Source organism: Pseudomonas sp. P129, assembly GCF_020312195.1.
Classification (GTDB): domain Bacteria; phylum Pseudomonadota; class Gammaproteobacteria; order Pseudomonadales; family Pseudomonadaceae; genus Aquipseudomonas; species Aquipseudomonas fragariae.
In genome coordinates this window covers 1-922,746 of record NZ_JAGPYS010000001.1, presented here as the reverse complement: position 1 = coordinate 922,746, position 922,746 = coordinate 1, and the positions used below count along the sequence as shown (strand labels likewise).

At 58.7% G+C, this 922,746-nt stretch carries 781 protein-coding genes, 7 tRNA genes, 1 rRNA gene, 2 other RNA genes, 14 pseudogenes and 1 riboswitch (1 of these 806 only partly in view); of the genes and pseudogenes, 381 read left to right on the top strand and 424 right to left on the bottom strand.

What is annotated here, in order from left to right:
- The 3 genes from KBY02_RS04015 to KBY02_RS04005 all read left to right on the top strand — a co-directional run.
- Nucleotides 1-63 carry the final stretch of a hypothetical protein gene (locus KBY02_RS04015; RefSeq protein ID WP_003412760.1) on the top strand. 450 nt of this gene lie to the left of the window's left edge, so the window shows 63 of its 513 coding nt (coding positions 451-513); the start codon falls outside the window, past its left edge; it ends in the stop codon at nt 61-63.
- A gap of 144 nt (nt 64-207) precedes the next feature.
- Nucleotides 208-936, top strand: coding sequence for a TorF family putative porin (locus KBY02_RS04010; protein ID WP_011268648.1), 729 nt, complete (start codon nt 208-210; stop codon nt 934-936).
- 69 nt (nt 937-1,005) lie between these two features.
- Nucleotides 1,006-1,869 (top strand): DUF6279 family lipoprotein, encoded by an 864-nt coding sequence (locus KBY02_RS04005; RefSeq protein ID WP_003425465.1) that lies wholly within the window; start codon nt 1,006-1,008, stop codon nt 1,867-1,869.
- A gap of 291 nt (nt 1,870-2,160) precedes the next feature.
- Here KBY02_RS04005 and KBY02_RS04000 read toward each other — a convergent pair whose 3' ends face one another.
- From KBY02_RS04000 to KBY02_RS03985, 4 genes are all read right to left on the bottom strand, one after another.
- Nucleotides 2,161-2,463: a hypothetical protein gene (locus tag KBY02_RS04000; protein WP_003402479.1), complete on the bottom strand. Its 303-nt coding sequence runs from the start codon at nt 2,461-2,463 to the stop codon at nt 2,161-2,163.
- Between the two features lie 184 nt (nt 2,464-2,647).
- A complete protein-coding gene (locus tag KBY02_RS03995; protein WP_003402477.1) occupies nt 2,648-3,985 on the bottom strand; it encodes a DEAD/DEAH box helicase in 1,338 nt (445 codons plus the stop codon).
- Between the two features lie 150 nt (nt 3,986-4,135).
- Nucleotides 4,136-5,371 (bottom strand): ATP-binding protein, encoded by a 1,236-nt coding sequence (locus tag KBY02_RS03990; protein WP_024660173.1) that lies wholly within the window; start codon nt 5,369-5,371, stop codon nt 4,136-4,138.
- Between the two features lie 11 nt (nt 5,372-5,382).
- Nucleotides 5,383-6,072, bottom strand: coding sequence for a response regulator transcription factor (locus KBY02_RS03985; RefSeq protein WP_024638938.1), 690 nt, complete (start codon nt 6,070-6,072; stop codon nt 5,383-5,385).
- Nucleotides 6,073-6,288: 216 nt separating this feature from the next.
- Here KBY02_RS03985 and bamA point away from each other — a divergent pair, with 216 nt between their 5' ends.
- Nucleotides 6,289-8,661 carry an outer membrane protein assembly factor BamA gene (gene bamA, locus KBY02_RS03980; protein WP_225649875.1) on the top strand — a complete coding sequence of 791 codons (2,373 nt, stop codon included), beginning with the start codon at nt 6,289-6,291 and terminating at the stop codon, nt 8,659-8,661.
- A 119-nt stretch (nt 8,662-8,780) separates the two neighbouring features.
- Entirely contained in the window at nt 8,781-9,194 is a 414-nt protein-coding gene (locus KBY02_RS03975) for a hypothetical protein (RefSeq protein WP_003402465.1), read from the top strand.
- 19 nt (nt 9,195-9,213) lie between these two features.
- Here the strand turns inward: KBY02_RS03975 and KBY02_RS03970 are convergent, their stop codons facing one another.
- A complete protein-coding gene (locus KBY02_RS03970; RefSeq protein WP_024641744.1) occupies nt 9,214-10,113 on the bottom strand; it encodes a LysR family transcriptional regulator in 900 nt (299 codons plus the stop codon).
- An 88-nt stretch (nt 10,114-10,201) separates the two neighbouring features.
- Here KBY02_RS03970 and KBY02_RS03965 point away from each other — a divergent pair, with 88 nt between their 5' ends.
- Nucleotides 10,202-10,984, top strand: a complete 783-nt coding sequence (locus KBY02_RS03965) for an NAD(P)H-dependent oxidoreductase (protein ID WP_024659749.1) — start codon at nt 10,202-10,204, stop codon at nt 10,982-10,984.
- Between the two features lie 60 nt (nt 10,985-11,044).
- Here the strand turns inward: KBY02_RS03965 and KBY02_RS03960 are convergent, their stop codons facing one another.
- Together KBY02_RS03960 and KBY02_RS03955 are read right to left on the bottom strand one after the other, a co-directional pair.
- On the bottom strand, nt 11,045-12,073 hold the full coding sequence (locus KBY02_RS03960) for an alpha/beta hydrolase (RefSeq protein WP_058822630.1): 1,029 nt from the start codon (nt 12,071-12,073) through the stop codon (nt 11,045-11,047).
- Nucleotides 12,070-13,332, bottom strand: coding sequence for an MFS transporter (locus tag KBY02_RS03955; RefSeq protein WP_060409278.1), 1,263 nt, complete (start codon nt 13,330-13,332; stop codon nt 12,070-12,072). Before KBY02_RS03955 ends, KBY02_RS03960 begins: the two co-directional genes overlap by 4 nt.
- Before the next feature lie 106 nt (nt 13,333-13,438).
- On the opposite strand from KBY02_RS03955, the gene KBY02_RS03950 reads away from it, so the two are divergent.
- Nucleotides 13,439-14,332 (top strand): LysR family transcriptional regulator, encoded by an 894-nt coding sequence (locus KBY02_RS03950; protein ID WP_225649873.1) that lies wholly within the window; start codon nt 13,439-13,441, stop codon nt 14,330-14,332.
- A gap of 15 nt (nt 14,333-14,347) precedes the next feature.
- Here KBY02_RS03950 and KBY02_RS03945 read toward each other — a convergent pair whose 3' ends face one another.
- Nucleotides 14,348-15,460: an XAC2610-related protein gene (locus KBY02_RS03945; protein WP_152092203.1), complete on the bottom strand. Its 1,113-nt coding sequence runs from the start codon at nt 15,458-15,460 to the stop codon at nt 14,348-14,350.
- Nucleotides 15,461-15,619: 159 nt separating this feature from the next.
- On the opposite strand from KBY02_RS03945, the gene KBY02_RS03940 reads away from it, so the two are divergent.
- Nucleotides 15,620-16,894, top strand: coding sequence for a mechanosensitive ion channel family protein (locus tag KBY02_RS03940; protein WP_104684473.1), 1,275 nt, complete (start codon nt 15,620-15,622; stop codon nt 16,892-16,894).
- Nucleotides 16,895-17,027: 133 nt separating this feature from the next.
- Here KBY02_RS03940 and KBY02_RS03935 read toward each other — a convergent pair whose 3' ends face one another.
- From KBY02_RS03935 to KBY02_RS03910, 7 genes and pseudogenes are all read right to left on the bottom strand, one after another.
- Nucleotides 17,028-17,489, bottom strand: coding sequence for an NUDIX hydrolase (locus KBY02_RS03935; RefSeq protein ID WP_225649871.1), 462 nt, complete (start codon nt 17,487-17,489; stop codon nt 17,028-17,030).
- Nucleotides 17,490-17,517: 28 nt separating this feature from the next.
- Nucleotides 17,518-17,700 carry a DUF7002 family protein gene (locus KBY02_RS26355; protein ID WP_412548783.1) on the bottom strand — a complete coding sequence of 61 codons (183 nt, stop codon included), beginning with the start codon at nt 17,698-17,700 and terminating at the stop codon, nt 17,518-17,520.
- 450 nt (nt 17,701-18,150) lie between these two features.
- Nucleotides 18,151-19,128: pseudogene (locus tag KBY02_RS03930) on the bottom strand (IS5 family transposase).
- A gap of 106 nt (nt 19,129-19,234) precedes the next feature.
- The gene (locus KBY02_RS03925) at nt 19,235-20,758 is read right to left on the bottom strand and encodes a hypothetical protein (protein WP_225649869.1); all 1,524 of its coding nucleotides are present in this window, start codon (nt 20,756-20,758) and stop codon (nt 19,235-19,237) included.
- On the bottom strand, nt 20,751-25,742 hold the full coding sequence (locus KBY02_RS03920; protein ID WP_225649867.1) for an AAA domain-containing protein: 4,992 nt from the start codon (nt 25,740-25,742) through the stop codon (nt 20,751-20,753). The genes KBY02_RS03925 and KBY02_RS03920 overlap by 8 nt, the downstream gene beginning before the upstream one ends.
- Before the next feature lie 461 nt (nt 25,743-26,203).
- Nucleotides 26,204-26,788: a hypothetical protein gene (locus KBY02_RS03915; RefSeq protein WP_225649859.1), complete on the bottom strand. Its 585-nt coding sequence runs from the start codon at nt 26,786-26,788 to the stop codon at nt 26,204-26,206.
- A gap of 155 nt (nt 26,789-26,943) precedes the next feature.
- On the bottom strand, nt 26,944-28,398 hold the full coding sequence (locus KBY02_RS03910; RefSeq protein WP_225649857.1) for a toxin-antitoxin system YwqK family antitoxin: 1,455 nt from the start codon (nt 28,396-28,398) through the stop codon (nt 26,944-26,946).
- A gap of 450 nt (nt 28,399-28,848) precedes the next feature.
- On the opposite strand from KBY02_RS03910, the gene KBY02_RS03905 reads away from it, so the two are divergent.
- On the top strand, nt 28,849-30,969 hold the full coding sequence (locus KBY02_RS03905) for an alpha/beta hydrolase domain-containing protein (protein WP_225649856.1): 2,121 nt from the start codon (nt 28,849-28,851) through the stop codon (nt 30,967-30,969).
- Nucleotides 30,970-31,183: 214 nt separating this feature from the next.
- On the opposite strand, the gene KBY02_RS03900 is transcribed toward KBY02_RS03905, so the two are convergent.
- Complete coding sequence (locus KBY02_RS03900; RefSeq protein WP_024693219.1) at nt 31,184-31,624, bottom strand: hypothetical protein; 441 nt, start codon at nt 31,622-31,624, stop codon at nt 31,184-31,186.
- A 1,033-nt stretch (nt 31,625-32,657) separates the two neighbouring features.
- Here KBY02_RS03900 and KBY02_RS03895 point away from each other — a divergent pair.
- Entirely contained in the window at nt 32,658-33,095 is a 438-nt protein-coding gene (locus tag KBY02_RS03895; protein ID WP_058822638.1) for a DUF3757 domain-containing protein, read from the top strand.
- Between the two features lie 176 nt (nt 33,096-33,271).
- Here the strand turns inward: KBY02_RS03895 and KBY02_RS03890 are convergent, their stop codons facing one another.
- On the bottom strand, nt 33,272-33,769 hold the full coding sequence (locus KBY02_RS03890) for a hypothetical protein (protein WP_025168147.1): 498 nt from the start codon (nt 33,767-33,769) through the stop codon (nt 33,272-33,274).
- Nucleotides 33,770-33,938: 169 nt separating this feature from the next.
- Entirely contained in the window at nt 33,939-34,514 is a 576-nt protein-coding gene (locus KBY02_RS03885) for a DUF1349 domain-containing protein (RefSeq protein WP_060405785.1), read from the bottom strand.
- 209 nt (nt 34,515-34,723) lie between these two features.
- Here KBY02_RS03885 and KBY02_RS03880 point away from each other — a divergent pair.
- Nucleotides 34,724-35,011 (top strand): annotated as a pseudogene (locus tag KBY02_RS03880) (transposase); the annotation flags it as partial.
- A gap of 204 nt (nt 35,012-35,215) precedes the next feature.
- On the opposite strand, the gene KBY02_RS03875 reads toward KBY02_RS03880, so the two are convergent.
- The 8 genes and pseudogenes from KBY02_RS03875 to KBY02_RS03840 form a co-directional block, all read right to left on the bottom strand.
- Nucleotides 35,216-35,698, bottom strand: coding sequence for an Imm26 family immunity protein (locus tag KBY02_RS03875; RefSeq protein WP_058822640.1), 483 nt, complete (start codon nt 35,696-35,698; stop codon nt 35,216-35,218).
- Entirely contained in the window at nt 35,698-36,645 is a 948-nt protein-coding gene (locus KBY02_RS03870; protein ID WP_225649854.1) for an RHS repeat domain-containing protein, read from the bottom strand. The genes KBY02_RS03875 and KBY02_RS03870 overlap by 1 nt, the downstream gene beginning before the upstream one ends.
- A 407-nt stretch (nt 36,646-37,052) precedes the next feature.
- Nucleotides 37,053-37,292: a hypothetical protein gene (locus tag KBY02_RS03865; RefSeq protein ID WP_164990636.1), complete on the bottom strand. Its 240-nt coding sequence runs from the start codon at nt 37,290-37,292 to the stop codon at nt 37,053-37,055.
- A gap of 17 nt (nt 37,293-37,309) precedes the next feature.
- Entirely contained in the window at nt 37,310-37,855 is a 546-nt protein-coding gene (locus KBY02_RS03860; RefSeq protein WP_201279923.1) for a hypothetical protein, read from the bottom strand.
- 415 nt (nt 37,856-38,270) lie between these two features.
- A pseudogene (locus tag KBY02_RS03855) lies at nt 38,271-39,186 on the bottom strand (RHS repeat domain-containing protein); the annotation flags it as partial.
- A 467-nt stretch (nt 39,187-39,653) separates the two neighbouring features.
- Complete coding sequence (locus tag KBY02_RS03850; protein WP_058822149.1) at nt 39,654-39,974, bottom strand: hypothetical protein; 321 nt, start codon at nt 39,972-39,974, stop codon at nt 39,654-39,656.
- Nucleotides 39,975-40,234: 260 nt separating this feature from the next.
- Complete coding sequence (locus KBY02_RS03845) at nt 40,235-40,747, bottom strand: hypothetical protein (RefSeq protein WP_225649852.1); 513 nt, start codon at nt 40,745-40,747, stop codon at nt 40,235-40,237.
- Between the two features lie 17 nt (nt 40,748-40,764).
- Nucleotides 40,765-44,958 carry an RHS repeat-associated core domain-containing protein gene (locus KBY02_RS03840; RefSeq protein ID WP_225649850.1) on the bottom strand — a complete coding sequence of 1,398 codons (4,194 nt, stop codon included), beginning with the start codon at nt 44,956-44,958 and terminating at the stop codon, nt 40,765-40,767.
- Between the two features lie 538 nt (nt 44,959-45,496).
- Between KBY02_RS03840 and KBY02_RS03835 the strand changes: the two genes are divergently transcribed.
- Both KBY02_RS03835 and KBY02_RS03830 read left to right on the top strand, forming a co-directional pair.
- Entirely contained in the window at nt 45,497-46,042 is a 546-nt protein-coding gene (locus KBY02_RS03835) for a Bro-N domain-containing protein (RefSeq protein ID WP_003418416.1), read from the top strand.
- A 78-nt stretch (nt 46,043-46,120) separates the two neighbouring features.
- The gene (locus tag KBY02_RS03830) at nt 46,121-46,855 is read left to right on the top strand and encodes an SDR family NAD(P)-dependent oxidoreductase (RefSeq protein WP_044310166.1); all 735 of its coding nucleotides are present in this window, start codon (nt 46,121-46,123) and stop codon (nt 46,853-46,855) included.
- A gap of 1 nt (nt 46,856) precedes the next feature.
- On the opposite strand, the gene KBY02_RS03825 is transcribed toward KBY02_RS03830, so the two are convergent.
- The gene (locus KBY02_RS03825) at nt 46,857-47,735 is read right to left on the bottom strand and encodes a carboxylate/amino acid/amine transporter (protein ID WP_003402392.1); all 879 of its coding nucleotides are present in this window, start codon (nt 47,733-47,735) and stop codon (nt 46,857-46,859) included.
- A gap of 267 nt (nt 47,736-48,002) precedes the next feature.
- Here KBY02_RS03825 and KBY02_RS26350 point away from each other — a divergent pair, with 267 nt between their 5' ends.
- On the top strand, nt 48,003-52,835 hold the full coding sequence (locus KBY02_RS26350) for a M10 family metallopeptidase C-terminal domain-containing protein (protein WP_225649848.1): 4,833 nt from the start codon (nt 48,003-48,005) through the stop codon (nt 52,833-52,835).
- Nucleotides 52,836-53,022: 187 nt separating this feature from the next.
- Here KBY02_RS26350 and KBY02_RS03815 read toward each other — a convergent pair whose 3' ends face one another.
- Nucleotides 53,023-53,337 carry a hypothetical protein gene (locus KBY02_RS03815; protein ID WP_003314461.1) on the bottom strand — a complete coding sequence of 105 codons (315 nt, stop codon included), beginning with the start codon at nt 53,335-53,337 and terminating at the stop codon, nt 53,023-53,025.
- A gap of 67 nt (nt 53,338-53,404) precedes the next feature.
- Between KBY02_RS03815 and KBY02_RS03810 the strand changes: the two genes are divergently transcribed.
- The 3 genes from KBY02_RS03810 to KBY02_RS03800 all read left to right on the top strand — a co-directional run bounded on the left by KBY02_RS03810 (nt 53,405) and on the right by KBY02_RS03800 (nt 57,059).
- Nucleotides 53,405-54,328 (top strand): LysR family transcriptional regulator, encoded by a 924-nt coding sequence (locus tag KBY02_RS03810; RefSeq protein ID WP_003402385.1) that lies wholly within the window; start codon nt 53,405-53,407, stop codon nt 54,326-54,328.
- Nucleotides 54,329-54,561: 233 nt separating this feature from the next.
- On the top strand, nt 54,562-55,125 hold the full coding sequence (locus KBY02_RS03805) for a peptidylprolyl isomerase A (protein ID WP_011268675.1): 564 nt from the start codon (nt 54,562-54,564) through the stop codon (nt 55,123-55,125).
- Between the two features lie 101 nt (nt 55,126-55,226).
- A complete protein-coding gene (locus KBY02_RS03800) occupies nt 55,227-57,059 on the top strand; it encodes an ABC transporter ATP-binding protein (protein ID WP_011268676.1) in 1,833 nt (610 codons plus the stop codon).
- Nucleotides 57,060-57,602: 543 nt separating this feature from the next.
- Here the strand turns inward: KBY02_RS03800 and KBY02_RS03795 are convergent.
- The 4 genes from KBY02_RS03795 to hrpA form a co-directional block, all read right to left on the bottom strand.
- Entirely contained in the window at nt 57,603-58,730 is a 1,128-nt protein-coding gene (locus tag KBY02_RS03795; RefSeq protein WP_011268677.1) for a GNAT family N-acetyltransferase, read from the bottom strand.
- 39 nt (nt 58,731-58,769) lie between these two features.
- A complete protein-coding gene (locus tag KBY02_RS03790; protein ID WP_225649843.1) occupies nt 58,770-63,665 on the bottom strand; it encodes an NEL-type E3 ubiquitin ligase domain-containing protein in 4,896 nt (1,631 codons plus the stop codon).
- Between the two features lie 120 nt (nt 63,666-63,785).
- Nucleotides 63,786-64,907, bottom strand: a complete 1,122-nt coding sequence (locus tag KBY02_RS03785) for a beta-ketoacyl-ACP synthase III (protein WP_011268679.1) — start codon at nt 64,905-64,907, stop codon at nt 63,786-63,788.
- Nucleotides 64,908-65,146: 239 nt separating this feature from the next.
- Complete coding sequence (hrpA, locus tag KBY02_RS03780) at nt 65,147-69,058, bottom strand: ATP-dependent RNA helicase HrpA (protein ID WP_225649841.1); 3,912 nt, start codon at nt 69,056-69,058, stop codon at nt 65,147-65,149.
- Between the two features lie 173 nt (nt 69,059-69,231).
- On the opposite strand from hrpA, the gene KBY02_RS03775 reads away from it, so the two are divergent.
- Together KBY02_RS03775 and KBY02_RS03770 are read left to right on the top strand one after the other, a co-directional pair.
- Nucleotides 69,232-69,477, top strand: coding sequence for a type II toxin-antitoxin system Phd/YefM family antitoxin (locus tag KBY02_RS03775; protein WP_003402372.1), 246 nt, complete (start codon nt 69,232-69,234; stop codon nt 69,475-69,477).
- The gene (locus KBY02_RS03770) at nt 69,467-69,757 is read left to right on the top strand and encodes a type II toxin-antitoxin system RelE family toxin (protein WP_011268681.1); all 291 of its coding nucleotides are present in this window, start codon (nt 69,467-69,469) and stop codon (nt 69,755-69,757) included. The genes KBY02_RS03775 and KBY02_RS03770 overlap by 11 nt, the downstream gene beginning before the upstream one ends.
- 317 nt (nt 69,758-70,074) lie before the next feature.
- Here KBY02_RS03770 and fadD1 read toward each other — a convergent pair whose 3' ends face one another.
- Together fadD1 and fadD2 are read right to left on the bottom strand one after the other, a co-directional pair.
- A complete protein-coding gene (gene fadD1 / locus KBY02_RS03765; RefSeq protein ID WP_103714868.1) occupies nt 70,075-71,766 on the bottom strand; it encodes a long-chain-fatty-acid--CoA ligase FadD1 in 1,692 nt (563 codons plus the stop codon).
- Between the two features lie 354 nt (nt 71,767-72,120).
- The gene (gene fadD2, locus KBY02_RS03760) at nt 72,121-73,809 is read right to left on the bottom strand and encodes a long-chain-fatty-acid--CoA ligase FadD2 (protein ID WP_024641425.1); all 1,689 of its coding nucleotides are present in this window, start codon (nt 73,807-73,809) and stop codon (nt 72,121-72,123) included.
- A 368-nt stretch (nt 73,810-74,177) separates the two neighbouring features.
- On the opposite strand from fadD2, the gene KBY02_RS03755 reads away from it, so the two are divergent.
- On the top strand, nt 74,178-74,648 hold the full coding sequence (locus tag KBY02_RS03755) for a MaoC family dehydratase (RefSeq protein ID WP_003402365.1): 471 nt from the start codon (nt 74,178-74,180) through the stop codon (nt 74,646-74,648).
- A 171-nt stretch (nt 74,649-74,819) separates the two neighbouring features.
- Nucleotides 74,820-76,451 (top strand): type III helper protein HopAK1, encoded by a 1,632-nt coding sequence (locus KBY02_RS03750; RefSeq protein ID WP_024659816.1) that lies wholly within the window; start codon nt 74,820-74,822, stop codon nt 76,449-76,451.
- Between the two features lie 218 nt (nt 76,452-76,669).
- Here KBY02_RS03750 and KBY02_RS03745 read toward each other — a convergent pair whose 3' ends face one another.
- Complete coding sequence (locus KBY02_RS03745; RefSeq protein ID WP_011268687.1) at nt 76,670-76,828, bottom strand: hypothetical protein; 159 nt, start codon at nt 76,826-76,828, stop codon at nt 76,670-76,672.
- 100 nt (nt 76,829-76,928) lie between these two features.
- On the bottom strand, nt 76,929-77,270 hold the full coding sequence (locus tag KBY02_RS03740) for a hypothetical protein (protein WP_011268688.1): 342 nt from the start codon (nt 77,268-77,270) through the stop codon (nt 76,929-76,931).
- A gap of 233 nt (nt 77,271-77,503) precedes the next feature.
- On the opposite strand from KBY02_RS03740, the gene rapA reads away from it, so the two are divergent.
- Nucleotides 77,504-80,350: an RNA polymerase-associated protein RapA gene (gene rapA / locus KBY02_RS03735; protein ID WP_024640262.1), complete on the top strand. Its 2,847-nt coding sequence runs from the start codon at nt 77,504-77,506 to the stop codon at nt 80,348-80,350.
- Between the two features lie 536 nt (nt 80,351-80,886).
- Nucleotides 80,887-83,178: a putative bifunctional diguanylate cyclase/phosphodiesterase gene (locus tag KBY02_RS03730; protein WP_096127399.1), complete on the top strand. Its 2,292-nt coding sequence runs from the start codon at nt 80,887-80,889 to the stop codon at nt 83,176-83,178.
- A gap of 150 nt (nt 83,179-83,328) precedes the next feature.
- Here the strand turns inward: KBY02_RS03730 and KBY02_RS03725 are convergent, their stop codons facing one another.
- Nucleotides 83,329-83,634: a DUF2288 domain-containing protein gene (locus KBY02_RS03725; protein WP_003402356.1), complete on the bottom strand. Its 306-nt coding sequence runs from the start codon at nt 83,632-83,634 to the stop codon at nt 83,329-83,331.
- Here KBY02_RS03725 and KBY02_RS03720 point away from each other — a divergent pair.
- The 8 genes and pseudogenes from KBY02_RS03720 to KBY02_RS03685 form a co-directional block, all read left to right on the top strand.
- Nucleotides 83,633-83,884: pseudogene (locus KBY02_RS03720) on the top strand (hypothetical protein); the annotation flags it as partial. The gene KBY02_RS03725 and the pseudogene KBY02_RS03720 overlap by 2 nt on opposite strands.
- Before the next feature lie 75 nt (nt 83,885-83,959).
- A complete protein-coding gene (locus KBY02_RS03715) occupies nt 83,960-85,084 on the top strand; it encodes a branched-chain amino acid ABC transporter substrate-binding protein (RefSeq protein ID WP_024641387.1) in 1,125 nt (374 codons plus the stop codon).
- Between the two features lie 227 nt (nt 85,085-85,311).
- The gene (gene livH, locus KBY02_RS03710; RefSeq protein ID WP_010432468.1) at nt 85,312-86,235 is read left to right on the top strand and encodes a high-affinity branched-chain amino acid ABC transporter permease LivH; all 924 of its coding nucleotides are present in this window, start codon (nt 85,312-85,314) and stop codon (nt 86,233-86,235) included.
- On the top strand, nt 86,232-87,497 hold the full coding sequence (locus KBY02_RS03705; RefSeq protein ID WP_011268694.1) for a high-affinity branched-chain amino acid ABC transporter permease LivM: 1,266 nt from the start codon (nt 86,232-86,234) through the stop codon (nt 87,495-87,497). The genes livH and KBY02_RS03705 overlap by 4 nt, the downstream gene beginning before the upstream one ends.
- On the top strand, nt 87,494-88,261 hold the full coding sequence (livG, locus tag KBY02_RS03700; protein ID WP_011268695.1) for a high-affinity branched-chain amino acid ABC transporter ATP-binding protein LivG: 768 nt from the start codon (nt 87,494-87,496) through the stop codon (nt 88,259-88,261). Before KBY02_RS03705 ends, livG begins: the two co-directional genes overlap by 4 nt.
- A complete protein-coding gene (locus KBY02_RS03695; protein ID WP_024641388.1) occupies nt 88,262-88,963 on the top strand; it encodes an ABC transporter ATP-binding protein in 702 nt (233 codons plus the stop codon). It abuts the gene before it with no gap.
- A gap of 256 nt (nt 88,964-89,219) precedes the next feature.
- Nucleotides 89,220-89,900, top strand: coding sequence for a COG3650 family protein (locus tag KBY02_RS03690; protein ID WP_003314432.1), 681 nt, complete (start codon nt 89,220-89,222; stop codon nt 89,898-89,900).
- A gap of 97 nt (nt 89,901-89,997) precedes the next feature.
- Nucleotides 89,998-91,611, top strand: coding sequence for an NAD(P)/FAD-dependent oxidoreductase (locus tag KBY02_RS03685; protein ID WP_024641389.1), 1,614 nt, complete (start codon nt 89,998-90,000; stop codon nt 91,609-91,611).
- 219 nt (nt 91,612-91,830) lie between these two features.
- Here KBY02_RS03685 and KBY02_RS03680 read toward each other — a convergent pair whose 3' ends face one another.
- The 5 genes from KBY02_RS03680 to dinG form a co-directional block, all read right to left on the bottom strand.
- The gene (locus tag KBY02_RS03680; RefSeq protein ID WP_003314430.1) at nt 91,831-92,295 is read right to left on the bottom strand and encodes a glycine zipper 2TM domain-containing protein; all 465 of its coding nucleotides are present in this window, start codon (nt 92,293-92,295) and stop codon (nt 91,831-91,833) included.
- Between the two features lie 147 nt (nt 92,296-92,442).
- Nucleotides 92,443-93,090 (bottom strand): pyridoxamine 5'-phosphate oxidase, encoded by a 648-nt coding sequence (pdxH, locus tag KBY02_RS03675; RefSeq protein ID WP_003402338.1) that lies wholly within the window; start codon nt 93,088-93,090, stop codon nt 92,443-92,445.
- Between the two features lie 74 nt (nt 93,091-93,164).
- On the bottom strand, nt 93,165-94,325 hold the full coding sequence (locus KBY02_RS03670) for an OmpA family protein (RefSeq protein WP_011268698.1): 1,161 nt from the start codon (nt 94,323-94,325) through the stop codon (nt 93,165-93,167).
- A gap of 154 nt (nt 94,326-94,479) precedes the next feature.
- Nucleotides 94,480-95,628, bottom strand: coding sequence for an EstA family serine hydrolase (locus tag KBY02_RS03665; RefSeq protein WP_024661126.1), 1,149 nt, complete (start codon nt 95,626-95,628; stop codon nt 94,480-94,482).
- A gap of 108 nt (nt 95,629-95,736) precedes the next feature.
- On the bottom strand, nt 95,737-97,881 hold the full coding sequence (gene dinG, locus KBY02_RS03660) for an ATP-dependent DNA helicase DinG (protein WP_003402334.1): 2,145 nt from the start codon (nt 97,879-97,881) through the stop codon (nt 95,737-95,739).
- A gap of 107 nt (nt 97,882-97,988) precedes the next feature.
- Between dinG and KBY02_RS03655 the strand changes: the two genes are divergently transcribed.
- The 3 genes from KBY02_RS03655 (at nt 97,989) to KBY02_RS03645 (ending at nt 100,651) form a co-directional block, all read left to right on the top strand.
- Complete coding sequence (locus tag KBY02_RS03655; RefSeq protein WP_024651919.1) at nt 97,989-98,453, top strand: CopD family protein; 465 nt, start codon at nt 97,989-97,991, stop codon at nt 98,451-98,453.
- 180 nt (nt 98,454-98,633) lie between these two features.
- On the top strand, nt 98,634-99,593 hold the full coding sequence (locus KBY02_RS03650; protein WP_024651920.1) for a nucleoside-specific channel-forming protein Tsx: 960 nt from the start codon (nt 98,634-98,636) through the stop codon (nt 99,591-99,593).
- Nucleotides 99,594-99,619: 26 nt separating this feature from the next.
- Nucleotides 99,620-100,651, top strand: coding sequence for a purine-nucleoside phosphorylase (locus tag KBY02_RS03645; RefSeq protein ID WP_225649832.1), 1,032 nt, complete (start codon nt 99,620-99,622; stop codon nt 100,649-100,651).
- 66 nt (nt 100,652-100,717) lie between these two features.
- Here KBY02_RS03645 and KBY02_RS03640 read toward each other — a convergent pair whose 3' ends face one another.
- Together KBY02_RS03640 and KBY02_RS03635 are read right to left on the bottom strand one after the other, a co-directional pair.
- Nucleotides 100,718-101,476 (bottom strand): hypothetical protein, encoded by a 759-nt coding sequence (locus KBY02_RS03640; protein ID WP_024641631.1) that lies wholly within the window; start codon nt 101,474-101,476, stop codon nt 100,718-100,720.
- The gene (locus KBY02_RS03635; protein ID WP_011268704.1) at nt 101,469-101,744 is read right to left on the bottom strand and encodes a DUF1145 domain-containing protein; all 276 of its coding nucleotides are present in this window, start codon (nt 101,742-101,744) and stop codon (nt 101,469-101,471) included. The genes KBY02_RS03640 and KBY02_RS03635 overlap by 8 nt, the downstream gene beginning before the upstream one ends.
- A gap of 220 nt (nt 101,745-101,964) precedes the next feature.
- Between KBY02_RS03635 and KBY02_RS03630 the strand changes: the two genes are divergently transcribed.
- The gene (locus KBY02_RS03630) at nt 101,965-102,462 is read left to right on the top strand and encodes a DUF6231 family protein (protein WP_011268705.1); all 498 of its coding nucleotides are present in this window, start codon (nt 101,965-101,967) and stop codon (nt 102,460-102,462) included.
- 3 nt (nt 102,463-102,465) lie between these two features.
- Entirely contained in the window at nt 102,466-102,939 is a 474-nt protein-coding gene (locus KBY02_RS03625; protein ID WP_011268706.1) for a YchJ family protein, read from the top strand.
- 242 nt (nt 102,940-103,181) lie between these two features.
- Here KBY02_RS03625 and KBY02_RS03620 read toward each other — a convergent pair whose 3' ends face one another.
- Nucleotides 103,182-105,617 carry a TonB-dependent receptor gene (locus KBY02_RS03620; RefSeq protein ID WP_003402314.1) on the bottom strand — a complete coding sequence of 812 codons (2,436 nt, stop codon included), beginning with the start codon at nt 105,615-105,617 and terminating at the stop codon, nt 103,182-103,184.
- Nucleotides 105,618-105,728: 111 nt separating this feature from the next.
- Nucleotides 105,729-106,280, bottom strand: a complete 552-nt coding sequence (locus tag KBY02_RS03615) for a hypothetical protein (protein ID WP_024650785.1) — start codon at nt 106,278-106,280, stop codon at nt 105,729-105,731.
- A 117-nt stretch (nt 106,281-106,397) separates the two neighbouring features.
- Here KBY02_RS03615 and KBY02_RS03610 point away from each other — a divergent pair, with 117 nt between their 5' ends.
- Nucleotides 106,398-106,889 carry an LEA type 2 family protein gene (locus KBY02_RS03610; protein WP_003402312.1) on the top strand — a complete coding sequence of 164 codons (492 nt, stop codon included), beginning with the start codon at nt 106,398-106,400 and terminating at the stop codon, nt 106,887-106,889.
- 9 nt (nt 106,890-106,898) lie between these two features.
- Here the strand turns inward: KBY02_RS03610 and KBY02_RS03605 are convergent, their stop codons facing one another.
- The 3 genes from KBY02_RS03605 to KBY02_RS03595 all read right to left on the bottom strand — a co-directional run bounded on the left by KBY02_RS03605 (nt 106,899) and on the right by KBY02_RS03595 (nt 108,452).
- Nucleotides 106,899-107,228: a hypothetical protein gene (locus KBY02_RS03605; RefSeq protein ID WP_003402310.1), complete on the bottom strand. Its 330-nt coding sequence runs from the start codon at nt 107,226-107,228 to the stop codon at nt 106,899-106,901.
- 190 nt (nt 107,229-107,418) lie between these two features.
- A complete protein-coding gene (locus tag KBY02_RS03600; protein ID WP_003402309.1) occupies nt 107,419-107,667 on the bottom strand; it encodes a DUF1654 domain-containing protein in 249 nt (82 codons plus the stop codon).
- Nucleotides 107,668-107,795: 128 nt separating this feature from the next.
- Nucleotides 107,796-108,452 (bottom strand): LexA family protein, encoded by a 657-nt coding sequence (locus KBY02_RS03595; protein WP_003402307.1) that lies wholly within the window; start codon nt 108,450-108,452, stop codon nt 107,796-107,798.
- A gap of 158 nt (nt 108,453-108,610) precedes the next feature.
- On the opposite strand from KBY02_RS03595, the gene KBY02_RS03590 reads away from it, so the two are divergent.
- The 11 genes from KBY02_RS03590 (at nt 108,611) to pdeM (ending at nt 124,023) form a co-directional block, all read left to right on the top strand.
- Nucleotides 108,611-108,811: an SEC-C metal-binding domain-containing protein gene (locus KBY02_RS03590; protein WP_003402305.1), complete on the top strand. Its 201-nt coding sequence runs from the start codon at nt 108,611-108,613 to the stop codon at nt 108,809-108,811.
- 232 nt (nt 108,812-109,043) lie between these two features.
- Nucleotides 109,044-111,518, top strand: a complete 2,475-nt coding sequence (locus KBY02_RS03585) for a penicillin acylase family protein (protein WP_225649827.1) — start codon at nt 109,044-109,046, stop codon at nt 111,516-111,518.
- Nucleotides 111,519-112,188: 670 nt separating this feature from the next.
- A complete protein-coding gene (locus tag KBY02_RS03580; protein ID WP_003402302.1) occupies nt 112,189-113,235 on the top strand; it encodes a ligase-associated DNA damage response exonuclease in 1,047 nt (348 codons plus the stop codon).
- Nucleotides 113,232-114,935 carry an ATP-dependent DNA ligase gene (locus KBY02_RS03575; RefSeq protein ID WP_103754529.1) on the top strand — a complete coding sequence of 568 codons (1,704 nt, stop codon included), beginning with the start codon at nt 113,232-113,234 and terminating at the stop codon, nt 114,933-114,935. The genes KBY02_RS03580 and KBY02_RS03575 overlap by 4 nt, the downstream gene beginning before the upstream one ends.
- Nucleotides 114,936-115,278: 343 nt before the next feature.
- A complete protein-coding gene (locus KBY02_RS03570) occupies nt 115,279-116,061 on the top strand; it encodes a transporter substrate-binding domain-containing protein (RefSeq protein ID WP_032656759.1) in 783 nt (260 codons plus the stop codon).
- Nucleotides 116,062-116,138: 77 nt separating this feature from the next.
- Entirely contained in the window at nt 116,139-116,867 is a 729-nt protein-coding gene (locus tag KBY02_RS03565; RefSeq protein WP_032656763.1) for an ABC transporter permease, read from the top strand.
- On the top strand, nt 116,864-117,574 hold the full coding sequence (locus tag KBY02_RS03560) for an ABC transporter permease (protein ID WP_032656765.1): 711 nt from the start codon (nt 116,864-116,866) through the stop codon (nt 117,572-117,574). The genes KBY02_RS03565 and KBY02_RS03560 overlap by 4 nt, the downstream gene beginning before the upstream one ends.
- A gap of 12 nt (nt 117,575-117,586) precedes the next feature.
- On the top strand, nt 117,587-118,705 hold the full coding sequence (locus KBY02_RS03555; protein ID WP_032656767.1) for a succinylglutamate desuccinylase/aspartoacylase family protein: 1,119 nt from the start codon (nt 117,587-117,589) through the stop codon (nt 118,703-118,705).
- Between the two features lie 9 nt (nt 118,706-118,714).
- Entirely contained in the window at nt 118,715-119,479 is a 765-nt protein-coding gene (locus KBY02_RS03550; RefSeq protein ID WP_003412889.1) for an ABC transporter ATP-binding protein, read from the top strand.
- A 1,398-nt stretch (nt 119,480-120,877) separates the two neighbouring features.
- Entirely contained in the window at nt 120,878-123,370 is a 2,493-nt protein-coding gene (locus tag KBY02_RS03545) for a ligase-associated DNA damage response DEXH box helicase (protein ID WP_032656770.1), read from the top strand.
- Nucleotides 123,367-124,023, top strand: a complete 657-nt coding sequence (pdeM, locus tag KBY02_RS03540) for a ligase-associated DNA damage response endonuclease PdeM (RefSeq protein ID WP_011268716.1) — start codon at nt 123,367-123,369, stop codon at nt 124,021-124,023. The genes KBY02_RS03545 and pdeM overlap by 4 nt, the downstream gene beginning before the upstream one ends.
- Before the next feature lie 65 nt (nt 124,024-124,088).
- Here pdeM and KBY02_RS03535 read toward each other — a convergent pair whose 3' ends face one another.
- Together KBY02_RS03535 and dcd are read right to left on the bottom strand one after the other, a co-directional pair.
- Nucleotides 124,089-124,310 (bottom strand): hypothetical protein, encoded by a 222-nt coding sequence (locus KBY02_RS03535; protein ID WP_003405455.1) that lies wholly within the window; start codon nt 124,308-124,310, stop codon nt 124,089-124,091.
- Nucleotides 124,311-124,423: 113 nt separating this feature from the next.
- Nucleotides 124,424-124,990 carry a dCTP deaminase gene (gene dcd, locus KBY02_RS03530; protein WP_002554836.1) on the bottom strand — a complete coding sequence of 189 codons (567 nt, stop codon included), beginning with the start codon at nt 124,988-124,990 and terminating at the stop codon, nt 124,424-124,426.
- A 319-nt stretch (nt 124,991-125,309) separates the two neighbouring features.
- On the opposite strand from dcd, the gene KBY02_RS03525 reads away from it, so the two are divergent.
- Complete coding sequence (locus KBY02_RS03525) at nt 125,310-125,519, top strand: cold-shock protein (RefSeq protein WP_002554837.1); 210 nt, start codon at nt 125,310-125,312, stop codon at nt 125,517-125,519.
- A 143-nt stretch (nt 125,520-125,662) separates the two neighbouring features.
- Here the strand turns inward: KBY02_RS03525 and apbC are convergent, their stop codons facing one another.
- Nucleotides 125,663-126,757 (bottom strand): iron-sulfur cluster carrier protein ApbC, encoded by a 1,095-nt coding sequence (gene apbC, locus KBY02_RS03520; RefSeq protein ID WP_054091432.1) that lies wholly within the window; start codon nt 126,755-126,757, stop codon nt 125,663-125,665.
- 185 nt (nt 126,758-126,942) lie between these two features.
- On the opposite strand from apbC, the gene metG reads away from it, so the two are divergent.
- The 4 genes from metG (at nt 126,943) to KBY02_RS03500 (ending at nt 130,919) form a co-directional block, all read left to right on the top strand.
- Nucleotides 126,943-128,991: a methionine--tRNA ligase gene (gene metG, locus KBY02_RS03515; RefSeq protein ID WP_225649826.1), complete on the top strand. Its 2,049-nt coding sequence runs from the start codon at nt 126,943-126,945 to the stop codon at nt 128,989-128,991.
- Nucleotides 128,992-129,119: 128 nt separating this feature from the next.
- Nucleotides 129,120-129,995, top strand: a complete 876-nt coding sequence (gene rsxB, locus KBY02_RS03510; RefSeq protein ID WP_054091431.1) for an electron transport complex subunit RsxB — start codon at nt 129,120-129,122, stop codon at nt 129,993-129,995.
- On the top strand, nt 129,992-130,630 hold the full coding sequence (gene nth, locus KBY02_RS03505) for an endonuclease III (RefSeq protein WP_003405450.1): 639 nt from the start codon (nt 129,992-129,994) through the stop codon (nt 130,628-130,630). The genes rsxB and nth overlap by 4 nt, the downstream gene beginning before the upstream one ends.
- Before the next feature lie 106 nt (nt 130,631-130,736).
- Complete coding sequence (locus KBY02_RS03500) at nt 130,737-130,919, top strand: PA3496 family putative envelope integrity protein (RefSeq protein WP_011268720.1); 183 nt, start codon at nt 130,737-130,739, stop codon at nt 130,917-130,919.
- A gap of 156 nt (nt 130,920-131,075) precedes the next feature.
- Here the strand turns inward: KBY02_RS03500 and KBY02_RS03495 are convergent, their stop codons facing one another.
- Nucleotides 131,076-131,702 (bottom strand): response regulator transcription factor, encoded by a 627-nt coding sequence (locus tag KBY02_RS03495; protein WP_002554843.1) that lies wholly within the window; start codon nt 131,700-131,702, stop codon nt 131,076-131,078.
- A gap of 1,271 nt (nt 131,703-132,973) precedes the next feature.
- Between KBY02_RS03495 and KBY02_RS03490 the strand changes: the two genes are divergently transcribed.
- Nucleotides 132,974-133,501, top strand: coding sequence for a hypothetical protein (locus KBY02_RS03490; protein WP_011268721.1), 528 nt, complete (start codon nt 132,974-132,976; stop codon nt 133,499-133,501).
- Nucleotides 133,502-133,884: 383 nt separating this feature from the next.
- Here KBY02_RS03490 and KBY02_RS03485 read toward each other — a convergent pair whose 3' ends face one another.
- Both KBY02_RS03485 and KBY02_RS03480 read right to left on the bottom strand, forming a co-directional pair.
- Nucleotides 133,885-135,102, bottom strand: a complete 1,218-nt coding sequence (locus tag KBY02_RS03485) for an argininosuccinate synthase (RefSeq protein WP_003363593.1) — start codon at nt 135,100-135,102, stop codon at nt 133,885-133,887.
- A gap of 120 nt (nt 135,103-135,222) precedes the next feature.
- Nucleotides 135,223-136,125 carry a flagellar protein MotY gene (locus KBY02_RS03480; protein WP_011268722.1) on the bottom strand — a complete coding sequence of 301 codons (903 nt, stop codon included), beginning with the start codon at nt 136,123-136,125 and terminating at the stop codon, nt 135,223-135,225.
- A gap of 149 nt (nt 136,126-136,274) precedes the next feature.
- On the opposite strand from KBY02_RS03480, the gene pyrC reads away from it, so the two are divergent.
- From pyrC to bfr (KBY02_RS03460), 4 genes are all read left to right on the top strand, one after another.
- Nucleotides 136,275-137,318: a dihydroorotase gene (gene pyrC / locus KBY02_RS03475; protein WP_011268723.1), complete on the top strand. Its 1,044-nt coding sequence runs from the start codon at nt 136,275-136,277 to the stop codon at nt 137,316-137,318.
- Nucleotides 137,315-137,992, top strand: a complete 678-nt coding sequence (rnt, locus tag KBY02_RS03470) for a ribonuclease T (RefSeq protein ID WP_003412908.1) — start codon at nt 137,315-137,317, stop codon at nt 137,990-137,992. The genes pyrC and rnt overlap by 4 nt, the downstream gene beginning before the upstream one ends.
- Nucleotides 137,993-138,201: 209 nt before the next feature.
- Nucleotides 138,202-138,420, top strand: coding sequence for a bacterioferritin-associated ferredoxin (locus tag KBY02_RS03465; protein ID WP_003350768.1), 219 nt, complete (start codon nt 138,202-138,204; stop codon nt 138,418-138,420).
- Between the two features lie 200 nt (nt 138,421-138,620).
- Complete coding sequence (bfr, locus tag KBY02_RS03460; protein WP_002554851.1) at nt 138,621-139,091, top strand: bacterioferritin; 471 nt, start codon at nt 138,621-138,623, stop codon at nt 139,089-139,091.
- A 126-nt stretch (nt 139,092-139,217) separates the two neighbouring features.
- Here bfr (KBY02_RS03460) and grxD read toward each other — a convergent pair whose 3' ends face one another.
- From grxD to KBY02_RS03445, 3 genes are all read right to left on the bottom strand, one after another.
- Nucleotides 139,218-139,544, bottom strand: coding sequence for a Grx4 family monothiol glutaredoxin (grxD, locus tag KBY02_RS03455; protein WP_011268724.1), 327 nt, complete (start codon nt 139,542-139,544; stop codon nt 139,218-139,220).
- 88 nt (nt 139,545-139,632) lie between these two features.
- Nucleotides 139,633-141,741 (bottom strand): molybdopterin oxidoreductase family protein, encoded by a 2,109-nt coding sequence (locus KBY02_RS03450; RefSeq protein WP_011268725.1) that lies wholly within the window; start codon nt 141,739-141,741, stop codon nt 139,633-139,635.
- Nucleotides 141,742-141,873: 132 nt separating this feature from the next.
- Nucleotides 141,874-142,167, bottom strand: coding sequence for a hypothetical protein (locus tag KBY02_RS03445; protein ID WP_003405437.1), 294 nt, complete (start codon nt 142,165-142,167; stop codon nt 141,874-141,876).
- Between the two features lie 453 nt (nt 142,168-142,620).
- Between KBY02_RS03445 and argF the strand changes: the two genes are divergently transcribed.
- On the top strand, nt 142,621-143,541 hold the full coding sequence (gene argF, locus KBY02_RS03440; RefSeq protein ID WP_003405436.1) for an ornithine carbamoyltransferase: 921 nt from the start codon (nt 142,621-142,623) through the stop codon (nt 143,539-143,541).
- The gene (locus KBY02_RS03435; protein WP_003405435.1) at nt 143,538-144,611 is read left to right on the top strand and encodes an ABC transporter ATP-binding protein; all 1,074 of its coding nucleotides are present in this window, start codon (nt 143,538-143,540) and stop codon (nt 144,609-144,611) included. Before argF ends, KBY02_RS03435 begins: the two co-directional genes overlap by 4 nt.
- Nucleotides 144,612-144,619: 8 nt before the next feature.
- Here KBY02_RS03435 and ybaK read toward each other — a convergent pair whose 3' ends face one another.
- The gene (gene ybaK, locus KBY02_RS03430; RefSeq protein WP_003405434.1) at nt 144,620-145,090 is read right to left on the bottom strand and encodes a Cys-tRNA(Pro) deacylase; all 471 of its coding nucleotides are present in this window, start codon (nt 145,088-145,090) and stop codon (nt 144,620-144,622) included.
- Between the two features lie 342 nt (nt 145,091-145,432).
- Here ybaK and KBY02_RS03425 point away from each other — a divergent pair, with 342 nt between their 5' ends.
- From KBY02_RS03425 to KBY02_RS03380, 10 genes are all read left to right on the top strand, one after another.
- The gene (locus tag KBY02_RS03425) at nt 145,433-146,290 is read left to right on the top strand and encodes an MIP/aquaporin family protein (protein ID WP_003405433.1); all 858 of its coding nucleotides are present in this window, start codon (nt 145,433-145,435) and stop codon (nt 146,288-146,290) included.
- 59 nt (nt 146,291-146,349) lie between these two features.
- Nucleotides 146,350-147,855: a glycerol kinase GlpK gene (gene glpK, locus KBY02_RS03420; RefSeq protein WP_003405430.1), complete on the top strand. Its 1,506-nt coding sequence runs from the start codon at nt 146,350-146,352 to the stop codon at nt 147,853-147,855.
- 99 nt (nt 147,856-147,954) lie between these two features.
- On the top strand, nt 147,955-148,710 hold the full coding sequence (locus KBY02_RS03415; protein WP_011169330.1) for a DeoR/GlpR family transcriptional regulator: 756 nt from the start codon (nt 147,955-147,957) through the stop codon (nt 148,708-148,710).
- Nucleotides 148,711-149,230: 520 nt separating this feature from the next.
- On the top strand, nt 149,231-150,769 hold the full coding sequence (gene glpD / locus KBY02_RS03410) for a glycerol-3-phosphate dehydrogenase (RefSeq protein WP_003405428.1): 1,539 nt from the start codon (nt 149,231-149,233) through the stop codon (nt 150,767-150,769).
- Between the two features lie 347 nt (nt 150,770-151,116).
- Nucleotides 151,117-152,031, top strand: coding sequence for a glutamate/aspartate ABC transporter substrate-binding protein (locus KBY02_RS03405; protein ID WP_225649824.1), 915 nt, complete (start codon nt 151,117-151,119; stop codon nt 152,029-152,031).
- 128 nt (nt 152,032-152,159) lie between these two features.
- Nucleotides 152,160-152,906 (top strand): amino acid ABC transporter permease, encoded by a 747-nt coding sequence (locus KBY02_RS03400; RefSeq protein ID WP_011268727.1) that lies wholly within the window; start codon nt 152,160-152,162, stop codon nt 152,904-152,906.
- Nucleotides 152,907-153,572 carry an amino acid ABC transporter permease gene (locus KBY02_RS03395; protein ID WP_002554865.1) on the top strand — a complete coding sequence of 222 codons (666 nt, stop codon included), beginning with the start codon at nt 152,907-152,909 and terminating at the stop codon, nt 153,570-153,572. It abuts the gene before it with no gap.
- A complete protein-coding gene (locus tag KBY02_RS03390) occupies nt 153,569-154,303 on the top strand; it encodes an amino acid ABC transporter ATP-binding protein (protein WP_011268728.1) in 735 nt (244 codons plus the stop codon). The genes KBY02_RS03395 and KBY02_RS03390 overlap by 4 nt, the downstream gene beginning before the upstream one ends.
- A 60-nt stretch (nt 154,304-154,363) precedes the next feature.
- The gene (locus KBY02_RS03385) at nt 154,364-156,271 is read left to right on the top strand and encodes a sensor histidine kinase (protein ID WP_024641755.1); all 1,908 of its coding nucleotides are present in this window, start codon (nt 154,364-154,366) and stop codon (nt 156,269-156,271) included.
- A gap of 10 nt (nt 156,272-156,281) precedes the next feature.
- Nucleotides 156,282-157,610, top strand: a complete 1,329-nt coding sequence (locus KBY02_RS03380; protein WP_011268730.1) for a sigma-54-dependent transcriptional regulator — start codon at nt 156,282-156,284, stop codon at nt 157,608-157,610.
- 219 nt (nt 157,611-157,829) lie between these two features.
- On the opposite strand, the gene KBY02_RS03375 is transcribed toward KBY02_RS03380, so the two are convergent.
- From KBY02_RS03375 to KBY02_RS03365, 3 genes are all read right to left on the bottom strand, one after another.
- Nucleotides 157,830-158,477, bottom strand: coding sequence for a DsbA family oxidoreductase (locus KBY02_RS03375; RefSeq protein WP_104684497.1), 648 nt, complete (start codon nt 158,475-158,477; stop codon nt 157,830-157,832).
- A gap of 67 nt (nt 158,478-158,544) precedes the next feature.
- Nucleotides 158,545-159,537 (bottom strand): alpha/beta fold hydrolase, encoded by a 993-nt coding sequence (locus KBY02_RS03370; protein WP_225649822.1) that lies wholly within the window; start codon nt 159,535-159,537, stop codon nt 158,545-158,547.
- Between the two features lie 123 nt (nt 159,538-159,660).
- The gene (locus tag KBY02_RS03365) at nt 159,661-160,395 is read right to left on the bottom strand and encodes a 5-methyltetrahydropteroyltriglutamate--homocysteine methyltransferase (RefSeq protein ID WP_003405407.1); all 735 of its coding nucleotides are present in this window, start codon (nt 160,393-160,395) and stop codon (nt 159,661-159,663) included.
- Between the two features lie 106 nt (nt 160,396-160,501).
- Here KBY02_RS03365 and metR point away from each other — a divergent pair, with 106 nt between their 5' ends.
- Nucleotides 160,502-161,419, top strand: a complete 918-nt coding sequence (metR, locus tag KBY02_RS03360; RefSeq protein WP_003405405.1) for a transcriptional regulator MetR — start codon at nt 160,502-160,504, stop codon at nt 161,417-161,419.
- A gap of 40 nt (nt 161,420-161,459) precedes the next feature.
- Here the strand turns inward: metR and KBY02_RS03355 are convergent, their stop codons facing one another.
- From KBY02_RS03355 to KBY02_RS03345, 3 genes are all read right to left on the bottom strand, one after another.
- A complete protein-coding gene (locus KBY02_RS03355; protein WP_011268734.1) occupies nt 161,460-161,870 on the bottom strand; it encodes an NUDIX hydrolase in 411 nt (136 codons plus the stop codon).
- Nucleotides 161,867-162,958: a D-alanine--D-alanine ligase gene (gene ddlA / locus KBY02_RS03350; RefSeq protein WP_225649820.1), complete on the bottom strand. Its 1,092-nt coding sequence runs from the start codon at nt 162,956-162,958 to the stop codon at nt 161,867-161,869. Before ddlA ends, KBY02_RS03355 begins: the two co-directional genes overlap by 4 nt.
- A 151-nt stretch (nt 162,959-163,109) precedes the next feature.
- The gene (locus KBY02_RS03345) at nt 163,110-163,391 is read right to left on the bottom strand and encodes a type B 50S ribosomal protein L31 (RefSeq protein WP_011268736.1); all 282 of its coding nucleotides are present in this window, start codon (nt 163,389-163,391) and stop codon (nt 163,110-163,112) included.
- A gap of 294 nt (nt 163,392-163,685) precedes the next feature.
- On the opposite strand from KBY02_RS03345, the gene KBY02_RS03340 reads away from it, so the two are divergent.
- On the top strand, nt 163,686-164,816 hold the full coding sequence (locus tag KBY02_RS03340; RefSeq protein ID WP_057457067.1) for an OpgC domain-containing protein: 1,131 nt from the start codon (nt 163,686-163,688) through the stop codon (nt 164,814-164,816).
- A gap of 110 nt (nt 164,817-164,926) precedes the next feature.
- Nucleotides 164,927-165,592, top strand: coding sequence for a hypothetical protein (locus tag KBY02_RS03335; protein ID WP_011268738.1), 666 nt, complete (start codon nt 164,927-164,929; stop codon nt 165,590-165,592).
- Nucleotides 165,593-165,638: 46 nt separating this feature from the next.
- Here KBY02_RS03335 and KBY02_RS03330 read toward each other — a convergent pair.
- A pseudogene (locus tag KBY02_RS03330) lies at nt 165,639-165,887 on the bottom strand (hypothetical protein); the annotation flags it as partial.
- Between the two features lie 228 nt (nt 165,888-166,115).
- Here KBY02_RS03330 and KBY02_RS03325 point away from each other — a divergent pair.
- The gene (locus KBY02_RS03325) at nt 166,116-166,814 is read left to right on the top strand and encodes a hypothetical protein (RefSeq protein ID WP_003405391.1); all 699 of its coding nucleotides are present in this window, start codon (nt 166,116-166,118) and stop codon (nt 166,812-166,814) included.
- A gap of 140 nt (nt 166,815-166,954) precedes the next feature.
- Here the strand turns inward: KBY02_RS03325 and KBY02_RS03320 are convergent, their stop codons facing one another.
- Nucleotides 166,955-167,857, bottom strand: a complete 903-nt coding sequence (locus tag KBY02_RS03320; RefSeq protein ID WP_032620500.1) for a hypothetical protein — start codon at nt 167,855-167,857, stop codon at nt 166,955-166,957.
- 359 nt (nt 167,858-168,216) lie between these two features.
- On the opposite strand from KBY02_RS03320, the gene KBY02_RS03315 reads away from it, so the two are divergent.
- From KBY02_RS03315 to KBY02_RS03305, 3 genes are all read left to right on the top strand, one after another.
- Nucleotides 168,217-171,336, top strand: coding sequence for a transglycosylase domain-containing protein (locus tag KBY02_RS03315; protein WP_225649967.1), 3,120 nt, complete (start codon nt 168,217-168,219; stop codon nt 171,334-171,336).
- A gap of 87 nt (nt 171,337-171,423) precedes the next feature.
- The gene (locus tag KBY02_RS03310) at nt 171,424-172,014 is read left to right on the top strand and encodes a PadR family transcriptional regulator (RefSeq protein ID WP_003412958.1); all 591 of its coding nucleotides are present in this window, start codon (nt 171,424-171,426) and stop codon (nt 172,012-172,014) included.
- Nucleotides 172,011-172,778, top strand: a complete 768-nt coding sequence (locus KBY02_RS03305; protein WP_024660520.1) for a siderophore-interacting protein — start codon at nt 172,011-172,013, stop codon at nt 172,776-172,778. The genes KBY02_RS03310 and KBY02_RS03305 overlap by 4 nt, the downstream gene beginning before the upstream one ends.
- A 15-nt stretch (nt 172,779-172,793) precedes the next feature.
- On the opposite strand, the gene KBY02_RS03300 is transcribed toward KBY02_RS03305, so the two are convergent.
- Both KBY02_RS03300 and KBY02_RS03295 read right to left on the bottom strand, forming a co-directional pair.
- Nucleotides 172,794-173,453 carry a Pr6Pr family membrane protein gene (locus KBY02_RS03300; RefSeq protein ID WP_011268743.1) on the bottom strand — a complete coding sequence of 220 codons (660 nt, stop codon included), beginning with the start codon at nt 173,451-173,453 and terminating at the stop codon, nt 172,794-172,796.
- Nucleotides 173,454-173,506: 53 nt separating this feature from the next.
- On the bottom strand, nt 173,507-173,734 hold the full coding sequence (locus KBY02_RS03295) for a VF530 family DNA-binding protein (RefSeq protein WP_003405366.1): 228 nt from the start codon (nt 173,732-173,734) through the stop codon (nt 173,507-173,509).
- Between the two features lie 440 nt (nt 173,735-174,174).
- Between KBY02_RS03295 and KBY02_RS03290 the strand changes: the two genes are divergently transcribed.
- On the top strand, nt 174,175-176,598 hold the full coding sequence (locus tag KBY02_RS03290; RefSeq protein WP_225649817.1) for a glucose/quinate/shikimate family membrane-bound PQQ-dependent dehydrogenase: 2,424 nt from the start codon (nt 174,175-174,177) through the stop codon (nt 176,596-176,598).
- 900 nt (nt 176,599-177,498) lie between these two features.
- On the opposite strand, the gene KBY02_RS03285 is transcribed toward KBY02_RS03290, so the two are convergent.
- From KBY02_RS03285 to KBY02_RS03250, 8 genes are all read right to left on the bottom strand, one after another.
- Complete coding sequence (locus KBY02_RS03285) at nt 177,499-178,695, bottom strand: ABC transporter substrate-binding protein (protein ID WP_011268746.1); 1,197 nt, start codon at nt 178,693-178,695, stop codon at nt 177,499-177,501.
- Nucleotides 178,692-179,699 carry a CobW family GTP-binding protein gene (locus KBY02_RS03280; RefSeq protein ID WP_011268747.1) on the bottom strand — a complete coding sequence of 336 codons (1,008 nt, stop codon included), beginning with the start codon at nt 179,697-179,699 and terminating at the stop codon, nt 178,692-178,694. Before KBY02_RS03280 ends, KBY02_RS03285 begins: the two co-directional genes overlap by 4 nt.
- Complete coding sequence (locus KBY02_RS03275; protein WP_003405362.1) at nt 179,696-179,995, bottom strand: hypothetical protein; 300 nt, start codon at nt 179,993-179,995, stop codon at nt 179,696-179,698. The genes KBY02_RS03280 and KBY02_RS03275 overlap by 4 nt, the downstream gene beginning before the upstream one ends.
- Nucleotides 179,996-180,017: 22 nt before the next feature.
- A complete protein-coding gene (locus KBY02_RS03270) occupies nt 180,018-180,767 on the bottom strand; it encodes an SDR family NAD(P)-dependent oxidoreductase (RefSeq protein ID WP_003412971.1) in 750 nt (249 codons plus the stop codon).
- A gap of 124 nt (nt 180,768-180,891) precedes the next feature.
- On the bottom strand, nt 180,892-181,653 hold the full coding sequence (locus tag KBY02_RS03265; RefSeq protein WP_032656816.1) for an SDR family NAD(P)-dependent oxidoreductase: 762 nt from the start codon (nt 181,651-181,653) through the stop codon (nt 180,892-180,894).
- A gap of 10 nt (nt 181,654-181,663) precedes the next feature.
- Entirely contained in the window at nt 181,664-183,004 is a 1,341-nt protein-coding gene (locus KBY02_RS03260) for an MFS transporter (protein WP_011268749.1), read from the bottom strand.
- Nucleotides 183,005-183,031: 27 nt separating this feature from the next.
- The gene (locus KBY02_RS03255) at nt 183,032-183,913 is read right to left on the bottom strand and encodes a polysaccharide deacetylase family protein (RefSeq protein WP_002554892.1); all 882 of its coding nucleotides are present in this window, start codon (nt 183,911-183,913) and stop codon (nt 183,032-183,034) included.
- A 76-nt stretch (nt 183,914-183,989) separates the two neighbouring features.
- Nucleotides 183,990-185,363 carry an amidase gene (locus KBY02_RS03250; protein ID WP_096104346.1) on the bottom strand — a complete coding sequence of 458 codons (1,374 nt, stop codon included), beginning with the start codon at nt 185,361-185,363 and terminating at the stop codon, nt 183,990-183,992.
- A 347-nt stretch (nt 185,364-185,710) separates the two neighbouring features.
- Between KBY02_RS03250 and KBY02_RS03245 the strand changes: the two genes are divergently transcribed.
- Entirely contained in the window at nt 185,711-186,703 is a 993-nt protein-coding gene (locus tag KBY02_RS03245; RefSeq protein WP_371834307.1) for a GntR family transcriptional regulator, read from the top strand.
- 716 nt (nt 186,704-187,419) lie between these two features.
- Here the strand turns inward: KBY02_RS03245 and KBY02_RS03240 are convergent.
- The 4 genes from KBY02_RS03240 to KBY02_RS03225 are packed head-to-tail and all read right to left on the bottom strand — an operon-like array spanning nt 187,420 to nt 191,752.
- Nucleotides 187,420-187,848 (bottom strand): group I truncated hemoglobin, encoded by a 429-nt coding sequence (locus tag KBY02_RS03240; protein WP_003405356.1) that lies wholly within the window; start codon nt 187,846-187,848, stop codon nt 187,420-187,422.
- Nucleotides 187,848-188,723 carry a DUF3034 family protein gene (locus KBY02_RS03235; RefSeq protein WP_104684506.1) on the bottom strand — a complete coding sequence of 292 codons (876 nt, stop codon included), beginning with the start codon at nt 188,721-188,723 and terminating at the stop codon, nt 187,848-187,850. The genes KBY02_RS03240 and KBY02_RS03235 overlap by 1 nt, the downstream gene beginning before the upstream one ends.
- Nucleotides 188,724-188,726: 3 nt before the next feature.
- Nucleotides 188,727-191,081 carry a putative bifunctional diguanylate cyclase/phosphodiesterase gene (locus tag KBY02_RS03230; RefSeq protein WP_024642773.1) on the bottom strand — a complete coding sequence of 785 codons (2,355 nt, stop codon included), beginning with the start codon at nt 191,079-191,081 and terminating at the stop codon, nt 188,727-188,729.
- Nucleotides 191,078-191,752: a methylamine utilization protein gene (locus tag KBY02_RS03225; RefSeq protein ID WP_024639458.1), complete on the bottom strand. Its 675-nt coding sequence runs from the start codon at nt 191,750-191,752 to the stop codon at nt 191,078-191,080. The genes KBY02_RS03230 and KBY02_RS03225 overlap by 4 nt, the downstream gene beginning before the upstream one ends.
- A gap of 178 nt (nt 191,753-191,930) precedes the next feature.
- Here KBY02_RS03225 and lon point away from each other — a divergent pair, with 178 nt between their 5' ends.
- From lon to cmoB, 4 genes are all read left to right on the top strand, one after another.
- On the top strand, nt 191,931-194,348 hold the full coding sequence (gene lon, locus KBY02_RS03220; RefSeq protein ID WP_225649815.1) for an endopeptidase La: 2,418 nt from the start codon (nt 191,931-191,933) through the stop codon (nt 194,346-194,348).
- Between the two features lie 201 nt (nt 194,349-194,549).
- Nucleotides 194,550-194,942 (top strand): protease inhibitor I42 family protein, encoded by a 393-nt coding sequence (locus KBY02_RS03215; RefSeq protein WP_003405351.1) that lies wholly within the window; start codon nt 194,550-194,552, stop codon nt 194,940-194,942.
- Nucleotides 194,943-195,042: 100 nt separating this feature from the next.
- Nucleotides 195,043-195,786: a carboxy-S-adenosyl-L-methionine synthase CmoA gene (cmoA, locus tag KBY02_RS03210; protein ID WP_003405350.1), complete on the top strand. Its 744-nt coding sequence runs from the start codon at nt 195,043-195,045 to the stop codon at nt 195,784-195,786.
- A complete protein-coding gene (cmoB, locus tag KBY02_RS03205) occupies nt 195,783-196,742 on the top strand; it encodes a tRNA 5-methoxyuridine(34)/uridine 5-oxyacetic acid(34) synthase CmoB (protein ID WP_003405349.1) in 960 nt (319 codons plus the stop codon). The genes cmoA and cmoB overlap by 4 nt, the downstream gene beginning before the upstream one ends.
- An 8-nt stretch (nt 196,743-196,750) precedes the next feature.
- Here cmoB and pdxJ read toward each other — a convergent pair whose 3' ends face one another.
- From pdxJ to rpoE, 11 genes are all read right to left on the bottom strand, one after another.
- Nucleotides 196,751-197,491: a pyridoxine 5'-phosphate synthase gene (gene pdxJ, locus KBY02_RS03200; protein WP_011268754.1), complete on the bottom strand. Its 741-nt coding sequence runs from the start codon at nt 197,489-197,491 to the stop codon at nt 196,751-196,753.
- Nucleotides 197,492-197,550: 59 nt separating this feature from the next.
- Nucleotides 197,551-198,234, bottom strand: coding sequence for a DNA repair protein RecO (gene recO / locus KBY02_RS03195; protein WP_024651043.1), 684 nt, complete (start codon nt 198,232-198,234; stop codon nt 197,551-197,553).
- Between the two features lie 60 nt (nt 198,235-198,294).
- Complete coding sequence (gene era, locus KBY02_RS03190; protein WP_003363707.1) at nt 198,295-199,197, bottom strand: GTPase Era; 903 nt, start codon at nt 199,195-199,197, stop codon at nt 198,295-198,297.
- Entirely contained in the window at nt 199,190-199,879 is a 690-nt protein-coding gene (rnc, locus tag KBY02_RS03185; protein WP_002554906.1) for a ribonuclease III, read from the bottom strand. Before rnc ends, era begins: the two co-directional genes overlap by 8 nt.
- Nucleotides 199,876-200,253 (bottom strand): DUF4845 domain-containing protein, encoded by a 378-nt coding sequence (locus KBY02_RS03180; RefSeq protein WP_003405344.1) that lies wholly within the window; start codon nt 200,251-200,253, stop codon nt 199,876-199,878. Before KBY02_RS03180 ends, rnc begins: the two co-directional genes overlap by 4 nt.
- A 114-nt stretch (nt 200,254-200,367) precedes the next feature.
- A complete protein-coding gene (gene lepB, locus KBY02_RS03175; protein WP_003363711.1) occupies nt 200,368-201,222 on the bottom strand; it encodes a signal peptidase I in 855 nt (284 codons plus the stop codon).
- Between the two features lie 9 nt (nt 201,223-201,231).
- A complete protein-coding gene (lepA, locus tag KBY02_RS03170) occupies nt 201,232-203,028 on the bottom strand; it encodes a translation elongation factor 4 (protein WP_225649813.1) in 1,797 nt (598 codons plus the stop codon).
- Nucleotides 203,029-203,199: 171 nt separating this feature from the next.
- Nucleotides 203,200-204,630, bottom strand: a complete 1,431-nt coding sequence (locus KBY02_RS03165) for a DegQ family serine endoprotease (protein WP_225649965.1) — start codon at nt 204,628-204,630, stop codon at nt 203,200-203,202.
- A gap of 299 nt (nt 204,631-204,929) precedes the next feature.
- Entirely contained in the window at nt 204,930-205,889 is a 960-nt protein-coding gene (locus KBY02_RS03160; RefSeq protein ID WP_024642771.1) for a MucB/RseB C-terminal domain-containing protein, read from the bottom strand.
- A gap of 8 nt (nt 205,890-205,897) precedes the next feature.
- Nucleotides 205,898-206,488 (bottom strand): anti sigma-E factor RseA C-terminal domain-containing protein, encoded by a 591-nt coding sequence (locus KBY02_RS03155; protein ID WP_003405339.1) that lies wholly within the window; start codon nt 206,486-206,488, stop codon nt 205,898-205,900.
- 33 nt (nt 206,489-206,521) lie between these two features.
- Complete coding sequence (gene rpoE / locus KBY02_RS03150; protein ID WP_002554912.1) at nt 206,522-207,103, bottom strand: RNA polymerase sigma factor RpoE; 582 nt, start codon at nt 207,101-207,103, stop codon at nt 206,522-206,524.
- A 497-nt stretch (nt 207,104-207,600) separates the two neighbouring features.
- On the opposite strand from rpoE, the gene nadB reads away from it, so the two are divergent.
- Nucleotides 207,601-209,217 carry an L-aspartate oxidase gene (gene nadB, locus KBY02_RS03145; RefSeq protein ID WP_032654493.1) on the top strand — a complete coding sequence of 539 codons (1,617 nt, stop codon included), beginning with the start codon at nt 207,601-207,603 and terminating at the stop codon, nt 209,215-209,217.
- Here the strand turns inward: nadB and KBY02_RS03140 are convergent.
- Together KBY02_RS03140 and KBY02_RS03135 are read right to left on the bottom strand one after the other, a co-directional pair.
- Nucleotides 209,186-209,650: a protein YgfX gene (locus KBY02_RS03140; protein ID WP_024639469.1), complete on the bottom strand. Its 465-nt coding sequence runs from the start codon at nt 209,648-209,650 to the stop codon at nt 209,186-209,188. The two genes, nadB and KBY02_RS03140, sit on opposite strands and share 32 nt — an antisense overlap.
- Nucleotides 209,634-209,888 carry a succinate dehydrogenase assembly factor 2 gene (locus tag KBY02_RS03135; protein WP_003363729.1) on the bottom strand — a complete coding sequence of 85 codons (255 nt, stop codon included), beginning with the start codon at nt 209,886-209,888 and terminating at the stop codon, nt 209,634-209,636. The genes KBY02_RS03140 and KBY02_RS03135 overlap by 17 nt, the downstream gene beginning before the upstream one ends.
- Before the next feature lie 152 nt (nt 209,889-210,040).
- Between KBY02_RS03135 and KBY02_RS03130 the strand changes: the two genes are divergently transcribed.
- Both KBY02_RS03130 and KBY02_RS03125 read left to right on the top strand, forming a co-directional pair.
- Nucleotides 210,041-210,982 (top strand): YgfZ/GcvT domain-containing protein, encoded by a 942-nt coding sequence (locus KBY02_RS03130; protein ID WP_032607913.1) that lies wholly within the window; start codon nt 210,041-210,043, stop codon nt 210,980-210,982.
- A gap of 111 nt (nt 210,983-211,093) precedes the next feature.
- Nucleotides 211,094-211,915 carry an HDOD domain-containing protein gene (locus tag KBY02_RS03125; RefSeq protein ID WP_003405327.1) on the top strand — a complete coding sequence of 274 codons (822 nt, stop codon included), beginning with the start codon at nt 211,094-211,096 and terminating at the stop codon, nt 211,913-211,915.
- Nucleotides 211,916-211,925: 10 nt separating this feature from the next.
- Here KBY02_RS03125 and KBY02_RS03120 read toward each other — a convergent pair whose 3' ends face one another.
- A complete protein-coding gene (locus KBY02_RS03120) occupies nt 211,926-213,308 on the bottom strand; it encodes a sensor histidine kinase (protein ID WP_225649805.1) in 1,383 nt (460 codons plus the stop codon).
- Complete coding sequence (locus tag KBY02_RS03115) at nt 213,301-213,972, bottom strand: response regulator (protein ID WP_003405325.1); 672 nt, start codon at nt 213,970-213,972, stop codon at nt 213,301-213,303. Before KBY02_RS03115 ends, KBY02_RS03120 begins: the two co-directional genes overlap by 8 nt.
- Before the next feature lie 463 nt (nt 213,973-214,435).
- On the opposite strand from KBY02_RS03115, the gene KBY02_RS03110 reads away from it, so the two are divergent.
- The 4 genes from KBY02_RS03110 to KBY02_RS03095 all read left to right on the top strand — a co-directional run bounded on the left by KBY02_RS03110 (nt 214,436) and on the right by KBY02_RS03095 (nt 218,487).
- The gene (locus tag KBY02_RS03110; protein ID WP_183147014.1) at nt 214,436-215,419 is read left to right on the top strand and encodes a Bug family tripartite tricarboxylate transporter substrate binding protein; all 984 of its coding nucleotides are present in this window, start codon (nt 214,436-214,438) and stop codon (nt 215,417-215,419) included.
- Between the two features lie 66 nt (nt 215,420-215,485).
- Entirely contained in the window at nt 215,486-215,944 is a 459-nt protein-coding gene (locus tag KBY02_RS03105) for a tripartite tricarboxylate transporter TctB family protein (protein ID WP_003405321.1), read from the top strand.
- A gap of 1 nt (nt 215,945) precedes the next feature.
- The gene (locus KBY02_RS03100; protein ID WP_003405319.1) at nt 215,946-217,460 is read left to right on the top strand and encodes a tripartite tricarboxylate transporter permease; all 1,515 of its coding nucleotides are present in this window, start codon (nt 215,946-215,948) and stop codon (nt 217,458-217,460) included.
- A complete protein-coding gene (locus tag KBY02_RS03095) occupies nt 217,453-218,487 on the top strand; it encodes an AbrB family transcriptional regulator (RefSeq protein WP_003405317.1) in 1,035 nt (344 codons plus the stop codon). Before KBY02_RS03100 ends, KBY02_RS03095 begins: the two co-directional genes overlap by 8 nt.
- A 30-nt stretch (nt 218,488-218,517) precedes the next feature.
- On the opposite strand, the gene ung is transcribed toward KBY02_RS03095, so the two are convergent.
- Nucleotides 218,518-219,210 carry a uracil-DNA glycosylase gene (gene ung, locus KBY02_RS03090; protein WP_003405314.1) on the bottom strand — a complete coding sequence of 231 codons (693 nt, stop codon included), beginning with the start codon at nt 219,208-219,210 and terminating at the stop codon, nt 218,518-218,520.
- Nucleotides 219,211-219,418: 208 nt separating this feature from the next.
- Nucleotides 219,419-219,805, bottom strand: a complete 387-nt coding sequence (locus KBY02_RS03085) for a hypothetical protein (protein ID WP_161938934.1) — start codon at nt 219,803-219,805, stop codon at nt 219,419-219,421.
- 479 nt (nt 219,806-220,284) lie between these two features.
- Nucleotides 220,285-220,387: riboswitch (guanidine-I (ykkC/yxkD leader) on the top strand.
- A 63-nt stretch (nt 220,388-220,450) separates the two neighbouring features.
- Here KBY02_RS03085 and KBY02_RS03080 point away from each other — a divergent pair.
- From KBY02_RS03080 to KBY02_RS03025, 12 genes and pseudogenes are all read left to right on the top strand, one after another.
- A complete protein-coding gene (locus KBY02_RS03080) occupies nt 220,451-221,518 on the top strand; it encodes a putative urea ABC transporter substrate-binding protein (protein ID WP_032654485.1) in 1,068 nt (355 codons plus the stop codon).
- A 27-nt stretch (nt 221,519-221,545) separates the two neighbouring features.
- On the top strand, nt 221,546-222,361 hold the full coding sequence (locus KBY02_RS03075) for an ABC transporter permease (RefSeq protein ID WP_024641902.1): 816 nt from the start codon (nt 221,546-221,548) through the stop codon (nt 222,359-222,361).
- Complete coding sequence (locus tag KBY02_RS03070; protein ID WP_011268763.1) at nt 222,358-223,140, top strand: ABC transporter ATP-binding protein; 783 nt, start codon at nt 222,358-222,360, stop codon at nt 223,138-223,140. Before KBY02_RS03075 ends, KBY02_RS03070 begins: the two co-directional genes overlap by 4 nt.
- The gene (locus tag KBY02_RS03065) at nt 223,137-223,862 is read left to right on the top strand and encodes an urea amidolyase associated protein UAAP1 (protein WP_116800580.1); all 726 of its coding nucleotides are present in this window, start codon (nt 223,137-223,139) and stop codon (nt 223,860-223,862) included. The genes KBY02_RS03070 and KBY02_RS03065 overlap by 4 nt, the downstream gene beginning before the upstream one ends.
- An 11-nt stretch (nt 223,863-223,873) precedes the next feature.
- Nucleotides 223,874-224,491: an urea amidolyase associated protein UAAP2 gene (locus KBY02_RS03060; protein WP_003405298.1), complete on the top strand. Its 618-nt coding sequence runs from the start codon at nt 223,874-223,876 to the stop codon at nt 224,489-224,491.
- Between the two features lie 109 nt (nt 224,492-224,600).
- Nucleotides 224,601-229,283, top strand: coding sequence for a 5-oxoprolinase/urea amidolyase family protein (locus KBY02_RS03055; protein ID WP_225649803.1), 4,683 nt, complete (start codon nt 224,601-224,603; stop codon nt 229,281-229,283).
- Nucleotides 229,284-229,318: 35 nt separating this feature from the next.
- Nucleotides 229,319-231,133: an allophanate hydrolase gene (atzF, locus tag KBY02_RS03050; protein WP_024660630.1), complete on the top strand. Its 1,815-nt coding sequence runs from the start codon at nt 229,319-229,321 to the stop codon at nt 231,131-231,133.
- Nucleotides 231,134-231,262: 129 nt separating this feature from the next.
- Nucleotides 231,263-234,598, top strand: coding sequence for a dermonecrotic toxin domain-containing protein (locus KBY02_RS03045; RefSeq protein ID WP_225649801.1), 3,336 nt, complete (start codon nt 231,263-231,265; stop codon nt 234,596-234,598).
- A gap of 41 nt (nt 234,599-234,639) precedes the next feature.
- Nucleotides 234,640-234,825 (top strand): annotated as a pseudogene (locus tag KBY02_RS03040) (cysteine-rich CWC family protein); the annotation flags it as partial.
- A gap of 242 nt (nt 234,826-235,067) precedes the next feature.
- Nucleotides 235,068-235,760, top strand: a complete 693-nt coding sequence (locus KBY02_RS03035; RefSeq protein WP_024639177.1) for a pseudouridine synthase — start codon at nt 235,068-235,070, stop codon at nt 235,758-235,760.
- Between the two features lie 126 nt (nt 235,761-235,886).
- Nucleotides 235,887-236,768, top strand: coding sequence for an alpha/beta fold hydrolase (locus KBY02_RS03030; protein ID WP_024660632.1), 882 nt, complete (start codon nt 235,887-235,889; stop codon nt 236,766-236,768).
- A 158-nt stretch (nt 236,769-236,926) separates the two neighbouring features.
- Nucleotides 236,927-237,000: transfer RNA gene (locus KBY02_RS03025), tRNA-Gly, on the top strand.
- A gap of 275 nt (nt 237,001-237,275) precedes the next feature.
- Here KBY02_RS03025 and KBY02_RS03020 read toward each other — a convergent pair.
- The 5 genes from KBY02_RS03020 to KBY02_RS03000 all read right to left on the bottom strand — a co-directional run bounded on the left by KBY02_RS03020 (nt 237,276) and on the right by KBY02_RS03000 (nt 245,026).
- On the bottom strand, nt 237,276-240,539 hold the full coding sequence (locus tag KBY02_RS03020; RefSeq protein ID WP_104684513.1) for a DEAD/DEAH box helicase: 3,264 nt from the start codon (nt 240,537-240,539) through the stop codon (nt 237,276-237,278).
- 111 nt (nt 240,540-240,650) lie between these two features.
- Entirely contained in the window at nt 240,651-241,916 is a 1,266-nt protein-coding gene (locus tag KBY02_RS03015; RefSeq protein ID WP_103360006.1) for a right-handed parallel beta-helix repeat-containing protein, read from the bottom strand.
- 118 nt (nt 241,917-242,034) lie between these two features.
- Nucleotides 242,035-242,481: a GNAT family N-acetyltransferase gene (locus KBY02_RS03010; RefSeq protein ID WP_104684514.1), complete on the bottom strand. Its 447-nt coding sequence runs from the start codon at nt 242,479-242,481 to the stop codon at nt 242,035-242,037.
- A gap of 24 nt (nt 242,482-242,505) precedes the next feature.
- Nucleotides 242,506-243,654, bottom strand: a complete 1,149-nt coding sequence (yiaY, locus tag KBY02_RS03005; protein ID WP_024639174.1) for an L-threonine dehydrogenase — start codon at nt 243,652-243,654, stop codon at nt 242,506-242,508.
- 151 nt (nt 243,655-243,805) lie between these two features.
- Nucleotides 243,806-245,026, bottom strand: coding sequence for a class I SAM-dependent methyltransferase (locus KBY02_RS03000; protein WP_060406368.1), 1,221 nt, complete (start codon nt 245,024-245,026; stop codon nt 243,806-243,808).
- 296 nt (nt 245,027-245,322) lie between these two features.
- Here KBY02_RS03000 and KBY02_RS02995 point away from each other — a divergent pair, with 296 nt between their 5' ends.
- Together KBY02_RS02995 and KBY02_RS02990 are read left to right on the top strand one after the other, a co-directional pair.
- Nucleotides 245,323-246,543, top strand: coding sequence for an alpha-xenorhabdolysin family binary toxin subunit A (locus KBY02_RS02995; protein ID WP_225649793.1), 1,221 nt, complete (start codon nt 245,323-245,325; stop codon nt 246,541-246,543).
- Complete coding sequence (locus KBY02_RS02990) at nt 246,540-247,556, top strand: alpha-xenorhabdolysin family binary toxin subunit B (RefSeq protein ID WP_032654465.1); 1,017 nt, start codon at nt 246,540-246,542, stop codon at nt 247,554-247,556. Before KBY02_RS02995 ends, KBY02_RS02990 begins: the two co-directional genes overlap by 4 nt.
- 59 nt (nt 247,557-247,615) lie before the next feature.
- Here the strand turns inward: KBY02_RS02990 and KBY02_RS02985 are convergent, their stop codons facing one another.
- Together KBY02_RS02985 and KBY02_RS02980 are read right to left on the bottom strand one after the other, a co-directional pair.
- Nucleotides 247,616-248,233 (bottom strand): TPM domain-containing protein, encoded by a 618-nt coding sequence (locus KBY02_RS02985; RefSeq protein ID WP_003406246.1) that lies wholly within the window; start codon nt 248,231-248,233, stop codon nt 247,616-247,618.
- Between the two features lie 25 nt (nt 248,234-248,258).
- Entirely contained in the window at nt 248,259-248,942 is a 684-nt protein-coding gene (locus KBY02_RS02980; protein WP_032625929.1) for a TPM domain-containing protein, read from the bottom strand.
- A gap of 330 nt (nt 248,943-249,272) precedes the next feature.
- On the opposite strand from KBY02_RS02980, the gene bglX reads away from it, so the two are divergent.
- The 9 genes from bglX to KBY02_RS02935 all read left to right on the top strand — a co-directional run bounded on the left by bglX (nt 249,273) and on the right by KBY02_RS02935 (nt 263,977).
- Nucleotides 249,273-251,570: a beta-glucosidase BglX gene (bglX, locus tag KBY02_RS02975; RefSeq protein ID WP_003406263.1), complete on the top strand. Its 2,298-nt coding sequence runs from the start codon at nt 249,273-249,275 to the stop codon at nt 251,568-251,570.
- Nucleotides 251,571-251,639: 69 nt separating this feature from the next.
- Entirely contained in the window at nt 251,640-253,397 is a 1,758-nt protein-coding gene (locus KBY02_RS02970) for an ATP-binding protein (protein ID WP_225649785.1), read from the top strand.
- A gap of 6 nt (nt 253,398-253,403) precedes the next feature.
- Nucleotides 253,404-254,738 (top strand): sigma-54-dependent transcriptional regulator, encoded by a 1,335-nt coding sequence (locus KBY02_RS02965; RefSeq protein WP_104684516.1) that lies wholly within the window; start codon nt 253,404-253,406, stop codon nt 254,736-254,738.
- 223 nt (nt 254,739-254,961) lie between these two features.
- Entirely contained in the window at nt 254,962-257,352 is a 2,391-nt protein-coding gene (locus tag KBY02_RS02960) for a PAS domain-containing protein (protein WP_225649784.1), read from the top strand.
- A gap of 166 nt (nt 257,353-257,518) precedes the next feature.
- Nucleotides 257,519-259,213, top strand: coding sequence for a molecular chaperone HscC (locus tag KBY02_RS02955; RefSeq protein WP_024641538.1), 1,695 nt, complete (start codon nt 257,519-257,521; stop codon nt 259,211-259,213).
- Nucleotides 259,210-260,757: a J domain-containing protein gene (locus KBY02_RS02950; protein ID WP_058399064.1), complete on the top strand. Its 1,548-nt coding sequence runs from the start codon at nt 259,210-259,212 to the stop codon at nt 260,755-260,757. The genes KBY02_RS02955 and KBY02_RS02950 overlap by 4 nt, the downstream gene beginning before the upstream one ends.
- A 215-nt stretch (nt 260,758-260,972) precedes the next feature.
- Complete coding sequence (locus KBY02_RS02945; protein ID WP_003363806.1) at nt 260,973-262,298, top strand: MFS transporter; 1,326 nt, start codon at nt 260,973-260,975, stop codon at nt 262,296-262,298.
- Nucleotides 262,299-262,890: 592 nt separating this feature from the next.
- Complete coding sequence (locus tag KBY02_RS02940; RefSeq protein ID WP_011268785.1) at nt 262,891-263,208, top strand: hypothetical protein; 318 nt, start codon at nt 262,891-262,893, stop codon at nt 263,206-263,208.
- A gap of 145 nt (nt 263,209-263,353) precedes the next feature.
- A complete protein-coding gene (locus KBY02_RS02935) occupies nt 263,354-263,977 on the top strand; it encodes a flavin reductase family protein (protein ID WP_003406312.1) in 624 nt (207 codons plus the stop codon).
- Here KBY02_RS02935 and KBY02_RS02930 read toward each other — a convergent pair whose 3' ends face one another.
- Nucleotides 263,978-264,217 carry a hypothetical protein gene (locus tag KBY02_RS02930; protein WP_003406313.1) on the bottom strand — a complete coding sequence of 80 codons (240 nt, stop codon included), beginning with the start codon at nt 264,215-264,217 and terminating at the stop codon, nt 263,978-263,980.
- Nucleotides 264,218-264,381: 164 nt separating this feature from the next.
- On the opposite strand from KBY02_RS02930, the gene KBY02_RS02925 reads away from it, so the two are divergent.
- Together KBY02_RS02925 and KBY02_RS02920 are read left to right on the top strand one after the other, a co-directional pair.
- A complete protein-coding gene (locus KBY02_RS02925) occupies nt 264,382-264,552 on the top strand; it encodes a hypothetical protein (RefSeq protein WP_162885101.1) in 171 nt (56 codons plus the stop codon).
- A gap of 127 nt (nt 264,553-264,679) precedes the next feature.
- Nucleotides 264,680-266,176 (top strand): MDR family MFS transporter, encoded by a 1,497-nt coding sequence (locus KBY02_RS02920; RefSeq protein WP_003406314.1) that lies wholly within the window; start codon nt 264,680-264,682, stop codon nt 266,174-266,176.
- 14 nt (nt 266,177-266,190) lie between these two features.
- On the opposite strand, the gene KBY02_RS02915 is transcribed toward KBY02_RS02920, so the two are convergent.
- Together KBY02_RS02915 and KBY02_RS02910 are read right to left on the bottom strand one after the other, a co-directional pair.
- Nucleotides 266,191-267,324 carry a DUF3396 domain-containing protein gene (locus tag KBY02_RS02915; protein WP_058399063.1) on the bottom strand — a complete coding sequence of 378 codons (1,134 nt, stop codon included), beginning with the start codon at nt 267,322-267,324 and terminating at the stop codon, nt 266,191-266,193.
- A gap of 479 nt (nt 267,325-267,803) precedes the next feature.
- Complete coding sequence (locus KBY02_RS02910) at nt 267,804-268,463, bottom strand: TetR family transcriptional regulator (RefSeq protein WP_003406317.1); 660 nt, start codon at nt 268,461-268,463, stop codon at nt 267,804-267,806.
- 255 nt (nt 268,464-268,718) lie between these two features.
- On the opposite strand from KBY02_RS02910, the gene KBY02_RS02905 reads away from it, so the two are divergent.
- Genes KBY02_RS02905 through KBY02_RS02895 form a run of 3 tightly spaced genes read left to right on the top strand, consistent with a single transcriptional unit; the run spans nt 268,719 to nt 274,474 of the window.
- A complete protein-coding gene (locus tag KBY02_RS02905; protein ID WP_225649782.1) occupies nt 268,719-269,879 on the top strand; it encodes an efflux RND transporter periplasmic adaptor subunit in 1,161 nt (386 codons plus the stop codon).
- Nucleotides 269,880-269,882: 3 nt separating this feature from the next.
- A complete protein-coding gene (locus tag KBY02_RS02900) occupies nt 269,883-273,017 on the top strand; it encodes an efflux RND transporter permease subunit (protein ID WP_011268787.1) in 3,135 nt (1,044 codons plus the stop codon).
- Nucleotides 273,014-274,474: an AdeC/AdeK/OprM family multidrug efflux complex outer membrane factor gene (locus tag KBY02_RS02895; protein ID WP_011268788.1), complete on the top strand. Its 1,461-nt coding sequence runs from the start codon at nt 273,014-273,016 to the stop codon at nt 274,472-274,474. Before KBY02_RS02900 ends, KBY02_RS02895 begins: the two co-directional genes overlap by 4 nt.
- Before the next feature lie 63 nt (nt 274,475-274,537).
- Here KBY02_RS02895 and KBY02_RS02890 read toward each other — a convergent pair whose 3' ends face one another.
- From KBY02_RS02890 to pcaR, 5 genes are all read right to left on the bottom strand, one after another.
- Complete coding sequence (locus tag KBY02_RS02890) at nt 274,538-275,839, bottom strand: MFS family transporter (protein ID WP_225649780.1); 1,302 nt, start codon at nt 275,837-275,839, stop codon at nt 274,538-274,540.
- A gap of 211 nt (nt 275,840-276,050) precedes the next feature.
- Nucleotides 276,051-277,253, bottom strand: a complete 1,203-nt coding sequence (gene pcaF, locus KBY02_RS02885; RefSeq protein ID WP_277620662.1) for a 3-oxoadipyl-CoA thiolase — start codon at nt 277,251-277,253, stop codon at nt 276,051-276,053.
- Nucleotides 277,250-278,032 carry a CoA-transferase subunit beta gene (locus tag KBY02_RS02880; protein ID WP_172980109.1) on the bottom strand — a complete coding sequence of 261 codons (783 nt, stop codon included), beginning with the start codon at nt 278,030-278,032 and terminating at the stop codon, nt 277,250-277,252. The genes pcaF and KBY02_RS02880 overlap by 4 nt, the downstream gene beginning before the upstream one ends.
- Nucleotides 278,029-278,886 carry a CoA transferase subunit A gene (locus tag KBY02_RS02875; protein WP_003406329.1) on the bottom strand — a complete coding sequence of 286 codons (858 nt, stop codon included), beginning with the start codon at nt 278,884-278,886 and terminating at the stop codon, nt 278,029-278,031. Before KBY02_RS02875 ends, KBY02_RS02880 begins: the two co-directional genes overlap by 4 nt.
- 156 nt (nt 278,887-279,042) lie before the next feature.
- Entirely contained in the window at nt 279,043-279,885 is an 843-nt protein-coding gene (gene pcaR / locus KBY02_RS02870; RefSeq protein WP_003363842.1) for a pca regulon transcriptional regulator PcaR, read from the bottom strand.
- A gap of 855 nt (nt 279,886-280,740) precedes the next feature.
- Here pcaR and KBY02_RS02865 point away from each other — a divergent pair.
- Together KBY02_RS02865 and KBY02_RS02860 are read left to right on the top strand one after the other, a co-directional pair.
- Entirely contained in the window at nt 280,741-280,938 is a 198-nt protein-coding gene (locus tag KBY02_RS02865; RefSeq protein ID WP_002554967.1) for a hypothetical protein, read from the top strand.
- Nucleotides 280,939-281,145: 207 nt separating this feature from the next.
- A complete protein-coding gene (locus tag KBY02_RS02860; RefSeq protein ID WP_003363847.1) occupies nt 281,146-282,618 on the top strand; it encodes an inorganic phosphate transporter in 1,473 nt (490 codons plus the stop codon).
- Between the two features lie 222 nt (nt 282,619-282,840).
- On the opposite strand, the gene KBY02_RS02855 is transcribed toward KBY02_RS02860, so the two are convergent.
- Together KBY02_RS02855 and purU are read right to left on the bottom strand one after the other, a co-directional pair.
- Nucleotides 282,841-283,041 (bottom strand): hypothetical protein, encoded by a 201-nt coding sequence (locus KBY02_RS02855; protein ID WP_103754454.1) that lies wholly within the window; start codon nt 283,039-283,041, stop codon nt 282,841-282,843.
- Between the two features lie 77 nt (nt 283,042-283,118).
- Nucleotides 283,119-283,970 (bottom strand): formyltetrahydrofolate deformylase, encoded by an 852-nt coding sequence (gene purU, locus KBY02_RS02850; RefSeq protein ID WP_003406331.1) that lies wholly within the window; start codon nt 283,968-283,970, stop codon nt 283,119-283,121.
- 358 nt (nt 283,971-284,328) lie between these two features.
- Between purU and mvaT the strand changes: the two genes are divergently transcribed.
- Nucleotides 284,329-284,709, top strand: a complete 381-nt coding sequence (mvaT, locus tag KBY02_RS02845) for a histone-like nucleoid-structuring protein MvaT (RefSeq protein ID WP_002554971.1) — start codon at nt 284,329-284,331, stop codon at nt 284,707-284,709.
- A 73-nt stretch (nt 284,710-284,782) separates the two neighbouring features.
- Here mvaT and sbcB read toward each other — a convergent pair whose 3' ends face one another.
- Nucleotides 284,783-286,213, bottom strand: coding sequence for an exodeoxyribonuclease I (gene sbcB, locus KBY02_RS02840; RefSeq protein WP_054091832.1), 1,431 nt, complete (start codon nt 286,211-286,213; stop codon nt 284,783-284,785).
- Between the two features lie 180 nt (nt 286,214-286,393).
- On the opposite strand from sbcB, the gene KBY02_RS02835 reads away from it, so the two are divergent.
- From KBY02_RS02835 to KBY02_RS02810, 6 genes are read left to right on the top strand one after another with little or no spacing between them, the layout of a single operon-like run.
- A complete protein-coding gene (locus tag KBY02_RS02835; protein ID WP_225649778.1) occupies nt 286,394-287,119 on the top strand; it encodes an RDD family protein in 726 nt (241 codons plus the stop codon).
- Complete coding sequence (locus tag KBY02_RS02830; RefSeq protein WP_011268793.1) at nt 287,116-288,096, top strand: stage II sporulation protein M; 981 nt, start codon at nt 287,116-287,118, stop codon at nt 288,094-288,096. Before KBY02_RS02835 ends, KBY02_RS02830 begins: the two co-directional genes overlap by 4 nt.
- On the top strand, nt 288,083-289,672 hold the full coding sequence (locus KBY02_RS02825; RefSeq protein WP_060409147.1) for a DUF4129 domain-containing protein: 1,590 nt from the start codon (nt 288,083-288,085) through the stop codon (nt 289,670-289,672). Before KBY02_RS02830 ends, KBY02_RS02825 begins: the two co-directional genes overlap by 14 nt.
- On the top strand, nt 289,669-290,886 hold the full coding sequence (locus KBY02_RS02820; protein WP_225649776.1) for a DUF4350 domain-containing protein: 1,218 nt from the start codon (nt 289,669-289,671) through the stop codon (nt 290,884-290,886). The genes KBY02_RS02825 and KBY02_RS02820 overlap by 4 nt, the downstream gene beginning before the upstream one ends.
- Nucleotides 290,883-291,923, top strand: coding sequence for an AAA family ATPase (locus tag KBY02_RS02815; RefSeq protein WP_103712814.1), 1,041 nt, complete (start codon nt 290,883-290,885; stop codon nt 291,921-291,923). Before KBY02_RS02820 ends, KBY02_RS02815 begins: the two co-directional genes overlap by 4 nt.
- Nucleotides 291,920-293,263, top strand: coding sequence for a DUF58 domain-containing protein (locus KBY02_RS02810; RefSeq protein WP_225649768.1), 1,344 nt, complete (start codon nt 291,920-291,922; stop codon nt 293,261-293,263). The genes KBY02_RS02815 and KBY02_RS02810 overlap by 4 nt, the downstream gene beginning before the upstream one ends.
- A 28-nt stretch (nt 293,264-293,291) precedes the next feature.
- Here the strand turns inward: KBY02_RS02810 and KBY02_RS02805 are convergent, their stop codons facing one another.
- Together KBY02_RS02805 and KBY02_RS02800 are read right to left on the bottom strand one after the other, a co-directional pair.
- Nucleotides 293,292-293,651 (bottom strand): PilZ domain-containing protein, encoded by a 360-nt coding sequence (locus KBY02_RS02805; RefSeq protein ID WP_003406342.1) that lies wholly within the window; start codon nt 293,649-293,651, stop codon nt 293,292-293,294.
- A gap of 203 nt (nt 293,652-293,854) precedes the next feature.
- Complete coding sequence (locus KBY02_RS02800; protein WP_003345370.1) at nt 293,855-294,250, bottom strand: tetratricopeptide repeat protein; 396 nt, start codon at nt 294,248-294,250, stop codon at nt 293,855-293,857.
- 176 nt (nt 294,251-294,426) lie between these two features.
- On the opposite strand from KBY02_RS02800, the gene pyk reads away from it, so the two are divergent.
- A complete protein-coding gene (gene pyk / locus KBY02_RS02795) occupies nt 294,427-295,878 on the top strand; it encodes a pyruvate kinase (RefSeq protein ID WP_003345368.1) in 1,452 nt (483 codons plus the stop codon).
- Nucleotides 295,879-295,998: 120 nt separating this feature from the next.
- On the opposite strand, the gene KBY02_RS02790 is transcribed toward pyk, so the two are convergent.
- Nucleotides 295,999-296,937 carry an iron-sulfur-binding ferredoxin reductase gene (locus KBY02_RS02790; protein WP_032654397.1) on the bottom strand — a complete coding sequence of 313 codons (939 nt, stop codon included), beginning with the start codon at nt 296,935-296,937 and terminating at the stop codon, nt 295,999-296,001.
- Between the two features lie 179 nt (nt 296,938-297,116).
- Between KBY02_RS02790 and KBY02_RS02785 the strand changes: the two genes are divergently transcribed.
- Entirely contained in the window at nt 297,117-298,640 is a 1,524-nt protein-coding gene (locus tag KBY02_RS02785; protein WP_003406346.1) for a fumarate hydratase, read from the top strand.
- Between the two features lie 341 nt (nt 298,641-298,981).
- On the opposite strand, the gene KBY02_RS02780 is transcribed toward KBY02_RS02785, so the two are convergent.
- Both KBY02_RS02780 and KBY02_RS02775 read right to left on the bottom strand, forming a co-directional pair.
- The gene (locus KBY02_RS02780; RefSeq protein WP_225649766.1) at nt 298,982-301,735 is read right to left on the bottom strand and encodes an RHS repeat domain-containing protein; all 2,754 of its coding nucleotides are present in this window, start codon (nt 301,733-301,735) and stop codon (nt 298,982-298,984) included.
- Nucleotides 301,736-301,853: 118 nt separating this feature from the next.
- Nucleotides 301,854-304,670 carry an RHS repeat-associated core domain-containing protein gene (locus KBY02_RS02775; RefSeq protein ID WP_225649764.1) on the bottom strand — a complete coding sequence of 939 codons (2,817 nt, stop codon included), beginning with the start codon at nt 304,668-304,670 and terminating at the stop codon, nt 301,854-301,856.
- Between the two features lie 237 nt (nt 304,671-304,907).
- Here KBY02_RS02775 and KBY02_RS02770 point away from each other — a divergent pair, with 237 nt between their 5' ends.
- The 9 genes from KBY02_RS02770 to KBY02_RS02730 all read left to right on the top strand — a co-directional run bounded on the left by KBY02_RS02770 (nt 304,908) and on the right by KBY02_RS02730 (nt 323,006).
- Nucleotides 304,908-307,874 carry a Tc toxin subunit A gene (locus KBY02_RS02770; protein ID WP_225649756.1) on the top strand — a complete coding sequence of 989 codons (2,967 nt, stop codon included), beginning with the start codon at nt 304,908-304,910 and terminating at the stop codon, nt 307,872-307,874.
- Nucleotides 307,875-307,915: 41 nt separating this feature from the next.
- Nucleotides 307,916-312,769, top strand: a complete 4,854-nt coding sequence (locus tag KBY02_RS02765; RefSeq protein ID WP_225649755.1) for a neuraminidase-like domain-containing protein — start codon at nt 307,916-307,918, stop codon at nt 312,767-312,769.
- Nucleotides 312,770-312,788: 19 nt separating this feature from the next.
- Entirely contained in the window at nt 312,789-317,132 is a 4,344-nt protein-coding gene (locus tag KBY02_RS02760) for a SpvB/TcaC N-terminal domain-containing protein (RefSeq protein ID WP_225649753.1), read from the top strand.
- Entirely contained in the window at nt 317,122-319,770 is a 2,649-nt protein-coding gene (locus tag KBY02_RS02755) for an RHS repeat domain-containing protein (protein ID WP_225649751.1), read from the top strand. The genes KBY02_RS02760 and KBY02_RS02755 overlap by 11 nt, the downstream gene beginning before the upstream one ends.
- 491 nt (nt 319,771-320,261) lie before the next feature.
- The gene (locus tag KBY02_RS02750; RefSeq protein WP_003345343.1) at nt 320,262-320,750 is read left to right on the top strand and encodes an Hcp family type VI secretion system effector; all 489 of its coding nucleotides are present in this window, start codon (nt 320,262-320,264) and stop codon (nt 320,748-320,750) included.
- Nucleotides 320,751-320,800: 50 nt separating this feature from the next.
- Nucleotides 320,801-321,301: a type VI secretion system amidase effector protein Tae4 gene (locus KBY02_RS02745; protein ID WP_024651805.1), complete on the top strand. Its 501-nt coding sequence runs from the start codon at nt 320,801-320,803 to the stop codon at nt 321,299-321,301.
- Nucleotides 321,301-321,741, top strand: coding sequence for a type VI secretion system amidase immunity protein Tai4 (locus KBY02_RS02740; protein ID WP_024651804.1), 441 nt, complete (start codon nt 321,301-321,303; stop codon nt 321,739-321,741). Before KBY02_RS02745 ends, KBY02_RS02740 begins: the two co-directional genes overlap by 1 nt.
- A 22-nt stretch (nt 321,742-321,763) precedes the next feature.
- Complete coding sequence (locus KBY02_RS02735; protein ID WP_024651803.1) at nt 321,764-322,204, top strand: type VI secretion system amidase immunity protein Tai4; 441 nt, start codon at nt 321,764-321,766, stop codon at nt 322,202-322,204.
- A 568-nt stretch (nt 322,205-322,772) separates the two neighbouring features.
- Nucleotides 322,773-323,006, top strand: a complete 234-nt coding sequence (locus KBY02_RS02730; RefSeq protein WP_003313478.1) for a DUF6124 family protein — start codon at nt 322,773-322,775, stop codon at nt 323,004-323,006.
- A 40-nt stretch (nt 323,007-323,046) separates the two neighbouring features.
- Here KBY02_RS02730 and KBY02_RS02725 read toward each other — a convergent pair whose 3' ends face one another.
- The 4 genes from KBY02_RS02725 to KBY02_RS02710 form a co-directional block, all read right to left on the bottom strand.
- Nucleotides 323,047-324,204, bottom strand: a complete 1,158-nt coding sequence (locus KBY02_RS02725) for a phospholipase D-like domain-containing protein (protein WP_003313479.1) — start codon at nt 324,202-324,204, stop codon at nt 323,047-323,049.
- Between the two features lies 1 nt (nt 324,205).
- Nucleotides 324,206-324,787 carry a YceI family protein gene (locus tag KBY02_RS02720; protein ID WP_011268811.1) on the bottom strand — a complete coding sequence of 194 codons (582 nt, stop codon included), beginning with the start codon at nt 324,785-324,787 and terminating at the stop codon, nt 324,206-324,208.
- Between the two features lie 89 nt (nt 324,788-324,876).
- Nucleotides 324,877-325,206, bottom strand: coding sequence for a hypothetical protein (locus tag KBY02_RS02715; protein ID WP_003405911.1), 330 nt, complete (start codon nt 325,204-325,206; stop codon nt 324,877-324,879).
- A complete protein-coding gene (locus KBY02_RS02710) occupies nt 325,203-326,309 on the bottom strand; it encodes a serine hydrolase domain-containing protein (protein ID WP_225649749.1) in 1,107 nt (368 codons plus the stop codon). The genes KBY02_RS02715 and KBY02_RS02710 overlap by 4 nt, the downstream gene beginning before the upstream one ends.
- Before the next feature lie 234 nt (nt 326,310-326,543).
- On the opposite strand from KBY02_RS02710, the gene olsB reads away from it, so the two are divergent.
- Nucleotides 326,544-327,299 (top strand): L-ornithine N(alpha)-acyltransferase, encoded by a 756-nt coding sequence (gene olsB, locus KBY02_RS02705; protein WP_003405915.1) that lies wholly within the window; start codon nt 326,544-326,546, stop codon nt 327,297-327,299.
- Complete coding sequence (locus tag KBY02_RS02700) at nt 327,299-328,093, top strand: lysophospholipid acyltransferase family protein (RefSeq protein WP_011268813.1); 795 nt, start codon at nt 327,299-327,301, stop codon at nt 328,091-328,093. Before olsB ends, KBY02_RS02700 begins: the two co-directional genes overlap by 1 nt.
- Here the strand turns inward: KBY02_RS02700 and KBY02_RS02695 are convergent.
- A complete protein-coding gene (locus KBY02_RS02695) occupies nt 328,051-328,650 on the bottom strand; it encodes an ACP phosphodiesterase (protein WP_003405918.1) in 600 nt (199 codons plus the stop codon). The genes KBY02_RS02700 and KBY02_RS02695 overlap by 43 nt on opposite strands.
- Nucleotides 328,651-328,814: 164 nt before the next feature.
- Here KBY02_RS02695 and KBY02_RS02690 point away from each other — a divergent pair, with 164 nt between their 5' ends.
- From KBY02_RS02690 to KBY02_RS02680, 3 genes are read left to right on the top strand one after another with little or no spacing between them, the layout of a single operon-like run.
- Complete coding sequence (locus KBY02_RS02690) at nt 328,815-329,129, top strand: ArsR/SmtB family transcription factor (protein WP_003405921.1); 315 nt, start codon at nt 328,815-328,817, stop codon at nt 329,127-329,129.
- Between the two features lie 28 nt (nt 329,130-329,157).
- Nucleotides 329,158-330,324 carry an MFS transporter gene (locus tag KBY02_RS02685; RefSeq protein WP_024640932.1) on the top strand — a complete coding sequence of 389 codons (1,167 nt, stop codon included), beginning with the start codon at nt 329,158-329,160 and terminating at the stop codon, nt 330,322-330,324.
- A 21-nt stretch (nt 330,325-330,345) separates the two neighbouring features.
- Complete coding sequence (locus KBY02_RS02680; RefSeq protein WP_003405927.1) at nt 330,346-331,395, top strand: alkene reductase; 1,050 nt, start codon at nt 330,346-330,348, stop codon at nt 331,393-331,395.
- A gap of 73 nt (nt 331,396-331,468) precedes the next feature.
- On the opposite strand, the gene KBY02_RS02675 is transcribed toward KBY02_RS02680, so the two are convergent.
- From KBY02_RS02675 to KBY02_RS02660, 4 genes are all read right to left on the bottom strand, one after another.
- The gene (locus KBY02_RS02675; RefSeq protein ID WP_225649747.1) at nt 331,469-332,272 is read right to left on the bottom strand and encodes a hypothetical protein; all 804 of its coding nucleotides are present in this window, start codon (nt 332,270-332,272) and stop codon (nt 331,469-331,471) included.
- A 136-nt stretch (nt 332,273-332,408) separates the two neighbouring features.
- Nucleotides 332,409-333,260 (bottom strand): hypothetical protein, encoded by an 852-nt coding sequence (locus KBY02_RS02670; protein WP_057458325.1) that lies wholly within the window; start codon nt 333,258-333,260, stop codon nt 332,409-332,411.
- A gap of 98 nt (nt 333,261-333,358) precedes the next feature.
- Entirely contained in the window at nt 333,359-334,351 is a 993-nt protein-coding gene (locus KBY02_RS02665; RefSeq protein WP_024640930.1) for an NAD-dependent epimerase/dehydratase family protein, read from the bottom strand.
- 74 nt (nt 334,352-334,425) lie between these two features.
- Complete coding sequence (locus KBY02_RS02660; protein WP_024640929.1) at nt 334,426-335,325, bottom strand: LysR family transcriptional regulator ArgP; 900 nt, start codon at nt 335,323-335,325, stop codon at nt 334,426-334,428.
- A gap of 95 nt (nt 335,326-335,420) precedes the next feature.
- Here KBY02_RS02660 and KBY02_RS02655 point away from each other — a divergent pair, with 95 nt between their 5' ends.
- The 4 genes from KBY02_RS02655 (at nt 335,421) to KBY02_RS02640 (ending at nt 340,790) form a co-directional block, all read left to right on the top strand.
- Complete coding sequence (locus KBY02_RS02655) at nt 335,421-336,023, top strand: LysE/ArgO family amino acid transporter (RefSeq protein ID WP_060409694.1); 603 nt, start codon at nt 335,421-335,423, stop codon at nt 336,021-336,023.
- 191 nt (nt 336,024-336,214) lie between these two features.
- Nucleotides 336,215-336,796: a superoxide dismutase [Fe] gene (sodB, locus tag KBY02_RS02650; protein WP_003405945.1), complete on the top strand. Its 582-nt coding sequence runs from the start codon at nt 336,215-336,217 to the stop codon at nt 336,794-336,796.
- A gap of 403 nt (nt 336,797-337,199) precedes the next feature.
- A complete protein-coding gene (locus KBY02_RS02645) occupies nt 337,200-339,251 on the top strand; it encodes a putative bifunctional diguanylate cyclase/phosphodiesterase (RefSeq protein ID WP_003405946.1) in 2,052 nt (683 codons plus the stop codon).
- 180 nt (nt 339,252-339,431) lie between these two features.
- Nucleotides 339,432-340,790 (top strand): imelysin family protein, encoded by a 1,359-nt coding sequence (locus tag KBY02_RS02640; protein WP_057458320.1) that lies wholly within the window; start codon nt 339,432-339,434, stop codon nt 340,788-340,790.
- A 130-nt stretch (nt 340,791-340,920) separates the two neighbouring features.
- Here KBY02_RS02640 and KBY02_RS02635 read toward each other — a convergent pair whose 3' ends face one another.
- Nucleotides 340,921-341,550, bottom strand: coding sequence for a pyridoxamine 5'-phosphate oxidase family protein (locus KBY02_RS02635; RefSeq protein WP_003405948.1), 630 nt, complete (start codon nt 341,548-341,550; stop codon nt 340,921-340,923).
- Between the two features lie 226 nt (nt 341,551-341,776).
- Between KBY02_RS02635 and KBY02_RS02630 the strand changes: the two genes are divergently transcribed.
- The 3 genes from KBY02_RS02630 to KBY02_RS02620 all read left to right on the top strand — a co-directional run bounded on the left by KBY02_RS02630 (nt 341,777) and on the right by KBY02_RS02620 (nt 345,453).
- A complete protein-coding gene (locus tag KBY02_RS02630) occupies nt 341,777-343,204 on the top strand; it encodes a di-heme oxidoredictase family protein (protein ID WP_225649745.1) in 1,428 nt (475 codons plus the stop codon).
- A gap of 61 nt (nt 343,205-343,265) precedes the next feature.
- A complete protein-coding gene (locus KBY02_RS02625; RefSeq protein WP_011268824.1) occupies nt 343,266-344,330 on the top strand; it encodes an imelysin family protein in 1,065 nt (354 codons plus the stop codon).
- 16 nt (nt 344,331-344,346) lie between these two features.
- Nucleotides 344,347-345,453, top strand: coding sequence for a DUF1513 domain-containing protein (locus KBY02_RS02620; RefSeq protein WP_032654374.1), 1,107 nt, complete (start codon nt 344,347-344,349; stop codon nt 345,451-345,453).
- 20 nt (nt 345,454-345,473) lie between these two features.
- On the opposite strand, the gene KBY02_RS02615 is transcribed toward KBY02_RS02620, so the two are convergent.
- The 5 genes from KBY02_RS02615 to colR form a co-directional block, all read right to left on the bottom strand.
- Nucleotides 345,474-345,701: a hypothetical protein gene (locus KBY02_RS02615; RefSeq protein WP_011268826.1), complete on the bottom strand. Its 228-nt coding sequence runs from the start codon at nt 345,699-345,701 to the stop codon at nt 345,474-345,476.
- A complete protein-coding gene (locus KBY02_RS02610) occupies nt 345,698-346,420 on the bottom strand; it encodes a lipopolysaccharide kinase InaA family protein (protein ID WP_003405954.1) in 723 nt (240 codons plus the stop codon). The genes KBY02_RS02615 and KBY02_RS02610 overlap by 4 nt, the downstream gene beginning before the upstream one ends.
- A gap of 4 nt (nt 346,421-346,424) precedes the next feature.
- Complete coding sequence (locus tag KBY02_RS02605; protein ID WP_003405955.1) at nt 346,425-347,105, bottom strand: class I SAM-dependent methyltransferase; 681 nt, start codon at nt 347,103-347,105, stop codon at nt 346,425-346,427.
- 200 nt (nt 347,106-347,305) lie between these two features.
- Complete coding sequence (locus tag KBY02_RS02600) at nt 347,306-348,595, bottom strand: sensor histidine kinase (protein ID WP_003413322.1); 1,290 nt, start codon at nt 348,593-348,595, stop codon at nt 347,306-347,308.
- Nucleotides 348,585-349,268 (bottom strand): two-component system response regulator ColR, encoded by a 684-nt coding sequence (gene colR / locus KBY02_RS02595; protein WP_002555020.1) that lies wholly within the window; start codon nt 349,266-349,268, stop codon nt 348,585-348,587. Before colR ends, KBY02_RS02600 begins: the two co-directional genes overlap by 11 nt.
- A gap of 177 nt (nt 349,269-349,445) precedes the next feature.
- Between colR and KBY02_RS02590 the strand changes: the two genes are divergently transcribed.
- Entirely contained in the window at nt 349,446-350,186 is a 741-nt protein-coding gene (locus KBY02_RS02590) for a phosphatase PAP2 family protein (RefSeq protein WP_003405958.1), read from the top strand.
- Between the two features lie 81 nt (nt 350,187-350,267).
- Here the strand turns inward: KBY02_RS02590 and groL are convergent, their stop codons facing one another.
- The 3 genes from groL to KBY02_RS02575 all read right to left on the bottom strand — a co-directional run bounded on the left by groL (nt 350,268) and on the right by KBY02_RS02575 (nt 353,007).
- Entirely contained in the window at nt 350,268-351,911 is a 1,644-nt protein-coding gene (groL, locus tag KBY02_RS02585) for a chaperonin GroEL (protein WP_010439729.1), read from the bottom strand.
- A 49-nt stretch (nt 351,912-351,960) separates the two neighbouring features.
- A complete protein-coding gene (locus KBY02_RS02580) occupies nt 351,961-352,254 on the bottom strand; it encodes a co-chaperone GroES (RefSeq protein ID WP_003304675.1) in 294 nt (97 codons plus the stop codon).
- A gap of 258 nt (nt 352,255-352,512) precedes the next feature.
- Nucleotides 352,513-353,007 (bottom strand): FxsA family protein, encoded by a 495-nt coding sequence (locus tag KBY02_RS02575; protein ID WP_003405962.1) that lies wholly within the window; start codon nt 353,005-353,007, stop codon nt 352,513-352,515.
- 277 nt (nt 353,008-353,284) lie between these two features.
- Here KBY02_RS02575 and KBY02_RS02570 point away from each other — a divergent pair, with 277 nt between their 5' ends.
- Nucleotides 353,285-354,043 carry an SDR family oxidoreductase gene (locus tag KBY02_RS02570; RefSeq protein ID WP_024652478.1) on the top strand — a complete coding sequence of 253 codons (759 nt, stop codon included), beginning with the start codon at nt 353,285-353,287 and terminating at the stop codon, nt 354,041-354,043.
- A gap of 54 nt (nt 354,044-354,097) precedes the next feature.
- Here the strand turns inward: KBY02_RS02570 and KBY02_RS02565 are convergent, their stop codons facing one another.
- Complete coding sequence (locus KBY02_RS02565) at nt 354,098-355,105, bottom strand: DUF481 domain-containing protein (protein ID WP_003405967.1); 1,008 nt, start codon at nt 355,103-355,105, stop codon at nt 354,098-354,100.
- Nucleotides 355,106-355,262: 157 nt separating this feature from the next.
- On the opposite strand from KBY02_RS02565, the gene KBY02_RS02560 reads away from it, so the two are divergent.
- From KBY02_RS02560 to KBY02_RS02520, 9 genes are all read left to right on the top strand, one after another.
- The gene (locus KBY02_RS02560) at nt 355,263-355,619 is read left to right on the top strand and encodes an MGMT family protein (protein ID WP_011268830.1); all 357 of its coding nucleotides are present in this window, start codon (nt 355,263-355,265) and stop codon (nt 355,617-355,619) included.
- A gap of 54 nt (nt 355,620-355,673) precedes the next feature.
- Nucleotides 355,674-357,224 (top strand): AmpG family muropeptide MFS transporter, encoded by a 1,551-nt coding sequence (locus tag KBY02_RS02555; protein WP_011268831.1) that lies wholly within the window; start codon nt 355,674-355,676, stop codon nt 357,222-357,224.
- Nucleotides 357,225-357,252: 28 nt separating this feature from the next.
- Entirely contained in the window at nt 357,253-357,585 is a 333-nt protein-coding gene (locus tag KBY02_RS02550; protein WP_024665049.1) for a hypothetical protein, read from the top strand.
- Between the two features lie 312 nt (nt 357,586-357,897).
- Nucleotides 357,898-360,459 (top strand): type VI secretion system Vgr family protein, encoded by a 2,562-nt coding sequence (locus KBY02_RS02545; RefSeq protein WP_225649744.1) that lies wholly within the window; start codon nt 357,898-357,900, stop codon nt 360,457-360,459.
- Nucleotides 360,456-362,498, top strand: coding sequence for a DUF3274 domain-containing protein (locus KBY02_RS02540; protein WP_011268834.1), 2,043 nt, complete (start codon nt 360,456-360,458; stop codon nt 362,496-362,498). Before KBY02_RS02545 ends, KBY02_RS02540 begins: the two co-directional genes overlap by 4 nt.
- Nucleotides 362,495-364,183, top strand: a complete 1,689-nt coding sequence (locus KBY02_RS02535) for a DUF2875 family protein (RefSeq protein WP_181015038.1) — start codon at nt 362,495-362,497, stop codon at nt 364,181-364,183. The genes KBY02_RS02540 and KBY02_RS02535 overlap by 4 nt, the downstream gene beginning before the upstream one ends.
- Entirely contained in the window at nt 364,180-364,449 is a 270-nt protein-coding gene (locus tag KBY02_RS02530; protein ID WP_003424462.1) for a PAAR domain-containing protein, read from the top strand. The genes KBY02_RS02535 and KBY02_RS02530 overlap by 4 nt, the downstream gene beginning before the upstream one ends.
- Nucleotides 364,450-364,497: 48 nt before the next feature.
- Nucleotides 364,498-366,012, top strand: coding sequence for a DUF2875 family protein (locus tag KBY02_RS02525; RefSeq protein ID WP_080277943.1), 1,515 nt, complete (start codon nt 364,498-364,500; stop codon nt 366,010-366,012).
- A gap of 40 nt (nt 366,013-366,052) precedes the next feature.
- Nucleotides 366,053-366,568, top strand: a complete 516-nt coding sequence (locus KBY02_RS02520) for a hypothetical protein (RefSeq protein WP_024659927.1) — start codon at nt 366,053-366,055, stop codon at nt 366,566-366,568.
- Nucleotides 366,569-366,742: 174 nt separating this feature from the next.
- Here the strand turns inward: KBY02_RS02520 and KBY02_RS02515 are convergent, their stop codons facing one another.
- A complete protein-coding gene (locus tag KBY02_RS02515) occupies nt 366,743-367,573 on the bottom strand; it encodes a mechanosensitive ion channel family protein (RefSeq protein ID WP_024638343.1) in 831 nt (276 codons plus the stop codon).
- A 121-nt stretch (nt 367,574-367,694) separates the two neighbouring features.
- A complete protein-coding gene (locus KBY02_RS02510; protein WP_003304827.1) occupies nt 367,695-368,174 on the bottom strand; it encodes a YajQ family cyclic di-GMP-binding protein in 480 nt (159 codons plus the stop codon).
- Nucleotides 368,175-368,343: 169 nt separating this feature from the next.
- On the opposite strand from KBY02_RS02510, the gene KBY02_RS02505 reads away from it, so the two are divergent.
- The 3 genes from KBY02_RS02505 to KBY02_RS02495 are packed head-to-tail and all read left to right on the top strand — an operon-like array spanning nt 368,344 to nt 371,939.
- A complete protein-coding gene (locus tag KBY02_RS02505) occupies nt 368,344-369,264 on the top strand; it encodes a putative 2-dehydropantoate 2-reductase (RefSeq protein ID WP_225649743.1) in 921 nt (306 codons plus the stop codon).
- Between the two features lie 44 nt (nt 369,265-369,308).
- The gene (locus KBY02_RS02500) at nt 369,309-371,345 is read left to right on the top strand and encodes a sensor histidine kinase (RefSeq protein ID WP_024651842.1); all 2,037 of its coding nucleotides are present in this window, start codon (nt 369,309-369,311) and stop codon (nt 371,343-371,345) included.
- A 15-nt stretch (nt 371,346-371,360) separates the two neighbouring features.
- On the top strand, nt 371,361-371,939 hold the full coding sequence (locus KBY02_RS02495; RefSeq protein ID WP_003418771.1) for a cob(I)yrinic acid a,c-diamide adenosyltransferase: 579 nt from the start codon (nt 371,361-371,363) through the stop codon (nt 371,937-371,939).
- Between the two features lie 262 nt (nt 371,940-372,201).
- Here KBY02_RS02495 and KBY02_RS02490 read toward each other — a convergent pair whose 3' ends face one another.
- The 4 genes from KBY02_RS02490 to secA all read right to left on the bottom strand — a co-directional run bounded on the left by KBY02_RS02490 (nt 372,202) and on the right by secA (nt 377,907).
- Nucleotides 372,202-373,152 carry a Nudix family hydrolase gene (locus tag KBY02_RS02490; protein WP_032654356.1) on the bottom strand — a complete coding sequence of 317 codons (951 nt, stop codon included), beginning with the start codon at nt 373,150-373,152 and terminating at the stop codon, nt 372,202-372,204.
- A 2-nt stretch (nt 373,153-373,154) separates the two neighbouring features.
- Nucleotides 373,155-373,781 (bottom strand): glutathione S-transferase family protein, encoded by a 627-nt coding sequence (locus tag KBY02_RS02485; RefSeq protein WP_024660849.1) that lies wholly within the window; start codon nt 373,779-373,781, stop codon nt 373,155-373,157.
- A gap of 57 nt (nt 373,782-373,838) precedes the next feature.
- Nucleotides 373,839-375,056, bottom strand: coding sequence for a bifunctional glutamate N-acetyltransferase/amino-acid acetyltransferase ArgJ (gene argJ, locus KBY02_RS02480; RefSeq protein WP_024643112.1), 1,218 nt, complete (start codon nt 375,054-375,056; stop codon nt 373,839-373,841).
- A gap of 109 nt (nt 375,057-375,165) precedes the next feature.
- Complete coding sequence (secA, locus tag KBY02_RS02475) at nt 375,166-377,907, bottom strand: preprotein translocase subunit SecA (RefSeq protein ID WP_053275758.1); 2,742 nt, start codon at nt 377,905-377,907, stop codon at nt 375,166-375,168.
- Between the two features lie 305 nt (nt 377,908-378,212).
- Here secA and KBY02_RS02470 point away from each other — a divergent pair, with 305 nt between their 5' ends.
- Nucleotides 378,213-378,668, top strand: coding sequence for a DUF721 domain-containing protein (locus KBY02_RS02470; protein ID WP_003313540.1), 456 nt, complete (start codon nt 378,213-378,215; stop codon nt 378,666-378,668).
- Nucleotides 378,669-378,784: 116 nt separating this feature from the next.
- Here the strand turns inward: KBY02_RS02470 and lpxC are convergent, their stop codons facing one another.
- The 18 genes from lpxC to rsmI all read right to left on the bottom strand — a co-directional run bounded on the left by lpxC (nt 378,785) and on the right by rsmI (nt 398,218).
- Nucleotides 378,785-379,696: a UDP-3-O-acyl-N-acetylglucosamine deacetylase gene (lpxC, locus tag KBY02_RS02465; protein WP_225649742.1), complete on the bottom strand. Its 912-nt coding sequence runs from the start codon at nt 379,694-379,696 to the stop codon at nt 378,785-378,787.
- A 112-nt stretch (nt 379,697-379,808) separates the two neighbouring features.
- Complete coding sequence (gene ftsZ / locus KBY02_RS02460; protein ID WP_002555041.1) at nt 379,809-380,996, bottom strand: cell division protein FtsZ; 1,188 nt, start codon at nt 380,994-380,996, stop codon at nt 379,809-379,811.
- Nucleotides 380,997-381,097: 101 nt separating this feature from the next.
- On the bottom strand, nt 381,098-382,354 hold the full coding sequence (ftsA, locus tag KBY02_RS02455) for a cell division protein FtsA (RefSeq protein WP_003364017.1): 1,257 nt from the start codon (nt 382,352-382,354) through the stop codon (nt 381,098-381,100).
- A gap of 14 nt (nt 382,355-382,368) precedes the next feature.
- Nucleotides 382,369-383,238 (bottom strand): cell division protein FtsQ/DivIB, encoded by an 870-nt coding sequence (locus KBY02_RS02450; protein WP_225649741.1) that lies wholly within the window; start codon nt 383,236-383,238, stop codon nt 382,369-382,371.
- A gap of 3 nt (nt 383,239-383,241) precedes the next feature.
- A complete protein-coding gene (locus tag KBY02_RS02445; RefSeq protein ID WP_011268844.1) occupies nt 383,242-384,201 on the bottom strand; it encodes a D-alanine--D-alanine ligase in 960 nt (319 codons plus the stop codon).
- Nucleotides 384,198-385,658, bottom strand: coding sequence for a UDP-N-acetylmuramate--L-alanine ligase (murC, locus tag KBY02_RS02440; protein WP_003406013.1), 1,461 nt, complete (start codon nt 385,656-385,658; stop codon nt 384,198-384,200). Before murC ends, KBY02_RS02445 begins: the two co-directional genes overlap by 4 nt.
- Nucleotides 385,651-386,721 (bottom strand): undecaprenyldiphospho-muramoylpentapeptide beta-N-acetylglucosaminyltransferase, encoded by a 1,071-nt coding sequence (murG, locus tag KBY02_RS02435; protein WP_003406015.1) that lies wholly within the window; start codon nt 386,719-386,721, stop codon nt 385,651-385,653. Before murG ends, murC begins: the two co-directional genes overlap by 8 nt.
- Nucleotides 386,711-387,925: a putative lipid II flippase FtsW gene (gene ftsW, locus KBY02_RS02430; protein ID WP_003418789.1), complete on the bottom strand. Its 1,215-nt coding sequence runs from the start codon at nt 387,923-387,925 to the stop codon at nt 386,711-386,713. The genes murG and ftsW overlap by 11 nt, the downstream gene beginning before the upstream one ends.
- Entirely contained in the window at nt 387,922-389,268 is a 1,347-nt protein-coding gene (gene murD, locus KBY02_RS02425) for a UDP-N-acetylmuramoyl-L-alanine--D-glutamate ligase (RefSeq protein ID WP_225649740.1), read from the bottom strand. Before murD ends, ftsW begins: the two co-directional genes overlap by 4 nt.
- A gap of 5 nt (nt 389,269-389,273) precedes the next feature.
- On the bottom strand, nt 389,274-390,356 hold the full coding sequence (gene mraY / locus KBY02_RS02420; protein ID WP_003313553.1) for a phospho-N-acetylmuramoyl-pentapeptide-transferase: 1,083 nt from the start codon (nt 390,354-390,356) through the stop codon (nt 389,274-389,276).
- Nucleotides 390,356-391,726: a UDP-N-acetylmuramoyl-tripeptide--D-alanyl-D-alanine ligase gene (locus KBY02_RS02415; protein ID WP_225649739.1), complete on the bottom strand. Its 1,371-nt coding sequence runs from the start codon at nt 391,724-391,726 to the stop codon at nt 390,356-390,358. Before KBY02_RS02415 ends, mraY begins: the two co-directional genes overlap by 1 nt.
- Nucleotides 391,719-393,182, bottom strand: coding sequence for a UDP-N-acetylmuramoyl-L-alanyl-D-glutamate--2,6-diaminopimelate ligase (locus KBY02_RS02410; RefSeq protein WP_024638353.1), 1,464 nt, complete (start codon nt 393,180-393,182; stop codon nt 391,719-391,721). The genes KBY02_RS02415 and KBY02_RS02410 overlap by 8 nt, the downstream gene beginning before the upstream one ends.
- Nucleotides 393,182-394,909: a peptidoglycan D,D-transpeptidase FtsI family protein gene (locus KBY02_RS02405; RefSeq protein WP_010427469.1), complete on the bottom strand. Its 1,728-nt coding sequence runs from the start codon at nt 394,907-394,909 to the stop codon at nt 393,182-393,184. Before KBY02_RS02405 ends, KBY02_RS02410 begins: the two co-directional genes overlap by 1 nt.
- Nucleotides 394,909-395,202 (bottom strand): cell division protein FtsL, encoded by a 294-nt coding sequence (gene ftsL, locus KBY02_RS02400; protein ID WP_003340690.1) that lies wholly within the window; start codon nt 395,200-395,202, stop codon nt 394,909-394,911. The genes KBY02_RS02405 and ftsL overlap by 1 nt, the downstream gene beginning before the upstream one ends.
- Nucleotides 395,199-396,140, bottom strand: a complete 942-nt coding sequence (rsmH, locus tag KBY02_RS02395) for a 16S rRNA (cytosine(1402)-N(4))-methyltransferase RsmH (protein ID WP_225649963.1) — start codon at nt 396,138-396,140, stop codon at nt 395,199-395,201. Before rsmH ends, ftsL begins: the two co-directional genes overlap by 4 nt.
- A 2-nt stretch (nt 396,141-396,142) precedes the next feature.
- Nucleotides 396,143-396,598 carry a division/cell wall cluster transcriptional repressor MraZ gene (mraZ, locus tag KBY02_RS02390; RefSeq protein ID WP_003406034.1) on the bottom strand — a complete coding sequence of 152 codons (456 nt, stop codon included), beginning with the start codon at nt 396,596-396,598 and terminating at the stop codon, nt 396,143-396,145.
- A 307-nt stretch (nt 396,599-396,905) separates the two neighbouring features.
- Nucleotides 396,906-397,263: RNase P RNA component class A (gene rnpB / locus KBY02_RS02385), an RNA gene on the bottom strand.
- An 85-nt stretch (nt 397,264-397,348) separates the two neighbouring features.
- A complete protein-coding gene (gene rsmI, locus KBY02_RS02380; RefSeq protein WP_024641908.1) occupies nt 397,349-398,218 on the bottom strand; it encodes a 16S rRNA (cytidine(1402)-2'-O)-methyltransferase in 870 nt (289 codons plus the stop codon).
- A 280-nt stretch (nt 398,219-398,498) separates the two neighbouring features.
- Here rsmI and KBY02_RS02375 point away from each other — a divergent pair, with 280 nt between their 5' ends.
- The 4 genes from KBY02_RS02375 (at nt 398,499) to KBY02_RS02360 (ending at nt 402,014) form a co-directional block, all read left to right on the top strand.
- Nucleotides 398,499-400,313 (top strand): penicillin-binding protein activator, encoded by a 1,815-nt coding sequence (locus KBY02_RS02375; protein ID WP_032654337.1) that lies wholly within the window; start codon nt 398,499-398,501, stop codon nt 400,311-400,313.
- Nucleotides 400,310-400,684, top strand: a complete 375-nt coding sequence (locus KBY02_RS02370) for a YraN family protein (protein WP_024638357.1) — start codon at nt 400,310-400,312, stop codon at nt 400,682-400,684. The genes KBY02_RS02375 and KBY02_RS02370 overlap by 4 nt, the downstream gene beginning before the upstream one ends.
- 161 nt (nt 400,685-400,845) lie before the next feature.
- Nucleotides 400,846-401,439, top strand: a complete 594-nt coding sequence (locus tag KBY02_RS02365; RefSeq protein ID WP_003418801.1) for a phosphoheptose isomerase — start codon at nt 400,846-400,848, stop codon at nt 401,437-401,439.
- Nucleotides 401,436-402,014 carry a BON domain-containing protein gene (locus KBY02_RS02360; RefSeq protein ID WP_003406039.1) on the top strand — a complete coding sequence of 193 codons (579 nt, stop codon included), beginning with the start codon at nt 401,436-401,438 and terminating at the stop codon, nt 402,012-402,014. Before KBY02_RS02365 ends, KBY02_RS02360 begins: the two co-directional genes overlap by 4 nt.
- Nucleotides 402,015-402,074: 60 nt before the next feature.
- Here the strand turns inward: KBY02_RS02360 and KBY02_RS02355 are convergent, their stop codons facing one another.
- The 4 genes from KBY02_RS02355 to rplM form a co-directional block, all read right to left on the bottom strand.
- Nucleotides 402,075-402,494, bottom strand: coding sequence for a ClpXP protease specificity-enhancing factor (locus KBY02_RS02355; RefSeq protein ID WP_003313571.1), 420 nt, complete (start codon nt 402,492-402,494; stop codon nt 402,075-402,077).
- 17 nt (nt 402,495-402,511) lie between these two features.
- Complete coding sequence (locus KBY02_RS02350; protein ID WP_003406040.1) at nt 402,512-403,129, bottom strand: glutathione S-transferase N-terminal domain-containing protein; 618 nt, start codon at nt 403,127-403,129, stop codon at nt 402,512-402,514.
- Between the two features lie 281 nt (nt 403,130-403,410).
- The gene (rpsI, locus tag KBY02_RS02345) at nt 403,411-403,803 is read right to left on the bottom strand and encodes a 30S ribosomal protein S9 (protein ID WP_002555064.1); all 393 of its coding nucleotides are present in this window, start codon (nt 403,801-403,803) and stop codon (nt 403,411-403,413) included.
- A 14-nt stretch (nt 403,804-403,817) separates the two neighbouring features.
- Nucleotides 403,818-404,246, bottom strand: a complete 429-nt coding sequence (rplM, locus tag KBY02_RS02340) for a 50S ribosomal protein L13 (RefSeq protein WP_002555065.1) — start codon at nt 404,244-404,246, stop codon at nt 403,818-403,820.
- A gap of 495 nt (nt 404,247-404,741) precedes the next feature.
- Here rplM and KBY02_RS02335 point away from each other — a divergent pair, with 495 nt between their 5' ends.
- Complete coding sequence (locus KBY02_RS02335) at nt 404,742-405,647, top strand: GlxA family transcriptional regulator (protein ID WP_162488814.1); 906 nt, start codon at nt 404,742-404,744, stop codon at nt 405,645-405,647.
- Nucleotides 405,648-405,788: 141 nt separating this feature from the next.
- On the opposite strand, the gene zapE is transcribed toward KBY02_RS02335, so the two are convergent.
- From zapE to KBY02_RS02320, 3 genes are all read right to left on the bottom strand, one after another.
- Nucleotides 405,789-406,883 (bottom strand): cell division protein ZapE, encoded by a 1,095-nt coding sequence (gene zapE, locus KBY02_RS02330; protein WP_003406046.1) that lies wholly within the window; start codon nt 406,881-406,883, stop codon nt 405,789-405,791.
- A 62-nt stretch (nt 406,884-406,945) separates the two neighbouring features.
- Nucleotides 406,946-408,295, bottom strand: a complete 1,350-nt coding sequence (locus KBY02_RS02325; protein ID WP_011268853.1) for a tryptophan--tRNA ligase — start codon at nt 408,293-408,295, stop codon at nt 406,946-406,948.
- Nucleotides 408,296-408,334: 39 nt separating this feature from the next.
- The gene (locus tag KBY02_RS02320) at nt 408,335-408,964 is read right to left on the bottom strand and encodes an alpha/beta hydrolase (protein ID WP_003406050.1); all 630 of its coding nucleotides are present in this window, start codon (nt 408,962-408,964) and stop codon (nt 408,335-408,337) included.
- A gap of 145 nt (nt 408,965-409,109) precedes the next feature.
- Here KBY02_RS02320 and KBY02_RS02315 point away from each other — a divergent pair, with 145 nt between their 5' ends.
- A complete protein-coding gene (locus tag KBY02_RS02315; protein ID WP_003406053.1) occupies nt 409,110-409,553 on the top strand; it encodes a YhcB family protein in 444 nt (147 codons plus the stop codon).
- A gap of 99 nt (nt 409,554-409,652) precedes the next feature.
- Here the strand turns inward: KBY02_RS02315 and cysN are convergent, their stop codons facing one another.
- From cysN to KBY02_RS02300, 3 genes are all read right to left on the bottom strand, one after another.
- On the bottom strand, nt 409,653-411,551 hold the full coding sequence (gene cysN, locus KBY02_RS02310) for a sulfate adenylyltransferase subunit CysN (RefSeq protein ID WP_011268855.1): 1,899 nt from the start codon (nt 411,549-411,551) through the stop codon (nt 409,653-409,655).
- Between the two features lie 10 nt (nt 411,552-411,561).
- Nucleotides 411,562-412,479 carry a sulfate adenylyltransferase subunit CysD gene (cysD, locus tag KBY02_RS02305; RefSeq protein ID WP_003313577.1) on the bottom strand — a complete coding sequence of 306 codons (918 nt, stop codon included), beginning with the start codon at nt 412,477-412,479 and terminating at the stop codon, nt 411,562-411,564.
- Between the two features lie 153 nt (nt 412,480-412,632).
- Nucleotides 412,633-413,391: a Nif3-like dinuclear metal center hexameric protein gene (locus KBY02_RS02300; RefSeq protein WP_003406058.1), complete on the bottom strand. Its 759-nt coding sequence runs from the start codon at nt 413,389-413,391 to the stop codon at nt 412,633-412,635.
- Between the two features lie 111 nt (nt 413,392-413,502).
- Here KBY02_RS02300 and algW point away from each other — a divergent pair, with 111 nt between their 5' ends.
- Nucleotides 413,503-414,663: a Do family serine endopeptidase AlgW gene (gene algW, locus KBY02_RS02295; protein ID WP_003340656.1), complete on the top strand. Its 1,161-nt coding sequence runs from the start codon at nt 413,503-413,505 to the stop codon at nt 414,661-414,663.
- Between the two features lie 630 nt (nt 414,664-415,293).
- Here algW and hisC read toward each other — a convergent pair.
- From hisC to KBY02_RS02245, 10 genes are all read right to left on the bottom strand, one after another.
- Nucleotides 415,294-416,346 carry a histidinol-phosphate transaminase gene (gene hisC / locus KBY02_RS02290; RefSeq protein ID WP_032654328.1) on the bottom strand — a complete coding sequence of 351 codons (1,053 nt, stop codon included), beginning with the start codon at nt 416,344-416,346 and terminating at the stop codon, nt 415,294-415,296.
- Nucleotides 416,346-417,692, bottom strand: coding sequence for a histidinol dehydrogenase (hisD, locus tag KBY02_RS02285; RefSeq protein ID WP_032654326.1), 1,347 nt, complete (start codon nt 417,690-417,692; stop codon nt 416,346-416,348). The genes hisC and hisD overlap by 1 nt, the downstream gene beginning before the upstream one ends.
- 123 nt (nt 417,693-417,815) lie before the next feature.
- Nucleotides 417,816-418,451 (bottom strand): ATP phosphoribosyltransferase, encoded by a 636-nt coding sequence (gene hisG / locus KBY02_RS02280; protein ID WP_005739058.1) that lies wholly within the window; start codon nt 418,449-418,451, stop codon nt 417,816-417,818.
- A gap of 153 nt (nt 418,452-418,604) precedes the next feature.
- Nucleotides 418,605-419,870 carry a UDP-N-acetylglucosamine 1-carboxyvinyltransferase gene (murA, locus tag KBY02_RS02275; RefSeq protein ID WP_024652828.1) on the bottom strand — a complete coding sequence of 422 codons (1,266 nt, stop codon included), beginning with the start codon at nt 419,868-419,870 and terminating at the stop codon, nt 418,605-418,607.
- Between the two features lie 22 nt (nt 419,871-419,892).
- Nucleotides 419,893-420,132 carry a BolA family protein gene (locus KBY02_RS02270; RefSeq protein WP_002555079.1) on the bottom strand — a complete coding sequence of 80 codons (240 nt, stop codon included), beginning with the start codon at nt 420,130-420,132 and terminating at the stop codon, nt 419,893-419,895.
- Nucleotides 420,133-420,247: 115 nt separating this feature from the next.
- Nucleotides 420,248-420,553 (bottom strand): lipid asymmetry maintenance protein MlaB, encoded by a 306-nt coding sequence (locus KBY02_RS02265; protein ID WP_003313585.1) that lies wholly within the window; start codon nt 420,551-420,553, stop codon nt 420,248-420,250.
- Nucleotides 420,550-421,200, bottom strand: coding sequence for a phospholipid-binding protein MlaC (locus tag KBY02_RS02260; RefSeq protein WP_003400251.1), 651 nt, complete (start codon nt 421,198-421,200; stop codon nt 420,550-420,552). The genes KBY02_RS02265 and KBY02_RS02260 overlap by 4 nt, the downstream gene beginning before the upstream one ends.
- Before the next feature lie 10 nt (nt 421,201-421,210).
- Nucleotides 421,211-421,678: an outer membrane lipid asymmetry maintenance protein MlaD gene (gene mlaD, locus KBY02_RS02255; protein ID WP_003313587.1), complete on the bottom strand. Its 468-nt coding sequence runs from the start codon at nt 421,676-421,678 to the stop codon at nt 421,211-421,213.
- A complete protein-coding gene (gene mlaE / locus KBY02_RS02250) occupies nt 421,678-422,475 on the bottom strand; it encodes a lipid asymmetry maintenance ABC transporter permease subunit MlaE (protein ID WP_003313588.1) in 798 nt (265 codons plus the stop codon). Before mlaE ends, mlaD begins: the two co-directional genes overlap by 1 nt.
- Nucleotides 422,475-423,284, bottom strand: coding sequence for an ATP-binding cassette domain-containing protein (locus tag KBY02_RS02245; RefSeq protein WP_003313589.1), 810 nt, complete (start codon nt 423,282-423,284; stop codon nt 422,475-422,477). The genes mlaE and KBY02_RS02245 overlap by 1 nt, the downstream gene beginning before the upstream one ends.
- A gap of 304 nt (nt 423,285-423,588) precedes the next feature.
- On the opposite strand from KBY02_RS02245, the gene KBY02_RS02240 reads away from it, so the two are divergent.
- From KBY02_RS02240 to KBY02_RS02195, 10 genes are all read left to right on the top strand, one after another.
- Nucleotides 423,589-424,563 (top strand): KpsF/GutQ family sugar-phosphate isomerase, encoded by a 975-nt coding sequence (locus KBY02_RS02240; RefSeq protein ID WP_003400250.1) that lies wholly within the window; start codon nt 423,589-423,591, stop codon nt 424,561-424,563.
- Nucleotides 424,563-425,102, top strand: coding sequence for a KdsC family phosphatase (locus KBY02_RS02235; protein WP_024661039.1), 540 nt, complete (start codon nt 424,563-424,565; stop codon nt 425,100-425,102). Before KBY02_RS02240 ends, KBY02_RS02235 begins: the two co-directional genes overlap by 1 nt.
- 8 nt (nt 425,103-425,110) lie before the next feature.
- Entirely contained in the window at nt 425,111-425,683 is a 573-nt protein-coding gene (lptC, locus tag KBY02_RS02230; RefSeq protein ID WP_024661038.1) for an LPS export ABC transporter periplasmic protein LptC, read from the top strand.
- Nucleotides 425,670-426,218, top strand: coding sequence for a lipopolysaccharide transport periplasmic protein LptA (lptA, locus tag KBY02_RS02225; protein WP_002555088.1), 549 nt, complete (start codon nt 425,670-425,672; stop codon nt 426,216-426,218). The genes lptC and lptA overlap by 14 nt, the downstream gene beginning before the upstream one ends.
- Nucleotides 426,219-426,944 (top strand): LPS export ABC transporter ATP-binding protein, encoded by a 726-nt coding sequence (gene lptB, locus KBY02_RS02220; RefSeq protein WP_002555089.1) that lies wholly within the window; start codon nt 426,219-426,221, stop codon nt 426,942-426,944. It begins immediately after the preceding gene.
- Nucleotides 426,945-427,126: 182 nt separating this feature from the next.
- Nucleotides 427,127-428,620: an RNA polymerase factor sigma-54 gene (locus KBY02_RS02215; protein WP_003340639.1), complete on the top strand. Its 1,494-nt coding sequence runs from the start codon at nt 427,127-427,129 to the stop codon at nt 428,618-428,620.
- Between the two features lie 75 nt (nt 428,621-428,695).
- A complete protein-coding gene (hpf, locus tag KBY02_RS02210) occupies nt 428,696-429,004 on the top strand; it encodes a ribosome hibernation-promoting factor, HPF/YfiA family (protein ID WP_002555091.1) in 309 nt (102 codons plus the stop codon).
- Nucleotides 429,005-429,014: 10 nt separating this feature from the next.
- Nucleotides 429,015-429,479 carry a PTS IIA-like nitrogen regulatory protein PtsN gene (gene ptsN / locus KBY02_RS02205; protein ID WP_003400244.1) on the top strand — a complete coding sequence of 155 codons (465 nt, stop codon included), beginning with the start codon at nt 429,015-429,017 and terminating at the stop codon, nt 429,477-429,479.
- Between the two features lie 2 nt (nt 429,480-429,481).
- Nucleotides 429,482-430,339: an RNase adapter RapZ gene (gene rapZ / locus KBY02_RS02200; protein ID WP_003400242.1), complete on the top strand. Its 858-nt coding sequence runs from the start codon at nt 429,482-429,484 to the stop codon at nt 430,337-430,339.
- A gap of 15 nt (nt 430,340-430,354) precedes the next feature.
- Nucleotides 430,355-430,627 carry an HPr family phosphocarrier protein gene (locus KBY02_RS02195; protein ID WP_032654321.1) on the top strand — a complete coding sequence of 91 codons (273 nt, stop codon included), beginning with the start codon at nt 430,355-430,357 and terminating at the stop codon, nt 430,625-430,627.
- 24 nt (nt 430,628-430,651) lie between these two features.
- Here KBY02_RS02195 and KBY02_RS26100 read toward each other — a convergent pair whose 3' ends face one another.
- The 4 genes from KBY02_RS26100 to pmbA all read right to left on the bottom strand — a co-directional run bounded on the left by KBY02_RS26100 (nt 430,652) and on the right by pmbA (nt 434,121).
- The gene (locus KBY02_RS26100; protein ID WP_003400238.1) at nt 430,652-430,786 is read right to left on the bottom strand and encodes a hypothetical protein; all 135 of its coding nucleotides are present in this window, start codon (nt 430,784-430,786) and stop codon (nt 430,652-430,654) included.
- Between the two features lie 27 nt (nt 430,787-430,813).
- On the bottom strand, nt 430,814-431,425 hold the full coding sequence (locus tag KBY02_RS02190; RefSeq protein WP_011268863.1) for a superoxide dismutase: 612 nt from the start codon (nt 431,423-431,425) through the stop codon (nt 430,814-430,816).
- 1 nt (nt 431,426) lies between these two features.
- Nucleotides 431,427-431,888 (bottom strand): tetratricopeptide repeat protein, encoded by a 462-nt coding sequence (locus KBY02_RS02185; protein ID WP_003400234.1) that lies wholly within the window; start codon nt 431,886-431,888, stop codon nt 431,427-431,429.
- 886 nt (nt 431,889-432,774) lie between these two features.
- Complete coding sequence (gene pmbA / locus KBY02_RS02175) at nt 432,775-434,121, bottom strand: metalloprotease PmbA (protein WP_024651013.1); 1,347 nt, start codon at nt 434,119-434,121, stop codon at nt 432,775-432,777.
- 107 nt (nt 434,122-434,228) lie between these two features.
- Here pmbA and yjgA point away from each other — a divergent pair, with 107 nt between their 5' ends.
- Nucleotides 434,229-434,750, top strand: coding sequence for a ribosome biogenesis factor YjgA (gene yjgA / locus KBY02_RS02170; protein WP_003364101.1), 522 nt, complete (start codon nt 434,229-434,231; stop codon nt 434,748-434,750).
- Between the two features lie 48 nt (nt 434,751-434,798).
- Here yjgA and tldD read toward each other — a convergent pair whose 3' ends face one another.
- From tldD to mreB, 8 genes are all read right to left on the bottom strand, one after another.
- Nucleotides 434,799-436,238, bottom strand: a complete 1,440-nt coding sequence (gene tldD / locus KBY02_RS02165; RefSeq protein WP_003400228.1) for a metalloprotease TldD — start codon at nt 436,236-436,238, stop codon at nt 434,799-434,801.
- Nucleotides 436,239-436,240: 2 nt separating this feature from the next.
- Nucleotides 436,241-437,086 (bottom strand): carbon-nitrogen hydrolase family protein, encoded by an 846-nt coding sequence (locus tag KBY02_RS02160; protein ID WP_024651012.1) that lies wholly within the window; start codon nt 437,084-437,086, stop codon nt 436,241-436,243.
- A 48-nt stretch (nt 437,087-437,134) separates the two neighbouring features.
- Nucleotides 437,135-440,950, bottom strand: coding sequence for a YhdP family protein (locus KBY02_RS02155; RefSeq protein WP_225649738.1), 3,816 nt, complete (start codon nt 440,948-440,950; stop codon nt 437,135-437,137).
- A 180-nt stretch (nt 440,951-441,130) separates the two neighbouring features.
- On the bottom strand, nt 441,131-442,588 hold the full coding sequence (gene rng / locus KBY02_RS02150; protein ID WP_003364105.1) for a ribonuclease G: 1,458 nt from the start codon (nt 442,586-442,588) through the stop codon (nt 441,131-441,133).
- Entirely contained in the window at nt 442,585-443,187 is a 603-nt protein-coding gene (locus KBY02_RS02145) for a Maf family protein (RefSeq protein WP_024659424.1), read from the bottom strand. The genes rng and KBY02_RS02145 overlap by 4 nt, the downstream gene beginning before the upstream one ends.
- A gap of 67 nt (nt 443,188-443,254) precedes the next feature.
- On the bottom strand, nt 443,255-443,746 hold the full coding sequence (gene mreD, locus KBY02_RS02140; RefSeq protein WP_003364106.1) for a rod shape-determining protein MreD: 492 nt from the start codon (nt 443,744-443,746) through the stop codon (nt 443,255-443,257).
- A complete protein-coding gene (gene mreC / locus KBY02_RS02135) occupies nt 443,739-444,818 on the bottom strand; it encodes a rod shape-determining protein MreC (RefSeq protein ID WP_024651008.1) in 1,080 nt (359 codons plus the stop codon). Before mreC ends, mreD begins: the two co-directional genes overlap by 8 nt.
- 231 nt (nt 444,819-445,049) lie before the next feature.
- On the bottom strand, nt 445,050-446,087 hold the full coding sequence (mreB, locus tag KBY02_RS02130; protein WP_002555108.1) for a rod shape-determining protein MreB: 1,038 nt from the start codon (nt 446,085-446,087) through the stop codon (nt 445,050-445,052).
- A gap of 205 nt (nt 446,088-446,292) precedes the next feature.
- On the opposite strand from mreB, the gene gatC reads away from it, so the two are divergent.
- The 6 genes from gatC to KBY02_RS02100 all read left to right on the top strand — a co-directional run bounded on the left by gatC (nt 446,293) and on the right by KBY02_RS02100 (nt 451,776).
- Nucleotides 446,293-446,580 carry an Asp-tRNA(Asn)/Glu-tRNA(Gln) amidotransferase subunit GatC gene (gene gatC / locus KBY02_RS02125; protein ID WP_003400217.1) on the top strand — a complete coding sequence of 96 codons (288 nt, stop codon included), beginning with the start codon at nt 446,293-446,295 and terminating at the stop codon, nt 446,578-446,580.
- Nucleotides 446,581-446,594: 14 nt separating this feature from the next.
- A complete protein-coding gene (gene gatA / locus KBY02_RS02120) occupies nt 446,595-448,046 on the top strand; it encodes an Asp-tRNA(Asn)/Glu-tRNA(Gln) amidotransferase subunit GatA (protein WP_024642665.1) in 1,452 nt (483 codons plus the stop codon).
- A 10-nt stretch (nt 448,047-448,056) separates the two neighbouring features.
- The gene (gatB, locus tag KBY02_RS02115; RefSeq protein WP_003313612.1) at nt 448,057-449,502 is read left to right on the top strand and encodes an Asp-tRNA(Asn)/Glu-tRNA(Gln) amidotransferase subunit GatB; all 1,446 of its coding nucleotides are present in this window, start codon (nt 448,057-448,059) and stop codon (nt 449,500-449,502) included.
- 378 nt (nt 449,503-449,880) lie between these two features.
- Nucleotides 449,881-450,249, top strand: coding sequence for a septal ring lytic transglycosylase RlpA family protein (locus KBY02_RS02110; protein WP_024641676.1), 369 nt, complete (start codon nt 449,881-449,883; stop codon nt 450,247-450,249).
- A 78-nt stretch (nt 450,250-450,327) separates the two neighbouring features.
- Complete coding sequence (locus KBY02_RS02105) at nt 450,328-451,359, top strand: calcium/sodium antiporter (RefSeq protein ID WP_024659422.1); 1,032 nt, start codon at nt 450,328-450,330, stop codon at nt 451,357-451,359.
- A gap of 33 nt (nt 451,360-451,392) precedes the next feature.
- A complete protein-coding gene (locus KBY02_RS02100; RefSeq protein WP_003400208.1) occupies nt 451,393-451,776 on the top strand; it encodes a carboxymuconolactone decarboxylase family protein in 384 nt (127 codons plus the stop codon).
- Here KBY02_RS02100 and KBY02_RS02095 read toward each other — a convergent pair.
- Complete coding sequence (locus KBY02_RS02095) at nt 451,773-452,714, bottom strand: AEC family transporter (protein WP_225649737.1); 942 nt, start codon at nt 452,712-452,714, stop codon at nt 451,773-451,775. The two genes, KBY02_RS02100 and KBY02_RS02095, sit on opposite strands and share 4 nt — an antisense overlap.
- Before the next feature lie 107 nt (nt 452,715-452,821).
- The gene (locus KBY02_RS02090) at nt 452,822-454,405 is read right to left on the bottom strand and encodes an alkaline phosphatase D family protein (RefSeq protein WP_116831150.1); all 1,584 of its coding nucleotides are present in this window, start codon (nt 454,403-454,405) and stop codon (nt 452,822-452,824) included.
- Nucleotides 454,406-454,562: 157 nt separating this feature from the next.
- On the opposite strand from KBY02_RS02090, the gene KBY02_RS02085 reads away from it, so the two are divergent.
- The 3 genes from KBY02_RS02085 to KBY02_RS02075 all read left to right on the top strand — a co-directional run bounded on the left by KBY02_RS02085 (nt 454,563) and on the right by KBY02_RS02075 (nt 459,025).
- On the top strand, nt 454,563-455,579 hold the full coding sequence (locus KBY02_RS02085; RefSeq protein WP_011268875.1) for a class I SAM-dependent rRNA methyltransferase: 1,017 nt from the start codon (nt 454,563-454,565) through the stop codon (nt 455,577-455,579).
- Nucleotides 455,580-455,702: 123 nt separating this feature from the next.
- A complete protein-coding gene (locus KBY02_RS02080) occupies nt 455,703-458,687 on the top strand; it encodes a DUF748 domain-containing protein (protein ID WP_162496849.1) in 2,985 nt (994 codons plus the stop codon).
- Nucleotides 458,684-459,025, top strand: coding sequence for a DUF2845 domain-containing protein (locus KBY02_RS02075; RefSeq protein WP_032654304.1), 342 nt, complete (start codon nt 458,684-458,686; stop codon nt 459,023-459,025). The genes KBY02_RS02080 and KBY02_RS02075 overlap by 4 nt, the downstream gene beginning before the upstream one ends.
- A gap of 148 nt (nt 459,026-459,173) precedes the next feature.
- On the opposite strand, the gene KBY02_RS02070 is transcribed toward KBY02_RS02075, so the two are convergent.
- From KBY02_RS02070 to rlmE, 16 genes are all read right to left on the bottom strand, one after another.
- Entirely contained in the window at nt 459,174-459,527 is a 354-nt protein-coding gene (locus tag KBY02_RS02070) for a BON domain-containing protein (RefSeq protein WP_024641931.1), read from the bottom strand.
- Nucleotides 459,528-459,815: 288 nt separating this feature from the next.
- The gene (pnp, locus tag KBY02_RS02065) at nt 459,816-461,921 is read right to left on the bottom strand and encodes a polyribonucleotide nucleotidyltransferase (protein ID WP_225649736.1); all 2,106 of its coding nucleotides are present in this window, start codon (nt 461,919-461,921) and stop codon (nt 459,816-459,818) included.
- Nucleotides 461,922-462,096: 175 nt separating this feature from the next.
- Nucleotides 462,097-462,366 carry a 30S ribosomal protein S15 gene (gene rpsO / locus KBY02_RS02060; protein WP_002555121.1) on the bottom strand — a complete coding sequence of 90 codons (270 nt, stop codon included), beginning with the start codon at nt 462,364-462,366 and terminating at the stop codon, nt 462,097-462,099.
- 160 nt (nt 462,367-462,526) lie between these two features.
- The gene (gene truB / locus KBY02_RS02055; protein ID WP_003400189.1) at nt 462,527-463,444 is read right to left on the bottom strand and encodes a tRNA pseudouridine(55) synthase TruB; all 918 of its coding nucleotides are present in this window, start codon (nt 463,442-463,444) and stop codon (nt 462,527-462,529) included.
- Nucleotides 463,445-463,447: 3 nt separating this feature from the next.
- Entirely contained in the window at nt 463,448-463,864 is a 417-nt protein-coding gene (gene rbfA / locus KBY02_RS02050; RefSeq protein WP_011268880.1) for a 30S ribosome-binding factor RbfA, read from the bottom strand.
- 159 nt (nt 463,865-464,023) lie between these two features.
- Nucleotides 464,024-466,549 (bottom strand): translation initiation factor IF-2, encoded by a 2,526-nt coding sequence (infB, locus tag KBY02_RS02045; RefSeq protein WP_024639744.1) that lies wholly within the window; start codon nt 466,547-466,549, stop codon nt 464,024-464,026.
- Between the two features lie 27 nt (nt 466,550-466,576).
- Nucleotides 466,577-468,058, bottom strand: a complete 1,482-nt coding sequence (gene nusA, locus KBY02_RS02040) for a transcription termination factor NusA (RefSeq protein WP_003340582.1) — start codon at nt 468,056-468,058, stop codon at nt 466,577-466,579.
- A 59-nt stretch (nt 468,059-468,117) separates the two neighbouring features.
- Nucleotides 468,118-468,576 carry a ribosome maturation factor RimP gene (rimP, locus tag KBY02_RS02035; protein WP_002555126.1) on the bottom strand — a complete coding sequence of 153 codons (459 nt, stop codon included), beginning with the start codon at nt 468,574-468,576 and terminating at the stop codon, nt 468,118-468,120.
- A gap of 130 nt (nt 468,577-468,706) precedes the next feature.
- Nucleotides 468,707-468,783 (bottom strand) — tRNA-Met (locus KBY02_RS02030).
- 95 nt (nt 468,784-468,878) lie between these two features.
- Nucleotides 468,879-468,964: transfer RNA gene (locus tag KBY02_RS02025), tRNA-Leu, on the bottom strand.
- Between the two features lie 46 nt (nt 468,965-469,010).
- Nucleotides 469,011-469,391: a preprotein translocase subunit SecG gene (secG, locus tag KBY02_RS02020; protein ID WP_003313628.1), complete on the bottom strand. Its 381-nt coding sequence runs from the start codon at nt 469,389-469,391 to the stop codon at nt 469,011-469,013.
- 4 nt (nt 469,392-469,395) lie between these two features.
- Nucleotides 469,396-470,151 carry a triose-phosphate isomerase gene (tpiA, locus tag KBY02_RS02015; protein ID WP_011268882.1) on the bottom strand — a complete coding sequence of 252 codons (756 nt, stop codon included), beginning with the start codon at nt 470,149-470,151 and terminating at the stop codon, nt 469,396-469,398.
- Nucleotides 470,152-470,217: 66 nt separating this feature from the next.
- Complete coding sequence (glmM, locus tag KBY02_RS02010; protein WP_024659418.1) at nt 470,218-471,561, bottom strand: phosphoglucosamine mutase; 1,344 nt, start codon at nt 471,559-471,561, stop codon at nt 470,218-470,220.
- A 16-nt stretch (nt 471,562-471,577) separates the two neighbouring features.
- The gene (gene folP, locus KBY02_RS02005; protein ID WP_225649735.1) at nt 471,578-472,429 is read right to left on the bottom strand and encodes a dihydropteroate synthase; all 852 of its coding nucleotides are present in this window, start codon (nt 472,427-472,429) and stop codon (nt 471,578-471,580) included.
- 8 nt (nt 472,430-472,437) lie between these two features.
- Nucleotides 472,438-474,342 (bottom strand): ATP-dependent zinc metalloprotease FtsH, encoded by a 1,905-nt coding sequence (gene ftsH / locus KBY02_RS02000; RefSeq protein WP_003313633.1) that lies wholly within the window; start codon nt 474,340-474,342, stop codon nt 472,438-472,440.
- 193 nt (nt 474,343-474,535) lie between these two features.
- Nucleotides 474,536-475,186, bottom strand: a complete 651-nt coding sequence (gene rlmE / locus KBY02_RS01995) for a 23S rRNA (uridine(2552)-2'-O)-methyltransferase RlmE (RefSeq protein ID WP_003313635.1) — start codon at nt 475,184-475,186, stop codon at nt 474,536-474,538.
- Nucleotides 475,187-475,289: 103 nt separating this feature from the next.
- Between rlmE and KBY02_RS01990 the strand changes: the two genes are divergently transcribed.
- Nucleotides 475,290-475,601 carry a YhbY family RNA-binding protein gene (locus tag KBY02_RS01990; RefSeq protein WP_003340569.1) on the top strand — a complete coding sequence of 104 codons (312 nt, stop codon included), beginning with the start codon at nt 475,290-475,292 and terminating at the stop codon, nt 475,599-475,601.
- A gap of 79 nt (nt 475,602-475,680) precedes the next feature.
- Here KBY02_RS01990 and greA read toward each other — a convergent pair whose 3' ends face one another.
- From greA to grpE, 7 genes are all read right to left on the bottom strand, one after another.
- The gene (gene greA / locus KBY02_RS01985; RefSeq protein WP_003400161.1) at nt 475,681-476,157 is read right to left on the bottom strand and encodes a transcription elongation factor GreA; all 477 of its coding nucleotides are present in this window, start codon (nt 476,155-476,157) and stop codon (nt 475,681-475,683) included.
- Complete coding sequence (carB, locus tag KBY02_RS01980) at nt 476,154-479,375, bottom strand: carbamoyl-phosphate synthase large subunit (protein WP_003340565.1); 3,222 nt, start codon at nt 479,373-479,375, stop codon at nt 476,154-476,156. The genes greA and carB overlap by 4 nt, the downstream gene beginning before the upstream one ends.
- Nucleotides 479,376-479,511: 136 nt before the next feature.
- Nucleotides 479,512-480,648: a glutamine-hydrolyzing carbamoyl-phosphate synthase small subunit gene (carA, locus tag KBY02_RS01975; RefSeq protein WP_003400160.1), complete on the bottom strand. Its 1,137-nt coding sequence runs from the start codon at nt 480,646-480,648 to the stop codon at nt 479,512-479,514.
- Nucleotides 480,649-480,864: 216 nt separating this feature from the next.
- The gene (gene dapB, locus KBY02_RS01970) at nt 480,865-481,668 is read right to left on the bottom strand and encodes a 4-hydroxy-tetrahydrodipicolinate reductase (protein WP_003400159.1); all 804 of its coding nucleotides are present in this window, start codon (nt 481,666-481,668) and stop codon (nt 480,865-480,867) included.
- Nucleotides 481,669-481,689: 21 nt separating this feature from the next.
- Nucleotides 481,690-482,832: a molecular chaperone DnaJ gene (dnaJ, locus tag KBY02_RS01965; protein WP_003395180.1), complete on the bottom strand. Its 1,143-nt coding sequence runs from the start codon at nt 482,830-482,832 to the stop codon at nt 481,690-481,692.
- A 327-nt stretch (nt 482,833-483,159) separates the two neighbouring features.
- A complete protein-coding gene (gene dnaK, locus KBY02_RS01960; RefSeq protein ID WP_003400158.1) occupies nt 483,160-485,076 on the bottom strand; it encodes a molecular chaperone DnaK in 1,917 nt (638 codons plus the stop codon).
- A 111-nt stretch (nt 485,077-485,187) separates the two neighbouring features.
- Nucleotides 485,188-485,751: a nucleotide exchange factor GrpE gene (gene grpE, locus KBY02_RS01955; protein WP_003313642.1), complete on the bottom strand. Its 564-nt coding sequence runs from the start codon at nt 485,749-485,751 to the stop codon at nt 485,188-485,190.
- Nucleotides 485,752-486,021: 270 nt separating this feature from the next.
- On the opposite strand from grpE, the gene recN reads away from it, so the two are divergent.
- A complete protein-coding gene (recN, locus tag KBY02_RS01950) occupies nt 486,022-487,695 on the top strand; it encodes a DNA repair protein RecN (RefSeq protein WP_003418848.1) in 1,674 nt (557 codons plus the stop codon).
- A 44-nt stretch (nt 487,696-487,739) separates the two neighbouring features.
- On the opposite strand, the gene fur is transcribed toward recN, so the two are convergent.
- Nucleotides 487,740-488,147, bottom strand: coding sequence for a ferric iron uptake transcriptional regulator (gene fur, locus KBY02_RS01945; RefSeq protein WP_003400156.1), 408 nt, complete (start codon nt 488,145-488,147; stop codon nt 487,740-487,742).
- A 98-nt stretch (nt 488,148-488,245) separates the two neighbouring features.
- Here fur and KBY02_RS01940 point away from each other — a divergent pair, with 98 nt between their 5' ends.
- Nucleotides 488,246-488,767 (top strand): outer membrane protein assembly factor BamE, encoded by a 522-nt coding sequence (locus KBY02_RS01940; protein WP_003400155.1) that lies wholly within the window; start codon nt 488,246-488,248, stop codon nt 488,765-488,767.
- 64 nt (nt 488,768-488,831) lie between these two features.
- On the opposite strand, the gene KBY02_RS01935 is transcribed toward KBY02_RS01940, so the two are convergent.
- The 3 genes from KBY02_RS01935 to KBY02_RS01925 are packed head-to-tail and all read right to left on the bottom strand — an operon-like array spanning nt 488,832 to nt 490,984.
- Complete coding sequence (locus KBY02_RS01935; protein WP_024650993.1) at nt 488,832-489,146, bottom strand: RnfH family protein; 315 nt, start codon at nt 489,144-489,146, stop codon at nt 488,832-488,834.
- Nucleotides 489,139-489,573: a type II toxin-antitoxin system RatA family toxin gene (locus KBY02_RS01930; protein WP_003400153.1), complete on the bottom strand. Its 435-nt coding sequence runs from the start codon at nt 489,571-489,573 to the stop codon at nt 489,139-489,141. Before KBY02_RS01930 ends, KBY02_RS01935 begins: the two co-directional genes overlap by 8 nt.
- Before the next feature lie 7 nt (nt 489,574-489,580).
- On the bottom strand, nt 489,581-490,984 hold the full coding sequence (locus tag KBY02_RS01925; protein WP_024650992.1) for a sodium-dependent transporter: 1,404 nt from the start codon (nt 490,982-490,984) through the stop codon (nt 489,581-489,583).
- Nucleotides 490,985-491,097: 113 nt separating this feature from the next.
- Here KBY02_RS01925 and smpB point away from each other — a divergent pair, with 113 nt between their 5' ends.
- From smpB to KBY02_RS01860, 12 genes are all read left to right on the top strand, one after another.
- A complete protein-coding gene (gene smpB / locus KBY02_RS01920) occupies nt 491,098-491,580 on the top strand; it encodes an SsrA-binding protein SmpB (RefSeq protein WP_003400147.1) in 483 nt (160 codons plus the stop codon).
- 307 nt (nt 491,581-491,887) lie between these two features.
- Nucleotides 491,888-492,172, top strand: a complete 285-nt coding sequence (locus tag KBY02_RS01915) for a hypothetical protein (RefSeq protein WP_003400145.1) — start codon at nt 491,888-491,890, stop codon at nt 492,170-492,172.
- Nucleotides 492,173-492,278: 106 nt separating this feature from the next.
- Nucleotides 492,279-492,670: a transfer-messenger RNA gene (gene ssrA, locus KBY02_RS01910) on the top strand.
- 169 nt (nt 492,671-492,839) lie between these two features.
- Nucleotides 492,840-494,075: a tyrosine-type recombinase/integrase gene (locus KBY02_RS01905; RefSeq protein WP_225649734.1), complete on the top strand. Its 1,236-nt coding sequence runs from the start codon at nt 492,840-492,842 to the stop codon at nt 494,073-494,075.
- A 243-nt stretch (nt 494,076-494,318) separates the two neighbouring features.
- Nucleotides 494,319-495,248, top strand: a complete 930-nt coding sequence (locus KBY02_RS01900; protein WP_225649733.1) for a hypothetical protein — start codon at nt 494,319-494,321, stop codon at nt 495,246-495,248.
- A gap of 78 nt (nt 495,249-495,326) precedes the next feature.
- Nucleotides 495,327-495,593, top strand: a complete 267-nt coding sequence (locus KBY02_RS01895; RefSeq protein ID WP_024420646.1) for a helix-turn-helix transcriptional regulator — start codon at nt 495,327-495,329, stop codon at nt 495,591-495,593.
- The gene (locus KBY02_RS01890) at nt 495,590-496,198 is read left to right on the top strand and encodes a hypothetical protein (RefSeq protein ID WP_225649732.1); all 609 of its coding nucleotides are present in this window, start codon (nt 495,590-495,592) and stop codon (nt 496,196-496,198) included. Before KBY02_RS01895 ends, KBY02_RS01890 begins: the two co-directional genes overlap by 4 nt.
- A gap of 608 nt (nt 496,199-496,806) precedes the next feature.
- On the top strand, nt 496,807-497,088 hold the full coding sequence (locus KBY02_RS01885; protein ID WP_225649731.1) for a hypothetical protein: 282 nt from the start codon (nt 496,807-496,809) through the stop codon (nt 497,086-497,088).
- A complete protein-coding gene (locus KBY02_RS01880; protein ID WP_225649730.1) occupies nt 497,085-497,366 on the top strand; it encodes a DUF3077 domain-containing protein in 282 nt (93 codons plus the stop codon). The genes KBY02_RS01885 and KBY02_RS01880 overlap by 4 nt, the downstream gene beginning before the upstream one ends.
- Complete coding sequence (locus KBY02_RS01875) at nt 497,363-500,263, top strand: DUF927 domain-containing protein (protein WP_225649729.1); 2,901 nt, start codon at nt 497,363-497,365, stop codon at nt 500,261-500,263. The genes KBY02_RS01880 and KBY02_RS01875 overlap by 4 nt, the downstream gene beginning before the upstream one ends.
- Before the next feature lie 93 nt (nt 500,264-500,356).
- A complete protein-coding gene (locus tag KBY02_RS01870; RefSeq protein ID WP_225649728.1) occupies nt 500,357-501,298 on the top strand; it encodes a chromosome segregation protein SMC in 942 nt (313 codons plus the stop codon).
- Nucleotides 501,299-501,512: 214 nt separating this feature from the next.
- Nucleotides 501,513-501,878, top strand: a complete 366-nt coding sequence (locus KBY02_RS01860; RefSeq protein ID WP_225649727.1) for a histone-like nucleoid-structuring protein, MvaT/MvaU family — start codon at nt 501,513-501,515, stop codon at nt 501,876-501,878.
- A 276-nt stretch (nt 501,879-502,154) separates the two neighbouring features.
- Here the strand turns inward: KBY02_RS01860 and KBY02_RS01855 are convergent, their stop codons facing one another.
- The 6 genes from KBY02_RS01855 to KBY02_RS01830 form a co-directional block, all read right to left on the bottom strand.
- Nucleotides 502,155-502,952, bottom strand: coding sequence for a hypothetical protein (locus KBY02_RS01855; protein ID WP_225649726.1), 798 nt, complete (start codon nt 502,950-502,952; stop codon nt 502,155-502,157).
- A complete protein-coding gene (locus KBY02_RS01850) occupies nt 502,952-504,037 on the bottom strand; it encodes an AAA family ATPase (RefSeq protein WP_225649725.1) in 1,086 nt (361 codons plus the stop codon). The genes KBY02_RS01855 and KBY02_RS01850 overlap by 1 nt, the downstream gene beginning before the upstream one ends.
- Before the next feature lie 10 nt (nt 504,038-504,047).
- Nucleotides 504,048-505,076, bottom strand: coding sequence for a hypothetical protein (locus KBY02_RS01845; RefSeq protein WP_225649724.1), 1,029 nt, complete (start codon nt 505,074-505,076; stop codon nt 504,048-504,050).
- A 745-nt stretch (nt 505,077-505,821) separates the two neighbouring features.
- The gene (locus tag KBY02_RS01840) at nt 505,822-506,655 is read right to left on the bottom strand and encodes a TIR domain-containing protein (RefSeq protein WP_225649723.1); all 834 of its coding nucleotides are present in this window, start codon (nt 506,653-506,655) and stop codon (nt 505,822-505,824) included.
- Nucleotides 506,656-507,254: 599 nt separating this feature from the next.
- A complete protein-coding gene (locus KBY02_RS01835; protein ID WP_225649722.1) occupies nt 507,255-508,499 on the bottom strand; it encodes a PIN domain-containing protein in 1,245 nt (414 codons plus the stop codon).
- A 698-nt stretch (nt 508,500-509,197) separates the two neighbouring features.
- Complete coding sequence (locus KBY02_RS01830) at nt 509,198-509,977, bottom strand: hypothetical protein (protein ID WP_083553794.1); 780 nt, start codon at nt 509,975-509,977, stop codon at nt 509,198-509,200.
- A gap of 448 nt (nt 509,978-510,425) precedes the next feature.
- On the opposite strand from KBY02_RS01830, the gene KBY02_RS01825 reads away from it, so the two are divergent.
- From KBY02_RS01825 to KBY02_RS01810, 4 genes are all read left to right on the top strand, one after another.
- On the top strand, nt 510,426-510,926 hold the full coding sequence (locus tag KBY02_RS01825; protein ID WP_003313651.1) for an Hcp family type VI secretion system effector: 501 nt from the start codon (nt 510,426-510,428) through the stop codon (nt 510,924-510,926).
- Between the two features lie 29 nt (nt 510,927-510,955).
- Nucleotides 510,956-511,345 (top strand): polymorphic toxin type 44 domain-containing protein, encoded by a 390-nt coding sequence (locus tag KBY02_RS01820; protein WP_003400121.1) that lies wholly within the window; start codon nt 510,956-510,958, stop codon nt 511,343-511,345.
- Nucleotides 511,323-511,784, top strand: coding sequence for a hypothetical protein (locus tag KBY02_RS01815; protein WP_003400119.1), 462 nt, complete (start codon nt 511,323-511,325; stop codon nt 511,782-511,784). Before KBY02_RS01820 ends, KBY02_RS01815 begins: the two co-directional genes overlap by 23 nt.
- Before the next feature lie 231 nt (nt 511,785-512,015).
- Nucleotides 512,016-512,465, top strand: a complete 450-nt coding sequence (locus KBY02_RS01810) for a DUF1493 family protein (protein WP_003400117.1) — start codon at nt 512,016-512,018, stop codon at nt 512,463-512,465.
- A gap of 295 nt (nt 512,466-512,760) precedes the next feature.
- On the opposite strand, the gene KBY02_RS01805 is transcribed toward KBY02_RS01810, so the two are convergent.
- On the bottom strand, nt 512,761-520,269 hold the full coding sequence (locus KBY02_RS01805) for a neuraminidase-like domain-containing protein (protein WP_225649721.1): 7,509 nt from the start codon (nt 520,267-520,269) through the stop codon (nt 512,761-512,763).
- A gap of 824 nt (nt 520,270-521,093) precedes the next feature.
- On the opposite strand from KBY02_RS01805, the gene KBY02_RS01800 reads away from it, so the two are divergent.
- A complete protein-coding gene (locus KBY02_RS01800; protein WP_024641936.1) occupies nt 521,094-522,179 on the top strand; it encodes a GGDEF domain-containing protein in 1,086 nt (361 codons plus the stop codon).
- 15 nt (nt 522,180-522,194) lie between these two features.
- On the opposite strand, the gene KBY02_RS01795 is transcribed toward KBY02_RS01800, so the two are convergent.
- Nucleotides 522,195-522,626, bottom strand: coding sequence for a GNAT family N-acetyltransferase (locus KBY02_RS01795; protein ID WP_011268889.1), 432 nt, complete (start codon nt 522,624-522,626; stop codon nt 522,195-522,197).
- A 391-nt stretch (nt 522,627-523,017) separates the two neighbouring features.
- On the opposite strand from KBY02_RS01795, the gene katG reads away from it, so the two are divergent.
- Entirely contained in the window at nt 523,018-525,288 is a 2,271-nt protein-coding gene (gene katG / locus KBY02_RS01790; protein WP_024640299.1) for a catalase/peroxidase HPI, read from the top strand.
- 90 nt (nt 525,289-525,378) lie between these two features.
- Here the strand turns inward: katG and KBY02_RS26345 are convergent.
- The 8 genes and pseudogenes from KBY02_RS26345 to KBY02_RS01750 form a co-directional block, all read right to left on the bottom strand.
- Nucleotides 525,379-525,645, bottom strand: a pseudogene (locus KBY02_RS26345) (methyl-accepting chemotaxis protein); the annotation flags it as partial.
- Between the two features lie 21 nt (nt 525,646-525,666).
- Nucleotides 525,667-526,386, bottom strand: a pseudogene (locus KBY02_RS26340) (PAS domain-containing protein); the annotation flags it as partial.
- A 553-nt stretch (nt 526,387-526,939) separates the two neighbouring features.
- A complete protein-coding gene (gene nhaA, locus KBY02_RS01775; protein ID WP_096127369.1) occupies nt 526,940-528,118 on the bottom strand; it encodes a Na+/H+ antiporter NhaA in 1,179 nt (392 codons plus the stop codon).
- A gap of 166 nt (nt 528,119-528,284) precedes the next feature.
- On the bottom strand, nt 528,285-529,799 hold the full coding sequence (locus tag KBY02_RS01770) for an ABC transporter substrate-binding protein (protein WP_225649720.1): 1,515 nt from the start codon (nt 529,797-529,799) through the stop codon (nt 528,285-528,287).
- Nucleotides 529,800-529,849: 50 nt separating this feature from the next.
- On the bottom strand, nt 529,850-530,830 hold the full coding sequence (locus tag KBY02_RS01765) for an ABC transporter ATP-binding protein (protein ID WP_116799830.1): 981 nt from the start codon (nt 530,828-530,830) through the stop codon (nt 529,850-529,852).
- The gene (locus KBY02_RS01760; RefSeq protein WP_103359941.1) at nt 530,827-531,819 is read right to left on the bottom strand and encodes an ABC transporter ATP-binding protein; all 993 of its coding nucleotides are present in this window, start codon (nt 531,817-531,819) and stop codon (nt 530,827-530,829) included. The genes KBY02_RS01765 and KBY02_RS01760 overlap by 4 nt, the downstream gene beginning before the upstream one ends.
- Nucleotides 531,816-532,679 (bottom strand): ABC transporter permease, encoded by an 864-nt coding sequence (locus tag KBY02_RS01755; RefSeq protein ID WP_024640294.1) that lies wholly within the window; start codon nt 532,677-532,679, stop codon nt 531,816-531,818. Before KBY02_RS01755 ends, KBY02_RS01760 begins: the two co-directional genes overlap by 4 nt.
- Nucleotides 532,676-533,623 (bottom strand): ABC transporter permease, encoded by a 948-nt coding sequence (locus KBY02_RS01750; RefSeq protein WP_003400085.1) that lies wholly within the window; start codon nt 533,621-533,623, stop codon nt 532,676-532,678. The genes KBY02_RS01755 and KBY02_RS01750 overlap by 4 nt, the downstream gene beginning before the upstream one ends.
- Before the next feature lie 338 nt (nt 533,624-533,961).
- On the opposite strand from KBY02_RS01750, the gene KBY02_RS01745 reads away from it, so the two are divergent.
- The 5 genes and pseudogenes from KBY02_RS01745 to KBY02_RS01730 all read left to right on the top strand — a co-directional run bounded on the left by KBY02_RS01745 (nt 533,962) and on the right by KBY02_RS01730 (nt 538,544).
- Nucleotides 533,962-534,726 (top strand): LuxR family transcriptional regulator, encoded by a 765-nt coding sequence (locus KBY02_RS01745; protein ID WP_003400082.1) that lies wholly within the window; start codon nt 533,962-533,964, stop codon nt 534,724-534,726.
- 95 nt (nt 534,727-534,821) lie between these two features.
- Nucleotides 534,822-535,745, top strand: a complete 924-nt coding sequence (locus KBY02_RS01740) for a proline iminopeptidase-family hydrolase (protein ID WP_024652652.1) — start codon at nt 534,822-534,824, stop codon at nt 535,743-535,745.
- Nucleotides 535,746-536,008: 263 nt separating this feature from the next.
- Nucleotides 536,009-536,776: pseudogene (locus KBY02_RS26335) on the top strand (MCP four helix bundle domain-containing protein); the annotation flags it as partial.
- A complete protein-coding gene (locus KBY02_RS26330; RefSeq protein WP_370661150.1) occupies nt 536,753-537,634 on the top strand; it encodes a methyl-accepting chemotaxis protein in 882 nt (293 codons plus the stop codon). The pseudogene KBY02_RS26335 and the gene KBY02_RS26330, both read left to right, overlap by 24 nt.
- 409 nt (nt 537,635-538,043) lie before the next feature.
- Entirely contained in the window at nt 538,044-538,544 is a 501-nt protein-coding gene (locus KBY02_RS01730) for a GAF domain-containing protein (RefSeq protein WP_004411778.1), read from the top strand.
- A gap of 13 nt (nt 538,545-538,557) precedes the next feature.
- Here the strand turns inward: KBY02_RS01730 and KBY02_RS01725 are convergent, their stop codons facing one another.
- On the bottom strand, nt 538,558-539,013 hold the full coding sequence (locus KBY02_RS01725) for a GNAT family N-acetyltransferase (protein WP_024643147.1): 456 nt from the start codon (nt 539,011-539,013) through the stop codon (nt 538,558-538,560).
- Between the two features lie 363 nt (nt 539,014-539,376).
- Between KBY02_RS01725 and KBY02_RS01720 the strand changes: the two genes are divergently transcribed.
- The 3 genes from KBY02_RS01720 to KBY02_RS01710 all read left to right on the top strand — a co-directional run bounded on the left by KBY02_RS01720 (nt 539,377) and on the right by KBY02_RS01710 (nt 542,498).
- Nucleotides 539,377-541,200, top strand: coding sequence for an EAL domain-containing protein (locus tag KBY02_RS01720; RefSeq protein ID WP_011268903.1), 1,824 nt, complete (start codon nt 539,377-539,379; stop codon nt 541,198-541,200).
- A gap of 91 nt (nt 541,201-541,291) precedes the next feature.
- Nucleotides 541,292-542,077, top strand: coding sequence for a sulfite exporter TauE/SafE family protein (locus KBY02_RS01715; protein WP_024652649.1), 786 nt, complete (start codon nt 541,292-541,294; stop codon nt 542,075-542,077).
- Nucleotides 542,078-542,297: 220 nt separating this feature from the next.
- On the top strand, nt 542,298-542,498 hold the full coding sequence (locus tag KBY02_RS01710; RefSeq protein WP_003400066.1) for a hypothetical protein: 201 nt from the start codon (nt 542,298-542,300) through the stop codon (nt 542,496-542,498).
- A 251-nt stretch (nt 542,499-542,749) separates the two neighbouring features.
- On the opposite strand, the gene KBY02_RS01705 is transcribed toward KBY02_RS01710, so the two are convergent.
- From KBY02_RS01705 to KBY02_RS01665, 9 genes are all read right to left on the bottom strand, one after another.
- A complete protein-coding gene (locus KBY02_RS01705) occupies nt 542,750-542,944 on the bottom strand; it encodes a hypothetical protein (protein ID WP_003400064.1) in 195 nt (64 codons plus the stop codon).
- Nucleotides 542,945-543,134: 190 nt separating this feature from the next.
- On the bottom strand, nt 543,135-543,374 hold the full coding sequence (locus KBY02_RS01700) for a PLDc N-terminal domain-containing protein (protein WP_003400063.1): 240 nt from the start codon (nt 543,372-543,374) through the stop codon (nt 543,135-543,137).
- A gap of 243 nt (nt 543,375-543,617) precedes the next feature.
- Nucleotides 543,618-545,171, bottom strand: a complete 1,554-nt coding sequence (garD, locus tag KBY02_RS01695) for a galactarate dehydratase (protein ID WP_003368648.1) — start codon at nt 545,169-545,171, stop codon at nt 543,618-543,620.
- Nucleotides 545,172-545,181: 10 nt separating this feature from the next.
- Nucleotides 545,182-546,567, bottom strand: coding sequence for an MFS transporter (locus KBY02_RS01690; RefSeq protein WP_003431603.1), 1,386 nt, complete (start codon nt 546,565-546,567; stop codon nt 545,182-545,184).
- Between the two features lie 165 nt (nt 546,568-546,732).
- Nucleotides 546,733-547,644, bottom strand: a complete 912-nt coding sequence (gene kdgD, locus KBY02_RS01685; RefSeq protein WP_004411794.1) for a 5-dehydro-4-deoxyglucarate dehydratase — start codon at nt 547,642-547,644, stop codon at nt 546,733-546,735.
- A 588-nt stretch (nt 547,645-548,232) separates the two neighbouring features.
- Nucleotides 548,233-548,982 (bottom strand): FadR/GntR family transcriptional regulator, encoded by a 750-nt coding sequence (locus KBY02_RS01680; protein WP_003400058.1) that lies wholly within the window; start codon nt 548,980-548,982, stop codon nt 548,233-548,235.
- A 113-nt stretch (nt 548,983-549,095) separates the two neighbouring features.
- On the bottom strand, nt 549,096-550,814 hold the full coding sequence (locus tag KBY02_RS01675) for an ABC transporter ATP-binding protein/permease (RefSeq protein ID WP_032653258.1): 1,719 nt from the start codon (nt 550,812-550,814) through the stop codon (nt 549,096-549,098).
- Between the two features lie 89 nt (nt 550,815-550,903).
- The gene (locus KBY02_RS01670) at nt 550,904-551,467 is read right to left on the bottom strand and encodes a response regulator transcription factor (RefSeq protein ID WP_003400057.1); all 564 of its coding nucleotides are present in this window, start codon (nt 551,465-551,467) and stop codon (nt 550,904-550,906) included.
- Nucleotides 551,464-552,723, bottom strand: coding sequence for an ATP-binding protein (locus tag KBY02_RS01665; RefSeq protein ID WP_024640040.1), 1,260 nt, complete (start codon nt 552,721-552,723; stop codon nt 551,464-551,466). Before KBY02_RS01665 ends, KBY02_RS01670 begins: the two co-directional genes overlap by 4 nt.
- A gap of 192 nt (nt 552,724-552,915) precedes the next feature.
- Here KBY02_RS01665 and KBY02_RS01660 point away from each other — a divergent pair, with 192 nt between their 5' ends.
- The 11 genes from KBY02_RS01660 to KBY02_RS01610 all read left to right on the top strand — a co-directional run bounded on the left by KBY02_RS01660 (nt 552,916) and on the right by KBY02_RS01610 (nt 568,106).
- On the top strand, nt 552,916-553,629 hold the full coding sequence (locus KBY02_RS01660) for an SIMPL domain-containing protein (protein WP_060400526.1): 714 nt from the start codon (nt 552,916-552,918) through the stop codon (nt 553,627-553,629).
- A 209-nt stretch (nt 553,630-553,838) separates the two neighbouring features.
- Entirely contained in the window at nt 553,839-555,395 is a 1,557-nt protein-coding gene (locus KBY02_RS01655) for an HET-C-related protein (protein ID WP_225649719.1), read from the top strand.
- Between the two features lie 96 nt (nt 555,396-555,491).
- Nucleotides 555,492-557,099, top strand: a complete 1,608-nt coding sequence (locus tag KBY02_RS01650) for an ABC transporter substrate-binding protein (RefSeq protein WP_024652359.1) — start codon at nt 555,492-555,494, stop codon at nt 557,097-557,099.
- Between the two features lie 257 nt (nt 557,100-557,356).
- Nucleotides 557,357-558,985: an ABC transporter substrate-binding protein gene (locus tag KBY02_RS01645; protein WP_024659405.1), complete on the top strand. Its 1,629-nt coding sequence runs from the start codon at nt 557,357-557,359 to the stop codon at nt 558,983-558,985.
- Between the two features lie 318 nt (nt 558,986-559,303).
- A complete protein-coding gene (locus KBY02_RS01640; RefSeq protein ID WP_011268912.1) occupies nt 559,304-560,896 on the top strand; it encodes an ABC transporter substrate-binding protein in 1,593 nt (530 codons plus the stop codon).
- Nucleotides 560,897-561,052: 156 nt separating this feature from the next.
- Entirely contained in the window at nt 561,053-562,468 is a 1,416-nt protein-coding gene (locus KBY02_RS01635; protein WP_024642523.1) for an OprD family porin, read from the top strand.
- A gap of 82 nt (nt 562,469-562,550) precedes the next feature.
- A complete protein-coding gene (locus tag KBY02_RS01630) occupies nt 562,551-564,146 on the top strand; it encodes an ABC transporter substrate-binding protein (RefSeq protein WP_024640035.1) in 1,596 nt (531 codons plus the stop codon).
- Nucleotides 564,147-564,220: 74 nt separating this feature from the next.
- Nucleotides 564,221-565,231, top strand: a complete 1,011-nt coding sequence (locus KBY02_RS01625) for an ABC transporter permease subunit (protein ID WP_003400038.1) — start codon at nt 564,221-564,223, stop codon at nt 565,229-565,231.
- Nucleotides 565,232-565,241: 10 nt separating this feature from the next.
- Nucleotides 565,242-566,153: an ABC transporter permease subunit gene (locus KBY02_RS01620; protein WP_002555194.1), complete on the top strand. Its 912-nt coding sequence runs from the start codon at nt 565,242-565,244 to the stop codon at nt 566,151-566,153.
- Nucleotides 566,154-566,163: 10 nt separating this feature from the next.
- On the top strand, nt 566,164-567,132 hold the full coding sequence (locus KBY02_RS01615) for an ABC transporter ATP-binding protein (protein WP_010436785.1): 969 nt from the start codon (nt 566,164-566,166) through the stop codon (nt 567,130-567,132).
- Nucleotides 567,132-568,106, top strand: a complete 975-nt coding sequence (locus KBY02_RS01610) for a peptide ABC transporter ATP-binding protein (RefSeq protein ID WP_003400031.1) — start codon at nt 567,132-567,134, stop codon at nt 568,104-568,106. The genes KBY02_RS01615 and KBY02_RS01610 overlap by 1 nt, the downstream gene beginning before the upstream one ends.
- Nucleotides 568,107-568,206: 100 nt before the next feature.
- Here KBY02_RS01610 and KBY02_RS01605 read toward each other — a convergent pair whose 3' ends face one another.
- Complete coding sequence (locus tag KBY02_RS01605; RefSeq protein ID WP_096135004.1) at nt 568,207-570,729, bottom strand: PepSY domain-containing protein; 2,523 nt, start codon at nt 570,727-570,729, stop codon at nt 568,207-568,209.
- 341 nt (nt 570,730-571,070) lie between these two features.
- Here KBY02_RS01605 and KBY02_RS01600 point away from each other — a divergent pair, with 341 nt between their 5' ends.
- From KBY02_RS01600 to KBY02_RS01590, 3 genes are all read left to right on the top strand, one after another.
- Nucleotides 571,071-572,315, top strand: coding sequence for an alpha-xenorhabdolysin family binary toxin subunit A (locus KBY02_RS01600; RefSeq protein WP_003400026.1), 1,245 nt, complete (start codon nt 571,071-571,073; stop codon nt 572,313-572,315).
- A 7-nt stretch (nt 572,316-572,322) separates the two neighbouring features.
- Nucleotides 572,323-573,315 carry an alpha-xenorhabdolysin family binary toxin subunit B gene (locus KBY02_RS01595; protein WP_060409562.1) on the top strand — a complete coding sequence of 331 codons (993 nt, stop codon included), beginning with the start codon at nt 572,323-572,325 and terminating at the stop codon, nt 573,313-573,315.
- Nucleotides 573,316-573,428: 113 nt separating this feature from the next.
- Complete coding sequence (locus KBY02_RS01590; protein ID WP_003400020.1) at nt 573,429-574,238, top strand: hypothetical protein; 810 nt, start codon at nt 573,429-573,431, stop codon at nt 574,236-574,238.
- A 61-nt stretch (nt 574,239-574,299) separates the two neighbouring features.
- On the opposite strand, the gene KBY02_RS01585 is transcribed toward KBY02_RS01590, so the two are convergent.
- From KBY02_RS01585 to KBY02_RS01565, 5 genes are all read right to left on the bottom strand, one after another.
- Entirely contained in the window at nt 574,300-575,463 is a 1,164-nt protein-coding gene (locus tag KBY02_RS01585; protein ID WP_003368674.1) for a type III PLP-dependent enzyme, read from the bottom strand.
- Between the two features lie 557 nt (nt 575,464-576,020).
- Nucleotides 576,021-577,187 (bottom strand): betaine/proline/choline family ABC transporter ATP-binding protein, encoded by a 1,167-nt coding sequence (locus tag KBY02_RS01580; RefSeq protein ID WP_024642528.1) that lies wholly within the window; start codon nt 577,185-577,187, stop codon nt 576,021-576,023.
- Nucleotides 577,184-577,837: an ABC transporter permease gene (locus KBY02_RS01575; RefSeq protein ID WP_003400010.1), complete on the bottom strand. Its 654-nt coding sequence runs from the start codon at nt 577,835-577,837 to the stop codon at nt 577,184-577,186. Before KBY02_RS01575 ends, KBY02_RS01580 begins: the two co-directional genes overlap by 4 nt.
- A gap of 13 nt (nt 577,838-577,850) precedes the next feature.
- Complete coding sequence (locus tag KBY02_RS01570) at nt 577,851-578,744, bottom strand: glycine betaine ABC transporter substrate-binding protein (RefSeq protein WP_011268920.1); 894 nt, start codon at nt 578,742-578,744, stop codon at nt 577,851-577,853.
- Nucleotides 578,745-578,758: 14 nt separating this feature from the next.
- A complete protein-coding gene (locus KBY02_RS01565; RefSeq protein ID WP_024640031.1) occupies nt 578,759-579,472 on the bottom strand; it encodes an ABC transporter permease in 714 nt (237 codons plus the stop codon).
- Between the two features lie 344 nt (nt 579,473-579,816).
- Between KBY02_RS01565 and KBY02_RS01560 the strand changes: the two genes are divergently transcribed.
- Nucleotides 579,817-581,400 carry a peptide chain release factor 3 gene (locus tag KBY02_RS01560; RefSeq protein ID WP_003396266.1) on the top strand — a complete coding sequence of 528 codons (1,584 nt, stop codon included), beginning with the start codon at nt 579,817-579,819 and terminating at the stop codon, nt 581,398-581,400.
- Between the two features lie 405 nt (nt 581,401-581,805).
- Nucleotides 581,806-582,048, top strand: a complete 243-nt coding sequence (locus KBY02_RS01555) for a hypothetical protein (protein WP_002555214.1) — start codon at nt 581,806-581,808, stop codon at nt 582,046-582,048.
- 79 nt (nt 582,049-582,127) lie between these two features.
- Here the strand turns inward: KBY02_RS01555 and KBY02_RS01550 are convergent, their stop codons facing one another.
- The 5 genes from KBY02_RS01550 to KBY02_RS01530 all read right to left on the bottom strand — a co-directional run bounded on the left by KBY02_RS01550 (nt 582,128) and on the right by KBY02_RS01530 (nt 586,866).
- Entirely contained in the window at nt 582,128-582,745 is a 618-nt protein-coding gene (locus KBY02_RS01550) for an FKBP-type peptidyl-prolyl cis-trans isomerase (protein WP_003419060.1), read from the bottom strand.
- Between the two features lie 154 nt (nt 582,746-582,899).
- Nucleotides 582,900-583,208, bottom strand: a complete 309-nt coding sequence (locus tag KBY02_RS01545) for a DUF6482 family protein (RefSeq protein ID WP_003400001.1) — start codon at nt 583,206-583,208, stop codon at nt 582,900-582,902.
- A 108-nt stretch (nt 583,209-583,316) separates the two neighbouring features.
- Nucleotides 583,317-583,805, bottom strand: coding sequence for a TIGR00645 family protein (locus KBY02_RS01540; RefSeq protein WP_003313787.1), 489 nt, complete (start codon nt 583,803-583,805; stop codon nt 583,317-583,319).
- Between the two features lie 127 nt (nt 583,806-583,932).
- Nucleotides 583,933-584,262: a hypothetical protein gene (locus KBY02_RS01535; RefSeq protein WP_032607618.1), complete on the bottom strand. Its 330-nt coding sequence runs from the start codon at nt 584,260-584,262 to the stop codon at nt 583,933-583,935.
- Between the two features lie 168 nt (nt 584,263-584,430).
- Nucleotides 584,431-586,866 carry a Lon protease family protein gene (locus KBY02_RS01530; protein WP_011268923.1) on the bottom strand — a complete coding sequence of 812 codons (2,436 nt, stop codon included), beginning with the start codon at nt 586,864-586,866 and terminating at the stop codon, nt 584,431-584,433.
- A gap of 276 nt (nt 586,867-587,142) precedes the next feature.
- Here KBY02_RS01530 and KBY02_RS01525 point away from each other — a divergent pair, with 276 nt between their 5' ends.
- The 4 genes from KBY02_RS01525 (at nt 587,143) to KBY02_RS01510 (ending at nt 590,606) form a co-directional block, all read left to right on the top strand.
- Entirely contained in the window at nt 587,143-587,631 is a 489-nt protein-coding gene (locus KBY02_RS01525; protein ID WP_002555221.1) for a DUF3015 domain-containing protein, read from the top strand.
- A 62-nt stretch (nt 587,632-587,693) separates the two neighbouring features.
- Nucleotides 587,694-589,547, top strand: coding sequence for a DUF4105 domain-containing protein (locus tag KBY02_RS01520; RefSeq protein WP_011268924.1), 1,854 nt, complete (start codon nt 587,694-587,696; stop codon nt 589,545-589,547).
- 133 nt (nt 589,548-589,680) lie between these two features.
- Nucleotides 589,681-590,034 carry a lipoprotein gene (locus KBY02_RS01515; protein WP_024652392.1) on the top strand — a complete coding sequence of 118 codons (354 nt, stop codon included), beginning with the start codon at nt 589,681-589,683 and terminating at the stop codon, nt 590,032-590,034.
- A 74-nt stretch (nt 590,035-590,108) separates the two neighbouring features.
- Complete coding sequence (locus tag KBY02_RS01510; RefSeq protein ID WP_024641823.1) at nt 590,109-590,606, top strand: GreA/GreB family elongation factor; 498 nt, start codon at nt 590,109-590,111, stop codon at nt 590,604-590,606.
- 60 nt (nt 590,607-590,666) lie between these two features.
- Here the strand turns inward: KBY02_RS01510 and ettA are convergent, their stop codons facing one another.
- Nucleotides 590,667-592,331, bottom strand: a complete 1,665-nt coding sequence (ettA, locus tag KBY02_RS01505) for an energy-dependent translational throttle protein EttA (RefSeq protein WP_003399986.1) — start codon at nt 592,329-592,331, stop codon at nt 590,667-590,669.
- A gap of 382 nt (nt 592,332-592,713) precedes the next feature.
- Between ettA and KBY02_RS01500 the strand changes: the two genes are divergently transcribed.
- The 4 genes from KBY02_RS01500 to KBY02_RS01485 all read left to right on the top strand — a co-directional run bounded on the left by KBY02_RS01500 (nt 592,714) and on the right by KBY02_RS01485 (nt 600,214).
- Entirely contained in the window at nt 592,714-596,550 is a 3,837-nt protein-coding gene (locus KBY02_RS01500; protein ID WP_060406340.1) for an EAL domain-containing protein, read from the top strand.
- Nucleotides 596,551-596,689: 139 nt separating this feature from the next.
- Complete coding sequence (locus tag KBY02_RS01495; RefSeq protein ID WP_024652394.1) at nt 596,690-597,682, top strand: helix-turn-helix transcriptional regulator; 993 nt, start codon at nt 596,690-596,692, stop codon at nt 597,680-597,682.
- A 97-nt stretch (nt 597,683-597,779) separates the two neighbouring features.
- A complete protein-coding gene (locus KBY02_RS01490) occupies nt 597,780-598,715 on the top strand; it encodes a transporter (protein ID WP_032653275.1) in 936 nt (311 codons plus the stop codon).
- Nucleotides 598,716-598,762: 47 nt separating this feature from the next.
- A complete protein-coding gene (locus KBY02_RS01485) occupies nt 598,763-600,214 on the top strand; it encodes an amidase (RefSeq protein WP_104684556.1) in 1,452 nt (483 codons plus the stop codon).
- Nucleotides 600,215-600,283: 69 nt separating this feature from the next.
- On the opposite strand, the gene KBY02_RS01480 is transcribed toward KBY02_RS01485, so the two are convergent.
- Nucleotides 600,284-603,022 carry a HopW family type III effector protein gene (locus KBY02_RS01480; RefSeq protein WP_103377876.1) on the bottom strand — a complete coding sequence of 913 codons (2,739 nt, stop codon included), beginning with the start codon at nt 603,020-603,022 and terminating at the stop codon, nt 600,284-600,286.
- 343 nt (nt 603,023-603,365) lie between these two features.
- On the opposite strand from KBY02_RS01480, the gene glyA reads away from it, so the two are divergent.
- Nucleotides 603,366-604,619, top strand: coding sequence for a serine hydroxymethyltransferase (gene glyA, locus KBY02_RS01475; RefSeq protein WP_003419083.1), 1,254 nt, complete (start codon nt 603,366-603,368; stop codon nt 604,617-604,619).
- A 105-nt stretch (nt 604,620-604,724) separates the two neighbouring features.
- Here glyA and yjiA read toward each other — a convergent pair whose 3' ends face one another.
- The 3 genes from yjiA to KBY02_RS01460 all read right to left on the bottom strand — a co-directional run bounded on the left by yjiA (nt 604,725) and on the right by KBY02_RS01460 (nt 608,098).
- On the bottom strand, nt 604,725-605,702 hold the full coding sequence (yjiA, locus tag KBY02_RS01470; RefSeq protein WP_024641945.1) for a GTPase: 978 nt from the start codon (nt 605,700-605,702) through the stop codon (nt 604,725-604,727).
- A gap of 95 nt (nt 605,703-605,797) precedes the next feature.
- Nucleotides 605,798-605,995 carry a YbdD/YjiX family protein gene (locus tag KBY02_RS01465; protein WP_003399964.1) on the bottom strand — a complete coding sequence of 66 codons (198 nt, stop codon included), beginning with the start codon at nt 605,993-605,995 and terminating at the stop codon, nt 605,798-605,800.
- A 27-nt stretch (nt 605,996-606,022) separates the two neighbouring features.
- Nucleotides 606,023-608,098 carry a carbon starvation CstA family protein gene (locus tag KBY02_RS01460; RefSeq protein WP_011268932.1) on the bottom strand — a complete coding sequence of 692 codons (2,076 nt, stop codon included), beginning with the start codon at nt 608,096-608,098 and terminating at the stop codon, nt 606,023-606,025.
- Nucleotides 608,099-608,383: 285 nt separating this feature from the next.
- Between KBY02_RS01460 and KBY02_RS01455 the strand changes: the two genes are divergently transcribed.
- The gene (locus KBY02_RS01455; protein ID WP_003399961.1) at nt 608,384-608,752 is read left to right on the top strand and encodes a PilZ domain-containing protein; all 369 of its coding nucleotides are present in this window, start codon (nt 608,384-608,386) and stop codon (nt 608,750-608,752) included.
- A gap of 5 nt (nt 608,753-608,757) precedes the next feature.
- On the opposite strand, the gene radA is transcribed toward KBY02_RS01455, so the two are convergent.
- The gene (radA, locus tag KBY02_RS01450; RefSeq protein WP_002555235.1) at nt 608,758-610,125 is read right to left on the bottom strand and encodes a DNA repair protein RadA; all 1,368 of its coding nucleotides are present in this window, start codon (nt 610,123-610,125) and stop codon (nt 608,758-608,760) included.
- A 196-nt stretch (nt 610,126-610,321) separates the two neighbouring features.
- Here radA and mscL point away from each other — a divergent pair, with 196 nt between their 5' ends.
- Nucleotides 610,322-610,768 (top strand): large-conductance mechanosensitive channel protein MscL, encoded by a 447-nt coding sequence (gene mscL, locus KBY02_RS01445; protein WP_003399960.1) that lies wholly within the window; start codon nt 610,322-610,324, stop codon nt 610,766-610,768.
- A gap of 972 nt (nt 610,769-611,740) precedes the next feature.
- On the opposite strand, the gene KBY02_RS01440 is transcribed toward mscL, so the two are convergent.
- Complete coding sequence (locus KBY02_RS01440) at nt 611,741-612,517, bottom strand: ferredoxin--NADP reductase (protein ID WP_024642068.1); 777 nt, start codon at nt 612,515-612,517, stop codon at nt 611,741-611,743.
- Nucleotides 612,518-612,853: 336 nt separating this feature from the next.
- Here KBY02_RS01440 and KBY02_RS01435 point away from each other — a divergent pair, with 336 nt between their 5' ends.
- Nucleotides 612,854-613,087, top strand: coding sequence for a helix-turn-helix domain-containing protein (locus KBY02_RS01435; RefSeq protein WP_003340758.1), 234 nt, complete (start codon nt 612,854-612,856; stop codon nt 613,085-613,087).
- Between the two features lie 129 nt (nt 613,088-613,216).
- Nucleotides 613,217-614,341, top strand: coding sequence for a methyltransferase (locus KBY02_RS01430; protein WP_024642069.1), 1,125 nt, complete (start codon nt 613,217-613,219; stop codon nt 614,339-614,341).
- 91 nt (nt 614,342-614,432) lie between these two features.
- Here the strand turns inward: KBY02_RS01430 and KBY02_RS01425 are convergent, their stop codons facing one another.
- From KBY02_RS01425 to KBY02_RS01400, 6 genes are all read right to left on the bottom strand, one after another.
- On the bottom strand, nt 614,433-614,600 hold the full coding sequence (locus KBY02_RS01425; RefSeq protein WP_002555239.1) for a DUF2474 domain-containing protein: 168 nt from the start codon (nt 614,598-614,600) through the stop codon (nt 614,433-614,435).
- Nucleotides 614,601-614,621: 21 nt separating this feature from the next.
- Complete coding sequence (cydB, locus tag KBY02_RS01420; protein ID WP_003396217.1) at nt 614,622-615,629, bottom strand: cytochrome d ubiquinol oxidase subunit II; 1,008 nt, start codon at nt 615,627-615,629, stop codon at nt 614,622-614,624.
- A 3-nt stretch (nt 615,630-615,632) separates the two neighbouring features.
- Nucleotides 615,633-617,072, bottom strand: coding sequence for a cytochrome ubiquinol oxidase subunit I (locus KBY02_RS01415; RefSeq protein WP_225649718.1), 1,440 nt, complete (start codon nt 617,070-617,072; stop codon nt 615,633-615,635).
- A gap of 512 nt (nt 617,073-617,584) precedes the next feature.
- Nucleotides 617,585-619,786, bottom strand: a complete 2,202-nt coding sequence (locus tag KBY02_RS01410) for a xanthine dehydrogenase family protein molybdopterin-binding subunit (RefSeq protein WP_024641961.1) — start codon at nt 619,784-619,786, stop codon at nt 617,585-617,587.
- On the bottom strand, nt 619,783-620,772 hold the full coding sequence (locus KBY02_RS01405) for an FAD binding domain-containing protein (RefSeq protein WP_011268938.1): 990 nt from the start codon (nt 620,770-620,772) through the stop codon (nt 619,783-619,785). Before KBY02_RS01405 ends, KBY02_RS01410 begins: the two co-directional genes overlap by 4 nt.
- Nucleotides 620,769-621,299 carry a (2Fe-2S)-binding protein gene (locus tag KBY02_RS01400; RefSeq protein WP_003368718.1) on the bottom strand — a complete coding sequence of 177 codons (531 nt, stop codon included), beginning with the start codon at nt 621,297-621,299 and terminating at the stop codon, nt 620,769-620,771. Before KBY02_RS01400 ends, KBY02_RS01405 begins: the two co-directional genes overlap by 4 nt.
- A 265-nt stretch (nt 621,300-621,564) precedes the next feature.
- Here KBY02_RS01400 and KBY02_RS01395 point away from each other — a divergent pair, with 265 nt between their 5' ends.
- From KBY02_RS01395 to KBY02_RS01375, 5 genes are all read left to right on the top strand, one after another.
- Complete coding sequence (locus KBY02_RS01395; RefSeq protein WP_003396212.1) at nt 621,565-622,860, top strand: NCS2 family permease; 1,296 nt, start codon at nt 621,565-621,567, stop codon at nt 622,858-622,860.
- Nucleotides 622,857-623,942, top strand: coding sequence for a tRNA (uridine(54)-C5)-methyltransferase TrmA (trmA, locus tag KBY02_RS01390; RefSeq protein ID WP_024641962.1), 1,086 nt, complete (start codon nt 622,857-622,859; stop codon nt 623,940-623,942). The genes KBY02_RS01395 and trmA overlap by 4 nt, the downstream gene beginning before the upstream one ends.
- Before the next feature lie 642 nt (nt 623,943-624,584).
- On the top strand, nt 624,585-625,871 hold the full coding sequence (locus KBY02_RS01385; RefSeq protein WP_024640227.1) for an MFS transporter: 1,287 nt from the start codon (nt 624,585-624,587) through the stop codon (nt 625,869-625,871).
- Nucleotides 625,872-626,043: 172 nt separating this feature from the next.
- The gene (locus tag KBY02_RS01380) at nt 626,044-626,940 is read left to right on the top strand and encodes a neutral zinc metallopeptidase (protein WP_225649717.1); all 897 of its coding nucleotides are present in this window, start codon (nt 626,044-626,046) and stop codon (nt 626,938-626,940) included.
- 4 nt (nt 626,941-626,944) lie between these two features.
- Nucleotides 626,945-627,934, top strand: coding sequence for a hypothetical protein (locus KBY02_RS01375; RefSeq protein WP_003399936.1), 990 nt, complete (start codon nt 626,945-626,947; stop codon nt 627,932-627,934).
- 762 nt (nt 627,935-628,696) lie between these two features.
- On the opposite strand, the gene KBY02_RS01370 is transcribed toward KBY02_RS01375, so the two are convergent.
- From KBY02_RS01370 to KBY02_RS01360, 3 genes are all read right to left on the bottom strand, one after another.
- Nucleotides 628,697-629,287: an HAD family hydrolase gene (locus KBY02_RS01370; RefSeq protein ID WP_024642209.1), complete on the bottom strand. Its 591-nt coding sequence runs from the start codon at nt 629,285-629,287 to the stop codon at nt 628,697-628,699.
- Nucleotides 629,284-630,153, bottom strand: coding sequence for an acyl-CoA thioesterase II (gene tesB, locus KBY02_RS01365; RefSeq protein WP_024642208.1), 870 nt, complete (start codon nt 630,151-630,153; stop codon nt 629,284-629,286). The genes KBY02_RS01370 and tesB overlap by 4 nt, the downstream gene beginning before the upstream one ends.
- A gap of 140 nt (nt 630,154-630,293) precedes the next feature.
- On the bottom strand, nt 630,294-630,863 hold the full coding sequence (locus tag KBY02_RS01360; protein ID WP_003399930.1) for a GNAT family N-acetyltransferase: 570 nt from the start codon (nt 630,861-630,863) through the stop codon (nt 630,294-630,296).
- A 120-nt stretch (nt 630,864-630,983) separates the two neighbouring features.
- Between KBY02_RS01360 and KBY02_RS01355 the strand changes: the two genes are divergently transcribed.
- Together KBY02_RS01355 and KBY02_RS01350 are read left to right on the top strand one after the other, a co-directional pair.
- Nucleotides 630,984-631,901 (top strand): histone deacetylase, encoded by a 918-nt coding sequence (locus KBY02_RS01355; RefSeq protein ID WP_003399927.1) that lies wholly within the window; start codon nt 630,984-630,986, stop codon nt 631,899-631,901.
- A gap of 106 nt (nt 631,902-632,007) precedes the next feature.
- Complete coding sequence (locus KBY02_RS01350) at nt 632,008-633,246, top strand: TIGR03862 family flavoprotein (RefSeq protein WP_177410931.1); 1,239 nt, start codon at nt 632,008-632,010, stop codon at nt 633,244-633,246.
- 248 nt (nt 633,247-633,494) lie between these two features.
- Here KBY02_RS01350 and KBY02_RS01345 read toward each other — a convergent pair whose 3' ends face one another.
- Both KBY02_RS01345 and yedA read right to left on the bottom strand, forming a co-directional pair.
- A complete protein-coding gene (locus KBY02_RS01345) occupies nt 633,495-634,823 on the bottom strand; it encodes a DEAD/DEAH box helicase (protein WP_003399924.1) in 1,329 nt (442 codons plus the stop codon).
- A gap of 61 nt (nt 634,824-634,884) precedes the next feature.
- Nucleotides 634,885-635,799: a drug/metabolite exporter YedA gene (gene yedA, locus KBY02_RS01340; protein ID WP_024640222.1), complete on the bottom strand. Its 915-nt coding sequence runs from the start codon at nt 635,797-635,799 to the stop codon at nt 634,885-634,887.
- Nucleotides 635,800-635,966: 167 nt separating this feature from the next.
- On the opposite strand from yedA, the gene KBY02_RS01335 reads away from it, so the two are divergent.
- Complete coding sequence (locus tag KBY02_RS01335) at nt 635,967-636,434, top strand: Lrp/AsnC family transcriptional regulator (protein WP_024640221.1); 468 nt, start codon at nt 635,967-635,969, stop codon at nt 636,432-636,434.
- Between the two features lie 4 nt (nt 636,435-636,438).
- Here KBY02_RS01335 and KBY02_RS01330 read toward each other — a convergent pair whose 3' ends face one another.
- The 3 genes from KBY02_RS01330 to KBY02_RS01320 all read right to left on the bottom strand — a co-directional run bounded on the left by KBY02_RS01330 (nt 636,439) and on the right by KBY02_RS01320 (nt 638,533).
- On the bottom strand, nt 636,439-637,050 hold the full coding sequence (locus tag KBY02_RS01330; protein ID WP_003399918.1) for a PolC-type DNA polymerase III: 612 nt from the start codon (nt 637,048-637,050) through the stop codon (nt 636,439-636,441).
- Nucleotides 637,051-637,071: 21 nt separating this feature from the next.
- Complete coding sequence (locus KBY02_RS01325) at nt 637,072-637,548, bottom strand: NYN domain-containing protein (RefSeq protein WP_010426725.1); 477 nt, start codon at nt 637,546-637,548, stop codon at nt 637,072-637,074.
- 280 nt (nt 637,549-637,828) lie between these two features.
- On the bottom strand, nt 637,829-638,533 hold the full coding sequence (locus KBY02_RS01320; protein WP_011268948.1) for a DUF2076 domain-containing protein: 705 nt from the start codon (nt 638,531-638,533) through the stop codon (nt 637,829-637,831).
- Nucleotides 638,534-638,730: 197 nt separating this feature from the next.
- Between KBY02_RS01320 and KBY02_RS01315 the strand changes: the two genes are divergently transcribed.
- The 3 genes from KBY02_RS01315 to KBY02_RS01305 all read left to right on the top strand — a co-directional run bounded on the left by KBY02_RS01315 (nt 638,731) and on the right by KBY02_RS01305 (nt 641,002).
- Nucleotides 638,731-639,393, top strand: a complete 663-nt coding sequence (locus tag KBY02_RS01315; RefSeq protein ID WP_024641317.1) for a YciC family protein — start codon at nt 638,731-638,733, stop codon at nt 639,391-639,393.
- 33 nt (nt 639,394-639,426) lie between these two features.
- Nucleotides 639,427-640,569, top strand: a complete 1,143-nt coding sequence (locus KBY02_RS01310; protein ID WP_024641318.1) for an endonuclease/exonuclease/phosphatase family protein — start codon at nt 639,427-639,429, stop codon at nt 640,567-640,569.
- 175 nt (nt 640,570-640,744) lie between these two features.
- A complete protein-coding gene (locus KBY02_RS01305) occupies nt 640,745-641,002 on the top strand; it encodes a hypothetical protein (RefSeq protein ID WP_024639707.1) in 258 nt (85 codons plus the stop codon).
- A gap of 104 nt (nt 641,003-641,106) precedes the next feature.
- Here the strand turns inward: KBY02_RS01305 and KBY02_RS01300 are convergent, their stop codons facing one another.
- The 14 genes and pseudogenes from KBY02_RS01300 to KBY02_RS01235 form a co-directional block, all read right to left on the bottom strand.
- The gene (locus KBY02_RS01300) at nt 641,107-641,304 is read right to left on the bottom strand and encodes a hypothetical protein (RefSeq protein ID WP_003313844.1); all 198 of its coding nucleotides are present in this window, start codon (nt 641,302-641,304) and stop codon (nt 641,107-641,109) included.
- Nucleotides 641,305-641,871: 567 nt separating this feature from the next.
- A complete protein-coding gene (locus tag KBY02_RS01295; RefSeq protein WP_225649716.1) occupies nt 641,872-642,750 on the bottom strand; it encodes a class I SAM-dependent methyltransferase in 879 nt (292 codons plus the stop codon).
- 145 nt (nt 642,751-642,895) lie between these two features.
- Nucleotides 642,896-643,117: pseudogene (locus KBY02_RS01290) on the bottom strand (TauD/TfdA dioxygenase family protein); the annotation flags it as partial.
- A 273-nt stretch (nt 643,118-643,390) separates the two neighbouring features.
- On the bottom strand, nt 643,391-644,947 hold the full coding sequence (locus KBY02_RS01285; RefSeq protein WP_024641320.1) for an AAA family ATPase: 1,557 nt from the start codon (nt 644,945-644,947) through the stop codon (nt 643,391-643,393).
- A gap of 100 nt (nt 644,948-645,047) precedes the next feature.
- On the bottom strand, nt 645,048-645,659 hold the full coding sequence (locus KBY02_RS01280; RefSeq protein WP_032607420.1) for a hypothetical protein: 612 nt from the start codon (nt 645,657-645,659) through the stop codon (nt 645,048-645,050).
- Between the two features lie 138 nt (nt 645,660-645,797).
- Nucleotides 645,798-646,715 (bottom strand): hypothetical protein, encoded by a 918-nt coding sequence (locus KBY02_RS01275; RefSeq protein WP_032653293.1) that lies wholly within the window; start codon nt 646,713-646,715, stop codon nt 645,798-645,800.
- A 68-nt stretch (nt 646,716-646,783) separates the two neighbouring features.
- On the bottom strand, nt 646,784-649,951 hold the full coding sequence (gene fabD / locus KBY02_RS01270; protein ID WP_058822780.1) for an ACP S-malonyltransferase: 3,168 nt from the start codon (nt 649,949-649,951) through the stop codon (nt 646,784-646,786).
- Between the two features lie 4 nt (nt 649,952-649,955).
- Nucleotides 649,956-656,738 (bottom strand): SDR family NAD(P)-dependent oxidoreductase, encoded by a 6,783-nt coding sequence (locus tag KBY02_RS01265; RefSeq protein WP_032653299.1) that lies wholly within the window; start codon nt 656,736-656,738, stop codon nt 649,956-649,958.
- 55 nt (nt 656,739-656,793) lie between these two features.
- Nucleotides 656,794-663,975, bottom strand: coding sequence for a type I polyketide synthase (locus tag KBY02_RS01260; protein WP_225649715.1), 7,182 nt, complete (start codon nt 663,973-663,975; stop codon nt 656,794-656,796).
- A 10-nt stretch (nt 663,976-663,985) separates the two neighbouring features.
- On the bottom strand, nt 663,986-673,681 hold the full coding sequence (locus tag KBY02_RS01255) for an SDR family NAD(P)-dependent oxidoreductase (RefSeq protein ID WP_080277902.1): 9,696 nt from the start codon (nt 673,679-673,681) through the stop codon (nt 663,986-663,988).
- A gap of 20 nt (nt 673,682-673,701) precedes the next feature.
- On the bottom strand, nt 673,702-675,717 hold the full coding sequence (gene asnB, locus KBY02_RS01250) for an asparagine synthase (glutamine-hydrolyzing) (protein WP_225649714.1): 2,016 nt from the start codon (nt 675,715-675,717) through the stop codon (nt 673,702-673,704).
- Nucleotides 675,718-675,914: 197 nt separating this feature from the next.
- Nucleotides 675,915-676,160, bottom strand: coding sequence for an acyl carrier protein (locus tag KBY02_RS01245; RefSeq protein ID WP_003399878.1), 246 nt, complete (start codon nt 676,158-676,160; stop codon nt 675,915-675,917).
- Nucleotides 676,161-676,234: 74 nt separating this feature from the next.
- A complete protein-coding gene (locus tag KBY02_RS01240) occupies nt 676,235-677,248 on the bottom strand; it encodes a TauD/TfdA dioxygenase family protein (RefSeq protein ID WP_024640792.1) in 1,014 nt (337 codons plus the stop codon).
- A 235-nt stretch (nt 677,249-677,483) separates the two neighbouring features.
- Nucleotides 677,484-677,711, bottom strand: a complete 228-nt coding sequence (locus KBY02_RS01235) for a hypothetical protein (RefSeq protein ID WP_138947792.1) — start codon at nt 677,709-677,711, stop codon at nt 677,484-677,486.
- Here KBY02_RS01235 and KBY02_RS01230 point away from each other — a divergent pair.
- From KBY02_RS01230 to tnpA, 4 genes and pseudogenes are all read left to right on the top strand, one after another.
- Nucleotides 677,689-677,997, top strand: coding sequence for a restriction endonuclease (locus KBY02_RS01230; RefSeq protein WP_225649713.1), 309 nt, complete (start codon nt 677,689-677,691; stop codon nt 677,995-677,997). The two genes, KBY02_RS01235 and KBY02_RS01230, sit on opposite strands and share 23 nt — an antisense overlap.
- A gap of 298 nt (nt 677,998-678,295) precedes the next feature.
- A pseudogene (locus KBY02_RS01225) lies at nt 678,296-678,592 on the top strand (integrase core domain-containing protein); the annotation flags it as partial.
- A gap of 54 nt (nt 678,593-678,646) precedes the next feature.
- A complete protein-coding gene (locus tag KBY02_RS01220; protein WP_024640791.1) occupies nt 678,647-679,633 on the top strand; it encodes a LysR family transcriptional regulator in 987 nt (328 codons plus the stop codon).
- Between the two features lie 312 nt (nt 679,634-679,945).
- Entirely contained in the window at nt 679,946-680,221 is a 276-nt protein-coding gene (gene tnpA / locus KBY02_RS01215; RefSeq protein ID WP_096103843.1) for an IS66-like element accessory protein TnpA, read from the top strand.
- Here the strand turns inward: tnpA and KBY02_RS01210 are convergent.
- The 6 genes and pseudogenes from KBY02_RS01210 to KBY02_RS01185 all read right to left on the bottom strand — a co-directional run.
- Nucleotides 680,142-680,516: pseudogene (locus KBY02_RS01210) on the bottom strand (SIR2 family NAD-dependent protein deacylase); the annotation flags it as partial. The gene tnpA and the pseudogene KBY02_RS01210 sit on opposite strands and share 80 nt — an antisense overlap.
- 40 nt (nt 680,517-680,556) lie before the next feature.
- Nucleotides 680,557-683,091, bottom strand: a complete 2,535-nt coding sequence (hrpB, locus tag KBY02_RS01205) for an ATP-dependent helicase HrpB (RefSeq protein ID WP_096135358.1) — start codon at nt 683,089-683,091, stop codon at nt 680,557-680,559.
- Nucleotides 683,092-683,251: 160 nt separating this feature from the next.
- Complete coding sequence (locus KBY02_RS01200) at nt 683,252-684,154, bottom strand: pyridoxal-phosphate dependent enzyme (RefSeq protein WP_003399869.1); 903 nt, start codon at nt 684,152-684,154, stop codon at nt 683,252-683,254.
- A complete protein-coding gene (locus KBY02_RS01195) occupies nt 684,151-685,350 on the bottom strand; it encodes an MFS transporter (protein WP_116893458.1) in 1,200 nt (399 codons plus the stop codon). The genes KBY02_RS01200 and KBY02_RS01195 overlap by 4 nt, the downstream gene beginning before the upstream one ends.
- Nucleotides 685,347-686,138, bottom strand: coding sequence for an alanyl-tRNA editing protein (locus tag KBY02_RS01190; protein ID WP_003399853.1), 792 nt, complete (start codon nt 686,136-686,138; stop codon nt 685,347-685,349). Before KBY02_RS01190 ends, KBY02_RS01195 begins: the two co-directional genes overlap by 4 nt.
- Nucleotides 686,135-686,848 carry a serine O-acetyltransferase gene (locus KBY02_RS01185; protein ID WP_057457729.1) on the bottom strand — a complete coding sequence of 238 codons (714 nt, stop codon included), beginning with the start codon at nt 686,846-686,848 and terminating at the stop codon, nt 686,135-686,137. Before KBY02_RS01185 ends, KBY02_RS01190 begins: the two co-directional genes overlap by 4 nt.
- A gap of 169 nt (nt 686,849-687,017) precedes the next feature.
- Between KBY02_RS01185 and KBY02_RS01180 the strand changes: the two genes are divergently transcribed.
- Nucleotides 687,018-688,358: a PLP-dependent aminotransferase family protein gene (locus tag KBY02_RS01180; RefSeq protein ID WP_003399849.1), complete on the top strand. Its 1,341-nt coding sequence runs from the start codon at nt 687,018-687,020 to the stop codon at nt 688,356-688,358.
- Between the two features lie 92 nt (nt 688,359-688,450).
- On the opposite strand, the gene KBY02_RS01175 is transcribed toward KBY02_RS01180, so the two are convergent.
- Nucleotides 688,451-689,461, bottom strand: coding sequence for a J domain-containing protein (locus KBY02_RS01175; RefSeq protein ID WP_103713584.1), 1,011 nt, complete (start codon nt 689,459-689,461; stop codon nt 688,451-688,453).
- Nucleotides 689,462-689,583: 122 nt separating this feature from the next.
- Nucleotides 689,584-689,966 (bottom strand): annotated as a pseudogene (locus tag KBY02_RS01170) (RidA family protein).
- A 167-nt stretch (nt 689,967-690,133) separates the two neighbouring features.
- Between KBY02_RS01170 and KBY02_RS01165 the strand changes: the two are divergent.
- On the top strand, nt 690,134-690,829 hold the full coding sequence (locus KBY02_RS01165) for a tRNA (adenine(22)-N(1))-methyltransferase (protein WP_024639692.1): 696 nt from the start codon (nt 690,134-690,136) through the stop codon (nt 690,827-690,829).
- 236 nt (nt 690,830-691,065) lie between these two features.
- Nucleotides 691,066-691,605, top strand: coding sequence for a DsbA family protein (locus KBY02_RS01160; RefSeq protein ID WP_003399841.1), 540 nt, complete (start codon nt 691,066-691,068; stop codon nt 691,603-691,605).
- A 9-nt stretch (nt 691,606-691,614) separates the two neighbouring features.
- Here KBY02_RS01160 and KBY02_RS01155 read toward each other — a convergent pair whose 3' ends face one another.
- Nucleotides 691,615-692,586, bottom strand: coding sequence for an alpha/beta hydrolase (locus KBY02_RS01155; protein ID WP_024659410.1), 972 nt, complete (start codon nt 692,584-692,586; stop codon nt 691,615-691,617).
- A 75-nt stretch (nt 692,587-692,661) separates the two neighbouring features.
- Nucleotides 692,662-693,588, bottom strand: coding sequence for a Gfo/Idh/MocA family protein (locus tag KBY02_RS01150; RefSeq protein WP_116893459.1), 927 nt, complete (start codon nt 693,586-693,588; stop codon nt 692,662-692,664).
- Between the two features lie 275 nt (nt 693,589-693,863).
- On the opposite strand from KBY02_RS01150, the gene KBY02_RS01145 reads away from it, so the two are divergent.
- A complete protein-coding gene (locus tag KBY02_RS01145; protein WP_003340868.1) occupies nt 693,864-694,283 on the top strand; it encodes a hypothetical protein in 420 nt (139 codons plus the stop codon).
- A 25-nt stretch (nt 694,284-694,308) separates the two neighbouring features.
- The gene (locus KBY02_RS01140) at nt 694,309-695,202 is read left to right on the top strand and encodes a cation diffusion facilitator family transporter (RefSeq protein ID WP_003399832.1); all 894 of its coding nucleotides are present in this window, start codon (nt 694,309-694,311) and stop codon (nt 695,200-695,202) included.
- A gap of 6 nt (nt 695,203-695,208) precedes the next feature.
- On the opposite strand, the gene KBY02_RS01135 is transcribed toward KBY02_RS01140, so the two are convergent.
- Nucleotides 695,209-695,928 carry a DUF6515 family protein gene (locus tag KBY02_RS01135; protein WP_003399830.1) on the bottom strand — a complete coding sequence of 240 codons (720 nt, stop codon included), beginning with the start codon at nt 695,926-695,928 and terminating at the stop codon, nt 695,209-695,211.
- Between KBY02_RS01135 and KBY02_RS01130 the strand changes: the two genes are divergently transcribed.
- Entirely contained in the window at nt 695,920-696,420 is a 501-nt protein-coding gene (locus tag KBY02_RS01130) for a hypothetical protein (RefSeq protein ID WP_404944241.1), read from the top strand. The genes KBY02_RS01135 and KBY02_RS01130 overlap by 9 nt on opposite strands.
- Before the next feature lie 336 nt (nt 696,421-696,756).
- A complete protein-coding gene (locus KBY02_RS01125; RefSeq protein ID WP_003419292.1) occupies nt 696,757-697,248 on the top strand; it encodes an Lrp/AsnC family transcriptional regulator in 492 nt (163 codons plus the stop codon).
- A gap of 13 nt (nt 697,249-697,261) precedes the next feature.
- Here KBY02_RS01125 and KBY02_RS01120 read toward each other — a convergent pair whose 3' ends face one another.
- The 4 genes from KBY02_RS01120 to KBY02_RS01105 form a co-directional block, all read right to left on the bottom strand.
- Nucleotides 697,262-697,894, bottom strand: a complete 633-nt coding sequence (locus tag KBY02_RS01120; RefSeq protein ID WP_003399826.1) for a pseudouridine synthase — start codon at nt 697,892-697,894, stop codon at nt 697,262-697,264.
- Nucleotides 697,895-697,973: 79 nt separating this feature from the next.
- Nucleotides 697,974-699,437 (bottom strand): AMP nucleosidase, encoded by a 1,464-nt coding sequence (amn, locus tag KBY02_RS01115; RefSeq protein ID WP_003399822.1) that lies wholly within the window; start codon nt 699,435-699,437, stop codon nt 697,974-697,976.
- A 52-nt stretch (nt 699,438-699,489) separates the two neighbouring features.
- Nucleotides 699,490-701,139 (bottom strand): acyl-CoA dehydrogenase family protein, encoded by a 1,650-nt coding sequence (locus tag KBY02_RS01110; protein ID WP_032654219.1) that lies wholly within the window; start codon nt 701,137-701,139, stop codon nt 699,490-699,492.
- A gap of 122 nt (nt 701,140-701,261) precedes the next feature.
- Nucleotides 701,262-703,256 (bottom strand): 7TM diverse intracellular signaling domain-containing protein, encoded by a 1,995-nt coding sequence (locus KBY02_RS01105; RefSeq protein WP_032654222.1) that lies wholly within the window; start codon nt 703,254-703,256, stop codon nt 701,262-701,264.
- Between the two features lie 365 nt (nt 703,257-703,621).
- Between KBY02_RS01105 and KBY02_RS01100 the strand changes: the two genes are divergently transcribed.
- The 4 genes from KBY02_RS01100 (at nt 703,622) to KBY02_RS01085 (ending at nt 707,469) form a co-directional block, all read left to right on the top strand.
- Nucleotides 703,622-704,419 carry a hydroxymethylpyrimidine/phosphomethylpyrimidine kinase gene (locus KBY02_RS01100; RefSeq protein WP_024639405.1) on the top strand — a complete coding sequence of 266 codons (798 nt, stop codon included), beginning with the start codon at nt 703,622-703,624 and terminating at the stop codon, nt 704,417-704,419.
- A gap of 23 nt (nt 704,420-704,442) precedes the next feature.
- Nucleotides 704,443-705,060, top strand: a complete 618-nt coding sequence (gene thiE / locus KBY02_RS01095; RefSeq protein WP_225649712.1) for a thiamine phosphate synthase — start codon at nt 704,443-704,445, stop codon at nt 705,058-705,060.
- 280 nt (nt 705,061-705,340) lie between these two features.
- The gene (gene hemL, locus KBY02_RS01090) at nt 705,341-706,624 is read left to right on the top strand and encodes a glutamate-1-semialdehyde 2,1-aminomutase (RefSeq protein ID WP_003399812.1); all 1,284 of its coding nucleotides are present in this window, start codon (nt 705,341-705,343) and stop codon (nt 706,622-706,624) included.
- 296 nt (nt 706,625-706,920) lie between these two features.
- Entirely contained in the window at nt 706,921-707,469 is a 549-nt protein-coding gene (locus KBY02_RS01085) for a tetratricopeptide repeat protein (RefSeq protein ID WP_024639406.1), read from the top strand.
- 42 nt (nt 707,470-707,511) lie between these two features.
- On the opposite strand, the gene KBY02_RS01080 is transcribed toward KBY02_RS01085, so the two are convergent.
- Complete coding sequence (locus tag KBY02_RS01080) at nt 707,512-707,838, bottom strand: DUF1820 family protein (protein WP_003313868.1); 327 nt, start codon at nt 707,836-707,838, stop codon at nt 707,512-707,514.
- A 139-nt stretch (nt 707,839-707,977) separates the two neighbouring features.
- On the opposite strand from KBY02_RS01080, the gene miaB reads away from it, so the two are divergent.
- The 5 genes from miaB (at nt 707,978) to lnt (ending at nt 713,395) form a co-directional block, all read left to right on the top strand.
- Nucleotides 707,978-709,306 carry a tRNA (N6-isopentenyl adenosine(37)-C2)-methylthiotransferase MiaB gene (gene miaB, locus KBY02_RS01075; protein ID WP_003368786.1) on the top strand — a complete coding sequence of 443 codons (1,329 nt, stop codon included), beginning with the start codon at nt 707,978-707,980 and terminating at the stop codon, nt 709,304-709,306.
- A 176-nt stretch (nt 709,307-709,482) separates the two neighbouring features.
- Nucleotides 709,483-710,505, top strand: a complete 1,023-nt coding sequence (locus KBY02_RS01070; RefSeq protein ID WP_003399802.1) for a PhoH family protein — start codon at nt 709,483-709,485, stop codon at nt 710,503-710,505.
- A complete protein-coding gene (ybeY, locus tag KBY02_RS01065) occupies nt 710,498-710,998 on the top strand; it encodes an rRNA maturation RNase YbeY (RefSeq protein WP_003399800.1) in 501 nt (166 codons plus the stop codon). The genes KBY02_RS01070 and ybeY overlap by 8 nt, the downstream gene beginning before the upstream one ends.
- Before the next feature lie 5 nt (nt 710,999-711,003).
- The gene (locus KBY02_RS01060; RefSeq protein ID WP_003368790.1) at nt 711,004-711,846 is read left to right on the top strand and encodes an HlyC/CorC family transporter; all 843 of its coding nucleotides are present in this window, start codon (nt 711,004-711,006) and stop codon (nt 711,844-711,846) included.
- Nucleotides 711,847-711,874: 28 nt separating this feature from the next.
- Nucleotides 711,875-713,395: an apolipoprotein N-acyltransferase gene (lnt, locus tag KBY02_RS01055; protein WP_003421059.1), complete on the top strand. Its 1,521-nt coding sequence runs from the start codon at nt 711,875-711,877 to the stop codon at nt 713,393-713,395.
- A gap of 69 nt (nt 713,396-713,464) precedes the next feature.
- On the opposite strand, the gene KBY02_RS01050 is transcribed toward lnt, so the two are convergent.
- Complete coding sequence (locus KBY02_RS01050) at nt 713,465-714,232, bottom strand: YdcF family protein (protein WP_024643051.1); 768 nt, start codon at nt 714,230-714,232, stop codon at nt 713,465-713,467.
- Between the two features lie 120 nt (nt 714,233-714,352).
- The gene (locus KBY02_RS01045) at nt 714,353-714,694 is read right to left on the bottom strand and encodes a hypothetical protein (protein WP_011268979.1); all 342 of its coding nucleotides are present in this window, start codon (nt 714,692-714,694) and stop codon (nt 714,353-714,355) included.
- Nucleotides 714,695-715,008: 314 nt separating this feature from the next.
- Here KBY02_RS01045 and leuS point away from each other — a divergent pair, with 314 nt between their 5' ends.
- The 5 genes from leuS to KBY02_RS01020 all read left to right on the top strand — a co-directional run bounded on the left by leuS (nt 715,009) and on the right by KBY02_RS01020 (nt 721,255).
- Nucleotides 715,009-717,615: a leucine--tRNA ligase gene (gene leuS, locus KBY02_RS01040; RefSeq protein ID WP_225649711.1), complete on the top strand. Its 2,607-nt coding sequence runs from the start codon at nt 715,009-715,011 to the stop codon at nt 717,613-717,615.
- Nucleotides 717,616-717,704: 89 nt separating this feature from the next.
- Nucleotides 717,705-718,310 carry an LPS assembly lipoprotein LptE gene (gene lptE / locus KBY02_RS01035; RefSeq protein WP_225649710.1) on the top strand — a complete coding sequence of 202 codons (606 nt, stop codon included), beginning with the start codon at nt 717,705-717,707 and terminating at the stop codon, nt 718,308-718,310.
- 40 nt (nt 718,311-718,350) lie between these two features.
- Complete coding sequence (holA, locus tag KBY02_RS01030) at nt 718,351-719,388, top strand: DNA polymerase III subunit delta (protein WP_011268982.1); 1,038 nt, start codon at nt 718,351-718,353, stop codon at nt 719,386-719,388.
- 290 nt (nt 719,389-719,678) lie between these two features.
- Complete coding sequence (gene arfA, locus KBY02_RS01025) at nt 719,679-719,834, top strand: alternative ribosome rescue factor ArfA (protein ID WP_002555325.1); 156 nt, start codon at nt 719,679-719,681, stop codon at nt 719,832-719,834.
- 83 nt (nt 719,835-719,917) lie between these two features.
- Nucleotides 719,918-721,255 (top strand): lytic murein transglycosylase, encoded by a 1,338-nt coding sequence (locus KBY02_RS01020; RefSeq protein ID WP_003399783.1) that lies wholly within the window; start codon nt 719,918-719,920, stop codon nt 721,253-721,255.
- A 142-nt stretch (nt 721,256-721,397) separates the two neighbouring features.
- Here KBY02_RS01020 and lipA read toward each other — a convergent pair whose 3' ends face one another.
- The 12 genes from lipA to KBY02_RS00960 form a co-directional block, all read right to left on the bottom strand.
- The gene (lipA, locus tag KBY02_RS01015) at nt 721,398-722,405 is read right to left on the bottom strand and encodes a lipoyl synthase (RefSeq protein ID WP_002555327.1); all 1,008 of its coding nucleotides are present in this window, start codon (nt 722,403-722,405) and stop codon (nt 721,398-721,400) included.
- The gene (lipB, locus tag KBY02_RS01010; protein WP_024639415.1) at nt 722,398-723,054 is read right to left on the bottom strand and encodes a lipoyl(octanoyl) transferase LipB; all 657 of its coding nucleotides are present in this window, start codon (nt 723,052-723,054) and stop codon (nt 722,398-722,400) included. The genes lipA and lipB overlap by 8 nt, the downstream gene beginning before the upstream one ends.
- Nucleotides 723,054-723,329 carry a DUF493 domain-containing protein gene (locus tag KBY02_RS01005; protein ID WP_003340907.1) on the bottom strand — a complete coding sequence of 92 codons (276 nt, stop codon included), beginning with the start codon at nt 723,327-723,329 and terminating at the stop codon, nt 723,054-723,056. Before KBY02_RS01005 ends, lipB begins: the two co-directional genes overlap by 1 nt.
- A gap of 90 nt (nt 723,330-723,419) precedes the next feature.
- Nucleotides 723,420-724,580 carry a D-alanyl-D-alanine carboxypeptidase family protein gene (locus KBY02_RS01000; RefSeq protein WP_003399777.1) on the bottom strand — a complete coding sequence of 387 codons (1,161 nt, stop codon included), beginning with the start codon at nt 724,578-724,580 and terminating at the stop codon, nt 723,420-723,422.
- A 241-nt stretch (nt 724,581-724,821) separates the two neighbouring features.
- Nucleotides 724,822-725,850, bottom strand: coding sequence for a septal ring lytic transglycosylase RlpA family protein (locus KBY02_RS00995; RefSeq protein ID WP_011268986.1), 1,029 nt, complete (start codon nt 725,848-725,850; stop codon nt 724,822-724,824).
- Nucleotides 725,850-726,857: a lytic murein transglycosylase B gene (mltB, locus tag KBY02_RS00990; protein WP_003399773.1), complete on the bottom strand. Its 1,008-nt coding sequence runs from the start codon at nt 726,855-726,857 to the stop codon at nt 725,850-725,852. Before mltB ends, KBY02_RS00995 begins: the two co-directional genes overlap by 1 nt.
- 17 nt (nt 726,858-726,874) lie before the next feature.
- Nucleotides 726,875-727,978, bottom strand: a complete 1,104-nt coding sequence (gene rodA, locus KBY02_RS00985; protein WP_003399772.1) for a rod shape-determining protein RodA — start codon at nt 727,976-727,978, stop codon at nt 726,875-726,877.
- 31 nt (nt 727,979-728,009) lie between these two features.
- The gene (gene mrdA, locus KBY02_RS00980; protein WP_003399770.1) at nt 728,010-729,905 is read right to left on the bottom strand and encodes a penicillin-binding protein 2; all 1,896 of its coding nucleotides are present in this window, start codon (nt 729,903-729,905) and stop codon (nt 728,010-728,012) included.
- A 28-nt stretch (nt 729,906-729,933) separates the two neighbouring features.
- Nucleotides 729,934-730,401 carry a 23S rRNA (pseudouridine(1915)-N(3))-methyltransferase RlmH gene (gene rlmH / locus KBY02_RS00975; RefSeq protein WP_002555336.1) on the bottom strand — a complete coding sequence of 156 codons (468 nt, stop codon included), beginning with the start codon at nt 730,399-730,401 and terminating at the stop codon, nt 729,934-729,936.
- Nucleotides 730,402-730,410: 9 nt separating this feature from the next.
- Entirely contained in the window at nt 730,411-730,797 is a 387-nt protein-coding gene (rsfS, locus tag KBY02_RS00970; RefSeq protein ID WP_002555337.1) for a ribosome silencing factor, read from the bottom strand.
- A 60-nt stretch (nt 730,798-730,857) separates the two neighbouring features.
- The gene (gene nadD / locus KBY02_RS00965) at nt 730,858-731,517 is read right to left on the bottom strand and encodes a nicotinate-nucleotide adenylyltransferase (protein ID WP_161420682.1); all 660 of its coding nucleotides are present in this window, start codon (nt 731,515-731,517) and stop codon (nt 730,858-730,860) included.
- A gap of 22 nt (nt 731,518-731,539) precedes the next feature.
- A complete protein-coding gene (locus tag KBY02_RS00960; protein WP_225649709.1) occupies nt 731,540-732,805 on the bottom strand; it encodes a glutamate-5-semialdehyde dehydrogenase in 1,266 nt (421 codons plus the stop codon).
- A gap of 285 nt (nt 732,806-733,090) precedes the next feature.
- Here KBY02_RS00960 and KBY02_RS00955 point away from each other — a divergent pair, with 285 nt between their 5' ends.
- The 3 genes from KBY02_RS00955 to KBY02_RS00945 all read left to right on the top strand — a co-directional run bounded on the left by KBY02_RS00955 (nt 733,091) and on the right by KBY02_RS00945 (nt 737,253).
- On the top strand, nt 733,091-733,762 hold the full coding sequence (locus KBY02_RS00955; RefSeq protein ID WP_058822763.1) for a DNA-3-methyladenine glycosylase: 672 nt from the start codon (nt 733,091-733,093) through the stop codon (nt 733,760-733,762).
- 3 nt (nt 733,763-733,765) lie between these two features.
- On the top strand, nt 733,766-735,082 hold the full coding sequence (locus KBY02_RS00950; protein WP_024639421.1) for a bifunctional DedA family/phosphatase PAP2 family protein: 1,317 nt from the start codon (nt 733,766-733,768) through the stop codon (nt 735,080-735,082).
- Between the two features lie 137 nt (nt 735,083-735,219).
- Nucleotides 735,220-737,253, top strand: a complete 2,034-nt coding sequence (locus KBY02_RS00945) for a TadG family pilus assembly protein (protein WP_129450172.1) — start codon at nt 735,220-735,222, stop codon at nt 737,251-737,253.
- Here KBY02_RS00945 and KBY02_RS00940 read toward each other — a convergent pair.
- A complete protein-coding gene (locus tag KBY02_RS00940; protein ID WP_024651251.1) occupies nt 737,250-740,030 on the bottom strand; it encodes a PAS domain-containing sensor histidine kinase in 2,781 nt (926 codons plus the stop codon). The genes KBY02_RS00945 and KBY02_RS00940 overlap by 4 nt on opposite strands.
- Nucleotides 740,020-740,475, bottom strand: coding sequence for a TadE/TadG family type IV pilus assembly protein (locus KBY02_RS00935; protein ID WP_003399758.1), 456 nt, complete (start codon nt 740,473-740,475; stop codon nt 740,020-740,022). The genes KBY02_RS00940 and KBY02_RS00935 overlap by 11 nt, the downstream gene beginning before the upstream one ends.
- A 74-nt stretch (nt 740,476-740,549) precedes the next feature.
- Here KBY02_RS00935 and KBY02_RS00930 point away from each other — a divergent pair, with 74 nt between their 5' ends.
- Together KBY02_RS00930 and KBY02_RS00925 are read left to right on the top strand one after the other, a co-directional pair.
- On the top strand, nt 740,550-741,020 hold the full coding sequence (locus tag KBY02_RS00930; RefSeq protein WP_011268994.1) for an A24 family peptidase: 471 nt from the start codon (nt 740,550-740,552) through the stop codon (nt 741,018-741,020).
- A gap of 166 nt (nt 741,021-741,186) precedes the next feature.
- Nucleotides 741,187-741,996 carry a response regulator transcription factor gene (locus tag KBY02_RS00925; RefSeq protein WP_161632406.1) on the top strand — a complete coding sequence of 270 codons (810 nt, stop codon included), beginning with the start codon at nt 741,187-741,189 and terminating at the stop codon, nt 741,994-741,996.
- A 7-nt stretch (nt 741,997-742,003) separates the two neighbouring features.
- Here the strand turns inward: KBY02_RS00925 and KBY02_RS00920 are convergent, their stop codons facing one another.
- Nucleotides 742,004-743,659 carry a response regulator gene (locus tag KBY02_RS00920; RefSeq protein WP_225649708.1) on the bottom strand — a complete coding sequence of 552 codons (1,656 nt, stop codon included), beginning with the start codon at nt 743,657-743,659 and terminating at the stop codon, nt 742,004-742,006.
- Nucleotides 743,660-743,923: 264 nt separating this feature from the next.
- Here KBY02_RS00920 and KBY02_RS00915 point away from each other — a divergent pair, with 264 nt between their 5' ends.
- From KBY02_RS00915 to KBY02_RS00890, 6 genes are all read left to right on the top strand, one after another.
- Entirely contained in the window at nt 743,924-745,003 is a 1,080-nt protein-coding gene (locus KBY02_RS00915) for a DUF2333 family protein (RefSeq protein WP_011268997.1), read from the top strand.
- The gene (locus tag KBY02_RS00910; protein ID WP_003399749.1) at nt 745,003-745,548 is read left to right on the top strand and encodes an NUDIX hydrolase; all 546 of its coding nucleotides are present in this window, start codon (nt 745,003-745,005) and stop codon (nt 745,546-745,548) included. Before KBY02_RS00915 ends, KBY02_RS00910 begins: the two co-directional genes overlap by 1 nt.
- 188 nt (nt 745,549-745,736) lie before the next feature.
- Entirely contained in the window at nt 745,737-746,108 is a 372-nt protein-coding gene (locus tag KBY02_RS00905) for a translation initiation factor Sui1 (protein WP_003313912.1), read from the top strand.
- 88 nt (nt 746,109-746,196) lie between these two features.
- Nucleotides 746,197-748,110, top strand: a complete 1,914-nt coding sequence (gene speA, locus KBY02_RS00900; RefSeq protein WP_003399746.1) for an arginine decarboxylase — start codon at nt 746,197-746,199, stop codon at nt 748,108-748,110.
- A gap of 255 nt (nt 748,111-748,365) precedes the next feature.
- Nucleotides 748,366-749,475 (top strand): contractile injection system protein, VgrG/Pvc8 family, encoded by a 1,110-nt coding sequence (locus KBY02_RS00895; protein ID WP_096103829.1) that lies wholly within the window; start codon nt 748,366-748,368, stop codon nt 749,473-749,475.
- Between the two features lie 80 nt (nt 749,476-749,555).
- Complete coding sequence (locus tag KBY02_RS00890; protein WP_032654243.1) at nt 749,556-750,458, top strand: alpha/beta hydrolase; 903 nt, start codon at nt 749,556-749,558, stop codon at nt 750,456-750,458.
- Here KBY02_RS00890 and KBY02_RS00885 read toward each other — a convergent pair.
- A complete protein-coding gene (locus tag KBY02_RS00885; RefSeq protein ID WP_024639768.1) occupies nt 750,452-751,792 on the bottom strand; it encodes an MATE family efflux transporter in 1,341 nt (446 codons plus the stop codon). The two genes, KBY02_RS00890 and KBY02_RS00885, sit on opposite strands and share 7 nt — an antisense overlap.
- 296 nt (nt 751,793-752,088) lie before the next feature.
- Here KBY02_RS00885 and KBY02_RS00880 point away from each other — a divergent pair, with 296 nt between their 5' ends.
- The gene (locus tag KBY02_RS00880) at nt 752,089-757,035 is read left to right on the top strand and encodes an alpha-2-macroglobulin family protein (protein WP_225649707.1); all 4,947 of its coding nucleotides are present in this window, start codon (nt 752,089-752,091) and stop codon (nt 757,033-757,035) included.
- A 330-nt stretch (nt 757,036-757,365) separates the two neighbouring features.
- On the opposite strand, the gene KBY02_RS00875 is transcribed toward KBY02_RS00880, so the two are convergent.
- A complete protein-coding gene (locus KBY02_RS00875) occupies nt 757,366-757,659 on the bottom strand; it encodes a hypothetical protein (protein WP_003307908.1) in 294 nt (97 codons plus the stop codon).
- A gap of 95 nt (nt 757,660-757,754) precedes the next feature.
- On the opposite strand from KBY02_RS00875, the gene pbpC reads away from it, so the two are divergent.
- Complete coding sequence (pbpC, locus tag KBY02_RS00870; protein WP_225649706.1) at nt 757,755-760,103, top strand: peptidoglycan glycosyltransferase PbpC; 2,349 nt, start codon at nt 757,755-757,757, stop codon at nt 760,101-760,103.
- A gap of 120 nt (nt 760,104-760,223) precedes the next feature.
- Here pbpC and KBY02_RS00865 read toward each other — a convergent pair whose 3' ends face one another.
- Entirely contained in the window at nt 760,224-760,631 is a 408-nt protein-coding gene (locus KBY02_RS00865; protein WP_003340978.1) for a response regulator, read from the bottom strand.
- A 42-nt stretch (nt 760,632-760,673) separates the two neighbouring features.
- Entirely contained in the window at nt 760,674-760,880 is a 207-nt protein-coding gene (locus tag KBY02_RS00860) for a Flp family type IVb pilin (RefSeq protein WP_116866069.1), read from the bottom strand.
- Nucleotides 760,881-761,211: 331 nt separating this feature from the next.
- Here KBY02_RS00860 and cpaB point away from each other — a divergent pair, with 331 nt between their 5' ends.
- The 20 genes from cpaB to KBY02_RS00760 all read left to right on the top strand — a co-directional run bounded on the left by cpaB (nt 761,212) and on the right by KBY02_RS00760 (nt 783,795).
- Nucleotides 761,212-762,171, top strand: coding sequence for a Flp pilus assembly protein CpaB (cpaB, locus tag KBY02_RS00855; protein ID WP_003399732.1), 960 nt, complete (start codon nt 761,212-761,214; stop codon nt 762,169-762,171).
- 20 nt (nt 762,172-762,191) lie between these two features.
- Nucleotides 762,192-763,442 carry a type II and III secretion system protein family protein gene (locus KBY02_RS00850; protein WP_011269002.1) on the top strand — a complete coding sequence of 417 codons (1,251 nt, stop codon included), beginning with the start codon at nt 762,192-762,194 and terminating at the stop codon, nt 763,440-763,442.
- Complete coding sequence (locus KBY02_RS00845) at nt 763,439-764,629, top strand: AAA family ATPase (RefSeq protein ID WP_096103831.1); 1,191 nt, start codon at nt 763,439-763,441, stop codon at nt 764,627-764,629. The genes KBY02_RS00850 and KBY02_RS00845 overlap by 4 nt, the downstream gene beginning before the upstream one ends.
- A complete protein-coding gene (locus KBY02_RS00840; protein ID WP_003399726.1) occupies nt 764,629-765,885 on the top strand; it encodes a CpaF family protein in 1,257 nt (418 codons plus the stop codon). The genes KBY02_RS00845 and KBY02_RS00840 overlap by 1 nt, the downstream gene beginning before the upstream one ends.
- An 18-nt stretch (nt 765,886-765,903) precedes the next feature.
- On the top strand, nt 765,904-766,788 hold the full coding sequence (locus KBY02_RS00835) for a type II secretion system F family protein (RefSeq protein WP_032654259.1): 885 nt from the start codon (nt 765,904-765,906) through the stop codon (nt 766,786-766,788).
- A 1-nt stretch (nt 766,789) separates the two neighbouring features.
- Complete coding sequence (locus tag KBY02_RS00830) at nt 766,790-767,674, top strand: type II secretion system F family protein (protein WP_024660776.1); 885 nt, start codon at nt 766,790-766,792, stop codon at nt 767,672-767,674.
- 35 nt (nt 767,675-767,709) lie between these two features.
- Complete coding sequence (locus tag KBY02_RS00825; protein ID WP_011269004.1) at nt 767,710-768,444, top strand: hypothetical protein; 735 nt, start codon at nt 767,710-767,712, stop codon at nt 768,442-768,444.
- Complete coding sequence (locus tag KBY02_RS00820) at nt 768,441-768,713, top strand: DUF3613 domain-containing protein (protein ID WP_003399719.1); 273 nt, start codon at nt 768,441-768,443, stop codon at nt 768,711-768,713. Before KBY02_RS00825 ends, KBY02_RS00820 begins: the two co-directional genes overlap by 4 nt.
- Nucleotides 768,714-768,819: 106 nt before the next feature.
- Nucleotides 768,820-770,610, top strand: coding sequence for a protein-disulfide reductase DsbD (locus KBY02_RS00815; protein WP_257207069.1), 1,791 nt, complete (start codon nt 768,820-768,822; stop codon nt 770,608-770,610).
- A gap of 129 nt (nt 770,611-770,739) precedes the next feature.
- Complete coding sequence (gene aroQ, locus KBY02_RS00810; RefSeq protein ID WP_002555369.1) at nt 770,740-771,192, top strand: type II 3-dehydroquinate dehydratase; 453 nt, start codon at nt 770,740-770,742, stop codon at nt 771,190-771,192.
- Nucleotides 771,193-771,268: 76 nt separating this feature from the next.
- Nucleotides 771,269-771,730 carry an acetyl-CoA carboxylase biotin carboxyl carrier protein gene (gene accB, locus KBY02_RS00805; protein ID WP_011269006.1) on the top strand — a complete coding sequence of 154 codons (462 nt, stop codon included), beginning with the start codon at nt 771,269-771,271 and terminating at the stop codon, nt 771,728-771,730.
- A gap of 17 nt (nt 771,731-771,747) precedes the next feature.
- Nucleotides 771,748-773,091, top strand: a complete 1,344-nt coding sequence (gene accC, locus KBY02_RS00800) for an acetyl-CoA carboxylase biotin carboxylase subunit (protein WP_003399697.1) — start codon at nt 771,748-771,750, stop codon at nt 773,089-773,091.
- A 137-nt stretch (nt 773,092-773,228) separates the two neighbouring features.
- Nucleotides 773,229-774,107, top strand: a complete 879-nt coding sequence (gene prmA, locus KBY02_RS00795; protein WP_060409441.1) for a 50S ribosomal protein L11 methyltransferase — start codon at nt 773,229-773,231, stop codon at nt 774,105-774,107.
- 24 nt (nt 774,108-774,131) lie between these two features.
- On the top strand, nt 774,132-775,466 hold the full coding sequence (locus tag KBY02_RS00790) for a DUF3426 domain-containing protein (RefSeq protein WP_060409442.1): 1,335 nt from the start codon (nt 774,132-774,134) through the stop codon (nt 775,464-775,466).
- Between the two features lie 316 nt (nt 775,467-775,782).
- Nucleotides 775,783-776,796, top strand: a complete 1,014-nt coding sequence (gene dusB / locus KBY02_RS00785) for a tRNA dihydrouridine synthase DusB (RefSeq protein WP_024639759.1) — start codon at nt 775,783-775,785, stop codon at nt 776,794-776,796.
- Nucleotides 776,793-777,113, top strand: a complete 321-nt coding sequence (gene fis, locus KBY02_RS00780; protein ID WP_002555375.1) for a DNA-binding transcriptional regulator Fis — start codon at nt 776,793-776,795, stop codon at nt 777,111-777,113. Before dusB ends, fis begins: the two co-directional genes overlap by 4 nt.
- Nucleotides 777,114-777,193: 80 nt before the next feature.
- Nucleotides 777,194-778,798, top strand: coding sequence for a bifunctional phosphoribosylaminoimidazolecarboxamide formyltransferase/IMP cyclohydrolase (gene purH, locus KBY02_RS00775; protein ID WP_003399693.1), 1,605 nt, complete (start codon nt 777,194-777,196; stop codon nt 778,796-778,798).
- 154 nt (nt 778,799-778,952) lie between these two features.
- On the top strand, nt 778,953-780,248 hold the full coding sequence (purD, locus tag KBY02_RS00770; RefSeq protein ID WP_003399692.1) for a phosphoribosylamine--glycine ligase: 1,296 nt from the start codon (nt 778,953-778,955) through the stop codon (nt 780,246-780,248).
- Between the two features lie 91 nt (nt 780,249-780,339).
- Nucleotides 780,340-783,129 carry a hybrid sensor histidine kinase/response regulator RetS gene (gene retS / locus KBY02_RS00765; RefSeq protein ID WP_225649705.1) on the top strand — a complete coding sequence of 930 codons (2,790 nt, stop codon included), beginning with the start codon at nt 780,340-780,342 and terminating at the stop codon, nt 783,127-783,129.
- A gap of 69 nt (nt 783,130-783,198) precedes the next feature.
- Entirely contained in the window at nt 783,199-783,795 is a 597-nt protein-coding gene (locus KBY02_RS00760) for a MarC family protein (protein ID WP_003313945.1), read from the top strand.
- Nucleotides 783,796-783,801: 6 nt separating this feature from the next.
- Here the strand turns inward: KBY02_RS00760 and KBY02_RS00755 are convergent, their stop codons facing one another.
- From KBY02_RS00755 to cobG, 8 genes are all read right to left on the bottom strand, one after another.
- Nucleotides 783,802-784,437: a hypothetical protein gene (locus KBY02_RS00755; protein ID WP_103754483.1), complete on the bottom strand. Its 636-nt coding sequence runs from the start codon at nt 784,435-784,437 to the stop codon at nt 783,802-783,804.
- Nucleotides 784,438-784,472: 35 nt separating this feature from the next.
- The gene (locus KBY02_RS00750; protein WP_104723099.1) at nt 784,473-785,108 is read right to left on the bottom strand and encodes a hypothetical protein; all 636 of its coding nucleotides are present in this window, start codon (nt 785,106-785,108) and stop codon (nt 784,473-784,475) included.
- A complete protein-coding gene (locus KBY02_RS00745; RefSeq protein WP_003399687.1) occupies nt 785,101-785,799 on the bottom strand; it encodes a hypothetical protein in 699 nt (232 codons plus the stop codon). Before KBY02_RS00745 ends, KBY02_RS00750 begins: the two co-directional genes overlap by 8 nt.
- 58 nt (nt 785,800-785,857) lie before the next feature.
- Nucleotides 785,858-786,673, bottom strand: a complete 816-nt coding sequence (locus tag KBY02_RS00740) for a hypothetical protein (RefSeq protein ID WP_024639757.1) — start codon at nt 786,671-786,673, stop codon at nt 785,858-785,860.
- 348 nt (nt 786,674-787,021) lie between these two features.
- Entirely contained in the window at nt 787,022-788,725 is a 1,704-nt protein-coding gene (cobJ, locus tag KBY02_RS00735; protein WP_225649704.1) for a precorrin-3B C(17)-methyltransferase, read from the bottom strand.
- Nucleotides 788,725-789,456 (bottom strand): precorrin-2 C(20)-methyltransferase, encoded by a 732-nt coding sequence (locus KBY02_RS00730; RefSeq protein ID WP_003399679.1) that lies wholly within the window; start codon nt 789,454-789,456, stop codon nt 788,725-788,727. Before KBY02_RS00730 ends, cobJ begins: the two co-directional genes overlap by 1 nt.
- Nucleotides 789,456-790,082 (bottom strand): precorrin-8X methylmutase, encoded by a 627-nt coding sequence (locus KBY02_RS00725; protein WP_003368856.1) that lies wholly within the window; start codon nt 790,080-790,082, stop codon nt 789,456-789,458. Before KBY02_RS00725 ends, KBY02_RS00730 begins: the two co-directional genes overlap by 1 nt.
- A complete protein-coding gene (gene cobG / locus KBY02_RS00720) occupies nt 790,075-791,418 on the bottom strand; it encodes a precorrin-3B synthase (RefSeq protein ID WP_011269016.1) in 1,344 nt (447 codons plus the stop codon). Before cobG ends, KBY02_RS00725 begins: the two co-directional genes overlap by 8 nt.
- A 135-nt stretch (nt 791,419-791,553) precedes the next feature.
- On the opposite strand from cobG, the gene KBY02_RS00715 reads away from it, so the two are divergent.
- Genes KBY02_RS00715 through KBY02_RS00705 form a run of 3 tightly spaced genes read left to right on the top strand, consistent with a single transcriptional unit; the run spans nt 791,554 to nt 794,605 of the window.
- Nucleotides 791,554-792,756 carry a bifunctional cobalt-precorrin-7 (C(5))-methyltransferase/cobalt-precorrin-6B (C(15))-methyltransferase gene (locus KBY02_RS00715; RefSeq protein WP_003399675.1) on the top strand — a complete coding sequence of 401 codons (1,203 nt, stop codon included), beginning with the start codon at nt 791,554-791,556 and terminating at the stop codon, nt 792,754-792,756.
- On the top strand, nt 792,756-793,868 hold the full coding sequence (locus KBY02_RS00710; RefSeq protein ID WP_057456752.1) for a cobalt-precorrin-5B (C(1))-methyltransferase: 1,113 nt from the start codon (nt 792,756-792,758) through the stop codon (nt 793,866-793,868). The genes KBY02_RS00715 and KBY02_RS00710 overlap by 1 nt, the downstream gene beginning before the upstream one ends.
- Nucleotides 793,865-794,605 (top strand): cobalt-precorrin-6A reductase, encoded by a 741-nt coding sequence (locus KBY02_RS00705; RefSeq protein WP_225649703.1) that lies wholly within the window; start codon nt 793,865-793,867, stop codon nt 794,603-794,605. The genes KBY02_RS00710 and KBY02_RS00705 overlap by 4 nt, the downstream gene beginning before the upstream one ends.
- Before the next feature lie 1,323 nt (nt 794,606-795,928).
- On the opposite strand, the gene KBY02_RS00700 is transcribed toward KBY02_RS00705, so the two are convergent.
- Nucleotides 795,929-796,387 (bottom strand): REP-associated tyrosine transposase, encoded by a 459-nt coding sequence (locus KBY02_RS00700; protein WP_003400255.1) that lies wholly within the window; start codon nt 796,385-796,387, stop codon nt 795,929-795,931.
- Between the two features lie 142 nt (nt 796,388-796,529).
- Here KBY02_RS00700 and KBY02_RS00695 point away from each other — a divergent pair, with 142 nt between their 5' ends.
- From KBY02_RS00695 to ureC, 15 genes are all read left to right on the top strand, one after another.
- Nucleotides 796,530-796,991: a copper chaperone PCu(A)C gene (locus KBY02_RS00695; protein WP_024641800.1), complete on the top strand. Its 462-nt coding sequence runs from the start codon at nt 796,530-796,532 to the stop codon at nt 796,989-796,991.
- 70 nt (nt 796,992-797,061) lie between these two features.
- Nucleotides 797,062-797,436, top strand: a complete 375-nt coding sequence (locus tag KBY02_RS00690) for a DUF2946 domain-containing protein (RefSeq protein ID WP_263870130.1) — start codon at nt 797,062-797,064, stop codon at nt 797,434-797,436.
- Between the two features lie 84 nt (nt 797,437-797,520).
- Nucleotides 797,521-798,894 (top strand): PepSY-associated TM helix domain-containing protein, encoded by a 1,374-nt coding sequence (locus tag KBY02_RS00685; RefSeq protein WP_024659669.1) that lies wholly within the window; start codon nt 797,521-797,523, stop codon nt 798,892-798,894.
- A gap of 249 nt (nt 798,895-799,143) precedes the next feature.
- Nucleotides 799,144-802,590, top strand: a complete 3,447-nt coding sequence (locus KBY02_RS00680) for a dermonecrotic toxin domain-containing protein (protein WP_225649702.1) — start codon at nt 799,144-799,146, stop codon at nt 802,588-802,590.
- Between the two features lie 235 nt (nt 802,591-802,825).
- Entirely contained in the window at nt 802,826-804,091 is a 1,266-nt protein-coding gene (gene urtA, locus KBY02_RS00675) for an urea ABC transporter substrate-binding protein (RefSeq protein WP_011269025.1), read from the top strand.
- Nucleotides 804,092-804,424: 333 nt separating this feature from the next.
- Nucleotides 804,425-806,014, top strand: a complete 1,590-nt coding sequence (urtB, locus tag KBY02_RS00670) for an urea ABC transporter permease subunit UrtB (protein WP_003400261.1) — start codon at nt 804,425-804,427, stop codon at nt 806,012-806,014.
- A complete protein-coding gene (urtC, locus tag KBY02_RS00665) occupies nt 806,014-807,093 on the top strand; it encodes an urea ABC transporter permease subunit UrtC (RefSeq protein ID WP_103378468.1) in 1,080 nt (359 codons plus the stop codon). The genes urtB and urtC overlap by 1 nt, the downstream gene beginning before the upstream one ends.
- On the top strand, nt 807,090-807,950 hold the full coding sequence (gene urtD, locus KBY02_RS00660) for an urea ABC transporter ATP-binding protein UrtD (RefSeq protein ID WP_024638231.1): 861 nt from the start codon (nt 807,090-807,092) through the stop codon (nt 807,948-807,950). The genes urtC and urtD overlap by 4 nt, the downstream gene beginning before the upstream one ends.
- 123 nt (nt 807,951-808,073) lie before the next feature.
- Nucleotides 808,074-808,772 carry an urea ABC transporter ATP-binding subunit UrtE gene (gene urtE / locus KBY02_RS00655; RefSeq protein WP_024638230.1) on the top strand — a complete coding sequence of 233 codons (699 nt, stop codon included), beginning with the start codon at nt 808,074-808,076 and terminating at the stop codon, nt 808,770-808,772.
- 48 nt (nt 808,773-808,820) lie between these two features.
- Nucleotides 808,821-809,666: an urease accessory protein UreD gene (locus KBY02_RS00650; protein WP_003400270.1), complete on the top strand. Its 846-nt coding sequence runs from the start codon at nt 808,821-808,823 to the stop codon at nt 809,664-809,666.
- 302 nt (nt 809,667-809,968) lie between these two features.
- Complete coding sequence (gene ureA / locus KBY02_RS00645; RefSeq protein WP_003317023.1) at nt 809,969-810,271, top strand: urease subunit gamma; 303 nt, start codon at nt 809,969-809,971, stop codon at nt 810,269-810,271.
- A 10-nt stretch (nt 810,272-810,281) separates the two neighbouring features.
- Nucleotides 810,282-810,839 (top strand): GNAT family N-acetyltransferase, encoded by a 558-nt coding sequence (locus KBY02_RS00640; RefSeq protein WP_024651865.1) that lies wholly within the window; start codon nt 810,282-810,284, stop codon nt 810,837-810,839.
- 10 nt (nt 810,840-810,849) lie between these two features.
- A complete protein-coding gene (locus tag KBY02_RS00635) occupies nt 810,850-811,383 on the top strand; it encodes a GNAT family N-acetyltransferase (RefSeq protein ID WP_225649701.1) in 534 nt (177 codons plus the stop codon).
- Nucleotides 811,380-811,685 (top strand): urease subunit beta, encoded by a 306-nt coding sequence (locus KBY02_RS00630; RefSeq protein ID WP_003391866.1) that lies wholly within the window; start codon nt 811,380-811,382, stop codon nt 811,683-811,685. Before KBY02_RS00635 ends, KBY02_RS00630 begins: the two co-directional genes overlap by 4 nt.
- Nucleotides 811,686-811,832: 147 nt before the next feature.
- A complete protein-coding gene (gene ureC / locus KBY02_RS00625) occupies nt 811,833-813,533 on the top strand; it encodes an urease subunit alpha (RefSeq protein ID WP_011269033.1) in 1,701 nt (566 codons plus the stop codon).
- Between the two features lie 51 nt (nt 813,534-813,584).
- Here ureC and KBY02_RS26220 read toward each other — a convergent pair whose 3' ends face one another.
- The 3 genes and pseudogenes from KBY02_RS26220 to KBY02_RS00615 form a co-directional block, all read right to left on the bottom strand.
- Nucleotides 813,585-813,758 carry a thioredoxin family protein gene (locus KBY02_RS26220; RefSeq protein ID WP_308455320.1) on the bottom strand — a complete coding sequence of 58 codons (174 nt, stop codon included), beginning with the start codon at nt 813,756-813,758 and terminating at the stop codon, nt 813,585-813,587.
- A gap of 198 nt (nt 813,759-813,956) precedes the next feature.
- Nucleotides 813,957-814,193, bottom strand: a pseudogene (locus KBY02_RS26215) (thioredoxin); the annotation flags it as partial.
- A 13-nt stretch (nt 814,194-814,206) separates the two neighbouring features.
- Complete coding sequence (locus tag KBY02_RS00615) at nt 814,207-814,590, bottom strand: thioredoxin family protein (RefSeq protein WP_225649700.1); 384 nt, start codon at nt 814,588-814,590, stop codon at nt 814,207-814,209.
- Nucleotides 814,591-814,748: 158 nt separating this feature from the next.
- Between KBY02_RS00615 and KBY02_RS00610 the strand changes: the two genes are divergently transcribed.
- On the top strand, nt 814,749-815,879 hold the full coding sequence (locus tag KBY02_RS00610) for a sensor histidine kinase (protein WP_024651867.1): 1,131 nt from the start codon (nt 814,749-814,751) through the stop codon (nt 815,877-815,879).
- 75 nt (nt 815,880-815,954) lie between these two features.
- On the opposite strand, the gene cbpA is transcribed toward KBY02_RS00610, so the two are convergent.
- Nucleotides 815,955-816,899, bottom strand: coding sequence for a curved DNA-binding protein (gene cbpA / locus KBY02_RS00605; protein ID WP_024641205.1), 945 nt, complete (start codon nt 816,897-816,899; stop codon nt 815,955-815,957).
- Between the two features lie 327 nt (nt 816,900-817,226).
- Between cbpA and KBY02_RS00600 the strand changes: the two genes are divergently transcribed.
- The gene (locus KBY02_RS00600; RefSeq protein WP_003400303.1) at nt 817,227-818,492 is read left to right on the top strand and encodes an Hsp70 family protein; all 1,266 of its coding nucleotides are present in this window, start codon (nt 817,227-817,229) and stop codon (nt 818,490-818,492) included.
- Between the two features lie 277 nt (nt 818,493-818,769).
- Here the strand turns inward: KBY02_RS00600 and KBY02_RS00595 are convergent, their stop codons facing one another.
- On the bottom strand, nt 818,770-819,780 hold the full coding sequence (locus tag KBY02_RS00595) for an AI-2E family transporter (protein ID WP_003419507.1): 1,011 nt from the start codon (nt 819,778-819,780) through the stop codon (nt 818,770-818,772).
- Nucleotides 819,781-819,968: 188 nt separating this feature from the next.
- A complete protein-coding gene (locus tag KBY02_RS00590; RefSeq protein ID WP_003368898.1) occupies nt 819,969-820,259 on the bottom strand; it encodes a PsiF family protein in 291 nt (96 codons plus the stop codon).
- A 152-nt stretch (nt 820,260-820,411) separates the two neighbouring features.
- On the opposite strand from KBY02_RS00590, the gene KBY02_RS00585 reads away from it, so the two are divergent.
- Entirely contained in the window at nt 820,412-821,293 is an 882-nt protein-coding gene (locus tag KBY02_RS00585; protein WP_003400306.1) for a DMT family transporter, read from the top strand.
- On the opposite strand, the gene KBY02_RS00580 is transcribed toward KBY02_RS00585, so the two are convergent.
- Nucleotides 821,290-821,523, bottom strand: a complete 234-nt coding sequence (locus KBY02_RS00580) for a hypothetical protein (protein ID WP_003317034.1) — start codon at nt 821,521-821,523, stop codon at nt 821,290-821,292. The genes KBY02_RS00585 and KBY02_RS00580 overlap by 4 nt on opposite strands.
- A gap of 308 nt (nt 821,524-821,831) precedes the next feature.
- Between KBY02_RS00580 and osmE the strand changes: the two genes are divergently transcribed.
- Both osmE and KBY02_RS00570 read left to right on the top strand, forming a co-directional pair.
- Nucleotides 821,832-822,170, top strand: coding sequence for an osmotically-inducible lipoprotein OsmE (gene osmE, locus KBY02_RS00575; protein ID WP_003431761.1), 339 nt, complete (start codon nt 821,832-821,834; stop codon nt 822,168-822,170).
- 506 nt (nt 822,171-822,676) lie between these two features.
- A complete protein-coding gene (locus KBY02_RS00570) occupies nt 822,677-823,216 on the top strand; it encodes a ferritin-like domain-containing protein (protein WP_003400308.1) in 540 nt (179 codons plus the stop codon).
- 120 nt (nt 823,217-823,336) lie between these two features.
- Here the strand turns inward: KBY02_RS00570 and KBY02_RS00565 are convergent, their stop codons facing one another.
- Nucleotides 823,337-825,403 (bottom strand): AsmA family protein, encoded by a 2,067-nt coding sequence (locus KBY02_RS00565; RefSeq protein WP_225649699.1) that lies wholly within the window; start codon nt 825,401-825,403, stop codon nt 823,337-823,339.
- A gap of 223 nt (nt 825,404-825,626) precedes the next feature.
- Here KBY02_RS00565 and KBY02_RS00560 point away from each other — a divergent pair, with 223 nt between their 5' ends.
- From KBY02_RS00560 to KBY02_RS00540, 5 genes are all read left to right on the top strand, one after another.
- Complete coding sequence (locus tag KBY02_RS00560; protein ID WP_002555418.1) at nt 825,627-826,259, top strand: TetR family transcriptional regulator; 633 nt, start codon at nt 825,627-825,629, stop codon at nt 826,257-826,259.
- A gap of 236 nt (nt 826,260-826,495) precedes the next feature.
- Entirely contained in the window at nt 826,496-826,996 is a 501-nt protein-coding gene (ureE, locus tag KBY02_RS00555; RefSeq protein WP_003347894.1) for an urease accessory protein UreE, read from the top strand.
- Complete coding sequence (locus KBY02_RS00550; RefSeq protein ID WP_011269042.1) at nt 826,993-827,667, top strand: urease accessory protein UreF; 675 nt, start codon at nt 826,993-826,995, stop codon at nt 827,665-827,667. The genes ureE and KBY02_RS00550 overlap by 4 nt, the downstream gene beginning before the upstream one ends.
- A gap of 21 nt (nt 827,668-827,688) precedes the next feature.
- Nucleotides 827,689-828,306: an urease accessory protein UreG gene (gene ureG, locus KBY02_RS00545; protein ID WP_003368915.1), complete on the top strand. Its 618-nt coding sequence runs from the start codon at nt 827,689-827,691 to the stop codon at nt 828,304-828,306.
- A 25-nt stretch (nt 828,307-828,331) separates the two neighbouring features.
- The gene (locus KBY02_RS00540; protein WP_003368916.1) at nt 828,332-828,904 is read left to right on the top strand and encodes a HupE/UreJ family protein; all 573 of its coding nucleotides are present in this window, start codon (nt 828,332-828,334) and stop codon (nt 828,902-828,904) included.
- A 41-nt stretch (nt 828,905-828,945) separates the two neighbouring features.
- Here KBY02_RS00540 and KBY02_RS00535 read toward each other — a convergent pair whose 3' ends face one another.
- The 9 genes from KBY02_RS00535 to nrdR form a co-directional block, all read right to left on the bottom strand.
- Nucleotides 828,946-829,365 carry a hypothetical protein gene (locus KBY02_RS00535; RefSeq protein WP_024640907.1) on the bottom strand — a complete coding sequence of 140 codons (420 nt, stop codon included), beginning with the start codon at nt 829,363-829,365 and terminating at the stop codon, nt 828,946-828,948.
- Nucleotides 829,362-829,979: a GTP cyclohydrolase II gene (gene ribA / locus KBY02_RS00530; protein WP_003419520.1), complete on the bottom strand. Its 618-nt coding sequence runs from the start codon at nt 829,977-829,979 to the stop codon at nt 829,362-829,364. The genes KBY02_RS00535 and ribA overlap by 4 nt, the downstream gene beginning before the upstream one ends.
- Before the next feature lie 133 nt (nt 829,980-830,112).
- Nucleotides 830,113-831,078 (bottom strand): thiamine-phosphate kinase, encoded by a 966-nt coding sequence (thiL, locus tag KBY02_RS00525; protein WP_011269044.1) that lies wholly within the window; start codon nt 831,076-831,078, stop codon nt 830,113-830,115.
- 16 nt (nt 831,079-831,094) lie between these two features.
- Complete coding sequence (nusB, locus tag KBY02_RS00520; protein WP_011269045.1) at nt 831,095-831,592, bottom strand: transcription antitermination factor NusB; 498 nt, start codon at nt 831,590-831,592, stop codon at nt 831,095-831,097.
- Nucleotides 831,589-832,065 carry a 6,7-dimethyl-8-ribityllumazine synthase gene (gene ribE / locus KBY02_RS00515; RefSeq protein ID WP_002555427.1) on the bottom strand — a complete coding sequence of 159 codons (477 nt, stop codon included), beginning with the start codon at nt 832,063-832,065 and terminating at the stop codon, nt 831,589-831,591. Before ribE ends, nusB begins: the two co-directional genes overlap by 4 nt.
- A 129-nt stretch (nt 832,066-832,194) precedes the next feature.
- Nucleotides 832,195-833,286, bottom strand: a complete 1,092-nt coding sequence (gene ribBA / locus KBY02_RS00510; RefSeq protein ID WP_003400327.1) for a bifunctional 3,4-dihydroxy-2-butanone-4-phosphate synthase/GTP cyclohydrolase II — start codon at nt 833,284-833,286, stop codon at nt 832,195-832,197.
- 21 nt (nt 833,287-833,307) lie between these two features.
- Nucleotides 833,308-833,970 (bottom strand): riboflavin synthase, encoded by a 663-nt coding sequence (locus KBY02_RS00505; protein WP_003317049.1) that lies wholly within the window; start codon nt 833,968-833,970, stop codon nt 833,308-833,310.
- A gap of 47 nt (nt 833,971-834,017) precedes the next feature.
- Nucleotides 834,018-835,118, bottom strand: a complete 1,101-nt coding sequence (gene ribD, locus KBY02_RS00500) for a bifunctional diaminohydroxyphosphoribosylaminopyrimidine deaminase/5-amino-6-(5-phosphoribosylamino)uracil reductase RibD (protein ID WP_161806347.1) — start codon at nt 835,116-835,118, stop codon at nt 834,018-834,020.
- A 41-nt stretch (nt 835,119-835,159) separates the two neighbouring features.
- Nucleotides 835,160-835,624 carry a transcriptional regulator NrdR gene (gene nrdR, locus KBY02_RS00495; RefSeq protein WP_003317051.1) on the bottom strand — a complete coding sequence of 155 codons (465 nt, stop codon included), beginning with the start codon at nt 835,622-835,624 and terminating at the stop codon, nt 835,160-835,162.
- A gap of 176 nt (nt 835,625-835,800) precedes the next feature.
- Here nrdR and KBY02_RS00490 point away from each other — a divergent pair, with 176 nt between their 5' ends.
- From KBY02_RS00490 to trxA, 3 genes are all read left to right on the top strand, one after another.
- The gene (locus KBY02_RS00490; RefSeq protein ID WP_003419544.1) at nt 835,801-836,250 is read left to right on the top strand and encodes a lipoprotein; all 450 of its coding nucleotides are present in this window, start codon (nt 835,801-835,803) and stop codon (nt 836,248-836,250) included.
- Nucleotides 836,247-836,900: a class I SAM-dependent methyltransferase gene (locus tag KBY02_RS00485; protein WP_058399418.1), complete on the top strand. Its 654-nt coding sequence runs from the start codon at nt 836,247-836,249 to the stop codon at nt 836,898-836,900. The genes KBY02_RS00490 and KBY02_RS00485 overlap by 4 nt, the downstream gene beginning before the upstream one ends.
- Nucleotides 836,901-837,169: 269 nt before the next feature.
- Nucleotides 837,170-838,042: a thioredoxin gene (gene trxA, locus KBY02_RS00480; RefSeq protein WP_024638220.1), complete on the top strand. Its 873-nt coding sequence runs from the start codon at nt 837,170-837,172 to the stop codon at nt 838,040-838,042.
- Nucleotides 838,043-838,096: 54 nt separating this feature from the next.
- Here trxA and KBY02_RS00475 read toward each other — a convergent pair whose 3' ends face one another.
- Together KBY02_RS00475 and KBY02_RS00470 are read right to left on the bottom strand one after the other, a co-directional pair.
- Entirely contained in the window at nt 838,097-838,450 is a 354-nt protein-coding gene (locus tag KBY02_RS00475; RefSeq protein ID WP_011269049.1) for a hypothetical protein, read from the bottom strand.
- Nucleotides 838,451-838,511: 61 nt separating this feature from the next.
- On the bottom strand, nt 838,512-838,934 hold the full coding sequence (locus KBY02_RS00470) for a nuclear transport factor 2 family protein (protein WP_011269050.1): 423 nt from the start codon (nt 838,932-838,934) through the stop codon (nt 838,512-838,514).
- Between the two features lie 302 nt (nt 838,935-839,236).
- Between KBY02_RS00470 and KBY02_RS00465 the strand changes: the two genes are divergently transcribed.
- From KBY02_RS00465 to KBY02_RS00445, 5 genes are all read left to right on the top strand, one after another.
- Complete coding sequence (locus KBY02_RS00465) at nt 839,237-839,830, top strand: DUF2796 domain-containing protein (RefSeq protein ID WP_104684589.1); 594 nt, start codon at nt 839,237-839,239, stop codon at nt 839,828-839,830.
- A 69-nt stretch (nt 839,831-839,899) separates the two neighbouring features.
- The gene (locus KBY02_RS00460; RefSeq protein WP_032654143.1) at nt 839,900-840,610 is read left to right on the top strand and encodes an ABC transporter ATP-binding protein; all 711 of its coding nucleotides are present in this window, start codon (nt 839,900-839,902) and stop codon (nt 840,608-840,610) included.
- A 1-nt stretch (nt 840,611) separates the two neighbouring features.
- Nucleotides 840,612-841,877: an ABC transporter permease gene (locus KBY02_RS00455; RefSeq protein ID WP_225649698.1), complete on the top strand. Its 1,266-nt coding sequence runs from the start codon at nt 840,612-840,614 to the stop codon at nt 841,875-841,877.
- A gap of 8 nt (nt 841,878-841,885) precedes the next feature.
- Nucleotides 841,886-842,410 carry a DUF3299 domain-containing protein gene (locus KBY02_RS00450; RefSeq protein WP_004412093.1) on the top strand — a complete coding sequence of 175 codons (525 nt, stop codon included), beginning with the start codon at nt 841,886-841,888 and terminating at the stop codon, nt 842,408-842,410.
- A 103-nt stretch (nt 842,411-842,513) separates the two neighbouring features.
- Nucleotides 842,514-843,200 carry an OmpW/AlkL family protein gene (locus KBY02_RS00445; RefSeq protein WP_024638216.1) on the top strand — a complete coding sequence of 229 codons (687 nt, stop codon included), beginning with the start codon at nt 842,514-842,516 and terminating at the stop codon, nt 843,198-843,200.
- Nucleotides 843,201-844,328: 1,128 nt separating this feature from the next.
- Here KBY02_RS00445 and KBY02_RS00440 read toward each other — a convergent pair.
- The 3 genes from KBY02_RS00440 to KBY02_RS00430 form a co-directional block, all read right to left on the bottom strand.
- Nucleotides 844,329-845,258 (bottom strand): NAD-dependent epimerase/dehydratase family protein, encoded by a 930-nt coding sequence (locus KBY02_RS00440; RefSeq protein WP_225649697.1) that lies wholly within the window; start codon nt 845,256-845,258, stop codon nt 844,329-844,331.
- Nucleotides 845,251-846,135 (bottom strand): sugar nucleotide-binding protein, encoded by an 885-nt coding sequence (locus KBY02_RS00435; protein ID WP_011269054.1) that lies wholly within the window; start codon nt 846,133-846,135, stop codon nt 845,251-845,253. The genes KBY02_RS00440 and KBY02_RS00435 overlap by 8 nt, the downstream gene beginning before the upstream one ends.
- A gap of 153 nt (nt 846,136-846,288) precedes the next feature.
- Complete coding sequence (locus KBY02_RS00430; RefSeq protein ID WP_225649696.1) at nt 846,289-848,607, bottom strand: mechanosensitive ion channel family protein; 2,319 nt, start codon at nt 848,605-848,607, stop codon at nt 846,289-846,291.
- A gap of 292 nt (nt 848,608-848,899) precedes the next feature.
- Between KBY02_RS00430 and KBY02_RS00425 the strand changes: the two genes are divergently transcribed.
- Nucleotides 848,900-849,718, top strand: coding sequence for an alpha/beta fold hydrolase (locus tag KBY02_RS00425; RefSeq protein WP_011269056.1), 819 nt, complete (start codon nt 848,900-848,902; stop codon nt 849,716-849,718).
- A 48-nt stretch (nt 849,719-849,766) separates the two neighbouring features.
- On the opposite strand, the gene KBY02_RS00420 is transcribed toward KBY02_RS00425, so the two are convergent.
- Nucleotides 849,767-850,615 carry an ureidoglycolate lyase gene (locus KBY02_RS00420; RefSeq protein ID WP_011269057.1) on the bottom strand — a complete coding sequence of 283 codons (849 nt, stop codon included), beginning with the start codon at nt 850,613-850,615 and terminating at the stop codon, nt 849,767-849,769.
- A 318-nt stretch (nt 850,616-850,933) separates the two neighbouring features.
- On the opposite strand from KBY02_RS00420, the gene KBY02_RS00415 reads away from it, so the two are divergent.
- The 6 genes from KBY02_RS00415 (at nt 850,934) to KBY02_RS00390 (ending at nt 856,333) form a co-directional block, all read left to right on the top strand.
- A complete protein-coding gene (locus KBY02_RS00415) occupies nt 850,934-851,743 on the top strand; it encodes an energy transducer TonB (RefSeq protein ID WP_054091755.1) in 810 nt (269 codons plus the stop codon).
- 10 nt (nt 851,744-851,753) lie between these two features.
- Nucleotides 851,754-852,446, top strand: coding sequence for a MotA/TolQ/ExbB proton channel family protein (locus KBY02_RS00410; RefSeq protein ID WP_003317067.1), 693 nt, complete (start codon nt 851,754-851,756; stop codon nt 852,444-852,446).
- Between the two features lies 1 nt (nt 852,447).
- Entirely contained in the window at nt 852,448-852,852 is a 405-nt protein-coding gene (locus KBY02_RS00405) for an ExbD/TolR family protein (protein WP_010438282.1), read from the top strand.
- Nucleotides 852,853-852,924: 72 nt separating this feature from the next.
- Nucleotides 852,925-855,231 carry a TonB-dependent receptor gene (locus tag KBY02_RS00400; protein ID WP_225649695.1) on the top strand — a complete coding sequence of 769 codons (2,307 nt, stop codon included), beginning with the start codon at nt 852,925-852,927 and terminating at the stop codon, nt 855,229-855,231.
- A gap of 229 nt (nt 855,232-855,460) precedes the next feature.
- The gene (locus tag KBY02_RS00395) at nt 855,461-855,700 is read left to right on the top strand and encodes a hypothetical protein (RefSeq protein ID WP_003317071.1); all 240 of its coding nucleotides are present in this window, start codon (nt 855,461-855,463) and stop codon (nt 855,698-855,700) included.
- Between the two features lie 81 nt (nt 855,701-855,781).
- Complete coding sequence (locus KBY02_RS00390) at nt 855,782-856,333, top strand: hypothetical protein (RefSeq protein WP_011269061.1); 552 nt, start codon at nt 855,782-855,784, stop codon at nt 856,331-856,333.
- Nucleotides 856,334-856,375: 42 nt separating this feature from the next.
- Here the strand turns inward: KBY02_RS00390 and KBY02_RS00385 are convergent, their stop codons facing one another.
- Nucleotides 856,376-857,011 carry a hypothetical protein gene (locus KBY02_RS00385; RefSeq protein ID WP_225649694.1) on the bottom strand — a complete coding sequence of 212 codons (636 nt, stop codon included), beginning with the start codon at nt 857,009-857,011 and terminating at the stop codon, nt 856,376-856,378.
- Nucleotides 857,012-857,328: 317 nt separating this feature from the next.
- On the opposite strand from KBY02_RS00385, the gene KBY02_RS00380 reads away from it, so the two are divergent.
- The 4 genes from KBY02_RS00380 to KBY02_RS00365 all read left to right on the top strand — a co-directional run bounded on the left by KBY02_RS00380 (nt 857,329) and on the right by KBY02_RS00365 (nt 860,941).
- Entirely contained in the window at nt 857,329-857,475 is a 147-nt protein-coding gene (locus KBY02_RS00380) for a hypothetical protein (protein ID WP_154583717.1), read from the top strand.
- A 114-nt stretch (nt 857,476-857,589) separates the two neighbouring features.
- Nucleotides 857,590-858,516 carry a ribokinase gene (rbsK, locus tag KBY02_RS00375; protein ID WP_003436637.1) on the top strand — a complete coding sequence of 309 codons (927 nt, stop codon included), beginning with the start codon at nt 857,590-857,592 and terminating at the stop codon, nt 858,514-858,516.
- Nucleotides 858,517-858,545: 29 nt separating this feature from the next.
- Nucleotides 858,546-859,877, top strand: coding sequence for an L-fucose:H+ symporter permease (fucP, locus tag KBY02_RS00370; RefSeq protein WP_024650908.1), 1,332 nt, complete (start codon nt 858,546-858,548; stop codon nt 859,875-859,877).
- Entirely contained in the window at nt 859,874-860,941 is a 1,068-nt protein-coding gene (locus KBY02_RS00365; RefSeq protein WP_225649693.1) for an aldose 1-epimerase family protein, read from the top strand. The genes fucP and KBY02_RS00365 overlap by 4 nt, the downstream gene beginning before the upstream one ends.
- Before the next feature lie 5 nt (nt 860,942-860,946).
- On the opposite strand, the gene deoR is transcribed toward KBY02_RS00365, so the two are convergent.
- Entirely contained in the window at nt 860,947-861,717 is a 771-nt protein-coding gene (deoR, locus tag KBY02_RS00360; RefSeq protein WP_024650906.1) for a DNA-binding transcriptional repressor DeoR, read from the bottom strand.
- A gap of 102 nt (nt 861,718-861,819) precedes the next feature.
- Here deoR and deoC point away from each other — a divergent pair, with 102 nt between their 5' ends.
- The gene (gene deoC / locus KBY02_RS00355) at nt 861,820-862,500 is read left to right on the top strand and encodes a deoxyribose-phosphate aldolase (protein WP_003436656.1); all 681 of its coding nucleotides are present in this window, start codon (nt 861,820-861,822) and stop codon (nt 862,498-862,500) included.
- Nucleotides 862,501-862,533: 33 nt separating this feature from the next.
- Here the strand turns inward: deoC and KBY02_RS00350 are convergent, their stop codons facing one another.
- The 3 genes from KBY02_RS00350 to KBY02_RS00340 all read right to left on the bottom strand — a co-directional run bounded on the left by KBY02_RS00350 (nt 862,534) and on the right by KBY02_RS00340 (nt 866,684).
- Nucleotides 862,534-862,782 carry a hypothetical protein gene (locus KBY02_RS00350; protein WP_003400385.1) on the bottom strand — a complete coding sequence of 83 codons (249 nt, stop codon included), beginning with the start codon at nt 862,780-862,782 and terminating at the stop codon, nt 862,534-862,536.
- A 130-nt stretch (nt 862,783-862,912) separates the two neighbouring features.
- Nucleotides 862,913-865,831, bottom strand: a complete 2,919-nt coding sequence (locus KBY02_RS00345) for a putative bifunctional diguanylate cyclase/phosphodiesterase (protein WP_032654162.1) — start codon at nt 865,829-865,831, stop codon at nt 862,913-862,915.
- A 31-nt stretch (nt 865,832-865,862) separates the two neighbouring features.
- The gene (locus tag KBY02_RS00340; RefSeq protein ID WP_003400389.1) at nt 865,863-866,684 is read right to left on the bottom strand and encodes a phosphate/phosphite/phosphonate ABC transporter substrate-binding protein; all 822 of its coding nucleotides are present in this window, start codon (nt 866,682-866,684) and stop codon (nt 865,863-865,865) included.
- A gap of 312 nt (nt 866,685-866,996) precedes the next feature.
- Here KBY02_RS00340 and KBY02_RS00335 point away from each other — a divergent pair, with 312 nt between their 5' ends.
- The 6 genes from KBY02_RS00335 (at nt 866,997) to KBY02_RS00310 (ending at nt 873,591) form a co-directional block, all read left to right on the top strand.
- Nucleotides 866,997-867,824 (top strand): serine hydrolase domain-containing protein, encoded by an 828-nt coding sequence (locus tag KBY02_RS00335; protein WP_225649692.1) that lies wholly within the window; start codon nt 866,997-866,999, stop codon nt 867,822-867,824.
- A gap of 309 nt (nt 867,825-868,133) precedes the next feature.
- Nucleotides 868,134-868,847: an energy transducer TonB gene (locus KBY02_RS00330; protein ID WP_104684595.1), complete on the top strand. Its 714-nt coding sequence runs from the start codon at nt 868,134-868,136 to the stop codon at nt 868,845-868,847.
- An 83-nt stretch (nt 868,848-868,930) separates the two neighbouring features.
- Nucleotides 868,931-869,659 (top strand): MotA/TolQ/ExbB proton channel family protein, encoded by a 729-nt coding sequence (locus KBY02_RS00325; RefSeq protein WP_011269071.1) that lies wholly within the window; start codon nt 868,931-868,933, stop codon nt 869,657-869,659.
- Nucleotides 869,659-870,084 (top strand): ExbD/TolR family protein, encoded by a 426-nt coding sequence (locus KBY02_RS00320; protein WP_011269072.1) that lies wholly within the window; start codon nt 869,659-869,661, stop codon nt 870,082-870,084. The genes KBY02_RS00325 and KBY02_RS00320 overlap by 1 nt, the downstream gene beginning before the upstream one ends.
- Nucleotides 870,085-870,197: 113 nt before the next feature.
- Complete coding sequence (locus tag KBY02_RS00315) at nt 870,198-872,318, top strand: TonB-dependent receptor (RefSeq protein WP_104684596.1); 2,121 nt, start codon at nt 870,198-870,200, stop codon at nt 872,316-872,318.
- A 7-nt stretch (nt 872,319-872,325) separates the two neighbouring features.
- Nucleotides 872,326-873,591 (top strand): histidine-type phosphatase, encoded by a 1,266-nt coding sequence (locus tag KBY02_RS00310; RefSeq protein ID WP_060400112.1) that lies wholly within the window; start codon nt 872,326-872,328, stop codon nt 873,589-873,591.
- A gap of 78 nt (nt 873,592-873,669) precedes the next feature.
- Here the strand turns inward: KBY02_RS00310 and KBY02_RS00305 are convergent, their stop codons facing one another.
- Nucleotides 873,670-874,800, bottom strand: coding sequence for an ROK family transcriptional regulator (locus tag KBY02_RS00305; protein WP_103360317.1), 1,131 nt, complete (start codon nt 874,798-874,800; stop codon nt 873,670-873,672).
- 164 nt (nt 874,801-874,964) lie between these two features.
- On the opposite strand from KBY02_RS00305, the gene KBY02_RS00300 reads away from it, so the two are divergent.
- The 7 genes from KBY02_RS00300 to KBY02_RS00270 are packed head-to-tail and all read left to right on the top strand — an operon-like array spanning nt 874,965 to nt 881,787.
- The gene (locus tag KBY02_RS00300; protein WP_104684597.1) at nt 874,965-876,284 is read left to right on the top strand and encodes an extracellular solute-binding protein; all 1,320 of its coding nucleotides are present in this window, start codon (nt 874,965-874,967) and stop codon (nt 876,282-876,284) included.
- Nucleotides 876,281-877,174 (top strand): carbohydrate ABC transporter permease, encoded by an 894-nt coding sequence (locus tag KBY02_RS00295; RefSeq protein WP_032654175.1) that lies wholly within the window; start codon nt 876,281-876,283, stop codon nt 877,172-877,174. The genes KBY02_RS00300 and KBY02_RS00295 overlap by 4 nt, the downstream gene beginning before the upstream one ends.
- A complete protein-coding gene (locus KBY02_RS00290; RefSeq protein WP_032654178.1) occupies nt 877,171-878,064 on the top strand; it encodes an ABC transporter permease subunit in 894 nt (297 codons plus the stop codon). Before KBY02_RS00295 ends, KBY02_RS00290 begins: the two co-directional genes overlap by 4 nt.
- Nucleotides 878,061-879,167, top strand: coding sequence for an ABC transporter ATP-binding protein (locus KBY02_RS00285; protein WP_225649691.1), 1,107 nt, complete (start codon nt 878,061-878,063; stop codon nt 879,165-879,167). The genes KBY02_RS00290 and KBY02_RS00285 overlap by 4 nt, the downstream gene beginning before the upstream one ends.
- A 6-nt stretch (nt 879,168-879,173) precedes the next feature.
- Nucleotides 879,174-879,935, top strand: coding sequence for a glycerophosphoryl diester phosphodiesterase (locus KBY02_RS00280; protein ID WP_003400412.1), 762 nt, complete (start codon nt 879,174-879,176; stop codon nt 879,933-879,935).
- Nucleotides 879,932-880,675: an inositol monophosphatase family protein gene (locus tag KBY02_RS00275; protein ID WP_003400414.1), complete on the top strand. Its 744-nt coding sequence runs from the start codon at nt 879,932-879,934 to the stop codon at nt 880,673-880,675. The genes KBY02_RS00280 and KBY02_RS00275 overlap by 4 nt, the downstream gene beginning before the upstream one ends.
- A complete protein-coding gene (locus tag KBY02_RS00270) occupies nt 880,675-881,787 on the top strand; it encodes an endo-1,4-beta-xylanase (RefSeq protein ID WP_032654181.1) in 1,113 nt (370 codons plus the stop codon). Before KBY02_RS00275 ends, KBY02_RS00270 begins: the two co-directional genes overlap by 1 nt.
- Before the next feature lie 131 nt (nt 881,788-881,918).
- Here the strand turns inward: KBY02_RS00270 and KBY02_RS00265 are convergent, their stop codons facing one another.
- Both KBY02_RS00265 and KBY02_RS00260 read right to left on the bottom strand, forming a co-directional pair.
- Nucleotides 881,919-882,470, bottom strand: a complete 552-nt coding sequence (locus KBY02_RS00265) for a single-stranded DNA-binding protein (protein ID WP_024659933.1) — start codon at nt 882,468-882,470, stop codon at nt 881,919-881,921.
- 9 nt (nt 882,471-882,479) lie between these two features.
- The gene (locus tag KBY02_RS00260; protein WP_003400420.1) at nt 882,480-883,874 is read right to left on the bottom strand and encodes an MFS transporter; all 1,395 of its coding nucleotides are present in this window, start codon (nt 883,872-883,874) and stop codon (nt 882,480-882,482) included.
- A 129-nt stretch (nt 883,875-884,003) separates the two neighbouring features.
- Between KBY02_RS00260 and uvrA the strand changes: the two genes are divergently transcribed.
- A complete protein-coding gene (gene uvrA, locus KBY02_RS00255) occupies nt 884,004-886,838 on the top strand; it encodes an excinuclease ABC subunit UvrA (RefSeq protein WP_024638199.1) in 2,835 nt (944 codons plus the stop codon).
- 94 nt (nt 886,839-886,932) lie between these two features.
- On the opposite strand, the gene bfr (KBY02_RS00250) is transcribed toward uvrA, so the two are convergent.
- The 50 genes from bfr (KBY02_RS00250) to rrf all read right to left on the bottom strand — a co-directional run bounded on the left by bfr (KBY02_RS00250) (nt 886,933) and on the right by rrf (nt 922,520).
- The gene (gene bfr / locus KBY02_RS00250) at nt 886,933-887,397 is read right to left on the bottom strand and encodes a bacterioferritin (protein WP_003317095.1); all 465 of its coding nucleotides are present in this window, start codon (nt 887,395-887,397) and stop codon (nt 886,933-886,935) included.
- Between the two features lie 154 nt (nt 887,398-887,551).
- Entirely contained in the window at nt 887,552-888,997 is a 1,446-nt protein-coding gene (locus KBY02_RS00245) for a catalase (protein ID WP_003400423.1), read from the bottom strand.
- Nucleotides 888,998-889,164: 167 nt separating this feature from the next.
- Nucleotides 889,165-889,551, bottom strand: coding sequence for a 50S ribosomal protein L17 (gene rplQ, locus KBY02_RS00240; RefSeq protein ID WP_003317096.1), 387 nt, complete (start codon nt 889,549-889,551; stop codon nt 889,165-889,167).
- Nucleotides 889,552-889,592: 41 nt separating this feature from the next.
- Entirely contained in the window at nt 889,593-890,594 is a 1,002-nt protein-coding gene (locus KBY02_RS00235; RefSeq protein ID WP_002555464.1) for a DNA-directed RNA polymerase subunit alpha, read from the bottom strand.
- 22 nt (nt 890,595-890,616) lie between these two features.
- Nucleotides 890,617-891,237, bottom strand: coding sequence for a 30S ribosomal protein S4 (gene rpsD / locus KBY02_RS00230; RefSeq protein ID WP_002555465.1), 621 nt, complete (start codon nt 891,235-891,237; stop codon nt 890,617-890,619).
- Nucleotides 891,238-891,255: 18 nt separating this feature from the next.
- On the bottom strand, nt 891,256-891,645 hold the full coding sequence (gene rpsK, locus KBY02_RS00225) for a 30S ribosomal protein S11 (protein WP_002555466.1): 390 nt from the start codon (nt 891,643-891,645) through the stop codon (nt 891,256-891,258).
- Between the two features lie 30 nt (nt 891,646-891,675).
- Nucleotides 891,676-892,032, bottom strand: coding sequence for a 30S ribosomal protein S13 (gene rpsM / locus KBY02_RS00220; protein WP_002555467.1), 357 nt, complete (start codon nt 892,030-892,032; stop codon nt 891,676-891,678).
- Nucleotides 892,033-892,162: 130 nt separating this feature from the next.
- Nucleotides 892,163-892,279, bottom strand: coding sequence for a 50S ribosomal protein L36 (gene rpmJ / locus KBY02_RS00215; protein WP_002555468.1), 117 nt, complete (start codon nt 892,277-892,279; stop codon nt 892,163-892,165).
- A 28-nt stretch (nt 892,280-892,307) separates the two neighbouring features.
- Nucleotides 892,308-893,642, bottom strand: coding sequence for a preprotein translocase subunit SecY (gene secY, locus KBY02_RS00210; RefSeq protein WP_002555469.1), 1,335 nt, complete (start codon nt 893,640-893,642; stop codon nt 892,308-892,310).
- A complete protein-coding gene (gene rplO / locus KBY02_RS00205; protein ID WP_002555470.1) occupies nt 893,643-894,077 on the bottom strand; it encodes a 50S ribosomal protein L15 in 435 nt (144 codons plus the stop codon).
- 3 nt (nt 894,078-894,080) lie between these two features.
- The gene (rpmD, locus tag KBY02_RS00200) at nt 894,081-894,257 is read right to left on the bottom strand and encodes a 50S ribosomal protein L30 (RefSeq protein ID WP_002555471.1); all 177 of its coding nucleotides are present in this window, start codon (nt 894,255-894,257) and stop codon (nt 894,081-894,083) included.
- Nucleotides 894,258-894,259: 2 nt separating this feature from the next.
- Nucleotides 894,260-894,760, bottom strand: a complete 501-nt coding sequence (gene rpsE, locus KBY02_RS00195; RefSeq protein ID WP_003317099.1) for a 30S ribosomal protein S5 — start codon at nt 894,758-894,760, stop codon at nt 894,260-894,262.
- Between the two features lie 3 nt (nt 894,761-894,763).
- Entirely contained in the window at nt 894,764-895,114 is a 351-nt protein-coding gene (gene rplR, locus KBY02_RS00190; protein WP_002555473.1) for a 50S ribosomal protein L18, read from the bottom strand.
- A 10-nt stretch (nt 895,115-895,124) separates the two neighbouring features.
- On the bottom strand, nt 895,125-895,658 hold the full coding sequence (rplF, locus tag KBY02_RS00185; RefSeq protein ID WP_002555474.1) for a 50S ribosomal protein L6: 534 nt from the start codon (nt 895,656-895,658) through the stop codon (nt 895,125-895,127).
- 12 nt (nt 895,659-895,670) lie between these two features.
- The gene (gene rpsH, locus KBY02_RS00180) at nt 895,671-896,063 is read right to left on the bottom strand and encodes a 30S ribosomal protein S8 (protein WP_002555475.1); all 393 of its coding nucleotides are present in this window, start codon (nt 896,061-896,063) and stop codon (nt 895,671-895,673) included.
- Nucleotides 896,064-896,277: 214 nt separating this feature from the next.
- Entirely contained in the window at nt 896,278-896,583 is a 306-nt protein-coding gene (gene rpsN / locus KBY02_RS00175) for a 30S ribosomal protein S14 (RefSeq protein ID WP_003400428.1), read from the bottom strand.
- A 13-nt stretch (nt 896,584-896,596) separates the two neighbouring features.
- Nucleotides 896,597-897,136, bottom strand: a complete 540-nt coding sequence (gene rplE, locus KBY02_RS00170) for a 50S ribosomal protein L5 (protein WP_002555477.1) — start codon at nt 897,134-897,136, stop codon at nt 896,597-896,599.
- Nucleotides 897,137-897,156: 20 nt separating this feature from the next.
- Complete coding sequence (gene rplX, locus KBY02_RS00165) at nt 897,157-897,471, bottom strand: 50S ribosomal protein L24 (RefSeq protein WP_003317102.1); 315 nt, start codon at nt 897,469-897,471, stop codon at nt 897,157-897,159.
- Nucleotides 897,472-897,482: 11 nt separating this feature from the next.
- Nucleotides 897,483-897,851: a 50S ribosomal protein L14 gene (gene rplN, locus KBY02_RS00160; RefSeq protein ID WP_002555479.1), complete on the bottom strand. Its 369-nt coding sequence runs from the start codon at nt 897,849-897,851 to the stop codon at nt 897,483-897,485.
- Between the two features lie 23 nt (nt 897,852-897,874).
- On the bottom strand, nt 897,875-898,141 hold the full coding sequence (rpsQ, locus tag KBY02_RS00155; protein ID WP_002555480.1) for a 30S ribosomal protein S17: 267 nt from the start codon (nt 898,139-898,141) through the stop codon (nt 897,875-897,877).
- Between the two features lie 2 nt (nt 898,142-898,143).
- The gene (gene rpmC / locus KBY02_RS00150) at nt 898,144-898,335 is read right to left on the bottom strand and encodes a 50S ribosomal protein L29 (protein ID WP_002555481.1); all 192 of its coding nucleotides are present in this window, start codon (nt 898,333-898,335) and stop codon (nt 898,144-898,146) included.
- On the bottom strand, nt 898,335-898,748 hold the full coding sequence (gene rplP / locus KBY02_RS00145; RefSeq protein ID WP_002555482.1) for a 50S ribosomal protein L16: 414 nt from the start codon (nt 898,746-898,748) through the stop codon (nt 898,335-898,337). Before rplP ends, rpmC begins: the two co-directional genes overlap by 1 nt.
- 12 nt (nt 898,749-898,760) lie before the next feature.
- Complete coding sequence (rpsC, locus tag KBY02_RS00140) at nt 898,761-899,447, bottom strand: 30S ribosomal protein S3 (protein WP_003176422.1); 687 nt, start codon at nt 899,445-899,447, stop codon at nt 898,761-898,763.
- A gap of 13 nt (nt 899,448-899,460) precedes the next feature.
- Nucleotides 899,461-899,793, bottom strand: coding sequence for a 50S ribosomal protein L22 (rplV, locus tag KBY02_RS00135; RefSeq protein ID WP_002555485.1), 333 nt, complete (start codon nt 899,791-899,793; stop codon nt 899,461-899,463).
- 13 nt (nt 899,794-899,806) lie between these two features.
- On the bottom strand, nt 899,807-900,082 hold the full coding sequence (gene rpsS / locus KBY02_RS00130; RefSeq protein WP_002555486.1) for a 30S ribosomal protein S19: 276 nt from the start codon (nt 900,080-900,082) through the stop codon (nt 899,807-899,809).
- Between the two features lie 16 nt (nt 900,083-900,098).
- On the bottom strand, nt 900,099-900,923 hold the full coding sequence (gene rplB, locus KBY02_RS00125) for a 50S ribosomal protein L2 (RefSeq protein WP_003317104.1): 825 nt from the start codon (nt 900,921-900,923) through the stop codon (nt 900,099-900,101).
- A 14-nt stretch (nt 900,924-900,937) separates the two neighbouring features.
- The gene (gene rplW, locus KBY02_RS00120) at nt 900,938-901,237 is read right to left on the bottom strand and encodes a 50S ribosomal protein L23 (RefSeq protein WP_002555488.1); all 300 of its coding nucleotides are present in this window, start codon (nt 901,235-901,237) and stop codon (nt 900,938-900,940) included.
- Nucleotides 901,234-901,836 carry a 50S ribosomal protein L4 gene (rplD, locus tag KBY02_RS00115; RefSeq protein WP_002555489.1) on the bottom strand — a complete coding sequence of 201 codons (603 nt, stop codon included), beginning with the start codon at nt 901,834-901,836 and terminating at the stop codon, nt 901,234-901,236. The genes rplW and rplD overlap by 4 nt, the downstream gene beginning before the upstream one ends.
- A gap of 12 nt (nt 901,837-901,848) precedes the next feature.
- Complete coding sequence (gene rplC, locus KBY02_RS00110) at nt 901,849-902,484, bottom strand: 50S ribosomal protein L3 (protein WP_002555490.1); 636 nt, start codon at nt 902,482-902,484, stop codon at nt 901,849-901,851.
- Nucleotides 902,485-902,565: 81 nt separating this feature from the next.
- Nucleotides 902,566-902,877, bottom strand: a complete 312-nt coding sequence (gene rpsJ, locus KBY02_RS00105; protein WP_002555491.1) for a 30S ribosomal protein S10 — start codon at nt 902,875-902,877, stop codon at nt 902,566-902,568.
- A gap of 141 nt (nt 902,878-903,018) precedes the next feature.
- On the bottom strand, nt 903,019-904,212 hold the full coding sequence (gene tuf, locus KBY02_RS00100) for an elongation factor Tu (RefSeq protein WP_003344210.1): 1,194 nt from the start codon (nt 904,210-904,212) through the stop codon (nt 903,019-903,021).
- A 31-nt stretch (nt 904,213-904,243) separates the two neighbouring features.
- Nucleotides 904,244-906,349, bottom strand: a complete 2,106-nt coding sequence (gene fusA, locus KBY02_RS00095) for an elongation factor G (protein ID WP_003400432.1) — start codon at nt 906,347-906,349, stop codon at nt 904,244-904,246.
- A 30-nt stretch (nt 906,350-906,379) separates the two neighbouring features.
- Nucleotides 906,380-906,850, bottom strand: coding sequence for a 30S ribosomal protein S7 (rpsG, locus tag KBY02_RS00090; RefSeq protein WP_003400433.1), 471 nt, complete (start codon nt 906,848-906,850; stop codon nt 906,380-906,382).
- Between the two features lie 122 nt (nt 906,851-906,972).
- Nucleotides 906,973-907,344: a 30S ribosomal protein S12 gene (gene rpsL / locus KBY02_RS00085; RefSeq protein WP_002555494.1), complete on the bottom strand. Its 372-nt coding sequence runs from the start codon at nt 907,342-907,344 to the stop codon at nt 906,973-906,975.
- A gap of 199 nt (nt 907,345-907,543) precedes the next feature.
- On the bottom strand, nt 907,544-911,743 hold the full coding sequence (gene rpoC, locus KBY02_RS00080) for a DNA-directed RNA polymerase subunit beta' (protein WP_003431814.1): 4,200 nt from the start codon (nt 911,741-911,743) through the stop codon (nt 907,544-907,546).
- A 64-nt stretch (nt 911,744-911,807) separates the two neighbouring features.
- A complete protein-coding gene (gene rpoB / locus KBY02_RS00075) occupies nt 911,808-915,881 on the bottom strand; it encodes a DNA-directed RNA polymerase subunit beta (protein WP_003317110.1) in 4,074 nt (1,357 codons plus the stop codon).
- A 221-nt stretch (nt 915,882-916,102) separates the two neighbouring features.
- The gene (gene rplL, locus KBY02_RS00070; protein ID WP_003400441.1) at nt 916,103-916,468 is read right to left on the bottom strand and encodes a 50S ribosomal protein L7/L12; all 366 of its coding nucleotides are present in this window, start codon (nt 916,466-916,468) and stop codon (nt 916,103-916,105) included.
- 79 nt (nt 916,469-916,547) lie between these two features.
- Nucleotides 916,548-917,048 carry a 50S ribosomal protein L10 gene (gene rplJ, locus KBY02_RS00065; RefSeq protein WP_002555498.1) on the bottom strand — a complete coding sequence of 167 codons (501 nt, stop codon included), beginning with the start codon at nt 917,046-917,048 and terminating at the stop codon, nt 916,548-916,550.
- A gap of 202 nt (nt 917,049-917,250) precedes the next feature.
- On the bottom strand, nt 917,251-917,946 hold the full coding sequence (rplA, locus tag KBY02_RS00060) for a 50S ribosomal protein L1 (protein WP_003400443.1): 696 nt from the start codon (nt 917,944-917,946) through the stop codon (nt 917,251-917,253).
- Complete coding sequence (gene rplK / locus KBY02_RS00055; protein ID WP_002555500.1) at nt 917,946-918,377, bottom strand: 50S ribosomal protein L11; 432 nt, start codon at nt 918,375-918,377, stop codon at nt 917,946-917,948. Before rplK ends, rplA begins: the two co-directional genes overlap by 1 nt.
- A 118-nt stretch (nt 918,378-918,495) precedes the next feature.
- Nucleotides 918,496-919,029, bottom strand: a complete 534-nt coding sequence (nusG, locus tag KBY02_RS00050) for a transcription termination/antitermination protein NusG (protein ID WP_003317113.1) — start codon at nt 919,027-919,029, stop codon at nt 918,496-918,498.
- Nucleotides 919,030-919,038: 9 nt separating this feature from the next.
- On the bottom strand, nt 919,039-919,407 hold the full coding sequence (secE, locus tag KBY02_RS00045) for a preprotein translocase subunit SecE (protein ID WP_002555502.1): 369 nt from the start codon (nt 919,405-919,407) through the stop codon (nt 919,039-919,041).
- A 46-nt stretch (nt 919,408-919,453) separates the two neighbouring features.
- A tRNA-Trp gene (locus tag KBY02_RS00040) sits at nt 919,454-919,529 on the bottom strand.
- Nucleotides 919,530-919,694: 165 nt separating this feature from the next.
- Nucleotides 919,695-919,770: transfer RNA gene (locus KBY02_RS00035), tRNA-Thr, on the bottom strand.
- Nucleotides 919,771-919,796: 26 nt separating this feature from the next.
- A tRNA-Gly gene (locus KBY02_RS00030) sits at nt 919,797-919,870 on the bottom strand.
- Nucleotides 919,871-919,894: 24 nt separating this feature from the next.
- Nucleotides 919,895-919,979: transfer RNA gene (locus tag KBY02_RS00025), tRNA-Tyr, on the bottom strand.
- 142 nt (nt 919,980-920,121) lie between these two features.
- The gene (locus tag KBY02_RS00020) at nt 920,122-920,550 is read right to left on the bottom strand and encodes a hypothetical protein (RefSeq protein WP_032654189.1); all 429 of its coding nucleotides are present in this window, start codon (nt 920,548-920,550) and stop codon (nt 920,122-920,124) included.
- Between the two features lie 7 nt (nt 920,551-920,557).
- Nucleotides 920,558-921,307 (bottom strand): pantothenate kinase, encoded by a 750-nt coding sequence (locus KBY02_RS00015; protein WP_032654191.1) that lies wholly within the window; start codon nt 921,305-921,307, stop codon nt 920,558-920,560.
- Complete coding sequence (birA, locus tag KBY02_RS00010) at nt 921,297-922,256, bottom strand: bifunctional biotin--[acetyl-CoA-carboxylase] ligase/biotin operon repressor BirA (protein ID WP_032654194.1); 960 nt, start codon at nt 922,254-922,256, stop codon at nt 921,297-921,299. The genes KBY02_RS00015 and birA overlap by 11 nt, the downstream gene beginning before the upstream one ends.
- Nucleotides 922,257-922,404: 148 nt before the next feature.
- A 5S ribosomal RNA gene (gene rrf, locus KBY02_RS00005) occupies nt 922,405-922,520 on the bottom strand.
- Nucleotides 922,521-922,746: the final 226 nt, after the last annotated feature.

The window sequence follows — 922,746 nt, the reverse complement described above, 5'->3', positions numbered from 1 at the left end:
CAGGCGCTGGTGGTGATTCGAGGGCTGATCATCCCGTCTGCGCGCACCACTGCGGCCAACTGACACACGACGGATCGACGAACGGTCCGCCCCGAGCTCATTTCAACGGTATGCTTGCGAGGCTCTAGCTCGCGGCTTGTGTCGGCTCCTGAGCCATTTTCGATACGCCATCCCTGACCACACTCCTCGCAGATCAAGGAGTGAGCCATGCTCAGCCATCGCTTACACGTGCTGTCTTTCAGCGCCATGCTTGTTTGTCAGTCCGTCTCTGCCCAGGTTCTGGAGCGGGATCTGGGCGACTTCGACCTGAAACTCGCCACCACGCCTACGCGCAGCATGGCCCAGGGTCTGGTGACGCCCACCGGCGGTTCCGGGTCCTTTCATGGCGGCATGGACCTGACCCACGAAAGCGGTTTCTACTTCGGGCAGTGGGCGCCCAACATGGGCCTGGCCTCCGATACCGGGATGGAGCTCGACTCCTACATGGGCTTCAAGAAGCCCTTCGATAACACCCTTGGCTACGAGCTGGGGATGATTCGTTACAGTTACCCCGACACCAGCCAGATCGACAGCCACGAGTTCTATGCCGGCCTGCGCATGCGCGACAGCCGGATCGGCGCGGCCTTCAGCAACGATGTCGGCACCCGCGACAGCACGGTATTCGTCGATCTGGGCGCCATCGAGCAACTCGGCGTCGGCGTGCGCATGCAGTACGCCAATCACCAGTTCGATACCCCGCAGTCCGCCGCCGACGGCGGGTTGATCAACGGCTTCAACGACTGGTCGCTGAACCTGTCACGCCCCTGGCTGGGCATCGACATGAACCTCATCTATAGCGGCTCAAGCCTGAGCGGCGGCGATTGCAGCGTCTACAGCGGCCACAACGCACGCTGTGACGGGACGTTCACCCTTAAAGCGGTGCGTTCATTCTTTTAAAGGCCCAAACCGGTTGAACTGCCAGACGCTACACTCCTCTACTGCACGTCAGTACGCCAAGGAGATGTCATGCAGTCTTTATTCAAAGCATTCGTCACACTGTTGATGACCGTTGCACTGCTCGCAGGATGCAATCAGGTAGGACTGGCGTACCGCAACCTCGACGTGATCATTCCGTGGACGCTCAGCGACTACCTGGACATGAATTCGGAACAGAAAGGCTGGCTGGACGTGCGCCTCAAGCAACACTTGAGCTGGCACTGCAGCACCCAGCTGCCGGAGTACCTGACCTGGCTGGACAAGCTCGAGGACATGGTCAAGACCGATCAGGTGACCTACGAAGGGCTGCAGGCTCGTACCAGCGAAGCCAAAGAAGCAATCGCCAAGATCTCGAAGGAAATCACGCCCTCTGCGGTAGAGTTGCTGTCGCGCTTTGACGACAAGCAGGTGCAGGAGATGCAGGAGTCGTTCGCCAAGGATCAGCGCAAGCGCGAGAACAAATACCTCGACCAGCCACTGGAACGTCAGATCGCAGAGCGCGCCGACCGTATGCAGAAACGTGTGACGCCGTGGGTCGGCAAGCTCAATCAGGCGCAGAAAGACCGCATTCAGGCCTGGTCTGCATCGCTCGGCGAACAGAACAAGGCGTGGATCGAGAACCGTACGCGGTGGCAGAACCTGTTTCTGGCCACGGTCCAGCAGCGTCAGGCCAGCGACTTCCCGCAACGCATCGCCGCGTTGCTGCAGGACCGCGAGACGTTCTGGACCCCTGAATACCGCAAGGCCTACGACCAGACCGAGAAGGCCGCGATATCGCTGATCGTCGACATCACCGCCCTGAGCACCCCGGAACAACGCGCCAAACTGCTGAGCCGCATCGCCGACATGCGCAAGGACTTCACCGACCTGGACTGCCTGAAGTCGCAGAAGTAGTTCGATAGCCCTCTCACCACAACTATCGTACCCATGCTGCGCATGGGTATGCCGTTCTGGACGCTCTGCTTCCTGCCTTGAGTACGCGGGCGCGGCGCAGAGTCGTGACGCGGAGCGTCACCCAAGGCATTCCCACGCTGGAGCGTGAGGAACGATGGTCATCTCAGCACAACTATGACTATCGTGCCCGCGCTCCGCATGGGTATGCCGTTCTGGACGCTCTGCCTCCTGCCTTGAGTGCGCGGACAGCTCTCTGACTATCGTACCCATGCTCCGCGTGGGTATGCCGTTCTATGCGATCTGGGGCTTTTTGGCGATGATGTCGAAGAGCGCGGGGTCAAGCGGGTCGCCGGCCTGCTCATTGAGGACCTGACGTGGGTGATCATCCCCCGGAATGCTGCTATCGATCAAAGCCAGCAGGCTCGCGCCGCGCTTTGTCAGCATGTAGGTCGAGCCATCTCCGCCTTCCTCGCGAGGACGCGGTTCGATGTAGCTGCGATTGAGCAGCGTCTCGAATTCCGTGGATGTCGATGGGCTGCGGTTGTTCTGCACATCGTGCAGCAAACGCTCGATAAGGTCCCATTTGTAAGTCATGTCTATACACCTCCGTCCAGCATGGAATGATCACCCATGACCTCCAGCCACGGGCATGCGACTCAAAGGGTGTGACCTGCGAGGTGAATGACGGTTCAGAGAAGCTGGCGGACGGTGTAACGAGGCGTTATCAGTACTGTAAAGAGATTGATCGCTCCCGAATGCTCGGGAGCGATCACGGCAATCACTCGGCAGCCGGGGCCGGGGTGCTGCGTTTTTTCAGCGGGGCCATGCCGTCCTGGCTGACCAGGTCAGACTTGGGACGGTTGACCGTCTTGCGTTTGGTCGGCCCTTTGGCCGCGACCTTCTTCTTGTCGCCCTTGGCGTCGGTCTTTTTCTTCTTGACGCCGACTGCCTTGCCGGAGGCCTTGACCTTCTTCGGCCCGCCGTAGGTGCCTTTGACTTCCTTGATGACGCGACGCTCGAAGCTCTGCTTGAGATAGCGCTCCACGCTCGACATCAGGTTCCAGTCGCCATGACAGATCAGCGAGATCGCCAGGCCGTCGCTGCCTGCCCGGCCGGTACGCCCGACGCGGTGGACGTAGTCATCGCCGCTGCGTGGCATGTCGAAGTTGATCACCATGTCCAGACCTTCGACATCAAGGCCACGAGCCGCCACATCGGTGGCAACCATGATTTTCGCGCCGCCCTGCTTGAGACGGTCGATGGCCGCCTTGCGGTCCTTCTGGTCCTTGTCGCCGTGCAGCACGAACGCCTTGTATTCCAGCGCTACCAGGCGGCCATACAAACGGTCAGCCATGGCCTTGGTGTTGGTGAAGATAATGGCTTTCTGGTAGGTCTCGTTAGCCAGCAGCCAATTGAGAACCTGCTCTTTGTGCACATTGTGATCAGCAGTGATGATCTGGTGGCGTGTGCCGGAAGCCAGCTCGCTGACGCTGTTGACTTGCAGGTGCTGTGGATCCTTGAGCACCTTGCCGATCATTTCCCGCAGGCCAGCGCCGCCGGTGGTCGCCGAGAACAGCATGGTCTGCTCACGACCGGCACATTCGCCGGCCAGACGCTCGACGTCTTCGGAGAAGCCCATGTCCAGCATGCGGTCGGCTTCGTCCAGTACCAGCACTTCAACGTGCTTGAGGTCCAGGTTGCCTGCGTTCAACTGCTCCAGCAGGCGACCCGGCGTGCCGATCAGAATGTCCGGCACCTTGCGCAGCATCGCGGCCTGAACCTTGAAGTCCTCGCCACCGGTGATCAAACCGGCCTTGACGAAAGTGAACTGCGAGAAGCGCTCGACTTCCTTGAGCGTCTGCTGAGCCAGCTCACGGGTTGGCAGCAGGATCACCGCACGGATGTCGACACGGACCTTGGCCGGGCCGATCAGACGATTGAGGATCGGCAGCACAAATGCGGCGGTCTTGCCGCTACCGGTTTGCGCAGTCACCCGCAGGTCGCGCCCTTGCAGTGCGAGCGGAATGGCGGCCGCCTGCACAGGCGTAGGCTCGACAAATTTAAGCTCGGCCACAGCTTTGAGCAGGCGTTCGTGCAGGGCGAATTCGGAAAACACGGGTGCTACCTCGACGAAAAACAAAAATACAGCTGCATAGCGTAACGGTTTCGAGCGCCGGGGCCGAGTTTCTTTACCACCAAAGGCCGATTTTGTTTACCAACGGGCGGATAACGGCCATTCGAAACGCTGCAAAACCATTGAGCGCCGTCACGACACCGGCAGCAGCACATCGACCACCAGACCGCCGCCCGGCCGATTGCGTGCGGCGATCTGCCCGCCGTGCATTTCGATAGCCCGCAGGGCGATGGCCAGGCCCAGGCCAAAGCCCTGCGCGGCATTCTCCGGGCCGCGCTCGAAGGGCTGGAAAATCCGTTGCAGGCACGCCTCGTCCACACCTGGCCCCTGATCGATGACATTGACCATCAGGCACAGCGGCTGGGCCTGAACGTTGGCGACCACCACCACATCCGTGCCGACCGCCGTGTGGCGAACGGCATTGCGGATCACGTTTTCGAAGGCCCGGTAGAGCAGTTCGCTGTCGACCTGTGCGACGAAAGACCCGGGAGCCTGCAGCCTGACCCGACACTGCTTCAGTCCGGCCTCGAATTCGGCATCTTCGACGATGGCCGCCAGCAGGCTGATGACATCGACCTTTTCCCGCGTCAGGCTTTCGACATCGCTCTGCATGCGCGCCAGGGTCAGCAATTCTTCGATCAGTGAGTCCATGCGCTCCGATTCGCGCTCGATGCGTTCGAGCATGTCCAGTTGGCTCGGCTCCTGGCGCAACAGGCCGATGGCGGCGCTCATGCGCGTCAGCGGCGAACGCAGTTCATGGGAAATGTCATGCAACAGTTGTTGCTGAGAGTCGGCCATGACCTTGAGCTGATTGGCCATGCGGTCGCAATCCTCGGCAAGGTCGACGATTTCATCGCGCCGCCGGCCCATGTCGGGTTTTACCCGTGTGTCGAAACGGCCTCTGGCGACCTTGCCCATCGCCTCCCGCAATTTCATCAGCGGCGCCACCAGATAGCTGCTGAGAAACCAGCTGAACAGCGCACTCATGACCGTGCCGGTGATCAGCGGATTGAGGTGAGAGGGTTGATCGTCATGGTTGGGGCGCTGGGTAGAGCGGATGTGCACGAGTGCACCTTCGCGTGTGTGCACAGCCAGTTCGAAGCGAGGATTCTCCAGCGCCTCGCCCGCCAGCAGCAGACCCTGGTTGTCGTATAGCCCGACCCTGCCTTGCCCCTCCGGCTGCCAGGTATCGAGCAACGCCCGCCCTGCGGCAATGCCCGAGCGCTGCAAAATGCGCACTTCGTTATCGAGCACCGTGCTGAACGAAGGATCGCCCCGCCCTGACTGGGTGAACATGAACAGGCCGGCACCGACCATGAAGGTCAGGCTGGTCGCCAGCCAGAATGCCAGGAACAGCTTCCAGAACAACCGGTTCGGCCTCATGGCGTGATCAACATGTAGCCCAGATTGCGCACGCTCTGTATCCAGCTCTGGTTATCGTTGCGCGGACCGAGCTTGTGGCGAATGCTGCTGATGTGCACATCGATACTGCGATCGTAGCGAGCCAGCGGCCGTCCCAGCGCGTTCATCGACAGGTTCTGCTTGCTGACCAGTTGCCCGGCATGCCGCGCCAGCTCTTCGAGCAGGCAGAACTCGTTGCCGGTCAGTTCAAGCGTCGCGCCCTGCCAGCGCGCTTCACGCTTGCCTGGCCAGAGCATCAGCTCTCCGGCCTGAATCACATCCCGGACCGCATCGACTACCGACACCGCACGCACCCGGCGCATGATCGCCCGCAGACGCGCTACCAGTTCACCCGGCGAGCTGGGCTTGGGCACGTAATCGTCGGCGCCCAGTTCCAGCCCGGAAATACGGTCGATATTGTCGCCGCGGGCGGTCAGCAGAATAACCGGCACCTGGCTTTGCGCACGGATCCGCCGCAGCACTTCGATCCCGGAGATGCGCGGCATCATGATGTCCAGCACGACGATGTCGTGACGCCCGGACAAGGCTTCAATCTCGCCCTCTTCAGCGCTGTTGGTGCAGGTCACGTCGAAGCTTTCACGGGTCAGGTACTGGCTGAGCATTTCCGTCAGTTCCCGGTCATCGTCGACAAGCAATACGGAAGTCATGGCAGGCCCTTGATTGGTGGTTGCCGATTATCCCGACGCTGCTGCGGCGTGTCAGCCGGGCTCGATGATCTTTACCTAACCTTACACGGCGTTAACCGTCCCCAACATGCCCTCGCCCTATGCTGCGCAGCCAACAGCGCCCGCCGGACCGGCCCTTTCTGGCGTGTCATCGGCAGCGCTCAAATGCCTTTGTCGCAGCTTTCTGGAAAGGGTTTGATGATTTCTTCGCGTCTGCTTCTATCGTTCTGCCTGTTAATCAGCGTCCCGCTGGCACACGCCGACACTTTTTCCATCTCGGACATCCGCGTCAACGGCCTGCAACGCGTATCAGCCGGCAGCGTATTCGCTGCGCTGCCGCTCAATGTCGGCGATCAGGCCGATGAGCAGCGCCTGGCCGACGCGTCGCGCTCACTGTTCAAGACCGGTTTCTTTCAGGACATCAACGTTGCACGCGATGGCAATGTGCTGGTGATCAATGTAGTCGAACGCCCCTCTATCGCCAGTATCGAGATTGTCGGCAACAAGGTCATAAGCACCGACGACCTGATGAAGGGGCTCAAGCAGTCGGGGCTCAGTGAAGGCGAGATATTCCAGCGCGCCACGCTGGAGGGCGTGCGCAATGAACTGCAACGCCAATATGTCTCCCAGGGCCGCTACAGTGCCTCGGTCGATACCCAGGCGCTGCCTGCACCACGTAATCGCATCGCCCTGAAAATCACCATCGACGAAGGCACGGTGGCGTCGATCCAGCACATCAATGTGGTCGGCAACACAGTGTTCTCCGATGAACAACTGGCCGACCAGTTTCAGCTCAAGACCAGTAACTGGCTGTCGTTTTTCAAGAACGATGACAAGTACGCCCGCGAAAAACTCTCCGGCGACCTGGAGCGACTGCGCTCCTGGTACCTGGACCGTGGCTACATCAACATGGATATAAATTCGACGCAGGTGTCGCTGACGCCTGACAAGAAAGGCGTGTTCATTACCGTCAATATCACCGAAGGCGACCGCTATACCGTGGGCAGCGTCAAGCTGGGCGGCGACCTGAAAGTGCCGAAGGACCAGCTCGAACAACTGATTCTGGTCAAACCGGGTCAGGTGTTTTCGCGCAAGGTCATGACTGACAGCACCAACCTGATCACCCGCCGTCTGGGCAACGATGGCTACACATTCGCCAACGTCAACGGCGTGCCGAAAGCCAACGATGCCGATCACACCGTTGATATCAGTTTCGTGGTCGACCCCGGCAAGCGCGCCTACGCCAACCGCATCAACTTTCGCGGCAACACCAAGACTGCCGATGAGGTGCTGCGCCGTGAAATGCGCCAGATGGAAGGCGGCTGGGCCTCGACCTACCTGATCGACCAGTCGAAGGTGCGCCTCGAGCGTCTCGGTTTCTTCAAGGAAGTGAACGTCGAAACGCCAGCGGTCCCCGGCACTGACGATCAGGTGGACATCAACTACGCCGTCGAAGAACAGGCCTCGGGCAACATCACCGCCAGCGTGGGCTTTTCGCAAAGCGCCGGGCTGATACTCGGCGGCTCCATCTCACAGAACAACATCCTCGGCACCGGCAACTTCGCCAGCCTCGGCATGACCCGCTCCGAGTACCAGACCAAGTACAACTTCGCGTTCACCAACCCGTACTTCACGCCTGACGGGGTGAGCCTGGGCTACAACGTTTTCTACAACGCGACCGACTACAGCAAGTATTACGACGATGACGACGAGGTCTCGTACTACTCGCTCAACAGCGTGGGCGCCGGGGTCAACCTCGGCTATCCGATCAGCGAAACATCGCGCCTGACCTACGGGCTGTCGATCCAGCGTGACACCCTCGACCCCGGCAGCTACAGCGCTGACGAGATCTATGACTTCATCGAGCGCGAGGGTGATGCGTTCACCAACCTCAAGGCCAGCGTCGGCTGGTCGGAATCGACCCTCAACAAGGGCGTACTGGCCACCCGCGGGCACTCGCAAAGCCTGACCCTGACCAGCACAGTGCCGGGCAGTGACCTGCAGTTCTACAAACTCGACTACAACGGCCAGACCTTCCTGCCGCTCAGCGACACCACCTCGCTGCGCCTGCATACCAAACTCGGCTACGGCAACGGTTACGGCGATACCGACGGCCTGCCCTTCTACGAAAACTATACGGCGGGCGGCCAGGCCACGGTGCGCGGCTTCAAGGACGGCACGCTGGGGCCACGCAATACCCCGGCCACCGGCACCTACGCCAGTCAGGGGCAGATCTACTATTCCGACCGCGACACCGAAGCCCTGGGCGGCAACATCCTGATCTCCGGCGGCATGGAATACCTGTTCCCGATGCCCTTCGTCAAAGACCAGAAATCCCTGCGCACCTCGCTGTTCTGGGACTTCGGCACGGTTTACGCCGACAAGTGCTACCTGACCACCACGCAGAACTGCGGCAACATCAATATCGACCAGATGGCCAGCTCGGTCGGCGTCGGCGTGACCTGGTACTCGCCGCTCGGCCCCCTGAGCGTCGACCTCGCCGTGCCGATCAAAAAGCCCGAAGACGCCGAGACCCAAGTGTTCCAGTTCTCGCTGGGCCAGACCTTTTGAGGCGGACCTTTTACAGCATGAACAAGGCGGTCTTTACCCAGCATTACCTGGCCCGGACCGCGCTTTACATCCCGTCGTTGAATACTGCCTGCACTACTCATCAGGTCAGGAGTTGTTACATGAGCCGCGAAGTCAGACAGATCACCCCCGATGTGCAGGAAATCATCCAGCACGCCTTGCGCTCACTGCTGGGCAAAGGCTTCGTCATCGCGCTGTTCGGCAGCGAAGATGCAACCGGGGCCATGCACTACCACCTGCGCATCGACCACGACGCCACGGGGCTGGGCATCGAGCATCACGACCACGTCGAAGACGGCTTCATCGACGATATCTTCATGCTCGCTACCCGCATGAAAGCCATGCTCAAGCAACGCGAAACCCTGTCTCGCATGCACGGCGGCAGCCAGGCGACGGGCCAGGTGCGCCTGCTGACCTGGATCACCGAGGACAACAGCCAGACAGTCGTGCAAACCGCCGAGGCTGCGGGGCGCGAGTGTCTGAGTGCGTTGCGCGAGCGCAGGCTGCGGGCTTGAGTCACGGGCGCCGCACGGCTTAATCGATGGCCGCGACCATCAGTTCTCGCAGCCACCTGTGAGCAGGATCGCGGTGCAAACGCTCTGGCCACAGCATGAGCATTTCAAACCCGGGAATCGAAAGCGGCGGTTCCTGAACCACGAGCGTCGGCTGATTGCGCACCAGCCGTTCGGGCACCACAGCAACCAGGTCGCTGCAAGTCAGTGCAGACACCAGCGAGCCGAAATGCGGTGCCGACAACACCACCCGCCGGCTTAACCCCAGCGCCGCCAGGGCCTGATCGGTGCTTCCGGCGAAGCCGCCGCCGTTGGGAGACATGACCGCATGCTCCAGCTCACAGAAACGTGTCAGCGACACCGGTTGCACAAGGTCCGGATGATCATGCCGGGCAGCAAGCACATAACGCTCATGGATCAACGACCGCTGGCGCAGCTTGGGCGGCGCCTCGTCGCGGGTGTGCAACGCCAGATCCAGTCGACCGCTTTCAAGATCCGCGGCCAGGCTGACCGGGTGCTTGTTCAGCATGGCCAGGCGCGTGCCCGGAGCACTGTTGCGCAACCTGCCGAGCGACGGCCATATCAACGCGATGGTCGCGTAGTCGCTGGCAGCCACACGCCAGGTGTGATCGGCCGTTGCCGGATCGAAATCCCGGCCGGGCAGCAAAGCTGACTCCAGCGCTGCAAGTGCCTGACGGAGTGGTTCTCGCAGTTCTTCAGCCCGCGCAGTCGGGGTCATGCCCCGCGGTCCCGGTAGCAACAATGGATCCTCCAGCACCTGCCTCAGCCTGCCCAATTGCAGGCTGACCGTGGGCTGGGTCAGGTTCAGCCGATGCGCCGCGCGGGTCACGTTCTGCTCCGAGAGCAATGCATCCAGCGTGACCAGCAGATTGAGGTCGATACGTCGCAAGGTATTGTTCATGCAAATACCCAGTGTTTGGGAGATTGATTTCCAGCATACCCGAGCGAGTCTGTAGCGTTGCGTCATTACAGACAAACCGGAGCCCCTCATGAACGTACTTATTGTCTACGCCCACCCCGAACCGCGCTCGCTGAACGGGTCGTTGAAAGACTTCGCAGTCAATCATCTGCAGAACAACGGCCATCAGGTGCAGGTGTCCGACCTTTACCAGATGGGCTGGAAGGCGATCATCGACGCCAACGATGCACCCGGTCTTGAGACCAGCAGCCGCTTTGACCCTGCCCTTGAGTCGCAACGCGTATTTGCCGCCGGTATTCAGCCGCCGGACATCGAGGCCGAACAGGCCAAACTACTCTGGGCAGACGCTGTCATATTTCAGTTTCCGCTCTGGTGGTTTTCGATGCCGGCGATCATGAAAGGCTGGATAGAGCGGGTGTACGCCTGTGGTTTCGCCTACGGCGTGGGCGAGCACAGCGACCAGCACTGGGGTGATCGCTACGGTGAGGGAACGCTGGCAGGCAAGCGCGCCATGCTGACGGTGACCATGGGCGGCTGGGAGTCCCATTACAGCGAGCGTGGCGTAAACGGGGCGCTGAACGACGTGCTCTTTCCTATCCAGCACGGCATCCTGTTCTATCCAGGCTTCGATGTGCTCGCGCCGTTTCCCGTGTACCGGGCTGGCAAGGTGGACAGCACAACCTTTACGCGGATTTGCGCCGACTACGGCAACCGCCTGGATGCCCTGTTCACCCTTGAGCCCTTGCCATTTCGCAGGCAGAACGACGGCGACTACGAGATCCCGGCACTGACCTTGCGTCCTGAGCTTGCAGCGGGTCGGCAGGGACTGGACATTCACCTGCGCGATCAGTGACTGATAACGAAAAGGCCCTGCTTGTGCAGGGCCTTTTCATGCGTAGTGCTTTTTGGCGGACTACTTCAGGTTGTTCTTGAAGAACTCGCCCAGCTTGTCGAACGGGATCAGATCGACCCGATCGTACAGATCCACATGCCCGGCCTCCGGCACGATGATCAGTTGCTTGGGCTGGCCGGCCAGTTTGTAGGCTTCCTCGCTGAACTCCAGAGAGTGCGCCTTTGAACCGGCGATGAACAGCATCGGCCGTGGCGAGATGGTCGCGATGTCGTTGAACGGATAGAAGTTCATGAACTTGATGTTGCTGGTCAGCGTCGGGTGAGTGGTCAAGTCGGGGGACTGGCCTTCGGGCGTGAACTCGCCGCGTGGCGTGCGGTAGAAGTCGTAGAACTCACGTTCGATCGGGGCGGATGTGTCAGTTAGCTTGTGTAAGGTGCCGCTGGTGTAGGCCGTATCACCGCCGCTGTATTCCACGTCGCGCTGCAGTGCCGCCTGCTCGATGATCTTCTTGCGCTGCGCCAGCGTCTGCGAATGTTTCAGGCCGTTGCGGTTGGCGGCGCCCATGTCATACATGCTCACCGTGGCAATGGCTTTCATGCGCGGGTCGATCTTCGCGGCACTGATGACAAAGCTGCCACTGCCGCAGATCCCCAGAACGCCGATTCGTTTTTTGTCCACGAAGGTCTGAGTGCCCAGGAAGTCCACTGCAGCACTGAAGTCTTCGGCATAGAGATCGGGTGAAACGGCGTTACGCGGCTGGCCTTCACTGCCGCCCCAGAACGACAGGTCCAGCGACAAGGTGACAAAGCCTTGTTCGGCCAGTTTCTGCGCGTACAGATTGGCACTTTGCTCCTTCACTGCGCCCATCGGATGGCCGACGACGATCGCCGGAGCTTTAACGTTCGGGTTCGAGCCTTTGGGTATAAACAGATCGCCCGCGACTTTCATCTTGTACTGGTTGTTGAACAGCACTTTTTGCGCAACGACCTTGTCGCTTGTGTAGAAATTATCGGCACCGTGAGACATGTCTGCTCCTGTCGCAGCGTATGAGCTTATTAAAAGCCCAAGCATCAAAAGAATCTTTTTCATGGCGTGTTACCTCGTTGAGAAATTGACCCGCGTTTATCTGCCCGGCCCTGACCGGTGTTGCTTTCCAGCAGGGAAGCGTTGTCGCGCGCCGTCCAGGCCAGCGCGGCCGAACACGCCAGTAACACGCCACCGAATGCGAACGGGCTCCACCAACCGAGTCTGTCGAACAGCGCGCCGCCGATGCCGGCCCCGGCGGTGATCGCCAATTGAATGGTCGCCACCATCAGGCCGCCGCCTGCCTCGGCATCGTCGGGCAGCGTGCGGCTCAACCAGAGGCCCCAGGCGACTGGTGCCGGCGTGGCAATCAGGCCCCAGACGGCAAGCACAATGGCGACAGCCTGAGGCGAATGGCCCAGACCGGTCAGCGCCACGGCCAGCACCGCCATCAGCAGCGGAATGGCGATCAGGCAGGCATACAGGCCTTTGTGCAGCAGCCTGCCGATCAGGTAGGTGCCGACCAGCCCGCTGGCTCCCAGCGCCAAAAGCATCAGGGACAACGTGTTGACGCTGACGCCGGTGATCTCTTCCAGAAACGGGCGCAGGTAGGTGAAGACGGCGAACTGGCCCATAAACAGCAACAGGATCGCGCTCATGCCGACGGCCACTTGCGGGTTACGCAGCAGGCGGAACGGATTGCGTGCCCGGTTGTTCGGCTGACTGCGCATGGCCGGCAGGCTCAGCCACTGCCAGGCAAACGCCAGCGCCGCGAGCGGGATAACCAAGAAAAACGCCCCGCGCCAACCGATGTATTGGCCCATGAAGCTGCCCAATGGCGCGGCGACCGTCGCCGCCAGCGCATTGCCGCCGTTGATCAGCGCCAGGCCCTTGGCGACCGATTGCTTCGGCACCAGCTTCATCACGGTGGCGGTCGACATCGACCAGAAGCCGCCAATGGCAATCCCGAGCAATGCACGGCCCGTCATGAACAACCAGCCGTTGGAGGCCAGCGTGACGATCACGCCAGACACCAGCAACAACAGGCTGAAGCCCAGCAGGACAGGCTTGCGATCCAGATGCCCGGTCAGCGGCGTGTTCAGCAGGCTGGTGAGCACGGCAAAAAAGCCGGAGATCGAAATCGCCTGCCCGGCCTGCCCCTGACTGATGCCCAGATCCTGCGCGATGGGTGTCAGCAGGCTGACCGGCATGAACTCCGACGCAATCAGCACCACCACGCACAGCGCCATCGAAAACACGGCGCCCCAGGCTGGCGGATGAGTAGTTATTTCGGACTGCTTCAGAGTTGAATCAAATGCTTGCATGCGTCCTGACCTGACGACGTTAAAAATTAGTCGGCACAGGTTAGGGCAAAGGTATTAGGATGATTAGACACCACAATTTAAACGCGCTTGTGAGAAGGATTCAGCAATGAGCACACCCAAACTCAATGATCTGCAAGCCTTTCTGCAGGTGGCGCGCGATCAGAGCTTTACCAAGGCCGCCACCAAACTCGGCGTTACGCCTTCAGCCCTGAGCCACACCCTGCGCGGCCTTGAAGAGCGTATGGGCCTGCGCCTTTTGGCGAGAACCACCCGCAACGTAGCCCCGACCGAAGCCGGCGAACTGCTGATGCGCTCGATCGGGCCGCTGCTGGACCAGATTGCCGCAGAAGTCGAAGTGCTGGGCGAGCTGCGTGACAAGCCCGCCGGCACCATTCGCATTACCTGCTCCGATGACGCCGCAGAGGGCATCATCCGCCCGATGCTTCCAAGGTTTCTGGCGCAGTACCCGGATATCCAGGTCGAGATCTGCATCGACTACGGCTTCACCAATATTGTCAGCGAACGTTTCGATGCCGGCATTCGCCTGGGTGAGTCCATCAGCAAGGACATGATTGCCGTGCGCCTCGGGCCTGACTGGCGCTTGTCAGTGGTTGGCTCGCCGGCCTACTTCGAGCGCCATCCTGTCCCGCTGCAGCCGCAGGACCTGACTCAACACACGTGCATCAACATCCGCCACTCGCCAAACGGCAGCTGCTACGCCTGGGAATTCGAGAAGGGCAGCCGCAAGCTCAACATACGGGTCAACGGGCAGTTCACGTCGAACAGCATGATCCACGTGCTCAACGCCGCACTGGACGGCGTGGGCCTGGCCTACGTGCCGGACTCCATGGCCGAGCCGCACATCGCCAGCGGACGCCTGAAAGAAGTGCTGGTCGACTGGAGCCCGTATTTCGAAGGCTTTCACTTGTACTACCCGAACCGGCGACAGGCGTCGCCGGCGTTCAGTGCGTTTGTCGAGGCGGTGAGGTATCGGGGCTAGTCCCCCGCCGCCTGATTACTGCGCGGCTTTCAACGCATCCGCGACCTTGTTCAGCGAACCTTGAGCAGGCTCGGCAAGCAGTTTCAGCTCGGTGGTTTTGCCACGCACCACCACCTGCATGGCGGTGGGCGCACCCTTTGCGTCACCCACGATCCGGTAAACGGTGTCGCCGCGCACGAAGCTCAATACGTGACTGGCAGCGTCGTACTTCAGTTGCTCACCTTCAGCCTGGGGAAACAGCAGCCCGACCTGATTCTTGCTGTCCACGGCCGCGTAGAACAACGGGCTTGCGTCCCCTGAGCGGAACAACACAATGCGCTTGCCAGACGGCGCGAGCCTGAACGACAGGAGAATTTCACGCTGCTGGTCTTCCTCCCAGACAATGCGGGTGGTGTGCGTCATCTTGCCATTCTGATTGCGACTGACTGTTTCAGTCGGCAACCCCGACCCGCCGGTATGGTCAAGGACCGTCTGCGTTTCAAGAACCGGCTCGCCATTACGGATGCTATACGTAGACGTCTGGTGCCAGCAGCAACCGTCCTTGGTCATAGTCTCGATCTTGCGGGCTTTCTCATCCACGCTGAACAGGCCGCAGTTGTTTTGCGCCAGTTGGGTAAACGAATCGCTGTGCCGAAAACCATCTGCCGTGCCGAGAAAGACCTGATACGAGGGGCCGTGGTAACAGCTGTTCTGCCCGTCCATCAAGGCCAGATCCTTGATGCCATCGAAGTTGAAATCCTGATAGATCAGTACGCTTTGTTCGCCATAGGGCAACTCGTGCACATTGGTTTTGACCTTGCCGGTTTTGGGGTCAGTGCCAAGCACCAGTTCATCGGACTGCACGCGGATCAAGGCCGCACCGCTGGCCTTGTCGTACACGTTGATGACGCCGGGACGAAACACATCGTCTTTGGCGGAAATATCCAGCGTCGCACGGTATTTATCGGAAAAATCCTGCAGGGTGTAGCTCTCTCGGGGAGCGCCCGCGAACCCTGCTGCATCCATTTCCCCGTAGGTCGGTAACGCACCGGCGGCACTGACCAGTGTCGACGAGGCCAGGCCGACCAGTACCCACAAGGCCTGCAACCCGAGACGTGACGCACAGCGTTGAACGATGGATAGGTGCAAGACGCAACTCCTCTGATAATGAGCGATGAGTCTACTTCAGCAATTGATACAATTTGAAATCATTGCCCAACGTGCACTTCGTGCTCACAGGCCGCCCCGTCCGACCCGGTAAATGTTCTAATCACGCCCCCCTCTTCGCTCAACGGGCCCGATGCTTTTATGGATATTCACTCGCTTTGGCTCAAGACCCAGGAACTCTGGGACATGCTCGATCAGCACCCGTGGGTACGCACCGGGCTGGCCCTGATCCTCTTGCTGACCGCGGCACTGGTGCTTGGCCGCGTGGCGCGCTTTCTGGTGCTGTACGCCGTCAGGATGCTCGGCCGTCAGCCGTCCCTGCATTGGGTCAATGACTTCCGCCACAACAAGGTCTTTCACCGACTGGCGCAGATGGTGCCGTCGCTGGTCATTCAGTTCGGCCTCACCCTGGTCCCGGGCCTGAGTACTGCGGGCCGGAACGTGATCGGCAACATCGCCATGGCGTTCACCATCCTGTTCATGACATTAGCCATCGGCACCCTGCTCAATGCCCTGCTGGACATCTATGCGCGCACCGAACACGCCCGCACGCGCTCCATCAAGGGTTACGTGCAACTGTCGAAGATGATCCTGTACGTCTTCGCCGGGATCATCATCGTCGCCACCCTGATCGACCGTTCGCCCCTGCTACTGCTGTCCGGCCTCGGCGCCATGTCGGCGGTCATCCTGTTGGTCTACAAAGACACCCTGCTCTCCTTCGTCGCCAGTGTGCAACTGACCAGCAACGACATGCTGCGCGTCGGCGACTGGATCGAAATGCCGCAAGTCGGCGCAGATGGCGACGTGGTGGACATCACCCTGCACACAGTCAAGGTGCAGAACTTCGACAAAACCATCGTCTCCATCCCGACTTGGCGCCTGATGTCCGAGTCGTTCCGCAACTGGCGCGGCATGCAGCAATCAGGCGGACGGCGCATCAAGCGCAGCCTGTTCATCGACGCCAGCGGCGTGCGCTTCGTGCGCGACGACGAAGAACAGCAGCTCATGCAAATCCACCTGCTCACCGACTACATCGGCCGCAAACAGGCCGAACTGCTGGCCTGGAACCAGGCACAAGGCAACGTCGCACAAATGTCCGCCAACCGACGACGCATGACCAACATCGGCACCTTCCGCGCCTACGCCCTGGCGTACCTGAAAAGCCACGTCGACATCAACCCGAACATGACCTGCATGGTTCGCCAGCTCGAACCCACGTCACAGGGCATCCCGCTGGAAATCTACTGCTTCACCCGCACCACGGTGTGGGTGGATTACGAGCGGATACAGGGGGATATTTTCGATTATCTGATTACGGTGATGCCGGAGTTCGGGTTGAGTTTGTATCAGCAGCCTAGTGGGGCGGATATGCGGGTGGGGTTGAGGGGGGAGTCGGTCGGCCCTTTGTCCGTATAGAACTCAGGTGGAAAACATGTGCGGTTCTAAGTTTTGCTGACTAAGAAACTGTATTATCAAATCGGCTGACTTCTAGAGTATTACGCAGTCTGAAGGCTGCGTAATAGCTAGCATCTTCGTAAGACCTGCCGAGCTATCCGTCCCTCATTCTCAGCGTCTCGGCAAGCAGACTCGAAAGATCAGCCGGGAAAATCTTTTCGTAGCATTGATCCAAATCCCTCGCTGACCACCACTTCACTTCACAAATAACATCACGTTCAGCTTCGCTCCATTTGACGGGCGAGAGTTCATGGGTAGCCGTCCTCACCGTGTAGTAGTTTTCAACCGCAAGCACAGTCTCGCCATTAGGCATTTTCCATAGGAACTCCCTGCGGTCTATGCAAGCGCCCACTGACTGAACAGTAATCCCGGTTTCCTCCTCAAGCTCGCGCGCAGCCGCCTGCTCAAAAGACTCGTTGCCCCTGAGCTTTCCGCCAGGCGTGGCCCAGTAGGTCAGACCCGCTAAAGCGCCGCTTTGGTAGCGGATCTTAAAAAGAAGGATCTGATGAGATGGATTGATCAACAGAATGCGAGAAGCGAAACGGCGTATAGGCACCCCCTCAACCCCTCTGCATGAATGACCGCTACAAGATGACGTCCAAGACTTCGCTGCCCCTCATCCGTCGAACCTCGACTACATAGTCCACGATATCGGGCACTGCGTAGTCCACGACAAGTTCCACCACAGGCTTGGCCGGTTTACCTGAACGCTTTACAGGATAATCTGGAATTCGGCGGAAGATCTCTTTGCCGCGACGATGGGGCATAGGCATGGTGCTTAGAATGACTGTATTCCATAGTCACCTTGGCTTAATTTAGGAAGTTTGAGTTGCCTTCATCAGATTTTCCTAGCAAGCTGTTTTGGTTGGCTATGGTCGCCACCTTTGTATGCTCAGTTCTGGCCCCTGCCAGTCGATTTCGATTAGAGCCCACAATCAACGATCTATTCAGGACGCTTAGTTTTGATAATCAGAGCCTTATCGAGCATTTTCTAGGATCAATAGCCGCGTCCGCGATCGCACTCTTTGCAATAATTGTTATCTCAGCACACACAACTCAGGAAGGTCTGAAGTAGGCGGACTTTTTAACCCACCCGTTGCTTCAAGGTTTCAAAAAACGTCGTTTCAATCGAAAATCAGACCTTTCCCTCGCCCAACTCCTCTTTTTTCTTCTTTCTTCTTTCTTCGGATAAGCGCTTTTTAGCTCAACTGTCCACATTACAGGCGCACCTCTCCCGTATTCAGCAGTCGTTTTCGCATCATCCACAGATTGGACAGAGCAAACAGCGTGGTCTGCTGCGCAGTGTTTTTCAGCAGGCCTCGGAAGCGTACTTTCGTATAACCAAACTGGCGCTTGATCACTCGAAACGGATGCTCAACCTTGGCTCGCAGTTGAGCTTTCGCGTATTCGATTTTGCGACGCATGCGCCCGATCAGACTTTTCTTTGCATGCTTTTTATAACTGCTGGGCCGCGCTGCAATCGACCATATCATTTGGCGATTTTGATGCTCGGGACGCTTTTCGACACCGGTATAGCCCGCGTCGCCAGAGACGTAAGTTTCTTCTCCGTGCAGTAACTGGTCGACCTGAGTTACGTCAGCTACATTCGCCGCCGTGCCCACAACGCTATGCACCAAACCGGATTCGGCATCGACACCGATGTGCGCTTTCATCCCGAAGAAATATTGATTTCCTTTCTTCGTCTGGTGCATTTCAGGGTCACGTTTTCCGTCCTTGTTCTTGGTCGAACTCGGCGCATGAATAATCGTTGCATCGACCACGATGCCTTGGCGCAGCAACAAACCACGGTCGCCCAAATAGCCATTGATGACCTGCAAAATCCCACCGGCCAGCTCATGTTTCTCCAGCAGTCGGCGGAAATTAAGGATCGTGGTTTCGTCCGGAATCCGATCCAGGTGCAGTCCTGCAAACTGTCGCAGAATTGTGGTTTCGTAGAGCGATTCTTCCATCGCCGGATCGCTGTAACCGAACCAGTTTTGCATCAGATGAACCCGCAACATCGCCATCAACGGATAGGCAGGGCGACCACCTTCGCCCTTTGGATAGTGTGGCTCGATCAGTTTGACCAAGCCATTTCAGGGCACGACCTGATCCACCTCGATCAGAAAGCGTTCACGCCGGGTTTGTTTGCGTTTGCCAGCGTATTCGGCGTCAGCGAAGGACATCTGCTTCATCGGGACTCAACCGTTCAGTGCTTGGGACTGGCGTATTTCACCAGATTTGGAAGTCTTTTTCAGAGTTCCCCTTAAGACGAAGGCATCCTTGCCCGATCTCAGTTACTCAGTACTCGCGCCGTTTCGGCTTGAAGAGAATCGTAGGTGTCCGAGAGTCTCTTGCTTGCTCCATATTCATAAAGCGCTCTATATCAAAAAGCTGATCCAAGGTGCGATCTTTGGAAGGCCACCTCAGTTTCGGCGTCTGACGACCTGACAAACGTGTTTTAAGTAGTGACTCGATGTGGGCGAGGCGTTCGCCCTCAATGGTGATGTAGCCAATTGGCACAGTAATGGCGCTATCGGTACTAGGTTGACAGTGGTATTGGACCACTGCCAACTGCCCTGGGATCAAGAATATCTCCATACGATCTTCTAGTGGAGGCCCCGAGAACTCGACTCCATTAGGGATGCGCGACCAGAATTTCGAATGGTTATCACGAAGTTCATTGTGCAGCAGTGCGCAGACATGTCCCGTACCTTCTCGAGAGGCGCTAAGTAGCGGCTCAATGCGATAGACAAAATCACTTAGTAGCTGTCCGTTCGCAGCCCATAACGGAACAGAGCTGGCCAGCCAAAGCGCGGTATGGGTTGCATCTTCCGACCAAAGCCTGGCCTGATCACGGATAAAGCTCTCGATCATGCGTCGATTTTTTTCTAAATAAATCGGCCCGACCAATGCTTTGGTCAAGGGGGTGCCATAGCCAGTTTTTTTGTCATTCCTAGCTTTGAGCCACGCGTTGAAATCTAGAGCGCCACGCTGGATATGGCGCGCCAGCACCTCATCATTTACTAACTCGCAGTAGGTTGTAAAAGACACGCCGTGCTCGGGAATCGATTGTTCATTGAGGAAGTCAGAAATTTTGGCTTCCATTTCAATGGTCAATGGTCGGCGGCTATTTGCTTTGTCCTCTGCGGTTTTGATGACGCGCAAGGGACCGCTTGGCGTCCACTCAAGAGAAATGGACACATCGATGGCGACTTGGTCGACATCGCCCGCTTCACAGCTGCTAATTTTATACAGACGGCTTTTTCGAATTTCGCGCTCGCTTCGTTGTTGCAGCTCTAGATAAGCATGGTACTGCTGACCAAAAGCCTCAATGACCTCCCGCTGGCCTAGGTTCTTATACTCATTAGCCACTTCCAGAAACGGTAAGCCAAGGCGATACCGCCTTGGCTTACGTGGAGCAATTATGTTCAGTGTCAGCAGATCAAGAAGTGGCGTCTCGACGCGCTCTTCGTAGCGGGTGAGACTGGGAAGTACCTCAGGGCTGCCCTGAGATTTGTTGCGCAGTATCGAAGAGGGTATTAAATGACCTGAATCGGTATACATAGCCAAGCGATTCTGCACCAATCCCTCGATTAGCATTTCGCATTCGCGCTGGCTCAGTCCGAAATACTCCCTAATATCGCCCGGTAAGACCTCATCAAGTAAGACTAGGAGACGACAAGTAAACTCTTCAATTGCTGGTAGCGGCACCTCCTGCGTCCAAGCACAATGCATGGTATAGGGGCGCACAGGGATTAGCAGCGAAATCACGTTACCAAGCCGCAGCTCATAGGGTGTTTCTAATTCATCTAGTTCATGCATGCTGAGTGCTCTCTATGACGCTGGTGCCATCGACAACAAGATATTTTTCAGATTGTTCCTGGGCTTGGGTTTCGACAAAGCTAAGCACCTTGGCCAGCGCAGAGTCAGAGTTGCTACTTCGCCACATGGCGCGTGCCCCCACCACGACTAAACGCTCTTGCGCACGGGACAAGGCAACGTTAATGCGTGGCGTATCGCCCAGGAAGCCTTGATTTTCCTTGTCGTTATCACGCACCAAACTGAGGAAAATCAGCCGATTTTCCTGCCCTTGATAAGAGTCTACAGTATCGATTTTTATCAGTTCTCGAATATCTGCAGCCCATTCCGCTTTGCTCAACTCTGCTTGGAGAAGCGCCTTCTGCTGCTGGTACATAGTGATTACCCCAATGGGGTAGGGCTTTTCATCAGTTACGAATTGTTTGAGATTGCTCAGTGTATTTGGACTGCACAATAGTTTGATCAGATGCAAGATCACTTCGCACTCGTGCTGATTCAAAAAGCCACGACGGCCTTTGCTGTCTTCACCAGTGCGCTTAGTGCCAACACCACTGTCGATCCACGTTACGGGGTAGTTCAATGGATAAGACAGCGCATGGAACCACTGCGGCGAGTCAGCCCGGCCAGTTTTAAGGCCACCCACTCCGGACTCGTCGGCATAGAAGCAAGTCGAAATGATATCGCTAATTGGCTTAACCATTCGATACTGAGTGTCGAGGGCAATACCGTTATTTACATAAAAAGCGCGCTCAAAGTCAGTTTTTGCCACTTCACCAATCTGAACATTAAGCTCATGAGATACAGCTTTAAGGTGACGTTTATCGTAATGCGGTGGAAGTTGGCGATGGTCACCTACTAGCAATACACGTTTGGCAGACTGTAATGCAATCATCAGCTCGGAAGCTTGCGCACGACCCGCCTCATCAACAATAACCCAGTCGAATTCAGATTCATTTATGGCAAGATTTTTTGAACCCATACCCACCAGTGTGCCGCATACGAGCTGCGAAGTTTTGACTAGGAAGCGGTCGTAATTGGCATCGCCACTGGCCAGCACGTCGATCCACTCCTGGCTAAGGATGATCAGCTGACTCAGGCGTTTTAAACTGACTAAATCAGTAATGTCATTTTCGCGAGCAACTTCCTTGCTAAGAAGCTCCCAGAACCCTGGGTCATGGGCATCAGGGGTTTCGAAGCTGAATTGATAGCTGTCTACGATCTGTACAATGCGCAGAACAGTCACATCAGCCTGATCGCAAAAAGACTCGAATTTTTCAGCCAGGCTGCTTTGCGTTCCCAAGTGTTCAATCTTTTGGAGTTGAGCTTTTAGTGTACGCAGATTGGCCATCAGCGGATGCAGAGTACGGTGTAGGCTAGATAAGGTGGATACAAAGCCTTGGCTGAGCATTAAGCGCGAGGCTAGAGCATTGATGCGTAGATCATACTCACGGTGAAACTTGTTCTGGATCTTTCGCTGGATGGAGCTGGGATGAGCGTGCAACAGTTTACTGTCGATCGAGCTCTCATTGCCCAAGCGCACGACTGTTAAAGGCGTGCTCATCGCCATACAAAGCTCGCGGGCTTTGAGAGCAACGTTATCGACTGTAGCATTGGATTGCCCAACCAGCAGGATGTTCTTGGCCAGATCGTTTTCGTAAAGATAGTGAATCAGCTTGCTGACAAATGCAGTCTTTCCCGTGCCCGGTGGACCTTGCAGCACGCTAATCGGTCCTTCGGTAATGACACGTTGGAACGCGTCAAGCTGCCGCTCGTTAAAGTATTCGGAGCTGCCATGGAGGTTGTCATAACGGGAGCGGATCTTTGCCTCATCCGGTACGTCGCCCATAGGACCTGAGGCTATGTTGGCGCTCTTGTCGAAATAATCCGGTAGTCGAGCAATTTTCGAGCTTCCATCCAACACTCGTTCCAACGCTTTAGTCCGGCGATCTCGACTGGATTTTGTACGTAGAGACTCTAGGGTTATTTCATTGCCGGGCGCAAGCCGTCGAATCATTCCTCCACGACTGGGTTTGACCACCAGAGTGTCGGAGAGTATCTCACCAAGCACCAGCGAACCAAAGCTATGTTCATCACTCCCAAGCGTCACATGAACCGTGTCGCCCCTATCAAAGTTATCCAGCCAGCTTTGTGAGTTAGCTGTATAGGGGATCAGGAGGTAACCCTCGCTATTTTCTTGGATCGCACCTTCAGCCACTTCGAGGCGGAGTAGATAATCGCCCTCAGTGTTGAGTAATGTGTTCCAGATTTGCCTAGGTGTAACTGTGCAGCAGTCTTCAGGGTCGATATCGTATTCGATTTCATCATATCCCTTGTTTGGCGACTGCTTGATCATCAGGTCAATTACAGCGTCGATACCCAATAGATAGTCCACAAATGGATCGGGAAATACTTTTTTCGGCTCACCGCGCACTACAAAAATATTCTCCGTAATTCGATGTTGCGCTTCTTTGCGGGCACTGATGTAATCGCTCAGGCTAATGTTGCGTGTGACGTTTGCGTATTTGATCTGCTTGGCCATCAGATCAACTGTCAAGGTTATGCGTGTATCGATACCGGTAATGAAGAACCTGAGCCAATTTGGTTCGCGGGCTTCCCGCGCCCTGACGAAATAACCACATTCATCCTTGCTGAGCAGCTCTTTCTCTAGAGGCAAATCGCTAAGTAAAAAAGCCAGATTAAAAGTTCTTCCTAAGTCACTAGCAACCGCTTCTTCGACGGGCTGGTTAGCCACAACAATGGCTTCGAGCAGTGGCTTCAATGATAGAGGTACTTGGTCTGATTGCTGTTTGGCGCGCTCCAACTCTTCAGCGATAGGTGCAGGGAGATCATCACCAAAAAGCTCCTCGACCATACGATAAACCGCAAAGCGATCTCGCCCATAACCATCGGTGCTAGCCGGATTGCTTGGGCCATAGCTGACATTGTAGGGCTCGGACTCCCCCCCGTAATCCAACACATCTATAAGGACCAGCGTGCGATCTAATTTACTAACGCCTTGATCCTCTCCTTTGAAAATAACATTCTCAGGGTGCAGGTCACCGTGGTAGACATCCTGTTGATGAAGGGCCAGCATTGCATCGCACAAACGGTGGGCAACTCGTAACTTCTCGCCAGCTGATCTCATATTCTCGACAAATAGCGACCATGTTTCACCTGGCTCATAGCGAGTGGCAATGTAAAAACCACCACCTTCCAACAACCCATAGTCACGCACCTGTGCAATAGGCAGGTCGGCATTCAGAGTTTGTTCAATACGTTTTCGCAACCGCAAAATGCGACGATTTGTGCCGGGATCCTTGGGTGAGGCGAAAACGTTTTGCCAGAACTTGATAAGGCCGATTGCATCGCCATCTTGATAGCGATAACGAATAGTTGAACCAAAGCTGATCGATTCACCAGGGACCTGTGGGAACATCTGCGTCAGATGCAGCGCGCTCACCTGCCGTTTGATGAAGTTACCACTAGTGAGCGCTTCAATTACTTCCTGAGAGTCATCGTAAGTATGCTCGTGATCGTCCGTCAGGCTGTTGAAGTTCGCCAGCATCTCTCCGGCATCTTTATAGCGATTGGCTGCATCCCAATCCAGAGCCTTGGCGAAAAACTCATCCAACTGGCCATTAAACGGATCACCGCTGACGTGCGGACGCCAGACTGAAATCTGTTCCTCGCGCTCCAATCGTTTATCCACAAAGCAAATGCGGTGAGCGATCTGGCCTAGTAGAAATACGTCCACGCGAAAGGGATCGAGAATGTCGCCCGCTCCGCTGAACACATCTTCGGGTAATTGCAACTGAGTGCTTTTAAGCAGCGCCCGGATGTCTTTGACTGTGGTTTGTTCGGGAATAAATGAGGCGTAGTAACCCGAGGTCACAATAGTTGCATTATCCGTTGCATACCACAAATTGTGGCAATCCACGTCGCGGTGAGCGATGCCCATACCGTGCAGCTCTGCAAATGGTATCAACAAGGCTCGTACGTGGTCAGCACGTTGATCCATTGTCCAAGTGGGCCCGTTTTGATTTAAGTAACGATCAAAGCGCTTCATGTTGTGCCTAAGCTCAAAAGCTTCGGCATAATCGGTCTGAATGTCCTCCGGGTCTAGACCAACTGCAGGCCGCAGCATGAACTGTTCAAGTCGGCTATTTTCGGTACGTGCGCGGCAATGTATGACGTGCTCGCGGGTGAGAATACGGCTCCAAGTTTCAGTAAATGCCAGCCCCGTACCCAGCTTTAAAAAATCCCATTGACGTAGCAAGCCAATGTCTTTTTCCATGCTGGGGTTTTTACCAATAAACTCTTTGAACAAGCCATTATTGTGCTCGTATTCAAGTTCATCATCGGAAACATAATGGGCAACTTTAAGGCGCTTGGACTGCACATATCCTTTGCTGTTGCAAAAAAAGTGGTCGATTTCTTTAAGTGCTATGGATGAATTGGGACGCGGGTGGTTGTAACGCTCGAAAAAAGCCTCATGAGATTTTTCAGGCTGAGTGCAAATCTGACTGTAAACGACAGGTTTGCAGATCTTCAGGAAAGTGTCGAGGCTATGCACATAGCGTGCTTCGTTTGCCGGTAGCTGTTCGGGAGTGGCTGAACCGGACAGTACCACATGCGCCTCGACCATCGGGCCATAACCGATTTTACTGCGAAGCTGATTGCCCAGCAGCTTGCTAATACGCAGGGCATGCTCCTTCTTGATGGTGAAGGGGCTTTTGCCTCGAGATTTCTCGTTGACCCGCCACTCACCACGATAGCTGGTGAGTTTGCCGTTCCAGTCCTTAATCTCTACCAGCAAAATACGGTCACTGGTGATGATCAGCAAATCAATCTCCATGGAGCCCTGCTCATCGGTCATCACCAGCGATGAATAGGCTTGCCAGCTAGATTGAAAGCTTTTCTCCATCTGACTTACAGCATAGGCCTCTCTCGGATGCAATCCATTTTTGCCTATTACTATCAATTTCATCTGCTGGCTCCTTCCTATGAGCTACTGAGCTTATCACCGTTGCTATCGAACAAGTTGAAAAAGCGAAACGTATGGTGAAATAACGTACATGGTGCTCTCGAAACTATGGGCGAGAACTCGGGCCACGTTAAGCATGGTCTGACGCGGCTCAAAAAACTCCTAGGAGGCAACCGGTGTCTGATTTTGATCTCAAACGCGTTTCCAGACAGCTCTGCATCACGGGAAAGGCCGCCATCAATTCTCCGCATCCGAGATGCACTACAAGTAGTTGGCATTCCTAATTGTAGTTTGATCGGACGTCAAGAGTAGCGAAGGTGACCCTCGCAGGTACTCACCATCTTGACACCATCAGCTAGGGAACTTTAGTACTGATTTTATTAAACAGACAAAGTCCCGCTCGAATAAAGTTTTTCTTTCGCCGCTCCACCTGTATAGACGACATGGGGCTCAAACAAAATATTTCAAACATCCCCCCTATCCAAGACAGCCTCGAAATAAATACAATTCGGACTCATTTGACTCAACACTACAGGAGACTCTTTAAAAAGCTTCTGACCTCCAAGCATGCTCTTAGATAAGACGTCCAAGGTAAGACCTGAACAGATATTTAATGCCCCCTTTTGATTGAAAAAACTTATGATTCTTTTTGATATTTTTTGACTGAACAGCCGAAAAATGAAACTTTTGTTTTGTAGGCATTTTCTATCCCAAGCAGCCAAAACCAACATCAAACAAGCTTGCACTACCATAAGGTGTGCCGGCCAATTCTTTCGCCTGCGCATAGATAATCGGACGCTTACTTTAATCTTGGCACGAACTATAAAAACCCCATCAGGCACGACGCCAAACGAAAAATTCTCATTTTTTATATAGGCACCGTCCTCACCAGTATGGAGCGTTTCATACACTAATGAACTCGAATTCGTCAAAATGAGCGACACGTGAAAAAAATCTCCTTTCGTAGAGTCAGCAATATCCCCCTTAAATTCCACCTCGTTTGGCGTATATAAAACCATATCTACAGGCAAAAGAGCACTGGTATTCACACATAAATGAAATAACCTAAAGCCTATCGGCGCTTTTTTTCACGAAATAATTCAGCACTCTGCAACCACCTTCTAATCTATTGACATGCGCCTGAAAATCCATAGCAAGGCAATAGCGACACCTCTGGCAAGTGTCGTAAAGCAGAGACACAAGATTACTTACATTCCTGTTCAAATTCTTCGAGCATATCCGCACGGATCAACGCGTCGGGATCTTCTGCGTGAACCGCATCAACCCTCTGCTGAACGCAGCCGTCGGAATCTCCACCGATACCTGGTATTGAAACAGTTGGCTCTGAGGAGACAAGTGTTGCCCCGACGGCTGATGTCTGGCTAGGAGCAGGGATGTCAACCAATTGCAGGTTTTCTCCTCGCAATCCATCTCCTGAAAAGCGACTAGCTTCTTCAAAGTCAGGGATGCTGGTTACGCCGCTTCCGTAGCGGTCATTATCAACAAGAGCCATTTTCCCCGGATACTGAGCGATTAAGCTCGGAGCCAAGGCGGCGAGGATTTGAGTAGGTCTTCCGTCGTTCCAGAAGATAACGGCCTGCAGCTCACCTTTATCGCCGAGCACCCTCTCCTGCCCATGCTTGACTACGCTCTGGGTTGGTAGCGTTGTGCGAACGCCTACACCTTGGAACTGGCTGTCCTGCTTGTTGCCAGCCCAGACCGTCGCCACCGCGCTCTGTAGAGTGCCCTTGCTCCATTGCAGTTCACGGATCAGGTGACCTTGATCGTCCCAATACTGCTCAACGCCATCTTTGCTGAGGTCACTTGCCATGTAGCGATTTGCATCTGGAATGATCGCGAGACCGGTGTAGTGATGTACGTGCGCTCCGGTGTAGCTGTACTTATCTTGGGTACGAGAGAGAATCTGGTCGTGTTCGAAAACACTAAGCTCTGTGACATTACCCCGAGCATCCATTTCCTTCTGGACGCCATCCATTAAATCATTGTCGTAGTTGTTCTCGCTGGCCAGGTACCACCGATTACTATCGATGCTGTAATCCTGCTGCAGGCCTTGCTTCTTACCATTGGCGTAATTGCGATGCTGGGTGCCTCTGTTGTCGAAGCCGCTTTGCAAACCGTTCTTCCATTCGAGGTCTGCAATTTTTTCCTTACCTGCACTATCCCAAGCACGTTCACGACCGTCCTTACGGCCTTCGGTGTAGCTGGCCTCTAGAGTTTTCTCACCGGTCTGAGCGTCGTACTGCTCCTGAACGCCATATTGCCGACCATTTTTCCAGTGCTCAACGACTACCTTTTTGTTGGTCTTGGGATCGAAGCGCTCGGCCTTCCCGTCCTTCTTACCTGCTTTGAATTCACCGGTACCGACTACGGTGCCTGCGTTGTCGGCACACGTCATTTCACCATCGGGAAGCCCTTTTTTGAAGTCAACAATGCATGTGCCGACATTGAAGAGCCCAAGAACTGAAATGGGATAATTCGTGACACGACCAGTGAACGGATCTTCGGCGTGTATCTTATACAAGAGGCCTTGTATTTCTTTGGTTTGACGGGCGTCAATTTCTTCGTTGCAGCCAGTGAGGCTGAGGGTGGCCAATCCAATGGCACCAATCGCGAAAGCTCGACCTGCGATAAAACTCACCTGAAACTCCTGTTTGGTATGCGACGGCCCTCTGGCCGTGCTGGGGCTTATAAGTCCCGAGTTTGCGCAGCTTGGCTCCCTCTGGAACGCTCTGCGTACCGTTCCTTAACGTCAGCATCATCGAAACCTTGAGTAAAAATGATCGTGCGCGCCTGTCCCGTAGAGTCGGCACAGCAAAGAACGGCCACTCTCTCGGACTCAACCGCGGTCTTAATCGGCAGAAGAAAAAACCTTGTGCCTCGTTAACGGCTTCAGCGCGCAATCCTGGAATAGGCTATAGGTACATGCCCGACCTAGCCACTGAACGCCTGAATGCTGGAATTGGCAAGGTGTGATTCATGATAACCGAGCTACCTGCAGGCTATGCTTGAAGCCCTTTGATCTGTACAAATCACCGTCATCAGCGCATCAAAAGCCATCCATAAAAAAAATGACAAATTGGGGGTAAGGATGAATCGCCTACTTCATGCTGCAGCGTTTGCAAGCGCCATGATGATCGTTGCAGCACCCGCCCAAGCCCGTATTACACAGTTAGAGATCCTGCGGACCGAACCTGCTTTCGGAGGCGAACGCTTCGGGAATACAGGGACTTACGAACGCGTCTTTGCGCGCGTTCATGGTGAGTTAGACCCAGGAGCGTCTGGAAACAAGATTATTCAAGACATCGAACTTGCACCCCGTAACGGTCGCGGGATGGTTGAATACACGACTGATGTTGCAATCCTGCGTCCCGCTGACGTGGCCAAATCGAATGACATTCTTCTCTTTGACGTGCCAAATCGAGGCTCTAAGCGCGCGATGTTATTGTTCAACGCTGATATGCAGGGTAGTCCAGCAGCGTTCAACAACTTCGAAGTAGCCGGGGACGGTTTTCTACAGCGCCAGGGTACGACGCTGATCGCGTTTGCCTGGCAGGGGGACGTTGCCCCGGGCGACAACCGCATGATGGTGCAATTGCCGACGGCCATAAATACTGATGGGTCGCCGGTAACAGGTGTGGTGCGCAGTGAGTTGACCACGCTTTCACCGACCGTCAGCCTTAACCTGTCCGCAGGTTGGTTCACCTCCACGCCGCCTCATACCAGCTACAAATCGGTTGAAACCGACAATACCAAAGTGCTCGCGGATGGCTTTCGTCCGACGTTGACGGTGCGTTCGCGGGCAAATGCGCCCCGACAGGAAATTCCAGTGAATGACTGGAAGTTTGGCGATTGCAATACGCCGAGCGAAACCCAGATATGCCTACCCGCTGGTTTTCAGCCCGGCAAGCTTTACGAGCTGATTTACCGGGCCAAGGAGCCGGCGGTAATGGGTATTGGTTTTGCGATCGCACGGGATGTTGGTGCGTTTTTCCAGCAGGCTGAGCATGACGATACCGGTGTGCCCAACCCTGTAGTGCATGGGCCTAAGGTCAAGTCGATTATCACTGGCTCATCACAAGCCGGGCGATTCATCCGCAGCATGATCGCGCTGGGTTTCAACCGCAGCGAGGAAGGTCGTCGGGTCTATGGCGGTGCGATGCCGCATATCGGTGGTGGCCTGATGCCGCTCAATATCCGATTTGCTCAACCTGGCCGGGCGTGGGGCCAGCAGGTCGATCATGACTACCCTGCTTACGATTTTCCGTTTACCTATGGCCGGGAAACCGATCCTGTTACCGGACGCTCGCAGGGTTTGCTGGATCGCTGCAACGATAACAATACTTGCCCTCTGATATTCCACATGGCAACGGCCCTTGAGCTTTGGGAGGGACGCCAGTCGCTTGGCCTTACCGATCCACTCGGCTTGCGCGATGCACATGAACCGGAAAACGTCCGCACTTTTATTATGGCAAGTACGCAGCATGCCCCGCCGTCTTTGCCACTCCCGATTAACCCACCCTTTGGCCTCTGCCAGGTCCAATCAAATCCAAACCCACACACCTGGACAATGCGCGCAGCGTTCATCAATCTCGTTGGCTGGGTTCGTGACGAGACAACACCGCCCGCTTCGATAAAGCCTTCTGTGGCGGACGGCACCCTCGTGCCGGCGGACAGGGTCAGTTTCCCGCTCATCCCCGCGACCAATTATGGTGGCGTTACGCGCCCCGCGCTCCGCTACACCAGTGCTGTCAACAGCCTGCAAGTGCTCGATTTTGGACCGGCTTTTCGTCCCGAAGACAGCTCCGGCATTCTCACAAACGAGCCGCCGAAATCGGGGGTTGGCAGTTACGGCCTCTTGGTGCCTCAAGTGGATGCAGACGGAATTGATGTGGGTGGCGTTCGGGATGTGTATCTGGGTGCTCCCATCGGGACTTACACGGGTTGGAACACCTTCAGGCCCGAGTTTTTTGATGGCGGCTTTTGCAACTTCCAAGGCAGCTTCCTCCCGTTTGCCGCGACGAAGAAAGAGCGAATCGTGGCCGGAGACCCTCGCCTTTCCCTGGAGGAACGCTACCCCACGAAGGAGGCTTACGTGTCTGCAGTGAGTAAAGCTGCAGACTCGCTGGTTGAAGCGCGGATGCTGCTTCCTGAAGACCGTGAGCGGCTTGTAAAGGAGGCGCAGGAGAAAGGTGTGCGTGTAGGGCCTTGAGCAGGGGTGATCATTCCTTCGAAAAAGAGTTGTCTTAAACCTTGCCGCCTTTGATTGATATCCATGGCAGGTATAGCAAGGAATGCCTTGGAGCTCGCGTAACTGCGGGCTCTGGGCTTTGGGCTTTGGGCTTTTTGGGGCGATACCTGCTTAAGACATTGCTTTTCCATACTGAGCCTAAAACAGGGGCTACTAAGCCGATGATTAGACTGCCCTAGGAAAAACCCTTAACGAAAACTAGTAAGGCTCCCAGCAGGAACAATGCAGAGGCTCCGTATCCAACTGAACGGATCCGTCGATAGGTGCGCGAAACACCATTGGGAGCTAAAGTGGGAAAACGCTGGATGTCTTTGAATACAGTGGCGAAGCCAAGAGCAGGAGAGCGGAATCGCTGGTCGTCGCTCTCAATAGCAGCTGCTACGTTCAACGCAATAGCGGCGTAGCTATCAAAACGTTTATACGTTTGAATAGTAAAGTGAATGATGACCACGCCCAGTAAAAAAACAAGCTCAGCTCCCAAGATCTTTGATATCGCTCCATACAAGACCGGAGTACCCGCCATAGTGGCGACCATGAGAGACAGGGCCATGTTTGCCATAGTGTCGTAATGCCGATGTGAGTTGAGGGCTTCGCGGTAGGAGTCTGCGGGGAGCATAATTGTCGCCTGGCAAGAAAAAACCTAATTTACAGAAAAGAAATGCTAGGAGCCATCATTAACGCGAACGAGGCTCTTTGCGGCTGTGACCCAACCAATAGCGTAACAGCCTGAGGTCCCCAGTAATTTTTGAATCTAGGTTAGCTGTCTAAAATGAGTCGACGTCCCGCACATGCAATAGCCTGCTTTCAGCTGTTAGCCGATTTCGGCAATCGGCCGCTTTGGATCGACAGCCGCCGCTTGCTTGACCAGCGGCAGTCGATCGAACCAAAGCAGTAATTAACAGCAGGCCCGAACAAAAGAGAGTTCGAGGGACATACTTCCCTAGCCTAGTCGCTGCTACCCATCAGAACCGATTTTTTCCCATGGCCCTGAATATCGAAAGAGAAGTCCTAGAATACTGGGTACGCCGGATGGCCTCTGGTTAGCCAAAATGAAGTTATGGCGCTGGCTTGGTCGAAGCGCACATACATGAATGGTGCCTCAAGAATGATCAGAATTTCTGAGCGCTTCGACGTTAGATCTAATGGACCATAACCGCCATCCCGCCAGCCGAAGATTTCGGTTCCCATCTGCGGATACCGCAAAAGCATTATTGGTTCGTACGCCTGTGGGGAGTGGCTTTCACGAACCAAGCCTTGGTGAAGCCCCCGGCTTGGCCTTTCGAGTCGTCATCCCGCGCGAAGCCCTTGCCATGCCTGTGTGGACAGGGCTTCAGGAGTAATCAGCCAACCCACCTTCCCCACACGAACCAACGCCATTTCCTACAAACAATTAAGGCTTGAAGGCGCAGACAATAGACAGACTAACACCTACGATAAACCCATCCACACTGGATACGATCAAGTTACTACTGAAGCACGCACCTCGCTTAATAATGAGATAACAAGCAACACATTTCTTGCTACACACTAGATAGCCATATGCAACCAACTAGCGGACTTGGGAAACAAGCTCGCTCGGCCTAACCGCGTAAAAACCCTACACATACGCTTATATACACATCAAGAATTAAATCATTTTAAGGAATATCATGAAAAACTTATTGATCGGCGTCGCAGTTGCTACTTCCCTGCTGGGACTGTCCATGACCTCTCAAGCGGCGGAAAACTGCCCTGCTGTCTCGAAGATCGAGCAGGTCTCGCCCGGTGTTTACCGGGCGAACGGCAATGACGGCGAGTGGACCGGCGTGCTGCAAGGCGTTGTGACAAAGAAAATGCCTGTGCAGTCCTTTGACCTGGCTATCGCTATCCAAGAGGGCACAGACGCGCCTCAGATGTTGCAACACTGCACCTACAACATAGGTGGACGCGAGGCGCTGGACATGCGTTTCATCGCTAAAAACAATAAGGATTTCACCGTAAAAACTGCAGGCGGTGCCTGGAAGAAAGAAGATGGGCCTTTTGGTCTTGTCTATAACGTGTGTGAAAAAACATCACCTGAAAACTGCAAGTTCACTGTCGTTCAGTAACACGAAATAACCCTGTCGCTCTTCAGCGAGCCCCACGACGGCTCGCTGAAGAGCCACTCACGTCAAATCATGCAAATCCTTGCAGCGCAGCCCGTCGCTGGAGTGCTGAATACGCAGCACATGCTAGGCGTTGAGTATTCATCATCAACCCAGCGGGGCGTTTTGGTATAGGCCCGTTAAAGCCCGCACTCCTTCCTTACAGGCTCGATCATGAGCGAAGCTGGCGGCTTCCCTGTCTGCCGATCTATTACCGATAACGAACATTGGCCTTCGAAAGCTGAAGGAGTCACCTTGTAAGTCGCGCCCTCCTTAGGAATGAAGCTGCTGACGTTCAAACAGCTTACCTGCACCCAAGTGCGGTAGCGATCCTCCAGTCGTTTGACTCCTACAATGAGTGAATTCAGATAAATGCGCTTCTCGGGCTTAATCAGAAAGCGATTCTTCTCCGGTTCGGTTTGAGAGACAGCGCCCAGAGCGCCGGTCTCATCTGTGTCTTGGCAATGAGCATCGTAGTAAGCCCAGTACCCTTGAAACCCTTCGTGGATAAAGTCAGTTTTACCCCACGTGGCCTCTATCGTGGAGTGGGGCTCCTTCAACTTAGCTTGCTGATAGTGGCCCACACATCCGGTAAGAAAAGCCACGCAAAAAATCAGGACAGGTCTATTCAAGGTCACACCAAGGCAAAGAGGAAAAGCACCTGAAGGTATCGACTGCTTGTAGCTAAACTACAGCTACTTTCTATAGAAAGTTAAGACTGAGGAATCAGAACTATGCACAACTGAGGTCCGAAGGTAGGCCCATCTACAGCCAGCAGTGGCCGGTAAGAGCCTACCGGTAAGCCACTCACGTCAGATCATGCAAATCCTTGCCCAGTGCAGGCATGACTTCGAAATGAGAGAACACCACCTCCAGCCCTCCCCGTTCCGGACTGCAGCACATCGGGCCTACGGTATAAGACTCACTCACGGGGAATGGTGCCAGGCGCAGCAATGGCCAGCGCAGCCCGTCGCTGGAGTGCTGAATGCGCAGCACGCCCTTGGCGACGGTGACCCGCAGCCAGAGGCCGGATGACGAATCATCAAATACACCCGTTGCCCAATCGGATTGTCCGCAGGTTAGAACGCTGCCCAGCATCAAGGCTCCGTCGCTGACTTCAACTCCGGTTTTGACCCAGTTACGCTCGTCAATGCGGACCATCAAGCCCGCCTGATCGTAAAGCTTCTTGAAATCACCCTGCACATGCACTTGCGCAGTGAAATCACCGGTCACCGAAACACCCAGAAAATGCCCCGTGTCGCGGCAGAAGCCGTAGTGCGTCTGCTGCCAGAAATCGGTTTGCGGGTCTGTGGTGACCGTCAGACGCTCGTCCGTCACGCTGCAATGCCGGGGTGGGTTCAGCCAAAAGCCTTTGTCGAACATGTCGCCTCCTGTGTGGGGTTTTCGAGGGTGATGGACGGGGTAATGGGTAGCCTGCCCCATCCACTCTATGTGGACTCCAAGGCTCAACATCTGTCAAAGACTATGCTCGTTTACCAAGCCAACTAATATATTGACACCCCCAAGGAAACTCTGAAAAGCTCCCGGTTTCTGGTGAAATGCTTGCCTGATATGAACACAATGGTCATTTTATGACACCGCTGTACTTCGCCGATGCCGAGTACGCCGGGAAACGTACGCAGATCCGTCGAGAGTGCTTCCTGATTGAAATGGATCAGGTTTTATCTTGGAAGGCCTGACCACCCTGATTAAGGCGCATTACCCAAAGGGCCAAGGTAGGCCTGATGACGATGTTGCGGGTTCACCTGATGCAAAACTGGTTCAGCTACAGCGATCCGGCCATGGCAGAATCAATCTCCAAAGCCACGATCCTGCGGCAACTTGCAGGGCTGCGCCTAGATCGAATTCCTGACGAAACCTTACGCATGCAAGCTTCTAAAGAGTAAGACATGTAGGGCGGCCTAAGACACTCTTGGTATTTAATAGTCGCCTATCACTGTTATGTATTCCTTCTTACGGGTTTATATTCCAACACTCATTATTGCGTGGCACGACTAGATGCATGCTAATACTCACTTATAGTATCTAGTATTGGCCAAGCCAACGCGAAGCCGTGACTAAAACTATTCACTACCCTTGTTTATTAGAGGCATGAATATTTCCTTAATCTGCGAATCCCCTTTTGGCGAATAACGCGGCAATTCTTTTAGCGATTTTGTTGAAGGGTACTCGTTGTCAAAAATATCTACTTCTGTTCGATTGTCAGCGACGCCATAGATGAAGCGAGTAGTTTCTCCTGAAGGTGCAACATAATCGGAGTCGTGTGCAATTATTCTCCACTCCCCCTCGGTTTTTCTATCAAATAACGAGTACGAGTCGATAATGACGGGGTCGCCAACCCTGATTAGATCTGAGCAGGTAATTTGAGGTTCCTCTAATACCACTTTAAAAATCTCTGCGACATGACCAAGACTATTACGGGTCATAATTCTACCTACACCGTAACCTTCCCCCTCGATATCAAAGCAAAATATATCTCCGGGCTTAATATATCTCAGTTGTTTTCGCTGGTTTTCTTCCCACTTGAAAGTCTTCAACTTACTCATCAGCAAGCTCCTTTTAGGGCACTAGATTTAGTTTGGTAACTGGACTCAAAATTTGCTTGGCGGCTTGGCGGCTTGGCGGCTTGGCGGCTTGGGGCACGCAATGTGCTTTCATGATCGAAAGAGTTGATTTTATTCCCTCTACTGGCAGGAGAGATTCCCTTACCAATAACACCCGTCTTCGTTTCGTAATGCTCAATATAGGCTTGCTCATAACCTCTGGCCTGTCCATAATTAACATTTTTATCGAGAGGTACCATTTCTGTTCCAGGGCCTAAGCGGTTAGTGCCAACGTGCTCATTTCTACGACGAGCCAAATCATCTGTAACACCAACATAATATGGTTTTTCTGCGCCCTCTTGGAATAAGCCATAGACATTATAACCGGGAGTTAATTCATGAACTAATCCAAGTGCGTCTGTCCAGCGCACAGGGTTAGGCGTATATCGATAAAGATTAAACCCACCCAACAACCCAATCGGATCCTGCGTAGTAAACCGCCCAATCTCCGGGTCATAATACCGAAACGTGTTGTAATGCAGTCCCGTCTCGACATCAAAATACTGTCCTTGAAACCTTAGGTTCTGCTCAACCTCGTTCACCACCAGCTTCTCAACCGCCCCCCAGGCTCGGTACTTCGCCTGCCAGACAATCTGCCCTTCGGCGTCGGTCATTTCCAGCGGTGTACCGATCTGGTCGGTGTGGAAGTAGTAAACCTTGTTCTCTACCTCGCCTTCTTTCTCGTCAACACGCGCCAACGGTGCATAGCTGCCGGGCTCGTAGAGGTACAGGCTGCTCTGTCCCGGACTTTCCTCACGCAGCATGCGCAGGCCTTGCCAGAGGAAGCGTTTGTGGTCGGTTTGGCCTTTGATCTCGGACTGTTTAAAGACTCGCTTGCCCAGACTGTCGTGCTGGTAGCTGCTGGTGCTTTCCACCTGTGTGTCGGCCATGGTGCAGCTTCGTAGCAGAACTCTTCGCCGTCGACCACTCGACCGGTGTTGCTGTCGTAGCCGAATGCTTGAGTGCGATAGACGTAAGCGGCAAGTCGTCGCGTCCAATGGCGCTGATCGGTCGGCGATCCAGGTTGACTTGATACGGATAGCCACTGGTGTAATACAGATGGTTAGGTGCAGGCCTGTGCGAAGAGACTGTGTGCTCAACTCGCTGAGTAGATCGTACTCGCAGGGCAACGGTCCATAAGACACAGTATTTTTGACACAGTGGACCAACAGTTCTTAGACAAAGTCGATTTTCCAGCTTTGACGCCAAGTTTCTACCCCCTTTGGTTTTAACCTTAAACTATTAAAGAGCCGTAAATTCTAATATATTAAAAAGCAAAAAGTCTTATGCATTATTTTTAGTTATTGTCGAAGCTTTTCAGATAATCACCAAACCAAAACTCTACAGCCTCTTCATTAACGCCATACATACCTTCCCAAAAATCTACAGGATAGCTCCAGTCTGTTGAACGAGATTTTTTTGGCGCAAGTCCAATATACGTATACCCCTTAGTGAACCCTTTATGATCTGGGCTTTCCAAAACACCAATCTGCCCTAACAAATCCAATAGACCTCGGGATAACTCTTTGTTTAACATGGAGCCCTGTATAGCCCTTACTTTTTTTCCAATGTCACAGGCGTTTCTTCAGGGCCTGATTCCCTAGCAGTTTTTAGCACCTTCTTTAAAATATCAATGGATTCAACTTTTTCTGATGGCGCTTTATTATGTTCCCTTAAGAAAAAATACAGTTGTTCAGGGTTTCCGCTGTTGCTGACGCCTATGCTATACCTAGCGAGGTTGCAAAAAGTGAAATCTCTTGTTTTTTTCTTAAACAAACCACAGATATTGCATTGGATATTTTCCGCAGACTGAAAACTATGCTTCGGAAAGTTCAACATAATAGCGTAAGCTGAGAGAGCTGCTCTTTTTTCTGGCTTGCCTGTTTCAAGACCTACCAAGAAAGATTCGACAATGCTTTCTTTTGCAGCTGATTTTTTCTCATGGAAAAGTTTTTCTATGAGTTCGTCGTGCTCAATTTCTTCACTTGGAAAAATCATATTATTTTCAAGCAGAACTTCTAGTGAGCGAGGACTACTCAGCGTTTCCAGAGCGCCGCTGCGATAAAAGTCTTTTATAGCCTTTTCCAAATCTTTATTCATAGTAACCCCTAGCAAGTTGCTGTGCCGACTGCGGTGCGCGTTTCAATGGGTGACAATGAGCTGACTTTGCTCACACCTTTTCCTTCCAAGTAATTATTGGCGCCAGCTACCCTTGCTCTACCCTTTTCTGTAGGAAGTTTATCGTCAGCCATACCATGGATAATATTTCCCCGCACATTAGCACTACCACGACCTAATATCGGTTTTTCTCTAACCCCGGCATTCTCAATGCCTCGTACAACATCATAATCCGTGCCTCTTGGAGTTATTTGAGAAATGCTATCGCCAGTCCCGAAACGTACGCCATCTGCTCCCTCATTTTTACCGTGACGACGCATAACATCGCTCAACGACGTTTTATCTGAAGCACGACCATGATAATAAGCACCATCTTCGTTAGAAAGGAAATAGTTCCAATCCAGCCCTAACGGATCAATCCAAGCTGTTGAATTATGTGCATACTGATATAAATTAAACCCACCTTCCAATCCAATCGGATCCTGCGTAGTAAACCGCCCAATCTCCGGATCATAATACCTAAACGTGTTGTAATGCAGCCCCGTCTCTACATCAAAATACTACCCCTGAAACCGCAGGTTCTGCTCAACTTCGTTCACCACCAGCTTCTCAACCGCACCCCACGCCCGGTACTTGGCCTGCCAGACGATCTGCCCTTCGGCGTCGGTCATTTCCAGCGGCGTGCCGATCTGGTCGGTGTGGAAGTAGTAGACCTTGTTCTCGACTTCGCCTTCTTTCTCATCAACACGGGCCAGTGGCGCATAGCTGCCGGGCTCGTAGAGGTACAGGCTGCTCTGTCCCGGGCTTTCCTCACGCAGCATCCGCAGGCCTTGCCAGAGGAAGCGTTTGTGGTCGGTCTGGCCTTTGATCTCGGACTGTTTGGCGACTCTTCGGCCCAGGCTGTCGTATTGGTAGCTGCTGGTGCTTTCAACCTGCGTGTCAGCCATGGTCTCGGTTTTGACCAGGCGGTTTTCGCAGTCGTAGGTGAAGGTTTGCCAGCGCACGATGCCGACAACTTTTTCGATCAGGTTGCCCCAGGCGTCGTATTTGTATTCGTGGTTCGCCCACTGTTTGAGGCGGTTGTCTTTGACGTGGTCGAAGCGGCTGGTGTTGAAGTTCAGGCGGTTGGCGGCGGCGTCGTAGCGGAATTCTTCGCCGTCGACCACGCGGCCGGTGTTGCGTGCCAGCAACTGGCCGTTGGCTTCGTATTCGTACTGGGTTTCGCCGCGCAGTTTGTCGAGGGTGCGGCTCAGTTCACCGGCCGGGTCGTATTCGTAGCGGCGGTGAATCGGGTTGTAGGCGTGTTCGACGTAACTGCCTGAGCAGTCCTGAAAGCGCACAACCTGAGCGAGGCTGTTCTGCCACAGGTATTTGGACTTGAGCGTCGGGTCGACTATGGTTCCCCAGTAGCATGTTGCTGTGGCGGGTCACCACGTCTTCGGTGTAGGTGAGACGAAGCGCACTGAATCGCCGTTACCATTGAACACCTCGCCGAGCTTGCTGTCGCTGTCGGTAGTACAGCTTGATTTGGTGTAAGCGATAGCACAGCGCTAATTCAAGAGAAAGTGGCAGCTGACTGAGACAAAGTTGGCAGTCATGCCGCGGCATACCTTATTAAAGAGCAATAGAGCTTTTGGTATATGTGGAGTAGGTAGCAAATGCATCGTTACGACTAATAAATCATTTTTTACGCTTGCGGTATCTGTGCCTTTCGAGCTAATAACTAGCTATACATAAAATGCTGGCTAGATTATTTTATTTAAAGTTGCTTGTGGTTTTTCTAGGCTTTAAAGATCTTAAATGTATCATTTTCATAATAAAACTTAAACGCATCGAAGTAGTTCTCGACGCTTGGGTGAGGTAATTGTTCATTAACATTTGATATTATATCTTCGATAATAGGTGTTTCTAGGGTCTCCTTCCAACCCTCACCTAATACTTGCGGAGGCAAGTAGTCTGTGGAGTCGGGCGGAAAATCGCGACTATCTAGTGAAAATGCCCCTTTGGTATCCAATGCCCATGGGGTGTCAGGAAGATAAAACCATGAGTCTGGCATCTCTGATATGTTTAAAATAACTTCTCTAATGCTATAAGTCTTCATTTTCACCTCAACATGCTGAGTTTTGCAACTTTTTAAATCCACCCTGCTGGTTAGGGTGGAGGCTGTTCTGTACGGGGCCTGGAGCCTTATGTTGCGCTCTAGGCATCAACTCAATATCTTTAGGGCTTTGAGCATTATGATGCCAAGAATGGTTTGGAGGGCTTCTATCACTGAAACCTCCTCTAGGACCAGGTTGAATGTGCTTTGCCGCATCTGGAGGAAGAGCTGGCTTTAGTTGGGGGTATAATGCTATAGCATATTCAAAGCATATGGCTGGTTACTAATTTTTCTAGATCGCTAATACTTATGCCGAAAGAGGTTTTTGTATTTGAGATTTTTGTGGCTAGATCTAATACAACGGCAATTTCATTTGAGGTTACTTTATTTTCATCATAGAGTTCGTCAATCTCATAGCTCAATAAGTCTATATTCTGCAGAGCCATGTCTACGCATTTATGAAGTTTGAAAGTGTCGGAGTCGATAAGAAATAATAAAAAATAATCTAATGCAATCATCAGATTTTGTGCATAGCTACCTTCTTGCTCAGAAAACTCCTCAGTGTCTGGTATGTTTTTCTTTACAGTATGCTCAATTTTTATAATAGAATCTTTCTTTTCGGACAGCGAGGTTTTTAGCGCTTCTACAACTAAACCTTCAAGATTTTCTGAATAGCAACTATCAAAAGCTTTTATAAGACGTATTTGCCTATACAAATAGCTTGCTATCAGCAAACATTTTTGTTGATGATTAAGTTTCTCGATATAGGACGACACGGTGGCGTCCTCAAAAATCAAATTCCACTGCATGTGCTTCCTCCTAACCGTTTCCGACTTTTTTTACCAGTTGTATGTGTGTCCGTCTTAACACCGTGCTCCTTCATTAAGTGTTCACAGTCCAAACACACCCCTCTCGATGCATCTATATTGGTCGCGCCTTTACCTGCTTTTATTATAGTTTCCTCTGCATGGCCCTGCCCATTTACGACGTTAATCCCTTTACCTTGAGCCCACTCTCGTTGAATTTTAGGCACGGTCTTATCGCTTGATGCAATGAATAATCCCCCTTTGCTATCCATTCCCAAAGCAGTAGTCTTAAACTTTTGCGCGGTAGGATCAAGCAAAGCATGAGCTTCATTCACAAGGCCTAGTAATTCAGATAAGCCCCATGGATCAATCCAAGCTGTTGAATTATGTGCATACTGATATAAATTAAACCCACCTTCCAACCCAATCGGATCCTGCGTTATAAACCGCCCAATCTCCGGGTCATAATACCTAAACGTGTTGTAATGCAGCCCCGTCTCGGCATCAAAATACTGCCCCTGAAACCGCAGGTTCTGCTCAACCTCGTTCACCACCAGCTTTTCAACCGCACCCCACGCCCGGTACTTGGCCTGCCAGACGATCTGCCCTTCAGCATCGGTCATTTCCAGCGGTGTGCCGATCTGGTCGGTGTGGAAGTAATAAACCTTGTTCTCTACCTCGCCTTCTTTTTCATCCACGCGGGCCAGCGGCGCGTAGCTGCCGGGCTCGTAGATATACAGGCTGCTCTGTCCCGGGCTTTCTTCGCGCAGCATGCGCAGGCCTTGCCAGAGGAAGCGTTTGTGTTCGGTGTGGCCTTTGATCTCGGACTGTTTGGCGACGCGCCTGCCAAGGCTGTCGTACTGGTAACTGCTGGTACTTTCCACCTGCGTGTCGGCCATGGTCTCGGTTTTGACCAGGCGGTTTTCGCAGTCGTAGGTGAAAGTCTGCCAGCGTACGATGCCGACAACTTTTTCGATCAGGTTGCCCCAGGCGTCGTATTTGTATTCGTGGTTCGCCCATTGTCTGAGGCGGTTGTCTTTGACGTGATCGAAGCGGCTGGTGTTGAAGTTGAGGCGGTTGGCAGCGGCGTCGTAGCGGAATTCCTCGCCGTCGACCACTCGGCCGGTGTTGCGCGCCAGCAACTGGCCGTTGGCTTCGTATTCATACTGGGTTTCGCCGCGCAGTTTGTCGAGGGTGCGGCTCAGTTCGCCGGCAGGGTCGTATTCGTAGCGGCGGTGAATCGGGTTGTAAGCGTGTTCGACGTAGCGCTCTGGCTTTATGAGCGGGTTCTGGATCTGCGATAGCTTTTCAGCGGGCAGGGTTGTGGCGTACTGCCAGGCCTTGCGTCCCATGCTGTCATAGCCGAAGCAACTGGTCAGCTTGCCTTGGGTGCGGTAGATCTCGCGATGGAGATCGTCGCGTTCCATGTCGCTGATCAACTGGCCATCGAGGTTCAACTGGTGCAGGTGACCGCTGCCGTAGTACAGGTGGTTCAGGTGTTGACCGGTAGGCAGGGTTAGAGTGGTCAGGTTGCTGAGCGGATCGTACTCGTAGGCAAGTGAGCCTTGGGGTGTGGTCTCTTTGACGAGGCGGCCGAGCAGGTCGTAGGCAAATTCCAGTTTCTCGGCGGCAACACCTAGTTTTCTGCCGATGTCCGTCGGCTTGCGCTCGATTGACAGCAGTCGGTCGCCGTCATCGTAGGCGTAGTCCTGACGCGCATCGTCGTTGAGTCTGGCCAGCAGGCGACCAATCGGGTCGCGCTCCAGATGAGTGCTGCGCCGTGGCTGTTCGCCTTTCTCGCCGTAGCCGATTTCCTCGACCTGTGTCAGGTGTCCGCCGAGGTTGTAGCTGAAACGGCGGGTGAGGTTGTCGATGCGCTTTTCTTCGATCAGGCGGTCTGCGTCGTCGTAGGCAAAGCGGTAGGTCGCATCGTTTTCGTTGGTCAGGGCGACGAGGCGAATGGCCTTGTCGTATTCGTAGGTGATGGTCTGCCCTTTGGCATCCTGTCGCCATTTAGGCAGGCCACGGCCGTTGCGCAGCAGCTGGGTGGTCTGGCCTTTGCCGTCTGTGTGGGTCAGGACCTGGCCCAGTTCGTTGTAGGTAAAGGTCTCGCTGGTGCCATCCGGGTGGTTGATGCGCAGCACTTCGCCGTCGGGTTTGCGTTCCAGCGTGGTGGTGTTGTTCAGGGCATCGGTGACGGCCACCAGGTGGTGGCGCTCGTCGTAGCGGTAATAAGTGCTTTTGCCCGAACAGTCCTGAAAGCGCTGCACTTGCGCCAGGTTGTTCCACCACAGGTATTTGGACTTGAGCGTCGGATCGACGATGGTGTGCGGCAGGCCGTCCTCACCGTTGAGGTACTCGGTCTTGTGGCCCAGCGCATCGATCTCGGCGACGAGGTTGCCTTTGGCATCGTAGTTAGCCTTCCAGGTACTGCCATCCGGGTAATCGACCTGAGTGATCAGCGTCGTCAGGTGGTGGTACTGGTAGCGAATACTGCGGCCCAGCGGATCGGTCTCCTTGAGCAATCGGGCGAACTCGTCGTACTCGAACGCCAGTTGGTTGCCATCGGGCAGGGTCAGCCCGGTCATGTTGCCGGTGTCGTCGATCTCGATGACGTAGTGATCGCCACTGTAGTCGCGGCTCGAGGTGACGCGATGGTCCTTGTTGTAATGAATTTCCAGCTCGCGGCCCAGTACGTCGGTGACCCAGGTGGTGCGGGCCTCGCGGTCGTAGCGGAAGTGGAAATGCTCACCATCGCTGGTCTGGTGTTCGACGACACGCGGCTGGCCGTCGATGATTTCCCAGCGGTACTCGCAGGTCAGGCCCAGTGCGTTGCTGTGGCGGGTCATGACGCCATCGGTGTAACTGAAACGGCGCACTGAATCACCGTTGCGGTTGAACACCTCAGCGAGCTGGCCATTACTGTCGTAGTGGTATTGAACCAGCGTTTCGACCGCCTCGTTGTCGACGATGCGCTTGACCGAGGTCAGGCGCGTGGTCACTTCGTCGTAATGCAGGTGCACGCGGATCCCGCCCGTCGCGCTGATGTCGGTCAGCGTGCCTTGTTCAGTGCGGGTGAAATGCAGGAAGTGACCGAGTGCGTTTTCGATACGATCCAGCGGGACCGGCTTGTTGTCGTCAGGCACTTCGCCGAAGTAGAAGAAGATGTTGTCCAGCGTCTGCAGCAGGTAGTGCCCACCCTGCGTGCAGACCAGATAGACCTGTTCGTGAGGGTTGTAGATGCGCTGGCCGGGCGCTATGTCCACGAACGGTACGGTGCGGCCCTGGTTGTCCGTAAGGTAGAGGAAGCTGCCGCGCTTGCGCAGGCTTTGCTCCCACGGCAGCACCCAGCCTTTGCCGAGTACGCTGTCGACATTCAGATTGCTGGCGTAAAAACGCGACCATTCGATGGGCATCAGGCCTGGCAGGCTGAAGTCGATCTCATCCGGGATCAGCTTGCGGCCAGTCGTGGTGTCGACCGGATTGCCGCTCAGGCCGCCGATCGCACTGCGCATTACAGGCTCAACCACGTAGCGACTGCCCACTTCGCCGGCCACGAAACCTGCGGTGAACTTCAGGGCGCAGGGCAGCACTGCTTTCATGCCTGCCTGCGTTCCGGCCTTGATCAACTGGGCGATACCACCTGCCGCACCCGCCACGGCCATCAGCACATCGACGGTAGTGCGCAGCCAGCCTGGAATTTCGTCGTCCACTGGCAGATAGCGATACCTGCCGCCGCCGATAAATACGTTGTCGGAGCCGCCGGAGATGGTCGCGCCACAGGTCAGCTTGTCGCCTTTGCGCGCCGCCGCCACACTGTTGATGAAGACGTTGGTCGAACCCTCGGCAATCTTGACCGGCCCTGGATGTTTGTCGCAGGCACCAATGCTTTTTTCAACATGCGCTGCCTTGCGGTTGTTGATGTATACATTGGGTGAGGCCGTGATGATCGTGCCGGAAGGGGAGGAAAACATACTCCCTATGGCCTCTCCTGCGGCGGTGAGCAGGCTACCTCCGACGCCTGCTGCAAGTCCTGCCAGAAGAGCCACGCCGAACCCGCACGTGAAGGTTGCGATCGCCACCGTCGCAATGAGCGCAATACCGAGCACAGCCCCGATCAGGAAGCCCCCCAGGGCGCCGGTATGCGATATTTCGTCACCAAAGCGTGCTGCTTCGAACATCTCCCCTACTCCCGCCTGGCCATAGCAGAAAACCCTATGAGACAACCCGAAGAGCGGGTGATGTATTGCGGCGCTTGATAGTCCATTTAGGTTGTCTGTCCTTGAACTCTATTGGTCTAAGTTCGGTCAGCGTCAGGCTAACTTCATCTACTGCGACATACCTTACGCGACTGACCCACTGGATTTCTGCGACACAGTTCGAAAAAGATACAACAATAGCTGCAGGCCTACTCGGAAAAATGCCATTTCCTACGCCCCAAACCCACGTCCACACCCTTGCCACCCCATCCCTGCCACGCTAACCTCCCCGCCGTTCGCTGCCAAATCAGCGGCCGGATTTAGCGATCCGTTCTATCCAGGCGTGTCAGCGCCCCACACACTGCATCAAGCTAAACTTGAAGTACGTGCTATGGCGGCTGTGCGTCGGAGACCTTCGGGTCTGCCGGTTTCCTGGATACCGGTTCGCTAACCTTCGCACAGCTGCCACCCATTCGTTTAGCGACGTCTTGTGGCAGTCTCATATCCAGGAGCTGCACCCATGTTCACTGCAACCCCCTGCGTGACCCCTACCCCCCATTTCGAAGCCACCCTCTTCCTCCGCCACAGCCGCACCCTGCGCGCCATTTTCACTGAATCTCAAGCCTGGTTCTGCCTGGCTGACCTTGCGCGTCTGATGGGCAGGCCGCTGGATGAGCGCGCCACGCTCAAGCTCGATGCGGATCAGCGTCGCGAGGTCTGGCTAGAAGCTCATGGCGAGTGCCAGCGGCAGTTGATGATCAGCGAGTCCGGGGTGCTGGCGCTGCTGGTTCATCATTACGTGCCCGAGAACCGCGCGCTGCGTCAGTGGCTGACGCATGAGGTGCTGACGACCTTGCATGATCAACAGAACGTCACGCTGGATAACCCCAGAATGAGCCAGCTGCAATGGCCTGGCACATCGCTGAGCGTGCTGCACTGGCGCAGCGAAACCTGGGTTCGCTTGCGCGACATGCCGAATGTGGTGGCCGAGGCAGCTCCTCGTCCGAAGCGGCCGTTATGGCGCAGGGTGTTGAAGCGCATCAACACAATGCGCACTGCCGCCTGACCGGTACTGCCTGAACCCCGTTGACACCCTTCCCAGCAAAAAACATGATGCATCCACCCTAAAAACCGGAACGCACTCATGAGCGACAAGAAAAAGCTTTTGCTGACTGGCGCAAGCCGGGGTATCGGTCATGCCACGGTCAAGCATTTCAATGCCGCTGGCTGGGAGGTGTTTACCGCGTCGCGGCAGAACTGGGTCGATGATTGCCCGTGGGCTGAAGGTCTGCTCAACCACATTCACCTGGACCTGGAAAACATCGACAGCGTCAGCGAGAGCATGGCGGCGATCAAGGACAAGCTCGGCGGGCGGCTCGATGCGCTGGTCAACAATGCCGGCGTTTCACCGAAGACCGAGGACGGCGGGCGCATGGGTGTGCTGGAGTCGGATTACAGCACCTGGATCAAGGTGTTCAACGTCAATCTGTTCTCCACCGCGCTGCTGGGTCGGGGTTTGTTTGACGAGTTGAAGGCGGCCAAGGGCAGCATCATCAATGTCACCTCGATCGCCGGCTCCAAGGTCCACCCGTTTGCGGGGGTCGCCTACGCCACGTCCAAGGCGGCACTGTCGGCGCTGACCCGGGAAATGGCCTTCGATTTCGGTCCGCACGGGATACGGGTCAATGCCATTGCGCCGGGTGAAATCGATACGTCGATTCTGTCACCCGGCACCGCCGAGATTGTCGAGCGGCTGGTGCCGATGCACCGGCTGGGCAAGCCTGAGGAAGTCGCCTCGCTGATCTACTTCCTGTGTACGGCTGGCGCGTCCTACGTGAACGGTGCGGAGATTCACGTCAACGGCGGCCAGCACGTCTGACTCAACGTGTGCCGGAAACGCTCTCCGGCACGCGTCGCACGCCCAGGCGACTGATCCACACCGACGCCACGATCACCCCGCCGCCGATCAGCAGGCGGGTGAAGTCCTCATGCTGGTTCCAGATCAGCAGATTGATCAACAGCCCCAGCGGCACATGCAGGTTATTCATCACCGCCAGTGTGCCGCCGTTGACCATGCACGCACCTTTATTCCACCAGTACATGCCCAGCGCCGTCGAACACAGGCCGAGAAATAGCAGCACGATCCATTGGGTCGGCGCTTCGGGCAGGTGTTGCGGGTTGCCGAACATCAGGAACGCCGGCAGGACCACCGCCAGTGCGCCGAGGTAGAAGTAGCCGAAGCGTCGGTAATGCGGCAGGTCGCTCGGGTGGCGCGCCACCAGATGCTTGTACAGCACCTGCCCGGCGGCGTAGGTGAAGTTGGCCAGTTGCAGCAGCAGGAAGCCGCCTAGGAAGTCGCCGTCCAGGCCATCGTAACGAATCACGCCGGCGCCCAGCACCGCGACCACTGCCGCCAGCAATGCCCAGGGGTTGAAGCGTCGGTTCAGCGCATCTTCGATCAACGTTACGTGCAGTGGCGTGAGGATGGTGAACAGTAGCACTTCCGGCACCGTCAGCACCCTGAAACTCAGGTACAGGCAGACATAGGTCACGCCGAATTGCAGCGCGCCGATCAGCAGCATGCTGCGCATGAAGCGGGGTTCGACCTGACGCCAGCGGGTCAGCGGAATGAATACCAGACCGGCCAGCACCACGCGGACCAGCACCGCGAAATAACTGTCGACGTGCCCGGCCAGATAGACACCGATCAGGCTGAATGAAAACGCCTGAATCAGTGTGACGAAAAGTAGATAACCCATGCCCGCCCCCCATTTTTGAAGGGCGCGACCATAGCGGTTGCGTCACTCACTGTCCACTCGACGGCCGCCGCTTTTTGACGCCAAGCCGTCGCCGCGCCCCGCGTTACCCGTCACAAATATGACAGTCGCATTATTGACGTACATGTCGTCGGTTTCGACGAAAATATAGCCCATATCGGCAACTTTTCCACAGAAAAAGGTCTTATCATCCCGGCGCTGCAATATTGACTTAATTCATCCACATTCGTCGTCGCCTGGAGTAACACCATGATATTCAACACAAAAGACTTCGGAGCACTTGGCGACGGCGTCACTGACGATACGGCAGCCATTCAGGCCGCGATCGACGCAGCCGCTGCTGCAGGCGGCGGTGAAGTGGTGATGGGGGCCGGAACGTACGTCGTGTCCGGTGGCGAGGAGCCTTCGGATGGCTGCCTGATGCTCAAGAGCAACGTCACCCTGTCGGGTGCAGGCATGGGCGAGACGATCATCAAGCTCGCGGATGGCTCGGACACTAAAGTGACCGGCATCGTGCGCTCGGCCTATGGCGAAGAAACCCACGACTTCGGCATGAAGAACCTGACGCTGGACGGTAACCGCGACGCCACCACCGGCAAGGTGGACGGCTGGTTCAACGGTTACATTCCAGGCTCTGACGGCAAGGACTCGAACGTCACCCTCGACAGCGTCGAGATCAAGGATTGCTCGGGCTACGGCTTCGACCCGCACGAGCAGACCGTCAACATGGTGATCAAGAACAGCGTGTCGCATGGCAACGGCCTGGACGGCTTCGTGGCCGATTACCTGAGCGACAGCGTGTTTGAAAACAACGTCGCCTATGACAACGATCGCCACGGCTTCAACGTGGTCACCAGCACCCACGACTTCACCCTGAGCAACAACGTTGCCTATGGCAATGGCAGCACCGGCATCGTGGTGCAGCGCGGCAGCGAGAACATCCCCTCGCCCGCCAACATCACCATCACCGGCGGCGCGGTATATGGCAACGCCGCAGAAGGCGTACTGATCAAGCTGTCCAGCCAGGTTTCGGTCAGCGGCGTGGACATCCACGACAACGGCAACGCCGGCGTGCGCATTTACGGCAGTTCCGGGGTGGATATCTTCGATAACACCCTGAGCAACAACGCGCTGGGTTCAGCGGTTCCGGAAATCATCATTCAGTCCTACGACGACACCACAGGCGTGTCCGGCAAGTTCTTCAGCGGCAGCGACAACCTGATCCGTGGCAACACGATCACCGGCAGTGACAACTCCACCTACGGCGTCGCCGAGCGCAACGAAGACGGCACCGACCGCAACAGCATCGTCGGCAACACCATCAGCCACACCAGCAAGGGGCTGACCCTGGTGTATGGCGATGGCAGCTTTGCCGGTGATGCGTTCCCGCTGGTGACCGTCAATGGCACCGAGGGCAACGACGTCATCACCGGTGGCGCGGCCCACGAGCAGATCTTCGGCCTGGCGGGCAAGGACACCTTGAACGGCGGTTCGGGTGACGACATCCTGGTCGGCGGTGCCGGGGCCGACAAGCTCACCGGCGGCGCGGGAGCCGACACCTTTCGCTTCGATCAGTTGACCGACAGCTACCGGACGGCGACCACCAGTTCCACCGATCTGGTCACCGACTTCGACATCAGCCAGGACCGCATCGACCTGACCAATCTGGGCTTCACCGGGCTGGGCAGCGGCAAGGGCGGTACGCTGAACATCAGCTACAACGCCACACTGGACCGCACCTACGTCAAATCACTCGACGCCGATGCCAGCGGCAACCGCTTCGAGCTAGGCCTGAGCGGCAACCTGAAAGACACGCTCAATGCCAGCCACTTCATCTTCCAGCATGTCGTGGAAGGCACGGCGGGCGGCGATACCCTCACCGGCACCGACGGCAATGACGTGCTCAACGGCAATGCCGGTACGGACCGCATCGACGGCGGCGCGGGCGCCGACACGATCACTGGGGGAGCCGATGCCGACACCCTGACCGGCGGCGCAGGCGCGGACCTGTTCATCTACAACTCGCGCCTGGACAGCTATCGCAATTACACCGCCAGCGGCACCAAGCAAAGCGACACGATCACCGACTTCAACCCGGCCGAAGACCGCATCGACCTGTCCAGCATCGGCCTGCGCGGCATAGGCGATGGCAGCGCCAACACCATTTACCTGTCGGTCAATGCCGACGGCAGCAAGACCTACATCAAGACCGATGCAGTCGACAGCACAGGCAATCGCTTCGAGATTGCCTTGCAAGGCAACCTGGCCGACAAACTCAGTGCGTCCAACTTCATCTTCTCTACCGCCTCAGCCGCCAATCAGGCACCAGTGCTCAATACGCCGCTGATGGACCAGAACGTTACCGAGCTGAAGGCGTTCTCCTACGCCGTGCAGCCCGGCAGCTTCAGCGACCCGGACAGCGACACGCTGACCTACAGCGCGACCCTGGCCGATAACAGCGCCCTGCCCGAGTGGCTGAAGTTCGACAGCAAGACCCTGACCTTCAGCGGCACACCGGGCGGCACGGCATCCGGGCTTTACTCGGTATTGCTGACTGCGAGCGACGCCACCGGCGCTTCGGTGGCCGACAGTTTTGCCATCAATGTGGGCAACGTGACGCCGGGGATCCTCACCGGCACCGAGAACGCCGAGGCGCTGTACGGCACCGAAGGCAACGATACGATTCTGGGCCTGGGCGGTGACGACACGCTGCGTGGCGATACCGGCGCCGACATCATCAACGGTGGCGCAGGACGCGACGCCCTGTACGGTGGCGCCGATGCCGACACGTTCGTCTACAGCGCACTGACCGACAGCTACCGCGATTACGACGCTGGCGGCCTGACTGCCACCGACACGATCTATGACTTCACCCCCGGTCAGGACAAGATAGACGTCTCCGCACTGGGCTTTCTGGGGCTGGGCAACGGCGAAGACCACACGCTGTACATGACCCTCAACGAAACCGGCGACAAGACCTACATCAAGTCCGCCACGGCGGATGCCGACGGCAATCGCTTCGAGATCGCCCTGAGCGGCAACCTGATCGACACCCTCACCGACGCGGACTTCGTATTCGGCCAGCGTGAGGCGCAGGAGATTCTCTACCTGCCGACCCTGGGCCAGTCCAACGCGCGCCTGCTGCGCATGACTGAAGACGATAACCAGTCCGGCACCTCGGAAATGGTCAAGGACCTGACCCGCTACACCGATTACGACGTGCGCAGCCAGTTCACCGACGCCAACGGTGATGGCATCGACCTCGCCGTGGGGGGCAGCACCGTGGTCGGCTACTCGACCGGCACTCAGGATGAACAGCGTGTTTCCTGGTGGCTGGTCGACACCGATGAGCCGGGCCCTGCGCTGTTGCGCGCCACCGAGTTGCTCAAGTCGCAACTGGCGTCGCTGACCGCCATCGACAAAGTGACCACCGGGATCATCTGGGGTCAGGGCGAAGAAGCCGCTCAGGAAATCGCCCGCGCCACCGACAAGCAGGCGGCGGCCGAGCTGTACAAGGCCTCGACCCTGAAAGTGTTCGACTACCTGCACGCGCAGATCGGTGATTTCACCGTGTACATCGCCGAAACCGGGCACTACCAGACCGACGCGGCCAAGGCGCGTGGTTACACCGACGAAAAGATCAACGCCATTGTCGAAGGCGCCGGGTACGTCAGAAGCGTCCAGGAAGCCATTGCCACTGAGCGCGCCGACGTCAAGCTGGCGGTTGACTACACCGACCTGCCCCTGCGTTACGAGGTCAACCCGCTGGTTTACCCCGATGACGTCTGGCACTTGCATGAAGAGTCCGCCGAGATCGTCGGCCAGCGTCTGGCCGATTTCATCGCCGATGACCTGGGTTTTCAGGGCAACGCCGCTGACAACAACGACCCGGCGGCCATTTTCGAGAGTGGCCAGAACGAAGGTGGCCATATCTTCGGCACCAGTGACGACGACACGCTGGTCGGCAGTTCCGGCAATGACGTGCTGGACGGCGATCAGGGCGCGGACGACATGAGCGGCGGCGATGGCAACGATATCTACGTGGTCGACAACGCTTTCGATACCGTCACCGAAAGCAACGACTCGCCCTCGCAGGTGGACACCGTGGTGTCGTCTGTCAGCTGGACGCTGGGCGCCAACGTGGAAAACCTGGTGCTTACCGGCGTGTCTGCGATCAACGGCACCGGCAACGCCGTGAAAAACGTCATCATCGGCAATGCCAGCAACAACATTCTCGACGGCGCTGCAGGTGCCGACATGCTGACCGGCGGCGATGGATCGGACAGTTATTACGTCGACGATGCCGCCGACCGGGTGGTCGAGACCAATACCGATGCGCAGGTGGGCGGCGTCGATACAGTGTACAGCTCGCTGGCCAGCTACACGCTGGGGGCCAATCTGGAAAACATCGTCATCAACAGCAGCGGGGCCGCCAATGCCACCGGCAATGCCCTGGATAACCTGATTTACGCAGGCGCTGGCGACAACGTCATGGACGGCCGCGACGGCAATGACACCGTGTCGTATCTGTTCGCCACCGCCGGCGTCACCGTTGCGCTGAACACCAGCGCTCAGCAAGCCACTGGCGGCTCGGGTCTGGACACGCTGAAAGGCACTGAAAACCTGATCGGCAGCCAGTTTGCCGACACGCTGACCGGCAACAAGAACGCCAACACCCTGAGTGGCGGCGATGGCAATGACACCTTGTCCGGTGGCGCGGGCGACGACGTGCTGATCGGCGGATCAGGCGCGGATACGCTGATCGGTGGCACCGGCGCAGACCACTACGTGTTCAATGGCATCAGCGATACGGGCCTGGGCGGACTGCGCGACATCATCAATGGCTTCAAGACAGTCGAAGGCGACAAGCTGGACTTCTCCGGCTTCGATGCCCGGCCGCTGACCGATGGCCACGATGCCTTCGTGTTCATCGGCAACGCGGCGTTCAGCGCCAACAACAGCGGTGAGCTGCGTTTTGCCGACGGCGTGCTATACGGCAACATCGATGACAACGTCGGCGCGGACTTCGAAATCCAGCTCACAGGCGTGCAGACGCTGCAGGCCGCCGACATCATTGTCTGATCGTCGCAAAGCACATCACTCATAAACAGCCCTGGAAACAGGGCTGCACTCTCAGAATATCTGCGAAAGCGACCGGGGTAAGTGATACCCACCACAACCCCGGTCAATCACCAACGCGTTGCGCAAAAACGCGAAGCCTTTGTGCCCCCACCCACAAATTTGTCTTATCCATAAGAGCGCTCTACTCTCAGGCGGGCTGACAGCTGAGCCTGATTCGCAACTTTATGATGCTGCGATTGAATCGGGATGAGACGTCGAGACTCTTGCCTGCGCCAACCTGCACACGCCGGGTGCGCGGTGCCTCCGGCCCGTTGATGAACACCACCGAACATTTGGCGTCTACTTCACCGTAGTTGTTGACGGTGATTGACCCGGTATCGTGATAGACGTCGTGGGCAACATAATCGATCTTCACGTCCTGGTACTGTTTTTCCACCTCGATGGGGTACGCCAGGGCCGTCACCGGCAACATGACCAGCAGCGCACAACACAGTCGATTCATTCGGCAATCTCCGAGTCGGGATTGTCAGAGTAGAACAACAAGCCCGTATTTAAAGAGGAATTACAGCATGAAAGCGCCCCGCGTGACTCTCGACCAGTGGCGCACATTGCAGGCCGTGGTCGATCACGGTGGTTTTGCTCAGGCCGCCGAAGCGTTGCATCGCTCGCAATCATCGGTGAGTTACACCGTGGCGCGCATGCAGGAACAGCTCGGCGTGCCGTTATTGCGTATCGACGGGCGCAAGGCGGTGCTGACCGAAGCCGGTGGCGTACTGCTGCGCCGTTCGCGGCAGCTGGTCAAGCAGGCCAGCCAACTGGAAGACCTCGCGCACCATATGGAACAGGGCTGGGAAGCGGAAGTGCGCCTGGTGATCGACGCGGCGTACCCTTCGGCACGTCTGGTCAAGGCGCTGACCGCGTTCATGCCGCAGAGCCGCGGCTGCCGGGTGCGACTGCGTGAAGAAGTGCTCTCCGGCGTTGAGGAGGTCTTGCTCGAAGGCGTGGCGGACCTGGCCATCAGCGGCTACAGCATTGCCGGGCATCTGGGCACCGAGATGAGCTCGGTCGAGTTCGTCGCCGTCGCGCACCCGGACCACGCCCTGCATCAGGCCAATCGCGAACTGACCTTTCAGGACCTGGAAAGCCAGTTGCAGGTGGTCATCCGTGACTCCGGCAGGCAGCAACCCAGGGACTTCGGCTGGCTGGGCGCGGAACAGCGCTGGACCGTCGGCAGCCTCGGCACCGCCGCGACCTTCGTCAGCAACGGCCTGGGCTTCGCCTGGCTGCCACGGCACATGATCGAGCGCGAACTGCGCGAAGGCTTGCTCAAGCCCCTGCGCCTGGACAAGGGCGGTAGCCGTAACCCGACCTTCTATCTTTACTCCAGCAAGGACCGGCCGCTGGGCCCGGCCACGCAGATCCTGATCGACCTGATCCGCAGCTTTGACACGACACCGCTCACCGCTGCACTCGGCACGCCGCAAAACGCCTGACCGGAGCAGGCACGTGGCGCTCTTCGCTCAGTCAGGGCTGCCTGCTGCACTTCAATCACACGCGGCTGGAATTCATCGCCAGCAACGCAGTCTGAAAATCCTGTGCGGTCCATGGACGTGCAGCCTGATCGCCTGAAGTGCTGCAAACCCGCCAATACGCTGGGCAAAAAAAGCCAAACGTGGTTACCTTGCCGGTCACAGTCGATATCTCTTAATGAAGGACGTGTTGCCACATGCTGAAAAAAATCGCTCTCGCCGCCTGCTCCGTGCTGTTCGCCGCCAACCTGATGGCTGCCCCGGATAAAGCCACGCACGTGGTACTCGACACCAGTTTCGGCCAGATTGAAATCGAACTCGCAGACACCAAGGCGCCGGTCAGCACCCAGAACTTTCTGGGTTATGTCGACAGCGGCTTCTACACCAACACCATCTTTCACCGGGTGATTCCGGGCTTCATGGTGCAAGGCGGTGGCTTCACCCCGCAGATGGTTCAGAAGCAGACCAAGGATCCGATCAAGAACGAAGCCCAGAACGGTTTGCATAACGTCCGCGGCACCATTGCCATGGCGCGTACCTCGGACGTGAACTCGGCCACCAGTCAATTCTTCATCAACACCAACGACAATGCCATGCTCGACAACGGCGCACGCGACTTCGGTTACGCAGTGTTCGGCAAAGTCGTCAAGGGCATGGACGTCGTCGACAACATCGTCAACGCCCGCACCACTACTCAGAAAGGCATGCAAAACGTGCCAGTCGACCCGATCCTGATCAAGTCCGCCAAACGCGTCAACTGATCGGGAAACCTGCACCGCATGAAGCCTTGGGCTTCGTGCGGTCCGGACGGGAGAGCCTCCACTTATCAAGGAGAACCCACGTCGCGTGGGTGTGATAGCCAATGCTTTATCGTCGTTTCGAAAAACTGATCGATATCTTCAAAGACGCTCCTACCGCTGCCCCGCCCAATACCGTCTTCGCGTTCTACCTCTACTACCTGCGTCAGGTATGGCCGACGTTCACCGCGCTGCTGGTGGTCGGGCTGATCGGTGCGCTGATCGAAGTGTCGCTGTTCAGCTACCTGAGCCGCATCATCGACCTGGCGCAAACCACGCCGCCGGAGAATTTCTTCAGTATTCACGGTTCCGAGCTGATCTGGATGGTGGTGGTGGCCCTGCTGCTGCGGCCGATTTTCGTCGGCCTGCATGACCTGCTGGTACACCAGACGATCAGCCCCGGCATGACCAACCTGATTCGCTGGCAGAACCACAGCCACGTGCTCAAACAGAGCGTCAATTTCTTCCAGAACGACTTCGCCGGGCGTATCGCCCAGCGCATCATGCAGACCGGCAACTCGTTGCGTGACTCGGCCGTGCAGACGGTGGATGCGCTGTGGCATGTGCTGATCTACGCGATCAGCGCGATGGTGCTGTTCGCCGAGGCCGACTGGCGCCTGATGATTCCGCTGGGCACCTGGATCGCGGCGTTCATCCTCTCGCTGATGTATTTCGTGCCGAGGGTCAAGCAGCGCTCGGTGGATTCGTCCGATGCGCGCTCCAGACTGATGGGCCGCATCGTCGACGGCTACACCAACATCACCACGCTCAAGCTGTTCGCCCACACCAACCACGAGCAGCAGTACGCGCGCGAAGCGATGCGCGACCACACCGAAAAGAGTCAGCTGGCTGGCCGCGTGGTCACCTCGATGGACACCACCATCACCACCATGAACGGCATACTGATCGTCACCACCACCGGTCTGGCCCTCTGGCTGTGGACCCAGTCCATTATCTCGGTGGGTGCGATCGCGCTGGCCACCGGTCTGGTCATCCGCATCGTCAACATGTCCGGCTGGATCATGTGGGTGGTCAACGGCATCTTCGAGAACATCGGCACCGTGCAGGACGGCCTGGAAAGTATTTCGCAGCCCGTCACGGTCAATGACAAACCCGGCGCCCTGCCGCTGAAGATCGAAAACGGCGGTGTCAGGTTCGACGGCGTGGATTTCCATTACGGCAATGGCAACGGGATCATTCACAACCTCAACCTGGACATCAAACCGGGTGAGAAGATCGGCCTGATCGGGCCTTCCGGCGCGGGCAAGTCGACGCTGGTGAACCTGCTGCTGCGCATGTACGACGTGCAAGGCGGGAGAATCCTCATCGACGGCCAGGACATTTCCGAAATCACCCAGGAAAGCCTGCGCGCGCAGATCGGCATGATTACCCAGGACACCTCGCTGCTGCACCGCTCGATTCGCGAGAACCTGCTGTATGGCAATCCGCACGCAACTGATGAACAGCTCTGGGAATCGATCCACAAGGCCCGCGCCGACGAGTTCATCCCGCTGCTGTCGGACTCCGAAGGTCGCACCGGCTTCGACGCCCATGTCGGTGAGCGCGGCGTCAAGCTGTCCGGCGGTCAACGCCAGCGCATCGCGATCACCCGCGTGCTGCTCAAGGACGCGCCGATCCTGATCATGGACGAAGCCACCTCGGCACTCGACTCGGAAGTCGAAGCAGCGATTCAGGAGAGCCTGGAGACGTTGATGCAGGGCAAGACCGTGATCGCCATCGCGCACCGCCTGTCAACGATCGCGCGCATGGATCGCCTGGTGGTTCTGGAGAAAGGCCAGATCGCCGAAACCGGCACGCACAGCGAACTGCTGGCGCATGGCGGGCTGTATGCGCGGTTATGGCAGCATCAGACGGGTGGGTTTGTAGGCGTGGATTGATATGGCGAGGCTGCCGGCCTCTTCGCGAGCAAGCTCGCTCCCACAAGATCTGCACACGCCATAAGATCTTCAGGGGCAGTGATCTCCCCGCTGCCCCGCCTGTCGGTCAGGTGTACACCGCACTTGTGGGAGCTTGCTCGCGAAGAGGCCCGTGCAGTCGCTGGATGTCTGCTGGATAGCTACTCACCTGTCGGTCAGGTGTACACAGAAGTTGTGTGAGCTTGCTCACGAAGGTGCCAGTGCAGTCGCTGGATGTCTTCTGGGTAGCTGCTCACCTGTCGGTCAGGTGTACACCGAACTTGTGGGAGCGAGCTTGCTCGCGAAGAGGCCAGTGCTGTCGCTGGATGTCTTCTGGGTAGCTACTCACCTGTCGGTCAGGTGTACACCGAACTTGTGGGAGCGAGCTTGCTCACGAAGGTGCCAGTGCAGTCGCTGGATGTCTTCTGGGTAGCTACTCACCTGTCGGTCAGGTGTACACCGCACTTGTGGGAGCGAGCTTGCTCGCGAAGAGGCCCGTGCAGTCGCTGGATGTCTTCTGGCCGGTTACTCCGCCTGCCGATACGGCAGCGCGCTGCGCGCTTCCTCGGCATAGGCCAGTACGCCGACTCGCTCCTGCTCCAGAAACTCGCTGACCGCGTCTTTCAGGCCTGGGTGCATCAGGTAATGCCACGAACGGGTGATCTGCGGTTCGAAGCCGCGGATCAGTTTGTGTTCGCCCTGCGCGCCGGCGTCGAAGCGTTGCAGGCCGTGGGCGATGGCATAGTCCATACCCTGATAGAAACAGGTTTCGAAATGCAGCCGGTCAAACTCGGCCAGGCAGCCCCAATAGCGCCCATAGAAACTGTCGTCACCAATCAGGCTGAAGGCCATCGCCACAGGCCGTGAGCCCTGCAGCGCGATGACCACACGGATAGACTCAGGCATACGTTCGGCCAACAGGCTGAAGAACTCACGCGTCAGGTAAGGCGCCTGCCCACGCACCTCGTAGGTATTGGAGTAGCACGCATAAACGAAGTCCCACAGGACTTCGCTCATCTGCGCGCCCTCGAGCCATTCAAACTCGATGCCCTGCCCCGCCACTTGTTCACGTTCCTTGCGCATCTGTTTGCGCTTGCGTGAACTCAATGCGTCAAGAAAGTCCTGAAAGTCCCGGTAACCCCGGTTATGCCAGTGAAACTGGCAACCGATGCGCTGCAACCAGCCCGGCTGGGTTTCAAGCAAGGCATCGGCCGCCGGATCGGTAAAGTTCACGTGTGCGCTCGACAGCCCCTCACGTTGCAGGTATGCCGGCAGCTCGCCGAGCAACTCGATGCCACCCTGAGGCGTCGCGGACAGAATCCGCGAACCGCCGACCGGGCTGAACGGCACGGCGATCAGCAGCTTGGGGTAATAGGCGATGCCGGCGCGACGGCAGGCGTCTGCCCAGGCGTGATCGAACACGTACTCGCCATACGAATGCCACTTTCGGTAGGCTGGCAATGCCGCCACCAACTGATCGTTTTCGTAGTGCAGCACATGTTCGGCACGCCAGCCCGATCGTGGCCCGAGACTGCCGCTGTCCTCCAGCGAGCTGAGAAACGCATGCCGCAGGAATGGCTGATTGCCAGGTACCAGCGCATCCCACTGGGCAGGCGCAACGGTGGCGAGGCTGTCGATTACGTGAACAGGCATGCAGGTTCCCCGATAGGCTGACAGGGTGAAGAATATCCCTTATTGAGGCGTCATGTTCACCGCCTCGGCAATCTGCCTGGAAAGAGTGATCGCGAAATCATTGAGCGCCTGCTCACGCTCACTGGAGATCAAGCCAATCTGCTCGAGGTACTGTTGATCGGATTGCCGGTTTGGCGGCAACTCATCCAGGAGGGTCAGACGCTCGCTGAAGGGCTTCTTTACCCGTTCGAAATCAGAGGCGTAACGAGTTTCCAGATAACTCATCCAGAATTCCCTGGCGACCAGCGACTCGAAAAATGCCCGCGTACTTTCACGCGTGATTATTTCGCTGTGCGCATCCTGCAAATCAGCGTCGGTCACCTTCGCGATATTGCTGAACAGCATGGTTTGGGGCTGACCGGGCAGCTCAAGCCGAGCTTGCAGGCCGATACGGTAGGCCAGGCGTACTTCAGCCTCATCTACCCTGTAGCCGTGCTGCTGGCGAAGAGCAATCTCGCGCAGTGCAATTTTTTCCACCTGATCCAGACGGTCCAGGCTCCGGCTCATCTTGAACAGCTCCAGTGGCTGCGCGGCGTGTGGGGTGGACGACATGATCGAGAACACCCGCACGCGTACTTCCATGTCGCCAAAGATCAATGCAAGTCCATCGCCACAGGTCTGAGGGTGGGCGGCAATATCGAATAACTGGAGACGCAACTCCGTACTTGCCGAGGCCGCGTCTATCATTGCCCAGACTCTTGCGGCCAGTGCTTCATGGTTACTTGAAAAATCAGCCGAGTACGTCAGGTCGCCCAGCATCTGAAAAAAGTCCGTAGAACCCGCGCAGGCTCGCAGATCCTGCCAAAGCCTGGTACGCACCGCCGCCTGCTCACTGCTCAGACCTGCAAGCCAGGCGGCACTGCCAGGTCCGGCTTCAAGTGGAGAACGGTTCTGGCTGACACCCAGCCGCGGCCGCGTCCTGCCCTCGAGAAACAGTCTGATGCTAGCCAGCGTTGGCGGAGTCAACGGGTTGCCACTCAAATGCAGGTGAAGGCGGGTGGAACTGAGCGAGCGCTCGATATTATCAAGCTCCTCGATCGATATTTCCGAGATGCGATTATCGCGCACATCCAGACGAATCAAGTCAGACCTGCGCCAATTCCACACTGGCAATGTTTCAATGCCTGTAGAACGCAAAAACAGCATACGTAACGAGTTGAGCGCTGTGAGACGTGCCTGCGATCCAAGCGAACAATAGTTGAGATCAAGAACCTCCAGTCGGCGCAGATTCAGCAAAATGGCGTTGCAGGCGGCTGTCCAGTTCAAGGGGTTATGGTTGAGCGACAGCTCTGTAAGCAGTGTCATTCTTCCTATCGACTCTGGCAGGGATTGCAGTTCATTGAAGCCCAGGCCCAACGACCGCAGGTTAGGGAAGTTGTTCAGCAATGCATCGACATGTGCAGGGGTAAGCTGCATGTTCCGCGCTTTCAACTCAGCCACATGGCCAAAGCTGGCGGTTATATCCGGTATTTGCTCTACTCGCAGGTTATCCAGATCAAGCGTGTAGCCTAAAAACTCCCCCTGAAGACTGATGCTGTGAACGCTGAGTCTTCTCCAGCAGCCATGAAGGCGCCTCGCCGCGACCTCCCTTGACCTGCGCTGCAACGAGGACGTCGCTTGCGCTATCCAGGCATCCAGAGTGTTTTGCAGGGTGCGTAATTCATCAGCAAGACCGCGCAGCCTTCGCTTGACGAACCGGGGCAGTTGCCTGGCCGACCCGGTGTGTTCGGCGCGCAACTCGTCAAGGAAGCTCGCCACCTGAGCATCGGAAAAGTCCGGGTATAAACTTTTCACGGCAAGCTCCGGCGAGTGGCTGGACGCGCCAATACCCAGGCGACGAAACAAGCCGCGCAACCGTCCACTCAAGGGATAGCCAATGCGGCCATGGGGCAGGCGTTGCGGCCATTTGATACCCGGCTTGATCGGCTGCAATTGCAGAACGGCAGCCATCCGCTCACGTCGCTGAACCGCCGTATTGCGCAACAGACTGCGCAGTTGCGGCTCATCCGCGCCAGCTGGTAACTGAATGTCGAGCCGTACCTGTTCGGGAAGCGCCTGCAACAACGCCCTGAAAAACTGCTGATCGACCTCGCCGAGCGGCTCACCTGACGGTTCGAAACACTGGATCCCCGCTTCGGTGCTGACCAGCAGCCGATGCATTGAGGCCTGATCGCTGTCGAGACTGGCGATTTCGTCGCCCTCCAGCGAGTCCTTCAACAGATCGATCGAAACCTCACCCCGCCAGCCTGGCAGGTACTGCAGCATGCCCAGCGCCGCAGCCTGCGTGTCCAGATTGTCGGTTACCGCCCGATAGAAGCCTTCGGTGGCGCGGTTTATCCGCAGTTGCTGCTGATACTCGCGGGCATGCTCGGCCAGCGCCAGAGGAATGCGTTTTTCCGTGGTCATTCGCGCTTTGTCTGCATCGCTGGCCATGCCGATAAGTTCGAGCGCCACGCTGCTCGGCAAGCTGCCGAAGTCGCGCTGTATCAGTTGCACATGCGGGTCGTCGCTGCGACCTTCGAGCAGTTGAACGTCATCCAGCAGGCGTCCCACATGCGTCTGAGCGTAACCGGCCAGATAGCGTTTGAAGCCGCGCAGTTGAACGACCTTGTCGGCACTGTTGCTCCCGCTCAAGCGAGTGACTTCATCGGCGGGCAGACTTTCCAGCAACTGGCCGAGCACTTGACTGAGGTGCCCGGTCGGCCCGGCGACATGGGACGACAGTGTCATCTGCGATCCCGCGTTCCAGGCTTCCAGCAGCGCCCCTTGCGCGTCGAGCAGTAACAGGCCGCGGGTCTCATGCCAGCGTGGTGACGACACCAGCAGTTTCAGCCACGGCTCAAGATGAGCAACATGAACCTGCGGCACATCATCGGCCTTCAGGGCTTCGATACAGACGTGCAACTGCCGTTCTGTTGCAACGCGCTGAATGGCGTCTTTCAGCAAGGCCGGAGGCCGGAGGTTTTCGACATGTATCTGACGCAGCAAGGCCTCGTTGGCGCCGGTAATGTGCAGGACTTTGTGAATGTCTTCTTCCGGCAGCGCATGACACGTCGGGTTCAGGCGCCTGAACGCCGTTACTTCGTCCCACCCCATGGGGTTTTCCCATTCATGGCGCCATGCGCCAGCACCGTTGTGCTTGAGCCTTGGCGCGTACGAACGCTCATTCACCGGATGCCTGACGCGCCATTGGCTGCCGTCTGCATCGGACTCGACGCAATACAGTTTGCCGTCCAGTGGCAGCCAGGTCTTGCCGTCGTGCTCATAAAGCCCAAGGGCGTTGCTGCTCAGGTTGTCGGGCAGGGAGACCGTATGGGCATAGGCATCGATGCTCGGCTTGCCGAGGCGCACCGCCCCATCGACACGCCTTTGCACCAGACTTTCGATGAACATCGAGGGTTGCAGCCCGTTCACCGCAGCCACGACGCCGCCTGCCACCAGCATCTGTGCAACGTTTTCGCCGATGTCGTAGACATGTTGCATGGCGTCTTCGACTTCATCGTGCGTCCAGTCTTCGTAAGCAACGAACGCTTCGCTGGCAAGCTGATAAAGGGCGACCACGGACATGATTTCACCCAGCACCGGCACAAAGAACCCGGCCACGTTGAGCAGGTTCATGCCGTTGTTTTCAAGGCTTTCGATCAGTGCATCGTGAGCCTGCTGGTCGACCTGTGCGGATGGCACCGCGATTACTTTTGAGTCGTCATAGGTTTTGGCCAGCAACTGCTCGTACAGCCGCTCGAACGGTGGCTTCGAGAATGGCTGTGCCTGCACGACCAGGTCGGCGTCGGGGTCCAGCGTGCGGTCCCCGGCGGGATACAGCCGCGCATCCAGTTTGGCAAAAAATGCCGGAGCCTGGCCGAGACTGACGAAACGACTGAAGTAGCGTCGGTAGTGCCTGCTGTCCAACGCCGTCACCAGCCAGGCGTTGAAGGCCCGCAGCGACGCAAACTGCTTGACCGGATGCGCAGGCTCGGCAGGCAGGTAGACCAGACAAGGACCGTCATCGGGCTTGGCGCCGTCCTGCTGTATCAATAAGGCACCCTGTAACAGCGAGCCTGAAAACGTGTAGGTATCGAGCATGTGCAACTGGCAATAGCGCACGCCCTTGCCATCCCAGCGTGGCTGGTCAACGGACTTCACCATGTCCAGCAGGGTCTGGTACGCCGCGTCAGTGATATCGCCTTTCATCATGGCGATATGCGCAAGCACCTCGACGGCGGCCCGCTCGCTGTCCATGAACGCGCTGGCAACCGCTTGCGCAGCCGGGCCTGGCGGCTTGAACACGCTGTCCAGGTGGGTCTGATACTGACGGCCCAGATCCAGTTCATGGCAAAAATCAGCGAACTGCTCAAGATCGATCGCCTGACGGTCCCGGTATTCGACCTTGTAGCGGCGTTCGGCGCTGTCGATCAGCCAGTAACGCAGGCCCCCTGTACGCAGGATTGCCGAGTAGGGATCGAAGCGGCTTCTGTTGCTCGGAGCGAAGTTCTGCAAGGCTGCCTGAAGCAAAGTCTGCTCGAGCGGAGCCGGGTTCCAGGTGCTGTCGTAGCGCCAGGTCATCAGTTGAAAGGCTTCAACGTCGAGGTCGAGCTGGAAACGTTCGACAAACGCTTTCGACAGCAAGGGGGCTGCAAATTGCTGCGCCGATAACAGGCGGGCGCGCACTGGCTCCAGCGCCTGCGCGTAACGCCGTGCGCTTTGCTGGCTGGCATGCAGTGTCTGGCGCAATACCGTGGGCGCACCCACATACCAGTCTGGCAAGTTGAGCCTGATGAATTCGCTGTTGACGTGCTCCGCTTCGAACGGGGCGCAATCCTGTGGTCGGGGCGTTACAGAGGCGTGTGCAACGGACGATTCTATGGTTTCAAAAGGGTTGTATCTGAAGGTGAACATGGTCGATACCGCTAATGGCTTTGTGAATAGCCAATACGATAAAGACCCAACGGCCTGCACATGACATAACGGGATATGACAGGTAGCGCCCGTCTCGAGAGCGCTACCCGTCGAACGCGATCAGCGCTTGCGCAGGATCACGCTGCCGATCGAGTAACCGGCGCCGAACGAACTGAGTACCGCCAGCGCGCCTTGCGGCAAGTCATCCTGGTAGGTGTGAAACGCAATCACCGAACCCGCGGAGCTGGTATTGCCGTAGGTGTCGAGAATCACCGGCGCTTCTTCGACCGTGGCGTCGCGGCCCAGCAGCTTCTTGACGATCAGATGGTTCATGCTCAGGTTGGCCTGATGCAGCCAGAAGCGTTTGACGTCGGTGATGTTGATGCTGTTGTCCTGCAAATGCGCAGCGACCAGTTCGGCGACCATCGGGCACACTTCGCGGAAGACCTTGCGGCCTTCCTGCACGAACAGCTTGTCCGGCGCGTTCTGGCCCTCGTCCGAGGTACGGTTGAGGAAGCCGAAATTGTTGCGGATGTTGTTGGAAAACTGGGTCAGCAAACGGGTGCTGACGATATCGAACTGATAAGGCGACGTGGCAAGGTCGGCGCGCTCGACCACCACCGCCGTGGCGCCGTCACCAAAGATGAAGTGGCTGTCACGATCCCGGAAATTAAGGTGCGCGGTGCAGATTTCCGGGCTGATCACCAGCAAGGCGCGGGCCTGCCCCAGTTGCACGCTGTTACAGGCTGCCTGAATGCCGAAGGTGGCCGAGGAACAGGCCACGTTCATGTCAAACCCGTATCCGGCGACACCCAGCGCCTGCTGAATCTCGATGGAGACCGCCGGGTAGGCCCGCTGCAGGTTGGAGCAGGCAACGATTACACCGTCGATGTCGGCTGCGGTTTTGCCGGCGCGTTGCAGCGCCTGTCTGGCGGCAGCTACACCCATCTCACAGAGGATCGACCACTCGTCATTGCTGCGCTCCGGCAGGTTGGGCTTCATGCGCTGCGGATCGAGAATGCCCTGCTTGTCCATGACGAAACGGCTTTTGATACCCGAAGCCTTCTCGATGAAAGCGGCGCTGGATTCACTCAGTGCCTGCACTTCGCCACGTTCGATAGCGGCGGCGTTATCGCTGTTGAACTGTGCAACATAGGCATTGAAAGACTGCACCAGCTCTTCGTTGGAGATGCTGTTGGCCGGGGTAAACAGGCCTGTGCCGCTGATGACGACGTTGTGCACGGTCGTTCCTCTCTTATTGGTTGCAGGTAATGACCTGCTCAGGCACGGCAACTGAAGGCCCACTGTTTTCCGGACCGACGTACCCGTGCGACTGTAAAAGCTGCCCGCAACAGGCAGCAGCATTTCATGACACGGTGAAGACAGGCGCGGAGTGTGCCACAGAGCCCGGTTTTGGCGCTATCGGGCCAATGAATATAGGCACGACAGGCGCCCTTTACTTCGCGGCGTGAAGCCGCGGATCAGCTCTCCACCTGACTCCACTGCTTGCTCAACCGTTTGTCCGACACCGGCATTTTTGTGCCCAGTTGCTGGGCGAACAGCGAGACGCGGTATTCCTCCATCCACCAGCGGTACAGGGCCAGTTCCGGGTCGCGCTTGCCCTCTTGAGCGTGCTTGTCGGCGCGCGCCTGGTATTGCGCCCACAGACCTGCAAGCTCGATGCTCCACACCCGATCCTTCTGCACCTGAGCCGGGAGTTTTTCCAGACGCATCTCGATGGCCTTGAGGTAACGCGGCAGTTCCTTGAGCCATACCGCCGGGGTCTCGCGAACGAATCCGGGGTACACCAGCTTGCTCAGTTGCGCCTTGATGTCGTTGAGTGCAACGGCCTGGGACAGGTCGATCTTGCCTTTGAAGCGCTTTTGCAGACCGTGCCACAGCTTGAGGATTTCCAGCGTCAGCTTCGCGAGCCGCTCGGCATGCTCGGTCCAGTCGGCGCGCTTGCGTTCAGCCAGTGACAGCAGACCGGCACCGTCGCGCGGCAATTCGGCCTCACCTTCCAGCACGCAACTGTCGAGGCTGGCCAGCAGGATGTCTTCGATCAACGCATCGATGCGCCCCAGTTCGCGATGCAGCAAGGCCAGCTCGGTCTGCCCCGGCAATTTGTTGCGCAGAAACTTGGCGGGTTCGGCCAGCTGCTGCAACAGCAAACGCTGCAAGGCACGACGATGCTGATACTCGGCCTCGGCCTGGGTCGAGAACCGGCCTTCCTTGACCGCGCCGCCCTCTTCGACCAGCGCCGGATAAACCGTCATCGACAGCCCGGCGATGTTCTGCTGGGTTTTCTGCGCCACTGCTGCAAAGGCCTTGGCCTGCACCGGTTGCTGGCTCTTCGCGGTTTGCGGCACGGCCAGCGCGGCCTGGCTCGCCTCGGCGAAGCGCGCGGTCAGCTCGGCCAGATCACGTCCCTCACCGAGAAACTTGCCGCCGCCATCGACGATTTCCAGGTTCATCTTCAGATGGCCTTCAAGCTGCTGTGCCGCCTCGGCCCAGGCTTCGTCGCTGACCCGTACACCGGTCATGCGCAGCAGTTCACGGCCCAGCGCCTGAGGCAACGAGCCCTCGCCGAAGGTGATGCGCTGCAACGCCGCCTTGATGAAATCCGGGACCGGCACAAAGTTCTTGCGTACCGCCTTGGGCAGGTTGCGGACCAGCGCGATGCATTTGCTCTCGAGCAACCCCGGCACCAGCCACTCAAGACGTTCGGCAGGCAGCGACAGCAACAACGGCGCGGGAACACGCAAGGTCACGCCGTCACGCGGGTGATTGGGTTCGAAGTGGTAGCTCAGTGACAGGCTCAGGTCGCCCAGACGCAAGGTGTCCGGATATTGCGCGGCGGTGACTTCGCTGGCCTCGCGGGCCAGCACGTCCTCTTCACGCATGATCAGCAACTGCGGATTCTTCTGGCTTTCGGTCTTGTACCAGCTGTCGAACGTGGCCGTCTGATGAATCTCGGCCGGAATGCGTGCTTCATAGAAGCTGTACAAGGTGTCTTCGTCAGCCAGAATATCGCGACGCCGAGCCTTGGCTTCCAGTTCGTCGAGCTGTTCCAGCAAACGGGTATTGGCGCTCAGACACTTGGCCCGCGACAGGATATCGCCACGCACCAGGCCTTCACGAATGAACAGCTCGCGCGAAACCACCGGGTCGATCGGCCCGAAATGCACCGGGCGACGGCCCACCACGATCAGGCCGAACAGCGTGATCTGTTCGAACGCCACGACCTGTCCGCGCTTCTTCTCCCAGTGCGGCTCGAAGTGATTTTTCTTGATCAGGTGGCCGGCCAGCGGCTCGATCCAGTCCGAATCGATCTTGGCAACCATGCGCGCGTACAGTTTGGTGGTCTCTACCAACTCGGCGGTCATCAACCACTGCGGACGCTTCTTGCCCAACCCGGAGGACGGGTGAATCCAGAAGCGCCGTTGCCGTGCGCCCAGGTAATCGCCCTCGTCAGCCTTTTGCCCGATCTGACTCAACAGGCCGGAAAGAATGGCCTTGTGGAATTTCGGGTAATCGGCCGGCTCCTTGTTGACCGTCAGTTGCAGGTCGCGACAGATCAGGCTCAATTGCCGATGGGAATCGCGCCATTCACGCAGGCGCAGGTAATTCAGAAAATTGCGCCGGCACCAGTTACGCAGCGGGCTGGCGGTCAGGGTCTGGCGCTGCTCTTCGAAGCCGCGCCATAGATTGACCATCCCGGCGAAGTCCGAGTCGGCGTCCTTCCATTGCGCGTGGGCCTGATCCGCAGCCTGCTGACGCTCGGGCGGGCGCTCGCGCACGTCCTGTACCGACATGGCGCTGGCGACGATCAGCACTTCCTGCAGACTGCCCTGCTTCGCCGCTTCCAGCAGCATGCGACCCATACGCGGGTCAACCGGCAGACGCGCCAGTTGGCGGCCCAGCGGGGTCAGCTGATTTTCGCGATTGACCGCCGAAAGCTCCTGCAACAGGTTGAAGCCGTCGCTGATTGCCTTGCCGTCCGGCGGCTCGATGAACGGGAAGTCGGTGATCTCGCCCAGGCGCAGGTGCAGCATCTGCAGGATGACTGCGGCCAGGTTGGTGCGCAGGATCTCGGGGTCGGTAAACTCCGGCCGACCGTTGAAATCCTCTTCGCTGTACAGACGCACACACAGGCCGGGCTCGACCCGCCCGCAACGGCCCTTGCGCTGGTTGGCACTGGCCTGCGACACCGCCTCGATCGGCAGGCGCTGGACCTTGGCGCGATAGCTGTAGCGACTGATGCGCGCCGTACCGGTGTCGATCACATAGCGGATGCCCGGCACGGTCAGCGAAGTTTCAGCGACGTTGGTAGCCAGCACCACACGCCGACCGGGATGCGATTGAAAGATACGCTGCTGCTCGGCCGGCGAGAGGCGCGCGTAGAGCGGCAGAATCTCGGTGTGCTTGAGTTGCGCCTTGCGCAGCACCTCGGCGGCATCGCGGATCTCGCGCTCGCCGGGCAGGAACACCAGCACATCACCCGGGCTCTTGCGCTCGCTGCGCTCAAAGGCCGCCAGTTCGTCCAGCGTGGCCAGAATCGCCTGATCGACGGTCAGGTCCTCTTCGACGCTGTTGCCGTCTTCATCCTGCTCGCTGGTCAGCGGTCGATACCAGACGTCCACGGGGAAGGTACGCCCGGACACTTCGATCACTGGCGCATCGTTGAAGTGCTCGGAAAAGCGCTGCAGGTCGATGGTCGCGGAGGTGATGATGACCTTCAGGTCCGGACGGCGCGGCAGCAGGGTTTTCAGGTAACCCAGCAGGAAATCGATGTTCAGGCTGCGTTCGTGGGCTTCGTCGACGATGATCGTGTCGTAGCGCTCAAGAAAGCGGTCGTGCTGGGTTTCGGCCAGCAGAATCCCGTCGGTCATCAGCTTGATCAGGGTGTTGCTGTCGCTCTGGTCCTCGAAACGCACTTGATAGCCGACCAGCGCACCGAGGGGCGTGCCGATTTCCTCGGCAACCCGGCTGGCCACGCTGCGCGCAGCGATCCGGCGCGGCTGGGTATGACCGATCAGACCGTGCTGACCGCGACCGATTTCCAGGCAGATCTTCGGCAACTGGGTGGTTTTCCCGGAGCCGGTCTCGCCGGCAATGATCAGCACCTGGTGCTTGAGCAGCGCCTCCTTGATCTCGTCACGCTTGGCCGCGATGGGCAGGTTATCGTCATAACGGATCGCCGGCACACTCTCGCGCCGCGCCGTGACCTGCGCGCAGGATGCCTGCACCCGCGCAACCCACTGCGCCAGCTTCGCCTCGTCGGTTTTTTTGCGCAGATCGTGCAACTGACGGCGCAGACGATGACGTTCGCTGATCATCGCGTGGTCGAGGTTTTTCAGAAGTTGGTCGATAGAGGGCGATTCGTCGGTCATCAGGCGCGCAGGGTCTTTTTTCAAATGGCAGATGCGGATTGTCGCAGATTGCGGTGGGTCGTGACGATGGTCTGAGGCTTGGGCGGTCTATGACGGCAACGACGCAGCATCTTCTCTCTTGCACCAGCGCATAAAAAAAGACCAAAATAGAGCACTAACTGGAGTCCTAAATCATGCAAAGCATCCTTGCAGATGTCGCGGTCAGCGTCTCTGAACTCAAGAAAAATCCGTCAGCGGTCCTGAGTGGCGCTCATGGTTTACCTGTGGCCGTCCTTAATCACAATAAAGTCATGGGCTACATGGTCCCTGCCGAGGTGTTTGAAGCAATGATGGAGAGGCTTGATGACCTTGATCTGGCCGAGCTGATCAAATCTCGCCAACATGAAAAGCCGGTGTCGGTAGATATAGATGACCTTTAAGCTTGAATTTCTGCCCTCGGCCTTGAAGGAGTGGGAAAAACTGGGCCATACCATCCGTGTTCAGCTCAAGAAAAAGCTTCTCGAACGACTCGGACTACCAAGAATTCCAGGCGATGCGCTTCATGGCATGCCAGATCATTACAAAATCAAACTGCGCAGTGCAGGATACCGACTCGTCTATCGAGTCGAGGAAGATAGGGTAGTGGTAACCGTCGTTGCGGTAGGCAAGCGCGAGCGCGGGAATATTTATGATTCGGCCAAAGGCAGGCTTGGCCCTTGAGGTGCAGTGCATCTGCATTACACATCGGCATCCTGCAACACGCTCGGACAGGACGCAGAGCGTCACGAAAGGCATTCCCAGGCGGAGCGTGAGGAACGAGAGGTGTTCGGGAGAACACTTCTCGTGGCTATGCATGGGGCGAGCGCTATCGCGATCTGAAAGGGTCAGTCCAATCGCTGAAAATGCATCGCATGGACGCACCGTCTTCGCGAACAAGTTCGCTCCTACAAAAGCCCTGCTCTGCACTCATCGAGATTTTTATATAACGATGAGCGCCTGGCGTGAGAATGAACGTCAATCCGGTTTCGGGCCTGCTCTTACTTCTTCACACCCAGTTTCTTCAATTCCTCATCACGCAGCTCGCGACGCAGGATCTTGCCGACGTTGGTGGTTGGCAGCACGTCGCGGAATTCGACGCTGCGCGGCACTTTGTAGCCGGTCAGGTTGGCGCGCATGTGCGCCATGACCTGTTCCTTGGTCAGGGTAACGCCGGGTTTGGCCACCACGAAGACCTTGATGGTCTCGCCCGACTTCTCGTCCGGGACGCCGATCGCCGCGCACTGAAGCACGCCGGGAAGTGTCGCCAGTACGTCTTCCAGTTCGTTGGGGTACACATTGAAACCGGAGATCAGGATCATATCTTTCTTGCGATCGACAATCCGGATGTAGCCGTCAGGCTGGATGATCGCGATGTCGCCGGTCTTCAGCCAGCCTTCGCTGTCGATCATTTCATCGGTCGCTTCCTGGCGCTGCCAGTAGCCTTTCATGACCTGCGGCCCCTTGATGCACAGCTCGCCGGTTTCACCGAATGCCAGCTCGTTGCCCGCATCGTCGATGACCTTGCACAGGGTCGACGGCACGGGAATGCCGATGCTGCCCATCTGCACGTACTGAGAAGGATTGACCGTGGCCACCGGACTGGTCTCGGTCATGCCATAGCCTTCGCAGACCTGGCAGCCCGTCACCTGCTTCCAGCGCTCGGCGGCGGCCTGCTGCAAGGCCATGCCGCCGGACAAGGTGACTTTCAACGCCGAGAAATCGAGGTTGCGGAAGCCGTCGCTATTGCACAGGGCCACGAACAGCGTGTTAAGACCGACAAAGCCGCTGAACTTCCATTTCGAAAGTTCCTTGACCATGGCCGGCAGGTCACGCGGGTTGCTGATCAGGATGTTGTGATTGCCAAGCAGCATCATCGCCATGCAATGAAAGGTGAAGGCGTAGATGTGATACAGCGGCAGCGGCGTGATGATGATTTCACAGCCTTCGTCCAGGTTGGACGCCATCAGCGCCCGGCATTGCAGCATGTTGGCGATCAGGTTGCGGTGCGTCAGCATTGCCCCCTTGGCCACCCCGGTGGTGCCGCCGGTGTACTGCAGCACGGCAACGTCGACGTTGCCGGGCGACACGTCGGTCACTGGCTGACCACGGCCCTTGCCCAGCACATCGTTGAATTTGATGGCCTTGGGCAAGTGATAGGCCGGAACCATTTTCTTCACGTACTTGATGACGCTGTTGATCAGCAAGCGCTTGAACGGTGACAGCATGTCGGCCACTTCGGTGACAATCACCTGCCTGATCTGCGTCCTGGGTACGACCTTCTCGGCCAGATGGGCCATGTTTGCCAGACACACCAGCGCCTTGGCACCGGAGTCATTGAACTGGTGTTCCATTTCCCGCGCGGTGTACAGCGGGTTGGTGTTGACCACGATCAGCCCGGCGCGAATCGCACCGAAGACGGCAATCGGGTACTGCAATACGTTGGGGAGCTGCACGGCGATACGGTCGCCCGGCTGCAGGTCGGTATGTTGCTGAATCCAGGCGGCAAACGCGCCGGACAGCTCATACAGCTCACCGTAGGTGATGGTCTTGCCCAGATTGCTGAACGCCGGCTTGTCGGCGAAGCGCTGGCAGGACTGCTTCAGGACCGCCTGGACGTTAGGGTACTCGTCGGGGTTGATATCGGCAGGGATACCGGACGGGTACTTGTCCTTCCAGAAGTTATCAATCATTCAGTCGGCTCCGTAGCGATAGCGAATTCTTCACATCGCCTGAAGCGATGATTTTCTTGTGCTTGGAATTATGCAGTAGACGCTTTTCCCGCTTTATGACTGATCAAAAAGCGCGCCGAGAGTAGCAGCTTTGCCAAACGTCGACTAGAGGCAGAAGCAGGCCGCACAGTCACCAATAAGACCAGAAAATCACATCTGGTCACTTTTAGTGCATTTAATAAAACCTCATCACTGCCTCAAAAGCACCGGACCAGAGCGGCCAGTCAGCGTAATCGCCTGTTTCCGAAAAAAATCGACCCCGTTTGCAGCGATCTGCAAACGGGGCCAGGTACACAGATGGAGACGATTAAAGGGTCAGGCGATGTCACGAAGCTCGCGGCGCAGAATCTTGCCCACCGGGGTCATCGGCAATGAATCACGCAGAACGATCTGCCTGGGCACCTTGTAGCCGGTGAAATTCTCTTTGCAGAAGGCCTTGAGCTCTTCAATGCTCAGCCCCGGGTCTCGCGCCACCACGAACAGCTTCACAGCCTCCCCCGAGCGCTCGTCCGGCACGCCGATACAGGCGCAGTTGGCGACTTTCGGATGAGCCATGACCACGTCTTCGATTTCGTTGGGGTAGACGTTGAAACCGGACACGATGATCAGGTCTTTCTTGCGGTCGACGATACTGACAAACCCGTCAGCGCCAATCACGGCAATATCACCGGTCTTGAACCAGCCTTCGGCATCCAGGCACTCGGCCGTGGCATCAGGCTGGTTCCAGTAGCCTTTCATGACCTGCGGCCCCTTGATACACAGCTCGCCACGCTCGCCGAAAGGCAACTCGACGCCATTGTCATCGATGACTTTCATGGCGGTGCCGGGCACGGGAATGCCCACGGTTCCCAGACGCGCCATAGTGCCGTAGGGATTGGCACTGGCAACAGGCGACGTCTCGGTCAGGCCGTAACCTTCGACGATCGTGCAGCCGGTGATCTGCGCCCAGCGCTCGGCCGTGGCCTTGACCAGTGCAGTGCCGCCGGAGTTGGTGCTTTTCAGCGCCGAGAAATCCAGTTTTTTGAATTCCGGATGGTTCATGAGCGCCACGAACAGCGTGTTGAGGCCGATCATGGCGGTGAACTGCCACTTGCCCAGTTCCTTGATGAAGCCGCCGATATCGCGAGGATTGGTGATCAGGATGTTGTGATTGCCGCTGATCATCATGCACATGCAGTTCGCCGTGAACGCGTAGATGTGATAGAGCGGCAGCGGCGCGATCATCACCTCTTTGCCTTCTTCAAACAGCGATCCGCCTCGCGGCCCTTGCTGACGCATGCAGGCGTAGACCTGCTGCATGTTGGCGACCAGATTGCCATGGGTGAGCATCGCGCCCTTGGCCAGCCCCGTGGTGCCACCGGTGTACTGCAGAACGGCAACATCCTGCAGACCTCGCGGTACGACCTGCATGCGGCTGTCACGCCCCAGGCGCAGCGCCCGCTTGAAGCCGACGGCCTGAGGCAGATGGAATTCAGGGACCATCTTCTTGACCTTGTCGACGATGGTATTGACCAGCCAGCCCTTGGCCGCCGACTGCATGTCGCCCATTTTCACTTCGATCAGGTATTCGATGGCCGTGTCCGGCAGCACTTCCTGCACCAGCTTGCCGAACAGGTTGAGGTAAACCAGCGCCCGGGCACCGGAGTCCTTGAATTGATGGCGCATCTCGCGCGCGGTGTACAGCGGGTTGGTATTGACCACCGTCAGACCGGCACGCATCGCACCGAATACGGCGATCGGATACTGCAGGATATTGGGCATCTGTACGGCAATGCGGTCACCCGGCACCAGTTGCGTGTGCTGCTGCAAATACGCGGCGAAGGCGGCAGAATGACGCTCGAGCTCCGCGTAGGTCAGCGTCACGCCCATGTTGCTGAACGCAGGTCGGTCGGCGAATTTCCTGCAGCAGCGCTCGAACACATCGACGACCGATTGGTAGGTCTGCAGATCCACCTCGGCGTCGACACCCGCCGGACGCTTGTCATCCCAGAAGTCAGCTTGCATTATTTTTATCCTTTTTCCCTGCATAGGTCTGGGCGGACGTTAGCAGTTAAAGTGCCGCAGGCAAATAATCGTCCGGGCCTCATCAGCAGCATGAATCTTGTCTCTGTTCAGACTGAAATCCGTCGCCGGCGATACACTGCCCAAGGCAATCGGGCTGGCAAAGACACTTGCCCGATAGCGCAATAGCTGTATTCACACAACGTTTGCTTATTATTTGCCTTGAATGTGATCCGGGGAGCGCCAGCAAGCGTCTGAATGATCTTGTCCGCGCATTGGCGGCGACAGGTCATCAAGTGTTACAAATCGAGGCCAGGTCGGATTGCACGAACCGGCGCGCTTCAATTCATTTTTATTGTCAGGACAGCCACATGACTCAAGTCACCAACACGCCTTACGAAGCCCTTGAAGTCGGTCAGACCGCCAGCTACAGCAAGACAGTGGAAGAGCGTGATATTCAACTGTTCGCCGCCATGTCCGGTGACCACAACCCGGTCCACCTGGATGCCGAATACGCCGCCAAGACCATGTTCAAGGAGCGTATCGCCCACGGCATGTTCAGTGGCGCGCTGATCAGTGCGGCGGTTGCGTGCGAGTTGCCTGGCCCCGGCACCATCTATATCGGTCAGCAGATGACCTTCCTCAAGCCGGTAAAACTGGGCGATACCCTGACTGTGCGCCTGGAAATCCTGGAAAAACTGCCGAAGTTCCGCGTGCGCATCGCCACCCGCGTTTTCAATCAGAACGATGAGCTGGTTGTAGACGGCGAAGCGGAGATTCTCGCCCCGCGCAAGCAGCAGACCGTCGACCTGACCGTATTGCCCGAGATCACTTTCGGCTGATACCGCGCACGGGCGTGCGCCACGCAGCGCGCACGCCCGACTCGCCAGTGGCCTGAACAAAAAATTCATGATGCATCCGGAACTGCTTTTCTGCGCTTTCCACTCAGGGAACCAGTAGCGCTCCCTTATCCGGGTCACGAATTGTTCATCCCACAGGCGGGGAAATCAGCCATGAATACGATCAACAGAAACTACTACCCCGTCTCCGGGATTCCTGCGCAGGACGCCCCGGCACAGACCGATCAACTGCCGCCTCAAGGCCAGGGCATCAAGCCGGGCCACAATAGCAACCTGATCGACTTCGGCCTGACACAGCAGGCCAATGGCCCGCACTCCTCGCTGAATACCTTGGGCTCCAGAGTCCAGCCGACTGACACGAACACGTCTTCAAATATGCCGGGTGGCAACGGTGAGCAGGTACTGAACAAACTTGTGCAAGCGATCCGCAACATCCTCAACAACCTGCTCTCGCTGCTGGAAGGAAATCTACACAACGGCTCTGGGCCTGCACAGCCTCAACGCGATCAGACGCCGACGCTCGCTCAATCGCCCTCTTCCGCCTCCCCTTCCTCGTCGCCGCCTTCAACACCTCAGGGCAACGCAGAAAAACCCTTTGTGGTGCAGAACGATCACCCTTCAGAAAAACCTGTATCACTGCAAAAGAATACAGAGCCGACGTCCGCTGCGCCGTCACAAACAGCACCCCGGACGACCGAGCGAAGCAGTGCCACCCCAGACAAGACACCCGCCAGACCCGATGCGGTAAACCCGGCAGTGGTCCATGACCTTGCGCTGCCGAAAACTTCGACGGACACCACCGCCAAACCCGATAACACGGTTAACGCAGCCAAAACCGCGACCCCGGCCGCGCATGGCCAGGGCGCGGACATGTCCGGCATCATGGGTTTCGCCAAAGAGGCCAACACCACCGGCGGTAACGGCGGCGAAGTCGTCACGGTCAATACCGTGGCGGACCTCAAGAAGTACATGGAGGACGACAAAGCCCGCACCGTCAAACTGGGGGCCAACCTGTCTGCCGACAGCAAGGTGACCATCAACTTTGGCGCCAACAAGACCCTGCTGGGCACCGACAAGGGCAACAGCCTGCACAACATCTACCTGGCCAGCGGCAAGACCGCCAGCAATGACATCTTCCAGAACCTGAACTTCGACCACGACAGCCGTTATCGCGAAAACGGTGACATGCAGATGTTCATCAGCAGCGGTCAGAAATACTGGATCGACCACAACACCTATTCAGGCACCAAGGATCAGAACGCCAAAGGCCTGGACAAGCTGCTGTATGTCGGCGGGACGGCAGACAACGTCAGCCTGACCAACTCTAAATTCCAGAACAACGAATACGGCGTGATTCTTGGTCAGCCGGACGACTCCGCTCAAGCCAAGGCCGAGTACAAGGGTTACCCGCGCATGACCATCGCCAACAATGTGTTCAGCAACCTTGATGTTCGCGCACCCGGCCTGATGCGTCATGGGCAATTTGATGTGCTCAACAACTCGATCGACAACTTCCATCTTGGCTTCACCGCGACGGGGGATGCGACCATCCTTTCGCAGGACAACTATTTCGCGAAAGGCGTGGATGTTTCCGACAAGGCCAGCAACTCCGGCGTGCTGGATGACTATGGCGATGCGCACTTCAAGGACATCGGCAGCAATGTCAGCTTCACCCAGAAGTCAGCGGTGACCGCGTGGACGCCGAGCTATCAGCGCGACATCAAGACCGCCGAAGCCGCCAGAGCCTATGACCAGGCCAATGCCGGCGCCAAAACCGTGAGCTGATAGCGCGCGGCGCTCGATGCAGGGCGCGGCATGCAGACGAAAAAAAGGGCGACCGAAGTCGCCCCAAGTGCCTTGCGTGCTCATTGAATGCGTGCAGGCGCGTGTCCGCCCACAGCGCATTCGATGGAGCAAGATTAAGGCAGCGTGCATAAAGACGAGTTGATCCAGATCAGCTGTTGTAAAACCAAACTGATCAGATCAAGGGTGTGGCGGCGGGATCAGCGCTTTTTAGGCTTTTTGCCGGACTTTTTCTGCTTGCCCAACGGCATGGCCTGCTCGAAGGCATTGCGTACTTCATTGAGGCGCTTGTCATTCAGATCGTGGATACGCTTGGCGCGCTCGGCACCCAGGTCGATCAGTTGTGCATCGTCGCTCATGGCTTGCGGTTCTCGAACACGGGGAATCAGGACCAATAATGCTCAATCGCGGCAGCCCTGACCAGTCCCGTGACCCGCACAGACATGGGCAGTGCAGCGATCAGATCTGAATATCCACCCAAAGCCCCTGGCGCGGCTCATCGTCGATGAGCGGTACGACGGGTACGGTGTTGTCGGCGTTCAGCGAGTCACCCGGAACCACCAGCCCCTGGTATTCCTCGGCTTCTGCACCGCCATGAGCCTGTTGCTGTTGCTGCTGGCGCTGTTGCTCTTCACGCAACAGCAACGCGCTGCGCTCAGTATCTTCATTGCGCAGATCGATGGAGGTCTCGCTGGAGCTCTGCTGAACCGGCGCTACAGGCGGAATGTCCGGCATGCGTTTGGCCGGATCCAGCTGTGATGTCACAGGCACCACACTTAACGGAAGCATAGGTTGCAGCATGGTTTTATCTCCTCTTACCGGGGTGTCGGCCGTGCACGAGGCAACTTGAACCGGGCTGAAATAGCCAGTAGTGGTTTATAAGATCTTTTTTGACCCCTCTCAGTGAAATAAGTGTCATGGAACCAAAAATTCGATAGGTTCCGGCGCTGACCATGAGTTTTTTCACGCCGCCTTTGGCCTTCGGGGCGCGTTCCGTTAACATACTCAGCTTTTTCAAGCGGGAGACAGGCAGCATGGCGCAGCAGTATCAACCGGGGCAACGCTGGATTAGTGACAGCGAAGCCGAGCTGGGTTTGGGCACCGTTCTGGCACAGGACGGCCGCTTGTTGACCGTGCTCTATCCGGCCACTGGCGAAACACGTCAGTACGCACTGCGTAACGCGCCGCTGACCCGCGTGCGCTTCTCCCCTGGCGACGTGATCACGCACTTCGAAAACTGGAAAATGACCGTTCGCGAAGTCGACGATGTCGATGGCCTGCTGGTCTACCACGGCCTGAACGCGCAGAACGAACTGGTCACGCTGCCGGAAACCCAGTTGTCGAACTTCATCCAGTTCCGCCTGGCGACCGACCGTCTGTTCGCCGGCCAGATCGACCAGTTGTCGTGGTTCTCGTTGCGCTACAACACGCTCGAGCACACCAGCCGCCAATTGCAGTCCTCGCTCTGGGGCCTGGGTGGCGTGCGCGCACAGCCTATCGCCCACCAGTTGCACATCGCTCGTGAAGTTGCAGACCGCATCGCGCCACGCGTTCTGCTGGCCGACGAAGTGGGCCTGGGTAAAACCATCGAAGCCGGCCTGGTGATCCATCGCCAACTGCTGTCGGGCCGCGCCAGCCGCGTGCTGATCCTGGTCCCGGAAAACCTCCAGCACCAGTGGCTGGTGGAGATGCGTCGTCGCTTCAACCTGCAGGTCGCGCTGTTCGACGCCGAGCGCTTCATGGAAAGCGATGCCGGCAACCCGTTCGAAGACACCCAGCTCGCGCTGGTTGCCCTGGAATGGCTGGTCGAAGACGAAAAAGCCCAGGACGCCCTGTTTGCGGCAGGCTGGGACCTGATGGTGGTTGACGAAGCGCACCACCTGGTCTGGCACGAAGACAAGGCCAGCCGCGAATATTCGCTGGTCGAACAGCTGGCCGAAGTCATTGCTGGCGTACTGCTGCTGACCGCGACGCCGGAACAACTGGGCCAGGACAGCCACTTTGCCCGTCTGCGCCTGCTGGACCCGAACCGTTTCCACGACCTCAAGGCCTTCCGTGCCGAGAGCGAGAACTATCGCCCGGTGGCTCAGGCCGTTCAGGAACTGCTCGACAAGGGCAAGCTGTCCGCAGCAGCACAAGAGACCATTCACGGCTTCCTGGGTGCCGAAGGCGATTCGCTGCTGGCCGCGGTGAATACCGGCGACGAAGAAGCCAAATCGCGTCTGATTCGTGAACTGCTCGACCGTCACGGCACCGGCCGCGTGCTGTTCCGCAACACCCGTGCCGCGGTGCAGGGTTTCCCGGAGCGCAAGCTGCATCAATACCCGCTGCCCTGCCCCGTCGAATACCTCGAATTGCCGGTCGGCGAGCACGCCGACCTTTACCCGGAAGTCAGCTTCCAGTCGCATTCGGACGTCAGTGAAGAAGAGCGCTGGTGGCGCTTCGACCCACGCGTCGACTGGCTGATCGATACCCTGAAAATGCTCAAGCGCGTCAAGGTGCTTGTGATCTGTGCCCACGCCGAAACCGCCATGGACCTGGAAGACGCGCTGCGTGTGCGCTCCGGCATTCCTGCCACGGTGTTCCACGAAGGCATGAACATTCTCGAGCGCGACCGTGCCGCGGCCTATTTTGCGGACGAAGAGTTCGGCGCTCAGGTGCTGATCTGTTCGGAAATCGGCAGCGAAGGCCGCAACTTCCAGTTCTCCCACCATCTGGTCCTGTTCGATCTGCCGTCGCACCCGGACTTGCTGGAGCAGCGTATCGGGCGTCTGGACCGGATCGGCCAGAAGCACACCATCGAGCTGCACGTGCCTTTCCTGGAAACCAGTCCGCAGGCCCGCCTGTTCCAGTGGTATCACGAAGCGCTCAACGCGTTCCTCAATACCTGCCCGACCGGCAACGCCCTGCAGCATCAGTTCGGCCCGCGCCTGCTGCCGCTGCTGGAAAGCGGTGACGACGACGAGTGGCAAACCCTGATCAATGAAGCCCGCAGCGAACGCGAGCGTCTGGAAAGCGAACTGCACACCGGTCGCGACCGCCTGCTGGAGCTCAATTCCGGCGGCGCTGGCGAAGGTGAAGCGCTGGTCGAAGCAATCCTCGATCAGGACGATCAGTTCAGCCTGCCGATCTACATGGAAACCCTGTTCGACGCGTTTGGCATCGACAGCGAGGACCATTCGGAAAACGCCCTGATCCTCAAACCGAGTGAAAAGATGCTCGACGCCAGCTTCCCGCTGGGCGACGACGAAGGCGTGACCATTACCTACGACCGCAATCAGGCGCTGTCCCGCGAGGATATGCAGTTCATCACCTGGGAACACCCGATGGTGCAAGGCGGCATGGACCTGGTGCTGTCCGGTTCGATGGGCAACACCGCCGTGGCACTGATCAAGAACAAGGCGCTCAAGCCGGGCACCGTTCTGCTCGAACTGATCTACGTCAGCGAAGTGGTTGCGCCTCGTTCACTGCAGCTGGGACGTTATCTGCCGCCTGCCGCGCTGCGCTGCCTGCTCGACCCGAATGGCAACGATCTGGCCAGCCGTGTGTCGTTCAACACGCTCAATGATCAGCTCGAAAGCGTGCCCCGTGCCAGCGCCAACAAGTTCATCCAGGCCCAACGTGACCAACTGACCCCGAGGATCAACGCGGGCGAAGAGAAAATCATGCCGAAACACGCCGAGCGCGTCGCCGAAGCGCAGCGTCGCCTGGCAGCCGACACCGAAGAAGAACTGGCCCGCCTGACGGCATTGCAAGCGGTCAACCCGACCGTGCGCGACAGTGAACTGGTGGCTCTGCGCACTCAACGTGAACAGGGTCTGGCCATGCTTGAAAAAGCGGCCCTGCGTCTGGAAGCGATCCGGGTACTGGTCGCAGGCTGAAGGCCGGTTACACACCCGCCTGCCACGCCCATGCGCCGCATGGGCATGGCGCTCCTGCTCAGGATATGACGCAGAGCGTCATGAAAGGCATTCCCACGCTGGAGCGTGAGGAACGATGTGTACCGTAACCAAGCCCATGCTCCGCGATATCCGCCCCCCTATCATGCCCATGCGCCGCATGGGCATCGCGCTCTTGCTCCCGCTATGACGCAGAGCGTCATGAAAGGCATTCCCACGCTGGAGCGTGAGGAACGATGTGTACCGTAACCAAGCCCATGCTCCGCGATATCCGCAACACCCCCTATCGTGCGCCTGTTCCCGATATCCGCAACACCCCCTATCGTGCCCATGCTCCGCGTGGGTATGTCTTTCCGGACGCTCTGCGTCCTCCCAATCATAGCGTCCAAACGCGCCAGCCATCACTTTGATGCCAAATTGGCACCTCGTGTATTGGCAGGTTGTAAACAGCTTCTATACTCAGCTTACAACGCCAGGCTTTCAGCCCTGGCGCCCTTGCAGTGAGAATAGGGCAAGCTATGGATTGGCTGGGTTTGAACGTATTCGCTGACCCACCAGCGGACGTGAAATTATTGATCGACTGTAGTCACAACCTGTTTCTGGTCGCGCTGGCTTACGGCGTGGCCTGTGCTGCGTGCTTTGCCACGCTGGATATTGCGGACCGTGTCATCCAGGTCGACGCCCTCAAAAGCCGTCGCCTCTGGAAAGCGCTGGGCGCGTTGTGCCTGGCCGGTGGCGTGTGGGCGATGCACTTCATCAGCATGCTGGCCTTTCAGGCACCGCTCAAAATCGCTTACGACCTCTCCATCACGCTGATTTCCCTGCTGATCGTATTGATTACCGCATTGGTGGCCATGCGAGCACTGACAGTCCCGGAACTGACTCTGAGACGCTGCCTGATCAGCGCGGTGGTGATGGGGGTCGGCATCAGCGTCATGCACTACCTGGGCATGTCGGCCATGCGCTCCACTGCCACGCAGTACTACGAGCCGCGGATGTTCGCCCTGTCGATTCTGGTCGCAGTCCTCTCCAGCATTGCGCTCCTGACACTGCCGCGGCACTTGCGCCAGTACAACGGCATGTTTCATCAGATGTTCCGATATGCGGTCAGCCTTCTGCTGGGCGCGGGCCTGTTGACCATGCACCTGATGGGCATGAAGGCGCTGCGGCTGGTGATCCCGGAAGGCACTGAGCTGCACGGGCCCGCCACCGAAAACAGCCAACAGCTGGGGCTGACCATCGCGGCCATCGCCCTGCTGATCATCGCCGGCAGCATCAGTGCGGCAATGGCTGACAAGAAACTGCAAGGCAAGGAGCATGACCTGCAGCGGGTCAATGCACTGCTTACCCAGCTGGATCAGGCACGCGTCTCGCTTCAGCAGGTTGCGCATTACGACCCGCTGACCAATCTGATCAACCGCCGCGGTTTCAATCAGATCTTCGCCGAGAAGCTGCAGGAGCACACTTACAACAACGGCATGCTCGCAGTGATGTTCCTCGACATCGACCACTTCAAGCGCATCAATGACAGCCTGGGCCATGATGCGGGTGACGAGCTGCTCAAAGTGATAGCCGACCGCATCCGTGGTGCTACCCGGGTTCAGGACGTGGTAGCGCGCTTCGGCGGCGATGAATTCTGCATCCTGCTGAGCATTCCGGACTACGAAGAGGCACGACACCTGGCCCATCGGGTCATGCAAAAAATGAAAGAGACCATCGCGCTGGCAGGAAGACGCATGGTCATGACCACCAGTATCGGTATTGCCGTGTTCCCGCGTGACGGTTCGACCTGCGATGAGCTGCTCAAGCACGCGGACCTCGCGCTCTACCAGTCCAAGGACAAAGGGCGCAACGGCGTCAACTTCTTCAACCCGGCGCTCAAGACCAAGGCCAGTCTGGAGCTGCAACTGGAAGAAGAACTGCGCAATGCCCTGCGCGAAGGCACGGGGCTGCAGGTGTACTACCAGCCTATCGTCGACATGCGCACCGGCCACGTTGCCAAGCTCGAGGCGCTGGTGCGCTGGAATCATCCGCACCACGGCCTGCTGGTACCCGCCCGCTTCATCGGCATTGCCGAAGCCAACGGCCTGATTGCAGAGCTGGATAACTGGGTGCTGCGCCGCGCCTGTCACGACCTGCGCACTCTGCATCAGGAAGGGCTGGAACAGCTGATCATCTCGGTCAACTGCTCAGCGCTGACGCTGGGCCGCAACGAGTTGGTCGAAGAGGTTGAACGGGCGCTGGCCGATGCTGACGCAGCGCCTGGACGGCTGGAACTGGAGGTCACCGAAAATGCCTTGATGGGCAACATCAGCAACACCATCCTGATGCTCAAGCACATTCGCAGCCTGGGTGTTTCCCTGTCGATCGACGACTTCGGCACGGGTTACTCGTCGCTCGCCTATCTCAAGCGGCTGCCACTGGACACGCTGAAGATCGACCGTTCGTTCATTATCGACATTCCCCAGTCACCGCAGGATATGGAAATCGTTCAGGCAATCCTCGTCATGGCGCATACCCTGCGCTTGAAAGTCGTGACGGAGGGCGTCGAAACCCAGGCTCAGCTGGAGTTTCTCAGGCAGTTTGGCAGTGATTACGTACAAGGTTATATGTTCAGCAGGCCTCAGCCGCTGGAGCGAATCCTGCCCCTCGCCAGACAGATGAATGAGCGTGAGGCCAGCTTGCAGTGGTCTGCCCTGCCACCACCGTATGCCCACGGACCTGACATCGGGATACCAGAAGCATCGGATGTGTTCGCCGAACTGTCTGACAGTGACGATTTCGCCAGTCACAGACCTGTTCGCACCTGAAGCGGCGCTGCACGGAACCATCGCCGAAAAGCCAGCACAGCCCGCTGAAACCGCCACCTCGAAAGGTGTGGTTTTACGCTACGCGGGCTGCCAAAGAGTTACCTTCCAACTCACCCGGAAAAACCGCAAGGCACTTAACTGGTGCGCAAATCATTCCTGCGCCCTGTTTTGAATCAATACCCAGGGTGCCACTACTACAGCCCACAGCATTGGATCTGTCTCCACCAGCTCAAGCGCCTTGGTTTCAGACACCTTGCCAACCTGCCCTTCAGCCAGCCATGCAGACACCCTGGCTGCATCATTTTCGGCCACTGCCTCGGCGACTTCGATCAAATCCAGAGGCAGCTCGACCCACAACAGGGCACCCTTGGCAAAGAATGGTTGCAATTCAGTCCAGGTGATTGAGGCCGTTTCGCCAAGCAGTTTGGCATAGAGGGTGCTAGGTTCTTGCGTCATGGGTTTCACCAAAAAGAAAATCGGCGCAATGATAGCGCCGAGTTTCCCACCGGCAAGCCCAGAAGCAGGCGATTTATCGCAGGGAAGTGCAGATAACCTTATGGATCTGAAGTGATTTCAGACACTCAAGCGGTTCGATTCTGTAACTTTCTTTCGATTAGGCGACACGCACAGGTTTGTCCCCGGACGCCCGGCTTTCCAAGCCCGCGAACGGCGCTCTAAACTGTTCCGGTACAGTTGGCGGTGCGGGACAACCGGTGATCGAATCGGTCCTGGAGCCTTGGCCATCAGGATTATAAAAACTACAACGCAAGAGTGGAGCATCATGACTAAGGGTACCAATAAGCTTTCAAGGCTGTTTGCCGCACTGGTTATGGCGGGGGTTGCCAGCCATTCGTTCGCAGCTGACACCATCAAGATCGGCATTGCCGGCCCCAAGACCGGCCCTGTCGCCGAATACGGCACCATGCAGTTCAATGGCGCCAGGATGGCCATCGAGCAGATCAACGCCAAAGGCGGCGTAGATGGCAAAAAGCTTGAAGCCGTCGAATATGATGACGCCTGCGATCCGAAACAGGCCGTTGCGGTCGCCAACAAGGTGGTCAACGACGGCGTGAAATACGTGGTCGGCCACCTCTGCTCCAGCTCCGCCCAGCCAGCCTCCGACGTTTACGAAGACGAAGGCATCATCATGGTGACCCCGGCTGCCACCAGCCCGGAAATCACCGCGCGCGGCTACAAACTGGTGTTCCGCACCATCGGTCTCGACAGCGCCCAGGGTCCGGCCGCTGGCAACTACATTGCCGACGTCGCCAAGCCGAAAATCGTTGCAGTGATCCACGACAAGCAGCAGTACGGCGAAGGTATCGCGACAGCCGTCAAGCAAACGCTGGAGAAAAAAGGCGTCAAGGTTGCACTGTTCGAAGGCATCAACGCTGGCGACAAGGACTTCGCCTCGCTGATTCAAAAACTCAAGCAGGCCAACGTCGACTTCGTCTACTACGGCGGCTACCACCCTGAGCTGGGCCAGATCCTGCGCCAGTCCAAGGAAAAAGGCCTGAACGCCAAGTTCATGGGCCCTGAAGGCGTCGGCAACGAGTCGATCTCGCAAATTGCTGGCGAAGCTTCCGAAGGCCTGCTGGTCACCCTGCCAAAATCCTTCGACCAGGACCCGGCCAACCAGGCGCTGACCGAGGCCTTCAAGGCCAAGAGTCAGGACCCGAGCGGCCCGTTCGTGTACCCGTCCTACTCCGCCGTACAGGTCATTGCTGACGGCATCGCGGCCGCCAAGTCCGAAGACACCACCAAGGTGGCTGCTGCCATCCACGCCGGTACCTTCAAGACGCCAATGGGCGAGCTGAGCTACGACGAAAAAGGTGACCTGAAGAACTTCCAGTTCGTGGTCTACGAGTGGCACTTCGGCAAGCCCAAGACCGAAGCCGCCAAATAAGCTGCTTGCGTTAACCCTCAAAGCCCACTGCCAGCGCAGTGGGCTTTGTTTTACGAATCCAGGCCCGTACGCAGGTTTCGGCGACCCGAACTGTATTCACGAGGCCCCCTGAAAATCTTAAAACCGTCAATAGCGGTTCCTTGACAGCGCAACAGGCTACGCATCGACAGAATGCCACCCCGGCGCACGTCAGAGAAATGCAGATCAGGTTTTTAGGAGCGCGGTAAATGCCCGAGTTATTCCACTACATGCAGCAGCTGGTCAATGGCCTGACCATTGGCAGTACGTATGCATTGATCGCCATCGGTTACACGATGGTGTACGGCATCATCGGAATGATCAACTTCGCCCATGGCGAGGTGTACATGATCGGTTCCTATGTCGCTTTCATGGCACTCGCCGGTCTGGCGATGCTGGGTATTCACAGCCTGCCGCTGCTGATGATTGCCGGTTTTGCCGCTGCGATCATCGTGACCAGTGCCTACGGATACAGCATCGAGCGTGTGGCCTACCGTCCGTTGCGCAATAGCAACCGTCTGATCCCCCTGATTTCTGCGATCGGCATGTCGATCTTTCTGCAGAACTCGGTCCAGCTTTCCCAGGGCTCGGGCAACTTCGCCATCCCCAACCTGCTGCCCGGCAGCCTCTCGTTCGGGCCCGGTGGTGCGCAGGAAGTGCTGATTTCCTACATGCAGATCGTGGTGTTCGTCGTCACCCTGCTGGCCATGACCGGCCTGACCCTGTTCATCTCCCGCTCGCGAATGGGTCGCGCCTGCCGCGCCTGCGCCGAGGACATGAAGATGGCCAATCTGCTGGGGATCAACACCAACAACATCATCGCCCTGACCTTCGTGGTCGGTGCTGCACTGGCCGCCGTCGCCGCCATGCTACTGAGCATGCAATACGGCGTGATCAACCCCAACGCCGGTTTCCTCGTCGGCCTGAAAGCCTTCACGGCTGCGGTATTGGGCGGTATCGGTTCGATCCCGGGTGCCGTGCTCGGTGGTCTGGTGCTGGGCGTCGCCGAAGCCTTCGGTGCCGACATTTTTGGTGATCAGTACAAGGACGTCGTGGCTTTCGGCCTGCTGGTCCTGGTGCTGCTGTTCCGACCGACCGGCATTCTGGGTCGTCCGGAGGTTGAGAAAGTATGAGCAAGTCTTTCAAACAGGCGCTGTTCAGCGCCGCACTGGTCTGGGCTGTGGCCTACCCGGTGTTCGGCCTGAAGCTGGCCTTTTCCGGCGTCACCCTGCAAGTGCAGAACGCCAGCCCGCTGACCCTGACCATCATTGCCGTGTGTTCGGTCCTGCTGTTTCTGCGCGTATTGTTTGCCGAGCAGATCAGCGGCCTGCGTCGCGGCTCCGACAAACCGCTGATCCCGCAAAAAACCAGCGACTTCCTGACCCAGCCGAAAACCCAGCGCTGGGGCCTTGCGGCGCTCATCGTGCTGGCCTTCATCTGGCCATTCTTCGGGTCGCGCGGTGCGGTGGACATTGCCACGCTGATCCTGATCTACGTGATGCTCGGCCTCGGCCTGAATATCGTGGTCGGCCTGGCAGGTCTGCTTGACCTGGGCTATGTCGGTTTCTATGCGGTCGGCGCCTACAGCTATGCCCTGCTGTCGCACTATTACGGGCTCGGCTTCTGGATCTGCCTGCCGATCGCGGGGTTGATGGCGGCGCTGTTCGGGTTCCTGCTGGGCTTTCCGGTGTTGCGTCTGCGCGGCGACTATCTGGCCATCGTGACGCTGGGGTTCGGCGAGATCATCCGCATCTTCCTGCGCAACCTGACCGATATCACCGGCGGTCCGAACGGCATCAGCAACATCGAAAAGCCGACCTTCTTCGGCCTGACTTTCGAGCGCAAGGCTGCTGAAGGCATGCAGACCTTCCACGAGTTCTTCGGCCTGCCGTACAACTCGATCAACAAGGTCATCTTCCTCTACCTGATCGCCCTGCTGCTGGCACTGGCGGCGTTGTTCGTCATCAATCGCCTGCTGCGCATGCCGATCGGCCGGGCCTGGGAAGCCTTGCGCGAAGACGAAATCGCCTGTCGCGCACTGGGTCTGAACCCGACCGTGATCAAGCTCTCGGCCTTCACCCTTGGCGCTGCGTTCGCAGGTTTCGCAGGCAGCTTCTTTGCTGCACGTCAGGGTCTGATCACCCCGGAATCGTTCACCTTCATCGAGTCGGCAATCATCCTGGCCATCGTGGTACTGGGTGGCATGGGCTCGCAACTGGGCGTGATCCTGGCGGCCATCGTGATGATCCTGTTGCCTGAGCTGATGCGTGAGTTCAGCGACTACCGCATGCTGATGTTCGGCGCGCTGATGGTGCTGATGATGATCTGGCGTCCACAAGGCTTCCTGCCGATGCAGCGCCCCGAAATGAAATTGAAAGCGGAGCTGCCGAAATGAGCCGCCCATTACTGCAAGCCACCGGCTTGAGCATGCGTTTTGGCGGCCTGCTGGCGGTCAATGGCGTTGCCCTGACCGTCAATCAGGGGCAGGTCGTATCGATGATCGGCCCCAATGGCGCAGGCAAGACCACAGTCTTCAACTGCCTGACCGGGTTCTACCGGCCGAGCGCGGGCACGATTCTGCTGGACGGTGAGCCGATCCAGGGCCTGGCTGGTCACCAGATCGCGCGCAAGGGCGTGGTGCGTACCTTCCAGAACGTGCGCCTGTTCAAGGACATGACCGCCGTGGAAAACCTGCTGGTTGCCCAGCACCGGCATTTGAACACCAACTTCCTGTCCGGCCTGTTCAAGACGCCCGCGTTTCGCCGCAGCGAACGTGAAGCCATGGACTACGCCGAGCACTGGCTTGAGGCGGTCAACCTGCGTGAATTCGCCAATCGCCCTGCCGGGACGCTGGCCTATGGTCAGCAACGCCGCCTGGAAATCGCCCGCTGCATGATGACGCGTCCGCGCATTCTGATGCTCGACGAACCGGCAGCGGGTCTGAACCCCAGGGAAACCGATGATCTGAAAGCGCTGATCGGCGTGTTGCGCAGCGAGCACAACGCGACGGTCCTGCTGATCGAGCATGACATGAAACTGGTGATGAGCATTTCCGACCACATTGTGGTGATCAACCAGGGCACGCCTCTGGCCGATGGCACGCCGGAGCAGATTCGTGACAATCCCGATGTGATCAAAGCCTACCTGGGGGAAGCGTAAATGCTGCAGTTCGAAAACGTTTCCACCTTCTACGGCAAGATCCAGGCGCTGCACAGCGTCAACGTGGAAGTACGCCAGGGTGAAATTGTCACCCTGATCGGCGCCAACGGCGCGGGCAAGTCCACCCTGCTGATGACCCTGTGCGGCTCGCCGCGCGCCCACAGCGGCAGTATTCGCTACATGGGCGAGGAACTGGTCGGGCTGGAGTCGTCGATCATCATGCGCAAGAGCATTGCCGTGGTGCCGGAAGGCCGCCGGGTATTTGCGCGCCTGACCGTTGAAGAGAACCTGGCAATGGGCGGTTTCTTCACGCAAAAGGAGGATTATCAGGAACAGATGGACAAGGTCCTGCAGCTTTTTCCACGCCTCAAGGAACGCTTCAATCAGCGCGGCGGCACCATGTCCGGTGGCGAACAGCAGATGCTGGCCATCGGTCGCGCACTGATGAGCAAGCCCAAGCTGCTGTTGCTGGACGAGCCTTCACTGGGTCTGGCGCCGATCATCATCCAGCAGATTTTCGAGATCGTCGAACAGCTGCGCCGCGATGGGGTGACGGTATTTCTGGTCGAACAGAACGCCAACCAGGCCTTGAAAGTCGCCGACCGCGCCTACGTACTGGAAAACGGCCGCGTGGTCATGCAAGGCACAGGCGAAGAACTGCTGGTCGATCCGAAAGTGCGGGACGCGTATCTGGGCGGCTAAGCGCACGCCACGTCCCGAGAGGCCGAAACGGTTTTGCAGGAGCGAATCGGGCGATGCTTCGCCTGTTCGAGAAGGCGTTCGTTTAAACGATGTATTTTCGTCGAACAAAACGCCCCTTTCGCGAACACGTTCGCTCCTACTGTCAGAGTCAGGCCTGCACGATAGTCAAAGCCACTGCTCGCGCGATAAGCATCCAGACCCTTGTGATGCACCTCCAGTCTGAGTAACGTGGCGGCACTTGTCTGGAGACCACATCATGTTTGCTGCCCGTTCCGTCCTCGTATTTGCTCTTCTACCGCTGTTTGCCGGGTGTCAGTTGCTCGGTAAACAGACCGAGGAACCGAAGGTTTCCACGGCGGGCATGCTCCGCATGCAGGGCGATCTGACCGGGGAGAACGGCCAGTTGCTGTTCAAGCCGTGTAACGAGCAGCGTCGCTACGTGGTCAAGGATCGCGGCAACACCGGCATTCTGCAGGAAGCGGCCTCGCTGGCGGACAGCAAGGGCACGGTGTTTGCCGATCTGCGCGGCAGCTTTGCCGCGAGCAAGGCGGCCAACAGTGACGGTCAGCTGGACCTGCATCAGCTGTACCGCGTCGAACGTCCAGGCCAGGCCTGTGAAGACCTCAACTTCAAACGCCTGACATTGCACGTCAATGGCAACAAACCCGCCTGGAACGTCAATGTCAGCGGCAAGGGCATGGTTCTGGAGCGCGAGGGCGTCGCGCCACTGGCGTTGCCCTACGTGGAAGAGAAGCTGCCGGACGGCAGTTTCAGCGTCAGCAGCGAAGCCAACAACCAGCGTATCGAGATCTGGGTCGCACCACAGCGCTGCGTCGACAGTGTCGACGGCTCGGTGCAACACCTCACCGCAGAGCTGCGCATCAACGGCCAGGCCCAGCGTGGCTGCGGTTATTACGGCGGTTCACGCGACGACTGATCGCCCAGGCTCGCCGCCAAAGGGGTTCAGCGCTTATAATCGCCGGTTCTTGTAGTGCTGTCGGGCTGAACCTGCGGCCCGAAAACTGGACCCCTTAATGTTACGAATCACCGAACTCAAGCTGCCGATCGATCATCCGGAAGAAGACCTGCGCCTTGCGCTCTTGAAGCACCTGGGTATCGACAGCGGCGAACTGCTGGACTTTACCCTCTTCAAGCGCAGTTACGACGCGCGCAAAAAGTCTTCCGAGCTGTGCTTCATCTACACCATCGACTTCCAGGTCAAGGATGAAGAAGCACTGCTGCGCAAGCTGGCCAATGACCGCCACGTCGGCCCGGCACCTGATGTCAGCTACAAAGTCGTCGGTCACGCTCCCGAGGGGCTGACAGAGCGCCCGATCGTCGTGGGTTTCGGGCCCTGCGGTATCTTTGCCGGGCTGCTGCTGGCGCAGATGGGCTTCAAGCCGATCATCCTCGAGCGCGGCACCGAAGTTCGTCAGCGCACCAAGGACACCTGGGCGCTGTGGCGCAAAAACGTACTCAACCCCGAGTCCAACGTGCAGTTTGGCGAGGGCGGTGCCGGGACCTTTTCCGACGGCAAGCTTTACAGCCAGATCAAGGACCCGAAATTCATCGGCCGCAAGGTGCTGCACGAGTTCGTGAAGGCCGGCGCGCCGGAAGAAATCCTCTATGTCAGCAAACCGCATATCGGCACGTTCCGCCTGACCGGTGTGGTCGAGAACATGCGCCATCAGATCGAAGCGCTGGGCGGCGAAGTGCGCTTTCAGCAGCGCGTGACCGACGTGATGATCGAGGACGGCCAATTGCTGGGCGTGCAGCTGGACAGCGGCGAACAGCTCGAGTCCCGGCACGTGATTCTGGCGCTGGGCCACAGTGCCCGTGACACCTTCCGCATGCTGCACGGCCGTGGCGTGTTCATGGAAGCCAAGCCGTTCTCGGTGGGCTTCCGCATCGAACACCCGCAATCGTTGATCGACCGCGCGCGACTGGGCAAATATGCCGGTCACCCGAAGCTCGGCGCAGCCGATTACAAACTGGTGCACCACGCCAGCAACGGCCGCTCGGTCTACAGCTTCTGCATGTGCCCTGGCGGCACGGTCGTGGCAGCCACGTCAGAGCCCGGCCGAGTGGTCACCAACGGCATGAGCCAATACTCGCGCAACGAGCGCAATGCCAACTCGGGCATCGTGGTCGGTATCTCGCCGGAACAGGACTACCCGGGCAGCCCGCTGGCCGGTATCGAATTGCAGGAGCGTCTGGAGTCTCACGCCTATCTGCTCGGCGGCAGCAGTTACGAGGCCCCTGCGCAACTGGTCGGCGACTTCATTGCCGGCAGGGCCTCGACAGCCCTGGGCAGCGTTGAACCGTCCTACAAGCCGGGCGTGAAGCTGGTGGACCTTGCCGAGGCTCTGCCCGCCTTTGCCATCGAAGCCATTCGTGAAGCCCTGCCTGCGTTCGACAAGCAGATCAAAGGCTTCTCGCTGCACGACGCCGTCCTGACCGGCATCGAAACCCGTACCTCGGCACCGCTGCGCATTACCCGCGGGCCGACTATGCAGAGCCTGAACACCAAAGGCCTTTACCCGGCCGGTGAAGGCGCTGGCTATGCGGGCGGGATTCTCTCGGCTGGCGTGGACGGCATTCGGGTGGCCGAAGCGCTGGTGCGGGACATGCTGGGGATCGAGGGCTGAGCCCAGGGTGACTATCGTTCCCGCGATCCGTGCGGGAATGTATTTCGTGACGCGCCGCGTCACACATAAAAGCTGCGGTTCACCGTCAGGAACGGACGCGGAGCGTCCAGAACTGCATGCCAACGCAGAGCATTGGCACGATATTCACGCGCATGCGTGGCGCACCAATAAAAAACCCCGAGCATTGCGGCTCGGGGTTTTGCTGTGCGGTATTGCAGATCAGTGGGTAACGCGGCTGGTGCCGTTGACGCTCATGATGCGCACGCGCTCGCCGACCCGGAAAATCTCGTTTTCCTGAACCTGCTGCACGTAGGCACGCATGCTGCCGTCATCCTCACGCACGGTGATCTCGACACCTTGCGTACGGGTCAGGCCTTCCTCGGTCGCCGAACCCAGCAAACCACCGGCCACTGCGCCGATCACCGCTGCCACGATACTGCCGCGACCACCGCCGATGGCGCTACCGCCCACACCACCAACGACTGCACCCGCCGCGCCGCCGATCGGGGTCTTGGTGCCCTCGATCTTGACCGGACGCAAGGATTCGATCGTCCCCATGCGAACTGTCTGTACGGTCCTGGCCTCGTCACGGGAGTAGGAATCACCGGTCAGATTCGAGGTACAGCCGCCCAGCGTCAGAGCCATGGCAGTGAACGAAGCAACCAGAAGAGCAGACTTGCGCATAAAAGGAATCTCCAGAGGAATCAGTGGCCATTAGACTACCCGACAAAGGTGCTGTCACGGCCCCGAGCCTGCAAATTAAATTGATTCAGGCCTCATACAGCCATAGCCCGTATAACGCTCAGACGATTGGCCAAACGAATAATTCAATCAGGGTGCAAGGCGCTCACGTGTCCATCTGTCGTCTATCAAACGATAGTTCAAACGGTCGTGAAGTCGACTGGAGCGACCCTGCCAGAACTCGATTCGCTCGGGCAAAAGACGATAGCCACCCCAGTGCTCGGGGCAGTGTGGCTGGGTGTCTGCGAAGCGTTGTTCCGTCTGTCTGATCAGGCCTTCCAGTTCGTCGCGATCCGCGATTACACGACTCTGTGGCGAGGCCCATGCCCCCAGACGACTGCCCAGGGGGCGCACCTGGTAATAAGCGTCGGACTCTTGCGCAGAGACTTTCTCGACCCGCCCCTCGATACGCACCTGGCGCTCCAGTGTCGGCCAGAAGAAAGTCATCGCGGCAAATGGACGGGCAGCCAGTTGCTGGCCCTTGGCGCTTTCGTAGTTGGTGAAAAACGTGAAACCCTGAGTGTCGAGGCCCTTGAGCAGCAAGACGCGGCAATGTGGACGTCCTTCCTCATCAACCGTCGCCAATGTCATGGCGTTAGCCTCGACAGGCGGCTGCTCGGTGTTCACCGCATCGGCGAACCATGCATGGAAGAGTGCAAAGGGCTCGTCCGGCGATTGCGCTTCGGTCAACCCGTCGCGCGTGTAATCACGGCGCATATCGGCCAGGGTCTGGGTCATGGTCTGGTTCCTGCGAGGGCACGGATCGACTCCACGCGAAGCGTCAGTGACGATCCGCGTGGGTGCTGACAGGCTTAGTTACTGGCCTGGCTGTCATCCTTCTTGGCGGGCGTTGTGCTCTTGGCCGGAGCCTTGGCCGCCGCTTTGGTCGCTGCCGGCTTCTTGGCCGCTGCGGTGGTCTTGGCTGGCGCGGCCTTCTTGGCGGTGCTGGCCTTGGCCGGTGCAGCTTTCTTGGCGGTGTCTTTCTTCGCAGCGGCTTTCTTGGCCGGTGCGGCGGCAGGTGCCGGAGCAACCGGCTTGACGTCCTGGGTAGCAACCATGGTCGGCGCCACTGGCGGCAGTGCATAGCGGCTCATCAGCGCGCGCATGGTGTCCTGCGGCGTCATGAGAATCTCGACCCGGCGGTTGAGCGCACGACCCTGCAGGCTGTCGTTGGCGGCGCGCGGCATCACCGCACCCATGCCACGCTGGCTGAGGCGGTTACGCTCCAGGCCACTGAGACGGAAAATCGCGGCAACCGACTGCGCGCGTTCCTGGCTGATCTTCTGGTTGGCGTCGGTAGGACCCGACGTGTCGGCATGACCGAGAATCAACACGGCAGTTTTCTGATCGCCTTCGACCACCTTGGCCAGACGGGTGATCGGACCCAGCGTGTTGGGCAGCAGCATGGCTGGACGGTCAGGGTTGAACGAGCTGTCGACTGGCGCGGTGATTGCCAGCAGGTCTTCGCGGCGCTCCAGCTGGAACGGGCTGTCCTTGATTGCAGCGCGCAGGCGCGGCTCGTACTCGTCCAGCCACGCCTGGGTCACTTTCGGATCAGGCATCGGCAGCGCTTTAGGCTCGTCCTTGGCGGAGTCGTTGCCAAACGGCCACCACCACTTGGTGTCGGTTTCCGACTTGGCGACCATCGACGGCGCCGCTGGCTTGGCTGCCGGTTTGTCGGCAACGGCATCAGGTTTGGCCTGAGCACTGTCGCTGGAGCCGAACGGCCAGTACCACGGCGCGCTGTTTTCAGCACCCGTCGCAGGTGGCGGCGTTGCAGCAGCCTTGGCAACCGGAGCGGGCGCCGGGCTCGGTGCCGGAGCCTTGGCAGCGGTGCCTGCGTCAGCGGACTCGCTGCCGGAACCGAACTGCCACCAATGGCCTCCGGTTGCAGCAGAGTCGGATTGTGGGGTTTGGGCACAGCCGGTCACGGCGATGCACAGGGCGAGAACGAGGCTTTTATTAGACGACATGGGTAACCCGCAACGGTTTTTGATCAGACAGAAGGACGTAACTACGCCGGTATAACATGCATAAAGATGCAGTTGGAAAAAGAAACCGTCGTACGGTTCCTGTTACAGCCATTTAACTGACAGTCGGTATGAAACAAGCACTTATAGCCGATACTTACTGCAAACACTCACGCAGAACCCCGACCAGTTTCTGAGCGCGTGGGTCCATCAGAATGTAGGGCCCCAACGTATTGGTAACGAAGCCAAAGGCAACCTCGTGATCGGGATCGGCAAACCCTACCGAACCGCCCGCCCCCGGATGGCCAAAGGCCTTGGGCCCCAGGCCGTAAGTCGCATTGGCAACGCCCGGCTGATCGAGCATGCAGCCCAGTCCCAGACGGGTCGAGGTCAGTAATGTCTTGTCCTGACCGAGGCTGTGTTCACGGGTCAGCTCGCTGAGCATGTCTGCTTCAAGCAGGCTGCCATCGAGCAAACCGTTATAGAAACCGGCAAGACTGCGCGCATTGCCGTGGCCGTTGGCCGCCGGTTGCTGCATGCGCCGCCACTCCGGCTTGTTGGTGCTGGTCATGATCGACGGCGGGTTGGTAAACGCCTTGGCGGTGATCGAAGCCGGCTCGCGCATCGTCGCCTGCAGCACGCGCTGGGCAGCGTCGTCACCGGCATTGCCTTTGCCACGCGCGATGTGGGCAACGCGATGAAACTGGTCATCGGCCAGGCCCACATGAAAATCCAGCCCCAGCGGGCGGGCAATACGCGCCGCAATGGACTCCCCCGGGCCTCGGCCATCGGCGCGGCGCAGCATCTCGCCCACCAGCCAGCCATAGGTGATCGCCGCATAACCATGCCCCTGGCCCGGGGTCCACCAGGGCTCTTCGGCTGCCAGGGCGGCGGTCATGGTGTCCCACTGGTAAAGCGCTTCGGCAGGCAACGGTTCACGCAACGCGGGCAGGCCGGCCTGATGGCAGAGCAATTGGCGAAGAGTGATAGAGGCCTTGCCCGCCGCGGCGAATTCGGGCCAGAGCCTGGCCACGGGTTCGTCCAGCTTCAACTTGCCCTCTTCGACCAGTTGCAGAACGGCCACGCTGGTGAAGGTCTTGGTGCAAGAGAACAGGTTGAGAATAGTGTCGGTGTGCCACGCCTCGGCACCGTCCTTGTCGGCGGTGCCCGCCCACAGATCGATGACGGTCTGGCCGCCGACCTGAATGCACAAGGCAGCGCCGCGCTCCTGAGGGTCGTCAAAGAGCGCCGCAAAGGCTTCACGTACTGCTTCGAATTGAAGTTCGTAATGACCCTGGATCTGCAACGGCTGACTCCTGACTGCAACATGAGCCTGGCGACAGGCTAAACGGCCCGTATTGTTTCAGTGATCGAGCGCTTTGGGAACAGATGTGAAACGCTCTTCATCTTTGGCTCACGTTATTTCCCGGCGGAACGGTGGCAGCGCATTGAGAATCGCCTTGCCATAGCGCTGGGTGACCACCCGCCGGTCCAGCAGCGTGATGGTGCCGCGGTCCTCTTCGGTGCGCAGCAAGCGGCCACAGGCCTGCACCAGACGCAACGAGGCATCGGGCACGGCGATCTCCATGAACGGGTTGCCGCCACGCGCTTCGATCCACTCGGCCAGCGCGGCCTCGACCGGGTCATCCGGCACCGCGAACGGGATCTTGGCGATGACCACATGTTCGCAGTAGGCACCGGGCAAATCCACACCCTCGGCGAAGCTGGCCAGCCCGAACAGTACGCTGGACTCGCCGCTGTCGACGCGTGCCTTGTGCTTGTTGAGGGTTTCCTGTTTGGACAGGTTGCCCTGAATGAACACCTGCTTGCGCCAGTCACGGTCCAGGCCGTCGAACACATCCTGCATCTGCTTGCGCGACGAATACAGCACCAGCGTGCCTCGCGAACCTTCCACCAGACCGGGCAGGTCGCGAATGATCGCGGCGGTATGCGCCACCGAGTCACGCGGGTCGGCCTTGAGGTCGGGTACGCGCAGCACGCCGGCATCAGCGTGATGGAACGGGCTTGGCACCACCGCGGTCACCGCCCCCTTGGGCAGGCCGGCGCGCATGCGATAGCGGTCGAACTTGCCCAGCGCGGTCAGGGTCGCCGAGGTGACCAGCGCTCCGTAGGCGATGTTCCACAAATTGCGACGCAGCATTTCCGCCGCCAGGATCGGGCTGGCATTGACCTCGATATCGAACATTGCACCGCTGTCGGCCAGGGTCAGCCAGCGCGCCATTGGCGGGCTGTCTTCCGGGTCTTCGGCGGTGAAGGCTGTCCACAATTCCCAGTTGCCATGCGCGCGAGCCAGCAGGCTGCCGAACAGCGGATACCATTCTTCGGCCTGATGGCTGGCGATGCCGATGTTGACCTCACCGTCCATGCCTTCCTTGAGCAGCTCGGTCAGGCGCGTGAACAGGTCGTCGAGGCGCGCGAAGCCCTTCTTGAGCTCGATGCCCATCTCGCGGATGTGCTCGGGAATCACGCCGCCGACAAAGCGGTGACGTGGGCGCTCGCGGCCCTGCATGTCTTCACCGGCGCGGAAATCCGCCAGTTGCTCGCAGGCACCGAACATGAACTGCTGATGGCCCTTGATCTCGCGGGCCAGCTCCGGCACCTGCTCGATCAGCTTGCCCAGATCGCCGGGCAGCGGATGCTGGGCCAGCAGCTTGGCGAGGTTCTTGGCGGTCTGTTCCAGCCAGTCGGCGGTCGATTTCAATCGGGTGTAGTGGGCAAAGTGGCCGATGGCCTTGTCCGGCAGGTGATGACCTTCGTCGAAGACATACAGGGTGTCACGCGGGTCCGGCAGCACCGCACCGCCGCCCAGTGCCAGGTCGGCCAGCACCATGTCGTGGTTGGTGACAATCACATCGACCTTGCCCATGCCTTCACGCGCTTTATAGAAGGCGCACTGCTGAAAGTTGGGGCAGTGCCGGTTGGTGCACTGGCTGTGATCGGTGGTCAGACGCGCCCAGTCCTGATCGGCGAGTTCCTGCGGCCAGCTGTCGCGATCGCCGTCCCACTTGTTGCCCGCCAGCTTCTGCAACATGCTGGTGAAAAGCTTCTGGCTGGCCTCATCGACTTCGATCTTGAAGCCTTCTTCCTCGAACAGCTGCGCGGTCGCGTTGGTCGCGTCACTTTCCTGCAGCAATGCGTCGAGCTTGGACAGGCACATGTAACGCCCGCGCCCCTTGGCCAGGGCGAAGGTAAAATTCAGACCGCTGTTGCGCATCAGGTCCGGCAGGTCCTTGTAGACGATCTGCTCCTGCAGGGCGACGGTCGCGGTGGCGATCACCAGCCGCTTGCCTGCCGCCTTGGCGGTGGGGATCGAGGCGATGGCGTAAGCCACGGTCTTGCCGGTACCCGTTCCGGCTTCGACGGCCACTACCGCAGGATCGCCCGAACGACGGCCCTCTTCATCGGTGTCAATGTCCCCCAGCACCTTGGCGACTTCAGCGATCATCAATCGCTGGCCATAGCGTGGCTTGAGGCTCTTGGCTTCGAGGAAACGCGAGTAAGCGCCCTGGATCTGGGTTTTGAGTTCGGTACTGATCATTGGCTTCGGTTCGGGGGCACGGCTAAAAAGGCTGGATAAATTTTCAGTAGTTCTGAGTGGGCGCTATCATAGCGCGCTAAATCCATCCGCGCAGAACGGAGTGTCCGATGACCGCTTTTTCTACTGTCTATACGTTGCATCTGCTGGCTGCCCTGGTGTGGGTTGGCGGCATGTTTTTCGCCTGGATGGTGTTGCGCCCGGCAGTCATTGCAGCACTTGAAGGCCCTTCTCGCTTGAAAGTGTGGGTCCAGGTGTTTCCGCGCTTCTTTGCCTGGGTCTGGGCCGCGGTGGTGCTGCTGCCGATAACCGGCATCGGCATGATTCACCTCAACTTCACCGGCTTTGAAACCGCGCCGCGTTATGTGCAGATCATGATGGGCCTGTACGTCGTCATGGTTGCGCTGTTTTTGCGTATCCAGTCATTGCAACTGCCTGAGCTGCGTCGCGCCGTGGAAGCCGAACAGTGGGCCGAGGGCGCGGCAGCATTGGGCAATATCCGCCGCCTGGTCGGCATCAACCTGATGATCGGTCTGGCCGTGGTCATGCTCGCCGCTGCTCGTCCGGGCCTTTGAGGTAAAACGGAACATCACGGGGCACTGGCGGTGACACCGCGCACAGCTTGCGGGCGTTTTCCTGCCCGATCGGTCATCTTCTGCACTTGATATCCAAGGCATTCAACATCTTGAAACAGTTTGGCATGGGCTGTGCAAACGCTTGCGATCAGCAGTACGCGCCCACGAAAAGGAGCTTCAATGCCACAGCCGCCATTCACCCGACCCGCAATGCCCTCAAGATTTCTCATGCCTCTGCTGTTCGCCGCCGCCGCGGCGCTGCCCTGTACCAGCGTCCTGGCAGCGCCCGCCGCTGCCGAAGACTCGGCGCAGGGCGAAGCACTCAGCCCGCCCGCCTCGCCCAAGGAAGGTAAAGGCGCGTATTTTTCAGACTGGTTCAACCAGGACCTGACGCTGATCGGCAGCAAGGACATCAGCTTCGGCCCCAAGCCCAACGATGACATCTACCTAGAGTACGAATACTTCGGTCGCAAAGGGCCGTTCGAGCTGTATGGCTATGTCGATGTGCCGAAGATCCTCGGCATCGGCAATGATAATGACAAAGGCGTCTGGGACCACGGCTCGCCGCTGTTCATGGAGCACGAACCACGCATCTCGATCGACTACCTCGCCGGACGCAGCCTGGCCATCGGCCCATTCAAAGAATGGTACGTCGCCTTCGACTGGATCTATGACCATGGCAGCAATACGGCCAACCGGGCCAACACCCTGTACAGCGGCCTGGGCACTGACATCGATACCCACTCGCGGGTCAATCTGTCAGCCAACTTCTATGGCCGCTACCAGTGGGAGAACTACGGTGCCAGCAACGAGTACTCGTGGGACGGCTACCGCGCGCAGCTCAAATACATCGTACCGATCAGCACCTTCGATAACGGTGCGTCGCTGACCTACATCGGCTTCACCAACTTCGATTTCGGCTCGGACCTCAAGAACGATCCGGCACGCACCGGCAACTCCACGGTCGCCACCAATGTGCTGCTTTATGCCTTCACGCACCTGCGCTTCACCCTGGTTGGCCGCTACTTCCACAACGGCGGCAACTGGCAGGACGGCAGCGAGCTGAACTTCGGCGATGGCAACTTCCGCGCGCGCTCCGATGGCTGGGGCTATTACGCAGGCGTGGGTTACCAGTTCTGAACCTTATTATGACGACAGGAGTTTTCATGAAACACACCACTCGCAACACGCTCTGCGCCACGCTGGCACTGCTCAGCCCGGCTGTCTGGGCGGCTACCGCACCGGTGGCACCGGTCACACCCAAGGTCATGCTGATCGCGATGTTTGCGCCCGAAGCACAGAACTGGATCGACCGGCTGCACCTGACCAAGGAAATCCAGGTGCCCGGCCTTGCCGCCGAGTACCCGGCCATACGCTGCAATGATCAGGACGTGTGCCTGCTGGTCACCGGCATGGGCCAGACCAACGCTGCGGCATCGACCCTGGCGCTGGCCCTGTCGCCGCAATTCGACCTGCGCAAGACGTACTTCATTGTCGCGGGCATTGCCGGCATCAACCCGCACCGCGGCACACTCGGCACCACGGCCTGGGCGCATTATCTGGTGGAGTTCGGCACGCAGTGGGAAATCGACTCCCGCGATGTGCCCAAGGAATGGCCGACCGGTTATCTGGGCATCAACACCAAGGGCCCGAACGAGAAGCCGCCACTGGATTACAAGACCGAAGTCTTCGAGCTCAACCCCAAGCTGCAGGCCAAGGCGTTTGCCCTGTCGCACAAGGTGACGCTCAGCGAGAGCAAGGAATCCGCCGCGTGGCGCGTCAAATACCCTTATGCGCCGGCCAACCAGCCGCCGCAGGTCACGCAGTGCGACACGCTGGCGGGCAATACCTGGTTTTCCGGGACGCGTCTGAGCGAGCGTGCGGAAGTCTGGACCAAGCTGCTGACCGACGGTAAAGGCGAGTATTGCACCACCCAGCAGGAGGATAACTCCACCTACGAGGCTCTGTTGCGAGCCAGCAAGGCCGGCAAGGTCGATGTCAATCGCCTGGCTGTCCTACGTGCGGGCTCCGACTTCGATCGTCCGTATCCGGGTTACAGCGAGGTGGACAACCTGCTCAAGTACGCCGATCAGGGTGCCTTCGTCCCGGCGCTGGAAAACCTCTACCGCACCGGTAACCCGCTGGTGCAGGCGATTGTCGGCGACTGGAAGAATTGGGAAAAAGGCGTACCGCAATAATATGATGTGAAGCGATTCGCGACTGTCCGGATCATGGCCTTGCACCTGATCCGGACATCTCGCAGATTACAGACGTTGCAGGATCAACGCGCCTGCCGGTCCTGGAGCACCTGGCAGACCGGGCTCACCCTGTCTGCCAGCCTTGCCGCCTTCAGCGCGGTAGACGATACAGCCCTTGGACGCACCGCCCTTGCCTGCCTTGCCGCCTTCGCCAGCCTTGCCCGCTGCGCCACCCGCGACATTCACCTTGATGCGTTCGGCCGGATAGCTCTGTGGCAATTCGAGACGAACCTGCGCGCCCGCAGCACCATCGTGGCCATTGCCGCCGCTGTCGCCGTTATAACCACGCCCGGCCCGGCCCCAGGTGCAACCAGGGTCTTCGCCCGTGCCGCCGTCCAGCCCGGCATAGCCTGGGCTGCCTGCACCACCGCGGGCGTCAATCGACAGTTCTTCAGCATCCAGGCTCTGCAGGCGCAGGGTCAGGTTGCGTCCAGGCCGTGCCGGTTTCTCGAACGTACCCGGCGCGCCCCGTGCGGTGATCTGGCTGCCGGTGCCGAACTCACCGTGCAGCACCACCATATTGAACGCCTGCACGCCAGGGACGATGGCAATTCGCGCTTCGTGCCCCAGCACCAGCTCGCCAATCTTCACATCATCGATACCGGCCGGGATCAGCAGAGTGCCGTAGTCGGCCACTTCAAGGCGCTCGACCTGCAGAACGCTGCTGTTGCCAGGCAGACGCATCAGCGAGTGCGGAGCAACGATAATTGCCTGGGCCATGGCCAGAGGGCTGAACAATGCTGCCAGCAGAACGAGCTTACGCATGAGTGTGTCCCCTGACCGGACGGCCGATGGATTGAACGTGAAAGATGCCGAACAGGATGATTTTGCCCCGGTCGCGCCACGGATGCCGGCGACCGCGCAGGCTGCCGTTGAACAGAATCAGTTCCAGCAAATGAGTCAACAGCAGCACCGCGCCGGCCATGTCGATCATCACGCCAAACGGGCTGGGCGCCTCAATCGCCGCGTTGACCAGCACCACCAGCCAGAAGCTCAGCATCAATATCTTTCCCAGCCCCCAAAACACCTTCATTGCCTGCCCACCCCTTGTCATGATCCGTTACGAAATTGCAGTCTTCGCATGCTTTTCGTCGCCGCACAGTAGACGTGCTGTACGCCGAATATGCCAGCGGTGTGTTGAAAAAGATCAAGCATAGATCGTTGTCGTGCATCTGTGGACACCGGCCTTGGACTGACGGCTGTTCAGAGCCGGCCCGGCAGGCTAGTCTTGTTCGTCAATCAGAGGACTTTCGATGACCGTCGGCTACTCGAACCGTACGCCCCAACAAGCGCTGGCCGCCCTGCTCGATCGCTGTGCGCCGCAACGCCTGCTGTTGATCGGCGCTCAGGCGTTCCCGGCGTTGCAAGCCTTTCAGGAGGCCCACCCGCAGACCGAGGTGGCGCTGGCCGAACCCGGTGCGCTGCCTGCCCATCTGGCGGCGCAACGTTTCGATCTGGCGCTGGTGGTCGATTGTCTGGAACACATCCCCAAGCGCACTGGCCTGGAACTGCTGGGTGGCATCCGCAACCTCAACGCCAGCCGCATCGCGGTGCTTGCCGATTTGCAGGCCTGCGGTTGGCAGGAGACCGATTTTTTCTCGCTGGCGCTGCAATGCAGCGAACGCTTCGCCCGCGACGAGCAGGTGCTGAACCTGTTTACGTACGACTTGCGTGAGTACAAACAGGTGCCCGACTGGCTGAACGCGAAGTACTGGGCCAACCCGGAGAATTTTGGAAAGTATTGGTGGTGACCTATGAGTAGTGCCATTTGCCCCTGCGGCAGCGGCGATCTGTTGTTGGCCTGCTGCGGTCGCTATCACGCAGGTCAGCCTGCACCCGGCGCGGAAAAGCTGATGCGCTCGCGCTACAGCGCCTATGTGCTGGGGCTGACCGACTACCTGGTGCAGACTACTTTGCCGGTGCAGCAAGGCGGTCTGGACCGTGAGGCCATCGCTCAGTGGAGTGCGCAGAGCACCTGGCTGGGTCTGGAGGTAGAAAGCTCGGAGGTGTTCGGCGGCAAGCCGGAGCATGCGTTCGTGACCTTTACCGCTCGCTGGCACGATGGCAATGGTGAGCACAGTCATAGGGAGCGTTCGTCGTTCGTGCAGAATCAGGGGCGCTGGTATTTTATCGACTCAACCGTGCCGTTGAAGGCTGGGCGTAATGATGCGTGTCCGTGTGGCAGTGAGCAGAAGTTCAAGAAATGCTGTTCGGCTTATGTGGAGTGAGTTGCGGCTCTTTGCCTGAGCGTCCAGAACTCCGCGTTCGACTATCGTTCCCATGCTCCGCGTGGGAATGCAGTTCGTGACGCTCCGCGTCACACGGCGCTTCTGCGCTGTCAGGTGGATTGGGGCTCGACTCAGGTCACCTTTTCGCCTCTGACTATCGTTCCCATGCTCCGCGTGGGAATGCCGTTCGTGACGCTCTGCGTCACACGGCGGTCTGCGTTATCAGGTGGGTGTGGCTCGCCTTAAAACTCCAATTGCGCCGAAAACGCGACGGTGCGTGGGTCGCCCAGGTAGCTGCTGTTGAGCCAGTATTCTTTGTTGGTCAGGTTGCTGACGTTGACGCGCAGGGTCAGGTCGTTTTCTGCAAGGCGCAGGCGGTAGCGGGCTCCGGCGTCGAAGGTGGTGAAGGACGGCAGGTCGTTTTCGTTGCTTTGATCGGTGTATTGCTTGCCGGTGTAGAACGCCCCGCCGGTCATGGCCAGGCCTGGTACAGGGTTGATGTCGTATTCGGCATAGACCTTGGCCAGTTGCTTGGCGACGTTGGTTGGCACGTTGCCTTCATCCGCCGCGACACCGGTTTTCTTGATTTTCGGGTCGAGCAAGGTAAAGCCGCCCACCACGGTCAGTTCCGGGATGACCTTGCCGGTGACGCTGAATTCCAGGCCGTTGTTCTCCTGACGTCCGTCCACGACGTAGATGTTCGCGCCTGTGGTGTAGCCGTTGGGCTTCTCGATGTTGAACAGCGCCAGGGTCAGCAGGGTTTCGCCCAGTGTCGCCTTGGCACCGATTTCGTATTGTTCGCTGATTTCAGGCGCAAACGCCTGGCCGGCATTGGCGGTGCCGCCAGGCGCGACGCCGCCCGATTGCAGGCCTTCTATATACGTCGCGTAGGTGGTCAGCCACGGCAGCGGTTTATAGACCAGCGAGATGTTCGGCGAGGTCTTGCTCTCGTTGTAGGTGGTCTCGGTTTCGGCGGAACCGAACGCCTTGGCGTAGACGAACTCGTTGGCGTAGGTTTTGATCTGTGTGTTGGTCACACCCAGGATCGCCGACCACTGCTCATTGAAAGTAATGACGTCACCGATCAGGACGTTATTGCTTTCCGAACTGTTGGCCAGGCGCTGGTCGCCATGCCCGATGGAGTAAGACGGTTTACCGACCTGAGGCGTCTGGTCCAGCGGTATCGTGCCCACCGGCGAGGTGTATTGCGGGCCTGGCTGATCGGGCGTGTACGGAATGTGATCCTCGTACTGTTTCTGCCGTGAGGTATTGCCCTGATAGCCCACAGTGACCTTGTGACCGATAAAGCCGGTATCGAACGCCGCATCGAGGAACAGCGAACCGGTCTTTTCTTCGGTTTCAATCGGCGCGAAGGCATACAGCGGCTGCGAGTAAAGGCCCGCGCTGTAGACCGTCGGCCCGGTGTAGGTGTTCTCCGAGGTGTACTGCTGGGCAGCGAAGGCCGCGCGCAAGGTGAACGTGTCGTTCAAGCGCCACTTGGCACGCACGCCGGCCTTGTCGGACTCGTAATCGGAAAACGACCACTTCTGGCTGTAGAGCTTGTCGTTGTCCAGCGATGCCGCGCCGGGGCGCAGGGATTGGTCACCGAAATACCAGTAACTGGTCAGGCCGCGAATTTCGGTCTTCTTGTGCGAGGCGTCGAACTGCACCAGCAGGTCGTCGGACACGTTCCAGTCCAGCGCCAGGGAAATCATCTCGCGGCGACGCTTGTTCAGATCGACAGCGGTTTCGCCATCCTGAGTCAGCACATTGAGGCGATAGGCGAATTTGCCCTCGCTGTCGATCGGCCCGCCGAAGTCACCATGCAGGTAGTAATTCTCACCCCCGGCATTGCCCAGGGTGACGCTGTTGTAGCGTTGATAGGTCGGGCGCTTGAGCACGTAATTGACCAGCCCGCCCGGCGAGGCCGGACCATACAGGAAGCCGGTCAGACCGGTGATGACTTCCAGCTGCTCCATCTCTTCCATGTAGTTGCTGCCGTCGGCACCGTTGGTGAAACGGAGGCCATCATTGGCGATGTTCAGGCTGCCCGCGCTGCTGAAGCCTCGAATGTTGACGGCACTGGCATAACCGGCGCTGGTCGGCGAGTACATCTGGGTGAACGGGTTGTGCTTGATGACATCGTCCAGCGAGGTGGCCTGGATGTTTTTCAGCAGCGCCTGAGGCGTTACGCTGATGGAATAAGGCGCGTCCTGCAGCCGCATGCCACCCAGCGCGCCGACACTGCTGACGTTCTCGCTGCGATAACCTGCGGCTTCCGAGCCTTCGAGGGGCGTGCTGTTGGCGTTGATGTTCACGTCCGACAGGTTCAAGGCGTTCTGTTCCATGACCATCAGCGTGTACGTCCCGGCGCTGCTCTGCACCAGTTGCAGGCCGCTGCCACGCAGAGCCTCGCGCAAGGCCGTGGCCGCATCGAAATTGCCTTTCACCGCCGAGCTGGTCTTGCCGGCGACCAGCGCCGGGTCAAGACTCAATGCCAGGCCACCCTGGCTGGAGATCTGATTCAGCGTAGTGGCCATCGGGCCTGCGGGCAGATCATAGGCAACCACGCTGGCCTGCTGCGCCGCCATCGACAGCGGGCTGGTCAGAGGCGTGCACAGGGCGATCGCCACGGCCAACAGACTGGGACGCAGAAGGGTGTCTAACGAACGGGACATCGGGCAACTCCTGATGGAATACTTCTCAATGCCTGTTAGCCGGACGAACGCTCGAAAGTAACAGGGCTGATTGAAAATAATTCCGTTTCAGGAATCAGCTGACTGGCAGCATCATTCCGGGATGATCTTCAGGTGCGACGTATCGGGCGCCTCCTGCGCCTCGGCTTTTTCGACCTGGCCCATGTCGCTGCCCACCGGGGCCAGGCTCAAACGCGAGAGATCCAGCAGCGGCGCAACAGGCTGAGGCTTGCCGGGCAGCAACTCGACGCCCGCTTCTGCGACCGAGTAATCCGGCGCATCGACGTCCACAAAAGCCGCCATGTAAGCGTCGCGCGGTTTGATCTGCAAACGCCCCGGACTGACCGAGGCTTTGCGCAACCAGTTCGGTGCGTCGGGCGGTGGCGCCAGTTCGACCTCTTCCATGGGCGGTGGCGTGTTCATTTCCAGCACACGCACCAGCGCGCCTGCGCGCTCGAGGGTGGCGCGGTATTTCTCTGCGGTTGCCGCGTCGAGATTGTTTTTCAGAACCAGTCGGCGCCCCGAGAACAGCAGGTCCAGACGTTCGGCATCTGCATTGAACAGCTTGCCAAGGTTAGCCCTTACCCTCTCGGGTTGTGCTCCGGCGACCAGTTCGGCGCTGAAGACAATTTCGTAGAGATTCATGGAAGAAGACACCAATATGCACGTCAGTAAAAGTATGGCGTAGCGTCAGACAGCGCAACAAGCGCGTTGCCCTCGACCGTCGAGTTGGTAGACTCAGGTGTCAAAGGGAGCACATCCATGTCTTTTCAGGCGCACATTACAAGAATCATAAGCCTTGCGTTGATCCTGTTCGGGCTCAGCGGATGCTCGCTCCTGAGCTTTGACCGCGCTCAGGAACCGGAAGTGCATTTGCTGAAGGTCCAGGTGGTCAAGGCGAGGCTGACACAGCAGGATTTCAAGCTGTACTTCGAAGTTGATAACCCCAACGAAGACAGCTTGCTGGTGCGTGGCCTGAAGTACAAGATCACCCTCAATGACATGGTCCTTGTCGATGACACGTTCAGCGACTGGTTTGTCGTCGACGGTAATAGCCGCAAAACCTTCGTGGTGCCGATTCGCACCAACCTCTGGCGCTACGCACGGTACATCGCTCAACTGCTGAAAAAACCTGATGAGCTGATCCATTATCAGCTGGACGGCAAGCTCAAGACCGGAATCGTGTTCAGGCACAACGTCCGCGTCGGCACATCAGGCGATGTGCTGCCGCAAGACCTGATCCAGCGCCGATGATCATTCAGCCTATCCGCCCAGCTTGCCCTTGATCAGTTCCAGAAGAAACTTCCAGATGTCCGCGGCCCACAATGCCCGGTTGACGGCACTGATCAGCGCACCACCGAACGAGCCCAGCAGAAACCCCACGCCCGTGGTGTTGCGCGGATCTGCGATGCCAAGGTAATCACTGGCGATGCCGGTGAGGAACACCGCACAGGCCACACCGGTCACCAGAAAAACCAGCCAGGCACGCCAGTCAAGCAGACCTGCCTTATGCCACCAGCCAGAAATGATCGCACCCACCAGACCGGCTACCAGCCATTCGCCTCGGTCTGCCAAACCATTCAAGATATCCATCACTTCTGACTCCGTTCAAGAAATACAGCCGTTCACGAACACAGAAAAATTCAGACACTGGGGGACCTGCCGGGGGATTGCCGCGGCGCCGGCACCGTTCAAAAAACTAAAAATTAAGCATGCTTAAAATCACAGGCAAACGTGCACCATCAACCCACCGGGCTATCGGGAGAGCAACGGAGGCTTGAGGTCAGTTATCGATGTAGCGCTGCCAGCCGATCCTTACCGAACCGTCTGGCTGACGGTCAATCTCGATGCCTTCGGTCTCTTCGATTTCCTGCAGCACCACGTTCCAGCTGTCCACGGGCTCATCATCACGACGGGCGACGATGACCCACTGGGTCTTTTGAACATTGGGCGCGGATACCAGCCGTTGAATGCGCTTGCCGATCTGCTCGTAGGAAGACCTGCCTGCCGATCCATTATCATTGCCAGCCATGACAGCCTCCGAGGCATAACTGTATATAAATACAGTATTCCAGCTGTAGGAACCTCGCAAGCATTTCGTAGGACGCTTCCTGACGAGCATTTTCGGTGAAAACGCCCGCAAGCCTTGTCAAACAAGGCTTACAGCTTGCCGGTCATCCTCACCGCCACGCCGATAATGCGACAGTCGGCACCGCATTCGATCATTTTGTACGCCGGGTTCAAGGGCTTCAGGTAGCGTGTGCCGCCGTCCTCGACCAGCTTCTTGAACGTCGCCTCGTTGCTGGCGGGCAGCTTGGCGATCACCAGCTTGCCGGGCTGCACATCGGCCTCCGTGTCCACCAGAATCATCATTCCTTCCGGCACACTGACGCCGGTGGGCGCGGTCATCGAATCGCCCTTGACCTCCAGCCAGAACGCCGGCCCCTTGGAGTCATAGTCGGAGATTTCATAGCGGTCGGAAAAACCGTCGGGGTAAGGCTGAACCGCTTCCTCCCAAGAGCCTGCCGACACCCAGCTGATCACCGGATAACGGAAGGACATGTCCGGCTGATCGATCAGCGCAACGTTGGCGTCGAAGGCAGGCGCTTTTTCCGGTCCCTCGCCAATCGCCAGCCATTCGGCACGAAAGCCCGTGGCCCGCGCCAGTGCGTAAAGGTTTTCCGGCCGCAGGCTTTTGCTTTCCCCGCTGATCCATTGGGTAACGGCAGAGTTGGCCACGCCGCACTGGGCGGCAATTTCACCTTTCTTCAAGCCACTGGCGGCGATTGCCCTGGCGATACGTTCCTGTCGGGTCATGAGTCGGCTCTGCATAGGGGAATAAAGAACGCTGAAAAACGCTCGACTGAAACTAAGCATACTTAAAAAATGGCGCTGTGCGAATCGCAATATGCCGATACTGCTTGGCCATGATTTACGGGATAATGCGCGCCAGATTTAATTGCGGAGTAAAACCGATGAACCAGCAAGACCATGTGCATGGCCCCGATTGCAACCATGATCACGATCACCACGACCACCAGCACGGCCATGTACACGGCCCGAACTGCGGTCATGCCCATCAGGAGCCGGTGCGTAATACCCTTAAGGATGTCGGTCGTAACGATCCCTGCCCGTGCGGCAGCGACAAGAAATTCAAGAAATGCCACGGCGCGTAAGGCGCGGAGCATTCTGACGACGGCCTGCATTGCAGGCCGTTTTCATTTGAGTGTGCTGCATGCTTTCAAGGCATGTAGCCATGGCTGCAATGTGGCGCAGAGCGTGGCGAGCAAGAGGCGTCTGGCCAGCCTCTGCAAAATCCTGAAATAAACTAGTCCGTGCCGCTTGCGTGCGGCTTGCCTGCTCTCTAACGTAGCGACTTTTGTACGTTACCCCTCCAGGAGCTTGCCCATGGCCTCGCCAGCCCTTCGTCATTTTCTACCCCGATTCGGCGTTGCCGCTGCTGCGGCGAGCTTCCTGAGCCTTGCCGGCTGCCAGTTGGGCGGCAACGATCCCGAGACCGTGCTGCCTGTTTCCGGGACGTTCCCGCTCAAGGGGCTGGCGCAGAACGTTTCCGTGCGCCGCAACAACATGGGCATGCCGCTGATAGAAAGCAGCAGCTACCACGATGCGCTGTTCACGCTGGGCTACGTTCATGCCGGTGATCGAATCAGTCAGATGCTCGGCATGCGCCTGCTGGCGCAGGGCCGTTTGTCGGAAATGGCCGGCGCGGATGCGCTGGACGTCGACCGCCTGATGCGCTCGGTCAACCTCAAGCAGAACGCCAGCGACCTGTACAACGCCGCTTCGCCGCGTTTGAAACGCTTCTTCGATGTCTATGCGCGCGGTGTGAACGCCTACCTGTTCCGTTATCGCGACAAGCTGCCTGCCGATATCGCCAGCTCGGGCTACAAGCCGGAATACTGGAAGCCGGAAGACTCGGCGCTGATCTTCAGCCTGCTCAACTTCAGCCTGTCGGTCAACCTGCAGGAAGAGCTGTCGGCGCTGGTCCTGGCGCAGAAAGTCAGCGCGGACAAGCTCGCCTGGCTACTGCCGACCTACCCTGACGAAGAATTACCATTTGCCGAAGCCGACAAGCTCAAGGGCCTGAACCTGGACAATCAGGTCACCGGCCTGAGCGATCTGAACAGGATCGCCCTGCAGCTCTCGGACCTGAACATGCTCGGCGTCGCGGCCTCCAGTAACTGGGCCATCGCGCCACAACGCAGTCGCAACGGCAAAAGTCTGCTGGCCAGTGACATGCAACTGCCTGCCGGGCTCAATTCTGCCTGGAGCTTCGTGCAGATCCGTGCACCGAAATACCAGGTGTCCGGTGTCACCATCGCCGGTATGCCACTGGTACTCAGCGGTTTCAACGGCAAACTCGCGTGGAGCATGAGCAACGTCAAGGGCGACAATCAGGACCTGTTTCTGGAGAAGATCAAGCGCGAAGGCAACCGCGTTTCCTACATGGTTGACGGCAAATGGCTGCCAGCGACGGCCCATCAGGAAACCTTTCTGGTCAAGGGTGGCAGCCCGCTGCGTGAAACCGTGTACGAGACCCGCCACGGCGCGCTGCTCAACGCCTCTGCAACCCCGCCCGGCAACGGTTTGAGCCTGGCGCTGCAAGTCCCGAATTTCAAGGACGACAAGAGCCTGGATGCGTTCTTCGATCTGTCCCGTGCACCTAACGTCGAGAAAGCCTTCGACACCAGCCGCGAGATTCGGGCGATCACCCTGAACATGATCTTTGCCGACGCCTCGAACATTGGCTGGCAGGTCACTGGCCGCTTCCCGAACCGCCGCGAAGGCCAGGGCCTGCTGCCTTCGCCGGGCTGGGATGGCAAGTACGACTGGGACGGTTTTGCCGACTCGATGCTTCATCCCTATGATCAGGACCCGCGCCAAGGCTGGCTCGCCGCGGCCAATCAGCGCACGATTCCGAAAGGCTACGGCATGCAGCTCTCCAACTCGTGGGGCTACCCGGAGCGCGCCGAGCGAATTGCCGAACTGGCCAACGGGGGCAAGCAGGACCTGCGCAGCACCATCGCCATGCAATACGACCAGACCACGACGTTCGCCGCCAAGCTCAAGAGCATGTTTCAGGCGCCCGGCATGAGCAAGCCGCTCAAGCAGGCCATTGATGCCCTGCCCGAAGCCGATCGCAACAAGGCCCGTGAAGCGTTCACGCGCCTGATGGCGTTCGACGGCAAGCTCAGTGCTACCTCGGCTGATGCGGCGCTGTACGAGCTGTTTCTGCAGGAAAGCGCCAAGCAGATTTTCCTTGATGAGTTGGGTCCGGAGACCAGCCCTGCCTGGCAGGCACTGGTCGCCAACGCCAGTTCATCCTACTCGCCACAGGCCGACCACTTGCTGGGGCGCGATGACAGCCCCTATTGGGATGACGTCAAAACCCCGCAGAAGGAAGACAAACCGGCCATCCTCGCGCGCAGTCTGGCGGCCGCCATCACCAGCGGCGACAGCCTGTTGGGCAGCGATCACAAGGCCTGGCAATGGGGCAAGCTGCACCGTGACAACTGGGCCTCGACCAGCCCGCTGGCCAAGCAGTTGGGTGGCGGCGAGTTCAACCGGGGCGCCACGCCGGCGGGCGGTGATCACACGACGCTGAACGTATCCGGCTTCGAGTGGGGCAAGGGCTTCGACGCCCGCATGGCACCGGGTCTGCGCATGATCGTAGACTTCAGCCTGGTCGAACCGATGACCGGCCTGATCAGCACCGGCCAGTCCGGCAACCCGGCCAGCCCGTACTACGCCAACAGCATCGAGCCGTGGCAGAAAGGCCAGTACCAGTCGATTCCGGTGCAACAACAGAACTACGAAAAGGGCTACGGCAAACAGCGCCTGACGCTGACGCCGGGCAAGTAAGCGCCGAAAACCGGACGCAGAGGGAGCATGGGCACGATGGTGTTCTTCAGTACACCTATCGTTCCCACGCTCCAGCGTGGTCATGCAGTTCGTGACGCTCCGCGTCACACAGTTCTGCGATTCAGTGAGATTCAGGCTCGGCTTGAGTCATCAATGTCCGGGAGAAACACCATCGTGCATAAAAGCGCTTTTCTGTCGCGATGGCACTGACGACGCAGAGTGCGACGTAAGTGACGGCTGAGTCCTGGCGCTGATCCGGGGGTAGCCTGGCAGGACGCCAGGCTAGCCGCACCGGGCCATGGAGGGCCCGTTGCGGCGACCCCCGGATCAGTGACAGGGCGAAGGAACCCGACGAAGTCGGGCCGGAAACCGGAGCGAGGGGGTTTGCCTACTTTGGCCCCATCAAAGTAGGTCGCCGAGGGGCGAAAAGGTGACCTGAGCCGAACATCAACCCACCTGACATCGCAGAACCCCTGTGTGACGCGGAGCGTCACGAACGGCATTCCCACGCGGAGCATGGGAACGATAGTCAGAGGCGAAAAGGTGACCTTGAGTCGAGCCCTGATTCACCTGCTGTCGCGCCTCACACTCCGCAGCGCTCACGCAAACTCCCCGAACTTCCAGATCCTTCCCGGCTCATAGCTAACAAGCCCATCCATACGGTTGCCCCATGGATCTTGTCGTTGCGCGCCCCGAAGGTTTGTACTGCCCACCCGGTGATTTCTATATCGATCCATGGCGTCCTGTCGAACGCGCCGTCATCACCCATGCGCATGGCGATCATGCCCGCACGGGCAACGAGCATTACCTGTCAGCCGCCAGTGGCGAGGGTATTCTGCGTTCGCGCCTTGGGCAGGACATTAATCTGCAGACTCTGGAGTACGGCGAAACCATCACCCATCACGGGGTGAAACTGAGCCTGCATCCGGCCGGGCATGTACTGGGGTCGGCGCAAGTGCGACTGGAGTACCAAGGCGAGGTCTGGGTTGCTTCCGGCGATTACAAAGTCGAGCCGGACGGCACCTGTGCGGCCTTCGAACCGGTGCGCTGCCATACCTTTATCACCGAATCGACCTTCGGCCTGCCGATCTATCGCTGGGCGCCGCAGGCGCAGATCTTCGAAGGTATCAACCAGTGGTGGCGTGCCAATGCAGCCCAGGGCAAGGCCAGCGTGTTGTTCGCCTACTCGTTCGGCAAGGCCCAGCGCATCCTCCACGGCATTGACGCGCAGATCGGACCGATTCTGGTCCACGGCGCCGTCGAGCCGCTGAACCGCGTGTATCGCGAGGGCGGCATCTACATCCCGGAAACCCAATACGCCGGCGATTTCAAAAAGACCGATCCCGCGCTGCGCCAGGCGTTGATCCTCGCCCCGCCTTCAGCGGGCGGCAGCAGCTGGATGAAGCGCTTTGGCGAATACAGCGATGCGTTTGCCAGCGGCTGGATGATGCTGCGCGGCACACGACGCCGGCGCGGTGTGGACCGCGGTTTTGTGCTGTCCGATCACGCCGACTGGCCGGGCCTGCTGTGGGCTGTCGAACAGACCGGTGCCGAACGCGTCATGGTGACCCACGGCTCGGTCGGCATACTGGTGCGTTACCTGCGTGAACTGGGTCTCGACGCACAGGGCTTCAGCACCGAATACGGCGATGAAGAAGACAGCAACCCGGCAGCCGGCGAACCCGAGGCGGCAGGCACGGGTGAGGCTCAGTCATGAAAGCCTTTGCTGAACTCTACGCACAGCTGGACGCGACCACTTCCAGCAACGCCAAACTCGCCGCAATGCGCGACTACTTCGAAAAGGCGGCAGCAGAGGACGCCGCCTGGGCGGTGTACTTTCTGTCAGGCGGCCGCCCACGGCAACTGGTGCCGACCCGTGTACTGCGCGAACAGGCCATGACCCTGGCAAGTCTGCCGGAATGGCTGTTCGAAGAGAGCTATCAGGCGGTCGGCGACCTGGCGGAAACCCTGTCGCTGTTACTGCCCCAGGCCGACCACAGTAATGACGAAGGTCTGGCCACCTGGATGGAAGACAAGCTGTTGCCATTGCGCGGCCTGCCGCCTGAAGAACTTGCCGAGCGGCTGCCGATGTTCTGGTCGCAGTTGGACCGCAGCAGTCTGATGGTCTGCATCAAGCTGATCACCGGCAGTTTCCGGGTCGGCGTGTCGAAGCTGCTGGTCACCCGTGCGCTGGCGGCGCTGGCAGATATCGACAGCAAACGCGTCGCACAACGGCTGGTGGGCTACACCGATCTATCGCACAGGCCCAGCGCCGAACGCTATTTGAAGCTGATCGCGCCGGAATCCGAGGATGAGCACGCCCAACGTGGCGGCCAGCCCTACCCGTTTTTTCTCGCCCACTCCCTGCAACAGCCCGCCGATCAGTTTGAGGCGTTGCTCGGTCCGGCGCAGAACTGGCAGGTGGAATGGAAGTGGGACGGCATTCGCGCGCAACTGGTCAAACGCGACGGGCGCTTGTGGATCTGGTCACGCGGCGAAGAACTGGTGACCGACCGTTTTCCGGAGCTGCACAGCCTGGTGCAGTGCCTGCCGGACGGCACGGTGATCGACGGCGAAATCGTGGTCTGGAAAGCCCCCGATGCGAACCCCGATGCCGATGCGGAGTTTGCCTTGAACAGCGATGCTCCTGCGGCAGCGCCTTCGGTCCAACCGTTCGCCCTGCTGCAACAGCGCATAGGCCGGAAGACGCTGGGCAAAAAGATTCTTGCCGACGTTCCGGTCGTGGTGCTCGCCTATGACCTGCTGGAGTGGCAAGGCGATGACTGGCGCAGCCGCCCGCAACATGAACGCCGCTCGCAACTGGAAGCCTTGATCGAAACCTGCAAGAGCGAGGTGCTGATGCCCTCCCCGGTGCTCAGCGGCAAGGATTGGCTCGACCTGGCCACCCAGCGCGAAGCCTCCCGCAGCCTGGGCGTCGAGGGCATGATGCTCAAGGCTCGCGACTCGCTGTATGGCGTCGGTCGCACCAAGGACATGGGAGTGTGGTGGAAATGGAAAATCGACCCGTTCAGTGTCGATGCCGTGCTGATTTACGCGCAACGCGGTCACGGACGACGCGCCAGCCTGTACAGCGACTACACCTTTGCGGTGTGGGATGGCCCGCCCGAATCGAGTGAACGCACGCTGGTGCCGTTCGCCAAGGCCTACTCGGGGCTGACCGATGAAGAAATGCGCAAGGTCGACGCCATCGTTCGCAAGACGACGGTGGAGAAATTCGGGCCGGTCAGCAGCGTAACGCCGACGCTGGTGTTCGAGCTGGGCTTTGAAGGCATCGCCCTGTCGAAGCGCCACAAGAGCGGCATCGCGGTGCGTTTCCCGCGCATGCTGCGCTGGCGCCAGGACAAGCCCGTCGCCGAAGCCGACAGTCTGGCGACGCTGCAGGACCTGCTGAACTAGAGCACCAAAAAGGCGCACACCAAATAGCGTGCACCTTTTTGAAACATCGAAGAACGAATCATCCCGCCTCCATGTAGGAAACTTCCTGATTCGTTACCAATCTTCCGCTCTTTCTTACTTGGAAAAGCATCGTGCGTAGGAACGGGCGATGAACACCAACCCTGCAAGCGCGCATGGGCGGCCAATTGCCAGCCGTTTATACGAAATAGCGACAACGCCTTACATTTCAAACGCACGTTCGTTCCTCTGGTTCGGAAATTGCTAACCAATGCCTGTCTGGCACTTGCCGGTAGCACGCTTCGCGTATTCCCAACGCCCCATTTAAGGTTTTAAGGACTGAACAATGAAAAAAGCATGGCTGACTCTTTCTGCACTGGCTCTGTGCATCGCCGCCGGTAACACCATGGCCAAGGAATACAAGGAACTGCGCTTCGGCGTCGATCCATCTTACGCACCGTTCGAATCAAAAGCGGCCGACGGCAGCCTGGTCGGCTTCGATATCGATCTGGGCAACGCGATCTGCAAAGAGCTGAAAGTCAAATGCAAATGGGTCGAAAGCGACTTCGACGGCATGATCCCCGGCCTCAAGGCACGCAAATTCGACGGCGTCATTTCCTCGATGACCGTGACCCCTGCTCGCGAAAAAGTCATCGACTTCTCCAACGAACTGTTCTCCGGCCCGACCTCGCTGGTGTTCAAGAAGGGTGCAGGCTTTACCGCTGACCCGGCCAGCCTGAAAGGCAAGACCGTGGGTTATGAGCAAGGCACCATCCAGGAAGCCTACGCCAAGGCCGTACTGGACAAGGCAGGTATTTCCACCAAGGCCTATGCCAACCAGGATCAGGTTTACTCCGACCTGACTTCGGGTCGTCTCGACGCCTCGATCCAGGACATGCTGCAGGCCGAACTGGGCTTCCTGAAATCGCCGGCCGGTGCTGACTACGAAGTCAGCAAGCCTATCGACAGCGAACTGCTGCCAGCCAAAACCGCCATCGGCATTGCCCAGGGCAACAAGGAACTCAAAGCGCTGCTGGATAAAGGCATCAAGGCGATGCACGACGACGGCACCTACGCTGAAATCCAGAAAAAACACTTTGGCGACCTGAACCTCTACAGCGGTAAATAACACCCCGACGCCCATCGATTTCGGCGATCATTCGTCGCCCGGTCGGTGGGCGTTTTTGTTGGTAACAAGGCCTATCCATGCTCGATGCACTCATGCAAAACCTGGGACTCTCGGCATTCAGCCTGAAGGGCTTTGGCCCGCTGTTGCTGGAAGGCACCTGGATGACCGTCAAACTGGCTGTGCTGTCGCTTGCTCTGAGCATTCTGCTCGGACTGATCGGGGCTAGCGCCAAACTGTCGAGTTCCGCGCTGCTGCGCGTGCCGGCGCAAATTTACACGACACTGATCCGTGGTGTTCCGGACCTGGTGTTGATGCTGCTGATTTTCTACAGCCTGCAAACCTGGCTCACCATGCTGACCGACGCGATGGAATGGGAATACATCGAGATCAACCCGTTCGGCGCAGGCGTTATCACGCTGGGCTTCATCTATGGTGCGTACTTCACCGAGACCTTTCGCGGCGCGATTCTGTCCGTGCCTCGCGGTCAGGTGGAGGCAGCGACGGCCTATGGACTGAAACGCGGCCAGCGCTTTCGTTACGTCGTGTTCCCGCAAATGATGCGTTACGCGCTGCCGGGGATTGGTAACAACTGGCAGGTGCTGCTCAAGGCGACTGCGCTGGTATCGATCATCGGCCTGGCCGATCTGGTCAAGGCGTCACAGGATGCGGGCAAGAGCACCTATCAGTTGTTCTACTTTCTGGTGCTGGCAGCATTGATTTACCTGCTGATCACCAGTGCCTCGAACTTCGCCCTGCGTTGGGCTGAGCGGTATTACTCCGCAGGCAGCCGGGAGGCACAGCGATGATCGAATTGCTGCAGGAATACTGGAAACCCTTCCTTTATACAGATGGCGTCAACGTCACCGGTCTGGCGATGACCATGTGGCTGCTCAGCGCCTCCATCGTCATCGGCTTTTGCGTGTCGATCCCGCTGTCCATTGCGCGGGTGTCGAGAAACCGCTGGGTGCGCTGGCCGGTGCAGTTCTACACCTACCTGTTTCGCGGTACGCCCCTCTATATACAGCTGCTGATCTGCTACACCGGCATTTACAGCCTTGCCGCGGTGCGTGAACAGCCGATGCTCGATGCGTTCTTTCGCAATGCGATGAACTGCACGATCCTGGCTTTCACCCTGAACACCTGCGCCTACACCACGGAGATCTTTGCCGGGGCGATCCGCAGCATGGCCCACGGCGAAGTCGAAGCGGCCAAGGCCTACGGCCTGACCGGCTGGAAGCTTTATGCCTACGTGATCATGCCGTCGGTGCTGCGCCGCTCTCTGCCGTATTACAGCAACGAAGTGATCCTGATGCTGCACTCGACCACTGTGGCCTTTACCGCCACGGTGCCGGACATCCTGAAAGTGGCGCGGGATGCCAACTCTGCCACTTTCATGACGTTCCAGTCCTTCGGTATCGCCGCCGTCATGTACCTGACCGTGACGTTCATTCTGGTCGGGCTGTTCCGCCTTGCCGAACGCCGCTGGCTGGCCTTTCTCGGCCCAGCCCATTAATCAGGACTGAACATGCGCCATCACACCCATGACTTGCTGTCGCCAGTGCCCGGCACTGGCCGGCAAATCCACAGCTTCCATTACGGCCCGCAAAACGGCGCCGGCAAAGTCTATATTCAGGCGTCGCTGCATGCCGACGAGCTACCGGGCATGCTGGTGGCCTGGTACCTGAAGCAGCGTCTGGCCGAGCTGGAAAATGCCGGTCGCCTGCTGGGCGAAATCGTTGTGGTGCCCGTCGCCAACCCGATCGGTCTGGAACAGGTGCTGATGGACACCCCGCTGGGCCGCTACGAGCTGGAAAGCGGCCAGAACTTCAATCGCTGGTTCAGCGACCTCGGCACTCAGGTCGGTGATGACATCGAAGCCCGACTCACTGCCGACGCAGAGCACAACCGCGCGCTGGTCAGGGACAGCCTGCTGGCGGCGCTGAATGCCGTACCGGCGACCACCCAGCTGCATTCGTTGCGCCTGACCCTGCAGCGCCTGGCCTGCGATGCCGACATGGTGCTGGACCTGCACTGTGATTTCGAGTCGGTCGAGCACCTGTACACCACGCCCGAGGCCTGGCCGAAAGTCGAACCTTTATCCCGCTACCTGGGCGCGCAAGCCAGCCTGCTGGCGACCGACTCAGGCGGGCAGTCGTTCGATGAGTGCTTCACGCTGGTCTGGTGGCAATTGCAGCAACGCTTTGGCGAGCGCTTTCCGATGCCCATGGGCAGCTTTTCAGTGACCCTGGAGCTGCGCGGGCAAGGCGATGTCAACCATGCGCTGGCCAGCCGCGACTGTCAGGCGATCATTCATTACCTGATCGATGCCGGCATCATTGACGGCGATCTGCAGCCACTCCCCGAACTGCTCTACCCCGCTACGCCACTGGCAGCGGTCGAACCGGTGGCTACGCCGGTCGGCGGCCTGCTGGTGTTCTGCGCGATGCCCGGCGAACACGTCGAGGCCGGCCAGCTGATTGCCGAGGTCATCGACCCGATCAGCGACACCGTGACCTGCATCCATGCCCTCAACGCAGGCCTGCTGTATGCGCGTTCCCTGCGCCGCATGGCGACTGCCGGCATGGTCATTGCGCATATCGCCGGCACCCACGCCTATCGCAGCGGCTATCTACTTTCTCCTTGAGGACCTGTCATGTACAAACTGACCATCGATGGCCTGCACAAAAGCTATGGCGACAACCACGTGCTCAAAGGCGTATCGCTCAAGGCCAGCAGCGGTGACGTCATCTGTCTGATCGGCGCCAGTGGCTCCGGCAAGAGCACCTTTTTGCGCTGCATCAACTTTCTCGAACAGCCCAGTGACGGGGCGATGAGCCTGGATGGCAAGCAAGTGCGCATGGTCAGCGACAAGGACGGCATGCGCGTTGCCGACCCGGATGAGCTGCAGCGTATCCGCACGCGGCTGGCGATGGTGTTTCAGCACTTCAACCTGTGGGCGCACATGACCGTGCTGGAAAACATCACCATGGCGCCGCGCCGGGTATTGGGCGTGCCCAAGGCCGAAGCGGAGGCTCGCGCGCGCAAATACCTGGAAAAGGTCGGTCTGCCGGAGCGTGTCGCCGATCAGTATCCTGCGTTTCTTTCCGGTGGTCAGCAGCAGCGCGTGGCCATCGCCCGTGCGCTGGCGATGGAGCCGGAAATCATGCTCTTCGACGAGCCTACATCCGCGCTGGACCCGGAGCTGGTTGGTGAAGTGCTGAAGGTCATTCAAGGCCTGGCTGAAGAAGGCCGGACAATGATTCTGGTCACCCACGAAATGGGCTTTGCGCGCAAGGTGGCGAGCCAGGTGGTATTCCTGCACCAGGGCCAGATCGAAGAATCCGGCCATCCGGATGAAGTCCTCAACAACCCGAAAAGCGAGCGTTTGCAGCAGTTCTTGAGCGGCAATCTGAAGTAGCACGGATTGCTGCGTACACACGTCTGGATCCCCCCTCAAATCTCGTTCCCACGCTCAAGCGTGGAAGACGCTCTACGTCATCAAGAGGACGCAGAGCGTCCAGACCGGCATGCCCGACGCAGAGCATCGGCACGATGGTGTTACCCCTGACGACTATCGTTCCTCACGCTCCAGCATGGGAATGCACTTCGTGACGCTCCGCGTCATCAAGAGGACGCAGAGCGTCCAGAACGGCATGCCGACGCAGAGCATCGGCATGATGGTGTTATCCCTGACGACTATCGTTCCTCACGCTCCAGCGTGGGAATGCACTTCGTGACGCTCCGCGTCATCAAGAGGACGCGGAGCGTCCGGAACGGCATGCCGACGCGGAGCATCGGCACGATAGTCATGGTGTTACCCCTGACGACTATCGTTCCTCAAGCTCCAGCGTGGGAACGCATTTCATGACGCTCCGCGTCATCAAGAGGACGCAGAGCGTCCGGAACGGCATGCCGACGCGGAGCATCGGCACGATAGTCATGGTGTTACCCCTGACGACTATCGTTCCTCAAGCTCCAGCGTGGGAACGCATTTCATGACGCTCCGCGTCATCAAGAGGACGCAGAGCGTCCGGAACGGCATGCCGACGCGGAGCATCGGCACGATAGTCATGGTGTTACCCCTGACGACTATCGTTCCTCAAGCTCCAGCGTGGGAACGCATTTCATGACGCTCCGCGTCATCAAGAGGACGCAGAGCGTCCGGAACGGCATGCCGACGCGGAGCATCGGCACGATAGTCATGGTGTTACCCCTGACGACTATCGTTCCTCAAGCTCCAGCGTGGGAACGCATTTCATGACGCTCCGCGTCATCAAGAGGACGCAGAGCGTCCGGAACGGCATGCCGACGCGGAGCATCGGCACGATAGTCATGGTGTTACCCCTGACGACTATCGTTCCTCAAGCTCCAGCGTGGGAACGCATTTCATGACGCTCCGCGTCATCAAGAGGACGCAGAGCGTCCGGAACGGCATGCCGACGCGGAGCATCGGCACGATAGTCATGGTGTTACCCCTGACGACTATCGTTCCTCAAGCTCCAGCGTGGGAACGCATTTCATGACGCTCCGCGTCATCAAGAGGACGCAGAGCGTCCGGAACGGCATGCCGACGCGGAGCATCGGCACGATAGTCATGGTGTTACCCCTGACGACTATCGTTCCTCAAGCTCCAGCGTGGGAACGCATTTCATGACGCTCCGCGTCATCAAGAGGACGCAGAGCGTCCGGAACGGCATGCCGCCGCGGAGCATCGGCACGATAGTCAATCCAGGAACGATCAGCCACATAACCATTTAAACTATTACCCTTTCTCTGCTGTCTCTGACTTAACGCCACTCAGAGCACACTCAGACGGATGAGCAGACCCACCGATTTCGCTCGACGATGGTTTCTCGCCCGGGGCTGGAAGCCCTTTGCGTTTCAGAAAGAGGTCTGGGCAGCGGTGAAGAATGGCGAGTCCGGTTTGCTGCATGCCAGCACCGGCTCGGGCAAGACCTACGCCGTGTGGTTCGCCGCGCTCAACCGCTTCGCCAAAGCCAATACGCTCACCGCTGACAACAAACCCCGCAAACGCAAACCGCCTGCTGAACCGCTGAGTGTCCTGTGGATAACGCCCATGCGCGCCCTGGCCGCCGATACCGCCCGGGCCCTTGAGGCACCACTGGCCGAACTGGATATCCCCTGGTCGGTCGGCTTGCGCACCGGCGATACCAGCGGCAGTGAACGCGCCCGGCAGAGCCGGCGGCTGCCCTCGGCCTTGATCACCACCCCTGAAAGCCTGACGCTGCTGCTGACCCGTGCCGACGCTCAGGTCGCCTTGTCGACGCTGAAGATGGTGGTGGTGGACGAATGGCACGAGCTGATCGGCAACAAGCGTGGCGTGCAGTTGCAACTGGCCCTTGCCCGCCTGAGGCGCTGGAATCCACAGCTGATCGTGTGGGGCATTTCCGCGACGCTGGGTAATCAGCAACACGCGCAGCAGGTGCTGATCGGCGACGGCGGCGTGACCGTGCAAGGCAAGATCGTCAAGGACTTGCAGGTCGATACGCTGTTGCCGTCTTCCATCGAACGCTTCCCGTGGGCCGGGCACATGGGCTTGCGCATGTTGCCGCAGGTCGTCGCCGAGGTGGAAAGCAGCGCGAGCTGTCTGGTGTTCACCAACACCCGGGCGCAGTCGGAAATATGGTATCAGGCGCTACTAGAGGCCCGCCCCGACTGGGCCGGGCTGATTGCCCTGCACCATGGATCGCTGGCCCGAGAGGTACGCGACTGGGTCGAACGCGCGTTGAAAGAAGGCGCACTCAAGGCCGTGGTATGCACCTCCAGCCTGGACCTGGGCGTGGACTTTCTGCCGGTCGAGCGCGTGTTGCAAATCGGCTCGCCCAAAGGTGTCGCGCGCCTGATGCAGCGCGCCGGTCGTTCGGGCCACGCGCCGGGTCGCCCTTCGCGCGTGACGCTGGTGCCGACCCACAGCCTGGAACTGGTCGAAGCCGCTGCTGCACATGACGCCGTCGAAGCTCGGATGATCGAGCCCCGTGAGTCACCACACCAGCCGCTGGACGTGCTGGTCCAGCACCTGGTCAGCATCGCCCTGGGCGGTGGTTTTCTGCCCGAAGAGCTGCTGGCCGAAGTACGCAGCGCCTGGGCTTACCGCAACCTCAGCGACGAGCAATGGCAATGGGCGCTGGCGTTTGTCCGCAACGGCGGCCACTCACTGACCGCCTACCCCGATTACCGCCGCGCCGAACCCGACGAGGACGGCGTCTGGCGGGTCCCTGATGCGCGTCTTGCCAGACGCCACCGCATGAGCGTGGGGACCATCGTCAGTGAGGCCACCGTCAACCTGAAATACTGGAAAAAAGGCGGCGGTGGTGGCTCTCTGGGCAGCGTCGAGGAAGGCTTTATCGCCAGACTCAAACCCGGTGACGGCTTTCTGTTCGGCGGACGCTTACTGGAATTGGTTCGAGTAGAAAACATGACGGCCTACGTCAAGCGCGCGACCGGCAAGAAAGCCGCCGTGCCACGCTGGAATGGCGGTCGGATGCCGCTGTCCAGCGAACTGGCAGATGCAGTGGTGGAGAAGTTCGATGCCGCTGCGCGGGGCCAATTCAACAGCCCGGAAATGCGCGCCATCAAACCCCTGCTGGAAGTGCAGCAGCACTGGTCAGGGCTGCCGAGACGCGACACGTTGCTGGCCGAGACACTCAAATCCCGCGAAGGCTGGCATCTATTCCTCTACCCGTTCGCCGGCCGTCATGTGCACCTGGGGCTGGGCAGCCTGCTGGCCTGGCGCCTGAGCCGGCATCGGCCGCTGACCTTTTCCATCGCCGTCAACGACTACGGGCTGGAGCTGCTCAGCGCCAGCGAGATCGACTGGTCGCAGACGTTGCAGGCCGAGCTGTTCAGCGAAACGGATCTTTTACCCGATATCATCGCCAGCCTGAACGCTGGCGAGCTGGCCCTGCGGCGCTTTCGGGAAATCGCGCGTATCTCCGGGTTGGTGTTTTCCGGCTACCCTGGCGCGGCCAAGAGCAATCGTCAGCTTCAGGCATCCAGCGGACTGTTTTTCGAGGTGTTCAAGCAATACGACGCTGACAACATGCTGCTGACTCAGGCCGAACAGGAAGTCCTGCGTCAGGAACTGGACCTGCAGCGCCTGGAGCTGACGTTGCGCCAGATCAACAGCCGCACGCTGGACCTGCACGCTATAAAACGCGCGACCCCGCTGGCCTTTCCACTGCTGGTCGAACGCTTTCGCGAAAGCCTCAGTTCGGAGAAACTTGCCGACCGCATCGCGCGCATGGTTCGCGATCTGGAGAAAGCCGCTGGCCCGGAGCCTGAACGATGACGCCGTATCTTGCTGTCACGCTGGCAGGAGAAGAACTGTGGTTGCTGGCCGACAAGGCCATCTACTACCCTGCCGAACGATCCTTGCTGATTGCCGACGCGCACTTTGGCAAGGCGGCCGCCTATCGCAAGCTCGGCCAACCGGTGCCGCACGGCACTACACAGGCGAATCTGCGCCGCCTGGACAGCCTTCTGAATGCCTATCCCTGCGATCATCTGATCTTTCTGGGCGATTTCCTGCACGCGCCGGAGTCTCACGCAGTCGGCACCTTGGCAGCGCTGGAACAATGGCGGGCAGAGCGCTCGACACTGCGCATCACACTCATCCGCGGCAACCACGACAAGCGGGCCGGCGACCCGCCTGCCTACCTGGGCATCGATGTGGTTCCCGAGCCCTTGGCGCTTGGGCCCTTTGCCCTGCAGCACGAGCCCGATGCGCACCCTGACCTGCATGTACTGGCCGGGCATGTTCATCCGGTGTATCGGCTAAACGGTCGCGGTCGGCAAAGCTTGCGGCTGGCGTGCTTCTACCTGGGCCAGCGCGTCAGCCTGCTGCCGGCCTTCGGTGAATTTACCGGCGGTTTTCAGATTCGCCCGGCACCGGACAGCACGATCTATGTGACCGGCGGTGATGCAGTGTGGCGAGTGGCATAGCGGCAACGGTCGCCACATACAAAACTGCCTGCCGCTCGCGAGCGCAGCAGGCAGTTTTGTGATGATCAGGCCACAGGTGCGGGTGGCGGCTCGTCAGGAACAGTAGGACCGCCTGGCTCGGTAGGCTCCGGGAACGGCGTGTCGGGGCCTGGATCACCCGGGATCCCGCCGCCGACCATGTTCAGCTCCGGGCTGAGATCGGAATGAGCCATCAATGACCAGGCGAGTAACCCGATCTCGTTAAGCGGAGATTGAACCTGTTCAGAGATTTTGAAAGTAGTCTTCATAGGGCACTCCAGATCAAAGGCCGTCGCACGTAATGAATTATGCGAAAGCATGTGAGCAGATAGAGTGCGAAATAGAGTATTAATTCAATTCCACTAGTCACCTGGACCGCAAATCAGGTACGCGGCAGGGTGACGCCACGCTGGCCCTGGTACTTGCCACCCCGATCCTTGTAGGAGACTTCACACTCCTCATCGGACTCCAGGAACAGCATCTGCGCCACACCCTCGTTGGCGTAGATCTTGGCCGGCAGTGTCGTGGTGTTGGAAAACTCCAGCGTCACATGGCCTTCCCACTCAGGCTCGAGCGGCGTGACATTGACGATGATGCCGCAGCGCGCGTAGGTGCTCTTGCCCAGGCAGATGGTCAGAACGTTACGCGGAATGCGGAAATATTCGACGGTGCGCGCCAGTGCGAACGAGTTGGGAGGGATGATGCATACGTCGCTCTTGATATCGACGAAGCTTTTTTCATCGAAGTTTTTCGGATCGACCGTGGCCGAATTGATGTTGGTGAACACCTTGAATTCGTCGGCGCAACGCACGTCGTAGCCGTAACTGGACACCCCGAAAGAGATCACCCGATCAGCACCTTCGCCACGTACCTGGCGCTCTACGAAGGGCTCGATCATCCCGTGTTCCTGCGCCATGCGGCGAATCCACTTGTCCGATTTGATGCTCATGGCGGTGTCCTGAATAGCGAGGTGAAAAAGATATCCGGCATCTTACCGGGCTGAGGCCGACGGTTCAAAGGCAACAGATCGCGAGTTTGCGTGACCGGCCGGGCTGTTTCGCCGCGAATGGAAATAATCATCAACAGACCATTGGCACGTTCGGAAAAAAGGGTTAAGGTGGCGTCACTGTGTTGCTTGTGTCACTGAGAATCTCTACACGATGTTGAATTTCGATCCAACCATCTCCATGAATTTTCCAGCTCTTTGCACTCAGTCTCGGCCAGGGCTCTTCCTACGCCGCAGTTAACTTTGTCCAAGGAGATTTACTATGTCCAATCGCCAAACTGGTACCGTTAAGTGGTTCAACGATGAAAAAGGCTTCGGCTTCATCACTCCACAATCCGGTGACGACCTGTTCGTGCACTTCAAAGCTATCCAATCCGACGGCTTCAAAAGCCTGAAAGAAGGCCAACAGGTTTCTTTCATCGCTACCCGCGGTCAGAAAGGCATGCAAGCTGAAGAAGTTCAAGTTATCTAACTTGTACTGATTCGCTTAAAAACCCCGCCCTTAAAAGCGGGGTTTTTCATTGTCCGTCTTTTGACCTCTCGCGGCTTGAGCACCTGCTGCACAGCTGACCGGAACGAGAGAAGCACCTCCCCCGCCCGATCACCGCCATGCAATCAGTCGTCGCTTACCGAAATGGTCGGCATGGCCGGACTTGCAGCTTCCTGCAACACGATCCGTGCACCGACGTGACGTGCCAGTTCCTGATACACCATCGCAATCTGACTCTCCGGCTCGGCAATCGCCGTAGGCCTGCCGCCATCTGCCTGCTCGCGAATCAGCATCGACAGCGGCAGTGACGCCAGCAGTTCGACATCGTACTGCGTCGCCAGCTTCGCGCCGCCACCCTCACCGAACAGATGCTCGGCATGGCCGCAGTTGGAGCAAATGTGCACCGCCATGTTTTCCACTACGCCCAGCACCGGAATGTTGACCTTGCGGAACATCTCGACACCTTTTTTCGCATCCAGCAAAGCCAGATCCTGTGGTGTGGTGACAATTACGGCACCGGCGACCGGGACTTTCTGCGCGAGCGTCAACTGGATATCACCGGTGCCGGGCGGCATGTCGATGACCAGATAATCCAGATCATTCCAGGCAGTCTGCGTGACCAGTTGCAGCAACGCCCCTGAAACCATCGGCCCGCGCCAGACCATCGGCGTATTGTCGTCGGTCAGAAAAGCCATCGACATCACCTCGATGCCATGCGCCTCGACCGGCACGAACCACTTCTGATCCTTGATCTTCGGTCGCGTACCTTCGGGAATACCGAACATCACCCCTTGGCTCGGTCCGTAGATATCGGCATCGAGGATTCCGACGCGAGCGCCCTCGCGAGACAGCGCCAAGGCCAGATTGGCGGCGGTAGTGGACTTGCCGACACCGCCCTTGCCGGACGCGACGGCGACAATGTTTTTCACATTGGCAAGCCCCGGAATCTGGCTCTGCGCCTTGTGCGCGCTGATCACGCTGCTGATGGCGACCGTGGCCGAACTGACACCGTCCAGATTCTCGATGGCAGTTTTCAACACGTGCGCCCAGCCGTTCTTGAACAGGTCGGCGGCATAGCCCAATTCGAGTTGCACGCTGACCTGTGCCCCCTGAATATCGATGAACCGGACGCAACCGGCAGTGACCGGATCCTGATTCAGATAGGGGTCGGTGTACTGGCGAAGAATCGTCTCCACCGCTGCGCGATTGACTGCGCTCATGGGCTTACTCCGTAAAAAGACTGACTGGAACAGCCGACTATCGTACCTGTTCTGCCAGCAGCCCACATGATTTCACTAAACCGCGCCGAACCATTCAGGAGCATTCCCACAACCGCACGGGTGAAAAAAATCGTTCAGACCTTTATAGTGGCCGGTCTCCGTTTCACTTCAAGTAGCCGAGCCCCATGTCCGAGCCACGCAAGATTCTCGTTACCAGCGCCCTGCCCTATGCCAATGGTTCCATTCACCTTGGCCACATGCTCGAGTACATCCAGACCGACATGTGGGTGCGTTTTCAGAAGCACCGCGGCAATCAATGCATCTATGTCTGCGCGGACGACGCCCATGGCTCGGCAATCATGCTGCGCGCCGAAAAGGAAGGCATTACGCCAGAGCAACTGATCGCCAACGTCAAGGCCGAGCACAGCGCCGACTTTGCCGACTTCCTGGTGGAATTCGATAATTTCCACTCGACGCACTCGGACGAGAACCGCGAGCTGTCGAGCATGATCTACAAGCGTCTGCGCGATGCCGGTCATATCGCGACGCGCTCGGTCACCCAGTACTTCGACCCGGAAAAGAAAATGTTCCTGGCCGACCGCTTCATCAAGGGCACCTGCCCGAAATGCGCGGCCGAGGACCAGTACGGCGACAACTGTGAAAAGTGCGGCGCGACCTATGCCCCGACGGACCTCAAAGACCCCAAGTCGGCGATTTCCGGGGCCACGCCGGTGCTCAAGGACTCGAAGCACTTCTTCTTCGACCTTCCTGCATTCGACGCCATGCTCAAGAGCTGGACACGCAGTGGCACCCTGCAGGACGCCGTTGCCAACAAGATCGCCGAATGGCTGGACAGCGGCCTGCAGCAGTGGGACATCTCCCGCGATGCGCCCTATTTCGGCTTTGAAATTCCCGACGAGCCCGGCAAATACTTTTACGTGTGGCTCGATGCGCCAATCGGCTACATGGCCAGCTTCAAGAACCTGTGCGCGCGTCGTCCGGACCTGGACTTCGATGCGTACTGGGGAAAGGGCGCGACCACCGAGCTCTATCACTTCATCGGCAAGGACATCGTCAACTTCCATGCGTTGTTCTGGCCAGCCATGCTGGAAGGTGCTGAGTTGCGCACACCGACCGGCATCAACGTCCACGGCTACCTGACCGTCAATGGTCAGAAGATGTCGAAGTCGCGTGGCACCTTTATCAAGGCGCGCACCTACCTCGACCACCTGCCGCCCGAGTACCTGCGCTATTACTACGCGTCGAAGCTGGGCCGTGGCGTCGACGACCTGGACCTGAACCTCGAAGACTTCGTGCAAAAGGTCAACTCCGACCTGATCGGCAAGGTCGTCAACATCGCCAGCCGTTGCGCCGGGTTCATTCACAAGGGCAACGCCGGTGTGATGGTCGAAGCCAATGCGGCGCCCGAACTGACCGACGCGTTTCTGACGGCTGCACCCAGCATCGCCGACGCCTACGAAGCCCGCGACTTCGCCCGCGCCATGCGCGAAACCATGGCCCTGGCGGACCGTGCCAATGCCTACATCGCGGAGAAAGCGCCATGGGCGCTGGCCAAACAGGAAGGCAAGCAGGATGAGGTCCAGGCCGTATGCGCGCTGGGCATCAACCTGTTCCGCCAGCTGGTCATTTTCCTCAAGCCGGTCCTGCCGAATCTGGCCGCCGATGCAGAAAAATTCCTCAACGTCGAACCACTGACCTGGGAAGACCACAAGACCCTGCTGGCCAATCATCAGCTCAACCCGTTCTCGGCACTGATGACCCGTATCGACCCGGTCAAGGTCGAGGCCATGGCCACTGCCTCCAAGGAAGACCTGACCGCTACCGACTCGTCGGCGGATACCGCGCCTGCCGGTAATGGCGAACTCGCCAAGGACCCGCTGTCGGCGGAAATCGACTTTGACGCCTTTGCCGCCATCGACCTGCGCGTCGCGCTGATTCTCAAGGCCGAACATGTAGAGGGTGCCGACAAACTGCTGCGCCTGACCCTGGACATCGGCGACGAGCAGCGCAATGTCTTTTCCGGCATCAAGAGCGCCTACCCGAACCCGTCCGAACTCGAAGGCCGTCTGACCATGATGATCGCCAACCTCAAGCCGCGAAAAATGCGTTTCGGCATTTCGCAGGGCATGGTGATGGCGGCAGGCCCCGGCGGTGAGGAGATCTATCTGCTCAGCCCGGACAGCGGCGCCAGGCCAGGCCAGCGCATCAAGTAAACGACGCGAGGCCCGGTATCCTGCCATCAGGCGGATACCGGGCCTTTGCGCATTCGCAAGCTCCCTGATCTGTCCGATAATGCTGCTCTCTCGATAGACAGAACACCTGTCGGTCACCTGGCAAGACCATGACTGAATTGATTCGCCTGCTTCCCGACGTGGACCTCATCCGCAGTATCGACGCCCTCCTGCCGCAGACTCAGTGCGGCAAGTGCGGCCATCCCGGCTGCAAGCCTTACGCCGAAGGTATCGCTGGCGGTGAAGCCATCAACAAATGCCCACCGGGCGGCGACGAAACGATAGTCCAGCTGGCCGAACTGCTGTCTGTTCCGGTCCTGACACTGGACCTGCAACGCGGCACTGCACCTGCGCAGGTTGCCTTCATTCGCGAAGCAGAGTGCATCGGTTGTACCAAATGCATTCAGGCCTGCCCCGTGGACGCCATTCTCGGCGCAGCCAGGCTTATGCACACCGTGATTATCAATGAATGCACAGGCTGTGATCTGTGCATTGCTCCATGCCCGGTGGATTGCATTGAAATGCACCCGCTGCCACTGGCAACGGTCACGCCCGTCGTGGGTGGTCTGGCCCCTACTCCCGAGCTGCAGGAGGCGCGGCAGCGCAAGCGTAGCAACGCGCGGATGCGTTTCGAAGCCCGAAATGCACGCTTGCACCGCGAGCAGCAAACGCGGCTGGCAGAGCGCCTTGCGCGGTCGCAGCGCGTTGAATCCGCTCGTGACGTGCTGCCTCGATCCGCCGCCGCCCTCGCCCGGAACGACAAGCCTGCCGGTCCGGATGAAGCAGTGAAAAAAGCCCGGATTGCCCTGGCCATGAGCCGCGCGCAGCTCAACAAGTCACTCAAGGCATTTGGGCACCCTCCCATTGCGGAGCAGGCCGCCAGGCTTGTGGAATTGCAGCGCGAATACGAAGCTGCCGAGCAGGCACTTGCAGCGCTTCTACCGCTCCCCGCACAGGCTCATTCCGAGGAAAAGCTCCGCCCATGAATGCCGCAAAACGCCAGGAAATCTTTCGCAGGCTGCATGAGGACAATCCGGACCCAAAAACCGAATTGGCCTACACCACGCCTTTCGAACTGTTGATAGCCGTCATCCTTTCCGCCCAGGCCACCGACGTAAGCGTCAATAAGGCGACTGCCAGGCTCTACCCGATAGCCAACACCCCACAGGCCATCTATGAACTGGGTGTAGAGGGGCTTTCCGAGTACATCAAGACCATCGGCCTCTACAACAGCAAAGCCAAAAACGTGATCGAAACCTGCCGCATGCTGGTGGAACTGCACAACGGTGAAGTACCGCAAACCCGAGAAGCACTCGAGGCGTTGCCGGGCGTCGGGCGCAAAACCGCTAACGTTGTGCTCAACACCGCTTTCCGCCAGATCGCGATGGCGGTAGACACGCATATCTTCCGCGTCAGTAACCGCACAGGCATCGCGCCAGGGAAAAATGTGGTGGAGGTGGAAAGGCAACTGATGAAATTTGTGCCGAAAAACTACCTGCTCGACGCTCATCACTGGCTGATTCTGCACGGGCGCTATGTTTGCCAGGCCCGTAAACCGCGATGTGGCAGTTGCCGTATAGAAGACCTGTGCGATTACAAGGCAAAAACGTCCGACGATTGAGCCAGACAGCTCATTGCTGTCCTGGCGATTGAAAAAATCTTTTTTACCGACCTGTGGATTGTCGATATAAGAAGCGCCAGAGAGCCCAAGCCCTGGAGTCGACTTCATGAGCAATGACAACGAACAACTGGATGTAGACGACGACCTTGTCTCCATCGACACGGACGACACAGAACCCGCGACTGTCGAGCCAGCGAAGACCAACCTGAGCAAACGACGCACCATCGACAACCTGCTTGAAGAGCGGCGTTTGCAGAAGCAGTTGGCTGATTACGACTTCGATTTCTAGGCAGGCCTGAAATCCCGCATTGACTCCCTGCTCGATCAAGACATTTGAAGCCTCTCGCAGAAGAGGCTTCAATACGTGATCAATACAGGAAATGAATACTGAATGGCTGACCTGCATGGCCAGGCATCAGCCACAACCCTTTTCGACAATCCCTACTCAGACAAGCCCGTTACGCTGGGCGAGCTCGATCAGATCGACCAGCGAATGCGCGTTGAGCTTGAGCAACAAACGCGTTTTATAGGTGCTGACGGTCTTGTTGCTCAGAAACATGCCGTCTGCAATTTCCTTGTTGGTCTTGCCTCGAGCCAACTGCTGCAGAACCATCATCTCCCTGCCGGAAAGTCGGTCGACCATGTCCGACTCACTCGCGTTGCCCATACTGGAGCGAACGGTGTGCAATGCCTGGTTGGGAAAGTAGCTGTACCCTGACAGTACCGCCTTGATGGCACTGAGAAGTTCGGTCAGATCCTGCTGTTTGCAGACATAGCCGGCGGCCCCGGCCTGCATGCAGCGCATGGAGAAATGGCCTGGCGCCTGGGAGGTCAGGATCAGCACCTTGAATGGCAGCGTCATGGCTGACAGACGGGCAATCACCTCCAGCCCGTCGAGCTTGGGGATACCGATATCAAGAATGACGATATCCGGGAGGTGCTCACGCGCCAGTTGCAGCGCATCCACACCGTTGTCAGTCTCCGCGATGACCTCATAGCCATGACGCTCCATCAGCATGCGTACAGCAAGGCGAATGACGGGATGATCATCCACGATCAGCACTTTATTCATGGGCAGTCCATTTTTCGCTATTCGAATTTTCAGAGCCAGCACAATAACTTAGTCGTTTACTGCTTTGCATGGCGCTCACCCTTGTGGACTGACAGCCAAAGACCGTTCCTACAATTACAGCAGAAACTTCCTACAATACTTGGCAGGAACGTACATTTTTTATTAATTCTCACAAAGCCTTCCTTTTGGGAACCTGGTGAATGTGTTGCTGATAGCCGCGGCACAAGCATCGCAACATCAGTAGATAAATGCGTGCAACAGGCGCCCACCGAACGCTTACATTCAAAGGTGACCCTGCCACACCGGTTAAAAGTATTGCCGGAACATTCCTGCATCAGTGTCACAAACCGACCAATACATGGCTTATCGCCAGCAATGTAAAACCAATTCCCTTTAGCTGAATCATTAAGAAAACAGGTCGTTCCCTGTGCCCGATAGAGCACAGCTGCTGTCACAGCCCCTTGTAACCGGTCTGCGGAGTGGAAAGCGACACCTGCACATAACGCCCCTGTAGCAGGGCGACTGAAAAGCTTCTGCATGCGGATGCCCTAGCCTGCAGACATATGATCGAAGACTACTGGATGCATCCCACACGCTAAATACGTAAACAAGGTTTAAAAATTACACATTATTTACAGATTTTCGTACAAATATTTATTTAAGGAAAGACCTCACAGAACAGCAAGAAAAATCCTACAAACAAAACGCACGGCAGCAACGTGCCACACCGCTACGAACCGCTCATTGACATGTCTATGCTCAACAAGCCCACAGTCTCACTGTCGCAAAATCTTACATACACACTAGCATTAGCCTACATCATTCAAGACCATCAGTAGGTCTTTCGACAAGTAGCAAATACCATTTTTCATTTCAAAGCCAGACGCATTCTTTCGAATAGGAAACGGACTACACGATTAGCGGACGCAACATTACAACCCGTAAGACATTATAAAAACCGCCCAATCAATTCTTGTAACCCGCTATTTTTCCCTTGCAAATTTTATTACCAGTCGTTACTTTTTTAACAGCAACTTCATTACTTACTGCCCTTGAACACGCGCAGCTATATGAAACACCGTCGCTGCGCACTGTACTTGTGTACTTCATCAGCGATGCATTTAAGCAGGCTTCATGTAGTGCACGTCCGAATGAGTTCGGGCACTGGGTATATAGCCGATCCGGCATCGCTGCTCTCTGCAAACTCCCGGGGCGCCTGGCAACTTTTTGAATGGCCCCTGTGTATAACCATGTTCAAAAAGGGATGTACCATGAACACTAAATACACTCGTACGCGGTCATCAACGCCCACCGCGTCTGATCTCGCCACCGCAGTAGAAGCCTTTATTGCCAGCGGTGGTGTTGTTGCAGTCATTCCCGAAGGAGAGACCGCTGAATTGGCCGCCCCGTCATCACCTCGTACAAAACCTGCGCAGGAACAGGGGCTTGAACTCGCGGGTAAGGTGCAGCAACTGAGGTACCTGGCGGCCAAGGGCGCCGGTTTTACCGCGCTACAGTATTCACTGCGAATGAGTAAAAGGGATGTGCGCCGGCTGGCCACAGAAAATAGCGTGACCATCAACCTCAGCCAGCCCCTGCTTACCCCGCGCAGGAAGGCCCTCGATGACGTTACGGATATCGATGACGTCGTTGCAGGTCATGCCATGCATTACTCGGCATTGGGCTACACCGCGTCCGAGATAGCCCGGATACTCGATCTGAGCCTTCGCCAGGTACTCGGTATTGGCAAGGCGTATCGATTTGAGTTCAGCCAACGACGGGAGAGCGACAAGCTCTGAATAACGACGCAAAAAAAGAAGCAGACTGCGATACGTATCAGGGAGCCGATGGAAAACCCTGTTATTCCCTGCCCTGAACTTCCACAGCTGTTGTAGGAAAAGACTAAAACAAATACGCACTTTTCGACGCTAATCGTAAGAAGGACTTCAAAGATTCAATACTTGATGCGCCTGGCGATCGCTGCACGCTGAGAATGCAGGGTAAAACAGGCATAACCCTACAGGCATAAGGCTACCTTGCATCGCACATATACCCTGCCTATCAACCATTATGACGACACTGACTTAGCGTCTTTTTACATGACGCCCGGAAGGAATAACCCTGTCGATATTATTTGCAGTGCAGCCCTGAACGGGCTGCACTTGTCGAACAACTTGCTGTATCAGAACAGCTTGCGGCCCTTGTTGGCGGCAATCCGCATGCGCAATGCGTTGAGCTTGATGAAGCCCGCTGCATCGGCCTGATCGTAGGCACCTGCGTCGTCTTCGAACGTGGCAATGTTGGCGTCGAACAGCGAATCATCCGACTTGCGACCGGTGACGATCACATTGCCCTTGTACAACTTCAGACGCACAACGCCGTTCACGTGAACCTGGGACGCGTCGATCATCTGCTGCAACATCAGACGCTCAGGGCTCCACCAGTAACCTGTGTAGATCAGGCTGGCATACTTGGCCATGAGTTCGTCCTTGAGGTGGGCGACTTCGCGGTCCAGGGTGATCGACTCGATGGCGCGGTGAGCACGCAGCATGATGGTGCCACCAGGCGTCTCGTAGCAGCCACGGGACTTCATGCCCACATAACGGTTTTCAACGATATCCAGACGGCCGATACCGTTTTCGCCACCGATGCGGTTCAGGGTCGCGAGCACAGTGGCCGGGGTCATTTCGACACCATCCAGGGCAACGATGTCGCCATTGCGATAGGTCAGCTCAAGGTAGGTCGCAACGTTTGGCGCGTCCTCAGGGGACTTGGTCCAGCGCCACATGTCTTCTTCGTGCTCGGTCCAGGTGTCTTCCAGCACGCCGCCTTCATAAGAGATGTGCAGCAGGTTGGCGTCCATGGAGTACGGAGATTTCTTCTTGCCGTGACGCTCAATGGGAATGTTGTGCTTCTCGGCGTAGTCCATCAGTTTCTCACGCGACAGCAGATCCCATTCGCGCCACGGAGCGATGACCTTGACGCCTGGCTTGAGCGCGTAGGCACCCAGCTCGAAACGTACCTGGTCGTTACCCTTGCCGGTTGCGCCGTGGGAAATGGCGTCAGCGCCGGTTTCGTTGGCGATCTCGATCAGACGTTTGGCGATCAACGGACGGGCGATGGAGGTACCCAGCAGGTACTCGCCTTCATAGACAGTGTTGGCACGGAACATCGGGAAGACGAAATCGCGCACGAACTCTTCGCGCAGGTCATCGATGTAGATTTCTTTCACGCCCATGGCCTGAGCCTTGGCGCGTGCCGGCTCGACTTCTTCACCCTGACCCAGGTCAGCGGTAAAGGTCACCACTTCGCAGTTGTACGTATCTTGCAGCCACTTGAGGATTACCGAAGTATCCAGGCCACCGGAATACGCGAGAACTACCTTGTTTACGTCCGCCATGCCATCACTCCACCGGGTTGTACGGAAAACCGCTGATTCTACCGTTCAAACCAGCAAATTTACAGGGGCGCGACAGCTTGTGACGACAAGGCGACGTCTGACAGATGCTTTTTACAGGCTTTAAGAGGTGTGCGCTGCGCTGGCAGACGCAACCGGCACCGGGCGCTCATCGGGCGCAACACGCTCGAGGTGCACATTCACCCGACGGTTGCGCGCACGATTGGCTTCGTTGGTGTTGGGCGCCAATGGGTAACGTTCGCCGTGAAAGCGCAGGGTGATTTGCTGCTCGGGAACGCCCTGAGCCTTGAAATAATCCATGACCGCCAGCGCGCGACGGCGAGACAGGTCACGGTTGGTCAGGCGATTGCCGCTGTTATCCGAATGACCGTCCAGTTCGATACGGTTCACGGTCGGGTCAGCCTTCAAGTAGGCGACCATGTTATCCAGGCGCGCCTTGGCACGGGCATCCAGTTCGATACCGCCGCCAGGGAAACCCACTTCAGCCTGTTTGATCTGATCGAAGTTCATCGGCAGCAGCTTGGCAGTGCATGCCTGGTAATCGCTGAATGCCTTGCTGAACTTGACCGGCAGCAGACGTACCTCCATCTGGCCGCCATCCCGGGTGTAATGGCGAATCAGCGGACTGCGCCCGTCCATCAGACCACTGATCAGGCGGCCGGCCTGGGCCTGGGAGGTATTGAAGGGAATATCGCCATTGCTGACGCGCACTGATCCCAGGTTGATATCGCCGCGACCCGGTTGCCACGGTGCCGCAGCGGCCAGCAGCGTCGCAGAGCCGTTACCGAGCATGTTGTATGAAGCCTTGAGGCGAAACGTCGCCTGCTCGCCCGCTCGGCGCACGAACTCACCGGCCCCGAAGTCGGTGATCGGTTGAGTCAGGCGGCACTCGAACTGATCGCCTTCGACCTTCCACTCAATGCTCTCCAGACGCGTCTGGAAACTGATAGCCATCGCCGGGAGGCTGGCAAACATGCTGAGCAGGGCTAAATATCGCTGGCGCACGGGAGGCTCCACTGGAAATGAACGCGAAACAGAAAATTACCGACTGACAAGGGAGCTATCGGTAACTTCATGCAAAACTTGATAGCGGATGCCTGAGAGAGTCTTTTCCGGTAGCATTCCCAGCGAGTTTGACCCGCCTGGAATCCCCAATGTCTGACCGCCTGACCCTCCTGCGTCCCGACGACTGGCATATTCACCTCCGTGACGGAGCTGTCTTGCCTCATACCGTTGCTGACGTAGCGCGAACTTTTGGCCGCGCAATCATCATGCCCAACCTCGTGCCTCCGGTACGCAACGCGCAGCAAGCCGATGCCTATCGCCAGCGCATTCTGGCGGCACGTCCGGCCACCAGCCGCTTCGAGCCATTGATGGTGCTGTACCTCACCGACCAGACCACGCCCGACGACATCCGCACCGCCAAGGCCAGTGGCTTCGTGTATGCGGCCAAGCTGTATCCGGCCGGCGCGACCACCAACTCCGATTCCGGTGTCACCAGCATCGACAAGATCTTCCCTGCCCTCGAAGCCATGGCCGACGTCGGCATGCTGCTGCTGGTGCACGGGGAAGTAACACGTGGCGAAATCGACGTGTTCGATCGCGAGAAGGTCTTCATCGATGAGCACCTGCGCCGTGTAGTCGAGCGCTTCCCGAGCCTGAAAGTGGTGTTCGAACACATCACCACCGGTGAAGCGGTGCAGTTCGTCAATGAAGCTTCAGCCAATGTCGCGGCGACCATCACCGCGCACCACCTGCTGTACAACCGTAACCACATGCTGGTCGGCGGGATTCGTCCGCACTTCTATTGCCTGCCGATCCTCAAGCGCAATACTCATCAGACAGCCCTGCTCGACGCGGCCACCAGCGGCAGCGGCAAGTTCTTCCTGGGCACCGACTCGGCGCCGCATGCCCAGCATGCCAAGGAAAACGCTTGCGGTTGCGCCGGGTGCTACACCGCCTACGCAGCCATCGAACTGTATGCAGAAGCTTTCGAGCAACGTAACGCCCTGGACAAGCTGGAAGGCTTCGCCAGCCTTCACGGTCCGGCGTTCTACGGCTTGCCCGCCAATCAGGACACCATCACGCTGGTGCGTGACGAGTGGACCGCCCCTGCCAGCCTGCCGTTTGGCGAGTTGACCGTTATCCCGCTGCGCGCAGGTGAAACACTGCGCTGGCGTCTGGAGGAACACGCGTGAGTGAAGATCATTTTGACGACGAACACGAAGGCCACGGCGGTGGCGGCGGTTCCCGTCACCCGATGGCGGCGCGCTTTCGCGGCTACCTGCCAGTGGTCGTCGACGTAGAAACCGGCGGCTTCAATTCAGCCACCGATGCCTTGCTGGAAATCGCTGCGGTGACGATCGGCATGGATGAAAAAGGCTTCGTGTTCCCGGAACACACCTATTTCTTCCGCGTAGAACCGTTCGAGGGTGCCAACATCGAAGCGGCGGCGCTGGAGTTCACCGGCATCAAGCTCGATCATCCGCTGCGCATGGCGGTCAGCGAAGAAACCGCGATGAACGACATCTTCCGCGGTGTGCGCAAGGCCCTCAAGGCCAATGGCTGCAAACGCGCGGTGCTGGTCGGCCACAACGCCAGCTTCGACCTCGGCTTCGTCAATGCCGCCGTCGCACGGATGGACATGAAGCGCAATCCGTTTCACCCGTTCTCCAGCTTCGACACCGCCACCCTCGCCGGCCTGGCCTATGGTCAGACCGTGCTGGCAAAGGCCTGTCAGGCGGCAGGCATCGACTTCGACGGACGCGAGGCGCACTCGGCCCGTTACGACACCGAGAAGACCGCCGAGCTGTTCTGCGGCATCGTCAATCGCTGGAAAGAAATGGGCGGTTGGCAAGATTTCGACGACTGAGGTCGCTACGTCTGTGAATGGACCGGCCTTGCGCCGGTTTTTTCATGTCTCCAGCGGGACGATCCAGAGGGCGGACGAATGATGCGATTCTCGCGAAAGCAACCGCTCATCGCTCGACCTGAATACAACCCAAAACAGTTTTGACAAGCATTCTCATTAACATTAAGCTCCTCGGCACCAAGCAATAAACCAGCGACGGTCCATAGCTTATGTATGTTTGCCTCTGCCAAGGTGTCACCGACGGTCAAATCCGGGATGCAATTCTGGAAGGCTGCTGCAGTTATCGTGAAGTCCGTGAAACACTGGGTGTTGCGAGTAAATGTGGAAAATGCGCCTGCCTGGCAAAGGAAGTGGTGCGTGATACGCTGACCGAGCTGCAAACCAGCCATGCCTTGCTGGCCTATCCGGCAAAATTTTCAGCTGCCTGAATCCCCTCTTTTAAAGAACCGGACACCACGTCCGGTTTTTTTATGTCTGTAATTCAAGCGCTTAGCGTCAAGATGCGGAACTCAAACATTCTTATTCCTATTTAATTTCACTTATTATTCAACAACTTAGGTTTGACAGACGTTTAAGCGCAGCTCACACTCGGCACTTATATACACAAGCCACCGGCAGGACCTCGAACATGAAAGGCGACATTACCGTCATCCAGCATCTCAACAAGATCCTCGGGAACGAGCTGGTCGCTATCAATCAGTATTTCCTGCATGCGCGCATGTACGAAGACTGGGGTCTGAAAAAGCTGGGTGGCCACGAATATAAAGAGTCCATCCATGCGATGAAGTACGCTGACAAGCTGATCAAGCGCACCTTGTTTCTGGAAGGGCTGCCAAACCTGCAGGACCTGGGCAAGATCCTCATCGGTGAGCACACCAAGGAAATGCTGGAGTGCGACCTGAAGATCGAGCAAAAAGGTCTGGCCGATCTGAAAGCCGCGATCGCTCACTTCGAGACCGTCGGTGACTTCGGCAGCCGTGAGCTGCTGGAAGACATCCTTGAGCCCAAGGAAGAGCAAATCGACTGGCTGGAGACTCAGTTGGGTCTGATCGTCAAGGTAGGTATCGAGAACTACCTGCAGTCGCAGATGGGTGACTGATTCCCCCATCGCGCCGCAATGAAAAAGCCCGCCTCAATCGAGAGCGGGCTTTTTCTTGTGTGTAAAACCATGCTGGAGCGCAGGGAACGATAATCTCGACTATCGTGCGACGCTCTGCGCAAGGCTTTACTCGGCCTTGGCGGCGGATGCTTCCTTGACCAACGTCTGCAACGAACCGTCATCCATCATCTCGGTGATGATGTCGCTACCACCGACCAGCTCACCGGCAACCCACAGTTGCGGGAAAGTCGGCCAGTTGGCGTACTTTGGCAGGTTGGCGCGGATTTCAGGGTTTTGCAGAATGTCGACGTAGGCAAACTTTTCGCCACACGCCATCAATGCCTGGGAAGCCTTGGCCGAAAAGCCGCATTGCGGAGCGTTCGGAGCGCCTTTCATGTAAAGCAGAATGGTGTTGTTGGCAATCTGCTCTTTGATCGTTTCGATGATATCCATGGAGCACCTCGGCTGAAATATCCGACTCAGTTGTCGGCACGGTGACACATTGTAACGAAATCCCGAGCATGACGCTCTGTCTTGAGGCTTAACACGCCACGACCTGCACCGGTACGCCGTTCAACGCCGCGTTGCCGGACAGCACGTCGAGTTGCCGTTCGTCGGTCAGGTCATTGGCACTGACGCCGGGCAGGCTCTGCGCGATCGCCATTTTTACCCCTGAACGCGAATGCCCCCAACCGTGCGGCAGGCTGACCACCCCGCGCATCATGTCCAGACTGCCCAGCACCTGAACCTCGATCATCCCGACCCGGGAGCTGACCCGGACCTGCTGGCCGTCACTCAGACCACGGCACGCGAGATCGTCAGGATGCATCAACAGTTGATGCCTGGGTTTGCCCTTCACCAGCCGATGGTAGTTGTGCATCCATGAATTGTTACTGCGCACATGCCTGCGGCCAATCAGCAGCAACTCGCTTGCCTGAGGAGAAGGGTCGGCTGCAAAGCGCGCCAGGTCGGCCATGATCACCTCAGGCGCGGCCTGAATGCGGCCATTGGCGGTCTTCAGGCGCTGTGCAAGATTGGCCTTCAACGCCCCCAGATCGAGGCCGTGCGGATGACTGTCCAGGGTTTCCAGTGACAGCTTATGGGACGATGCATCGCCATAGAGGCCTGCACGCAGCCCGCGATCGATCATCTGCGCAGGCGGCAACGTGGGTTTCAGCGCTCGCTCGGCCTTGGCAGCAAAAGCGCTGGCCAGCCCGACGAAGATCTCCCAGTCGTGCAGGGCACCTTCGGGCTTGTCGAAAATGGCCCGATTGAAGCGCGTGACGTTGCGCACTGCGAGCGTGTTGAAGGTGGTGTCGTAGTGATCATTTTCCAGTGCCGAGGTGGACGGCAGGATCAAGTCGGCGTGGCGAGTGGTCTCGTTGATGTAAAGATCGATGCTGAGCATGAACTCAAGCCCTTCGAGCGCCTGCTCCAGCTGACGGCCGTTGGGCGTCGACAGAACCGGGTTACCCGCAACGGTCACCAACGCGCGAACCTGCCCTTCCCCGTCCACAAGCATTTCCTCGGCGAGCGCCGAAACCGGCAACTCGCCGCCATACTCTGGCAGGCCGGACACCCTGCTTTGCCACCGATTGAAATGGCCGCCGGATGTCGAGCTGACGAGGTCGACGGCGGGCTCCGTACAGAGTGCGCCACCCACACGGTCCAGGTTGCCCGTCACCAGATTGATCAGTTGTGCCAGCCAATGACACAGCGTGCCAAAGGTCTGAGTCGACACGCCCATTCGCCCATAACACACCGCCTTGTCAGCGGCCGCGAAATCCCGTGCCAGTTGCCGGATCTGCTCGGCGGCGATACCGCAGCGCGGGCTCATGGCCTCTGCAGTGAAGCCGGCAATGGCCTGGCGAACCTGCTCCAGGCCGTCGACAGGCAAATGGCTCTCGCGGGTCAGCCCCTCTTCGAACAGCGTATTGAGCAGCCCGAACAGCAACGCTGCGTCACCGCCCGGACGTACGAACAGATGCTGGTCAGCGATGGCAGCCGTCTCACTGCGGCGCGGGTCGATGACCACCAGTTTGCCGCCGCGCTGCTGGATCGCTTTCAGACGCTTTTCAACATCCGGAACCGTCATGATGCTGCCATTGGACGCCAACGGATTGCCGCCGAGAATCAGCATGAAGTCGGTGTGATCGATATCCGGAATCGGCAACAGCATGCCGTGGCCATACATCAGGAAACTGCTGAGGTGGTGCGGCAACTGATCGACCGACGTCGCCGAAAAACGATTGCGGGTCTTGAGCAGGCCGAGAAAGTAATTGCTGTGGGTCATCAACCCGTAGTTATGCACGCTGGGGTTGCCCTGATAGACCGCTACCGCGTTCTGCCCATGGCGCTGCTGAATGGCGTAAAGCCGCTCCGCCACAAGATCGAACGCCTGCTGCCAGGCAATTGGCTGCCACTGATCACCGCTGCGCAGCATCGGCTGGCGCAAACGATCAGGGTCATTCTGGATGTCCTGCAACGCAATCGCCTTGGGGCAGATATGACCGCGGCTGAACGTGTCCAGCGGGTCGCCCTTGATCGAGGCAATGCGCGGCGCAGAATCCGCCTCCACGACGGTCTCGATCACAAGACCGCAAATGGCCTCGCACAGGTGGCAGGCTCGGTAGTGTTCAGTCCGGGTCATCACAGCCTCAGATCGTGTCATGGCAATCCGGTTGATTGCCGAACACTCACTATGCTGTCTGCTCATGCCCCGCGCCACTGATGTTCGGCCCGTGAATCGAGGGGCATCAGGCGCGCGGATGAGTTGGCCGAATCAACCGCCGATAGGCGTGACGACCTTGCGCTGTTGCTGGATTTCAGCCACGGTTTCGATCTGCTCCTGCGCCAGGTGGACGCCGGTCAGGTCGCCGATCAGGCGCCAGTGCTCGTCGAGGCCGGAGCTGATGGTGGCCATGCGATCGATCATGCGCCGCCCCGCGGTACGCGTGACTTCGTCCTCGCTGCGCAGCAACTCGAAAGACATCGAGGTCATCGACGCTGTCAGATGGGTAAGTGTGCGGGCGGTGAGCCCGAGCAACTCCGTTAATTGATGCTCTTTTGAGTCCATTCCCCCACCCCTTGATCAGTAATGTATCGGCAACGATTTATAACTCACGTCCGGGATTAAAGAAACGGTCCTTGTTTCAAGCCCGTGAAGCGCGTCCCATCAGGCAACGCCCGCGCAGACGTGGACTGTTACAGGATTGGTACTAATTGCCAAGCGCTATTTGGGCAGTGTACAAATGCTGCCTTCGGAAAAAGTGCAGATGGCTGTCAACCTTCTCAGCGTAGCCAGTTTTTGCCCCGTCAACACAGAATAACGGCGTCCCCTCTATCCGGGACGCCACTAGTACCCATGTTTCAGAAAAACGCATGCTATTGGTAAGACGCGACATTTTTTTATACTATCGCGCCTTTCTTATTCGTCGCCCCGTGCGGCTTCCGCCGCAGGTCTAGCCCGTTTTATCGATAAAAACCGGCTTTGATAACCTGCGGTCTGTTGCAGAAAAGGTAGTTAATCATGAACGCCAGGCACTTTCTCTCGATGATGGATTACACCCCGGATGAACTCTTGGGCTTGATCCGTCGTGGCGTAGAGCTTAAAGACCTGCGAAATCGCGGTGTACTTTTTGAACCGCTGAAGAACCGGGTCTTGGGGATGATTTTCGAGAAATCCTCGACACGTACCCGTCTTTCTTTTGAAGCAGGGATGATTCAGCTCGGTGGCCAGGCCATCTTTTTGTCGCATCGGGACACCCAGCTGGGCCGTGGCGAGCCGATTGCCGACAGTGCAAAAGTGATGTCGCGCATGCTGGATGCGGTCATGATCCGTACTTATGCGCACAGCAATCTGACCGAATTCGCCGCCAATTCACGCGTGCCGGTTATCAACGGCCTGTCCGATGACCTGCACCCGTGCCAGTTGCTCGCCGACATGCAGACCTTCCTGGAGCATCGCGGCTCGATCAAGGGCAAGACCGTTGCCTGGGTCGGCGATGGCAATAACATGTGCAACAGCTATATAGAAGCGGCGATTCAATTCGACTTCCAGTTGCGTGTGGCCTGCCCTGCCGGCTACGAGCCAAACGCCGAGTTCCTGGCACTGGCTGGCGAGCGGGTCACCGTGGTCCGCGATCCGAAAGCCGCAGTTGCCGGCGCCCATCTGGTCAGCACCGATGTGTGGACCTCCATGGGTCAGGAAGAGGAAACCGCCCGGCGCAAGAAGTTGTTCGCGCCGTTTCAGGTCACGCGCGCCCTGCTCGACCTGGCCGACAAGGACGTGCTGTTCATGCACTGCCTGCCTGCCCATCGCGGCGAAGAAATCAGTGTCGACCTGCTGGATGATTCGCGCTCGGTCGCCTGGGATCAGGCAGAAAATCGCCTGCACGCGCAGAAAGCACTGCTGGAGTTTCTCGTCGCGCCGTCCTGCAAGCCCGCATGAACCCGTTGCTGCTGAATCTGCGCAACCTCGCTTGCGGCTATCAGAACCAGCGCGTGGTGCAGGATCTGAACCTGCACCTCAACGCGGGCGATATCGGCTGCCTGCTGGGCTCGTCGGGCTGCGGCAAGACCACCACACTGCGCGCCATTGCCGGTTTCGAACCGATCCATGCGGGTGAGATCACCCTGGCGGGCGAAGTGATCTCCCGGCCGGGCTGGACCCTGCCGCCGGAGAAACGCCACATCGGCATGGTGTTTCAGGATTACGCGCTATTTCCGCACCTGAGTGTCGCCGAAAACATCGCATTCGGCATTCGCAACCACCCGCGCCTGGATCAGGTGATCGCCGAGTTGCTTGAACTGGTCAACCTCGGCGCGCTGGGCAAGCGTTATCCTCACGAGCTGTCCGGTGGGCAGCAACAGCGAGTGGCGCTGGCCAGAGCGTTGGCGCCCGAGCCGCAGCTCCTGCTGCTCGATGAGCCCTTCTCCAACCTGGACGGCGAGTTGCGTCGGCGCCTGAGCCATGAGGTGCGCGATATTCTCAAGGCGCGTGGCACCAGCGCGATTCTGGTGACTCATGACCAGGAAGAGGCTTTTGCCGTCAGCGATCACGTCGGTGTATTCAAAGAAGGGCGCCTGGAACAGTGGGACACGCCCTACAATCTTTATCACGAACCCCGTACGCCGTTCGTTGCCAGCTTCATCGGCCAAGGCTATTTCATTCGCGGGCAGATGATGGACCCGCAATCGGTGCATACCGAACTCGGCGTATTGCGCGGCAACCGGGCATACCCGGGCGTCAGTGGCACCGCCGTGGATGTCTTGTTACGTCCTGACGATATCGTCTACGCGCCGCACAGCGACCTGAAAGCAAGGGTCATCGGTCGAACCTTTCAGGGCGCCTCGACCCTGTATCGCCTGCAACTGTCGACCGGCAGTCAACTGGAAGCCATTTTCCCCAGCCACGCCGACCACGGCCAGGGTGAGGAAGTCGGTATTCGTGTGGCAGCTGACCATCTGGTGCTGTTCCCGGCGCCCGGCAGTGTGGCCGTGCAGACGCTCAATAACTGAGGCGCAGGTCATTCCCTGCCGATCGGGGCAAACCTAGCCTGGGTATGTTCAGCCAGCACTGCTGGCGAAAGCTCGACCTCAAGCCCCCTCCTCCCGGCACTGACGTAAATGCTTGCAAAGCGCTGCGCGGTCTCGTCGATAAAGGTGCGCAGGCGCTTCTTCTGGCCCAAAGGGCTGATACCACCCAACAGGTAACCCGTCGAGCGTTGCGCCGCCGCAGGGTCGGCCATCTCGGTTTTTTTTGCTCCGGCAGCCTGCGCCAGCGCCTTTAGATCAAGTGTTCCGACGACCGGCACGACGGCGACCAGTAACTCGCCTTTTTCGGTACTGGCGAGCAGCGTCTTGAAAACCTGTGCAGGCTCCAGACCCAGCTTTTCCGCTGCCTCCAGCCCATATGACGGCGCTTTCGGATCATGTTCATAACTGTGAATGCGATGTTCGGCGCGGTTTTTTTTCAGCAAATCCAGTGCGGGTGTCATGCAGCGCTCCAAAAGGTTCCGAATGCCCATCACTTTAAGCGAAGTAAAGTGAACATGCCTTGATTCACGCCACCTGCGACACTGATAGCCTTTTGATAACAGCCTGAATTACCCGGTATAAAAGGGCCTTGCGGGGTGCTGGCGACTTTCTGACCGTTCGGTTCCGACCTTTGACAGCGGTGTTTCTTGCCTATATTTTTTCGTTTACGAATATTATCGAAAGCGATTTTTCGGTATAACTCGCAACGGCGATCAGAAATGGGGTTTTTTCTGAGACGCACGAATAACGAGCACCCACACCTGTCTCAGGGTGCCGAGACAAAAACAAAAAATGAGGTATCCATGTCCATCGCACTAAAACAACCGACGCTCACCGGGCAATGTGTGGCTGAATTTCTTGGCACCGCCCTGATGATTTTTTTCGGCACAGGATGCGTTGCAGCGCTCAAGGTAGCGGGAGCCACCTTCGGCCTTTGGGAAATCAGCATCATCTGGGGCATTGCCGTCAGCATGGGGATCTACCTCAGCGCCGGCATTTCGGGTGCCCACCTCAACCCGGCCGTCAGCATCGCGCTGAGTCTGTTCGCCGGTTTTGAAAAACGTAAATTGCCCTTCTATATCTCGGCGCAAATCGCAGGCGCGTTCTGCGGAGCGGGTCTGGTGTACCTGCTGTACATCAGCCTTTTTTTCGACTTCGAACATGCTCACCACATCATTCGCGGCAGCGAGCAGAGTCTTGAACTGGCCTCGGTGTTCTCGACGTATCCGAACCCGGCCATTTCGGTCGGTCAGGCCTTTCTGGTCGAAGTGGTCATCACCACCATTCTGATGGGTGTGATCATGGCCTTGGGCGATGACAGCAATGGTTTGCCACGCGGCCCGCTGGCACCCTTGCTGATCGGCCTGCTGGTAGCCGTGATCGGCAGCTCGATGGGCCCGCTGACCGGTTTCGCCATGAACCCGGCACGCGACTTCGGTCCGAAGCTGATGACCTTCTTCGCTGGCTGGGGTGAAATGGCCTTCACCGGTGGTCGCGACATTCCTTATTTCCTGGTTCCGATTTTTGCGCCCATTCTGGGTGCCTGCCTTGGTGCTGCCGGCTACCGCGCGCTGATTGCGCGTCATCTGCCAAGCGCCGCTCCTGTTGAAAATGAAAAAGAGGCTCCTGTGGTTCGCGGCAAAGTTCAGGCTTCATCTTGATTTCACTCAATTTGAATCTCACCCAACTGAATCCCACCCAATAATGCAAGGCAATCGACATGACTGACACACAGAACAAGAACTACATCATTGCTCTTGACCAGGGCACCACCAGCTCGCGCGCGATCATCTTCGACCGCGACGCCAACGTGGTGAGCACTGCCCAAAGCGAATTCGTTCAGCATTACCCGCAGGCAGGCTGGGTCGAACACGACCCGATGGAAATCTTCGCCACTCAGACCGCGTGCATGACCAAGGCGCTGGCGCAGGCCGATCTGCACCACAACCAGATCGCCGCGATCGGTATCACCAATCAGCGTGAAACCACCGTCATCTGGGAACGCGACACCGGCCGCCCGATCTACAACGCCATCGTCTGGCAGTGCCGCCGCAGCACCGAGATCTGCCAGCAACTCAAGCGCGATGGCCTTGAGGAGTACATCAAGGACACCACAGGCCTGGTGATTGACCCGTACTTCTCCGGCTCCAAGGTCAAGTGGATCCTGGACAACGTCGAAGGCAGCCGTGAGCGCGCCCGCAAAGGCGAGCTGATGTTCGGCACCATCGATACCTGGCTGATCTGGAAATTCACCGGCGGCAAGGTTCACGTCACCGACTACACCAATGCCTCGCGGACCATGCTGTTCAACATCCATACGCTGGAATGGGATCAGCGCATGCTCGACGTGCTGGATATCCCGCGCGAGATGCTGCCGGAGGTCAAAGCCTCCTCCGAAGTTTACGGCCACAGCAAGAGCGGCATCCCGATCGCCGGTATCGCAGGCGACCAGCAGGCGGCGTTGTTCGGCCAGATGTGTGTCGAACCCGGCCAGGCCAAGAACACCTATGGCACTGGCTGCTTCCTGCTGATGAACACCGGCAAGAAAGCCGTGAAATCGGCGCACGGCATGCTCACCACCATCGGCTGTGGCCCGCGTGGCGAAGTGGCCTATGCGCTGGAAGGCGCGGTCTTCAACGGTGGCTCGACGGTGCAGTGGCTGCGCGACGAACTCAAACTCATCAACGACGCGCTGGACACCGAATACTTCGCCGGCAAGGTCAAGGACAGCAACGGCGTATACCTGGTGCCGGCGTTCACGGGCTTGGGCGCACCTTACTGGGACCCGTACGCACGAGGCGCATTGTTCGGCCTGACCCGTGGCGTGAAAGTCGATCACATCATCCGTGCAGCGCTGGAATCCATCGCCTATCAAACCCGCGACGTGCTCGATGCCATGCAACAGGACTCCGGCGAACGCCTCAAGTCGCTGCGCGTGGACGGCGGTGCCGTGGCCAACAACTTCCTGATGCAGTTCCAGGCAGACATTCTCGGCACCCACGTCGAGCGTCCGCAAATGCGTGAAACCACGGCACTGGGTGCCGCCTTCCTGGCCGGTCTGGCGATTGGTTTCTGGAGCAGCCTGGACGAGTTGCGCAACAAGGCCGTGATCGAGCGTGTGTTCGAGCCATCGTGTGAAGAAGCGCATCGCGAAAAACTTTACGCAGGCTGGCAGAAAGCCGTCGCGCGTACTCGTGACTGGGAACCGCACGAAAACGAAGAGTGACAGCGCTGTTGTAAGGAGGGGAGCAGGATTCCGGCTGACAGGTTGCACTTTCCTGCGGCATGATGGGCGCCATTTGTAGAGGGCGCCCAAGGAAAAACAATGAACCTGCCTCCCCGCCAACAACAGATCCTCGAACTGGTCCGCGACCGTGGCTATGTCAGCATCGAGGAGATGGCGACGCTGTTCGTCGTGACCCCACAAACCATTCGCCGTGATATCAATCAATTGGCGGAAATGAACCTGTTGCGCCGCTACCACGGCGGCGCGGCCTATGACTCCAGCATCGAAAACACCGCCTACGCCATGCGTGCGGACCAGATGCGCGACGAAAAACAACGGATCGCCGAGGCCATCGCCGCGCAGATCCCGGACAACGCCTCGTTGTTCATCAATATCGGTACCACCACCGAATCCATCGCACGTGCGTTGCTCAACCACAACAACCTGAAGATCATCACCAATAACCTGCATGTGGCGTCGATCCTCAGCACCAAGGATGATTTCGAGGTGCTGATAGCAGGCGGTAATGTGCGGCGTGACGGCGGCGTTGTGGGCCAGGGCAGCATCGACTTCATCACCCAGTTCAAAGTGGACTTCGCCCTGGTGGGCATCAGTGGCATCGACGAAGACGGCAGCCTGCTGGATTTCGATTACCAGGAAGTGCGGGTGTCCCAGGCGATCATCGCCAACGCTCGCAAAGTGCTGCTGGCGGCTGACTCCAGCAAGTTCGGGCGCAACGCCATGGTCCGCCTGGGGCCGATCACCCTCATCGATTGCCTGGTCACCGACCAGCCACCGGTGCCCGCACTGCAGCAACTGCTGACCCAGCACAAGATTCGTCTGGAAGTGGTGTGATTGTCAGGCGCGAGCGGTGTTCGCGCGGCGGTCCGCAGTGCTCATGAAGACGGTGCATCGAGCGCCCCATTTTCTGGAGTCTGTACCGGCCTCTTCGCGAGCAAGCTCGCTCCCACAAGACTTGTGTATGTATGGCGCAGCGCGCATCTGTGACGCGAAGCGTTACCCAAGGCATTCCCACGCTGGAGCGTGAGGAACGATAGCCGCCCGTAAGAACACTATCGTGCCCATGCTCCGCGTGGGTATGCCGTTCCGGACGCTCTGCGTCCTCTCCTGTTTCGGCGGGGCAGCTCAGAGCTGTGACGCAGAGCAGTTCCGTGCCGACTGTGCACCGATCCTCCCTGTGCTAATTCCCGCCCTACAATGTTCACATTTGTTCTTTTCTTTATTTCATCATCAGTATTTTCAATCGATACGTGCTGGCAACGGTCATTTTATTGAGCTATGATTTTCGGAAATGAACATTAATGTTCAGATTCGCCTTTCGAGCACTGCTCACGAATTGTCCAGGAGGCCACCAATGCCCCACACCAACGTGCCAACCCCGCCCCTCTCAGAGGTTTACGACATTGCCGTTATTGGCGGTGGCATCAACGGTGTCGGCATTGCAGCGGATGCCGCCGGTCGCGGCCTTTCGGTTTTTCTGTGCGAAAAGGACGACCTGGCCAGCCACACGTCCTCGGCCAGCAGCAAGCTGATCCATGGCGGCCTGCGCTATCTGGAGCATTACGAGTTCCGCCTGGTGCGTGAAGCCCTGGCAGAACGCGAAGTGCTGCTTGCCAAAGCGCCGCACATCGTCAAGCCAATGCGTTTTGTGCTGCCTCATCGTCCGCACCTGCGTCCGGCCTGGATGATTCGTGCCGGGATGTTCCTGTATGACAACCTCGGCAAGCGCGAAAAACTTCCCGCATCGCGAACCATTCATTTCGGTGCGGACAGCCCGCTCAACCCGAGCATCACCCGCGGTTTCGAATATTCCGACTGCTGGGTCGACGACGCGCGTCTGGTCGTGCTCAACGCCATGTCCGCTCGTGAAAACGGTGCGCACATTCATACTCAGACCCGCTGTGTCAGCGCCCGCCGTATCAAGGGCATGTGGCATCTGCATCTGGAGCGCAGCGACGGCAGCCTGTTTTCGATCCATGCCAAGGCATTGGTCAATGCGGCAGGCCCGTGGGTGGCCAAGTTCATCCGTGAAGACCTCAAGCTCGACTCGGCTTACGGCATCCGCCTGATTCAGGGCAGCCACCTGATCGTGCCGAAACTGTACGAAGGTGAGCACGCGTTCATTCTGCAGAACGAAGACAAGCGCATCGTGTTCACGATTCCGTACCTGGAGCACTTCACTATCGTCGGCACCACCGACCGTGAGTATCAGGGCGATCCGAACAAGGTGGATATCACTGAAGGCGAGATGGATTACGTGCTGAAAGTGGCCAACGACCACTTCAAGAAACAGTTGAGTCGCGCAGACGTGCTCCACACGTTCTCTGGCGTGCGCCCGCTGTGCAACGACGAGTCCGATAATCCGTCTGCCATCACCCGTGATTACACGCTTTCGTTGTCAGGCGGCGCTGACGAAGCGCCGATTCTGTCGGTGTTCGGCGGCAAGCTGACCACGTACCGCAAACTGGCCGAGTCAGCGATGGCGCAGTTGGCACCGTTCTTCAAACAGATGAAACCGAGCTGGACGGCCAAGGCTGCCCTGCCGGGTGGCGAAGACATGACCACCGCCGAAGCGCTGGCAACAGAAATGACCCGCCGCTGCAGCTGGCTGCCAGCCCCTATCGCCAAACGCTGGTCGATCACCTACGGCAGCCGCAGCTGGCGCTTGCTGGAGGGCGCGCAAAGCCTGGAAGACCTTGGTCAGCATCTGGGGGCAGGCCTATATACCCGCGAGGTCGATTACCTGTGCGACCAGGAATGGGCCACCAGCATCGAAGACATCCTTTGGCGCCGCACCAAGCTTGGTCTGTTCACGACGCCTGAGGAACAGGCTGCCGTGAGCAGCTACCTGGAAACAGTCGTGCGCAACAAAGCCTCTTTCGAAGCGGCCTGATCATCCGCCTGCAACCTGTTCACCCCTAGCGGGGTGAACAGGCTTCTCTACTTGCTGCCCTCTTCCTGCACAACCCCTTCCATTCGGTTTTCCGAACAATCGACCCCGCCTTATTCGGCTTCCCGGACGCATTGATCCGTAACACCAGAGCCAATATAAAGAAATCCCTTTAAATTCAGCATGTTGACTTCTTAAAAAAGCTTGGCACGACTCATGCTCTACATTCTGAACCGAGCGTTTCGACAAGGGCGTGTGTCTGGATGTGGACGCCGTTGAAGCATTCGCCAAGAAGCGGGCCGACTCTGATGGCGGCCCCATCAATAAAAAATGAAATCAAGGACTCACCCATGCGCATCGTTCCCCACCTGTTGGGCGCAGCAATCACTGCCGCTCTGATCAGCACGCCGGTTTTCGCCGCCGAACTCACCGGCACTCTGAAGAAGATCAAGGAATCCGGCACCATCACGCTGGGCCATCGTGACGCCTCCATTCCGTTTTCCTACACAGCGGATGCTTCAGGCGTACCTGTGGGCTACTCCCATGACATCCAGCTGAAAATCGTCGAAGCCATCAAGAAAGACCTGGACATGCCTGACCTCAAGGTCAAGTACAACTTGGTGACTTCGCAGACCCGTATCCCGCTGGTTCAGAACGGCACCGTCGATGTGGAATGTGGCTCGACCACCAACAATGTCGAGCGTCAGCAACAGGTCGATTTCTCCATCGGCATCTTTGAAGTCGGCACACGCCTGCTGTCGAAAAAGGACTCCAGCTACAAGGATTTCGATGACCTGAAAGGCAAGAACGTCGTCACCACGGCCGGCACTACTTCCGAGCGCATCCTCAAGGCGATGAACGCTGACAAGCAGATGGGCATGAACGTGATCTCTGCCAAAGACCACGGTGAATCCTTCCAGATGCTCGAGTCCGGCCGTGCCGTCGCGTTCATGATGGACGACGCGCTGCTGGCAGGCGAAATGGCCAAGGCCAAGAAGCCGGACGACTGGGCAGTGACCGGCACTGCACAATCCTACGAAATATACGGCTGCATGGTTCGCAAGGGTGATGCCCCGTTCAAGAAAGCTGTCGATGACGCCATTGTCGCTACCTACAAGTCGGGTGACATCAACGCTATCTACAGCAAGTGGTTCATGTCCCCTGTCCCTCCGAAAGGTCTGAACCTGAATTTCCCGATGAGCGACAAGTTCAAGGAGCTGATTCAGAACCCGACCGACAAAGCGGCTGACGACAAAAAAGCCTGAAGGACCGGTTCGGCCAGTCCGAACTGACGGTATCCCGGGCGGGCACTGCCTGGCCGGGATCGCCTCGTCACTCCTGACTGACGACAGTGCGTGCATTTCGATAGCAATAAAAAGAGGGGGAGACCCTGATGAATTACAACTGGGACTGGGGCGTATTCTTCAAGTCCACCGGCGTCGGCAGCGAGACCTATCTGGACTGGTTCATCTCCGGGCTGGGCTGGACCATCGCCATTGCTGTAGTTGCCTGGATCATTGCCCTGATACTGGGCTCGGTGCTGGGCGTCATGCGCACCGTGCCAAACCGTCTGGTGTCAGGTATCGCCGCGGTATACGTGGAAATCTTCCGTAATGTGCCACTGCTGGTGCAGCTGTTCATCTGGTACTTCCTGGTGCCCGACCTGCTGCCGGAAAACCTGCAGGAGTGGTACAAGCAAGACCTGAACCCGACCACCTCCGCGTTCCTCAGCGTAGTGGTCTGCCTTGGCCTGTTCACCGCTGCACGGGTCTGCGAACAGGTGCGTACCGGCATTGAAGCACTGCCGAAGGGCCAGGAATCGGCCGCACGCGCCATGGGCTTCAAGCTGCCACAGATCTACTGGAACGTGCTGTTGCCGCAGGCTTACCGGATCATCATTCCGCCGCTCACCTCCGAATTCCTGAACGTGTTCAAGAACTCATCGGTAGCGTCGCTGATCGGCCTGATGGAGTTGCTCGCACAGACCAAACAGACCGCCGAGTTCTCTGCCAACCTGTTCGAGGCCTTCACCCTCGCGACGCTCATCTACTTCACGCTGAACATGAGCCTGATGCTGCTGATGCGTGCGATCGAGAAGAAAGTCGCCGTACCGGGACTCATCTCACTGGGGGGCAAATAAATGGACTTCACTGGAATCGTTCCGGCCATTCCCGGTCTGTGGAACGGCATGGTCATGACCCTCAAGCTGATGGCGATGGGTGTCGTCGGCGGCCTGGTGCTTGGCACGCTGCTGGCGTTGATGCGCCTGTCATCGAACAAGCTGCTGGCCAATGTGGCCGGCGCCTACGTGAACTACTTTCGTTCGATCCCGCTGCTGCTGGTGATCACCTGGTTCTATCTGGCCGTGCCGTTCGTGCTGCGCTGGATTACCGGTGAAGACACGCCCATCGGTGCGTTTGCCTCCTGCGTCGTGGCCTTCATGATGTTCGAAGCCGCGTACTTCTGCGAAATCGTCCGTGCCGGTGTGCAGTCGATCTCCAAGGGACAAATGGGCGCCGCTCAGGCGCTGGGCATGAACTACTCGCAGATGATGCGACTGATCATCCTGCCCCAGGCGTTTCGCAAGATGACCCCGCTGCTGCTGCAACAGAGCATCATTCTGTTTCAGGACACCTCTCTGGTGTACACCGTCGGCCTAGTCGATTTTCTCAACGCATCGCGCTCCAGTGGCGACATCATCGGGCGCGCCAACGAGTTCCTGATCATTGCCGGTCTGGTGTATTTCACGATCAGCTTTGCCGCCTCGCTGCTGGTGAAGCGTCTGCAAAAAAGGTTTGCCGTATGATTTCCATCAAAAACGTCAACAAGTGGTATGGGGACTTCCAGGTACTGACCGATTGCAGCACCGAGGTCAGCAAGGGCGAAGTGGTGGTGGTGTGCGGCCCGTCCGGCTCGGGCAAATCGACCCTGATCAAATGCGTGAACGCGCTGGAGCCGTTTCAGAAAGGCGAGATCGTCGTCGACGGCACATCGATCTCCGACTCGAAGACCAACCTGCCGAAACTCCGCTCGCGGGTGGGCATGGTGTTTCAGCACTTCGAACTGTTTCCGCACCTGAGCATTGTCGAAAACCTGACCATCGCGCAGATCAAGGTGCTGGGCCGCAGCAAGGCCGAAGCCACCGAGAAGGGTCTGAAGCTGCTTGAGCGCGTCGGTCTTTCCGAGCATGCGCACAAGCATCCCGGCCAGCTTTCCGGTGGGCAGCAACAGCGTGTCGCCATCGCGCGCGCGCTGGCGATGGACCCGGTGGTCATGCTGTTCGACGAGCCCACGTCCGCGCTCGACCCGGAAATGGTCAATGAAGTGCTCGATGTGATGGTGCAACTGGCCCAGGAAGGCATGACCATGATGTGCGTGACCCACGAAATGGGTTTCGCGCGCAAAGTCGCCAACCGGGTGATTTTCATGGACAAGGGGCAGATCGTCGAAGACTGCGCCAAGGAAGAGTTTTTCGGTGACGTGAGCGCACGATCGGAACGCGCCCAGCAATTCCTCGCCAAGATTCTTCAGCACTAGGCAATAGCTTGACGGCTGTCCGCCTATCAGCGGGCAGCTGTTCGGTCCAGGACGACTGTGATGAAATGCGACCCCACTCTTTATCGCGCCGCCCCGCCATCACTCGCCGTGAAACCCCGTCTGATCCGTCAACTGTTTCTGCCGCCGCTGATCCTCATGCTGATGATCGGGCTGGGCTATATCGCCTATCTGGTCAGTGAACACAGCGGCATCAAGAGCCTGCGCGAAACCGGCGAACGCCAGCTTGAGCTGCACGCGCGCACGGTCGAGAGCGAAATCAGCAAATACACCTACCTGCCCAGCGTGCTGGAGCTCGAATCCAGCGTGTCGCAGTTGCTGAACGAACCGGGACCCGAGCTTCAGCAGCAGGTCAACCGCTACCTCGAAGGGCTGAATCGACGCAGTCGCAGCCGTGCCATTTATGTAATGGATACCACCGGACGCGTGCTGGCCACCAGCAACTGGCGCGACGCCGACAGTTATCAGGGTGAAGACCTGTCTTTCCGTGCCTACTTTCAGGACGCGGTGCGCGGCCTGCCCGGGCGCTTTTACGGCATCGGCACCACCACCGGAGAGTCGGGCTATTACCTGGCGCACGGGCTGGAAGACAAAGGCCGCATTATCGGCGTTGCGGTGATCAAGGTGCGCCTCGAAGCACTCGAAGAACGCTGGCAGCGGGCACGGCTGGAGGCGTTTGTCAGCGACGAGAATGGCATCATCATCCTCTCCAGCGACCCGGCCCGGCGTCTGAAATCAGTGCGCCCGCTCACGGCTGAGGTCAAGGAACGCCTGGCTCGCAGCCTGCAATATTACTGGTGGCCGCTCAACGAACTGGTGCCACTGGAACGGGAAACCTTGTCCGAGGGCGTCGAGACATTGGTTTTCCCCGCCAACATCAGTGTCGACCGCGAACACAAAAAGGTCAGTTATCTGGCCCAGAGCCGCCCGCTGAGTGACACCGCCTGGCACCTGACACTGCTTACCCCGCTGGAGAATCTGCGCCGTGAAGCGGCCAATCAGGGCATGCTGGTCGCCGTGGCTTGCGCGCTGGTGACCTTTCTGCTGATCGCCTGGAACGAGCGGCGCAAGGTCATCTCGACCCGGCTTGCGGCCAGGGAAGCGCTGCAGGCTGCCAACAACGAGCTGGAACGCAAGATCGCCGAACGTACCGAACACCTGCGGGCCAGCAACGAACGCCTCAAGGCGCAGATTCGTGAACGAAGGCAGGCTGAGGACACCTTGCGCAAGGCGCAGGACGAGCTGGTACAGGCCGGAAAGCTGGCAGCCATCGGCCAGATGTCGACCAGCATCGCGCATGAACTGAACCAGCCTCTGGCTGCACTGCGCACCTTGTCCGGCAACACCGTGCGCTTTCTGGAACGAGGTGCGCTGGACACCGCGAGCACCAACCTGCGTACCATCAATGATCTGGTCGATCGCATGGGCCGCATCACCGCCAGCCTGCGCGCATTCGCCAGACGCGGCGACGATCAGGGCCAGGCGCAACTGAGCAAGGCTGTCGATGCGGCGATGCAATTGCTGGGCGTGCGCGTGGAGCAGTCCGGTCTGACGCTGCATCGAGACTTCATCGACGCCACCCTGACCATCGACCAGACACGCCTGGAACAGATTCTGGTCAACCTGATCGGCAACGCACTGGACGCCATGTTCGACCTGCAGCAACCGGAGTTATGGCTCACCGGATCGGTTATCGACGGCCGATACCGTCTGCGGGTACGTGATAACGGGCACGGCGTCGATGCCGACGCGCGCAAGCATCTGTTTGAACCTTTTTTCACCACCAAACCGGGCGAACAAGGCCTGGGCCTGGGCCTGACACTGTCGGCGAGCCTTGCCGCCGCAGCCGGGGGCAGCCTGAGCGCAGAGCATCCGCAGGACGGCGGTACGACGTTTGTCCTGAGCCTGCCGTTCATCCCCGATGCCCGCCACCCGGACAGCCCGACATGAGACGACACCCATGAGCATAAACAGCGACCTGACCGTCCTGATCGTCGAAGACGATCCGCATGTATTGCTCGGCTGCCAGCAGGCCCTCGCGCTGGAAGACATCGCCAGCGAGGGCGTTTCGAGCGCCGAAGAGGCCTTGAAACGTATTGATGACAACTTCGCCGGTATCGTCATCAGCGATATTCGCTTGCCGGGTATCGACGGGCTGGAGTTGCTGAGCCGTCTCAAGGCACGTGACAGCAGCCTGCCGGTGGTGCTCATCACCGGCCATGGCGACATCACCATGGCCGTCAACGCAATGCGCGATGGCGCTTACGATTTCATGGAGAAACCCTTTTCGCCTGAGCGTCTGGTCGACGTCACCCGGCGCGCACTGGAGCAACGCGGCCTGGCCCGTGAAGTGTGGGCCTTGCGCAAGCAACTGGCCGAACGCGATTCGCTGGAAGGCCGGATCATCGGCCGCTCCCCGGCCATGCAAAACCTGCGTGCGTTGATTGCCAACGTCGCCGACACCTCGGCCAACGTACTGATCGAAGGTGAAACCGGCACGGGCAAGGAACTGGTCGCGCGCTGCCTGCACGATTTCAGTCGGCGCAAGGACAGCCAGTTCGTGGCGCTCAACTGTGGCGGGCTGGCGGAAAGCCTGTTCGAGTCGGAAATCTTCGGCCATGAAGCCAACGCCTTTACCGGCGCGGGCAAGCGGCGCATCGGCAAGATCGAACACGCGCACAACGGCACGCTGTTTCTCGATGAAGTGGAAAGCATGCCGGTCAATCTGCAGATCAAGCTGCTGCGCGTCCTGCAGGAGCGAACCCTCGAGCGGCTGGGTTCCAACCAGAGCGTCGCCGTGGATTGCCGGGTCATAGCGGCGACCAAATCCGATTTGAATGCCTTGGGCAAAACCAATCAGTTCCGCAGCGACCTGTATTACCGCCTCAACGTCGTCACACTTGAACTGCCACCCTTGCGTGAGCGCCGCGAAGACATTCTGCAGTTGTTCGAACACTTCCTGCAGTTGTCGTCGTTACGCTTCGACCGCGAACCGCCCGTGCTGGATCGGCAAACCAGCTCGAACCTGATGAGCCATGACTGGCCGGGCAATGTACGCGAACTGCGCAACGTGGCCGAGCGGTTTGCCCTGGGTCTGCCAGCGTTCAAGCAGTCAGGCACGGTCAGTGAAAACCAGAGTCTGGGGTTTGCCGAAGCGGTCGAAGCCTTCGAACGCTCATTGCTCGGCGACGCCTTGCAACGCAGCGGCGGCAACCTCAGCCAGGCCAGTCAGGAACTGGGCATGGCCAAGACCACACTGTTCGACAAGGTCAAGAAATACGGGCTTTGAGCACTGCGCCCGATCTGGAGCACGCGGCGTAGCGCAGATCTGTGACGCAGAGCGTCACCCACTGCACTCCCACGCTGGAGCGTGAGGAACGATAGGCGTTCACGCCCCTACGCCGGAGCGTGAGGAACGATAGGTGTGCGCAAGACACCGATCGTGCCCATGCTCCGCGTGGGCATGCCTTTCCGGACGCTCTGCGTCCTATCCTGCACAGGCAGCACGTTACTGCGATTCACCGACAATCTGGCGGATTGCGCTGACGAATACCTCGACCGGCTGACCGCCCGAGACGGCGTACTGGTCGTTGAAGACCATGGTCGGCACGGAGGTGATACCGCGAGACGTCCAGAGTTGCTCGGCCTCGCGAACCTCGGCGGTGTACTCGTCACTGCCCAGGATGGCCTGAGCACGCAGACGGTCCAGGCCGACCTTCTGCGCCACATCTGCCAGAGTCTGGTGACTGGACGGGTCTTTCAGGTCACTGAAATACGCCTCGAACAGCGCCTGCTTCAACGCGTGCTGCTTGCCTTGCTGTTCGGCCCAGTGCAGCAGGCGATGGGCATCGAACGTGTTGTAGATACGCCGCTCGCCGCTGGCAAAGGTGAAGCCGAGTTCAGCACCGCGTTCACGGATGGTTTCGTGAATACCTTCGATCTGTTCCGGCGTGGAGCCGTACTTTTCGGCGATGTGTTCTTTGATGTCCTGCCCTTCGGCAGGCATGTTCGGGTTCAGCTCGAAAGGCTGGAAGTGAATGTGCGCTTGCACCTCATCCCCCAGTGCCTCCAGCGCCTGATCCAGCGCGCGCAGACCAATGACGCACCAGGGGCAGGAAACATCGGAGATGAAGTCGATCTTCAGTGCAGTTGTCATGTCGGCCCTTTTCGGTAAGCAAAGGTCACACGATACACCTCTGCCCATGCCTGACAACCGGGCCGGCTTACAACTGAGCCAGGTTGCGTCCGTCTTCATGCTGGGCCTTCAGGTACGGCAGCACTGCACCGAGCAACGGGGCCTTGAAGGCCTCCTGAAAACGGTGCGCCAGCCCCGGAATCAGGCGCAGCTGGCTGCCCTGAATGTGCGCGGCCACATGCACACCATGCATGACCGGCAGCAGCGGGTCAGCCGTGCCGTGAACCACCAGTACCGGCAGACGCAGACGGTTCAGCAGTTCCACGCGGCTGGGCTCGGCCAGAATCGCCATGATCTGGCGTTTCACACCTTCGGGATTGAACGCCCGGTCATAGGAAACAGCCGCCTGATGCAGCAATTGCTGGCGATCGTCCTTGACCTGCGGGCTGCCCAGCGCGGCAAGCAGATCGGCCTGTTGCTCGATCGCCACTTCCCGATTGGGCGCGCCGCGCCGCGCCAACAGTTGCATAAGCGCGGTACTGGGCATAGGCAAACCCTGCGCACCGGAACTGGTCATGATCAGCGTCAGGCTTTCGACCCGCGACGGCGCCAGATCGGCAAGATGCTGAGCGATCATGCCGCCCATGCTCGCGCCCAACACGTGAAACTGGCGAATCTGCAATGCATCCATCAAACCCAGCGCATCGTCGGCCATATCAGTCAACGAATAGGGTGCCGAGACAGGCAGGCCAAGTTTGTAACGCAGCACTTCGAACGTCAGATTGGCATCCGCTGGCTGTTGCACCCACGAAGACAGACCCACATCGCGATTGTCGTAACGAATCACCCGATAGCCCTGCTGACACAACGCGACCACGACCTCATCCGGCCAGTGAATCAACTGCCCACCCAGCCCCATCACCAACAGCAAGGCAGGGTCGGACTCGCTACCAATACTCTGGTAGGCAATCCGCACATCCTTGAGGTTGGCCATCTGTACAGGAACATCGGTATCACAACGATCGGCCGCAAAAGACGGCAAGCCGTACAGAAGCGCGACCAGAAAAATTAAAACCCGCATGAAAAACACCAAAAAACAGAACCCCAGTAGGCCGCGAGTCTGATGATGTTTTTCCAAGCGCGCTGCCACACTTGCGTGACAGTTTGATGAATGGCGCTGAGCGGTCGTTAATCGGGTATTACATTACGCAGCGACCTGATCCGCCACCATCAGGTTTTCCCCAAAACGGGCGCGCGCTTCGAGCAACGATTCCTGATGCCAGTTCGAATGCGTATCGCACTCGCCCAGAGACAGAACCTTGTAAACGGGCAGACGATCAAACACCGGGGCCAGCAGCTCCGGTTCGGTCACGCTGTCCAGATGCAACCCTGCAACCGGCAGCAAGGCCGCGACACCCAGGTTGGGCCGCAGGTCACCGTGATAGAGGCCGATGAGCTTCTTCAACGGCGAATACTGAAGAATGTGATAGGCACGTTCGAAGGCGTTGCTCCATGCCAGCGGCAGGTCGAGCGCGAGGATCGGTTCGTCGATCTGAATCCACTCGACACCGCGCGCAGCCAGACGCCCGAAGATCTCGCCATACACCGGCAGCAGATGCTCCAGCAGGTCGAGGCGATCTACCTCGTCACCCTGAACGTCACTTAGCCAGAGCAGTGTCAGAGGACCGATCAATGCAGGTTTGCGGCCTTGTTCGCCTGCTTCAGCGACGCTCGCCAGCAAAGACGCCCAATCGGGCTGAAAACGCTGGTCGCGTTTCAGGTGTGGCACCTGCTGCGGGTAACGCGCCATCAACCAGGTGCGCAATTCGGCGCCCGTGGTCGTAACACCCTGATCCTGTTTCCAGAAAGCCTGCAGAGCGTGCTGCAGTTCACGGTCTGCGCCAATGTGAAAATAGTCCGGGTGTTGAGTCAGGGCCACGATGCGTCCTCCATAAAAGATGGGGCTATTGTCGACAGCTGACACAACATGAGACAAACTCATTTTTTTCGTGTTGATCACAAATACTGCTCATGGAGCACTGACCGTGCTTGAAATACGCCACCTCAAAACCCTGCATGCCCTGCGCGAGGCCGACAGCCTTGTGGAGGCAGCCGAGCGCCTGCATTTGACGCAGTCGGCGCTGTCCCATCAGTTCAAGGAGCTGGAAGAGCGCATGGGCATGCCGCTGTTTGTACGCAAGACCAAACCGGTGCGCTTTACCAGCGCCGGTTTGCGCCTGCTGCAACTGGCCGACTCCATCCTGCCGCAACTGCGCAGTGCCGAGCGCGACATCGCCCGACTGGCCGGTGGTACGGCGGGACGCCTGCACATGGCAATCGAGTGCCACAGCTGTTTTCAGTGGCTGATGCCGACCATCGACCAGTTCCGCGATGCCTGGCCCGAGGTCGAACTGGACCTGTCTTCCGGTTTCTCGTTCGCGCCCTTGCCTGCCCTGGCGCGTGGCGATCTGGACCTGGTGGTGACCTCGGACCCGCTGGAATTGCCCGGCATTACCTACGTGCCGCTGTTTACCTATGAAGCGATGCTGGCGGTGGCCAATCAACATGCGCTGGCAACCAGGCCCTACATCGTCCCGGAAGACTTGCTGAGTGAAACACTGATCACTTACCCGGTGGAACGCGACCGGCTGGACATCTTCACGCGCTTTCTGGAGCCTGCCGACATCGAACCGGCACAGGTACGAACATCAGAGTTGACGGTGATGATGATGCAACTGGTGGCCAGCGGACGCGGAGTCTGCGGCATGCCGCACTGGGCGCTGCATGAATACAGCTCACGCGGCTATGTGAAGGCCAAGCGGTTGGGCGAGAAAGGACTGTTTGCGACGCTCTATGCCGGTATCCGCGCCGACATGCTCGACGCACCGTACATGCGCGATTTCCTGCTGACCGCCAAGGACACCTCGTTTTCGACGCTCGACGGGGTAAGTGTGGTTCGCTGACAGTGCCGTCCTGCACCACGATGCAGGACGACTGCGCCGTTCAGCTACGTGCTGCCTGCCGCTTCAGATACAGCGGCAGGATCAGATCGCGGGTCAACGGGGCCAGTTGCAAACCCGCATGACTGTCCGCGTCAACCCACAGCACTTCCTCGATCTCCGCGGCAGGCACTGCCTCAGCGTCAGTCCTGACCTCATACAACTGACAGTTGACCTCGAAACCGGGCTCGTTGGCGGCAGGTGCCGTGAACTCACCAAGAAACACCGCCTGCGCCGGATCGACGCTCAGCCCGAGCTCTTCTTCGAGCTCTCTGGCCAAGGCTTGCGCTGCCGGTTCACCGGGCTCGATCTTGCCGCCCGGCTGCATGAAGGCCTGGGTACCGCGCTTGCGCACCAGCAGGGTCCGGCCATCTGCGCCGATCAGCAGCGCCGCCGCGATGCGGATGATCTTCATGGGAAGATCTCCGTTTTCAGCAGCCGCGCCTGATCAGCCCGTTCCAGCGCCAGAACGATCAGGCGATGGATCAGTTCGGCATACGACAGACCGCTGGCCTGCCAGAGCTTGGGGTACATGCTGATCGAGGTGAAGCCCGGCAGCGTGTTGACCTCGTTGATGATGATGTCGCGCCCTTCGGTGACGAAGAAATCGACCCGCGAGAGCCCTGCGCAGCCCAGCACCTTGTACGCCTGCAACGCGACGTCACGCACCTGATCACTCAGGTCGGCGGGCAGCTCGGCGGGAATGGCGATGCGTGCCTGATCGCCATTCAGGTACTTGGTGTCGTAGGCATAGAATTCATCGTTGGCAATCACTTCGCCACAGACACTGACCTGCGCATCGAAGTTACCCAATACCGCGCACTCCACTTCCCGGCCAACGATGCCCTGCTCGATCAGCAGCTTGTGATCGAACTCGAAACCCAGCGCCAGTGCTGCCGCGAAACCGGCCTCGTCAAACACCTTGCTCACGCCCACCGATGAACCCTGGTTGGCCGGCTTGACGAACATCGGCAGCCCCAACTGGTCGGCAGCCTCCGTGAAAGAAAGGCTCTCTCCACGCGACAGGACCCTGAACGGCGCGACGGCAATGCCCGCATCGCGCAGCAGACGCTTGGTCACGTCCTTGTCCATACAGGCCGCAGAGGACAGCACATCGGCGCCGACAAAAGGCACGGCCAGCATGCGCAGCACACCCTGCAACGCCCCGTCTTCACCAAAAGCGCCGTGGATCAGCGGGAATACCACATCGATGACTGCCAGTGGCTGGCCTGACTCGACGTCGACAAACTGCCCGCCGATACTGCCCGGCAGCAAGGACAATGGCTTGCCTGATGCGCTCAGTTTGATCCGTGCAGGATCAGTGGCATTAAGCAGGTAATCGGCTTCGTCGAAATGCAGCCAGCGGCCCAGCTTGTCGACGCCGATCAGGGTCAGTGCATAGCGTTCACGATCAATCGCATTGATCACGTTGCGTGCCGACTGCAACGAAACCTCATGCTCGCTGGATTGCCCACCGAAAACGATGGCGACTGACTTTTTCAAAGCGGTTACTCCTGTTTTTCAGGCCGCGAAGATAAAAGCAATGTCGGCTGTTAGTCCAGTAGATGATTGGCCGTTGGCCTGAAATTCAGACAAAAAAATCCCGGTCGTGGGCAATCCATGCGAAATGCCCACGACCGGGAGGTCAAACCACTCATTGAGCGGCTGCGGTTTCTTTCTTGCCAGCAGAGCCAAAGGTGGCGAAACGCTTGTTGAAACCCGCGATCCGGCCTTCGGTGGTGGCCTTGCGCTGCTGCCCGGTGTACATCGGGTGCGAGGCACTGGAAACGTCGAGCGCAACATAAGGATAGGTAGTGCCGTCGGTGTGCTGTTGCGTGCGGTCCGTGTCTACGGTCGAGCCGATAAGAAAGTAGGCGTCGGCAGCGGTGTCGTGGAACAGCACGGTGCGGTATTGAGGATGGATATCGGGTTTCATCGTGATCTCTCCGGTGAGTTGACTGAAATAGTTATACAGTAACATAACGGAAGATGAGAATGACTGCTGTTGATTGCCATCATTGGTGAGGTTGATCGAACACGCACACGGTGCCGCTGTCGGCGTAACGCCGCCGGGCCGCTTGAGCCAGAGACATTCTGTAATAGCGCGCCTTTGCAATTGCCCTCGATTAGCGGCACCCTGCCGCGCCGCCGAACGTCACTGGTCGCCGGCCAGGAACCTGAGCCTCTGTGGCCTATCTTTACTCATTCGCACTTTCAAGAGTCCACCGTTATGAATAACGGACGCGATCATCGAATCGACTTCTTTCGCGGCCTGGCGCTGATCTTCATATTCTGGGATCACGTGCCGGACAATCCTCTGGCGCAACTGACTGTACGCAACTTCGGCTTCAGCGACGCGGCGGAAATCTTCGTTTTCCTCGCCGGTTACGCCTCGATCCTGGCCTACGGGCGGATCGCTCGACGTGACGGCATGCTGGTGGCTGGCGTGCGGATCCTGCGCCGGACCTGGGTGCTGTATGTGGTGCATATCTTTCTGCTGACCCTGCTGATGGGCATCGTCTTCGTCGCCAACAATCACGTCGAGACGCGCGACATGGTCCAGCAGATGGGCCTTGAATACTTTGTCGGCAACCCGCAACAGGCATTGGCCGATGAACTGCTGCTGCGCTTCAAACCCAACCTGACCGACCCGTTGCCGCTGTATATCGTGCTGTTGCTGACTTTGCCGCTGACCTTGCCACTGATGCTGCGCAAACTCGAAGTGGCCGTCGGCCTGTCGATTGCCCTGTACCTGATGGTGCCATTACTGGGCTGGAACCTGCGCGCCTACGAAGGCGGCGGTGTCTGGTACTTCAACCCGGTGGCCTGGCAGCTGCTGTTCGTGCTCGGCGGTGCGTGCGCGTTGCGCAGCGAAACAGCCACGACAGCTGAGCGCCCTCCGTTGCGCCAGCAACCCTTGTTCATGCTGGCCGCCATCTACGTGCTGATCGCAGGCATCCTGACCTTCAGCGAAAAATGGCCCGGGCTGCACGCCGCGCTGGTCTCCAGCCTGCACCTTGAAAGCCTTTACCCGATCAGCAAGACCGATCTTGCGCCCGTCCGGTTACTGCACTTCCTTGCCCTGGTCTACGTCGTCGCCCGACTGCTGCCAACCTCAAGCACCTGGCTGGAAAACTGGCCTGCGCGCCAGACCTGTCGCATGGGCCGCTATTCACTGGAAGTCTTTTGCCTGGGCGTCCTGCTCGCCCCGTTGGCTGACATGGCCAATGCACTGGCAGGCGATACATGGCCCATGCAAGTGACGACCGCAATTGTCGGCCTGGGGTTGATGATGTTGATGGCCAATGGGCTGGAGTTGAATAAACGCCTGGGGACATCGCCACACCTGTTGCCAACTTGAGAACAGCGTCACGTTTGCATGCCCTCTCGGAGATTTCCTACTGGTTTGTCAGGCCAAGTTTTTCAGGAACTGGCCGCTATCCGGTATGAGACCAAAGAGAGGGCAATGCTTTGAACATAAATGGAATTCCAAATCCGGCAAACATCCCGCAACAGTCCGCGTTGGTAACCGGTGTTAAGAACGTTGATCCGACAGAAGACATCAGTCTTCAAGAGGCCATTGCATCTGACGAAAAAGCGACAGAAAAAAAAGTATTCTATGACGATCAGAAAGAGCCGTGGTTATTGGAGTCGATCAACGAACACATCACAAACAGGCTTGACTACGTAGCTCACAAAAAGAGACTCGACGTGCTGGAGCTTGCGCTGGTAAATGTCACCTATGATAGCTTTCGAAAAGAACTGCAAGAAACCCACCCCGACATTGCACGTAAAAACTTTGGCTTCACACTGACCGAAAGTGCATCCATCAAGATAATTGACTACGATAACAGCCTGACTGCAAACGACACATCAGTTCTTACCCACGCCATCAACGAGTTCAGAGAACTCAAGGAGCAAATACAACATCATGCAAAGACCATCATGACCCTGGTGGACCACGACCATGAAACATTTGGCGGCCGATACAAGCTGGATATCAGTAATTTTCAAGACGTGATCGACTATGGCAAGATCATGAACACCAGCGTACAAAAAATGCAGGACGAATGGATAAATCAAGTTCAAAGTAATGCTGAAAAACGGGACTTCTCGTATATTTCGTTGGCGGTATGAAACATCAGTCTGGCGAGACAAATGATTCGCCAGGCTGAGTTAGACGTTAACCGCGAGGAGCAACAGCTCGTACAACGGTTTGTGTGCAAATATGCCCCATAAAGACGATACGAGGGGTCGCTGTCATTGGCCCCAACGAAAAAATATGCACGATATAACCAGCAATTTTGTAGTAACTCCGTCATGTATTAAAACATCTTTTTTTGTGCACAAAGTCTTGGGCCTCCAAGCCTCCGCAGCAGCGTCCGAACTCGATACACTGAGAGGCATAGCCGTTGGAGTCGCTTATTGCAATCATGCCCATAGGTATTCTCAAAAATTATGCAGAGGCAGGTTGCTACTGACAACATCGACGCAATAGATATTGAATCAATTAGTCAACCCTTCGCGCTGAAAATACAGAAACCTCCTACAAAAAACTATCCCATCTGCATTCTAGGAAAAGTCCTACGCAACAAACAGGAAAAGTTTTTCAGCGCAATGCCGTTAGAGAGTTGTCACCAACAGCGAAGGGCGTTTCAAAATGAACATCAACTCCCCTACCAACACTATTTATAAGCAGCCATTTCCCCGCCAAATAACCTCACTAGAGGCACGCCCAGAAAAAGATGCTCAAACGGTCGAAAAACAACGCAACCCTAATGAAGAATTCTACCGCTATGAGGACTCTCCGTGGCTAACAAAAAACTCAAGAGGTGAAATCGCATCATTCTACAAGAGGCTTCCCAAAGAAGATATTGATGACCTTAGAGACAAATACCTGAAGGAGCTAATTAAAACATCGAACGCAGAAATGTGCCGCATGTTCGACAATTACCACGAATTCAAACAACAGCTTCCTTATTTAAATTTGGAGCTGTCAAATAAGCATTTTGGTTTCACACTGGGTTTCAACGAGGCCATTCAGGTTACAGATCCCGACGGTGTACTCACCCCCGCAGAATTCACCTACCTGACCGAGAAGTTGAACGAGCGCCAGTCACTGAAAGACGACCTACGAAAGAATGCTAAAAGCGTCATGGAACTCGTAGACCAATATACGGAAAAGCTTGACAACCGCCACACGCTTAACCTGGAGAATTACAGCAAGATTATTGACTACGGACAGGTATTCAGCCGCAACCACATCGGCAATTTCATCAACACGATTCTTTATCAAGTGGAGCGTAATGCGCCGAAGCGTGAGGATGAGCACAGGTCCATAATTGACATTCACGCTTGATTTATACACGATTAGGACTCTACAGAGCCCTAATCTTTCAGCAACAGGAAAAGGCATTTTTTGTCAGGCGCGGCAGCCTTGCTTGCAGAAATGGAAAATATTCTGCCTGGATATTTCCAGGCAGAATATTTAAGCTTAGATCAATTCCTGGACCAATTAGTTAACCACCGCTTGCAAATATGACCGAAATTATATTTGTGCGGCTTGTCAGCCAATTGTTCCGGCAGCACATTTTTAGCCCAGTAGGATTTTGATTGATAGCGTGTACTCCAAGTTTCTCTTCCGTTTTCGCTGTAATGAGTAAAGTTATCAGCAAGCTTTCCGCCTTCACATCGGCCGAACGTTATCAACTGCATGATCTTCCCAGAACTGTCCGAGGTATACGTCACACCAGCGTCGCTTTCTACACCTAGAAAAAAGTCTAGCACCCCGCCCTCTAATGGAAAAGCTTTGCTGTCTGTAAAGGTAGCTTCCAGCATGGCATTTGTAAGTGCTTGAGTCGCCAAAAAAGGAGGATCGGTAAAACCATACGGAATCAATCTGAAGCCTTTCTCATGGTGCAAGTCATACTGCATATGAGGAAAAGAGCCAAATACTACTTTATAGTCAGCCGTATCAAACTTGGCACCGTCAGTTGCAACGATACGTATATTGACTTGCGAACCAGGGTTGAGCGCTTTGATTCTCTCTGCCGATGAGTGACGCTTGGACTGCCATTGCCCGCCGTCCACCTGATACTCAAGCCGCCATTTCTGGTTATAGTCTCTGTCCGGCGTCGTAATCAAAACATTCTGGCCGCGTACTGCAGTGAATCCATACTGATGGACCGCCGTTGTGCTTTCCAGAACATTACTGATCTGATGAATCTTGTCCGACAGCACCACAGGAATCGAATGATTTTGGTTTTGTGCAGTCTGCTCCGACGGCATGGGCGGTTCAGTGATAACTGGTGCCACCTCTACTTGCGCCATTGCATGGCAAGACATTGCCAATAATAGCCCGGACACAAACGTACGACCCGCCCTGCTCTTCTTGTATTTCATTTTATTGATCTCGATAGTAGTGATTGATTACCCAGGGCATCATTGCCACTGACAAAATCGGACGTAATCAACTGTTACCTCCAAGATCAAGCGCTTGAAACAATTATCGGAAAGGTCTTACAAATAACTGATCAGACTTTAAAAACTAAAAGCCAGTTTGAAAACTGCTTCACGAACGCCTGTCCATGACCGATCCCCTTTCAATCAGGCTTGGTGCCTGAAGAAGCAACCCGCGGGCTAGGCTCGTCTAAGCAGCCCCTCCGAGCGGCTCGAAAACCACCAGACAATTCCCTCCCACAATCCCATCCAGCGTCTAAGCTTGGGTCAGGTGCTTTGACAGGATGACCGGACAATCGACTATGGGCGCATTTCGGCATTCCGATAGCAAGCAAGAGACGCTATCCGCTGATCGTGAGGATGATCCTCGTACGCCCAAATATCCGCGTCGCAAGCGATACGGATGGCGGGTGTTCTGGGTCGTGGTGGTGTTGGCAGGGGTTGCATTGGGCGTGGCGGTGGCGGTGGAGAGCAGGACCTCCAGGCTTCAGGCGCGGGAATTCAGCCGCTTTGCCGCGAGCCTGGGTTATTCAATGCAGTCCGGACCTAGTCATGACGTGGTGTATCCCGGTGACGGGCCGTTCGACCGGCGCCTGGGCTATTCATCCATGGATGAATTCCTCTCGCGCCTGCTCAAGCGCGATTATGTGATTACGCGTCAGACCCGGTTTTCGCCGGAACTGTTGCGTTACGTCCGGCATGGTTTTTTCGTGCCTTACGAGGAAAAAACCCAGGCCGGGCTGTCGATCACCGATTGCCGAAACGAGCCGCTGTACGAGTTCAGATACCCACAGCAGTTTTACCCGACCTTCGCCGCCATTCCGCCGATGCTGGTGAACAGTCTGCTGTTTATCGAAAACCGTGATCTGCTTGATCCGCAGCAGCCCATGGCCAACCCTGCGGTGGACTGGCCACGTTTTGTCAAAGCCGCCTGGTCGCAACTGGCGAAGATGTTTGCCCTCCCCGGCCAGTCGGCTGGGGGCAGCACGCTGGCCACTCAGCTGGAAAAATACCGTCACTCCCCAGACGGACTGACGCTGTCGGGTTCGGAAAAGCTGCGGCAGATGATTTCCGCCAGCGTTCGCGCCTATCAGCCGGGGACCGAGACACTCGCCGTGCGCCAGCGAGTGGTGCGTGACTACCTGAACAGCGTGCCGCTGTCTGCGGTGCCGGGGCATGGCGAGGTGCATGGTCTGGCCGAAGGACTGAGGGTGTGGTTCGGCGCAGACTTCGGCAAAACCAACGAGATACTGGCTTCGAATCCGGGCAATAAACAGGCGCTGGCCGACAAGGCGCTGGCGCTGCGTGAAGTGCTCTCACTGGTAATCGCCCAACGTCGCCCGTCGCACTATCTGGCCAAGGGACGCCAGGAATTGGCAGAGCTGACCGACAGCCACATCCGCCTGCTGGCCCAGGCCAACGTCATCGACCGACCGCTGGCCGAGGCCGCGCTGGCAGCCCAGGTCACCTACCGCGACTGGGCGCAGCAACCGACCCTGCAGCCCATCGAAACCAATAAGGGCATCAGTGTCGCGCGCACTCGCCTGTCGAATCTGCTCAATCGCCCGCTTTACGACCTGGACCGTCTTGACCTGTCCGCCACCAGCACCCTGCATGGCGAATTGCAGCGCAGCGTGAGCCAGTACCTGCGTGACCTGGCCAACCCTGAGTTTGCCGCGAAGACCGGTTTGATGGGCGAGCGCCTGTTGACCCCGGCCAGCACAACGCAGGTGCGCTACAGCTTCACGCTGTTTGAACGCGGCGTGGATGGCTCGCGGGTCAGGGTCCAGACCGACAGCACCGATCAGCCGTTCGATATCAACGAAGGCAGCAAGCTGGAGCTGGGCTCGACGGCGAAGATGCGCGTGCTGACGACGTATCTGGAGATCATCGCCGAGTTGCATGGGCGCTATTCGGGCTTGAGCCCTGCGCAGTTGCGCAAAGTCCCGGTCGAGGAACCGGATCGGCTGACCCGTTGGGCGGTGGATTATCTGCAACTGAGCAAGGACCGTGACCTGGCGAAAATGCTTTCGGCCGCACTCGACCGCACCTATTCGGCCAGCCCCGCAGAAGCGTTCTTCACCGGTGGCGGCATGCACCGTTTCAATAATTTCCGGCGCGAAGACAACGAGCGGATTCCGACCCTGCGCGAGTCGCTGCGTGAGTCGATCAACCTGCCGTTCATTCGTCTGATGCGCGATGTGGTGCGCTACAGCACCTATCAGGCGCCCAACAACAGCGCCGAGCTGCTCAAGGATGATGACAACCCGCGCCGCCAGGAATACCTGGCGCAGTTTGCCGACCGCGAAGGCACGGTATTCCTGCTGCGCTTCTGGAAACGCTACAAGGAAAAGACCACGCAGGAGCGGCTCGACACCTTCCTCGACGGCATTCACCCGACGGCGATCCGCCTGGCTGCGGTACACCGTTACCTGTTGCCGGGCGCTGATCAGGGCACATTCAACGCGTTCATCCGCGCCCACCTGGACGAGCCCAGGGCGAGTTCGAGACTCACCGACAAACGTCTCGCCGATCTGTACCAGAGTTACGGTCCGGGCACTTATGACCTGCCCGATCAAGGCTACATCGCCCGCGTCCATCCGCTGGAACTGTGGCTGGTAGGCTACCTGCTCAAGCACCCGGAAGCACAGTTCAAGGACGCGGTGGCCGCCAGTCGTTACGAACGTCAGGAAGTCTATGGCTGGCTGTTCAAGAGTCGCCACAAAGGCGCTCGCGACAGCCGGGTGCGGACCATGATGGAGGTCGAAGCGTTTCTGGACATCGAGCAACGCTGGCAGCGCGTGGGTTATCCGTTCGACCATCTGGTGCCTTCGCTGGCGACGGCTATCGGCAGCTCGGGAGACCGTCCGGCGGCGCTTGCCGAGCTGATCGGCATCATCCAGAACGACGGTATCCGCCTGCCTGCGGTGCGCATCGACAGTCTGCACTTTGCCGCCGACACGCCTTATGACACTCAACTGAGCATCAACCCGGAGCTGGGCAAGCGTGTGTTGCCATCGGAAGTCGCCGCGGCAATGCGCGAGGCCTTGTCGCAAGTGGTGGACGGCGGCACGGCCAAACGCGTGCAAGGCACGTTCAAGATGCAGGACGGCAGCGTGCTGGCGATGGGCGGCAAGACCGGCACCGGCGACAACAGGATCGAAAGCGTCGGTGCGGGCGGGCGAATTCTCAGCTCAAGAGCGATCAACCGCACGGCGACTTTCGTGTTTTATATCGGCGACAACCACTTTGGCGCGCTCACGGCGTTCGTGCCGGGGCGCGCTGCCGAGGGCTTTCGCTTCACCTCGGCGTTGCCGGTGCAGGTGCTCAAAGGCATGGCACCGATTTTGACGCCTTACCTGGAAAACCACGGACAGGCGATGTGCAATGCCCCGCTCGCCGATGCGCCCAAGGGTGTCTGAGCGGCAATGACCGCTCGTCTGCCAGCTCTGTGATTACAATAAGATATATCTTAAGGTATATCTAACTTGTAACCAGAGAGCAAAAACATGCGTGAAGATAAACATCCACCCCACCATCGTCCGCCGCATCTTCGTGAAGCAGGTGAAGATCGCGACGGTTTTGAAAAACGCCCCGGCCGCGAACGCGGTGGACGTGGCCCACGGGTTTTCGCCCCTGGCGATCTGAAATTGCTGCTGTTGGCGTTGATCGCCGAACAGCCCGCCCACGGCTATGACCTGATCCGCAAGATCGAAGGTTTGTTCGAGGGAGCGTACTGCCCCAGCCCCGGCGTTATCTACCCCACCCTGACGTTTCTTGAAGAAAGCGAAATGGTGGTCGGCGATGCCCAGGCCGGCAAAAAACTCTACACCGTCACCGATGCGGGTCGCCAATCCCTGGAAGATCAGGCCGTGGCGCTGGAAGGTGTGCGCATGCGCATCGATGTCAGCAAGCGCTCACTGCGCGGCCATGATCGTCCGCCGGAAATCCATGAAGCGGTGCACAACCTGCGCCACGCGCTGCAGATGCACCATGGCCGCTGGAGCCCGGAAGAGATTCTGCGGGTCAGCGAACTGCTCAACAGCACGGCCAGGGCGGTCGTCGATGGGCCCCAACCTGCCTCGGAGGAGTCGGCATGAATTCACAGCAGTCAATCCATCGTGTCATGCATGAAATCAAGCGACGCAAGCTGCAGGTGGTGCGGGTCACGGAGCTGACACCCCTGATGCGCCGCATTACCTTGCAGGGGCCGGAGCTGGCGGGTTTCATCAGCCTGGGCACGGATGACCACGTCAAACTGTTCTTCCCGCAGACGGCAGAACAACAGGCCGCGCTGGAAAACCTCAACCCTGCCGGCGACAAGGACACGCCGCGCCCGCCGATGCGCGATTACACGCCGCGTCGCTACGACGAAAAAACCGGGGAACTGGATATCGATTTCGTGCTGCATGGCGAAGGCCCGGCGACCACTTGGGCCGCTCAGGCAGCGCCCGGGCAATTCCTGCACATCGCCGGGCCAAAGGGTTCGATGGTGGTGCCGGACATGTTCGACAGCTACCTGCTGATCGGCGACGAAACAGCCATTCCCGCCATCGCCCGACGCCTCGAAGCGCTGCCCGCCAACCGCGCTGCGCTGGTGGTGGTCGAGGTGGCCAACCCGCAGGAACAGCAGGTGTTCGACAGCGCCGCACAGGTCGACGTGATCTGGATTGTACGCGGCGAACAGAATCTGCTGGACGTCACGCGGCGCCTGGAGATGCCCGAGGGCAAGCTGTACGCCTGGGTCGCGACCGAATCCGCGCTGTCACGCAAGCTACGTCGTGTACTGCTCGACGAGTTCGGCCTGGAAGAGGAATTCGTCAAGGCTGCCGGTTACTGGAAGCTGGACAGCACTGAAGAATGAGCAGGACCGGGCGACTCACAGCGTGCGACGAGACGCCCGTTTATCGACGCCCAGCAACAACAATGCGATGAGCACGAAACCGAGCAGTACACCCAGCGCGTTGATGAATGCCTTCGGAAAACCGATCGTACCGACATCGATGAACGGGTACAGGTAATCACCGAACATGTGGCCCCGTAGCAGGACATAGGCGAAGTAGACGATCGGATAGATCGCCCAGAGCGCTACATGGCCCAGACGCAGCGCGCCCTTGGGCACGTACAGCCACCAGTAAATCACGAACGCCAGCGGCATTATGTCGTGCAGCAGTTCGTCGGCCACCCACTGCCAGCCTTCCGGGTGCCACAAGTGGCGCAACAGGATGTTGTAGGCGATGCCCACCAGCGCGATGCTTACCGCAATGCCGCCGCATACCACCGGATGCCGGAAGAACCGGTGGCCTGCCGACTGCTGTGTCGTCAGGGCGCAACTCAGCGCGACCGCTACAAGCATGTTGGTCAGTACGGTGAAGAAACTTGAAAAGCGTACCAGCCCACCCAGCAGACTGGCGTGATCGGCATAACGGCCAATCAGGATCAGGTAAAGCTGAATCACCAGTCCCGACCAGCCGAGGCAAGCGGCCACGAGGGCGTAATAGCGCTGTCCCTGCGCAGGTGGTGGATGTTCGCTGAGCATCAATCGGTATCCTTGAGTGCCGGCCTCCGTGCCAAGCTATTCTGGCGGGTCTGTTACCAGCCCTTGCTGCGATGCAACTTCACATACAGCGCTTCGACCTTCTCCCGCGCCCAGGGTGTCTTGCGCAGGAAGGTCAGACTGGACTTGATGCTCGGATCGCTTTTGAAGCAGCGAATATCGATGCGCTCGGCAAGGCCGGACCATTCGTAATGTTCGACCAGCGCGCTGAGGATCTGCTCCAGCGTGACGCCGTGCAACGGGTCAGAGTGAGGTGTTGTCATGATGAGCCTTGAAACGGATGAAGAAGAGACGAACCTGAACGGATCTCCGGAGTACGCAGGTGCGTTCCGAAAGTCTGCCATTGTAAGCGCCACGCCTTGATAAAACACAGTCGGCCTGCAGCACTATTGCCGGCCTCGCAATGATCCATGTCAGGTTTTTCGCTTTTAGAAAAATTGTTAGCGCCCTATCATTGCCGGGTTAAGGATTGAAGATTCCCCCTTCTGCAGATGTTCCTTCGGACAAAAGCCTATGCACGAATTCGGGCGGCAAGGGTCTACGACTCGATGACCGCGCGACCGAACGTGCAACCGCGCTCTGCCTGACGGTTTAATTCCACCGTCGGCGATTCGTCTCAACAAGCAGCTTCAAGGAATGGCGCCAAGGCAGGCGATGCTTAAAACAAGATGTCAATTACTTACTTCTCGCGGAGATTCGCATTATGAGCACTGACAGTGCTTCAAATAGAAATCGCCTGTTACCGACCCTGCTCGGGCTGGTGATCCTGTTGATGGGGCTGGCGTTGCTGGTCGGTGGCGCCCGACTGCTGCAACTGGATGGCTCGTTGTATTACCTGCTGGCCGGTATCGGTTTCGCCGTAACTGGCGTGTTGTTGATCACCGGTCGTGCGGCTGCGCTGGGCCTTTATGCACTGCTGCTGTTCGCGAGCACAGTCTGGTCGTTGTGGGAAGTCGGCCTCGACTGGTGGCAATTGGTGCCACGCCTGGCGCTGTGGTTCGCCCTGGGTATCGTGTTGCTGCTGCCATGGTTCCGCGAGCCGCTACTGCGCAACGGTCCGGCACGCATGGGCACCGGTGCACTGAGCATCGCTGTGGTGCTGGCCGGCCTGACCGCACTGGCAAGCCAGTTCACCAATCCGGGTCGTATCGAAGGCCAACTGGATCGCGAGACGGCTGGCACGACCAACACCGCCCCGGCGATGCCTGACGGCGACTGGCAGTCCTACGGCCGCACCGCGTTCGGTGACCGCTACTCGCCACTGGCGCAGATCACGCCGGAAAACGTCAACAAGCTGGAGCCGGCCTGGACCTATCGCACCGGTGACATTCCGGGGCCGAATGACCCGGGTGAAACCACTGCCGAGAACACCCCGCTCAAGGTCAACGGCATGCTCTACGTGTGCACGCCGCACAGTCAGGTGATCGCCCTTGACCCGGATTCGGGCAAGGAAATCTGGCGCTTCGATCCGAAGCTCAGCACTCAGAACGCTGCCAACTTCAAGGGTTGGGCGCACATGACCTGCCGTGGCGTCACCTATCATGACGACGCTGCCTATGCCGCCAGTGCCCCGGCGCAAAGCCCGACGGTCCCGGCTGCCGACGGCACGGCCACTGCCAGTGCTGCCTGCCCGCGCAGAATCTTCCTGCCGACTGCCGACACCCGTCTGATCGCGCTGAACGCCGACACCGGCAAGATGTGCGAAGACTTCGGCAACAAGGGTTCGGTTGACCTGACCGCCAACATGGGCACCTTCGCTCCGGGCGGCTACTACTCCACGTCGCCACCGGCGGTCACCAAGGACCTGGTGATTATCGGTGGCCACGTCACTGACAACGTTTCCATGGACGAGCCGTCCGGCGTGATCCGCGCCTATGACGTCCACACTGGCCGTCTGGTGTGGAACTGGGACAGCGGCAATCCGGAAGAAACTGCGCCGATTGCCGAAGGCAAGATCTACACGCGCAACTCGCCGAACATGTGGTCCATGTTCAGCGTCGATGAAAAGCTCGGCATGATCTACCTGCCGATGGGTAACCAGACGCCTGACCAGTGGGGCGGCGACCGTACGCCAGAGTCCGAGAAGTACAGCGCGGGCCTGGTTGCACTGGACATCGCAACCGGCCGCGTGCGCTGGGACTACCAGTTCACTCACCACGACCTGTGGGACATGGACGTCGGTGGTCAGCCGACCCTGCTGGACATGAAAACCGCTGACGGCATCAAACCCGCCGTACTGGCGTCGACCAAGCAGGGCAGCATCTACGTGCTGGATCGCAGCACCGGCAAGGAAATCGTGCCGATCAAGGAAGTACCGGTCCCGCAAGGCGCTGTTGCGGGCGATCACACCTCGCCGACCCAGCCCAAGTCCGACCTGAACTTCATGCCGCCGCCGCTCAAGGAGCGCGACATGTGGGGCGTGACACCGTTTGACCAGATGATGTGCCGGATCGACTTCAAGTCGCTGCGCTACGATGGTCCGTTCACCCCGCCTTCGCTGCAGGGTTCGATCGTTTATCCGGGCAACTTCGGTGTGTTCGACTGGGGTGGTATTTCCGTCGACCCGGTGCGTCAGATCGCCTTCGTCAATCCTAACTACATGGCTTTCCGTTCGAAGCTGGTGCCTTCTGCCGAAGTTGAAGGCGGCCCGGGCCGCAAGAGCGAAACCGAAGGCGTACAGCCGAACAAGGGCGCGCCTTATGGTGTGATCCTGGAAGCACTGCTGTCGCCGATGGGCCTGCCTTGCCAGGCACCAGCATGGGGTTACGTGGCGGCGGTCGACCTGACCACCCAAAAAACCATCTGGATGCACAAGAACGGCACCGTGCGCGACAGCTCGCCGATCCCGCTTCCGCTGACCATGGGCGTTCCAAGCCTGGGTGGTACGTTCACCACCGCCAGCGGCCTGGCGTTCATGAGCGCTACGCTTGACCAGTACCTGCGTGCTTATGACGTGCGTAACGGCAAGCAATTGTGGGAAGCCCGCCTGCCAGCAGGTGCGCAAACCACCCCGATGACCTACACCGGCAAGGACGGTCAGCAATACGTGCTGGTCGTTGCAGGCGGTCACGGCTCACTGGGCACCAAACAGGGTGACTACGTGATGGCGTTCAAACTGCCTAAGTAATGCGTTGCTGAGGTCAATGAAAAGCGGCTACCGAGAGGTAGCCGCTTTTTTTTGTCGCCACTGAAACTTGATTTCAGTGGCGCCAGCTACCAGGCAGGGCTGCGGATCTGTGCGCTCTCCCAGACGACTATCGTTGCGCACGCTCCAGCGTGGGAATGCCGTTCCGGACGCTCTGCGTCCTCTCTTGAATATGCGGCGCAGCGCAGATATGTGACGCGGAGCGTCACGAAATGCATGTCAACGCGGAGCATTGGCACGATAGGGTTCACACGACTATCGTTCCGCACGCTCCAGCGTGGGAATGCCGTTCCGGACGCTCTGCGTCCTCTCTTGAATATGCGGCGCGGCGCAGATCTGTGACGCGGAGCGTCACGAAATGCATGCCAACGCAGAGCGTTGGCACGATAGTGTTCACACGATTATCGTTCCGCACGCTCCAGCGTGGGAATGCCGTTCGGGACGCTCTGCGTCCTCTCTTGAATATGCGGCGCGGCGTAGATCTGTGACGCGGAGCGTCACGAAATGCATGTCAACGCGGAGCATTGGCACGATAGGGTTCACACGACTATCGTTCCGCACGCTCCAGCGTGGGAATGCCGTTCCGGACGCTCTGCGTCCGCTCTTGAATGTGCGGCGCAGCGCAGATCTGTGACGCGGAGCGTCACGAAATGCATGCCAACGCGGAGCATTGGCACGATAGGGTTCACACGACTATCGTTGCGCACGCTCCAGCGTGGGAATGCCGTTCCGGACGCTCTGCGTCCTCTCTTGAGTGTGCGGCGCGGCGCAGATCTGTGACGCGGAGCGTCACGAAATGCATGTCAACGCGGAGCATTGGCACGATAGGGTTCACACGACTATCGTTGCGCACGTCCTGCGTCCGCTCCCCAGTGCGTATGGCTAGCGCGCTTTGGCGCTGCTTTTGTCACTGGCGCGCAGGATGTCGTTCCAGCGGCGGACCAGGTAGTTGTGCTCGTTCATGACCGAGTTCCACACGGCGATGTGGCCCATGCGTTCTTCGTAGGAGCCGCCGTCGCGGACTTCTCCGGCGTCGATCAGCGGCAAGCCGTCGCTGCCGAGCAGTTGTTCGCGGGCAGGCAGGCCGGCGTACCAGTAATCCCATTCGGCAGCGCTGAGGTGATCACGGCTGCGTGCCGGATTGCCAATGTAATAGCCCTGCCGCGCCATCACTGCGCCGGGCCAGCCCGACAGCCACCAGTTCAGGTACGCATAGGCGGCATCCAGCACCGGGCCCTTGGCGTGACGTGACAAGGAAAGCCCGCCAAACCAGCCGCGATAACCTTCCTTGGGCACCGCCACGCGGTACTTGACCCCCGCACGGTGCAGTCTGACCAGGGTCGGTGACCAGAGGCTCTGAATATCGATGTTCGGGCTGAGCATCAGTTCGGCGGCTTCTTCGTCACCTGACCAGAACGCACCAAAATGCCCTTGCTGCTGTTTGCGCACCAGCACATCAGCGAGCCGATCGATCTCTTCGATGCTCATGTTGCCGATGTCCTTGAAGCTCGCCAGCCCCGCCCCCTGCACAGCCAGGGCGGCATCCAGCGCGCCGATGGCCGCGTCACTCTGCAAGGCGATGCGCCCGCCCCATACAGGGTCGAGCAACCAGCCCCAGCTTTCGTCCGCAGAGCTCAAGCCCTCCGGCAAACGCTCGGGGCGATAGGCGAAGCTGTCGGCGTTATGGGTCAGCGGCAACATGCTGATGCGCTCGGTCACCGCGCTGCCCAGGCTGCCGTCGTGCTGCACGAACAAACGCTCGCTGGGCACACTGCCGCTACCCGGCTGATCGGTAGGCCGCAGCCGGCCCTGCTTGGGCAGGTCGTTGATTTCGTGCCACAGCGCGATGCGCCGCGTGTCGATGGGTTGAATCGCCCGCGCAGGCCAGACGAAATCGACGTTATGAAACCACTGATCGTAAAGGTCGTAGCTGTCTGGCTGCATGACCGCGATGCGTTGCGCGGTTTGCACGTCGTGAATCTGGTAGACCAGCTTGATCCCCAGCTCCTGCTCGGCCCGCTCACGCAAAGACTCCAGCAGGGTCACGGAGGTGCCCAGCACACGCAAGGTGATGGTCATGCTGAAGACTCGCCGAGCGGCGGCGCGAAGCTGCCGGAGAAGACTTCAAACGAACGACGCAGCAGATCGGGATCGAGACCGCGCAGGATGAACACCAGCCGTGAGGTGCGATCCTCGCCCGGCCAGGCGGCAAGGTGCACCGGCGCATGCAGGCAATGCTGCACACCATGAATCACGATGGGAGCCTGATTGTCGTTCACGTTGAGCAGCCCTTTGACGCGGAGGATTCGTTCACCGTGGCATCTTAACAGCATCGACAGCCACACCCCGAAGCCGACCCAGTCCAGAGGGCGCTCGAACGTCAGGCAACAGACTTGCGCATCACCATGCCGCGCGGAGGTCGACAGTACCCGGTGCAGTTGCCAGCGCGTCACTTCAGCGGCCGGTTCGTCGCTGCGCATGCCCTCGCCCAGCAACAACTGATCGCCGCTGTGGACATCCGCCGTATCCAGCAGCGGCGCAGAAAAATTCAGTGCTTGCAGATGCTCGCGCAGGCCATCCAGCACCGACTCGTCGACCAGATCGGTCTTGCTCAACAGCAGCCGGTCCGCCGCCGCGACCTGCGCCAGCCACTCCGGATGCAGACGCTCTTGCAGCGTCGCGTGGCAGGCGTCCACCAGCGTGACGATCAGGCCGATATGAAAACGCCCGCGCAGTTGCGGGTCGTTGCTCAGCGTGGTGAGAATCGGTGCCGGATCGGCCAGGCCGGTGGTCTCCAGAATCACCCGGCGAAACGCAGGAATTTCACCTCGATTACGCCGCTCCAGAAGACCGAGCAGCGCGTCTTTCAATTCACCGCGAACGGTGCAACAGACACAACCGCTGGGCAGCAGCACGGTGTCCGGTGCGACCTCTTCAACCAGCAGATGATCGATACCGACATCGCCGAATTCGTTGATCAGCAGTGCGGTGTCGCCCATGTTTTCATCGGCCAGCAGGCGTTTGAGCAATGTGGTCTTGCCGCTGCCGAGAAAGCCGGTAATCACATTCAGGGCAATGCTCATGATGACCTCTGCAGATGATCAAGCAGACCTGAATCAAGCGGATCCAGCGGTCGGCCGATCAGCAACTCGGCCTTCTGCCAGAGCTGCTCCAGACCGGTCGCCAGTTCCTGCTTGCCGGTGGCCCCGAGCAGAAGATAGGAAACGCCCTGAAAATCTTCGACCTTCAGACGAAACGGCGCGACCACCTTGTTGATGGCAGCAATACGCCGCAAGCGCTCACGCCGCCGGGGCAGTTCTGCCGCCAGCGGATCGCTCCAGTGCACGTCCTCTCCCAACAGCCCGCACAATCCACACATCAGGTGTTCTCCGGCTGTTTGCTCATGGCATGACGTCGCCGGAATTTGGGCCCAGTGTCTGACCGACGAACAGATTGCCACCCGGCTCGCTGGCCAGTAGCACCGCCACCGGGGCGACCTCTTCGGCCAGACCGAAGCGGCCCAGCGGCAACTCGGCAGCCTTGGCGGTTTTCCAGGCGCTGCTGATCCCGGCGACCAGTGGGGTTTCGATAGGACCGGGCGCAATGGCGTTGACCAGCACGTTGTCCTTGGCGACTTCCAGCGCCAGGGACTTGCTGAAACCGATCACCCCGGCCTTGGCGGCGGCGTAATGGGTCAGTTCGGCACCGCCCTTGATACCCAGTTGCGAAGCGACATTGATGATGCGCCCCCAGCGCTGGGCAATCATGTGCGGCAATGCACGCTGGCTGGCCACAAAGACGCTGGTCAGGTCGATACGCAGCATGTCGTTCCACATATCGAGGGTCAGGTCGACGCAACGTGCCTGGGTCAGCATGCCCGCGTTGTTGACCAGAATGTCGATACCTCCGAACTGTTCGACACAGGCATCGACGCTGGCTTGCGCGCCGTCGACGCTGCCGACATCGGCCACGCATTCCTGAACCTGGGCGCCAAGCTGGCGGCACTCTGCAGCGATCTTCGCCAGGCTGTCGGCGTCTCGGTCGCCCAGCACCAGACGCGCGCCTTCAGCCGCATAGGCGCGGGCGATGGCTGCGCCGATGCCACTGCCGGCTCCGGTGATCACTGCGCGCTTTTGTTTGAGTTGCTGCATGGGGTCGGATTCCTTGGTTGATTTGGGGATCACGGCGTATGGCTCGCGAACGCTCAGTCACTGGCACGCCATTCCCGGCGTCTGTACTGAGCGCTTCGCGAGCACGCTCCCGATCCGAATCGATCTACTCGGGCCAGCGCACGGTCAGGCCACCGTCGATCACGATGCTTTGCCCGGTCAGGTAACTGGCTTCATCGCTGCACAGAAAACGCACCAGCGCAGCGACTTCATCCGCTCGGCCGACACGGCCCAGCGGGATGGCTTTGGCCGCCTGCGCCAGACCTTCAGGCCCCAGCGAGTTCGTGCTGTCCAGCGATTGCGGCGTCTCGATCAAACCGGGAATCACCGCGTTGCAACGGATGCCCTTCGCTGCGAGCTCCACCGCCAGTGACCGACACAGCCCTGGTACGCCAGCCTTGGCCGCTGCGTAATGGGAATGGTCCTGCCAGCCATACACACCCCCGGCAATCGAGGAAATCGCCACCAGCGCCCCGCCCTCGCCCATGTGCCGGACGGCGGCGCGGAAGGTACGCATCACGCCGGTCAGGTCGACGTCGAGCATCTCGTTCCAGCGCTCGTCGGTCATTTCCAGCAACGGCGCGCGGCGCAACAATCCGGCATTGGCAACCGCGTAGTCGATGCGGCCGAATGCCTTGACCGCCTGCGCGGCCAGGTCATCGACCGACTCGGTGAAGGTCACGTCCAGTGGCAGCATCAGGCATTCGCCGCCCGCCTCCGCCACCAGCCTGCGGGTTTCGTCCGGATCATGCGGATCAGCCGGATAGAACCCGCCTGCCACCGCCACCCCCTGGCGGGCAAAAGCCACTGCCAGGGCCTGACCGATGCCGCTGGCGGCACCGGTTATCACTGCAACTTTACGCGTCATGTGCTGCTCCTCATTTCACCGTTTCAGGTCGCACGTGTTTAGCCGCGAACATCAGCGCACCCGACAGGAAGCACGGCACTGCGCCGAAGTACAACGCCGAGGTCTGCCAGTCGCCGCCGGCGCTCAGTACCGATGTGGCACCAAAGCCTGCGACCACGGCACCGAGCGGGCCCATGGCATGGATGATTGCGCCGCCCGTGGCACGAATGCTGGTCGGGAAGCTTTCGCTGATGAAGAACAATGCCGCCGAGTACGGGCCGATCAGGAAGAACAGCCCCAGGCTGTACAAGCCGACCACCGTCACCATGTTGCTTGGCCCGTAAAGCATGCCGGCAAACGCCAGGCCGCCGAACATCCAGCCGAGGCCGATGACATTACGGCGACCGATCCGGTCACCCATCCAGCCGTGACACAGGTAGCCGCAATAGCCCACCAGGTTGGACAGCACCAGAATGATCAGCGAGTTCTCGAACGAGATGTGGTGGACGCTGACGATCACCGTCGTACCCAGCACACTGAACACCTGAATGGCCGCCCAGTTGAGCAGGATCGCAGCACCGATCACCAGGGTCGCGCGACGCGACGAACCGCGAAAGGCAGCGCCGATACCGGCCTTGCTGTGTTCTTCGTAATCCACCCCGTAAGTCTGCGCCACGGCCTTCGCCTGGCTGAGGTCGCCCTTCTTGCGCAATTGGGTGATGCGTTGATGGATCTGAAACTGCGGACTCTCCTTGAGCTTGCGCGCCAGGATCGCGATGACGATGGCCGGGATCGCAGCAAAGACGAAGCAACCCTGCCAGCCGATGACCGGCAACAGCACCGCCGTCAGACCGGCCGCGATCAGCGCACCGACCGGCCAGCCGCCCTGCACCAGGCTGTAGATGAAGCCACGGCGCTTGGTCAGTCGCGGGTCGTCGGATGCAGCATAGATTTCGCTCAGGTAGGTCGCGTTGACCGTTTCCTCTGCATAACCCAGACCGCCCAGCGAACGAATGAGGATCAGGGGCGACTTGCCCCACGCTCCGCCGATGGCCGTGAGCGCCGAGCAGATCGCCGAGCCACTCACGGTAAAAATGATACCCACGCGCCGTCCCAGGCGATCTACCAGCGGGCCGATGGCCAGAGCCACCACCGCGGTGCCGACTGCGACCCAGGTCGCGATTTCGGCCTGTTCGACCTCACTCCAGCTGAAATGCCGACCGATTTCCGGTAACAGCGTGCCAAACAGAATGAAGTCATATACCGCAAACACCCACGCGAAAAACGCAATCCATGTGGCGAACCGTACTTGCTCCGGAGTCAGTTGCTCAGGTTTCCAGCCGGTCAGGTCGAGCTTATTGTAAATGGACATGAGTGACGCCTCGGACAGGGCAATGAATCAGCGGGTACGGGGGTTGCGACGCACGAAGTCGTCGGCAATCTCGTCGAAAGTGACGAACTTGACGCCAGCATGGCTTTGAATGTGCTCGATCAAGCGCTCCAGCATCAGCAGCACTTGCGGGCGACCAGACACGTCCGGGTGAATGGTCATGGTGAACACAGCGTGTTCGTGTTCGCGATAGACCCAGTCGAACTGGTCGCGCCACATCTCTTCCAGGTGCCGAGGGTTGACGAAACCGTGGCTGTTCGGCGCCTTCTTGATGAACATCATCGGTGGCAGATCGTCCAGATACCAGTTGGCTGGGATTTCCACCAGATCGGTTTCTTCGCCACGCACCAGAGGCTTCATCCAGGTATCCGGATGTTGGCTGTAATCGATTTTGGTCCACTTGTCGCCCACCCGAACGTAGTAAGGGTGGAAGTCGTTGTGCATCAGGCTGTGGTCATACTTGATGCCTTTCTTGAGCAGCAGCTCGTTGGTGACGTTGCTGAACTCCCACCATGGCGCGACATAGCCAGTCGGACGTTTGCCGGTCATTTGCGTGATCAGGTCGATGGACTTGTCGAGGACGATCTCCTCTTGCTCCGGGGTCATGGCAATCGGGTTTTCATGGCTGTAACCATGCACACCGATTTCATGCCCGGCATCCGCCACGGCTTTCATCTGCTCGGGAAAGGTCTCCATGGAGTGCCCCGGTATGAACCAGGTGGTGCGCAGACCGTAACGCTCGAACAGCTTGAGCAGACGCGGCGCGCCGACTTCACCGGCGAACAGGCCGCGGGAAATGTCGTCCGGCGAATCCTCGCCACCATAGGAGCCCAGCCAGCCGGCAACGGCATCCACATCCACACCAAACGCACACAGAATTTCTTTGGCCATCGTTGTTCTCCCACGGGTTAATCAGATCGGCTTCGCGTTGTACGGCGCGCGGGCCGGTTGGCACTGCAAAACGTGTTCAAGGGGCTGCTATCAACGACTCCACAGTCAGCGCCGCACGCAGCAGCCGTGCGTCTTCGCCTGCCGGTGCGCTGAGCAACAGCCCGGTGGGCAGGCCCGAGGCATCGCGGCCGCTGGGCAGTGACACACCGGGCATGTTCAGCAGACTGCCGGGCATGGTCAGGCGCAGCGTGGCGAGGTTGGTTTGAACGAACAGATCGTCGTCCTTGAGCAGCGGTGCGAGCGGCGGCGCCACATGGGCCACGGTCGGGGTAATCAGCAGCGCACCGTCCAGTTCGAGGGTCAACTGCTCCTGCAAGCGCTCGCGCGCGGCATACAGATTGACCAGCAGGCTGGCCGGCATGGAACGGGCGGCCTCCAGGCGCTTGCGAACCCTGGGGTCGAGCTGGCTGGCGGCGTCGCTGTCGAGCAACGCCTGATGCAGCGCGAACGCTTCGGCTGCGCCAAGCCAGCCCTGTTGCTGGATCAACAGCAAGGTGGCCTGAAATGCCTGGCAAGGCTTGACCTCGATCAGCGCGCCACTTGCACGCAAGGCTTCGACGGCACGCAACAGGTTGTCGCGAACGGCCGGCGTGACGCGCTCGTCTTCCAGCACCGCCTGATCGAGCAGAAAACGCTGACCGGCCAGGCTGCGTGGTATCAACGATGAAGGTTTGCTGCGCGCACAGAGCAGATCGTCGATCACCAGAGCGTCGCGCACGCTGCGGGTCAGTGGCCCGACGCTGTCCAGCGTCAGCGCCAGCGGGAAAACGCCGTCGCGGCTGTAGCGGCGGCTGGTACTGCGAAAACCCACCAGGCCATTGAGCGCTGCCGGCACACGAATAGAACCGGCGGTATCGGTGCCCATTGCAATCGGTACTGTTCCGTTGGCCACGGCGACTGCCGAACCTGAAGACGAACCGCCCGGAATGCGCGGCGAGCTGTCGCTGTTGGGGTTGATCGGCGTGCCGAAATGTGGGTTCAGGCCCAGCCCTGAATAAGCGAACTCACTGAGGTTGGTCTTGCCCAGGCTGACCATCCCGGACCTTGCCAGCAGCCCGACACTCGGCGCATCCAGCAGCGCGGGCGACAGGTTGTTGCGCACCGCGGCGCCGGCGGTCGTGACGCTGCCTGCCACGTCGAAAAGATCCTTCCAGGCGATGGGCACGCCGTCGAAGGGGCTCAATGGCTGCCCTTGTTGCCAGCGGGCCGCAGAGGCTTCAGCTTCCCGACGTGCCCGTTCGATACTCATGGAAATGAACACATGATCGGCGGTTTCTGCCTGTTGCAGGGCCTTGTCCAGAGCCTGCACAGGGTTACTGCGCCCCTGAGCAAAATCCTCGGCCAGTGCGCAGGCATCACGGGTAACGCTATGACTCCCGGTATCGGTCATGGACATCACACCTTTAAAAATGTACTTATTAATAAAATGTACATTTAGTAAAGGCAGGTTCCATGCCAATCTGCACGTCGCGACGCACTGACCCGATCGAGCTGATGGCCCTTTCGCGCTGGAACCGCCGTACTAGAAACCTTTTTGCAAAGGCATCAATCAGTTGCGATAAGGCTTCGCCGGCGCACCAGATCGTCATAAAGAAATAATGTATCTTTTATAAAAGGTACATTTTAGTGCAAAAAAGTAACGGGGGCCCCATGAACGAGCATAAGGACGTGTGCCAAGGTGACAACAGCGCTTCTGTGCGAGAATCGTCCGTCAACCGCCAGAAGTGTATGAAACCGATGTCAGAAGAGGACCCGCGCACCGCGTCGCGCTACGCCATGATCCGCGAGGTGTTGCGTAACGCTATCGTCTCGGGCGCGGCCGCCAATGGACTGGTACTGCTTGAAGCACCGCTGGCAGAACTGTTCGGCACCAGCCGGGTGCCGGTGCGCAAGGCGCTCAATCTGCTGCATGAAGAAGGCTTGATCAGCCGTTTCGACGGCCGGGGTTATCTGGTAAATCCTGACGCGCAGGAAGTCGAGCCGCTGCGCCTGAGCCTGAGCCACAAGCAGTTCGGGCTGGACAGCAGTGAAGAACTGGTCGACACCCGCCCGCTCGGCGAACGTATTCATGATGAGATCGGTGCGGCATTGTCGGCCTGTATCGCGTTTGGTCACTACCGGCTGGATGAACAGAGCGCCGCGCAGCATTACGGAGTGAGCCGCGCAGTGGTTCGTGAGGCGCTGATGCGTCTGCGCGATCGCGGCCTGGTGGAAAAAGAGCCTTACTCGCAATGGCTGGCGGGGCCGCTGACGGCCCGGGAAATCACTGAAGACTACGAACTGCGTGCCTGTCTTGAGCCCGAAGCCTTGCGCCAGACGGCGCCGCAGTTGAGCCGCGAAACCCTGGAGGCAATGCTGGCCAGGGTCGTCGAGGCGCAAAACGCCGAACAGTGCAGCCTTGAGGAAATCGAGCGCCTTGAGGACGACCTGCATCAGCAATGCCTGGGCGGCCTGCAAAACCGCAAGATCGCCATGCTGATCAGCCAGGCGCAGAGCCCGATGATCATCAACCGGATTTTCTATCGCCTGCTGAGCATTGGCGCCGATGAAGCGATGCTGGCCGAACACCGGCTAATCATCGAATTGCTGCTGCACGGCGCCTTCGACGCCGCCGCCCTGAACCTCAAGGAACACCTGCTGCGCGCCCGGCAGCGCATGCTGCAACGCCTGAAAGTCCTGTCGGTATTGCCGGAGCAGGAAGTGCCGGGGTATCTGACGCGGTTGAGTTGAGGTGGGCTGGATCACTCTCGCTGCCACGCTATATAAACGAGTCAACTCGCACTCGGTGTGAAACCCGGTTTCTGTAGGAGCGGACTTGTCCGCGAAAGGGCCTGTACATTCACAACATTTCTGCTGCTCAAACGCCCTCTTCGCGAACAAGTTCGCTCCTACACGAGCGTCCGATTTCGTAACGCCCGGCAGCGCATGCCACGCTATAAACGAGTCAACTCGCACTCGGTGTGAAACCCGGTTTCTGTAGGAGCGGACTTGTCCGCGAAAGGGCCTGTACATTCACAACATTTCTGCTGCCCCAACGCCCTCTTCGCGAACAAGTTCGCGCCTGCACAAGCGTCCGATTTCGTAACGCCCGGCAGCGCATGCCACGCTACAAACGAGTCAACTCGCACTCGGTGTGAAACCCGGTTTCTGTAGGAGCGGACTTGTCCGCGAAAGGGCCTGTACATTCACAACATTTCTGCTGCCCAAACGCCCTCTTCGCGAACAAGTTCGCGCCTGCACAAGCGTCCGATTTCGTAGCGCCCGGCAGCGCATGCCACGCTATAAACGAGTCAACTCGCACTCGATGTGAAACCCGGTTTCTGTAGGAGCGGACTTGTCCGCGAAAGGGCCTGTACATTCACAACATTTCTGCTGCCCAAACGCCCTCTTCGCGAACAAGTTCGCTCCTACACGAGCGTTCTATTTTTTAAGGTCCAGGCTACGACTTACTTGCCGATCACTTCGCCGCGCATCGGTGCCAGACGGGCGATGAGGCGGTTTTGTGCGGGGACCGGGACCTTTTCGGTGTCCATCGAGGCGATCAGATCTTCGACCAGCGCGTTGAAATCGCTGGGCGTCAGGTTCTGGCCCTTGTGCGCCTCGGCCATGCTGTCGCCGGTATAGCGACACGGGCCGCCGGACTCGACGCAGAGTTGCTCGACCAGTTTGTCGCGCAGCCGCACGATGTCGACTTTCCTGAAGTGCTCGACGATCCGCTGATCCCTGGCCACGTTTATCAGCATGCCTTCGACGATGCGCTGGATACCGGCACGCTGACCCAGGTCCTGGTAGAGGCTGTCATCCTTGGGTGGTTGTTGCTGCTGCGCGCAACCGGCCAGCAGCGTCAGCATCATGGCTATCAGCAAGCGCCTCATCAAAAACTCCCCTGCACAGACAAATAGGTACCGTTCTGGTTGTCCAGCGTGGCGATTTCTCCCAAACGGGCGTAAGCCAGGACCACGGACAGGTGCTTGTTGGGAAAATAGCCGAGAAACACATCGGCCCAGTCACTCTCGCCTGCAAACGACAGGTTGTCCGGCTTCTCGCGATATTCGACGCCCAGCGCCCAGCGGGGATTGAACAGCACCGCCACCGAACCCTCCTTGAGCAGGCTGCGGCTGTCGCGGCGATCGCCGCCAAACCCCAACAGTCCGGTTTCGTTGGCGCGGCTGTAACGCACGCCGCCGTTGACCACGACGTTGTAGCCGAATGCCGCGCCCATGAGCAACCGGCTGGCCGTCAGGTAGCCTTCGACATCCGAGTCACGCCGGGCACCGACCAGGCTGGGGATCAGGAAATCGTGCTGATGCTTGTACTGCACACCCAGAGAAACCTGCGGCAGGCTTTCGTAGATCAGGTCGCCGAACAGCCGTACCTTGACGCCGAACACGTCCTGACTGAGGTTATCGTCCGGCAGGCTGAGCCTGTGCTGCAGGTTGCTGATATCGAAACGCTGATGCGCATAGGAAAACTCCACGCGATTGCCATAGGCGACCGCCAGGCCTGCCACATCAAGGTTGTAGTCCGGCAGATTCACGTGCGTGGCGAAGGCGGTAGCACCCCACTCGCCTTGCTCGCTGTAGCCGGTGATCACCGCCCACGGGGTTATGCCGCCGCCGGCGCTCCCTTCAATGCTGGTCGCGCCGCCCGTGGCGATCAACCGGCCGTTGTCGCCCAAAGCGGGCGTCGGAGCAACGCCCGCCATACCCACCAGCAAAGACCCTAACAGCAGCGATGTTTTGTGCAACATGAATTAATTCACCATAAGACCGGGTGACGCCTGGTACGTGGCAATCCATGCCTCGAATGCCGACGCGGTCAGCGGTCGACTGATCAGGTAACCCTGGGCCGTATCGCAGTGCCAACGCCGGAGCAGGTCCAGGCTGTGTTGGTACTCGACACCCTCTGCCACCACCTTCAGTCCGAGGTTGTGGCTCATTTCAATGGTCGACCGCACGATCACTGCGTCTTCACTGGTTTCATCCAGGTTGCGCACGAAAGACTGATCGATTTTCAGCTCCTGCACGGGCAGACGCTTCAAGTGCGCCAATGACGAGTAACCGGTACCGAAATCGTCGATCGACAGGCTGATGCCGCAATCGCGCAGGCGATGCAGGACGATCAGTGCCTTTTCCGGTTCGCTCATGACTGCACTTTCGGTGATCTCGAATAACAGTTGTTCGGCAGGCACGGCGTATTGCTTGAGCAGTTTCACGACATAGCCGACCAGGTCATCACCCAGCAGGTCATCAGCGGAAATGTTCACCGATACCTGCAGGACCAGACCGCGCTGGCGCCATACGGCCAACTGGCGCATTGCCTCTTCGATCACCCAATTGGTCAGCAGGTAAATGCTTCCGGTGCGCTCGGCGAGGACGATGAATTCGGCGGGCGAGACACTGCCGAACTGCGGATGAGCCCAGCGCAACAACGCTTCGGCCTGACGCACATAGCCCTGACGAATATCCAGCTTGGGCTGGTAATGCAGCGATAGTTCGCCATTCTGCGCGGCCTTGCGCAGGTCACGAATGAGCGTGATCTGCCGCTGGTGGGCCAGGTCACGTCCATCCTGATAGATCTGCAGGCGACCGGGAAGGAACGTGGCATCCTTGCGGGCAATGGCCGCACGGCTGAGCAATTCCTGGGCGGAATCACCGTGTTCCGGGTAGACCGTGATACCAATGCAGCACTCAAGCTCTAGCTCATGATTGTCGATACGCTGCGGCTCACTGAGCAGACGCTGCACAGCGTCTGCCATGCCCACCGCGCCAGCGCTGGACGTGTTGTCCAGTAGCAGCAGAAACTCGTTGGCCCCCAGAAGCGCCACGGTATCGCCGGCGCGCAGATTACCTTGCAGGCGCTGACCCGCCTGCCGTAACAACTGGTCAACACCTTCGGCGCTCACGCTTTCGCTGATCGTGGCGAGGTTCTCGATGCTCAGAGACAACAGGGCAACCCCGCGATGTGCCGCAATCGAACTGCCCAGACGCTCCATCACCAGCGCCCGGTTGGGCAGCCCGGTCAGATTGTCGTGCAGGGCGTTGTGGGCCAATTGCCCCTCGCGCACGGCAATGCCCTGCTGCATGGTGTTGATCGCGTCGGCGAGCATGCCGAGTTCATCGCTACGCACCAGCGCGACCGGCGTTTTATAGTCGCCATCACCAATACGTTTGGCCGCCGTGGCCAGGGCCCGTACCGGCAGCGAGACGCTTCGCGCCAGCGCCAGTGTGCCGATCAGCGAGGCCACCAGGGCGGCCATGGAAATCCAGAAGATCTTTTGATTCAGTGGCGCGAATGCCTGATAGGCCTTGTCCAGAGGGCTCTGCAACAGCGCGATGACCTGCCCGTCGCCGCCATTGCTGGTGTTGGCGAGCATCAGGGTCTGACTGAGAAAGTTAAGGTTCGATTGCTCGGTCAGCAACATCTGGCCTTCCGAGGAGCTGCGCATCAGCTCGATCAAACCCGCGTGCAGGGCCGCTGGCTGGGTACTGATCAGATCACCGGTCTTACCGTCTTCTACGGTGAGAAAAGACACTTCCAGACCGCTGAGCGAACGCAGTTCTTCGGCAATATCGCTGTCGATGGTAAAGCCCATGACCACGCGGCCGATCGGCAATGGCGCGAGAACGGTGGCCTCCACCAGCAAATGAGGGTCTCCGCCGCCGGGCACAATGAGCACTGACTGACCGGCACGTTTGGCGTTGCGCAGGGCCTGGTCATAGACAAATCTGGAACCCTCGGGGACTTTCGGCACGGTGCTGGCAATCACCACGCCATCCATGCCCAGCAGGAACATGTCGCTGGCGTTGATGCGTTTGCCATGGTTGAGCAACACCGAGCGAATGGTCGAGGAATCGGCACTGGCCACGGCGTCGCGAAAGCCAAAATCGGCGGCCACCAACTGCACCGTGTCACGCAGACGTTTGCCGCGCAGATCGATCAGCCGTTCGAACACGCGGCTACCCACTTCCAGTTGTGCCTGGGCCTGAGTACGCACCGCATCGCCCGTTGCAACCTTGACGGCGAGATAAACCGCACTCACGACAATCAGCAACAGGACAATCAGAACCCCGGCGATGCGCGCCTGAAAGCTGGCTTTAAATTTCATTCATGCGTGGCCTCGTGGAAGGCGTCACCGAAGCGGCCCGGTGCGGGCTTGCCGGGTTTGTCCTCGGCCTCCACTTCGACCGCCAGGTTGAAACGCTGGGTGAGGCCTGCCGCCGGCACCTCGAACTCGCCGCCCGATACAGGCTGCATGTCCGCGATGCGCGGATGCCAGAGGGTGGCGGCATAATGCCCGGCCGGCACCTGATCCAGCTTGAGCAGGCCGTTTCTGTCGGTCACGCCGAACCATGAATCGTCGGTGACGTAGATGTAACCGACCATCCAGTCGTGGATGTTGCAGCCCAGCACCACCACGCCGGGCTTGTCGAACAACAGCGGATCCGAGGGCACGCCCTCGTAAAGCCGCAACTCGAAGCGCTTGGCCGGAGAAAAGGAGTAGACCTGGTGGCGGATGTTGTCGCTGTTGGGAAACTTGACCTGGGTGCCGGCGTGGACGGCCAGTACATGTGGTGCAAACTCCTGATCACGCTGGTCCATTGACGCCTTCAACACGATAGGTGAAGGATCGGACGGCCCTTTGAGCGTTACCACCGCATCTGCAAGGGGCTTGCCTTCCTTGTCCATTACCTGGGCAGTAAAGCTGGAAGCCGATGCGTTTGCAGCCGATGCTATCCACAGTCCTGCCACTAATGCAGAAATAAATACGTTGGTCATGCCTGATTCAACCCATACCGGCGGCGCTGTAAATGAAGTAAGCCCGTTCTTGTCAGCCCTGACAGGCCCGCTAATAAATAACGGTTTTCCAACCGCTTTACAGACTATCGACCAAGACTATTGAAACCTGAGAGCCGCTGCCCCATCTAAGAGCCATGTTCAACTTCTCAGGTGCCCCATGAGCGACCAGCAGACAGACTCGCCAGACTTGCCCAATGACGCAGACGAGCACGACGTGTCTCTGAGTTCCGACAGCACCTCGCTGGCCTTGCCCGGCCAGAACCTGCCCGACAAGGTTTACATCATTCCGATCCACAACCGTCCGTTCTTTCCGGCGCAGGTCCTGCCTGTCATCGTCAATGAAGAGCCGTGGGCCGAAACGCTGGAGCTGGTCAGCAAGTCCGAGCACCATTCGCTGGCGCTGTTCTTCATGGACACTCCGCAGGAAGATCCACGCCACTTCAAGACTGACGCACTCCCAGAGTACGGCACTCTGGTCAAGGTTCACCACGCCAGTCGTGAAAATGGTCGTTTACAGTTCGTCGCGCAGGGCCTCAGCCGGGTGCGCATCCGTACCTGGCTCAAGCATCATCGCCCGCCGTATCTGGTAGAAGTCGAATACCCGCAGCAGCCCAATGAGCCGACCGATGAAGTGAAGGCCTACGGCATGGCCCTGATCAACGCGATCAAGGAACTGCTGCCGCTCAACCCGCTGTACAGCGAAGAGCTGAAGAATTATCTCAACCGTTTCAGCCCCAATGACCCCTCGCCGCTCACCGACTTTGCCGCTGCCCTGACCTCGGCCACCGGTGTCGAATTACAGGAAGTACTCGACTGTGTGCCGATGCTCAGGCGCATGGAGAAAGTCCTGCCGATGCTGCGCAAGGAAGTCGAGGTTGCACGCCTGCAGAAGGAAATCTCTGCCGAGGTGAACCGCAAGATCGGCGAGCATCAGCGGCAGTTCTTCCTCAAGGAACAGCTCAAGGTCATTCAGCAGGAGCTGGGCCTGAGCAAGGACGATCGCAGCGCCGACATCGAACAGTTCGAGCAGCGCCTGGAAGGCAAGACCCTGCCGCCACAGGCGCGCAAGAAGTTCGACGAAGAAATCGGCAAGCTCAAGGTGCTGGAAACCGGCTCGCCCGAATACGCCGTGACACGCAATTACCTGGACTGGACCAGCTCGTTGCCATGGGGCGTCTACGGCGCCGACAAGCTGGACCTCAAGCACGCACGCAAGGTACTCGATCAGCACCATGCCGGGCTTGACGATATCAAGGCGCGGATTCTCGAATTCCTTGCAGTGGGTGCCTACAAGGGTGAAATCAGCGGCTCGATCGTGCTGCTGGTCGGCCCGCCGGGGGTGGGCAAGACCAGTGTCGGGCGCTCGATTGCCGAGTCGCTGGGGCGACCGTTCTATCGCCTGAGCGTGGGCGGCATGCGCGACGAGGCGGAAATCAAGGGCCACCGCCGTACCTATATCGGCGCGCAACCGGGCAAGCTGGTGCAGGCGTTGAAAGACGTTGAAGTCATGAACCCGGTCATCATGCTCGATGAAATCGACAAGATGGGCCAGAGCTATCAGGGCGACCCAGCGTCTGCCCTGCTGGAAACCCTGGACCCGGAACAGAACGTCGAGTTTCTCGATCACTACCTGGACCTGCGCCTGGACCTCTCCAAGGTCCTGTTCGTGTGCACGGCCAACACGCTGGACTCGATCCCCGGCCCGCTGCTTGACCGGATGGAAGTGATTCGCCTGTCCGGCTATATCACCGAAGAGAAGCTGGCAATCGCCAAACGCCACTTGTGGCTCAAGCAGTTGGCGAAAGCCGGCGTTGCGAAAAACAAGCTGAGCATCAGCGACAGCGCACTGCGCGCCGTCATCGAGGGTTACGCTCGCGAAGCCGGTGTGCGGCATCTGGAGAAACAGCTTGGCAAGCTGGTGCGCAAAGCTGTCGTGAAACTGCTGGACGAGCCCGATTCAGTGCTCAAGATCGGGCCGAAAGACCTCGAAGCGTCGCTGGGCATGCCGGTGTTCCGCAGCGAACAGGTGCTGTCCGGCACCGGCGTGATCACCGGTCTGGCCTGGACCAGTATGGGCGGCGCTACCCTGCCGATCGAGGCGACGCGCATTCATACGCTCAACCGCGGCTTCAAGCTGACCGGGCAATTGGGCGATGTGATGAAGGAGTCGGCCGAAATTGCCTACAGCTACGTCAGCGCCAATCTGTCGAAGTTTGGTGGTGATGCGAAGTTCTTCGATGAGGCGTTCGTGCACGTACACGTTCCCGAAGGTGCCACCCCGAAAGACGGCCCGAGTGCGGGCGTGACCATGGCCAGCGCCTTGCTGTCCCTGGCCCGCAACCAGCCACCGAAAAAAGGCGTCGCCATGACCGGCGAACTGACCCTGACCGGGCATGTACTGCCCATCGGCGGCGTCCGCGAAAAAGTCATTGCCGCACGGCGTCAGAAGATCCACGAACTGATCCTGCCGGAGCCTAACCGTGGCAACTTCGAAGAACTGCCGGACTATCTCAAGGAAGGCATTACCGTGCACTTCGCCAAACGCTTCGCCGACGTGGTGAAGGTGTTGTTCTAAAGATTGATACTGCGCAGGTCCCACGCTGAACTGGCACAAGAGGTGTTCTATCGGGCGCCTCTCGTTCCGCAAGCTCCAGCGTGAGTGAGAATGCAGTTCTGGACGCTCTGCGTCCGATCCACAGCGCGACACCTGTCGTACTCCCCCACAAAACTCCGATCAGTTATCCTTGCGCCTCGTATCGCGATACCGGAACTTGCCATGACCCCTGCCCGTTTCATTGCCCCGCTGAGCCTTGCGCTGCTGACGGCGTGCGCTCAGACGCCGAAAAACATTGTTTCCATCGACACGCAAAGCGACTGCCCGCTGACACTCACGTCCGGGCAGACATTGATCCTGACCCTGCCCAGCAACCCGACCACCGGCTTTCGCTGGCTGACCCAGAACCCGGCCCAGAACATCCTGCGCAGCCTGGGCCCTGAGGTGTATGCCAACGCCGAGAGCAAGGAAATGGTCGGCAACGGTGGGCAGTCGGTCTGGCGCTTCAAGGCCACCGATGCCGGGACCGGCCGGCTGATGATGGTCTATCAGCAGCCCTGGGCACCCGAAGTCGCCCCGGAGCAGACCTTCGAGTGCGCCATCAGCGTGAAGTGAGGCGTTGCGCGCGGCTTGTCCGACAGCACGTACTGCACCATGCATCCCGGCGGCAACTTGGCTAGAATGCCCGCCTTTCAAAGCCTTCGCCGGAATCGCCGTGAGCAAAGAAACCGATCGTATTTTCGCCCAGCCGCTGACCCAGGTACCTGACTTCGCCTTCAACGAAGACGTGGTGCGGGTATTCCCGGACATGATCAAACGCTCGGTGCCTGGTTATCCGACGATTGTCGAAAACCTCGGTGTCCTGGCCGCGCAATTTGCCCAGCCAAACACTGTGCTTTACGACCTGGGCAGCTCTCTGGGCGCCGTCACCCAGGCCCTGCGCCGCCATGTGCGTGGCGAGGGTTGTGAGGTCATCGCGATAGACAACTCCAGTGCCATGGTCGAGCGTTGCCGTGAATACCTCAACGCGCAGGACTCCATGTTTCAGGAGTTGTTGCCGGTGCAGGTGCTCGAAGGCGATATCCTCGCGCTGGCGTTCAAACCGGCCTCGGTGGTGGCGCTGAACTTCACCCTGCAATTCATCGCTCCCGACCAGCGCCTGGCATTGCTCGGTCGCATTCGTGACGCACTGGTGCCCGGCGGCGCGCTGATTCTCTCGGAAAAACTGCGCTTCGATGACCCGCAGGAACAGGCGCTGCTGACCGACCTGCACATCGCCTTCAAACGCGCCAACGGCTACAGCGACCTGGAAATTGCCCAGAAGCGCAGCGCCATCGAAAACGTCATGAAACCCGACAGCCTCGAAGAACACCGCCAACGCCTGCTTGCCGCAGGTTTTTCCAAGGTGGTGCCCTGGTTTCAATGCCTTAACTTCACCTCGTTGATTGCCCTGCCATGATTGATCTCGCTCCCCTCGTCCGTCGTCTGGCGGGAACCCCTCTGGCCGACTGGGCCAATGGCCTGCAAGCCCAGCTCGACACCAAGATGGCCAAGGGTCACGGTGACCTGCAGCGCTGGCAAAGTGCGCTGGATGCCTTGCCCGACCTGCAGCCCGAGCGAATCGACCTGATCGACAGTTTTACCCTGGAAGCCGAGTGCAACGGCGAGACCCGCACCGTGCTGCGCAAGGCATTGCTTGGCCTGTCACCGTGGCGCAAGGGGCCGTTCAATGTGTTCGGCGTGCATATCGACACCGAATGGCGCTCGGACTGGAAGTGGTCGCGGGTTTCGCCACACCTGGACCTGAAGGGCAAACGCGTTCTGGATGTCGGCTGCGGTAACGGTTATTACCAGTGGCGCATGCTTGGCGCCGGGGCCGACAGCGTGATCGGGGTCGACCCCAACTGGCTGTTCTTCTGTCAGTTCCAGGCCATGCAGCGCTATCTGCCTGACCTGCCCGCCTGGCACCTGCCGTTCGCGCTGGAAGACTTGCCCGCCAATCTGGAAGGCTTCGACACAGTCTTCTCGATGGGCGTGCTGTATCACCGCAAATCCCCCATCGACCACCTGCTGGCCTTGAAAGACTGTCTGGTAAAAGGCGGCGAGCTGGTGATGGAAACCCTGGTAGTGCCGGGTGATGTCCATCAGGTGCTGGTCCCGGAAGATCGTTATGCGCAGATGCGCAACGTCTGGTTCCTGCCTTCAGTGCCTGCTCTGGAATTGTGGATGCGCCGTGCCGGCTTCACCGATGTGCGTTGCGTCGACGTCAGCCACACGACGGTCGACGAACAACGCAGCACCGAGTGGATGCGCTTTCAGTCCCTGAGCGACTATCTGGACCCCACCGATCACAGCAAGACAGTCGAGGGCCTGCCTGCCCCCATGCGTGCGGTGATCGTGGGGCGCAAGCCCTGAGGGACGAGTTATCTGGCTGCCGCCACGATCAACGCCTTCATCTCGGCCACTGCCGCCTTGAAGCCGACGAACAGAGCATGAGCCACCAGCGCGTGGCCGATGTTCAGTTCGTTGATGCCCTTGATCGCGGCGACGGCTTCGACGTTGTGATAATGCAGGCCGTGACCGGCATTGACGACCAGCCCCTGGGCGAGACCAAACGCTACGCCATCGGCGACCCGCTGCAGTTCTTCGGCGACTTCGGTCGGGGTCTGAGCGTCGGCATAGCGACCGGTATGCAGTTCGATGGCGGGGGCGCCGACGCGCTTTGAAGCGGCGATCTGACGCTCGTCGGCGTCGATGAACAGCGAAACTTCGCAGCCAATCTTCGCCAGTCGCTCGACCGCCGCCTTGATCCGCGCTTCCTGCCCCGCCACGTCCAGACCGCCTTCGGTGGTCAGCTCCTGCCGTGTCTCAGGCACCAGGCAGATGTGCGCCGGACGAATGCGTTCGGCGAAGGCGAGCATGTCTTCGGTGACGCCCATCTCGAAATTCATGCGGGTCTGCAAGACATCCTTGAGCAGCAGGACATCGCGCTCCTGAATGTGTCTGCGGTCCTCACGCAGGTGGACGGTGATGCCGTCGGCGCCTGCCTCTTCGGCATCCAGGGCAGCCTTTACCGGGTCCGGGTAGCGCGTGCCACGGGCCTGACGCAAGGTGGCTACGTGGTCGATGTTCACGCCGAGAAGGATACGAGTGCTGTGGGTCACGGTGGTCTCCAGAAAAATGGGCGAGCTGGTCGAAGCAGGCTGTAGAGAATAAAGCCTGATCAAGGCTTGCGAAACAGTTCACGACTGACTAAAGGGCGACCGCCCAAGTGAACTGCCAGCGCCTGACGCATCAGGCGCTTGGCAGCGGACAACGCGCCCGGGACGCTCCAGTCGGCTTCGGACATGGCCAGTAATTCCGCGCCCTGAAACAGACCGGGCTGAAGCAGGTACACACGCTCGAGCCCGGCATCGACCTGCAGGCGATACATGCCATCAATGGCCAGCGGTTCGCCGTTGATGTCGGCGTCCATCGCGAAGCCATAGCCCAGGTCATCCAGCAAGCGCCATTCGAACGAACGCAGCAACGGCTCCAGCGGACGCCCCAGAGCAAGGGCCTGCAGCGTGGCAGCGTAATGTTCGAATACGGCAGGATGAGGGTCTTCGGCAGGCAACAGGCGAATCAGCAGCTCGTTGAGGTACATGCCGCTGAACAGCGCCTCGCCGGTCATCCAGGTAGCGACGCCCGCGCTTTCCATGCGGCCGACATTCTTCAGCTCGCCCCGCCCTCGAAACTCGACCTCGAGGGGCACGAACGGGCGTGCCAGCGAACCCGCCTTGCCCTTGGCACTGCGCAGCACGGCACGCAGACGACCCTGAGGCGTGAGGAAGTCGACCAGCGCGCTGTTTTCGCGATACGCACGACTGTGGAGCACATAAGCAGGTTGGCCGGTGGGCGTGCTCATCAGGCTGGCTCGAAAGGGAAGTGTTCGCCCGACCACCGAAAGGTCGGGCGAAAGGACAGCTTAGAGGTCGCCGTAGCCAAGGGAACGCAGGGCGCGCTCGTCATCGGACCAGCCACCTTTGACCTTGACCCAGAGGTTGAGCATCACCTTGGAGTCGAACAACAGTTCCATGTCACGACGCGCATCACTGCCGATGCGCTTGATGCGATCGCCCTTGTCGCCAATGATGATCTTCTTCTGTCCGTCGCGCTCGACGAGAATCAGCGCGTGGATATGCAGGGTGCGGCCCTGCTGCTTGAACTCTTCGATCTCGACGGTGATCTGGTACGGAAGCTCGGCACCCAACTGGCGCATGATCTTCTCGCGAACCAGTTCGGCGGCCAGAAAGCGGCTGCTGCGATCGGTGATCTGGTCTTCCGGGAAGAAGTGGTCATTCTCGGGCAGGTGCGAGGCAATCAGGCTTTCCAGCGCTTCGAGGTTGTGGCCATGCTGCGCGGAGATCGGCACGATGGACGCATTCGGCAGCTGGCCCTGCAGCCACTCCAGGTGCGGCATCAGGTCGCTCTTGTCCTCGATGCGATCGGTCTTGTTGATCGCCAGGATGACCGGACCCTGGACATACTGAACGCGCTCCAGAACCATCTGGTCTTCGTCCGTCCAGCGGGTGCGATCGACGACGAAGATGACCACGTCGACGTCCTTCAGCGCCGCCGAAGCGGTCTTGTTCATGTAACGGTTGAGCGCTTTCTCGCCATTCTTGTGCATACCGGGAGTGTCGACATAGATCGCCTGCACGGCGCCCTCGGTCTTGATGCCCAGCATGTTGTGGCGCGTGGTCTGCGGCTTGCGCGAGGTGATCGCGAGCTTCTGACCGAGAATATGGTTGAGCAGCGTGGACTTGCCTACGTTGGGACGGCCGACAATGGCAACATAGCCACAGCGTGTTGCGGTTGTATCATTCATGACCGTTCTCCACGCCCAGGGCGATGAGTGCTGCTGCGGCGGCTACCTGTTCGGCAATCCGGCGGCTGACACCCTGTCCTCGGCTTTTTTCATTCAATAGGTTGATCTCGCATTCGACGAAAAACGTCCGGCAATGCGGTTCGCCCTGGATATCCACCACCTCGTAACGCGGCAGTTCACAGGCCCGCGACTGGAGAAATTCCTGCAGTCGGGTCTTGGGGTCCTTGTTAGTGTCCACCAGCGTCAGGCTGTCAAATTCGGTGGTCAGCCAGGCCAGGACGCGCTCGCGCGCCGCTTCCATGCCTGCATCCAGATAGATCGCCCCGATAAGCGCCTCGAGCGCGTCGGCGAGAATCGACTCACGACGGAAACCACCGCTTTTCAACTCGCCCGAGCCGAGGCGCAGGTACTCGCCCAGATCAAAACCACGCGCCAGCAACGCCAGGGTTTCACCCTTCACCAGCCGCGCGCGCAAGCGGGACAACTGGCCTTCGCGAGCCTGGGGGAAGCGCTCGAACAGCGCCTCGCCGGCCACGAAGTTGAGAATGGCATCACCGAGAAACTCCAGACGCTCATTGTTGCGACCGGCAAAACTGCGATGGGTCAGGGCCAGGACCATCAGCTCCTGATCCTTGAAGGTGTAGCCGAGCTGACGCTCAAGGCGGCTCAAGGATACGCTCACGGTTTACCCACGCTGAATTGCTTGTCGAACTTCAACACCAGATCGATGTTCTGGAACCACGGTTCACGCTGCTCATAGTTCAAATGAGCCTGGAACGCATTGTTCTCCACCGTCACTTTCAACGCCTTGTTCAAATCTATATCCCGAATGCTGTTGACCTGCATGTTCTTACCGACATAACCGTAAAAATCGTCGACCGTGGTGATGTCCAGGGTCTTGTTGGTGTCGACCGCTTCGATGATTTTCTTCATCGTCATGTAGTCGAGGTAGTGCGGGACCAGCTTGAAGGCCGTGCTCGTCGCAAACGCGACCAGCGCCAGCAGCAACAGCCAGCCCACGAAAGAAAAGCCTTTTTGAGAAGTAGAGAACGTCATGTTCGACTTCGACCTCAAGAGTGCAACGCCTCCTGACCGGGTCGACTCATGCTTCAGAGGCGTTTCCAGTCAGCCCAAATGACATGCGGCGCTGCTCAGGCAGCGCCGCATCGATTACTTGATCAGCCCTACGCGCGCAAAATTGGGGAAGTGGCTCAGTTTCGGCTCGGGCCAGCTCATCCACACCGCGAACGCCTTGCCTACGATGTTCTTGTCCGGGACCATGCCCAGCTCGTCCTTGGGAATGTTGGGATCATCCCAGTAACGGCTGTCGTTGGAGTTGTCACGGTTATCGCCCATCATGAAGTAGTGCGCGGCAGGCACTGTCCATTCACTGTCAGGCGGCGCGCGGTAGCGGCTCATTTCCTGACGGATCTGATGTTCGACTTCGCCCAGCTGCTCTTCGTACAGTTCCGCGCTGCCCAATGTGCCGGGCTCGGTGCCGATCAGCTTCTTGGCGACCAGCTCGCCATTGATGAACAGCCGCTTGTCGCTGGTGTAGCGGATACGATCACCTGGCAGACCCACGACACGCTTGATGTAGTTGACGCTCGGGTCGCTCGGGTAGCGGAACACCATCACGTCGCCACGCTGCGGATCACCGATCTGAATCACCTTCTGGTCCAGTACCGGCAGGCGAATGCCGTACGCGAACTTGTTGACCAGAATGAAATCACCCACATCCAGTGTCGGCTTCATCGAGCCCGAAGGAATCTGGAACGGCTCGACCAGAAACGAACGAAGCACCAGCACGATAAACAACACCGGGAAGAACGATTTGCCGTACTCGACCAGCAAAGGCTCCTTGTTCAAGCGCTCCACGACAGCAATGTCAGGTTCGCCCACGCTGCCCTGATAGTTGGAAATGGCAGCCCGGCGACGAGGCGCCAGGATGACCAGATCAATCAGTGCAAGCACGCCACAGACGAAGACAGCGATGACCAACAACAGCGGGAAATTTAGTGACATAGGACCTGACTATTCCAACCTGAGCACTGCAAGGAAGGCTTCCTGTGGAATTTCCACGTTGCCGACCTGCTTCATGCGTTTCTTACCGGCCTTTTGCTTCTCCAGCAATTTACGCTTGCGGCTGACGTCACCGCCGTAGCATTTGGCCAATACGTTCTTTCTAAGCGCCTTGACGGTTGTCCGGGCCACAATCTGACCGCCGATAGCCGCCTGAATTGCCACGTCGAACATCTGTCGAGGGATCAGCTCTTTCATCTTCTCGGTCAACGCACGCCCCTTGTAGTGTGCGTTGTCGCGGTGAACGATCAGGGCCAGGGCGTCGACCTTCTCGGCGTTGATCAGCACGTCGAGCTTGACCAGGTTGGCCGACTGGTAGCGATCAAAATGATAATCCAGCGAAGCATAACCGCGGCTGACAGACTTGAGACGATCGAAGAAGTCCAGAACGACTTCGTTCATCGGCAAATCGTAGCTCACCTGAACCTGCGTGCCGAGGAACAGCATGTCGTGCTGTACGCCACGTTTTTCGATGCACAACGTAATGACGTTGCCCAGGTGCTCCTGCGGCACAAGAATATTTGCGCGAACGATGGGCTCGCGCATGTCTTCGATGGCCGACAGGTCAGGCAGTTTGGAAGGGTTATCGACGTAAATCATTTCGCCGGTCTTGAGCAACAGCTCGAAGATTACGGTTGGCGCGGTGGTGATCAGGTCGAGATTGTACTCACGCTCCAGGCGTTCCTGGATGATCTCCATGTGCAGCATGCCGAGGAAGCCGCAGCGGAAGCCGAAGCCCAGCGCGTCGGAACTCTCGGGCAGGTATTGCAGTGAAGAGTCGTTCAGGGTCAGCTTTTGCAGCGCTTCACGGAAGTCTTCGAAGTCGTCCGAGCTGACCGGAAACAGGCCTGCATAGACTTGTGGCTGAATACGCTTGAAGCCGGGCAGCACGTCGACGTCGGGGGTGGTGCTCAGGGTCAGGGTGTCACCGACCGGCGCACCGTGAATGTCCTTGATGCCGGCGATGATGAAGCCTACTTCGCCGGCTTTCAGATCGACGGTCGCCGTGTGCTTGGGGTTGAACACGCCCACGCTGTCGACCAGATGCAGCTTGCCGGTCGACTTGACGAGAATCTTGTCGCCCTTCTTGACGCGGCCGTGGCGCACACGCACCAGAGACACGACGCCCAGGTAGTTGTCGAACCAGGAGTCGATGATCAACGCCTGCAGCGGATCTTCGATATTGCCGGTGGGCGCTGGAATGGTCGCGACCAGACGCTCGAGGACCTCGTCCACGCCCATGCCGCTCTTGGCGCTGCACGCCACGGCATCGGTGGCGTCGATGCCGATGATCTTCTCGATCTCTTCCTTGACGCGGTCCGGATCGGCCTGCGGCAAGTCCATCTTGTTCAGTACCGGCATGACCTCAAGGCCCTGCTCGATGGCGGTGTAGCAGTTGGCGACCGATTGCGCCTCGACGCCCTGCCCTGCATCGACCACCAGCAACGCGCCTTCGCACGCGGCCAGAGAACGGCTGACTTCGTAGGTGAAGTCGACGTGCCCCGGGGTGTCAATGAAGTTCAGCTGGTAGGTGATACCGTCTTTGGCCTTGTAATACAGGGTAACGCTATGGGCCTTGATGGTGATCCCGCGCTCGCGCTCAAGATCCATGGAGTCAAGCACCTGCGCTTCCATTTCGCGCTCGGTCAGGCCGCCGCACATTTGAATGAAGCGGTCGGCCAGCGTCGACTTGCCATGGTCAATGTGGGCGATGATGGAGAAATTGCGGATATGACTCAAATCACTCACGGATCAACACTCAAAAAGGTTGCAGGCAGATTGCCCGCCGAAAAATAGCCGGGAATTGTACCTGAACTAAGCAAGAGGCGTCACGCTTACAGGCACCCGGATCGGCGCACGGTAAACAAACGGGCACAAAAAAGGGTGGCCATGGCCACCCTTTCCGCTTAAACCGACCGGTTACTCGGACAGCTTAAAGGTGATGAAGGTCGCACGGCCCTGACGCAGAACACGCATCGAGACAGAGCGATCCTTGGGCAGGCTTTTCGCCACCTCGGTGAACTGCTTGCTGGACGTGATCGCCTGATTGTTCAGGTGAGTGATCACATCACCCGCCTGCAGACCGATCAGCGAAGCCGGGCCGCCGGTGACTTCCTTGATGGCGACGCCGCCTTTGATGTCCAGGGATTTCTTCTGCTCGGCGGTCAGCTCGATCACCGATACGCCCAGACGATTACTGCTGCGCTCGGCACCCGTACCGCCAACATCGCCCATCTCCTGACCTTCATCAGGCAGTGCGCCGACGGTAACCGTCAGCTTCTGACGCTTGCCGTCGCGAATCACTTCAAGTTCGGCCTTGCTGCCGTCCTTGAGGTTGCCGATCAGGTGCGGCAGGTCGGCCGACATGACGATGGGCTGGCCGTTGGCGCTCAGAATCACGTCACCCACCTGCACACCGCCCTTGGCAGCCGGGCCGTCTTCAAGCACTTGCGCAACCAGCGCGCCGGCAGGCTTGTCCAGACCAAACGACTCGGCAAGGTCCTTGTTCACTTCCTGGATGACCACACCCAGCCAGCCGCGGCTGACTTTGCCGTTGGCCTTGAGCTGGTTGGCCACATCCATGGCGACGTCGATCGGAATCGCGAACGACAGGCCCATGAAACCACCGGAACGCGTGAAGATCTGCGAGTTGATCCCGACGACCTCGCCAGCCATGTTGAACAGCGGGCCACCGGAGTTACCCGGGTTGATGGCCACGTCGGTCTGAATGAACGGCACGTAGGTGTCGTTAGGCAGGCTGCGCCCCTTGGCACTGACGATACCCTTGGTCACGGAGTGATCGAAACCGAACGGCGAGCCGATCGCCAGAACCCATTCACCGACCTTGAGCGTATTGGAATTGCCCAGTTTGGCGGTTGGCAGGTCCTTGCCCTCAATCTTCAGAACGGCAACGTCGGTACGCGGATCGGTACCGACCAGCTTGGCCTTCAACTCGCTGCGATCGGACAGGCGTACGAGAATCTCGTCAGCACCATCGATTACATGATTGTTGGTCAGCACGTAGCCGTCAGGGGAGATGATGAAGCCCGAGCCGAGGGACTGAGCTTCACGCTGGCGATCACCCTTGCCTGCACCCGAGCCCGGCGGACGCGAACCTGGCGGCATGCTGCGCTCGAGAAACTCACGAAGCATCGGCGGCAGGCCTTCCAGATCAGGCATCTGCTGATTGGCGACGGCACGGTCCGGCAACTTCTGGCGCGTACTGATATTCACCACTGCGGGCGATGCCTGCTCGACCAGCCCGGTGAAGTCCGGCAGGTTTTCGGCCTGAGCCGTAGCAACCTGACCGAGCATCAGCACAGCGGCAATCAATGAAAAGTAGGATTTCATGCGTGGTATCGACATATGGCTCCCGTTCGTAACGAGGAAAAAATTAAGCAGTCCGAAGCAACCGACTCAAAGACCTCAAGCAACGATGCTCATCTCTGGATCAGCGACATGACCTGTGGAAACGACAAAAGGCCAGAGCTGCGAGGCTGTGACCTATAGAAAAAAAACCGAGCTTTTGCAATCTGGAAACCTCACCAAACATTTCAGCGCCTTTGCTCAAGCCAGGTTGAGTGCGGCCTGGCGGCTTCTGTAACCCAGGATGAAAATTTTTACATCCCGGGAGCCGTGACTCCAAATGTTTATTTATTGGCTGAAGGTTCGTCGTTACGCATCGACAATGCTATGCGCTCTGCAGTGCCCATCGGAACTTCTCCGACGACCGTCACCATCATGTCGCCCTGCGGCGTTGTCAGACGGCGGGAAACGGCCACTGTCGGGCCTAGCTGGGTGCGAATATCCGAAGAAGCACCGCCTTTCACCGATTCGATGAACACCGAAAAACGCGCCAGACCGTCGCTGTACATGAGATGCGTCACCGACGACTGCGTAGCAGGGTCTTTGCGCACACCGCTGCTGCTGACGTCAAAACCCGGCGGCAGCCAGTCTGAGTGCCAGGCCACAGGGCTTATGGAGGCCTCAGGCTTGGTCTTCACCACAGAAACAGGCTTGCAGTCGGCACTGGTCTTGAGCATCTGTTCGGACAGCACGCTGGCGGTATCGAGATCAGTAAACTGGAAACGCTCGAGCAACTGCCCCTTCTCACTCAACAGAAGCGACTTGAGCACAAGACCGGTTTCGTTATCCAGGTGCAATTCGAGGCCGTATCGATGCTGGTCCTTGGGGGACAGCGCAACGATAGTTGCCTGACGACCGGCCACTCTGGATTTGCCGGCAATTTTCATGTCGTACCAGGCGGATAGTCTTTTGACATCGAATGCGCGGGCAGAAGAATCGGCCGGATTGGCCACCCCCGCTTCCAGCGTGCCGCTGACGCACTGAGTAAGCCCGTCAACACGCAATACTTCCTGAGCGGAACCATCAAGCTGTAGCAGGCGCTCCTGAATATGACCGTCCGCTATGCGGTGCCAGATTCGATGGGTAGAAAAACTACCATTGCGCTCGTATACAAACGTACCTTGATAGCTCTGCTGCTGATCAACCTTGGCAAGACGATTGATTGCGTCTTGCGCATCATCAGCCTGTACCGGGAGGGCAAGCCATCCACCAAGCAGTAACGGCAGTAGAGGGACGGCTCGCATGATCCTCCTTAACGGTTTTCCAGGCTCGCAGCACGTGCGTATGGCAGCGCGCTTTCAGTACCTTTCAACGCCGCTTCCTGGGCGTGCTGGCGCAGATAGCCCGGCAGACGCTGGTCACCTTGACCACCGCCCTGCAACACACCATTGGCCATAGGACCAGGCGCTTGCTCGGCGCTTTCAGTGTAACCAGCCAGTACGGCCGGGCCTTTGACTTGCGGAACAGTCAGGTTGGCAGGCTGTTGGGTCTGCTGTGCCAGTTGTGCACCGGCAATGTCATCCTGGTTATACAGGCGGACACCAGCCAGAACGGCTACGGTAACCGACGCTGCAACGGCCAGACGACCCAGCGTACGCCAAGGACCGCGAGCTGCCTTGAGCGGGCTGACTTCATCGGCGATCGCGGCAGACACAGCAGCCGAGATATCCAGATGAGGCACCAGCAGCTCTTTGTGCATCGCTGCACGAGCAACTTGGTAACGCGACCAGGTGGCGCGAGTATCGGCATCGTCAATGGCATTCAATACCCGACGTAATTCAAGTTCGTCCGCTTCGTTATCCAGTACCGCGGACAGCGATTCCTGCAGGGCTTCACGACTCATGGCGGGTTCCTCTCTTGGGCTATCGCCGCTGTCTCAGGATTCCTGCAACAACGGCTGCAGGGCTTTATCGATGGCTTCCCGAGCGCGGAAGATCCGAGAGCGCACGGTACCAACAGGACACTGCATGACGCTCGCAATGTCTTCATAACTCAGACCATCGAATTCACGTAAAGTTAGTGCCGTACGTAAATCTTCCGGGAGAAGCTGGATGGTCCGATGGACGGTGCCTTCGATCTCATCCCTCAACAATGCACGCTCCGGCGACTCGATGTCCTTGAGGCCGTGGTCGCCGTCGTAGAACTCCGCGTCTTCAGACCTTACATCGCTATCCGGTGGTCGCCGACCTCGCGAGACCAGATAGTTCTTCGCCGTGTTAATGGCGATGCGATACAGCCACGTGTAGAAAGCACTGTCACCGCGAAAATTTCCGAGAGCACGGTAAGCCTTGATAAAGGCTTCCTGTGCAACGTCTTGAGCCTCATGGGTGTCGTGCACGAATCGCACGATCAACCCTAGAATTTTGTGCTGATACTTCAGCACCAACAGATCAAATGCTCGCGTATCGCCACGCTGTACGCGCTCGACAAGCTGCTGATCCTCTTCCTGGGTTAGCATGAACACTCCTCGTTGAGCATGAAGGAGTGTTGCAACTGATATTGTTCAGGCTCGCAAACATAGACTCGGGCTTTTCGCAAAAGTTCTCCCCCTTCAAGCAAGTTTCCTGCAAGCCATCTTAAAGCGTGCACGAAAAACGCAGCTCGACACGGTCGGCTGCGCGAATAGTCTTGTCGCCAGTTTCGCAGTTGATGATCACTTATCTAACCCTGCGAAATCGACGCTGTTCCTGTGTAGGCAACCTGCTATTGAGCATGGTTCTTTACAAAAAGTTCCATTGACACAATCGCCGGCGTGAGCCGCAAATGGCATAAAACTCCTTTGAATCAACACACTGGAGTATTTCCAGTGGCCGAACAAAAGGAAAACAATAGGCATGCCGTCCGGGACTGGAGCACAATCCAGACCCGCCGTGGTCTCACATTGCCATGTAGGCGCGGCTATTGTGCCGTTACCCCAATACTTATACTAGTGGTCGCCAAGGGCAGAATTCGCAGATGAGTCAACATTTTCAGCATGACGTACTGGTAATCGGCAGCGGCGCTGCCGGGTTGAGCCTGGCACTGACCCTGCCCGACCACCTGCGGATTGCGGTCCTGAGCAAGGGTGACCTCGCCAATGGCTCGACATTCTGGGCGCAGGGCGGTGTTGCGGCAGTGCTGGATGACACCGACACCGTGCAATCTCATGTTGAGGACACGCTGAACGCAGGCGGCGGCCTTTGCCACGAAGACGCTGTGCGCTTCACTGTCGAACACAGCCGCGAGGCGATTCAATGGCTGATCGATCAAGGCGTGCCTTTTACCCGTGGCGATGACGCAGACACCGACGAAAGCGGATTTGAATTTCACCTGACGCGTGAAGGCGGCCATAGCCACAGGCGGATCATTCATGCTGCAGATGCCACAGGTGCCGCCATTTTTCGCACCCTGCTGGAACAGGCCATCAAGCGACCCAACATCGAATTGCTCGAGCAGCGCGCTGCCATCGACCTCATCACCGAACGCCGTCTCGGCCTGGACGGAGAGCGCTGCCTTGGTGCCTATGTGCTCAATCGCCACAGTGGCGAAGTGGATACGTACAGCGCGCGCTTCACCATCCTGGCGTCGGGCGGCGCCGCCAAGGTCTACCTGTACACCAGCAACCCTGACGGAGCCTGCGGCGACGGCATCGCCATGGCCTGGCGTTCCGGCTGCCGGGTGGCGAACCTTGAGTTCAACCAGTTTCACCCCACTTGCCTGTATCACCCGCAAGCCAAGAGCTTTCTGATCACCGAGGCACTTCGCGGTGAAGGGGCCTACCTCAAGCTGCCCAACGGCGAGCGCTTCATGCAACGCTTCGATGAGCGGGCGGAACTGGCCCCGCGCGATATCGTGGCCCGCGCGATAGACCATGAGATGAAGCGACTGGGCATCGACTGTGTGTATCTGGACATCAGCCACAAGCCGGAAGCCTTCATCAAGACGCACTTTCCAACCGTCTATGAACGCTGCCTGGAGTTTTCCATCGACATCACCCGCGAGCCGATCCCCGTGGTCCCCGCCGCGCATTACACCTGTGGCGGCGTGATGGTGGACAGCAAGGGGCATACCGATGTGCCGGGCCTGTACGCCATCGGCGAGACCAGCTTCACAGGCCTGCACGGCGCCAACCGCATGGCCAGCAACTCGCTGCTGGAGTGCTTCGTCTATGCCCGATCGGCCGCCGCAGACATCGAGAAGCAACTGAATGACGTGCAGATGCCCGCCGCCCTTCCGGCCTGGGATGCCAGCCAGGTCACTGACTCGGACGAGGACGTGATCATTGCGCACAACTGGGACGAGCTGAGGCGGTTCATGTGGGACTACGTCGGCATTGTGCGCACCAACAAACGCCTGCAGCGCGCTCAGCACCGCGTGCGCTTGCTGCTGGATGAGATTGACGAGTTTTACAGCAACTACAAGGTCAGCCGCGACCTGATCGAGTTGCGCAACCTGGCGCAGGTGGCGGAACTGATGATCCGCTCGGCCATGCAGCGCAAGGAAAGCCGCGGTCTGCACTACACGCTGGACTATCCCGATATGTTGCCGGAGGCGCTGGACACTATTCTGGTGCCGCCCACCTATGCCTGCTGAATTTCAAACGCACGCGCAGACGTCGGTGAATGTCCGGCGTCAATGCGTCATGCGGGATACAACAACTGTTTATTGATCGTGCCGGCCGACCGGCGATAATCGGGCGAAAACGCAGAATGACCACCCACGGCAAGGCAAGACTGTCAGGGCATAACTGCACAGGCTGCCAGCCGTCACGTGCATTCCACAGCTGCCAGCCTTGATGATCGCGCCTGAGCGCGGTGAATGCCGCCGGATGCGTCAGCAGGATGGCGCGTGGTACTACCCAGGCAGCGTGCGCCAGGCATATCAGTGCACCCAGCGCTGCAGCCCACACAGCGATGTCCAGCCAGTACAACGCGATCAGTGCCAGACACTGGACCGCGAGATACACCGTCACCAGCAGACGTGAAGCCTGCCAGTGACATTCAAAGCGATCACTGAGGCTGGACACGATCCAGAATCATGCGAACCATGCGCTGCAATTCAGCATCTTCGGATTCGGCACGCTGCATGAACCAGCCGAACATATCCTGATCCTCACAGGTCAGCAGACGGCGGTACAAATCGCGGTCCACGTCATTCAAATGTGGATAGACCTCACGGACAAACGGCACCAGCAGCACGTCCAGTTCAAGCATGCCGCGGCGGCTGTGCCAGTAAAGGCGGTTGAGTTCAACGTCTTCGACCATGGAGCGCTCCTCAAAGTAGGCGGCAAGTATACAGCCGTGAGCCGGGCGCGCGAATCTCGCAATGGTCGCAGCAGTTTTCATGTACCCGTATGCATAACCTCGACTCGGCACTATGATGTGTCCCCGGACTTTTTTCCCAATCTGCGATGACCATGGCCCACACAGCTTTTTTCTGCACGCTATCCCATGAGGGCGTTCTCGCCGTTCGCGGCGTGGATGCCAGCAAGTTTCTTCAGGGTCAGCTGACGTGCAACCTCAATTATCTGAATGAAGACACATCCAGCCTGGGTGCCCGTTGCACACAGAAAGGCCGGATGCAGTCGAGTTTTCGTATCGTCTTCGAGGGCGACGGCTGCCTGCTGGCGATGGCTGGCGAACTGATCGAGGCGCAACTGCTCGACCTGCGCAAATACGCAGTGTTCTCCAAATCAAAGCTCACGGACGAAAGCGCAGACTGGGTGCGCTTCGGTCTGCAGGACGGGGACGCCGCGCTGGTCAGCCTGGGGCTGGATCTGCCACAGCAAACCGATAGCGTGGTGCGCGCCAACGATCTGATGGCGATCCGCGTCTCGCCAGGCCGGGCCGAGCTCTGGGTGCGCAGCGCAGAGGCCGACAGCATCAAGTCGCGTCTGGCATCGCACTTGAATGAAGCCCCGCTGAACGACTGGCTACTGGGCCAGATACGTGTCGGCATCGGCCAGGTGTTCGGCAGCACTCGCGAAGAATTCATTCCGCAGATGATCAATCTGCAAGCGGTTGGCGGCGTCAGCTTCAAGAAAGGCTGCTACACCGGCCAGGAAATCGTTGCCAGAATGCAATATCTTGGCAAACTCAAGCGCAGGCTTTATCGCCTGACCCTGAGCGGCGAAGAGATCCCGCAGCCCGGTACGGCACTGTTCTCACCGGTGCATGCCAGCGCGGTGGGCAACGTTGTCATCGCCGCACAGGATGGGCAGAACATCGAACTGCTCGCGGTATTGCAGGGTGATGCGGCAGAAGACGGCCGTATCAATCTTGGCTCGCCAGAAGGCGCAGCGCTGCAAATGAGTGAACTGCCCTACACACTGGACAGCAAACTCGAAACTCAGCGCTAGCCAGACGAACACATTCAGCTTCCTAGTGTCTTTAGAGCGATCCAGTACAGCCTGGCGCTCTGAAGGGCGCGCGGATAACTCTGGACACCCCCAACAGCTGCGAGATGCAACATGAGCAAGATGGCTGACGAGGTGCAGAGAAACTTGATCAAGGCCATCGACAGAGATGCCTTGTTTCTCCCCACCCTGCCGGAAGTGGCACTGAGAATTCGCCTGGCTGCAGAGGACACCGAGATCAGTATCTCGGCCCTGAGCAAGGTCATCGGTAGCGATACAGCCCTTTCGGCACGCCTGATAAAGGTTGCGAACAGCCCCTTGCTGCGCCCGAACTTTGAAGTCAGCGACGTCAATACCGCGATTCGACGCTTGGGCGTCAACTACACCTGCAACCTGGCCATTGGTCTGGTGGTCGAGCAGATGTTCCACGCCAAATCGCCGGTCATCGAACAGAAAATGCGCGATATCTGGAAGCAAAGCCTGCAGGTTGCCGGTATCAGCTACACCCTGTGTCAGCGCTACACCAATCTGAAACCTGATCAGGCCACGCTCGCCGGGCTGATCCACCTGATCGGGATTCTGCCGATCCTGACCTATGCCGAAGACCATTACGAGTTGCTGTCCGACCCGATCAGCCTCAACCACGTGATCGACAGCATTCATCCGGTCATCGGCGAGCGCCTGCTGCGCTCATGGGACTTCCCTGAACCGCTGGCCTGTGTGCCAGGCCAGTTCCAGAACTTCGCGCGCGTCTCGAAAAACCCGGACTACACCGATCTGGTACAGATCGCCACGGTGCATATCCACAGAAATACCGACCACCCCTTCAGCCTCATTGAAATGGTCGACCTGCCTGCCTACAGCCAGTTGAGACTTGCCAGAGCCGAAGACGTGCTCAGCGCCCAGATGGACGAAGCCAAGAGCATGCTCTACTAGCCTCGACCCATCAGGTGGCGCTGAAACTGACCCTTACCTTCAAGCCGCGCTCGGCGCCCTCGTGCAAGGTGATTCTGGCCAGATGTGCCCGGCTGATCTCACCCACAATCGCCAGCCCGAGCCCGGCACCGCTGCCCTGCTGGCTGCGACGGTAAAAACGCTCGAAGACCCGTTCACGCTCATCTGCAGGAATGCCGGGACCATCATCCTCGACCTCCAGAACACCCGGCGCATAGACCCGCAACACCACGTTGCCGCCTGGCGAGGTATGGGCCAGCGCATTGTCGATCAGATTGCTCAGCAACTCGTTCAGCAAGGTCGGCTCGCCGCGCAGCCAGACCGGCTCATCAGCCTCCAGCGCCAGCGCCACGCCCCGGGAATGAGCCAACGGCGCCATGGCCATGCCCAGCTCCCTGGCCAGTTGACTGAGATCCAGCTGTTGCGCCCCACCCTCGGCGATGGCCCGCGCGCCGTTTTCGATGCGCGCCAGGGACAGCAACTGGTTGGCCAGATGCGTGAGTCGATCGGTGCCGAGCGCCGCCGACTCCAGCGTGCTGCGCCAATGCTGCGGGTCGCGTTCGCGCAGCCCCAGTTCGACCCGCGCCTTCAAGGCGGCCAGCGGGGTGCGCAGTTCGTGGGCGGCATCGGCAATGAATTGCGCCTGACGCTCGAATTGCACGCGCAGTCGCTCGGTAAAGTGGTTCAGCGCGCCCACCAACGGACGCAGTTCGTGCTGCACCTCAACCATCGGCAACGCGCGCAGATCATCCGGCTGACGCTCCTCGACGGCAGTACGCAGCCGCTCCAGCGGTCGCAATGCCGCGCTTACCGTGAACCAGACCAGCAGCAGCGCGCCCCCTCCGAGCATGCCCAGGCGCAGCAATGTGTCGGCCATCAGGCTGCGCGCCATGCCCTTGCGCGCTTCCTGGGTTTCGGCAACGCGGATTTCAGCGGTACCGTTCATGCCCGGGTCGGTCACCGGCTTGAGCAGGCTGACGACACGCACATCCTGCCCCTGATAGGTTCCGTTATAAAATTTCGCCAGGGCCGGGTAATCGTCGGTACGCAAGGTACCGGGCGGCGGCGAAGGCAGGTTTTCATAGCCGGAAATCAGCTTCTGATGAATGTCATTGACTTGATAGTAGATGCGCCCTTCGCTGTCGTAGGCGAAGGTATCCAGCGCCACGTAGGGGATGTCGGCGCTCAGCGTCCCATCACGCTGGGTCAGACCGGCAGCGATGGTCCGCGCGGAAGCCAGCAATGTGCGGTCATAGGCGGTGTCGGCCACTTCGCGGCCATTCCAGTAAGCGCTCATGCCGCTGGCCAGCATCAACACCACCAGCAGCAAGGCCAGGTTCCACAACAACCGCCAGCGCAGGCTGTCGTTAATCATCACGGCTTTCCAGCAGATACCCCAGACCGCGAAAGGTCACGATGGCCACGGAATGCCCGTCGAGCTTTTTCCGCAGACGATGGACATAGATCTCGATGGCGTCGGGGCTGGCTTCTTCATCGAGCCCGAACACCTGCGCCGCAAGTTGCTCCTTGCTCATCACCCGACCCGGCCGGGCGATAAGCGCTTCCAGCACCGCCTGTTCGCGAGAGGTCAGGGTCAGCAGTTCTTCACCAAGCGTGAAACGTCGCGTATCCAGATCGTAGGCCAGCACGCCGCAACACTGTTGCCGCTCGCCACCCAGCACACTGCGCCGCAGCAAGGCCTTGACCCTGGCTTCCAGCTCGGAGAGTTCAAAAGGCTTGGCCAGGTAGTCGTCGGCGCCCAGATTCAGGCCATGGACCCGGTCCTTGACGTCACTGCGCGCCGTCAGCATCAGCACCGGCAGGTTTTTGCTGCGCGCGCGCAGACGCGCCAGCACTTCGAAGCCATCCATGCGCGGCAACCCGACATCGAGAATGGCAACGGCGTATTCCTCGCTGTTCAACGCCAGGTCGGCAGCCACGCCATCATGCAGCACATCAACGGTCAAACCCGCGCTTTTGAGCGCCTGCGCGACACTTTCAGCCAATTGCAGATGATCTTCCACAAGAAGAACACGCATCGCCGTCTCCTGATTGTCACTGTTGTTATCGATCGGGGTATCGAGGCTCGTGGCGGTGGAGTTTACAGGCCGGCCGCCGTCTGTGAAGGCCAGAAACGCTTCGCGGCTCTTCAATCACGACGCGAAAGGCAGCTGAAAGGTTTACGAAAGGTTTGTCGTTTAGCATCGCGATAAGACCCGACAAAAGGGTACGTAAAAAACAGGCGCCCGGATGCGTCTGAACAATAAAAACAATAAATCGCTAAACGGAGTCACGCCATGTCTACGCCCGCCCAGGCTCACCAGCCCATGGAGCACATCCCGTCGAGGGCTGCTCTGCACACTCTTACCGCTACCCGCCTCGAAACAACACACCAGCGCAAACGCCCGCCCCTGTGACACAGCACTCAGGTTTCGCCATGCGCGTGACAAAAGCGCCTGCTGGACAGCTTCTCTCTGCCAAAAACAACAATATCTCTGGAGACTGAACATGAAATTTTCCCTGCGCCATGTAGCCGCCACCGCTGGGTGCATGCTGATTGCCAGCCAGTTGCTTGCCGAACCCAAACGTCCGGAATGCATTGCCCCTGCCTCGCCCGGTGGCGGGTTCGACCTGACCTGCAAACTGGTGCAGAGCGCACTGATCAACGAGAAGATTCTGACCTCGCCGATGCGCGTCACTTACATGCCAGGCGGTGTCGGCGCGGTGGCCTACAACGCTGTCGTCGCGCAGCGCCCCGCCGACGCCGGCACACTGGTCGCGTGGTCCAGCGGTTCGCTGCTCAATCTGGCACAGGGCAAATTCGGTCGTTTCGATGAAAACGCAGTGCGCTGGCTCGCCGCTGTGGGCACCAGCTATGGCGCCATCGCCGTGAAGAGCGACTCGCCCTACAAGAACCTCGACGATCTGGTCCAGGCGCTGAAGGCCGACCCGAGCAAAGTCGTGATCGGCTCGGGCGGCACCGTGGGCAGCCAGGACTGGATGCAGACCGCGTTGATCGCCAAGGTCGCAGGCATCAACCCGCGCGCCCTGCGCTACGTGGCACTCGAAGGCGGCGGTGAAATCGCCACCGCGTTGCTCGGCGGCCACATCCAGGTGGGCAGTACCGATATTTCCGACTCCATGCCGCACATTCTGAGCGGCGACATGCGCCTGCTCGCGGTATTCGCCGAGAAGCGTATCGACGAACCCGAAATGAAAGACATCCCTACCGCCAAGGAGCAGGGCTACGACATCGTCTGGCCTGTAGTGCGTGGCTTCTACCTCGGGCCAAAGGTCAGCGACGAAGACTACAACTGGTGGAAAGCCTCGTTCGACAAGATCCTGGCCTCCGAAGACTTCGCCAAACTGCGCGACCAGCGCGAGTTGTTCCCGTTCGCCATGAGCGGCGCGGAACTGGACACCTACGTCAAGAAGCAGGTTGCCGACTACAAAGTGATGGCCAAGGAATTCGGCCTGATTCAGTGATTGAACTCAATTGACTGACATTCCGTTGTGCCTGCCTACCTAAAGGGCGCGACTCAGGAGCTTCTCATGGTCATACAACGCATCTTCGCTGGCGTGCTGTTGCTGGCATGCATAGGCCTTGCCCTTATGGCCTGGCCTTATCAGGCCCCTTTTTCCTATGAGCCGGTCGGACCACGCGCCTTCCCGCTGCTGATGCTCGGGCTGATGGGCGTCGCCCTGCTGTACCTGCTGATCAGACCCACACCCATCGTGCACACCGAGGAAGACCCGGAGCTGGACCGCGAGACCCTGATCAAGATCGGCGTGTGCATCGTCCTGCTGCTGGTATTCGCAGGGCTGTTCGAACCGCTGGGCTTCATCCTCAGCAGCATTCTGATCGGCATCCCCATGGCCCGCCTGTATGGCGGTCGCTGGCTGCCGAGCGTGGTGGTGGTGATTCTGATGAGCATCGGCCTGTACCTGCTGTTCGACAAAGCCATGGACGTCCCCTTGCCTTTGGGCCTGCTCAGCGTTCTGGAGAATTAAAATGGATACTTTCGGTTATCTGGGCCAGGGCTTCGGTGTCGCCCTGACGCCTTACAACCTGATCACGGCGCTGTGCGGAACATTGATTGGTACTGTCGTCGGCCTGCTACCGGGGCTTGGACCGATCAACGGTGTCGCGCTGCTGATCCCTATCGCCTTCGCGCTGGGCCTGCCGCCCGAATCGGCGCTGATTCTGCTGGCAGCCGTGTACCTGGGCTGCGAATACGGCGGACGCATCAGCTCGATCCTGCTGAACATTCCGGGTGAAGCGTCCACCGTGATGACCACCCTGGACGGTTACCCGATGGCCCGCCAGGGCCTGGCCGGGGTCGCACTGTCGCTGTCGGCCTGGAGTTCGTTCATCGGCGCGTTCATCGCCACCTGCGGCATGGTGCTGTTCGCGCCGTTGCTCGCCAAATGGGCGATTGCTTTCGGTCCTGCGGAATACTTCGTGCTGATGGTGTTCGCGATCGTCTGCCTGGGCGGAATGGCCGGTGACCGGCCGTTGAAGACGTTCATTGCCGCGCTGATCGGGCTGTTCCTGTCTGCGGTCGGTATCGATGCCAACAGCGGGGTGTACCGTTTCACGGGCGACAACATACACCTCACCGATGGCATTCAGTTCGTGGTGCTGGTGCTCGGCCTGTTTTCGATCAGCGAAATCCTCTTGCTGCTGGAGAAAACCCATCGCGGCCAGGAGGCAGTCAAGGCCACCGGGCGCATGATGTTCAACGTCAAGGAAGCCGCTGCCGTGTTCGTGGTGAATATTCGCTGCGGTCTGCTGGGGTTCATCCTTGGCGTATTGCCTGGCGCCGGTGCGACGCTGGCCAGCGCGGTCGCTTACATGACGGAAAAACGCATCGCCGGCGCTGGCGGCAAGTTCGGCCAGGGCGACATGCGTGGCCTGGCCGCACCCGAGACAGCCATCGGCGCGACGGCCTGCGGCGCCCTGGTGCCGATGCTGACGCTGGGCGTGCCCGGTTCAGGCACCACAGCGGTGATGATCGGCGCGTTGTCGCTGTACAACATCACGCCCGGCCCGATGCTGTTTCAGCAGCAGCCGGACATCGTCTGGGGCCTGATCGCGTCGTTGTTCATCGCCAACATCATGCTGGTGATCCTCAACATCCCGATGATTCGCATCTTCACGCGCATCCTTGCCGTGCCGAACTGGGCGCTGGTGCCGGTGATTGCGATCATCACCGGCATCGGTGTGTATGCAGTGCACGCCACCACGTTCGACCTGTTCCTGATGGTCGGCATCGGTATCTTCGGTTACATCCTGCGCAAGCTGGACTTCCCGCTGTCGCCGATCCTGCTCGGGTTCATCCTTGGTGGCCTGATGGAGCAGAACCTGCGTCGTGCCCTGTCGATCTCCAACGGCGAACTGGGGATCCTCTGGTCCAGCCCGATTACCCTTGGCGTCTGGGTGGTGACCGTGTTCATGCTGCTGTTCCCGCTACTGCGCATCTGGCGCAAGCGCGCCAAACAGCAGGCTGCTGCGACGCATGGCTGATTCCTCTCTGCGCCAATGGTGGGCAACACCGCTGATCGGCCTGCTGGGCGGCTACCTCGCCAGCCAGGTCGGCTGGCCGTTGCCGTGGATGGTGGGCTCGTTGCTGGCAATCATCCTGGTGCGCTGCCTGACACCCTGGCAGCTGGCGCAGATTCCCGGCGGGCGCAAGTGTGGTCAGTTGATCATCGGGATCGGCATCGGCCTGCACTTCACCCCGGTAGTCATCGAACAGGTACTGGCGCATTTCGGGCTGATTTTCATCGGTGCGCTGGTTACCAGTCTGTCGTGTCTGGTCGGCGTGTGGCTGATGCTGCGTACCGGAGAGGATCGCCCTACGGCGTTCTTCTCCAGCATGCCGGGCGGTTCCGGGGAGATGGTCAACCTCGGCGCTCGTAACGGTGCAACGCTGAGCAGTGTCGCGGCCGCACAAAGTCTGCGGGTACTTGCCGTCGTGCTGTGCGTGCCGGCGATCTTCAAATACCTATTGGGTGATGGCGCACCCGCGTTGCATGCCAGCGTCGTCGACTGGCGCTGGCTGGCCGTTCTGTTGCCGCTCGGTGCCGCGCTGGCCTGGCTGTGGCAACATCTCAAGCAGCCCAATCCCTGGCTGTTCGGCCCGCTGCTGCTCAGTGCCGTGGTGAGCGTGGTCTGGGACTTGAAAATCGGCCTGCCCAACGGTGCCAGCCAGCTTGGCCAGTTGCTGATCGGCAGCGGGCTGGGTTGTCATTTCAATCGGGAGTTCTTTCGGCGTGCGCCATCGTTCCTGGCGCGCACGCTGCTGGGCACTGCGCTGACCATGCTGATCGCCGCGCTGGCGGCACTGGCGCTGAGCGCCCTCACCCACCTGGACCTGCGTTCACTGACGCTGGGCATGATGCCCGGCGGCATCGCAGAAATGAGCCTGACCGCCGAAGTGCTGCAACTGTCGGTGCCGCTGGTCACGGCCATGCAGGTCATGCGCCTGCTGTTCGTGCTGTTTCTCGCCGAGCCGCTGTACCGACGCTGGAACAAACGGCTCGCTGACTGAACAGGTCGCTGGAACCCTTTCAAATTCAAATCAGAGCGCAGGCAAGCGCCAGTCAATCGGCGCGATGCCGTTTTGCTCAAGGTACTTGTTGGCCCGCCCGAAGTGCCCGTTGCCCAGGAAGCCTTTGTAGGCTGACAACGGCGAAGGATGGACAGAGGTCAGCACCAGATGCTTGGTCGCATCGACCAGTTTCTGCTTGCTCTGCGCATGAGCGCCCCACAGCAGGAACACCAGATGCGGCTGATGCTCGCTGACCACTTGGATGATCCGGTCAGTGAAGTGCTGCCAGCCTTTGCCCGCATGCGACGCCGCGTTGGCACGTTCGACGGTCAGGGTGGTGTTCAGCAACAGCACGCCCTGATCAGCCCAGGATTGCAGGCAACCGTGGTTCGGAATATCGATGTTCAGGTCGCGTTTCAGCTCTTTGTAGATGTTGACCAGCGATGGCGGCGTCGGCACACCCGGTTGCACCGAGAAGCACAGACCATGCGCCTGATTCGGGCCGTGATACGGATCCTGGCCAAGAATGACCACTTTCACGTTATCCAGCGGCGTGGAGTTCAACGCATTGAAAATCAGCGGACCGGGCGGATAGATTTCCTTGCCCGCCGCGTGCTCCTGACGCAGAAACTCGCGCAATTGAGCCATGTAGGGTTGTTCGAATTCGTCACGCAGGGCGTTTTTCCAGCTGGGCTCAAGCTTGATGCGGTCGTCGCTAGTCATGGTTACATCCGGTAAAAACAATGCGCGGACACTAGGAAAGCCGGGCAGCAAAGTCAATGCCGGTCGCGCTATGCGCCTTCAAGATCGGACGCAGAGCGTCCAGAAAGGCGTGCCGACGCGGAGCGTCGGCACCATAGTCATGTTGCAGCAGTCAGTTTGCAGCAGTCAGTTCACAGCGCTGACACGATCGTGAGCGCGCGGCTTTCAGCTAGCGATGCCCGCCACGACCATCGCCGCGCCCGCCTCGTCCATGATCACGGCCATCTCTTCCGCCACGCCCACCGTGGTCATCCCAGCCACGATTGCCTCGGTCGCCGCGGAAGCCGTCGTTACGTCCGAAACCGCCATTGCCGCGAAAGCCGTCATTGCGGCCGAAGCCGTCGTTTCTCCAGCCATAACCCGGTGGACGTCCCGGCTGGTAGTAGCGCGGCGGGGGCGGTGGCGCGTAATAGCGTGGTGCCGGGGCGTAGTAGCGAGGCTGGGTGTAATAGCGCGGTTGAGGCGCCACATAGATGCGTCGCTCCTGATAGTAGGTAGCGCGATAGCCATTGTCATACGCGTAGGCGCCGCCAACGACAGTCGGCTGCGTGTACACATCGGATTCGTAGTAACCGGGCCCTGCGTAGCAACCAGAAAGGAAAAGGGTCAGCAACGTGATAAGCAAGGGTCTTCGATACATGGCGGCCTCCTGGACCGCGATTGGGCCAAACCAGCGACGCTGGGCGGCGTCCGTCAAAGCGGTTGGCGGACGAATTGTCTGACATCGAAAAGGCCTTCTAGTGCCTTGGGGCAGCCTTAAGGCCTGACTACGAATGGTTGCCCACTGGCTCGCAAAGGCTCTGCGACCAAGGCCTGCAGGCGTATTTCAACGTTCTACAAAGATGCTACAAAACATTTCATCCGCCGTTGCCTCATCACGGTGCGCCCTCGCACCAGCACAAGGCAGTTCTTGCGGCAGCTGACCGTGGACGACTCGGTCAGCCCTTGAATAACAAGGCGCAGCACGAGTTGGCACAACTCTCGCTTGAGTGAGCAGTGTGCAGGAGTCAACACAGGTTCGCGGCACCACAATTTGCAATAGCCGACTAGGGTTCCGGCTTGCCGCCAGGCAAGTGGCTGGTCCGAGAGTTGGCGACCTCCAGTAGAGGTTACACGGCGGGACAAAAGCCCGGGAGACAGGGACACCAGTGGTGTCACGTTGCTCCTGGCCGCCTTTTTTCACTACTGGAGATTTCTCAACATGCAAAAGTCTCGTCTCTTCGGTCTGCTGACGGCAGGCCTGCTTGCTGCGTTGAGCCTCTCGGCGAATGCCGCCCAGAAAGATCACTTCAACGTCTGCTGGACCATCTACGCAGGCTGGATGCCGTGGGAATACGCAGGTAGCCAGGGCATCGTCGACAAGTGGGCGAAAAAGTACGGCATCAAGATCGATGTCACCCAGCTCAATGACTACGTCGAATCCATCAATCAGTACACCGCCGGCCAGTTCGATGGCTGCACCATGACCAACATGGACGCCCTGACCATCCCGGCCGCAGGTGGCGTGGAAAGCACGGCACTGATCGTCAGCGACTTCTCCAATGGCAACGACGGCATCGTGCTCAAGGGCGAAGGCAAGAAAGTCGCCGACCTCAAGGGCATGGACGTCAATCTGGTCGAACTGTCGGTGTCTCACTACCTGCTGGCCCGAGCGCTGGACAGCGTCAAGCTCAGTGAAAAAGACCTCAAGGTGGTCAACACCTCGGATGCCGATATCTCGGCCGCTTTCAATACCGACGATGTACAGGCGGTTACCACCTGGAACCCGATGCTCTCGGACATCAAGGCCAGGCCCGACGTCACCGAAGTGTTCAACTCCAGCCAGATCCCCGGCGAGATCATGGACATGATGGTCGTCAACACCCAGACCCTGAAAGACAACCCGGCCCTGGGCAAAGCCCTGACTGGCGCCTGGTTTGAAGTGGTCGCGCTGATGAACGCCAAAAACGCTCAGGCCAAGGCGGCGCTGGAACACATGGCCAAGGCATCGGGCACCGATCTGGCCGGTTTCCAGGCGCAACTGGACACCACCAAGCTGTTTGCCACGCCCAAGGAAGCGCTTGAGTTCGCCACCAGCAAACAGCTGCCGGACACCCAGCGCAAGGTGGCTGACTTCTCGTTCGCCCACGGTTTGCTCGGCGAAGGCGCACGCGACGCCGATGCGGTCGGCATGTCGTTCGCCAATGGCGTGACGCTCGGCGACAAGGGCAATCTCAAGCTGCACTTTGACCCCAGCTACGTGCAGATGGCCGTCGGCGGCAAGCTGTAAATCACGCTCAGTAGAAAGGTCATTGCCATGCGTTTGATAAACCGCCATCCGGATAGTGCCGGTCGCCTGATACTGGTGATCCTGCCGTTCGCCCTGTTGCTGTTCGCCTATTTCATGGGCTCGGCCACCCGGCTTGCGGAAAACCCCAGCGACAAACTGCTGCCCAGCGCGGTACAGATGGCCGATGCGGTCAAACGCATGGCGTTCGTTGCCGACCCGCGCAGCGGTGACTACCTGCTGTGGCAGGACAGCGCATCGAGCCTGCAACGCCTGGCCATCGGCCTGGGGATCAGCGCGCTGCTGGGTCTGTGCCTGGGCATCGCAGCGGGCATCCTGCCGTTGTGCGGCGCACCGCTGTCGCCCTTGCTGACGGTGCTGTCGATGGTGCCGCCGCTGGCCATTCTGCCGATTCTGTTCATCGTGTTCGGCCTGGGCGAGTTGTCGAAGGTGATGCTGATCGTGATCGGTATCACACCGATTCTGGCCCGTGATCTGGAACAGCGCGCCCGTGAAATCCCGGTCGAACTGCTGATCAAGGCGCAAACCCTCGGCGCCTCGACCTGGACACTGATCCTGCGGGTGATCCTGCCGCAATTACTGCCACGCCTGTTGATCGCCCTGCGCCTGGTGCTGGGGTCGGCGTGGCTGTTTCTGATCGCCGCCGAGGCGATTGCTTCGACTGACGGCCTGGGCTACCGGATCTTCCTGGTGCGGCGCTATCTGGCGATGGACGTGATCCTGCCCTATGTGGTGTGGATCACCCTGCTCGCCTGGCTGATGGACTGGGGCCTGAAAGCCCTGACCCGACGTGCCTTTCCCTGGTACGAAGGAGCGCGGGCATGAGCTTTATCAGTGTGCGCAATGTCTGGCAGCAATACGCCGACCAGGTGGTGCTCGAGGGCCTCAACCTGGACGTGGCCGAAGGCGAGTTCTGCACGCTGGTCGGCGCGTCGGGCTGCGGCAAGTCGACCTTTCTGCGCCTGTTGCTGGGTCAGGAATCCCCCAGTCGCGGTCTGATCACGCTGGACGGCACGCCCTTGCGCAATGAGCCGGATGCCAGCCGTGGCGTGGTGTTTCAGCGCTATTCGGTATTCCCGCACCTGTCGGTGCTCGACAACGTGGCGCTGGGTCTGGAGCTGCCCCGCTCGCCCTGGCTGGGCCGTCTGTTCGGCCAGGCAAAAGGCGAGGCCCGCGAGCACGCCGCGCAGTTGCTCGGCAAGGTCGGCCTCGGGCATGCGCTGGACAAGTATCCGACACAATTGTCCGGCGGCATGCAGCAGCGCCTGGCCATCGCCCAGGCGCTGATCATGAAACCGCGCGTCCTGCTGCTGGACGAGCCGTTCGGCGCGCTCGACCCCGGCATCCGCAAGGACATGCACCACCTGCTGCTGGACCTTTGGCGCGAAACGAAACTGACCGTGTTCATGGTTACCCACGACCTGTCCGAAGGTTTCAACCTCGGCACCCGCCTGCTGGTTTTCGACAAGGTGCGCCACGACCCGCATGCGCCCGGCGCCTATGGCGCGCGCATCACTTACGACATCCCCCTCAACAGCGAACGCCGCGCCGAGCGCGCCGCTATCGATTCGCTGCTCAACGTTTCAGAGGAGCCTGTTCAATGACTGACTCAACCACGCTGTACCCGGTTTTCGCCGAAGAACTGCTACCCGGTGGCGGCCATCGTTCGTTCATTCTAAAGCGCGGCGAACTGCTGCGCCTGACCGACCTGCACGGCAACGCCAACGTCAGCCTGACCCTGCTCAACGCCCACGAAAAAACCGAGCGGCTGAACCTGCCCGACAGCCTCAAATGCCAGCACACCGCTCGCCTGAGCAACGGTCATTGCCTGTATTCGGACATGGGCCGCGTACTGGCGGCCATCGTCACTGATACCTGCGGCTGGAGCGACAGCATTGGTGGCGTGCTCAATGCTCAGGAGGTTGCTGAAAAGTATGGCCAGGGTCGCTACCAGGAATTGCACAACGGCTTCTTTCGCAATGGCGTCGACAACCTGCTGGTCGAGCTGGGCAAATGGGGGCTGGGACTGTCCGACCTGCTGATGACCCTCAACCTGTTCAGCCGTGTCGATGTCGACGAGGCAGGAACCCTGCACTTCGCCCCGAACAATTCCAAAGCCGGCGACTACATCGAACTCTACGCACCGATGGACACGCTGGTGGTGCTGACCGCGCTGCAACACCCGATGGACCCCAACCCGGAATATGCCCCGCAACCGCTCAAGCTCAGCTGGATGAAAGCCGACGCCAGCGTTGCCGAGCACTGCCGCACCTCGCGCCCGGAAAACGCGCGCGGCTTCATCAATACCGACCGCCTGTTCGCCTGAGGAGCCTTGTCATGAACTCACCCACTCATCTTTGCTGCGACGCGACCATCCCGGCCGGCGAGCCCTTTCTGGCCGAGGTCAAGGCCGGGCAGACCGTGCGCATCCTCGACCTGCAAGGCAATCAGGCCGTCGACACGCTGTTTTTCAGCCTGAGCAACCCGCGTGAACGCTACGACGTGCAGCGCACCCTGCGCCGTCAGAACAGCGTGTACCTGACCACCGGCAGCGTGCTGTTTTCCAACCTCGGCCAGCCGATGCTGACCATTGTCGATGACACCTGCGGTCGCCACGACACACTCGGTGGCGCGTGCGCGCAAGAGAGCAACACCGTGCGCTACGCCTTGGAAAAGCGCTACATGCACAGCTGCCGCGACAACTATCTGCGCGCCTGTGTGCATGACGGCCGTCTGAGCAAGGCCGACATCGGCCCCAACATCAATTTCTTCATGAACGTACCCGTGACCGCCGAAGGCGGCCTGACCTTCGAAGACGGTATTTCCGCGCCCGGCAAATACGTCGAGCTGCGCGCTGAAATGGACGTGATCGTGCTGATTTCCAACTGTCCACAGCTCAACAACCCCTGCAACGGCTACAACCCGACGCCTGCGCAGTTGTTGATTCGCGACTGACCCGGCACCTGCCCTCAGCAACGGACGACCGTTGCGTAGATTGATCAATAGCGGGACGGCCCGCTTCCCATCACGAAACCGAGTGCGACTGGGTTTCCGGGGTTATGCCATGTTCGACAAACTGCTGATCGCCAACCGTGGCGCCATTGCCTGCCGCATCCTGCGGACCCTGCGCACCTTGCAGATCAAGGGCGTGGCGGTGTATTCCGAAGCCGACGCTGCCAGCCTGCACCTGATGCAGGCCGACGAAGCCCACAGCCTGGGCGAAGGTGGCGCAGCCGGAACCTATCTGGCGGTGGACAAGATCCTCGCCATCGCCAACGCCAGCGGCGCCAAAGCCATTCATCCCGGCTACGGGTTCCTCTCCGAAAACGCTGCATTCGCTCAGGCCTGCGAAGACGCCGGTATCGCCTTCGTCGGCCCGACGCCCGAGCAGCTGCGCGTATTCGGCCTCAAGCACACCGCCCGAGCGTTGGCCAAGCAGCATGGCGTGCCCATGCTCGAGGGTACTGAACTGCTCGACAGTCTGGAGTCGGCCATCGCGGCAGCCCGCACCATCGGCTACCCGGTGATGCTCAAGAGCACGGCAGGCGGTGGCGGCATCGGCATGCGTGTGTGTCGCAGTGCCGAAGAGCTGGCTGACTCGTTCGAGGCGGTCAAGCGCCTCGGTCAGAACAATTTCAGCGATGCGGGTGTGTTCATCGAGAAATACATCCAGCGCGCCCGCCACCTGGAAGTGCAGGTGTTCGGCGACGGTCAGGGCGAGGTGCTGGCGCTTGGCGTACGCGACTGCTCGGTACAGCGGCGCAATCAGAAAGTGCTCGAAGAAACCCCGGCCCCGAACCTGCCGCACGGCATGGCCGAAGAACTCTGCGCAGCGGCTGTCAAACTCGCCAGGGCAGTCAATTATCGCAGCGCCGGGACGGTCGAGTTCGTCTTCGACAGCGAAGATCAGCGCTTCTATTTTCTGGAAGTGAACACACGCTTGCAGGTAGAGCACGGCGTCACCGAGCAGGTCTGGGGCGTGGATCTGGTCAGCTGGATGGTGCAACTGGCCGCCGGTGATCTGCCGCCGCTGGATCAGTTGCAGGCCGGTCTGAAACCGCTTGGCCATGCGATTCAGGCGCGGCTGTACGCGGAAGATCCGGGCCGTGACTTCCAGCCCTGCCCTGGCCTGCTGACTGCGGCTGATTTCCCGCCTGCCGATGGCCGGACGCTGCGCATCGATACCTGGGTCGAAGCCGGTTGCGAGATACCGCCGTACTTCGACCCGATGATCGCCAAGCTGATCAGTTGGGCACCGACCCGCGAGGACGCCAGCGCCGGGCTGATCGACGCGCTGAACGAAACGCGTCTGTACGGTGTGGAAACCAATCGCGACTACTTGCGCCAGATCATTGCCGACGCGCCGTTCGCCAGTGGCCAGCCATGGACCCGCTGTCTGGAAGATCTGGTGTATCGCGCTGACACCTTCGAAGTGCTGAGCGGCGGCACCCAGACCAGCGTTCAGGATTACCCGGGACGACTGGGCTACTGGGCGGTCGGTGTACCGCCATCCGGGCCGATGGACAGCCGCGCGTTGCGCCAGGGCAATGAGCTGCTGGGCAACCCCGAAGGATGCGCTGCGCTGGAAATCACCATGAGCGGGCCGCTACTGCGCTTCAACACCGATGCGGTGGTCGCAGTGACCGGTGCGCACATCCCGATCACCCTCGATGGCCAATCCTGTGCGATGAACACCGCGCTATTGGTGAGCGCCGGTTCGACGTTGTCGCTGGGCACCATCGCAGGTGCCGGTGTACGCAGCTACCTGTGCGTGCGCGGCGGGCTCGACGTGCCGGATTATCTGGGCAGCAAAAGTACCTTTACCCTCGGCCAGTTCGGCGGTCATGGCGGTCGCGCGCTGCGCGCCGGCGATGTGCTGCACATCGCGCACCTGGTGGAGCGAAGTGCGGGGCAGCGGATTGCCGACGAAGCACTTGAAGCGCTGACAGACGTGCGCCGGATGAGGGTCATTTACGGCCCGCATGCGGCCCCGGAATACTTCACCGAAGCGTACATCGAGAGGTTTTTCGCGACCGACTGGGAAGTGCATTTCAACTCCAGCCGCACCGGCGTGCGCCTGATCGGCCCAAAACCCGAATGGGTGCGCGCCGACGGCGGCGAAGCGGGGTTGCACCCTTCCAACATTCACGACAACCCGTATGCGATCGGCGCGGTGGATTTCACTGGGGACATGCCGGTAATCCTCGGGCCGGATGGGCCCAGCCTGGGCGGATTCGTCTGCCCGGTGACCATCATCGAGGCAGACCTGTGGCAGCTGGGGCAATTGAAGGCTGGCGACAGGGTCCGATTCACCCCGGTCAGTGTCGAGGCGTGTCATGCAGAACGATGTGGGAGCGAGCTTGCTCGCGAAGACAGTATTCCTGACGCAGAAAATCCATTGACTGCAACGCCCTCTTCGCGAGCAAGCTCGCTCCCACAAGGCACCGCGCGCCTTCAAGGCATCGCAAACTCCCGTAGGAGCGAACTTGTTCGCGAAAACAGTATTCCTGACGCAGAAAATCCATCGACTGTGCCGCCCTCTTCGCGAGCAAGCTCGCTCCCACAAGGCACCGCAAACTCCAGTAGGAACGAACTTGTTCGCGAAGGCAGTATTCCTGACGCAGAAAATCCATCGGCTGTGCCGCCCTCTTCGCGAGCAAGCTCGCTCCCACAAGGCCCCGCAAACTCCAGTAGGAGCGAAGTTGTTCGCGAAAGCTATATGCCTGACGCAGAAAATCCATCGGCTGTGCCGCCCTCTTCGCGAGCAAGCCAGCTTCCACAAGGCCCGGCAAACTCCCGTGGGAGCGAGCTTGCTCGCGAAGGCTATATGCCTGACGCAGAAAATCCATTGACTGCAACGCCCTCTTCGCGAGCAAGCTCGCTCCCACAAGGCCCCGCGAACTCCCGTGGGAGCGAGCTTGCTCGCGAAGGCTATATGCCTGACGCAGAAACCCCATCGACTGTGCCGACTTCTTCGCGAGCAAGCCAGCTTCCACAAGGCCCCGCAAACTCCAGTAGGAGCGAAGTTGTTCACGAAGGCTATATGCCTGACGCAGAAAATCCATTGACTGCACCGCCATCTTCGCGAGCAAGCTCGCTCCCACAAGACTCCGCGAACTCCCGTAGGAGCGAGCTTGCTCGCGAAGGCTATATGCCTGACGCAGAAAATCCATTGACTACACCTCCCTCTTCGCGAGCAAGCCAGCTTCCACAAGGCCCGGCAAACTCCCGTGGGAGCGAGCTTGCTCGCGAAGGCTATATTCCTGACGCAGAAAATCCATTGACTGCACCTCCCTCTTCGCGAGCAAGCTCGCTCCCACAAGGCACCGCGCGCCTTCAAGGCATCGCAAACTCCCGTAGGAGCGAACTTGTTCGCGAAGGCAGTATTCCTGACGCGGAAAATCCATCGACTGCAACGCCCTCTTCGCGAGCAAGCTCGCTCCCACAAGGCCCCGCAAACTCCAGTAGGAGCGAAGTTGTTCGCGTAGAGGATCTGCGCACTCCGGTCATCCTCGACATCGGCCAGGACGATAAACGCCTGGTCGCACGTCTGTCCGGCGATACCCATCTGCTGCTGGAAATCGGTGCGCCGGAGCTGGATCTGGTGCTGCGCCTGCGTGGCCACGCACTGATGCTTGCGCTGGAGGCCAAGGCGCTGGCGGGTGTGATCGACCTGACGCCAGGCATTCGCTCGCTGCAAGTCCACTATCGCCCCGAGCAGCTGCCGCTTCGGCAACTGCTCGACATCGTCGCCGGAGAATGGGACGCGGTGTGCGCCGCGAAAGACCTGCAAGTGGCGTCGCGCATCGTCCATCTGCCACTGTCCTGGGACGACCCGGCCTGCCAGCTGGCCATCGAAAAATACATGACTACCGTGCGCAAGGACGCACCGTGGTGCCCAAGCAACCTGGAGTTCATCCGCCGTATCAATGACCTGCCCAACCTCGACGAAGTGCAACGTACGGTGTTCGACGCCAGTTATCTGGTCATGGGCCTGGGCGATGTGTACCTCGGCGCACCGGTGGCCACGCCGCTGGACCCGCGCCACCGGCTGGTCACCACCAAGTACAACCCGGCACGCACCTGGACCGCCGAGAATTCGGTGGGCATCGGCGGCGCCTACATGTGCGTGTATGGCATGGAGGGCCCCGGCGGTTATCAGTTCGTTGGCCGCACGTTGCAGATGTGGAATCGCTATCGCGACGTCGCCGCCTTCCAGGGCAAACCATGGCTGTTGCGCTTCTTCGATCAGATCCGTTTCTACCCGGTCAGCGCCGAAGAACTGGTGCGTATCCGCCGCGACTTCCCGCTGGGTCGCTTCGCCCTGAACATCGAACACAGCACCCTGAATCTGGCTGATTACCAGGCCTTCCTGAGCCGCGAAGCCGAAGGCATTACGGCATTCCGCGCCCAGCAAAACGCCGCTTTCAACGCCGAGCGCGAACGCTGGATCGCCAACGGGCAGGCCGATTTCCAGAGCGATGAAGGCGTGGCGCCGAACACTGAAGAACAGCCCCTGCAACCCGGCCAGCAAGGCGTCGACAGCCACATCGCCGGCAATCTCTGGCAAGTCCAGGTGCAACCGGGAGCGCGCGTGGAAGCAGGCGATGTGCTGGTGATTCTGGAGTCCATGAAAATGGAAATCCCCCTGCTCGCCCCGATCGCCGGCGTGGTGCAGGACGTCAGGGTGCAACCCGGCTCGGCAGTACGCGCAGGGCAACGGGTGGTGGTGCTGAGCGCAGACTGAATCGAACAACTTTTCACTTTCAAGGGAATCCCGTCATGAACGACACAGCACTGCCCAATGACCTGCGCCTGGACACCGTACGCACGGCCTACCAGTCCGGGCGGATATCCCCGCGCCAGCTGATCCTGGCGCTGCGCGAAAAAGCCGCAAGGCTGAACAGCGATTATCAACTGTTCATCCACCTGCTCAGCCCGGCTGAACTCGAGCCTTATCTGGCCGCACTGGACGATCGTGATCCCAGAGACCTGCCGCTGTTCGGCGTGCCCTTCGCGATCAAGGACAATATTGATCTGGCGGCCATTCCAACCACCGCAGCCTGCCCGGACTACGCCTACACACCCGAGCACTCGGCAAGCGTCGTCGCGCAACTGATCGCACTGGGTGCAGTGCCCATGGGCAAGACCAATCTGGACCAGTTCGCCACAGGCTTGAACGGCAGCCGCTCGCCCTATGGCGCCTGCCCCAACAGCGTGTTGAACGAGTACCCGTCCGGCGGCTCGAGCGCCGGCTCGTCGCTGGCCGTGGCCCTGGGCGTCAGCAGCTTCTCGCTGGGCACCGACACGGCGGGCTCGGGCCGAGTGCCTGCGGCACTGAACAACCTGGTGGGAATGAAAGCCAGCAAGGGGCTGATTTCCACGGCAGGCGTAGTACCCGCATGCCGCACACAGGATTGCGTCTCGACCTTCACCGCCACGGCGCGGGAAGCCAGCGAGCTATTGGCACTGATCGCCGCCTTTGATCCGCGCGATGAGTACAGCCGTCGCAACCCGCTGTGGAACGACGCCTCGGCGTTCGGCACACCTCGCCCGTTTCGCTTCGGTGTACCCCGCGCCGAGGACCTGCAGTTCTTTGGCTGTGCCGAGGGGCCCGGACTGTTCAGCGCAGCCATCGACCACCTCACCGCGCTGGGTGGCGAAGCGGTCACGGTGGACTTGTCACCGTTTCTCGAAGCGGCGCGGTTGTTGTACGAGGGGCCGTGGGTGGCGGAACGCTACAGCGTCGCCGGGCAGTTGATGGAAGAACGCCCTGACGCGGTATTGCCGGTGATCCGCGACGTGCTGGCCAAAGCCCCCCAGGTCAGCGGAGTCGATACGTTTCGCGCGCAATACTGCCTGCAAGCACTCAAGGCGACGTGCGATCGGGCGCTTGAAGGGCTGGAGTGCGTAGTAACGCCAAGCATCGGCCGCCCGGTGACATCCGCAGAGCTGGCGGCCGAGCCGGTGTTGCGCAATTCGGAGCTGGGTTACTACACGAATTTCGTCAACCTGCTCGACTACGCCGCCGTCGCCGTGCCCAGCACGTTCATGAGCAATGGTCTGCCGTGGGGCGTGACGCTGTTCGGACGAGCGTTCACCGATCAGTACCTGCTCAGCCTGGCCGACGCCTTGCAGCGGCAAACCGGCCTGCCCTTGATTGGCGGCGAAGCACCTCGACTGCCTGCGCCGCAGAGCACTGCGCGCAACGATATGGCGCGGTTGGTGGTCTGCGGTGCCCATCTGGACGGACTGGCGTTGAACTGGCAGCTCAGGCAACGCGGGGCACGCCTGCTGGAAACCACGCAAAGCTCGGCCGACTATCGGCTGTATGCGCTGGCCGGTGGTCCGCCGTTTCGGCCCGGCATGGTGCGGGTGGCCGAACAGGGCGTAGCCATCGACGTGGAGGTCTGGGAGTTGCCAAGTGTCGAGCTGGGATCGTTCCTGACCGGCATTCCGGCACCGCTCGGGCTGGGCAAGGTGCAATTGGCCGACGGCCGCTGGGAGACCGGTTTCATCTGCGAAGCCTATGGCCTGGAGGGTGCCCGCGATATCAGCCATCTCGGCGGCTGGCGTGCGCACCTGCAACAGCAGTAAGCGCAAGGCGGCACGCTCGGGCGTGCTGCCTCACTCTTTCAGCGCGCTGGCGTGTCGCGATACATAGTTGTGACCTTCCCCATCACGCTTCTCGAAATAATGGGCATTCATTCATTTTGACCGCACGTCATGAATCCCATCTGGAGTCCGCTTCGCCAGGACACGCTGTTTCACCCATCCTCATTGCTGCTGGAACAAACCAGCGTTCTGCGCCCCGAGCACAGCAGTAGCAGACACGACACGCTGAACGCATCGATACCGTTTACCCTGGCGGACGGCTTTTCAATGCCCGAACCAACGCCGTTGCCTGCGGTAGCGGAAGAAAGCGAGCCGGAAGACGCCGCACCACACATCGAACGTCAGCTCAGGGCCATGCGTAACAGTGCAGGCTTCCGGCTGATTGCCGACTCGCCATTGCTCCTGCAAGCCTGCCAGCTGGACATGGACTTTCCGCCGACCCGACAGGATTACGTTCGCCAGCACCTGACCGAGCTGCTCAGACAGAAAAGCGGCAAGGCACTCGACCCGGACGTCCTGCAGATCACCTTCAGCAACAATGACCGACCTGCTGTTGACGACAATGGACACGAGCATTACAGCGTCAGCCTGTCGCTGACCGATGTGGCGCTGGCCAGCTTCGAGCCTGCGCACTTCCAGGCGCTGTCGCGTAGCACCCTTGCCGATCTTTCACTGTGCGAAAACACGCCTGTGCTGACAACCGCGCAGATGTTCAAGCTGATTGGCGAGCTGCCGCTCAAACGCAATTACCACGCCGTACTGCAGGCTTTCAGAGCCCGACACGAGGCGACCTGGCGCACATTGTCGCGGCTGGCGTTCCTTGACAACCTGGCTCGGCAGCTCAATCACAGGCACATCAGCCGGGACGGCTATTGGCTGGCGCTGGACGCCATGGGACTTGACCGGTCTCCCATCGACACCGACACGATCAGCATGAGTGGACGAGGGGAAAAATCCGAGGTCCGGATCCTGACCCTGAATGGCAAACGGGTGCCGGAAATATTTCAGATCAGCTCGAAAACCACCTCGCACTGTTTCATTCACATCCTGGGTGCCAAGGGCAACGTCGTCGAATACATCAGCGATGATCCACGGCAAATGAGCAGGCGGCTGTTGGCGGCGATGAACGCCTCGGGGCTCTACGGCCAGGTATTTCTTTCGCTTGAGCAGCATGCAGGCATCGTTGCCGAGGCGCCGCTGATCGAAGGCGACCTGTTCACCGCACTGACCCAGGCATGGTTCGCCGGGCTTCTAGCCGACAGCCACGCGCGCAGCACGCTCGACCTGCTCAGACCGGTAGCGCGCAGTCTGGCGCTGGCTGGTGCAGCAGACCTGTGGCAGGTACAGCCAGGCATTCTGGAGCAGATCCCGGCTGCATCGAAAATGGCCGGCCAGGTCATGACGAGCTATCTACAGGAAAACCACGCGCTGACGCTCAACCCCGAACAGGTATTCATCGCTTATCAACCCGGCTATTCGAGCAACCCCCTGGGCAACCCCAGATTGCCGCCTACGTATATTCACACGCCCGACCCGAGGCCGATCAGCCTGAGCGAGGCGCTGATAAGCAATTATCGAGTCGATCACCCAGCTGGCTACATCGACCACGGCGGCGGCACCATTATCTTCCTCGACCCCACCGGGCAGGGCGACAGTGAGCAGGGTCAGTTGCTGGAGATCAGTCCGCACGCGCTCGAGGATTACATCAGAGCCTTCGACTTTCTGACCTGGATGACCCAGCGCATCCACGACTTCTGGGACCAGCGGAGAACCGCCATCGAACAGGCGTTCAGAACCACGTTCATCAGCCAGGCACTGATCAGCCTCAAGCGCGGCAGCCTCACGCGCAGCACCTTCGATCTGCTCGTGGAAACCCTTGCGCCCTCGGCGCCTGATCAATGGCGGTCACTCGGTTTTTTCGTCCAGGGCGCGTTGATCGACGGCATGCAACAACAGTACACCGGCCTGCTGGTGCTTGAGCAACCGGGCTCACCGAACGTGCTTTATCAGGCGGGCCACGCCGATGCGTTCATCGAGTTTGCAGATGACACGGCGCTGAAGCAGCATCTGAACCGGGCAACGGCCGATCCGGAATGGCGTGAGGCGGTCATGCGCTATGTTCCCCGCCGTCATCACCAGCGCCTGGACTACCTGCTCAAATTATGGGGCGGGACACAGGCGCCCAACCCACCCGTTTCCATCCTTCGCCCCTGGACCGATGCGCTGTACAACCCTGACACGCGACAGGCCATGAGCCACTCGTTGTGTGAAAAAAGGCTGGAGGACACGCCATTCGCTTTTCTACACCAACTGCTCAAACAGAACGCGCTGGATGACGCAGAGGATCAGATCGCTACGTCAACGCAGGTAACCCTGGCGGACTGGACCGACCGGCTGCAGAAATTACAGCGGCTGCTGGTGCCGATGTCCTTGTTGCTGACACCTGCGCTCGTTGCCTCCCTGGCGACGGAAATTGGCATCACCTCGCTGGCCATTGCTGCAACCCATCTGCCGGGCAGCCGTTACGCAGAGAAAAACCAGGCGTTGCTGGCCACGTTGACGCTGGGCTTGCTGCAACTGGCTCCGCACACACCAAGGTTGCTGCGCTCACTGAGCCGAATCGTCAAACCTGCCGTGCGTAACCGCCAAACCACCGCGATTACACTCAACCGGGCGCTCGGCACCCGGCCGTTGCGCAGGCAATTTGTCACGCCGCGGCAGACCCGGCTGGAGAAATTCTTTCACACCGACGCCCTGCTCAAGCGCTGGACGGTCAGCACTGCCGTCTCGTCAAACCTGTTGCAGGTCCATGCCTGGAAGCTGGGTAAAAGGTTCCTCTTATGGACGTCCGACAGAGGTCAGGCGCGCATTCTGGTGGTCAGCAGCCATGGGTACTACACGCCGTGGTCCCGAACGGTGAAGATCCCCAACGGTACCGAGATTCGCACCTACGCGCCGCATGGCTACGAACTGGTGGACCCGAAGCTGCATCGGGTCGTCAATAAGAACGCCCGGCCATTCGCCCGTTCCAACACGGCGGTGCACAGCGTGATGCAGCCCACACCGCTTGAACCACTGCTTCTCACCGACAAGTTGATAGCAGGCACTTCGCTGCCCGGCAGGCTGAAGAACTACAGCCTGTCCAAGTTTCAGACGACGACCAGCGAGACCTATGACGAGATCGCAAGCGTGGTGGGCAATTCGCGCGCCTCGCCCCTGCGCGGCTGGTTGCCGCCGACGCCGATGGATGTTCTGACAGTGCGCAACCGCTTCGGCATGCCCCCGCCATCGCTGGCCGACCTGTTCGAAAGCCTGTCCATACAAGGCATCCATTACGACAGAATATTGCTCGTGCACTGCCGATGTGCAGCGATATCGGCGCTGATGAACCGTTCACCCGTCTATCATGCCCCGGCAGCGAGCTCGGTGATTGCTAATATGGCCTGAACCGAACACCCCGATCATCCAGCACGGCGCTTACTCTCGACATGACAACGGCCTCCCCTGACACCGCGCTGTGCCCCCTCTGCGGCTTCAGCAACCAATGCAGCCTCGCCGATCCGCGCACCGTGGACCAGCCCTGCTGGTGCTTTTCGCAAAGTATCGACCCGGCATTGCTGGCAGCGCTGCCGGATAACCTTCGCGACAAGGCCTGTCTGTGCCCGCGCTGCGCCGGGATCAAGGATGCTGCGCCAGGCTCTGTACGAAAAGTCGGCGAGCGAAGGTCAGGCGAGGCAAAAACAGGCGAGGAACGGCCGGGGTCGCGTTCGACTCTACGTGTTGTAAATGAGCATTCCGAGCCTGTTTTTAACGAAGCATCACCGAGCGCAGCCACTTTTCGTACAGAGCCTAGTCCACAGAAACGCCGGGGCACAGAGTAAGATGCGCGCCCCGTCCTTCGCTCGCCGTTATCGCCATGCGCCTTGATCGTTTCCTCAGCAACCTGCCACGCTTCAATCGTCAGCAAGTGCGCCTGGCGCTGGCCAGCGGACGGGTGCAGGTAGACGGCCAGGCAACCCGCGACCCGCACCACGAAGTACGCGAATTCAGTTGTGTGGCGCTTGACGAAGAAATCCTCCAGGCAGGCAAAGTCCCCCGCTACTTCATGCTGCACAAGCCCGAAGGCTGCGTCAGCGCGACGAGCGATGCGCAGCATCCGACCGTGCTCGATTTGCTGGACGAGCCTGACAAGCACGAACTGCACATCGCCGGACGGCTGGACTTCAACACCACCGGCCTGATGCTGATAACCAACGACGGTCAATGGTCGCGGCGCCTGACTCAGCCACAGAGCAAAATGCCCAAAGTCTATTACGTCGAGACCGAGCAACCGATCGATGAACGCTACGCCGCGAAATTCGCCGAAGGCCTGTATTTCGCATTCGAAGGCATCACCACGCAACCGGCGCAATTGACCTTGTTGGGGCCGCGCCGTGCGCGCCTGAGCATTGTCGAAGGCCGCTATCATCAGGTGAAACGAATGTTCGGCCACTTCGACAACAAGGTGTTGCGCCTGCATCGGGAAACCATCGGCGCGCTGCTGCTGGACCCCGACCTGCGCCCCGGCAGCTACCGTGCGCTGAACGCCGGGGAAATCGGCCTGTTTTGAACGTCATGGCCGCCTGGCAGACGCTGGTCGGATCGGCACAGGCCTTTGATCGACTATCGCATGTCTGTCACGAAACGCGGGCAATGTCATAGGCACGCATACCTGTCTACGCCAGGAGTGAAACCTATGTCGCCAGAAAAAGCAGTGCTCGACATTCAAGGACAGTTTCGGGTTTATACCGAGCTCTACCGCACCGATGCCGCCGCCAAGACCATCATTCTGGTCAACGGCTCGCTGGCCACTACCGCATCATTTGCGCAGACCGTCCGCAGCCTTCATCCGGCCTTCAACGTGGTGCTTTACGATCAGCCCTATTCAGGCAAATCCAAACCGCACAACCTGCATGGCACGCCACTGACCCGGGAAGAGGAAGGCCAGTTGCTGCTGGAACTGATCGATCACTTCAACGCCGAGCACGTGCTGTCCTTCTCATGGGGCGGCGCAGCGACGCTGGTTGCCCTGGCGCATCGGCCAAAACGCATCGAAAGCGCAGTCATCAGCTCGTTCTCCCCAGTGATCAACGAGAAGATGCATGACTACCTGTGTCACGGCATCACGCACTTGGGCGCACATAATCGTTATGGCATGGGCCACTTGATCAACAACACCGTCGGCAAGCATCTGCCTACGTTGTTCAAGCGCTTCAATTTCCGTCATATCAGCAGCCTGGATGCTCACGAGTATGACCAGATGTATTACCACTTCAGCCAGGTTCTGGAGCTCGACCCGGACAATTACCTGACCGCAGGCAAGAACATCACCGCCCCCGTGCTGTTCATCAACGGTGCCCTGGATGAGTACACCTGCGCGCACGACGCAGCGCAGTTCTCCCGGTACCTGCACGATTGCAGCTTCAGCACCATCGACGCCACCGGCCACTTTCTGGACATGGAACACAAGGCCGCCTGCCGCGACTCGAAACAGGTACTGATGAACTTCCTGCAACCGGCACAGGTGTCACGCGACGGCCATAACCGGGTTCAGGACTATCCGTCCCTGACCTTCTGAAAACCGCACACGGAGCCACCGTCAGCTGCGGAGCATTGTCATCTGGCGGTGGGTTTTCAGGGTGAGTATCAGGGGGCAAAGCGCTGCGCAGTGAAATTAGCGCTTCAAATCAGGGCAGGGTTCTGGTACAAAGTCAGCCGCTCAGAGCAGCTCTCAGAGCGGGTATAGTTTAGTGGTAAAACGAAAGCTTCCCAAGCTTTAGTTGAGGGTTCGATTCCCTCTACCCGCTCCATTTCTCTCCTGACTCATCGATTTAACTGAAATCCATTGAGTAACAGCGAGACAGTCACGTAGTCCTCCTGCAAAGCGCTCCTTCAACGTGACACAGCGCAATGACCTCCCCCGCCGTTCGAACGGAATCTACGTCCTTCTCATCACTGCCCCGGCTCGCTAGCGCGTTCAATCGGGTCAAGGACAAATTCACACGCCCCCCGAACCACTGATCTCCGCTCAGCTGACGCTGCTGCATTGCATCTGGTGGCGCGGGGCATTCATGCGTTAAGCCCGTTACCGGTGTGCTTGAATATCCTGCAGCGGCAGCAGATCCATGACGTCACAGAACAATTGCCGGTGCTTCCAGTCGTTTCTGTCGCCAATCACATAGAGACGTCGCTTGGCGCGCGTCGCCGCCACGTTCAGCAGGTTAGGTTCTGAAACAGCCCAGTTGCGAGCACCCGCTCCGGCAGTGTTGCCGCCCAGTACGACGATGACGATCGATGCCTCCTTGCCTTGCATCGTGTGGATCGTGCCCGACACTAGCTTGCCTCGGAGCATGCGCTTGAGGTTTTGCTGCACAGCCTTGAAAGGCGTGATGACTGAAATATCTTTCGCCTCTACGCCATCGCCATGCAGCCGCTTGAGCAGGTCGCGTAAGACCTGGCCTTCCGCAGGCACCCAATTTCCTTCGGAAGCCCCACTGACATGTATCCACCCTGTCGGCAGACTGGCGAGGGTTTCTTTGTCGGCATGCGGTGCAATCGTTCCATACACCATCGCTCCGTCGTAGGCGATAAGGTTGGCGAGTGCATACATAGGCTTGTCGCAGCGGCGATGCACAACCAATGGCAATCCTACCCACGTCTTGCCACCGGCAGGCCCGGCCATGCGCCCCCAAGGGGTGGCTTCGTCAGCCAGTACCTGTGCGGATTTTTGATTGGGAATCCAGTGTGCATCAACACCGTAACGCGTACGCATGTGCTCCAGCACCGCATCGGATACGGTGACGATGGGCTTGAGTTGCAATGGGTCTCCCACCAGCAACGCACGTCGGGACCGCCACAGTGCGCCGACTGCCTGTTGCGGAGCGGCCTGACCTGCCTCATCCACGAGTAACCAGCCAATCTCACTGGCACCCAGCGAGCCAAACGAACGGGCAAATGATGCAAAGGTGCTGCTCAACACCGGAACGACCATAAACAAAGAAGCCCACGCCGAACGGATTGCATCGCGCGACAAGCCTTGGAAGCGCGAACCGGTCAACAGACTGTTGATCATGAATAAATTGGAACGCAGCCTTGAGGCCTCAAGTTCGAAGAACGTCTGGTGGAGCTTCAGGGCCTGGATGAAAACCCGCGCCCGAGCCTTCCGCCAGCCTTGAATGCGCCAGGGTTCGGCCAGTTCAATGGCATCCCCATCCCCGATAGCATTGTCTTTCAACCAAGCGAGCAGATGTTCGGCCTGATGACTGGTTGCCAGTTCCATGGCATATCGCGTAAGCGTTTGGTCCTGCTGCTGCGATCCCTGAAGCACTCGGCGCCCTTCAGTGATTTTTCTTTCCGCATGGACCTTATCGATATCGAGTTGTTGAGTGAGACGTGTGATCCGCTCGAACTCGGCTTTGGCAATATCCCGCTGGCTTTCCAGCAGTTCCCGAGCGGCATTCCAGTCGCGCCGAGCATTTCCCAGGCTGAATAAATTTGACCAGAAACCGGGCCTGCGCGGGAGTTCCCCAAGTGCGTCAAGACACTTCTTGAGTGCCATATTAGCGGGGCCACCTTCCTCGTTATCCAGGCGCAAGAGTTCATTTGCTATCTCAATCAGCGACTGTTCGAATGACCGGAGCTTTTCGGAGTCTTCGGCAATCTTCTTCCTGACCTCGAGGATGGCCAGGATCAACTCACGAATCCGACTGGCGTCACTGCATGCTTTGCGTTCTTGCGCCTTGATCGCCTCGTAGTCAGAGACTGCTTGCTGCCACAGCGCTTGACGTTGCTCTGGAGAGCGGACCGCATTTACCTCGGCACTCACATTGAGCCAACCCCAAAACCCCTTCGGGCCCTTCTCTTCCTCGGGTAGAGCATCTTCGCTCTGGTTCTCGCTGTCGTCGGCGTTCTCCATCTCCGCAGAGGAGGCCGAAAAGAGTGCCTCCACAATGTTGTCGACGTCTTCATCAGGGTCGACCTCAGTCTCGTCCTCTACCTCCACTGCAGCCTCGGCTCCGCTGCCAAACGGGCGCTGGCCATAGAAGTAACGATCTACGAACTTGTTGCGTCGTACCTTGCTCCCCAGTGCACCGGAAATCAGTCCCCACGCAGGTTTATCCGAGACCAGCTCCCCCAGCTCGGCGAAATACTCTGCTTCTGGCAACCAGCTGTCATCAATCTTGTCTCGCTGCGGCAGTTCCAGCGTCACATTTTCCACGGCACCGTTGTTGGATGAAGCGACTACGATTTCGAAGCCATACAGTGCAGGGTTGAGCCTGAAACTGTATTGCTGCCTGCCACCGTCGTTGGCAGCTTCGCGTCCGTCGCTTGCGAATGCATCGGAAGCACGGCGTAGCTTGGCAAACGCATCGGCGCGGCTGGTGATAATCGCTGCAATAAGGTCGCGCAACAGCGTCGTCTTGCCCGTTCCAGGCGGGCCGTTGACGCCAAGCAGCCCTTGACCATCGGCCAGGGTGGACTGGATTGTGTTGACGGCCAGCTGCTGGGAATGCACCAGGCCCAAATGGTGCTCGGTAGGCCAACAGCTACTGGCGTAAGCATCCGGCATCAGTCGCCCCATCAGTGGCAACGATGCACGCTTATCGTCCATATGCAGGCGAAGCTCGGGATCGTGATAGCGCAGGTACTGATCCAGTGGTTCGCTTTTCACCCCCCTGGAGATCGCATCGGCGACATCGGCAAGATCGTCCAGCAAAAAGCTGTTCAGTGGATCGTCTTCCGACTCGGGCTTGTCGGGCTTGACGGGTTGTGAGCGAAAGCGAAAATGATGATGGTCCATCTCACCAAAAAAGTCCCCCAGCCCCAGGAACTGGAGGGTCCAGTGAGTCAGTTCGCGCAAGTCTGCGCTTGATACCTCACCTTCGAACAGGGTGTTGGCGCGCTCCCTGACGGTCTTTTGGTCGGTCTCGAACCCTCTGGTCCAATCCTTGCCGGTCAATACCCGCCCAAGAAACCACGCTTCGCTTGAAAGCACGAGGCTGTCATCGACCAGTCGGCCCGCCATCGTGAATTTTGCCGCAAACACGGCTGACTCGCGAAACCTGGGCTCCTGGTAGCCCCGATCGGCGCCGTACATCGCATCGAGCTTCTCGGCAACGAGACGACTGTCGTAAAGATGAGCATAGAGCGTGTGGCTCCATATGCGCTTCTTGGGCAGCGCCTGTTGACTGACGATACTTTCCGGGGTCCACGGAAGCAGCGGATGCTGAATTGACGTGTCATGGATAAACGCTTCGTATCGATTAGCACGTTTTTTCAGCTTGGGTGCTGATTGTGGTTGCAACAACTCGACCGCATGCCAGTACCGGACGATGCTTTCTTGATCCATCAAAATGACTTCCCCTGACTCACTGATCGGGCCTTTTTAGGTGTTAGAAGGCGCGGTATTGGGTGATAGTAAAACGATTGGGTACCGGTGAATGCAACCCAAACATCGAAGTCATTGCAGCAGCCCGGCACTGGCCTTCCCCACCCCCGCCTCTCCCGGCACCCGCGCCTTGGCTTCTTGCGCCGAAACCGGCGCCACCAGGTACTGCCGATACTCGCGAAACGCCTGCAAGGCAGAGGCATCCTGCGGGCGATAGTCGTCGCCGCTATCCTGTTGCTGATTCGCCACACAAGGCCTGCCGATCACGCTCATGCACACGTTGTTTGCAGCCGTCGAAACCGGCTCGAACAAAGCGAATGCCGTACCTGGCTGATCCGTATCGTTGAACAGTGGGTGGGCTACGTTTTCGAAGTCGTTTCCCTCTACCAGCAACTGTGAAGATGAGGTCCGCGACATGATTGCGCCTTGGTAGGTCATGCGCTGAAAGACGTTGTTGACCAGTTGAGCGCGGATTTGCGCATTTTTCATCCCGCCGGAATGAGGTGCTCTGCCGGAGGTGTCGTGTATGTAGTTTCTCGACAGCGTCAGCGTGTCCTGACTGCCGAGGAACAGCCAGACCCAATAATGATGGCCATCGCAGGTAGACGAGTAAGGCGTACGGCCGTCGAATTCATTGCTGGAAATGGTGACGTGTGAAGCAGTGCCCCAGCCTGTCACGATCATCTGCCTGCCGATCCGCGCAAAGGTGTTGTGATCGATCCACACGCCATCGGCCTTGTTCAGGGTCAGCGCATCGCCGCCCCATACGACATGCGGGTTGATATCCGAAAGGGTCAGGTTACGAACGATCACGTTATGCGCACCGTCGCCAATGAACAGTCCAGCGCCCTGAATGCCTGCCTTGTCGCCAAGCCCGATCAATGTCTTGTTGGAACCGACTTTCAGTGGCTTCAGACCCGCGTTGTCGTAGGTCACCATGACGGGCGGCCTTGATTGGCAGAAGTCGTTGGCACCATTCAGTGCAAGCTGCTCACCACCCTGCGGGCACGGTTTCACGACGCAGCCAGGTTCGGTGGTTGTGGTACTGCCGTTGGCAATCACGCTCGCGCGGAAGTCGAACGTGTGGTCCAGGACAATCACTCGGGGTGTGTCATCGGTGCAGGCCCCGTGTGAGTCATGCGACGAGCAGAGTGCTGATCGAAGTTCATCCAGCGTGGAGGGATGCACGGCAGCCGCGGAGCCTCCGCCGGTCACGCCCTTGGCAAAACCTTCAGGTATGTCTGCTGCCCACAGGCATTGCGCTCCTGACAGGAGCAGAACCAGAGTGGTGGCGATCTTCAGACAGCCGCTTTGCAAAAGAGAACGCAGGGGCGTCATCGGTTGAGCTTCCAGTCATGCCCGCGGGAATCGCGGGACAATCTGGATGCTAAACGGACTGCGGCCTGGCCTGCTCCGCTTCCATGGTGTTGGTCAGCCTACGTTCAGGCTCCCTCGCTCACGAAAACACCCGCTCCATCCTGACGCTGTCAATCCCGCGCCCATGCCCGTCGATATCGACCGAGACCACGGCAAAGCCCAGGTTCGAGTAAAACCCCTGAACATGCTGGCTGGTATCGATAAAGGCTCGGTTGACGCCCGGTAATGCCTGCATGCGTTGCAGTCGGGCCTCGGTCAGAAACCTGCCAAGGCCGCTGCCGTGGCGGTCGCTGATGACCATGCCCCAGGTCAGCTCTGCCACTTCAGGGTCTGACAACACCAGGTATCCACCGCAGGCGACAACCTCGCCGTCACGCTCGGCTACGAAGTACTGGCCCAAAGGGGCCATCAGAAAACGGGCAAATTGCTCGCGCTCCGCAGGGTCGAAGTAGCGCGGGACGTTGCTGTCGAAGATATCCAGACATCGCTCACGATCTGCAAGGGTGTACGGCCGCAGCATGTCCATGACAGGCCTGTTTTGCAGGGGTGATTAAAGCGCCTGGCGAAATATATCCTGAATCTGCTCAAGATCGGCAGGACGCGGGTTGGTCAGGCCGCAGGCATCTTTCAGGGCATTGCTGGCCAGCATCGGGAAGTCTTCCTCCTTGACGCCCAGCGTAGCAAGACCTGGCGGGATTTCCACGGCAGCCGACAATGCACGAATCGCGTCGATGGCTGCCTGAGCGCCTTCTTCCGGAGAGAGCCCCCGGATATTGCTGCCCATGGCGTGTGCAACGTCGGTCAGGCGTGCAGCGCTGACGCTGGCGTTGAAGCGCTGCACATGGGGCAGCAATACGGCGTTGCACACACCGTGGGGCAAATCATAAAAGCCGCCCAACTGGTGCGCCATGGCGTGCACGTAGCCCAGTGACGCGTTATTGAACGCCATGCCGGCCAGAAACTGGGCATACGCCATGTTCTCGCGGGCAGTGATATTGGCCCCGTTGTTGAATGCGTCGCGCAAATTGTTGGCGATCAGCGCCATAGCCTGTAACGCACAGGCGTCAGTGATCGGGTTGGCAGCCGTGGAGACATAGGCTTCGATTGCGTGAGTCAAGGCATCCATGCCAGTGGCGGCAGTCAGCGACCTGGGCATGGCGACCATCATGTCGGGATCATTCACGGACAACAGCGGCGTGACGTTGCGGTCGATGATCGCCATTTTTACGTGCCGGGCTTCGTCGGTAATGATGCAGAAGCGGGTCATTTCACTCGCGGTTCCGGCGGTGGTATTGATGGCAATCAATGGCAACTGCGGTTTCGCCGAACGGTCGACGCCCTCATAATCGCTGATATGCCCCCCGTTGCTGGCGCACAGGGCAATACCTTTTGCACAGTCGTGAGGCGAGCCACCGCCCAGCGATATGACGAAATCGCACTGGCGCTCCTGCAACAGGGCAAGACCGTTCTCGACGTTGGCGATGGTCGGGTTGGGCCGGGCACCGTCGTACACAACCGAGTCAATACCCTGCTCCACCAACAGCCCGGCGACCTGACTGGCTACTCCGGCCCTGGCAAGGCCAGCATCCGTGACGATCAGGGCCTTGCGAAATCCGTATTTGCGTATGGCGAGCATGGCTTCGTCAATGCAGCCAGTGCCGATGATGTTCACAGCGGGGATGAAAAAAGTGCTGATCATGACGGACCCTCGAGGGTAGCGCGGATGCTGGGGTGATGAGCCAAGCATCCGCCTTGCGCGAGGTACAACCATTGATCCAGCGCAACGAAGCAGTCAAACGCCAGACCGTTGGTCGCAGACGCTTCGGCCACTGCGCACAGGACGGCTATTTTCAGCCAATAAAGCCGTCGCTCTTGAGCAGCGTTTCCAGGCAATGCTCGCTAAGGCCGTAGAACGTCTTGAGCTCCTGAATGCGCGCCAGTAACTGAGCCGGATCGACCGGCTCGGCACGCTTGACCGCGAGGATCATCTTGTTCTTGTTGGTATGCTCCAGCGAGATGAACTCGAACACTTTGGTCTCGTAACCGCATGCTTCCAGCAATAGCGCGCGCAGGCTGTCGGTGACCATTTCTGCCTGCTGGCCCATGTGCAGACCGTATTGCAGCATCGGTTTCAACAGCGTCGGGCTCTGGATCTGCAAGCGGATCTGTTTGTGGCAGCACGGCGAGCACATGATGATCGAGGCGCCGGAGCGAATGCCCATATGAATGGCGTAGTCTGTCGCGATGTCACAGGCGTGCAGCGCGATCATCACGTCCAGCGCGCTGGGCGCCACTGTACGCACGTCACCCTGCGCAAAGGTCAGCCCCGGATGATCGAGCTTCGCCGCCGCCTCGTTGCACAGCGTGACCATGTCTTCGCGCAGTTCGACACCGGTCACCTGCCCTTGCGCCTGCAAGGTGTTGCACAGGTAGTCGTGGATGGCGAAGGTCAGATAACCCTTGCCTGAGCCGAAGTCCGCGACCTTGATCGGCTGATCGAGCTTGAGCGGCGATGAGCTCAGTGCATGGGAAAACACTTCGATGAATTTGTTGATCTGCTTCCATTTGCGCGACATGGCCGGAATCAGCTCATGCTGGCGATTGGTCACACCCAAGTCAGTCAGGAATGGCCGGGTAAGCTCCAGGTAGCGTTTCTTCTCACGGTCATGCCCGGCCGAAGGAGCCTGGCGCTCCTGCTGAGTCTTGCTTTTGAACAGCGTTGTCTTGCCCTTCTTGCTGAACTCCAACTGCACCTCGTCGGTCAGCGACAACAGGTGCGCGTTCTTGAAGGACGCCGGTATCAGGCTGGCAATGACAGCCACCGCTTCAGCAAGCGAAAAATTCTTGGTGATGTCGCGAGTCTTGTAGCGATACACGAAGCTCAGGCACGGTTGCTCCTTGACGGTCAGCGGCTTGATGATGATCCGCTGCAAGTCGGCTTCGCTGCCCACGTATTTGGCCAGGACCAGCTTGATCAGCGAGTTCTGCGACAGGCTGATGTCCAGCAGGCCAAGGAACTGCGCGAGGTGATCGGTCGCAGCGATGGGTGACGTGGAGGTAATGACTGACATTGAAAATGTGCCTCAAGCGTCCCGTCCGGGACTCGAAAAATCAGACCGGCATTTTAGGCGCGTCGGCACGTCAAGGGCACCCTTATTTTTCAGAGACTACGCGGGCTGTTAGTGCGGTCCTACACACCATTGCGACACGCACATGATCGGTAAAACAATCTCTACCGACAACAGCGAAGCATTGCTTGCGCCGTATAAAAACACCTTTATAGTCGTTGTGGCTGATTACAGATAATCAGATAAAAGTTCTGGAGCCTTTTGCTCCGGCAGAATAAACCGCACAAGGAACGTGCCTTATGTTGAGTCAAGCAGCACTGCTGGAAAACGACACACTCGCGCGGGTCACCTTAAAACCCGTAGAGTATTTGAACCTTATACTTGATGATGAAAAAAAGGGTGGCCGTGGCGCCGCGCTTATTTTGACCAAAGAAGACATTCTTAGTCTGAAACGTTACGAACGACACGCCCTTAACATCCCCACGTCACTCGCTCGCGTCGAACAGCAATTGGGTTTTACAACCAGTAGCATTCCCGGGCTTGAGCCTAAAGACATGCTGGTGACTTACAAGGCAATCCACAACCACGGCAAAAGCTGGCTGGGTATCGAGGACGCCATCAAGCGCAGCGGTTTCACCATTGACCTGTTTGCCGCACACTTCTCGGATCAGGGTCGGCAGATCATCAGTTACATTGAAAAAATGGACTTTGCCAGGCAGCTGGGTCTGACCGTTGTCGATCTGACCCTTGAAGAGGTCCGCGATACATCGCCCACGCCACTGGGGCAAACCGACCAGAAGGTCTGTATCACGCTGGCCCAGTTCCTGAAAGAAACCGCGTCACAAATAAAGAACCATCAGCACGCGGCCAGCACGTTGGCGCAACACATCGATACCTTCAGCACCGTCCTGAGCGTTCAACTCATTCCCGGCATCAACGATAAGGTAAAACTGGCAAAGCGCTCTGATCTGGACCAGCAGATCAGAGAACTGGAAAAAGACATCGAACAGCTGACCGTCGATATAGAACACAAGAACAAAGAATATAAGGCAGCCATAACCAATATTGCCTGGGGTGGTTTCGGAGGGCCCATCGGGGTTGCTATCACGGGAGGTATTTTTGGCGCCCAGGCGGAAAAAATCCGGAAAGAAAAAAACCGGATGATCGCCTCCAAGAACCTCAAGGTTCAGACACTCAAGGAAAAAGTTCCGTTGGCCGCCGCCGTACGCAGCCTGCAGATACTCTTCGAGGATATGAATATTCGCATGATGGACGCTCATCAGAGTGCGACCAATCTGAAAGACCTATGGACCCTGCTGGCGGCATACGTTGACAGCTCTGCAGATGAACTGGCAGCGATCAGCGACGATCAGGCACTGATGATTTTCGCTATACGGTTTCAGGCCGTAGTCACACCGTGGCTGGAAATAAAAAGCATGACCGCCCAGTTACTGAAGCTGTTTGAAAGTGCGCTGGACCAGTTTCAACACGAACAGCAATCCAGCATGAAAGGACAATGACCATGAGCACTGAAACCTTGGGTAAGCCGATGGTCCTCACGCCTCCCGATACTGAAATCATGAATGCCGCCAGCCAGAATATTCTGGCCCAGGTGAATACGTTGAAGCTGGACTTTCTGCCGGCGATGAAAGAAAAAATGCTGTCGCTTCAAAACGCATTGACGCGTGCAGACAACGCCTATCGTGAAGCGCTGGCCGATATCACTGTACAGTTGAATAACGTGAACCTGCAGCCGATCGATCTGAGGCAACAGCACATTGAAGCAGACGCTCGACTCAGCGATAAACAAAAGAAGCAAGCGATCAGCCTGCTGAACGGCGAGCGCATTCGTCTGCTCTCGAATCTGACCGCCGTTTTGCGCAGCAGCGCTCACGCCATTGCCGAGCGCAGCGATGATATGGCGCAAATAAACCTCACGCAGGAAGACAACCGTTTACAGGACATACTCCAGCAACAGATTGACGGCATGACACAACGCTCAGCCGCTTTGGAAAGCGCGATGAGTGTCATCGCTGAAGACCGGCGCCTGCTTGACACAACGATCAAGACCTATGAAAAGTACAACCTTGCCGACCTGTTCAAGGACATGCTGCCTACTCAGGAAGAACTGCAGATCGTCGCCATGCCATCGCCGGAACTTGCGTTGATCACCGCCGGAATTGCCAGACTCGGAAAACTCCTGGACAAGATCAGCAGCGCCCTGACCTACCTTGACCTTACTGAAGAACGCGACAGACTGAGGTCGCGCTATAACGCACTGCTCGCCGAGTCCCGCACGGTCGCCCAGGAAGCAAAGTCAATCAACGGAAGGCTCGATGAGCTGACCGGGCTCGCTGACATCAGCAAGAGCAAGGCACTTTGGGTCAAAGAGGCCAGGAAGGTTTATCACTCGCTCTACAAATTTCTGGATCAGATCACGTCGCAAGATGACGCTTCTGCACCGATCAGCACGCCTGTCGAAAAACTGAAGACGTACATAAAATCGTTCTACGATATCAGGCGCCTCGTCTGACGCGTCAGCCTTCAATATAAAGGCAGGCGTTGATCCATATCGACACCTGCCTTTTGTTGTTACCCCAGCACCACCAGCCGATTCGGCAATTCATTCCTGCCGTGAGTCACTGGTACATGATCGGCAAGCAGCTCGCCACAGGCATGGATACACCCGAGAAACCCCTGCAAGGTCTGTCCGTCTCTGACCTGCTGGGTAAACACGTCAACCATCGCCTTCCAGGTGTCGTTGTGCAGACGACTGGCAATGCCATGGTCAACCAGGATTTCGACATACCGTTCGGCCTCGCTGACAAACACCAGAATGCCGGTTCCGTCGTGGGTCTTGTGCAGGTTCTGCTCGAGAAACTGCCGACGCGCGAGATTCCCGGCCCGCCAGCGCCGCACCGAAAGCGGCACCAGCAACGCGGAGACCTTCGACAAGCGACACACCAGCGCGACAATAATGAACGTACTCATCTGCGCGAGCATCAACTCGTCCGCGCTCAACCATTGAAGGCAGTAGTTGATCGTGCCCGGCAGCAGCAGGCCGATCAGCCCGGCCCAGATCAACGGCATGTAGGCATAGTCGTCAGCGCGAGCGGCCAGTACCGTGACCAGCTCGGCGTCAGTGCGCTGCTCGACGCGGTCAATCGCTTCGGCAACCTGCCGCTGTTCGTCTTTGTTCAGTAAAGCCATGGTTCCCTCATTCCGAATCAATCAACTACCAGTTGCCTGAAGCACCGCCACCGCCGAAGCGTCCGCCACTGCGATCGGCGACTCTTTCACGTGCGGGCCGGGTGGCGCCGCCCCGTCTGACACTCATGATTACAATCCCCAGCACGATGAGGGTCAACACGATACCGATCAGCCAGACCTGGTCGTCATCGGGCTGCTCGTCATAGTCGGACATCTGCCCTGTCGGCTCGGGATAATCGGGTATCTGCCCACCCAATGCCGCGATGACCGCGCGCGTACCGCGCTCTATGCCGACGGCAAACCGGTTGTCGTCAAACTCGGGGGTCATCAGCATGTCGATGATCAGAGACGCCTGGGCGTCGTTGAGACGGTCCTTCAGCGCACCGCCGACCTCCATGAACACCTTGCGCTTGTCGCGATAGACCACCAGCAGAACACTGTCATCCTTGCCATGCAGCCCCAGGCCCCAGGCGTCGCCGAGTCGAGAGCCGAACTCTTCGATGCTCGTGCCCTGCAGATCAGCGAGGGTCACCACCACTACCCGCTCCCCGGTCGCCTTTTCATGGGCGCTCAGAAGTCTGGCCAGACGAACCGTAGTCTGGCTGTCGAGCATCTGTGCGGCATCCACCACACTGCCGGTCATCGGCGGAAAAACCAGTGCTGATGGCTCTGCCTCGGCCCGCAATACCCCTCCCAACAGCATCACCATGTACAGCATCCACTGTGAAACAGACTTCAAAATCCAGACCTCCGGTGTTTTTTTGAATCCATTGAAACGACACGCCTTAGCCAAAACACAAGTTCCCCGGCATAATCCACCGCCAACACCTGGTGCGTTCACTATTTGATCGAACAGGGTCTGTACGAAAATCAATCAAACCGCCATTTTCGTACACACCCTGGGGAGACTTCGTACAGTCAAGCGGATAGCAACTATCCTTGCATCACGTACGAACCATAACGCCAAAGGTCCATAACCCAAAAACTGGCTGTCGGACATTAAACGCGAGTTACTGACAAAAGCCTTGAGAAATCATTCATGAATAAGCTGTGTTTATTAGGTTTGCTGGTCGGTATGGCCAGTCAGTCGGTGATGGCCCAGACCGCTGCCGCCACGGACAATACAACGCTTCAGGCCAAGAATGCCTTCATCGGCAAACTCATGAAACAAATGACTCTGGACGAAAAGATCGGTCAGTTGCGACTCATCAGTATCAGTTCGGAAATGCCACAGCCGCAAATTCTCAAGGAAATTGCCGCCGGACGAATCGGCGGTACGTTCAACTCCATTACCCGTTCGGAAAATCGTCCGCTGCAGGAAGCCGCAGTCGCCAAAAGCCGTCTGAAAATTCCGATGTTTTTTGCCTACGACGTGATTCACGGTCATCGCACGATTTTCCCGATCAGCCTGGGCATGGCCGCCAGCTGGGACATGGACGCCATCGCGACGATGGGCCGGGTCTCGGCCAAAGAAGCCAGTGCCGACAGTATCGACATGACCTTCGCGCCCATGGTGGATATTTCCCGCGACCCTCGCTGGGGCCGCAGCTCCGAAGGCTTCGGTGAAGACACCTACCTGGTGTCACGCATTTCCGATGTGATGGTCAGGTCCTTCCAGGGCAAGAACGTCGCAGCCAATGACAGCATCATGGCCGCCGTCAAACACTTCGCCCTGTATGGCGCGGTAGAAGGCGGGCGCGACTACAACACCGTGGACATGAGCATGACGCGCATGTACCAGGACTACCTGCCGCCGTACAAGGCCGGCATCGATGCCGGCGCCGGCGGCATCATGGTCGCGCTCAACTCGATCAACGGCGTCCCGTCGACCTCCAACAAATGGCTGATGCAGGACCTGTTGCGCAAGGACTGGGGCTTCAAGGGCGTGACCATCAGTGACCACGGCGCGCTCAAGGAGCTGATCGACCACGGCGTGGCCAAGGATTTCCGCGAGGCCGCCAAGCTGGCTATCAAGGCGGGCGTCGACCTGAGCATGAACGACGCGGCCTATGGCGAGCAGTTGCCCGGGCTGGTGAAAGACGGCGAGGTTTCCATGAAGGAAATCGACAGCGCCGTGCGTGAAGTGCTGGGTGCCAAGTACGACATGGGCCTGTTCGCCTCGCCTTACGGTCGCATCGGCGTTGCCGCCGATGACCCTGCCGACACCTATGCGGATGACCGCCTGCACCGTGCCGAAGCTCGCGATGTGGCGCGCAAGACGCTGGTGCTGCTGAAAAACCAGAACGAGACATTGCCACTCAAGAAGCAAGGCACCATCGCGGTGATCGGCGGACTGGCGCAAAGTCACCTCGACATGCTCGGCAGCTGGTCGGCAGCCGGTCGTCCCAACCAGTCGGTGACAGTGTATGAAGGGCTGGCCAACGCGGTCGGCGACAAGGCCAAGCTGGTTTACGCACGCGGTGCCAACGTCAGTGACAATGAACACGTCCTCAACTACCTGAACTTCATGGAGAAGGAAGTAGAGATCGACCCGCGTCCGGCGCAGGAAATGATCGACGAAGCGGTCAAGGTCGCCGAGCAGGCCGATGTGATCGTTGCCGTGGTCGGTGAGTCGCGCGGCATGTCGCATGAATCGGCCAGCCGCAGCAGCCTGAACATTCCGGGCAAACAGCGCGACCTGATCAAGGCGCTCAAGGCCACTGGCAAACCACTGGTGCTGGTGCTGATGAATGGCCGTCCGCTGGTTCTGGTCGACGAACAGGAACAGGCCGACGCCATGCTCGAAACCTGGTTCCCGGGCACCGAAGGCGGCAATGCAGTGGCTGACGTACTGTTCGGCGACTACAACCCGTCGGGCAAGCTGGCCATGACATTTCCGCGCTCGATCGGTCAACTGCCGGTCTACTATGCGCACCTGAACACCGGCCGTCCGTATCACGAAGGCAAGCCAGGCAACTACACCTCGCACTATTTCGAGGAGCCCAATGGCCCGCTGTTCCCGTTCGGTTATGGTCTGAGCTACACCCAGTTCGACGTCTCGGACATCACGTTGTCGGACGCCAGCATGACGCGCAAAGGCAAGCTCACTGCCAGCGTGACCGTGAAGAATACCGGCAAGGTTGCCGGTGCTACCGTTGTGCAGCTGTATCTGCATGACGTAGCGGCGTCGATCAGCCGTCCGGTAAAGGAACTGAAAAACTTCGAAAAAGTGATGCTTGAGCCCGGAGAAGAAAAAGTCGTGACCTTCACCCTCAGTGAAGACGACCTGAAGTTCTACAACACCGAGCTCAAGCACGTGGCGGAACCTGGCGAATTCAAGGTCATGATCGGCCTGGACTCCGAAGCTGTGAAAGAAGCGACCTTCAATCTGTTGTAACCCCTGCGCATGACGCGTTCGTGAGCAGTCGCTCGGGAACGCGCCAACAGGGTCCGATCAGGCTGCGACATGACGCTCAAGCATCGCTACTGGCGCATTACCCTGTACGTGCTGCTGATTCTGGCCGGTGCAGCCCTGTGCGCCGGGCTCGCGATGCGTCAGGCGCAGCGTCACGCAATGTCTGAAGATGCCGCGCGTGCCGAAGGACAACTGGCACTGTATGCCAATACCCTGCACACCCTGATCGAGCGCTACCGCGCCCTGCCCTCCGTGCTGGCGCTGGACCCGGAAATTCGAGCCGCGCTGAGCGGCCCGGTAACCGGTGAAGTACAGAACGCACTCAACCTCAAGCTGGAAAAAATCAACAACGCGGCTCATTCGTCGACGCTGGAGTTGCTCGACCTGCAGGGTCTGGCGATTGGCGCGAGCAACTGGCGCACGCCCAACAGCTATGTCGGTCACAACTACGCTTTTCGACCCTACTTCCTGCAGACCCGCGCCAAGGGTACCGGGCGCTTTTATGCGGTCGGGGTGACCACCGGAATTCCGGGGTACTTTCTGTCCAGCGCGGTGTTGAATGATACCGGTGGGTTCATGGGGGCGATGGTCGTCAAGCTGGAGTTCCCCAGCCTCGAGCAGGAGTGGGATAAGGGCGGCGACCTGCTGCTGGTCAGCGATGAGAAAGGCATCGTGTTTATCGCCAATCAACCAGGCTGGCGCTATCGCGAGCTGCTGCCGATCTCGGTGGAAGACCGTGCCACCCTGTTGCGCACCCGCCAGTACGACAAGCAGGTATTGTCACCGCTGCGCAGCCGGGTCATCGACAGCTTCAGCGAAAACAGCCATTTGAGCCGTGTCGACGGCCCGGACGGCACCACGGACTATCTCTGGCAGTCGCTGCCCCTTGCGGACGAGAACTGGACCCTGCACCTGTTGCGCAAGCCGCCCGCGTCCAGCGAGGATGTGCGCAACGCAGGCCTGGCCGCCGCAGGCATCTGGCTGGCGCTGGTATTTCTGAGCCTGTTTCTCTATCAGCGCTGGCGACTGGCGCGATTGAGGGAGCGCAACCGGGATGAACTGGAGCGCCTGGTGCAAGAGCGCACACGCGATCTGCACACCGCGCAGGACGGTCTGGTGCAGTCGGCCAAACTCGCGGCGCTGGGGCAGATGTCGGCAGCGCTGGCCCACGAAATCAACCAGCCGCTGACCGCCCAGCGCATGCAACTGGCAACCCTGCGACTGCTGCTCGATCAAGGCCGCATCGATGAAGCCTGCAAAGCGCTGGTTCCCGTCGATCAGCAACTGACACGTATGGCCGCCTTGACCAGCCATTTGAAGACCTTCGCACGCAAGAGCCCCAGCGGCCTGCGCGAGAGGCTGGACCTGGCCACGGTGGTCGATCAGGCCTTGCTGTTGCTCGACCCGCGCCTGCGCGAGGAACACGTCGACTGCATCCTGCATCTGGCACGCCCGGCATGGGTGCGCGGCGACGCCATCCGCCTGGAGCAGGTGCTGATAAACCTGCTGCGCAATGCACTGGACGCCATGCGCGAGTGCCGCTCCAGGCGCCTTGAAGTGCGTATCGACGCCCTCGACAATCAGTGGCGGCTCAGCGTCAGGGACAACGGAAGCGGGATCGCTGCGGAAAATCTGCCCAGCATTTTCGATCCGTTCTTCACCACCAAACCGGTAGGCGATGGTCTGGGCCTTGGCCTGGCGGTGTCGTACGCCATCATTCATGAACTGGGCGGACAACTGACGGCGCAAAACCATGCGGACGGCGCCGAATTCTGGTTCAGCCTGCCCAACGACTTTCTGGAGGCCTGACCCGGCATGTTGAATTCGGTCATCGTGGTAGACGACGAGGCGCCCATTCGGCAAGCCGTCGAACAATGGCTGACGCTGTCGGGGTTCGAGGTGCAAGTCTTCGCCCGCGCCGAAGAGTGCCTGGCGCACCTACCGGAACACTTCCCGGGCGTCGTGCTGACCGATGTGCGCATGCCAGGCATGAGCGGTCTGGAGCTACTGACCCGGTTGCAAGGCGCAGACCGCGACCTGCCGGTCATCCTCCTGACCGGTCATGGCGATGTGCCGATGGCTGTGGAAGCGATGCGCGAAGGGGCCTATGACTTTCTGGAAAAACCCTTCAGCCCGGAAACCCTGATCAGCAACCTGCGGCGCGCCCTCGAGAAACGCCAGTTGGTGCTGGAAAACCGCCGCCTGCATGAGCAGGCCGATGCCAGAACCCGCCTGGACGCCACGCTGCTCGGCGTATCGCCCGGCATGCAGACACTGCGCCGCCAGGTGCTGGAACTGGCGCAACTGCCGGTCAATGTGATCATTCGCGGGGAAACCGGCAGCGGCAAGGAACTGGTCGCTCGCTGCCTGCATGATTTCGGACCGCGCGCCGCCAGACCTTTTGTTGCACTCAACTGCGCGGCCATCCCGGAGCACCTGTTCGAAGCCGAGCTGTTCGGCCACGAGAGCGGCGCCTTCACCGGTGCACAGGGCAAGCGCATCGGTCGTCTGGAGTATGCCGACGGCGGCACGGTGTTCCTTGATGAAATCGAGAGCATGCCGATGGCACAGCAGGTCAAGCTGCTGCGCGTTCTGCAGGACAAGCGCCTTGAGCGGCTGGGCTCGAATCAGAGTATCGACGTCGACCTGCGAATCATTGCCGCGACCAAGCCTGACCTTCTCGAAGAAGCGCGTGCCGGGCGCTTCCGCGAAGATCTGGCCTACCGCCTCAATGTTGCCGAACTGCGCCTGCCGCCGCTGCGCGAGCGTCTTGAAGACATCGCGCAACTGTTCAGCCACTTCGCCCGCGCCGCCGCCGAACGCGTGGGCCGGGAGGCGCCCGCGCTGGATGCAGCGCGCCTGAGCCAGTTGCTCGGCCATGACTGGCCTGGCAACGTGCGCGAGCTGGCCAATGCCGCCGAGCGGCAGGCGCTGGGTCTGGAGCAGGCCCTGCCGCAACCTGATACTCAATGGCAGGGACATTCATTGGCGGCGCGTCAGGAAGCCTTCGAAGCACAATGCCTGCGCGCTTCGCTGGCCCGTCATAAAGGCGACATCAAGGCGGTGCTCAATGAGCTGCAACTGCCTCGAAGGACGCTGAACGAGAAGATGCAGCGCCATGCTCTGGTACGCGAAACGTTCCTCGAATGAGGGCTGCGCAGATTCCGTACAGCTTGTTCCGGCGATAACCGAACATTTCCTGCAGCGCCGGGTCTGCATACTGTTCACGGCTATATGAGGTCGTGATGGCTGGATACTTATGAGGCATAATGACATCATGCCCGCATGGCATTCAGCTCACTTTGACAGTCCGAAAGATGGGGCATTTTCTACCGTGAATACTCCCCTCGACCTCCCATTGGGAGGCGGCGAAATGGGTCGGTTTATCCGAGAGACGGACTGGTCGACGTCCGCGCTGGGACCTAAGCAAGCATGGCCCGCAGCGCTACTGTCTTCAATGAATCTGATGCTCAATTGCCCTGACAGCATGTACCTGCTCTGGGGCCCGGACTACACCCTGTTTTTCAATGACGCTTACGCTCAGGTCCTGCCCATCGCGGCAGCACAGGCGCAGGGGCAGCCCATTGCCTCGGTCTGGGGCGATGCCTGGGAAGCCGTGCGGCCGCTCGCCGAGCTGGCACTGGCCGGACAAAGCCGCCGCTCCGACAATATTCAGCGCACCATCGTGCGCAATGGCAAGCCCGAGCAGACCTGGTGGTCGCTGTCCTACTCGCCGCTGTATGGCGATAGCGGCCTGATCGAGGGCGTGTTCTGCCGTGTCAACGAGACCACCTTGCAGGTCATGGCTGAAGCACGTCAGTCGGAAAACGAAGCGTTCACGGACCGTGTGCTGTCGAGCATCAACGACTGCATCAAGGTGCTGGACCTGGACTCGCGCCTGACCTTCATGAGTGAGGGCGGTCAGCGGATCATGGAGGTCAGCGATTTCAACGCGATTCGCGGCTGCCCCTGGCCTGACTTCTGGCAGGAACAGGGCAATCTGGACGCCATCGCGGCAGTCGAAGCGGCCAGAGCGGGTCAGAACGCCAGTTTTACGGGCTCGGCGCGAACCCTGGCCGGCACCACCAAGTGGTGGCACGTGCAGGTCAGCCCGATTTTCGGCAAGGATGGCAAACCGGAGAAGATCCTCTGTGTGTCCAGGGACATGACCCAGCTCAGAGACGCTGAAGAAGCCCTGCTGTCGCTCAACGAGACGCTCGAGCAGCGCGTGGTCGAACGCACCCAGGACCGTGATCGCATCTGGCGGCTGTCGACCGACCTGATGCTGGTGGCGCAGTTCGACGGGATCATCTCGGCAGTCAATCCGGCATGGACGCAAGCCCTCGGCTGGTCGGAAGAACAACTGCTCGACAGCCAGTTTCTGGCACTGGTGCACCCTGAGGACGTGGACAGTACGCTGGCCGCCATGAGCGGGCTGGAGAACGGCCGCACCATCCCGCACTTCAAGAATCGCTATCGCCATCAGGACGGCTCGTACCGGACCATCTCCTGGACGGCCGTGCCGGACAAGCAATTCATCCATGCCGTCGGCCGTGACATTCAGGCCGAGGAAGAGGCCAATGAAGCGCTGCGGCTTTCACAGGACGCCCTGCATCAGGCGCAGAAGCTGGAAGCCATTGGCCAACTTACCGGCGGCGTAGCGCATGACTTCAATAATCTGTTAACGGTGATCCGCTCCTGCAGCGACCTGCTGAAGTCGCCAAACCTCGAAGAGCATCGTCGCGTCAAATACGTCGAAGCCATTTCCAGCACGGTGGACCGGGCCGCGCGCCTGACCGGACAGTTGCTGGCGTTTGCCCGCCGTCAGGCCTTGCAGCCGGAAGTGTTCGATGTGTGCAAAAGCGTGGCGCGCATTGGCGAGATGATGGACACGCTGACCGGCGCGCGGATTCAGGTCAGCATCGACCTGCCTGCCGAGCCGTGCTTCATCTTCGCCGATGGCAGCCAGTTCGATACTGCGCTGGTCAACATGGTGGTCAACGCCCGCGATGCGATGTCCGGCGCGGGGCGGCTGGTCATCAAGGTTGAATGCGCTGCCTGTCCTGCCGACGATCAACCCGCTTCACTCGGCGAGGGTGACTATATAGAGGGTGACTATGTAAGGGTATCGCTGACCGATACCGGCGCCGGTATTGCCAAGGAGAAGCTGGGGCTGATCTTCGAACCGTTCTATACCACCAAGAGTGTCGGCCAGGGCACCGGGCTGGGGTTGTCGCAGGTATTCGGTTTTGCCAAACAGTCGGGTGGTGAAGTGCTGGTTGAAAGCGAGCTGGGCAAAGGCAGCCGCTTCACGCTGTGCCTGCCCAGCGCACAGAATCACGAAGTCGTCCAGGAAGACCATCGCCACACCCTCACCCCATTGCCCGGGCTGTGCGTGCTGATGGTCGAGGACAATCAGGACATCGGCACCTATACCCGCCCCATGCTTGAGCAACTGGGCTTTCAGGTGCTCTGGGTAAGCAGTGCCGCCGAAGCGCTGAAAGAGCTTTCCGGCAACCCGGAAAACTTTCATGTCGTGTTCTCGGATATCGCAATGCCGGGCATGAGCGGCCTGGAACTGTACGCCGAAATCGAAGCGCGCTATCCGTGGATGCCGGTGGTTCTTACTACCGGGTACAGCACTGAGTTCGCGACGATCGCTCAGGACGAAACACAGCGCTTCGACCTGTTGCAGAAACCCTACTCCAGAGACGATCTGGCGGCGATTCTGCACAAGGCGGTGAGTCGTAGCGGCGAACACTGAGGGGATGGATTCGCATCAATTCATCACGCCAGCGGATTCACTGATGCCTGATACGCATGAGTGAATCCCGGCACTTCCGACGCATAAAACCAAGACAACACCGGTTGCCTTGATTCAGAATCACGCAAAACATCGCAACACTCTTAGAGCAGGGAGCATTTTCGAGATGATCGTCGGTATTGATCTGGGCACCACCAACAGCCTGGTGGCTGTATGGCGCGACGGCAGCAGCGAGCTGGTGACCAACGCATTGGGAGAAACACTTACCCCCAGCGTTGTCGGGCTGGACGACGACGGGCAGATTCTGGTCGGCAAGGCAGCCCGCGAACGCCTGCAGACCCACCCGGAAAAAACCGCCGCCCTGTTCAAGCGCTACATGGGCAGCGCCCAGGAAATTCGCCTCGGCTCTGCTACTTACCGCCCCGAAGAGCTGTCCTCGCTGGTGCTCAAAAGCCTGAAGGCTGATGTCGAGCGCGCGTTTGGCGAGCCGGTCACGGAAGCGGTGATCAGCGTTCCGGCCTATTTCAGCGACGCTCAGCGTAAAGCCACGCGTATTGCCGGAGAGCTGGCGGGCCTCAAGGTCGAGAAGCTCATCAACGAGCCGACAGCGGCGGCACTTGCGTATGGCCTTCACCAGAAGGAAGGCGAAACCTCGTTTCTGGTCTTCGATCTGGGTGGCGGGACCTTCGACATCTCGATCCTCGAACTTTTCGACGGCGTGATGGAAGTACGTGCCAGCGCGGGCGACAACTTTCTGGGGGGTGAAGATTTCGATCAGGTCATGGTCGAGCACTTTGTGAACCTGCACCGCGATGAGCCGGACTTCCCGTCAACGGAGCTGATTGCCCCGGCCTTGCGGCGCGAAGCCGAGCGGGTGCGCAGGGCTTTGGGCCAGGACGCAAGTGCCGACTTCGTATTGCGTCACGCCGACAGGGAATGGCGAAAGACCATTACTCAAGAGCAGATGAGCGATTTTTATGCGCCCCTGCTCAACCGCCTTCGCGCGCCGGCCGAGCGTGCGCTTCGAGACGCGCGGATACGCGTCGCCGATCTGGATGAGATTCTGCTGGTGGGCGGCACGACGCGCATGCCGTTGATCCGCAAGCTTGCCGCGAGCCTGTTCGGGCGCTTCCCTTCCATTGCTCTCAATCCCGATGAAATCGTCGCTCAGGGCGCAGCGGTGCAGGCGGCACTCAAGCACCGGGATGCAGCGCTGGAAGAGATCGTCCTCACCGATGTGTGCCCTTACACGCTGGGGATCGAGACCATCACGCAAGTTGGCAATCGCTATGAAAGCGGTCACTACCTGCCCATTATCGAACGCAATAGCGTCGTACCGGTCAGCCGGGTAAAAACAGTGCAGACCGTCAGTGATGATCAAGAGCACGTTATGGTGCGGATCTTTCAAGGCGAAAGCCGTATGGTCAAGGACAACATCGCCCTGGGCGAGCTCATTATCCCGATCCCCAAGGCGAAGGCCGGCGAAGTGGCGCTGGATGTGCGTTTTACCTATGACAATAACGGCCTGCTGGAGGCCGACGTGATGACACAGCTGACCGGGGAACGTCACAAGCTGGTCATCGAAAACAACCCTGGCGTGATGACGCCTGATGAAATACAGGAGCGCCTTCAGGTACTCGAAGCACTCAAAGTCCATCCGCGCGAACAACAGGCCAACACTCATCTGATCGCCAGACTTGAACGCCTGTATCAGGAATGCCTGGGCAGCGATCGAGAACTTATCGATCACTGGACCACCCAGTTCCAGCATGTGCTGGAGACGCAGGACGAGCGGCAGATCAGCGAAATTCGCAAGCAACTCAAACAGGAAGTCGACACGTTCGAGCAGGGCGCAAGATGATCGACTGTTGGTCAGTACTTGAGCTGAATAACGATGCCGACGAGCGCAGCATCAAACGCCAATATGCCCGGTTACTGAAGGTCAACCGTCCTGATGAAGACCCGGTAGCCTTCCAGAATCTGCGTGATGCCTATGAAGAGGCGCTGCAGCGGGCACGATCACGCGCAGATGAAGACGACCAGCCTGTCATGCTGCGCCAGCCCTTGCCTGAGCCCTCGCCTGCACCGCTTCCGACAACGACCGTTATCGAGCAGCCCGATGGCATGGACTGGCTTCAACAGGTCAGGCAAACCACTGCACAGAACCTGCTCGAGCAACAGCAGCTCGCCATGGAGCATGGACAGGCCGAGCGCTTTCAACAACTGTTGCTGCTGGAGTGCCTGAACGACTCGGCGCGTCGCGTCGAGTTGATCAAAGCCGCATTTCAGCATCTACGCTGGCTGACGGTATGGCAAAGCATTCACATCAGCAGCTACCAGCAGCACGCCTTGGCCGAGGCGATATTGCGCGAGGCGTTCGAAGCGTTCAGCGCACTCATCGAGAGCGGGCAGCATGCACGCTTCATTGAAGAACTTCAGACGCTGGAGCAACAGCCCTGGCTGACAGAGCTGGAGCGTCGCGAGCATTTGCAATGCAGGTGCATGGTGTTGCTGATTGCCAGCCACCCTGTGACCTCTGACCTGCTGGAACAGACGCGCGCGGTATTTGGCTGGAACCTGCAGCAAAACCTTCACCCCGGCCCGGAAGACCTCTGGCAGGCGCTGCGCCATCGATACGAAGAAGTGGAGTACGCCGAGCATCTGCAACGCCTGCTCGACGCCAAACCGAGCACTGCCGAAGGCAAGGCCGCGCACTTGATGTTCAAGCCGCCACGTCTGGCCGCGCGGATCCGTACCGCGGTCAAGCAAGACGCCTCGGTGTGGAACGCCTGCGCGCATATTCAGGAGCAGTTGACCGTCCACTACCCCGACATCCTCAAGCGCTACCCCGAAGCAGACCTGAACGCCTGGAAACTCATGCGTGAGCAGAGCGATTTCACGCCGCTCATCTGGGTCTACATCGGCGCTTTTCTGCTGGCGTTGCTGGCCCCTCCGCTAGCGCCTGAAGGGGTGGAATACAATCCGGGAACGCGGGTCGTCGCGCTGTTCCTGACATCGCTGTGGACAACCGTCGGCTTTTTCATCTTCATCTGCGTATGGCGTCCGCTGATGGTTCTCGCAGAGCCTGCCGATGCCTGGCTGAGCAGCAAGTTACTGCCCAAGGTGCTGAGCTGGCCCGGTGCCCAGGCGCTGGTCTTGCGGCATGGCCTTCCGTTTTTGTTTCTGGGCCTTGTCCACGTGCTTGACGGCCCGCGCACGCTGCTGGCTTATCTGCTGCTGGCGGTGCTGTGGGTCGCCCTGTCGCCTTATCGCTACCTGTTTCAGACGGCGCCTGCCCGGCAGAAGATTCGGCAGTTTTATGCAAGGCACACAGTCATGGTGATCATCGGCACGCTGAGCATCGTCATGGCGGCGCTGTTGATCTCCTCTAAACTGAGCGCTTGAGCGGTCTTCTGTCGGCAATCGACCAGAACACCCTACGGCGAGCGCTCCCATCGGCAAGAATCCGCTTATCCCAATCGGGCAGATAAGCGGATTCTTGCTCATCAAAGTCGTCCTACCGCTCTAGAACAAGCCTTCATGGTCTGGCACAGCTCCTGCTATGTAACGGGCAGGGCATCGAATGCCTCCTTCCAAAAATAATGAAAACAAGGAACACCATGGAAACCTCCAATCCCGCCTCTCATGGGTCGGCTGCTACTGCCGCTGGCCAGAAAACCACCTCCAGCCGTCTCAAATCGATTTTCAGTGGCTCGGTCGGCAACATGGTCGAGTGGTACGACTGGTACGTCTACGCCGCCTTCTCGCTGTACTTCGCCAAAGCCTTCTTTCCCAAGGGCGACACCACTGCCCAGTTGCTCAACACCGCCGCGATTTTTGCCGTCGGCTTTCTGATGCGGCCCATCGGTGGCTGGCTGATGGGGCTGTACGCCGACTATAAAGGCCGCAAGGCTGCACTGATGGCCTCGGTGCTGCTGATGTGCTTCGGCTCGCTGATCATTGCCCTGACACCGGGCTATGAAAGCATCGGCGTCGGTGCTCCGATCCTGCTGGTGTTCGCCCGCTTGCTGCAGGGCCTGTCTGTCGGCGGTGAATACGGCACGTCCGCCACCTACCTCAGCGAAATGGCCACCAAGGAACGTCGTGGCTTCTTCTCCAGCTTTCAGTACGTCACGCTGATTTCCGGCCAGCTCATCGCGCTGGGCGTGCTGATCGTTCTGCAGCAGACGCTGACCACCGAGCAGCTGTATGCCTGGGGCTGGCGCATCCCGTTCGTCATCGGCGCCCTGTGCGCAATCGTCGCGCTGTTCCTGCGTCGCGGCATGGAAGAAACCGAGTCGTTCACGCGCAAGAAGAAGGAAAAACCCAAGGAAAGCCTGATGCGCACGCTGATGCGTCATCCCAAGGAACTGATGACCGTCGTCGGTCTGACCATGGGCGGGACGCTGGCTTTCTACACCTACACCACTTACATGCAGAAGTATCTGGTCAACACCGTCGGCATGAGCATCACCGACTCGACGTCGATATCAGCGGCGACACTGTTTCTGTTCATGCTGTTGCAGCCGGTCGTTGGTGCGCTGTCCGACAAGGTCGGGCGTCGTCCGATCCTGATCGCGTTCGGCGTACTGGGAACGCTGTGTACCGTACCGATCCTGACCACGCTGCATACCATTCAGACATGGTGGGGTGCGTTCTTCCTGATCATGGCGGCATTGATCATTGTCAGCGGCTATACCTCGATCAACGCAGTGGTGAAGGCCGAGCTGTTTCCGACCGAGATCCGTGCGCTGGGCGTCGGTCTGCCTTACGCCCTGACGGTATCGATCTTCGGCGGCACTGCGGAATACATCGCGCTGTGGTTCAAGAGCATCGGGATGGAAACCGGTTACTACTGGTACGTCACTGCCTGTATTGCCTGCTCGCTGCTGGTGTATGTGTTCATGAAAGACACCCGCAAACACTCGCGTATCGAAACTGACTGATCGGATTGCGACGATTCTCGTGCCCAGGCTCCGCTCTCATCGTTATATACAGATCTCGTGGGAGCGAGCTTGCTCGCGAAGAGGCCGGTACAGCCTCCAGAAATAGAGCGTTATGACTGACTCTTCATGAGCAATGGGGATCGCCGCCCCGTTCACTCCATTTTTTGGGCTTATCGAGACGTGTGTATAACGCTGAGGACTCCGCGCAGGCAGAAGAGTCATTCAGGCTCACTTACAACGATCAATAGCATCGCCCGCATTGATACATCAGCCGCTCCAAAACAATCAATTACATCCGGGACCTGCAACAGAGTGTTACAGGGCGGTGCGTTATTTAGCCGAATTTCAGCAATAACTGCTTGAATAAACTGAACTTTAAATTTGTCAAGAGCCTTTATTACAAGACTTTTCAGGAATTGCACCACAATAATGCAACACCGCCTGCAAGGCCCGAAACCAGAGCATTACAGACAACTATCATTTTCAGCGATGATCGCTAGCAATCCTATTAACTTCTTAATAATCCGCTGGCGCGTAGCATTGCCTCCATACCGGGATGACAACTCACCCGACACTCATTGGAGACATCATCATGAAAACCAACACACTGATCTTTGGCCTGGCTATCTCCGTTCTGGCTTCCAGCGCATTTGCACTTCCAGCCACCCACGTTCAAAGCGACCTGTCCAGCGCCACCCTCGTTGCTGAAGGCGGTACCAAACACACTAACGTAGGCTCGATCCGCGTATCGGCTGACGGCGCAGATCACGTCGGTGCCAACCGTCTCGCCGCTGATGGCGCAGACCGCGTCGGTGCCAACCGTCAGGCTGCCGATGGTGCAGACCACGTCGGTGCCAATCGTCTTGCTGCAGACGGTGCAGATCGCGTAGGCGCCAATCGTCTGGGCTGATCGCTCACGCAACACCCCCAAAGCCCGGCCGATGTCGGGCTTCTTCATGTCTGGCTCAGGATGAAACACACACGCCCCTCTGGCATCCTCTGCAAATGCGCAGCACTATGCTGACATCCACTATTGAGCCCATCAGGAACCGAGCATGTCAGACGCTATTCACTCCTACGAGCCATCCAAGGGTCACGGCCTGCCGCACGACCCGTTCAACGCGATTGTAGGCCCACGCCCGATTGGCTGGATTTCGTCGCAGGATGCCAACGGCAAACTCAACCTGGCACCTTACAGCTTCTTCAATGCGTTCAACTACGTGCCGCCGATTATCGGGTTCTGCAGCGTGGGCCGCAAAGACAGCCTCAATAATATCGAGCAGACCGGCGAGTTCGTCTGGAACCTGGCGACCCGCTCGCTGGCCGAAGCCATGAACCAGAGCTGCGCACCGGTGGCGCCGGACGTCAGCGAATTCGAGCTGGCAAACCTGACACCACTGGCCTCGCAGATCGTATCGGTGCCGCGCGTACTCGAAACGCCAGTGTCGTTCGAGTGCAAGGTCACGCAGATCATTCAATTGCAACGCGCCGACAAGGAACTGGTGCCCAGCTGGTTGATTCTCGGCGAGGTGGTGGCGGTGCACATCGACAAGTCACTGCTCAAGGACGGCGTTTACGATACCGCCGCCGCCGAGCCGATTCTGCGCGGCGGCGGCCCGGCGGATTACTTCCAGCTCGGCCCGGAAGCGCTATTCAAGATGTTCCGCCCAGGCGCCTGATCAGGCGTCAGCCCAGACCGGTTCGCCCTCTGCATCAATATCGACCAGCCGCTGCAGCTCTTGCACAGCGGCCAGGTCGGCATCATCGGCGGTCTTGAATTTCTGGTCCGGCAGCAGCGCATGGAAGCGCGGTGCGCCGCCGGCGCCCAGCGCCTTTACGGCAATCGCCGCGTTATAACCCTGCTCGGACGGCATCACTGCCGAGACCACTTCAAACCCGTTGTATTCCTTGCGTGCCATGTCTCTCAACCCTGCCAATACGTCAAAGCGCGAATTCTAGCGCGTCTTTCGGCTCGTCCGACACGCGGCATGCAGCGATAAGGCAGCCGACGCAAAACCCAACCTTGTCCTACACTCTAATCAGTCCTTTCAAACTGCTCTGTAGCCGAGGTAAGGAGTGCGTCATGAAAGCAATAACAAGAAAGTGCATGGTTGTCGCAGGTGCTCTGGCGGTATTGGCTGTATACGGCGCCGGTGCCTATCGTAACGAACTGGCGCGCCAGGCCCCCTATGTCTCCAGCTGTACGTTTGGCCATTGCGTGCCAACCGATGCAACCTTCAGCGCCTTGCGATGAGGCGCGCACAGCGTGAATTGCATCGCCATTGCGCAAAGGCAGCTATCGATTAGCAAGCTATCGGATTAGACTGGCCAGACTCTCCCGCCACACTTGCGGCGGGTCAACACTGCCATCAGGTTTTGCCTTGACCAGTCTTAATCAAACGCCTCCGGCCATCCGCAGCATCCTGTTTGCGTTGATGATGGCAGTCCTGCTCAGCGCGCTGGACCAAACCATCGTCGCGGTCTCGATGCCCGCCATCTCTGCCCAGTTCAGAGACATCGATCTACTGGCCTGGGTCATATCCGCCTACATGGTGTCGCTGACCGTGGCCGTGCCGATCTACGGCAAACTCGGCGATCTTTACGGGCGACGTAAACTGATGCTGTTCGGGCTGGGGATTTTTACCCTGGCGTCACTGTTCTGTGGCCTGGCGCAGAGCATGGAACAACTGGTCCTGGCGCGCGTCCTGCAAGGCATCGGCGCGGGCGGGATGGTTTCGGTCAGCCAGGCGATCATCGCCGACATCGTTCCACCTCGCGAACGTGGCCGCTATCAGGGTTATTTCAGCAGCATGTACGCCGTGGCCAGCGTCGCCGGGCCGGTGCTTGGCGGCCTGATGACTGAATACCTGTCCTGGCGCTGGGTGTTCCTGATCAATCTGCCATTGGGGGCCGCTGCGCTGATCGTCGCGTATCGGACCCTGGTTGGCCTGCCGGTGCCGCAGCGCAAGCCGATCATCGATTACCTGGGTACCGTGCTGATGATCATCGGTCTGACAGCGCTGCTGTTGGGGATTACCGAAATTGGCCAGGGGCATGGCCTGGGCGATGCCGAGGTTCAGTTGTTACTGGGCACGGCCCTGCTGACGCTGGCCATTTTCGTCTGGTACGAACGTCGCACTGCCGAACCGTTGCTGCCCATGCATCTGTTCACCAACAAGAGCGCCGTGCTGTGCTGGTGCACCGTGTTCTTCACCAGTTTTCAGGCCATCTCCCTGATTGTCCTGATGCCGCTGCGTTACCAGACCGTCACCGGCGGCGGAGCAGACAGCGCCGCCCTGCACTTGCTTCCACTGGCTATCGGCATGCCGATGGGTGCCTATTTCGCCGGGCGACGCACCGCGCATACCGGGCGCTACAAGCCGCTGATCCTGACCGGTGCACTGCTGATGCCGGTTGCGATTCTGGGCATGGCCTTCACGCCCCCGCAATCGTTGATAGTCATGAGCCTGTTCATGGTCCTCACCGGTGTTGCTACCGGCATGCAGTTCCCCACGTCATTGGTCGGCACTCAGAATTCGGTTCAGCCCCGGGATATGGGCGTGGCGACCAGCACGACCAATCTGTTCCGCTCACTGGGTGGTGCAGTGGGCGTGGCACTGATGTCGGCGCTGCTGTTGGCCATGTTGCAGCACACCGGGGTCGGCCAACTCGGCGCAGGAGCGCTGGGTAGCGAAGGCAGCTCCGGCAACGTCCTGCTCGACAGTCTGAACGCGGCAACCGGCCCCGCGCTGGAAACCCTGCGCACCGAACTGGCAGTGACCTTCAGAAACCTGCTGATCACCAGCGCGGCCATTTCGCTGCTCGGTCTTGCGGCAGCCGCAGTGATGCCCAATACATTATTGCGAGGACGGGACTGATCGGCCTTTCCGGCTCAGGAAGGCAACCCGGCCCAGAACCATTGCGTTTTCTTGCTCTTTATATGAGCAAACGCAGGCATCAGTTCACCCTCGTCGAAGTGCCGACGCGAACCGGACTGTGCGCTGCTGAACCAGCTGCCTGAGCGAGGGCATGCTTGCCCGGCATAGACCGGCGGCAGCGGCTTTTCATCGAATCGCGCATACCACTGCGCAGTGGTTTCATCGGTAAAACCGATTCCGGGAGCCAGGTAGGGATGAAGATTGCCGGTGTCCTGCAGGCGAATCGGTTTGATCATCCTGTTGACCGTCACATAAGGCTTTGGCGGCGGCAGCCCTCGCCCGCCCAGCTCAGGCACCTCGCCGGCGCGAATGATCAGGCCGTTGCGATAGGTGTGAAAAACGATCTCACTGTGCGCACTCATCTCGCCGCGCATTTTGTCGCTGCCCCCCAACTGCCTGACGAACGCATCACCGAGCACGGTGTACCAGCTGACGCCCTTGATGCGGTCCAGCAGACGCAGGCTTTCAATGTGCGGGCCGGGGTCGACCATCAGCCCGCTAAAATCCTGAGCAAGCCGGAATTCCCACGGCAAATACTGATGGCCATCGCAAGGCAACACACAAGCAAGACCACCAAAACCGTGCTCGGCCTGCAGTTCGCTGCTGAGGTACCTGATCCACTCCTCGTAATGTTTCAAGCCGTCGGGCTCGGTCAGGTATGACCAGGGCAGAACCATTTTCAGACACGATCGATCGTTTTCGGCCTGCCCCTCTGAGGTGTTCATCACGAACAGGCTATAGGTGGCGACTTCAGCCTGAGTGGCGCTGGCGATAGACCAGATGAACTGCTCGTCTGGCGGACTCTCGACAATCTGACGCCGGGTCGAGGCGAAACCGGAGCCACTCAGGCGGCGCATGCGTTTGAAGAGTTGCCATTTGAGCCTGGTTTTGAACGCATCGTAAAAGCGCGAAAAACAGGCTTCGACGCGACGCTTCATCTCCACGGTGTGGCCATTGCGAAAATACAGCGTAGTGATCAATCCCAACCGTATGACCGGTGTGCCCAACACGGAATCCATGGCCACGCGTTCGGACTGTTGCGTAACCCTGGCCAATAACCTCACAGCGTCAGTTGCAGTGTCCGACATGCCCCGCCCTCCCATCAGTCGCGGGGGTCAGGTTTTTGCGCGTACCTGCATGCCCTTCGCAGGTTTCGGTCACGCCGGAAATGTCCCCACTCATTGGGTAGCCATGGCCCTGCCAGCTCGAGTGGACATCAGCGTAACTGGCGATGATTTCAAGGCACATAGGCGCAAGATTCGGCAAAAACATGCAACCTTCCTCTCTTCTGATTCTTTCAGGAGGCGAAGAGTGAAGGGAGTTTTCCTGCGGGGCAATACTCGGAATTTACTTTGGGAAATCAGCTACATGTATCAGGAAATGTCCTACCTGCTTCCTACAATATCTTGTCAGATCAACGCTCGCTGATACCTGCACGGTGGGCGCAATCAATGAATACCGGCAAACGATCGGTAAACACACTCTATAAGAGGCACGAATCGGAGTCAGGCTCTGCACAGCGTCGCTGGCAGGCGGAACCGGCGGGTGCCCCGCCGGTCATGTTCAGTCAGGCACCCACTGTCGAGCGGTTATTATCGATCAGCAACGTCGGGCTGAAACGCAGCATGTCCAGGCACACGTCGACCAGTTGCTCGGCCTCTGCAGGCAGCGAGAAGCTGTCCGGAACCAGCAGCCATTGATAGATGATGCCGTTGACGTAAGCAAACAGGGCCACTGCAGCGCGCGCGGTGTCCAGCCTTTTGGGTAGCTGCCCCTGGCGTACGGCATTGTTCAGCCCCAGGGTGATCCGATCGTGGCACTGTATGGCATTGTCCTGGCGCTGACGACGAAAATCACACATCTCGTCGGTAAACTCGCACTTGTGAAACAGGATTTCATTGATGCGACGGGTTTTCGGGTCCAGTGCGAGCTCATGAAACAGGTGAATCAACAGATTTCTCATGCAGCCCAGCGGGTCTTCCTCTTCCTCGCTCTGACTGGCCTGCGCCATTTCGTCGAGGGGTTCCTGAAGACTGTCGAGCATGGCCTGCACCAGATCGGCCTTATTGTTAAAGTGCCAATAGATGGCGCCTCGCGTCACACCGGCAAGGGTTGCAATGTCGGCCAGCGTGGTGCGGGCGACGCCTCGCTCATAAAAAGCCTGCTCGGCAGCCTCCAGAATCTGGCTGCGAGTGATCTGAGCTTCCTCTTTGGTGCGACGAACCATGGCAATAAGACCTCAAAAAATTCACCTCAGGCACGCGTCTTGCGTCATGCCTCGAGATATGGCCGGGCGGCATTTGTCTCGCCTTGTCCCGAATTGGCTGCCGGCTTCCTGAATAGTGGCCGAATGCGCACAGCGGGTGTTTACAAACAGCCGCGAATGTAAGTATATTCCTTAGCATGCTACTTATCTAGCCGAAATATTTTTTAACACTTCAACGTACTGTTGAGAAAACAGGCTCCTGCCCCGAGGATCTTCATGCAATTCAAGCCAGCTGTTACCGTTCTGGTCACTGCCATCGCCCTGGCAACCCTGCTCAGTGGCTGTAGCAAGAAGGAACAGGCCGCCCCGCCTGCGCAAACCCCTCAGGTAGGCGTCGTTACCATCAAAGCACAGCCCTATACCCTGACCACCGAGCTGCCGGGCCGGACCACCGCATTCCGCGTCGCCGAGGTTCGCCCTCAGGTCAACGGCATCATTCTCAAGCGCCTGTTTACCGAAGGTGGCGATGTCAAAGCCGGTCAGCAGCTCTACCAGATCGACCCGGCTGTCTATGAAGCCAACGCCAACAGCGCCAAGGCCACCCTGCAGTCCGCCAAGTCGATGTCCGATCGCTACAAGCAACTGGTCAGCGAGCAGGCAGTGAGCCGTCAGGAGTACGACACGGCGCTGGCATCGACCCAGGAAGCTCAGGCAGCCCTGCAGACCGCCCAGATCAACCTGCGCTACACCAAGGTGCTGGCACCTATTTCCGGTCGTATCGGTCGCTCCGCGGTGACGGAAGGCGCACTGGTGAGCAGCGCGCAGACCGATGCGATGGCAACCATCCAGCAACTCGACCCGATCTATGTCGACGTGGTGCAGTCATCTGCCGACATGCTCAAGCTGCGCAGCGACCTGGATAGCGGCAAACTGCAGAAAGCCGGCGACAACGCGGCCAAGGTCAAGCTGACCCTGGAAGACAACAGCGTCTATGGCCAGGAAGGCAAACTGGAATTCGCCGAAGTGTCGGTTGACCAGACCACCGGCTCCGTGACCCTGCGTGCCGTGTTCCCGAACCCTGAGCACCGTCTGCTGCCGGGCATGTTCGTTCACGCCCAATTGCAGGCTGGCGTCAATTCGAAGGCCATCCTGGCACCGCAGCAAGGTGTGACCCGCGACCTGAAAGGCACGCCGACCGCCATGGTCGTCAATCAGGACAACAAGGTTGAAATGCGTACGCTGGTGGCCAATCGCACCGTGGGCAGCGACTGGATGATCGAAGACGGCCTGAAAGAAGGTGATCGCGTCATTACCGAAGGCCTGCAGTACGTCAAACCAGGCGCCGAAGTGAAAGTCGCCGAAGCGACCAACGTCAAAGGAGCAAACCCGGCACCTGCCCCGGCCACTGATAAAGCCGCAGGCAGCAAAGGGGAGTAACCCATGTCGAAATTTTTTATTGATCGACCCATTTTTGCCTGGGTTATTGCCCTCGTGATCATGCTGGTCGGTGCGCTGTCGATTTCCAGCCTGCCGATCAACCAGTACCCGAGCATCGCACCGCCCGCCATCGGTATCCAGGTCACCTATCCGGGCGCGTCTGCCCAGACGGTGCAGGACACTGTGGTTCAGGTGATCGAGCAACAGCTCAACGGTATCGACAACCTGCGTTATGTCAGCTCGGAAAGTAACTCCGACGGCAGCATGACCATCACTGCGACGTTCAATCAGGGCACCAACCCGGATACGGCGCAGGTTCAGGTGCAGAACAAGCTCAACCTCGCGACCCCGCTGCTGCCACAGGAAGTGCAGCAACAGGGTATCCGCGTCACCAAGGCAGTGAAGAACTTCCTGATGGTGATCGGTCTGGTGTCGGAAGACGGCAGCATGGGCAAGGAAGACCTGGCCAACTACATTGTGTCGAACATGCAGGATCCGATCTCGCGGACCTCCGGTGTGGGTGACTTCCAGGTGTTCGGTTCGCAGTACGCCATGCGTATCTGGCTGGACCCGGCCAAGCTGAACAACTTCCAGCTGACCCCGGTGGACGTGAAAGACGCGATCACCGCGCAAAACGTTCAGGTGTCGTCCGGCCAGTTGGGCGGCCTGCCATCGATCAGCGGTCAGCAACTGAACGCCACGATCATCGGCAAGACCCGTCTGCAGACCGCCGAGCAGTTCGGCAACATCTTCCTCAAGGTCAACACCGACGGCTCGCAGGTTCGCCTGAAAGACGTCGCCACGGTCGGCCTGGGCGCAGAGAACTACAGCACCGACTCGCAGTTCGACGGCAAACCGGCTTCCGGTCTGGCGATCAAGCTCGCCACCGGCGCCAACGCGCTGGACACCGCCAAGGCCATCCGCGCGACCGTTTCCTCGCTGGAACCGTTCTTCCCGCCTGGCATGAAAGTCGTGTATCCGTATGACACGACACCGGTGGTCAGCGAATCGATCAACGGCGTGGTGCACACCCTGATCGAAGCGATCGTGCTGGTGTTCCTGGTGATGTACCTGTTCCTGCAGAACTTCCGCGCAACCATCATCACCACGATGACGGTTCCGGTGGTCTTGCTGGGTACGTTCGGCATCCTCGCGGCCTTCGGTTTCACCATCAACACCCTGACCATGTTCGGTATGGTGCTGGCCATCGGCTTGCTGGTGGACGATGCGATTGTGGTGGTGGAAAACGTCGAGCGGGTCATGGAGGAGGAAAAGCTCTCCCCGCGCGACGCCACGATCAAGTCCATGACACAGATCCAGGGCGCACTGGTCGGTATTGCCCTGGTGCTGTCGGCGGTTCTGTTACCGATGGCGTTCTTCGGCGGCTCCACCGGGGTGATCTACAAGCAGTTCTCGATCACCATCGTCTCGGCCATGGCCCTGTCGGTCGTGGTTGCGCTGATCTTTACCCCGGCGCTGTGCGCCACCATGCTCAAGCCCATCGATCACGAGAAGCACGGACAACCGAAACGGGGTTTCTTCGGCTGGTTCAACCGCACCTTCGACCGCAGCGTTCTGAGTTACGAGCGCGGCGTCGGCAACATGCTCAAGCACAAGTGGCCTGCGTATCTGGGTTACATACTGATCTGCGCGGGCATGGTGTTCATGTTCATGCGTATTCCGGCTGCGTTCCTGCCGGAAGAAGACCAGGGCGTTATCTTCGCCCAGATCCAGACACCGGCCGGCTCCTCGACCGAGCGCACGCAGGAAGTCATCGATCAGATGCGTGAGTACCTGCTGACCAAGGAAAGCGGCGCGGTGAAGTCGGTGTTCTCGGTAAACGGCTTCAACTTCGCGGGCCGCGGTCAAAGCTCGGCGATTGCGTTCGTGATGCTCAAGCCGTGGGAAGAGCGTGATTCCAACAACAGCGTTTTCGAACTGGCCAAGCGGGCTCAAGGCTATTTCTTCAGCCTGCGCGACGCGATGGTGTTTGCGGTCGTCCCGCCTTCGGTACTCGAACTGGGTAACGCCACAGGCTTCGACGTCTACCTGCAGGATCAGGGCGGCGTGGGTCACGACAAGCTGATGGAAGCGCGTAACCAGTTCCTCGGCATGGCTGCACAGAGCAAGATTCTGGCGGGCGTGCGTCCGAACGGTCTGAACGACGAACCGCAATACCAGTTGATCATCGACGACGAGCGCGCCAGTGCATTGGGCATCACCCTGTCGGACATCAACAACACCCTGTCCATCGCGTTGGGTGGCAGCTACGTCAACGACTTCATCGACCGTGGCCGTGTGAAGAAGGTGTACATCCAGGGCGATGCAGGTGCGCGTATGACGCCTGAAGACCTGAAGAAATGGTACGTACGCAACAGCGCGGGCGAGATGGTGCCGTTCTCGGCCTTCGCCAGCGGCAAATGGTCCTACGGCTCGCCGAAACTGTCACGCTACAACGGCGTGGCGGCAGAGGAAGTACTCGGTACTCCAGCCCCTGGCTACAGCAGCGGCGACGCGATGAACGAAGTCGAGGCGCTGGCCAAGAAGCTGCCGCAAGGTATCGGCATCTCGTGGACCGGTCTGTCCTACGAGGAACGCCTGTCCGGTTCACAGGCCCCTGCCCTGTATGCCCTGTCGTTGCTGGTCGTGTTCCTCTGTCTGGCGGCATTGTATGAAAGCTGGTCGATTCCGATCGCGGTCATCCTCGTGGTGCCACTGGGGGTTATCGGTGCACTGATGGCAACCAGCCTGCGCGGTCTGTCCAACGACGTGTTCTTCCAGGTCGGGTTGCTGGTGACGGTGGGTCTGGCGGCGAAAAACGCCATTCTGATCGTCGAGTTCGCCAAAGAGCTTCACGAACAGGGCAAGAGCCTGGTCGACGCGGCGATCGAGGCCTGCCGCATGCGTCTGCGCCCGATCATCATGACCTCCATGGCCTTCATCCTTGGCGTTGTGCCGCTGGCGATTTCCTCGGGCGCAGGTTCGGGTAGTCAGCATTCGATCGGTACTGGCGTAATTGGCGGTATGATCACCGCAGTTATTCTGGCGATCTTCTGGGTGCCCCTGTTCTTCGTAACGGTTTCAGGGCTCTTCAAGAGCAAGCAGAAACATATTTCACACGATGAGGCTGGCCAATGAGCAAGTCATTGATCTCACTTGCAGTTACCGCGTTCATTCTCGGCGGCTGCTCTTTGATCCCCGATTACAAGCAGCCGCAAGCACCGGTCGCGGCACAATATCCGCAAGGGCCGGCGTACTCGCCGGTCGAAGGCGCCAAAATGGCCGCTGCGGAGCAAGGCTGGCGGCACTTCTTCAATGACCCGGCGCTGCAACAGCTGATTCAGACTGCACTGCTCAACAACCGTGACCTGCGGGTTGCGGCGCTGAACATCGACGCCTACCGCGCCCAGTACCGTATCCAGCGCTCGGACCTGTTCCCTGCTGTTTCGGCCACCGGTAGCGGCTCACGTCAGCGCGTGCCGGGTGATCAGTCGCAGACCGGTCAGCCAGGCATCACCAGCAGCTACTCGGCCACCCTGGGTGTCAGCTCGTACGAGCTGGACCTCTTCGGCCGGGTCCGCAGCCTCAGCGAGCAGGCGCTGGAGACCTACTTCGCCAGCGAGGAAGCGCGTCGCAGCACCCAGATCAGTCTGGTGGCCAGCGTCGCCAATGCCTACATGACCTGGCAGGCCGACAAGGAACTGCTCAAGCTGACGCAGGACACCCTGAAGACCTACGAAGAAAGCTTCCGTCTGACCTCGCGCGCCAGCGAAGTCGGCGTTTCTTCGGCACTGGACCTGAGCCAGTCGCGCACCGCCGTCGAAAGCGCGCGCGCCAAACTGGCCCAGTACCAGCGCCTGGTTGCCCAGGATCAGAACAGCCTGGTGCTGCTGCTTGGCACCAGCCTGCCCGACAACCTGCCGGCCAGCCACTTGCTCGATTCCGACATGCTGACCGAAATGCCGGCAGGCCTGCCGTCCGACCTGCTGCAGCGTCGTCCGGACATTCTCGAGGCCGAGCACTCGCTCAAGGCGGCCAACGCCAACATCGGCGCGGCACGTGCAGCGTTCTTCCCGAGCATCAGCCTGACGGCCAGTGCCGGGACCAGCAGCAGCGAGCTGTCCGGCCTGTTCAAGGGCGGATCGGGCGCCTGGCTGTTCCAGCCAAGCATCAACATCCCGATCTTCAACGCCGGCAACCTGCGCGCCAGCCTGGACTACTCGAAAATCCAGAAGGAAATCAGCGTCGCCAACTACGAGAAGGCGATTCAGACCGCCTTCCAGGAAGTGTCCGACGGTCTGGCTTCGCGCAAGACCTATGACGAGCAGCTCCAGGCGCAACGTGACTTCGTCGCGGCCAACCAGGATTACTACCGTCTGGCCGAGCGTCGCTACCGGATCGGCATCGACAGCAACCTGACCTTCCTCGACGCCCAGCGCTCGCTGTTCAGTGCGCAACAAACGCTGATCACCGACCGCCTGTCGCAGCTGACCAGCGAGGTCAACCTGTACAAGGCCCTCGGCGGCGGCTGGTATGAAAGAACCGGGCAGACCGAAACCATCTCCAAGGAGAAGCCTTCGGTTCAGTTGTTCTGATTGCAGTGCATAAAAAACCCACCTGATCAGGTGGGTTTTTTTATGGCCGAAACACACCTGCGATCAGTGATCCTGATGCAGGTACTTGGGCTCTTTGGGCAAACGCAGACTGAACAGGAACGCTACCGCCATCATCGCCGTCACGTACCAGTAAAAGCTGTTTTCCATTCCGGCACTCTTGAGCTTCAGGGCAACCCACTCAGCCGAGCCGCCGAACACCGCGTTGGCCACCGCATACGCCAGCCCTACGCCCAGCGCACGAACCTGTGGCGGAAACATTTCGGCTTTGACCAGCCCGCTGATCGAGGTGTAGAAGCTGACGATCGCCAGCGCCAGGGTAATCAGCACGAAGGCAATGAACGGGTTGGTGGTGGTCTTGAGCGTCATCAGGATCGGCACTGTACACAGCGTACCCAGCGCGCCGAACAGGAGCATCGAATTGCGACGGCCGATGCGGTCCGCGAGCATGCCGAAGAACGGCTGCATGCACATGTACAGAAACAGCGCGCCGGTCATGATGTAGCTGGCGGTCTTGGCTTCCATGCCCCCGGTGTTGACCAGGTATTTCTGCATGTAGGTCGTGAAGGTGTAGAAAATCAGCGAGCCACCGGCGGTGTAGCCCAGCACGGTGATGAAGGCCGCAGCATGATGCTTGAACAGTGCCGCAATACTGCCCGCGTCCTTATCCTGCCGGCTTTCGGCCGTGGTGGTTTCATTGAGGGTGCGACGCAGCAGCAAGGCGATGACCGCAGCGCCAGCACCGATCACGAAGGGGATGCGCCAGCCGTAGTCACGCAGCTCTTCGGTGGTCAGGAATTGCTGGAGAATGACCACCGTCAACACGGCCAGCAATTGCCCGCCGATCAGGGTCACGTACTGGAACGAAGCATAAAAGCCGCGCTGGCCACGCAGCGCCACTTCACTCATGTAGGTGGCCGTGGTGCCGTACTCGCCACCTACCGACAGACCTTGCAGCAGGCGCGCCATCAGCAGCAAGGCCGGCGCCCAGGCACCAATCGATGCATAGGTCGGCAGGCAGGCGATGATCAGTGATCCGGCACACATCATGGTGACCGAAATCAGCATGGAGTTCTTGCGCCCATGTTTGTCCGCGACACGACCAAACAGCCAGCCGCCAATCGGACGCATCAGAAAGCCAGCGGCAAACACACCCGCGGTGTTGAGCAACTGAACGGTCGGATCATCGGAAGGAAAGAAAGCCGGTGCGAAATAAATTGCGCAGAAAGCGTAGATATAGAAGTCGAACCATTCGACCAGGTTGCCGGATGAGGCGCCGACAATCGCGAAAATTCTTTTGCTTCGCTCCTCGCCGGTGTAATGCGATGCTTTTGATGTTGTAGTCATTATTTTCCCCAAGCAGAACTGTCCATAAGAAACAATCTGTAACACCGTCTTTAATCGAGCACAATCAGTCAGGCCAATTCAGCCGACAGCAATAGCGGGATCGTTGAACATTCCGCGCCCGGACGAACAACAACCCGGATCATCGGCCTGCCTTTTCGTGGAGGCAGACAAACGATCCGGGTTGCTGGACAACAGGTTGAAGCAGGAGGGTTTACCGCTCGATGGCCAGCGCGAGCCCCTGCCCGACGCCGACGCACATGGTTGCCAGGCCTCTGCGCCCGCCGGTTTTCTCCAGATGATGCAGCGCCGTCAGCACCAGCCGCGCGCCGCTCATGCCCAGCGGGTGGCCGAGGGCAATCGCCCCACCGTTGGGATTGACCTGCGGTGCATCGTCGGCCAGACCCAGTTCGCGCAAGACCGCAAGCCCCTGGCTGGCAAACGCTTCATTGAGCTCAATGACATCGAAATCGGTCACCGCCAGGCCCAGCCGCGCGACCAGCTTACGCACCGCTGGCACCGGGCCAATGCCCATCACCCGAGGGGCAACCGCCGCGCTGGCCATGCCGAGCACGCGGGCACGCGGCGTCAGGCCATGCTTTTTCACCGCTTCGGCCGACGCCAGAATCAGCGCAGCAGCACCGTCGTTGACCCCGGACGCGTTACCGGCAGTCACCGTGCGGTCCGGGCCGTTGACCGGCTTGAGTTTGCTCAGGGTTTCCAGACTGGTATCGCCACGCGGATGCTCATCCTTGTCGACAAGGGTCTCGCCCTTTTTGTGCGCGACTCGCACCGGCACGATCTCTTCCTCGAAAAAGCCCGCAGCCTGGGCAACGGCAGTGCGTTGCTGGCTGCGCAGGGCGAAGGCGTCCTGATCGGCTCGAGAAATCCTGAAGTCGGTTGCAACGTTGTCGCCCGTCTCGGGCATCGAGTCCACGCCGTACTGCGCTTTCATCGCCGGATTGATAAAGCGCCAGCCGATGGTGGTGTCTTCCAGCTTCATGTTGCGCGAAAACGCGGCATCGGCCTTGCCCATCACGAAGGGCGCGCGGGACATCGACTCGACGCCTCCGGCGATCGCCAGCTCGATTTCACCTGAAGCGATGGCCCGGAAAGCGGTGCCGATGGCGTCCATCCCGGACGCACACAGGCGATTGAGGGTGACCCCCGGTACGCTTTGTGGCAGCCCGGCCAACAGTGCGGCCATGCGCGCAACGTTGCGGTTGTCCTCACCGGCCTGATTGGCACAGCCGAAGAACACTTCGTCGATCTCCTCCCAGTTGACCGACGGGTTGCGCTCCATCAGCGCCTTGATCGGCACCGCCGCCAGGTCGTCTGCACGCACCGAAGACAGCCCACCACCAAAGCGACCGATGGGCGTACGAATCGCATCGCAAATAAACACTTCACGCATCACGCTTCTCCTGCAACCTGACCGTGAGCTGCGGCAGTCCGTGCCTCCAGATCACGCAGCGCCGTCAGCTCGACCTCGGTAGGCTCTTCGGACACAACAACGGTGTCGGCAAAGCGGATCGCCCAACCGGTTGCGGCGATCACCTGCTCACGGGTCACGCCAGGGTGCAGCGTAGTCACGACGAACTCGTGGGTGCCGGCTTCCGGTTCCATGATGCACAGGTCGGTGATGATGCCCACCGGACCGGCACCGGGCAGGCCCAGACGTTTGCGCGAGTCGCCGCCTTCGCCATGCCCGACCGAGGTGATGAAGTCCAGCTTGTCGACGAACGAACGCGCCGACTGCTTGAGAATGATCAGCACTGACTTGGCCGACCCAGCGATCTCCGGCGCACCACCGGCGCCCGGCAGACGCACTTTGGGATGGTGGTAATCACCGACCACGGTGGTGTTGATGTTGCCGAAGCGGTCGACCTGCGCTGCGCCAAGAAAGCCGACATCGACGCGACCGCCCTGCAGCCAGTAACGAAAGATTTCGCTGGTGGATACCACTGTGTCTGCGGTTTCAGCCAACTCGCCATCGCCGATAGACAGCGGCAACACCGTGGGCTTGGCACCAATCGGACCGGACTCGTAGATCAGTACCACGTCAGGCGCAGAGGTAAGACGTGCCAGGTTCGCCGCCTTCGAAGGCAGGCCGATGCCGACGAAGCACACAGAACCATTGCGCAAGCGACGGGCTGCGGCAACGGTCATCATTTCACTGGTGGAGTAAGTCATTATTTGGCCTCCGAAGCGCGAGCCAGCTTGCTCTGGAATTCACTGAAATCTGCGGTGCCGTGGATGTATTCATCGATCCACGCGGTGAAGGTCTCCCGGTCTCGGGCGATCGGGTCCCAGGCCTGATAGAAGGGGTTGTCACGTTCGTAGTAACCGTGCGCATAAGACGGGTGAGCACCGCCTGGCACCAGACACACGGCGCTCAGCGCCCAGGTCGGCAGCACGCAGGAGTTCATCGGGGCGTTCAGGTCATCGACGATTTCTTCCACCGTCACAATGCAGCGCTGTGCAGCCAGCGCGGCTTCTTTCTGCGCACCGAGAATGCCCCACAACAGCACGTTGCCCTTGCGGTCGGCTTTCTGTGCATGAATCACGGTCACGTCCGGGCGCACCGAAGGCACCGCTGCCAGCACCTCACCGGTGAACGGGCAGGTGACGGTCTTGATCAGCGGGTTGACCTTGGGCAGGTCAGAGCCGGCGTAAGCGCGCAGCACAGCGAACGGCAGACCGGACGCACCGGCTACATAGGCGTTGGCGAGGTCGGCATGGCTGTGCTCTTCAATTTCCATCGCGCGCGGCCATTGTTTTTCAACGGCATCGCGCAAACGGTGCAAGGAGCCAACGCCAGGGTTGCCGCCCCACGAAAAAATCAGCCGCTTCGCACAACCGGCGCCGATCAACTGGTCGTAGATCAGGTCGGGCGTCATGCGCACCAGGGTCAGGTCCTTTTTACCCTGACGGATGATTTCATGGCCAGCGGCCGTGGGGATCAGATGAGTGAAGCCTTCCAGCGCAACGGTGTCGCCATCGTTGACCAGTTGCTTCACCGCATCGCGTAGAGAAAGAATGTCTGCCATGAGGTGCTCCGAACCCAACATCACGTTCAATGATCAGCGCGAAGACCTGCGCCGGAATGAAAATGAGGTTATGCCTGAGCAAGAGGGCAAACAATCCGATAATCGACTAAACGTTCGGTAATCGAACGAATTCCATCATGCCGAAACACGGCCACTTCAGGTAAACAGCTGCGTACTCAAGTCGCGACTGGCATCAAGCATGATGGGCAGAAAGCGCTGTTCCAGCTCGCTGCGTGCCACACGTCCGGCGCTGGTGCTGACATTCAGCGCCGCCAGCACCTGGCCCGACGCATCATAGACCGGTACCGCAATCGAACGCAGCCCCTGTTCCAGTTCCTGATCGACAATGCACCAGCCCTGTTGCCGAACCAGCTGCAGACATTCGAGCAAGGCTTCCGGGGTGCGAATGGTGCGGCTGGTCTTGGGCTGCAGATCGACATGGTCAAGGTATTCATGCAACGACACGTCATCCAGTGCGGCCAGCAGAATGCGGCCCATGGACGTGCAGTACGCGGGAAGACGACCGCCCACGGAAAGGTCGACCGAGATCAGCCGCTGCGTGGTGGCAGAGCGCGCGATATAAAGAATGTCGTCGCCTTCCAGCGTGGCCATGTTGCACGCCTCGTGCAGCTGGTCGCTCATACGGTCCAGATAAGGCTGCGACGAGGTTGCCAGTGGCGTCGATGACAAATAGGCGTGGCCCAGCGTCAGCACCTTGGGCAGTAGCGAGTAGGTACGGCCGTCAGTGGTCGCATAACCGAGCTTGATCAGGGTGTGCAGACAACGACGCACTGCCGCACGGGGGATCTCCGTGCGATGGCTGATCTGCGCAATGGTCAGGTGCCGCTTGCGCTCCTGAAAGGCATGAATCACGGCCAGCCCACGCGCCAGCGAGGTCATGAAATCCGGATCACCGGTCAGCGCCTGAATGCGCTTTGCGGGCGACGCCACGATGGGCGGTGCCAATGAGGCAAAAGATTTACGCAGTTCGTCGTTCATTGACACACCTTATGTAACTGCCTTTCAGGCCCTGTAAACCGCAGGTTTCAGCTCTTTGCAGGGGAGCGAAGCCAACCCCCAGCTGTTCGATTATCGAACAGGTGGCCGATAATCGCAATTGACCCCATGTAAATATACTTATACCTTTACCTCTGCCATGAAGTGACTTCTTGGAAATACTGGTCAGGTACCCACTGAGAAGTCCAAGGCAGCGGCCTTGCTCACCAAGCAAGGCCGTTTTCATTACTCAGGCGCTTGCTGTGTGCCCGATGCTCGCGACACCCTCCCCCTCCCGCTCTCGATCAGCGCCCGCCGCGCAACTCCACACATCCTGCATATAAAAAACGGTGAATTTCTTCGCCAACATTTTGTCGTCGAAAATGAAAACTGTTTTATAAAACTTATGTCATATAAACGGCTCACTGAAACTTCGGAACAATCGTACAAAAAAACCAGACCTGTGAACTCATTCAACCTCTGTTGTTGACGTAGCAGAAGTTCTTGGAGATAGTATCGGTCAGTTGGTTGGCAATACCCTCGCAACGATTGATCCATTCACCCGATTTCTGCCTCGACTGTCCTGTCGAAGCGTTGTCACGGTGCACCATCGCCGCGAGACCATCAGCAAGCCTGCCAGCGCAAGCCCTGTGCTTGAAATCAAACGTGTGTCGCTACGACAGGTATTTCTCTCTGGTGCACGTAGCCGCAGACAACAACAGGCATGTCCAGTAACCCTTTCGCGCAATCGCCCGAACAGGTCGCTGACTGTATTGGGTATACAGCCAGACTGGAGTGAACATACTTGCACTGTTTTGCGTCATCGCCAGAGCCCATTCGACTCGATCAGGTATTAAAGTGACTAAAGATGAACTGCGCGCGGAACTTGAGCGCCAGGAACAACGCTACAAGGATGTCTACGGCGGTGAAATCACCACCTACGCCGCGCAACCGGAACCGGAACGCAAGCCCTGGCGCAAAAGAGCCAGCCTGCTGGACCAGGCGTTCAAGCAAGAACTGCAAAAGATGGAAGAAGGTCTGAAAGAAGAGCCGTAACAGCACGGGTCCGATGATCCCTGCCCGATTACGTCTTCGACTTCCAGCACCCGGAATTACACGCCTCACGGCCTCATTGAGCATTCAACGGGGCGGCGCTCATGCGTCTTTTTTTTGGTTTGAGGCGACACCTCGCGGTGACGACAAGTCGTTCGGTATTTTTTCTGTCATAATCGCGCCCCCTTCAGACCCGGTCAGAAAACCTACATGATCGATTTATTCAGCGGGCTTGATGCCTGGGTGCTTGTGAGCCTGTTGCTCGCCCTGGCTTTCGTCCTCACCTTCGAGTTCATCAACGGCTTTCATGACACCGCCAACGCGGTGGCGACAGTCATTTACACCAAAGCAATGCCGCCTCATCTGGCCGTGTTCTTCTCCGGTGTATTCAACTTTCTCGGCGTGTTGCTGGGCGGCGTGGGCGTTGCCTATGCCATCGTGCATCTGCTGCCGGTCGAACTGCTCATCAACGTCAACACCGGACACGGCCTGGCCATGGTGTTCTCGCTGCTGGCGGCGGCCATTACCTGGAACCTCGGGACTTGGTACTTTGGTATTCCGGCCTCCAGTTCGCACACGCTGATCGGCTCGATACTCGGTGTGGGTCTGGCCAATGCCCTGCTCAACGATATCCCGTTGGCCGATGGCGTGAACTGGCAGAAAGCGATCGATATCGGCGCTTCGCTGGTGTTCTCGCCGCTGGCCGGCTTTATCGTTGCGGGTCTGGTGCTGGTTGCCCTGAAATGGTGGCGTCCACTGTCGAAGATGCACAAGACCCCTGACCAGCGCCGCAAGCTGGATGACAAGAAGCACCCTCCGTTCTGGAACCGTCTGGTACTGGTCATTTCCGCCATGGCAGTCAGCTTCGTACACGGTTCGAATGACGGCCAGAAAGGCATTGGCCTGATCATGCTGGTGCTGATCGGCATCGTGCCCAGCCAGTTCGTGCTTGACCTGACCAGCACGACCTACCAGATCGAACGTACCCGCGATGCGACCCAGCATCTGAGCCAGTTCTATCAGCGCAACAGCAGCACGCTGGGCGAATATCTGGCCATGGGCAAAGCCGAAAAAGGCGACCTGCCGTCCAGCTCCGCGTGTAATCCGAAGCAGACCGAACCTACCATCGACGCGCTGCTCGACCGCCTGAAGGGCGTGTCCGACTACCACGCGCTGGCCCCTGAAAGCCGCATCGAAGTGCGTCGCTATCTGTTGTGCCTGGACGACACCGCCCGCAAGGTCGGCAAACTTCCAGACCTGTCAGCGCGTGAAAAATCCGATCTGGAGAAACTTCGCAAGGACCTGACCACCACCACCGAGTACGCACCGTTCTGGGTGATTCTGGCGGTCGCACTGGCGCTGGGTATCGGCACCATGGTCGGCTGGAAGCGTGTAGTCCTGACGATCGGCGAGAAGATCGGCAAGCAGGGCATGACTTACGCACAAGGCATGTCCGCGCAAATCACTACCGCCTGCGCAATCGGTCTGGCCAACGTGTTCAGCCTTCCGGTGTCCACCACGCACATTCTGTCGTCGGGTGTGGCCGGCACCATGGTCGCCAACAAGAGCGGCCTTCAGGGCGGAACCGTGCGCACCATCCTGCTGGCCTGGGTGCTGACCCTGCCGGCAACGGTCGCCTTGTCCGCAGCGCTGTTCTGGCTGGCTTCCAAGGCCCTGGCCTGATCTAGGCTCTGTACGAAAAGTCGGCGAGCGAAGGTCAGGCGAGGCAAAAACAGGCGAGGAACGGCCGGGGTCGCGATCGACTCTACGTGTTGTAAATGAGCATTCCGATTGGACTCGCATCCGAGCCTGTTTTTAACGAAGCATCACCGAGCGCAGCCACTTTTCGTAAAGAGCCTAAAACCCTTCGGGCGGTGCATGCCTTGCACCGCTCAAGGGTTTGACTCACTTATCCTCTTGCTCCCCCTCCTCCTCAAGCCCTTCACCAGGCGCTTGCGCTTGCTGCAGCTCGCGCCACAGTGCTGCGGCACCGTCGAAATCAGTGCCATTTTCCGCAGTCAGTTCCGCAGGGTCATAGCGGCTCAGGCAGCCTTCGCCAAGCGTTGCCGGAGCGGTGGAAGTGGCTTTGTCGAGAGGATCGGTCATTGGCTGTCACCTTGCGCGTTACACCATTGCCGACAGCTGAGTCGGAAGCGCGACAGACGCGCTCCCGAAAAGATAGATCAGCCGAAGACGACTGTCTTGTTGTCGTGAACCAGCACACGGTCTTCCAGATGAGCGCGCAGGCCGCGGGCCAGCACCATCTTTTCCACGTCGCGACCGAAGCGCACCATGTTTTCGATGCTGTCACGATGGCTGACGCGCACGACGTCCTGCTCGATGATCGGACCGGCATCGAGCTCTTCGGTCACATAGTGACAGGTCGCGCCGATCAGCTTGACGCCGCGCAACGAGGCCTGATGGTACGGCTTGGCACCCACGAACGATGGCAGGAAGCTGTGGTGGATATTGATGACCTGATGGGCATATTCACGGCACAACTGTGGCGGCAGAATCTGCATGTAGCGCGCGAGAACCACGACATCGGCCTGATGATGACCGACCAGACGCGACACTTCGGCGAATGCCGGCTCCTTGTCTTTCGGGTCAACCGGAACATGGTAGTAAGGGATGTCATGCCACTCGACCATGCTGCGCAGGTCCTGGTGGTTTGAAATCACACAGGCGATGTCGCAGTCGAGTTCGTCACTGTGCCAGCGGTGCAGCAGGTCGGCCAGACAGTGTGATTCGCGACTGGCCATGAGCACGACGCGCTTCTTCTGCGCCGAGTCGGTAATGCGCCAGTCCATCGAAAATTCTTCGGCAATCGGCGTGAAGGCTTCACGGAACCCGTCCAGATCAAAAGGCAGGGTGTCGGCACGGATCTCGTGACGCATGAAAAACCAGCCGCTGAGATTGTCCGAGTGATGACTCGCTTCGGTGATCCAGCCGTTATGGGACGCCAGAAAGTTACTGACTTTGGCAACGATGCCTACACGGTCCGGGCAAGCAATCACCAGACGAAAAGTGCGCATTGGGGGAAACTCCAGAACTTCGCAAAGCCGCTATTCTAGCGGCTGCGCAGCAAAACTGCAGTATCTCTGTTGCCTGAATGCAGAGGCCGAAAAAGCACACCGCCAAGGCCAAAGATTGCACCGTGCCAGTATGCGTTTTCCGGGTGCGCACCGCTAAACAAAACCTGTAATAAGAAGGGCTTTATAGCGGCGATCTTTTGAAGGAAGCGTGACGCGTCCCTAGTTCAGGCGTCTGTAGGACGTGTGTATATTGCTAAATAATTCAAATAAAACTTTTATTTAATGTTTACTTGCTCATTTACAGTGACTATTATTGCCGCACTGTATCCCTGCAACCCTCACAACATAAGGTCTCCTCATGTCCCTGATCAACGAATACCGCGCTACAGAAGAAGCCATCAAAGAACTGCAAGCCCGTTTGAAGAACCTGTCGCAAGACGACAAACTGCAAACCGAGCTGGAATTCGAAGGCAAACTGCGCACGCTGATGGGCGAATACCAAAAGTCGCTGCGTGACATCATTGCCCTGCTGGATCCGGATGCCAAGGTAAACAAGGCCCCTCGTGGCGGCGCTGTTAAACCTGCCGGCACCAAGCGCGCCCGTAAGGTCAAGCAATACAAGAACCCGCACAACGGTGAAGTCATCGAAACCAAAGGCGGCAACCACAAGACGCTGAAAGAGTGGAAAGCCAAGTGGGGCAGCGACGACGTTGAAAGCTGGGCCACTTTGCTGGGCTAAGCTTCACCAGGTCGCGGTTCATTGCGATTGAAAAAACGCCAGCCTGCTGGCGTTTTTTATTGCCCGGTATTTTTTATACGCCCAGACGGTTACTCAGCCTGTGTGCGTAATCCTGCCACTGCCGCAACACCTCCAGCTGCTCTGGCCCGGCACTAAGGGAGCATTCTACCCATGCGGCCGTAAAGTCATGCAGGGTGTTGGGAGCGCCCCATTCCGGGTTGCGCAAGCGCTGCTGACAGAAATCCCGCCAGCGTGTTTGCTCTTCGCCACTCAAGGTGTCAGGGAAGTTACGAGCGCGATACCTGAATAACAATTCAGGCAATCGGGCATCATCAAACGGCCACGCATCACGCGCCAGTTGTTCTGGCTCGGCCTGTCGAACTTGCTCACACAGTCGACGATCACGGTCCCCGATAAAACCGTCATATAACTGCTGTTCGGGATCTTCACTTGCGGCGAAATCGTCCTTGCCGTAAATGGCAGCCAGTTTACCGTGCCAAACTTCGCGGTTTTCACTCAATTGCGTTGCGCGTGCCTGATAGCCGGCCATGTCCAGTTGCAGCCGCTGCTGATCTTCGCTGCGCAGCACCCCCAGCGGCGCGATCACCGGGCAACGGTTTATATGCAACAGTTTGAGCGGCACGGGCAATTCGCCGTCGCTCAGCGCATCGTGCCGCGTATATAAACGGCGCTTGAGTATTTCAGCGTCCTCGTGCAACAACGGTGCATGATCCAGGTGCAGATCACACACGATCAGCGCATTGCGATTATGCGGGTGCCAGGCCAACGGCAGCACCACACCCAGGTAATTGCGCGCCGCAGAAAAGCGTCCCGAAATATGCACCAGAGGCTGCATCAGGCGAACCTGTTCCTGGACTTTCTGCTTACTGCGCAAGGCGAACAGATAGTCATAAAGCTTCGGCTGCTTTTCACGAATCAAACGTGCCAGAGCAATCGTTGCACGGACATCGGATAACGCATCGTGCGCCTGTCCATGATCAATACCGTTGGCAGCCGTCAGCCGCTCCAGTTTCAGCGTGACCCGGCCGTCCTGTTCCGGCCAGACAATGCCATCGGGGCGCAATGCATAGGCGGCCCGCACGACATCGATCAGATCCCAGCGACTGTTGCCCCCCTGCCATTCGCGTGCATAGGGGTCGAAGAAGTTGCGATAAAAACTGTAGCGCGTGACTTCGTCATCGAAACGCAAGGTGTTGTAACCCGCGCCACAGGTACCCGGCGCAGACAGCTCGGCATGTACGCGCGTCATGAAATCGGCCTCGCACAAGCCTTTTTCTGCCAGCGTGGCCGGAGTGATTCCGGTAATCATGCAGGCGACAGGATGAGGCAGGATGTCATCGCTGAGCTGGCAGTGCAGATTGACCGGCGGCGCGATTTCATTGAGGTCGGTATCCGTGCGAATTCCGGCCATCTGCAGCGCACGGTCATTGCGCGGGTTGATACCGGTGGTTTCGTAGTCGTACCAGAAGATGCTGGAGGTCACGGGCTGATCCTGAACAAAAGACCCGCGAAGTGTAGGGCGTGACAGGTGTCATTGGCTAATCGGGTCGTATCCGGCGCACCGGGAAATGTTTTCTTACAGCCCGCGTGTTGAATGGTCGGTTGCTTAGCTCCGCTGCGCTAGCTAGCATCAGTTTTCGTTTTCAGGCGCGTCCTTCCGACAATGTCATCCCGTCCCGCTTCGCCAAGGAATGCAGCGCTGCCCACGCCATTGGACACGCGCATTGAAATCGAGACGCCAGAAGGCATCGATATGCTTCTGCGCCCTGCCGGGCTGGTTTCCCGCGCACTGGCGTTCGGCATCGACTTCGCCATTCGCGCAGCCCTCGTCGGCCTGTTGTTTGTGCTTCTGCAGTTGCTCGACAAGCTCGGCATGGGTCTGGCCGCTCTGGTGTTCTTTCTGGTGAACTGGTGGTACATGGTGCTGTTTGAAGTGCTCAACCAGGGACGCACACCCGGAAAGCGCCTGCTCGGGCTGCGGGTGGTGCACGACGACGGCACGCCCATAGACTGGTCTTCGTCGCTGATCCGCAACCTGCTGCGCTTCGTCGACATGCTCCCGCTGGGCTACGGGCTGGGGGCGATTACTTGTCTGAACCACCCGTTCTTCAAACGGCTGGGCGATCTTGCAGCGGGAACGCTGGTGATTTACAGCGACCGGCCGGTGGCGCGGCCCACTCTCCCCTCGGCCGAACCGGTCATCGTGCCTTTTGCCCTGCATCTGGATGAACAGCGGGCGGTGCTCGGCCTGGCGGAACGGCAGGCTGAACTGTCCAGCGCGCGAACCCAGGAACTCGCGGCCATCCTTGCCGAACCCTTGCGTATCTCCGCCGACACGGCGGTCGCTCATGTAAACGGCATCGCCCGCAACCTGCTGGGGCCTACATGAAGCAGAGCCTGTTTGAAACCCGCCATCAGCAGGAGTGGCAACGCTTCGAGCAGCGCCTGACGGCCCTTGAACAAGGCAAGGGCGATGTCAGCGGCGGCGCGACCTTTCCCGGCGATTATCGACGCCTCTGCCACCATCTGGCGCTGGCACAGGAACGCGGCTACAGCAGCCATCTGGTCGACCCCCTGCATCAGTTGGCCATGCGCGGTCATCAGCAACTTTACCGCCATCGCAGCACTGCCGGAGTGCGACTGCTGAGCTTCGTTCTGGCAGACTTTCCGCGACGCGTGCGGGCCGAGTGGCGCTTTGTGCTGGTTGCCAGCCTGCTGCTGTTCGGTAGCCTGATCGGCATGGCGTTGCTGGTCTATGGTTTTCCACAACTGATCTACAGCGTCGTCAGCCCCGAACAACTGGCAGACATGCAGAGTATGTATGACCCGTCGGCCAGTCGTGTCGGACAGCCCGTCGAACGGGGTTCCGATACGGACTGGATGATGTTCGGCTACTACATCATGAACAACATCGGCATCGCCTTCCAGACCTATGCCAGCGGCTTGCTGTTCGGGCTGGGCAGTCTGTTTTTCCTGCTCTTCAACGGCTTGATGACCGGCGCAATCGCCGGGCACCTGACAGACATCGGTTACGGACAGACCTTCTGGCCCTTCGTCATCGGTCACGGCGCCTTCGAGCTGACGGCCATCGCTCTTGCCGGGGCTGCGGGCCTCAAGCTGGGCTGGGCCTTGCTGGCCCCCGGACGGCTGACGCGCAGCGCCGCCCTGCGCATCGCCGCGCGGGCCAGCATGCAACTGGTCGGCGGGGTGATCCTGTTTCTGCTGATCGCAGCCTTCATCGAGGCGTACTGGTCATCGATGACCTGGCCCGGGCCGCTTCTCAAGTACCTGACAGGTGCCGTCCTGTGGTTGCTGGTGGCCGCGTATCTGACTCTGGCAGGACGTACACCTCATGCGCCTGACTGAGTCGACTGTTGCCATACGCCCTCGCTCGCCCTGGGAGGCCATCGACCTGGGCGTACTGCTCGCCGGGCGGCACCGCGGCGTTTTGATGAGCAGTTGGGCAATCGTCACCCTGCCCCTTTTCTGCATCCTCAGTGCGTTGCTCTGGGATTACCCCACGGCCGCCATTCTGCTGTTCTGGTGGCTCAAACCTGCGTTCGAACGGTTGCCGCTGCTGATCCTTTCGCAGTCACTGTTCGGTGCCACGCCGACACTGCGACAGGCCCTCAAGGCCTGGCCGGCGACCCTGAAGGAGCAACTGCTGCCCAGCCTGTTGTGGCGACGTCTTTCCCTGAGTCGCAGTTTCCAACTGCCGGTGCAGCAACTGGAGCATCTGGCCGGTACCGAACGCGCCCTGCGCATCGGCCTGCTCAGCCAGAAAGACCTGCGTGCCGCACAGTTGCTCACCATCGTTGGCGCGCACCTGGAATACGCACTGTGGATAGGCCTGCTGGTCCTGCTCTACGCCCTGATACCGCAGCAGATCCAGATCGACTGGCACTGGATGAGTCTGCTCGACGTCGAAAACCAATGGCTGTGGATCGACCACCTGACCAACCTCTTCTATGCCCTGGCGCTGATACTTTGGGAACCTGTATATGTCGCCTGCGGCTTCACGCTGTATTTGAATCGCCGCACGGTTCTTGAAGCCTGGGACATAGAACTGGTCTTCCGACGCCTGCGCCAGCGCCTGATCGGCACTGCCTATGCCGTGTTGATGGGCGTCGGGCTGGTACTTTCGACAGCACCCGCACCGGTCTGGGCCGATCAACCCAGCTACAGCTGCCCGCTGCCGGAGTCCGCCCCTGCGCAATCCGCTCCGTCCGTGGCGTCGCCCGATACGCCGCGCCTGACCCGCCAGCCCCTGACCAGCGAAGCGGCGCGCAGCGAGATCCAGAGCGTTCTGCAACAGCCGCCCTTCCGCAATCCCAGGACTGAAACCGGCTGGCGCTTTCCTGAAAAACAGAAAGGCCAGTCTGCGGCTCGGGACGCGCGCGATCAGAGCTGGCTGATGACCTGGCTCAATCGGTTTCTGCGCGCAGCGAGCGCCTTGGCCAGCATGATTGAAGTACTGCTGTGGGGCGTGGTCATCGGGCTTGTAGGGCTGGTGATCTTTCGTTACCGGGACTGGTTCAGGACCTTCGTTAGCCGGAAGACCGGCAAGGCAAAAACCACCCGCCCGGCACCCGAGCAGCTCTTTGGTCTGCAAGTGAATGCCGAAAGCCTGCCCGACGATGTTGCCGGCCGGGCCGAGCAGCTCTGGAACAGCCAGCCCCGCGAAGCGCTGGGTCTGCTATACCGCGCCCTGCTCAGCCGCTTGCTGAGCGACTATCGATTGCCATTGAAAAATGCCGATACCGAAAGTCAGGTACTCGAACGCATCGCCGCGCTCAACCAGCCGCTGCTGAGTGAGTTCAGCCGCACGCTGACCGCACACTGGCAAAACCTCGCCTACGGGCATCGCCTGCCACCGGCCCACGCCCGGCAGGAACTCTGCGATGGCTGGCGTCGCCTGTTCAACCAGGCAGCGCAGCCATGAGCCGCCGCACCGGGCTGCTGATCGGGCTGCTGGTCCTGTCATTAATGGCAGGCGGCGCGCTGTTTCTGAGCACTCAGCTCGAGCGCTATGAAAAAACGGTTGATCAGGGCCCCTCGCCAGAGGCCAAGGCCAATCCCTGGCTGGCGGCCGAACACTTTCTGCGTGGCCGCTCCCTCACGGTGAATACCACCGATACGCTGGCTCAGCTTCCCGACCCGAGTCAGAGCACCCAGACCCTGCTGCTGCTCGATGACCGGGAAGACATGACCCCGGCGCAAACCCAAAAGCTGCTGGACTGGGCCGAAGCAGGCGGGCACCTGCTGTTTGTCGCCGAACAACTCTGGGACGAACAAAAAGGCCGCAGCGGCGATCTGCTGCTGGACAGTCTGCAGATTCACCAGTACCTCACCAAAGACATCAATGCCAAGGAACAGCAACTGACCGACGCTCAGCCGCCACTGCCCATCCCGCTGATGACGCCCGCCCCCAAACACCAGAAAATACCTTGGCCAGAGCTGACCCGCCTGTACCTGGAAAACGAGAGCGCCCCGGCCTACATGAGTTTCGATCCGGCGTTTCACCTCGAAGACCCGGAAGATCACGCCCAATCCTGGGCCAACAGCGCCGATGCCACGCACCTGCTGCAGATAAGCCGGGGCAATGGGCTGATCACCGTTGTCACGGACGCCAACCTGTGGAAAACCCGCTCGATCGGCCACTATGACAATGCCTGGCTGCTCTGGTATCTGACGCAGGACAGCCAAGTGACTTTGGTGCTGCAAACCGAACACGACAACCTGCTGAGCCTGTTGCTGCGCAACTATCCGCAGGCGCTGCTGACGCTGGCACTGCTGATTGCTCTGGGTCTGTGGCACATCGGCCTGCGCGAGGGCCCGCTGCGTCGACCCGCGCCACTCGCACGCCGCCAACTGACAGAGCACCTGCGCGCCAGTGCCGAGTTCCTGCGCAAACATGCCGGGCAGCAGACGCTGATCAAACGCCTGCAACAGGACATACTGCGTCGCGCCCGCCAGCTGCATCCCGGTTTCGAGCGGCTGGTCATTGCCGAACAATGGCAAGTGCTTGCTCGCCTGACCCGTCAGCCCACCAGCGCCATCAGCGACGCGCTGCGCCCTCGCCCGCCGCAACGCCTGTCCCACAGCGAATTCACCCGCCAGGTAGCCCACCTGCAAACAATCAGGAATGCCCTATGAGTGATCAAACACCCGCCCCATCAGGCAGCAGCACCGAGCCACTTGCCGAGCCCGCAGCCGAATCCACCAATCAGTTGCAGCAGCGTCAGCGCGCCAGCCAGTTGGCCCAGGCGTTGCGCAATGAGCTGCAAAAGGCCGTGATCGGACAAAATGCGGTTATCGACGACGTGCTGACCGCGCTGATCGGTGGCGGACATGTGTTGCTGGAAGGTGTTCCGGGGCTTGGCAAGACGCTGCTGGTTCGGGCGCTGGCCAGTTGCATCGGCTGCGAATTCGCCCGCATCCAGTTTACGCCGGACCTGATGCCCAGCGATGTGACCGGTCATGCGGTGTACGACATGCAGACCGAGCAGTTCAAGCTGCGCAAGGGGCCGCTGTTCACCAACCTGCTGCTGGCCGACGAAATCAACAGGGCACCGGCCAAGACCCAGGCGGCTTTGCTCGAAGCGATGCAGGAGCGGCAAGTCACCCTTGAAGGGCGCGCCCTGCCGATCCCACAGCCGTTCATGGTGCTGGCGACCCAGAACCCCATCGAACAGGAGGGCACCTATCCATTGCCGGAAGCTGAACTGGATCGTTTCATGCTCAAACTGCGCATGGATTATCCCGAGGCCCAGGAAGAGCTGAACATGGTGCGTCAGGTCACCCGCTCATCCCGGGCTGACATGCTGGATGTGCGACCGCTCAGGGTCATCATGCAGGCCCGCGAGGTTCAGGCGCTGCAACGCATTGCCAGCGAGCTGCCCATCGATGAGCAGGTGCTGGACTACGCCGTGCGGCTGGCACGCAGCACGCGCACCTGGCCGGGTCTGAGTCAGGGCGCAGGCCCGCGCGCTTCGATTGCGCTGGTGCGTGGCGGGCGGGCCCGAGCTGTGTTGCGTGGCGGCGAGTTCGTGACCCCGGACGACATCAAGGGCTGTGCACTGGCGGTGTTGCGGCACCGGGTCAGGCTGTCACCTGAGCTGGACATCGAAGGGCTGTCGGTGGATCAGGTGCTCAGGCAGATCCTCGACCAGGTCTCGGCACCACGCCTGTGAAACAGGTCCTCAAGCCGTCGATAACGCTGCTGCGCTGGCTCGGCGGACTGATGGGCGTGGCCTTGCTGCTCGGAACGTTTCATGCGCTGGGCATCGAGTATCCGGCAAAAATCGACGACCTTTACTGGGGGGCATTGCTGGCCCTCGTCGTCGTGAGCGTGCTTGATGCAATCTGGCTGCTCAGAAGCCCCTCGCCACGTGTGCAGCGTGAGCTGGCGGGCAGTCTGACGCTGGATCGCTGGAACGAAGCCCGACTTGATGTGCAGCACGACGGTGGCAGCCCCGTGACCGTGCGGATCTTCGATCATGTGCCGCACGGGCTGGAACACGAAAACCTGCCGCAATCCCTCACCCTGGCCGCACGCGGTAAAGGCAGCATTGGCTATCGTCTGCGCCCGTCAAGCCGGGGGCATTTCACCTTTGAGCGTTGCGAAATCAGCCTGCCGGGGCCTTTGCGCCTGTGGACGGCACGACGCTACCTGGCAGTGCCCGGCACCACGCGGGTCTATCCGGATTTCGCCCGCCTCTGCGGCGGTCAATTGATGGCGGTGGATAACTGGCTGAGCCAACTGGGCGTGCGCCAGTTGCAACGTCGCGGGCTGGGCATGGAATTCAACCAGTTGCGTGAGTTTCGCGAGGGCGACAGCCTGCGCCAGATCGACTGGAAAGCCACCGCCCGCCAGCGAGCGCCCATCGCACGGGAATACCAGGACGAGCGGGATCAGCAGATCGTTTTCATGCTCGATTGCGGACGTCGGATGCGCAGTCAGGACGGCGACCTGTCTCACTTCGATCACGCCCTCAACGCTTGCCTGCTGTTGAGCTATGTCGCGCTGCGTCAGGGTGATTCTGTCGGTATTGCGACCTTTGCCGGCGAGCAGGATCGTTATCTGGCGCCGGTGAAGGGGCCTGGACAGCTGAATCGGGTGCTCAATTCGGTCTATGACCTGCAGACCACCCGGCGCCCCGCTGACTACAGCGCCGCCGTGCGCCAACTGATGGTTCGTCATAAAAGACGCTCACTGGTGGTGTTGATGACCAACTTGCGCGATGAAGACGATGAGGAGCTGCTGGCCGCCGCCAGGCAGCTCGGTAAACAGCATCGGGTACTGATTGCCAGCCTGCGAGAGGAAGTACTCGACGGCCTGCGCCACTCACCGGTGCACACGTACGATGAAGCGCTGAGTTATTGCGGAACGATCGACTTTCTCAACGCCCGGGCTTCGCTGCATGATCGCTTGAGTGCGCAAGGCATCGTGATCATGGATGCGCGGCCAGGAGAACTGGGGCCACAGTTGGTCAACCGTTACATGAGCTGGAAAAAGGCAGGGACGTTATGAACGACGCCCTGCCCTTCAGGCAGCAGCCTCAGGCAGAGGCTTCGTAGGAGGGGTAAAAACAGAAGTACTGTCGCAACAGCTGCACAAACTCCAGATACTCTGCAGAAACCTGACACAATTGAAAACCGGAGTCATAACTGCCAGGTGTCTCGTCTTCGTGACACCAGAGGCACTTGGCGCTCACATCGATGGGCTGTCCGATATTGCCATTCGGCAGTTTCAGACACAGATCGAACCTCGCCCCCACCAGGATCGGCAGGCTGCTGATAAGCATCAGCCCCTCACCGGAGACATTCCCCAGACACCCCACCAGCTTGCCGGTATGACGATTGAAAACCTGCAGATAATCCTGCAGTTGATGGCGTTCGATTTTCCGCTCTTTATACATGGCAGGCTGCCTTCCGGGACCGATGCTGCGACCACGCAACACTGTGTGTTCGTTGCGGATGTCGAATACGCTGCACGACAGAGGCTATCCAGGAAACAGTCTCGACCCGGAGCCCTGCAGCTCGTCCGCTTAATGACCTCAGACTAGCTCACAATTAGTCGAAATCCACCCGAACACAGCACCTTCCATTCAAACGAGGGTAATTATTTCGATACGGGAGCGTTTCGAACAGGTACAGGTATGGGTCTGGCAGGTTGAGCCCTGGGGTAAAGGCCTGTTTGTGCCAGCGTGTCGAGTCTGGCGCGTGCGCGGAAGGCGTATTCACTTTCCGGATACTGCGCCATCAGGAATTGATAGGTCTGTGCCGCATCGACATACAATTTCTGTCGCTCCAGGCACTGGCCGCGCAACATCGACACTTCCGGCTGGACATAACGGCGCGAGCGGCTCTGGCGTTCGACCTTGGAGAGATCGAGCATCACCCGATCACAGTCACCTTCCTGATAGGCACGGTAGGCGTGATCGAGGTTGGAATTCATCGCCCAGCGGGTGCAACCGCTGAGCGCAGTCAGTAATACAACAATCGTTACAATACGCATGGGACTCTCCTGTTCTCTGCCCTGTATCGGCGTCACGGCCTGTTTCTTCAGGCCAATAGAGCGCCGGTTGTCAGCCGATTGCCCTCCCCGACCCTGACACGGTAGTGCAAAGGAACAATGACTAAAGACCCAGACAGGAGTAGCCTCTCGCTGCGCTTCAATTAAGGAGTTTGTGCATGACCGTTCGCCGCACCAAAATCGTCGCCACACTTGGCCCTGCCAGCAACTCGCCGGAAGTCATCGAGCAACTGATCCTTTCGGGTCTGGACGTTGCTCGTCTGAACTTCTCTCACGGTACTCCGGACGAGCACAAGGCTCGCGCCAGGCTGATCCGCGAAATCGCCGCCAGACACGGGCGCTTCGTCGCTCTGCTGGGCGACCTGCAGGGTCCGAAGATCCGTATCGCAAAGTTCACCGACAAGCGAATAGAGCTGAAGGTCGGTGACAAGTTCACCTTCTCCACTGCTCATCCGCTGACCAGTGGCAACCAGCAGATCGTGGGTATCGATTACCCGGATCTGGTCAAGGATTGCGGCGTAGGCGACGAGTTGCTGCTCGACGATGGTCGCGTGGTCATGCGCGTCGACACCCAGACCGCTAACGAACTGCACTGCACCGTGCTGATCGGTGGTCCGCTGTCCGACCACAAAGGCATCAACCGTCGTGGTGGTGGCCTGACGGCGCCGGCACTGACCGAAAAAGACAAGCAGGACATCAAGCTCGCTGCCGAGATGGACCTGGACTACCTGGCCGTTTCCTTCCCGCGCGACGCCGCCGACATGGAATACGCCCGCCAGCTGCGCGACGAATCCGGTGGTACGGCCTGGCTGGTGGCCAAGATCGAACGCGCCGAAGCCGTTGCCAACGACGAAGTGCTCGATGAACTGATCCGCGCCAGTGATGCGGTCATGGTCGCTCGTGGTGACCTGGGCGTTGAAATCGGTGATGCCGAACTGGTCGGCGTACAGAAACGCATCATCCTGCACGCCCGTCGCCACAACAAGGCGGTGATCGTCGCCACGCAGATGATGGAGTCGATGATTTCCAGCCCGATGCCGACGCGTGCCGAAGTGTCCGACGTGGCCAACGCCGTGCTCGACTACACCGACGCCGTGATGCTGTCGGCCGAAAGTGCTGCAGGCTCCTACCCGATCGAAGCGGTTCAGGCCATGGCCCGTATCTGCATCGGTGCTGAAAAGCACCCGACCGGCAAGACGTCCAGCCACCGTATCGGTCACTCGTTCACCCGTTGCGATGAAAGCATCGCGCTGGCGGCCATGTACACCGCCAACCACTTCCCGGGTGTGAAGGCGATCATCGCACTGACCGAAAGCGGCTATACCCCGCTGATCATGTCGCGCATCCGCTCTTCGGTGCCGATCTACGCGTTCTCTCCGCACCGTGGTACTCAGGCGCGTGCCGCGATGTTCCGTGGTGTCTACACCGTGCCATTCGACCCGGCAGCCCTGCCGCCAGGTCAGGTCAGCCAAGCCGCAGTCGACGAACTGCTCAAGCGTGGTCTGGTCGAGCAAGGTGACTGGGTCATCCTCACCAAGGGCGACAGCTACCACACCATCGGCGGCACCAACGGCATGAAGATTCTGCACGTTGGCGACCCGTTGGTCTGATCGCAGCACGCTGCAAGCCAAGGCCCCGTCTCGCAAGAGCCGGGGCCTTTTGCGTTGGGTCAGCCTTGCGAATTTTGTGATTATCGTGTCGAAGAACGAGAACTGTAACTGGCGTGCCTCTTAATCCCGCGCCACAAACACATCAGCCAGCAATTGATTACGCGGCAGCCCCGCCAGATAAAGGCGCTTGGCGAACATCTCCACGCTGTCGGCACTGCCGCACACCAGCGCCATCGCGTGCCGCGACATCAGGCGCAGTTCAGCCAGGGTTGCCTGTAGCGTCTGCGGGGTAACCAGCTGAACATGCACTTGGGAATAACGTTCAGCCAGGGCGTGCAGTTCATCGGCCAGATAGTGCTCCTGGCTGTCGCGGGCCAGGTGAATCACGCGTATCGCGCCTTGATGGTCCTGACGCAGAGCCTCGCGCAGCACGCCCCACAAGGGGCCGAGCCCGGTGCCGGCGGCCAGCAGCAACAAGGGCTTCTCCTGCCAGTCCGGGTCGTAACGCAGCGCACCGCCACGCAGCTCGCCGAGCCTCAGGGCATCACCGACCTGCAACTGGCGGGCAACGTCACGGAAGGCCCCGGGCTGCTGGCAATCGACATGAAACTCCAGAAACGCATCCTCACCGGGAAGGCTCGCCAGCGAGTAAGGCCGTGCAACACCGCTGTCAGTCCACAACACCTGGTGCTGCCCGGCGCTGTAGCGCAAAGGTCGCGCAGGCTCCAGACGCAAACGCAGCACCGACGCAGAGAGCCAGTCGCAGCCTGCCACTGTGGCAGGCAGGCCATCACGCTGGGGGTCAAACACCTCGACAGCCAGATCCCCCGTCACTCGGCACTGACAGGCAAGCCGCCAACCCTGCTGGCGCTTTTCGGCAGGCAGCGCGTCGGGCAACGCGTCTTCAGGCTCGCCCTTTACGACGCGCACCAGGCACGCATGGCAACTGCCGGCACGACAGCTATAAGGGACCGGAATACCGGCATGGTTCAGGGCGTCGAGCAGATTGCTGGCCGATGTCACCGACCAGCTAAGCTCACCCACATGCAATTGAGGCATCAAAACGGCCTGTGCAGAAAATAACGGCGATTGTACAGACTGGCCTGTCGGGCGGGTTATACTGCCGCGCCTTTTTGCGCCCGCTATCGCCAACCTGACAGCTCTGGTTCAAGCCGCAGTTCCAGACTGCCGCCGATAGCGTAATTGAATGTTCCCGTCCTTACAGAGGAGCGCGCCGCATGACCGTGATCAAGCAAGACGACCTGATTCAGAGCGTTGCAGACGCACTGCAGTTCATTTCCTATTACCACCCCGTGGACTTCATCCAGGCCATGCACGAGGCGTATCTGCGTGAAGAGTCGCCTGCCGCTCGTGACTCCATCGCCCAGATCCTGATCAACTCGCGCATGTGCGCGACCGGTCATCGCCCGATCTGCCAGGACACCGGCATCGTCACGGTTTTCGTGCGCGTGGGGATGGATGTTCGCTGGGACGGCGCCACCATGGGCCTGGACGACATGATCAACGAAGGCGTGCGTCGCGCGTACAACCTGCCTGAAAACGTGCTGCGTGCCTCGATCCTTGCCGATCCGGCAGGCGCTCGCAAAAACACCAAGGACAACACCCCGGCCGTCATTCACTACTCCATCGTCCCGGGTAACACCGTGGAAGTGGACGTCGCGGCGAAAGGCGGCGGTTCGGAAAACAAATCGAAGATGGCGATGCTCAACCCGTCCGATTCGATCGTCGACTGGGTTCTGAAAACCGTACCGACCATGGGCGCAGGCTGGTGCCCACCGGGCATGCTCGGCATCGGCATCGGCGGCACCGCAGAAAAAGCCGCGGTCATGGCCAAGGAAGTGTTGATGGAATCCATCGACATTCATGAGCTTAAAGCCCGCGGCCCGCAGAATCGTATCGAAGAGATGCGTCTGGAGCTGTTCGAGAAGGTCAACCAGCTGGGCATTGGCGCTCAGGGCCTGGGCGGTCTGACCACCGTGCTCGACGTCAAGATCATGGATTACCCGACCCACGCCGCGTCGCTGCCGGTGTGCATGATCCCCAACTGCGCCGCCACCCGCCACGCGCACTTCGTGCTCGACGGCAGCGGCCCTGCTTCGCTGGAGGCGCCATCGCTGGACGCCTACCCGGAAATCGTCTGGGAAGCCGGCCCATCGGCCCGCCGCGTCAACCTCGATACCCTGACCCCGGAAGAAGTACAAAGCTGGAAACCGGGCGAAACCGTTTTGCTCAATGGCAAGATGCTCACCGGCCGCGACGCGGCGCACAAGCGCATGGTCGAAATGCTCAACCGGGGCGAAACCCTGCCGGTGGACCTCAAGGGTCGCTTCATCTACTACGTCGGCCCGGTTGATCCGGTGCGCGAAGAAGTCGTCGGCCCGGCCGGCCCGACCACGGCCACCCGGATGGACAAGTTCACCCGGCAGATCCTCGACCAGACCGGCCTGCTGGGCATGATCGGCAAATCCGAACGCGGCCCGACCGCCATCGAAGCGATCCGTGACCACAAGGCCGTGTATTTGATGGCCGTTGGTGGTGCTGCCTATCTGGTGGCTCAGGCGATCAAGAAATCCCGCGTCGTGGCCTTCGCCGAGCTGGGCATGGAAGCAATCTACGAGTTCGAGGTCCAGGACATGCCGGTAACCGTGGCCGTCGACAGCAACGGTGAGTCCGTACACATCACCGGCCCGCAGATCTGGCAGAAGAAGATCAGCGACAGTCTGGCGGTGGAAGTGCAGTAAGCACCGGATAAAACCCGTCTCATTGAGGCGGGTTTTATCGTTTATGGTCAGCGCCAGGTTTGCGCCGCGCCGCTTTTTATAGGCCGATGCAGCGGCATCCTCCTGGCCATTTGGTCGGCGAAGGTAAACGGCTGCCATCCTCGATAACGTTCGAACTCTTGCCACTGGGCCATGCTTTCAGAGCAGACTCAGACCGATGCCGTCATACCCATCGGGTCTGCATATAGCTCCTGCACTCGGCTTCCTCATATCGCTCGCTTCCTTCACTCGTTATATTAGTTAACACACTCGTACCTGAGTGAGCAGCAAAAAAGCTGTCATCATTAAAAGTAACAGTGTGCTTACTCTCCCACTTGTTCTCTAAGATCCAGGCGCCAAAGTGCAGAGTGCGCATAGGAAAATATGAGCAGCGCCCAGGTGTCTGCGTTACGTAAAAGCAGGTTGCTCCTGAGTGTTTTATCGGTCTGCAGTTTTTTTTCGACATCGCTGGCGTGTGTGCTGCCGACGAGTGACAGCAACGTTTTTTTGGAAACGTTTTTTTCAGAGGTTGTGGCGAGCTTTTTGTCATGCAACCCTGCTCCGACTTCGTAGGCTTCCTCCGAGGTGTCTTGGCTATTAGGATTTATGGTGTGTCCTTTTCGATAGTAATAGAAATCTTCAGTGTTTAGCTTTATATGTGAAAGCTCGTGAATAAACGTCATGGCCATTACTTTTTTTGATTCTTTTAGCCCTGCTTCCGTGAAAAATATTCGCTCGTGAGGGTCACCCTTCATGACAAAAGCAAGCTCAGTGGGCACCTTGCTTTTTACAACCACCAGCTGCTCGGCATTTTCATTTTTGTAACTGATTGCAGCGGCATGAAGGGTTCTGACGTTGTTTAATAGCACATCATGGTTAGAATCCTGCCCCCCCAGTATTTGATCTGCCAGCGCAGAGGCGTTAGCGAGCTCGGGGTTCTCCAGTGCCTTGATCGCCTCGGCAGTCGCTGTCACTGCATAATCAATTGCGTTTCTTAACGTACCCGCTGTGTCACTATTATTTTTTTGAAGGTCCGTAAGCCCGCGGCTCAAAATAGGCCCCCTCTTTAAACGCACCTCTAATTCTGTCATGTCGTATTTTGTTTTGTATTTCGCGAGTCCCGATGCATCTCGGTAATTAACAGGTGAGTTTGCGATGAACTGATAAAGATTCAACCCATCCACATCCCCCGCCGGGTCCGGATTGATCCACCTTTGCAACCACGGCGCGTAATACCTGAACCCGTAATAATAAAGCCCGCTGGCATCGCGTTCTTTACCCGAGTAACGAACTGTTTTGTACTTGGCTTCTACTGAACTGCGCGCCGCCCACCAGGCCGTGCCGCCAAACGGATAATAACTTTCCTGGCTGATCAGGCCGCCTTGCTGATCAAGCTCCAGCGTGCTCGAGCCCAGATGATCACCCAGGCTGTAACGCACCTGATCGTTCGCAACAGCATCTGGTTTTCCCGCTTCCCAGTGCAACACCCGCACGCTGTTGCGACCCGCCTGAGTATTAATAACGTGAAGGGTTTCGCCATCGGCTGTGGTGCGGATTTCCAGCCCCGGCAGGTAGCGCACTTCGTTGGTCAGTGTGCGACCTAATGCCTGTGCGGTGCTGATCTTGCGACAACGCTGACCCTGCCCATCGTAGATATAACGCTCTTCATCGTTCGGCTGGTCTTCACGTTGCACGGTGGTGATGTGCTGCAACTGATTACGCGCATCCCAGCTCATGGTCTGCCCACGCACGAGTTGCAACAGGTTGCCGTTGGCGTCGAAACTTGTGGCGAAATCCACTTCTCCTTCATCGTCGGGCAGGCTGCGATTGCTGTCGGGATCAACGTGCATGTTGCGGGTGAAGTTGTGCGCGCCCTCGTGGCGCATTTGCAGCAGATTACCCGCAGCGTCGTAGCGGTAACGCTGTGTGTAGTTGCTGACCTGACACGGGTCATCCGTCGGCAGAGATTGCAGGCCCGGCAACGCCGGGCCATGGCTGGCACCGTTTCTGACTTCACGGCCGCTGGCTTCGATCAGCTGATACAGCGTGTCGTACTCGAAGCAACTGATCGGCTCGACGAGCTGGTTGTTGCAATAACGGTCTGGCTGGGACGCATCGTTGACCACCAGAACATTACCGACCGGGTCATAGCTGTAAATCAGCTTTTGCAATAGCGCGCCATCCGCCGCCATCGCGCTGAGCGCAGCGAGCCGGCTATCCTGCGGATCATATTGGAAGTGACTGACAACACCATTGCCGGCCGTTTCCTGCTCGACCTGGTCAAGCGCGTTGTAATGAATTTCACTGACCAGCATCTGCGACAGTGAGGCACCGGCCAATGTCAGTTCAGCCGCTTTCAACTGCCCAGCGACGGTCATGCCAAAGGCCTGTGTATTGCCCATGGCATCGGTCTGCCAGATCGCTTCGCCCAGCGCATTGACCCCACAGCGGGTTTGCAGCCCGACAGGCTCAAGCAATGCATCGCGCTCTGCTTCGCCCAGCGGCCAGTCCGGACTTTCAGGCGCTTGCAAAAAATGCCGTTCCTCACCCAGCGCAGCGCCAGGCAGGCCGTAATCATGCAGCAAACGCGAGCCTGCCGTATCGTCATGGCGAATCAGTTGATTGCATTGGTTATGCTCAGCGGCGTCGGCGCCACCGTAGGCCAGACGTTCCAAGACAAGCCCCTGCTCTGTCACAGAGACCGGGCGCAGCGAACTGTCGTATTCCATCAAGCGCTGCGTGCCTCGCCCGTCCCGGCTTTCAAGCAACTGCCCGGCCTCGCCCATCAGGTTCAGTCGCCAACCCGAGTCGACGCTTTCACTCAGCAAAGCTGCTCCGGACAGACTGAACCTGACCACCCGGTTTGCCGGGGTCTGCGTTTCGGTTTCCGAGCGACTGAACAGACGCGGATCACGACCGACAACCGGACGCCCTGCCCGGTCATAGCGCTGATGGGTCACCCGCGCGGCAAGAGGCTGCCCGGCCACAGTTCGACAGAACTGCACGCTACGCACAACCAGCGCACGCGGATCAATGACCACCAGTAGCGGCGTATTGCTGTGCACAATCGAGCTCATTACCTTCATCCATGAAAGTTTGATATGACCTTATTCCCGGCGATGGGAGTGCCGCAATAAAACTGTCAGCCTTGCCCATGCCGGATGTGCAGTTGGCATGGAAAGCCCACTGCCAGCATTATATCAATGCACCCCAGCTTCTCAGACGGCCTTTCACAGCCGACTCCGCAAGCATGAAACTTAACATTGCCAAGCTGTCTGCATTGTTCATCAATAGATTGGTGCGTACTTCAGGATCGCTCAAACGCTCGACTTTCAGGTCCTGCATGCTCTTGACCTTGAAAAGTCCCATGGCTCTCTCGGCACCTAGCACATTCTTTTGCATCATGCGCTCGACGCTTTGAAACATGTGCGGATTTTTGTAACCATAAGAATATTCTATTGCCGACTGAAGCCCGCCCTCAAGGTGCGTCAGGTAGCGCTCCTCACTTATAGCGGCTGCGTTTTCATCCCGTAAGCCGGGAGCCAGGTACCCGAAATCAAGAATTTCGTTGTTGCGGACGATGTGGGACACTTCATGCCCCAGTGTGATTGATGTACCCGCCACATGACGCGTTAAAAAGTCTTCTACTATAAATATGCGTTTATGCTGATCTTCGAGGTCAATAAATGCATCCGTCCCTGGATAGTTTTTCATCACAGCAATCTGATTGTACTGCTCCCCTCCTTCATCATATTCTTTCAGCATGGCCGCCGTTGCAGTGTATGTTTCAACCACCTCGCCAAGCCTCTCCTTGGCGCTGTCCCCCAACACATAACTCACCAGCATTTCAGGCATGCCCGCCAACGCCGGAGCGGCGAGAATTGTCGAGCTTTCATCCCAGGCAAGGTGACCGAGCTCGAAAGCCTTGTCCAGATAATTACTTTCAGTGTCTGGAAGCCTTGATATTTCGCTTCTACCACGTGCAAGGATGCTGGTATCAAGCAATACGTCACGCTCGACACTGTCTCGCCGTCCACGATAGTCGCCGGCGAGCCCAGAGGGGTCCACGCAAGCTGCCGGATTATTCCGAACCATTGCATAAAGATTCAACCCATCCACAGCCCCCGCCGGGTCCGGATTGATCCACCGCTGCAACCACGGCGCGTAATACCTGAAACCGTAGTAATAAAGCCCACTGGCATCGCGCTCTTTACCCGAGTACCGAACTGTTTTGTACTTGGCGTCCACTGCACTGCGCGCCGCCCACCAGGCCGTACCGCCGAACGGATAATAACTTTCCTGGCTGATCAGGCCGCCTTGCTGATCAAGCTCCAGCGTGCTTGAGCCCAGATGATCACCCAGGCTGTAGCGCACCTGGTCGTTCGCAATGGCATCTGGTTTTCCCGCTTCCCAGTGCAGCACCCGCACGTTGTTGCGATCCGCCTGAGCGATAACGACGTGGAGAATTTCTCCACTCGCCGTGGTCCGGATTTCCAGCCCCGGCAGGTAGCGCACTTCGTTGCTCAGCGTGCGACCTGATGCCTGCGCGGTGCTGATCTTGCGGCAACGCTGACCCTGGCCGTCATAGACATAGCGTTCGTCATCGTTCGCCCCGTCTTCACGTTGCACAGTGGTGATGTGCTGCAACTGGTTACGCACATCCCAACCCATAACCTGACCACGCACCAGTTGCAGCAGGTTGCCGTTGGCATCAAAACTCGTGGCGAAATCCACATCCTCGTCATCGTCGGGCAGGCTGCGATTGCTGTCCGGTGCAACGTGCATGTTGCGGGTGAAGTTGTGTGCGCCTTCGTGGCGCATTTGCAGCAGGTTACCCGCACGATCGTAGCTGTAATGCTGTCTGTAGTTGCTGACCTGGCAAGGATCGAGCGTCGGCAGAGGTTGCAGACCGGGCAGCGCCGGACCATGACTGGCACCGTTTCTGACCTCACGACCCGTGGCTTCGATCAACTGATACAACGTGTCGTAACAGTAGCGGTTTATCGGCTCGATACGCTGATTGCCGCAATACCGGTCTGGCTGCGAGGCATCGTTGATGAGTAGAACGTTACCTGCCGGGTCATAGCTGTAATTCAGTTTTTGCAGCACTGAGCCGTCAGCAGATAGCGCACTGAGTTCAATCAGCCGACCGTCCTGTAGATCATACACATAGCGACTGACCACGCCATTTCCTGCCGTCTCCTGCTCGACCTGGTTGAATGCGTCATAGTCAATTGCACTGACCAGCGTTTGCGGCTGTTCCGTATTGGTCAGGGTCAGTTCAACAGCGTGCAGTTGCCCCGCCGCACCGTAACTGAAACGCTGGACGTTACCGTTGGCGTCAGTCTGCGCCAGCGCTTCGCCCTGCGCGTTGAAAGCCCGGCGTGTCTGCAGGCCGACGGGCTCCAGCAGTGCATCACGATCAGGTTCGGCAAGTGGCCAGTCCGGGCGGTCAGGCGACTGCAGGAAACACCGTTCCTCACTCAGAACCCCGCCCGACAGTCCATAGTCCTGCAGCAGGCGCGAGCCTGCCGTATCGTCATGGCGAATCAGTTGATTGCACTGGTTACGCTCAGCAGTGGCGGGCCCGCCATAAGTGAAGCGCTCGGTCATTCGGCCTGATTCGTTGATCGCCAAAGGGCGCAATTGCGCGTCGTATTCGATCTGGCGCGGGTTGTCACGTCCGTCCCAGCCGTCGACTAACTGCCCCGCTTCGCCATTGAGGCTCACCCGCCAACCTGAGTCGACACTTTTCGATAGCAGCAAAGCCCCGGACAAACTGACGATTTGCATCAGGTTCACAGGCGCACAGACACCGTATTTCAAACGACTGGCAAAACGTGGATCGCGACTGGCGATCAGTCGCCCGGCCTTGTCGAAATATTGCTGCGTCACCCTGGCTTCAACAGGCTGATCATCAGCGCCACGATAGAACTGCACACTGCGTACCGGCAGGCCCCGTGAATCGCTGACCGCCAATTGCGGCGTATTGGTGTGCATGATCGAGTTCATCCTTGAAACCTCTATCCGCCGTTAGTGACGCCCTTCAACCATAACAGCAGACAAACGCAAGCACGCGGCTTGGTCAAGAACCAATAGGCATAACCTTTGGGTGGTCAATCGCCAATGAATATACCTTCAGCGGCGGGCGCTAATGCTTTGTTTTTATAGGAAATGCTTGGTGTTGCTGATGGTTGACTGACACTTTTGTCAGCTAGACGCGAGCGCCATGGTAAACAAGGCTGTGTCATGACCACTGGAGCGCCGGACATGACCGAGCAACCCTTCTCCCTTCTACGCAACCTGGCCCGAACCGGGAACGACACGCACGAACATGGCGATGACACGTTACCGTTCATCAACGCGATGGAAAAACTGAACATCCATTCAGTGTTCGATATCGTACGGCGCTCCAAAAGCGCTTTTGTTCACGAACTCTCACGTATCAGTGATGCTGATGCAGCGCTCGCCTATGAAAACGCTCGCTGTTACACCACCCAGATCGTGCGCCTGTATCGCAATCAACTGCTGTCTTCAGGCCGGCCCCAGCCAGTGACACGGCGCACCGGCGTGCGTTCACTGGTAGACATCGGGCCCAGCTTTCCCAATCTTTTCAAGGAAAACTGGGATCTGTTTTGCAAGGTGGGTGCGATAGAAGCCAAGGATTCGCCCGTTGCGTACCTGACGTCCTTGTACCGGTTTGCTCTGGAACAGCTGGAAGGCAGCGTCGCGGAGGACAGCCGAATCAAACTCCATGACCGACGGCCTGATCTCAAAGGTCTGTTGATCGACCAACAAAGCACCTTCACGCCAATCCCCACGCTGCACATCGTCAATCAGGTGTTAAGTAAAGCCATCAATGCCTACGTGGACACGGTGCCTGAGGACAAGGGCAAGTCTATTTACCAATTGGTGGCCGAAAAACAACACCCGTTTCAGTTTCCTTACAACTTCCACTTTCAACAGATCAGCCTCGGGCTTGCCGGGAAGAAGCCAATGTTAGGCGAGCTGAATTACTGCGTCAGCCTTGAACTTCCAACCACTTCCAGGTACGGCAGTGACTATGGAAAAGTGCAGCACTCCAGTGCCATCGCACAAGTGCTGATGAGCGGAGCAGGCCCAGAGCAACAGGCAATCGTGATTGAACCTGCCTTATCCAGTCTGGCAAACGCAGACACGTCAGCAGACCTGACCCGTCAGTTCTTCAAAACGAAATACAACGTCGATTACGTCGACGACGCCAGCAATCCTTTGAATAATCTGAACGTCTTCCTGGAGAAGACGGGTCTGGACAGTGACGGAGTCGAAGCCCTGCTTGCCATAGGCAACCACACGGCCTATGCCTCTCCCAACATCCGTGCAGCGGGAAACACCGCAGATGAAGACTCCCCACTCGATGCGAGCCTGACAGCAATCAAGGCCCGATTCGGAGCTGGCTACGTCAATGGCCCGACCAATCAGCCGGCAATGGCTCTGAACAAGGATGCGTACGGCACTGAGCGGCTGGTAAACACCAGCGTGGACCGCTTCGACCGTCTGCAACGCATGATCCGTCTGCAGCGCTGGACGGGCATTCCGTTTACAGCGCTGGACACGTTGGTCATGGCGGTCATTCGCTCCGAAGGCGCCGTGAACCTGCAGATGGTGCTGACGGTAAATACGCTACGCGCACTGGGAACCTATCGGTATCTGAACAAACGTTACGGCCTCGCGCCTGATGAGTTTGCAGCCTTTGTTCACCTGATGCCCGGCGAGGCAAACGACGGACGCTTGCCGATGTTCGACCGGGTATTCAACAACCCGGCATTGTTCGATACTCCGCTGGTGCTGGAGGGGTCGATTCTCGACCTCGATCAGGACAGTAGCCAGCACGTCAAGACTCGCGCTCAGTTGAGCCGAGCCCTGCAGTTATCCAGCACTCATGAAGGCTTGAGGCAGCTGGCCGTCGATGTTCGCGAACTGATTGGCAACGCGCCCACTGACTTCAGACTCAATTTGAGCATGATTTCTTCGCTGTACCGCCAAGCCCGCATTGCTTCGATGTTCCGTCTGACCGCAGCAGAATGCCGGGCATTGATCGACCTGCTGGGCACTCTGTCTTTTCGGAAAAAGGTGGTCTCAGGTCAACTCGACGACACCGAACCGGACGTGCTCGATATCCTGATGCAACTGGACTGGGCAGTCACGTGGCTCAAAGCGTCTGACCGAGACATCGCTGCACTGCGACGTCAGCTAGGCTGGGGCATCACCGAAACAATAGTCACGCAGGAACTGACTGTTCAACTTGAGCAATTAACCAACGATGCGCGCCAGGCTGTACTGAAGAGAGACCAGCTGGCATCCCTTGACTTGCCAAGCAAGGATGACCAAAACAACACCATCAATTGGTGGACTATCCTCGATTACGACCTGATCGACGGATTAGGGCTGGTCACGACTCAGCCGCTGCACGAGGAACCCGCGGTCAGCATCCGCCGCACCCTGCGTGAACGCTTGTCCTCCATAGCCATCGCGGAACCCCTTGCAAGCGAAGTCGAAGCCAGACTTGAAACGTTCGTATTGAACGGCTACCGGAGTCAACATCGGCTGGTGGAAGGGCTGTTGCTGACCCTCACCGGTTTGCCGCCGGACCGTTGCGAGCCGGTGATACGCTGGGCAGGCAGCGATGCAGGCAAGTTTCTCGGTGCGTTACTTTGGGATGATGGCGCCATTCAGAAGGTCTCGACGCTGATTCGCTATTCAGAAGTCAGCCAGCAACTGGGGCTGAGCGCCCGGGCATTACGCACATTTTTAATCAGTCCACGCTGGCTGCATGCAGACTTTGGCTTCCTGCTTCCCCTTTCAATGAACAGTCTGTATTTGCTCGACCGTTACCGCAACTGGCGCGACAACTGCGGTTACCCGGAAGAAACGCTGCTCGATTATTTCAAGCAAGCCAATGACACGCATCGAGACAATACCCAATGTGCTGCGCGGCTGGCATCACTGACAGGCTGGACGTCATCTGAAGTGCTGGCCGCAAACGCATTGCTGACCGGGTCAGATCGTATCGCTTCCAGCATGCACGAGGTGGACTGGTTGAGCCGGATGCACAGCGCCAGTGATGTCACCGGCCTTTCGGCAAGACAATTACTGTCGGCTACTGACCTGACAGCGACCAGCACTGCCTCGCACTGGAAGTCAGCAGGCGAAGCCGTGATAGCCGCCAACCGTTAAGTCGTGAGCATTAACCTGTTCAATGCCATGGAGGCCTGATCATGTCCGATACCCTTGAAAGCCGGCTCAACGAATCCTTTCGCGATGCGCTGGTGGCGTACTATCTGGGTGAGGTCGTACCCAACGACCCTATGCTGAAGCGCCTGGGCCTGGACCAGCGCTTGAAAACAGCCAACGACCTGTACGAGTTTTTTCTGCTCGACAATCAGGTCGGCAATGAAGTCCAGACCAGCTATGTCGCATCGGCAATGAGCAGCCTGCAACAGCTCATCAATGGCACGTTACTGGGCATGGAGCCCGGCTATGAAACACTGCTGCCGACCGAAGCGCGCTTTGTCGAGTGGCGTGAACGCAGCAGTCAATACCCGATCTGGGCGGCCAATATGCAATTGGCACTGTATCCGGAAATCTATATTTCTCCGGCATTGCGCTTGAAGAAATCCGGCTACTTCACGCAACTGGAAAACGACATCAATCAGAACAGGATCAATATCGACACGGCGCAAGATGCGGTAAAAGCCTACCTGGCCAGCTTTGAAGAAGTCGCCAACCTGACCATCATCAACGGCTACATCGACAGTGATCGATTTGCGCAAGGCAAGTACTACTTTATCGGCACGTCGCGCGCCGAGAATATTTATTACTGGCGCACGGTGGACATGAATGAGCGTGCCTACCAGGAAGGCACTGAAGGGCCGAAGTTCGATAATCCGACACCCGGTGCCTGGTCCGACTGGAAGCGCGCCGAGATCGGCATCAATGCCAATACGCTGGAAAGAACCATTCGCCCGGTGTATTTCAACAATCGGTTGTTTGTGGCGTGGGTGGACCTGGTTCACGTGACAGAACAGGTAGCGGTCACGCTGCCCGAAGGTACAGTCAAGCCAGCTGCCGATGGCAGTATCCCCATCACCCCACCGGCTGACATCGCGCCCTTGACGGTGGTCACACCCAATGTGCGTCTGGTATTCAATATTTCCTATAAAAAATACGACGACTCCTGGAGTGCGCCACACATCTACATGGACGTGACCACACCCAATGTCGTCACCCGGGCAGGCAAGGCAGTCAACCTTGAAAACGACCTGAACAGTATTGCGATCTTCGATGTATCGGCATCCCCGGAATCGCTGTTTATCGCGATGTATGCGGGTGAAACGCTAGCGCCTGGTGACACCGATGGCTCAACATCGACCTATGCTTTTCTGCACACGGCCTTTATCGACAAGAATTTCAACAAAACGCCAGCTTTTCCAGTTGCGAACTACGTAGACGCCGTTTCCGACAAGGCAGACCTGGGTCCGGAGCAGCCCCGCGTGCGCAAGACCTGTTGGGCATTTGCTTTAAAGAACAAGGGGAATTTTCAGTTTACGTGGAGCTTGTATATCAGGCTAAAACCATCCCTGACAACATCTCCAAACACTGGCGATACCTGGTGGGACTACCAAGACCATCAGGAAGCAATAGCCCAAATGACCGGTACCTATGCACCCCGCCTGGACCTTGAAAACGCCACAATAAAATTAAGCACTGCAATAACCAAGGACATCCTCATTAAGGGTACGACTAAAACCACACTCGTATTGACTGAGCCCGCCAGCCAGTGGACGTTTGAGTTCATAACGACACCCCACGATCTCGACCTCGACCAGAACAGCTTTATATTACAGAACGGATCAAACTTAAAAATCGAATCAACCGGAGGCTATTGGGGCGATCTGTCGCTGAACCTGTATAGCGCCGTAGACGCCCTTCCCTCAAGCACCGCGTTCCTTCGCAACCAACACAATAGTTATTACCGCATAGAACGATATACCACCAGTTGGAACCTTATAGACGGCAAACTGAAGGTGGGCGCTTTCGAGCTAATGTCGTTGGCAGCAACCGACCCGGAGGTCGTATCCTCGGTACTCATAGCACTTATACAAGGCGAAACTTCATATAACCTGTATCCCTCTGTACACGTAGGGCCTCACTACACTGAGGCGCTTTCTTTCGCTCAATGGTTCAGTTACCCATTGGATATGAACGTCCCCCACAACAACTCGCAAAAGCACCTGACCGCACGACCTCCGACCAGCAGTATTACGGCACCGAGCCATTACGAAACAACCATTACCTTCGATAAATCCACGCTTCTGCCAAATCTTCCGCAAACCCAATTCATCAGCGGCTCGAAAAAGTTTTATATCACTCACGGCATCGGCGTCAACTCGGTTAATCCCCCGGTCTGGGTCGGCAACGCCCTCAAATCCACAGAAATAGAACTGGAGTGGGCAACCGCTGATGGGGGCGACCCTATCGCGCCCAAAATCAGCAAACGCATAAGCGCCATTCTGGGCATCGCCGAATACATCGATTTCTCCGCCTCCAGCATTCGGTTCAGCGACAACTCGACCACCGACACCCGCGACCCCATTCGCATGAACACGCTGTTCGCCCGCGAGCTGATCAACAAGGCCAACATTGCGCTCGAAGCCTTGTTGTCCTGGGACACCCAGCAGCTACAGGAACCGCCCATCGGTGATGACGCCATTGCTGACCTGATGGACTTCAAAGGCGCCAACGGCCTTTACTTCTGGGAGCTGTTTCTGCATCTGCCGTTCATGATCTCCCATCGCCTCAACCTGGAACAACGCTTCACCGATGCCGAACGCTGGCTCGGGTTCATCTTCGACCCGGGCCGTAAAAAAACCAGCGACGCACCGGCTTACTGGAACGTTCGACCTCTGGTTGAAGTACCTGATCCGGATTACTTTCTGCGCGCCCCGATCGACCCGGACGGTATCGCGGCAAGTGACCCGGTGCGCTATCAGAAAGCGGTGTATTTCCATTACATCAAGAACCTGATCGACCGGGGCGACATGGCCTATCGGCAACTGACGCCCGACAGTCTGGGCGAAGCCAAGCTCTGGTATGTGCGTATTCTCGATCTGCTCGGGCCGCGCCCGGATGTGAAACTGATCAGCCAATGGACGCCTGTGGCGTTGGGCGATCTGGCAACGTCCAGCAGTCCGGGGCTGCGGGCTTTCGAGCAGCAGCTTGTCGAGCAGGAGCAACAGGTACGTACCAGCGCCGCCGTCAACGACGGCAAAGCCACTGTCAGTTTCAGCCAACCGTCCCTGCGCCTGAGCACCTTCGGCAGCGACCCGACATTGAACGAGGAAGACAGCGATCACTTCATCCTCCCGATGAATTCGGAGCTGGTCAAATATTGGGACATGCTTGAGTCGCGCCTGTACAACCTGCGCCACAACATGACGCTGGACGGCAAGCCACTCTCCCTGCCGCTGTTCGCTGCACCGCTGGACCCAAGGGCACTGCTCGCGGCCTACGCCAATGGCGCGACCGATGGTGGTGCTGGCAGCCTGCTGGCTCAGGAAACACCGCACTATCGCTACCCGGTCATGTTTGCCAGGGCCAGCGCGGCGGTGGAAACCCTGATCCAGTTTGGCTTCACCCTGCTGTCGATCATTGAGCGCAAGGAGCAAGGGCAGTTGATGGAGCTGCAACAGCAGCAGGTCTGGGAGTTCGCCCAGTACGCCATTGACCTGCAGCTCGAGGCGCAAAAAGTCGAAGTTCAGGCACGCAAGGCATTGGAGGCCAGCAAGGCCGTGATTGATGCCCGAGCCGGTTTTTACGGCCAACTGGCGGCTGAAAATGTCAGTGCAGTGGAAATCGCAGCGGGTGCCGCCAAACTTGTTTCACGGATTGCCGAAAGCGCTGCCAGTGCGGCCAGCATCGTGGCTTCAGCCATGAAAGTAGCCCCTAATCACGCCGGTATTCATGCCGGTGCAACCGGCGGTATGGCCGTTGGTGCCGCAGCCGGAGGTGCAGTAGGCGGCTTCAGGCTGGAAGGCGTACCGGAAATGGTTGCAACTGGCGCTCATGCGTTCGCCGCGCGATCTGCGGCTGTCAGTGATGCACTGGAGCGCACGGAAATGTTCCGTCGGCGCCTCCAGGAATGGGAACACGCGCGTGATCAGGCGATGCTCGAATCTGAACAGATCACCTTGCAACTGGCTGTCCACGACGCCCAGACCCGCGTTACCGCCTTGCAACTTCGTCAGGCTCAGGAAGCCAAAAAACAGGCCGAGACCGTCTACGCATTTCTTAACAAGCGCTTCACCAACAGCCAGCTCTATCAATGGCTCAATGGGCAGTTCTCGACCTTCTACTACCAGGCCTATGACGCAACATTCTCACTGTGCCTGGCGACGCAAGCCTGCTGGCAGTATGAAATTGCCGACTACTCGGCCTCCTTCATCCAGCCCGCGGCCTGGAAAGACGCGTGGCGCGGCCTGGCTGCTGGCGAGGCCCTGAAACTGAATTTGCTGCGCATGGATGCAGCCTACATGGCCCGCAACGAACGCAAAATGGAGATCGTCAAGACGGTTTCGGTGCGCCAGCTGCCAATAACCGAGGGAGATGCTGCCGGGATCAATCACGGCTGGGATGCAGTGGTCGAGCGCCTGGCGCAAGACGGGATTGCCGAGTTCGAAATCACCCGAGCCATGCTTGACGACGATTACCCGGGCCACTATCTGCGTCGTATCAGACGCATCAGTGTGTCGTTGCCCGTCACGGTCGGGCCTTATCAGGACATCCGCGCCACCCTGACCCAGTCGTACAGCGCGGTGCAGATGGACGCACAGCCTAACGCGCCGCTCAAGGAAAACATGCGCGCCAGCCAGCAGATCGCCTTGTCTACCGGCGTGGACGATGACGGCCTGTTCGTTTTCAACTTCGACGATGAGCGTTATCTGCCGTTTGAGGGCACCGGTGCGATCTCTCGCTGGACCCTGAGCTTTTCCAACCCGGCATCGCAGCGCGACATGATCGACTCGATCACCGACATCATCGTGCACATGCGCTACACGGCGAAAAGTCGTTAACCGACAGGGAGCAAGCGTCATGGAAGCTCAATCGCAATCGCAGAATCAATCGCCGCAGTCTCTCCAGCCGGCTGTTGCCACCCCGTCATTACCCAAAGGCGGTGGCGCGATTCAAAGCATCGGCAAGGGCTGGGGATCGGTTGGCACCAGCGGCGCGGCATCACTGGAGATCGCCCTGCCGATCAGCCCGGGCCGCGGTTACGCGCCCGCCCTGTCGCTGAGTTATCAAAGCACCTCCGGCAACGGTGTGTTCGGGCTTGGCTGGAACCTGAACACCAGCAAAGTGGCGCGTCGTGCCAGCAAGGGCGTACCGAGCTACACCGACGATGATCTTGTTTTCGGCCCCGGAGGCGATGTCTGCCTGCCAGAACGCGACGACAGCGGCGCGCTGGTTTCGAGTCAGGTCAGCCGCTACAACGGTGATGATCTGGATGCGACTTATCAGGTAGTGCGTTACTTCAGCAGAGTCGAGGGGGCCTTTGCGCGCATCGAGCATTGGCGCGTAAACAACACAGATCCCGGCTTCTGGCTGATTCACGGCGCCGACGGCAGCCTGAACCTCTATGGCAGGAAGATCTCGTCGCGTATTGCCGACCCGGCAGACATGAACCGGGTTGCCGAATGGTTGCTGGATGAAAGCATGAATGCCGTCGGCGAACACATCCTCTACGAATACAAGCCCGAAGACCATCAGGGCCTTCCGGAGGATCACCCGAGAAACTTCCGCGCTCAACGTTACCTGAGCCGGGTTCGCTACGGCAATGCCAAGGCGCACCCTTTGCTTTACCTGTGGGAGGAAGATTCGCTGGACGATTTGCTGTGGCACTTCGACCTGTTATTCGACTATGGCCAGCGCGACACCCGCAGTGATCCGCCGCCCGCATATGACGAACAATTTACCTGGCCCGTGCGCAGTGATCCGCATTCAAGTTTCGCCTACGGTTTTGAGCTGGGTAATCTGCGCCTGTGCCGGCAGGTTCTGATGTTCCATCACTTCCCGAATGAACTCGGAGCATCTCCGCTGCTGATCCGGCGACTGCTGCTGGAGCATTATCAGACAACCCTCGGCTACAACATGCTGAGCGCGGCGCATTCAGAAGCATGGGATGGCACTGACTGGCGGCGCGTCGATCGACAACCCCCTGTGCAATTTCAATACACCGATTTCAGTCTTGAGTCGGGCATCTACACGCCGCTGGAGCCCATGGCCGGCCTGAATGACGGCCAGCAATACCAGTTGGTCGATCTGTATGGCGACGGCTTGCCCGGCATTCTGTATCGCGACGACAAGGCCTGGCTTTATCGCGAACCGATCCGTGATACCGCTGGCACAGCGGATGCCGTTGCCTACGGAACCTGTCAACCGTTACCCCGCATTCCCACGGCTGATTCAGCCGCACCGGTACGTCAGACCCTGACAGATCTGACCGGCGACGGGCGGCTGGACTGGGTTGTCGCCCAACCGGGAATGGCCGGATTCTTTACCCTCAACCCTGATCGAAGCTGGTCGAACTACGCCACGTTCTCGGCTTTTCCTGCAGAGTTTTTCCACCCGCAAGGCCAAATGGCGGATCTGGTCGGCGACGGGCTGTCGGATCTGGCCTTGATCGGCCCACGTAGCGTTCGTCTGTATGCCAACCGTCGAGCCGATGGATTCGCCGCAGCGGTGGACATTCCTCACGACGAGGATCGCCTGCCATTGCTCAGCGACAGTTCCACTGAACTGGTGGCGTTCAGCGACCTGCTGGGTACCGGGCAACAACACCTGATCCGGATACGGCACAACGAAATCCGCGTCTGGCCGAACCTGGGCCGAGGCCGGTTCGGCAAGGGCCAGTTGTTTGCCACGCTGCCCTACACCTATGAAGCTTTCGATTCGAGCCGGGTGCGGCTGGCGGACCTGGATGGCTCAGGTGCCAGTGACGTGCTTTATCTGCAAGCCGATGGCTTCCAGGTCTTCATGAATCAGGGCGGCAACGGTCTGGCCGCGGCCTTCGATCAGCCCTGGCCAGAGGGCGTGCGTTATGACCGATTCTGCCAGTTCAGTGCGGTCGATCTGCTGGGCCTCGGCTTTTCCAGCCTGGTGCTGACCGTGCCACACATGGCGCCCCGGCACTGGAGCCTTTACTACGCAGCCGACCGGACAGGCTCGGTGCACAAACCGTATTTGCTGAAGGCCTCGGACAACAATCTCGGTGCTGCCGGAGAAGTCAGCTATCGCAGTTCGGCGCAGGAATGGCTGGACGAAAAGAACGAGCTGCGGGGCGCAGGCAGCGTTGCTGTCTCGGAATTGCCGTTCCCGGTTCATGTGGTCGTCAGGCAAACCCTGCAGGACAAGGTCACTGGCAATACGCTGACCCAGTTGTTCCGCTATCGACAGGGTTTCTATGACCCTCGCGAACGGGAGTTTCGCGGCTTCGGCCTGCTCCTGCAGACCGACACCGAAACGTCGTCGCAGAATCAGGAGGACTTTACCGCTCCGGTATTGAACAAGACCTGGTTCCACACCGGACGCTACCCCGCCAGACCTTGCACTGACTATGACCGCAGCGACCTCCTGGCACGCTTGCCCGGCGAGCATGTGCTGTCCCGACTCGACGCCGCAACCCAGACAGATCTGCCGATAACGGACGCGGATGATGCGACCTTGCAGGAAATGGCACGAGCGCTGAGCGGCTCGGTACTGCGCGGCGAAGTCTTTGGACTCGACGCCAGTCAACGTCCCACAGTGCTGTATTCGACCCAGTCCTGCCGCTATCTGGTTCGCCAACTGCAAGCATTGAGCGCACATCGACCCTACGCATCGATGCTGCCGCTGAGCCTGGAAGTCATCACCTATCGTTACGAGGCCGAGGAACTGGAGGATCCGATGTGCGAACACAGCCTGAACCTGGCGTGGGACCGCTACGGCTCGATGCTCCACTCAGCCAGCGTCAACTATGCGCGGCGCAAGAAACCGGGCGACGCGCCCCCCTTTGCGGACCCTTACCAGCAACAATGGTGGGAAGCGTCGCACGACGAAGCTCAACAACAGTTCTACGCGAATGAAATGCGCGCCGAAGCCATTCATCTGGACAGCCCGCAGAGCTGGCGTCTGGGGCTGCCTTACCGCACACGCAGCGATGCCATGCTCATTCCGGCAAGCGCCTTGACGCCTGCGCAGATCAGCTACGAACAGTTCGCCGATCCGGGCGGGCCATTCGCAACCTTGCCACGCACGCTCACCAGTCTGTCGGTGCAACGCTACATCGGTTGTGGCGATGGCGAGGCGACCTTTCAGGCGCTGGCTGACGCCGTTGAAACGGCTGAACTGGATGATCATGCACTGAGCGCCTATGAGCGGGTCATGGACAGCGTCACTCTGGCCGAAAAACTCGTCGAGATCGGCTATCAGCAGATGCCCGGCTTTCTGCCGGCAGACAGCCTGAACCTGTGGTCGGTAAAACGCGGCTTCGCCACTTATGCCGGTCCGGAGCATTTCTTTCACCCCACCACATTCAGGCCCACACGCAGTCATGGCTGGAGTCTCGTCGAGTACGACGCCTACGATCTGTTCACGACTCGCATTACCGACCCGGCAGGCTGCGTCACCACGGCTGAATACGATTATCGTGTGCTGCAGCCAAGACGAATCATCGACCCCAATCAGAACTGTCAGGAAGCGGATTACGACGCCTTTGGCAGGGTATGGGCAACCAGCTTTTACGGCACGGAACTGGGTGAGGCAGCCGGTTTTCCGCCGCTCAATCGCGCCGGACATTATTGGGCTTCTGCCAGCGATGTCGTACTGCAACCCGACTATGCGCTGGGCAGGCAGGCCAGCGCGGCCTATTACGATGGCAATACGGCTTTGGGGCGGGTCCACATACCGCTGGCAACCGCTGTCCTGGTTGCGGACCGCTACCCCGAAGATCCAGACAGGCAGATCCGCATCAGCATGGCGTCGATAGACGGCTTCGGTCGCACCCTGCAAACCCGTCAAAAGGTGGAGGACGGCGACGCCTATTCCGTCGATGAATGGGGCAATCTCGAGCTGGTCGGCGGTCAACCGAAAATTGTCCACGCATCGCCACGCTGGCGGGTCAGTGAACGGGTGGAATACAACAATAAAGGCCTGGCGGTGCGCGTTTACCGGCCGTATTTCGCCAACAGTCATCTGTATGTGAACGACGCCTCGATACGCTCACAAAACATCGTCGACAAACAGTTCTACGACCCGCTGGGGCGTCCGACCATCACCATTACCGCCAAAGGCTGGATGCGCCGGCAGACCTATCGGGTCTGGTACACAATAAGTGAGGACGAAAACGACACGGCCGAGGAAGTGCTGGCCGCGAGGAAGGCAGCCGAGCATGGTCAGTAGCGCGGTACATGCCCATACGCCGGAGTTGATCGTTTGCGAGGGTCGTGGCCTGGTTGTGCGCCAGGTCCTTTTACATCGAACCGAAGCGACGGAAGCGGCCGCAATGCGGGTTACCCGACAGCGTTTCGACCCGGCAGGCAGAATGATCGCCGCCACTGATCCACGTCTGGCCAGCGCCAACAGGAGCACTGTCTACAGCCTTGGCGGCAACGCGTTGGCCACTGAGAGTGTCGATGCCGGCTGGCAACGGGTGTTATTCGGCGAGGCGGGCCAGGTCTTGCGCGACTGGGATGGTCGCGGCACCGAGAAGCAGCTCGAGTACGACCTGCACCTGCGCCCGACAAGGATCATCGAACATAATCGGTGTGCGGAGCGGTTCACCTATGGCCAGGCAGATGCAGCGGCACACAACCAATGCAATCAACTGGTTCGTCATGACGATACGGCGGGTTCGCGCTTGCTGGCGGATTACGGGCTGCTCGGCGTAGCGCTTTGTGAAGAACGACAGTTCCTGCAAACCCCTGAAAGCCCGGACTGGCCGCTGGCCGAAGCCGAGCGCGATGCCTTGCTTGAGCCTGTCGTGCTGCAAACCTGCTGGCGGTTCAATGCGCTGCGCGACGCGCTTGCGCAGACCGATGCCATGGGCAATACCCAGGCATTTGGCATGACTGTCGCCGGGCAGTTGAAAGCGGCTGAACTGACATTGGCCAGTGCCTCACAGCCGCAGACACTGGTCAATGAAATTCATTACAACGCCTTCAATCAGGTCGAGCAGGAAACAGCGGGCAATGGCGTAGTCAGCCTTTATTCCTATGATCAACAGGACGGCCGGCTGACCGGGCTGAGCGCGATCTCTGCTGACGGCACGCTGCTGCAGCAACTCAATTACAGCTATGACCCGGTGGGCAATATCCTGCTCGTCAACGATGCGTCTCAACCGGACAGGTATTGCGACAACCAGCTTATCGAACCCATCAGTCGCTTTGCTTACGACACGCTGTATCAACTGATCGAAGCCAGCGGCCGTGAAGTCCGAAACGGTGCCAGCCATGGCCCCGCGTTGCCCGGGCTGCAATCTCTGCCAACCATCGATCCTTGCCAGGTCAGCAACTACACGCAGAGTTACAGCTACGACGCTGCGGGTAACCTGCTGCAAATGCGCCACGAAGGCGCGCACAACTTCACCCGCAACATGCACGTTGCACCGGACAGCAATCGCAGCCTGCCCGACGATGACGGCGATGTGGATTTCGCTACGAGTTTTGATGCCAACGGCAATCTGCTGCAACTTGTACGTGGTCAGGTTATGGGCTGGGATGTGCGTAACCAGTTGCAGCACATCACCACTGTGCAACGTGAAGACGGGTCGAGCGATGACGAACGCTATGTCTATGACGGCCAAGGTCAGCGTTGTCGCAAGATCAGTACTGCTCAGGCATCAGGTCGCATGCTGATCAACGAAGTGCGCTACCTGCCGGGGCTGGAAATTCGTACTACGGCCGATGGCGAAATCCTCCATGTCATCACCGCTCAGGCGGGTCGCAATAGTGTGCGAGTGTTGCACTGGAAAGCCGGAAAACCGGGCATTATTACGAACGATCAGGTGCGTTACAGCCTGGGTGATCATCTGGGCTCGAGCACGCTGGAACTGGATCAGCAAGGCGGCCTGATCAGCCAGGAAAGCTATTACCCTTTCGGCGGCACGGCCTGGTGGGCGGCGCGCAGCGCAGTGGAAGCGAAGTACAAGACCGTGCGTTATTCGGGCAAGGAGCGCGACGCCAGCGGGCTTTATTACTACGGGTTCAGGTATTACGCGCCGTGGTTGCAGCGGTGGATCAGTCCGGATCCGGCGGGGGATGTGGATGGGTTGAATCTGTACGGGTACGTAAAAAACAGTCCAATCACCTATTACGACAGGTTGGGATACATGGGGAAGCACGCGCTTGAGTCGCCGCCATCACCCGCTCGTCGAAAACCGATAACCTCAAATAGCTATGCCCTTGAAAATCAAGATGCGAGACCCGGTGTTTTGTGGGGCGATCAGGAGCCATTCCTCGGACCTGCTTACACATTACCAGACAGATATCTTGTTTCCGGATTGGAGGAGAGATTGGCCGCAGCTGATAAAAATTCCGGCAAGGCGACCGCTGTTGTGGCAACGATGTTTGATCATGATAGCAACTTAGAAGACTACCCTTACACCGTAGAATCAAAACACCTTCAAGAAAACGACGATTTTCTCAACGACTACGCGCCCAACGAATGGATCTTTCGTTCAAATTACAAAAGAAGCGGAAGCAATGACTACCATGCCAATGACGTAGTCCGATACCAGTATAGAACCATCGCCCAAAAAACAAATACCCACGGTGTTTTACCTTCGGTTATAAAAAACAGCTTCGTCCTGAATAGTGAGACGTTGAAAAAAACTTCGACAATAGAAAACAAAACTCCGGAAATGCTACAGACTTTTCTTCAGGCAACACCGAACGGCAAGCGAACTCAACGAGTACTGGACGACTTTGGCATGGAGGCTTTATGGGTTGATCGCCAGGGGGACCCAGAATTCCCCGTCGCTGACTTTATTGTTGCTGTACGCCCTAAACAGCAATCAAATATCCAGACTGGCTTTTACTAGGGAAACGATGGGGAAGACTTCCAAATTTGGTAGAACGTCCGATCTCAATCATCGAGACGCCTGATGAAGCAGATGACCTTCGCCGACGCCGAATACGCAGCATGGAAAGTTTCTCTTGGTCAATACCAGGTTGGTAAAAGGACGTCTAGGCATGAACGAAGCTGTGCATGCCCATACCACTGACCGAGTTTCAAATGGAGGCATTGTGGGTGCAGCGCCAAACAGATCCTGTAATGGATCCGTTCAGCCATTTTACGCTCGGCACTTGCAGCCGCAACTCAAAGCAAAGCCATTTTTATTTATAAGGCAGCACTCTGAGAGTGCACAGCGCCTGAAAGATTCTGTACGACCATTCTGACAACAAGTAGAGATATTTCAGTCAACACCAAAGGTTTCTGACCACCACGTTCGATAAAAATAAAGATTACGCTGCTGAAACATATGGATACCTGTATGCAACGTAAGACCGATCGAACGTGGAGATTTGAAACATGGCATTTGATGCGTACATCAAAATCGAAGGTATTCCAGGCGAAGCGCTGGATGATCGCTACAAGGACTGTATCGAGATCACCGGGTATGGTTTCGGCATGCACCAAAGTACCTCCGCCACGGCGAGCTCTTCAGGAGGCGCCTCGTCGGGTCGGACGTCCTTGAGTGATTTCACGTTCACCAAATCACTGGACAAGTCGAGCTGCAAGCTCATGGAAAGTTTGTGCGCGGGCAAGCACCTGAAGGAAGTCGTCTTGTCACTGCATCGTGCAGGCGGAGACAAGGTCAAATACTTTGAAGTGCTGCTGGAAGAAGTCATCATTTCCAACTACACCCAGCATGCCAACGATGGCATCCCCAGCGAGACCATCAGCCTCAATTACGGAAAAATAAAAACCACCTACACCCAGCAGAAAAGGTCTGACGGCGCTGGAGGAGGTAATGTCTCGGGGGGCTGGAACCGTATCAACAACAAGGTCTATTCCTGACTTCTTGAAAGTCTATGTATGAGACATTATGACAGGTTCAAGGAAAGACTATGACACGGCCATTTTTTACTGCCGCATGGGCAGCTTCGCAACATATTTATGATCCGGTGGCACCGGAAAAACGAGTGGCAGAGGTGATTGGGGGATTCGTCGCACAGAATATAAATAATCCTGATGCGTTGGCAAAATGGAAAAACACCTGCGCAGTCAGAATGAGCTATATTCTAAATTACACAGGAGCAAAAATCCCAAAAATATCAAATCAGACAGTATCCGGAGAGGATCGAAATCAATATTTTTTCCGCATTGCTGACCTCAAAAACTTTCTGATGAGAAACTGGGGAAAACCACAGATCGTCAAATACCCGCCCTCTGATAGTGGAGCATTGGCCAACAAAAAAGGCATCATAGTATTTGAAATATCAGGCTGGTCGGACGCTCGAGGACATGCAACTTTGTATGACGGGAGCATCTGCTACGACCATTGCTATTTCAACGAGCCTGACGTCAACTATCGGACAGATCAGGCAAATTTCTGGAGCCTTACTTAATGCGTTCGTTTCGTGCAGCAATCCTGATTTTCTTTACGCTCGGTACGCCTAGTATTTATGCATCTGTTACGCCAACGTCACCAGAGGGAATGTACCGCACTCATGCACAAAACTATAAAGACCTTGTTCTTTCCACCTGCATCGCCAGCGCTTACAAATATAATAAAAACGTCAAGATAGATACCGGCAGCAGTATAACCGCGCTACGCGACTGGGCGAATTATGACTGGGAAAAAAGCCCTGAAAAGCTTAGAGAACTTGTGGACAATTATCTCGCTAGAGACTATACAAACCCACTGGTTGAGTCCGAAATAAAAGACGTGAAATTTGACTTGCTTAAGTGCCTTGATCTTTACCATAGCAAAGAGCTAGACGCATTGACAAAGAAGGTCGTAATCAACCCTACGCATACCGACATACAAGACTATAAAAAACACTAGGCAACACAAGGAGCTAAATGCCATGAGGCTATTTCTTGCAACCACGAAACTAATTCTCTTGTTAGCAACATCCAACTGCTTTGCCTACACACCCACCTCCTCACCCGAAGGCATGTACCGAACCTTTGAAAAAAACTACAAGGACATGGCGCTCGCCACCTGCATAACCACCGCTTATAAATATGACGTAAACGTCGGAATTGACGCGGGCAGCAGTGTCAGTGCGCTGCGTGACTGGACCTACTATGACATGGAAAAAAGTCCTCTTGCCGTCAAGGCCCTGGTTGAAAAATACCTCGCGCGCGACTACACAAACCCGTTGGCCGAATCCCAGATCAAAGGTATAAAATTCGACCTGCTGAAATGCCTGGACATGTATCACAGCAAGGAGCTCGACGCGTTGACGAAGAAGGTCGTGACCCACCCGAATCAGACCTACATGCAGAATATCAAAAAACCTTAACCACTCCCTTCATGCAACAAGCCTGTCCGGCAAAAGCTGCACAGGCTATTTTCATTACAAGCACCCTACTCCGCACATTATCTGTAGGGCAGAGACATATCATGCTGCTTCACTGTGATCCGATAGCTGCTTAACGTCTCGCCCTCGGTGATGTACTGCTTGCTGAAATACTGACAAACAGCCCCCGTCACTTCCCCGCCTACACCGAAAACATCTTCAGAAAACCCATTTCGATAATTCTTGTAGGAATTATCAGCGGGAAGCCTCCCTTCCAATTGAAGGAAATTTCCGAGAAAATCCCGGCCTCTTGCGCTTGGCTATTCAGGTCTCTAGCCTTCATCGATCGCTGCCCAATCAGCGATCAGGTTTGGTAGACCTGCTTTTGCTGGCGCAATGTGCCACCTCCGCGAGGCGATCTCTTTCGTCCCGTTTTCATGGTGGCCGTGCGCATGGCATCTCCGGATGCACCGGGTGCCAGCAGCCGGTCTACCAACTTGCACACGGCCGCCACCTTATCGTTTGGTAGCGATGAGTGACGGCTCCCACAAGTTCTGCTGGAGTTGCAAACATGCCCGATAAAATCGTCCCCGACCCGCCCACCGCCCTGTTCACCGTCAACGCATCCGTCAGCCAGGAGGAAGCGCTCAACTACGCTTCGGATCTGCTGCGCTGCATCATTACGACGGCCTATGAGTCCGGCGACAGCACTCAGGGCACCAGCCGTGATCTGGCGTTTTCGGTGTTGCACATGGCCGAGATGGCCAAAGCCATGGTTGACCGTTCACTGGAATGCATCGTTTGAGCAGATGACAACCGGGGCCGCGCTCGGCCCCGCGCAAACCTCAGTTACGCTGATCCAGCAAGTTCACCACCAGCCGGTCGATCCAGCCCCACAAGCGCTGCTTGACCCGTCGCCACAGCGGTCTGGCTTTCCAGTCCGCCAGCGTGGTTTCGGCGCTCAGGGCGAAGTCTTTTTCGAAGCTGGCGACCACGTCGCGGGTCAGTCCGGGGTCGAGGGCTTCGAGGTTGGCTTCCAGGTTGAAGCGCAGGTTCCAGTGATCGAAGTTGCACGAGCCGAGACTCACCCAGTCGTCGATCAGGACCATTTTCAGGTGCAGAAAGCAGGGCTGGTATTCGAACACCTTGACCCCGGCGCGTAGCAGGCGCGGATAGTAGCGTTGACCGGCATAGCGTACGGACGGGTGATCGGTGCGCGGCCCGGTCAGCAGCAAACGCACATCGACGCCACGCGCTGCCGCCCGGCGCAGGGCACGGCGAACTTTCCAGGTGGGCAGAAAGTAAGGGGTTGCCAGCCAGATCCGCTTTTGCCCGGTGTTCAGCGCACGCACCAGCGATTGCAGGATGTCGCGGTGCTGGCGGGAATCGGCATACGCCACGCGGCCCAGGCCCTCACCGGTTGTCGGGGCCTTGGGCAGGTGATCAAGACCGAAGTTTTCTTTCGGACGCCAGGCGAAACGCCGAGCGTTGGCGTGGAACTGCCGGTTGAACAGCGCCTGCCAGTCAATCACCAGCGGCCCGGTGATTTCGACCATCACTTCGTGCCACTGGCTGGCGTCCTTGTCCGGCTCCCAGAACTCGTCGGTCACACCGGTGCCGCCCACCACGGCCAAGGCCTTGTCCACCAACAGCAGTTTGCGATGGTCGCGGTAGAAGTTGCGCACGCCGCGCCGCCAGTGGATCGGATTGTAGAAACGCAGAATCACACCGGCATCGGTCAGTTGCTTGCGCAGGCCGGCGTCGAAGGCTTTTGAACCGAAGTCATCGAACAGGCAGCGCACGATCACGCCACGCCTGCCCGCCTCGACCAGCGCGCGCACGATGGCGTCGGCGCAAGCCCCGGCTTCGACCAGGTACAACTCCAGATCGACCTGCTGCTCGGCGCGATCAATGGCTGCGATCATGCGCGGAAAGAACGCAGGGCCGTCGATCAGCAATTGAAAGCGGTTGTTTTCACGCCACGGGAAAATCGCACCGTTCATATCAGCGCGCCGTGAAGATCAGGACAGCCCCGACCGGGACCGAGAGGCTCACCGCCGACAATCCTGCGGCATTGCGCAAGGCTTTGAAGTCCGGGGCCATATCGAAATCCTGGGCATGGATCACCAGCGGCTCGAGCGTCACGACCTGAAAGCGCCGCTCGTCGAGACGCGTCGCCAGCAGCTCGGCGTTATAGCTGTGGGTCTTGCCGCGCAGGCTGACGGTCAGCGGTAAACGCAGTTCGAGCTGTGCGCCGGGCGCCAGGTTATTGATCGGGCGCATGTCGAGCTGCGCATTGATCTGAGCAGCCGGAAACTTGCGCACTTGAAACACCTGCTCTCGAAGGCGCTCGTCGCGCAGAGGAATGCCGGTGCTGACCGAGTCGGTTTCAACCTCTACCTCAGCCAGCCCCTTGGCGTCGACTTTGCCGTGCAGCACGAGAAAGCGATGCACCTCGGCAATATCGGCATTTTTGGTCGAGGTGAACGAGAGTCGCGATGACTCGTTATCCAGATACCAGTTCGCATGGGCAGGTAACGCCACTGCGGCCAGCATGACCAGCAGCAGGCGATTCATAGTGAGCATGCAGACTCCAGACGTGCAATTGAGGGCCACCTTATCCGCCTGTCTGACCGCTGGCAAACGCCTGCGTTCGGCGGCAATCCATCAAGCCCTCATGGCAGCAGGCGACAGCCCTGTCGCTCACCCTGCCACGATGCACTGCTGGTGCGTCCCAGGCCGCTGGCAATGACCCGTTTTTGACTGCTGTCGTCGACCAGGGTGCTGGGCAGATACTGCTTGATGTAGCCCTGGCAATACGCTTCGGAATTGTTCATGACGTACCTGCACGAACAGTATTCCTTGGCGGTGTAGGCACTGATGATGGTCGGAAATGCCTGCAGGTTGACACGGTACTGCCAGGCGAGTACGGCAAGTGCGGCAACGATCAACAACAGCAGGCTGCTGAAGGGACGGCGCAGGATGAACATTCGACGCGAGCTCATTGACCGCCCTCCTTGCCGAACGCGGCCTGTACGCGCTTGAGCATCTCATTGTGGTTGTAGGTACTGTCGCGGTCATCGGCATAGCGCACGATCACCAGCTTCTGATCGGGAATCACATACAGCGCCTGCCCCCAATGCCCCAGTGCCGCGAAGGTGTCGGGGGGAGCGTCCGGCCACGGTCCTTTGCCGCCATCGCCAGTGCGGTTAAGCCACCATTGACCTGCGGGCACTTCAACGCTGGCATCCACGCCTGCACCGGCAAACGGCGTCAGCACGAAGTCCATCCACTGCTTGTTCAGCAACTGCCGATCCTGCCATTGCCCGCCGCGCTGCATCAGCAGGCCGATGCGGGCCAGATCGCGGGCGGTCATGTAGGCATAGGAAGAGCCTACAAATGTACCTGCGCCATCGGTTTCCCAGACCGCACTGCGGATGCCGAGCGGGTCGAACAGCGCGGTCCATGGATAACCCGGATAAGCCTCATCGCCGACCATCTTTTTCAAGGCCGCCGCCAGCACGGTGCTGTCGCCGCTGGAATAAAGGTAAGTCTCGCCAGGGTGCTGGGCAGCGCTGTGATCGGCAGTGAAACGCGCCATGTCGTCACGCCCGCGGGTGTAGAGCATGGCAACCACCGAGGAGTTGAGCGGAGCGTATTCGTAGTCTTCCTGCCAATCCAGACCCGAAGCCCAGTGCATCAGGTCTTTGATGGCGATATCGGGGTGCGCCTTGAACGGCGTGTAGAACTTCGCCACCGGGTCATTCAGTTGAAAGCGCCCTTGTGCAAACGCCACCCCCAGCACCGTCGCCATGATGCTTTTGCTGATCGACCAGGTCAGGTGCGGCGTTTGCCCGGTGGTCACACCGGCATAGCGCTCGTACACAACTTCGCCATCACGAATCACCAGCAGCGCATCGGTGCGTACGCCCTTGCGCGTGGCGTCGTCGCGAGGCGGGAAAGCGTAACCCTCGAGCTCTTCGATGGCCGCAGATCGCGGCACAGACCGAGAAGGCCATTGCTCTGTCGGCCATGTTTGAGCAACGACGCCTTGGGTACTGAAACCCAGAATCAGAACCAGACACAGACGGACAAATCCACGCGGCATGACAAGGCCTCTAAAGAGTAATCCGCACACCGTATCAGCGTTTCATGACAGTCAGCTATCAACCCAAGAGCAGACGCAGAGGAAATGGCCACAGCGCTTCCCGTCACACAACCATCACCAAAGCTTCACAGGCATGACACGCCATCTCCCTAGCCTGCAGTTACGGCAAAGCGCCTGGACAAATCAGTCAACCAGCCCTTTCTGCATCTGCAAGGCTGGCTCATGGAGATTCGTATGACCCAGATCGCCCGCATTCGTGACAACACTTCTGAACGTCGTCTTCAGGCCGAGCGCCTGATTGGAGCGCGCGCCTTGCAGGAAGCACAGGCGTTGCGTTTCAGTGTGTTCAGCGAAGAGTTCAACGCTCGTCTCAACGGCGCGGAACAAGGCCTGGACATCGACGATTACGATGTTCACTGCTCGCACATCGGGGTACGCGACCTGAACACCGGGCGTCTGGTTGCCACGACCCGGCTGCTCGACCACCAGGCCGCCAACACGCTGGGGCGCTTCTACAGCGAAGAAGAGTTCAGCCTGCACGGGCTGGTCAATCTGCAAGGGCCGATCCTCGAACTGGGTCGCACCTGCGTCGATCCGGCCTATCGCAACGGCGGCACCATTGCGGTGTTGTGGAGCGAACTGGCCGAGGTGCTCAACGAAGGCGGCTACAGCTATCTGATGGGCTGCGCGAGCATCCCGATGCAGGACGGCGGTATTCAGGCCCATGCGATCATGCAACGCCTGCGCGAACGCTACCTGTGCAACGAGCACCTGCGCGCCGAACCGAAGAATCCGCTGCCGACCCTCGACATCCCGAGCAATGTGATCTGCGAGATGCCACCGCTGCTCAAGGCCTACATGCGTCTGGGGGCCAAGATCTGTGGCGAACCGTGCTGGGACGAAGACTTCCAGGTGGCCGACGTGTTCATCCTGCTCAAGCGCGACGACCTGTGCCCGCGCTATGCCCGCCACTTCAAGGCGGCCGTGTGATGAGCCGGTTGCGCGGCTATGCCCGCGTAGTCCGGGTGCTACTGGTCGTAGCGCTCGGATTGACGATTGCCAGCGCGTTCGCGGTCCTGGAACGTACCAGAATCGGAGGTTCGATGGAGCGCAGACAGCGCTGGAGCCGCTGGTTCATGGCGCGACTGACCAACGCCCTGCCGTTTCGCGTCACCGTGACAGGTCAACTGCCGACCCAGCCCATGCTGTGGGTCAGCAATCATGTGTCATGGACCGACATCGCCCTGCTCGGCATGCTCGCGCCGCTGTCGTTTCTGTCGAAGGCCGAAGTACGCACCTGGCCGGTAGCGGGCTGGCTGGCGCTGAAGGCCGGTACGCTGTTCATTCGTCGCGGATCGGGCGACAGCCGTCTGATCCAGAAGCAGATGTGCAACCACCTGCAACAAGGCAACGCACTGCTGATCTTCCCCGAAGGCACCACCACGGACGGCAAAAGCCTGCGCACCTTTCACGGTCGTCTGCTGTCCAGCGCCATCGACGCTGGCGTGCCGATTCAGCCGGTGGCCATTGGTTACTCGCGTGACGGCAAACCGGACCCGATAGCCCCGTTCATTGGCGACGATGACCTGCTGTCGCATTTGCGCCGACTGTTCGCCAACGAGCAGAGCGACGTGCATATTCACTTGCTGACACCGATCCCGACCGCTGACCAGGAACGTGCCGCACTGGCCTTCAAGGCCCAGCAGGCGGTTCAAGTGGCGTTGTTTGGCGAGCCGCAGGCTCAGCCGAGCGAAGTGGTTTCGCGGCCGGCCCGAGCGGCCTGAGCGAAATTCTCGAGCAGCGGATAGAACTCGGCGAAATCCGCACTCAAGGGCTGGTAAAGCGCCTGCAGTTCCTGCATGCCGCCGGCCAGCCCTTCGGGTCGTGACAGGCGTCGGGATATGCCGCTCAACACCTGCTCCAGCACCCCGAAATCCCGGTACGAACCCAACCAGTCCTGCGCCGCCATGCGCGGTGCGATCAGCGCCAGCCGCTCGGGCAACTGCGGCTCGGCAGCCAGCGTGGCATAGACCTTGCGGGTGAATGCGTCCAACGGCAGATCGGCATAACGATGCCAGTCGCGCGCCAGGCAATGATCGAAAAAGACGTCGAGCATGATGCCGGCATAGCGCCGTCTCTGCAGCGGAAAGCGCGCAATGGAGGCCTTGATCAGCGGATGACTGTCAGTGAAGGCGTCGATGCTGCGATGCAGACGAATCGCCGCTTCCAGCTCCGCAGGAAAACGTCCCGGCAGCGGACCTTTGACGAAGTCGCCATACAGGCTGCCGAGCAATTGAGCAGGCCGATGCCCACCAAGATGAAGATGTGCCAAGTAGTTCATGGCTGCAAGCCTAGGCCGCTTTCGGGCCTGCTGTCCATATATCGTTATAACCCGATATAGCGATTTGACCCATCCTAAGCACATAATCATATTTGTATATCGCGAAATACAGATATAAGGTTCGCTCTATCGCGATATAACGCTACACCGCCTGTGAGAACGACATGCCTATCGACCTCGACGACATAATAAAAGCCCTGGCCCACCCGGTCCGCCGAGAAATCCTGACCTGGCTGAAAGACCCGCGTGCAAGCTTTCCCGCCCAGGAGTACTCGATCGAACACGGCGTGTGCGCCGGACAGATCGATCAGCGTGCGGGATTGTCACAATCCACTGTCTCGGCCCATCTGGCGACCTTGCAACGCGCTGGCCTGATCAGCAGCAAGAAGGTCGGCCAATGGCATTTCTTCCGACGCAACGAAGAAGTCATACAGGCATTCGTTCAGGCGCTGGTTGAAGAACTGAACAACCCGACCTGATTTTTCAACGTTTACCAGGAGCTGCCCCGTGCCTCTTTCGCTACTCATTCTGGCCCTGAGCGCCTTCGCCATCGGCACCACCGAATTCGTCATCATGGGCCTGCTGCCTGATGTGGCGGCTGACCTTGGCGTATCGATCCCCGGTGCCGGCTGGCTGGTGACCGGCTATGCGCTGGGTGTCGCCGTCGGTGCGCCGTTCATGGCCATGGCCACGGCAAAACTGCCGCGCAAGGCTGCGCTGGTCACGCTGATGGGGATTTTCATCATTGGCAATCTGCTCTGTGCGCTGGCCAGTGACTACAACGTCCTGATGTTCGCCCGCGTGGTGACTGCGCTGTGCCACGGTGCGTTCTTCGGCATCGGCTCGGTGGTTGCCGCAGGTCTGGTGCCCGCCAACCGGCGTGCCTCAGCGGTGGCCTTGATGTTCACCGGCCTGACCCTGGCCAACGTACTGGGCGTGCCGCTGGGCACTGCGCTGGGTCAATACGCAGGCTGGCGCTCGACCTTCTGGGCTGTCACGGTCATCGGCGTGATTGCGCTGATCGGCCTGATCCGCTTCCTGCCGACCAACCGCAATGAAGAAAAGCTCGATATGCGCGCTGAACTGGGCGCTCTCCGCGGTGCCGGCATCTGGCTGTCGCTGACCATGACTGCGCTGTTCTCGGCGTCCATGTTCACCCTGTTCACTTACATTGCCCCGCTGCTCGGCGAAGTCACCGGTGTATCGCCCAACGGCGTGACCTGGACCCTGCTGCTCATCGGTCTGGGCCTGACCGCCGGCAACGTGATCGGCGGCAAGATGGCCGACCGCCGCCTGTCATCCACGCTGATTGGCGTGTTCGTCTCGATGGCGGTGATCTCCACCGTACTCAGCTGGACCAGCGCCGCGCTGATCCCGACTGAAATCACCCTGTTCCTCTGGGCAGTCGCGGCCTTCGCTGCCGTCCCGGCGCTGCAGATCAACGTGGTGACCTTCGGCAAGGCGGCACCCAATCTGGTTTCAACCTTGAACATCGGCGCCTTCAACGTCGGCAACGCACTCGGCGCCTGGGTCGGTGGCAGCGTCATCGCCCACGGTCTGGGCCTGACCAGCGTACCGCTGGCGGCAGCCGTACTGGCAGTGCTGGCGCTGCTGATCACCCTGATTACTTTCCGTCAGACCGGCAATCCGGATCTGGCACACGCTACGCATTGATCAATTACGAGGATTCGATACATGACGACTATCTTTGACCCGATCACCCTGGGCGATCTGCAACTGCCCAACCGCATCATCATGGCCCCACTGACACGCTGCCGTGCCGATGAAGGCCGTGTACCGAACGCGATGATGGCCGAGTATTACGTTCAGCGCGCCTCGGCCGGCCTGATCCTGACCGAAGCCACCTCTGTCACGCCGATGGGCGTGGGCTACCCCGACACCCCGGGCATCTGGTCCAACGACCAGGTACGTGGCTGGAGCAATATCACCAAGGCCGTGCACAACGCCGGTGGCCGTATCGCCCTGCAGTTGTGGCACGTGGGCCGTATTTCCCACCCGTCCTACCTGAACGGCGAAACCCCGGTCGCGCCGAGTGCCATTGCGGCTGAAGGGCACGTGAGCCTGATGCGCCCCATCACACCACTGCCAGTACCTCGCGCGCTGGAGCTGGCGGAAATCGGTGACATCGTCGAGGCCTATCGCGTCGGTGCGGAAAACGCCAAGGCTGCGGGCTTCGACGGCGTGGAAGTGCATGGCGCCAACGGCTATCTGCTCGAACAGTTCCTGCTGACCGGCAGCAACCAGCGCACCGACGAGTACGGCGGTTCGGTGGAAAATCGTGCGCGTCTGCTGCTCGAAGTGACCGACGCAGTCATCGATGTCTGGGGCGCTGGCCGTGTAGGTGTTCACCTCTCGCCTCGCTTCGACATGCACGACATGAGCGATGCAAACCGTGCTGAAACCTTCAGCTACGTGGCCAAAGAGCTCGGCAAGCGCGGTATCGCCTTCATCTGTGCCCGTGAGCATGATGCTGAAGACAGCCTCGGCCCACAGTTGAAGAAGGATTTCGGCGGCGTTTATATCGCCAACGAGAAGTTCACCAAAGACAGCGCCAATGCCTGGCTGGCAGAAGGCAAGGCCGACGCAATCGCGTTCGGTGTGCCGTACATTGCCAACCCTGACCTGCCGGAGCGGCTGGCCAGCGATGCCCCTCTGAACGAAGCCCATCCGGAGACGTTCTACGCCAAAGGGCCGGTCGGTTACATCGACTACCCGCGCCTGTAAAACGTTACTGCAAGGCAAAAAACCCTGACTCGCAAGAGTCAGGGTTTTTTTATCGCCCGTGTAAGGGTAACCGCTACGGCGCAACGTCAGGCTTGACTGTACCTAGTACATTGCCTTCGGCGTCGGTGATCGTGCCATCCGCCATCTTCCAGCGACCGTCCGGGTAGTTGACCGAGCCATCCGCAAAAACCCAGGTTCCATCCTTGTGCTGGATATCACCATTGGGGTGCTCTGTAGAACCATCGGCATGCACGGTCGTGCCGTCAAGGTTCTGCACGGCTCCGTCAGAATGGGTGACGGATTGACCATCTGCAGACTCGACGCTGCCGTTCGGATAGCTGACAGTACCGTCCGCGTTGTTCACGCTGTTGGGCGGCTGGACCAGTTGCAGGACGCCCGTTGCGGTGTTGACGACTGCCAGTAGTTTGTCCAGACGCGAAGATGCAGCAGGCACCGGGGGCACCGTCTGCGCTACCGGCTCACTGGTAGAGGGCTTGACCTGCGGTTTGACTGGCGGCTTGACGGGGTCCGTTGTCTTGACCGGCGGTTTCACAGGCGGCTCGACCGGTTTCGTGGTCTTGACCGGCGGTTTCACAGGCGGCTTGACCGGGTCCGTTGTCTTGACCGGCGGTTTCACAGGCGGCTTGACCGGGTCCGTTGTCTTGACCGGCGGTTTCACAGGCGGCTTGACCGGGTCCGTTTTCTTGACCGGCGGTTTGACTGGATCTTTCGCCTTGACCGGGGGTTTGACGTTTACCTTTGGCTTGATTGATACCGGATACTCAAGATGCATGGGCTGAAGTTCTTCAGCAACGAACCCATCTTTTTCGGTTGTGTCTTTGTGCATATCGGTGTGCATCTCTTTGATTCCATTCATTATTGAAACTCCATTTATTTAACTGAAACGCAAGCGTAAGCCCTCCCTCCACTGGCAGGCATATAACTATCTAGCGAGTGCAAAAAAACCGGGCCACCTGCCTGCCGCTATGGGCAGCAGCAGGCAAGGTGCGGTATCAACGACGTGCGTTGAGCTGTTGCGAGAGGTTCTGGATCTGACTGTTAAGCGTGTTGATGCTACGGGTGACCTGCGCACGGAAGGCATCGAACTCGGCAGTATTGCCGCCTGCTGACGGTGCCGGAGTATTTTCCTGCTCGCTCTTGAGCACCATCAGCTCTTGTTCAAGTCGCTCGACAGCAGCCGAAGGGTTGCTCTGCTTTTTCAGGGCTGCGACATCGGCTGCCACGCTCTTGATCTGGGCGTCCAGCTTGCCCTGCTCAGCCTGAGCGGTTTTCAGGTCAGGCAACGCTGTTTTCAGCGCAGCCAGTTCAGCGACAACGCTTTTCAATTGTTCCTGCATCTGCGCGTTTTCGGTTTGTTGTTGCGCCGTTTGCGCGGCCATCTGCTCCAGACGCTTGTCGAGACTGCCTTGCTGACCTTCAACGCCTTCACGCTGTTTGTCCTGGTCTTCCAGTTGCGCTTCGAGCAACTTGATGCGCTGCTTGAGGGCTTCGCCGTCACTGGACAGCGATTCGGTGGCCACAACCTTGCCGGAGATATCCTGCAAACGCCCCGCCGCCTCTTCGCTGATACGCGCAAAGCTTTCCTGCGTCGCCACCAGTTGTTGCTCCATCAGGGACACTTGCTGAAAGCTCCACCAGCCAAGGCCGCAAAACGCAATGAACAGCGCACCGACCAATGCCCAGAGCGGCCCGGTGCTCGGCCCCTTGACCTTGACCACAGGCGTGGTGCGCGAATAGACGGTGGTGCGCTCGCGTGCGCCATTGCTCGGCGCAAAGTCGTCGTCATCGTCCTTGGCGCTCAGGCTGGGAACGTCATCGACATCGTCGTAGGGATCGTTGCGCATGAATAACCCTTCAGGAAGCTGTTAAATCAAAGTTCGTAAATCAAAGTTCGGCAGTATAACAACAGCGCAGAATCAATCTCACTGTGCTACTGCCGCATTCAGATCGGGTGCTGTGCCTGCCACCAGCCACAGAATTCATCCAGCGCCGTCCACAGGCTGACCTGCGGCTGATAATCCAGATAATGCCTTGCACGGCCGATATCAAGCGTGAAGTCCTTGTTCATGACCTGCATGCCCAGTCTGGACAGCGTAGGTTCAGGTCGGCCCGGCCACAGCATGCAGGCCGCTTCGTTGATCGCCGCCGCACTGTAGGCCAGCCCGTAAGAACGATAGCGGGTAACCTGAGGCAACTGCATCTGCCGCATCACATAATTGATCGCATCCCACAACGGGACCGGCGTGCCGTTACTGATGTTGTACGCCTTGCCCAGCGCAGACCCGGTTGCCAGCAAGCTGCTCAACAGCGCTTCATTGAGGTTCTGCATGCTGGTGAAATCGACCATGTTCAGGCCGTTGCCTACGATCGACAGACGCTTCTTGCGCTGCATGTGCAGCAGGCGCGGAAAGATACTGTTGTCGCCAGCACCGGTGACGAAACGCGGCCGCAGGGCAATCACTTCCAGGCCGAACTCTTCAGCGCCGAAGACCTTTTGCTCGGCCAGGTATTTGGTGGCCGCATAGTGGTTGTGGAAGCGCTTGGGCACCTGGTCTTCGGTGATATCGCGGCGCGAGTGACCATTGAAATAGATCGACGGCGATGACAGGTGGACCAGCCTGCGCACTCTTTGTTTCAGGCAGCCCTCGACAATGTTCTCGGTGAGTTGCACGTTGCCCTGCACAAAGTCCTGACGACGCCCCCACATGCCGACGGAGCCGGCGCAATGCACCACGGCCTCGACGTCATCGCACAGCGCGCGCACCAGATACGGGTCGGCGAGGTCGCCCTGAATGAACTCGGCGCCGCGTCTGACCAGATGCTCGACCGCATCGGCACGACGGCCATTGATCCGCACGCTCATGCCCTGCTCAAGGGCAAAACGCGCAAAGCGTCCGCCGATGAAGCCACTTGCGCCGGTGACCAGAATTTTCATTTACCGCTCCATTAACGCGTCTGCGTGACAGGGGTAACCCGACACGCATTGATTACACATGATCGTAATGACGATCATTCATCGCTCAACGGCACCAGCCAGTGGGCAGCATGTTGAGCCAGATGCCCGGTGAGACGTGTCAGCAACTGACCACCGTTGCGCCAATGGTGCCAGTACAACGGCACATCAATACAGCGATCCGGCAGCAGTTCAAGCAGCGTGCCGCTGCGCAATTGCTCGCGCACTTGCAGTTCGGGCGCCAGCCCCCAGCCCATTCCGGCTTCGATCATACGGATGAAACCCTCGGAAGAAGGGCACAAATGATGCTCGAAACCGTCCTGCACACCAAGCAATGCCAGATAACGATGCTGCAAAAGATCATCCGGCCCGTAAACGAGCGCCGCTGATCTGACCAGTTTTTCGGGGCTGACACCGTCTGCAAAATGGCGCGCGATGAATGCCGGGCTGGCCAGCGCCCGATAGCGCATCGCCCCCAGCAACTGACTGCGCGCCCCGGCCACCGGGCGCTCACTGCCACACAGACACGCTGCGACTTCGCCAGCGCGCATGCGTTTGAGCCCGACGTCCTGATCTTCGAGCACCAGGTCCAGCAACAGACGATGCTGCGTGCAGAAGTCACCAATGGCCGGTGCCCACCACGTTGCCAGACTGTCGGCGTTCAAGGCGATCCGCAAACGCTCGGGCATGCCCTCCTCGTCCAGTGCCGGCACCTGACTTTGCAGATCGCGCTCCAGCAAGCGGACCTGCTGCACGTGATTGAGCAGGCGTCGGCCGATGTCGGTCGGGCTCGGCGGCGTGGCGCGGACCAGCACCGGCTGCCCAATGCGCGCCTCCAGCAATTTGATCCGTTGCGAGACCGCTGACTGCGACAGCCCCAGCACCTGGGCCGCACGTTCGAACCCGGCCTGCTCGATAACTGCGGCGAGCGCGGACAACAGCTTGTAGTCGAACATCAGTTTCCCTAATGAGAGATGATGATTATTGGTTTTACTTATATCGCTTCAACATTGAAAGTCGCCACCTGAATCTGCTCGATGGGAACGTATTTATGTGGCAAAGCTACTTCAACGGATTGCTGATCGCCGCTGGCCTGATCATGGCCATCGGCTCGCAAAACGCATTCGTACTGGCTCAGGGGCTGCGCCGTGAACACCACGTGTCAGTCGCGATGCTCTGCATTATCTGCGATGCCATTCTGGTCGCCGCCGGGGTGTTCGGTCTGGCCAATGTGCTGGCGCATAACCCGACCCTGCTGGCGGTGGCGCGCTGGGGCGGTGTGCTATTCCTCAGTTGGTATGGCGTGCAGGCACTGCGCCGGGCCTGCTCGAAGCAGAGCCTCGAACACGGTGCCGCGGCTGGCAAAAGATCGCGCCGCACGGTACTGCTCAGCGCATTGGCCGTGACCTTGCTCAACCCGCATGTGTACCTGGACACCGTACTACTGATCGGCTCGCTCGGGGCACAACAGAGTGTGCCGGGCGCCTATGTAGCAGGCGCCGCGAGCGCTTCGTTGCTGTGGTTTTCCTGCCTCGCCATCGGCGCGGCCTGGCTCGCTCCCTGGCTGGCCCGCCCTGCCACATGGCGTCTGCTGGATGTGATGGTGGCGGTCATGATGTTCAGTGTGGCGTGGCAATTGATCCGTTCGGCCTGAAGGTTTCATGTCCGTTGAAGCAACAGCGCGGGAACCTCTATCCCACACAGTTGTTGCGTGGTTAAGCCGCAGGCCCGGTGCTATAGTCCGGGGTCTGCGCCGCAAAAGAGTAAAACTCCCGGTGCATGCTGTATCTGGCCGCCCGTGATCGGCCCTGCGACTACCGCAATTGACCTGAAAGGAGATAAACCATGGCTTTTGAATTGCCGCCACTGCCCTACGCCAAAGACGCTCTGGTGCCGCACATTTCTGCGGAGACTCTGGAATATCACCACGACAAGCACCACAACACCTATGTCGTGAACCTGAACAACCTGGTGCCTGGCACTGAGTTCGAAGGCAAGACCCTGGAAGAGATCATCAAGACCTCATCGGGCGGTATCTTCAACAACGCCGCTCAGGTCTGGAACCACACGTTCTACTGGAACTGCCTGGCCCCTAACGCTGGCGGCGAGCCTACCGGCGCTCTGGCCGAAGCCATCAACAAGGCGTTCGGTTCCTTCGACAAGTTCAAGGAAGAGTTCAGCAAGACTTCCATCGGCACTTTCGGCTCCGGCTGGGGCTGGCTGGTGAAGAAGGCTGACGGCTCCCTGGCACTGGCCAGCACCATCGGTGCCGGCAACCCGTTGACCAGCGGCGACACCCCGCTGCTGACCTGCGATGTCTGGGAACACGCCTACTACATCGACTATCGCAACCTGCGTCCGAAGTACGTGGAAGCGTTCTGGAATCTGGTGAACTGGGACTTCGTGGCCAAGCAATTCGCCTCCTGAGTCCAGCGTCATCGAAAAACCCGGCCTAGCGTCGGGTTTTTTATGTTTTCCGGCCGGTAAAGGTCGCTCACCCGATGCCTGTTTCACAGACGGCGTCGAACACCCGCCTGCCAGTCAGGCGAATCGCAAATCTTTTTTCGCCTGCCGCTCGTACTTTGTGTATTGTCAGAAAACGCTAGCTGACTCGTGCCACAACGTAATTCTCTATGACGTAATTCTTTACAGTGTTCTGCTCAGGTTACCTAACTGGCCACCCGACGCATTGAGGTGGCTTTGGCCAGCAGGTGCAAGGAACGCGAAGATCAGCCAGGCGTACCGGTTGTGACAAGGTCACGGCGTGCGGGCCTGGTTTTTCGAGGGTCATGAGGCGATATGCCCTCCGACACGAACTAAGGAACGGCCATTGAAGCTGGAACTCAAGAACAGCCTGTCGGTAAAGCTGCTGCGCGTTGTGCTGCTTTCGGCGCTTCTGGTGGGCGTCCTGCTCAGTTGTGCGCAAATCATCTTCGACGCCTACAAGACACGTCAGGCCGTGGCGAGCGATGCCGAGCGAATTCTCGGCATGTTCCGCGATCCTTCGACACAGGCCGTCTACAGCCTGGACCGCGAGATGGGCATGCAGGTCATCGAAGGCCTGTTCCAGGATGACTCGGTACGCATGGCGTCCATAGGGCACCCCAATGAAAGCCTGCTGGCCGAGAAAGACCGGCCGCTGAAAGACTCTCCCACCCGGTGGCTGACAGACCTCATCCTCGGCCAGGAGCGCAGCTTCACCACTCAACTGGTAGGCCGTAGCCCCTACAGCGAGTATTACGGCGACCTGCGCATCACTCTCGACACCGCCAATTACGGCGAAAGCTTTCTGGTCAATGCCGGCATCATCTTTGTCGCCGGCGTGCTGCGTGCGCTGGCAATGGGGCTGGTGCTGTATCTGGTCTATCACTGGCTGCTGACCAAGCCACTGTCAAAGATCATCGAGCACCTGATCGCGATCAACCCCGACCGCCCCAGCGAACACCAATTGCCGTTGCTCAAAGGCCACGAGAAAAACGAACTGGGGATCTGGGTCAACACCGCCAACCAATTGCTGGCCTCCATCGAGCGCCACACTTATCTGCGCCATGAGGCCGAGAACAATCTGCAGCGCATGGCGCAATACGATTTCCTCACCGGTCTGCCCAATCGACTTCAGTTGCAGACCGGGCTGGACAGGATTCTGGAAGATGCGGGGCGCCAGCAACACAGAGTGGCGGTTCTTTGCGTGGGTCTGGATGACTTCAAGGGCATCAACGAACAGTTCAGCTACCAGTCCGGCGATCAATTACTGCTCGCACTCGCTGACCGCCTGCGCGCGCACAGCGTACTGCTCGGCGCACTGGCGCGCCTGGGCGGCGACCAGTTCGCGCTGGTTCAGTCCAACATCGAACAGCCCTACGAGGCAGCAGAGCTGGCGCAGAATATTCTCGATGAGCTGGAGGCACCGTTCATTGTCGGTGACCAGCAGATTCGACTGCGGGCAACCATCGGCATCACGCTGTTTCCCGAAGACGGCGACAGCACCGAAAAACTGCTGCAAAAAGCCGAACAGACCATGACGCTGGCCAAAGCCCGCTCGCGTAACCGGTATCAGTTCTACATCGCCAGCGTGGACAGCGAAATGCGCCGCCGCCGCGAACTTGAAAAAGACCTGCGCGAAGCCCTGCCACGCAATCAGCTGTACCTGGTCTATCAACCGCAGATCAGCTACCGCGATCACCGTATCGTCGGCGTAGAAGCGCTGATCCGCTGGCAGCATCCGGAGCATGGCCTGGTGCCGCCGGACGTATTCATCCCGCTGGCCGAACAGAACGGCACGATCATCGTCATCGGAGAGTGGGTGCTGGATCAGGCCTGCCGTCAGCTGCGCGAATGGCTCGATCAGGGGTTCACCGATTTGCGCATGGCCGTCAACCTGTCGACCGTGCAGCTGCATCACGCGGAACTGCCCCGCGTGGTCAACAACCTGCTGCAGATCTATCGCTTGCCACTGCGCAGCCTGGAACTGGAAGTGACCGAAACCGGGCTGATGGAAGATATCAACACCGCCGCCCAGCACCTGTTGAGCTTGCGACGCTCCGGTGCCTTGATTGCCATCGATGACTTCGGCACCGGCTACTCATCGCTGAGTTACCTGAAAAGCCTGCCGCTGGACAAGATCAAGATTGACCGCAGCTTCGTGCAGGACCTGATCGATGACGACGATGACGCTACTATCGTGCGAGCCATTATCCAGCTGGGCAAGAGCCTGGGCATGCAAGTGATTGCCGAAGGTGTGGAGACCGTCGAGCAGGAGGCCTATGTCGTGACCGAGGGCTGTCACGAAGGCCAGGGCTATCTGTACAGCAAGCCGCTGCCGGGTCGCGAACTGCTGGCTTACCTCAAGCAGTCGCGTCAGGACCATGCCGCCAGTCTGTGAGCCGATTTGCATGCTCCCGGCCATTCACCTCATCTTGAAACCGACTGTTACAACCTGCCGAATGCCTGAACACGCCCACACAGGCGTTTTGCCTTTACATCGAATGCAAATCTTTCGCATTATGTCGCAGATTTTATGGGCGCACCCCCGCCATCACCTTTATCGACGCAGGATTCCGTCATGATTCGTATGCCTCTGGCAACCGCAAGTCTGTTGGCCATCGCTATCTCTCTCGCCGGTTGTGGCGAAGGCAAGGACAAGGCTGCCGCACCGGCTCCCGCGCCAGCCGCTGCTCCGGCGACGCCGGCTGCGACGCCTGCTGCTCCTGCTCCGGCAGCCGCCGCCCAGACTGACGACGCGGCGGCCAAGGCTGTGGTCGCGAACTACGCCAACATGGTGTCCGCCGTGTTCGACGATGCCGAGGCCGGCGCGAAAAAACTCAGCACGGCCGTCGACGCCTTCCTGGCCAAACCCAACGATGAAACCCTGAAAGCCGCCCGTGAGGCGTGGATCGCTGCGCGTGTGCCGTACATGCAGAGCGAAGTCTTCCGCTTCGGTAACACCATCATCGATGACTGGGAAGGACAGGTTAACGCCTGGCCCCTGGACGAAGGCCTGATCGACTATGTGGCCAAGGATTATCAACACGCACTGGGCAACCCGGGCGCCACTGCCAACATCATCGCCAACACCGAGATTCAGGTCGGCGAAGACAAGGTCGACGTAAAGGAAATCACCTCCGAAAAACTCGCCAGTCTGAACGAGCTGGGCGGTTCCGAGGCCAACGTCGCCACCGGCTACCACGCCATCGAATTCCTGCTCTGGGGCCAGGACCTGAACGGCACTGGCCCTGGCGCCGGCGCACGTCCGGCCAGCGATTACCTGCAAGGGGCTGGCGCAACCGGCGGCCACAATGATCGCCGCCGTGCCTACCTCAAGGCCGTCACCGACCTGCTGGTCAGCGACCTTGAAGAAATGTCCGGTAACTGGAAGGCCGGCGTCCCCGACAACTACCGCGCCACGCTGGAAGCCGAATCCGGCGAAAGCGGTCTGCGCAAAATGCTCTTCGGCATGGGCAGCCTGTCGCTGGGTGAACTGGCGGGCGAGCGCATGAAAGTCGCACTTGAAGCCAACTCCAGCGAAGACGAACACGACTGCTTCAGCGATAACACGCACAACTCGCACTTCTACAACGGCAAGGGCATTCGCAACGTTTACCTGGGCGAGTACACCCGCACCGACGGCAGCAAGGTCAGCGGCCCGAGCCTTTCGTCTCTGGTCGCCAAGGCAGACCCGGCCACCGACGCCACCTTGCGCGCTGACCTGGACGACACTCAGGCCAAGTTGCAGGTCATTGTCGATCACGCGAACAAGGGCGAGCATTTCGACCAGTTGATCGCTGCCGGCAACACGGCTGGCAATCAGGTGGTGCGTGACGCCATCGCCGCGCTGGTCAAACAGACCGGCGCTATCGAGCAGGCGGCTGGCAAGCTGGGCATCACTGACCTGAACCCGGACAACGCCGATCACGAGTTCTGATCAACCGCGTTTGTTGCAGTAACCATCCATGCCGGTCAGTTCGCTGACCGGCATTTTTTGTGTCTGATTGACAGGCATCGTTTGCAACTGCCGTGCGCGTTGACCTGCGACATCGGCAGACTCCCGAGCATCAGTACAACGTATCGGCAATACGTCCCGGCAACGCCTTGTCGTAGGCATCACCGTCGATCTGCTCCGCCGAAACCGCCTTGAGGATCTGCCCGGCAGTGGGTAGCGCGCTGCGTTCGATGTGCTTCGCCGGGTCCCACAAACCGGACCTGATGGTCGCCCTGCTGCACTGGAAATACACGCTGGTCACTGAAATGCGCAGGACAGACCTGGGCAACTGGCCCTTCACTGCGAAACGCGAGAGCAACTCGGGCTCAACCGATATCTGAGCGGTTCCGTTGACGCGCAGGGTTTCACCCACGCCGGGTATGAGGAACAGCAGCGCAACGCGCGGATCGTTGACGATGTTGCGCAGCGTATCGATGCGGTTGTTGCCGCGTCGGTCCGGCAGATAAAGCGTCTTGCTGTCCTCGATATGCACCAGGCCCGCCTGATCGCCACGTGGAGAAGCATCGAGCCCGTCAGGCCCGGCAGAGGCAAGCACGGCAAACGGTGCCTGCTCGATGAAAGGCCGGTAGACCTCATGAATGTGGTCAACTTCCTTGATGAGCGAAGGAGGTGCGATCGGGCCATAGATCGCTTCCAGTGCCTGGAGGGTGGTCACGAACGCGCTGTTGTCCGGGTTATTCATTGGATAATCTCTGCTGACCGTTGGTGTATGAATGCTGCCAGCGTCATGTGACTGATCGTGTGAAGCAGCCTGCGCAGCATAGGCAAAAACATCAGGACCCGACCAGCCTCAAAGATTCGTAACATCACATTGCACAACACGTCGCAAACGATAATCCCTCTTATTCAAACCGCACGAGGCTGATAAGCTTGCACGCCCCGATTTTTCGCCCCGTTGCAGGATGTTTATGAGTACGCGGCTCCGTCTATCACTTGCCTTGCTCACGACCCTGGTCCTGAGCGCATGCGATGACGCCCCGCGTTTCACGCATGCCGAGCCGGGAGAAGCCTTGTCGGGTGGCAGCGCCACCGTCAGGAAGAGCGACCAGAGCGCTTTCTCGATGCCCTCGGCCAACCTGGCCCCCGTGCGGCGGCTGGACTTCAGCGTCGGCAACAGCTTCTTCCGCAGCCCGTGGGTGATTGCGCCATCGACCACCACGGCTCGCGATGGGCTTGGCCCGCTGTTCAACACCAATGCCTGCCAGAACTGCCACATCAAGGACGGTCGCGGTCATCCGCCGGAGGCTGGCGACAGCAATGCCGTGTCCATGCTGGTCAGGCTGTCGATTCCCGATGACCCGGCCTATGCCGACCTTATAAAACGCAACGGCGTGCTGCCCGAACCGGTCTACGGCGGGCAATTGCAGGACATGTCGAACCCCGGCGTAACGCCCGAGGGCAAGGTGCGGGTCGAGTACGATGCGCTGACGGTCGAATTTCGCGATGGCACATCAGTCGAGCTGCGCCAGCCGACCCTCAGGATCACCCAGTTGGGCTATGGCCCCATGCACCCCGATACTCACATCTCGGCTCGCGTGGCCCCGCCGATGATCGGTCTGGGCTTGCTCGAGGCGATTGCCGATGACGCCATCCTTGCCAATGCCGACCCCGATGACAAGAACGCCGATGGCATCTCGGGACGTCCCAACTGGGTCTGGGACGATGCTCGGCAAAAAGTGGTGATGGGCCGGTTTGGCTGGAAAGCCGGCCAGCCGAATCTCAACCAGCAGAACGTGCACGCCTTTTCCGGCGACATGGGGCTGACCACCAGCCTGCGCCCTTTCGATGATTGCAAGCCGGCCCAGACCGATTGCCTGGCTGCGCCCAATGGCAATGGCCCGGATGGCGAACCGGAAGTCAGCGACAACATCCTGCGCCTGGTGGAGTTCTACACCCGCAACCTGGCTGTTCCGGCGCGCCGCAAGGTCGACGACCCGCAGGTGCTGGCAGGCAAGAACCTGTTTTTCCAGGCGGGCTGCCAGCAATGCCACACCCCTTCTTTCAAAACCCGTAGCGACGCCGCCGAACCCGAGTTGGCCAATCAGGAAATTCGCCCGTACAGCGACCTGCTGCTGCACGACATGGGCGAAGGGCTGGCCGATAACCGTACCGAGTTCCAGGCCAGCGGAAGTGAGTGGCGCACCCCGCCCTTGTGGGGGCTGGGCCTGACCGGCACCGTAAGCGGACACACGCAACTGTTGCATGACGGTCGCGCGCGCAATGTGCTTGAGGCGATACTGTGGCACGGTGGCGAAGCGCAGGCGGCGCAGCGCCAGGTTCTGGCTTTTGACGCCCAGCAACGTGAAGCGCTGTTGGCCTTCCTGAATTCGTTATGATTGCGCCCTTTGCAGAATCTTCCTGTTCAAACACCTTCCTTTCAGAAATAAGGAGCCGGACATGTTCCGACCCAAGTTGTTGCTAACCAGCCTTGCGGCGCTTGCCTTGGGTGCCTGCTCGCCATCCGACCCTCAGGCGGTGACGTCCGCAGCGATTGCCAAACAGGTCATCCTGCCGACCTACAGCCGCTGGGTAGAGGCTGATCGTCAGTTGGCAGCCAGCGCATTGGCGTTCTGCCAGGGCAAGACTGATCTGGCCAGCGCCCGCGCCGACTTTCTGAAAGCACAGAAGACCTGGGCCGAGTTGCAACCACTGTTGATCGGCCCTCTGGCCGAAGGCAATCGCGCCTGGCAAATACAGTTCTGGCCAGACAAGAAGAACCTGGTGGGCCGTCAGGTCGAGCAACTGGTGACTGCACAGCCGCAGATCACCGCTCAGGAACTGTCCAAGGCCAGTGTCGTGGTGCAGGGTTTGTCCGCCTACGAATACATCCTCTTCGACGCCGACATCGACATGGCCAATGCCGAGCAGAAAGCACGCTACTGCCCGCTGCTGATGGCCATCGGTGAACGCCAGAAACAACTGGCTGAAGAAATCCTCAACAGCTGGAACAGCACCGACGGCATGCTCGCGCAATTGAGCAAGTTCCCCAATCAGCGCTACGCCGACTCTCACGAAGCCATCGCCGAATTGCTGCGGGTTCAGGTCACCGCCCTCGACAGCCTGAAGAAAAAGCTCGGCACGCCACTGGGTCGTCAGAGCAAGGGGCAACCGCAGCCCTTCCAGGCAGATGCGTGGCGCAGCAAGTCGTCGCTCAGCAGCCTGGAAGCCAGCCTGATCAGCGCCGAGACGGTGTGGACCGGTGTCGACAACAAGGGCTTGCGCAGCCTGCTGCCCGCCGAGCAGAAACCGCTGGCCGACAAAATCGATGCCGCCTACGCTAACAGCCGCAAATTGCTGTCGGAACTCAAGCCGCCACTGGCCGACCTGCTGGCCACGGATGCAGGACGCCAGCAACTCAATGCGTTTTACGACAGCCTGAATGCCGTGCACCGCCTGCACGAAGGCGAGCTGGCCAAGGCCCTCGGCATTCAGTTGGGCTTCAACGCCAACGACGGCGATTGATCAAGAGGTGCATGTGATGTTGCGACGTCAGGCCATGGCGCTCGGCAGTCTTCTGCTCAGCGCCTGCACGCTGGGTGGCTGGACCCTGTTCAGGCAAAAGGACACACGCCCCTTGTTGCTTTCCGCTCGCGACGATGGCGACGGCAAGCACTACGCGGTGGGTTTCAAGCTCGACGGAACGCAGGTATTCGCCACCCGGGTGGGCCAGCGCTGCCACGACATCATCAATCATCCCGACCTGCCACTCGCGGTGTTCATCGCGCGTCGCCCAGGCACTGAAAGCTACCTGATCGACCTGCGCGATGGTCGCTTGCTGCAAACCATCGTTTCGCAGCCCGACCGCCACTTCTACGGCCATGCCGTGATTCATCGCGACGGCGAATGGCTGTATGCGACGGAAAACGACACCCGCGATCCAGGCCGCGGTTTATTGGGCGTCTACCGCTTCGTCGGCGAGCGACTGGTGCACTCGGCTGAAATTTCCACGCATGGCATCGGTCCGCATCAGGTCTCCTGGATGCCGGACGGTGAAACGCTGGTGGTCGCCAATGGTGGCATTCGCACCGAGGCGGAAAGCCGGGTAGAGATGAACCTCGATGCCATGCAACCCAGCCTGGTCATCATGCAGCGTGACGGTACGTTACTCAGCAAGGAAGCGCTTTCCCAGCAGATGAACAGCGTGCGCCACATGGGTATTGCCAGCGATGGCACCATCGTTGCGGGTCAGCAGTTCATGGGCGACAGCCACGAGTTGGCCGAACTGCTGGCCATCAAGCGTCCAGGCCAGCCATTCCAGGCGTTTCCGGTAGCAGAGGAGCAATTGCGCGCGATGGCCCACTACACCGCCAGCGTCGCAGTACACAGTGACCTGCGACTGGTGGCCCTGACGGCGCCACGCGGCAATCGCTTCTTCATCTGGGACCTGGACAGTGGCGCATTGAAACTGGATGCGCCGCTGCCGGACTGTGCGGGAGTGGGGGCTGTCGCCGACGGCTTTGTCGTGACCTCAGGCCAGGGACGCTGCCGCTTCTATGACTGTCGCAAGGCGCAACTGCTGGCTCGGCCATTGGACCTGCCAGCCGGGTTGTGGGACAACCATCTTCATCTGGCTCAGGTGGGTTAGGTACAGGGCCTGCAAGGGCTTCAGTTTTTGACCCCGGTGCCCTGCGCCAGGCTGTACATGAACAGCAACAGGTCGTGGTCCGGCTGCACGTTCACCAGATTCTTCGCCACGCGTGGCATCGGGCAATGGCCCTCGCCGTGCTGCGTGGTGAGGATGCGAGTAGACGGTTGTTCAAGCGCCGCCACGGCGACGGTGGCAACTGCCAGTGCACCGAAGATAAACAAACCTCTTGCCATTTCTAGCTTCATGACTCTAAACCTTTGATAGAGCTGCCAAACGCTGCCTGATAAAAGTAGATCAACTTCTGCCAGTCTGCAGCGCTGAATGACGAATGGCGTCGTAGCTGTTTCATATCATGCTGGGCTGCGCCTTGAGCGGTAAGGCGACGACGGCCCTTCTCGAGATCGAGCAAGGCGACCTCGACATTGGCGTCCGGCCCTTCCCCTGTCACGCGCACGAAAATGTGCTTGATGTACAGACAGCTGTGCTGCCAGCGCCCCAGGTGCATGCGCGCCAGCGTGGCTGCCACTTCCTTGAGCACCCGCTCATAGAACAGCTCGCCATGGCGCTCGCGCCCTCCGGCAGCCTGCCACTTTTCAATTTCCTCGAAGCCTTCCAGCGCCACGGTGACCAGCAATGCCCTCCAGGCGTTGTCCTCACCCCGTTCAGCACCGCAAAACACCACTTCGGGGACGACGACGCCAAGCTTGCGCAGGCCTTCAAGCGCCTCGCGCTCGCGCAGTACGGTGGGGCGGCCCAACGGGTGCAGCAGGCTGCGGTAGATATGACCTGTCTGACGCTTGGCATAAAGGGTCTGCCCATCGTCCATGACCAGCCGCTGCACACCACTTTCGCCACCGCGACGCACATTGGGTTCTTCAACCCATTCGCCACGCTGGCTCCAGAACTGATCGAACTCATTCTGGATCGGGTTCACAACTGGTTCTTTCACGGACTGCAAACCCATCTTTTTACCTTTTACGTAGGACATAGACTCGCCACATGGCGTACATGGGCAGGAAATCCATTCGGTTCTGGATGCGAAATCCTGCCTGCTCAAATTCGGTTTCTGCGGTAACAACAGGTAACACAAAACGATTCTGGTAACTTTCCCGCCCGGTTTTTTGCTGGCGCTTGTTCTCCAGGCGCGCACGCTTCCATGCCTTGAAATTGCCATCAACCCAGAGGGAGACGATCACGCTGTCACGGGTCACGCGCTGAAACTCGCGCAATAGAGCCATCCGGTCGCTGGACTGACCGACATGGTGCAACAAGCGCATGCAGAAAATGCTGTCTACTGCGTTATCCGGCAGGTCGATGGCAAAGGCAGATGTCTGCAAAGGTTGTACCCGTTTTACAACGTCTGCCGGCTGCGAGGCACAGGCGGTACTGAGCATGTCTGCGGAGTTATCGGCACCGATGATCGAGCGGTTCGGCTTCTCGGCCAACAATGGCCAGAAGCGTCCGGCACCACAAGGCAGGTCCAGCACCAGGCCCGGGTCTCCGGCCATGTGCAGCGCCTTTCTCGCCAACTGTTCATCGCGATGATGCGACAGCTTGCGCCAGATACCGTCCTGATGCTTTTCCAGGTACTGGCGGGCGTGTGTCTTGTCGTACTTTCGGGAAAACTCGAGTTCGATGCGATCGCTCATGAGAGCAGCTCCTGATGTTGATGGGGGCCAAACTAAAGGCACCGCCGTCACCGTCAGGTCATCTGAATGTGAAAAAAATGTTACCTTTTAACGTCAGGTGTTTCGAGATTTTACAGAGAGTTAGAGGCCGTGTGTGGCCAATCGACGAAGTGCAGTCAATTGGCCGCTACACAATGAGGCCGGTCTACTCGGGAGAAAGGTCAGGGTTTGATCACGTTGAGCGTTACCTTGAACCGGCAACCATGAGGTTCCATAGGGGTGAGATCGACGCTCCATCCCTGGTTGGTACAAATGCGCTGCACCAGTGACAGCCCGAGGCCCAGCCCCTCTCCGCGCTGCTCGTTGCCGCGTACGAAAGGCTCGAACATTGCCTCGCGCTTCTCCTCGGGAATGCCCACACCACTGTCCTCCACGGTGAAGCTTTCGGCGTGCAGGGTCAGCGCAATGAATCCGTGATCGGTGTAGTGAAGCGCGTTGCGCAGCAAGTTGCCCATCACGGCATGCAGGAAGGTCGCGTTGTAACGAATATCGGACAGCTGGTCATCGGCCGGTGGCGTGTAGGTCAACTGCAGCCCCTTGCTCTCTATCGGGTCACGCCACTGGGAGATCAATTGTTCGGCCACCCCGACCAGCGTGGCCTTGGGCGTCATGGCCGGGTCTTCGCGCTGGGTGCGAGCGAGCATCAGGAAGGTTTGTACCAGATCGCGCATTTCTTCGCAGGCACGGCCGATACGCTCGACCTGACGGCGGCCGCGCAAATCGAGCGCAGGGTTTTCCAGCAGCAGCTCACAAGAGCTGGCCAGCACCATCAATGGCGTACGCAGTTCATGGCTCACGTCGCTGGTGAACATGCGCTCGCGAATCAACGCCTGCCGCAAACGGCCCAATGTCGCATCGAAGGCCACCGCCAACTCGCCGACTTCGTCAGCGGCGTAGTCGGGCGCCAGTGGCGGTGCCAGTCCGAGCAACTGGTCACGGTGGCGAACCTGCCGGGCCAGACGCACCACAGGTGCCATGACCCGGCGCGCCAGCACCCAACCCAGAAACACCGCCAGCGCCAGGGCCAGAACGAAACCGACCAGCACGACGGCGAACAGCACCCGCTCACGCTCTTCAAAATCGCTCTGATCCTGCAACAGGGCGTAATGCCGGCCATCCACCACCTCGATCATGGCGTGGTATGACAACGGCCCACGGAACACCTCATGGAAACCTGGCTCAAGGTGACGAATATCCTTGGGCAGGTCGAAGTCGCCCGGACCATTGGTGAAATAGAACAACTGGTCGGGCTTGGGCCGGTGGCTCCAGTCGCTGACGCTGTCCATCAGCATCAGACGGTTGAGGTCACCACCGAGTCCGGCGGAAATCAGCTTTTCTTCGACCAGGTGGACGGTGGAGATGATCCCGATGGCGAACGACCCGGCGACCAGTGCACTCATCAATGCGAAGGCAATGATGATCCGTTGCGCAAGACTCTGTTTAAACTCCATCCCGGCCCTCGGCCAAGCGATAGCCCACGCCATGCACGGTCTGCAACAGCGGTTTGCCAAACGGTTTGTCGATCACCTGACGCAACTGGTGCACATGGCTGCGCAGGCTGTCGCTGTCCGGGCAGTCATCGCCCCACAGCGCTTCTTCGAGAATCTCGCGACGCAGCACATGCGGGCTTTTCTGCATCAGGACGGCGAGCAGCTTGAGCCCGACCGGGTTGAGCTTGAGCATGCGCCCCTCACGCGTCACTTCAAGGGTGTCGAGGTCGTAGACCAGATCGGCCACCTGCAAGGTACGCCGCCCGCCGCCTTGGGCACGACGCAATACCGCTTCGATCCGCGCGGCCAGTTCAGACAGGGCAAACGGCTTGAGCAGGTAGTCGTCGGCACCGGAGCGGAAACCCTGCAGACGGTCGTCCAGTTGATCGCGGGCGGTGAGCATGATGACCGGCGTATCACGCCGGGCATCTTCGCGCAGGCGCTTGCACAAGGTGTAGCCGTCGATACCGGGCAGCATGATGTCGAGGACGATCAGGTCGTAGTGCTCGGTGGCTGCCAGATGCAGTCCTGAGAGGCCATCCTGGGCGCAATCGACGGTATAGCCTTTCATGCCCAGGTAATCGGCCATGTTCGCCAGGATGTCGCGGTTGTCTTCAACCAGAAGAATTCGCATAAAGCACTCTCATATGCAGTTTGGGCTGGCGCAGCTTAAGACGAAGTGGGCGTGAGGGCCAGCGCCGAAATGGCATGACGATTTTTTCACCTATGATTCATAAGGCTCATGACACACTTTGAGACGAACCGTCGCACACAATAATCGCGGCATGCCCTTCAAAGATCTGGATTCGATATGTCGAAAACCGTCGCCCCACCCTACTCCCGTTCGATCAACCCGTGGATTTACCTGGGTATCCCTGTCGCCGTAGCGCTGACCCTCATGCTGCTTGAACTGACTTCGCTGGACATGGACATCGCCAAACTGGCCTTCGATCCGGTCAGCGGGCAATTCATTGGCAGGCACAGCTATTTTCTGGAAGACATCCTCCACGACCGCGCCAAACAATTGGTCATGCTGTTCGGCGTACTGGCGATGATCGGCTTTGCGGCATCCTTCAAGGTACAGCGGCTGATGCCGTGGCGCAGAGAACTGGGTTGCCTGGTGCTGTCCATGGCGCTTTCAACTGCCTTCGTTACCCCGGTGAAAGTGGTGACGTCAGTGCAATGCCCCTGGAGCCTGAAGGAATTCGGTGGTCAGGAAACCTACAGCGAACTGCTGAGCCCACGCCCTGCGACCGATAAACCGGGACGCTGCTGGCCGGGCGGTCATGCGGCGACCGGCTTTACCCTGTTCGCACTGTTCTTCGCCCTTCGCGACCGCCGTCCACGGATGGCGAAAATAGGGCTGGCTCTGGCGTTTGGCCTGGGAACGGTCTTCTCTGTCGGGCGGATGCTGCAAGGTGCGCACTTCTTTTCCCATAACATCTGGACGGCGGTGTTCTGCTGGCTGATCTGTCTGGGGGTTTATTACTTCGTGCTTTACCGCCCCGAACCCAAAGGTCTCGAGAACAGCAAGGTACAACCGACACATTGATTGATCCGGCACACAAAGACCATAAAAAACCCCGCACAAGGCGGGGTTCTTTATGGGTGTAACGCTGGGGGTAAAGCTGGCTTACATCATGCCGCCCATACCACCCATGCCGCCCATGTCCGGCATGCCGCCGCCTGCTGGCTTGTCTTCAGGCACGTCAGCGATCATCGCTTCGGTGGTGATCATCAAGCTGGCGATGGAGGACGCCGCCTGCAGAGCAGAGCGAGTCACCTTGGCCGGGTCAAGGATACCCATTTCGATCATGTCGCCGTATTCGCCGGAAGCAGCGTTGTAACCGTAGTTACCCGAACCCTGCTTGACCTTGTCGACAACAACGCTTGGCTCGTCACCGGAGTTGGCAACGATCTGGCGCAGAGGCGCTTCGACTGCACGACGCAGCAGAGCGATACCGACGTCCTGATCAGCGTTGTCGCCTTTCAGACCTTCGATAGCCTGCAGCGAGCGAACCAGTGCCACGCCACCGCCAGGTACCACGCCTTCTTCAACGGCTGCGCGGGTTGCGTGCAGGGCGTCTTCAACGCGGGCTTTCTTCTCTTTCATCTCGACTTCGGAACCGGCACCGACCTTGATCACTGCAACGCCGCCAGACAGCTTGGCCAGACGCTCTTGCAGTTTTTCCTTGTCGTAGTCCGAGCTGGTGTCGCCGATTTGCTGGCGGATCTGGGAGATACGCGAGTCGATATCGGTTTTCACGCCAGCACCATCGATGATGGTGGTGTTTTCTTTGTTCAGGATGACGCGCTTGGCATTACCCAGGTGTTCCAGGGTAGTGGTTTCCAGGCTCAGGCCGATCTCTTCGGAGATAACGGTACCGCCAGTCAGAACAGCGATGTCCTGCAGCATGGCCTTGCGACGATCGCCGAAACCTGGAGCCTTGACGGCTGCAACTTTCACGATACCGCGCATGTTGTTGACTACCAGAGTCGCCAGCGCTTCGCCTTCAACGTCTTCGGCAACGATCAGCAGAGGACGGCCAGCCTTGGCGACTGCTTCCAGAACCGGCAGCATTTCGCGAATGTTGGAGATCTTCTTGTCGACCAGCAACAGCAGCGGGCTGTCCAGCTCGGCAACCATGGTGTCCGGCTTGTTGATGAAGTACGGGGACAGGTAACCACGGTCAAACTGCATGCCTTCTACAACAGACAGCTCGTTTTCCAGGCCCGAACCTTCTTCAACGGTGATAACGCCGTCTTTGGTCACTTTTTCCATGGCTTCGGCAATGATGTCGCCGATGGAGTGATCAGAGTTGGCCGAGATGGTGCCGACCTGGGCGATTGCCTTGGTGTCGGTGCATGGCTTGGACAGCTTTTTCAGCTCGGCAACAATGGCGATGGTCGCCTTGTCGATGCCGCGCTTGAGGTCCATCGGGTTCATGCCGGCAGCGACAGCCTTCAGGCCTTCGTTGACGATGGCCTGAGCCAGAACGGTAGCGGTAGTGGTACCGTCGCCTGCATCATCGTTGGCACGGGAGGCAACGTCTTTGACCAGCTGCGCGCCCATGTTTTCGAAACGGTCTTTAAGCTCGATTTCCTTGGCAACCGAAACACCGTCTTTGGTGATCAGCGGAGCGCCAAAGCTTTTCTCGATGATAACGTTGCGGCCTTTAGGGCCCAGGGTCGCTTTAACTGCGTCAGCCAGGACGTTTACACCGGCGAGCATTTTTTTGCGGCCAGAATCGCCGAATTTAACTTCTTTAGCAGCCATGATCATTATTCCTTGAATACTTAGTAGTAACGGAAGTCAGCGGGAGCACTCAGCCTTCGACGACAGCAAGAATCTCGTTCTCGCTCATCACCAGCAGGTCTTCGCCGTCTACTTTCACTGTGTTGCTGCCGGAATAAGGGCCGAACACAACCTTGTCACCCACTTTCACAGCCAGCGCACGTACTTCGCCGTTGTCCAGCACGCGGCCGGTACCCACAGCAACGATCTCGCCGCGGTTAGGCTTTTCAGCAGCCGAACCTGGCAGAACGATACCGCCGGCAGTTTTCGTTTCTTCTTCACTGCGACGGATGACGACGCGGTCATGCAGAGGACGAAGCTTCATTGTCGATCTCCTGATTATGTTTGTTTGATCGTCCGGTGAGTGCACCGGCCGGTTTAAATCCGGACTTGCCGGTTACGGTTCGACGCGCGAACCGCAGAATACGGTCTGGCCTTCAGGCCAGAAACCTTGCGGTGACCCATACATAAGGGCGAGCAAAGTGATTACAAGTCTTGGATAGAAATTTTTTACACCCGAACCGGCTGGTCAAAACGAACGCGGCACCCTGAGGTGCCGCGCTGCCGGGGGGGGTGTGGAAGATTACTTGTCGCGATGCTCGAACTCGCCTTCGATGACGTCGGGCTCGCGGGTAGGCTGGTGAATCGCCGTCGGGCGATGACTCGACGTTCCCTGATTGGCAGGCGTCTGCAAATCATCGGCGAAGGCCCGCTGACGCATGGCCTGATCCTCGGCGCGCTGGCGGACCTTGTTGATCAGCAGGCGACGGGTGATCGGCAGCAGGCAGATCACACCCAGAATATCGCTGATGAAACCGGGCAACAGCAGCAGACCGCCGCCCACGGCAACCATCAGGCCTTCGAGCATTTCCTGCGCAGGCAACTCGCCACGCGCCAGGCTTTCGCGTGCACGCAGCGCCGTCGCGAAACCGGCCACGCGCATCACGAACAAGCCGAGCATCGACGTCGCGACGACCAGCAGAAAGGTCCAGAGAAAGCCGATGGACATCCCGACACGAACCAGCAGAAACAGCTCAAGTACCGGGAATAATAGAAACAGCAGCAAAAAAACACGCATCAAATGAGTTCCTCAAGGGAAGAATGCCTTCCGAGTAGACCGTATGTGATGTCAGAAGGTCGTTAATTCAAGCTCCCTGCACCTGGCTCGCCGCTAAATTATGCGCACAAGTGAGCTGAACCAGGCCTTCACAAACGTGTATCGGTGTATTTCAGGGCTGGCGGCCCACCCGAGACGAACGCGCAAAAACAGCCTATAACGTGCTCTGGCTATGGCATAAGCACTCGCAACCCGCCAGTGATGCCATGGAAACGATCAACTGTGATTGGGCACGCATATGGAATTGAAAGACAAGCTGATAATCATCACCGGCGGCTGCCAGGGGCTGGGCAGAGCCATGGCCGAATACCTGGCCGGCAAAGGCGCCAACCTGGCGCTGCTGGACCTCAATCAGGAGAAACTCGATCAGGCTGTAGCCGCCTGTGAGGCACTCGGGGTCAAGGCTCGCGCCTATCTGTGCAATGTTGCCAATGAAGAACAGGTCGTCGACACGGTCAGCAAGGTCGCCGAGGATTTCGGCGCCATTCATGGCCTGGTCAACAACGCTGGCATTCTGCGTGACGGCCTGCTGGTCAAGGTCAAGGATGGCGAGATGACCAAACTGAGCCTTGCGCAATGGCAGGCGGTGATTGACGTCAATCTGACCGGCGTCTTCCTCTGCACCCGCGAAGTGGCGGCGAAAATGATCGAGCAGAAGAGTCAGGGCGTGATCATCAATATCTCGTCGATTTCACGTGCAGGGAATATCGGGCAGACCAACTACTCGGCAGCCAAGGCCGGTGTGGCGGCGGCGACGGTTACCTGGGCAAGGGAACTGGCCCGCTACGGCATCCGTGTGGCAGGCGTGGCGCCGGGGTTCATTGAAACCGAAATGACCGGCAGCATGCGCCCCGAAGCCCTCGAGAAGATGACCTCGGCGATCCCGCTCAAGCGCATGGGCAGGCCGGACGAGATTGCACACTCGGTGGCTTATATTCTGGAAAACGATTATTTCAGCGGACGCATCCTGGAGCTGGATGGCGCGATGCGGATCTAGTCAGCCCGTAAAAGCAGCAGGCGACGCACAGGGTGTGCGTCGCCTGCTCTTCGCTTACCAGCTTACGCCGAAGCCAGCGGTGTAGCGTGTCTTGTCGACATCGCCATTGCTCGAACCACTGATGACGTTCTTCTCGGCTTTCAGGTTAAGCGACGCCCAGTCGGTCACCTTGTAGCGCAGCCCCGCTTCGACATCCAGCGAGTAGTCGGCGACGGAGCTCAGCGGCTTGCCCAGCTCGCCGTTGGTGAAGAATTCGACCTTCTTGCCGATCAGGTAGCGGTTGTAATCCCAGGTGCCGGCAACGGAATAGAAGTTTTCCTTCTCGTCGTTGGAGAACTCGAAATCGGTACGGTTAAGCAGCGCACCGACCTTGAATGCACCCAGTTCGTCATCCCACAGCTGGTAACCCGGACCGGTACCGACTACGCGCTGACGAGACAGATCCTCGACCTTGTCGCGTTTGTAGCTGATGCGACCGTCCCAGAAGAATTTCTCGGTCAGGAAGCGGTCCAGCGAGTACTCGGCGCTCCAGTTGTCAGTGCCGACCACGTCGTCGGTGGTCTCGCGGTTGTAATCGCCCTTGGCGTTGTGACGCCAGTCGCCATGACGAGCCGAGGTCTTGAAGGCGACGTTGTAATCATTGGTATCGTTTTCGGCCTGTTGGAAATCCAGCGCCGCGTCGATGTTGCCTTTCCAGACAAGATCCGTGATAACCGGCTTGGGCTTGATGATCTGATGGATACTTGCCAGATCGACGGTCTTGGGTGCATCGCCATTGGCCAGCACGACCTTGCCGTCATCCGCAGCCTGCAGCGAATTGGAGACCTCACCGCCATGCTCATCCTGCTTGACCAGCAACGGCTGATCGCTTTTCAGGGTCTTGACCTGTTTCCAGTCCAGCGCGATGGCGCCACCGTATTCGGTCTGCAGCAGCAACTTGCCGCCGTCGAACACCTTGATTGTGCCGGTCAGGCGGTCGCCATTCTTCAACCAGACGGTATCGGCAAGCAATGGAGTGGAAACAGCGGTGATTGCAAGGCACAACAGGGTTCTGGACAACATAAGCGATAACTAGGCTCTGTAAGGCGGGAATCGGGCATTTTCCTGCGGGGAGGTGTCGGGGCGATCCATGTACCACCAAGCACGGTGGTAACAGACAGCCCGGACCATCGAAAGTTCAGCGAACGACAATCAATAGCGTTTTATACAGGATTATCGCGTGACAGATCCGGACTTAACATTACCTTACCCAGCGGGACAATCGCCAAACGAGGCGCGACGCACCGCCCTTTACCTGACGATGGCGCAGATACCCGAAGGCAAAGTGGTCGCCTACGGGCAACTTGCCGAACTAGCAGGCCTGGGCCGAGCGGCACGCTGGGTGGGGCGTACCTTGAGCCAGTTGCCGGACGGTTCTTCCCTGCCCTGGCACCGGGTTCTGGGGGCTGGCGGTCGGCTCAGTCTGCCGCCTGGCAGCGTTTCCGGCGACGAACAACGGGCACGTTTACGCGCCGAGGGCGTTACCATTGTGAATAATCGGGTTGATATGCAGCGCCATGGCTGGCGTCCCCTATAGCACAGCGGTTAGAGTGCGCCCTTTGTTTTCGTAACCTGAGGCAGATTCCAGCCCATGCCCCGTAAAACCTGGCGCGCCGCGCTCGCCGCATATGCCAGCCCGTCGACATTAGTGTTACTGCTGCTCGGATTCGCTGCGGGCATGCCTTATATGCTGGTCTTTTCGACATTATCCGTGTGGTTGCGCGAAGCCGGTGTTGCTCGCGAGACCATCGGCTATGCGAGCCTGATCGGCCTTGCCTACGCCTTTAAATGGGTCTGGTCGCCATTGCTCGACCAATGGCGTCTGCCCCTGCTCGGCAAGCTGGGACGTCGTCGCTCCTGGTTGGTGCTTGCACAGAGCCTGGTGATTCTGGGCCTGATCGGCATGGGCTTCTGCGACCCGCAAAAGCATCTCTCGTGGCTGATCGCGATTGCCGTGGTGGTCGCCTTCTCGTCCGCCACGCAAGACATCGCCATTGATGCCTATCGCCTGGAAATTGCCCAGGACACCCAACAGGCTGCCCTGGCCGCCAGCTACATGTCCGGTTACCGGGTGGCTGCACTGCTGGCGACTGCGGGTGCACTGTATTTCGCCGAGGGCTTCGGCTCTACAGGCTTTGCCTACAAGCATTCAGCGTGGACCGGCACCTATGTGCTGTTCGGACTGCTGATGCTGCCCGCGCTGGTCACCACACTGATCATGCGCGAGCCGCCGGTGCCGCTGCGCACCCAGCTGTCGGCAGCGCGCTATGGCTTTACGCACCAGTTGGCCTCGGTGTTCGTGCTGATTGTGCTGCTGGTCTCCGTACCGGCGATGTTTACCCAACTTTACAATACCGACTTCGCCAGCGTGCTGTTCAACGGCACCAGCTGGATGGACCTGTTGCTGGAAGACCGGGCGTTTTTACGCGCGATTCTCTACACGCTCCTGACCATCGCCTGCCTGTCCTCGATGGGTCGCCGCGGACTGGCACCGGTTCTCACTCCGATCAACGATTTCATCATGCGCTACCGCTGGCAGGCGCTGCTGTTGCTGGGCCTGATCGCGACCTACCGGATGTCCGACACGGTGATGGGCGTCATGGCCAACGTGTTCTACATCGATCAGGGCTTTACCAAGGACCAGATCGCCAGCGTCAGCAAAATCTTCGGCCTGATCATGACCTTGCTGGGGGCCGGTATCGGCGGACTGCTGATCGTGCGCTTCGGCATCATGCCGATCCTGTTCATCGGCGGACTGGCCTCGGCTTCGACCAATATCCTGTTCCTGTTGCTGGCGGACATGGGCCCGAACGTGAAGATGCTGATCGTCACCATCTCGCTGGACAACCTCAGTTCCGGGCTGGCGACCTCGGCGTTCGTCGCCTACCTGTCGAGCCTCACCAACCTGAAATTCTCTGCCACGCAATACGCCTTGCTCAGCTCCATCATGCTGCTGCTACCGCGCCTGCTGGGCGGCTATTCCGGTGTGGTGGTGGAAAAGTACGGCTACCACAACTTCTTCCTGATCACCGCGCTGTTGGGCATTCCGACGCTGGTGATGATCATCCTGCAATGGAACCGAGAGATACGCACGGCGAAGACCGAGCCGCCTCAAGAGGCTTCCGTTATCGACAAGCCCTGAGCCCTGGCTACCCCATCAAGGAACAACATTGGACACCGAAAACAAAGCACGCGCTTTCAACCCCGTTCCCCTGATCCTTATCAGCCTGGGGATCTGGCTGCCGATCATCGGCACCCTGCTGAGCTCCTACCTGTCACAGGATCCCGCGACCCCTTCCGGGCCGATGGCGTTCGGTGGCGCGGTGGTTCTGCTCGCACAGGTGGAGATCTTCGCCATCATCTTCCTGCTGGTTTATGCGTTCGCCGTAAAACCGTGGAGACTCTCCACAACCATACGTACGGTGTTCTCGATCAACGCAGTCGCCGCCGTCGTCGCGGCAATCGGCATTATCGTTACGCTGGCCAATATAAGCCTGCAGTAATCGTCGACTAAAAAAGCCCTGACGCTCAAACGCCAGGGCTTTTTTCATATAGCACGCCCTCCCCTTACAGTCTTGCATCCTGGCGCCTCTCATTACGCCGTAAGAAACGCACTACAGCTTCTTATGAATTGGCCGACGACATCGTTAGCCATTCCTCACTTACTCACCGCGCCATCAGGAGTAATGTCGCTCGGTGACGGACCCTTGCAATTTAAATGTGTGCCCCCGGAAAGAAGTCTATAGACTCACGCGCCTCTCTATATCAGCACTCTCGACCGGAACGAGCGGCTGGCGTTATATAACGGAGCAACAATGTTAAAGGATCTAACGGCGCTGTTTGCGCCACAAAACCGTCGCCTGATCAAGCTGACGACCGTTGCCCGTGACGAACAGGAACTGCTGCTGGAAAGCTTTTCCGGTACTGAAAGCCTGTCCGAACTGTTCAGCTTCGAGTTGTCGATGATCAGCCGCGATGCCGGCCTGGAGCTCAAATCGCAGATCGGCCAGCCTGCACAACTGGCAATAGAGCTGGCCACAGGCGAATCGCGTTACATCAATGGCTATATCAGTGCCTTCAGCCTGGAAGGCAGCGACGGCGGTCTGGCACGTTACAGCGCAACACTGAGCCCCTGGCTGTGGATGCTCTCGCGACGCGTCGACTCGCGCATATTTCAGGAACAGACCATCGAAGCCGTTATCCGAACGGTATTTGCGGCCTATGGCGCGTTGCCCGATTTCGAGTTTCAGCTCAGCCAGCCACTCAAGACACACAGTTACATCACCCAGTACCGTGAAAGCGATCTGACCTTTGTATTGCGCTTGCTGGAACACGAAGGGTTGTTCTTCTATTTCGATCACAATCAGGAAAAGCACACGCTGATCATTCTTGATCACTCGCGTGACCTCTCGCCCCTGCCGCAACAGCCCACCATTCGTTATCACAGCGCATCCGTTACCGAGACAGCGGATTCGATTACCGAATGGCGCAGCCATCGACGCCTGCAGTCGGGGCGCATGTCCATTCAGACATTTGATTACAAGCAGCCGCGCAATTCGCTGCCGGTTGGCATGCCGAGCCTCAACGAGCAGGGCAACGTCGATTCGTATGAAGTGTATGACGTGCTCGATCACTACAGCCATGGCACCTTCAAAGACGGTGAACGCCTGGTACGTCAGCGTCTGGAGGCCATTGAAGTTCAGGGCAAGACATTCACCGGCAACAGTAACTGCCGCGCCATGTACCCAGGCCACACTTTTGAGCTGACCCAGCATTTTGATCATGACCGCGGCTCTGCTGAAGATCGCAGTTTTCTGCTGATAACGGTCAAGCATGAGGGCAGCAACAATTACCTGTCGGACGCAGGCGCGGGCTACACGAACGAGTTCGTGTGCATTCGCCACAAGATTCCCTACCGTCATCCGATCACAGTCCCGCGCCCGAGCATTAACGGCCCGCTGAGCGCCATCGTGGTCGGGCCGGACGGTGAGGAAGTGTTCACTGATGAACTGGCGCGGATACAGGTCAGGTTCCACTGGCAGCGCGGCGACAGCCTGCCGCAAGGCACCACTTGGTTAAGGGTGGCGATGCCCAGTGCCGGCAGCGGCTTCGGGCATCAGTTCATGCCACGCATCGGCCAGGAAGTGTTGGTGACGTTTCTGGCAGGCGATATCGACCGGCCTCTGGTGACGTCGGTGCTCTATAACAACATTAATCTGCCGCCACGCTTCAGCAAGGCCTCGGGGCTGCCCGGCAACCGCACGCTGTCGGGGATCCGCACCCAGGAACACAAAGGCAGCGGCTTCAACGAACTGCTGTTCGATGACACCCCAGGCTCGCTGCGCGCACGCATGGGCACGACCCATCAGGCCACCGCCCTCAACCTGGGCAAACTGACCGACCCGCGCACTGACGGCACCGCCCAGCCACGCGGCAACGGCGCAGAACTGCGCACCGATGCCGCCATCGCCCTGCGTGCCGCGCAAGGCATGTTGCTGACCACCTACGCGCGTACCGACGCAAAAGGCTCACAGCTGGATCGCGAAGAGCTGCTCAAACTGCTGGCCGAGTGCGGCGAGCTGTTCAAATCCCTCGGCGAAACCGCAGCCGCATGTGGCAGTCAGGCGGTGGATGTCAAAGGTATGGAAGCCTTGCGCCAGTCGCTCGACCAATGGCCCGCGCCGGACAATAACGGCCTAGGCGACCCGGTACTGGCCATGACCGCCGCCGCCGGCATTGCCAGCGCCACACCACGCTCACAGGTTCACTACGCGGGTGAAAATCACGACACCACCGCGCAGGACAACCTGCAATTGACCAGCGGCGCGGCCATGCACCTGCAAGCGGGCAAAGGGCTGTCGGCCTTCGCCCAGGACGCTGGCATCAGCGCCATCGCCAACCGCGGCAAAGTGCTGGTGCAAGCGCAGGAAGACGACATCGCCCTCAATGCCCAGAAAAACCTGCACGTCTCGGCCGTCGAAGGCGAAGTGGTCATCACCGCGCCGACCATCCGCCTGGTCGCCGATGACGGCAGTTACATCAAGATTGGCGGCGGCGTCGAGATTGGCTCGCAAGGCAAAGTCACTGTGCACGCCAGCGAACACGACTGGATCGGCCCCAAGACCGACAGCGCTGCGATCCCCTCATTCGGCCGCGACCCCGCCGCCCAGCAGGTCACCTTCCACTACCCCGGCCACAGCGAACAAAGCCCGCGGGCAGCAGCGGATCACTCGTATGAAATCAAACTGGAAGATGGCAGCCTGGTGAAAGGAATGACGAACGCAGACGGACTGACCGAGCGCGTGGAACGCGAAATGATGCATCAGGCGCAAGTATCGGCACTGCGCAGCGGCACCCCGAAAGGAGGTGCGCAATGAACGGCGCCGATGAATACGCCGTTGCCCAAGGCAACACACGCCTGATCCCCAACCTCAACACCACCTGCAAAATGGAAGTGCCCGGCGATTTGCCAGGCGTAGTGATCTTTCTGCACGGTGTGAATGATCCGGGGGCTTCTTATGAGTCGGTGGAGACCGGTTTGTGTCAGGGGGTAAATGAGCGGCTGGATCGGCCGGATCTGGTGCCGGGGCGGTATGGGGCTGAGTACGCAAAGGTAAAGAAGCTTCCGGCAGAAGATGTGCAAGACGATCAGATGGATATCCTGGACGACCCCGACACCTATCTTTATCAACGCGACACCAAGGATCCGAAAACCCGTAGCCTGCTGATTCCCTTTTATTGGGGATATCGGGCCGACCCCAGCGAAATCAGCCGGGACAAGAACAACAACCCCACCAAACTGCGCGACCAGTATCAGGACATACAGGGCAATCGCCTGGATCGTCATTTTGGCAAGGCCGGTGGTTATTTTGTCAATGCCACCAATAACCTGCTGGAAATGTATGACAAGGGCCTGCCACTCACCATGCGCCTTAAAATTGCCCGAAAGATGCTGCCCAACACCCATTTTCTGGGAGATAACCCACATCGACGTTATTACGTGCTGGCTGCTCACCGGCTCGCGATGATGGTCAAGGAGATACGCAGGGTGTCTCCCGACGAAACCATCACGATCATGGCGCATAGCCAGGGCACGTTGATTACCCTGCTGGCGCAAGCGCTGCTGGTGGACGGCGGACATCGTTGCGCGGACACCATCATCATGGTGGACACGCCCTACTGCCTGTTCCCGGAAGTCACTCCCAAAGATCAAGACACGCTATCCACACTGACCCGCATCGTCGCGCAGGTAACTCAGGCACCCCACACCCAACCGCCGCTGTCGGACTTGCGCAACCCTGCAACCTACTGCGGACGAAGCGGCCCTCAGTGGTCGCCTACACAAGGTACGCGCCTGGACAGTGACCGTAACATGACGGTATTCCCCGAGCGCGATAACCGCGGAAAGGTGTACCTGTATTTCTGCCCGGACGACACCACCGTCGCACTGGATGACGTGAGAGGCATCGGCACTTACGGGGTGTGGGACACCCATGGCAAAGACAGTACTCGCAACCCTATGGCTGAATTGAAGGCCGTACGCTTTTTTCAGCGCATGTGGACCAAACGCTATCGTGACGGATCACCGGTCATGGTTGGAAAGCCTCCAGGTTATGAGCTGTTACGCGCCAAAAACGAATCTCGTTATCCAGGTGGCGGTTTTTTCACAGGGCTCATCTCGAAAGGCCCTATAGAAGAAGGGCATAGGATACTGATCAACGCTGAACAACTGTACCCGCCCCACGCCCCCGCTATGTTTGGCGGAGAGGAGGAGAACTTCAGGGGCGATGAGACCAAATCGGGTCTCGACAGACCGGACGATGCCAACAAAGCCTCTGCCGTGGGCAATCCAAGAGCCAAGTTCAACTGGCGTTACGTTCGCAGCCACACGGGATCGATAGATCTGGAGCGTGAGTTAGCCCAATGGAATCTGGGCAAAGCACCAAGTGAACAAACCCGCATCATGCGTAAACAACGAGTGACAGGCGACGGCGCGCCCAGACCCACGGATCGTTACGACATACTACGAGAAGAAACACCGGACGAAATACGTGAATTCATGGATAAAAGCACAGATGTGCTGGCCGAAAATAGCTATCACTCGGGCCTGTTGCGCAGTCCGGAAAACCAACGCTGGGTCACGGCGATGGATATTGCGATTGGTCAGGCAAAATGTCTGGACGATCCGGTAATGCGTGATGTGCTGGTGGCGATTGCAGATTGGAAGATGGATAAAAAGCAGTTTGCTAAAACGACTGAATTACCTGGCTGGGAAAGGATTAGCGAGGAATCGCAGGAATTGGTTAGCGCAAGCCATCTTTATTACGAAGAAGGAGAGTTTCCTTCCGACGATCTAGTCACGCTGACACCGCCGCCTTTGCTTCAAGGCACCCAGCAACCGAGGGGTGTCAAGTGAGTGCCCCTTTAAAGAAAAAATCACTTCGTCCGAAGCTAAAAGCTTACCTATGGATCATAGGGATTTTGCTTGTTCTGTGGCTCGGATTTGTCTTTCTTGTATACCTAAAAGCACAGGAAACCAACATGGAACTACGTGACATAAACTCCGTAACGCGCTGGGGTATTGCAGGAATTTTAGGTGCCGTCTTACTAGCATACAGCGGGCATTGGTGGGGAAACGCTGTTGCTCATGAAAAAACTGAGCTGGCGGCTTATAAATCCAATGTGGCAGCACAAGTCTCAGAGCAGCAGGCAACACAAAAACGAACATCTGCGTTGGAAATTCGAGGGGTGGGAATCGCTGTAGGTGGATGGCACCAATCATCCATATGGCGAAAAGTTCAAGAAAAGAGAAATAACTTTATTTCAATATACTCCCAGAACCCTGAGGACTATACCGACTCTTTGCTCTCCCGAGAGAATACCCAAAAAATTAATACCCGTGCAGCATTCAAACACTCTGCTGGAGAGTCTGTCTCTTATTGGCCAATACCCACTTTTGCGCTGGGGCCTCCCAATCCTTACGAGAAGCCCTACCGTGCCGCAGATCTGATCAACTTTGGCCGGAATCAAGCAACACTAGGCGTCACCCAGCTTCTCTGGCAAAACGATGAAAACACTAGCCAAGCACAAAGCATGATAGAACGGCTGTTTCAGTTTTTTGAAGACAATCAGAAAGTTCCGCAAGCACTGATTGCAAGCGAGGACGGGGACGTTACGCGAGATATTTATCGTAAACGCGGCACGCCCGGCCTCCAAAATGCGCAAGTCGTACCGACAGTTTTCGAAAGCATGACAGGCCTGCTGATTACTCGCTCGGACCGGGTGGATCGCTACGTTCGTCCTTATGCGACTAACGACGCAGAAGACAACCAGAACAAAGATACCGATCTGGGCAAGCTTTGGGCTTTCTACTGGGAGCAGCCGCGTAAATTCAGAAAAGTCTATGAGGATGCGCAGAAGACCAAAGGAATTAAAGATCCATTAGGCCCAGGCACCATGTCCACCGCCTACTGGCAAGCTCAACTCCCCACCCTCTGGAAAACCATCAGCAACCGTGGTCCCGGCAATTTCGAACCCTCCCCTTGGCTGCCGATCCGCTGGGGTCAGCATCAGGTCAAGGAGTTCGATGCTGCGCCGGTACTCGGCTATCTGCACCGCCCGATCAAGGCGCCCATGCAGGATGAAAACGGCAAGCGCCTGAAACCTGCATTGCAAGCCAAAGCCCTGCAAGCCGCCTGGGTACAGGCGCTGGGCACGCTGCCCGACGGTCAGAAACCTGTGCGGGTGTTCTATGACAGCACCAACAACCCGGAAGCGGAAATCGCCCTGAACAACGCCCTGCACGACCTGAACAAGGACGGCCACGGTCTTGAGCTGGGCAATGTCGAAGAGGGTTACGACATCGGTCGTCGTCTGGGCAATACCGGGGTTAGTGGTGCGCTGGTCGAGATCAATCTGGCGACCATCGCCAGTTACAAGGATGGCGGCGTCAGTGCAGTGGTCTACGCCGGCACCGATGGCAGCCTGACCGTACAAATGGTCCGTCCGCCCGATGAAGCCCGTAAAGCGAAGAACAGCCAGAACCGTGGCGCAGACCCGTTCACCTTCGGCTCGCCAACCGGCGGGGCACCTGCAGAGTGAGTTATCCCGTCTGCCTGGGCGACGCCACCAGCAGCGGTGGCCGAGTGGTATCCTGCCAACTGGCAGGCACCCACACCCTCAACGGTAAGCCTCCGGCCGTGCTGGGCGACAAAGCCACCTGCCCGCTTCATGCGGGTGAGTTCGCCTTTATCGAAGGCCACCCCACCCGAAAACTGAACGGCATACCGGTGGTCCTGCACGGCCATCGACTCGCGTGCGGCTGCCAGGGCGTGGCCAGCCATGCCATGAATGTGCGAGTGGTTTAGGGGTTTTATTTGTGATCAGGCTATGCAATGGAAGCACAGGAAAACCATATGGAATTGCGTAACATACATTCAATGACACGCTGGGGTATTGCGGCTATTTTTGGGACTGTGCTGCTGACCTACAGTGGCCACTGGTGGGGTAAAGCCGTCGCCCATGATAACGCTGAGCTGGCTCAAAAGAGCGAGCAAACGGCGACTCAGCAACGGACATATTCGCTGGAAATAAGAGGAGCGGGAATTGCCATTTTTCACGATAACCAATCAGAAATTTGGAGTTTTATAAAGAAGAAAAACAACAATTCCACCTCCATCTACTCCAATGACGCCAAGGACTATGATGCCTCGCTTGACTCACGCAAAATTAGCAGAGATATAAAAATTCGTGCAGCTTTCCAGCATTCGGCTGGCGACGCGATCGCCTATTGGCCAATACCCGTGTTCGCACTGGGGCCTCCGAATCTATTCGATAAAGCCTATAGAGCTGCAGGCTTGATCAACTCTGGCCGAAATGGAGCAACACTGGGAGTTGCGCTGTTTCTCTGGCAGGACGATGAAAGCACTACCCATGCACAGGCCATGATCGAACGACTATTTAATTTTTTCGACGACAATTCACAGGTGCCACAGGCCCTCATCGCAAGCAGAGATGGGGATATTACTCGTGACGTTTATCGAAAGCCTGGGACACCGGCACTGCAAAACGCCCAAGTAGTACCAACAATATTCGAAAGTATGACCGGACTGCTGGTCGCTCGTTCGGACCGGGTGGACAGGTATATTCGCCCTTACGCGACTCAAGAACCCGAAGACAATCAAAACAAAAATACTGACCTGGGCAAACTGTGGGCTTTCTACTGGGAACAGCCGCGAAAATTTAGAAAAATATATGAGGATGCAGAAAAGGCCAAAGGGGTTAAAGCTCCACTCGCCCCTGGTACGATATCGACCGCCTACTGGCAATCCCAACTCCCCAACCTCTGGAAAACCATCAGCAACCGTGGCCCTGGCAATTTCGAACCCTCCCCCTGGCTGCCGATCCGCTGGGGTCAGCATCAGATCAAGGAGTTCGACGCTGCGCCGGTGCTTGGCTATCTGCACCGCCCGATCAAGGCGCCCATGCAGGATGAAAACGGCAAGCGCCTGAAACCGGCCTTGCAAGCCAAAGCGCTGCAAGCCGCCTGGGTGCAGGCGCTGGATACCTTGCCAGATGGTCAGAAACCCGTGCGGGTGTTCTATGACAGCACCAACAACCCGGAAGCCGAAATTGCCCTGAACAACGCCCTGCACGACCTGAACAAGGACGGCCATGGTCTTGAGCTGGGTAATGTCGAAGAGGGCTACGACATCGGTCGTCGTCTGGGTAATACCGGGGTCAGTGGTGCGCTGGTCGAGATCAATCTGGCGACCATCGCCAGTTACAAGGATGGCGGCGTCAGCGCCGTTGTCTACGCCGGCACCGATGGCAGCCTGACCGTACAAATGGTCCGTCCGCCCGATGAAGCCCGTAAAGCGAAGAACAGCCAGAACCGCGGCGCAGATCCGTTTATCTTTGGTTCGCCTTAGCGGTCACTAAACACTCTCAATCGTAAACAAGGAAGAAAATATGTATGCGCATTTTTGTAGGGCCTTTGTAGGGATAAATTTAGTCGCGGCATTGATTTTAATGGGAGGCTGTACGCAGGACTCCGTATCCCCGTGTGACGAACTGATTGGCGACTACGCCGCGAAGCCTAAAAATAAACCGAAGTTTCGTATCGAGAAGAACGGCGAGAACTTCACGCTCACGCAAAGTGACGCAGGCACCCAGGTCAGTGAGCCGCTCACCCCCTTACCCAACGCCGAAATAGTGGAAATGTTTGAAGGCAAAATAGTGCCGCCTCGCTGCATTCTCACCGCTGATGGTATGAAGATAATGAAGCTCCCCGCTGGCAGCGGCGTTAATCCCACAGAGGATCCCGATCGGAAACTTTCGCATTATCCCGAGCCCACCCCATTCCTCATGGGCATATCTGCGGGAGTAGCGGCTGTACTGGGTCTTTACCCCGTACCTCACCAAGAAAAACTCAAAGATATCGACGAGGAAGATGAGGACGACGACGGTTACATTTACAGTAAATAACGTACTTTTTTGCAGGAGAGGTGAAAGGCATGTTCGTATCAACAGACGGTAAAGCGCCTGGGCATCGCTGAAGGCAGACAATCATCAACCATGGAAATAGCCTTATCCTGAGCCTGTAAATAAAGAAAAGCCCCGACTCTCACGAGCCAGGGCTTTGTCTTACCGCACAAACCACTATTCCTGAACCACCCGCACAATCCGTTGCGGCAGTGGAATCTCGATGCCTGCGTCCTTCAGGCGGTCGCGCGCTTCAATGTTGAACATCGACGTCACGTCGCCCATGTCGCCACTGCTGGTCCACACACGCAGGGACAAGGTAATTGCGTTCTCCCCCAGTGCAGCCACCACAGCCTGGGGGGCCGGGTCCTTGAGGACGCGCGGGTCGTCGGCCATGTCCAGCAGGACCTGCAAGGCCTTCTTGAGATCGGCATCGTGGCTTACGCCGATGTCGAAGGTGATTTTGCGGGTCGGCTGACGGTTGGTGTTGGTGATGATGCCGTTAGACAGGTTGCCGTTGGGAATGATCACGGTACGATTGTCGCCGGTGCGCAGCACGGTGTGGAAGATCTGGATGTTGTCGACGGTTCCCGACACACCCTGGGCTTCGATCCAGTCACCGATACGGAACGGGCGGAACAACAGAATCAGCACGCCACCGGCGAAGTTCGCCAGGCTGCCTTGCAGGGCCAGGCCGATCGCCAGACCGGCAGCACCGATCGCCGCCACGAACGAGGTGGTTTCCACGCCGATCATCGACGCGACGCTGACCACCAGCAGGATTTTCAGAATGATGTTGGCCAGGTTGCTGACGAAGCCCTGCAAGGCCAGATCGGCGTGTCGCAAGGCCAGCAAGGCGCCCAGTTTGCCGGTCAGCCGGTTGATCAGCCACCAGCCTACGCACAGCGTGACGACTGCCAGCAGCAAGCGGCTGCCGTACTCCATGATCATCGGAATCCAGGCCTGCGACGCTTGCCACAGATGACCGACTTCTGCGTTTAAATCCATCGTTATCTCCTTACTCGTCACGAACTGCGATCAAAACCACGGCGGCCTGCCGTCATTTCAATGCTCAGGGCGATTCGGACTGGCCGGGGAACGCAGGGTTCCCTGGCTTTCAATGCAACGATCAGTCGCGGAAGTTGTTGAATTGCAACGGCATGCCCGAATCGTAGGCACGCAACGCTGCGATGGCTTCTTGCAGGTCGTCGCGCTTCTTGCCGGTCACCCGCACCTGCTCGCCCTGAATGGCGGCCTGGACCTTGAGTTTGGCTTCCTTGATATGGGCGACGATTTTCTTCGCCAGCTCCTTGTCGATGCCTTCACGGAGGATGACTTCCTGCTTCATCAATTTGCCGGAGGCGTAGGCGTCCTTGATCTCGAGGCACTTCGCGTCGATCTTGCGTTTGACCAGCGCCAGCTTGAGGATTTCGATCATGGCCTCCAGCTGGAAGTCTGCTTCTGCGGTCAGCGTGACAGTCAGTTCCTTGAACTCGAACGTGCCTTTGCCTTTGAGGTCATAGCGACGGTCCAGCTCTTTGATAGCGTTGTCGACGGCATTCGTGACTTCGTGTTTATCCAATTCGGACACTACGTCGAACGAGGGCATGTATGTTCTCCAGATAAACGGCGTGCGCACAATTCGGGCACGCATGACTTGACGGTGTGAAATAACGCTCATTATAACGAGACTTTTCCGGCGTTCACTGTGAGCCTTCCATGCACATCCTTGTTTTCACCTTCTGCAGACCGCTTCAGCGCTATAACGTGCCGCTGTGATGGCGGTGACATGGCATGTTCTCGGTGCGGGCAGCCTGGGCAGTCTCTGGGCGACGCGACTGGCTCGCGCGAATCTGCCGGTGCGGTTGATCCTTCGCAACGCGGATCGGCTGGCCGCCTATCAAGCCAATGGCCGCTGCGTGACGCTGGTCGAGAACGATATTGCCCATGCGTACCCGGTCGAAGCACAGACCGCCGACCATCGACAGCCCATCGAACGGCTGCTGGTGGCCTGCAAGGCCTACGAGGCCGAGCAGGCTGTCGCACAGCTGGCTCCGCGACTGACGGCGCAGGCCGACGTCATCCTGTTGCAGAACGGCCTGGGCAGCCAGGACGCTGTGGCGGCGCAAATCCCCCACGCGCGCTGCCTGTTCACGTCCAGCACCGAAGGCGCGTTTCTGGAGTCGGACTGGCGCGTCAGGTTCGCTGGCCATGGTTTCAACTGGCTGGGTGATGCATCCAACCCGACAGCCCCCGCGCTTGTGCAGGATTTGCACGACAGTGGCATTCCCCACGAATGGACGCCGGACATCCTGACCCGCCTGTGGCGCAAGCTGGCCCTCAACTGCGCGATCAACCCGCTGACGGTCCTGCACGACTGCCGTAATGGTGGCCTGCTCGAGCACGCCTGCGAGGTCGCCACGCTGTGCGCCGAGCTGAGCGACCTGCTGGGCCGCTGCGGCCAGCCAGCGGCTGCGCAGGAACTGCATGCGGAAGTGCTACGGGTCATCCAGGCGACCGCCGCCAACTACTCTTCCATGTATCAGGATGTGCTTCACGGGCGACGCACCGAAATCAGCTACCTGCTGGGTTACGCGTGTGCAGCCGCAGTACGTCATGGCTGCGCGGCACCGCACCTGCAGCATTTGCAGACGCGTCTGACCGCTCATCTGGCAAGCAAGGGTTTGCGTACCGACTAGCCCGCGCTACCCTGCTCGCATCACCCGTCACTGCGACTTGCCCAATGCCCTTGCGCCAACGCCTGGAAAACCTGCCCGTCGGCCAGAAACTGCTGGCCGCCCTGCTGGTCCTGATGACCACCGTACTGCTGGTCGCCAACCTGACCTTCATCAGCGCGGCCTATTACATCTCTCAGGAGGCGATGGCTCCGCAGGCCCTGCAGACCATCGGCAGGCTGATCAGCAGCGCCAACCTCAACGAGCGGGCCTTGTACTCGCCTGATGAGGCGCGCGCGCTGCTCAAGGAGCTGAGAAGCTATGGGCCGTTGCGTGCCGCAGCCCTGTATGACAACAACGGCGAGCGGCTTGAACAGATGCATCAGGGCGAAAGCCTTGAGCTGCCCAGACGCTTCAAAGACCTGGACAGCTGGCGCCTCACCGAATTTCGCAGCACGCAAGTCATCACCGTCCCCAAAGGTGACGAGCCGCCAGGGCATCTGCTGCTGGTGGCCAGCAGCGAGCTGCCACCGGCCTTCTACACCGGCACGCTGACCGCCAGCCTGGGCATTCTGGTGTTCAGCGTGTTGCTGTGGCTGGTGGTGGCGCGGCAGATTCGCCGACTGATCACCGAGCCCATTTACCAACTGGAAGAATTGTCCCGGCAGGTGACCCGCGAAGAGAACTACGCACTGCGCGCAGAACCCGGTAACGAAGATGAAATCGGCAGTCTGGCCGAGGCGTTCAACACCATGCTGTCGCGTATCGAAGCGCGTGAACAGCAACTCAAGCGCGCGCGCGACGACTCGCAGGAAGCCTACGATCAGGCCCAGGGGCTGGCCGAGGAAACCCGCCACACCAACCGCAAGCTGGAGCTGGAAGTCCAGGTGCGCAGCAAGATTGAGAAGAAGCTCACCGGCTTTCAGAATTACCTCAACAGCATCATCGACTCGATGCCGTCGGCGATGATTGCGCTGGATGAACAGCTGTACGTCACCCAGTGGAATCAGGAAGCCACAGCATTGTCCGGCACCACACTGGACGAAGCGCTGAACCAGCCGATCTTCCTGGCCTTCGAGCCGATGCGCTCGTTTCTGCCGCAGATCAAACACACCGTCGAGCGTCACAGCGTGACCAAGATCGAGCGCGTGACCTGGATCAAGAATGACGAGCCCCGCCACTACGCTCTGACGTTCTACCCGTTGACTGGCGATGCCGGGCGCGGCGTGGTGATCCGGATCGATGACATCACCCAGCGCATATCGCTGGAAGAAATGATGGTGCAGTCGGAAAAAATGCTGTCTGTCGGCGGTCTGGCAGCAGGCATGGCGCATGAGATCAACAACCCGCTGGGCGCCATACTGCACAATGTACAGAACATACGTCGGCGGCTGTCCCCGGAACTGCCGAAGAACATCGAGCAGGCTGAGGCCGACGGCATCGATCTGGCGCAGGTCAACCATTACCTGGAAAGCCGCGAAGTGCCGAAACTGCTCGACGGTATTCAACAGGCCGGTGCCAGGGCCGCAAAAATTGTCAGCCACATGCTCAATTTCAGCCGCCTGAGCAGTCGGCAGTTATCGCCCTGTGACTTGCCGGCCTTGATCGATCAGGCCGTGGAGATCGCCAGTAACGACTTCGATCTGACCATCGGCTTCGACTTCAAGGGTCAGCACATCATCCGTCAGTTCGACCCCGAACTGGGTCCGGTGCCGTGCATTGCCAACGAGCTGGAGCAGGTGCTGCTGAACCTGCTGAAGAACGCCGCGCAGGCCATCCACCAGCGGCCGGAGAGCGAAGAGCCTGGGCGCATTACCCTGCGCACGCGTCTCAATCCGCCGTGGGCCGAGATTCAGGTGGAGGACAATGGCATCGGCATGTCGGAGAGCATCCGCAAGCGTACGTTCGAGCCGTTTTTCACCACCAAGGAAATCGGCCAGGGCACCGGGCTGGGTCTGTCGGTGTCCTACTTCATTGTCACCAACAACCACAAAGGCCAGATGGAGGTACATTCCTCTCTCGGCACAGGCACCTGCTTTACGCTGCGTCTACCGCTGGTGGCCAACCCGGTCAGCGTTCAGCAGCAGGTCATTTCAAAATCCTGATCAGGAATCGCATCAATGGGCTTTCGTTTGTCGAAGATTTACACGCGCACCGGCGATGCCGGTGAAACCGGTCTGGGCGATGGCCGTCGGGTCTCCAAGGATCATCCGCGCGTCGAGGCCATCGGTGAGGTCGACACGCTCAACAGCCAACTGGGACTGTTGCTGGCGGGGTTGATCGATGAAGCTCAGCGCGTCCCGGCGCTCAACGAAGTGATCGAGGTACTCGCACCCTGCCAGCACCGACTGTTCGATCTGGGCGGGGAACTGGCCATGCCGACCTACAAGGCGCTGAACGAAGCCGAGGTCGAGCGGCTGGAAGCCGCCATTGATGTCTGGAATGAGGAACTGGGCCCGCTGGAGAATTTCATTTTGCCAGGCGGTTCATCGCTGATCGCCCAAGCGCACATCTGCCGTAGCCTGGCGCGCAGTGCAGAACGTCGCTGTCAGCATCTGAATGCCGTCGAGCCGCTGGAAGGTGCAGGGCTGGCGTACATCAACAGGCTGTCGGACCTGCTGTTCGTCGCTGCCCGATTGATCGCCAGAAGACAGGGCATTGCCGAGATCCTTTGGCAGCCCGCGCCCAAGCCGGTTTGATCGGCATATCCATTAAACGGAGCATCACAGAAGACATCCTCACGCCAGCGTCCTGGCGTTAGGTATAGGTCTTGTGGGAGTGAGCGAGGCGGGCTCACGAAGACGTCGGTCCAGACGCCCCATTTTCAGGGGTTTTACTGGCCTCTTCGCGAGCAAGCTCGCTCCCACGGCCTGCGGCCAGAATCAAGAGCAGACTTGTGTATAACGCTAGTTACTCTGCGTGGGCATGCCGTTCTGGACGCTCTGTGTCCTCTGCTGAGCGTCAGACGATCTCGTCAGGCCAGAACGCGCGAATCCCGGCCACGCCCTGTGCGCCGCTCTCCCAGGCCTGTTGACGCTCGGCAGGGCCCACTCCGCCCAACAGAAAGACCGGCTTGTTGAAGCCTGCGATCAGCTGCGTTGCCTGCTGCCAGCCCAGCGGCTGTGCATCAGGGTGGGTCAGGGTTGGCTGAACGGGCGACAGGGTGACGAAATCCACGCCCATCTGCTCGGCCAGAGCCAGCTCTTCGGCGTTATGGCATGACGCCGCCAGCCAGCGGTTCTCCGGGAACGGACGGCCGCGACTGGCGTACTTGCGCAGTTGCTCCGCCGTCAGGTGCCAGCCAGCGGACGGAAAGTCGCCCAGCCACTCCAGAGGCCCTTTGAGCATGAGTTGCGCCTTGCCGGCACACAGGCCCGCCGCATCCACGGCCAGGTCGCGGTACTTCGGGTCGTAACCACCCGGCGCACGCAACTGGACCAGCTTGATGCCACCGGCGATGGCTTTCTGCATACCGCGCAACAGCTCGATAGTGTCCAGCCCGTCAGGCGTGATCAGATACTCGCCAGGCAAACGTGCCGCCGCGACGATCGGCTGATTGGCGGCTGGAAAGTCATAATTGGCCAGCTCGCGCGGGGTGGCCCAGACCAGCGGCTGCCCTTCGGCGCCATGCGCCTGGCCAGTGAAGGCCGAGACTTCCCAGACGTCCAGGAGCACCTGCTTGTCCGGATAGTCGTGGCAGACCTTGATCAGCGGACGCGCAGCCGTCACCAGGATACCCAGCTCTTCCTGCAGTTCACGTGTGAGCGCCGCCTGGACGGTCTCGCCCTCCTCGACCTTACCGCCGGGAAACTCCCAGAGGCCACCTTGATGCTGGGTATCGGCACGTCGGGCAATCAATACGCTGCCGTCAGCACCACGAATGACGGCGGCGGCCACATGCACTCGTTTCACGATCAGGACTCCTCCAGACCGGCCTGCTGCCAGCGTTTGAAGGCAGGCCATTGGTAGATGGTTTCGATGTAAGCCAGCGCTTCTGCGGGTAACTCGACACGATAGCTGCGCAGACGAATCGCCACCGGCGCGAAGAACGCATCGGCAATGCTCGGCTTGCCGAACAGAAACGGACCGCTTTCGGCCGCCGCAGTGCGGCATTCGGCCCACAGTTCGACGATACGGTCGATGTCGTTCTGGGTATCGACCGGAATCACTTCCAGTGCCTGATCCTGACGCAGGTCCATCGGCATGTTCGAACGCAGGCTGACAAAGCCGCTGTGCATCTGCGCGCAGGCAGAACGCGCCTGGGCACGTGCGGCGGTGTCGCTCGGCCACAGATCGGCGTCCGGAAAACGTTCGACCAGGTATTCGCAAATGGCCAGCGAATCGATGATCGTGCCGTGCTCGCACTGCAACGCAGGGACCTTGCCGGTCGGTGAATACTTGAGAATGTTCGCGCGGGTGTCAGGCTGATTGAGGCGGATAACCTGATCGGTGAACGGAGCACCGGTCATTTCCAGCACCAGCCAGGGACGCAGCGACCAGGAGGAGTAGCGTTTGTCGCCGATAATCAGATGCAGGCTCATGGTTCAGCTCCATTGAGCCCGGCGCGAAGACAGGATGCCGGCGCGCCGGGCATTGAATCAGGTGCGGTATTCCGCATTGATCTTCACGTACTCGTGAGAAAGATCGGTGGTCCAGATCGTTTCGCTGCAATCGCCGCGGCCCAGCTCGATACGGATGGTGATTTCTTCTTCGGCCATGACCGCCGAGCCCTGCTCTTCGGTGTAGGTCGTGGCGCGGCAGCCCTGGCTGGCGATGCATACGCCCCCCAGGAATACGTCGATCTTGCTCACGTCCAGATCCGGCACGCCGGCACGGCCGACCGCCGCCAGGATACGTCCCCAGTTCGGGTCGGAGGCAAACAGCGCGGTCTTGATCAGCGGCGAGTGGGCCACGGCATAGCCGACGTCCAGGCATTCCTGGTGATTGCCGCCACCGTTGACTTCCACGGTCACGAACTTGGTCGCACCTTCACCGTCACGCACGATGGCCTGAGCGACCTCCATGCACACGTCGAACACCGCTTTCTTCAACGCTTCGAACAACGGGCCTTTGGCCTCGGTAATTTCCGGCAGGTCAGCCTGACCGGTGGCGATCAGCATGCAGCAATCGTTGGTCGAGGTGTCGCCATCGATGGTGATGCGGTTGAACGACTTGTTGGCGCCGTCACGAATCAGGTCCTGAAGCACGCTCTGCGCCACTTTGGCGTCGGTGGCGATGTAACCGAGCATGGTCGCCATGTTCGGGCGAATCATGCCTGCGCCCTTGCTGATGCCGGTCACAGTGACGGTCACGCCGTCATGGCTGAACTGACGGCTGGCGCCTTTGGGCAGGGTGTCGGTGGTCATGATCCCGGTCGCCGCAGCGGCCCAGTTATCCACAGACAGATCATCGATCGCGGCTTGCAGAGCGCCTTCGATCTTTTCCACCGGCAGCGGCTCGCCGATCACGCCCGTCGAGTAGGGCAGCACCGCCGAAGCATCGACGCCAGTCAGTTGCGCCAGCTTCTCGCAAGTACGACGCGCCGCAACCAGACCCGGCTCGCCGGTGCCCGCATTGGCATTGCCGGTGTTGGTCAACAGATAACGCACAGTGCCCTGGACGCGCTGTTTGGCCAGAATGACCGGCGCTGCGCAGAACGCATTCAAGGTGAATACACCGGCAACGCTGGAGCCTTCGGCACAGCGCATGACCACAACATCCTTGCGCCCCGGGCGTTTGATGCCGGCAGAAGAAATGCCAAGTTCAAAACCGGGAACCGGGTGCAACGCAGGCAAAGGACCAAGACCAACAGCCATCGGGGTGCTCCTCATGGAGTGTGGCGCCGTCCGCATCGGTACGGCGCTCAATGAAAAAACGCCGCGACGGGCAAGCCGGTCGCGGCGCAGGTATTACACGGTCAAAGGCTTAGTTGATCTGGCCGTGACAGTGCTTGAATTTCTTGCCCGAACCACACCAGCACAGCTCGTTGCGACCCAGCTTCTGGTCGTTGCGAACCGGCTCGGATGCAACGGCAACAGGCGCTTCGCCACCCTCTTCGTCGAGCAGCGGTTGCTCGATGCCCGGGGCAGGCGCGTGTTCGAACTGCATGCGACTGGCCAGCTCTTCGGCGTCCTGACGCAGGCGTGCCTCTTCTTCCTCTGGATCTTCGCGACGAACCTGAACATGCGAGAGCACACGGATGGTGTCGCGCTTGATCGAGTCGAGCAGTTCCTGGAACAGCGTGAAGGACTCGCGCTTGTATTCCTGCTTCGGGTTCTTCTGAGCGTAGCCGCGCAGGTGAATACCGTGACGCAGGTGGTCCATGGTCGACAGGTGATCTTTCCACAGGTCGTCCAGCACGCGCAGGAGGATCTGCTTCTCGAAGGAGCGCAGCGCTTCGGCGCTGGCCTGGTCTTCCTTCTCGTTGTACGCCACCAGCAACTGCGCCATGATTTTTTCGCGCAGGCTGTCTTCGTGCAGCTTGTCGTCTTCGTCGAGCCACTGCTGGATCGGCAGTTGAACCGCGAAGTCGGTATTGAGCGCCGATTCCAGGCCTGCAACATTCCACTGCTCCGGCAGCGACTGTGGCGGAATGTGCTGGCTGATCAGGTTGTTGAGCACTTCCTCGCGGAAGTCGGCAATGGTCTCGCCAATGTTCTCGGCAGCCAGCAACGTGTTACGCATGTGATAAATCACTTTACGCTGCTCGTTGGCCACGTCATCGAATTCAAGCAACTGTTTGCGGATGTCGAAGTTGCGACCTTCCACCTTGCGCTGCGCTTTTTCGATGGCGTTGGTCACCATGCGATGCTCGATCGCTTCGCCGGACTGCATGCCCAGCGCCTTCATGAAGTTCTTCACCCGGTCAGAGGCAAAGATGCGCATCAGGCTGTCTTCGAGCGACAGGTAGAAACGGCTGGAGCCGGTGTCGCCCTGACGGCCGGCACGACCGCGCAGCTGGTTGTCGATACGACGCGATTCGTGACGCTCGGAAGCGATGACATGCAGGCCGCCCGCTTCGATCACCTGCTGATGGCGCTTCTGCCAGTCAGCCTTGATCTGTGCGATCTGCTCGGGAGTCGGGTCTTCCAGATTGGCGACCTCGACTTCCCAATTGCCGCCCAGCAGGATGTCGGTACCACGACCGGCCATGTTGGTGGCGATGGTCAACGCACCCGGACGACCGGCCTGCGCAATGATTTCCGCTTCCTTTTCGTGGAACTTGGCGTTCAAAACCTTGTGCTCGATGCCTTCCTTGTTGAGCAGATTGGACATGTGCTCGGAAGTTTCGATGGTCGCCGTACCGACCAGTACCGGACGGTTTTCCGCGATGCAGGCCTTGATGTCGGTGACGATGGCGGCGTACTTCTCTTCCGCCGTCAGATAGACCAGGTCGTTGAAGTCCTTACGCGCCAAAGGCTTGTTCGGCGGGATGACCATGACGGCCAGGTTGTAGATCTGGTGGAATTCGAACGCTTCGGTGTCGGCGGTACCGGTCATGCCGGACAGCTTGTTGTACAGACGGAAGTAGTTCTGGAACGTGGTCGATGCCAGGGTCTGGCTTTCAGCCTGGATGTTCAGACCTTCCTTCGCTTCGATGGCCTGGTGCAGACCTTCGGACAGACGACGGCCCGGCATGGTCCGGCCGGTGTGTTCGTCGACCAGCAGCACCTGACCGTCCGAAACGATGTATTCGACGTTGCGGTTGAACAGCTTGTGCGCACGCAGACCGGCATAGACGTGAGTCAGCAGGCCCAGGTTATGCGCCGAGTAGAGGCTCTCGCCTTCGGCCAGCAGGCCGACTTCGGTGAGCATTTCCTCGATGAACTGGTGACCGGCTTCGTTCAGTTCGACCTGACGGGTTTTCTCGTCAACGGTGAAATGACCCGGCTTGGTGACTTCGCCTTCCACTTCCTCGATATGCTGCTCGAGCTTGGGGATCAGGCGGTTGATTTCGGTGTACAGCTTGGAGCTGTCTTCAGCCTGACCGGAGATGATCAGCGGCGTACGCGCTTCGTCGATCAGAATCGAGTCGACTTCGTCGATCACGGCAAAATTGAGTTCACGCTGGAACTTGTCGTCCATGCTGAACGCCATGTTGTCGCGCAGGTAATCGAAACCGTATTCGTTGTTGGTGCCGTACGTGATATCGGCAGCGTAGGCGGCGCGCTTCTCTTCTGGCGGCTGGAATGGCGTGACGATGCCTACGGTCAGGCCGAGGAATTCGTACAGCGGACGCATCCAGTTGGCATCGCGGCGAGCGAGGTAGTCGTTCACGGTAACCACGTGAACGCCCTTGCCGGACAATGCGTTGAGGTAGACAGCCAGCGTACCGACCAGGGTTTTACCTTCACCGGTACGCATTTCCGCGATCTGACCTTCGTGCAGGGTCATGCCGCCGATCAACTGGACGTCGAAGTGGCGCATGCCCATGACGCGCTTGCCCGCTTCACGAGCGACAGCAAAGGCTTCCGGGAGCAATTGATCGAGGGTCTCGCCTTTGGCTATGCGGGCCTTGAACTCTTCGGTCTTGGCGCGCAGTTGCTCGTCCGAAAGGGCCACCATTTGCTCTTCGAAGGCATTGACGATCTGTACCGTCTTGAGCATGCGTTTTACTTCACGCTCGTTCTTGCTTCCAAAAAGTTTTTTCAACAAAGGCGCAAACATATCGACAGGATCTTCCACACATAGGAATGGAGGGCGGCCCCGTGAGTCGCCCGTGCAGCCCAGATGGCCGCATGCGAACGAGCATTCTACCCGGAAACGATGGTGAGGAAAGTGGCGTTATTCCACGATGCTGGCACAGCGCTGTGACGGGGCAGGTTTACAATGGGGCCATTTTCAAGCACTTCAACCCGTTATCCGGGGAAGTTACTCATTGATTTGCATATGAAAGCACGGAAATGCCCTGAAAAGCAGCCGTCAGAACGCTTTCTGTTAAGATGTTCATCTTGTTACCCAGGCATCCCTCCATGGCCTTTCGTCCTCTGAACGCCCGCCCGCCCGCTGTTCTGCTGCGTGAAGCCAAGCCCCTGAAGGCTATATTTCGCCACGCCGAACGCCTCAGCCACCTGCAGCGCCTGCTCGAAAGCCAGCTGCAGCCTGCGGCTCGCGAGCATTGTCGCGTGGCCTCGTGGCGCGAGGGCACCTTGTTGCTGATCGTGACGGACGGTCACTGGGCCACGCGCCTGCGCTACCAGCAGAAACGCCTGCACCGGCAAATGATGGCCTTCGACGAATTCATCAACCTGACCCGCATCGTGTTCAAGGTGCAGCCGCCCGAAGCGCCACGCGGGGCGGCCACGCACACGATCGACCTGTCGGCAGTGGCTGCCGAAAACATTCAGGCCACCGCCGAAGGCATCACCGATCCACGCCTGCGTGCCGCACTTGAACGACTGGCCAGCCATGCAAAGGACAGGAAGTAACCCTGCCTGATCGCTGCAAGACCTCCACGAGCACTGACTTTCCCTGAATAAACCCATAAAAAAAGGCCACCCGAGGGCAGCCTTTAAAGAACAAAAGGAAAGAGAGTAAAGCTTGCTTACACGGCCGCGACAGGGCGCATGTAAGAAATTGGTGCCGTACTGGCATCCTCGAAAATCACCACTTCCCAAGCGTCTTTCTGCTCGATCAACGTGCGCAGCAGACGGTTGTTCAGTGCATGCCCCGATTTGAAACCCCGGAACTCACCTATCAGGCTGTTGCCCAGCAGGTAGAGGTCACCGATGGCGTCGAGGATTTTGTGTTTGACGAATTCGTCCTCGTACCGCAGGCCGTCTTCGTTCAGTACACCGTCCTTGTCGACCACGATGGCGTTTTCCACGCTGCCGCCGAGTGCGAGGTTGTGCTTGCGCAGGTACTCGATATCACTCATGAACCCGAAGGTCCGGGCACGGCTGACTTCCTTCACGAAGGAAGTACTGGAAAAGTCCACGCTTGCACTCTGGGTGCGGTCACGGAAGACGGGGTGATCGAAATCGATCTCGAAACTGACCTTGAACCCTTCGAAAGGCACGAAGGTAGCGCGTTTACCGCCCTCCTCCACTGTGACTTCACGCAGGATACGGATGAATTTCTTCGGCGCGTCCTGTTCTTCCAGGCCTGCCGATTGAATCAGGAATACGAAAGGGCCTGCGCTGCCGTCCATGATAGGAACTTCGGAGGCAGAGAGCTCGACGTAGGCGTTATCGATGCCAAGGCCAGCCATGGCCGAGAGCAAGTGTTCTACCGTGTCGACTTTGACATCACCATTGACCAGAGTGGTCGACAGAGTGGTGTCACCGACGTTTTCCGCACGCGCAGGGATCTGCACGACGGGATCAAGGTCAGCTCGGCAAAACACAATGCCGGTATTCACAGGTGCGGGCTTGAGGGTCAGGTAAACCTTCTCCCCGGAGTGCAGGCCTACACCTGTGGCACGGATAATATTTTTCAGGGTGCGTTGTTTTATCATGGCATGGGCCGCTTCAGCGCAAGTTGCGAACTGGTATCAACAAAGGCTGGCGATGATAGCAGACCATGCCTTTGCTGAACACCAATCACCCTAATACCCCTGATACATTTCATCAATCGGCCTGACGACGCAGGAAAGCCGGGATGTCCAGGTAATCAAGATCATCGTTGGGATTCATCTTCGCCGCGGCTGTAGCGCCTGCGTGTGCCTGATTGCGCATCACGGTAGGACGATCCAGGTCACGGTAGTTGACCGACGGTGCTTCCTGGCGGGACGCCTGCTGTGCAGGAGCCTGCTGGGTGGTCTGCAACGTGTTGTCGATGACCTTGACAGGTTTCTCGATTTTCGCGCCCAGGCCGGTGGCAACCACGGTCACGTGCAACTCGTCACGCATGTCCGGATCGATAACAGTACCGACCTTGACCATCGCGTGCTCGGAAGCGAACGCTTCGATGATGCTACCCACGTCCGAGTACTCACCCAGAGACAGGTCAGGACCGGCAGTGATGTTGACCAGGATGCCGCGAGCGCCCTGCAGGTTGACGTCTTCGAGCAACGGGTTGCGGATGGCCGCTTCAGTCGCTTCACGTGCACGGTTAGGACCACTGGCGCAGCCAGTGCCCATCATCGCCATGCCCATTTCGCTCATCACGGTACGCACGTCGGCGAAGTCGACGTTGATCATGCCCGGACGCTTGATGATGTCGGAGATACCGCGAACGGCACCGGCCAGTACATCGTCAGCCTTGGCGAAAGCCGACAGCAGGCTGGCGTCTTTACCGAGGATGGTCAGCAGCTTCTCGTTGGGGATGGTGATCAACGAGTCGACGCTTTCGGACAGCATGCGGATGCCTTCATCGGCGATCTGCATACGCTTGCGACCTTCGAACGGGAACGGACGGGTCACGACTGCGACCGTCAGAATGCCCATTTCCTTGGCCACTTCAGCAATGATCGGTGCTGCACCGGTACCGGTACCGCCGCCCATGCCAGTGGTGATGAAAACCATGTTGGTGCCCTGCAGAACTTCTGCAATGCGCTCACGATCTTCCAGTGCGGCCTGACGACCGACTTCAGGGTTGGCGCCAGCGCCAAGGCCTTTGGTCACGCCGGTGCCCAGCTGCAGAATGGTCCGCGCGCCGATGTTTTTCAGCGCTTGAGCATCAGTGTTGGCGCAGATGAATTCCACGCCTTCGATGTTGCTCTTGACCATGTGATTGACAGCGTTGCCGCCACCACCGCCTACGCCGATAACCTTGATAACCGGGCTTTGCGGGACGTTGTCTACGAGTTCGAACATTTTCTCTCTCCTTCCGCTTTCTAGTTAGTTTTGCCTACTGCCTGCCGATATTGCTGGTGAAGCCCTGAATCTGAAGCTATGAAACCGTTGAACGTTGAAACCTAGAAATTGCCCTGCACCCAACGCTTGATACGCTCAAGCACCGGTGCCTTGGTTTCGTCGCTGTAACTGCTGTTGCCGACAATCCCGGACAGCGAAATGCCATCCGATTGTTTTTGCAGCCCGTACATCAACAGACCTACGCCGGTTGAGTAGATCGGGTTGCGCACAACATCAGCGAGCCCTTTGACGCTGTGCGGTACGCCCAGGCGGACCGGCATGTGGAAGATTTCCTCGGCCAGTTCGACCGCACCTTCCATTTTCGCTGTGCCCCCGGTCAGCACGATGCCAGCCGGGATCAGGTCTTCGTAGCCGCTGCGGCGCAGTTCGGCCTGGATCAGGGTGAACAGCTCGTCGTAACGAGGCTCTACCACTTCGGCCAGGGCCTGACGCGACAGCTCGCGAGGTGGACGGTCGCCCACGCTCGGCACTTTGATGGTTTCGCCTGCACCGGCCAGCTTGGCCAGCGCACAGGCATAACGAATCTTGATTTCTTCGGCGTACTGGGTCGGAGTGCGCAACGCCATGGCGATGTCGTTGGTCACCTGGTCACCCGCAATCGGGATGACCGCCGTGTGGCGAATGGCGCCTTCGGTGAAGATCGCGATGTCGGTGGTGCCGCCGCCGATGTCCACCAGGCAGACACCCAGTTCTTTCTCGTCATCGGTCAGCACGGAATACGCCGAGGCCAGCTGCTCGAGGATGATGTCGTCGACTTCCAGACCGCAGCGACGCACGCACTTCTCGATGTTCTGCGCCGCGTTCACTGCGCAGGTCACCACGTGGACCTTGGCTTCCAGACGCACGCCGGACATGCCCAGGGGCTCGCGCACGCCTTCCTGGTTATCGATCACGTAATCCTGAGGCAGGGTGTGCAACACGCGCTGGTCGGCAGGAATGGCCACCGCCTGAGCAGCATCGAGCACACGCTCCAGGTCCGCAGAGCTGACTTCGCGATCACGAATCGCCACGATGCCGTGCGAGTTCAGGCTGCGAATGTGGCTGCCTGCAACGCCCACGAATGCCGAGTGGATACGGCAGCCGGCCATCAGCTGAGCTTCTTCGATTGCGCGCTGGATCGACTGCACGGTCGACTCGATATTCACCACCACGCCCTTTTTCAGGCCGCGGGAGGGATGGGTACCGATACCCACGATTTCCAGCGAGCCATCGGCCGCGACTTCGCCTACCAGTGCCACCACCTTGGAGGTACCGATATCCAGCCCGACGATCATTTTGCCGCTTTGCACATTTGCCATGGTCCTGCCTCTTATCAATTCTTCGCGACGGCGGGTTTTTCCGTCGCCGGCGCTGCCTGTTCGCGCCAACCGACCGCAAGGCCGTTGGAGTAACGCAAGTCGACGCGCGCGATATTCGTTATTTGGTCTTTCAGCGTTTTGTCGTAAATCGCGATGAAGCGGCGCATTTTTTCGACAAGGTGGTCGCGTCCAAGCAACAATTCGATACCCGGGCCAGCACTACCGGCACCTGTTGTCAGGAACCAGCTGCCACGCTCGCGCAGTTCCAGGCGCACGATGGAGAAGCCCAGCGGGCGCAACATCTGACTCAACACCTGATACTGCTGCATCACCTGCTGCTGGGCCCGCTGCGGGCCGAACAACTGGGGAAGATGTTCGTAATTGGACAGTTCACGCGGTGTGAAAGCCTGCCCCTGGTTATTCAGCAGCGCTTCATCGCCCCAACGGGCAACCGGCAACTGCTCTTCAAGACGAATCACTACCTGATCCGGCCATACACGACGGACCTCGGCGTGCGCGATCCATGGCATCTGCTCAAGCTCGGTGCGCATGGCCGCCAGATCGATCTTGAAAAAGCTCGACGCCACATAAGGCGCAATCCGCTGCTGCACAGCCTGCTGGCTGATGTAACTCAAATCGCCCTGCACGTTGATGCGGGTGATCGGGCGGGCGGCGTACGGCAGCAGACGCTGTGCCGCCTCATAAGTACCGAAGCCCAGAACCACCAACAGCACAGGCCAGAGCAGACGCTTCAGAAAACTGAAGTTGGCCTTGGGCAGGCGCGCCGACAAGGGCTCCTTGGCCACCATACGGCTGGCGCCGCGCGGCACCGGCTTGTTGCGGCCGGGTGCAGGTGGCTGAGGACGTGTCGACGGGCCGTACATGCCTTAACCCCTCGCCTGAACGCTGTCGGCCAGGATCGCCAACACCAGTTGTTGAAAATCCAGACCTGCCGCACGGGCCGCCATAGGCACCAGACTGTGATCGGTCATGCCCGGTACAGTATTGACTTCCAGTAACCAGAACTTGCCTTGTGCGTCCTGCATGACATCCGTGCGCGCCCACCCTGCAATGCCAATGGCATCGCAAGCACGTGCTGCAAGTTGTTTGAGTTCCTGTTCCTGCGCATCGCCAAGTCCGCACGGAATCCGGTACTGGGTATCGGACGCCAGGTACTTGGCATCGTAATCATAAAAACTGTGAGGAGTGCCCAGGCCGATGGGAGGCAACACCTGGCCACGCAGAGACGCCACAGTGAACTCAGGTCCCTGAATCCATTGTTCGACTAATACTTGCGAATCGTAGGTACTGGCGGCTTTCCATGCGGCGATCAATTCATCGACGCTGTTCACCTTTGCCATACCGATACTTGAACCTTCATGGGCCGGTTTGACGATCAAAGGCAAGCCCAGTTCCGTCGCCGCGCAAATACAATCACTCTCGTTTTCAAGAACGGCATGCGCCGGTGTAGCAAGGCCGAGACTCTGCCAGACCTGCTTGGTGCGCAGCTTGTCCATCGCCAGCGCAGAAGCCAGTACGCCACTGCCGGTATAAGGGATTTCCAGGCATTCCAGCAGGCCTTGCATGGTGCCGTCTTCACCGCCGCGTCCGTGCAGAACAATAAAGGCACGGTCGATTTTCTCGCTGACCAGTCGCTGCAGGAAGTCATCGCCCACATCGATGCCGAACGCATCCACACCAGCCTCGAGCAACGCGCCGAGCACGGCATTACCCGAGTTCAGCGAGACCGCACGCTCGGCACTCTTGCCACCGAAGAGCACGGCGACACGGCCGAAGCTTTTCGGCTCGAGTGTCGAGCGCAGGGACGACTGGGCAACGGCTGTCATTTCAGCTTCCCTTCGGTGGAGGCCACTTTGGCACCGGCGAACAGCGGGCTTTTGAGTAACTGCGGTGCGAGACCAGCGATGTCACCGGCGCCCTGACACAACAGGATGTCGCCGGCACGCAGCAACGGCTTGACCAACGGCGCCAGCTCGACACCGCGCTCGATGTAGATCGGGTCCAGTTGGCCGCGCTGACGAATGCTGTGGCACAGGTTGCGGCTGTCCGCACCGGGAACAGGCTCTTCACCGGCCGGGTAGACCTCCATCAACAACAGAACATTGGCTTCGGCCAGGACCTGCACGAAGTCGTCGTACAGGTCACGGGTGCGGCTGAAACGGTGTGGCTGGTAAACCATCACCAGACGACGATCAGGCCAGCCGCCGCGCACAGCGTTGATAACCGCAGCGACTTCGCGCGGGTGGTGACCGTAGTCATCGACCAGCATCACGTGACCACCATCGACCGGCAGCTCGCCGTAAACCTGGAAGCGCCGACCGACGCCCTGGAACCCGGAAAGGCCCTGAACGATGGCCTCGTCGCTGACGCCCTCATCGGTGGCAATGGCGATGGTCGCCAGCGAGTTGAGTACGTTGTGATTGCCGGGCATGTTTACCGACACATCCAGCGGCTCACGGTCGCGGCGCAGTACGGTGAAGAAGGTCAGCATGCCGTCCTGACGCACATTGATTGCACGTATATCGGCAGACTCGCTGAAGCCGTAGGTCAGAGTCGGACGCTTGACCAGCGGCAGAATTTCACGCACCACCGGATCGTCGATGCACATCACCGCCAGCCCGTAGAACGGCAGGTTGTGCAGGAACTCGACAAAGGTCTTCTTCAGTTTGTTGAAGTCGCCTTCGTAGGTCGCCATGTGATCGGCGTCGATATTGGTGACCACTGCGACCAGAGGCTGCAGGTGCAGGAAGCTGGCGTCGCTTTCATCGGCTTCGGCGATCAGGTAGCGGCTGGTGCCCAACTGCGCATTGGTGCCTGCCGCATTGAGACGGCCGCCAATCACGAAGGTCGGGTCCAGGCCGCCAGCAGCGAACACCGAGGCGATCAGGCTGGTGGTGGTGGTCTTGCCGTGCGTACCGGCAACGGCGATGCCGTGGCGATAACGCATCAGCTCGGCGAGCATCTCGGCACGCGGTACGACCGGGATGCGACGCTCCAGGGCAGTGGCCACTTCCGGGTTGGAGGTGTTGACGGCGCTGGACACCACCAGTACGTCGGCACCGATGGTGTTCTCGGCACGATGGCCGACAAAAATCTGCGCGCCGAACGATTCCAGGCGCTCGGTCACGGCCGAACCCTTCAGGTCGGAGCCCGAGACTTCGTAGCCCAGGTTCAACAACACCTCAGCGATCCCGCACATGCCTACGCCGCCGATACCGACGAAATGGATACGACGGATACGGCGCATTTCAGGTTGTGGCATGGCGCGTTGATTCTCAACCATGGGCCACCTCCACGCAGACGTTGACGACGGTGCGGGTTGCATCAGGCTTGGCCAGGCTGCGTGCAGTGCGGGCCATGCTGTTCAATTGTTCGGGTTGCATCAAAACCTCTTTCAGGCGTGCTGCCATCTCGGCGGCGCCAGTTGTCGCTTGCGGCATGACGAAGGCTGCGCCTTCGCGAGCCAGATAGTCAGCGTTACGTGACTGATGGTCATCAATCGCGTGGGGCAGCGGTATCAGCAACGACGGCAGGCCGGCGGCGGCCAGTTCGCTGATGGTCAATGCGCCTGCGCGGCAGACCACCAGATCGGCCCAGCCATAGGCTTGGGCCATGTTCTGGATGAACGGCGCAACCTGCGCCTCGACGCCCACGTTGCGATAGCGCTCGGCGGTGACTGCGTCATGATTCTTGCCCGACTGATGAAAGACTTCGGGCTGGATGTCCTGAGGCAGCTGAGATAGCGCCTCGGGCAGTAATTTGTTCAACGGCTCCGCGCCCAGGCTGCCCCCCAGTACCAGCAGACGAGCCTTGCGTCCGGCCAGTGCCTGACGCGGTGTTTCCAGAAACAGCTCGACACGCACCGGGTTGCCGGTGGTGCGACGCTTGGACGAATCCGCAAAAGTGTTCGGGAACGCTTCGCACACCCGGCTGGCGAACGACGCCAGACTGCGGTTGGCGGTACCGGCCACGGCGTTCTGCTCGTGAATGATCAACGGTACGCCAGCCAGCTTCGCCGCCAGACCGCCGGGGCCGGTGACGTAGCCACCAAAGCCGACCACGCAGACCGGTTTCACCTGACGCACGACCTTGCGTGCCTGCATCAGCGCCTTGAGCAACATCAAAGGCGCCTTGAGCAGCGACAAGCGGCCCTTGCCACGCAGACCGGTGACGTTGATCAGGTGCAGCGTCAGACCGGCCTGCGGTACCAGTTCGTTTTCGATACCGCGCGGCGTGCCCAGCCAATGGACCTTGTAGCCGCGTGCCTGGAACTCGCGGGCACAGGCCAGCGCCGGGAATACATGCCCGCCGGTCCCGCCCGCCATGATCAGCACGTTAGCGTCCATGGGGCGTGTCCTCGGCGAAGTCGCTTTCCTTGAACTCGGCCTCTTCACTGCCCATGTTGTTGCGCGATTCCCACTCGATGCGCAGCAGCAGCCCGAGGCTCGCGCAGCAGATCACCAGCGAGCTGCCGCCGTAGCTGAGGAACGGCAGGGTCAGGCCCTTGGTGGGCAGCAAGCCGACGTTCACACCGATGTTGATCAGGAACTGACCGATCCACAGGAACGACAGACCGTAGGCCACGTAGGCACCGAAGAACTGCTTGGCGCGCTCGGCCCACATGCCGATGTACATGCCGCGAATACTGACGAACAGGAACAGCGCGACGGTGATCAGCGAACCCACGACGCCCAGCTCTTCTGCAAGGACCGAGAACACGAAGTCGGTGTGCGCTTCCGGCAGATAGAACTGCTTCTGCACGCTGTTGCCCAGCCCGACGCCGAACCACTCGCCGCGACCGAAGGCGATCAGCGCCTGGGTCAATTGATAGCCGGAACCGAACTGGTCGGCCCACGGGTCGGTAAAGTTGGTCAGACGCGCCATCCGGTAAGGTTGGGCCTGGACCAGCACCACCACGGAAGCGACCGCCAGTACCACCATCAGCGAGAAGCGGAACAGGCCGACCCCGCCAAGAAACAGCATGGCCGCCGCCGCGCCCATCATGACCACGGTGGCACCGAAGTCAGGCTCCATGAGCAGCAGACCGGCCATCGGCAGCAGCACGATGAACGGCTTGAAAAAACCCATCCAGCTTTCGCGAACTTCCTGCTGCTGACGGATCAGGTAACCAGCAAGGAAGATCACCACAAACACCTTGGCGATTTCCGAGGGCTGCACGTTGAACGCGCCGAAGCCGATCCAGCGCATCGAACCGTTCACCTCACGCCCGATCCCAGGCACCAGTACCAGCAGCAACAGGCCGAACGCACCGAGCAGCATCATCCAGCCCAGGCGCTGCCAGGTGGCCACCGGAATCATCATGGTCACGCCGCAGGCACCCAGGCCGATCAGCAGATAAACCAGGTGACGGGTCATCATGTACAGCGTGTTGCCCGACTGCACTGCGGCCACTTCCGAAGAAGCCGAGGTAATCATTACCAGGCCAAGGCCGAGCAGCGCCAGGCAGCCGACCAGCATCGGGAAATCGAGGTCGATGCCGCGCCCGCTGATCAGTGGCGATGGATAAGGCTTGATCACACCGAAGATCATGACAAGCACTCCACTGCCTGCGCGAACACACGTCCGCGCTCTTCATAATTCTTGAACATGTCCAGACTGGCGCATGCAGGAGAAAGCAATACGGCGTCGCCACGTTGCGCCAGTTTTGCGCTGTGCTCGACAGCCGCCTGGACGGTATCGACACGCACCAGCGCAACGGCGTCGCCCAATGCCTGGGCAATCAGCTCGGCATCACGCCCAAGCAGTACCGCCGCGCGGCAATGCCTGGCGACTGGCGCACGCAAACCGCTGAAGTCAGCGCCTTTGCCATCGCCGCCGGCGATCAGCACCAGCTTGCCGTCGATATCCGAGCCCAGCCCTTCGATGGCAGCCAGTGCGGCACCGACATTGGTGGCTTTGGAGTCGTTGTAGTAATCAACGCCTTCGTGCTCGCGCAGCCACTGGCAGCGATGCTCCAGGCCGGTGAATTCACGCAGGCTGGCGAGCATGGCGTCGAACGGCAGGCCGACTGCATGCCCGAGCGCCAAGGCTGCAAGCGCGTTGGCCTGGTTGTGCGCACCGCGCACTTTCAGCTCACGCACCGGCATGAGGTTTTCAAACTGGAACGCCAGGTACTTTTCGCCGCTCTCTTCACGCAGGCCGAAACCATGGAAGTCGGGCTTGTTGAGGCCGAATGTCCAGCACGGCAGGCCTTCGCCAATCAGCGGACGGGACAGCGCATCCTGACGATTGACCACCACTTGCCGCGCGCCACGGAAAATCCGGTGCTTGGCCAGGTGGTAGGCAGGCAGGCCGCTGTAGCGGTCCATATGGTCTTCGCTGATATTCAGCACGGTCGCCACTTCAGCATTGAGCTGGTCGGTGGTTTCGAGCTGAAAGCTGGAGAGCTCCATCACGTACAGCTCGACCTCATCGCTGAGCAGGTCCAGCGCCGGAGTGCCGAGATTGCCGCCCACCGCCACACGCTTTCCAGCGGCAGCGGCCATCTCGCCGACCAGCGTGGTCACGGTGCTTTTTGCATTCGAACCGGTAATGGCAATCACCGGCGCCTTCGCGTAACGCGCGAACAGTTCGATGTCGCCCGACAGTTTGACGCCGCGTGCGTGCGCCTGCTGCAGGGCCGGGGTCGCCAGGGCCAGACCGGGGCTGACATACAGCTCATCGGCACGGCAGAGGAAATCCACGTCCAGCTCGCCACAACGCACTTCCACCTGCGGATAGTCGCGACGCAAGGTCGCCAGCTCAGGGGGATTCTCCCGCGTGTCGGCCACAGCAAAGGACACGCCCTGGTTCGCCAGGAAGCGAACCAGAGACATGCCGCTTTTGCCTAGACCCACGACAATGCGGAAGCGGTCGGAAACGATCAGGGACACTCGTTCTACCTCAGTTTCAGCGTGGCAAGGCCAATGAGCACCAGAATCACGGTGATGATCCAGAAACGGACGATCACACGTGGCTCGGGCCAGCCTTTGAGTTCAAAGTGGTGGTGGATCGGCGCCATGCGGAATACGCGGCGGCCGGTAAGTTTGAAAGACGCAACCTGAATGACCACTGAAAGGGTTTCCATCACGAACACGCCGCCCATGATGAACAGGACCATTTCCTGACGAACGATCACCGCCATGGTGCCCAGCGCCGCGCCGAGCGCCAGCGCACCGACGTCGCCCATGAACACCTGCGCCGGATACGTGTTGAACCAGAGGAACCCCAGCCCGGCGCCAATCAGCGCGCCAGAGAACACAATCAGCTCGCCCGCCCCCGGAACGTAGGGAATCAGCAGGTATTCAGCGAATTTCACGTTACCTGACAGGTAGCAGAAGATGCCCAATGCACCGCCCACCATCACCGTTGGCATGATCGCCAGACCGTCCAGGCCGTCAGTCAGGTTGACTGCGTTGCTGGAGCCGACGATCACGAAATAGGTCAGTACGATGAAACCGATACCCAGCGGGATGCGCACATCCTTGAGCATCGGCACGATCAGCGTGGTTTCGGTTGCCGACGGTGCAGTCGTATAAAGGAAGATCGCGGCACAGAGGCCAAATACCGACTGCCAGAAATACTTCCAGCGGCTCGGCAGGCCACGCGAATTCTTTTCGATCACCTTGCGGTAGTCATCGACCCAACCGATCGCGCCGAACAGGAAGGTCACCAGCAACACGACCCACACGTAACGGTTGCTCAGGTCAGCCCACAGCAACGTACTGATACCAATGGACGACAGGATCAGCGCCCCGCCCATGGTCGGCGTGCCGGACTTGGACAGGTGCGACTGCGGACCGTCGTTACGCACCGACTGACCGATCTGACGCATCTGCAGGGTGCGGATCATCCACGGCCCCAGGCACAGTGACAGCGTCAGTGCAGTGAGCACGCCAAGAATCCCGCGCAATGACAGGTACTGAAAGACCGCGAAGCCTTTGTAGAACTGTTGTAAAAACTCGGCCAACAGCAGCAGCATTAATGTTTCTCCAGGCTAGAACCGCACAAGGCAGCCACGACGTGTTCCATCGCAGCGCTACGCGAGCCCTTGATCAGTAAAGTGGTATCGGGGTCCTGCTCGGCGCTCAGCGCCGCAATCAGTTCAGCCTGACTGGCAAAGTGGTAAGCGTGCTCGCCAAAGGCGCTGACGGCGTGAGTCATCAACGGGCCGACGGCATACAGCGCCGACACCTTGCCAGCGGCATAGGCACCGACTTCGCGATGGCCCTGCTCGGCCCAGTCGCCCAGCTCGCCGATATCGCCCAGCACCAGTACGGTACGACCGGTGAAGCCGGTGAGGATGTCGACGGCCGCGTTGATCGAGGCAGGGTTGGCGTTGTAGGTATCATCAATGACGCGCGTGCCATTGCTGGCGATTTGCGCCACGGCACGGCCCTTGACAGGCTGCACGTTGTTCAGCCCGGTAACGATCCCTTCCAGCGGCACACCCATTGCGCAGCCGGCAGCCGCAGCGGCCAGGGCGTTGGAAACGTTGTGCGTGCCGAGCAGGTTCAGCTGAACCCGGGCGGTGCCGAGCGGGCTGTTGATGATAAAGCCCGGGCAGCCCCGAGCATCACGGCTAAGCTCGCTGGCGTACACATCCGCCGCAGAGTCGGTCAGCGCGAAGGTCAGGACATTGCGATTGCCGGCGCGCTTGCGCCAGATCGGAAACGCCTTGTCTTCCAGGTTCAAGACTGCAGTGCCACCCGCGTCGAGACCTTCCAGAATCTCGCCCTTGGCTTCGACAATCCTGTCCGGGCCGCCAAACTCGCCAACATGGGCGGTGCCGGCGTTGGTAATCATGGCGACGTGCGGCTTGGCAAGGCTCACGGTGTAGGCAATCTCGCCAACCCGCGATGCACCCAGTTCGATCACAGCGGACGTGTATTCGGGAGCCAGTTCCAGCAGCGTCAGTGGAACGCCCAATTCGTTGTTCAGGTTGCCTCGGGTCGCCAGCACAGGCCCGCGCGTGCGCAGGATGCTCGCGAGCATCTCCTTGACCGTGGTTTTGCCACTCGACCCGGTGACGGCAGCAACCGGCCGGTCGACGAACGCATTGCGATTCATGGCACCCAGCTGGGCAAGTGCCTTGCGGGTATCCAGCACGACCAGTTGCGGCAAGGCGGCGCCCTGCACTTCGCGCTCGACCAGCGCACCGACCGCACCTTTGGCAGCCACTTGGTCGAGGTATTCATGACCGTCGAAACGCGGGCCGGTCAGGGCCACGAACAGTTGCCCAGGCTGGATGCCACGACTGTCGGTGCTCACGCCGGCAAAGCTGCAGTCGCCGCCGACCAGACGGGCGTCGAGTGGTACAACCAGTTCGCGGAAGGTCATTGGCTTAAGCATTCGCAGGCTCCCATACGGCAAGCGCACTGGCGGCTTCTTGCAAATCGGAGAACGGCTGCCGCTGACCGTTGATTTCCTGGTAGTCCTCGTGGCCCTTGCCAGCAAGCACCACCACGTCATCAGCATTGGCGCTGGCAATCAGCTCGGCAATGGCCTGACCGCGACCTTCGATGAAACGCACCTTGTCCGCAGCAACGAAGCCAGGGCGTATATCGTCAAAAATACTGACAGGCGATTCGGAGCGCGGATTGTCATCAGTGACCCATACGCCGTCGGCCAGACGCTCGACCACTCCAGCCATCAACGGACGCTTGCCACGGTCACGATCACCGCCGCAGCCGAACAGGCACAACAAGCGGCCCTTGGCGTGCGGGCGCAGTGCTTCAAGTACTTTTTCCAGCGCGTCCGGGGTGTGCGCGTAATCCACGACCACCAGAGGCTTGTCGGCACCACCCAGACGCTGCATGCGTCCGACCGGGCCTTCGAGTTTCGGCAGCGCCTTGAGAATTTCATCCAGCGCGTAATCCAGGCCCAGCAGCGCGCCGACCGCAGCCAGCACATTGCTCAGGTTGAAACGACCCAGCAGGCTGCTGCGCAGGAAATGCTCGCCCTGCGGCGTGACCAGCGTGGCACGCACGCCATCGTCATCGAACTTCGCATCGCGGCAATACAGGTAGGCCGAACTGTCCAGCTGGCTGTAGGTGATCAACCGCGACTCTTGTTTGACCGCGGCCAGTTCACGACCGAAGTCGTCATCCAGGTTGATCACCCGGCATTTCAGATCGGACCATGCGAACAGCTTCGCCTTGGCGGCAGCGTAGGCCTCCATGGTGCCGTGATAATCCAGATGGTCACGGGACAGATTGGTCAGCACCGCCACATCAAAGGCCAGCGCCGTAGCGCGTCCCTGATCAAGACCGTGGGACGAGACTTCCATCGCCACTGCGCGCGCACCGGCCTTTCTCAGGTCGGTCAGCGTCGCCTGCACGGCAATCGGGTCGGGCGTGGTGTGGCGACCGCTTTGCAGCGAGCCGTAGAAACCGGTGCCCAAGGTACCGACGATCCCGCAACGCTGGCCGAGGACATCAAGCGCCTGGGCCACCAGTTGGGTCACGCTGGTCTTGCCGTTGGTGCCGGTAACACCGACCAGATTCAGACTGCGGCTCGGATCGCCATAGAAGCGACCGGCGATGGCGGACAACTGCCCGGCGAGCCCCTTGACCGGGATCAGCGGCACGTCGGTGATCGGCAGCACGGTCGACCCTTCGACTTCATAGGCTACGGCAGCTGCGCCACGCTTGAGCGCGTCGGCGATATGCGCGCGGCCATCGACCTTGATGCCCGGCACTGCCAGAAACAGGTCGCCCGGGCGCACATTGCGGCTGTCGAGGGTCAACTCGCGAATCAGCGCATCGCGGTCGGTGTGAGCGAAAATCTTGCTCAGATTAAATGCCATCAACCACGCCCTCCTTTGGCTGCCGGTGCGGCGTTGACTTGTTCGGGTGGCGCAAGGTTGTCCGGCGTCACGTTCATCAGACGCAACGTGCCGGACATGACCTTGCTGAATACCGGGGCCGAAACCAGACCACCGTAGTAACCACCCTTGCTCGGTTCGTCGATGACAACCACGATGGCGTAACGCGGGTTACTCATCGGGCCGAAACCGGCGAACAGCGAGCGATAGGAATTTTCCGCATAGCCCTTGGTGCCAATGGACGTCTTGCGCGCCGTACCACTCTTGCCGCCAACGTGGTAGGACGGCACACGGGCGCGATAGACGCCGCGTGGGTCCTCGATAACCTGCTGCAACATGCCTTGCAGGGTCTTCGCGGTTTTCTCCGGAATGGCCTGGGTCGACTCCGGCTCTTTATCTGTTTTCAGGATGGTCAACGGCACGATGCGGCCATTGTTGGCCAGCGCGCCGTAGGCATGCACCAGCTGCAAGGCCGTGACCGACAGACCGTAGCCATAGGACAGCGTGGCGGTTTCGGCCTTGCGCCATTCGCGGTAGTTGGGCAGGTTGCCGACGCGCTCGCCAGGGAAGCCGAGGCCGGTGTACTGACCGAAACCGACGCGCTGCATGGCACGGAAGATCGCCTCACCGCCCACATCAAACGCAACCTTGCTCATGCCGACGTTACTGGAGTTGATCAGAATGCCGGTCAGATCGAGGATCGGGCCTTCGGTCTTGGTCACGTCACGAATCGTGTACTTGCCGATCTGCAGGGTGCCCGGATAAACCTCGACCTTGTCGGTAGGCTTCCAGCGGCCACTGTCCAGCGCTGCGGTCATGGAGATCGGCTTCATGGTCGAACCGGGTTCGAACACGTCGATGATGGCCCGGTTGCGCATGGCGGCAGGCACCATGGTGCGACGGTTGTTCGGGTTATAGGTGGGCTGGTTGACCATCGCCAGAACCTCACCGGTCTTGACGTCCATGATCACCATGCTGCCGGCCTTGGCCTCGTTCTCGACGATGGCATTGCGCAGTTCACGGGTCGCCAGGTACTGCAGGCGCAGGTCAATAGACAAAGCCAAGGTCTTTCCGGCCTTGGCATTCTTGGTGACCTGAACATCCTTGATCAGTCGACCGCGCCGGTCCTTGATGACCTGACGCTTGCCGGGCACACCGGCGAGCCAGTCGTCATACGCCAGCTCGACGCCTTCCCGGCCATGGTCGTCAAGGTCGGTAAAGCCGACCATGTGTGCAGTGACATCGCCGGCCGGATAAAAGCGGCGGAACTCTTCGATGCCGTAAACGCCGGGCACTTTCAGATCGATGACCGACTGGCCCTGTTCCGGCGTCAGGCCACGGACCAGGTAGATGAATTCCTTGTTCGCTTGCGAGTCCAGACGCTCGGTCAATGCCTTGAGATCCTGGCCCAGCGCGGCGGCCAGCATCGGCCACTTGGACTTGTCCTGCTGCATTTCACGCGGGTTGGCCCACAGCGTGGTCACCGGCGTACTGACGGCCAGCGGCTCGCCGTTACGGTCGGTGATCAGGCCACGGTGCGCCGGAATAGGGATATGCCGAAGGCTGCGTGCATCGCCCTGTTCCTTGAGAAAGGTATGGTCGATGACCTGCAGGTCGACAATGCGCCAGCAAATGGCGAGCACGAGGGACACCAGCAGCCCTACGACTACGCGAAAGCGCCACGGATAAAGAGCGCCATCGAGCTTCATCATGGCGCCACCATCCGCACTTCGGCAGCGCTCGGGATGCGCATCTTCAGCTGTTCGGTGGCCAGAGTTTCGATACGGCTATGCGCAGTCCAGGTGCTCTGCTCAAGAATCAGCCGGCCCCACTCTGCCTGCGCCTTGTCGCGCACGCTCATTTCCGAATACAGCGAGTTGAGCAGTTGACGATTCCAATGTGCACTATAGGAAACGCCAATCGCCGAAATCAGGACAGCAATGAACAGCAGCAGCATAATGAAACTGCCGCCGGGCAGAGGCTTCAGAAACAGACGGCTCACCTGAGCTTCTCCGCTACACGCATGACAGCACTGCGCGAGCGCGGGTTGGCTTTGGTTTCGGCATCCGAGGCGAATTGAGCCTTGCCGTGAATTTTGATTTTCGGTTCGAACGGTTTGAACTGGATCGGCAGATTGCGCGGCATGTTGTCGGCTTCGCCCTTGGCGAGCTTGCGCATGAACAGCTTGACGATGCGGTCTTCCAGCGAGTGAAAGCTGATGACGACCAGGCGGCCACCCACTTCCAGCGCATCCAGTGCCGCTTCGAGGCCGGCTTCCAGATCGCCCAGTTCGTTGTTTACGTGAATACGCAGGCCCTGAAAGGCACGCGTTGCCGGATTCTTGCCCTTTTCCCAGGCAGGGTTGGCGACCTTGAGCACTTCTGCCAGATCGGCTGTGCGCTCGAAAGGCTGGACTTCGCGACGCGCAACGACCGCATTGGCCATCCGCTTGGCAAACCGCTCTTCGCCGTATTCCTTGAAGACGCGGGCAATTTCTTCAGCCGGTGCAGTTGCGATGAACTCGGCGGCGCTTACGCCACGGGCGGGGTCCATGCGCATATCCAGAGGACCGTCGTTCATGAAGCTGAAACCGCGCTCTGGATCATCCAGCTGCGGGGACGACACGCCCAGATCCAGCAGAATGCCACTGACCTTGCCGGCCAAACCGCGCTCCTGAGTTTCGGATCCCAATTCGGCAAAGCTGCGCTGCACAATGACAAAGCGGCCGTCTTCGGCCGCTAGCGCTTGCCCGGTGGCAATCGCTTGAGGGTCCTTGTCGAATCCCAGAAGCCGACCATCGGGGCCCAGCTGGCTGAGTATCAGACGACTATGCCCGCCACGTCCGAACGTGCCGTCCAGATAGCAGCCATCGGAGCGCACCGCGAGAGCCTCCACGGCTTCTTCAAGCAGCACGGTGATGTGGGTAAAGCCGCTATTCATAGTCACAGGATCAAATCACGTAATTCGTCGGGCATCGCGCCAGGTTTTTGAATGGCAGCCAGGTCAGCGTCAGCAAGAGCGTTCCAGGCGTCCTCGTCCCACAGTTGAAACTTGTTGAGCTGGCCCACCAACATCACGCGCTTGTCGAGCTTCGCGTATTCGCGAAGACGTGGCGGCACCAGAAAACGCCCGCTGCCATCGAGTTCCAGATCGACAGCATTACCAATTAGAAGCCTTTGCAGACGACGGTTTTCTTCACGAAACGTCGCCAGATCACGAAGTTTTGCCTCTATCAGCTCCCATTCGGAAAGCGGGTAAAGGCAAAGGCATGGATCAACGGCATCAATGGTCACGATAAGTTGGCCGGCGCTACGCGAATCCAACTCGTCACGGTACCGGCTCGGCATAGCGAGACGGCCCTTGGCATCGAGATTGATCGCATTGGCACCACGGAACACAGGCGCATTCTCCGAATATTAGCTTTTTGCGCTAAAAAAACCCACTTCGTGCCACTTTCTGCCACTTGCGCACACTATAGGAACGCGCCCACCACACCGTCAAGGCACGGTCTTAAGGAAAACCCTTACATTTCGGAGATTTAGGAGAGGCATTGGGGATAAAAGGGTAATTTTGCGAAGGATCCGACGGATAAATCCCACGCAACTCAAATCGTTGCGATTCGAAGTTAATGTAATTTATGAGCTGTAAGATTTTTTTGGTATTACGGAGGGGTTTTGCTGCTTGAAACGAAGGGGAAGAAAAAAGGTGGAGAGTCGATCTGTAAGCCGGGTTCTGTCGAGAACAGTCATTCCTCTACGACGGCCATCACTGGACGTCTTTAGCAACCTACCCGGTTCCAGCGCGGGCCACGCCTAGGAACCCTATTTGGTCTTGCTCCGAGTGGGGTTTACCTTGCCACGAACTGTTACCAGACGTGCGGTGCGCTCTTACCGCACCTTTTCACCCTTACCGGCACCGAAGTGCTTAGGCGGTTATTTTCTGTGGCACTTTCCGTAGGCTCACGCCTCCCAGGCGTTACCTGGCACTCCGCCCTATGGAGCCCGGACTTTCCTCCCCCCCTTGTTGCGGAACAACAAGAGGCAGCGACTGTCCAATCGACTCTCCGCCGACAAGGTTAGCGGCACACGCCATCAAGAACAAGCTTTAATAGCATGCGTGTCCCGGTTGTCCCTTTCAAAAGCAGCGTGTTACTCCTTCTGTTTTTCCAGCGCCACCTGATACAGCAGGTTCTTGCGCACGCCGGTTATTTCGGCAGCCAGCGCTGCGGCGCGCTTGAGCGGCATCTCGGCAAGCAGCAAATCCAGCACCCTGCGGGCCTCATCACCGATGACGTCCTCGTCATCCGGCGGCGTCCAGCCCGCCACCAGCACGACGCACTCGCCACGCTGCTGATTACTGTCGGATTCGACGAACGCCCGCAGCTCACCTAAAGGCAGACCCTTGAGGGTTTCGAAAGTTTTGGTTATTTCACGCGCCAGCAACGCCTGACGGTCAGCACCGAAGACCAGTTCCATATCCTGCAGACACTCCAGGATGCGGTGCGGCGCCTCATAATAGATCAGCGTGCGCGGCTCTTCCCTGACACGCTCAAGCCTGGCCTTGCGACCGGCAGACTTGGCCGGAAGAAAGCCTTCGAAAATGAATCGATCCGACGGCAGCCCGGCCGCAGACAGCGCTGCGATCAAGGCGCACGCGCCCGGCACCGGTACGACCGGCACACCCGCGGCGCGCGCCTGGCGCACCAGGTGGTAACCGGGATCGGAGATCAGTGGCGTGCCCGCATCGGAAATCAGTGCGACGTCATCACCGGCCAGCAGACGCGTGATGAACCGACTACCCTCATCACGTTCATTATGTTCGTGACAGGCCGCCAATGGCGTAGAGATGCCGAAATGCTGCATCAGCCGTGCGGAATGACGCGTGTCTTCAGCCGCAATCAGCGCGACCTCACGCAACACCTTCAGGGCTCGCACGCTCATGTCGTCCAGATTGCCGATAGGAGTCGCCACTACATAAAGCGAACCCGAAGTGGAATTCGAAACAACCGGAACAGTCAAAACGCAAACCTCGCAGGTTAAAACAGGCACTTGGAAAAAATGCATTGTACAGACTGCGGCCCGGCGGAACGGTTCGTGCGTCAGGATGCCGACAAAAAAGGAATGAAAACATGTTCAGACCCGAGCAAGAAGCGCGGCGCACCTCTCGAATTGAACGATTTGGCCGCCAGATGACCTTAACGCGACTGATATCACGGCTTTAAATACCTTCGACATCGCACCCCGGCCAGCGCTTGGGTACAATCCCCCGTTAATTCGCTCGAGTTTCAGGAACATACCAATGATCGCTTGTCTGCGGCTGCTCTCTGCCCTCTGCCTCGCTGCCCTCCTCGCAGCCTGTGCCAGCTCGCCCTCGTCCAGCCTTGGCGAGCTGCCTCGAACCCCTGATGCCAGTATCGAGCAATTGCTCGAGCAGGCCGCCAGCGCCAAAACACCCGAGCAGGCCGCAACGCTGCGCTTGAGTGCTGCCGATCTGGCCAGCCGCCAGAATGACGCGGGGCGCGCCGCGCAAATCCTCGGACAGGTGCAAATCGATCAACTCAAGCCCGGCTTGCAGGTTTTCGCCAGCACACTGTCCGCTGAGCTGGCGATGGGCCGCAATCAACCCAAGGCAGCGCTGACCGCCCTGAATCATCCAAGCATGCAGCGCCTTGGCGAACTGTCGGTCGAGCAGCAGATTCGCACTCACATGGTCAAGGCACGCGCTCTGGAAGCCGATGGTCAGGCTCTGGCAGCCGCCAACGAGCGGGTTTACGCCGGCCCGCTGCTGCAAGGCACAGACGCCAGCGCCAACAATGACGCGATCTGGACACTGGTCTCCGCCCTGCCTGCCGAGCAACTGCAGAGCACAGCCACCGACGATATGGGCGGCTGGCTGAACCTGGCTCGCTCGATCAAGGGCGCAGGCACGCTCGAGCAGCAACAGGCTGCCATCGACAACTGGAAAGCGCAGAACCCTAAACACCCTGCTGCACTGCAATTGCCTACTGCCCTCGCGCAGCTGCGTGCACTGACCAGCGAGCCGATTACCAAAATCGCCCTGCTGCTGCCCCAGGATGGTCAATTGGCCGCGGTCGCCAAGGCGTTGCGCGAAGGCTTCATGGCCGCGCACTTCCAGGCTCAGCAAGCAGGCGAGAATCCGCCGGCCATTCAGGTCTTCGACAGCTCGCGAATCACCTCGATGGACGAGTTTTACCGTCAGGCTCAGGCCGCTGGTGTGCAACTGGTCGTCGGTCCGCTGGAAAAGAACCTCGTCAAACAGCTGAACAGCCGTCAGCAGCTGCCTATCACTACCCTGGCGCTGAACTACAGCGACACCAGCAATGAAGGCCCTGCCCAGCTGTATCAGTTCGGCCTGGCCGCAGAAGACGAAGCCCGCGAGGTCGCACGTCGCGCCTGGGCGGACGGCAAGCGCAGCGCCGTGGCGATGGTTCCGAAAGGTGAATGGGGCGACCGCGTGCTGGATGCCTTCCGCAAGAGCTGGCAGGCCAAGGGCGGCACGCTGATCGCTGCAGAGCACGTTGATCAGCCTGTAGAACTGGCACAGCAGGTCGCCGATCTGTTCCAGCTGCGCAACAGCGAAGGCCGCGCGCAGCGCCTGCAAAGCACGGCCGGCACTCAGATCGCCGCTCAGCCAAGCCGTCGCCAGGACATCGACTTCATGTTCCTCGCCGCAACCCCGCAACAAGCGCAGCAGATCAAACCCACCATGGTCTTTCAGTACGCAGGTGACGTTCCGGTCTACGCCACGTCGCACCTGTTCACCAACAGCAACGATCACGCGCAATACATGGACCTGAATGGCGTGCGCTTCTGCGAAACGCCATGGCTGCTGAACGCCGAAGACCCGCTGCGCCAGCAAGTGACCGCGCAATGGCCACAGGCTGCAGGCAGCCTGGGTCGTCTGTATGCGATGGGTATCGACGCCTATCGCCTGGCACCGCGCCTCGCCCAGCTCAAGGCAATGCCTGACAGCCGCATTGACGGGCTGTCCGGCGGCCTCAGCCTGAACCCTGGCCGTCGCGTCGAACGCCAGCTGCCATGGGCTGAATTCGTCGACGGCAAGGTCCAGCGCCTGCCGGACACGGCTCCTTGATGCAACGCAGCACCCGCCAGCAAGCAGGGCGCGAGGCTGAAGCCTTCGCCCTGCAGTTTTTGCAACGACAGGGGCTGCGCCTGATTGAACAAAACTGGTTATGCAAACGCGGCGAGCTTGATCTAGTCATGCTTGACGGCGATACAGTAGTATTCGTCGAAGTTCGCTACCGGCGCCATTCAGGCTGGGGCGGCGCCATGGAAAGCGTCGATTTTCGCAAGCAGGAGAAACTCGTCACGGCCGCACAGCTTTTTCTGCAGCACGCAACGGCCTGGGCCAATCATCCTTGCCGTTTCGACGTGATCGCCATTGAAGGCGAGCCTGGCAATGCCGCACCGCTGAACTGGATCAAGAGCGCTTTTGACAGCTGAGCTGGCGCAGCGGCCCAGCCTGAGCCAGGAATGCAATACGCTACAGCCCTCACCGATTTCGCTATTTGTTTTGCCGGCTGCACACCTTGTGTGCCGGATAGCTCCCGGGAGAACCCGGCGCATCCGCCTCGCCGCCGTACGCTCTAATTAAGGTCACATTGATGGACATGCAATCCCGAATTCGCCGGCTGTTCCAGGCCAGCATCGAAACCAAGCAACAGGCGATGGAAGTCCTAGCACCCTTTATCGAGCAAGCCAGTCAGGTCATGGTCAATGCCCTGCTCAACGAGGGCAAGATGCTCGCGTGCGGCAACGGCGGATCAGCAGGCGATGCACAGCACTTTTCCTCGGAACTGCTCAACCGCTTCGAGCGTGAGCGGCCGAGCCTGCCGGCGATTGCACTGACCACCGACAGCTCGACGATCACCTCGATCGCCAACGATTACAGCTACAACGAAATCTTCTCCAAACAGATCCGCGCGCTGGGGCAGCCAGGCGATGTGTTGCTGGCCATTTCCACCAGCGGCAACTCGGCGAATATTATTCAGGCCATCCAGGCCGCACATGATCGCGAAATGATTGTCGTAGCATTGACGGGACGCGACGGTGGCGGCATGGCCTCGCTGCTATTGCCCGAGGATGTGGAGATCCGCGTACCCGCCAATGTCACGGCACGCATACAAGAAGTCCATCTGCTGGCGATCCATTGCCTTTGCGATTTGATCGACAGCCAACTGTTCGGGAGTGAAGAATGACCCCTAATCGTCTCAGCCTACTGGTTCTGACACTGTGCCTCAGCGTCACCGGATGCAGTTCGGTGATCACGGCCACTCGCGAAAAACCGATCGAAGATGATCGCGGCACGCGCACCTTCGGCAGCAAGATCGATGACTCGCTGATCGAGACCAAGGCAGCCGTCAACATCTCCAAGGCCAGCCCTGACCTCGCAGACGGTTCCCACATCGTTGTGACCAGCTTCAACGGCATCGTGCTGCTGGCGGGCCAGACACCGCGTGCCGACCTCAAGGCCATGGCCGAACAGGCCGCCAGCGCGGTTCAGCGCGTCAAGAAGGTCAACAACGAACTGCAGGTGATGGCACCCTCCTCGCTGCTGGCGCGCAACAACGACGCCTGGCTGACGACCAAGATCAAAAGCCAGATGATCGCTGACGCGTCCATCCCCGGCTCGCGCATCAAGGTAGTGACCGAGAACGGCATCGTGTTCCTGCTGGGCCTGGTGACCCAGGACGAAGCCAATCGCGCCACCAACCTGGTACAGGGCGTCTCCGGTGTGCAGAAGATCGTCAAACTCTTCGAGTACATCGACTGACGGGTGACCGACAGGCATGAAAAAGGCGATCCGAAGATCGCCTTTTTTATTGCCCGTTTTTTACTTCACGACCTTCAGACTCGGCCTGCCACTCGGACGTGGCGGTTCGCTGTCTGGCGGAGGCGTATCGTCTTCGATCTCGATCTCGATTTCCTCGCCCTCTTCCATGGAAGGCTCCAGATCGAAAACCATGCCCTGACCGTTCTCGCGGGCATAAATACCCAGGATGGCAGCGACAGGTACGTAAAGCGTGTGCGGCACGCCGCCGAAGCGGCCTTCGAAACTGACCGCTTCGTTATCCATATGCAGATGACGCACGGCACTGGGCGAAACATTCAGGACAATCTGCCCGTCATTGGCAAACCCTTGCGGGACCTGCACCGACGGGTAATCCGCATTGACCAGCACATGCGGGGTGCAATCGTTATCGACGATCCACTCATAGAGAGCACGAACAAGATAAGGGCGACTGGAGTTCATCAACGGCTCCTTAAGCCTTAGCGCATTTCACGTTCGGCAGCAGACAGACTCGTCTGAAAAGCCTCACGCGCAAATTGGCGCTCCATGTAATCAAGCAACGGCTTGGCAGGCCGCGGCAATTCAATACCCAAAATTGGCAAACGCCAGAGTATGGGGAGTAGACAGCAGTCAACGAGACTTAGCTCGTCGCTCATGAAAAAAGCTTTTTCCGCGAACAACGGGGAAACCCCGGCCAGACTCTCGCGAAGCTCCTTGCGCGCCTGAACACGAGCAGGCTCTTTGCTGCGCGTGTCCAGAATCAGGTCGACAAGGCCGCACCAGTCTCTCTGGATACGATGGATCAGCAAACGGCTATTGGCACGGGCAACCGGATAGACGGGCAGCAGAGGCGGATGTGGATAGCGCTCATCCAGATACTCCATCACCACGGTCGACTCGTACAACGCCAGGTCACGATCGACGAGGGTCGGCACGCTGCCGTACGGATTTACTTCAATCAGTTGCGGCGGATGACGACCTGCCACCACTTCAATGATTTCGGCGCTGACACCCTTCTCGGCGAGCACAATGCGTACGCGATGAGAATAGTGGTCGGCGGGGTCGGAGTAGCAGGCCAACCGGTTGGTCACGCCCATGGCGATCCTCCTCGCTTGTTAAAATTTATCGGACAGACGAACGAACGCGCTTCAAGGGCGCATCCGATAATGAACGCAACAGGACAGGTGTTCGTCGCGGGCCACAAGATAGCTCATTTACGCGATGTAAATTCCGTAATCTTCGTCGACAGGCGGATAAATTTCACAATATCGACGTAAAACGAGCAGCCCAAAAACACCTTAACCGTAAAACACACGCCCATAAAAAAACGCCCAGCCCCGCGAGGGGATGGACGTTCTTTCTTTGAACGAAGAGCGTATTAACGCTTCGAGTACTGCGGACGCTTACGCGCTTTACGCAGACCGACTTTCTTACGTTCAACTTCACGAGCATCGCGAGTCACGAAGCCTGCTTTACGCAGAGCGCCACGCAGTGTCTCGTCGTACTGCATCAGAGCGCGAGTGATACCGTGGCGGATTGCGCCAGCCTGACCACTTACACCGCCACCGATAACGGTGACGTAGATGTCGAACTTTTCAACTGTCTCGGTCAGTTCCAGCGGCTGACGAACTACCATGCGGGCAGTTTCGCGACCGAAGAAATTGTCCAGGGAGCGGTTGTTGATCGAGATGTTACCAGTACCCGGACGCAGGAAAACGCGAGCGGTTGCGGTCTTGCGACGGCCAGTGCCGTAATTTTGAGTCGCCGACATAATGAACTATTCCGTTAAAACTTCAGTTCTTGGGGCTGCTGAGCAGTATGAGGGTGTACAGCGCCCGCATAGACTTTCAGCTTACGATACATGTCGCGACCCAGCGGGTTCTTAGGCAGCATGCCTTTGACCGCGGTCTCGATCACGCGCTCAGGAGCTTTGGCGATCAGCTTTTCGAAGTTGATCGACTTGATCCCGCCCGGAAAACCGGAGTGTGAGTAGTAGATCTTGTCGGTGGTCTTGGCACCAGTAACGCGGATCTGCTCGGCATTGATCACGACGATGTAGTCGCCGGTATCAACGTGCGGAGTGTATTCCGGTTTGTGCTTGCCACGCAGACGGCTCGCGATTTCGGTGGCCAGACGACCCAGGGTCTGACCAGCAGCGTCGACGACGAACCAGTCGCGCTTAACTGTTTCCGGTTTAGCAGTAAAAGTTTTCATTCTTTATAGCCTCAGGGGCCGCCCTGAAAATTAGACGGCGGATCTTACTGAATAGTGCGTACTTTGACAAGTCAAAGGCAGCCGGAAACAGACGCTATCGGGGGCTCGGGTCAGCGCGTCCGTTATACGGCAAGATTCTTCGGCAGACGGCGCATCACTTCCACTGCAAAGAGCTGGCGGATTATACAGACTGTAAAAATAACCTCAACCGGATTTTTTGTTCACATTCTGTTTATTGCCTGCGGGGCGTGGATTGGCGGATATTTACCCCCCTTAGCACAAAGCCATCATGGGTACCCTGCCAAGGAGCCCCACTTAACGAGGCTGGACAGTTTTGGCAAAAAATAAGACGATCCAGCCGTTGCTTGACCATTTACCCATATAAGAATAACGACTATGCCGATCCGACACGCCACTCTTCTGCGCCGCGTAAGCATCCTGACCACGGACAAGATGTTTGCCTCGACCGTCATGCAGGCCAAGGACTTCTTCCATCTGGCGAGCCTGCGCTACAGCAAGCAATTGGGCCACGGCCTCGTACCCGCCTTCGAAACGCGCCTGGTCAGCCCGGACGGGCTTTCGGTCAGCAGCTTCAGCGACGTCACCCTGCCGGTCGACGGCGCGCTGTGCCAGAGCGACATCATCGTCATCCCGGCCTTTTGGGACGATTTTGAAACCCTCTGCCAGCGTTACCCACAGATCCTGCCGTGGTTGCGCGAGCAGCACGCCAACGGTGCCGTACTCTGCGCCGAAGCCACCGGTGTCTACTGGCTTGCCGAAGCCGGCTTGCTGGACGGCAAGGAAGCGACGACCTACTGGCGCTTTTTCAGCGCATTCGCCGAGCGCTATCCCAAGGTCCTGCTCAATCAGGAAAAGCACCTGACCGACGCCGACAACGTGTATTGCGCGGGCGGCACGACCTCAGCCTGCGATCTGTACATTTATCTGATCGAGCGCTTCTGCGGCGCCAATGTCGCCCAGGCCGTCGCCCGCGACATCCTCTATGAAGTGCGGCGCACGTACTCGCCGGGGCGAATCGGTTTTGGCGGTCAGAAGCTTCATCAGGACGTGGTCATTCTGCAGATTCAGCACTGGCTGGAAGAGCACTTTGCCGACAAGTTCCGTTTTGAAGACGTGGCCCGCGAGCACGGCATGAGCATTCGCAATTTCATGCGCCGCTTTCAGACCGCCACAGGCGACAAGCCGCTGCATTACCTGCAACGGCTGCGGATCGAAACGGCAAAGGGATTGCTCTCGGGGACGCGCAAGAGCATCAAGACCATCAGCTACGAAGTGGGCTACGACGACGCCAGCTTCTTTGCCCGACTGTTCCGCCAGCACACCGAGCTGTCACCCAATCAGTATCGGCAACAGTTCGAGGGTCAGAGGGAGAAGCTATAAGCTGCAAGCTGCAAGCTGCAAGCTGCAAGCTGCAAGCTGCAAGCTGCAAGCTGCAAGCTGCAAGCTGCAAGCTGCAAGCTGCAAGCTGCAAGAGCCTGGGCTTTTAGCTTGCGGCTTGCAGCTTGAAACTTGCCGCTGCGACTAGGCCCTGTGTGCCCGCGAGAGGAACTCGTGGGACTGCATTTCCAGCAGACGGCTCAAGGTGCGCTGGAACTCGAACATCAAGCGGCCACCGGTGTACAGGTCCTTCAATTCAACCTCGGCCGAGATGATCAGCTTGACGTTGCGATCGTAGAACTCGTCGACCATGTTGATAAAGCGTCGGGCGATGTCGTCAGTGGCAACGTCCATCTGCTCGACACCGCTGATCAGCACGGCATGGAAGATCTTGCCCAGCTCGATGTAGTCGTTCTGACTGCGCGGGCCGTCGCACAACTCGCGGAAGTCGAACCACGCCACATCGTCACAGGTGCGCAGCGCACGGATCTCGCGGTTTTCGATCATCAACACATCGTTTTCGATGGTTTCTGCGCAATCCGGCGTCAGTGCCTTGAAGCTTTTACGCAGGCTCTCCTGTGCAACTTCGTTGAGCGGGAAGTGGAACAGTTCTGCCTGCTCCAGGTGGCGCAGACGGTAATCGACGCCACTGTCGACGTTGACGATGTCGGTGTTCTGCTTGATCAGCGCGATGGCCGGCAGGAAACGCGCCCGCTGCAGGCCGTCCTTGTACAGACCGTCAGGAACGATGTTGGAAGTCGCCACCAGCGTCACGCCGTTCTTGAACAGCTCTTCCATCAGCGTGCCGAGGATCATGGCATCAGTGATATCGGAGACGAAAAATTCGTCGAAACAGATGACCCGCGCCTCGTCGGAAAAACGCCTGGCGATGATCGTCAGCGGGTTTTTCTCGCCCTTGAGGGTCTTCATCTCTTCGTGCACGCGCTTCATGAAGCGGTGGAAGTGCGTACGGACCTTGTCCTGGAACGGCAGCGCGTCGAAGAACGTATCGACCAGATACGTCTTGCCGCGGCCTACGCCACCCCAGAAGTACAGCCCCTTGACCAGCGTCTGCTCTTTCTTGCCGAACAGTTTGCCGAACAGGCCGGGCTTGCTGTCGTGAGCGGCGATCAGATCGTCGTACAGGCGCTGCAAATGACGCACAGCGTTTTCCTGAGCGGCATCGTGAAAGAAGTCCGGGCGTTTCAGATCAGCTTGATATCGTTCTAGGGGCGTCATAATTCGTTAGCAAGGCAACAAAAACGGGTCGTCACTGTAGCGACGACCCCGGGGATTGGCAATCAGTCCTGTTGGGGAGCGAGCGCCAGCTTGAGCGTTTCGATGGCACTGTCGCGCGTGGCAGCGTCGGCGAATACCGGACTGTCCGCCACACAGGCGCCGTTCAGCCACAGCGTGAAGCGATCGTCTTCGCTGCGCAGGTCCAGTTCACCGCCCTGCTGCAACTGCTTGCTGACCACGCCAGCCGCCTTGCCATCGGCAAAATTGCGCGACAACAGCAACTGCTCGCCATCGGCTGCCAGCAGACGGAAACGGAAGCTGCCGTCGTCTTCACGGAAGCTGACGAAACGGGCGCCTTTAGTGGCCTTCTTCTTGCCGGTGTCGGCGTTCTGCACCACGGTACGGAACGACCGCAGGCCCACCGCCTCGCGCAACTCTTCGAGGAAAGGGGTGGCGACACGTCGGGCTTTCTGTGCGCCAGCGAGCAGGATGTCTTCGAGATCGGCAGGACGCTCGATCAGCCCCAGATACTTTTCACGGGGCTCGCTAAGCTGCGCATCCAGCAACGTGAACAGACGATTCTTGGCTTCACCCCAACCCAGGCCCTGCAACAGGTCGGAACGGAATTCAGCGCACTGCTCGGCGGTCGAGAAGGCCTGATACAGGGTAAACAGGTGCGAGGTGTCCGGGTCTTTTGCTTCACCCGGCGCACGTGAGTCGGTGACGATGCGCGATATCGCGCCTTTCATGTCCTTGGCAGCGCTGAACAACGGGATGGTATTGTCGTAGCTCTTGGACATCTTGCGACCGTCCAGACCGGGCAGCGTCGCCACGCTCTCTTCGATCAGCGCCTCGGGCATGACGAAGAATTCCTTGCCATTGCCGAACAGGTGATTGAAACGCTGGCCGATGTCGCGTGCCATTTCAACGTGCTGAATCTGATCGCGGCCTACCGGAACCTGATGCGCATTGAACATCAGGATGTCGGCAGCCATCAGCACCGGGTAGCTGTACAGCCCCATGGTGATGCCTGCATCCGGGTCTTCCCCACCTTCCACGTTCTTGTCCACCGACGCCTTGTAGGCGTGGGCGCGATTGAGCAGGCCCTTGGCCGCGACGCAGGTGAGCAGCCAGGTCAGTTCCGGGATTTCGGGAATGTCCGACTGGCGATAGAAGGTCACACGATCAACGTCCAGCCCCGCTGCCAGCCAGGTCGCGGCGATTTCCAGACGCGAGCGCTGAATGCGCAGCGGGTCATCGCATTTGATCAGCGCGTGGTAGTCGGCCAGAAAGTAGAACGAGTCGAAATCGCTCTGACGGCTGGCGACAATGGCCGGGCGAATGGCGCCCGCGTAGTTGCCCAGATGGGGAGTGCCGGTGGTCGTGATACCGGTCAGGATACGAGTGGTCATGGCAGGTCGCTTATCAATAGGATGCAATACGGGCTGCAATCAGCTGGAAAGTCGCGGCAGGAGCAGATCTTTCAGATCAGTCAGCTTGCCGTGAAAAAAGTGTCCGCATTCTGCCACTTTCAGCAGCTCATGGGGACGTTGCAACGCGGCGGACCATGCATAGACCGTCTCGGGATCGATCACTTCGTCGTTCTCCGGCTGAATGATCGTCAGCGGGCAGGCCTTGGGCAGTACGCTCTGATCCTTGAGGCGCGACGCAGCAGCCGCAATCAGAAACAGATGGGTAAGCGTTTCACCCTGCGCTTCCAGCCTGCCACCCAGATTGGCAGCGACGTAGCCGCCAAAGGAAAATCCGAACAGGATCATCGGCAGATCAGGATGTTGCGCCCGCAGCCATTGGGCGGCAGCCTGGGCATCATCGATCTCGCCCGGCCCGGCGACCGAGGTACCGGCACTGGCGCCGACGCCGCGGTAATTGAAGCGCAACGTGATCAAACCCTGATCGCGTGCGGTACGCTGCAACGTCGAGACGACTTTATTGAGCATCGTTCCACCCTGTATCGGGTTAGGATGGCAGATCAGTGCAACACCTCGGGCGTCGGGGACGTCCTGGTACAGCGCTTCGAGCTGGCCTTCAGGGCCATCGATAAATAATGGGGTTTCACGCATGAGCAAAACAGAACTCCGTGACCTCGAAATGGGTCGACTCGTCTAGCTGATTGTCTGCGGCTTGCATATCAACGATACGTCGCGGGTATACAGCGCAGGTTCGAGCCGTTAACGTAAAGCAAAGCCGTTTATAGAGGAAGGACTCGTGGAACACTCGCTCTTAGTCTGGTTGTTGCCGACGCTCGCCCTGGTGGCCGGTGTCGTCATTGGTTTTCTGGTGGCACGCCTGCTGCCCAACACCGTTCCGAACAGCACCCAGCGCCAGCTGGATGACATTCAGGAGCGTTTCGACGCCTATCAGAACGAGGTAGTCACGCACTTCAACAGCACGGCCAATCTGGTCCAAAAGCTTTCACAGAGCTATCAGGATGTTCAGGAACACCTTGCCGAGGGCGCCAACCGCCTGGCTCTCGACGAGCTGACCCGCCAACGCCTGCTGGCCGCCCTGCACCCTGAGGCCAGTCATGCGCACCGCGATCATCGCGACCGCCTGACCCCGCCACGCGACACTGAAACACCCAAGGATTACGCCCCCAAGTCGCCCAATACCCCGGGCATGCTCGATGAGCATTACGGCTTGAAGAAGTAAGCTTTCGCAGCCACACAAAAAGCCCGCCGCAGAGAGCATCTGCGGCGGGCTTTTCTGTGGATCGAAACTGCAATCCCTTGCCCCGCTAGAGGCTATGAATCAGATCGCGCCGCGGCTGCGCAGCAGCTCCAGCACCTGCCTGACGCTTTCTTCGACGTTGAGTGTCTGCGTGTCGATCACCAGATCGGCATTCAGCGGCACGTCATACGGGAAGGACTCGCCAGGAATGTTGTCGCCATCGGCGGCATACAGGCCCTGTGGATCACGCTCGCGGCAGACCGCTGGCGATGCCTGCACATAGACGGTAAGCAGACGATCCTTGCCGATCAGCGCCTTGGCGCGCTCACGCCCTTCTGCATCCGGTGCAACGAATGCCGCCAGGGTCAGCAGGCCGGCTTCGTTGAACTGACGCGCCACATGAGCGGCACGGCTCCAGTTCTCGGTACGACCGGCACGGTCCTGTGGCAAGCCCTTGTTCAGGTCATGACGCAGGTTCTGACCGTCCAGCACATAGACCGCACGGCCCATGTCGAACAGCTTGCGCTCGACGGCATAGGCCAGGGTGCTCTTGCCCGCACCGGACAGGCCGCTGAACAACACGGTGGCCGGTTGCTGGCCGAAGCGCTGCGCGCGCTCCTCAGTGGAGACGTGAGCCCGTTCGCCATGGTGCTGCGAGCCACCACCTGAAACCGGCTTGGCGATGATCATGCCTGCAGCAACGGTGCCATTGGTCAAACGATCGATGACGATGAACGAACCCGTGGTGCGGTTGCTGCTGTAGCCGTCCAGCGCGATAGGCGCATCAAGGCTGACCTTGACCCGGCCGATCTCGTTCAGCTGCAACGAGCTGGCAGGGCCTTCCTGCAGCGTGTTCACATCGACCCGGTGGGTGATGCTGGCGATGGAGCCCGGCACATAGCTGGTGGCGCGCTTGATGTCGTACTTCTTGCCCGGCAGCATCGGCTCTTCGGCCATCCACACCAGCATGGCATCGAACGCATCGCTGACCTGCGGAACGTTGTCGGCATGCACCAGCAGGTCACCACGGGAAATGTCGATCTCGTCTTCCATGGTCAGCGTCACCGCCTGACCCGGCCCCGCCTGCTCCAGCTCGCCCTCAAAGGTGACGATGGACTTCACACGGCTGCTTTTGCCCGACGGCAGCACGACGATCTCGTCGCCCTTGTGCACGATGCCGCTGGCCAGCGTACCGGCGAAACCGCGGAAGTTGAGGTTCGGACGGTTGACGTACTGCACCGGGAAACGCAGGTCCGCATAGTTGCGGTCGCTGGCGATTTCGACAGTTTCGAGAATTTCCATCAGCGACTGGCCGGTGTACCACGGCGAACGCTCGCTCTTGTTCACTACGTTGTCGCCCTTGAGCGCCGACATCGGCACAAAAGCCATGGTGGTCGGCTTGAACGCGATGCCCTCGGCAAACTTCAGGTAATCGGCCTTGATCGACTCGAAAACGCTTTCATCGAAGCCGTTGAGGTCCATCTTGTTGATGGCGACGACGATATGCTTGATGCCCAGCAGCGAGGCGATATAGCTGTGACGACGGGTCTGGGTCTGCACGCCATAGCGGGCGTCCACCAGAATGATCGCCAGGTCACAGGTCGACGCACCGGTAGCCATGTTGCGGGTGTACTGCTCGTGGCCCGGGGTGTCGGCGATGATGAACTTGCGCTTGGCGGTGGAGAAATAGCGATAAGCGACATCGATGGTGATGCCCTGCTCCCGCTCGGCCTGCAGGCCATCCACCAGCAACGCCAGATCGACATCATCGCCGGTGGTGCCGGACTTCTTCGAGTCACGGGTGATGGCTTCCAGATGGTCTTCGTAGATCATCTTGGAGTCGTGCAGCAGACGCCCGATCAGCGTGCTCTTGCCGTCATCGACGTTGCCACAGGTAAGAAAGCGCAGCATTTCCTTGCGTTCGTGCTGGCCCAGGTAGGCGAGGATGTCCTCGCTGATCAAATCAGATTGATGCGACATGTGACACCCCTTAGAAATAACCCTGACGTTTCTTTTCTTCCATCGAACCAGCGCCGTCATGGTCAATGACCCGGCCCTGGCGTTCGGAAGTTCGCGTCAGCAACATTTCCTGAATGATGTCGGTCAGGCTGGTCGCTTCGGACTCGACGGCACCGGTCAGCGGGTAGCAGCCCAGAGTGCGGAAACGGACCTTTTTCTTGACGATGCGCGACTTCTCTTCATCGGTGAGATGCTCGAGGATGCGCTCGTCGTCGATCATGATCAGCGTGCCGTTCTTCTCGATAACGTCGCGCTCGGCGGCGAAATACAGCGGCACGATCGGGATGCCTTCCAAGTAGATGTACTGCCAGATGTCCAGCTCGGTCCAGTTGGAGAGCGGGAACACACGAATCGACTCACCTTTGTTGACGTTGCCGTTGTAGACGTTCCACAGCTCGGGACGCTGGTTTTTCGGGTCCCAGCGGTGCTTGCTGTCACGGAACGAGTAGACGCGTTCCTTGGCCCGGGACTTTTCTTCGTCGCGTCGGGCACCGCCAAAGGCGGCGTCGAAACCATGCTTGTCGAGCGCCTGCTTCAGGCCCTCGGTCTTCATGATGTCGGTGTGTTTGGCGCTGCCGTGGGTGAACGGATTGATGCCCTGTGCCACGCCATCGGGGTTGATGTGGGTGATCAGGTCCAGGCCCATTTCCTCGACCATCTGGTCACGAAAGCGATACATCTCCTGGAATTTCCAGCGCGTATCGACGTGCATGACCGGGAATGGCAGTTTACCGGGGAAGAATGCCTTGCGCGCCAGGTGCAGCATCACGGCCGAATCTTTGCCGATCGAGTACAGCATCACCGGGTTATCGAACTCGGCGGCGACCTCGCGGATGATGTGGATGCTTTCCGCCTCCAGCTGTTTCAGATGCGTCAGTTTGTCAACCATGGCTACTCACGGATTGCGTTCGTTATGGACCGGGAAACCCCGGGGCGGCCAGCGGGCCGTATTCGAGCCGCGCACTTTAACATGCGTGATATCGCTAATCAGCGATGCAACTAGATCGAAACGATCTATGCATATGCCCTGCTGTTTGATCGTTCAAATCGGGTTCGGGCAGTCGATAAAGATATGTTCGAGCGCAAACCGCCGCGCCAGATAATCGCCCAGCGCCTGCACGCCGTAGCGCTCGGTGGCATGATGACCGGCGGCAATGAAGCTGATGTCATTCTCGCGTGCACTATGAAACGTCTGCTCCGACGCTTCGCCACTGAGGAACAGATCGACGCCTTCCAGCACCGCCTGATCGATATAGTTCTGACCACCGCCCGTGCACCAGCCGACACGGCGAATCATCTGACTGCCTTCAATGAGCAACGGCTCACGACCCAGCGCATCCTGCACGCGGCGGGCGAAATCCCGCGCAGTCACGGGCTCGGACAATGAGCCGATCAGCCCGACCACACGCGGGTTTTCAGGGTCCAGAGGGCCTTCGACCGTGATGTCCAGTTGACGCGCCAGTTGCACGTTATTGCCCACCTCGGGGTGCACATCCAGCGGCAGGTGATAGGCCAGCAGGCTGATGTCATGCTTGAGCAAGGTTTTCAGGCGACGCTGCTTCATACCGACGACGCACGGGTTTTCGCCCTTCCAGAAATAACCGTGGTGGACCAGAACCAGATCAGCCTGAGCGTCGACTGCCGCGTCCAGCAGGGCCTGACTGGCCGTCACGCCGCTGACGATGCGCATGACTTGCGGGCGCCCTTCGACCTGCAGGCCATTGGGGCAGTAATCCTGAATCCGGGCACTGTTCAGATAGCGGTCGGCTTCTTCGACCAGGGTGCTCAGGGCAACAGCCATAAAAGACTCCTAAATATGCAGTTCAGAGCTGCGTTGTACTCGTATAATGCCCGCCATTATGGCGCACCCGTGGCAAAACTTTCTGCGCCCGCAACCATCAGGACTTGTTAAATGTTCAAGGCACTGCGTTTTTTCGGCTGGCCATTGCTGGCTGGCGTGCTTATCGCCATGCTGATTATTCAGCGCTATCCGCAGTGGGTCGGTCTGCCGAGCCTGGATGTCAATCTGCAACAGGCTCCACAGACCACCAATGTCATGCAAGGTCCGTCTTCCTATGCCGACGCGGTCATTGCCGCAGCGCCCGCGGTGGTCAACCTCTATACCACCAAGATGGTCAACAAGGGCAACAACCCGCTTTTCGAAGACCCGCAGTTCCGACGCTTCTTCGGCGACAACACGCCCAAGCAGAAGCGTATGGAATCGAGCCTGGGTTCTGGCGTCATGATGAGCCCCGAAGGCTACATACTGACCAACAACCACGTCACCACCGGCGCTGACCAGATCGTGGTCGCGCTCAAGGACGGCCGTGAAACCATTGCCCGGGTCATCGGCAATGACCCGGAAACCGACCTGGCGGTGCTCAAGATCGACTTGAAAAATCTGCCGGCGATTACCATCGCGCGCTCTGACAGCATCCGCATCGGCGACGTGGCACTGGCGATCGGCAACCCGTTCGGGGTCGGCCAGACCGTGACCATGGGCATCATCAGTGCCACCGGGCGCAATCAGTTGGGCCTCAACACCTATGAAGACTTCATTCAGACCGATGCGGCCATCAACCCGGGTAACTCGGGCGGCGCACTGGTCGACGCCAGCGGCAATCTGATCGGTATCAACACCGCGATCTTTTCCAAGTCCGGCGGCTCGCAGGGCATCGGCTTCGCCATTCCGACCAAGCTGGCCATGGATGTCATGAAGTCGATCATCGAGCACGGTCAGGTCATTCGTGGCTGGCTGGGCATCGAAGTTCAACCCCTGACTCAGGAACTGGCCGAATCCTTCGGACTGAAGGATCGTCCAGGCATCGTTGTGGCGGGCATCTTCCGCGACGGCCCGGCGCAGAAAGCCGGACTGCAACTGGGTGACGTGATCCTGAGCATCAATGGCGAACCTGCCGGCGACGGGCGTCGTTCGATGAACCAGGTGGCGCGCACCAAACCCAAGGACAAGATTGCTATCGACGTGATGCGCAACGGCAAGGAAATGCGCCTGAGCGCCGAAGTCGGCCTGCGTCCACCGCCCGCCCCTACCCCGGTCGCAGCGCCGGAGTGATGCGCCAGTACCTCAAAATGAGGTACAGCACAGATCAGTGACGCCCGAAATAAAGGGCGTCCAGGCTTCTGCCCAAAGGACGTGGGAGCCAACTGCTCGCGAAGGCGTAGTCACGGATATAGATTTTCAGCGACTGCCCCGGCCTCTTCGTGAGCAAGCTCACTCCCACAGGTCCGGCGTGTTTTCAAGCCCTGTGGATCACTCCCGCAGGTCGGGGGTGTTTTCGAGCCACGTAGATGTTCTGCAGCAGCGCTGATCTTGTGAGAGCGAGCTTGCTCGCGAAGGCTTAGTCACGGATATATAGATTTTCAGCGACTGCCCCGGCCTCTTCGTGAGCAAGCTCACTCCCACAGGTCCGGCGTGTTTTCAAGCCCTGTGGATCACTCCCGCAGGTCGGGGGTGTTTTCGAGCCACGTAGATGTTCTGCAGCAGCGCTGATCTTGTGGGAGCGAGCTTGCTCGCGAAGGCGGTGTTTCAGTCGATGCATTTTCGGCGTTTGTGCAGACCCTTTCGCGAGCAAGCTCGCTCCCACAGGTCCGAGGTGTTTTCGAGCCATGTGGATTACTCACACAGGTCGGCGATGAGTGACGGCGCAGAGTCAGCCCGTTTTCGGGCTGACCGATCCACTTCTCAGAGGTCGCTCAGGCCTTCCAGCAATGCCTGATGCTGCTCTGGCGTGCCGATGCTGATGCGCAGGAACTGGGCGATTCGCTGCTGTTTGAAGTGGCGGACGATGACGCCCTGCTCGCGCAGTCTGGCAGCCAGTGCTGCGGCATCGTGTTGCGGGTGGCGGGCGAAGATGAAGTTGGCTGCCGATGGCAGCACCTCAAAGCCTTTGCCCTGCAGTTGCTCGACCAGTGCCTCGCGGCTTTCGATGACTTTGTTGCGGGTCGTCTCGAAGTGCTCGCGATCCTCGAAAGCGGCCGCCCCGCCCACATTGGCCATACGGTCCAGCGGATAGGAGTTGAAGCTGTTCTTGACCCGCTCCAGCGCCTCGATCAGGTCAGGATGCCCCACCGCCAAGCCGACGCGCAGGCCGGCCAGCGAGCGCGACTTGGACAGGGTCTGGGTGACCAGCAGGTTCGGGTAACGATCGACCAGCGTAATGGCCGTCTCGCCACCAAAGTCGATATACGCTTCATCGACGACCACCACCGAATCCGGGCTGGCCTTGATGATCTGCTCGACCTTGTCCAGACCGAGCAGGCAACCGGTCGGCGCATTCGGGTTGGGGAAGATGATCCCGGCATTCGGTCTGGCGTAGTCTTCGGCACGAATCTGGAACTGTTCGTCCAGCGGGACCGTTTCATAGTCGATGCCATACAGGCCGCAATACACTGGATAGAAGCTGTAGCTGATATCCGGGAACAGCAGCGGAGCATCGTGCTGAAACAAGGCATGGAAAATGTGCGCCAGCACTTCATCCGAGCCGTTGCCCAGGAATACCTGACTGGGCTGCACCTTGTAGTAATCGGCGACAGCGTGCTTGAGCAGATCGCTGTTGGGGTCCGGGTACAGGCGCAAATCGTCGGTCAGCGCAGTGCGCATGGCGTCGATGGCCTTTGGCGAAGGGCCATACGGGTTTTCATTGGTATTGAGCTTGACAAGTCGGGTCAGTTTCGGCTGTTCGCCCGGCACATAAGGCACCAGATCGCTGACAAAAGGGCTCCAGAATTTGCTCATTATTTGCCGTCCTCTGTGTTGCCTGCTGTCCAGTCAGGGTCAGTGATTCGATATTCGGCACTGCGCGCGTGGCCGCTCAGGGATTCGCCACGAGCCAGCACGGACGCGGTCTTGCCCAGCTCGGACGCACCTTGCGGCGAGCAATAGATGATCGACGAGCGCTTCTGGAAATCGTAGACGCCCAACGGCGAAGAGAAACGTGCCGTGCCAGAGGTCGGCAGCACGTGGTTGGGGCCGGCACAGTAATCGCCCAGCGCTTCGGAGGTATGACGCCCCATGAAGATCGCACCCGCATGGCGAATCTGCGGCAGCCAGACTTCCGGATCGGCGACCGACAGTTCGAGGTGCTCGGGCGCAATGCGATTGGCGACTTCGATGGCCTGGGCCATGTCAGCCACCTTTATCAGCGCGCCGCGACCGTTGATCGACGTTTCGACGATGGCCGCCCGCTCCATGGTCGGCAGCAGACGGGTGATGCTGGCCGCCACCTTGTCGAGAAATTCGGCATCCGGACTGACCAGAATGGCCTGGGCATCTTCGTCGTGTTCGGCCTGGGAGAACAGGTCCATGGCAATCCAGTCAGGATCGGTCTGACCGTCACACACCACCAGAATCTCGGAAGGACCGGCGATCATATCGATCCCGACTTGGCCGAACACGTGACGCTTGGCGGTGGCCACATAAATGTTGCCAGGGCCGACCACTTTGTCGACTTTCGGCACGCTTTCAGTGCCATAAGCCAGCGCTGCAACAGCCTGCGCCCCGCCGACGGTGAACACCCGGTCGACACCTGCAATGCAGGCAGCGGCCAGCACCAGCTCGTTGATTTCACCACGCGGCGTCGGCACGACCATCACCACCTCGGTCACACCTGCCACCTTGGCCGGTATGGCATTCATCAAAACCGACGACGGGTAGGAAGCCTTGCCACCCGGCACGTACAGGCCTGCACGGTCCAGCGGCGTGACCTTCTGGCCCAGCACTGTGCCGTCGGCCTCGGTGTAGCTCCAGGAGTCCTGCTTCTGCTTTTCGTGGTAGCTGCGCACACGCTCGGCGGCCTTTTCCAGGGCTTCGCGCTGAACCGGGGTAATGCGCGTCAACGCAAGTTCCAGACGCTCGCGAGGCAGGATCAGGTCGGCCATCGACGCGACCTGCAGCCCGTCGAACTTCTGGGTGAACTCGACCAGCGCCGCGTCGCCACGCTCACGCACCGCCTTGATGATGTCGAGCACGCGCTGGTTGACCGAATCGTCAGACACACTTTCCCAGCTCAGCAGATGATCCAGATGTCGTGCGAAATCCGGGTCAGCAGCGTCGAGTCGGCGAATTGCAGTGGGAGTGGTCATAGCGGGGCCTCAATAATTGGCGGATGCTCAGGAGCCTAAAGCTACCAAGCTATCCGCGCAGGCACCTGAGAAATCTGGCTATGACACGGATAGCTGGACGCAACTCAACGTTGCGTGAATGAATCAGCTACGGTGTCGCGACTCCACTGCCTTGCGCAGGGTGTCGATGAGGGCCTGAATGCGTGCGTGCTGCATCTTCATGGAGGCCTTGTTCACCACCAGACGCGAGCTGATGGTCGCGATCAGTTCCTGAGGCTCGAGGCCGTTGGCGCGCAAGGTGTTACCGGTGTCGACCACGTCGATGATCTTGTCTGCCAGACCAATCAGCGGCGCCAGCTCCATGGAGCCGTACAACTTGATGATATCGACCTGACGCCCCTGCTCGGCGTAGTAACGCTTGGCAACGTTGACGAACTTGGTCGCTACGCGCAGACGGCCCTTGGGCTCGACCGCCCCGATGGCACCCGCAGTCATCAGCCTGCATTTGGCAATCTGCAGGTCCAGCGGCTCATACAGGCCCTGACCGGTGTATTCCATCAACACATCCTTGCCCGCGACGCCCAGATCGGCGGCACCATGCTCGACATAGGTCGGCACGTCGGTAGCGCGCACGATCAGCAGGCGCACATCGGCCTGAGTCGTGGGGATGATGAGCTTGCGGCTCTTGTCCGGATTCTCGGTCGGCACGATGCCTGCTTCAGCGAGAAGCGGCAGGGTGTCGTCAAGAATGCGGCCCTTGGACAGTGCGATGGTCAACATGGGAAACGTAAGTCCTTATCAGGAAACTTTTGTCACGACGCAAGCGGCGCATGACAACCCTCAGGCCTGTTGACCTGAAGTGAAACGAATCAGAAATCACACCCGCGACAGAACAGACGGCCCCGATGCCAGCGGCATCAGGGCCGCGTGCTGCTAGCCCGGAACGCGGCGGATCTTGGCACCCAGCATTTGCAGCTTCTCTTCGATGCACTCGTAACCACGGTCTATGTGGTAGATGCGGTCGATCAGCGTGTCACCCTGGGCAACCAGCGCCGAGATCACCAGACTGGCCGATGCACGCAGGTCGGTGGCCATGACCGGCGCGCCCTTGAGCACTTCGGTGCCGGTAACAATAGCGGTATTGCCTTCGACCTGAATCTGAGCGCCCATGCGGTGCATTTCATACACGTGCATGAAGCGGTTTTCGAAGATGGTCTCGATGACCGCCCCCGTGCCTTCGGCAATCGCGTTGAGCGAGATGAACTGCGCCTGCATGTCGGTCGGAAACGCCGGGTAAGGCGCGGTACGCACATTGACCGCCTTCGGACGCTTGCCGTGCATGTTCAGCTCGATCCAGTCTTCACCGGTCGTGACTTCTGCACCCGCTTCCTGAAGCTTGAGCAGCACAGCTTCGAGGATGGTCGGATCGGTGTCCTTGACCTTGACGCGACCGCCGGTAACGGCAGCGGCCACCAGGTAGGTGCCGGTCTCGATACGGTCAGGCATGACCTTGTAAGTGGCCGGGCCCAGACGCTTGACGCCATCGATGGTGATGGTGTCGGTACCTGCGCCGTGAATCCTGGCACCCATTGCGATCAGGAAGTTGGCCAGATCGACAACCTCTGGCTCGCGCGCGGCGTTCTGCAGCACGCTGCGACCGTTGGCGAGGCTGGCAGCCATCATGATGTTTTCGGTACCGGTCACGCTCACGGTATCGAAGAAGAAGTTGGCACCGCGCAAGCCACCCTCGGGTGCTTTGGCCTTGATGTAGCCACCTTCGACGTCGATGATCGCGCCCATGGCCTCAAGACCGCGAATGTGCAGGTCTACCGGGCGCGAACCGATGGCACAGCCACCCGGCAGAGCGACTTCAGCCTCGCCGAAACGAGCGACCATCGGGCCCAGCACCAGAATCGACGCGCGCATGGTTTTCACCAGCTCGTACGGGGCGACCAGGGTCTTGATGGTGCGCGGGTCGATCTCGACACTGAGCTTTTCGTCGATCACAGGCTCGATGCCCATGCGACCGAACAGCTCGATCATGGTCGTGATGTCGTGCAGGTGCGGCAGGTTCTGAACGGTGACGGGTCCGTCCGCCAGCAACGTGGCGGCAAGGATCGGCAGGGCAGAGTTCTTTGCCCCGGAAATGCGAATTTCGCCATCAAGACGAACGCCGCCGGTAATAATCAGTTTATCCATTAGAGTCTCGACACCAATTGGCTCAGGAACGCTCGGCCCATGCAGCGCGGCTGAAAAATTTCATGGTCACCGCGTGGATGCTGCCATCGGCAATCCAGGGGTTCAGATGGGTATAAATCTGTTGCTGACGCTTGACCGGGCTCAGGCCGGCCAACTCGTCGCTGATGATATTCAGCTGGAAGTTACAGCCTTCGCCTTCGACTTCCACTTTGATTTCCGGCAGCTTTCCTTCAAGGAAGCTTTTAACTTCTACGGCCTGCATGCTTAACCTCGATCGGCGCTGTACGCGCGCGGGTCTGGCATCATACAAAAAAAGCCCATGTTATGCGAAGCCCGACAAGCAGGTCCCGGATAAAGGGCTTTTTCGATAGTGCCTTTCAGTGGGCGTCCAGCAGCTCGGTCAAACCTGATACGCGAGCTATCTGGCGCATGTCTTCGGGGAGCGAGCGGAGGGTCATCGACTTTCCCGCATCCCGGGCATCGCGCATGAACGCCAGCAACAAGGCCAGGCCGACGCTGCTGGACTTCTCGACCCCCGAGCAGTCAAGCGTGAGGTCTGCCAGATCACCGGATTTGATCAGTGCCGCACCCTGCTTGCGCAGTTGCGGCCCTGTGCGGTAATCCAGCACCCCGATCAGCCTGAGCTCACCCGGCCCGACAAGGCGAACGGCAGATTCGGTCATTGCACCGGCTTCTGCGTGGCATCAACGGTAGATTTGGTCTTGGCCACTTCGCCAGCCCAGTTGTTGATGGTGGTGTCCAGGTTGTTGCCGTTGCGCTGCATGGCATCGGCGAACTGGTCACGGAACAGCTTGCCGATATTGATGCCGTTGATGACGACGTTACGCACTTTCCACTCGCCGTTCAGCTTGACCAGCGTGTAGGAGACCGGATAGACCGCGCCGTTATTGCCCTTGACCTGCATGTCCACGCTGGTGCGGTCATCGCCTTCATCCTTGGCAGGTGCGACGGTGATGCCCTGGTTGTTGAATTCAAGCAACGCATTGCCATAGAACTGCATCAGGCTGCGCTTGAAGTTTTCCTCGAAACGCTTCACCTGTTCAGGGCTGGCCTTGCGGGAATACTTCACGGTCATGATGCTTTTGGAGATGCCGTCGGCATCCACGACAGGACCGACGATGCGGTTCAGGGCATCGTAGAACGCGCTTGGGTTGGATTTGTACTGCTCGCGATTGGTCGCCAGGTCACTCAACAGTTCCTTGGTGGTGCGCTCCACCAGGTCATGAGCCGACGGGGTCGCCGCGGCATTCGCCAGCATTGGCAGAGTGGCCAGCAATACCAGCAGACCACGGCGCAGAATAGAGATCATTTGAAGCTCCTCACTTGGCGTCTTTACTAACAGTATTGAGCAGGAATTTTCCGATCAGGTCTTCCAGCACCAGCGACGACTGCGTGTCATGGATAGTCCCGCCATCCTTGAGCAGCTTGTCATCACCACCGACGCTGAGACCGATGTATTTTTCACCCAGCAAACCAGCCGTCAGAATCGACGCAGTCGAGTCCGAAGGCAGGTTATCGACCTTCTTCTGAATCTCCAGCGTGACGCGACCGGTGAAGGTATCGCGATCCAGATCGATCGCCGTCACCTTGCCGATCGTGACGCCAGCCATGCTTACCTTGGCTCTGACAGTCAAACCGGCGATATTGTCGAAGTAGGCATAAAGTTTATAGGTGTCGGTGCTCGCGCTTGTGCTCAGACCACTGACTCGCAGGGCCAGCAGGAGCAGAGCCAGTATCCCCGCCAGCAGGAACAGACCGACTCCGGTTTCGATGGCACGGTTTTGCATCAGAAATCTCCAAACATCAAAGCGGTCAAAATAAAGTCCAGTCCCAGCACGGCCAACGAGGCGTAAACGACGGTTCTGGTCGTCGCGCGACTGATCCCCTCGGAAGTAGGCTCGCAATCGTAACCCTGGAAAACGGCAATCCATGTCACCACGAAGGCAAATACGACGCTTTTGATCACCCCATTGAGCACATCGTTCGTGAAAGAAACGCTGTTCTGCATGTTCGACCAGAAAGAACCGTCATAGACTCCCAGCCAATCGATCGCCACCCAGGAAGCGCCCCAGATACCGACCACGCTGAAGATCATCGCCAGAATCGGCAGCGAGATGAACCCGGCCCACAGACGCGGCGCCACGATGTACTTGAGCGGATCGACACCGATCATTTCAAGGCTCGACAGCTGCTCGGTGGACTTCATGTTGCCGATCTCGGCGGTCAACGCAGAGCCTGCACGACCGGCGAACAGCAAAGCCGTCACCACAGGGCCGAGTTCACGCAACAGCGTCAGGGCAACCATCTGGCCGACCGCCTGCTCCGAACCGTATTTGGTCAGGATGCTGAAGCCCTGCAGCGCCAGCACCATGCCGATGAACATGCCGGACACCACAATGATGACCAGCGACATGACGCCAACCGAATACAGCTGCCTGACCAGCAGTTGGAAACTGCTGCCCGCACCGCCACGACCGAGCAAGGCATGCACCAGAAACAGACCGGAACGCCCCAGAACAGTAACAATATCAATGGCCGAGCGCCCCAGCAGGCGAACCCGGTCCATGAGTGACTTATTGCGCATCAGCGCTTCCCCAATAGATCTTCGCGAAAATCCGGCGCCGGATAGTGGAACGGTACAGGGCCGTCCGGCTCGCCGGTCATGAATTGACGAATACGTGGATTGTCCGAGGACATCAGTTCCTGAGGCGTACCCTGCCCCAGCACCTGCCCGTCGCCGACAACATAGAGATAGTCGGCAATGCTCGCCGTCTCGCTGAGGTCATGGGACACCACGATACTGGTGATACCCAGCGCGTCGTTGAGCAGGCGGATCAGACGCACCAGCACCCCCATCGCAATCGGGTCCTGCCCGACGAAGGGCTCGTCATACATGAGAATCTGCGGATCGAGAGCGATTGCGCGCGCGAGCGCGACACGACGCTTCATGCCGCCCGACAATTCGTCCGGCATCAGTTCCACCGCACCGCGCAGGCCCACGGCCTGAAGCTTGAGCAGAACGATGTCGCGGATCATTTCTTCCGGCAGCTCGGTATGCACGCGCAGGGGAAAGGCGACGTTTTCGAAAACATCCAGATCGGTAAACAGCGCACCGCTCTGAAACAAAACGCCCATCTGCTTGCGGGCATCGAACAGATCACTGCGCGATAGCTCAGGCAGATTCTGGCCATTGACCCACACCTGCCCTTCGCTCGGGCGCAACTGGGCACCCATCAGGCGCAGCAGGGTCGTCTTGCCGCAGCCTGACGGCCCCATGATCCCGGTGACCTTGCCGCGCGGAATACGAATATCAACGTTATTGAAAATGCTGCGCGCACCGCGTTTGAAAGACACACCTTTCAACTCGACCGCATAGGCGTCATCAGGACTCATCTAAACTCCTTGCGATACAGCTTCCGCCACAAGCCGCCGGTTGTTGAACACCGACAGGCTGTCCAGGCGTGCCGAACAGGCCGCGAACTATATCACCGCAGCCACCCGCCCCCAAGAAGAGAACCGAGCGGTTCAGGTATTCGCTGAATTATTCTGTACCACAATGTTATGGCCACAGGCTTGAATACAGACCCGCAAGTACGTAGGAAATTCGTTTAAAAACAACACAACGACGATCAGACGTGAGGGAATCGTTCATTACCGCTATAATCGCCGCCTTTCAGCAGGCTGACCCTTTCCAGACATGAACCAATCCAGTGACCTGATCCAATCGGCGCAACGCACCATTCGCCTTGAGATAGAAGCCATGCAAGGCTTGCTTGAACGTCTTGACGGCGATTTTGTGCGCGCGTGCGAAATGATCCTCGCCAGCAAAGGGCGCGTGGTCGTGGTCGGCATGGGCAAGTCCGGACACATCGGCAACAAGATCGCCGCCACGCTGGCGAGCACCGGCACCACCTCGTTTTTCGTGCATCCGGCCGAAGCCAGCCATGGCGACATGGGCATGATCACCCGTGATGACATCATCCTGGCCCTGTCGAACTCCGGCAGCACCAACGAAATCGTCACCCTGCTGCCACTGATCAAGCGCCTGGGCATAAAGATGATCAGCCTGACCGGCGACCCCGAGTCCATTCTGGCCAAGGCTGCCGACATCAACCTCAACGCGCATGTCGTGCATGAGGCCTGCCCGCTCAACCTGGCACCGACGTCCTCGACAACCGCCGCACTGGTCATGGGCGACGCCCTCGCCGTGGCGCTGCTCGACGCGCGCGGTTTCACTGCCGAAGATTTCGCATTCTCCCACCCAGGCGGCGCACTGGGTCGCCGCCTGCTGCTCAAGGTCGAGAATGTGATGCACTCCGGCGAATCACTGCCCAGCGTGCAACGTGGCACCCTGTTGCGCGACGCACTGCTTGAAATGACTCGTAAAGGTTTGGGCATGACGGCCATCGTCGAAGCCGACGGCACACTGGCCGGCATCTTCACGGACGGTGACTTGCGCCGGACACTGGACCGCCCCGTCGATATCCGCCAGACCATCATCGACGAGGTCATGACGCTTCATGGCAAGACCGCCCATGCCGAGATGCTCGCCGCCGAGGCGCTGAAAATCATGGAGGACAACAAAATCAGTGCGCTTGTTGTCGTAGACCAGAACGACCGGCCGGTTGGCGCATTCAACCTGCAGGATCTCCTGCGCGCAGGCGTCATGTAATGGAAACCGAAATAATGACTCAGGATCTCATGCAACGCGGCAAGGCCATCAAGCTGGCAGTCTTCGATGTCGATGGCGTGCTGACCGATGGCCGCCTTTACTTCATGGAAGACGGCAGCGAGATCAAGACATTCAATACCCTCGACGGCCAGGGCATTAAAATGCTGATAGCCTCGGGCGTCACCACGGCGATCATCAGTGGCCGCAAGACCGCGATAGTCGAGCGCCGGGCAAAGAGCCTGGGCATTGAACACCTGTTCCAGGGACGTGAAGACAAGCTGGTGGTGCTGGACAAGTTGCTTGCAGAACTCAACCTTAGTTACGAACAGGTCGCCTATCTGGGTGATGATCTGCCAGACTTGCCCGTTATCAGACGCGTCGGCCTGGGCATGGCGGTGGCCAATGCTGCCGGCTTTGTCCGCGAGCATGCACACGGGATAACCAGGGCGCGAGGCGGCGAAGGTGCAGCGCGCGAATTCTGCGAACTGATTCTGAATGCGCAAGGCAACCTTGAAGCGGCTCACTCCGCCTATTTATAGAAGCCATTATGTTCACTAAAAAAATTCGCAAGTTCCTGCTTCTCGGGGTACTGGCGCTGCTGCTGGCAGCGGTCGGTTACTGGAACATCAGCCCGGAAAGCTTCATGGATCAACCGGTCTCGACGGTCGACGACACGGTCATCGACTACTATGCAATCAACGCCCACAGCGTTCAGTACCTGCCCGACGGCACACTTCAGTACGACATGACCTCCGACAAGGTGGAGCATGTGAAAGCCACTGACGTGACCCTGCTGACTACGCCCGACCTGCACATGTACCGCGGCGGCGAGTTTCCCTGGCACGTGCAGAGCAAGAAAGGCGAGGTTTCGTCCGGCGGCGACCAGGTCGAGCTGATCGATTCCGTGCGCGTCGAACGTACCGATGAAAAACAACGTACGACTATTATCACCAGTAGTCGCATGACCGTATTCCCTCAGAAGCAATATGCGCAGACCGACCAAGACGTTAGAATCGACGGCGCAGGCGGTGTGACCACGGCCAAGGGAATGAAAGCGTATTTGAAAGACAGCAGGATGGACCTGCTGTCCAACGTAAGAGGACAGTATGAGGCTCGTTAAAACTCTTCCTTTATTGCTCGGCCTGGGCGCAGCACTGGGAAGCGCGAGCGCCTGGTCCCTGCCAACCGACCGAGATCAGCCTATCCACATCCAGTCTGACGATGCTCAGCTCGATGACAAGAAAGGCGTGGCGACTTACAAGGGCAATGTCATCATCACTCAGGGCTCGATGAAAATCACGGGCAACACCGTGACAATCACGCGTAATGCCCAGGGCGAAGTCGACGTATTTACCTCCGTCGGCAATCTGGCCTACTACGAGCAGAAGCCTGCCGTGGACAAGCCGATCGTGCAGGCCTATGCCGTCACCATCCAGTATTACGCCGGCCAGGACCGTATCGTCCTGATCGACAAGGCCAAGGTCATCAATGACGGCAACACCTCGGAAGGCGAGAAAATCGTCTACGACACGGTCAGACAGGTCGTCAGTGCCGGTCGGGCCAATGGCGGCGCCAAGGTGACCACGCCACGTCCGCGTATCGACATGGTCATCCAGCCGAAAAAGAAAACCGATCAACCTCAGAAGGCCCAGTAAATGGCGACGCTCAAAGCCCAGCATCTGGCTAAAAGCTACAAAAGCCGGCAGGTCGTGCGCGATGTGAGCATCTCCATCGACAGCGGCCAGATCGTCGGCCTGCTGGGCCCGAACGGCGCCGGCAAGACCACCTGCTTCTACATGATCGTGGGTCTGGTCCAGGCTGATCAGGGGCGCGTGCTGATTGACGATCTGGATGTCAGCCATCAACCCATGCACGGTCGCGCCCGCGCAGGCATCGGCTACTTGCCTCAGGAAGCCTCGATCTTCCGCAAGCTGTCGGTGTCCGACAACATCATGGCGATTCTCGAGACCCGCAAGGAGCTCGATGCCGGTGCTCGCCGCAAGGAGCTGGAAAGCCTCCTGCAGGAGTTCCACATCACCCATATCCGTGACAACCTGGGCATGAGCCTGTCGGGTGGTGAACGTCGCCGTGTGGAAATCGCCCGGGCTCTGGCCACCGCGCCTAAATTCATCCTGCTGGATGAACCGTTTGCAGGTGTCGACCCTATTTCGGTAGGCGACATCAAGCAGATCATTCACCATCTCAAGGCCAAGGGTATCGGTGTACTGATCACTGACCACAACGTCCGGGAAACGCTGGATATCTGCGAAACAGCCTACATCGTCAACGATGGACAGCTGATTGCGGAAGGCGATTCGGAGACCATTCTGGCGAATCAGCTGGTGAAAGAGGTCTACCTCGGCCACGAGTTCCGCCTTTAATCGACTGCCCTTTGCGCTTCGCAGCCGATTGATGCCTACGCAGTGTATTGACAACATTTTATTTGTCATATCACTCTAGGCAAACGCACAGGTTTCAGGCATATAATTTGCTTAAGTTGGCGCCACGGCGCCTGTAGTAGATGGCGCATGCGCGCCGGCGAATAAGGTGTTTAGCCCCTGCCATGAAACCATCGCTAGTCTTGAGAATGGGCCAGCAGCTGACGATGACACCGCAGCTGCAACAGGCAATCCGCTTACTTCAGCTTTCCACTCTGGATCTCCAGCAGGAGATCCAGGAGGCGCTGGAGTCAAACCCTATGCTGGAGCGGCAGGAAGAAGGCGACGACTTCGACCATTCCGACCCGCTTGCCGACAACATCGAACAAAAGCCCAACCCCGACGTTCAGGAACCGACCTATCAGGAATCCGCGCCTACCGTGGACAACCTTGAAGAAGGTGAATGGAACGAACGCATTCCCAACGAGCTGCCCGTCGATACCGCATGGGAAGACATCTACCAGACCAGCGCCAGCAGCCTGCCAAGCAACGATGACGACGAGTGGGACTTCACCACGCGCACCTCTGTGGGCGAAAGCCTGCAAAGCCACCTGCTGTGGCAACTGAATGTCGCGCCGATGTCCGACAAGGACCGTCTGGTAGCGGTTACGCTGATCGACTGCATCAACAACCAGGGTTATCTCGACGAGACGCTCGATGAGATTCTCGAGTCCTTCGACCCCGAACTGGACATCGAGCTCGACGAGATCGAAGCCGTACTGCACCGCATCCAGCAGTTTGAACCTGCCGGCATCGGCGCTCGCAACCTGAGCGAATGCCTGCTGCTGCAACTGCGCCAGCTGCCAGCAAAAACACCCTGGCTGACAGAAGCACAACGCCTGGTCAGCGACTACATCGACCTGCTCGGAAGCCGCGACTACGGCCAGCTGATGCGACGCATGAAGCTCAAGGAAGACGAGCTGCGTCAGGTCATCGAACTGGTGCAGAGCCTCAACCCGCGTCCAGGCTCGCAGATCGAATCCACAGAAGCCGAATACGTCATTCCGGATGTGATCGTGCGCAAGGACAATGAACGCTGGCTAGTCGAACTCAATCAGGAGTCGGTGCCGCGCCTGCGCGTCAATCCGCAATACGCGGGCTTCGTACGGCGCGCCGATACCAGCGCAGACAACACCTTCATGCGCAATCAGTTGCAGGAAGCGCGCTGGTTCATCAAGAGCCTGCAAAGCCGCAACGAAACGTTGATGAAGGTCGCCACGCAAATCGTCGAACATCAGCGCGGTTTTCTCGAGTACGGCGACGAGGCCATGAAGCCGCTCGTCCTGCACGACATCGCCGAGGCAGTGGGCATGCACGAGTCGACCATCTCACGCGTAACCACCCAGAAGTTCATGCACACCCCACGCGGCATTTACGAGCTGAAATACTTCTTCTCAAGCCATGTGAGCACCTCCGAGGGCGGTGAATGCTCGTCCACGGCAATTCGCGCAATCATCAAAAAACTGGTTGCGGCGGAAAATCAGAAAAAGCCGTTGAGTGATAGCAAGATCGCTGGTTTACTGGAGGCACAAGGCATTCAAGTAGCCCGTCGCACAGTCGCCAAGTACCGTGAGTCTCTCGGGATCGCCCCTTCCAGTGAGCGTAAGCGGCTGATGTGATGCAGGCCGAGCCACAGCGTCCCAGAGGCATGCGCCATGCCTGCCTCTTTATGCACTGGCAAAGGAGAAAGCTGTATGCAAGTCAACATCAGTGGACACCAACTGGAAGTGACCAAACCCCTTCGTGAATACGTTGAGCTCAAGCTCAAGAAGCTCGAGGGGCATTTTGACAAGATTACCAACGTGCAGGTCACGATGACGGTCGAAAAGCTCAAGCAGAAGATCGAAGCCACGTTGCACATCCATGGTGGAGAGGTCGTTGCCAATGCTGAACATGATGACATGTATGCTGCCATCGACCTGCTCACTGACAAGCTAGACCGACAATTGCTCAAGCATAAGGAAAAGCAGCAAAGCATCCTCAAAGGTGCGGCCGCTCGCTAACGCCCATTTAATGATCCGAATCGAAAATATCCTGACTCCCGGCCGCTCCCTTGTGAACGTGCCGGGCGGCAGTAAAAAGCGTGTACTCGAAGAAATTGCCAACCTGATCGGCCGTGAAGTGCCGGGCATGGTGTCGGACACAGTATTCGCAAGTCTCGTCGCCCGGGAAAAACTGGGCTCGACCGGTTTTGGCAACGGTATTGCCATCCCCCACTGCCGCCTCGCTGACTGCAGCGAGCCTGTCAGTGCAGTGATTCACCTCTCCACCCCTGTGGATTTCGACGCCATCGATGGTGCGCCGGTCGACCTGCTGTTCGTCTTGCTGGTCCCGCAAGCTGCCACCGATGAACACCTGGAGCTGCTGCGCCAGATCGCCAGCATGCTCGACGACAAAGATGTGCGTAAGCGCCTGCGCAGTGCCGAAAGCGCTGAGGCGCTTTATCAAGTGGTGCTGGACGTGCAGAACGGAAACTGACCATGCGCATGATCATCGTCAGCGGTCGCTCCGGCTCAGGCAAGAGTACGGCGCTCGATGTGCTGGAAGACAACGGCTTTTACTGTGTCGATAACCTGCCGGCCGGCCTGTTGCCGGAGCTGGCCGAACGCGCGCTGATCAACACCGAACTCGCCGAACCCTTGCTGGCGGTTTCGATAGATGCCCGCAATCTGCCCAGCCACCTGACCCGTTTTCCGCAGATGCTGGATGAAGTACGCTCGCGCAATATTCAGTGCGACGTGCTGTATCTGGATGCAGACGAAGCCACCCTGCTCAAGCGCTTCTCGGAAACCCGGCGCCGCCACCCGCTGAGCACGGCAGATCGTTCGCTGGCCGAAGCGATACGTGATGAAACCGCACTGCTTGGCCCGATCATCGATCTGGCCGACCTGAAGATCAACACCACCCACCTGAATCTCTATCAGTTGCGCGACGCGCTCAAGCTTCGTCTGCTGAACAAGCCCGAGCCAGGCACTGCATTTCTGATCGAGTCCTTTGGTTTCAAGCGCGGCATGCCTGTCGATGCAGACCTGGTATTCGATGTGCGCTGCCTGCCCAATCCGTACTGGAAGCCAGAACTGCGCGACCACTCGGGGCTTGAACAACCCGTTATCGACTACCTGTCGGTGCAGCCTGACGTCGAAGAAATGTTTCAGGACATCTTCGCTTACCTGAACAAATGGCTACCCCGGTTTGCAGCCAGTAACCGTTCTTACGTTACCATTGCCATCGGCTGTACCGGCGGACACCATCGTTCGGTCTACCTGACCGAGCGGCTTGGTCAGGTCTTGCAACAATCACTCAAGAACGTTCAGGTCCGCCACCGCGACCTCAGCTGAAGGATTTTCACTGCGATGCCCGCTCGTCAAATCACCATCATCAACAAACTGGGCCTGCACGCCCGCGCTGCCGCCAAATTCGTCGGGGTCGCAGGCAAGTTTCCCTGCAAGATCAGGGTCGGCCGCACTCCGGAGAGCATGGTCGACGGTAAAAGCATCATGGCCGTGATGATGCTGGCTGCCGGCAAGGGCACCGAGATCCACCTGAACACCGAAGGCGAATTCGAACAGGAAGCGCTTGATGGCCTGATCGAGCTGATCGACAACCGGTTTGATGAGGGCGAATAAGCCCTCGTACAAACGCGGTATCCGTCACCACCAGCCTTGCACGCGCATCCAGCTCAGCCCGTGGGCAATCAGTAGCGCCATACCCGCCAACAGCAGCACGCTCCCGACTGCCAGACGAAATAACCGCACATTGCTGAGCGTGAGGAATCCGGAGCGCATACGCCGCCTTGGGTCCGGCTGCCAGGCTCAGGCCAGAGCGGCCTGATAACGGCGGGACACCTCATCCCAATTGATCACGTTGTAGAACGCATTGATGTATTCGGGACGACGGTTCTGATAGCGCAGGTAGTAAGCGTGCTCCCACACGTCCAGCCCCAGAATCGGCGTGTTGCCGTTCATCAGCGGGCTGTCCTGGTTACCACTGCTTTCCACCACCAGCTTTTTGTCAGGCGTGACGCTCAGCCATGCCCAGCCACTGCCGAAACGGGTCAATGCGGCCTTGGTGAATGCCTCCTTGAAGCTTTCGTAGCCACCCAGTTGCTCATTGATGGCAGACGCGACAGCGCCCGTGGGCAAGCCGCCGCCGCCCGGCACCATGACTTCCCAGAACAACGAGTGATTGGCATGGCCGCCACCCTGATTGATCACCGCTGGACGCAGGTTTTCAGGCAACTGCTGGACACTGGCCACCAGCTTCTCCACCGACCAGTCGGCGAACTCCGTCCCTTCGACCGCGGCATTGAGGTTATTGATGTACGTCTGGTGATGCTTGGTGTAGTGGATTTCCATGGTTTGCGCATCGATATGTGGTTCAAGGGCATCGTATGCGTAAGGCAGTGCAGGCAAGGTGTATGGCATTTCAATGTGCTCCGTAGAAAAGTCCGGAAGGGCTTGCCGAATGGCGCTGTAGCGATGAACGGGTGTGCTCGCTGCCGCTGTTCAGCAACCGATGAGTGCGCGGGTATTCGCCGTGTTCGCTGATGAAACTCAGCAGCTCGGCGTATGTTTTGCTGCTGTGGCGCAAGGCTGCCTCGCGTAACGCGGGCGGGAGGCGTTGATTCTGCATGGTCTGCAACAGGTGCTGGTGGATGGCACACAGGTACTCGGCGCTCTCCTCCGGCTGGCCCAGACTCAGGTGCAGATCCGCCAGGTTATGGTGAGAAATCACACAGGCCGCGACCGCTTCATCGACATCCGCCCAGCGCTCGAACAAGACCTGCGCCAACGCCAGCGCCTGAAGGTACAACTCGCGAGCTTCGACCCAGTCGCCAAGATTGAAACAGCGATTGGCCAGCTCGATGGTGCGTTTCCAATGCTGCATGAGGTACCTCCAGGAACATTGACTGGGCAGCGACCATGGGCCGGGGCGGGGCGCTCAATCGCGCCAGGTAACGCCCCTCGGCGAGGTAATGCTCGATCAGCCGAGGCTCGTCGGTTTCAAGCGCACAACGAATCCGCAGACTCAAGCCACGCTGGTTTCCAGATAAGACAACTCGTGCAGAACAGACCCCATGATCGCAGTTCATTTTAGAAATGATATTCATTATTAAATGAGATACAGAATCAACACAAGCCCGATCGCTTCACCGCCTTGCGCCGGTGAGCGTGAACATGCTTTGAGGGAGACGTAACACGCGGGTTCGGACGAAGGTTATGGGCGGCCAAAACCGGAGGTGGATGGGTGACGCAGAGCGTCACGAACGGCATTCCCACGCGGGAGCGTGAGGAACGATCAGCCTGACTATCGTGCGGCGCTCCGCGTCGCATGCCTTTCCGGACGCTCTGCGCCCTCTTGACGACGCAGAGCGTCGTGAACTGCACTCCCACGCTGGAGCGTAGGGAACGATAACCTCAACTATCGTGCGGCGCTCCGCGTCGCATGCCTTTCCGGACGCTCTGCGTCCTCTTGCGACGCAGAGCGTCGAGCACTGCACTCCCACGCTGGAGCGTGCGGAACGACCATCGCAACTATCGTGCGGCGCTCCGCGTCGCATGCCTTTCTAGAAGCTCAGCGTCATCCTGGCGACGCAGAGCGTCGTGAACTGCATTCCCACGCTGGAGCGTAGGGAACGATAACCTCAACTATCGTGCGGCGCTCCGCGTCGCATGCCTTTCCGGACGCTCTGCGTCCTCTTGACGACGCAGAGCGTCGTGAACTGCATTCACACGCGGGAGCGTGAGGAACGATAGCCTGAATCGGGGATCTGTCAGCTCCCCGCCACCATCATGCGCTCGATCAGTACCGAGCCGGTGCGGATGTTGCTGCGCAGCTCAAGATCGCTGCCAACGGCGACGATCTGCTTGAACATGTCGCGCATGTTGCCGGCAATGGTCACTTCCTGAACCGGGAACTGAATCTCGCCGTTCTCGACCCAGAAGCCTGCCGCGCCGCGTGAATAGTCGCCGGTGACCATGTTCAGACCGCTGCCCATCAATTCGGTCACCAGCAGGCCACGTCCCATGCGCCGGATCAGCGCAGCCTGGTCGTCCGAGCCATGGCTAACGAACAGGTTGTGCACACCGCCCGCGTTGGCGGTGCTCGGCATGCCCAGCTTGCGGCCGGAATACGTGCTCAGCACATAGGAAACCAGATCGCCACCTGCCACGAACGGTTTGGCGAAGGTCGCCAGACCATCGCTGTCGAACGCCGAGCTGCCCATCGCATGCCTGAGGTGCGGGCGCTCATCAATGGTCATCCACTCAGGGAACAGGCGCTGACCCAGCGCGCCTTCGAGGAACGACGACTTGCGATACAGGGTACCCCCGGAAATGGCGCCGAGAAAGCTGCCGAACAGGCCGCCTGCCAGCTCTGCAGCAAACAGCACCGGCACTTCACAGGTCGGCACAGGACGCGCGCCCAGACGGCTCGCTGCACGCAACGCCGCCTTGCGACCAATGCTCTGCGCATCGGCCAGCAGCTCGCCCTGGCGGTTGACGTCATACCAGTAATCGCGCTGCATCTGACCTTCGCCCTCGGCGATCATCACACAGCTGAGGCTGTGCCGCGTTGACGCATAGCCACCGATGAAGCCATTGCTGTTGCCGTACACACGGCAGCCCTGATGGGTATTGAGCGTAGTGCCGTCGGCATTCTTGATGCGGCTGTCGGCATCGAAGGCCGCCGCTTCGCAGAGCAGCGCTTTCTCGATGGCCTGCTCGGGCGTGATGTCCCAGGTGTGATAAAGGTCAAAATCCATAACCTCTTTGGCCATCAGCGCAGCGTCAGCCAGCCCGGAGCTGTCATCTTCGGAGGTGTGTTCGGCAATCGCCAGTGCAGCGGCGACCGTTTCACGAATGGCATCGGCACCGGTTGCCGACGTGCTGGCCGAGCCCTTGCGCTGCCCGACATACAGGGTGATACCAAAGCCCTGATCGCGGTTGAACTCGACGGTTTCAACTTCACGCTGACGGACCGAGGTCGACAGCCCCTGGTCCACCGAGACTGCGACTTCGCAGGCGCTGGCGCCCTGACGCCGGGCTTCGGCAATGATCTGCTCGACCTGTTCCTGCAGCTCGGGCAAGGCTTGTGGGCCGACGCTTTGGGTTGCACTCATGACTTTCTCCATCAAATTCTTCTTTCAGCACAGGCCGAGTACCGACCGGGCCGGACAAGCGGCCCACGACTGGTTATCATGGCGGCGTTTCTTTGCGGACTGCCCCCATGGTTGATTCTTACGACGACTCCCTCGACGGGGAGAAAAGCAAAACCCAGGTCAAACGAGAGCTGCATGCTCTGGTCGACCTCGGCGAGCGACTGACAACACTCAAAGCCGATGTGCTGGCCAAGCTGCCGCTGACCGACGCTTTGCGCAAGGCCCTGGCCGAAGCGCCCAAGCACACGGCGAACATCGCGCGAAAGCGGCACATTCTGTTCATCGGCAAGCTGATGCGCGATCAGGACCAGGAAGCCATTCTGGTGTTGCTGGACCAACTCGATGCCTCCACTCGCCAATACAATGAACGTTTCCACAATCTGGAGCGCTGGCGTGACCGCCTGATCGCGGGCGATGACGCCGACCTCGAGAAATTCGTTGTCGAATACCCCGATGCCGACCGTCAGCAGCTGCGTTCGCTGATCCGTCAGGCGCAACACGAAGTTGCACGCAACAAACCGCCGGCCACCAGCCGCAAAATCTTCAAATACATCCGTGAGCTGGACGAACTTCAACGCGGTCTGCGTTGACTTCGCCCTCGGGGCCGGCGGCAGCAAGCAGCCGGCCCCGACTCACCTTCAGCTACCGGTGCCACCCACGGTAATCGCGTCGATTTTCAGCGTAGGCTGACCCACACCGACCGGCAGCGACTGGCCATCCTTCCCGCATGTGCCGACGCCACTGTCCAGCGACAGATCGTTACCCACCATCGATACCCTGCTCATGGCTTCCGGCCCGTTACCGATCAAGGTCGCGCCTTTGACCGGCGCAGTGATCTTGCCATCTTCGATCAAATAGGCCTCACTGGTCGAAAACACGAACTTGCCGCTGGTGATATCCACCTGACCACCGCCCAGGTTGGCGCAGTAGATGCCGCGCTTCACTGAAGCGATGATTTCCTGTGGATCGCTCTGCCCGCCCAGCATGTAGGTGTTGGTCATGCGCGGCATCGGCAGGTGGGCATAGGACTCGCGACGGCCGTTGCCGGTGCGGGCCACGCCCATCAGGCGTGCATTGAGCTTGTCCTGCATGTAGCCCTTGAGTACGCCGTTCTCGATCAGCGTAGTGCATTCGGTTGGTGTGCCTTCGTCATCGACGCTCAGCGAGCCACGACGCCCCGCCAGGGTGCCGTCGTCGACGATGGTGCAGAGTTTCGACGCAACCATCTCGCCCATGCGCCCGCTGTAGGCCGAGCTGCCCTTGCGGTTGAAGTCACCCTCAAGGCCGTGACCGACCGCTTCGTGCAGCAGCACACCGGACCAGCCAGAGCCGAGTACCACCGGCAAGGTGCCTGCCGGTGCAGGAATCGCTTCCAGGTTGACCAGTGCCTGACGCAGGGCCTCACGGGCGTAGCCCATGGCGCGATCGTCGGTCAGGAAATAACGGTAATCGGTACGCCCGCCGCCGCCATGCCCGCCCCGCTCGCGACGGCCATTCTGCTCGACGATGACACTGACGTTGAAACGCACCAGCGGGCGCACATCGGCGGCCAGGCTGCCATCCGCGGCGGCCACCAGGATGCGCTCCCAGACACCGGCCATGCTCACCGAAACCTGCTGGATACGCGAGTCCAGCGCGCGCGTTGCGACGTCGATGCGCTTGAGCAACTCGACTTTCTCGGCGCGGCTCAGTACTTCCAGCGGGTTGTCCGGGGCATACAACTGTGCCACGTCCTGCGAGGTGAAAGCCTGCACGCGACCATTCTGGCCTGCGCGGGAAATAGAGCGCGCGGCCTGTGCGGCGGTGCGCAGGGCCTCGGCGGTGATCGCGTTGCTGTACGCAAAGCCGGTTTTCTCACCCGACTGGGCACGCACGCCCACGCCTTGATCGAGATTGAAACTGCCTTCCTTGACGATCCCGTCTTCGAGCGACCAGGACTCGGAGATCATGCCCTGAAAATACAGATCGGCCGCGTCGATGCCTGGTCCGGCCAGATCGCCCAGCACGGACTGCAGGCTGTCGAGGTTCAGGCCGCCGGGTGCCAGAAGGTGTTCGCTGACTGAGGACAGATCACTCATATTCACTCCGAAGCAGGCCGCATGGCGTCCTGCGAAAAAAAGCGCCGGTGACTGGACACCGGCATCCGCGCCCGTATGGACGCCTGTTCTTCACTGTCACGTGTGCCCAGCAGTACCGCTTCACCCTGTGCCTGCTCGGCCAGTACGCGGCCCCATGGATCAACGATGGCCGCGTGTCCGTAAGTCTCGCGAGGTCCCGGATGGACCCCGCCCTGTGCCGCCGCCAGCACGTAACACTGGGTTTCGATGGCACGCGCGCGGATCAGAATGTCCCAGTGCGCGGCCCCCGTTACCGCAGTGAAGGCTGACGGCGCGGTAATCAGTTCAGCACCGGCTTCACGCAGCGCGGTGTACAGTTCGGGAAAGCGCAGGTCATAACAGACGGTCAGCCCCAGACGCCCCACCGGCGTGTCGGCCACCACCACCCTGCTCCCATGAGCATAGTCATCCGATTCACGATAGCGGCCACGGTTGTCAGCGACATCCACATCGAACAGATGCAGTTTGTCATAACGGGCCACCTGCTCACCGTGCTCATCGATCAACAGCGAACACGCCGTCACCTTGCCATCCGGCCGCTCATCCGGCGGCAGTGGCAAGGTTCCGGTAACAATCCATAACTTGAGGTCGCGAGCGGCCAGTTTCAACCATGGCAGGATCGGTCCGTGCCCCTGAGCCTCGGCACGCCCGATATCGGCGACGTCACGGCGCCCCATCGCGACGAAGTTTTCGGGCAGTACCGCCAGCCGCGCGCCACCGTCGGCAGCCTGTTCCAGCAGACGTCGGGCGCTGGCCAGATTGGCCAGGACATCGCTTTGGCTGACCATCTGAATCACCGCGAAGGACATGGCAACCCGCTCCTGAATGAGATGGCCACCACTGTACTCCATGAGACGCTATTGGGGCTTTTCAAATGGCTTGTCGAAGGTGATCTTCGGCTCTTTCCAGGGCCCTTCGACCTTGTATTGCACGCTGGCGAAACGCGCAACCCGGTCGCCCAGCAGCTTGTCGACCAGAAACAGCGCCCCGCCAATGGCCGGCGCGCCGACAATCAGTGCAGCAATAGGCAGGTTATTGGTGACCGGCAAGGTCACCAGCAGCTTCGCATCGACACGATCGCGGACCATGTCCAGCGTACCGTTGAGCTCCAGATTGCTCGACGGCCCGGTCAGGGTGATCGGGTTGCGCGTCACATAGACACCGTCGCTGGCGACCAACAGCCCTTTGACCCGGTCGTAGCTCAGGCCTTTGCCCAATAGGTCGGAGAAGTCCAGACGCAGACGCCGGCCGATGGAGTTGAAATTCAACAGCCCGAACACCCGCAATGCCTGAGCACCGCCCTCGACTTCGACGAACTGGCCTCTGTTCAACGTGGCATCCAGACTGCCGGAATAGCGCTTCAGACCAACCCAGGCAGGCGAACCCGGCCAGCGCCCGTCCACGTTCATCTCGAAGCGTTCACTGGTAACAGTGGGTGCGAAGTTCCACGCCTTGAGCACATCCGCGAGGTTCTTGCCCGCCAGACGGCCTTTGAACGAACTGCTGCTGGCCCCGGGCGTACCCTCCCAGGTAGCGTCACCCTCCAGCAGAATACCTTTGAGCCCCAGGCTCATGTCCGACATGCGCATGCCGGCAGGCGTCGGCCGGGTTTTCAATGCCCAGGCCCCGAGCAACTGATCGCCCTGAAACAGCTGGGAGATCTTCACGTCCAGCGCAGGGATATTGTGCGGGTCGATATCCGCCAGAGGATCAGGCGCGTTTTCCACCACGGTCGCTGTCGGATCTGATGCAGGCAGTCGAACGTAGAGCATGTTGACGCCGATCGGTGCAGACTTGGCGTCGGGCAGCGTTGCCGTGCCTTTGGCCATTGCGCTGTCCAGCGACAGGGCCCAGGCTGCCGCGTTGCGCTGCAACTGGACACGCACGTCATTGAGTGTGGTGCCCATCGCGGTCAGCTTGCCGATCTGCAGATCAACGCTGTTAAGCAGTTGTTTTGCGTTGCCGCCCGGATCATTCCCGGTGTAGCGAGCGGCCAGTTCCTGCCAGGGCGCGATGTCCAGTTCGGACAACTCTCCACGGATCCGCAAGCCCTTGGCGTCCGGCACGATCGCCCCGCCGCGCCCCAGATAAAGCTCGCCACGACCTTCGGCAAACTTGCCATTCGGTGCTGCGAACGCAAAGTTGGCCTGATCGTTATAGGCCGCGCCGAGCCTGCGCTCCGCGCCTTGCAGGGTCATGCGAAATTCGCTGGGACGCTCCTGCTCGGCGGTCTTGCCAAACGGTGCGGGCAAATCGATCGCCACGCCCTTGAGCGTGGAGTTGATTACCAGCGGGCTGTCCTTGCTGTCCAGAATCAGCTGCAACTGATATGGCAGGTCACCGGAGACCGGCAGCGGTTGGGTCACGTTCAGCCAATCGGTGAGCCGCTTCAAGGTGATTTGTCCGTTCGCCACAATGCGCGTCACGTTGTCGCCAGGCTTGCCCTCGGCGGCGATCTCTGCGGTCACAGGGCGATCGAATGCCTGGGCCTTGATGCCCTTGCCACTCAGCCCGCTGGAGCTGTCAAAACGGAAGTCGCCTTTCAGGCGAGTCAGCTCCAGCACCGGGTCGGCCAGTTTCAAGCGCGCATTGTCGGTGCTGAAGTCCACCACGACCTTTGGCTCGACGCCCTTGGCCAGCGGGATATCCAGCTTCAGCTTACCGTCCAGCGGGCCCTCGCCCTGCCATCCGGCAAACGTGCTGCCCGTACCGATGGGCGCCTGCTGAAGAATCTTCAGGCCGTCGATCAGGTTTCCGGAAAAATTACCGTCCACCAGCAGGTGACTGTCCTGACCTGACGGCACATGAGGAATATTGACCAGCACGTTGCTGACCTTGGTATCCAGCAACTGGCCTTTGCTTGCCTTGACACGTACACCGCTGTTTTCGACGTAGACCTTGCCATCCACCCCGGTCAGCGACGGCCAGCCCGGCTGGAACGCCAGCGTTGCGTTGTTGACGTCGAAGAACAGGCTGATGACACGCGCCGTATCGGGCGAGTTCTTGTTCAGCGACCCTTGATATTGGAAGAAACCCTGCTTGACCGCGCCACTGACCACGGCGGTGCGCAACCAGTGATCAAGCTCCGGACTGAGCGCTGTCGGCAGGTACTTGCTGGTGTAACGGCCGTCGCCGTCGACCATACCGACCCGCAGATCCATGTAGTCTTCCTGATCATGATTGAGGTGAATCTTGATCAGAAAGTCCGCCGCAATCTTGCCTTCGTCGCCGAGCACCTTGATGTACGGGGCAATCAGCGTGAACGCCTGGTCATCCAGTTTCCAGGTCAGACGGGCATTGGCCTTCCGGTAACGCCAAGGCTTGGCGAAGATCGGGTCCAGGTGCAGCATGAAGTCATCGGTGTCGAGGCGCAGCTCGCCCTGCCCCAGATCGCCGCTGATGGCACCGCTGACGTTTCCGGCCGCCGGCGCCCCGCGATACGCGTTGAAACCCACCTTGTCCAGATTGGCGGCAAAGCTCAGGCGCTGGTCACCGATTGCCTGTGGCCGGTAGTCGAGCAGTACGTTACGCAGCCCGCCTGTCACCTTGAGGCCGTCGACCACTGCCATGGCCTTTTCAGGCAGGGGCGCGAATGAGTCGATCAGCGGCGTGACGGGGGTCAGGTCCAGACGATCCGCCTGTACGTGCCAGAGCTCTTCGCTGTCAGGCGTCGCGGCGGTTTGCGTCAGTTGCACACGGCTTTCCCAACGCGCGTCGCCAAGGCTCATCGCCAGTGAATCGAGGTTCAGGTCGAAACCTGTTTCAGTGCGTGCAAACCATGCGTTCAGCGCAAGGTTATTGATCGTCGACGGTTTGCGACCGGCATAAACGCCTTTGACCTGTGGTGCATTGAGGCGCGTGGTCGCGCTTTGCACGGTGCCCTTGCCCCAACTCAACCAGACCTCGCCGCCGGCCTGCAGCTTCGCCAGCGTCCATTCGCGCGTAAGGCTTTTCGGCAGCCACCTGGCCCAGTCGCTTTGCGGCAGGCTGGCGTAGATATCGGCCTCGCCGTCCTTCCACTGACTGGCCTGGATGCGCGAGCGCACGTTGAGCGCGACCGGCTGACCATCCGGCAGAGTCAGGCGTGCGTCAAGTCGCTGGGCATAGCTGCCGGTGTCCAGGCTGAGGTTTACATAGGTGAGGGTCAGCGGCGCAGCGTCAAACGGTTGCACCGTGACCTGGCTGTCTAGCAACGACACATGCGCGACCATCTGCATCTGCTTGAGCGCCTGCTCGGGATCGAACGGGCTGTCGTTGTGCACCGGCAAGCCCTGAACCGACCACGCACCGTCCTTGTCCTGCCTGAGGCTGAACTGCAGGCCGTCCACTTCAAGATGAGCGATGCGCACGTCACGCGCCAGCAGGCTTTCCCAAAGGTCGGGAACCACCCTTACGCGATCCAGACGCAGAGCACTGGCACCCTCGCCGACCATCACGTCATGAGCAAGCAATACCGGAGCAAAGCGGCTCCAGCTACCTTCCAGGCTGCCGATGCTCAGCGGTATGCCCAGCGCGCTGCTGGCACGGGTTTCCACATCGACACGGTATTCGGCAACCAGCGGCGTCAACTGACGGCCGAGGCTCACGTACAGCGCCGCAAGCACCAGAATCAGTGCGCACAGGCTCAGCCCCCAGCGGGTCAGGGTTGCAACGAGGCGAGGAAGACGTCCCATCTCAGGAGGTCCTCCACTGCGGGGTGCAAAGAGCAGAATCGGCGAACGGAGTCAGGCTCGGATGCGCAGGTGCGGTCAGGTACAGGTTTTGCTCATTCGCCACGCATCATTCTCGATAAAACGGCATACCTGCCAGAAACCCGTAGGGCACTTGTCATAGATTTCAAACGATCAGCACCCTCAGAGCAGCACCACGTCGTATTGTTCCTGCGAGTACATGGTTTCTACCTGAAAACGGATAGTGCGGCCAATAAAGCTCTCCAGTTCAGCCACGTTGCCGGACTCCTCGTCGAGCAGGCGATCCACCACGCGCTGATTGGCCAGAACGCGATAGCCCACTGCCTGATAGGCCCTGGCCTCGCGCAGGATTTCCCGGAAGATTTCGTAGCAGATGGTCTCGGGGGTCTTCAGCTTGCCCCGCCCTGCGCAGCAATGACACGGTTCGCACAGCACCTGTTCGAGACTTTCGCGGGTGCGCTTGCGGGTCATCTGCACCAGACCCAGCTCGGTGATGCCGATGATGTTGGTCTTGGCGTGATCGCGTTCCAGCTGTTTCTCCAGCGTGCGCAGCACCTGACGCTGGTGTTCACCGTCTTCCATGTCGATGAAATCGATGATGATGATGCCGCCCAGATTGCGCAGGCGCAGCTGCCGGGCGATGGCCGTGGCAGCTTCCAGATTGGTCTTGAAGATGGTTTCTTCGAGGTTGCGATGCCCTACGAACGCGCCGGTGTTGACGTCGATGGTGCTCATCGCTTCGGCTGGATCGATTACCAGATAGCCGCCCGACTTGAGCGGCACCTTGCGCTCGAGGGCCTTCTGGATTTCGTCCTCGACCCCATAGAGGTCGAAGATCGGCCGCTCGCCCGGATAGTGCTCGAGCCTGTCGGCTATTTCCGGCATCAGCTCGGCGACGAACTGGGTGGTTTTCTGAAAAGTTTCCCGCGAGTCGATACGGATCTTCTCGATGCGCGGGCTGACCAGATCGCGCAAGGTGCGCAGCGCCAGGCCCAGGTCTTCGTAAATCACCGTGGGCGGGCTGACCGTCTTGATCTGCTCGCCGATCTGGTCCCAGAGCCTGCGCAGATAACGGATGTCCATGAGGATTTCATCAGCCCCGGCGCCTTCGGCAGCGGTGCGCAGAATGAAACCTCCGGCTTCCTTGATACCTTCCTGGGCAACACAATCACTGACCACTTTCTTGAGTCGTTCGCGCTCGGCTTCGTCCTCGATTTTCAGCGAGATGCCCACATGCGCCGTGCGCGGCATGTACACCAGATAACGCGACGGAATGGAGAGTTGCGTGGTCAGCCGTGCGCCCTTGCTGCCGATCGGGTCTTTGGTGACTTGCACGACAAGGCTCTGGCCATCATGTACCAGCGACGCAATGCTCTCGACCGCCGGCCCTTCACGCATGGATATTTCCGACGCATGAATGAACGCCGCGCGATCCAGACCAATGTCGATGAACGCCGCCTGCATGCCGGGAAGCACCCGCACAACCTTGCCTTTGTAGATATTGCCGACGATGCCGCGACGCTGGGTACGCTCGACATGCACTTCTTGCAGAACCCCGTTTTCCACCACTGCCACGCGCGATTCCATCGGCGTGATGTTGATCAGAATCTCTTCACTCATGACTTGTCACCTTCCAGGCATTGCCAGCAGGGTATGCCGAAATGGCCAAGCAGTTCTGCGGTTTCGCACAGGGGCAGACCCACCACCCCAGAATAGCTGCCTTGCAGGCCCTCGACGAAAATCGCTGCCAACCCCTGGATGGCATAGCCGCCAGCCTTGTCGGCGGGCTCGCCACTGGTCCAGTAGGCCTGAGCTTCATGGATTTGAATCGGGCGAAAGCGCACACGACTGGTAACAATACGGGTGTCGCTGCGTTGCCGATCACAGAGCGCGACAGCCGTCAGCACTTGATGCTCGCGCCCGGACAGGGCCATGAGCATGGCCTGGGCATCCGCTTCATCGACCGGCTTGCCGAGAATGCGTCCATCGAGCACCACCGCCGTGTCGGCCCCCATCACGCAGGCCTGTTGTTCGGCTGGCAGCAGGGACAGCCCGGCCTGAGCCTTGCCCAGCGCAAGACGCTCGACATAGGCAGCCGGGGTTTCATGGTCGAAGGGGGTTTCGTCGATCTGAGCGCTCAGTACGGTAAAGGGCACACCGATCTGAGTCAGAAGTTCGCGGCGGCGCGGCGAGCCAGAAGCCAGATAAAGCGAGGGCATAAGGACATCTCCGTGTCTGTGCGGGTGAGCGCGAACAACGCAGCGGGGCGTCGCGCTCACCTTGCGCTTAATTGATTTTCAAACGTTTGCGCAATCCACGCAGGCCATAACTGATCCAGGGCCACAACAGAGCACTGACCAACGCGGGCAGCACCAGCGCCAGCGTTGGCTGACGGTTGCCGGTCAGCGCGCTGAGCCAGAGTTGCGCAAGCTGTGCCAGACCGAATACCACCAGCAGCACCAGGCATTGTTGCCACATGGGAAACATGCGCAGGCGCTGCTGCAAGGACATCACCAGAAAGGTGATCAGACTGAGGATCAGGGCATTCTGGCCGAGCAATGTGCCGTACAGCACATCCTCCATCAGGCCCAGTATCCACGCGGTGGTCATGCCGTATTTGTGCGGCAACGCCAGAACCCAGAAGGTCAGCAGCAGGGCCAGCCACAGTGGCCGGAAGATTTCCATGAATTGCGGCAGCGGCGAAACGCTCAGCAGCAGACCGATCGCAAACGTCAGCCAGACCACCCAGCCATTGCGCCCGGAAACATGACTAACCATCGATAGGCTCCCGGGCAGTGGAAGGTCGTGAAGCAGGCGGCTGTGACGCCGCAGGCCGGGCAGCAGGCCTTGCCGGTGTCGCGGGCGTGGCCGCCGGTGCAGGTGCAGGTGCAGGTGTTGCCGATTGCGCTGCAGGCTTGTGCGTCAGCGTACTGCCCGGAAAGACCGGAACGACGGCCTGCGGCCACATCGGGAAGGCGGGTGTCGGCGGCGGCAGTGTCGCCATCACGGAGGGCTCGACGCCCTTGTCGAGGGATTCCTGTGCTTGCGCGGCATCGGCAGCGCGCTCTTCCGGCGAGCGCCCGTCGGAGAACACCAGCAACAGATAGCGACTGCGATTCAGCGCAGCGGTCGGCACTGCACGAACGATCGCAAACGGCTGGCCGGAGTCGTGAATCACTTCCTTGACCGTCGCCACCGGGTAACCGGCCGGGAAACGCTGCCCAAGGCCCGAACTGACCAGCAGGTCGCCTTCCTTGATGTCTGCAGTGTCCGCCACATGCCGAAGCTCCAGACGCTCCGGGTTACCGGTGCCGCTGGCGATGGCACGCAGACCGTTGCGGTTGACCTGCACCGGGATGCTGTGGGTGGTGTCAGTCAGCAACAAGACGCGTGAGGTATAGGGCATCAACTCGACCACCTGCCCCATCAGGCCGCGCGCATCGAGCACAGGCTGGCCGAGCACCACGCCGTCGCGTTCGCCCTTGTTGATGATGATGCGATGGGTGAAGGGGTTCGGGTCCATGCCGATCAGCTCGGCGACCTCGACCTTTTCGTTGACCAGCGCCGAGGAGTTCAGCAACTCACGCAGCCGAACGTTCTGCTCGGTCAGTGCCGCCAGCTTTTGCAGGCGACCTTGCAGGAGCAGGGCTTCGGTCTTGAGTTTTTCGTTTTCGGCGATCAGCTCTGTGCGGCTGCCGAACTGGCTGGCGACGCCTTGATACAGACGCTGCGGCAGGTCGACGATCCAGTAGGACTGCATGAGCACCATCGACATCTGGCTGCGCACGGGCTTGAGGATCGTAAAGCGGGCGTCGACAACCATCAACGCAACCGACAGAACGGCCAGCACCAGCAGACGTACACCCAGCGACGGGCCTTTTGAGAAAAGCGGTTTAATAGGCCGCTCCTCCGGGGCATGCGATCGTTGGATCGAACTTCGATTGGCAATTATTCATGCGGTATGTAACCGGCCTGGACAAATGAAAGAGATAGGCACCCTGTTTCGGCGTCAGCCTGAAGCATACAGGTAGCATATCCGCCACCTGCATACAAAAGACTCCGTGAAAGGCACCCCGGCGAATTATTCGCTGGAGAGCAGATCCATGGTGTGCTTATCCATCATTTCCAGCGCACGGCCACCGCCACGCGCTACACAGGTCAGCGGGTCTTCGGCGACGATCACCGGCAGACCGGTTTCCTGAGCCAGCAACTTGTCCAGATCACGCAGCAGCGCACCACCACCGGTCAGGACCAGACCACGCTCGGCGATGTCCGAGGCCAGTTCCGGAGGCGATTGCTCCAGAGCGCTCTTGACCGCCTGAACGATGGTCGCCAGCGACTCCTGCAGTGCCTCGAGCACTTCGTTGGAGTTCAGGGTGAACGCACGTGGAACGCCTTCAGCCAGGTTGCGGCCACGCACGTCGACTTCACGTACTTCACCGCCCGGATAGGCAGTACCGATTTCCTGCTTGATGCGCTCGGCAGTCGATTCGCCGATCAGGCTGCCGTAGTTGCGGCGCACATAGGTGATGATCGCTTCGTCGAAACGGTCACCGCCAACCCGGACGGATTCGGCATACACCACACCGTTCAGGGAGATCAGGGCAATTTCGGTAGTGCCGCCGCCGATGTCGACAACCATCGAACCGCGAGCTTCTTCCACCGGCAGACCGGCGCCGATTGCAGCGGCCATCGGCTCTTCGATCAGGAAGACTTCGCGTGCGCCTGCACCCAGGGCCGACTCGCGAATCGCGCGACGCTCAACCTGGGTGGATTTGCACGGAACGCAGATCAGCACACGAGGGCTGGGCTGCAGAAAGCTGTTTTCATGAACCTTGTTGATGAAGTACTGCAACATTTTTTCGCAGACGCTGAAGTCGGCGATAACGCCGTCTTTCATTGGACGAATGGCTGCGATGTTGCCTGGAGTACGGCCCAGCATGCGCTTGGCTTCGGTACCGACGGCCACGACACTCTTCTGGTTGCCGTGAGTACGAATGGCAACGACAGAGGGTTCATTCAGAACGATACCGCGCTCACGCACGTAAATAAGGGTGTTGGCAGTGCCCAGGTCGATGGATAGATCACTGGAAAACATGCCACGCAGTTTCTTGAACATGGGAAAGGGACCCTAGGGAACGCGTGGTAAAAAAAGTGCGGCAAACTCTAACAACGACAGGGATTTTGGGCAAGGAGCCAATATGCTAAATTGGCGGTTTTCCGAACACCACCCTCGACGTTAGCGGCTTGAGACAGTAATAACGCGATAGTGTTCCGCAATTGGCAACAAAGCAAATCCATAAGCATTCCACTGGAGATACCCCATGGCGCTTGAACGCTCCGACGTGGAAAAGATCGCTCATCTGGCCCGACTGGGTCTCAATGACGCCGATATCCCGCGTACCACCGAAGCACTGAACAGCATTCTTGGGCTGGTCGATCAGATGCAAGCGGTCGACACCGCTGGCATCGAGCCGCTGGCTCACCCGCTGGAAGCCACCCAGCGCCTGCGCGAAGACGCCGTCACCGAGCGAAATCGCCGTGACACTTACCAAGCCATCGCACCAGCGGTCCAAGACGGCCTCTATCTGGTTCCGAAAGTCATCGAGTAAGGGAAAGCGCCTGCATGCACCAAATGACTCTGGCCGAGATCGCTCGCGGACTCGCCGATAAAAAGTTTTCTTCCGAAGAGCTGACTCGTGTTCTGCTGTCGCGCATCGCGACGCTCGACCCGCAGCTCAACAGCTTCATCAGCCTCACCGAAGACCTGGCCATCACCCAGGCGCAGGCGGCAGACGCGCGCCGTGCCGCCGGTGAAAACGGCCCGTTGCTCGGTGCTCCGCTGGCCCACAAGGACCTGTTCTGCACCCAGGGCATCCGCACCAGTTGCGGCTCGCTGATGCTCGACAATTTCAAGGCACCCTACGACGCCACGGTCGTGTCGCGTCTGGCATCGGCCGGCACAGTGACGCTGGGCAAGACCAACATGGACGAATTCGCCATGGGTTCGGCCAACGAATCCAGCCATTACGGCGCGGTGAAAAACCCGTGGAACCTGGAATGCGTCCCTGGTGGCTCTTCGGGTGGTTCGGCAGCCGCGGTCGCTGCACGCCTGTTGCCTGCCGCAACCGGCACCGACACCGGCGGCTCGATTCGCCAGCCTGCAGCACTGACCAACCTCACGGGCCTCAAGCCGACCTACGGCCGCGTATCGCGCTGGGGCATGATTGCCTACGCGTCCAGCCTCGATCAGGCGGGGCCGATGGCACGCACGGCCGAAGACTGTGCGCTGCTGCTGCAAGGCATGGCCGGTTTCGACCCGCAGGACTCCACCAGCATCGACGAACCGGTTCCGGACTACTCCGCCAGCCTCAATACCTCGCTCAAGGGCCTGCGTATCGGTGTGCCGAAAGAGTATTTCAGCGCAGGCCTTGACCCGCGCATCGCGCAACTGGTGCATGAAAGCGTCAAGGAGCTGGAAAAACTCGGCGCGATCGTCAAGGAAGTCAGCCTGCCGAACCTGCAACACGCGATCCCGGCCTACTACGTCATCGCCCCGGCTGAAGCCTCGTCCAACCTGTCGCGTTTCGACGGTGTGCGTTTCGGCTACCGCTGCGAAGACCCGAAAGACCTGACCGACCTGTACAAGCGCTCGCGCGCCGAAGGCTTCGGCCCGGAAGTGCAGCGACGCATCATGGTCGGCGCCTACGCGCTGTCGGCGGGTTACTACGACGCCTACTACCTGCAGGCGCAGAAAATCCGTCGCCTGATCAAGAACGATTTCATGAACGCGTTCGCCGATGTCGACGTGATTCTCGGTCCGACCACGCCCAACCCGGCCTGGAAAATCGGCGCCAAGACCCACGACCCGATTGCCGAATACCTGGAAGACTTCTACACCATCACCGCCAACCTGGCGGGCCTGCCCGGCTTGTCCATGCCTGCGGGCTTCGTCGACGGCCTGCCGGTCGGCGTGCAGCTGCTCGCTCCGTATTTCCAGGAAGGCCGCCTCTTGAATGTGGCGCATCAGTATCAGCAAGTCACCGACTGGCACACTCGCGCACCTGAAGGCTTCTGAGGAGAAACACATGCAATGGGAAGTCGTCATCGGGCTGGAGATTCATACCCAGCTTTCGACCCAATCAAAGATTTTTTCCGGTAGCGCGACCACGTTCGGCTCCGAGCCCAACACGCAGGCCAGCCTCGTCGACCTGGGCATGCCCGGCGTATTGCCGGTGCTGAACAAGGAAGCCGTGCGCATGGCCGTCAAGTTCGGCCTGGCCGTCAACGCCGAAATCGGCCAGCACAACGTGTTTGCCCGCAAGAACTACTTCTACCCGGACCTGCCCAAGGGCTATCAGATCAGCCAGATGGAGCTGCCGATTGTCGGCAAGGGCCACCTGGACATCCCCCTTGAAGACGGCACCGTCAAGCGCATCGGCATCACCCGTGCGCACCTGGAAGAGGACGCGGGCAAGAGCCTGCACGAAGACTTCCAGGGCATGACCGGTATCGACCTGAACCGTGCCGGCACCCCGTTGCTGGAGATCGTTTCCGAGCCGGACATGCGCAACGCCAAGGAAGCCGTGGCTTACGTCAAGGCCATCCATGCGATTGTCCGCTACCTGGGCATCTGTGACGGCAACATGGCCGAAGGTTCGCTGCGCTGCGACTGCAACGTATCGATTCGCCCCAAGGGTCAGGTCGAGTTCGGCACGCGTTGCGAGATCAAGAACGTCAACTCGTTCCGCTTCATCGAAAAAGCGATCAACAGCGAGATTCAGCGCCAGATCGACCTGATCGAAGACGGTGGCAAGGTTATCCAGCAGACACGCCTGTATGACCCGAACACCAACGAAACCCGCGCCATGCGCAGCAAGGAGGAAGCCAACGACTACCGTTACTTCCCCGACCCGGATCTGTTGCCGGTGATCATCGAGGACTCGTTCCTCGAAGAAACCCGCGCCACCTTGCCGGAGCTGCCACCGCAGAAACGCGAACGCTTCCAGAGCCAGTTCGGTCTGTCGACCTACGACGCCAGCGTACTGGCTTCTAGCCGCGAGCAGGCTGATTACTTCGAACAGGTGGTGAGCATCAGTGGTGACGCCAAACTGGCAGCCAACTGGGTCATGGTCGAGCTGGGCAGCCTGCTCAACAAGCAGGGCCTGGAAATCGACCAGTCGCCGGTCAGTGCCGAGCAGTTGGGCGGCATGCTCAAGCGCATCACCGACAACACCATTTCCGGCAAGATCGCGAAAATGGTCTTCGAGGCGATGGCCAATGGTGAAGGCAGCGCCGATGAAGTCATCGAAAAGCGCGGCCTGAAGCAGGTCACCGACAGCGGCGCCATCGAATCGATGCTCGACGAGGTACTGGCAGCCAACGCGGAACAGGTCGAACAGTATCGCGCCGCCGATGAAGCCAAGCGCGGCAAGATGTTCGGCTTCTTCGTCGGTCAGGCGATGAAAGCCTCCAAAGGCAAGGCCAACCCGCAGCAGGTCAACGAACTGCTGAAGGCCAAGCTGGAGGGCTGATCCTCGTCACTCTCGTTCCCACGCTATGCGATCAGCGTTATACACGAGTCTTGTGGGAGCGAGCTTGCTCGCGAATAGGCCGGTACAGCCTCTAGAGACAGGGCGTTTGGACCAAGGTCTTCGTGAGCAAGCTCACTCCCACAGAGGTCTTTATTCACATCGCGATTAGGGTCAAAGACCCCGCCTTCTGGGCTCTTCATGACTTGTGTATAACGATGAGCGCTCTGCGTGGGAATGCAGTTCTGGACGCTCTGCGTCCGCTGTTGAGTACGCACTGCAACACTGAGTTGCGACGCGGAGCGTCACGAAATGCATGCCAGCATGGAGGATTGGCACGAGCGTCAACCACAACTACTCCGGCACTCAGGAACCCACCCCATGCGCCGCCTTATTTTTACCTGCAGCCTGCTGACGTTACTGGCAGGGTGCGCCAATCACATCATCGACCCCCATGGTTATGACGAGACCGGCACCGCCGCCTATTACGGCGCCCGCCATCACGGCAACCGCACTGCCAGCGGCGAGCCGTTCAATCAGAACGCGCTGACCGCTGCACATCGCCAACTGCCCTTCGGCACGCGCGTCAAGGTCACCAACCTCGACAACGACAGGTCGGTAGTCGTGCGCGTCAACGATCGCGGCCCTCACACCCGTGGTCGTCTGATCGATGTCTCTCGCGAAGCGGCCGAACAACTGGGTATGCTGCGCAGCGGGACAGCGCCAGTCCGTGTGCAGGCCCTGGATTAAACCCAACCCCCGATCACCGCCAACAAGGACACTCGTATTCTCCAGCTATCGGCCCTGCCCGCCCCCGCACTTATCCAGATGCTCAGTGGCTTGTTATTGCTGCTGATCGGGGCAGAACTGTCAGTGCGTGCAGCGGTGCATCTGGCGGCGATTTTCAAGGTCCGGCCACTGATCGTCGGCCTGACCGTCGTGGCAATGGGCACCAGCGCGCCGCAGATGGCAGTAAGCCTGCAAGCCGCGTTTGCCGATAACACCGACATCGCGGTGGGCAGTGTCATCGGCGGTAACATTTTCAATGTACTGGTGATCCTGGGCCTGTGCGCGCTGATCATTCCGTTACGCGTTGCCCGTCAGGTGTTGCACGTCGACATTCCGCTGATGATCGGTGCCTGCGTGCTGGCTATCGGCCTGTCGTGGAGCGGCGAATTCAGCAAGCTTGACGGCGCACTGCTGCTCGCCGGGTTGCTGTTCTGCCTGATCGTCATCATCCGTCAGGGCGGTCATGCGCCGCGTCACGGACATGCCGAGACAACCGCAAAACCTCGTACCTTCACGCGTATCCTCATGCTTGCCACTGGCCTGCTGCTGTTGACCGCTGGCGGACACCTGCTGGTCGACGCGTCAGTGGTGATTGCAATCCATCTTGGGCTGTCCGAACGCATCGTCGGCCTTACCATCATTGCCATCGGCACCTCATTGCCGGCACTGATGACCTCGCTGATCGCAGCGTTTCGCGGCGAACGCGATATTGCCGTGGGCAACGTGATCGGCAGCAACCTGTTCAATCTGCTGGGCGTGCTGGGGCTGACCGCACTGGTCGCCCCGGTGCCGCTGACGATCTCGCCAAATGCGCTGGTATTCGACCTGCCGATCATGCTCGGCGTGTCGCTGCTGTGTGTGCCGCTGTTCTATTCCGGATACCGGATAGACCGTCTGGAAGGCCTGTTTCTGCTGTCGTTGTACCTGACCTACGGGCTGCATATCCTGTCGATCAGCACCGGTATGGCGCTGGCCGAACGGCTTGAAAGCAAAATGCTCACGCTGGTGTTACCTGTGCTGGGCGCTGTGGTTGTCTGGGGCACGATTCGCGCCTGGCGACGTCAGCACTGACCTCCAACCCGCATCGATACAAGGAGCAAGGCCATGACAGACAAGACGATCAGCGACGGCGAACAGATCCGTCGCCAGGTGATGGGCGATGTCTACGTCGACCGCGCGCTGGGCAATGCCACCGAGTTCAGCCAGCCACTGCAGGATTTCGTCAACGAGCACGCCTGGGGCAGCGTCTGGAGTCGCGAGGGCCTGCCATTGAAAACCCGCAGCCTGATCACCCTGGCCACCCTCACCGCCCTGAAATGCCCGCAAGAACTGAAGGGCCACGTTCGTGGCGCACTGAACAATGGCTGCACGGTCGAGGAGATTCGCGAAGCGCTGCTGCACTGCGCGGTGTACGCCGGCGTGCCAGCGGCCATCGACGCGTTTCGTGCGGCGCAGGAAGTGATCGACAGCTACGTCAAAGCGGATTAGATCCAGCCGCCCCATTGCAGGATGAAAATCCCCACGTTGGTCGTGACCGCGGCAGCCAGCGTGGTGATGACAATGATCGCGGCAGCCAGCTCGTAGTTGCCGTTGGCCGTGCGCGCCATGATGTAGCTGGCAGCCGCCGTAGGGCTGCCGAAATACAGGAACAGAATCCCCAGTTCAGCGCCGCGAAAACCGGCCAGCCAGGCGGCCAGCGTGCATAGCACTGGCAGCGTGATCATTTTCATGACGCTGGCACTGACAGCCAGTTTTCCACTCTTGCGCAATGACGCCAGCGACAATGTGCCACCGATGCAGATCAGTGCCAGCGGCAGGGTCATCTGGGCCAGGTAGCTGCCGGAGGTTTCCAGCCATTTGGGCAGGCCGATGGCGAAGTAAGCGAAGGGTGAGGCGATGATCACGCTGATGATCAGCGGGTTGGCCAGCACGCTTTTGAAGATGCTCCAGGGATCGGACTTGATCACCGGGCTGTAAACCGCCAGTACTACCGTCGATAACGTGTCGTAGAAGACGATGACCAGCGCGGCGAGAATCGCGCCCAGTGAAATGCCATCAGGCCCGTACATGCTGGCCGCCAGGGCCAGACCGATGACCCCGTTATTGCCACGAAACGCGCCCTGGACGTAGATCCCGCGCTCTTCGTGCGGGCAACGCCAGATCGCCCAGCACCAGGCGAATGCAAAACTCAGGAGCGTAGCGATGCTGAAAAAAATCAGCAGCTTGGGCTGCAGGGCGGTGCGCAGGTCGGCGTGAATAATGCCCAGAAACAGCAGTGCAGGCATGGTGACGTTGAACACCAGCCCGGAAGCCGCAACGATGAAGCCATCATTGATCGCGCCGATACGCCTGAGGAACACGCCCAGAAACAGCATGGCAAACACCGGGGCGGTGATGTTCAGGGTTTCGAGAAAAATAGCCAGCATGCAACGCATCCGGTCCCGTCGTTAGGTAGCTCATGATAGGCCACCGAGGACGAGCATGTTGCACGGAATTTCCGAAACCCTGATCACCGCGCCGCGTCTGTTGTTCATCAGACGATGCGGCTGACTTCCTTCACAGGCTGGAGCTTGCGCTCGAAGACCGAGACCCCGTCCAGATCGCGCAGCGCCACGGTCATCTCACCGGTCTGCCCGTCGATATTCACTTCGCCAAAAAACTGAAAACCCGCGAACGGCGAGGTGTTCTGCGCAGGTGGCGCTTTCTGGAACACCAGCTCGGGACCAAAGGTTTTGTCCAGCACGTTGGGACCATAGCTACCGGCGTTCAATGGCCCGGCGACGAACTCCCAGAACGGGTCGAAGTCCTGAAACACGGCCAGGTCCGGCTGGTAATGATGCGCCGCGCAGTAATGCACATCGGCCGTCAGCCAGACGCAATCGCGAATCTTCTGCGCGCGCAGGTACGCCAGCAATTCGGCGACCTCCAACTCACGCCCCAACGCCGGACCGTCATTGCCGTTGGCGATGGCCTCCCAACGCGGTACGCCGGGGCTGACCTCGCCATCCGGCACGCCCAGGCCAATGGGCATGTCCGCCGCGATGACTTTCCACTGCGCGCGCGATGCATTGAGCTCACGCTTGAGCCAGTCCAGTTGCTCACGGCCCATGAATGCGGTGGTCGCACCCGGCTTGTCGGCCAGGTTGGCATCGTTGCCGGCGCGGTAGCTGCGCATATCGAGGACGAAAACGTCGAGCATCGGACCGTAGGGGATCTTGCGATAAATGCGCCCGCCATTGTCGGCTTCCTGCAAGCGCAGCGGCGCGTATTCCAGATAAGCCTGGCGGGCACGCGAGGACAGCAGGCCGATGTCCTTGACCTTGTAGCGATCATCGAGCTGTTTGCTGGGTGACCAGTTGTTGGTCACTTCGTGATCGTCCCACTGCCAGATCTGCGGCACTTCGGCGTTGAAGCGGCGCAGGTTTTCATCCATCAGGTTGTAGCGGTAATTGCCCCGGTATTCGTCGAGGGTCTCCGCCACCTTGCTCTTCGCCTCGGTGGTGATGTTGCGCCAGACGCGCCCGCCCTCCGTGGTGAGCTGCTCCGGCACCGGGCTGTCGGCGTAGATGGTGTCACCGCTGTGGATAAAAAAGTCCGGCAAGCGCAAACGCATGGCTTCGTAGATACGCATGCCGCCAATGTCGGGGTTGATGCCAAAGCCCTGCCCTACCGTGTCGCCGCTCCAGACGAAGCGGATGTCGCGGCGCTGCTGCGGTGTGCTGCGCAAATGACCGAACCACGGCTCACCGGCGACACCGCTCTGCGCATCCTCGAAAGACACCCGGTAGAAAATCGCCTGATCGACAGGCAGCCCGCTCAACTCGACCCGCGCAGTGAAATCGGTACGCTGATCGGCCAGCGCCGACACCACGCGGCGTGGCTGGGTGAACATGCTGCGCGTGTCCCACTCGACGACCATGCGCGAAGGCCGGTCGCTGCGGCTCCAGACGATCGCCTTGTCACCGAACACATCGCCGGACTGCACGCCATCCATCATCTTCGGACGATCCTGCACCGAGGCGATGACCGCCGGTGCAACACCCGGTAACAGCAGACCGGCACCTACCGTTCCGACGGCCTGGATGACACGGCGACGCTTGAGATCGAACTGGCTCACGGTTATCCCCTCGCTGACAGGCAAAAAAGCACCGTAGCAGGGGAATATTGGCGCTGTATGACAACGCAGGAGATCAAGCGCATGGCAGACGCCAAAACCCCCCGGCGCCCGGTAACTGGTAAACTCCCGCGCCTTATTCCAGCCCGAGGCGCTCAGCATGTCTTCCTTGAATCAGGCGCTCAGCGTCGCCCTCGACAATCGCCAGGCGTTGCTTGACCAATTGCATGGACAGGGCACGGACTGCTATCGACTGTTTCACGGCAGCCAGGAGGGTGCCAGCGGGCTGACCATCGACCGCTACGGCCCGCAATTGCTGGTACAGAGCTTTCACACCCGCCTGGATCGCGATGCCCTGCTGGCGCTGCATGAACAGGTCAACACGCGCCTGGGCCTGGACACCCTGCTGGTCTATAACGATCGCTCGCAAGGCAACTCGCGCGTCGATCGCCACGACACCGTGTACAAGGCTGAAGACGCGGCTCTGGCCGATCATGTCGGCCACGAATGGGGGCTCAATTACCGGGTCCGCGGTCGCCATGCAGGCCAGGACCCGCTGTTGTTTCTGGACCTGCGCAACACCCGCGGCTGGGTCAAGCAGCACAGCGCCGGCAAAAGCGTGCTGAACCTGTTCGCCTACACCTGCGGCGTCGGTCTGAGTGCTGCGGCCGGTGGCGCGAGTGAAGTGTGCAACCTGGACTTCGCCGAGGGCAATCTGGCGGTGGGTCGCGAGAATGGTGCGCTCAACCCGCAACTGCCACCCATGCAATTCATCCAGTCGGATTATTTTCCGGCGATCCGCCAGTTGGCCGGGTTGCCCATTGCCGCGCGCCGCAGCCAGCAATTGCCCAGCTACGTGAAACTGCAACAGCGCCAATATGATCTGGTCCTGCTCGATCCACCGGCCTGGGCCAAGAGCGCGTTCGGCACCGTTGATTTGCTGCGCGACTATCAGAGCCTGCTCAAACCTGCGCTGTTGACCACGGCAGACGATGGCGTGCTGATCTGCTGCAACAATCTGGCGAAAGTCAGCATGCAGGACTGGCGCGAGCAGGTGCTGCGCTGCGCCACCAAGGCCGGGCGTCCGGTGCGCGACTGCCAGGAAATGCGTCCCGCCGCAGACTTCCCGTCTCAGGATAATCAACCACCGCTGAAAACGCTGATTCTGCAACTCTGACTCGGCGCCTGATATCGTCAAGCGCAACCGGAAAATTCCTACAAGCCGCGACGGCAGTGCCTTGGGAACCGAACAGGCATGCCATACTCCAAGGGCTTCCAAAAGAGAGAGACGCCGCTGCCCATGTCCAGAGGATTGAAACGCACACTCGGCTCCCTGCTGGCTGTGATCGCGCTCTACAGTTTGCTGGGGTTTTTCATTCTTCCCGGCGTCGCTCTGCGGATCGCCAACCAGCAACTGGCCAATTACGCCACAGTGCCGGCAAAACTCGAACGCCTGGAATTCAACCCCTTCACCCTGGAGCTGACGCTCTGGGGCCTGAATATCGGCACGCCAGGCAAGGAGCAGGTGGCGTTTGAAAAGCTTTATGCCAATCTGCAAATCAACAGCCTGTGGACGCGCGCCCTGCACCTGCAACGCGTCGAGCTGATCAAACCGCGCACCGAACTGCTGTTCGACAAACAGGGCAAGCTCAATCTGGCGCAGCTGTTCAAGCTGCCCGCCAGCGAACCGACACAGGACGAACCCGCCAGCAAGCCATTCCCGCTGCGTATCGACGAAATCAAACTGGCGGGAGGCTATGTTCACTTCCAGGACTTGCGCCCCGGCCAGCCCATCGAGTTTCTCTACGACGCGCTGGATTTCGAGCTCAAGAACCTCAGCACACTGCCTGAAGACAATGCCGACATGACCCTGGTCGCGGCGGGTCCGGACGGTGGGCAGATCGACTGGGTCGGCCGTATCAGCCTGATCCCGATCACCTCCGAGGGCACGCTGAAAGTCACCGACAGCAAGATGAAACTGTGGTGGCCTTACGTGCGTGATGCCTTGCCGCTGGCGCTCGAGGACGGCGTGCTGAATTTCAGCACGGCCTACACATTGAACCTGTCCAATGAAACCGAACTGAAGTTGACCAACGTCTCGGCCAGTGTTGCGCCGTTCGCGCTCAACGCTCCCGACGGTCGCCCCCTGGTACGCCTGCAACGCCTGGACGTCAGCGAAACATCGGTCGACCTGGCAAAGCAGCTGGTTACCGTAGGCAAGATCCGCAGCCAGAAACTGGAAACCTGGGCCGCGCGTGAAGCCGACGGGCAACTGGACTGGCAAAAACTGTTCGCCAGCCAACCGGGCAAGCCCGCAGCGCCGCACACCCCGGCCGTGGACGAAAAAGCCGCCGAGCCGGCGCCTGCCACCGAGGCCTCAGCCAAAGCCAGCGCTCAACCCGTGGCGCAGAGCAAACCCTGGCAGGTCCTGTTGCGGGATGTGCAATTGCGCAACTACATGGTCCATCTGGCAGATCGCGTGCCTCAAGAGCCGGTCGCGCTGGACGTTGGCCCGTTGAATCTGGACATCCAGAATTTCGACAGCCTGAACAAGGCGCCCTTCACGCTCAAGCTGGATACCGGACTGGGCAAACAGGGCAATCTCACTGCCGCCGGTGACGTGAACCTCAATCCGGTCAGCGCACGACTCAACGTAACCACCCGCGACATCGACCTGCGCCTCGCCCAGGCCTACATCAGCCCGTTCATTCGTCTGGAGCTGCGCAGCGGCATGCTCGGCAGCGATCTGGCGGTCGACCTGAAAAGCACCGAGCCACTGGCGTTCAGCGTCACCGGTAAAGCACAGGTCAATCAGTTGCACACGCTGGATACACTCAAACAGCGCGACTTCCTGAAATGGCAGCAATTGGCGCTGGAGGGCCTGGACTACCAGCACGGCAAGGGCCTGTCGATTGCCAAAGTGAACATGGATCAGCCTTACGCGCGCTTCATGATCAATGAGGACCGGACCACTAACATCGACGATCTGTTGATCCCGCAGCCAGCCGACGCAGCTACTGGCAAGACCGCCAGCCAGCCAAAGGCAGCCAGAACCCAAGCCGCAGGCAAGAAGGAAAACCCGCTGGCGATCTACGTGGGTGAAGTGAATATCAACGATGGCTCGGCAAACTTTGCCGACATGACCCTGACCCCAAACTTCGCCACCGCCGTGCAGCAGCTCAACGGTCGTATCGGCACCATCGACAACCGCAAGCCTACACCGGCCCCGGTGAACATCGAGGGCAAGGTCGACCGCTATGCGCCGGTGACCATCAAGGGCAGCCTAAACCCGTTCGACCCGATGGCCAGCCTGGATATCACCACCAGCTTCAAGCGCGTCGAGCTGACCAATCTGACCCCCTACTCCGGCAAGTTCGCAGGTTTCCGGATCCGCAAGGGCCGGCTCAATCTCGACCTGCACTACCTGATCACCAAGGGCCAGCTCAAGGCCCAGAACAAGGTGCTGGTGGAGCAGCTGCAACTGGGTGAACGGGTCGACAGCCCGGATGCGCTGGACCTGCCTATTCGTCTGGCGGTCGCGCTGCTCAAGGATACCCAGGGGCGTATTTCCCTTGAGCTGCCCATCGAAGGCGACCTGAACAACCCGCAGTTCAGCGTCATGCCGATTGTCTGGCAGACCCTGCGCAATCTGGTGCTGCGTGCAGCACAGGCCCCGTTCAAGATGCTCGGCGGGCTGGTCGCCGGTGGAAGCTCCGAGGACCTCGGCAGCGTAAGTTTCGCGCCAGGCTCCAGTGACTTGTCGGCAGAGGCGCAAAATGCCCTGGACAAGCTCTCGGTAGCGCTCAAGGAGCGTCCGGACCTGAAGCTGGAGATCGAAGGCACCAGCGCCGCCAGCAGTGACGGTCCATTGATCGCCCAGCAAAGGCTGGAACGCGAATACCAGTACACGTATTACAAGATCCTCCAGCGACGTGGCGACAAGGTTCCAGCCAGGGCCGGTTTGGTACAGGTCCCGGAAGAGGAAAAGGCGCCTATGCTCGAGGGTATCTACAGGACACGCCTGAAACAGCAACCGCCCGCTGAATGGGCGAGTCTGGGCAAGGAGCAACGTGCTGCCCAGATGCGTGCCGCCGTGCTCAAGTTCTGGAGCAGCAATGAGGTGCTGCTGCGCGAACTGGGCCAGAGCAGAGCCAGTAGCATCAAGGATTACCTGGTGGACAAGGGCAAGCTCGAAGACGCTCGCGTGTACTTCGTCGATGCCCGCCTGGGCCAGGCCCAACCGGATGGTAAAGTCATCAGCCCTCTGCACCTCGACAGCGAATGAAGCCTTTGGCACACACCCGGATCAAACGACTGATCAACCTGACCCTCGCCGCCATGGCCGGGTCAATTGTCGCCTCGGCATATGCCAGCTCAACCCTGCGTTGCGGCAGCCAACTGGTCAGCACCGGTGACCGGGCGTTCGAAGTCCAGCAGAAATGCGGCGAACCGGTCAGCCAGGAGGTACTCGGCACTCAGGAAACCTTCAATAGCAACAATTATCGAAGGTCCGAAGCCGTGAGGATCGAGGAGTGGATATACGGTCCTGATAACGGCATGTATCAGTACCTGCGCTTCGAAGGCGGGCGCCTGGTGGGCATCGAGAGCAAACGCCGCAACTGATCCCCTGCTTCCCTGCCCTTCATCTTTTTCGTCACCCCATAGAAAAGGCCCCGACTCTTCAGTCGGGGCCTTTAATGGCTACATCCTTGTAGCCTCGCATGAACCATCCATCAATCAATGACTGCGGCTGTTCATGAGCAGTATTCGATTACTCGGCTTTCAGGCCAGCAGCCGATACGTCTTTAACACCTTTGATTTTCTTGGTGATGGCGACGGCGGTGTTTTTCTGAGCTTCGGTAACTTTTACCATGGAGGACAGGGAAACCACGCCTTTGTTGGTCTCAACCTTGATGTCGGTGCCAGGGATGCCTTTCTCGGTTACCAGATCAGCTTTGACTTTGCCGGTGATCCAGGAATCGGACACGTCTTCTTTGACTTCTTGAGTAGTGGTGTTAGCTGCCAGAACCATTGGCGCTTGGGCCGAGGTCTGTGCGAAAGCAGCATTGGCCATGGTCAGAGTCAGGGCAGTAGCGGTAGCAGCGGCAATAGCAAACTTCTTCATACGATAACTCCTGTTTTTCTCAAAATCTGCACCAGCATGTGGTGGCAGGGTTAACAGGTGTATCGCAAGCGGTGTGCCAAAAATGAGACAGTCAAAATAACCTTTATAATCAATAGCTTATGTTTTTCGCTATTTTACTTGGTCGTGCAGATTGCCCGTTCGTGCAAACCCGGGCTTGCAAGATGCATGTTTGCACCGAGCAGATTGCATGCTCCATGTGTAAGCCCCTAATTGCACTCATAAAAAAAGGACTCCGAAGAGTCCTTTTTCACATGCCGCTCAGATCAATCAGACGCCCGACGCTTTCGCTGCGGCTACGTCCTTGATCGACAGCTTGATACGGCCGCGGTTATCCACGTCCAGTACCAGTACTTCGACTTCCTGACCTTCCTTGAGGATGTCGGTCACTTTCTCTACGCGAGCATCGCTCAGCATCGAGATGTGAACCAGACCGTCCTTGCCCGGCAGGATGTTGACGAATGCGCCGAAATCGACGATGCGCTCAACCTTGCCGACGTAGATCTTGCCGATTTCCGCTTCTGCGGTGATGCCCAGAACGCGCTGACGTGCTGCCTCAGCCGCTTCCTTGGACTCGCCGAAGATCTTGATCGAGCCGTCGTCTTCGATGTCGATCGAAGCCTTGGTCTCTTCGCAGATGGCACGGATGGTTGCGCCGCCCTTGCCGATCACGTCACGGATCTTGTCGGTGTCGATCTTCATCGCGATCATGGTCGGAGCGTTGGCCGACAGTTCATTACGCGACTGACCGATGATCTGGTTCATCTGGCCGAGGATATTCAGGCGAGCTTCCAGGGCCTGGCCCAGGGCGATCTCCATGATCTCTTCGGTGATGCCTTTGATCTTGATGTCCATCTGCAGCGCGGTAACACCTTTGGAGGTACCGGCTACCTTGAAGTCCATGTCGCCCAGGTGGTCTTCGTCACCCAGGATGTCGGTCAGAATCGCGAACTTCTCGCCTTCCTTGACCAGACCCATGGCGATACCGGCAACCGGCGCCTTCATCGGTACACCAGCGTCCATCAGAGCCAGGGAAGCACCGCAGACCGAAGCCATGGAGCTGGAGCCGTTGGACTCGGTGATTTCCGACACGACACGGATGGTGTACGGGAACACGTCAGCGCCTGGCAGCATGGCCTGGACACTGCGACGGGCCAGACGGCCGTGACCGATTTCACGACGACCTGCGCCGCCCATGCGACCACACTCGCCCACCGAGAACGGAGGGAAGTTGTAGTGCAGCATGAAGGGGTCTTTCTTCTCGCCTTCGAGGGTATCGAGCAGTTGTGCGTCACGTGCAGTACCCAGCGTGGCAACCACCAGCGCCTGAGTTTCGCCACGGGTGAACAGTGCCGAACCGTGAGTCTTCGGCAGAACGCCGACTTCGATGTTCAGAGGACGAACGGTGCGCGTGTCACGACCATCGATACGCGGCTTGCCGTTGACGATGTTTTCGCGAACGGTGCGGTATTCGATTTCGCCGAAAGCCGCTTTGACTTCGCTGGCAGACGGGCTGCCGTCTTCGACAGCGAGCTTGGCAACGACCTGATCTTTCAGTTCGCCCAGACGCGCATAGCGGTCGGCTTTGACGGTGATGGTGTAAGCCTGGGAGATCGCGTCGCCGAACTCGGCAAGGATAGCGCCCAGCAGTGCAGTCGCTTCAGGCTTTGGCTGCCAGTCCCAGGTAGGCTTGGCGGCTTCGGCAGCCAGTTCCTTGATGGCGTTGATCACGACCTGGAACTCGTCATGCGCGAACAGCACGGCGCCCAGCATCTGGTCTTCGGTCAGCTCTTTGGCTTCCGACTCGACCATCAGAACGGCTTCGGAAGTACCGGCAACGACCATGTCCAGGCTCGAAGCCTGCAGCTGCTCGTAAGTCGGGTTCAACAGGTAGCCGGTGCTTTCGTGGAAAGCAACGCGCGCAGCACCGACCGGACCGTCAAACGGGATACCGGAGATGGCCAGGGCAGCCGAGGTACCGATCATCGCAGCGATGTCCGGATCGATTTTCTTGCTGGTGGAGACGACGGTGCAGACGACCTGCACTTCGTTCATGAAGCCTTCTGGAAACAACGGGCGGATCGGACGGTCGATCAGGCGCGAAGTCAGGGTTTCTTTCTCGGAAGGACGGCCTTCACGCTTGAAGAAACCACCAGGAATCTTGCCGGCAGCGTAGGTTTTTTCCTGATAGTGCACGGACAGAGGGAAGAAGCCTTTGCCAGCGTCAGCCTGTTTGGCGCCGACCACAGTCACGAGTACGCTGACGTCGTCGTCAACGGTGACCAATACTGCACCAGAGGCTTGACGGGCGATACGGCCTGTCTCGAGGGTTACGGTCGATTGACCGAACTGAAACTTTTTGATTACCGGGTTCACGGTTTCCTACCTTTCTTTGTGGCTCTTGGGGAACTGGTTTCTTGCGAATTCTTGGGCAGCGTGGGGAATCGGCCCCTTCCACAGCCCAGATAAAACTTGAGGCTGGGAGCCTGCCAGAACCACCGGGCAAACCCGACGGATCGTGACAGACAACCAACCTCTAGCAACGTCGTTATTAGCGACGCAGACCCAGACGACCGATCAGGGCGCTGTAACGGCTAACGTCCTTACCTTTCAGGTAATCCAGCAGCTTGCGACGCTGGTTTACCATACGGATCAGACCACGACGCGAGTGGTGGTCCTTACCGTTGGCCTTGAAGTGGCCTTGCAGTTTGTTGATGTTGGCGGTCAGCAGTGCAACTTGCACTTCTGGCGAACCAGTATCACCAACAGCTTGCTGGTAGTCGGTTACGATCTGAGCTTTTTCTTCAACGCTGAGTGCCATGTGGGCAATCCTTTTGTGCAAGGAAGCGTTTCCGGAGAAACGTTTCCAACAGGCCGAGGACAGATCCTCGTATTAAAAAAATGAGGTATGACCGTGCCTGTTGACAGCCATCCTCGTTCCACCCCACTCGCCGGCAAGCCGGCGGCTGGACTGGTTTCGGTCACTCTGACCGAATCAGGCGACGCGGCGCAATGCGCCCGTCTTCGGCGACTTCACCGATACCGATGAAGCGACCTTCGTGATCCTGCACGCGAACCATACCGAATTTCGGTGCGTCCGGCGCGCGTACTGGCTGACCATGCAACCAGTAAAACGAACTGTGTTCCGAAAACTTCAACAGCGGCCAGTCCAGCAGACCGCTGTCCGATGGCATGAGGAAACGGTCAACCGCTTCATTGCCGCCGTCGGCATGCACCTGCTCGAGCTCTTCCAGCGTCACTGTCTGAGCCAGCGTGAAAGGCCCGGCCTGGGTACGACGCAGCTCTGCGACGTAAGCACCACAACCAAGCTTCTCACCGATATCCTCGACCAGCGTGCGGATATAGGTGCCTTTGCTGCAATCGACGGACAGACGTGCTGTGTCACCTTCGCAAGCAAGTAATTCCAGGCGCGCAATAGTAACAGAACGGGGCTCGCGCTCCACTACTTCCCCTGCACGTGCCAGCTTGTAAAGTGGCTGGCCATCACGCTTGAGGGCCGAGTACATGGGAGGTATCTGGCTGATTTGTCCGCGAAAATGCGGCAGAGCCGCTTCGATATCGTCGCGACCAACGGTCACCGGACGCGTGAGCAAAACCTCGCCTTCAGAGTCGGCAGTGGTAGTGGTCTTGCCCAGTTGCGCCAGGGTCTCGTAGGACTTGTCCGAATCGAGCAGGTACTGAGAGAACTTGGTCGCCTCACCAAAGCACAACGGCAGAACGCCCGTTGCCAGAGGATCGAGGCTGCCGGTGTGACCGGCTTTCTCGGCGTTGAGCAGCCAGCGAACCTTTTGCAGAGCGGCGTTGGAGGTGAAACCCAGTGGCTTGTCGAGCAGGATGATCCCGCTGACATTGCGGCGTATACGCTTGACCTGAGCCACTCTTTATTCCTCGGTACTTTCAGGCTTTGCATCCGCCGATGCAGGGCCTTCCTGATGCTGACCGTCTTCTGCCACGGCACGCTCGATCAGTGCCGAGAGATGCGCGCCACGCACGACGCTTTCGTCATAGTGGAAATGCAGTTGAGGCACGCTGCGCAGCTTCATTTCGCGGGCCAGCTGCATGCGCAGGAAACCTGCGGCAGAGTTGAGCACCTTGATGGTCTGCGCGATCTCTTCGGCGCTGTCCTGGCCCATGACGGTCATGAAAATCTTCGCATGACCCACGTCACGGCTGACGTCTACGGCGGTGATGGTGACCAGACCCACGCGTGGGTCCTTGATTTCGCGACGGATCAGCTGCGCCAGTTCGCGCTGCATCTGATCGCCGATACGTTGGGTACGGCTGTATTCTTTTGCCATGCTTGTTACCTGTTACTGATCCGGGACCAAACCCTGACAGTCTGAAAGCGGCAAACGCCCGGCCTGACAATTGCCAGACCGGGCGTTGCGTTTAGAGCCCATGGGGAAAGCAGGGCATTTGCATGCGAGGCTCCCACCATGACTCCTGAAGCTCGCGATTTAGAGGCTGCGAGCCACTTGGACCTTCTCGAAGACTTCGATCTTGTCACCGACCTTGACGTCGTTGTAGCTCTTGACGCCGATACCGCATTCCATGCCTGCACGTACTTCGGCAGCGTCGTCCTTGAAGCGGCGCAGGGATTCCAGCTCGCCTTCAAAGATAACGATGTCTTCGCGCAGAACACGAATCGGACGGTTACGGTAGACGGTGCCTTCCAGAACCATGCACCCTGCGATCGCGCCGAATTTCGGCGAACGGAACACATCGCGGACTTCGGCGATACCCAGGATATTCTCCCGGACGTCGCTGCCAAGCATGCCGGTGAGGGCTTTCTTGACGTCTTCGATGATGTCGTAGATCACGTTGTAGTAACGCATGTCCAAACCTTCCTGCTCGACGATCTTGCGCGCGCCAGCATCGGCACGCACGTTGAAGCCGAACAGTACAGCGTTGGAGGCCAGTGCCAGGTTAGCGTCGCTCTCGGTGATACCACCGACACCGCCACCGACCACGCGCACTTGCACCTCGTCGTTACCCAGGCCGTTCAAGGCGCCGTTCAACGCTTCGAGGGAACCGCGTACGTCAGATTTGAGGACGATGTTGAGCGTCTTCTTCTCTGCCTGACCCATGTTCTCGAAGATGTTTTCCAGCTTGCCAGCGTGAGCACGGGCCAGTTTGACTTCGCGGAACTTGCCTTGACGGAACAGAGCCACTTCACGGGCTTTCTTCTCGTCCGACAGCACGCTCATCTCGTCGCCAGCGTCCGGTGTACCGTCAAGACCCAGGATTTCGACCGGAATCGAAGGACCTGCTTCTTTGACCGGCTTGCCGTTCTCGTCGAGCATGGCGCGGATGCGGCCGAAGTTCGAACCGACCAGCACCATGTCGCCCTGACGCAGCGTACCGTCCTGAACCAGAACAGTAGCGACCGGGCCACGACCCTTGTCCAGACGGGACTCGACAACAACACCACGACCAGGGGCCGACGGGGTTGCCTTGAGTTCCAGGACTTCGGCCTGCAGCAGAACAGCTTCCAGCAATTCGTCGACGCCAGTACCCATCTTCGCGGAGACCGAAACGAAAGGCGTATCACCGCCCCACTCTTCGGACGTCACGCCATGGACCGACAGCTCGCTGCGGATACGATCGAGGTCAGCACCAGGCTTGTCGATCTTGTTCACCGCAACAACCAGCGGAACACCAGCCGCAACAGCGTGCTGAACAGCTTCGATGGTCTGAGGCATCACGCCATCGTCAGCTGCAACAACCAGAATCACGATATCCGTTGCCTTGGCACCACGAGCACGCATGGCGGTAAACGCGGCGTGACCCGGGGTGTCGAGGAACGTGACCATGCCGCGCTCGGTTTCAACGTGGTAGGCACCAATGTGCTGGGTGATGCCGCCGGCTTCGCCAGCTGCAACCTTGGCACGACGGATGTAGTCGAGCAGCGAGGTCTTACCATGGTCGACGTGGCCCATTACGGTCACAACCGGTGCACGGGAGAACGACTCACCTTCGAACTTCAGCGATTCAGCCAGGGAATCTTCCAGAGCGTTGTCGCTGACCAGCGTGACCTTGTGGCCCAACTCTTCAGCGATCAACTGGGCAGTTTCCTGATCCAGTACCTGGTTGATGGTCACCGGGGTGCCCATCTTGAACATGAACTTGATGACTTCAGCGGCCTTGACCGACATCTGTGCCGACAATTCGCCGACAGTGATGGTCTCGCCAATGGCAACGTCACGGATGACCGGGCCGGTAGGGCTCTGGAAACCATGCGCGTTACGCTTCTTCAGCTTGCCCTTACCACGACCACCACGACGGAAGCTGTCGCTTTCCTCGTCGGTAGTGCGAGGAGCAACGCGAGGGGCCGGAGCCTTCTCCTTGACCGAAGCGCGATGCGGAGCGTTTTTACGCTCGCCGTCGCCGCCACGGGCGTTGCGGTCGTCAGCACGAGGCTTGTCAGGGCGACGCTGTTCGTCACGCTTGCGAGCATCGGCAGAAGGCGCGGCGCTGGCCGGTGCCGGAGCAGCGGCTGGCGCTGCTTCGCGCACAGGCTCGGCGGCGGCAACAGGCTCGGCAGCAGCCGGAGCCGACTGGCTGGCAGCAGGCTGGCTGCGCGCATCTTCTTCAGCGCGACGCTTGGCTTCTTCTTCAGCCTTTTGACGGGCGGCGTTTTCTACCGCACGGCGTTCATCCATCTCGCGCTTGCGCTCGGCTTCGATCTCTTCCGGGCTACGCTGCACAAAGACTTTCTTCTTGCGCACTTCAACGCTGATGCTCTTGCTGCCAGCAACGCGCAGGGTGCTGGTGGTCTTGCGCTGCAAGGTAATCTTGCGAGGCTCTTCCACCTTGGCCTTGTGACCGCTTTTCAGGTGCGTCAACAAGGCTTGTTTTTCGTTATCGGTCACAACTTGCTCGGCGGCGGTGTGCGGCAGACCTGCCTCACGCATCTGCTGTAACAGGCGCTCTACCGGTGTGTCGACCACTTTGGCCAGTTCTTTCACCGTGACTTGCGTCATGCACTTCTCTCCTCAGGCCGCGCCCAATTACTCGAACCAGTGGGCTCGGGCGGCCATGATCAACTTGCCGGCACGATCATCGTCAATGCCGTCGATGTCGAGCAGGTCATCTATAGACTGCTCGGCCAGGTCTTCGCGGGTAATTACGCCGCGCACCGCCAGTTCCATCGCCAAATCCTTGTCCATACCCTCAAGCGAGAGCAGGTCTTCGGCCGGATGGGCGTCTGCCAGCTTTTCCTCTGTAGCGATGGCTTTAGTCAACAAACGATCCTTGGCACGAGCGCGAAGCTCGTTGACGATGTCTTCGTCAAAGCCGTCGATGTTGAGCATTTCTTCCAACGGTACGTAGGCAATCTCTTCCAGGCTGGTGAAGCCTTCATCAACCAGCACCTGTGCCAATTCTTCATCGACTTCGAGCTCTTCGATGAAGTTGCGCAGGATGTCACCGGTTTCAGCTTGCTGCTTGGCCTGGATGTCCGATTCGGTCATTACGTTCAGGGTCCAGCCAGTCAGCTGACTTGCCAGACGCACGTTCTGACCGCCACGACCAATAGCCTGGGCCAGGTTGTCCGCTCCCACTGCGATATCCATTGCATGCGCGTCTTCATCTACGATGATTGCCGCTACTTCTGCAGGGGACATTGCATTGATCACGAACTGCGCCGGGTTATCGTCCCAAAGAACGATATCCACACGCTCGCCACCCAGCTCGCCGGAAACAGCCTGAACTCGCGAACCGCGCATGCCGATACAGGCACCTTGCGGGTCGATTCGTTTATCCTTGGAGCGAACAGCGATTTTCGCACGAGAACCCGGGTCACGGGAGGCAGCCATCACCTCGATGAGACCTTCGGCAATTTCCGGCACTTCAATGCGGAAAAGCTCGATCAGCATCTCTGGCGCAGTACGCGACAGGATCAGCTGAGGGCCACGGTTTTCGGTGCGAATTTCCTTCAGCAGAGCACGGACGCGAACACCGACCCGGAAAGTTTCCCGGGAAATGATGTCTTCACGAGCCAGCAAGGCTTCGGCATTGTTACCCAGGTCAACGATGACATTGTCACGTGTAACCTTTTTAACAGTACCAGAAATGATTTCACCCAGACGCTCGCGGTAGGCATCGACTACCTGAGCACGCTCGGCTTCGCGAACTTTCTGCACAATGACTTGCTTGGCGGTCTGCGCCGCGATACGACCGAATTCGATGGAATCGATTTTTTCTTCGATCAGGTCGCCTGCAACAGCACCCGGCTTTTTCGCCTGGGCCTGATCAACAGCCAATTCGTAAGCAGGATCGTCCAGATCTTCGTCTTCGACAACTGTCCAGCGACGGAAAGTCTCGTAGTTGCCTGTCTGGCGATTGATCTCTACACGCAGTTCTACTTCATCTTCAAAACGCTTCTTGGTAGCGGTGGCCAGAGCCAGCTCCAGCGCTTCAAAAATGACACTAGCCGGAACGCCCTTTTCATTGGACACCGACTCAACAACCAGCAGTACTTCTTTGCTCATCGTACGCCTCGCCTTTCGCAAGCCATTGGATCCGCGGGATCCGCAGTAACCGGCACGTCTCAGTCAAACGTGGGAATAATGTTGGCCTTGTCGATCATGTCGATCGGCAACAGGAACTCATGGTCTTCAACCTGCACCACGACATCCTGCTCCTCCACCCCGCGGAGAAGGCCTTGAAAGTTGCGTCGACCTTCGAAAGGTGAACGCAGCTTTATTTTCACTTGTTCCCCGGCGTACGAAGCAAACTGCTCAATAGTGAACAGCGGGCGCTCCATGCCAGGAGAAGATACTTCAAGGGTGTACTCGGTGCTGATTGGATCTTCTACGTCCAACACACCGCTGATCTGGCGACTGACGATTGCACAGTCGTCGACCAGAACGCCCCCTTCCTTGTCGATATAAATGCGCAGCACCGAATGCTTGCCCTGGGAACTGAAATCGATTCCCCAGCATTGGTAGCCAAGGGCCACGACCACTGGGGCCAACAAGTCCTGCAACTGTTCTAGCTTGCTCGACACCTGAACCCCCTCGTGCATGCTTTAGAAATAAAAAAATGGGCAAAAGCCCATCCCTGAAAACGCCGCTGAACATCGACGTCATGTACTGTCCAGCTAACAAAAAGCCCCTTAAAAGGGGCTCCGCTAAAACTGGTTGCGGGGGCTGGATTTGAACCAACGACCTTCGGGTTATGAGCCCGACGAGCTACCAAACTGCTCCACCCCGCGACAAAGCTGGGGCGGAAGTATACGACCGATCCATTGCTGGGTCAATCCAACATCCACCTACAAGAAAGCCCGCTAGTGCGGGCTCTCCTGTTAATTGGTACCGAGAAGGGGACTCGAACCCCTACACCCTATGGGCACAACCACCTCAAGGTTGCGTGTCTACCAATTCCACCACCTCGGCATTACAACTCTTTTTGGCGACCTCACGAACATCGCCGAATTCTGTATTACTTCTTCTCTGGGGCTTGAGGTACGTCAGCTGGAACAGCGGCTGGCTTTTGCCCTTCGAGAACCGGTACATCATCTGCTGCCGGCTTTTGCTTCACTTCCAGTACTGCCGGGTCTGGCAAACCTACCTGAGTCAGCTGTTGAGCTTTCTCTTTAGCAAAGTAACCTAACCCCAAGCTGGTTATGAAAAAACATGCCGCAAGTATAGCAGTAAACTTACTGAGAAAGGTAGAGGTTCCTTGACCTCCGAAGACAGTATTTGATGCACCTGCTCCGAACGACGCGCCTGCGTCGGCACCTTTACCCTGCTGCAGCAATACCAGAGCGACAACGCCCAGAGCGCCCAACAGGTGAAAAACGATTACGACTGTTTCCAGCATTTTTTCAGTTTCCCGCGGCGCGACAGATCGCACCGAACTCATCTGCATTCAGGGAAGCTCCACCAATGAGCCCCCCATCGATATCCGGCATGCTGAAGAGCTCGACCGCATTGGCCGCCTTCACGCTGCCGCCATAGAGAAGTCGCACGCCTTGTGCGACTTCGGCATTCTCTTTTGCCAGTTGCGCACGGATGGCTGCGTGCACTTCCTGCGCTTCCTGAGGCGAAGCAGTCAATCCGGTGCCAATGGCCCAGACCGGCTCGTAGGCAATGACGGCGTTGACCAGTGCATTGACGCCAAACTCGGCGATAACACTGTCCAGCTGACGCCCTACCACTTCAAGCGTTTGCCCCGCCTTGCGCTCTTCCAGGGTTTCACCTACGCAAAGCACAGGTGTCAGACCTTTCGCCTGGATTGCCGCAAACTTTTTGTTCAGAACATCATCCTGTTCGCCAATCAACTGACGACGCTCGGAGTGCCCGACAAGTACCAGCTTGCAACCTGCATCAGCCAGCTGGCTAGATGCAACTTCACCCGTCAGCGCGCCCTGCTCAGCCTGAATGGCTGCGTCCTGCGCACCGACGATGATCGACGTGGCCTTGAGCCCATCGACCACCTGACAGGTAAACAGACTGGCAGGCATCACGGCGATATCGACGCTGCCTGGCAACGACTGCTTGCACAAACCCTCGATCAGCTCAGCGACGCTGGCGCGGGTACCGTGCATTTTCCAGTTACCAGCTACCATTGGGCGACGCATGCTACACCTCGTGGGTCAAAGTGGGCGCAGATGTTACCCAACAGTTCCGACACTGGCAAGCCGAAATCAGGCGCAAACTTCAGTAACCAGTTTTGCGAGTTCTTCGGCGTACGCCCTGACCTGCGTTTCGTCCTCGCCTTCGACCATGACGCGCACCAACGGCTCGGTACCCGATTTGCGCAGCAGCACCCTGCCACGCCCGGCCATCTGCTCGGTGACACGGGCGCAAGCCTCCTGGACCGACGGATGCGAAACCGGGTCAACAGCCGACCCGGCGAAGCGCACATTGATCAGGATTTGCGGGCACTTACGCAATTTCAGACGCGCCTCAGCCAGGCTTACACCACTGCGACGCAGGGCCAGTATCACCTGCAATGAGGCGATAATCGCGTCACCGGTGGTAGCGTGCTGGAAACAGACGATATGACCGGAGTTTTCACCGCCAATCTGCCAGTTGCGCTCGAGCAGTTCGGCGATCACATAACGGTCACCGACATTGGCCCGAACAAAGGGAATGCCCTGCTCGGCCAGGGCCAGTTCAAGCCCCAGGTTACTCATCAATGTGCCGACGACGCCGCCCTGCAAGCGACCCCGCTCATGCAGGTCGCGGGCGATGATGTAGAGCAATTCGTCGCCATCGACGATGGTCCCGGTGTGATCGACCATCAACACGCGGTCGCCGTCACCGTCGAAACCGATGCCCATATCCGCATGCTCGGCAAGCACGGCCGCCTGCAGGGCTTCCATATGCGTAGAGCCGCAGTCCTTGTTGATGTTGAGCCCGTCAGGTTGCGCGGAAAGCACCACGACCTGCGCGCCCAGCTCACGAAATACGTTGGGCGCCACCTTGTAGGTCGCACCGTGAGCGCAGTCGATGACGACCTTGAGGCCGGCGAAGTCGGTGCTGGTAGGCACGCTGCTTTTGCAGAATTCGATGTAACGCCCGGCCGCATCGTTGATCCGCGAGACCTTGCCGAGGTTCTCGGACTCAGCCACGGTCATCGGTGCGTCGAGCAGCTCTTCGATCATCATTTCGATCTCGTCAGGGAGCTTGGTGCCCTGACCGGAGAAGAACTTGATGCCGTTGTCGTAGTGCGGGTTATGCGAGGCGCTGATGACGATGCCTGCCTCGGCATGGAAGGTACGTGTCAGGTAGGCGATGGCCGGTGTCGGCATCGGGCCCAGCAAGAGAACGTCAGCGCCCGCAGCGGAGAGGCCGGCCTCGAGGGCCGACTCGAACATGTAGCCGGAGATGCGCGTGTCCTTGCCGACGAGAATCCGGCAGGCGCCCATCTTGCGGAAAGCCATGCCGGCGGCCCAACCCAGTTTCAGCATGAACTCGGGAGTGATCGGGAATTGCCCTACACGACCGCGAATGCCGTCGGTTCCGAAATATTTTCTGGTAGTCATGGATGCCCCACTGTTGTTATTCAGCTGCTTCGACAGCTGCGATCATGCGCACCACGTCAGCCGTTTCGGCGACATCATGCACACGTAGAATTCTTGCCCCTTTGGCCATCGCCAGAACCGCCAGGGCGAGCCCGCCGGACAGACGCTGGTCGACGGGACGCCCCAGCACAGCACCGATCATGCTCTTGCGCGAAACACCCACCAGCAAAGGCCGGCCGAGCGCATGCAGCGCTTCCATATGATTGAACAGGCTCAGATTGTGCTCCAGTGTCTTGGCAAAGCCAAAGCCCGGATCAAGAATGATCTGCTGCTGACCGATGCCTGCAGCGACGCACTGCTTCATGCGCTCAGCCAGGAAGGCACAGACCTCGCCCACCAGGTCATCGTAGTGCGGGTCATTCTGCATGGTTCCGGGCTCGCCCAGCATATGCATGAGACAGACCGGCAAACCGGTGCTTGCGGCCGCCTCAAGCGCGCCTGGGCGCTGCAGCGAGCGAACGTCGTTGATGAGCCCGGCACCCAGCCCAGCCGTCGCCAGCATGACCTCAGGCGTGGAGGTATCCACCGAGATGATCACATCCAGCTCGCGCGCGATGACCTCGACCAGCGGGGCCACACGTTCGACCTCTTCAGATGCAGAGACTGGACGCGCGCCTGGACGCGTTGACTCGCCACCGATATCGATAAGCGTCGCGCCAGCCTGCACCATTGCCTCGGCGTGACGCAGCGCCGCATCGAGCTGGCTGTAGCGGCCGCCATCGGAAAATGAGTCTGGGGTTGCGTTGAGGATGCCCATCACGTGCGTATGGGCCAAATCAAGAACCCGGTTGCCGCAAGGCAACCGGGTTGGGTACAGCGCAGATGTCATGTCAGACCTTAGTGCTCGGCAGCAGGGCCGCCAATCGGAGTTTCCGGACGAGGGTCAGGCGTGATCGGAGTACCGTTGGTACCTGAACCACCACCCCAGTCACGCGGCTCGCGCGGAGTACGACCGGTCATGATGTCGTCGATCTGGTCGGCATCAATGGTTTCATACTTCATCAGCGCGTCGGCCATCGCTTCCAGCTTGTCGCGATTGTCCGTCAACAACTGCTTGGCGGTGCCATAGCAGTGATCGATGATGCTGCGCACTTCGGAGTCGATAAGCTTGGCAGTATCGCCGGAAACACTGGAGTTCTGGCTGCCGCCGCGCCCCAGGTAACCTGCATCTTCGTCTTCCGAGTACATCAGCGGGCCGAGCTTTTCAGACAGACCCCACTTGGTGACCATGTTCCGGGCGATCTGGCTGGCACGCATGATGTCATTGGAGGCACCGGTTGTGACGCCATCGAAACCCAGAGTCATTTCTTCCGCGATACGACCACCGTACAGCGAGCAGATCTGGCTGATCAACGCACGCTTGGACAGGCTGTAACGGTCTTCTTCCGGCAGGAACATCGTCACACCCAGCGCACGACCGCGCGGGATGATGGAAACCTTGTAGACCGGATCATGCTCTGGCACCAGACGACCGACGATAGCGTGACCCGCCTCGTGGTAAGCCGTGTTGCGCTTTTCCTTATCGGACATGACCATCGATTTGCGCTCGGCGCCCATCATGATCTTGTCCTTGGCCAGTTCGAACTCTTTCATCTCTACAACGCGCTTGCCGGAGCGAGCAGCGAACAGCGAAGCTTCGTTGACCAGGTTAGCCAGGTCCGCACCGGAGAAGCCCGGCGTACCGCGAGCGATAACGCCCGGGTTGACGTCTTCGCCCATTGGCACCTTGCGCATGTGAACCTTGAGGATCTGCTCGCGGCCACGAATGTCCGGCAGACCTACAACCACCTGGCGGTCGAAACGACCTGGACGCAGCAGCGCCGGATCCAGTACGTCAGGGCGGTTGGTTGCGGCAATGACAATAATGCCGTCATTCATTTCAAAACCGTCCATCTCGACCAGCAACTGGTTGAGAGTCTGCTCACGCTCGTCATGACCACCGCCCATGCCGGCGCCACGATGGCGACCGACCGCGTCGATTTCGTCAATGAAGATGATGCATGGCGCGTGTTTCTTGGCTTGCTCGAACATGTCGCGAACGCGGCTCGCACCAACACCCACGAACATCTCGACGAAGTCGGAACCGGAGATCGTGAAGAACGGAACCTTGGCTTCGCCGGCAATGGCCTTGGCGATCAGCGTTTTACCGGTACCCGGAGGGCCGACCATCAGCACGCCGCGCGGAATCCGACCGCCCAGGCGCTGGAACTTGCCCGGATCGCGGAGGAATTCGACCAGCTCGCCCACTTCTTCCTTGGCTTCGTCGCAACCGGCAACGTCAGCCAGGGTCGTCTTGACCTGATCTTCTGACAACAGACGCGCCTTGCTCTTGCCGAAGCTCATCGGGCCGCCCTTGCCGCCCGCCCCGCCCTGCATCTGGCGCATGAAGAACATGAACACCGCGATGATCACCAGTATCGGGAAGCTGGCCACCAGCAACTGGGTCCAGATGCTCTGCTGCTCAGGCTGCTTGCCTTCGATCACGACGTTATTGCTGACCAGATCACCGATCAGGCCATTGTCCGGGATGTTCGGGCGGATGGTCTTGAAGGTGTCGCCATCGCTGCGCTTGCCCGTAATGACGTAGCCGTCTACAGAAACCTTCTCGACCTTGCCATCCTTGACCTGCTGGATGAACTCGGAATAGTTGAGGTTCTGCGGCTCGTTCGGGCTGGAGAAGTTGTTCATCACCGTCACAAGGACAGCCGCGATGATCAACCACAGGATCAAATTCTTTGCCATATCGTTCAATTAGCTACCCTCTGAAGCAAGCTCCACGCAGCAAGCGTGCCTCGCATGATATTCACCGGCCTAACTTACTACAGAACCTACAGATGCGGCAGACACCGTCTGTAACCCTTTGTGAAACTTTGACAACATAATGTTCAGTCATGCTGCATCGGTAACGCCATTTGAAAAAAGCTATCGCGCCTTGTCAAAAACGTTCGATGCTGGCCGCGCCATCAATTCCGCGAAAGCCGCGAGCCAGCAGGTATTGCTCGCGTGACCTGTCGCGGGACGACGACGGTTTGCGCATCTGCACCTTGTCGAACAGCTTGCGAATGTCCTTGTGGTAGACATCGAAGCCTTCACCCTGGAAGACCTTGATCAGAAAATCGCCACCGGGACGCAGTACCCGACCGGCAAGATCGAGCGCCAATTCGCAGAGAAACATTGCACGCGGCATATCTACAGCGCTCAATCCACTCATATTGGGGGCCATATCGGAAATCACAAGGTCTACCTGCGTATTACCGACTGCCTCGAGGATCTGCTCAAGAATCGCATCCTCGGTAAAATCCCCCTGAATGAAGGTCACGTCGGGGATGCTGTCCATTTCAAGGATGTCGGAAGCGATCAGACGACCTTGACCGCCGATCAGACGACTGGTCACTTGTGACCAGCCTCCCGGCGCTGCGCCGAGGTCGATCACGGTCATGCCCGGACGGATGAGTTTGTCCTTTTCCTGGATCTCGAGCAGCTTGTAACTGGCGCGCGAACGGTAGCCGTCCTTCTGCGCCATTTTGACGTACTTGTCGTCGAAGTGTTCTTTGAGCCAGTTATGGCTTGTCTTGGAACGGGCCACGGGGCACCTCAAAAATAAACGAGTCGTGATTAACTGGGCGGTCCCGGACTCGCTCGGGTAAACTGGCCGCCGCTTTTAAAAGATCAGACGCAGAGGTCAGATTATGCCGCTCACTCCAGAGCAGAAGAAACAATACAAATCCATTGGCCACCATCTGAAACCGGTATTGATCGTGGCTGACAATGGTTTGACTGAAGGTGTACTTGCAGAGCTTGAACGCGCCCTGAGCGATCATGAGCTGATCAAGATCAAGCTCAACATCCTCGACCGCGAAAGCCGTCTCGGCGCCATCGCAGAACTGTGCAAGGCCGGTTCTGCCGACCTGGTTCAGGTCATCGGCAAAATGGCGTTGATCTATCGCAAGAACCCAAAGGTAAACAAGCAACTGTCCAACGTCCACCGCGCGCACGGATAAAAACAGAAGTCAGGGCCGCCAAAAGCGCGCCCTGACTCTTTTTTGCCGCCGAAAGCGCCCGTAAAAACGGGCGCCAGCATCAGATATGACGCACTTCGATGATTTCGTACTCGATAACGCCACTCGGCGTTTTCACCACGACGACGTCACCCTCTTCCTTGGCAATCAAGGCACGGGCAATGGGCGAACCCACTGAAATCTTGCCTTTCTTGATATCCGCTTCGTCCTCACCCACGATCTGATAGACCACACTTTCGTCAGTCTCGACGTTGGCGATTTCGACTGTCGTGCCGAAAATCACCTTGCCGGTGTGCGGAATCGTCGTGACGTCGATGATCACAGCGTTCTGCATGCGGCCTTCGATATCACGAATACGCGCCTCGACCATCCCCTGCTGCTCGCGGGCAGCATGGTATTCGGCGTTTTCCTTGAGGTCGCCCAGTTCGCGCGCAGTACCGATGTCCTGGCTCAACTTGGGACGGACCACCTTGGTCAGGTGGGTCAGCTCTTCTTCCAGGGCGCGAGCGCCCTGGACGGTCATTGGGTATTTGATCATGCCTTCAATCCTGCATGGAGATCCTGCAAGCGACGTACGGTCTTCTCCGGACCGAACTTGAGCGCTTCACAGATCGCTTCGCCTGCTGCAATGGTAGTGGTGCAGTAAATCTTGTGCTGCAGGGCGTTGCGACGGATGGAGTAGGAATCCGCGATCGACTGGCGACCTTCGGTGGTGTTGATGATCAGAGTGACTTCGTCATTCTTGATCATGTCGACCACATGCGGACGGCCTTCGGTCACCTTGTTGACGCGACGCACTTTCAGGCCCGCCGCTTCGATCAGCTTGGCAGTGCCTGCGGTGGCGACGATCTCGAAGCCGAGATTGATGAGGTCACGAGCGACCGCTTCAACCAGAGGTTTGTCATCGTCACGTACGCTGATGAACGCGGTACCGCCAGTCGGCAGCACTTCGCTTGCGCCCATCTGGGCCTTGGCAAACGCTTCACCGAAGGTATCACCCACGCCCATCACTTCACCGGTCGATTTCATTTCCGGGCCGAGGATAGGGTCAACACCAGGGAATTTGGCAAACGGGAACACTGCCTCTTTCACGCTGTAGAAGTTCGGAATGATTTCCTTGGTGAAATTCAGCTCTTTCAGCGTTTTGCCTGCCATCACGCGGGCAGCGATCATTGCCAGGGAAACACCGATGCACTTGGAAACGAACGGCACGGTACGCGATGCACGCGGGTTGACTTCAATGACGTAGATGTCTTCGCCCTGAAGCGCCAGCTGCACGTTCATCAGGCCGACAACGCCCAGCTCCAGTGCCATCTTCTTGACCTGCTCGCGCATTTCGTCCTGGATGTGAGCCGGCAGCGAGTACGGCGGCAGCGAGCACGCGGAGTCACCGGAGTGAACGCCCGCCTGCTCGATGTGCTGCATGATCGCACCGATCACTACGTCAGTACCGTCGCAGACCGCGTCGACGTCCATCTCGATTGCGCAGTTCAGGAAGTGGTCGAGCAGCACCGGGCTGTCGTTGGACACCTGAACCGCTTCGCGCAGGTAACGCTTGAGTTCGTCTTCCTGGTAAACGATTTCCATCGCACGGCCACCCAGTACATAGGACGGACGCACCACCAGTGGATAACCGATCTTCGCTGCGGCACGAATCGCTTCGTCTTCGCTGCGCACAGTGGCGTTTGGCGGCTGACGCAGGTTCAGACGCTCGACCATGTGCTGGAAGCGCTCGCGGTCTTCGGCACGGTCGATGGCATCAGGGCTGGTGCCGATGATCGGTACGCCGGCGGCTTCAAGAGCACGCGCCAGTTTCAGAGGCGTCTGGCCACCGTACTGGACGATCACACCTTTCGGCTTCTCGACACGGACGATTTCCAGCACGTCCTCCAGGGTGACAGGCTCGAAGTACAGACGGTCCGAGGTGTCGTAGTCAGTGGACACGGTTTCCGGGTTGCAGTTGACCATGATGGTCTCGTAACCGTCTTCACGCAGTGCCAGCGCGGCGTGTACGCAGCAGTAATCGAACTCGATACCCTGGCCGATGCGGTTCGGGCCGCCACCCAGGATCATGATCTTGTCACGCGTCGAAGGGTTGGCTTCGCACTCTTCCTCGTAGGTCGAGTACAGGTACGCGGTGTCGGTTGCGAACTCGGCGGCGCAGGTGTCGACGCGCTTGTAGACCGGGAACACTTCGAGCTTGTGACGGTGCGTGCGCAGGTTCTTCTCGGTAACGCCCAGCAGCTTGGCCAGACGCGCGTCGGAGAAGCCCTTGCGCTTGAGACGGAACATGACGTCGCGGTCGATCGCCGACAGCCCCAGAGTCTTGATCTTCTCTTCGTCCTTGATCAGGTCTTCGATCTGCACCAGGAACCATGGGTCGATCATGTTCATGGCGAAGATTTCTTCGACCGTCATGCCGGCGCGGAAGGCATCGGCGACGTACCAGATACGCTCGGCGCCCGGCACGGTCAGCTCGCGCTTGAGCGTGCTCATGCTTTCCGGATGACTCAGGTCCAGCTTCGGATCAAGACCGCACACACCGACTTCCAGGCCGCGCAGGGCTTTCTGCAGGGATTCCTGGAAGGTACGACCGATGGCCATGACTTCACCGACCGACTTCATCTGAGTGGTCAGACGCGCATCGGCCTTGGCGAATTTCTCGAAGGCAAAGCGCGGCAGCTTGGTGACGACGTAGTCGATTGACGGTTCGAACGATGCCGGGGTCTTGCCGCCAGTGATTTCGTTCGACAGCTCGTCGAGGGTGTAGCCGACTGCCAGCTTGGCGGCAACGCGAGCGATCGGGAAGCCGGTCGCCTTGGAGGCCAGCGCCGAGGAGCGCGATACACGCGGGTTCATCTCGATCACGACCATGCGGCCGGTGTTCGGGCAGATGCCGAACTGAACGTTGGAGCCACCGGTTTCAACGCCGATCTCGCGCAGCACTGCCAGCGAGGCATTACGCAGGATCTGGTATTCCTTGTCGGTCAGGGTCTGTGCCGGCGCAACGGTGATCGAGTCACCGGTGTGCACGCCCATCGGGTCGAAGTTTTCGATCGAGCAGACGATGATGCAGTTGTCCTTTTTGTCGCGGACAACTTCCATTTCGTACTCTTTCCAGCCGATCAGCGATTCGTCGATCAGCAGTTCCTTGGTCGGCGACAGGTCCAGACCACGGGCGCAGATTTCTTCGAACTCTTCACGGTTGTAAGCGATACCGCCGCCGGTGCCACCCATGGTGAACGACGGACGGATGATGCAAGGGAAGCCGAGCTTTTCAAGAACCGCGTTGGCTTCTTCCATGCTGTGCGCGATGCCGGAGCGCGGGCACGCCAGGCCGATGGACTTCATCGCCTTGTCGAAGCGCGAACGGTCTTCTGCCTTGTCAATGGTGTCAGCGTTGGCGCCGATCATTTCGACACCGAACTTCTCCAGAACGCCTTCGCGCTCAAGATCCAGTGCGCAGTTCAGAGCGGTCTGGCCGCCCATGGTTGGCAGCAGTGCGTCCGGACGTTCTTTTTCGATGATCTTGGCAACGGTCTGCCACTTGATCGGCTCGATGTAGGTGGCGTCGGCCATGGCCGGGTCGGTCATGATGGTGGCCGGGTTGGAGTTCACCAGGATGACGCGGTAACCCTCCTCACGCAGAGCCTTGCAGGCCTGGGCGCCGGAGTAGTCGAATTCACAGGCCTGGCCGATCACGATGGGGCCGGCGCCGAGAATCAGGATGCTTTTAATATCTGTACGTTTTGGCATGGGTTGTCACTCAAATCCGCAGGTCAGTCGGCAAGCCGTCTTGAACATTTGTCTGAGGTGGCCTGGGCGGCAGCGACCGGACACTGAGTCCGGGGCCGCCCTGGGCACCTGCGTATTACAGTCTCAAGGCAACCGGTCAGCGGCGCTTGGCCATGGCTTCGATAAAGCGATCGAACAAAGGCGCGACGTCGTTCGGGCCCGGACTCGCTTCAGGGTGACCCTGGAAGCTGAATGCGCTCTTGTCGGTCAGTTCGATACCCTGCAGGGTGCCGTCGAACAGCGACTTGTGAATGGCGCGAACGTTGCTCGGCAGGGTTGCCTCATCCACCGCAAAACCGTGGTTCTGGCTGGTGATCATGACCACACCGGTGTCCAGATCCTGGACCGGGTGGTTGGCACCGTGGTGGCCGTGGCCCATCTTCACGGTCTTGGCACCCGCGGCCAGTGCCAGCAACTGGTGGCCAAGGCAGATGCCGAACACCGGAATGTCGGTTTCCAGCACTTCCCTGATCGCCTTGATGGCGTAATCGCACGGCTCCGGGTCACCTGGGCCGTTGGACAGGAAAACGCCGTCCGGCTTGTAGGCGAGCACTTCACTGGCAGGCGTTTGCGCCGGCACCACGGTTACCCGGCAACCGCGCTCGACCAGCATGCGCAGAATGTTGACCTTGACGCCATAATCGTAGGCGACCACATGATAAGGCAGCTCGGACGCGGCGATTTCAGGATGGCTGTCGGTTTTCAGATCCCAGACGCTGGAACGCCACTCGTAGGTGTCCTTGGTGCAGACTTCCTTGGCCAGGTCCATGCCCTTGAGGCCCGGGAAGCCGCGGGCAGCGGCGATGGCTGCCTCTTCGGTGATGTTATCGCCGGCCAGGATGCAGCCGTTCTGGGCGCCTTTCTCACGCAGGATGCGGGTCAGGCGACGCGTATCGATGCCAGCGATGGCAACGACGTTGTTGGCTTTCAGGTAATCACCGAGGGACAGCTTGTTACGCCAGTTGCTGGCGACCAGAGGCAGGTCGCGAATGACCAGGCCGGCGGACCAGACGCGATCCGACTCTGCGTCTTCAGGGGTGGTGCCGGTGTTGCCGATATGCGGGTAAGTCAGGGTAACGATCTGCTGGGCGTAGGAAGGATCGGTAAGAATTTCCTGATAGCCTGTCATTGCGGTGTTGAACACCACCTCACCAACGGTCTGACCGTCGGCTCCAATGGCTTCGCCGCGAAAAATGCTGCCATCAGCAAGGGCGAGTATGGCTGGCTTAGTCAAGAAGACCTCCCGTAAATAAAACCTGAAAGGGCGATCGCAGGCTGCAAAAAAGCGGAATGACGTAGTTACGTCACCCCGCTTTCTTATGGAATCATCTGCGCGCTTTTAGTGGACACACTAAAGCTGTAGCTTACAGAAAAGGCCCATTTTGGTCTACCACCAATGAGCCTGAAATGCGGGGAAATGCGACAGGGCCACGAATGGCCCTGTATGAAATCAATGCAGACCCAACACATCCTGCATGTCGTAAAGCCCTGGCGCCTTGCCGTCGAGCCACATTGCAGCCCGCACAGCACCCTTGGCGAAGGTCATGCGACTGGACGCCTTGTGCGTGATCTCGACCCGCTCACCGTCCGCGGCGAACAGCACGGTGTGATCACCCACTATGTCACCGGCACGAAGGGTCGCAAACCCGATGGTCTGACGATCACGCGCACCGGTCTGACCTTCACGGCCGTAGACCGCGACTTTTTCCAGATCGCGACCCAGCGCATTGGCAACCACTTCACCCATGCGCAAGGCGGTGCCGGACGGCGCATCGACCTTGTGCCGGTGGTGCGCTTCGGTGATTTCGATATCGACCTCATCACCCAGAACGCGCGCAGCGGTGTCGAGCAGCTTCAGACACAGATTCACGCCGACACTGAAATTGGCAGCAAAGACGATGGGAATGTCTTTGCCCGCCTCTTCCAGACGCTGCTTCTCTTCGGCGCTGAAACCGGTGGTGCCGATAATCATCGCCTTGCCTGCCTTGCGACAGAACGCCAGATTTTTCAGCGTCACCGACGGGTGGGTAAAGTCGATCAGGACGTCGAACTCGTCCGCCACCTTTGCCAGATCACCTGAAAGCGGCACACCGATACGGCCCAGCGCAGCCAGTTCGCCCGCATCAGCCCCCACCAGCGTGCTGTCAGGACGATCGATAGCGGCGGTCAACCCGGCGCCCGGCGCCTGCTGAACCGCCTCGATCAAGGTCTTGCCCATACGCCCGGCGGCGCCAACTACAGCAATACGTCGCATGCCCTGCTCCCGTTGATAGCCTTACAGATCGCCGAAGAAACGCTTCACACCCTCAAACCAGCCACTGGCTTTCGGAGAGTGGGACTCGTCGTTTTCAAGCGAGGTGCGGAACTCTTCAAGCAGCTCGCGCTGACGCTTGCTCAGGTTAACCGGGGTTTCGACGGCAACACGGCACATCAAGTCACCGGCACCACCACCACGCACCGGAGCGACGCCCTTGCCACGCAAGCGGAACTGCTTGCCGGTCTGGGTACCTTCGGGGATCTTCAGTTTGACGCGACCGTCGAGCGTCGGCACCTCAAGCTCGCCGCCCAGCGCTGCATCGGTAAAGCTGATAGGCACTTCGCAGAACAGGTGCTTGCCGTCACGCTGGAAGATCGCGTGCTCGCGCACATTGATCACGACATACAGGTCGCCGGTCGGGCCACCCTGGGTACCCGCCTCGCCTTCGCCAGACAGACGAATGCGGTCACCAGTATCAACACCTGGCGGCACTTTGACGGAAAGCGTCTTGGACTCTTCGACGCGGCCTTCGCCATGGCAGGAATCGCACGGGTCAGAGATGATCTTGCCGTGGCCGTGGCAGCGCGGACAGGTTTGCTGCACAGAGAAGAACCCCTGCTGCATGCGCACCTGACCAATGCCGCCGCACGTAGGGCATGTGACCGGCGAAGAACCTTTCTTGGCGCCGCTGCCGTCGCACGGCTTGCAGTTGACCAGCGTCGGAACGCGGATATTCACGTTAGTACCGCGAACCGCCTCTTCCAGATTCAGCTCCAGCGTATAGCGCAGGTCGCTGCCACGCTGAGCGCCGCCACGACCACCGCCGCCACCGGCACGGCCGCCGCCAAAGAAGTCGCTGAACACATCGCCGAAGATATCGGAGAAGTTGGCGCCACCGGCACCGCCACCAAAACCACCGCCGCCACCCATGCTCGGGTCGACACCGGCATGGCCATACTGATCGTAGGCCGCGCGTTTGCTGGCGTCGGAAAGCACTTCGTAGGCTTCGTTGGCCTCTTTGAACAGCTCTTCCGATGCTTTGTCATCAGGGTTGCGGTCAGGGTGATGCTTCATCGCCAGACGGCGATAAGCCTTCTTCAGGTCCGCCTCGCTGGAGCCTCGCTCCACTCCCAACACTTCGTAATAATCACGCTTTGCCATAATTCTTCCGCACTCTTGAGGACGTTCGGCGAAGGCTCTCCTGAGCCGCACCAAACTCGTTGAGCCCCATACAGGCCCGGACCCAACTCACGTCGATTCAACGATCCTGGTCTTCGTTCAGCAGCCAGATGCATCCGGCCGAGAAAGCGGCAGAATGATTCGCCACGCAGGAGCGTCGCGATCTTGCCACGTGGCGTGCGGAGCAACTCCACACGCCGAAATTTTTGCCTGTTCCAGACACGCCAACGCGGGAGCAAGCTCCCGCGCGGCGACATCCTACCAGTCAGCGCTCGAAAGAGGTCAACCGGCGTTCAAGTGAGCCTGCGCTTACTTGTGGTCTTTTACTTCTTCAAACTCGGCGTCGACAACATCGTCAGCCTTGGCAGTTTCTTCAGCTGGCTTGGCCGCAGCGTCCGGGTTTTCAGCCTGCTCGGCATACATCTTCTGAGCGATTGGCGCGGAAACCTTCGACAGCTCTTCGACCTTGGCTTCAATGGCAGCCTTGTCGTCGCCCTTGATAGCGGCTTCCAGAGCAACCAGCGCAGCTTCTACCGCAGTCTTCTCTTCAGCAGTGACCTTGTCACCCGCGTCAGCGATCATCTTGCGAGTCGAGTGGACCAGCGCATCACCCTGGTTACGGGCAGAGGCCAGCTCTTCGAACTTGCGATCTTCTTCGGAGTTGACTTCAGCATCGCGAACCATCTGCTGAATTTCTTCCTCGGACAGACCGGAGTTGGCCTTGATAACGATGGACTGCTGCTTGCCGGTGGCCTTGTCTTTCGCACCAACGTGCAGAATACCGTTTGCGTCGATGTCGAAGGTTACTTCGATCTGTGGCACGCCACGTGGAGCAGGTGGAATCTCGGCCAGGTCGAACTTGCCCAGAGACTTGTTCTGAGCGGCTTGCTTACGCTCACCCTGCAGGACGTGAATGGTTACCGCGTTCTGGTTGTCATCGGCAGTCGAGAACACCTGGGATTTCTTGGTAGGAATCGTGGTGTTTTTCTCGATCAGCGCAGTCATCACGCCGCCCATGGTTTCGATGCCCAGAGTCAGCGGGCTGACGTCCAGCAGCAGAACGTCTTTGACATCACCGGCCAAGACTGCGCCCTGAATGGCAGCACCCATGGCAACGGCTTCGTCAGGGTTGACGTCTTTGCGTGCTTCTTTGCCGAAGAACTCGGTCACCAGCTTCTGAACCAGCGGCATACGTGTCTGACCACCGACCAGAATCACGTCGTTGATCTTGCTTCTGTCGATGCCAGCATCTTTCAGCGCCATTTCGCAAGGAGCGATGGTGCGCTGAACCAGGTCTTCAACCAGCGATTCCAGCTTGGAGCGGGAAATCTTCACTACCAGGTGCTTCGGACCGGTTGCGTCTGCAGTGATGTACGGCAGGTTGACTTCGGTCTGGGTGCTGGAAGACAGCTCGATCTTGGCTTTTTCGGCAGCTTCTTTCAGACGCTGCATGGCCAGCGGATCACCCTTGAGGTTCATGCCGCTTTCTTTCTTGAATTCGTCGACGAAGTAGTCGATCAGACGAATGTCGAAGTCTTCACCGCCCAGGAACGTGTCGCCGTTGGTGGCCAACACTTCGAACTGGTGCTCGCCATCGACTTCAGCGATCTCGATGACCGAGACGTCGAAGGTACCGCCACCCAGGTCATACACGATGACAGTGTGGTCGCCCTTGGCCTTGTCCATCCCGTAAGCCAGCGCGGCTGCGGTAGGTTCGTTGATGATGCGCTTGACGTCCAGACCGGCAATACGGCCAGCGTCCTTGGTAGCCTGACGCTGACTGTCGTTGAAGTAGGCCGGAACGGTGATGACCGCTTCGGTAACCGCTTCACCGAGATAGTCTTCGGCAGTCTTTTTCATTTTCTTCAGGATTTCAGCGGAAATCTGAGGAGGCGCCATTTTCTGGCCATTCACTTCAACCCAGGCATCACCGTTGTCAGCCTTGACGATCTTGTAAGGGACCATCTGGATGTCTTTCTGAACGACATCCTCTTCGAACTTGCGACCGATCAGACGCTTAACCGCGTACAGCGTGTTGTGCGGGTTGGTGACCGCCTGACGCTTCGCGGACTGGCCGACCAGAATCTCGCCATCATTTGCGTAAGCAATGATCGAAGGTGTAGTACGTGTACCTTCGGCGTTCTCGATAACCTTGACGTTACCGTTTTCCAGAATGGAGACGCAGGAGTTGGTAGTCCCCAGGTCGATACCGATAATTCTGCCCATCTTTGACTCTCCCGAAACTTGCAAAACTTGGATTTGGTTGCCGCCAGTGCGTTTACACCGTGCGGTAGCTCTTAAACGCTTGACCTTTAAATGGGGGCCTTACAGCTGATTTCAAGCCTGCTCGTTGATTGACGGCGTTGCAGGCGATGGTGCCTTGCTGACCACGACCATGGCCGGGCGCAACAGGCGACCATTAAGCTGATAACCCTTCTGAAATACCTTGAGCACTGTGTTGGGCTCAACGTCGGCACTTTCCTGCATGGCCATCGCCTGGTGCTGGTCGGCACTGAACGGTTGGCCGTGCGGATCGATGGCTTCCAGCTGATAACGCTTGAGGGTGTCCTGGAACATCTTCAAGGTCAGCTCGATGCCTTCACGCATCGGGCGAATGCTTTCATCGTCCGGACTGGACAGATCAAGGCCTCGCTCCAGACTGTCGATGATCGGCAACAGATCACCGGCAAATTTTTCCAGCGCAAACTTGTGCGCCTTTTCAACATCCTGTTCGGCACGGCGGCGGACATTCTGCAGATCCGCAGCCACGCGAAGGGATTGGTCCTGCGCAGCAGCCAGTTGCTCTTCGAGCACCTGCACGCGGGTTGTCAGTTCGTCACCCGCGCCCGCCTCGGCAGCCTGATCCTGAGCCTGCGCATCCAGATTCTGTTCGTCAGCCATACATGTTCTCCTCTAAAAACGTCCGCGATCCCGATTCGCGCTTCTGCCCACCTATATGGGATCGGATTTTCCGGCTTCAAGGGTTTCGTGCGATCGAGATACGCATCCCCTGACAAATAATCCGGATTCCAGCCCGACAAAAAATGGCGAAACGACTCAAGAGAGACTAAAAACCACTGCAGACCGATGAAATCGAGCTAAGCAAGGGCATTGTCAGCCATAAATAAAACACTGTATAAATAACCAGACAAACAGCCCGGGAGCCGCTCAATGCTGGTGCACCTTTCCGTACACAACTACGCCATTGTCGAACACCTTGATCTTGAACTGGATCGAGGCATGAGCGTCATCACCGGCGAAACCGGCGCTGGCAAGTCGATCATGCTCGACGCCCTGGGCCTGACCCTGGGCGACCGTGCCGACAGCGGCGTGGTCAGGCCCGGCGCCGACAAGGCCGACATCCTGGCCACGTTCGACCTGGGCGACATTCCCGAGGCACAGACCTGGCTCAAAGAGCGCGACCTGGACAACGACGGCCCCTGCATCCTGCGCCGGGTCATCACTGCCGAAGGTCGGTCACGCTCCTATATCAATGGCTCGCCCTGCCCTCAGGGCGACCTGAAGGCGCTGGGCGAACTGCTCATCGATATTCACAGCCAGCATGAGCACCAGTCGCTGCTCAAGACCGATACCCATCGGCGCCTGCTCGACGAATACGCGGGCGCAACCGATCTGGCCCGTCAGGTCCATCTCGCCGCACAGCGCTGGCGGCAGACGCGGCAGGAGCTCGAGCGTCTTTCCAACTCGGGTGACGAGCAACGCGCACGGCATCAGTTGCTGAGCTATCAGCTCGAAGAGCTGGAAAGCCTGAGCCTGGGCGAAAACGAGCTTGAACAGCTCGAACAGGAACACAAGGACCTGACCAACGCCGAAAGCCTGCTGAGCATTTGCCGACAAGTGGTCGAGCAGTGCAGCGAAAGCGATTCCGGCAACGTGCTCAATGCCCTGACCGCCAGCCTGCATCGTCTTGGCAGCGTCGACCATTCCCCGTCCGCCCTGAGCGAAGCCACAGGCCTGCTGTCCAGCGCACAGATCCAGGTAGAAGAAGCGGTAGGAGAACTGAACCGCTTTCTGGATCACTTCGATGCCGACCCAGCCAGGCTGCAACAGCTCGAAGAACGCCTCGATGCCATTTACACACTGGCGCGCAAGCACCGCATCCAGCCGGGCGAAGTGGCGACACTGCAACAAAAGCTGCTGGATGAAATAGAAACGCTGAATGCCAACGACGAATCCATCGAACGCCTGGAGCATGAAGTGCAGGCATTCGCCCGGCACTATCAGGATAAAGCCCGTGAGCTGAGCGACCTGCGCCACAATTCGGCGACGAAACTGGCCAGCGCTGTGGAACAGGAAATTCATCGCCTTGGCATGCCCGGCGGCCGTTTCCAGATCGACCTCAAAGCCAATGCCAGCGTTGAACCCTCGCCTCACGGCCTGGAGCAGGTGGAGCTACTGGTCAGCGCCAACCCCGGCCAACCACTGAAAGCGCTGGCAAAAGTCGCGTCGGGGGGTGAGCTGTCGCGCATCAGCCTGGCGATCCAGGTCATCACCGCACAAACTTCGCGGGTGCCGACGCTGGTATTCGATGAAGTGGATGTGGGGATTGGCGGACCGACCGCCGAGATCGTAGGGCAACTGCTGCGTCGCCTGGGCGAGCGCGGCCAGGTCATGACCGTCACTCACCTGCCGCAGGTCGCGGCGCAGGGTCATCAGCACCTGTTCGTGCACAAGGTGCGCGACAACGACGCAACGCGCACAGCGGTGTCCAGGCTCAGCAAGACTGAACGTATAGAGGAAGTCGCCCGAATGCTGGGCGGCATCGATCTGACCAAGGAATCTCTGGCGCACGCCAAAAAGATGGTCGTTACGGCGAAAAGCTGAGCTATAGAACGCACAAAGGCGACCGCGGTCGCCCCTGTTGCTGATTACGCCTTCTTGTTGCGGACGTAAAGCACCAGATTGTGGTCCACCAGGTCAAAGCCGTGTCTCTCGACAATGGCTTTTTGAAGCTTCTCGATTTCTTCGTCGAAGAATTCGATCACCTCACCCGATTCCACATTGACCATGTGGTCGTGGTGGCCGCCATCAGCCAGCTCGAACACAGCATGACCGCCGTCGAAATTGTGGCGCACCACCAGCCCAGCGGACTCGAACTGAGTCAGAACACGGTAAACCGTGGCCAGACCGACGTCCTCGCTAGCCTCCATGAGAGCCTTGTAGACATCCTCGGCACTCATGTGGCGTTGCTCTGCAGAATCGAGCATTTGCAGTATTTTGACCCGCGGTAGGGTTACCTTGAGTCCTACTTTACGTAGTTCGCTATTTTCAACCATGGTCAGCTTTCTCGCAGACGCTGCTTCGCAGCTTCTCTTAATGCAGGTATGATCGGAGTTTACGTTGTCCCAGCCAAGATAGTGGAAGTCGCCCACCGATGCAAAACACCAAGCTCTTGCTAACCAGTTTCACCTTCGTGGGACTGCTCGCACTCGCCGGTTGTTCATTCCCCGGGGTTTACAAAATCGACATCCAGCAGGGTAATGTCGTCACGCAGGACATGATAGACCAGTTACGCCCCGGAATGACCCGGCGGCAAGTACGGTTTATCATGGGCAACCCCCTGCTGACCGACACTTTCCACTCCGATCGGTGGGATTACCTGTACAGCCTGCAGCCAGGTGGCGGTGAACGCCAGCAGGAGCGTGTCAGCCTCATATTCAACGGCAATGACCAGCTCGTGAGCCTGTCTGGCGACTTCATGCCCGGCGTCAGCCGCGATGAAGCCATTCTCGGCAAGGACAGCAACACCACTGTCCCGGCAGAGAACCAGCCAGTGCAGCAGCCTGAAGAGCCGGCCAAGCCAGGTTCGTTGCTGGATAAAATCCAGAAAGACGTGGACAGCGTCGAGACCGTACCGGTCCCGACTCAGGAACCGCTGGATACCAACTCCCGGTAGTCCAAAGCGTCCAACAAAAAGCCCGGCATGCCGGGCTTTTTTGTGCTTTCCATTCAGCCTGCGTTCAGCCGGGAAGCCCTCTTTTCTCACGCGCCCTGGCGGCACGCAGACGCCTGATCTCCATGGGGTCGGCCACCAGCGGACGATAAATCTCTATCCGCTCCCCCGCCTCCAGCACCCGCGCAGCAGGATCAGTCACCACCTTGCCGAAAATACCCACGGCGCACTGGCTCAGATCCAGTTCGGGAAACTCCTTGTCGATGCCGCTGAGTGCCAGCGCCTGACGCACCGAAGAGCCGGCCGGGATATCGACCGTCTTCAATACCTGGCGCTGTACAGAGGCGTAGACCACCTCTATCTGAATCGATGCGTCAGCCATGCAGCTCTTTCGCTCGCTGGCAGAACGCATCCACCAGCGTGTTGGCCGCCTGATTGAACAGCGGCCCCAGTGTGGCGCGAACGATGGTGCCGGCATAATCGAAGGACAGATCCAGACTGATCTTGCAGGCTTTCTCGCCCAGCGGCTTGAATGTCCAGACACCGTGAAACTGTTCGAACGGCCCTTCGACCAGGTCCATCACGATCGACTCACCGGGAACCAGCGTGTTGCGCGTCATGAACTTCTGGCTCAGACCGCCCTTGGCGATCTCCAGGCTGGCGCGCATCTGCGCCTCACTGGCTTCAACCACGGTAGCGGACGAACACCACGGCAGAAACTCGGGATAACGAGCCACATCATTGACCAGGTCATAAAGAAACCCGGCCGGGTACGGCAGTAAAGCAGAGCGTTGTATATGCGTAGTCATGTGAGCGTCATTTCCAGAGCTGAGCGGCAAACACCACAAGAATGCCGAGCGGCGCCACGTAGCGCATCAAAAAGTACGTCAGGTTGAAGAACAGCGGACTGCGAATCGACAATTCGTCGCGCACCGTCTCACGGCTCATCACCCAACCAGCGAATACTACAAAACACAACCCACCCAGCGGCAACATGATCCGCGAAGTGAAGAAATCAATGACTCCGAAGAAGTCCAGGCCAGTCGATGCGCCCCATTGATAGAGGTGGAATGCGCCTCCATCGTTCACGAAAAACTTGGCTTTTTGCCAGATATTGAACGAGAACACCGTGCCCAGCCCGACAAACCAGCAGGTAAAGGCCAGCCAGAACGTCACCCAGGCGCGACGAATACGGGTGCGCTCGACCAGATAGGCGACCATCGGCTCAAGTAACGAAATTGCCGAACTCCAGGCTGCAACGGCCACCAATACGAAGAACACGATGCCCATCAACTGGCCGAACGCGACGTTGCCGAATGCATACGGCAACGTGACGAACATCAGGCCCGGCCCCTCGCTGGGGTTCAGGCCTGCTGCGAACACGATGGGGAACAGCGCAAGGCCGGCCAACAGCGAAACGAAGGTATCGAGCAACGCGATGCCGACGACCGTGCTGCTGATCGACGCGCCTTTGGTCATGTACGCGCCGTAGACCATGATCGAGCCCACACCGACGCTCAGGGAAAAGAACGCATGCCCCATCGCGGGCAGCAAGCCATCCAGCACCTTCTCGGGATTGAAGTCGAACATGAAATGCACGCCTTCCATGAAATGCCCGGTGGTCAGGCTGTAGCCCAACAGCGCCAGCATCAGCAGGAACAGCATCGGCATCATGATACGCAGGCTTTTCTCCAGCCCGGCCTCGACACCCTTGCCGATCACCACCGCCGACAGCAGCATGAAAATGGTGTGCCACAGAATCAGACGCCATGGGTCGGCAATCACCGCACCGAAATACGCACCGACCTGATCCGGCGACACACCCTGAAAGTCGCCGCGCCCCATGTCGATGATGTAATCCAGCGACCAACCGCCCACCACACTATAAAAGGAGAGAATCAGCAGCGCCGTGATCATCCCGGCAAACGCACCCCAGGACCAGCGCGGCGAATGCCCCGCTTCCTGCGCCAGCGTCTTGAGCGCATTCGCAGGACTGAGCCGGGAACGACGACCAATCAGCGTCTCGGCGATCATGACCGGAATACCGATCAGCGCGATGCACGCCAGAAAAACCAGTACAAATGCACCGCCGCCGTAGGCACCGACCATGTACGGAAATTTCCAGATACTGCCCAGCCCCACAGCAGAGCCGGTGGCAGCCAGGATGAACACCCAGCGGCTTGCCCAGCTACCGTGGACCGAAACCTTGTCCGTCGACATTATCGAAACGCCCAGCCAAAAAAGATCGCGCATTGTCCGGGATTCAACCTTTGTGCTCAAGCACGCGCTTTCCCGTAGCCGACATTGATGCAACTGCCTATAATGCGCCCCCTATGGCTAAGCTCAAGAAACACCCTACAGGGACCATCGCGCAGAATAAGAAAGCGCGTCACGATTACTTCATCGAACACAAGTTCGAGGCCGGTCTGGTCCTGTCTGGCTGGGAAGTAAAAAGCCTGCGTGCCACCAAGGTACAGCTGGTCGACAGTTATGTGCTGCTCAAGGATGGCGAGGCCTGGCTGATGGGTTGCCACATCACTCCTCTCAAGACTGCCAGCACACACGTCATCGCTGACCCGACACGCACCCGCAAACTGCTGCTGAACAAGCGCGAGCTCGAAAAGCTCACCAGCTCGGTTCAGCAGAAAGGCTATGCCTGCGTCGCCCTTTCCGTTTACTGGAAGGAGCACCTGGTCAAGTGCGAAATTGCGCTGGGTAAAGGCAAGAAGGAATACGACAAGCGTCACACCGAACGCGAACGCGATTCGGACCGTGAGCTGCAGCGTGCCGTGCGCTCCAAGGGCAAGGACGACTAGTTTCTGGCGCCGGCGTGTGCCAGATGTCCTGACCCGGATATTTGGCACTTCATATCTACCCCTTTACCCCCACACCCCGCCCCACTCCCCCGCTTCAACCTTTTCGATACCTCCAAGCGAAGATCGCCTCATTTTGGTGCTTGAATGCGCAATGTGGCTATTTCGCAGTATTGCGAAAATAAAATAGAACGCCTGCGTTACACCACAGTCAATCCTTTAGGCCCAACTGTTAACGGGCTTTCAACCCCCTCGGGCGACGGCCTCAAACACCGGCCATACCGAGTCCACAGGTTACAAGGAGAGACATATGAAGCGTACCGCCCTCACTGGATTGTTCCTCAGCGCCGCCCTGTTGGCTTCGCCGGTTTTTGCCGACGATGATTTGTGCTCTGCCAATATCAAGACTCTTGAAAACTCTGTGGGCTCTACCAACACAAACCTGAGCACCGGAAACACGGACATGCTCGAAACCACGGTGAAGAACGCTAAGGCGGCCCAAGCTCAAAAAGACGAGAAAAAATGCATTGAGATCACTCAGAAAGCTATCACGTCATTGAACAACACCGGCTCGGGTAGCGAAGGCGCCAAGTAAAGCTTCGAGCAGGCCAGCCAGGCTGGCCTGAACGATTGCAGCAGACGGGTCGACGTGCCACGCCAATTGGCGTACACTGCGCCCCAGTGATTGCGAAAGCAGTCTCGGGGCCGATTTGGATTCGACGCCGGTGATGAAACTTTAGGTGCATGCCGAGTTGGTAACAGAACTCGTAAATCCACTGTTGCAACTTTCTATAGTTGCCAATGACGAAACCTACGGGGAATACGCTCTCGCCGCGTAAGCGGTGCTAGCCTTCCTTCTGGTAGCTTCGGCTCCAGCAATCATCAGGGGATGCCTGTAAACCCGAAATGATTGTCATATAGAACAGGATCGTCGCCTAGTACGTTGTGGACGAAGCGACTAAAACTTACACAACTCGCCCAAAGCACCCTGCCCGTCGGGTCGCTGAGGGTTAACTTAATAGACACGGCTAAGCATGTAGTACCGACAGCGGAGTACTGGCGGACGGGGGTTCAAATCCCCCCGGCTCCACCAAATAGCAGTCTAGACCTGTCTCAGACAGTCTACGAAACACCTCAAGAAGCCCGCCCTGCGCGGGCTTTCTTGTTTCTGACGATCTATCTACGTCTACCCCTATATCTTCCCGCCGTGTATCCCACTGTGTATCCTTGCACTATATTTGAACTGAAGGGATACACACGGGATGAAGCGTGCCGATATCAAGCGTCGCCCTCTCTCTGACACCACCCTGCTCGGCCTGGAGCCTGACGCAAAGGAATATCGAGAACATGATGGCAACGGTCTGTATTTCCGCGTCAAGCCTGACGGGCAAAAGTCTTGGCAGCTGCGCTACAAAACTCCGGCAGGTAAATGGAGTTGGCTAGGCCTGGGGGGGTATCCAGAAGTTAGCGGCTCCCTCGCGAGAAAAAAAGCAACGGAGCTCCGCGGTGATGCTGCGGAAGGCAAGAACCCTATTGCCACCAAAAAAGCCCGTAAAGCCGCCGAAATTGAAGCCGCTAACAACACCTTCGAAGCGCTAGCACGAGAGTGGTTTACAGCTCGTCGCAGGAACTGGGAGGAAGGCACGGCCGTTAGAGTCATTGGTGCTCTAGAGCTGCATGTGTTTCCAGTTTTCGGCAAGCGAAGCTATACCGAAATCCTTCCTCTCGAATGGATGGATTTTCTTCGGGGTATGGAACAGAAAGGCATCTTGGAACAAATGAGCCGGGTACGTGGATTTTGCAAAGAAATCTACGATTTGGCCCGAGTCACCGGCAGGGCTGTGCACAATCCACTTGAAGGACTGCACAAATTTTTGCAGACCCGAGCAGCAGAAAACTACGCGCACGTAACGAACGAAGAATTACCTGCGCTGCTTCGTGCAATTACCTCATACCCGCATGCAAAAGACGTTCGCCTTGGCCTACGTCTTCTTGCTCTCTTGGCGGCTCGTCCCTCAGAGCTGCGCGAAGCAAAATGGACTGAGTTCGACTTCGAGAAAAGGCTATGGACGATCCCAGCTGAACGTATGAAGAAACGCAGGGAACATTTAGTGCCGCTTTCTCGGCAAGCTATCGAAGCGCTCAAGGAATTACACACGTTGAGTGGGTCTTACCCGCTGCTCTTTCCCGGACGTAATGATCGTACAAAGCCACGCAGCAACACCGTATTTCTAATGGCCCTAAGGCGTCTAGGATATGAAGGCCGACAAACAGGCCACGGTTTCCGTCACATCGCAAGTACGACGCTGAACGAGAACGGCTTCGAGGAAAATCATGTAGAAGCTCAGCTTTCACACGTCAAAGATGGAGTTGCCGGTGTTTATAACAAGGCGATTTATCTCAAGCAACGGACGTCAATGATGCAATGGTATGCCGACTACCTCGATGAGCTTGAGCATGGAAATGTTGTGCACGGCAACTTTGGAAAGGCCGTATGAGATTTCAAATCCATACCCCCTCTAAAAGCGGTGTTACTCGTGTTACAGGTGTAGCGTATCTATTTAAGCTATTGATTATAAAAGAATTATTTCAAGTTACACGACGAGTTAGCCGACACATTGCGACGTGTTACGAGGCCGAATCGTGTAACAACACTGCCCCAACCACCCCGCTGCTGGCCCGAACTGTGGTACTGCCGAACCGCTGTACATGTGACGCAAGCCGGGGCCAAGGGGCGGTCGATGGACAATGAGAATATGCCGGTTGGTTGCCTTGAAATTGCTGGATGCGATGTCAGCAATTTGCTTGAGGAACTGGACGACATCGAACAGGCCGTGCATGAGTTAGCGCTGTATCCGCAATTTCGTGAGCATTTCAAAGAAGCTCTAGATGTGGCCAATTACGCCACGTCATTCTGGCTTGAGGATGGCAGCTACCCTGATCGAGCAGGATCGGTAGTGGCCACCATGTTCCGACTGCGCGATGAGATTGAGGACCAGGCCAGCTATAGAGATTCCGGTTCGCTGCCGAGTGTCATGAGAGGATTTCTTGGAGTTGACCACAACGATGCTGATTCGCAACTCGTAGCAACTTACGCTCTGGTGCAGAGCGTTCAAGCTGTCCAGGTACTCGCTAATTGGCTCTTTGAAACGGAACTCTACGTCTTCGAGCTGGATGTCGATCTCATCGCCCAAATGCAAGCGACAGATCCTGATAGGTATTGCGCACTGGTGGGTAAGGAGCGGCTAAAGCATCCGGGGGCGGAGATTGACGCTCGAGAATCCTTTCGCACCTTCATGGGCGAGGCCGACAAGGCGCTCATGCTTGCGAGCATCTTCAAGCAGGTTGAAGAGGTCGACGTAGCGAAGGGCAATTTCAATGTAGCCAACTTTTTAAGGAAAGCGCTGAATAAGGCACTGACCAACGCGTTTTCCGTACAAGCCTCGCAAAGAGGCGCGGCGGCTGGCAGGGCCAACAGCCACCCGGACTCGGTAAAGCAGCAGAACGCAGCGGACCTGCGCAAGCGCATTTGCAAAGCCGCCGACCGTCTCATTCTGGGCAACCCGGCTATTTCAGAGCGAACACTAAAACGAGCGTTGGTCGAACAAGGGATAGCGTCTGAGCCCACCATCAAGAAATACCTGGTCACCTGTGGCTACTTACCTCGGTAAATTTTCTTAAAAGCAAACCGTGTTTGCTTTTTTCCGCCTCCCTAGTCTGTGCCTGTCTCTCACCATATAGGCACGGCTATGTCATTCCCTCTACAAGCAATTAACACCGCGCACCCAGCTCGTGATCCCGCCACCACGCTCATTCGCATCAGCGAAGTCATTGCGATAGTCGGCCTCGCCCGCCCCACGATTTACAAGCTGATGCAGCAACAAGACAGCGGCTTTCCGCTCCCGGTAAAACTGAGCAACAGCAACGCCCGAGGTGCGCCCGTTGCATGGGTCTTGGGGGAGGTTCAGGCATGGACAAGAGCGCGCATCGCTGCTCGCGATCAGGTGGCCGCATGAACAACCGCATGTCAAAAGGCGACGGGCCTTTCATCGACTCCTACAGCATCGGGTTCCAGCTCTACAGACCGGGTGAGCTCAACTGGAAAAGTCGCACCATTGCGGGCGTCAGCTGGAATGGTCTGGAGCAAGAAGCGATCTTTTTCAATGCAGACGGCCTGGCTCTTCCTCTCAGACCCAACCCTTGGAATGTGCCCGAGTGGATTCGCAAGCATGCGATCCGCCGCGAGTTCGCCAGCGTGCATGGGACTGGCCATTTCGCGATGAAGGAAGGTCGCCGTAAGGCATTGCGAACGGTCGGCCTCAATGACTGGGTGACTTACTGGCTGGTCGACCAGTCTGGCGGCTTCGCCAATGAGTCGAAGTTTTGGCAGGACTACGTGGCCACCGATCTCGCCACAGAACAGGCCAACAGCGAAAAGCTACACAGCGAAATGCGTCTGCAAGAAGACCGGGCGACTTACATCGAGCAGAGCATTGCCGAGCGTCGTGACCACCTGACGGTCATGCACCGCCGCCGATGTAACGAAGATCGAAAAATTCTCGCCTGGCTGAAAGGCGAAGTCCCCGCTCCACTATTTGACACCCAAGTGAAGGCGGCTTGAGCCCTCCCCCACCCCAATCTGCTGGCCCTGATCTGGTACCAGAACGCCGGGCTATCACGTTACAGGTTCGGCGCACGCACAAACGAAAACGCCTCCGGGGGCAACCGGAGGCGTTGAGGTAAATCTACATGCACGTCAAATGTATTTCGCATCGAGCGCGAGTGCAAGTCGCTCAAACAGTTGCACATCCCAAAACCGGGCGCTATTCTCTGGCCGTCGCTGCAAATTCAGCGATCAGGTTTGGCGACCTGAGAAACTTGGCGCACAAGCGCCCCATAAGACAGCAGGCGCTTTTTTTGTGCCCGCTGCGCTACGTTATGGCGGCTGTGTGTGGGATACCTTCGGGTATGCCGGGTTCCAAGTTCCCGGTTCGCCAACCTGCGCACAGCTGCCACCCTAATTCGTTTGGCGACGTTTTGGTGGCAGCTCCAAACCAAACTTGGAGTTACGCACATGCACGCCCTCATTCCTTCCAGAAATCGCGCCGCTGCCCATCGCGCTATGGCTCTCGCCGCTTTACACGCCAATTCCAGCCTCGCTACACGCCTTGCCCGCTACAACGCTCACATGACCAAAGCTCGCGCCCTCGAAACCGCAGGGGGTGCCCAATGAACAACGCCCTGAGTTTTTGCCTGCCCGAAGACCTGCTCTGTGTTAATCCGACAGCCGATGCCGGTATTCCCATCGATGCCATCACCTGCGCCGTCGACCGCGCCAGCTCGGTGCTGTTGTTGCTTGAAGACCAGTTCGAAAATGACGGACCCAGCCTGGCGAATCACATCATCGCCGCCGCCCTTTGGGACGTACGCGGTACGTTAGGTTTGATACGTACGCTGGCGCTTCACGCAGACGAGCTGGTCCGCGGTCCCGCGCAAGGAGGTTGCCTGTGAGCGCATCCTTCCAAGGCAACACCACCGGGCACACCGCCTTTGCCAAATACAACGCCCGAAACCAACCACTGTTTAGCGTCAATGCAGGCGTTTCCTGCGAAGAGGCCTTAGAACACGCCTCCGTGCTGACTGACTGCATCAACAAACTGACGCTTCAAGCGGGGATGAACGAGGACAGCAGCGCGGCATGGGCTGCCCATTACTTGGGCGATATGGTCAAGGCCATCATCGATGACGTTACCACCAGCCTGCAGTTTCCAACGGAGGATCGCCCATGAGCGCCTCCGGTACGAAAAAACGCCCTTCGTTCGCACAAGTGAAATCTGCGGCGCTACGCAACATCGACAAGGTAATGGCTCACTGGCTGCCCAACGGGAAGCGAGTAGACGGCGGTAAAGAGTACACCGCACCCAACCCTACCCGAACGGACAAGCGTGCGGGCTCTCTGAAAATCAGTATCAGCAAAGGCACCTGGTCTGACTTCGCGACCGGCGACAAGGGCGGTGACTTGATAGACCTAGTGCGCTATATCGACGGCGGCACTGACGTCGAGGCCTGTAACAAACTGGCGGATCTGCTCGGCGTAACTGCGGACTCAGCGCCCGCCAAACCCGCATCGGCCAAAAGCAAAGCGCCCGAGTGGATCGCCATTCAGCCGATCCCGGCCGAGGCCATGAACAAATGCCCGGTTAAACACCGGCAGCATGGCGCACCGTCCAAGGTCTGGATTTATCGTGACGACAAGGGCCAGCCGCTCATGGCGTTGTACCGGTTCGACCTCGGTCCCGATGAGGACGGCAAACCGAAGAAGGTCTTTGCGCCGCTGACCTGGTGCAAACGCAGCGACGGCGAAACGACCCAATGGCGCTGGCAAGGGCTGCCCGAGCCCCGACCCCTGCTGCGACGGGATGAACTGGCACTGCGCGCCGATGCGCCGGTGATCTTGTGCGAGGGCGAAAAAGCCGCAGATGCAGCTGCTGATTTGATGCCGAACTACGTGGCCATCTGCTGGCCGAACGGTTCCAACTCTTGGCATAAAGCAGACCTAACACCGCTAAAGGGTCGCGACGTGCTGTTGTGGCCAGACAACGACGACAGCGGCAAAACCTGCATGGACGCTGTCGCCAACAAGCTGCGCGAGATAGGCGCAGGCTCGGTACGGGTCATTGCGTTGGAGGTGTTCAAGCGCAAACCCACGATGAAAAACGAGCGCGCCGCTTTCGCCAAAGGTGGCCAATGGGACAACGGCGATGATGCCGCCGACGCTCCTGCCAAAGGCTGGACAGCTGCCCATTTCGCCGAGCTGGAGCGCAGTGGCGAGCTGTTCGGTTCGGTAGAAGAACCGTCCGCAGCGGAGGAGCCCGAACCCACTCCGAAAGCGAAGACGAAGCCAACGGCCAAGCGCCCTGCGAAACCGAAAAACGACCTGATGCCTGGCGGCTTTCGCCTGACGGCCGAAGGTGTGTTTTACGCAGGGGACGACGGCGAAGCGCGCCCGGTGTGTTCGCCTCTGGAGATCCTCGCCCGGACCCGCGATGACAAAGGCCACAACTGGGGCCTGCTCGTGGAGTTCGACGACCCCGACGGGGCCAAGAAGCGCTGGAACATTCCGGCGCGCACCATGACCGGCGACTTTGGCAAGGACGTACTCGGCCCATTGGTGGACATGGGCCTGCGTCTGGCTGGCAGTCGATCAGGGCGCAATGCACGCAACGACCTGCAGAGCTACCTCGGCGGTTTCGACAGCGCACAGCGGGCACGACTGGTCACTCGCCTGGGCTGGCACGACAGCGCCTTTCTCCTACCGGAACAACAGGTCGGCATCCACAGCGAGCACCTGCATTTCTACGAAGCAGGATCTCAACTGCCGCCGATCAGCGAAGCGGGCACGCTTGAGCAATGGCAAGAGCAGATCGGCGCGTTGTGCGTGGGAAACCATCGCCTGGCGTTTGTGGTCGGCGTGGCTTTCGCGGGTCCATTGCTGCACATGCTGGGTCATGAGTCGGGCGGCTTTCACCTGTATGGCGATAGCTCAGGCGGCAAGACCACGCACCTGCAGGTCGCCGCCTCGATCTACGGTGGACCGCGCCTGGTGCGTTCGTGGCGCTCGACCGACAACGCACTGGAATCCATCGCCGCCGCGCATTCCGACGGCCTGCTGGTGCTGGACGAGATTGGCATGTGCGATCCACGCATCATCGGCGAGACGGTGTACATGCTGGGCAACGGCACCGGCAAGGCACGGGCCAATGATCGAGGCCAGGCAGGCCGACAGGTGCAGGAGTGGCGTTTGCTGTTCCTCTCCACCGGCGAGAAGACGTTGGCCCAGCACATGGCCGAAGCGAACAAGGAACTGAAAGCGGGCATGGAAGTACGCATGCTCGCCGTTCCAGCCGATGCCAGCAAAGGCTTAGGCATGTTCGACACCCTGAGCGGTTTTGAAGATGCGGCAGCACTGTCCGACGCGCTCAAGGCGCGAGTCGCGAAATACTACGGCACACCGCTCACCGCCTTTCTCACAGCCCTGTGCGAACCCGATAAACGCCACGCCTGGTCCGCCATCCTGCGCCGCACGCTGGAAGGCTTTATCGCCCAATCGTTACCCGCGTCGGCCAGCGGACAAGCTCACCGTGCCGCCGCTCGCTTTGGCCTCGCCGCCGCAGCGGGTGAACTGGCCACCGCGATGGGGATAACAGGCTGGCCCGACGGCACTGCCACCACCGCTGCTCGGGTTTGCCTCAACGCATGGATGAACGAGCGCGGCGGCGTCGGTAACTTCGAAGGTGACGCAATCGTGTCGCGACTGCGCCAGGTCATCGAGCGCTTCGGCGAGAGCCGATTTACCCGCTGGGAATCGGCGGCGGCGAAGATCGACGAACACGGCCCACGCACCATCGACAGGCTTGGCTTTCGCAAGACGATGGAGCACGGCCTGGGCGACTCCTTACACACCACCAACACCTATTACGTGCTGCCCGAGTCATGGCGCTCGGAGATTTTCCGGGGCATGAACATCAATGCGGTGAACAAGGAGCTGCTGCAGCGTGGGGTCATTGAGCCGGGGAACGACGGCAAGGCATCGAGTCTGGTGCGCTTGCCCGGCCTGGGCACGCAACGCTGCTACATCGTGAAGACGATTCCGGGATTGGCTGAAAGCGAGGCTCGGGCCGCCTGAGTGCGTGCCTACTGATCGAGGTAGCGCCGGCTGATTCCCGGCCTCGCCAGCCACACAACCAACTCCCAATCGAATTGAACAGAGACCAGGCTCATGAACGAGATCCAAGAACTGAAAGACCGCCGCGATGACCTGCTGAAAGAGGCGGACCAGTTGCAAGCCCAGCTACTGCCCATTGAGGCCGAGCTGGAAAATGAGCAGTCCGTTGCCGCCCAGGAGCACGAGCTACGCGACAAGTACAACGAGTTGAAAAGGCGCTTCGACTCGCGCAAGCACAATGCGGACCTGTTGGATCGGAAGATCAATCGCCGCGAAACCCTCGCTAATAGCGATTCCCTGATGGCGGGTTACATCGAGGCTATGAACAACTGGAAAGCCGATGAGCAGGAGCTGAATGAAAAACGTCAGACCCTCAGCATCCGTCTTGAACAGATCAAGCAACAGGCTATAGAGGACATGGCCAAAGCACGCCAGGCCGAAACAGACGCCGCCACTGCGTATGCACAGGCCGTCGCATGGAGCGACACCGAAAGCGAAAAAAATGCCAGCGCCGATGCTCAAAAAGCCGCGAAGAACCTTGCAACAGCAGCCGAACATAATCGTCGGCAAGACTTGATCATCTCCGCGCTGGAGCAGGAGCTGCTCACCGTGGATCGATACATCGCCGAAGCTCAGGAAAAGCATAAGGGGATAGAGCGCGACGCCCTGTGGCTTTCTCAAACAGTGCTAGAAGAGAAATGGAACGAGGCCGCTAAGACACTCTTCGATGTGGGCGGAAAGCTCTGGGCGAATTACAACCTGCTCGGCATTGATCAAGTGAGCTTGCTGAAGTTGGCCGTTCCACAAGCAGGCGAACGGGTCGGGAGCTGGACGTGGCATGAACTATCCGACCGGGCGCGCAGATACAACGCGCAAGATCTGCTCCTGCTCAACGATATTTCGACACCTCAACAGGCTGTACTCGTGAGCCAACTGGAGCAACAAACTGATGAAAGCAGTGAACAAGCCACTACAAAACAGCACGAGCTGGGCTGACATGCTCAAGGCTCGGAAAGCTCATCTGGCTGCACTGTTGAAAACCATCAACGCGACCTCAGCTAAAGTCAGTCAGATACAAATGCTGACGATCAAGGCAATTAAAGCGGAAATGGCGCACATTGAAAGCCAGCTGATACGTCGGAAATAGTGCGAAACTTTTAATCGGCACTATCGATCTCAATAACACACAACTACAGATAAAGGGGACACTATGTCCAAACTCGCAGAATACCGTCAGCTGGAAAAACACCTCGCCGAGCAACTCCAGGCACTGGAAAAAATGAAAGGTGATGATGGACTGAAGAAAGAGATCGAGTTCGAAACGAAGCTGCGCAAGCTGCTTGAGCACTATGGCTTCAGCCTGAAGCACATCGTCAATCTGCTGGACCCACAGGCATCGGCCCGATACCAGATCTCTGACAAACCTGCAGGCACGCGCAAACCGCGCGTACTCAAGGTGTACAAAAATCCGAATACTGGTGAAGTGATCGAAACCAAAGGTGGGAATCACAGAGCCTTGAAGGAGTGGAAAGCAGAATACAGTGCTAATGTCGTCGAAGGGTGGTTGACGAAATAACCAGTTTCACCAGAAAAAGGGCCCATACGGGCCCTTTTTGCTGCTGACCTATAACCCACCAAATCAGCATACAGCTCCAAGCCGGATTGACGAACGACCTGCGCAGTCGTGATTTTTCATAAAGAAATTGGAAGGCCGCGTTCTGCCAATAGCAGTCATTGGCACTTCCTACTTTCAAAGAACGGCAGATATCATCCGTGGGAACATAGGCGTCAATGTAGCAATCGACGACCAGAATCTACCTCTGCTTCTGCTTCTGCTTCTGCTTACATTAGCTCAGGAGAAAATTTGTCCATAAGGGGCATGCGCGAGAGACTCTGAAATGGCTAGCGCTTTCATGTGGTCTGGTTTATTTTCTTCCAGCTTAACTTTGAACCCATGATATATATTTCCTTGGTGACAGTGAAATTGATACCATGACTCATTAAAATAGCTATATATTCGATCATTGACTTTAATGCCGTTACTCAAAGCAAATTGCGCATCAGCAAGAGAAAGATCCATGACACTTACCAGCTCACCGCGCGCGCGATACTCTTTAAGCCGATGTTTTGAATTGTGTTCGAATATCCATGAGACATTGGATAAGCTAATTTCATCCGTCACGTTTATAACGTTTTTTTGGCCCCAAACTGAGCTAGAAACTGAGATAGCTGAAACGTTGTAGGGTGGGCAATTTTTTGCTGAAACAGTTAATGGAGCCCCAACGCTTGCTGCCGCACCGTCGAAACAAGAATCCTTTAGACAGTTCCCGACGCTATCATTAATCGTATCATGATCTTGAAGGTGGCAATTATCGACATACGGCTGCTTGAGAAAGACCTCGATAGCAAGTTTTCTCTGTAGCTCATCGGTAATCCGCGCTCTAGCAGAGCTGGCAATCAGTACTTCTTTGACTGTCATATTACCTGTAATAACTTTGTTGCCCAGAGAGCGCGTCCGGTATGCCTTATTACCAAATCCGATACTCTTCGTCCGGGCCGCCACTGCTGCCAGACAAGATAGAACATCCATCGCCTCAGCTTCATTAGAGGCTTGGCCGGTTATTGACAGATCATTAATGAACACTTTCATTAGAACAACCTCAGCAAATCCTTTTCGGCTTGATCAAAGAAGCCTTCATCCATATCGCTCAGGCCTCCCTCACTATCAATAGTTATTTCTGTGACAACTCGACCTAACTTACTCGCTCTCACGGAGTTAACAGTAACGAACCCATTTTCAAGAGAATTTTCTTTCGCAAAAACACGAATACCATTGACTATGTGATCACTGTGAGTTTCAAGTATCACTTGCACATGGCAAGTTGCAGTCAAAGACAGCAAAGCCGCGAGGGAGGACTGAGCAGCAGGATGGAGATGAACCTCCGGATTCTCGACAATAAGATACCCACCCTCCCTGGTACATAGAGCCGCCAGTACAATAGGAGCCACATTGCTTATACCGAAGCCTGTGTTAACAGGGCGAACCTGATATGCAGTGGCTCCTGCCGAGAATGTATTAGATACTTTATCAAGAGTAAGGTGCGAGTTAATTACTATATCAAAATCAGCGCTAATAAGCTTCATCGCCTCTTTAAAAGCTCTCGCCAAACTGATTGCGCGGGTATCAACTTCGTCCACTCCTGGGCAAATATGCTTAGCAAGCTTCTGATTGGGAGCAGGCATGTCTCCGTAACGAACCAGTGCGGCAATCGCGTATTGCCCGTAAATTCCCAAATCGAGCTTATCTGACTCAAAATTAGTATCGTAACTATTTTGAGGTGAAAGTCTGTAGGCGCTCAAATAATTAAAGTCGGCAGAAAAGAAATCGTGCTCTAATTGGGGCGGGGAGTCAAAGCTAATATGATAATCGTAAGGTTGAGCCTCTTTGAGATCAGAAACAAAACTCACATCATCGATCGAAATGGATAATGACTCTCCAACTGGAGAATGACTTATCAAATCTCGAGTGTGTCCAACCGAAAAGTACTCACCTACCAAGCTAAGCTTTCCAGCCTTGAGTTTGCCACAGTTATAGTTCTGTCTAAGCAGTAAAAGTGACTGAATGGCTGTGGACTTTCCAGCAGAGTTGGCTCCACAGAAAACAGTTAGATTTGACAAGTTAAATACTGCACTATTGAAACACTTTATATTTTTTAGTTCAAGCTTTGAGATCATGCATTAGCTCCTAAGTTGAAAGCTCTTTAAGGAACAACTGAGACGAACGGTTGCTTCTGTACCCGATCTTCCGATTGGTGATGTCATCCAAATCTATATTTCGATTTTTCAAACAGTCGATAAAGCATGCAACTATACTATCACTGTCGAGAATGATCTCATCGTTGCGGCGCGATGGGTATTTACGTCTCGGTAGATCTGCGAATAGAATAGGCGTTCCAAAATATCTTCTAGCTTTCGACAGTGTTTCAACGACGACATCCTTCAACGGGCGGAAATCGTCCGAATTTTGATGTAAATAAATTGCGGTATCATCAAGAAGATCGCTAAACTTACCTGAGTACCTAACATTTGATGGTCGCATACGGCCATGATAGGTCAATGAAGCAGAACACAGAAGCAGATAAAGCTCATCAAACTCCGAAACATCTCGATGAGTAGACTTCGTCGTCTCCATTGAAAAGCTGTAAGAGTATTGATCCTTCGGAGCTAAGAAGTTCCGAGTTGCGTCCTGCAGCTCCCTTATGAAGTATAAATGTTCCCTGAATGCATAGTTTCTAGCGAGCTGAACCGGAAACTTATAAGAATCGGAATGCACCCTTTTAAAAAACTCAAACTTCAAGATAGCATCGGTGTCATAGCTGATAACAGTAAAGCCAAGCTCGGTGCGATTATGAAAGATAGAGGACTGACTATACTTAAGATCGGAATAGCGGCACCCCTCAAGGGATGGTAAAAGCTTCAAGCCCTGCAATCTAAATACATTAGAAAAAAAATCTTGGAGACATATCAAGCGCTGCACGCCGTCTAGTATAGATAATTCCCCATATCTATTCTCTTCACAAAGTATGTCTGTAGTGGGCATTCCAACCAATATACTTTCTATAAAGGTTGACTTCGAACTCGGCGACCAGGAATTGGAGTAAGTGAACATCGGGTCCCACTTAATCCGATCACTACGAATCCCTTCTAGTATCGATGGTATCGATTGACTTGTCTTTCGATATCTAAAAGATGTATCAAGCTCGTAATAATCCATGGTGCGCCACCCCCGAAAAATTTGGCAATTTTAGCATGAGCCATGGTAAAACACGAGGCCCGATCTAGTGCGATAAAATTCACGAAACGCCTCTCTTTGCCTGGTGATCCTGAGCGAAAGTTCGGTTTTGAGGAGCTAATATCGTGCTCATAGTATTATCTCTTTCATCACCTGAATTCGAAGTTTCACTTTTGTATAACTCCCCCAAAGACAACCGTACGCACCTCAATCATGAATGAGGGCCACTGAAGATCGCCGCTTTTTTCTTCCCCCCTCCCCGTTCCAGCTGCTCATAGGCGAAATGGTCATTGACAGATTTAGCCTAGAAAGCAACTGCGAGTAGGTGGGATTATTATGCACTTCTCAAGGCGCTCCGAGTGGCTTCTTTTGGCCGGTTGCTACGCCTTAAGATAGGCAGCAATGGACCATTACCGGTCAGTAGTGGCAGGCATTGGATTAACATTCCTCAATCTCAACGCAACATTTGTTGCATCTCATGTCGTATATAATCGAATACCTGCGAAAGTATCGCGCGACATCGTAAAGCCGTTACTATCAGATCCGAATATGTCTTCGCATAAGTCAGGACTTAGCTACAGCGTTGATCTTCTTGTTTACGTAATGATTGCGCTTCAGCCCGCCCAAGTTAATGCGCCACGACCTGAACCAATTACTAACATACTCTTCATTATTGCAATTTTGTTTTTTACTTTATTGTACAGACACTCCGTAATAGCAAATAAATTTAGAACGGGATATCTGTATCGAAACCACCCGCATCTACCTTTTTATTTGCTTTGTGAAGCAACTCCTCATTCTCGAGCAGATAATCAATCCCGTCGGCAGTTATTGAAAATGCATAATATTCAGAGCCGTTATACTCGTGATCTATAGCGATACTCTTATCTAGAAATCCGACCCTCTCTAGCTTAATAGCAGCTAAACTCAGTACCCCTTGCTCAACCCCTTTCAGATCGTTGAATGTACTCCATACAGATACACCATCCGGTGAGCTAGCATAGCTTTCAAGAACTTTTGCCAGTAGACGATGCTCAACGTCGCCAAGCTTATAATTGTATCCAGCCTTTTTGCGCGGTTTTGTCTGAATATTTAGATCCTGTGAAAGCAAACCTAAACGTGCCACTTCCTTCTTGATTAGTACACATGGGTGATTAACAGCGGCCTCTAAATTTCCATCAGACCTTTCACCATTGTAATCTGCGGGTGTAAGACCCAAAAGGTCAGTCGGAAAATGCAGCTCAGTGTCTCGAGGTTTAACGATGAAGCACCGTTCCTTACCTAAAGTACCGACAAATAGCCCTAGTTCAAAAAGCACATTATCTCGAACGATGTGCTTTTGTTGGTCTCTGATTTCTGCAATATCATCTGGTGTAAAAATGAAAATTGCAAAATCCACTGATTCCGCCATTTTTACTAGAGAGTCAATCGTGTTCTGAGAAAGGTTAAACCCATTCTTCCAAACCGTTACCTCAGCCTGATGATCTAGGTTTACGTTGAATGCGTCAGCCACATCCAAACTTTCCACCGCTGATGCTATAAATATTCTTGATTTCCTCATATAACCTCCTTAAAAACTCGACTCAGGCTGACCGCTAATGTGGAGCCAACCGGCGGAAAAAAGCGCGTTTTTTGGACGTTCAGCGCGCGACGTGGGCGATAGTTACCCGCATTGTCACACGTTGAGCTGGCCAAGAATAAACGTAAGTGCTCCATGAAGTACACCTACAGCTAGGTATAGTTCTCGTTTACCCATCATCCTTCCGCCCTTGGGGCTGCGAGCGACTTGGCTAGTAAGGATGGAGAACTGACTTTTTGTGAGGCACATACAGCTACTGGCTACTATGCCATTAACTCGGGAGTGGGCCAGAGCCGCTTCCTAACGGCTCATCCTAACGGGGAATACCATAAATCCCGATATGCGCAGCCCCTCGTTCGCTTACCTGAGCTCAGTTTACCGACCACATTGGGTGGTTTTTTGAATGTCGTCTCCGTAAGCATTGAGTCGAATCCGGTCGGAACACACAACGCAGCTCGGCCAGCAATATGCCGGCCATGATGTAGCGTAAGAGCGCGCTAAGCGTTCAGCCTGGCCCAGCTCTGAGTTGAGCGTGGGTCAGGTCATATGCCTATCAGAAATTTAGGAATTCAGAGGTGCTTCTACGATTGGATAGGTTGCGGTGGTGGCGGAGGTGCTGGCACGAGTCCCATCAGATCAACAATTTGACTTGCGAGATCAGTCTCCATAACTATTAGAAACTCGTTCGCTAGTTTAACATAAAAGTCATAAACATCGTCATCGGAGATTATCCACCCCACTTGAGCGTTTTCTAAGGCCGCCTTGAAAAGCTTAGTTGCGTCTGACGCATCAAAATATCCCAAATAATTGGCCAGCTTAGAGATAGCCACATGAGTTGTAGAGAAGCTGCCACTCTCCTTTAGGTATTCAATCGCTTCATTTTTCTGGTTAATAACAGCTAAATACTCAGGGCTTTGTAATCGATCCCGCACTTCCTCTGGCGCTCCAACGGCAGCCATTCCATGCACCGGAGGAGGAGGAGGAGGTGGTGGTGGTGGTGGTGGAACAAGTATTGGAACAGAGGGTATTTGAGGTGGCAGCGGCGCGTCAACGTCCACTGGCGGCTCTGGGAGCTCAGGCTGTTGTACGAGTTTCTTATAATGGGCAATTACAGACTTAATGTTTGTATAGATGTGGAGAGATCCATCTTCTTTTTTCTTTGACCACTCCTCGGAAAGGTAGCGCTTGGCTTTGACTGTTCTTTTGTCTAGGTTGGCTAGAGGTGATGCATAGTCACCATCCTTAGAGACGATATGTAGATCCCCCGCCGGTACGTGCTTAAGTAGAACCTCCCAATTATATCTATCGCCAACGCTTTCTCCTTTGCCCGGAGGATTACCTCTTTGGGAGCGCTCAATCGCAAGCTTAAAGGTTGCATCATCCTCGTCGTATTTTTGTGAATTATTGAAGATTTCAGTTATTTTTTTATCGACAGGCAAGTCATTCTGCAGCGCTAAACCTGTCGCATTAGCTATTAACGTCTTCTTTGCGGACTCTGCAACTTTTATAGCTTCCTGATAATTTCTGGCTGCTTCCGTTCCTCTCATGTGGTTTGGTACCGCATTGGGGAACTTGCTACTCTGGAATTCTGTGACAGCACCATGGAGCTTTGATTCTCGATTTCGCTCAAACTCATTCTCTACCTGTTTTGGAAGATGCAAAACTATCTTGTTCGGACCGATATTTTCTAGCAATTCATCTATGACTCCGTCGTCATCGTCGGGATAGGTGTAGAAATTCAAGAAGATATTTGTATCTATGAACAAATGCATCACTGGCATAAGCAGTTCCTTCGCTTGGAGTATCAGGGAGATCGCTTCGATCATTTCACAGCGCCCACCATCTGACTACAGGCCTTGGGCGTTCTGGAGCATGCAACACGTCCGGGTCGTGCTCAATGATCCTCGTGCCGTAGTGCAGGCGGATCATATTGCCGTTGTGTCCCTGGCGCCCCACTGATAAGCGATCTTTAAGACATATTTATACAATGCAGCCGCTATGAGCTTGCAGGAGGGAGTACGGCCGAGATCGGAACGTCGGCTTTTGGACGATAGCAACCATCGTACAGAGTTGCCCGTACGGCACACAGGCAGCGGCAGCGTTACACAATTCCGTATTGTTACATCACATAAACATAAACTCACAGCGAAGTGTTACAAGAATTTAATGCTTATTTTTCATATACTTAAGAAAGATTGCTACACCCGAAACACCAGTTACACCGCATTTGACGGGCATGTTCCCCGCCCCCCTATGAAGTGAGCCCCACCAGCGAAAGGAATCCGGCATAAGCCGGGGGACCCTGAGGACTTCCGCTGCTTACGGGGCAGGGAACCCGCGCATCTTGAGTAGCGGACGTTTTCACAGCTTAGTGAACTGGTGAACCCGGTGAACTCACCCAATCGGGTGGTGAACCCAGATGTTCATTCCTTCAGCTACTGATGTGCTGCTGTCAACCCGTCAACTGTCAACCAACGTTAACCGAGCAGCAGCTACCAAACCCACGCGGGTTTCATGCCCCGTATCAAAGGCCTTCCTTCAGGGTCCCCAGCCCAAGGTTGGTTGTCAGCGAAAGGAAGCTGCAATGCGCAAGCGCAAACGCCGAAGTAGCATCTAGAAACTCTTCGACCTTGGCTGCACGACTGCGTACACGTGCCACCCATTCGCTTGTGACCTTTCGGTAGGCTCTTTCTCGCTCCTCCTTCCAACCAAGACCCTTCGGGTCTCTAGACAGCGTGTGGGTTAAATAAATACGGTCGATTGCCTGGTCCGAGAAGCGCTGATGGTGATGCACAGAATTCCTAGCTCTCAGTTCCTGATCGAACTCCTTGTCGAACAGCTTTATGTACCTGCCTACGTCTACCTTATTGTTTGACACCGAAGCGTCTAGGGCATTGAGGTAGTTCTTGAGCCGCTCCCTAAACTCATAGAATCGGCCAAAGTACATTTCGCATACGTTCGTTAGGTGATCCGAATGGCTGACAGGCAAACCGCGAAAGGGATACCGTCGGAAGTAATACTCACAGTCGCGCAGTACCTGGATCGTCTGATGAAGGCCCAAGTATTGATAGACGACTGCGTATTGCCCATCCACCTCTGGAGGAAAATTGAAATCTTCGAGCGGCTCGCGCTCCTCGTCTGACAGCCATTCATCGTCAAACAGCACCCTGTCAAGTTTTTTGCGGTTCCACTCTCTCCAGCCTGGGTAGCTATCGAGTCTACGAATCCATTCGTAGACTGCTTCCAGCATTAATTTGTTGTTCGGCCACGGCTCGGTCGAAATTGTACTCACCGGATCAGCCATCTAATCAATTCCCCAGCTCCGCTTATCATTGACGTTATGTACGTCAATTTAGCCGTTTCTTTTGACATTGGCAGACGCAGCGTCCAGCACCCTGTATCCCTGCATGTATCCCCAGAAACTTACAACCCGGCCTCCCCCTTTAAATACGGACACTTTGCCGCCCGGTTCAAACGACCCCGGCCCACCAAACAAGCGTTACAAATCAAGCACTTAGCGTTTATCGCAAGTGCTTTTTTTGTGCCTTGTTGGGCCGTATTGGCTCAGTAATTCCAGCTTTATGACCGTCTCCAATGCCCCCAAAGGCTGGCGGCGGGCGCGGCTTTCTACTGACAATTTTTGTCCAGCCTCTCTGCACAATGCGCGCCCTGCCCAACCGACCGAGCGATTCACATCAAAAATGCTTCCGTGTATTATCAAAAGCTCAGGATCGCATTAAAAGGAATTGAATATGTCATTGGAAGCATATCTGCAGATCGAAGGAGTTCCCGGCGAGACACTCTCAGAAGGCTACGAAAACTGGATCGAGCTGCAAGACTTCGACCTTTCGGCTAGTCAGACGGCCTCAGCTACCTCCACGTCAGCCGGCGGCGCAACCTCGGGCAGGGCTTACATGAGCGACATGCTCGTTCGTAAGGCTGTTGATAATGCCACCCCAAAGCTTCATGAGGCTTGCTGCAGTGGTAAGCACTTCAAGCAGGTATCTGTGCATCTTTTCCGTGCAGGCGACCCAAAAGTCAAATACCTGGAGATAAAACTTGAAGAGGTTATTATCAGTTCTTTTTCATTAACGGGCAATGGCGACCAGGACAACAGCTTTCCAAGCGAACTTATCGCTCTGAACTATGGAAGAATTCAACTTATTTACTCCAAGCAAAGTCGGAAAACAGGGCAAAGCGCTGGACAAATTGCTGGCGGCTGGGATGCTATCAGCAACAAGATATTTTCATAACCACCCATTAGATTTCGCAGGGACAGGCGATGAATTACGAAATACCAGCATTCATTCCTCCCGGAGTCAATGTAGATGTCCACATGAAGCTCGCGAACGATCAGTGGAAAAAAGATCCTAGCACGGGTGCTTTAATGAGTTGGTTTTACTACAAAGTCCGTAACAAGGGCCCGTGGGACTACAAGCAGAAACATCCTGAGTGGGAGGACTTCGGCAATTTTCATTACGGCGCTGTGGGGACAGCCGGCCAATTAACTGAGCAGCTTCTACTGAGAGCCGCTGGGTTCGCCCAAGGAGAAGCCAAAACACGAAAACATAAGTGGGGCCATTGGTTCTGGCTGCCTCCATACGGGGATGACCCCAAAGACCAGAAATGGATAAAAATGGGGATCTTGTATGCAAAATCCAAAGGATACTAACTTTAGATTTACTTACAAGAATTCGTTTTGGATACTTGTAGTCTTTTTAATAGCGAAGGCATTTCTTGGCGACCTTTTTGATTTCGGTAGTGACGCGGATGAAGTAGTGTTGAAGCGGGCGCTTCCTCAGGGTGATTGGCTGTATATTACACGCTATGGCGCCATGGCCACTGACATGGACACACTACGTTTTTTCATCAGTAAACCGCTTGAAGGCGACGATTCAGAAGTACTGCATAAACTTAATAAGGAAAGCGAATTTCTGATCACGGATAGCTCTTTAGAAAACGTCGCCATCCATGATACACCCAATGGCGTAGGAATTACGGTAAAGGGTGCTGTCTACCGTTACTTTAGCAAGGAGTATGTCACTGAAGGCGACAACCTTAGAAGTTACAGGATTACGCTAACTCAAGAAGATCCTACGCCAAAGGACTGAGAAATAAGACTTTACCTTTAGAGCTGGCTGTACTGATAATTTGTGCCCGGCCTAAGCAGTTAAACCTTCTAGACTGGGCGGAGCGACTTTGATTGTTAAGTTTTGAGATACACCAGCGCCTAGGGACCACCCTGTACAGGCAGCACTAGTCATCGCATGATCCTACAACAAATAAAATTCGGTAAGATAAAATAAATAACCGTGAACACCTACAATTCTATTCTATCGTAGATGAACAAGATCAGGTTTTTTAAGATGGATAAAAACGATCTGAACCATGACATACTTAATTATCTCATCGAGAGAATCTACTTTTATGTTGGATTTGGCAAAAAAGCGTTTGAAACGCTCAGCCTCGCCACTAGAGTCAGTTGGGATCTAGGGCTTGACGGTGACGACGCCAGTGACTTTATGGAAGATTTTTTCGAACACTTTGGTGTTACCCCCGGTGACTACGACCACTATCGTTATTTCAAGCCCGAAGGAACCGATATTTTTGTGTTCTTCAGATCCAAAGATCGGCGCGCAAAGACAGTAATGACGTTAGGCATGTTGTATAACGCAGCCCAAACTAAGGCATGGAACTGCGAAGCTCTTGAGCAAAAAAGCTTTAGCACTTTGCCAATTTATAACAAAACCGAGGAAATTCCTATCAATGGGTTTAGCATAAGGACAAGGTAGTGCTTATCTTAAAGCATGCCTGAGCAGGTATTCGCGTGAATGAGCGCAACATGACTATCAGGAAATTCGTCAGCGAGTCTGGCTAACGCAAGGACGCCACCAACCCCGAAAAACCGTGATGGAGTTCAGCGAGGTGGAGAAATCTGGTACAGGGCTGCGGATGGTTGAGCGCTTATCGACGTGGAAGCAATCATGACCCCGGGAGTGCCAACGTGCAGCCATGCCACTAACACCGGGTCACTCATACGACTCCCCAAAGGACCCGCCCCTTTGCAGACGGGTCCAGCCAGGGAGACTATAAAGAGCGGATCGTGTAGTTGATGTGCAAAATGATATCGTTCAGGCTTTCCAGCAGCGCCTTCTGTTTCGTTTCGGCCTGCGGGAAGCTGATTATCATGCTGCCCTCCCTGATATCTGCCCCTTCAAACGGTAACCAACGTGGGTCATTAAAGTCGGGTTGAAACTGACCGCTGTCATTCACTCCTCGCGAAATTGCCATGTTGTCGCAACCCGGCGGTAAAACGTTCCCCCCGCCGGTGTAATTGAGTACCGCCTGAATATCCTGGTAAGGCCCCAACAAGGCGGGCAGTGATACGCTGACCTGTTTGATTCGGCGCTGATCTCCCAGCCCGCCGGGGTAGTCATCAACTATATTCAGATCTGCCAGTGTAATTGAAGCCGTTAACGCGCCGCTTTCGTCCAGCCTGACACGCTCGGCGCTGCCCTCTGGGGGCGTATCCCCGTTCAGCAACGCCGACACCGCTGCTGACAGTTCAAATTGATCGGTTTCTGCCAATGTGCTGCGGTAAAAATCAGCCAGCGAAACTGTCCGTGTGATTTCAAGGGCGCGTTTAGACCACTTCATCCGGGCAGTTTCCAATTGCGCCAGATTGAGCATGAGCCCTTCCCCGCAGGTAAGTCCGGCCCAGGTACCCTGCCATCCACCACCGCGAATGTAGGTATCGCTCTTGCCACTCTCCCAGTGCCACGCCTTTTCGGCCATCAGGCAGCGCGACACCGCCAGGTCGTAAAACTGGAAGTAAATGGTTGCCAAACGACCACGCAGCCAGCTGTAAAGAGCGCCATTACTAAACTTGGTCTGCAGGAAGTCTAACTGCGCCTGTGCTTGTCCTTGTTGCATCTCCAGGTGCGCTTTCTGCAGTTCAGTAGACTCGCGGCGCACCTCGAGCGATGCTAGCTGGGCCTCTATCTGCTGGATCTCGCCCTCTGCATTGTTGCGCTGGATCTCCCACTCCTGGCGCCGGCGACGGTAGATTTCTTCCTGGGAAATGCGCGAGCTATCCATCATTAGATTTTCAGCACTTATAGAGATACCAAGCCCCGCCATGGTGCCGACAGCACCAAACTTCATACCACCATTGGCCAGCCCAAAGATGTTGGGGGCAAGATCCAAAGCCGCAGCGGCTATATACGCCGCCTTAGCTCCAGCACCAAGCGATTTGGCGCTTTCTAGTGAACTTATAGACAGGCGTTCGCGGGAATTGATGTCTTCATCATATAAGCGGGAGTAACTGTCAAATCGTCGCTGTGCACTGTCTTTGGAACGAGAAAGGACCTTTTTTTCAGCCTCCAGCTCTCTGAGCGTGCCTTCTTGTACCTGGATAGTGCTAGCCATCAGCTCAGTGCCTTGATTTTGCAACAAGGCGTTCAGCGACTCTGCATCCTGACGTTCAAGCACACCCAGAACAGCATTACCGAACTGTATGAGCTGGAACACCAAACCGCGAGCACTGTCGAGCATCGGCTCGAAGCGCCACAGAGGGAGAGATGTCACGGGGAGATCTGACCCGCCACTACTCTCCGCCGCCACGGCAGCGTTGAGCAGGGCCTTTGGATCCGCCGGCTTGGCGAATAGCGGCAACAGCAGCGGCTGGCCGTCCAGCGTCAGGTTATGCCGCAAGTTGTACATCCGTTGGCGCAACGTTAGCCAGTAGCCCTGCATGACCTCGTTGATTTCCGGCAGGAACAAGGCACTCGCCGCTGCCGTTTTTGTCGATGCCATCGACTTAAGGGTTTCGACTCGCCCGTCACGCAGCAAGCTCAATACGGTCAAGTGTTGCTCAGCCAACGCCTCAGAGGATGCCTCGCCCAACGATGGCTCAGCCCATAGCGCATTGGCGCGGATGTAAGGCTGTTCCCCCAGCAGGTTCAGAGCCTGGCTGTACCAGACTTTCGCCTCGGCGAGGGTATCTCGCTCAAGCTTACGGTAGGCAGCGTCGCCTCGCGCAATAAGCAAGTCCAACGCCCGCATGAAGGTAGCGACCTTGTAGTGCATAGGGTCGTTTTGCGCCACTGCGTCAGGATCTACAGCTTTGAGTGGGGCGTCGTTCCAACTGGTGTCCTCTTGAAGTGGGCGCACGTTCCAGTTACGGTCGACATGCTGACCGCGAACAACATAACCTGATGGGCTCCATACATAACGTAGCCATGGGTCCGCCAATGTGAACTGTTGTTCTTGAAGGAAGCGTTGCGCCGCCATCATTGGGGTGTAGTAGAACAGCTCCCAGAAATACAGGGCATTGGCGCCTGAGAAGTCCATTGGCACGGTGCTACGCGATTTAACAGTAACACTTTTGACAATGTCTTCTGAGAGAGAATTGGTTCCAGGCCTGCTGACAGTAGCCACTCCAGTATCAGGCGCATAGAGCAACCAAACACTCTGGGAATTTAGACCATTGTAGTCAGCCTCTTTGTATTGTAAACGCAGATGAACCTCGTTCGTTGTGAACCAACCGCCATCGGGATAGGGTATAAATAGATTCACCACTGTTGTACTCGTAGCACTAAGACTACCGGACCACGCCAAATAGCTATCATTAACAGCAAGAAAATAGTTGTAGTAAATTTTTACCCAAGGCTCATCGCCGTGTACACCGGGCTTATGGATCGGGAGTGTGAGCGTGGTGAAGAAACCTGCCCCCAATTGAGGCTCCTGAATCTCTTGCGTCTCGTAGCTAAGAATCGTGTCGATGCCTGCAGCAGCCCTTTCCACTAATTGGCGTGCAAACAGTGTATTGAGGCGCGTGCGACAGGCGTCGAACTCCATATACTGAGCTTTTTCAGGGGTGTTTTTTATTTTGATGATGTTTTTTGAATCAGATGCATTTCGAGTAACGGGAACAATCCACTGTATACGATCATCACTGTCAACCCCGCCAATGCTGAAGCTGAACGCCACATCATAAGAGGGAAGGACACCCCATTCTTTACTAATCGACACATTGCTAACATCAAAGTCAAAAACCATTCCACTTATATCAAAGGGAGGAAGAGCACTTACATAATCTCCGGCCAAAAAAGCCTGAGGTCCGTTGACATCAAAAACATTTAACTGAAGAAGATCGAAAGAAAAAGGGTAAAAAGGATTCGCCATCCACTGAGGCGGCGTATCAAATTGATAACTACCCGTAACAAGTTGTATCATTACAGTAAATCCTGCGGGACTCGGACAAAGCATCGAATCAGGATACGGATCATTGTAAACCGCAAGCACAAACGTCACAGCACTCACAGCATCTTCACGCACTAACAACCTGGCATGTGCATCACCGTAGTACACCCAGACAGAAAGAGGAACTCCCCATGTTAAAATAGTACTCAGCGCTAAATATATCTTCCCTCCCTGCCTGACGAACCATATCTTGCCGTCGTCAGAGCTCAGGGCGCGAAGAAAGGGTGTTTCAGCGAACGAACTATAGTATTCATACAGCAGCCTTAACGGGTTGGGAATTCTCGGCACCAGCGTAATCCGCTTACGTATGGAAATTTTCGCGACAGCCTCAGATCCATTGACATCGAGCGTATAACTTCCATAACTGACTGAGATATCATAATTCCGTTCATATAATCCATGAACTGACTCGCCCCCCAAACTCAACCCGTGAGTATATTTATTATTGACAACGTTGCCTTCAGTGGGATCAAGCTCATACTTCATAGACGAAAGAAAAGTTTCAGCAGAGCTTTGTCTTTGATCCGATGCCATGTCTTCATAAATGTAGACTAAACGCATATCCGCTTGAACTGGCAGTTGATCCGCATAACTATCTGCTTTTCTATAGAGCAGCACTGCCATGGTTGTTTCTGCGTCAAAACTCGTGCAATAAATCCCTGGTGGCTTACCGCCAGCCGCAAAGCCATTTTCCTCCTCGGTCACATCAATGATTTTCGGTGACGTCCAGTTACCGTCGTAACGTAGGTAGGAAATATTGATGGCGTAATCAAACATCTTTGGATCGCCCGGCGAGCCGTCCGCCTTAGGTGGAGTGACATCTTTTCGCTCTAACCAGCAGAGATAAAGGCGCGATTTGTAAATCACCGGCCGGATGCAATCCCCCCACGGCTGTGCGGCACACTCAATCTTGCGCCAGTCGGTCCAGGCGTTCGCCGCTAATTGCCCGTCCTCACTGCGCCGGCCTTCGTCCGCGCTGCGCCAGTAGAATTCACGCACTTCGCTCTGGTTCGTACCGATGAAGTAGGTCTTCCCTTCATGAACGTCAAGGTTATCGTGATAGCCACTGATCACCCTGAGGTTGGCCACTTCCTCAAAACTGTTGAGGTAGGTGTTAAAGGCGTCCCCTACCGTATCGGTATTGAGTTGCGCCTGCCCCAACGTTTGCAGCATCGTATTCATCATGCCGCTCTGGCCCAGACGCACCGTGGGATCGACATAGTTTTCCGGGTAGTAGACCAACTTCGCCGCGCCAGCCCAGGTGCTGTAGCGCTGGTTATACCGTTCCCAGTCGGTAAAGAATTGCCCCGTGACTGCCGCCTTATCTACGGTACCTTGTGACTCGGCGGCACTTAAGGTCCGCTGTATAAATGTCTGTACGCTCACGATGGCTTCAGCCACGCGAGAGGTCATTACCTGTGGCCCGTTGAGGTTGTCTAACAGTAGATATTGATAGAGCCCTTCACGCGAATTATTTGCCAACTGGGCAGTCATCCCGGACTTGAGCAGATAGCCACACAGGGCGGCGCTCAGTCCGGAGGCCAAAGCGGCCTCCATGCCTTTGGTCTCGTAGGGTGTCAGCCCTGCCGTGAACGCATCCGCAACGCGCACCCAGTCGTCCCATGGCGGCTGGTTACCTGCGGTATAGTTCAGCGCAAGAAGCTGCCCGATATTCACGGGTGTCACACCAAAGGTGGTGCTCAACGCCGCCCACTGCAGCACGACGTCGATCTCCGACCAGGCACTGAGTTTCGTTTCTGAAGCTGCTTGAGTATTAGCATAGGCTTGCCTGGTAGCCTGCTCGAACCTTGTCGCATCATCATTCAGCGCCCTTGCAAGATCAGCCGGAGTGAGGGTGTCGGCCACAAAGGCTGCCAGCACGGCAGACGCTCCATCACCCAGGCTTTTTAGCCAGGCACTGAAGTTGCAAAGCGCTTGTACCGTTGCCAAAGAACGCGGCAACACCGCAACTTCTGGTGCAGGCCCCAAGAGCCGGGCAGGAGTGGCTACAAACAATGAAAAGGCTTGAGGATTGATACCTGTGGCGTGATAAATCAATGCCAACTGCGCTAGACCGTAGCAAAACGCAACGACGCTATCATCGTCGGTCTCCGCCCCGTCCCAGAATTGATCCACGGTCCACTCAGCTGGCTGGAGGCCATTGGCCCAAGCAAGAACCGATTCAGCCACTGGGGCGGACGGTAGCGCTAAAGACGAAACCAAAACGGGTGCTAGAAGGGCGATACGCTTTTCCAAGGTATCGGCGTCAGGATGAGCACTTATCACACCCTTAAGCTCGTCCAACAGCGCCGAAATTTCGGTGGTAGCCGCCTGCGTAAATGTCGGGCGTGTTAACAAATCAAGGTCGGCCACGGACAGTTTTCGCGAGTTCAGCCATTGCGTCAGGCTGTCGACCTTTTGCAACCAGCCTGACCATAGCTGAGTACTTTCCAGCTCAGAGGTTAGCCTAGGCAAGCCAGCAGCCTTCAATAATTGTTCTAACTCCGTCACACTTAACGCGTGGAGTTGGGCCCAGCGGCTCAGGGCATACATCGCTGACAAATTTTTAAGATTAAGAGTCAATACGCCTGAAGAGGCGGCGTTGTCAAAAATCCTGAGCAAGGCAAACAGCCCCACGTCGTCAACGTTAAGCGCGCGCTTCAAAATAGCTTTTTCAACAGTGTTGTCGGTAGCGTTCGTCGGCAGCAGGTTTATTGAGGTCGTTGAGGGTGCGAACGTCTCGCCATTTAGCGGCGGGCTATTAAATACCTGATCAAACAGACTTTGATTATCGTCATAACTGTTGTTGGACAGTAGTCCTCCGCAGAGAACCAAGGCTTCTTCAGGCTCAACGCCATAGCGCTGTACGCATCGCTGAACCTGAAACAGTAACTGCAAAGTCTCATCGGTGATATTAACAGGATTAACGCTATTGACAATGACTTCCAAGCTTTTAGGATGCAGACCCGTGGCACGCCACAGGCGTATGGCCTTATTCAATTTAAGCACGTAAAACTGGAACGAATCAATAATATTTACATTATAACTTACGACCCCACCCACATAGGAGCCGTTATAATGATAACGTCGCAGGGACATTGTAAATTCACCCTGCAGAAGATCCGAAGCCTCAATGCTTACCGTATACGATTGCCCAGGAACAAAATCCCCCCACTCCTGGTTTTCTTCATATATGATAGCGTCTGCAGTATCAACCCTCACCTGAAAAATATCATAACCAGGCTGAGCATCACTAAAGCTAAATCTCAACAACCACGTTCCGTCCGTCTGAGGCAGTAACCAAGCGTAGTTTAACGTATTCGTAGGATGTCCGCTTTGTAGACGATAAATCTTATCCCCTATCCTGGTCACCAATAAATTGTTGATGTATTCTTCAGCCCCCTCCTCCCCACTGGCATAATCTGTTGAAAATAGCGCCACTTCCTCATCACTAAGTCCGTAATAACGACGCAGACTCTGTGGCGTGATCAACGTCTCCGGATCAATAGCGCCGAAGTTTCTGGCGTATAACTCATCAGCGCTTCCCGCCGTTACTTCCTCCGTCAATATGGCGTACACCTCAGGGGAAATATCAAACGCCATTCCCGCCATGGTGGCCCCGGAAAACAAACCCGTTACTCGTGGGTTAGCCGCCAACTGTTTAAACTTGGGATCCTTCTGTATCTGACTCTGACGCAAACGAGCATGGGGGTGATGATACGGTGTCGAGCCACTGAGTCGATACGTAGACAGCCATTCCAATACCGACCCCTGACCCTCTGCCGTTACTTCCAGCTTCAGCGACTCTCCAGCCAGGGTCATCAGCACCTCGTTCGAGAGCGAGAGCGCAGAAACCTCCTTGTTCATATTGCTTTGACTGAGTGATAACCCCTTCAGGTCGGGCCGGCGCTTGTCAATGTGATAAGGCGACTCTTCCGGGTACAGGCCGCGAGCATTCCGGTAGAGAGCCGAAAGGTAGGCCGCCGGGGAGAACATCGATGACACAGAGCCTGGCAAGGTATAGCTACTGGCGCGATGACCAAACTGCTCTTCATAATCACGTAGCGATGCGTCCGGAGGGTTGATGCCCAAACGCACTGCGTTTTTCAGCAATGGAGAGGAGCGAGCCAGCAAGCATTTCTCGTAAATTAGCGCCGCCTCTCGCTCGTCACGGGCTGATTCATACAGCTCATCGACCTCACAGAATGATAAACCACTCGTCGATAGTTTGTTACGAAAGGCTGCGGGGGATATCAACGCCTGTGCAGCCAATGAATCCAGCCCCGCACGCGCTGACAAGCGTTTTATTCTGGACAATCTATTAAGACCCATGGAAATATCCTTATAATTAAATTCGCACACATGGCTGTGTTTGGGGCTATGAAAGCACTGTCACAATTACAGTCGAAAATACATTGCCACCTCTCAGAGTGAGGGGCCTGGCGCTCAAGTGTTATTCATGATAATTGAGCGTAGCCATGAACTAATCTTTAGCAACGCGAACAAATTAAATTCATGATGACCGGTTGAAACCGGACGCTCGTCTTTTAGGCGAGAATGCTTTAGGCGAGCAGGTTTATAGATCGATATAGCTGATGACGTTGCGCTTTTTCCAGAATGCTGTTTTCTAAATAACTCACTTTACGTTTAAGGTTTCAAGCGTCTCACGTCTGCGTGGGATTTTATTCAACGTCTCCTGTCCCTTTGCGTTGCAAAACTTATCGGATTGGCTGAGCATTTCGTAACACTGTCAACCTCGGACAAATACAGATCCTGGGTGGAAAAAGATTATTTACCTGGCCCGCGTCGATGGAATTCCAATGGCAACAGGGCTGACCCACCTCAAGAGCAGGGAGATAGGCAATCTTCGTATTGCCCGCATTCATGGGCCAGGGCGGAAGCGCCCATGCGGCCTACATCTGACCATCGGGCTACGTCTGGCTGCGCAAGCAACTGTAGACCAGACCGGCCGCTGCCCTGCCCTGCCCTGCCCTGCCCTGCCCCTCATTCAACAAGGCCTGCGCGCACCACCGCAAGACCAGCGGCCATCCCGCTCATCTGACAATCACGTATAGTGGCCATATATCATCACCCTGTTCGACCAAGGCGTGTGCCGTCGATAACGGTTCGGCTGGCATCAGTATGGAAAACTGCACGTGCCGCAAAGAAGAAACCTGAAAAACTCTATTTTCGTACCCTTGAAGCTGTCTCAATTGATCGGTCTTTTCAGTTGGGTTATCAGCTGGTGTCTGAATCCGTCCATTGATCGATCACTGGATATATTCATCTGCTGCGCGCTGGCGGGGGCGGCGCTGTCGATCATTGTCACGTCTAATAGCAGGAGCATGCTGGCGTGGCGCCTGTTCGGCATCATTTACATGGCATCACTGACCTTTCTGTTCAATGAACAGATCGACCGCATGGGCGAGGAAGCGTCGATGTGGGGGCTGGTGGTCACCTCCCTGCTCATCACGGGAATGAGCGTATTCTTCGTCAAGTTTATTGATTACATCGCCGCGGCTGCGCTGATCTGGTTGATCATGTGGCAAACGGACCTGACGGCCGTCGGCGTCGACCATGTACCTCTGTTTTATGTGTTCCTGATCAGCTCGACGTTACTGGGCGGCTGCCTGAATGCAACCTTCCTGAGCCTTATCATGCAGACCATGGCAGCCAGGGACCGTTATCAGGAACTGTCCGAAACCGACACCCTGACGCACGCCCCCAACCGTCGTGCACTGGTTGCCGGTCTGAATACCGCGCTGGCATCTGCTGATAAATCGTCGTTGTGGTTTGCCATGCTTGATCTGGATCACTTTAAAAGTATCAACGACACCCATGGTCACGACGTGGGTGACAATGTTCTTATCAGTTTTGCAACACTGCTGAAAAGCACAAAGGGGCTCATCAGCTTCGGTCGTTTGGGTGGGGAAGAGTTTGGCGTGATCTTATCGGCGGCGAACGCCACAGACGCTATACATGCACTGGAAGGGTTATTGATGCTCGCGCAACATGATGAAGCGGCTCAAGTCCCCTATTCATTCAGTGCCGGTGTGGCGAGCTTGTCGCGGGTTGAAACGATCAATGACCTGTTGAAAGAGGCCGATGAAAACCTGTATTACGCCAAGCGCAGTGGCAGAACATGTATCGCCTTTGAAGGCAGGATAGTTTCATCGAACGCTGTCAGCACGACAAAGCACAATCAAGCGACGCAATCAGTTGAAAAGCCTACGCATGCCTAGCACCCGTCTTCCCCTTCAAACATTCCCGCCCCGCCGCACCTTCGAATACCGATCGATATCCTCCCGCAATGTCCATCCCTGCCCCTGCCAATAACGTCCGGCCGCTTCATTACTCTTCATGACGTCCAGGTGACACTTGTAAATACCCAGCGCCTCCAGACACTCGAGACAGCGTTCGACCAGCTCATGGGCAATCCCCCGCCGGCGATACTCGGGCAGCACGATCAGATGCTGCAGATAACCGCGTCTCCCGTCATGCCCGCACATCACGCAGCCGCACAAGGTGCCGTCCGCCTCGGCGACGAAGCTCATGCCGGGGTTGCGTTCAAGGTAGCGAGCGGTCGCTTCGCGCGAATCGGCGTCGCGCAGGGAGATGCCTGGCGTGCTGCGCATCAGTTCGATGACCGCATCGTAGTCGTCCAGGGTCATGCTGCGAATCGTGATCATGGGCTAAGCCAGGCCTGCGGTCTCATGGGCTGAGCAGATTAGCAGAGCCGCTTGATGCCTTGATGACAGCGCTGCCAGAGTCTGCCTATCGCCCCGTAATGTTCTTTCTATTAGAAATCTTCGTGAAGAAGGCTAATCTGCATAAGCATCGGCGAAAGTCGTGCGGTTTCACCCTGATAAGGAGATAACAATGAGCTCAAGTCTGCTATGCACGTTGTGGGCTCGGCTCGCAGCAATCTGACGATCGCTGTGCCGCGTATCTGTAGAGCTGGCCTGATCGTTCACCGAGCGGCCGGCATGAACCCAGTGCTGTTGAGTTCCGTCATCATTGTCTGAGGTCCCACGAGTGGACTGGATGGCCGGATGCAAATGACAAAAAGGTGTATCAAGCATGTCAACTGAATCGAAATGCCCCTTCAACCACGCTGCCGGCGGCGGCACCACCAACCGTGACTGGTGGCCCAAGCAGCTGAACCTGAAAATTCTGCATCAGCATTCCACGCTCTCCGACCCGATGGGCGAGAATTTCGACTATGCCAAGGAGTTCAAGAGCCTTGACATCGAAGCGGTCAAACAGGACCTGCGTAACGTCATGACCCAGTCCCAGGACTGGTGGCCGGCAGACTTCGGCCACTATGGCCCGCTGTTCATCCGTATGGCCTGGCACAGCGCCGGTACTTACCGGACAGGCGATGGTCGTGGCGGTGCAGGTGCCGGTCAGCAACGTTTTGCGCCGCTCAACAGTTGGCCCGACAACGTCAGCCTGGACAAGGCTCGCCGCCTCATCTGGCCGGTCAAGCAGAAGTACGGCCGCAAGATCTCCTGGGCTGACCTGATCGTGCTGACCGGTAACGTCGCGCTGGAGTCCATGGGCTTCAAGACCTTCGGTTTCTCCGGTGGTCGCGCGGATGTCTGGGAACCGGAAGAGGACGTGTACTGGGGTTCCGAGACCACCTGGCTGGGTGGTGAAGAACGCTACGGCGCGCAGAAGAAAATGCAGCAACCGGGCGACGGCACGCTGGTGGCCGAGCCGGAAAATCACGCCAACGAAGAAAGCCGTACCGCCAGTGGCGAACGCAATCTGGAAAACCCGCTTGCCGCCGTGCAGATGGGCTTGATCTACGTGAACCCTGAAGGCCCTGAAGGTGTGCCGGACCCGGTTGCTTCGGCAAGGGATATCCGTGAAACCTTCGGTCGCATGGCGATGAATGACGAAGAGACCGTGGCGCTGATCGCCGGTGGCCACGCCTTCGGCAAGACCCACGGTGCCGGCCCTGCCGACAACGTTGGTCCGGAGCCTGAAGCAGCCGGCCTGGAAGAACAGGGTCTTGGCTGGAGAAACAAATTCGGCAGCGGCAAGGGTGGCGACACCATTACCAGCGGCCTGGAAGTGACCTGGACTTCGACGCCAACCAAATGGAGCAACGAGTACCTCGAAAACCTCTTTGGCTTCGAATGGGAACTGACCAAGAGCCCGGCAGGCGCGCATCAATGGACGCCGAAGAACGGCGCAGGCGCCGGCAAGATTCCGGATGCCCACGATCCATCCAAGCGTCATGCACCAAGCATGCTGACCTCTGACCTGGCACTGCGCTTCGATCCGGCTTACGAGCAGATCTCCCGTCGCTTCCTGAACAACCCTGAGCAACTGGCCGACGCGTTCGCCCGCGCCTGGTTCAAGCTGACTCACCGTGACATGGGCCCGCTTGCCCGCTACCTCGGCCCGGAAACACCGGCCGAAGAGCTGCTGTGGCAAGACCCGATTCCAAGCGTTGATCATGCGTTGGTGGATGATCAGGATGTGGCCACACTCAAGGCCAAGATTCTCGCTTCGGGCCTTTCGGTCTCGCAGCTGGTGTCGACGGCCTGGGCGGCAGCTTCTACCTTCCGTGGCTCGGACAAGCGCGGTGGTGCCAACGGCGGCCGTCTGCGTCTGGCTCCGCAGAAGGATTGGGCAGTCAACCAGCCTGAGCAACTGGCAGGCGTGCTGAAGACCCTTGAAGGTATTCAGAGCGAATTCAACGCAGCTCAGTCGGGCGGCAAGAAGGTTTCAATCGCCGACCTGATCGTCCTGGCCGGTAACGCAGGTGTCGAGCAGGCTGCAAAAAATGCAGGCCAGCACGTCACCGTTCCGTTCGCACCGGGCCGTGCCGATGCGTCTCAGGAGCAGACCGATGTTGAGTCGTTCAGCTTCCTCGAGCCGATCGCTGATGGTTTCCGCAATTACCAGAAGGGGCATTACAAGGTCTCGGCAGAATCGTTGCTGGTCGACAAGGCGCAACTGCTGACCCTGACGGCACCGGAGATGACTGTGCTGCTGGGCGGCCTGCGGGTCTTGAACATCAACGTCGGACAGAGCAAGCATGGCGTCTTCACTGATCAGCCGGGCACCCTGACCAACGACTTCTTCAAGAACCTGCTGGACATGGGCGTGGAGTGGAAAGCGACTGCGGGTGGCACCGATACGTTCGAAGCCCGTGACCGCAAGACTGGCGCAGTGAAATGGACCGGCACCCGTGTCGATCTGGTCTTCGGCTCGCATGCTCAACTGCGTGCGATTTCCGAAGTGTATGGCAGCTCGGATGCACACGAGAAGTTCGTCAACGACTTCGTGGCAGTCTGGACCAAGGTGATGAACCTGGACCGCTTCGACCTGGCCTGATGTATCTGATGTGCTGAGTTGAAAAAACGCCTCCCTTGCGGAGGCGTTTTTTTTGCCGCTATCAACCAGCGAACGCTGGTTTTATCAGCGGCTCATCATGCTTGCCGCCTGCTCCGTCGCTTCGGTCGTTCTGGTCGCCAGCTTGCGGACTTCATCCGCCACAACCGCAAAGCCCCGCCCTGCCTCACCGGCGCGCGCAGCCTCGATTGCCGCATTGAGCGCCAGAAGGTTGGTCTGGCTGGCAATGCTCTGGATAGTGCCAACTATCTGGGTCAGTTGAGCGATGTTCTCTTCCAGGTTTTTCTGATGCTGTGCTTCGGTATCGCGAAGAGCGTCCTGCTCATGTTTCAAATGCACATCCACCAACGCACCGACCACCCTCAGCGGAACACCTTCGGGATTGCGCCGAGTCTGGCCGCGCGCACGGAACCAGCGGTACTCGCCGGTTTTCATCTTCAGGCGGTACTCGATATCGAACGGCGTCTTGCCAGTCCGGTCATTCAAGTGCGCACCGAATGCCGTCAGACTGCGCTCCTTGTCTTCAGGGTGCAGCCGTGACGCCCAGCTATCCAGTACGTCAGGAAACTCTTCGACCGTTTCAAAACCCAGCAGGCGCCTGAACTGGGGGGACCACCAGAAAGGATTGCGCGCATTGACCGGGTCACCGGCAATGACTTCCATGTCCCAAAGACCGTCGGAGAGCATCTCCCGAGCGAGTTCGAAGCGAGTAATGATCACATCGTGTTCAAGATCACGCTCAAGCTCATCGTGAATATCCCGAAGAGAACCGGCGACCCGCAGCGGCGTTCCGCGCGCATCCCTTAATGTTTCGCCCTGGGCATAGAACCAGCGGTAGGTGCCGTCCTTCATCGCCAGACGATTCTTGATCCGATACGGCGTGTTGCCGGAACGGTCATTCAGGTGTTTGGCAAATGCGTCCAGCGAGGCTTGTTTATCTTGAGGATGAAGCCGGCCTGCCCAGCTCGCCAGTACGTTGGGGAAGTCCCGCTCGTCATTGAAACCGAGAAGCTTGCGTAGTTGCTGCGACCACCAGAATCGATTGTTCGGGTTGACCGGATCGCCCGCGACCACCTCCATGTCCCAGAGGCCTTCACTTGACGCACGGTTGACCAGATCAAAGCGGGTTTCATAAGCGGCAGCCGAGGCAGAGGCTTCGCCCAACAGATGGCGGGCGGTTTCCAGTTCTTGCTCAAGCGCGGCAATACGTTGCTCGTCGAGGCGACGCTGGGTGCTCAGCGAGCTCCAGCATTCCAGTACCGCACTTTTTTCAGCACATCCCCCTACCGCGGGCTCAGTGCCGCCCTTGAGCGAGGAAATAAGTTGCTGAAGGGCCTTTTTGTCGCGACGGGGGCTGAACAGGTGAAGCATGCTGTGGGCTCTCAAAATAAAGTCGGATTTGCCGAGTCCCTGGCATGTCACTTCTTTATCGACATGCCGTGAGGTTTCTGTATGTCGGATTGCGATCAGATCATGGACATCCGATCCAGAATCAACTTCACGGCCTGCTGATCGGTTTGCGCCCCTGCCAACGACTCCGCTACCCGGACGCGGAGCGTCCAGAACGGCATTCCCACGCTGGAGCGTGAGGAACGATAATCTTGTAACTATCGTGCCAAGGACTACTGCAACTTCAGCCCCGCTGCGCAAACCTGCGCAACACCACCACACCCAGCACAGCCGACAACACCGAACCGATCAGCACGCCCACCTTCACCTCATCGACCAGTTCCGGCGCGCCCGGGAAGGCCAGTGCGCCAATGAACAGGCTCATGGTGAAGCCGATACCACACAAGGCTGCGACGCCATAAAGCTGGCCCCAGTTGCTGCCATCCGGCAAGCGCGCCAGGCCAGCGCGAATCGCCAGCGCGGCCATGGCGAATATGCCGACCTGTTTGCCGACCAGCAGTCCTAGCGCAACGCCGAGCGGGACCGGGTCCACGAGCGTGTCGGCGGTAATGCCTGACAGTGACACGCCAGCGTTGGCAAAACCGAAGATCGGTACGACGGCAAACGCCACCCACGGGTGCAGCTTTTCTTCCAGGTGCAGCAGCGGCGAGCGAGCCTCCTCATCGGGTTTGCCCAGCGGGATGCACAGCGCCAGCGCGACGCCCGCGAGGGTGGCGTGGATACCGGACTGGAGCATGAAGAACCACAGCAGCGCGCCGACGATGAGGTAAGGCAGCAGTTTTTTAACGCCCAGACGATTCAGCGCGACGAGCACGGCGATGGAGCCCAGCGCTGCGAGCAGCATGGGAATGGAAAGATCGCTGGTGTAGAACAGCGCGATGATCAGCACCGCGCCGAGATCATCGAGAATCGCCAGTGCCGACAGGAAGATCTTCAGCGACAGCGGCACGCGCTTGCCCAGCAGTGACAGCACACCCAGGGCGAACGCGATATCGGTCGCTGCCGGAATGGCCCAGCCGCCGATGGTGTCTGGCCGCCCCCAGTTGAAGGCCACGTAGATCAGCGCCGGAACCAGCATGCCGCCAAGCGCCGCAAAGCCCGGCAAGGCTCTCTGGCTCCAGGAGGCAAGCTGACCGGCGAGCACCTCGCGCTTGATCTCCAGGCCGACGAGCATGAAGAAGATCGCCATCAGACCGTCGTTGATCCAGTGCGAAACCGACAAACCGGCGAACACTGCGTGCAGCGCGGCGAAGTAGCTGTCGGCCAGCGGTGAGTTGGCAACGATCAGGGCCGCCAGCGCGGCTGCCATCAACACCAGCCCGCCAGCGGATTCAGCAGCGAAGAAACGCGTGATGAACGCTAGTGCATTCGGAGATTCGGTACGAGGGGTGGGTTTGTGCATGACAGCTCCGCGGGGGTACAGCGCAAAAAGGCCGCAATTTTACCACCGGCAGAACCTGTCAAAGGCCTGGTAAACCTGAGGATACAAATTAACGTTTCCCGGCCGAATAGGCATCGGAAAGCGTTGCTGAATAGCGCCTGCCGTTCAGACAGGCGCCCTGCTCATCTCAGTTCTTGACCGTTTCTTCGAGCGTAAAGCGGCCCAGCGGGTTCTGGCCGAAGTGCTCGATGTTCTTGCGCGACACGCTGATGTAGGGACTGTAGTAGAGGTCGATCCAGTTGACGTCCGCCTTGGCCATTTTCTGCAGGTCGATGTACATCTGCTCACGCTTTTTCGGGTCCATCTCGACCCGTGCGGCAGCGACCAGCTCCTTGACCTTGTCGTTCTTGTAACGGGTCATGTAGTTATTGTTGGTGTCGTGGCCGAGCACGAAGGTGGTCTTCTGGTCCGGGTCGAGGATGTCGTTGGTCCAGTACATCACGGAGATGTCGTAGTCACCGGCAATCAACATGTCCCAGCTCTGGCTCGGGTCGACTTTCTGCAGCGTTGTGGTCACGCCGACCTTGGCCAGTTGCTGTTGCAGCATGACCGCGATTTGCTCGTCGACCTCGTTGCCCGCGTTGACCACGTAATTGAGTTTCAGGTCAGACGCACCGGCGTCCGCCAGCATCTGTCTGGCCTTCACCGGGTCATAAGGACGTTGCAGGTTGTCGGCGTAGTGGTACAGCGCGCCTTTAGGAATGTAGGAATTGGCCACGGTGCCCAGCCCGAAGGTGGCGGCATCGACCAGCGATTTCTTGTCGATGGCCATGTCCAGCGCCTGGCGCACTTCCGGCTTGGCCAATGCGCCGTGTTCGTGGTTGATCAGCAGATGATCTTCACGGGTAGAGGGGTCGAGATGGACCACCAGATCGGGGTCCTTCTGCAGATTTGCGATGCGCGAGAACGGTATCCATATCGCAGCATCGAGCTCGCCCTTCTGGACCATGAGCGTGCGGGTGTTATCGTCCGGCACCGAGATCCACTCGACCCCGTCCAGGCTCACGCTCGGCGCTTCCCAGAAATTGGGGTTCTTCGCCAGAATCACCCGGTCACCGCGCCGCCACTCCTTCACGGTAAATGCGCCGGAGCTGACAGGCTGCTCGGCATACGCTTCCTCGCCCATGCTCTTCATGGCTTTCTCGGAGAGAATCGACACGTTGGGCAGGGCCAGTTGCGAGAGGAACGAGGCCGAAGGATTCTTCAGCGTGATCACCAGCGTATGGGGATCTGTCGCGACGGCCTTATCGATAATCTTGTAGGAATCGCTCCACAGCGACCCCTTGTCGTCGCGGATTCGCAGCAGGCTGAACACCGCGTCACTGGCCGTCAGGTCCGAGCCATCGGAGAATTTGGCCGGACGCATCTTGAGCGTGTAGGTCAGCCCGTCAGGCGAGATCGACCAGCTTTCCGCCAGCCCCGGTACCAGCTTGGTGCCTTTGTCATCTACGCGGATCAGCACGTCGTAAACGTTGGAAAACACCCAGTTGTCGATGTTCTGCGCACTTTTGATCGGGTCGAACGTGGTGCCATCCTCACGACGGCCGATGGTCAGCACGCCCGCAGCTTCGGCCACGCCCGCCGCCAGGGAACAGGCCGCCAGCATGGCGACGGTCAGCATTTTCATTGGTCGAGCTTTCATACGCATGAACTCCTTGTCGATGTCGGGACAGATGTCGTTACAGGTTGAGATCAAAAAACCGGGGCTTCCAGCACGCAGTCGTAGCGCTGCTGGCCGACATGCCGGGTCGGTGGCGCGACGCTGAAGCAGGTCGGCCTGGCAAACCGGCAACGCGGATGAAACGCGCAGCCGTCGGGCAAATCCAGGGGGCTTGGCGGCTCACCCTGCAATGGCTCGCCGAGCAAAGGACGATCCGGATCGATTTCCGGAATCGCCTGAATCAGCGCCGCGGTATAGGGGTGGCGCGGCGAAACAAAGACATCCTCGACCGGGCCTTCTTCAACGATTCTGCCCAGGTACATCACCGCCACCCGATCACACAGGCGACGCACGATGGCCAGGTCATGGGCGATGAACAGAATCGCCAGGTTCATGCGCTGGCGCAGCTCCAGCAGCAGGTTGATGATCTGCCCCTGAATCGAAACGTCCAGCGCCGCCACGCATTCGTCGGCAATGATCAGCCGTGGCTCGATGGCCAGCGCGCGAGCGATACCGACACGCTGACATTGTCCGCCGCTCAAGGCACCCGGCTTGCGTTCGGCAAATTCGGGCCGCAGACCGACCATGTCGAGCAGTTCGATGACCCGCGCCGGAATGTCGGAAGTGGCGACCTTGCGCTGCACGGCAAGCACCTCGGCCAGCGTCGCACCGATGGTCATGCGCGGATTGAGCGAAGAGGACGGGTCCTGAAAGACCATCGCGGTTTCGCTGCGCAGGCGTTGCAGATTGATACCGCTGCCCTGGGCCATGTCGACGTCATCGAAGACGATCTGCCCGGAGGTAATGTCATTCAGGCGCAGAATGGCTCGCCCCAGCGTGCTCTTGCCGCTGCCGGACTCGCCGACCAGCCCCAGCGTTTCACCCGCGCAAATGCTCAGTGACACACCGTTGACGGCATGCACCCAACGCTTGTTGAGGCCCATGAAACCCGAGCCGGGTGCCGGGAAGCGCACCACCAGATCATTGACGTTCAGCAGTATTGGGCCGCTCATGAGACGGCCTCCCGGGATTGCACCAACGGGTAGTGACAGGCCGCCGCATGGGCAACGCCCATCGGCCGCATCAGCGGTAGCCTGTCAGGACAGTCTGCTCCTGCATGACTGCAGCGGGCATGGAAACGGCAGCCGCCGGGCAGTGCGTCGAGCAAGGGCGGCTGGCCGGGAATGGTCCGTAGCAGTTCGCTGCCCGCGCTGCTGGCGGGCTGGCATTCGATCAGGCCGTGGGTGTAAGGATGACGTGCGCGGGCGAGCACATCGCGCTTGCTGCCGTGCTCACACAGGCGACCGGCGTACATCACCGCAATCGAGTCGCAGGTTTGCGCCACCACGCCGAGATCGTGGGTGATCATGATCAACGACAGCCCGTGACGATCGCGCAGGTCCAGCAACAGACGCAGGATTTGCGCCTGCACCGTCACATCCAGTGCGGTGGTCGGCTCGTCGGCGATCAGGACCTGCGGCCCACAGCCCAGCGCCACGGCAATCATCGCGCGCTGGCGCATGCCACCGGAAAACTCATGGGGGAAGTTATCCACACGGGACGCCGGATCGGGAATACCGACCTGGCGCAAAAGATCGATCGCCTGCGCCCGGGCTTCACGCTTCGATGCGCCCTGATGCAGACGAACACCTTCGGCGATCTGCTCGCCGATACGCATCAGCGGGTCCAGATGGCTGGCGGGGTTCTGGAAAATCATGCCGATCCGCCGCCCGCGCATGGCACGCATTCCAGCGGCATCCAGCTTCAACAGGTCGACATCATTGAGCCGTACCGAGCCGCCACGCACGTGCAGATCCGGCGACGGCATCAATTGCATCAGCGCCCGGCAGGCCATGGTCTTGCCAGAGCCGCTTTCACCGACCAGCCCAAGGATCTCGCCCTGGTGCAGGTCGAACGACAACCGGTCGACCAGCGTCACTTCGCGGCCGCGATGGCTTGCCACCACGCTCATCTCGCTGACCTGCAGCACGGGCGTACTCATTGCCGTTCTCCCAGGGTTTCGGCGACGCCGTCCGCCAACAGGCTGAAGCCCATGGCCAAGGTCACGATGGCCAGGCCCGGAAAGGTGCAGATCCACCACGCAGAAGTGAGGAACGCCTGCCCTTCGGCGACCATGGTCCCCCACTCCGCCATCGGTGGTTGCACACCCAGGCCCAGGTAGCTGACCGATGCGCCACTGAGCAGCACCAGAACCGCGTCAGACATAGAAAACACAATCGAGCCGAACATCGCGTTGGGCAGCAGATGGCGGAACAGGATACGCAGGTGACCAAAGCCCAGGCTCTTGGCCGCCAGGGCGAAATCGCTTTCCTTGAGCACCAGGACCTGTGAGCGGATCAGCCGCGCATAAGACACCCAGCCCACCAGTGCCATGGCAATGTAGAAGCTGCCCAGGCCTGGCCCGAGAATCGCGATGATCGCCAGCATCAGCACCAGAAACGGGAATGCCAGCACGATGTCGATCACGCGCATGCACAGGTTGTCGAAACGTCCGCCGATGTAGCCCGACAAGGCGCCGACGAAGGTCCCGATCATGAACGGGAAGATCACCCCGATCACGCAGATCTGCAGGTCGACGCGTGCCGCCCAGATCACCCTGGACAGAATGTCGCGACCAAAATTGTCGGTGCCGAACGGATGCGCGAGGTGCGGGGCAAGCATGCGCAGCTCGGTGTTCTGGTAGATGGGGTCGTAAGGTGCCAGCCATGGTGCAAACAGCGCCAGTATCAGCCAGCCCCCCAGTAACGAACCGCCCAGCAGCATCGCCAGCCGGCCGTTGCGCAAACGCACACGCAGCCGGGAACGCCAGTGCGGACGAAGATCGGCATGGGCCACGGTCATTTGATATTTACCCGCGGGTCGATGGCTACCGTGGCCACATCGGCGAGGAAGTTCACCATCACCGTGGCACAGGCCAGCACCATAGCCACCCCCTGCACCACCATGTAATCGCGGCTGAAGATGCCGCGCACCAGCAACTGACCGATGCCGGGAATCGCAAACAGGCTTTCGATCACCACGGTGCCGCTGATCAGCCAGCCGATGTTCACCGCCAGCAGGTTGATCGAAGGCACCAGCGAATTGGGCAACACGTGGCGCCGAAACAGCGCCCCTTCACTGAGGCCACGCGCCCGGGCTGCCGTCACATGATCGGCTTGCAGCTCCACGAGCATGCTCGCGCGCAGGTTGCGAATCAGCACCGCGGACAGAGCCAGCGCGATGGTCAGACAGGGCAGCACCAGGTGATGGGCCTTGTCCAGCCAGTCGCTGCCGTAGCCCGACACCGGAAACCAGCCAAGCTGCACACTGAACAGCAGGATCAGCATGATGCCCAGCCAGAACGCCGGCATGCCCAGCCCTGTGGTGGTAAAAACGCGGATCAGGTTGTCGCTCCAACTGCCTTTGTTACGCGCAGCGAGCGTGGCCAAGGGCACGGCAATCAGCAGCGCCAGCAGAACGCTGCCCGACACCAGAAATACGGTGGGCTCGATCCGTGTGCTGATCAGCTTGAGTACGTCTATCTTGTACAGCAGCGATTTGCCCATATCGCCCTGCACCAGGTTTTTCATGAAATACACGTACTGTGTCCACAGAGGCTCATCCAGACCATACTGGGCGCGGATGTTGGCCAGGGCCTGTGGTGTGGAACGCGAACCCAGCAGGATGCGCGCCGGATCGCCGGGGATCGAACGCACCAGAATGAAGGTGACCAGGCTGATGCCGAACAGCACCGGCAGCAGCTGCAGCGGACGCTGGAGAATGAAACGATAACGACCCAGATTCATCAGACGCCCCGATGCTGTGACAGAAAATTCAGCAGGACCGGAAAGTACGCCGCCGCCCCCTCTACGTAAAAGGGCAGAGCAGAGTTGTAGTCGAACATTGACCATCCGTCGACTTCGATTGTTTTCAGCTCATCCGGCCTGTGTTCATAGCCCATTGCATTGCACCTCTGCGGACGACGCTCATGGCATCAACCCTATCCTGCAAGGCGAGCGCAGACAGCTAGCAATTCTTATAGGTTTTACAGGACTGGCAGCCGACTGGACGCACGCGTGGCACCGTCCTTGCTAATTGCTATATTAGAGCCCTACATCGGCTCAATGACAAAGGAGGTCATGCCATGCATATCAGGTTGTCGGATTTCAATTCGCGGCTGCAGTCTGCATCCACGCTGGATCAGCAAATGGATTGCGCGCTGCTGCTGGCATCGGATCTCGGATTCGATGCCGTGATCTACGACTACAGCCCGGTGCCAGTGTCCCATGATGGAGCACTGATCACCCCGTCGCTGCTTTCATTGCGCAATACACCTGCGGACTGGCACGCGCTTTGGTGCAGTCAGGGCTATTACCAGATCGATCCGGTGCAACACCTGGCCGTCGCCAGCGTCTCGCCGTTCGTATGGTCATACCAGCCCAGGGCCGAGACGGTGCTGAAAACCTTCATCACCGACATGCACAAGCCGGTGGTGCGCTATCTGCATGACTCACACATGACCTGTGGCGTAACGGTGCCGATCCACATGCCCAAGGGCGGTTTCGCCACGCTGACCGGGCTGTGTACGGACGGCAGCGATGTCGCCCTCGAGGACGCCCGCCAGAGCCTGGCGGAGTTTGGCCTGCTCGCTCACGCCTTTCAGGAGGTCGCCTACCCGCTGTTCGACCAGAAAATACGCTCATGCAATGCGATCAGGCTGACCCCGCGTGAGCGCGAATGCCTGAGCTGGTCTGCCGAGGGCCTGACGGCCAGGGAGATTGCCGATCAGCTCAACCGCTCTGTCGCTACGGTGACCTTGCACCTGAATTCGGCCATGCAGAAGCTGGGGGCAAAAAACCGTGTGCAGGCGGTGGTGCGTGCCGTTCACTACCGTTTACTCGACCACTGACCGGATTATCGGCCAAAACCTATCATTTTCTATAGTTATGAGGCGCAAGACGCCGCGCTATGGTGCCCCCAAACTATCCAGCAGGGACCGGCGACATGGCAGATATGACGATCAAGGAAGGTTTTGCGCCCTTTGGCGACTATCAGACGTGGTATCGCATCACAGGCGACCTGCATGGTCCCGGCACACCACTGGTTATTCTGCACGGCGGCCCCGGTTGTACGCACGATTACGTCGATGCGTTCAAGGACATCGCCAGCACTGGCCGGGCCGTTATCCATTACGACCAGTTGGGTAACGGAAAGTCGACTCGACTGCCCCATAAGGGTCGCGATTTCTGGACGGTCGATCTGTTCCTGAGCGAACTCGACAATCTGCTTGCGCACCTGAGTATCAAAAACAACTACGCATTGCTGGGCCAGTCGTGGGGCGGCATGCTGGCGGCAGAGCATGCCGTGCGCCAGCCTGCAGGGTTGAAGGCGCTGATCATCGCCAACTCCCCCGCAGACATGCTCACTTGGGTAAACGAGGCCAACCGGCTGCGCGAGGATCTGCCAGCCGACGTGCAGGCTGCGTTGCTCAAGCACGAAGAGGCGGGAACATTGAAAGACCCGGAATACCTGAAAGCCTCGCGAGCATTCTATGACCGTCATGTCTGCCGCATCACACCGTGGCCGGAAGAGGTAAAACGTACCTTCGACGCGATTGACGCCGATCCGACCGTGTACCACGCCATGAATGGTCCTACCGAGTTTCACGTCATCGGCACGATGAAGGACTGGACCATCGTTGATCGCCTGGAGCTCATCAATGTTCCTGCCTTACTGATTTCCGGGAAGTACGACGAAGCCACACCGCTGGTCGTGAAGCCCTATGTGGATAACGTCCCCGACATCAGTTGGTCTGTCTTCGAAGAGTCCAGTCATATGCCCCATGTAGAGGAGCGAATGGCCTGTATGGGATGCATCGCAGGTTTTCTGGACAAGCTGGTCGTTACGGGTAACGAGTTTGCGGCTTAACCCTCAGCCCTCATTTGATCCGCCCCGGGAAGCCACGTCATTAGAGTTAATACTTTAGTAACGCTAATAGCGAAAGTTAACTTTATTGATCGTACGACTGGAACTTTTCGACGTACACCGTTGCTTAACGTCGCCTAACGACACGTGAATACTTCATGAAATAACTTTCATCGCTATTCATTAAAGCTCTCTCGTTTCCAGCAGAAAACCAGTTACTGGAAGGAAAGTATTGGCCTTCGTCTGTTTTGCCGCTGGAGGCAACCATGAACCTCAGATCGTTAAGCATTTCACGCAGGGCCTCCCTGTGTTTTGGCATCATTACCTTGCTGTTGATCGGTCTGGGTGCCTTCTCCTACGTACAGATCGGCCACCTGCGCGTAGCCGAGCAGAACATAGAAGAAAACTCACTGCCCAGCGTTCAGGTCGTCGACGACATTCAGATCGCCCTGCTTCACGCCCGTCTGGAAAGCATCCGCATGCTTGCCAGCAACGATCCGAGCGTACACGCCACCGCAGAAGCCAAGGTACGGGAAGCGATCGAGGCGCTACGTGCCAACAGCGACTTCTATCAGAAGCACCTGCTGTCGGGAGAAGCCGACCGGGCGCAATTCGAAGAAGCCAATAACAAGATGGGCGTTTACATTGACGGCTTGAAACAGGTCGTCGCACTGGACAGCGCTGATCACGAAAGAGCGGTCTCCCTTGCCAACGGAGAACAGGCCCTAAAGGCCGCTGCCTATCAGGAAAAACTCACTGCGCTACGCGGGCACAATGCTGAAGAAGCGGTCGTCTCCGGGAAAGATGCCACTGCAGTCTACGACCACAGCGTCAACGTGTTGATGATTGTGCTGATCGCAGCGTTCCTGCTTACCGTGGTACTCGCGATTGCCCTGACACGCAGCATTGTCGACCCGATCAGCGCCTCGCTGAAACTGGCGGAAGACATCGCCGCCGGTGACCTGACCCGGCAATTGAGCGTTAGCGGCAGCGATGAAGCATCACGTTTGATGACGGCCCTGAACACCATGTCGGGGAACCTGCGCACCACCATTCACGAAATTTCCGGCGCGTCCGCGCAGTTGAGCACTGCCGCCGTCGAGATGACGTCGATCACCGAAAGCGCCGACCGCACTCTGCAGCAACAGAACAGCGAAATCGAGCAGGCAGCGACTGCGGTAAACGAAATGAGTGCTGCCGTAGAAGAGGTCGCTCGTAATGCTACGTCGACCTCGCAGGCCGCCCAACAGTCGAGCCTTTCCGCCGATCTGGGTAACCAGCGCGTTAACGAAACCCTGACCGCCATGCAAAACCTGACAGGCCTGGTCGAGGGTTCTTCCGCGCAAGTTACTGCGCTGGCCGGCCAGGCTCAGGACATCAGCAAAGTGCTGGGCGTGATTCGCGGCATTGCCGAACAGACCAACCTGCTGGCACTCAATGCTGCCATCGAAGCTGCGCGTGCCGGCGAACAGGGTCGCGGCTTTGCTGTGGTCGCCGATGAGGTGCGGGCTCTGGCGCATCGTACACAGACGTCCACGCAGGAAGTCGAACAGATGATTTCAGCGATTCAGGCCGGCTCTTCCGCCACCGTCGAGTCGATGCACAAGAGCACTCAGGAAGTTCACGTCACTCGCAAGACCGCAGAAGATGCCGGCGAATCGCTGCGCCAGATCACCGACTCGGTACTCGAGATCAATAACCGTAACCTGCAGATCGCGGCGGCGTCCGAGCAGCAGGCGCATGTAGCGCGCGATGTCGACAGAAGCCTGGTCAGCATTCGCGACCTGGCCGTGCAGAGCAGCGAAGGCACCCGGCAGACCCTGATCGCCAGTACCGAACTTTCGCAGTTGGCGGTCAACCTGAATGATCTGGTTCTGCGCTTCAAGACGTAATCCAGGCCTCCACGCCAACCGGCCATGACACAAGGGCAGCAGATTCGTCTGCTGCCCTTCTTTTATGGAGTCAGTGCAGTTTCGGCAAAAAACCGGCAATGGCTTCTCCTACCGACAGCCCTCCTTTCAAAACCTGTCAGCCGCGCCTCTCTGCTGACAGCGTTTCAGACGCATTGCCTCCATTAGTTGAAATAGGATCCATAAAGGCCTATTTATGAGCACAGGCTATTTGAAAAAGCCCGCAACGTTGACATGGGCATAAAACTCATTCAATAGTTGGCGGTGAACAACACGATATTTCATGTAAGCCACGATCAGGTATGACACGATCACTTCCTGCACGGGATCGGCAGCGCCCGGCGTACTGCCAAGGCCGCATCAGTGCTTTTTATGACCAGGGTGACAAATTTTGAACAACAACCTGACTTCAGCAGAGCTGGCAGTCATCAGTGAAATCGAGGCCACTTCCAGTCTTTTACGACTGGTAACCCGGCTGACCGGGCTAAGATTTGCGGCAATTGCCAAAGTAACCGAGGCCAGCTGGACCGCATGCGCTGTTTACGACGAAATCCAGTTCGGGCTGGAAGCCGGTCATCAGCTCAAGCTGGAGACCACGTTCTGCAATGAGCTGCGTCAGCACCGCCAGCCTATCGTAATCAACGAAGTCGCGACCGACCCCGTCTACGCAGAGCATCCCATTACTAAAATGTACGGTTTCCAGAGCTACTTCTCGTTGCCGATCATTTTTCCCAACGGAGATTTCTTCGGCACCCTGTGCGGCCTGGATACCAAGCCTGCGCCACTCGATGACGCCAATACTCTCGATACCCTGAAAGTATTCTGCACGCTGATCGCCAGCACGCTATACGCGCACTATCAACTGCAGGAAATGCAGGAAGTTACCGCTTAAGGCATGGAATGCCTCAGACGCACAGTTGCCGCTCCATGATCAACGTACGCTCCTCTCCCTCCAGATGCTCCCGCACCACGTTGAAGCCCAGCGCCCAGTAGAACCCCTGCGCAGTCAAGGATGACGGTACAACCATCCGCACCGCGCCAGCCTTGCGGGCCACGCGCTCCAGTTCTGCCATCAACAAACGCCCGACACCCCGCCGATGCCGGTCAGGGTCGACGAACACCGAGCGCACCACCTCCCCCTCCAGGCTGGCAGTGCCCACCACCACGTTGCCCTCTGACGCCACGAATACCCGTCGCTGCTGTATGAGTTGCTCGATCGCAGCCGGGCTGAAACTCAATTGCACGCGCTCGATCACGCTGGCGGGATAATCCCTGGCATTGCTGATTCGCAAGGCCGCCAGTACTACTCGGCTGATCGCATCGGCGTCGGCTATACGGGCGGGTCGCACCTCGATGCTCATGGTGTGCCTCCTGGCTGGCTTGCGATGGATGAGCTCGTTTCCAGAGAGAGCTGGCAAGCAACACACGCCCCCATACGATGAAGAATTTGTTCACTGCGCATGCAAAAAATGCAGGCAAAGAGCCTGCGGGACGACCCTCGATTCACTTATTTTCGGCCAGTCGACGAATGGTAGTGTTCGCAAGATACCGTAAATAAAAGGCCAACCCCTCGCCGCGCGCGGCTTGAACAACGATAGCGTTCAAAAAATCCGATCTGCGGCCGATTAATCGGTATCTCGCCGCTGTGGTCGGAATCTTTTCGTCTGTTAAAGTGAGTTTCGTGATGTCATATAGTCATCATCGAGTACCCATTGAGAATCGTCATGAACGCCAGTGCCCCCATCCCTCTGAATGAAACGCAACGTCTGTTGCGCATCCGGGAACTGTGCGTGCTTGAGGATACGTCCGATGACGTATTCGATGAACTTGTCGCGATGACCGCTGCTTTTTTCGAGGCGCCGATTGCCTTGATCTCGATCGTCGATGAGCACCGTCAGTTTTTCCGCGCCAGGGTGGGCCTGAAAGCTCGTGAAACGCCACGTAACGTGTCCTTCTGCGCCTACACCATCCTTTCCGACACGCTGTTCGAGATTCCCGACGCGACGCTTGATGCGCGCTTCGTGAACAACGGCCTGGTGACCGGCCACCCAGACATCCGCTACTACGCAGGCGCGCCACTGATCACCGATGATGGCATTGCCCTGGGCAGCCTGTGTGTGATCGACACCAAGCCGCGCGAGCCGATGAGCGAATACCAGACGCAGATGCTCAAGCGCTTTGCGTCGCTGGTCATGAAGCGCATCGTCGGCCTCAGGCTCAGTTGCTTCATCGACCAGCCCACCGGCTTGTACAACCGTTCACGCCTGCAGGAAGATATTCATCAGGCAGTGGCATCCAGTGTCGATTATCAACTGGTCGTGGTGGACATGATTACCTCCGCGTTCCTCAACGACATCGTCAAGGCGCTGGGTTACAGCTTCTCCCAGGACCTGGTGACGGCAATCAAGGGCCGCCTGGAGTGCCTGCTGCCGCCGACCTGTTCCCTGTACAAGGTCAGCCCTACGCGCTTCGGCTTTCTGTTGGCGGGCGACCGCACGCCTGAGCACCTGTTTCGCACCATCCTCAAAGACTTCGAGACACCCGTTGAGTGCCGGGGTATTCCGGTACAGATGCAGGTCGGCCTGGGCGTCGTGACCCTGAACCAGGGTGCAGTCGAAGAGCAGGACTGGATGCGCATGGTGATCAGCGCTGCCGACGATGCCCGCGACCGCGATCTCGGCTGGGCGATGTATGAACCGCACTTCGACGCTGCCCAGCAGCGCGCTTTCAAACTGCTCAGTTCGTTGACCAGAGCGGTGTACGCTCATGATCAACTGCGTCTGGTCTATCAACCGCGCATCGACCTCGACTCCGGCCTGTGTACGTCGGTAGAGGCCTTGCTGCGCTGGAATCACCCGACGCTCGGCGCCATCGGACCGGCCGAGTTCGTGCCGCTGGCCGAGAAGACCGCACTGATGCGCCCGCTGAGCCTTTGGGTGCTGACCAGTGCCATCGAGCAGGCCGCTCGTTGGCAGCAGCAGGGCTTCGATTTCCGTATTGCGATCAACGTGACGCCCGAAGACCTCACCGGCCCGGCGTTCACCGACCGGATGATCCGCCTGCTGGGCATGCACAAGATAGACCCTACCCGCTTTGAGCTGGAGTTCACCGAAGGCGCGTTGATGCACAACCCGGCAGAGGTGCGCCATCAGTTGGAGCGCATGCGTCAGATGGGCATGGATGTGGCGATCGATGACTTCGGTACGGGCTACAGCAACTGGAATTACCTGCGGCAGCTGCCCGCGACGACGGTCAAGCTCGACCAGTCGCTGATCCGCAATCTGGCGTCCGACAAGACCGATCAGCGTCTGGTCAAGGCATTGATCGGTCTGGCCAAGAAACTCGGATACTGCGTCGTGGCCGAGGGCATCGAAACCGACGAGATTCGTTGTCTGGTCAAGCAATGGGGCTGCGATGAGGGTCAGGGCTACCTGATCGCCAAACCCATGGAAGCCGAGGCGCTGCTGAACTGGATCGGCCCGAACCAACGCCTGCAGAGTGCTGCCCAAGCCGCAGAGGCGGCAGTCGTCCGCGACAAACGGTTATAACCTTAGAACACATCTTCATAACCGTTTACCACACAAGCCGTTATGCTGCCCGCCACTTTTTGCCTATGCGTTTGCTTGAAAAAGGTTGGATATGGAAGCGGGTGGTCTGGGTTTCGTCATTGCAGGGCTGGTAGTCGGTTTCATCGTTGGTATGACCGGAGTCGGTGGCGGCTCGCTGATGACGCCGATACTGTTGTGGTTCGGCATCAATCCGGCGACGGCGGTCGGCACAGACTTGCTGTACGCGGCGATTACCAAATCCGGCGGGGTTCTGGTCCATCGCAAGAACGACAACATCGACTGGAAAGTCACCGGGCTGCTGACCCTGGGCAGCGTCCCGGCGGTGCTCATGACGCTGTGGTTTCTGAGCACCCTGCATACGGCCCCCGAAGCGCTCAACGCGATCATCAAGCAGGCGCTGGGGTTTGTGCTGCTGCTCACCGCCCTCGCCGTCCTGTTCAAGAAAAAACTGCTGGCCTTCGCTCACCGACGCGGAGACGGCTACTCGTTTTTCAGCGGCACCAGCCTGACGGTATTGACCGTGATCACCGGCCTGATTCTCGGCACCATGGTTGCACTCACCTCGATCGGTGCGGGCGCGCTGGGCACGGTAGCGTTGTTCATCCTCTATCCACTGCTGCCAACCCGGCGTCTGGTGGGTACGGAGATCGCCCACGCAGTCCCTCTTACGCTGGTCGCAGGCCTTGGCCATGCGAGCATGGGCAACATGAACTGGGAGTTGCTGGGCTGGCTGTTGATGGGCTCACTGCCCGGCATCTACCTGGGCAGCCATATGGCCGGTCGTGTCTCCGATGACCTGCTACGGCCCTTCCTGGCGATTATGCTGGGCACGATCGGCTTCAAGCTGGCGTTCTGATCGGCGCTTATCCATCAGCCTGTCACATTTCTGAGTCAGGCTTCTCCACGAACACAGCCTTGAAAGCTGCAGAGCCGGTTTGCTTTCAGGCCGTGTGCGCTCATCGGGGAATTGTAATTTTTTGTAGCGAGACACCGATTTTCGGCGCAGGATTTCGTGCGTCTGCTCTAGCGCCGATGACCCGGCAAAGACTTACCCTCACTGAAAGGAGATGCCAACAATGCTCATCCGAATTGAAGAAGGTGTATATGGCGATGCCTGGGTTGTAATACTGGACGACTACCCGGTCAAATGCCGGAGCTGGCAGGAAGCCAGAGAATTTGCCGACCGCATGAAATCCAGAATCGATGCGCCTCATTCGCTGCCGCATCTGGCACACCGCGCAGTCCCTGAAAGAAGCGTACAGGCGATTGCCCGCTAGACCGACTCAATCCCCCGCGAATCATTCGACACAGCGTTGCCACGCAACCGGCGACGCTGTTTCACCCCGTCATGACGCCGCTTTATTATCGATCCACTTCTCGATTCCATGACATCCGTTTCACATCCCCTTCACGTCCGGCTGCGTAAATTGACCCTACTCCTTTGATGAATCCCATTTGGCCCACCCCGTTGTGGGCCATTTTTTTGCCTGCAGAAAAGTGCCGGTACTCCCCCGCTGATCCGGCAGGATCACTCGCCTCGCGCTACGGGCGACGATGACACTGCCAGCACCTGGCTGCTCAATACGTCGGTATTCAGCTCTGCCAGCCGATCACTGCCGGTGCCATTGGCAATGTGATCGCTCCAGGTCGCTACCGACATTGCCATCCAGCCCAGCACAAACAATGCAGCTGCCTGTAATGCCCACTTGGTCATGATCGACATACGCGTTCTCCTTGTTCAGGTCTGAATGGCAAGCATGTAAACACCCCACCATTGCAGAAGAATTGCAGAGATTTTTATTTTTGCCAGCCGGCATTTCACCTTTGTGAGCAAAGGTGTCAAAAAACAGGAGGGGGCGATCTACAAGAGGAAATACCCACGCCCGCAGGCGGGGTATTTTTGAAAAGCGGGGTCAGTACTTGGTGTTTTGCTGCTCAGGTCTTGCCGGTGTGTCCACATGACGCGGACCCGCAACCAGCAGGGCCAGCACGCCAACGATTGGCACGGCAACAACGACAATGATCCACATCAGCTTGTTGCTGGATTGTGTCTTGCTCTTGCGAATACGCAGTACTGCCCAGATGTCCGAAATCACGATCAGGGCGGTCAGCGCTGCGAACAACCACAAATGATTTTCCGATATCCAACCCATTTGAAATCTCCTGCACCATCAACGAAGGCAGCCAGACCAGCTGCCCTACTGTAGAAGAGGTCACAAAGAGCCTTAAAGTTCAGAGAATATTTCGGATTGTGACCGGGTGCTCAGCGCAGACGCAGAGCGTCCAGAACGGCATGCCCAGGCAGAGCATGAGCACGATAGGGGTATTCACCCACATATCGTTCCTCACGCTCCAGCGTGGGCATGCCGTTCGTGACGCTCCGCGTCCCACTCCAGTCAGGTAATCGGTGCCGGGTTGAAGAGCGTGATGTCGTTGTGCAGCCGGTAATGCTCGGTCCAGGTCTTCTTCTTGCCGCTGGCCACGTCCAGGTAGAAGTGGAAAAGCTCCCAGCCCAGATCCTCGATGCTCGCGCGTCCGGTCGCGATGCGCCCGGCATCTATATCGATCAGGTCAGGCCAGCGCTGGGCCAGTTCGGTGCGGGTCGAGACCTTCACTACCGGCGCCATTGCCAGACCGTACGGAGTACCGCGCCCGGTGGTGAATACATGCAGGTTCATGCCGGCAGCCAGTTGCAAGGTGCCGCAGACGAAGTCACTGGCCGGTGTCGCGCAGAAGATCAACCCCTTGCCGCTGACCCGCTCGCCAGGGCCGAGTACGCCGTTGATGGCACTGCTGCCTGACTTGACGATCGATCCCAGAGACTTCTCGACGATGTTCGACAACCCGCCCTTCTTGTTGCCCGGCGTGGTGTTGGCGCTGCGATCAGCCTCGCCTTTGGCCAGATAGCGGTCGTACCAGTCCATCTCCCGCACCAGCGCCTGCGCGACGTCCTGATCCTGTGCGCGTGAAGTCAGCAGGTAGATGGCATCGCGCACTTCGGTCACTTCGGAAAACATCACCGTTGCACCGGCGCGAAGCAGCAGGTCCGAGGCGTAACCCAATGCCGGGTTGGCGGTAATGCCGGAAAACGCATCACTGCCGCCGCATTGCATGCCCAGAATCAGCTCCGAAGCGGGAACCGTCTCGCGACGCCGCAAATCCAGCTTTTTCAAACGCGTCTCGGCCAGCTCCATGATCTGTTCGATCATTTCGTTGAAGCCGTGGCTGGAGTCCTGCAGGCGATATAGCCAGGGTTCGCTGAGGTCCACCGAGCTGTCGCCCTCATGCATGACCTGCCCGGCCTGCAACTTCTCACAGCCCAGGCTGATCACCAGTGCCTCGCCGCCCAGATTCGGGTTGCGTGCCAGGTTACGTACCGTACGAATCGGGATGTAAGCATCAGTGGCAGTGATCGCCACGCCGCAGCCGTAGCTGTGGGTCAGCGCCACGACGTCGTCGACGTTCGGGTACTTGGGCAACAACTCGTCACGGATGCGCTTGACCGCATGGTCGAGCACACCGGTCACGCACTGCACGGTGGTGGTGATACCGAGAATGTTGCGAGTGCCCACGGTGCCGTCGGCGTTGCGATAGCCTTCGAAGGTGTAACCCTCGAGCGGGGCCTGCTTTTCCGGCACGGCATCGGACATCGGCAGGCTGTCGAGCGCAGGCGCGGAAGGCATGCGCAACTGGTCTTCCCTGACCCAACTGCCGCGCGGTATCGGTTGCAGTGCATAGCCGATGGTGTGGCCGTAACGAATCACGGCCTCGCCCACGGCCAGGTCAACGGTACTGACCTTATGGCTCTGCGGTACGTTATCGACAGTGACCAGGCCGTTGTCGAATTCGGTTCCGGCCGGCACACCCTGGTCGTTGACCACGACCACGACGTTATCCAGCGGATGCAGCCGGATATAGCGTGGCGAATCGGCATGTTGAATCAGGTTCATCACGGTTTCCTCAGGATTTTGCTTCGGAAAGGTCGCTGACCGAGTCGTTCAGCAATGGCCCCTTGGCAGGCGGCTCTTTCAATTCCACACGCTTGATTTCACCCACGATGAAAATGTAACTGATCACCGCCAGCAGCGCGTTGGCGCCCACGAACACCAGCGCCCATTTGAACGAGCCGGTGCTGCTGATGATGTAGCCAATCACGATCGGGGTGGTGATCGATGCAATGTTACCGAAGGTGTTGAACAAACCGCCGCTCAAACCGGCGATCTGCTTGGGCGACACGTCGGACATCACAGCCCAGCCCAGCGCGCCCACGCCCTTACCGAAGAATGCCAGGGCCATGAAGCCCACGACCACCCATTCGATGTCGACGTAGTTGCAGGTCACGATCGAGGTCGACAGCAGCAGGCCGCCGATGATCGGCGCCTTGCGCGCAAAGGTCAGCGAATGGCCCTTGCGCAGCAGGTAGTCGGAAATGATCCCGCCCAACACTCCGCCGATGAAGCCGCAGATCGCTGGCAGAGACGCGATGATGCCGGCCTTGAGGATGGTCATGCCGCGCTCCTGAACCAGGTACACCGGGAACCAGGTCAGGAAGAAGTAGGTGATGCCGTTGATGCAGTACTGGCTGAGGTAGATACCCAGCATCATACGGTTGGTCAGCAACTGACGGATGTAATCCCACTTGGGGCCGCTGCTGGCTGTTTTTTGCGCGCCTTTACCCTTGTCCTGATCCAGATCGACCAGCGCGCCATTGCTGGAAATGTGTTCCAGTTCGGCCTCGTTGATCATGGGGTGGTTGCGCGGGCCGTAGATGACCTTCATCCAGATCATGGAGAACACGATACCGAACGCGCCCATCACGACGAACACGTGCTGCCAGCCGTAGGTGTAGACGATCCAGCCCATCAGCGGAGCGAACAGCACGGTGGCGAAGTATTGCGCCGAGTTGAAAATCGCCGAGGCGGTACCGCGTTCGGCGGTCGGAAACCAGGCGGCGACAATGCGCGCGTTACCTGGAAAGGACGGCGCTTCGGCCAGACCGACCAGAAAGCGCAGCATGAACAGCGCAACGATGGCCGTGGAGACACCGAACTCGCCCACATAGCCTTGCAGCAGAGTGAACAGCGACCAGGTGAAAATGCTCATGGCGTAGACTTTCTTCGACCCGAATCGGTCGAGCAGCCAGCCACCGGGAATCTGACCGGCCACGTAGGCCCAGCCGAATGCGGAGAAGATATAGCCCAGCGTGACGGCACTGATGCCCAGGTCTTTCTGAATGCTGGAACCAGCGATAGCGATGGTGGCGCGGTCGGCGTAGTTGATCGTGGTGACCAGAAACAGCATCAACAGGATCAAATAGCGGACATGCGTCGGCTTGGACTTTTGCATGGTAGAGCTCCCACTGATTATTTTTTTACGCGGGTAAAGCTGTTTTTTGGGTGTAGCGTTACAGGCCCCTTGGCAGCGTCACGGCGACGACATCTGCCACCTGTAAGGGTCATGCCGTGCAACGAAAAAACCGCTGATCGCTCAGCGGCTTTGTCGTGGCAGGTGTTACTGCTTGCCCTGCTTGTCCATCAGTGCAGCGAGCATGTCGCACTCGTCTGACGTCAGATCGGTCAACGGTGCGCGCACCGGACCTGCGTCATAACCGGCGATCTTCGCGCCGGCCTTGACGATGCTCACGGCATAACCGGCCTTGCGGTTGCGGATTTCCAGGTAAGGCAGGAAGAAATCGTCGATGTACTTGCCGACCGCCTGATGATCGTCGCGGGCGATGGCGTGGTAGAAGTCCATCGCCAGTTTCGGTACGAAGTTGAACACTGCGGACGAGTAGACCGGCACGCCCAGCGCCTTGTAGGCAGCGGCATAGACTTCAGCGGTCGGCAGGCCGCCCAGGTACGAGAAACGGTCACCGAGACGGCGGCGGATCGAAACCATCAGCTCGATATCACCCAGGCCATCCTTGTAACCGATCAGGTTAGGGCAACGCTCGGCCAGTTGTTCCAGCAGGGTTGGCGTCAGGCGGCAGACGTTACGGTTGTAGACCACCACACCGATCTTCACCGATTTGCACACGGCTTCGACGTGAGCGGCAACACCGTCCTGGCTGGCTTCGGTCAGGTAGTGCGGCAGCAGCAGCAAGCCCTTGGCGCCCAGACGCTCGGCTTCCTGAGCGTACTCGATGGCCTGACGGGTCGCACCGCCTACACCGGCGAGGATTGGCACGCTGGTGGCGCAAGTGTCGACGGCAGTCTTGATGATTTCGGAATATTCGCTGGCAGCCAGGGAGAAAAACTCACCCGTGCCGCCGGCGGCGAACAGAGCGCTTGCGCCATACGGAGCCAGCCACTCGAGGCGTTTGATGTAGCCAGCGCGATGAAAATCGCCCTGGGCATTGAAATCGGTAACCGGGAAAGACAGCAGACCGGAAGAGAGGATGGACTTCAGTTCTTGTGGATTCATTATTCGAACACCCTGGAGGACATAATTGTTAGAGGATCACCGGGTCAGCGCCGATGTCGTAAGTCATCGTACAACTGATAATAAAATCACTCAACAGGGATTTCGGGTTTTTTCAGAGGGAGCGCACGGGGCCCGGTTTTGACTCCTGCGATGCCACGTAGATGTGTGACGCGGAGCGTCAAGACCGGCATTCCCACGCTGGAGCGCGGGGACGATAGTCAAAATCGCAGCCACTGCCGCAAAAGTGCTTTTCTACCACGATGGCACGGACGACGCAGAGTGCGACGTTAGTGACTGGGCGAAGGAACCCGACGAAGTCGGGCCGGAAACGGAGCGAAAGGCTTTAGTTACTTTGGCCTCATCAAAGTAACTCGCCGAGGGGCGAAAAGGTGACCTGAGCCGAACCCAAATCCACCTGACAAAGAAAAGCCGCTGTGTGACGCAGAGCGTCACGAACTGCATTCCCACGCGGAGCATGGGAACGATAGTCAAGCGTGAGGAACGATAGATGTCAGGGAGAACACTTATCGTGCCCACGCTCCAGCGTGGGCATGCCGTTCTGGACGCTCTGCGTCCTCTTTTTAAACCTCAAGCCCGCTGCGATTCAGCCTCTTCATGCGCATGGCGCAGGCGTTCGCGGCTGTTGGTCAGGTGCAGGCGCATGGCGGCGCGGGCCGCATCGGAATCCTGGCGGGCGATGGCGTCGAAGATTTCTTCGTGCTCGCGGCTCAGCCGATTCATATAGTGCTGCTGGTCATCATGTGCCAGACGCGCGGAATTGAGCCGGGTACGCGGGATGATGCTGGTGCCCAGGTGGGTCATGATGTCAGTGAAGTAACGATTGCCGGTCGACAAGGCAATCTGCAGATGGAACTGGAAGTCCGAGGCCACGGCATCGGTGGCGTGTGCCGCACTTTCATTGAGCGCGTCCAGCGCCGAACGCATGGCTGCCAGTTGTTCATCACTACGCCGCTGGGCTGCCAGGCCTGCCGACTCGACTTCAAGGCTGATGCGCAATTCGAGAATCGCCAGTACATCGCGCAGGGTGACGATGGTCGCCGGGTCAATCCTGAAGCCACTGGGGCTTGGCGTATCGAGCACGAAGGTGCCGATGCCGTGACGGGTCTCGACCAGACCGGAGGCCTGCAGACGCGAAATCGCCTCACGCACGACCGTCCTGCTGACGCCCTGCTCTTCCATGATTGCGGATTCGGTGGGCAGTTTGTCGCCGCGCTTGAGCTGACCGCTGCGAATACGCTCGGACAGCTCTGTCACCAGCTCCTGCGCGAGGCTGCGGTGTTTTCTGCGGGCGCGGGGCAGAGCGCTTTGATTTTCCATCCAACATCGATCTCTGGACTGCTAAACATGGGCTAATCATAGCTCAGCGGTTGTATGATCACACCCTCAAAAGCGCCGTGTCCCCTATAGCATCGACCTCAAAACGTTGCGGATCACACTTGCTCGATCAATTTGCCGCTCTCGACGCGCACATGCCGGTCATGGAAGCGTTTCAGGCTGCTGCGGTGCCCGACACTGATCAGCGTCAGGCCGGGCAGTCCGTCGATGATGGCGCGATGCATCGCCGTCTCGTCATCTTCGTCCATGGCCGAGGTGGCCTCATCCACATACAGCCAGTTCGGCGCGACCAGCAGGGCACGCGCGAACGCCACCCGCTGCTGCTCGCCCGGTGAGAGAAAACGCTGCCAGTGGTTGCTTTCGTCCAGGCGCGGTATCAGATGCTCCAGACGGCACTGATTCAGTACCTCGGCAAAGCGCTGTGCCGGGTAATGCTCGACGGGCTGTGGATAACTCATCGCCTCACGCAAGGTGCCGATGGGCAGGTAAGGCCGTTGCGGCAGGAACAGCGCCGTGCCGGTGGGCAAGCGAATCTGCCCCGAACCCTCAGGCCAGAGACCGCCCAGCGCCCTCAGCAACGAGCTTTTGCCACTGCCCGAGCGACCGCTGAGCATGACCCGCTCTCCCGCACCGACCTGCAGACTGGCGTCGCTCAGCAACTGACGACCGCCGGCAATGCTCAAGCCCAGATTGCGCAGGTCCAGCGTGTCGTCGCCGTGAATTCTTTCGATGGCCGGCTGCCGACCTTCATTGTCAGTCATGGCCTGGCGGAAGCTCAGCAGACGGTCGCTGGTGGCGCGCCATGACGCCAGCGTGCCATAGGCGCTGATGAACCAGCTGAAGTTCTCCTGCACATTGCCGAATGCCGAGTTGATCTGCATCAGATCACCCAGCTCGATCTTGCCGGCGAAATAGCGTGGCGCGGCCACAATGAAGGGAAAGATCAGCGCAATCTGCGAATAGCCCGAGGTGAAGAACGTCAGCCGCTTCTGGACCTTCATAGAGGCCCGGAAGTTATTCCAGATCATCATGAAGCGCGCGCTCAGGCGCTGGTTTTCGTTGCGCTCGCCTTCGGACAAGGCAATGCTTTCAGCGTTCTCGCGCACACGCACCAGCGCAAAACGCAGGTCCGCCTCGAATCGCTCCTGCTGGTTGTTCAACGGGATCAGCCGCTTGCCGATCCAGTGGGTCAGCAGGCTGCCCACCAGCGCATAGAGCAAGGCCGCCCAGAACATATAGCCGGGAATGGTCACGCCGAACAGCTCGATACTGCCCGACACGCCCCAGAGAATCACCGAAAACGACACCAGGCTGACCACCGCGCTCATTAACCCCAGCCCCAGGCTGAGGGTGCTGGTGGTGAACTCGTTGAGGTCTTCGGACAGGCGCTGGTCAGGGTTATCGGTGTAACCGCCCTGCTCCAGCTGGTAGTAATTCTTGTCGGCGAGCCAGCGCGCGAAGTGTTGCTCCGTCAGCCAGCGACGCCAGCGGATGGTCAGCAACTGGGTCAGGTACAGACGATAGACCGCAGCCAGAATGGCGATCGCGGCGATGCCGCTGAAGTACAGGATCAGGTGGGTGAACGCAGCCAGATCCTTGTTCTGCAGCGCGTTGTAGAAGTCTCGGTACCAGCTGTTGAAGAACACCGAGACCTGCACGCTGAACAGCGACAGTGCGATCACCGAGACCAGCAGCAGCCAGGCAGTGGTCTTTTCCTCACTGCGCCAATATGGCGTTATCAGCTTCCAGACGCGGGGTAAAAATGCTCCTTGCACAGTATCGTTGACGGCAGAATATTCAGCATTGCGATTCATGTGGTTCAGGCTCGCTCTCTTTGAACGTACGATGCCTGAGCACAATGAAGCAAAAAAACGCCTAATCGATCACTATGAAAAAACCTTCATCAACGTCGCACGGGGCGTTTCTGCAACTTGCGCTGCAAGGTCCGGCGATGCATGCCCAGCGCACGCGCAGTCGCTGAAATATTGCCCTCGTGCTCGGTCAGCACGCGCTGGATATGCTCCCACTGCAAGCGGTCCACCGACATCGGATTCTCCGGGACCAGCGTGTCGAGGTTGGCGTGCTCGGACAACAGCGCTGCCAGTACGTCATCAGCGTCAGCCGGTTTGCACAGGTAGTTGCACGCGCCACGCTTGATCGCTTCGACCGCCGTGGCAATGCTCGAATAACCGGTGAGAATCACCACACGCATCTCCGGGTCCATTTCCAGCAGCTTGGGCAGCAGCACCAGACCGGAGTCGCCGTCCATCTTCAGGTCCAGCGCGGCGTACTCGGGGATGTCCTGTTGCGCCAGGGCCAGCCCTTCTTCAGCCGAGCCGGCGGTGCTCACGCGAAAACCACGACGGCTCATGGCCCTCGCCATCACACGGGTGAACGTCGCGTCGTCATCTACCAGCAGCAGGTGCGGCAGCTCTTCGCCTTCGACCTGGATGTCATCGTCACTCATGCTTCTTCTCCTCGCGTATCTCGGGGCAGGCGCAGCTCGGTGAGCGTACCGCCTTCTTCATGACTGTAGAGCTTCACCGAGCCACCCGCACGGGTGACGCTGGCCTTGCTCAGGAACAGACCCAGGCCGAAACCTTTGCCCTTGGTAGTAAAGAACGGTTTGCCGATCTGTTCGGCAATCGCCAGCGGCACACCCGCGCCATGGTCGCGAATGCTGATGCAGATTTCCGCACTGTCCCAGTCCAGGTTGACTTCAAGGCCATCGGGGCAGGCATCGGCAGCGTTGTTGAGCAGGTTGAGCAGCGCCTGAGTCAGGTCCGGCGGCGGCGCCAGCATCGGCGCTTCGCCCTTGCCCAGCTTATAGAAACGGTAACTCACTTCCGGGCGCATCAGATGCCAGCGGTTGAGGGACTCATCCAGCCAGCGGGTGGCAGCCTGATATTCGACAGCCATACGCCGATTGGCTTCGGCGGCGCGCACCAGTTGCTGCAGGGTCTGCTTGCACTGCTTGACCTGCTCCTGCAGCACGGACAGGTCATCCTGCAAGGCCGGGTCACTGTGATCCTGGCGCATTTCCTTGAGCAGCACGCTCATGGTTGCCAGCGGCGTTCCCAATTCATGGGCAGCCCCTGCGGCCTGGGTCGCGACGGCGAGCAACTGCTGATCACGCAGGCCTTCTTCGCGACGCTCGGCACGCAGTTGCTCCTGACGACGCAACTCTTCGGCCATCTTCGCGGCAAAGAAGGTGATTACTGCCGCCGCCAGGGCAAAACTCAGCCACATGCCGTAGATCTGCATGTTTTCCCGGGCGATGGAGTCGGTTTCCAGCGGGTAGGAACGCACCATCAACAAGGTGTACATGCTCAGCGCAAAGCCGGACAGGATCAGCGAGTAGCGCCACGGCAGCGTGGCAGCGGCGATAGTCAGCGGCACCAGATAATAGGAAACGAACGGGTTGGCCGAGCCGCCCGAGTAATACAGCAGCGCGCTGTGGATCAGCAGGTCCAGCGCCAGTTGCAGCGCATATTCAAGCTCGGTGAGCGGCAGCGAGGTGCGCAGACGGATGACCGTCAGCCCGCAGAGCACCAGTGAGCAGCCCAGGGTGATCGACAGTTGCAGCCAGGGCAACGGCAGAAAGTCGAACAGCCAGGCCATACCGACCGAGCCGGCCTGCGCGGCCAGCACCAGAATACGGATGAATGTCAGGCGCCACAGGTTTTGTCGTGTGGCTGAAAGCATTTGAACGGGGGCGAGCATGAGCTCTCCTGATGAGTGCTCCAGGCGGATCGCAGCGAGTATAACCAAGCGGGAGGCAAAACTGAAAAAGTGCGTCAACGCACCGCACGCCAGGGCACTCGGTCATCGCAGGAACCGGGCCAAAGCGCTACAGTCAGAACACTTTGCGCCGCCCGACAACTGTCGGCGGCCGTTTGATAACAAGGAGCTCTCATGTTCAACCTTCGCCCTGCCGCCACCCTCGTCGCGCTGGCCGCTGCTCTGTCCAGCCTGCCCGCCATGGCTGAAGAAGCCCGTTACAACCAGATTTCATTGCGCGCCGAGGTCAACCAGGAGGTGCAGCGCGACCTGATGCTCGTCACGCTGTACACCGAAGCGCAGGACAGCGATCCGGCCAAACTGGCCGCGCAGATCACCGAGACGCTGAACAAGGCATTGGGTCAGGCGCGCCAGGTCAAGGACGTGAAGATCCGCCAGGGCAGCCGCAACAGCTACCCGGTCTACGACGATAAAGGCCAGAAGATCACCGGCTGGCGTGAACGTGCCGAACTGCGCCTGGAAAGTGCAGACTTCGTCGTGCTGTCCAAGCTGACCGGCGAGCTGCTGACCGACCTTAAAATGGGCGGCATGGACTTCTCGATCTCGCCATCGACGCGCAAGACCAGCGAAGACGCCCTGCTCAAGGACGCGGTGACCGCATTCAAGGCTCGCGCGCAACTGGTCACCGAAGCGTTGGGTGGTACGGGCTACAAGCTGGTCAACCTGAACCTGAATACCTCGGGCTACCCGCAGCCGTATCTGCGCGCGCCGGTCATGATGATGGCAAAGTCTTCGCGTGCAGACTCGGCACCGACACCCGATGTCGAAGCGGGCACCAGCCAGGTCAGCGTTGCGGCAGATGGCGTGATTGAAGTCGCGATTCCGTGAATGACAGGGCGGTAGTATCGACTGCCGCCCTTTTCCACGCTCCCCTCCTCCTGACTCCCCCCTCTTGCTCGGCAATCTCCTACGTTGGCTGATGCCCCGCCTGATTGTCGGTAATCTCGCGGCTCGCGAAACTTGCCATCTCACTTCCGAGCACTATCGCCTTGGCTGAGCGAACCGGCCAACGCGCGCTTGCCATCAAGGAATCAAGGATGAATCCCCCGCATAACGCTTCCCGCAACCCTGCCACTGTCAACGATCAGGGCATGAATACCCATCGCGAACCGCTTCCAACCCCCTTGAGATTCGAAGCCGGTGATGGCGACAAACACAAACATACCCATGGCGCTATCGAAGCCGTTCTCGAATCTGCAGGTTTCAGGCCTGAGGAAATCCGCGCGATCTATTTCGGCAACTGGCTGCGCGACTACTCGCAGTTGCTTGATCCGAAAATCGTCAGGGCGACAAGCATGCCGAAAAGCTTCCCTGACCTGCTTTCCCGTGACGCACTGACGCGCATTGTGGACGTGCTGGCAGTCAAGGAATTCACCGATCTGATGAAGGCAGACCGCTCGCGCTTCGTCGTGACCGCAGAGCGCCTCGGCGTCTATCGTCCTGCTGAACACATCGACAACCCCAGAACCCCCGACCCCAAACCGGCCAATCCAAAAGAACGCGACGCCGACTTCGACGCCTGGGTGCTGCCTGACGATCCGCTATTGAAGGTCGACCATGACACCTCGATGAAACGCTACATTCAGCGCTCGGTGGAGGTGATGGCTGCGGGGCTGGAATCGGCCGTCAATGGCGGCCCCGGCTCTACAGACGGTTTGCGCGACATGGGCGCGGCGCTGCACATTCTCGAAGACTTCTTCGCCCACTCCAACTTCGCCGAACTCAGCCTGATCAAACTCGGCCATGAGCGCATTCTGCCCTGGACGTCCGAAGCAGACTGCAAGCACCGTCTGCCGCTGGTAACCGGTACGCTCGGTGGCAGCGATATCATCGCCAGCCTCGCTGAGCCGCTTGGCAGGATTCTGTTCTCGACAGACGAAAAACCGTTCGAAGCGATCAAGGCTGGAGAACGTTACGAGCGCGACCAGATTATTCAGATCGTTCTGGGCGAGCACCCTGATCCGCGACTGCTCGCGGGTTACGAGGCCTTTCTCGAAGCGCGGGACCAGTGGGCCAGCCAGCCGTTCTCCGAACAGGTCGAACAGTTCTACGCCTTCATCGGTACGCCGGGGCGATTGCTTGGCAATGCATTTGGCACCGTCATGCAAAGTCTGGCCATCTGGCTTGGCAACAGCGTCGACGACCTGCAGACCCTGCTCGACGAAGACCCCAATAGCAGCGGCTCGACCGATCCGTCACATTCGCAACTGGCCAAGGATCATGCGCAGCACCCGCTGCATGTGCTTGCCGCAACCCTCGCCAGAAAGGCCGTGCTGCAAGTAGGTCAGGCCGTTCTGGGCCAATGGCATGGCAAGGAAGGCGCCGAACAACCGGTCCGGGTAGCCACGCGGTTCTTCACTCATCCCATGGACTGCGACTGGCAGGACGCGATTGTCCGGGAATGGGCCGAGGCCAATCCAGAACAGGTCGAGCGGGCGACACTCAAGAGCGAGCTGGACCAGACCAGAATCCAATTGCAGCAAAGCACGAAAAAGGACTTGCAGCGTTTTAGTCAGGACGGCAGCAATTTTCTGGACGTGTTTTTTGAAAGTGTGTCGCTGGCAGACCTCTGGGCGAGGATTACCGGCCAGTAAGCGTATTGTCCGACCCCGACCAAGTACGGCACTATCCGTTGTCTAGCTGATTGTCGACTTTCAAGCACGGTTACTGCCGTACCACGCGAGGGATCCATGGGACACACACTTTTCAAACCGCTGCTGCTGACCACCGCGCTGCTGGCCTGCGCGCCTTTGGCCCACGCGGCAAGCACGCTGGTGTATTGCTCTGAAGCCAGCCCGGCCGGTTTCGACCCCAGCCAGTACACCAGCGGCACCGACTTCGATGCCTCGGCCGAAACCGTTTTCAACCGTCTGACCCAGTTCAAGCGTGGCGGTACGGAAGTGGAGCCGGGTCTGGCCACGCGCTGGGACGTTTCGCCGGATGGCCTGACCTACACCTTTCACCTGCGCGATGGCGTGAAATTCCATACCACGGATTATTTCACCCCGACGCGCACGTTTAACGCCGATGACGTGCTGTTCACCTTCAACCGCCTGCTCGATGCCAACCACCCGTTCCGCAAGGCGTATCCGTCCGAGTCGCCCTACTTCACCGACATGGGCCTGAATACGACGATCAAGAGCGTCGAGAAAGTCGACCCGCTGACCGTCAAGTTCACCCTGAACAACATCGATGCGGCCTTCGTGCAGAACCTGGCCATGAGCTTCGCATCCATTCAGTCTGCCGAGTACGCAGACAAGCTGCTCAAGGAAGGCAAGGCCGAAGACCTGAACCAGAAGCCCATCGGCACTGGTCCGTTCGTCTTCAAGCGCTACCAGAAGGATTCGCAGATCCGTTACGTCGGCAATACCCAGTACTGGAAGCCGGAGGATGTGAAGATCGACAACCTGATCTTCTCGATCAGCAGTGATGCCGCCGTGCGCCTGCAGAAGCTCAAGGCCAACGAATGCCAGGTCAGCGGCTATCCGCGTCCACAGGACATCGAGGAGATGAAAAAGGACCCGAAACTCAAGGTCCTCAGCCAGCCAGGCTTCAACCTGGGCTTCGTGGCCTACAACGTTACGCATCCGCCGCTGGATCAGCTCAAGGTCCGCCAGGCGCTGGACATGGCCATCGACAAGCCGGCGATCATCAAAGCGGTTTATCAGAGCGCGGGCCAGCTGGCTGAAAATGCGCTGCCGCCGGGTCAGTGGAGCTTCGATCCGACCATCAAGGACGCCCCGCACGACCTGACCAAAGCCAGGCAGCTGCTCAAGGAAGCAGGTGTAGCGCCGGGTACCAAAATCGACCTGTGGGCCATGACTGTGCAGCGCGCGTCGAACCCCAATGCACGCATGTCGGCACAGATGATCCAGTCCGACTGGGAGAAAATCGGTATCAAGGCCAACATCGTCAGCTATGAATGGGGCGAATACATCAAGCGCGCCAAGGCCGGCGAGCATGACGCGATGATTTACGGCTGGACCGGTGATAACGGTGACCCCGACAACTGGCTCGGCGTGCTTTACAGCTGCGCAGCCGTCAAAGGCAGCAACTACGCCAAATGGTGCGACCCGGCCTATGACAAGCTGGTGCAGCAGGCCAAGCTGACCAGCAACCGCGATGAACGCATCAAGCTCTATCAACAGGCTCAACACATTCTCAAGCAGCAGGTGCCGATCACCCCGATTGCCAACTCCAAGGTGTTTCAGCCGATGCGCCAGGAAGTGCAGGACTTCAAGATCAGTCCCTTCGGTCTGACACCCTTTTATGGTGTCAGCCTGGGAACAGTGAAGTAACAACACAGCGCCAACCGGGTGCATTTTTCTCACCCGGTTGCGCCTTATTGGTGCGCGAAATAATCGAAAAAGCGTCGCGCAAACGATCAACTACCAAGAAAGTTACACTTTCGCGACATTCCTGTACGATCGTGCCACTCTTTGTCGCTTCTTTCGCCTCACTGTCTTGCTTTGGGTATGGCCCCTGCATAAGTATCGGACGGATCGGCTCACGAGGTCGTTCCCTCTAATCAAAAATGACAACAACTGAGGCAACCATGCTCAAACACGCGGTCATTCCGTTTCTGGTCGGCGCCAGCTTGCTCGCCAGCGCACCTTTCGCTCACGCGGCATCGAATCTGGTGTTCTGTTCCGAGGGCAGCCCAGCGGGCTTCGATCCGGGTCAATACACCACTGGTACTGACTTCGACGCCTCGGCAGAGACCATCTTCAACCGCCTGAGTCAGTTTGAGCGCGGCGGCACCGCCGTAGTGCCGGGCCTGGCGACCAAATGGGACATCTCCGAAGATGGTCTGACGTACACCTTCCACCTTCGCGAAGGCGTCAAATTCCACACCACGCCGTACTTCAAGCCGACCCGTGAATTCAATGCCGATGACGTGCTGTTCACGTTCAATCGCATGATCGACAAGGACATGCCTTACCGCAAAGCGTACCCGACCGAATTCCCGTACTTCACCGATATGGCGATGGACACCAACATCAAGAAGATCGAGAAGATCGACGATCACACCGTCAAGTTCGTGCTGGGCATGGTCGACGCCGCGTTCATCCAGAACATGGCGATGAGCTTCGCGTCCATCCAGTCCGCAGAGTACGCCGCCAAGCTGCTCAAGGAAGGCAAGCCGGAGCTGATCAATCAGCAGCCGATCGGCACTGGCCCGTTCGTGTTCAAGAGCTACCAGAAAGACTCCAACATCCGTTACACCGGCAACAAGGATTACTGGAAGCCTGAGGACGTCAAGGTCGACAATCTGATCTTCGCCATCACCACCGATGCTTCGGTGCGCATGCAGAAGCTCAAGAAAAACGAATGCCAGATCACGGCTTATCCGCGTCCTGCCGACGTCAAAATCCTCAAGGAAGACAAAAGCCTGAAGATGCCTGATCAGGCGGGCTTCAACCTGGGTTACATCGCCTACAACGTGATGCCTCAGATCAAGGGCGAAGACCATCCAAACCCGCTGGCTCAGTTGGAAGTGCGTAAGGCGCTGGACATGGCGGTCAACAAGCAGCAGATCATCGACTCCGTTTACCAGAGTGCAGGTCAATTGGCGGTCAACGCCATGCCGCCGACCCAGTGGTCCTATGACACCACCATCAAGGACGCCAAGTACGATCCCGAGAAAGCTCGCCAGTTGCTCAAGGAAGCCGGCATCAAGGAAGGCACCGAAATCACCCTGTGGGCGATGCCGGTTCAGCGTCCTTACAACCCCAACGCCAAACTGATGGCCGAAATGCTCCAGTCCGACTGGAAGAAGATCGGTATCAACGCCAAGATCGTCAGCTATGAATGGGGCGAGTACATCAAGCGCGCCAAGAATGGCGAGAACGGTGCCATGCTGATCGGCTGGAGCGGTGACAATGGTGACCCGGACAACTGGCTCGGCACCCTGTTCGGCTGCGACGCCCTGAATGGCAACAACTTTGCCAAATGGTGCGACAAGCCGTTCGACACGCTGATCCATCAGGCCAAGCAAACGTCCGATCAGACCGAGCGCACCAAACTGTACAAGCAGGCGCAACACCTCCTGAAAGACGCCGTGCCAATGACGCCTATTGCGCACTCGACGGTCTATCAACCCATGAGCTCCAAAGTACAGGACTTCAAGATCAGCCCGTTTGGCTTGAACTCCTTTTACGGTGTGAGCGTGAGCGGCAAGTAAAAGCGACTGTTTGCTGCGCCGCTCACCCGGCGCAGCAAACCGCTCTACTTGAATATAAGCCCCGAGTGATGGGTTGAAACGTGCCGATAACGGCATTCTTCTACTATCACTAAGATATTTCCTACGAGCTTTGCAGCCTTCGAGCCTATATACCGCGTGCCTCTGACGACTTACCGTCGAAGGGCAGCGGCAATGGCGGGAAGCACGCCGCTTCGTGTCCAGGTGTACCGGGCATGTCGTGCAAAATTGCGTGGGGCGAGGCCTTTGGGCCAGTTAGATATTAGAGCCTCGGCTCATCCTTCGAGGATAGGGATCATCATGCGTAAAACTCTTGCGATGACGTCGTGCCTGGGACTGTTGGCACTGGCCCCGTTTGCCCAGGCGGCAAGCAATCTGGTGTTTTGCTCCGAAGCGAGCCCGGCTGGCTTCGACGGTGCTCAATACACTTCCTCCACCGATAACGATGCATCCGAGCCGATCTACAATCGACTCACCGAATTCAAGCAAGGCGATACCACCGTGGTTCCAGCGCTGGCGACTTCCTGGGACACCTCGGAAGACGGCCTGGTCTACACGTTTCATCTGCGCGAGGGCGTGAAGTTCCACAGCAACAAGAACTTCAAGCCCAGCCGTGACTTCAACGCCGACGACGTGCTGTTCACCTTCAATCGCATGCTCAAGCCCGATCATCCGTTCCGTGTCGCTTACCCGACCGAGTTCCCCTACTTCACCGGCATGGGCCTGAACAAGAAGATCAAGTCCGTCGAGAAGACCGACCCGCTGACCGTCGTCTTCACCCTCAATACGGTCGATGCGGCATTCATCCAGAACATCGCGATGAACTTCGCCGGCATTCTCTCCGCCGAGTACGCCGAACAGCTGATGGCCAAGGGCGACGTGCGCGACATCAATCAGCAGCCTATCGGTACAGGGCCGTTCGTGTTTCAGCGCTATCAGAAGGATTCGCAGATTCGCTACAAGGGCAACAAGGAATTCTGGGACCCGAGCCGGGTGAAAATCGACCAGTTGATCTTCGCCATCGTGACCGACGCCTCCGCGCGCATGCAAAAGCTCAAGGCCAACGAATGCCAGGTCTCGGTCAACCCGCGTCCGGCGGACCTCGCCAGCCTCAAGGCAGACAAAAGCCTGCAGGTCATCGAGAAGCCAGGCTTCAACCTCGGCTACATCTCTTACAACGTGCGCCACGAACCGCTGGGCAAGCTGCAAGTCCGTCAGGCGCTGGACATGGCCGTCAACAAAAAGGCGATCATCAACGCGGTTTATCAGGGCGCGGGGCAACTGGCAGTCAACGCCATGCCACCGACCCAGTGGTCCTATGACGACAGCATCAAGGACGCCCCCTACGACCCGGAAAAAGCCAGGACCCTGTTGCGTGCCGCTGGCGTCAAGGAAGGCACGGAACTAACCCTGTGGGCCATGCCGGTTCAGCGTCCGTACAACCCCAACGCCAAACTGATGGCTGAAATGCTTCAGGCCGACTGGGCCAAGGTCGGTATCAAGGTCAAGATCGTCAGTTACGAATGGGGTGAATACCTCAAACGCACCAAAAACGGCGAGCACGATATCTCGCTGATCGGCTGGACCGGCGACAACGGTGACCCGGACAACTGGCTGGGCACGCTTTACAGCTGCGACGCGATTGGCGGCAACAACTATTCGATGTGGTGCGACAAGAAATACGACGACCTGATCAAGGACGCGGTTGCGACCACTGACCGCGTGAAGCGTACCGAACTGTACCAACGGGCGCAGCGCTACCTGAAGGAGCAGGTGCCGATCACACCGATTGCCCACTCGACCGTCAATCAGCCATTGCGCGCCGAGGTCAGGGACTTCCACGTCAGCCCGTTCGGTCGCAACAACTTTTCAGGCGTCAGCATCGTCGATTGATCGAAAACTCCGCACGCCCTCGCCGTCTTGTGTCACGGCGAGAGCGGGTACTTGCGCGTCGATACCTATAACAACGCAGGACCCAAAGTCCTGCACCACCAAAAGCCAGGCTCAAAGAACTGGCATATAAAAAAGTGATAAAGGGAGCTGCACATCGTGAAAACAACTAGCACTGCGTTATTGGCATTGTCTCTCTCGTCGTTTGGCGCACTGGTTCAGGCTGAACCGGCAAGCCAGACGTTCGTACCGACCGAGCTGAGTTCAAAGAATGCACAGGCCGACGCCAACGGTTTTATCGAAGATCAACACCTGACCGGCACGACCCGTAACTGGTACGCCAATGAACTCAAACGTCGTGGCGAAGTGTTTCGCTACAACGACAACGGCATTGCCGAGCAGACCTCGCGTCGTATCAACTGGCAGCAGGGCACGATCGTCAACTACACCTCGGGTTACACCCAGGGTGTTGTAGGTTTCTCCACCGAGCTGGCGCTGTACAACGCCATTGCACTGGACCGCGACACCGACGACTTCGCCGGCAGTTCCAACCGTACCCTGGCGCACAGAGACGGCGACGCAGTCGGTCAGTGGAGCAAGATGGGCCTGGGCAACGTCAAGGCGCGGGTTTCCAACACCGTACTGACCATGGGTCGCCAATCGGTGAACACCCCGGTCATCGCCTTCATCGGCAACCGCGCACTGCCCTCCAGCTTCCAGGGTGTTGCCGTACAGAGCGACGAGCTGAATAACCTGTCCTTTCAAGCCGGTAGTTTCGACCGCGTATCGCCACGTATGGAGCAGAGCCTGGACAAGTTCCGCTCCGAGTACGGTGATCGCAGCCAGACCGCCGACCGTCTGGACATGTTCGGCGCTGACTACAAGCCGACCGACAGCCTGACAACCAGCTTTTACGCATCGAATCTGGAAGATTTCTGGCACCAGTACTACTTCGGTTTCACCCACGAACTGGGTGACAGCAAGGCGCTGGCGCTCAGCACCAACCTGAACTACTACAAGACCAAGGACTCCGGTCAAAGCAAACAGGGCCCTATCGACAACGATACCTACAGCCTGTCCTTCACCGGTACACACAATGCTCACAGCATCAGCCTTGCCTATCAGCAAGTATCTGGCGATGAGTACTTCGACTATGCGCACGACACCAACGCGATCTTCCTGGCCAACTCCCTGCTCTCGGACTTCAACGGCCCGAACGAGAAATCCCTGCAGATCGCCTACGTACTGAACATGGCCGAATACGGCGTGCCGGGTCTGAAATTCAACATCTACCAGGCTCGTGGCTGGGACATCGACGGCACCAAATACAAAGGCAACGTCTACGGCGACGTCCAGACCATCAATGGCGTTCGTACACCGAGCGGCGTAAACGCAATGGACGGCGAGACTCACTACGAATACGGTATCGGTACGTCGTACTCCGTGCAGTCCGGCCCGCTCAAGGCCACCGCCATCCGCGCCACTTACACCACCCACCGCGCCAGCGAGAATCAGGCTGATGGCAACATCAACGAATTCCGTCTGGTGACCACCGTTCCGTTCAACATTCTTTGATTCGCTGAAAACCGTTGGGGCGCAAGGCAACAGCCTCGCGTCCCAACATCACCATCGGCGTCAACTCTATGGAGGGTTCACAATGAAACTGTTATCGCTACGCAACTCGATCGCCCTGGCCCTGCTCAGCGTCGCCGTCAGTGTTTCGGCAAAACCCCTGGTGGTCTGCACCGAAGCCAGCCCCGAAGGCTTCGACATGGTGCAATACACGACAGCAGTGACGGCCGATGCCGTGGCTGAAACCGTGTTCAACCGCCTCGCGGATTTCAAGCCCGGCACCACGGAAGTGATTCCTGCGCTGGCTGACTCCTGGGACATCAGCGACGATGGCCTAACGTACACCTTCCACTTGCGTAAAGGCGTCAAGTTCCACACCACCGACTACTTCAAACCGACCCGCGACATGAACGCCGACGATGTGCTCTGGAGTTTTCAGCGTCAACTGGACCCGAAGCACCCGTGGCATGACAAATCGAGCGTCGGCTTCCCCTACTTTGAAAGCATGGGTTTCAAAGAGCTGCTGAAAAGCGTCGAGAAAACTGACGACTACACCGTCAAGTTCACCCTGACCCGCCGCGAAGCGCCATTCCTGGCCGACCTCGCGATGGCCTTCGCTTCGATCTACCCGGCTGAATACGCCGACCAACTGTTGAAAGCCAACAAGACCGGCGACCTCAACAGCAAGCCGATCGGCACCGGTCCGTTCATCTTCCAGCGCTATGCCAAGGATGCACAGGTACGCTTCAAGGCCAACCCCGACTATTTCCGCGGCAAGCCGCCTGCCGATGCCCTGATTCTGGCCATCGCCACTGACAACAATGTGCGCCTGCAGAAGCTCAAGGCCAACGAATGTCAGATCGCGCTGTATCCGAAGCCGGACGACGTACCGAGCATCAAGAAAGATCCGAATCTGAAAATCGATGAGCTGGAGGCAATGACCACCGGCTACATTGCAATCAATACCACGCACAAGTACCTGAGCGATGTGCGAGTCCGCAAAGCCATTGACATGACGTTCGACAAGAACGCTTATGTCAACGCGGTGTTCGGCAAGGGCAATGCGCTGGTAGCGGTCAACCCGTATCCGCCGACCCTGCTGGGTTATAACAAAGATCTGAAGAACCCACCGATTGACCTCGACAAGGCACGCGCCTTGCTGAAGGAGGCAGGTGTACCGGAAGGCACTACGTTTACCCTGTTCACCCGCAACGGCGGTGGCCCGACCAACCCCAACCCGATGCTCGGCGCGCAAATGATGCAATCGGACCTGGCGAAGATCGGTATCAAGATCGACATCCGTGTCATGGAATGGGGTGAAATGCTCAAACGCGCCAAGAATGGCGAACATGACATGGTGTCTGCCGGCTGGGCAGGCGACAATGGCGACCCTGATAACTTCCTGACTCCGATGCTGAGCTGCGAAGCGGCGAAAAACGGCGAGAACTACGCCCGCTGGTGCAACGCCGATTTCCAGAAGCTGATCGATCAGGCGCGTGAAACAGTGAACCCCGAGGAACGCGCTGCGCTCTATGAACAGGCCCAGGCAATATTCAACAAGGATCAGCCGTGGATCAGCATGGCTCACACCCGAATGTTCACCGCTATGCGTAAAAATGTGGAGGGCTACCAAATCAGCCCGCTCACAACCAACAACTTCGCCACTACCCAGGTGAAGTAGAAAAATAATCCGGCGAGCTCATAACCCGAGACTCGCCGGAGCACGCCTAACCGGCTGATGAGGTACACACCAAGATGTTTAGTTTTATCGCCCGCCGAGTGGGGTTGCTGATACCCACTTTCTTCGGCATCACCTTATTGACCTTCGCCCTGATTCGTCTGATTCCGGGCGATCCGGTCGAAGTCATGATGGGTGAGCGCCGTGTCGATCCGGAAATGCACGCTCAGGCCATGGAGCGTCTGGGTCTGAACAAACCCCTCTACGCCCAGTACATCGATTACATCGGCAAGCTCGCCCAGGGCGACCTCGGTGAATCGCTGCGTACGCGCACCAGTGTCTGGTCCGAATTCACTTCGCTGTTCCCGGCAACCCTGGAGTTGTCGCTGGCGGCGCTGATTTTCGCGGGTATTCTCGGCCTGCTGGCCGGGGTGATCGCCGCACTCAAGCGAGGGTCCCTGTTCGACCATGGGGTCATGGGGATTTCCCTCGCCGGTTATTCCATGCCGATCTTCTGGTGGGGCCTGATCCTCATCATGTTCTTCTCGGTAACGCTGGGCTGGACCCCGGTTTCCGGGCGCATCGACCTGCTGTACGACATTCCGCCGGTCACCGGCTTCATGCTGATCGACACGCTGCTCAGTGACGAACAGGGTTCGTTCCTCGATGCCCTGCACCACATGATTCTGCCGGCCATCGTACTGGGCACCATCCCGCTCGCGGTGATCGCCCGGATGACTCGCTCGTCGATGCTCGAAGTGCTGCGTGAAGACTACGTGCGTACCGCCAGAGCCAAAGGCCTGTCGCCTGCCCGTGTGGTATTCGTTCATGGCCTGCGCAATGCGCTGATTCCGGTACTGACCGTGTTCGGTCTGCAAATCGGTACCTTGCTGGCCGGTGCGGTACTGACCGAAACGATCTTCTCCTGGCCGGGTATCGGCAAGTGGTTGATCGAAGCCATTGGCGCCCGGGACTACCCGGTCGTGCAAAACGGCATTCTGCTGATCGCCTGTCTGGTGATCCTGGTCAATTTCGTGGTGGATATCCTCTACGGCTTTGCCAACCCACGCATTCGTCACCAGCGCTGAGATCATCGATATGAGCACCCCTACTCCTGCGGTAGCAGTCGATCAAAGCCTGCTTTACCCATCCCCGTACAAAGAATTCTGGCAAGCCTTCTCGAAAAACAAAGGCGCGGTTGCCGGCCTGCTGTTCATGATCCTGATCGTGTTCTGCGCCCTGTTCGCGCCCTGGGTTGCACCCCATGACCCGAGCGAGCAATACCGCGACTTCCTGCTGACGCCTCCGGTGTGGCTCGAAGGCGGCCAATGGCAATTCATCCTCGGTACCGACGAACTGGGCCGCGATCTGCTGTCACGTCTGATCCAGGGCTCGCGCCTGTCGCTGCTGATCGGTCTGGCATCGGTGGTCATGTCGCTGATCCCCGGCATTCTGCTGGGCCTGCTGGCGGGCTTCTTCCCTCGCGTGCTCGGCCCTTCGGTGATGCGCCTGATGGACATCATGCTCGCCCTGCCTTCGCTGCTGCTGGCTGTGGCCATCGTGGCGATCCTCGGCCCAGGCTTGATCAATACCGTAATCGCCATCGCCATCGTGTCGCTGCCTTCCTATGTTCGTCTGACCCGCGCTGCGGTGATGGGCGAGCTGAACCGCGACTACGTGACGGCTGCCCGTCTGGCTGGCGCCACACTGCCACGCCTGATGTTCATCACCGTGCTGCCCAACTGCATGGCACCGCTGATCGTTCAGGCGACCCTGAGCTTCTCGTCGGCGATTCTCGATGCCGCAGCGCTGGGCTTCCTGGGTCTGGGCGTACAGCCACCGACGCCTGAGTGGGGCACCATGCTCGCCTCGGCGCGCGACTACATCGAACGTGCCTGGTGGGTCGTGAGCCTGCCCGGTCTGACCATTTTGCTCAGCGTGCTGGCAATCAACCTGATGGGCGACGGTCTGCGCGATGCGCTGGACCCGAAACTCAAGAACGCCGCCTGAGGAGATTCGCATGTCACTTCTTGAAATCAAGAATCTCAACGTCCGCTTCGGCGACGCCAAGGCCGTACCTGTTGTGGACGGCCTGTCCCTGAGCGTCGAAAAGGGAGAAGTACTGGCCATCGTCGGCGAATCGGGTTCCGGTAAATCGGTGACCATGATGGCGCTGATGGGGCTGATCGACTCCCCCGGCATCATCACCGCCGACGCGCTCAATTTCGACGGCAACGACCTGCTCAAGCTCAACTCGCGGCAGCGTCGACGCATCATCGGCAAAGACCTGGCGATGGTCTTTCAGGACCCGATGACCGCTCTGAACCCCAGCTATACCGTGGGTTTCCAGATCGAGGAAGTGCTGCGCCAGCACCTGAACATGTCGGGCAAGGCCGCACGCCAGCGTGCACTGGAACTGCTGGAAAAGGTCGAGATCCCTGGCGCCGCTGCGCGCCTGAATGCCTACCCGCACCAACTGTCCGGTGGCATGAGCCAGCGTGTGGCGATTGCCATGGCGATTGCCGGCGAACCGAAACTGCTGATCGCCGACGAACCGACTACCGCGCTGGACGTGACCATCCAGGCGCAGATCATGGAGCTGCTGCTGAGCCTGCAAAAAGAGCAGGACATGGCACTGGTGCTGATCACTCACGACCTGGCTGTCGTGGCCGAAACCGCCCAGCGAGTCTGCGTGATGTACGCCGGTCAGGCCGTCGAAGTCGGTCAGGTGCCTGGGCTGTTCGATGTCCCTGCCCACCCGTACAGCGAAGCCTTGCTGGCCGCCATTCCCGAGCACAGCATGGGCGCCGAGCGCCTCGCCACGCTGCCGGGCATGGTCCCGGGCCGCTATGACCGTCCACAGGGTTGCCTGCTGTCTCCGCGCTGCCCGTACGTACGCGACAACTGCCGTACCGAACGCCCTGCCCTTGATCCCAAGGCGCACAGCCTGGCGCGCTGCTTCTATCCCTTGAATCAGGAGGTGGCGTAATGAGCGTCGTACTGACCGCCCGCGACCTTACCCGTCACTACGAAGTTTCCCGCGGCCTGTTCAAGGGCTCGGCGCTGGTGCGTGCGCTTAACGGGGTGTCCTTTGAACTGGAAGCCGGCAAGACTCTGGCTGTGGTCGGCGAGTCCGGCTGTGGCAAATCGACACTGGCGCGCGCGCTGACACTGATTGAAGAGCCTTCATCCGGCTCGCTCAAAATCGCCGGTCAGGAAGTTGCCGGGGCCAGCAAGGCCGAGCGCAAGCAGTTGCGCAAGGACGTGCAGATGGTCTTCCAGAGCCCTTATGCCTCGCTCAACCCAAGGCAGAAAGTCGGGGATCAGCTCGGCGAGCCGCTGCTGATCAACACCAATCTGTCGGCCGCCGAACGCCGCGAGAAAGTGCAGGCGATGATGGCCCAGGTCGGTTTGCGCCCTGAGCACTATCAGCGCTACCCGCACATGTTCTCCGGCGGTCAGCGTCAGCGTATCGCGCTGGCCAGGGCAATGATGCTGCAGCCCAAAGTGCTGGTAGCGGACGAGCCGACTTCAGCGCTGGACGTATCGATTCAGGCCCAGGTACTGAACCTGTTCATGGACCTGCAGCAGGAATTCAACACCGCCTATGTGTTCATCTCCCACAACCTGTCGGTGGTGCGTCATGTCGCCGATACGGTATTGGTGATGTACCTGGGCCGGCCTGCGGAAATGGGTCCCAAGGAAGAGATCTACAACCGTCCGCTGCACCCGTACACGCAGGCGCTGCTGTCGGCGACCCCGACCATCCACCCGGACCCGCTCAAGCCGAAGATCAAGATCGTCGGCGAGCTGCCCAATCCGCTCAACCCGCCAAGCGGCTGCGCCTTCCACAAGCGCTGCCCCTATGCGACCGAGCGTTGTGCAGCCGAAGTGCCGGAGCTGCGCCTGGTGGATAACCGTCAGGTGGCATGCCATTACGCCGAGCAATTCGTAGCGGCGTAGCTACAAGCTACAAGCTACAAGCTACAAGCTACAAGACTATCGTGCCCACGCTCCAGCGTGGGCACGCAGTTCTGGACGCTCTGCGTCCGATCTTCGCTAGTCAATACACGTCCCGCCGATAACGCCCTTCCTCGATCAGTTCCCTGACTGCCTGCTCGCCCAGCACCTCGTTCAGCACCTGATCCACGCCCGCCGCCATACCCAGCAAGCTTCCACAGATGTAAATCGCTGCACCGTTGTCGAGCCATAGACGCAGTTCATCGGCCGCCTCGCGCAAGCGATCCTGCACGTAGATCTTTTCTGCCTGATCCCGGGAAAAAGCCAGGTCCAGACGCGTCAGATGGCCAGCCTGCAACCAGCTCTGCAGTTCAGCACCGCAATGGAAGTCATGCGCGCGGTTACGTTCGCCGAACAACAACCAGTTGCGCACTCGCCCTTGAGCGATACGCGCCTTGAGCAGGCTACGCAAACCGGCCAGCCCCGTGCCATTGCCCAGCAGGATCAATGGCAGCGGCTCGGCAGGCAGATGAAAGCTGCTGTTGCGGCGTAAACGCAGGCTGACGGCACCGCCCAGGGCACAGTGTTCGGTAAGCCATCCCGAGCCCAGCCCCAGGCTGCCGTCGGCATGCACTTCCTGGCGCACGATGAGCTGCAGACAGCCGTCCTCTGGAATCGAGGCAATCGAGTATTCGCGTACGGAGACCAGCACCAGCGCATCGATCAACGCCTGCGCATGCAGCCCCACCAGATGCGCACGGTTCTGCGGTAGCTGGCGGCTTGCCAGCGCCTGCGCGAGCGGCTCCTGCAAACCATCCACGCTGACCAATGCATCCGGATCGACACCCAGCCCGGCGAGAAACGGCTCGATGACCCGCAGCGTGTGACGCGGCATCACCTCGACCAGATCCCCCGCCTGCCAGTGCGCCGAGGTAGGTGGCGTCAAGTCCAGCAGATAGACCTTCGAACCACTGCTGCCAGCGTTCAATAGCGCGCGCCGAGTCAGCGTCCAGTTCTCGAAAACCGGTGCCTGCCAGTGCGCTGCAGGCGCGCAACCGGTCACCTGCCCCAATTGCTGCTGCCAGTGTTGCAGGGCTGCAGGATCGGCGCTGTCGACTTCAACGGGCGGGAACAGGCTGCGTCCGCCCAGCTCGGTCAACCAGCCGTGCAAACGATGGGCAAAGCCGCAAAAATGCGGGTACTGCCGGTCGCCCAGCGCCAGAACGGCATAATCGAGCTGGTTCAGTGAAAGCGGACTACCCAGCAGCTTGCGCTCGAAACGTCGGGCACTGTCCGGCGCCTCCCCGTCACCAAAGGTACTGACAACGAACAGGGCATTACGGCTTCGGCATAGTTCTTCTTCGCTCAGATCGCCCAGCCGCTTCACGCGTACCGACAATCCCGAAGCCTGCAACTGGCCGGCGGTCTGCCAGGCCAATTGCTCGGCGAAACCGCTTTGACTGGCGAAACAGACGAGCCAGGACGCTTCATCGTCGTGATCACCACCCTGAACATCGCCGCGTGCACGCTCGATACCGCGCTTCTTGCGACGTCGATCCAGGTACAGCAACCAGCCAGTAATAAAGAACAGCGGCATCAGCAACGATGCGCCGGTCATGATGATTCGCCCGACGAGCCCGAAGTAACTGCCGACGTGCAGCGCGTAATTGCTGGCCAGTAATTGCGCACCGAAACTGCGTTCGGCATAGCGTACAACCGAGCTGACCTGACCATTGGCCGGATCAAGGGTGATGGTGTTCAGCGCACGCGGGTGCGGAGAATCCTTGAGCAGGTAAAACACGGTGGCAGGCTGACCGCCTGCAGCAGGCAGGCGCAGGTTATAAGCCCGCAAGTCCGGCCCTGCGGTCTTCCGGATACTGTCCCAGACCGCCACGTAATCGACCACCAGCGGCAATCTTCCGGCAGCCTTGGCTGGGGCAGCGATGCCCTCCTCGAGCGGCGGATCCCCGATCAGTTTATTCAGGCCGTTGCTCACCCAGTCATATGACCAGGTGAGCCCCGTGATGGCGAACAACAGGTAGAACAACAAGCACCAGGTGCCGAAGATCGAATGCAGGTCCCAGTTAAAACTGCGCCCCTTCTTCGCCCAGTCAACCGTCAGCCAGACCCGCCAGTTCCGCACTGCGCGAGGCCAGCGCAGGTACAGTCCGGACAGGCAAAAGAACACCAGAATCAGCGTACACGCCGCCGTGACCTGCTTGCCCGCCTCGCCCACGGCCAGATAACGGTGCAGCTTCAGGACAAAGTCGAAAAACCCTTCCCCCACCGCATTGCCTTTCAGCTCGCCGGTGTAGGGATCGAAATTGCGCTTGGGGCCTCGACGCTCGCCCGCTTTGGGCGTGAAGAAGACCTGAGCGACACGATTGCCGGTGGTTTCGACACGCAGAATAGCGACCGTCAGGCCGGTCGCAGCTTCCAGCCTGCGCACCAGTTCGACGGGCGGCAGCGTGGCACCTCGCGACTCGACCAACAGCACATTCGGATTCAGCGCATCGAGAATTTCGTCCTCGAACGAATACAGCGCACCGGTCATCCCCATGAGGGTCAACACCAGACCTGCCGTGATCCCGAAGAACCAGTGCAGTTGAAACAGGACTTTCTTCAACGCCGACGCTCCCCCCTCTGCGGGCTGCGGCGCGCATTATGCTCCAACCGCGACACATTCTCATCTTTAAATCGAGGCAACGCGGGTTTCCCTGTCCAGTCGCGCCGCTGACGAGTAAAAACATCCTTATAAAGAACATTAAATCTACCCCTATACCACCTCCATTTAAAAAGGCAGTTGCCCACGACGGCTGACTGCAAATAGTCAGGTGTCTTACATCTTTAAACCATGTTTCTGCTTTGACGCCCTCCGCCCTGAAACTCTAATCTTTTTCAGCACGAGAACATTAACTCGTGGAGGGGATCAATTTCTGTTCTCCCAGTGGAAATAAGGACATATCCATGCACCCAATGTTTTATGACGTCGTGAAGGCAGAACCTTTATCCGGTGACCTCAAGGCGGATGAGGCGATAAAAACGGCCGAACTGTTCGGTACGATGTCGTCTGCCACTAACAAGCAGGTCACCCGTGCACCCGGTCTGATTCTGACCAAAGAGCAGATTATCAACCTCAAGAAATATGAATTGGCGGGCCTCGCTCTGCCCATTGAACTGGACGATGTCATTGTTTATCTCGGCTATTCAAAAGGTGCCGGTGTCGGGCTTGAACCTGAAGACTTTCTGAAAAGTTTCAACCTTATCCACCGGCATGCACGTCGCTGGAGTCCTCTGCGCACCGACCTTCTGGGCATAGGCAGCAAACTGAAAGTCTTCGCAGGCAAGATGCTCGTGTACGGCCAAAGCATGGAGGAGATCAACGACGACATCCGGACCGGGAAAATCGTTGACCATTATCAGATCAAGACACTGGAGGATGTTAAACGCTTGACCCTTGAACTGGGCAAGGACTTCCCGGGCATCGCGCTGGATGAAAACGATAAGGAGATCACCAAGGAAATAGGCTACCACCTCACCGATATACTGGACCTGATCACCGCCAATCTGGCCGATGCCCAAACCATCAAGAAGGAGCTGGATCAGTTCGGCCTGGACCTGTCGCTGCATGTCGGGCCCGAGATACAACGCAAGATGGTTGCCATCGACAACAGCTCACTGCCAGCCGACGTGGCGAAGCTGACCCTGGATATCGAGCAGCGCGCAAAGGACATCGATGAAAAGAACAAGGAATACAAGGCGACGGTACAACAATCGTTGAATTCGGTCAGTAGCTTGAACATTGCGGGTCTGGCACTGGGCATTTACTTTGGCGTCGAGGCTGAGAATGCCAGGTACGCACGCAATGAATTAATCGCACAACAAGCCGCCGACATAGACACCTTGCAAGACAAGAACAATATTCTGGGCTCATTGAGCAGGGTAAAGTTTAATTTGCAGAACCTGGCGACGATTGTGGTCGATGCCGACGTGGCCACTAAAAACCTGATTACCGTATGGAACAAGCTTTTTCTGTTCATTGAGGCGTCTGTGGGATCGGCGTCCGAGATAAACGACGCCTTGTCCTTAAGGCAATTTATGAATCACTTCAGACAAGTCGTTCAACCCTGGAAGACCATCGAAGATGACTCGGACGCCTTGCTTAATGTGTTCAAGGAAGCCGATGAAGAATATAAACGGATTTATGGATAACTCGACAATGAAAAATACGCTCACGCTCAATGACACCGCCTTCTCGGCTCAAGCACCTGACCGCGCCGCCATGACTCGCAGCCTGCAACTCATGCGTAACAGTCTGGTAAAGGCAGACCTGCTGTTTGCCAAGACCCAGTACCTGCCCAACCTTTATGAAAAGCTCACGCGCCTGAACATCCTGGCCGTCACTGAACAGCAGCGCCTCGGAGAACACGCTGAACGGCTGATCATTGATATCGAGTCGAAGACCACCCTGCTGACGCAGTACGCTCAACCCTCCGCTACTCCCATAGATGCCGAGGATCTGGAAGATATTGACGCTCAGTGTCAGCGCCTTGTGAACAATGTCACTGCAACGGCCGATCAACTGGCCAATGCTGTGAGTGGACTGACGCAAGGTATCGATCGACAGCAGACCGCTGAGTTTGTACAGAGTCTGGAAGGTGACATGGCAAAAGTCGGCATCGAACTCGATGTTTCACACACCAGCCTGGCGAAGTTGAAAGACGAGCGTCAAGTGCTGAGCAGCGCTATCGACGCCCTGGAAAGCAAGGGGCTGGCGAGTATTGCCAAGGACACCTTGATCACTGCGGAGAAGGTGCTCGGCCTGGGAATGCAGCCCCCGCAACTCGCCGTGATCATGCTGGCGCTTGAGCAAATGAAGGCGACCCTGGAAAAGGGGGCAGCGGGAATCAACCTCATCGCGATGATCAAACGCCGTGATGGTTTTCGCGAGCGCATCAATGCTCTGTCCCAGCAATTGGCAAGCCTGGACAAGGACAAAATGGGGTTCGCACAGCGCATTGAACTGCTTGAATGCTTCAACGCTTTTGACGAGCAACGGGCCGCTTATGTCGAGCAATACCAGAAAATCAAAAACGCGCTGGACAGCTTTCTGGACGTCAACACCACGGGTACATCCGATGACAGCCAACGCAGCATGCGCCTGATCGAGTCGGGCCGACAGTTGATCGGCTACTTGAGCCGCATTCGCTGATAGCAGCGTAGCTCGGGTTGCAAGGGGAATGGCCTGTACGCCCGTTGCAACCCGCGTTTATACACCTGCCGTTCGACAGCAGCCAAAAAGTCATCAACTCTCGAGGGGCCAGCATGACAGAACAACTCTTGTACCAAAGCGACTTCAAGGACCTCACCACTTACCTGCAGGTCTTGCAGAGGCTTCCGGAATTGACCCGCTCTTTCAAGGTCCATCTTGATCAGGTGCCGCTGGCCGGACGCAGCGCCGACCCCATTCCCGAACTACGCAATGTGCTTGACAGGGCCTACAAGGACTTATCTGTCTGGTCAACGCTTATGCCCAAGTTGATGGCGATGCACAGACGACTTGACGCCCTGACGGCAGAACTCACGCAGTTTTCCGGAAATGCAACGCAGCACCAGAAGCTGGCCGTGCAACTGAGGGGCTCCGCAGGCGATCGGCTGATAGCGTTCGAGAACGAGTTCGATAACGAGGAACAGACCGTACAGAAACTGACCCAGGGTATCTGCACCATTCTGCCGCGACTTATTGACTTCCTGAACGACGCTATCTCTCGCTATAGCCGCAAGTTCGGACTGAAGCCGGGCAACCCTCTCCGGGAAAATCTGGCAAACGCCCTGCCGCTGTCATTCGGTGCACCGGATGCGATCGACGCGCAAGAACGACTGTTTCGTGCACAAGGTTATGCGTACCGAGCGTCAGGGTGGTACACCCGCGCTTACACGGCCGCCAGTAATCTGGGTGCCTACCTGTCGCGAATGTGGGAACTGCTCTGGGCCTGTGTGGGCAGCATTATCGGCGTACGTAAAGCCGACACACCTTCGCGTGACCGCCTGGCATCAGGGCTGCTACTGGTCAACGTGCGGGAAATCCAGCGTCTTTCCAAAGGGTTCGACACTGGGCAGGAGCTGACTGCCTGACCCCGGATGAAACGCAAAAAAAACCCGCGATCACTCGCGGGTTTTTATATCAGGACAGCGCTTACAGGTAGAACGACTTCAGCGGCGGGAAGCCATTGAATTCCACTGCGCTGTAACTGGTGGTGTAGGCACCGGTGGACAACCAGTACATGCGGTCACCGATGGCCAGGTTGAGGGGCAGACCGTACTTGTAGTTTTCGTACATGATGTCGGCGCTGTCGCAGGTAGGACCGGCGATGACCACTTCTTCCATTTCGCCTTTCTTTTCGGTCCAGATCGGAAACTTGATGGCTTCGTCCATGGTTTCGATCAGGCCGGAGAACTTGCCCACATCGGTGTATACCCAACGCTCGACCGCGGTACGCGACTTGCGGGCAACCAGTACCACTTCGCTGACCAGAATACCGGCGTTGGAGATCAACGAACGGCCTGGCTCGAGAATGATTTCCGGCAGGTCATCACCGAAGTCTTCCTTCAGGAAGCGAATGATCTCTTCAGCGTAGGTTTCCAGGCTGTTGGTGCGGGTGATGTAGTTGGCCGGGAAGCCGCCACCCATGTTGATCAGCTTGAGAACGATGCCGTCTTCTTCTTTCAGACGCTCGAAGATCACTTTGACCTTGGCGATGGCAGCATCCCAGACGCTGATGTCGCGCTGCTGCGAGCCGACGTGGAACGAGATGCCGTAAGGCACCAGCCCCAGGTCGCGGGCAAGAATCAGCAGGTCCATGGCCATGTCGGTCTGGCAGCCGAATTTGCGCGACAGAGGCCAGTCGGCGGTGGTCGACCCTTCGGTCAGGATGCGCACATAGACTTTCGCGCCCGGTGCAGCCTTGGCAATGTTGCGCAGGTCGGCTTCGGAGTCGGTGGCGAACAGACGCACGCCCTTCTCGTAGAAGTAACGAATGTCCTTGGATTTCTTGATGGTGTTGCCGTAGCTCATGCGCTCCGGACCAACGCCGCAGCTCAGGACCTTGTCCAGCTCGTAGATCGAGGCGATGTCGAAGCTCGAACCCTTTTCCTTGAGCAGATTGATGACTTCAACGGCAGGGTTGGCCTTGACCGCGTAGTAAACCTTGGCGAATTCGAAGCCCGCACGCAGGTCGTCATATGCCTTGCTGATGATGTCAGTATCAATGACCACGAACGGGGTTTCTTGCTTGTCAGCGAACGCCTTCATTTTCTTGAAGGTTTCGGCTGAGTAGTAGTCTTCGACATTGATCGGCATGCTGCTGGAACTCCTATTGGCAAACGGTATTGGTCAATGGGTACAAATGAACGCCCTCCGTATCCCCACTTTGGTTCGCCTACTTCCCAAGGCATGTCGCCGAAAGCAAAAAGGCCCTGAAGGGCTGCCTTCCTGGCCTTGCTGTCTCGTCGTCAGTACTTGAGCCGGATGGATCGTTTCCAGCATGGACGTTCGGCGCGAACTTTAGGACCTGAGGGGCCGGATATCAACAAAAAATGTCGCGTTTTTGCACAGGGCTCTCGAGTTGCCTTCCCAAGGACCTGTTTAACCGACCTGCATGACAGGCAGATGTTCCCCGCACGGATAACCCGCGGCTGAAAGGGAATGGCTGGATAGGTCGGGTTTGCCAATAAAAACAAGGATCAGCACCGGGCGCGCCGGGCAAGCACAGCGATTACCGATAGCAAAGGCGGCTGACGAATCAGGAAGGAGGCGCTGAATAAAAGATTCAGGAGATAACGCGTCGTTCGCGGGGAAAAGGTACAGAAACAGTGTAAGCCCGGTACCTCGCAGGCACCGGGCTTACATTGCGAGACTTACACCTGTGCTTCGGCTGCAACGTCCGCAGGCGAAACAATGCTGGTCTTCATGCCACGCGAACGGCCCGAGCTCAGATACGCCGCAATGGACTCTTGCGTCACTTCACCCAGGAACACGTTCTCGGCGTCCAGCACCGGCAGCCAGGCGCGGTTGAACTCGTACATGCGCGACAGCAGGATGCGCAAGTGCTCGTCGTAAGCGGCAGTGGCGTTGAATTCACGCAGGAACTGCGCGCACGTGCCCTGCTGGCGATGCAGGTCACGACGACGCACATAGCCCATCGCCTTGTTCTCGCTATCGGTGACAACGATGTAGCGACGGTCGTTTTCGTCCATCACTTCCAGAGCGTCGGCAACCGGGGTTTCCGGGCTGACCGACGGCGCGTTGTCGGCGGCGTCTTCGGCCTTGACCAGCAGCAGGCGCTTGAGGGTGCTGTCCTGACCGACGAAGCTGCTGACGAAGTCGTCAGCAGGATGCGCGAGCAGGGTGTCCGGATGATCGATCTGCAGCAGTTTACCGCCACGGAAAATCGCGATCTTGTCACCCAGCTTGATGGCTTCGTCAATGTCGTGGCTGACCATGATCACGGTCTTGTTCAGCGCGCGCTGCATCTCGAAGAACTCGTTCTGGATCATCTCGCGGTTGATCGGGTCGACCGCGCCGAACGGTTCATCCATCAACAGCAACGGCGCGTCGGCGGCCAGCGCGCGGATCACGCCGATGCGCTGCTGCTGACCACCGGACAGTTCGCGCGGGTAGCGATGCAGGTACTGCTTGGGCTCCAGCTTGATCATGCTCATCAGCTCGCGAGCACGATCATGGCAACGCTGCTTGTCCCAGCCGAGCAGCTTGGGCACGACCACGATGTTTTCTTCGATGGTCATGTTCGGGAACAGACCGATCTGCTGAATCACGTAGCCGATGTTGCGACGCAGGGTCACTTCGTCCAGGCCCGTGGTGTCTTCGCCATTGATCAGCACTTTGCCGGAGGTCGGCATGATCAGGCGGTTGATCATTTTCAGCGTGGTGCTCTTGCCGCAGCCCGACGGGCCGAGGAAGACGCAGATTTCGCCTTCGTTGACCGTGAGGCTGACCGAATCGACAGCCTTCACTTCTTTGCCGTTGCTCTGGAAAGTCTTGGAGAGGTTCTGGAGTTCGATCATTTCAGTAATCCTTTTGGAGTCAGCGTGCGTTGCAGCCATTGCAGGAGCAGGTCGGCGATGATGGCCAGAATGCTGACCAGGACCGCGCCGACGATCAGCATCGACATATCGCTGCGGCTGATTGAAGCGAGAATGAGTACACCCAGACCACCGGCGCCGATGGTCGCGGCGATGGTCATGACACCGATATTCATCACCACGGCAGTGCGCACACCGGCGAGGATCACGGGCACGGCGATGGGCAGTTCGACCATGCGCAGACGCTGGCCGAAGGTCATGCCGATGCCTTTGGCGGCTTCGCGAATACCCGGTTCTACCCCGGTCAGCGCCAGATAGGTGTTACGCATGATCGGCAGTAGCGAGTAGAGGAACACCGCCGTAATCGCCGGCATCGGGCCAAGGCCCTGGCCGAATTTGGAATAGAACGGCAGCAGCAGGCCGAACAGAGCAATCGACGGCACGGTCAGCAGCACCGTGGCGCTGGCCTGCAACGGGCCCGCCAGCGCTGGAAAACGCGTCATCAACACGCCCAGCGGCACACCGACGACAATCGCCAGGGTCACGGCGATGCCGACCAGCGTGATGTGCTGCCAGGTCAGCTGCAGGACTTGTGCCCAGTCCAGATGGGAGAAGGCGCTCAAGAAACTCATATCGTCTCCTTCCTTAGTTCAATGGATGCTGGCGCAGAAAATCTGCGGCAACAACGGATGGGCTTTCATGGCCGACGTCGACGCGAGCGTTGAGGTCGATCATGGTCTGGTTGTCCAGCAGGTCAGCCAGCGGCTTGAGCAGCGTGGCGATGTCCGGATGCTTATCCAGATATTCCTGACGGATCACCGGCGCCGCGGTGTAGTCCGGGAAGTAGTGCTTGTCGTCTTCCAGCACTTTCAGTTTGAAAGCATTCAGACGACCGTCGGTGGTGTACACCAGACCGGCAAAAACCTGACCGTTGCGCAACGCGGTGTAGACCAGCCCGGCGTCCATCTGCCGGGTGTTTTCACGACCGAGATTCATGTCGTAGTGCTTGACCATGCCGATCAGCCCGTCGGAACGGTTGGCAAACTCGGTGTCCAGCGCTACGACATGACCCTCTTTGGCTTCGTCCTTGAGCACTTTGGTCAGGTCGGTCATGGTGTTGACCTGCGGGTACTTGTCAGCCACTTTTTGCGGCAGTGCCAGCGCGTAGGTGTTGTTGAACTTCGACGGAGAAAGCCAGACCAGGCCTTTCTTCGCATCCACTTCTTTCACCCGCGCATAGGTCTGGGCGCTGTCGAGTTTTTCATCGATATGGTTGTAGGCCACCAGCGACACACCGGTGTATTCCCACAGCAGATCCAGCTGACCGCTTTCCTGAGCGCTGCGCGCCAGGTTGCTGCCAAGACCGCCGGTAATCTGCACGTCGTAATTTTTGGTCCGCAGGTATTGCGCAGTCAGTTCGGCGAGCATGGTCTGTTCGGTGAACACCCGTGCGCCGACACGTAACAGCGGCTTTTCCGCAGCCTGGGCCAATGCCGGAAACAACAAGGCAAAGCCTAAAAACAAGCATATTCTTTTCATGAGGATTCCTTCGCTCAGCGAGCCAGTCCGCGTTCCAGCCAAAGACGGCTGGCCAGTGTCACCAGACCATCGAGCAGCAGCGCCAGCAGAGCGGTACACGCCGCACCCAGCACCAGTTGCGGCTGGTTGTTCAAGGCAATGCCCGGGAAAATCAGGCTGCCAAGGCTGTTGGCACCGATGAGAAACGCCAGCGGCGCGGTCCCGACATTGATCGCCAGCGCGACACGCACACCGCCGATAATGATCGGTACGGCATTGGGCAACTCGACACGCCACAGCACCTGGCGCGGGGTCATGCCGATACCGACGGCAGCTTCCTTGAGTGAACCCTGGACGTTTTTCAGGCCCTCGTAGGTGTTACGCACGATAGGCAACAGAGAGGCGAGGAACAGCGCGAAGATCGCCGGCCCGCTGCCGATCCCGAGAATCCCGAGGGCAATGGCCAGAACGGCGAGAGGAGGAACGGTGTTGCCAATGTTGAATATCTGCATGAAGCGTTCGGCGCGGCCAACCATGCTTGGTCGGCTGAGGGCAATGCCTGCAGGGATGCCGACCACCAAGGCCGCCAACATCGAAACCAGAACCAGAATCAGGTGAGCCTGAAGGTAGAACAGCAGGTCATCCTGGTATTGCTTGATAGTACTGATGCCGATCCAGTGGATCAGCAGGGCCAGGAGTGCGATCGCAACCGCACCTCCCAATAGCCCCTTGCCATAGCGATTTGCCACAGGCGGACTCCTTATTTCAGTCGGCGAACGCGTTGACCTGGACGTCCGGAAAGGACGCCGGCAATAACGTTCGCGAAGAGCAGCGGGTGGGTCGCCGGTAAGGGTTTAACCTCGGCGAAAACACAAGCCATAAGCGCAGCTTCGTCAAACCAACATGCTGATGAATCAGCCCCTTGCGTTGGCTTCGTTGCGAGCCTTGACGGGGGAGTGGACGTCTCCACGACCTGAAAGGTTCCCACACGAGACATTATCTGGCCATCGTTTATTGTCTGAACGGTTCGGTTATTGCCGCGAGTTGAGCTATAATCTGCGCCCTTTTTCAATCCCATCCCAGGCGATTTCCCATGACCCAACAGGCCGCCGAAGTCGCGAAACGCCGCACTTTCGCCATTATTTCCCACCCGGATGCGGGCAAAACCACCATCACGGAAAAACTCCTGCTGATGGGCAAGGCCATTTCCGTCGCCGGTACGGTCAAGTCGCGTAAATCCGACCGTCACGCCACCTCCGACTGGATGGAAATGGAGAAACAGCGTGGTATCTCCATTACCACGTCCGTGATGCAGTTTCCGTATCGCGACCACATGATCAACCTGCTCGACACTCCGGGCCACGAAGACTTCTCCGAAGACACCTACCGCACCCTGACGGCGGTCGATTCGGCATTGATGGTCCTCGACGGCGGTAAAGGCGTCGAGCCACGCACCATCGCGCTAATGGATGTCTGCCGTCTGCGCGACACGCCTATCGTCAGCTTCATCAACAAGCTCGACCGCGATATCCGCGACCCGATCGAGCTGCTCGATGAAATCGAAGCGGTCCTCAAGATCAAGGCGGCGCCGATCACCTGGCCGATCGGTTGCTACCGGGACTTCAAGGGTGTCTATCACCTGGCCGACGACTACATCATTGTCTACACCGCAGGCCACGGCCACGAGCGCACCGAAACCAAAATCATCGAGAAGCTCGATTCGGACGAAGCCCGCGCCCACCTGGGCGATGAATACGAGCGCTTCGTCGAGCAACTGGAGCTGGTACAGGGTGCCTGCCACGAATTCAACCAGCAGGAATTCATCGACGGTCAGCTGACCCCGGTGTTCTTCGGCACCGCGCTGGGCAACTTTGGTGTCGATCATGTACTCGATGCCGTGGTGAACTGGGCGCCCAAGCCGCTGGCACGTGTGGCCAACGAGCGCACCGTCGAGCCGGCGGAAGAGAAATTCAGCGGTTTCGTGTTCAAGATCCAGGCGAACATGGACCCCAAGCACCGCGACCGCATCGCCTTCATGCGTATCTGCTCGGGCCGTTACGACAAGGGCATGAAGATGCGCCATGTGCGCCTGGGCAAGGACGTACGGATCGGCGACGCGCTGACGTTCTTCTCGTCGGAGCGCGAGCAGCTGGAAGAAGCCTACGCCGGCGACATCATCGGCTTGCACAACCACGGCACCATCCAGATCGGCGACACCTTCACCGAAGGCGAAGCGCTGGGCTTCACCGGTATTCCGCACTTCGCCCCGGAGCTGTTTCGTCGTGTCCGCCTGAAGGACCCGCTCAAATCCAAGCAACTGCGTCAGGGTCTGCAACAGCTGGCCGAAGAAGGCGCCACACAGGTGTTCTTCCCGCAGCGCAGCAACGACATCATCCTCGGCGCCGTCGGTGTGCTGCAGTTCGATGTGGTCGCCAGCCGCCTCAAGGAAGAATACAAGGTCGAATGCGCCTACGAGCCGATCACTGTGTGGTCAGCGCGCTGGATCGACTGCGACGACAAGAAGAAGCTCGAAGAGTTTGAGAACAAGGCGGTGGAAAACCTGGCAGTGGACGGCGGCGGTCACCTGACCTACCTCGCCCCTACCCGCGTGAACCTGGCCCTGATGGAAGAACGCTGGCCCGACGTGAAATTCCGCGCCACCCGCGAGCACCACTGACCGGCCGATGGCGTCACCCACGGCATTCCCACGCGGGAGCGTGAGGAACGATAGTTCTCTAACTATCGTGCCGATGCTCCGCGTCGAGCGTGAGGAATGATAAGCGTCCGAGAGAACACCTATCGTGCCGACGCTCCGCGTCGGCATGCATTTCTGGACGCTCCGCGTCCTGTCCCGAACTTGCGGCGCGGCGCAGATCTGTGACGCGGAGCGTCACCCACGGCATTCCCACGCGGGAGCGTGAGGAACGATGGGCGTGCCCAAAAGTACGCCCTGCGTCCTCTTCTGGCTGGCATTCGCTGATCTGGATCAACCATTCAGCGCAAAATGAGAATTAATCTCAATAGAGCCTTGCTATTATCCCGATAAGAATTATTCTCATCTGACTTGCACAGGAGATGAGACATGACCTATTTGATCGATGCATGGCTGGACAGACCCCACCCTTACCTGAGAATTCTCCATCGCGAGACAGGGGAAGTGTGTGCCGTACTGGAAGAGGAAGCGCTGGAGGAGTTACGCGATCAGGGCGATCTGGATGTGTGCAGCTTGAGTTCCAGCGAGCCATTGGTGCTCAAGGAGCTGGTGAGAAACCTGTTTCTGTTCTGCTACGCGCGGGCGTTGCGCCCCATGGGTGAGTTGCACTGAGCATGAAGCATCAGCACAACTGCGTCGCTGAACGAATCGGCGCGATTCGCTCAGCGACCATCTGCATCGACCGCGTCGCTTACAGAACGTCCAGCAGTTCCACGTCAAACACCAGTACGCTGTGCGGTGCGATGCTGCCTACGCCCTGAGCGCCGTAAGCCAGTTCGCTCGGCACGTGCAGACGCCATTTGCTGCCGGCGTTCATCAGTTGCAGCGCCTCGGTCCAGCCGGCAATCACGCCGCTGACCGGAAATTCGGCCGGCTCGCCACGATCGTAGGAGCTGTCGAAGACGTTACCGTCGATCAACGTGCCGTGGTAGTGAACGCGTACCTGGTCTTCACGGGTTGGCTTGGCGCCAGTACCAGCGGTCACGACTTCGAATTGCAGACCCGAAGCCAGCGTGGTCACGCCTTCGCGCTTGGCGTTTTCAGCCAGGTAGGCCTTGCCGGCGCCCGCAGCCTGCTCAGCCTTGGCGGCTGCTTCAGCCTGCATGATTTCGCGGATGACCTTGAAGCTGGCGGACATTTCTTCCTGACCGACACGGCTTGGCTGACCGCCAAACGCATCGCGCAGGCCTGCCACGATGGCTTCCAGATCGACGCCCGGTGGCGGGTTGTCGCGCAACTGATCGCCCAACTGACGGCCAATGCCGTAGCTGACGCGGGTTTCGTCGGTGGACAGATTGACTTCGGACATGACACTGCTCCGCATGGGGGCATACAGTCAGTGAGCGGTTGAGGCCTGATGGCCATCACTTCGACACTCGCTGATACACCCCGGACAAAAGGCCGAGCAGCCTAGCACAACAGACCGGAAACGTCCTACAGCAGCGGTGGCTAACTTCTGACGATCAGGACCATGAAGAATGAAACGAGATCGGCAGGCGCATTTCGGAACGGTCATTGACCGGCATGCCGCACAGCTCATCATGGACAACGCAATGGACCAGGTAAAAAGGCACCACCGGTATGTCCTTGAGCAGCTCCCGGGCATGCTCTACCGAGCGAAGATGCAGGGTCTTGCCCGCCGGGTCCTTGAGCATCACCGAAGTGCCATTCATGCGCACATCCAGCAGATAGATGCCGCCTTCGATGGAGATCAGGTTCAGCTCATCGACCCGCCCGGCCTGGGCGTGGTCGGTAAATTCCTGATAATTCATGATCGAACCTCCTGCGCAAATGCCTGATGCATCGGAACGGACGTTTTACAACACACAGCGCCGACATGCCAGAAACGATAACGCCCGCCCCTGTCATTCCATGTAGTTTCAGTGCTTGGTGACCTTGTCCAGATAGCCCATCGCAAACGCCGATATCACGAACGTCATGTGGATAATCACGTACCACATCAGGTATTCGGGCTTGATGTTGGTGGCGTCCATGAACACCCGCAACAGGTGGATGGAAGAAATCGCGACAATGGACGCTGCGACTTTCATCTTCAATGAAGACGAATCCATGGTGCCCAGCCAGTTGAGCTTTTCCTTGTCCTCGTCGATGTCCAGTTGCGACACGAAGTTCTCGTAGCCGGAGATCATCACCATCACCAGCAAGCCACCGACCAGCGCCATGTCGATCAGCGACAACAGCACCAGAATCAGGTCAGCTTCGGCCAGCGAGAAGATGTTGGGAATGACGTGAAAGATTTCCTGGAAAAACTTCAGACACAACGCCAACAGACCAAGGGAGAGGCCGAAATAGATCGGCGCCAGCAGCCAGCGCGATGCGTACATGGCATTTTCAAAAAAACGTTCCATTGATACTCGCAAGGTGTTTTAAAGGAGCGGGCGAGTATATCAGCGGTAATGCGCCGCTCTGAGCGTGCGACAAAATATCGCACAGCGGCAGTTAGCGCACTTGAGGAAACGGGTTAAGGGTTAAAGGCTAGAACAGCGACGAACTCTGACAGACAGTCCTGTCGCTATCGATACGGCGCAATTCAGCCTGGATGTGCAGCGTCCAGATAGGCACGTCATCGGCGCATTGATAACCATGCAACGACAGGCTTTCAATAACGCTGGTGAGCACCGTTTGCGCTGCGGGCAGGCCTTTGAAAGGCCCCTGGGACTTGATTGCGGAAGGCTGTTCTTCGGCCATACCGGCGGCGAAGAACACCATCCACTGTCCGTTGTCATGAGGAAGAGGCCGGATGACACACTCGATGCGGGTCATCAGCCCCATGCATTCTCGGGTAAGGCAAAGGCTACGCGGCATGATGCGCTCCTGTTCAGCAACAGTATTCATCCGTCCCATGAAGCAGAATGCACGCCAATCTCTTTGGCCACTGCGATCACCTCAAGACTAGAAGAAAACCACCCGGCGAGAAACCATCTCTGATGAACGGAGCACCGGACGGTTTGGCATCGCCCGGTTCCTGCGCAGTCAGACCTTGAGTTCAGGCTGCAACTGCGCAGGCTCCTTTTCCAGCTCTTCCTTGAGGTCTTCGTCGCTGAGCATCTCTGCGATATCGCGCAAACGCTCCACGACACGCGCATTGACGCTGCCCTCAGGGAATTCGCCATGCTCGTCGGGCGCACCGGCAGGTTCGCCCACCAGCAGGCTCAGCGCCTCATCGGCCTGACGTACTGCGTAGATGTGGAATTGCCCGGCACGAACAGCCTGTACCACACGCTCATCCAGCATCAGCGTGGTGACGTTGGCGTGCGGAATGATCGCCCCCTGCTCACCGGTCAGCCCACGTGCTTCGCAGAGGCGGAAGAAGCCCTCGATCTTTTCATTGACCCCGCCCACCGCCTGAACTTCGCCAAACTGGTTGATCGAGCCGGTAATCGCGAAGCACTGCTTGAGTGGCGTGCGTGACAGCGCCGAGATCAGCGTGCAGACCTCGCCCAGCGACGCACTGTCGCCATCTACGTAACCGTAGGACTGCTCAAGGGCGATACTCGCGGAAATCGCCAGCGGGAATTCCTGGGCATAACGGCTGCCGAGGTAGCCGGTAAGGATCATCACGCCTTTGGAGTGGATCGGCTGGCCAAGGTTGACCTCGCGCTCGATGTCGACGATCCCGCTGCCGCCCGGGTAAACCGTGGCGGAAATCCGCGCGGGCACGCCGAAGGCCGAGTCACCAACCTCCAGAACCGTCAGGCCGTTGCACTTGCCGACTGCCGCGCCGTCAGTGTCGATCAGGATCACGCCAGCCATCATGTCATCGAGAATCCGCGCCGAAACGCGCCCGGTACGGGTGGCCTTGGCCTTGAGCGCACGCTCGATATGCCCGGCGTCGGTCTTGTCGTCGTTGGCCAGCTGGCGGATGAAATCGGCCTCGCTGACCAGCTGGAACAGGTCACCGATACGCGCCGACAAACGCCCCTGATGCTCGGCCAAGCGGGCGCTGTAAGTCGCCAGCCGTGCCACTGCGTCAGCGGTCAGAGGTGCCATGCCCTCCTCCGAGGTCCGGGTCTTGAGCAACTGAGCGAACTGCTCGAGCGTTTCATCGACCATCGGAATCTCTTCATCGAAGTCGACCAGCACCCGGAACATCTCCTGGAAGTCAGGATCGAGGTCTTGCAGGGTGTAGTACAGCGAACGCGAACCGATGATGATGATTTTTACGTTCCACGGAATCACTTGCGGCGTCAGGCTCACGGTGGCAACACGGCCGAGCTCGCCCAGCGGCGACTCCATCTTCAGCTTGCGCGATTGCAGGGTACGCTTGAGCGCATCCCAGACGAACGGCTCGCCGAGCATCTTCTCGGCTTCCAGGATCAGGAAACCGCCGTTGGCGCGATGCAGCGCGCCAGGGCGCAGTTGCCGGTAGGTGGTGTACAGCGCGCCCTGATCGGTGCTGTATTCGATGCGCCCGAATAGGTTGTCATAGGTCGGGTGTTGTTCGAAAACCACCGGCGCACCGCCATCACGGGTATTCCCGACCACCAGACTCGGGCTGTACTGCTCTTCCAGCAGCTTGCGCGCCTGGGCATCGGTCTTGGCATCATCGACCAACTGCTCGACCAGCGTCTTGAGCAGGTACACCTGCATGGCCTGCAGGTAGGCGCAGACCGCAGCGTTCTCGGCGTATTTTTCCGAGAGCGGTGCCAGCAAGGGTTGCAGGGTCAGGGTGATGGTTTCTTCATTCAACTGACGCAGCTGATTGTTGGACTCGCGCTTCCACTGCGGCAGGCTGGCCAGCTCTTCGTTGAGACGCTCCTCGAGCGCGGAGATATCTTCGTGAAAACGCTCGCGATCCGCTTCGGGCAGCTGCGAAAACTCGGCCTCGTCCAGCGCCTTGCCGTCGGCCATCGGCGTGAACGCGATGTTGGAGCTGTCGCGATACAGCGCGATGTCTTTCTCCAGCGACAGGCGCTCGATGACATCAAGAGCACGGTCGTAGCGCTGATTGAACGCACGGTCGATCGAGCTTTTCTTCTGCTGATACGAGGGGTGCTCGAAAACCGCCGGGAAGGTCACCAGCAGGTTGTCGATCAGACCGCCGATGTCGGCGGTGAACTCATGAGCAGTACCTGGTGGCAGCTCCAGCGCCTTGGGTTCGCGGGGCTCGTCGAAGTTGTTGACGTAGACCCAGTCCGACGGCGTCTGCATCCGCTTGCCTTCGGCCTTGAGGTAGCGTTTGACGAACGAAAAGCGCCCGGTGCCGGGCTCGCCCATGACAAACACGTTGTAACCGGGGCGCGGCATGGCAACGCCGAACTGCAGGGCCTCTACGGCTCTCTCCTGGCCAAGGACACCGCGAAAGGGTTCGAGCTCGTGGGTGGTCGCAAAGCTGAACTGCTCAGCGGAAAACGGACGGGTCAGCGCGTTGGGCGCCAGGCGTAGGTTGGCTGCGACAGAATCGGGCATCAGTAATCCTTACATCAGGCGGGGCAGATGTCGGCATTCTGGCGCTCGCTGTACACGACTTGCAAGGCAGGAAAGAGTCGAAAAGCATTTGCGTGACTGCCGCCAGGAGCCGCGTCCTGAAAAAAGCCGTTTTCAGGTAATAATCTGTAATCACTCACGGAACCCTTGGAACGTGCCTAAACTCCAAACTGAACAGGTGGTTGCTGGCTGGCCATCTGTCTTGATGTAACGACTCAAGAAACTCGACCCTTGGCTGAACTAAAAAGAGAAAAAGCTATGAAACGGATTCTTCTTGGAACGCTCTTCGCCGCTGTATCGATCAACGCTATGGCTCAAGCACCAGGCGGCCCTGACTGCGGTTGGGGCAACATGCTGTTTGAAGGTCAACGCGGTACTCCAGCTCACTTCCTGGCTTCGACCACCAACGGTACTTCGGGTAACGCCACCTTCGGCATGACCTCCGGCACCAACGGCTGCTCCACCAACGGCGCACTGACCTATGGCGGTAAATCCTGGCTTGCCATGAACGGCATGATGGATGAACTCTCCAAGGATATGGCCATGGGTCAGGGCGAAGCACTGACGACCTATGCTGTGGTACTGGGCGTTGCACCAGAAGACCGCGAGCACTTCGCCGCCGTCACCCACGAGCACTTCTCGCAAATCTTCAGCAAGGCCGACGCCACTGCCGAAGACGTCCACACCAACACTGTGAATGTTCTGAAAAACGATCCGACTCTGGCCAAGTACGCTACCCAGGCTTAAAGTCGCTCGCCCGCCCTTTCTTCGCAAAGGGCGGGATCCCCTTTTCTGATTAGTTGCCCTCTATGCTCAAACGTCTTGTATCGCTGGCGCTGTTCGTCTGTGCCCCTTTATCTGCGGCACCTCATGCCAGCGCTGACCGTTTGCAGCAACTGGCCAATGAGCCGTTCTGGATTTCCCTGGGTCACTACGAGGCCGGCAAGCTCGGTGGCTGGCGCAGCTACGTCACAGACCCGAAATTCTTTCTCGCCGCCGACGGTGCGCATGACCCTAAGGCAGAGCTCAGCGCCACGCTGGAGGCGATTTACGCCCCCGTGACCAATGAGCAGACCCACGCCCAGTGCGTATACCCGGCACGTACCCGCTGGCTGCGCGACCAGTTGCACCTGACTGACCTGCCAACCCCGGACTGCAAGGAATTCAAAGCCTGGTACAAGGATGTGGCGCCGGACAGCACGGTGCTGATTTTCCCGGCCGCGTACCTCAACAGTCCCTCGTCGATGTTTGGCCACACGCTGCTGCGCATCGATCCGGCCAGCGCGAAAACCAACAACACCACACTCTTGAGCTATGCGATCAACTTCGGTGCCTACATCGAAGGCATGGACAACAGCATTCTGTACGCGTGGAAAGGTCTGGCAGGCGGCTACCCGGGGTTGTTTGCGCTGGTGCCGTATCAGGAAAAACTGTCGGAATACCGCAGCCTGGAAAACCGCGACCTGTGGGAATACCGGCTGAACCTGACTGCGGAAGAAACCGGGCGCATGGTCGAGCACGTCTGGGAGCTGAAACAGATCCGCTTCAGTTATTTCTTCTTCGACGAAAACTGCTCCTACCGGCTGCTGGAATTGCTGCAGGTCGCCCGCCCGGGCCTGAAGCTTACCGATCAGTTCGGCCTGACCGCGATCCCGACCGATACGGTCAAGGCGATCAAGGCCGCCGGGCTGGTGGAGAAGATAGATTATCGCCCGTCACGCGAACGCGAGTTGCTGAGCCGCGCCGAACCGCTCGATGCAGACGAGCAACAGTGGGTATTGAAGGTCAGCGCCGATCAGAAACAGCTGCACAACAGCGAGTACCTCGCGCAGCCCAAAGAACGCCGCGCGTTGATTCAGGACGCCGCCTACCGTCTGGAACGCTACCGCGCCAACGGTCTTGAGCGCGACACGCAGCGCTCGCAACGCAGCTTCGAGCTGTTGCAGGCGATCAATCAGAACCCGCCGCCACAACTGGACATCCCGCGCCCCGGCCTGCCGGAAGAAGGCCATGAATCACGTACCTGGCAGCTGGGAGCGGGCACCCGCGGTGACAAGGCGTTTGCCGAATATGGCCTGCGCATGGCCTACCACGACCTGAACGACAACGCCTATGGCTTCCCGCTGGGTGCGCAGATCGAGATTCTTCAGCTCAAGGTGCGCCAATATGAAGGCAACGACTGGCAGGTGCAGCAACTGGACCTGGCGACCATTCGCTCGCTGACTCCGCGTACCGAGCTGCTGAAACCCTGGTCATGGCAAGTTACCGGCGGCCTGGAGCGGGTTCTCGGCAGGCATGGCGACGAGAACCTCGTCAGCCATGTCAACGGTGGTGGCGGCGGCACCTGGAAACTGACCGACGACATGCTCGGCTTTGCACTGGGCACGGTGCGGGTCGAGCACAACAACGATTTCGCCGAATTCATCTCCCCCGCTGCGGGCTTTAACACTGGCCTGCTGTGGCGCAACCCGCTGGGCAACCTGAGCCTGGAAGCCAAGGGCGACTATTTCACCAATGGCGAAGTGCGCCGCAGCGTCAGCCTCAACCAGCAATGGGAGCTGTCCCGCAACCTCGGCCTGCGCCTGAGCGCCCAGCGCGAATTCAGCCAGATGAGCTCGCCGCAGAATGAAGTGATGCTTGAGGTGAAGTGGTATCACTACTGACCGGCTCGGTGGAAACGGCCGGCAGTGTGTCGCGCAAATAAAAGCACACTGCCACTACACGTTCCCTACATCGCTTTTACGAATAACTCACAAATTACCTTCTAGACTCCTCTCATAAGCAGAGGGAATCACCATGAAGCGGTATTGGCTGTTGTTGTCGCTGGCCATCGTGCTGGCGGGTTGTCAGTCCACCCGTGACCAGATGCTGGCCGAGGGTTATCCGCCGGGCTTTGCAGACGGCTATCAGGATGGTTGCAGCAGCGGCAGGGAAGCAGCAGGCGCCACGACCGGCCAATTCCGCAAAAACGTACCCCGTTACTTGAAAGACAAGCTCTACGCCCAGGGCTGGACCGATGGCTTTCGTCAGTGCGAGACCTCGCAGGACAATCGCGACCGGCTTGATCCTGGCCAGGTCTTCAATGAACGTGATCGCGCCTGGGAGCAGGAAAAGACCCGCAGTGCCGCCAAGGCCTATCGTCCGAACTGACCCGCAAAGCGTGGAAAATCGACGAAACCAATGATGTCCTGCTGTGGCCCAAAGCCTATTAGGGAGGACTTTTCATGAGCCGCGCATTCGTAAACGAAGACAACGCTGCCGCCGAGGCCGAACAACCGGTAGAGCGGCTGGTCAGCACACAGATCAACTACGTCACTGCCGAAGGCCTGACCCTGTTGAAGAAACACGTCGGCAGCCTGCAGGCTCAGCACAGTACGCAAAATGCGTTGGGCGAAGCGGCGGACAAGCAACGACTGGCCGACCTGGAACGCGACCTGCGTTACTTCAACCAGCGCCTGCAAAGCGCGCAGGTCGTCGCCCCGGCTGTGTCGACCGAAAAAGTGCAGATCGGCAGTTGGGTGACGTTCGCGGATGAACAGGACAACCGCCAGCGCGTGCATCTGGTCGGAGAGGATCAGGCCGATGCAGCCAACGGGCTGATCAATTGGGGGTCGCCACTGGGCCGCGCCCTGATCGGCGCGCAGAAAGGCGATGAAGTGTTGTGGCAGCGCCCGGCGGGCGATCAGTCGATTGAAGTGCTGCTGATCGAACCTGACGCGTGAGCCAGGCCAGCCAACGGCAGCGCCGCTCCTTGCAAGGAGCGGCGCGTGCCTGAACGCTGATCAGGCCAGCTTTTTGTGACGCACACGATGCGGCTGGGCAGCCGCTTCGCCCAGACGCTTCTTGCGATCGGCTTCATACTCGGTGTAGTTGCCTTCGAAGAAGATGGCTTGCGAATCGTCTTCGTACGCCAGGATGTGCGTGGCTACACGGTCAAGGAACCAACGATCGTGAGAGATCACAATGGCAGCGCCCGGGAAGTCCAGCAGCGCTTCCTCCAGTGAACGCAGGGTTTCCACGTCGAGGTCGTTGGACGGTTCGTCGAGCAGCAGCACGTTGCCGCCCTCTTTCAGGGTCAGCGCCAGGTGCAGACGACCCCGCTCACCACCGGACAGGTCCTTGACGAACTTCTGCTGATCGCCGCCCTTGAAGTTGAAGCGACCGACGTAGGTACGCGACGGAATCTCATAGTTACCGATACGGATCACATCAGAGCCATCGGACACGGCCTGGAACACCGACTTGCTGCCGTCCAGGTCATCACGGCTCTGGTCCACGCAGGCCAGCTGCACGGTTTCACCGACTTCGATGCTGCCCGAATCCGGCTGTTCCTTGCCCATCAGCATGCGGAACAATGTCGACTTGCCGGCACCGTTACCGCCGATCACGCCAACGATGGCGCCTTTGGGCATGGAGAACGACAGGTTGTCGATCAGCACGCGGTCGCCATAACCCTTGGTGACGTTCTTGAACTCGATAACCTTGTCGCCCAGACGCGGACCGGCCGGGATGTAGATCTCGTTGGTCTCGCTGCGCTTCTGGAATTCCTGCGACTGCATTTCTTCGAAGCGTTGCAGACGCGCCTTGGATTTGGACTGACGCGCCTTGGCACCCTTGCGGACCCATTCCAGCTCGTCTTTCATGGCTTTTTCGTGCGCGGTCTGCTGCTTGGATTCCTGCGCCAGACGGTCGGACTTGGCTTCAAGCCAGCCGGAATAGTTGCCCTCGTAAGGAATACCGGCGCCGCGGTCGAGTTCCAGAATCCAGCCAGCCACGTTGTCCAGGAAGTAACGGTCGTGCGTGATCGCAACCACAGTACCCGGGAAGTCGTGGAGGAAATGCTCCAGCCAGGCGACCGAGTCGGCATCCAGGTGGTTGGTCGGTTCGTCGAGGAGCAGCATGTCCGGTGCGGAGAGCAGCAGGCGGCACAGCGCGACACGGCGCTTCTCACCACCGGACAGGACCGAAACCTTCGCATCCCAGGCCGGCAGGCGCAGCGCGTCGGCGGCGACTTCCAGCTGACGCTCCAGGTTATGGCCATCGCTGGCCTGCAGGATGGATTCGAGCTTGGCCTGCTCGGCGGCCAGCTTGTCGAAATCAGCGTCCGGCTCGGCGTATTCGGCGTAGACCTGATCGAGACGCGCCTGGGCGTCCTTGATCACGCTGACCGCCTCTTCCACGACCTCACGGACCGTCTTGTTCGGATCAAGTTGTGGCTCCTGCGGCAGATAACCCACATTGAGCTCCGGCATCGGACGTGCTTCGCCATCGAACTCGGTGTCGACACCCGCCATAATTTTCAACAGCGTGGATTTACCCGAACCGTTGAGGCCCAGCACACCGATCTTGGCACCGGGGAAGAAAGACAGAGAGATGTTTTTCAGGATTTCACGCTTCGGCGGCACAACTTTGCTCAGCCGATGCATGGTGTAGACGTATTGAGCCATGAAATGAAAACCTAGCGTCTGTAATGAGGACCGATTTGGGTAACGAGCTTAAAGCTCCGGCCGGAAAAAAGCTTTTATTTGTCCTTGAGACTTGCCGCGGGACCGTTCCGAGCCTTGAATAAACTCAGTTGGAAACCTGTCGGGCAGTGCTGGCAAATATAAAGCCTGATCGATATTGCAAAAAGTGGAGTCACTCATGCAGGAGTCGGTGGAGACCACGCGTTGCGCAAAGCTACCCGAATGCTGCGTGCAGGGCAAACGATACGGCGCAACGGGACTGGCACTTTGCCACAACTAAAGGCATGCTAGCCGCCCTCTTTGGGCGACCCGCCTATTTTACATAAAGCATCACTGCTTCAGTCCAGCAGTCAGGAACAGCGATTTGCCCACTTCAACGCCTCTGTCGTCATCCAGTGTCGCTACAGACAGTGCGACCAGGCCTCTGCGTGGGTCAGTGAAAGGCATGCTGGCGGGCCTGGTTCTGGTGGTGCTTGCCCTGTTGCTCTGGCAACTGATCGAGCAGTTTCACCAGACTCAGGAGCGTCAGCGTCAGCGCAGTCTGGAGTACAGCGTGCAGCTGTCCGACCGGATGAGTCTGAACATGGCGCTCAAGGCGCAGATCGCCATGAACCTGCTGGACGAGGCGCTCTCCTCCGGGGAGCAGCTGGAGCAGCCGACGACGCTGGTGAACCTGCGCACTGCCCTGCCCGCGCTGCGCAGCGTCGCCCGCCTGAACCCGGCGGGTGAGATTGTCAGTGACAGCGCCGAGGCCTCGCGCGACGCTGAGTTTCTCGGACGGGCCATGAAACAGGCGCGAGGTCGCCCCTACTTCTATACCAACTCCGAAGACGGCAACCAGATTTATATACTGATTCGCCTGGGCAACGGCGTGAGCGGCGATTACTGGGCATTGCGCGTGGCGCCCGACGCTTTGAAGGAACTTGCCAGCCAGCCGGCTCAGGACTTTCAGTACCTGTGGCGTCTCGAACAGCGCAAGACGCAGCGGGTCATTCTCCATGAACCGGTGGCCGCCAACGACGCGGACAGTGGCCTGTCCGACACCATTCTGCTTCAGCCGCTGAGCAACAGTGACTGGCAACTGCGGGGGCTGTTCGACACCTACAAGGCCCGCAGCGAACTGCTTGCGCCGCTGATCGGCAAGTGCCTGATCGGCGTGCTGCTGTCGATCCTGCCGTTGATCGCGCTGATGAGCCTGCGCAGACGCCAGCGCCAGATGCTGCAAAGCCGACGCCGCTACCGGGATATCTTCGAGGGCGCGGGCGTCGCAATCTGTGTCATGGACATGTCCGGCCTGCAGGAACAACTGGAAGCACTCGAGGTCAGGAACGGCGAGGACTTCGAGCGTCTGCTCAAAAGCCAGCCCGCCTCCCTGAAACGCCTGTTGCAGCAATTGCGCATCAGCGAACTCAACGAAGTCGCTCTGAGCCTGCTGGACATCGAGCACCGCGAACAGGCATGGCAACCGTTGATCGAGGGTGAATCGCGCTCGCGTCCGGGGGTCGGCATTCCGATCATTCAGGCGGTTCTCGCCGGACAGCCGCGACTGGAACTGGAAATCTGCCTGACCCGTGCAGGCGGTCAGGATCAGCACCTGTGGCTGGTCATGCGCCTGCCCGAGACACGCGGCGACTTCGATGCCGTCATTCTCAGCATTGGTGATATCACCAGCCGTAAACAGGTCGAGCTGTCGTTGCTGGACCGCGAGAGCTTCTGGTCCGACGTGGTCCAGACCGTTCCCGACCATCTGTACGTTCAGGACGTGCTCAGCCAGCGGGTGATCTACAGCAACCACCACTTCGGCTACACGCTGGGTTACAGCAAGTCAGAACTGCACGCCATGGGCGAGTTCTTCTGGGAAGTCCTGCTGCACCCCGACGACGCCCGACACTATCAGGACATGCGCCTGCGCCAGCGTCACCATGGGCACAATGAATTACTGCAAAGCGTGTTGCGCTTTCGGGACCGCGAGAGCAACTGGCGGAGCTTCGACATTCGCGAACAGGCACTGGCCTGGGACGCAGAAGACCGGGTCACCCGCATCATCGGCATTGCCAAGGACATTACCGAGCAGGTCGCGTCCAGCCAGTCGCTGCGTGACAGCGAACAGCGTTACCGCATGCTCGCCGAAAGCATCAGTGACGTGATTTTCTCCACCGACGGCCGGCTGGCAGTCAACTACGTCAGCCCTTCGGTAGAACGTGCGCTGGGCTACAGCGCCGAGTGGATCATACAGAACGGCTGGTCCGCCGCGATTGCCAACCCCCAGCAAATAGTCGGTTTTGATGCGCTCATGAGCCGCATCGACAAGGTCCTCGACAAACCTCAGGAACTCGCCAGGCTGCGCGAAGAAGTCACCACCCGAATGTTCCTGTTCGACTGCCTGCGTGCCGACGGTCGCAAGATCCCGGTGGAACTGCGCGTGGTGCTGGTGTGGGGCGAACACGGCAATTTCGAGGGCATCTTCGGCGTGGGCCGGGACATCAGTCAGCAGCGTCGGGCCGAGAAAGACCTGCGCATGGCTGCCACTGTATTCGAGCATTCGACATCCGCCATCCTGATTACCGACCCCGCCGGCTATATCGTGCAGGCCAACGAGGCCTTTACCCGTGTCAGTGGCTATGAAGTGGCTCAGGTGCTCGATCAGTTGCCGGGCATGCTCACCGTGGAATCAGAACAGGAAACCCGCCTGCGCCACATTCTCAGGCAGTTGAACGGACAAGGCACGTGGGAAGGTGAAATCCGGCTCAAGCGCCGTAACGGCGAACACTACCCGGCCTGGGTCGGCATTACCGCAGTCCTCGACGACGAAGGCGATCTGGCCAGCTACGTGTGCTTCTTCAGCGATATCAGCGAACGCAAGGCCAGCGAGGACCGTATCCACCGTCTGGCCTACTACGACGCGCTGACTCACCTGCCCAACCGCACCCTGTTCCAGGATCGCCTGCATTCGGCGCTGCAGCACGCCGAGCGCCAACAGGCCTGGGTCGTGCTGATGTTCCTCGACCTCGACCGCTTCAAACCGATCAACGACTCCCTGGGGCATGCCGCGGGCGACCGGATGCTGCAGGAAATGGCCACGCGGCTGCTCGCCTGTGTGTCGGTGGATGACACCGTGGCCCGCATGGGCGGTGATGAGTTCACCCTGCTGCTGGAACCGGATGAAAGCCGTGAAGCGGCGCTGAATCGCGCCATTCATGTCGCCGAACGCATTCTGACCAGCCTGATCACGCCGTTCGTGCTGGAAGGCCGCGAGTTCTTTGTGACCGCCAGTATCGGCATCGCACTCAGCCCGCAGGACGGCAAGGAACTGAGTCAGTTGATGAAGAACGCCGACACGGCGATGTATCACGCCAAAGAGCGCGGCAAGAACAACTTCCAGTTCTATCAGGCCGACATGAACGCGACCGCGCTGGAGCGTCTGGAGCTGGAAAGCGACTTGCGCCACGCCCTGGAGCAGAAGGAGTTCACCCTCTTCTACCAACCGCAGTTCAGCGGCGACGGCAAACGCCTGACGGGCGCGGAAGCCCTGTTGCGCTGGCGCCATCCGCGCCGCGGGCTGGTGCCGCCCAACGACTTCATCCCGGTGCTCGAAGAGCTCGGGCTGGTCGTGGAAGTCGGCGACTGGGTCCTGGCCGAAGCCTGCCGTCAACTCAAGCACTGGCATCAGGCCAGGGTTCGCGTGCCCAAGGTGTCGGTCAACATCTCGGCACGGCAGTTCTCGGACGGTCAGCTCGGTAAACGCATCGCCCACATACTCGAACAGGCCGGCCTGTCACCCGCCTGTCTGGAACTGGAGCTGACCGAAAGCATCCTGATGCGCGAAGTCAACGAGGCCATGCAGATACTCGATGGCCTCAAGAACCTCGGCCTGAGTATCGCCGTCGATGACTTCGGCACCGGCTACTCGTCGCTGAACTACCTCAAACAGTTCCCGATCGACGTGCTGAAGATCGACCGCACCTTCGTCGATGGCCTGCCGTCCGGCGAGCAGGACGCCCAGATCGCCCGCGCCATCATCGCCATGGCCCACAGCCTGAACCTCTCGGTGATCGCCGAAGGCGTAGAGACCCACGAGCAACTTGAGTTTCTCCGCGAACACGACTGCGACGAAGTCCAGGGCTACCTGTTCGGCCGCCCGATGCCACCTGCCCAGTTCGAAGCGCAATTCAGCAACGACGCGTTGTTCATGCTGGATTGAGGGCCAGTTCTCGCAACGTCGCCATCGTCCATTTGAACGATAGCCGAACCCTTGAATATGAGTAGACTTGAGCCACTGCCTCGCACAGCGTCGACGACAGCGAGCGCTCTACCCATAACAAAGAACACAAGGGGGTAGCATGATCAGCGATACAACGTCCCTGGACAGTGTTTCCTGGCAGGTCGTGGAAGCCTTGAACAAGGTGATTCTCGCGCTTCAGACCGAGGTCAGCAGTGCGTCTATCTCTACGTTTCATCAACAGGCACTTGAGCGGGTGCGCGCGCTGGTGCAGTTCGACAAGGCTTGGTGGGGAAGATCCACCTGGCGTGACAACTGGCCCGTCGAGCACAGTTCCTTTTTGCTCGGCCTGCCCTCCGGTTACGCCGCCGAGTGGGAGCAACTCAAGACCTCGGATGCCAGCGTCGGCAGAATGCATCAGACCCAGGGCGTCTGTCAGGTCATTCACTGCACGGCAGCGGATGCCCCTCCCGCGCTTGCCGACCTCGGACGCCAGTACGACCTTTGCTTCGCGCTGGGCATAGTCCTGACCGACCCGCACACCCAGCAGGGCGTGCATTTGACGCTGTTTCGCTCGGCCGACCACACGCCCTTTTCGCCCTTGGACAAACGCCTGATCGAGTGGCTGATGCCGCATCTGATCGCCGCTGAACAGGCCAGTTATCTGCGCACGCTCACGACCCTGCGGGAAACGCAGGGGGCCTACGATGAGACCGCCATGGCGGTGAGTGATCGTTACGGCGTGCTGCTTTCCATGGAGCCTGCGTTCGCGTCGATGCTGGCCTCGGAATGGCCCGACAGGCCGTCCAATCGTCTGCCCCGACAGTGCAACCCTCAAGCGGGCTATTCGAGCCATAACCTGCACATCACGTCGCAGCCAGTGGGCGACCTCGTTCTATTGACGGCGCGCCGACGCAGCAGCCTGGAACTGTTGAGCTCGCGCGAACTTCAGGTCGCCCGAGGCTTTGCGGTCGGACAGACATACAAGGAAGTCGCGCGCAATATCGGTATGTCGCCCTGCACCGTCCGGCACCACTTGAGAAAGATCTACAACAAGCTCGGTGTCACCCGTAAAGCGCAGATCGCCCAGTTACTGCATTTGACTGACGGCTGACGCCAACGCGCTCTATCCCCATTTCCGGTTTTTCCAATAACTGCCACCCCGCAAGGGAGGGCTGTGCTCGCCCATAAAAATAACAAGGCACTTACCGATGTCATTAAAAAACCACTTTCTCAGCGCTTCAGGGCTCGCCATGGCGATCCTGTGGTTATCGTCCACAGCGTGCGCCACCGAGAATGCGGCGCCCACGACAGCCGCTGGCGTTTTTGACTTTGGCGCAGGTTTCATGCCGCCCACCACCCCCAATGGCACCGTCGGCATGCGCATCAGCAACTACCGCGCGGATGTCATCAAGGACAGCCACGGCAATGACAGCCCCAACGACTTCCAGATCAACGTCCTGGCGATCGGCCTTGCCTACTTGCGAATGACCGATCAGGCGTTTTTGGGGGCCCGCTATGGTTTCGCGGTGGTGCCGATCTTTTTCAAGATGGATGCAGACCTGGGTGTGAACGTCGGGGGGCAACGGGTAGCCAGCGACAGCGCAGCGCTGTTTCGCCAGGCGGACCTGCAAGTGGTGCCGATCATCCTGGACTGGAAGCTCGGGCCGGGGCTGGGCATCAATACCCAGCTGATGATTCAGGCGCCCACCGGGGACTATGACAAAAACCGTCTGGTCAGCCCTGGCACCCATCACTGGACGGTTTCTCCGCTGCTGAATGCGACCTACATTTCACCCGGAGGCTTCGAGGTTTCCTCGAGTTTCCAGATCGATATAAACGCGCGTAACCCCGACACCGATTACCGCAGTGGCGTTGAGTACCGGCATGAGTTTGCAGTGGGCCAGCATGTCGGCGACTGGACCGTCGGCATCGGCGGCTACTACTACCGGCAGCTGTCGGACGACGACGCGCCGGGGCTGACCCGCGGCAATCGCACGCGGGTACTCGCCGCAGGCCCTGCAGTGAGTTACTTCAAACCCGGCTCAGGTCTGCCCCCCATCTGGTTGCACGCCTACAAGGAGTTCGACGCCCGCAACCGTGCCGAGGGCTACACCGTGGCGCTGCGTACCGGCATCAGCTTTTAAGTGGCGTGCGCACCGCGACGACACGCTTTCAATCCTGGAGACGATCGATGAACGACCTGCACGAATTATTCAATACGCTGGACGGCCGTGGCCTGGCAACACTGGTACGCAATGGCGAGGTGAGCCCCGGCGAGCTGCTGGAAACCGCTATCACGCGGGTCGAGCAGGTCGAGCCCGGCCTGAACGCCGTCAGCGAAAGGCTTTACGAGCAGGCGCGCAGCCAGGCGAGCGGAAGCAGCGTCAGACAGGGCGTCATGGCAGGCGTACCGACCCTGGTGAAAGACATGTTCACCCCGATGACCGGAGCACGGATGACCAGTGGCTCGCATGCGCTGGGCGAGTTTCGCTCAGACATCGACTGCGAAATCGTCAGCCGGCTGCGCCAGGCCGGCTGCCAACTGATCGGAACGACCACCGCCCCTGAATTCGGCGTGTCCTACAGCACCGAATCGCAACGCTTCGGCGCGACCTGCAATCCGTGGAATCTGCAGCACAGCGCGGGTGGTTCCAGCGGGGGTGCCGCCGCTCTGGTTGCGGCGCGCGCCATCCCCTTCGCTCATGGCAACGACGGCGGCGGCTCGCTTCGCGTGCCGGCTTCCTGCTGCGGCGTATTCGGCTTCAAGCCCTCGCGCGGCCTGCTGCCGTCCGGCCCGATGGTCGGCGAGGGCTGGGCAGGCCTGAGCACCGCTCATGCGATTACCCTGTCGGTAGGCGACAGCGCCGCCCTGCTTGATGCCACTGCCGGGAGTGACCTGGGTGCTCCCTATGCGGCGCCCATGCCAGCGACGCCCTTTGCACACGCCGCAGGACGCGATCCCAGGCGCCTGAAAATCGCCCTGATCTCGGCAATATCACCCTGGCCGGCCGAGCCGGAAGCCCTGGCCGCACTGCAACACACTGCGGCCTTGCTGGAGGCGCTCGGGCATTACGTGGTCCCGACGACGTTGCCGGTTCAGTTACCTGAATTCCTCGATGCGACGTTCGACATCATCGGCTCACACACCCAGGGCTACCTCGATCTACTGGGCAAAATGCGCGGTTTCCCGGTGGCCATGGATGAACTGGAGCCGCGCACCCGTGTGATTCTGCGCGAACGCGGGCAACTGCCTGCAACACGCTACATTTCCGCGGTCGAATCGATGCATGCACTGGGCCGGGCGATGGCCGGTTTCTTCGAAGAGTACGACATTGTTCTCACCCCGACGCTCAACCGCGCGCCGCCCCGCCTGGGGGAGCTGGCCTTCGACGACGACAGCCGTTCTCTGCAGGACTTCATCGCGCTTTCGCACAGCTACTCGCCCTACACGGCGATCTTCAACGCGACAGGCCAGCCGGCCATGTCCGTGCCCCTCTACTGGACAGCCGATTCGCTGCCGCTGGGCTCTCACTTCGCCGCGCGGTTTGGCGACGAACTGACCTTGCTGAGCCTCGCCGGGCAACTGGAACGCGCCCAGCCGTGGGCCGCACGCAGGCCGCCGTTAAACGCTTGTGCGGGTTGATGCGACGGGATTATTGGCGGTGGCGAGACCACCGCCTGCGTTGCAGGCGGCGGTCTGCCGGCTACAGGCTTATGGCTCGCCAGCCGCTTGCTGTGCCGGCGTCGGGTGCGACCCGGTCAGGTACCGGAAGCGGTCGTAGAGACCCGCCACTACCTGCCCGCCTGCGATCCTGCCCGGAATTGCCGTTTGCAGGGTGCCGACCGCGCTCCCCAGACGCGAGGTGCCGACGTAATTCCCGGCCCAGGACGCAGCCGCCCTGCCAGCCTGATGCGCCGCCTTGCCTTTGTCAGTCAGGTAGCTCAAGCCTTTGCCGGCTGCTGCGCCAGCCACTTCTCCAACCATACCGGGAAGCGTGAGGTTGGCTGCGGTCAGGACCGCAGCACCGGAGGCATAGCCTTTGATCCCCTTGTCGAGAAAATTCCAGACTTTGTTGACGCCCAGAAACCCTGTCATCACCAGATTCAGGCCGACGATTTCCTTGAAGACCTGAACCGCCTTTTGCATGTCGACTTCAGGGTTCATGGCCAGCTTGAGCATCTCCGATACGCACCAGACGCCGTCCGCCGCGTAATCGGCTTTGCCGACCATGCTTTTCATCAACATCACCAGCGCCGCACCGATACTCGCCGTCAGGGCCACCAGGCCCAGTTTGGTGTAGAAGTCAGGGTCCGCCTTGCGCTCCCCCTCGGCCAGTGGCAGACCTGCGCGCAGGGCATCGGCGCTTTCGAACCTGGCCTGGAACTCACTGCTCTTGGTGCCCAGGTACGTCAGGCTCGAGTTCATGATGTCGGTGATGCTTTTGTCTTGCTTGTACAATTCGGTCGCCACTTTCATCTGCTGGGCAAAATGCTCGCTGACGTCGAAATGCCTGACCACGGCAAGATGGTCTTCCTCCGGGATGCTGGCGTTCCCGGTGTCTTGCCTGGAAAGCTTGCTCTTGGCGAGCTTGAAGGCGGCGACGATCGATTCGCGGTTGAATACGCCCAGCGTGGCTGCGCCCGATGCCACGGCCGTTGCGATACCGAAGCCGACCTGCTCCAGCAGGTGTTCGTTCCTGGCAAAGGTGGGCTGCGCCACGATGGCGTTGGCCAGCACGGTGACGAAGTAGCGGTTCAGGCCGTGATCGACATTGGTCCGCGCGTTGGTCAGCTCGTTCATCATCAGGCCAGCCATGAACACTGCGTTCTTGGTGAAGTGGGCAACCAGCGATGAGCTGTAGGAGTTGTCCTTGCTGACGAACGCCACGGCCAGTGGCAAGGGTGCCAGCGCGAGCAGCATCGCCGGACTTGCAAGGATGCGACTCTTGAACGAGGCACCGTTCTTGAGCGTGCCCAGTTCGGCATTCATGCTTTGGTTAAGGCTGAGCAACTCATCTTTCACATCAGAGGGTAGCCCCGAGCGGCTCAACACTGCAGGCAACTGTTCGTTGTGAGCGCGCCAGGCGTCGAGTTGACCCTGGCCGTTGGCCTGAACGATTGCGCCCAACATGTCACGCTCGGCTTCGCTCAGCGCCGACGATGGTTTTTCCAGCAGCGTCTTCACAACGTCGGACGTCGTGGTAGCAGCACTGGGCAAATGACCAAGACGGGCCAGTTGCTCCTCGCTCAATACCAGCGAACCGTTGGCCAGCGCCAACCGCAGTTTTTCATCGAACCCCATGCCGCACCGGGCCTCGATGTCTCCTTCAGGGGCGAAGGGCAACGGGGTATTGCTGACGATATCGCGTTGTTCCTGCGTGAGATGCAGCACATGCTTGTTCAGGAAGGCATGCATCTGATCGGGCGACAGGTGTGGCGCCGGGGTGCGCATCAAGGCCAGCAACCCCTTGTCGTCCATTGGCGCGAGCGCCCCATAGGCATCAAACTTGCGCACCAGATTGCCGCCGGCCTTGAGCAATGCCTGGCTTCTCGTCAGCCGGGGCTCGGCAGCCTCATGGCCAGGTGCAGGTGCTTCGCCTGGCTCGATGGAGATTGCTTCCAGCCTCGGCAAAATGCCGTGTTCGCGCAATAGCTGCAGCAGCGCCTCCACCACTTCCGCCAGCTCGCGCAATTCATTGCAGGCAGGCGCGTCCTGGCAATTTTCGGTCAATGCCTGCAATGCGCCGGGCAACGTCTCCAGGTCATTGAGCGTGTCGGCATGTGAGCGCAGCAGACTGACGACCGCTTCGGGGTGACGCTGGAGGCTGTCATTCAACTCCGCAGTACGCTGCTTGGCCGTGTGAACGAAATGGCTGAAGAGCGTGTAAGACGAAACAACGGGGGGCTCTGCGCCCAGCGTCTCGGGATCCAGATGAGTCAACGCCAGCAGATCCGGAATCGCCCGGGCCAGAGCGGGCGGGCGGGCAGTCAAACGAGCGACGGATTGGTGCAGCCGCGCCGTCCTGAGCCCCTCGCAGGCCAGCGACAGTGAGTCGTGAGATGCATGAGAAGCAGGCATATCGGCCAGCCGGCCAATACAGCGGTCAAGCAGGTCTTTCAGCGCCGGCGCCTGATCCTCGTCGGCAAGTTGGTGCCAACCCTGCTCGGTCGTGGCGACCTCGGCCAGGCTTTGGCAGAGCTGGGCAACTGTGGGCCAGGACGGCTGCTGTTTGTCCAGCTCACGCTGAAGAGCAGACAACAGACGTACAGAGTCCTGCGCTGGCGCGGTCGAGGTGCGACCAAATGCCACAGCCAGCTCGCCGGAGGCAAAAAACGCCACGGTACGAGCCTGCTGCGGGGTTCGCTCACAAACGCCGGTGGCATCGGAGGACGCAGGAGCAACGTCCGGCAATGAGGAATGAGAGGAGCGCGTTATCTGGGAGGGCATCATGGGCGTTTTCCCTATTGTCGGTGGGTACGGGCAACAGACCGACTGAGTGTCGTCCGGCCCGGAACGGTTCCGGTAATTAAGGGGAAGTCGGTGCGTGATCGCTGAAATTGCGAGTGGATGTGCCCGGTTCACGCCGCCGATGACTAAATTGATCTTGACCATCTCATGCGGCCGGGCACCACACAGAACAAGCCTTGCGCCTGCAGCACGACCATGATTTTCAGGCCTGGTCGAAACCCGCGTGAACGCGGTCACTGGTCAAGATGACTGCCTTTCATATGCCAGATAAAACCCGATGGGGTAGAATAGTTGCCTTTTCCGCCATGCCCCCTTGAGGACTGCCATGTTCAGCCGTGATTTGACTATCGCCAAGTACGACGCCGATCTGTTTGCCGCCATGGAGCAAGAAGCTCTGCGTCAGGAAGAACACATCGAGCTGATTGCCTCGGAAAACTACACCAGTCCGGCCGTCATGGAAGCTCAGGGCTCGGCCCTGACCAACAAGTACGCCGAAGGCTATCCAGGCAAGCGCTACTACGGTGGTTGCGAGTACGTCGACATTATCGAGCAACTGGCCATCGACCGCGCCAAGGAACTGTTCGGCGCTGATTACGCCAACGTCCAGCCACACGCCGGTTCGCAAGCCAACTCGGCGGTCTACCTGGCCCTGCTGCAAGGCGGCGACACCATTCTGGGCATGAGCCTGGCTCACGGTGGTCACCTGACCCACGGCGCCAGCGTTTCGTCCTCGGGCAAGCTGTACAACGCCGTTCAGTACGGCATCGATGCCAACGGCATGATCGACTACGACGAAGTCGAGCGCCTGGCCGTCGAGCACAAGCCAAAAATGATCGTCGCCGGTTTCTCTGCCTACTCGCAGATCCTCGACTTCCCGCGCTTCCGCGCCATCGCTGACAAGGTCGGTGCCTACCTGTTCGTCGACATGGCGCACGTCGCCGGTCTGGTCGCCGCAGGCGTCTACCCGAACCCGGTGCCATTCGCCGACGTCGTGACCACCACCACGCACAAGACCCTGCGCGGTCCGCGTGGCGGCCTGATCCTGGCGCGCGCCAACGCCGAGATCGAGAAGAAGCTGAACTCGGCGGTGTTCCCTGGCTCCCAGGGCGGCCCGCTGGAGCACGTCATCGCGGCCAAGGCCGTGTGCTTCAAGGAAGCGCTGCAGCCTGAGTTCAAGACCTACCAGCAGCAAGTGGTGAAGAACGCCAAGGCCATGGCCGGCGTGTTCATCGAGCGTGGCTTCGACGTCGTTTCCGGCGGTACCGAGAACCACCTGTTCCTGCTGTCGCTGATCAAACAGGACATCTCCGGTAAAGACGCTGACGCCGCTCTGGGTCGCGCCTTCATCACCGTCAACAAGAACTCCGTACCGAACGACCCACGCTCCCCGTTCGTCACCTCCGGCCTGCGCTTCGGCACCCCGGCAGTGACCACTCGCGGCTTCAAGGAAGCTGAGTGCAAGGAACTGGCCGGCTGGATCTGCGACATCCTGGCTGATCTGAACAACGAAGCCGTGATCGACGCGGTTCGCGAGAAGGTCAAGGCCATCTGCGCCAAGCTGCCGGTTTACGGCGCTTGATAAGCCTGGTTTAAACGCAGTACCAAAAGCCCCGACTTGTGAGAGCCGGGGCTTTTTGTTGGGCAACTCATTGTGTGGGCAGAAGCCTGGCCGCTGAACGACCTCTCAACCGCATACCTTCTCGAACCCCGCCCGTATCTTCTCCTCCGGCAACTCATCGGCAATGAACACAATCACGCTCTCGCGCTTTTCGCCTTCGGCCCACTCGGTGTCCCAGTCGAAGCCATACAGTTTGAGCACGCCCTGAAACACCATCTTGCGTGGTTCGTCTTCGATGTTGAGCACGCCCTTGTAGCGCAGCAGTTGTTTGCCGTGGTCTTCGAGCAGTTCATTCATGAACTCGCTGAGGCGGTCCAGATTCAGTGGTTTGTCGCTGCGCAGGACCAGGCTGCTGATGCGGTCAGCGGAATTGCCAGCCGGGGCCAGCGGGCGCAGGGTCATACCGCCGCCCAGGTCAGCGTTGAGGTTGAAGCCGCGTACGTCGAGCAGTTCGGCGAGGTCGATTTTGCCGTGCTCGACGATACGGATCGGCGCGCGGCGGTTGATGCGGGTCAGGCGCGCACTCAGGGCTTCGAAGGCTGCGTCGTCGACCAGATCACGCTTGCTGACCAGCAACCGGTCGGCAAAGCCGATCTGCGCCTGGGCGATGGTTTGCGCCAGGTGGGTATCGGCGTGCGCGGCGTCGACCAGGGTGATGATGCCGTCGAGGATGTAACGCTCGCGCAATTCTTCATCAATGAAGAAGGTCTGCGCGACCGGCGCCGGGTCAGCCAGGCCGGTGCATTCGATCACCAGTCGGTCGAACGCGATTTCGCCGCTGTCCAGACGCTCCAGCAACAGGTAGAGCGCCTTGGTCAGGTCGGTGTGAATGGTGCAGCACACGCAACCGTTGGACAGGGTCATGATCTGTACAGGGTCGGTGCCGAGCAACTGGCTGTCGATGCCAGCATCGCTGAATTCGTTTTCGATCACGGCGATTTTCAGGCCGTGTTCGGCCTTGAGCAGGTGGCGCAGCAAGGTGGTCTTGCCGGCGCCCAGAAAACCGGTCAGCACGGTCACGGGGATGGGTTGCAACTCAGTCATAAGGCTCCTGGCGTGAGGCATTCAGCTGAAATGAAAACGCGCCACAGGTGATGGCCTGCGGCGCGTCGGATCAAACCATAACGCAGATCAGCGGATCAACAGCACTTCGGACCGGCCTTGCCGCCGTACCGTGCCTCTTGCCGTTCCCGGAAGAACTGCTCGTAGGTCATCATCGGCTTGTCCGGATGAGTGTTCTGCATGTGTTCGACGTAGGTGTCGTAGTCCGGCATGCCCACCATCAGGCGCGCGGCCTGACCGAGGTATTTGCCGAGGCGACTCAGGTCATTGAACATGGGCAATTCCTCTGTGGGTAACCATCGTCACACCTGCGACGCTGGCGGCATGGCCTGGAACGGCGCTTCCTTGTCGGTGCGCTCCTTGGTGCTCCAGGCCGCACGGCCGACTTTAATGGCGTAGAACAGGATGCTGAACACCACGAACAGGAACAGCACGGTCAGCCCGGCGTTGGTGTAAGCGTTGAAGATCACGTGCTGCATCTGGTCCATGGTCTTGGCCGGGGCCAGAATCTGACCGGCATCGGCCGCAGCGCTGTATTTCTTGGCCAGGGCCAGGAAACCTACCGCAGGGTTGGCGTCGAACAGTTTGATCAAGCCAGCGGTCACGGTGCAGATCAGCAGCCAGACGGCAGGCAGCATGGTCACCCAGACGTAGCGCTGACGCTTCATCTTGATCAGCACCACGCTGGCCAGCATCAGGGCGATACCGGCGAGCATCTGGTTGGAGATACCGAACAGCGGCCACAAGGTATTGATGCCGCCCAGCGGGTCGATGACGCCCTGATAGAGCAGATAGCCCCACAGCGCCACGCAACCGCCGGTGCCGATGGCGTTGGCCGTCCACGACTCGGTGCGTTTCAAGGCCGGAACGAAGCTGCCCAGCAGGTCCTGCAGCATGAAGCGTCCGGCACGTGTCCCGGCGTCGACGGCGGTCAGGATGAACAGCGCCTCGAACAGAATCGCAAAGTGGTACCAGAACGCCATGGTGTTTTCACCCGGCAGCACCTGATGGAGGATCTGTGCGATACCGACGGCCAGCGTCGGAGCACCACCAGCCCGCGCCAGCACGGTGTTTTCACCAATGTCTTTCGCCACAGCCGTCAGTTGCTCCGGCGTGATGGCAAAGCCCCAGCTGGACACCGTCTGCGCGACGGTCACCACGTCACTGCCGACCACGGCAGCCGGGCTGTTCATGGCGAAGTACACGCCCGGCTCGATCACCGAAGCGGCAACCATCGCCATGATGGCCACGAAGGACTCCATCAACATGCCGCCGTAACCGATGTAACGGGCGTTCTTCTCGTTATCCAGCAGCTTGGGCGTGGTGCCCGAGGAGATCAGTGCGTGGAAACCCGACACTGCACCGCAGGCAATGGTGATGAACAGGAACGGGAACAATGCGCCCTTCCAGACCGGGCCTGTGCCGTTGGTGAACTGGGTCAGGGCCGGCATTTTCAGCTCGGGCGCCAGGATCAGGATGCCGATCGCGAGTGCCAGAATGGTGCCGATTTTCAGGAAGGTCGACAGGTAGTCACGGGGCGCAAGCAGCAGCCAGACCGGCAGCATGGCCGCTACAAAGCCGTAACCGACCAGCATCCAGGTGATCTGCACACCGGTGAACGTGAACATCGGCCCCCAGGTCGGATCCGCCGCTACCATCCCGCCGACCCAGATCGAACCGAGCAACAGAATGACACCGACGATGGAGATTTCACCAATGCGCCCCGGACGGATGTAGCGCATATAAATGCCCATGAACATCGCGATCGGGATCGTCGCCATGACCGTGAACATGCCCCACGGGCTCTCGGCCAGGGCCTTGACCACGATCAGCGCCAGCACCGCCAGGATGATGATCATGATCAGGAAGCAGCCGAACAGCGCGATGGTGCCGGGAATACGGCCCATTTCCTCGCGAACCATGTCACCCAGCGAGCGTCCGTCACGGCGCGTGGAGAGGAACAGGATCATGAAGTCCTGCACCGCACCGGCCAGCACCACGCCGGCGATCAGCCAGAGCGTACCGGGCAGATAGCCCATTTGCGCTGCCAGTACCGGGCCGACCAGCGGGCCTGCGCCAGCGATGGCGGCAAAGTGGTGTCCGAAGAGAATGTGTTTGTTGGTCGGCACATAGTCCAGACCGTCGTTGTTGACCACCGCCGGTGTCGCGCGCAGCGGATCGAGCTGCATGACGTGAGTGGCGATGAAAAGACTGTAGTAACGATAGGCAACCAGGTAGATAGCTACCGCAGCGACCACTATCCACAAGGCGTTTATCGCCTCTCCGCGGCGCAAGGCCACGACCCCAAGGGCACATGCCCCGACAATTGCAACGATGAGCCAGGGAACATGGCGCATCAGACTATTATTATTTTTCATTTTTTTTATTCCAGCAGAGTTGACTAGAAGGCAAGCCATGCGAGTTTAGCGCCGGATCAGCGAAAGACCACCCCCAACCAAGGTCTAGGTCGAATTTTGATCAATTGCGGCAGATACCCGGCATAGAGGGCTGGAATGGCCGCGACAGATGGCGGTCCGATCACAAAACCGTGATACAGAACTGTTCTGTAATTGCTTTCCGGTCTATCGTGCATGGACAACAGAATCGATTAGATAACGACCTGCCGCTGACCTCTCGTGGCGGGTAACAAGAGAGTTCATTCGATGACCGACTCACCTGCAGATCGCCGTCGTTTCAAGCGCATTGCCTTCGACGCCAAAACCGAATTGAAACAGGGCGATCAGACCTGGAAGGTTCAACTGCTCGACCTGTCCCTGAAAGGCCTGCTGATCGAGCGACCCGAGTCATGGACCGCCCATACGGCGCAGCCCTTTGAAGTCGATATTCGCCTGAGCAATGACGTGTACGTGCACATGGATGTCCAAATCACCCACGACCATAACCGGCAACTCGGTTTCGTCTGCCGGCACATCGGGCTGGAGTCGATCAGCCATCTGCGGCGCCTGATCGAGCTGAACCTTGCCGATCAGGACGAACTGGACCGCGAGCTGGCAGCACTGATCGAACTCTAGACCGCTTACTCGAACAGCGCATCCAGGGCCTGCTCCAGGCGCGTAACGGCAATGATCTGCAAGCCGGGCGGCGCTTCCTTCGGCGCATTGCCCTTGGGCACGATGGCGCGCTTGAAGCCGTGCTTGGCGGCCTCCTTGAGGCGCTCCTGGCCGCTGGGCACCGGCCTGACTTCGCCCGACAGCCCCACCTCACCGAACACCAGCAAGTCATGCGGCAACGGACGATTGCGCAGGCTGGACATCACCGCTGCCATCAAGGCCAGGTCGGAGGCGGTTTCCAGCACCTTCACACCACCCACCACGTTGAGAAACACGTCCTGATCGTGAGTGGGAATGCCGCCATGTCGGTGCAGGACCGCCAGCAACATGGCCAGACGATTCTGATCCAGACCCAGCGTTACGCGGCGCGGATTGGACATGTGACTGTCGTCCACCAGCGCCTGCACCTCGACCAGCATCGGCCGCGTGCCCTCCCAGGTGGCCATGACCACACTGCCCGGTACTTCTTCCTGCGCACGGGTGAGAAAGATCGCCGACGGGTTGGAGACTTCTTTCAGGCCCTTGTCGGTCATGCCGAACACGCCCAGCTCGTTGACCGCGCCAAAGCGGTTCTTCACCGCGCGCAGCAAACGCAGGCGGCCGTCCGATTCGCCCTCGAAATACAACACGGTGTCGACCATGTGCTCAAGCACACGCGGGCCGGCCAGTGCACCTTCCTTGGTGACGTGGCCGACCAGGAAGATCGCCGTACCGCTCTGCTTGGCGTAGCGCACCAGCAAGGCGGCGCTTTCGCGAACCTGCGACACGCCGCCAGGGGCCGACTGCAGCTGTTCGGTGAAAATCGTCTGGATCGAATCGATCACCATCACCTTGGGCTTCTCGACCTTGGCGGTGGCAATGATGGTCTCGATGCAGGTTTCGGTCATTACCCGCAGCTTGTCCTGCGGCAGCCCCAGGCGCCGGGCACGCATGGCGACCTGCTGCTGGGATTCCTCACCGGTGACATACAGCGCGGGCATGCGCTGGGCGATGTTGCACAGCGTCTGCAAGAGGATCGTGGACTTGCCGATGCCGGGGTCGCCGCCAATCAGCACCACCGAACCGTCAACCAGACCGCCGCCGAGCACCCTGTCCAGTTCGGTGGAGTTGGTCGAGAAGCGCGGGATTTCTTCGACGCTGACTTCCGCCAGGGTCCTGATCTGCGCTTGGGAACCGGTCCAGCCGGTACGCCCGGTAGGCGGCGCGGCGGCACCGCTTTCAATCATGGTCTCGACCAGTGTGTTCCAGGCACCGCATTCGCTGCACTGGCCCGCCCACTTGGGAAATGTCGCGCCGCACTCGGTGCAGCCGTACAAGCGTTTGGCCTTGGCCATGACAACCCCAGTCGTTAAAAAACGCCCATGATAACGCAGGTTGCAACCCCTGCCAGTCGCTCGGCGACAACTGCTTTTGAAAACCGGATAAAACTTACGCGAACGACTTCGGTCGATTGAACGTGGCACGGGCGGCAGCAGTACGTCTGGGCTACACTCATCCGGATCAAATTTATCTGCTACAAGGAATTACCCCATGAGCGTGCTTAAGGAATTCAAGGCATTCGCGGTCAAAGGCAACGTAGTTGATATGGCTGTCGGTATTATCATCGGCGCGGCATTCGGCAAGATCGTTTCTTCGTTCGTCGGCGATGTCATCATGCCGCCGCTGGGCCTGTTGATTGGCGGTGTCGACTTCAGCGACCTGGCCGTCACCCTGCGCCCCGCGCAAGGGACTGCCCCGGCAGTGCTGCTGGCGTACGGCAAGTTCATCCAGACCGTCATCGACTTCATCATCGTCGCGTTCGCGATCTTCATGGGCGTCAAGGCCATCAACCGCCTGAAACGCGAAGAAGCCAAAGCCCCTACCCTGCCGCCAACGCCCTCCAAGCAGGAAATCCTGCTGGGCGAGATTCGCGACCTGCTCAAAGAGCAGAGCAAACCGGCAGCGCCCATTACCGTGGATCCTGCGCGTACGCTTTGATTGAGCAAGGCCTGCACCTGCAGGCCATCGGCCCTAACCACGATGGCACTGACGACGCAAATTGCGACGTAAGTGACAGGACGAAGTCGGGCCGGAAACGGAGCGAAAGGCTTTGGTCACTTTGGCCCCATCAAAGTGACTCGCCGAGGGGCGAAAAGGTGACCTGAGTCGAGCCCCAATCCACCTGACGAAGAAAAACCGTTGTGTGACGCGGAGCGTCACGAACTGCATTCCCACGCGGAGCGTGAGGAACGATAGTCATCAGGTTCCGGGCCGTGCCTCTAGCCCGACTACTCTAAAGTGCTTTTCGGACACGATGGCACAGACGACGCAGAGTGCGACGTAAGTGACGGCTGAGTCCTGGCGCTGATCAGGGGGTAGCCTGGCAGGACGCCAGGCTAGCCGCACCGCGCCATGGATGGCGCGTTGCGGCGCCCCCCGGATCAGTGACAGGGCGAAGGAACCCGACGAAGTCGGGCCGGAAACGGAGCGAAAGGCTTTGGTTACTTTGGCCTCATCAAAGTAACTCGCCGAGGGGCGAAAAGGTGACCTGAGTCGAGCCCCAATCCACCTGACGAAGAAAAACCGTTGTGTGACGCGGAGCGTCACGAACTGCATTCCCACGCGGAGCGTGAGGAACGATAGTCATCAGGTTCCGGGCCGTGCCTCTAGCCCGACTACTCTAAAGTGCTTTTCGGACACGATGGCCTGACGACGCAAATTGCGACGTAAGTGACAGGACCAAGTCGGGCCGGAAACGGAGCTGCGGGTTTTGCTTGCTTTGGCCCCATCAAAGTAAGTCGCCGAGGGGTGAAAAGGTGACCTGAGTCGAACCCTATCAAACTGACAAAGAAAAGCCGCTGTGTGACGCAGAGCGTCACGAACTGCATTCCCACGCGGAGCGTGAGGAACGATGGTTATGTGACTATCGTGCCAATGTTCGACACGATAGCCATCGTTAGCCGCCAACCCTCACCAATACGTCTCCACCGCCACCTGCCCCGGCTTGCGTGACAGGCTCAAGCGCATCTCGCGCTGCTTGAGAATCGCCCGTGTGTCATCGATCATCTGCGGATTGCCGCACAACATCACCCGCGAATGCTCCGGCGTGAGAGCAATGCCGGCCGCGCGCTCAAGCTCCCCGTTTTCGATCAACTGCGTGATACGCCCATTCAATGCGCCCGGATGCTGTTCACGGGTCACCGTAGGCAGAAACAGAAACTTGTCCGCGTATTCGGCCAGGTACTCACGCTGCATCAGTTCGGCAATCAATTGCTGATAGGCCAGCTCGCGTGACTCACGAACGCTGTACACCAGAATCACCCGCTCGAACTTCTCCCAGACCTCGAAATCCTGAAGGATCGACAGAAACGGCGCGACACCCGTGCCTGTGGATAACAGCCAGAGATCGCGCCCATCGACAAAGCGATCCAGGGTCAGATAACCAAACGCCTGCTTTTCCACCAACAGACTGTCGCCCTCACGCAAACGGCTCAACTCGCTGGTGAATTCGCCATCCGGCACCACAATGGAAAAAAACTCCAGAAACTCGTCGTGCGGTGAAGAAACCATCGAATAGGCACGCCATACCACTGAACCGTCGGCCTTGGTCACCCCGAGACGCGCAAACTGTCCGGCACGAAAGCGAAAACCGGGATCACGCGTGATGCGCAGGGTAAACAGGTTCGCGGTCAGCGGCGTGACACGCTGCAGTGTCTGTCGGGTGAATTTGTCGTCACTGACGGTCATGGTGCGCTTTGAACTCCTGAATATGGGAAGCAGAGCCCAGTGTCCCGCAAAGCAGGCTCGATAAACACCGGCTGTTTGTGGTGGATTACCCGGCAACGGGCTCTGCCGCTTAGAGTATTTGGTTCTTGGATCAGCTCCTGACGGGTAGAACATCCACAGGCCAAATTGCCCCGACCCTTCTCGCGCGGGGTTTTCAGCCAACAGCCACAGAACACGCTGGCATGTGCCATCAGCCCATCCGTCCGGCTGATCCGCAGCCCGACGGATTGCGGTCTATTTGTTCCTAGACTGGATAAACACCCAGCAAGGTCTGTACACGTACTGCAAGGAGGCTACATGAACACAATGGACATAAATTTCTCACAGCCCTCGCCAGCAAAAAACCTGACTCAGAGAGAAATCGAAGTCCTCAAGTGGTCCGCTGAAGGCAAAACAGCTGGCGACATCGCAATGATCCTCTGCCTGAAGGAACGCACCATTCACTTCCACATTGCCAGTGCCATTCAAAAAATGGGCGTTTGCAACAAGACGGCTGCCGCCGTACAAGCCGCGCTCAGCGGGATGTTCTGACAAACGGGCAATCACCGCGTAATCAGACAGGTATCGAAACGAAAAAATACGTAAAATCGTCTGTCTCAGCGAGCCCACCTGTCATCGGGCTCACTGACATACCTTCGATTGCACAGAGTTCTCCCGCCAATGCCCCTGCTCATCAGTCCCTTCGCTGAACTTGATCTCATTCGCCAACCCGAGCAACAGGATGAGCCCCTGCAGGCATTCGATGCCGCCGACGAGTACCTGCTCAATCATGTTGCACAAGCAGGGCTCAGCCTGCCCAGTCGGGTTCTGGTGCTCAATGACAGTTTCGGCGCGCTGGCGGCGAGTCTCGCGCCGCATGCCACGGTGATCAGCAGTACCGACTCGTTTCTGGCGGCGCAGGCGCTGGAAAAGAATCTGGCGCGCAACGGCATGAGCTACGACGCAGTACCGCACATCCCGGCCAGCGAAGCGTTGCAGGGGCCCTTCGACTGGGTGCTGATCCGGGTGCCCAAGACCCTGGCGCTGCTGGAAGAGCAACTGATACGCCTGCAAGGTCAACTGGCCCCCGGCGCTCGGGTCATTGCTGCGGCCATGGTCAAGCATTTGCCGCGTTCGGCGGGCGACTTGCTGGAGGAATATGTAGGGCCGGTGCAGGCCTCGCTGGCAGTGAAAAAAGCCAGGCTGCTGTTCGCCACGCCACAGCCCATGGAAGTGCGCACCTCGCCCTATCCGACGCGCTACCGGCTGGAGGAGCCGGCCATCGAACTGCTCAACCATGCCAATGTGTTTTGCCGCGACGGGCTGGACATCGGCACTCGCGCCTTCCTGCCGCATCTGCCGAAAAACCTTGGCACGGCAAGGGTCGCAGACCTGGGTTGCGGCAACGGCGTACTGGCCATTGCCAGCGCGCTGGACAACCCGCAAGCGCACTACACGCTGGTCGACGAGTCGTTCATGGCCGTGCAATCGGCAGCCGAGAACTGGCGCGCGACGCTGGGTGATCGCGACGTCCGGGTTCGGGCTGGCGACGGTCTGGAGATGCAGGAGCCTGACTCGCTGGATGTGGTGCTGTGCAATCCGCCCTTCCACCAGCAGCAAGTGGTCGGCGACTTTCTCGCCTGGCGGATGTTTCTGCAGGCGCGTGCCGCGCTGGTGACCGGCGGGGCGCTGTACATCGTCGGCAATCGCCACCTGGGTTATCACACCAAGCTGTCGCGCCTGTTCCGCGGCGTCGAACAAGTGGCCGCCACGCCGAAATTCGTGATTCTGAAAGCCCGCAAGTAACCCACGCTCACGACAAAAAAAAGACCCCCTTGCCACGCGAGTGGCAAGAGGGTCGCAAAACGTGTCCGCAGACACGAACGGGAATTCAGTATCAGTGTGTCGTCAGGCCCGCTGCGCTCATGAACATGCGCATCAGGCTGGCCACGATGAACAGCGCGAATACGCTGCCCGCCCAGATTCCGACCAGCCAGGCCAGTCGTTGCCAGAGCGGCTTGCTCAGCGCCGGATCAGGATCGTGCATGGAATTTTTACCAGACATCGTCATTCTCCTCGGTTCGGACTAGTGATAACCGTCTGCTGCCGTCACCTTGCCGCGGAACACGTAGTAGCTCCAGAAGGTGTAGCCCAGAATGAACGGAATGATGAACAGCGTGCCCACCAGCATGAAGCCCTGGCTCTGCGGCGGCGCGGCGGCTGTCCAGATCGATACCGAAGGCGGAATGATGTTTGGCCACAAACTGATGCCCAGACCGCTGTAACCCAGGAAGATCAGCAACAGGGTCAGTAGAAACGGCGTGTAGTGGGCATTGCGGGCCACCGCCTTGAACAGACCGTACATGGTCACCAGCACCAGAATCGGTACCGGCATGAACCAGAACAGGTTCGGCATGCTGAACCAGCGATGCGCGATATCAGCGTGGGCCAGCGGCGTCCACAGGCTGACCACGCCCATGACCGCGAGCACCGCAAGGGCCAGCGGACGTGCCAGATCATGCATCGCCTTCTGCAGCGAGCCTTCGGTTTTCATGATCAGCCAGGTGCAGCCCAGCAGCGCGTAAGCGACGATCAAGGCCAGCCCGCAGAACATCGGGAACGGCGAGAGCCAGTCCAGCGAGCCACCGGCAAACTGGCGATCGACCACCGGGATGCCTTCAATGTAGGTACCCAGCGCCACACCCTGGAAGAAGGTCGCAGCCAGCGAGCCACCAATGAACGCCTTGTCCCACCAGTGACGCTTCAGCTCGGTCGCCTTGAAGCGGAACTCGAACGCCACGCCACGGAAGATCAGGCCCATGAGCATGAACATCAGCGGTAGGTACAGCGCAGACAGGACCACCGAGTAGGCCAGCGGGAATGCACCGAACAGTGCCGCACCGCCCAGCACCAGCCAGGTTTCGTTGCCGTCCCAGACCGGCGCGACGGTGTTCATCATCACGTCGCGGTCGGAACTGTCCTTCATGAACGGGAAAAGAATCCCGATACCCAGATCGAAACCGTCCATCACCACGTACATCATGATGCCGAAGACGATGATGATGGCCCAGATCAGCGGAAGATCGATACCCATGGCTTAAATCCCCTTGCCGTGACGATCAAGATTGTCGCCATGTTCTTCGCCTTCAACAGCAGCGGAGAGCGGACGGGCCGGTGTGCGTTGCTGGCCGGGACCACCGTGCGGCACATGTTCGACATAGGCTTTCGGCCCTTTGCGAACCAGACGCATCATGTAGCCAAGACCGGTGCCGAAGAGCACGAAGTAGACGACCACGAACAGCACCAGGGTGATGCTCATCTGCGCCACGCTGTGCCCGGACGAAGCATCGGCGGTACGCATCAGGCCGTACACGACCCACGGCTGACGGCCGATTTCGGTGGTGAACCAGCCGGCGAGAATGGCGATCAGGCCGGATGGCCCCATCCACAACGCCAGGTACAGGAACGGACGCGAGTTGTACAGCGTGCCGCGCTTGCGCAGCCACAAGCTCCAAAGGCCGGTGAAGATCATCAGCATGCCAAGGGCGACCATGACCCGGAACGACCAGAACACGATCGTCGAATTAGGGCGATCCTCAGGCTTGAATTCCTTGAGCGCAGGCACCTGCTTGTCCAGGCTGTGAGTCAGGATCAGGCTGCCCAGGTACGGAATTTCCACCGCGTACTTGGTACGTTCTTCCTTCATGTCGGGAATGCCGAACAGGATCAGCGGGGTCGGTTCGTCACCGACGTTCTCCCAGTGACCTTCGATGGCCGCAATCTTCGCAGGCTGATGCTTGAGCGTGTTCAGACCGTGGAAGTCACCGACGACAGCCTGGACAGGCGCCACCAGCAGGGCCATCCACATGGCCATCGAGAGCATCTTGCGCACCGCAGGTGTGTCGCGACCCCGCAACAGATGCCAGGCAGCCGACGAACCGACGAAGAACGCCGTCGCCACGAACGCGGCGATCGCCATGTGCGTCAGGCGATAAGGGAACGACGGGTTGAACACCACAGCGAACCAGTCAGTGGGAATGACCCGACCGTCGATGATCTCGAACCCTTGCGGGGTCTGCATCCAGCTGTTGGACGACAGAATCCAGAAGGTGGAGATCAGCGTGCCGATGGCGACCATTACCGTAGAGAAGAAGTGCAGGTTGCGGCCGACACGATTCCAGCCGAACAGCATCACGCCGAGGAAGCCCGCTTCGAGGAAGAACGCGGTCAGCACCTCGTAGGTCAGCAGCGGGCCGGTCACAGCACCTGCGAAGTCGGAGAAGCGGCTCCAGTTGGTGCCGAACTGGTAGGCCATGACAAGCCCGGAAACCACGCCCATGCCGAAGTTGACTGCAAAAATCTTCGACCAGAAGTGGTACAGGTCACGGTAGACGTCATCGCGGGTCTTCAGCCACAGACCTTCGAGCACAGCCAGATAACTTGCCAGACCGATGGTGATGGCAGGAAACAGGATGTGGAACGAAATCGTGAATGCGAACTGAATCCGGGCGAGATCTATAGCCTCTAAACCGAACATAAGATGTTCCTCTCTCAGATGAAACCTGCTGCCAGCCGCAAGCCAACAGCGATTGCCCCCACGGTAATGAGTGCTTATGTTTCTTTATTCTGGCGTTTCCAATGGCGAAAACGCTGGTCGATGCACTGATCGTTGCCTGAACGCACTGATGCAGATCAATCGACCATCAAAGAGTAGTCCTGTTCGGCCATTAAAGTCGTGTGGTCTATTGTCGCGTGGCGGGTTGTCTCACCTGCGGAGAACTGCGGCGTCTATCGTTCCTCACGCTCCGCGTGGGAATGCAGTTCGTGACGCTCCGCGTCACACATTGCAGCGTTGACGCCTGATTCAGGCGTTACAAGGTGCACGCACCCTCAAAGCCTGAGCCTGGTCTACGCGCGCTGTCTCGCCGTGCTGAAAATTTGTGACGCAGAGCGTCACGAACTGCATGCCAACGCGGAGCGTTGGCACGATAGGCAGCTGGATTCGCGCTCAGCGGGAGAGCGCCTTGCGAAACGCGAGCAGCTCCATTGTCACAACAGCTTATCCAGCGTGATCGGAAACTCGCGGATACGTTTGCCGGTGGCGTGATAGATCGCGTTGGCAATCGCTGCCGGCACACCGACGATGCCGATCTCGCCGACGCCCTTGGAACCCAGCGCGTTGACGATGTCGTCGTGTTCTTCGACAAACAGCACGTCAATGTCGCCGATGTCAGCGTTCACCGGGATATGGTACTCGGCCAGGCTGTGGTTCATCGGACGGCCCAGGTCGTGGTCAAGCATCGCCTCTTCCTGAAGCGCCATGCCCATGCCCCAGACAACGCCGCCCAGAATCTGGCTGCGCGCCATTTTCGGGTTCACGACCCTGCCCGCTGCCACGGCACTGACCACACGATTGACCTTGATGGTGCCCAGATCCTCGTCGACCAGCACTTCGACGAACACCGCCGAGTGCGTAGCTGCCGCATAGGCTTCGCGCTTGTTGTCCGGCTCGGCGTCGACTTGCACCTCGATGACACCGTGGGCCTGAGACGCGGCCAGTTCAGCCATCGATAGCGCCTGATCGCCGACGTACAGCTTGCCCGCTTCGAAGCGAACCTCATCCGGCGTCACAGAAGCGAATTGCGGATGCAGCCCTTTGGCAACTTCCAGTACTTGGCGCTGCAAAGCCTGACAGGCCTGTTGCACCGCAGTACCGACTGAAGACACCGTGAACGAGCCGCCCTGCAACGGCGCAGTCGGCAACGAAGAGTCGCCCAGCAGGAAGCTGACGTTATCCACCTCGATACCCGACGATTCTGCAGCGATCTGCGTCATGACGGTATAGGTGCCGGTGCCAATGTCGGTGGTAGCGCTGCTGACCACCAGCGTGCCGTCCGCTTGCAGACGCGCCTTGGCGCTGGCCTTCATCTGCATGGCCTCCCAGACACCACCGGCCATGCCCCAACCGACCAGCTGACGGCCTTGACGCATGCTGCGTGGCTCAGGGTTGCGGCTGGACCAGCCAAAGCGTTCGGCACCCTGTGCGTAGCATTCGCGCAATTCCTTGCTCGAATACGGCTTGTCTTCGTTACCGTTGCGCTCGGCGTAGTTGGTCAGGCGCAGGCGCACCGGATCGATGGCCAACGCGTAAGCCAGCTCATCCATGGCGCATTCCAGGCCGATCATGCCCAAGGCAGCACCCGGCGCACGCATGTCGAGCGGCGTGAACACGTCCAGCGGCACCAGTTTGTAGGTCAACTGCACGTTGTCGCAGTGGTAGAGCATGCCGCTCCATTCCACGACGTGTTCGCTGAAGTCCTCGAAACGCGAAGTCTGCCCGATGGCTTCATGACCGACCGCCAGCAAACGACCGTTGGCAGCCGCGCCCAGACGCAGGCGCTGAATGGTGCGCGGACGATAACCGAAGGTGAACATCTGCTGGCGGGTCAGCGTCAGGCGCACGGAGCGCTTGAGGTGCAGTGCAGCCATTACTGCCAGCGGCAGTTGATATTGCGGGCGCAGGCCAGAACCGAAGGCACCACCGACGAAAGCGGCCAGCACGCGGATCTTGTCCTTTTCCAGGCCGAACACCTTGTGCAGATAGTCCTGACAGTTTTGCGTGCCCTGGGTCTTGTCGTGAATCTGCAAGCTGCCATCGGCCTGATACAGGACGGTCGACGCATGCGGTTCCATCGGGTTGTGGTACTCGCTGGGCGTGCTGTACGTCACGTCCACGCTCAGCGCGGAGCTGGCCAGTTCGCCTTCGAAGTTGCCACGCGGCGGCGGCAATTCGGCAGGCGCGTCATAGGCGGTGTCGAGCATGGCCTGCAGATCGGTCTGGTGCTCCTGCTGCTCGTATTCGATACGCACCAGCGAGCCCGCGTGACGCGCCAGTTCCAACGTATCGGCAACGACCAGCGCGAGCGGTTGGCCGCTGTACATGACGTTGTCGTTGTAAAAAGGACGAAACGGCGAACCGTCGGCCGAATCGGCGTCCTCATAGTTTTCGTCATAGCTGGCCAGCCACGGACGATTGGTGTGGTCGATGACCGCGACCACACCCGGAACCTTCATTGCCTCGCTCGTATCGATGCTGGCGACGCGACCGTTGGCGATGGTGCTGGAGACCACGCTGCCATACAGCAACCCTTCTTCAGGGTATTCACCGGCGTAACGTGCGCCCCCGGTCACTTTCAGGCGGCCGTCGACGCGGTCCACAGGCTTGCCCATTGGCGAAAATGGCTGGTTCATTGGGCGCTCCCTCCTGTTGCGGCATCGCTCAAGGCACGAATGATCGCGCGGCGGGCCAGTCTGACTTTGAAACCGTTGTGCTCCAGAGGCTGCGCATCTTCAAGCATGGCGTCTGCAGCAGCGGCGAAGTTCTCGCGAGTGACCGGCTTGCCGACCAACAGCGCTTCGACCGCCTTGTCGCGCCATGGCTTGTGCGCGACACCGCCCAATGCCAGACGCACGTCGCGAATCACATCGCCGTCCATATCGATGGCGGCAGCCACCGATATCAGGGCAAACGCATAGGACGCACGGTCGCGGATCTTCAGATAAGCGTTGTGGCTGACAAAGCCGTTTGCAGGCAGTTCGACGGCGACGATCAACTCATCGTCGGCCAGTTGATTGTCCCGTTGCGGAGCATCACCCGGCAGGCGATGGAAATCAGCAAACTCGATAGTGCGGCGGCCGGCACGTCCTTGAACATGCACCACGGCTTCCAGCGCAGCGAGTGCCACGCACATGTCGGACGGGTGAGTCGCGACGCAGTCTTCGCTGGCACCCAGGATCGCGTGAATGCGATTCAGGCCCGTACGCGCCGGGCAGCCACTGCCTGGCTCACGCTTGTTGCACGGCACGCCGGTGTCATAGAAGTAATAGCAGCGGGTGCGTTGCAGCAGGTTGCCGCCGGTGCTGGCCATGTTGCGCAACTGCGGCGAAGCACCGGCCAGCACGGCTTTGCTCAGCAGCGGGTAACGCGCTTCGATCAGCGGGTGGTAGGCCAGGTCGGCGTTGCTGACCAACGCACCGATCATCAAACCGCCCGAAGCGGTTTCACTGACATCCCTCAAAGGCAGGCCGGTGATGTCGATCAGGTGCTCGGGCGTGGCGACGTTTTCTTTCATCAGGTCAAGCAGATTGGTGCCGCCTGCAATGAAACGCGTGGCCGGTCCGCTCAGGTTGACCGCAGCAGTGATGTCGGTCGGCTTGCTGTAGGTAAACGGATTCATGCGTTCACCTCCGGCTTTGGTGCTGCGTTGTGGAACTGCGGCAGCGCCTCTTCGACGGCAGCGAGAATATTGCTGTAGGCACCGCAACGGCACAGGTTACCGCTCATCAGTTCCTGAATCTCGGCACGCGTGCTGGCGCGCCCCTCATTGGCAAGCCCGACAGCCGAGCAGATTTGCCCGGGCGTGCAGTAGCCGCACTGGAACGCATCGTTCTTGATGAACGCCTGCTGCATGGGATGCAACTGGTCGCCATCAGCCAGGCCTTCAATGGTGGTCAGCTCGGCGCCATCGCACATGATCGCCAGCGTCAGGCAGGCATTGATGCGCGTGCCGTCGCGCAGTACGGTACACGCACCACACTGGCCGTGGTCGCAGCCTTTCTTGGTGCCGACCAGATCGAGCTGATCACGCAGCAAGTCCAGCAAGGTGGTCCAGGGCAGCACATCCAGTTGGCGGAGCTGTCCGTTCAGGGTCAGGGAAATCGCGTGGGTGGCGAAGTCCTGGGGGTTCGGGGTCGTTGCACTCATGGAAACCTCACGGTAGGCGGTCACTTAGCGCACTTTTTATGCGTCTTAAGGGGTGGGACTTCGCGAGGTTTGCAACGTTCAGGCTTTCTTGATGGGCGTACTTGTCATTGAAAGGCCGTCATCCACAGGCAGCCATCCCGCCAAGCTGCTGGTATGATGCGCGGCTTTTTCCGACCCGCAAAAATCAAACGGGCTGCCCTGCAGTCTGTGCATTGCTGTTGGAGTCGATCATTCACGACGCGCGCCGCGTCACGGAGAGCCAGACATGCTGGAAAGGCTGTTTCAACTCAAGGCACACAACACCAACGTGCGAACCGAGATTCTTGCGGGCGTCACGACTTTCCTGGCGATGGCTTACATCCTGTTCGTCAACCCGAGCATCCTCGGCGAAACCGGCATGGACAAGGGCGCGGTATTCGTCGCCACCTGCCTGGCAGCGGCCATCGGCTCGACGGTGATGGGCCTGATCGCCAACTACCCGATCGCCCTGGCACCGGGCATGGGCCTGAACGCCTTCTTTACCTACACCGTGGTCCTGCACATGGGCCACAGCTGGCAGGTAGCGCTGGGCGCGGTGTTCATTTCAGCGGTGATGTTCTTCATCCTGTCGATCTTCCGGATTCGTGAATGGATCATCAACAGCATTCCCCTGCCCCTGCGTTCGGCGATTGCGGCCGGTATCGGCCTGTTTCTGGCGCTGATCGCCCTGCATAACGCCGGTATTGTGGTCAGCAACCCGGCGACCATGGTCGGCATGGGCGATCTCAAGCAGCCAGCCCCGGTACTGGCGACGCTGGGCTTCTTTCTCATCGTGGCCCTGGATTACCTCAAGGTTCGCGGCGCCGTGCTGATCGGCATCCTCGCGGTGACCCTGGTGTCTATCGCCCTGGGCTTCTCGCCGTTTGGCGGTGTGGTGTCGATGCCGCCTTCGCTGGCACCGACCTTCATGCAACTGGACATCATGGGCGCGCTGGACGTCGGTCTGGTCAGCATCATCTTCGCTTTCCTGTTCGTCGACATCTTCGACAACTCCGGCACGCTGATCGGCGTGGCCAAACGCGCCGGGCTGATGGGCAAGGACGGGCACATGCCGAAGATGGGCCGTGCGCTGATCGCCGACAGTACTGCCGCGATGGCCGGTTCCCTGCTGGGCACCTCGACCACCACCAGCTACATCGAGTCGGCTGCAGGCGTGAGTGCCGGTGGCCGCACAGGTCTGACTGCAGTGGTAGTCGCCGTGCTGTTCCTGCTGGCGCTGTTCTTCGCCCCGCTGGCCGGCAGCGTGCCCGCCTTCGCGACCGCACCCGCGCTGCTGTTCGTCGCTGTGTTGATGGCGTCCGGCATGGCGGAAATCGACTGGGATGACATCACGGTCGCAGCGCCAGTAGTCATCACGGCCCTGGCCATGCCATTCACCTATTCCATCGCCAATGGCATTGCCTTTGGCTTCATTTCCTGGACAGCGATCAAGCTGCTGTCGGGACGCTGGCGCGAGCTGAATTCGGCGCTGGTGATCCTGTCGATCCTGTTCGTGATCAAGCTGGGCTGGTTCAACGCATGAGTGTTCCCTTCGACCCTGCGAGCTACGACCGTCAGCTCGAAGAAAAAACCGTCCGCCTGCGCGAGTTGCTGGCGCCGTTCGATGCTCCCGAGCCACAGGTGTTCGACTCGCCACGCGAACACTATAGGCTGCGCGCCGAGTTCCGCCTGTGGCGCGAAGACCAGAAGCGCTATTACGCGATGTTCGCGCCGGGCGACAACAGGACGCCGATCCTGCTCGAGGGCCTGCCGATCGCCAGCGAGCGCATCAACGCGCTGATGCCGGTGCTGCGCGAGCGCTGGGAAGCCAGCCCGACGTTGAACCACAAGCTGTTTCAGGTGGACTTCCTGACCACGCTGGCAGGCGACGCGATGATCACCCTGTGTTATCACCGCCCGCTGGACGCCGAATGGCAGGCCGCCGCCGCGCAACTGGCCGCCGAACTGGACGTCAGCCTGATTGGCCGTTCCAAGGGGCAGAAGCTGGTCATCGGTCATGATTACGTGACCGAGAAGCTCGACGTGGCTGGCCGCACCTACAGTTACCGGCAACCGGAAGGCGCTTTCACCCAGCCCAACGGCACGGTGAACGGCAAGATGCTCAACTGGGCCTTCGATGCGCTGGGCGAGCGGCAGGACGACCTGCTGGAGCTGTATTGCGGCAATGGCAACTTCACCCTGCCGCTGGCTACACGCGTGCGCAAGGTGCTGGCCACCGAAATCAGCAAGACCTCGGTCAATGCGGCGCTGAGCAACCTGGATGACAACGGCGTGGACAACGTCACGCTGGTGCGTCTGTCGGCCGAAGAACTGACCGAAGCCCTGAACGAAGTGCGCCCGTTCCGCCGTCTGCACGGCGTGGACTTGAAGAGCTACGATTTTGGCAGCGTGTTCGTCGACCCGCCGCGCTCCGGCATGGACCCGGACACCTGCGAACTGACCCGGCGCTTCGAGCGCATTCTGTACATATCCTGCAACCCGGAAACCCTGGCCGCCAACATCGCCCAACTGCACGACACCCACCGGGTCGAGCGCTGCGCACTGTTCGATCAGTTTCCGTACACCCACCACATGGAATCGGGCGTGCTGCTGGTCAGGCGCTGAGGCTCCTCTGACTGACTATCGTGCCGACGCTCCGCGTTGGCATGCCGTTCTGGACGCTGCGCGTCCTATCCTGAACATGCGGCGCGACGCAGATCTGTGACGCAGAGCGTCACGAACGGCATTCCCACGCTGGAGCGTGAGGAACGATAATCTCGACTATCGTGCCGACGCTCCGCGTTGGCATGCCGTTCTGGACGCTGCGCGTCCTATCCTGAACATGCGGCGCGGCGTAGATCTTTGACGCAGAGCGTCACCCACGGCATTCCCACGGAACGATAATCCCGACTATCGTGCGGCGCTCTGCGTCGCATGCCGTTCCGGACGCTCCGCGTCCTATCCCGACGTGCGGCGCGACGCAGATCTGTGACGCAGAGCGTCACCCACGGCATTCCCACGCTGGAGCGTGAGGAACGATAATCCCGACTGTCGTGCGGCGCTCTGCGTCGCATGCCGTTCCGGACGCTCCGCGTCCTCTTGCGACGCGGAGCGTCGTGAAATGCATTCCCATACTGGAGCGTGAGGAACGAGAGTTCTTTCATGCTCGTCAACTGCGAAACTGTCAGAATATTTATTAGCTTCCTATCGATACGCTGGGGTATAAACCAAAAACCTGAATCAGCTGCTTCGATGGGATCCTTTTTCTTGAGCTCCGAGTCTTCCGCGCCTTCTGTACCGGTCAAGTTGTCCAGCCAGCCCGGTTTCGTCAGTTTTATCCTCTCGCGCCTGATGGCGGTGTTCGCCATGCAGATTCAGGCGGTGGTCGTTGCCTGGCAGGTTTATGACATGACCCGCGAGCCGATGGCGCTGGCCTATGTGGGCCTTGCTCAGTTCATTCCCATGTTGCTGCTGTTGATGCCTGCCGGGGATCTGATCGACCGCTACAACCGCAAGGTCATCCTGATGCTCAGTTGGGGTGTGCAGGCGATCTGTGGGGTCATTCTGCTGGTGTTCTCGGCACTGAAGCTGCAAGACCTGCGGCTGATCTACGGCGCGCTGATGCTGTATGGCTGCGCCCGCGCTTTTACCGGTCCGGCGCTGCAAAGCCTGCTGCCACAGATTGTCCCGCGCGACCAACTGGCCTCGGCCATCGCCACCAACAGCGTGATCATGCGCTGTTCGACCGTCGGTGGGCCGCTGATCGGTGGCTATCTGTACTGGCTGGGCGGCGCAGAGCTGACCTATTCGGTCTGCGTCGCAGCATTTATCGCCGGCATCCTGTTTCTGGCCCCCGTGGCAACGCCCTTTGCCGGCAAGCCGGTGGAACTGGGTTCCAGCGCCTGGGGCCGGTTCACCGCGGGCATTGCCTTCATTCGCTCGCGGCCGATCATCCTCGGCACCATTTCGCTGGACCTGTTCGCCGTGCTGCTCGGCGGCGTGGTGGCGCTGCTGCCGATCTACGCCCATGAAGTGTTGCACCTCGGGCCGCAGGGGCTGGGCATGCTGCGTGCGTCGATGAGCCTGGGTGAACTGGGCGTCGGCATTTACCTGAGCATGCGCCCGCTGCAGCGCAACGTCGGCATGACCATGTTTCTCGCCGTCGGCCTGTTCGGCGTCGCGAATCTGGTGTTTGCCCTGTCGACCCTGTTCTGGCTGTCATGCCTGGCCCTGCTGATCGCGGGCGCGGCGGACATGGTCAGCGTGTTCATTCGTTCAGCGCTGGTGCAGTTCTCGACGCCGGACAACATGCGCGGCCGGGTCAATGCCGTGAACATGCTGTTTATTGGCTCCTCCAACGAACTGGGCGAGTTCCGTGCAGGCACCAGTGCCTCGCTGGTCGGCGCAATCCCTGCCGCAATCCTGGGTGGCGTCTGCACGCTGGGCGTGGTCGGCGCCTGGATGACGGGCTTCAAGTCATTGCGCCAGGTCGACCGTTTTGCCGACGCCTCGCCGCCGGACGTGCTCAACGCGCAGCCCGTCAAACAGGCCTGACGGCGGCAGGTTTCAGCAAAACACAGCCACGGCACAGCTTGCGCGAACCAATCAGCCTCGCCGCACCTCTATACCCTCGCATTCTGCACACGACGCTGGCCGGAACACGCCGGACTGGCGCATTCGCGTATCAGCAGCGAAACTAATTGCACGAAAAGAAGAGGGATCCGACATGCTCTGGAAAAAAGGCCGACGCAGCGACAATGTAGTCGATGCGCGCGATGGCGGCAGCAGTGGTGGCGGCGGTGGCATGCGCATCGGCGGCAAGGGGCTGGGTCTGGGTCTGGGCGGCATCGTGATCATCGTCGCCATCGGCCTGCTGACCGGCCAGGACCCGATGCAGATTCTCGGACAACTGACCGGACAAGTGACCGAGCAAAGCGCTCCACCCAGCGCGCAAACGCGTGAAGCGCCGCCGGCCAACGACCAGCAGGCCGAATTCGTGCGCAGCATCCTTGGCGATACCGAGGACACCTGGCGTGCCGTGTTCGCCCAGAACGGTCGCGAATACAAGGACCCCACGCTGGTGTTGTTCAGCGGCCAGGTGAACTCGGCCTGCGGTCGCGCTACGTCGGCAACCGGTCCGTTCTATTGCCCGGCTGACCAGCAGGTCTATCTGGACATGGAGTTCTTCCGTGAAATGGCCCAGCGCTTTTCCGCCGCTGGCGACTTCGCCCAGGCTTACGTGATCGCCCATGAAGTCGGGCACCATGTGCAGACCCTGCTGGGCATTTCCGCCAAGGTCGACAAGGCTCGCCAGGCCGGGCAAAAAATGGAAGGAGCCAACGGTTTACTGGTCCGCCAGGAGCTGCAAGCGGACTGCTTTGCCGGTGTTTGGGCGTACAACGCACAAAATCGTTTGAACTGGCTCGAGCCGGGTGATATTGAAGAAGCATTGAACGCGGCCAACGCTATCGGCGATGATCGCTTGCAACAGCAAAGCAGTGGTCGAGTCGCTCCGGACTCCTTCACTCACGGCACGTCTGCACAGCGTGTACGCTGGTTCAAGGCAGGCTTTGCCCAAGGTCAAATCAATCAATGCGATACATTCGCCGCCAAGAGTCTCTGAGCACATGATTAAACCGCTTCTGGTCCTGTTGTTGAGCACTGCCTTCGTGAGCCTCGGGGCGCATGCCGAGGATCAAGCGGTCAATTCCATCAGCCCGGATCGCCTCGCCATCAATGGCGCCGAGGCGACCCTCGGGCTGAGCCAGGAGTGGGTACACCCCAAGCCGAAGATCGAGCGCGTGGTGATCGTCCTGCACGGTCGCCTGCGCAATGCGCAAACCTACCTGCGCAGCATCGAACGTGCGGCCAACCAGTCCAGAGAGCGCGGCAAGACCCTGCTGATCGCCCCGCAATTCCTGGATGAAAAGGATATCGTCGCGCACCACTTGCCGGACTCGATCCTGCGCTGGCGCCAGAACAGCTGGATGGAAGGCGCAACCTCCACCGATCCCAAGCCGGTCAGCTCGTTTCTGGTGCTGGACCACATCCTCAAGCGCCTGAGCGACAGCAAGCTGTTCCCCAACCTGAAGGAAATCGTCATTGCCGGGCACTCCGGTGGTGCCCAGGTGGTGCAGCGCTACGCGATGATCGGCGGCAAGGAAGACGCCCTGCTGCAGCGTGAAGGGGTGAAGCTGCGCTACGTGATCGCCAATCCGTCGTCCTACGCCTATTTCGACGCGGAACGGCCTGAGCCGGTAACCGCGCAAAGCTGCCCGAACTTCAACGACTGGAAATACGGCCTCAACAAGATGCCGTTCTACTCGGGCAAGGAAAAGCCGGCTGACATCGAGAAGAATTACGTGAAGCGCGACATCACTTACCTGATGGGCGAGCTGGACACCGACCGTAATCACCCGGCGCTAGACAAGACCTGTGCCGCCGAAGCGCAAGGCGCCTACCGCCTGATTCGCGGGCAGAACTACTTCAACTATCTGCAGAAGCGTCACCCCGAGGGGCTGAACCAGCGCCTGGTGATCGTGCCGAAAGTCGGCCACAACGGCGACGGGATCTTCACCTCACCGGAAGGCCAGGCGGTGCTGTTCAAGCCGTTTTGAGTGGTATTGATATAACTATCGTCCCCACGCTCCGCGTGCAACGCTACATACAAGTCCGCTTTTGATTCTGGCCGGAGGCCGTGGGAGCGAACTTGTTCGCGAAAGGGTCAACATAATCGTCGAAAATGCATCGACTGAAATACCGTCTTCGCGAGCAAGCTCGCTCCCACAAGATCAGCGCTGCTGCAGAACATCTACGTGGCTCGAAAACACCCCCTACCTGCGGGAGTGATCCACAGGGCTTGAAAACACGCCGGACCTGTGGGAGTGAGCTTGCTCACGAAGAGGCCGGTGCAGTCGCTGAAAATCTATATATCCGTGACTAAGCCTTCGCGAGCAAGCTCGCTCCCACAAGGTCAGCGCTGCTGCAGAACATCTACGTGGCTCGAAAACACCACCGACCTGCGGGAGTGATCCACAGGGCTTGAAAACACGCCGGACCTGTGGGAGTGAGCTTGCTTACGAAGGGGCCGGGGCAGTCGCTGAAAATCTATATATCCGTGACTACGCCTTCGCGAGCAAGCTCGCACAAGATCAGCGATGCTGCAGAACACCTATGTGGCTCGAAAACACCACCGACCTGCGGGAGTGATCCACAGGGCTTGAAAACACGCCGGACCTGTGGGAGCGAGCTTGCTCACGAAGAGGCCGGGGCAGTCGCTGAAAATCTATATATCCGTTACTAAGCCTTCGCGAGCAAGCTCCCACAAAGACTTGTGGATAACGGTGAGCGCTCCGCATTGCCACGATAGGCAACTCAGATCACCCCAGCATCCCGCGCAGCGCTATGCAATTCTCTGCATGCCAGTCAGTCAGCTCCGGCCAGGGATTGTCTTTCAGGTTGACCAGAATGGTCTTGGCGCCTGCCGCACGGCCGCAGTTCAGGTCATGCATGTAGTCGCCGATCATGACCATCTTCTCCGGCTCGACACTCCAGCGCGTGGCCAGCTGCAGTAAACCCGCCGGATCCGGTTTGGGAGTCGCCTCGTCGCGGCCCAGTACATCCTCGACGGCAAAGCAGTCAGCCAGGCCGATGGCCTTCAAGGTGATATACGCCAGCTCCTGAGCGTTACGGGTGAGTATGCCCAGTCGATAACCGCGCGCCGACAATTCGCGAACCAGCTCGACCGCGCCTTCGGCAGGCTGCGAAGCCAGTGCCAGCTCGCGCTCATGCTCCAGCAGCCAGGCGTGCTTGGCCGCCGATTCCTCAGCGGGCAACGCAGCAAGATGCCCGAGAATGTCATCGTCCTGGGGGATGCCCAATTCACGTTTGATGGCCGGGAAGTCGTGGATAGGGACGGTCAAGGTACCGTCCATGTCGAACACCCAGTGCCGTATACCTTCGAGTGTCATGCCCAATCCTTACGATGGCGGATCAGCCCTTCCTGACTGACCGATGCGACCAGTTGCCCGGTGCGGTTGAAGATACTGCCGCGCGAGAAGCCGCGCGAGTTGCCTGCCCAGGGGCTGTCCATCGCGTAGAGCAGCCAGTCATCGGCACGCAGGTCGTTATGGAACCACAGCGAATGGTCAAGGCTGGCGACCTGCATGTCGCGCTGCCAGACGGTCTTGCCGTGCGGCAGCAGGGATGTGGTCAGCAAGTTGAAGTCGGAGGCATAGGCGAGCATGTAACGATGCAGCGCCTGCACGTCCGGGAGGCTGCCATCGGCGCGGAACCACACGTATTTGACGGGATCGCCGGGCTTGGGATCGTACGGATCTTCAGCGGTCACCGGGCGGAACTGAATCGGCTTGGGGCGCAGAAACTTGTCGTGCATCGCTTCAGGAATCAGGTGCGCGCGGCGGGTCAGCAACTCCAGCTCGGACGGCAGGTCTTCCGGGCCGACAATCTTCGGCATCGTCGCCTGGTGCTCGAAGCCCTCTTCGTCGTACTGAAACGAAGCGCTGCAGGTGAAGATCGGCTTGCCCTTCTGAATGGCAGTGACACGGCGCGTGCTGAAGCTGCCACCGTCACGCACACGGTCCACCTGATAGACCACCGGCAAACCGGCATCGCCGGGACGCAGAAAGTAGCCGTGCAGCGAGTGAACATGACGGTCCTCTTCAACTGTCTGACTGGCGGCAGACAGCGACTGACCCAGCACCTGACCACCAAACAACTGGCGAAAGCCCAGATCCTGGCTATGACCGCGGAACAGGTTTTCTTCAATGGCTTCCAGCGTCAGCAACTCAACCAGATCATCCAGCACTTGGCTCATTCTCATTCCTCTCGTACATCGACTTTGCACTTGTACGGCAACAGCAGTCGCTGCATTTTCCCACAGGCCTCGGGCCCGTCCCCGCTGGAATGGAATGATACAGATTTAAGATGGTTGGCTTAATTCAATCTGCACCCGGATCAAGGCTTCAGCGTCTTGAGCCACTGCTCATGGCTGATCCGGTACAGCACGTGCGGTTTGAGCGGGTGGCCGTCCGCAAGATTGGGGTGATCGAAGTTGCCGGACTCATCCTGCTGCATGCCGATTGCCTGCATCACCTTTTGCGACGGCTGATTGTTGACCGCCGTGAACGACACGATCTCCTTCAGCTCCAGGCGCTCGAAACCACAGCCCAGCGCGGTCCAGGCCGCCTCGCTGGCAAAGCCCAGGCCCCAGTGTTTGTGCGCCAGCCGCCAGCCGATTTCCACGGCCGGGGTGAACGGTGCCTTGAAACCCACGACATGCAGCCCGGTGAAACCTATGAACTCGCCGGTGTCCTTGCGCTCCAGCGCCCAGAACCCGAAGCCCAGTTCGGCAAAATGACCACGCAGCCGCCCGATCATGGCAGCACTTTCGAGACGGCTCAGGGGGTCTGGAAAATAGCGCATGACACGAGGGTCCGCGCACATGTCGGCGAACGCCGGCAAGTCATCGTCACGCCACTGCCGCATCAGCAGTCGGGCGCTATCAAGCTTGAGTATCGGTTCCATCGATTCCCCCGTGTCACGAGACATGAATGGGCGTCAGTGCAGCCATCTGCTGCGCCACACAACTGGGCGTACGGATGCTTTACTGGCACTATCGGGCTTCGGCCCTCTAACGGACGCAAAATGTCCCTACCGCTTATCTACCATGAAGACTACAGCCCGGACTTCCCGGCGGATCATCGCTTCCCGATGGACAAGTTTCGTTTGTTGCGCGATTACTTGATCGACAGCGGCCTGACCAGTGACGTTCAATTAATGCGTCCCGAGTTGTGCCCGGCGGACATTCTGGCGCTGGCTCATGATCCGTCCTACATCAGCCGCTACCTTAGCGGTGATCTGTCGCGCGAAGACCAGCGGCGTCTCGGACTGCCGTGGAGCGAGGCTCTGGCACGCCGAACCATCCGTGCGGTAGGCGGCTCACTGCTGACCGCCGAACAGGCCCTCAAGCATGGCCTGGCCTGCCACCTGGCGGGCGGCACCCACCATGCGCACTATGACTACCCGGCGGGTTTCTGCATTTTCAATGACCTGGCGGTGATCAGTCAGTACCTGCTGCAAAGCGGCCGCGTGGACAAGGTGCTGATCTTTGACTGCGATGTGCATCAGGGTGACGGCACGGCGCGCATTCTGGCCGATACCGAGGACGCCATTACCGTCTCGCTGCACTGCGAAAAGAACTTCCCGGCACGCAAGGCGCAGAGCGACTGGGACATCCCGCTGCCGATGGGCATGGGCGACGCCGACTACCTGAACGTCGTCGATGACCTGCTCAACTACCTGCTGCCGCTCTATAAGCCGGACCTGGTGCTGTATGACGCAGGCGTCGATGTCCACAAGGACGATGCGCTGGGCTATCTGCAACTCACCGACCAGGGGCTGGCCAATCGCGACGAAGCGGTGCTGCGTCATTGCCTGAGCCGCGACATTCCGGTCATGGGCGTGATCGGCGGTGGCTACAGCAAGGACCGCTTGGCACTGGCAAGGCGCCACGGAATCCTCCATCACAGTGCGCAACGGGTCTGGAACGACATGGGCCTGTGAGCCTGCGCGGTACTTCGCTTCAGTCTCCGCCAATGACGTGCGCCACACCTTGAAAGAACGCTCGGGTAGAATGCCCCACCCCTCTGCTATCGATACTTCGCTGACCATGACCGACCTTGCCCTCTCCGCTGCCCGAACCGTCGCCATCATCGGAGGCGGCCCTGCGGGGTTGATGGCAGCAGAAGTGTTGAGCCAGGCCGGACTGAAGGTCGATCTGTACGACGCCATGCCATCGGTTGGGCGCAAGTTTCTGCTCGCCGGGGTGGGCGGTATGAACATCACTCATTCCGAGCCTTACCCGGCCTTTCTGGCGCGCTATGCCGAACGTTCGCCGATGATCGCTCCGCTGTTGCGCGGTTTTGACGCTGATACCCTGTGCCAGTGGATTCATGCGCTGGGCATCGAGACTTTCGTCGGCAGCTCGGGGCGTGTGTTTCCCACAGACATGAAAGCCGCGCCCCTGCTCCGTGCCTGGCTCAAGCGGCTGCGTGATGCGGGCGTCACGATTCACACGCGGCATCGCTGGTCGGGCTGGAACGCCGATGGCAGCCTGCGCATCGCGAACGCTGACGGTGAACGGGCGATCGAACCTGCAGCCACATTGCTGGCGCTGGGCGGCGCCAGTTGGGCGCGGCTGGGTTCGGACGGGGCCTGGCTGCCGTGGCTGCAGGCAAGGCAGGTCGAGGTTGCACCTTTGCAGGCCGCCAACTGTGGTTTCGAGGTGAGCGCCTGGAGCGACCTGCTGCGCGACAAGTTTGCCGGTGCTCCGTTGAAGAATATCGCGATGGGCCTGCATGGCCATGCCCTGCGCTTGGGCGAATGTGTGCTGACCGCGACGGGCGTGGAAGGCAGCCTGGTGTATGCACTGTCGGCGCAGATTCGTGAACAGATCAACCTCCACGGCTCAGCGATTGTGGATATTGACCTGCTGCCCGGCAAGACGCTGGCAGACATTCAAAAAGCCCTGAGCAAACCCCGTGGCTCGCGCTCGATGTCCAAGCACCTGCACAGCCAATTGGGCCTGGACGGCGTCAAGGCAGCACTGTTACGCGAGCTTGCGCCTCGTGAAGCGTTTGCCGATCCACTGGTGTTGAGCGAGGCCATCAAGGCGCTGCCACTGCCCCTGATCAAACCGCGCCCCATCGATGAGGCCATCAGCACCGCAGGGGGCGTCACCTTCGAGGCCATGGACGAGCGTCTGATGCTCAGGCAATTGCCCGGCGTATTCTGCGCCGGTGAAATGCTCGACTGGGAAGCGCCGACCGGCGGCTACCTGCTGACCGCCTGCTTCGCCAGCGGCCGCGCTGCGGGGTTGGGGATGGTCGAATGGCTGCAATCGCGCTGATCATGATCGTCGCCACGCTCCGCGCTTATCGTTATGTAAAAGTCCGCTTTTGATTCGGCCCGCAGGGCGTAGGAGCGAACCGGGCGACGCTTCGCTTGTTCGCGAAGAGGGTGTTTCAATCGATGCATTTTCGGCGATTATGCAGGCCCCTTCGCGAACAAGTTCGCTCCTACGGCCTCCGGCCAGAATCAAAAACGAACTTGCGTATAGCAATGAGCGCTCCGTCCGCTTTGAATGCGCACTGCGCCTCAAGGCTTCTTCTTGCGTGGGCCGGTGTTGAAGACCGGTACTTTACGCACCGGTTTGACCACCGGCGCAGGCTCGGAGTCGCCGCTGTCGACCCATTTGCCCAGGTTGCGCTTGCTGCCCGACACCTTGGGTTTTTTCGGTTTCTTGGGCTTTTTCAGGATCTGGCCGCTGGCATCCGTGCTCGGTACGCGATGCTCCGGCTCGAAGTCCTGCTCTTCCTTGCGCTCCAGGGTCTGGCGGGTCAGCACTTCGATGGCTGACAGCAGTTCGACTTCATCGGCACACACCAGCGAAATTGCCTCCCCCGTCAGCCCCGCACGGCCGGTGCGGCCAATACGGTGGATGTAATCCTCGGCCACGATCGGCAGGTCCAGGTTGACCACGGTCGGCAGGTCATCAATGTCCAGACCGCGCGCAGCCACGTCGGTGGCGACCAGAATCTTCACTTCGTTGCTCTTGAAGCGGTCCAGCGCACGCTGGCGAGTGGCCTGCGGTTTGTCGCCATGAATGCCGTCGGCGTTCATGCCCAGCGCCTGCAAGCGATCCACCAGTTGATCGACGCCAACCCGGGTCTTGGCGAATACCAGCACCTGACCCCAGCGATGCTTCTTCATCAGATGGATGAACAGATCCGCCTTGCGTTTCTTGTCCACGGTCACGACCCATTGCTTGACCGAAGACGCCGCGACGTTGCGCGGGCTGACTTCGATGGTCAGCGGGTCATTGAGCATCTGCGCGGCCAGCAGACGAATCTCGTCAGAGAACGTCGCGGAGAACAGCAGGGTCTGGCGCTGCTTGGGCAACACCGCGTAGATACCGCGCAGTTCCTCGGCAAAACCCAGGTCGAGCATACGATCAGCTTCATCGAGGATCAGCGTCTGCAACTGGGAGAACTTGACCGCGTTCTGGCGATGCAGATCGAGCAAGCGACCGGGGGTCGCGACCAGCACGTCGACGCCCCTGCGCAGCTTCATCATTTGCGGGTTGATGCTCACGCCGCCGTAAGCCGCGTAGGTGGTCAGCGGCAGATGCTCGGCGTACTGACGAATGCTTTCGTGAACCTGATCGGCCAGCTCGCGGGTCGGCGCCAGTACCAGCGCGCGAATCGAGTTGGGCGCGACTTTCGGGCCTTCCATGGTCAGCCGTTGCAGCAGCGGCAAGGCAAAACCTGCGGTCTTGCCGGTGCCGGTCTGCGCAGCTGCCATCAGATCGCGGCCCGCCAGTACCGGAGGAATTGCCTGGGTCTGTACAGGCGTCGGAGTCTGGTAACCGAGCGCTTCGAGGGCACGCAGCAAGGGTTCGATCAGGCCGAGAGAGGCGAATGTCATGGAAATACCGTAGGAAGATTCAACGCAAGGCGCGCAGTTTAACCTGTCCGGCGCGCCTCGGTTAGCTTGTGCGTGTCGATGCGACCTCTGACGGCGGCGACCGGCGCCATTGCGGCAGGCCAATCAGCACCACGGCACTGATGATCACCACCATGGCCATGCACTCTTCGACACCGATCGTTTCGCCAGCGAACACCACGCCGAGCATCACTGCCACGGCCGGATTGACGTAGGCGTAGCTGGTCGCCGCTGCCGGGCGCACGTTCTTGAGCAGGTACATATAGGCGCTGAACGCGACGATAGAGCCGAATACCACCAGATACAGCAGCGCGCCCCAGCCCGCCGCCGTCGGCATATGCGCCAGACGCTCGCCACTCAAGGCACTGCCGATCAGCAGCGTCGCCCCCGCCGTGATCATTTCCGCCGCACTGGCCATCGGGCCTTTCGGCAACGGCAAATGCTTGCTCAGCACCGAACCCAACGCCCAGGCTGCGGCGGCAAAAATCACCACGGCAGCGCCATAAGGGCTGGCTTGCAAATTGGAGCCGAGGTTCAGCAGGCCGATGCCGATCAGGCCCAGCACGATGCCTGCCCATTCAAGATTCGTGGTGCGATTGCCCCAGAACAGGCCGAACAGCAGGGTAAACAGCGGCATGGTCGCCACCGCCAACGCGGCAACGCCTGATGCGACGCCTGCGTGTTCGGCCAGGGTCACACCGCCATTACCGCAGGCCAGCAGCAGGAAGCCGATCACGAACGCAGCTTTCCACTCGCGCCAGGTCGGCGCAGGCACGCCGCGAAACCGCAGAAAGCCATACATCAGGCAGCCGGCAATCAGAAAGCGCACACCCGCCATCATCAACGGTGGCCACGATTCCACGCCGATGCGGATCACCAGATAGGTAGAGCCCCAGATCAGGTACAAGGCCAGAAAGGCACCGATGAGCAAGGGTGAAACACGAACGGATTGAGGCATGGCTAGGCTCTGGGATCATTGTTATGGTTGACCTATTGTATGAAGGCCGAAGTCGGATATTAAGCAGACAAACCTGTTTAAAACGCGCTGAAACTTACGATTCAATGCTTGTCAGGCCTGCTTTCCTTTTATTTTAAAAACGCCCATCGCTGGGTACGAGGCACGCCATGACCCTGGATAAATACGATCGGATTCTGCTCGATGAGCTGCTGAAAAATGGCCGGGCGTCTTTTGCGCAACTGGCGAAACTGGTCAACCTGTCCGCGCCCGCGGTGGCCGAGCGGGTCGCCAAGCTGGAAGCCAGTGGCGTGATTACCGGTTACGAGGCCAAGGTCGATCTGTCGAAAGTCGGCCTGCCGATTCAATGCATCATCGAACTGCGCATGGGCAGCCATGGCAATCAGCAGGCCTACAAGGAACTGTGGAAAGTCCCCGAGCTGATCCAGTGTTACCGGGTGACGGGCGACCCGTGCGTAATCATGCGCGCAGCGGTCGATTCGATGCCGCATCTGGAAGACCTGATCAACCGGATCGCCAAGTTTGGCTTCAGCAAGACATCAATCGTGCTGTCGACAGCCGTGGAGCGCAGCCTGCCGAGCGATTACTTGATCAGCAACGGCAAGCAGGAGCACTGACAGGTCAGACGCCGCGCTGGCGCTTCAGGGTTTCACTGATCTTCGCGGCCGGGACTTTCTGCAGGGAACACAGCATCTGGTGGGAGATGGCAGAGATGCCGTGGGTCTGGCGCAATTCGTTGGTCAGGTGCGCGGTCAGGTTGGCCGCCATTTCCGCATCGGCCATCGCCCGGTGAGCCTTGCCGGTGTCGGGCAGACGCGCATAGCGGGTCAACGTGCCGAGCTTGTGGTTCGGTGCGCCGGGCATCAGGCGTCGGGCCAGCAGCAGTGAACAGGCGAAGCTCTGTTCGCGCGTGCGCTGGATACGCGACAGCTCGTAGTCCCAGAACTTCTGGTCGAACGAGGCGTTGTGCGCCACCAGCGGTGTCGAACCGACGAAATCCGCCACATCGCCCATCACCCGCTCGGCGCTGGGGGCGGTACGAATCATGTTGTTACTGATGCCGGTCAACCCTTCGATGAACGCAGGAATACGCACGCCGGCATTCATCAGGCTCTGAAAGCGCTCGACGATACGCCCCTGCTCCATGATCACCACCGCAATCTCGGTCGCCCGGCAGCTATGGCCCGGGGAGATGCCGGTGGTTTCAAAGTCGATGACTGCAATACGTTCCAACACTGGCCTGACCCTGTTAATTCATTTCAGCAAAAACGCGCCTTCGATCGGCACGTAACGACTGGCGGCGCGGATCAACGAGTTCGCGGTCAGCCCCGGCACGCCGTAGGCGACCGCCTCGACCCCATGTTTGCTGATCACGCGTTCGAGCAACATGTCGAAGTCGCCATCACCCGACGCCAGCACGATTTCGTCCACTTGCGGCGCGAAATCCATGATATCGATGGTGATGCCGACATCCCAGTCCCCTTTGGCCGAACCGTCGCTGCGCTGGATATACGGCTTGAGCCTGACCGTGAACCCCAGATTGCGCAGTATCTGCTGGAACTGCTGTTGCTTGCTGTCGCCACGATCGATGGCGTACGCAAACGCGTGAACGATCTCGCCGCGCTTGCTGATATCCGCCCACAAGGCGGCGTAATTGAAATGACAGCCATGCGCCTGGCGCACGGTGTAATACAGGTTCTGCACGTCGGCGAACACCGCGATCTTCTTCACCGCAATTCCTCATGGCGGGCAACATGCCCACGGGTTACAGCGATCCGGAACGTGAATCGGTGCCCAGTATGCCAGTTTGAGGAAGGAATTGAGGGATGGATCGGTACCGGCCGCTGCGAAGCCCGCGCGTCATGGCACAGATCATCGTTCCCACGCTGCAGCGTGGGAATGCCGTTCTGGACGCTCCGCGTCCGTTCCAGAGCACGCGGCGCAGCGCAGATTCGTGACGCAGAGCGTCAAAAACATTCCCGCTGGAACATGAAGAACGACCGTCACATCCTCAAACGAACGAATCATCATCCGAGAACATGTCGCCACCATCGTCGAAATTGTCGTCAGCCGTGTACTGCTGATCCGGCTGCCCCCAACCGCCCTGATCATTGAACGAGCCGGTGTCCTGCGCCTGTGGCGCGTCATGAATGACTTCGACGATTTCCTGCGGCTGGCTGTGGTGGCTGAACATGCTGCTGATACCTTCTGCCAGCAGCACACCGCCCGCTACACCGGCCGCGGTCTTCAGCGCCCCGCCAAGAAAGCCACTGCCGGCAGCCGGGGCAGGCGCGGCATAACCGCCCTGTGGCGCTGCGGGCGCAGGTGCAGGATTGAAACCGCCACCATCACGCCAGCCGCCACTGGATGGCTGGCTAGGTTGTGGCTGCGATGCGCGCGGTGCACTGCTGCCAAAGATACTCGACAAAAACCCGCCACTCGCTGGCGCGGACGAGGCTTGCCCCTTGGCCTGCTGGAGCTCGGCCTGCAACTGCTGAATCTGCTCGTCGCGCTGTTTTACCTGCTGATTGAGCTGATTGACGGCCGCTTCCTGCACCAGAATCGCCTGCGTCATGTAGTACGGCGCAGCGGGCTGGCGGGTCAGATGCTCCTTGATACGCGCCTCGGCCGCAGCATCTCGCGGGGCGGAAGCCGTTTCAGCGTCTTTCAGTTTCGAGAAAAGACCGTCAATCAGGGTTTGCTCTTCGCTGTTCATGACCACCTCACTGAGTTGCCACTGGAATTCTTCCCTGCCGCAATGGCAGGACCATGTGCAGAAAATGGGGCCTCATCGACGCGCTTCAATGACATGAAGAAAAAGATAACAAGGCGTGCGCCGAAAACCACTGCGCTTGGTTAGACCGGGGCCATGGGCTAAAGTGTGCGCCTGCTTTTAGCCTGCGATCTATCTCCATGAACCCGTTGAACGTCATCCAGGATTCGCTTTATTTCTTCCGGCGCAATCTGGGCAGCATCGCGCTGCTGTGCCTGCCTGTCGTGATCCTTGAAGTGCTGGCCAAACAAGCGCTGGGCAGCGCCATGTCCGCCGACACTTCACCTGCCTACGCATTGGTGATCGGGCTGTTTTTCTACCCTGTCTATACCGCCGCGCTGATCCTGTTTCTCGACGCACGCAGCCGTGGCGAGGACGTACATACCCGCGATGTACTGGCCATGGCCGTGCGCCTGTGGCCGACGTTCGCCGTGCTCTCGGCCATGAGCACCCTGCTGATCATGTTCGGCCTTTCATTGTTCGTCTTACCCGGCATCTGGGTGATGATCAAACTGGCGTTCAGCGAATACCTGCTGGTCCTCCGCAAACTCACGCCGTTCATGGCCATGCGCGAAAGCATGCAGATGACCACCGGACACTTCACGCGCATTCTGGTGTGCGTACTGAGCGTCTACATTCCCCTGTGGCTGCTCGAGGGCGCCAGCCTGTACCTGTTTCCGGAACCGCAAAGCGCAGCGGTTTCCGTGATCACCGACAGCATCGGCAGCTTCCTGCAACTGTTCACCACCATCGTGACGTTCCGCCTGTTCATGCTGATCAGCGAGCCCGCGCACCGCGCCTGAAGCAAAGGCTGACGTCAGGCGCGTCGATTCGGTATGCTCAACGCCGAATCCCTCACTGAGCGCCAGGCGCCCCAAGTCGAGCCGATGCCCCGTTTACTGCTACGTCTGACCCTGTACGGCTTGCTGCTGGTCGCCGTATTGCTGTTACTGGTTTTCCAACTGACCTGGCGCCCTCCGGCCCGTGAATTACTCACGGCCAGCTGCAACCCTGCAGTCGAGGCACCGAAACTGGTGCCGGGGCAAGCGCTGAAAGTCATGACCTGGAACATCCAGTACCTGGCGGGTAAGCGCTACGTGTTCTGGTACGACATGGCTGACGGCAGCGGCCCGGACGAACGCCCGACCCATGAAGACCTTGCCTACAATCTGGACGAAGTGGCGCGGGTCATCCGTGACGAACAGCCCGACATCGTGCTGCTGCAAGGCGTCGACGATGGCGCCAAGAACTCTGACTATGAAGATCAGTTGGCGCTGATCAAGGAACGTGTCGCGGACCTCTACCCGTGCAGCACGCAGGCCTTCTACTGGAAGGCAGAGTTCGTGCCCAACCCGCATATCTGGGGCAGCGTCGGCAGAAAACTGGTGACCCTCAGCCGCTTCCATATCGACAGTGCCGAACGCCTGCAACTGCCGGTGCCCGACGCCAACATCATCAGCCGTCAGTTTCAGCCAAAGGATGCGTTGCTGGTCAGCTACCTGCCCTTGCGTGACGGCGGCAAACTGGCCGTCATCAACACCAGCCTGACCACCGCCAGACACGCCGGCGACACCGCACAAAAACAGGTCGCGGCCACTGAAACGCAGCTGGACAAGCTGGAAAGCGGCGGCACGCCCTGGCTGATCGGCGGCGACTTCAACCTGCTGCCGCTGGGCCAATACCAGCGCCTCCCCGAGCAACAGCGCCTTGGCTATGCCGCCGACAGCGAACTGCACCAGCTATGGGACAAATACCCGATGATCCCCAACAACGCCGAATCCAGCGGCATCGACCGCAGCAAATGGCTGACGCGCTTCCCCAACGATAGCCGCATCAACGGGCCGGACCGGACGGTGGATTACCTGTTCTACAGCCCGAGCCTGAAGCGGGTCAGCGCGCGGGTGCGGCGGGATGATACGTTGCTGATCTCTGATCACTTGCCGGTGATCGGGCGATTTTTGCTGCCGGTTTTGCCTTGAGGTGGAAAGCGGCATTCAGGTTTCAATACTCTGGCTGGTCACCAGACTTCCGAATGACGTGCTTCAACAGCCGATTATGATCAAATACTTGGAACCGTTTCTGGAAGCGCTCGCCTAATGATTAGCCCGTGGATACTTCCATGGGCGACGTGCCAATACCGGCATACACCAAAGGGTGATCCACATGGCTAAAGACGACAAGAAAAGTAAAGGCGAAGCCTCGAAAGCCAGCAAAGACCTGAAAGACAAGAAGGCATCACCGGCCAAGAAATCTGAAGCGGCCTCGACGCTTTCCAAGTCTTCCGAAAAGAAAGACAAGAAGAAAGACGCCGAGCCAAAGAAAGCGGCCAAAAAAGCTGATAGCAAGCCAGAAAAGGCCAAGAAATCAGACAAGGTTGAAAAGGCTGAAAAGCCGGCTAAAAAGAAAAAGTGACATCTGCTGCCTGCCAGGGCGTTGCGCCCTGGCGTTCTCTGGGTCACTGTCTCGATTGCAAGCTAAGTGACCAGAATAAAGAGGTTCTCCCTTTAGATATCAACTCAACGTTGCACGCCCTGAATTTTCTCAAGACGCATTTCATAACCTTGACCTGGCTGCGTGACCGTCTCTGTTTCAACGGTCTGCACAACACGGCCCGATGCATCCTTGGTCACTGCGATGCTTTTGCTGTAAGCGGTTTGAACGCAGCCCGAGATAGAGATGACTGCCAGCAACAACAAAGCGAAGTTAGTTTTCATTATGGATTCCTGTCCATTGGTTGAGTGGCGGGCAGCTTAACCGGATAGATAGCCTCTTGCCGTCATTTTTGCGCTTTTGCTTTATAAAGTCCGCTGGAAAAGCCGAGCCCCTAATTAGCCTGACGCCGTTCAACGTGATCGGTTGGCAGAGCTTGACGGCTTAGCCTCTCGGTCTACTGGATTACGAGCCATTGCTCCCGGACCTCACGTCCCCCTCAGCTTCACCCGCGCCCTCGCCTCCGCCACCAACGGATCATCCGGCCAGTAATGCTTTCTATCACCTAGCACCTGCGACATTGACAGCGTTGTAGCTTCTAAATTAGTGGACTTCTGGCGTTTTCGTCAGCAACACCGTTGACTGTCAATCTCGCTATGGAGGATTGACATTTTGAGAGGATATTTTTTGAGAGGATTGACACCCTCGGCAAGATCTGCCCATAACAAAGCGAAACGGCCCTAACAAGGCGGGCCGTTTGCTTGGGACCGTCACGTAGCGTTAGAGGGTTGAAGCAACAACTGTATATGTATACACAAAACCGCACCTATTAGATCCGTGCAAACCCATACTCAAGTCTTCGCACATATCAATCGAAATGTTCCGAGCATTCGCAAACCATCCTTTCTTCTAGCCAGATAGAGCTCATTCAGTTCAACAGAGCCATAGTCTCTCACGGACTGAAATCCTATACTCTGAAGCTCATTTTCAATGACAGCGGGGTCAAGCCATGTTTTCCATGGTTCACCCAGTTGCCCGATCAAACTCACAAGATAATCGCCTATGGCATTTTCAATGGGATCGAGCAACGTAGGGGTGACGCCGTAATCGAAAATTATGCCGCTTCCTTTTGGCAGTGACGCGACAAACGTTAGTGTGTCAAGTATCGCTTCCTGGGATATGTATATCGTCACGCCTAGCCAAGAAAAAAATGCAGGTTGATCTGCGCGAAAACCGGCTTTCTGCAGCTCTTCGGCTAAGGTGTTACTTTCAAAATCAACCGCCACGAACGTCAATGAGTCAGGTACTTTTATGGACGCTTCTTTAAGGAGACTTCTCTTCCATTCTTGGGTAGATGGATGGTCCACTTCAAATACCTGAAGGCCCTCTTCAAGATAAGTATTCCTGAGAGCGAATGTATCAAGGCCGGCACCTAAAACGACATATTGTTTCACTCCGGAGTGTACACATTTTTTGAGTTCATCTTCAGCTAATCGACTACGAATAACCACGGCAGCACGTATGCCTCGCGCATGGAGATCGTTGGATTGGAATGGATACTGTCGCAGGTCGGTTGCCGCCTGCTCGCCAAGAATCGGCAAGGCCAACGGGTCGTTGAATATGATTGGTTCGTCCAGCAGCTGATGAGCGGCCCGGAGTTCGGCAACCTGAAAAGCAGTTCGACTTGGAATACCCGTATTAATAATGTTTTTCTGTGAAGTGAGCATCATAGCTTTCCTGTATCGTACTATGGACCAACTAATATTTTCTGCATGATTATCCTTCACGTTTTACACCATCAATAGTTGCTGGTCTGCTATAGCTGGTTTTTTCGATCGACACTTGCAATTTGGCTTGCAACGTCCAGATTCCGCTTTAAGGACCTTTCGTGACCTGACTCCGCTGTCCTTGCACGCCCACCGGTACTTCGCCCTTGAAGGTCACCCGGCGTACGATGCGCTCTTGGGTTCCTTAATCATCCAGCGCGTAATGCTGGGTGGCGCGGTTATCCCAGATCGCTACGTCACCGCTATGCCAGCGCCAGCGCACAATATTTTCCGGCCGTGGGACGAGACTCTGCAGCAGGCTGAACAGGTGGGGGGGGGTAATGTTGTTCGATTAAGGCTATAGCTGGCATATTCAGGCAGCAAATGACTTAAATTCACTCTCGATGTATTTGATTCAGCCTACGCAAAAAGATAGATGGTGCCGTTCTATGCTGTCGGCACTGCGGATGACCGAGGAAGGCTCGATGGAGTTACGATGTCACTGTCGGCAACGTCAGCATGAAAAAGGCGCAAAAAGGGTCAAGAAAAATGCCAGTATTTCTTGACCCTTATCTGATGAGGGCTTGATGTCAATAAATTTTACTTACGAACGGGACAGTCGCTGACGAATTTGCGCAACCAACGCGTCAAGCGTCCCGCTTTCATTGGTCTCCACGCGTTTGCTGAGCAGCAACTCTTCGGCGCTGAGCGGGTCACGATTGGCCTGCTGCCCTTCGATGACGGTCAGGGTGGCGTCGGACAGATCGTTGTTGTCTGTCTGACGTTGTGCCAGCCAAGCGGCGATCACGGCCTGTGGCGCATTGCAGTCGAGGATCAGGAACGGTGCGCCGGTGGCCTCAGCGATTTTCGCCGCAGCGTCGCGTTGTTCACGCTTGAGGAAGGTCGCATCCAGTACCACCGGGAAACCAGCGCGCAGTAAGGTGTCGGCGATCTCGTTCAAGCGCGCGTAGGTGGCGGCGCTGGCATCTGCGGCGTAGATCCCTGCCTGCGGCTTGTTCTCGACATGCTGCTCGCCGAACAGGCGCTTGCGCTCTACATCCGACCGTAGGCGAATTGCCCCCAGTGCTTCTACCAGGCGCATGGCCACGTGGCTTTTGCCGACGGCTGATACGCCGTGAGTGATGGCCAGGAAACGCGAGGGGGTGGTGCTGTAGCTTTCTGCCAGGTTGGCGTAGTTGCGGTATTGGCGCAGGGTGGTTGCGCGCTGCACCGCGTCTGCCTCGGAAGGCATGCTGAACAGTGCAACCTTGGCGCGTACCAGGGCGCGGTAGGCTTTATAGAAGTTCAGCAGCTCCAGGCCTTGGTAGTCGCCGGTAAGTTCCAGGTACTGGCTGATAAAGCGCCGCTCCAGGCTTTTGAGGCCACGGTCTTCCAGGTCCATCGCCAGGAAACCGGTGTCGGCATACACGTCGGTGAAGCGGAATGGCTCGTTGAACTCGATGCAGTCAAAGATCACCACATGGTCATCAATCATAGTGGCGTTGCCCAGGTGAATATCACCGTGGCATTCGCGGATGAAACCATTGAGCTTGCGTTGTTCAAACAGTGGCTTGAGGCGCTCGAAGCTGCTTTCGGCCCAGGCCTGCAAGGCTCCCAGTTGTGCCAGGTCAGCCTTGTCGCTGAGGAAAGGGCGGATCTGCTCGAAGTTCTGCAGCACCGGCACCATGACGTCGTGTGGCGTGCCGGCGGTGTGTGTGGCCCGCACTTTCGGGGCATTCAGGTGAAAGTGCGCGATCTGCTTGGCCAGTTCATCGATGTGCGCGCTGGTCAGTTCGCCGTTGGCTTGCAAGGTGCTGAGCAGCTGGCTTTGTGGGAACTGGCGCATTTTCAGCACGTAGTCGACTACCGGGCCGTCGCCGCCCAATTGCGGTGCTTCTGCGCTGCCGGTGATTGGCAACACTTCAAGATACAAATTATCGGTCAGGCGCTGGTTGAGGCGCAGCTCTTCATTGCAAAAGTGGCTGCGGGCTTCCAGGGTGGTGAAATCGAGGAAGCCGAAATTCACCGGCTTCTTCATTTTATAAGCGTAGTTACCCGTAAGCAGGACCCAGGAAATATGGGTCTCGATGACGTGGAACTGATCCACCGGATGGGGGAACAGGGCCGGTTTTTGCAGGGCAGCAATCAGGGACTGGCTCACGTGTGATCCTTCGGAGTTTGGGGAAATTCATGGAGGGTATGATTGCTGCTACAGACGGTTGTGCAAACCGCTGTCCAGCTCATATTGGTCATCAATATTATTAGCTCAGCAGGCTGGAAACACCTGAATATAATATAGCGCAAGAAAACATCATCAATACTGATGCTGATGCTGATGCTGATGCTTTAAGTATTACCCGCCTTGTGCCCCCTCCTTCCTGCGAATGGAGATTGACAACAGTTCCGACGCTCAGCCAAAAAAGGGTTGCCAGCAACATAACCCCAGAAAAGACCAGCATTTCCTGAGCAATTAAAAGCGGATCGTCGATAAGCGTAACGGAAAAGATGATCGAAGACACAATAAATGCTTTCGGATTAAACAACGTAGTAATAAATATATTAAATCCCAAAATAGTTTCGGTCGCTTTTAAAAAGTCACCTGAAAGCTTCCACGTCTTGCAAGACAGGTAAGATATAGAGCCCGCACAGAACACCTTCATGAAAAACAGACAACCTGTATTGCCCGAGACATATTCGATCAGAATGGAATAGAAGGTGATCGCAATCACGTAGCCGGAAAGCTCGAACAACGGTAAACCAGCAGACGTCAAAAACCCCTTGGACACGCCGGCCGCCAGCAATAACGTATTCGTCGGTCCCGGAACAAATAACAGTACAGCAGACTCAATCGCTACCTTCAGCAGTTCATGCATATCACACCCTTGCACAACAGCAACATTTCACTTGACAAAAATTCATTGAATACCTGGTCACTCACCGCGCGCCCCGCAACTCGACCCCGTCCGCGCGCGTACGTCCCCAAGGCATAAACACGCGGTCATAAAGCTTTTTCAGGCATGGTACTTAACGATGCATGCCCCCCAAAAAAACATGCCAAAACTCAGGCAAAAGGCCAAATCACCATCATCCATCGGGGTCCCCGTCAGATTCAACAAACTATCAATCGTAAAAACATGCGCTTTCGGAGGCCGCGTTGGCAGCCTGAGTGTTGAGGCGTCGCCGCCGACCTCCATAATGTACATTTTGGACAAGTGCATAATAAAGTTATTGGTTATGAAGTGGCTTATAGCACTTTTATCAAAATCAACTTTCAAAAAAATATCCCTAGACAGCGTACGAACTGCGGTCAAGGCGAGCCGTAACGCATCAATATTTTTCTTTTCAGCATAAGCCTTAGTGACTCGGTGGTCGGTGGCCTCCGACCGCGCGATAACCTCATAGCAGTTTCTGGTTTTTTCGCAGGTCACCAGACAAACTGCCACCCCGTCACTTAAAATCGCCGTTCCAGGATAATGCCGCTCCTCGTCAGTCATCAGCTTTTCTGCGAATACCAACAAAACCTTGCTGTCTGGGCGCTCCTGCAGGATCTGCCCACAAAAACGCAAGGCATGAACGAAATTACCGCACTCCCCCGCAGACAAGGCATACAACGTCGCCTTATGAATACCGATATTCGCTGCCAACTTCGAGAGGTAGACACTCAGGCCAACGACCTTGTCAATGAATTTGGTTGAGCTGATATAGACAATATCGGTCACATCCTCTCGACCGACATGGCTCTCATCCAGGACCTTCGCGGCTGCCTTTTCGCACACAGCATAAACGTCACGACTTTCATTTACATAATATTCAAAGCCGCCCGCCCGAAAGGCCTTAAGCTCATCAGGACTCATGCAAGATGACAAGCTATCAATTGACTTCGACTCGTCGAAATCAAACACGACGTTAGAAATAAACAGATTGGACATACCGGCATTCCCTGGCAATTAAATATATACAAAAAAGAGACAGTCCAAATACTCAAAGCCCTGGCAGCCTATACGCCATCCAAAAGAGCCGAGCTTAACTCAGCCAACGAGGGCTGTTTATTGACGAACTGAACCTTGAGCCATTCGGAAATGGCCAGATAGTTGGACGGTAGCAACCTGCATAGCGTTGGCCTTTGATCATCCGACAGCCAACCATGGGCGTTACCCGCACGCTGGCGAATCGCTGGATCATTAGTGATGTACGTCTTGGCTCGCCCACCAAAATGGATCGTCTTAGGATCTGGAAGATCCACTATAAAGGCGTCGCTTGCGGAAAAAAGGGTCTGCCTGATCAGTCCAGGCAAAAAAGACTCGCCTATCAGCACGTTCAACTCACTGCTGACAAAAAAATCTATTTGACTGAGCGTCCCTTGAGTGAAGTCGTTCGGGGCCGACAGCGCGCCTTCGATGCCAATCTTTATATCCAGTTCAGGGTGTTCAACCCTCAACCGGTTAATGCTCATCAATGCCTCCAGGTCATGCTCTTCATTATTGAGAATAATGGCATCACAGGCAGCGATGTTTTTCGCAAACTCAAACTGAGCAGCATCAATTCGCCCTTGCAGGTGCAAACGCTCAAGAACACCTTGCGGTAGCTTCTGGTAAAAGCCCTGAACACAGCGAGGATCATCCACGCTGATAAACAACTTGTTCTTTTGTGGGGTACTACTAAAACGCCCTTGGTAGGCCGAAATAACCCGGTAGTAGACCAGTTCAGTCGTCATACCGTAGACGCCGGTCAGGGCGACAGCGTTCAACTGATGCGCCAGAACTTTTGAAAACAGAACCTTATCGTTTTCACTGTGGGTAATAGCCACCCCCACACACCCGGAGTCATTGGATCTTTTGGCGCCCAATCTCGACAGAATGCTGTCCAGGCTACCGGAATCAATCGCCTCAGCGGTCCAAGGAACTGCCTGAAAAGCTAGATGTCCGCACGCCTGTGCACGCTCTATAAAAGAATAATCCAGATTATCTTCCGAGAGCGTCAGGACATGAGGGTAAGCCAGGCCAAAATAACTAGAAAACTCATCCCCCCGGCTCCAGCGACTTTTGAAAGCCTTACCCAACCCGTCTTTCGCAGGCTGCCGGGCAACCTTGCTTTCCACGCTCTCTGTGCTGCCTGGCACCTGGCGAATGACTTTCTCACCCAAGACTAATGGCGAGCATTTATTGCGGATCTTGGTGGTCAACTTGGTGAGCACATCACCAGGACCGATCTCTACGTACTCATCGACCTCCAACCCCATCAAGTAACGAACGCTGTCCAACCACTGCACTGGGCTGTACAGTTGCTTCACCAGTTGGCTCTTCAGCGTTTCATTCTGATGGGGCAAACCGGTGACGTTACTGATCACCGTTTTATTCATCGGTCGAAACGTGAAAGGCTCGAGAAACCGCTCAAAATCTTGTGCTATCGGCTGCATGTAGCGCGAATGAAAAGGTGCCCCCACCGGAATAGGAATGTAGGTGCCCGCCAGCGAGTTGATAATGCCTTCAAACGCCTCCAGCGCCTGATGCGGCCCTGCAATCACCAACTGATCCGGAGAGTTGATGTTTGCAACATCAATGCTGGTAATGCCGTTATCGTTGAGCAGTTGCTGCAGATCCTGAGCTTTATAATTCAGGATCACGGCCATGGAACCGGCATTCGCGGAAGACATCAATTCCCCGCGGTGCTTGACGATGCGCAGTCCCGTTTCAAAGTCAAAGACATCCGCGGCGAACAGCGCCGCATATTCTCCCAGGCTGTGCCCGGCCAGGAACTTGATCACCACCTCGTTATCTTCCCGATAGGCGAGGTACTGCAATGCACACACGGTATACAGCGCAGGTTGCGTGTACTGTGTTTTGTTCAACTGCTTCTGTGGGTCTTCCAGGCACAGCTGCTCAATGGAATATCCCAGAATATCACTGGCGATTTCAGTCTGCCGACGGAAACGTTGGAACAATTCACGCCCCATGCCCACTCGCTGTGAGGCCTGTCCTGGAAAAACAAGGGCAGTGTTCTTTGCTGGATTATTGCCGACCACGCTTGTTCGAGTCTTTTCCATAGAATGATTTACCAAGGTAGTGTCTTGAGGCCCGGGTTGAGCGATAGCGCTTTCGCTATACGCCTTTGCAAGGCGCTTTAGGGTCAGCACGCCGGCCTGGTATTGAGTCGTGTCGTTACTCATCAAGGACATCAGCGTCAGGCTCACAGGGACCTGCTTTGCCCTGAACGCACCCAGATGCTGTTTGACAAATCCATGCAACGATCCGGAAGGACTAAGATCAACATACACAGGCGTCGCGCCTGTGGCGCTTGCCTCTATCAAGTCGATGGTGTCTGCAAAGTTGATGGGTGACTCAACGATCCCCCAAAAGTGCTCGGCGTCAATCACACGACACCGCGCAACCGTTGCACAGGAGTAAAAAGGCAGCGTGAATGCCCCGGTTGTGTACTTTTTTATCGACGCTAAAGAAGCCGCTTTTAACGGGCGTATGGCAGGCGAATGAAAGGCGTAGTCCACAGCGATCCGCTGATATAAAAAAGCTCGTTGCTGGCAGCTCTTTTCCAACGCATCAATCACCCACGTATCTCCCGAAAAGGTGACGTGTCGTGAGTGATGCACACCCGCAACAGCAACTTCAGGAAACTCGGCGAGCAGTGCGTCCCTTTCATCCGGGGTAATCAATGCCGACAGCATGCCGCCTTTCGGCAACTTGCCTTGTCCTGCAAACTGCTCGATCAATAAGGCTTGATCACAGATTGCAGCCAATAAATCCGTATCCGAAATGGCACCGGCAACACAAGCGGCAATGAACTCCCCCAAACTCGTGCCGATCACCGAGTCAGCGGTGATCCCTTCAGCAGCGAGGGTTGAGACCAGTGCCAGTTGCACCATCACGATGCTCGGATGAGTGAACGTGATAGAGGAGAAGTCATCGCTGCGAGACTTGTCTTTACGATAAATCTCCGCGATTACCGATTTACCCAGTATGCGTTGGCCTATCAGATCCAGCCGCAGCATGGCTTCACGAAACGTTGAATGCGTCAGGAATAGATGGCTCGCCATCTGATAGTAATGACACCCCTGCCCGCCGAACATAAATATCCTGTGCAAGGGATAGACCATCCCCTGGTTCAGCGGCGAGGCGGTGTCTCTGGCGAGCGCATCGGTCCTGACATTCATTGCATCAGCCCTCCACGTCGGTTTCTAACACTTCTTCAATCTGGTCGCCGTGCTCAGCCACCAGGTACTGTGCCAACGACTGAATGGTGTCGTGCTCGAAAAACACCACCACAGAGATCGCCAGCCCCAGACGGCTGTTGATCAACTCACACAACCCAACAATGCTGATCGACTCGTAGCCGTTTTCAGTAAACGTTGCTACAGGACTAAACGAAGCTGACTCCTTGTCCAGCAACTCCGAGGAGATTGAAACCAACCAGGAAACCGTTGCCTGCAACTCGTCGCTGGCGCCATCAAACGAATAGGCTGGCTGTTTTTGCGCGACCGCTGCCAGTGGCGCAGGCGATGCAACGGGAGGCTCCACGGTTACCTGCGGTTGAATGACTGGCGTGTTGTCAGCGAGAGTTGCGGCCTTCCAGATGAACGCGAATTGCTCATCCGAATGGTTTTTGTCCAGGGCGTGAATAAATGCAGTGGCAATGTCATTGGCCGCGTTGCCCTCCACTTCCAGCGCTACGGTCTTGCCTTCGCGGTAACCAGTACCCTGCAACGCCGCGCGATAACGACCAAAGGTTTTTGCCAGGGTGTTGAGCTGTTTACTGTCGTGTTCCTCGACGGTCATGACGATGGAGAACGATTGCAGCTGGGAGTCAAATGAGTAGGTCGCCTCATCTAGGTTAATCAGTGCCGCGAGATGACGAATAAGCGCCTTGTCTTTCAACGGTTCCTTATGCTGCTGAACCTTGTCATCGGCCGGAACAATGTAATGCACACCCTGGATATCGCCCAGTTGGTCTTTTATCAGCAACAGTGCATTGAACACGGACTTTCTATCGTCAAGTTCAGCCGCGTAGTAGCCGACTTTGGTATTGTCCAGGCTGTTCTGAAGTAACCCGATTTGCTCATCGATGTCTGGCGCTGAAAGCGCGTCACCCAGGATTGCGATATGGCATCCGCTGGTTTCATCATCAATCGCACGAATCACACTTTGGCCCACCTCATTCAAGCCGTTTGCCAGGACATAGACACAGTTGTCATTGAGTAACGAGCCTGATTCCGGCTGGCTGACTTTCTGCACGCTGCCGGCATAGATACTGTCGTGGGCACACAGGTATTCAGCGATGTGAGTCTGTGTGTCTGCTGCACGGTTGATCAGCGTCGAAATGTTGGCAAACGAGCACAAGGCTTCACAGTAAATAATCGTCAGTTTGACATTGGCAGCACCCAGCACGTGCTGTTCCAACGCCCCGGTCAATGCTGCATAGAGTTGATACTGGCGATCGAACGGCATGATGATTTGCAGGTGCAAAGGCTGAGTGCTGTCCGCCAGCCAGGCTTTGACCTTCTTCGCTAGTTGACGTGAGACGGACTTGGCCAGATCAGCGAAGGACTGGGCAAAGCCGTTCGGCAGGACTTGCTGCCATTCTGAAGAGCCGGCATCGAGGCCGCAGGTCTCCAGATCTCGCTGGAAGTAGTCCAGGGTGTCCAGGCCAACGACACAGATTTTCGTATCGGCCTGCGCCGGTTTCGGATGTGGGCTCACGTCCACCTTGTTCCAGCGATGAATAAACAACGACTTCGGTTCGGCGGTGACTTTTTCGACCGCCACCGGTGCCGTAATGAACGGCTTGCCAACCACCGGCTCAACGGTTTTCTGAACAATCTTCCCTGCGACTTTTTCAACGACCGGTTCAACCATAGCGGCTACGGTTTTCACCCGCTGCTGCACAGAAGCTGCCTCGACTTTTTGAGACACGCCGGCCGTGTGGTTGCCCATCGGCAACCAATGACGGTTTTGTGAGAACGGGTAGGTCGGCAGGCTGATACGTTGCCCTCTTTTCCCCAGCAGGCCGCCCCAGTTAATCACCACCCCTTTGGCCCAGAGCGCGACGATGTTCTGGTATTTACCTTGCTTCAGCCATTCAGAAAGAATCAGCTCAAGGGAGTTATCCTCGTACAACAGCTTCGCTGTGGCGTCCATCTCGCTGGCATAGCAGACATGCAGCGGGGATTTGCCTTTTTTATCATTCAGGAATGCATCGAGGTTGTCTTCAAGGTGCTCGATGGAGTCCGCCAGGAAGCTCAGGCGGTACGGCATTTGAGTGCGGCCAGTTTGCAGCGTATAGGCAATGTTGCCCAACCAGTATCGTGGCTGGTTGTTCAGGGAGGTGTTTTGCTGAGCGTTGTAGTGGATGTAGCCCAGCAACTGCGCAGCTCTCTGGTGTAGCGCCTCCTTTGATTTTGCGGACAACACGATCAGTTCCGGGTAATCCATCGTGTAATTGACCTGATTCGACACTTCCTCGTGCTCTTCGATGATGAAGTGCGCATTCGCACCGCCCGCGCCAAAGGACGACAGGCCGGCAATCCGCTTTTTGACCTCTTTATTCGGCAGACGCCAATGGGACAGCAACTGGGGGATCGAGAAGGAGGTTTTTTCGATCTGCAGGTTTTTATTAATTTTCTTCGAGTGGAGCGAAGGGACGATTTGCTGGTATTTCAGTTGCAGCAGAATCTTGGTCAAACCGGCCATGCCTGCGGCACTTTCGCAATGACCGATATTCGATTTCACCGAGCCTACCGAGCAGAACTTACCTTGTTGTGCCGAGTCTTGATCGATGGAAAACGCCTGCCTCAGCCCATGAATTTCGATGGCGTCGCCCAGATGGGTGCCCGTACCGTGCGCTTCAATGTACGAAATGTCCGCAGAACGAATGCCGGCCTGTTGGACCACTTTTGAGATCAGCTTACTGTGAGCTTTCGGGCTTGGAACGGTATACCCATTGGTCTTGCCTGCGTGAACGATCAGCGACCCGGTAATCACCCCATAGATGTGGTCGCCATCGCGCAGCGCATCCTCGTAGCGTTTCAACAAGACCGCACCAACACCTTCTCCCGGTACATAGCCGTCTGCACTCTCGGAAAAGCTCGCACATTTACCGGTCTGCGAAAGGTCGCCGCCCTGTTTCAGCACACCATATTTGTTGGGATGCAAGGTCAGATTGACCCCGCCGGCAATCGCGTAATCAATCTCCCCAAGCTTCAACGCAGAGCACGCCAGGTGCACGGCGGACAGCGATGACGAACACATGCTGTCTATGGCGACGCTAGGGCCTTCCAGGTTCAGGATGTAGGAAACACGGTTGGCAATGGAGGCAAAGCTGTTGGAGATGGCCTGCCCTTCGTACAGACCTTTAGCCGTTTCGCTGTGCAGCTGATACTCCTGGTACATCGCGCCGACATAGACACCGGTGGTCATGTCACTTTCGGCCAGGGACTCTTTGGTGTAGCCCGCATCTTCCAGCACCGAGAAGGCACATTCGAGGAATTTGCGTTCCTGAGGATCTGTCAGCAGCGCATCGGTTTCACTGAAGTCGAAGAACTCCGCGTCGAACTGGTCAAAGCCGTCAATAAAGCCGCCCTTGAAATTTTCCGGATTTTCGACCCGATTAAAGCCGGTTTGCTCCCACCTTGCCTTGGGCACTGAGGTCACCAGGTCACGACCTTGCGACAGGTTTTCCCAGAACTCGTCCAGGGTCCGCGAGCCAGGGTAAGTACCATTCAGACCGATGATCGCGATATCGCCGGAACGACGGGGTTCAGGGTAGGTTTCCTGGAAATCAGACACCTGAGGCAGTGACGCCGACGGGGCGTCAACCTCTTGAAGGGAGAATGCGCCCAGGTCGATCACGTCAAACTGAGTAACCGCAGGTGCGCTGGCAGGGGCCTGGGTGTGAGAAGCAACGGCAACCGGGGCAGCACTAGGTGGTTGTGCATCGCTGAAATCAATACCCAGCAACGCCGCCAAGGCCTGTTTATCTTGCTCGATAAAGTAATCGATGATGCCTTCGACGCTATCAATATCAAACAGCAGGGAACTGCTGACCTGCTCGAAATGCTCACGCAGTTTATTGGTGAGGGTGACGACCAGGATAGAATCGAATCCCAGTTTTTCGAGGGAGAGGTCCAGCGCGATTTCATCGACAGGAAGCTGAACGACGTCGGCGATCAGATCAGTGAAAAACGCCTGGCTCTTGGCTTTCAACATTGCAACGTTGACAGCCGAAGGGGTATTTGACGGGGTAAGCATGGAGGATTCGTTCCCTGATGAATGACTGGATCCGGACTCAACGACCTTGGGGGCAAGGGACGCGGCGTGCTTTTGCGCACGCATCAACATCACGAACTGCCCCATGTCGTGGGCCAGCTCGGCGGGGAACTGCGTAGAGCCGTAACCCACTTGCAGGGCGGTGTTGTGCCACGTGGCAGGCTCCAGAACCGGAGAGCCCGGCACCCTGATGTGATCGTCGTTGTACAACCACCAACCGTCGAGGAAACCAAACGTGAGGTGGTTGAACAAGGTATTGCGGCTGAGCTCGTTGACGATCAATGAGCCCTGATCTTTCAAAACTTCCCAGACCCGGCGAATCGAGGCGGCAATGTCACTGGTGGCGTGTAACACGTTGGTGGCAACTGCAATATCGTAGTAATCACGCTGCAGTGGTTGGTCATCGACCGACTTTTCTACGTTGAAAATCTCGTAGCGCAAGAATGGATTGCCTGGCCCGTATTCCCGCTGGGCATGAAACAGAAACGACTTCGAAAGGTCGGTGTAGCAGTACTCTGCGATGTTGGCGTGAAACGGCGCCAGGTGCTTGAGTAACACGGCGGTTGTACCGCCGGTGCCAGCGCCCACTTCCAGAATGCGAATTTTCCGCTGAGGGTCAGCGGCCAGCAGCGTGTTGATTTCGTCAACCACCGTCCTCGAAAGCACCAGGTTGAAGTAGTCAGCAACGCGGTTGTTTTTATAGATACCCTCGACCATGCGCATCGAAGAGTCAGGGAACATGATGTCGGTGGCCTTTATTTTCCCGGTCAGTATCTCCTTGGTATGGATCAGCAGGGCTTCAACCAGTTTGACTTGAGCGGATTTATTATCATCCAGCAGCCATTCAACTTTTGCGGTGTTCCAGGAGAGCCAGGCTGCGCTGGCATCGCTCTCAGGAAACTCTGCCGTTTTGCTGAATTGACCAGCGTCGTGACGAAGGTAGCCCTGGCGCACAAGGCTCATCAGGGTCTCCGTCAACCAGCGCGAAAAACCTGCGCGAATATCGGTCTTGCGAAGCACGTTTTCAACGGAAAACTCAGTACCGGAAAACACGCCCAAGGTTTCAAGATCGGCAGCGACGATCCGGCAAAGGTAGCTGTCCATGTCCTCCAGGTAAAAAACGCCTTCCTCCCTTAGGGCCATATAGTGTTCATTCCGATACACATATTCCATCATACAGCCCTCCACTACATTGTTATTTAACTGAGTTGTTGATTGCACAAAACCAAATTCTGTAGTGTTCTGATGAAGTGTCACCTTATCTATCAATGTTATTTTTTCTGGATCGTAGGCAGCGATAAAACTGGCCTGTAAATGATCCCCTGCCATCAACGCCTCAAAGGCCAACATGCCGATGGTCGGGTTGATTGACGCCATCCCGCTTTTTTCCAGCACCTTTTGATACGACGCATCACTGACAATGCCGACGGTTCCCCAATACCCCCAGTTCATGGTTCTGACATGGGTAGTTGCGCACTTGGCCTGCAAGTAATGGGCAAAACTGTCTTTAAAGGTGCACCCCGCAGCGTAATTACTCTGCCCGGCCTGGCGAGCAAAGCTCTGGATCGAGGAATAGAAGGCGATGAAGTCGAGGTCTAGATCGGCAAAGTAATTTTCGATGTTTCGGCAAATATCCACTTTCGCAGCAAGGGCCGAACTAAAGGTTGTTTCAGACATATTGGCAACCGTCTTGTCCTCCAGGACGATTGCCGAATGAATAATGCCGTCCAGCCGGCCATATTGACGGAGGATGGTGTGTCGTAATTGCTCCATTTGGTGTGGCTGGGTGGCATCAACCGATACGTACAGGGGAGCACGACCGAGTCTCTCCATGGCACGCAATGAATGACGGATTTCATCATTAATGGCTTTTCGACCTGCCCAAATGACTTGGCTATCGTGCCGTTGCAAAAGACTTTCGGTCCAGGCCTGGCCCAAGCCACCGGCACCACCGATGATCAGATACACCCCGTTGTCACGGTAGATCGGCTTGACCGGCTCACTGCCGTTTTCAACCGGCAACACCTCCAGGTGCTCGGCATACCATTGATCGTCGCGGCAGCAATACGTCTGTCCTTTGACTTTTCTTTTTTCAATACCTTGCGACGAGCGCACCAGCGAGGGGTTTGAGGTCGCACGCGCCACAAAGGCGTCATCGACATCAAGCAAGCTTATCGTCCAATGGCTGTATTCTTTCGCAGCGGCACCGACCAACCCGTGCAACCCGGCGTTGACCGCTGTGTTAGTGCCTTCGTTGTTGACATTGAAGTTATTCTTGGTGACGACTGTGATCGACAACCTGACTTCATCAGCCTTTAATTCCAGCAACGCCTTGAAGAACCTGAAGAAGATTTTTTCTTCGATACCATACTGTAAACCTTGATCCTCTGCGTGCACAGAGACATCAAGGCTACCGCCGATCCAGAGGATACTTTTAATCTTTCCCGGGATGCAGTCCGCCAGTGTCGCGGTCATACGTTCCAGCGTATCCAGCGCAGTAAAGCTGCAGTGAGCCTGACCGCCAACCCACGACAATAATCTCTGCCTGTTTGGCGACACACCCGCCGCAGCAGTGACTGGAATAATAACCAGAACGCTTTCATCGGTCGCCAACGACGGGCTGCCCGCTATTGGCCGCCAACGATTAACGGCATAAATGTTATGCACGGCATTGCTCATATCAAACCTTCTACCCAGAGGTAACAATCAATAGCACCCAAACACCAGGACCTGTTTAAGCTTCAGACAATCGCGGCACACCGGACAGTATCCGTTGGCGATAACCATCCAGCACCGCACAGACATTGGATTGCGCGTCGTAGATAACAATGGTCCAGATTTCTTTCTTGCCATCATTCAGCACATGCCCAACCGACCAGGCGTTGAGTGGAATTTCCCGATACTGTTGAAAGCGGTCTATTGCAAAAGGAACCCGGGTTTGCACCCCACCCTGATCCCTGGTTTGTTTGGCTTTTTCCCGCGCTACAGCGAGAATCGAGATGGCCTGAAGTGCAGAGTCTGCAAGGCAGGGATGAACCGAAAAAGGCGACTGTTTATTCGCCAGGATCGACGGCAGTTGCAATTGAGCGATGACCGTCGAGGGCGAAAAGTAGAGGGCCTTGATACCTTGCAAACGGGTCTTGTGGGTAATGCCATGGCGACGCAACAAGTCATAGCATTGCGCTGCCGGTACTTTTCGATACTGGGCCAGCCCTGCCGCGCTCAGGTCAATCTCATCGAACCGGATCCCCTGTGCTTTCAGGTGACTGAACGACTGATCTTCTGCCAGCACCTGTTGACCTGACGACAAATCACAGATGGCTTGGGCATACAGCTGCTTTTTATCTCGGCTCAGCACCTTCAGGTCAGCGTTGTCGCCTCGCTCTGTCACTTCCACAATAATCGGTAAGCGTGGCGTGGCGTCGGTAAAGACCATCGGCTGAACCCAGGCAATATCGTTCAGCGCTATTTGGTAGGCATTCTTGAACTTGTCGCCATACACCGCGCAAACACTGCGTTTCATCAGCTCGATATACATCACGCCGGGCAGGACTTTCTGCCCCATAACCAAATGATCCGCGATGAAGAAATCATCCACCGTCAGGGTGAATTCACAGTACTTGCTGGCGGCTTTTGACCTTGTCGCCGTGGCTCGTGGGGCTGATGCGGGAGGACTCGGACGTGCAACGGAGGCCTGTTTCGCCGGCGCTTTATCCTTCGAAGACGCCCAGAACGACATGGAATTGAACGGACTTGCCGGCAGGCTACAAATGCTGCCCTGGAACGAAGCGTCGTTGACCTGGCCGTTTTCAATATAGACGTGCGCTTGTTTCAGCAAAGCCTGGGCATTGCCCTGCCCCAGGTCGCTCGGCGTAAAGATTTGCATGCTCGGCTTGGCTGCTGACAGCAGGGAGCCCAGTGCATTGGCCAGTTCAGAAACCGAGCGGCTAAGAATCGCCACGCGCTTGCCGAAGTGCCTGCGCCCGCAGGCCAAGGTGTAAGCGATGTTGGTCAGCGACACCGTCGCGTCAGACTCGAGGTGCTCACGCAGTTTCTGCAGGAGTTTGACCAACTGTGGGTCAGAGTTCGCCGACAGCAGAATCAACTGCGGCCCAAACTTCTCCGCCGTGTGCCGTACCGGCTGGGGTAAATCACCGAGCACCACGTGTGCATTGGTGCCACTGGCACCGAAGGCACTGATCGTTGCCAGCCTCCGGCCATTTCTGGCTTGCCACGGTTGTGAAGATTTCGCGACATAAAACGGGCTACCGGCCAAATCAATTCGCGAGTTGCCTTTGGTGTGGTGAATCAGCGGCGGAATGGTGCTGTGTTCCAGTGCCAGCACCGACTTGATCACACTCGAGATACCGGCGGCAAATTGGGTGTGGCCAATGTTGGCTTTGACCGAGCCCAAGGCGCAGTAATTCTTGTGCGCGGAGTCCGTGGTGAAGGCTGCACAGAGTGCGTTGAACTCAATCGGGTCGCCCAGGTTGGTGCCGGTGCCGTGGGCCTCCACCATGGAGATGTCGTTAGCGGTAATACCGAAATCCTTGTACACCCGTTTCAGCAACTTCTCTTGCGAGACGGCGCTTGGGGCCGTGATGCCGTTGGTTCTGCCGTCCTGGTTGATGCCGTCACCGTAGATGACCGCGCGAATGTTGTCGCCATCGGCCAAGGCATCGTCCAAACGTTTAAGAATAATCGCCCCGACCGCTTCGCCGGGGACAAAACCATCGGCGTTTTCATCAAATGGCGAGCACGTCCCGGTGGGCGACAACATCCCGGCTTGTGTCGCCTGCACGTACAAGCGCGGCGTCGTCTGTACAAATACACCGCCCGCAATCGCCGTATTGGTGATCCCCAGTCGCAGGTCTTTACAAGCCTGATGGATCGCCACCAACGAACTTGAACACGCAGTGTCGATGGTCAGCGCCGGCCCTTTGAAATCCAGGTAATAGGCAATCCGCGACGCAATCATCGAGCCCATGTTGCCCCACAGCGCTTGCGCCGGTGCCTCACTGGCCTCGAACACTTCGTTGTAGTCGCCAGTCCAGCCGCCGACGTAAATGCCGAACTGATCTTTCACTTCAGGGGTCAGGCGACTGCCTGCATAGCCACTGTCCTCCAGGGCATGCCACGCCTCTTCGAGGAAAAGGCGTTGTTGTGGGTCCATATACGTGGCTTCAACCCCGGAAATGTTGAAGAAGATCGCATCGAACTTATCAATTTCATTGAGGAATCCACCGCGCTGGCAAACACCGTCGCGATACTTTTCCTGATTGAGATAGTCCGCCAGGTCCCAACGACTCACCGATTCGGTGCTGTCTTTGCCGTCGCGGATATTGTTCCAGAACGCCTCGGTATCATCGGCACCGCCAAAACGGCCACTCATGCCGATAATTGCAATCGGCTTTTGGTTGCGTTCCTGGCCAGTTGCAGGCGACTCGCTGAGTAGCTGAGGCGCTGGCCGAGCGAATTGAGTCGACGAGTCGACGATCGTCACAGGCGTAATCAGCCCATGGGCATGGCGGGATAGATCCTCGACATTCGGATAATCGTAGATACACGTGGTTTTCAAACCGAGACGATACTGTTCATTAAGCGAATGGATTAAATCAACGCCCAGAATGGAGTCCAGACCGTAATCGACAAACGACACCTCATTGTTGATCGACGCCTCATCCATCTTGAGTACATTGGCCAGTCTTTCTCGAATGAATCCGGCAACGGCCGGCACTTCAAGGCGAACGGGCACGTGACTGATGATTTCGGCGCTCACCTTCCCTGCTTCTGATGGCTGATCCAGGTGTCTGACGGCCCTTGCGTTCGAACCGACTTTGTCCAGGAAGCTATGGGTGTTGGCCGCAAAGGCATACTCGGGTATCCGGCATTTTTTCGGTTGCAGCCCATCGCTGTACAAACCTTCCCACTGCTCAAAGCTGCCATTGACCCACAGTTGCGCCAAGGCGTCCGACTCGTGGTGGGCAAAAGCAATCTGAACGCGGTCGTGGGCCAGCGCTCTTTGCTTGGAAAGCTCTTCAAACCGGTGAGTTTTCACCCCGGCATACAGGCCGCTACCATTAACCTGAGGGTCTTCCTCGCCAAGGAAGCGCTGGAGACGCTCGATAAAACCGGCTAGATCCCTGGCACAAATCGCGACGCGATGTTGATGGGCATTTCGACACGTCTGCAGCGTGAACGCGACGTCACGCAACGCGGGTACGGTCGACGATGAAGCGCCGCCCTGAATAACCGCCACCAGTCGCCCAATCGATACGCTGCCTTGCCAATTGAGCATCGACAGATTCAGCCCGTAGCGGGTGTTGACGGCCTCGAATAGTCGATAGAAATCAAATGGTTTGAGCCCGGCATCGACCAAGGGGGTTGAATCGTCAACCTGATTCAACGAGAGATTGTTATCCAGCCCCCGAAGCGTGGCGCGAATAAACGTCGCAATATCCATTGCAGTGGAGGCTTCAGGCGCTTGCGCCTGAAGGAAATCCAGGAACCGACGGCAGTTTCTTTTCAGGCCTTGTTCGGTATTCGAAGAGAAAGGGAAAACCAACGCCTGGACATGTTCTTGCCCGACAGGTGCGCCAACGACCTGTTCCTGCGGCGCTGTGTACTCCTCCAGAATAACGTGGGCATTCACCCCCGCCGCACCGAACGACGAAACACCGGCGATACGATTGCGGTTGTTGCGCGATGGCCACTCGATCAGCTCCCGCTGCAAATAGAACGGCGACTGGTCGAACTCCAAGTTAGGATTGATCGTCTGTGCGTGCAGGCTGGGTACCAGGACCCGGTGCTGCATCTGCAGCACCACTTTGATCACACCGGCCAGACCGGCGGCGGCTTCCAGGTGGCCGATATTGCTTTTTACCGAGCCAATCGCGCAGGAAGACTCAGGCAGGTCATTACCTGAGAAACAGGCTTTGAGTGCGTTCAACTCGATGGGGTCACCGAGTTCCGTCCCGGTGCCGTGAGCCTCGATGTAGCTGAGTTCGCCCGCTGTGATATTGGCGCTGTTCAGGGCTTTCTCGATCACCGCCGTTTGCGCCTTGGGGTTCGGCACGGTGTAGCCTTTGGCGGCGCCACCATGATTGACCGCCGAGCCTTTGATTGTTGCGTAAATCCGGTCGCCGTCTGCCTGGGCCTGCCGAAGCGGCTTCAGAATAAGCGTCGCGACACCTTCACCCGGTACAAAGCCGTCCGCCTGGTCGCCAAAACTGTGGCACTGACCTTTTTGCGACAGCATGCTGGACGCACAGAGTTGTACATAGCTTGCGGGGTGCAGATACAGGTTCACGCCACCGACAATCGCCATCTGGCAACGCCCAGCCTTGAGACTATGGACCGCCTCATGAATCGCCACCAGCGACGATGAACACATGGTGTCGATGGGCATGCTGGGCCCATTGAGGTCGAAGAGATAAGAAATACGGCTGGCGACAGAACTGAACCAGGTCGTCGGAATCGTGCGTTCGTCTTGATTCCAGAGTGCCGGGCCGTAGAGATTGAAGCCAGTCTTGGTAATGCCGACGTAGACACCAACGTCGCCGTCATACTGCTGCTTGATTTTATCTTTGGTGTAACCAGAGTCCTCCAGGGCACGCCAGCAAGACTGCATAAACAGCCGCTCCTGCGGATCCATGGCGAGGATTTCTCGTGGTGAGAGCTTGAAAAACTGCTCATCGAAATCATAAGCCTGTTCAAGAAACCCGCCTTGCTTGCAGTAGGATTTACCGTCTCTGATGGCCTCGATTTTGTCCGTGGCATAGAAGTCTTCCAGGGACCAGCGCGACTCAGGAATCTCGGTCACCGCGTTCACGCCGTTGCGCAACAGCTCCCAGAACGCTTCGATATTCGCCGCTCCCGGAAACTGCGCGTTAATACCAATAATGGCGACCGCATCACCGGCCTGCGCATCCACTGCGCGGGGCACTGCCGGACGCGGCTGAGCGTCCTGACGGGCAGAGGCTTGCGGAGCCTGTTGGCTCGCTGCCGGGGCAACCGCGCCGAGCCACGCCTGCACCGCGTCGGGTTGCAACTGGCTCAGTGTGGTGGCCAGGTCATGAATGGATTCCACTTCGTACAGCAGCGTTTTCGACAGTCGAGAGAAATGCTCACTCAACGCCTGATTGATCCGCATGATGGAAAACGAGTCGAGGCCGTAGCTTTGCAACGGCTCGAAGGTGTCGAGTTTGCTTGTCTCCAGCTTCAGGACGCTGGAGATCAACTGTTTGAGGTGAGCGACCAATGGATCATAGGCAGTCTCAACCGATGTCACTGCGCCCTTCCCGCTGGCTGCTTGAGCCGTTTGCTGACTGAGCGCCGGGGTTTGCAGGTTCCGCTGTGGTTTAGCGTTAACGTACTGGCTATCAATTTTCACCGGATCGCCATAGGTCACCAGAACATGGTGGGTATCGGCGGCCAGTAACAACGTATTCACGTGATTGAGGGCCACATCGACCGGCAACGGCAACAGACCGTACTCGACGTGGAGTTCTTTCAGCGCCTGCTGGTCAACACCCATACCGGCGTTTTCCCAGAGCGGCCAGTTCACCGACAACAGGCGATCAAAGCCGTTACGCCCGACCTTGTTTCGAGCGTCGCTGAAACCATCAATGAATCCATTGCCGGCCGCATAGTCGATCTGGCCGACAAAACCTAACTGGCCTGCACAAGAGGAGCAAAATAGAATGAAGTCAAAGCCCGTTTCAGTCTGTTGACTGACGTCGTTTGCAGCCTGAATCAGATGGAGGCTGCCACTGACTTTGGCTTCCAGGGTATTTTCAAACTGCTCGACGGTTTTGTTGACCAGAAAACTGTCATTCAACGTGCCGGCGCAGTGGAAAATCCCTTCGAGGTGATGGGAGGCGACGACCTTGATCAACAGCGACTTGAGGTCCGAGTAGCTCGCCGCGTTCGCCGTGAGATAGGAAACCCGGGACTTTCCGTAGGTGTTTACCAATTGCAGGTACGGCGTATTACTTTGCAGATCGGCTTCACTGCGGCGCCCGGTCAATACGACGCGGGCCTGCTGCCCCTGGCGCAAAATGTAATCTGCCAAGTGCAAACCAATACCGCCTACGCCACCTATAATCAGATAACTCGCATCGGTTTTTATAAAGCTTTGCAACGACGCACCATCAGAACGGTCACTGAGCGTTTCAAACACCTGAACATAACGGACATTCTTGAGGTAGCGCACATACGCCGCGTGACTGTGCTGTTCCTCGGCCAGGCTATTTTGGCTTAACTGACCCAAGGAGGCTTCATCAAGCGCCACCAGTTGAGTGGTAATGCTCGGGTGCTCCTTATTCAGGGTTTTCAGCATGGCTGAAATAGCCGCTTCCACTCCGACATACACAGATTCGTGCGCTACTTTGTCTTCAGCGTAACTATCGGGCCTCAGAAAAAACACCTGGAGCAGCGTATCCGCCGAGCTTTTCCGGCCTTTACCATGCTGCAAAATGGCCGTGACCTGCGCCTTCAAACTGAGGAAAACGTCGAGGATCATCGCACTGGCCAAACCGCTCATCTGGTCGGCAAGCGTGCCTTTGGCGGCCGCCTCTTCGGGAGCCGACACTACCGTCATCCGGGCCAGCAGGCGTTGATCCAGGCGGGCTTTCAAGGTATCCACCAACCGCTCATGACCGTGCTCCGTTACGACCACCACGCAATGCTGTTCGTGAGCCTGAGCCACATCGAGCGCGCGCCCAAGCGGCGCATCGCGCCACACCGGCACATAACGCGTACTGCCCGGCGGCCCGGACTGCTCTTCACGCATACTGCCCCCGGTGGCGTCGGTTTTGGCCAGCGCCTGAACCGCTTGCTCTTTAGTAATACGACCCGCTTTGAGTTGATCAATAATGTAACGCTGAAAGTTAGCAACCTCATTGGAGTTATTCATGACGACACCCTTAATCCTTTCTCAATAGCTGCAGGACCGTCTCGGTATCCAGATCGTCCAAAAGCACTCTATCCAATAAATCTTCATAAAATGAGTGCGCTACAAATTGCTCATTTGAAAAATTATCGACGTCATACCAGGTGGTCACTTGGTCTTTAGGCAGCCAATACCGCTGCTGTTCGAAAGGATAACCAGGCAACACAACCCGATTAGGCCGTGCGCCTCCGTAGAGCAAATTCCAGTTAAACTTAACGCCTTTAACAAACCGCTCCGCCACCATATTGGCATTGTCCAAAGTGAGCAGTTTTGGCAGTGCCTCGTTGGACATTTTCTCGGTTTTCGAGCCCTTGATATGCCCGGTAAAGATGGACACGTGGTTTAACTCATTGGCCCCGGTCGAGAAGTCTGCATCGGACAGTGCGGCCTCACTTTCAATAAACCGCGTGAGTTTGCTCAGGCCATCCGCGCTATCCATGGCCACAATCGACAAACGGTAAGACAGCTCGGCACGCCCAACCTGGAGGGTGTAAGCCACCTCCTCAATCTGCTCGGGATGACTGGACAGGTGCTGGCGTAAATTGATCGCTTGCGAGACCAGCCCACGGCGAGTTTTCGCCGACAGCACCAGAACCACCTCGTGCCCGGAAAACGCCCGGTGCGCACGAGCAGTCGTCCGATTGCTTTCATAACGGCGCAGAACGACGCTGGCAATCGAGCCGCCAAATCCGAAACTGCTGACCGCCGCGAAAATCCCCTGATCACTGGCCTTCAAGCTGGACTGGCGTTCGTTGATCACGAAGCGGCTGTCATGCAGCTCGATATAGGGGTTCAACGGTGAGCAGTGAAGATTGGCGGGCACCGTCCGCTCGCTGAGTACTTTCACCGCTTTGATCAGGCCGGCCACGCCTGCGGCTGACTCCAGATGCCCGATATTGCTTTTCAGCGCGCCGAGATAAATCGGCAAACCATGCGTTTCCGTCACCGCCTGTTTCAGCGCATTGACCTCTACAGGATCGCCAAGCTCGGTGCCAGTACCATGAGCCTCAACATATTGCAGTTGGCTCAAGTCGATCTTTTTAAGGGTTGTACGCAACAGCTCAGCCTGGCTCTTGGCATTCGGCGCCGTCAGCGACTTGGCCCGGCCGCCATGCTGATGCGCGCTGCTTTCAATCACGGCCAGGATGTTGTCGCCGTCTTTCTGTGCCAGCGAAAGCGGCTTCAGGATGACCACGCCCACACCCTCCCCTCGAACATAACCATTGGCATTGCGCGAGAAGGTGTTGCAACGCCCATCCAGGCTCAACATGCCTGCATGGTCAGGCTCGGCGAAGCCCTGGATGTCGAGTAACAGATTGACCCCGCCGGCGATGGCAAAGGACGCCGAGCCGGAACGCAGGCTTTCACAGGCATTATGGATAGCGACCAGTGAACTGGAACACGCGGTGTCAATCGACTCACTCGGGCCGTGGATGTCCAGGAAGAACGACACACGGTTCGCCAGCATGGCGTGAGAGTTGCCCGTGGCGATGTAACCGTCCAGCTCCTGGTCTTTTTGCAGCAATGCCCGGTAGTCATTGTTGCTGACCCCGATAAATACCCCGGTGTCCGAAGGCAACTGGCTGGGGTCATAAGCGGCGTTTTCAACGGCGTGCCAGACCACCTCCAGGACTTGGCGTTGCTGTGGGTCCATGAACTCCGCTTCAACACGCGAAATATTGAAAAACGCCGCATCAAACCCGTCCACCTTATCCAGGTAGCCACCCTTTTTGACGCAAGCCACACCGGCGAACGCCGCTTGGGTGTCCTGGTTGTAACGCTGGTAGGGGAAGTCTTGAATGCTGTCTTGGTTATTGAGCAGGTTCGACCACAACGCTTCAACCGACGCGGCCCCCGGGAATCGTCCGGCCATACCAATGACCGCGATGGATTCATGAGGGTGCGGCAGACGGTGATTCCGCTCGGCCTCTGGTTTCTCGACGCGAGAAACCGGCGTTGCAGCCTGGTTCACTGCAGAGGCGCTGTTCTGTGGCGCCTCTTCACTGGTGCCGCTGACGCCTTGATCCTTGAGGTAAAAACACAAGGCCTCAATATTTTCGCAGTCAAAGAAAACGGCCGGGGTGATTCTGGCGCCCAGCATCTCGTTAATTTCTTTGCTCAACTGGGTTAAGCCGATGGAGTCAAAGCCGAACTCGTAGAAGCTGGTTCTTGCGTCCACTTCGGATTCATCAAACTTCAAAAGCTTAGCGACGATGGCAGACACGGCTTTGCCGAGACCGTCGGACTCCGTGCCAGCGGCGGCGACTGGTCGTGGAGACTCGGCAGTCTCGTGGCGGAAAACGGGTTGACTGCGGAAGCTGGCCGTCTCAATGGTCTTGGCGGCACGCGGTTCAATGGCTTGGCTATTGGCGATATACACATCGTCCAAGAGGGACAACAAAGTGCCATTCTTATCAGCCAACGCAATCGTTCCGCGCAACGCTTGCCCCGACGATTCGAGGGAGAACAGCAGGCTGCTGACCTTCGACACAGACGCTAAATCCAGCTGGACATTGCAGGCGCAAAGCGCGTAGTTGCTCCAATGGTCCAGTCCTTGGCGCAAGGCGATGTAGAGGACGGCTTGTTGCAACGCCGAACCGAGTTCGGATAAAAACGTCGTGTTGCGGGCAAAGTGATTGTGTCGATAATCAGTATCTTTCAAGTGCACGCGATAGCGCTGTTCACCGATCAACTGCAGCTCGCTGATAGCATTGACGTAATCGCCAAAAACGATTTTGTGCTCTTCCAGCGCTTTGCTGACCTGTGCACCGGAAAGGCTTTCCCGAACGGTCGCATTCGCAAACGCGGGAAAAGGCTGCTGGAGAACCCTGCGTCCATCGCCAGCTTGCACGGCAAATTCGACCCGTGCACACAGTTGATGCGGCGTCGACGCATCCGCTGTGGAAGAGATGTAAACGTCAGAAAATTGCCCCGTTTGATCATTCAATGCCACCGCATAACACAGCTGCGAAGGCACAACAGGGATAGGCGCCAGCAACTCCCAACGCACAGAGGTGTAGCCGCTTTGCGGATCAGCCTGCTTCATCACTGCAATCGCCGCATCGAGCAGGCTGAACGTGATTAACTGCGGCTGTTTCTTGACCCGGTAAAGGTAGTCGAGGATTTCAATCTCGATCAAATCAGCGGAGTAACGGATGCCGCTCAGGTCGGAGGTGTTGTCACGGACCAGCGGGTGATATTTGTTGCGGTTGCCCAGAGGATCAATAACGCTTGGGGCGTCTTCCAGAACCTCAAACCAGCAGCGTTTCTTCTCGAACTGATAAGCCGGAATGCGTACTTTAATCATCGCACCCAAGGCCGCTTGGTCATTCAAGCCATGCAAGGCAAACCAGTCCACGGTCGAGCCATTGGTCCAGTACTCGGCCAATGTCTCAAGCTCAGCGCTCTCGATAGCCTGACTCAGTTCCCTCCTGGAGAACTCCTTGGTCGCACCCGACGCACTGTCCACGAAGCGCACGGAACGGTTGCTGGAAAGACCACTCAGCCAGCTATCAATCGACCCAATGACCTCATTGACGCTGTCTGCGCAGAATGCCAGGCGGCATTTCATCTGGTTCTTGGCCACTTGCAGGGTGTAGGCCAGCGAGACGGGCGATACATCACGGTGGTCTTTCAGGTAGCTTGAAAAACCCTGCAGGTTCCTGACCAGCGAATCACGATTGGTCGCCGAAAATACAAACAGCTGTTGCTGGGTCTGGCGCGGGCTGCGGCTGGTCGTCCGAGGGTCGACATACTCCTCCAAAATCATGTGCGAGTTCATCCCTCCAGCACCGATGGAGGTGATCGATGCTCGACGCGGTAAGACCAGGTTGCTTTCGGAACGAGGAGCTGGCCACGACTGCAGTTCTTTATGCACATAAAACGGTGAGTCTTCGAAACGAATATTGCTGTTGAGCGTATCCGCACCCAGCGACGGCACGATCTGCTGGTGCTTGAACTGCAGTAAGATCTTCGAGATGCCGGCGATACCAGCGGCCGCTAGAAGGTGGGCAAGGTTCGACTTGATCGAGCCAATCGGACAGAACTGCTTCTTATCGGTGTATTTTCGGAAGGCCTGGGTAGCGCCTTTTATTTCGACCGGGTCGCCCAGTTCGGTACCCGAACCATGGCCTTCGAAGTAACCAATGGTTTGCGGGTCAATTTGCGCATCTTCAATCGCTTTTTCTATCGCCAGAGCCTGCATATGCGGCTGCGGAACGGTGAAACCATTGCGTACGCCAGCATTGGACAGGGCCGTTCCCTTGATAATGCCCCAGATGTTGTCGCCATCACGCTTGGCATCTGCCAGGGTTTTCAGGACCACGGCACCCACGCCTTCGCCCAAAATAGTGCCATCGGCGCCAATCCCATAGCTTCTGATGACATCTGAGGTTTTGGTGGTGAAATGTTCCTGGGAACTGGAGATCAGGTTGTAAGGGTGCAGGAGCAAGTTCATGCCCCCCGCCACGACTATTTTCGACTCACCAGACCGCAGCATTTGCACAGCCACATGAATGCAGGTCGATGTCGCCGAGCACATGGTGTCGACAAACAAGGACGGGCCGGTGAACCCATAAAAATACGACAGCATGTTCGGGATCGTGCCGGTGTAGCTGCCGCTGGCAGAACCGCCCCGCGTGAGGTTGTTTTGGAAACCATACAAGTTGTAGTGGTTGCTCATGGTGCCCGCGACAACACCCACGTCGCCTTTATACAGCTGTTGCAACGACTCTTTTGAATAGCCCGAATCTTCCAGGGCCTCGACGCCCACTTCGAGGAACAGCCGGACTTCCGGTGACATCTTCTCGGCTTCGAGTTGAGAAATCTGAAAGTAACGCGGATCAAACTTGTCTATGTCGTCGAGGAAGCCACCGGTCTTGATCGTCGACTTACCCCACACATCGCGTTCTTTGTAGTAAATAGCGTCGTGCTTCCAGCGATCCGCCGGGATCTTCTCGAACGCATGCTGGCCACTTTTCAACAACTCCCAGAGTTCATCCATGTTTCTCGATTTAGGATAACGTCCGGACAGACCGATGATCGCAATATCATGCTGATCACGGTCATCGGCGGCGACCTGACTGGCGACAGGTACTGCTTCAATTTGCTTGTTGATCGACGGTGCCGGTGCGGCAGCCGCCTCTTCAGCGACCTGTTTGTCTTTAGAGGGCGTGTCTGTATGAGCTGCGACCTCGACGACAGGCGCTCTGCCCTCCAGGTACAGGCTCTTTAGTTTATCGCTGTATTCATCCATCAGATAATCGGCCACTTCATTGATCGTGAAGTATTCGAAGAACAGCGTTTTTGATAACTGACCGAATTGCCCCTCGAGTTGACGGATCATTTCTACCGCCATAATCGAGTCAAAGCCGTACTCTTCGATTTTCTGATCGCCTCGGATCGTCTTGGCGTCGCGTTCAATGACGATAGCCAACTTGCCCTTCAGATAGTCCTGGGCATATTGAAACAGGGCCTCATTATCGACGTCATCACCGCTCTTCGAGGGATCAGGACTCTCCTGACTGCCCCCCTCAGGCACAACGCTGCGCTGGTTAAGGCCTGCGATGTAAGCGTGGATTTTCTCCTGGTTGCCGTACGTGACGAGGATCGGAAAATCATCGGTGGTGGTCAGCGCATAACGCAACGCGTGCATCGCTTCATGGGTGGGAAGCGGCTCCATGCCGGTTGTTTCATGCACCGATGCTAAGGTGCCGGCGTCCATTTTCATGCCACCTTCTTGCCAAAGCGGCCAATTAATGGCGATCGTCTGCCCGGTCCCCTCCCCCTCGCGCACCCGTTGATTGCGATCAATCGCGAAGGCATCCAAAAAGGCGTTGGCTGCGGCATAGTCACTTTGGCCAGCATTGCCAAACGTGCTTGCCACCGAAGAGAACAGCACGAACTTGCCTAATGGCAGACGCTTGATCGCCTGATCAATAGCCAGCGTCCCATCGAGCTTTGGCGACAGCACTGGCAGCGAATCCTTGACCTCTTTACGCAAGATGAAGTTATCGGCAATGTGGCCAGCGGCATGGAATATGACATCAACGCTGTGATGAGTATGCTTCAGTGCAGCGACAAAATTCTCGACCTCAACGACATCGGTAATATCGAGTGGCTGATAATCGACCTTGCCACCCCGTGCTTGTATTTCACTTTTCAAGGCAGAGAAAACAGCCTGCTGCTCGGCGGCGGTTTTGCGCCCGGTCAAGTAGAGCGTGCACCCCGGAAAATCCGCTGCGAGCTGCCTGGAAATCAGTTGACCAATACCACCCAGCCCGCCGGTTATCCAGAACACCGGCTGTTCATTAAGCACCGGAATTTTTCCCTGAACAGGCCTTACGGGTTGCGCTGTAATCCGTTCTATCCGACGCAGGCCTTGCGCATCATGACGTACGCTAAATGCTCCGTCGGCGATGAGAAACTCACGGGCGATGATCGATCCGGAATCGACCAGCGGTGAGTTTTCTATCGATACAAAGCGGCCCTGGATCCGTGGGTTTTCATTGTGCGCGACCCGCAGCAGCGCAGTCAGGCTGGAGCGGATCACATCCGGCAGTGTCGAGGAGGCGCAGACCAAAAGGTGTTGAATAGTTTTAGGCTTGGTTTCCAGGAGTTTCTTAATGTATGAAAACACGTGGGAGTACGCTTCAATCGTCGGTGCGCTGCTCACTGCCTCAGGGGAAGACAGCGCCATCGACTGGAACGTGCAGGACGTTTGCGCAGACACCTGATTACGATAATTGGCGATCCAGCGATCATCCTGAATCGTACTGCCCACATAAAGGGCAAGCACGTGATTAGCACGATCTGCGGGCGCTGTTGAGCTTATTGGCGGCTGTTGATGGTCTGTACTGTCAACAACCCACTGTTTCGAAAAATAAAGATTCTGGCTACTCGGTTCATTCGAGCCACTGTTATTCTTGCTGGTCATTTGCTCACCCACGGGACTGCGCAATAAGCACATCGTAAAGTTTTTCGCCGACGCTACCTGTTCGCCTTGTTCGGTAAAAATATTCAGGTCAAAGGTCAACGAGGCTTTAGTGCCGGCAAATCGATTTTTCTCACTGATACGAGCCCAGACGGTCGTGGGGCAAATCTGATAGACCGATAAACTGTCGAGTGAAAAAGGAACATAGGGATAACGTGAGGCGTTATTGGACAACGCCGTCGCAATACCGGCCTGCAATACCGAGTCGAGAATTGCCGGGTGGGCAGAGAATGATTGTTGACTCCCAGCGATTGAAACCTTTACCCAGACTTCATCCACGCCGACATGGATTTGCTCGACACCCTGCAGCCTCGGGCCATGGTAAATACCTGTGCTCTGAAGGTATTGATAGCATTGATCGCGGTGAATTTTCTTGAATGGCGACATGTCCGGCAGGTCAATACGATCGGCTACCGTTGAACCCGGCTGATACTCGCCTTGCACATGAACACGAACTTTATCTTTAGCCTGCCCTTCGATATTTTTGGGATGGGTATAAAAACGAAAGCCTTTGCCTGGCTGCCCAGAGGCAGCGTTTGCATCAGCCTGCTTACTGTCGAAGTCGAGGTAAATCGACTTTCTGATATCGACGTCGTCGTCGGACAGTTCGATGGCAAATGGCGATAACCAAAATACGTTTGAGAAGTCGACATTGATCATTTTATCGGCACGGGGAATCGTCGATAAAATCATTTCCAGATAGTGCACACCCGGCAATATAGATTGGTTATTAACCGTGTGATCTTCCAGGAAGAAGGCTTTACTCGACAGCGTAAATTCGACTGTACCCGGCTGTTTTGGCTTGGCCACATCAGCGTTCTTTTTGGGGAACCAGTAAGCCGTGCGCTCAAATGAATAAAGCGGCAAGCGGACTTTCGCGGGGATCAGGCCAGCGTCGAGATAAAGGTCATTCCAATCGACGGCAACCCCAAAAACCCAGTACTGGGCCAGGCTGAGCATATCGTGATTGGACATCCAGTTTTCAGTCAGTGACGCTCGATTTTCTTCGGCGTAACTCCTAAGTTTCTTGCCTTCTCCGGCATCGTAAGAGTTACCTACAAATGTGTGCTCGGCAGCAGCGCGTGTATCTATAAAGCTCCGAATCGCCAGTTTCAGTTCGTCGATAGACTCAACCACAAAGCACACGCGTTCTGTGAGCGCGTCGCGCTGGCACTGTAATGCATGGGCAATGCCGGGCAGGTTAGGAGGGTTGTCCTCCAGAAACGCCAGCAGGCGCTGGGCATACGCCACCAACGACTCACTTGACTTGGCCGACACAGGGATCGCAAACACGGGATGGTTATCAGCGACTGCACGGGCTGACAACTGCGCGGTTTCAGGAATGAACTCCTGGATCACCGCATGGGCATTGCTGCCACCAAATCCAAATGAACTGATACCGGCGATGCGCCCTGTCGAGCCATCCGCAGGACTCGCCCAAGGCTGATGCTTGTCGACAATATAAAAAGGCGTATCTGTCAGTTCTATCTTGGGGTTGATGCTTTTAAAGTTCAGGTTTCCGGGCAGTTCTTTATTTTTTAACGCGGCTAAAATCTTGATAATCCCGGCAACACCCGCTGCACCTTCCAGGTGTCCAATATTTGTTTTAACCGAGCCAATACCGCAGTAGTTTTTCCTGGACTGCGGGTCATCGACAGCGTGGCTCGCCTGAGCGAAGGCTTTCTTAAGCCCGTGGATCTCGATAGGGTCACCCAACGGCGTGCCGGTGCCATGGGTTTCGATATAGCTAACATCGCGAACATCAATATGACTGCGTCGATAAAGCTCTGCGATCAGGTCCGCTTGCGCCTGAGGGTTGGTCACGGTCAGTGAGCCGGTTTTACCCCCATGGTTGTTGGCAATACCTCGCACCACGGCGTAGATGTTGTCCCCGTCCTCAATGGCCTTGTCCAACGCTTTGAGCAGCAAAAGCCCGCCGCCCTCACCGCGTACATAACCATTGGCGCGGTCATCGAAGGTATAGCTCTTGCCATCTTTAGAGAGCATTCCATTTTTGGTAAAGGCGATAAAATGCTGCGGACTCCAGATTAAATTCACCCCCCCGGCCAAGGCCAGCTCACACTCGCCGGACTTGATGGCATTGACCGCTAACGCCAACGACACCAGCGAGCTTGAACAGGCGGTATCAATGCTGATACTGGGGCCTTTGAGGTCAAAGTAATAAGAGATCCGGTTGGATAAAATCGAGTACGCCGTTCCCGTCGGAAAGTAAGGATCAATCGGCGTGTGATTCAGCGCCAACAGCTCAGCGTAATCCCAGTGACACACCCCCATAAAAACGCCGGTGTTCGTCCCCTTCACGCTGGATGGGCATATCCCTGCGTCTTCAAAGGCATGCCAGGCCATTTCCATGGCAATACGTTGCTGGGGGTCCATGAACTTGCTTTCACGGGGCGAAATCCCGAAGAAATTGGCATCGAAGCACTCGATATCATCGACGAACCCGCCCCAAATACTCGATGTTTTATCGCCGCCGGTTTTAGGATCACCGTAAAGCTCAGCCTTCGACCAACGCTTTTCATTCACCTCACTAATCAGGGACTTTCCAGCTTTAAGCTTGCCCCAGAAGGCATCAATAGAGTCTGCTTCAGGCAGGCGAAGGCCAACCCCGACAATAGCGACCTGGGTGCTATCTAGGTCAGTTTTTGTGCTTGACATAAACGTTGTCCCTTAGGTTTCTAGTGCCTTGCGTCTACGGCTTGCACCAACAACTTATCCACCCGGCAAGGATTGATATAAGCCGCGCCCTGACGTTTGACAAACCATTTATCCAGCTCGATCAAGGACATCAGATAGACAAACGCCTGGTTGTCTCTGACTGTTATGTCTTCACCGCCGGCAAGGGTTCGTTCGACCACTTTTTTGATCAGTGCTTTTGCAAACACCGGATTAATCAGCTCGATGGCGTCCAGCGCATTTGACTCGCAAAGATGATTGAGATAATCGAGGGCGTGTTCGACAAACGGCCCGCTGTCCGGCGCACGATACGGTGTTTTGGCTTTATGAATGATACGACCCGGCAGAATTCCATCGTAGGCCATGCGCAGCATGTACTTTTCAGTAAAGCCATCGTCAAAACGCAAATTGATGGAGGAGGCGAGTTTCTGCACATTGATGTCGAGGAATGGACAGCGGTTTTCAATACCATGAGCAAGGCCCATACGCTCGCCCTGGCTACTGAGGAGATACCCGGAAAGCAAGGTATTGAACTCCAGCCACTGGGCTTTTTGCGTTGGGCTTAACGCGCTGTACACCGGGTCTTTCGCCACCCATGCCTGAATGCCAGCAAATGGATCATTCTTAGTTTTCAGCAACCGACTGGCAAAGCGCCCATTTTGAAAACGTATTTCGTGGGAGAACAACCCAGGGATTTTTTCTTTCGCATAAGCGTTATAGAAACCCATCAAGTTCGAGTCATTGTCTTCACTGAAGCTTTTCATGTAAGGATACAACTTGGCCAGCAAGCGTTTCTTCTCATCGTGATCAGTGGTGTCCCACTGGGAGCGCAACAGAGTCTCTTTAAAGATGTTGTAGCCCAGAAATACTTCATCCGCTCCCTCTCCGCTCAGAATCGCTTTGATACCGGTCGAGCGAACATGCTTGGACAACATGTACATCGGCACGGGCGCGGTACGAAACAACGGCATTTCAGCATGGAAAACCGTCGCCGATAAATTATCAACAATGTCTTTATGGTTAATAATCAACCGTTCATGCTTGGTCGAGAACAACGCAGAGACGAGTTGTTGATCACTCGACTCATCCAGGTTCTTATCTTCAAACTCCACAGAAAACGTGCGCAGCGGCTTTTGCTTGATGATCCTTGCCGCAATACTGGTCAAAACGGAGGAGTCAACACCACCACTGAGGTACAGCCCCATAGGCACGTCACTGCGCAGTCTGAGCTTGACCGCCTGCTCGAGGGTGTTGCGGATTTCTTCCTTGGCTTCATTTTCAGTGCCATCAAAATCCACAGCGCGAAAATCCAGGGCGTAGTAGGGCCGGATCTCACACTGAGCCCCTCGCAAGGTCATGATGGACCCAGGTGGCAGCTGACGAATGCCCTGAAACGGGGTTTGCGATGGCAGGGGTGTCCAATGGGCGAGGATTGAGGACAAGGACATTTCGTCAAACTTGAACTCAAACCCTGGAAAGCCAAAAAAGCACTTCATCTCTGAAGCAAAAAGATAACCACCGTCGGTTTGCGTATAAAACAGCGGGCGCTTACCAAAGCGATCGCGCGCTATAAATACTTCATCTTTAACCGTGTCATAAATGGCGAAGGCGAAAGCGCCATTAAATTTTTCCAAGGCCTCATCACCCCACTCCATCCAGCTGCGCAACACCACCTCGGTGTCGGACTCAGTGGAAAAATTGTGTCCCAAGACCTGCAATCGACGCCTTAGCTCGATGTAGTTATACAGTTCACCGTTGTATGAAATCCAATACTGACCTGTGCCATCGCTGAGGGGTTGAATACCTGCCGCAAGGTCAATAATACTTAAACGCATGGTGCCGAGACCCATGGAATTATTGACATAATACCCTGCCTGGTCGGGGCCTCGATGTTCAATCATTGAAAGCATATTTTTTATGACGGTGGTTTCATCGAGATTTTTATTTTTAACACCAAAGAAGCCAGTTATCCCACACATAAAAATAAACCCACCAAAGTTTAAGTTGGCACCCCACACAGAACTGTAGCGCCCTACCGCCTTAGCGAAGGTCGAAAGTCCCAATCACGGCTTGGAGTTTTTTTGCCAAGGCCAACGCGCACGCGCCACAAACACCGAATAATATTACGGAGAAAAGCATCGACAAACTTTAGCTGTCCTGCCTGACTGACAACAGTATCTGATGGACTGGTGGGCCTCTCAACCGCACCTCGGAACTACCGGGTGGCCGTTGCCCGCTTCTCGACAAACTCTACCATATTCTGGATAGAAACCAGCACATTGCCCATCATATCTTCCTGGGTGAACACAATACCAAACTCCTTCTTCAAGAAAGAAATAAGTTGAATATAACCTACCGAATCGATCAAGCCGAGTTTGATGAGATCATCTTGTTCTGTTATATCCTCGTCGAACTCAAATAAGAAATTTTGAGTCAGATAGGATTTGATTTTTTCTTTCATGTATTCACTCTTTCATAGCCATTGCACATTCCACCGCAACGGAGGGACTTTTAAACGCACCCTCAACGAATAGATCAAGCCGACCCGGCCGACTCCAATTCTGCGCGTTCAAAAGGATATGGATGCCAGTCTTCATTATCATGACTGGTCACTGCCAGGCTTTTATCCCGTTCGTAGTAACTGGTAAACTCCGGAATAATAGCTTGAGTCCGACGCATGATCCTGTTGTGGTTCGAGACCAGCGCACCACGCTTGTGCATGGTGCCATTGCAATTCCAGATCAGAAAATCGTCCTGCTTCCAAAAGTGCTCATAAACGTATTGATCTTTAATTTGATGATCAAACAGAAACTTTAAGAGCCTGTAGCTCTCTGACTTACTCAGCCCTTCAACACGCTCCATAGTGTTGTAGTTCAGATAAAGATATTTTTGCCGGGTGATCGGATTGGTTTTAACTAATGGTTGGTTGACCGGTTCAGTACGCTGAGGATCGACAAAGTAGTGAAGCACTCGAAGATTATCAATACGCTTTTTCAGGCTGTCTTCCAAGTCATTATAGGCGGCAACGGTGTCGCAAAATAACGTTGCTCCGCCTTGTGCGGCAGCCAGCTCTGCATATAAGCAATTAATCGTTTCAACGTTTATGGCTTCCGAGTCACCAGTGTGCCAACACGAAGTTCCCTTACCCTTGGTATGATTGTCTTTCTCATCCCATATCGCATGCTCATCCTGAGTTTTGTCGCAAAAATCCGGGCCATTCACAAAATACAAAATCTCCCCATGATTAATTAGCGGCAGCCCATTAGGAATCACCTCGTCATCACCAAAAGTAGTTGTCTCTATCTGCGGCGCCCAAGAGTGTAACTTTAGGTTCGGATTGCCCAGCAGTCGCGTGACTGCGACTTGCTCTCTTCGTGTAAGATTTTGATTCCTGAATAACACAAACCCGCGATATGCCAAGCATTTTTTTATCGCTGCGATTGTGTCAAACGACAGATTTTTGTGTAGTTTTAAATTCTCGATTTCGACGCCAAAACTCTGAGCCGGGTATGATATTTCAAAAGGAACACTTGATAATTTTAAACCCATGACACCCCCCCAGAATTTTAATCTACACTGATTGAGTTAACGCTTATAAATACCTTGAAGCTCGGGTCTGTAAGAATCACCTCACCGCCCTCCTATTCAGATTTCTTTCAGCATGGAGTCAAGAACATCGCCTTGGCCGAACCCAGGGTTTTCGACTGGCTTAACGCTTCAGCAAAAACTATCACTGAATGAAAACACCAAAAAATTATATAAATTCATCCTTGATGTATTTTATTCATTCCGCTTGATCTATTCCTTGATGGCTTCTTGCTCGCCGTTTGCGGGCCACACATAGATAGCCAATCAATATCACTTCATTCAGCTCTTTAATCAGTCCTCTATCCCAGCCATCAATCGTATTCCCCATAGGAAAATCGGCGCCCTTATTGGCACTGTCGGTGGTGCCACCCAAGGGGTCACCTGGGCAATAGCCTTCTAAGGTGACGTCCTGCTCAGAAACCACGATCACCCCACCATCACCCAGTTATCTTGCCGCTGATAGCCTGGAGACGGAGCTTGGACCTCACCCATGCGCCCAGTGTTGGTCGCAGCGGAGAACGGTGCATCGCCCTGAAATAGACAAATTCATCTGCACACTGACCCGCCAGCGAGCACGCAAGGGTGTGTTCATTACCACTTCGGATTTTTACATGGGCGCGAGAGACGGCACTCGGCCTGGATATCAAGGCTGTATTAATCGATGGTGTCGAGCTCGCCCGGCTTATGGCCCGGGCACAACCTGGGCGTGAGCGTTAAGCAGAGAGACGAAATAAAGCAACTCAAAAGCGATTATTTTACTCAGGAGTGACGCGCGGGCTAAAAAGCTAACCACAAGCCGGCTTTTTATTTGTCCGAAGTAATCGTAACGCGTTCGAGAATCCTGCCGGTAGCCTAGCTATTCCGGGGTTTCAGGCATTTCCCTGTCCGATGGTGTTCAATACCATTCGACCTCATCCGACGATGAAGTGGAGGGACAGGTGGGGGGACAAAAGGGTCGACAAGGGAAACCCGCGGCTAAGATAGACCGAGTACCAGAGCGTGAAGTTGCTCGGCATCCAACCGGTAACCACCCCAGTTCGCAGCCCGCAGAACAACGGCATGGCCAAGAGCTTCATGAAGACGATCAAGGGTGGCTGCGTGGCGTAAGCGTCCAAGCCAGATCGAGAAATTGGCTCTGTATAACCTGGCAATGCCTTCGAATACTACAATGAACAGCATCCGCACAGCGCCTTGAACTATCGCTCACCGAGAAAGCTCAGGCGCTTGGAGCCGTATCAATTTGGCAGGGATTGGTGTACGGCTTTACGGGGACAAGTCCACGGCAAGATTGACATACCAAAATAACCGGATAAACACTATAGCCCATGTATTCGCCCAAACAATGGAGTGCTGGCTAATATGTTTTCAAAAATCCCCTTAACGTCTCTACGATCGTTCGAGTCAGCGGCTCGACTAAGCAGCTTCAAAGCGGCTGCCATTGAACTTTTTGTTACTCCTTCAGCGATTTCACATCAAGTAAAATCACTAGAACACTGGCTCGGCTTATTGCTTTTTGAGCGAGTAGCCAAGGGAGTCACCCTAACGACTGAAGGGCTTGATTTATACAAGAATATCCATCAGCATTTTTCAAGCATAAACCAAAGTCTTAGTCAACTACGCTCACAGACCGACGAGAACGCAATCACCGTCACAACCACCCATGCATTTGCCTCATTGTGGCTCATTCCCAGATTAGGAGATTTCTACCGCCGCCATCCAACGATGCAAGTCAACATCATCACCAGCAAAACACAGGCAGACCTGCACAGAGATGCCAGTATCGACGTGGCTATTAGCAGCGTTTTCAAAGAGGTCCCTGATACCTATCAGCTACATCTAATGGACGAAAGCTTTCTGGCCTATATGCCCTGCAGGACGCCCTTATCTGGAGACACAAGGTCCCCACTCATCAACGTTCGTTGGGAGGCTGATGGCCATAACCCATTCGACTGGACGACTTGGTGCCAAGCGGCGGGACACGACGATTGGCTGGCCAACGCCACGTTCAGGGAGTACGACGATGAACATCATGCTTTGCAAGCTGCAACTTCTGGCTATGGGATGGTGCTCGCCAGCGACGTCTTAGCCGTCGACAGTGTTACCCGAGGCTTTTTAACGCCATACAAGCCCGAGGTTAAACTAACGGGGACCCATTATATCTCGGCCTGTGTACCTGGCAGAGAACGAAATCCGCCCGTCAGGTACTTCCTTGACTGGCTCAGTAAAGAAGCCTCTAAACATCTTGTACTGCAACGCCTCCTCACAGAGTCCATAGACTTTAGCGCACACAAAAATCCATTGAGGAACGACCGGAATCAAAGCATGCTCAAGCTCCAGATATACTAACAATGAGACTGGGAGTTCGATGCTCTGCCCCCCCATCGATGGCAATGGAGACCACGTAGATAGGCATAAATCGCCATTTGCCATCAGGCAGTGACAAGTCACTGAGCTACAGTTGCGACACCGCAAACCATTCAACATCACCTGTACACTAAAACCGCGCAGCCGTACACACACGTTTCTCCAATCGTCGCACACATCAATATCCATCCGTATGCGTCCGACCAAGTCATCTACCCAGCCCCACAAAGCCAGGGCATGGTGTGCACTTAAATTTAAGTGGACACCCGTTCTAGCTTTTTAAGCGGGTATTTCATGCAGCCAACACGCCGCTCCTATTCCAAGCCCTTCAAAGCCCAGGTCATTCAGGAATGTGCCCAACCCGGCGCTTCGATTGCCAGCGTCGCACTCAGCCATAGTCTCAACGCAAACCTCGTCCACAAATGGATTCGGCTGCAAGCGCAGAAAAGCCCGGCGCTCCCACCTGCATTTATTCCGTTAGCCATGCCGCCGGCCGGTGCAAACTCCCATGGAGATGCAGTACATCCACAGATCCCGCTCGTTCATGCAAGTCATCAATGTTTTGAGTGATAACGGAGACGTTATACCCTGATTTGGCCAGTCGGCTCACCGCGAGGTGTGCATCATTGGGAGCTGCTTTAGAGACCTGTTGGCGCCGCCACAGGTACCATCCCCATACCAACGGAGGATTTTCACGAAAGGCCTTGGCTGTTTCCATATTGCGCGGATCGTATGAAGCCCAAGTACCGGTCAATGGATCGTTGTACGTGGGGATGCCACTTTCAGCTGAGATTCCCGCACCCGTGAAAATGACGATCTCGGGGGCTTGGGACAGGGCCTTCGCGGCGCTTCCAAATTCAGGCACAGAACATCCAGTCCATAAGGTTTAACCAGTATTTTGCCCTCTAAGTCCCCCTCGGCTTCACCCGCGCCGTAGCCTCCGCCACCAATGGATCATCCGGCCAATAATGCTTCGGATAGCGCCCCTTCAAATCCTTCTTCACCTCAATGTAGGTCGACCGCCAGAAGTTAGCCAGATCCTGCGTCACCTGTACCGGGCGGCGTGCCGGGGACAGCAAGTGCAGTTTCAGCACCTGCCGCCCATTGGCAATGCGCGGGGTATCGGACAGTCCAAACAATTCCTGTAACCGCACCGACAGAATCGGCGGATGTTCGCTGTAGTCGATACGAATATTCGAGCCAGAGGGCACTTGCAGAGTCTGGGGTGCCTGCGCCTCCAACTGTTGCGGCAATGGCCATGGCAGGAGGTTGCGCAGGATTGATGACAGGTCGAGCTGGCTGAAATGGCTGAGTCGGGTGACTTTGCCCAGGTAGGGCATCAGCCAGTTTTCGAGTGTTGCCAACAGTTGCGCGTCACTCAGATCAGGCCACTCGCTTGCTGAGCTTTTCTCGATATCCAGGCCGCGCAACAGTGCGACACGCGCCTGCCACTGACGCAGTTCCGCCGTCCAGGGCAGCAGTTCCAGGCCTTTGCGACGCACCAACGCCAGCAGCGCGTGACTGCGGGTTGCGTCGTCGAGGCCGGTCAGTGGTTCGCGACTGATGATCAACTCACCGACTTTGCGCTGTCGCTCGGCGCGGAATACGCCTTCGCGTTCGTCCCAGTCGATCTGGTCCACGCTGATGACTTGCTCGGCCAACACCGAATCGAACAGTGCCGGATCAAACTCGGCGGCGAGGTAAATGCGTTCTTCGCGCTGGCCCTGACGACTGCCCAAATCCGCGATGACCAGCCATGGCTGTTTCATCAGCGCATCCGCCTCGGCGAACAGTGCCGCGCGACCATTGGCCAGTCGGTATTCGGCTCCGCCCGCTCGGCGTTGCTGTGCGACGCGATCCGGGTAGGCCAGCGCCAGCAAGGCGCCCAGCCAGCGGGAGTGGTCCGGATCGCTGACCGGGCTGTTCGCTGCGCCGCGCAGATAGCCGCGATATTGCCGCGACAGTTGTCTGGCCCGTTGTATCCCGCCTTGTGCGCCGCGCGCCGCGCGTTCGATGCCGGCCAGCAGAGTCAGGCGGCTGTGCAAGTCCGCCCCAGCTCCGCGCAAGATATCGCGCTCGCCCAGCAAGGCCGCCACGTCGCACGCCAGTTCGCCCAACCCTAGCGTATGGCCGCGCAACAGCAGATGGGCGATGCGCGGATGAGCAGGCAGCTCAGCCATCGCCTGACCGTGTGGCGTCAGGGCTGGCGGCTGACCCGGCTGATTGTTCAATGCCTCCAGACGCACCAGCAAATCCTGCGCCTGTGCATAAGCCGCGGCTGGCGGCACGTCGAGCCAGACCAGTTGCGCAGGCGTGACGCCCCAGCGGGCCAGTTGCAGCGCAAGCCCGGCGAGGTCCGCCTGAAGAATTTCTGCTGCCCCGTAGGCGGCCAGTTGATCGTGCTGCGCTTCAGACCACAGCCGGTAACACACGCCCGGCTCCAGCCGCCCTGCCCGCCCGGCACGCTGGGTGGCGCTGGCACGAGAGATGCGCTGAGTCTCCAGACGCGTCATGCCGCTGCCCGGATCGAAACGCGGCACCCGCGCCAACCCTGCATCGATCACCACACGCACGCCGTCGATGGTCAGGCTGGTTTCCGCAATATTGGTCGCCAGCACCACCTTGCGCGTGCCCTTGGGAGCCGGTTCGATAGCCGCGCGTTGCGCATTCAGATCAAGCTCGCCATGCAAAGGACACAGCAGAATGTCAGCACGCTCGCCCAGTGCTTCCGCCAGTTGCTGGTTGACCCGACGAATCTCGGCCTGCCCTGGCAGAAACACCAGCAGGCTGCCGGACTCGCTGCCCAGCGCATCCAGTACCGTCTGCACGACACGCGGCTCGACAAACTCACCGGGCTGAAAAGGACGCCCCCATTGCATGCTCACCGGAAACATCCGCCCATCGCTGCGCACCACTGGCGCATCGTCCAGCAGCGCCGCCAAGCGCTCGCCTTCCAGGGTGGCCGACATGAGCAGAATCTTCAGCGGTTGATCGTCCCGAAACAGCTCCCGGCCGTTGAGGCTCAGGGCCAGGGCCAGATCGGCATCCAGGCTGCGTTCGTGAAACTCATCGAAAATCAGCAGCCCCACGCCTTCCAGCGCCGGATCGTCCTGCAAACGCCGCGTGAGAATCCCCTCGGTGACCACTTCAATACGCGTCTTCGGGCCGACCCGGCTTTCCAAACGAATCCGATAGCCCACCGTCTCGCCGACCTTCTCGCCCAGCTCGCTGGCCAAGCGCTCCGCCGCCGCCCGTGCTGCAAGGCGACGCGGCTCCAGCATCAGAATGGTCTGCCCTGCCAGCCAAGTTTCCTCAAGTAGCGCGAGCGGCACGCGCGTAGTCTTGCCCGCACCGGGAGGGGCTTCGAGCACGGCTTCATGGCGTGTGGACAAGGCCTGGCGCAGGGCTGGCAGCACGGAATCTATGGGTAACGAGGTCATGGGGGCTCCCGGAGAGATGCGGGAGAGTATACCGGGGTGGGGTTGGGGAATCAGGGAGAGTATTGGCATAACGCTTTAGAAAGCCCTCTCTCTACTCACCCTTCTTAAAAATTTGACACCCCATAACCCTAGACGATTTTCTAGCCTTACATAAACGTCACTAAGCTGCACTTAATGCCACTGACCTTTGTAAATCCTGATACCAGAGCCCGTTGTCATAAGCGATTGTCACCAACGTGGTCTCTGCGTATTCCGGAAGGCAGGCAAGACGCTGAGCGACTGCCAGACATGCCGCTGCGGTATTGCCGACAAAAGTACCGCTCTGAATATAGAATCCGCGTTGCGCTGCCAGCATCTCGCCATGTTCGACTTGATAGCATCTGTTTACCAAGGACCAGTCCAGAAAGGGTGGGCAGACGCCAACCGCCATCCCTTCAAAACGATGGTCTGAAAAAACACCATTCTTGGAGTCGCAACCCGAGGGGTCGACCAAGACAGTAGATACATCGAAACCATTGTCCTTCAAGCCCAAGGTAATACCGGTAAAGCTCGCCCCCGTCCCTGCGCAGCCTATAAACAAAAGCTCTTTGTCGGCCTCAGCTTCTTCTAATTGGCAGGCAAGCTCAAATGCAGTCTGGTAGCGATATGCCTCGATCCCGATTTGGTTATTAAACTGATCGGTATAGTAGTAACACTTGTCCATTTCGACCTGATGCTCCAAATGATGGGCAACGACATCCCTCGGCGATGCGCCTGCGATCAACATATCCTTACCAATCAATTTGGCACCAAAGCATTCCAACAAATCTCTTTTGGTCTGACTAAAACCGAGGCCAACTGCCAGTTCAACCGGAATACCATACGCGTGGCAGGCAGATAACAGACCAAAACCAAAATTGCCACCCGTCTTTTCAATTACAGTAGTTATACCAGGAATAATTTTCCCATTGCGTAGCGCATTTTTTACAATTAAATTAGCTGCGCGATATTTGTGACTACCTCCTGGGTTATTCATTTCCAGCTTGGTTAAAACTCGATCATGAGTTCTGATAAGCACACTCATTTAATGCCTCCCTCCATGGCGTGGCCCGTTTTTTTTTGATCCAACAGCGCAACAATTACAGCTAACAAAAAGATGCATAGCCCAATACAAATAGCGTTGGTACCAAACCAGCCTACCGTGCTGAGCAACAGCGAAGGAGTAAACGCACCGATCGTTGCGAAAACAGCGATAGCAAGGTCGTTTTTTCCCTGCATGCGCAAGGCTTGCGAGCTGCTCTGAAGGGCTTGAGCCAACAGAGCTCCGCCTCCCACATAGGTTAGATTCCAGCCTGAGCCAAGGATGATCAGAGCGAAGACCATGGCGCCGTAAGAGCTTGATCCCATGTTTATGGCTGAGCAGCCGGCCAGCATGAGGACGCCCAAGCAGAGGGTGGTTTTGATCCCTAGTTTCTGGATAATTGCCCCCGTAAAAAAAGACGGAGCAAACATCGCTATCACATGCCACTGGATCGCCAAGCGCACATCCGAAAAATCCTCGTGCATGTGCTTCATGTGCATTGAAGCCTGAATCATCAGCACGTTCATGATTGCGTAGCCTATTGCGGCAACAGACATAGCGATCAACATCGTCGACGTCATCACTTGCGGCGGCTTGGTCTCTGGGCTTCCTCTGGAAACTAATGGCATCACCGGATCGTCAGGCAGGCAAACGGTGACCAGAAAAGATAGTACAGCCAGACCGATGAACGAGGCGTAGCACAATGAAAATAGAGAGTAGCCGCCCAAGTCCCTGAGCACCTCAGTCAGTGTCGGTCCCACCACGGCGGCGATAACCCCACCGGCTACAACCAGAGAGATGGCTTTGGGCTTTAACTTTTGATCAAGGTTGTCGGTTGCAGCAAATCGGTTGAAGTTGGCAAAAGCGATATAAACCCCGAGTGCCGAATGGCTAAACATCAGCATCGGAAAATGCTGGTGCTCGACTGCCCAGAAGCCACTCAAGCCGGATGCCACCAGAGGTATGGCGCCAAACATGAAGGCTTTTTTCCGACCGATCCGGCTCATCAGCCTGGAAGCGGGATATGTGGCCAGCATCAGGAACAGGAACTGTAAACCATACGGCACCGTTGAAAAACGGGCTTCAGGTGCCAGTGCGGAGCCGACAATAGCGGCCATGGTCACGGACATTACAGCGGTGGTCAGGTTAATGGATTGCGCGATGAAATACAGATAGGTGCGTCGCGGAAGCGTAGTCATCGTAGGGCGCGCTCATGATAGGGGGACAAATCAATTTCAGCGTTGGGAAAGTCACAGATCAGTCGTTCTTTACCTTTACCCAACCTTTTTCGACGTACGTTCAGGCGGCCTATGGCACTAGGATTAACGAGATGAGTGCCACCGCAGGGAATCTCGATGCCTTGGTAACTCCACATGCGCGCATCCTCAACATCAAAGACCGTATAGCTCTTGATCACGTCGTCGTGGGCGATCAACTCATTTGCGAGTCGTTCTATTTCACTGATGTCATCGCTGCTAAAGGACTCTTCAACAAGAAAATCAAAGCGTGCCGAGTTTTCTTTAATGTGACAGCCGATGGTCCACTGCTTTAGTTCCTCGCTCAGGCTGGTGGCAGCGGCATACAGAAAATGGCTAGCGCTGTGAGATAGACTCAATCGTTCGCGACGCAAAATATCAATTCTAATCAGAGCAGCCATGCCTTCACTTATTGAGTCAAGGAGGTGAAGATCCTCAGGATGTATCATATGGAGGATAACTCCGCCTAACTTTCCGCCCTTGAAGCCTTCCAGGTGAATGGGGGTGCCGTAGAGCTTTTTTACCCAGACAAATCGCACGGTACCAATGGGTAATTCTATAGTACCGAAGTCAGCTTCCTGCCCACCTCCCTCGGGGTAGGCAACCGTACAATCAAGCTCAATAGCGTCTGGGTACAACCGCGTCACTTTGGTATTTGTAGACCCCAAGTACCGATCCTTGTAATACAGTTTTTCCGTGTTACGCAACACATCGTGAGTCGTGGCGATCATTGCTCAATTACCACCTGCAGTGATGTTTTCACTTGCACTCGAGCACCCGAGGGAACGTCTTGGGTGATGATACAGCGCGGTCCAATGAATGCATCGTCACCTATGTTCACCGGACCCAATACGCTTGAAAAAGCGCCTATCTGCACGCGACTGCCTACTTTAGGATGACGCGGTATCGAAGGATTACTGCTGATACCTCTGGCTCCCAGTGTTACACCTCCGAGAATATAACAGTCGTCGCCAATTATGGCGGTCTCGCCAATTACAGTACCGAACCCATGATCGATGATAAGTCGAGCACCTATGCTGCAGCGGAAATGGATTTCTGCGCCAGAGAGCATTTTTCCTCGCCTGGAAATGATGGCTGCCAGAGACTGTTCGTGGGAGTTACAGCTTCTTTTTGCATTTTGGTATACACAGTGGGCCAGGCGGTAATGCATTACCGCTGCGAAGGACGTGTAAGTCCTTGCAATGACCAAAGGATCGCCGCAAGAGGCCGGGTCCTTGCGCGCGAACATCAATAGATCCTCGTGCGACTGCTCGGTAACGTACTCAATGAGAAGGGTTTCTTTTAATTCATTGAACTCCTCTACAGAACAGCATTCCAGCAATGCTGCGATGACAAGGTTCTTGACCAGTTGAAACGACTCCTGACCACCTGCGACGGCGAGTCGGGAAGAAGGTACTGATCGTATGTCCATATTTGGCATTATCTCGATATCCAGTCTCTGATTTCAGGGGCTTCTGCGCAGCTGACGCCCTGCTGGCTCAAATGCCAGCAAGCGCATAATCGCACTCACCCACCCCACAAGCGCGCACAGTCGACAAGCTTTACAGTTAACTGTTAGGGTGTTTTTCCTATCAGTTTGCCGGGTGCTTATGAGCGTTGATGCCCTTTATGACTCGCTGAAACAGCGCCTTGAATCAGGCGAGTGGCTGGCTGGACAACGTATGCCGTCGATAAGGAAGCTGGCCTTGACTGCCGAAGCGAGCTACCACGATGCCGTCTCGGCCTATGCTCGCCTGGTGAGTGAAGGTGTGCTGTCGGCTTCTCCCGGACGCGGTTACTTTGTGAGCAGTCATGTCACCCATGTGGATAACGTGCGGGAAATAGAGTGCATGAGCGCCGACCCACTGTTCAGGCTGCTACAGGCAGGGCCGCACTACACCAAGCTGGGATGTGGCTGGCTGCCACCGGCATGGCGAGATACCGAATTGCTGGCCAAGGCCATTCGACGCACGGCGCGGCTGGAGCAAAGTTCGCTGGCCGAATACGGCGACATTTCCGGCTATCTCCCGATGCGTAAACAGCTTTGCGTTCACCTGAAGCGTCTCACCCGTATCGACATCAGACCCAGTCAGATCCTCACCACCCTGGGAGCAACGCAGGGCCTGGATCTGGTTGCCCGCCTATTGATCAAGCCCGGTGACCATGTATTCGTGGACGAGCCGGGCAATGGCAACCTGATCAGGTTGATTCAGTTGGCGGGCGGACATGTTGTGGGTATAAAGCGGACTCAGGACGGGACGGACATTGCCGAGATGGAGAGTTATCTGGCGAAGCACACGGTCAAAGCGTTCTTCTGCAATAGCACCTTCCACAATCCGACCGGCAGCAACATCAGCCCGCACAATGCTTTCAAGGTTCTGCGTCTTGCTGTAGAGCACGAGTTCTTTGTGGTCGAAGATGATGTCTATGGTGACTTCAGCCCCACTGTCCGCCAGACGTTTGCCGAACTGGATAATCTGGATCGTGTGATCTACGTCGGCAGTTTTTCCAAATGCCTTTCTGCTTCGCTGCGCGTGGGTTATATCGCCTGCTCGCAAGAGCTCATCGAGCCGCTGACACGCTTGAAACTCCTGACATGCGTTGCCGTTCCAGCGTTCTGCGAGCGGTTCGTCAACACCATTCTTGCGGACGGTACTTATGCCCGGCACATGCAGGATGTTCAACAGAGGCTTATCAGCCAGCAGGTCCAGACTCAACGCGCCCTGCGAGCAAGAGGCTGGCAATTCGATATAGCACCGCAGGGCGGCATGTTCATCTGGGCCTATCACTCGGACATCCCTAACCTGGAGCCCTTCATAAAGAAACTTGAACAACACAAGATCCTGCTGATGCCGGGCTCGGCGTTCTCGGTGTCGCGCGACTACCAGCGTTTTGCGCGAATAAACTGCACGCATTTTTCCGAGGCAATAGAAGAACGCTTTTCAGTGTGATCAACGAAGAGCAGCGTTTAGTTATCGGGGCTACTTGCGCGTGGAGCCCACTGCTCAATAACACTGCCGCCAGCATGCCTCACGCCGAAAAGTCAGGTCTTGAACTCGTTACCGTTCTCATCAATAACGCCATTGTCGTATTTCGTACGCAATTCTGGATCGGACAAAATCCTGAACGCATTTGAAATTTTTTTGAAACGCTCATTCGCCTCGGCCACGTTGCCCGCGTTTTTATCAGGGTGGTACTTCAACGCGGCCTTCTTGTAAGCCTTTTTGACTGCGGAGAGGTCCGCCGTCATGTCCGAGAGGCCCAAGTGCTCGTACAACTGTTTCACGGGTGGTTTGGCGGGGGCGGAATCGTCCACCTTCGCGGACGCGCCAGTGGGGGGTGTTTTGGGGGGCCGCTCTGTTGACGGCCGCTGAGCGCCCGCATCGGGCTGGGCTTTCGGCGGTGGCGGCGCGCTATTGGCCTGGGGGCGAGCGCTTGGAGGCGTTTGTGGGCGTGCTTGCTGTTGAGTACTTTCAGGTCTCCAGGATGGGCCCGGTGTGGGTCGTCGCACGCGATCGGTGTTCTGCTGACGAATCTCGTTGATCACCTGGTCAGCGATGTCATTCATCAGTTTGTTCAGCTTCAAGTTGCTGGAGAAGAATGCGTAGTTCGCCTCACTGTTGTGCTTGCCATTCTCGGGTTCGGGCCTGGCCATCGCGTCGGCCAGCGTCTTGCCCAGAGAGAACAGCAGGTTGCCCTTGCTATCATTGATGCCCAAAAAGCTCATCACGTTGCGCATCGACTGGTCGCGCTCCCAGACAACGCTGGCCACGTCGAAGGCAGCTCGCGCCAGATTGAATCGGCCTCCCCCTTCGTGCGTCTCGACATGGGTCACCGGTTCCTTGCCGAGCAATGCGTCGAGGATCACCTCGAGGCCTTTCTGCTGGCGCTCGTTGAGCCGGCCTTTCTGCTCCAGCAATGAGCTGTTGACCTGCAACGCCACTTTGCCAGCGATATGGCTGACGACGTTCATCGCGCGGTCTATCGTTGGCTTTGTCGAATCGCTGAGCGCCACTCGCGCCAACGAAGATGCAAGGTTGGTGAGGTTGATCATCTGCTTCTCCGGAAACTCATACCGCCTTGGTGGCAAGCAACGAGATCCGGTTCCACGGGATGTGCAACTCTGCACAGGTGCAGAGCACTGACGCGAGCATCAGCCAGGTTGGCGAATAATGGTCAGCCCGCCCTGGCCGCCATCGCCGTCACTTCCACCCGCATCCCTTCAACCGCCAACGCCGCCACGCCCACCGCTGCGCGCACGGGCCACGGCTTTTTGAAGAAGCGTTTGTACACTTCGTTGAAGGCTGCGCGATCGGCCATGTCGGTGAGGTAGATGGTCAGGTGCATGACCCGGTCCATCGAGCTGCCGGCGCGTTCGAGGGCGTCTTTCAGGGCTCGCAGGTGCACTCGCTCTGCTCGGTGATGCCGCCCAGTTCCAGGCTGCCGTCGGGGTGGGTGGGGATTTGGGTGCTGACCAGCACGCCGTTGAAGTCGGCGACGTCCGAGGAGATGGACTCCGGGTCGGGATCGGGGGTGAAGGTGATGTCTGCGTTTGCCATGGGTTCTCTGCTTTGCAAAGGATGGAAAACGCCAAGCCTACGCGAGCGAAAGATGGGGGTCGAGCCGTGGGCTTTGGCGCGGAAAGTTGAAATGCGCCGCGTTGCTCTACAGAATCGCGCCCGGACCCGGCCATGCTGTCGGGCGTTTGGGGTGAAAGGGGTTGCCGTTGAACGAACAGAGATTGTCCATGCGCCTTGAGCGTGTGGCGACGCATGTGCCAGCCGGTGCACGACTGGCCGATATCGGCTCGGATCACGGCTATCTGCCGGTGGCGCTGCTGAACCGTGGCGTCATTGCGGCAGCGGTGGCTGGCGAGGTGGCGTTGACGCCGTTCTGTGCAGCCGAGCGCACCGTGCGCGAGAACGATCTGCAGGATCAGGTCAGCGTGCGCCTGGCCGATGGTCTGGCGGCGATCAAAGCGGAAGACGCGATCACGGCGATCAGTCTCTGCGGCATGGGCGGCGAGACGATTCGCGACATCCTTGAAGCGGGCAAGGCGCGCCTGAGCGGTCAGGAACGCTTGATCCTGCAACCCAACGGCGGCGAGCAACCGTTGCGTGTCTGGCTGATGGAGCATGACTACCGCATCGTCAGCGAAGAAGTGCTGCGGGAAAATCGTTTCGACTACGAAATCATCGTCGCCGAACGCACAGGCCCCGTTAAGTACACGGCTGAGGAGCTGTATTTCGGTCCGCTGCAGATGCAGGCGCGCAGCCCGGCGTTTCTGCTCAAGTGGCAGCGTTTGCTGGGCAAGAAACACAAGACGCTGCACAACTTCGAACGCGCCCAGCAAGCCGTGAACGAAGAGAAGCTGCAGGACGTTGCGCAACAGGTCCGCTGGATTACCGCGTTGCTGGCGTGAAAATCGAACTCATGCCCGAACCGGCTCTCCAACCCGCATGATCCGCAGTTCAGGCTTTAAGGGTGTCTACATCTGGTGCAGCCTGAACCAGGCGTCAACGCTGCAATGTGTGACGCGGAGCGTCACCAACGGCATTCCCACGCGGAGCGTGAGGAACGAGAAGTGTTCGGGAGAACACTTCCAGTGCCTACGCGCAGCGCGCCTTGTGTACAACCATCGACGGGAGTAAAACGACCATGCATTCAGACGCACTTTCCTGGGGCCACGGGCCTCGTCTGTTCGAAGTCTTCCTTGAGCCGACCTGCCCTTTTTCGGTCAAGGCCTTCTTCAAACTCGATGAGCTGCTGGCGCAGGCAGGAGAAGACAGGGTCACGGTCAAAATCCGCCTGCAATCGCAGCCCTGGCACATGTTTTCGGGTGTCATCGTGCGTTGCATTCTGGCGGCTGCGACCCTTGAAGGCGGTAAGCAAAGCGCCAAGGCGGTCATGACGGCGGTTGCGTCGCACCGTGAAGAATTCGAGTTCGAACACCATGCCACCGGCCCGAATATGGACGCAACGCCCAACGACATCATCGCGCGCATCGAGCGTTACAGCGGCCTGGCGCTGGCGGAGGCATTCGCCAATCCCGAGCTTGAGCAGGCTGTGAAATGGCACGCCAAATACGCTCGCCAGAACGGCATACACGTCTCGCCGACCTTCATGATCGACGGTCTTGTGCAGCCGGGCTTGAGCAGTGGCGACCCGGTATCGAAGTGGGTCGCGGAGATAGGTTGAGGGGCGGGCTCAACCCAGCGCATCGATCCGCTCATTGATCCACTCGCGGCTGCGCGCCAGCGCCTTGCGCGCCAACGTGGTCGGGAAGTGGATGAAGCCGTGCGGCGACTCGGGCATGAGGTGCATTTCGACCTCTGCCGAGTTGGCCCAGCGCTCGGCCATTTGCAGTGTGTCATCCAGCAGCGGGTCAATCTCTCCGACGAACATCAGTGTGGGCGGAAGGCCGGTCAAATCGCCATACAGTGGTGACAATGGCGGTTCACGGCGTTTATCGTCGCTTCGGTCGGGGGTGAGCGCGCGCATGGCGCCGACCATGCCCGGACCGTCCAGCACCAGTGTCTCGGGCCCTGCGGTACGCACGCTCATGGTACCCGTCAGGTCGTAGACGCCGTAGTACAGCACCGTACCCACTATCCGCTCGAGCAGATCAGGTCGGTTTTTCAATTTCAGGAGGGTGGCTGCGGCAAGATGCCCGCCAGCGGATTCGCCGACCACGATAACCGGCAGGCCGGCAAACTCTTCGCAGTCTTTGCCCAACAGCCAGCAGGCGGCAGAAAAACAGTCCTCCATCAGGCCCTCGATGGGGGTTGTCACAGCGAGTCGATAATCAACCGAAACAATGGCCACGTCGCAGGCGTTGACCATGGCGACGTTGAGATCATCGTTCATCTGCGCGTTGCCGATCACCCACCCGCCGCCGTGGATGTCGAACACCACGCCCCGGGGTTTGCCTTTGGGGCGGATGATGCGCACGGGCACCGGTACGTTATCCGAGCTGACCGTTCTTTTCTCGATGCGCAGGTCATGCCCTCCCGGTTTCAGGGCGCTGCCGATCTGAGCTGCGCGCAACAGCGCCTGAATCAGCCGGGGCGTGACGCGATTGCGAATCTGGAAACGCGGCATCCGCGAGAGGGTTTTATTGAACCGTCGTACTTCTACCAACTCCTGTTCACTGCAAGGCCAAAGCTGTTTTGTGTCCAATTTCTGCTCTCTTGTCAGGCTGACGTATGCGGGGGCGCGTAATTCGGTTTGCCCCCACCTGTAGCTGAGAGGCTTTTAGTCGTAGAACGGTTCAACGGATGCCCGACCGCCCACGAAAAAACTGTCCGCGACCAGCCGCAACGGTTGCAGGTCCAGGTCACTGGCTTTATCGCCGATCAGCTGTTGGAAGTGTCGATACACCGCTGCGTACTCGCCCTCCTCCGAAACAGCCTGGCGCAGGCCATCGATACTCAACAGCGCACCGCCGTTGTCCAGGCGCAACGTGCCTTCGGCGCAGCAAATCTCGATGCTCCAGAGTTCGTCGTGACCATGATCGAAATCGAACTCGGCGCGAATATCGAGATGGCGCGTGTCGGACATCTTGATGGACGCGGCGATAGGCGACTGGCAATTGCTCGGCACGCGCAGTTCGGCAGACTCGACGAACAATGGCAGTGGCAGCAGGTGGGTCACGATCGACAGGGCATTGATGCCGGGATCGAACACGCCCAGGCCACCGGGCTGCCAGATCCACGCCTGACCGGGGTGCCATTTGCGCACGTCTTCTTTCCAGTCGATCTGCACGCTCTGCAGGGTGCGGCTGGACAACCACTCACGCGCCGCTTCGATACCCTGCGCGTAACGCGAATGCCAGGCGAACAGACCGCTGACGCCCTGCTCTTGCACCTGGGCCACCAACGCCATCGCCTCACCCAGGGTCGCGCACGGCGGCTTCTCGACCAGCACGTGTTTGCCGGCCGCCAACGCCTCTTGCACCAGGGCAAAGCGACCTTGCGGGGGCGTACAGAACGCAATCGCGTCAACCTGCAGCCCGCTCGCAAGCAGTTCGCCCAGGGATTTGAAATTCTCTACCCCGGCGCACGGCTGGCCTTGCGTGGCCACGGCCACCAGCTCAAACGCAGGGTTGGCGTGGATCGCAGGGACGTGTTGATCCTGCGCAATCTTGCCGTAGCCCACCAGACCGAGACGAATCGGTTGCATACATGACTCCTGGGTTTTTGTAATTATCGTGCGACACAGTAAACCAGATGTTAATCGTGGTCGGTAAGAGGCATTGGCGATGGAGCTGTTTTCCTGGCCGGTCTCACATTCGATAATCTTCAACGCCCGCTCAGGGCCCTGCGATTCTGCAGTTCAGAATGCTCCGCATCCCATTGGGTTTAACTTCACGAGCGCAGAACCACGCCATCACTCAATAGTCTTAGCCTTGCAGTCATTGCCTTGTATAGTTGCCGTCTTCATCTCAGGAGCTTTCCATGCGCATTCCTTCTCGCTTGATCGGTGGCGTTCTGGTCGCCACGTTGCTGACTCAGATTTCCGCCTGCGGCAGTATTTTCTATCCTGATCGTCGTGGTCAGATCGATGGCAAGGTTGACCCGGCCATTGCGGCGCTGGATGCTTTTGCGCTGCTGTTCTATATCGTTCCGGGCGTGATTGCGTTTGCGGTGGACTTCGCCACTGGCGCGATCTATTACGGGCCCGGCGAGCACGCGCAGATCGATCCGCAGAAGCTGCAAAAAGCGCTCAAGGCTGACGGCAGCGTCGATAACACCAAGCTGCAAGCCATCATTGAAACCGAGCTGGGCCGTTCCCTGCCGTTGAACGATCCACGCCTGATCCAGCATAAAGGCAGCGTGGAACAACTGGCAGCACTGGGCCTGGTCCCTGCCGCCTGATATCGATCCCGTTCAAGGAAGCGTCATGAGCACCACTGCCGAACATTCCCGACTGCTGCGTCTGGCGACACGGGCCTCGCTGGCGGTTGCCACGACGCTGATCCTGGCCAAGGGCGTTGCCTGGTGGCTGAGCGGCTCGGTGAGCCTGCTGGCCGGTCTCACCGACTCGCTGCTGGATGGCGCAGCCTCGTTCCTCAACCTGCTGGCGGTGCACTATGCACTGAGGCCTGCCGATGACGATCATCGCTATGGTCACGGCAAGGCGGAAGCGCTGTCGGGCATGGCGCAGGCGTTGTTCATCACCGTCAGTGGTGTGCTGATTGCCGTTCAGGCGGTCGAGCGCATTCAGAACCCGGAACCGCTGGGCGCGCCGCTGCTGGGCATGGTCGTGATGGTGATTTCCATCGCGCTGACGATCGCACTGCTCACCCTGCAATACCGGGTGATCAAGGCGACCGGCTCGGCAGCGATCCGCGCTGATTCGCTGCACTACCGTTCAGACCTGCTGCTTAACGCCAGCATCCTGGTGGCGCTGACGCTGGCGTATTTCGGCTGGCAGCAGCTGGACGCGTATTTTGGTCTGGGCATCGCGCTGTATATTTTGTGGAGCGCCTTTCAAATAGCCCGCGAAACCATATCGGTGCTCATGGATGCGGAGTTGCCCGCCGATGTCAGCACTCAAATGCTGGCATTGGCATGCGAAGTGCCGGGCGTGCTCGGTGCGCATGATCTGCGTACACGAATCTCCGGCAATCACTGGTTTGTGCAGTTGCACCTGGAGCTGCCGGGCAGCCTGACGCTGTCGGTCGCCCACGCCATTTGTGATCAGGTGGCTGACGCCATTCACAAGCAATTCCCGAAGGCCGAGGTGCTGGTACACGCCGACCCTCAGGAAGTCGTCAAACAGGCCAGTGCCTGACCGATATCAGTTGACGGTGTAGCCTCGCCCCGCCAGGCACGCGCCCATTGAGCGACGATACAGATCGACCACGTCAGGCGGTGGCTGGCTGGTGACATTGGCCGGGTCGAAACCGCTTTGCTCCGCAGCCCAGCGGTAGCACTGGTATTTATCCAGCTCAACCTGCTGCGGGCTCTGCCCGTTGGCAGGGTAGGCCACCGGATCGTAGCCATTGCCCTGTTGTTCGGCCGGCGGAGCCTGATACACGGCTTCGTTCTGCGGCGGATTGACCACCACGTAGTCCTGGCTGTCCGGCTGGTAGGCGTAATAGGTCCCGGCAGCCAGAAACAGCAGGCTGCTGCCGATCCATACTTCCTGAGAGTAGGACGGTAGTCTGCTGACACGCACGCCGTAGGGCGGTGTCACCACGACATAACGCGGGCCTTGCGGGCGATACCAGTAGCCACCCGAGTAGTAATAGTCCTGACCACGATAGGGAATACGCGAGTAGCCACCCGGTACGCGATCTATCGCATAGCCAGGCCGATATTGCGGACCTGGCCCCCAGCCATTGCCGTGCCCGTCGGGACGCCCTTCCCAACGGTCATTCGGGCGACCGTTGCCGGCCTGCCAGTTGCGGTTGTTGCCGCGTGGAATGTCCTGGTAATAGCCCTGACGCGGCGGCTGGGTTTGCCACGCCTCTTTCGGGCCGCTCTGGATCGGCAGGTTGTCCTGAGCCTGGCGCAACTGCTGACGCTGCTGGTTTTGCTGCTGCTGAATCTGGCGCTGCTGATCGCGCTGTTGCTGCTCGATCTGCTGTTGCTGCTGGCGCTCGATGTTGCGCTGCTGAAGCTGCTGTTGCTGGATCTGCTGCTGTTGCTGACGCTCGACCTGACGCTGCTGATTCTGCTGCTCCTGAATCTGACGTTGCTGATTGGTCTGCTGCTGGTTGATCTGCTGTTGCTGCTGACGCTCGACCTGGCGCAGCTGGTTTTGCTGCTGTTGGATCTGCCGCTGCTGGTTGTTCTGCTCTTGAGCACGCTGCTGTTGCTGCTGACGCTGCTGCGCGTTTTCACCAGGGCTGCCGTAAAGCGGATTGCGCGGTGGTTCATCACGTTCGTCGGCCAGCGCCTGAGCACCGATGCTCAGACACAACAGACTTACACCCGCAAACTGCCAGATGCCAGATTTCATGCTTTCCTCACTAGAGCGCGGGTTGACGTCATTAAGACTGTTTAAGCGTAGCGCCGTTCTGCGCACTTTATCAGCAGACAAAGAAAAGGGGACCAAATGGCCCCCTTGAGATACTTCGTCCTGGCGCAGCGCTTTTGACGCTGGCTCACCTCATGCCGTCTTCTGGACAGTATGTAGCCCGGGGGCCTGACACACCCTGTCGGGTGGGAGGCCGCGACTGGCCTGATTCGGCGGGTCGCGCTGGACGCTGTGTCCGGGCAGTGATTCTGTTTAAAAGAATAGGCCTGAGGCTAAGGCAGAAGATTGCTGATATTGCGGATTAAAACATTACTTGCGCAATTTTTGACTTCAGATGAATAATCCAGCGCAATTGAATTGATAATGGGGTGCATCGTGAGCAAGCTCGACAGATACGACCTGAGCATTTTGGCTGAATTGCAACGGGACGCACGCATATCCAACCAGGAATTGGCCGAACGCATTGGTCTGTCGCCGTCACCCTGCTCGCGCCGGGTCAAGCAACTGGAAGACGACGGTTACATCGTGCGCCAGGTTGCCCTGCTGGATCGCAAGAAACTGGGTCTGAACCTGACCGCCTACGTGCTGATCGGCATGGACCGGCACACGCCCGAGCGCTTCGAGAATTTCGAGCAGCAGATCCGCAACCTGCCTCAGGTTCTGGAATGCAGCCTGGTGACCGGCATGGACGCGGACTATCAACTGAAAGTGGTGGTGCCGGACATGGATCACTATCAGAAACTGCTGTTGGGCCATCTGACCCGCATCGAAGGCGTGACCAGCGTCAAATCGAGCTTTGTTCTCAATCAGGTGCTGGCCAGCACCGAAATGCCGCTGACTCACCTGCGCAACTGAGCCAACACCGGCTTCACAGTTTTGCGGCGACTTCCCTGTACTGGCCCTGATCCAGGCCCTCCAGCGTCCAGTCGCCAATCCTGACCCGCACCAGCCGCAGGGTCGGCAAGCCGACGGCAGCGGTCATGCGCCGCACCTGCCGATTACGCCCTTCCTTGATCACCAGCTCCAGCCAGCTTGTCGGCACGCTCTTGCGAAAGCGCACGGGCGGGTTGCGCGGCCAGAGTTGCGGTTCATCAAGCTGCCGCGCTTCGGCGGGCAAGGTCGGCCCGTCGTTGAGCTGGACACCGTCGCGCAGCTGCTGCAACTGCTCATCGCTCGGCTCGCCTTCGACCTGCACCCAGTAGGTCTTGGCCAGCTTGTGTTTCGGATCGGCAATGCGCGCCTGCAACTGGCCGTCGTTGGTCAGTAACAGCAATCCTTCGCTGTCGCGGTCCAGACGCCCGGCCGGATAGATGCCAGGGATCTTGATGAAGTCCTTGAGCGTCGCCCGCCCTTCCTCATCGCTGAACTGGGTCAGCACGTCGAAAGGCTTGTTGAACAGGATCAGCCTGGGCTCGGCCGGTGGTGCTTTGGCGACACGCCGGGCAGCACCTGCCGGTTTGGAGGCAGGACGGCGGGAAACGGGGCGTTGGGTGCGGGACATGAGAATTCGGCAATCGGCAAACAGAAAGGGCCACTTTAGTGGCCCTTCGTGCAAATACCAATCTATTAACGGCAAGCCATCAACGGAATGGCGGCTCGTCGAAGCTGCGCAATTTGCGTGAGTGCAGCGAGTTCAGCTCGGTGCGCAGCAGGTCCAGCGCAGCGATGCCGATCTTCAAGTGCTGGCTCACCGCACGTTCGTAGAACGCATTCGCCGAACCCGGCAGCTTGATTTCGCTGTGCAACGGCTTGTCGGATACGCACAGCAAGGTGCCGTAAGGCACACGCAGGCGATAACCCTGAGCGGCGATGGTGCCGCTTTCCATGTCGACCGCCACTGCGCGCGACAGGTTGATCAGCGGACGTTCCTGCGCCCAGCGCAGTTCCCAGTTACGGTCGTCATAGGTCAACACCGTGCCGGTGCGCAGGCGCTTCTTGAGCTCTTCGCCGCGTTCGCCGGTAATCTGCGCAGCCGACTCCTGCAGGGCCAGCTGCACTTCGGCCAGGGCCGGAATCGGGATATGCGGCGGCAGCACACGGTCGAGAATCCCGTCACGACGCATGTAGGCGTGGGCCAGCACGTAATCGCCGATGGTCTGCGACTGACGCAGGCCACCGCAGTGACCGATCATCAGCCAGCAATGCGGACGCAGTACAGCGAGGTGATCGGTGATGTTCTTGGCATTGGACGGGCCGACGCCGATGTTGACCAGCGTCACGCCATGACCGTCTTCGGCGATCAGGTGGTAGGCCGGCATCTGATAGCGGTGCCAGACCACGCTGGCGACGATGGCCTGGGCTTCGTCCTGGCCCATGCTCTTGTCGACTACCACGTTACCCGGCAGGACCATGCGCACGAAACGCGGGTCTTCGCGAAGCTTTTCCAGGCCGTGCAGAATGAACTGGTCGACATAGCGGTGATAGTTGGTCAGCAGAATCCACGGCTGTACGTGGCGCCAGTCGCTGCCGGTGTAATGCACCAGACGGCGCAGCGAGAAATCCACCCGCGCAGCGTCGAACAGCGCCAGTGGCAGCGGGTCGACGTTGGCCCAGTCATACAGGCCGTCGGCAATGCCATCGGTGGCGGCCGACAGGTCGGTGCTCGGGAACACCCGTGCCAGCGCCGCAGCGGTGACGCCCGTGCCGGCCAGCTCATCGCCCTGCTCGACCACGTAAGGATAAGGAATGCTCTGCTCGCTCATGCCGACTTCGACCGTCACGGTGAAATCGTTCATCAGCGGAACGAGCTGTTCGAGCAGGTACTTTTTGAAGGCTTTGGGCTGCGTGACGGTAACGCTGTAGGTGCCCGGCAGCTGCACCTTGGCGTAGGCACGGGTGGTCACCGGTACTTCGCCCTGGCATTTGTAGATCAGGCGCAGTTCCGGGTAGCTGAATTGCGCGCGCTCTTCGGCGGTGGGTTCGACGCGGTCTTTCAGGTAGCGCTTGAGCGCCTGACTCAACGCACTGGTAGCGCGTTCATGCAGCTCGGCGAGCCGTTCTACAGCCTGCTCGGCGGTGTCGACAACAACAAAGGCTTGGGTCACGATTCATGTCCTGTCTGATCTTGCAGACGTGCATCGTAACGGGTTCGCGTGCTCATGCCACCTGCGGCGAGGACCTTTGCAGCAATGTTTCTACGTCAACGCCCGTGGGCAATGCGCCATACACCCGCCCGCCGGACGCTATCCGACCGGCAATGAAGCCGTCACTGACCGCCGCGTTACCCGCTTCCAGCAGCAGCTTGCCCTGCAAGGCGATGGCGATGTCTTCGGTCAACTGGCGGGCGCGATACTGAATGTCGCCGGTGTCCTGAAACGCGGCCTTGAGCGTGCCGATGTGCGCCGCCAGATGCCGGTCGCCATGCCCGTCGCCCAGCTCGTCGAACAGCGCATCGAGTGCGCCGGGCTCCTTGGACAGGGTTCGCAGCACGTCCAGGCATTGCACGTTGCCGGAGCCTTCCCATGTCGAGTTGACCGGCGCTTCGCGGTACAAGCGGGGCAGAATGCTGTCCTCGACATAACCGGCGCCGCCCAGGCACTCGGCGGCTTCGTTGATCATGGCCGGGGCGCGCTTGCAGATCCAGTATTTGCCCACTGCGGTGACCAGGCGCACAAAACGCTTTTCGTGATCATCATCCAGGTGGTCAAGCGCGCGCCCCATCCGCAGGGTCAGGGCCAGCGCGGCCTCGCTTTCCAGTGCCAGGTCAGCCAGCACGTTCTGCATCAACGGCTGCTCGGCGAGCAACCGGCCACTGACCGCACGGTGCGCGCAATGATGAGTCGCCTGAGTCAGCGCCTGACGCATCAGGGCACTGGAGCCGATCATGCAGTCGAAACGGGTCATGGCGACCATTTCGATGATGGTCGGCACGCCGCGCCCTTCTTCGCCGATCATCCACGCCAGCGCGCCGCGAAACTCAACCTCGCTGGAGGCGTTGGACCAGTTGCCGAGCTTGTTTTTCAGGCGCTGAATGTAGAACTCGTTACGCGTGTCGTCCGGCCGGTGGCGTGGCAGCAGAAAACAGCTGAGACCCTTGTCGGTCTGCGCCAGGGTCAGGAAGGCATCGCACATGGGTGCCGAGCAAAACCATTTATGCCCGACCAGTTCGTAGGCCTGGCCGGGGCCGCCGGCCCCCACCGAAAACGCACGCGTGGTATTGGCCCGCACGTCGGTGCCGCCCTGCTTCTCGGTCATGGCCATGCCGATGGTCGCGCCGTTCTTGTGCGCAATGCCCACGTTGCGCGGATCGTACTCAGTCGACAGCACCTTGGGCAGCCAGATTTCAGCCAGATCCGGCTGCAGCCTGAGCGCAGGCACGCTGGCAAAGGTCATGGTCAGCGGGCAGCCGCTGCCGGGCTCAGCCTGGGTGTGCAGATAGCTCATGGCCGCACGCGCCACGTGAGCACCGGGCTGCGGCTCGGTCCACGGCAACGACGGGATGCCATGCGCGATGGCCGTGCTCATCAACTGGTGATACGCCGGGTGGAATTCGACCAGGTCGATGCGGTGCCCGTAGCGGTCATGGCTGGCAAACTCGGGCCTGTGCTGGTTGGCCAGGAAGCCCGCCGCCATCAGCGGACCTCCTGCCAGCGCACCATAGGCGTCGATACGCGGCTGCGCCCAGCCTGCACCGAATCTGCTGCTCCACTCCTGAAGCGGCACGTCGATACGGTAAAGGTTTGCCCCGTCCAGCGGCGGCGGTTGATTGGTGACTTCGTGGGTTTCGGCGAATTGATTCAGGTTCATGAGTCATCTCCTGCCTGCATACACACGCAATATGCACACAGTGAATCACGCACCCGGCCCTCGCAAAAGTACCGCAGCCGCCTAACGGTCGGCGCTTTAAGCTGATGGCGCTATAAGGCCGCTTATATGCCCCATTGAGCCTTGAGTTCAGGCGCCCTGCGCACTGCACCCGGTACGACCATCAGCATCGGGACACTCAGCGTAAAACAGCTGCCTTTGCCGGGTTCGGAACGATGACTCAGCTCGCCGCCCTGCAACTCGATCAGTTTCCGGCAGATCGCCAGACCGATGCCCAGCCCACCGTACTCACGGGTCATGGAGCCGTCGACCTGAAAGAAATGCTGATACAGCCCGGCTTCGTCAAGGCAGCTCAAACCGATACCGCTGTCCATCACTTCGACCCGCAGGTACAGGCGCTCCAGGTCTTGCGGATGACCACTGAAACGCACCTGCACTGCGCCTTTTCGGGTGAATTTGATCGCGTTGTCCACCAGGCACTCGATGCACTGGTAGAGCTTGCCCGCGTCGCCACGAAGGCTCGGCGGCAGTTTATCGTCCAGATCAAGTGTCAATATCAGGCCCTTGGACTGAGCCGCACCGCTGAAGCGTTCACGCAGCCTGTCGGCCAGATCCTTGGGCGAAAACGCCTCGCAGTCGGCATACAGCACCCCGGCCTGCAACTCGGTGAGGGTCAGGATGCCGTTGATCATGCTCATCATGTCGCGTGCCGAACTGGCGGCGGTTTGCTGATACATCTCGACTTCGTCGTCCATGTCGAGCGTCTGCATGACTTCCAGCGACCCGATCACGCCGTTCATCGGCGTGCGCAGCTCATGGGTGAGCGTGGCCAGGAACTCATCCTTCAGCCGGTTGCTGTTGGCCAGTTGCTGGTTGAGACGCTCCAGATCCTGACCGGCAGCCAGCAAGGTTTGCGCCTGCTGCCTGCGGGCGTGGTTGATACGGTCGGCCAGCGCCATCGACAGGAACGCCATTTCCAGCACCGTGCCGATGTGCGAGGCGTACATGGTCAGGAAGGTATTGGGCAGATAGCCAAGCAGCATCAAGCCGAAGATCAGTCCGCTGACCATGAACACCGACCAGGCGAGCACAAAATAGCGCCCGACCCGCTCGCCTTTTATGACCGCAATGATACCCGCCAGGTAGATCGTCAGGGCGCCTGCCATGACCAGTTGAGCGGCGCCGCGCAAGGCTGGCCCGTAGCTGAGGAACAAGGCCATACCCATGACCAGAACGGCAGCGCCGATGACCGCCAGCAACAGCCGGTCCAGCCAGCGGCTCAGTTGTGCCGTGCCCAGGAAGCTGCGCGAAAACTGGCACGCAAATAACGTCGCCAGCGATATCAGGAAAGGGGTCGACGCATTCGCCCACCACGGGCTGTCAGGCCACAGGTATTCGATCGCAACGCCGTTGATCGACATCTGGTAAAGCCCGAACGAGGCGACGTACAGCAGGTAATACAGGTAATCCACCTCACGAACGCTGAGGTAGATGAACAGGTTGTAGACCAGCATGCCCAGCAGCACGCCGTAGATCAGACCGAAGACGTAAATCTTGGTGGGCTGCGCATCCATATAGGCGTGGGTGGACCAGAGGTAGAGCGGTGCCTGAACAGCGCCTTCGCTGCGAATACGCATGTACAGGGTTCGCGTCTGGCCAGACGGCAGGTCCAGCTGGAAGAGGTAGTTGTTCTGGGCGAACTGACGGCTGGAGAACGGCAGCATATCGCCGGTATGCCAGGCGCGAGTGGGCTGCCCGTCGGCATCCGGGCCGTAGAAGTCAATGTGGTCCATTGGCGGATAGGCCAGTTCCAGCAGCCAGTCGTTATGGATGCTGGCATCTGTGGGGCGATAGGTCAGCTCGACCTTCAGCCAGAAGGCAGAACGCGAATAGCCGGCGTTGAAGGTTCCGGGAGGCACGGGCTTAAAGGCACTGGCATGAGCGGCAGCGCTGACGCTTTCGATGGTCGCCTCGCCGGTGGGGTCCTCGAATACCTGAATGGCACGGCCCAGCGGCAGAAAACGAGTGTTTTCATCAAACTCGACTGCATGACTCTGCAACGGCAGCCAAAGAGCCAGAATGATCAACAGATAGCGCATTGAAGCCCCAAGGTAGGTCGTCGCGTTCAATCCATCCATTGATTACGACGTCCCGCAAATTTCTATCCTTGAAACAGGCTAATGATTCAAACACACCATTGAACGTGCACATGTACCGGCAGACATCAGTAAAAGCCCGAGCCGTCACTCGTCAGCCTTGCCACTCAAGCATAGCCGCTAATAGCTGAAAGACAGTATCGCGATCAAAATCAAGGCAATAGCTCTATATCGGTGACTGCAGAGCAAACATGAGTACTTTTTAAGGTTTTGTCGAGCCTGCCGTCGTCGCCGACTGACCTCGATCCGCAAGAAAAAACCGGCCCCCCGAGCGGCCCGCGAAAGGTTTAGTGATAAGCTCGCGCACCATGAATATCTATAGCTCCCGCCCCGTAGTCCTTTGCCTGTCCGGCCACGACCCTAGTGGCGGTGCCGGTATGCAGGCCGATATAGAAGCCCTGCTCGCCCAAGGCTGCCATGCCGCTCCGGTCATTACCGCGCTTACGGTGCAAGACACCGTCAATGTCAGTGATTTCCGCGTGCTGGATCGCGAATGGGTGATGGCGCAAGCCAATGCAGTCCTCAACGATTCGAGCGTAGCAGCTGTCAAGCTGGGCATGCTCGGCTCACTGGACATGGTCGATACGGTCGTCGATCTGCTTCTGGCTCACCCGCACTTGCCCATGGTCTGTGATCCGGTGTTACGCGCTGGCGGCGGCGGCAGACTGGGCAAGGACGAGGTCGGCTACGCCATGCGCGAACGCCTGTTGCCACTGTCGACCATCGCCACGCCGAACCTTCCGGAAGCCCGCATTCTTGCCGAGCTGCCCGAAGGTACTGCGGATGAGTGCGCTGACAAACTACTGCCGTTTTGTGAATATCTGTTGATCACTGGCGGTCATGGTGATGAACAGCAAATCCATAACCGCCTGTACCTGCGCGGCGGCCAGACCCACACCTTCGTCTGCGAGCGTCTGCCCGGTAGCTATCACGGTTCCGGCTGCACCCTGGCCAGCGCACTGGCCGGGCGGATCGCCCAGGGGCAGGAGCTGGTCAGCGCGGTGAAGTCGGCACTCGACTACACCTGGCGAACGCTGAGGGATGCCGAACAGTTGGGCCGGGGGCAATTCGTGCCACGTCGGCTGCCGCTGGATTTTTGCTCGTAACACATCGCCATGAGGGTCGATTCATGAAACTGCGTGGCCTGTATGCCATCACCGACAGCCAGTTGCTGTCCGGAAAATTTCTGTCGTACGTCGAAGCGGCGCTGGACGGCGGCGTGACGCTGCTGCAATACCGCGACAAGAACAGTGACGAGTCCCGCCGTTTGCGCGAAGCGACCGAACTGCTCAAGCTCTGCGAACGCTACAAGACCCGGCTGATCATCAACGATGACGCTGAACTGGCTGCGCGGCTGGGGGTGGGAGTGCATTTGGGACAGTCCGACGGCTCGCTGCCCGATGCCCGCGCCCTGCTCGGGCACGAGGCGATTGTCGGGGCTACTTGTCATGGCCGCGTGGAACTGGCCGAGCAAGCCAAGGCTGACGGCGCGACGTACGTGGCATTTGGCAGGTTCTTCAACTCCCTGACCAAACCCGGCGCCCCGGCCGTGCCGCTGGACCTGATCGCTCAGGTGCGTGCCAGGGTCCACCTGCCGATTGCGGTGATTGGCGGCATTACCCTGGAGAACGCACCGCAACTGGTCGAACACGGGGCCGACCTGCTCGCCGTGGTGCACGGCCTGTTCGGCGCTGAAAATACTCAGGAAGTGACGCGCCGGGCACGTGCATTCACGGCGCTGCTGTAGAGCGCAATCACTGTGGGCGCGAGCCGGGCGACGCTTCGCTTGCTCGCGAAGGCGATGGTTTAGACGCTATTTTCGGGGCCTGCATTGCCCCCTTCGCGAGCAAGCTCGCTCCCACAAGTACGTGGATCCTCATTCGCAGCCGCTCTTCATTTGATATAGTGCGCGTTCCTGCGCCTTCTCTGGCTCATGCCACCCAATAAAGCAGCCCACCCTGAAGCTGCCCGCCTCGGCTGACCCCAGCGTAGACACGAATTCCCCGCTTCAAAGCAGAGACCCGATCATGTCCCGTTCCGAAACACTGTTCGCCAACGCCCAAAAACACATCCCCGGTGGCGTCAATTCGCCGGTTCGCGCCTTCAAGAGCGTGGGTGGCACGCCGCTGTTCTTCAAGCACGCTGCGGGCGCCTACGTGACTGACGAAGACGACAAGCGTTATGTGGATTACGTCGGCTCCTGGGGCCCTATGATTCTTGGCCATAGCCATCCCGACGTGCTCGACGCCGTGCGCAGCCAGCTGGAACACGGCCTGTCCTACGGTGCACCGACGGCCATGGAAACCGAAATGGCCGACCTGGTCTGCGAACTGGTGCCGTCCATGGAAATGGTGCGCATGGTCAGCTCGGGCACTGAAGCGACCATGAGCGCGATCCGTCTGGCCCGTGGTTTCACCGGCCGCGACAGCATCCTCAAGTTCGAAGGCTGCTACCACGGTCACTCCGACAGCCTGCTGGTCAAGGCCGGCTCCGGCGCACTGACCCTGGGCGTGCCCAGCTCGCCTGGTGTACCCGCAGCTTTCGCGAAACACACCCTGACCGTGCCCTTCAACAACCTAGACGCCGTGCGTGACCTGCTGGCCGAAGTGGGTCAGGAAGTGGCGTGCATCATCGTTGAACCCGTGGCCGGCAACATGAACTGTGTGCCGCCGGCGCCTGGCTACCTGCAAGGGCTGCGCGAGCTGTGCGACGAGCACGGCGTGGTGCTGATTTTCGATGAAGTGATGACCGGTTTTCGCGTAGCCCTCGGCGGCGCACAGGCTTACTACGGCGTGACGCCCGACCTGAGCACCTTCGGCAAGATCATCGGTGGCGGCATGCCGGTCGGCTGCTTTGGCGGCAAACGCGAAATCATGTCGCACATCGCACCGCTCGGCCCGGTCTATCAGGCCGGCACTCTGTCGGGCAACCCGCTGGCGATGGCGGCCGGCCTCACCACGCTGCGCCTGATCAGCCGTCCCGGCTTTCACGATGAACTGAGCGACTACACCCGCCGCCTGCTCGAAGGTCTGCAACAGCGCGCCGATGCAGCCGGTATTCCGTTCGTGACGACCCAGGCCGGCGGCATGTTCGGCCTGTATTTCAGCGAAGCCGACGAAATCGTCACGTTTGAAGACGTGATGACCAGTGACTCCGAGCGCTTCAAGCGTTTCTTCCACCTGATGCTGGACGGCGGCGTGTACCTCGCGCCAAGCGCCTTCGAAGCGGGTTTCACCTCAATCGCCCATGGTGATGCCGAGTTGAAACTGACCCTGGATGCCGCAGAAAAGGCATTCGCTGCGCTGAAATAAGCTCCTCAGGCACCACTCGCGCAGGGTGTCAGTGAACCGGCGCGAGTGATGACTGCAAATGAAACTGAACGTTAAGTATGCATTTTGCTTCTACAATGCACTGCGAACGCTGCATATACACGCTGACAACAACCCTGTTTCAGGTAATCCGCCCGTAAAGAAGGGTGTTTTCAGGCCGTGCAGCAGAAAATCCGTAAAGACTTTGTAAGGTTGGCTCTGCTTATTTCATAATGCGCAGCCAGCACGTTTAGCTGGTCGGGCATGCCCGCACCTTTTTCAGAGGTAAGTCGACTCCCATGAACCGCACCGGCCGCACCCTTGTATTGGGCTGCCTGTTGCTTGTCTATCCCCTGCTGGCAACTGCCGGCGGCAACTCGTTGTTAGTACCGGCGATGGGTCGTTGCACCCTCAATACCCTGCCAGAGAACCTGCCTGCAGCGCTTGAAGCCTGCCAGCAGGCCGCCAAGGGTGGGGACGCGCAGGCACAGTACGAGTTGGGTGAGTTCTATTACGAGGGCAAAAATGCACCTCGCGATTTGCCGCAGGCGCTGAATTATTTCGAGCAGGCTTCACTGCAGGGCCATGCCCAGGCGCAGTACCAGCTGGGCTTGATGTTCAGCCGTGGCGAAGGTGTGCAGGCCAACAACATTCAGGCGTACATCGTGCTGAAGATGGCCGCGGTCAACGGTTCGGAAGAGGCGCTGGACGCTGCCGACGAAGTGTCGGCGAAGATGCCGCGTGACGAGCTCGAAGTGGCCACTCAGGTACTGGGGCAGATTTTCCGCAAATACCTGCTTGAACTGCAGACCGCCGAAGGGCGCAGTCCTTTCTCTCCGTTGCCCTGATCAGGAATCCTTCAGGGCAGTCGCGATGCAAACCTGCAACGCTTACTTTTCCGGCATCGGCATGGGGAACGGCATTACATTGCTGGTACCGCGCGCCTCGCTGATCTTCGGCGTGCCCATGCGTTCGACTTCATCGATGCGCACAATCGAGTGCATCGGCACGAAACTGCGCACCACGCCTTCGAACTGGGCCTTGAGCTTCTCTTCGCTGGGATCCACCACCACGGTCGTGCGCTCGCCGAAGACGAATTCTTCAACTTCCAGAAAGCCCCACAGATCACTTTGGTAGATCTGCTTGGCGTACATCTCGAACACCTGTCCCTGGTTGAGGAAAATCACCTTGTAGATTGGAGCTTCGCGTTTGGTCATAACGGGCGGGTAACGATCAGAGATGAAAAAGGGGCACGGACTATAGCATGTCCGCCCGCCTCGTCGGACAGCCGACGCTAGGAACCCGAGCCCTTCATCCTTATAATGCGCGGTTCACTGACACGGTTGATCATCACGCATGGCCAAAAAGCTTTATATCGAAACCCACGGTTGCCAGATGAACGAGTACGACAGCTCGCGCATGGTCGACCTGCTGGGCGAACATCAGGCCCTGGAAGTCACCGCTCGCGCGGAAGACGCCGACGTGATCCTGCTCAATACCTGCTCGATTCGTGAGCGCGCCCAGGACCGAGTGTATTCCCAGCTCGGCCGCTGGCGTGAGCTGAAGCTGGCCAATCCGGAAATGGTCATCGCCGTCGGTGGCTGCGTGGCCAGCCAGGAAGGCGCAGCCATTCGCGATCGCGCACCCTATGTGGACGTGGTGTTCGGCCCGCAGACCCTGCACCGCCTGCCGGAAATGATCGACGCCGCACGCGTGACCCGCTTGCCGCAGGTCGACGTCTCGTTCCCGGAAATCGAAAAGTTCGACCATTTGCCCGAGCCACGCGTCGATGGCCCGAGTGCTTATGTGTCGGTGATGGAAGGCTGCAGCAAATACTGCACCTTCTGCGTGGTGCCCTACACCCGTGGCGAGGAAGTCAGTCGTCCGTTCGACGACGTGCTGAGTGAAGTCATCCACCTGGCCGAAAACGGCGTGCGTGAAGTCACTCTGCTGGGGCAGAACGTCAACGGTTATCGCGGCACCACCCACGACGGCCGCGTTGCAGACCTGGCGGACCTGATCCGCGTGGTCGCCGCCGTCGATGGCATCGACCGCATTCGCTACACCACCTCGCACCCGCTGGAATTTTCCGACAGCCTGATCCAGGCCCACGCGGAAGTGCCGGAGCTGGTCAAACACCTGCATTTGCCTGTGCAATCGGGTTCCGACCGCATCCTGGCGGCGATGAAGCGCAACCACACCACGCTGGAATACAAGTCCCGCTTGCGCAAGCTCAGGGCCGCAGTGCCGGGCATCAGTATCAGTTCCGACTTCATCGTCGGCTTCCCCGGCGAGACCGAAAAGGATTTCGACAACACCATGAAGTTGATCGAGGACGTGGGTTTCGACTTCTCGTTCTCGTTCGTCTACAGCCCGCGTCCGGGCACGCCCGCCGCGGACCTCAAGGACGACACGCCGGAAGCCCTGAAAAAAGAGCGACTGGCCGCGCTGCAACATCGTCTGAACCAGCAGGGTTTCGAGATCAGCCGACAGATGGTCGGCAGCATCCAGCGCATTCTGGTAACCGACTACTCGAAGAAAGACCCGGGCGAACTGCAGGGCCGCACCGAGAACAACCGGATTGTCAATTTTCGCTGCGACAACCCCAAATTGATCGGGCAGTTTGCCGATGTACACATCGATGATGCACAGCCTCACTCATTGCGCGGCTCGCTGCTACAGTAAAACCTGAGTGTCGGCGCAGAAACGAATCGCCGAATGAATTCGTTTCTGCGCGGTCCCTACCATTGAGCACGGTGAATCCCTGGCGCGGCCTTTAACAAGGCAAAGCTTTCGCACAACCAGCGCTAGGGTTATTCTTCAATACATCTCAATTGCCGCCGGACGGCCATTAAACGACCTTGAACGCACCCATAGAACCTCATCGCTTCACCCTCGAGCCTTTCGAGGCCCATCGTTTCGCCAACTTGTGCGGGCAACTCGACGAGCACTTGCGCCTGATCGAGCAACGCCTGGACATCGAGATCCGCAATCGCGGCAATCAATTCGAGCTCATTGGCGACCCCAAACAAAGTCATTCCGCCGAGAACCTTCTGCGCCGTCTGTACCGGGAAACCAAAGGTACCGAACTGACGCCGGACATGGTCCACCTGTTTCTCCAGGAATCGGGGGTGGACGGCCTCGACAACCACCCTGCCGCCGAAGTCGGCGTCTCGCTGCGCACCAAAAAGGGCATGATTCGCCCGCGCGGCCTGAACCAGCAGCGTTACGTCAAGGAAGTCCTCAGCAACGACATCAACTTCGGCATCGGCCCGGCGGGTACCGGCAAGACCTACCTGGCGGTGGCCTGCGCGGTGGATGCACTGGAGCGCGAGCAGATCCGACGCATCCTGCTGGTGCGCCCGGCGGTCGAGGCTGGCGAGAAGCTGGGCTTCCTGCCCGGCGATCTGGCGCAGAAGATCGACCCGTACCTGCGCCCGCTGTATGACGCGCTTTACGAAATGCTCGGTTTCGAATACGTCGCCAAGCTGATCGAGAAGCAGGTCATTGAAGTGGCACCGCTGGCTTACATGCGCGGACGCACCCTTAATAACAGCTTCATCATTCTCGACGAAAGTCAGAACACCACCGTCGAGCAGATGAAGATGTTCCTGACCCGTATCGGCTTCGGCTCCACGGCCGTGATCACCGGCGACATCACCCAGGTCGACCTGCCCAAAGGCACTCGCTCCGGGCTGACGCATGTCATCGATGTGCTCAAGGACGTGCCGGGCATCAGCTTCACGCATTTCAAACCCAAGGATGTGGTTCGCCACCCGCTGGTACAGCGCATCGTCGAAGCCTACGAGCGTTTCGACGACCGCCTCAGCGATGGTCCGTCGGGCAACAACAGTTACCCACGGGACAAACACCGCGATGCTTGAGCTGGACCTGCAGGTTGCAAGCGAGACAAGCGCCCCTGACGAAGCCCGATTGCGCCTCTGGTGTGAAATGGGCTTGCGTCAGCGCAGTGCCGACTCCGAGCTGACCATCCGCCTGGTTGACGAAACCGAAGGCCGTGAGCTCAATAACACCTGGCGACACAAAAATTACGCAACAAACGTGCTTTCATTCCCGGCGGACGTTCCGGACGACATGCTGGACATCCCGTTGCTGGGCGATCTGGTCATCTGCGTTCCGGTCGTCAACCGTGAAGCCGTTGAACAGGGCAAATCCGTCGACGCGCACTGGGCGCACATGGTCATTCATGGCTGCCTGCATCTGTTGGGTTACGACCACATCGATGATGAAGAAGCCGAAGAAATGGAAGCACTGGAACGAACGTTGCTTGAGGAGCTGGGCTATCCCGATCCTTACGCCGACGACGAAAGTGCCGACCCTCCCCATTCAGACACACCAAGCAAGGACCACGAGTAAGGGCTATGAGCGAAGACCGATCGAGCAACGGGCAAAAGTCATGGTTGGGTAAACTGACCCAGGCCTTTGTCCATGAGCCGAAAAACCGCCAGGAGCTGCTTGAGCTGCTGCGCGAAGCCCACCAGAACAAACTGCTGGACAGCGAAGCGCTGGCCATCGTCGAGGGCGCCATTCAAGTGGCTGACCTGCAAGTGCGCGACATCATGGTGCCGCGCTCGCAGATGATCAGCATCAAGGCGACCCAGACACCCCGTGAATTCCTGCCGGCGGTCATCGATGCTGCGCACTCGCGCTATCCGGTGATCGGCGAGAGCCACGATGACGTGCTCGGTGTGCTGCTGGCCAAGGATCTGCTGCCGCTGATCCTCAAGGCCGACGGCGACAGCGATGACGTCAAGAAGCTGCTGCGTCCGGCCACCTTCGTGCCCGAATCCAAGCGTCTCAACGTGCTGCTGCGCGAGTTTCGCGCCAACCACAACCACATGGCCATCGTCATTGACGAATACGGCGGCGTGGCAGGTCTGGTGACCATCGAAGACGTGCTGGAACAGATCGTCGGCGATATCGAAGACGAGCATGACGTCGAGGAAGACAGCTACATCAAACCGCTGCCCAGCGGCGACTTCCTGGTCAAGGCCCTTACCCCGGTCGAGAATTTCAACGAATTCTTCGACAGCACGTTCTCGGACGACGAGTTCGATACTGTGGGCGGTCTGGTGATGAATGCCTTCGGCCATCTGCCCAAGCGCAACGAAATCACTGAAATCGGTGCTTATCGTTTCCGCATCCTGAGCGCTGACAGCCGTCGCATTCATTTGCTGCGCGTGACGCCCATTTCACGTCCGTAAACACCTGATGCTGCTTTAAGGAATCTACATGCGCTGGATAACCCGCCCCGGCTGGCCCGGTAACCTGCTGGCCCTGGCGGCTGGCGGGCTCACGACTCTGGCCTTGGCGCCTTTCGACCTCTGGCCTCTGGTGCTGGTGGCAGTGGCGATGTTCTATCTGGGCCTGCGCGACCTGAACCCGCGCCAGGCACTGGCCCGTGGCTGGTGCTACGGCTTCGGTCTGTACGGCGCCGGCACCAGCTGGATCTACGTCAGCATTCACACCTACGGCGGCGCGTCTGTACTGCTGGCCGGGCTGCTGATGCTGCTGTTCATCGCCGCCATTGCCCTGTTCTTTGCCCTGCCCGCCTGGGTCTGGGCGCGCTGGCTGCGTCGCAATGAGGCACCGCTGGCTGATGCGCTGGCCTTCGCAGCCCTGTGGCTGTGGCAGGAAGCGTTTCGCGGCTGGTTTCTCACCGGTTTCCCGTGGCTCTATTCCGGCTACAGTCAGCTCGACGGTCCACTGGCCGGGCTCGCCCCCGTCGGCGGCGTATGGCTGATTTCGTTCTCGCTGGCGATGACTGCTGCACTGTTGTGCAACCTGCACCGCCTGCGTGCACGCAAATCGTTTCTGGCCATGGGCGTGGTGCTGTTGCTGGCCCCGTGGGTGACAGGCCTGGCCCTCAAGGGGCACGCCTGGACATCGCCGTCCGGCGCGCCACTGAAAGTCGCGGCGATGCAGGGCAACGTCGAACAAAGCATGAAGTGGGACCCGCAAAAGCTCAACGATCAGCTGGCCCTGTACCGCGACATGACTTTCCGTTCGCAGCAGGCAGACCTGATCGTCTGGCCGGAAACCGCCGTGCCGGTGCTCAAGGAAAGCGCAGAAGGCTATCTGTCGATGATGGGCAAGTTCGCTTCGGACCGCGGCGCGGCACTGATCACCGGCGTACCGGTGCGCGAACCGACCGGGCGCGGTGAGTACCGCTATTACAACGGCATCACGGTCACAGGTCAGGGTGACGGCACCTACTACAAGCAGAAGCTGGTGCCGTTCGGTGAATACGTGCCGCTGCAGGACCTGCTGCGCGGGCTGATTTCCTTCTTCGATCTGCCAATGTCGGACTTCGCGCGCGGCCCGAACGATCAGGCGTTATTGCAGGCCAAGGGTTATCACATCGCGCCGTTCATCTGCTACGAAGTGGTCTATCCAGAGTTTGCCGCTGGCCTGTCGGCGCAAAGCGACCTGCTGCTGACGGTCAGCAACGACACCTGGTTCGGCACCTCGATAGGCCCTCTGCAACACTTGCAGATGGCCCAGATGCGCGCCCTTGAAGCGGGTCGCTGGATGATCCGCGCCACCAACAACGGCGTGACCGCGCTGATCGACCCGTTCGGCAAAATCACCGAGCAGATTCCGCAGTTCGAACGCGGCGTGCTGTACGGCGAAGTAGTGCCGATGCATGAACTCACGCCGTATCTGCACTGGCGCTCGTGGCCGCTGGCAATTGTCTGCCTGCTGCTGTTTGGCTGGGCATTGATGGCGGCACGGATTTCCAAGACCGTCTGACTGCACGAAGCCGGTTTCATCAGCCTGCAGGTGGAATCGGCTTCAGATGGTCACTGCTTCAGATGATCGTTACCCCTTCCGATAGATCCACGGATACACCAGCAAGCCTGCGGCTTCATTGAGCAGCATCCCGCTCTGCGTGAACACGCGACTTTCAGGCAGCCAGCCACCAAAAGGCCGAGCGTTGTCGACCCCCAGAAAGCCGACCGGCGCACCCACCACCGTGAAACCCGCCTGCTCGAAGCACCAGCGTGCCCGCGGCATGTGCCAGGCCTGAGTCACCAGCACCACGCGCTTGATACCTTGCGGCTGCAGAATCGCGGCGCTCATGGTTGCGTTTTCCCATGTGGTGCGGCTCAGCCCCTCCTGCCAGCGCACCGTCACGGCAAAATCGTCCTGCAGCGACTGCGCCATGATCGCCGCCTCGCTGGGCGGCTGGTCAAAATGCAGGCCGCCAGAGGTCAGTATTGGCAGTCCGGATTCTTTCGCCAATCGCGCCGCCAGACGCAGGCGCTCCAGCCCAAGACCAGTGGGCGTGTCTGTGCCCCAGGTCGGAGAGTTGCGCTCACGCCCATTGCCCAGCACCACAATGGCATCCGCCTGCTGCGCCAGCATCGCCCACCGCTGTTGCGGCAAGGGCGGGATCTGCTCCAGTCTACGAGCGGCGAACTCTACGGCGACCGGCAGACTCATCAGCCACAATCCGCCAAGGCCGACCGCAAAGAACGCCGTCGCCAGACGTGGCCGGGAGCGACGCAACCACCAGCCGAGGATCAGCAGGACAAACAGAATGCCGGGCGGCAAAAGGAGGGTTTTGAGCAGGTAACGCAAGGGCATCGGGACATCTCCATGAGTGCCCGCAGCCTAGAATGTTTGCAGGCACGCGACAATGCCTGGAGCAGGAAGCCGATGATAGCCAGGCCCTTGGCCTGCGCGCGCAGGCAGGCGTGCAATTGCCTAAGTGTTACGGCCCAGCCGTACTGACGCCTTGGCTCGTCGCCGATCCTTCAGCCACACGATCGTGGCTGACGCTCGGGGCGACCGGCCATGCTCCGCAGCAACCACACCGTTGCCCGTAGACGTGTCCACGACAGCTGCGCCTGCGTCCCCGCTACCTTTTTCGAGATAGGCCTCGATCAACTGGAACTCGGCGCGGCTCAACCCCTTGAGCTCAAGCTCGGCAGGCGACTCGTTTCGGAGCCGGACCGAGGTACTCGCCGTCTCGAGTGCAAGTCCGAGACGGTCGATCAGACGCCCGTACAGCCTGGATAGACTTACAACATGCTGCAACTCTGTCATCCGCTCACCTCATCGAAGATAAATCATCACCCTCGCGTTTGAGCTTAGCGCTGCTGCAAGAACCGGCATGGAACTACGACCAACGGCCAGATAAGGTTGTCGGCCGGGCGTTGAGCCCACACGGGGACGCAATCAGGGTTTCCCTCGATAGACGGCCCTCATGTATGCTACTGCGCTTCCTGTAATTCCACTTCCGCGCTCTTGAGCCCGAACGCACCGCACAGACAGTTGCAATTGTCCGCCACGCGGTGCCGACCTGACTCGGCGAAGCAATGAAGAGGTCAAGGGTCACTAATCCTTAGTAAAAAGTAGCCATGCACGAACTCTATCAGCCCCGTGAAATCGAAGCCGCCGCCCAAACGTTCTGGGATGAGCAAAAGTCTTTTGAAGTCAGTGAACAGCCAGGCAAGGACACCTTCTATTGCCTGTCGATGTTTCCTTACCCGAGCGGCAAGCTGCACATGGGTCATGTGCGCAACTACACCATTGGTGACGTGATCTCCCGCTACCAGCGCATGCTCGGCAAGAATGTTCTGCAGCCACTGGGCTGGGACGCTTTCGGCATGCCGGCTGAAAACGCCGCCATCGACAACAACGTCGCGCCGGCCAAGTGGACCTATGAAAACATCGACTACATGAAGACCCAGCTCAAGAGCCTGGGTCTGGCGGTTGACTGGTCGCGCGAAGTCACCACCTGCAAGCCTGATTACTACCGCTGGGAACAATGGCTGTTCACTCGCCTGTTCGAAAAAGGCGTGATCTACCGCAAGAACGGCACCGTGAACTGGGACCCGATCGACCAGACCGTACTGGCCAACGAGCAGGTCATCGACGGCCGCGGCTGGCGTTCCGGCGCGCTGATCGAAAAGCGCGAAATCCCGATGTACTACTTCAAGATCACCGCGTACGCCGATGAGCTGCTGGAAAGCCTCGACGAACTGCCGGGCTGGCCTGAACAGGTCAAGACCATGCAGCGCAACTGGATCGGCCGTTCGCGCGGCATGGAAGTGCAGTTTCCGTACGACCAGGCGTCGATCGGCGAAGCCGGTGCCCTGAAAGTCTTCACCACCCGCCCTGACACCCTGATGGGGGCGACCTACGTCGCCGTGGCGGCTGAACACCCGCTGGCAACCCTGGCCGCTCAAGGCAACCCTGCACTGCAAGCGTTCATCGATGAATGCAAGGGCGGCAGCGTTGCCGAAGCCGACGTTGCCACACAGGAAAAGAAAGGCCAGGCGACCTCGTTGTTCGTCGAGCATCCACTGACTGGCGAGAAACTGCCGGTGTGGGTCGCCAACTACGTGCTGATGCACTACGGCGATGGCGCGGTCATGGCCGTACCGGCACACGACGAGCGTGATTTCGAGTTCGCCACCCAGTACGGTCTGCCGATCAAGCCCGTGGTCCGCACCAGCGCCGGCGACCAAACGCCGGCCCCATGGCAACCGGCCTACGGTGAGCATGGCGAGCTGATCAATTCCGGCGAGTTCACCGGCCTGACCTTCCAGGACGCGTTTGACGCCATTGAAGCCGCGCTGGTCAAGAAATCCCTGGGCCAGTCCCGTACCCAGTTCCGCCTGCGCGACTGGGGCATCAGCCGCCAGCGCTACTGGGGCTGCCCGATCCCTATCGTGCATTGCGACACCTGCGGCGACGTTCCGGTCCCGGAAGACCAGTTGCCGGTTGTCCTGCCTGAGGATGTCGTGCCCGACGGCGCTGGCTCGCCACTGGCGCGCATGCCCGGGTTCTACGAATGCAGCTGCCCGAAATGTGGCGCATCGGCCAAGCGTGAAACCGACACCATGGACACCTTCGTCGAGTCCTCGTGGTACTACGCGCGCTATGCGTCGCCGCATTACGAGGGCGGCCTGGTCGAGCCGAACGCTGCCAACCACTGGCTGCCGGTGGATCAGTACATCGGCGGTATCGAACACGCGATTCTGCACCTGCTCTACGCCCGCTTCTTCCACAAGCTGATGCGCGACGAAGGCCTGGTAACCTCGAACGAACCGTTCAAGAACCTGCTCACCCAGGGTATGGTCAACGCCGAAACCTACTTCCGCATGGAAACCAGCGGCAAGAAAACCTGGATCAACCCGGCCGACGTGACCCTCGAAAGAGACGCCAAGGCCAAGGTGATCAGCGCCACACTGACCAGCGACGGCTTGCCGGTGGAAATCGGCGGCACTGAAAAGATGTCGAAGTCGAAGAAAAACGGCATCGACCCACAGACCATGATCGACCAGTACGGTGCCGACACCTGCCGTCTGTTCATGATGTTCGCCTCCCCGCCCGACATGAGCCTGGAATGGTCCGACTCGGGCGTCGAAGGTTCGCATCGTTTCCTGCGCCGCGTATGGCGTCTGGCTCAGGCGCATGTAACTCAAGGGCCATCGACCGGCCTGGACGTTGCGGCATTGTCCGACGAGCAGAAAGCCATCCGCCGCGCGATTCATCAGGCGATCAGACAGGCGAGCCAGGATATTGGCCAGAACCAGAAATTCAACACCGCTGTCGCGCAAGTGATGACGCTGATGAACGTGCTGGAAAAGGCCCCGCAGGACACACCGCAGGATCGCGCCCTGATGCAGGAAGGCGTGGAAACCGTCGCCCTGCTGCTGGCTCCGATCACACCGCACATCAGCCACGAACTGTGGAAGCAACTGGGCCACAATGAGCCGGTGATCGACGCGGGCTGGCCTGCTTTCGATGCAAGCGCGCTGGTACAGGACAGTCTGCAACTGGTGATTCAGGTCAACGGCAAGCTGCGTGGTCACATCGAGATGCCCGCCAGCGCCAGCCGCGAAGAGGTCGAAGCGGCCGCACGCGTCAACGAGAACGTATTGCGCTTCACTGATGGCCTGACCATTCGCAAGGTGATCGTCGTGCCTGGCAAGCTGGTCAACATCGTCGCAAGCTGATTGGATCGGGCGCCCGGCAAATGCAGGGCGCCGAACATATTTCCAGGGCACGCACTGGCGGCCCAAACGGATTCAAGGGGAGCATCAAGATGATCAAACGCAATTTGCTGGTGATGGGCCTGGCTGTTCTGTTGAGTGCCTGTGGCTTCCAGCTGCGTGGCACCGGTACCACCGAGCTGGCGATCAAGGAGCTGGATGTCAGCGCCCGCAACGCCTATGGCGAAACCGTGACGCAACTCACTCGCCTGCTGACCAGCTCCGGCGTCAAGGTCTATACCGGCGCGCCTTACAAGCTGATGCTGACCAACGAAGCCGAGACTCAGCGCGCCATCAGCTACTCGGGCTCGGGTCGCTCGGCTGAATACCAGCTGACCACCACCCTGACCTATGAAGTGCATGGCGACAAGGATCGCTTCCTGCTTGGCGATAAAGTCACTGCAGACCGTTCCTACGTGCACGACGGCAACAATCTGACCGGTTCCGACCAGGAAGCCGCCCAGGTTCGTCAGGAAATGCGCAACGACCTGATCCAGAAAATGATGGCTCGCTTGCAGCAACTGACCCCTTCGCGTCTGGGCGAGCTGCAGGCCAAGGCCGATGCGGTTGCCAAGGCCGAAGCCGACGCACTGGAGGCTGCCCAGCGAATCCGCGACGAGACGCCTCAGCAGTCGCCTGTCGAAGTTCCAGCCAGATAAGTGTTCGGGGCCATTCTCCGGCCCCGATATTCTCTGACTCATGAAACTCGCCCCCGCCCAACTCGGCAAGCACTTGCAAGGCACACTTGCGCCCGTCTACGTGATCAGCGGTGACGATCCGCTGCTCTGCCAGGAAGCAGCTGACGCCATTCGCGCAGCCGCACGCCAGCAAGGCTTCGATGAGCGGCAGGTATTCAGCGCCGACGCCAGCTTCGACTGGGGCACACTGCTCCAGGCGGGTGCCAGCATGTCGCTGTTTGCCGAACGCCGTCTCCTGGAGTTACGTCTGCCCTCCGGCAAGCCCGGCGACAAGGGTGCTGCGGCACTCATGGAATACTGCGCCAGACCTGCCGAAGACACCCTGCTGCTGATCAGCCTGCCCAAGCTTGATGGCAGTGCGCAGAAAACCAAATGGGGCAAGGCCCTGGTCGAGGGTGCGCAAACCCAGTTCGTGCAAATCTGGCCGGTAGACATCGGCCAGCTGCCGCAATGGATTCGCCAGCGCCTGTCGCAGGCAGGTCTGGCAGCGACTCAGGACGCTGTCGAACTGATCGCGGCCCGAGTCGAAGGCAACCTGTTGGCCGCCGCGCAGGAAATCGAAAAGCTCAAATTGATGGCCGAAGAAGGCCAGATCACCGTCGAGACCGTGCAGGCGGCCGTAGCCGACAGTGCGCGCTTCGACGTATTTGGCCTGACCGATGCAGTGCTCAATGGCGAAGCTGCCCACGCGTTGCGCATGCTCGAAGGACTGCGTGGCGAAGGGGTCGAAACGCCAGTGATTCTCTGGGCATTGACCCGCGAACTGCGCGCCCTGGCCAACATGTCGCAACAGTTCAGCCAGGGCGTACCGCTGGACAAGGTGTTCAGCTCGGCACGCCCGCCGATCTGGGACAAGCGCAAGCCACTGATGAGCAAAGCCCTGCAACGTCACTCGGCCAAACGCTGGAGCCAGCTGCTCATGGATGCGCAACGCGTCGATGCGCAGATCAAAGGCCAGGCAGCAGGCTCGCCCTGGAGCAGCCTGAGCCGGCTGGCACTGCTGATGGCGGGGCAACGATTGGCATTGCCTGCGGAGTAGGCAGGTGTTGTCGACTCTCGTTCCCACGCTCTGCGTGGTAATGCCCTTCAGGACGCTCTGCGTCCTCCTGTGACGCGGAGCGTCACGAACTGCATGCCGACGCAGAGCATCGGCACGATAATCAAAGCGACGGGCCTGCACCGGCCCCTTCGCGAGCAAGCTCGCTCCTACAGGTCTTCATTCACTCGGCCAATTACGCGCTCAGCGCCATAGCATACGACTATTGGACACACGCGCCGCTCTGCCCGATGATTCGCAGCGTTTTACAATACCCATCAGGAGCACCTGCCATGAGCAAGCCAAAGCGGCCGAACAAGGCCAAATCCATCATCGCCCAGCCCTTGTTCCGCAGTCGTCAGGAACAACCGGCCAAAGGCAAAGGCAGCTACCGCCGCGAAGCCTTCCAGTCTAAAAGCTGGGAGGCTTCCTGCTTTATGGCAGCCTGATATCGAGCAACATTTCCGGGGCGCTTTCAACCGCTTAGCCGTGTTATGGTCTGCACCTAACGGTAATACCCTTGGACTCAAGCATGCCTTCTCGTTTTACCCATCGCCCGCAGCTGCGCCAACTCATCGCTGCCTCCAGTCTTGTTGCCCTGGTAGCCTGCGCAGAAAAACCCACTGCAGCCGATGCCACACCTCTTCAATCCAGCAAGGTGCAGACAAACGCTCCTGCCGTAGCGCCTACGCCAGCACTGGTCGTTGATGACAACCTCACGATTCAGCCCGCCGTCAGCTTCAGCGAATGGCAGGCCGGCTTCCGTGCCCAGGCGTTGAAGGCAGGCATTCGCGCGGACGTATTCGATCTGGCATTTGCCGGCGTCACCCCCGACATGAGCGTGGTCAAGGCCGACCGCAGTCAGCCTGAATTCAGCCGCCCGGTCTGGGAATACCTTGACGGTGCCATCTCTGCCGCACGCGTACGCAAGGGTCAGGCGCTGCTGTCGCAGTATGCCGACGACCTGCAGAAGATCGAGCAGCAGTATGGCGTCGATCGTCAGACGCTGGTCGCGGTATGGGGCATGGAAAGTAATTTCGGGTCGTTACAGGGTACGCAATCCGTCATTCGCTCACTCGCCACACTGGCCTATGAAGGTCGCCGTCCCGGCTTTGCACAGAGCCAGTTGCTCGCCGCGCTGGAAATCATCCAGCATGGCGACATCACCCCGGACAAAATGCTCGGTTCGTGGGCCGGTGCGATGGGCCAGACGCAGTTCATCCCGACCACCTATAACACCCATGCCGTGGATTTTGACGGCGATGGCCGACGCGATATCTGGAACACCCCGGCCGATGCCCTGGCATCCACAGCACACTACCTGCAAAGCTCCGGCTGGCAGCGTGGTCAGCCCTGGGGCTTTGAAGTGGTGCTCGGCTCGGGGTTCGATTACTCGCTGGCCGATTCGACAACCCGCAAGAGTCTCGTTGAATGGCAGCAACTGGGTCTGAAACAGCCCGACGGCTCAGCCATTCCGGTCGCCGCCAGCCAGCAGCAAGCCGCCTTGCTGTTGCCAGCCGGTTATCGCGGGCCGGCCTTTCTGGTGCTGGACAACTTCCGCGCCATCCTCAAGTACAACAACTCGACCTCCTACGCACTGGCGATCAGCCTGCTCTCCGATCGCTTCAAGGGCGCGGGCTATGTCATGGGCAGCTGGCCACGCGGAGACCTGCCGCTGAGCCGCTCAGAGCGCATTGAGCTGCAAACCCTGCTCTCGGCACGCCAGTACGACGCAGGCGCGCCAGACGGCATTATCGGCGCCAATACACGCAAGGCCATCCGCAGTGCGCAGCAATCGCTCGGCTGGCCAGCCGATGGTTACCCGACGCATGAATTGCTGGAGAACCTGCGCAAGCCTGTCGGGCAGTAATCGGGAGGACGCAGAGCGTCCAGAACGGCATGCCAACGCGGAGCGTTGGCACGATAGTCCGCAGATAATCGGCACGATCATCAGCCACAAAAAGAAGGGCCAGGTATCGCTACCTGGCCCTTCCTGTTTTTGCGGCGTGCTGTCAGAGCATCGCCTTGGCGATCTTGGCTTGCTCGTCGGCGTGGTACGAAGAGCGTACCAGCGGCCCTGAAGCGACGTTCTTGAAGCCCATCTTGTAGCCTTCTTCGGCGAACCAGGCAAAGGTGTCCGGGTGGACAAAGCGCTGCACGGGCAAGTGATTGCGTGAAGGCTGCAGGTATTGACCCAGGGTCAGCATGTCGATGTCGTGTTCGCGCATGCGCTGCATGACTTCGATGACTTCTTCGTCGGTCTCGCCCAGCCCCAGCATCAAACCGGATTTGGTCGGTACGTGCGGGACCATCTGCTTGAAGCGCTGCAGCAGGGTCAGCGACCACTGGTAGTCCGACCCCGGACGCGCAGCCTTGTACAGACGCGGTACGGTTTCCAGGTTGTGGTTGAACACATCCGGCGGCTCGGCGGCGGTGATTTCCAGCGCCACGTCCATCCGGCCACGGTAATCCGGTACCAGCGTTTCGAGCTGCACGCCCGGCGACAGCAGGCGGATTTCGCGAATGCAGTCGGCGAAGTGCTGAGCACCGCCATCACGCAGGTCGTCGCGGTCCACCGAGGTGATCACCACGTACTTCAGGCGCAGGTCGGCAATCGCGATGGCGAGGCTCTTCGGTTCGTTGACGTCGAGCGGCTTCGGACGACCATGGCCCACGTCACAGAACGGGCAGCGACGGGTGCAGATGTCGCCCATGATCATGAACGTTGCAGTGCCACCGGAGAAGCATTCGCCCAGGTTGGGGCAGGACGCCTCTTCACAGACGCTGTGCAGCTTGTGCTTGCGCAGCAATTGCTTGATACGGTCGACTTCCGGAGAAACCGGGATGCGCACGCGAATCCAGTCAGGCTTCTTCGGCAGGTCTACCGTCGGGATGATCTTGACCGGGATGCGCGCAACCTTTTCCGCTCCGCGCAGCTTGACGCCCGCTTCGACTTTCGGACGGGCCACTCGCTCGGAAACATCCAGCGTCGGGATCAGGGTTTGCACGGTGTCAGTCATAATGGTTTATTCCGCCCGTAAGGGTCGCCTGCTCAGCGTAGTCGAGGTGTTTGACGAGCTGCGCACGCAGTCGGGCACTTACCTCGGAAAATTCTATCTGCCCTGCCTGATCGCTCAGTTGGGTCATGGCCAGCCCGGCGTATCCGCACGGGTTGATGCGGCGGAACGGCTCAAGGTCCATGTCGACGTTCAACGCCAGACCATGAAACGAGCAGCCGTTGCGAATGCGCAGACCGAGCGACGCTATCTTCGCGCCGTCGACGTATACGCCAGGGGCATCAGCCTTGGCTGCTGCCTTGACGCCGTAGTCGGCGAGCAAGGCGATGAGGGTGTTCTCGATCCGGGTGACCAGATCGCGAACGCCGAAACCAAGGCGCCTGACGTCCAGCATCAGATAAGCCACCAGTTGGCCCGGACCATGATAAGTCACTTGGCCGCCACGATCGACCTGTACGACAGGAATATTACCCGGCAGCAGCAAATGCTCGGCCTTGCCGGACTGTCCCTGAGTGAAAACCGGCGGATGCTGAACCAGCCAGACCTCATCGGCAGCCTCGCGGCCACGCTCGTCGGTAAAGCGCTTCATGGCGTGCCAGGCGGTTTCGTAATCGATCAGGCCCAGATCACGAAAACCCAGCGTACCCGCCATCAGAGCACCATGTGCACGAAACCCGTAGCGCGCAAGGCACTATTGATATCGCGCAACTGGTCTTCGCCGGTAGCGACAATGTGCAGTTGCACAGTGGTGTATTTGCCGTTGCTGCTCTGACGCTCGGCGAGCGTCTTGAGGTCGACCGTGGCATGCTTTTCAAGCACTTCCATCACGGCCGCCGTAAAGCCCACACTGGTGTCACCGATCACCTTGATCGGGTAGTCATTGCAGGGAAATTCTATTTTGTGCGACTTGATGTCGGTATCAGTCATGGCAGTAAAGGTCTCACAAGCCGTGACGACGGACACGCGGCCCGCTCAGATCATGAGCAGGCCGCGAGAAGGTCGGCATTGGTTACTGGATCAGTTGAACAAGCCGTAGAAGAACAGGCGGATGCTATCCCACACGCGGCGGAAAATACCACCTTCCTCAACCCCATCGAGCGCAATCAGATTGGCGGTGTGAACCACCTGATCGTCTTTCTTGACCTCGACCTTGCCGATCACGTCGCCCTTGGCGATTGGCGCAACCAGTTGCGGGTTCATGGTCATGCTGGCAGACAGCTTCTTCATGTCGCCTTTTGGCATGGTCATGCTCAGATCTTCAGCCAGACCGGCCTTGACCTGACGCTCGGTACCTTTCCAGACCGTGGCCTGGGCCAGCTCGGTGCCCTTCTGATAGAAGTTCTGGGTTTCGAAGAAACGGAAGCCATAGGTCAGCAGCTTCTGGGTTTCCGCCGCACGGGCCTGTTCGCTGTTGGTGCCGAACACCACGGCGATCAGACGCATGCCGTCACGTACTGCCGAGGACACCATGCAGTAGCCGGCTTCATCGGTGTGACCGGTTTTCAGACCGTCAACGGTCTTGTCGCGCCACAGCAGCAGGTTACGGTTAGGCTGTTTGATGCCGTTCCAGAAGAACTCCTTCTGCGAGTAGATCGCATAGTGGGCCGGGTCTTCGTGAATGATCGCGCGCGCCAGGATCGCCATGTCGTGAGCCGACGAGTAGTGCTCAGGGTTCGGCAGACCGGTCGGGTTCATGAAGTGACTGTTGGTCATGCCCAGGTCGCCGGCAGTCTTGTTCATCATGTCGGCGAAGGCGTCTTCGCTGCCGGCGATGTGCTCGGAAATCGCGACACTGGCGTCGTTACCCGACTGGATGATGATGCCGTGCAGCAGGTCGCTGACCGTGACCTGGCTGCCGACCTTGATGAACATCCGCGAACCGCCCGTGCGCCAGGCGTTTTCACTGATCGTCACCGGATCGTTTTCGCCGATCTGGCCGCGACGGATTTCCAGGGTCGCGATGTAGGCGGTCATCAGCTTGGTCAGGCTGGCAGGAGCCAGACGCTGATCACCATTGTTCTCGACCAGGACGTTGCCACTGGTGGCATCCATCAGCACGTAGGCCTTGGCCGCCAGTTGCGGTGCAGCAGGCGTCATCTGCTCTGCCGCCCACACAGTCGGGGTGATAATCAGTGGAACAAGCAGGCACAAACGTTTTGCAAAGGTGGTGATGTTCATCCGTCTCTCGAGAATCCTAATGGGCAAACATGCCCTTGCGGGCAAAACTGAACAGACCGGCGAAGCGAAAACGCCTCGGTACGGCTCGTGGCGCCAGGCTGTAACCCTGGCTGACAAAGTCGCCTGTTCGACACACGACCTTGTGGGCAGTTACCTGCAACGCTTGCCCTGAAAGCAAATCTGCGCCGCGTGCGACTGCATATCGTCCCCCATTATTGCCGGGGAACGATTGTCGAAGAACTTACTGATCCGATGTCACTACGCTCGGCTGACCCAGATTGGCCGACCTGACGCTGTTTTGCAGCTGCTGGGCTTCACCCTGCGTGTCGATCGGTCCCATCCGCACTCGATAGAGTGTTTGCTGATTGCGCGCTATCGAGCTGACGAACACCGGCGCTCGAACCATCCCGCTCAATTTCGACCTCAGGAGTTCCGCAGCGTCCGGGTTGGCGAAGGCTCCCACCTGGAGAAACAGCCCAGCGGCTTGTCCTGAAGCGTTTTTTTTTGCGTCAACCTGCATCGGCACGACGGGTGCAGCGTGCTGCTGAGGCGGCGGTGTGTACTGCTCGACGGTGCCGGTCGAAGTGGACAGCGCAGGCGGCGTCGCCTGGGCAACGACCTGCGGCTGATTGAGCAACAGCGGCGCCGGACGACCCCGTTGCGCCCACCATTCCTGCGGGTCGATACCCTCGACCTTGACCCGAGCCGTGCCGCTTTCGGCATAGCCGAGCTTTTTGGCGGCCGCGTAGGACAGGTCGATGATGCGGTCGGAATAGAACGGCCCGCGATCGTTGACGCGCAGGATCACCGTGCGATTGTTGTCCAGATTGGTCACTTTGACGTAGCTGGGCAGCGGCAGGGTCTTGTGCGCGGCGCTCATGCCGTACAGGTCATACACTTCGCCGTTGGCAGTGTTCTGGCCATGAAACTTGGTGCCATACCAGGAGGCGGTGCCCGAAGCGACGTAACGCTTGGCATCGCTCATCGGGAAGTAGGTCTTGCCCAGCACGGTGTACGGGTTGGCCTTGTAGGCCCCGGTGTGCAGGGTCGGCGTTGCGTCAGGGATACGCGAGACATCCACATCCCACCACGGCGCGCCGTCCTTGTGGGCTCGGTTGATGTCCAGGCCCGGCATCGAGCGCACGACTGCACCGCCTTTTGGCGGCTGCGACGACGTTGTGCGTGACGGCGACGAGCAACTGGCGACCAGCACTGCCAGGCCGGTCAGCGCCAGAAGCTTGAATGATTGAAGAATCGGCGATGCCCGCATTACTTGACGCCTCGAGCTTGAACCAACGATTCAGACAGCTGATATACGGCCATGGCGTACATCACACTGCGGTTATAACGGGTGATTGCATAAAAATTGTTCAAACCCAGCCAGTATTCAGGACCATTGTCGCCTTCCAGACGAAATGCCGTCACCGGCATATCGTCGCGCAGCGCATCATGACTCGCCCAGCCCAGCTGTCGCAACTCCCCGACCGACATTACCGGATCAAGCGCAGGACTCAACCCCTCGTCAACCCGGTCGCCGCGGGCCGTGGCGCGACTGACCACCGGCTGACCGGCCACCCAGCCATGGCGTTTGAAATAGCTGGCGACACTGCCGATGGCATCGTCCGGGTCGGTCCAGATATTGATGTGACCGTCACCGTCGAAATCCACCGCGTAGGCGCGGAAGCTGCTCGGCATGAACTGCGGCAGCCCCATTGCCCCGGCGTACGACCCCTTGAGGGTCAGGGGATCGACCTGTTGCTCGCGCGCCAGCAGCAGAAACTCGCGCAGTTCCTTGCGGAAAAACTGGGCGCGCGGCGGGTAATCGAAGCCAAGCGTCGACAGGGCGTCGATCACCCGGTAATTACCGGTATTGCGGCCGAAGAAGGTTTCTACACCAATGATCGACACGATGATCTGCGCCGGCACGCCATATTCCTGCTCGGCACGCGCCAAGGCGGCCTCATGCTGACGCCAGAAGTCGACACCGCGAGCGATGCGCGTATCGGTGATGAACATCGGCCGATACTCTTTCCACTGCTTGACCCGTTCGGCCGGGCGGGAAATGGCATCGAGAATGGCCTGCTTGCGCTCGACCTCGCGGAACAGGCTCATCAACTGCTCACCGGCAAAGCCATGATCGCGGGTCAGCTCACCGACGAATTCCGCCACCTGGGGCGACCCATCATAGTCGCCCGCCAGCGCCTCTTGCACCGAGCCAAGGATGCCCACCAGACCGACCACCGGAGCATATCGAGCCCAGTTACGCATTGCTTGCATTGAATAGTTCACCTTAATCAAACTTGAGCGATCCATTTACGATGTGTATGGATCGACATCAAAACCCCAAACGCTGACAGTAGGGTCACGAGCGAAGTTCCGCCGTAGCTAATGAAGGGCAACGGCACCCCCACCACTGGCAGCAGGCCACTGACCATACCGATGTTGACGAAAACGTAAACAAAAAACGTCATGGTCAACGCGCCGGCCAGCAGTTTGCCGAATAATGTCTGCGCCTGCGCAGTGATCACAAGCCCGCGGCCGATCAGCAGCATATAGATGATCAGCAGCGCACAGATGCCTACCAGGCCGAACTCTTCACCCAATACTGCAATGATGAAGTCGGTATGGCTTTCCGGCAGAAAGTCGAGGTGCGACTGGGTACCGAGCAACCAGCCTTTGCCGAACACGCCGCCCGAACCGATCGCAGCCTTTGACTGAATGATGTTCCAGCCGGTCCCCAGCGGATCGCTTTCGGGGTCCAGAAAGGTCAGTACGCGCTGCTTCTGGTAGTCGTGCATGAAGAAGAACCACATGGCCACCGCGGCCGGTATGGCCGCCGCCAGTACACTGATAATCCAGCGCCAGCGCAAACCGGCCATGAACAGCACGAAGGCACCCGACGCCAGAATCAGCAGTGACGTTCCCAGGTCGGGCTGGCGCACGATCAGAATGAACGGCACACCAATCAGGGCGAGACTGACCGCCACGTGCTTCAAATGCGGCGGCAGCGTGCGCTTGGACAGGTACCAGGCGATGGTCGCCGGCATAATGATCTTGAGAAACTCCGAAGGCTGGAAGCGGATCACCCCGGGAATGTTGATCCAGCGCGTTGCGCCCATGGCGTTGTGGCCCATGACATCCACCACCACCAGCAGCAGCACGCCGATGACATACAGCACCGGCACCCAGCGCGCCATGAAGCGCGGCTCCAGCTGGGCGATCACCACCATTGCCACCAGACCGATGCCGAACGAACTGGCCTGTTTGATCAGCAGGTCCCAGTTCTTGCCGCTGGCCGAATACAGCACGAACAGGCTGCCCGCCGCCAGCGTCAGCAGCAGGATCAGCAATGGGCCATCGATATGAATGCGCTGCAGAAACGTGGCGCGGCGACGCATCACGTCTTCACTGGACAGGATGCGGTCGAAATTACTCTTCACGGGCCGCAGCCTCCAGATTCAGGGAACCGGCGTACTCGGGTTTGAGATGGCCGTTTTCGTCGAGCAGCCAGGCGTCCAGGACCTGACGCACGACGGGTGCAGCAACGCCGGAACCGGACTCGCCGTTCTCGACCATCACTGCAACAACGATTTTCGGGTTATCAGCCGGGGCGAAGCCGACGAACAAGGCATGGTCGCGGTGGCGTTCCTGAACCTTGGTGCGGTCGTATTTCTCGCCCTGCTTGATGGCCACCACCTGGGCAGTACCGCTCTTGCCGGCAATCCGGTACTGCGCACCAATGGCGGCCTTGCGCGCCGTACCGCGCGCGCCGTGCATCACTTCCTGCATGCCATGGTTGACGCGTCCCCAGTTGGCCGGGTCGCGCAGCACGATGTCCGGCATCGGATTTTCATCAACAGGCGCCTTGCCTTCGATGGTTCTGGCCAGATGCGGCCGATTCCATACACCCTTGTTGGCCACCAGCGCGGTCGCCTGGGCCAGTTGCAAAGGCGTCGCCTGCATGTAGCCCTGACCAATCCCGAGAATCAGGGTTTCGCCAGGGAACCAGGCCTGCCGGCGCGTGGCGCGCTTCCACTCACGGGACGGCATCAGGCCGGGAGATTCTTCGAACATGTCCAGCGAGACCTTCTGCCCGATACCGAACTTGTTCATGTAGGTAGCGAGTCGATCAATGCCCACCTTGTGTGCCAGATCGTAGAAGTACGTGTCATTTGAACGCATGATCGCCGTATCCAGATCGACCCAGCCATCGCCGGTGCGGTTCCAGTTGCGGTACTTGTGATCGTAATTGGGCAGTTGGTAATAGCCCGGATCGAATACCCGCGAGCCAGGCGTCACCGCACCGGTATCCAGCCCGGCAATCGCCACCGCAGGCTTGATGGTCGAGCCAGGCGGGTACAGCCCTCGCAGGATGCGGTTGAACAGCGGCCGGTCGATGGAATCGCGCAGCTCGGCATAGGCCTTGAAGCTGATGCCGGTGACAAACAGATTCGGATCGAAGCTCGGCGCACTGACCATCGCCAACACTTCCCCGGTGGCCGGGTCCAGCGCGACGACCGCACCACGACGCCCGCCCAGTGCCGCTTCGGCGGCTTCCTGAAGTTTGATGTCCAGGCTCAGGACGATGTCCTTGCCGGGGATCGGGTCGGTGCGCTTGAGCACACGCAATACGCGACCACGGGCGTTGGTCTCGACCTCTTCGTAGCCGACCTGACCATGCAGCTCGGGCTCGTAAAAGCGCTCGATGCCGGTCTTGCCGATATGGTGCGTGCCGCTGTAATTGATCGGGTCGAGGCTCTTGAGCTCTTTCTCGTTGATGCGCCCCATGTAGCCGACCGAGTGGGCAAAGTGCGGCCCTTGCGGGTAATGCCTGACCAGTTGCGCAACCACTTCGACGCCCGGCAGGCGGAACTGGTTGACGGCGATCAGGGCGATCTGCTCCTCGCTCAGCTCGAACAGGATGGGCACCGGCTCGAATGGCCGACGCCCCTGCTTCATGCGCTTTTCGAAGATGATGCGGTCGTCGGGGGTGAGCTGCAGGATCTCGACAATGGTGTCGAGCACGCTGGACCACTCGCCGGCGCGCTCACGGGTCATGCTGAGACTGAAACTGGGCCGGTTATCGGCGACCACAACGCCGTTACGGTCGTAGATCAACCCGCGGCTGGGCGGAATCGGCTGAACGTGAACGCGGTTATTTTCCGAAAGCGTGGAGTGATACTCGTACTGGATGACCTGCAGGTAATACAACCGGGCAATCAGCACGCACACCAGCAACACCACCGCCACAGCACCGAACACGACCCTGCCGCGCACCAGGCGTGCGTCCTTTTCGTGGTCTTTGAGGCGGATCGGTTGAGACATTTAGGCCGTATTCACAGTAAAGACGATGCTACTTGTGATAAGGGTGCCCGGACAGGACCGTCCAGGCGCGATACATCTGCTCGCCGATCAGGATGCGCACCAGCGGGTGCGGCAGGGTCAGCGGCGACAGAGACCAGCGTTGTTCACTGCGGGCACAGACTTCAGGCGCCAGCCCCTCGGGGCCGCCGACCATCAGGTTGACCGTGCGCGCATCGAGACGCCAGCGATCGAGCTCGACCGCCAACTGTTCGGTGCTCCACGGTTTGCCATGCACTTCCAGCGTGACAATCCGCTCGCCCGGCTGCACTTTCGCCAGCATCGCCTCGCCTTCCTGACGGATAAAGCGCGCGACGTCGGCGTTTTTGCCTCGGGTATTGAGCGGGATTTCCACCAGTTCAAGCGCAAGCTCGGAGGGCATCCGCTTGGCATATTCGTGCCAACCTTCTTCCACCCACTTGGGCATGCGCGAACCCACAGCGATCAGACGCAGACGCACATCAAGACCTTATTCGTTGCCCGGTGTGTGGTGCGCAGCGCTGGCAGCACGGCTTTGTTCAGCCCCCTGCCACAAGCGCTCGAGGTCATAGAACTGGCGTGCCGCAGCGGTCATCACATGGACGATCACATCACCCAGGTCCAGCAGGACCCAGTCGCTGTCGCCCTTGCCTTCTTCGCTCAGGGACTTCAGGCCGGCAGCCTTGACCTTGTCACGGACGTTATCGACCAGTGCGTTCAACTGACGGTTGGACGTACCGGTGCAGATCAGCATGTAGTCAGCGATGCTGGTCTTGTCGCGCACGTCGATGGTCAGGATGTCGGCACCCTTGACCTCTTCGAGGGCTGCAATCGCAACATTGATGACTTCTTCACTGCTCATTTTTTGCTTGGTCATATAAAACTCATTCAGCTCGTATGTGTGGGACCGTCCAGACGCTTGTCGATCAAAGCAGTTTCAGGACGACCCATCAGTGTTCGGCGCGCGGTAAAGTCCGCGCGCATCGATATAGGCCAGTACCGCGTCTGGCACCAGAAAACGTACCGACTTACCGCTGGCCAGCAGTTGACGGATCTGGGTGGCAGATACCGATAAAGGCGTCTGCCAGACGAATGTAATCTGTCCACCCGGCCCTTTCAGGGCCTTGGGATCGCTGACTGCGCGGGCCGCCAGCAGATTGCGCATGGCATCCGGCGACTCGCTGTCCGCGTCCGGGCGTTGCAGCACCACGATATGGCAGTGCTCCAGCAGTTCTTCCCATCTGTGCCAGGTCGGCAGCCCGCAAAAGGCATCCCAACCCAGCAACAGGAACAACTGGTCGCGAGGCGCCAGTTCGGCGCGCATCGATTCCAGTGTGTCGAGGGTGTACGACGGTTTGTCACGTTTCAGTTCACGGTCATCCACCGTCAGGGGCGACACACCCGCAACGGCGCTCTGAACCATCGCCAGACGATCCTCGGCGGTGACGCTCGGCATGTCACGATGCGGAGGCCTGGCACTGGGCGTCAGGCGCAACTCATCGAGTTCCAGCAGTTCGGCCACTTCGAGCGCACCGCGCAAATGACCGATATGAACCGGGTCGAACGTGCCCCCAAGCATGCCGATACGTCTGGGCAGCGCGGTCATGGGGCTATTCAAGTCAGGCTTGTCCGCGCAATTGGCCGTCACCGATCACGATGTACTTCTCGCAGGTCAGCCCTTCAAGACCGACAGGACCGCGGGCGTGCAGCTTATCAGTAGAAATGCCGATCTCGGCACCCAGGCCGTATTCGAACCCGTCAGCGAAGCAGGTCGGCGCGTTGACCATGACCGAACTGGAATCGACCTCGGCCATGAACCGGCGCACCTGACTCTGGTGGTCCGAAACGATGGCATCGCTGTGATGCGAGCCGTAATGGTTGATGTGCTCGATGGCTTCATCCAGCCCGGACACGACGCGAATAGACAGAATCGCGTCCAGGTACTCGGTATGCCAGTCGTCCTCGGTGGCCGGGATCACGTCGATCAGCTCACGGGTACGCTCGCAACCGCGCAACTCGACACCCTTCTCGCGAAACTGTGCGGCCATCGACGGCAAAAAGTCGGCGGCAATGGTCTGATCGACCAGCAGGGTTTCCATCGCGCCGCAGATCCCGTAACGGTAGGTCTTGGCGTTGAAGGCGATCTTCTGCGCCTTGGCCAGATCGGCGTGGGCACTGACATACACATGGCAGATGCCGTCCAGATGCTTGATGACCGGCACGCGCGCGTCGCGACTGACGCGCTCGATCAGGCCCTTGCCGCCACGCGGAACGATGACGTCCACGTACTCGGGCATGGTGATCAGCGCGCCAACCGCTGCACGGTCGGTGGTTTCAACCACTTGCACGACAGCAGCGGGCAGCCCGGCCTCGGCCAGACCGCGTTCAATGCAGGCCGCGATGGCGCGATTGGAATGAATGGCTTCGGAACCACCGCGCAGGATGGTTGCGTTTCCGGACTTCAGACACAGACTGGCCGCATCGATGGTCACGTTCGGACGTGACTCGTAGATGATTCCGACAACCCCCAGCGGCACGCGCATCTTGCCGACCTGAATACCCGACGGCCGATAGCTCATGTCGCGGATCGCACCGACCGGGTCTGCCAGCGCTGCAACCTGACGCAACCCGACGATCATGCCGTCGATCCGTGCGGGGGTCAGGGCCAGACGCTCGAGCATGGCCGGCTCAAGCCCGTTCGCCTGACCATTGGCCAGGTCAAGCGCATTGGCGGCAGACAGCTCGGCGCGGGCTTCGTCCAGAGCGGCGGCAGTGGCCTGCAGGGCGCGGTTCTTCTGCGCAGTGCTGGCATGACCGATCACTCGCGAAGCTTCGCGGGCGGCGCGACCCAGGCGGGTCATGTAGTCAAGAACGGACTCAGTCATTGGTCTCAGAGGTCTTGGCAAAGAGGAAAGCGGCTGATTATAGCTGTCGTGCCGCCCGAACGACAGCGCAGACAGGCGGATGGTCGATATCAGTGCGCAGATTTTTCGTCACCGTGGCAGGCGTTGCCAGCGGCCATGCACAGGCAGGCATCACGTATGGGCTTAACGGCCTGTCATCATTCGGTCATGTTCAGAAACAACAAAGCGCCTAATCCGGACACATTCAGCTGCAATTAAACTTGCGCTTGTTATTATCGGGCTCTTTCTCAATGTACCCGTCCGATTATGCCCACAGCCCTCCCCGACCACTTCTTTCATCGCGATGCCCAGGTGCTGGCGCGCGACCTGCTGGGCAAAGTCATTCGCCACAAGTCAGGCGACCTGTGGCTGGCCGCGCGGATCATCGAAACCGAAGCGTACTACTGCGCCGAAAAGGGCAGCCATGCCTCGCTGGGCTACACCGAGAAACGCAAGGCGCTGTTTCTCGACGGCGGCCACATCTATATGTACTACGCGCGTGGCGGCGATTCGTTGAATTTCAGCGCCGAGGGGCCGGGCAATGCCGTGCTGATCAAATCGGCATTTCCCTGGACCGACGCGACCAGCGACGAAAACGCGCTGGCGCAGATGCAACTGAACAACCCCGACGCCAGCGGCGCGATGCGCCCGGCGCAACGGCTTTGCGCTGGCCAGACGCTGCTGTGCAAGGCGCTTGGCCTGAAAGTCCCGGTGTGGGACGCCAAGCGCTTCGACCCGCAGAAATTGCTGGTCGAGGACGTCGGCCAGACACCCGAACGTATTATCCAGACCACCCGACTGGGTATCCCTGCCGGGCGCGATGAGCACCTGATGTACCGCTTCGTGGATGCCGGGTACGCCCGTTTCTGCACACGGAACCCTCTCAGACGCGGTCAGGTCGAAGGCCGCGACTACTTATTTCTCGATCAAGGAAACTGACCGATGGGCGATCTGCTCAATGGAATGACTGGCTGGCTGACCGCAAACCCTTCCTGGGTGGCTGTCGCGATCTTTTTGGTGGCCTTCATTGAATGCGTCGCGATCGTCGGGATCGTCGTGCCGGGCACGGTCATCATGTTTGCCATCGCCGCCCTGGCGGGCAGCGGCATTCTGCCGTTGAGCGAAGTGCTGTTGCTGGGTTTTCTCGGTGGGCTGCTGGGTGACGCGGTGTCGTACTTCGTAGGCCGGCGCTTTCATCAGAATATCCGTCAATTGCCCGGCTTGCGCACGCACCCGGAGTGGATGGAAGGTGCGGAAAAATACTTCCACCGTTACGGCATTGCCAGTTTGCTGGTAGGACGCTTCATCGGTCCGTTGCGCCCGATGCTGCCGATGATCGCCGGGATGTGCGACATGCCGCTGCCGCGCTTCGTGGCGGTCAGTGTGCTGGCGGCGGCAGGCTGGTCGATTGCCTACCTGATGCCGGGCTGGGCGGCAGGTGCAGCGATTCGCCTGCCACTGCCGGAAGGCTTCTGGCCCGAGGCGGCCGTGGTCGGCGGCGGCCTGGCCGTCCTGTTCGGGCTGAGCATCCAGAGCAGTATTCGCCAGAAACGCTACGCAACCCGACTGATTTCCGCGCTCAGCCTGACGCTGGTCGCGGCGCTGTTCTTCGGCTTCCCCTTGTTGGCCGACTTCGACAACGGCCTGATGACGCTCATCCAGGAACACCGCAGCGAAGCCACGCAGCACATTGTGGTCTTCGTCACCAGCATCGGCGATTTCAGGGCGCAGTTGCTGGCCGCCAGTCTGCTGATCATCGTGCTGGCGGTTGCCAGGCAATGGCGCCACGCAGCCTTTGCCCTGACCGCCACACTGGGCACCGCGATCGCCAACGGCATCCTGAAAACGTTTTTCGCCCGCGCTCGCCCGGAGGTGCTGTTAGAACCGCTGACCACGTACAGCATGCCCAGCGGGCATAGCTCGGCGGCCTTTGCGCTGTTCATGACCCTGGCAGTGCTGGCCGGACGTGGCCAGCCCGTGCGGCTGCGCGTGACCTGGATGTTCGTCGCCGGTATTCCGGCCCTGGCAATCGCGCTGTCGAGGGTATATCTGGGTGTCCATTGGCCCACCGATATTCTCGCCGGCATGCTTCTGGCGTTCTGTGTCTGCGCCGCCAGCCTGGCGCTCATTCAACGCAAGGACCCTTTGCCGGCCATGTCGGTGCGCGTCTGGTGGCTCGTCGTGCCAGCCATGACCGCGTTGCTGGGTATTTTTGCCGTTCGCGCCCTGTCGCACGGTGTGCTGCGTTACCAGTATTGATCGGCAGAACTGATCGCACCCGCGCGCAACGGGTGCGACACTTCTCAAATCTGGCACCTTGCCAGTGCTCTTTCGAGGCGTTGACTACACTCTCCAGCGACAAATGAGTGTGCGATGGCGTGATCGAAGGAGTGTTGATGTCTGCACTGGATGGTTATACGGCGCTGCCCTCCCGGCAGCGCGGCGCGATCGGCCTGATGGCGGCGCTGACCATGGGTCTGGCGCTGCTGTGCACGCTGACCGTTATCGACAGCGGCAGGCTGTACCTGGAAAAGCGCTCGTTGCAGCGGGTTGCGGACATTGCCGCCCTGGAAGCGGCAGGCCGCAGAGGAACGTGCAGCGGCACGGCGGCCTCGGCGCCCGATTTCGCCAGTCAGAGTGCTACGCGCAACGGTTTCACCCCGAATACCGATGGCCGCACCCTGGTGACTCGCTGCGGAACACTTGCGGTGGACGTCGCGGGACCTCGCGTATTTGTCGCCGACTCGACGCAAGCGCTGGCTATTCAGGTGGTTGCGGCGCATCCGGTGCCGCGCAGCATTGCAGCCGGCATTGGCGCCCTGTTCGAAAAAACGCCCTCCCCACCGAATGTGACGATCAGCGCCACCGCCGTGGCCGCCAGCGCCTCGCCGCTGGCGGCACTGACCATCCGCAGTGCGGCAGTCACTGTGGACAGCACCGGCGCCGCCCTCCTCAACCCGGTGGTCGGCAGCCTGCTGGGCGGTACGCTGAACCTGAGTGTTGCCAACTGGCAAGGCATCGCAGACACCAACCTGAGCCTGCTGAGCTACCTGAACAGGCTGAAAACCGACCTCAGCCTTACGGCGATTGGCTACAACGATGTACTCAACACCTCGGTCTCGGTCAGTCAGTTGCTGCAGAGCGCAATCAACGTCATCAGCCCCAACGCGACGCTGGGCGGTGCCGCCGCCATTCAGGGCCTGCAAGCCTTGAAGCTGGCGGCTGGAACGACCACCGTGCTGCTGGGTGATCTACTCTCAGTGCAGAGCGGCACGGACCTCGCCGCGCTGAACACCAATCTGCGCCTGATGGATCTGGTCCAGGGCATCGCGCAACTGGCCAACGAAAAAACCGGCGTTCTGACCGCCACCCAGATCAATGTCGCCGGGCTGGCGCAGGTCACCACACGCATTCAGGTGATCGAGCCGCCTCAGCTGTCGGCGATCGGCGACCCGAGCAAAATCGACCCGCTCAACCCGCGAGACGGTGCCAACCGGATTTACGTACGCACGGCACAGATGCGCGCGCTGGTGTCGATCAACCTGCCGGTGCTCGGCACAATCACTTCGCTGGCCAATACCGCAGGTTCGGTGATCGGCAGCCTCACGCCGATCCTCAACAGCGCATTGGGCCTGAACCTCGCCGGGCTGGGGACCTCGGCCTCCTGCGCGCTGGGACTGAGCAGTTGCATGGTGACCGACTTCAAGTTTCTGACCGACAGCTCATCAAGCGCAGGCCCGAGAATCGACATGAGCCTGTCAATGGCCAGCGCCGACAGCTACGTCACCGGTTTTACCTGTACCAGCAACGCCAGCAAAACCCTCAACGTCAAGACCGACGCAGCACTGCTCAGCGCCAGGATCGGCTCGATCGACAGCTCGTCGGCCTTCCCCGCCAGCACTGATCCGGCGGCCATCACCGCCCTGCCGGTGCCGGTCATCGATATCGGCACCATGACCTGTCAGAAAATCGCCGGGCTGCTGGGTAACTGCACCGCCCGCAAGCCTTTCGGGGGTGGCGGTATCGGCCTTACCTTCGACAACGTCAGCCAGTCGGCACTGGGCAGCTCGACGGTGACCAGCACGACGTTCAGCTCGCCCAACCTGCCGGAGATCAACAGTGCCCCGTTTTACCTGACACGCGTTGCACACACCAAACCGAGCACCTTGCTCAACGGCACGGCTTCAAGCGTGAAAGTGAATGTGTATAAACCGGCGACCAGCAATGTGCTGGGCAACGTCATCACCGGTGCGGCCACCACACTGAACAGCCTGACCCTGGCGCTGGATGCGATTGTCGACGACACCCTGACACGCTTGCTGACGTCGGTCGTCGACCCGTTGTTCGAATCACTGGGTGTGAGCATGGGGGCTACCGATGTCGGCACCAACCTGAGCTGCAACCTGGGTCAGGCGACGCTGGTGATTTAGCTGCCGGGCTGATCGGCGTTGAATATCGGCAGCTCGATCTGGAAGCGAGCGCCCTCGCCGATGTTGGCGACGCTGAGCTGGCCGCCCATCTGGTCGACGATGCCGTAACTGACGGACAAGCCCAGCCCGGTGCCGACACCTACCGGTTTAGTGGTGAAAAACGGCTCGAAAATGCGCTCCAGCAACCGCGGATCAATGCCTCCACCGTTGTCCTGGACCGCCAGGCGGATGATATTTTCATCGCGCTCGGCCTCGACACTGATCCATGGCTCGAAATCCCGGTCCTTTTCCCGGCGCGACAACAAGGCATCCCGGGCGTTGACCATCAGGTTGATCAGCACCTGCTCAAGCTGATCGACATGACCACGAACCCGCACCGCGTCGATCATCCCGCCGACCCGCAGCTGCACGCCCTTGCCTTTCATGCCTTCAGCCAGCATCGAGATCGTGCCTTCGACCGCCTGGGCCGGATCGAACAGCTGCTCTTCTACTTCAGAGCGGCGACCGAATACCCGCATATGATCGACCACCCGGGCGGCGCGCTGCACCTGGGTGTCGATGCGATTGAGCTTTTCAGTGAGGTATTCGATGTCCACATCACCCCGACCCAGACGCTTGAGGACGTTGACCACGGCCATGCGCATGACGTTGAGCGGCTGATTGATCTCGTGGGCCAGACCGGTGGACATCTCGCCAAGCGTTGCCATCTTCGCGCTCTGATTCAACTGCATGCGCGAGCGGCGTACATCGGTGTTGTCACGGCCCACCGCCTGCACTTCGACCAGTTTGCCGTGTTCATCGAATACCCCCCGGTCGGCCCATATCCACCAGGCATACTCGCGTCCCGGCAGCTCGATACAGATTTCTTCGGTACTCACCGGCGCTTCCGGAGTCAGCTGGCCGATACGCTTGATGAATGCCTCGCGCTGCTCGTCCGACAGCCAGTCTCCCAGGTTGATCCCGGTCAGTTGCTCGGGTGTGCACTCCATATACTTGGCCAGCGGCCGGTTGCCGAAACTCAACACCAGGTCCGGCGTGTAGCGGCAGATCATGGCCGGCGAATCCTCGACCAGAATGCGGTAACGCTCCTCGCTACGCCGTATATGCTCGGCGGCCAGGGTGGCCTCGGTCACATCCAGCCACAGACCCACCGCCTCCACCGGCATGCCGAGGTCGTCACGCAGCAGTCGCGCCTCGTCCAGCAGCCAGTGGTATTGGCCGTTCCTGTTGCGCAACCTGAAACGGCGGCTGACGAATCCTTCGCGCAGCAGTTGGCGATTACGCTCGAACCAGATGTCGTGGTCGTCGGGATGGATGTACCCCGCCAGTTGCCCGTCGACGCAATCGGCCAGCGTCCAGCCCAGCAAAGGCGTGAGGCTGTCACTGAAAAAGGTGGGTTCCAGATTGCCGTGATCATAACGCTGCACGTAAATCACGGCGGGCGAACTGGCAATCAGGTTATCCAGCCGGGCATGGGCGGCGGCGGCCTCGGTTTCCTGATTCTTGATATCGCTGACGTCCAGCATGAAGCCCAATACCCGCTGCACCTGCCCCCTGTGCAACGCTTGCCCCTGAATACGAAACCAGAGGGTTTCCTGAGCGGGGTCGTTTTGTGCCAGACGTACACAGAGCAACAGCGGCGTGCCCTTGTCGCGCAACTGGGCGAGGCGACTGGACAGCTCCTGTCGATCGGCGGGATGAATCAGTGCCAGCCAGTCCTGACGCGACAGGCTCTCGACCCGGTCGCCCAGACGCAGACTGCGAGCCAGCTGCGGTGCCAGCAGAACCTCGTCACGATCCGGCAGCAATTCCCACCACCCGGTGCCCAGCAGGTCCTGAAGCACCGCCAGGCGTTCGACATGGTGACGGTTATGTTGCTCGGACATTCGAAAAAGCACCGGCCCGGCCAGCGCCGAGCACAGGTTGAGCCACTCGCGCTCGCCCAGGTCCGGCGCCTGCTGCTGCGCGTTATAAAAACCGAACATCAGCCAGGCCTTGGCAACGTTATCGCGGCTGTGGGGGATGAGAAAACCGTCAGCGTTGCCGAAAACACTTTGCAGCGCTCCCGCATCGACACTGCCGCCAAACCTCAGCTGCTGCGTGGCATCGACGTTGAATCGATCCAGCGCAGTGCCCAGCCGCTGCCCGACCTGCCACAACTCGGGCGCCGTATGAGCGCTGTACTGACAATAAACACGCCAGCCGACACCGCCAACCTCCGGCAACACCAGCGCCACACAGGGAATGCGCCACAGCTGCGCGAGTTCCTCCAGTTGCTCGCTCACCACGGCAGTCAGGCGGTCGACATTGCACCCTCGCACACGCTCGGCCATCTGCCCGGCAAACCGCAGGCACTGCTGGCGGCTGCGCGCGGCACTGGCTTCCTCCATCAGGTCGCTGATATCCAGCAATTGCAAGAGCCAGCCCTTGCCATGCGCCTGCACCCAGCCTCGGGCGTGCAAGGTATGTGCATCGTCGCCCTTGAAGTCCAGGTCGAGCATGTGCCCCAGCCAGTCACGCGGCACACCTTCGATAACCAGTGCACTGTTGGGCAGCAGCAGACTCATCAATCGCTGGGCAGCCGGCAGTGGCGCAGCGATGTCCAGACGAGAGAGCAAGTGCGGGCTGATACTTTGTATACGGCCTTCGTCATCCAGCAGCAGATAAAGGTCCGCACCGATCGGACCGGGCTCGCTCGATATCGGCAAGGGCTGCGGCACCTGCGTTGCTTCACCACGGCCCAGCCAACGGCTCAAACGATTCTTTTCAAGGGACAAGTTGCAGACTCGCTTGTGCAGTCAGGTTGCTGGGCAAGCGCGGAACCTCGCCAATGCCTGGAAGAGTCAACAAGGGCAGTACCTGAGCCAGTCGGGTCTTGGGGTACTGGATGGTCACGGTCAAAATGCCTGCGCTATAGGTCACGCTGGTATGGTTGATATTGAATCCCAGCGCAGGGGGTATCCACGACAACTGGTTCATGACCACACTTTGGGCCTGACTCTTCAACAGATCGTTATAGCCAGTAACTGTCGGACTGAGCGCCACACTTCTGCGCACCGCTTCACTGGCGGCGGCATTGAATGACTGAACCATGAGCAACGGCAGGCTATAACTCACCATGCCGTAGAACACCGCAAAGAAAATAACGAACACCGCAGAGAATTCAATAGCGGCGGCCCCCTGTTGACGACGGGGCAAGGTGTGGTGCAGAACAGTTTTCATATCGACGTCTACCCTGACATGTAATGCATCAACACAGCATAGATCTTTCCCGATAACAGGATGTCTTCGGCGTGATGAAATTATTTTTCCTGCTGATCTGGTTTGCAATTTGCGCCGAACAGGATGCGCGTTGCAAGCAGATTTCCAACGGACTGACACTCGGCGCAGCAGCGCTGGCGATTATCTACCTGGCGTTGACCGGTATGACCTGGCTCGGCTCGCCTGCGCTGGAGGCCCTGCTGGCCGTGACCCTGGCATTGGCGCTGACATTGCCCGGTTACGCACTCGGCAAGTTGGGCGCCGCAGACGTCAAACTGATGACGGCGTTGGCGCTGGCCTCGAACAGTGCCTATCTGCTGTGTACGTTTATTGGCGCGGGTGTTGCCATGGCGACCTGGCTTATCGTCGGAAAGAGTGCCTGGCCGCTTGCACAGCAATGGGTTGCGCAACGCTATCGGTATATGAACCCTGCGGCGCCAGATAAACATCCTTTTTCACCTTTTTTATTCGCCGGTTTACTCCTGAGCACGGCACTGCTCCACTAGTCGAATAACAGCGCGGGAAATTTTAATGCTATGTACATAGTCAGAAAGTACGACTACGGTTAAGTCATGGCCATGACGTACTGTCACCAATACCCACACTGATCGAATAACGCCGAGTCATGTTTTGCTGAATGGATCGGGGCGCCGTCGGCGGCCCCCTAACAGCATGGAGTTGCCTGTGGATAACTACCCGCTCACGAAAGTTCTAGTGGTCGATGACCAGCCCCTTATCGTTGAAGAACTCTGCGAGTTTCTGGAGAGCAGCGGCTATGAGTGTGTGCGTTGCCATTCAAGCCTTGAGGCCATCGAGCATTTCAGCGCCGACAGCACCATCGGCATCGTACTCTGCGATCTGGAAATGCCCGGCATGAACGGCATCGAGATGGTCGAAGCGATGAAGATGGCTGGCGGCAAGACGCACCTGTTCGAGGCCATCATGCTGACCGGCCAGGCCGAGAAAAAAGACGTCATCAAGGCGCTTCGGGCCGGCATCGCCGATTATTATCAGAAGCCGGTCGATCTGGAAGAATTGCTCGAGGCTGTGCAGTTGCAAGTCCAGGCGCTGCACGAGCGGCAGAAAACCCGCCAGCAACTGGGCCTGCTCAACGAAAAGCTCCAGTTTCTGGCCGCCTCCATCGACGATCTTTATCAGAACCTGGACAGCGTCCAGAACAGGCCTCAAACCGAGCGCAAAATGCGTAACCGCCAAGAACGTGATGGGCAGCAACGTGACGGGCAAATGCCGGTGGCACTGGCCAAGTTGTCACCCCGCCAGCTGGATGTGGCGCGCCTGGTCAGCACCGGACTGACCAATTACCAGATCGCCTGCGAACTGGGCATTACTGAAAACACTGTAAAACTCTATGTGTCGCAAGTGCTGCGCCTGACTCACATGCATAACCGCACACAATTGGCATTGGCATTTTCACCGGGCAAATCGGCAGAGCGGCAAAGGCAGAGCGAAAGCCAGGGCTGAACGGAAGTCAGGCTTCGATCCCGTTCAATACGACGTGATAAGGCACATCGACCAGCACCGAATGCACCCGATTGCGGCCGGCGTGCTTGGCGCAGTACAACGCCGTATCCGCCTGGGAGGCAAGGCTCAGGCTGTCGTCATGGGCACCGAGAGAAACCACCCCGGCACTGAAGGTGCAGAACAGATCGGCGGGCTGCGCCGGGTAATGGATCTCTGCAAAGCGATGGCGGATGTCATCCAGCACCCTGTGGGCGCTCTGGATGTCGGTGTCCGGCATGACAATGGCAAATTCCTCACCGCCGTAACGCCCGATGAAGTCGGTTTTGCGCAAGCGTTGCTTGAGAAACAGCGCAAGGCTCTTGATGACGCGGTCCCCCATCGGGTGGCCGTGGCTGTCGTTGACCTTCTTGAAGTGGTCGATATCGAGCATGGCAAAGCACAGCGGCTTGTCCTCACGTCGCGAACGAAAGCTGCAATCTTCCAGCAGTTGCAAAATATGCGTGTGATTGTAAAGCCCGGTCGGGCTGTCGCGGACCATGCGTGCCTTGAGGCTTCGCGCCCTGGCAGCACGGTTGCGCACCGTGGTGATCAGATGACGGGGTTTGATCGGTTTGGTCAGAAAATCGTCGCCGCCTTCGCTCATGGCATCGAGTTGCTTGTCCTGATCGTCTTCGGCCGACAGATAAATGATCGGCACGCTGACATAACGGTCGTTATGGCGAATGACCTTGGCCAGCTCCGTACCGGTACACCCCGGCATGTACATGTCGAGAATGATCAGGTCGGGCTGAAACTCGGCCAGTTCGGACATCGCCTGAATCGGGTCGAGCAACACCCGCGTGACGATTCCGGCGGCGTTGAGAACACGCTCGGTGTGCAGCGCCTGCGCGCGGGAATCGTCGATGATCAGCACTTTATAAGGCTCGTATTGAGCCACGCAGGTCAGCACTTCGATTTTTTCCAGCAGACTCGACGCTTCCAGCGCGCCGGTCAGAAACTCTTCGCCACCGGCCCTGACGGCGGCCAGGCGGGTGGGTGTATCGGTTTCATTGAGGCTGAAAAACAACAGCGGGAGCTTCTGTTCCAGCCCTTCCTGAGCCTGAGAGGCCAGTTCAAGACCCTTGCCCGGCCCGCTGAAATCGACATCCATGACAATCGCTGCCGGGTGCCGCTGTGCCATCGCCCGCTGAAACTCGGCGACATTGTGCAGCGACAGCGCCGCCAGCCCGAAAAACTCCAGCTGCTTGGCCAGGCGCTCGGCCCGCTCGTGATCCTGAAGCACTATATAGACGGGCTTGCGCAACGGTGGCAGCGCCGTCTGCTCGAAACGATCGCCGTGCCGCAGTCCGGTTCGGGAAAGGCGCTGCATCAGACGATTGAGATCCGTGATGACACGGCTGTTGAGACGACCGCGATTGGCTTCCACCGCATCGAGGGCCTGGCTGATCTCCTGCGCCAGAGCGCTGTGTTCTGCCTGCTCGAAACGCTCGGCGAAGCGCGAAAGACGCTGCGTGGACTCCTTGAGCTCGGCCATATCGCCGACCGACCATTCGGCCTTTTGCAGACGCTGCCACGTCTCCAGAATCTGGCGCGCCTGGTGAATGACCCGTTGGGCAAAGTGATGCTTCAGGCGATCTCGGCTAGGGTCTTCGTGGTCGGTCATGGTCAGACTACTGTGGTTTTGCTGAGCGATACGGCTGATGGCGCTATGCTAGCACCTCCGTTACAACAGAACAGCGTCGTAAGTCACTTATTTGACAACAATTTGATGGCGCATAGCCAGTATGCAAAATCAATCGATGCATAGACTGCGCCTATGATCGTTACAGTTCAAATATCAAGATAATGTCTGTCAGCCGCACCTTGAGGTAAGGTTGCGGTCGAACGCCTCGTGAAGCATTCAACTCAAGATCGAAAGGACCCTACCATGCTGGATTGGAAGAACCGCGCAGGCAGCGCGGGTGCGCGCAGCGCTGACACTTCATCGACCAAACGCCGCGGTTACCTGGGTAACCTGTTCTATAGCCGTGCGCTGGGCGCCCTGATCTTGATCTACCTGCTCGTCGCACTGGCAGTCGGCTGGTACTGGAGCAAGGAACCTGCGCTGTTCCCGGTACAACAGAATGCGCAAGCCGCCGCCGAGCGCGAAGGCAAACAGATGGTCATCGGCTACACGACGGTTGAAACGCTCAAGACCGTGGCGGGCACGTTGCTTAACAAGCCCGGTGGATACCTGTCCAACGACCGCATGCCACCTGGCCTGTGGCTGGACAACATCCCGAGCTGGGAATACGGCGTGCTGGTGCAGGTGCGTGATCTGAGTCGTGCGCTGCGCAAGGATTTCGCCCGCTCCCAGTCGCAATCGGCTGAAGATGGCGATCTGGCCCGCGCCGAGCCGTTGTTCAACTTCAACAATCGCAGCTGGCTGCTGCCTTCCAGCGAGTCGCAGTACGCCGAGGGGATCAACTCCCTGAGCCGCTACCAGGCACGCCTGTCCGATCCCAACCAGAAAGGCGCGCTGTTTTATGCCCGCGCCGACAACCTGAACAACTGGCTGGGCGATGTCGGCACCCGCCTGGGTTCGCTGTCGCAACGCCTGTCGGCCAGCGTTGGCCGGGTCAAACTCAACAGCACGCTGAAAACCGAAGCCGCTGTGTCGGTCAAACCCGGTGAAGTACCGCAGGTCGACGAGGAAATCGTCGAAACGCCATGGCTGGAAATCGACAACGTGTTCTACGAAGCACGCGGTCAGGCCTGGGCGCTGTCGCACCTGCTGCGCGCCATCGAGGTTGATTTTGCCGATGTACTGGCGAAGAAGAACGCGACGGTCAGCGTGCGCCAGATCATTCGTGAGCTGGAAGCCTCGCAAGAGCCGATGTGGAGCCCGATGATTCTCAACGGCAGCCCGTTCGGCGTGTTCGCCAACCACTCGCTGGTCATGGCCAACTACATCTCGCGTGCCAACGCTGCGGTCATCGACCTGCGCCAGCTGCTGAATCAGGGCTGATGTCCATACCTGCCAACGAGGCCGCGCACCGCGCCGCCTCGGATGCCGAGCAGATCGCCTGGGTCGACGAACAGGATCGACTGCTCGGTTCGCTGGTCCGCGCTGACCTGCGTGAACGCGGACTGATCGGACGCGGCACTTATATCCTGCTGTTCAACAGTCTCGGTGAGCTGTGCGTGCATCGGCGCACCTTGAGCAAGGCGATCTATCCCGGCTACTGGGACGTAGCCGCAGGCGGGATGGTCCAAGCCGATGAAAGCTACGCAGCCTCTGCCGCGCGCGAGCTGGAAGAAGAGCTGGGGGTCAGTGGCGTACCGCTGCAGGCCCACGAACAGTTTTTCTTCGATCAGCCGGGCAACCGGCTCTGGTGTGCAGTGTTTTCAGCCGTATGGGACGGACCTTTGAAACTGCAACCTGAAGAGGTCCTGGAGGCGCGCTTCATGCCCATCGCCGAAGTTCTGCAACAGGCTGAGCATAATCCCTGGTGCCCCGACTCCCTGGCGGCACTGAAACGCTACCTTAAGCAGATAGAGAACGAGCAGTAAGCGAGTGTTCAGCAATTGGCACATCCAGCCCCTTAGCAACCGGCCGGTTTGCCGTTACACTGCGCGACCTTTTCAAACTGGACCGGCCCTGCCGTTTCAGTAGCGCTGCCCCTGCCAGAGTGGGGCTTCGCGGTCGATAACTCGTACGAGTCCGACCCATCTTCAGTCCTCAACAAGAGGATGTTTGCGTGGCTAAAAAAGCCGCTTCTCTCGCCGCCCTGGGTGGCCTGGTATTTTCAACCGACGCTGGGCGCCACTGCCCCGATTGTCGTCAACCCGTTGCCGAGTGCACCTGCAAACAGACGGCCATCCCCGAAGGTGACGGCATTGCCCGTGTACGTCGTGAAAGCAAGGGCCGGGGCGGCAAGACCGTCACCACCATTAGCGGCGTCCCGCTGGCCGAAGAACCGCTCAAAGAGTTGGCCAAGGCTCTCAAGCAACGCTGCGGCACAGGCGGATCGCTCAAGGAAGGCGTGATCGAGATTCAGGGCGATCACGTCGAACTGCTGTTGGCAGAGCTGATCAAAAAAGGCTTCAAGGCTAAAAAGTCCGGCGGCTGAACCCGCGAATCAAATCGTCATTTCCACCCATTACAATGCGCGCAGTCAGCTTCAGGCTGGCGCAACGACTTATTTATAGGGGACTTCGATGTCCGTAAGACGCACACGTAAAGACGATGGCAGCCAATGGACCGTTGCGGACAGCCGCAGCGTTTACGGCATTCGCCATTGGGGCGCGGGTTATTTTGCTATCAACGAAGCGGGACGCGTTGAAGTCCGTCCCAACGGGCCGGACAGCTCGCCCATCGATCTTTACGAACAGGTCGACAATTTGCGCAAGAGCGGCCTGTCGCTGCCCTTGCTGGTGCGCTTCCCCGACATTCTGCAGGACCGTGTGCGTCAGCTGACCGGCGCGTTCGACAGCAACATCGCGCGCCTGGAATACCAGAGCAAGTACACCGCGCTGTACCCGATCAAGGTCAACCAGCAGGAAGCGGTGGTGGAAAACATCATCGCCACGCAGAACGTCTCCATCGGCCTGGAAGCGGGCTCCAAGCCTGAGCTGATGGCGGTGCTGGCACTGGCGCCCAAAGGCGGCACCATCGTCTGCAACGGTTACAAGGACCGTGAGTTCATCCGTCTGGCGCTGATGGGCCAGAAGCTGGGCCACAACGTGTTCATCGTCATCGAGAAAGAGTCCGAAGTCGAACTGGTGATCGAAGAAGCCGCCGAACTGAAGGTCGCTCCCCAGGTTGGCCTGCGCGTACGCCTCTCCTCCCTGGCGTCGAGCAAATGGGCGGATACCGGTGGCGAGAAATCCAAGTTCGGTCTGTCGGCTGCGCAGTTGCTGTCGGTGGTCGAGCGTTTCCGCAAGGCCGGCCTGGATCAGGGCATTCGCCTGCTGCACTTCCACATGGGCTCGCAGATCGCCAACCTGGCCGACTATCAGCACGGTTTCAAGGAGGCGATCCGTTACTACGGCGAACTGCGCAAGCTCGGCCTGCCGGTGGATTACATCGATGTCGGGGGTGGTCTGGGGGTCGATTACGACGGTACGCACTCGCGCAACGCCAGCTCGATCAACTACGACATGGACGACTATGCAGGCGTCGTGGTCGGCATGCTCAAGGAATTCTGCGACGCGCAAAGCCTGCCGCACCCGCATATCTTCTCGGAAAGCGGCCGCTCGCTGACCGCCCACCACGCCATGCTGGTGGTGCAGGTGACCGACGTCGAAAAACACAACGACGAAGTCCCGGAAATCGCCGACAAGGCCAGCCTGCCGGAAACCGTGCAATGGCTGGTCGACCTGCTGGGCCCGACTGACATCGAGATGGTCACCGAAACCTACTGGCGCGCCACGCACTACATGAGCGACATCGCGGCCCAGTACGCCGATGGCAAGATCAGCCTGTCGGAAAAAGCGCTGGGCGAGCAATGCTACTTCGCCGTCTGCCGTCGCCTGTACAACTCGCTGAAAGCCCGTCAACGCTCGCATCGTCAGGTGCTGGACGAGCTCAACGACAAGCTGGCCGACAAGTACATCTGCAACTTCTCGGTGTTCCAGAGCCTGCCGGACACCTGGGCCATTGGCCAGGTGCTGCCGATTCTGCCCCTGCACCGCCTGAATGAAGAGCCGGTGCGCCGCGCCGTGCTGCAGGACCTGACCTGCGATTCGGACGGCAAGATCAAGCAGTACGTCGACGAGCAGAGCATCGAGACCAGCATGCCGGTGCATTCGCTGAACGAAGGCGAAGACTATCTGCTGGGGATCTTCCTGGTGGGTGCCTACCAGGAAATTCTCGGCGACATGCACAACCTGTTCGGTGATACCGATTCGGTGAACATCTACCAGAACCCGGACGGCAGCGTTTACCACGCAGGCATCGAAACCCACGACACCATCGAAGACATGCTGCGCTACGTGCACCTGTCGCCGGAAGAACTGATGACCCATTACCGGGACAAGGTCGCCAGCGCCAAGATCACCCCACGCGAGCGCACCTACTTCCTCGATGCCTTGCGCCTGGGGCTGACCCGCTCGTCGTACCTGTCGTCCTGATCGTTGCGCGGAGCCAGATCTAACTGCTTATCGTGCCAATGCTGCGCATTGGCATGCAGTTCGTGACGCGGAGCGTGAGGAACGAGAGGTGCCCGTAACCACCGCCCCCCATGCTCCGCACTCATACAGCCCCCACTCGATGTAATCCCCCGCCAACACTTGCTGTAGGCAACGTCCTGTTCTACCTGCAGACCTCTACCCTGCCCGGCTTCTGCGCGAGAATCCGCGGTCGCATTCCCGGTAGAGAAGCCCTCCATGCCCGACCCCGCCAGCGCGCCATTCCTTCATCTGGAGATTGCCCGCCTGCAGCGCCGTTTCAGCGTCGTATCGTTCAGCGCAACCGAAGCGATCAGCCAGCCGTATGCCATCGAGCTGGAAATCCTCGGCGACGGCTTCGATCTGGACCTGACCAGCCTGATGTACAAACCTGCCTGGCTGAGCTGCGGTAGCGAGCCCGGATTTCATGGGCAAGGCTTTCACGGTCAGATTCACGGCGCGACCCGCAAGCATTACCACCCCGGCCCGGCCTGCTACACGCTGCTGATGGGACCTCGACTGGCCTGCCTCGGGCTACGCCACCACTCACGTATCTTTCAGCACATGACCGCCACGCGGATCATCGCCCAGGTGCTGGAAGAACATGGTTTGCAGCACTGCTTCCGCTTTGCCCCGCAGACGCAATGCAGCGAGCGCGAAAGCTGCGTGCAGTACCAGGAATCCGACCTGCAACTGGTCCAGCGGCTGTGTGCAGAAGAAGGCATTCACTACCATTTCGTCCACTCCCGTCGCCGCCACGAGTTGGTCTTTGGTGCCATCCACCGGGAAGCCGGATTCAAAACACCTGTCCCGGCACCGCGCCCCGCCATTGCGCCACTGCAGCGTGGCTGGATCAGCGGGCGCGACGGCGAACCGGCCAGGACCGATGCGTCAGGCCGGGTGCATGTTCGCCTCGAATGGGAGTGGCAACGCCCCGAGGGCCCCGACGCCGGCTGTTGGCTGCATCTGGCTGCGGGGCTGGACATCGAATGTCGGGGTGGCATGGCAGTGATTGTGAGCTTTTGCGCAGACGATACCCGCCCGCCGCAGATTACCGGCTGTTTGTCAGCGCTGGCAGACAAAGATGGTCGCAGGAATGATCAAGCACGTGCCGATAACGTTGAGATGCACCTCGACTGGCAGGTGATCACCGGGCCAGACCGACGACTGCAACTGGCGGACGGGACCCGCCTGGAACTGGCTGAAGGCAGCACACTGACAGTCGATGCCGGAGCGAGCACGGTACAGATCGACGACAGTGGCCTCACGTTGAGCAGCCCGCGCGTCAGCTTTGCCAGCCCATCGAGTGATCCGCGCAGCAGTGAATGACGTAGCAGCAACTGTGCGGCACTGGGACGAAGCGTGACGGTCTCAGGCATATCCGACTTACCTTCCAGAGCCCCTCCGCTATGATCCGAGTGATTTTCCTGACACTGATGACCGGTGCCGTACTGGCAGCGCTGTCCGGTTGCTCGCCTTTGAAGCTGCTCAATACGTTGAACCCAAGCGGCCCTGTCGATCATGTCTACAACCTGGCGTACGGGCCGGATCCACGTAATACGCTGGATGTCTACACGCCCAAGGCGAAACCGGCCAAGGCACCGGTCGTAGTGTTTTTCTACGGCGGCAGCTGGAACAGCGGTTCGAAGGCTGATTACGCGTTCGTCGGCGAAGCGCTGGCCGCACGAGGCATGGTGGTGATTATCGCCGACTACAGACTGTATCCACAGGTACGTTACCCAAGCTTTCTGGAAGACTCGGCCAAGGCCCTGGCCTGGGCACACAAACATGCAAACACCTACGGGGGCGACCCGAGCCGCCTGTACGTGATGGGCCACAGCGCCGGGGCCTACAACGCCGCAATGCTCGCGCTCGACCCGCGCTGGCTGGCGCGCGAAGGCTTGTCGCCCTCCATCCTCAGCGGCTGGATCGGGCTGGCCGGGCCTTATGACTTCCTGCCCATCGAGAACCCGGACGTGAAGCCAGTGTTCTTCTTCCCCAATTCCCCGCTGGATTCGCAACCCATCAACCACGTCACGTCCGGCGCGCCACCGGCACTGCTGATGGCCTCGCACACCGACTCGCTGGTCAACCCCAAGCGCAACACCGGCGGCCTGGCCAGGGCGTTGCGTGAAGCCGGCGTGCCGGTGCGCGACCTGTATTTCTCACGCACCAATCACGGCACGCTGGTCGGCGCATTCGCCAGATTACTGAGCGGTCTGGCCCCAGTGGTCGACGAGGTGGACATGTTCGTCAGGCACACGCCGCAAACGGCATCCGAAAAGAACGCAACCGGGCCAAAGGCTCAGTGAACGAACCAGCCGTCCCTGCGTGTCAGCCGCCAGGCAATGGTCCCCAGGCTCAGGCCGCGCAACAGGGTAAAAGCCAGGAACGTCAGCCATAGGGCGTGGTTGCCGTGGCTGGAAGCCAGATAAGCCAATGGCGCGATGCCCGCTGCGCTGAACAGCATCGCGTTACGCATTTCCCGCGCACGGGTGGCACCGATGAACAGGCCGTCCAGCAGGTAGCTCCACACGGCCAACAATGGCATCAGCGCCAGATACGGCAGATACATCATCGCGGTGGCGCGCACTTCCGGTATATCGGTCTGCAGGCTGACGAAGCCCTGCCCAGCCACCAGAAAGAACAGCGCAAACACTACGCTGGAAATCAGTGACCAGCCCCCAGCGACCACCAGAGAGCGGCGCAACGTATCCCGGTCCCGCGCGCCGATGGCATGCCCGCACAGCGCTTCGACCGCATGCGCCAGCCCATCCAGGGCATGGGCAGTCAACAGCAGGCCATTGAGCAGCAAGGCATTGGCGGCAACCGTCGCATCCCCCAGGCGAGCGCCCTGCACGGTGATCAGGAACATCACCGATTGCAGCGCCAGCGTGCGCAGAAAGATGTCCCGGTTGACGGCCAGCAAGGGCCGCCAGTTGCTCCACAGCCGCAAGGCCGACCAGACAATCCGGCCCGGCCAGGCGCGCAAGGTGTTGCGTGCCAGCAGCAGACCGAGCACCACGCCGGTCCACTCCGCGAGTACCGAAGCACGCGCCGAGCCGACCACGCCCCAGTCCAGCCCCATGACGAACCACAGATTGAGCACGATGTTGACGGCATTGGTCACCAGCAGAATCGCCAGTGGCGCCCGAGCGTTCTGTGCACCCAGAAACCAGCCGACCAGCGCATAACTGGCCAGCGCCGCAGGCAGGCCGAACAGTCGGGTATGGAAGAAATCCAGGGTCATTTGCTGCAGATCGGCAGACGGCTGCATCATCGTCAGCGCCAGATGGCTGAACGGCAAGGCGATCACACCCAGCAACAACGCCAGCCCGACAGCCAGCAGCAGCCCCTGCAACAGAATCCGCCGCAACGCAGCGCTGTCACTGCGCCCTGCCGCCTGCGCGGCAAACCCGGTGGTGCCCATGCGCAGAAAGCCCATGGCCCAGGCGAGAAAGGTATACAGCGTCGCGCCCACCGCCACGGCGCCCAGCTGATGGGCGTGGGGCAAATGACCGATCACCGCACTGTCGACCAGCGCCACCAGCGGAACGGAAATATTCGACAGAATCATCGGCGTCGCCAGCGCCCAGACACGACGATGGGTTGAGCGATGACGCCAGTCAGTGAGCAACGTAGACATGAGAACTCCCGGCAAGGCGGGCATTGTAGCCAGATCAAACGCGGGGTGTCCCAGCGTTTCGATACGTCCGGAAAGGGTACTCATGCCTCGAAAGCTGCGGCGTTATCGTTGCGCACGCTCCAGCCTGGGAATGCATTTCGTGACGCTCTGCGTCACCCACTGCATGCCAACGCGGAGCATAGGCACGATAGTCAGTCCGTTCGATAGATGACCTTACTGGTCAATCTGACAGTAATACTTGTCATCACGACTGTTATATAGTCGCCCCCTCTCTACCGTTGCCGATGAGTGCCCCCATGCTAAACAAAGGATTGTTTCTGGCTTGCGCGCTTGCGCTGCTGAGCGCCTGTGATTCTTCGTCCACAGATAAACCCGCGCCCGCCACGGCCCCCACGACCCAGGCAACGGTCACCGACACAAAGCCCAAACCCGCAGTCGACCTCGCCGCGCTGAGCAAGCGCTACGCAGGCCGTGAACTGACGGTCATCGACGTGTCGGAAATCCAGGTCGACGGCGCAAGCACGCTGTCGGTAAGCTTCTCGGTACCGCTCGACCCCGAGCAGAAATTCGACGAAAAACTTCACCTGGTGGACGGCAAGAGCGGCAAGGTCGACGGTGCCTGGGAGCTCTCGGACAACCTCATGGAATTGCGCCTGCGCCACCTGGAGCCGCAGCGCAAACTGGTCCTGACCGTCGATGCCGGGTTGCTGGCCGTCAACAAGGCCAAACTCGCCGCCGAATACATCAGCCGCCTGGAAACCCGCGACCTGCAGCCCTCTGTCGGTTTCGCCAGCCGTGGCAGCCTGCTGCCGACCCGTCTGGCCGAGGGCCTGCCGGTGATCGCGCTGAACGTCGACAAGGTGGATGTCGAGTTCTTCCGCATCAAACCCGATTCGATGCCGAACTTCCTCGCCCAGTGGGACGGCGCGTCGAGCCTGTCCAGCTACAGTTCCGAAGAACTGCTGCCCATGGCCGATCTGATCTACAGCGGCCGCTTCGACCTCAAGCCCGCGCGCAACACCCGCGAAACCCTGTTGCTGCCGATTGCCGGTATCAAGCCCCTGCAACAGCCAGGCGTTTATCTGGCGGTGATGCGCGCCTCGGGCACCTACAGCTACTCGCAGCCAGCCACCCTGTTGACGCTCAGTGACATCGGCCTGTCGGTGCACCGTTACAGCAACCGTCTGGACGTCTTCACGCAAGCGCTCGAGGGTGGCAAGGCGCTGAGTGATATCAGCGTCGATGTGTATGACGACAACGGCAAGGTCGTCGCCCAGGGCAAGACCGACAGCGACGGCCACGCGCAACTGCCATTGCCGGCCAAGGCTGCCGTGGTACTGGCGCACAAGGACGAACAGACCAGCATGCTGCGCCTCAACAGCTCGGCGCTGGACCTGGCCGAATTCGATATCTCCGGCCCGCAGGCTCACCCCCTGCAATTCTTCATCTTCGGCCCGCGCGACCTGTATCGCCCCGGCGAAACCGTGCTGCTCAACGGCCTGCTGCGCGACAGCGACGGCAACACCGTCAAGCCGCAGCCCATCACCGTCGAAGTGCGCCGTCCCGATGATCAGGTCAGCCGCAAATTCGTCTGGGAAGCCGACAGCAACGGTTTCTACCAGTATCAATTGCCGCTTGCCGACGAGGCCCCCACCGGACGCTGGCAACTGGTGTTCGACCTGGGCGACGGCAAACCGCAGCTCTACGAGTTCAAGGTCGAGGACTTCCTGCCTGAGCGTCTGGCGCTGGAGCTCAAGGGCAGCAACACGCCGGTGGCGCCTGCTGACAACCCGCAATTCGATATCACTGGCCGCTACCTGTACGGCGCCCCGGCTTCGGGCAATACGCTGACCGGCCAGGTCTATGTCCGCCCGCTGCGCGAGGCGGTGCCGAAGCTGCCGGGCTATCAGTTCGGCTCGATCACCGAGGAAGACCTCAAGCATGATCTGGAGCTTGAACCCGTCACCCTCGATGCCGAAGGTCATTCAACGCTCGCCGTACAGAGCGAGTGGGCGCAGGCCAAATCGCCGCTGCAACTGATTCTGCAAGCCAGCCTGCAAGAGTCCGGCGGGCGGCCGATCACCCGTCGTCTGGTGCAGCCCATCTGGCCGGCCGAACAGCTGCCCGGCGTGCGTGCCCTGTTCGGCAGCAGCGCAGGCAATGACGACTACGACGACGAAGCCAAGGGCGAAGCGCAGACCAATGGCGACGGCCCGGCCGATTTTGAAATCGTCATGGCCGACGCGGCGGGCAACAAGCTGGCGGCTGACAACGTGAAAGTCCGGCTGATCCGCGAGCGTCGCGATTACTACTGGAACTACTCGGCCGACGACGGCTGGAGTTACCACTTCAATGAGAAATTCCTCAACCTCAACGAAGAGACCGTCAGCATCACCAAGGACGCCACCGCCAGGGTCAGCTTCCCGGTCGAATGGGGTCCTTACCGTGTCGAGGTGGAAGACCCGTCCACCGGAATGGTCAGCAGCCTGCGCTTCTGGGCCGGTTATCGCTGGCAGGACAACACTGACGGCGGCGCGGTCAGACCGGATCAGGTCAAGCTGGCGCTGGACAAGCCGGCCTACAACGATGGCGACACCGCTAAAGTCACTGTCACTCCTCCGGCTGCGGGCAAGGGTTATCTGCTGATCGAGTCCAGTGAAGGCCCGCTGTGGTGGCAGGAAATCGACGTGCCTGCCGAAGGCAAATCGTATGACATCCCGCTGGACAAAAAATGGGCGCGCCACGACCTGTACGTCACCGCTCTGGTGATACGCCCCGGTGAACGCAAGGCCAATGTCACACCCAAGCGCGCCGTGGGTGTGCTGCACCTGCCGCTGGACCGGGCGCAGCGCAAGCTGGCGCTGACGCTCACCGCGCCGGAGAAAATGCGCCCCAGACAACCGCTGACCCTCAAGGTCGCCGCCAAAAATGCTGACGGCAGCGTACCCAAACAAGTCCATGTACTGGTGTCGGCGGTGGACGTCGGCATCCTCAACATCACCAGCTACGCGACGCCCGATCCGTTTGCCAGTCTGTTTGGCCGCAAGCAGTACGGAGCAGACCAATTGGACATCTACGGTCAGTTGATCGAAGCCGGTCAGGGGCGCCTGGCAAGCATGGCGTTCGGTGGCGATGCACTGGCGAAGGGCGGCAAACGTCCGGACACCAGCGTCACCATCGTGGCGCTGCAAAGTGCGCCGGTGACGCTCAATGACGCCGGTGAAGGTGAAGTCAGCGTCGATATCCCGGACTTCAACGGCGAGCTGCGCGTCATGGCTCAAGCCTGGACCGAAGACCGCTATGGTATGGCCGAGGCGAAAACCGTGGTTGCCGCGCCGATCATCGCCGAACTGTCGACGCCGCGCTTTCTTGCCGGCGGCGACCAGACCAGCGTGGCGCTGGACGTCTCCAACCTGTCGGGCAAGGCACAGAAGCTGGACGTGAACATCAGCGCTGAGGGCCAGTTGAGCCTTCCGGGCGGCGAGCAGAGCAAGCCCCTGCAGCTCAAGGACGGCCAGCGCGTCACCCTGAAGATTCCGGTGCTGGCGCAGGGCGGCCTGGGTCAGGGCAAGATCAAGGTACTGGTCGAAGGTCTGGAACTGCCGGGCGAAAACCTGCCGGCCTTCACCCGCGAATGGACCGTCGGTGTGCGCCCGGCCTACCCGGCGATGCTCAAGCATTACCGCGCCACCCTCAATGATCAGCCCTGGAGCCTGCCGGAGGGCGCGCTGGAAGCGTTCGAACCGGCCGGTCGTGAGGCGCTGCTGTCGTTGTCGAGCCGTCCGCCCTTGAACCTCGGCGAACAGATTCGCGCATTGAAAGCCTACCCCTACGGCTGCCTGGAACAGACCGCCAGTGGCCTGTACCCGTCGCTGTATGCCGATGCTGCAACCCTCAAGCGCCTGGGCCTGACCGGCGAAACGGATGCCGAACGCAAGCGCAAGGTCGAGATTGGCATCGAGCGGCTGCTGGGCATGCAACGTTACAACGGCAGTTTTGGCCTGTGGGGCTCGGACAGCGATGAGGAATACTGGCTGACGGCGTATGTCACCGATTTTCTGCTGCGCGCCCGCGATCAGGGCTTTGCCGTGCCGCCGGATGCGCTGAAGAAAGCCAGTGAACGCCTACTGCGTTATCTGCAGGATGCCGGCCAGATTCAGGTCAATTACAGCCAGAACGCCGAACATACGCGCTTCGCTGTGCAAGCCTATGCCGGGCAGGTGCTGTCACGCAGTCAGCAGGCACCGCTCGCGGCCTTGCGCAGCCTGTTCGACCGCCGCAGTGACGCACGCTCCGGCCTGCCGCTGGTGCAACTGGCAGTCGCGCTGGAAAAAATGGGCGACAAACCCCGCGCCGACCAGGCCCTGCTGGCGGGCCTGGCCGCCAGCCGCAAGAATGAATGGCTGGCTGACTACGGCAGTTCGCTGCGTGATCAGGCGCTGATACTGGCATTGCGGGAAGAAAACGACCTCGGCAAAGACAAGCGTGATGAGCGCCTGTTTGCCTTGGCCGATGAGGTGGCCGCCAATCGTTACCTGTCCACGCAGGAAAGCAATTCACTGTTCATGGCTGGCCGCAACCTGCTGGGCAAAGCGGAAAAGGACTGGACCGCCAGCATCGCCAGCGGCACTCAAACCCGCGAGCTGAGCAACCGGCAGCCGGGCCTCAAGCTGGACGGTTCGCTGCTGGCCTCGCCGCTTTCGGTACACAACCAGAGCAGCGAAGCGCTTTACCAGCAACTGACCGTCTCCGGTTATCCCACCCAGGCGCCTGCGGCGGGTGGCGAAAACCTGAGCATTCGCCGCGAGTACCTGAACCTGAGCGGCGCACCACTGAACATTGGCGCCTTGAAAACCGGGCAACTGGTGCTGGTGCACCTGGAGATCGGTGCCAAACAGCGCGTGCCGGATGCGCTGGTGGTAGACCTGCTGCCTGCGGGCCTGGAGCTGGAAAACCAGAACCTGGCGCAAAGCGCGGCGAGCCTGGAAGACGCCAGCGAGGAGGTGAAAACCATCCGTGAGTCGATGGAAAACGCCGGGATCAAGCATCAGGAATATCGCGGCGATCGTTACGTGGCAGCCCTGGACATCGACGGCAGCAGCACCGTGCACCTGCTCTACCTGGCGCGAGCCGTCACCCCGGGCACCTACCGCGTACCGCCGCCGCAGGTCGAATCCATGTACCGCCCGAACTGGCAAGCCCTGGGCGAAGCGCCAGCGCAGATGGTGGTGAAGGGGAAATGATCGATTACTGACTGGAAGGCGTGACAGTTAGGGCAAGCTCGCTCGCAAATGGCCCGACACACCACAGCTCCAGTAGGAGCGACCGGGGCGGCGATCCGCATTGTTCGCGAAAGGGCCGGTACATCCGCTGAAGATGTATCGCCCGTACCAGAGCCTTCGCGAACAAGTTCGCTCCTACAAAAGTAAAAAGTGTCTCAGATGTGCGCCACAGAAACGATCGAGGCACCATACACAACTGCCCCGACACACCGCAGATCCAGTGGGAGCGAGCTTGCTCGCGAAGGCGTCGCCCCGTTCACCCGCCATGGCGGCGGGTTAGCCTTCAACGCATCAATGAATGATCCAGCTCAGCAACCAGAGGCCCAGCGCCAGCCAGATGATGCCAAGGATGATCGAAGCGCGCATGAAGGCGCGAACCGCCGAGTACAGCAGCATCAGGCCGATGACCAGTGCGATGATGCTGATCAGCGAGGTGTCCATGCCCAGCGTGCGAGACAAGCCATCGACAAAATTTCCCCCGGCATGGGTAAACCCGTTGAACAACCACGCCAGACCGTCGACAAAGAAGCGAATGATCGCGCCGATGGCCTGCCCGAGCCATTCAAAAAAGCCTTCTACCTGCATATGTACGTCCTGATTGGGGTCGTGAAGAAAATGGTCTGTCCGCTTTGGCTGTCGCAATGCGTGTCAGGTTCCGTGGATCATAAAGGCTCTTTGCGTTGAAACCTGAATTTCTTCTGCGCCTGCCGCGAACGTTCAAGTGGCTGGCGGGCGCGATCATGCTGCTGATCGCCCTCCTCTGGCTGGCTGACCGACTCTGGCCGCTGCCACTGCCCAGGGACGATCTGGCTCGCGTTGTGCTGGCCGAGGACGGTACACCACTGTGGCGCTTCGCCGATGCCAATGGCGTATGGCGCTATCCGGTCAGCAACGCGCAGGTCTCGCCCTACTACCTCGAAGCCCTGCTGACCTACGAAGACCGCTGGTTCTACAGCCATCCCGGGGTCAACCCGCTGGCGCTGTTGCGCGCCACCTGGCAAAACCTCAGCGGTGCCCGTGTAGTCTCAGGCGGCAGCACACTGTCGATGCAAGTGGCGCGGTTGCTCGATCCGCATTCACGTACGTTATCCGGCAAGTTTCGCCAGCTGTGGCGCACGCTGCAGCTGGAGTGGCACCTGTCCAAGGATCAGATCCTCAGTCTGTACCTCAATCGCGCCCCGTTCGGCGGCACACTGCAAGGGGCCGCAGCCGCCAGTTGGGCCTACCTGGGCAAGTCGCCGCAAAACCTGACCCGCGCCGAGGCGGCATTGCTGGCGGTGCTACCACAGGCGCCTAGCCGCCTGCGTCCTGATCGTCACCCGCAGCGCGCGCAACAGGCCCGCGACAAGGTGCTGAGACGTCTGGCCGAGTTTCAGGTGTGGCCGCAAGCAAGCGTGAACGAAGCACTGGAAGAGCCTTTATGGCTGGCGCCGCGACAGGAGCCGAGCCTGGCGCCGCTGCTGGCCCGACGCCTGAATCGACCCAACAGCCCGCCACTGATCCGCACCACGCTGGACGCCTCACTGCAACGACGCATGGAGGACCTGCTGATGGGCTGGCGCGCACGCCTTCCGGAGCGAACGTCGGCAGCGATTCTGGTGGTCGAGGCTGAGAACATGGCCGTACGCGCGTACGTCGGCTCGGTGGACATCAACGACGCCAAGCGTTTCGGCCATGTGGACATGGTCACCGCCTTGCGTTCGCCGGGCTCGACGCTCAAGCCGTTCCTGTACGGCATGGCCATGGACGCCGGGCTGATCCACTCCGAATCGCTGATGCAGGATGTGCCGCGGCGCTATGGCGACTATCGACCGGGCAACTTTTCGAGCGGCTTCGGCGGACCGGTGGCAGCCAGTTCGGCGCTGTCGATGTCCCTCAACCTGCCTGCCGTGCAATTGCTGGAGGTCTACGGGCCGAAGCGCTTCGCCGCCGAACTGCGCAATGGCGGCGTGCCCCTGACCCTGCCGCCGCTGGCCGAGCCCAGCCTGGCACTGATTCTTGGTGGCGCGAGCAGTCGGTTAGAGGACTTGGTGACAGGCTACAGCGCCTTCGCGCGCGGCGGGCGCAGTGCCGATGTTCGACTGCAACCGCAGGACCGACTGCGCGAGCGGCGCATGATGTCACCGGGCGCTGCGTGGATCATTCGCCGCATTCTCAGTGGTCAGTCGCGACCGGACATCGACCCGCGCGCCGAGCTGGTACAGCGCCCGCAGCTGGCCTGGAAAACCGGCACCAGCTATGGCTTCCGCGATGCCTGGGCGATTGGCGTCGGGCCGCGTTTCCTGGTCGGTGTCTGGATCGGCCGGCCGGATGGCACACCGGTGCCAGGGCAGTTCGGGCTGGCTTCGGCGGCGCCGCTGATGCTTCAGGTGCACGATGTGCTGGTCAATCGCGACAGCCAGCGCGGGATCGCCGCACCGGTGCAACCCGTGCCGCAGAACGTCGGTGTGGCTGCCATCTGCTGGCCGCTGGGTCAACCGATGAGCAAAAGCGACCCCAATTGCCGGCGCCAACGCTTCGCCTGGACGCTGGACGGCACCGCGCCGCCCACCCTGCAAGCGGCCGACCAACCGCTCGGGTTGGGTTTGCAGGAGCGCGTCTGGATCAATGCCAGGGGGTTGCGCGTCGCGGCCAATTGCCCGGACGCCCGAGCGCAGGACATCGCGCTGTGGCCTGCGCCTCTGGAGCCCTGGCTGCCCAAGGCAGAGCGGCGTGATGCACGCCTGCCACCCGCTGACCCGGATTGCCCGCCACAGAACCTGAACCTGGCGCCCCCGCTGAGCATTGTCGGTGTGCGCGAAGGCGACAACCTGCGCCTGCCTGCCGCCAGTCGTCAGGCTTTACGCCTCACGCTCTCGGCACTCGGCGGCAGCGGCCATCGCTGGTGGTTTATCGATGGCAAACCTCTGTCAGACACCGACACCCGGCAAGACTTCACCCCCACCCTGAGCAAACCGGGGCGTTATCAGTTAAGCGTGCTGGACGAGAGCGGCCAGACGGCGCGGGTTGAATTCAGCGTGGTGGAGTGAACGCAGACGGGTGTCGCAGAGCGTTACGAAAGGCATTCCCACTGGAGCGTGAGGAACGACAGGCCTTTGACTTCGTGCCCATACTCCGGCGTGAGCATGCTGCTGGGCGCGAGCCTGCCGTCACTGAACCTGAAAAACCTTCGGCTCGGGAAACAGGTTGTTGAGGGTTTCCAGCAAACGGACGTGATAGATCGGCTTGCGAAACAGGTCAAGCACGTGCAAACGCAGCAGGTCGCTGACGTCATCCATGTCGGCATGGCCGGAGGTGACGATAACGGGCAAATGCTGACGTGAGGTGTGATCGCGCAGGTGACGAATCAACTGGATGCCGCTTTCCTCCGGCATCCGCAGGTCAGTGATCACCAGCGCGATATCCGGATGGAGGGTCAACTGGTGCAAGGCCATCTTGACGGAAGACGCCGTGAAACAGCAGAACCCCTCACCTTCGAGCAGTTCTGCCAATTCCTCGTTTGCGTCCTCTTCGTCATCAACCAGAAGCAGTTGTTGGCGGATGGGGTGGACAGCCATGTGGTTATCTCAACAGGAATGAACTCAAAGCATATTAATCAACTAACTTACCGCAGTACCACCCAATCCAGTGACAATATCATTGAATTTTCCTTTGATAGCGTCCCCCAAGGGGGTCACGAACGCAAACAGTACCAGCGCCACCATGGCTACAATCACTGCGTACTCGATCGCCGATGCCGCCTCCTTGTCCTTGAAAAAAGACTGAATACGCGTGTAGATGCTGACGTACAACTGGGTAAGGAACATCTCATTTCTCCTTGCGCCTTCAGTGGCGCCAATAAACCTTCTTGCGCATATATCTCCTCGCAATATCAGCATTGCCCTCAATCAAAAAACCCACAATCTCAACAAAGCATTAACCGGAAAGTGATAGGTCTGCCCAGACCTTTGCGCAAACTGCAGAAACGGCTATGCCATTCATCCGAAAGCATTTTTATACCAAAGCAGAATGGCGCTTTGATTGCCATGAGCTACCTTCACATAACGGACATTTGACCTTGTCCTCTATTACCTGCTGGTGAAATTGCCGCACCGCGTGTGTTGAAGTTGTCCTGCGATGACAAAGGGAAAAGTTGCCATGAGCAGTCGCATTACCCTGGTGCTTGCTGTCCTGTTTTTGTTGGGGGCGTTGATTGCCGCGTATCTGGGGATCGCCGTCAGCAAACCAGCCGAGGCACCTGCAGCTGTCATTCCGCCCAGCGAACCTGTCACCACCGAAACAGCGATCCAGACGCCTCCGACGCCTCCCGTCGAGGACGCTTTGCGTCACAACGTCGTGGTATTGGCCAGGGATATCCCTGCCTACACCGCAATCACGGCCGATGACCTGACCATCGAGCGCCTCAAGGTCGCGCCACCCGGGAGCTTTGAAGCCATCGACAAGATTGTCGGGCGCAGCAGCTGGCGCACGCTGACCGCCGGGAGCTGGCTCACCGAGAGCAGCTTCGACACAGGCGGCACCCTGGCGCGGATGATTCGGCCACATGAGCGGGCCCTGGCATTGCAGGTCGATGAAGTGACGGGCGCCTCCGGGCAACTCAGCCCCGGCGACTACGTGGATGTACTGCTTTACCTGCCTGAGGACGTGAGCAATCCGAATCGGTCGAGCCAGGTTGTGGTGCCTGCCCTGCGCATTCTCGGCGTTGGCGCGCTGCTCGGTCCGGACCGCAACGGCAAGCCGGTGCAGGACATCAACGCTGACGAACGCCTCAAACAGGAGCAGCAGCGGATCAACGCGCGAACCGTCACGGTCGCGGTGCCGCAAGCCCTGGTGGCGCGCCTGATGCTGGCGTCGCAAACCGGTGTGCTGCGTCTGGCCGTGCGCAGCGCCGACGAGGGCAACCTGCAGGATTACTGGGCCAACGAAGCCGGCGGCCTTGACGCTGCCGAGCGACTCGATTCAGCCAACCGCCAACTGGTCAGCTTCAGACAACTGAGCCTGGGGCCGGCCAGCGCGCCAATATCAGGCGCAACCCCGCGTACGTCTCGCGCTGTCGAGGTCATACGCGGTAACCAGATCACGCAACAAACTCCCTGATTGAGCAAGGATTGCATTTGATGAGCTGTTGTTCCGTGCCAGTTATAAAACCCCGTTTGCTGGCGTTAGTCATCGCAACATTGTGCGCGCCAGGCGCGTGGGCCGCTTCGGGCAGTTGTGCCGGCCTTGCCGCGATGCCGGCGGCCGTGGAAATTGACCAGGGCATTCAACAGGAGGTGCGCTCTGCGGTGCCCATCACCCGCATCGCCGTGGGTGATCCGAAAATCGCCGATGTGCATGTCAACGGCACCGACGGTTTTCTGTTGACCGGCGTCGCACAGGGGACGACCAGCCTGATGGTCTGGACCGCCTGTGCAAGCGCGCCGCGCCAGAGCATGGTCTTCGTGCGTGGCCGGGCGACGACCGCCATGGTCGAGAGTGTCACCGCGCCGTCTGCCGATGCGCAGTTACCCAGCCAGGTGCAGACCGACATCCGTTTTATCGAAGTCAGCCGCACCAAGCTCAAGGAAGCCAGTACCTCGATCTTCGGCAAGGGCTCGAGCAACTTTCTGTTCGGCGCGCCCGGCACGGTACCGGGCGTCAACGTCACACCTGGCGCTGTGGGCGGCATAACGCCGAGCATTCCGCTGAACAACAGCAATTTCAATATCGTCTGGGGCGGTGGCAGCAGCAAGGTGCTGGGCATGATCAACGCCATGGAAAACAGCGGCTACGCCTACACGCTGGCACGTCCCAGCCTGGTCGCCCTCAACGGGCAAAGCGCGAGCTTTCTGGCCGGCGGCGAATTCCCGGTGCCGGTGCCCAATGGTGAAGGCAACGGTATCTCCATCGAGTACAAGGAGTTTGGCGTGCGCCTGACCCTGACCCCGACTGTCGTGGGCCGGGATCGGATTCTGCTGAAGGTCGCGCCGGAAGTCAGCGAGCTGGACTTCTCGGCCGGTATCACCATCGCCGGGACCACCGTGCCAGCACTCAACATCCGCCGTACCGATACCAGCATTGCGCTTGCCGACGGCGAGAGCTTCGTGGTCAGCGGGCTGATCAGTTCCAGCAACAGCGGTTCGGTGGACAAGTTTCCCGGTCTTGGCGACATCCCGATTCTCGGTGCATTTTTTCGCAGCTCGCAAATCCAGCGCGACGAGCGCGAACTGCTGATGATCGTCACCCCGCATCTGGTCCAGCCACTGGCCGCCAACGCCCGGCTGCCGTCGCTGCCAGGTGAGGCTCTGCGCACCTACGACCCGAGCTTCCCGCGCCTGTATTTTCTGGAAAACGGCGATTTCGACCGCCGCGACGGGTTATCCAAATGAGCCAGAGCCTGAGCCAGACCTTCCTGGCAATCACCCGTAACAATACCGATCTGGAGTGGCTGCAAAGTGCCCTGGGTTCGTTGGGCCAGGTGGTCAGTGCCGGTACCGGCAGCCTCGACGACCTGCTCGCGCTGGTGGACGTGACGTTCGCCAGCGTGGTGTTCGTCGGGCTCGACCGTGAGCATTTGATGACCCAGAGCGCCCTGATCGAAAGTGCGCTGGAAGCCAAACCGATGCTGGCCATCGTTGCGCTCGGCGATGGCATGGATAACCAGCTGGTGCTCAATGCCATGCGCGCCGGAGCCAGGGACTTCGTTGCCTATGGCTCTCGCTCCAGTGAGGTCGCCGGTCTGGTCAGACGCCTGAGCAAGCGCCTGCCCGCCGTGACGCCCAACCCGAACATGAGCGGCCTGTCGGTGCTGTACGGCGTACAAAGTGATGACGACGGGGCCTTGATCGCGACGCACCTGGCGATGGTCGTGCACAAGACCGGGCAGCGCACGCTGCTGCTGGACCTCGGCCTGCCACGCGGCGACAGCCTGTTGATGCTCGGTCTTGAATCGACCTTCAGCTTCGGTGACGCCCTGCGCCACTTGCGCAGGCTCGATGCAACGCTGATCGACAGTGCTTTCACCACCAGCGAAAGCGGCCTGCGCATTCTGGCCTACAGCGAAGCCGACGATCATCTGGAACAGTCCAGTGCCGCCGAGCTTTATATGCTGCTCAGCGCGCTGCGCCAGCATTTTCAGCATGTGGTGGTGAACCTGGTAGGTCAGCCCGACAGCGAAGCCTTGCGCTCGCTGGTCAGCCATTGCGATCAGTTGCTCTGGTACACCGACCAGAGCGTGCTGGGCTGTCGACGCAACCTGACGGTACTCAACAACTGGCGCGAAAAAGGCATGAAAATGCAGCACGCCGGCCTGCTGGTCGATCGTTATCAGCGCTCGGTCGCGCCCAATTCCGAAACCGTGAGCAAAACCTTCGGCCTGCCGGTGCTGGCGGTACTGCCGCTTGCGCCGGAGTTGCGCCTGAACGCCAAGAATCAGGGCGTGACACTGTTCGAACTGGCGTCACGCGACGCGCTGTGCTCCGGGCTGCGGCGGCTTGGCGAGCATCTGGCACGGCATACCGAGGCTCGCGAGAAAGCCGATCAGGGCTGGCTCGCTCGACTGTGGGGGAACCGGTAATGGCGGAGAAACTGTTTGGCGTCTCATCGCGTACGCAAGGCAAGCCTGACGACGGGCAAGGCCTGAAACTGGTGCTGCACCGTTACATCATCGACGGCATGGAAGAAAGCGGCAAAAGCCTGCTCGAAGGCTCACGACCGGCCCTGGCGCAGTTCGTCATCGACAAGGTGGCCGAATACGTCGCACGACTGCGGCTGGCCATCTCACGTTACGAAATGGAGCGCCTCGCTGAAGAACTGGTCGACGAACTGACCGGCTTCGGCCCGCTGGAAGTGCTGCTGCGCGACACCTCGGTGACGGAAATTCTGGTCAACGGGCCAGGCAAGGTCTTTGTCGAGCGCGATGGCGTGCTGCACCACACCGACCTGCGCTTTATCGATTCGCACCACGTCGAGCGCGTGATGCAACGCATCCTGGCACCCCTTGGGCGGCGTCTGGACGAGTCTTCACCGATGGTCGACGCACGCCTGCCCGATGGCAGCCGGGTCAACGCCATCATTCCGCCCATTGCGCTGGACGGCCCTTGCCTGTCGATCCGGAAATTCCGCAAGGACATGCTCAAGAGCGCCGACCTGGTGGCCATGCAGACCATCGATCAGTCGATTTTCGAGTTCTTCCAGGAGGCCGTTGGCAAACGCTGCAACATTCTGGTCAGCGGCGGCACCGGCACGGGCAAGACCACCATGCTCAACGTGCTGAGCCAGTTGATCGACAGCCATCAGCGTCTGGTGACCATCGAGGACGTCGCCGAGCTGCAGCTCAGCCACCCGCATGTGGTGCGCCTGGAAACCCGCCCGCCCAACGCCGAAGGGCATGGCGAGGTGCGCGCCAGCGACCTGATCCGCAACTCGCTGCGGATGCGCCCGGACCGCATCATCCTCGGCGAGATTCGCGGTGTCGAAGTGCTGGACGTATTGACCGCGATGAACACCGGCCACGACGGCTCGATGAGTACCGTGCACGCCAACAATGCACAGGATGCCCTGCTGCGTCTGGAAACGCTGGTGGGCCTGACCGGGCGGCTGATCCCGGAAAAGACCCTGCGCCAGATGGTCTGCGCGGCACTGGATGTGATTATCCAGCTGACGCGTCTGCCTGACGGGCGCCGCTGTGTCAGTGAAGTGGTGGAAGTGGTCGGCATACGCGATGACATCTATGTCACCAATACCCTGTTTCGCGTTGATCGCCGCACCGGGGTCGGCTTCATGCGCGAAGCGGCCCATGCCGCTGGCGACAAGCTGCGGCCTGGCTACTGACATGCTCAAGGAGTCGGCATGAGTGCGTCTCTGGTACTGGGCCTGATCTCCTTGCTGCTGTTTATTGCGTCCATTCGCATGTTCTACCTGGCGCTCAATCAGGGAGCCAGTGAACGGGTCCGGCAGCGGCTGATGGCCGGACAAGTGCAGCCCGTGGCTGAAAAGACCGGTTGGAGCTACCTGGATCGGGCCTTTTTGCGCGCCGGGCTGGGACAGCCGACCAAACGCATGGGCCTGGCCTTGTCGCTGTATGCGCTGCTGATACTGATCGGCTACGCAACGGCCGGCGTCGTCGGTGCGCTCAGCGTGCTGCTGGCGGTACCTCTGACACTGCGTGCGTTCGTTTCATGGCGCTATGAGGTGCGCGTGCGCCGCATGATCCAGCAACTGCCGCAATTGCTCGACCATACCGTGCGCAGCCTCAAGTCCGGCAGAACCCTGGCCGACGCCGTGCTGCACGGCATCGACGCCACCGACCAGCCGCTCAAGGACGGCATGAGCCGGATCGAGCGTAACGTACAACTGGGGGTCAGCCTGCCGGATGCGGCAAGGGACTTTGCCGAACTGTATGAGCGCGATGAGTTTCACCTGTTCGCCATCGGCTTGCGGGTCAATCACCGCTACGGCGGCAATGCCAGCGAGCTGATGGAAAACCTGATCAAGCTGATTCGTGATCGGGAACAGGCCGGTCGCCAATTGCGCGCCATGACCGGCGAAACCCGAATGACTGCCGTGGTGCTGGCGCTGCTGCCGATCAGCATGGCTGGTTACTTTCTGGCGGTGAATCCCAGCTATCTGCTGCATATGTGGGATGACGAAAGCGGCAAGATCATGCTGAGCGCGGCCTTCGCCCTGCAGGTCACGGGGTGCGTGGTGTTGTGGCGCATGTTGAGGAGCATTTGAGATGGAACTGTTATTCGCCGCCATGATGCTTGCCGCTGCCGCATTTTTGCTGTTGTCAGGCATAGCCCGTCAACGTAGCAATGAACGCCTGGTGGCCAGACGCTTGAGGGGCCAGGTGATCCGCGAGAGCCGCATCGGCAGCCTGTTGCGGTTGCTCGGTGACACCCGCATAGGTCAACGCAGCATCAGCCTGGATTCGGAAACCCAGATATTGCTCAACCGCATCGGCTGGCGGCGCGCCAGTAAACGCTCGTTGTTCGCAGCCTGCCAGGTCGGCGTTCCGGTCGGCCTGATGGTCGTGGCCATCCTCGGCCAGATGCTGTTTTTCAAAGGCGTCCAGCAACCGCTCATCGCGCCTATCTTTGCCCTGGGCGCCGGCTATCTGCTGCCCAAGCGGATTCTGGCGAGCGTGGCTCGGCGCCGTCAGAAACAAGTGGTGGTGGAAATCTCTACCTTTATCCCGTTGCTGCGCATCCTGTTCGAGTCCGGCATGGCGGTCGAGCAGGCGCTTCGGGTGCTCAGCAACGAAGGCAAAGACTTGTTGCCGGTGCTGTCCGAGGAAATCCGCGTGGTGCTGATGCGCGTTGATTCCGGCCTGGAACTGGGCGAAGAACTGAGAAAAACCGCAGCCCTGCTGGACGTCGACGAGCTGAGCGACACCTGTGTGATCCTCAATCAACTGATTCATCAGGGCGGTGGCGCATTGAAGTCCCTGCTCACGCTCAAGCAACTGATCGACGACCGACGCCTGACCCGCCTGCAGGAATACATTTCCAAACTCTCGGCAAAAATGTCGGTGGTCATGATGGTGTTTCTGTTCCCCGCCCTGCTGATTGTGCTGGCCGGGCCCGGATTTATGGCAATAAGCCGCGCACTGGGCAGTTGACCCGGTATTACCTGTGCACGAAAGGACGCATTGCAATGAAACCAGTGATCGTACTACTCGGGCTGCTGTTGCTGGGCGGATGCGCCAGTGATGGTCGCCCCCTCTGGACGCAGACCACGGCTCAGGCGGGCCAGTGCCCCAAGCTGACCTCGGATCAGGAGTTTTCCCTGAATCTGGCTCAGAACATGGCCGACGAAGGCCGGCTGCATGCCAGCCTTGCCAACCTGGAAAGCCTGCCCGACAGCCTGGGCGAAGTCCGCTTGCGCAAGGCCCGGGTGTTGCGGCTATTAGGCAGCAACGAGGCAGAGCCTCTGTACCGCAGCCTGCTGGGCACCTGCCGGGCAGCCGAGGGTGAGCATGGCCTCGGGCAACTGGCTGCGGCGCGTGGTGACAACGCGCTGGCACAGCAACACCTGCTGATGGCCAGCAAGCTGCAACCGACCGATGAAAAGATCCGTAATGACCTGGGCGTCGTCTACCTCAATCAGCTGAAACTGGAACAGGCACGCTTTCAGTTCCTGACGGCCATGGAGCTCAAACAATCGGACTCGCTGGCAGCGGTGAACCTGGCCACGCTGCTGATCTATCAGAACAACTGGACGCAGGCCGCCGAACTGGCGTCGCGGGCCGGGCTGACGCCTGAACAGGTGACCGATGCCCAGGCGCGCGCCGAGCAATTGCGAAAGCCCCCTGCTGCTCGAGCATCTGCACGGCCCATTGCCAGCCTGACAGGACAAAATGATCGTCAGTCCCAGGAGGTACGACCATGAAGCGCATGATACTCACCGGGTGTGTACTGCTGTTGAGCGCAGGAGATGCCTGGGCGGACAACCATGAAACTTCGCCTTCTGAAACCCGGCAGACCGAGACCTGGCTGCAGCTTCAGGCCAGCGGCAAGGCGGCTTCGCCGACGCCGCAGGTCAATACCGCTGCAGAACGCGACCTCAGTCTGCAACGCTGGCTGGACACCTATAAGTACAAGATCCCGGACTTTTACGATCAGGAGGCTGGCGGCAGCTTTTCCTCGGGCAAGAAATAATTCCGAACCGATTGTGGGCCTGCTGACACCCACTCTTACAACCTGCGCTCGGCAGGCCGCCGGGCACTCCGTTATCATGCGCGGACTTTCGATCTTCGAGACTGCCATGCGCCGTTTGTTATGCCTGCTGCTATTGATCCTGGCCCTGCCCGCCTCCGGCGCCGGTCTGCTGGACAGCCGTCCCTCATCCACCCTGGGCGGTGGCTCGCTGGATAACAGCAAGGACTTCCTGCCTGTGCGTCAGGCCTTTCAGTTGAGCCTGATCGAGACGACGCCGGAGTCGATCAAACTGAGGCTGGTCGCTACCGACGGCTACTACCTGTATCGCCACCGCTTCCAGTTCCGCACCGAGCCTGCCGACATCGGCCTTGGCCAAGCGCAACTGCCCAAGGGCGAGCAGAAACACGACGAGTACTTTGGCGATGTCGAGGTCTATCACGGCATTCTCGATATCGACCTGCCACGCAAACCCGGCGAACAGCGCCCCTTTACCCTCGCCGTCACGTACCAGGGCTGCGCCGACAAGGGCTTGTGCTATCCACCTGAAACCGAGCGCTTGAGCATTGGTGATGTGGCCGCCAGCCCGGCCGAGCAAGCCTCTGCCACCCCACCCGCCGCCACAGCAGCCTGGAGCTGGAAAGAACTGGCGCTGTTTTTTCTCGCCGGCGTAGGCCTGACCTTTACCCCGTGCGTACTGCCGATGCTGCCGATTCTGTCCGGCGTGGTACTGCGCGGTCAGGTAGGCGGATTGCGCGGGCTGAGCCTGTCTCTCGCTTACGTACTGCCGATGGCGGCGTGCTTTGCCCTGCTGGGCGCGCTGATGGGCGTGTTCGGTGCAGGCCTTAACCTGCAGGCGCGCTTGCAATCGGCCTGGGTACTGGTGCCGTTCTCGGCATTCTTCGTGATCTTCGCCATTGCCATGTTCGGCGCTTTCGAACTGCGCCTGCCGCAATCGATCAGCTCTCGCCTGGACCGTATCGCCGGCAAGACCCAGGGCGGTTCCTTGTGGGGGGCAGCGGTCTTGGGCGTGGTCTCCAGCCTGTTGGTGTCACCTTGCGTATCGGCGCCTCTGGCCGGTGCGCTGTTGTACATCAGCGCCAGCGGCGATGCGCTCGGCGGCGCTCTGAAACTGTTTGCGCTGGGGCTGGGCATGGGCGCGCCGCTGTTGCTGATCGCAACCGGTGGTGCCACATGGCTGCCGAAAAGCGGCCCTTGGCTGGTGACGGTCAAAAATGCCATCGGTGTGCTGCTGCTGGGACTGGCAATCGGCCTGCTGAGCCGCGTGCTGCCAGGGCAGGTCACGCTATTGCTGGTGGGTCTGCTGTCGGCCGGTGTCGCGCTGTTTCTCGGTGCGCTGGAATTCAACATCAAAACCACACGGCAGAAACTCGCCCAACTGTTGGGGCTGGCGCTGCTGGTCTATGCGCTGGCGTGCTGGTACGGCGCGCTGTCCGGGCAGACCGACCCCATGCGCCCGCTGGGTCGCGAATACGCCCCGGCAAATAACGGGGCAGCAGCTCCGGTCGCGTCACAGTGGCAGACGATCACGACCGCCGCCGAACTGGACCGTGTGATGCAGGAAGCCCGGCGCGAAAGCAAACCGCTGGTGCTGGACTGGTATGCCGACTGGTGCATCAGTTGCAAGGTCATCGAACACGAAGTCCTGCCTGACCCGGGTGTGGTCGCCCGTTTGTCGGGTTACAAACAGGTGCGTTTCGACATGACCGACAGCAACGCAGAGCAACGCGCCCTGCTCGACCGGTACAAGCTGTTTGGCCCGCCAGCGCTGCTTTTCTTCGATAAAAACGGCGAAGAACGGCAAACTGTGCGGGTTATCGGCGAAATCGACGCAGCAGGCCTGATTGAGCGTCTGAACAGCGCCAATGACCAAAACTGACACCTGAGTCACAAACTTTGCGCGAATATCGCTCATTGTGCTGGCTACTGTTGTTAACTGGACAGTCCATTGCCCTTCCGGCATAGTCGCCGGGCGTAAACCGCTCGCAGACAATAAAAGGAACACGCAATGGCGACCATCCTGGTCCTTCACGGACCCAACCTGAACCTGCTGGGCACTCGGGAACCCGGGGTCTACGGCACTATCACCCTGCCTCAGATCAATCAGGACCTGGAGCAGCGCGCTCGCGATGCCGGTCACCATCTGATGTATCTGCAAAGCAACGCCGAGTACGAACTGATCGACCGCATTCACGCTGCCCGCGGCGAGGGTGTGGATTTTATTTTGATCAATCCGGCCGCTTTTACGCACACCAGCGTTGCAATACGTGACGCGCTGATGGGAGTGAGCATCCCATTCATCGAAGTGCATTTATCAAACGTGCACAAACGCGAACCTTTCCGCCATCACTCCTACTTTTCAGATGTCGCTGTAGGAGTGATCTGTGGCCTGGGTGCCAGTGGATACCGACTGGCCCTGGAAGCCGCCCTGGAACAACTGGCCGCCAGTGCCAAGCCATGACGAGTCCAGCCTGAAGCTGACCATATGGCTTGAGCCGGCCGACACATTGCCCTTACAGAACCTTGGGAGTTGATTAATGGATATTCGCAAAGTCAAGAAACTGATCGAATTGCTGGAAGAGTCCGGCATCGACGAGCTGGAAATCCGTGAAGGCGAAGAATCCGTACGGATCAGCCGTCACAGCAAGACGCCGGCACAGCCTTACTACGCACCGGCTCCGGTTGCTGCGCCTGCAGCGGCTCCGGCTCCTGCAGCAGCACCGGTTGCGGCCGCTCCAGAAGCGCCATCGGCTCCGAAACTGAACGGCTTTGTGGTCCAGTCGCCAATGGTCGGTACGTTCTACCGTACCCCGGCGCCTACTTCGCCTGCATTCGTCGAAGTCGGCCAGACCGTCAAGCAAGGCGACACCATCTGCATCGTCGAAGCGATGAAAATGATGAACCACATCACGGCAGAAACCAGCGGTGTGATCGAATCCATCCTGGTAGAAAACGGTCAGCCGGTTGAGTTTGACCAGCCGCTGTTCACAATCGTTTGACCCGGGGAGAGCCTGCGATGTTGGAAAAAGTTCTGATCGCCAACCGCGGCGAAATTGCCTTGCGCATCTTGCGTGCCTGTAAAGAACTGGGCATCAAGACCGTCGCTGTACACTCCACCGCAGATCGCGAGCTGATGCACCTGGGCCTGGCAGACGAAACCGTCTGCATCGGTCCGGCACCGGCCAATCTGTCCTACCTGAACATTCCGGCGATCATTTCGGCTGCCGAAGTGACCGGCGCCACCGCGATCCACCCGGGTTACGGGTTTCTCGCCGAGAACGCCGACTTCGCCGAACAGGTCGAAAAATCCGGCTTTGCCTTCATCGGTCCAAAAGCAGACACCATTCGCCTGATGGGTGACAAGGTTTCCGCCAAGGACGCCATGAAGCTGGCCAACGTGCCGACCGTTCCCGGTTCCGACGGCCCGCTGCCGGAAGACGAAGCCACCGCTCTGCGCATTGGTCGTGAAGTCGGTTACCCGGTGATCATCAAGGCCGCCGGTGGCGGTGGTGGTCGCGGCATGCGTGTGGTTCATCGCGAAGAAGACCTGATCGAAGCCGCTTCCCAGACCCGCGCCGAAGCAGCCGCCTGGTTCAGCAACCCGATGGTCTACCTGGAAAAATACCTGACCAACCCACGTCACGTGGAAGTCCAGGTGATTTCCGACGGTCAGGGCCAGGCCATCCACCTGGGCGATCGCGACTGCTCGCTGCAGCGCCGTCACCAGAAGGTTCTGGAAGAAGCGCCGGCACCGTTCATCGATGAAAAGGCGCGCGAGGATGTTCTGGCTGCCTGCGTCAAGGCGTGTATCGATATCGGCTATCGCGGTGCGGGTACGTTCGAGTTCCTGTACGAGAACGGTCGTTTCTACTTCATCGAAATGAACACCCGTGTTCAGGTGGAGCACCCGGTTTCGGAAATGGTCACCGGCATCGACATCGTCAAGGAGATGCTCAGCATCGCCGCCGGCAACAAACTGTCGTACACCCAGGATGACGTGGTCATCAAGGGCCATGCGCTGGAATGCCGGATCAACGCCGAAGACCCGAAGACCTTCGTGCCAAGCCCGGGTCTGGTCAAGCACTTCCATGCACCGGGCGGCAACGGCGTACGGGTCGATTCGCACCTGTACAGCGGCTACAAGGTACCGTCCAACTATGACTCGCTGATCGGCAAAGTGATCACCTGGGGCGCGACCCGCGAAGAAGCCATGGCACGCATGCGCAATGCCCTGGACGAAATCGTGGTCGACGGGATCAAGACCAACATCCCGCTGCACCGCGACCTGACCCGCGATGAAGGCTTCTGCGAAGGCGGAGTCAACATCCACTACCTGGAGCACAAACTGGCCAATCAATAAGCCAGTCTGCTTCACGACGACAAAGCCGCAGTGATGCGGCTTTGTTGTTTGCAGCGCATAGCAGTAAACTTGCCCGCTTCCTGCGGCCGCACTGGCCTTACTAGCCACACTTATTTCCAAATCGAAGGTAATCCGCCATGCCTTGGCTGCAAGTCCGTCTCGCCATCAGCCCGGAACAAGCCGAAACCTACGAAGACGCCCTTCTTGAAGTCGGCGCCGTGTCCGTGACATTCATGGACGCCGAAGACCAGCCGATTTTCGAGCCCGAACTCAATACCACGCCGCTGTGGGCACACACCCACCTGCTGGCGCTGTTCGAAGCCGACACCAATGCCGAGATGGCCCTGGCGCACCTGAGCCTGCTGACCGGCGAAGAATTGCCCGAGCACAGCGCCGAAGTCATCGAAGATCAGGACTGGGAACGCAGCTGGATGGATAACTTCCAGCCGATGTGTTTCGGCAAGCGCCTGTGGATCGTGCCGAGCTGGCATGCCGCACCGCAACCGGACGCCGTGAACCTGCTGCTCGATCCGGGCCTGGCGTTCGGCACCGGGACCCATCCGACCACCGCGCTGTGCCTCGAGTGGCTGGATGGCCAGGACCTCGAAGGCTGCAACGTGCTGGATTTCGGCTGCGGCTCGGGCATTCTGGCCATCGCCGCACTGCTGCTGGGTGCCGAACAGGCTGTCGGCACCGATATCGACGTACAGGCACTGGAAGCGTCTCGTGACAATGCCGGACGCAACAATATCGCGGCCGAACGCTTCCCGTTGTACCTGCCCGAGGATCTGCCACACCAGCAGGCCGACGTGCTGGTCGCCAACATTCTGGCTGGCCCGCTGGTCTCATTGGCGCCGCAACTGGCAACCCTGATCAGGACCGGCGGACGCCTGGCGCTGTCAGGCATCCTTGCCGAACAGGGTGAGGAAGTCGCGGCAGCCTATGCTGACAGTTTTGAGCTGGACCCGATCGCAAACCGAGATGGCTGGGTACGCATCACGGGTCGCCGCCGTTAACCGCCGCTTCAACCGGACAGCCGCATGACCGACAGTTTCGTCACCCAGTGCCCGCACTGCCAGACCAGTTTCAGAGTCAGTCACGCTCAACTGAGCGTGGCCCGTGGCGTGGTGCGTTGCGGAGCCTGCCTGCAGGTGTTCAACGCAGCGCGGCAGTTGCTCGAGCAACGCGCCAGCGATGACGCCGAGAAAGAGGCCCTGCCCGCCTCGCCGGTGGTCGCAGCCCTGCCCGAACCGAAGTTTCTGCCGACGCCAGTTCCCGAGCCCGAGCTGAAGCCTCAGCCGGAGCCGGAGCCGGAGCCGGAAAAGTTGCCCGAAGAGGACGACCCCTGGCAGGTCAGCGAACTGGATCTGGACAATCTCAATCTGGACGAAGAACTGGCTCGCCTCGAACAACGCGAGACCCGCAGGCCTGACACCTTTGCCCGCCCCGTCAGCGATATCGGCAACGACGATGTGAGCCTGACTGCGAAGCGTGACAGTCGTCAGAGCGACGAAGCGGCATGGGTCGATACGCTGCATAACGATGATGTCGAGCAACTGCCCGAGCTGCATGCCGAGGTTATCGCGGATACCGACCCTGCAGAAGCTGCGGAGCCGCCGGAGGACGACAAACGCACCGAGCCGTCGCTGTCACTGGACAAGGATCTGGACGATGACGAGCCGCCGATGCCGGTCATCATTCAGCGCAAAGCCCCGCCTGCCGAGAAGGTCGAGCGCTGGTCAGCGGTGGATGACGATGATGAAGACCACGACCATGAGCCGGAGCCTGAAACCCGGGGCAAGCGCAGCCGCAACGAACCGGCAGTGCGCGACCAGACACTTCTTGATCTGACCGACGATCCTTTACAGCTGGACTGGCAACGGCCCAAACCACGCTGGGGCAGACGCCTGGCCTGGGGCCTGTTGATCGTGCTGGCGTTGGCGGGTCTGGCAGGACAGTACGTCTGGTACCACTTCGATCAGTTGGCACGTCAGGATCAGTATCGCCCGTTGTTTCAGCAGATTTGCCCGCAGGTTGGCTGCAAGGTGCCGAGCAAGGTCGACATTTCCCAGCTCAAGAGCAGCAACCTGGTCGTGCGCAGCCACCCGGAGTTTCAGGGGGCGCTGGTGGTCGATGCAATCATCTACAACCGCGCCTCGTTTTCCCAGCCGTTTCCGCTGCTGGAGCTGCGCTTTTCCGATACCGGCGGTCAGTTGATTGCCAGTCGTCGGTTCAAGCCCAGCGAATACCTGAGCGGCGAAATGGCCGGCAAGGAAGAGATGCCACCCCAGACGCCGATCCATATCGCGCTGGATATCCTTGATCCTGGCGCCAAGGCCGTGAACTACAGCCTGAACTTCCGCTCGCCGGAATGACACACCCGACGCCCAGGCGTCGGTCAAGACTGCATCTTTACACGCTGTTTTCAGCAAATAACACTGCACGATCGCAGAAATTTCGCTACAAAACACCCTTTGACCAGCCTCGTCGAGCACGGGTACGAGCTGTTCAGATTTTATCCAATTCAGCCTTTATCCAGTCATCGAGAGCGGGTATCATGCCAACCCTTTTTCAAACTCTCGGTTCGTTCTGACGGTGGCGCATGCGGCTGGCGGGATGAGCCGTTGCAGACCGGGTGAAACGGTTTTTACACGGCCTGCGGATGATTTGGCCTCCACAACAGGTAAGGCTATGTCGGCAGTACGCATCGGCCCATATACAGTGCAAAACGGCTTGATTCTCGCCCCGATGGCGGGCGTCACCGACCAGCCTTTCCGTCAGCTGTGCCGAAGACTCGGTGCCGGCCTGGTGGTTTCGGAGATGGTCACCAGTGACATGAGCCTGTGGAACAGCCGCAAATCGCGTCTGCGCATGATCCACGAAGGTGATCCCGAGCCGCGCTCGGTACAGATCGCCGGTGGTGATCCGCAGATGCTGGCAGACGCAGCACGTGCCAATGTCGAACTGGGCGCCCAGATCATCGACATCAACATGGGTTGCCCGGCCAAGAAAGTCTGTAACAAGGCAGCAGGCTCGGCGCTGTTGAAAGATGAACAATTGGTCAACGACATCCTGCAGGCCGTCGTGGCTGCGGTCGATGTACCGGTCACGCTGAAGATCCGCACCGGATGGGATCGCGACAACCGAAATGGCCTGACAGTGGCGAAAATCGCCGAGCAGGCAGGTATTCAGGCACTGGCGGTACACGGGCGAACCCGTGCCGACCTGTACACCGGCGAGGCCGAGTACGACACCATTGCCCTGATCAAACAGGCCGTGTCGATACCGGTCTTTGCCAATGGCGACATCGATTCACCGGAAAAGGCCCGGCACGTGCTGAAGGCTACCGGTGCAGACGGATTACTGATTGGCAGGGCCGCACAGGGGCGTCCCTGGATTTTTCGCGAGATAGAACACTTCCTGCGTACCGGAGAAACACTCCCGGCGCCGCAGTCGAGTGAAGTGGAACGCATTCTGCTTGAGCATCTGGCAGCGCTCCACGTTTTCTATGGAGACGTGATGGGCGTGCGCATTGCACGCAAACACGTCAGTTGGTATCTCGCAACGCTGCCGGGCGCCAGAGAGTTTCGCGCCCACTTCAATCGTTTGGAAGATACGGAAGCACAGTGCGCCAACGTCCGGGAGTTCTTCAGCCAAGGCTGCAAGGGCCCGGATAACGAGAATGATAAAGAGGTGGCCGCATGACGATGATGACCGAGACTTTAGTGAGTGGAACAACACCCGTGAGCGACAACGTCAATTTGAAACAGCACCTCAACACGCCGAGCGAAGAGGGTCAGACCCTGCGCGGAAGTGTCGAGAAGGCGCTGCACAATTATTTCGCCCACCTCGAAGGCGCATCCGTCACTGACGTCTACAACCTGGTGTTGTCGGAAGTCGAGGCTCCGCTTCTGGAAAGCGTGATGAACTACGTCAAGGGCAACCAGACGAAGGCCTCCGAGCTGCTGGGGCTCAATCGCGGCACGCTGCGCAAGAAACTCAAACAGTACGATCTGCTTTAAAGCATTCAAAACAGAAAAGGCGACCTTGCACCGCGGTCGCTTTTTTTTGCTGACTTCTTTTGCTTTTGATGGAAATCGAGATGACCGACCAGACTACCCGCCTGCCGATCCGCCGCGCTCTGATCAGCGTATCCGACAAGACAGGAATCCTTGAGTTTGCCCGCGAGCTTGAAGCGCTGGGCGTCGAGATTCTTTCCACTGGCGGTACGTTCAAGCTGCTCAAGGACAACGGTGTCGCGGCAGTCGAAGTGGCCGACTATACCGGCTTCGCTGAAATGATGGACGGCCGGGTCAAGACCCTGCACCCCATGATCCATGGCGGGATTCTGGGTCGTCGCGGCATAGACGACGCCATCATGACCGAGCACGGCATCAAGCCGATCGATCTGGTTGCGGTCAATCTGTACCCGTTTGAAGCCACTGTCTCCAAGCCGGGCTGCGACCTGCCCACCGCTATCGAAAACATCGACATCGGCGGCCCGACCATGGTCCGCTCCGCGGCGAAGAACCACAAGGACGTCGCCATCGTGGTCAATGCCAGCGATTACGGCCAGGTCCTGGAAAGCCTCAAGGCCGGTGGCCTGACCTACGCCCAGCGCTTCGACCTGATGCTCAAGGCGTTCGAGCACACCGCCGCCTACGACGGCATGATCGCCAACTACCTGGGCGGCGTCGACCAGACCGCCGAAACCCTGAGTACCGAAGGCCGCAGCCAGTTCCCGCGCACCTTCAACACCCAGTTCGTCAAGGCTCAGGAAATGCGCTACGGCGAGAACCCGCACCAGAGTGCCGCGTTCTACGTCGAAGCCAAACCTGCCGAGGTCGGCATTGCCACCGCCACCCAGTTGCAAGGCAAGGAGCTGTCGTTCAACAACGTGGCCGATACCGATGCCGCACTGGAATGCGTCAAGAGCTTCGTCAAACCGGCCTGCGTGATCGTCAAGCACGCCAACCCCTGCGGTGTGGCGGTCTGCCCGGATGATGAAGGCGGCATTCGTCAGGCTTACGAACTGGCCTACGCCACCGACTCCGAGTCGGCATTTGGCGGCATCATCGCCTTCAACCGCGAGCTGGACGCTGCAACCGCCAAGGCCATCGTCGAGCGTCAGTTCGTCGAAGTGATCATCGCACCGAGCGTCAGCGCCGAAGCCCGCGCCATCGTCGCCAGCAAAGCCAACGTACGCCTGCTGACCAGCGGCCAGTGGAGCGAGCGCCTGCCTGCGTGGGACTACAAGCGTGTCAATGGCGGCCTGCTGGTACAGAGCCGTGACATCGGCATGATCACCGAAGCCGACCTCAAGGTCGTCACCCGGCGTGCGCCGACCGAACAGGAAATGCATGACCTGATCTTCGCCTGGAAAGTCGCCAAGTACGTCAAGTCCAACGCCATCGTCTACGCCCGCAACCGCCAGACCGTCGGCGTCGGTGCAGGCCAGATGAGCCGCGTGAACTCGGCACGTATCGCTGCCATCAAGGCTGAACACGCCGGGCTGCAGGTTCAGGGCGCGGTCATGGCCTCCGATGCCTTCTTCCCGTTCCGTGACGGCATCGACAACGCGGCCAAGGTCGGCATCACCGCTGTCATACAGCCAGGCGGCTCGATGCGTGACAATGAAGTGATCGCTGCGGCCGACGAAGCCGGCATCGCGATGGTGTTTACCGGCATGCGCCATTTCAGGCACTAAAGGCAGCTTCAAGCTTCAAGCTTCAAGCTTCAAGCTTCAAGCTTGAGCCTAGCGTATTAACCATTCAAAGCCATGAGCTGCAAGCAAGCTGATCACCCGCGTTTACTTGCAGCTTGTAGCTAACAGCTTGTAGCTACTCCAAAGGAGTCTGTTTTTGAATATTTTGATCATTGGCAGCGGCGGTCGTGAACACGCCCTGGCATGGAAAGTCGCCCAGGACCCGCGCGTGCAGAAGGTGTTTGTCGCACCGGGCAATGCGGGGACGGCGATCGAGGCCAAATGCGAAAACGTGGCCATCGACGTTCTGGCACTGGAACAACTGGCGGATTTCGCTGAAAAGAACGTTGCGCTGACCATCGTCGGCCCTGAAGTACCGCTGGTTGCAGGCGTCGTCGACCTGTTCCGCAGCCGTGGCCTGGACTGCTTCGGCCCGACTGCCGGCGCTGCGCAGCTCGAAGGTTCCAAGGCGTTTACCAAGGACTTCCTGGCGCGCCACAAGATTCCTACTGCCGACTATCAGAACTTCACCGAGATCGAGCCTGCCCTGGCCTATCTGCGTGAAAAGGGCGCGCCTATTGTCATCAAGGCCGACGGCCTGGCCGCAGGCAAGGGCGTGATCGTCGCCATGACCCTGGCAGAAGCCGAAGACGCCGTACGTGACATGCTGGCTGGCAACGCCTTTGGCGACGCCGGTTCGCGCGTTGTCATCGAAGAGTTTCTCGATGGCGAAGAAGCCAGTTTCATTGTCATGGTCGACGGCAAGAATGTATTGCCCATGGCCACCAGCCAGGACCACAAGCGCGTCGGCGACGGCGACAGCGGGCCGAACACCGGCGGCATGGGTGCCTACTCCCCTGCCCCGGTGGTCACCGCCGAGGTTCATCAACGTGTCATGGACCTGGTTATCTGGCCGACCGTCAGGGGCATGGCCGATGAAGGCAACGTTTACACCGGCTTCCTCTATGCTGGTCTGATGATCGATAAAGCGGGTAACCCGAAAGTCATCGAGTTCAATTGCCGCTTCGGCGACCCGGAAACCCAGCCGGTCATGCTGCGTCTGCAATCGAGCCTGGTACTGCTGGTCGAAGCTGCACTGGCGCAGGCGCTGGACAAGATCGAAGCACAGTGGGACCCGCGCCCGAGTCTGGGTATCGTGCTGGCCGCCGGGGGTTATCCTGGCGACTACGCCAAAGGCGCGGTCATCGAAGGTCTGGACGCAGCGGCACAGCTCGAAGGCAAGATCTTCCATGCAGGCACAGCCTTGCAGGATGAGCGTGTCGTGACCAGCGGTGGTCGTGTACTGTGTGCCACAGCACTGGGTGACAGCGTGGGCAACGCGCAGGAAAATGCCTACGCGCTGGCCGCAAAAGTCGACTGGCAAGGGTGTTTCTACCGCAAGGACATTGGCTACCGAGCCATTGCCCGTGAGCGTGGCGAAGACCAGGAATAATCGATCGGACCAGCCTCTTCAAACAGAGGCTGGCCGGTTGCTCCGGTATTCGCGGTTTTTACCAGGCATTCACTCACGAAGGGATTTCATTGTGCGCTGGCTCAGGATTGCCATAGCCTCAACCGTCGGACTGCTGACTCTGCTGTTCATGCTTTCGGCACAGGCAGAGCATGGTGCAGGCTGGTCTACGCTGCTCGACGAAAAGGCCCACCTGACGCTGGATGAAATCCGCTCGGCGCGCTATCAGAATCAATTCAGCCCCATCGAGCTGGAACGTGTCACGGCTGCGGATCGCGACAGCGCATTATGGCTGCACTACCGCCTGCAACCGACCCAGCACGAGCAATTGCTGCGCATCTTCGCCCCGGACCTGTCCAGCGCCGACATGTATGTCATGGACGGCGATCGACAGATTGATCATGTACGCACGGGCAATGACGTACCGATTGAAGATCAGCGACTGCCGTCCAACGATTTCCTGCTGCCGGTTCCGCAAAGCTCGGCCCCGCTGGATATCTACCTGAGGCTGGTCTCCGCGCAGAAAATGCGCCCCAGCATTACCCTTGAACCGGCCATCGCAAGCGCCGCCAATGAGACTCAGCCATTGCTGTTCGGGCTGCTGTTTGGCGCACTGTCCATGCTGATCGTGCAGAACCTGACGCGTTACGGGCACACCCGGTCGCGCAGCAATCTGTGGCTGGCCGCCTGCGAATCGTTACTCGGGCTCAGTGCCCTGTTGCTCCTCAACCTGCTGCGCCCGATCGACCCGTGGAATATCGCGCAAACCCCGAGCGCGCACCTGGCACTGTTGCTGGCCGCTGTCGCAGGCCTGATCTACACCTACTGTTTCTTCGTCCACCGCAGTGCCCGCAAGCTCGATCGCCTGTTGCTGGGCAACGCGGTGCTCATGGGGATCGGCGCCCTGCTGGTGCTGTTCGACGAAAAGCTGCCGATCAATTTCCTGACGTTCGGCCTGGTCTCGTTGACGACATTGAGCATTCTGGCGGTGTCGATGTGGCACTGGCAGAAGGGCTATCGCTCGGCGCGCCTGTTTGTCCTGGGGATGATCACCTTCAATATCGGCTACATGGTGGTCCTGCCCGGCCTGCTGTGGCTGAGCCTGGTGCCGCCGCAATGGCTGATACTGGCGCTGCTCAGCGTGTTCTGCATCAGCGGTGTGCTGATGAGCCTGGCGCTCAGCGAGCGCCATCGCAGCATCACCGAAGACCGTTTCAGCATCAGCCGCGATCAGGCGGCCAGCACCGCCGAAATCAACGCCAAAGCCGAGTTTCTGGCCAAGATCAGCCACGAGATTCGCACCCCGATGAATGGCGTGCTGGGCATGACCGAGCTGCTGCTCGGCACCCCGCTGTCGGTCAAGCAGCGCGATTACGTGCAGACCATCCACAGTGCCGGTAACGAACTGCTGACGCTGATCAACGAGATTCTCGACATCACCAAGCTCGAGTCAGGGCAGATCGAACTGGACGACGTGCAGTTCGACATCGGCGCGCTGGTCGAGGACTGCCTGAATATCTTCCGCGCCAAGGCCGAGCAGCAACAGGTCGAACTGATCAGCCAGATCCAGCCGCAGGTGCCACGTGTCATCAATGGTGATCCGACTCGCCTGCGCCAGACATTGCTGAGCCTGCTGGAAAATGCCCTGAAGAAGACCGACGAAGGGGAAATTCTGCTGGCCGTATCCCTTGAGTCATCGAAAAGCGGCAATACGCGGCTGCGTATTTCGGTGCAGGACAGCGGCGAATCGCTTTCCGACGAAGAGCGTGAAGAGCTGCTGCACGCCGAACTGCACAGCCGTAACTTCCTGGCCAGCAGCCGGCTCGGCGGCCACCTCGGGCTGGTGATCGCTCGTCAGTTGATCGTACTGATGGATGGCGAGTTCGGCATTCAGAACACGGGTGCGCAAGGTAATACGCTGTGGCTGAACCTGCCGCTGGACGCAAAGCTGCTTGAACAGCCGACCATCGATCTGGACAGCCCGCTCAAAGACGCCAGGGTGCTGGTGGTCGACGACAACGACACGTGCCGCAAAGTGCTGGTCCAGCAATGCAGCGCCTGGGGCCTGAATGTCAGCGCAGTGGCGTCCGGCAAGGAGGCACTGGCCCTGCTCAGAACCAAGGCGCACCTGCGCGACTATTTCGATGTGGTCCTGCTCGATCAGAACATGCCAGGCATGACCGGCATGCAACTGGCCGCCAAGATCAAGGAAGATCCAAGCCTGAATCACGACATTCTGTTGATCATGCTGACCGGCATCAGCAATGCGCCCAGCAAGATCATCGCGCGCAACTCCGGCATCAAGCGCATTCTGGCCAAACCGGTGGCAGGCTACACGCTCAAGACCACGCTGGCCGATGAACTGACTCAGTTGAACAAGGGTGTCGTGTCGAACAAGCCTGGCCCGGTCGTGACTCCGCCGGTCAACGTCCCTGGCGACTTCCGGATTCTGGTGGCCGAAGACAACAGCATTTCGACCAAGGTCATCCGCGGCATGCTCGGCAAGCTCAACCTCAACCCCGATACCGCGAGTAATGGCGAAGAGGCGTTACGTGCCATGAAGGCGCAGCGTTATGACCTGGTGTTGATGGACTGCGAGATGCCGATACTCGACGGCTTCTCGGCCACCGAGCAATTGCGCGCCTGGGAAGTCGGCAATCAGCGTGTACGTACCCCGGTCGTTGCACTGACCGCGCATATTCTCACCGAGCACAAGGACCGCGCGCGCCAGGCCGGCATGGACGGCCACATGGCCAAGCCCATCGAATTGTCCCAGTTGCGCGAGCTGGTGGAGCACTGGGTGGCGCACCGTGACAAGGCCCGCGGGCTGACGTCGGACGGCGAGCACTATCGGCAAAACTGACAGCGACGGGAAAGGCCTGTGGCCTGATAGACTGGCGATGCCATCCACCTGCTGCTGTGAGTCGAAGCCATGCTTCACGTGTTGTTCAGCGTCTATCTGAAAATGCTGGTGCTTTACAGCCCGTTTTTCGTTCTTTCCTGCTTCATCAGCCTCACGCGTGGTCACTCGCGCAAGGAACAGCGACGCCTGGCCTGGAAGGTGGCACTGGCGACACTGGTTTCCAGCGTATTGCTCTATCTGTTCGGACGCGTGATTTTCGATGTATTCGGCATCACCGTGGATGCGTTCCGGATTGGTGCCGGCAGCGTGCTGTTCATATCGGCACTGGGCATGGCCCAGGGCAAGTCGGCGGTGCAGACCGACAATATCCAGCAGGATGTGACCATCGTTCCTTTGACCATCCCGCTTACCGTCGGCCCCGGCACGATCGGTGCGCTGCTGGTCATGGGCGTCAGTCAGCCCCACTGGGACGACAAACTCACCGCCATCCTGAGTATTGCGCTGGCCAGCCTGACCGTAGGCGTCGTGCTTTACCTCTCCAACCGTATCGAACGAATCCTCGGCGATCAGGGTTTGCAGATTGTCAGCCGCTTGATGGGGTTGTTCGTCTGTGCGCTGGCCGCGCAAATCATCTTCACCGGCATCCGGGGCTACCTGCTGCCCTGACCGGATTCAGATACTTGCAGCGCGCACCAGCCCCTGCGCCCTGCCGTCCAGATAATCCATCACCTCGTCACGGTGTGCTGCATACGCCTTAGTGTCAAACGTGTAACTGCCACCTTTGAAGTGAAACAGCAGCCGTCGGCTACCTGCCGCATACTCGTCCACGCTGAGATGCAGACTGCACAACAACAGAAGGACTCGATCAGGTTCATACTTTTCGCAGGGCACGACTTGAAAACTGCCCAGACGTCCCTGATCGAAGCCGTTTTGAAAGTACGACTCTGCTGCCTGATTCACTCCCAACGCTGCGACAGCGCGCTGCACCAGGCCGCCAAGACGTTTGCGGTCCGCAGGATGGCTGACCTTGAACGTCGCGTCCAACAAATCGTCGGCACTGCTCACCACCAGTGAGTCACCCAGGACCACACCCTTTTGCTGTATACCGCGCGCCTTGAGGCGGCTGCGGTAGTAATGCATCCAGCTGCCCCATTGGGCCTTGAAATCAAACTGCCTGTCTGCGAACAACTGAGCGTCCAGAAGCACGTTCTGAATATCCGTGCGCTCCTCGCTCGCAAGCCCGGGCAGGAACGCCACCATACTGGGGATAGTGCCCAGATAGGCCGCATTGCCTGTGTCTGCACTCATTTGCGTTACTCCCTTCCATGGGCTTGTCCAGGTTGCTAAAGACTGATGATTTCGGCTGCGGCACGATCAGCCAGGGTGTCCTGCACAACCTGGCGAAAAGGCTCGAAGCTCTGGCGACTGAAGCGGAATGCAGTACCTACGACATGCACCTGCATTTCTCCGCCAAGAACCTGCCAAAAATAAAGCGCGGGTCTCAACGCAATGGTCGTCATCTGCAGGCTGCACAACAGGATCGTCACCTCGTCTTCGCTGTGCATTGAACACGGTATGAGTTGAAAGCTTTCAGAACGTCCTGACGTAAACCAACTACTGAAAAACGTCTTCGCATGATCACTGCTCAGTAGCCTGTCGAGCGAACTGCGATATAGCTGGCGAAGCTCGCCAGCGTTATCGAACACTGGAAGCTGCAAGCTGCCAATGTCGCTGAAACTGTGAATCTTCAAACGCGCATCGTTGATCCCGGCGCCATGCGAACCGCCCGTGGCGGCAATCGAGCGCAGGTAAACATCCAGCCATGCACGCCAGTTTCCCCTGGAAGAATGGCGATCATCTGCGACCAGTTTGGCATGGTGCAGACAATCGATTATGTCCTGGCGCAAATCAGGCTCGATGTTGCGGGCAAAGGACACCAGGCTGGCACCCGTGAGCAGGGCGTTATCCGGATCAGACATCAGGACTGCCCCCAAGCGACATGATCAGACCAGCGCGTTTGCTCGACAGCGCGGTATCGATGCCATCGCGAAACTGTGAATAGACCTGTTCGAACAGTTGCATCGCATAGACGGTCACAGCGATGTTGCCGTAGATATTCCTTGGCTCGATGACCTCGAAAAGAAATCCGGATGGCAACGGCTGACGCGTGGCGAACTGAAACTGCGCCAGCTTCAGGTTCTGCCGGGTGTCGACGAACGCCATTTGCAGAACCACGCTGACCTGCAATCTTCCTGCGTGATTCAAACCGCTCTGTACGCTCTGACTGCGCAGCAGATCAAGCGCTTCGCTGCCGACGGACTGATTGCCCACCCTGCGCATGAACGACTCTGCCTGCAGCAGAGTGTCGGCTGACACGAAGGGTGCAAGCGCGCGCGCCATGCAACTCCATACCGTTTCGGCAGACTCTGCCGGCAAAGGCTGGCTGACATGTTCGTTGGCACTCGGCAACCAGCCGAAACGCTGCGCTGCGGCGAGACGGGTTTCATTCCATTTTTCGGGTTCGGCAAACTTTGAGTGTTGCTTCGATGCGGCCAACTGCACGTACAGCATCGAGTCCAGCACATCGTTTTTCAGGGAGACCGGCTGCGGCTCAGGGAAAAACATCAAACAACCCGCATTGACGACTACGGCATCCAATTCCTGCTTCATGGGAAAATTCCTTTTATCCCGGAAGCGGAGGCAGTCCGTGCCTCCGCAAACACTCCGATCAGATGTCGAACTCTGCGATCGCACGACTGGCGTTATCATCCAGCCGTTGCTGGATCAGGTCGCGATGGCGCGCATACAGAGCCGTGTTGAGCAACAGGCTGTCCTCGCCTTTCCAGGTCTGGACACTGGTGTCCTGCCACTCCCAGAACAGCACGTTGGTGACGTCGCTGTCAGCCTGAAAACTGACTGCTGCCATAGCCAGACTCACAATGTTGTCCTCGGATTCGATACAGGAGGCGATACGGAAGCTGCCGCCACGGTGTGACTTGGTCTGGTTCTCGAACAGGCGCAGGGGTTCTTTTTTGGCTTTCAACGCGGCGATGGCATCTGCAGCCACCTTGAGCATCAGCAGCGATGCAGGTCCGGGCAACGCGGCAGCTGTAATGGCCGAACCGAGGATTTCCAGACCGACTTCGTCCATGGTGAAACGCTGCTGGGTAGCACGATAGCGCGCATAGCTCCACTGGGTGGAAAGCCAGCCCACCTTCGAGAGCACTTCGTTGAATTTGTCATACCACTGATCGCCCTGGGTTTCAGAGCTGAACGCCTTGTTGGCCACGAGGGTGGCGAACAGAAAGGAATTCATGACGTCCTGCTTGCTCTGCGCCGAGATACCGCTGGCAAATGCCAGCAGACTGCCTGCGACCACCGCGCCTTCATTGCCGGAGCTTGCGTCAGTGACGTCACGTGCCTCAAGTAACCCGGGGGTTGCTGCGGCCGCATAGGCGGCCAACAAAGGAGGGCATTCAGCCAGCTCGCAGGCGGCGATGTAATCGAGGTTGTCAGTGCTGTTCATGGTTTTTTCCTGTGTCATTTCATTAGTCCTTTAATTCATGAGTCCTGATGGACTGAATCGAGACTAACGAAATAACTCAGGCCGTTTTTTCGGCGCTTTCCGGTTGTCCTCTGATGGCTTCCAGGCACCTGGCGGTTGCGCTCGATACGCAGAACAAAATTCGACCCGCCGCCTGCCTCCCGGTATACCGCAGGTGAGCGAACATTCCCGGGAGGTTTCTGGAATCGGACTACGGCCGACGCAGGTTGGAGAGCGCCGATTCGCTCAGGCCTGTGAGCCGATACACAGGCCCACAGGCTTGAAGTGACATCGACACTTCAGCACTTTCCCGCGATAGAGAGCTGCAGGTATGACACGCGGGCGCGGTCACGCTGTAGGCTTGTTGCCGTACCAACGCGGCGTATAGACCCAGTTGCCGCCTTCGTGGCGAGGAAAGGTGCACGTCAGGGAAGAGCCGATCAACACCATGGTGCGCATGTCCACCTGTTCCGGGGTCAATTCGCCCAGCGTGATAACCCTCAATGTCTGCCCGGGACGGCCGATATCGCGCCCCAGCGTCACGGGGGTTTCAGGGATGCGATGCTGGCGGACAATCTCCAGCGCACGCCCCAGTTGCCAGGGCCGGGAGCGGGATATCGGGTTGTAGAACGCCAGCGCCAGATCGGCCTGGCAGGCAAGGTCCAGACGCTTTTCGATGATGTCCCAGGGCTTGAGGTTGTCGGACAGCGACAGCACACAGAAATCATGCCCCAACGGCGCACCGGCCTGGGCGGCGGTGGCCAGAGAGGCCGAGACACCGGGCAGAATTTCCAGCTCGACCGCATGCCAGTGAGGATTATCCGACGCATGCAACGCTTCAAGCACCGCTGAAGCCATGGCGAAAACCCCCGGATCACCGGACGACACCACGACCACCGAACGGCCTTGAGCAGCCAGTTCAAAGGCATGCCGGGCGCGCTGCATTTCTTCACGATTGTCAGTGCAGTGCAGTACCTGATCAGCGCGAAACGGCCCCGCCATGCGCACGTAGGTTTCATAGCCCAGCACATCATTGGCACGTGCCAGTTCGGCCTTGACCGCAGGCACCATCAGGTCTGCTGCGCCAGGACCCAGACCAATGACTGCAACGCGGCCACGCCCGCGGCCGATGCTCTGCACCTCCAGCGGTTGCGCCGCGACGGCAATCGCGGTGTGGGCATCGACGCAGAGCGGTGGCAACAGCTGCGGCACAGCCTTCATGGCCATCTCGCCGGCCGCAGCGGCGCTGACGAATCGCACCGCAACGTCCAGCTCGGCGGCAGCCTTGTGCAGGTGCGGATTGGCCATCTGCTCCTCGGCCGCCAACAGACAGGCCAAGGACTGCCCGGCGATACGTGCCTCACGCAGGGCCGAGCGCACGTGCTCAGCCAGTTCGTCGGTGAGCTCAGTCACCGCCACCAGCACGTTACGTGGGTAGATCAGCAATTCATGGGGCGAAGGATCGCGCAGGGCACTGCCGACATGAATGGCCAGCGCCGCCTGTGGATCTTCGGGCAGTTGCGTCTGAGCCAGCCAGGGGGCTTCACCCTCGATGCGCACGGGTTCGCCGGACAGCAGGTCGGAAACGAAACGCTTGCCCAGCTCCAGATCGCCCAACGCATAGCCGCTTGGCGGATTGAGCAGGCAGGTGCCGAAACGCAGCTCGCCGCTGGTGGTGATCGCCGGCGCAACGCCAAGCCCGCTGGCGATGCTGCGCGCCAGGACATTCACCCCGCCAAGGCCGCCAAGCAGCGGCACCACCGCGCTGCCGTCTTCGGCCACGGCGAGCACCGGCGGTTCGGCGCCCTTCTCCAGCAGCACGGCGGCCAGGGTGCGGATAACGATACCGGCTGCGCAAAGAGCGATGATCGGCGTGTTCTGTTGATACAACTGACGCAACGTCGCGCCGAAGTCGCTGTAAGCGCGGTCGGCCCCCTGTACGCGCTCGGCCAGGCCATGAATCAGCGCATCGGGAAACAGCTGTTGAATGCGCCGCGCGGTAGCAAGGCTGCCATTGCCGAGAATGACGATGGCCGGAGTCATGGAGGTCATCAGCCTTGCCACCTGTCGCCCGGGACGATAATCAGCGAAAAATACGGCGAAGACATCGGGTCGACCTGATCCAGCGGGACGATTTTCTGGTTGCTCATCGTGGCGCGCTCGACATACAGCGCACGCCCGGCCATCCCCAGCTCGGTCAGCACTTCGCGGACCTTGTGGAAGTTGCGCCCCAGTTTCATGATCACCGCCGCGTCGGCATCGGCCAGCTTGCGTTTCAGGTCATCGTGGGGCAGCACACCGGACAGCACCGACAGGCTCTGATTGCGATACACCAGCGGTGCGCCCAGCACCGAAGCACCGCCAAGCATCGAGCACACGCCCGGAATCACTTCAGCGTCGTAGTGCTCGGCCAGACGATCGTGCAGGTACATGTAGGAGCCATAGAAAAACGGATCGCCTTCGCAGATCACCGCCACGTCGCGTCCGGCGTCCAGGTGTGCGGCGATGTGCCGGCTGGATTCGTCGTAGAAGTCGCTGATGAGCTTTTCGTAGGACAGTGTCGCCGGCAATGCCTCGGTAGTGACCGGGTAGACCAGCGGCATCAGGGTCTGAACGTCCTGCAGATGCGCTTCGATGATGCCGAAGGCGTTGCCCTTTTTGCCCTTGGCCACGAAATACGCCACCACCGGCGACTCGCGCAGCAGGCGCAGGGCCTTGACGGTGATCAGCTCCGGATCGCCAGGACCGACGCCCAGGCCAATCAATCGACCGCGTGCCTGCATCATTCGATCTCCGTGGCCAGTGCGTTGACAGCGGCCACGGCCATGGCGCTGCCGCCACGACGGCCCTGCATGATCACGAACGGCACGCCGCGGCTATCGGCGGCGAGCATCGCCTTGGACTCGGCGGCGCCGACAAAGCCGACCGGAAAGCCGAGAATCAGTGCAGGTTTGGGCGCACCGGCATCGAGCATTTCCAACAGATAGAACAGCGCGGTCGGCGCGTTGCCGATGACCACTACGCTGCCTTCCAGGTGCGGACGCCACAGCTCAAGCGCCACCGCAGAACGCGTATTGCCCAACTCCAGAGCCATTTCCCGCACGCCTTCATCATGCAGGGTGCAGATGATCGGGTTATTGGCGGGCAGCCGGGTGCGGGTGATGCCTTCGGAGACCATGCGCGCATCACACAGGATCGGCGCTCCGGCGGCCAGAGCGTTGCGCCCGGCGGTACCGGCACCCGGCGAGAAGCGCAGGTCTTCGATGACTTCGACCATCCCGCAGGCATGGATCACGCGCACGGCGAGTTTTTCCAGGTCGGCAGGGATCGTGTCAAGACGCGCTTCGGCGCGAATGATCGAGAAAGAGTTGCGATATATCTCCTGACCATCGCGGATGTAATCAATCATGCATGTTGCTCCGTGAGCCGGCGTTCAACTGCGCGCCGACTGCTTCAATAGTAAGGTTGCGCGCGCGCAGCACGCCGAAACCGGCATGCGCTGCATCGCGAAAATAAAGATCGTAACGGCCCGGCGCGACAGCCAGCAAGGTCACTGGCGCTACGTGGGCGGCGGCGCAGGAACGCGTGCAGCCGCTCAAGTGAATAGCCTGGCCGGTATCAAGTGCCGCAGCCAGTTGCAGGGCGTCGGCCTTGGTGTCGGCCAGCCCCTTGGCGCATCCGGCAGAACCGGTACAGGCGAGCATCTGCGCCAGCGGTTGCTCGGCAGAACCTGCGAAGCCGGATGCCTGCAACTCGTCCAGCACCGCTGCCGCGCGCTCGACCGGCACGTTGGGCAGCAACAGGCTTTGCCAGGGCGTCAGGCGCAGCGTGCCGTCGCCCTGATCCGCAGCCAGTTGCGCCACGCTGCAAAGCATCGCCGCATCGAGACGCCCCAACGGTACTGCAGCGCCCACCGCCACCTGATTCGGCTGGGCCTGTGGATAAACACCGATATGCCGAGTGCCTTGAATGGCCGGACGCTGCCAATCGGTGATCGCCTTATCGGTCCGCACTGTGCAGGCGGACCGGGTCGACAGCTCACGCAGCAGATCGGCGGTCGATACCTCGGTCAGCAGGTGCCGCATCCGGGTGTGCTCGGGACGGGCCAGGTCGAGAAACAGCTCCAGCAGTGCGACAACCAGCATCTTCCCTTCGGCTAGAGGGACAGCGGCCAGCGGTCGGTCATGGGCCGGGCAGCCGGCCAGGCCGAACGCCAGCAGCACTTCGTCGTCGCGTTTCAGCGCCGACAGCCACACGTCGTGCGGGTGTTCGAGCATGACCAACGCTTCACCAGCATCCAGCGACAAGGCGAACTTGGGTGACAGCTCATGAAAACGCGGGTGATGTTCCAGCGCGTCGAGAATCTGCGCTGCCAGCGGCCGGGCATCGAAGAGCATCTGCGGGTCCAGCCCGGCCGTCGGGCTGAGCATCAGGTTACGCACATCGTCGCTGGCCGGGTTGGCGGGGCCGAGCCCTGCCGCCATCAAGGCACCGATCAACCCGTCATGATCGGCACCAATGCCGCGAATCTGCAGGTTGGCGCGGTTGGTGGCTTCGATAACCCCCTGTGCGTACGTGCGCGCGGCCTCGGCAACGGCCATAGCCTGCGCACTGCTGATCACCCCGCCCGCCAGCTTGATCCGGCAGATCCCGCCGTCCAGTGCCGGGACGATACGCAGCAACCCCGGACAGGCCGAGGGGCGTAGCGTTGCAGAGGATGTGCGAGCGGACTGCTGCTCGTTCAATGGGTCACCCGATGTGAACTGGCTGGAAACGGACGTTGATTAGAGCACTTGTACCCCGTCGGGCGCGGTATTATGCCTGCTTTGTCCGCAGGCATGAAAAGGCGCTCTGTCGGAAGTTCGGATTGAGGTAGGTACATGTCGCCGTGGCTGACAGTCGTGGGAATCGGAGAAGACGGTTACAAGGGGCTCGGCAAGAACGCCAGACACGCGCTGCTGCATGCTGATCAGGTGTTCGGCGGCCCGCGCCAACTGGCGTTGCTGCCGCCGTGCATTCGCGCCGAGCGACGTGCGTGGCCCAGCCCTTTCTCGTTGAACCCTGTGCTCGAGCAGCGCGGTGCCGAGATCTGCGTGCTGGCCAGTGGCGACCCGATGATGTTCGGCGTCGGCGCCAGTCTTGCACGCGTGGTCAGCATTGACGAAATGCGTATTCTGCCTGCGCCCTCCTCTTATTCTCTGGCCGCCGCCCGCCTCGGCTGGCCCCTGCAGGACGTCGTCACCCTGTCGGTGGTTGCCCGGCCGGTGGCCGCGCTGAACGCGCACTTCCACCATGGCATGCGTCTGCTGGTGTTGAGCAACGACGGCAGCAGCCCCGCCGTGATTGCCGGTTTGTTGCGCGAGCGCGGCTTTGGTCCAAGCCGCATGACCGTCCTGGAGCATCTGGGTGGCGAAGCCGAACGGCGCGTCGAAGGGCTGGCCAGCGAGTGGGGCAACCCCGAGATCGCCGCGCTGAACCTGGTTGCCATCGATTGTCGCGCCGATGCCAGCGCCATCCGTCTGAGCCCCGTTTCAGGTCTGCCGGACAGCGCCTTCGAACATGACGGCCAGCTCACCAAGCGCGACGTACGCGCCATCACCCTCGCCCGCCTTGCACCGCTGCCGGGCGAACTGTTGTGGGATGTCGGCGCGGGCTGCGGCTCCATCGGCATCGAATGGATGCGCGCGCACCCGACCTGTCGGGCGATGGCCATCGAAGCCGACGAAGGCCGCCAGCAACTGATCGAATTCAACCGCGACGCACTCGGCGTGCCCGGCCTGCAACTGGTGCGGGGCAGTGCGCCTCAGGCATTGAGCGGTCTGGAGCGCCCGGATGCGATTTTCATCGGCGGTGGCGTGACGCGTATCGGCGTGCTGGAAACCTGCTGGGAACAACTGCGTCCGGGTGGCCGACTGGTCGCCAATGCGGTCACCCTGCAAAGCGAAACGGCCTTGATGGCCTGGCGCGAACGGCATGGCGGCGAACTGACCCGTATCCACGTCGCCCACGCGCAGCCCCTTGGCGAATTCGACACGTGGCGTCAGGCGTTGCCGATCACCCTGCTGGACGTAGTCAAACCCTGATGCGCGAAGAAACCGCCGAACAGCCTGCGCCACTACGCAGTGGCCTGACCACTGGCAGCTGTGCGACCGCGACCAGCCTCGCGGCGGCGCGGTTGTTGCTCTGCGGGCAAGTCAGCGATGCGGTGGACATCGTCCTGCCCAAGGGTAAGCAGGTGCAGATGCGTCTGGAGTTCTGCCGGCTTGTGGATAACTTCGCGGAAGCCGCCACCCTCAAGGATGCCGGCGACGATCCGGATGTCACCCACGGCGCGCTGGTGTTTGCCCGCGTCAGGCTGCAAGCGGCAGCGGGCGTACGCTTCGTGGCGGGCGCAGGTGTCGGCACCGTGACCCGCCCCGGGCTAGTGCTGGCAGTGGGTGAGCCGGCCATCAACCCGGTACCCCGGCGCATGATGACCGAGCATTTGCTGCAGTTGGCCGAAGAACAAGGCTACAGCGGCGGATTCGAAGTAACGATCGGCGTCGAGGGCGGCGAGGCGCTGGCGCTCAAGACCATGAACCCGCGCCTGGGCATTCTCGGCGGACTGTCGATTCTCGGCACCAGCGGGATTGTCCGGCCGTTCTCCTGCGCGGCTTATATCGCCTCGATCCACCAAGGTATCGATGTTGCTACCACCAACGGCTATCGGCATATCGCCGCCTGCACCGGCAATGCCAGCGAAGACACCATGCGCCGCGTGTACAAAATCCCCGATATCGCCCTGATCGAGATGGGCGACTTCGTCGGTGCCGTGCTCAAGCACTTGCGCAAGGTGTCTGTGGATAAGTTGAGCGTGTGCGGCGGCTTCGGCAAGATCAGCAAGCTGGCCGCCGGCCATATGGACCTGCACAGCCGCCATTCCAGCATCGACCTGCCACAGCTGGCGCACTGGGCTGCGGATGTCGGCGCGGATGCAGGTCTGCAACAGCAGATCCTTGCAGCCAACACCAGTCAGCAAGCGCTGGCGATGAGTGCTGCGGCGGGTGTGCCACTGGGTGACGAAGTGTGTCGCCACGCGCTGAATTTCGCGCGCAGCATCGTGCCTGCGAGCGTTCAGGTGGAGGTTTTCGCAATTGATCGTCAAGGCGGGCTGGTGGGTCAGGCTGGCGTTGACTCACAGAGAGAAGCGACATGAAACGTATCCTGCTGCTGGGCGGCATTACCGAGGCGCTGGCCATTGCGCGAAGGCTCGGGCCTGAGCACATCTACAGCCTGGCGGGCGTGGGCCGGGTGCCGTCGGATCTGGCCTGCCAATTGAAGGTCGGCGGTTATGGCGGCGCCGAGGGCATGGCGCAGTACATGGGCGAACAGGGCGTCGACCTGCTGCTGGACGCAACCCATCCCTACGCCGCGCAGATCAGCCACAACGCAGCGCGTGCGGCCAGGCTGGCGGGCATTCCCTGCTGGGCCTTGCGCCGCACCGCGTGGCAGGCAGGTCCGGGGGATGACTGGCGTGAAGTGGCTGACTGGTCAGAACTGGCCTCTGCCTTGCTCCCCTTCAAGCGCCCGCTGTTCACGCTGGGTCGTGAGCCCTTGCAGCACCTGAACGAAATCCCCCCGCACCAGTTCTGGACACTCCGGGCACTGGACGACTACCCCGGCAACGAACGCTGCGAAGTGATCGGCGCACGCGGCCCCTTCATGCTGGAAGACGAACGCCAGTTGTTCGAACAGCGCCGCATCGACGTACTGATCAGCAAAAACAGCGGCAGCAGCTCCACCGAACCCAAACTGGATGTCGCCCGCGAACGCGGCCTGCCCGTCCTGATCCTCAAACGCCCGCAGTTGCCTGACGTCGACCGGCCGTTCTGGGGCGTGGATGAGGTGCTGGAGGCCTTGGGGCTGGAGTCAATGAGCCGTCAGTCCTCATGAAAATTCTGAAAACACCCCGCCCCTGTGGGAGTGAGCTTGCTCACGAAGAGGCCGGGGCAGTCGCTGAAAATCTATATATCCGTGACTCCCCCTTCGCGAGCAAGCTCGCTCCCACAAGATCAGCGCTGCTGCAGAACATCTACGTGGCTCGAAAACACCACCGACCTGCGGGAGTGATCAACATGGCTTGAAACACCCCGGCCCTGTGGGAGTGAGCTTGCTCACGAAGAGGCCGGGGCAGTCGCTGAAAATCTATATATCCGTGACTACGCCTTCGCGAGCAAGCTCGCTCCCACAAGATCAGCGCTGCTGCAGAACATTTACGTGGCTCGAAAACACCACCGACCTGCGGGAGTGACCCACAGGGCTTGAAAACACGCCGGACCTGTGGGAGTGAGCTTGCTCATGAAAAGGCCGGTGCAGTCGCTGAAAATCTGTTGATCTGCTAATCCGCCTTCGCGAGCAAGCTCCCACAAGATCAGCGCTGCTGCAGAACATCTACGTGGCTCGAAAACACCATCGACCTGCGGGAGTGATCCACAGGGCTTGAAAACACGCCGGACCTGTGGGAGTGAGCTTGCTCACGAAGAGGCCGGGGCAGTCGCTGAAAATCTATATATCCGTGACTACGCCTTCGCGAGCAAGCTCGCTCCCACAAGGTCAGCGATGCCGCATGAACATCTACATGACTTGAAACACCCCAGCCCTGTGGGAGTTATCCACATTCCTCGAAAAAACTCTGGACCTGTGGGAGTGAGCTTGCTCACGAAAAGGCCGGTGCAGTCGCTGAAAATCTATATATCCGTGACTACCCCTTCGCGAGCAAGCTCCCACAAGATCAACGCTGCTGCAGAACATCTACGTGGCTCGAAAACACCACCGACCTGCGGGAGTGATCCACAGGGCTTGAAAACACGCCGGACCTGTGGGAGTGAGCTTGCTCACGAAGAGGCCGGGGCAGTCGCTGAAAATCTATATATCCGTGACTACGCCTTCGCGAGCAAGCTCGCTCCCAAAAGATCAGCGCTGCTGCAGAACATCTACGTGGCTCGAAAACACCACCGACCTGCGGGAGTGATCCACAGGGCTTGAAACACCCCGGCCCTGTGGGAGTGAGCTTGCTCACGAAGAGGCCGGGGCAGTCGCTGAAAATCTGTTGATCTGCTAATCCGCCTTCGCGAGCAAGCTCGCTCCCACAAGGTCAGCGATGCCGCATGAACATCTACATGACTTGAAACACACCAGCCCTGTGGGAGTTATCCACATTCCTCGAAAAAACTCTGGACCTGTGGGAGTGAGCTTGCTCACGAAGAGGCCGGTTTTTCACAGCCAAATTGCGTCCCATAAGGGATAATCGCGTACGCTTTTGACCAGGTTGGCTCGAACAGGATTGGCAACGATATAACGGGCAAAATCCAAAAGGCTTTCTTCAGTGCGGATGCTGACGTCGTGGAATCCGCTTTGCCAAAAAGGTCCACTGCAGCCTCTGGCTCTGTTGATGGCGATCGCGCTTTTCGATTTAACGCGCTGTACAACGCTGGATAATGAGTGGCTATTCAACTGCAGTAGCCAGTGAATGTGGTCGGGCATTACAACCCAGGCTAATGAATCGGCCAGTTGCTGCGCCTGAACGTGTCGAAGCTCATCCACCAACAGACGCCCCATGCGCCAATCGGAAAAGACAGGAGTTCTCTGGAATGTTTTTGCGGTGACCAAATAAATCTGGCCGGTACCGGAGAATCGCCCCAAGCGTAAACGATGTGATTGTGATCTCTGATTCATCCTCATCACCTTATGGCTGCGTGCTGGGGAACGACTCTACGAAACGGGCTCACTCAGCGGCGCTCAAAGGTTTGCCCAAGTGTTTCGGACTTCCAGTTGAGCTACCTTTCACTCCTTCATCGAATCCCCCGGAGAATCCCCCATGCTCAAACAAGCACTGCTGCTGGCCGCACTGCTGCTGCCAGCCTGCCTCGTCCACGCCCATGAGTACAAGGCAGGGCCATTGCTGATCGGCCATCCGTGGTCAATGGAGCTGCCGCCCAATGCACCAACCGTGGCGGCCTATTTCACCCTCGAGAACAAGGGTGACAGCGCCGACCGCTTGATCGGCGTCGACACGCCCATCGCCGGACAGGCGCAGTTGCATGAGCATGTACACGCCGACGGGCTGATGAAGATGCAGCACGTGCAGGCGGTCGACATACCGGCTGGCGCGAAAGTGGTTTTCGCACCCATGGCCTGGCACGTGATGCTGCTGGACATCAAGGACCGTTCGAAGCTGGTGGTCGGCCAGCGCTTCCCGATGACCCTGCATTTCGAAAAGGCGGGGGATATCGAGGTGCAGGTCGTGGTACAAAAGCAGGCTTCGGAGCACCAGCACTGAGTAGCCTTCCCGAGTGAGCAGCGCATGCCGTCGCGACAGATCAGTCCCTCGTAATAACCGGGGAGCCTGGCTGAGTCTGTTCGCCATGTTGATGATCTTTATCGGTCCACTGGTTTCCCAGTCGATGCCGATGGATCATCACGCCGGCATGTCGATGTCCATGCCAGCCGGCATGGACATGCCGGCCGATGGTCACGCCCAGCATGGCAGCGAGCATGCGATGCCTGCCGAAGCCGGGATGAGCGATCACGCGCTGTGGGCAAAATGTGGCTATTGCACACTGCTGTTCAGTTGCCCGGCATTGCCCCATGTCCTTCAACTGGTCGCCGCCCCGCCACCCGGACCCGCTGATTTTTTCGCCCTGCTGCCCTTGCCGGGGCATGCCCGCAACGCCATCTTCCCCAATGCTCGAAGCCGGGCACCACCAGCGCTCATCACCGCATAAGCCGAAAAAAAGATTTCACGAGGGCGCGCGGCTCACTGCTGCGCGCCGTTCGTGCTGTGTTGTCCCTATTGGGGAGCGTTTGACGTGTCCAAACCTGATGTCTCTTTTTACAACCTTGCCTGGCGATGGCATTTCTACGCGGGACTGTTCGTCGCGCCGTTCATGATCCTGTTGTCGCTGACCGGCATCATTTACCTGTTCAAGCCGCAACTGGATAACCTGATGTACAGCGATCTGCTGAACGTCGCGCCGGCCGAGCACCGCCTGACTGCCGACGTGTTGCAACAGCGCGTGCTGAGTACTTATCCACACGCCACGGTCGGCAAGTATTTCCCGCCGACCAGCACCGAGGGCAGTGCGCAGTTTGTCGTCAGCGAGCAGGGACGGGAGCTGAATGTCTTCATCGACCCCTATCGCGGCGACATTCTTGGCACCCAGGACGCCACAAAGAACCTGCAGGCGGTTGCCCGCGCACTGCACGGCGAGCTGATGATCGGCACGCTGGGCGACCGGCTTGTCGAGCTGGCGGCAGGCTGGGGCGTTGTGCTGGTGATTTCCGGCCTTTATCTATGGTGGCCACGCGGTCGCTCGGCGGCTGGGGTTTTCTGGCCGCGCCTGACGGCCAAAGGGCGCGTGCTGTGGCGTGATCTGCACGCGGTTACCGGCTTCTGGGGCGCTTTGCTGTTGCTGTTCATGCTGTTGAGCGGCATGACCTGGACCGGTCTGTGGGGCAAGCAATACGCGGCGGTGTGGAACACCTTCCCGGCCGCCATGTGGACCGACGTCCCCAAGTCCGACAGGCAGGCTGGCGAGCTGAACAATGCCAGCGTGCAGACCGTGCCGTGGGCAATGGAGAACACACCGATGCCGGTTTCGACCGGCGAACACGCCGAGCACATGGACCACATGCACATGTCCAGCGCACCGGCAGCGCCAACAGTGTCCTTGCAGAAAGTGGTCGACATCGCGCGGGCCAGAGACATCGTGCCGGGCTACAGCATCACCCGGCCCAAGACAGCTGACGGCGTGTTTACCGTGTCGGTGTTCGCCGACGACCCCCGTGATGATGCGACGCTGCATATCGACCAATACACCGGCAAGGTGCTGGCTGATGTGCGCTACGTCGATTACAGCACGGTGTCCAAGGCTACCGAGTTGGGCGTCATGCTGCATGAGGGCAAGTTTTTCGGCTGGATCAACCAGCTGCTTATCTTGCTGGTTTGCCTGATGGTGTTGCTCAGTTCGGTCAGCGGCCTGGTGATCTGGTGGAAACGTCGACCTCAGCGCGGGCTCGGTGTACCGCCCTTGCGCCACGACCTGCCACGCTGGAAAACAGCGACAGTGGTGATGATTGCCTTGGGCGTAGTGTTCCCTCTGGTGGGCATTTCGATGCTCATTGTCTGGGTGCTTGATCGAATAGTGCTTTCGCGCTTTGCCAAACAGGCGACAACAGCTTAGATTGCTCCCTGCGGGGCCTGAAACCACTGAGTGGCGTTGTGATGAATTCCTCCTCATACCCGGTTTCAGGCCTCGCCCTGCCTGAATTGCTCTTGCTCCCCCCTATACGTCCTACCCACCGGATAGCCGATGCCGCAGCCATCGACCATCGCTGGCTGATATCCCCGCAGCACCGACCGTGACTACATGACATGAACCGCCAGGCCATTGCCTCGAGCGGATCATCCATCATGCAGACGAATCGGCACCATGAACTTACCGCTCACGACATCACCCCCACCTCTACCCGCCTCGCTTGCCAGCGATAGCTATCCACCCGGTTTCAGCAAGACGACGCAAGAGCTCGCCCGTAGCCTGCTGCACCCGCTCAAACCCGACCTGGATGTCGAGACCACATGGCTGACCTACCGCGACAGCAAGGTCGCAGCGGACGACGGCGCCAACATACACAGCGTTCCGTTGATCTCCAGCCTGGTCGAGCATTTCACCGGCCTTTTGAACTGGACCGACAATGATGTGCAGGGTCTTTACCCGACCCCGTCGTCCACTTCGCAGACACCGGCCATCCAGCCGCTGGGTCGAGCGGCTATCGTGGATTTCTACACTCGGGTCAGCCAGCAGCTGGAGCAATTCTATAGCCAGAAACTTGCAGACTATTGGGCCATCGCAACGCCGGACGGTGAAACCCGGAGCAACCGGTATCTGGCCGAGCAGATCGAGTGTCTGAAATCCGAATGCGCGGTGCTGATCGCCTCGGGAAAAATGGCGACCGGGCACTACAGTCTGCTATCGGCAGCACTGGGGCCATGTGCCACACGCCCGGCCGGAAACATCGCGCAGATTCAACCCCACAGCATTTTCAGCCTCTCGACCCGTGTCGGTGATGGCCCTGCAATTGCGATCTCCGGTGCGTTTGCCATCGCTCGACGTCTTCGTAAAGAACCGCTGTTACAGCTTGACGAAGAGGAGCTTGAGGACGTCCTGCTGTTCACTCCTTATGACGGGCTGGAGGCATTTGCATCCCTGACACACATGAATGAGCGCCTTGCTCAACGCGCAACAGAGCCTGACTACAGGCGACGCCTGGGGATTGAGCCTGCGGCTGAACAGGCAAGCCAGGCCGCCTCCGGTTTCATCGCGCTGCAATGGCAGTACACCTTGCTGGAAGGCAATTTTCTGAGCCTGTTGCACACCCGCCAGATCGCCCGACAGCAATCAATGTTCGCTCAGGCCGTACAGCTTGCTCGTGCTCAACGGATGGACGAGGTTTGTTTCGAGCAATTGATAACGCATTTGCTGAAGCCAGAGCTTTACTTTGACAACCATTGGCGCCTGGACAGGCTCGATAACGACCTGGTTCAGAGCCAGATGCCTGACTGGTGGAAAACCATGCAGCCGTCGCAACGCGAGGAATGGCTTGCGCAGGCACAACAGTTTGGTGAGTCGGTTGTCAGCATCCGGCAAGTCAGCAAGGCTAACTTCGACCCGCCGGACAATGATAGCCGTACCTATCTCACGCGCTATATCGACAAGCAGCTGGATGAAGTATTGAAACAGGCATCTGTCGAAATAGCCGCGCAGCAGATTACCGTTTCAATTAATTACAGGCTTGGCACCGAAGTGCTGGAGATCCCCGGCGCACCTGTGCTGCCGACAACCGAAACTGAAAACATTTCGCTCTGGCAACTGGCGCATACCCATGCCCACCGTGCCAGGGCCGCAGATGCAGTGCTGATCAAGGCTGTCGATGAGGCAGGCGCCGTCATCCATAAACTGGACATGGCCACTATAAAGGGGCTGATCACAGCCATAGAGAACCCTCAGCACCTTAGCGACTACCTCGATCTCAATCTGAAGACATCGGCGTATGCGCGACAACTCAAGCAGTTGCAGAAAGCCATGCTGGAAGCCCGGATGAAGATGGCCCTGCTGGAGATCGAACAACAGGCTTTTGCACCGGCCGGTCTTGAGTGGATCGAGGCAGTGCTTGATTCGCCGGCACCGCAAGGGCGCCGGACCATCAAAGGGGAAGCCATCGAGGTCCGGTTTTTCAGCGTCAATCAATTCATGATGACCAATGTCATGCTGATTGCTCCAGCCGACAAATTCGAGCGGGGGCCACTGGTGCTGTGCACGCTGGATGCTGCCGACGGCGTCGTTTTCCGCTGGTTCAACAGCATGTATCACCTGACCACCGGTTTTTTGGAAAAAGCGCCATTCCAGCAGTATCTGATTGAGCAAATACCGGTTTCCAGACGCCTGGAAACGTTGCGTGCCATGCAATACGAAAAGCAGGCCAAGCACTGGCGCATGCCCGAGGTTTTTACCCAACTGTCGCTGATACCGATCCCGGCGAGGCTGCTGCACCCGGTGGTATTTGTCAGCCAAAGCAAAGACCTTTATGTGGAAATCCACGAGACCAGGATCAATCAGTTGATCAGCGAAGCCAAACGGCAAATGAGTCTGGCCAACGGCATGGGGCGATCAGGCCGAACCTTCGATCTGATCGCCAACATCGGAATTCTGTTTTTGCCTGACCCGATCATGATGCCTGTCGCACTGGGCGTGGGCCTGTACAAGACCTGGAGCGCCTTCTCGAAACTCGACGAAGGCGACCTCGAAGGTGCAGCCGAGGAATTTCTGAGCGCCGTAGGCTATCTTGCTACCGCTTTCATTGGCCGCCTGGCGCTCGCCCTGAAGCCGGCAATGCATGCCTCGAAGGTGGTAAGACGCCCGCACCTGATCCGCAGGGTCGGCCGCGACGGGCAGATCCAGATCGGCTACCTCCTGTCGCACTCCAGAGCCCCCCGCTTTGCAGACCCCAAATTGATCGTCGCTATGGACTCCCAACGTTTCATCGCCATCGATATAGAGGGCCAGACCTTTTTCGTAAGCCGACGTACCAATATGTTTGGTCACTCGCGCCTTTATCGGCGATCCCCGACTGACCCAACGCTACTGGTGCATGAGCAGGAATACGCTTTGCGCACCACCAGCGGGGCCTGGAAAACCGTGGGCAAACAGATACCACGCATCAGTCAGTCCGCCATCCGTAATGCCCGATCACAACTGGCCAGCCTGACCACTGCCTGGCCTGTGTCCCTGGAAGAGACAGGTAGCGCCGAACGCTTGAAGTTCGAGGCCGACTACCTCGCCCTGGGCGCAGCGTCCAACGCCGAAAACCTTTCCGAAATAGCGGCTTATGCGGAAGGTGGCTCGACGGACATCAACCCTCTGTTACGAAGCGGTGTGCGCAATGCCACAACACGCAACTTTCTAAGCCAGTTCTATCAGCTCAAAGCATGGGATGGCACTGCTTTTCGCTCGACGTACGTATCAAGCGAAGGGATGGCCTGTCTGGAGCACGAAGCAGGTGCGGTGTTTACCGACAGTGGCGTGCAGTCCGCCTCGATATCGCGAGCCAATGCCTTCCTGTGGAGCCGGGATGGATTTGTGAGCAGTAACGCCAATGCAGAAAATCACCCGGTCTTTTTCATCTTTGCCCCGGGCATACCGAAAAAAAACATGTTTACCGGCTTCCTCGGTGATCACGTCGCCGTCGCACCGGGCACGCGCATGCAACTGGGGGCGACAACGCGAATCAACGGTCAGCTGTTTGCGTGGTTCGACGCTCCCGAGCAACTCACTGATCAGACGTTTGACCTGTACACCGGAGCAAAGGAGCTATGGGTCTGAAACACCTGGGAAATTGACCGCTCGCTAGCCTGAACACCCCTTTCGCACCATCGCAGAGCTTCATACGCACCAACGGCAGAACGTTGTTCCACCTTGGTGCGACTCCTCGACTCAACGCGACAAAATCATTCCGTTTCGCGACGTTGCTGCGTTGGCCCAGACCTTGCTAAAGCCTGAAAGAGCAACGAAATGCACCGCCGCCAAACCTCAAACAATGTACTAAGGGAGCCAGTCAATGAAGCGTCGCAGCCTGATCAAAGCCTTTACCCTGTCCGCATCCATCGCCGCCATGGGGCTGACCTGGACCGTTCAGGCTGCCGAGACCATCAAGGTCGGCATTCTGCATTCGTTGTCCGGCACCATGGCCATCTCCGAGACGTCGCTCAAGGACATGGCCTTGATGACCATCGACGAGATCAACGCCAAAGGCGGCGTCAACGGCAAGATGCTGGAGCCGGTCGTTGTGGACCCGGCGTCCAACTGGCCGCTGTTCGCGGAAAAAGGCCGTCAGTTGCTGACCCAGGACAAGGTCGCCGTGGTGTTCGGCTGCTGGACATCGGTGTCGCGCAAATCGGTACTGCCGGTCTTCGAAGAACTCAACGGCCTGCTGTTCTACCCGGTGCAGTACGAAGGCGAAGAAATGTCGCCCAATGTTTTCTACACCGGCGCCGCGCCTAACCAACAGGCTATCCCGGCCGTCGACTATGTCATGAGTGAAGATGGCGGCGCTGCCAAGCGCTTCTTCCTGCTTGGCACCGACTATGTCTACCCGCGCACCACCAACAAGATTCTGCGCGCATTCCTGCATTCCAAAGGCGTGAAAGATACCGATATCGAAGAGGTTTACACGCCGTTCGGTCACTCCGATTATCAAACCATCGTGGCCAACATCAAGAAGTTCTCCGCGGGTGGCAAGACGGCCGTTATCTCCACCGTCAACGGCGACTCCAACGTGCCGTTCTACAAGGAACTGGCCAACCAGGGCCTGAACGCTACCGACGTACCGGTTGTGGCCTTCTCGGTAGGCGAAGAAGAACTGCGCGGCATCGACACCAAGCCACTGGTAGGCCATCTGGCCGCCTGGAACTACTTCCAGTCGGTGGAAAACCCGGTCAACAAGAAGTTCGTGGCTGACTGGAAAGCCTACGCCAAAAAGAAAAACCTGCCAGGCGCTGACAAGGCCGTGACCAACGACCCGATGGAAGCCACCTACGTCGGCATTCACATGTGGGCGCAGGCGGTCGAGAAAGCCAAATCCACCGACGTGGACAAGGTCCGTGAAGCCATGGCCGGACAGACGTTCGCAGCGCCGTCGGGCTTTACCCTGACCATGGACAAGACCAACCACCACTTGCACAAGCCAGTGATGATCGGCGAAATCCAGGACGACGGTCAGTTCAACGTCGTCTGGCAGACCAAAGAGCCGATCCGCGCCCAGCCATGGAGCCCGTACATCCCTGGCAACGACAAGAAGCCGGACGCCCCGGCGAAGAGCAACTGACGGATCAACGCTGCTTGATCGTTCCCACGCTCCAGCGCCAAGCGTTATACACAGGTCCTGAAGCCCGCGAAGTCCGGGGTTTCAAAGCTTCTGCCCACAGGGCGTAGGAGCGACCGGGGCGGCGATCCGCCTTGTTCGCGAAGACGGTAGTTCGAACGATACATTTTCGGAGAATGTACCGGCCCTTTCGCGAACAAGGCGGATCGCCGCCCCGGTCGCTCCTACGGCCTTCGGCCAGAATCAAAAACAGCCCCCGCATGTGACGCTTGGCGAAGGGCGTGAAGGACCGTCTCAAGAGTAGACGACGCCATACTGAATCAAGGCCATATTGATATGCCTTCTTATTTTTACCGTTTGATCCTCGCCATCAGCCTGCTGCTGCCTTTGGCTGCCCAGGCCGGTGATGCCAGCGACTTTGTCGCAGCCAGTTCTTCGCAACAGGCAGAACTGCTGGAGGCCTGGGCCGCCAGGCCTGTGCCGGAACGCGTCGAGCTGCTTGAAGCCTTACGCGATGGCCGTGTGGGTGCCGACAGCAGCAAGCGCGCCTGGATCGAAAACAACGATCAATACGTGGCCGTCGATGCACAGGCACCAGCCGCCGCCGATGCGCCAACGCCTGACGAACCGCGTAAATTGCGCTTGAACAACCGGCTGCGCGGCCTGGTTGAAACGGCGTTGGCCAGCCACCAGTTGCTGGCAGCCGATACACGACTGCGCATGGCCGCCGCCCTGCAATTGCAAAAAAGCGCCCGCCCTGCACAACTGGAGTTGCTGACCGAACGCGTGGCCGGCGAAACAGATTCCAGCGTCAAAAGCGCACTGACCCTGGCGCTGGCCAACCTGCAAATGGTCGATTCCAGCCCGACAGTACGTCTGGCTGCCGTGCGGCTGCTTGGCGAAACCGGTGATCCGCTGGCGCGTACCCGTCTTGAATCATTGCTGGCGCCCGGCGTGGAAACCGACGCTTCGGTACGCGTGGCGGCTGAAACCAGCCTGGCGCAGGTCAAGCGCAAGCTGATGATCGGGGAGATCCTCGGCCAGGCGTTCAGCGGCATGTCGCTGGGCTCTATCCTGTTGCTGGCGGCGCTGGGTCTGGCGATCACCTTCGGCCTGCTGGGCGTGATCAACATGGCCCATGGCGAGATGCTGATGCTGGGGGCCTACTCCACCTACGTCGTGCAACTGATGCTGCAGCGCTACGCACCGGGGGCCATCGAGTACTACCCGCTGATCGCGTTGCCGGTGGCGTTCTTTGTCACCGCCGCGATCGGCATGGCCCTGGAGCGTACGGTCATTCGTCATCTGTATGGCCGCCCACTGGAAACCCTGCTGGCGACCTGGGGCATCAGCCTGATGCTGATTCAGGCCGTGCGTCTGGCCTTCGGCGCGCAGAACGTCGAAGTCGCCAACCCGCAATGGCTGTCTGGCGGCATCCAGGTGCTACCTAATCTGGTGCTGCCTTACAACCGCATCGTGATCATCGCGTTCGCGCTGTTCGTGGTGGTGCTGACCTGGCTGCTGCTGAACAAGACCCGCCTGGGCCTGAACGTGCGCGCCGTTACCCAGAACCGCAACATGGCCGCCTGCTGTGGCGTACCGACCGGGCGCATCGACATGATGGCCTTCGGTCTGGGTTCAGGTATCGCAGGTCTGGGGGGTGTAGCCCTGAGCCAGATCGGCAACGTGGGCCCTGATCTTGGCCAAAGCTACATCATCGATTCGTTCCTGGTGGTCGTGCTCGGCGGTGTCGGGCAACTGGCCGGTAGCGTGATGGCGGCTTTCGGGCTGGGCATCGCCAACAAGATTCTCGAACCGCAAATCGGCGCCGTGTTGGGCAAGATCCTGATCCTGGCGCTGATCATTCTGTTTATCCAGAAACGTCCGCAAGGCCTCTTCGCATTGAAAGGACGGGTGATCGACTGATGAGCCAGCCATTGATAGTAACTGCCGCGCAAAAAGTCGGGCCCAGAGGCACGCTGACCGCAGGCTGCGTAATCCTTGCAGTGCTGCTGGCACTGCCGCTGCTGTCGCTGCTGCCTGCCGATAACAGCTTTCAGGTCTCGGCCTACACCCTGACCCTGGTGGGCAAGATCCTCTGCTACGCCATTGTCGCGCTGGCGCTGGACCTGGTCTGGGGCTACGCCGGGCTGCTGTCGCTGGGCCACGGCCTGTTCTTCGCCCTGGGCGGTTATGCCATGGGCATGTACCTGATGCGCCAGGCCGCTGGGGATGGGCTGCCGGCCTTCATGACCTTCCTGTCGTGGACCGAGCTGCCATGGTACTGGGCGGGCACCGACCATTTCCTCTGGGCGATGTGCCTGGTGGTATTGGCACCGGGACTGCTGGCGCTGATCTTCGGCTTCTTCGCCTTCCGCTCGCGGATCAAGGGCGTGTACTTCTCGATCATGACCCAGGCGCTGACCTTCGCCGGCATGCTGCTGTTCTTTCGCAACGAGACCGGCTTTGGCGGCAACAACGGGTTCACCAACTTCCGCAGCATTCTGGGCTTCAGCATCAGTGCACAAGGGACCAGAGCCGCGCTGTTTCTGGCCACGGTCGCACTGCTGGTGGCCAGCCTGTACATCGGCTGGCGCCTGGCGCAGAGCAAGTTCGGCCGCGTGCTGACCGCGCTGCGCGATGCGGAAAACCGCCTGATGTTCTGCGGTTACGATCCGCGCGGCTTCAAACTGTTCGTCTGGGTGCTGAGCGCCATGCTGTGCGGTCTGGCTGGCGCCTTGTATGTGCCGCAGGTCGGCATTATCAACCCCAGCGAAATGTCACCGACCAACTCCATTGAAGCCGCTGTGTGGGTAGCCCTGGGTGGCCGTGGCACGCTGATCGGCCCGCTGCTGGGCGCAGGTCTGGTGAACGGCATGAAGAGTTGGTTCACCATGGCCTTCCCGGAATACTGGCTGTTCTTTCTCGGCGCGCTGTTCATCATCGTCACGCTGTATCTGCCCAAGGGCGTGATCGGCATGCTGAAGAAAAGGAGCGAGCAATGAAAACCACTCCGACCCCGTCTTTCATGCTCGAACCGATTCTGGCCCCGAACTCCGACGCAGGCACCAGCCGCGATGCGGTGGGGCTCGGCAAGAGCGCAGGCAAAGGCCTCAATACTCGCCACGGCACGATCCTGACGCTGGAAGACATCAGCGTCAGCTTCGACGGCTTCAAGGCCCTGAACGATCTGAATCTGTACATCGGCGTAGGCGAACTGCGCTGCATCATCGGCCCCAACGGCGCGGGCAAGACCACGCTGATGGACGTCATCACCGGCAAGACCCGTCCCAGCCACGGCAAGGCCTGGTTCGGTGAAACGCTGGACCTGACGAAGATGACCGAAGTGCAGATCGCTCAGGCCGGCATCGGCCGCAAGTTCCAGAAACCCACGGTATTCGAGGCCTTGAGCGTGTTCGAAAACCTTGAGCTGGCGCAGAAGACCGACAAATCGGTGTGGGCCAGTTTGCGTGCGCGGTTGAGCGGCGAACAACAGGACCGGATCGCTGAGGTGCTGGAAACGATCCGCCTGACCAGCTCGATGCACCGTCCTGCAGGCTTGCTGTCCCACGGCCAGAAGCAGTTTCTGGAGATCGGCATGCTACTGGTTCAGGACCCGCAATTACTGCTGCTCGACGAGCCCGTCGCGGGCATGACCGATGCCGAAACCGAATTCACCGCCGAGCTGTTCAAGAGCCTGGCCGGCAAGCATTCGCTGATGGTGGTTGAGCACGACATGGGTTTTGTCGGCTCTATTGCCGACCATGTCACCGTGCTGCACCAAGGCAGCGTGCTGGCTGAAGGCTCGCTGAACGACGTACAGGCCGACGAACGCGTGATCGAAGTTTACTTGGGGCGCTAGCGCGACCAGCTGCAAGCTTTTAGCTGCAAGCTTTTAGCTGCAAGCGGCAAGCTAGAAGCAAAAACAACGTGCTGCTCTTTACTTGCAGCTTGAAGCTTGAAGCTTATAACTCATGAGGCCCTCATGCTCACTGTTAGCCAGCTCCACCAATATTACGGCGGCAGCCACATTCTTCGCGGTCTGTCGTTTGATGTGAAGGTCGGTGAAGTCACCTGCCTGCTGGGCCGCAACGGCGTGGGCAAGACCACACTCTTGCGCGTGCTGATGGGCCTGCTGCCATCGAAGGAAGGTTCGGTGCAATGGGAAGGCAAGACCATCACCCAGTTCAAGACACACCAACGGGTGCATGCAGGGATTGCTTACGTGCCGCAGGGCCGGGAAATATTCGGCCGGCTGACGGTCGAGGAAAATCTGCTGATGGGCCTGTCGCGTTTTCCGGGCGCCGAGGCCAAGGAAGTGCCGGCCTTCATTTACGAGTTGTTCCCGGTGCTGCTGCAAATGAAGCACCGCCGCGGCGGCGATCTGTCCGGTGGTCAGCAGCAGCAACTGGCGATAGGCCGGGCGCTGGCGAGCCGTCCACGCCTGCTGATTCTCGACGAGCCCACCGAGGGTATTCAGCCCTCGGTGATCAAGGAAATCGGCGCGGTCATCAAAAAGCTCGCCGAGCGTGGCGACATGGCGATTCTGCTGGTCGAGCAGTTCTACGACTTCGCCGCGGAACTGGCCGATCAGTACCTGGTGATGTCGCGGGGCGAGATCGTCCAGCAGGGCCGTGGCGAGAACATGGAGAGCGACGGCGTTCGTGGTCTGGTGACCATTTGATGCGTCAATCCGTTATCGTGCAACACTCGACAAGCCAATGAAGACACCATGAACCTGCCTGCCAACACCGCCCTCTTTACCCCCAGCTGGCACGCCGAGCTGGAATTGGGTTACGGCCGTTTTGATGACAGCACACGCCCGACGCTGCGGCGCCACAAAGGACCGCTGCGCGTGCAAAAGCATCTGTACGCCGAAGGCCCGGAGGTGTGCCAGCACATCATCGTTCATCCACCGGGCGGTATCGCCGGGGGAGACCGGCTGGATATCTCGGCCACCGTGGGTGCCGATGCCTGGGCACAGTTGACCAGCCCCGGCGCGGCCAAATGGTATCGCGCCGCCAGCCCGGCCTTTCAGCAACTGGAACTGCACGTCCAGCCCGGCGCGACACTGGAATGGCTGCCGCAGGAAAGCATCGTCTTCAGCAACGCCCAGGCAGAACTGAGCACCCGCATAGAGCTGCACGGTGATGCGAAGCTATGCTACTGGGATGTGGTGGCGCTGGGCCGGCCGGCCAGTGGCGAGCGGTTCGAGCACGGGCAGTTTCAATCGCATCTGGATATCCGTCGCGACGGCACATTGCTCTGGCATGAGCGACAACGCATTATCGGTGGCGACGGGCTGCTGGACTCGCCCATCGGCCTGGACGGCAGAACGGTGTTCGCCACCCTGCTGATGACCGGCGAAGTCGACAGCGAGCTGCTCGAGGCCTGCCGTTCGCTGTCGATGCCCAACCCGGTACGCGGCGATCTGACGCAACTGCCCGGCCTGCTGGTCGCTCGCTGCCTGGCAGACGAAGCACTGCACGCACGGGCCTGGCTGATACAAATCTGGAAATACCTGCGCCCTGCCCTGCTGGGACGCGAGGCGGTAACGCCAAGAATCTGGAACACCTGATTGATGACTGGACGCTCTGCATTCCATGCTACACCCTCGGCGCTGATGCACTCAGCGTGATACATAAGTCCTGAAAAGCCCGAAAATCGGGGCTTTTAGCGCTTCTGCCCGCAGGGCGTGGGAGCGAACCTGTTCGCGAAGACAATGTTTTAGGCGCTGCATTTTCGGCGACTACACCGGCCCCTTCGCGAACAAGTTCGCTCCCACGGCCTTCGGCCAGAACCCAAAACAGACTTATACATAACGATGAGGGCTCAAGCCTGGGAACGATCAACCAACGAATTTGAACAAACGGAAGCCCCATGGACCTGACACCACGCGAAAAAGACAAGCTGCTGATCTTCACCGCCGGACTGGTCGCCGAACGGCGTCTGGCGCGCGGCGTGAAGCTCAACTACCCGGAAGCCATGGCCTATATTTCTGCGGCGCTGCTCGAAGGTGCGCGTGACGGGCAGACCGTCGCTGAGCTCATGCATTACGGCACGACCCTGCTGAGCCGCGATCAGGTCATGGAAGGTATCGCGGAAATGATCCCGGAGATCCAGGTGGAAGCCACCTTCCCGGACGGCACCAAACTCGTCACCGTGCATCAGCCGATTGCCTGAAGGAGTGATCATGCAGGACGTGATTCGCGATGCCCTGCCGGACGATCTGCCGGGCATTCTGGACATCTACAACGATGCAGTGCTCAACACCACGGCTATCTGGAACGAGCAGCCGGTTGATCTGGCCAACCGCCAGGCCTGGTACGCAGCTCGCCAGAGTCAGGGTTATCCGATTCTGGTGGCGGTCGACAACGCCGGCGAAGTGCTCGGCTATTCGTCGTTTGGCGACTGGCGGCCGTTCGAAGGCTTTCGCCATACGGTCGAGCATTCGGTCTACGTGCGCGCCGACCAGCGCGGCAAAGGCCTGGGCCCGCGCCTGATGGACGCCTTGATCGAGCGCGCCCGCGACTGTGACAAGCACATGATGGTCGCGGCCATCGAAAGCGGTAACGCTGCGTCCATCGCCCTGCATGATCGCCTGGGCTTCAAGATTACCGGGCAAATGCCGCAGGTCGGCACCAAGTTCGGCCGCTGGCTGGACCTGACGTTCATGCAGCTCGACCTGTCGCCCGGTGCGCCTGCGCCCGCTTCACAGGCACCCAAGCCCCTCTCACCCAAGCCCCTCTAGAGAGCACGCCATGAACCATGCACAACTGCGACGTGTTACCGCTGAAAGCTTCGCGCATTATCGCCATGGCCTGGCGCAACTGCTGTTCGACACGGTTCACGGCGGCGCATCGGTCGGGTTCATGGCGGACCTGGATATGCAGCAGGCGTATGCCTGGTGCGATAGCCTGAAGGCCGATATCGCCGCAGGCGATCTGCTGCTGTGGGTGGTGGCCGAGGACAGCCATGTGCTGGCCAGTGCGCAACTGTCGCTGTGTCAGAAGCCCAACGGCCTGAACCGCGCCGAAGTGCAAAAACTGATGGTACTGCCGCAAGCCCGAGGTCGCGGTCTGGGCAGGCAACTGATGGAGGAGGTCGAACAGACTGCGGTGAAACACAAGCGTGGGCTGCTGCACCTGGACACCGAAGCAGGCTCGACGGCTGAAGCCTTCTACAGCGCGCTGGCCTACAACCGTGTCGGTGAGCTGCCGGATTATTGCGCCACACCGGACGGTCGCTATCGGCCGACCGTCATTTATTTCAAAACCTTGGGGCAACCGACATGATCCCTGGTCAATACCAGATCCAGCCCGGCGACATCGAACTCAACGCCGGACGCCGCACCCTCAGCCTGACCGTCGCCAACAGCGGCGACCGGCCGATTCAGGTGGGCTCGCATTTCCACTTTTTCGAAACCAACGACGCACTGACCTTCGACCGCGCCGCCAGCCGGGGCATGCGCCTGAACATTCCGGCCGGCACCGCCGTGCGCTTCGAACCGGGCCAGTCCCGCGAAGTCGAGCTGGTCGACCTGGCCGGCTTGCGCAAGGTTTACGGGTTTGCCGGGCGAGTGATGGGGGAGCTTTAGCTTCAAGCTTCAAGCTTCAAGAGAAAAGCATGTGACGACTAAAGACTTGCAGCTTGCAGCTTGCAGCTTGCATCTTTCAGCTTGTCGCTTTGAACACATTACAGTGTGCGGCCTGCAGCTTGCCGCTCTGAATCCGAGGTACGAGAGATGAAGATAAGCCGACAGGCCTACGCAGACATGTTCGGCCCCACCGTCGGCGACAAGGTTCGCCTGGCCGACACCGAGCTGTGGATCGAGGTCGAGAAGGACTTCACCACCTATGGCGAAGAAGTGAAGTTCGGCGGTGGCAAGGTCATTCGTGACGGCATGGGCCAGGGCCAGCTGCTGGCCGCCGAGGTGGTCGACACGCTGATCACCAATGCCCTGATCATCGATCACTGGGGCATCGTCAAGGCCGACGTCGGCATCAAGAACGGGCGTATCGCGGCCATTGGCAAGGCGGGCAACCCGGACATCCAGCCGGACGTGACCATTGCCGTCGGCGCTGCCACCGAGGTCATTGCCGGCGAAGGCATGATCCTCACCGCGGGTGGCGTCGACACGCACATCCACTTCATCTGCCCGCAGCAGATCGAAGAGGCCCTGATGAGCGGCGTGACGACGATGATCGGCGGCGGCACCGGCCCGGCCACGGGCACCAACGCCACCACCGTCACACCCGGCCCGTGGCACATGGCGCGCATGCTCCAGGCCTCGGACTCGTTCCCGATGAACATCGGCTTCACCGGCAAGGGCAACGTCAGCCTGCCCGGCCCGCTGATCGAACAGGTCAAGGCCGGTGCCATCGGCTTGAAACTGCACGAAGACTGGGGTACCACGCCTGCGGCCATCGACAATTGCCTGAGCGTGGCCGACGAATACGACGTGCAGGTCGCGATCCACACCGACACCCTCAACGAGTCGGGTTTTGTCGAGACCACCCTGGCCGCGTTCAAGAACCGCACGATTCACACTTATCACACCGAAGGTGCCGGTGGCGGTCATGCGCCAGACATCATCAAGGCCTGTGGTTCGCCGAACGTGCTGCCGAGCTCGACCAACCCGACGCGCCCGTTCACCCGCAACACCATCGACGAGCACCTGGACATGCTCATGGTCTGCCATCACCTGGACCCGAGCATCGCCGAAGACGTGGCTTTCGCGGAAAGCCGCATCCGTCGCGAGACCATCGCTGCCGAGGATATCCTTCACGACCTGGGCGCCTTTTCCATGCTCAGTTCCGACAGCCAGGCCATGGGCCGGGTTGGCGAAGTGATCATGCGCACCTGGCAAACCGCCGACAAGATGAAGAAACAGCGTGGCCCACTGCCGCAGGATGGCCCGGGCAACGACAATTTCCGCGCCAAGCGTTACATCGCCAAATACACCATCAACCCGGCGATCACCCACGGCATCAGCCATGAAGTGGGCTCGATCGAAGTCGGCAAGTGGGCGGACCTGGTGCTGTGGCGCCCGGCGTTCTTTGGCGTCAAACCGACCCTGATCCTTAAGGGCGGGGCCATCGCTGCCAGCCTGATGGGCGATGCCAACGCTTCGATCCCGACCCCGCAACCGGTTCATTACCGCCCGATGTTCGCAAGCTTCGGCAGTTCACTGCACGCCACCAGCCTGACGTTCATCAGCCAGGCAGCGTTCGACGCAGGCGTACCGGAGTCACTGGGCCTGAAGAAGCAGATCGGTGTCGTCAAAGGCTGCCGCACCGTGCAGAAGAAAGACCTGATCCACAACGATTACCTGCCAGACATCGAAGTCGACCCGCAGACCTATCAGGTCAAGGCCGACGGTGTGCTGCTATGGTGCGAACCTGCCGATGTGCTGCCGATGGCGCAGCGGTATTTTCTGTTTTGAATCAGCAAGGGCCTTCGCTTTCAGAAGGCCCTTCAATATTTATTGCTCGGTTTATTCTTTGAGGCTAAGCAACTCGTTGAGTTTGGCTCTGAACCAGGACTTCAGATGAAAATCAGCGGTTTCCTCAATCTTTTTACCGCTCTTGAAAAAGATGACGGTTGGTGTAACGGTGACATTGTAGTTTTGGGCGGTCGCTGGGCTAGTGTCCACAGGCACACGAAGCATGACGACCCTCCCGGCAAACTCAGGCGCTAGCTCATCGAGAATTGCCCCAGTCCGTGTACTGTTGTTCGCTTCACCGTGGTCATTAACGCCGGGGTTGCTGAATTCCAACACCACCAACGGGCTGATTGCAGTCCATTGGGAACTGAAGTCCGCATCGTTCTTGACGACCCGGACCCGGGCTGCTTTGTTCTGGTAATTCAGAAGTGTTTCTTTAGATTCCAATATTTTCAGCGACTGCAGCGTATCGTTGATAGCGTCCAGTACCCCCAGATCCTGGGGGGTGCCGGTGCCCTGCAATGCTCGCTGCAATGGGAGAAAAACGCTCAGTTTTCCTGTCGCTACGTCGTCGAGCTTGCTGACTTTTCCATCGGCCAGTGTCTGCTGGGCACGCGTTACACGCTCTTCGACAAAAGCTGTGAGTTCTGTGTTCGACATGGTCATTCTCCCATTACGAAGCGGGTAGCAATTCATCCAGGATTTGCGTCATCCGTTCTTTGGTTTGCTGGCCGACAAGGTCTTCCCTTGCTCTTGCGCCAGCCTTGAAGAAAACCATCGTCGGACCATGATTTATCTGATATTGAGTCGAAGTCACCGGGTTCGAAGAGTCATTGAGATCCGAATCCAGTTTGATTTCGACCCTGACCAAGCTGACCTTTCCGGCATATTTCTCTTCCAGCGCGTTAAAAATGGTATCCATTCTGGCGCTGGCGTTATCCTCGCCTCGCTTGTTTACCTTCACTTTCGTCGAGAATTCCACCACCACGAGCCTTTGGTTGCTCGCCTCAATGACATCCTTCTGAAAGGTCGAATCAGTAACTGTCAATACACTCATGCTCAGGGCCTCCATACGATTAACCTGCCGAATGAACATAGGCCCCATAGAAATCAGCGTCTACTGACAGAAATGACAGTAAACACTCTGTTTGTCGTGCTCTGTAAAGGCGATAATATGCGCCATCTTTCGTCACGCTCCTCCAAAGGTAACCGGCCATGCGCCTTTCCGAATTCATCGTTATTCATGTGGATCGCATCGTCGATGAATGGGAAGACTTCGCCAGAACTCTGAAACCGGCGGCAGAAACGATGACCAAGGCCGAGCTGCGGGATCATGCCAGGTCGATTTTGCTCGCCGCTGCGCGGGACATGAAGACCGCGCAGAGCAAAAGCGAGGAGATTGCCAAGGCCAGAGGCGAAGAGCTGAACAAGACGCCAAGCCTGGATGAAGCAGCCAGCAGCCATGGCGAGTTGCGCCATGAGGTCGGTTTTGATCTGGTGCAGATGACGTCGGAGTTTCGCCATCTGCGCGCCAGCGTCATCCGCCTCTGGGTAGAAAGCCTGGCAGCGCCGCAACTGGCTGATTTTCAGGACGTGATTCGCTTCAACGAAGCCATCGACGAGGCGCTTGCCGAATCCACCGCGGCCTATGCGGAACGGGTTGGCCGCTCACGGGATATCTTTCTTGCCATTCTCGGTCACGATCTGCGCGCACCGCTGCAGGCCGTCAGCATGTCCACCGAGTTGCTGGCACGCAAAATAACGCTGGACGAAAAAACCCAGTCCTATGTTTCACGTATCCAGACCAGCACCCGCCATATGGGCTCGATGGTCAGCGATCTGCTGGAGTTCGTACGCAGTCGTCTGGGCGCCGGGCTGCCGGTGGAACGCAAATACATGGACCTGGCCAGCGCCTGCCGCGAGGCGATCGAAGAAGCCTGTGCAGGGCGACCGGACTCTGCTCCGGTGCTGAACGTAGAAGGCAACACCAAGGGCCACTGGGACGCCGGGCGGATCAGCCAGATGCTGCAAAACCTGATCGGCAATGCCCTGCAGCATGGTGCGGCCAGCCACGAGATAACGGTGACAGTCACGGGCGCCGAGAAAGCCGTGATATTGGTGGTACACAACGAAGGCAAACCGATTGCCGAAGACGCTATCGGGACGATTTTCGATCCGCTGGTGCGCAGCACCGAGGAAAACAGCGAAACACGCGGCACGTCGACCAGCCTGGGCCTGGGCCTGTTCATCGTCAAGGAAGTGGTCAACGCCCACGGCGGCAGCATCACTGTGACCTCGACCATTGGTGAGGGCACGACCTTCAATGTGGTGCTGCCGAAAAACTGACCGGGGCTGACTGCCCGCAGATACGGGTGCCGCATCAGCCCAGGCAGAAAAGACCGAGTCGCAAGACTGCTCCGCTCAACCCTTCCACTGCGCACGGGGATCGAACGACGAACTGTCGGCCAGTTTCTGCCAGAGCGCCCGCGTAGCCTCGTCGGTGTGCTTGGGCACGACGATTTTCAACTGCGCATAAAGATCGCCGCGTTCGCCACTCTTGTTCATCAAGCCGTTACCCTTGATCCGCAGACGCTGACCGTTCTGACTGTCCGGGCGGATGGTCAGGTTGAGCCTGCTGGTCAGCGTCGGCACGGCGACCTTGGTGCCCAGCACGGCTTCCCAGGGAGCCAGCGGCACGGTGATGACCAGATCATGGCCTTCGACCTCGAACAGCGGGTGCGGGGCCAGGCGAATGATCAGGTACAAATCGCCATTGGCACCACCGCCTACGCCCGGCGCGCCCTGCCCCTTCAGGCGAATACGCTCGCCATCGACGACGCCCGCCGGAATCTTCACGTTCAGGGTCTTGGTGATATCACTCATGCGCTGCCCGTTGGGGCTGTGCTGCGGCACCTTGAAGCTGACCTGCTTGGATTCCCCCGACAGGGTTTCTTCGAGAAACACCGCCAGTTCCATCTCCACGTCCTGCCCGGTACGCCCCGGGTTGCGGGTACGCCCGCCCTGCTGTGGCCGGCCACCGAAAATGGAGCTGAAAAACTCCGAGAAGTCTGCCGTTTCCTCGAACCCGCCTGCCCCGGCACCTGCGCGGCTTTGCCAGCCCGGCGGAGTCTGGAACGGGCGGCCCTGACGACCGTATTTGCGCAGCTCATCATACTCGGCGCGCTTTTCAGGGCTGCTGAGTACCTCATAGGCTTCGGAAGCTTCCTTGAACTTGTCTTCGGCGCCTGCCTCCTTGCTGACGTCCGGGTGATACTTGCGCGCGAGTTTGCGATAGGCGGTCTTGATCGCCTTGTCGTCCGCAGTCGGCTCCACGGCAAGTATCTTGTAGTAGTCTTTGAAATCCATGTAACGATCACCCATCCGAATTATCCGGCAAAGCCAGATACGCTGGCGTCACGCGCCCAGCTCCCTCTGTCACGAGGCATCTGGATTACCTAACGTCGAAAAATATACAGATAGACCAGCCGCCTTTGCCGGCGGGTCGATAGCTCGACAACATAGTGTCCGACAACAGGGTCTACCGGGAATCCCTACAAGATTGGGGGTAACGGGTCTCAGTTCAAGCCTTGGCCGCAAATACAGCCAGGTAAATATAAGCGACGTGTCGCGCTACGCAATTTGCCCGCGCTGACATAAACTGCGCGGCCGTTTTTTGACTGGAACGTAAAAGACATGAATGACCAATCCCCGGCCCGTGCCTGCGGTATCGATTTCGGCACGTCCAACTCCACTGTCGGCTGGCAACGACCCGGCATGGAATCGTTGATCGCGCTGGAGGACGACAAGATTACCCTGCCTTCGGTGGTGTTCTTCAATATGGAAGAGCGCCGCCCGGTGTATGGCCGCCTGGCGCTGCACGAGTATCTGGAAGGCTATGAAGGCCGCCTGATGCGCTCGCTCAAAAGCCTGCTGGGCTCCAAGCTGATCAAGCATGACACCAGCGTGCTGGGCACAGCGATGCCGTTCAAGGATTTGCTGGCCCTGTTTATCGGCGAGCTGAAAAAGCGCGCGGAGCAAACGGCCGGCCGCGAATTCGAGCAGGTCGTGCTGGGCCGTCCGGTGCATTTTGTCGATGACGACGCACAGGCCGATCAGGAAGCCGAAGACACGCTGGCTGAAGTGGCGCGCAAGATCGGCTTCAAGGACGTGTCCTTCCAGTTCGAGCCCATCGCGGCGGCCTTCGACTACGAGTCCACCATCCAGGACGAAGAACTGGTGCTGATCGTCGACATTGGCGGCGGTACCTCGGACTTTTCGCTGGTGCGTCTGTCGCCCGAGCGACGCCAGCACGATGATCGCCAGCAGGACATCCTCGCCACCGGTGGCGTGCACATCGGCGGGACCGACTTCGACAAGCAGTTGAGCCTGCAAGGCGTGATGCCGCTGTTCGGTTATGGCAGCCGCATGAAAAGCGGTGCGTACATGCCGACCAGCCACCATATGAACCTGGCGACCTGGCACACCATCAACGCCGTGTACTCGCAAAAGTCGCAACTGGCCCTGGGCAGCATGCGCTACGACATCGAAGACACCGGCGGCATCGATCGCCTGTTCAAACTGATCGAACAGCGCGCCGGGCACTGGCTGGCCATGGAAGTGGAAGAAACCAAGATCCAGCTGACCCACGCCGACAGCCGTCACCTGCTCATGGATCGAGTGGAAGCCGGACTGAGCGTGGACCTGAGCCGGGTGATGTTCGAAGCAGCGATCGACGCCCAGCTTGAGCGCGTGCGCAACAGCGTGACGAACTTGCTGAACGATGCGGGAGTGAGTGTCGAACAGGTCAGCACGGTGTTCTTCACCGGCGGTTCAAGCGGCATCCCTGCCCTGCGCAACAGCGTCTCGGACATGCTGCCCAACGCACGCCACGTCGAAGGCAACATCTTCGGCAGCATCGGCAGCGGCCTGGCCATCGAAGCGAAGAAGCGTTACGGCTAGTCATGTGCCTATCGTGGGAATGCCCTTCGTGATGCTCCGCGTCACAGATCGCTGATCTTGTGGGAGCGAGCTTGCTCGCGAAGACGGATTACCTGATCAATGGATGTCCAGCGGCTGCACGGGCCTCTTCGTGAGCAAGCTCACTCCCACGGGCGGGAGTGTTTCGAGCCATGTGGATGCTCTGCAGCACCGCAGACGTAGAGCGTCCAGAACTGCATGCCAACGCGGTGAACTGGCACGATAGGCGTTCTTTCGGACGCCTATCTACTCAAGCGCCCTAGACCAACCCTTCCTTCTGCAACTCGCTCTTCAGGTACGCATAGTAAATCGGCCCTGCGACCACACCCGGCAGGCCGAATGCGGCTTCGAACAGCAGCATCGCCAGCAGCAACTCCCACGACTTGGCATTGATCTGCCCGCCCACGATGCGCGCATTGAGGAAGTACTCGACCTTGTGGATCACGATCAGGTAGCCCAGCGCCGCCAGCGCGACCCAGATCGAGATAGACATGCCGACGATGAAGATCAGCGTGTTTGACATCAGGTTACCCACCACCGGCAACAGGCCGAGCAGGAAGGTCATGATGATCAGGGTCTTGGTCAGCGGCAGGTGAATCCCGCACAACGGCAGCACGACGGCCAGAAACACCGACGTAAACGCGGTGTTGAGCAGGGAAATCTTGATCTGGGCGAAAACGATGTTGCGAAACGCCCGGCTGACCAGGTACAGCCGATCGAACAGTGCGGCTGCCAGCGGCTTGCGCGCATGCACATCGGAGATACGCTGCAAGGCAATGATCGCGCCCAGCACCATGCCGATCAGCATGGTGACGAACATGTGCGCCGCGCCCTTGCCGATCAATTGCAACTCGCCGACGTGTTTCTGCAGCCACTGCCCGAGCGAAACCTGAAACTCCGCGGCGCTGGCAGGCAGATAGGCATCGATAAACGGTGGCAACTGACCACGCGCGCGATCGACCAGGGTCATGAACTTGTCGAGCGAGGCTCCGGGGTTTTCGGCTTCATGCAGCACAAAGCTGATGGCCCCGGCGAAAATCAGCGTCAGCAGGCTGACCACCAGCGTGCCCAGCAGCGCCACAGCCAGCCAGCGCGCCCGTTCGCCGGAGATCAGACGTTGCAGCTTGGGGGTCAACATGTTGACCAGCTCGAACACCAACAGTCCGGCCAGCAGGCTGGGCAATAACTTGAATGGCAACACCAATAACAGACCGCCAAATACAAGAATCCAGCTGGCTATTAACACCTGACGCGCAGAAAACGTTGGCATAGACCCTCAACGGGCAACACAAGGAAGGTGGGCAGTCTGCCAGCCTTCGCAGTCCAGAACCAGTGATCCGAAAGCGCTAAAAAACAAGCCGCAACCATCTGCCCGATGATCGGCTCGAGAACGGCGCGAAAGTGCAGTGTTTACTGCACCCGCGCCGGTTACCTGCAGCAAGGAGGCCGACTGAAAAATTATTTCTTCTTGAGACAATCGCTCATGAAACTCTTGCGCGCGTCACCCTTGAGCGCCTGAGTGCTGGCAGTCGCGTTGCAGGTTTTCATCTTCTCCTGCTGGGTGGCCGCCGGCGGCGGTGCCGCTTTCAGGCAAGTGCTCATGAACGTCTTGCGCTCATCGCCCTTCAGCGACTTCGCGCTGGCGTCGGCATTGCAGGTGGTCATTTTGTTCTGCTGCGCGGTCGCAGCGAAACCCTGGGCAGACAACATCAAGCCTACGAGCAACACAGGAATACCGAGCTTGTTCATCGATCCACTCTCCAGATCCACTGCACCGGGCGGCACAGGCTGAGAGTCAGTGTAGTCAGCGTCTGCGCTCTGTGACGGGACACCGGACATCGCCGCTGGCATTCTCGACAAACAGGCGGATAATTACGCCTCGCTTTAACGATGATCCCCTCATGCAATACGCTTTCCCGCTGATTACCGTCCTTATCTGGGCGATCAACACAGCTGTCACCAAGGCGTCTGCCGGGGTGATCTTTCCGGCTGAAATAGGCTTTTATCGCTGGGCGCTGGCCGGCTTGCTGTTCACGCCGTTCATGCTCGGGCCGGTGTGGGCGAACCGCGCGGCGATCAAACCGGTACTGGGCAAGATCTTCATTCTGGCCGTGCTTGGCACAGCGCTGTATCAGAGCCTGGCGTACTTCGCGGCCAGCCTGACGACGGCCACCAACATGGGGATCATTCAGTCGATGGTGCCGATGATGGCGCTGGGGCTGTCGATAGCCTGCCTCGGCACTCGCCTGACCTCGGGCGCGCTGCTGGGGGCAGTGCTGTCATTCGCGGGGGTGCTGGTTGTGGTCTCGGCGGGCAATCCGGCCAGCCTGATCGAGCAGGGTGTCAATCGAGGCGACGCGATGGTGCTGGTGGCCGCCGCGTCGTATGCGGTCTATAGCACGCTGCTGAAGAAGTGGCAGTTGCGCCTGCCGCCCCTGCAGCTGCTTTACGTACAGATCCTGCTGGCGATTATGGTTTTGCTGCCGCCGTTCATGCTGTCGGCGAAAACCGGCCTGAATGCGAGCAACCTCCCGATGGTGCTGTATGCAGCGATTCCAACGTCGATGCTCGCGCCGTGGTTGTGGATGACCTCGATCATGCGCCTGGGTCCCAGCCGCACAACATTGTTCTTCAACCTGATGCCCATCGCCACGGCCTTGATTGCCGCGGCGACACTGGGCGAACAACTGGCGCTCTATCACCTGTTCGGCGGAGCGCTGACCCTGTGCGGCGTCATCCTCGCGGAACGCTGGACGACGCCGCTGCGGTCAGGTGCGGATTAGACAGTCGCGCTGCCTTCGCTGCCCTCCAGGCTGTGAATCGACACGTCGGTGATGCCGGCGGCAAGCGGCAGGCCGGCTTCACCCATTGGAAGCTCGTCCAGTTCTACGTGATGCTTGAGCGCCAGTTCGTGCACCACTTCAATGATAGGCACGTCCAGATTCTCGATAATGTCTACGTGGTGCTCGCCAAGCAGGGTGTACTCGATCTCATACAGTTCTTTATCGCTCATCGCATCTTCCTGGCCGTCACAGAGGAGCGGCTGATTAACGAACTACGGTCCGACAACCGATGACCGAGCCCAAGGCTGAGCAAAACGCTCAACCATGCCATCAGATTGACCTCGGCCTTTCGGGAACGTGCGAGGAATATTCAAAGCGCTTTTCATGCCCGATCGTCATGGTGTTAGGTCGTTCAGCAGCGGCATCAGGGTGGATGCAAGGTACTGCCTCATCGCCATCTTTTTTTCGAACTCTTGGACCCCTCCCGGCTCCAAGGCATACCGGGCCAAAACCGGCTCTGACATGTGGAGCAACAACGATGTACAAAAAACTCTTCGCGGCGACCTTTGTATTGGCGACGATGGCTGGCTGCAGCAACACAACCGTGCAGAACCCGGTGGACTACGTCACTTATCGCAACGAGCCGCTGGTCAAGCAGGTCGAGAACGGCATGACGCGCCAGCAGGTCCTGACCATCGGCGGTGAACCGTCGAGCACCATCGAGCGCAAGGTCAACCCGGGCACTTGCAACAACTACGTCATGAACAAGGACGGCCACAAACAGGTTTACCACGTCAGCTTCAACAGCGACGGGCGTGTGACCAACAAAGGTTTCATGACTTGCGAACAACGCGAGAAGAACGAAAAAGCGATGTAATCAAAACGCAGGCACAAACAAAAAGCCCGAGGCATGAATGCCTCGGGCTTTTTGTTGAATGCTTTTTTAGGATCTGTACGAAAAGTGGCTGCGCTCGGTGATGCTTCGTTAAAAACAGGCTCGGAATGCTCATTTACAACACGTAGACTCCGCTTCCTCGCCTGTTTTTGCCTCGCCTGACCTTCGCTCGCCGACTTTTCGTACAGAGCCTAGAAAACCAGCTTGAACAGGGCGATAACCACGACCAGGCCGATCAGAAAGATGATGCCAACGGTGCTTCCCAGGAACTTGAGCATTGTGTATCTCCACGATTTATTTGGGTCTCAAGGTTGGGACCGCGAGGCTCAGCACTCGTTTCTTATATTTTTACATTCAGTCACAACCTTGCGCACCGGCGAAAATCCGATAAAACTTTTTCCCTTCTCCAGCACTCACAACCCTTGCTGATCCTGCCGGGCAATACACAGAGCGAGACAGCAAAACCTGATGAGTCCTGGAGATAAATGATGAATTCTGCACCGCAATCACAGCTTTCCGATGTAAATACTCTGCGCCAGCGCGCACGCCAGAACGTTGAGGATGGTGCTGTGACTCAAGGCTACAGCGCTGACCGAGAAACGGTCCTGCGCCTGCTCAATGAATCGCTGGCTACCGAGCTGGTCTGTGTGCTGCGCTACAAGCGCCACTACTACATGGCGTCGGGCCTCAAAGCGAGCGTCGCGGCAGCCGAGTTTCTGGAGCACGCAGAACAGGAAGCGCAGCACGCTGACAAACTGGCCGAGCGTATCGTGCAACTGGGCGGCGAGCCGGAGTTCAACCCGGACACCCTGTCGAAGAACTCCCACGCGCAGTACGTGGCTGGCAACACGCTGAAAGAAATGGTCTACGAAGATCTGGTTGCCGAGCGCATCGCCGTCGACAGCTACCGCGAAATCATTCAATACCTCGGCGACAACGATCCGACGACCCGCCGCATCTTCGAAGAAATCCTTGCTCAGGAAGAAGAGCACGCCGATGACATGGCAGACATTCTGAACGATCTGTAACGCGCGGCAGCAAATGAAAAGCCAGGACCTGTGTCCTGGCTTTTTTTGGTCGGTATTTTCTCAAGCCAGATGCGTGAACATCGTTGCGCACGCACCAGCGTGGGCACGAGAGATGGAGGGTTACTTCACCGTCTTCGGCGCCTTGCCGGTGCGCATCTGCTCCAGCAGCGGGCCACACTGATTGGGCTCGCTGTCACCAGTGGCGACCAGCGCCAGCAAACCGGCAACAGGACCTACGGTTGCACCGAGCAGGACCATGCCGGCTCCGCGCAGCAATAACGGGCCAGACTGCACGCCTGCGTTGGGCCTGGCGAACGGGCCGTTGACGTACAGCGGCGAACGCAGCGAGAACACGCGAAAGCCCTTGGATTCCGGATTGATCTGCAGGTCCAGTTGCTCGGTTTTCAGGTTCGCGGTGCCGTTGATGTAGATAATGGCGTTCTCGGTATCGAAGACAAACAGCCGGCTGGTCGCCAGCCCGTCCTTGATGCCGAAGTTCGAGGCCGCGCAATTGATCTTCACGTCCTTGTCGCCGAACAGCTTGCCGACCACGTAATTGCCCACGTTGAGCCCGGCAATTTCCATCAGGCCACGACTGATTGCACCGTCGTTTACCAGCATCTTCATTTCGCCGTTGGCAGTCCCCAGCAAGGCTGCGACCGAGTTGCCGCGCCCACTGATGTCGGCATCGCCGTTCAGCTCACCGAAGCTGGTTTTCATCGGTTCGAAGGTCGGGAACAGCTGCTTGAGCTTGAAATTACGCGCCGACAGTTTTGCCCGGCCCTGCATCGGTTTGTTTTGCCCGTTCAGGCGAATATCCGCGTCCAGCTTGCCGCCTGCCACACCAAAACGCAGCGGCTCGAGGCTCAACTGACCATCGTCGAGAACCAGATGGGTGTAGAGGTCGGTGAACGGCAGGTCCGGGCTCTGCACGATGCGCTTGCCGGTGAACTCCACGTCGGCGTCCATCGCCCGCCAGCGATCAGTCTGAAACTCTTCTACCGGCAGAACCTTGCCCGAAGGCTGCTTGCTCTCGCCACCGCGCTTTTTCTGCGCAGCATTGGAGTCCGCACCGATCAACGGCGCGAGGTCACTGAACAGCAATTGGTTGGAGACCAGCACGCCACTCAGCTTGGGCCGGGGCTGACTGGCGACGAAGCCCAGGTCGCCGTGGATATCGCTGTTGCCGATCTTGCCGTTGAAGCCTTCGTAACGAAAGTTGGCACCGGCCGCATCGTGCAGTTTGGCGATCAGGCGGCCATCGGTGGAGTACGCCGGAGAATCCGGCAGGGTCACACCCGTCAGCGGGTACAGATTGCTCAGGCTCGCGCCGGAAAGCTTGAGGCGTAGATCCAGCGCGCCCAGGTTCTGTGGATCGGTCAGGGTCCCGGCGATCACCGCATGGGTGTCACCGACTTTCACGTCAGCCTGTACCGGAAACGGCTGACTGGCGTCCTTGAGCGCGAGCAGACCGCCCACCTTGCCGGTGCCGCTCAGTTTCTGACCGTGGTACTGGCCGGTGACCGCCAGACCGAATGCGTAGTCCTGCGGCACTGCGCCCTTTTCCTGAGCCTTTTGCGCTTCCTTGCTGCCGACGATTTCACTGAACGGGACCGGCTTGCCGAGCAGGTCGATCACGACGTCCAGATTGGCGTTGAGTTTCTGGTCGTTGAAGCTCACCAGCCCCTTGTCGAACTTGATCGCACCGATGTCCATCACCCATTTGGAGGGCTCGGCATTCGGGTCGGACTTGGGCAGATCGAAGACCCAGTTGGCGCGACCATCGGCCAGGCGCTCCAGTCTGGCCTCGGGGCCGGTCAGGTCGATACGTGGGATAACCACTTGCTGCGCCAGCAGCGGCAGCAGCGAGAGACGAAATTCGACGTGCTTGAGGGTCACCATCTGCGGGGTCTTCGACCACTCGGGGTTACCCAGGCTCAGGTCGTCGGCGACAAAATGCGGCGACGGCACCCAGGCGCGCCAGCCACCGAGTTCGGGCTCGCGCGTCCAGCGCACATCCAGATCACCATTGATGGCGAACGGACGATGCAGCGCTTCGCTGACTTTCGCGTTGAGGGTGGGTTTGATGCGGTTCCAGTCGAAAGTGACAATCACAATGACCAATATAGCCAGCACCACCAGCAACGTGGCACCTGTCCAGGCGAAAATCTTGCGGCTGCGCGTCATGCGTGACTCTCCAGAAAACAGCGCCCCGACCCTGGCGCGCTGAATACGACATGAATATTCGACTGACAAACGCGCCGAGGGTTTGATTTGAATACGAAAATGCATCGAAGGCCAGCACTCATGCACTATTACTGGTCAAGGAGCCTGACTGAAAACCCTTTCGACGCAGGTAAAGCGCATTTGCTAAAGTGCATCCCAGCCTAATCCAAGAATCGTTTGAGCCATGCTGCCCCGCGCCGAACAGAAACAACAGACCCGAAGAGCCTTGCTCGATGCTGCCCATCAACTGATGGAGAGCGGGCGCGGCTTCGGCAGCCTGAGCCTGCGCGAAGTGGCGCGCACGGCGGGCATCGTACCGACCGGTTTCTACCGGCACTTTGAAGACATGGACCAGCTGGGGCTGGCGCTGGTCAGCGAGGTCGGCCAGACCTTTCGCGAGACCATCCGGCTGGTGCGCCACAACGAATTCGCCATGGGCGGGCTGATTCGTGCGTCGGTGAAGATATTCCTCGAACGCGTGGCGGCCAACCGCTCGCAGTTCCTGTTTCTGGCGCGCGAACAATACGGCGGCTCCTTGAAGGTGCGCCAGGCGCTCGGAGCGCTGCGCGAAGGCATCAGCGCCGACCTTACGGCCGATCTGGCAAAGATGCCCAAATGGCAGCACCTGAACGCCGATGCACTGTCGATCATCGCCGACCTGGTGGTGAAAAGCGTGTTTGCGATGCTGCCGGAACTGATCGACCCGCCCCCCGCCTCACTCGCCCCGCACCTGACCCCTCAGGCGAAGATCACCCAGCAACTGCGCTTCATCTTCATCGGCGCACGGCACTGGCGGGGCCTGGGCAGTCACGATTGAGCGTCAGCACGCTGTACTCCGTCCTGCGGCGTTAACCGTCTCATTATTAACGTTATCTTGACCACCACACTACGCACCAACTTAAAGCACGAACTTGATTGCGCACCATAAAAGATCACTGATAAGCCCGCCAATGCTCGCATCACCTGCCTCTGTCAGCCTTTTCCCTACAAGCTGCACTGTTGGCAAGCCCCTTGCTCTGATTTGAAGCATCGCAATTGGCTGGAAGCTATCTGATGCTGGTGATTCACGACCGAATCGAACCTCAGGCCGAATGGGCCGCCGAGCTGCATTTGAATTTCGAGGCACGCAGCAAAAGTCGACTGCGCTGCTTCAGTGCGGAAAACGAAGACGTTGGCCTGTTTCTGCAACGCGGCCAGTCGCCCCTGCGCGATGGCGAGTTTCTGCAGGCCAAGGACGGCCGTGTCGTGCGTGTCTGCGCACGTCCCGAAAAGCTCATGCACGTCACGTGCAGCAGCACCTTCGAACTGACCCGCGCGGCTTATCACCTTGGCAATCGTCACGTGGCCCTGCAAGTCGGCGACGGCTGGCTGCGCCTGCTCGACGATTACGTGCTCAAGGCGATGCTCGACCAACTGGGCGCTACTGTCGACACCATCGAAGCGCCGTTCCAGCCGGAACATGGCGCCTACGGCGGCGGGCATCATCACTCGCGCGCAGGCGAGGAGGATTTCAACTATCCGCCGCGCATGCACCAGTTCGGCGTGCGCAAGTGAATAGCGCCTGGGCGCTGTTGCGCCTGGCCAGCCCGCAGTTGCCTATCGGTGGCTACAGCTATTCGCAAGGGCTGGAAATGGCAGTGGAGCAATCCATCGTGGTGGACCCGCAGACCGCGGGCCGCTGGATCGGCGATCAACTGCTGCTCAACCTCGCGCGTTTCGAGGCCCCGCTGCTGCTGGCTCATTGCGATGCAGCGGCAGCCGGTGACTGGGGCCAGTTGCTGCAAGTCAGCGAGCAGCATCGCGCCAGCCGCGAGACTCGCGAGCTGCATCTGGAAAGCCGGCAGATGGGCTACTCGCTGAAGCAGTTGCTCAATGGCCTGCCTGAACTGGATCGTGATGCACGGCATTTTCTGCAGCAGACTGCCGAGCCGCACCTGGCCCTTGGCTGGGCGCTGGCCGCACGCGCCTGGCAGATCAGCCCGCAGGATGCGCTGGCCGCCTGGCTATGGAGCTGGCTTGAAAACCAGCTGGCCGTGCTGATGAAAACCCTGCCGCTGGGCCAGCAAGCCGCCCAGCGCCTGACCAGCGAGCTGTTGCCGTTATTGCAGCAGGCGCAGGTCAGTGCCAGCGCACAAGATCCCTGCCATGCCGGCAGCGCAGCCTTCGGTCTGTCCCTGGCGAGCATGGCGCACGAACGTCAATACAGCCGGTTATTCCGGTCCTGATCAGTCCTTATGGAGAACTCAATGAACAGCCAACCTCTGCGTGTCGGAATCGGTGGCCCGGTCGGATCCGGCAAGACGGCGCTGACCCTGGCGCTGTGCCTGGCATTGCGCGACCGCTATAACCTGGCCGTCGTGACCAACGATATCTATACCCGTGAAGACGCCGATTTTCTGGTGCGTAACGAGGCACTGGCACCAGAGCGCATCATCGGCGTTGAAACCGGCGGCTGCCCGCATACCGCCATTCGTGAGGATGCTTCGATCAACTTGGAAGCGGTCGACCAACTAAATCGCCGCTTCGAAGGCCTGGACCTGATCATCGTCGAGTCCGGTGGCGACAACCTTTCCGCGACCTTCAGCCCGGAGCTTTCCGACCTGACCATCTACGTAATCGACGTGTCGGCCGGCGACAAGCTGCCGCGCAAGGGCGGTCCGGGCATCTGCAAGTCCGACCTGCTGGTGATCAACAAGATCGACCTCGCCCCTTTGGTGGGCGCGTCACTGGAGATGATGGACAGCGACACGCGCAGGATGCGTGGCGAAAAGCCGTTCGTGTTCAGCAATCAGAAAACCGGTCAGGGTCTGGAACAGATCATTGCCTTCATTGAGCGCCAGGGCCTGCTGACTGCGGCCGCCTGAATTCACAACCAAAAGGAACCCGTCGATGAATTACAAAAAAGCCCTTGGCGCCCTCGCGCTGTTGCTGGTCCCTACTCTGGCGCTGGCTCACCCCGGTCATGGCGATAACGGCCTGATCGCCGGTATCAGCCACCCGATCGGCGGGCTGGATCATTTGCTGGCAATGCTTGCCGTCGGCTTGTGGGCTGCGCAGCAACAAGGTTCGGCACGCTGGGCGCTGCCGTGCACCTTCGTCGGCACCATGCTGATCGGCGGCATGCTGGGCTTTGAAGGTCTGAACCTGCCAGCGCTGGAAAGCGGCATTGCAGCATCGGTACTGGCTCTGGGCCTGGCCGTGGCATTGGCAGTACGTCCGCCACTGGCATTGGCGGTAGCCGCAACAGCCCTGTTCGCCTTGTTCCACGGCGTGGCGCATGGCCTTGAACTGCCGGAAATGTCCAGCCCATGGGCCTACGCAGCAGGTTTCGTTGCAGCGACCGCGGCCTTGCATGCGCTGGGTTATGCAGTGGTTCGCGTGTTGCCGCAGGCGGCAGCACCGCTGGTGCGTATCGCCGGTGCAGCTTCTGCGGCAGCGGGAGTATGGTTGCTGGCAGCCTGAGGGAGTTTCGCGCTGCTCGTGTCCGCTTCAGCTGGGCATGATCAGCGTGAAAGCACAGGAATGCGGTACAGGTAGAGCAGCACTGCGCTGGCAAACGCCAGCAGGCAGACCGGCAACGGATGCAGACCGAACAGCACCGCGATGGCGGCGATCCAGGCAGGCAACCCGGCGGCCAGAAAGGCCAGGCGGCGGATGGCAGCGAGTTTCAGCCATGCTGCCGGCTCCTCGGGGGTATCGAGTGCAGCCTGGGTGACGGCCAACGCGCGCTTGTACGCGCCGAAGGGTTTCAGGCTGACGAACATCGAGCCTATCCCGGCGATGAACAGCGGGAGCGCCAACACCGGAATGAGCGGCTCGCTGGCACCGAAAAAGACACAGACCACCAGCAATGGCGCCAGGGTCAGGCCCAGTTGACGCCACCATTGCATCTCCAGCTTTTGACGAACCTCGCTGCGTGTCACGCGGGACCGACCTCGCTTTGATGTTCGTTACCCATCATGTGCCCCAGCTTGCCCGCCTTGGTCGCCAGATAAAGGCGGTTGTGCGGGTTTTGCCCGGTGTGCAGCGGCACGCGCTCAGCGACCCTGATGCCCATCTCGGTCAAGGCTTTGACCTTGCGCGGGTTGTTGGTCATAAGCCGTAGCGACTGCACGCCCAGATGCTGAAGCATCGGCAGGCAGATCGCGTAGTCACGCTGATCGGCAGCAAAGCCCAGACGCTCGTTGGCTTCAACCGTATCGGCACCGCCATCCTGCAGCTCGTAGGCGCGGATCTTGTTCATCAGACCGATACCGCGCCCTTCCTGGCGCAAATACAACAGTACGCCCCGCCCTTCGGTGGCGATGGCGCGCAGGGCAGCCTCCAGTTGAGAGCCGCAATCGCAACGCTGACTGAACAGGGCGTCGCCGGTCAGGCATTCGGAATGTACGCGACCCAGAACCGGCTCACCGTCCGCCACATCGCCCAGACTCAGGACGACATGTTCACGGCCGGTTGCCGACTCGATAAAGCCGTGCATGGCAAACTCTGCAAAGGGAGTGGGCAGTTTGGAAGCGGCGACAAAGACGACGGGCACCGTGTGCTCCTGATCAGTATGAAGACTGGAAATTCGCAAGATTTGCATTGTAACAGCAGGTTCCTGCAGACGCTCAGGGTGAATTCTCGGGCATTTAGATCATAAAGTTCGATAGATAGAAGCGCTCATCCGCTCACTGCTCACCGCCAAAATGCTGGTAGCCACGCGTGTCGGGTGTGACGTCTTGCCCCGTGTCGTCGACAAGCACGACGCCTTGCCCCTGCTCTACCCGGCCAATGACATGCACCGGCCAGCCTTCTTTCAGCAGAACCGGCAGATGTTCGGAGGGCAGGGTGAAGGCCAGGATGTAATCATCACCACCGCTCAGCGCGGCCTGTCGGGCAGAGGGCAGATCGAACAAGGTCAGCAATGGGTCGGACATCGGCAGCCGGTCGCGCTCGACCACCAGACGCACACCCGACGCGCGAGCGATATGTCCGCAGTCGGCCAGCAGCCCATCGGAGATGTCCAGCGCCGACGTCGCCCTGCCGCGCAAGGCCTGGCCCAGCGCCAGTTGCGGTTGGGGCGACCAGTAGCGGGCCAGCAATGCTTCGGCGATCGAGGGTTCGGCGCTGCGCTGCTTCAATACCAGCGGCAATGCACCGGCGCCATCACCCAGCGTGCCGCCGACACACAGCAGGTCACCCGCCTCGGCACCCGCGCGGGTCAGGGCTGATCCGGCCGGCACAGCGCCAAACACTGTCAGGGTCAGGCTCAAGGGACCGCGCGTGGTATCACCACCGATCAGACGCAGCGAACAGCCTTGCGCCATCTGGTTCAGGCCGCGAGCGAAGGTCTGCAGCCAGTCGGCATCGACCTGCGGCAGGGTCAGGGCAAGGGTGAACGCGACAGGCCTGGCGCCCATGGCCGCCAGGTCACTGGCAGACACTGCCAGCGCACGCTGGCCAAGCAGAAAGGGGTCGCAGACATCAGGAAAATGCACCCCGGCAACCAGGGTGTCGGTCGAGATCGCCAACTGCTCGCCGGGCGTCAACGCCAGCAGCGCGCAGTCATCGCCGATCCCCAGGGCAACTTCCTCGCCCGCCTGCGCACAGGGCGCGGCGGCGAAGTAATTGCGGATCAGCTCGAACTCTCCCATGAAGGTCAGGCGCGAATCAGCGCTTGTGGGCCTTCACTTCGACTTCACGCAGGCGCGGTGCCAGCTTGTCCAGCACGCCATTGACGAACTTGTGGCCGTCAGTGGAGCCGTAGACTTTCGCCAGCTCGATGCCTTCGTTGATCACCACGCGGTAAGGCACGTCGATGCGCTTGAGCAGTTCGAAGGTGGACAGGCGCAATATCGCCAGCTCAATCGGATCGAGTTCTTCGATGGTCAGGTCAAGGCAAGGCTTCAGAGCGGTGTCGATCTCGGTCTGGTTGGTTGCCACGCCGTGTAACAACTCACGGAAGTAAGTGCCGTCAACGTTACTGAAGTCATTATCGACACGGAACTGGGCTTCGATTTCGTTCAGCGCGTGGCCAGCCATGTGCCGTTGGTACAGGGCCTGAGTTGCCATCTGACGCGCTTCGCGACGTTTGGCGCTCTTGCCCTTGGCGATTTCCGGCGATTTGGCGTCGCGCGGGTTGAACTGGTCGGTATCGTCGGAAATCACTTGGCCTCCAACTGCGACAGCAGGCTGACCATTTCGATGGCGGACAGGGCAGCTTCAGCGCCCTTGTTGCCGGCCTTGGTGCCGGAGCGCTCGATGGCCTGCTCGATGGAATCGACAGTCAATACGCCGAAAGCGACCGGCACGCCGAACTCCATGGACACCTGGGACAAGCCCTTGACGCACTCGCCTGCCACGTATTCGAAGTGCGGAGTACCGCCACGGATCACTGCACCCAGTGCGACGATGGCCGCGAACTCGCTGCGTTGGGCAACTTTCTGCACAACCAGTGGAATCTCGAACGCACCCGGCGCACGGATGATGGTGATGTCGCTTTCGCTCACACCATGGCGTACCAGCGCATCAACGGCACCGCTAACCAGGCTTTCCACGACGAAGCTGTTGAAACGGCCAACTACCAAGGCATAGCGGCCTTGGGGGGCGATGAAGGTACCTTCGATGGTCTTCAAGGTCATTCGGTGAGTCTCGTATTAAAGAGCAAGCCCGCCTTGGGGCGGACTTTGAGGGATATTAGGCCACGAATCATGCCTGTCAGGCCAAAACCTGCGAAAAACCATCTTTCACACGCCCCGACCTGCCGGTATTTATTCGGAGGGCACGTATTCTACAACTTCCAGATCGAAACCGGATATCGCATTGAACTTCATCGGCGAACTCATCAGGCGCATTTTGCGCACGCCAAGGTCACGAAGGATCTGCGAACCGGCACCGACCGTGCTGTACGTAGTCGGCGTCTTGATCGGTTGCTGACCGGCGGTTTCGCGAATATGAGCCAGCAAGACATCGCCATCCAGCGGGTGACCGAGCAGCAGCACCACACCGCTGCCCGCCTCGTTAACCGCGCGCATGGCGGCGCGCAGGCTCCAGCGGCCGGGCTGGTTGACCATCAACAGGTCACGCAGCGGGTCCATGTTATGCACGCGAACCAGCGTGGGCTCTTCGGCGCAGATGGTGCCCAGGGTCAACGCCAGATGCACGTCGCCCTCGACCGAATCGCGGTAGGTCACCAGGTTGAAACTGCCCAGTTCGCTGTCCATCGGCTGCTCGGCAATCCGCTGAACGGTACGTTCGTGGATCATCCGGTAGTGAATCAAGTCGGCGATGGTGCCGATCTTGATGTCATGTTGCAGGGCAAATGCTTCGAGTTCGGCGCGACGCGACATGGTGCCGTCGTCGTTCATGACTTCGCAGATCAGGCCCGTCGGCTCGAAACCGGCCATGCGCGCCAGGTCGCAGGCCGCTTCGGTATGACCGGCGCGCGCCAGGGTGCCGCCCGCCTGAGCCATGAGCGGGAAGATATGCCCAGGGCTGACGATGTCTTCGGCCTTGGCGTCCTTGGCAGCGGCGGCCTGCACCGTGCGTGCACGGTCGGCTGCCGAGATGCCGGTGGTCACGCCTTCGGCGGCTTCGATGGAAACGGTGAACTTGGTGCCGAAACCCGAACCGTTGCGCGCTGCCATCAGCGGCAGCTTGAGGGTTTCGCAGCGCTCGCGAGTCATCGGCATGCAGATCAGACCACGGGCGAAACGCGCCATGAAGTTGATGTGCTCGGGCTTCACGCATTCGGCGGCCATGATCAGGTCGCCTTCGTTTTCGCGGTCTTCGTCATCCATGAGGATGACCATCTTGCCCTGGCGAATGTCTTCGACCAGTTCTTCGATACTGTTGAGCGCCACGCGGCACCCCCTTCAATCAATTCAGGATTTGAGGTAGCCGTTCTCGGCCAGGAAGCTTTCGGTGATCGTGCCGTGGCCCGGCTCGGCGGCCTTGTCACCCAGCAGCAGGCGCTCCAGATAACGCGCCAGCAGATCGACTTCCAGGTTGACCTTACGGCCGGGCTGGTAGTCGGCCATGATCGTTTCGCTCCAGGTATGAGGCACGATGGTCAGTTCAAACTCCGCGCCGTTGACCGAATTGACGGTCAGGCTGGTGCCGTCGACCGTGATCGAGCCTTTGTGGGCGATGTATTTGGCCAGTTCACGTGGCGCACGCACCGTGAACTGAATGGCACGGGCGTTATCCGCACGGGCAACGATTTCGCCGACGCCGTCGACATGGCCGCTGACCAGATGGCCGCCCAGACGTGTGGTCGGGGTCAGGGCCTTTTCCAGGTTGACCCGGCTGCCGCTCTTCAGGTCGACAAAGGCGGTGACGGTCAGAGTCTCGCGGCTGACGTCAGCCCAGAAGCCATCACCGGGCAATTCGACGGCGGTCAGGCATACGCCATTGACGGCAATGCTGTCGCCGAGTTTGACGTCGGTCAGGTCAAGCTTGCCGGTTTCCACGTAAACGCGGACGTCGCCGCCTTTGGGAGTCAGGGCGCGGATGCTGCCAATGGATTCGATAATGCCGGTAAACATGGGTCCTCCGGGAGAACAAGGGCTGCGCGCAAGGCGAAAGCCGGGAATTATACGCCGGGTGTGCGCACAGGGAGAGCGATGACTCGCCAGTCATTACCGACAGCACGCATTTCCACAATGTTCAGTTCCAGCGCTTCGCTCATCTGCGCCAGTGGCAGATCGAGCAGCGGACGGGCCGATGAGCCGAGAAACTTGCCGGCAATGAAGAGCTGAAACTCGTCGACCAGCCCGAGACGCGCAAAAGCCCCCGCCAGTCGCGGACCGGCCTCGACCAGCACTTCATTGACGCCCCGCGCTGCGAGTTCGCCCATCAACCTGCGCAGGTCCACATGACCGGCGCTGTCGGCCAGCGCGAGCATTTCGTGGCCCTCCTCCTGATAGCGGCCTCGCGCCGACGCAGCAGCGCAGGTCACGACCAGCGCACTGCCTGCCTGGAAGAACGGTGCATCGAGCGGCACACGCAAACGGCCGTCGATCAACACGCGCAACGGCGCGCGTGCCGCGGCCAGCGCGGTCAATTCGGCATCGAGCCCCAGTTCATCAGGGCGTATGGTGAGACGAGCCTTGTCAGCCAGCACCGTGTCGGCACCGCTGAGCACCACGCTCGACTGGGCGCGCAGGCGCTGTACGGCAGAGCGCGCCTCGGGGCCGGTGATCCACTGGCTTTCCCCGCTGGCCATCGCCGTTCGGCCATCCAGGCTCATGGCCATTTTGACCCGCACATACGGCAGGCCGGTCTCCATGCGCTTGAGAAAGCCTTTGTTCAGCGCTCGCGCTTCGCTTTCCAGCACACCACACTGAACGCCGATGCCGGCATTCATGAGGCGCAACAGGCCGCGACCGGAAACTTCGGGGTTGGGGTCCTGCATTGCTGCGACAACCCGCGTCAGCCCGGCTTCGATCAGTGCATCGGCACAGGGCGGTGTGCGCCCCTGGTGACTGCACGGCTCGAGGGTGACGTAGGCGGTCGCGCCTCTGGCCAGCTCGCCGGCCTGGCGCAAGGCATGCACTTCGGCATGCGGTTCACCGGCGCGCGCATGCCAGCCTTCGCCAACGATCCGGCCTTCACGCACGATCACGCAGCCGACTCGCGGGTTGGGATGCGTGGAGTACAGCCCCTTGCGCGCCAGCTCGAGTGCTCGCGCCATGTAATGAACGTCGAGAGCCGCCTGTTCAGTCAGCAATGCATTTATTCCTTGCCCGGCTCGCGGGCCAGACGATCGATTTCTTCACGGAATTCGTTGAGGTCCTGAAAGCGGCGGTACACCGAAGCGAAGCGGATATAGGCCACTTCGTCGAGCTTCTGCAGCTCGGTCATCACCAGCTCACCCACCACCAGTGATTTGACTTCGCGTTCGCCGGTTGCGCGCAGCTTGTGTTTGATGTGAACCAGGGCCGCTTCCAGGCGCTCGACACTCACCGGACGCTTTTCGAGCGCCCGCTGCATACCGGCGCGCAGTTTTTCTTCATCGAAAGGCTGGCGGCTGCCGTCCTGCTTGATCAGACGCGGCAAGACCAGCTCGGCCGTTTCGAACGTGGTGAAGCGCTCGCCGCAGGCCAGGCACTCGCGTCGGCGGCGTACTTGCTCGCCTTCGGCGACGAGGCGGGAGTCGATGACTTTGGTGTCATTGGCACCGCAGAAGGGACAGTGCATGGTGGCTGGCAACAAAAGAATGAGGAGCGCCATGTTAGCGCATCCTGCTGGCAAGACAAGGCTGAGGGTTTACGGTATATAGACGCACATTAAAGCGGTGTGAAATTGTCCGGGCTCGGTAATACTGCACGCTTGGCGTCCCCCAGCCTTTCGAATTTTGTCTTGTGGAGCTTTTGATGACGTTACGCCCCGCTTTTCTACTCTGCTTCATCGGCTTGCTGGCCGCGTGCAGCAGTAATGACGCGCCGAAACCGGCTGCGCCGCCACCGGTCGCACCTTCGATCAAGCTGCCCGCCGGGCCGGGGCCACTGCAACCTTACCAACGTGAACTCAGCGGGCAATTGCTGGGCGTGCCGGCCGGCGCCGAGGTCGAGCTGGCAATGCTGGTCATCGACGAGCGCGGGCGTCCACAGAAGCTGCTGACCAACACCCTGCTCAAGGGCAACGGTCAATCATTGCCGTTCCAGCTGCGCTTCAACCCGGAAGCCTTTCCGGTCGGCGGACGCGTCGAGTTGCGTGGCCGCGCCAGCAAGTCCGGGCAATTGATCCTGCACCTGCCGTCAATGCGTATCGATCAGCCGGTGACTCAGGCCCTGGGGCAGTTGCAGTTCGTCAAGGCGCCATGATCGCTCCGCAGCATCTGCAACACGCGCTGAGCGAACTGCTTGGCGACGCCCGGTTGGTAGTCACTGCGCTGCCGGGCACCGAGCTGAAGCTGTGGCTGATCGACGATGTCAACATGGACCGCGCCTTCAGCCCGGAGGAAACGCGGCGCATTCTGGAAGAACCACCGTACTGGAGCTTCTGCTGGGCGAGCGGCCTGGGCCTGGCGCGTTTTCTGGCTGAAAACCCGCACTGGGTGGCCGGCAAGCGGGTACTGGACTTCGGTGCAGGCTCGGGTGTAGCGGGCATTGCCGCGCTCAGGGCCGGGGCGCTTGAGGTGGTGGCCTGTGATCTCGACCCTCTGGCGCTCGCTGCCTGCCGGGCCAATGCCGAACTCAATCAGGTGCCATTGAGTTACTCGACGGATTTCTTTGCCGAGGCGGACCGCTTCGATCTGATTCTGGTCGCCGACGTGCTCTACGACCGCGCCAACCTGCCGTTGCTTGATCAGTTTCTCTCCCGGGGCCGCGAGGCACTGGTGGCAGATTCCCGCGTGCGCGACTTCAAACACGCTGCCTACCAGCGTCTGACGATGCTGCATGCCCACACCCTGCCGGACCTGGCCGAACCGCACGAGTTTCGCGACGTGAGCCTCTATCACGCGGCGCGGTGAGCGCTAAATAACAGTCCGGGATTGCTCAGCTAAACGGCTTTTGTAGGAGCGAACTTGTTCGCGAAGACGGTCGTTCAAACGATAAATTTCCAGAGAGCTTTCCACCCCTTTCGCGAACAAGCGAAGCGTCGCCCGGTTCGCTCCCACGGCCTTCGGCCAGCATCAATAGCAATGAGTGTGGGCACGATCATGTCCAATAGACGACACCGCTTTCAGCATTGCCCTGCGGGCTTTATAGTTGGCAGCATTCAGATTCTTCGAGACGTGCAATGAGCCAGGAAACTGCTTACATCTTCGACGCAACCGCCGCGAACTTCGATCAACTGGTGATCGACAAGTCCTTCGACCAGCCAGTGCTGGTGGATTTCTGGGCCGAGTGGTGTGCGCCCTGCAAGGTCTTGATGCCGCTGCTGCAGCAAATTACCGAGAGCTATCAGGGCGAGCTGCTGCTGGCCAAGGTCAATTGCGACATCGAGCAGGACATCGTGGCGCGCTTCGGCATTCGCAGCCTGCCGACTGTGGTGCTGTTCAAGGACGGCCAGCCGGTGGATGGCTTTGCCGGTGCCCAGCCGGAGTCGGAAATCCGCAAGATTCTCGACCAGCATGTGGTCATGCCGCCACCGCCAGCCGCCGATCCGCTCAAGCAGGCACAGGCGCTGTTTGCGGAAAGTCGTTTCGCCGAGGCCGAAGCACAGCTCAAGGTGCTGCTGGGCGAAGACAACACCAATGGCGCCGCGCTGATTCTGTATGCGCGCTGCCTGGCCGAACGTGGCGAACTGAGCGAGGCCAAGGCTGTGCTGGATGCGGTCACCGGTGATGCGCACAAGGCCGAACTCGCCGGCGCCAAGGCCCAGCTGACGTTCCTCGCGCAAGCCGCGACCCTGCCGGACGCTGCCGAACTGAAAAGCCGCCTTGCACAAAACCCGCAGGACGATGAAGCGGCACTGCAACTGGCGATTCAGCAGTTGTCGCGTCAACAGTACGAAGCGGCGCTCGAGGGCTTGCTCAAGCTGTTCATCCGCAATCGCAATTACGCCGAGGGCCTGCCGCACAAGACGCTGCTGCAGGTATTCGACCTGCTGGGCAACGAGCACCCGCTGGTCACGGCCTACCGCCGCAAACTGTTTGCCGCGCTGTACTGAGGTAAAAAGCAACAGGCACCGCTCGGGTGCCTGTTGTTATTGAAAGCCGTCAGGTCACGTCGCTTCGACCCAGCTGTACAGCGGCGCATCCCCGCCGCTCTCGACTTTCACGTTCGCCGAGTGACGCAAGCGCACCAGCAGATGCTTGCCCGCAGCGGTACTGCCCGCCAACCCTTCCAGTTGCCCCAACAGATCCGGCCCACTCATCTGCCCGGCCTTGCGCAGCAATTCCTGAGCGACTTGCCAGAGCCTGTCGTCCTGGTTGAGCGGCGTGCTCTCGGCCACGGCGGCGGGGACCTCCGGGGCCGCCGCCTTGAGCTGCGCGCCCAGTTGCGCCCAGTCTCCCTCGTCCAGTTCAAGGGTCAAATCCACCGGCCACTGGCCTACGGTTCCACGAATACGCAACATGATGTGCACCTGCTGACAGTCAGGCGTACATGCTCCCACAGGCTGGCGCGCATTCCCATGATCAACCGTAACGCCACTGGTTGAGGAGCGGCTCCTTGCCGTTCATGAAATTGCCAAGCGCCCGCACGTCGTAGACGTTTTCCCAGCACTCGATAATTCGTCCATCGCGAAACCGCCACAGGCCGCAAAACGGCATGATGATTTTCCGGCCCTCGCAACTGGCGCGCATCTCGCCCAGCACCGAGCCGAAGTGATCGTTGGCGACGATGTCGTGGACATCCATGTACAGGGTCTGATGCGTGCGTCTGATCAGATTGATCTGGTGGGAAAGCACGGCCTCCTTGCCAACGGCTATGGACAAGCCACCGCCAGCGCCTTGATCCGCCTTGTGCAGCACGATGTCAGCGTCGGCGAATTCGGTGATGCGTGTCATATCCTTGTACACCGCACGCAGGACTTCTCTGTTCGAATGGAGCTTGTTCATGAGTATCTTCCCTGATGTCGCGCTCGGCCCAGGTCGAGCGCAGGTCCCGGCTGGCGATGAAAATCTTTCCTGCGCATCCGGCGCAGGTGTAGCGATTTTCATCTTCCAGAGTAGGACTTGATGACGCGAAGTGTGAGACTACTTAGGCATAAGCACTGCACGGGGTATTCCCGATAACGTCGTCGATGGCGCTTTGCTGCAGCCCGGTCACCCGGCGCCTGGATAAAAACACGTCCACGCAGATCGCTACTTGTTATAAGATCACATAACAGTTTTTCTCGATTATTGTTCTGGAGCCCGCTATGCGCCGTCTGCTACTCGCCCTGCCTTTCGCCCTGTTGCCACTCGTTGCTGCGCACGCTGCTGAAGAGCACGACCACGATCATGATCATGGCGATGAACATGGCAGCCTGGGCGCGCACGAGCATGGCGTAGGACGTCTGGATGTGGTGCTGGAAGGCAAGACGCTGGAATTCGAATTCGACAGTCCGGCCATGAACATCGTCGGCTTCGAACACGTTGCGACCTCGGATGAAGACAAGGCCAAAGTCGCCAAGGCCCGCGAATTGCTGCTCAAGCCCAACGCGTTGTTCAGCATTGCCGATGCCGCCAATTGCTCGGCCACTTCGGTGAAGCTGGAAAGCCCGCTGTTTGGTGACAAGGATGACGATCACGACGCGCATGCCGACGCTGGCGATGCCGAGCATCACGAGCACAGTGAAATCCACGGTCACTACAAGTTCGTCTGTGACGCACCGGCCATTCTGAAGAAGCTCGACCTGTCGCAAATCTTCAAAACCTTTCCCGACACCAAGAAGCTTCAGGTACAACTGATTTCGCCAGGCGGCCAGTCGGGCGCAGAAGTGATCGCAGCCAACCCGACGCTGAAATTCTGATCGCACCCTGCGGCACAACGACCGGGCCTGGCCCGGTCTTTTAATTTCCAACCGAGCGTGAGTCAGCCCATGACCCAAGCACTGATCGAACTGTCGGACCTGCGCTTCAACTGGCCCGGCCACCCGCAACTGCTGGACATCCCCGAGTTCCGCCTGCAAAGCGGTGAAACCGTGTTCCTCAAAGGCCCGAGTGGCAGCGGTAAAACCACGCTGCTGGGCCTGCTGGGCGGTGTGCAAAAACCGGTCAGCGGCAGCATTCGCCTGTTGAACCAGGACCTGTCGGCGCTCTCTTCGGCCGCGCGTGATCGCTTCCGCGTCGATCACACCGGCTACATCTTCCAGCAGTTCAACCTGCTGCCGTTTTTGTCGGTGCGGGAAAACATCGAACTGCCCTGCCACTTTTCCAGCGTGCGTGCCGAGCGTGCCAGGCAACGCCACGGCAGCGTCGAGAAAGCGACCACCACCCTGCTCGCCCACTTGGGCCTGAAAGATCCGGCGATGCTGACACGCCGCGCCGACTCGCTGTCGATCGGCCAACAACAGCGAGTCGCTGCCGCCCGCGCGCTGATCGGTCAACCGGAACTGGTGATTGCCGATGAGCCTACGTCTGCGCTGGACGCGGACTCGCGCGAGGCGTTCATTCGCCTGTTGTTCGCCGAGTGCCGCGAGGCCGGGGCCAGCCTGCTGTTTGTCAGTCATGACCAGAGTCTGGCACCGCTGTTTGATCGCAATCTGTCGCTGAGCGACCTGAATCGCGCCGCCGTCGCCGTGGAGATTTGAGATGTATCTGTTTCGTCTGGCCATGGCCAGCCTGGCCAACCGCCGTTTCACTGCATTCCTCACTGCCTTCGCCATTGCGCTGTCGGTTTGCCTGTTACTCGCCGTCGAACGGGTACGCACCGAAGCGCGCTCCAGTTTCGCCAGCACCATCAGCGGCACCGACCTGATCGTCGGTGCACGCTCGGGCTCGATCAACCTGTTGCTGTACTCGGTGTTCCGCATCGGCAATGCCACCAACAACATTCGCTGGGACAGCTTCGAGCATTTCGCCAACAGCAAGCAGGTCAAGTGGGCGATCCCGGTTTCGCTGGGCGACTCCCATCGTGGCTATCGGGTGATGGGCACCAATGAGGCGTATTTCGAGCATTACCAGTTCGGTCGCCAGCAGCACCTGGAAACGGCCGAAGGACGCGAGTTCAAGACCGACCCGTTTGAAGTGGTGCTGGGTTCGGAGGTCGCCAAGGCGCTGCATTACAAGCTGGGCGACAAGCTGGTGCTGGCGCACGGTGTAGCGGCGATCAGCCTGGTCAAGCATGACGACAAACCGTTCACCGTGGTCGGCATCCTCAAGCCGACCGGTACGCCGGTGGACCGCACGCTGCATATCAGCCTGGGCGGCATGGAAGCCATTCATATCGACTGGCACAACGGTGCCCCGGCACGCGGCAGCGAGCGCATTTCAGCCGATCAGGCGCGCAATATGGACCTGACGCCGACTGCGATCACCGCGTTCATGCTGGGCTTGAACAGCAAGATTTCCACCTTCAGCCTGCAACGCGAGATCAACGAATACCGTGGCGAACCCATGCTGGCGATTCTGCCCGGCGTGGCACTGCAGGAGCTGTGGAGCCTGATGGGCACGGCGGAAAAGGCGCTGTTCGTGATTTCGCTGTTCGTGGTGCTGACCGGGCTGATCGGCATGCTGACCGCGATTCTCACCAGCCTCAATGAACGGCGCCGGGAAATGGCCATCCTGCGCTCGGTCGGCGCGCGCCCTTGGCATATCGCAAGCCTGCTTATACTCGAAGCCTTCGCCCTGGCGCTGGCGGGTGTCATCAGCGGCCTTGCGCTGCTCTATATCGGCATCTTCATGGCCCGCGACTACGTGCTCGACAACTACGGTCTGTACCTGTCGTCTATGCCACCTGGCCAATATGAATGGACATTACTCGGTGCCATTCTCGGCTGCGCGCTGTTGATGGGAACCTTGCCAGCCTGGCGAGCCTACAGGCAGTCACTGGCCGATGGACTGTCGATTCGTTTATGAGGACCTTCATGATGCGGCGCATGCTACTCACTCTGCTGTTCTCGGTTACCACTCAAGTGTGGGCCGCCGAGCCGCGTGAGCTGACCTGGAATGACATGATTCCACCCGATGCACCTGTGGTGAAGCCGGTAACGGCTCCGCTGCACGATATGTCCAAGCTGTCCGATGCACTGGCCATGGAGGCAGCGCCTGCGGCCCACCAACTGGCGCCGCATGCGCCGGTGGTCAAGGCACTGGATGGCAAACTGGTGCGTTTACCGGGCTACATCGTGCCGCTCGAGGTCAGTGAGGAAGGCCGGGTGACGGAGTTTTTGCTGGTGCCGTATTTCGGCGCCTGCATCCATGTGCCGCCGCCACCGGCGAACCAGATCGTGCACGTCACGAGCGAGCTGGGTGTGAAGGTCGATGAGCTGTATCAGCCGTACTGGATCGAAGGACCGATGCAGGCCAAGTCGTCTTCCAGCGAACTGGCAGAAGCGGGCTATCAGATGCAGGCAGACAAGATTCTTGTCTACGAGTTGCCGGATTCATAAGGATGACGAGGTTCCCAGCGATTTCATTGAGCTGAGTCAAAGTCGCCGCTCGACAGCGCTTTAACATTACGCCCATAAATTTTGACTGATCTCTGGAGCCTCCATGCACAAGCATCTGCTACGCACGTCCCTTGTCGCGCTTGCCCTCACCGCCCCGGTCGCGGCACACGCCTACCAGCCTGGCGACTTCATCGTTCGCGCCGGTGTCGCGCACGTTCAACCCAATGAAGACAGCGGCGAAGTGCGCCTCGACGGTGCCAAGGTTTCCGGCACCAAAGCGACTGTCGACGGCGAAAACCAGCTGGGCCTGACCTTCGCCTACATGCTGACCCAGCACGTCGGTATCGAGCTGCTGGCCGCCACACCGTTCAGCCATACCGTGTCGGTCAAAGGCCTCGGGCCTGGCCTGGATGGCAAGCTGGCCGATATCAAACAACTGCCGCCGACGCTGTCGTTGCAGTACTACCCGATGGAACCATCGTCGAAGTTCCAGCCGTATGCCGGCGTGGGCATCAACTACACCACGTTCTTCGATACCGATTTGACCGGCAACCGCAAGGATCAGGGTTTCAGCAACCTCAAGCTCAAAGACTCGGTCGGCCTGGCCGCACAGCTGGGCATGGATTACATGATCACCGACAACGTGCTGCTCAACGCCTCGGTCTGGTACGTCGACATCGACACCAAAGCAACCGTGGACGGCCCGTCAGCCCTGGCCGTCGGCAAGACCAAGGTCGACGTGGACATCGACCCGTGGGTGTACATGGTGGGCGTGGGTTACAAGTTCTGACCTGAACTTCTCAAGCGCCACACACACAAAGGCACCCTCAGCGGGTGCCTTTGTGTTTTGTAGACCTGATGATCTCGTACCAACTCCATGACGAAGTAATGCCGCGCTTTTTGCAGGAGCGGGCTGGTCCGAAGGCAGTTACATTCGATGCACTTTCTGCGCCTGCAATATCGTCTTCGCGAACAAGTTCGCTCCTACAGGTGCTCACAGGCTTTTGTAGGAGCGAACTTGTTCGCGAATAGGTAGTTACACTCGATATGCTTTCTGCGCCTGCAATATCGGCTTCGCGAACAAGTTCGCGCCTACAGGTGCTCACAGGCTTTTGCAGGAGCGAACTTGTTCGCGAATAGGTAGTTACACTCGATGTACTTTCTGCGCCTGCAATATCGTCTTCGCGAACAAGTTCGCGCCTACAGGTGCTCACAGGCTTTTGCAGGAGCGAACTTGTTCGCGAATAGGTAGTTACACTCGATGTAATTTCTGCGCCTGCAATATCGGCTTCGCGAACAAGTTCGCTCCTACAGGTGCTCACAGGCTTTTGTAGGAGCGAACTTGTTCGCGAATAGGCAGTTACATTCGATGCACTTTCTGCGCCTGCAATATCGTCTTCGCGAACAAGTTCGCTCCTACAGGTGCTCACAGGCTTTTGTAGGAGCGAACTTGTTCGCGAATAGGTAGTTACACTCGATGTACTTTCTGCGCCTGCAATATCGTCTTCGCGAACAAGTTCGCGCCTACAGGTGCTCACAGGCTTTTGTAGGAGCGAACTTGTTCGCGAATAGGTAGTTACACTCGATGTACTTTCTGCGCCTGCAATATCGTCTTCGCGAACAAGTTCGCTCCTACAGGTGCTCACAGGCTTTTGTAGGAGCGAACTTGCTCGCGAATAGGCAGTTACACTCGATGTACTTTCTGCGCCTGCAATATCGTCTTCGCGAACAAGTTCGCTCCTACAGGTGCTCACAGGCTTTTGTAGGAGCGAACTTGTTCGCGAATAGGTAGTTACACTCGATGTACTTTCTGCGCCTGCAATATCGTCTTCGCGAACAAGTTCGCGCCTACAGGTGCTCACAGGCTTTTGTAGGAGCGAACTTGTTCGCGAATGGGCAGTTACATTCGATGTAGGACTCACTGCCCCATCAGCAACTCCAGCCCACGCACCAGCGGCGTTGGCTCGTCGAGGGTGAAGTGTTCCAGCAGGCGCTGGTTGCTGGCGCGGGAATGTTTGATATCGCCCGAGCGCGGTGCCTGGTAGGTGACTTCCGGCTGTTTGCCGACAACCTGCGAAAGCGCAGCCAGCAGTTCGTTGAGCGACGTGGTCTTGTTCAGGCCGACGTTGATCGCACCTTCGATGGCGCTTTCCCGTGACAAGGCCTGCAGCAGCAGCTTGAGCAGATCCCCGACATAGTAGAAATCCCGCGTCTGCTCGCCGTCGCCAAACACGCTGATCGGCAGGCCTTTGCGGATACGCTCGGCAAAGATGCTGATCACGCCGGAGTACGGCGACGATGGGTCCTGGCGTGGCCCGAAAATGTTGAAGAAGCGAAAGATCACCGGTTCCAGGCCATGCTGGCGACGGTAGAAATCCAGGTAATACTCGCTGGCCAGCTTGTCCGAAGCGTAAGGGGTCAGCGGTGCCTTGGTGGTGTCCTCGGTGATCGCTTCGCCCTCACCGTTGTTGCCGTACACCGCCGCGCTTGATGCGAAGATCACGCGCTTGATGCCCGCTTCGCGCATGGCCTCGCAGACATTCAACGTGCCGATGAAGTTGCTCTGGTGGGTGCGCACCGGGTCGTCTACCGACGCCTGCACCGAAGCCACTGCCGCCAGGTGCACAACGGCTTTGCAGCCCTGCGCCGCGCGCTTGACCAGGTCGGCATCGGCCACGTCCCCTTCGATCAGCTCGACCCGCGGATTGTCGAGCGGCAAATTGCTGCGCTTGCCTGCCGAGAGGTTGTCGAGGATACGCACGGCCTGCCCGCTGGCAAACAATGCGTCGGTCAGGTGCGAGCCGATGAAACCCGCACCTCCAGTGATCAGAACAGGAGCGTCAGACATGTCGATAATACCGATCCAGCAGGTTTGGCAGACCGGCCCGCCAGGCGCGAGGCTTGATGCCGAAGGTGTGGAGAATTTTCTTGCAGGCCAATACCGCGTGCTGCGGTTCTTCGGCTGCATCGGGACGCGCGGCATGAGCCTGCGCAGTGGGCGATTCGATAGCCAGCGCGTGCAGCAGACGCGCTTCGGTGAGCACTGCCTGCCCCAGCGCCAGCGGCGTGGTCGCCTCGTGTCCGGCGTAGTGGTAGGTGCCCCATAGCGGCGCTTCGCAGTCGAGTTGCTTGATGACCGAAATGATCACCCGCGCCGCATCATCGACCGGCGTCGGGTTGCCGCGACGATCATCGGCGAGCAGCAGTTCTCCGGGTTCTTTGGCACGCGAGAGGAAGCGGCCCAGCACACCATCGGTGCTGTCATCCAGCAGCCAGCCGAAACGCACCAGTACATGTTGCGGGCAGGTCGCGCGGACGCTCTGCTCGATACGCCACAGGGCCTGACCGCGCAGGCCCAGCGGTACAGGCTCGTCTTTTTCGCTATAGGCCGTCGCGCGCGAACCATCGAACACACGATAGCTGGACGGCTGAACCAGCGTGATGTTGTGGTGCTGACAGAGTTCGGCAAGACGCTCGACAGAGCGCTCCTGATGGGTCAGGCGCGCTTCACTCACGGTCTCCGCCTGAAACCAGTCGAAGTAGTAAGCAAGGTTGATCAGGGCATCGGGACGGGTGTCATCAAGCAGTTGCGTAAGGCTCGCCACGTCCCAGCCGTCTTGCGGTGGACGTGGTGCGAGGAAACCAATGTCTTCCTCGGCACCCAGACGAATCAGCGCCTGCCCGAGGGCATTCCCGCCGCCCAACAGCATAAGGCGCATTCGCATAGAGTCAGCAGGCTCGGTATCAGGTAATCAAACGAACAATTGAAAAACGCCTGCAAACATAACACGTTGCCTGCCAACCCCCAACAGTTGCGCAGCCTGGCGGGTTGATGACGCCGCGACAAAGCGTTGCAGCGTCCTGACGTGCCGGTTGAGTTATTGAGCTGCCGGGCCCGGCGTGCTGTTGCCCTTGGATAGACCGGGCGGCGCAGGTACAGGTGCAGAAGGTGTCGCCGCAGCAGGATCCGAAGGCGCGGGTGGGCCTTCGGCTTCGACGCCAGCCTGCGGATTGTTGAAGCCCGGCCCCATGACCATCTGTGGATAAGTCTGCGCGAAACGCACATTCGGATTTTTATCCACAAGCCGCTTGAGACGCTCGTTGAAAGCACGCCCTACCGCGTACTGCCCGCCCGAAGAGGTACGAAACTGCGCGGTCAGCACCATGCCGTTGAGGTCCATGCTATCGACGCCGAACACTTCCAGCGGCCCCTGAAGGTTGTGCTTGAGCAGAATGTCTTCGCTGATCGACTGGCCGGTTTCGCGAATCAGCGCCAGCGCATCATCAATGTCGGAGTCGTAGGTGAAGCGCACCGAGAAGAACGCGTAAGCGAATTGCCGTGACTGGTTGGTGACCGCCTTGATCTGGCCGAACGGCACCGAGTGGACGAAGCCCTTGCCGTCGCGCAGGCGCACGGTACGGATGGTCAGGCTTTCAACCGTACCGGAATGGCCCGTGCTAAGCACCACCCAGTCGCCCACCGAAAAGGTGTCCTCGATAATGATGAACAGGCCGGTGATCACATCCTGCACCAGTTGCTGCGAACCGAAACCGATGGCCAGACCGACCACCCCGGCACCCGCCAGCAGCGGTGCCACGTTGATGCCCAGGTTGGCCATGGTGGTGATCGCACAGATCACCACCAGGATGATTTTCACCGCGTTGCGCAACAGCGGCAGAATGGTTTTGATCCGAGTGCTCGGCTGACGACCGCTGCGATGATTGACCGGTGGTTTGAGGGCTTCCTGAATGGCGGTGTCGAGTACCACCCACAACAGCCAGGTGACGACGAAGATCAGACCGATACTGCTCAACGAATCACTGATCACCCGGCCAAGGGTGTTGCGCTGGGCAAACTCGAACATCGAGAAGCCCCAGATGCGGCCGAGTATCTCGATGAAGCCGATGGCCAGCGCGATACGCAACACCGCGTACACCAGGCTCAGCAGGCGCGCCTTATACACATGCCCGCCGCGGCCGAGGGTTTCCGTCGGTTTGAACAGGTGCTGGAACACGGTGCTGAGGAACACCGTGGCAATCAGCAGAATAGTGGTGAACAACGCGCAACGCAGCGCTTCCTGACTGTCTTCACCAGCGCCGATGAGGTTGATCGCCGAGACCAGAATCATCAGCAGGATCGGCAAGTGCCACAGCTTGGAGAATATCTTCAACGACTGTTGCAGCGCGGGCCGTTGCAGGCGACTGCTCAATGAGCGGTTACGGATCAGGTGCGCCACCGGGCGACGCACCTTGATGATCAACATGCAAAACACTACCGAGGCGAACAGCCCGGTAAACACCGCAACACTGGTGGTGACGTTACTGCCGAGCTGACGGGCGATCTGCGGACTGGTCAACGCATCGCTCAGCGCCGCCAGAAAGCCGACCACGAACAGTGGCCTTGGCGCGTAGCGGCGAATCATGTGCACGGCGGCACGCTTGTGCCCGAAGTTGAACATCACGATCACGCAGAGCAACACCGAGGTCGAAACGATGCCGCTGCTGGTTGCATACGCGAAACACAGCGCCAGCGCACGGCCTACCGAAGACGGCATGAAGTGGCTGACGTAAAGGGTCAACGGCAGGCAGACGATGGCTGGCAGGGTAAACGGCAACACGTACTTGAGCAGCGCCTGACTGCGCGCGCGCACCCGCATGAACGGTGTACGGCACAAGCGTACTGCCAGAAAACGACCCAGCGTGGTCAGAATCGCAAACGATGCGATCCATACAAAAGACAGGGCGAGGAAGTCCCCGGCGACACTCCATGGAGAACGTGTAGTGCGTTTGTTGACCAGCTTTTCGAGCTCATCGGCGGCGCGGTCGGCGCGCAGTTGCCAGACGTCGAACAGGTTGTCGTCCAGATTGAGCTTTTCCTGGACGTCATCGATGCTGGTACTGATGGCACCGAGCAACCCGCCCTGCACCAACAACTCTGGGGCCTCGGCCGCAGGCTCTGCGCCATCGGCCGGTTTCGCAGCGGTCTGGTCCTTGTCCGCTGCCTTGTCATCCGCTTTCGCAGCGGGTTTGTCAGCAGCCTTGGAGTCGGCTTTGGGGTCAGCCTTTTCAGCCGCCTTGTCGTCTGCCGGCACCGCCGCGCCCATCGGTAATGCAGGTACATCGGCCGCCTGGAGATTGAAACTGCCTGCGAATAGCAGCAGACCCGAAAGGATCAAGATTTTCAGCTGAGACGCCACGCAGTTCTCTCCTTCAATGGGCAAGTCAAACCATGGACAGGGCAAGGCAAGCCTCGACCCCAATGAACTGATTCCCGTATGCGCGGCAAGTTCGGTTTCGGCAGGGAAATACGATGAGTCAATGTTTCAGAAAAATCGCGCCAGGGCAGTACGCTCAGTCTTCTCGACTGAACTATGCAAAACGCTCACTGCCGGACTTATCGGGGGCTGCCGAAGGTGTACAGCCGTTTGCGCACCACGGCGTTCGCCCTGCAAACCCGACATCGACAACCCGACATCGAGAGGAATCTGCATGAGCACGTTCAACACCAAAGATGGCACCGAGATCTATTACAAGGATTGGGGCACGGGCAAACCGGTCCTGTTCAGCCACGGCTGGCCGCTGGATGCGGACATGTGGGAATACCAGATGCAATACCTGAGCAGCCGGGGCTATCGCACCATCGCCTTCGACCGCCGCGGGTTCGGTCGTTCCGATCAGCCGTGGACCGGCTATGACTATGACACCTTCGCTGACGACATCGCCGAACTGATCGAACACCTCGATCTGCGCGAGGTGACGCTGGTGGGCTTCTCCATGGGCGGCGGCGACGTCACCCGCTACATCGCCAAATATGGCAGCGAGCGGGTGGCCAAACTGGCGTTGCTGGGCTCGGTTACGCCGTTTTTCCTCAAGACCGGTGACAACCCGGAAGGCGTCGATCAGTCGGTATTCGATGGCATCACGGCAGGCCTGCTCAAGGACCGTGCTCAATTCATCAGCGACTTTGCCAGCACGTTCTACGGCATCAACCACGGCCAGAAAGTCTCCGAAGGCGTACAGACGCAGACACTGAACATTGCGCTGCTCGCTTCACTCAAGGGCACGCTGGATTGCGTAACAGCGTTCTCCGCAACCGACTTCCGCCCGGACATGGCAAAAATCGATGTGCCGACCCTGGTGATTCATGGTGACGACGATCAGGTGGTGCCGTTCGAAGCCTCGGGCAAGCGTGCTGCAGCGATGATCAAGGGTGCCGAACTGAAGGTCTACCCAGGCGCACCGCACGGGTTTGCAGTGACCCATGCAGAGACGCTCAACAAAGACCTGCTGACGTTTGTGCAGGGCTGATCGTTTGTGTGACAGGGAGCCGATTGCCGACTCCCTGTCGGGAGCGGATCAGTCGGCCTGTACGGTCAATTGATTCTGCTCGCCCAGCCCCGCGATCCCCAGACGTATGCGTTGCCCTGCACGCAGGAAGACAGGTTGTGGCTTCACGCCCTGCCCCACACCCGGTGGCGTCCCCGTCGAGATGACATCGCCTGGTTGCAGGCTCATGCACCGGCTCAGGTAGGCGATCAGTTGCGGCACGCTGAAAATCAACGTGCGCGTATTGCCATTCTGATAACGATGGCCATCCACTTCCAGCCACAGGTCGAGCGAGTGAGGGTCGGCAACTTCATCGCGGGTCACCAGCCACGGACCTAGCGGGCCGAAGGTATCGAAGCCTTTACCCTTGTCCCAGGTCCCGCCGCGCTCGAGCTGCCATTCGCGCTCGGACACATCGTTGATCACGCAATACCCGGCCACATGCTCCATGGCATCGGCTTCGTCGATGTAGCGCCCGCCCTTGCCGATGATCACGCCCAGCTCGACCTCCCAGTCAGTCTTGAGCGACCCACGGGGGATCTGGACATCATCATTGGGGCCGCAAATTGCGCTGGTCCATTTGTTGAAGATGATCGGCTCCTTCGGCACTTCCATCTGCGACTCGGCTGCGTGGTCGGCGTAGTTCAAGCCTATGCAGATGAACTTGCCGACCTGCCCGACACACGGCCCGATGCGTGGCTGGCCCGGAACCAGAGGCAGGCTCTCGGGATCCAGCGCAGCCAGGCTTGCAAGACCTGCAGGGCTCAGCACATCGCCAGCGATATCCTTGACGTGTGCGGACAGGTCACGGATCTGGTTGGCAGCATCAAGCACGCCAGGCTTCTCCAGACCCTTCTCACCGTAACGTAGCAATTTCATCGAATTCTCCCGTTTCTGTCCAAGGTGTGAACCGCGGATCAAGAGGGTGACGCCCTGTTGCCCAGCCTGCGCGGCGATACGTTTTCGTATAAGTCCGAACCTGACAAGTCTGGACAGATAGCATTGCAGCCGATGCCTCGCCTAATGAAATTTACGAACAATTGCGCGGCAAGCCGGTTCACGTTTAACCACAGAAACCAGGATCAAACAGCGGCGGTCATAATTAATACACACAACGAGTATTAATATCAGCTCCAGTTGAAACGAGCCTTTCGCCAACACGACGGGCTCGTATTCTTTCACGAGTGAGCTGAACTCATGTCAACGCTGATACTGTCCCGCCGATTACCGCCGCGTCAGCTACGCCACTGGCCAGATCAGCCCGTGGGTAACTGCAACGTTGCCCCATCGTCACTTGTCGTCCAGCACAGCGACAACACGCCACGCACATGGCCGCACGGCGCGTTGGCGATTGCACTGGCGATCGGGTTGCATGCCGCGCTGGCAGCGTGGCTGATGGCCGATCACCCGCAAGCGCCCGAGCCGACCCCGCCGATGCCGATCACCGTGCAGTGGGTGCCGCCGCCCGTTGCGCCGCCAGTTGCACAACCGACGCCGCCCGAGCCAACGCCTCAGCCAGCACCTGAGCCGCCTGCGCCAGCCCCCAAACCTGCGCCGCCTGAGCCCAAACCTGCCGAGCTACCCAAGCCCAAGGCGCAGCCCAGAACCGCGCCGAGCAAACCTGTCGCCAAGCCTGTTGCGCCGGCGCCTTCCGTCGCGGCGCCCACACCGGCGCCTGCTGCAGCGCCAGCGCCAAGACCTGCGCCAGCGGCGCCACAGACCACCACCGCGCCCATAGGCCGGGCCGGTTACCTGAACAATCCGCCGCCGGTCTACCCACCCGCCGCCGCGCGCCGCCATCAGGAAGGCACGACGATGCTGCGTGTGCATGTGCTGCCCAACGGACGTACCGACCAGGTGCAAGTGCTGCAAAGCAGCGGCGTCCCGGCGCTGGATGAAGCCGCGCAGGCCGCCGTCCGGCAATGGACCTTTATTCCCGCCAAACGCGGCGACACCCCGGTAGAAGGCTGGGTCAACGTCCCCATGGCCTTCAAACTCGCACCCTGAGGCTCACGTCATGAACACCGCTTACTCCGTACTCATTACTCAATCCTCAATGGCCCTGCTGGTGATTTTCTCGCTGGTGACCTGGGCACTACTGCTCGGCAAAACCTTCCAGCACTGGCGACTGACCCGGCAGAACCGACGCTACGCCACGCAGTTCTGGGCCGCCCGCGACCTGAAAAATGCGCTGCACCTGCCCAACAGTGAGGGCAGCCTGGCACGCCTGACCGATGCCGGCGCGCAGGCCCTCGCCGCGCCCCACGACTCGCCGGACCTGGGCCACAGCTGGAACCGCCAGGACTTGCTCGAGCGCAGCCTGCGTCAACAGATCCACAAGGAACGTCGTCGCCTGGAGAGCGGCATGATCCTGCTGGCATCGATCGGCAGCACCGCGCCCTTCATCGGCCTGTTCGGTACGGTGTTCGGGATCATTCATGCACTCAGCGCGATCAGCCAGGCCAAGTCGGCGAGCATTGCGGTGGTCGCCGGGCCGATTGGCGAAGCGCTGGTAGCGACCGGCGTCGGCATTGCCGTCGCGGTGCCTGCGGTGCTGGCCTACAACTTTTTCGGGCGGCGTCTGAAGCTGGTGATCGCGGACCTTGAGGAGTTCGCCGTGGACTTCCTCAACCTCTCGCAACGCAACGCCTTCCGGCTGCAGCCCGACCATCGCGACAAGACGGCCCCGAGCCTGAAAGGAGTGAGCTGACATGTCCTTCTCCACGTCCAATGATGACGATGCAATCAGCGACATCAACATCACGCCGTTGGTGGATGTGATGCTGGTACTGCTGGTGACCTTCATCGTCACCGCACCGCTGCTCAATAACGCCATACCGCTGGACCTGCCGCAGACCGTCGCCACCACCTCACTGGATCAGGCCGACCCGGTGGTGGTGAGTGTCGATGCCAGCGGCGGCGTGTTCATCGACAGCGAAGCTGTAGCGCTGGAGCAACTTCCGGAGGCGCTGCAAGCCCTGCACAGCAAAGACCCGGACGTCGCCGTCAGCCTGCGTGCCGATCAGGCGACGGGTTACGGCCGCGTGGCCCAGGTGCTGGCCGATGTGCAGAAAGCCGGCATCAGTCGCCTGTCGGTGATTACCGAAAGCCCCTGAAACAAAGACCTGTCGTTCACCACATGACCCGCCGCAAGCGCGGCGCCCTGACGCCTCCAGGAAAACCTTTCCATGAACAATCGATCGATACTGCGTGCACCTCGATTCCCGGTAACGCGCCTTGCGCTACTGGTTTCATTGAACTCACTGTGCCTGATCAGCCCGTTCATTCAGGCCGATGACGACGTGCCCACCTCGGCAACGGTGCCCGCCAGCGACGACAGCGCCGCCATGACGCTGGGCACGGTGTCAGTGATTGGTCAGGGCGAGACCCGCCAGGTGCAGCGCGTGACGCAAAAGGATGTGAAGGCTTACTCGGCAGGCACCAGCCCGATGAAGGTTCTGCAACGCCTGCCGGGGGTCAACTTCCAGTCCGGTGACCCGCTGGGCCGTGAGGAAGGCAGCCAGCGCATCAGCCTGCGCGGCTTCGATATGCACCACCTGGGCTACACGCTGGACGGCGTCACCCTTGGCAACATGAGCTTCGGCAACTTCAACGGTCTGAGCATCACCCGCGCGATCATCGCGGAAAACATCGCCTCCAGCGAAGTGGCACCCGGCATCGGATCACTGGGCACGGCATCCAACAGTGATCTGGGCGGCACGATCCAGTTCACCAGTTCCAACCCTGATAAAGAGTTCGGCGCGCGTCTGTCGCAAACCCTGGGCAGCTACGACACGTCACGCACTTTCATGCGGGTCGACACCGGCGAATACAACGGACTTTCAGCGTACGTGTCGGGCGAAAAGTACGACGCCGACGCCTGGAAAGGCCACAACAACCCGCAAAAGTCCGACGCGGTGAACGCCAAGGTCAACTACAACTTCGGCGACAACCGGGTGAGTTTCTTCCACAGCACCTCGTCCCATGACGAAGCCAACCTGCCGAACATGTCGAAGAGCATCATCCAGCGTCTGGGCTACAACTGGAGCTACTACACGCCGGACTGGACCCGCGCGGTCAATGCGGCCAACGGCATTTACAGCGGCGGGGTAACCAGCGCAAACGATGCGACCTACAACGCCAGCAGCCTGCGCGACGACGAACTGGATATCCTCAACGGCAACTTCTCGCTGACCGATGATCTGGTCCTGGACGCCACCGTCTATCACCACCATGACTCGGGCCGCGGCAACTCGTATTACCCGTTCGTCTACACCAGCGGCTCGACGACAGTGCCGAGCAATTCGATTCGCAGCACAAAATACGGCATCGATCGAACCGGTTTCCAGAGTTCGCTGACCTACTACCTGGGCCAGCATGAAATTCAGGGCGGGTTCTGGATTCAGTCCAACAAGAACGACATCTCGCGCTACCTGTTCGATACCACCAATGCGACGCCGCAGAACCACATCGTCAAAACCGATGGCCTGCCCTTGGCGGCCACCGTTCTGGACCAGAGTTACAATGACCTGACTCGGCAGTTCTACCTGCGCGACACCTACACATTGCTCGATGACCGCCTCAAACTTGAGTTCGGCGCGAAAAATACCGTGACCACCTCGACAGCCGAGGGCAAAGGTGGCGGTTATGCCAGTGGTTCGCTGCAAGCGCGGGACAGGTTTCTGCCGCAAGCAGGTGCGACCTACAAACTCGACGAGGACGACGAAGTCTTCACCTCTTACTCGGAAAACATGGCCGCATTCCCGAGTGGCGGTTACAGCCCGTTCTTCACGACGCAGAGCGCCGTCGATGCGCAGAACGGCTTCAAGGACCTGAAGCCGGAAACCTCGAAAACCGTCGAATTGGGCGTGCGCCGCAGCACCAAGCTGTATTCGGCCTCCGCGGCGATCTACAACACCAAATTCGATAACCGCCTGGTCGCCATCACCAATTGCACGGGCATCGTCATCTGCCAGAACGGCGTCGCCAACGTCGGTTCGGTCACCAGTCGAGGCCTGGAACTGTCGTTCGGCCTGACGCCCAATGAGAACTGGCGCTGGTCCAACTCCATGTCCTATAACCACAGCACTTACGACGATGACTACGCCAGCGGCGGCAACACCGTTCATGTAAAAGGCAAGACCGTCGTCGACACACCGAAACTGATGTATTCGAGCAACCTGGACTGGAATTGGGAACACTGGAACGCCGGCCTGCAAGGCAGTTACATCAGCAAGCGCTATTACACCTACACCAATGACTCCAGTGTCAGCGGCTACTGGCTGGCAAACGCCAACCTCGGCTATGACTTCGGCAAACTCGGCGCCCTCAAGGACACCACGCTGTCGCTGAACATGGTCAACCTGTTCGACAAACGCTACATCTCCACCCTCAACACCGACGCTAGCGCAGCCACCGACCCGGCGGGCAACCTGCAGATTCTTCAAGTGGGCACACCGCGCAGCGCGTTCGTAACACTGGGCGTGAAACTCTGATCGTTGCTGACTGAAGACGGGCGAAGGATCGCCCCACCCGCCACCTGCATTGAATGACGCTACGCGGTCTGCCCCTAGAGACAGGCTCCTGTGGGAGCGAGCTTGCTCGCGAAGGCAATCCGCCAGTCGCTGCATAATACGTGTCGGTTGCCAGCCCCACGGCGACGAACAGCGCACTGTGCTGCATACTTCCCCCCTCTCTAGCGCCTGACCTCCATGTGGACACCCCATGACACCCAACGCAGAACTCTATAACCCCTCCACCGAATATGCCGACAAACTGATCTCGCGCATTGGCCAAACCCCTTCGTGGATCGCCAAGCGCATCGGTGTGACCGACAAACGCATTCGCTACATCCTCGATGGCGAGCGGACCGTCAAGGGCGAGACCACGCCGATTCAGATGACCTATACCGAGCAGTTTGCGCTGGAGTGCCTTGTGGCAGAGGCTATAGCCCTGAGGATGTAGGCCCGCAGGCTATCAAGCATTGCCCTTGAATCTGAGGTTCCTGATAATCACGCCCCCAAATAACTCAGGCAAGGAAATGCAGTGAAAGGAAATCTACTGTTGGTTGCGGTGCTTGCACTGTTGATGCAAGGCTGTGGCGTGACCATGACGCGTTACGAGCCCAGCTTCGATAACGTCCAGAAGCTCAAGCAGACGCCTCCCCTTCTACCGATCCGTCAGGCCCAGGTCAGCGCCGCGGCAGGTCAGGATTCATTGCAGGTGCGGGGTAATCCTGTCACATCCCCTAGCGGCAGCATCACGCAACATATTCAGGATGCCCTGACGGGTGAACTGGACCGCGCAGGTCTCATCGACCCACAATCGCCGCGCCAGCTGAATGTGCTGGTTACCCATAATGAACTGACCGCTGGAATGGGTACCGGCACCGGCACAATCGCCGCGCGCTTCACCCTGCTTGACGGCGAGAAAGTTGAATATGACGCCACCAAGCAGGTCAGCAGTCAATGGAACAGCAGCTTTCTGGGTGCGGTCGCTATCCCCAATGCGGCAAACGCTTACAACCCGCTGGTGCGTGATTTGCTCAAGGCTTTATACAGCGACCCGTTGTTTACCCAGGCGCTGAACCACAAATAAAAAAAGAGCCCACATGGGCTCTTTTTTTGGGCGGTCAGTTCATTACGCCTGCGGAACACTAACATTCAGCATTGAATACTTCAGACTCTGGCTATCCACCAACTGCTTGAGCAGTGAATTGACCTGGCGCGTAAATGTATCGGTAACAGCCTTCTGCGGGGTATTGGCCATCATCGGCACAAACCAGATACCTATCCAGGTATTGATTGCATCATGGTTACCGACTGTTCTCAGCACCTTACCCTGAGAATCCTGCGCGTCCAGGCTCATGCTGTACTGATCGGTGGCCATCGAAGGAATAATAGTCAGGGTCAGGCCACTGACAAACGCCATTACCATTTGGCCACCGCTCGGCGGATGGTTATACACCTTGAGGTGCAGGCTGTAGTCGCCTGGCTGTTTCTTGAACTCATCAAGGGTCACTCGGCCAAACAGCCCTGAGTCAGTCAGCGCTTTTTGCAGTTGAGGCTTGAGTGCATCCCGAGCTTGCGGTACTTCTACTGCGCCGGCGGTAACGGGTGTGCCCTGGTAGAAATCGAAGGCAACAAACACGTTGGGTTTGTTCGTGTAGCTGGCCATGGAGGGCATGGTGACTGGCGCTACTTCATCCTTGGTAAAGCTGGCGCAACCGCTCAATACCAGCATTGCCGCAAGACCCAGCGTCTTCAAGCGTTTCATTTACGATTTCCTTAGTCAATAACAGAACGTCTGTCCGAATCCATTCAAGAATTGCGGCCTTACCGCTACCTCATACGGCAGCGATAGAGGCCACTATTGTGCCACCAACTAAAGCTTCGTCAATAATCTTTAAACTGGCGCAGGCCTCCAGGCGAATGATCCGGGAAATAATTGGCCACAGCCGCAAAGAATTTCATGCGCTGGATCGTCTCGCGCTATTTCATACCCCACGGCTTATTTTCGCGCTGCTCCTAGTAAGCGATGCAACAGAAGCCCAGTAGTTCTTGAACTAACTACCTGCGGACCTGGGGTGGCTGTTGACGCTACCTTTGAAGCCAAACGGCGCCACCAGGCACAACGCAGGCGCCACCCTGCCTGAGCGAGCCCTGCACATGCGCGAATACCGTCAACGGCCAGGCAATGACCGCAATCGCGACCAGCAGCATCAGGATCACGGTGACTGACAGCGCACGCTCACAGCAAAAAATAAAGATTGAATCCTCACAAAAAATGTTATTTAAATAACACAAATAAAAGCCGTCGAGGCTTCCGTCGGCGCTGGTGAGGTCAACATAACAATGAGCAAGATTGCAGTCATCGGCAGCAACATGGTCGACCTGATCACTTACATCGAACGCATGCCCGCCCAGGGCGAAACGCTCGAGGCACCGCGTTTTGCCATGGGGTGCGGCGGCAAGGGCGCCAATCAGGCCGCCGCCGCGGCGCTGCTGGGCGCCGACGTGCTGATGCTCAGCAAGGTCGGCGACGATGCGTTCGCCGATACGACCCTGGCCAATTTTCAACGACTGGGCATTGATACACGCTTCGTCGAACGGGTGCCGGGCGTGTCGAGCGGCGTGGCGCCGATCTTCGTCCAGGAGAACTCCCACAACAGCATCCTCATCGTCAAAGGCGCCAATGCCCACCTGAGCCCGGCCGATATCGACCGCGCCGAGGCGCAACTGCGCGATTGCGCTTTGATTGTGCTGCAACTGGAAGTCGAGCTGGCGACCGTCTACCACGCCATCGCCTTCGCTCACCGGCACGCAATCCCGGTGCTGCTCAATCCGGCCCCAGCCTTGGCCGGCCTGAGCCGCGAGCACCTCGCGCAGCTGGACTTCCTGATCCCCAACGAGAGCGAGCTGGCACTGATCAGCGGCCAGCCGGTGACGTGCGCCGAGGAAGCGGCTCAGGCTGCACGCCAATTGGTCGCGCTGGGCGTACGCCACGTCATCGTCACCCTCGGCGAACAAGGGGCGCTTTACGTCGGCGCCGAAGGCGAGTGGCAGGTGCCAGGGGTCAAGGTTCAGGCGCGTGACACCACCGGTGCCGGTGACGCCTTCATTGGCTGCTTCGCCCGGCACTGGAGCCAGGACGGCAATATTCGCCAAGCCATGCATCAGGCGGTGGCCTACTCCGCCTGCTCGGTCACCGGCCTCGGCACGCAATCTTCTTACCCCGATGCGCCCACGTTTGCACGATTCCTCGATGCATCGGCCAACTGACACTCACCAGCATCTCGCGGAGAACAATAATGAATAAGCCTGCGCTGCAACAAACTCCGGACGGGTTCTACCTGAACCGCACGCCGTGGTTCGCCTTTCTCCTGCTCTGCAGCATCTTTGCCCTGTGGGCGGCGGCCGCGAGCATGAACGACGTGCTGATCGCGCACTTCAAGAAGGCCTTCCTGCTCAGCGACTTCCAGACCGCTTTCGTGCAGTCGGCGTTTTACCTGGGTTACTTCTTCGTCGCCATTCCGGCGGCATTGGTGGTGCGCCGCTTCAGCTACAAGACCACCATCCTCATCGGCCTGATGCTGTACCTGTTCGGCTGCGCCCTGTTCTTTCCGGCTGCGTCGACTGCCAAGTACGGCATGTTCCTGATGGCGCTGTTCGTCATCGCCGCCGGCCTGTCGTTTCTCGAGACCGCGTGCAACACCTACTCGACACTGATGGGGCCGCGGGAAACCGGCACGCGGCGCCTGAACATCTCGCAGACCTTCCACCCATTCGGCGCCATGACCGGGGTGTACGTCGGCAGCTTCGTGATGTTCAAGGACACCGACGCCACGCGCGAACAGTTGGCCCAGATGAGCGCCAGCGAGGCAGCAGCGCAGCAATTGCAAATGATCCAGTCGACCCTGCTGCCGTACAAATGGATGATCGCGGTACTCATATTGATGTTCATCCTGATCGCCATCACGCGCTTCCCCGCGTGCAAGGGCAACGGCACCGTCAGCGAATCGCGTTCGAGCATAGGCCAGAGCCTCGGCCGCCTGCGGCGCAATCCGCGCTTCTGCTTCGGTGTGCTGGCGCAGTTCCTCTACGTCGGCGCGCAGGTCGGGGTATGGAGTTTCACTATTCGCCTGGCCATGCAAATGGGCGGCATGAACGAGCGCAGTGCCTCGTGGTTCCTGCTGACCACCTTTGCCGCCTATTTCATCGGCAAGATGATCGCCAACCTGCTGATGCGCAAAATGCACCCGGCCAAAGTCCTCGCGGTGTATGGCGTGCTGTGCATCGTGCTGCTGGCCTACACCATCCTGGTGCCGAACATCAGCGCGGTGTATGCCGCCGTGGGAGTCAGTGTGTTTCTCGGGCCTTGCTGGCCGACCATCTATGGTCTGACCATTGATGGGCTCGGCGAGGACACCGGTGTCGGCGGCTCGTTGCTGGTGATGAGCATCGTCGGCGGTGGCGTGATGCCGATCTTCCAGGGCCTGCTCAGCGACGCCAATGGCGGCAACATGCAGATTGCCTACAGCGTGCCGCTGCTGTGTTTCGTGGCCATCGTTATGTACGCAGTGTACTGCATGCGTCAGCCGCAACCGGTGCTGGGTGGCTCGGCCACGGCGGTGGCGCAATGAGTAGCGAAGCGTGGCGCCTGCCGCTCTACCCACAGCTCTGGGACCAGGCCAGCCGGCTGCTGCTCGAATCAGCCAGTTTCAGCGTGCGTGCCTGGACCTACCCCAGCGGGGTCAAGGCGCTGTCACTGGAAAACAGCCGAGGCAAACTGGTGATCCTGCCCTGGCAGGGGCAGATGATCTGGTCGGCCGAATTCGACGGCGTTGATTTGACCATGCTCAATATGTTCACCCAGCCGCGGCCCAGTGCCAGCGTGATCGGCACCTACGGCTGTTTCATGTTTCACAGCGGCCTGCTGCGCAACGGTTGCCCGGGTCCCGAGGATGATCATGCGCTGCACGGCGAAATGCCCTGCGCGTCGATGGACGATGCCTGGCTGCAGGCAGGCGAAGACGAGCACGGCGCTTATCTGCGCCTCGGCGGTACCTACGAATACGTGCAGGGCTTCGGCGACCATTACCGGGCCAGCCCGAGCGTGACCCTGCGCCCGGCCAGCGGGCTGTTCGAGATCGGCATGCAGGTGGTCAATCTGGCCGGCAAGGCCATGGACCTGATGTACATGGCGCACATGAACTACGCCTACATCGACGGCGCCCGCCTCACCCAGCCCCTGGGCTGCGAGCGCACACGGGTGCGCGCCAGCGTGCCGGCCCATGTGCGGCCGACGCCAACCTGGAGCGCCTATATCGCAGAACTGAGCCAGGACCCGACCCGCCTCAAGGTGCTCGACTCGCCCGCGCTGTATGACCCGGAGATCGTCTGCTTCTTCGATGACGTGCGCAGCGACGCTCAGGGACAGGCGCATTTCTTTCTTGATCACCCCGACGGCGCGGCGTTCTACACCCGCTACAGCCCCCGGCAATTTGAACATGCCGCGCGCTGGATCCTGCATAACACCGATCAGCAGGTGGCGGCCTTCGTCTTGCCGGCCACCTGCGAACCGGAGGGCTACCGCGCCGAACTCGCCAAAGGCAACGTGCGCAGCCTGGCGCCCGGTGCCCGCGCCGAGTTCAGCGTGACCACCGGTTACCTCAACGCACCCGAACGCCGGGCGCTGCAACCGTGATGCATCTAGAGCACAAGCTGCGCGCCGCCGGCCTCGATGGCCTCGCGGTAGCTGCGCGGGATTTTCTTGTCGCTGACCACGCAATGGAAATCGCTCAAGGCACCGAAGTGCGCAGTGCGTACGGCGTCGAATTTGGAGTGATCGGCCAGCAGCAGGCTTTGCCGGGCCTGGCGCATGACCTTCTGCTTGACCTCAACCTCGTGGAGATTGAAGCAGGTGACACCGCAGTCCAGGCTGACCCCGGCCGCCGAGACAAAGGCCCAGGTCAGGCGCACGCCATCGAGGATGCTGGTTTCGGCATGGCTCTCGAACACCTGATTCTTGCGGTGGAACATGCCGCCGCACAGGACGATGCTGCAGTTGGGTTTCTGCTGCAGCTTGAGCAGCACGTTGAGCGAGTTGCACACCGCGGTGAACTCCAGCTCATCGGGGATGAAGTCGACCACGAAGGGGATCGTCGTGCCACAGTCGAAAAATACCGTATCGCCGGGCTGGATGAAGGTGGCGGCCAGCTTGCCGATGCGGCGCTTCTCCTCGACATGGCGGGTGCCCTGCTCGCTGACCCGGTAATCCCCCGGTTCAGGATCATCGTGGGCACGGGTGATGTAGCCGCCCAGCAGTCGTAACCGCTCGGGGTGCCGGCTGAGGTCGCGGCGCAAGGTCATTTCGGACACATCGAGCAGCGCCGCCATCTCCCGCAGATGGATCGCTTTCTGATCTTGCAGGGCCTGTTGAATCTGTTTGATGCGGTCGGTTTTCTTGACGTCCACGGGCATCCCGGCAATCCGTTGGTGGGGTCACTAGAGTAACACCAAGTGTTAATTTTATAACTTACGGGTATCCACCCAAGTATTTTTACCGATAACAGGAATCCCTTGATGAATTCGCTCGAACCCGCTGCACTGGCCCAGGCCATCGATCACACCTTGTTGGCGGCGGATGCCAGCCGAGAGCAGATTGCCACGCTTTGCGCAGAAGCCCGGGAACACGGCTTCTACTCGGTGTGCGTGAACTCCAGCCAGGTGCCTTTTGCCGCCCGACAACTGGCCGGGTCTGCCGTGAAGGTCTGTGCGGTGGTGGGCTTTCCACTGGGCGCCGGGCTGAGTGCCAGCAAGGCGTCGGAAGCAGCCCTGACGATCGCCGCCGGGGCTCAGGAAATCGACATGGTGCTGAACATCGGCTGGCTCAAGGACGGTCTGTTCGATGAGGTCCGCGACGATATCGCCGCGGTGCTGCAAGCCTGTGGCAAGGTGCCGCTCAAGGTAATCCTGGAAACCTGCCTGCTCGATGAGGCGCAGAAGGTGCGCGCCTGCGAGATTTGCCGCGAGCTGGGCGTGGCGTTCGTCAAGACCTCCACTGGCTTCAGCCGCAGCGGCGCGACGCTCGAGGATGTGGCGCTGATGCGCCGTGTGGTAGGCCCTGACATCGGCGTCAAGGCGTCTGGCGGGGTGCGTGACGTGGCCACGGCCAGAGCGATGATCGAAGCTGGCGCAACGCGCCTGGGCACCAGTTCCGGGATTGCGATCGTGACCGGCGCAGGTACGGGGGCGGGTTATTGAGTCTGCGGGCTTTGACATCAAAGCCCGCTGCACTTAGCTCAGGTCGATCACACCGGTCATGGCCGTGAAATGGCTTTGCTTGTGCTGGACCTTGTCGAGAATCTGCGCAGGGGTCGACTCGCGGAAGACCACCATGTGCCCGACGTCCTTGCCGCCCTCGGTCACGCGTTCGATATCGTTGATCATCCAGGTGGTCAGCTCTTCGGCAGTAATGCCCAGTTCGGCCGCTACTCGCTGGTGAAGGCGCTCGGCGTCGTATTGATTGAGTTGATCGCTGTTCATGGGGCTGGCTCCTTCAAGGGGGGTTAAGTTCAGTCCCCGCGAGGGCTCCATAGTTCAGTCGCGTTCGAGCGGGCTGCGAATGGCCGGTCACAACTGCATGACGGCTCTCGCAGACGCTATCACTACTGCCTCACGCAACACCGCTTTCAGAAAAGCCTATCTCCAGACTACGTGACGATTTAATCATGGCAGCACACTCATCACTGATGACAGGCTTACTAAAAAGATAACCCTGCATTTGATCGCAGCCATACGTCACGAGCAGTTCCAACTGGTCGACTGTTTCGACGCCTTCTGCAATGACGTTAAGACCCAATTCGTGCGCCAATACGATGACCGCCCTGGTGATCGCGGCGTCCTCATGATTGCTGGTTATGTCCTTGATGAACGCCCTGTCGATTTTGAGCGCATCAAGAGGAAATCGCTTCAAGTAGGCCAAACTGGAATAGCCCGTGCCAAAATCATCGACCGAAAGGCTGATGCCATACGACTTTATATCTCGAAGTATTTCAACCGCCGACTCGGGATCGATCATCAGCATCGACTCGGTCAGTTCGAACTCTAAAAGAGCGGGGTTGATACCGTACGCTTCAACGATATGCTTGACGGTCTCAGCCAGGCCTTTTACCTGAAGCTGCCTGACGGACAGATTGATGGCGATCGGCACCAGCCTGATATGATTCTCTTCCCAGCTCTTCAGGGTTTCGCAGACTTTCCGGATGACCCACACGCCGACCGGAATGATCAGGCCCGTGTCCTCAAGAATAGGGATGAAATCAGCCGGAGAAACCATGCCTTGCTCAGGGTGATTCCAGCGCAATAAAGCCTCCAGACCACTTATCCTGCCATCGGTAAGGCTGACCTTGGGCTGAAAGTGCAGAATAAACTCATCGCGCTCGAGCGCGCCGCGCAACAGCGTTTCAGTTTGCAAGCGCCTGGTTAAACTTTCGTTCATCCTGGCGTTGTAAAACTTGAAATTATTACGGCCACTTTTCTTCGCCTGGTACATGGCGGTATCCGCATTCTTCAAGATCACGCCAGTGTCACGCCCGTCAAACGGATAATTAGCGATGCCGACACTCGCCGAAACGAATATATCCTGGCCGCCAAGGTTGAACGGTTTCCCCAACGCCTCAACAACATGGGTCGCAAGCGATTTGATGAGGCTCTCGGAATAAACAGAGTGTGTGACGACGATCGAAAATTCATCGCCTCCCAGCCGCGCAACCACACTGTTCTCACCTATGCAGTCTTTCAAGCGTCGACCCGCCTGAATAAGCAATTGATCGCCCACTGAATGCCCCATGGTGTCATTCACGGCCTTGAATCTGTCCAAATCTATGAATATGACGCTTACTGCATCTGGCGCTGACGTTTTCCGACTGATTATCTCGCGCAGATAATTGCTGAGGAACCAGCGATTAGGCAGATGGGTGAGCGAATCATTTTCGGCCAGATAGGTGAGCTTTTTCTTTGCGTCATACCGTTCAAGCGCGGCGGCCAAGAGGTTGGCAAGTGTTTGAAGGTAGCTGACATCTTCACGTGTAAAGGGGTGGTCCGTGCTGGCATACACCCCAAGCACGCCCTTGAAAACCTCCGTGCAGGATATATCAACCTCCAGGCTACTTCTAATCGTGTAAGCGTCCACTGTTTCAGCAGGAAGCAGCGTGTAGCGATTATCAGGCGCATCAGAATTAATCACAAACCCGGCAGAAGGAGCAGTACCGTTCAGAAAATCATCATGATAACCACTGCGGATTTCAAATCGGGTCAAGCCAACCCCCGCATGGAGGATGGTCCCATGGCTCACTCGATCAACGACCAATAAAGCGGCCTTGCTCAATTTCAGTCCTTGCGCCGCAGTCAGTGCTGCCCGTTCACCTAGCACACTGACGTTTTCTTCTGTCAATGCCTGCTGGCCAAACAAGGCGATAAGGTTTTGCCTTCTGGAGTTATCCAGAATCGCCACTTCAAATTCTTTTCGATCTGTAATATCGATATCGATGCAGATGTATTTTTCAACGCCGCCCAAGTCATCGAGAATAGGTATGACAGTGCGTTGATGCCAGGCCTCCTTACCGGTACGACCAGAAAGCCTCACCTCACCGTTCCACACCTTGTTTTCAGGTGCCCATAGCCACGGTTCGTTGGCTGAAGACATGCCGGTCCAGACTTCATCGATCGTCAACTCTAAAAGCTCGGCTCGCGAATGCTGTGAGCTGGTGACGAATCGCTCGTTAACGTAGGTGATACGTCCGGAGGCCGACACTTCGCAAACGATGGACACCTCATCCAGCGCATTTTTATGCTGCACCAAGGTATTCATCAACGATTCGATACGCAGGCCAAAGTGATTGCGCATACTCGCAGCAGTACGGTTTACGGCTTTTATAGCCTCCTGTATTTCCATGGGAGCATCAGCGACCAACATCGCTTCTGCTGCCACTGCGCCTGAAGCGATTTCTGCCTCATAAGAGTGAAGCTTGCCCAGGTGGGCAAGCGAACGCTTGATCATGAACCCCATTAACATCAAGCTTATCAGCAAGAAAAATCCCGCAAAGAGTGTCGCCTGGATCACCAGACTGTAGAGTTCGGCAGCAATTCTCTCGGCGTTGAAAGACAGACGCATCACGCCATAATCTTTCCCGCCAATAGTGATCGGACGATTGACATCGAATAATCGTGCAGCGACTTCAGACTCTATCCACGCAGGTGCTCTGCCAAGCGGCGCACTGGCGGCCTCAAGGCGAATGACGCCACCCGACAGGTCAATAAACATGGCCGATTTGAACGGCGAGCGGGCCAGGGTTTTTTCGAGGGTTCTTTTGATGGTGTCGTAATCGCCGATGACGACACTTTCCTCTACCGCTTGCGCGGCAACCTCGATCAGCATGTTGGCGGTGTCTTGTATCTCTTCAATATGCTGAAGCAGCTGATTTTTATAAAACAGAACCAGACCCGTCGTCAGAAAGGTCAGTATCAGAATGGATAACATCGCCAGTATTCGCGACGTCAGTGATTTGGGCAGCAGGCTTTTAAAGAAATTCATTAACAGCCTCTCCAGCTAACGTTGAAATTATTTACTTAAGGTTTGCTGGCAAACTCTTATAAAAATCTCGATAGGAAGCATAATCCGCTTCCGTCGCAGGAATGAACGTAATCGGTGCCGGTGCATGGACGAGCTCGGTTGCCTCACGCAGAATCCTGCTACCGTCGGCATCGTGTTGCATATTCAGAAATGCGTTGGCGACCGCATCACGTTCTTTTTTAGAAACCCGCGGGGATGCCATCAGGGCTAAATCATTGAACGAGGCCGAACTCCACAGTACGCGGAACGACTTCCCTTCCCTCTCCGTGTAGCCACTTACAAGCTGCGAGTTGGCCCCCATCGCTTGAGCCTTACCACTCAGGAGTTGGCTGAACGCACCGTCCATGTTTCCTGCAAACACCGTAGATGTATTGATGCCTTGCTTGACCAATTCCGAGCTGGTGACTTTATAAGCAATAAACGCTTCGGGTCCCGGGTAAACAACTTCTTTGCCCGCTAGCTCTGAAAGGCTATGAATTGGCGAGTCGACGGGGACCACGATTTGTCCTTCGAGGGCAGGCGCGTCACGGCGACCAAACACCGTCCAGCCCATCTTGTCGCGTTCGGGGCTAAACAGATGGTTGGTGAACGCGAAATCAACTTCTTGCGCGAGCACATAACTCGTTGTGTCCGAGGAGGTTCGCCCTAATTTCAGCGTGAGGTTCACGCCGCTTTTTTCGGACACGTACTTTATGATGGGATTCCAAAAACTGGCTGAAAGATTAAGATTGTATTGATTGACAGGCGAAAAATTGTACACTTTAAGCTCTTCAGAAGTCGCCACATTCGACAAGGCAACAGACAGGGCGATCATGATAGCTTTGCAGCTTAGGCGTAACTTCACTTGTCCACTCCACACACATAAGAACTTATTAGCCAACGGAGATGAGCACTAACTTAAGCTCAGCCATCTCATATAATCGGCTGAGGCGCTTGAATCTTAAGTACCGACTGCATGAATAAATGTTAATCGGCCAGCCCACACACCTGCCGGCCCCGCCACAGGCAGCTGTCTGCCCAAAACAGTCGCTTAGTACAGTACAAACGGCTGACTTCAACCCGGCAAAGAAGAATAATTGAGATCTCTTGTCGGGCTGTCGATCCGCTCACCATTCCAGGGAAGCCAATGCTCATTTCACTCTTGTCAAATGGTCAGCCACACACGCCAGAGCGATTGGAACTGATCGCCCCCTGGTGGAGTTTTACGAAAACGGTCCTGGCTGCGACAGCCCTGTCGTTGGTGCGTGACGGACTGATCGGATTGGACGACCCCATTCCCGACCAGCCTTTCACCTTGCGCCAGCTACTGCGGCACGAGGCAGGCCTGGCTGATTACGGAGAACTTGCGCAGTATCACACCGCCGTTGCCAGCGGTGACCCCGCCTGGCCGGCAGATGAAATGATGCGACGTCTTGACGGTACTCGACTTCGATACAGTCCCGGAACCGGCTGGCGTTACTCGAATCTAGGCTACTTGTTCATCGGCAGGCTAATTGAACGGCTGACTGATCTGACGCTTGATGCTGCGGTGATTCAACGTGCTCTTTCGCCTCTGGGCATCTCGAACGTTCGCTTTGCTAAAACACGAGCCGATTTACAAACGACCCATCAGGGAAGTACCTCGAATTATGACCCCGCCTGGGTTTACCACGGTTTGTTGATCGGCCCGATTTCGCAAGCAGCGCTCTTTCTGGATCGACTTCTCTGCGCAGACCTCCTCTCCACGGGCCTGCTTCAGGAAATGCAGACAGCACGAACACTGGGCGGCCCGATTCCCGGGCGCCCATGGATCACGCCGGGCTATGGCCTGGGCTTGATGCAAGGTTCGATTGACGGTGGGTATTCTCTATCCGGGCACACAGGCTGCGGGCCAGGCAGCGTCATTGCTGTCTACCGCATCTGCGACGGCGACGCATCGGCTTGCTGCGCTGCTTTTGAGACGAATGCCAGTTAAGGTGCTATTGAAGCCATCGTTGTCGGGCAACTTATGCAACGTGTGCGGCAAGGGGGCTGAGGGCATCAAAGTCCGTTAGCCGTAGGCCTTATGGTTGGCCGGATGACCGCTTATGCGGTCACGCCTGTTGGCGACCATGCAATCGTCACAAACTGCTTACTTGATAATTCTTCTCTGTCACGTATCTGTCACTCGTCACTCCTATATTCCTCCGACACGCGTTACGAGGTGCCTGTACCGGCCTCGGACCCAACTTTCGCAGGGAATGCGCCCGATGTGCCCGGCCTACCGGCCTGGAGGAAATCAATCGTGGATGCGACGCTGACACCCCTGCTGCACCTTCAGCCATTGCCTGCCGGCAGCGCCTCGCGATTGCTGCGCCGAGGATGCGCGATAACGCTGGTGGTGGCGGTGCATATTTTGGCATTGAGCATGGTGACCGGGTCATCGACCCCTGCGCTTGCGCCGCAGGCGACTCGTACTATTTACGCCTCGGTCATCAATGAACCGACTCCGGCGCCAGCCGCAAGTGCCGCGCCCACGCCACCGCCTCCCGTTGCCCCGGTCGTACCGGCACCCGCGTCTGTGGCCGTTCAGCCGGTGGCCCGGCACAAGCCCGCGGCCAAACCGCAGGTGATGCAACGCCCCGTTGTGGCCGCCGCAACGTCTGCCCCCGCGACCATCAGCACTGCGGCTGCCGCACCGGTAGTTGCGCAAACTCCCGCACCACCGCCGCAGCCTAAGACCCTCACCCGTGGCGTCGAATACGTGCATGAACCACAACCCGACTATCCCGACAGTGCGCGTGAAGAGGGCCACGAGGGCACCGTGATCCTGCGGGTGCTGGTGGACGAGCACGGCAAGCCCGGCGCGGTGGACATCGTACGCTCCTCGGGCTTTGGCAACCTCGACGAGGCGGGCAGGACGGCTGTGCGCGGCGCACTGTTCAAGCCTCATCTGGAGGAGGGTCATGCGGTGTCGGTGTACGTGATCGTGCCGTTGCGATTCCAGCTCGACAGTTAGCACTCACGCAGGCGTAACCCACCATCTTTTATCGACGGGCCTCCCGGTCAGGGCAGTGCTCACCTCAAAGAAAGGAAATACATATGGACACCGGAACACTGGGTTTGAATGTTTTGTGGCAACAGGCCGACGTTGTCACCCGTGGCGTGGCCTTGACGTTGCTGGTGATGTCGATTGCGTCCTGGTACGTGATGGTCGACAAGCTGGTGCGCCTGGCACTGCATCGCCTGCGTTCACCAAAGTTGCTGGAGGCGTTCTGGAACGCACCGACGCTCAAGGATGGCGTGCAACAACTGGGACATCATAGTGCCTACGCCGAACTGACCCAGGCCGGCGTCAGCGCCGCACGCCAGCACCGTGATGCGCTGAATGGCGACATGCACCCGCCGGCCTTCAGCGAATGGCTGACCCGCGCCTTGCGCCAAGCCACCCTGACCGTGGGCGGACAGTTACAAGGCGGCATGGCGATTTTGGCCACCGTGGGTTCCAGCGCCCCCTTTGTCGGTTTGCTCGGCACCGTGTGGGGCATCTATCACGCCTTGATGAAGATCGGCCTGACCGGCGACGCGAGCATCGACAAGGTCGCAGGCCCCGTCGGCGAAACGCTGATCATGACCGCTCTGGGACTGGCCGTGGCCATTCCGGCCACCCTGGGCTACAACCTGCTGGTGCGCAGTAACAAGCAGACCCTCGCTGAACTGGGCAAGTTTGCCTTCGAACTGCACGACCTGCTGGTGATCGGCGCCCGTGCGACCCCTCGCGGCGGGCAGCCTGCGCGCAGCACGTTCAACGCCCAGGCGGAGTTCGTCTGATGGCCAGTGGATTGCTGGGCGAGGATGAACTGGAAGAGGACGGCTTCAACCCCGAGATCAATACCACGCCACTGGTGGACGTGATGCTGGTGCTGTTGGTGATCTTCATCATCACCGTGCCGGCCATCCAGCACACGGTGAAGATTGACCTGCCCAAGGCCGCCGCGCAGCAGGACAACAAACCGCCGCCGTCCGTGGATCTGGCACTGGACAACGAAGGCCACCTGCATTGGGACGACCGCGACATCGGCGACAGCGACTTGCCGGCACTGATCGCCGAGGCCGCCGCGCGTCAGCCGGTACCGGAGTTGCACCTGCGCGCCGAACGCAACACCCCGTATGAAAAGGTGGTGCAGGTAATGGCCGCGGCGCAGTCCGGTGGCCTGGACAAGATCGGCTTCGTGACCAAGGCCGTTACGCCTTAACAACCGCGCCGCCTTCCTTCACCCCCCTTGGCCGGCTGTTACAGCCGGCCACGGCGAAGTGCGCGCGACAGAAATCAACCAGGCCGTGAACGGCCGTTTTCGAAGGTGCAGTCATGTTTCGCAAATCCTCGTTGTATGTGCGTGCAGGTCTCGGTTTCGCAGCGTTCTCCCTGGCCTTGCCATCGTTTGCTGCCGATGTACCACCGGCCATCGACGACAGTACATTGGCCACGTTGCCTCAAGTCACAGTAAAGGCCACCAAGCGCAAGCCGGCGCTGCACCAGCAGACCAACAGCGGCGCCTTGGGCAGCCACGCGGTGATCGACACACCGTTTTCGTTCAAGAGCGTAGGCAGCGACGAAATCCAGGCCCGTCAGGCGGGCATCCTGTCTGAGGCTGTCAAGTATGATGCCTCGGTCACCTCCATCAGTTCGAGCTATGGCACCCACCCCGCCACACTGGCCGTGCGCGGCCTGCCCCTCGATGACCTGAACGGCTACAAAGTCGACGGCATGGCCAACATCAACCGCGGCGTGGAAATGTCTCTTGAGATGTTCGAGCGGGTCGATGTGCTTAAAGGTCTGTCGGGCTTCATGTATGGCTTCGGCAGCCCGGGCGGCATCGTCAACTACGTAACCAAGCGGCCTACCGACAAGACCACCCTCAGCGTTGATGCCGGCTACCAGTCCGACAACGTCTATAAGGAACATCTGGATGCCGGAGGGCGTCTGGATGACCCGCGTTTCGGCTACCGGGTCAACGTGGTGCACGAGGAAGGCGATGCCGCTTCGGGTGACGCCAAGGTCAACCGCACGGCAGTCGGCGTGGCTTTGAACGCGCAGCTCAGTGATGACTTGAGCGTTGACGTCGACACTCTGTACCAGAAACGCAATACCAGCGGTGGCACCGACATCATCGTCAACACCAAGAACGCCCTGCCCAGCCCTATTGACGGCAGCAAGCGCCTGTACAGCAATGGCTCCTACACCGATGTCGATTACAGCCTGTCGACCGTGAGCGCCACCTACAAGTTTTCTCCCGACTGGACCGGCAAGCTGGCCTACCGCTACTCCGATTCGACACGCCGTTATGTGAAGGACCAATACCAGATTTCCAGCGACGCCGGCGCGTACACCGACAAGGTGACGTCCGAGTACCACGCCTACGACTACAACGACACCATGGGCACCCTGGAAGGTAAATTCACCACGGGATGGTTCACTCACGATGTGGTACTGGGCGCCAGCTATTCCCAACTGAACTCGGACAAATCCGTGGTCACCCCGAAGACCACCGTGGGCAAGGGCAACCTGTACAACCCGACGATCTTCTCGGTGTACAACATCGACTACAGCGGCGGTACCTACGGTGACGACAACGTCAAGGAAAGCGCGGTGTTCGCCAGCGACACCATCGGCCTGGGCGAACACTGGTCGTTGCTGGCTGGCCTGCGCAACGAAAACTACCGTGAGCAAACCCACGACTCCGCCACCTCCGCTGTGACGCCGTACAAGGCCCGGCCGGCCACCCCAACCGTTGCGTTGATGTACAAGCCGACCCAGGACGTGACGCTGTATGCCAGTTACGTCGAATCTCTGGAAAGCGGCGGCACCGCACCCAGCAGCGCAGTCAACTCCGACCAGACCCTGAGCCCGCTGCTCAGCAAGCAATACGAGGTGGGCGTGAAAGCCCAGCAGCGTAACTGGAGTGCCACCGCCGCAGCGTTTCGCATCGACCGTGGCGCCGAGTACACCAACGACGCCAACGTCTACGTGCAAAGCGGCACCATCCGCTATCAGGGCCTGGAGCTGAACGCCAGCGTCGATGCCACGCCGGACCTGACAGTGGAAGGTAGCGTCATGTCACTGGACTCGGCCTACCACGATGCGGGAGACGGTGTGGACGGAAACCGCGCAGCCGGTGCGGCGCACTATCAGGCCGCAACCCAGGTTACCTATCGTGTGCCCGTGGTGCCCGGGATGTTCCTGCACACCGGCGCCCAGCGTATCGGCGAAATGGCGGTGGATTCGGGCAACGTGCATACCCTCCCGGCCTACAGCCTGTTCGATGCCGGAGGCGGCTACCGTCTGCGTCTGGGCGATGGTCATGCGCTGACCCTGGGTGCCAACGTCACCAACCTGGCCAACAAAAAGTACTGGACCTACTATCAGGAAAACTACCTGCAACCGGGTTCGCCACGTACGTTAAGCCTCAATACCCGCTATGACTTCTAGGCCCGTGATGATGAAATCGACTTTGTTGAAGTATGCGGGGTTGGCGCTGGGCGTGTGCCTGGCGCTTCCATCGGTGGCCGCGCCTCTGGACACCACCGGCCTGCGCCTGGACAAGGTGGTACTGGTGATGCGCCACGGTATCCGCCCGGCTACCGACACCGCCGAGTTGCAACGCTGGTCGGCCAGGACCTGGCCAGCGTTTGGTGCCCGCGACGGTCAGTTGACCGAGCATGGCCGCGCTGCCACCGTGCTGCTGGGCCAATGGCAACGCCACACGCTGGATTCGCTCGGGCTGTTCAAGACGGGGCAGTGCCCGCAGGCGGGGGATGCCTACGTGTGGTCCAGCCCGGTAGCGCGAACCCAGGCCACCAGTGCGGCGCTGGTAAAGGGGATGTTCCCGGGCTGCAACATAGCAGTACACCATGGGCGTGAGAGTGAAGACCGGCTGTTCCACGGCGGCGAAAATGGCCTGGCACCGCTGGACCCGGCGCGCACCCAGGCGGCGATGCTGGCAGCCATGGGTGGCAGCGTCGACGCAGCTCGCGAGCGCTTTGCCGCGCCGTTGCTGGCCATGCAGCAATTGGCAGGCGTGCCGACGAACTGCGGGAAAAAGACCTGTGCCTTGAGCGAGCAACCCTGGGCGCTGAAAGAGAAGGCAGGCGTCACCAAGCTCAGCGGACCGTTGAGCGTGGGCGCGGCCATGAGCGAAACCTTCCGCATGCAATACGCCGAAGGCTTGCCACTGGACCAGGTGGCGTTTGGCGAAGGGCGCACCGCTGCAGACGTATCGCGCTTGATGGCCTTGCGTTCGGGCAAATACGCGCTGAGCAATCACGTACCTTACATCGCCCAGCGGGGTGCTTCGCAATTGCTCGGACAAATCCTCCTGGCTCTGCAGCCGACATCCGTGGGCAGCCCGCCGGGTAGCAAATGGTTGGCGTACGTAGGCCACGACAGCAACATCGCGCAGTTGCGAACGCTGCTGGGTTTTGACTGGAAAATCGCCGAATACCCCGAGAATGACGCAGCACCAGGCGGCACCATCGTGTTTGAACGCTGGGCGAACGACCGCACGGGCGCGCAGTTTGTCAGCGTTGCCTATGCGGCGCAGAGCCTGGACCAGTTACGCAATTTGTCCGGTGAACCGCCGTATCAGGTGCAGTACCCGGGGTATGCAGGAGAGCAATTGATGCCATTGAACGGGTTTGTTGCCGATATGGAAAAGCGCATCGATCGGTCTGCGACTGAGGTACAGCACTACGACAACCCTTGAAACACCAGCTTTGGCCCAACAACAGTCAACAGCACCACCCAAAAACCGCCAATACCTGTCCACCCAACGCCCAACGAATCAAACAAAAAACCGCTCCTTCAACGGCACCAGCGCTGCCCCCAGAACCGCCGCGTCCCCATTCGTTTCGCTCAGCAATAACTGCGGCCGAGGCGGCGGGGAGTTGTAGCGATGGGTGCCCCAGAAGGTCGTCGCGGCGATCAGGCGTTTTCCCAATTCGGGCGGTAATTGCCCGCCAAACACCACGGCCTGCGGATCGAACAGGCCCGCCAGTGCGTTGATCAGGCGATCCAGTGTGAGCTTGACGCGCGTCAGCCAGGTATCCACACCGGGCCAGTCGGGGTCGAAGCGCAGGCGCAGGTCTTCGATCGAGTCGACCTGCACGCCGTTCTGATGCAAGTCTTCCAGCAAGTAGCGCAAGGCCGGGCGGTTTATCGATTCTTCGTCGTTGTAGAGGGTGATCTCGCCTGCATTGCCGTGGCTGCCGAAATACGGTTTGCCGTTGATGACAACGCCTGCGCCGAAACCGAAGTTGAAGGACAGGTAGATGAAGTTGCTGGCCCAGGCGCCCACGCCGACCAGGCTTTCGCCGATGGCCGCGGTGGTGGCGTTGTTTTCCAGCCAGACCGGCATGCCGAAACGTTCTTCCAGCACCGGTTGCAGATCCATCAATGACCAGTCGCGCAGCGGTTCCGGTGCATTGATCTGGCGGTTTTCAAGAAAAAAGCCGGCAATCGCGAAACCCATGCCGACGACGCGTTGCGCTTCAATCCCGTTGCGCTGAAGCATGCGTTCGATGGTCTTTTCCAGTGAATCCAGGGTGCTGTTGCGGCTTAACGGCGGCGTGCGCAGGGTGACCTGTTCCAGCACATTGCAGCCCAGGTCGGCGACGCAGACCACCGCCGAGTCGGTGTTGATCGATACACCGATGGCATACACCGCTTCATTGACCAGTTCGATGCGCGGGCTGGGCTGACCGCGGCCGTTCTTGACGCGCTCACCACTGCGCAGCAGGCCACGGCTGATCAGCTCTTCGATGAGCCGGTGCACTGACTGCTGAGCCAGGTCCATCTCGGTCGAAACCATAGCACGGGTGATCGCACCTCGACGACGAAGGATGTCCAGCAACTTGCGTTCATTGAGGCTCAACGGTTGGTGCGAATCAAGTGGCGTGTCGAGGTCGAGAGGCATGGAGTCTTCAAATCAGATGAGATTAAAACAGTCGGCGTGTGGAGCAGTGTATCGCCCACCATCCATTGCACACTTCAATCATGAAAATTTAATAAAAGTCGCGCAGGTCACAAATACTACACACAACCTGTATTAAATGGCATTGAGTTCTTGTGAGTGTCCTCATGCCTTCCATCCGTAAGATGTTTTCCGTGCTGGCCCTGCTGTCGCTCGCTGCAAACGCTTTCGCCGCTGCACCGGCCGAGTTCTGGTACAGCCACAGTGGCGCGGCCGGGAGTGCCATCGCGGATCTGTGCAGAAGCTTCAATGCGCCACGCGAGGAAGGTGATCGCCTGCACTGTGTCCGCCAGGGCAGTTATGAGCAGACGCTGCAGAAAACCGTAGCGGCTTACCGGGCGGGCATAGGCCCGGCACTGGTGGAGATTTACGACGTTGCCACGCCTGACATGCTGCTGGGCGGTGCCACCCGACCTGTCGAGGCGATCATGGCCGATCATCACAGGGCCTATCCCGACGATACCTTTCTGCCAGCCTTGCGGCGCTATTACGCCGACGACCACGGCACGCTCGCGGCGCAGCCTTTTGCGGCGTCCACAGCCGTGCTTTATACACACCGGAAGGCGCTGGCCGCTGCCGGGATCAGCGAGCCACCCGCCACCTGGGAAGCCTTTGCGGATGCCTTGCGGGCCCTGAAGAAAAACGGTCAGCAATGCCCGCTCGTCAGCGCCTTTGCCCCCTGGATCTGGCTTGAGCAAACCAGCGCAGCGCAAGGCACCTACGTTGCGATTCGCTCCTCAGGCGGTGACCGCTATCAGTTCGACGAAGGCCCCCATCTGCGCCTCATGAAAGACCTCGCGCAATGGACCTCCGAAGGATTGGTGGTGCATGAGGATGCAACCCGCAGCGGGCAGCAGGCGCTGGCGTTCGCCACCGACGATTGCGCCATGCTGCTCGACTCCACCGGGGCGTGGAATGTTGTACACAGCACGCTCAAATCCGATATCCAGGTCACGGCACTGCCGATTTACGCGGCCACCCAGCGACGTGCCAACGTTCCCGGAGGTTCCTCGCTGTGGGTCATGCGCGGGCATTCCGTCAGGGATTACCGGCTGGTCTCGGAATTTCTGGCGTTCGTGCTGCAACCGGACAACCAGTTGATATTCAGCGCCCGAACGGGCTACCTGCCCGTTACTCAGGCCGCCGCTGCACGTTTGCAATCCGCAGCCAGCGAGCCATCGGCAATCACGGTCGGACTGACAGCGCTGGACGATATCGACGGTCAGCCTTCCGCGCCTTTGCGCTGCGGTTTCATCACGCTGATGCGCCTGATCTGGTCGCAGGAAATGGAGAACGCGCTCGCGGGTCGCCAGAGCATCGATCTGGCCCTGCGCCAGACGACGCTACGGGCCAACGAGCTGCTGGGTCTGTTTCAACAGATGCACCGCGCCCAGGCCAGCAACGAGTCGAGCGAGGCCACGCCATGAAACCCCGTGCACATTTCCCACAGCCACGTCTGGCACTGCTGTTTGCCCTGCCGCAACTGCTGGCGCTCGGCCTGTTCTTTTATTGGCCTGCGGTCCAGGCCATCTGGTGGTCGTTTCATCTGGTGCCGCCCTTCGGCGGTAATGAAATCTTCGTTGGCCTGAGCAATTACTGGCGGGTGCTGAGGGACCCCGGCGTGCTGGCGTCGCTGGGCTCGACACTGGTGTTCAGCTTGTCGAGCGTCGTGCTTTCGATTCTTATCGCACTGGTGCTTGCGCTGTGCCTGGAACTGAAACTGCGCGGCAACGCCGTGTTTCGCCACCTGCTGATCTGGCCCTACGCGGTATCGGGCGCCACCATCGGTATCGTCTTTCATGTGCTGGCCAATCCGGTGATGGGCATCTTCGCCTGGCTCAACGCGATTGCACCCGGCACCTGGTCGCCCTACGCCAGCCCGATACAGAGCATGCTGTTACTGATCGTGGCGTATGCCTGGTGCCTGGTGCCGTTCAACTTCGTGATGCTGGTCGCCAGCCTGAAATCGGTGCCCGACGACTACCTCGCCGCTGCTGCACTGGATGGAGCGGGTCCCTTGCGGCGCATGCTCGACATACAACTGCCCCTGATCGCGCCTTATCTGCTGTTCGTGTTTGTCATCGACCTGCTGGAAAGCCTGTCGAACAGTTTCGGCCTGGTCGACACCCTCACCCAAGGCGGACCTGGCGACACCACCAATGTGCTGGCCTACAAGATTTACACCGACGGTTTCATGGGGCTGGATCTGGCAGGCTCATCGACCCTGTCAGTGCTCATGCTGCTGGCAGTGGTGGCGCTGAGCGTCGCTCAATTCAAACTCCTGTCGCGCTTCCAGCGTCGTGGGGCGAAAGCATGATCGAGCATAACCGGCTGTTCAACGCAGGCGCTTACCTGCTGCTGACCCTTGGCCTGGTGTTCGCGTTGGGGCCGCTGTACATGGCGGTCTGCTCGGCGACCGTCAGTAACCCGCAATTGTTCGCCCACGGTCTTGCGGTGATCCCTGGCGACCAACTGCTGGAGAATCTGCAGCAGGTCAGCCGGCGTCTGGATCTGCTGCGCCTGCTGGGCAACAGCCTGCTGGTCGCCACGCTGGTGGTGATCGGCAAGCTGACGCTCTCGGCGCTGACGGCCTTTGCCGTGGTGTACTTTCGCAGCCGCTACAGTTCGGTGATTTTCTTCGCCGTGCTGGGGGCGCTGCTGCTGCCGCTGGAAGTACGGATCATTCCCACGTATGCCGTGGCCAGCGATTTGCTCGGCCCCGTGCGCAGCCTGTTGCACTGGCTGGGCATTCAGTGGCTGCCACTGCCGACCATCAATTTGCTCGACAGCTACCCCGGCCTCGCCCTGCCGCTGATTGCCTCGGCGACCGGCACCTTTCTGTTTCGGCAGTTCTACCAGACGCTGCCTGCCGAGCTGGTCGAGGCCGCACGCATGGACGGTGCAGGGCCCTGGCGGTTTTTCATCGACATCCTGCTGCCACTGTCGAAGACCAACTTTGCTGCGCTCGGCACGCTGGTGTTCATCGGCGCCTGGAAGGACTACCTGTGGCCGCTGGTGGCAACCAATCGCGAGGACATGCGCACGCTGGTGCTGGGGGTGGCCAGCTTTCTGCCGACCGATGCAACCCAGGTCCCCGAGTGGAACCTGCTGATGGCCGCTGCTGTGGTCAGCATGCTGCCGCCCATCCTCGTCATTGCGCTCATGCAGCGCTGGTTTGTCAAAGGCCTGATTGGAGTCGGTAAATGAACGCGCTCACCCCTATTACCTGCGCGCCGGATATTATCCTCACGGACCTGCACAAAACCTACGGCACCGAGCGCATCCTTCACGGGCTCGACCTGGTTTTCAAGGCGGGCGAGCTTAATGTGATCCTCGGCCCGTCCGGGTGTGGCAAGTCCACGCTGCTGCGCATGGTGGCCGGGCTGGAAGAGGTCAGCCAAGGGCAGATCCTCATGGGTGCCCGTGACGTCACGCGCCTGCCTCCCAAGGAGCGCGGCTGCGCCATGGTGTTTCAGAACTACGCGCTCTACCCGCACATGAGCGTGGCCGACAACATCGGCTACGCGCTCAAGCTGGCGCGGGTTGCACGCAAGGAACGCGAGCAGCGCATCCGCGAGTGCGCCGCTTCGCTGGGTCTGGAAGAGCTACTGCAACGCAAGCCCGGAGAGCTTTCCGGCGGCCAGCGCCAGCGCGTCGCCATCGGTCGGGCGTTGATCCGCAAACCGCCGGTGCTGCTGTTCGATGAGCCGCTGTGCAACCTGGACAGCGCGCTGCGTCATGAAATGCGTCTGTTGATTCGCAGCCTGCACCGGCAGACCGGCGCGACGATCCTGTATGTCACCCACGATCAGACCGAAGCCATGACCCTCGCCGAGCGCGTGGTGATTCTCGACAAAGGCCGTGTCGAGCAGATCGGCACGCCTGCGCAGATCTACGATCAACCCGCCAGCACATTCGTCGCCAGCTTCATCGGCACGCCGCCCATGAACCTGCTGCCGGTGCACTGCCTGGACGACAAGCTCTTGATGCTCGCCGATGGTCAACGCCTGCCCATCAAGCTCGGCATTGCCAGCAACCGGACCGGCAAATGGCTGATGGGCCTGCGCCCCGAGACCTTCATGCTCGATCAACAAGGCGTGACTGCCACAGTGGAGTCTTCAGAGAATCTGGGCAGCCACACGCTGCTGTATTGCCAACTGGCTGGAACGCGCTGCGTTGTCAGCCTCGCCGGACGGCAACACCAGATACCCGGCACCCAGGTTCGACTGGCGATCAATTCCACGCCCTTGCTGTTCGATATCGAGACCGGCCAGCGCCAGCTCGTGACCTTTTCCCACACCACCAAGTGACCCGCCATGCTCAAACCTGCTCCCCTCGTCCGCTCGCCCCTGATTGCCCATCGCGGTGCCAAGGCTTACGTGCCGGAAAACACTCTGCTGGCCCTGGAAAAAGCTGCCGAATGCGGCGCCGAGTGGGTCGAGATCGACGTGAAGCTGACCCGCGATGGCCAGCCTGTCGTGATTCATGACGACTTGCTGGACCGCACCACCAACGGGCGCGGCGCCGTCGTGCTGCATGATCTGAAAGCTATCCGCACACTGGACGCGGGCAGCTGGTTCGCGCCTGAATTCGCCGGTTTGCAGGTCCCGACCTTTGAAGAGATCGTGGCCTGTGCGCTGCGCCTCAACCTGGGTCTGCAGGTCGAACTCAAGCCGACCATTGGCGACGATGTCGAGACGGCGGAAGTGGTGATGCCGATCCTCAAAAATCTGTGGCCCGCCGACAACGACCGGTTGTTCGTCTCCAGCTTTTCGGTGCGCTCGCTAACGGCCGCCCGACGCTTATGGAACGACGTACCACTGGCTATTGCCTCGGTGGTGGCGCCTGCCGACCCGGTCGCGCTGTTGGCCGAATATGACTGCCGAATACTTCACGTACTTGACGATATGCTCGATGACCATCACCTTGTTCGCCTGAAAAGCAGCGGCGTCGAATTCGCCGTGGCTACCATCAACAGCCCGAAACGTGCGCGCTACCTGCTGGAACATGGCGCACAGTCGATTCTCAGTGATTACCCGGACTTGTTGAACCTGCCGAACGGAGGCTGTCTGCAATGAACAACCGACTCAGCGTCGCCATGCACGCCGTAGAACAGGCCACTGGCCTGGCCATGGCGTATTTTAACGACCGCCACACCCTCGACATCACCACCAAAAGCGCGCAAGACCTCGTCTCCCGCGCCGACTTTGAAGTGGAACAACTGCTGCGTGCAGAACTGAGCAAACACTTCCCCGACGATACAATCCTCGGCGAAGAAATGGGCGGCGAGTTCATCACCGATGGCTGGGTCATCGATCCCATCGACGGCACCGGCAACTACCTGCGGGGCACCCCATTGTGGGGAATCGCGGTGGCGTACATGTCGGCAGGCGAGCCCGAAATCGGCGTCGTCGCCTACCCGGCACTGGGCTACACCCTGGCAGCCCGCACGGGCGATGGCTTGCTGCGCAACGGCGTCCCCTTTGTCCGCCCGCAACCACCCGAGCACCTGCGCATCGCTGGCGTCGGTGAAAACACCCGCTGGGATGCCGAAGAGATGGGCAAACTGCACCTGAGCCTGCGCCGACAGGGCTGGGGCCTTGCCGGTTATCGCTGCGCCACCATCGGCCTGGCGTTCGCCGCTTTGGGGCAAACGGACGGCTACATGGAGAAATTCACCAGCCTGTGGGACATCGCAGCAGGTGCAGTGATTTGCCGGGAAGCCGGATTGTTGTGCACGATTGAAGGCGAACAGAAACAAGGCTCGATGACGGTGATGGTAGGCCGTGAGGAGCTGATGGGGATTTTTGGTGCGTGATGCGCCGGGCTAGTCGACGCAGTTTTCTGACTGCGTTTGTCCGCCTGCTGGCGTGCCTGCCCTTTGTGAACAGCAGGCTGCTGGCGGCAGAAACCTTTACCGCGTTGCGCCAGCCTGCAGCCGGGAAAGGCATACGGTTCGGCTTTGCGATTGATCCGGCAAAGCTGAATGACGACGCGGCCTACCGGGAACTGGTCGCCCGTCAGGCCAGCATCGTAGTGCCAGAGAACGCCTTGAAGTGGCAGACCGTCCACCCCGAACCGGAGCGTTACAACTTCGCGCCCGCCGACGCGATCGCGGCGTTTGCCAAAGCGCATGACCAGCGTATGCGCGGGCACACCTTCTGCTGGCATCGTTCTTTACCCGACTGGGTTCACCGTACCGTCACGCCGACGAACGCCGAGGCGGTGCTGACTGCGCACATCAGTACCGTCGCCAGCCATTATCGTGGCCTCATCAGCGCATGGGACGTCGTCAACGAAGCCATCCAACTGGAGGACGGCCAGCCTGACGGGCTGCGCAATTCGTTCTGGTATCAGATGCTCGGGCCTCGCTACCTGGACATAGCCTTCAACGCTGCGCACAAGGCCGACCCGGACGCCCTGCTCTGCTACAACGATTACGGCCTGGAAAAGGATACCCATTACGGCGAAAGCCGACGTACTGCCGTGCTCGCCCTGCTGCGCGGTCTCAAGCAGCGGGGCATTCCGATACACGGCCTGGGCATTCAGTCCCACCTGCGTGCAGGCGACACCTTTGGTTCGGGCCTGTCTCGCTTTATTCTGGCAGTGCGGGATATGGGGTTGTCGATCCACATCACGGAACTGGACGTCGATGACAGCCACTTGAAGGGGTCCATCTCAGAACGCGATGGGAAGGTTGCGCAAACCTATAAGCACTATCTGGACCTGATCCTCGCTACGCGCTCGGTGTCGACGGTTATCACCTGGGGTGTATGGGACAACCCGCATGTTGCCGGCGCCACGGCCAGCAACGGACCGTTGGCACAACGGGCATTGGCGTTTGGCCCACGAGGTGAGGTGAAGCCGGCGAGCTGGGTGATCGCACATTGTTTCGAAAACGCGCAAACACAGAAGGATGCGCGGTTTTAGATGCTCCGCGGCTTTCACGGCAGCAGTACAACCAGAGTGGTTCAGCGCTTTCTGACGCCTGAAAACGACGAAGCCCCCGATAAACGGGGGCTCCGGCTCTGGACCTGAACAACGGGTTCCAGCTGTATGCGCTAGAACGGAATATCATCATCAAAGCTATCAAAGTCAGCAGCTGGCTGCGGCGCTTGTTGTTGCGGCGCTGGACGCGAGTCGCGTTGTGGCGGCTGCTGGTTGTAGTTCTGCTGCGGTGCCGACTGTTGTGGGCGCGACTGCTGTGGACGAGGCGCGGACTGGTTGTAGTTGCCACCACCGCCTTGACCTTGTTGAGCGTCACCCTGTGGACGGCCGCCCAGCAGTTGCATGGTGCCCTGCATGTCGACGACGATTTCAGTGGTGTAGCGCTTGATGCCGTCTTTTTCCCACTCGCGGGTCTGCAGCTTGCCTTCGATGTAGACCTGCGAACCCTTGCGCAGGTATTCGCCGGCGATTTCCGCGACCTTGCCGAACATCGAAACACGGTGCCATTCGGTTTTTTCTTTTTTCTCGCCGCTCTGCTTGTCAGTCCATTGTTCGCTGGTGGCCAGACTCAGGTTGGTCACGGCGTTACCGTTAGGCAAGTAGCGAACTTCGGGATCCTGGCCGCATGTACCGACCAATATGACTTTGTTAACCCCACGGGCCATAACGTTCTCCTAGGCTTCGCACGCTTCTGATGCTGGATTGACCAGCTTTTCGAGAGAGGCACGATCCAATAATTTTGTGTCGAGTTTTATGTAGATGGCTGCCTCTTCCGCAACCACCACTGCATCTGTCACGCCTGCTACGGACATCAAACGCTCTGCCAGGCCTGCTTCACGCTGCGCCTGCGGCGACAACGGCAGACGTAGGCTGGTCACGTAAGGCGGTTCTCGCATGGTCACTGCGAAGGCGAGCCAGACGGCGGCCATGGCTGCACCACCCAGGAACACCACATCGAGCCCACCGTGCTGGAACAACCAGCCGCCCAGTATCCCACCTGCGGCCGATCCAAGAAACTGGCTGGTGGAATAAACTCCCATTGCCGTGCCTTTTCCGCCGGCCGGTGAAACCTTGCTGATCAACGACGGCAAGGATGCTTCCAGCAGGTTGAACGCGGTGAAGAATACCACTGTCCCGATGACCAGTGCCCGCAACGTGTCCCCGTAGGCCCAGAAGAATAGCTCAGCCAGCATCAAAACTGTGACGGCGCCCAGCAGAACGCGCTTCATTTGACGTTTCTTCTCGCCATAGATGATGAACGGGATCATCGCGAAGAAGGAAACCAGCAAGGCAGTCAGGTAGACCCACCAGTGTTCTTCCTTGGGCAGACCGGCTTTTTCGACCAGCGCCAGTGGCAAGGCCACGAAGCTGGACATGAGCATCGCATGCAACACGAAGATACCCAAATCCAGGCGCAGCAGGTCCGGATGACGCAACGTCGCCCCCAGCGCCTGTTTGGCGACGCCGGACTCGCGATGCATTAATGCCCCGCTGGCCTTGGGCACCACGTAGGCGACGATGAGAACGCCTATCAAGGCCATGCCGCCGGTGGCCAGGAACAATCCGGAAAGCCCGAACATGCCGGTGATCACCGGGCCGACAACCATGGCGATGGCGAACGACAGACCAATGGTCATGCCGATCATGGCCATGGCCTTGGTGCGGTGCTGTTCGCGGGTCAGGTCGGAGAGCAGCGCCATGACTGCCGCGGAAATGGCGCCAGCCCCCTGCAGGATACGTCCGGCAATGATTCCCCAGATCGAATCCGCGTTCGCCGCCACCACGCTGCCGATCGCAAAGATGATCAAGCCGAAATAAATGACCGGTCGCCGGCCGATACGGTCGGAAATGATCCCGAACGGTATCTGCAACACCGCCTGGGTCAGGCCGTAGGCGCCAATCGCCAGACCGATCAGTGCAGGGCTCGCGCCTGCCAGGTCCATGCCGTAGGTTGCCAGAACCGGCAAGACCATGAACATGCCAAGCATGCGGAACGCAAACACCAGGGCCAGACCGCCTGCTGCGCGGGTCTCGCCGCTACTCATACGCTCGCTGTGGGTATCGTGCATGGAATAACCTCGTGTGAACCGGCGGCGATTCTACCAGTCCCATCGTTGTACAGCACATACGCGACGCTTTGCCGCGTGATGGCTCGGAGCCGTATACTCCGTCGTTTATGCCCGCCAAGCGAGGCCGCAGTGGACAAGATCCTGATACGTGGGGCACGAACCCACAACCTGAAAAATATTGACCTGACACTTCCCCGCGACAAACTGATCGTTATCACCGGGCTCTCCGGCTCAGGCAAGTCTTCGCTGGCTTTCGATACGCTGTACGCCGAAGGGCAACGCCGCTATGTCGAATCGCTGTCGGCCTATGCCCGCCAGTTTCTGTCGATGATGGAAAAACCGGACGTCGATACGATCGAAGGTCTGTCGCCGGCGATTTCCATCGAGCAGAAGTCTACTTCACATAACCCGCGCTCGACCGTGGGTACGATTACCGAAATTTACGACTACCTGCGTCTTTTGTATGCGCGCGTCGGCCAGCCTCGCTGCCCCGACCACGATATTCCGCTGGAAGCCCAGACGGTCAGCCAGATGGTCGACCTGGTGCTGAGTCAGCCTGAGGGCAGCAAATTGATGCTGCTTGCGCCAGTTATCCGCGAGCGCAAGGGCGAGCATCTTTCGGTTTTCGAAGAGCTGCGCGCGCAAGGCTTTGTCCGGGCGCGAGTCAACGGCAAGCTGTGCGAGCTGGATGAGCTGCCGAAGCTGGATAAGCAGAAGAAGCACTCGATCGATGTGGTCGTGGACCGTTTCAAGGTCCGCGCCGACCTGCAGCAGCGCCTGGCCGAGTCCTTCGAGACCGCCCTGAAGCTGGCCGACGGTATCGCCCTGGTGGCGCCGATGGACGACGAGCCGGGCGAGGAAGTGATCTTCTCTGCCCGCTTCGCCTGCCCTATCTGTGGCCATGCGATCAGCGAGCTGGAACCGAAGCTGTTCTCCTTCAACAACCCGGCTGGCGCCTGCCCGACCTGCGACGGTCTGGGCGTGAAGCAGTTCTTCGATATCAAGCGGCTGGTCAATGCCGAACTGACGCTTGCCGAAGGCGCGATACGAGGCTGGGACAGGCGTAATGTCTATTACTTCCAGATGCTCGGCTCGCTCTCCAAGCACTATGGCTTCAGCCTGGAAATGCCATTCAAGCAGATCCCCGCCGACATGCAGAAGATTCTGCTCAACGGCAGTGGCTCGCAGAGTGTCGATTTCCGCTACCTCAATGACCGTGGCGATATCGTCAAGCGTGCGCACCCGTTCGAAGGCATCGTGCCGAATCTGGAGCGTCGCTATCGGGAAACCGAATCGGCTACGGTCCGCGAAGAGCTGGCCAAGTTCCTGGGCACACAGCCCTGCCCTGACTGCCGAGGCACTCGCCTGCGTCGCGAAGCGCGCCATGTGTGGGTGGGTGAAAAGACTCTGCCTGCAGTCACCAGTCTGCCGATTGGCGACGCGACGCATTACTTTGAAACGCTCAAGCTGACCGGACGACGTGGCGAGATCGCCGACAAGATTCTCAAGGAAATCCGTGAGCGTCTGCAGTTTCTGGTCAACGTGGGCCTGGACTACCTGACCCTGGATCGTAGCGCAGACACCCTGTCCGGCGGCGAAGCACAGCGTATCCGTCTGGCCAGCCAGATCGGTGCGGGGCTGGTCGGGGTGATGTACATCCTCGATGAGCCGTCCATCGGTCTGCACCAGCGCGACAATGATCGTTTGCTGGGCACGCTCAAGCACCTGCGCGACATCGGCAATACAGTGATTGTGGTCGAGCACGATGAAGATGCGATTCGCCTGGCCGACTACGTGGTCGACATTGGCCCGGGGGCCGGCGTGCATGGTGGTCATATCGTCGCCGAAGGTACGCCGGACGAAGTGATGTCGCATCCCGACTCGCTGACCGGCAAATACCTGTCAGGGCGCGTGAAGATTGCCGTTCCCGCCAAGCGCACCCCGCGTAACAAGAAGCTCTCGCTGACCCTCAAGGGCGCGCGTGGCAACAACCTGCAAAATGTCAATCTCGACATCCCGATCGGCCTGCTGACCTGCGTGACGGGTGTTTCCGGATCGGGCAAGTCGACGCTGATCAACAACACGCTGTTCCCGCTGAGCGCTACGGCGCTGAACGGCGCCACGACGCTGGAAGCGGCTACGCACGACAGCATCAACGGCCTGCAGCACTTGGACAAGGTGGTGGACATCGACCAGAGCCCTATCGGTCGTACGCCGCGCTCCAACCCGGCGACCTACACCGGGCTGTTCACGCCGATTCGCGAGCTGTTCGCCGGGGTTCCGGAATCACGCTCGCGGGGCTATGGTCCGGGGCGGTTCTCGTTCAACGTCAAGGGCGGCCGCTGCGAGGCGTGCCAGGGCGACGGGCTGATCAAGGTCGAGATGCACTTTTTGCCAGACATCTACGTGCCCTGCGACGTGTGCAAGAGCAAGCGTTACAACCGCGAAACGCTTGAGGTCAAGTACAAAGGCAAGAACATCCACGAAGTGCTGGAGATGACCATCGAGGAAGCGCGTGAGTTCTTCGACGCCGTTCCGGCACTGGCGCGCAAGCTGCAAACCCTGATGGATGTAGGACTTTCCTATATCAAGCTGGGGCAATCGGCGACGACCCTGTCAGGCGGTGAAGCGCAGCGGGTCAAGCTGTCGCGTGAGCTGTCCAAGCGCGACACCGGCAAGACGTTGTACATCCTCGACGAGCCGACCACAGGCCTGCACTTCGCGGATATTCAGCAGCTGCTGGATGTATTGCATCGCCTGCGCGACCACGGCAATACCGTGGTGGTGATCGAGCACAACCTGGATGTGATCAAGACGGCCGACTGGCTGGTGGATCTGGGTCCGGAAGGCGGTTCGCGAGGTGGGCAGATCATTGCGACGGGCACACCTGAACAGGTCGCCGAGATGGAACAGTCCTACACAGGTCATTACCTGAAACCTCTGTTGACCAGAGATAAAGCCTGACGAGTGCGACGAAAACGGGTTCGGCATCAGTCGAACCCGGATACAAAAAAGCTCCTGTCACGCAAGTGCAGGAGCTTTTTTATGAGCGGTCGAATCAGAACTGCGATTGCAGGTAGTTCTGCAGGCCGATGGACTTGATCAACCCCATCTGCTGTTCGAGCCAGTAGGTATGGTCTTCTTCGGTATCAGCCAGCTGCACGCGCAGGATTTCGCGAGTCACGTAGTCGCTGTGCAGCTCACAGAGCTCGATACCCTTGCACAGGGCAGCACGTACCTTGTATTCGAGACGCAGATCGCTGGCGAGCATCTCAGGCACTGTGGTGCCGACGTCGAGGTCGTCCGGGCGCATGCGCGGCGTGCCTTCCAGCATCAGGATACGACGCATCAGCGCGTCAGCGTGTTGCGCCTCTTCTTCCATCTCATGATTGATACGTTCGTAGAGCTTCGAAAAGCCCCAGTCTTCGTACATGCGTGAGTGAACGAAATATTGGTCACGAGCTGCCAGTTCGCCCGTGAGCAACGTGTTGAGATAATCGATTACTTCGGGGTGGCCTTGCATCGCACCAGACTCCTGCTTCAAAGACGATAGTTTGAACCAAGCGCCGCACGAGGTCACTTAGAAAAACGCAATAAACCGACGAAAAGTGGCGAAATTACGCCGTTAAGAAGCGAAAAACCGCCCAAATGAGGGCGGTTCTGTTTCTCACTTCGACTCAGCCCAGTTTTACGTCCAATGCGCGGGCAATGCCTTCGCCGTAAGCAGGGTCAGCTTTGTAGAAATGCTGCAACTGACGTTGCACGACATCACTGGAAACGCCTGCCATTGCGCCGGCAATATTGCCAATCAACAGGGCTTGCTGATCAGCGCTCATCAGGTTGAACAACTTGCCTGCCTGACTGTAGTAATCGCCGTCTACTCGATGATCATGACGATCTGCTGCACCGTTCAGAGACAGCGCAGGCTCCGCGTAGCGCGGATTCTCTTTCGGCGCATCCGAGTAGCTGTTCGGTTCATAGTTTGGCGCCGCACCGCCATTGGTGCCGAAGGCCATCGCCCCGTCACGCTGATAGCTGTGCACCGGACTCTTGGGCGCATTGATCGGCAACTGCTGGTGGTTGGTACCTACGCGATAGCGATGCGCATCAGCATAGGCAAATACGCGCCCTTGCAACATGCGGTCTGGCGAAAGGCCAACGCCTGGCACCATGTTGCTTGGGCCAAATGCGGCCTGCTCGACTTCGGCAAAGTAGTTGAGCGGGTTGCGGTTCAACTCCAGCTCGCCCACCTCGATCAGCGGGTATTCTTTCTGCGACCAGGTCTTGGTCACGTCGAACGGGTTTTCATGATGATTCGCAGCCTGAGCTTCGGTCATCAACTGGATGCACACCTGCCACTTGGGGAAGTCGCCCTTCTCGATGGCAGTGAACAGATCGCGCTGAGCGTAATCAGGATCAGTACCGGCAATGCGCGCAGCCTCTGCGGGCGTCAGATTCTTGATCCCCTGGCGGGTCTTGTAATGCCACTTCACCCAATGACGCTCGCCTGCAGCACTGATGAGGCTATAGGTGTGGCTGCCGAAGCCGTGCATGTGACGGTAGCCGTCCGGAATGCCACGATCGGAGAACAGAATAGTGACCTGGTGCAGCGCTTCAGGCGAGTGCGACCAGAAATCCCACATCATCTGAGGGCTCTTCAGATTGGTCTGCGGCAGGCGCTTCTGAGTGTGAATGAAATCAGGGAATTTCAGGGGGTCACGGATAAAGAACACCGGCGTGTTGTTACCGACGATGTCCCAGTTACCTTCCTCGGTGTAAAACTTGATCGCAAAGCCACGAGGGTCACGCTCGGTATCAGCCGAACCACGCTCGCCGCCTACGGTGGAGAAGCGCAGGAAAATCGGCGTCTGCTTGCCAACCGTGTCGAACAGCCTGGCGCTGGTATATTGGCTGATGTCGCGGGTCACGGTGAACGTACCATGAGCACCCGACCCCTTGGCGTGCACGCGACGCTCCGGGATGTTTTCACGGTTGAAGTGGGCAAGCTTTTCGATCAGATGGAAATCATCGAGCAATAGAGGACCACGTGGGCCTGCCGAACGGGAGTTCTGATTGTCTGCGACGGGGGCACCGCTGGCGGTCGTAAGGGTCTTCTGGCTCATCTACATCTTCCTCTGGTGTGTATAGCCGGCTGATCGGCTTGAGAAGAAGTATTGTCGAAAGCTATTGCAGCGTCGAATTCATTAAATCATGACTATCGATAGCAATTCTTAATTCCGGAAAACAAAAAACCGGGCACTGGGCCCGGTTTTATGTTCAAACTGATGTCTTATTCAGCAGCTTCTACAGAGCCACCGATAGGACGATCAACCAGCTCGACGTACGCCATTGGCGCGTTGTCGCCAGCGCGGAAACCGCACTTGAGGATGCGCAGGTAGCCGCCCTGACGGGTTGCATAGCGCTTGCCCAGATCGTTGAACAGTTTGCCGACGATTTCTTTCGAACGAGTACGGTCGAAAGCCAGACGACGGTTGGCAACGCTGTCTTCCTTGGCCAGGGTGATCAGCGGCTCGGCAACGCGGCGCAGTTCCTTGGCTTTCGGCAGGGTAGTTTTGATCAGCTCGTGCTCGAACAGCGACACCGCCATGTTTTGGAACATGGCTTTGCGGTGAGAGCTGGTACGGCTCAGGTGACGTCCACTTTTACGATGACGCATGGTTCATTCCTTACCAAACTCGCGTTCGGTGATTACGACGATCAGGCCGTAGCCTTGTCGTCCTTCTTAAGACTTGCCGGCGGCCAGTTGTCGAGGCGCATGCCGAGGGAGAGACCACGAGAAGCCAGAACGTCCTTGATCTCGGTCAAGGATTTCTTGCCCAGGTTCGGAGTCTTCAACAGCTCTACTTCGGTGCGCTGAATCAGATCGCCGATGTAGTAGATGTTCTCCGCCTTAAGGCAGTTGGCCGAACGCACGGTCAGTTCCAAATCGTCAACCGGACGAAGCAGGATCGGATCGATCTCGTCTTCCTGTTCGATTACCACTGGTTCGCTGTCGCCTTTGAGGTCGACGAACGCAGCCAACTGCTGTTGCAGAATGGTTGCAGCGCGACGGATAGCCTCTTCAGGGTCCAGAGTACCGTTGGTTTCCAGATCAATAACCAGCTTGTCCAGGTTAGTACGCTGTTCGACACGGGCGTTTTCCACCACGTATGCGATACGGCGAACCGGGCTGAACGAAGAGTCAAGCTGCAAGCGACCAATGCTGCGGCTTTCGTCTTCATCGCTTTGACGCGAGTCTGCCGGCTCATAACCACGACCACGAGCTACGGTGAGCTTCATGTTCAAGACGCCGTTAGACGCCAGGTTAGCGATTACGTGATCGGGGTTAACGATCTCGACATCATGATCCAGCTGAATATCGGCAGCGGTAACCACCCCCGAACCCTTCTTCGACAAGGTCAGCGTAACTTCGTCTCGACCGTGCAGCTTGATAGCCAGACCTTTAAGGTTCAACAGGATTTCAATGACGTCTTCCTGTACACCTTCGATGGCGCTGTACTCATGGAGTACACCGTCAATCTCGGCCTCGACTACTGCACAGCCGGGCATGGAGGACAACAAAATGCGGCGAAGCGCGTTGCCCAGGGTATGGCCGAAACCACGCTCGAGAGGCTCGAGAGTGATTTTGGCGCGGGTTGGACTGACAACCTGCACATCAATGTGGCGGGGTGTCAGGAACTCATTTACCGAAATCTGCATGGATGCACCTATTTTCTAGCCCTTACTTGGAGTAGAGCTCGACAATCAGGCTTTCGTTGATGTCGGCGGATAGATCACTGCGAGCTGGAACGTTCTTGAAAACGCCCGATTTCTTCTCAGTGTCTACTTCTACCCATTCTACGCGGCCACGTTGGGCACACAGATCGAGAGCCTGGACAATACGCAGCTGATTCTTAGCTTTTTCGCGGATAGCAACAACGTCGCCAGCACGAACCTGATAAGAAGGAACGTTAACGGTTTTGCCGTTTACGCTGACCGACTTGTGCGAAACCAATTGACGGGATTCGGCACGCGTCGAGCCGAAGCCCATGCGGTATACAACGTTGTCCAGACGGCATTCGAGCAGTTGCAGCAGGTTCTCGCCTGTTGCACCTTTCTTGCCGGCGGCTTCTTTGTAGTAGCCGCTGAACTGACGCTCGAGAACGCCGTAGATACGACGGACTTTTTGCTTTTCACGCAGCTGAGTACCGTAATCGGACTGGCGACCACGACGTTGGCCGTGGATACCTGGAGCTGCTTCGATGTTGCACTTGGATTCGATAGCGCGAACGCCGCTCTTCAGAAAGAGATCGGTGCCTTCACGACGAGCAAGTTTGCATTTTGGACCAATGTAACGAGCCATTTCTTACAGTCTCCTGGATTACACGCGGCGCTTCTTCGGCGGACGGCACCCGTTGTGCGGGATTGGCGTCACGTCGGTGATGCTGGCGATCTTATAGCCACAGCCGTTCAATGCACGGACAGCGGATTCACGACCTGGGCCTGGACCCTTGACATTGACGTCGAGGTTCTTCAGACCGTACTCCAGCGCAGCTTGACCAGCACGTTCAGCAGCTACTTGAGCAGCGAACGGGGTGGACTTGCGCGAACCACGGAAACCCGAACCGCCGGAGGTAGCCCACGAAAGAGCGTTACCTTGACGATCGGTAATGGTGACGATTGTGTTGTTAAACGACGCGTGGATGTGGGCGATGCCATCAACCACTGTCTTTTTAACTTTTTTACGAGGACGAGCAGCAGGTTTTGCCATGACTAAATTCCTGTCGTTGCGCTGGTGCGATTACTTGCGGATCGGCTTACGCGGACCTTTGCGAGTACGCGCGTTGGTCTTGGTACGCTGACCGCGCACTGGAAGACCACGACGATGACGCAGACCGCGGTAGCAGCCCAGGTCCATCAAGCGCTTGATTTTCATGTTGATTTCGCGACGCAGGTCACCTTCAGTGGTGAACTTCGCCACTTCGCCACGCAGCTGTTCAATCTGCTCGTCGCTCAGATCTTTGATTTTCACCGCCGGATTTACGCCGGTGGTTGCACAAATTTTCTGTGCGGTGGTGCGACCAACACCATAGATGTAGGTCAACGAGATAACAGTATGCTTGTTATCTGGAATGTTAACGCCTGCAATACGGGCCATTCAGTGGGACTCCAATTGACAGCTACCTACGCCCCGGAAGCCAAGAAATAGGGCGCGAGATAATATCGCTGTAGTAACAAATAATCAACCCAGCAGCGCACTAGCTGCTGGGCTTAAGCACAAATCACAATCAGCCTTGGCGCTGCTTATGACGTGGTTCCGCGCTGCAAATTACTCGAACCACACCTTCGCGGCGGATAATCTTGCAGTTACGGCACAGCTTTTTCACCGATGCACGAACTTTCATCACCAACTCCTCGAACCTTAGGGGTGCTTCAGCGCAGCATACCGCCGCTGCCACCGTAGCCCTTCAGGTTGGCTTTCTTCATCAGGGATTCATACTGGTGCGAAACGAGGTGAGATTGCACTTGCGACATAAAGTCCATCACAACCACGACCACGATCAGCAACGAGGTCCCGCCAAGGTAGAACGGTACGTTTGCCGCGACCACCAGAAACTGGGGAAGCAGACACACGGCCGTCATATATAGAGCACCGAACATGGTCAAGCGAGTCAAAACGCCATCAATGTAGCGCGCCGACTGCTCGCCTGGACGAATACCCGGAATAAAGGCACCGGACTTCTTCAGGTTTTCCGCTACGTCTTTCGGATTGAACATCAACGCCGTATAGAAGAAGCAGAAGAAAATAATCCCTGCACTAAACAGCAGAATATTCAACGGCTGACCAGGAGCGATCGACTGCGAGATGTCCTGCAACCAGCCCAGACCTTCAGACTGACCGAACCAGGACCCCAACGAAGCCGGGAACAGCAAAATGCTGCTCGCGAAAATGGCCGGTATCACACCAGCCATGTTCACTTTCAGCGGCAAGTGGCTTGTCTGCGCAGCGAAGACCTTGCGGCCCTGCTGACGCTTGGCGTAGTGAACGGCGATTCGACGCTGACCACGCTCAATGAACACCACAAAACCGATGATCGCTACCGCCAGCAAACCGATTGCAACCAGAGCGAAGATATTGATATCACCCTGACGTGCAGACTCGAAAGACTGCCCTATTGCTCTCGGAAGACCGGCGACGATACCTGCGAAAATCAACATCGAGATACCGTTGCCGACACCGCGCTCGGTGATCTGCTCGCCCAGCCACATCATGAACATCGCACCTGCCACGAAGGTAGTTACGGCCACAAAGTGGAAACCCAGGTCCCCAGAAAACGCGACGCCCTGACTCGCCAGACCAACGGACATGCCGATAGCTTGGACCAGAGCCAGGACAACGGTGCCATAGCGGGTGTACTGGCTTATCTTGCGACGGCCAGCTTCACCTTCCTTCTTCAACTGCTCCAGCTGCGGGCTGACGGCGGTCATCAACTGCATGATGATCGATGCCGAAATGTACGGCATGATCCCCAGTGCAAAGATGCTCATCCGTTCCAGCGCGCCACCGGAAAACATGTTGAACAAGCTAAGAATGGTCCCCTCATTCTGTCGAAACAGTTCTGCGAGTCGGTCCGGGTTGATACCTGGAACCGGGATGTGTGCGCCTATTCGGTAGACGATAATCGCCAGGAACAGAAAACGCAGACGAGCCCAGAGTTCAGACATACCGCCTTTGCCGAGCGCTGAGAGAGCACCTTGCTTAGCCATTTATTCCTCGAACTTGCCGCCAGCTGCTTCGATAGCCGCACGCGCACCTTTGGTGGCGGCGATACCCTTGATAGTGACAGCGCGAGTAACTTCGCCCGACAGCATGATTTTCACACGCTGAACGTTCTGGTTAATCACGTTGGCATCTTTCAGGGACTGCACAGTTACGATGTCGCCTTCCACTTTAGCCAGCTCGGACAAACGCACTTCTGCGCGATCCATGGCCTTCAGGGAAACGAAACCGAATTTTGGCAGGCGACGATGCAGCGGCTGTTGGCCGCCCTCAAAGCCCGGAGCAATGGTGCCACCGGAGCGGGAGCTTTGACCTTTGTGGCCACGGCCACCGGTCTTGCCCAAACCGCTACCGATACCACGGCCCGGACGATGCTTTTCGCGACGGGAACCCGGCGCTGGACTCAGATCATTGAGTTTCATCGATTAACCCTCGACTCGCAGCATGTAGTAAGCCTTGTTGATCATCCCGCGATTTTCGGGAGTATCCAGGACTTCTACAGTGTGACCGATGCGACGCAGACCCAAACCCTTAATGCACAATCTGTGATTAGGGATGCGGCCGGTCATGCTTTTGATCAGCGTTACTTTAACGGTAGCCATGATCAGATGATCTCCTCAACACGCTTGCCACGTTTGGCAGCGATCGACTCAGGAGACTGCATGCCCTTCAAACCCTTGAACGTAGCGTGAACCACGTTTACCGGGTTAGTCGAACCGTAGCACTTGGCCAATACGTTCTGGACACCAGCAACTTCCAGCACTGCGCGCATTGCGCCGCCAGCGATGATACCGGTACCTTCAGAAGCAGGCTGCATGTACACCTTGGAGGCGCCATGGGCAGACTTCATCGCGTACTGCAGGGTAGTGCCGTTCAGATCAACCTGAATCATGTTGCGACGAGCAGCTTCCATCGCTTTCTGGATTGCAGCAGGCACTTCACGTGACTTGCCACGGCCGAAGCCAACGCGCCCTTTACCATCACCCACTACGGTCAACGCAGTGAAAGTGAAGATACGGCCGCCTTTTACGGTTTTGGCCACGCGGTTAACTTGAACCAGCTTCTCGATGTAGCCTTCGTCGCGTTTTTGGTCGTGATTTGACATAACTTAGAACTCCAGCCCGCCTTCACGAGCAGCATCAGCCAGCGCTTTGACACGGCCGTGGTACTTGAAGCCAGAACGGTCGAAAGCGACTTGCGATACACCCGCGGCTTTCGCGCGCTCGGCGACCAGCTTGCCAACCTTAGTGGCCGCGTCGATGTTGCCAGTGGCGCCATCACGCAGTTCTTTGTCCAAAGTCGAGGCGCTTGCCAGGACTTTGCTGCCGTCGGCCGAGATGACCTGGGCATAAATGTGCTGCGAAGAGCGGTGCACGCAGAGACGCACGACTTCCAGCTCGTGCATTTTCAGGCGTGCTTTGCGAGCGCGACGCAGTCGGGTAACTTTTTTGACGGTCATTTGCTATGCCCTACTTCTTCTTGGCTTCTTTACGGCGGACGACTTCGTCTGCGTAACGCACACCTTTGCCTTTGTAAGGCTCAGGACGGCGGAAGTCGCGGATCTCAGCGGCCACTTGACCAACCAACTGCTTATCGATACCGCGAATCAGGATATCGGTCTGGCTGGGGGTCTCAGCGGTGATGCCATTCGGCAATTCGTAGTCCACTGGGTGCGAGAAGCCAAGTGCAAGGTTCAGTACCGTGCCTTTTGCTTGCGCCTTGTAACCAACACCGACCAGCTGGAGCTTGCGCTCGAAGCCTTGGCTTACGCCTTGGACCATGTTGTTTACCAGTGCACGAGTGGTGCCTGCCATTGCGCGGGTTTGTTGATCGCCATTGCGAGCAGCGAAACGCAGCTCACCAGCTTCTTCAACAATCTCAACGGACGAATGGATGTTCAGTTCTAGAGTGCCCTTGGCACCCTTCACCGAAAGCAGCTGGCCGACGAGTTTGACTTCGACGCCGGATGGCAGCTTAACGGGGTTCTTAGCGACGCGTGACATGCTTACCCCCCCTTAGAACACAGTGCAAAGCACTTCGCCACCGACACCGGCAGCGCGCGCAGCACGATCCGTCATCACACCTTTACTGGTGGAGACGATAGACACACCAAGACCGCCACGAACTTTCGGCAGGTCATCGGAGGACTTGTACTGACGCAAGCCTGGGCGGCTGACGCGCTTAACCTCTTCGATGACCGGACGGCCTTCGAAGTACTTAAGCTCGATGGACAGCGAGGATTTAACTTCGCTGCTGATCTGATAACCCGCAATGTAGCCTTCGTCCTTCAGGACTTTTGCTACAGCAACCTTCAACGTGGAAGATGGCATGCTTACGACGGGCTTTTCAGCCATCTGGGCATTACGGATACGAGTTAGCATGTCCGCTAACGGGTCCTGCATACTCATGGGCTAGACGCTCCTAAAACAAAATAATTAGCCTTGCGGCTACAGCTTGATCGCCGAGAACTTCCGGGCAAGTAAAAACACGGGCTCAGGCGAGCCGGCAATTCTAGTCCTACGCCGGAAATGAATCAAGCCCCAAAAGGGGCTTGATTCAAATTCAGGCTCCATCCCGACCGGTGACTTGCGTAACCGGCAGGAGGGCGCGAGAGGTGTCGCCTTACCAGCTGGCTTTGACCAGACCTGGTACGTCGCCACGCATGGCTGCTTCACGCAGCTTGTTACGGCCGAGGCCGAACTTGCGGTAGACGCCGTGTGGACGACCAGTGATGCGGCAACGGTTACGCATGCGCGCAGCGCTTGCGTCACGTGGTTGCTTCTGCAGGGCTACGGTAGCTTCCCAACGCGCTTCTGGACTTGCGTTCAGATCGACGATGATAGCTTTCAGCTCTGCACGCTTCTTGGCGTACTTGGCAACAGTGAGCTGACGCTTCAGCTCACGGTTTTTCATGCTCATCTTGGCCATTGTCCTACTCCAATCAGTTGCGGAACGGGAATTTGAAAGCACGCAGCAATGCGCGACCTTCATCATCGTTCTTGGCAGTGGTGGTCAGGGTGATGTCCAGACCGCGAAGAGCATCGATCTTGTCGTAGTCAATTTCCGGGAAAATGATCTGCTCTTTGACGCCCATGCTGTAGTTACCACGACCATCGAAGGACTTGGCATTCAGGCCGCGGAAGTCGCGAACCCGAGGCAGGGAGATCGACAGCAGACGATCCAGGAATTCGTACATACGATCGCGGCGCAGAGTCACTTTGACACCGATCGGCCAACCTTCACGGACTTTAAAGCCAGCGATGGATTTCCGAGCGTAAGTCACAACGACTTTTTGACCGGTGATCTTTTCCAGGTCAGCAACAGCGTGCTCGATGACTTTCTTGTCGCCGATCGCTTCGCCCAGACCCATGTTCAGGGTGATTTTGGTAACGCGCGGAACTTCCATCACGTTCGAAAGCTTAAGTTCTTCCTTAAGTTTCGGAGCGATTTCCTTCCGGTAAATCTCTTTTAGTCGTGCCATGGTCTTCTACCTAGCAGTGTTCAAGCATCAACCGCTTTTTGGGTCGACTTGAAGACACGAATTTTCTTGCCGTCTTCAACTTTGAAACCAACGCGGTCAGCCTTGTTGGTTGCGCCGTTGAAAATGGCGACGTTGGAAGCGTGCATTGGCGCTTCTTTCTCGACGATACCGCCCTGTACGCCCGACATCGGGTTTGGCTTGGTATGACGCTTCACCAGGTTGATCCCACCAACGACCAAACGGTCGTCAGCGAGAACCTTGAGCACCTTACCGCGCTTACCTTTGTCTTTGCCGGCGATCACGATGATCTCGTCGTCACGACGAATCTTTTGCATGTCGGATCTCCTTAGAGCACTTCTGGGGCGAGCGAGACGATCTTCATGAACTTCTCAGTACGAAGTTCACGGGTCACTGGCCCAAAGATACGGGTACCGATCGGCTCTTGCTTGTTGTTCAACAGAACAGCAGCGTTGCCATCGAAGCGGATGATGGAGCCGTCTGCACGACGAACACCGTGGCGAGTGCGGACTACAACTGCAGTCATCACCTGGCCTTTCTTCACCTTGCCGCGAGGAATTGCTTCCTTGACGGTTACTTTGATGATGTCACCGATACCAGCGTAACGACGATGGGAGCCACCCAGCACCTTGATGCACATAACGCGGCGTGCGCCGCTGTTATCGGCCACATCGAGCATGGATTGAGTCTGAATCATATAATTTCTCCGACCCCTAGCCCTTAGACTTCCACAGCGCGTTCGAGGATATCAACCAACGCCCAAGACTTGGTCTTGGCTACCGGACGAGTTTCACGAATAGTGACCTTGTCGCCGATATGGCATTGATTGGTTTCGTCGTGCGCGTGCAGCTTAGTCGAACGCTTAACGTATTTACCGTAGATCGGGTGCTTTACGCGACGCTCGATCAGAACGGTGATGGTCTTGTCCATCTTGTCGCTGACAACACGGCCAGTCAGCGTACGGACAGTTTTTTCGGCTTCAGCCATGATTACTTACCTGCCTGCTGGTTGAGCACAGTTTTCACGCGAGCGATGTCACGCTTAACTTGCGAGAGCAGATGAGACTGCCCCAACTGGCCAGTTGCCTTCTGCATACGCAGATTGAACTGGTCGCGCAGCAGGCCGAGCAGTTGCTCGTTCAGCTGCTGTGCTGATTTTTCACGAAGTTCATTCGCTTTCATCACATCACCGTCCGCTTAACAAAGGAGGTGGCGAGCGGCAGCTTTGCAGCAGCCAGGGCGAAAGCCTCACGCGCCAGCTCTTCAGTAACACCCTCGATTTCATACAGGACTTTGCCTGGCTGAATCTGGGCAACCCAGTACTCCACGTTACCCTTACCTTTACCCATCCGAACTTCGAGTGGCTTTTTGGTTACAGGCTTGTCCGGGAACACACGGATCCAGATCTTGCCGCCACGTTTAACGTGACGGGTCAGAGCACGACGCGCTGACTCGATCTGACGAGCGGTGAGACGACCACGAGCTACAGACTTCAGCGCGAACTCGCCGAAGCTGACTTTGCTACCGCGCAGTGCCAGACCACGGTTGTGGCCGGTCATCTGCTTGCGGAACTTCGTACGCTTTGGTTGCAACATTTGGCGTACCCCTTACTTAGCAGCTTTTTTACGAGGCGCTGGTGCTTGTGGTTTCAGTTCTTCTTGGCGACCACCAATTACTTCGCCTTTGAAGATCCAAACCTTTACACCGATCACACCGTAAGTGGTGTGAGCTTCGTAGTTGGCATAGTCGATGTCGGCACGCAGGGTGTGCAGTGGCACACGACCTTCGCGATACCATTCAGTACGTGCGATTTCAGCACCGCCGAGACGACCGCTCACTTGGATTTTGATGCCTTTGGCACCAATGCGCATGGCGTTCTGAACAGCGCGCTTCATAGCGCGACGGAACATTACGCGACGCTCCAGCTGCTGAGCTACGCTCTGCGCAACCAGCATACCGTCGAGCTCCGGCTTACGGATCTCTTCGATATTGATGTGCACAGGCACACCCATTTGCTTGGTCAGGTCCTGACGCAGTTTCTCAACATCTTCACCTTTCTTCCCGATAACGATACCTGGACGAGCGGTGTGGATGGTGATACGTGCTGTCTGAGCCGGACGATGGATATCGATACGGCTGACGGACGCGCTTTTTAATTTGTCTTGGAGGTACTCACGCACTTTCAGATCAGCGAACAAATAGTCCGCATAAGTCCGACCGTCTGCGTACCAGACGGAGGTGTGCTCCTTGACGATTCCCAGGCGAATGCCAATGGGATGTACTTTCTGACCCATCTCTTCGACTCCGTTACTTGTCAGCAACCTTGACAGTGATATGGCAAGACCGCTTGACGATGCGATCAGCACGGCCTTTAGCACGTGGCATGATGCGCTTCAGCGAACGCCCTTCGTTGACGAAAACGGTGGAGACCTTGAGGTCATCAACGTCTGCGCCTTCGTTATGCTCGGCGTTGGCTACAGCCGACTCCAGCACTTTCTTCAGGATCTCGGCGGCTTTCTTACTGCTGAAAGCCAACAGGTTGAGCGCTTCGCCCACCTTCTTCCCGCGGATCTGGTCGGCGACCAAGCGGGCTTTCTGGGCGGAGATTCGAGCGCCCGACAACTTAGCGGCTACTTCCATCGTTCCTTACCCCTTAACGCTTGGCTTTCTTGTCTGCCACGTGCCCACGATATGTGCGGGTACCGGCAAACTCGCCTAGTTTATGGCCGACCATGTCTTCGTTCACGAGAACTGGAACATGCTGGCGACCGTTATGCACTGCAATGGTCAAACCGACCATTTGTGGCAGGATCATCGAACGACGCGACCAGGTCTTAACTGGTTTGCGATCGTTCTTTTCCGCCGCCACTTCGATCTTCTTCAGTAGGTGAAGATCAATAAAAGGACCTTTTTTCAGAGAACGTGGCACTGTCGTATCCCTCTATTTACTTGCGACGACGGACGATCATTTTGTCGGTACGCTTATTACCACGAGTCTTCGCGCCCTTAGTCGGGAAGCCCCACGGCGATACCGGATGACGACCACCAGAGGTACGACCTTCACCACCACCATGTGGGTGGTCAACCGGGTTCATGGCAACACCACGAACGGTTGGGCGAACGCCACGCCAGCGTTTGGCACCCGCTTTACCCAGCGAACGAAGGCTGTGCTCGGAGTTCGAGACTTCGCCCAGCGTTGCACGGCACTCAGACAGTACTTTACGCATTTCACCGGAGCGAAGACGCAGGGTCACGTACACACCTTCACGAGCGATCAGCTGTGCCGAGGCACCAGCGGAACGAGCGATCTGTGCGCCTTTGCCTGGCTTCAGTTCGATGCCGTGTACGGTGCTACCAACTGGAATGTTGCGCAGTTGAAGAGCGTTGCCCGGCTTGATTGGTGCCAGAGCACCTGCAATCAGCTGGTCGCCAGCACTCACGCCTTTAGGGGCGATGATGTAGCGGCGCTCGCCGTCTGCGTAAAGCAGCAGAGCAATGTGAGCAGTACGGTTTGGATCGTATTCGATACGCTCGACGGTGGCAGCGATGCCATCCTTGTCGTTGCGACGGAAGTCGACCAGACGATAATGCTGTTTATGGCCACCACCGATATGACGGGTAGTAATACGACCATTGTTGTTACGACCACCAGACTTCGATTTTTTCTCGAGCAGCGGTGCGTGAGGAGCGCCTTTATGCAGCTCCTGGTTGACCACCTTGACCACAAAACGGCGGCCAGGGGAAGTCGGTTTGCATTTAACGATTGCCATGATGCACCCCTTCCTTACTCAGCACTGCTGCTGAAATCGAGATCTTGGCCTGGCTGAAGGGAGATAACTGCCTTCTTCCAGTCATTACGCTTGCCCAGACCGCGAGCAGTGCGCTTGCTCTTACCCAGAACATTCAGGGTAGTAACACGCTCTACTTTCACGCTGAACAGGCTTTCGACGGCCTTCTTGATTTCCAGCTTGGTTGCGTCAGTAGCAACCTTGAAAACGAACTGACCTTTTTTGTCTGCAAGAACCGTAGCCTTCTCGGAAACGTGCGGGCCAAGCAGAACTTTAAATACGCGTTCCTGGTTCATCCCAGCAGCTCCTCGAATTTCTTCACGGCCGACACAGTGATCAACACTTTGTCGTATGCGATCAGACTAACTGGATCGGAACCTTGAACGTCACGTACATCAACGTGCGGCAGGTTACGAGCAGCCAGGTACAGATTCTGGTCAACAGCGTCAGACACGATCAGGACGTCAGTCAGGCCCATGCCAGTCAGCTTGTTCAGCAAATCTTTGGTTTTCGGTGCTTCAACAGCGAAGTCCTGAACCACGACCAGACGATCAGTACGAACCAGTTCAGCAAGGATGGAGCGCAGCGCAGCGCGATACATCTTCTTGTTGAGCTTCTGAGTGTGATCCTGAGGACGAGCTGCAAAAGTGGTACCGCCGCCACGCCAGATTGGGCTACGGATAGTACCGGCACGAGCACGGCCAGTACCTTTCTGACGCCAAGGGCGCTTACCGCCACCACGAACGTCGGAACGGGTCTTTTGCTGCTTGCTACCCTGACGACCGCCAGCCATGTAGGCCACGACTGCCTGGTGAACCAGCGTCTCGTTGAATTCGCCGCCAAATGTCAGTTCGGAAACTTCGATTGCCTGAGCGTCATTTACATTTAATTGCATGTCAGCTTCCCCTTAACCGCGAGCCTTGGCTGCCGGACGTACAACCAGGTTGCCGCCAGTAGCGCCAGGAACAGCACCCTTGACCAACAACAGATTGCGTTCAGCGTCCACGCGCACTACTTCCAGGGACTGCACGGTCACGCGCTCAGCGCCCATATGACCGGACATTTTTTTGCCCTTGAATACACGACCAGGAGTCTGGCACTGGCCGATAGAGCCTGGGACGCGGTGGGAGACGGAGTTACCGTGGGTATTGTCTTGACCACGGAAATTCCAACGCTTGATCGTACCCTGGAAGCCTTTACCCTTGGACTGACCGGTTACATCAACCAGTTGACCAGCGGCGAAGATTTCAGCGTTGATCTGATCGCCAGCCTGGTAGTCGCCTTCTTCAAGACGGAATTCCATGACGGTACGACCGGCGGCAACGTTCGCTTTGGCGAAGTGGCCAGCCTGAGCGGCTGTAACACGCGAAGCGCGACGCTCGCCGACAGTGACTTGCACTGCACGATAGCCATCGGTTTCTTCGGTTTTGAACTGAGTGACGCGATTCGGCTCGATCTCAATGACCGTGACCGGAATGGAGACACCTTCTTCGGTGAAAATACGGGTCATACCGCATTTACGACCGACTACACCAATAGTCATGTTGTAAACCTCATGAGTGTACGGGGCTTTCACCCGCTATGGCCGCCCATTTCAGAGCGTTACACGACTAAGACCCAAGTCTTAGCCGAGGCTGATCTGAACTTCCACACCGGCCGCAAGATCAAGCTTCATAAGCGCATCAACGGTTTTTTCCGTTGGCTGGACAATGTCCAGAACACGCTTGTGAGTACGGATCTCATACTGGTCGCGCGCGTCTTTGTTGACGTGCGGAGAAACCAGGACGGTGAACCGCTCTTTACGAGTCGGCAGTGGAATCGGACCACGCACCTGTGCACCAGTACGTTTCGCGGTTTCCACGATTTCCTGGGTTGATTGGTCGATCAGGCGATGGTCAAAAGCCTTCAACCTGATACGGATTTGCTGGTTTTGCATTGGATTCAGACTCCAGATTGCTGTTCCCACCGAGCGCAATACGCCCGTTAAAAGGAGGCGCAATTCTATAGACGACCTAACAAGGTGTCAACCCAATAAAAAAGCCCCCGCAGTGCGGGGGCTCTTTTTGGGACTCAACGCTTAAGCGATGATTTTGGCTACGACGCCAGCGCCGACGGTACGACCGCCTTCACGGATTGCGAAACGCAGACCATCTTCCATTGCGATTGGCTTGATCAGGGTAACGGAAACTTTAACGTTATCACCTGGCATAACCATTTCTACGCCTTCCGGCAGTTCGCAGCTACCAGTTACGTCGGTAGTACGGAAGTAGAACTGTGGACGGTAGCCTTTGAAGAACGGAGTGTGACGACCGCCTTCTTCTTTGCTCAGAACGTAGATTTCAGCTTCGAACTGAGTGTGCGGCTTGACGCTGCCTGGCTTGACCAGAACCTGGCCACGCTCAACGTCGTCACGCTTGGTACCGCGCAGCAGAACGCCGCAGTTCTCGCCAGCACGACCTTCGTCGAGCAGTTTGCGGAACATTTCAACACCGGTGCAGGTGGTGACGGTAGTGTCACGCAGACCAACGATTTCCAGTGGATCCTGAACCTTGACGATACCGCGCTCAATACGACCAGTCACAACAGTACCGCGACCGGAGATCGAGAATACGTCTTCGATCGGCATCAGGAACGGCTTGTCGGTAACACGAACTGGTTCTGGGATGTAGGAGTCCAGTGTTTCAACCAGTTTACGAACGGCAGTGGTGCCCATTTCGTTGTCGTCTTTACCTTCCAGAGCCATACGAGCAGAACCGATGATGATCGGAGTGTCGTCGCCTGGGAAGTCGTAAGTGCTCAGCAGATCGCGCACTTCCATCTCGACCAGTTCCAGCAGCTCAGCGTCGTCTACCAGGTCAGCCTTGTTCAGGAAGACCACGATGTACGGAACGCCAACCTGACGGGACAGCAGGATGTGCTCACGGGTTTGTGGCATCGGACCATCAGCGGCCGAACAAACCAGAATCGCGCCGTCCATCTGGGCAGCACCAGTGATCATGTTCTTCACGTAGTCAGCGTGACCTGGGCAGTCAACGTGAGCATAGTGACGGATCAACGATTTGTATTCGACGTGCGCGGTGTTGATGGTAATACCACGAGCCTTTTCTTCCGGTGCGCTGTCGATCTTGTCGAATTCAACAGCAGCCGAACCGAAAACTTCGGAGCAGACGCGAGTCAGAGCAGCGGTCAGCGTGGTTTTACCATGGTCAACGTGACCAATGGTGCCAACGTTGACGTGCGGGAGGGAACGATCAAATTTTTCTTTAGCCACGACAAATAACTCCTAGCCTAAAGGCGCTGAATCAGCCTTGTTTTTTGGTTACAGTTTCGACGATGTGCGACGGAGCTGTATTGTATTTTTTGAATTCCATAGAGTAGCTTGCGCGACCCTGAGACATGGAGCGAACGTCGGTCGCATAACCGAACATCTCACCCAACGGAACCTCGGCACGAATTACCTTGCCGGAAACCGTATCTTCCATACCCAGAATCATGCCGCGACGGCGGTTAAGGTCGCCCATCACGTCACCCATATAGTCTTCAGGCGTAACAACCTCTACTGCCATGATCGGCTCAAGCAGCTCACCACCGCCCTTCTGGGCCAGCTGCTTGGTCGCCATGGAAGCAGCCACCTTAAACGCCATCTCGTTCGAGTCGACGTCATGGTAGGAACCATCAAACACGGTAGCCTTCAGGCCGATCAGCGGATAACCGGCAACAACGCCGTTCTTCATCTGCTCTTCGATACCCTTCTGGATAGCCGGGATGTATTCCTTGGGAACAACACCACCTACCACTTCGTTTACGAATTGCAGACCTTCCTGACCTTCGTCAGCAGGTGCAAAACGGATCCAGCAATGACCGAACTGGCCACGACCGCCGGATTGACGAACGAACTTGCCTTCGATTTCACAATTCTTCGTGATGCGCTCACGATAGGAAACCTGAGGCTTGCCGATGTTGGCTTCGACGTTGAACTCACGGCGCATCCGGTCAACCAGGATGTCCAGGTGGAGCTCGCCCATGCCAGAGATGATCGTTTGACCAGTCTCTTCATCAGTTTTGACGCGGAAAGACGGGTCTTCCTGAGCAAGCTTGCCCAGTGCGATACCCATTTTTTCCTGGTCATCCTTGGTCTTTGGCTCAACGGCAACCGAAATAACCGGCTCCGGGAAGTCCATACGAACCAGGATGATTGGCTTGTCAGCGTTGCACAAGGTTTCACCAGTGGTGACGTCCTTCATGCCGATCAAGGCCGCGATGTCACCAGCGCGTACTTCCTTGATTTCTTCACGGGCGTTTGCGTGCATCTGCACCATACGACCCACACGCTCTTTCTTGCCCTTGACCGAGTTGATCACGCCGTCGCCGGATGCCAACACGCCCGAGTAAACGCGGACGAACGTCAAGGTACCCACGAATGGGTCGGTAGCGATCTTGAACGCCAGAGCCGAGAACGGCTCGTTGTCGTCTGCATGACGCTCCATCAGAACTTCTTCGTTATCAGGATCGGAACCCTTGATAGCTGGAATGTCAGTTGGAGCAGGCAGGTAATCGATCACGGCATCGAGAACCAGGGGAACACCCTTGTTCTTGAAGGAAGAACCGCAAACAGCAAGAACGATCTCACCAGCGATAGTACGCTGACGCAGAGCATCCTTGATTTCCTTGTTGGTGAGTTCTTCACCTTCGAGGTACTTGTTCATCAGCTCTTCGTTGGCTTCAGCAGCAGCCTCAACCATGTTACTGCGCCATTCGTCAGCCAGTTCCTGCAATTCGGCAGGGATAGGCTTGCGAACTGGAACCATGCCCTTGTCGGCATCATTCCAGTAGACCGCCTCCATGGACATCAGATCGATCTGACCCTGGAAGTTGTCTTCAGCACCGATAGCCAGCTGGATCGGCACCGGAGTGTGACCCAGACGCTGCTTGATCTGAGCAATTACGCGCAGAAAGTTAGCGCCGGCACGGTCCATCTTGTTCACGTAAACGATACGCGGAACACCGTACTTGTTGGCTTGACGCCATACGGTTTCGGACTGCGGCTCTACGCCAGAAGTGCCACAGAACACAACGACCGCGCCGTCGAGTACACGCAGGGAACGTTCAACTTCAATGGTGAAGTCTACGTGGCCCGGGGTGTCAATGACGTTGAAGCGGTATTGGTCTTTGTGTTGCTTCTCGGAACCCTGCCAGAAGGCAGTAATAGCAGCAGAAGTAATGGTAATACCACGCTCCTGCTCCTGAACCATCCAGTCCGTGGTCGCGGCGCCATCATGCACCTCGCCCATTTTGTGGCTTTTGCCGGTGTAAAAAAGGACGCGCTCGGTGGTGGTGGTTTTACCAGCATCCACGTGAGCGACGATACCAATGTTACGGTAGCGGCCAATCGGAGTAGTACGAGCCATAAAGCCCTCGCAAAATTAGTGACGCTGAAATTAGAAGCGGTAGTGCGAGAAAGCCTTGTTGGCTTCAGCCATACGGTGCACGTCTTCACGCTTCTTGACTGCAGCACCTTTACCTTCGGCGGCGTCCATCAGTTCGCCGGCCAAACGCAGAGCCATAGACTTCTCACCGCGCTTGCGCGCGAAGTCTACCAGCCAGCGCATTGCCAGAGCATTACGACGGGACGGACGAACTTCAACAGGAACCTGGTAAGTAGCACCGCCTACACGGCGCGACTTTACTTCGACCAGCGGAGCGATGGCGTCGAGAGCTTTCTCGAAGATTTCCAGGGGATCGCTGTTCTTGCGTTCTTTAACCTTTTCCAGCGCGCCATAAACGATACGCTCGGCAACGGCTTTCTTGCCGCTTTCCATCACGTGGTTCATGAACTTGGCCAGAATCTGGCTACCGTATTTTGGATCGTCAAGCACATCGCGCTTGGCTGCTACGCGTCTTCTTGGCATGGATAAGCCCTCAAACGGTCTTCAGGTTAGCTCGGGACCACCATCCAGTTAGGAATGCGCCCGACCTTACTCTTATCGACTCAGAAAAATAGAAATCTGCAATTTCAAACAGAGGCCAAAGACTACTTAGGCTTCTTGGTACCGTATTTCGAGCGACCCTGGTTACGGCCTTTAACGCCGGAAGTATCCAGAGAACCACGAACGGTGTGGTAACGAACACCTGGCAAGTCTTTTACACGACCGCCACGGATCAGTACCACGCTGTGTTCTTGCAGGTTGTGACCTTCACCACCGATGTACGAGGAAACCTCGAAACCGTTGGTCAGGCGCACACGGCAGACTTTACGCAATGCCGAGTTAGGTTTTTTCGGCGTGGTGGTATACACACGAGTGCACACACCGCGACGTTGCGGGCAGTTCTGCAGCGCAGGTACGTCGGATTTCTCGACGATACGCTTACGCGGCTGACGTACCAGCTGGTTGATAGTTGCCATCTACTAGCTCCACTGTTGTCTTGCGACGCTATTGTCTTACAAGAAAAGCAAATGACAGGGCACAGGCCCCGCCAAATTTAGGGGTACAAGAGTCTAAAGAGGATCCCGCCCCCAGTCAAGACAAAGCCCCGACGTCCTCACCGGGCAAACAACACGAAAACGTGCTGTCTGCCAGGTGAAAAATGCCGAGGCTCTGGTCTCAATTACCGCTGGAGTTCAACGCTTCCGTCAGAGCCGCTTCTACTTCGCTCGCGCTGACACGGGTCGGTTTGTCCATTTCACGACGACGCTTGCGCTCGCTGTGATAAGCCAGACCGGTACCGGCCGGGATCAGACGACCCACGACCACGTTTTCCTTCAGGCCGCGCAGGTAATCGCGCTTGCCGGTCACAGCCGCTTCGGTCAGTACGCGGGTTGTCTCCTGGAAGGAGGCCGCGGAGATGAACGACTCGGTAGACAGCGATGCCTTGGTGATACCCAGCAACACGCGAGTGAACTTGGAAACAAACTTGTCTTCCGTGCTCAGACGCTCGTTTTCTACCAGTACGTGAGTCAGCTCCATCTGGTCGCCCTTGATGAAACTGGAATCGCCAGACTCGGCAATTTCAACCTTACGCAGCATCTGACGCAGAATCGTCTCGATGTGCTTGTCGTTGATCTTCACGCCTTGCAGACGGTATACGTCCTGAATCTCGTTGACGATGTACTTGGCCAGCGCACTCACACCCAGCAGACGCAGGATGTCGTGTGGATCGCTCGGGCCGTCGGAGATAACTTCGCCGCGGTTCACTTGCTCGCCTTCGAAGACGTTCAGGTGACGCCACTTCGGAATCAGCTCCTCGTACGGATCGCTACCGTCGTTCGGGGTGATGACCAGACGGCGCTTGCCTTTGGTCTCTTTACCGAATGCGATGGTACCGCTGACTTCTGCAAGGATCGACGCCTCTTTCGGACGACGCGCTTCGAACAGGTCGGCAACACGCGGCAAACCACCGGTGATGTCACGAGTCTTCGACGTTTCCTGCGGAATACGAGCGATAACATCACCGATCGCGATCTGCGCACCGTCAGCAACACCAACAAGGGCGTTAGCCGGCAGGAAGTACTGGGCCGGTACGTCAGTACCTGGCAGCAGCAGATCCTTGCCATCCAGACCAACCATCTTCACAGCAGGACGGATGTCCTTGCCGGCAGCCGGGCGATCTTTGGCGTCGAGCACTTCAATGTTGGTCATACCGGTCAATTCGTCTGTCTGACGCTTGATCGTGATGCCTTCTTCCATGCCTACGTAGGTAACAGTACCTTTCATCTCGGTGACGATTGGGTGAGTGTGCGGATCCCACTTGGCCACGATAGAGCCAGCGTCGACCTTGTCGCCTTCCTTCACCGAAATCACTGCACCGTATGGCAGCTTGTAACGCTCACGCTCACGACCGAAGTCATCTGCGATTGCCAGTTCACCGGAGCGGGATACCGCAACCAGGTGACCGTCAACACGCTCGACGTGCTTCAGGTTGTGCAGGCGGACAGTACCGCCATTCTTCACCTGAACGCTATCGGCTGCCGAGGTCCGGCTTGCCGCACCACCGATGTGGAACGTACGCATTGTCAGCTGGGTACCCGGCTCACCGATCGACTGTGCAGCGATTACGCCGACAGCTTCACCGATGTTGACCTGGTGACCGCGTGCCAGGTCGCGACCGTAGCACTTGGCGCAGATGCCATAGCGGGTTTCACAGCTGATTGGCGAACGAACGATTACTTCGTCGATGCTGTTCAGCTCGATGAACTCGACCCACTTCTCGTCTACCAGCGTGCCAGCAGGGACGATGACATCTTCCGTGCCCGGCTTGAATACGTCACGGGCAATGACTCGACCCAATACGCGCTCACCCAGCGGCTCTACAACGTCACCGCCTTCAATGTGCGGAGTCATCAGCAGACCGTGCTCGGTACCGCAATCAACCTCGGTAACCACCAGATCCTGAGCGACGTCTACCAGACGGCGTGTCAGATAACCGGAGTTAGCGGTTTTCAACGCGGTATCCGCAAGACCCTTACGAGCACCGTGAGTAGAGATGAAGTACTGAAGTACGCTCAAACCTTCACGGAAGTTCGCAGTGATCGGCGTTTCGATGATGGAACCGTCAGGCTTGGCCATCAGACCACGCATACCGGCCAGCTGACGGATCTGGGCAGCAGAACCACGCGCCCCGGAGTCAGCCATCATGTACATCGAGTTGAAGGATTCCTGATCAACTTCGACGCCGTGACGGTCGATAACGCGTTCTTTGGACAGGTTCGACATCATCGCTTTCGAGACTTCGTCGTTCGCCTTGGACCAAAGGTCGATTACCTTGTTGTACTTCTCGCCCTGGGTTACCAGGCCGGAGGCGTACTGACTTTCGATCTCTTTAACTTCTTCGGTGGCCGCGTCGATGATGCGAGCTTTTTCATCAGGGATAACGAAGTCGTTAACGCCGATGGAAACACCCGAAATGGTCGAGTAGGCAAAACCGGTGTACATCAACTGGTCAGCGAAAATAACGGTCTCTTTCAGGCCGACCACGCGATAGCACTGGTTGATCAGCTTGGAGATCGCTTTCTTCTTCATTGGCTGGTTGACGACGTCGTAGGACAGGCCGGCCGGAACCACCTGGAACAGCAGCGCACGGCCGACAGTGGTGTCGACGATACGGGTGTTCTTGACGCTGCCACCATCACGGTCGTTGACCGTTTCGTGGATACGCACCTTGACCTTGGCGTGCAGAGCCGCTTCGCCGGCGCGGAATACGCGGTCGACTTCCTGCAGGTCCGCAAATACACGACCTTCGCCCTTGGCGTTGATCGCTTCGCGAGTCATGTAGTACAGACCCAGTACAACGTCCTGCGAAGGAACGATGATTGGCTCACCGTTGGCTGGCGACAGAATGTTGTTGGTCGACATCATCAGCGCGCGCGCTTCGAGCTGAGCTTCCAGCGTCAGAGGCACGTGAACGGCCATCTGGTCACCGTCGAAGTCGGCGTTGTACGCAGCACAAACCAATGGGTGCAGCTGAATGGCCTTACCTTCGATCAGTACCGGTTCAAACGCCTGGATGCCCAGACGGTGAAGTGTCGGCGCACGGTTCAGAAGCACCGGGTGTTCGCGAATCACCTCAGCGAGAACGTCCCAGACCTCTGGCAGCTCGCGCTCGACCATCTTCTTGGCAGCTTTGATGGTCGTAGCCAGGCCACGCATTTCCAGCTTGCCGAAAATGAACGGCTTGAACAGCTCGAGAGCCATCTTCTTCGGCAGACCGCACTGGTGCAGACGCAGAGTCGGACCTACGGTAATTACCGAACGACCCGAGTAGTCAACACGCTTACCGAGCAAGTTCTGACGGAAACGACCCTGCTTACCCTTGATCATGTCAGCCAGGGATTTCAGAGGACGCTTGTTCGAACCCGTGATCGCGCGACCGCGACGACCGTTGTCGAGCAGTGCATCGACCGCTTCCTGCAGCATGCGCTTTTCGTTGCGCACGATGATATCGGGAGCGGACAGATCCAGCAGGCGCTTCAGACGGTTGTTACGGTTGATCACTCGACGATACAGATCGTTGAGGTCGGACGTCGCGAAACGGCCACCGTCAAGCGGAACCAGAGGACGCAGATCTGGCGGCAGAACCGGCAGAACGGTCAGCACCATCCACTCAGGAAGGTTGCCGGAACCCTGGAAGGCTTCCATCAATTTCAGACGCTTGGACAGCTTCTTGATTTTGGTCTCGGAATTGGTTTGCGGAATTTCTTCACGCAGACGGCCAATTTCGTGCTCCAGATCAATAGCGTGCAGCAGCTCGCGGACAGCCTCGGCACCCATGCGGGCGTCGAAGTCGTCACCGAACTCTTCGAGCGCTTCGAAGTACTGCTCGTCGTTCAGCAGCTGACCTTTTTCAAGGGTGGTCATGCCTGGATCGATAACGACATAGCTCTCGAAGTAGAGAACACGTTCGATATCACGCAGGGTCATGTCCATCAGCAAACCGATACGGGACGGCAGCGATTTCAGGAACCAGATGTGGGCAACCGGCGAAGCCAGTTCGATGTGAGCCATGCGCTCGCGACGAACCTTGGCCAGTGCTACTTCAACACCGCACTTTTCGCAGATGACACCGCGGTGCTTCAGGCGCTTGTACTTACCGCACAGGCACTCGTAATCTTTTACCGGGCCAAAGATCTTGGCGCAGAACAGACCGTCACGCTCAGGCTTGAACGTACGGTAGTTGATGGTTTCCGGCTTTTTAACTTCACCGAACGACCAAGAGCGGATCATCTCAGGCGATGCAAGTCCGATACGGATTGCGTCGAACTCTTCGACTTGACCCTGGTTTTTCAGCAAATTCAGTAGGTCTTTCAAGGCTTTTCCTCCTGGCGGAGCAGGGAGCAGGCAATACCGCCCTGCCCCCGATTCGCGTCACGTGTTATTCGGTTTCCAGATCGATATCGATACCGAGCGAACGGATTTCTTTGATCAACACGTTGAAAGACTCGGGCATGCCCGGCTCCATACGGTGATCGCCGTCCACGATGTTTTTGTACATCTTGGTACGACCGTTCACATCGTCCGACTTCACTGTGAGCATTTCCTGCAGAGTGTACGCCGCGCCGTATGCTTCCAGCGCCCACACTTCCATCTCCCCGAAACGCTGACCACCGAACTGTGCCTTACCACCCAGCGGCTGCTGGGTAACCAGGCTGTACGAACCAGTGGAACGCGCGTGCATCTTGTCGTCCACCAAGTGGTTCAGCTTCAGCATGTACATGTAGCCAACCGTTACAGCACGTTCAAACTTGTTGCCGGTACGACCGTCGAACAGCTGCATCTGGCCGCTTTCCGGCATATCTGCCAGCTTGAGCATTGCCTTGATTTCGCTTTCCTTGGCACCGTCGAAAACCGGGGTAGCCATCGGTACGCCGTTACGCAGGTTCTTCGCGAGGTCCAGAATCTCGTTGTCGGTGAGGTCTTCCAGAGATTCCTGACGACCGCCGATTTCGTTATAGATCTCGTTGAGGAACTTGCGCAGCTCAGCAACTTTACGCTGCTCTTCGAGCATGCGGTTGATCTTCTCGCCCAGACCTTTGGCCGCGAGGCCCAGGTGGGTTTCGAGAATCTGACCAACGTTCATACGCGAAGGTACGCCCAGCGGGTTGAGGACGATATCAACCGGCGTGCCATTGGCATCGTGCGGCATGTCTTCAACCGGCATGATCACAGAGACCACACCCTTGTTACCGTGACGACCGGCCATCTTGTCGCCCGGCTGGATGCGGCGACGGATTGCCAGGTAGACCTTGACGATTTTCAGAACGCCCGGAGCCAGGTCATCGCCCTGCTGCAGTTTGCGTTTCTTGTCTTCGAACTTGTCATCCAGAAGACGGCGACGATCAACGATGTAAGCCTGAGCTTTTTCGAGCTGCTCGTTGAGAGCATCTTCAGCCATGCGCAGCTTGAACCACTGACCATGCTCAAGACCATCGAGCACTTCGTTGGTGATTTCCTGGCCCTTCTTGAGGCCAGCGCCGCCTTCAGCTACACGACCCACCAGCGCAGAGCGCAGACGTTCGAAAGTAGCGCCTTCGACAATACGGAACTCTTCGTTCAGATCCTTGCGGATCTCGTCGAGTTGCGACTTCTCGATGGACAGGGCACGCGCATCACGCTCGACACCATCACGGGTGAAGACCTGAACGTCAATGACAGTACCTTTGGTACCGGTTGGTACGCGCAGGGAGGTGTCTTTAACGTCGCTGGCCTTCTCACCGAAGATCGCGCGCAACAGTTTTTCTTCCGGAGTCAGCTGGGTCTCGCCTTTCGGAGTGACCTTACCGACCAGGATGTCGCCGGCGCCGACTTCGGCACCTACATAAACGATACCCGCTTCGTCCAGCTTGTTCAGAGCCGCTTCACCCACGTTAGGGATGTCAGCTGTGATTTCCTCTGGCCCAAGCTTGGTATCACGCGCCACACAGGTCAGTTCCTGAATGTGGATCGTGGTGAAACGGTCTTCCTGAACAACACGCTCAGAAAGACAGATGGAGTCTTCGAAGTTGAAACCGTTCCAGGCCATGAACGCGATGCGCATGTTCTGACCCAGCGCCAGTTCACCCATATCGGTGGACGGGCCGTCGGCCATGATGTCGCTACGCTGAACACGGTCACCCTTGCTGACCAGCGGACGCTGGTTGATGCAGGTGTTCTGGTTCGAACGGGTGTATTTGGTCAGGTTGTAGATGTCTACACCCGCCTCACCTGTTTCAACTTCATCATCGGCAACGCGAACAACGATACGGCTGGCGTCAACCGAGTCGATCACACCACCGCGACGAGCCACGACGCAAACGCCGGAGTCGCGAGCAACGTTGCGCTCCATGCCAGTACCTACCAGCGGCTTGTCGGCGCGCAGAGTAGGAACAGCCTGACGCTGCATGTTCGAACCCATCAACGCACGGTTGGCGTCATCGTGCTCGAGGAACGGAATCAGCGATGCAGCTACCGAGACAACCTGCTTGGGCGAAACGTCCATCAGGGTGACATCGGCTGGCGCCTTGACGGTGAATTCGTTCAAGTGACGCACAGCAACCAGTTCGTCGATCAGCTCTTGCTTGTCGTTCATTGCGGCCGAAGCCTGGGCAATGACGTGGTCCGCTTCTTCGATCGCTGAAAGGAACACGATCTCTTCGGTGACCAGACCTTCCTTGACCACACGGTACGGGCTCTCGAGGAAGCCGTACTGGTTGGTGCGGGCATAGGCCGCCAGGGAGTTGATCAGACCGATGTTCGGACCTTCAGGCGTCTCGATCGGGCACACACGGCCGTAGTGAGTCGGGTGAACGTCTCGAACTTCAAAGCCGGCGCGCTCACGCGTCAGACCGCCAGGGCCGAGTGCGGAAACACGACGCTTGTGCGTGATCTCGGACAGCGGGTTGTTCTGGTCCATGAACTGGGAAAGCTGGCTGGAACCGAAGAACTCCTTGACCGCCGCCGCAACAGGTTTGGCGTTGATCAGGTCCTGAGGCATCAGGCCTTCGCTTTCTGCCATGGACAGACGCTCTTTGACAGCGCGCTCGACACGGACCAGACCAACACGGAACTGGTTCTCGGCCATCTCGCCTACGCAACGAACGCGACGGTTACCGAGGTGGTCGATGTCATCGACGATGCCTTTGCCGTTACGGATATCAACGAGGGTCTTGAGGACCGCTACGATGTCTTCCTTGCACAGCACGCCCGAACCTTCGATTTCGGTACGACCGATACGACGGTTGAACTTCATACGACCTACAGCGGACAGGTCATAACGCTCAGGGCTGAAGAACAGGTTGTTGAACAGTGTTTCAGCGGCATCCTTGGTTGGCGGCTCGCCAGGACGCATCATGCGATAGATCTCGACCAGCGCTTCCAGTTGGTTGCTGGTGGAGTCGATCTTCAGTGTGTCGGAGACGAACGGACCACAATCGATGTCGTTGGTGTACAACGTTTCGATACGAACAACCTGAGCCTTGGCGATCTTGGCCAGGATTTCAGTGTTCAGCTCGGTGTTGCACTCGGCAATGATCTCACCGGTTGCCGGATGCACGATGACCTTGGCTGTAGTGCGACCCAGGACGTAGTCCAGAGGCACTTCCAGCTCTTTGATCCCGGCCTTTTCCAGCTGGTTGATGTGACGGGCAGTGATACGACGACCCTGCTCGACAATGACCTTGCCCTTGTCGTCCAGGATGTCCAGAACGGCAATTTCACCACGCAGGCGCTGAGGCACCAGTTCCAGGCTCAGGTTTTCACCGCGCACATGGAATACGTTGGTGGTGTAGAACGCATCGAGCACTTGCTCGGTGGTGTAACCCAGAGCGCGCAGAAGTACGGACGCAGGCAGCTTGCGACGACGGTCGATACGGACGAATACGCAGTCTTTCGGATCGAACTCGAAGTCCAGCCACGAACCGCGGTAAGGAATGATACGAGCGGAGTACAGCAGCTTACCGGAGCTGTGCGTCTTGCCACGGTCGTGGTCGAAGAATACGCCAGGCGAACGGTGAAGCTGAGACACGATAACGCGCTCGGTGCCGTTGATTACAAAGGTACCGTTCTCAGTCATCAGGGGGATTTCACCCATGTAGACTTCTTGCTCTTTGATGTCCTTGATCGCTTTGTTCGACGATTCTTTGTCGAAAATGATCAGACGGACCTTGACTCGCAGAGGTACTGCGTAAGTCACACCGCGCAGCACGCATTCCTTGACATCAAATGCCGGTTCGCCCAAGCGATAACCTACATACTCCAGCGCAGCATTGCCGGAGTAGCTGATGATCGGGAAAACGGATTTGAAGGCTGCATGCAGACCGACGTCGCGGAACTGATCTTTGGTCGCTCCCGCCTGCAGGAATTCGCGATACGAATCCAGCTGGATGGCCAAGAGATACGGCACATCCATTACGTCCGGCAACTTGCTAAAGTCCTTGCGGATACGTTTTTTCTCAGTATATGAGTAAGCCATCAGCGTTCCCCAGCTTGGTCACCTGCTTGTTTGGCTCCCTCCCGACGGAAGCAGCCAGAAAATCTTGCAAACCCCTTGGTTTGCGCCACCGCCATCGGTGGATACCACACGTTACAGACGTTGACAGCGCCAATCGTCTATAACGGAAAAAGGCCGGTGGCAAAAGCCACCAGCCATCAGCCTTTCGCTAAACGCGTGGGCTGGACACTCAAAATCGATGCTTATTTCAGCTCGACTTTAGCGCCTGCTTCTTCCAGAGTAGCTTTGGCTTTGTCAGCTGCGTCTTTGGCAACAGCTTCCAGAACCATTGCCGGGGCGCCGTCAACGACTGCCTTGGCTTCTTTCAGGCCCAGACCGGTCAGTTCACGTACTGCCTTGATCACGTTAACTTTCTTCTCGCCAGCTTCCAGCAGCATGACGTTGAATTCAGTTTGTTCTTCAACAACAGCAGCAGCAACAGCTGGACCAGCAGAGCCGGCAGCAGCGGTGACGCCAAACTTCTCTTCGAACGCCTTGATCAGCTCTACAACCTGCAGAACGGACATTTCAGATACGGCGTTAAGGATATCGTCTTGAGAGATGGACATGACTCAATTTCCTGAATTGGGGGACGGCCTACGCGACCATCAAAATAAACAAAAATACGCGAAAAGATCTGACTCAGCCTTAGGCTGCAGCTGCTTCTTTTTGGTCGCGAACAGCCGCCAGAGTACGAGCCAACTTGCTGGTAGCGCCTTGAATCACGCTCATCAGCTGAGAAATTGCTTCGTTACGGGTCGGCAGGCTTGCCAGTACATCGATCTGATTAGCTGCGAGGAACTTGCCCTCGAACGCAGCTGCCTTGATCTCGAACTTGTCCTGACCTTTAGCGAATTCCTTGAACAGACGGGCAGCAGCGCCAGGATGTTCGTTGGAGAACGCGATCAAGGTCGGGCCGGTGAACACGTCGTTGAGGACACTGAATTCAGTGTCAGCAACAGCGCGCTTGAGCAGGGTGTTACGTACAACACGTACGTAAACGCCAGCTTCACGAGCCTCTTTACGGAGTCCGGTCATTGCGCCAACCGTCACACCACGGGCATCAGCCACGACAGCGGACAGACCAGCTTTGGCAGCCTCGTTGACTTCAGCGACGATGGCCTTCTTGTCTTCGAGTTTAATTGCCACGGGTTTAACTCCTGCTTGTTACCGTTTCATCCGACCGGAGCCAGATGTCGTTTTGGTGTCTGATTCGGTAAGGAACCGGGAGCACCATCTGCGTAGGCTTGAGGTTTAAGACTTGCGTCGCCTACGGTCTTGGATAGCCCCCGCCAGGCAGGGACCCCAATCTTTCAAACGGTACGGCAATCGATCACCGTACCATTTTGTCTTACGCTTCCAACGAACCCTGGTCGATGACCAGGCCTGGGCCCATAGTGGTGCTCAGGGTGATGCGCTTGACGTAAATACCTTTCGAAGAAGCAGGCTTGATACGCTTCAGATCAGCGATCAGGGCTTCAACGTTTTCCTTCAGCTTGACAGCGTCGAAACCGACCTTGCCAACGGAAGTGTGGATGATGCCGTTTTTGTCGGTGCGATAACGAACCTGACCAGCCTTGGCGTTCTTGACGGCGTTAGCGACGTCAGGAGTAACGGTGCCGACTTTCGGGTTAGGCATCAGACCGCGAGGACCAAGAACCTGACCCAGCTGACCCACAACGCGCATTGCATCAGGGGAAGCGATAACGACGTCGTAGTTCAGATCGCCAGCTTTCATTTCAGCAGCCAGATCGTCCATACCCACGCGGTCAGCACCGGCAGCCAGAGCAGCTTCAGCAGCAGGACCCTGGGTGAATACTGCAACGCGTACAGTCTTGCCAGTACCGTGCGGCAGTACAGTAGCGCTACGTACGACCTGGTCGGATTTACGAGGATCAACACCCAGGTTGACAGCGACGTCGATGGACTCGCTGAACTTGACAGTCGACAGCTCGGTGAGCAACGCAGCGGCGTCTACAAAATTGTAAGACTTGCCAGCTTCGATTTTTTCGGCGATTGCCTTTTGACGCTTGGTCAGCTTAGCCATTACACACCCTCCACGTTAAGGCCCATGCTACGAGCGGAACCGGCGATGGTACGCACGGCCGCTTCCATGTCAGCTGCAGTCAGATCCGCATTTTTTGCTTTAGCGATATCTTCCAGCTGAGCACGAGTCACGGTGCCAACTTTAACGGTGTTCGGGCGAGCCGAGCCGCTGGTCAAGCCTGCAGCTTTCTTCAGCAGAACCGATGCAGGGGTACTTTTTGTTTCGAAAGTGAAGCTACGGTCGCTGTATACAGTGATGATCACTGGAGTCGGCAAGCCTGGCTCAATACCCTGAGTACGGGCGTTGAACGCTTTGCAGAATTCCATGATGTTCACACCGTGCTGACCCAGAGCAGGACCAACTGGCGGGCTTGGGTTAGCCTGAGCGGCTTTCACTTGCAGCTTGATGTATGCGGTTATCTTCTTGGCCATGAGGCACTCCAATTACGGGTTCAAGCGCCAATAAAGGCTCCCCGGTTACTTACGCGTATATCCCAGTGACGAAAAAACCCCACAGCCTTGGGCTGCGGGGTATGGGATTCCAGCTCAGTTATGCCTTTTCGACCTGACTGAACTCCAGCTCTACCGGAGTAGAGCGTCCGAAAATGAGCACCGCCACTTGAATCCGGCTCTTTTCGTAGTTAACTTCTTCGACCGTGCCATTGAAATCGGCGAACGGACCATCGGTGACGCGAACAACTTCACCTGGCTCGAACAGCGTTTTCGGCTTCGGCTTGTCGCTACCGTCAGCAACGCGACGCAGAATCGCTTCTGCCTCTTTATCAGTGATGGGAGCAGGCTTGTCAGCGGTACCGCCGATGAAGCCCATGACACGCGGGGTATCCTTGACCAAGTGCCAAGTACCCTCATTCATGTCCATCTGAACAAGCACATAACCCGGGAAGAACTTGCGTTCGCTTTTGCGTTTCTGGCCATTACGCATTTCAACCACTTCTTCAGTGGGAACCAGAATTTCGCCGAAGCCATCTTCCATGCCTGCCAGCTTCACACGCTCGACCAACGAGCGCATGACATGCTTCTCGTAACCCGAGTAAGCATGCACTACGTACCAACGCTTAGCCACGGGACACCCTTAGCCAACTATCAAGGAAACAAGCCAGCCGAGCAGGGAATCAAGCCCCCACAACAGCAACGCCATAACCAGCACAACAGCCACAACGATCAACGTGGTTTGAGTGGTTTCTTGGCGAGTAGGCCATACGACTTTACGGATCTCGGCACGGGCTTCTTTCGCCAAAACGAAGAAGGCCTTACCTTTGCCTGTCTGCAGCGCTACAAATGCAGCAGCTGCGGCAATCACAAGGAGAGCGAGAACGCGATACAGGATCGGCTCAGCAGAATAATACTGATTGCCGACAACACCCACGACAACCAAAACGACTACCAGGAGCCACTTCAGCATATCAAAGCGAGAGTCTGATGCTTCAGCCTTGGGATTCATCTACGGAGATCCTGTGAAAAGAAAGCCAGATTACATCTAGGGAATCTGGCAGGTCAGGAGGGAATCGAACCCCCAACCTACGGTTTTGGAGACCGTCGCTCTGCCAATTGAGCTACTGACCTAAAAGCAAAATCAGGCCGACAATTATGCGGACCTGACGAGAGTTTTTCAACAACTTATTCGAAGAGCACCTAACAGGCGACACACACCGAACAAGCTTCAGGCGGCGCACACAGCGCGGAACCGCCTAAAACAAAGGCAGATATTTTCATATCTGCCTTTATCAATGGAGCTCTTGAGCGGATTTGAACCGCTGACCTCACCCTTACCAAGGGTGTGCTCTACCAACTGAGCTACAAGAGCAAAACACTGCGCATGAACCACAAGCCTGGAGCGGGTAGCGGGAATCGAACCCGCATCATCAGCTTGGAAGGCTGAGGTTCTACCACTAAACTATACCCGCACAACTTGCAGCTCGCGCTAAATCTGGTGGAGGGGGAAGGATTCGAACCTTCGAAGTCGTAGACGTCAGATTTACAGTCTGATCCCTTTGGCCGCTCGGGAACCCCTCCTAAGCGAGGCAGCATTCTCAACTCATGCTACCCTTCTGTCAACCTTTTTCTCAGTAAAAACCTGAGGTTACATGCGTTGACTACTACCACTTCGTTCGTGAGACTTTCACCTCACTGCGAAGCGGGCGCCATTCTATGTAAACTAATCAGCAGTTGCAATGCCCTCGCACGACATTATTTGATTTTTTAATTGCGGAAAATCCTGACTCAGCTGACTGATCAAGCCCGCTTCGACAAGGCGTCGACTTTCCGGGGCGATTTTCAGCCAGTAGGCGCTAGCCCCGCTGGATTGGACTGGCTGAAATTGAGACTGGATATCAAGGCTGTTCAATCGCTGCTCGACTAGGCGCGCATCCTCTTGCCTGGCAAAGCCACCGACGTACAGACACCTGGCGCCGGGATCGCTGGACACCCGCCCGGCATCAGACTCGCTGAGCAGACGAATATCCTGCTGAGTAGTACGGTGCAACGACAGGGGCATGAACTCTTTGGCCCTGATCGGAGCCTCCTGCTGATGCCAGATGTAATAAAAGCCATTAAGCATCAACAGCAGAAGAAATAACCAACGCATAAAGACCTCAACGCAAAGGGCAGGCCAGGGCCAGCCCCACGAAGACCAGATCAGGAACGATACGGGCCCCTGGGAGCACATCCGCAACCAAAGCAGCGTCGCCGCCAGTCACAAAAATAGCAAAGTCGTCGCCCCAATACCCACGGGCTATTTCGACCTGAGTCAATGCGAACCCACGAAGCATCAGCGAGCAGCCGCGCTCTACCGCCTCTGCGGTTGCACGCCCGGGAACAAGACGAACCAAAGCCCTTTCGGCCTCGGTGTCGTCATATCTGATGCGGCGGGTATGGGTGCGCAACTGATTGCGCATCAAGGGCATCCCTGGACAGATAAAACCACCAAGATGTACGCCGCCCGCATCGACGAAATCAGATGTCACGGCGGTACCCAGATCAATCACCAGGCATGCACGCTTAACAAGGTGGTATGCACCTACAAAAGCCAGCCAGCGATCCAGGCCAAGGCGCTCGAAATCGTCATAGCCATTCACCACCCCTCCAAGCTCACGGGCAGGCACTGCGCAGACGGGGGTGACGGAGAACGCGTTCGTCAGCACAGAAACCAGACGCGCCGTTTCTTCGGCGCTGCGAACACTTACCAGACGGCAGTCGCTGAACGTTGTGTCAGGTAGATTACGCAGGTGCTCCAACAAGGCTGCGTCAGAGTCCACAACGCCGACGCTGATCACTGCCGCATCGCTTTTAGCAGTAATGCGCCACTTGATGAAGCTATTGCCACAATCGAGCTCAAGAATCATCTCGCAACCTCAGGCTCAGCTCACCACCACTAAAGCTTTTTTCCACACCATTGACTTCCAACCGCAGCGCTCCAAGCGAGTCAACCCCCAACACCACTCCCTCCACGGCCTCTACCCCCGAGAGCAACTTGACCGCAGCACCCTGCCACACATGCCCGCGCTCCCACTCTTTCTGAAATGCTGCAAAGCCTTCCTTGCGATGAACCGCCATGAGCGCCTCAAGCTGGGTGCTTATACGAGCAGCGACCTGATTGCGATCAACCAGTCCGCCTGTTTCGAGCCTCACCGACGTCCACAGCTGATCGACCTCGCTGGAGGAACGCATGTTTACGTTCACCCCTATCCCGATAATCACATGACACACGTCCGCCGGATCGCCAATCAGCTCGAGCAAAATGCCGGCGATCTTCTGCCTGCCAACGAGCACGTCATTGGGCCATTTAAGACCTGCGCCCTGGACACCCATATCACGCAGCACATTCATCACCGCAAGCCCCACCAACAAGCTGAGGCCTTCCAACTGACGCATCCCGCCATCGATGCGCAGGACCAGGCTGTAATACAGGTTTTCAGCAAATGGACTTATCCACTTTCGACCACGTCGCCCTCTTCCGGAGGTCTGCTGCTCGGCCACCACCAACAAAGGCATGGCAACGCCTTGAGCAATCAGGCGCGCAGCCTCAGCATTGGTTGAGTCGATAGAGTCGTAAGTACGTACAGACCAGCCGGCAGGAAAGCCTGACTGCATAATGTCAGCAGGACTTAGAAGAGAAATGGGCGTTGCGAGTCTATAACCACGACCGCGCACCTTGTGGACATCTATGCCCAGGTCCGCCTCAAGCTGCTGCAGCTGCTTCCAGACCGCACTGCGACTTATGCCGAGGGCATCGCCTAATACCTGCCCGGAATGAAATGCACCATCAGCAAGAAGCTTTAACAAGGTCAGCATTTGGAATCGCCTGGCAATAAGGCACGCATCATAGCCACGCAGAGGCATGATGCATAGAAACGAAAACGTGTTTTCACGTTGGTTTTTTGCAGATACCAGACAAACAAAAACCCTCGACGCGTAAGCGAAGAGGGTTTCTGGAATTCAATCTTGACGATGACCTACTCTCACATGGGGAAACCCCACACTACCATCGGCGATACATCGTTTCACTACTGAGTTCGGGATGGGATCAGGTGGTTCCAATGCTCTATGGTCGTCAAGAAATTCGGGTACCGAATCGTGCCCTGCGGCGCGCTTCAGCAAATCGGGTATGTGATATCAAGCTGTTTCAGGTGTCGTTCGTGACGCAAACTTTCGGTTCGTGTCATCTTCACAGTCACCGCAATCTGGTCATTCGACGCAAATTGCTTGGGTGTTATATGGTCAAGCCTCACGGGCAATTAGTATTGGTTAGCTCAACGCCTCACAGCGCTTACACACCCAACCT

Excerpts from the sequence above, each read along its gene's own strand:
- KBY02_RS04010 (WP_011268648.1), top strand. The coding sequence starts at position 208 with ATGCTCAGCCATCGCTTACACGTGCTGTCTTTCAGCGCCATGCTTGTT.
- KBY02_RS04005 (WP_003425465.1), top strand. The coding sequence starts at position 1,006 with ATGCAGTCTTTATTCAAAGCATTCGTCACACTGTTGATGACCGTTGCA.
- KBY02_RS04000 (WP_003402479.1), bottom strand. The coding sequence starts at position 2,463 with ATGACTTACAAATGGGACCTTATCGAGCGTTTGCTGCACGATGTGCAG.
- KBY02_RS03985 (WP_024638938.1), bottom strand. The coding sequence starts at position 6,072 with ATGACTTCCGTATTGCTTGTCGACGATGACCGGGAACTGACGGAAATG.
- bamA (WP_225649875.1), top strand. The coding sequence starts at position 6,289 with ATGATTTCTTCGCGTCTGCTTCTATCGTTCTGCCTGTTAATCAGCGTC.
- KBY02_RS03975 (WP_003402465.1), top strand. The coding sequence starts at position 8,781 with ATGAGCCGCGAAGTCAGACAGATCACCCCCGATGTGCAGGAAATCATC.
- KBY02_RS03970 (WP_024641744.1), bottom strand. The coding sequence starts at position 10,113 with ATGAACAATACCTTGCGACGTATCGACCTCAATCTGCTGGTCACGCTG.
- KBY02_RS03965 (WP_024659749.1), top strand. The coding sequence starts at position 10,202 with ATGAACGTACTTATTGTCTACGCCCACCCCGAACCGCGCTCGCTGAAC.
- KBY02_RS03960 (WP_058822630.1), bottom strand. The coding sequence starts at position 12,073 with ATGAAAAAGATTCTTTTGATGCTTGGGCTTTTAATAAGCTCATACGCT.
- KBY02_RS03955 (WP_060409278.1), bottom strand. The coding sequence starts at position 13,332 with ATGCAAGCATTTGATTCAACTCTGAAGCAGTCCGAAATAACTACTCAT.
- KBY02_RS03950 (WP_225649873.1), top strand. The coding sequence starts at position 13,439 with ATGAGCACACCCAAACTCAATGATCTGCAAGCCTTTCTGCAGGTGGCG.
- KBY02_RS03940 (WP_104684473.1), top strand. The coding sequence starts at position 15,620 with ATGGATATTCACTCGCTTTGGCTCAAGACCCAGGAACTCTGGGACATG.
- KBY02_RS26355 (WP_412548783.1), bottom strand. The coding sequence starts at position 17,700 with ATGCCCCATCGTCGCGGCAAAGAGATCTTCCGCCGAATTCCAGATTAT.
- KBY02_RS03925 (WP_225649869.1), bottom strand. The coding sequence starts at position 20,758 with ATGCATGAACTAGATGAATTAGAAACACCCTATGAGCTGCGGCTTGGT.
- KBY02_RS03920 (WP_225649867.1), bottom strand. The coding sequence starts at position 25,742 with ATGAAATTGATAGTAATAGGCAAAAATGGATTGCATCCGAGAGAGGCC.
- KBY02_RS03905 (WP_225649856.1), top strand. The coding sequence starts at position 28,849 with ATGAATCGCCTACTTCATGCTGCAGCGTTTGCAAGCGCCATGATGATC.
- KBY02_RS03900 (WP_024693219.1), bottom strand. The coding sequence starts at position 31,624 with ATGCTCCCCGCAGACTCCTACCGCGAAGCCCTCAACTCACATCGGCAT.
- KBY02_RS03895 (WP_058822638.1), top strand. The coding sequence starts at position 32,658 with ATGAAAAACTTATTGATCGGCGTCGCAGTTGCTACTTCCCTGCTGGGA.
- KBY02_RS03885 (WP_060405785.1), bottom strand. The coding sequence starts at position 34,514 with ATGTTCGACAAAGGCTTTTGGCTGAACCCACCCCGGCATTGCAGCGTG.
- KBY02_RS03875 (WP_058822640.1), bottom strand. The coding sequence starts at position 35,698 with ATGAGTAAGTTGAAGACTTTCAAGTGGGAAGAAAACCAGCGAAAACAA.
- KBY02_RS03870 (WP_225649854.1), bottom strand. The coding sequence starts at position 36,645 with ATGGCCGACACACAGGTGGAAAGCACCAGCAGCTACCAGCACGACAGT.
- KBY02_RS03865 (WP_164990636.1), bottom strand. The coding sequence starts at position 37,292 with ATGTTAAACAAAGAGTTATCCCGAGGTCTATTGGATTTGTTAGGGCAG.
- KBY02_RS03860 (WP_201279923.1), bottom strand. The coding sequence starts at position 37,855 with ATGAATAAAGATTTGGAAAAGGCTATAAAAGACTTTTATCGCAGCGGC.
- KBY02_RS03850 (WP_058822149.1), bottom strand. The coding sequence starts at position 39,974 with ATGAAGACTTATAGCATTAGAGAAGTTATTTTAAACATATCAGAGATG.
- KBY02_RS03840 (WP_225649850.1), bottom strand. The coding sequence starts at position 44,958 with ATGTTCGAAGCAGCACGCTTTGGTGACGAAATATCGCATACCGGCGCC.
- KBY02_RS03835 (WP_003418416.1), top strand. The coding sequence starts at position 45,497 with ATGTTCACTGCAACCCCCTGCGTGACCCCTACCCCCCATTTCGAAGCC.
- KBY02_RS03830 (WP_044310166.1), top strand. The coding sequence starts at position 46,121 with ATGAGCGACAAGAAAAAGCTTTTGCTGACTGGCGCAAGCCGGGGTATC.
- KBY02_RS03825 (WP_003402392.1), bottom strand. The coding sequence starts at position 47,735 with ATGGGTTATCTACTTTTCGTCACACTGATTCAGGCGTTTTCATTCAGC.
- KBY02_RS26350 (WP_225649848.1), top strand. The coding sequence starts at position 48,003 with ATGATATTCAACACAAAAGACTTCGGAGCACTTGGCGACGGCGTCACT.
- KBY02_RS03815 (WP_003314461.1), bottom strand. The coding sequence starts at position 53,337 with ATGAATCGACTGTGTTGTGCGCTGCTGGTCATGTTGCCGGTGACGGCC.
- KBY02_RS03810 (WP_003402385.1), top strand. The coding sequence starts at position 53,405 with ATGAAAGCGCCCCGCGTGACTCTCGACCAGTGGCGCACATTGCAGGCC.
- KBY02_RS03805 (WP_011268675.1), top strand. The coding sequence starts at position 54,562 with ATGCTGAAAAAAATCGCTCTCGCCGCCTGCTCCGTGCTGTTCGCCGCC.
- KBY02_RS03800 (WP_011268676.1), top strand. The coding sequence starts at position 55,227 with ATGCTTTATCGTCGTTTCGAAAAACTGATCGATATCTTCAAAGACGCT.
- KBY02_RS03795 (WP_011268677.1), bottom strand. The coding sequence starts at position 58,730 with ATGCCTGTTCACGTAATCGACAGCCTCGCCACCGTTGCGCCTGCCCAG.
- KBY02_RS03790 (WP_225649843.1), bottom strand. The coding sequence starts at position 63,665 with ATGTTCACCTTCAGATACAACCCTTTTGAAACCATAGAATCGTCCGTT.
- hrpA (WP_225649841.1), bottom strand. The coding sequence starts at position 69,058 with ATGACCGACGAATCGCCCTCTATCGACCAACTTCTGAAAAACCTCGAC.
- KBY02_RS03775 (WP_003402372.1), top strand. The coding sequence starts at position 69,232 with ATGCAAAGCATCCTTGCAGATGTCGCGGTCAGCGTCTCTGAACTCAAG.
- KBY02_RS03770 (WP_011268681.1), top strand. The coding sequence starts at position 69,467 with ATGACCTTTAAGCTTGAATTTCTGCCCTCGGCCTTGAAGGAGTGGGAA.
- fadD1 (WP_103714868.1), bottom strand. The coding sequence starts at position 71,766 with ATGATTGATAACTTCTGGAAGGACAAGTACCCGTCCGGTATCCCTGCC.
- fadD2 (WP_024641425.1), bottom strand. The coding sequence starts at position 73,809 with ATGCAAGCTGACTTCTGGGATGACAAGCGTCCGGCGGGTGTCGACGCC.
- KBY02_RS03755 (WP_003402365.1), top strand. The coding sequence starts at position 74,178 with ATGACTCAAGTCACCAACACGCCTTACGAAGCCCTTGAAGTCGGTCAG.
- KBY02_RS03750 (WP_024659816.1), top strand. The coding sequence starts at position 74,820 with ATGAATACGATCAACAGAAACTACTACCCCGTCTCCGGGATTCCTGCG.
- KBY02_RS03745 (WP_011268687.1), bottom strand. The coding sequence starts at position 76,828 with ATGAGCGACGATGCACAACTGATCGACCTGGGTGCCGAGCGCGCCAAG.
- KBY02_RS03740 (WP_011268688.1), bottom strand. The coding sequence starts at position 77,270 with ATGCTGCAACCTATGCTTCCGTTAAGTGTGGTGCCTGTGACATCACAG.
- rapA (WP_024640262.1), top strand. The coding sequence starts at position 77,504 with ATGGCGCAGCAGTATCAACCGGGGCAACGCTGGATTAGTGACAGCGAA.
- KBY02_RS03730 (WP_096127399.1), top strand. The coding sequence starts at position 80,887 with ATGGATTGGCTGGGTTTGAACGTATTCGCTGACCCACCAGCGGACGTG.
- KBY02_RS03725 (WP_003402356.1), bottom strand. The coding sequence starts at position 83,634 with ATGACGCAAGAACCTAGCACCCTCTATGCCAAACTGCTTGGCGAAACG.
- KBY02_RS03715 (WP_024641387.1), top strand. The coding sequence starts at position 83,960 with ATGACTAAGGGTACCAATAAGCTTTCAAGGCTGTTTGCCGCACTGGTT.
- livH (WP_010432468.1), top strand. The coding sequence starts at position 85,312 with ATGCCCGAGTTATTCCACTACATGCAGCAGCTGGTCAATGGCCTGACC.
- KBY02_RS03705 (WP_011268694.1), top strand. The coding sequence starts at position 86,232 with ATGAGCAAGTCTTTCAAACAGGCGCTGTTCAGCGCCGCACTGGTCTGG.
- livG (WP_011268695.1), top strand. The coding sequence starts at position 87,494 with ATGAGCCGCCCATTACTGCAAGCCACCGGCTTGAGCATGCGTTTTGGC.
- KBY02_RS03695 (WP_024641388.1), top strand. The coding sequence starts at position 88,262 with ATGCTGCAGTTCGAAAACGTTTCCACCTTCTACGGCAAGATCCAGGCG.
- KBY02_RS03690 (WP_003314432.1), top strand. The coding sequence starts at position 89,220 with ATGTTTGCTGCCCGTTCCGTCCTCGTATTTGCTCTTCTACCGCTGTTT.
- KBY02_RS03685 (WP_024641389.1), top strand. The coding sequence starts at position 89,998 with ATGTTACGAATCACCGAACTCAAGCTGCCGATCGATCATCCGGAAGAA.
- KBY02_RS03680 (WP_003314430.1), bottom strand. The coding sequence starts at position 92,295 with ATGCGCAAGTCTGCTCTTCTGGTTGCTTCGTTCACTGCCATGGCTCTG.
- pdxH (WP_003402338.1), bottom strand. The coding sequence starts at position 93,090 with ATGACCCAGACCCTGGCCGATATGCGCCGTGATTACACGCGCGACGGG.
- KBY02_RS03670 (WP_011268698.1), bottom strand. The coding sequence starts at position 94,325 with ATGTCGTCTAATAAAAGCCTCGTTCTCGCCCTGTGCATCGCCGTGACC.
- dinG (WP_003402334.1), bottom strand. The coding sequence starts at position 97,881 with ATGATCAGTACCGAACTCAAAACCCAGATCCAGGGCGCTTACTCGCGT.
- KBY02_RS03655 (WP_024651919.1), top strand. The coding sequence starts at position 97,989 with ATGACCGCTTTTTCTACTGTCTATACGTTGCATCTGCTGGCTGCCCTG.
- KBY02_RS03650 (WP_024651920.1), top strand. The coding sequence starts at position 98,634 with ATGCCACAGCCGCCATTCACCCGACCCGCAATGCCCTCAAGATTTCTC.
- KBY02_RS03645 (WP_225649832.1), top strand. The coding sequence starts at position 99,620 with ATGAAACACACCACTCGCAACACGCTCTGCGCCACGCTGGCACTGCTC.
- KBY02_RS03640 (WP_024641631.1), bottom strand. The coding sequence starts at position 101,476 with ATGCGTAAGCTCGTTCTGCTGGCAGCATTGTTCAGCCCTCTGGCCATG.
- KBY02_RS03635 (WP_011268704.1), bottom strand. The coding sequence starts at position 101,744 with ATGAAGGTGTTTTGGGGGCTGGGAAAGATATTGATGCTGAGCTTCTGG.
- KBY02_RS03630 (WP_011268705.1), top strand. The coding sequence starts at position 101,965 with ATGACCGTCGGCTACTCGAACCGTACGCCCCAACAAGCGCTGGCCGCC.
- KBY02_RS03625 (WP_011268706.1), top strand. The coding sequence starts at position 102,466 with ATGAGTAGTGCCATTTGCCCCTGCGGCAGCGGCGATCTGTTGTTGGCC.
- KBY02_RS03620 (WP_003402314.1), bottom strand. The coding sequence starts at position 105,617 with ATGTCCCGTTCGTTAGACACCCTTCTGCGTCCCAGTCTGTTGGCCGTG.
- KBY02_RS03615 (WP_024650785.1), bottom strand. The coding sequence starts at position 106,280 with ATGAATCTCTACGAAATTGTCTTCAGCGCCGAACTGGTCGCCGGAGCA.
- KBY02_RS03610 (WP_003402312.1), top strand. The coding sequence starts at position 106,398 with ATGTCTTTTCAGGCGCACATTACAAGAATCATAAGCCTTGCGTTGATC.
- KBY02_RS03605 (WP_003402310.1), bottom strand. The coding sequence starts at position 107,228 with ATGGATATCTTGAATGGTTTGGCAGACCGAGGCGAATGGCTGGTAGCC.
- KBY02_RS03600 (WP_003402309.1), bottom strand. The coding sequence starts at position 107,667 with ATGGCTGGCAATGATAATGGATCGGCAGGCAGGTCTTCCTACGAGCAG.
- KBY02_RS03595 (WP_003402307.1), bottom strand. The coding sequence starts at position 108,452 with ATGACCCGACAGGAACGTATCGCCAGGGCAATCGCCGCCAGTGGCTTG.
- KBY02_RS03590 (WP_003402305.1), top strand. The coding sequence starts at position 108,611 with ATGAACCAGCAAGACCATGTGCATGGCCCCGATTGCAACCATGATCAC.
- KBY02_RS03585 (WP_225649827.1), top strand. The coding sequence starts at position 109,044 with ATGGCCTCGCCAGCCCTTCGTCATTTTCTACCCCGATTCGGCGTTGCC.
- KBY02_RS03580 (WP_003402302.1), top strand. The coding sequence starts at position 112,189 with ATGGATCTTGTCGTTGCGCGCCCCGAAGGTTTGTACTGCCCACCCGGT.
- KBY02_RS03575 (WP_103754529.1), top strand. The coding sequence starts at position 113,232 with ATGAAAGCCTTTGCTGAACTCTACGCACAGCTGGACGCGACCACTTCC.
- KBY02_RS03570 (WP_032656759.1), top strand. The coding sequence starts at position 115,279 with ATGAAAAAAGCATGGCTGACTCTTTCTGCACTGGCTCTGTGCATCGCC.
- KBY02_RS03565 (WP_032656763.1), top strand. The coding sequence starts at position 116,139 with ATGCTCGATGCACTCATGCAAAACCTGGGACTCTCGGCATTCAGCCTG.
- KBY02_RS03560 (WP_032656765.1), top strand. The coding sequence starts at position 116,864 with ATGATCGAATTGCTGCAGGAATACTGGAAACCCTTCCTTTATACAGAT.
- KBY02_RS03555 (WP_032656767.1), top strand. The coding sequence starts at position 117,587 with ATGCGCCATCACACCCATGACTTGCTGTCGCCAGTGCCCGGCACTGGC.
- KBY02_RS03550 (WP_003412889.1), top strand. The coding sequence starts at position 118,715 with ATGTACAAACTGACCATCGATGGCCTGCACAAAAGCTATGGCGACAAC.
- KBY02_RS03545 (WP_032656770.1), top strand. The coding sequence starts at position 120,878 with ATGAGCAGACCCACCGATTTCGCTCGACGATGGTTTCTCGCCCGGGGC.
- pdeM (WP_011268716.1), top strand. The coding sequence starts at position 123,367 with ATGACGCCGTATCTTGCTGTCACGCTGGCAGGAGAAGAACTGTGGTTG.
- KBY02_RS03535 (WP_003405455.1), bottom strand. The coding sequence starts at position 124,310 with ATGAAGACTACTTTCAAAATCTCTGAACAGGTTCAATCTCCGCTTAAC.
- dcd (WP_002554836.1), bottom strand. The coding sequence starts at position 124,990 with ATGAGCATCAAATCGGACAAGTGGATTCGCCGCATGGCGCAGGAACAC.
- KBY02_RS03525 (WP_002554837.1), top strand. The coding sequence starts at position 125,310 with ATGTCCAATCGCCAAACTGGTACCGTTAAGTGGTTCAACGATGAAAAA.
- apbC (WP_054091432.1), bottom strand. The coding sequence starts at position 126,757 with ATGAGCGCAGTCAATCGCGCAGCGGTGGAGACGATTCTTCGCCAGTAC.
- metG (WP_225649826.1), top strand. The coding sequence starts at position 126,943 with ATGTCCGAGCCACGCAAGATTCTCGTTACCAGCGCCCTGCCCTATGCC.
- rsxB (WP_054091431.1), top strand. The coding sequence starts at position 129,120 with ATGACTGAATTGATTCGCCTGCTTCCCGACGTGGACCTCATCCGCAGT.
- nth (WP_003405450.1), top strand. The coding sequence starts at position 129,992 with ATGAATGCCGCAAAACGCCAGGAAATCTTTCGCAGGCTGCATGAGGAC.
- KBY02_RS03500 (WP_011268720.1), top strand. The coding sequence starts at position 130,737 with ATGAGCAATGACAACGAACAACTGGATGTAGACGACGACCTTGTCTCC.
- KBY02_RS03495 (WP_002554843.1), bottom strand. The coding sequence starts at position 131,702 with ATGAATAAAGTGCTGATCGTGGATGATCATCCCGTCATTCGCCTTGCT.
- KBY02_RS03490 (WP_011268721.1), top strand. The coding sequence starts at position 132,974 with ATGAACACTAAATACACTCGTACGCGGTCATCAACGCCCACCGCGTCT.
- KBY02_RS03485 (WP_003363593.1), bottom strand. The coding sequence starts at position 135,102 with ATGGCGGACGTAAACAAGGTAGTTCTCGCGTATTCCGGTGGCCTGGAT.
- pyrC (WP_011268723.1), top strand. The coding sequence starts at position 136,275 with ATGTCTGACCGCCTGACCCTCCTGCGTCCCGACGACTGGCATATTCAC.
- KBY02_RS03465 (WP_003350768.1), top strand. The coding sequence starts at position 138,202 with ATGTATGTTTGCCTCTGCCAAGGTGTCACCGACGGTCAAATCCGGGAT.
- bfr (WP_002554851.1), top strand. The coding sequence starts at position 138,621 with ATGAAAGGCGACATTACCGTCATCCAGCATCTCAACAAGATCCTCGGG.
- grxD (WP_011268724.1), bottom strand. The coding sequence starts at position 139,544 with ATGGATATCATCGAAACGATCAAAGAGCAGATTGCCAACAACACCATT.
- KBY02_RS03450 (WP_011268725.1), bottom strand. The coding sequence starts at position 141,741 with ATGACCCGGACTGAACACTACCGAGCCTGCCACCTGTGCGAGGCCATT.
- KBY02_RS03445 (WP_003405437.1), bottom strand. The coding sequence starts at position 142,167 with ATGGACTCAAAAGAGCATCAATTAACGGAGTTGCTCGGGCTCACCGCC.
- argF (WP_003405436.1), top strand. The coding sequence starts at position 142,621 with ATGAACGCCAGGCACTTTCTCTCGATGATGGATTACACCCCGGATGAA.
- KBY02_RS03435 (WP_003405435.1), top strand. The coding sequence starts at position 143,538 with ATGAACCCGTTGCTGCTGAATCTGCGCAACCTCGCTTGCGGCTATCAG.
- ybaK (WP_003405434.1), bottom strand. The coding sequence starts at position 145,090 with ATGACACCCGCACTGGATTTGCTGAAAAAAAACCGCGCCGAACATCGC.
- KBY02_RS03425 (WP_003405433.1), top strand. The coding sequence starts at position 145,433 with ATGTCCATCGCACTAAAACAACCGACGCTCACCGGGCAATGTGTGGCT.
- glpK (WP_003405430.1), top strand. The coding sequence starts at position 146,350 with ATGACTGACACACAGAACAAGAACTACATCATTGCTCTTGACCAGGGC.
- KBY02_RS03415 (WP_011169330.1), top strand. The coding sequence starts at position 147,955 with ATGAACCTGCCTCCCCGCCAACAACAGATCCTCGAACTGGTCCGCGAC.
- glpD (WP_003405428.1), top strand. The coding sequence starts at position 149,231 with ATGCCCCACACCAACGTGCCAACCCCGCCCCTCTCAGAGGTTTACGAC.
- KBY02_RS03405 (WP_225649824.1), top strand. The coding sequence starts at position 151,117 with ATGCGCATCGTTCCCCACCTGTTGGGCGCAGCAATCACTGCCGCTCTG.
- KBY02_RS03400 (WP_011268727.1), top strand. The coding sequence starts at position 152,160 with ATGAATTACAACTGGGACTGGGGCGTATTCTTCAAGTCCACCGGCGTC.
- KBY02_RS03395 (WP_002554865.1), top strand. The coding sequence starts at position 152,907 with ATGGACTTCACTGGAATCGTTCCGGCCATTCCCGGTCTGTGGAACGGC.
- KBY02_RS03390 (WP_011268728.1), top strand. The coding sequence starts at position 153,569 with ATGATTTCCATCAAAAACGTCAACAAGTGGTATGGGGACTTCCAGGTA.
- KBY02_RS03385 (WP_024641755.1), top strand. The coding sequence starts at position 154,364 with ATGAAATGCGACCCCACTCTTTATCGCGCCGCCCCGCCATCACTCGCC.
- KBY02_RS03380 (WP_011268730.1), top strand. The coding sequence starts at position 156,282 with ATGAGCATAAACAGCGACCTGACCGTCCTGATCGTCGAAGACGATCCG.
- KBY02_RS03375 (WP_104684497.1), bottom strand. The coding sequence starts at position 158,477 with ATGACAACTGCACTGAAGATCGACTTCATCTCCGATGTTTCCTGCCCC.
- KBY02_RS03370 (WP_225649822.1), bottom strand. The coding sequence starts at position 159,537 with ATGCGGGTTTTAATTTTTCTGGTCGCGCTTCTGTACGGCTTGCCGTCT.
- KBY02_RS03355 (WP_011268734.1), bottom strand. The coding sequence starts at position 161,870 with ATGAAGATCATCCGCATCGCGGCGGCGCTGCTGATCGGCGCAGATGGC.
- KBY02_RS03345 (WP_011268736.1), bottom strand. The coding sequence starts at position 163,391 with ATGAAACCCGATATCCATCCTCAATACCGCACCGTGCTGTTCCACGAC.
- KBY02_RS03340 (WP_057457067.1), top strand. The coding sequence starts at position 163,686 with ATGAATAACGGACGCGATCATCGAATCGACTTCTTTCGCGGCCTGGCG.
- KBY02_RS03325 (WP_003405391.1), top strand. The coding sequence starts at position 166,116 with ATGAACATCAACTCCCCTACCAACACTATTTATAAGCAGCCATTTCCC.
- KBY02_RS03320 (WP_032620500.1), bottom strand. The coding sequence starts at position 167,857 with ATGAAATACAAGAAGAGCAGGGCGGGTCGTACGTTTGTGTCCGGGCTA.
- KBY02_RS03315 (WP_225649967.1), top strand. The coding sequence starts at position 168,217 with ATGGGCGCATTTCGGCATTCCGATAGCAAGCAAGAGACGCTATCCGCT.
- KBY02_RS03310 (WP_003412958.1), top strand. The coding sequence starts at position 171,424 with ATGCGTGAAGATAAACATCCACCCCACCATCGTCCGCCGCATCTTCGT.
- KBY02_RS03305 (WP_024660520.1), top strand. The coding sequence starts at position 172,011 with ATGAATTCACAGCAGTCAATCCATCGTGTCATGCATGAAATCAAGCGA.
- KBY02_RS03300 (WP_011268743.1), bottom strand. The coding sequence starts at position 173,453 with ATGCTCAGCGAACATCCACCACCTGCGCAGGGACAGCGCTATTACGCC.
- KBY02_RS03295 (WP_003405366.1), bottom strand. The coding sequence starts at position 173,734 with ATGACAACACCTCACTCTGACCCGTTGCACGGCGTCACGCTGGAGCAG.
- KBY02_RS03290 (WP_225649817.1), top strand. The coding sequence starts at position 174,175 with ATGAGCACTGACAGTGCTTCAAATAGAAATCGCCTGTTACCGACCCTG.
- KBY02_RS03285 (WP_011268746.1), bottom strand. The coding sequence starts at position 178,695 with ATGACCATCACCTTGCGTGTGCTGGGCACCTCCGTGACCCTGCTGGAG.
- KBY02_RS03280 (WP_011268747.1), bottom strand. The coding sequence starts at position 179,699 with ATGAGCATTGCCCTGAATGTGATTACCGGCTTTCTCGGCAGCGGCAAG.
- KBY02_RS03275 (WP_003405362.1), bottom strand. The coding sequence starts at position 179,995 with ATGTGTGGATTGTGCGGGCTGTTGGGAGAGGACGTGCACTGGAGCGAT.
- KBY02_RS03270 (WP_003412971.1), bottom strand. The coding sequence starts at position 180,767 with ATGCAGCAACTCAAACAAAAGCGCGCAGTGATCACCGGAGCCGGCAGT.
- KBY02_RS03265 (WP_032656816.1), bottom strand. The coding sequence starts at position 181,653 with ATGACGCGTAAAGTTGCAGTGATAACCGGTGCCGCCAGCGGCATCGGT.
- KBY02_RS03260 (WP_011268749.1), bottom strand. The coding sequence starts at position 183,004 with ATGTCCATTTACAATAAGCTCGACCTGACCGGCTGGAAACCTGAGCAA.
- KBY02_RS03255 (WP_002554892.1), bottom strand. The coding sequence starts at position 183,913 with ATGGCCAAAGAAATTCTGTGTGCGTTTGGTGTGGATGTGGATGCCGTT.
- KBY02_RS03250 (WP_096104346.1), bottom strand. The coding sequence starts at position 185,363 with ATGACCGATACCGGGAGTCATAGCGTTACCCGTGATGCCTGCGCACTG.
- KBY02_RS03245 (WP_371834307.1), top strand. The coding sequence starts at position 185,711 with ATGTCAGAAGAGGACCCGCGCACCGCGTCGCGCTACGCCATGATCCGC.
- KBY02_RS03240 (WP_003405356.1), bottom strand. The coding sequence starts at position 187,848 with ATGAGGCGCTTGCTGATAGCCATGATGCTGACGCTGCTGGCCGGTTGC.
- KBY02_RS03235 (WP_104684506.1), bottom strand. The coding sequence starts at position 188,723 with ATGTTGCACAAAACATCGCTGCTGTTAGGGTCTTTGCTGGTGGGTATG.
- KBY02_RS03230 (WP_024642773.1), bottom strand. The coding sequence starts at position 191,081 with ATGAAATTTAAAGCCAGCTTTCAGGCGCGCATCGCCGGGGTTCTGATT.
- KBY02_RS03225 (WP_024639458.1), bottom strand. The coding sequence starts at position 191,752 with ATGACCAACGTATTTATTTCTGCATTAGTGGCAGGACTGTGGATAGCA.
- lon (WP_225649815.1), top strand. The coding sequence starts at position 191,931 with ATGAGCGACCAGCAGACAGACTCGCCAGACTTGCCCAATGACGCAGAC.
- KBY02_RS03215 (WP_003405351.1), top strand. The coding sequence starts at position 194,550 with ATGACCCCTGCCCGTTTCATTGCCCCGCTGAGCCTTGCGCTGCTGACG.
- cmoB (WP_003405349.1), top strand. The coding sequence starts at position 195,783 with ATGATTGATCTCGCTCCCCTCGTCCGTCGTCTGGCGGGAACCCCTCTG.
- recO (WP_024651043.1), bottom strand. The coding sequence starts at position 198,234 with ATGAGCACGCCCACCGGCCAACCTGCTTATGTGCTCCACAGTCGTGCG.
- era (WP_003363707.1), bottom strand. The coding sequence starts at position 199,197 with ATGAATGATACAACCGCAACACGCTGTGGCTATGTTGCCATTGTCGGC.
- KBY02_RS03180 (WP_003405344.1), bottom strand. The coding sequence starts at position 200,253 with ATGACGTTCTCTACTTCTCAAAAAGGCTTTTCTTTCGTGGGCTGGCTG.
- lepB (WP_003363711.1), bottom strand. The coding sequence starts at position 201,222 with ATGTCACTAAATTTCCCGCTGTTGTTGGTCATCGCTGTCTTCGTCTGT.
- KBY02_RS03165 (WP_225649965.1), bottom strand. The coding sequence starts at position 204,630 with ATGAAATCCTACTTTTCATTGATTGCCGCTGTGCTGATGCTCGGTCAG.
- KBY02_RS03160 (WP_024642771.1), bottom strand. The coding sequence starts at position 205,889 with ATGCGAGCCGTCCCTCTACTGCCGTTACTGCTTGGTGGATGGCTTGCC.
- KBY02_RS03155 (WP_003405339.1), bottom strand. The coding sequence starts at position 206,488 with ATGAGTCGTGAAGCCCTGCAGGAATCGCTGTCCGCGGTACTGGATAAC.
- rpoE (WP_002554912.1), bottom strand. The coding sequence starts at position 207,103 with ATGCTAACCCAGGAAGAGGATCAGCAGCTTGTCGAGCGCGTACAGCGT.
- nadB (WP_032654493.1), top strand. The coding sequence starts at position 207,601 with ATGAGTCAACATTTTCAGCATGACGTACTGGTAATCGGCAGCGGCGCT.
- KBY02_RS03135 (WP_003363729.1), bottom strand. The coding sequence starts at position 209,888 with ATGGTCGAAGACGTTGAACTCAACCGCCTTTACTGGCACAGCCGCCGC.
- KBY02_RS03130 (WP_032607913.1), top strand. The coding sequence starts at position 210,041 with ATGGCCCACACAGCTTTTTTCTGCACGCTATCCCATGAGGGCGTTCTC.
- KBY02_RS03125 (WP_003405327.1), top strand. The coding sequence starts at position 211,094 with ATGAGCAAGATGGCTGACGAGGTGCAGAGAAACTTGATCAAGGCCATC.
- KBY02_RS03120 (WP_225649805.1), bottom strand. The coding sequence starts at position 213,308 with ATGATTAACGACAGCCTGCGCTGGCGGTTGTTGTGGAACCTGGCCTTG.
- KBY02_RS03115 (WP_003405325.1), bottom strand. The coding sequence starts at position 213,972 with ATGCGTGTTCTTCTTGTGGAAGATCATCTGCAATTGGCTGAAAGTGTC.
- KBY02_RS03105 (WP_003405321.1), top strand. The coding sequence starts at position 215,486 with ATGGTCATACAACGCATCTTCGCTGGCGTGCTGTTGCTGGCATGCATA.
- KBY02_RS03100 (WP_003405319.1), top strand. The coding sequence starts at position 215,946 with ATGGATACTTTCGGTTATCTGGGCCAGGGCTTCGGTGTCGCCCTGACG.
- KBY02_RS03095 (WP_003405317.1), top strand. The coding sequence starts at position 217,453 with ATGGCTGATTCCTCTCTGCGCCAATGGTGGGCAACACCGCTGATCGGC.
- ung (WP_003405314.1), bottom strand. The coding sequence starts at position 219,210 with ATGACTAGCGACGACCGCATCAAGCTTGAGCCCAGCTGGAAAAACGCC.
- KBY02_RS03080 (WP_032654485.1), top strand. The coding sequence starts at position 220,451 with ATGCAAAAGTCTCGTCTCTTCGGTCTGCTGACGGCAGGCCTGCTTGCT.
- KBY02_RS03075 (WP_024641902.1), top strand. The coding sequence starts at position 221,546 with ATGCGTTTGATAAACCGCCATCCGGATAGTGCCGGTCGCCTGATACTG.
- KBY02_RS03070 (WP_011268763.1), top strand. The coding sequence starts at position 222,358 with ATGAGCTTTATCAGTGTGCGCAATGTCTGGCAGCAATACGCCGACCAG.
- KBY02_RS03065 (WP_116800580.1), top strand. The coding sequence starts at position 223,137 with ATGACTGACTCAACCACGCTGTACCCGGTTTTCGCCGAAGAACTGCTA.
- KBY02_RS03060 (WP_003405298.1), top strand. The coding sequence starts at position 223,874 with ATGAACTCACCCACTCATCTTTGCTGCGACGCGACCATCCCGGCCGGC.
- KBY02_RS03055 (WP_225649803.1), top strand. The coding sequence starts at position 224,601 with ATGTTCGACAAACTGCTGATCGCCAACCGTGGCGCCATTGCCTGCCGC.
- atzF (WP_024660630.1), top strand. The coding sequence starts at position 229,319 with ATGAACGACACAGCACTGCCCAATGACCTGCGCCTGGACACCGTACGC.
- KBY02_RS03045 (WP_225649801.1), top strand. The coding sequence starts at position 231,263 with ATGAATCCCATCTGGAGTCCGCTTCGCCAGGACACGCTGTTTCACCCA.
- KBY02_RS03035 (WP_024639177.1), top strand. The coding sequence starts at position 235,068 with ATGCGCCTTGATCGTTTCCTCAGCAACCTGCCACGCTTCAATCGTCAG.
- KBY02_RS03030 (WP_024660632.1), top strand. The coding sequence starts at position 235,887 with ATGTCGCCAGAAAAAGCAGTGCTCGACATTCAAGGACAGTTTCGGGTT.
- KBY02_RS03020 (WP_104684513.1), bottom strand. The coding sequence starts at position 240,539 with ATGGATCAAGAAAGCATCGTCCGGTACTGGCATGCGGTCGAGTTGTTG.
- KBY02_RS03015 (WP_103360006.1), bottom strand. The coding sequence starts at position 241,916 with ATGACGCCCCTGCGTTCTCTTTTGCAAAGCGGCTGTCTGAAGATCGCC.
- KBY02_RS03010 (WP_104684514.1), bottom strand. The coding sequence starts at position 242,481 with ATGGACATGCTGCGGCCGTACACCCTTGCAGATCGTGAGCGATGTCTG.
- yiaY (WP_024639174.1), bottom strand. The coding sequence starts at position 243,654 with ATGATCAGCACTTTTTTCATCCCCGCTGTGAACATCATCGGCACTGGC.
- KBY02_RS03000 (WP_060406368.1), bottom strand. The coding sequence starts at position 245,026 with ATGTCAGTCATTACCTCCACGTCACCCATCGCTGCGACCGATCACCTC.
- KBY02_RS02995 (WP_225649793.1), top strand. The coding sequence starts at position 245,323 with ATGTTGAGTCAAGCAGCACTGCTGGAAAACGACACACTCGCGCGGGTC.
- KBY02_RS02990 (WP_032654465.1), top strand. The coding sequence starts at position 246,540 with ATGACCATGAGCACTGAAACCTTGGGTAAGCCGATGGTCCTCACGCCT.
- KBY02_RS02985 (WP_003406246.1), bottom strand. The coding sequence starts at position 248,233 with ATGGCTTTACTGAACAAAGACGAACAGCGGCAGGTTGCCGAAGCGATT.
- KBY02_RS02980 (WP_032625929.1), bottom strand. The coding sequence starts at position 248,942 with ATGGTGATGCTGTTGGGAGGGGTATTGCGGGCCGAGGCAGAGCCATCA.
- bglX (WP_003406263.1), top strand. The coding sequence starts at position 249,273 with ATGAATAAGCTGTGTTTATTAGGTTTGCTGGTCGGTATGGCCAGTCAG.
- KBY02_RS02970 (WP_225649785.1), top strand. The coding sequence starts at position 251,640 with ATGACGCTCAAGCATCGCTACTGGCGCATTACCCTGTACGTGCTGCTG.
- KBY02_RS02965 (WP_104684516.1), top strand. The coding sequence starts at position 253,404 with ATGTTGAATTCGGTCATCGTGGTAGACGACGAGGCGCCCATTCGGCAA.
- KBY02_RS02960 (WP_225649784.1), top strand. The coding sequence starts at position 254,962 with ATGGGTCGGTTTATCCGAGAGACGGACTGGTCGACGTCCGCGCTGGGA.
- KBY02_RS02955 (WP_024641538.1), top strand. The coding sequence starts at position 257,519 with ATGATCGTCGGTATTGATCTGGGCACCACCAACAGCCTGGTGGCTGTA.
- KBY02_RS02950 (WP_058399064.1), top strand. The coding sequence starts at position 259,210 with ATGATCGACTGTTGGTCAGTACTTGAGCTGAATAACGATGCCGACGAG.
- KBY02_RS02945 (WP_003363806.1), top strand. The coding sequence starts at position 260,973 with ATGGAAACCTCCAATCCCGCCTCTCATGGGTCGGCTGCTACTGCCGCT.
- KBY02_RS02940 (WP_011268785.1), top strand. The coding sequence starts at position 262,891 with ATGAAAACCAACACACTGATCTTTGGCCTGGCTATCTCCGTTCTGGCT.
- KBY02_RS02935 (WP_003406312.1), top strand. The coding sequence starts at position 263,354 with ATGTCAGACGCTATTCACTCCTACGAGCCATCCAAGGGTCACGGCCTG.
- KBY02_RS02930 (WP_003406313.1), bottom strand. The coding sequence starts at position 264,217 with ATGGCACGCAAGGAATACAACGGGTTTGAAGTGGTCTCGGCAGTGATG.
- KBY02_RS02925 (WP_162885101.1), top strand. The coding sequence starts at position 264,382 with ATGAAAGCAATAACAAGAAAGTGCATGGTTGTCGCAGGTGCTCTGGCG.
- KBY02_RS02915 (WP_058399063.1), bottom strand. The coding sequence starts at position 267,324 with ATGTCGGACACTGCAACTGACGCTGTGAGGTTATTGGCCAGGGTTACG.
- KBY02_RS02910 (WP_003406317.1), bottom strand. The coding sequence starts at position 268,463 with ATGGTTCGTCGCACCAAAGAGGAAGCTCAGATCACTCGCAGCCAGATT.
- KBY02_RS02905 (WP_225649782.1), top strand. The coding sequence starts at position 268,719 with ATGCAATTCAAGCCAGCTGTTACCGTTCTGGTCACTGCCATCGCCCTG.
- KBY02_RS02900 (WP_011268787.1), top strand. The coding sequence starts at position 269,883 with ATGTCGAAATTTTTTATTGATCGACCCATTTTTGCCTGGGTTATTGCC.
- KBY02_RS02895 (WP_011268788.1), top strand. The coding sequence starts at position 273,014 with ATGAGCAAGTCATTGATCTCACTTGCAGTTACCGCGTTCATTCTCGGC.
- KBY02_RS02890 (WP_225649780.1), bottom strand. The coding sequence starts at position 275,839 with ATGACTACAACATCAAAAGCATCGCATTACACCGGCGAGGAGCGAAGC.
- KBY02_RS02875 (WP_003406329.1), bottom strand. The coding sequence starts at position 278,886 with ATGGCAGACATTCTTTCTCTACGCGATGCGGTGAAGCAACTGGTCAAC.
- pcaR (WP_003363842.1), bottom strand. The coding sequence starts at position 279,885 with ATGAACGACGAACTGCGTAAATCTTTTGCCTCATTGGCACCGCCCATC.
- KBY02_RS02860 (WP_003363847.1), top strand. The coding sequence starts at position 281,146 with ATGATCGATTTATTCAGCGGGCTTGATGCCTGGGTGCTTGTGAGCCTG.
- KBY02_RS02855 (WP_103754454.1), bottom strand. The coding sequence starts at position 283,041 with ATGACCGATCCTCTCGACAAAGCCACTTCCACCGCTCCGGCAACGCTT.
- purU (WP_003406331.1), bottom strand. The coding sequence starts at position 283,970 with ATGCGCACTTTTCGTCTGGTGATTGCTTGCCCGGACCGTGTAGGCATC.
- mvaT (WP_002554971.1), top strand. The coding sequence starts at position 284,329 with ATGTCCCTGATCAACGAATACCGCGCTACAGAAGAAGCCATCAAAGAA.
- KBY02_RS02835 (WP_225649778.1), top strand. The coding sequence starts at position 286,394 with ATGTCATCCCGTCCCGCTTCGCCAAGGAATGCAGCGCTGCCCACGCCA.
- KBY02_RS02830 (WP_011268793.1), top strand. The coding sequence starts at position 287,116 with ATGAAGCAGAGCCTGTTTGAAACCCGCCATCAGCAGGAGTGGCAACGC.
- KBY02_RS02825 (WP_060409147.1), top strand. The coding sequence starts at position 288,083 with ATGCGCCTGACTGAGTCGACTGTTGCCATACGCCCTCGCTCGCCCTGG.
- KBY02_RS02820 (WP_225649776.1), top strand. The coding sequence starts at position 289,669 with ATGAGCCGCCGCACCGGGCTGCTGATCGGGCTGCTGGTCCTGTCATTA.
- KBY02_RS02815 (WP_103712814.1), top strand. The coding sequence starts at position 290,883 with ATGAGTGATCAAACACCCGCCCCATCAGGCAGCAGCACCGAGCCACTT.
- KBY02_RS02805 (WP_003406342.1), bottom strand. The coding sequence starts at position 293,651 with ATGTATAAAGAGCGGAAAATCGAACGCCATCAACTGCAGGATTATCTG.
- KBY02_RS02800 (WP_003345370.1), bottom strand. The coding sequence starts at position 294,250 with ATGCGTATTGTAACGATTGTTGTATTACTGACTGCGCTCAGCGGTTGC.
- pyk (WP_003345368.1), top strand. The coding sequence starts at position 294,427 with ATGACCGTTCGCCGCACCAAAATCGTCGCCACACTTGGCCCTGCCAGC.
- KBY02_RS02790 (WP_032654397.1), bottom strand. The coding sequence starts at position 296,937 with ATGCCTCAATTGCATGTGGGTGAGCTTAGCTGGTCGGTGACATCGGCC.
- KBY02_RS02785 (WP_003406346.1), top strand. The coding sequence starts at position 297,117 with ATGACCGTGATCAAGCAAGACGACCTGATTCAGAGCGTTGCAGACGCA.
- KBY02_RS02780 (WP_225649766.1), bottom strand. The coding sequence starts at position 301,735 with ATGAGCTCGATTGTGCACAGCAATACGCCGCTACTGGTGGTCATTGAT.
- KBY02_RS02775 (WP_225649764.1), bottom strand. The coding sequence starts at position 304,670 with ATGAACTCGATCATGCACACCAATACGCCGCAATTGGCGGTCAGCGAT.
- KBY02_RS02770 (WP_225649756.1), top strand. The coding sequence starts at position 304,908 with ATGACCACTGGAGCGCCGGACATGACCGAGCAACCCTTCTCCCTTCTA.
- KBY02_RS02765 (WP_225649755.1), top strand. The coding sequence starts at position 307,916 with ATGTCCGATACCCTTGAAAGCCGGCTCAACGAATCCTTTCGCGATGCG.
- KBY02_RS02760 (WP_225649753.1), top strand. The coding sequence starts at position 312,789 with ATGGAAGCTCAATCGCAATCGCAGAATCAATCGCCGCAGTCTCTCCAG.
- KBY02_RS02755 (WP_225649751.1), top strand. The coding sequence starts at position 317,122 with ATGGTCAGTAGCGCGGTACATGCCCATACGCCGGAGTTGATCGTTTGC.
- KBY02_RS02750 (WP_003345343.1), top strand. The coding sequence starts at position 320,262 with ATGGCATTTGATGCGTACATCAAAATCGAAGGTATTCCAGGCGAAGCG.
- KBY02_RS02745 (WP_024651805.1), top strand. The coding sequence starts at position 320,801 with ATGACACGGCCATTTTTTACTGCCGCATGGGCAGCTTCGCAACATATT.
- KBY02_RS02740 (WP_024651804.1), top strand. The coding sequence starts at position 321,301 with ATGCGTTCGTTTCGTGCAGCAATCCTGATTTTCTTTACGCTCGGTACG.
- KBY02_RS02735 (WP_024651803.1), top strand. The coding sequence starts at position 321,764 with ATGAGGCTATTTCTTGCAACCACGAAACTAATTCTCTTGTTAGCAACA.
- KBY02_RS02730 (WP_003313478.1), top strand. The coding sequence starts at position 322,773 with ATGCCCGATAAAATCGTCCCCGACCCGCCCACCGCCCTGTTCACCGTC.
- KBY02_RS02725 (WP_003313479.1), bottom strand. The coding sequence starts at position 324,204 with ATGAACGGTGCGATTTTCCCGTGGCGTGAAAACAACCGCTTTCAATTG.
- KBY02_RS02720 (WP_011268811.1), bottom strand. The coding sequence starts at position 324,787 with ATGCTCACTATGAATCGCCTGCTGCTGGTCATGCTGGCCGCAGTGGCG.
- KBY02_RS02715 (WP_003405911.1), bottom strand. The coding sequence starts at position 325,206 with ATGAGCTCGCGTCGAATGTTCATCCTGCGCCGTCCCTTCAGCAGCCTG.
- KBY02_RS02710 (WP_225649749.1), bottom strand. The coding sequence starts at position 326,309 with ATGCCGCGTGGATTTGTCCGTCTGTGTCTGGTTCTGATTCTGGGTTTC.
- olsB (WP_003405915.1), top strand. The coding sequence starts at position 326,544 with ATGACCCAGATCGCCCGCATTCGTGACAACACTTCTGAACGTCGTCTT.
- KBY02_RS02700 (WP_011268813.1), top strand. The coding sequence starts at position 327,299 with ATGAGCCGGTTGCGCGGCTATGCCCGCGTAGTCCGGGTGCTACTGGTC.
- KBY02_RS02695 (WP_003405918.1), bottom strand. The coding sequence starts at position 328,650 with ATGAACTACTTGGCACATCTTCATCTTGGTGGGCATCGGCCTGCTCAA.
- KBY02_RS02690 (WP_003405921.1), top strand. The coding sequence starts at position 328,815 with ATGCCTATCGACCTCGACGACATAATAAAAGCCCTGGCCCACCCGGTC.
- KBY02_RS02680 (WP_003405927.1), top strand. The coding sequence starts at position 330,346 with ATGACGACTATCTTTGACCCGATCACCCTGGGCGATCTGCAACTGCCC.
- KBY02_RS02675 (WP_225649747.1), bottom strand. The coding sequence starts at position 332,272 with ATGAATGGAATCAAAGAGATGCACACCGATATGCACAAAGACACAACC.
- KBY02_RS02670 (WP_057458325.1), bottom strand. The coding sequence starts at position 333,260 with ATGCGCAACGATCCCTACGACGATGTCGATGACGTTCCCAGCCTGAGC.
- KBY02_RS02665 (WP_024640930.1), bottom strand. The coding sequence starts at position 334,351 with ATGAAAATTCTGGTCACCGGCGCAAGTGGCTTCATCGGCGGACGCTTT.
- KBY02_RS02660 (WP_024640929.1), bottom strand. The coding sequence starts at position 335,325 with ATGTTCGACTACAAGCTGTTGTCCGCGCTCGCCGCAGTTATCGAGCAG.
- KBY02_RS02655 (WP_060409694.1), top strand. The coding sequence starts at position 335,421 with ATGTGGCAAAGCTACTTCAACGGATTGCTGATCGCCGCTGGCCTGATC.
- sodB (WP_003405945.1), top strand. The coding sequence starts at position 336,215 with ATGGCTTTTGAATTGCCGCCACTGCCCTACGCCAAAGACGCTCTGGTG.
- KBY02_RS02640 (WP_057458320.1), top strand. The coding sequence starts at position 339,432 with ATGATTCGTATGCCTCTGGCAACCGCAAGTCTGTTGGCCATCGCTATC.
- KBY02_RS02635 (WP_003405948.1), bottom strand. The coding sequence starts at position 341,550 with ATGAATAACCCGGACAACAGCGCGTTCGTGACCACCCTCCAGGCACTG.
- KBY02_RS02630 (WP_225649745.1), top strand. The coding sequence starts at position 341,777 with ATGAGTACGCGGCTCCGTCTATCACTTGCCTTGCTCACGACCCTGGTC.
- KBY02_RS02625 (WP_011268824.1), top strand. The coding sequence starts at position 343,266 with ATGTTCCGACCCAAGTTGTTGCTAACCAGCCTTGCGGCGCTTGCCTTG.
- KBY02_RS02620 (WP_032654374.1), top strand. The coding sequence starts at position 344,347 with ATGTTGCGACGTCAGGCCATGGCGCTCGGCAGTCTTCTGCTCAGCGCC.
- KBY02_RS02615 (WP_011268826.1), bottom strand. The coding sequence starts at position 345,701 with ATGAAGCTAGAAATGGCAAGAGGTTTGTTTATCTTCGGTGCACTGGCA.
- KBY02_RS02610 (WP_003405954.1), bottom strand. The coding sequence starts at position 346,420 with ATGGGTTTGCAGTCCGTGAAAGAACCAGTTGTGAACCCGATCCAGAAT.
- KBY02_RS02605 (WP_003405955.1), bottom strand. The coding sequence starts at position 347,105 with ATGAGCGATCGCATCGAACTCGAGTTTTCCCGAAAGTACGACAAGACA.
- KBY02_RS02600 (WP_003413322.1), bottom strand. The coding sequence starts at position 348,595 with ATGGAGTTTAAACAGAGTCTTGCGCAACGGATCATCATTGCCTTCGCA.
- colR (WP_002555020.1), bottom strand. The coding sequence starts at position 349,268 with ATGCGAATTCTTCTGGTTGAAGACAACCGCGACATCCTGGCGAACATG.
- KBY02_RS02590 (WP_003405958.1), top strand. The coding sequence starts at position 349,446 with ATGTCGAAAACCGTCGCCCCACCCTACTCCCGTTCGATCAACCCGTGG.
- groL (WP_010439729.1), bottom strand. The coding sequence starts at position 351,911 with ATGGCTGCTAAAGAAGTTAAATTCGGCGATTCTGGCCGCAAAAAAATG.
- KBY02_RS02580 (WP_003304675.1), bottom strand. The coding sequence starts at position 352,254 with ATGAAGCTTCGTCCTCTGCATGACCGCGTCGTCATCCGTCGCAGTGAA.
- KBY02_RS02575 (WP_003405962.1), bottom strand. The coding sequence starts at position 353,007 with ATGCGTGTTTTTTTGCTGCTGTTTCTATTATTCCCGGTACTTGAGCTG.
- KBY02_RS02570 (WP_024652478.1), top strand. The coding sequence starts at position 353,285 with ATGGAATTGAAAGACAAGCTGATAATCATCACCGGCGGCTGCCAGGGG.
- KBY02_RS02565 (WP_003405967.1), bottom strand. The coding sequence starts at position 355,105 with ATGTTGTCCAGAACCCTGTTGTGCCTTGCAATCACCGCTGTTTCCACT.
- KBY02_RS02555 (WP_011268831.1), top strand. The coding sequence starts at position 355,674 with ATGCCCCGTAAAACCTGGCGCGCCGCGCTCGCCGCATATGCCAGCCCG.
- KBY02_RS02545 (WP_225649744.1), top strand. The coding sequence starts at position 357,898 with ATGTTAAAGGATCTAACGGCGCTGTTTGCGCCACAAAACCGTCGCCTG.
- KBY02_RS02540 (WP_011268834.1), top strand. The coding sequence starts at position 360,456 with ATGAACGGCGCCGATGAATACGCCGTTGCCCAAGGCAACACACGCCTG.
- KBY02_RS02525 (WP_080277943.1), top strand. The coding sequence starts at position 364,498 with ATGGAATTGCGTAACATACATTCAATGACACGCTGGGGTATTGCGGCT.
- KBY02_RS02520 (WP_024659927.1), top strand. The coding sequence starts at position 366,053 with ATGTATGCGCATTTTTGTAGGGCCTTTGTAGGGATAAATTTAGTCGCG.
- KBY02_RS02515 (WP_024638343.1), bottom strand. The coding sequence starts at position 367,573 with ATGGATTTAAACGCAGAAGTCGGTCATCTGTGGCAAGCGTCGCAGGCC.
- KBY02_RS02510 (WP_003304827.1), bottom strand. The coding sequence starts at position 368,174 with ATGCCCTCGTTCGACGTAGTGTCCGAATTGGATAAACACGAAGTCACG.
- KBY02_RS02505 (WP_225649743.1), top strand. The coding sequence starts at position 368,344 with ATGGCGGTGACATGGCATGTTCTCGGTGCGGGCAGCCTGGGCAGTCTC.
- KBY02_RS02500 (WP_024651842.1), top strand. The coding sequence starts at position 369,309 with ATGCCCTTGCGCCAACGCCTGGAAAACCTGCCCGTCGGCCAGAAACTG.
- KBY02_RS02495 (WP_003418771.1), top strand. The coding sequence starts at position 371,361 with ATGGGCTTTCGTTTGTCGAAGATTTACACGCGCACCGGCGATGCCGGT.
- KBY02_RS02485 (WP_024660849.1), bottom strand. The coding sequence starts at position 373,781 with ATGAGCCTGCATCTGATTATCGGCGACAAACGCTACTCCTCCTGGTCG.
- argJ (WP_024643112.1), bottom strand. The coding sequence starts at position 375,056 with ATGGCTGTTGGTCTTGGTCCTTTGCCTGCGTTGCACCCGGTTCCCGGT.
- secA (WP_053275758.1), bottom strand. The coding sequence starts at position 377,907 with ATGTTTGCGCCTTTGTTGAAAAAACTTTTTGGAAGCAAGAACGAGCGT.
- KBY02_RS02470 (WP_003313540.1), top strand. The coding sequence starts at position 378,213 with ATGGCCTTTCGTCCTCTGAACGCCCGCCCGCCCGCTGTTCTGCTGCGT.
- lpxC (WP_225649742.1), bottom strand. The coding sequence starts at position 379,696 with ATGATAAAACAACGCACCCTGAAAAATATTATCCGTGCCACAGGTGTA.
- ftsZ (WP_002555041.1), bottom strand. The coding sequence starts at position 380,996 with ATGTTCGAACTCGTAGACAACGTCCCGCAAAGCCCGGTTATCAAGGTT.
- ftsA (WP_003364017.1), bottom strand. The coding sequence starts at position 382,354 with ATGGCAAATGTGCAAAGCGGCAAAATGATCGTCGGGCTGGATATCGGT.
- KBY02_RS02450 (WP_225649741.1), bottom strand. The coding sequence starts at position 383,238 with ATGTACGGCCCGTCGACACGTCCTCAGCCACCTGCACCCGGCCGCAAC.
- KBY02_RS02445 (WP_011268844.1), bottom strand. The coding sequence starts at position 384,201 with ATGACAGCCGTTGCCCAGTCGTCCCTGCGCTCGACACTCGAGCCGAAA.
- murC (WP_003406013.1), bottom strand. The coding sequence starts at position 385,658 with ATGGTTGAGAATCAACGCGCCATGCCACAACCTGAAATGCGCCGTATC.
- murG (WP_003406015.1), bottom strand. The coding sequence starts at position 386,721 with ATGGACGCTAACGTGCTGATCATGGCGGGCGGGACCGGCGGGCATGTA.
- ftsW (WP_003418789.1), bottom strand. The coding sequence starts at position 387,925 with ATGATCTTCGGTGTGATCAAGCCTTATCCATCGCCACTGATCAGCGGG.
- mraY (WP_003313553.1), bottom strand. The coding sequence starts at position 390,356 with ATGCTGCTGCTGTTGGCCGAGTTTTTACAACAGTTCTACAAAGGCTTC.
- KBY02_RS02415 (WP_225649739.1), bottom strand. The coding sequence starts at position 391,726 with ATGCTTAAGCCAATGACCTTCCGCGAACTGGTTGTACCACTCGACGCC.
- KBY02_RS02410 (WP_024638353.1), bottom strand. The coding sequence starts at position 393,182 with ATGGCATTTAATCTGAGCAAGATTTTCGCTCACACCGACCGCGATGCG.
- KBY02_RS02405 (WP_010427469.1), bottom strand. The coding sequence starts at position 394,909 with ATGAAGCTCGATGGCGCTCTTTATCCGTGGCGCTTTCGCGTAGTCGTA.
- rsmH (WP_225649963.1), bottom strand. The coding sequence starts at position 396,140 with ATGAATAGCGGCTTTACCCACATCACCGTGCTGCTTGAAGAAGCCGTG.
- KBY02_RS02375 (WP_032654337.1), top strand. The coding sequence starts at position 398,499 with ATGATCGCTTGTCTGCGGCTGCTCTCTGCCCTCTGCCTCGCTGCCCTC.
- KBY02_RS02365 (WP_003418801.1), top strand. The coding sequence starts at position 400,846 with ATGGACATGCAATCCCGAATTCGCCGGCTGTTCCAGGCCAGCATCGAA.
- KBY02_RS02360 (WP_003406039.1), top strand. The coding sequence starts at position 401,436 with ATGACCCCTAATCGTCTCAGCCTACTGGTTCTGACACTGTGCCTCAGC.
- KBY02_RS02355 (WP_003313571.1), bottom strand. The coding sequence starts at position 402,494 with ATGAACTCCAGTCGCCCTTATCTTGTTCGTGCTCTCTATGAGTGGATC.
- KBY02_RS02350 (WP_003406040.1), bottom strand. The coding sequence starts at position 403,129 with ATGGGCGTGACCAACCGGTTGGCCTGCTACTCCGACCCCGCCGACCAC.
- rpsI (WP_002555064.1), bottom strand. The coding sequence starts at position 403,803 with ATGTCGGCGACTCAAAATTACGGCACTGGCCGTCGCAAGACCGCAACC.
- rplM (WP_002555065.1), bottom strand. The coding sequence starts at position 404,246 with ATGAAAACTTTTACTGCTAAACCGGAAACAGTTAAGCGCGACTGGTTC.
- zapE (WP_003406046.1), bottom strand. The coding sequence starts at position 406,883 with ATGACGCCCCTAGAACGATATCAAGCTGATCTGAAACGCCCGGACTTC.
- KBY02_RS02325 (WP_011268853.1), bottom strand. The coding sequence starts at position 408,295 with ATGACCACTCGTATCCTGACCGGTATCACGACCACCGGCACTCCCCAT.
- KBY02_RS02320 (WP_003406050.1), bottom strand. The coding sequence starts at position 408,964 with ATGCGTGAAACCCCATTATTTATCGATGGCCCTGAAGGCCAGCTCGAA.
- cysN (WP_011268855.1), bottom strand. The coding sequence starts at position 411,551 with ATGTCGCATCAATCTGATTTGATCAGCGAGGACATCCTCGCCTACCTG.
- cysD (WP_003313577.1), bottom strand. The coding sequence starts at position 412,479 with ATGGTTGACAAACTGACGCATCTGAAACAGCTGGAGGCGGAAAGCATC.
- KBY02_RS02300 (WP_003406058.1), bottom strand. The coding sequence starts at position 413,391 with ATGGCTGTTGCCCTGAGCACCCTGGTCGAAGAAGCCGACCGCTATCTG.
- algW (WP_003340656.1), top strand. The coding sequence starts at position 413,503 with ATGTTCAAGGCACTGCGTTTTTTCGGCTGGCCATTGCTGGCTGGCGTG.
- hisC (WP_032654328.1), bottom strand. The coding sequence starts at position 416,346 with ATGAGCAAATTCTGGAGCCCTTTTGTCAGCGATCTGGTGCCTTATGTG.
- hisD (WP_032654326.1), bottom strand. The coding sequence starts at position 417,692 with ATGACCACTCCCACTGCAATTCGCCGACTCGACGCTGCTGACCCGGAT.
- hisG (WP_005739058.1), bottom strand. The coding sequence starts at position 418,451 with ATGTTGACCATCGCACTGTCCAAGGGCCGCATTCTTGACGACACCCTG.
- murA (WP_024652828.1), bottom strand. The coding sequence starts at position 419,870 with ATGGATAAACTGATTATTACCGGCGGCGTTCGTCTTGATGGCGAAATT.
- KBY02_RS02270 (WP_002555079.1), bottom strand. The coding sequence starts at position 420,132 with ATGCAGGCCGTAGAAGTTAAAAGCTTCCTTGAAGGAAAGCTGCCGGAA.
- KBY02_RS02265 (WP_003313585.1), bottom strand. The coding sequence starts at position 420,553 with ATGACCGAATCTGCCGTTCGCCTTGTCGGGCCGGGTGAGCTCAGGCTG.
- KBY02_RS02260 (WP_003400251.1), bottom strand. The coding sequence starts at position 421,200 with ATGATCTCTATTCTGCGCCGTGGTCTGCTGGTATTGCTGGCCACTCTG.
- mlaD (WP_003313587.1), bottom strand. The coding sequence starts at position 421,678 with ATGCAAAACCGTGCCATCGAAACCGGAGTCGGTCTGTTCCTGCTGGCG.
- mlaE (WP_003313588.1), bottom strand. The coding sequence starts at position 422,475 with ATGCGCAATAAGTCACTCATGGACCGGGTTCGCCTGCTGGGGCGCTCG.
- KBY02_RS02245 (WP_003313589.1), bottom strand. The coding sequence starts at position 423,284 with ATGAGTCCTGATGACGCCTATGCGGTCGAGTTGAAAGGTGTGTCTTTC.
- KBY02_RS02240 (WP_003400250.1), top strand. The coding sequence starts at position 423,589 with ATGAACCAATCCAGTGACCTGATCCAATCGGCGCAACGCACCATTCGC.
- KBY02_RS02235 (WP_024661039.1), top strand. The coding sequence starts at position 424,563 with ATGGAAACCGAAATAATGACTCAGGATCTCATGCAACGCGGCAAGGCC.
- lptC (WP_024661038.1), top strand. The coding sequence starts at position 425,111 with ATGTTCACTAAAAAAATTCGCAAGTTCCTGCTTCTCGGGGTACTGGCG.
- lptA (WP_002555088.1), top strand. The coding sequence starts at position 425,670 with ATGAGGCTCGTTAAAACTCTTCCTTTATTGCTCGGCCTGGGCGCAGCA.
- lptB (WP_002555089.1), top strand. The coding sequence starts at position 426,219 with ATGGCGACGCTCAAAGCCCAGCATCTGGCTAAAAGCTACAAAAGCCGG.
- KBY02_RS02215 (WP_003340639.1), top strand. The coding sequence starts at position 427,127 with ATGAAACCATCGCTAGTCTTGAGAATGGGCCAGCAGCTGACGATGACA.
- hpf (WP_002555091.1), top strand. The coding sequence starts at position 428,696 with ATGCAAGTCAACATCAGTGGACACCAACTGGAAGTGACCAAACCCCTT.
- ptsN (WP_003400244.1), top strand. The coding sequence starts at position 429,015 with ATGATCCGAATCGAAAATATCCTGACTCCCGGCCGCTCCCTTGTGAAC.
- rapZ (WP_003400242.1), top strand. The coding sequence starts at position 429,482 with ATGCGCATGATCATCGTCAGCGGTCGCTCCGGCTCAGGCAAGAGTACG.
- KBY02_RS02195 (WP_032654321.1), top strand. The coding sequence starts at position 430,355 with ATGCCCGCTCGTCAAATCACCATCATCAACAAACTGGGCCTGCACGCC.
- KBY02_RS26100 (WP_003400238.1), bottom strand. The coding sequence starts at position 430,786 with ATGCGCTCCGGATTCCTCACGCTCAGCAATGTGCGGTTATTTCGTCTG.
- KBY02_RS02190 (WP_011268863.1), bottom strand. The coding sequence starts at position 431,425 with ATGCCATACACCTTGCCTGCACTGCCTTACGCATACGATGCCCTTGAA.
- KBY02_RS02185 (WP_003400234.1), bottom strand. The coding sequence starts at position 431,888 with ATGCAGCATTGGAAACGCACCATCGAGCTGGCCAATCGCTGTTTCAAT.
- pmbA (WP_024651013.1), bottom strand. The coding sequence starts at position 434,121 with ATGAGTGCAACCCAAAGCGTCGGCCCACAAGCCTTGCCCGAGCTGCAG.
- yjgA (WP_003364101.1), top strand. The coding sequence starts at position 434,229 with ATGGTTGATTCTTACGACGACTCCCTCGACGGGGAGAAAAGCAAAACC.
- tldD (WP_003400228.1), bottom strand. The coding sequence starts at position 436,238 with ATGAGTGATCTGTCCTCAGTCAGCGAACACCTTCTGGCACCCGGCGGC.
- KBY02_RS02160 (WP_024651012.1), bottom strand. The coding sequence starts at position 437,086 with ATGTCCTTCGCGGTGATTCAGATGGTCAGCCAAAGCGATGTCCTGGCC.
- KBY02_RS02155 (WP_225649738.1), bottom strand. The coding sequence starts at position 440,950 with ATGGGACGTCTTCCTCGCCTCGTTGCAACCCTGACCCGCTGGGGGCTG.
- rng (WP_003364105.1), bottom strand. The coding sequence starts at position 442,588 with ATGAGTGAAGAGATTCTGATCAACATCACGCCGATGGAATCGCGCGTG.
- KBY02_RS02145 (WP_024659424.1), bottom strand. The coding sequence starts at position 443,187 with ATGCCCTCGCTTTATCTGGCTTCTGGCTCGCCGCGCCGCCGCGAACTT.
- mreD (WP_003364106.1), bottom strand. The coding sequence starts at position 443,746 with ATGGTTAGTCATGTTTCCGGGCGCAATGGCTGGGTGGTCTGGCTGACG.
- mreB (WP_002555108.1), bottom strand. The coding sequence starts at position 446,087 with ATGTTCAAGAAACTGCGTGGCATGTTTTCCAGTGATCTATCCATCGAC.
- gatC (WP_003400217.1), top strand. The coding sequence starts at position 446,293 with ATGGCGCTTGAACGCTCCGACGTGGAAAAGATCGCTCATCTGGCCCGA.
- gatA (WP_024642665.1), top strand. The coding sequence starts at position 446,595 with ATGCACCAAATGACTCTGGCCGAGATCGCTCGCGGACTCGCCGATAAA.
- gatB (WP_003313612.1), top strand. The coding sequence starts at position 448,057 with ATGCAATGGGAAGTCGTCATCGGGCTGGAGATTCATACCCAGCTTTCG.
- KBY02_RS02110 (WP_024641676.1), top strand. The coding sequence starts at position 449,881 with ATGCGCCGCCTTATTTTTACCTGCAGCCTGCTGACGTTACTGGCAGGG.
- KBY02_RS02105 (WP_024659422.1), top strand. The coding sequence starts at position 450,328 with ATGCTCAGTGGCTTGTTATTGCTGCTGATCGGGGCAGAACTGTCAGTG.
- KBY02_RS02100 (WP_003400208.1), top strand. The coding sequence starts at position 451,393 with ATGACAGACAAGACGATCAGCGACGGCGAACAGATCCGTCGCCAGGTG.
- KBY02_RS02095 (WP_225649737.1), bottom strand. The coding sequence starts at position 452,714 with ATGCTGGCTATTTTTCTCGAAACCCTGAACATCACCGCCCCGGTGTTT.
- KBY02_RS02085 (WP_011268875.1), top strand. The coding sequence starts at position 454,563 with ATGTCTTCCTTGAATCAGGCGCTCAGCGTCGCCCTCGACAATCGCCAG.
- KBY02_RS02080 (WP_162496849.1), top strand. The coding sequence starts at position 455,703 with ATGTCCAGAGGATTGAAACGCACACTCGGCTCCCTGCTGGCTGTGATC.
- KBY02_RS02075 (WP_032654304.1), top strand. The coding sequence starts at position 458,684 with ATGAAGCCTTTGGCACACACCCGGATCAAACGACTGATCAACCTGACC.
- KBY02_RS02070 (WP_024641931.1), bottom strand. The coding sequence starts at position 459,527 with ATGAAGAAGTTTGCTATTGCCGCTGCTACCGCTACTGCCCTGACTCTG.
- rpsO (WP_002555121.1), bottom strand. The coding sequence starts at position 462,366 with ATGGCACTCAGCGTTGAAGAAAAAGCTCAGATCGTAACCGACTACCAG.
- rbfA (WP_011268880.1), bottom strand. The coding sequence starts at position 463,864 with ATGGCAAAAGAATACAGCCGTACCCAACGTATCGGCGATCAGATGCAG.
- infB (WP_024639744.1), bottom strand. The coding sequence starts at position 466,549 with ATGACGCAAGTCACGGTGAAAGAACTGGCCAAAGTGGTCGACACACCG.
- nusA (WP_003340582.1), bottom strand. The coding sequence starts at position 468,058 with ATGAGCAAAGAAGTACTGCTGGTTGTTGAGTCGGTGTCCAATGAAAAG.
- secG (WP_003313628.1), bottom strand. The coding sequence starts at position 469,391 with ATGCTGGAAACAGTCGTAATCGTTTTTCACCTGTTGGGCGCTCTGGGC.
- tpiA (WP_011268882.1), bottom strand. The coding sequence starts at position 470,151 with ATGCGTCGCCCAATGGTAGCTGGTAACTGGAAAATGCACGGTACCCGC.
- glmM (WP_024659418.1), bottom strand. The coding sequence starts at position 471,561 with ATGACTACCAGAAAATATTTCGGAACCGACGGCATTCGCGGTCGTGTA.
- folP (WP_225649735.1), bottom strand. The coding sequence starts at position 472,429 with ATGACATCTGCGCTGTACCCAACCCGGTTGCCTTGCGGCAACCGGGTT.
- ftsH (WP_003313633.1), bottom strand. The coding sequence starts at position 474,342 with ATGGCAAAGAATTTGATCCTGTGGTTGATCATCGCGGCTGTCCTTGTG.
- KBY02_RS01990 (WP_003340569.1), top strand. The coding sequence starts at position 475,290 with ATGCCGCTCACTCCAGAGCAGAAGAAACAATACAAATCCATTGGCCAC.
- greA (WP_003400161.1), bottom strand. The coding sequence starts at position 476,157 with ATGATCAAATACCCAATGACCGTCCAGGGCGCTCGCGCCCTGGAAGAA.
- carB (WP_003340565.1), bottom strand. The coding sequence starts at position 479,375 with ATGCCAAAACGTACAGATATTAAAAGCATCCTGATTCTCGGCGCCGGC.
- dapB (WP_003400159.1), bottom strand. The coding sequence starts at position 481,668 with ATGCGACGTATTGCTGTAGTTGGCGCCGCCGGGCGTATGGGCAAGACC.
- dnaJ (WP_003395180.1), bottom strand. The coding sequence starts at position 482,832 with ATGGCAAAGCGTGATTATTACGAAGTGTTGGGAGTGGAGCGAGGCTCC.
- dnaK (WP_003400158.1), bottom strand. The coding sequence starts at position 485,076 with ATGGGCAGAATTATCGGTATCGACCTGGGGACTACCAACTCCTGCGTC.
- grpE (WP_003313642.1), bottom strand. The coding sequence starts at position 485,751 with ATGGCTGACGAACAGAATCTGGATGCGCAGGCTCAGGATCAGGCTGCC.
- recN (WP_003418848.1), top strand. The coding sequence starts at position 486,022 with ATGCTGGTGCACCTTTCCGTACACAACTACGCCATTGTCGAACACCTT.
- fur (WP_003400156.1), bottom strand. The coding sequence starts at position 488,147 with ATGGTTGAAAATAGCGAACTACGTAAAGTAGGACTCAAGGTAACCCTA.
- KBY02_RS01940 (WP_003400155.1), top strand. The coding sequence starts at position 488,246 with ATGCAAAACACCAAGCTCTTGCTAACCAGTTTCACCTTCGTGGGACTG.
- KBY02_RS01935 (WP_024650993.1), bottom strand. The coding sequence starts at position 489,146 with ATGGCTGACGCATCGATTCAGATAGAGGTGGTCTACGCCTCTGTACAG.
- KBY02_RS01930 (WP_003400153.1), bottom strand. The coding sequence starts at position 489,573 with ATGACTACGCATATACAACGCTCTGCTTTACTGCCGTACCCGGCCGGG.
- KBY02_RS01925 (WP_024650992.1), bottom strand. The coding sequence starts at position 490,984 with ATGTCGACGGACAAGGTTTCGGTCCACGGTAGCTGGGCAAGCCGCTGG.
- smpB (WP_003400147.1), top strand. The coding sequence starts at position 491,098 with ATGGCTAAGCTCAAGAAACACCCTACAGGGACCATCGCGCAGAATAAG.
- KBY02_RS01915 (WP_003400145.1), top strand. The coding sequence starts at position 491,888 with ATGAAGCGTACCGCCCTCACTGGATTGTTCCTCAGCGCCGCCCTGTTG.
- KBY02_RS01905 (WP_225649734.1), top strand. The coding sequence starts at position 492,840 with ATGAAGCGTGCCGATATCAAGCGTCGCCCTCTCTCTGACACCACCCTG.
- KBY02_RS01900 (WP_225649733.1), top strand. The coding sequence starts at position 494,319 with ATGGACAATGAGAATATGCCGGTTGGTTGCCTTGAAATTGCTGGATGC.
- KBY02_RS01895 (WP_024420646.1), top strand. The coding sequence starts at position 495,327 with ATGTCATTCCCTCTACAAGCAATTAACACCGCGCACCCAGCTCGTGAT.
- KBY02_RS01890 (WP_225649732.1), top strand. The coding sequence starts at position 495,590 with ATGAACAACCGCATGTCAAAAGGCGACGGGCCTTTCATCGACTCCTAC.
- KBY02_RS01885 (WP_225649731.1), top strand. The coding sequence starts at position 496,807 with ATGAACAACGCCCTGAGTTTTTGCCTGCCCGAAGACCTGCTCTGTGTT.
- KBY02_RS01875 (WP_225649729.1), top strand. The coding sequence starts at position 497,363 with ATGAGCGCCTCCGGTACGAAAAAACGCCCTTCGTTCGCACAAGTGAAA.
- KBY02_RS01870 (WP_225649728.1), top strand. The coding sequence starts at position 500,357 with ATGAACGAGATCCAAGAACTGAAAGACCGCCGCGATGACCTGCTGAAA.
- KBY02_RS01860 (WP_225649727.1), top strand. The coding sequence starts at position 501,513 with ATGTCCAAACTCGCAGAATACCGTCAGCTGGAAAAACACCTCGCCGAG.
- KBY02_RS01855 (WP_225649726.1), bottom strand. The coding sequence starts at position 502,952 with ATGAAAGTGTTCATTAATGATCTGTCAATAACCGGCCAAGCCTCTAAT.
- KBY02_RS01850 (WP_225649725.1), bottom strand. The coding sequence starts at position 504,037 with ATGATCTCAAAGCTTGAACTAAAAAATATAAAGTGTTTCAATAGTGCA.
- KBY02_RS01845 (WP_225649724.1), bottom strand. The coding sequence starts at position 505,076 with ATGGATTATTACGAGCTTGATACATCTTTTAGATATCGAAAGACAAGT.
- KBY02_RS01840 (WP_225649723.1), bottom strand. The coding sequence starts at position 506,655 with ATGAGGAAATCAAGAATATTTATAGCATCAGCGGTGGAAAGTTTGGAT.
- KBY02_RS01835 (WP_225649722.1), bottom strand. The coding sequence starts at position 508,499 with ATGATCGAAGCGATCTCCCTGATACTCCAAGCGAAGGAACTGCTTATG.
- KBY02_RS01830 (WP_083553794.1), bottom strand. The coding sequence starts at position 509,977 with ATGGCTGATCCGGTGAGTACAATTTCGACCGAGCCGTGGCCGAACAAC.
- KBY02_RS01825 (WP_003313651.1), top strand. The coding sequence starts at position 510,426 with ATGTCATTGGAAGCATATCTGCAGATCGAAGGAGTTCCCGGCGAGACA.
- KBY02_RS01820 (WP_003400121.1), top strand. The coding sequence starts at position 510,956 with ATGAATTACGAAATACCAGCATTCATTCCTCCCGGAGTCAATGTAGAT.
- KBY02_RS01815 (WP_003400119.1), top strand. The coding sequence starts at position 511,323 with ATGCAAAATCCAAAGGATACTAACTTTAGATTTACTTACAAGAATTCG.
- KBY02_RS01810 (WP_003400117.1), top strand. The coding sequence starts at position 512,016 with ATGAACAAGATCAGGTTTTTTAAGATGGATAAAAACGATCTGAACCAT.
- KBY02_RS01805 (WP_225649721.1), bottom strand. The coding sequence starts at position 520,269 with ATGGGTCTTAATAGATTGTCCAGAATAAAACGCTTGTCAGCGCGTGCG.
- KBY02_RS01795 (WP_011268889.1), bottom strand. The coding sequence starts at position 522,626 with ATGATCACGATTCGCAGCATGACCCTGGACGACTACGATGCGGTCATC.
- katG (WP_024640299.1), top strand. The coding sequence starts at position 523,018 with ATGTCAACTGAATCGAAATGCCCCTTCAACCACGCTGCCGGCGGCGGC.
- nhaA (WP_096127369.1), bottom strand. The coding sequence starts at position 528,118 with ATGCACAAACCCACCCCTCGTACCGAATCTCCGAATGCACTAGCGTTC.
- KBY02_RS01770 (WP_225649720.1), bottom strand. The coding sequence starts at position 529,799 with ATGAAAGCTCGACCAATGAAAATGCTGACCGTCGCCATGCTGGCGGCC.
- KBY02_RS01765 (WP_116799830.1), bottom strand. The coding sequence starts at position 530,830 with ATGAGCGGCCCAATACTGCTGAACGTCAATGATCTGGTGGTGCGCTTC.
- KBY02_RS01760 (WP_103359941.1), bottom strand. The coding sequence starts at position 531,819 with ATGAGTACGCCCGTGCTGCAGGTCAGCGAGATGAGCGTGGTGGCAAGC.
- KBY02_RS01755 (WP_024640294.1), bottom strand. The coding sequence starts at position 532,679 with ATGACCGTGGCCCATGCCGATCTTCGTCCGCACTGGCGTTCCCGGCTG.
- KBY02_RS01750 (WP_003400085.1), bottom strand. The coding sequence starts at position 533,623 with ATGAATCTGGGTCGTTATCGTTTCATTCTCCAGCGTCCGCTGCAGCTG.
- KBY02_RS01745 (WP_003400082.1), top strand. The coding sequence starts at position 533,962 with ATGCATATCAGGTTGTCGGATTTCAATTCGCGGCTGCAGTCTGCATCC.
- KBY02_RS01740 (WP_024652652.1), top strand. The coding sequence starts at position 534,822 with ATGGCAGATATGACGATCAAGGAAGGTTTTGCGCCCTTTGGCGACTAT.
- KBY02_RS26330 (WP_370661150.1), top strand. The coding sequence starts at position 536,753 with ATGACGGCCCTGAACACCATGTCGGGGAACCTGCGCACCACCATTCAC.
- KBY02_RS01725 (WP_024643147.1), bottom strand. The coding sequence starts at position 539,013 with ATGAGCATCGAGGTGCGACCCGCCCGTATAGCCGACGCCGATGCGATC.
- KBY02_RS01720 (WP_011268903.1), top strand. The coding sequence starts at position 539,377 with ATGAACGCCAGTGCCCCCATCCCTCTGAATGAAACGCAACGTCTGTTG.
- KBY02_RS01715 (WP_024652649.1), top strand. The coding sequence starts at position 541,292 with ATGGAAGCGGGTGGTCTGGGTTTCGTCATTGCAGGGCTGGTAGTCGGT.
- KBY02_RS01710 (WP_003400066.1), top strand. The coding sequence starts at position 542,298 with ATGCTCATCCGAATTGAAGAAGGTGTATATGGCGATGCCTGGGTTGTA.
- KBY02_RS01705 (WP_003400064.1), bottom strand. The coding sequence starts at position 542,944 with ATGTCGATCATGACCAAGTGGGCATTACAGGCAGCTGCATTGTTTGTG.
- KBY02_RS01700 (WP_003400063.1), bottom strand. The coding sequence starts at position 543,374 with ATGGGTTGGATATCGGAAAATCATTTGTGGTTGTTCGCAGCGCTGACC.
- garD (WP_003368648.1), bottom strand. The coding sequence starts at position 545,171 with ATGAACCTGATTCAACATGCCGATTCGCCACGCTATATCCGGCTGCAT.
- KBY02_RS01690 (WP_003431603.1), bottom strand. The coding sequence starts at position 546,567 with ATGCAAAAGTCCAAGCCGACGCATGTCCGCTATTTGATCCTGTTGATG.
- kdgD (WP_004411794.1), bottom strand. The coding sequence starts at position 547,644 with ATGAATCCACAAGAACTGAAGTCCATCCTCTCTTCCGGTCTGCTGTCT.
- KBY02_RS01680 (WP_003400058.1), bottom strand. The coding sequence starts at position 548,982 with ATGGAAAATCAAAGCGCTCTGCCCCGCGCCCGCAGAAAACACCGCAGC.
- KBY02_RS01675 (WP_032653258.1), bottom strand. The coding sequence starts at position 550,814 with ATGAATCGCAATGCTGAATATTCTGCCGTCAACGATACTGTGCAAGGA.
- KBY02_RS01670 (WP_003400057.1), bottom strand. The coding sequence starts at position 551,467 with ATGAGTGACGATGACATCCAGGTCGAAGGCGAAGAGCTGCCGCACCTG.
- KBY02_RS01665 (WP_024640040.1), bottom strand. The coding sequence starts at position 552,723 with ATGCTCGCCCCCGTTCAAATGCTTTCAGCCACACGACAAAACCTGTGG.
- KBY02_RS01660 (WP_060400526.1), top strand. The coding sequence starts at position 552,916 with ATGTTCAACCTTCGCCCTGCCGCCACCCTCGTCGCGCTGGCCGCTGCT.
- KBY02_RS01655 (WP_225649719.1), top strand. The coding sequence starts at position 553,839 with ATGAATCCCCCGCATAACGCTTCCCGCAACCCTGCCACTGTCAACGAT.
- KBY02_RS01650 (WP_024652359.1), top strand. The coding sequence starts at position 555,492 with ATGGGACACACACTTTTCAAACCGCTGCTGCTGACCACCGCGCTGCTG.
- KBY02_RS01645 (WP_024659405.1), top strand. The coding sequence starts at position 557,357 with ATGCTCAAACACGCGGTCATTCCGTTTCTGGTCGGCGCCAGCTTGCTC.
- KBY02_RS01640 (WP_011268912.1), top strand. The coding sequence starts at position 559,304 with ATGCGTAAAACTCTTGCGATGACGTCGTGCCTGGGACTGTTGGCACTG.
- KBY02_RS01630 (WP_024640035.1), top strand. The coding sequence starts at position 562,551 with ATGAAACTGTTATCGCTACGCAACTCGATCGCCCTGGCCCTGCTCAGC.
- KBY02_RS01625 (WP_003400038.1), top strand. The coding sequence starts at position 564,221 with ATGTTTAGTTTTATCGCCCGCCGAGTGGGGTTGCTGATACCCACTTTC.
- KBY02_RS01620 (WP_002555194.1), top strand. The coding sequence starts at position 565,242 with ATGAGCACCCCTACTCCTGCGGTAGCAGTCGATCAAAGCCTGCTTTAC.
- KBY02_RS01615 (WP_010436785.1), top strand. The coding sequence starts at position 566,164 with ATGTCACTTCTTGAAATCAAGAATCTCAACGTCCGCTTCGGCGACGCC.
- KBY02_RS01610 (WP_003400031.1), top strand. The coding sequence starts at position 567,132 with ATGAGCGTCGTACTGACCGCCCGCGACCTTACCCGTCACTACGAAGTT.
- KBY02_RS01600 (WP_003400026.1), top strand. The coding sequence starts at position 571,071 with ATGCACCCAATGTTTTATGACGTCGTGAAGGCAGAACCTTTATCCGGT.
- KBY02_RS01595 (WP_060409562.1), top strand. The coding sequence starts at position 572,323 with ATGAAAAATACGCTCACGCTCAATGACACCGCCTTCTCGGCTCAAGCA.
- KBY02_RS01590 (WP_003400020.1), top strand. The coding sequence starts at position 573,429 with ATGACAGAACAACTCTTGTACCAAAGCGACTTCAAGGACCTCACCACT.
- KBY02_RS01585 (WP_003368674.1), bottom strand. The coding sequence starts at position 575,463 with ATGCCGATCAATGTCGAAGACTACTACTCAGCCGAAACCTTCAAGAAA.
- KBY02_RS01580 (WP_024642528.1), bottom strand. The coding sequence starts at position 577,187 with ATGATCGAACTCCAGAACCTCTCCAAGACTTTCCAGAGCAACGGCAAA.
- KBY02_RS01575 (WP_003400010.1), bottom strand. The coding sequence starts at position 577,837 with ATGAGTTTCTTGAGCGCCTTCTCCCATCTGGACTGGGCACAAGTCCTG.
- KBY02_RS01570 (WP_011268920.1), bottom strand. The coding sequence starts at position 578,744 with ATGAAAAGAATATGCTTGTTTTTAGGCTTTGCCTTGTTGTTTCCGGCA.
- KBY02_RS01560 (WP_003396266.1), top strand. The coding sequence starts at position 579,817 with ATGACCCAACAGGCCGCCGAAGTCGCGAAACGCCGCACTTTCGCCATT.
- KBY02_RS01555 (WP_002555214.1), top strand. The coding sequence starts at position 581,806 with ATGACCTATTTGATCGATGCATGGCTGGACAGACCCCACCCTTACCTG.
- KBY02_RS01550 (WP_003419060.1), bottom strand. The coding sequence starts at position 582,745 with ATGTCCGAAGTCAATCTGTCCACCGACGAAACCCGCGTCAGCTACGGC.
- KBY02_RS01545 (WP_003400001.1), bottom strand. The coding sequence starts at position 583,208 with ATGAATTATCAGGAATTTACCGACCACGCCCAGGCCGGGCGGGTCGAT.
- KBY02_RS01540 (WP_003313787.1), bottom strand. The coding sequence starts at position 583,805 with ATGGAACGTTTTTTTGAAAATGCCATGTACGCATCGCGCTGGCTGCTG.
- KBY02_RS01535 (WP_032607618.1), bottom strand. The coding sequence starts at position 584,262 with ATGCCGCGTAGCCTTTGCCTTACCCGAGAATGCATGGGGCTGATGACC.
- KBY02_RS01530 (WP_011268923.1), bottom strand. The coding sequence starts at position 586,866 with ATGCCCGATTCTGTCGCAGCCAACCTACGCCTGGCGCCCAACGCGCTG.
- KBY02_RS01525 (WP_002555221.1), top strand. The coding sequence starts at position 587,143 with ATGAAACGGATTCTTCTTGGAACGCTCTTCGCCGCTGTATCGATCAAC.
- KBY02_RS01520 (WP_011268924.1), top strand. The coding sequence starts at position 587,694 with ATGCTCAAACGTCTTGTATCGCTGGCGCTGTTCGTCTGTGCCCCTTTA.
- KBY02_RS01515 (WP_024652392.1), top strand. The coding sequence starts at position 589,681 with ATGAAGCGGTATTGGCTGTTGTTGTCGCTGGCCATCGTGCTGGCGGGT.
- KBY02_RS01510 (WP_024641823.1), top strand. The coding sequence starts at position 590,109 with ATGAGCCGCGCATTCGTAAACGAAGACAACGCTGCCGCCGAGGCCGAA.
- ettA (WP_003399986.1), bottom strand. The coding sequence starts at position 592,331 with ATGGCTCAATACGTCTACACCATGCATCGGCTGAGCAAAGTTGTGCCG.
- KBY02_RS01495 (WP_024652394.1), top strand. The coding sequence starts at position 596,690 with ATGATCAGCGATACAACGTCCCTGGACAGTGTTTCCTGGCAGGTCGTG.
- KBY02_RS01490 (WP_032653275.1), top strand. The coding sequence starts at position 597,780 with ATGTCATTAAAAAACCACTTTCTCAGCGCTTCAGGGCTCGCCATGGCG.
- KBY02_RS01485 (WP_104684556.1), top strand. The coding sequence starts at position 598,763 with ATGAACGACCTGCACGAATTATTCAATACGCTGGACGGCCGTGGCCTG.
- KBY02_RS01480 (WP_103377876.1), bottom strand. The coding sequence starts at position 603,022 with ATGATGCCCTCCCAGATAACGCGCTCCTCTCATTCCTCATTGCCGGAC.
- glyA (WP_003419083.1), top strand. The coding sequence starts at position 603,366 with ATGTTCAGCCGTGATTTGACTATCGCCAAGTACGACGCCGATCTGTTT.
- yjiA (WP_024641945.1), bottom strand. The coding sequence starts at position 605,702 with ATGACTGAGTTGCAACCCATCCCCGTGACCGTGCTGACCGGTTTTCTG.
- KBY02_RS01465 (WP_003399964.1), bottom strand. The coding sequence starts at position 605,995 with ATGTTCAATGACCTGAGTCGCCTCGGCAAATACCTCGGTCAGGCCGCG.
- KBY02_RS01460 (WP_011268932.1), bottom strand. The coding sequence starts at position 608,098 with ATGAAAAATAATAATAGTCTGATGCGCCATGTTCCCTGGCTCATCGTT.
- KBY02_RS01455 (WP_003399961.1), top strand. The coding sequence starts at position 608,384 with ATGACCGACTCACCTGCAGATCGCCGTCGTTTCAAGCGCATTGCCTTC.
- radA (WP_002555235.1), bottom strand. The coding sequence starts at position 610,125 with ATGGCCAAGGCCAAACGCTTGTACGGCTGCACCGAGTGCGGCGCGACA.
- mscL (WP_003399960.1), top strand. The coding sequence starts at position 610,322 with ATGAGCGTGCTTAAGGAATTCAAGGCATTCGCGGTCAAAGGCAACGTA.
- KBY02_RS01440 (WP_024642068.1), bottom strand. The coding sequence starts at position 612,517 with ATGACCGTCAGTGACGACAAATTCACCCGACAGACACTGCAGCGTGTC.
- KBY02_RS01435 (WP_003340758.1), top strand. The coding sequence starts at position 612,854 with ATGAACACAATGGACATAAATTTCTCACAGCCCTCGCCAGCAAAAAAC.
- KBY02_RS01430 (WP_024642069.1), top strand. The coding sequence starts at position 613,217 with ATGCCCCTGCTCATCAGTCCCTTCGCTGAACTTGATCTCATTCGCCAA.
- KBY02_RS01425 (WP_002555239.1), bottom strand. The coding sequence starts at position 614,600 with ATGTCTGGTAAAAATTCCATGCACGATCCTGATCCGGCGCTGAGCAAG.
- cydB (WP_003396217.1), bottom strand. The coding sequence starts at position 615,629 with ATGGGTATCGATCTTCCGCTGATCTGGGCCATCATCATCGTCTTCGGC.
- KBY02_RS01415 (WP_225649718.1), bottom strand. The coding sequence starts at position 617,072 with ATGTTCGGTTTAGAGGCTATAGATCTCGCCCGGATTCAGTTCGCATTC.
- KBY02_RS01410 (WP_024641961.1), bottom strand. The coding sequence starts at position 619,786 with ATGAACCAGCCATTTTCGCCAATGGGCAAGCCTGTGGACCGCGTCGAC.
- KBY02_RS01405 (WP_011268938.1), bottom strand. The coding sequence starts at position 620,772 with ATGAATCCGTTTACCTACAGCAAGCCGACCGACATCACTGCTGCGGTC.
- KBY02_RS01400 (WP_003368718.1), bottom strand. The coding sequence starts at position 621,299 with ATGAGTGCAACGACCCCGAACCCCCAGGACTTCGCCACCCACGCGATT.
- KBY02_RS01395 (WP_003396212.1), top strand. The coding sequence starts at position 621,565 with ATGCTGGAAAGGCTGTTTCAACTCAAGGCACACAACACCAACGTGCGA.
- trmA (WP_024641962.1), top strand. The coding sequence starts at position 622,857 with ATGAGTGTTCCCTTCGACCCTGCGAGCTACGACCGTCAGCTCGAAGAA.
- KBY02_RS01380 (WP_225649717.1), top strand. The coding sequence starts at position 626,044 with ATGCTCTGGAAAAAAGGCCGACGCAGCGACAATGTAGTCGATGCGCGC.
- KBY02_RS01375 (WP_003399936.1), top strand. The coding sequence starts at position 626,945 with ATGATTAAACCGCTTCTGGTCCTGTTGTTGAGCACTGCCTTCGTGAGC.
- KBY02_RS01370 (WP_024642209.1), bottom strand. The coding sequence starts at position 629,287 with ATGACACTCGAAGGTATACGGCACTGGGTGTTCGACATGGACGGTACC.
- tesB (WP_024642208.1), bottom strand. The coding sequence starts at position 630,153 with ATGAGCCAAGTGCTGGATGATCTGGTTGAGTTGCTGACGCTGGAAGCC.
- KBY02_RS01360 (WP_003399930.1), bottom strand. The coding sequence starts at position 630,863 with ATGGAACCGATACTCAAGCTTGATAGCGCCCGACTGCTGATGCGGCAG.
- KBY02_RS01355 (WP_003399927.1), top strand. The coding sequence starts at position 630,984 with ATGTCCCTACCGCTTATCTACCATGAAGACTACAGCCCGGACTTCCCG.
- KBY02_RS01350 (WP_177410931.1), top strand. The coding sequence starts at position 632,008 with ATGACCGACCTTGCCCTCTCCGCTGCCCGAACCGTCGCCATCATCGGA.
- KBY02_RS01345 (WP_003399924.1), bottom strand. The coding sequence starts at position 634,823 with ATGACATTCGCCTCTCTCGGCCTGATCGAACCCTTGCTGCGTGCCCTC.
- yedA (WP_024640222.1), bottom strand. The coding sequence starts at position 635,799 with ATGCCTCAATCCGTTCGTGTTTCACCCTTGCTCATCGGTGCCTTTCTG.
- KBY02_RS01335 (WP_024640221.1), top strand. The coding sequence starts at position 635,967 with ATGACCCTGGATAAATACGATCGGATTCTGCTCGATGAGCTGCTGAAA.
- KBY02_RS01320 (WP_011268948.1), bottom strand. The coding sequence starts at position 638,533 with ATGAACAGCGAAGAGCAAACCCTGATTGACGGTCTTTTCTCGAAACTG.
- KBY02_RS01315 (WP_024641317.1), top strand. The coding sequence starts at position 638,731 with ATGAACCCGTTGAACGTCATCCAGGATTCGCTTTATTTCTTCCGGCGC.
- KBY02_RS01310 (WP_024641318.1), top strand. The coding sequence starts at position 639,427 with ATGCTCAACGCCGAATCCCTCACTGAGCGCCAGGCGCCCCAAGTCGAG.
- KBY02_RS01300 (WP_003313844.1), bottom strand. The coding sequence starts at position 641,304 with ATGAAAACTAACTTCGCTTTGTTGTTGCTGGCAGTCATCTCTATCTCG.
- KBY02_RS01295 (WP_225649716.1), bottom strand. The coding sequence starts at position 642,750 with ATGATGCTCACTTCACAGAAAAACATTATTAATACGGGTATTCCAAGT.
- KBY02_RS01280 (WP_032607420.1), bottom strand. The coding sequence starts at position 645,659 with ATGCATGAACTGCTGAAGGTAGCGATTGAGTCTGCTGTACTGTTATTT.
- KBY02_RS01275 (WP_032653293.1), bottom strand. The coding sequence starts at position 646,715 with ATGTCCAATCTGTTTATTTCTAACGTCGTGTTTGATTTCGACGAGTCG.
- fabD (WP_058822780.1), bottom strand. The coding sequence starts at position 649,951 with ATGAATGTCAGGACCGATGCGCTCGCCAGAGACACCGCCTCGCCGCTG.
- KBY02_RS01265 (WP_032653299.1), bottom strand. The coding sequence starts at position 656,738 with ATGAGCAATGCCGTGCATAACATTTATGCCGTTAATCGTTGGCGGCCA.
- KBY02_RS01260 (WP_225649715.1), bottom strand. The coding sequence starts at position 663,975 with ATGAATAACTCCAATGAGGTTGCTAACTTTCAGCGTTACATTATTGAT.
- KBY02_RS01255 (WP_080277902.1), bottom strand. The coding sequence starts at position 673,681 with ATGTCAAGCACAAAAACTGACCTAGATAGCACCCAGGTCGCTATTGTC.
- KBY02_RS01245 (WP_003399878.1), bottom strand. The coding sequence starts at position 676,160 with ATGAAAGAAAAAATCAAATCCTATCTGACTCAAAATTTCTTATTTGAG.
- KBY02_RS01240 (WP_024640792.1), bottom strand. The coding sequence starts at position 677,248 with ATGGGTTTAAAATTATCAAGTGTTCCTTTTGAAATATCATACCCGGCT.
- KBY02_RS01220 (WP_024640791.1), top strand. The coding sequence starts at position 678,647 with ATGTTTTCAAAAATCCCCTTAACGTCTCTACGATCGTTCGAGTCAGCG.
- tnpA (WP_096103843.1), top strand. The coding sequence starts at position 679,946 with ATGCAGCCAACACGCCGCTCCTATTCCAAGCCCTTCAAAGCCCAGGTC.
- hrpB (WP_096135358.1), bottom strand. The coding sequence starts at position 683,091 with ATGACCTCGTTACCCATAGATTCCGTGCTGCCAGCCCTGCGCCAGGCC.
- KBY02_RS01200 (WP_003399869.1), bottom strand. The coding sequence starts at position 684,154 with ATGAGTGTGCTTATCAGAACTCATGATCGAGTTTTAACCAAGCTGGAA.
- KBY02_RS01195 (WP_116893458.1), bottom strand. The coding sequence starts at position 685,350 with ATGACTACGCTTCCGCGACGCACCTATCTGTATTTCATCGCGCAATCC.
- KBY02_RS01190 (WP_003399853.1), bottom strand. The coding sequence starts at position 686,138 with ATGATCGCCACGACTCACGATGTGTTGCGTAACACGGAAAAACTGTAT.
- KBY02_RS01185 (WP_057457729.1), bottom strand. The coding sequence starts at position 686,848 with ATGCCAAATATGGACATACGATCAGTACCTTCTTCCCGACTCGCCGTC.
- KBY02_RS01180 (WP_003399849.1), top strand. The coding sequence starts at position 687,018 with ATGAGCGTTGATGCCCTTTATGACTCGCTGAAACAGCGCCTTGAATCA.
- KBY02_RS01175 (WP_103713584.1), bottom strand. The coding sequence starts at position 689,461 with ATGATCAACCTCACCAACCTTGCATCTTCGTTGGCGCGAGTGGCGCTC.
- KBY02_RS01160 (WP_003399841.1), top strand. The coding sequence starts at position 691,066 with ATGCATTCAGACGCACTTTCCTGGGGCCACGGGCCTCGTCTGTTCGAA.
- KBY02_RS01150 (WP_116893459.1), bottom strand. The coding sequence starts at position 693,588 with ATGCAACCGATTCGTCTCGGTCTGGTGGGCTACGGCAAGATTGCGCAG.
- KBY02_RS01145 (WP_003340868.1), top strand. The coding sequence starts at position 693,864 with ATGCGCATTCCTTCTCGCTTGATCGGTGGCGTTCTGGTCGCCACGTTG.
- KBY02_RS01140 (WP_003399832.1), top strand. The coding sequence starts at position 694,309 with ATGAGCACCACTGCCGAACATTCCCGACTGCTGCGTCTGGCGACACGG.
- KBY02_RS01125 (WP_003419292.1), top strand. The coding sequence starts at position 696,757 with ATGGGGTGCATCGTGAGCAAGCTCGACAGATACGACCTGAGCATTTTG.
- KBY02_RS01120 (WP_003399826.1), bottom strand. The coding sequence starts at position 697,894 with ATGTCCCGCACCCAACGCCCCGTTTCCCGCCGTCCTGCCTCCAAACCG.
- KBY02_RS01110 (WP_032654219.1), bottom strand. The coding sequence starts at position 701,139 with ATGAACCTGAATCAATTCGCCGAAACCCACGAAGTCACCAATCAACCG.
- KBY02_RS01105 (WP_032654222.1), bottom strand. The coding sequence starts at position 703,256 with ATGCGCTATCTGTTGATCATTCTGGCTCTTTGGCTGCCGTTGCAGAGT.
- KBY02_RS01100 (WP_024639405.1), top strand. The coding sequence starts at position 703,622 with ATGAATATCTATAGCTCCCGCCCCGTAGTCCTTTGCCTGTCCGGCCAC.
- thiE (WP_225649712.1), top strand. The coding sequence starts at position 704,443 with ATGAAACTGCGTGGCCTGTATGCCATCACCGACAGCCAGTTGCTGTCC.
- hemL (WP_003399812.1), top strand. The coding sequence starts at position 705,341 with ATGTCCCGTTCCGAAACACTGTTCGCCAACGCCCAAAAACACATCCCC.
- KBY02_RS01085 (WP_024639406.1), top strand. The coding sequence starts at position 706,921 with ATGAACCGCACCGGCCGCACCCTTGTATTGGGCTGCCTGTTGCTTGTC.
- KBY02_RS01080 (WP_003313868.1), bottom strand. The coding sequence starts at position 707,838 with ATGACCAAACGCGAAGCTCCAATCTACAAGGTGATTTTCCTCAACCAG.
- miaB (WP_003368786.1), top strand. The coding sequence starts at position 707,978 with ATGGCCAAAAAGCTTTATATCGAAACCCACGGTTGCCAGATGAACGAG.
- ybeY (WP_003399800.1), top strand. The coding sequence starts at position 710,498 with ATGCTTGAGCTGGACCTGCAGGTTGCAAGCGAGACAAGCGCCCCTGAC.
- KBY02_RS01060 (WP_003368790.1), top strand. The coding sequence starts at position 711,004 with ATGAGCGAAGACCGATCGAGCAACGGGCAAAAGTCATGGTTGGGTAAA.
- lnt (WP_003421059.1), top strand. The coding sequence starts at position 711,875 with ATGCGCTGGATAACCCGCCCCGGCTGGCCCGGTAACCTGCTGGCCCTG.
- KBY02_RS01050 (WP_024643051.1), bottom strand. The coding sequence starts at position 714,232 with ATGCCCTTGCGTTACCTGCTCAAAACCCTCCTTTTGCCGCCCGGCATT.
- KBY02_RS01045 (WP_011268979.1), bottom strand. The coding sequence starts at position 714,694 with ATGACAGAGTTGCAGCATGTTGTAAGTCTATCCAGGCTGTACGGGCGT.
- leuS (WP_225649711.1), top strand. The coding sequence starts at position 715,009 with ATGCACGAACTCTATCAGCCCCGTGAAATCGAAGCCGCCGCCCAAACG.
- lptE (WP_225649710.1), top strand. The coding sequence starts at position 717,705 with ATGATCAAACGCAATTTGCTGGTGATGGGCCTGGCTGTTCTGTTGAGT.
- holA (WP_011268982.1), top strand. The coding sequence starts at position 718,351 with ATGAAACTCGCCCCCGCCCAACTCGGCAAGCACTTGCAAGGCACACTT.
- arfA (WP_002555325.1), top strand. The coding sequence starts at position 719,679 with ATGAGCAAGCCAAAGCGGCCGAACAAGGCCAAATCCATCATCGCCCAG.
- KBY02_RS01020 (WP_003399783.1), top strand. The coding sequence starts at position 719,918 with ATGCCTTCTCGTTTTACCCATCGCCCGCAGCTGCGCCAACTCATCGCT.
- lipA (WP_002555327.1), bottom strand. The coding sequence starts at position 722,405 with ATGACTGACACCGTGCAAACCCTGATCCCGACGCTGGATGTTTCCGAG.
- lipB (WP_024639415.1), bottom strand. The coding sequence starts at position 723,054 with ATGGCGGGTACGCTGGGTTTTCGTGATCTGGGCCTGATCGATTACGAA.
- KBY02_RS01005 (WP_003340907.1), bottom strand. The coding sequence starts at position 723,329 with ATGACTGATACCGACATCAAGTCGCACAAAATAGAATTTCCCTGCAAT.
- KBY02_RS01000 (WP_003399777.1), bottom strand. The coding sequence starts at position 724,580 with ATGAACATCACCACCTTTGCAAAACGTTTGTGCCTGCTTGTTCCACTG.
- KBY02_RS00995 (WP_011268986.1), bottom strand. The coding sequence starts at position 725,850 with ATGCGGGCATCGCCGATTCTTCAATCATTCAAGCTTCTGGCGCTGACC.
- mltB (WP_003399773.1), bottom strand. The coding sequence starts at position 726,857 with ATGCAAGCAATGCGTAACTGGGCTCGATATGCTCCGGTGGTCGGTCTG.
- rodA (WP_003399772.1), bottom strand. The coding sequence starts at position 727,978 with ATGCGTCGCCGCGCCACGTTTCTGCAGCGCATTCATATCGATGGCCCA.
- mrdA (WP_003399770.1), bottom strand. The coding sequence starts at position 729,905 with ATGTCTCAACCGATCCGCCTCAAAGACCACGAAAAGGACGCACGCCTG.
- rsfS (WP_002555337.1), bottom strand. The coding sequence starts at position 730,797 with ATGACCAAGCAAAAAATGAGCAGTGAAGAAGTCATCAATGTTGCGATT.
- KBY02_RS00960 (WP_225649709.1), bottom strand. The coding sequence starts at position 732,805 with ATGACTGAGTCCGTTCTTGACTACATGACCCGCCTGGGTCGCGCCGCC.
- KBY02_RS00955 (WP_058822763.1), top strand. The coding sequence starts at position 733,091 with ATGCCCACAGCCCTCCCCGACCACTTCTTTCATCGCGATGCCCAGGTG.
- KBY02_RS00950 (WP_024639421.1), top strand. The coding sequence starts at position 733,766 with ATGGGCGATCTGCTCAATGGAATGACTGGCTGGCTGACCGCAAACCCT.
- KBY02_RS00945 (WP_129450172.1), top strand. The coding sequence starts at position 735,220 with ATGTCTGCACTGGATGGTTATACGGCGCTGCCCTCCCGGCAGCGCGGC.
- KBY02_RS00935 (WP_003399758.1), bottom strand. The coding sequence starts at position 740,475 with ATGAAAACTGTTCTGCACCACACCTTGCCCCGTCGTCAACAGGGGGCC.
- KBY02_RS00930 (WP_011268994.1), top strand. The coding sequence starts at position 740,550 with ATGAAATTATTTTTCCTGCTGATCTGGTTTGCAATTTGCGCCGAACAG.
- KBY02_RS00925 (WP_161632406.1), top strand. The coding sequence starts at position 741,187 with ATGGAGTTGCCTGTGGATAACTACCCGCTCACGAAAGTTCTAGTGGTC.
- KBY02_RS00920 (WP_225649708.1), bottom strand. The coding sequence starts at position 743,659 with ATGACCGACCACGAAGACCCTAGCCGAGATCGCCTGAAGCATCACTTT.
- KBY02_RS00915 (WP_011268997.1), top strand. The coding sequence starts at position 743,924 with ATGCTGGATTGGAAGAACCGCGCAGGCAGCGCGGGTGCGCGCAGCGCT.
- KBY02_RS00910 (WP_003399749.1), top strand. The coding sequence starts at position 745,003 with ATGTCCATACCTGCCAACGAGGCCGCGCACCGCGCCGCCTCGGATGCC.
- speA (WP_003399746.1), top strand. The coding sequence starts at position 746,197 with ATGTCCGTAAGACGCACACGTAAAGACGATGGCAGCCAATGGACCGTT.
- KBY02_RS00895 (WP_096103829.1), top strand. The coding sequence starts at position 748,366 with ATGCCCGACCCCGCCAGCGCGCCATTCCTTCATCTGGAGATTGCCCGC.
- KBY02_RS00890 (WP_032654243.1), top strand. The coding sequence starts at position 749,556 with ATGATCCGAGTGATTTTCCTGACACTGATGACCGGTGCCGTACTGGCA.
- KBY02_RS00885 (WP_024639768.1), bottom strand. The coding sequence starts at position 751,792 with ATGTCTACGTTGCTCACTGACTGGCGTCATCGCTCAACCCATCGTCGT.
- KBY02_RS00880 (WP_225649707.1), top strand. The coding sequence starts at position 752,089 with ATGCTAAACAAAGGATTGTTTCTGGCTTGCGCGCTTGCGCTGCTGAGC.
- KBY02_RS00875 (WP_003307908.1), bottom strand. The coding sequence starts at position 757,659 with ATGCAGGTAGAAGGCTTTTTTGAATGGCTCGGGCAGGCCATCGGCGCG.
- KBY02_RS00865 (WP_003340978.1), bottom strand. The coding sequence starts at position 760,631 with ATGGCTGTCCACCCCATCCGCCAACAACTGCTTCTGGTTGATGACGAA.
- KBY02_RS00860 (WP_116866069.1), bottom strand. The coding sequence starts at position 760,880 with ATGTTCCTTACCCAGTTGTACGTCAGCATCTACACGCGTATTCAGTCT.
- cpaB (WP_003399732.1), top strand. The coding sequence starts at position 761,212 with ATGAGCAGTCGCATTACCCTGGTGCTTGCTGTCCTGTTTTTGTTGGGG.
- KBY02_RS00850 (WP_011269002.1), top strand. The coding sequence starts at position 762,192 with ATGAGCTGTTGTTCCGTGCCAGTTATAAAACCCCGTTTGCTGGCGTTA.
- KBY02_RS00845 (WP_096103831.1), top strand. The coding sequence starts at position 763,439 with ATGAGCCAGAGCCTGAGCCAGACCTTCCTGGCAATCACCCGTAACAAT.
- KBY02_RS00840 (WP_003399726.1), top strand. The coding sequence starts at position 764,629 with ATGGCGGAGAAACTGTTTGGCGTCTCATCGCGTACGCAAGGCAAGCCT.
- KBY02_RS00835 (WP_032654259.1), top strand. The coding sequence starts at position 765,904 with ATGAGTGCGTCTCTGGTACTGGGCCTGATCTCCTTGCTGCTGTTTATT.
- KBY02_RS00830 (WP_024660776.1), top strand. The coding sequence starts at position 766,790 with ATGGAACTGTTATTCGCCGCCATGATGCTTGCCGCTGCCGCATTTTTG.
- KBY02_RS00825 (WP_011269004.1), top strand. The coding sequence starts at position 767,710 with ATGAAACCAGTGATCGTACTACTCGGGCTGCTGTTGCTGGGCGGATGC.
- KBY02_RS00820 (WP_003399719.1), top strand. The coding sequence starts at position 768,441 with ATGAAGCGCATGATACTCACCGGGTGTGTACTGCTGTTGAGCGCAGGA.
- KBY02_RS00815 (WP_257207069.1), top strand. The coding sequence starts at position 768,820 with ATGCGCCGTTTGTTATGCCTGCTGCTATTGATCCTGGCCCTGCCCGCC.
- aroQ (WP_002555369.1), top strand. The coding sequence starts at position 770,740 with ATGGCGACCATCCTGGTCCTTCACGGACCCAACCTGAACCTGCTGGGC.
- accB (WP_011269006.1), top strand. The coding sequence starts at position 771,269 with ATGGATATTCGCAAAGTCAAGAAACTGATCGAATTGCTGGAAGAGTCC.
- accC (WP_003399697.1), top strand. The coding sequence starts at position 771,748 with ATGTTGGAAAAAGTTCTGATCGCCAACCGCGGCGAAATTGCCTTGCGC.
- prmA (WP_060409441.1), top strand. The coding sequence starts at position 773,229 with ATGCCTTGGCTGCAAGTCCGTCTCGCCATCAGCCCGGAACAAGCCGAA.
- KBY02_RS00790 (WP_060409442.1), top strand. The coding sequence starts at position 774,132 with ATGACCGACAGTTTCGTCACCCAGTGCCCGCACTGCCAGACCAGTTTC.
- dusB (WP_024639759.1), top strand. The coding sequence starts at position 775,783 with ATGTCGGCAGTACGCATCGGCCCATATACAGTGCAAAACGGCTTGATT.
- fis (WP_002555375.1), top strand. The coding sequence starts at position 776,793 with ATGACGATGATGACCGAGACTTTAGTGAGTGGAACAACACCCGTGAGC.
- purH (WP_003399693.1), top strand. The coding sequence starts at position 777,194 with ATGACCGACCAGACTACCCGCCTGCCGATCCGCCGCGCTCTGATCAGC.
- KBY02_RS00760 (WP_003313945.1), top strand. The coding sequence starts at position 783,199 with ATGCTTCACGTGTTGTTCAGCGTCTATCTGAAAATGCTGGTGCTTTAC.
- KBY02_RS00755 (WP_103754483.1), bottom strand. The coding sequence starts at position 784,437 with ATGAGTGCAGACACAGGCAATGCGGCCTATCTGGGCACTATCCCCAGT.
- KBY02_RS00750 (WP_104723099.1), bottom strand. The coding sequence starts at position 785,108 with ATGTCTGATCCGGATAACGCCCTGCTCACGGGTGCCAGCCTGGTGTCC.
- KBY02_RS00745 (WP_003399687.1), bottom strand. The coding sequence starts at position 785,799 with ATGAAGCAGGAATTGGATGCCGTAGTCGTCAATGCGGGTTGTTTGATG.
- KBY02_RS00740 (WP_024639757.1), bottom strand. The coding sequence starts at position 786,673 with ATGACACAGGAAAAAACCATGAACAGCACTGACAACCTCGATTACATC.
- cobJ (WP_225649704.1), bottom strand. The coding sequence starts at position 788,725 with ATGACCTCCATGACTCCGGCCATCGTCATTCTCGGCAATGGCAGCCTT.
- KBY02_RS00730 (WP_003399679.1), bottom strand. The coding sequence starts at position 789,456 with ATGCAGGCACGCGGTCGATTGATTGGCCTGGGCGTCGGTCCTGGCGAT.
- KBY02_RS00725 (WP_003368856.1), bottom strand. The coding sequence starts at position 790,082 with ATGATTGATTACATCCGCGATGGTCAGGAGATATATCGCAACTCTTTC.
- KBY02_RS00715 (WP_003399675.1), top strand. The coding sequence starts at position 791,554 with ATGTCGCCGTGGCTGACAGTCGTGGGAATCGGAGAAGACGGTTACAAG.
- KBY02_RS00710 (WP_057456752.1), top strand. The coding sequence starts at position 792,756 with ATGCGCGAAGAAACCGCCGAACAGCCTGCGCCACTACGCAGTGGCCTG.
- KBY02_RS00705 (WP_225649703.1), top strand. The coding sequence starts at position 793,865 with ATGAAACGTATCCTGCTGCTGGGCGGCATTACCGAGGCGCTGGCCATT.
- KBY02_RS00700 (WP_003400255.1), bottom strand. The coding sequence starts at position 796,387 with ATGAATCAGAGATCACAATCACATCGTTTACGCTTGGGGCGATTCTCC.
- KBY02_RS00695 (WP_024641800.1), top strand. The coding sequence starts at position 796,530 with ATGCTCAAACAAGCACTGCTGCTGGCCGCACTGCTGCTGCCAGCCTGC.
- KBY02_RS00680 (WP_225649702.1), top strand. The coding sequence starts at position 799,144 with ATGAACTTACCGCTCACGACATCACCCCCACCTCTACCCGCCTCGCTT.
- urtA (WP_011269025.1), top strand. The coding sequence starts at position 802,826 with ATGAAGCGTCGCAGCCTGATCAAAGCCTTTACCCTGTCCGCATCCATC.
- urtB (WP_003400261.1), top strand. The coding sequence starts at position 804,425 with ATGCCTTCTTATTTTTACCGTTTGATCCTCGCCATCAGCCTGCTGCTG.
- urtC (WP_103378468.1), top strand. The coding sequence starts at position 806,014 with ATGAGCCAGCCATTGATAGTAACTGCCGCGCAAAAAGTCGGGCCCAGA.
- urtD (WP_024638231.1), top strand. The coding sequence starts at position 807,090 with ATGAAAACCACTCCGACCCCGTCTTTCATGCTCGAACCGATTCTGGCC.
- urtE (WP_024638230.1), top strand. The coding sequence starts at position 808,074 with ATGCTCACTGTTAGCCAGCTCCACCAATATTACGGCGGCAGCCACATT.
- KBY02_RS00650 (WP_003400270.1), top strand. The coding sequence starts at position 808,821 with ATGAACCTGCCTGCCAACACCGCCCTCTTTACCCCCAGCTGGCACGCC.
- ureA (WP_003317023.1), top strand. The coding sequence starts at position 809,969 with ATGGACCTGACACCACGCGAAAAAGACAAGCTGCTGATCTTCACCGCC.
- KBY02_RS00640 (WP_024651865.1), top strand. The coding sequence starts at position 810,282 with ATGCAGGACGTGATTCGCGATGCCCTGCCGGACGATCTGCCGGGCATT.
- KBY02_RS00635 (WP_225649701.1), top strand. The coding sequence starts at position 810,850 with ATGAACCATGCACAACTGCGACGTGTTACCGCTGAAAGCTTCGCGCAT.
- KBY02_RS00630 (WP_003391866.1), top strand. The coding sequence starts at position 811,380 with ATGATCCCTGGTCAATACCAGATCCAGCCCGGCGACATCGAACTCAAC.
- ureC (WP_011269033.1), top strand. The coding sequence starts at position 811,833 with ATGAAGATAAGCCGACAGGCCTACGCAGACATGTTCGGCCCCACCGTC.
- KBY02_RS26220 (WP_308455320.1), bottom strand. The coding sequence starts at position 813,758 with ATGCTTCGTGTGCCTGTGGACACTAGCCCAGCGACCGCCCAAAACTAC.
- KBY02_RS00615 (WP_225649700.1), bottom strand. The coding sequence starts at position 814,590 with ATGAGTGTATTGACAGTTACTGATTCGACCTTTCAGAAGGATGTCATT.
- KBY02_RS00610 (WP_024651867.1), top strand. The coding sequence starts at position 814,749 with ATGCGCCTTTCCGAATTCATCGTTATTCATGTGGATCGCATCGTCGAT.
- cbpA (WP_024641205.1), bottom strand. The coding sequence starts at position 816,899 with ATGGATTTCAAAGACTACTACAAGATACTTGCCGTGGAGCCGACTGCG.
- KBY02_RS00600 (WP_003400303.1), top strand. The coding sequence starts at position 817,227 with ATGAATGACCAATCCCCGGCCCGTGCCTGCGGTATCGATTTCGGCACG.
- KBY02_RS00595 (WP_003419507.1), bottom strand. The coding sequence starts at position 819,780 with ATGCCAACGTTTTCTGCGCGTCAGGTGTTAATAGCCAGCTGGATTCTT.
- KBY02_RS00590 (WP_003368898.1), bottom strand. The coding sequence starts at position 820,259 with ATGAACAAGCTCGGTATTCCTGTGTTGCTCGTAGGCTTGATGTTGTCT.
- KBY02_RS00585 (WP_003400306.1), top strand. The coding sequence starts at position 820,412 with ATGCAATACGCTTTCCCGCTGATTACCGTCCTTATCTGGGCGATCAAC.
- KBY02_RS00580 (WP_003317034.1), bottom strand. The coding sequence starts at position 821,523 with ATGAGCGATAAAGAACTGTATGAGATCGAGTACACCCTGCTTGGCGAG.
- osmE (WP_003431761.1), top strand. The coding sequence starts at position 821,832 with ATGTACAAAAAACTCTTCGCGGCGACCTTTGTATTGGCGACGATGGCT.
- KBY02_RS00570 (WP_003400308.1), top strand. The coding sequence starts at position 822,677 with ATGAATTCTGCACCGCAATCACAGCTTTCCGATGTAAATACTCTGCGC.
- KBY02_RS00565 (WP_225649699.1), bottom strand. The coding sequence starts at position 825,403 with ATGACGCGCAGCCGCAAGATTTTCGCCTGGACAGGTGCCACGTTGCTG.
- KBY02_RS00560 (WP_002555418.1), top strand. The coding sequence starts at position 825,627 with ATGCTGCCCCGCGCCGAACAGAAACAACAGACCCGAAGAGCCTTGCTC.
- ureE (WP_003347894.1), top strand. The coding sequence starts at position 826,496 with ATGCTGGTGATTCACGACCGAATCGAACCTCAGGCCGAATGGGCCGCC.
- ureG (WP_003368915.1), top strand. The coding sequence starts at position 827,689 with ATGAACAGCCAACCTCTGCGTGTCGGAATCGGTGGCCCGGTCGGATCC.
- KBY02_RS00540 (WP_003368916.1), top strand. The coding sequence starts at position 828,332 with ATGAATTACAAAAAAGCCCTTGGCGCCCTCGCGCTGTTGCTGGTCCCT.
- thiL (WP_011269044.1), bottom strand. The coding sequence starts at position 831,078 with ATGGGAGAGTTCGAGCTGATCCGCAATTACTTCGCCGCCGCGCCCTGT.
- ribE (WP_002555427.1), bottom strand. The coding sequence starts at position 832,065 with ATGACCTTGAAGACCATCGAAGGTACCTTCATCGCCCCCCAAGGCCGC.
- KBY02_RS00505 (WP_003317049.1), bottom strand. The coding sequence starts at position 833,970 with ATGTTTACCGGCATTATCGAATCCATTGGCAGCATCCGCGCCCTGACT.
- ribD (WP_161806347.1), bottom strand. The coding sequence starts at position 835,118 with ATGGCGCGAGCACTCGAGCTGGCGCGCAAGGGGCTGTACTCCACGCAT.
- nrdR (WP_003317051.1), bottom strand. The coding sequence starts at position 835,624 with ATGCACTGTCCCTTCTGCGGTGCCAATGACACCAAAGTCATCGACTCC.
- KBY02_RS00490 (WP_003419544.1), top strand. The coding sequence starts at position 835,801 with ATGACGTTACGCCCCGCTTTTCTACTCTGCTTCATCGGCTTGCTGGCC.
- KBY02_RS00485 (WP_058399418.1), top strand. The coding sequence starts at position 836,247 with ATGATCGCTCCGCAGCATCTGCAACACGCGCTGAGCGAACTGCTTGGC.
- trxA (WP_024638220.1), top strand. The coding sequence starts at position 837,170 with ATGAGCCAGGAAACTGCTTACATCTTCGACGCAACCGCCGCGAACTTC.
- KBY02_RS00475 (WP_011269049.1), bottom strand. The coding sequence starts at position 838,450 with ATGTTGCGTATTCGTGGAACCGTAGGCCAGTGGCCGGTGGATTTGACC.
- KBY02_RS00470 (WP_011269050.1), bottom strand. The coding sequence starts at position 838,934 with ATGAACAAGCTCCATTCGAACAGAGAAGTCCTGCGTGCGGTGTACAAG.
- KBY02_RS00465 (WP_104684589.1), top strand. The coding sequence starts at position 839,237 with ATGCGCCGTCTGCTACTCGCCCTGCCTTTCGCCCTGTTGCCACTCGTT.
- KBY02_RS00460 (WP_032654143.1), top strand. The coding sequence starts at position 839,900 with ATGACCCAAGCACTGATCGAACTGTCGGACCTGCGCTTCAACTGGCCC.
- KBY02_RS00455 (WP_225649698.1), top strand. The coding sequence starts at position 840,612 with ATGTATCTGTTTCGTCTGGCCATGGCCAGCCTGGCCAACCGCCGTTTC.
- KBY02_RS00450 (WP_004412093.1), top strand. The coding sequence starts at position 841,886 with ATGATGCGGCGCATGCTACTCACTCTGCTGTTCTCGGTTACCACTCAA.
- KBY02_RS00445 (WP_024638216.1), top strand. The coding sequence starts at position 842,514 with ATGCACAAGCATCTGCTACGCACGTCCCTTGTCGCGCTTGCCCTCACC.
- KBY02_RS00440 (WP_225649697.1), bottom strand. The coding sequence starts at position 845,258 with ATGTCTGACGCTCCTGTTCTGATCACTGGAGGTGCGGGTTTCATCGGC.
- KBY02_RS00435 (WP_011269054.1), bottom strand. The coding sequence starts at position 846,135 with ATGCGAATGCGCCTTATGCTGTTGGGCGGCGGGAATGCCCTCGGGCAG.
- KBY02_RS00425 (WP_011269056.1), top strand. The coding sequence starts at position 848,900 with ATGAGCACGTTCAACACCAAAGATGGCACCGAGATCTATTACAAGGAT.
- KBY02_RS00420 (WP_011269057.1), bottom strand. The coding sequence starts at position 850,615 with ATGAAATTGCTACGTTACGGTGAGAAGGGTCTGGAGAAGCCTGGCGTG.
- KBY02_RS00415 (WP_054091755.1), top strand. The coding sequence starts at position 850,934 with ATGTCAACGCTGATACTGTCCCGCCGATTACCGCCGCGTCAGCTACGC.
- KBY02_RS00410 (WP_003317067.1), top strand. The coding sequence starts at position 851,754 with ATGAACACCGCTTACTCCGTACTCATTACTCAATCCTCAATGGCCCTG.
- KBY02_RS00405 (WP_010438282.1), top strand. The coding sequence starts at position 852,448 with ATGTCCTTCTCCACGTCCAATGATGACGATGCAATCAGCGACATCAAC.
- KBY02_RS00400 (WP_225649695.1), top strand. The coding sequence starts at position 852,925 with ATGAACAATCGATCGATACTGCGTGCACCTCGATTCCCGGTAACGCGC.
- KBY02_RS00395 (WP_003317071.1), top strand. The coding sequence starts at position 855,461 with ATGACACCCAACGCAGAACTCTATAACCCCTCCACCGAATATGCCGAC.
- KBY02_RS00385 (WP_225649694.1), bottom strand. The coding sequence starts at position 857,011 with ATGAAACGCTTGAAGACGCTGGGTCTTGCGGCAATGCTGGTATTGAGC.
- rbsK (WP_003436637.1), top strand. The coding sequence starts at position 857,590 with ATGAGCAAGATTGCAGTCATCGGCAGCAACATGGTCGACCTGATCACT.
- fucP (WP_024650908.1), top strand. The coding sequence starts at position 858,546 with ATGAATAAGCCTGCGCTGCAACAAACTCCGGACGGGTTCTACCTGAAC.
- KBY02_RS00365 (WP_225649693.1), top strand. The coding sequence starts at position 859,874 with ATGAGTAGCGAAGCGTGGCGCCTGCCGCTCTACCCACAGCTCTGGGAC.
- deoR (WP_024650906.1), bottom strand. The coding sequence starts at position 861,717 with ATGCCCGTGGACGTCAAGAAAACCGACCGCATCAAACAGATTCAACAG.
- deoC (WP_003436656.1), top strand. The coding sequence starts at position 861,820 with ATGAATTCGCTCGAACCCGCTGCACTGGCCCAGGCCATCGATCACACC.
- KBY02_RS00350 (WP_003400385.1), bottom strand. The coding sequence starts at position 862,782 with ATGAACAGCGATCAACTCAATCAATACGACGCCGAGCGCCTTCACCAG.
- KBY02_RS00345 (WP_032654162.1), bottom strand. The coding sequence starts at position 865,831 with ATGAATTTCTTTAAAAGCCTGCTGCCCAAATCACTGACGTCGCGAATA.
- KBY02_RS00340 (WP_003400389.1), bottom strand. The coding sequence starts at position 866,684 with ATGATCGCCCTGTCTGTTGCCTTGTCGAATGTGGCGACTTCTGAAGAG.
- KBY02_RS00335 (WP_225649692.1), top strand. The coding sequence starts at position 866,997 with ATGCTCATTTCACTCTTGTCAAATGGTCAGCCACACACGCCAGAGCGA.
- KBY02_RS00325 (WP_011269071.1), top strand. The coding sequence starts at position 868,931 with ATGGACACCGGAACACTGGGTTTGAATGTTTTGTGGCAACAGGCCGAC.
- KBY02_RS00320 (WP_011269072.1), top strand. The coding sequence starts at position 869,659 with ATGGCCAGTGGATTGCTGGGCGAGGATGAACTGGAAGAGGACGGCTTC.
- KBY02_RS00315 (WP_104684596.1), top strand. The coding sequence starts at position 870,198 with ATGTTTCGCAAATCCTCGTTGTATGTGCGTGCAGGTCTCGGTTTCGCA.
- KBY02_RS00310 (WP_060400112.1), top strand. The coding sequence starts at position 872,326 with ATGATGAAATCGACTTTGTTGAAGTATGCGGGGTTGGCGCTGGGCGTG.
- KBY02_RS00305 (WP_103360317.1), bottom strand. The coding sequence starts at position 874,800 with ATGCCTCTCGACCTCGACACGCCACTTGATTCGCACCAACCGTTGAGC.
- KBY02_RS00300 (WP_104684597.1), top strand. The coding sequence starts at position 874,965 with ATGCCTTCCATCCGTAAGATGTTTTCCGTGCTGGCCCTGCTGTCGCTC.
- KBY02_RS00295 (WP_032654175.1), top strand. The coding sequence starts at position 876,281 with ATGAAACCCCGTGCACATTTCCCACAGCCACGTCTGGCACTGCTGTTT.
- KBY02_RS00290 (WP_032654178.1), top strand. The coding sequence starts at position 877,171 with ATGATCGAGCATAACCGGCTGTTCAACGCAGGCGCTTACCTGCTGCTG.
- KBY02_RS00285 (WP_225649691.1), top strand. The coding sequence starts at position 878,061 with ATGAACGCGCTCACCCCTATTACCTGCGCGCCGGATATTATCCTCACG.
- KBY02_RS00280 (WP_003400412.1), top strand. The coding sequence starts at position 879,174 with ATGCTCAAACCTGCTCCCCTCGTCCGCTCGCCCCTGATTGCCCATCGC.
- KBY02_RS00275 (WP_003400414.1), top strand. The coding sequence starts at position 879,932 with ATGAACAACCGACTCAGCGTCGCCATGCACGCCGTAGAACAGGCCACT.
- KBY02_RS00270 (WP_032654181.1), top strand. The coding sequence starts at position 880,675 with ATGCGCCGGGCTAGTCGACGCAGTTTTCTGACTGCGTTTGTCCGCCTG.
- KBY02_RS00265 (WP_024659933.1), bottom strand. The coding sequence starts at position 882,470 with ATGGCCCGTGGGGTTAACAAAGTCATATTGGTCGGTACATGCGGCCAG.
- KBY02_RS00260 (WP_003400420.1), bottom strand. The coding sequence starts at position 883,874 with ATGCACGATACCCACAGCGAGCGTATGAGTAGCGGCGAGACCCGCGCA.
- bfr (WP_003317095.1), bottom strand. The coding sequence starts at position 887,397 with ATGCAAGGCCACCCCGAAGTAATCGATTATCTCAACACGTTGCTCACG.
- KBY02_RS00245 (WP_003400423.1), bottom strand. The coding sequence starts at position 888,997 with ATGAGCCAGAAGACCCTTACGACCGCCAGCGGTGCCCCCGTCGCAGAC.
- rplQ (WP_003317096.1), bottom strand. The coding sequence starts at position 889,551 with ATGCGTCATCGTAAAAGTGGACGTCACCTGAGCCGTACCAGCTCTCAC.
- KBY02_RS00235 (WP_002555464.1), bottom strand. The coding sequence starts at position 890,594 with ATGCAGATTTCGGTAAATGAGTTCCTGACACCCCGCCACATTGATGTG.
- rpsD (WP_002555465.1), bottom strand. The coding sequence starts at position 891,237 with ATGGCTCGTTACATTGGTCCAAAATGCAAACTTGCTCGTCGTGAAGGC.
- rpsK (WP_002555466.1), bottom strand. The coding sequence starts at position 891,645 with ATGGCAAAACCTGCTGCTCGTCCTCGTAAAAAAGTTAAAAAGACAGTG.
- rpsM (WP_002555467.1), bottom strand. The coding sequence starts at position 892,032 with ATGGCCCGTATTGCAGGCGTTAACATTCCAGATAACAAGCATACTGTT.
- rpmJ (WP_002555468.1), bottom strand. The coding sequence starts at position 892,279 with ATGAAAGTTCGTGCATCGGTGAAAAAGCTGTGCCGTAACTGCAAGATT.
- secY (WP_002555469.1), bottom strand. The coding sequence starts at position 893,642 with ATGGCTAAGCAAGGTGCTCTCTCAGCGCTCGGCAAAGGCGGTATGTCT.
- rplO (WP_002555470.1), bottom strand. The coding sequence starts at position 894,077 with ATGAAACTCAATGATCTGAGTCCAGCGCCGGGTTCCCGTCGCGAAAAG.
- rpmD (WP_002555471.1), bottom strand. The coding sequence starts at position 894,257 with ATGGCTACCGTTAAAGTAACGCTGATCAAAAGCATGACCGGCCGCATC.
- rpsE (WP_003317099.1), bottom strand. The coding sequence starts at position 894,760 with ATGTCAAATCACGACCAAAAACGCGACGAAGGCTACATCGAGAAGCTG.
- rplR (WP_002555473.1), bottom strand. The coding sequence starts at position 895,114 with ATGACCGTCAAAAAAGTTACCCGACTGCGTCGCGCTCGCAAAGCACGC.
- rplF (WP_002555474.1), bottom strand. The coding sequence starts at position 895,658 with ATGTCACGCGTCGCTAAGAACCCCGTTAAGCTGCCATCCGGCGTCGAA.
- rpsH (WP_002555475.1), bottom strand. The coding sequence starts at position 896,063 with ATGAGTATGCAGGACCCGTTAGCGGACATGCTAACTCGTATCCGTAAT.
- rpsN (WP_003400428.1), bottom strand. The coding sequence starts at position 896,583 with ATGGCCAAGATGAGCATGAAAAACCGTGAGCTGAAGCGTCAGCTCACT.
- rplE (WP_002555477.1), bottom strand. The coding sequence starts at position 897,136 with ATGGCACGACTAAAAGAGATTTACCGGAAGGAAATCGCTCCGAAACTT.
- rplX (WP_003317102.1), bottom strand. The coding sequence starts at position 897,471 with ATGCAAAAGATTCGTCGTGACGACGAGATCATCGTGATCGCCGGCAAA.
- rplN (WP_002555479.1), bottom strand. The coding sequence starts at position 897,851 with ATGATTCAGACTCAATCCATGCTCGATGTGGCCGATAACAGCGGCGCA.
- rpsQ (WP_002555480.1), bottom strand. The coding sequence starts at position 898,141 with ATGGCTGAAGCCGAAAAAACTGTCCGTACGCTGACTGGCCGTGTTGTC.
- rpmC (WP_002555481.1), bottom strand. The coding sequence starts at position 898,335 with ATGAAAGCGAATGAACTTCGTGAAAAATCAGCACAGCAGCTGAACGAG.
- rplP (WP_002555482.1), bottom strand. The coding sequence starts at position 898,748 with ATGTTGCAACCAAAGCGTACGAAGTTCCGCAAGCAGATGACCGGCCAC.
- rpsC (WP_003176422.1), bottom strand. The coding sequence starts at position 899,447 with ATGGGTCAGAAAGTACATCCCATTGGCATTCGCCTGGGAATCGTCAAG.
- rplV (WP_002555485.1), bottom strand. The coding sequence starts at position 899,793 with ATGGAAGTAGCCGCTAAGTTGTCGGGCGCTCGAATCTCCGCCCAGAAA.
- rplB (WP_003317104.1), bottom strand. The coding sequence starts at position 900,923 with ATGGCAATCGTTAAATGCAAACCGACTTCCCCTGGCCGCCGTTTTGTG.
- rplW (WP_002555488.1), bottom strand. The coding sequence starts at position 901,237 with ATGAACCAGGAACGCGTATTTAAAGTTCTGCTTGGCCCGCACGTTTCC.
- rplD (WP_002555489.1), bottom strand. The coding sequence starts at position 901,836 with ATGCAATTAAATGTAAATGACGCTCAGGCAATCGAAGTTTCCGAACTG.
- rplC (WP_002555490.1), bottom strand. The coding sequence starts at position 902,484 with ATGACTATTGGTGTAGTCGGTCGTAAATGCGGTATGACCCGTATTTTC.
- rpsJ (WP_002555491.1), bottom strand. The coding sequence starts at position 902,877 with ATGCAAAACCAGCAAATCCGTATCAGGTTGAAGGCTTTTGACCATCGC.
- fusA (WP_003400432.1), bottom strand. The coding sequence starts at position 906,349 with ATGGCTCGTACTACTCCGATTGGCCGCTACCGTAACATTGGTATCGTC.
- rpsG (WP_003400433.1), bottom strand. The coding sequence starts at position 906,850 with ATGCCAAGAAGACGCGTAGCAGCCAAGCGCGATGTGCTTGACGATCCA.
- rpsL (WP_002555494.1), bottom strand. The coding sequence starts at position 907,344 with ATGGCAACTATCAACCAGCTGGTACGTCAGCCGCGTAAGCGTATCGTC.
- rpoB (WP_003317110.1), bottom strand. The coding sequence starts at position 915,881 with ATGGCTTACTCATATACTGAGAAAAAACGTATCCGCAAGGACTTTAGC.
- rplL (WP_003400441.1), bottom strand. The coding sequence starts at position 916,468 with ATGTCCATCTCTCAAGACGATATCCTTAACGCCGTATCTGAAATGTCC.
- rplA (WP_003400443.1), bottom strand. The coding sequence starts at position 917,946 with ATGGCTAAGCTGACCAAGCGTCAAAAGGCAATCGCCGAAAAAATCGAA.
- rplK (WP_002555500.1), bottom strand. The coding sequence starts at position 918,377 with ATGGCCAAGAAGATAACCGCATACATCAAGCTGCAAGTGAAAGCCGCT.
- secE (WP_002555502.1), bottom strand. The coding sequence starts at position 919,407 with ATGAATCCCAAGGCTGAAGCATCAGACTCTCGCTTTGATATGCTGAAG.
- KBY02_RS00020 (WP_032654189.1), bottom strand. The coding sequence starts at position 920,550 with ATGCGTTGGTTATTTCTTCTGCTGTTGATGCTTAATGGCTTTTATTAC.
- KBY02_RS00015 (WP_032654191.1), bottom strand. The coding sequence starts at position 921,307 with ATGATTCTTGAGCTCGATTGTGGCAATAGCTTCATCAAGTGGCGCATT.
- birA (WP_032654194.1), bottom strand. The coding sequence starts at position 922,256 with ATGCTGACCTTGTTAAAGCTTCTTGCTGATGGTGCATTTCATTCCGGG.